Source organism: Candidatus Nitrosacidococcus sp. I8 (genome assembly GCF_945836005.1).
Classification (GTDB): domain Bacteria; phylum Pseudomonadota; class Gammaproteobacteria; order Nitrosococcales; family Nitrosococcaceae; genus Nitrosacidococcus.
In genome coordinates this window covers 1,167,501-1,848,551 of sequence record NZ_OX241534.1, presented here as the reverse complement: position 1 = coordinate 1,848,551, position 681,051 = coordinate 1,167,501, and the positions used below count along the sequence as shown (strand labels likewise).

Genomic DNA, 681,051 nt, shown 5'->3' with positions numbered 1-681,051 from the left:
ATGAAACGTACTTTTCAGCCTAAGAACATAAAACGCAAACGTGACCATGGTTTTCGTGCTCGAATGAAAACTAAATCTGGAAGAGCAATAATTAATAGACGCCGAGCAAAAGGCAGGCATAAACTTTCTGCTTAGATTCTATAAATAGAAATGAAACGACTTAGTCTTACTCGACTAATGCGACTTCATAAGCCGAGCGAGTTTAAGCAAGTATTCGCTACTGGAAAAAAAGTACAAAGTAAAATATTTACGATATTTTATCGGCTAAATAAATTAAGCTATCCCCGTTTGGGAATGGTGATTCCGCGTAGGCACCTGTCTCGGGCATTTGATAGAAATCAAATTAAGCGGCTAGTTAGAGAAGAATTTCGACATCGCCAAAAATGGCTAGATGGATATGATTTAGTCATATTATCTAAACAATGCATTAGTAAGTCTACCTATTTAGAGTGGGCTTCCACCTTGAATTATCAGTGGGAATATCTAATTAAAGATTTTAATATCGAATAAGTTAAGACTGTAAATAGGTTGTATGGAAAATTACCGGTTATTTCTAATCTATGCACTTTTTTTAGTGCTATTTTTTATGTGGAACGCGTGGCAAACGGATTATGGAGTATCACCTCTTTCATCATTTTCGACAGCGTTAATACCAGATGAAGTAATAGAAGCTGCAAAACAGGCAGAAAGTAAGGAATCTACTCTAAGTGCATCTTCACCTCATGAATCGGGTACAGCTAGCCATTCTGCCATAAGTAGTAAATTTGTTGAAGTAACAACTGATCTTCTCGCAGTTAAAATTTCATTATCAGATGCTAATTTATTTGAAGTGCAATTATTAGAGTATCCAGTCTCTCTAAAAGAACCAAACGAGCTAGTACATCTACTACACCTTGCAGATCCAGATCTTTTCATCGCCCAATCTGGAGTATATACAGCAGCAGGTACTTCAATTATCCCTAAAGATTCTGAGTTTTCTGTATCTAGTGCAAATTATCATTTAGCCGAAGATCAAGATTCTTTAAGTGTCCCACTTACTTGGAAAGGGAGTGATGGCATCGTCATCACAAAAACTTATATTTTCAATAGGGGTAGCTACCAAGTTGATATAGCTCTTAAAGTTGAAAATGAAACTAGTAATTCTTGGGCTGGGCAAGCATATACCCAATTTAGTCGTACTCCACCAGAGTCTGAAGGATTCTATTCTAATCGATTTTACATAGGTGCTGTATTTTCTACTGAGAATCATGACTATAAAAAAGTTGCATTTAAAGATTTAGATTCTGATATTTTTGAAAGTCATAGTGCAAACGGATGGGTAGCTATGCTTCAGCATTATTTTGTTGCAGCCTGGATACCTAGAGACGAAGGAAAAAATTACTATTATGGTCGCCACTCTCAAAATAATACTTATATTACAGGTGTAGTTTCTCCACAACAAATACTAAACATTGGGGAAAGCGGGGTATTTAATTTTACCCTTTTTATAGGACCTAAAGTTCTGGAACAGCTAGCAGCCGCAGCACCAAAATTACAACTTACTATTGATTATGGAAAACTAACTGTTATCGCTGAACCTTTATTTTGGCTTCTCCAGTGGTTTTATAAACATGTAGGTAATTGGGGATGGGCAATAGTGTTACTCACTATAGTAATTAAAGCTGCTTTTTTTAAATTATCTCAAACGAGTTACCGCTCTATGGCGAAACTACGTAAACTCCATCCGCAACTTACAGCAATTAAAGAGCGTTTTGGTAGCGATCGACAGAAAGTAGGCCAAGCGATGATAGAGTTATACAAAAAAGAAAAAGTAAATCCAATGGGAGGATGCTTTCCTATCTTAGTGCAGATCCCCGTATTTATCGCTCTATATTGGATGCTACAAGAATCAGTTGAATTAAGACAAGCCCCCTTTATTCTGTGGATGAATGACCTAACATTAAAGGATCCTTATTATGTTTTACCTCTCATTATGGGGGTAACAATGATTATTCAGCAAAAACTTAGCCCAACCCCTACAGATCCACTTCAAGCTAAAGTAATGATGCTAATGCCTATTACGTTTACTTTCTTTTTTGCATTATTTCCAGCAGGTTTAGTATTGTATTGGGTAGTTAATAATATCCTTTCTATTACCCAGCAATGGTATATCACACGCCAAATAGAAAGGGAGCGTTAAGTGATACTATAGCGGCAATAGCAACACCAGCCGGTCGAGGAGGTATAAGTATTGTTCGTGTTTCAGGATCATTATGCTTTAAAATAGCAAAACAGGTTACTAAACAGAACCTAAAGCCACGTTATGCTAATTTTTGCAACTTTTATAGCTATAATAGAGAAATTATAGACCAAGGGATTGCTCTATATTTTCCAGCACCACAGTCATTTACAGGAGAAGACACATTAGAGTTTCATACTCATGGTTCACCTATAATTACTGATAATCTCCTCGATTCTTTGTTTCATTTTGGTGCTCGATTTGCCCGTCCCGGAGAATTTAGTGAGCGAGCATTCTTAAATGATAAAATTGATTTATCTCAAGCAGAGGCTATCGCAGATCTTATTGAAAGCACTTCTTTGCAAGCAGCTCGTAATGCGTTGTCTTCCCTACAAGGAGAATTTTCGAAGAGAATTAATTTATTAAGAGAGCAGCTTATCCAAATAAGATGCCTAGTAGAAGCCTCTATTGATTTTAGTGATGAAGATATTGGAATTGTAGATTTGGAATCTATCCTAAATAAACTACAAGGCATTCAAAATACACTAAAGGTGATTTGTGATAGTGCTCAACAGGGTGTTTTATTTCGAGAAGGGATAAGAATTGCCCTAATTGGTCGTCCCAATGTGGGTAAATCTAGTTTATATAATAAGCTAGTAGGAAAAGATGCGGCTATTGTCACTCAGATACCCGGCACTACCCGAGATATATTATGTACAAATATTGTTATAGAAGGGCTAGCTATATCTCTTATAGACACCGCGGGACTGCGTGAGTCTACAGATATTATTGAACTAGAAGGAATACGACGTGCTCGAAAAGAATTAGATTACGTTGATCACATATTATTAATTTCTAATCACCAGGATGGTTTAACTGAAAAAGAATATAAATTATTCAATGAATTGCCTAAAGGAGTTCAAGTTACACTAATTTTTAATAAAATAGATCTAGATCACACGCCAGCTAGTATCGAACAAAGTAATTTAGGGAAGATAATACGAGTATCTGCTCTTACAGGTGCAGGAATAGATTTATTAATACAACATTTGAAAGAAACAGCTGGATTTAATATAAATGAAGAAGGTGGATTTTCTGCACGTCGCCGTCACTTAAATGCATTACACAAAACTGAAGCTGCAATTGAATTGACTAAAGCAGCTCTTGTTAAAGGGGAATTTGAAGAAATTATCGCAGAAGAGCTACGTCAGGCTCAAAATTATTTAGGAGAAATTACTGGAAGATATTACACAGATGATCTATTAGGGGAGATTTTTTCTACCTTTTGTATTGGTAAATAATATTTGCAATTATTAAAGTAGTTTCTAGGTTATTTATGGATAATACATCACAATATGATGTCATCGTAATTGGCGGTGGACATGCTGGAACCGAAGCTGCACTAGCATCGGCCAGGCAGGGCGTACGCACTCTACTTTTAACTCACAATATTGAAACTTTAGGGCAAATGAGCTGTAATCCAGCAATAGGAGGAATTGGTAAAGGTCATCTTACTAAAGAAATTGATGCTTTAGGCGGAGCTATGGCTTTAGCCGCAGATCAAGCAGGGATCCACGTTCGGATTTTAAATGCAAGTAAAGGCCCTGCAGTAAGAGCAACCCGTGCTCAAGCAGATCGCACTTTATATAAAAAAGCAATTCGAAAAATCTTAGAAGAACAACCTAATCTATTTATTTTTCAGCAGGAAGTCACTGATCTGTTGGTTAAAGGTGATGAGGTTTATGGGGTTAAGACCCAACTAGGGTTATCTTTCTACGCACCTGCCGTGATTTTGACAGTAGGTACTTTTTTAGGAGGTAAAATCCATGTTGGATTAACAAATTATCAAGGTGGTAGAACTGGTGATCCTTCAGCTAACACGCTAGCCAATCGCTTAAGAGAATTGCCATTTAAAGTCAATCGGCTCAAAACAGGTACTCCTCCTAGAATTAATAGTCGCACTATTGATTATAGTAAGCTTAAAGAGCAGCTAGGTGATAAACCAATTCCTAGGTTTTCCTTTTTAAGTCTAGTAAATTGCCATCCAAAACAGGTTTCCTGCCATATTACTCGAACAAACCTAAGAACTCATGAAATCATCTTAGCTAACTTAGATCAATCTCCTATTTATAGTGGTAATATTGAAGGTATTGGCCCTCGTTATTGTCCCTCCATTGAGGATAAAGTGGTTCGTTTTGCGGATAAAGATTCGCATCAAATTTTTATTGAACCAGAAGGATTAGATACCTTTGAAATTTACCCCAACGGCATTTCTACTAGCCTTCCTTATCATGTACAGGAACAAGTGGTTCACTCTATACAAGGATTTGAACAGGCACATATCACTCGGCCTGGATATGCCATAGAGTATGATTTTTTTGATCCTAGAGGTCTTAAACCTACTTTAGAAACTAAGTATATACAGGGGTTATATTTTGCAGGACAGATCAATGGTACAACAGGGTATGAAGAAGCTGCTGCCCAAGGATTAGTTGCTGGGCTTAATGCAGGGCTTCAAGTGTGCGGCGAATCTTCTTGGTATCCTAAAAGAAATGAAGCCTATATAGGGGTAATGATTGATGATTTGATTACTCGTGGCACTATAGAACCTTATAGAATGTTTACAAGTAGAGCAGAATATCGACTCTTATTAAGAGAAGATAACGCTGATCTACGCCTGACTCCTAAAGGAAGAGAGTTAAAATTAGTCAATGATGCTCGATGGCAGTATTTCAATATAAAGTGGGAAACTATTGAGAAAGAAAGGCAGTGGCTTACCCAGCAGCGAATTCGGCCTCATCAAATTACGGAAAAAGAAGCTATTTCTTTATTTGGTGAACCTATGCATCGGGAATATTCTTTGATGGAATTACTACGCCGCCCTCATGTTACTTACGAAGATCTCATGAATTTAATTGGAAAATTAGTAATGATTGATTCTACTATAGCTGAGCAAATTGGGATTGAGGTAAAATATGCAGGCTATATTGAACGGCAACAACAGGAAATCAATCGCCAGCTACACTATGAAAGTTTATACTTACCATTTAATATAGATTATAGCCAAATAAAAGGATTTTCTACTGAAGTGCAGGAAAAATTTACTCAGATTCGTCCTACTACTTTGGGGCAAGCAGCAAGAATTCCGGGCGTTACTCCAGCCGCTATTTCAGCCTTATTAATTTATCTAAAACGTACAAGTCATAGCCATCAACTACTAAATAGTTAACCTAATTTGACTAAGGATTCTAATCTTACAAATAGATCGCTAATAGAGTTAGGCATTCATTCTCTTAACCTACAATTGAAAGAAAATCAAATTGATCAGCTATTAGCTTACTTTCATTTGTTAAATAAGTGGAATCAACGCTATAATCTCACTGCAATTAGAAGTCCTAAAGAAGTAGTTTCAAAACACTTGTTAGATAGCTTAAGTGTTGTTACTTATTTAAAAAGTCATCGGGTTTTAGATGTAGGTAGTGGCGCTGGATTACCAGGTATCCCTCTAGCTATAGCTTGTTCTAATAACGAGATTACGCTACTTGATAGCTGCACTAAAAAAACAAGATTTTTAATGCAAACAGTTATTGAATTAGGATTAACAAATGTTTCAATCGTAAATAAACGAATTGAGCATTACCAACCAAATTATTTATTTGATACTATAATTAGCCGGGCCTTTTCTAAGTTAATAGATTTTGCTCGATTAACGTCAAGATTGCGTGATCCATCAGGGAAATTGCTTGCAATGAAAGGTGTTTATCCAAAAGAAGAAATTGAATTACTACCTGCAGCTTATAAAGTACGAAATATATATCCACTATCTATTCCGAGACTTGAGGCACAGCGTCACTTGATAGAACTTCAGTAGAATGGGGAATTAGTATGGGGCGTATTATAGCAATCACTAATCAGAAGGGGGGGGTTGGAAAAACAACTACAAGCGTTAATTTAGCTGCTTCTCTTGCTGCATCTAAAAGACGTGTTCTTCTTGTAGATATAGATCCTCAAGGGAATGCAACTACTGGAAGCGGAATAGATAAGTCTTCCTTAACTGCAACTACCTATCAAGTATTGCTTGAGGATGATGTCATTGAAAACGCAATCATAAATATTGATAAAGCCGGTTATGCAGTATTACCTGCAAATAGCGATTTAACTGCCGCTGAGGTTGAATTACTTTCAGTTACAAATAGAGAGAATAGGCTACGATTAGCACTTCAAGTCATTAATAATAATTATGATGAAATTCTTATAGATTGCCCACCTGCACTCAATATGCTTACTATTAATTCATTAGCTGCTGCCGGTGAAGTAATCATTCCTGTCCAATGCGAATATTATGCTTTAGAAGGGTTATCTGCCTTATTAGGCACGATTGAAGGAATCAGGCAGCATCTTAACCCTAAATTGCAAATTGCAGGGTTATTACGCACAATGTTTGATCCAAGAAATAATCTTGCTAATGAAGTATCTAATCAACTTATAACTCACTTTGGAAAGCAAGTATACAATACAATTATTCCGCGCAATGTTCGTTTAGCTGAAGCACCTAGCTATGGTCAACCGATCATTACACACGATCGTACCTCTCGTGGAAGTGTTGCTTATTTGATATTAGCAAAGGAGGTGCTAATGCAAGAATCAAAAGATAAATTGATTTAGACTGTATGGGTTTAAAAAAAAGAGGTTTAGGTCGTGGATTAGATTCTCTGTTAGGTGCAATTAATGCCCCCCTCTATATTGGAGAATCTAAACCTAAAGAGGAATTGAGATCTCTATCATTAGAGCAGATTCAACGTGGGAAATATCAACCACGGGTTGAGATCTCTCCTGAAGCTCTAGCAGAACTAGCAGATTCTATTCGTGCTCAAGGTGTCATCCAACCTATTATTGTACGATCTGAACAAAATGGTATTTTTGAGCTCATTGCAGGTGAACGGCGGTGGAGGGCTGCTCAGATTGTAGGTCTTAAAGAGATACCTGCCTTAGTTAAAAATGTATCTGATCGAGCAGCCGCTGCGATGGCATTAATCGAGAATATTCAAAGAGAAGATCTTAATGCTATTGAGCAAGCAACTGCTTATCAAAAATTAATAAATGAATTTAATATGACTCATCAAGAAATTGCACAAGCGGTAGGTTGCTCTCGTGCGTCAATTTCTAATTTGCTGCGTCTTCTTACTTTGGATGGAGAAATTAGATCTCATGTAGAAAAAGGGGATTTAGAAATGGGGCATGCAAGAGCACTACTTTCGTTAGATAATACTGTACAAGGTAAAATTGCTAATAAAATTATTCAAGAGAGATTATCGGTACGAGACACAGAAAATTTAGTGCGCCGTATGCAGCAAGAATCTCAATCTAAACAAAGCTTATCAAACGATCCAGATATCCGTAAGCTAGAAGAAGAGTTAGCAGAACGTTTAGGTGCTGTAGTTCAGCTTCAACACCTCTCAGGAGGAAAAGGTAAGATATTGATTCGCTATCATAGTATGGATGAACTTGATGGGATTCTTACTCGCATAAGGTGAAAAACTTATAAGTTATATTTAATAATAGGTTTTTTTTACAAAAATTGTGATAGAATACAGAGAATTTTTAGAACTTGAATAAATGAGCCCTATTAACTAGGGCAGCTAGTACCACCAAGCCTTAGCAAGGACTCGCTAACCCCAAGTATGTTAATTTCTCATAAATAAATTTGATGGGCTATGGAGAAAAAGTGCTCTATACAGCACTTCGGAAATTGTTAGTAGCTCAGCTATTCCTACTAGTGTTAGTAGTATCGCTATTTCTAGTGATTAAAGGAATTAATTATTCCTTAGCTGCTGGGTATGGGGGGGTAATCGCCTTAGTAAATTCTATAATAATGACTTGGCGAGTAGAAAAAATGAGTAAAAAGGCTAGATCAGAAAATTTTCCCTACCAAGGAAGTGGATCTAGTTTCCTAAGTACGCTTATTTTAATGGGCATAGGCATGGGATTATTAAAATTAGATCCATTATCGCTTTTATTTGGATTTGGTATCGCCTACTTAGGGTATATTTATTTGGGTTATCAGTTTAATCGCCATGCAATTAAATGATATTTATACTTAGGGTGTTTTTACCCTAAAAGTTTGTATTAAATTAAGGTAGAAAGAAATTGAGTACTGAAAATAATTCAGGTGCATATATTAGCCACCATCTCGTTAATCTCCAAGTAGGTCAATGTGATGGGTTTTGGTGTTTTAAACTGGATACTATATTTGTCAGTTTATTCTTAGCTGGATTACTTATTTATGCAGGATATCGCATAGGAAAAACCCTTAGTTTTTCAAAACCAAGTGGTGTACAGAATGTGCTTGAGATGGTAGTTGAATTTGTGGATCAGCAAGTCAAAGATATTTTTCCAGGAAAAAACCGGCTCATAGGCCCGCTTGCACTTACCATTTTTATGTGGGTCTTCCTCATGAATGCTATGGATTTATTTCCAGTAGATTTGTTTCCAAAACTGCTTGGTTTTGTTGGTATTCACAATTTAAGGATAGTACCTACTGCAGAGATCGATACTACGTTTGCATTAGCACTAACTGTTTTTGCACTTACTATTTTTTACAATATAAAAGTTAAAGGTCCTATAGGCTATATTAAACAGTTTTTATTTCATCCTTTTGGTAAATATTTAATACCTATAAATATTGTTATGACAGCCATAGAAGAAATTGCTAAGCCTGTGTCTTTAGGGTTACGTTTATTTGGTAATATGTTTGCCGGGGAGTTGATCTTTCTATTAATGGCTCTGTTATCTTTAGCAGGGTTTGGGCCAGCTTGGTTACCTCAAATTATTTTAGATACTCTTTGGGCTATTTTCCATATTTTAATTATTACAATTCAAGCGTTTATTTTTATGCTGCTTACAATAGTGTACCTAGGAATGGCTCATACTAAAGAAGAGCATTAGAATTTTATATTAATATAGATTTAATTATTATTTTGCGGAGATTTTGAATGAATCCAGAGTTACTTGTTTCTATTTACTCATCTACTGCTATTGGTGTCGGTATTATTTTAGCTGCAGCAGGTTTAGGATCGGCGGTTGGATGGGGATTAATCTGTTCTAAGTATATTGAAGGGATAGCACGCCAACCAGAGATGCGCCCCCAACTTATGGGTCAAATGCTGTTTACTGGAGGTTTAATGGAGGCATTCCCAATGATTATCCTTGGTATGTCTATGTGGTTTATTTTTGCTAACCCATTTATTAATGCTATTAAGACTGCAGCAGGCGGATAGTAAAAATTTTTTTTAGATCATATTAACTTATAACAGGAATAGTAAAGGACGCTATTATGAATGTTACTGCTACCCTTATCGGGCAAATGGTAGCCTTTGGGATTCTTATTTGGTTTGTTAATCATTTCCTTTGGGATCCTTTAACCAATTTAATGGAAGAAAGGAAAAAAAGGATTGCTGATGGTTTAGCTGCTGCTGAGCAAGGTAAGTATGCTCAAGAACGAGCAAGAAAAGAAGCAGAAGAGACGCTAACCCAAGCGAAGGAAAGTGCAGCAGAAATAATAGCTCTAGCGCAAAAGCGAGCTCAAGAAATAGTTGAACAAGCTAAAGAGACTGCTCAAATTGAAGGGGATAGGATTAAAGCATCTGCTGATGCTGCTATTCAACAAGAAGTAAGCCGTGCTCGTGAAAGTCTGCGTGGCAAAGTAGTGTCTCTTGCTACTGCTGGAGCTAGCAGGATTCTCAAGCGGGAAATCGATGAAAAAGCGAATGAGTCCTTACTAAAAGAGCTGATAAGTGAAATCTAAGGTTTTATTAAATCAATGGCTGAAAAAATAACTATTGCTCGACCGTATGCTAATGCTCTATTCGAGCTAGCAAAGGAGCAGAGCGACTATAATGAATGGTCAGAATTATTAAAAGTATTTGCAGATCTTGTGAAGAATTCTAAAGTACAAGATTTAATAGGTAGTCCGTTTTATAATACTGCACAAATTATAGATCTTTTTACCAAAATAAAAGATTATCCCATTGATAGTGATAGTACAGCTGAAAATTTAATTAAAATCTTAGTAGAGAGTGATAGATTATCTGTACTTCCTGAAATTTCATCATTATTTGAACAAATGAAAGATGAAATGGAAGGAGTATTAGAAGCTGAAGTGGTTTTATCTAAACCTTTATCAGATTCTAATAAAGATCAATTAGATGATATTGCAGCTGCTCTCGAACGCCGATTAGGACGTAAAATCACTCTTTCCTGTAAAGTTGATGAATCTCTATTGGGTGGTGCAGTTATTCGAGCTGGTGACATGGTTATTGATGGGTCAGCTATTGGTAAGCTTAACCAGTTAGCCGCAGAATTACTTCATTAAGTAATATTTAGACTGAATAAGAGGATTATAATCTATGCAACTGCAACTAAACGCTGCAGAGATTAGCGAGCTTATAAAAAAGCGTATTGAAGGATTTGAGGCAAAGACGGAAGCCCGCACAGAAGGGACTGTTATTAGCCTAACGGATGGTATTGCACGTATTCATGGTCTCACTGATGTAATGTTCGGTGAAATGGTTGAATTTCCGGGGAATACTTATGGTCTAGCTATGAATCTAGAAAGAGATTCAGTAGGTGCTGTAGTGTTGGGTGCCTATCAACATATTTCTGAGGGAGATAGAGTAAAGTGTACCGGACGAATTTTAGAGGTTCCAGTAGGTGAGAATCTCCTAGGTAGAGTTGTTAACTCACTAGGTGTTCCTATTGATGGAAAGGGAACCCTTGAAGAAAAAACTACTTCTCCTATTGAAAAGGTGGCTCCTGGTATTATTGCTCGCCAATCAGTTTCCCAAGCCATGCAAACTGGTCTAAAATCCATCGACTCTATGGTACCTATTGGTCGTGGGCAACGTGAACTTATTATCGGAGACCGGCAAACTGGGAAAACTGCAGTTGCGATTGATGCTATCATCAATCAAAAGGGTACTGGTGTTAAATGTATCTATGTAGCTATCGGACAGAAAGCTTCCTCAGTTGCTAGTGTTGTTCGTAAACTTGAGGAACATGGTGCACTTGCTCATACTATTGTAGTTTCAGCTAGTGCCTCAGATTCTGCTGCACTACAATTTATCGCACCTTATGCAGGATGCACTATGGGTGAGTATTTCCGTGATAGGGGAGAGGATGCTTTAATTATTTATGACGATCTTACTAAGCAGGCATGGGCTTATCGCCAAATTTCTTTACTGCTTAAGCGTCCACCAGGTCGTGAAGCGTTTCCAGGAGATGTATTTTATCTTCACTCTCGTTTATTAGAGCGGGCTGCACGTGTTAATGTAGAATATGTTGAACAAGTTACAAAAGGAGAGATAAAAGGTAAAACAGGATCCTTAACTGCATTACCTATTATTGAGACGCAAGCAGGTGACGTATCTGCTTTTATTCCAACAAATGTCATTTCTATCACCGATGGTCAGATTTTTTTAGAGACAGATTTATTTAACTCAGGTATTCGACCTGCAATCAATGCAGGCCTTTCGGTATCCAGGGTAGGTGGAGCTGCACAAACAAAAATTATTAAGAAATTAGGTGGTGGTATTCGTTTAAACCTTGCTCAATATCGTGAGCTAGCAGCTTTTGCACAGTTTGCATCTGATTTAGATGAAACCACAAGAAGCCAGCTAGAGCGTGGGCAAAGAGTCACAGAATTAATGAAGCAATTGCAGTACTCTCCTATGAATGTAGGTCAAATGGCAATTTCTTTATATGCGGCTAACGAAGGATTCTTAGATGACATTGAGTTAGATAAGATTCAAGATTTTGAGGCTGCACTACAAGATTACATGAAATCTAACTATGGAGATTTTATAAATAAAATCACTGAAACGGGTGATTATAATAATGAAATTTCAGCAGAAATTAAATCTGCTATTGAGAAATTTAAAGCGACAAGTACTTGGTAGCGGAGTAACCTATGCCTAGCGGTAAAGAGATACGCGGTAAAATTTCTAGCGTTAAAAATACGCAAAAAATTACTGGTGCAATGGAAATGGTAGCAGCTAGTAAGATGCGTAAAGCTCAGGATCGTATGAAATCATCACGACCCTATGCAGATAAAGTATCTAATGTTATTCATCATTTATCACAAGCTCACCCGGAGTACAAGCATCCTTATTTAGTAAATCGTGATCCTCATAAAGGGGTTGGGTTTATTATTATCTCTAGCGATCGAGGTTTATGCGGTGGTCTAAATACTAATTTATTTAGACCATTATTGCGATCAATGCAGGAATGGGACAAAAAAAATATACCTATTAGTATGTGTACAATTGGTCAAAAAGCGAGTGTTTTTTTTCGTAGGTTCGGCGGAAAAGTTACTGCGCAAACGACACATATTGGGGATAGCCCTAACATTGGAGATTTAATTGGTTCTGTTAAAGTAATGCTAGATAGCTATCAAAAAGGGAATATAGATCGCTTATATCTAGCATTTAATAGGTTTGTTAATACGATGACACAACAGCCAATAATAGAGCAGTTATTACCCATTACTGCACCTAAGTTTGATGAAAAATTAGATCATCGTTGGGATTATCTTTATGAGCCTGAAGCAAGTCGAGTACTTAACCAATTATTAGTACGATATATAGAATCTTTAGTTTATCAGGGAGTTGTTGAAAATATAGCTTGTGAGCAAGCGGCTAGAATGGTTGCCATGAAAGCAGCATCAGATAATGCAGGTGACCTTATTGGTGATCTACAGCTTGCTTATAATAAAGCAAGACAAGCAATGATTACACAGGAACTCTCGGAAATTGTGGGTGGCGCCGCTGCTCTTTAGATTTATCTCAAATAAAGTTATTAACCTATAGATTATTATTTAAGAGGGAATATAAGTTATGAGCAGTGGAAAAACTGTGCAAATAATTGGCGCAGTCGTTGATGTGGAGTTTCCACGTGATTCAATTCCAAAGATATATGATGCTTTAACCATTAATGAAGCAAGGCTAACTTTAGAGGTTCAGCAACAACTTGGTGATGGGGTAGTCCGTACTATTGCTATGGGAAGCTCTGATGGTTTACGCCGAGGAATGGAGGTAACTAATACTAATGCGCCAATATCTGTACCTGTTGGTAGTAAAACCTTAGGGAGAATAATGGATGTATTAGGAGATCCCGTAGATGAAGCTGGTCCTATTGGAGAAGAAACACGTTGGTCAATTCATAGAAAAGCTCCTGCCTATGAGGAACTAGCACCTGCTACCGAGCTATTAGAAACTGGCATTAAAGTTATTGATCTTATATGTCCCTTTGCGAAGGGGGGCAAAGTAGGACTCTTTGGAGGTGCTGGGGTAGGTAAGACCGTTAATATGATGGAGCTTATCCGCAATATTGCTACTGAGCACTCAGGGTATTCAGTATTTGCAGGGGTAGGTGAACGTACTCGAGAGGGTAATGATTTTTACCACGAAATGAGAGAATCTCAGGTTATAGATAAAGTTTCCCTCGTTTATGGACAAATGAATGAACCCCCAGGGAATAGATTAAGAGTTGCACTTACTGGTCTTACGATGGCGGAATTCTTTAGAGAAGAAGGGCGAGATGTATTGTTATTTGTTGATAATATTTATCGCTACACTCTTGCTGGAACAGAAGTATCTGCACTGTTAGGTCGTATGCCATCTGCAGTGGGCTATCAGCCTACTCTTGCCGAAGAAATGGGTGTTTTACAAGAGCGTATTACTTCTACTAAGACTGGATCTATCACCTCTATTCAAGCAGTTTATGTACCTGCAGACGATTTAACTGATCCTTCACCAGCGACTACTTTTGCTCACCTAGATGCTACCGTAGTACTATCTCGCCAGATTGCAGAACTTGGGATTTATCCTGCTGTAGATCCTTTAGATTCTACTAGCCGTCAGTTAGATCCACTTATTGTAGGTCAAGAGCACTATCAAATTGCACGGGCGGTGCAAGGTAACTTACAGAGATACAAAGAGCTAAAGGATATTATTGCTATTTTAGGTATGGATGAGCTTTCCGAAGAAGATAAACTTGTTGTTTCAAGAGCACGGAAAATCCAGAGATTCCTCTCTCAACCTTTCTTTGTAGCAGAAGTGTTTACGGGAAGTCCGGGTAAATACGTATCGCTTAAAGATACTATTCAAGGGTTTAAAGGTATTGTTGAGGGTGAATATGATCATTTACCAGAGCAGGCGTTTTATATGGTAGGTACCATAGACGAAGCCGTAGAAAAAGCGAAGAAACTTTAATACTACAGAGTAATAGTTAAACTATGTCAATACATATTGATATTGTAAGTGCTGAGAAGGAGATTTTCTCCGGTACTGCGACTATGGTAATTGCACCTGCAGAAATGGGGGAAGTGGGCATCATGCCGCAGCATACGCCTATGCTTACTCGTCTTAAACCTGGCTCTGTAAGGGTTCAAGAAGAGGATGGTAGGGAAGAGTCCTTCTATGTGTCGGGAGGATTGCTTGAAGTTCAGCCCCATATTATTACAATATTGGCAGATACTGCTCAAAGAGCAGATGATATTGATGAGGCTGCTGCATTAGAGGCTAAAGAGCGGGCGGAAGATACAATTAAGAATCAAAAAGATAAAATTGATTATGCTCGAGCACAAGCTGAGCTAGCAGAAGCAATTGCTCAGATTAGGACGATTGAAAATCTTCGTAAAAAACTAGGGCATAGAAGATAAATCTTTTTATATATTCCTAAATAAAAAAGGCCACATTCTAAGTGGCCTTTTTTTATTCCTATAGTAGTTCTTTTACTTTATAGTATGAGGGAGAAATTATTTATGTCTGTTAGCATTATCATTCTTGCAGCAGGACAAGGAACACGAATGCGATCGCAGCTACCTAAAGTACTGCATAAATTAGCAGGTCAACCACTACTTAGCCATATAGTAACAAAAGTACGCCAGCTTACCCCTAAACAAATTATTATCGTTTACGGCCATGGTGGAGCACTAGTCTCTAACGCAATAAAGGGAGATGATATTACTTGGGTTCAACAAAAAGAACAGTTAGGTACTGGTCATGCAGTACTCCAAACTCTACCCTATCTTCAAGATAATACAACCACTTTAATTCTTGTTGGAGACGTACCTCTTATAAATATAACAACGTTGAAAGAATTGCTCTCTACAACAGTTAATAATTCTTTAGGATTAATTACTGCTAATTTAGATAACCCTACAGGTTTAGGAAGGATTATTCGAAATAGCACCGGGTCAATTTCTGCTATTGTAGAAGAATCTGATGCTAATTCTGATCAGTTGAAAATAAAAGAAATCAACACCGGAATTATTGCAATTAAAACAGAGCATTTAAAACAAGTCTTACCTCATATAAAAAATCATAATGCACAAAAAGAGTATTATCTTACTGATATGGTAAGTCACACTATTAATAGTGGAGGTGCTATCGCCACTGTACTGGCTTCAGATTCTATAGAAGTGATAGGTATAAATAATCGTAAACAATTATCGTATTTAGAACGTGCTTACCAAATCAGAGAAGCCGATCGTTTAATGGAACAAGGTATAAGTTTCTGCGATCCAAGCCGCTTTGATTTACGAGGTACAATTAAAGCTGGGCAAGATATCTATATTGATGCTAATGTAATTTTGGAGGGAGAGATAACCCTCGGTGATAATGTGATCATTGGGCCTAATTGCTATATTCGTGACACATATATCGGTTCAAATGTTAAAATATTTGCTAATTGTGTTATAGAAGAAGCTATCATTGATTCCCAATCAAAAGTTGGACCTTTTGCACGGCTTCGACCTGAATCTAGATTAGGAAAACAAGTACATATCGGGAATTTTGTTGAAATTAAAAAGTCCAATGTCGCTGATGGATCAAAAATTAATCACTTAAGTTATATTGGTGATACATCGATTGGTAAAAATGTAAATGTGGGTGCAGGCACTATTACTTGTAATTATGATGGGGTGAATAAGTATCAAACTATTATCGAAGACAATGTTTTCATTGGCTCAGACACTCAACTGATTGCTCCAGTTGTGATAGGATCGGGAGCAACTATTGGTGCGGGTACTACAATAACTAAAGATGCTCCTCCGGATAAATTAACCTTAAGTAGAACACCGCAAAAAACACACCCAACTTGGAAACGCCCTATTAAAAACCCTACTAAATAACAATTAAAGAAACTTTTGATCCAGCTTACTTTATTTTAAAGGAGAGAAACATGTGTGGTATTGTTGGGGCAGTAGCACAAAGGGATGTTGTTCCTATTTTATTAGAAGGCTTACGACGACTAGAATACCGCGGCTATGATTCGGCAGGGATGGCTGTAGTCGATAGTGAGACCACTTTGCAACGAGTACGGCGAACTGGTAAAGTCGCAAAACTTGAGCAAGGGCTTTTAGATACTGGACTTACAGGATCTATAGGCATTGCCCATACCCGGTGGGCGACCCATGGGAAACCTAGTGAAGCTAATGCCCATCCTCATATTTGCCGCCAAAAAATAGCTATAGTCCATAATGGGATTATTGAAAATTATGAAGAGCTGAAAGTTCGGCAACAAGAATTAGGCTTTGAATTCACCTCTCAAACAGATACAGAAGTAATTGTCCATCAAATTTATTATTATTTAGAAGAAGATGGTGATTTATTAGTTGCTGTAAAGCATACTCTTAAAGATCTGAAAGGAGCTTACTCACTTGGGGTTATCTCTACCCAAGATCCTAATTATTTGATTGCTGCACGCCAAGGTAGTCCTCTCGTAGTAGGGATCGGCATTGGAGAACATTTTATTGCCTCTGATGTAGCTGCACTACTTCCAGTTACTCAGCGATTTATTTTTTTAGAAGAAGGGGATATCGTAGAACTCAGTAGAGGACGGATTAGAATCTATGATATTGCAGATCAGATTGTTGATCGCCCTATACGAGAAAGTGAATTACAAATAGATGTGGCAGAAAAAGGGCAATTCCGCCACTACATGCTTAAAGAAATTTTTGAGCAACCCCGAGCTATTTCAGAGACTTTAGAGGGCCGTATTAATAGTCACCAAGTACTAGATGAATCTTTTGGAGTACATGCTAAAGAGGTATTTAATCAAACTCAGTCGGTACTTATTCTTGCTTGTGGTACAAGTTATCACGCAGGTATGGTGGCGCGTTATTGGTTAGAATCTATTGCTTGTATTCCTTGCCGAGTAGAAATAGCAAGCGAATTTCGTTATCGATCTCCTGTAGTGATACCAGATACCTTAGTAGTCGCACTTTCCCAATCAGGAGAAACCGCTGATACCATTGCTGCACTTAAAGAAGCAAAGAGACTTGGGTTTCGTTTTAGCTTAAGTATTTGTAACGTGCTTGAAAGCTCATTAGTGCGTGAATCGGATTTAGCACTTATGACTCGAGCAGGCCCTGAAATTGGGGTAGCCTCTACTAAAGCATTTACAGCTCAATTAGTAGCACTTTTGCTATTAGTAATTGTATTGGGCCGTCGTCGTCAGATTACATCAGAGAAAGAGGCAGAGCTGGTATCTCAACTTATAGCACTACCAGCTAATGTAGAACAGGCGCTACAATTGAATCCTGCTATTCAAACTCTTTCTGAGCAATTTTCAGAAATCCGTAATGTACTTTTCCTTGGCCGAGGTGTGCACTACCCTATCGCAATGGAAGGAGCCCTTAAACTTAAAGAAATTTCTTATATTCATGCCGAGTCCTATCCTGCAGGAGAATTAAAACACGGACCACTTGCGTTAGTAGATACAGATATGCCTGTTATTGCAGTAGCACCTAATGATCAGCTCTTAGAAAAACTAAAGTCTAATTTACAAGAAGTTCGGGCTCGAGGTGGTCAACTTTACATTTTCGCTGATCATGGTGCACAAGTAAGTCCTGGACCAGGAGTACAAGTTCTAGAAATGCTTCCAGTTGAAAATGAGACTGCTCCAATTGTTCATACCATTCCTTTGCAGCTACTTGCTTATCATGTAGCTATCATTAAAGGAACTGATGTAGATCAACCTCGTAACTTAGCAAAATCAGTAACTGTAGAATAGTTCTATAAAACTAGTAAAGAAGCACAAATAGTATAGATTTAATTATTATTTATGTCTGAAACCATAAGTGTACAGCAACCCACAATGCCTACTGGCAGCGTTTGTGATGTTTCTATTCAAACTATTGCTATGCCTAGGGATGCGAATTGGAATGGGGATATTTTTGGTGGTTGGATCGTTTCTCAAATGGATTTGGCCGGGGCAGCCTGTGCACGTCGCCGTGCAAAAGGAAGGGTAACTACGGTTGCAATTAATAGTATGACTTTCTTACGCCCTGTGCCTGTAGGTTCAATGGTGAGCTGTTATACTTGCCTAGTAGGTGAAGGTCAGACTTCTATGAAAATTCATATCGAGGTGTGGATACAAAACGATCAATTAAAATACACTAAAGTAACAGAAGGGCTATTTATCTTTGTAGCCATTGATGATGAAGGTAAAAAACGTTTGTTACCACCTATAGATAGTTAATAGGAATTTTCTATACTTATAGTTATTTTTATTTATAGACTTAGCAATAAAAAATTTTATGGAAAAACATACTTCACTCTTTGACTTACATTGTGCCTCAAATGCTCATATTGTAGATTTTGCAGGCTGGGAAATGCCGTTACATTATGGATCTCAAGTTGCAGAACATCATCATGTACGCCGAAGTGTTGGAATATTCGATGTTTCTCATATGGTAGTTACGGATTTAAAAGGAGAAAACGTACGCTCTTTTTTACGTTATTTACTCGCTAATAATATCGATCGTTTAAATACTCCGGGAGCGGCACTTTATAGCTGTATGCTCAATGAGCATGGGGGTGTTATCGATGATATTATTGCCTATTTCATTTCAGAAGAAGAGTTCCGTATTGTTTCTAATGCAGGTACTCGAGATAAGGATTTAGCTTGGTTTAAATCCCATGGGCAATCCTTTGGAGTATCTATAATAGAGCGGTCAGATTTAGCAATGATTGCTATCCAAGGACCAGAAGCACGAGATAGGGTGCACGATCAGTTAAGCGAATCTATAAAAGAAAGAGTAATAAACTTAAAGCGGTTTCACGGGACTTGGGAAGAGGATTTTTTTATAGCCCGTACAGGATACACGGGAGAAGATGGTTATGAATTATTGCTTCCAGCGATTGATGCTCCAAATTGGTGGCAGAAAATGATAAATCACGGAGTGACCCCATGTGGATTAGGTTCTAGAGATACCCTAAGGTTAGAGGCAGGAATGTGCCTTTATGGAACTGATATGGATGAAAGTACTACTCCTTTTGAATCCGGATTAGGTTGGACTGTAGCGTTAAAACCTACAGATCGAGATTTTATTGGTAGAAAGGTATTAGAACAAAAAATAGCCAGTACCCAACAAGTAGGTCTACTCCTTTTAGGAAAGGGATTATTGCGGAATAGACAGCCTATCGCAACTGACTTAGGAGAGGGAATGATTACTAGCGGTGGATTTTCCCCTACTTTAAGCCGATCTATCGCCCTTGCTAATGTACCTATTGGTGCTAGCTGCTGTGAAGTAGATATTCGTGGTAAAAAACTAATTGCTGAAATTATAAAGCCTCCTTTTGTACGCCAAGGAAAATCTTGTCTTAGCGATGAATTACTAGCTAAATCAAGTTAAGAAATTGAGACTGGATAGGTTTTAACTTCTTCCTTGCTCGCTCTATTGCAGCCTTTACTTGGTTAGGAGCAGTACCCCCTAGGTGATTTCTTGCTTGTACAGATCCTTCTAATGTAAGAATTTTGAAAATATCTTGCCCAATAGAGGGACTAAATTTTTGCAACTCTTCTAAACTTAAATCAGATAAATCCTTATTTTTTTCAATTGCTAATGCAACTGCTTTACCTACAATTTCATGTGCATCACGGAAAGATATCCCTTTTCGCACTAAATAATCTGCAAGGTCAGTGGCAGTAGCATAGCCCTGCATAGCAGCTTGTCGCATTTTATCTGGGTGAGTTTTAATAGAAGGGATCATATCAGCAAAGGCTCTTAAACACCCAAGTACAGTATCTACTGTATCAAATAAAGGTTCTTTATCTTCTTGATTATCCTTATTATAGGCAAGGGGTTGTGCTTTCATTAAGGTAAGTAAGCTAATTAAATGTCCATTGACTCGTCCTGTTTTTCCTCTTACTAATTCCGGTACGTCTGGGTTTTTCTTCTGCGGCATGATAGAAGATCCAGTACAAAACCGATCAGGTAGTTGAATAAAATTAAATTGAGCAGAAGACCATAAAATTAATTCTTCTGAAAAACGAGATAAGTGAGTCATTAATAGTGCACTTGCTGCAGTAAATTCAATCGCAAAGTCCCGATCGGAAACTGCATCTAAAGAGTTTTCCGCAATAGTTTCAAAACCTAACAATTCTGCGGTATAGAATCTATCGATAGGAAAAGTTGTACCTGCTAGAGCGGCAGATCCTAAAGGCATAGTATTTACTCTACGGCGACAATCAATAAAACGGTCTAGATCTCTTATAAGCATTTCAAACCAAGCCATAAGATGATGGCCAAATGTGACAGGCTGTGCCGTCTGTAAATGAGTAAACCCTGGCATGATAGTTTTATATTCCCTCTCAGCTAAAGTAAGTAGGGCGATTTGTAGGTTTTGTAATTGTATACAAAGAGTGTCAATAGAATCTCTTAAATATAAGCGTATGTCGGTAGCAACTTGATCGTTTCTTGATCGGCCTGTGTGAAGCTTTTTGCCTACAGATCCTATGCTTTGGACAAGTGCAGCTTCAATATTCATATGCACATCTTCAAGTTGCTCAGACCAAATAAAATGACCTTGGGTAATATCTTGGGCAATATTTTTTAAACCCTCTACAATAAGCGTACATTCATCAGCTGAGAGTACACCAACTCTAGCTAGCATACATGCATGAGCGATAGATCCTTGTATATCTTGTATATATAAACGATAGTCAAAATTTATAGATGCAGTAAACTTTTCAACAAAAGAATCTGTCGGTTCTGTAAAACGTCCTGACCATGGTTTACTATAAACAGTCATAGAGGTGTTATATACTCCATTTAAGCTAAAGTTGATAAAAATATTGCTATGATTGAGGATATCTGCGGTTTAATTCTATTATAGAGAGTGAATGGTTATATTCTTTCGATTTTAGTAACGTATTTATTATTGATTTGAGGCAAATGTATCTGCTTTAATTTAAATTGAAACTAATAATAATTTTTTCTTTATGATAAAAACTTCCCTTCGTATTGCTACCCGTAAAAGCCAGCTTGCCCTATGGCAAGCAAAATATGTAGCTACCACTTTACAACATTTATACCCTGAATTGCAGATAGAACTTATTACAATGACTACTCAAGGGGATAAAATTTTAGATTCTCCTTTAGCAAAAGTAGGGGGGAAAGGATTATTTGTTAAAGAGTTAGAGCAGGGAATCTTAAATAATGAGGCAGATATTGCTGTCCACTCAATGAAAGACGTACCGGTAGAATTACCTGATGATCTCCATATTGCTGCTATTTGCCAAAGAGAAGATCCTAGAGATGCTTTTGTCTCTAACCGTTGGCAAAAACTAAGCGATCTTCCTCAAGGTGCTAGAGTCGGCACATCCAGTTTACGGCGACAAACTCAAATTTGTGAATACCGGAGTGATTTTCAAATTTTGGATCTAAGAGGTAATGTAAATACTCGTCTGGCTAAACTAGATAACAATGAATTTGATGCTATTATTCTAGCTACAGCAGGACTAAAACGTCTTATATTAGAAGAGCGAATTAAGGAAACGCTTACACCTGAAATTTGCCTTCCTGCTATTGGTCAAGGCGCGATTGGTATTGAATGTAGGAAAGGTGATACAGCAACTGAACAATTGCTTAACTCACTTGAACATGCACCAACTAGAATTATTGTGACTGCAGAGCGTGCATTAAATAAAAGACTTGCTGGGGGATGCCAAGTTCCTATCGGAGGTTACGCTGAACTTATTGATGATAACCAGATTTGGTTACGAGCTTTAGTGGGTCGCCCTGATGGAAGTGAAGTTATTCGAGGAGAAATAAAAGGGTTATTAATTGAGGCAGAAAATATAGGAGTCTCCCTTGCTGAGGATTTATTAAATCAGGGGGCAGATAAAATTTTGGCTGAGGTTTATGGTAGCTAGCAGTGATCAGAGACTCGTAGGGCAACGTATTTTAGTAACTCGCCCAATAGGACAAGCTAGGAATTTATGTCAACTTATTGAAAAAGAGGGAGGGTACCCACTACATTTTCCTATGATTAGGATTACTGAATCAGAAAATCACTCCGAAATAAATAAAACTATCCAATCTTTAGATACCTTTCATTGGGCTATATTTGTTAGTGCAAATGCAGTTAAGTATGGAATCCCTCTTATTTTAGAACAGGGAAATTTCCCGAAAAGCTTAAAAATTGCGGTAGTCGGAAAAGGAACAGCAAAAGCATTAGAAGCATTTAATTTATTTATAAGCCTTTGTCCTAGTACTGGTTATAATAGTGAAGCATTACTTGCTATGGATGAATTTCAAGACATGGTAGGAAAAAAAATTATAATTTTTCGTGGAAATGGCGGAAGAAATTTACTCTCTGAAGTATTAACAGATCGGGGTGGGCATATCAGTTTTGGAGAAGTTTATCGTAGATGTTCACCCCTACCTACAGTATTAAGCACTCTTCATCAAGCTTTAATAAGTAATCCTGCAGATACAATTATCACTACTAGCCAAGAAATTTTAGAGAATTTATGTGCTCTTGTTGAAACCTCTTTGCTAGAAAAATTCTATACTACTCCTTTAGTAGTTATTGGTATGCGACAAGCTCAAAGAGCAAAAGAGCTAGGATTTACTAAGATCTATCCAGTAGATAAACCTGAAGATAATGCTCTTATTACAGCAATAATTAGATGCAAGGCTTAACCTATGAGTAAAAAAAGAAAAGATCAACACCAACATAAGCCATTTTCAGATTTGCACGAAAATAAAGATGAATTAAAAAACATGCCACTGGAAGAGAGTAGGGAGGATATTAAAGTAGATTCCGTAGAGAAAGTAGAAAAATCCTCTACATCTGAGGTAGGGGATTCGATAGTGAAAAAAGCCACAAAAAAAATATCTCCTGCAAATTTTTCTCGAGTAAGGTATACACAGCAACCTGTTGTTAGCAGGGTATCTTCTGGTAGAAAGAATCTTTATTTATGGTTAGTATTTTTTCTATTTGGAATTATTATAATACTACTAGCTACAGTAGGTATATTTTATGGAAAATCCTTTATTGAAAAAGAACAACAAGCTAGAGAGACCCTTAGAGAAGAATTTATTCATAAATTTAATAATCAAAATTCTAATAATATTACTACAGAAACAACGGAAAGTTTACTTGAAAATCAATTAGCTCCTGTACAAGAGACTATTTCAGATTTACAAAACAAGGTACATGAGCAGGTTACTCAAATAGATACGATACAAGCAGAGCTATCCTCGCTAAAAAATCAGCCTAAAACAGAAGAGGATGACTTTTCTCAAGTTCAAGAAGATATTGCACATTTAAAAGATCAAATAAGAGTCATTAATGCTACTTTAGGAGAAGAAAAACAAGCTCCAACTTCAGTAGAAACATGGAATGCAGTTGAAACTACTTATTTTTTACGTGTAGCAAATGAACAACTACGCTTAAACTATGATATTAATTCTGCACTTACGGCTTTACAGTTAGCTAAAGAAGCAATTAGCCATAATTTAAAATCTGAATTTTATCCTATACAAAACCAGCTAGAAAAAGAGATTAATTTACTAAAATTAACTGTAGTGCCAGATATTAATCAAATGGTTATGGCCCTTAGTCACCAAATTGAAAAAATAAAAAATTTAGAGTTAAAAAGAGATTCTCAAAAAGGGCTTTCTCATCAAGAAAAGGATTTGCAAGAAGATAAAAAACAGAATACAGAAATTAAAAATAAACTTCCTAATTTAATTCAAATTAAAGAAGCATTGCTAAATATTAGGGGTGAGCTTCAGCATTTAGTTATCTTTAATCATCAAGAGAATAAAAGGAGTCAAGAGAGCAGTTTATCTAATTCTTTACCAGAAGAGCGCTATTTTATTTATCAAAGCTTGCAGCTCAAATTAGAAGTGACTCGCTTAAATTTAATACAAAGAAATGAAGAAAATTTTCAAGAGGTTATTAAGGAAGCTAAAACATGGTTAGATACTTACTTTCAAAGTACTCAGACTGCTGTAGTTATGCAAGATACACTAACCCAACTTGAGCGAACTGTAATTAAACCGCCTTTACCTGATATTTCTCAATCTCTAAAAATGCTTAATGAGCTAATTCGGCAGCAACCTGAAAGTTCTGAGGGAGATAATCCATGAAAATAATAATTTTTATCTTAATTACACTTATTTTAGGTGTAAGCTTAGGATTACTTACTAAAGATGATCCAGGATACATCACTATTGGCTATGATCAATGGTCTATTGAAACCACTTTAGTACTAGGTATTGCTACTTTAGCTACTATTGTCGTAGCTGGATATTTTATTATTCGTATTTTTGCGCACGCCTATAATATTCCTAAAAAATTTGGGGAATTACAGGAAAAGTACCAAATCTCTCATGCTAATAAATTATTTGTTGAAGGGTTAATTGATTTAGAAGAGGGAAATTGGACTAGATCTGAATATAGTCTAGTTAAAGATATAAAACATAGCAGTGCTCCTCTATTTAATTATCTCTCTGCAGCATCTGCTGCTCAAAATCAAGGAGCCTACGATCGGCGAGATGCTTATCTTAGGCTAGCTAGTGAAACTACTCCCGCAGCTAGTTTTGCTATAGGTCTTGCTCAGGCTGAATTTCAGCTTAATAGTGATCAGTATAGTGATGCACTTACTACCTTAAATCAATTAAGAAGTATTGATTCAAAACACCCTCAGCCATTAAAGTTATTAAAGAATCTATATTTGCAGCAAAAAGATTGGAATCAGTTATTGGGATTATTACCTGACTTAAAACGCCAAAAGCTAATTAATAAAGAAGAACAAGAATCATTAGAAACTATTGCCTATACTGAGCTACTACTCGTTGCATCCCAGAGAGGAATCACATTCCTTACTGAAGAATGGAAGGCTGTTCCTACTAATTTACAGCAGAATTCACGAGTTATTACTACTTATGCTTATATGCTTTCAAATCAGGGAAAACAAGATGAAGCAGAACAACTCATTCAAAATGCTTTGAAGAAAAAATGGGCTGATGAGCTTATTCATCTATATGGAACAATACAATCTTCTAATAAAGAATCTCAATTATCATGGGCTGAAACTTGGCTTAACCAATATGGACAAAACCCTTGGTTACTTTTAACACTAGGTCGTTTATCTAAACAAAATAATTTATGGGAGAAAGCAAAGCAATACTTAGAGAAAAGTATTTCCTATGCACCTAATGCAGAATCTTATGAGGAGCTTGGGGAAGTATTTAAAGAACTAGGGAAATTAGAGTCCGCTTTAGAGTATTATCGCAAGGGATTATCAATGGTTACAGATGGTAATAGTAATAAGATCAAATTTAATCTTCCTCAAACTCCTAACCAAAACTTGGTAAGTGATAATAGCAATGGAGCCCCCCGCCTAATGATAGGCTCCTCTACGACAAATTAATTCAACACAAACTAGTCTAAACTTCTGACAATTCCTCGCTTAGATAAACATTCAGGGCAAGTATATCCGTATCCCCATCCTGCTCTATATGGATTTTAACATGCTGATCGTCTACAGTGACATATTTTCTAATTACTTCGAGCATATCTCTTCTTAATTGAGGTAAATAAGATGGTCCATGTCTATCTACTCGTTCATGAGCAATTACAATCTGTAGGCGTTCTTTTGCAGTAAGGGCAGAGTTTTTGCGATCAGAGTCAGCAGAACGAAAGAATTTTATCCAATTCATCTTATTATCCAAATAGTCGTTTAAAAAATGGTTTTCTTTCGGAATGAATAAACCTATGAGGGAGATCTTCTCCCAGAAAGCGGCACACTACATCCCAATAAGCTTGGCCAGCATCTGTAGTCTCATCCATAATCACGGGTATACCAGCGTTAGAAGCTTGGAGCACTGCTTTAGATTCAGGAATAATTCCGAGCATCGGGATTGCAAGAATATCAAGAATATCATCTACACCCAGCATATCCCCTTTCTTTACTAGTTCAGGGCTATAACGGCTTATGATTAAGTGCTCTTTTATAGGATCTTCTCTTTTCTCTGCCCTCTGAGATTTACTTTGAATAAGTCCAAGAATCCGATCAGAGTCTCGTACAGAAGAAACTTCAGGATTAGTCACAATCAATGCTTCATCTGCGAAGTAAAGTGCTGTAAGTGCACCATGCTCTATACCTGCTGGTGAATCACAAACAACATAATCAAATTCAAGAGTTCGTAATTCATTTAAAATTTCTTCAACCCCTTCTCGGGTTAAAGCATCCTTATTTCTAGTTTGAGACGCGGGGAGCATATATAAGCCTTCCACCCGCTTATCTTTGATTAAAGCTTGGTTAAGCTGGGCTTCATGATGAATTACATTAATTAAATCATAGACTACACGCCTTTCGCATCCCATAGTAAGATCTAAATTTCGTAATCCTATATCAAAATCAATTACAGCTGTTTTATAACCTTGCATTGCAAGACCAGTAGAAAATGCAGCACTGGTAGTTGTTTTACCTACCCCTCCTTTGCCAGAGGTAACGACGATAACTCTCACATTTATTCTCCCTAATCTAAACTATTATCTATAATAATGAAACTATTAGATGTTCTTCCTGTAAATAGATTTGGGTAGATCGGCCTCTGAATGCAGACCCAATATCATTTATCAGTTTATAATTCCCTGCGACTGCAATTAGCTCTGCCTCTAAACTCTGACAAAATATTCTTGCTTGCTTATCTCCGTGGATACCTGCTAGTGCACGTCCTCGGAGAGAACCATAAATATGAATATTCCCATCTGCTAATAACTCCGATCCAGGGCTTGTATGGGAAAGCACAATTAAATCACATTTTTTAGCATAAATCTGTTGCCCGGAACGTACAGGTTTTGTAATAACTAAAGTTTTACAAGATGGATCTTCATGGTGAGAGGATTTAGTATCTTGATTATTACCATTTCTATCTTCAGGTAGCGTGTATTCAACAGGTTCATCTCTCAGTAATGCTAATCCTACTTTAAGTGCTATTTCCTGATCTCTTTTTTTAGCATTGCGTATTCCGATAGGTATTAAACCATATCTAGTTAACACAGATTTTAAAGCATCAAAATCTAATGGAATAGAATTACTTGCTAAATAGCCAAGATCAATAATAATAGGTGTGTTTGAAAAAAAACCTGGAGCTGCTTTAGTTTTAGTAGCAAGCTCATGATTAATTTTTTCTATACTAGTATCCCGTAGCCTCAAAACACTTAAAGTAGATAACTCTCCTTTGAGTTCAAAGGAATCTCTCAAATTGAAAGTCATAAATATAGATGAATATGTAAAATAACGAACTATAGGTTTAGGCTAAAATCATTTTCTACAGTAAAAATTATTAAAAATCAAGGTGCAAAAAATAGATTTTAATATTATTCTTAGTACTCAATAAGAGATAATTGATCCGTTTGGTGTTCTGTAATTAAAGGATCAATGATTAAATCTATATAACCTTCTAAAATTTCATTGAGTTTGTATAAGGTTAAATTAATTCGGTGATCAGTAACACGACCTTGGGGAAAATTATAGGTTCTAATCCGCTCTGATCGATCGCCACTACCTACTAAATTTCGGCGAGTTTGTGCCTCTTCTACTGCAAGTTTAGTTTCTTCTACTGCTTTTATTCGAGCCTGAAGTAAAGACATTGCACGAGCTCTATTTTTATGTTGAGAGCGTTCATCTTGGCACTCTACAACTATTCCAGTAGGAATATGGGTGATTCGAATTGCAGAATCTGTTTTATTTACGTGTTGACCACCAGCCCCTGAAGCACGGAATGTATCTATACGTAGATCTGCAGAATTGAGCTCAATGTCATCAATTTCTTCAGCCTCTGGCATGATAGCAACAGTACATGCAGATGTATGGATTCTCCCTTGAGATTCTGTTTGAGGAACTCGCTGGACACGATGAGCTCCGGACTCAAATTTTAAATGAGAATATACGCCATTGCCGATAATACGAACAATAATCTCTTTATAGCCCCCATGCTCTCCTGAGCTATTACTAACAATTTCTGTTTTCCAGCCCTTTTGCTCCGCGTAGCGTAGGTACATACGCAATAAATCTCCTGTGAATAGAGCTGCTTCATTTCCCCCTGTACCAGCACGAATTTCTAAGAAAACATTTCTTTCATCATTAATATCTTTAGGAAGTAATAGGATTTGTAGTTCTTGATTAAGCTGTTCAATCTTATTTTCTGCAATTGTAATTTCATCCCGAGCAAGAGCCTTTAGCTCAGTATCTTGCTCAGATAACATTGCACTAGCTTCTATTAATATATTTTTAGTGTTTTCAAAATCTTGAAAACAACTAATGATTGGCTGGTTTTGCGCATACTCTTGAGATAGTTCACGAAATTTGTTTTGATTACCTGCAACTGCAGGATCAGCAAGCAAAACAGAGAGCTCTTGTTGTCGCTCAGATAATATTCTAAGTTTGTTTTGAATAGATTCTTTCATATGTAAATGGCAACAAATGAGATTTTAATGCTGATGAATATCAAATATTTTTATTGCTGCCTCTAAAATAGATTTGTCCCCTGTAGCACTCAAAATCTGTATCTGTCGGCTAGGAATATGTAAAAATTTATTAGTAAGATTATGACTTAGCATAGCAAGCACTTCGCTAGGATCTTGACCATTGGCAATACGCTTTTGTGCTTTTTCTAAAACTTCTCTGCACAACTGCTCTGTCTCTTTACGGATCGCCCGAATAATAGGGGTAGCATTTTGTCCATGTACCCATTCCATAAAATTTTCCACTTGAACATCAATAATCTCTTCAGCTTGTTTAGCTGCTGCTTGGCGAGATTGAATATTTTCCTGAATTACCTCTTGCAAATCATCTACATTGTAGAGATAAACGTCCTGTAACTCTCCTACTTCAGGCTCAATATCTCTTGGCACAGCAATATCCACCATAAATATAGGTCGGTGCTTTCGAATACGTAAAGCACGCTCAATTGCACCTTTTCCTAAAATAGGTAATTGACTTGCTGTAGAAGAAATTACGATATCCGCCTTAGGGAGGTATTCTGGAATTTGAGCAATTGATATGGCACTACCATTAAATTGACTAGCTAGCTGTTGTGCTTTTTCAATACTACGATTAGCAATAATCATTTGCCCGATATGATTTGAAAATAAGTGTCGAGCTGCAAGTTCAATAGTTTCACCTGCACCAATTAAGAGGGCTATTTTAGGTTCTAAATCCCCAAAGATCTGTTTTGCAAGACTAACTGCAGAAAATGCGACTGATATAGGGCTTGCTCCAATTGCAGTATCCGTACGTACTTGTTTTGCCACATGAAAGGTGTGTTGAAACAAACGACTCAGTAAACGACCAATCGTACCTGCTTCAACTGCATGCTGGTATGCTGTTTTAATTTGCCCTAATATTTGGGGCTCGCCTAGTATCATAGAATCTAAACCGCTAGCTACTCGTAATAGGTGGCGTACAGCGGATTTGTTTGGATGGGTATACAGACACGGTTTTAAACTTTGGAGTTCCATATGATGGTATTGTCGTAACCACTCAATAGCAGCATTTTCTTTTCCTGAAGTATAGCCGCAATAAAGCTCGGTACGATTGCAGGTAGATAAAATCGCTGCTTCATTAATACCGTCATATCTTACAAGTTCTGTAAGCGCTGAGGGTAGCCGATCTGGAGCAAAAATAAGCTGCTCTCGCACAGCTACCGGTGCAGTTTTATGGTTAACGCCAAAAGCAAGTAATTGCATCATAAAAATGTAAACATTAAAACAAATACTCCGTGTATTCTATCTTAAAAATCACTAAATTTTCATTAAATTCGGTATAATTGAGCTTGTGTGTAGAGTTGCTTTTTTTAGTTAGAAAATTTTTTAAGGAGTAATGGAGATATTTTAATGAAACAAACTCCTTTCCCACTAGTTTTTCAGCTAACTTTATCTTTACTGCTAGTCAGTTGTACTCTATCAAAGACTAACTTAGCTGCTGAAAAAATAGATAAAAATACATTAGGATATACAGAAAAGGAAAATAAAAGTAGCTATTCATATGGTTCGTTAACCCCTAAATTATTATATCAATTGATTTCTGCTGAAATCGCAGGACAACGTGGGCAAATAACTTATGCTATGGAAAATTATCTGCTTGCAGCAGAATCTACTCAAGATATTCGTCTTGCTGAAAGGGCAACACGTGTTGCCCTTTTTGCACGGAACATTAGCTATGCCACACGTGCATCTAAGCTTTGGGTGCAAATAGATCCTAAAAATGAAGATGCGAGACAAGTATTGATCGCAATGCTTTTGCAGCAAGAAAAATATAATGAAGTTGAAAACCATTTAGCCCAACTTGTTACCTATAATGCTAACTCGAAAGAAGAAATTTTCTTACAGATTGCTGCGTTACTTATTAAAACACCAGATACAAAAGCAGCTATCTCTCTTATGAGAGGGTTAGACGCATTTCAGAATAAAGATCCAGATGCTCTATATGGGTATGCTTATCTTACATTAGAATTAAATCAGCTTGAAGAATCCTTACAAGCGATTAACCAAATTAGTAAGCAGTTCCAAAATTCAGATAAAATCGTAGCAATGGAAGCTAATATTCTTGAGAAGCAAGGCAAGGATGAAGAATCAGTTCGAGTACTAAGATCAGCAGTAAAAAGTAAGAAAAAAGCTTCTTTTTTCTTACGTCTTGCTTATGGGCAAACTTTGATGAGGGTAGGCTCAGATTTAGAAGCTCACAAGATCTTTAATCAATTGGAGCAAGAGCAGCCTGAAAACCCGGATGTACTTCTAGGTCAAGGTGCCCTAGCTATAGATCAACGTGAATATAAACAAGCAGAAGATTATTTTCGGCAGTTGTTAAAAGTAGACCCAAGTACTACTCAAGCACGATTTTATCTAGGTAGACTTGCAGAATTACAAAATCGCCCTGAAATTGCTATGAATTGGTACTCCTCTATAACTCAGGGATCTCTTATGATTGATGCACAAATTCGGCAAGCAATTTTGCTTGCTAAACAGCACTATACAGAAGAGGCACGGAATCATTTACGTCTATTAAGCCAGAAATTCCCAGAACAAAAAGTACGATTTCAGCTTGCAGAAGGAGAAATACTTACTAACGCTGACCGCTATGAAGAGGCGTTGTCTTACTATAGTAAAGCTCTAGAAAATCAACCAGAAGATATTGATCTACTTTATGCAAGAGCAATGATTGCAGAAAATCTAAATAAATTGGATATTGTGGAAAATGATCTCCATCATATTTTAACAGCAAGCCCGGATAATGCAGAGGCCTTAAATGCTTTAGGTTATACCTTGGCAGTACAAACTCATCGGTTTAATGAAGCGTTAGAATATGTCTCAAAAGCGATGAAATTAAAACCTAATAATGCATTTATTCTAGATAGCATGGGGTGGATTCATTACCGTTTAGGAGATTATGATAAAGCAGTACATTATTTACTTAGAGCTATAGAGATTCGAAAAGATCCTGAAATTGCCGCTCACCTTGGAGAGGTGCTATGGTTAAAGGGAGATGAGTCCGGTGCCCGCAAAGTTTGGGATCATGCTCTTGAAGATAACCAAAATAGTAAAGTACTCTTAAATGTAATACAGCGGTTTCAAAAATGATATGGAGCAAAATAAGATGCTCAACTATTTTCATAGTGTTGATAATTCTATTTATTACAGGTTGTGCAGGAAATCGACCTATACCAGAAGATCCCCAAAAGGTATGGCATGAGCGCCAGTTTATTCTTCAAAGTATAAAGAATTGGGATTTAAAAGGGCGTTTAAGCATCCAAGCAATTGAGGAAAGAAAATCAGGATCAGGCACCTTATATTGGTCCCAGAAAAACGATATATATGATATTTCTTGGATATTCCCTTTTGGGCAAGGTAAGGTAGTACTTCACGGTGATTATAATTTGGTCACTTTACAGTTACCAAAAGAAGAACCAGTGACCGCAGCTTCTTCTGATCATTTACTTCAATCAAGACTTGGGTGGTCTTTACCTATAGATAGCCTAAATTATTGGGTGTTAGGATTACCTGCCCCTAAGCTATCTACAAAAAAACTGCTTTTGGATTCTTGGGGGCGCTTAGAAAGTTTACACCAAGGAAATTGGCATATTCACTATCAAGAGTATAAAAAAATTAAACAGCAAGATTTACCAGAAAAGATATTTTTAAATAGCCCACAACTTAAAGTCCGCTTAGTTATTCAACAATGGAATTTAGGTTAATAAACCATGTTTTTTACCTATCCTGCACCTGCTAAATTAAATTTATTTCTTCATATCACAGGACGTAGATCTGACGGTTACCATTTACTCCAAACTGCTTTTCAATTTATCGGCTATTGTGATTGGCTTACATTTAAATTATCTCCTAACAAAAATATTGTATATACACCTCTTGCTAATATCCCTAAAGAAAAAGATCTAGTATACAGGGCTGCACTGCTCTTACAAAAAGAGACAGGATATAGCCAAGGTGTTAAGCTTTCGCTTTATAAAAATCTTCCTATGGGAGGAGGATTGGGTGGAGGAAGTTCAGATGCAGCAACTGTATTGGTTGCTTTAAATGATCTATGGAAAACTAACCTCTCTATAGCAGAACTTAGCGAGTTAGGGTTGCGTTTAGGTGCTGATGTTCCTATCTTTATTTATGGTCATGCAGCATGGGCTGAGGGTGTAGGGGAAAAATTAGTATCAATTAATCCTAAAGAAGCTTGGTATCTCCTAGTTATACCTCCAGCACAAGTTTCTACTAAGGAGGTATTTTCATCAGATGAATTGAAAAGAAATTGCGAATCTATTACTATAGCAGATTACATGGAGGGGAAAGGAGAAAATGTACTTGAACCAATAGTATGTCAGAGATACCCTATAATAGGGGAGATCATCTATTGGTTATCTCAATTTACATTAACTAGAATGACAGGGACAGGAAGTAGCATTTTTGGATTATTTGATACAAAACAAGAAGCATTAGAAGTGTTAAAAAAAATGCCTACTCTCTGGAAAGGAATCATTACAAAGGGGTATAATGAATCTCTATTACAAGACTATCTGTCTAAAAATAGAATCTTAAAATAGATATTCAGTACTATAATTATTGGGGTGTCGCCAAGAGGTAAGGCACGGGGTTTTGATCCCCGCATTCCCAGGTTCGAATCCTGGCACCCCAGCCATAACTCCATCTTAATAAATAAGATATCAATACCTTCTCTTAATTAGAAGTAAATCCAGTGGCTGCATTTGAGAAAAAAATTCATACCTATTCTCAGAGGGATGTAAGTGCTATATCCGAATCCTTATGTCGGATGCGGATGCTAATCCTAAGTGGAAATGCTCACCCACAGCTTGCTAGAGACATAGCATCTTACCTAGGTCTTCCTCTAACAAAGGCACTTGTTGGTCAGTTTAGTGATGGGGAAGTTATGGTGGAGCTCATGGAGAGTGTACGAGGTAAGGATGTTTTTATTATTCAGCCAACCTGTGCACCTACTAATGATAATTTGATGGAGTTACTAATATTAGTAGATGCAGTTCGTCGCTCCTCAGCTAAAAGAATAACTGCAGTCATTCCTTATTTTGGTTATTCTAGGCAAGATCGAAGACCTAGATCAGCAAGAGTACCAATTAGTGCCAGAGTAGTTGCTAACATGATTACAGTTGCTGGTATTGATAGAGTACTTATGGTAGATCTTCACTCTGAGCAAATCCAAGGTTTTTTTAATCTACCTGTAGATAATGTCTATGCATCACCAATTTTACTAAGCGATGTTTGGAAGCATGAATATCCTAATCTAATGGTAGTTTCTCCAGATGTAGGTGGCGTTGTTAGGGCACGGGCACTCGCAAAGCAGCTAGAAGTTGAATTAGCAATTATTGATAAGCGCCGACCTCGCCCTAATCAAGCTAAAATAATGCATATTATTGGGGATGTGAAAAATCGTACCTGTGTGCTAGTTGACGATCTTGTTGATACGGCGGGTACTCTATGTGAAGCAGCACGGGCACTTAAACAAAATGGGGCAGAACGGGTGATTGCTTACTGTACCCATCCTGTGCTTTCAGGATTAGCAATTAATAATATTGAGCAATCTATGTTAGATGAATTAGTAGTCACAGATACTATTCCTTTGCATAAGGAAGCTTTCAATTGCAAGAAGATTCGACAGCTTAGTGTTGCTGAAATTTTAGCTGAAACCATATATCGAATAAATACTGAAGAATCTGTGAGTTCTATATTCGTAGAATAGTAATTTAATTTAAGATCATTAATTATATTAGTAATAGCATATTGACTTGCTAGCAGGAGAGTAATAAAGAAATGGAGAATATATTTCAATTAAGTGCAAATATCCGTAATACACAAGGTAAAGGGGCGAGCCGCCGCCTCCGTCGTGCAGGCAAAGTGCCTGCTATTCTATATGGTGCTGAAAAACCATCTATTTCACTAGTTTTTGATCATAATATATTGACTCAGCACCTAGGGCATGAGGCGTTTTATTCTCATATACTCACAATTGATGTAAGTGGAAAAAAAGAAAGTGTGGTACTTAAAGCCTTACAAAGAGCACCTCAAAACCCTAATAAATTAGTTCACATGGATTTATTAAGGGTAAGTGCTACCCATAAGTTATCTATGCATGTTCCTCTACACTTTATCGGTCATGATGCAGCTCCAGCAGTAAAACGAGATGGGGGTGTCGTATCTCACCAACTAAATGAAGTAGAAATTAGCTGCTATGCAAAAGATTTACCTGAATATATTCAAGTAGATATTACTGATTTAGAAGTAGGTAAATCGTTGCATTTAGCTGATTTAAAACTACCAGAAGGGGTAGAAATTCCATCCCTGAAATTAGGGGAAGATCATAATCAGCCTGTAGTTACTATTCATAAGCCAAAAACATCTACTAGCGATTCTGATGGAGAAGAACCTGCTGAGTAATTTTCTGTTATGAGTTTAACCCCCTGGGCACTCATTGGATTAGGTAATCCTGGGGAGAAATATACTTATACTCGCCACAATGTAGGATTTTGGTGGCTAAATTTTCTAGCAAAAAATCTAGCCGCTTACTTTAAGATAGAATCCAAATTTTTTGGGGAATATGTCCATATTAACTGGCATGGTCATAATTTACTATTGCTTAAACCTACCACTTTTATGAATCATAGCGGGCAAGCAGTATTTGCTCTTTTAAATTATTATAAGGTCCCTCTCAATCAATTACTTATCATCCATGACGAATTAGATTTACCTCCAGGAGTAGCTCGCATTAAGAGAGAAGGTGGGCATGGTGGGCATAATGGTTTAAGAGATATTATTAGCCATCTTAATCAAAAGAATTTTCTCCGCTTACGCTTAGGTATAGGGCATCCTAAAGTAAAACAAGATGTAGTAAATTATGTATTAAATCCGCCATCATTATTAGATCAGCAGGTTATTGAGGAAGCTATAGGCAGGAGTGTAGAGATTATTCCTACAGTCTTGGCTGGAGAGATAGAAAAAGCGATGCATCAACTACACAGCACTAATTAAAATAAATTACAAAGGTATTTATTGAGCTATGGGGTTTAAATGTGGGATCGTAGGGTTACCCAATGTAGGTAAATCTACCTTATTTAATGCACTCACTCAGGCGGGGATAGATGCCCAAAATTATCCTTTTTGCACTATTGATCCTAATATAGGTATAGTACCTGTACCTGATCCAAGACTTAGTAGTATCGCTACAATTGTAAATCCTCAACAAACACTTCCTACGACTATTACTTTTGTAGATATCGCAGGATTAGTAGCTGGTGCTTCTCAAGGTGAAGGATTAGGGAATCAATTTTTGGCTCATATTCGAGAAACTGATGCAATTGCTCAAGTAGTACGTTGCTTTGATGATCCTAATATTATTCATGTAGCTGGAAAGGTAGACCCCTTAAGAGATATAGAAATTATTAATACAGAACTTGCCTTAGCAGATTTAGAGACTGTTGAAAAATCTTTAGCTCGAACAACTAAAGCAGCACGCTCTCAAGATAAGGAAGCCTTATCTCTAAAGGCAACTCTCGAAAAAGTGCAAGACGGCCTTAACCAAGGAATACTAATAAGAACACTTAAGCTTGCTGAAGAAGAGCAAAGCCAGCTTCAACATCTACACTTACTTACTATTAAACCCACACTTTATATTGCAAATATAGCAGAGGATGGATTGCAAAATAATCCATGGCTAAAACAAGTGCAAAACTTCGCCTCAGCAGAAAGCTCTAAAGTAGTTCCAGTTTGTGCAGCAATAGAAACTGAGCTTGCTACATTAGAGGAGGGAGAAAAAATAGAATTTTTGGCCGAATTAGGGATTAAAGAACCAGGGCTTAATCGAGTAATTCAAGCGGGTTATCAATTACTTGGACTGCAAACTTTCTTTACTGCAGGACCTAAAGAAGTCCGCGCTTGGACAACGCTTATTAATGCCACAGCACCCGAGTCTGCAGGAGCAATACACACTGATTTTGAAAAAGGATTTATTCGTGCTGAGGTTATCAGCTATGAAGATTTTATCACTTATCGTGGGGAGCAAAGGGCAAAAGAAGCAGGTAAGTGGCGGCTTGAAGGAAAAGATTACATCGTGCAGGATGGGGATATCATGCATTTTCGTTTTAATGTGTAGTGATAGATAATCAAGCAGCTATAAATTGGCTATATGGCTGGTCTTTATGATGCTCTCTAATATCTTGGATTCATTACCAGAAAATTTAGAGAAAGAAGTTTTTGAAACTATTTTATCTTATCAAAATATAAAGATTGAACGGATCGTATCTAAAGGCTATATTACACCTGATTCTAAATGGTACGATCAAGATGAAAATGAATGGGTAATGGTTATAGAAGGAAAAGCATCTTTAATGTTAGAAGATGGCTTAGAGCATATCTTATCAAAGGGTAGTTACCTTAATATTCCTGCTCATACTAAACACAGAGTTACTTGGACAGATCCAAATAATTTGACTATTTGGTTAGCTATTTTTTATAAATAAGTATTATTTAGTAGATATTTTTAGCATGGAATTTTTCATGTATAATAGCAGTCTTTATAATCTATAAAAAATAGATTTCTTTTTTCTACCTAATTTTATTTAGGCTATGTGGCTCAGCTGGTTAGAGCGCGGCACTCATAATGCTGAGGTCGGTGGTTCAAGTCCACCCATAGCCACCATTTTTGATTAAGGCTAGTAAAATAATTTACTAGCCTTTTTTATTGTTTTATGCACTTTGGTTTTCTTCTTTCGGTTCAAGCTGGTTGAGAATGTAGTTAATCATACTTGCTGCAAGCTCACTTTCTCCGAAAAACACTTTACCCACACCTTCTTGCTCTAAAAGGTTTAATTCTTCTTCGCTATGAGTACGAATAATAATTTTAATCTGAGGGTTTAAGGTACGGGCAGTAGTAATCATTTTACGTGTACTTAGGATATCAGGGATAGCAATGATGAGCATACCTGCTCGAGCAATATGTGCTTGAATAAGTACTGACGAGTCTCCAGCATCACCTGAAACAGCAGGAATTCCTTTTTCTCTTAGTTTTTCTACAACTTCTCTATTTTCTTCTACTACTACGTAAGGAGTATTAGTATGAGCAAGAGCTTCTCCAATACGATGACCTACTCGACCATAGCCAATTAAAACTATTTGATCGGCAAGAAATTTTCTTTCAGTATACATAGGAAGTTTTGCTAGAGGATCATCTGGACGTTCTACAATTCTAGCTAAAGCAGATTTAGAGCGTATCCATATCTGCATAGGTTTAATTGCTCTAAATATTAAAGGATTAACTGCGATAGAAATAAGAGCGGCTGCTAATACTAGGCTTTGGGCATCAATAGAGAGCAAGCCAAGCTGGATACCAACATTAGTCAAAATGAAGGAGAACTCACCAATTTGGGAAAGACTTGCCCAAATAACTAATGCTGTATTTAATGGATAGCGAAGACTGAGTACTATTAATGTAGAGACTAGCGGAGTACCAATCATAATCACTGCAACTACTTCTAATACTTTTAAAGGCTGATCCATGAGCACTTGAGGATTAAATAACATGCCTACAGAGACAAAAAACAGTACAGCAAAAGCATCCCTAAGAGGAAGAGATTCAGTAGCCGCTCGGTGACTAAGCTTTGATTCTCTAAGCACCATTCCAGCGAAAAATGCTCCTAATGCGATAGATACTCCAAAAAGCATAGAGGCACCATAAGCAATACTTATAGCCACTGCAACTACAGAGAGGGTAAATAATTCATGAGATCCTGTTCCTGCTATCTTCCATAGCATCCAAGGAAATAGGCGACGACCTACAATAAGCATTAAAGCAATAAATAAAGCAACCTTACCTAAAGTAAGCGTAAGCTCTAAGGCAAGACTAGTCTCTGTTTCGCTAGGATGGGCATTCCCTCCCAACCATCCTGCTAGAGGAGGTAGTAATACAAGGACCAATACAGTCAATATGTCTTGCACGACAAACCAGCCAATAGTAATCTTTCCATTAATAGATCCGAAAAGTCCGTGCATTTCAAGAGATCTTAGTAAAACTACAGTACTGGCTATTGAAATTGATAAACCAAAAGCTATTGCATGACCCCATTCCCATCCCCAAGAATAAGATAAGGTAGCACCAAAAGTTGTTGATGCGGCAACTTGTAATACTGATCCAGGTAAGGCAATTTTTCGAACCGAAAGTATATCCCCTAAAGATAAATTTAATCCTACTCCAAACATCAGTAGCATAATGCCTATTTGAGAAAATTGTTGGGCTATTTCCATATCAACTACAAGCCCAGGAGTAAAGGGACCAATGAGAATGCCCGCAAGTAAATAGCCTACAAGTGCAGGAAGCCTAATTTTTGCAGCAATAAATCCTAGTATTAATGCAAATCCAAAAGCAGCAGATAAGGTGGTTATTAAGGAATCGCCCATAATTATTTATACCTATTTTTTAAATAAACCCTCTTATTAGTTTACCTTTGCACAGGCTAATTTGCTATGGCGGAAGGAGTATATGAAATACACAATTAACCCAACTACAATCCAAATAAAAAAATGTACCCAAGTATCCCTACTTAAGTGAATCATTAGATAAACACAAGAAAGGATACCTAATATGGGAATAATAGGACTACATGGAGTTTGAAAAGGACGAGAAAGATTAGGTTGAGTATAGCGAAGCACTGCTACACCGGCGCAAACTACAGAAAAAGCACTTAAAGTACCAATATTTGTCATTTCAACGATTTTATCTAAAGGGGTAAAAGCGGCAATGACTGCCATGATAATCCCAGAAAAGATAATAACTTGAGTAGGTGTTTTAGTTTTTTCATTCACTTGAGAGAAAAAGGGAGGAAGTAATCCATCTCGAGATATGGCAAAAAGAATGCGGGTAAGCCCAAAGTAAAGTACTAACATGACTGTAGTTAGTCCTGCAATCGCACCAATAGAAACAATACCAGAGGCCCATGTTTTCCCTAGCTGTAGTAAGGAATCGGAAACAGGAGAAGGAACATCTAAAGAAGGGTAAGGTACAATACCTGTAAGCAGTGCAGCAACCAGCATGTAAAGCAGGGTACAAATAGCTAGTGATCCTAAAATTCCAATAGGTAAATTTCTTTGTGGATTTTCTGTTTCTTCTGCTGCGGTAGAGACTGCATCAAAACCTATGTAGGCAAAAAAGATACTTGCTGCTCCTGTCATTACACCTTGCCAGCCAAAAGGTATAAAAGGAGTCCAATACTGAGTGTTTACATGAAATAGGGCTACTCCAATAAAAAGCAGTATAGCTGCAACTTTAACTATTACCATAATGGCATTCAGCTGTGCACTTATTTTAGCTCCCCCCGCAAGTAATCCACCTAATAGTAGAATTATCACCATAGCAGGTAAGTTAATTATTCCGCCATGGCTTGGTGCTTTGGTAAAAAACTCAGGTATCTGAAATCCCAGTGCGGATAATCCATTACTAACATAACCAGACCAACCTACGGATACTGCAGAAATAGCTACTGCATACTCTAAAAGTAGCATCCAGCCAATCATCCAAGCCACTATTTCACCTAATCCTGCATAGCTATATCCATAGGCACTACCTGCTCCCCCTATGGTAGTTGCAAGCTCAGCATAGGATAGGGCAGTAAATGCAACAGCAACTCCTGCGACTACAAAAGAGAGAATTACTGCAGGCCCTGCGTAATTTGCTGCGGCAATACCTGTCAATACAAAAATACCTGCTCCAATAGTAGCACCGATCCCTAGAAAAATAAGGTCTACTGCACCTAATACTCTTTTTAAATCGGTAGTGTTATGAACATCTTCATGGATAGGTTTAGTACGGAATATACGCATTTTCTAATAATTTTGTGGTATTATTTATGACGTAATCGTTTTTGTGCCAAAGCACGCTCTGCTAGCCGTTCCCCTACATCAGCAAAGGGGTGAGAAATTAAATTTATTCCACTATTGTAGAGTTTAGAATCCTCTTCAGGATAGAGACTCATAGCTGCTACTATACCTGAGTAGTCATTTTGGCGTAATTTTTGTGCAAGATGCAGTTTAGTTGCTAGTTCTGGCATCCCTAAAATAATGCCAATCATAGGTTTTAGATTTATTTTATTCAACAAGTCTGGATCCTCTGCATCTCCGTAGTTTACTTGCCGACTTTGTTTTTGTTGCTGTTGAACTACGAGTAAATCTGAATCTAATCCTTGCACTCGTTGATGTTTTTGTGCAAGAAAATCATAAGCAGCTGTTCCTGATTGCCCCATACCCACGATAAGCCAAGTGGTTTTTCGGATATCTGGAGCTTCTCCTTCTGGGTGAGGAATTTTACGCTCAAAAGAAATCAGCCACTTCTCAAAGTAAGTAAATAGCTCATAGGACATCTTATTTAAGGGAGCAGCAATAATTAAAGAAGCAGTAACCAATAATGCTAAAACAGGGAGCCAAGTAGCGGGTAAGATGTTACTTTTAACTGCCGCAGCACCTACAATTAAAGTAAATTCACTATAGCTAGACAATGCTAGGGTAGTAAGGAAAGCTGTTCTCGCCTTAAGCTGAAAAAATATACCAAGAAAGAAATAAATAATGACTCTTAGAGGTAAGAGTACAGTGAATAAAAGTATCCATATTCCATCATGTAACCCAGGTAATCCGCCAAAACCAATTTGTAAAAAAAAACCAACTAAGAAAACTTCTTTTAATCCCCAAAGAGTTTTAGAGAGTTCTTCTGTATGGAGGTGACCTGTAAGTAACATTCCAGCAACTAACGCCCCTAATTCACCGCTTAATCCTAAGGATTTAAAAGCTTCACTTCCGCCAAGAGTGATGAGTAACCCATAGAGTAATAATAATTCTTTATGACCGCTCCAAGTAAGCAGACTCCTAAGAAATAGACGTATTATTGGGACGCTGATTAAAAATGCTAGTATCCAAGGTGAAAAGGAGCTTCCTTGAATAAAAACCAACATGGTAACAGCTACTAAATCTTGTAATACCAAAATACCTATAGCAAGCCGTCCATGGAAAGCACCAATACTTCCCTTTTCCTCAAGAGTTTTAGCAGCAAAAACGGTACTAGAGAATGAAAGTCCTAAACCGAGAAATATAGCAGCAAGTAGAGGTGTTCCTGCCAATAAAAGTAATAAAATACTACCAACGCTTGAAATGATTAAATAACTAAAACCAACTCCTAATACTTCCCATCGTAATAGGCTTCTTATATTTATCTTAAGCCCTACGCTAAATAATAGGAGTAGCACACCAATATCAGAAATAGCGTGAATCGTAGGGTTTTCACCTATATTCCACTCTCCAAGAATAAACCCCCCTACTAAATAACCTACAAGGGGAGGGAGCCCTAAATGAGAGGCAACTAACCCTAGAATATAAGCAATAGCAATCCAGAAAATTTCCATGTTTTATAGGCAGCGGAATAAGATAACTTTTATTCCTATAAATATTAGGTAGTATTTTTACTTTTAAAAAAATGATGAATCAATGAAAACTTAAAATATAACTATTATTCCTCTACATTTATTTTTTTAGGCACAAAATACTGGGCAAACCATATGCCTAGTTCAAATAAAAGCCACATAGGAATTGCAAGAAGGGTTTGGGAAAAAACATCTGGTGGGGTAAGTAGCATACCAATCACAAAAGCGGCTACGATGATGTATGGGCGTTTTTCTCGTAAACTCTCTACACTACTAATTCCTACCCAAACTAGCAATACCGCAGCAATAGGTACTTCAAAAGCAATACCAAATGCAAAAAACATAGTCAGTACAAAATCTAAATATTTACTAATATCTGTCATCACTGCAATACCCTCTGGAGCCGCTTGAGTAAAGAAGCCAAACATCAAAGGAAATACTAAGAAATAAGCAAATGCGATTCCTAGGAAAAATAAAAAAGTACTTGCAATTAAGAGGGGAAAAATAAGTAGACGCTCATTTTTATAAAGCCCAGGTGCAACAAATGCCCAGATCTGGTATAGCACTATAGGAATAGAGAGGGCAAAAGCAACTGCTAAAGTTAGCTTTAATGGAGCCAGAAATGGAGCAGTTACTTCTGTAGCTATCATAGAATTATTTTCAGGCAAATGTGCCATCAAAGGACGAGCAAGTAACTGGTATAGCTTATTTGAGAAGGGAATGAGAATTAGGGTAATCGCAAGTATCGTAATAATACTGCGTAATAATCGGGTCCTTAACTCAATAAGATGAGTAATAAAAGGTAATTCTTCTTGGTTAGAATCCTGATAAGGCACTATGAATCATCCGATGATTTCTTGATATGATCAGTGGTCTGAGAAGAACCTTGAGAAGGTTTCTTAATATCCGGTAAATCTATATTTTTTCTTAGTGATTGGCGAAGTTCTTCAGCGTGAAGTTCTTGCTCTACCTCCTGTTTAACTTGAGATATTAGGCTGCGTATTTTCTTTATCCATAGAGCAGTCGTACGTGCTACTGTGGGTATTCTTTCAGGACCCACTACTAATAAAAGTACTACGAAAACAACAAGAATTTCTCCAAAACCAATATCAAACATAGTGATTATGCAAGTAAATTAGAGGCTACTCATATCTATTTTAATTATTCTCAGATTTATCAAAATTTTTGTTTTGAGTTTGGGAGGAGGTTAAATTATCCTGCTGTTTATGCTCCATCTCCATTGGTTGAGAAGAGATAGGTGAGGATGATTTCTCATCTTTCATAGCCTCTCGAAAATTTCTAACTGCTTCTCCTAAATCGCCTCCAATAGTTCTTAATTTCTTTGTACCAAATAATACGAGTACAATTCCCAGAATAATCAGCAATTGCCATATGCTAATACCACTTATACCCATTATTATCTCCTAATAATTATTCAATTGAATCACCACCTAGTAAATGAATATGTAGGTGATTAATTTCTTGCCCGCCAGCTGGGCCAGTATTAATTATGGTACGAAATCCAGTATTCAGCCCTTGGCTATGAGCCAATTTGGGTAGTAAAAGTATCATATGCCTAATTAAATTTTGGTGCTCCTGTTCTAGCTGTTCTAAACTAGGGATATGCAGATGAGGAATAAGGAGTAAGTGTACTTTTGCACGTGGCTGAATATCTCTAAAAACAACTACCATCTTATCTTTGTATACTATATCCGCAGAAATTTCTTTATTAATAATCTTACAGAAAATACACTCTGGATCTTTCATAACTACTTACCTTTCCGATTTTGTTTTTCTTCTAAGCCAGATAAATCAAAGCGTCGTTCTAATTCTTTAAAAACTTCTTCTGGCTGAAGATCACATTGAACGAGCATAACTAGACTATGAAACCATAAATCAGCAGTTTCATGAATAATATCTGTTTTTTCCCCGCTCTTAGCTGCTAAAATTGTCTCAATTGCTTCTTCTCCAAGTTTTTGTAAAATTTTGTCTAGCCCTGCTTCATAGAGACTTGCAATATAAGAAAATTTTGGATCTGCATTTTTACGATCATTTGCTATGGTGGCTAGCTGCTTAAAAATATCGCTCATTTAGCTTCCATAAATAATGTTTGGATCCTTTAAAATAGGATCGGTTGCTTTCCAACTTTTATTTTTTAACTGTTTAAAAAAACAATGATGCCGTCCTGTGTGACAAGCAATACCGCCTTTTTGTTCGACTTGGATTAATAAGGTATCATTATCACAATCGAGAAGAATATTCTTAACAATTTGTTCATGCCCTGACCGTTCTCCTTTACGCCATAGGCATGATCGAGATCGAGACCAATACACTACATAGCCAGTATCTGCCGTTATTTCTAAAGATTGCCGATTCATCCAAGCAAACATAAGCACTTTACCCGTGTTTATCTCTTGGGTAATGACAGGCACTAGCCCTTTCTCATTCCATGCAACATCATCTAACCAGCTACTCATTATAACCTTACTTCAATATTATGGGTTGCTAGATGATGCTTTGCCTCTGCAATTGTATACTGACCAAAATGAAAAATACTGGCAGCTAATACCGCATCCGCTTTTCCTTCTAAAATTCCGGCAACTAGGTGATCTAAATTACCTACCCCCCCAGAGGCAATCACAGGAATAGAAACAGCCTCACTAATAGTACGTGTCAACCGTAAATCAAATCCTTCTTTAGTTCCATCTCGATCCATACTTGTCAGCAAAATTTCACCTGCGCCAAATTGAGCCATTTTGATTGCCCATTCTACTGCATCTATCCCAGTTTTTTTACGACCTCCATGGGTAGATATTTCCCATCGATCTGGCTTATTTTCAGCAGAAACTCTCATAGCATCTATAGCGACAACGATACATTGGGTACCAAAGCGATCTGCAGCTTCTTTCACTAATTTAGGTCGGTGGATTGCTGCAGTGTTAATACTTACTTTATCAGCTCCAGCAACAAGCATTCTCCGAATATCATTTAAGCTCCGTATTCCCCCCCCTACGGTTAAGGGAATAAATACTCTTTCTGCAATGGCTTCAATAGTATGCACCATAGTGTCTCGGTTATCACTACTAGCGGTAATATCTAGAAAAGTAATTTCATCTGCACCTTGTTCATCATAGCGTTGAGCAATTTCTGCAGGATCGCCTGCGTCACGAATATCAACAAAACGAACCCCTTTAACAACACGTCCATTATCCACATCTAAACAAGGAATAATCCGTTTAGCTAAACCCATATCAATAAATCGAATTTAATAAAAGAAAAATTTATTACTTTGATTGCACTAAAGAAAGTGCTTGAGTTAAATTTATTTTCCCTTCATATAGAGCACGACCAATAACTGCTCCTGCAATTCCTTTTTCCTCATATTGATGTAATTTATTTATATCTTCTAACGAAGAAACTCCTCCAGAAGCAATTACCGGAATACTAATTTTTTCTGCTAATTTACTCGTAGCTTCAGCATTGACCCCATTCATCATGCCATCGCGCTGAATATCTGTATAAATAATAGCCTCTACACCATCTTTTTCAAAATGTTGTGCAATGTCAATAACGCTATGACGAGAGAGCTTAGACCATCCATCAATAGCAATTTTACCGTCTTTGGCATCTAACCCTAAGATAATATGGCCTGGGAATTCAAGACAGGCATCTGAAACAAAATGAGGTGCATTAATAGCTTTAGTACCAATAATAACGTAGCGAACGCCTGCATCTAAATAGGTTTGGATAGTATCCCCATCGCGAATCCCACCGCCCACTTGAATATCAATATCCGGTAGTGCCTGAGTAATATCATAGATAATATCAGCATTAACAGGTTTACCTGCAAATGCACCATCTAAATCAATGAGATGCAATCTTGTAGCACCTAACTCCGCCCAATGTAGAGCCATAGCAATAGGATTATTAGAGAAGACTGTATCTTCTTCCATACGCCCTTGGCGTAAACGAACACATTTTCCTCCTTTAAGATCAATAGCAGGTATCAGTAACATTAGTTTTTTATTAGCTCCCGAGGTATATAGCCTTAAGAAAATATTTTAAGTTGTACCATTCCATGTTAAAAAATTAGTAAGAAATTGTACCCCCAATTGCTGGCTTTTTTCTGGATGAAACTGTGCTAGAAAGATATTTTTTTGAGTAAAAGCCGATGCAAAAGTTGTAATATAATCTGTAGTGCCTGTAATTAAGGATGATTGCTGGGGTACTATATAATAGCTATGGACGAAGTAAAATCGACTATTTTGAGGGATATCCTGCCAAAGAGGGTGGTTATATTGTTGATGAACTATATTCCATCCCATATGGGGGATCTTTAAAGATAGCTGATTAGTACTAAAGTGGCATACTTTTCCAGGAACTATTCCAAAACATGGCGTCCCTTCATTTTCTTCGCTAAACTCAAAAAGTGCTTGCATGCCAAGGCATACCCCTAAAAATGGTTTATTTGCTGCACACTCTCTTATAGTGGATTCCAGATTTAGATTCCGTAGCTCCTGCATACAATCTCGAATAGCACCTACCCCAGGAAAAACTACTCTCTCTGCTGCTTTTATCACCTGTGGGTTATTAGTGATTTTTATACTAATTTTTTTTCCTTCTGCTGCTTTTTCTAAAGCTCTTGACACCGATCTAAGATTACCCATTCCATAATCAATGATTGCAACATGGGACATATAAGGTTATCCAAAAAGTAAAAGTACTATTTCGCTATTTTATAGAGATCCTTTAGTGGAAGGGAGTATACTTCCTCGCCGAGGGTCTTGCTCCACTGCCATCCTAAGAGCACGACCAAAGGCTTTAAAAATAGTCTCCACAATATGATGGGTATTACGTCCCTGCAAATTATCTATATGTAAAGTTATTGCAGCATGATTTACTAACCCTTGAAAGAACTCCTGAATTAGATCTACATCGAAGTTATTAATATAATGCTGAGAATAGAGTACCCGATAATGAAGGCTGGGGCGCCCTGAAAAATCTAATACTACTCTAGAGAGAGCCTCATCCAATGGAACATAAGCATAACCGTATCGCTGAATACCAATTTTATCACCAATTGCTTGTTTTAAAGCTTGACCTAAGGTTATACCAATATCTTCCACACTATGATGATAATCGATATGTAGATCTCCAGATGCATTTATATCAAGATCAATTAACCCATGCTGCGCTACTTGATTAAGCATATGATCAAGAAAAGGAATATCAGTTTTAGCAGAAAAATCTCCTTTTCCTAATAGATTCAAAACAATTTCAATCCGAGTTTCTGATGTTTCCCGGCGAATTCTAGCTGATCGGTTCAATATAATTTTCCTATATCTATCGTAAATAGTAGTGCTACTTGCTTATTAGTTTAGCATGTAGGCTAATTCATAAAATCTAGGAGATTAAGGTTATAGAAGTAATATAGATTATTACCAAATCATGTAAAAATAAGATATTATTTGCAATTACTCAATAATGTATAGTCTATATTCTGTTATATTTATTTTTTTAAATATACTTAGTAAGATATATTTTTTATATATGTTTATTAATCTAATATAGCTTAATATATATTAAAGGGAAGTTTTAGTTTATTTAGTTTTGTGGGGTTCTCTCTAGCTATTTAAACACTAGAGGGAAATATTTAGGTATTTTTTAAAACAAAACCGAAAAATAACGTACTAATCAGTAAGTGGGAGTTAATAATGGATAAAAAAAGTTTTCCTATTTTTCTCTTGGGTACTAGCATGGCACTACTATTTAGCATGACAGTACAAGCAGCAGGCGATCCTGCAGTTGGCAGACAAAAGGCAGATCAAAAACAATGCCAAGGCTGCCATGGTATTGAGGGTCTCAATAATGTTTATCCAACCTATAAAGTACCAAAATTAGGTGGTCAACATGCTGAGTATATTGTTTCTGCACTCCAAGCGTATAAGTCTGGCGATAGAAAACATCCGCCAATGCAGGGATCAGCAGGTAGTTTAACTGATCAAGATATGGAAGATATAGCTGCTTTCTTTGAAAAACAATAAAGCAAGGCTAATAATTTAGATAAATATGGTGGAGAACGTTATTATGTCAAACCGATGGTTATTTTTCTTATTAATCCCAGTATCTATGGTGCTTGCCTCTGGAACAGCAATGGCAAAACCAAAAGGTGATCCAACGGCAGGAAAGCAAAAATCTGAAGCTTGCGCTGGTTGTCATGGTGCAGATGGTAACAGTCCTGCTCCTAGTTTTCCTAAACTAGCAGGTCAAAGTGCAAACTATATTGTCCATGCTTTAGGTGCTTATCAGTCTGGTGATAGAAAAAATGATGTAATGGCCGGAATGGCAGCTCCTCTTTCTGACCAAGATAAAGCGGATTTAGGTGCCTATTTTGCTAGCCAGAAGGGACTTAATATACCTTGGGTTAAATAAATTTAATTAATATTTAAGATTAGTGATTATTTAGAGGGGCTAGCAATTATGATTTCTAGATGCTTTATGCCCGATGAAAACAAGTATCAATTCACACTACAACCAAACAATTCACTTAGTTGGCGTGGAATGAGAAATGTTATTTTAATCGTTGCAGCGACTCTTGGTACTATATCTATTGGGTTTAGCCTTTTAGGTTTGTGGCTTATTTTTCCATTTGCAGGATTAGAAATAATTGCTCTAGGCATTGGCTTTTATTTATGTGCTAACCGAGCTCAATATCGTGAAATAATTACCATTGATCGGGATGATATTAAAATTCTTCGGGGCCGTAAAAAGCTTGAAGAAATGTGGAAATTTCACCGTTATTGGACAAAAATTAGAGTTAATCTTCCTACTCATGGGTGGTATATGAGTCGGCTCATGATAGGATCCCATGGAGATGAGGTTGAAATTGGTAGCTTTCTTACAGAAGACGAGCGCCAACGATTAGCATACGAGTTAAAAAAGTGCTGTAGATCTAGTGCTGCCAAATCTATTAAAATCACTTAAAAAATTAATTTAGTGCTTATTGTTCTAGATAAGCATATATAAAAGATGTATACTTCATATATGTTTTACTATGAGTATTTTATTATTGAAAGCGATAGCTGGAGGGGAAATGAATGAGCCTGTCTAACAAGAGAAAAAGCTTATTCGCAACCATTGCAGGAAGTATAGGGTTACTTCTGCTCAGTGGGCGCGCAAGTGCTGAATTTGGTTTTAATTTAACAGAAGGTGTAACTCCTATTTCAAAAGAGATTTACGGCCTTCATATGTATATTGGCTGGGTTTGCGTTGCTATTGCCTGCCTTGTGTATGGTCTTATGGCATGGATTATAGTATTTCATAACAGATCTAAAAGACCTGTTGCAAGCCAGTTTCATGAACATGCACTTCTTGAAGTTGTATGGACAGTTATACCATTTTTAATTTTGATTTCTATTGCTATACCTGCAACTAAAGCAATGTTTCGTACATACGACACTAGCGATCCTGACTTAACAATTAAGGTTACGGGTTATCAGTGGCGTTGGAAATATGATTACATTGATCATAATTTTGGCTTCATTAGTAGTTTATCCACCCCTATAGATCAGCTACAAAATAAAACAGCTAAAGGCGAAAATTATCTTCTCGAAGTAGATCGCCCATTAGTACTTCCAATTAATAAGAAAGTACGTTTTGTAATTACTGCCGATGATGTTATTCACGCTTGGTGGCTTCCTGCCCTTGGTTTCAAGCAAGATGCAATTCCCGGATATATTAATGATGCTTGGGCAGTGATTGAGAAACCTGGTACTTATCGAGGTCAATGCACTGAAATTTGTGGGCGAGGGCATGCATTTATGCCTATCGTAGTAGAGGCAAAAACCCAAGAAGAATTTGATAGATGGGTAGCCGATCAAGTTGCTTTATTAGGTAATCCACAAGAAAGTAAAATTATCGCACAATCAGAGCAAGCTAAGTAATATTGGCTTGTAAAAGAATTTCTATATGTAAGAGATTCAATGTAGGAGAAATTTGAGTATGAGTAAAGTAGCACACGGTGATCATGCGCACCATCCCACTGGGATTTCGCGCTGGTTATTTACCACGAACCACAAAGATATTGGAACACTATATCTGTGGTTTAGTTTTGCAATGTTTATAATTGGCGGTACGATGGCTTTAATATTCCGGACTGAGCTTTTTCTACCCGGAATGCAGTTTTTGGATCCTCAGACCTTTAATGAGCTAGTAAGTATCCATGGTCTAGTCATGATTTTTGGTGCATTGATGCCAGTTTTAACGGGTCTAGCCAACTGGCTAATTCCAATGATGATTGGTGCACCTGATATGGCTCTACCACGCCTAAATAACTGGAGTTTTTGGCTTCTACCTTTTGGATTTACATTCTTGTTAGGTAGTATGTTTGTTCCAGGCGGTGGACCTGCAGGCGGATGGACTATGTATCCTCCTTTATTTATCCAAGGTGGTATAGGCTATGATATGGCAATCTTTGCCGTGCATACTTTAGGGGTTTCATCGATACTAGGATCTCTTAACATTATTGCAACCCTACTCAATATGAGAGCACCTGGTATGACCATGATGAAAATGCCTATGTTCTGCTGGGGATGGCTTATTACCTCTTTCTTAATCATAGGTATTATGCCAGTAATAGCTGGTGCAGTAACTATGGAATTGACTGATCGCCATTTTGGAACCAGCTTCTTTAGTGCTGCTGGTGGTGGTGATCCCATTATGTTCCAACATATCTTCTGGTTCTTTGGTCACCCTGAAGTATACGTTCTTGTATTACCTATTTTTGGCTTAATGTCAGATATTATTCCTACCTTTTCTCGTAAGCCACTTTTTGGTAAACACTCCATGATTTATGCGATTGCAGCCATTGCTTTCCTTTCATTTATCGTATGGGCACACCATATGTTTACGGTAGGAATGCCAATCGCAGGTGAGTTATACTTCATGTATGCCACAATTATGATTTCAGTACCTACTGGAGTTAAAATATTTAACTGGTTAGCTACGATGTGGCGTGGATCTTTGACTTTTGAAGCCCCAATGATGTGGGCACTTGCCTTTATTGCCTTATTTTCAATTGGTGGGTTCACAGGTCTTATGATGGGAGTATCTTTAACTGACTTCCAATACCAAGATACTTACTTCATTGTTTCTCACTTTCACTGGGTAGTGCTTCCAGTCACCGTATTCGGTGCTTTTGCTTCTTTCTACTATTGGGGCCCAAAATGGATTGGTCATATGTATGATGAGAATCTAGCTAAGTGGCATTTCTGGATCACTGTTATCGCTACTAATGTTATTTTCTTACCTCAAAACTTCGCTGGCTTAGCAGGCATGCCACGTAGAATTGCAGATTATTCTCCTCAATTTACTGAGTGGAATCAGATCTCTACCGTAGGTGCTTATATGTTTGCAGCAGGTCAATTACTCTTCTTATACATTGTGCTTAAAACCATTAAGGGTAAAGCAGGAGAAAAGTTGCCTGATCAAGTTTGGGAAGGTGCCGAAGGTTTAGAGTGGACTGTACCAACACCTGCTCCTTATCATACCTTTGAAACTCCTCCTCATGTGAAATAACAGAGAAGATAGTAAATGTCTGATAACGATAGGCAACAACCTGAAAATAATCAGCAGCAGTCTAATGATGATAGGCAACAGCCTGAGTTTTCTCTGGAACAGCGTCGGGCGAAAGCCCGGCGCACCGGGTGGATAGTAGCTCTATATTCTCTAGGAGTTTACCTTTGGTTTATGTATCAGAATATACATACGGCGATAAAATGAACCATGAGTAGTTCTGAAAAAAAAGCGAGCAGGCATACCTTAAAATTGGCTCTATACGCAATTGTTATGTTTGGATTTGGGTATGCTTTAATACCGCTTTATAATGCTTTTTGCACGATTACAGGCCTAAACGGTAAGCCTGAGAATGTAGCAGTTGCAGAAGAAAAGGCTGAAGTAACGAAAATAGACGCAAGTCGTGTAATCACTGTTGAATTTCTAGCTACTGCTAATACTCAGCTTCCTTGGGAATTTAGATCAGAAACAAATAAAATTAAGATTCATCCGGGAGAAACTACAAAAGCTGTTTTTTATGTGCGTAACTTAGATAATCATAAAATTGTTGGTCGTGCCGTACCTAGTATTAGTCCAGGGCTAGCAGCAAAACATTTACATAAAACCGAGTGTTTCTGCTTTACTGAACAACCGCTTGAAGCAGGCGAAGAACGAGAAATGCCTGTAGTTTTTTATATTGACTCTAAGTTACCGTTAGAATACAGCAGTGTAATTTTATCTTATACATTTTTTAATGTTGCCGATAAAAACACTAAAGACTCTTCAGGTTAAAAGTTTTTTAAGAAATTTTTTGTAATTTAAATATTTTTTTAGCATTAAATGATACGGGAGGAAATGCTTTATGGCACACGCTCATGGGGATTATTATTTACCCCAACCTAGTCATTGGCCTATAGTAGCTTCTACTGGACTCTTTCTTTCGCTAGGAAGTGTTGCAGCTTGGGTTAATGATATAGAGGTAGGGAAATTTGGCTTACTTGTTGGGCTCGCTATTATATTTTTTGTAATGGCTGGTTGGTTTGGCGAAGTTATTCGTGAAAGCGAATCAGGACTCTATAATGATCAAGTAGATCGCTCCTTTCGTTGGGGCATGATTTTCTTTATCACTACTGAAGTTTTCTTTTTTGCTGCTTTCTTTGGAGCTCTGTTCTATACTCGTGCATTTTCACTAGATTGGCTCTCTGGGATTGGTGATAAGGGAATGGCTCATGAATTCCTGTGGCCAAATTTCTCTGAATTTTGGCCAAGTAGCGGTCCTGCCCATGTTGGTGGAGAACTTAATACAATGGAAGCATGGGGTATTCCTGCGCTTAATACCCTCATCCTTCTTACTAGTGGTGTAACTGTTACTTGGGCCCATCATGGGCTAAGATCCGAAAATAGAAAGCAATTAATCCAAGGATTATTTCTTACCTTTGCATTAGGTTTAACCTTCGTTGGTTGTCAAGCCTATGAATATGGCCATGCTATTACTCATATGAACCTCACTTTAGGTTCTGGAATTTATGGATCTGTATTTTTTATGTTAACAGGATTCCATGGATTCCATGTAACTGTAGGGTCAATCATGTTAATTACCATATGGGTACGCAGTATCAAAGGTCATTTTACACCCCAACGCCATTTTGCTTTTGAAGCTGTGGCATGGTACTGGCACTTCGTTGATATAGTTTGGCTTGGCTTATTTATATTTGTATATTGGATATAATAGAAGAAGCTGGGCGTATTTACTGATCTCTCTTACCTAAATTTAGGTAAGAGAGATTTCTACTATATGTAAGTAAACTATTTTTGATCTGATATATCTAGACTATTTATTGATGGATTATTTTCTTGAAATGCACTGTGCGGGGTAATTAATCCTACAGCTCTCCCAATCATAAGCAAAACAAATATACCTACAGAGAGAGAAATTCGCCAAGTAAGTGCCTTTAACATTTTTTCTGCGTCTTTATCACTTCTTCCTAGCAGAGCAACTAATGCAATACCTAAAGAATAAACAGTAAAAATTAAAAGCCCGATAATAATTAATTTAAAAATCATAATATACTCCGTAGCGGTTATATAATAACTAGCACTACCGTTAGTCTAATCTTGTAAAGATGTATTTACTATATATTTTATATAATATATATTTATATACTAGTATAAACCTCATTACTTACAGTAAGTAATATCATTGAAATCAATCCTTATAATCTATGCTATTTAAATTCAAACAAAGGAGTATAACTCTTAGATTAAGTTTTATATTTTTATTTACGTTTATGATCGTTGTACTTAGCTCATTAGGGTTTTGGCAATTGCGGCGTGCTGATGTAAAGCGTTCCATTGAACTGGCTCTTGAAGAAAGAGGTAGTGACGTACCTATTCTTATTGGAGATAAGAGATTAAATCAAAAAACAGATGAGTATAGAAAAATAATTGTAGAAGGACATTTTGATAATCAACATACGATGTTGGTAGATAACCAAATTTACCAAAGCCAGGTAGGCTATTATATACTTACGCCGCTTCTGTATAAAGAAAATAAAGCAATACTTATTAACCGAGGGTGGATAGCTGCAAATTTAGATCGTCAAAAATTGCCTCCTATAGAACTGACAGATAATTTGGTTGTAACCGTCCTTGGCACCCTATATCATCCTTTTAAAAAACCCCCCTTCTATCTAGGAAAGGAAGAGGACTGGGAATCTTCTGGGTGGCCAAAATTAATTCAATACATGGATATAGAAAAGTTAGAACTAGAATTAGGCTACTCTCTACAACCTTTGATTATTCAATTAGACCCAAACCAGCCTAATGGTTTTGCTCGATCTTGGCCGTCCTCTCCATCAGAAATGGGAACACAACGACATATTGCCTACGCTATCCAATGGTTTAGCATGGCTTTTATTGCCTTTGGAATATTTATTGTTTTAATTAAACGTGAGATTAACAATCAAAATTAGTAATATGTGAGGAGTTAGAAATTGGAAAACAAGCAAGAATCTAAACTAGATGTGCCGGTAGAAACTACTGCAAAAAAAGAAGTACAAACAAAAGGATCTCGCTTAATAATGTTAGCCATTCTTACTGTTTCTATATTACCTGTAATTATTTCTTGGTGGATGTACAAAAATTTTCAAGATGGCAAAGTAAAAACAAGCAACTATGGCGAACTTATTATTCCAAGTGTTCCATTAAGAGATGGGTTCTTTATAGGCGGGTTATCTAAAAAAGATTTATCTACTGATGATATTTTTAAGGGTATATGGACACTCGTTATTTTTGAGCCTGCTAATTGTGACGATCAGTGCCATAATTTACTAAATAAGGTACGACAAATACGCTTAGCACTCGGAAATAAATATATGTATCGGGTGCGGCGTTTGTGGATAGCAGATGATATAAATACTTTACAACAGCAAAAAGATTGGATTAGTAATGAACACCCCGATCTTATAGTTGCTGTTGAGAAAGATCAAGAACATACACAGATCAAGCAATTTATCCTTCCGAATGCTCAAAACCCAGCGGCTAATCAGAGAATTTATATTGTAGATCCTCTAAAAAATATTATGATGAGTTACCCATCGGAAGAAGATTCTAAACATATCCTAAAAGATATTAAACGCTTGTTGCTTGTCTCCTATATAGGATAATAAATAAAAATTATGAGTCGTCGTTTTGTAATATTTACTTTTATTGCAAGTTTGCTTGCTTTAATTATTGTTATTTTAGGTGCTTATGTTCGCATTTCAGATGCAGGATTGAGTTGTCCAGATTGGCCAGGTTGCTATAATCAACTTACAGTACCAAGCTCTACACAACAAATTGATCAAGCAAATGATCTCTATCCTGATCGCCCTGTAGATACAGGAAAAGCTTGGAAGGAAATGATACATCGCTATTGTGCAGGCGTATTAGCAACGCTCATTTTAGGGTGTGCGATAGCTGCTTGGTATAATCGCAGAGATCCTAAACAGATGGTAGCTTCACCCTTACTTCTGCTAGGTGTAGCAGGTTGTCAAGCAGCTTTGGGAATGTGGACGGTAACCCTACTTGTTCAGCCTGCAATAGTCACTCTTCATTTATTAGGAGGAATGACTCTCCTTTCTTTAGTCTGGTGGATTACCCTACGACAAGGGGAATCAACTCAGATTATAGCGAGAGTACCTGGTGAATATTCATATTCTTTCAAAATGTGGGCTCTTGCTGGGCTATTACTTCTAATACTACAACTTGCTCTAGGTGGGTGGACAAGTACAAATTATGCTGGATTTTCCTGCAACGATTTTCCTACCTGCCAAGGACAATGGTGGCCTACCATGAATTTTGATGAAGCTTTTACATTCTGGAAGCCATTAGGAGAAAACTATGAAGGTGGTAAAATTACCCCTGAATCGGCAACAGCTATTCATGTTGTCCATAGAATAGTTGCTATAGTAACTTTAATATTACTTACGACACTTGGTATAAAGGCGATGAAAAACTCAGAAAATTCTATGCTACATAAGGCTGGGTTAGCATTAGTGGTATTAGCCTTTACTCAAGTAGGATTAGGAGTATCTACCGCTATATCTGGGGTATCATCTGTTCTAGCAGTAGCTCATAATGGCATAGCAGCTTTACTTTTACTTAGCGTAATTACATTTAATCATTTACTTCATCCTGTAAAATATCCATTCCGAGGAGCTAAAGAATTATGACAACAACTACTTTAATTCGAGGAACATTAACCAATTGGCGGGAGTATCTTGTACTTTGCAAACCCCGCATTGTTGCTCTGATTATTTTTACTGCCATAGTAGGTATGTTTTTATCTGTACCGGGGGTAGTACCTTTGCCAATTTTCTTTCTTGGCACAATCGGAATCGGTTTGGGTGCTGCATCTGCAGCCGCAATTAATCATCTAATTGATGAAAAAGCAGATGCAGTAATGGGTCGCACTAAATCTCGTCCCCTACCTACAGGTAAACTCACTTCTAGGCAAGCACTAATTTTTGCTATATCCCTTGCCATATTATCTATGGCTATCTTATATTTTTTAGTTAATCCTTTAACCGCTTATTTAACTTTTTTCTCTATGATTGGTTATGGGATTATATATACTGCCTTCTTAAAAAGAACAACGCCTCAAAATATTGTGCTTGGAGGGGCTGCTGGAGCGATGCCGCCTGTACTAGGTTGGGCAGCAGTAACAGGGGAAATGCATGTTCATGCTTTTATTTTATTCTTAATTATTTTTATGTGGACTCCACCGCATTTTTGGGCTTTAGCTTTAGCACGTAGAGAAGAGTATGGGCGAGCAAAGTTTCCCATGCTTCCTGTTACTCATGGGGTAGAATATACTAAACAACAAGTAGTCCTTTATACTTTTTTACTATTTGCTGTGAGTTTACTGCCTTTTTCTAGTCACTTAAGTGGTATGCTCTACTTAGTGGGTGCTGTAGGATTAGGGGGATATTTTCTATATCTTGCGATTGCTCTATATCGTGATACTAATGATAGACTAGCAATGAAGATGTTTGGTTATTCTATATTTTACCTGTCTGCGTTATTTGCATTCCTGCTAGCTGATCACTATCTACCCTATTCCTCCTTCTAGTTGTTTTTAGATCTCTAAATATAAAAAAAGGGATATTGCCGTATCCCTTTTTTTATATGCACGCTAACCATTATGCTTGTTCATAATTAGCATCTTTGGTTTTACCCCCATTAATAATAAAGAAATAGAATAAATAACTATAGCTAGAGTAATTAAAATTAATAAATGTTCTATGCGAGATATTAAATTCCACTGAATCCAGTTAACTAGAGGAGAATTTTTCCATAGGATAAAAAAAGCCATAAGACCACTTGCAATAGTAATTTGAACACTTAATAAAAACCATTTGGGCTGAGGAGTATAAATACCCCGTTGCTTTAGATAAATAAATAATAACGCAGCATTTAGCCAAGCAGAAAGGGATGTTGCCAAAGCAAGACCCACATGTGCTAAAGGAACCATTAATATTATATTTAAAACAATATTGCTTACCATAGATACAACCCCTATCTTCATAGGGGTTTTAGTATCTTGTCTTGCATAAAATCCAGAAGCTAGGATTTTAATAAGAATAAAAGGTATTAAACCGAAGCTATAAGCGATAAGACTGTAAACAGTCATAATGGCATCATGTTTACTAAATTCTCCATGATAGAACAAGGTAGTAATAATAGGAGTAGCAAGTAGTGCTAATCCTATTGCAGCAGGTATACTAATAAGACAAGCCCAGCGTAGTGCCCAATCGAGGGTGTGAGAAAAATCCCTAGGAGAATCTTTGCTGTGTTTTTCCGATAAAGTAGGGAGTATAACTGTACTTAAGGCAATACCAAAAACTCCTAAAGGAAATTCCACTAGCCGATCTCCATAATAAAGCCAAGAGATGCTCCCTGTTGTTAAAAATGAAGCGAGTATTGTATCTACTAAAAGATTAATCTGAGATACAGAGCTACCTATGATTGCAGGAAGCATTAAAGTGAAAATCTTTTGAACTCCTGTATCTTTCCATGCAAAATGCGGTTTAGGAAGAAGTTTTAACTGCTTAAGGAAGGGAATCTGAAATAATAATTGAATAAGCCCTGCAAAAAATACCCCCCAAGCTAAAGCAACTACTGGAGTAGTTAGGGTAGGAGCAATCCATAATGCCGAAATAATAAGTGTAATATTTAAAAATATAGGGGTAATTGCAGGAACACTAAACCGCTTATAAGTATTTAGTATTCCTGCTGCTAAGGCAGTTAGAGAAATAAAAAATAAATAAGGAAAAGTGATTTGCAATAATTGAGTTGCTAATTTATATTGATCTGGATCTTTAATAAAACCAGGTGCGAATATTATAACCAATAGGGGAGCACCTACTATCCCTAGTCCTGTAACAAAGAAGAGTATTATTCCCAAAGTACCTGTAGTTCGATCAATTAATGTTTTAGTTTCGATTGGATCTTTATTTGCAACATAGAAAGAAAATACTGGTACAAAAGCTTGAGAAAAAGCACCTTCAGCAAATAAACGGCGTAGAAAATTTGGTATTTTAAATGCTACAAAAAAGGTATCTGCTGCTAATCCAGCACCGAAAACTTGTGCGATCACCATATCTCGAATAAAACCTAATATTCGAGAAAGAAAGGTGGATCCACCAACAACCGCAGTAGATTTAAATAATTGAATGCTCATGATTGATTAGTAGATAAAAAAAATCTACCATATTGTCTTTAAATAGTATTTACAAGTATTATTGTAGTTTTAGTTTTGAAATGAGTAATTAAGATATAAATAGGAGATATACACTTTGGCTAATACCGCACAAGCACGTAAACGAGCTCGCCAAGCAGAAAAACACCGTAAACAAAATTCAAGTCAACGCTCTGAGATGCGTACTTATATTAAAAAGACTTTAAAAGCGATTGTAACGGGTAATAGGGAACAAGCGATTGCTGCATATAAGATCATGGTACCGACTTTAGATCGTTTAGCTCGTAAAGGTTTAATTCATATTAATAAAGCAGCTCGCTATAAGAGCAGGATAAATACTAAAATCCACTTAATGGCTTAATACTATATAGATAAACTGTAGTATCTAGAGCAATACCAAATTATCCCTATGGATTAACTCTTTTTCGTTAATATATCCTAATATTTGCTCAATATGACTACTTGGATAGCCGAGGATACGTTTCGTTTCCTCGGCACTATAATTAATAAGTCCACGAGCAATTTCTTTATTTTGTATATCCACACAACTGACTAAATCTCCTCGAGTGAAATGACCATTGCAAGCGGTAACACCTATAGGTAGTAAACTTTTACCAGAGCTACATAATACATTTATTGCACCAGCATCTAGCTGTATTTTTCCTTTAGTTTGTAGCTGACCAGCAAGCCACTGTTTTCGAGCAGTAAGTATCTCTATATTAGGCCATAATAGCGTACCTATCTTTTCTCCAGAGGTAATTCTTGGAATAATATCCTTCTCTTTTCCAGCAGCAATCACAGTAATCGTCCCAGAACGTTCAGCTTGCCGAGCTGCTCTTAGTTTTGTAAACATACCTCCACGACCAAAGATACCTGTCCTAGTGCTGGCCATTACATCAAGATCTGGGTTACTAGCTGCTGTTTCTGAAATCAATTCAGCATGAACATTTTCTCTTGGATCCGCAGTAAATAATCCAGCTTGATCTGTCAGGATAACTAGAACTTCTGCCTCTACTAAGTTAGCTACTAAAGCAGATAAGGTGTCATTATCTCCAAACCTAATCTCTTCAGTTGCAATCGTATCGTTTTCATTAATAATAGGTACAATTTTTAACTGTAGTAGGGTACGCAGTGTACTGCGTGCATTTAAGTAACGGTTACGATTAATTAAATCATCGTAGGTCAGTAATATTTGTGCAGAATGTTGTCCATAGTTCTGAAAATTAGATTCATAAACCTGAATCAATTCCATTTGACCAACTGCGGCAGCCGCCTGTAAATGATGTAAAGCACTAGGCCGTTGGTGCCAATTTAGTCTTTGCATTCCGGCAGCAACTGAGCCAGAGGAAACCAATACGATCTGATAGCCTAAATTTTGTAGTTTCGCAATATCATGTGCTAGTATTTGGATATAGTTGGTATTTAGTTTACGACTCTCAGTGGCAAGTAGAGAGCTTCCCACTTTGATTACCCAGCGACGACTAGTGGCTAAACGACTACGATAATTGCTCATTATTAATTTTCAGCCGAAGCAGTCTCTAAATACGCCATTATTGCTGTAATAAGCGATTGACAACCCTGTCCTGTCACAGAGGAAATATAATAAACAGGATTTTGCCAAGAGAGGTGAGTACAAACATTTTTACAGAGATCTCTTAATTCAGTTTCAGGAAGCAAATCTATTTTATTAAATACTAGCCATTGCTCTTGATTTGCTAGTTTAGGGCTAAACTGCTCTAGTTCTTTTAAAATAGTTTGTATGTTAGTAATTGGATCGGCCTGATCGGGGAGAATATCTACTAAATGGATAAGTAGTCTGGTACGACTAAGGTGTTTAAGAAATTGAATTCCTAACCCTGTCCCTTGAGAGGCCCCTTCAATGATGCCCGGAATGTCTGCGATCACAAAACTTTGATCAAATCCAACTCTAACTACGCCAAGGCTGGGATAAAGTGTCGTAAAAGGATAGCTTGCAACTTTAGGGTTGGCTGCCGATATTTGGCGAGTAAAAGTAGATTTACCTGCATTAGGCAACCCCAGTAACCCTACATCAGCTAGTAATTTCAGTTCTAGCCTTAGAGAAAGTTCTTCCCCAAGCTCGCCCTTAGTAAATTTACGTGGTGCTCGATTAGTACTACTCTTAAAGTGAGCATTGCCTAACCCATAACGTCCACCTTTAGCGACTAATAGAGTTTGCTTAGGTGTTGTAAGATCTCCAAAGAAATCCCCTGTTTCTAATTCCCAAGCTTCAGTGCCTACGGGTACAGGAATATAGAGATCTTGCCCGCTCTTGCCTGATTGGAGCTTACCTCTACCACTTTCACCTCTTTGAGCGATAAAGTGATGGTGATGGCGGAAGTCGATTAGGGTATTAATTCTCTCATCGGCAATTAAGTAGGCATCCCCGCCTTTGCCGCCATTACCCCCATTAGGACCTCCAAAGGGGATAAATTTCTCTCTGCGAAAGCTAAGGCAGCCATTGCCTCCTGCCCCAGCTTGCACCTTAATAATGGCCTCGTCTACGAATTTCATTCTATTGAAACCAAATATTAAGAAATAAAATAGAAAATAGTTAAAAAATTACAGATATACTACAAGTTGGCTACTTAATATAAGTAATCTAGATGTTACTCTGCAACAATATTAACATAGGTACGGTTACGGGGTCCTTTTACAGCAAATTGTACCTTTCCTGATGCTGTTGCAAATAGAGTATGATCCCTTCCTAGCCCCACATTATTTCCGGGATGGAATTTAGTACCTCTTTGTCTTACTAGGATATTTCCAGCAAGTACTTGTTCTCCACCGTATTTTTTTATACCTAGCCGCTTAGATTCTGAATCCCTACCATTCCGGGAGCTGCCGCCTGCTTTCTTATGTGCCATAATTTGTTACTCCTATACCTAGCTTGCAGAAATACTATCAATGTGTAATTCAGTAAAATATTGCCGATGCCCCATTTGTTTTTTAGAATGCTTACGACGACGAAACTTAATAATTTTAACTTTTTTTCCTCGTCCATGGCTTTTTACTGTAGCATCTACCTTTGCATTATCGATATAGGGAGTACCGATTTGAGTGCTACCATCAGAGGCTATTAACAATACTTGATCGAGAATAAATTGAGTACCCTCATCAGCATCTATTTTTTCTATTTTAAGGGTATCCCCTTCTTGAACACGATATTGCTTTCCACCACTTTTAATCACTGCATACATAACAGAATGCTTACCTTTTTTTAAAAAACTAATTTAGAATCATTCAGGATATTAGAGTTTATGCTACCCTAGAGAACTATTTAATCTTATGTAAGTAAAAAATAATCTTAAGAATACTCTAACAAAATAGTCAAAAAACTATAATAAATAATTATAATATGGACAATAGCATAATGCTATTCAGTAATAATGAAATTCTCTCAAATTTTTGGTGAAAAATAAGCTCTCTTGAATATACAGCATACATACGATTTAATAACCAATGATATGCAATCTGTTAATGGTATGATCCAACAAAAATTGCATTCTGAAGTAGTACTTATCAACCAATTAGGGCATTATATTATTAATAGTGGTGGTAAACGGCTACGCCCAATAGTAGTGTTGCTGAGTGCCCATGCTTTTAATTATAAGGGTATAAATCATATTGATATTGCTACTATTATCGAATTTATCCATACCGCTACTCTATTACATGATGACGTAGTAGATTCTTCGCAGCTAAGAAGAGGTCAGAAAACAGCAAATAATATCTGGGGCAGTGAAGCTAGTGTTTTAGTAGGAGATTTTCTTTACTCTCGTGCTTTTGAAATGATGGTTAGCGTGGGCAGTATGCGAGTTATGGAAATCTTAGCCCATACAACAAATACAATTGCAGAGGGGGAAGTCATGCAACTATTAAATTGCCATGATCCAGATACTACCGAAGAGCGATATTTAAACGTGATTCGTAGTAAGACTGCAAAATTATTTGAAGCAGCCGCTCAGCTAGGTGCAGTACTTTGTAATGCTTCAGATATAGAAGAAAAAGCAATGGCTGCATATGGTATGCATCTAGGCACTGCATTTCAACTTACGGATGATGTACTGGATTATGGTGCTTCAAGTGAGGATTTAGGCAAGAATATTGGTGATGATTTAGCAGAGGGTAAACCAACCTTACCGTTAATTTATGCTATGCGCCATGGTTCAGAGCTAGAATCTAAAATTATTTTTAATGCAATAAAAGAAGGTGGGCTTGGAAATTTAAATCAAGTTATTAAAGCTATTCAAGTTACTGGAGCAATAGATTATACAGCAGAGGCTGCTCACCGGGAATCACAGAAAGCCATTCAAGCACTTGAATATATTCCTCACTCACTTTATCGAGAATCCTTATCAGATCTAGCACAATTTGCTGTTTCTCGTGCTTACTAAAAGAACGGGGTGTGGCTCAGTTTGGTAGAGCACTGCCTTCGGGAGGCAGGAGTCGCTGGTTCGAATCCAGTCACCCCGACCATCAAATAGACAGTACACTTGACTTTCCTAGTTTTAAAAACTAGTTTTTATGTCCTATATTATTTCAGGAATTATTATTTCTAATTCTATAAATTTTAGCTAAAAAATAGCTAAAAGCACTGCAGTTATCAACTGCAGATTAATTTGGCATATATGCTGAGATGGTTTTGTAATATGTCCTTTCTTTAGTGTTTTATGCCGGTCAATGCGATAGAGGTAGCCATCTTTCTTATGATAAAACGCTCTATTACTATTTTTTTAGTTTTAATTTGCTTAGTAAGCATTGCTTTTTTCTCTTGGAAATACTATGAAAAATATAAAACTAATACAATAGTATCCTCTCCGTTAGCTACGGTAGCCACTACACAAGCACACATAAATAGTTGGCAACCTGTTGCAGAATCTATTGGTAATTTAGTAGCTATCCAAGGAACAAATGTTACTAACGAGATCGAAGGGCTGATCACAAAAATAAATTTCAAATCAGGACAGTGGGTAGAAAAAGGAGTTCTTTTAGTACAACTCAATGATAGTATCGAACAAGCAGATCTAAGAGGATTGATTGCTCAGAACGCCCTTGCATCAGTGCAACTAAAGCGCAATGCACAACTTGTGAAGGGAGATCTAGTTTCACAATCTGACTATGATATTACCCAAGCACAGCTAGAAAGTGATAGAGCAAATGTAGACTCTAAACGTGCTTTAATTCAAAAAAAACATATTACGGCCCCTTTTTCTGGCTTACTTGGGGTACGGCAAGTGAATCTTGGCGAATACTTAACCCCTGGATCGCCTATTGTACTGTTACAAGCCCTAGATCCTATTTATGTAGATTATATGCTTCCAGAGCGTTATTTTTCTTTTCTCTCCATAAATCAAAAAATTTCCATAAAAGTTAAAAGCTATCCCGATAGAGCTTTTATTGGCCATATTACTGCTATTGATCCTGGTTTTGATCCTCAAACCCGTAATATTAAAATTCGGGCTACTTTGAATAACCCTAATTTATTGTTACGTCCAGGGATGTTTTCTGAAGTAAGTACTCTATTACCTGAAAGAAAACAGGCACTTACTGTGCCTAAAATGGCAATTGCTTACAACCCCTATGGAGAGATGATTTATGTAGTTGAAAAACAAGGCAACGATTTTATCGCTCACCAAAGAGCAGTACGAGTAAGAGATGCTTATGGAGATCAGATAGAAATTGTTAAAGGGTTAACAGAGGGGGAGCAAGTGATTATTGCAGGTCAGCTAAAACTTCATAATGGCCAGAAAGTAAAAATTAACAATAGAATAATACCCATACCACATACTGATGAGCCATGAAGTTTACTGATCTTTTTATCCGTCGCCCAGTATTTGCTAGCGTTGTTAATTTACTTATTTTATTGATTGGGCTGCGTGCTTTTACTTTATTAGAATTACGCCAATATCCAGCAAGTACTACGACCGTAATTACAGTAACTACTACTTATGCAGGGGCAAGTAGTGAAATTATTAATAGTTTTATTACCACCCCATTAGAGCAGGCTATTGCTGAAGCAAAAGGTATTGACTATATCATTGCTACCAGCATAGAAGGGAAATCCACCATAGAAGCTCATATGGAGCTGAACTATAACCCAGGTGCTGCTATTGCGGAAATTCAAGCTAAAGTTAACAGCCAAATTGTTTTCTTTCCTCCAGAAACAGAAAATCCCGTAGTTGATTCTAATACGGGGCGAACTACTGCATTAATGTATTTAGCCCTTTCCAGTGATGTCACTCCATTGCATCAAGTCACAGACTATCTACTACGATCGGTCAAACCGAAGATCCAAGCACTTCCTGGAGTAAGTAAAGTTACCCTTTCAGGGGATAAATCTCCAGCCATGCGTATTTGGCTTAATCCTCAGAGGATGGCTGCCTTAGGAGTAACAGGTAGTGATGTAAAAAAGGTGTTACAGAGTAATAACTTTATCTCTGGTGTAGGTAAAACAAAGGGAGGTTATGATTCGGTTAATTTGATTAGTAGTACCAATATTAGCAAAGAGCAAGACTATCGTAATTTGGTCGTTTATGGAAAAAATGGAGCAATTGTTCGGCTTGAGGATATTGGCGATCCTAAATTAGATGTGGAAGACTACAATGCTATCGATTGGCACGATGATCAGTTGGTTATTTTCGTAGGCATTGAGGAATCCCCTGGTTCTAACCCTCTTGAAGTTGCAGATGAAGTTCATAAATTAATTCCTGAGTTACAGAAACAGCTTCCTCCTGGAATTAACTTAGATATTGTCTCTGATTATAGTATTTATATGTCAGAGGCTGTTGATGAAGTATTTCACACGCTTGGGGAGGCGATTGCTATTGTGCTTATTGTAATTTTCCTATTTTTAGGATCATTACGTGCCGCCCTGATTCCTTCTATTGCTGTACCTCTTTCTTTAATAGGATCAGGTTTTTTAATGCTTTCTCTAGGATTTTCTATTAACCTGCTTACTCTACTTGCTATGGTACTTGCTATTGGTTTAGTAGTAGATGATGCCATTATTGTAGTGGAAAATGTTCAACGCCATTTAGAAATGGGTAAATCTCACTTTAGAGCTGCTCTTGATGGAGCTCAAGAATTGGGATTACCTATTATTGCCATGACCACCACTTTAGTTGCGGTCTATGCCCCTATTGGCTTTATGGGAGGATTGGTAGGTACTTTATTTACTGAATTTGCATTTACTGCAGCTTGCGCCGTAATTATTTCTGGAATTGTTGCTATTACCCTATCTCCCATGCTGTCTTCCAAGGTTTTGAAAGCTGCTGATCAAAAAGGAAAGTTTGAACTATGGGTGGAACACTTACTTACTCAGCTTGCTCAATTTTATCAAAGAGTTTTACATCGAACCCTAAATCATATTCCGCTCATTATGATTTTTGCTGCTTTTGTTCTGTGTAGCTTATATCCGCTATATATGAGTGGGCAAAAGGAATTAGCCCCTGCTGAAGATCAGAGCGTTGTAGAATTTGAAGCCACTGGGCCAGAGGTAGCTAATATTGATTACGATAAAATCTATGCCAAGCAGATTTTTGAAATTACTAAAACACTTCCTGAGTATAGGGAGATTTATGTTCTCTTAGGGATGGGCGGAGATATTAATATCATTAAAGGTGGATTTAAAATGTATCCTCCTACCCAGCGTAAACGCTCTCAAATGGAAATACAACCAGATTTACAGCAGCGATTACAGGAGGGCATTACTGCCTATGAAATCTCTGTCTATCATCGCCCAACTCTACCTGGAGTAGGGGGAGCACCTATTCAGTTTATTGTAGAAACAGATACAGATTTCCTTTCTTTAGATCAAGTCGCTCAAGAATTACTTGAAAGAGCCATGGAAAGTGGTAAATTTTCTTTTTTGCAAAAATCTATTAAATATGAGCAGCCTCGAATTTCAATTAATGTAAACCGAGATCTTGCAGGTGATTTAGGTATCACCATGGAAGATATCGGAGAGGATTTAACTACGATGCTAGGTGAGCGTTGGGTAAATCGATTTGATTTAGAGGGTCGTAGCTATAAAGTGATCCCTCAGGTCATTCGTAGCTATCGCTTAGATGAGCATATGCTAGAAAATTACTATACCCGCATTAAAAGTGGAGAAATGATTCCATTATCTACCTTAGTTTCCCTTGAAAAAACGGTAGTACCTAGTAAGAGAATCCAATTTCAGCAGTTAAATGCATTAACTTTGCAAGGAGTTGCTAGCCCTGGAGTCACTATAGGTGATGCTCTATCCTATTTAGAAGAGCAAGCACGGGAAATTTTCCCCCGAGGCTTTAGCTGGGATTATGCAGGAGAATCACGTCAATATGCCCAAGAAGGAAATGCCCTTGCAATTACTTTCTTTTTTGCTTTAATTGTAATTTATCTTGTACTTGCTGCTCAATTTGAAAGCTGGCGAGATCCTATTATTGTGCTTATGTCAGTACCTATGTCTATTGCAGGTGCTTTAATATTCCTCGCTTTAGGGTTTACGACTGTAAATATCTATACAGAGATGGGATTAATTACATTGATTGGTCTTATTGCAAAAAATGGGATTTTAATTGTAGAATTTGCTAACCAGCTACAGATGCATGAAGGGCTTAATAAAAGAGCAGCGGTAGAAAAAGCAGCAAGCATCAGGCTTCGTCCTATTCTTATGACTACCTCTTCCATGATAGTAGGGGTTATTCCGTTAATTATGGCAACAGGTGCAGGTGCAATAAGTAGATACGGAATCGGTTTAATGATTGCTACTGGGTTAGGAATTGGTACTTTCTTTACCTTATTTATTGTGCCGGCAGTTTATGTAATTGTAGCAAGAGAGCATAAGCCAGAAGAGACTCTTGAAGTTACATAGAGTAAGAGTAACTGTCTATCTTTTAGAAAAACAGTACTTCCTTGTACTGTACTTTCCGTATTCTAAGGGTTAGTCTTTTTTAGGCTCTTCGTAATTAGTATTGTACGCAAAAAACCATTCATAACCTTTGAGCATGTAATCCCAATATAAGATAGGAAGCCCTGTTACCTTAATCCACCAATTAAGTAAGCGCTCTTTACGAGGATCTAAAGGGAAGGTAGGGGTCACTTTTCCTCCATAAATAAATTCTGCTAGAATCATTTTTCCATAGCCTGTAGTGAGCGGGCAAGAAGCATAACCTTCATAGCCTTCCTCTATTTCTCCACCTTGAATGAGATGTAATAGGTTTTTTACAACAACAGGTGCCTGTTTACGAACAGCAGCTGCAGTTTTTGAATTAGGTGCAGAGCAAGCATCTCCAAGGGAAAAAACATTTTTATATTGGGTATGCTGCATAGAATGCTTGTGTACATCTATGTATCCTGCTTCGTTAGCTAGTGGGCTAGATTTTACTACTTCTGGAGCGCTTTGAGGGGGGGTAACATGAAGAATATCAAAGTCTAAAGTAATTTTTTCTCCTGTTTTACCTCCGCCTATTACTTCAAAAGTGGCTTGTTTATTCTTTCCATCTACGGCAACTAGATTATGTTGAAACTTAGCATGAATTCCATAGCGAGCAACTACCTTATCTAGTTCTTTAGAGAAAAGCGGTACACCAAACATCACGGGTGCATGAGTGCAAAAATAAAGCGTAGACTCCGTTATTTTATTTTTGCGTAAATGATCTGCAGCTAGGTAGGCAATTTTTTGTGGAGCTCCCGGGCACTTAAAAGGAAGTGGAGGTTGTGTAAAAATAGCCTTTGCTCCTTGGTTAAGCCCTTGTATACATTCCCAAGTATAAGGTGCATAGTCGTGAGAATAGTTACTACATACTCCATTTTTGCCAAGAGTTTCTTTTAACCCTTCTACTTTATCCCAATTTAATTCTAACCCAGGGCAAACCACAAGATAGTCATAGTCTATAAGCTGCCCAGAGGCTAATTTCACTTGATTATTTTGAGGACTAAAACTAGTCACAGAATCCTGAATCCACTCTACGTTAGAAGGAATTAAACTTTTCTCAGAGCGGCGAGTTTTTTCTAGAGAGTATGCACCAGCACCCACTAATGTGAAAGCAGGCTGGTAATAATGATTATTGGATGGTTCAATAATAGCAATATCTAATTTTTTGCCCCCTTTCTTTCTTCTAAGGGAAGCTGCCACTGTGATACCTGCAGCACCACCACCAACAATAACGATCTGATGATGTTTCATATTTGCCATATATACTCCTAATTTTTAAGCAGTTTCTTAAATACATCTTTACTTAAGAAAAGATTTATTTGAGTGATTTCATACCCAAAATTACCTATATAGAGTATGCCATAGCTAGCTATCTTTGGTATATAATCCATAAAGCTCTGTTTTTTTATTCTTGAATAATCTATAAAATAACAACTGATTAAGAATTTAAACTCTGATTTATTTTAGTTTTATAGGCTACCCAATTAATTTTTAAAATTATAAAAAACAAAAGCTAAATGAAATTTTTTCAAATTACTATCCTAGGTGTATTGTTTTATTTTGGGGCTCATCCCTATGCCTACGGATTAACTGCGAGTATTTATGGACAAATACTGACTATGGCAGAATCAGGAGATCTCTCTAGTAGCTGTGTTAATATCGCTGGGAATTATCCCGGATTTAACGTTATCTCTAGTGAGTACGGCAAGAATCCACAGATTTGCCTGGATAAAAGTAGAGAGCACGTCAATGCAATTGAATTTTGGCATACTACTTTTGTAGCAACTGAATCATCAAATCAGATTCGCACCATAAATTTTGAACATAATTTTTTAAATGGCCCTCAAGGATTAATTTTTGGATCCACTCAGATGAAAGGTTTTTTTGCTACAGAAAATGGAATAGGGATACCTACTAAAAATCAAATCTGGTTTATGGGTATACTTAATCAAGCAAACCATGATGATTTTCTCGCCCAAGAGCTTACTTACACCGTAGATGAAGCATTAGAATCAGCTCTATTTGATGAGGAATCAGAAAGTAAGTTTGTGCTTTCTGGACCAAGATCTTTAAGGGGGGTCTTAAATTTTACTCTCCTCCATAAAGGAGATAAGCTAGTGTTGGACCCAGAAACTAGGGTTAGCCTTAATCCTTTTGAAAAGAAAAGAGAGTAAAATCTAAATTTCCTGAAAAGTAATTGGAAATAATTCGAGATAAACGGATCCTAATCGGCGTTAGTGGCAGTATTTCAGCTTATAAAACTGCTGATTTGATTCGTAAATTACGAGATTTAGGTGCTGCAGTTAGAGTAATCATGACTGAAGCTGCTCAGGAGTTTATTACTCCGCTTACTTTTCAAGCCCTAAGTGGCAAAGCAGTCCATACTAAACTTATGGATCCATCACAAGAATTAGCTATGGGGCATATTGCTTTAGCCAGATGGGCAGATCTAATATTAATTGCCCCAGCTTCTGCAGATATTATTGCTCGAATTGTTCAAGGTCGCAGCTATGATTTACTCACTGCTACTTGTTTAGCTACCACTACCCCTATTGCGATTGCCCCTAGTATGAATCAGCAAATGTGGCATGCTATAGCAGTTCAGGAGAATATCGCTACTTTAATTCGCCGAGGAGTAAAAATATGGGGACCTAATAGCGGAAGCCAAGCCTGTGGCGAGTGGGGCTTAGGAAGAATGGTTGAACCTAAAGAACTTATTTATCAAATAGCAAAGTTATTTACCCACCCTTATCTTACAGGATTATCAGTCTTAATTACTGCAGGTCCTACTCGAGAATATTTAGATCCAGTTCGTTTCTTAAGTAATCGGAGTTCTGGGAAAATGGGCTATGCTTTAGCTGCAGCTGCAGAGGCTGCAGGAGCCCAAGTAACCCTAATTAGCGGTCCTACTAATTTGGATGCTCCTGTCGGGATACAAAAAATTAAAATAGATACCGTACAACAAATGAGTGATCAGGTGTTATCACTTATAAGTAAAGCAGATATTTTTATTAGTTGTGCTGCAGTATCGGATTACCAGCCTACTCACATATCATCACAAAAAATAAAAAAAATAGATAAAAAAATAACATTAGAATTAGAACAAACTACAGATATTCTAAAAACAATTGGCGAGCAACCTCATAAGCCTTTTTTAGTAGGGTTTGCTGCTGAGACTGAAGATTATAAAAAAAATGCTAGAGTTAAATTCATAGTAAAAAATCTTGATATGATTGTGGCAAATCCAGTTGGATATCATCAAGGATTTGAAGTAGATGCAAATGAATGTACCGTTATATGGGATAAAGGGGAGATAGATTTTCCTCTATTTCCAAAAACAGTACTTGCTCAAAAACTTATACAACAAATAGCCCGATGCTATTATGAAAAACATCCAAATTAAAATTTTAGATTCCCGCCTAGGTACCGAAATTCCTTTGCCTCATTATGCGACTTCTGGATCAGCTGGATTAGATCTACGGGCTTGTATTTCTAATAATTTAACGATTTTACCAAATACCACAGAACTTATTCCAACAGGATTAGCGATATACATTGCAGATCCTACACTATCTGCTGTACTACTACCTCGCTCTGGGCTAGGGCATAAGCATGGTATTGTTTTAGGTAATTTGGTTGGACTTATTGACAGCGATTATCAAGGGGAAATTCTAATTTCTTGCTGGAATAGAGAATCTAATCCCTTTGTTATTACTGTAGGGGAACGGATTGCTCAAATGGTATTTGTCCCTATCGTTCAAGTTTCATTCGAGACTGTTGAATCCTTTACTGTTAGCCATCGAGGTGAAGGAGGTTTTGGTCATACAGGAAAACATTAATTATAGTTTTTAACTCATCTTACTCCAATAAAATTGGGAGAAATAAATTGAAAAACCAATTACGTGAAGAAAATAACAATATTCCTACCTCTATTTTTAAAGCCTATGATATTCGAGGTATAGTCAATAAAGATCTTACACCTGAAATTGTTTATAACATCGGGCAAGCACTTGGTAGTGAGAATCAAGAATTTCATCACCAAAAAAATATTATAGTAGGGCGAGATGGGCGATTATCTGGTAAAGAGCTCTCTCATGCTCTTATCGAAGGATTACAAAATTCAGGCTGCCACGTAGTAAATATTGGTTTAGTACCTACTCCTATACTCTATTTTGCCACTTATTTTTTAGAAGCTGGGGCAGGTGCCATGGTAACAGGTAGTCATAATCCTCCCAATTACAATGGGTTAAAAATGATTTTAGGAGGAAATACCCTCGCTCTAGAGGCTATCCAAAAGCTACGCCAGAGAATTAAGGATAAAAATTACCTTTATGGGACAGGGAGTGTCAAAACTCTAGATGTTATACCTTCTTATCTTCAAAAAATTATAAATGATATAAAGCTCCTTCGAGCTTTAAAAATTGTTGTTGACTGTGGTAGTGGTGCTGCAGGAGAAGTTGCCCCTTGCTTATATCGAGCAATGGGCAATGAGGTGATAGAGCTGTATTGCAATATTGATGGCTATTTTCCTCACCACCATCCTGATCCTAGCCAGCCGGAGAATTTAAAAGACCTTATCCAAAAGGTTAAGGAAGAAAAGGCAGATATAGGCTTTGCATTTGATGGAGATGGGGATCGCTTAGGTGTAGTTGACTCTAAAGGAAACATAATTTGGCCTGATCGCCAGCTCATGCTCTATGCTAGGGACGTAGTTTCTCGAAACCCAAAGGCAACTATTTTATATGATGTGAAATGTTCCCGTCACTTAGATCCAGTAATTAAAAGTGCTGGGGGTAATCCTATAATGTATAAAACTGGTCACTCTTTAATTAAAGCAAAAATGAAAGAAACAGGTGCTCTATTAGCTGGGGAAATGAGTGGCCATGTCTTTTTTAAAGAGCGATGGTATGGTTTTGATGATGCCTTATATACGGGAGCAAGATTACTTGAGATTTTAGCTAAAAATACAAAAAATTCTGCTGAAATATTCGCTGATCTACCCAATGACATTAGCACTCCAGAAATTAGAGTAGATATGGTCGAAGGAACACATTTCCAATTTATGGAAAAATTACTCCTACACACTCAATTTCCATTAAGTACAAAAATCATTTCTATTGATGGATTACGAGTAGAATTTAAGGATGGTTGGGGTTTGATACGTCCATCCAATACTACCCCTTCACTTATTCTCCGTTTTGAAGCAGATAATACGGTCGCATTAGAACGAATAAAAAATACTTTCAAAGAATTAATGCTACAAGTAGATCCAGAATTAACTTTATCTTTTTAATTTCTATGCAGTCCTCTATTACCGATCGTGCTTTCAATATAGCCCATGTTTTAACTGAAGCCCTACCTTATATCCAACGTTTTTCAGGAAAAACTATCGTGATTAAATACGGTGGTAATGCAATGGTTGATAACGGGCTAAAAGAGAGTTTCGCTCAAGATATTGTGCTGATGAAGCTCGTAGGTATTCATCCTATTGTTGTTCATGGAGGTGGTCCTCAAATTGGACAATTACTCGCAAAAATGGGTAAAGAGAGTGAATTTATTCAAGGAATGCGAGTCACTGATAAAGAAACCATGGATGTAGTAGAAATGGTGCTCGGAGGGCAAGTTAATAAAGAAATTGTCAACCTCATTAATAAGCGAGAAGGTCGTGCTGTTGGGCTAACCGGTAAGGATGGAGGATTGATTCAGGCTGAAAAACTGCATTTAAAGCCAAATATTTCGGATTCTATGGTAGAAAAAAATCCAGAATTGATTGATATGGGCTATGTGGGAAAAGTAAAACAAATCAATACCCAAATCATTTATACGCTTACCCAGGGAAAATTTATTCCTGTGATTGCTCCTGTAGGTGTAGGGGAAGATGGGCATTCTTATAATATCAATGCTGATTTAGTAGCAGGAAAAATTGCCGAATCCCTAAATGCTGAGAAGTTAATATTATTAACTAACACCCAAGGAGTACTGAACAAATCGGGAAATTTACTTACAGGACTCACTGCCACTCAAGTAAATGATTTAATCGCTGATGATACTATCTCTGGTGGGATGCTTCCTAAAATTCAATGTGCTCTTGAAGCTGTAGCTCACGGAGTAAAATCTGCCCATATTATTGATGGGCGAGTACAACATGCAGTATTGCTGGAATTGTTTACTGATGAAGGAATTGGCACATTTATTAAAAATAAATAACATAGTAATTTATTTTTAATAAATGCATATCTTACTCTACACCGTACTGATTTCGATATGCTCGTACTTGAGTTAAATATTGCTCCATACTAGGTGATTTTGATAAAAAAGTAATTAAGTGGGTTAAAGAGGCAATACTCATTACTGGAATACCATATTGAGTAGTAACTTCTTGCACTGCAGATTGGGTATCTTTCCCTCTTTCCTGCCGATCTAAAGAAATAGCTACTCCCATAGGAATTCCTCCTGCATCTTTTATCAGTGTAATAGATTCTCGTACTGAAGTTCCAGCAGAAATTACATCATCCACGATAAGTACTTTTTGACCATCAAGAGGAGCACCAATGATAGTACCACCTTCTCCATGATCTTTTAGCTCTTTACGGTTGAATGCATAACCTATATCTTGCTTAAATTTCTCTGAGAAAGCTATAGCGGTAGCCGTTACTAAAGGAATCCCCTTATAAGCAGGGCCAAATAAAATATCAAATTTAAGATTTTCCTGAGCAATCCGATGAGCATAGAATCTTCCAAGATGAGCTAAATCACTGCCGTAACTAAATAGTCCACTATTAAAGAAATAGGGACTAATTCTTCCTGATTTTAAGGTAAATTCTCCAAATTTAAGGATATTCCTTTCAATTGCGAACTCAATAAATTCTTTCTGATAATCTTTCATTTTTTTAAATAAATATATTTTGAACGCCTATAAGCATTTCCGCTTAATTACATACTGGCACACTTTCTTCCAAGCCATCACATCAACTCCTATGATTATTGCTTTTTTCATGGGTTTTGCAAGTGGATTCCCATTATTACTAACGGGATCGGTACTTCAAGCTTGGATGAAAAAAGAGTATGTAGATCTGAGTACGATTGGATTATTTTCTTTAGTGGGCCTTCCCTATACTTTAAAATTTCTTTGGGCACCTCTATTAGATAGTTATACACCTAAATATTTAGGCCGCCGTCGAGGCTGGTTATTATGGGCGCAAATAGGTTTAATTATTACATTATTTATCTTAAGTTTTACCCATCCTACTGATAGTACCACTATAGCTAGTGTTGCCTTACTGGTTACTTTTTTTTCAGCCCTACAGGATAATATAATTGATGCTTATCGAAGGGAAAGCCTAGCGGATCATGAATTAGGTTTAGGCTCTGCATTTTATGTCAATGGTTATCGTTTAGGAATGTTAGTGGCTTCTGCAGGCGGATTAATCCTTGCCGATTACATCACTTTCCCTCAAGTATACCGCCTATTTACAGTAATCATGCTTGTTGGCGTGATCACTACTTTATTTGCTCCAGAACCTCAAATTCTAGCTAACACTCCTAAAGGGATAAAAGAATCTATTACTGCACCATTTAAAGAGTATTTTTCACGACCTAGTGCCTTACTTATACTATTTTTTATCTTATTTTATAAACTTGGAGATAGCATGGCAGGTCATATGACTATTCCTTTTTATCTCTCATTGGGTTATTCCACCTCTGAAATAGGACTTATTGTTAAAGGATTCGGGTTAAGTGCTACCCTATTTGGTGGAATACTTGGTGGAATATTAATGCTGAAGGTTAGTATTTATCGAGCACTATGGATATTTGGAATCTTACAAGGACTATCCATTCTAGGATTTTCTCTATTAGCTATTTCCAGCCACGGTTTACTAACTCTTATTTTAGTAGTGAGCTTTGAGAATTTTACCTCTGGAATGGGAACTACTGCTTATGCTGCATTTATGGCCAGCTTAACCCATAAACAATTTACAGCGACTCAATATGCTTTACTTTCAAGTTTCATGGGTATTCCCCGGGTTATCATGGCTGCTCCTACAGGGTTTATCGCTGAATATTCAGGGTGGGTATTATTCTTCTTTTTCTGTACTCTATGTGCTATACCTGGGTTGTTATTATTACGTAAACTAGAAAAGCTAGCAGTCTAATTTAGCTCTTAATTCTAAAGGTAGTGCGGTTATCCCATTAATACACACCTGTTTATCTCGACTCGTTGCTCCAGCAACTATATCAATCTTACTTTTATTTACCTTAAATAGTTTTGCTAAAAAATCAATTAGATAAAGATTGGCTTTTCCTTCAATAGGAGGGGCAGTTATTTTTATTTTAATTTGATTTCCATGAATACCTAAAATTTCATTGCGACGTGCATTAGGTTGGAGACGTATACGTAAAATAATCCTATCTTGTATTTGCTCAAACCATGAAGGTGCAATCATATAAAATGAGGGAATAGAGGATCTATAAACATAGATAGCATTTCAAGACCAAATAGAGCGATAATGGGCGATAAATCTATACCACTAACAAGCGGAATAAAATTTCGTATATATTCAAGTGTAGGATTAGTAAGGTAATACAAAGGGATAAGTGCAGGATTATAGCTATTTGGCATAACCCAACTTAACACTGCTCGAAAAATAATTGCTATTTCTAAAATTTTGAACCCTATGCCAATAAGATCCCCAATACTTGCCATCAATAGGGTAAATAGAGAAGGGATTCCAAAAGTTAAACTTGCAATAATAGCTAGCTTCACTAGTGCTAAGATCAGTAATAACGTAATACAAGCAGTATCTATATTACCTATAGGGGGAATATAACGGCGTAAAGGGCGAAGGGTAGGTTGTGTGATTGTAATTAAAAATTGAGCAACAGGATTATGAAAATCGGTTCGTACCCACTGAAGAAATAGGCGTAACATGACTGCTAGAATATAGCAGCTAAAGAGTATATCAATAGCGAATATTAAAGGATTGATGAAATATTGATTAGGCATCATGGGTTGCTCCCAATTCTTGGGTTAATTCTTGAGCACGGTGATGAGCAGCTTGTAAAGCTTGAAAAAAAATCTCTCTGAGATTTGCTTTTTCTAAAGAGAAAATAGCCTGTTCTGTTGTCCCTTTAGGAGAAGTAACTTGTTGTCGTAATATAGCAGCACTTTGATCCTGATGATTAGTTACCATTTTAGCTGCCCCTAATGCAGTTTGAAAAGTAAGTAGACGAGCACTTTGTGGATCTAGCCCTAACTTGACAGCTGCCTCTTCCATAGCCTCCATCACTAGGAAAAAATAAGCAGGACCACTTCCTGATAGGGCAGTGACAATTTCTATTAAGGTTTCATCTTCTAACCAAAGCACTAATCCCACCGCTTGAAATATAGATTCTGCTAATTTTTTCTGATCTACACTTACGTACCTATTGGCAAATAAAGCGGTAGCACCTGCTTGTACTGAAGAGGGAGTATTAGGCATTGCACGCAGAATAGGGACTGGCTTTTTAAACCAATTAGATAGGTCTGTAGTTCTAATACCTGCTGCAATACTTAACCATAGAGGATTATTATCTATTAAATGATTTAATCCCGTAGCAACTCCTTTCATTTGTTGGGGTTTCACTGCTAACACGACCACATCTGCACACTGTGCCCCTTGAATGTTGTTTTCTGTGATATGCACGCCAAAGTGTTGATGTAAGGAATCTAATTTTTTTGGATCTGGATCTGTTACCCAAATATTTTTAGGGCTAAATCCTGTTGTAATCAGACCACTGATAAGACTAAATGTCATATTTCCCCCGCCAATGAAGGTAAGGGTATGATCATTTTTTAATTCCATATATAACTATGTACGATTTATGCGCTTTTTTGAGGGCGAGATCCAAAAATTGCGGTACCTACTCGAACTAAAGTCGCTCCTTCAGCGATAGCGGCTTCTAAATCATCTGTCATCCCTATGGATAGAATATCTAACTCAAATCCTATATTACGTAGCTCACACCATAGATTATATAAAACCTTAAAAGGTTTTCGCTGTTCTTCAAAATCATGGGTAATTGCAGGTACTGTCATGAGCCCCCTTAGGGAGAGATTAGGTATCAATGCTACTTCTTTTGCTAATTTGATTAAATCCTCTGGGAGAACACCTGATTTTGAAGTTTCATCACTGATTTTAACTTGTAAACATATGTTTAATACACCCAGATCTGATGGCCGTTGATCGCTCAACCTTCGAGCGACTTTTAACCGATCTATACTGTGAACCCAACTAAAATGACTTGCAATATCTCGAGTTTTATTTGATTGAATGGGGCCAATAAAATGCCATTCAAAGTTTTCTTTTTTCAATGCTTCAATTTTGGTAAGACCTTCTTGTAAATAATTTTCTCCAAATACTCGCTGTCCGCAAGAAGCCGCAGTTAAGATTGCCTCTGGTGAGCAAGTTTTTGTAGCAGCTAAAAGAGAAACGCTACCGGGCACTCGGTTAAAGCGTTGTTCTGCTTGAGCAATACGCTCATGGACTTGGGCAAGTTGCTGTGCAATATCTACCATATTTCTTCTTAGTTATTCCTAGTTATTGTAAACTTTATTTAAAAATTGAGGGTAAATTACCCTATATGATATAAAAAATTCAAATTTTACCTCTTATTCTATGGATATTAATACACTACTCGCTTTTACTGTTAAAAATGGAGCTTCTGACTTGCATATTTCATCAGGACTTCCCCCTATGGTACGGATGGATGGAGATATTCACCGACTTAGTTTACCTGTCTTAGAGCATAAAGAGGTTTATTCTATGCTCTACAATATCATGAATGACAGACAACGGAAGGAGTATGAAGAAAATCTGGAAACAGACTTTTCTATTAACTTACCTGGCTTTGCCCGCTTTCGTGTTAATGCTTTTACTCAGAACCGAGGAGCTGCTGCAGTGCTTCGAACCATTCCTTCTAAAATACCTAGTTTAGAGGAAATCAATGCTCCTGAAAAATTTAAGGAAATTTCAAATCATCCACGTGGAGTAGTGTTAGTGACAGGTCCTACTGGATCAGGGAAATCTACTACCCTAGCTGCTATGATTAATTATAAGAATGAAAATGAGCACGCTCATATTCTTACTATTGAAGATCCTATTGAATTTGTTCATGAAAGTAAAAAATGTCTTATTAACCAGCGAGAAGTACATCGAGATACCCATGGTTTCAATGAAGCATTAAGATCTGCGTTGCGTGAAGATCCTGATGTTATTCTGGTTGGGGAAATGCGAGATTTAGAGACTATTCGTTTAGCTCTAACAGCGGCAGAAACAGGGCATTTAGTATTTGGTACCCTTCATACTAGCTCCGCGGCAAAAACGATAGATCGTATTATTGATGTTTTTCCAGCAGCAGAAAAGGGTATGGTGCGCTCCATGCTCTCTGAATCATTGCAAGCGATTATTGCCCAAACACTTCTTAAAAAAAATGGTGGAGGAAGAGTAGCAGCCCATGAAATTATTATGGGCACTCCAGCCATTCGTAATCTTATTCGAGAGGATAAAATCTCTCAGATGTACTCTACAATACAAACTAGTCAAGGGATAGGAATGCAAACTTTGGATCAATGTCTTACGGATCTTGTACGTAAAGATTTAATTACTAAACAGGAAGCCGCTAAAAAAGCATTAAGCAAGGATCTTTTTCGATAACTTGCCCTTCCTTCTTAACAATAATGGAGGGATAGCACTTAAAATCAATCTAGCTTATTATGGTTGCATATCATTTCAAAAATCTTAAGTAGCTAGGCTTATTGATTAATAAAATTATATTTGCTTCATTTATTACGATGAAAAACACGCTAGATTATTAGAGAGCAGGTAATGAAAAAATTTCTACAACTTATAGTTTTTATATTAGTAGCAAGTGTATATTCCACTCACACTTGGGCAGAAGGTAATAATCAGTCTCAAGGAGCTGATTATGAAAATTTATCTTGCTTAACAAAAGATAAAAACTATGTGATTCACTTTACCGCATATCAGCCAGCTGCAGCAGAAGAGGGAAAATCAAAATCATTGGCATTTCAACATTATTGCCAAGATCTTCCTGAAATTGGTGCCACTTATATTTCTATTGATCTTTTAGACGAATACGCAAGAAAGAAGCCAATTATGCTCCGAATTGTAGAAATAGATCAGGGAAAAAAAGAAGGTAAACTTTCAGAGAAAAGGACCCTAATTACAGTACCAGAAAAAACTTATGCAGCAGGCTTCATAGAAGCTCAAACTGTATTTGATGAAAAAGGAGTATATGCTGCCATTCTAACCATTGATGGAGAGGACATTTCCATTCCTATGCGGGTAGGAATGAAAGAATCTTTCTCTAAAGAAAAAAAGGTTGGAATAATGATAGCTATCCTTTTCGTAATTGGTTTAGTTGGTTATTTATTCTATCGTTCTAAATCAAAAAACAATGGAGTAAAAGTGTAGAACAGAAACTAATTTAGATAATTTATTGCTATGAGATCATTACTATTTTTTTTAATGTCGTTTGCCGCTATCTCAGTACCTGCTGGTGAAAATAATTCAAAATTACCGGAAGAGATTCAATCTGCTGTTTCTCCGTCAGGAATAGATACTATCTCTGATTCGTTTGATATGGCTAATGACCAAGGTATGTTTCTTTGGAATGCAGATTCTAGAAACTATCTCCATTGCGCTAAGAAGATATCAGCCATAAGAATACTTTGTGAAGCAGGCGAAGCAATAGGTAATTTAGGTATACGTGCTCCTTTTAATATTTTTGAAGAAGCTGGATTTGGCGCAAAAAGTTGGGCAATGGCAGCAGGAAGTATAATACCAGGACCTGGCCATCTGATGGGCGGAGTATTAGGACTTGGTATCGGTGCTTTTAAAGGGATGGCTGAAGGAGTAGTTTACTCCTATCCTGCACTTATTGAAGAGCCCTCTATTATGGAAGTACCTACAGGAAGAGATCGAGCAAAAAAGCTAGTCACAGAACAAATATCAAGCCCATTCTACAAAGCTCACACTAATGAAGAGAAGTATCAAGCTGGAAAAGCACTTTTATCTATTGGAGATGCTTTCTCAGCTAAAGAGCGGGCTATTGCAAGAGCAAAGAATTTAGTGCTGGCGGCACAGCAAAGAGGTAGATAATCAATTAATGAATAGGAGTTTTTCGGTTAAATGCAACTACAGTAACAACAAGTAGGGCAAAAACAATGGTGATTGTTTCAATCTGCTCTCCTATTAAGAAATAAGAGGCAATAATCGTAATAAATGGTTGCAGCAACAAAAGCTGGCTAGTACGCACCACACCGCCTAGCACTAGCCCTTTATTCCAAAGAAAAAAGGCAAATAATTGGCTAACTAATGCTAAATAAAAAAAACTACCCCAAACAATGAATGAAAATTGGTTAGGGTGATCAGGTATATAGTAGATAGCTGGAAGTAAGATAAAAGGAAGAGAGAGTACCAATGCCCAACAAATTACTTTCCAACCACCTATCTCTTTAGAGAGTATGCCCCCTATAGCGTAGCCAGTTCCTGCCAGTAAAGCAGCTGCAAATAAACCTAGATCTCCCCACATAAATTCTTTAAATCCTTGTAATACAGAGAAAATACCTACTAAGCATGCCCCACATATGCCTAAGAGCCAAAAAGTAACAGAAGGTTTTTCATGGGAAAACCAAGTACCAATAATAGCAGTAGCTAGGGGTAAAACGCCCAAAATTACACCACCATGAGAAGCAGGTACTGATCTCATCGCCCAAGCTGAGAGTAAAGGAAATCCAATCACTACCCCTAAAGCTACTAAAAACAGTTGTCCTATTTGTTTTTTGCTAGGAATTGGAGTTTTACTCACAAATAGTAATAACCCTGCAACTAAAGAGGCTACGACTGCGCGTCCCAGCCCAATAAACATTGGATCAAAATAAACTACTGTAAAACGAGTAACAGGCAGAGTAAATCCAAAAGTAACTACACCTAAAAAGCCAAGAATTAGCCCTTTTTGTTCATTGCTCATAATTATTTAGCTAGCAACTACTTTTTTAAGTGCCGCTACTGCAGTTTCTATATCTTTTTTAGAAATATTCAAATGAGTTACCGCTCGAAGTTGGAATTTACCTGTAGCCCCACCCATGGGGTTTGAGTTGCTCGCTTACTTCAAAGGCAGATAAGCCTGTACTCATCACATCAAAGAAAACAATATTCGTTTCTATTCCTGCTACATCAAGAGCGATCCCAGGAATGTTCGTAATACTCTCAGCAAATAAGCGGGCATGTTCATGGTCCTTAGCAAGCTGACTAATATTGTGCTCTAAAGCATAAATACCAGCTGCAGCTAAAATACCTGCTTGTCGCATGCCTCCTCCTAAGCGTTGTTTCCACCACCAAGTTGCTTCAATAAAATCTCGGTTTCCTGCAAGTACGCCACCCACTGGGCAGCCTAATCCTTTACTTAAATCAAACTAAGCACTATCAAAGGGTTGAGTATATTGTTTAATACCAATGTCAGTAGCAACCGTTGCATTAAAAATTCTTGCCCCATCTAAGTGGAGAATAAGTTGATGATCTTGAGCTATTTTTACAATTTTTTGAATAGTAGCTAGCGGCCAAACAGCGCCGCCACCTAAACTAAATTAGTAGTTTGTTCAATACAAATGAGCCGAGATTTAGGCATATAGCAGCTTTTGGGGCAACGAATGCTATTAATCACCTAGCATGCTGTAAATATTCCGTGCTCTCCTTTTGGGGCGAATGCTATTAATCACCTAGCATGCTGTAAATATTCCGTGCTCTCCGTCAAGGGGCACAAATTGAAGTACCACTTAAAGCAGCTGGACCTCCACCTTCCATATTGAAAATATGAGCGGTACAATCCGTAATAATTTCATCCCCGGGGCGACAATGCACTAACAAAGAAATTTCGTTACACATGGTGCCTGAAGGTAAAAAAATAGCTGCCTCTTTACCCATCAAATCAGCAGCTATTTCACAAAGACGATTTACCGTAGGATCTTCACTTCGCTGCTCATCACCTACAGGAGCATCCATCATTTCCTTACGCATCTAAGGTTTGGGTATCGCTATATAAGCTGACTAAAACTTCATTCATAACTTTGAATTACCTACTTAATTTGACTTAGAATTAGCCAACTACACCCTCATAATCAAAACCTGCTTCTTCTATGGCTTTAGCAACTAAAGTGTCGTTGTTGATGTCGGTAACCGTTACTTGTTTTTTTTCTAAATTAGCAGTTACAGTAGCCTCTGGCAGGGCATTAATAATGGCATTTTCGACTGATCTAGCACAACCTTGGCAAGTCATACCACCCACTTTATAAATTTTTTCCACTGAAATTCTCCTAAATTATTTAATATAGCTCACCCCATTATGGATGCCAACGGCGTAAAAGTAATGAGTTTGAGACAACACTCACTGAGGACATAGCCATAGCAGCACCCGCAACCACAGGGCTAAGCATTCCAAAAGCAGCTAAGGGAATTGCAATTACATTATAGGCAAAAGCCCAGAATAGATTTTGGCGAATTTTCTTATAAGTAACCCGAGAAACCGATAAAGCGGCCGCTACCAAGCTGGGATCTCCTCGCATTAAAGTAATTCCAGCTGTTTCCATCGCCACATCACTACCTGTGCCCATAGCCATGCCCACATCTGCAGCAGCTAAAGCAGGTGCATCATTTACTCCGTCACCTACCATGACTACATGGCGACCTTGGCTTTTAAGAGATTGAATTTGATTGGCTTTATCTTCGGGGAGTACCTCAGCAATGACTTGATTAATTCCTAGCTTATCTGCTACTACTTGAGCTACCCCACGATTATCCCCTGTGAGAATTACGGTAGTAATTCCTTGCTCCTGTAAGGATTTGACTGCTTGTCGAGCAATCTCCTTTATGGGATCAGAGACTGCAATCATTCCCAATAATTGGGATAAGGGCTGAAGTGAGGCAACCCACATCAAAGTGTGACCTTGATATTCTAAAGTTTCTCCTTGGGAAGATAAGGAGGATAGGTCGATACTGTGCTCTTTCATTAAGCGACGATTACCGACTAAAATAACTCTCCCTTGAATAGTTGCTTGAAAACCTCGTCCAGGTAAGTTACGGAAACTTTGCGGCTGAGATAAGACGAGGGTTTGCTCGCCTGCTTTTTTTAATATAGCTTTAGCAAGAGGATGTTCGCTTCCTTGCTGGGCTGATGCCACTAATTGCAGCAATTTTTCCTTGGTACCCGATAAAGGATAAATTTCAGTAACACTTGGTTGGCCTTCAGTTAAAGTACCTGTTTTATCGAATACTACTGTATTGCTATTTTGAGCACTTTCTAACGCTACTGCATCTCGAATTAAAATACCATGGCGGGCGGCTATCCCTGTACCTACCATCAGAGCAGTAGGGGTTGCCAGCCCTAAAGCACACGGGCAAGCGATGACGAGTACAGAAATAGCAGATCTAAATGCCATTTCTACCGATCCGTCTATAAACCACCAGCTAAGGAAAGTTATGAATGCAATAGTTACTACAGCAGGTATAAAAACATGAGTTACCTTATCTACTAGTTTTTGTACTGGTGCCTTGCTTGCTTGAGCGTCTTCTACTAGATGAATAATTCGAGCTAAGGTGGATTCAGATCCTACAGTAGTAGCACGAATTTTTAATAATCCCTCTCCATTAATAGATCCTCCAGTAACAACTTCTCCCTGTTCCCGAAGCACGGGTAAGCTTTCACCGGTGATTAAGGATTCATCTATCTGACTACTTCCTTCTAAAATCATCCCATCAACAGGTACCCGCTCCCCGGGGCGAATCAATACGATCATATCAGTCGTCACTTGATCTACTGGCATTTCAACGAAATTTCCATCTTGTTCTACTCGTGCTTGATCAGGGCGAAGAGCCATTAAAGAGCGTATAGCAGAAGCAGCACTTCGTTTAGCTCGTCCTTCTAACCACTTTCCTAATAAAATTAGGGTAATAAGCATAGCGGAGGCTTCAAAGTATAAATGCCCTTCGCCGGTAGAGGATAGCATATTCCAGACACTCAACCCCCAAGCAGCACTAGTACCCAGCACTACCAACACATCCATATTTCCCATCCCGCCTCTAAGGGATCGATAAGCTCCAATGTAAAAACGATTGCCTATCCAGAATTGAATAGGGGTAGCAAGTAAAAATTGGGCAAAAGCGGGTAAATCTGCATGGATGCCAAAAGGCATAAATAACATAGGCAGAGATAAAGGTAAGGTCAGCAAAGTAGAAATCCATAATCGCCTTAACTCCTGCTGTTCTTTAATTTTTATTCTTTCCTTTTCTTGTGCTTCTCTTTCTGCAAAGCTAGATAGTGGTTCAGCAGTAAATCCTGCTTTTTCAATAGCAGAAACAATCTGGGTATTATTTAAAGTTCCTTCTGCAATTTTAACCACTACCCGTTCAGTAGCTAGATTTACAGTCACTCCATGGACTTCAGGCAGTTGCTCTAATACTTTTTCCAAGCGTACAGTGCAAGCAGTACAAGTCATACCGCCCACCTGAAATTCTAAATTTTCTGTAGGTACAGAAAAACCTGCTTGGGTAATTGTGTGGTAAATTTCTTCTTTAGAGATAGATTTAGGATCAAAAGTAAGTCGCGCTTGTTCTGAAGCTAAATTAACTTGTGCACTTACTATACTGGGTGCTTTATTGAGTACTCGTTCTAAGCGAGTTGCACAACTGGCACAAGTCATGCCTTGGATAGGTAAAGTAAAGGTATTATTTTCCTTATTCGTATCTGTTTTATTATCCTTGGGCAAGGACTCATGAATTGTATTAGTTACTGCTTCAACCATGTATGAATGCTCCTTAATAGAGATATAAATTCCTCTTAATACTTTATCCTACCACCTTAATTTATAAAGAAAGTCTAAATTTTCTATAGCGAAATATGATAGTTTGGCGAAAATACATTGATAAATTACCCTCTGCTCTTCAAGGGAGGGTTCAATATCATCTTTCTTGTTTCCAACGAACCTTGGGTAGTACAAGTTTAGATTTTGATAAGCGTATTGAAAAAACTCTTTGCTTTGTATGGGCAATTAGTGATTACGTAGCAATGAGCTGTGCTCATCAACCTAGCCTGTTATCTGATTTACAAGATAGTGGGGATCTATTCCGATCTTATGAAGTAAATACATATCCCAATATGTTAGAACAACTGTTATCAGATGGTAGCCATGAATCAGAATTAATGGCTATATTACGGCATTTTCGTCGCCGAGAAATGGTACGGATTATTTGGCGCGATCTTACCCATTGGGCAGAAATTGAAGAAATATTCATTGATCTCTCAAAACTTGCTGAAGCCTGTTTAAACAGTGCTTTAACCTACTTACATTATTGGCAAACTCAGCAGGTAGGTATTCCCTATGGTGGTTTCTCTAATAACTCTCAAAAGATGATAGTACTGGCTATGGGTAAACTAGGAGGAGGGGAGTTAAATCTATCCTCAGATATTGATCTTATTTTTGTTTATCCCGAAGAAGGGGAAACACAAGGTGAAAAAAAGAATATAAGTAATGAGGAATATTTCACTCGATTAGCCCGATCTTTAATTCGTGTTCTTTCTTATTTAACACCTGAAGGATTTGTATTTCGAGTAGATACTCGCTTACGACCTGATGGGGACTCAGGTCCTTTAGTATCTAGCTTCGATGCAATAGAAAACTACTATCAATATCAGGGTCGGGATTGGGAACGTTATGCTATGGTGAAGATGAGAGCGGTGGTAGGCGAACAATATGCAAAAGATCATCTAATAAAGATTTTACATAAATTTACTTATCACCAATACCTAGAATCCAATATAATTCTCTCTTTAAAGGATATGAAATCCTTAATTAACAAAGAATTGCAGCAAAAAAAAGATGAATCTAATATTAAGCTAGGGTTGGGTGGAATCCGTGAGATTGAATTTATTGTTCAGTCCTTCCAGCTAATTTATGGAGGAGAAGATCCTAATCTACAGGAACAAAATATTTTTTCTATCCTGAATTACTTGATTAAAAAAAACTATCTTCCTAGTTATATAGGTAATGAATTACGAGCTGCCTATATATTTTTACGCCAAGTTGAAAACTGTATTCAAGCCTACCGAGATGAACAAACCCACACACTTCCTGCTACTTTAGAGAATCAAATACGTTTAAGTTTTGCGATGGGGTATGAAGATTGGGAAAGTTTTTCAATTGAACTTAATCACCACCGGAATAAGATTCAAAAATATTTTGAGGAATTATTTACCACATCTAGCTATATACATTATAAAACCCATCCAGATAAGAAGGAACTATTAAAGCAAGATCAATCTACACACTATACCAATGAATCTATAGGTATCGTCTTAAATAATCCAGTAGATTATTCATATCCTAAAAAAATAGTAGAAATGTTAGAGCAACTAGAACAATCTTGGGCAATTCGAGCACTTAGTAAGAGAAGACAAATACAATTAAAACAATTAATTCCTCTCTTATTAGAGATAATCAATCATATTGAAAAACCAGAACAGGGTCTACAACGGTTAGTGATTTTATTAGAGGCTATTGCAAAACAACCCATATATTTTGATCTATTGTTAAAATACCCTAAGGTTATATCCCAACTGGCTAATTTATGCATAGCTAGTCCATTTATTGCCCGCCAACTTACGCACTACCCTGTGTTATTAGCTGAATTATTAAACCCAAATACTCTCTATCAGGTTCCTAAATTTCATCAGCTGACTGAAAATCTAGAGCAATTACTATCCACTACCCCAAGCGATTTAGATCAAAAAATGGATGTGCTGCGTCATTTTCGTCATCGGGAAACTCTAAGAGCAGCAGTAGCTGATATTACTGGGGCTTTACCACTTATGCGGATTGGAGATTATTTGACTTATCTTGCTGAAGTTATTATAAAAAAATCCTTAGAACTAAGCTGGCAGTATTTAATAAATCAATATGGGTATCCTTGTAATATTGCTAAGAGTGGCACAGTGGAACACTGTGGCTTTATTGTAGTTGGTTATGGAAAATTAGGAGGCTATGAGCTTGGATATGGCTCTGATCTAGATTTAGTTTTTCTCTATGATGTATTTACTGATGAATCAATAAATAGAGAGCAGAAAACAATACATCCTACTGTTTTTTATAGTCGTTTAGGCCAGCACCTCATCCAGATACTACAAACTTTAACTCCCTTGGGGAAGTTATATGATATTGATATGCGTCTTCGGCCTGGGGGTACTTCTGGACTCTTAGTAAATAGTTTTGAATTTTATAAAGATTATCAATACAATCAAGCATGGATTTGGGAACATCAAGCTTTAGTTCGAGCACGATTTATTGCTGGAGATAAACAGCTTGCTACTAGCTTTGCAACACTACGAAATAACATTCTTTCACGTCAGCGGAATCCAAAAGAATTACAAACTGAGATATGTAGCATGCGTAGCAAAATGCATAGCGAGTTAGATCGGAGTCAACCAGATCTATTTGATCTAAAGCAAGGTAGAGGAGGGATTGCTGATATAGAGTTTATTGCACAATATGGGGTACTTGCTTGGTCTCATAAACACCCAAGTTTGCTTAAATATCCAGATAATATCCGTATCATTGAAGAACTTGCTCAAATAGGATTAATTTCTTTAGAAGACAGTCAGAAACTTACAGACTCTTATCGTGCTTACCGTGCAGCAGCGAACCGTCTTAGCCTTCAAGAACAAGATGAGTTAATTGAATGTAAATACTTTGACAGAGAGCGTAGTGAGATTCAAGCATTGTGGGTCAAGTTACTCACAGCGTAGGTATTTCTAGAGTAGAATAAATGGTAAATAATTAAAGGGAGAATAAATTAATGAATACTATGGATGACAGAGATGGTGTCATCTGGTTAGATGGTAATCTAGTACCTTGGCGAGAGGCTAAGGTTCATGTACTCACCCATACTTTACACTATGGTATGGGGGTTTTTGAAGGAGTACGTGCTTATCAAACCCAGTTAGGAACTGCAATATTTCGTTTAAAAGACCATACGGATCGTCTATTTCGTTCTGCACATATTTTAAATATACCTATCCCTTACGATAAAGAAACTCTTAATAAAGCCCAATGCTTAGTAGTAGAGAAAAATCATCTAGATACAGCTTATATCCGTCCTATGTGCTTTTATGGTTCTGAAGGCATGGGATTGCGAGCTGATAACTTGAAAGTTCATGTAGTGATTGCTGCATGGTCTTGGGGCTCCTATTTAGGAGCTGAGAATATGGAAAAAGGAATTAAGGTAAAAACTTCCTCTTATGCTCGTCACTATGTAAATAGTATGATGTGTAAGGCTAAAGCTAATGGAAATTATTTAAACTCCATGCTTGCCTTGCAAGAAGCTCTTTCAGTAGGTTGTGATGAAGCACTACTATTAGATACGGATGGATACGTGGCTGAAGGTAGTGGTGAAAATATATTTATCATTCGTGACAATATCATTTATACCCCTGATTTAACTTCTGCATTAGATGGTATTACTCGAGACACAGTTTTTCATCTAGCTCAAGAATTAGGTATTTCTATTCGAGAAAAGCGGATTACTCGAGATGAAGTTTATGTAGCTGATGAAGCATTCTTTACTGGAACTGCAGCAGAAATTACCCCTATTAGGGAGTTAGATGGTAGATCTATTGGGTTAGGTTCTAGAGGACCTATCACCCAACGATTACAAACTTTATACTTTGATCAAGTTTATGGTCGAAGAGATTTCCATTCAGAATGGCTTACACCTATAATCGATAGTTAGAAATTCAAATTATTTATTTAGTTAATAGATATAGAGAACAGATAAAAATAAGATTGTAATATGGCTGGACATAGTAAGTGGGCAAATATTCAACACCGTAAAGGTGCTCAGGATGTGAAACGAGGAAAAATTTTTACCAAATTAATTCGAGAAATTACTGTAGCTGCTCGAATGGAAGGGGGAGATCCGGCGAGCAACCCTAGGTTACGTGCTGCTATAGATAAAGCTTTTGCAGCTAATATGCCAAAAGATAAGGTAGAGCGGGCTATCCAACGGGGTACAGGGGATATGGAGGGCATATCTTACGAAGAGATACGTTATGAAGGCTATGGTCCTTGCGGAGTAGCCATCATGGTAGATTGTATGACTGATAATAGAAACCGTACTGTCGGTGAAGTGCGCCACGTGTTTAGCAAGAGAGGTGGAAATTTAGGCACAGAAGGTTCAGTTGCTTATTTATTTGAGAAAAAAGGAATAGTGAGTTATTTAGCTGGTTGTGATGAAAATAAAATTATGGATATAGCCATTGAAGTAGGTGCTGAAGATGTAGTTATAAACGAGGATGGCTCTATCGATGTTTTTACTCAACCAGAAAAGTGGGAAATTGTAAAAAATGAGCTTGAGATGGCTGGACTAAAGCCAGAGCAAGCAGAAATTATTCAGTATGCTTCTACAACCGTTAATTTAGAGCTAGAAGATGCAGAAAAAATGATGGCATTGATTGAAGCATTAGAAGATTTAGATGATGTACAACAAGTACATAGTAATGCAAATTTTCCGCAAGAAGTACTCACTTCAGCTTAATATTTAGCCTTAACTTTGAAATAGAATTATTTTACTTAGGATTCATGACTAGAATTCTTGGTATTGATCCAGGATCTCGTATTACTGGTTATGGACTCATAGAAATTATAGATAATAAAATAAATTATATTAAAGTAGGGAATATCAAGACCAGTATAAGTAGTTCCTTTACTGAACGACTAGGCACTATTTTCCGTGAAATAAGTTTTATTATTGAGGAGTATTGCCCACATGAGGTAGCTATAGAGCAAGTTTTTATGTATAAAAATCCTGACTCTGCCCTAAAGTTAGGACAAGCTAGAGGTGCAGCTATCTGTGCAGCAACAAATAAATTATTGCCTATTTTTGAATATTCACCTACCCAAATTAAGCAAGCAGTCGTAGGTCATGGTCATGCTACTAAATCTCAAGTGCAATACATGATCCGATTACTACTTAAACTTACTCTAGCACCTACAGCAGATGAAGCAGATGCACTTGCTTGTGCATTTTGTCATAGCCATACAGCACTTATATTTTCTGAAATTGATTATAGCCAAAAAATAAAAAAACGGGGTAAAGGGCGTTATTATCGATGATTGGTCGCTTACAGGGTATTTTATTAGAAAGAAAAATTCCTTTTTTATTATTAGATGTTCATGGGGTAGGTTACGAAGTAGAAGTGCCTGTATCCACGTTTACTTCTCTCCCAGATACCGGATCAGAAATTACCCTCCATACCCATCTTGTAGTTAGAGAGAATGCTTATTTACTTTATGGGTTTATTAATCAAAAAGAGCTCTCTCTATTCCGGCATTTAATCAAAGTAAATAGTGTCGGTGCCAAACTTGCTCTTGCTATTTTATCTAGCATAGATGTAGCTACCTTTATTCAATGTATTTACAAAAAAGATATTACCCGCCTTATTAAATTACCTGGTATCGGTAAGAAAACAGCTGAGCGGCTTATTTTAGAAATGAAAGATAAATTGAGTAATTCAGAAGAAGAAGGTGAGTTAATTTATGGTACACAAGATAATTTAAACCAAGTGATAAATGATTCGATACAGGCCCTAATTAGTTTAGGGTATAAACCAAAAGAATCTTTTGAGATTATTCGCCAAATTAATACTGCAGATCTAACTACCTCAGAAATTATTCGCCAGGCATTACAAATTATTGGAAAATCATAGCTCAAACCAGAGTATCCTTTCGTCTAAGAGGGTAGATAATGAAAGCTCTATTGATACGATACGCCCTACACGACTAGCCGACTATATCGGGCAACCTAAAGTGCGACGACAAATGGATATTTTTATCTCTGCGGCCCGTACACGAGGGGAAGCTTTAGATCATGTACTTATTTTTGGACCACCAGGACTAGGTAAAACTACTCTTTCCCATATTATCGCTCATGAGCTTGGTGTTAATTTAAGGCAAACTTCTGGTCCTGTATTAGAGCGACCTGGAGATCTAGCGGCATTATTAACTAATTTGGATCCTAGAGATGTACTTTTTATTGATGAAATTCATCGATTAAATTCTGTAGTAGAAGAAGTACTTTATCCAGCCATGGAAGATGGTCAAATTGATATTATGATTGGCGAAGGTCCAGCAGCTCGATCGATCAAATTAGATTTAGTTCCTTTTACTTTAGTTGGTGCAACAACAAGGGCTGGATTGCTGACCTCCCCGCTTCGAGATAGGTTTGGCATAATTCAACATTTAGAATTTTATGCCCTTGAAGATTTAGTGTTAATTATTGAACGTGCTGCACGGATACTCAGTATTAGTTTAGATAAAAATGGTGCTTTAGAGATAGGTAATCGTGCACGAGGAACACCTAGAATTGCAAATCGTTTACTAAAAAGAGTACGAGACTATGCCGATATTAAGAGTAATGGTCAAATGAGCCAACAAGTAGTACAAGAGGCTTTGGATTTGTTAGACGTAGATACCCACGGTCTTAATACTATAGATCGTAAATTATTACTTATCATGATTGAAAAATTCCATGGTGGTCCAGTAGGAGTGGATAATTTAGCTACCGCTCTTGGTGAAGATCGAGGATTACTAGAGGATGTGGTAGAACCATTTTTAATTCAACAAGGGTTTCTAATGCGTACCCCTAGAGGGCGTGTTGCAACTTCGAGTGCTTATCTCCATTTTGGGTTAAGTCCAATAGGATAGGTTTTTAGAACTATTTTAATAGATGAACGAATCTATATTGAATATTCGTGTTTATTATGAAGATACGGATAGCGGAGGGGTAGTATATCATGCAAATTATCTTAAATTTATGGAACGGGGGCGTACTGAGTGGCTTCGAGATCGAGGGTTTGATTTAGATGTATTAAATCATGAATATAGCGTAATATTTGTAGCACGTACCATACAGTTAGAGTATTTACATCCTGGACGCTTTAATGATTGCCTAAAAGTGTATACTCGCCTTTTAAAATATGGCGGTGCTAGCCTATATTTTGAGCAAAAAGTACAACGGGATCATGATAACAATCTCTGTCATGCAACAGTTAAAGTAGCTTGTCTTAATGCACATACTTTTCGTCCTTGTCCTATGCCAAAAAAAGTAGTTTCTGCTTTATTTTAGTTTTGTAAATAAGTAATTATCATAATTAAATGGCTAATCATCTTTCTGTCTTTGACTTAATTCTAGAGGCTAGTTTATTAGTTCAACTAGTCATGCTTATCTTACTTATTATTTCAGTTATTTCTTGGACTCTTATTTTTCGTAAAAGAAATGAGCTTCAGTTAGCAAAGAGTACTGCAGATAGTTTTGAAGATTATTTTTGGTCAGGCCAGACATTGAATAATTTATACACTCAATTATCTACCCATGAGCCTCCACTTATTGGGATTGAAGGAATATTTTTTTCAGGATTTAAAGAATTTACACGCCTTTATAAAGAAGAAAATATAGAGAAGAACGCAGCACTGGAAGGAATACAGCGAGCAATGCGAATTTCTCTCATTCGAGAAATTGATATTTTAGAGGATTCTTTACCTTTTTTAGCAACTGCAGGATCTATTAGTCCTTATATTGGACTATTTGGTACGGTATGGGGGATTATGAGTGCGTTTCGTGGGCTAGGTAATATGCATCAAGCTACTTTAGCTATGGTTGCCCCCGGAATTGCAGAGGCTTTGGTTGCTACTGCAATGGGGTTATTTGCAGCGATTCCTGCCACAATTGCTTATAATCGATATACTAATGAGATCGATCGTTTAATTAGCCGTTATAATACTTTTTCAGAGGAGCTTTTTTCTATTTTTCAACGACAAATGTATAAACCTTAATACTTACCTTGTAATAATATAGATATGTACTCCACACGATTTGAGCGAAAAAGACGGCTGATGTCTGAAATCAATATTGTGCCCTATATTGACGTTATGCTAGTACTGTTAGTGATTTTTATGATCACTGCTCCTATGCTTACACAAGGGGTAAAAGTCGAATTACCTCAAGCAGAAGCTGAAGTAGTGGAAACCCCGGATAATCTCGATCCTGTGCTTGTCAATATTGATGCCCAAGGTCAGTACTATATTGATATTGGAAATAAAAAAGAACAGCCTATTACCAGTGCTAATCTCTTCAATAAAATCTCCATAGTATTAAATCGTCAGCCAAATACCCCAGTTTTCGTAGGTGGAGATCGCCGAGTTTCTTATGGGAAAGTAGTAAAATTAATGGCACTACTACAACAGGCAGGAGCAACTCATGTTGGTTTAGTCACTGAATCACCTTTATGATGAAAATGTCATCAGCTCTCAGCTTTTTTAGAGAGAGTTTGGATACAAAACAACCTTTTTTTTTACTATCTTTATTGATACATGGGCTCTTAATTGGAATGCTTGCAATAAAGCTAAAATGGCCTCACCATTCCAAACCCAGAAATATATCCTCTATGTCTGTCATAGAAGCTACAGTCATTAGTAAAGATCTAATTTTTCCTGAGCAAAAAGAAATTCCTCAAAGTATTAAACAAAAAGATATAGCATCGGAGCAGCTATCTCTCCTCAGGCAAAAAAAGAAAGCTCAAGAAGAGCTCAAGCAAAAGGCAGAGGCTGAACGTAAAGCCAAAGAGGCAGCGGAGCAAAAGCAGAAAGAAGCCGAAGAAGTAGCTCGTAAAAAAGCAGAAGAAGAGCAAAAGCAGGCAGAGCTTGCGAAACAGAAAGCTCAAGAAGAGGCTAAAAAACAAAAGGCAGAGTCTGAACGTAAAGCCAAAGAGGCAGCGGAGCAAAAGCAGAAAGAAGCCGAAGAAGTAGCTCGTAAAAAAGCAGAAGAAGAGCAAAAGCAGGCAGAGCTTGCGAAACAGAAAGCTCAAGAAGAGACTAAAAAACAAAAGGCAGAGTCTGAACGTAAAGCCAAAGAGGCAGCGGAGCAAAAGCAGAAAGAAGCCGAAGAAGTAGCTCGTAAAAAAGCAGAAGAAGAGCAAAAGCAGGCAGAGCTTGCGAAACAGAAAGCTCAAGAAGAGGCTAAAAAACAAAAGGCAGAGGCTGAACGTAAAGCCAAAGAGGCAGCGGAGCAAAAGCAGAAAGAAGCCGAAGAGGTAACTCGTAAAAAAGCAGAAGAAGAGCAAAGACAGGCAGAGCTTGCTAAAAAGAAAGCTCAAGAAGAGGCCAAACAAAAGGCTGAATCAGAGCGAAAACAAAGAGATCTACAGGATCGAATAGATTCTGAGAGAAAAAATGAATCCCAAGTCAGAGAGGCTATCGAGCGATTTATTCCCCAACTACAAATGCGGGTTCAACGCTATTGGGTTCGCCCACCCGGAGTGCAAAATGATATGGTGACTGTATTGCGAGTCGATCTCCTTCCTAGCGGGGATGTAAGTAATGTTACGGTAATTGAAAGTAGTGGTGATCCGGTGTTTGATCGATCAGCACAAGCTGCTGTTTATCGTGCCTCTCCTCTACCTATTCCTGCAAATAAAGAAGCAGCAAAACAGCTTAAAAGTTTTAATTTTAAATTTTGCCCTAATTGTTAATAATGATTAATAACATAAAAAAATCTCTTTGGATTATCTTTTTTCTCATTTGTTCATCAAAAGTATTTGCCGTACTTACCATTGAAATTACTGGCGGAACTCAAGCAGCATTACCTATTGCCATTGTTCCTTTTAAAACTGATGGAAGTATACCTCCAGAGAATGTATCTGAAATTATTAGAAATGACTTGGCTTTAAGTGGACGCTTCTCTCCTTTAGAGAATAGAGAATTAATTGCTCAACCTCATGATGCCTCAGAAATTCAATTCTATGATTGGCGAAGATTAGGATCGGAGGGATTAGTGATTGGAACCGTTACTAATACAAGCAGAGATCAATATGATGTAAGTTTTCAATTATTTGATGTATATAAAGGAGAACAATTAATAGGACGGCGCTATCATATTCTGACAGAAGATTTACGAAATTTAGCCCATCAAATCTCAGATGTAATTTATGAAACCCTGACTGGAGAAAAAGGAATTTTTACTACCCATATTGCCTTTGTTGCAGTCTCAAATAATCAAGGGGCAAAAGAATATACGTTGCAAATCTCCGATATGGATGGGCAAAACCCACGTACAGTGTTGCGCTCTAAGGAGCCTATTTTATCTCCTGATTGGTCTCCGGATGGTAGTAGAATTGCTTATGTTTCTTTTGAGCGTAAACAGTCAGAAATTTTTATCCAAGAGCTACGCACTGGCGATCGTCAATCCATTGCTGCTTTTCCTGGTATTAATAGTGCACCTGCTTGGTCTCCAGATGGTAATAATTTAGCTTTAGTGCTATCTAAAGATGGAAATCCAGAAATTTATCTTTATAATTTTATTACAAAAACATTTACTAGGCTTACTAAAAATGGAGCAATAGATACTGAACCTACTTGGTCTCCAAATGGGCAGACGATTATATTTACATCTGATCGGGGCGGGCAGCCGCAACTATATCAGATTCCAATTTCAGGCGGAGAAGTGAAACGCCTAACTTATGAAGGGATATATAATACTTCTGCTTCTTTTGCACCGGATGGGCAACATATTGCGGTGACTCATAAAGCAAATACAGGAACATTCCATATTGCTGTATTAGATCTAGAAAGTAAAAAGTTACAAACTTTAACACAAACTAAAATGGATGAATCTCCTAGTTTTTCTCCTAACGGTAAGATGATTATTTATGCGACTGTAGGCGAAAAAGGTGGAGCACTTGCTGCAGTTTCTAGTGATGGAAAGATTCAACAGCGCTTAGTACAGCGCGGTGATGAGGTTCGGGAGCCTGCATGGTCTCATTAAATTTAATTTAAATTGTTTAAGGAATTACTACAATGAAAAGAATACATTTCTTTACTCCAGTGCTTTTTATATCAGCTCTATGGCTTGCTGGATGTGCAAACGATAGTGGGATCAAAAAGGATGAGGCTGCTGCAATTGCCACTGAAAATTTATCAGATTCTTCGGATTCTACTAAAGATTTATCAGGTGCTGGTGCTACAGCCTCAGGTATATCTGATGGTACAACGTATGAAGGAGATGAGCTCACTGATCCTAGCAGTATTTTAGCAACCCGCGTATTTTATTTTAAATTTGATAGTAGCGAAATTGAAGAAGATGATCGAGTCGCTATTGAAGCCCATGGTAATTACTTAGCAAAGCATCCAGGTACTGTAGCGACTTTAGAAGGTCATACGGATGAGCAAGGTGCTCGAGAATATAATTTAGCATTAGGAGAGCGTAGAGCCGATACAGTAAAAAGCTTAATACTCCTAATGGGTGCTACTGCAGATCAAGTTAAAGTGGTCAGCTATGGAGAAGAACATCCAGCAGTAGAGGGTCATAATATTAGTGCTTGGAAGCTTAATCGCCGAGTTGAAATTGTTTATCCTACTAACCCATAGAAAGAAACTATAGTGAATCCATCCTATTTTATAAAAAATATATGGTTCATTATAGGAGGTATCTGTTTATTTCAATTACCTATTGTAGTCAGTGGTATTGAAGTAATAGAGGCTGGAGCTAATGCAAATTTAGCACAGCGCGTACAGCATTTGGAGAATATTATACAAGGACAGGGATTGTCCAAACTACTCACGCAGTTAAATCAGTTGGAATCGGAGGTGCGCCAACTTCAAGGAGAAAATGAAAATTTACAATATGAGATTGAAAATTTAAAAAACAAACAAAGAGAACTATATGTTGATTTAGATCGAAGAATAGAGTCGCTAAATACTTTAGAAGGTAATCAATCTTTAGATGAGAGCACTGAAGAAAATAATTTTAAGAATAGTAATTTTACAAGCGATTCTGACTTGAGCGATCAGGCATATCAACATGCACTAGGAGTATTACAAGAGGGTCATTATACAGAGGCAATTACAGCATTTACTAAATTTTCTAAACAATATCCTGAAAGCAATAAATCGGCAGATGCACAGTATTGGCTTGGAGAAGCCTATTATATGAATCAAAACTTTCAGGAATCAATTAGTACATTCCAAACATTTATCAATGATAACCTGGAGAGTTTAAAAGTACCTAATGCTATTTTAAAACAGGGAATTTCCTACTATGAATTATCTCAAAAGAATCAAGCAAAAGATAAATTTGAAAAAATAATTTCTGAGTACCCAAACTCAACGGCACGCCAGCTTGCTGATGAATATCTTAAAAAGGTACAGTAATTTTTCTATAGTATTTTGTGAATCGACTTAAAATTACTGAAATTTTCTATTCTCTACAAGGAGAAGCTAGCACAGTAGGAATTCCTACTGTATTTATTCGATTAACAGGCTGCCCTCTGCGATGCCACTATTGCGATACTAGCTATGCTTTCCAAGGAGGCAATTGGTGGAATTTATCAGAAATTATTCATAAAGTTGCCGAATTTAATACACTTTATGTGACAGTCACTGGTGGTGAACCACTAGCGCAATCCTCTTGTTTAACACTTTTAACTCAGCTTTGTGATTCAGGATATAAAACTTCTTTAGAAACTAGTGGTGCCTTAGATATTTCAAAGGTAGATACTAGAGTAACTAAGATTATGGATCTAAAAACTCCGGAGTCTGGAGAAGAATCCCGTAATTTATATCATAATATTGATTATTTACTTACTCATGATCAAATAAAATTCGTGCTTTGCAGTAGAAATGATTATATTTGGGCAAAATCTATTCTGCGTAAGTACTGTTTAGATTCAAAATATGAAATACTTTTTTCTCCTAGTTATAATCAACTAAATCCTACCCATTTAGCAGGGTGGATTTTAGAAGATGGATTACAGGTAAGAATGCAAATTCAACTACATAAGTATCTCTGGGGGGATATCCCTGGAAGATAAATATGACTAAAGCAGTCATTCTACTATCGGGTGGATTAGATTCATCTACTGTGCTTGCAGCTGCTCGTGCTCAAGGGTATTCCTGCTATGCTATCAGTTTTAATTACGGCCAAAAAAATAAGGTTGAGCTTAAAGCTGCACAAGAAATAGCTCAATACCTTAAAGTAGCTGATCATAAGATTATTAATATTGATTTAGGCAATATGGGAGGATCTGCTCTTATTGATTCTACTATTCCAATTCCTAGAGCTTCTAAAGGACAAATTCCTGCTACCTATGTGCCGGCGCGAAACACCATTTTTCTTGCCTTTGCTCTAGGATGGGCTGAAATATTGGGGGCACAAGATATTTTTATTGGGGTAAATTCAATAGATTACTCTGGATATCCTGATTGCCGACCAGAGTTTATCAATACTTTTGAGCAGTTAGCTAATCTTGCAACTAAAATAGGAATTGAAGGAAAGAAGATTAGGATTCAAGCTCCTTTAATGAATCTCTCTAAAGAGGAAATTATTAAACAAGGAATTGCACTTGGACTTGATTATTCCTATACCATCTCTTGTTATCAAGTAGATAATGAGCGACGTGCTTGTGGTATATGCGATGCTTGTACTCTTCGTAAGAAAGGGTTTTTAAAAGCTGGAATTAAAGATCCCACAGTTTACTATTAAAATTTATCTTAATAGCTTGAGATTTTAAATAATTAAGGTAAAATTGTACTTTTATATTTCTGTGGGCCGTTAGCTCAGTTGGTAGAGCACCGGGCTTTTAATCCGTGTGTCGAAGGTTCAAATCCTTCACGGCCCACCATCCTAAACAGAATTTATCGCCTAGTGTAACAATTTTTTATTTATTTTAGGCACTGCTTCAAGTAATTTTTGAGTATACAGGTGTTTAGGATTATTAAAAATCTGCTGTGTAAGACCTTTTTCAATAATATTTCCATCTTTCATAACTGCAAATTCATCGCTAATATATTTCACTACGCTAATATTATGGCTGATGAAGAGTAGGGTTAAACTTCTACTTGTTTGTAGTTCTAATAATAATTCTAGTATTCCAGCCTGCACAGATACATCTAAAGCACTAGTAATTTCATCGCATACAATAAATTTAGGTGATAGTGCTAAGGCACGAGCAATACAGATACGCTGACATTGCCCTCCAGAGAGCTCATGAGGATAACGCCATAAATAATCGCTACTTAAGTGGACTTGCTTTAACAAATCTTCTGCTTGATCCAAGCGTTCTTGAGAAGAGCTACCAATTTTATGTACTGCCATAGGCTCAGTTAGGGTAGCTGCAATAGAAAGGCGAGGATTTAAAGAAGATAAAGGGTCTTGAAAAATAATTTGCAATTCTTTTCGATAGAATCTAAACTCCCTGTGACTCAAGGTAGTAATGTCAGATTCATTGTAGTAAATTTTCCCACTTGTAGGCTCTACAAGGCGAAGAATCGCACGCCCTAAGGTAGTTTTTCCACAGCCAGATTCTCCAACTAATCCTAAAATTTGACCCATAGATATAGTAAGATTGACATTATTTACGGCATGGATGTGCCCAACTATCTGTCTAAATATGCCTTTACGGATTGGAAAATGCACTTGTAGGTTCTCCACTTTTAATAGAGGTTGCGCTATATCCGAGGAAATAGTGCTTTTTTGAGGTATATGATTTTTTATTATAGGTAGATTTTCTGGTAGTGCAGCAAGTAATTGACGAGTATAGGGGTGTTGAGGATTATTGAGTACTTCTTTTACATTGCCTGATTCAACAATTTTTCCTTGTTTCATGACACTTACCTTATGTGCCATTTGAGAAACCACTCCAAAGTCATGGGTAATAAATAAAATCCCCATTTGCTTTTCAGCTTGTAATTCTTGCATTAATGTAAGAATTTCTGCCTGAACGGTAACATCTAAAGCAGTTGTAGGCTCATCGGCAATAAGTAAGTCGGGCTCGCATACTATAGCCATAGCTATCATTACCCGCTGACGTTGTCCTCCGGAAAGTCTATGAGGATATTCATTTATACGTAACTTAGGGTTTGGAATACGTACCTGATCTAGCGCATTAATTGCCCTTTCTTGAGCTTCTGCTTTATTTAAGTTAGGGAAGTGTAATCGTAGAGTCTCTATAATTTGCTCACCAACCGTAAACACTGGATTAAGGCAAGTCATAGGCTCTTGAAAGATCATAGCAATTCGAGTGCCGCGAATGTGCTGCTTTTCTAATTCAGATAACGCTAGTAAATCTACCTGTCGGTAGTGATTACCGCTTTGCTGCCAGTTAAATAAAATTGACCCTTCAGGGTGCGTACTAATCTGCTTAGGTAAAAGCTGAATAATAGATAAGGCAGTAATAGATTTTCCACTACCTGATTCGCCCACAAGACAAAAAGTTTCTCCCTTATTAAGGGTAAAACTTACACCATCTACTGCTTTAACTGCATTACTTTTTCCATAAAAATAGGTTTTTAAATTATTAACTTGGAGTAGCACAATAAATTATAGAAATGAAGGTATTATTATGATTTTTTTAGATAGGGATCAAGGGCATCACGTAAGGACTCGCCAATTAAATTATAGGAAAATACCGTAAGAAAAATTGCCCCCCCTGGAAAAACTGCCATCCACCAATTAAACATAGAAGATTTTACTGCCTGATTAAGCATTTGCCCCCAAGAGGGATCATCCACTAATCCTAACCCTAAAAAACTTAATACTGCTTCGGCTAAAATCGCGGAGGCAATTCCAAAACTTGCAGATACTAAAATAGGCCCGATCCCATTTGGCAACATGTGGCGAAATAAAATAGAGCGTAAAGGAAGACCACAAGCAATTGCTGCTTGAACAAAGTCCTGTTGCCGTAAGCGTAGAAACTCAGCTCGTACATAGCGAGCATAACCGGGCCAACTAGTAATACCAATAATCACCATAAGCATATATAGGCTACGTTCAAAAAAGGCAACAAAGGTAAGTAATAGAAACAAGGTTGGCACCGCTTCAAAAATTTCTATCAAACGCATACCTATCATATCTACTATTCCAGAAAAATACCCCATGAGTCCACCAATCGCTATGCCAAGCACCATTGCAATACTTGTGGCAACAAAACCAATACCTAAAGACACTCGAGAAGCATAAATCATACGAGATAGCACATCAGCACTATTTTCTTCAGTACCTAGCCAGTGATTTTTATTAGGCGGTTGCAATCCTAATTCACTTTTATCTCGCTGGTAATCTTTAGGGGAATAGGGGATAGGGGTATGAACAACCCACTCATAGTTTCCTATAGATTCTTGCTCTCGGTATTGCTCATAAATAGTTAGGGCGGGCGAGTGAAGTAGCCATGAGCTCAGTACTCCTGCTAAAACGCAGGTAACACTTAAGACCCATAGCCAAGTTCGCAGTGAGGACTTTGCAATTATTAATATAAAACCTACAATAAATAGTGCAATGAGTACAGTATCAGTAGGTGTAAAGTAATACAGTAAAGGACTACTGATTTGTTCTTTCTGGCTTAGAAGTAAGGGATGGCTATTTGCCAAAAACGGAGCAAAGATTGCGAAAAAACCTAATAATCCAATCCACAACAACCCTAAACGAGCACCCCATTGGGAAAAAACTTGATCGGCAATACTTGCTTGGTTTTGGGAAGAAATCAAATTTTTAGCGTTTGATGTAGCCATTTTCTAATCATAGCTTACTCGAGGATCAACGATTGCGTAGCAAAGATCAGAGATTAAGTAGCTCACTAAAGTAAGTAATCCGCTAATTAAGGTAATTGAAAGTACTAATTCTCGGTCTCTAGCTTGTACCGCCTCCACTGCTAGTTTTCCCATTCCTTCAATAGAAAAAATAGATTCTATAATCACTGATCCGACTAATAGGCTTGGTAGTAAAGAACTAGAAACTGTAATGAGTGGTAAAAGGCTATTGGGAAATACATGCTGCCATAAAACTGCATCATCAGATAATCCCTTAGCTCTAGCAGTTCTAGCATAATCTGTCATTAGATTTTCTAAAACTGCAGTTCGTGTTAAACGAGAAAGAAAAGCAAAGCTCCCATAAGTTAAACATAAAATAGGTAAAATAAGATGCCAAATACGATCAGCTAGAAATCCACGGGTAAAATCTCCTACCCAATAATTGGCTAAAACTATCCCTCCTACTACTCCAAAAATGCTCATTATGCTTACCCGTAGCATCATATGATTTAAATAACCTAATCCACCTAGGATAGATGCAAATAATGTCCCTAGAAAAATACCTACTCTAAAAGAAAACGTAGGCAGCTGAGCTGTCATCCAAATACCAATACTCACGCCTAATCCAATTAAAATAGCAGATCGGAGTAATATTGAATGATATAGGGCGATCCAAATACTTACTACGATACTTACAGTAAAAATAGTTAAGAATAACAACCCATCTTGGATAGAATGCCAGTGGGGTAAAAAAGGCATATCTAATGCTTTACGAGTGCTTAATCCTGCTGTAGGAAACCAGTGCCAATATTGATTACTCGCAAGAAAGCCGATTAATAATACTCCAGCAAGCATTGTAGGTACTGACCATAATCCCAGCATGATAGTATTTGATCCTATATCGAATGCTTTACCTCGCTCAGTTGCCGCATGTACACCAATTGTGATTGCAAAAATATACACCAGGGGCAGAGAAAGGGTATTGAGTAACAAAGTAATAGGGACTCGCTCTTTAATAATATCTAACACAGGTCTCCCGTAGCGAAAGCTAGTACCTAAATTTGGTCTTTTCCAAAGAGAAAAATTACGAAACTGATTTTCTGAATCTAAGCTAAATCCTATAGGAGAGATATTGTTTAACCAGCGAAGATACTGAACAGTAGGGGGGGAATCCAATCCATAGAGTTTATTATAATAATCTTCTAATGCTTTTTTTGCCTTAGGCTCTAAATTTTGGGTACCGATTAGACTTTGAGTACTAATACCACCCGGTGCTGCTGCCATTACAATAAACACAACGATCGTAATGCCAAGTAAGGTAGGAATCATAAGCAGCAAGCGACGAATGATATAAGCTAGCATAGGCTAGTGTAGCGTATACTTTTGTTCAGCTTTAGGAATATACCATTCAATCGGAGTCATACCTAAATTTAAACCAAGCCCAGTAATATTTAAATTTTTAATCCTTTTATCAACAAAAACCAAAGACTTCCCACGAACAAGAAAGGTATAAGGTTGATCTTCATAAAGGATATGCTCGCAAGCTTGCCATAAGGACATACGAACAGATTCATCCACTGTTGATCGTGCTTTCTCAATTAAAGAATCTAATTTGGGATTACGATAGGAAATATAGTTATCTCCTCCAGAAACAATTTGACTACTATGAAACATGGGGTAAATATCGGTTTCAATCCCACCCGTCCAGCCTAAGGTAATGGCATCAAAATCTCTATTCTTAATTTTATCCAACATGATCGGCCACTCTGTAGGTTCTGGATTTAACAGTATGCCAGCACGAGCGTAGATATCTTTCAGGAGTAATACCATGCGCCTGGTATCATCCATATCTTGAAAAAAAACCAGCTTAAATTTAAAAGGACGACCACTACTATCTTCTATGACTCCATCGCCATCCTGATCCACATATCCAGCTTGTGCTAGTAATTCCTTTGCTTTAGCAAGATTAAAGGCTTGTGGTGTTAAGGCTGGATCATGCTGTGGGCTATTTAGATTAAATGGGCTTACTGCAGGATCAGCATAACCTGCCATAATCTGATCAATAATTCGTTCTTGATCGGTTAGGAGAGTCATTGCCTGTCGTACCAGCTTATCGGCAAAAAATGTGGATTTTCCCTGTTTTTCTTCGTTCCAAGCGATATAATTATAGCCTGCTGTGGGGTTTCTATATTCAAAATACTGGCTATGATTTTTTAGAGTTTTATCAGTTAATAATTTTTTATACTCATAAGGACGTGCTCCATAGACATCAATATCCCCATTGCGAAAAGTGGTTAAACGGGCACTATCATTGGCAATGATTTTCCAAAGTAGTTTATCGACTGGAGGCTGAACAGGTCCCCAATAACGAGAATTTCTCTCTAATTCCACTAGCCCTTGATCGGGTCGCCAGCTTTGAGGATCTTTTAATCGATAAGGACCAGAACCTAAAAGTAATCCTTTAGATTGATTAAATTTTTCCGGCCGCTCTAAGTAAGGCTCGTAAAAATGTTTTGCTAAAACGGGTAATCCACCTGCTAAAGCGAGGCTATTAAAGTAGGGCTCCTTAAACTTAAATTCAACTGTATCTTTATTTAGTGCAGTCACGCTTTCCAATTTATCGTAATAAGCTCGTTCTCTAGGTGCTGCAATTACAGGATTCATAATAAAGTTAAAAGAAAAGGCTATATCTTTTGCAGTTAAAGGCTGTCCATCTGAAAAAGTTAACCCTTTTCTTAAAAAGAATCGAAATGTAAGACCATCATCGCTTACTTCCCAATTTTGAGCAAGCATTCCTTCCCATTCTAGAGTTTCTGGATTTCGATTAAGAAGAGAATCTAAAATATAGCTTTGTATCTCTGCTGCATATGCGTCAGTAGAAATCAGAGGGGTAAGGGTTTTTAACCCTGCACTAAACGCCTGTACTAACCAATCTCCAGTACTATAATCTAGCTGATCAGTAGAATAGAAAGATCGGCTAAAAGTACTGGGGATAGACTTATTTTTATCTTCTTTAACAAGCGTAGTTTCCAGCTGATTCTTATCAATATGAGCTAGCTGTTGTCGTAAAATACGTACATCATGTGCTTGCTCTGATAGAGTTCGGCTCATTTCAGCTAATTTAAGCCATTGCCGATCTACCATATACATGGTAAGCAGGATAAGGGTGATAACCAAGCTAAAGAACAAAAATATTAGGGAATTTTTTAGGGGAAATCGAAGTACCATAAAAACTCTAAGAGTAATGATAGGTCTGTAAAGTATTCGGTGAGGATAATTATTTAATTAATAATTAGGTATAGATTATACCTATTATTTATTTTAATAAAAAACCGCCTATTGTAAAGCTCAATAGGCGGTATGAAAGGGATATAAATTTTATTTTTATAAATAACTAATGTCTTTCTCTACGATCTCCAAAACTTCTACCAGTATTACGCCGGGGAGCGTCAGTTTTAGGGCGAGCCTCATTGACAATGATTTGCCGTCCTTTAAGATCTGTATTGTTTAATTCTTTAATTGCAGATTCTCCATCCTCTTTTTTTGCCATCTCAACAAATCCAAATCCTTTGGAACGGTTTGAAAATTTATCCATGATCACCGTAGCTGAAGATACTTCTCCGTAAGCTTGGAAAGCAATTCTTAAATCCTCATCTGTTACTTGATAAGGTAGATTACCAACATAAATATTCACTATTATACATTCCTGATATTAAAAATATGCCATGCGACAAATAACATCATAATCTTAACTCATGGCATCTCTATTAAGATTTGATTGATCCAGCATTAACTAGATATATTCCTTAGCTACAGCGCTTTATTGTTGCCTATCAATATAAGCATTTAAATGCTCATTATTGAAAAGATAGATCAGATACTGATATATTTGACCCTAAGCAGCGTTATTTAAGACAGCAGTATCTAATAAGCCAGAGGATAGCATAAACAAAAAAATTTCCCTAGCTATAATTAGTATATATTTTCTCTTTACGTTTATAATTAACCTCTAAAATTATCATCCATCACACAGTGATTATCTAAAAAATACCATGGAAATTTTTAAGAATAAAACCCAGTTTGATTTTATGGGCAAACGCCGTATAGCACTTAGTCTATCTACTGCCATAAATGTACTCTCAGTTATTTTTTTAATCTTCTATGGTCTTAATTTTGGACTAGATTATACGGGAGGAATACTCATAGAAGTAGGCTACGATCAACCTGCAGATTTATCAGAAGTGCGCAGTGCCTTAGCTAAAGAAGGGTACGAAGATGTGCTTGTACAGCACTTTGGCACTACTAGAGAAGTGATGATTCGTCTAGCGCCTCAAAAAGGAGAAAATAATGGTGAAAAGGTAGGCAATGAAATACTACAAGCCTTAAATCAAGGAAATAATTATTCCATCGATTTACGACGTGTGGAGTTTGTCGGTCCAGAAGTAGGGGAGGAACTTGCCACTGATGGTTGGGTAGCTATGTTTTACGCTGCGGTAGGTATTCTGATTTATGTTACTTTTCGATTTGAATACCGATTCGCAGTTGGGGCTATTGTTGCCCTTGTTCATGATGTTTTAGTAATTCTGGGTGTATTTTCACTTTTTAAACTGGAATTTGATTTAACAGTACTTGCAGCAGTCCTTGCAGTAATTGGCTATTCTCTAAATGATACAGTAATTATTGCTGATCGGATTCGAGAAAACTTTCATAAACTGCGTAAAGCAACTACTATTGAGGTATTAAACCGAGCCATTAATGATACCCTCTCTCGCACTATCATGACCAGTGCTCTTACTTTAATGGTACTTGTGGTATTTTATTTTCTGGGTGGTAAAGCCCTTCATAATTTCTCTTTGGCTTTAATTATCGGTATTGTAGTAGGTACTTATTCCTCTATCTATATTGCAAGCCCAATTGCTCTTTATTTAGGCGTAAACAAAAGTCATTTCCAAGCAGAACGCAGAGATCCTAATCAAGGTAATATAGTTTAAGAAAAAAATACTTTACTAGTGTTGTATGGTATTTAAATGAGTAATCTTATTTAAAAGTATAAAATCCACTGATTTGGCAAGCTTGTTAAGTAGGACGCTCATTGTGCTTATCTCTTGATCTTGTAGTGGAGGCAGGGGATAAGTAATATCTAAATTTTTAATAAATCCACTGCGATAACCTAGCATTAATGTCCCATTGTTTTGAAGTGTATTATCTATTTGTTCTATGCTAGCCGTACTATCTACTATTGCAGCTATTCCAGATAATAAGTTTGAACTCTGTAAAACACTTACTGTTGCAAGATACTGTTTCTCTGAAGTTTTATTTAAACTTACATAAACATTTGGTATATTTGTTTGAGAGATAATTGTACGAGAACTTCTATCTACAATTTGATGACTGTTAATTTGTGAAAGAAAAACTATATCTGCAAATCCAATAATTCCATTTTCTCTTTTTATATAAGGTAAATTTACCGACCAAGCACCTACCACTTTCGTCATTCCCTCTGAGCTATTAAAATAAAACCGTTCAATAGGAATAGACTGATTTTGAGAGATTATAATTCCATGATTTTCATCGGTAAAACTTAAAGTAAATTCCATAGCGGGATGAGTGGGAGATTGTACTGTTATATCAGTACAACTTGAGCAAGTGCCCCCTTGGGACTCGAAAAGATCTATAGTAATAGTATTTTTACTACTCTCTATATTATCAATATTTCCTGAATACCAAATAGGTTGTCTTTGTTGGTTGTAAATAAAGGTAGCTATAAATAGAGTATTGTTTTCCATTTTAATATTGTATCCACCTCCAAATTGTTGAGGATTCCACCACCAACTATTTTCTGGCATTACAGCAAAAACACTGTAAGAAAAAAATGTTAGAATTATTATGTTAAATATATTTTTCATTATTATTACTTTTCAACTCAAATAAAAAAGGGATCTCTAATATTAGAAATCCCTTAAAAGATTTGATAGTTTTTATTACTTATTAGCGTTAAGACTACGTGGTATTACTGCCCAAACAGGCCAATCATTATGAGCAGATTCACGTTGTGCATTGTAGTATTCCGATTTGTAGTTTGCCCAAGCTGTTGATCCGTAGTTTGTAGCTTCAGATGAACCACTGTCAATAGCAGCTGCTAAACCGATTTGCATATAATCTGGATAATCACCAGCAGTTCCATAGGATGCAAACATTCGTGCTGGCTTGCTCGCATCAAGTGTGTCAGGACCACCATGCAGGACAGCCCAATTATTACCTAAGGCTTGAGACATATCCGCAGATGGGCAAGTTTTTCCTATAGCATCAGGGAAAGATATATTAAACATATCCGCAATAGTAGCTAACCAATTATCACTACCATCTTTGGCACTGACTCGATCAGCACTTGCTACTATCCAACAATAACCAGTCGAGTTGTAAGGACCAAACATCCCAAGCTCTAATTGAGCAGTAAATTGGACAAGCGGTTGTATATTACGCACTGTGCTATCCCTGCGATCTAGCATATAAATATGTTGCATTGCCCAAACAAAGTAACTATGCATCCATGGTGAAATAGATGAATTAGGCACATTATTATAAGGTCCAGGGTAAGTTGTACTTGTTGATAATTGACCAATACTATTTGCACAATCAGGTGATTGTGTTACACCTGGTATGGTTATACATTGCTTATTCGCATAAGAGGTAACGAAGAAATTAATATTATAATTTAGTATTGTGTTAATTTCATTTGTAGTTGGGTATGCTGTTGAAGATTCATTAGGTAATAAATATGCTCCATGAGCAATTTCTCTAAATGTCCATGCTTTACCTCGTACTTGGCTAATTGTACCATCTATATTACCTTTACTTCCTTCTCGATAAGTTGGATGCCCCCATATAAGGTTATTAGATACAACGAATGCTAACTCTTCCATCCAGTAGTAATCGCCAGTTACCATGTAAGGAATAAAAGCGGTTGAAGGCTGATGAGAGTTATCCCAACTATTACTGTTTCCATTTTTATAACCTACTCCAGCTGCAGTGCAAAGGCTTGGATTACAAGGAAGTTTATCTTGAGGGGTAGAGTAGATCCATGCGATTAAAGAAACACCAGGATGCTCAACAATGCTTAAGGGATAGTAATTAAGTGCCGTATTACTTAAGGTACCGTTTTGATTATTCTCCCTAAAGTGAATATCGTAAGCTCCCATTCCGTCATCACCGGCCAGCATATAGGTGAAAGTGCGCTTATCCTGTGGATAAGTGACATAGCTGGTAGTCCAACGCGGTAGAGGACCAATCATTTCACTTAAGCCTGCATCTCCCATTTGGGCAAGGTATTCGCAGTTATTTAAAGGTGCGCAAGATTGGCGCATTTTGCTCAAATAACTCTGCGAGGGTTGAATATTAGCTTGATATCTATCAATGACCCCAACCTGTGTCATATAGGGTGTGTCTTGCACAACATAATTATCTAGCTTTTGATTGTTATACCAAAGTGCATGGTGCCAACGTTGTGCTTTATAGTGAGTAAGCTGCCCTGTATTAAAGGTAGCACTACCTGATGTAATCTGTGCTGTATAAGTAACAGTATTCTGAGGTGCATAAGCTTTAGAGTTCTCAACTACTGTTTCAGTACGAGTAGATCCATTATTATAATGACGTACATGGAACTGTACCACAAGATTTGGATCGCTATGATCCTCTAAAATTTCCTCAACTACTAAAGGACCACTTAACCAAGTTGTTTTTAACGGCATAGCTTGACTACTATAATTTTGACCGCTCGTTAAAGTTAGGGTAGTGCCCGGATCGCTATAATTTGCAGCTGTTTGGCTAACTGGAGGATTAATGATACTAAAGTTAATAAATCCTTGTTGCCCATCTACTGTAATCACTGCATGTTTTACGCTACCGTCATCCCATCTTGCCTTAATATCTACCTGAGTATCATATTGAGTAGTAATTGTCTTACCTGTAGGTACTACACCTCTATCAAAGATTTGACCAAAAGTAGCCAATCCATTTGAACACAGGTATGGCTGAGGTAAACTACCTGTAGATTTAAATCCGGTAAAAGATGAACAACTAGCAGTTGATGCCGAAGATTGAGGTGGAGGTGAAGCTGAAGATTGAGGTGGAGGTGAAGCTGAAGATTGAGGTGGAGGTGAAGCTGAAGATTGAGGTGGAGGTGGTTCTGTAGTTGTAGAGGTTGGAGGAGTTGTCAGAACTGTGCCATGCCATACTAGAGTAGTATTAGGGCTACCTGATAATGCTAGAGTATTAGGGCTAGTGTTTAATGCACTGCCAAAAAGTGCAGCTGTATTGGAAGCAGCAAACTGTAACTGACTAAATGCATTTGCTAGTCCAGCATTTATAGCTGCTGAATCAGCTGGTTGTGTAGTACTTACACTTTGGATCGTGCTACTTCCAAATTGTGTACTAACAGAGTTTTGATTTGTAGATACTGGCAATAAAGTTAAATTTTCGAGATTATTAAAAGCTATGCTAATATCTGATAGCCTAAAATCGGTTGCTGTATTATCTCTAATGCCTAGCGTTTGTGTACCTTGGCTATTTAATATATCTATTATCTCTTGTTGGGTTAAGCTGGGATCTAAAATAGAGGCTTTACCTACAAAAGTATTTATATCATTTAAAGTAAAAAGAGTTGCTAAATTCTTATCTGTTGAGATAGGAACAATACTAAGAAATGTTCCATTTTCATCTAATTGAGATAAAGATCCTAGCTGATTAAATATTCCCTCACCAGTGATAACCCCATTATTTTCAGAAAAAGAGACGATATCGGAATATCCAGTAGATCCATCCTCTCGACCTACAAACGGTGCACTAACTACCCAATTACCTAAAATTCTCTCTTCACTACTTTTTTGGCTAAAATTAAACCTTTCAATAGTTATGAGCTGATCATCTATGGATAAGTTACCATGACCTGAATCAGTAAAACTTAGCAATATCTCTGTACCACTATCACTTTGAGTAGGAGTGACATATGAGCAGCCTATACAAGATCCACCCTCTGATTTAAATAAATCAATAGCTATTGAGCTATCTGCTGCAACTTGACCAAAGCCTGAGTACCACTCAGGATTACCTTGATCATCATAGGTAAAAGTAACTATGGATAGGGTATTATCTTGTGCTTCAATGCTATAACTTATATTTGGATTTTGAGGATTCCACCACTTACCACTCTCTGGAGCAATAGCAGCTGCATGAGATATATTGATAGCAAAAATAAAACTAAAAAATATTAATATACGCTTCATTACAATATTTCCTTAAGGAGTTACTGAAAAATCTATATTTTTAATAGCCGTATCTACCTGACTATTCGTAATGAGTGACATACTAGAGCTTTGATCAGATGGCGTGTTAATTATTAAATTATTTCGAAACCCAATTAATAAGGTTCCATCTTGATTAAGTGCATTACCCATTTCTTGCTCTGTAGCACCAGAATCAAGTATCACTGCTTTTCCTTGAATTTCATTTAAGCCATTAAATATAAAAGCAGCTACTAAATTCTCTTGGTTAGAGATTGGCAGGGTTGTAATAAATACGTCTGAATTTTCCTTTGTAATGAATAATTGGCTACTCCCAGATATGCTTTTACCTATTACTGAATCGCTACTTGGAATATATGAAACTACGCTAGAGAATCCGTAAATGCCGCTTGATCTAGTAATCAAAGGGGCACTTATAGTCCAGTTACCTATAATACGTAAAGCGTTTTTTTCATAACCAAAATTAAATGGCTCAATAGGGATGGTTTGATTATTTACAGTGGTACTACCATGACCTGAATCGGTAAAACTAAAGGTAATTTCTATACCACTATCACTTGTTGTGGCTGTCGTGTAAGCACAAGTAAAGCAAGATCCCCCAACAGACTGGAGAAGATTTATGGTTGTTATATCATCTGATAATGGTCCAGATCCAGAATACCAGATAGGATTACCCTGACTGTCGTAGGTAAAGATGGTTACAAATAAAGTATTATCTTGAGTTTCTATATTATAACCCGTTCCTGGTTGGTCAAAATCTCGCCACCAACCATTTTCTGGAGAAACTGCAGTAGCATATTTAGTAAAGAATAAAAAAAAACACTAAATATTAATTTATAGATTATTTTCATAAACTTTCTTTTTCTTGGTATTAATGGTTTTATATGTTTATATTGATTTTATATTTAACAATATCTTTTACTAGCCCTCCTAAACTAGCTATTTTTAATAACAAGTGGATAATTTAACAGGATAAATCAATCTAGGCTACCCACCAAAAATAGATGGGTAGCCTAAATTAGCAATGCACTAAAAAAATTAATAACTAATTAAAGTTTGGAATTTCTATTCCAGTAGTTCCTAACTTAATTGAATCTATTAAATTTTCTGCTTTAGGAAAATTCTTTATAGGACTATTAGCAGATTCGTTAATAGACTGAGCTTTGACAGAAGTAGGTTGTTGATTGCTGCTAGGTAGTCCTAATATAGGAGTAGAGCGATAGCCGATAAATATTGCGTTATTAGTTACTGCATTATTTAATGCAGTATTAATATCTTGATCAGTAGCATTAGAATTGACCAGTGCCGCTGTTCCAAAAATAGTATTTAACCCAACTAACATGAATGATGCAACTAAATCTTGTTGTGCAGATGCTTGGGTACGGCTAATAAAAGAATTATTACTACTTCCTTGGGCTACGATAGTTTGCCCTGCAAGTCCCTGGCCCGATGCTTGGCCATTGCTCATCTGAGTATAAGCAAGGATATCAGTATAACCAAAATCGCTGGCAGTTGTAGTACTAGAAGTAAAGGGAGCACTGACAACCCACGATCCTTGGAGGATAGCCAATCCATCTCCATAGGCAAAATCATATCGCTCAATAGGAATAGATTGGCCATTAATCACTACCGTGCCATGACCTTCATCAGTGAAGCTTAGGGTAAGAGGAATACCAGCATCTCCAGTTTGTGGGGCAGTATAAGTACAGCCTAAACAAGCACCACCCTCTGATTTTTGTAGCGCAACAATAACAGTGCTGTCACTGCTGCTTAAATTATTAGCACTTCCTGAAAACCAAGTAGGTTGTCCCTGATTGTCATAAACAAAGGTAGCAACAAACAGGGTATCATTTTGTACTTCAATATTGTAACCACTTCCAGATTGTTGAGGATTCCACCACCAACCATTTTCTGGATAAAATTGTATTGCAAAAGCTGAGTGAGTGAAAAAAATTAAAGATAATAACGATAATATATATAACTTTATTTTGATAATCATGGTTTTACTCATTAAATATGATACTTTTTTTAGAAAACTAAGTATATATTGTTTTTATAAACTTCTACAAATAAAAAAATATATCGTTATTAATTAATATTATTCTTAGAATTGCATTGAGGCTGCTGCATCGTATAGATGTGGCTTACATCAATTAATCCCATATGCTCAATACTTTTTCGTCCTATTAAAATAGGATAAATCATATGGCTACGATCATTGAGGGTAAATTGCTCCTGATATAATTGATTCCCTAAGCATATTGTCATCAGCACTACTGGACGACGATTGCTTATGCCATTAGAGCTTATCACCGAAGTGAATCGTTCAATGGGTCGTTCTACTATTAGGTGAGTTTTTTTGTGTTTCTTCTTAGCACGTTGATTTTCTATTTCTAAGATAAACCGCACCCATTTTTCTCCATTTTTTTGAAAATACTCTTTATCAATGCTATGAAGAGAAGAAAGGAAGGTACCCGTATCCATTTTTGCTTTAGCTACAATGCCTAATTCAGGAAATTCTATATATTCAAGCCAGCCTAATAGAATTTTACTCCAACCGATTTGAAAGTGAGTAGCAAACAATAAAAAAATACAGAAAAGCTTGATTCTGCGGTAAAGCATTATTTACTTTTCTTAATTGATTAATTAATGCCCTCTACATATAAGGAAAAATAGGGGGAAATTATGAATAATTAAATAGATCGGAGCTTAGCGTATATCAATGCTAGCTGTTTTATCCCAAAGGAATAAAATTTTACTTCTACCTCTGCAGTTTCACCCTCTCCGATGATAGCTAATAAAACACCTTCTCCAAATTTAGGATGATGTACTCGCTGACCCTTCCTAAATTGCAGACTTTTTGGAGATTCTTCTTTAGAATAAGTAGATGGAGAAATTTGGATAGTGTTTGTAGCTTGGTGCATCCCCAATCCTTGGGTAAGTTGATCAGGGATTTCAGAAATAAATCGAGAAGGTTTAGGATAACTTTCTGATCCATAGAGACGGCGACAATTTACGTAAGTGAGATAGAGCTGAGATCTTGCTCGTGTCATCCCCACATAACAAAGGCGGCGCTCTTCCTCTAATTTACTTGAATTAGAAAAAGATTGAGCATTTGGGAATAAACTTTCTTCCATACCTACTATAAAAACTAAAGGAAATTCTAGCCCTTTAGCTGCATGTAATGTCATCAACTGCACATAAGTATTAGTCTGCTGTGTTTGTTTAGGATCCTCCTCTCCAAGGGTAGTATAGGCAAGAAATGAAGATAGTCTTTCTGAATTTGAATCCTCAGGTTGAAATTGGGCAATAGCTTGAATAAGTTCTTTAAGATTATCTAGCCGAGCTTGGCCACGCTCGCTTTTATCTTTTTCATAATGTGTAACTAAACCGCTTTTCTCAAGAATATATTCAGTCAGCTGGGCTAAAGAGCTAGATTGAAATATTGTTTCTATATCTTGAATAAATTGACAAAAGTTATTGAGTGCGTGATTGCTTCGTGGTGTAAAAGATTTCTGCTCTAAAAGTTTTATTGTAGCTTGCCATAGAGAAATAGCTTGATTCTGAGCATATCCCCGTATCTGAGAAAGGGTTTGGGCACCAATACCTCGAGGAGGCATATTAATAATACGTCCAAATGCAGAGTCGTTCTCTCTTTGAATCAAAAAACGTAAGTAAGCAAGGGTATCTTTAATTTCCAACCTTTCAAAAAACCGCAATCCGCCATATATCCTATAGGGAATTTTATGCTGGAATAAAAGATCTTCAAAAATACGAGACTGAGCATTAGTACGGTAAAGCAGTGCTATATCACCGTAACTGCCTTTCTGTTTTTTCCAGCTTAAAATTTGAGTAAGGCAAAAGTTTGCTTCTTCTTGCTCATTAGAACCTTTATAAATCTGAATAGGAATTCCTTTTTCATCCTCCGTCCATAAGTTTTTACCTAGCCTTGCTTTATTACAAGAAATCACAGCATTAGCAGCTGCAAGAATAGTACTGGTAGAGCGATAATTTTGCTCTAAGCGAATAGTGCGAATAGAAGGAAAATCATGGGTAAGCTGTTGGATATTTTCAACTCGAGCACCTCGCCAACCATAAATCGCTTGATCATCATCACCTACCGCAAATAGTGTTCCCTGTTGACCAATTAATAGTCGAAGCCATTCATATTGAATAGCATTAGTATCTTGAAATTCATCAACAAGGATATGAGTAAACCTAGTTTGGTAGTGTGTAAGTAAATCTGGGTAGTATTGCCATAATTTATAGGATCGTAATAATAGTTCAGCAAAATCTACTAAGCCATTTCGTTCACAGTATCTTTGATAGTCTAGATATATCTGTACCATTTTCTGGGTATCTGGATTTCCATCATCTAGAATATGCTGAGGATATTCTCCCTTATCCTTATTATGGTTAATAAACCATTGTACTTTTCGTGGAGACCACTTAGTTTCATCAGTTAAGTTGTGATTTTTTAAAATTTGGCGAATTAAACGGAATTGATCCTCAGAATCTAAAATTTGAAACTCTTTAGGAAGCCTTGCCTCTTGATAGTGAATACGCAAAAAACGATGAGCGAGTCTATGGAATGTTCCTATCCATAGGGATTTGGTAGATTGATCTAAAAGGGATTCTATTCTTTTTTGCATCTCTCCTGCAGCTTTATTGGTAAAAGTAACTACTAAAAGATTAAACGGAGAGGTGTTTTGGTTTTTAACAAGCCATGCTACTCGATGAGTAAGTACTCGAGTTTTTCCGCTGCCTGCACCAGCAAGTACTAAACAATGACCCTGAGCAATACTTACAGTTTCTTGTTGAATCTTATTTAAAGAGTGTAGTAGAGAAATGGAAACATCCATGAAATACTAATAAGTAGGGTTTTTGCTGCTTTATCTCCATTAAATTCAAGAGATAAACCAAATAGAGTTGGGAGATAGCATAAATTAATAAACTATCTCCTTTAAGAATTAAAAAGAAAAAATATTAAATTCGGGAAAATACTTTTTCTGCTGCTAGGTGGGTAGCCTCTATTTCTTTATCTCCGTGGGTACTAGAGACAAAGCCTGCTTCAAACGCAGATGGGGCGAAATAAATTCCTTCTTTGAGCATTTCATGAAAGAAAAATTTAAAACGCTCGGAATTACAGTGGGTAGCCTGATGGTAATCTGTCACTTCTTTTTTTTCTGTGAAAAACAAACCAAACATACCACCTACTTGATTTGCAGTCATATGAATACCTGCTGCTTCTGCTCGAGCAAGGAGTCCTTGAATTAATTTTTGAGTTTGATTAGTTAAATTTTTGTAAAAATCTGGAACTTGAATCAACTTTAATGTGGCTAACCCTGCAGCCATTGCGACTGGATTGCCAGAGAGGGTTCCCGCCTGATATACGGGACCTAAAGGTGCGATCATTTCCATAATTTCTTTTTTCCCTCCAAATGCAGCTACAGGTAATCCTCCACCAACTACCTTTCCTAAGGTAGTAAGATCAGGAGTAATATTATAGAGAGATTGTGCTCCGCCTAATGCTACTCGAAATCCAGTCATAACCTCGTCAAAAACGAGAACAGTATCATAATCATTACATATTTTCCTTAAGCCTGCTAAAAAACCAAGACTTGGTAGTATACAGTTCATGTTCCCTGCTACAGGCTCGACAATAACCGCTGCAATATCATTCCCAAATTGCCGAAAAGCTTTCTGTACCGTTTCTAAATCATTATAAGGAAGTACAATTGTTTGTTCTGCAACGATGGCAGGAATCCCTCCAGAAGTAGGTACCCCTAAAGTTAATGCTCCGGAACCTGCTTTAACTAATAGAGAATCTCCATGTCCATGGTAACAACCTTCAAATTTTAATATTTTATCCCGCTTGGTAAACCCTCTTGCTAATCGAATAGCACTCATAGTAGCTTCAGTGCCTGAGCTCACCATACGAACTAAATCCATGCTAGGTACTAAACGGCAAAGAGTTTCTGCCATTTCTACTTCAACAGGTGTAGGTGCCCCAAAACCTAGGCCTTGCTCTGCTGCTCTTTGAACTGCACCAATCACTTCTGGATGGGCATGACCTACAATTAAAGGTCCCCATGAGCAAACATAATCAATATAAGGACGATCATTTACATCGTACAAATAGGGACCTTTACCATGGGAGAAAAAAATAGGATCACCACCTACGCCCTTAAAAGCGCGTACTGGGGAATTTACTCCACCAGGAATATATTTTTGTGCTTGCTGAAATAAATTGTTGGTATGATCCATAGTCTATCTAGGGCCTCAATAGTTGAAAATATAATATATTTAATAGGTTAAGAAATTTCTATGCCAAATTTATCAAATCTATTTTTCAATCTTCGCCGATATTCCCGAGCAACAAGCCATTGTTTACCTGCTACTGTTTTAAAGCGACAACGAATAGTAATTTCTTCTTTCTTTAAGCTTTCAATGCCAAACATTTCAAAATTTTTGACTAATTTTTCGTACTTGGGTCCTTGGCGCATCTCCTTCATGACCTCTTCCATGATTTCCATGACCCGATCAGTATTTTCTTTAAATGGCACTCCGATATCAACCACCATTTTTCCATAATTTTTGGTAAAATTTGTGACTGTTCGAATATCACCATTAGGAATATAAATAGCATTACCCCGCATATCTCTTAATTGAGTACGGCGTAAATTGATATTCTCTACACGCCCAGCAAATCCATTGGCAATAATTCCCTCTACTCTAATTACATCGTTAATGTTGTACTGTCCCTCAATTAGGATAATCGTACCATGGAGAATATCTCTTACTAAGTGTTGACCTCCGAGACTCAAAGCTAAAGCTAAAAACCCTAAGCTAGCTAAAATAGGAGCCATGTTAATCCCAAATGTATCCAAGATTAGATAAAGTGCTACTATAATAATAAGAAGTGTACCAAACCAATTTAGAAATAACGCAAGGGTTCTCAGCCGGGAACTACCCTCTTGTATTTCTTCTTCCTCTATTTCTGGATTTTCAAATCTTTTTACAATAATTTTCTTAACCAGCCAGACAATAAAACTAATAGCAATAATCCATAGAGTGCTGATTAGTTTTTCGATCCAAGTAAGCTGATCAGCTTTTAGTTTTTTCAATTGGGTAAGTGCTGCACTTAACTTTTCTATTTTAGCTTCACTTTCTGCGACCCTTTCCTTAGCGGATTCTTCTTTTGTTTGTGCAATAGTGAGTCTACTTTTACTTTCAATAGCAGCTTGTGCAAAGGTTTTAGCTTTCTCTGCTAATTCCTCAATTTTTGATTTAGTGCTGCTGTCAATTGGAATCCCGTCTTCTATATCATGGAGAGTCTCTACTTGTACTTTAGCAGCACTTGCCAGTTGTGATTTTTTTTCTGCTTCTTGTTCCGTGATCGCTTTTTCAGTAGCAGCTTTTTCTACTTCTTTTTTTAATTCCCAAATTGCTGCTTTTGCCTGATCCATTTCTTCACGGATTCCTCTCTCCCTCTCATTTAATAATGCTATTTCTTTTCCTTTTTCTGATTCTTTAACATTATTTTGTTTAGAAATGCTTATATTATTTGGTATTTGTTCACTTTCTAGTTTTTCTCCTTGTTGTTTTAACTCAGATTTAGGATCAAGATCTACTACGCTAAAATTAAAAGGTGTAGTACTTTTGCTTTTATTGTGAACCTGTATCTTCCATAGAGAGGGTTTTGTAGAAACATTAATATAAATTGCTAATTCAGTACTACTGATAAATTTTACGCGCTCTGGAGGAATAGGAAAAACTCTTTCGCCGAGATGGAGCGTTACTGTAGATTTAGAAGTAAAATGATTGCCTATAACTCTTATCCATTGCCGTTCCAAAGAGCCAATAACAGGGCTAGGTTGAATTTCACTAATCTGAGGATAGAGCAATGTTTCCTGATTTTGGGCAAAACTACTTTGTCCCAGAGCATAAAAAACAGCTACTATAAATACTCTATAGAATATAGAGTAGGTAGTATTGGTTGAAAACATATAGAAATTAACTAAATATCAACTTTTTATTTTAGATAAAATTACTTTCATATTGAACGTGAAAATAGAACTTTACTATTATAAAATCTATAAAAAAATTATACTCAGCTTGGAAATAATTTTTTATAAGCCATGGCTTGGTGGCGGATGTTTTGATGGCGAAAAATTCCACCAATAACGGCGATTGCATCAGCTCCTCCTTGAATAATTGGCAGGGCGTTTTGTGGTGTAATTCCTCCAATCGCAACAATGGGTAGAGGTATCTTCTCCCGGACTTCCTTTAATAGTTCTAGTGAAACAAAAATAGGTTTAGGCTTGGTAATTGAGGGAAAGAAACGACCTAAAGCAATATAACTAGCCCCTGCTTCCCAAGCAGCAATTGCTCTGGATAGTTCGTTATAGCATGAAATTCCAATAATTGCTTTTTCTCCTAAAGCTTGCCTAGCAGCTAAAAGAGAACCATCATTTTTTCCTAAGTGAACACCATCTGCTTTAACTTGGGCAGCGAGCTCAATATCATCGTTAATAATTAATGGCACATTATGTTGACTGCATAGTTGGCGTAAATCTGTAGCTTGCTCATAGCGTTGTTTAGGACTCTGATTCTTATCCCGATATTGAATTAAGTTGGCACCTCCTAATAATGCTTCAGATGCTGCATTGTGAAAATGATTGGGAGAGACTACTCCCGTATCTACAATTGCATAAAGACCATAAATTAAATGTGTCATAAACAAATACTACGAATTTTAGTATAATCCTAATAAGGTTTTGCTCTATAGAAATAGATATAAAATTAGATTTTTTACTATAACAAAGGATAAAAAATGAAACGATATATTTGCATTATTTGTGGCTTTATTTATGATGAAGTAGAGGGTTGGCCAGACGATGGTATTCCAGCAGGGACAAAGTGGAAAGATGTACCAGAAAGCTGGGTTTGTCCAGAATGTGGAGCTAGTAAAGATGATTTTGAAATGGTAGAGGTATAAATTACCATTTACCCTAATATCAGAGCAGTAGTATTCTCACTAGATTTTAAAATAAATAACTCTAATAATAAAAATTATCTCTATCCTTTAATATGCCCTAACTACCAAGTTTTATATTTTTATTTAAATAGCAAAAAACGGGTATTACGCATAGTAATATCGGTAGAGCTATTTTAGTTAGAGCATAAAAATTACTATATTTCTATATCAATTGTTATTGATAATTATTTTTATTTACATTAAAGTAGAAGTAATTAGAAAGTTCTATTAAGTAACAATATTGGTGGGAACAGTGAAGCATATCTTATTTTTCTTCATTTATTTTAGCTCTTTTATTTGCCAAGCAGAAAGCACGCTAGAGGAAACTATTCAAACACAGATAAATACCAATCAAGCTGCAAAGAAATCTCAACAAAAAATTAATACACTCTCAGAAGAAACCCAAACTTTACTAGCTGAATACCGCCAAGTTACCGCCCAACTTGATAGTTTAAATACTTATAACCATCAATTAGAAAAGCTAATTCACTCCCAAGCTGAAGAATTCTCCACTTTACAAGAAGAGTTAAAGGATATTGAAACCACTCGGCATGAAATTGTACCACTTATGCTCCGTATGGTTTCTACTCTAGAGCAATTCATTTCTTTAGATATTCCATTTCTTCTAGAGGAGCGTCGTACTAGAGTAAAACAGATTCAAGACCTTATGAATCGAGCTGATATTTCTCTTTCTGAAAAGTACCGACGTCTTATTGAGAGCTATCAAGTAGAGGTAGAGTACGGGCAAACGATTGAATCATATCGGGGTATTTTAGCAATGAGTGATGGTAAGTCCCGCACTGTTGATTTTCTACGTATAGGTCGTACTGCTTTATTTTTCCACACCCTAGATGATAAAACCTGTGGCCGTTGGAATCAGCAAAAACATGGCTGGGCAACTGTCCCTGACTCTTATTGTACAGCAATTACTAAAGGACTATTAATTGCACAAAAACAAGCACCAGAGGATTTATTATTACTTCCCATTCAAGCACCAAAGAAATATAACAGCCATGGCTAATTTTAAAAAAGTGATGAGAAATTCAAGCCAATCTTCGCTTATAAAAGTATTTTTTTCTATTCTAAGTGGAGTATTTCTTCTTGTGCCTATCAATTCTTGGGGGGAAACTCCTAAGACTTTAGATCAGCTCCTAAATCAGGTACGACAGGAAGGTATTCAAGAAAAAAAACTTAATGCAGAACGGGAGTCGCATTTTCTATCTGATCGAAACCAGCAGAAAGAATTATTAGAAAAAGCAAAATCTGATCTAGTAGCTGCCGATCAAAGAGAGCAAGAATTAAGAGAGATTTTCAAAAAGAATGAAGAGATACTAGCAGAAAATGAAGCTGAGCTCAGAGAACGCTCTAGTTCTCTAAAAGAGCTATTTGAAACCGCACAAAAAGTAGCACAAAATTTTCTACCTATTCTAAATGAGTCCTTAGTTTCTGCACAATTTCCAGATCGATCTGCTCCACTTACTGTGATTGCAGAAAAAGATAAACTTCCTACCATTAATAATCTACGTCAGCTTTGGTTAAGTCTACAAGAGCAAATGACAGAAAGTGGGAAAGTAGTTACTTTTCAGGCACCGGTGATTACTGTAGGTGGGGAAATTATAAACAAACAAGTAACCCGAGTAGGTACTTTCACCGCAGTTTCTGAGGGTAAATATTTACGCTATCTTCCTGAGCCTGTTTCTAGTTTAGCAGAGCTTAGTCGCCAGCCTGCTGCTCGTTTTCTAGGAATTGCTGTAGATTTTGCAAAAGCCGCTGGAGATGAAGCACTGCCTATAGCAGTGGATCCAAGTCGAGGTACATTACTCTCTTTATTAGTACAAAATCCAAATTTAAGGGAAAGAATTGATCAAGGCGGCTGGATTGGTTACATTACTATATTTCTAGGAATTATCGGTCTCTTAGTTGCGTTACAACGGTTTATTTACTTATCTATCACTGACAGAAAAATTGAGCAGCAACGCCATACAGAAACACCGAATCAAGATAATCCTTTAGGGCGAATTTTAGGTGTTTATAAAAATGAAAAAGAAGATGTAGAGACTTTAACCTTAAGATTAGATGAAGCTATTTTAAAAGAGATTCCTCCTATAGAACGAGGACTGCCTACTTTAGCAATTTTAGCAGATGTGGCCCCATTACTTGGATTGCTGGGGACAGTAACTGGTATGATCGAAACATTCCAAGCAATTACCTTATTTGGAACTAATGATCCTAAACTGATGTCTGCTGGAATTTCAGAAGCATTAGTCACGACAGTGATTGGATTAGTTGTTGCCATTCCTATTTTACTTATTCACAGTGGTCTTGCCAGTAAAAGTAATCGAATTATTCAAATTTTAGATGAAGAAAGTTCTGCTATTGTTGCTTGGATGGCAGAAAAGCAACATAGATTTCAGGAGAGCAAACATGGGAATGTTCTCTGATGGATTGTTTAAAATCAATTCATTTTTAGCGCAAGGAGGAAGTGTACTATGGCTTATTTTAGTTACCTCCTTTTTTATGTGGATGCTAATTATTGAACGCTATTATTTTTTGTTTATTCTTCATCCTGCTAGACTGCAGCAACTAGTTAGTTTATGGGAACAGCTGCCTAAACACCGTTCTTGGCATGCACAAAAAATTAGAGAAGGAATGATTGCAGATATTACCAACCATCTAAAGCAATTTTTACTTTTAATTAAAAGCTTAACTGCGGTATTACCCATGTTAGGTCTACTAGGTACAGTAATTGGAATGATTGAAGTGTTCGATGTAATGACAGTTTCTGGTACGGGCAATACTCGTGGGTTTGCAGGGGGAATTTCTACTGCTTTAATTACGACCCTAGCAGGATTAGTTACCTCTCTTTCCGGCGTATACTTTAGTGCTGATTTAGAACATCGAGTAGATCGCACCATTGAACAGACTATGGATTTACTAAGATAAGGAAAATCATATGAGACCACGACATAGTCATCGGCAGGGTAATTCAGCAGTCAATATCAATCTTACTCCTATGATTGATATGGTATTTATTTTACTTATTTTCTTTATTGCAACTACCTCTTTTACTAAAGAATCTGGGGTTGAAGTCAGTCGCCCCTCAGCAAAAACGGTCATTAGTAAAGAACAAGAACATATCACAATTACTATAAGTAATAATAATGAAATTTGGTTAAATCAAAAACAGATTGATATTCGTTCGGTACGTACTTTTATTGAACATGGACAAGGAGAAAAGCAGATTAATTCAGTAGTCATTGTTGCGGATAAAAGTGCAAAAACTGGGGTAGTCATTGAAGTTATGGACCAAGTACGACTAGCGGGCATTAGTGATATATCTATTGCTGCAAATCAAAAATAATGAAATATACTACTGCCTTTATTGCGGCTGGGTTAATTAATCTTGGGTTATTTTTGCTCATGTCTTTTATGGTAGAAGAACAGCATGAAAAACTTAAAAAGGTAGATCCTATTCGCTTGACCGACTTTACTCATTTAACCCCAAGAGAAAAGCCAAAACCTCCTCACCCTAAACAACGTGAGCTCCCTAAAAAGCCATTGACTCCTAAAAATCCACCACCTATAGCTACGTTACAGAAACAAATCACAACACCTAAATCTCCCTCGTCATTACCTAGTATTACACTTAGTGTTGAGCTTCCTTTACTCGCAAGTAAAATGGAGCCGTATTTAGGGAATTTTGAAGATACCTTAGGTAGTAGCTTAGGCACCGGAACTGATATAGTGGGAGATGGGGATTTATTCCCTATTGCACGAATACCCCCTGAATACCCTTATAATGCGGCTCGCAAAGGAATAGAAGGTGCTGTAACTATTGTATTTACAGTAGATAAAGATGGATTAGTCCATGATCCAAAAATCATTGAAGCCCACCCACCTGGCGTATTTGATCAAGCGGCACTACAGGCAATTAAACGTTGGAAATTTAAAAGACAAGGAGAGGATGTCTCCGAGCAACGTGTAACTCAAACTATTGATTTCACTTTAGCACAATAAAAAGTTTGGACTTACAATCTATGAATATAAGTAGGTATTTAGAGATTTCTTTAAGTAAAAAATTTATCCTATTATTAGGGTATTCACTATTTTTGAGTACCTTATCTAATTCCGCAATTGCAGCAGCCAAATATGCATTAAGCCCTCGTACTTATGAATCTCTAAGTTCAATTCATGAGCTATTAAACAAAAAAGAGTATAGTACTGCACTTAAAAACCTTAAGAATTTATTTCAAGTAGTTCAAGGAATAGGGCAACAAAAAAGCTATGAACAAGCAATGGTATTACAAACGCTAGGCTATACTTATTCTTCTTTAGAGAATTATCCCAAAGCTATTGAAACGTTCAAAAATAGTTTAAATTTAAAAATTTTACCTGATCAAGCAAACAATAGCGTGCACTATGCCCTTGGTCAGCTCTATATTATTACTGAGCGATATACTGAAGCAGTCATATTTTTAGAGGATTGGCTTAAAGACGAAGCCATTGGGGAATCTAGTACTGATGCCCATGTACTTGCAGCTAATGCTTACTATCATCTAAAGAAATATACCAAAACAATTTCCCATATTACCATTGCAATTAATCATAGCGAAGATCCTAAAGAATATTGGTACCAGCTTAACCTGGCCGCCCGGTTAGAGTTAAAGCAGTACCCTGAATCTACTAAAATCCTAGAGATTTTAATCACTAAATTCCCAGAAAAGAAGGAATACTGGCAGCAATTAACAGCGGTGTATTCAGAATTGAATCAAAAACAGCGTACACTGGCAGTACAAGGATTAATAACCCATATTGATACTACTAAAGAAGCAGATTTAGTCCGATTATCTGATTTTTATCGCTATCTCGATATGCCTTATAAAGCGGGAATAGTTTTGCAAACAGGATTTACAAACAGCACGATTGAAGCCAGTGATAAAAATTTAGAGCGACTTGCCGAATCTTGGTTTGCAGCTAAAGAATGGAAAAAAGCTGCTGACGCATTTAAACAAGCGGGACAGCTACGTAAAGATGGAAAAATGGAATTGCACTTAGGTCAAATGTTTATCGAACTTCAACAATGGAAGCAAGCAGAACTAGCTTTTAAACAAGCCCTAAAAAAAGGAGGGCTAGATGATTCCGGGCAAGCTTATATTGCTCTTGCTCGAGTAGAATACGAACAAGAGCAAATTGTTCCGGCTATTGAAGCATTAAAAAAGGCAAAACAATCTCCTAAATACCATAAACAAGCCGATCAGTGGCTCAAACATTTACAATTAGTACAACAACAACGCATTGAAACTGAAAGTTAACATATATACGAGGGAGAGATTAATTCTCTCCTTATCACGCTACTAGCTAGCTATGGAACGCTGGCTACCCTTTATTCTTACTATCGTAATCATTTTTATTGGTATTCAACGTACTAATAAGACCTGCCCTATTTATCCCGCTGGTAGCAACCAATCTGGAGTATTACCTCAACATCAAGAAATACACCACGCTATATTATTAATATAAATTACCCTGAATTAGGACAAGAAGATCAGGTACTGAAGAATATTTTACAAAAAGCAGGTCAAGCTGCTAAAAAAGAATTTATAAAAAATATACCTGACCTACAATCCTTTTCTGGGTCTATAAAACAGCAGTTTACTTTATTTTTGATCTTCTCCATTGTCTCAAAAACAGACAAATTAATCAGTATACGAGGAAAAGGAGGTGCTGATACTGGTGGAGCTCATCCTATCCCTATAGAAATGAGTTTTATATATGCTCGGAAAGCACAAAGGATAGTTACCTTTCACGTGAGCAAATTTCTAAATTTACTCGCATAGTACTTAAAGAAAGATTGCTTAATCAAAGTTATTCTCAACCCTCTTATATGCTAGAGGAAAGTAAGGTTCAACAAGAACAACGCCAATTTATCACAGAAGCAATTGAAGAGGGTACAGAACCTATCTCAAGGAATTTTGCAGAGTTTACGCTCTTAGCTCTTCACGCCCGTAATAAAATAGATACCTTACAATTTATTTTTCCTCCTTATCAAGTAGCCCCCTACGTTTATGGAACTCAAGAAATAGAAATACCATCAAAAGTTTTTTTTGATCTCATTCATCCTGTCTACAAATCTATGTTTGCAATACATTAGGAGTAAGAATCTAGGCAGAAAATATGAAAAGTTTCTGCCTAACAAAAGAAGAACTATTAAAACGTAGTGGTAAAATTTGCCATTACATTGAAAGGAGCCCCTGGCATAATCTGATTATCACCCGCAGCAGTTGGGTAATAGACTGTGTTAGAGATATTATCGAAGTTCAAGGAGACCCGATAATTTGAATTGGTATAGTAGAACATCATTCGAGGTAACACATAGCCAGGCAGGAGTACTTTATCACTAAAGGAAGTATACATACTCGATTGGGCGTTGACCCCTGCACTCATGCCAAAATGGGGCGTAAAGGCGTAGGTGCCCCAAAAGTTAAACTGATTTTGTGGTACTAAACCTACAGTAGCCCCTGCGTTACCACTCGTGGTAGTGGTTAAGAGTTTTGCACTTAAGCGGGTATAGCCACCTACGATTTGAAATCCTGGAAAAATTTCACCGGTCGCACTGACTTCAAAGCCTTCATTTCGTTGAGATCCAAGCTGAACTAGAATAGTAGAATCGTTAGGATCTGGGCTATTTACATTCTGTTGATCGAGACGGAAGAAGGCAGAATTCACCGAGAGTTTATCTTGAAGGATAACAAATTTGGTGCCGATCTCGTAGTTGGTGGAGATAAGAGGGCTAAGATTTGCAGTAGCGGGGCTTGTTAAGGAAATAGCGAGATCAGCTGCTTGAGGTGTATAGGTCTTACTATAGCTAGCGTAAAATGACGCAAAATCATTAGGTTCATAAATTAACCCTGCTCGAGGACTAAATACTTGATCAATGTGATTAGTCACCCTACCCCCTTTGAGACCTAACCCCACAGCTTTGAACCAATCATAGCGAGCCCCTGCCACTAGTTTCCAATGTTCATTAAAGGCAATCTGATCCTGGAAGAAGATACCAATATCAGTTCCTGTCACATAGCGATTTCTAGCTAATACCCCCTGATTAAATACGCCTACAGGATCAAGAATAGAGACATTATTAATGTTAACAGCATTAAATTTTATATCTGTATCATCTTGATAAGAGACAACCATCCCGCTTAGTATTTTCTGGTGGACAGATCCAGTATCTACATCGTAAGTAATATCTGTACGATTAAAGAACGTATTTCTGTTAGTATTGTGGTTATAGCCTGTAAGCTGAACAGTACCATCATCTGAAACAGCAGTTCCTGCATATAAATTCTGGTAATCATGGAGAGTGTTAATAAACCGGAAAGAGTTTTGAATTTTTAAGGAACTATCGAAAATATGCTCAAACATCCCATGGGCTTCATCTACATTTTGATGGGAAAAATTTTGGTTGGGATCTCCAAAAAAAGTTTCAATGGGTACATCTGCAGGACGACCATTTTGGGAAGCAATCCCTCGGTCAGAAAGTCGATTATCATTGAGATTCTGTCCTCCAATCGTTAGCTTAGTATTAGGGTCAATTTGAAAGGTGACTTCTGGATCTACTCCATAGCGATGAAGATAGAAAAAATCCCGAAAGCCACCAGAATCCTCTACCATGGCATTTAAACGATAACTGGCTATATCTCCAGGAATAGGTCCACCAAAGTCTACAGTCGCTCGTTTATGATCCCAATAACCACCGTTTAAGTTGATACTATAGTGAGGAGTTAAGGTAGGTTGTTTAGTCACTAAGTTGACCACACCCCCTCCATTACCTCGACCAAAGATCATCCCGGATGCACCTTTGAGCACATCTAGATGCTCTACGATATAGGGATCACGAAAATATTCAGAATCATCCCGGAGTCCATTGACGAAAAAGTCAAATTTAGTATCAATTCCTCGAATCACAACCTCGTCTCGGTTGCCTTCTCCTAGGTTGACAGTCACCCCCGGGACATTACGCATGGCATCGCCAATAGATTGTACGTTTTGATCCCGAAGCAGCTCTTTAGGAAGGACATAAATACTCTGAGGAGTATCTTTAAGAAGGGTATCTGTACGCATTGCACTAGTGGTGTTAGGAAGAAAATAGGAACCCTCTCCTTTTGTGCTTTGTACTTGTATTGGATCAAGTTTTTTAATCTCTTCTTTCTTTTCTTCTTTAGTTTTTCCTTCCTTCTCTTTCTCCTTCTCCGCTCCTAGAGTTGGCATTACTGTCAATAATATTATGATGGTAAATACCATCGATATTTTTTGCATATTACTATCCTTATTTAGCTTTAGTTTAAAAAAAGCTTTTTAAATATAGTAATAACAATTCTCATTATCAAGGTTGTCTTGATAATTTTTTTTATTTAAAAAAGGCAGAAAATATAAAAATTTTCTGCCTTACAAATAGAAGGAGAGGGCGTATTAGAACGTGGCGGTAAAATTTGCCATTACATTGAAAGGAGCCCCTGGCATAATCTGATTATCACCCGCAGCGGTCGGGTAATAGACTGTGTTAGAGATATTATCGAAATTCAAGGAGACTCGATAATTTAAATTGGTATAGTAGATCATAGCTCGAGGTAACACATAGCCAGGTAGAAGTACTTTATTGCTAAAGGAAGTATACATACTCGATTGAGCATTCACTCCTGCACTCATGCCAACATGAGGCGTAAAGGCGTAGGTACCCCAAAAATTAAATTGATCCTGTGGCACTAATCCAACAGTAGCACCAGCATTACCACTCGTGGTATCCGTTAAAAGATGAGCACTTAAGCGGGTATAGCCACCTACGATTTGAAATCCTGGAAAGATTTCACCGGTCGCACTGACTTCAAAGCCTTCATTTCTTTGAGAACCTAATTGAACTAGAACGGCAGGGTTATTAGGATCCTGGCTATTTACATTATCTTGGTCAAGACGGAAAAAAGCAGAATTGACAGAAAGTTTATCTTTAAGAATGACAAATTTAGTCCCTATTTCATAGTTAGTAGAAACAAGAGGGGCAAGTGCTGCATTGGAAGCGTCTTTTAGAGAAAGTGCGAGGTTAGTCCCTTGAGGCGTATAGGTCTTAGCATAGCTAGCGTAAAATGAGGCAAAACCAGTAGGTTGATAAATAACTCCTGCTCGAGGACTAAAGGTATTATCAACTCGTTCGGTATGTGGACCACCTAAGAAATCATCACCTACTACTTTAAACCGATCATAGCGAGCCCCTGCCACCAGTTTCCAGTGTTCATTAAAGGCAATTTGATCTTGGAAATATACACCGAGGTTTGTACCTGTAACAAAGCGATTTCTACTGACCTTATCAAAAACACCTACTCCAACTGGATCTAAAATAGAAACCCCTGTAATTTTATTCGAATCAATTTTAAGATCACTATCTTCTTCATGGGAAACTACTACACCACTCATAATTTCTTGGCTAATTGGCCCTGTGTTTACTTTATAGATAATATCTGTGCGGTTAAAAAAGTTATCTCGAGTATTGTCATGACGATAACCTGAAAGATCTACAGTGCCAGCACTAGAAACAGCACTTCCTGCATATAAGTTTTGATAATTGTGAGTAGTGCTAATAAACCGGAAGGAGTTCTGGATTTTCAGGGAGCTATCAAAAATATGCTCAAACATCCCATGGGCTTCTTCCACATTTTGATAGGAATTATTTTGAGTAGGTGAGCCAAAAAAAGTTTCAATCGGTACATCTGCAGGGCGACCATTTTGAGAGGCAATACCTCGATCAGCAAGGCGGTTATCATTGAGGTGCTGTCCTCCAATCGTCAGCTTAGTATTAGGGTCAATTTGAAAAGTAACTTCTGGATCTACTCCATAGCGATGAAGATAGAAAAAATCCCGAAAGCCACCAGAATCCTCTACCATGGCATTTAAACGATAACTGGCTATATCTCCAGGAATAGGTCCACCAAAGTCTACAGTCGCTCGTTTATGATCCCAATAACCACCGTTTAAGTTGATACTATAGTGAGGAGTTAAGGTAGGTTGTTTAGTCACTAAGTTGACCACACCCCCTCCATTACCTCGACCAAAGATCATTCCAGACGAGCCTTTCAATACATCTAGATGATCTATAATGTAAGGGTCTCGGAAATACTCAGAATCATCCCGGAGTCCATTGACGAAAAAGTCAAATTTAGTATCAATTCCTCGAATCACAACCTCGTCTCGATTACCTTCTCCTAGGTTGACAGTCACCCCCGGGACATTACGCATGGCATCACCGATAGATTGTACGTTTTGATCTCTAAGTAACTCTTTAGGTAATACATAAACACTTTGGGGAGTATCACGAAGGGAAGTATCTGTACGCATTGCACTACTGGTATTAGGGAGAAAATAGGATTCTCCTTTTGTGCTTTGTACTTTAATAGGCTCTAGCTTTTTTGCTTCTTCTTTCTTTTCTTCTTTAACCTTTCCTTCTTTCTCTTTTTCCGCTCCTTGAGCAAAAGAGATACTCGATAAAAGCGTAAGTAATATTATTGATTTAGATACTTTTAATTGAGATGAAAATATATTTTTATTCTTCATAAAATGAACTTTATTTAATAAATTTACTTTTTTTATAAAAAACGTGTTTATTAATATAAATGAAAATTAATATCATTAGTATATTTTTTTATAAAATAATTTGATTTTATTCTATTAAACTTATTAGATGAGTAAATGTTTTAAAGAACCGCTTCGGCAGGCTAAAGGCTACAATATTAAAAACTTTATTTTTTTGTGCTTTATTTGTGGCGATAATTTATTGATAAACTCTAGGTCTCTATTTAGAAACTAGATAAGTTAATGCTGATATCTCGGGAAAATACCGCTTTAATACAGTTAAAGCTCTTTGAGATTACAGCACCTGTAGGAGAAGTAATAACAATCAATACAAAGATTCTAAACTAGAGGAGTTCTCTATAGGACTATATTACCGTAGAGAAAAATCTGTATAATTTAGAGTAAAATTTTATTTACTAACTTCTCTATGCGTATCATTCAAGAAGCTTTAACTTTTGACGATGTTCTATTACTCCCAGCATACTCACAGATTTTACCAAAAGAGGCTGATCTGACAACTCGCCTAAGTCGTACGATTACGCTAAATGTTCCTATTGTCTCAGCAGCTATGGATACAGTGACCGAATCTAAACTGGCCATTAGTCTAGCTCAAGAAGGTGGAATAGGTATTATTCATAAAAATATGAGTATTGAGAGCCAAGCTAATGAAGTACGAAAAGTAAAGAAATTTGAAAGTGGTATTATCAGTGAACCAATTACCGTAACCCCAGAAACTAGTATTGGGGAAGTTCTTGCAATTACTCGATCCCATCGAATTTCTGGTGTACCTGTAGTTGAAAAAGAACAATTAGTAGGTATTGTTACTAGCAGGGATTTGCGGTTTGAGACTCGCTTTGATAGCCCCGTTTCTAATATTATGACCCCAAAATCACGATTAGTGACCATATCAGAAGAAGCTAGCCGGGAAGAAGCGGTTAGCCTTTTACATCAAAACCGCATTGAAAAAATACTAGTTGTTAATGATCAATTTAAACTCAAGGGGTTAATTACGGTTAAAGATATTCAAAAAGCTACTGAATACCCTCTAGCTTGTAAAGATGAATATGGGCGATTACGGGTAGGTGCAGCGGTAGGTATTGGAGAAGGAAGCAGAGAGCGTATTGCTTCACTGATTGAAGCTGAAGTAGATATATTGGTAGTTGATACTGCCCATGGTCATTCTAAAGGCGTACTCGATCAGGTACGGTGGATTAAGTCAACTTATTCTAATATTCAAGTAATTGGCGGTAATATTGCAACTGGAGATGCGGCTAAGGCACTTGTAGAAGCAGGTGCTGATGGGGTAAAAGTAGGTATTGGTCCAGGGTCTATCTGTACTACTCGAGTTGTAACTGGTGTAGGAGTGCCTCAAATTACTGCTATTATTAATGTTGCTGAAACACTTAGAGGTACAGATGTCCCCTTTATTGCAGATGGAGGGGTTCGCTACTCGGGAGATTTTGCTAAAGCGATTGCTGCAGGTGCTCATACAGTAATGGTAGGAGGTATGTTTGCTGGTACTGAAGAGGCTCCGGGGGAAGTAGAGCTTTATCAAGGTCGAGCTTATAAAGCCTATCGAGGCATGGGATCTTTAGGGGCAATGCAGCAAGGATCAAGCGATCGCTACTTTCAGGATCATAAAGAGGGATCTGATAAATTAGTTCCTGAAGGAATTGAAGGTCGTGTTCCCTATAAAGGGAATTTAGCACCTGTAGTTCACCAGCTTATTGGTGGATTGCGTTCTAGTATGGGCTATACAGGCTGTGCCAATATTGAAGCAATGCATACTAAAACGAATTTTGTGCGTATTACAGCAGCAGGCGTTAGGGAAGGTCATGTTCACGATGTAACGATTACTAAAGAAGCGCCTAACTATCGTAGGACTAATTAATGGGTCTCTCTTATAACCCTCCCATTTTAATTCTTGATTTTGGCTCGCAGTATACGCAATTAATTGCACGCCGTATTAGAGAAATAGGTGTGTATTGCGAAGTACATCCTTATTATGTTAAGGATGAAACCCTAATATCACTTTCACCTAAAGGAATTATTCTCTCTGGAGGTCCTGATTCAGTGCGAGGAGAATACGCACCTCAAGCCTCTGCATCAATATTTTCAATGGGTATACCTATTCTTGGTATTTGCTATGGCATGCAAACAATGGCATCTCAATTAGGTGGAAAAGTAGAGCTCGCCACTCACCGGGAGTATGGCTATGCCCAAGTGTGTGCCTATTCTTCTTCGTTATTTGTAGATGTAGAGAATTCAAATACTCCTACAGAGTTTTTATTAAATGTGTGGATGAGTCATGGGGATCGAGTCACTCAATTGCCAGTAGGGTTTACTAAAATTGCTTCTACAAACAATAGCCCTATTGCAGGGATGGCAGATGAAAAACGACATTTTTATGGTCTTCAATTTCATCCAGAAGTTACGCATACTCCTCAAGGAATAAATATTTTAAAAGGATTTATCCATAATATTTGCAAATGTGAAGCCCAGTGGACTCCTCAAAAAATTGTTGAGGATAAAATCATACAAATAAAGAACCAAGTAGGCACTGATAAAGTATTACTTGCTCTATCCGGTGGTGTTGATTCCTCTGTTGTTGCCGCATTGTTACACCGTGCAATAGGAGATCAACTTATCTGTGTCTTTGTAGACAATGGGTTACTCCGCTTAGGGGAAGTCGAGCAGGTGATAACTACCTTTGTAGATCACTTTGGTATTCGAGTTATTCACATTAATGCAGAGCAACGCTTTTTAGGAGCATTATTAAGCATTACTGATCCAGAAGAAAAGCGTAAGGTTATTGGTCGTATATTTATTGATATTTTTGAAGAAGAAGCAAAAAAACTAAAGAGCATAATATGGCTTGCCCAAGGAACGATTTATCCTGATGTCATTGAGTCAGCGGGTACCAAGACAGGAAAAGCACAAACTATAAAATCCCATCATAATGTAGGTGGGTTACCCAAAAAATTAAATTTAAAGCTACTTGAACCTCTTCGGGAATTATTTAAGGATGAAGTACGTAATCTCGGTGCTAAGTTAGGGCTACCGTTTGAACTCATACACCGCCATCCTTTTCCAGGACCAGGTTTAGGAGTACGAATTCTTGGGGAAATAAAAAAAGAATATGCAGATTTGCTTCGCTGTGCAGATGCAATTTTCATTGAAGAATTGCGTGCACATGATTGGTATTATAAAACGAGCCAAGCTTTTGCAGTATTTTTACCAGTAAAATCTGTTGGCGTAGTAGGAGATGAGCGTAGTTATGAATTCGTAATTGCATTGCGAGCAATAGAAAGTATTGATTTTATGACCGCTCATTGGGTGCACCTACCTTATGAATTACTTTCTCAAATCTCTAACCGAATTATTAATGAAATACCCAAAATTTCCCGAGTAGTTTATGATGTTTCAGGTAAGCCACCTGCCACAATTGAATGGGAATGAGTGGAGTGGCATGGTTATAAGTTATGCGGCTGGAAATATAGTGGAGTACCGGTGGAGAATGTAGTCTCGGTGTTTCGCCGGCTTGGAACTGGTTATTCTAAATTATTGGGACTCCAGAAGAATATCGGCTTGGTACGTCGATTTGCCATGATGATGAAGTTCGGTGCGTGGCTTCAATCTATTCCCAATAAGCTCACACCAGCACCCTTTCGACTCGTGCAGATTGGTTCCGCCTATTGGCAATCGAGGGCAATCTTCGTATGGTGTTTCGCAATAATAAGCTTTCCAACTGCCTTTGCAACGACGATCCACAAAGCGTTCGAGCCATGATTTTGATGCACAACTCGGAAGCTTTCAGCCGCCCCTGGTTCGAGCAATTGGAGGCTGGCATTCGCAGCGGAACGTCACCATTCCAGCTTTGTCGTGGCAAGGATTTATTTGATTACTTGGACCAACAGCCGGAGTTCGACCAGAATTTTTCTAAAGCCATGGACAGTGTGGAGTTTCTTGCTGGAGATGGCTTTGCCACCGATATGGACTGGAGCTAGTTTGAACGGATCATTGATGTCGGCGGCTCCCGTGGGGTCAAGTCACTCGCGATTATTAAACATTACCCCCAGTTGTCTGCCCTGATTGTGGATCGACCCCAGGTTATTGCGGAAGCCCAGTCATACTGGGCAAATCACCCTGAGGATGCCGTTAAGCGTCTTCGCTTTCAGGCAGGAGACCTTTTCACGAAAGTTCCTATGGCAACTGATCATAAGGACATCTACCTTCTCTCGACTGTACTGCACAGCTTCAATGACAGCATGTGTGTGCAGGTACTGCAAAGAGTTCGTGAGGCCATCGCGGGGAGTGGTGCCCGTGTGGCGATACTGGAGATGGTCGTACCGGAAAGAGGTGCCGACCTTGCCAGTGCTTCTTTTGACATGCAGATGTTTGTCGGCTGTCAAGGAAGGGAAAGAACTTTATCCGAGTGGAAGGCAATCATTCAAGCGAGCGAATTGCTTCTCGAGGAAGTTATACATCTTCGATCGCTTGGAAGTATTTTGGTATTGTGCTCACAATGAAGAGAATGACTACTTTTGGGATATGGTTTTGCTATTCCTAAAAACGTGCCTCTTTTAAGTTTTCAAACGGTCTTGGTCGACAGGCTGCTCAGCCTTGCTAAGGCTGAGCCAAATCAATTCCTCCTTTGATGCTCGATGGTATTCTACATGACGTTGATTATACTACTTTTTATAAAAAATTGATTTTAAAAAATATAATAGAGTGGAAATAGATATAAAAAATGATGATATGGATGGTGAGGAAGATATTAAATGGATGTACTATGCATTAGAGCTTGCAAACTATGCAAAAAAAATAGAAGAAGTTCCTATTGGGGCTGTGCTAGTAAGAGATAATAAAGTTTTAGGAAAAGGTTGGAATTGCCCAATTAGCACCTGCGATCCTACTGCACACGCAGAAATACAAGCTATTCGGGCTAGCGGAAATTATCTTAAAAATTATCGCCTAGTGAGCAGTACCCTTTATACCACCTTAGAACCCTGTAGTATGTGCGCTGGAGCAGCTATTCAAGCTCGGGTTAAAAGAATTGTATTTGGTGCCTTTGATCCTAAAAGTGGAGCTGCAGGAACAGTTATTAATATATTTTCAGCAGGATTATTCAACCATAATGTGGAGATTCGAGGAGGGGTTTTAGCAGAGCTTAGTGAATCAATTTTAACTACTTTTTTTAGAGTACGCCGATAATAGATATAATTCGGCCGTACTTTTTATTTAAGTTAGCTTTTTATGAAAAATCATTTCATGAATTAAAATATATATAATAAAATTATACAATTAGATATTTGATTTAATTAAATGAATTTCTTAAAATTCTATATAACTATCTGATACAAATATAAAAGAACTAATTAAAATAAATATTGTCGTAGTTTAATCTATAGGGTAATCTCTACTTTTTTAATACACAAAAAGAAATTTTAGGTAGAATTTTGGAGGTATTATGCCAGCGTGGTCTGTGGCATATAAAATCATGGAGTATGGCATGAAGAATTTTAAGAACACTAAATTAGCTATAGCTATTACAGCAGCGATGAATTTTTCTCTTCCTGCAAGTGCAATTGTAGTGGTTGGAGGAGACAACGGCTGGGAAGTCAGTTTTGATGGTAATATCAACCAGTTCTATGTTTGGAGCGATCCAAGTGGTCGTCCAGACAATGTAATTGGCGGTAACATGAATATGAGCCCCATTGCAGAGCATCAAAGTAGGTTTCGCAGTGGGTTAATGCCTTCTCTATTTGGTTTTAATGTAAAAGCTCCTACTTGGAATGGGTTAGATATTGGGGGAAGAATCAGTCTTGCAGGAGAGGTTAATAACTCTAATACACAAAATAGAGGTTATAATGGTGGCCCTGGAATGCCAAGCCAAGGGTTAGTGAATAGTAGTGAAACTACAGGTTTTGGTGGAAATTTAGAGTTTCGAGAAGCGTATTTCACTATTGATGGTGAGTTTGGCCAAATTCTGATGGGACGGACATTAGATGTTTTTATGGGTAAAAATATCTTAACCGACCAAACCCTTTTTGGTGTAGGCGCTACAGGTAATGTCCATGGCGGCGGATTTACTTTAGGTCGAATTGGTTATGGGTATCTCTATCCTAATTTTAACGCGCAACTTCGATGGACTAGCCCAGATATGGCGGGTGTTAAATTAACCGCTGCTGCAGTAGATCCTTCTCAAGTTTGTGGTGCTGCCGGATCTCTCGCAAATGGCTATGTCGCTGCAAGTGGGGCAAACTGTTATAATACTGATAGCACTCCACGAGGCGAAGGTATGATTAGCTATGCCAGATCTTGGAAAGATGGTAGCTGGGAAGTTTGGGGATCTGGGGTGTGGCAAAATTTTACTCGTAATACTACCCCTTATGGAGGTTGGTCTGCAGTCAGCAGCGAAAGTAATGTTTGGGGTTGGTCAACAGGATCTCAGCTTCGATATAAGAATTGGGATTTTAATGGTTCCTACTACTCTGGTAGAGGATTAGGCAGTTCATTTCTTTTTGATGCTGACTCTATGGATGCATCTGGTCATTTACGCAGAGACAAAGGCTGGATGGCACAATGGGGTTATACTTTCCTAGGGCATACTAAATTGGCTATAAGTTATGGTACTTCTAGACAAGCCGAGACCGCAACAGATCAATTGATGAGCTCTATGGGATATGGAGCTGTTCTTAAAGATCAACAATCTTATACAGCTGGAATATACCATGATGTAAATGCTAACTTAAAACTGGTTGCAGAATGGACCCGATCGATTAATGAATGGTATGGCCATGGTAATAGGCAGACTGCAAATGTGGTTGGTGTAGGTGGATACTTTTTCTGGTAGCCTTACTAACTTGGAATTGGAAATTTAATCAAATAAACCCATAAAGGGGTAGTACTGTACCCCCTTTTTTTAGATTAGTTAATATTGGTAACTAATTAGCGAGCACGGTAAATAATTCTACCTTTAGTAAGATCATAAGGAGTGAGTTGAATTGTTACCTTATCGCCTGTAAGAATTCGAATATAGTGTCTGCGCATTCTTCCGGAGATATGTGCTGTTACCACATGACCATTTTCTAGCTCTACTCTAAACATAGTATTTGGAAGGCTATCAATCACCGTACCTTCCATTTCAATATTGTCTTCTTTTCCCATATATTATTAATAATTCCTATTGTGCTAGTAACCTGTATATTTTAGTCATTTTATCATAAAAGCCATGGAGATAAATTAAGGTAGATTCTACAGCTTTATTACAAATCATCTACAATAGATGGGTTGCATAGTTTTTGTACCCATCTAATAAAGAGATCTCTAGTAATTGTTTGAGCACCAAGGCGAAATAAATGGGCAGACTCAACTTGGCAGTCAATGAGTGAAACCCTTTTTTGCTGGAGATAATTACAAAGATAAACTAGTGCTATCTTAGAAGCATCTGAGCGTAGACTGAACATGGATTCGCCGAAAAAGATACGACCGATATGTAATCCATAAAGCCCACCTATAAGATTAGATTTCTCCCATACCTCTATAGAATGGGCTATTCCCATATCATGTAGTTGTATATAAGCGGTTTGCATCTCTATAGTGAGCCAAGTGCTAATGATGCCGTGCCGTGGTGTATTAGCACAAGCTTGAATAACACCCTGAAAATTTTTATCTATAGTAAGTGTATATTCAGATCGGTTTAATTTTTTTTTTAAATTTCGTGAAATTTTTAATTTACTAGGAAATAATACCATCCTAGGATTAGGACTCCACCAAAGTATTGGCTGTCCTTGGCTATACCACGGGAATATCCCTTGACAATAGGCATAAATAATCCGTTTTTGAGATAAATCTCCACCTACAGCAAGTAATCCATTTGGATCTAAAAGGGCAAGTTTAGGGTTTGGAAAAAAATAGGATGAATCGTTGGAATCGATGTAGTAGGGGGAAACCAAAAGATAAGTATTTTATAAATGCTTGCGACCTTTAAAAGCATAAGAAAGCGTATTTGCATCAACAAACTCGAGCTCGCCTCCAATAGGAACACCATGGGCAATTCGAGTAGTAGCGATATTATATTTTTTTGCTATTCTATCAATATAATAGGCAGTAGCTTCACCTTCTACGGTAAGGTTAGTAGCAAGAATAATTTCACTAATTTTTTTAATTTCTAACCGCTGAATAAGTAAATCCATACCTAAGGTTTCAGGACCAATTCCATCAAGAGGGGACAAATGCCCCATAAGTACAAAATATAATCCTTGATAGGCAGTAGTTTGTTCAATTGCCTGTACATCACTAGGCATTTCTACAATGCAGAGTTGGCTATGATTTCGATCAGTGCTAGCACATAAAGAGCATAGAAGAGATTCATTTAAAATACGGCACGATTGGCATTGAGTAACTTTGTCTAGAGACTCAAGCAAAGCATTTGCAAGTTGAATTCCTCCTTCTCGATCTGATTCTAATAGGTGAAAAGCCATACGTTGTGCAGATTTTGGTCCTACTCCAGGTAAGCAACGCAATGCCTTTACCAAATAAGATACAGAAGGGCCAAACAAATCAGTAATAGGCATAACGATATTATTATCGCTTAAGGTAATTAGAAAGGTAATTTAAATCCAGGGGGAAGCATTCCAGAGGTCATACTAGACATTTTCTCCTTCGATTGAGCTTCAACTTGCTGGACTGCATCGTTAACAGCGGCAGCAACTAAGTCTTCCACCATTTCTTTACCTTCTTGCCAAACTTCATCATTAATAGTAACACGCCGGCAATCATATCGTCCGGTCATTACCACACTAACCATTCCTCCACCTGATTGGCCTGTAACTTCCATATTTGCAAGTTCAGCTTGTGCTTTTTCCATATTCGACTGAATCTGCTGTGCTTGTCTCATAAAATTACCTAAACCACCCTTCATGAATACGTCTCCTTAACTATCGAATTTACTTTCTTGAACAGCTTTAATGTTTTCAGTTAGAACTTGAGCATCGAATATTTTACAGATCGCTTGAATATTTTCATCATTCTCTACTGCTTTAATTGCGGTTTGTTTTGCTATTTCTTGATTTTTTACTTTCTGTGTAGCAATCGTATCTGCGTTATCACTAAAATTAAAAGTTTGAATAATAATTTTTACTTCTCTATTTAAGTGGTTACTCAATACCTCTTGTAAACGATCCTTTCCACGCTGGAGACTTACCATAGTTGGGGCAATTTTTAAATAAAAACTATTTATTTCAGAATGATCGAAAATACAATTTTCGGCAAGTTGCCTTGAAATACCACTTAACTCTAATTTAGAAATTAATTTTTGCCAGTCATGATTATTATTTAGTAAGCTTGGAGAAAATTCTCTCGGCACAAGCACCGCTTCTTTTTCTTGTACCCCTACTATTTCATTTAAATTACTATCACTCAAGATACTCTGATAGGATAGAGTTTTTTCATCAGGTGTCACTTCCACAGGATGGAAACATAGCATTCTTAGTAACAACATCTCAAAGGTCATATATGGGTCTGGTGCATAGATAAGATCCCGATTTCCAATAAGACCTATTTGATAGTAAAGTTGAATCTCCTCCGGAGTAAAGCGGCTGGCAAGTGCTATAAAATCCTCATTCTCAACTATCTTATCTATAAGATTAGGATCGATTTGATAAAGAGCAATTTGTTGAAGTAAATGTAACAAATCTCTAATAATTCTGTAAATATCGACTGAATAACTACATAATTCTCGTATCTGTTTGATCAGGCCCTGAGAGTTTTTTTGAGATAAATAATTTAAAAGAATAAGAAGATTTTTTTGATCAATACTACCTAAAACTATTTGAGCAGTACTAACAGTAATTTGCCCATTACTATAATTAATAGCTTGATCTAAAAAGCTAAGTGCATCGCGCATACTACCTTCCGAAGCTTGAGCAATTGCAAATAACGCCTCTGGATCAAATAAAATATGTTCTTCATCTAGGATTTTACTTAGATAACCTGCAACGATCTTCGGATTTATCCGTCTTAAATTAAATTGTAAACAGCGAGAGAGGACAGTAACAGGTATTTTTTTAGGATCAGTAGTCGCTAATAAAAATTTAACATGAGGTGGGGGCTCTTCTAAAGTTTTTAATAGTGCATTAAAACTTGAAAGAGAAAACATATGTACCTCGTCAATGAGGTACACTTTATAGCGACCATGGCTTGGAGCATAATGAGCATTTTCTAGTAGATCCCTAGTATCATCTACACCTGTACGAGATGCTGCATCTACTTCTATAAGGTCAATATAATTGCCTTCATTAATCTCTAAGCAATTTTTACATTTTCCGCATGGAGAGGAACTAATACCTTCTTCACAATTAAGAGATTTTGCTAAGATCCGAGCTAAGGTGGTTTTACCTACGCCTCGAATCCCTGTAAATAAAAAAGCGTGGTGTACTCTTCCCGTATCTAAACTATTTATAAGTGGTTGAAGTATATGATCTTGTCCCACTACTTGGGAAAAGCTACGAGGTCTCCATTTTCTTGCTAATGCATAATAATCCATTAGATTATAAAAATAAGGTGGTAGCCTACAACTAGCCGTATCTCGGCACATGAAAGTACTGCTGCCGCTGCTCCTTTCCAGGCCTGACGGGGTTTACAATATATCATTGCGAGGAGACCAGTGCAGGCTACCATTAAACTATTATTTTACTTGAAAGGATTATTTAAAATAATTGTCTGTTCTCTCTCTGGACCAGTAGAAATAATCTCTATAGGCACTCCTGCCAACTCCTCTATCTTATTGAGGTAATTATGAGCGTTTTTAGGAAGCTGTCTATAGTCAGTTAGACCTACTGTAGATTCACTCCAACCTGGTAATTCTATATAAACCGGATCGCAGTGAGCTAGAATTCTAGTATCTGGAGGAACTTCATAGTACTGATTATTATAACGATAAGCAGTACAAATATGTAATTTTTCTATACCGTCTAGTACATCTAATTTAGTTACGCAAAGACTAGAAATACTATTAATGGTAATTGAACGTTTTAGTGCAGTTAAATCTAACCAACCGCAGCGACGAGGACGATTAGTAGTCGATCCAAATTCATGACCTACTTTAGCCAAATGCTCTCCAATACTATTATTGAGCTCTGTAGGAAAAGGACCATTGCCTACTCGTGTGGTATAAGCTTTAGTAATGCCAATAATATAATCTAAATTTCTAGGACCGATACCGCTTCCAGTTGCAGCCCCTCCTGCGGTAGTATTAGAGGAGGTTACAAAAGGATAAGTGCCATGATCTATATCAAGAAAAGTACCTTGGGCCCCTTCAAATAAAATATTTTTCCCTTTTAGCCGCAGCTGTGTAAGCAAGGTAGGAATATCAGCTATCAGAGATTGAAATTTTTCTTTAAAAGAAAAAGCTTGATCTAGAGTTTGCTTATAACTAACAGGTTGAGTTTTGTAGTAACTCTGTAAAATAAAATTATGGTAATCTATGATTTCGGTTAAATCTGATGCGAAATTCTCCTCATTTAATAAATCACCGACTCGTAAAGCTCGTCTTGCAATTTTATCTTCATAAGCTGGTCCTATCCCACATCCTGTTGTGCCAATTTGTCTACCTTGGATTTTCTCTCTTGCGTGATCTAATGCAATATGGTGCGGCAGAATAAGCGGACACATTGGACTTATTTTAAGTCGGTTATATAGCGTAATACCTTGTTGTTCAAGCATTTCTGCCTCTTTCATAAAGGCAGCGGGGGACAATACAACCCCATTTCCAATCATGCACAATACATGCTCATGTAATATACCTGAAGGAATTAAATGAAGAACTATTTTTTGATTGGCTTTAGTAATTAAGGTGTGACCTGCATTATGCCCTCCTTGGAAACGAACAACAGCATCAACATGATGAGTAAGCAGATCAACAATTTTCCCCTTTCCTTCATCACCCCATTGACTACCTATAATTACTATATTTTTAGCCACTTACTTACTTAATCCTTATCACTTTCCATTGTCCATCTTCTAGTATTAACCTACGATTACAGCCTAGCACTTCATAGTCCTCTTTAGTATCTGAAAGCCCATAGACTACTTTTTCTCCTTGCTGGCGTAAACGCAGTACTTCCTGTTCAAACTTAACATCTTCAATCCAGCGTGCATAAATCCTATGATAGGGTTTCGGATAAGAGGTAATAATTTTTTTTAGGTCTATGCTAAACCCAGTTGCTGGTTGTGCATATCCAAAGTTTTGCCCAATTCCATCATACCGCCCACCTTGAACAATCGCTTGACCATACTTAGGGGTATAAACAGAAAAAACAAGCCCTGTATGATAATGATAACCTCGTAATTCTGCTAAATCAAAATGAATAGGTAGTGAAGGGAAGTATTTTTGAATAGCACTTGCAGTTTTTTTCAAAGTAGCTAATGCGTCGATTGCTTCATTATCCATCAGGTATCGCTCTGCTTCCTGAATAACCTCTTCCCCTCCATGAAGGCTTATTAAGACCATAAGTATCTTGGAATATTTAGAGTCAATCTGATATTCTATTAATGCATTTTCAATTTCATCTTGTGCTTTACGTTGCACTATATCAAGCAATACATATTCTTGTGCTTTTGAAAGACGCACTTGAGAAATAATATTTTGGAATATTCCTACATGACCTAAGTCTAAACAGATTTTTTCTATCCCAGATTGAAATAGAGATTCTATAGCAAGTCGTATAATTTCTATATCACTTTCTATACCTTTATGCCCATAGAGTTCTGCACCGACTTGAATAGGATTACGAGTACCGCCTAAATTCTTGGGCAAGGTATGCAATACACTACCTATATAACATAAACGAGTTATTCCTTTTCTTTTAAGGCGATGAGCAGAAATTCTAGCTACTTGCGGTGTTATATCAGCCCGAATCCCCATTAAACGCCCAGTGAGCTGATCCGTAAGCTTAAAAGTTTGTAGCTCTAAATCAGTACCCGTACCTGTGAAAAGGGATTCTAGGTATTCGATAAGTGGCGGGATAACTAGTTCATAACCCCAAGAATAAAACAAATCTATAAGTTTCCGGCGAGCAGATTCTATATTTTCTGCTTCTTCTGGTAAAATTTCATCTACACCCTCTGGTAAAAGCCAGCGTTCAGTAATCGGCATCTATATAGATTAAACTTTAACTTATTTTATTCTGAAATCTAACAAAAGGGGGATAAACCCCCTTTTGAATATTATTGAGTAGAATTAGAATTAGTTTGAGGTTGTATGGAATGAGTTAGAGGAGGGGTAGCTGATTTAGAATTAAAAAAACTAAAAAATTCTCCCTTAGGCTCTAAAAGAAGAATATTATCACTTTCCTGAGGGAAGATATTACGATATGCATTTAAACTACGATACAGAGCATAGAAATTTGGATCTTTATTAAAGGTATCTCCATAAATTTTAGTCGTTGCTGCATCGCCTGCACCACGAATAGTATCTGCTTCTTTTTGTGCATCGGCTAAAATAATAGTACGTTGGCGATCGGCCTCTGATCGAATCCGCTCAGAGGTTTCCACCCCTTGAGATCTTAGTTCAGCTGCTACCCTCTCACGCTCGGCTTCCATACGAGCATATACGGAGCTACTTACATCTTTTGGTAAATCAATTCGTTTAAGACGTACATCCACAATAGTAATACCAAATTCTTTAGCTTGCTCATTTGCTCGGCGAGCCATAGTTTTCATAATAAGTGCTCGTTCACCTGAGACTACTTCTTGAATAGAGCGCCGCCCAAACTCACTACGTAATCCATCTTTAATAATTTGAGATAAACGTAAATCTGCATTGGATTCAGTACCAGCCATTGAGCGATAGTATTGAGCTACATCGCTAATTCGCCACATAATGAAAGAATCCACAATAACATTCTTTTTTTCGATTGTAAGATAGCGTTCAGCTTCTACATCAAGGGATAGGGTACGACCATCAAATTTTCTTACTGAGTTAAAAAATGGAATTTTAAAATGGATGCCAGGCTCGAAGTCTACCCTCTCAATTTTCCCTAACCTAAGTAAAATAGCTCTCTCTCTTTCATCAACAGTAAAAACGCTTTGAGATCCCATAATAATAAGCAAGGCGATGATCCCGAATAAGACGCTAAAATTTTTACCCATTACTAACGCGTCCTCCGATTTCGGCTATTATTGTCTTGTAGACTATGATCTTGTTGGTTCATATTTTTGCCTCGGATAATAGCAGGTAACTGATCTAAAGAGATTGTACGTCTCGTTTTATTATTTTCTTCACTCTCATTATTTCCAAGAGGTAGATAAAATACATTAGTACTTCCGGGTACATCAACAAGCACTTTACGGCTTCCTTTCATTACCGATTCCATAGCCTCAATATAAAGACGTTTTTCAGTAATTTCTGGGGCTGCTAAGTATTCTTCAAGAATCTGAGAAAATTGTGCAGTCTCACCTTGAGCATGAGCAATTACTTGACTCTTATAAGCTTCTGCTTCTCTAATCTTACGAAAAGCTGCGCCTCGTGCTTTAGGAATAATATCATTTGCATAGGCTTCAGCCTCATTACGAAGTCTTTGCTCATCCTCCCTAGCTTTAATAGCATCAGCAAAAGCTTCTTGCACTTGCTCTGGTGGTTGAGCATCTTGCATGTTTACGCTAGTGACAATCATTCCCGCTTTATACTGATCTAAAACTTCTTGAGCTAGGGCTTGCGTTTGGATCATCGTCTCACTACGTCCTTCTGTAAGCACAAAATCCATAGTATTTTTACCTACTACTTCTCTTAATGCACTTTCAAGTACTTGCCGTAAATTAATGTCTGCATGGCGTACATTAAATAAATAATGAGCCGCATCTTTAATCCTATATTGAACCGCAATACGCACATCTACTATGTTTTCATCCTGCGTGAGCATTAAGGATTCACTGGGTACAGGAGATCCGGATTGTCCTCTACCTGTAGATCGATAACCAATTTCATAGCTTCTGATTTGAGCCACATCTATTAATTCTACTTTCTCAATAGGGTAGGGAATATGCCAATGTGGTCCTGAATCAGCCGTAGTTACATATTTACCAAATCGAAGCACTACTCCTCGTTCTGCAGGTTTAACAATATAAATACCTGAACCCATCCAGCCAGTGATAGCAACCAGTGCTAGTAAAACTAGGCCTCTACTACTCGGTCCTTGCTCTAAAAAATTTGATCCTCCTCCATCTTTATTACCAAAAAATTTATTCAGTTTAGTTTTGAGATTTTGGATAATTTCATCTAGATCTGGTGGTCCTTGTTGATCACCATTTTTATTCCAAGAATCATTATCTTTGTTTCCATTAGGCTCATTCCAAGCCATCAGTCTAGGTACTCCAATGTCGATTCGATTACAAAATATGTGCTTATAACGTGCAGTATTAGCATACTATAAACCAGCCTATTTAAACTTAATGCTACTTAATTAAAACTTATTATCCCATCATTTTACAAGGATATAGTTCTAACTGGCAAATCCATATTACTATTTTCTATACTTTTACCTACTTTAAAAAACTCTATTAGAGCTTGCTTTAGTAGGGCTAAACTCTTATCTTGAAAAGCAGAAAGCCATACTTTATTAATATTTCCTGCCTCATTTCTTTCTATTTTTGGTTTTATATCAGAAATTTGATCGATCTTATTATAGACTTCAATACAAGGTATATCGTCTGCACCAATTTCAGAGAGTACTTTATTGACTTGATTTACTAAATCCTTTCTATCTTCAGAGGAACAATCGACAATATGAAGTAAAAGTGTAGATTCTTTAATTTCCTCTAAAGTGGCATAGAAAGCATCAATAAGGCTATGGGGTAAATCACGGATAAATCCAACAGTATCTGCTAATACTAAAGAGTGATTAGCTTCTAGATGAAGTTTTCTTAAAGTAGGATCCAAGGTTGCAAACAATTTATTATCTGCAAAAACCTGCGATTTAGTTAGGCAATTAAATAAGGTAGATTTACCTGCATTTGTATATCCTACTAGAGAAATAGTAGCAACTTTTGCTTTATGCCGTGCATATCTACTTTGATTACGCTGTTTGCGTACTTGCTCTAAACGTTTACGTAATTGCTTAATTCGATTACCAACTAAGCGACGATCTGTCTCTAATTGAGTTTCTCCAGGTCCTCGTAGCCCAATACCACCCTTCTGTCGCTCTAAATGTGTCCATCCTCGTACTAATCGGGTAGATAAATGTTGTAATTGAGCAAGTTCTACTTGCAGTTTTCCTTCGTAAGATCGTGCCCTTTGAGCAAAAATATGCAGAATAAGCTCAGTTCGATCTAAAACCTCACATTGCAAAAATTTTGCTAAATTACGCTCTTGGCTTGGCGTTAAATTTTGATTAAAGATAATTAAGTTGGCTTCTTGGGTGCGAGTTTTATGATGGATTTCATCTAGTTTTCCGCTGCCAATAAAATACTTTGGATGAGGTGTTACCTTCTTACAGACTAGTATCTCTAATACCTGTATATCCGCAGAGCGGACAAGTGATATAAATTCTACCCCTTCCTGATCGTCTGTTGTTCTATGAAAAAGAACCTCTACTAAAATAGCCCTATAAGAATAGGGCTGATTATTAGTGTACTCCACACTATTACATTAATTTACTATTCATCATCATTAGGTAGTGATTTTTCAGTGTTTTGATCAATATTACCTAGCTCACTAGCAGGTAATTTAACATTACGTGCAGGAACAATCGTTGATATAGCGTGCTTATATACCATTTGGCTTACTGTATTTTTTAATAAAATAACAAACTGATCAAAAGATTCAACTTGTCCCTGTAGCTTAATACCATTGACTAGATAAATAGATACAGAAACTCTCTCCTTACGTAAAATATTAAGAAAAGGATCTTGTAGTGATTGCCAGCGCGACATGAGTCTTTCTTTCTCCCTATAAATTTTTTGTTTTTAACGATAGATAGAGATTAAGACCTATTAACAGCCTTCTAGTTCTTGGTAAAGAACTATACTTTTACCAACTCGTTAATTATATAAACATCTCTATTTACAGTACCTAAAATATAGGCCTGTAACCTTAATATACTATACCTAAATTATAGTATATGTGTATTACAAATACTTATTTATTTTTTGATACAGTTCTTTTGCACTAGCTTCTTCAGATAAAATCTGTAAGCTATCTTTTTCCCGTCTAAGCCAAGTTAGTTGGCGTTTTGCCATTTGTCGAGTAGCAATAATTGCCTGATCGATCATAGCAGAAAGGGAGAGTTTATTTTGTAGATAGAGCCAAGCTTGACGGTAACCTACTGCACGTATAGATGCTAACTTGATATTTAAATCAGAGCGTTGAAATAAATTTTTTACTTCTTCTAAAAATCCTTTCTCTAGCATAGCTAAAAATCGCTGTTCAATACGATGATGAAGTAGAATTCTCTCTTTTGGTAAAACTGAAACTCTAATTATATTGTATGGCAGGCTAGGGTAGGTAGAGTTAATTAATGAACTTAAAGGCTTTCCTGTTAGCTGATAGACTTCTAGAGCTCTTTGGATTCTTTGCGGATCATTAGGATTAATATGATTAGCAGATAGGGGGTCAAGAGTTGTTAAGCGATCGTGCAGCACTTTCCATCCTATTATTTCTGCCTCTTTTTCGATTTTAGCTCTAATAGCTAAATCTCTAGCTGGTAGAAAAGAAATTCCATTTCTTAAAGTATGGAAATACAGCATGGTTCCACCTACTAATAAAGGGATATGATTACGTTTAGCGATTGTGCTCATTAAATAACGAGTATCCTCGTAAAATTGCCCAGCCGAATAAGATTGGGCAGGATCGAGAATATCAATGAGATGATGGGGGCAAATTTGACGTATTTCTATACTGGGTTTTGCAGTACCAATATCCATTCCTCGGTAAACCTGTGCTGAATCAACACTAATAATTTCACAAGGTAAATACTCACAAAGTGCTAAAGCAAGATCTGTTTTTCCTGACGCAGTAGGCCCCATAAGAAATATGGCAGGAGGGAGATGGGGCACAATAGATGAAATTTTAGGATTATAGAAATTCAAAAATCGACTTTAACGCTTCATTGAATCAAAAAATGACGCATTTGTCTTAGTTTCTTTTAATTTACTTAGTAAGAATTCCATAGCTTCAGCTTCATCCATGGGAGCAAGTAATTTATGCAGGATCCACGTTTTTTGTAAATTATCTGGTGTAGTAAGTAATTCTTCTCGGCGAGTACCTGATCGACTAATATTAATTGCAGGATAAACTCTTCTTTCTGCTAACTTTCTTTCAAGATGAATTTCCATATTGCCTGTGCCTTTAAATTCTTCATAGATTACATCATCCATACGTGATCCAGTATCAATAAGTGCGGTTGCAATGATAGTTAAACTTCCTCCTTCTTCTAAATTACGTGCAGCCCCGAAAAATCGTTTAGGCCTTTGCAACGCATTGGCATCTACTCCACCTGTAAGCACTTTCCCAGAGGATGGAGCTACTGTGTTGTAAGCACGAGCTAATCGGGTAATAGAATCTAAAAGAATGACTACGTCTCGCTTATGCTCCACAAGGCGTTTTGCCTTTTCAATAACCATTTCAGAGACTTGCACATGACGGCTTGCTGGCTCGTCGAAGGTACTGGAAATTACTTCACCTTTCACAGAACGCATCATTTCAGTAACTTCTTCTGGGCGTTCATCGATAAGTAGGATAATGATGTAACACTCTGGATGGTTTGCTGCAATAGATTGAGCAATGTTTTGTAGCATGACTGTTTTACCAGATTTAGGTGCCGAAACAATCAATCCCCGTTGTCCCTTACCAATAGGTGCAATTAAATCAATTACTCTAGGAGTAAGATCTTCTGTGCTACCATTACCCCTTTCTAGTATTAATCGCTCATTAGCAAAGAGAGGGGTTAGATTCTCAAATAAGATTTTATCTTGAGATTGTTCTGGTGGAGCAAAGTCAATGTCATTGATTTTAAGTAAAGCAAAATAACGCTCCCCTTCTTTAGGAGGACGTATTTTCCCCTCAATAGTATGACCAGTACGGAGTCCAAATCGTCTAATTTGGCTTGGTGAAACATAAATATCATCAGGTCCTGCAAGATAGGAAGAACTTGATGAACGTAAAAATCCAAACCCATCTTGAAGAAGCTCTAACACACCACTGCCGTAAATATCATCTCCATTTTTAGCATGGGCTTTAAGCAGAGCAAAGATAAGATCCTGACGGCGTAACCTAGACATACCCTCTAACCCCATAGATTGGGCAATTCCTAAAATTTCAGGGGTACTTTTTGTTTTAAGATCAGTTAGATTCATGGAGAGTTATTTATATTTTTAAAAATTGTTTAAGAAAATATGAATAAGTAAACGACAAATATGTAAATAATAAATTGCACCATTGGCAATTCTAGGTTATGCTTCAGGGTTTGAGTATGATTATCGTATTAGGAGAGGTGGCCGAGCGGTCGAAGGCGCACGCCTGGAAAGTGTGTATACGCTAACACGTATCGAGGGTTCGAACCCCTCCCTCTCCGCCATACAAGTTACTAAGATTTACTAGTACCATCTCAAATTCCCAATATAGTTATAGTTTATTATTAAATAATAAAAATGTAAAAATAATATATCTTTTAATTGATAGATATTTTAGAAGCCATATATAGCAGATCCTATGAAATCCTAAGGGGATTTATTATACTTAGCATGAGTATAGGTAGGATGATTTATAGGAATTCATTTTTAATCAAGTAGCTATGCTAATTAGCAGATTAAAGTTAATTTTTAGCATTAACTTAGCGTGTACTGTCTTAAACAGAAAACTAGAGATACTGTGCAGGTAGTAAAATTAATTACTTCTACTTGGATGTAGGGTTAGCTATTAAATAAATTTATGTGGTTACAAACCCTGATAAACCTGTAGAACCCTTAATGAATTGATAAATTCTACCCTTTGACAACACTAGCTATTATAGCTATATAGATAGTTTTGTAAATAAGTAATATCTAACTATCTATTTTATTATTCTTTGGTTATATTACTAATGTAATAAGCAGAAAATGAATTCTAAAGAAATAAATAGCTCTGATCTGCAGCATTTATCTAGAAGTGAAAAGGAAGTTTTACTTTCATTTCGTTTAGGAGATTTAATTCTTTATCGTAAAAAGCTTTTATTATGGGCTTATCATTATCATTCATCTTGGATTATTCTTCATAAAAACGGGTTTACCCTCAATGAAGTTATTACACTAGTTAAAAGTGATGGCGGTCGTCCATCTTTGTTTCGATCTTTACCTGTTCAGCAAATACCAACTAAGCTAACTAACATTTCAGACTATCTTATATATACTGCAGATACCTATCAGCGTTGTTTTGTAGATTTAAAGCTCGGTACAGATAAGTACATAAATCATTTCTCAAATAAAACTCGTTCCACACTCCGGCGCAAAGAACGGAAATTTGCCGATGTTTGTGGAGGCAAAATAAATTGGCGTGAGTATCGTACTACAGCAGAATTAATCGAGTTCTATCCTATTGCACGAATTATTTCTAAAAAGACTTATCAAGAAAATTTATTTGATTCCGGGCTCCCTGAGGATAAACAATTTTATGACGCCATGCTAAAAGATAGTACACAAGGTACTGTCCTTGGTTATATTATTTTTGATGACAAAAATAATCCACTTGCTTATCTTTATTGTCCCATTGTTGATGGGGTAGTTCTATATCAGAATCTGGGATATATTAATGATCATCCACTGAATCATCTCTCTCCTGGCACCATATTACTATGGCTTGTGCTATTACACCTTCAAGAGCAAGGTCATTATCAGTGGTTTGATTTTACTGAAGGGGGAGGCGATAAATCAACAGGGCAAAAAGCCCGATTTGCAACCCATCAAATAGACTGTGCTAATCTTTGGATTATGAAAAAAACGCTTATAAATCAATTATTATTCTCTACTCACCAATTGATCGATGATCTATCCAGATTAATTGGAGATACACTAGAGAAAATAGGAGTGAAACAAAAAATTAAACAATGGATTCGGCAAAAATCTATCACACCTGATTAGTAATATCTTGTAATTCTAGTTGGTTAATAGCATTAATACGCTGACAGTATAATTGCTCCCCAATTGCTTTTCCTTTAAAACCATCGGCTATAATTTGTTGTATATTTACTTTTGCCGTTGCCTGATAAGCAGATTTTAATATTTGTGTATGACGGCAATAATTATTTCTTTGCTTTTCATATATAAAGTTACAAACCAATAGAAACTTCTCAAACCGATCTGAGCGGCGAAAGGCATCCAAATCTTGTAGCAAGATGAGAAGCTCTTTAGCAGATAGATGGTGAGGTTGGTTGAGTTGGGGATAATAACGAGCAACTAAAACTGAGAATTCTTGATAGATATTTGGGATTCGTAATCGATTACACAAGGCAGAAATAAGTAACTTATCTTGATCAGTAGATGATCTACTATATAAATTATTTTTGCCAAAAATATGGGTTAAAAGTGCAAATTGGATTTGAGTATCGAAGTCTAAAATAGCAGCAGCTTTTAAAAGGGATAAAATATATTCTCCCATATTACTCTCTGCACTTGTATTCCTCTTAATAGAGATATTGAATAAAGATTCAATTTCTGGAAATATTTTTGCTAGAGCATCACATGATCTTAAAATTTTAAAAAAGTTTTGAGGGTATTTCTCTTGCAGAGCACGTTCAAGTTCTTTCCAAACCCGCTCAGAGATTAAATGATCAACTTCCCCATTGGTTACCATTTGTCTCATGAGATCTAAAGTTTCGGAAGCAACAGCAAAATTAAATCGAGCAGCAAATCGTGCAACACGCAAAATCCGTACCGGATCTTCAATAAACGCTAGAGATGTATGGCGTAATATTCTATTTTTTAAATCTCTTTGTCCACCGAAAGGATCAATTAATGTGCCATTTTCATCTTGAGCAATAGCATTAATGGTTAAATCACGGCGTTGTAAATCTTCTTCTAAAGTGATTTCAGGAGAAGCATAAACCTGAAATCCTTTATAGCCAGGTTTTGTTTTACGCTCAGTACGCGCTAATGCGTATTCCTCTTTAGTCTCTGGGTGGAGAAATACGGGAAAATCTTTTCCTACAGGAATAAATCCTTGAGCTGTAAGCTTCTCAGGAGTAGCACCTACAATTACGTAATCACGCTCCTTTATAGGATACCCAAGTAACTTATCCCGTACTGCACCACCTACCAGATAAATTTTCAAAAATTTATTTAATTATGACTGACTACGCTGTGCTTGCTGGCGAAATCTAAAATAATTCTCTCTTTGATCTTGGCGTGCTAAATACTTAGGTACTATTGCTTCAACCGGAGTAGGAGTAATTTCTAATTCAGCTAGCCTATTTTGATGACAAATGCTAGGTACTTGTAGTGTAGCGTAATTATCTTTAGAAAAGAGTTTTTTAGGAAATCGCTCTAAAATCGCTGCTTGCTTTAAGCTCCACTTATCAGAAAGAGGAATAATTTTTCTTTTTACACCTATAGTTTGAGCAGTATACGCTACAAGTTGCTGTAAGGTATAAGTATTAGGACCACATAATTCATAGGGCGAATCTAGTTCAGGCTTTTCTGTAAGTACAAAATAAATAGCTCGTACTATATCTCCGATATAAATAGGAGAAAAAGTAGCATTAGCACAAGCTAGAGGAAAAACAAAAGGAATATAGGTTAACAGGGTAGCAAGCTGATTAAAAAAATGATCGCCAGGACCAAAAATAACAGAAGGGCGAAAAATAGCTACCTGTAGTCCTTGCCTTGCTAAATGTTGAAGTTGAGTTTCTCCTTCACCCTTACTCCGCAAATAATAACTTTCTCCTTTATCACTATCTGCATTCAGGGTACTCATATGCAATAAGCGTTTAATCCCAGATTCAAGGCATGCTTGACCAATTTTTTCTGGTAAAGTGACATGCACATGATTATATCCATAACCTGATTGTAGACCATCGTTTAAAATACCTGCGAGGTTAATCACAGTGTGGCAATCATAAAATTGATTACTTAGTGCTGAGGTATCATATACATCCACTTTTCTAAGTTGTACACCAGATAGTAGGAGCATATTCCGATGGCGTTGCGAGTGCCGAGTTAAAATACGCACTTTATAGCCCTGTTCTACCAAATAAGAAGTGAGGTGCTGACCGACAAACCCTGTACCCCCTACTATACAGATAGTATTATTATTCATTTAAGTAATTATTCTCCAAGCTATTTTACGAATGTTTTTCAGTATAAATAGTAAAATACTATTTTTAAGGAATTTTTTGAAATTTTTACTAAGTATAACGAATCTTAAGTTTGTTATTAACTTAACTGCAGCATCTGGGAAAATAAAAAATATTGGATCAAAAAAATTTATTGACTGTATCTCATCTTTCCATCTCTATAGCCATTGCTGAAACTAAAAAATATTTTACCCAGTTAGAATGCGGTCATTTGGAAGCTGAAAGATTAATTAGCTGGGTATTACAGAAAAATCGTAGCTATCTCTACACTTATCCTAATCAATTACTTACGTCAACACAGCAAAAACTTCTATTACAGGTAATACAGCGACGTTTATCCCATGAACCTCTAGCTTATATCCTAGAAGAGCAAGGGTTCTGGTCTTTCACTTTGAAAGTAAACCGAGCTACCCTCATCCCACGTCCAGAAACAGAACTTTTAGTAAGCTTTGCACTAGAAAAAATTTCTAACAGATCATTAAAAATTGCTGATTTAGGCACAGGAAGTGGAGCAATTGCTTTAGCAATTGCTAGTGAGTGCCCACAAGCACAAATTATTGCTACAGATATTTCGATGCCAGCACTAGAAATAGCGCAAATAAATAAAGAAAACTTAAAATTAAGCAATATTACTTTTAGGCAAGGAGATTGGTTCAATCCTATTCAGGGAGAAATATTTGAAGTAATTGTTAGTAATCCCCCTTATATTGATAAAGAAGACCCTCATCTTACTCTAGATGGATTGTGGTATGAACCTCGCCAAGCTTTAGTGGCAGATAATAAAGGACTACAAACAATTTACCATATAGCAGAAAAAGCTAGAGAATATCTTGCCCCAGAAGGGTGGTTGCTGATTGAGCATGGCTATAATCAAGGCATAGAGTTAGTGAAATTTTTTACAAATTTAGGTTATCAGCAAGTAATAGATTTCCAAGATTTAGCAGGACAACCTAGAGTTATTATTGGTCAGTGGTATCCATAAAACACCCGAGGTGACTATCCTATGAAGATATTAAGATACACTTAGAAAAATATGAATGATCAGCAGTTACTTCGCTATAGCCGGCATATTTTACTGCCTCAAATTGATATTAAAGGTCAAGAAAAACTTTTGAAATCAAAAGCCCTATTGGTAGGCGTAGGTGGTTTAGGATCGCCCATTGCTTTATATCTTGCTGGATCTGGGGTTGGAAAAATTATTTTAGTTGATTCGGACCAAGTGGAGCTTTCTAATTTACAGCGACAAATTATTCATAGCACCCAAACTGTTGGAACAAATAAGGTAGATTCAGCAAAAAATCGCATGCTAGCACTCAATCCTGAGATACAGATAGAAATAATTCCGGCTTATTTTACAAGTAAAGAGCATGAAAAAATTGTTGAGCAGGTAGATATTGTTATTGATGGAAGCGATAATTTTGCAACCCGATTCGATTTAAATGTTTCCTGTGTACGCCTAGGCAAACCATTTATATCTGGATCAGCTATCCGTACCCAAGGACAAGTAGCGATTTTTGATAGCCGTCAGCAAGATAGTGCTTGCTATCATTGTTTATATAATGAAATTGCTCAAGAGGAAGAAGAAACCTGTGCTCAAAGTGGCGTATTTAGTCCTTTGCTAGGTATTATTGGTAGTATTCAAGCAGCAGAAACGCTTAGGTTACTACTTAATTTAGGAAAAAAACAATATAATCGACTACTTCTCATTGATGCAATGAATATGAGCTGGCAAGAGATGTCTATTCCTAAAGATCTAGAATGTTCTGTATGTAGTTAAGCTCATTTAATCGTTTATATTTTATGGAAAGAATTACAATTCCTAGAACTATTGTTAATCAGCTATTAGCTCAAGCACAAGCCAGTTCCCAACAAGAGATCTGCGGATTAATTAGTGCTGCAGATGGTATACCTACTCGATGTTACCAAGTTGAGAATATCGCTTCCCATCCTGATACCCAATTTTTGTTAAATCCAGAAATTCAGATTAGAGCTATGAAACAGATCCGGGAGCAAGGCGAGTCCTTATTTGGTATTTATCACTCTCATCCACATTCTCCACCGCTACCATCAAAAAGTGATACTATTCAGACAGCTTATTCTAAAGTACTTTATTTTATTATTTCTTTGAATATTAAAGGTGTACTTGAAATGCGATGCTTTAAATTCCAACAGGGAGCTTATAGAGAATTAGAATTAGAGTTATAAGAAAGACTTTTTATCTAAAGAGGTAGTTTAACTCTTATCGTTTTGTGTTGGGGTAAGTACACACCATTTTACTCCACGACCTTCTAATGCACTTACTTTAATGTGGATGCCTCTATAAATTACGGTATCATTGATAATAGGTTCACGGCCCAATAAATGAAGTACAAGCCCACCTAAAGTATCTACCTCTTCATGATCAAGTGCTTCATCATCTAACCCTAAGGCTTCACTTACTTTATCAAGTCGCCAAATACCAGGGATAAGTAAACTATCTTGAGAATCTGGGAAAGGAATAGCTTCATCTTCTTCTTTCTCAATATCTCCTACAATTTCTTCACAAAGATCCTCAATGGTTACAAGCCCTGAAGTACCCCCGTATTCATCAATGATCACTACCATATGGGTATGAGCACGACGCATAGCAGCTAAAATACTATCTACAGTAGCTGTCTCTGGAATAAAGGATAAAGGATGAATATTTTGCTGTTCGATAATAGTATGGGTGCATAATAAATGAAGTATATCTTTAATATGAATAAAGCCAAGAATTTGATCTAAGGTTTCCTCATATACCGGATAGCGAGTATGTTGAGATTGATAAACAATAGTTGCTAATTCCTCTACAGTAGCATCAAGAGAAATTCCAGTAATATGTACCCGAGGGGTCATAACCTCTTCGGCAGTAAATTCACCAAGTTCAAGTAATTCATGCACCATCTGTCCTGCTTCTTCGTTTATAGTGCCACTTTTCTGACTCTCCTCTACAATGAGTTGTATTTCCTCAGGCGTATAGTAGTGACTACTTGCAAGATGCCGATTAACACCTATTCTCTTTAAAATTAAATTACCTAGCCTATTGAGTACAATTACGAGGGGATAGAAGATAAATTGAGCCGTTCTCATTGGTCGAATAATCCAAAGAGCAATTGCCTCTGAATTAATTAAAGTAAGGGTTTTTGGGATAATTTCTCCTAGAACAATATGAAAATAAGTAAGAATAGCGATTGCTAGAATACTTGCAACGGTATGAGGTGTTATCCAGTAAAAAACTTCAAAATGCTCAAACCACATGGCAAGCCTATGAGCAATTTTATGCTCACCATACATGCCTAGCCCTAAACTTGCTAGGGTTATTCCTAATTGGGCAGTGGCAAAATAATAATCTTGTTGGATGGGATCTTTAAGAATATTTTGTATTTGTAGGGCATGGGGGTTATTTGCTGCAGACTGGTTCTCTATTGCTGCTCGTGGCACACTGATAATCGCAAATTCAGCAGCTACAAAAAACCCATTTAGGAGAATAAGAAATAAGATACTAAGAATTGAAATAAACAAATGAATTTAATTATAAAATTATGTTTTTTTCTTTTCTGATAGAGCTAATACTTTAACTAAAATAGATTGAATAATAGGCCCATCAAGCTCTTCAATTTCAACTTCAACTCCTTCAATTATAATACGTTCACTAGGATTGGGAATTCTCTCTAGAATAGAAATAATATGACCTGCTACCGTATTTGCTTGGCTACTACTCCAAGAAATACCCACCCAAAGCATCATCTCCTCTATACTAAGTGTACCAGGTAAGCGTATCCATCCATCTGAGAGATATTCTGGTTGAGAATATTTCTCTTTGGATTTCCTCCTCATTCCTTTAGTTAAGGTAATCAAGATATCATCCAAAGTGACTAAGCCTTGCATAACCCCATATTCGTCTATCACAATGAGTTTACGCGCACTTTGTTGGCGCATAATAGTCAATAGCCGATCGCCAGTAATTTTATCAAGCACATTGACAGCTGGTTTCATTACTCTATGAACTGTAGGTAATTCCTGATGGGCTATATAGTGGGCTGTAATATCTTTAATATAGATAAGACCGATCATATTATCTGATTCACTACTATGGACGGGTAGACTAGAAAATGGAGATTGAGTAACAAGCTGGCAAAGCTGATTCGGGGGAGTTTGCTCATCTATAGTAGCTACGAAACGCCGAGGAATCATTAATTGCCTTGCAGTCTTCTGACTTAAAGAAAGAGCTTGATGTAATCTCTGTTGTTCGTGGAGTTTAAATAGACCAGCCTCTCTACTTTCTGTAATCAGCAGATCAATCTCTTTAGAAGAATGGATATGCTGTTGTCGTAAATACTTAAATCCCAAAAATCGAAGTAATATCACTCCACTATTATTAAGTAGTGTGATAAAAGCACCATAAGTCTTTAACGACCAGTGCATAGGTATGTAAGTATAAAGTGCAAACTGCACAGGATATTGCAATGCAAGGGATTTAGGTAACAACTCTCCAAGCACTACTTGCAACCCAGTCAGAAGAATGAGAATGGTAATTGCCGATACTGACTGAGCAGCTAATGGATCAATACTAAATTTTATAAGCAAATTAGCAAAATCCTTACCTACAGTTGCTTGACTATAAGCACCTAGAATAAGACTAGAGAGGGTAATGCCTACTTGACTTGCAGCAATATAACGATCAAGGTGTTCTGGATTTTTAACAATAGGCAGTAACTCTTTTGCCAACTGTGTTCCTTTTTCTGCAAGATGTATAATTTGACTACGGCGAACACCTACGATAGCAAATTCAGCTGCAACATAAAGTGCATTAATAGCAATAAGCAAGAAAAAAATGACAAAAACAGTCAAATTCATCTAATAATTTATTTATTACTCCTGCAGTATATATAGGTATAAAACCTTATCATAAATTATTAATGTGCTATATATAATTTTATACGCTTATTTATTACAAAATAAGTAACTAGATTAATTAAGATATAAAACTCATTTATTTATAAAAAATATATATGACCCTCTCTTTTCTTTTTCAAAGTATAAAAAAAACTAATTTTGTCTTTATTTTTAGTTTTTGTATATTTATTACTATTGCTCATAGCGAGGATTACCCTAATCCCCCATCACCTACTTTAGATCAGCTCAACACGCTTAACTCCGAGCAAATGAGAGAGTATCAAAAACTACAGTTAAAAGTATATGCGGTTGAAATGCAACTTGACGAGATCCGAGAAACTGCAATTATGGTAAATCCTCAACTAAAAAAAGAGATGGATCAATACCAAACTCTTGTGCTAGAGACTATGACAAAACAAGGTCATAATCCTCAACCTATTCTTGCGAGAATCGAAACTATTCAAGCTGCTTTGCAGAATCCGGAATTAGAAGAAGAGAAGCGTATTGATTTTACTCGTGAATATGAAAAGAAAAATATTGATCTTCAAAAAATAAGCCAAGAAGCTATGAAGGATGAACAAGTACAACAAAGTGCAAATAATCTCTCAACAGAAACCATTGCTGCTATGCGTAAACAAAACCCTAAAACTGAAGAATTATTACAGCAGATGAAGCAAGCTAGCGACGTATTAAGCTCATTTATGGCGAAGGTAAAATTAAGCAACCAGAAAAAATAATATTAATATTCAATACCTATCACAATATAAAATTATACAAAGGTAATGGTTATCAATCTTTCAAAAACAACTTATATTTCTCTCTTACTAAGTAGCATTTTAATTATTACTAGCTGTGCAAGACCAAGACCTGTCTTATATCCCAATGATCACTTTAAAGAAGTAGGGACAAAACAATCTTTACAAGATATTCAAAAATGCCGTGAAATGGCAGAAGCTGCAGGTGCAAATGCTACCGTGAAAAACGGTGCAGTTAAAACAGTAGAAAACTCTGTAGCTAGTGCAGGAATGGGAGCAGTTTCAGGCGTAGTCGGGGGAGCGATTATAGGGGATGCACTAAAAGGAGCTACAATAGGGGCAGCCAGTGGGGCAGCCTATGGATTAATGCAAGATTTTATTAATGGCACTGCAAGGCAGGTCACCAACTCTACCTACATTAACTTTGTTAACCGTTGCTTAAAAGAAGCGGGCTATGATGTAGAGGGATGGGAATAATATTTATTCCCACCGTTTTTGCCATGCAATTTGCACCTGATTAAAAAAATTAAGCACCCTAGGGGCAACTCCTAAAGCCACCGCATCCACCAAACAATACCAAGCAGCAACACCACTCGGTGGATTTCCCTGAGGAAGTTGAAAAATTGGCTCACTGGCTACCCAACGCCAAGTGCCATAGGATACACCGATTAGCTCCAGCCAGGTAGTTACAAAAAATGCACCTAAATAAACTTTAGGGGATCGACCGGAGTAAACCGAAAATATAAAAATAACAAATAACATAGCACCTAATGCATCTCTTTGAGATGCTCCGGTAAAACCCCAAATAGACCAAGCAATTCCTGCAGTAAAGACAAAAATTTTAATTTTATTAAAATGCTGTTCAAAAAACTTTGAACGGGCAAATGCAACTGCAGTTAAATAAACAAATCCGTGACCCGGAGGCACATAAGCCGGCACATTATGAAATCTATAAATATACCCTTGCATATAAACAGAGGCAAAATGCTCTCCTATGGTAGCAAAAGCGACAGCTACCAAAACTTGAGTACGAACCAGCGGTCTTTCCCAATACAGTGCAATCAGTAAACAAGTCCAAGCAAACATTCCAATTCGATTTTGTAACTCTAAAGTAGAATCAGAATCCAAATATAACGTTGCAGCAATAGAGATAAATGTAAATGCTGCGATAATGTAATTGTGAAAATCACGAGTTTCAGTATTATTTTTCATAATGTACTAAAGTAAAACTATATTGCTATGGTGGGTATTATACAGACCATCGTAAAAACCTAAATGTTATTTGGCGTGATAACTTCCTTAAAATAGATAAATTTATTTATGCATCTTAAAAAGGCTTTATTATTCTATTTAAGTACTTTTGTCCCCCTGATAGGAACAGCAGCACCAGATTCGCCAACATCTAATAATGGTAATTTGATTGATTGGACAGTGAGTGTAAAACAGAAAACTAGTACTGTTTCTATGTTTAAACCACAAGTCCTACACTTTCAAACTTGTCAACTCCCGGGTCCTTTTGAACCAGACACATTCATTCATCAAGTACTGACTTCTGCAGCAAAAGATCAATGCAAAATCACTGATCGAAGCAAATCTAAAAAAACGGTCACTTTTAAATTTGCTTGTGAAGGAGTCATTCCTAAAGGGGCTATTACCGGAGATGGAAAGTTCAAGTCAGTAAATGATAAAGAGTATTCAGGCACAATACAGGCTGAAGTAAAAATCAACACATTCTTCTCATTACAAATAGATTCAGATCATGCAGGAAGAATAGTAGATACCTGCTATTACGCACCCTAAATCTATAAAATCACGATAGAATGCTACATAACACAGGGTTTTATTCTCTCACGCACTCATATCTCGAGTTTCAGGACAAAATGCAGCACTTGAAAAAATTAAGGAGGATATAGCCAGTTTAAAGCAAGAAGAGAATATCAATGTTTAATCCAACCCTACCGCTTTTTAAAAGTAGCTTATCTATACCAGATACCCAAGGCATTAAATATGCGGGCTCAAAACTAAAATTAATTCCTTATATTCTTCCCTTAATAAGCAAATTAGATATTCAAATCATATTTGATGGATTTTCTGGAACGACTCGTGTATCTCAAGCCTTTGCAAAAACTGGGTTTAAAGTAATCAGTAACGATATTTCAGAATGGTCTTATGTTTTTGGTATCTGTTATTTAAACAATAAGAAAAAACCAGCTGAATACCAAGAACTAATTAATCACCTTAATTCTATAAAAGGCTATGATGGTTGGTTCACTCACCACTATGGAGGCTATGATTTTACAGAAAAGGCGATACAACCAGATGGAAGCAAAAAACCTTGGCAGGTACATAACACCCAAAAGCTCGATGGAATTAGAGATGAAATTGATAGCTTAAACCTATCAGAAGTAGATAGGGCAGTAACACTCACCAGTCTTATCCTTGCTATGGATGAAGTGGATAGCACTCTAGGGCACTTTTCTTCTTATTTGAAAGATTGGTCTGCTCGTTCCTATAAAATAATGAAATTAAAAGTACCAAAGCTATTTAAAAACGTTCAAGATCATATCGTTTTAAAAGGAGATATTTCTGAAGCAATTAAGAATATTAAAGTAGATTTTGCTTACTTAGATCCCCCTTATGGTTCTAATAATGAAAAAATGCCTCCTTCAAGGGTACGTTATGCTGCTTACTACCACATTTGGTCTACCATTTGTAAAAACGATAAGCCTGAGTTATTTGGTAAAGCTTTAAGAAGAAAAGATAGCTCAGATACTACCGCAAGTTCCATCTTTGAAGAATTCCGCAAAGACGATCAAGGTAATTTCATTGCGGTAAAAGCCATTGAAGATTTGATACAAGGTATTAATGCTAAATATATTGCCTTATCCTATAGTTCTGGTGGAAAAGCAACCGCAGAAGAGCTAAATACTATCCTAAATCGCCATGGTACTTTAATAAAAACACTAAAAATAGACTACAAAAAAAATGTGATGGCAAATATGCGATGGTCTAACGAGTGGATACCAGAAGCAGAAGAATCTAATCAGGAATTTATCTTTTTAATTGAAAAATGCAGTTAGGTTTAAAAAGTGACAAAATTTGTTATGAGTATATTAGAATAATATTTATTATAAATAAACCATTTTACTAAATTTAAAGGTACTTATGTTTTGTATAAAGTGCGGCATTGAGATAAATGAAAATGCAAATTTTTGCCAAAAATGCGGTTCAGAAGTTGTTAATAAAACACTAATAATAAGCCAAGATATACATACAAATAAAATTAATGATCTTCGCTCTGATATAGAAACGGCAATTGATAAAACATCTTACCATCCATGGCGGCGCTATTTTGCAAGAACAGCAGTTGAGTCCTTAACTATCTGCATTATAGGGATACCCATACTATTCTGTATTGCATATTTTTTAGGGTTTATTATTGGGCACTTTTTTCCGCAAAATCTAAATAACTTCATTAAGACGATAGATAACCAAAATGAACTTGTTATTCTCATTTTGTTATATATCTTATGGATTCCTATTGAAGCAGCATTTTTAACAACCTTAGGTACAACCCCCGCTAAATGGATATTTGGTATACGTGTTACTTCTAGTAGTGGGAAAAATTTATCGTATCCCGCTGCATTAAAACGATCGTTTCTAGTTTGGATGCAAGGCTGCGGCTTTGGTATTCCACTCATAGCAATTATCACTTGTTTTTTTGCTTATAAACGTCTTAAAAAATCAGGTACTACCCTGTGGGATACTTCTGTACATTCTATGGTTATCCATAAACAATGGAATATCACTAGGACTATAGTAAGCATCCTTGCTGTGGTTATTACTCTAACTTTAATCGCTTTAAGTTCATTAGGTAATACCTAATAATTAAGAGGTATCTAACAAGTCTTTTATTTATCAGTCATGAAAGATAAGGATAATAAACAGCAAACAACAGCAATGGGGCTTTGGACAGATGCCGAGCGAATGTTTAGAGCAGCTAAGGTTGTTTCCCAAGATTCAAGTTTATCTTATTCATCTCCTATGTATTTTTTGGTAGGACACGGAATTGAAGTAGCACTTAAAGCTTATCTACTTACTTGTGGTTATTCATTAAAAAAATTAAAACACATAGGTCATGATTTAGAATATGCTCTCTGTGAATCCGTTTGGAATGATATTAAGAATATTTGTAATCTAACAGACGAAGATAAATTGATGATTGATATTTTAAATCCATATTATAAAAATAAACATTTTGAGTATCGTGATAAAGGATATAAAGAACTGCCCCAGCCTCACGATCTCTTAAATCTCGGAGATCGTATTCTTATAGCAATTAAGCCTGCTTGTGAAGCTAATGCAGGCATACATCGTATCTAGAGCTAGCCTATTTCAATTAAAAAATTGATATAGTACACAATTATGATTAAAGAAGTAATCATTGAGATTGCCAGTAATTTCACTTTTGATCTCTAAGGATTGTTCTTAATTTTTATTGATAGTTGGTAAAATTTTATTTTTATTATTTTTTTTAAAAGATGGCACGATGCAAAAATAGCTAGAGAATTCTTCGAGAAAATGGGCAAAGAACTTCTAGATAAAATGGGCAAAATTGAAGATTAAACTAGCTGTTTTTTTCTAGCCACTTCGCATTGTTCTCTTTCATATCAATACTTATCCCTTTCTGCACCACTACATAGGCTGCCTCAATATTGCAATGAAAGTCCTGTGGTAGGTTTGCCCAGTTGTGCATATCAATTAGAATTGGTATTGTACTCTCCCGCAAAGCCTCCTTAAGATCTAACCAGCCTTCTACATTTTGAGTGAGATCTTTTGGATTGCGTAATACTAAATCAAGATCACTACCTTCATGAGCACTACCAGTAACTCGGCTGCCATAAGCCCAAACCTCTGCTTGAGGTACATAGTGATCGAGTAGTGTTTGCAAGATTTGTAGGTATTTTTTAGGAAATTGTAAATAAGAAAGCTCAAGAAGCGGCATCGAATACTTTCTGAATATGAGGTGCTAATGCACGTACATCTTGTAAATATTGAGGTAGTAATTTTAAAGTTTCATTAGCAAAACCTTCACCATAATCATGTGCGGTATTATTACGATTGGCTCGGTAAGTCAGCCAACGTTCAACTTCTAGTATATCTAATAATCCGTGTTTACCAGCATGACGCAACACATCATTAAATACTAGTTTATCTACTTCCCTTGAACTAGCACCATAAGCTGTTAATGCTTTACGTAATAATTTTCCAGCAGTTTCCAGCGATAATTCGAAGCTTTTAATGGCTGCATTACGATATAAATCAAATATTACATCATCTTGTTTTTCTAACCTTTCAATTGCCAATAATGCTTGTTCTAGTGTTGCTGCGGTACGTAATAAATGATCTACATTTAATGCCATAGTTTTTGGATTTTTATTAGGCGACAGAAATTATCGTTGCTTCATAGACCGGTAAAAAACCCTCCAAGTACATACCTAAAGGGTTTTTTATTTTTTAATGGTTTAGATCAGTGAATTCAGGATGATTTTGTATATCTCACTTAAAAAGGAATATCATCGTCCGGATCTTCCATAGAATGAGGGAAAGGATTTGTTTTGTGTTTTTCTGAAGCAGATCCTGAAGGATCGCCCCAAGGACCACCATGGGAAAAATCATCCGTTGGGCTAGATTGGCTATAATTATCTCCATAATGAGAGGATTCACTGCTACTACCAGCCCGATCGAGCATCTGTAATTCACCTGCTACAATTTCAGTGGTATACCTATCCTGCCCATCTTGACCTTGCCATTTTCGAGTTTGAAGCCGTCCTTCAATGTAGACTTTCATTCCCTTTTTCAAATATTGACCAGCAATTTCTCCTAATCGATTAAAACAAACCACCCGATGCCATTCTGTACGCTCTTGTGTTTCCCCTGTATTTTTATCTTTCCAGCCTTCTGAAGTTGCTAGAGTAAGATTGGCAATAGCTGCTCCACTTGGGGTATAGCGCACTTCTGGGTCTCGACCTAAATTACCAATTAAGATGACTTTGTTAATTCCTCTTGCCATAGGGTATATTCCTTTTTCGTTATTTTTTACGTAAGGTTAAGCTGGTTGTGGGGTAGCAAAGTGAACGCTATCTAAGGCTGCTTGATCTAGGTGTTCGTCATCAATTTTCAGATAAGCTACGCCTTCATCAGGGACCACAACTGCATCATCTACCCCTGCAATTCCTGAAAGACGTTTTGCTAAAGCATCGACCTCACTTGGAGTGAGATTACCTACAGATAGAATATGACTTCTTAAATGTTTGGGTGGAATCATGGTAAAGGCAAAATAAAGCCAAAGTAGGATAATAATTACCCCAAAAACAAAGGCACCGGTAAAGCTAAATTGACCGTATACAGTACCACCACTCCAACCCCCAACAAAGGCACCTAAAAATTGACAAGTAGAGTATACCCCCATAGCGGTACCTTTGCTTCCTGCCGGACTTCGTTTAGATACTAATGAAGGGAGGGTAGCTTCCAATAAATTAAAGGCACTGAAAAACAACCAAAGAGCTACTATCGTTAAAGCTAAAGAAGTATGGAAAAATACCCAAATAAGTTCTGCAATACCAAGGGTAATCACTGCTCCTACAAATACTTCTTTCATTCGGCGTTTTTTTTCTGCCAAGATAACGAAAGGTACCATGGTTAGGATAGAAAGAATGAGAATTGGTAAATAAACATAGCCATGGCTAGCTGAGGCCAATCCACTTTCATCTCGCAGACTGATAGGCAATACGACAAAAGTGGCAGTGAGCAATACATGGAGCATAAAAATACCCAGAGCTAGGCGCATAATTTGCCCATCTTTTAAAATCCGTAGAAATTGTTTAGGAGCAGGTTCCACATCTGAATGATGGCGAGGGGCAGTGACTTTAGGCACCCCAAAATTTAACACCCCAATCGCAAGAATAGCTAAAATCGCTGTCATCCAAAATAATCCTGGCACCCCAATCCAGCGATTGAGTACAGGTCCTACCCCGAGGGCAAAAGCAAATGCCACACCAATAGATAGTCCGATCATGGCCATGGCTTTAGTGCGTTGTTCTTCCCGAGTTAAATCAGCGACTAATGCCATTATAGCAGCTGCAATCGCACCACTTCCTTGCAACGCACGACCAATAATTACCCCGGTAATAGTCGTTGCCATGGCGGCTACTGCACTACCAATTGCAAATATAATTAGCCCAGCAGTAATTACCGGTTTTCGACCAATTCTGTCAGATAATAAGCCAAAGGGAATTTGCAATAAGGCTTGAGTGATACCATAGGCGCCTAGTGCTAGTCCAATTAAAGAAGGGGTGGCGCCTTCAAGATCATGGGCATAGAGAGAAAATACAGGTAGGATAAGAAATAATCCTAACATCCGTAGAGCATAAATACCGATTAAAGAGAATAGACCACGACGCTCAATAGGGGTCATGCCAAGGGTGAAGCGTTTTTCTTTACTTTGACTCATATGTCCTCAGGGTAATGTGGTTAATTAATACGCAATAACGATATATTTTATCAAGATGTTTTAAGTATAAATTAGAAATGACGGATTATATTTCAATTCGAGGAGTCCGCACCCATAACTTAAAGGGAATTAATTTAGATTTACCCCGCAATAAATTAATTGTAATTACCGGACCTTCTGGATCTGGAAAATCATCTTTAGCGTTCAATACCTTGTATGCTGAAGGACAGCGTCGATATATGGAATCTTTATCTGCTTACGCACGCCAATTTTTGCCCACGATGGTGCCTCCAGAAGTAGAACATATCGAAGGATTATCTCCTACTATTGCAATTGGTCAAAGAGGATCTAGTTATAATCCCCGATCTACCGTAGGTACCATCACTGAAATTTATGATTATTTACGGCTGCTTTATGCCAGAGTAGGAACACCACATTGTCCAGATCATGGTGTTATTCCGCAGGCTAGAACCATTTTTCAGATAACTGAGGAAATACTCAAACTCCCTACAGGAGCAGCTTATATGATTCTTGCCCCTATTACGAATAAGGTAAAAAATGGTGACAAAAGAGTGCTGGAATATTTAGCCCAGCAAGGATTTATTCGAATTCGAATTGATAAGCAGGTACATGAATTAAATCAACAATTAGATTTTGATTGCACTCAAGCAGAAACCATAGAAGTAATAATAGATCGGTTTAAAATCCGCCCAGAAATTAAATTACGCTTGGCTGAATCTTTAGAAAGTGCTTTAAAGCTATCCAGAGGAATTGTAAGTGTAGCGGCAATGAATAACCCTTTAGAAGATGAGAAAATATTTTCTACTGGGTTTTCCTGTTTAATTTGTGATTATTCTCTAACAGAGCTCACCCCTCATTTATTTTCTTTTAATCATCCTAAAGGGATCTGCCCTCAATGCCATGGGTTAGGGCTAATACAAGAAAGTGAGATCTGCCTTCAATGCTTAGGGAAACGCTTAAACCAGCAAGGAAGAAATGTATTTATTGATGAGTATAGCTTACCTATGCTTACTGCTTTATCTCTAGTGCAGATCAATGAATTTTTTTCTCAGCTTAAATTTACAGGGCAAAAAAAATTTATTAGCAACACAATAATTAAAGAAATTCAAACTCGCCTTAATTTTTTAATTGATATGAGATTAGGCTATCTAAGCTTAGATCGAAGAGCAGATACCCTCTCTGGAGGGGAATTCCAAAGAACCCACCTTGCTAATCAATTAGGAGTAAGATTATCTGGAGTTATTTACATTCTAGATGAACCTTCCATTGGGTTACATCAACAGGATAATAAGCGATTACTTGCTGCACTTACTTACTTGCGAGATTTAGGAAATACGGTGGTAGTCATTGAGCATGATAAAGATACTATAGAATTGGCTGATTATATTGTAGATATGGGACCAGGAGCAGGCATTCATGGGGGAGAAGTTATTGCTCAAGGTACCGTAGCTGAGATTAAAGCCAATCCTAATTCTTTAACAGGAAGATATCTATCCGGGACTTTAAGTATTCCTATACCTTCCCAGAGAATAAAGCCAAATTCAAACCGAATTATTTCTATATGTGGTGCCACAGGAAATAATTTACAGAATATCAATGTAGAGTTTCCTTTAGGATTAATGATTTGTGTAACAGGAGTTTCTGGATCAGGTAAATCAACCTTAATCAACGATACTTTATTTCCTATCATAGCTCAAAAATTATACCAAGCTACCACAAAACCTGCTCCTTATCAGAGTATTGAGGGAGTATCCCATATAGATAAAATGATTAATATAGATCAATCTCCTATTGGGCGTACTCCCCGATCTAATCCAGCCACTTATACGGATATATTCTCAACCATTCGGTGCTTATTTACTGAGACACATGAAGCTCGATCCCGGGGCTATAACCCTAATCGTTTTAGCTTTAATGTGAAAGGAGGGCGATGCGAGCCATGCCAAGGAAACGGCTTAATCAAGGTGGAAATGAACTTTTTACCTGATATATATGTGCCTTGCGATATTTGCCAAGGAACCCAATATAACGCTGAGACTCTAGAGATTCTCTATAAAGGAAAAAATATCCACGAAGTATTAGAAATGACGGTTGAGGAAGCTCATGATTTTTTTCATGCTATTCCTGTACTTACTCGAAAATTACAAACTTTGATAGAACTAGGACTGAGCTATATTAAGCTTGGACAAAGTGGTGTCACCCTTTCTGGAGGGGAAGCACAGCGAATAAAATTAGCTAAAGAACTAGCAAAGCGGGATACGAGCCGGACTTTATATATATTTGATGAACCCACTACTGGGCTACACTTTCATGATATTGCCCAGTTACTGAAAATTTTATTGGAGATTCGAGATAGGGGAAATACTCTTATCATTATCGAACACCACCTAGATGTAATTAAAACAGCTGATTGGATCATTGATTTAGGATCAGAGGGAGGAAGTAAAGGAGGAAAAGTTATTGGGATAGGCACTCCTGAAATAATCGCTAAGAATAAAAATTCTTATACAGGTCGTTATTTAGCTGAAGTGCTTTTAAATTAAAAACAAGATATTCTTATAGAAAAAGTTATAAGAATCCAAAACCTACTTGAAACAACCGTTCTACTTCAGAAATTCTTCGCTTATCTACTAAAAATAAAATCACATGATCACCAGATTCAATGACAGTATCATGGTGAGCAATTAATACCTCATCACCACGTACCACTGCACCAATGGTAGTACCTGATGGTAATTTAATCTCTTCAATACTTCTACCCACTACTTTAGAAGAAGATTTATCACCATGGGCAACCGCTTCAAAAGCTTCTACTGCTCCATGACGTAAAGAGTGGGCAGCTACTACATCTCCCCTACGGATTTGGGCGAGCAAAATACCAATAGTTGCTTGATGGGGAGAAATAGCAATATCTACGGTACCACTTTCTACTAAATCTGCATAAACACCCCGATTAATCAAGGACATTACTTTTTTAGCACCTAACCGTTTAGCGAGCATAGCAGCTAGAATATTAACTGCATCATCATTAGTTAAAGCACAAAAAACATCGATATCTTCAATTCCTTCATCTACTAATAGCTCTTCATTAATAATATCTCCTACTAACACAAGTCCTTTATTTAAAGATTCAGAGAGATATTTTGCTCGAGATGGATTAGCTTCAATGACTTTAACTTGGTAGTTTCTCTCTAGCACTTTGGCTAAACGATGACCAACACTTCCACCACCGCCTAGCATAATCCGTTTATAAGGTTTATCTAGACTACGCAGTTGTCGCATCATTTTAGGAATATCCTCTTGAGGGGCAGTAAAGAATACTTCATCATCCACTTCAATTACTGTATCGCCTTGAGGGAAAATAGGTTTATTTTTTCGAAAAATAGCAGCTACCCGAGTTTTTACCCCTGGAATACGTTGGGGTAGCTCTCTTAATTGATGGCCCACTAACAAACCATCATGGTAGGCTTTTACTGCCACTAGCTGTACTTTTCCTTCAGCAAAATCTAAAACCTGTAAAGATCCGGGGTTTTCGATAAGCCGCTTAATTGAATTAGTCACCAACTCTTCTGGGCTAATCAACATATCAATGGGGAAAAGCTTGTCTGAGAAAAGCTCAGGATGAGAAATGTAAGCCGAGGATCTAATTCTAGCTACCTTAGTAGGAGTACTAAATAGACTATAAGCTACTTGGCAAGCCACAATATTAACTTCATCGCTTCTAGTCACTGCAATAAGCATATCTGCTTCCTCACCACCTGCTCGGGCAAGCACATCCGGGTGTGCTCCCGATCCTTCAATAGTACGGATATCTAATCGATCTCCAATATCTTTAAGCTGTTTTCCATCCACATCTACTAAAGTAATATCATTAGATTCGCCAGCTAAATTAGTAGCAACAGATCGACCGACTTGGCCCGCACCAAGAATAATAATTTTCATAATTTTTATTTACACTTTTCTAAACGGGCATAATAAAACCCATCAAAGTTTTCAATTCCTGTCAGCAATTGTTGACCAACTTCTTGAGAAATACCCCAAGTTACCGTAAATGGGCTTATTTTGGCATCAGAATGGGATGTAAGAAACTTAAGGATTTGCTCATCATTTTCTGGGGGAAAAATAGAGCAAGTACAATAAAGGAGTAATCCTCCCGGAGCTAGTAATGGCCATAGAGCATTTAATATACACTCTTGTAGTATTGCCAATCGGTGAATATCTTCCTTCCGTCGCAATACTTTAATATCAGGATGGCGGCGAATTACACCACTACTAGTACAGGGAGCATCTAATAAAATACGATCAAATAAAATTCCGTCCCACCATAATTTTGTATCAGTTGCATCACCTAAAATTAGCTGTGCTTTAAGTTGTAGGCGAGTTAAATTTTCTTGAATTCGGTTAAGACGAGACTGATCAATATCCAATGCGACTAAATCAGCAGTTGGGTTTAACTCCAAAATATGGCAAGTTTTTCCCCCAGGAGCAGCACAAGCATCAAGAATGCGTTGCTTTGGCTGTATATTCAATAAAACTGCAGCTTGTTGCCCTGCACCATCTTGTACAGAAACTTTACCTTGATGAAATCCAGGTAGGGCAGCTACTGAGTAAGGTTTAATTAAAGTAATACCTTGATGTGTATAGGGCAATATTTGTGCTTCAATGTGGTGAGATTCTAATTCTCTTAGATAATGCTCTTTTGTTCCTTGTAGGCTATTTATCCGTAAACTTAAGGGTGGATGGGTATTATTAGCAGTAATGATTTGTTGCCAATGATTAGGCCAATATTGTTGGATAGTCTGTAGAAGCCACTTGGGATGAGCTGTATTGGCTTCTTCGTGATTAGCAATTTTCTTTTTTAGAGAATCTTCATTTCGGAGATAATTACGTAATACGCCATTAATTAATCCTTTTGCCCATGATTTTTTTAATACTTGAGTTGCAGAAACTGTCTCAGAAAGTGCAGCATGAACTGGGGTAGTCAGCTCTATAAGTTGGCATAAACCTAATAGTAATAAACAATAAATATCATTATCTTGCGTACGTAATGGCTTACTTAATAATGATTGAGTGAGGTAGTCTAATTTTGGAAACCAACGTAGAGTGGTATAGCATAGAGTTTGAATGAACGCACTATCCTGCTCTGACAGTGGAGCAACAGCTTGGGGTAATATTGCAGTCAATGAGCGTTTTTGGTTAATGACTTTTACCAATAAAGTAGCTGAAACTGCCCGGGTATTAAATAATCTAGGCTTTTTACCCATAAAAACTTTTACGCTTTTACGACTAAAAGTTGAGTACCTACTACCAAAGGATGCGCATTAATATAGTCTTGCACAGCCATAGCTCGTTTACCAGGGGGTTGTATTTTTAATAACCTTAGAACTCCTTCTCCAGTAGCGATATCTATGCCTAACTTATTTGCCCTTATGATGGTACCTGCTGGTGCTAATCGACTATCTTCTAGTACCGTAGTTTCCCACACTTTTAGTACTTGATCTTGAATTTGGATCTTTACAATAGGCCAAGGATTAAAAGCACGTACTTTCCGTTCTAGTAGTAAAGCAGGTTGATTCCAATCAAGAAAAGATTCTTCTTTAGTAATTTTAGGAGCATAACATGCGTAGAATTCATCTTGTGGTATATAAGATAATTTGTCTTCAACTTGTGTAGGCAAACATGCTAGTAGAGATTCTGCTCCTAATTCAGCAAGACGATCATGGATAGTTACTGCCGTATCTGTTTTTTGGATAGGGCAAATACTTGTACTTATTACTGGACCTGTATCTAAACCTATGTCCATTTTCATAATACTCACTCCTGTTTCTTTGTCTCCCGCAAGTAAAGCTCTTTGGATGGGGGCAGCTCCTCGCCAACGAGGGAGTAGTGAAGCGTGGACATTAATACATCCAAGGGAAGGTGTATTGAGTATTGGAGATGGAAGAATAAGACCATAGGCAGCTACGATTAAGATATCCGGAGTAAATGCTTTAAATTGATCTTGTATAGATTCATCTTTTAAGGTCCTTGGCTGATATATTGGAATATTATGAGTTATTCCTACTTTTTTTACAGGGCTAGGTGTTAATCGTTGGCCACGACCACTAGGTCGATCTGGCTGAGTATAAATGCCATAAACCCTATGATTACTCTCAATAATTCTCTGCAAAATAATTGCAGCAAATGCTGGTGTTCCTGCAAAGAAGATTTTTAATGCCATAAAATCCTAAAAGATAGGAGGTATTCTAGTTGAGCTTAACCAGTTGAATCGTATTAGAGAGAAAAATAAAAATCGCTAGACTATTTAATTATATAGCTCGGCGGTGTTGTTTTTCTATTTTCTTTCGAATGCGGCTAATTTTTAGTTTAGAGAGATAATCGATAAATAATTTGCCACTTAAGTGATCTATTTCATGTTGAATGCAAGTAGCTAATAAATCTTTTGCATGGAGTTCTTGAGATTTGCCGTATTGGTTTAAATAGCGTATTGTAATTTCTTCAGCACGTGTAACGGTTTCAAAAACATTAGGTATAGATAAACACCCCTCTTCATTTTCAGAAGATCCCTGGCGGTCAATAATTTCTGGATTAATGAATACAAATGGATCAGATTTATCTTCAGTAATATCAATAACAATAATTTGTTTAGTTACATTTATTTGGGGTGCAGCAAGCCCTATACCTGGTGCTTCATACATAGTATTTAACATATCTTCTGCTAATTTTTGGATAGACTTATCAACAGTGGCAATAGGTTCAGCAATACGCCGTAGTCTTGAATCAGGGTAGTGTAGTATATTAAGCGTTGCCATAAGTATTAATATAAAATGATATTAGCTAATAAGTATTAAAGTACTATTAGTACTTTATTAAATACAATAAATAATGAGAAAAAAATTATTTGTTATCTTGCTGTATATACACACCCTAGTATTTACAGTGTGGGGAAATTCTACCCTAGCTGAAGAAACAACCCTAGATCATCCACCTCTTCCAGTACATAAAATTTCCCCGCAAAGCCGATCTCTTGAACTTTATAGTAGTATTTCCACTGAATCACTTAAATCGCTTCGACAATCTCTATTACACCATAGAATAGTAAGTAAAAGCACCATTATTCATGCACCTTATATTATCTCCGGCAGTAGAGAACACTTAATCTCAAGTACTGGCGATGAAATTTATGCCCAAAATGTACAAAATACTAGTATTAGAAATTATGGTATCTATCGAAAAGGAGAGGTTTATTTAAATCCAGATAATCCTAACGAAATATTAGGCTATCAAGCAATATACATTGCAGGTGCCCGAATAAAACAACTTGGGGATCCTGCTATTCTCAGCGTGCTAAATACTAGGGAAGAAATTTTGGTAGGAGATTATCTATTACCCATAAGCAATGAATTTGATAGTTTATCTCCCCATCAACTATCAACCTCCTTGGAGGGAAAAATTATTGCAATTGTAGGAGGAATTTCTCAAATTGATGAGCATCAAGCACTTGTACTTAATTTAGGATTAAAAGATGGTATAAATCCTGGGGCAGTACTTTCTGTATATCAAAGAGGAGAGATAGTATATGATATCTACCACTCTCCATCTGAACAAAATAGAATTAAATTGCCTAATAAATATGCAGGAGAAATAATAGTTTTTCGCACTTTTAATCATATTAGTTATGGATTAATGCTTCGAACAGAATTACCCATCAATATTTACGATATTGTGCGTACTTTATAACTTAGTAATTTTGACAGTTGATTTGACTCAAGAATTATCCTACTGGCTAGCACTATACCGCACCCCTGGGATCGGTAGTAAAAATTTCTCATATCTATTAGAAAAATATGGTACGCCTGCAACAGTTTTTTCAAATTTAAATAAATTCTCTGGTCTGAGTGCTAAAATATTAGACTCCTTACATAAACCGGATTGGGAAGGTGTTACTAGAGATTTACAATGGTTAGAGCAACAGTCTAATCGTTGTATATTGACTCTAGCTGATAAGGATTATCCTCCTTTGCTAAAGGAAATTACTGATCCACCCCCCGTTTTATTTATTGAGGGCAGCCTAGAATTACTTTCATTACCACAATTGGGAATTGTAGGTAGTCGTAATCCTTCATCAAATGGTAAAGAGACAGCACACCAATTTTCCCATTCTTTGTCAAGGTCAGGGTTGCTTATTAATAGCGGATTAGCAGTTGGTATAGATACAGCCGCACACCAAGGCTCTCTTGCTAGTAACCTACCTACTATAGCTGTAGTTGGTACCGGTTTAGATAGGGTATATCCTGCTCGTAATCGAGATTTAGCTCAAAAGATCAGAGAAAATGGAGCACTTGTATCAGAGTTTCCTATCGGTACTCCACCCCTCGCTCAAAATTTTCCACGGCGTAATCGAATTATTAGTGGATTAAGTTTAGGGATTTTAGTAATTGAAGCTGCCACCCAGAGCGGATCGCTTATTACTGCTCGGCTTGCTGCTGAACAGGGTAGAGAAGTGTTTGCGATTCCTGGCTCTATTCATAATCCTTTATCTAAAGGATGTCATCGGCTAATTCGAGAGGGGGCTAAATTAGTAGAAACTGCCCAAGATATTATGGGTGAATTAAAATCTTTGGTAGGTTTTATTGCAGCTAATCAGCCATATTTAGATTCTTCTAATAATAAAGATTTACAGAATATAGAATCAGAGTATAAAAACGTTTTGAATAAATTAGGGTATGATCCTGTACCTATAGATGCTCTAGTTGAGCGATGCCAGTTAACTGTAGAGGAACTTTCCTCCATACTATTAGTGCTAGAGTTGCAGGGCTTTATTACTGCATTACCTGGAGGGTGTTATATTCGCTGCAATCGAGGAGATCAGTTATGAAAGAGAGTATATTTAATATCCTTGTATATTTATTTCAACAACATATAGATAATGAAGCTGGACAGCAGCTTAATAAGGAATCGCTTTCTATAGAATTAGCTCAAGCTGGCTTTCATCATACTGAGATTGATAAAGCATTTAATTGGTTAGAGAGATTAGTAATACCCCAGTACAATGAAGAATCTAAGAAGCTTTTAGCAGAAAGTACTTCGATTCGGATTTTCACTACAGCAGAGCAAAAAAAACTTAATCCTGAGTGTCAAGGATTTTTATTGTTACTTGAGCAAGTGGGCATTTTAGATCCTATGACTCGAGAGCTAGTTATTGAACGAGTAATGGAATTAGGATCAGAGGAATTTTCCTTAGAACAATTAAAGTGGGTAATTCTTATGGTACTTTCCCATCAACCTAAAGGAGAGTCTATCAATCCATGGATCGAGGATTTTATTTTTGATGGTATTAATTATCCACTGCATTAAACATTAATAGTTATAAAAAAGCATTTTAGATTATTGTAGTTACTAATTTTGAGTAAAAATTTAATCATTGTAGAGTCGCCTGCCAAGGCTAAGACGATAAAAAAATATCTAGGAAAAGATTTTGAAGTTATGGCCTCTTATGGTCATGTACGAGATCTTATTCCTAAGAAAGGTGCAGTAGATCCAGAGAATGGGTTTATGATGAAGTACCAAGAGATTGAAAAAAATAGCCGCCATGTCAATGCTATTGGAAAAGCCTTAGAAACTGCAGATACCCTTTTTCTTGCAACAGACCCGGATCGGGAGGGAGAGGCTATTTCTTGGCATTTACTTGAGTTGCTTAAAAGCAAAAAATTACTGGCTAATAAAACGACCAAAAGAGTAGTATTTCATGAAATTACTAAAAATGCGGTCAAGGAAGCGATTACTCATCCTCGAGATATTTCTATTGATTTAGTCAATGCACAACAGGCTCGCCGTGCCTTAGATTATTTAGTAGGGTTTAATCTTTCCCCCTTACTTTGGAAAAAAATTCATCGAGGGCTATCTGCAGGACGAGTACAAAGTCCTGCGTTAAGGTTAATTTGCGAGCGAGAGCAGGAGATAGAAGATTTCAAGATTCGAGAATACTGGACTCTTGAAGCAGATGTGGAATCAAATAAAGAAAAATTTATTGCTAAATTAGCTTATCTAAATGGAAGGCGGCTAAAACAATTTGATATAGAAAATGGCACTCAAGCCCAAGAAATAGTAAATCAACTTACTCAAATAGCTCAAGGAAAGCTCTACGTAACAAAAGTTGAGAAAAAACAGCGTCGCCGCAATCCTACCGCTCCATTTATTACCTCTACCTTACAGCAGGAAGCCTCTCGCCAACTTGGGTTTTCTGCAAAGTATACTATGAGCATTGCCCAGCAACTCTATGAAGGAATTAGTATCGAAGAAGGTGCTGTAGGGCTAATTACTTATATGCGTACAGATTCAGTTAATTTGGCCCAAGAAGCTATAGAGGAATTACGTAGTTTTATTACACAACATTTTGGTAAAAATGATCTACCAAACCAACCAAGAGTATTTAAGACCCAAGCAAAAAATGCCCAAGAAGCCCATGAGGCTATCCGACCTACTTCGGCGTATCGAACACCAGAATCTGTAAAAATTTATTTAAAGCCTGAACAGTTTAAGCTCTATGAGCTTATTTGGAGGCGAACCATTGCCTGTCAAATGAACTCTGCCCTAATCGATATGGTAGCTATAAACCTTAGTACACAAACTATATCTAAAGACAACGAAAATGAAAATATATTTCGTGCAACTGGTGCGACGATTGCTTATCTTGGCTATATGATGGTTTATCAAGAAAAAAAAGATGATTTAAAAGAGGAAGGGCAAAAAATTCTCCCTCCTTTAAAAGAGGGAGATAAAGTTAATTTAATCCAAATTAGACCTGAACAGCATTTTACTGAACCGCCCCCTCGATATTCTGAGGCAAGTTTAGTAAAAACCTTAGAAGAGTACGGCATTGGCAGGCCTTCTACTTATGCTACCATTATTTCTACGCTACAACAGCGGGAGTACACAGTTCTAGAAAATAAACGCTTTCATCCTACCGATGTAGGAAGGGTAGTCAATCATTTCCTTACCGAACATTTTAATCCTTATGTTGATTATGATTTTACTGCCCGCCTAGAAGATGATTTAGATGCGATTTCCCGAGCTGAAAAAGATTGGATTCCCATTTTAGAGAAATTTTGGGGACCATTTTATAACCAAATTCAGCAAAAAGAGCAGAGCGTCAGCCGAGAGGAAGCTATTCAAGCTCGAGAATTAGGAATTGATCCGAAAAGTGGGAATCCAGTATCTGCCCGGATGGGGCGCTATGGTCCTTATGTACAGATTGGATCTAAGGAAAGTGAGGAAAAGCCAAAATTTGCTGGACTACGTCCTAATCAAAAAATTGAAACGATCACTCTAGAGGAAGCCATAGAATTATTTAAATTACCTAGAGAGTTAGGTATAACCCCTGATGGAAATCAAGTGATTGCAAGTGTTGGCCGTTTTGGGCCTTATATTAAATATGGTTCAAAATATATTTCCATTGGTAAAGAGGATCCTTACACCATTACCTTAGAGCAAGCGATACACTTAATAGAAGAAAAAAAACTTGCAGATGCTAAGAAGATTATTAAAGATTTTCCAGAAGTAAATATTCAAATTCTTAATGGGCGCTATGGCCCTTATATTACTGATGGAAAGAATAATGCCAGAATTCCTAAAGATCAAAGTGCTGAAGAGCTTACCTTAACTGCGATACAAGGTCTTCTTGTGCAAGCATCTGAAAAACCGAAAACTAGCCGCTCTAAAAAAGCAAAAAAATAACCTACTATCATGTTTAGAGGAGAATAGTTAAATGTCCCTTCCTTTTGTTGCTGTACTAATGGGGTCAGATTCTGACCTGCCTGTTATGGAATCTACCTTAGATGTACTCAAAACTTTAGCTATCCCTTTTGAGGTACGGATCACTTCTGCCCATCGAACGCCAGAAGCTACTGCTTTCTATGTAAAAGAGACAGATAAGCGAGGATGTGGGGTATTTATTGCTGCGGCAGGATTAGCAGCTCATCTTGCTGGTGCAGTCGCTGCAAATACCCTAAAACCTGTTATTGGCGTACCTATGGCAGGAGGTCCTCTCAATGGTATGGATGCTCTATTATCTACAGTGCAAATGCCCGGAGGTGTCCCCGTTGCTTGTGTTGCTATTGGTAAAGCCGGGGCAAAAAATGCCGCTTATCTAGCCGCGCAAATTTTAAGTCTTAGCGATAAGAATCTTGCTAAACGAGTAGCTGCTGATCGGCAAGCAATGGCCCAATCCATATTAGATAAGGCAAATAGTTTATAACTCAATATATAGTTAAAAATTTTAAGAATATTAATTTAGGAAAAAATTCTACCAATGACCGTGTTGAAAAATGATCGCTTGCTACGTGCTTTGCTGAGGCAACCTGTAGATAAAACCCCAATATGGATTATGAGACAAGCAGGGCGTTATCTTCCTGAGTACCGCGAGGTTAGAGCAAAAGCAGGCAATTTTTTAACTATGTGTACTACCCCAGAGCTTGCCTGTGAAGTAACAGTGCAACCTATTCGTCGCTTTAATTTAGATGGGGCAATCATTTTTTCCGATATTTTGACAATTCCAAATGCTATGGGGCTAGGTTTATATTTTACTGAAGGTAAAGGCCCTTGTTTTGAACGACCTGTAAGAACGGAAAGCCAGATTCATGCTTTAGGCGTACCCGATCCAGAAACAGAACTTCGCTATGTTATGGATGCCATTAGGCTTACTCGCCAAGAATTAGACGGTAAAGTACCGCTGATTGGTTTTTCTGGCAGTCCGTGGACCTTAGCGTGTTATATGGTAGAAGGAGAATCAAGTAGGGAATTTACCTTAATTAAAAGCTTACTATTTGATCAACCTAAATTGCTCCATCACTTACTAAGCACTCTTGCTCAATCTGTTATTTCCTACCTTAATGCTCAAATAGCGGCAGGAGCTCAAGCTGTGATGATCTTCGATACTTGGGGCGGCGCTCTAAGTAATAGGGATTATCAGGAATTCTCCTTATCTTATATGTCCCAAATTATTCAAGGGCTAACTAGAGAGTATGAAGGGCGTAGAGTACCGGTTATTTTATTTACTAAAGGGGGCGGTTTGTGGATAGATCAAATCGCAAATTCTGGCTGTGATGCCCTAGGTCTAGATTGGACTGTATCTTTAACTAAAATAAGAGATCAAGTAGGACAAAAAGTAGCCTTGCAAGGCAATATGGATCCCTGTGTGCTATATACTTCAAAGAAGCGAATTCATCAAGAAGTAGCAACCATTTTAAAAGATTACGGATCAGGAAATGGTCATGTGTTTAACTTAGGCCATGGCATTCATCCTACTATTGATCCAGAGAAAGTTGCTTATCTTGTCGATTCAGTCCATGAGTTAAGCCAGCCTTATCACTCATAGCGTTTTCGACTACCCCTTTCGTAATACCCCTCCTTAGGGAAGGGAGGGGTATAATGTTTTACAAATTAAGCCCAAAATTTATTTTTAGCTAATTTTCTATAGGCTTCAGTAATATTTTTTGAAAATAGCTGAAAAAGCAGTGCAAGAGGACCAAAAAATAACCCCAAACCTGCCCAAAATATAGGATCTTGTCCTTTTCTCTTAGCTATGAGGTACATAAGTGCAGCAAAAAACAAATAAAAAAGTAAAAAATAATAGATCATAATAGATACGCTCCTAAAATAGGATTGCTAAGATAATCACTTATAAAGTGAAATAAATTGGAATTAAAGCTGGTAAAGGATGATTACTCTAATGCTTTAGCACCATTTTGTCCACGATGTCTTAACAGATGATCCATTAAAATAATGGCTACCATAGCTTCGGCAATCGGAGTAGCACGAATACCAACACAAGGATCATGGCGTCCTGTAGTAACTACTTCTACTGGTTCCGTATGAATGTTAATGCTTTGCTCAGGTAATCTAAGGCTCGAAGTAGGTTTTAGTGCAATGCTGGCAATAATATCTTGACCGGTAGATATTCCACCTAAAATTCCTCCTGCATTATTACTTAAAAAACCATTAGGCGTAATAGGATCCCGATGTTCCGTTCCTTTTTGAGTAACTACCTCAAAGCCAGATCCAATTTCCACTCCTTTTACTGCATTAATACTCATTAATCCATGAGCAAGATCGGCATCTAGCCGATCAAAGACAGGTTCTCCAAGACCTGATGGAACACCCATAGCTACAATATTTATCCGAGCACCAATGGAATTACCTTCCTTACGCAAAGCATCCATATATGCTTCTAGTTGAGATATTTTCTCTGAATCCGGAAAGAAAAAAGAATTTTGCTCGATAACCTTCCAATCTAGTTTTTCTGCTTTAATTGGACCTAACTGGGCTAAATAGCCTCGAATTTGTATATTATGCTGGTTAGCTAAATATCTCTTAGCAATTGCCCCTGCAGCCACACGCATAACTGTTTCACGAGCTGAGGATCGTCCACCGCCTCGATAATCTCGAATTCCATATTTATGATGGTAAGTATAATCAGCGTGCCCAGGGCGGAATAAATCTTTGATTTTTTCATAATCCCTAGAGCGTTGATCGGTATTTTCTACTATAAGACCAATGGAGGTGCCGGTCGTTTTTCCTTCAAATACCCCTGAAAGGATTTTAATTTCGTCTAATTCACGACGCTGGGTAGTGTGGCGGGATGTACCAGGGCGGCGGCGATCCAAGTCTATTTGTATATCTGCTTCACATAGATCAAGCTCGGGAGGACAACCATCAACAATACATCCTAAAGCAGGACCATGGCTTTCGCCAAAAGTAGTTACGGTAAAAAGCTTACCTATCGTATTACCAGCCATAGCTGTCTAAGTTCTATTAGTTTTTGATTTGGCCTCTAATTTCCCCATTTGGGAACTCTCTAGAGTGTATGTTGATGTAGAGATTACCTAAGAGTAATTCATTAGTTATATTTTGAGCTAGGGTAAATGTTTGCTCTATAGGACTTTCAGCAGCCTCAAATGGCATGATTATAATACTTCTGTCTGTGCCAGGATGGGATTTATGAATATGGGCAACAGTTGGGTTTTTAATATCATGATTACAAATTATTTCAAAAGTAATCTGATTTTTCCTTAAAAGTGCTGTGCAATGACCGCTTGCTTGGCTATTATCCGCAGGTACTTCTTGATCACCGCTTAATGAAAATTTATAAATCTTATCTCCTGAATCAGGAATAAGATTTTTTTTAGTTGCCGATTGTGCCTGTGAAACTAAGGTTAAATTTATGCTCAGTATTAATAAAAACCCAATGAATGCGATATTAAAGATGGGTCCCAATAATGCACATAGCTCTTTCATATTATCTCCTATTATATTTTTTATTTTACGTAAAATACAATTCTAACAATTTTTTATAAAAACTGTAGAAACGTATAATTAGCAAAGAAAAATATAATATATAGAGCTATTTATGATATAAACTTATTTACCATGCAGAATGGCTAGCTTTTTCAATTTCCTCTTTAATAATTTGATTTATCCTATCTCTCAAATCTTGGAATTGACTAAATACAAGCATTACAAGTAGTACTACTTTAACTATTTCTATAATAATGTACATAATGTGATGGGCAGGCAAAGTGGTCATTCTAATAATTTGCCCCGCAATAACCATATGCACAATATGGTAAGGACTAGCCATAGTCTCTACGCCATGTACCATAGCTAAGGTTTTGGGATCTAGCATGAAAAATAAGAAGGCAGTTTGAATAGTTAGCAAAATGGCTATACTTATTGTTAGAGAAGTTGTTTTTCTAGATCCTTCTCCATAATAGGCTGTGCCAAGCATCACTGCTGCAAACACAATTTCAACTAGATTTAGAGCATGAAACAAAACATACTCAATTTGAATAGCAGCAGGTACGGTGAGCAATAAGGCATAGAATTTTAGCGGGGTTTCGAAAAAACTAACGGCTAGAATAAAACCTATCCATAGAATAGTAATAATAAAAGCCCAGCTAAAAATAGGTAAAGCACTGCTTTTCATCATAGAAATAAAGGTTATTTACTTTAGCCCTTGAAAGATTTTTGTTAGATTATAAGCTTATATAAGAGTATAGATAAAATTTACCTATCCCATACAGATATTATATAGTTTTTTATCTTTTTAATAGTTTTTTATCTTTTTAAATGTTGATTCTTTTCTTTTCCTATAACGACTATCTTGCATAATTTTGAGAAAGTAAGATATATGAACGCTTGTCAGCTCATTGTGACTGATAGGGCGACGATAATTGCCTGTCCAGCTTAAGTTAGATAATAACTTTTTATACTCCAGTTGCCACTTTTTGTTATCTTCCCTCCAATTTTTCTCTAAAGCATAATTTTTTTTGTTGTATTCTTTTATGTTATACCCTTCTATATATTTCTTTTTGCACTCTGCGAAAAACGCACCCTCAAATTCTTTTATATACTCTTCTTTAGTTTCTTTAAAAAGCAAACCCTCCATCATATATGTAAGAAGGCTTCTAGCATCTTCTTCACTAATAGGATCTTGCTTAGTAATATCTCTGAACAGGCTTACAGCATTTTTAATGGTATTTTGATAATCCTTTTCAAAATTATCCTTATCCGTATTATCAGCATTTAGCTCATATATTTGTTTTTTGATGCCTTTAAGATCGTTATATATGCCCTTGTATTGCTCTTCGAACTCTGCTGCTTGATATTCATGTTTATGTTTAGCTAAAAATGCATCTTGATATATTTTTCTATAGCTATTAAAACCAGAAGCATCTGAATCAGAAACATCTGACTCTCTGAACTTACTTAAATGGTAATTTAAATGTTCCATTTTAAACTCATATGGAACAAAGTCAAAAAGAAAGGTTAGTAGTTTTATAAATAGTACAAATCCGATACGATACCCAAGGCTAAGTTCATTTTTCAAGTCTGAGAATGTGCTATTAATACTAGAATTGTACTGAGATTTAGGTATTCTATTGAGATCGAGATGTAACTTATGATTTTTCTCAGCTTTTTCTGCCATCCATTCTAAGGATACATTGCTCATTCCATCTTCCCTATATCCACCACCCACATTAGAGTGGATACCGGTAAACCACTTCTGATCAAAGTAAAAATCATCATAGATGTTTCTATTTTTTGATCTAAATAGGGTTGGTCGAAATATAAAACGATTTTCATCTGCAGCAAGTGCATGATAAGTACCTTGAACAATATTGCTGACATAGACATCGTGAAAGCCTGTTTTAAAGAATTTTCTGACAAAAAAAGACAATATAGAGGTAGGTAATCCTAGAGCACTCACTGTATCAAACACACCTAAAAACTGAACTTTCTCTGCCCTATCTATCTTATATAATTCATATCTATCTGCCGAATTTGTCTCTGCCTTTGCCTGATCTATCTTTTTCTGAAATTCCTCTGTCTTCTGAATTTTATGATATTCAGCACTATCTTCGGGGTATACGTTATGTACCCTGTGATTATATTTATTTCTAAATTTTTGTATCTTTACATAAGATCTTGGTTCTATCTGATCTAAGTATTTAGAGCCTTGTGCTATGATTTGAAGAAATAGGAATTGCCCCTTATTTTTTCCATCTGAAGTATTTTTCTCTTGTTCCATTGTTTTTTGGCGATAAAATGGGTCTTCATAGTGTTTATAAACTTCATCTACTAAATTAAGGTTTGCACGTTTTAAAATACCCATTTTATTAATAAGACCGACTAAACTTCTGGCTGAATAAGCTCCTCGGCTAAATCCAAAAACGAATATTTCATCTCCGGGATGGTAATTACTCACAATAAATCGATAACCATCTTTAATATGATCAGATATACCAAAACCAGTTCCACCCCCTATCAATCGATCCAATACTCCTGTACCAACGCCACGAACATAGTGAACGAGCTGTGGGTATGGGTAATCCTTTTCCGTTTTTTTGCTCTTATCGTTCTTTATATCCTCACTCTTATCGCTATTTTCTTCCTCAGACTTGAGAAAACTATCAATATTAATACTGTAACTACAGGTAGCTTCAAAAAGTTTAAATACATTTGTAGGGGTATCTGTATTTTCCTGCTTCCATGTACCATCAAAAAATACAACTAATTTTTTTTAAATTGATTCTTAGATCAATTTTTTACATCTGAGCTTGAATTATCTGCTTTTTTACCCTGCTGTTCACTTTGATTATTATTTTTTTCGATGGTTTTTTCAGTAATCATATATACCTATTTTTATTAGCTACCTTAAAAATATAATTTATTTCTTTTATTTTAAATATATATATACATTATACTTCTAAATATAATCTACACCTGAGAAAATATATAGATCTTAGGAAGTAAAAATGCCACAAATTGTGACGGTTTACGCTTTTAATAAAATCTAAGATAATTTAAAAGGAGCTTATATAAAGCTAAGCTATAGTCCACACTTAAAGGTGCTGTTGAAAATTATTTAATCAACAACCTAACTATTAATATTTGATAGTTTAAGAAATAAGCGATTGAGTAATTAAATCTTTATTAAGATGTTCTAATAGTATTTGTATTTCAGAATACTCATGGCAATTTAGGATCTGCTGAGTAACTTTTGACAGTTCCTGCTGGTTACTCTTTGCTATAATTTGCTTTACTTCCAATAAAGAGGAAGGGTGCATACTAAAAGTCCTTAACCCCAGAGCAAGAAGTAAGCGAGTATAATGTACATCACCTGCCATCTCTCCACACATAGAAACACTTATGTTTCTTTTCTCTCCTGCAGAAATCGTATGATAAATAAGCTGTAGTACCGCTGGGTGTAAAGGTGTGTAAAGATAATTTACCTCATTATCAATTCGATCAATTGCCAGTGTGTATTGAATAAGATCATTGGTACCAATGGAGAGGAAATCCAGATGCTGAGCAAAGATATCCGCACAAATAGCTGCAGAAGGAATCTCAATCATTGCACCGATAGGTAAATTAGGATCATATTTTAATCCTTGTCGTTTCAATTCCTGTTTACACTCTTTAAGTAAGACTATAGTTTGCTTTACTTCCTGTAAAGTACATATCATAGGTAGCAATAGGCGTACAGGCCCATGGGCTGAAGCTCGGAGAATAGCTCTAAGCTGAGGGCGAAAAATACTGGGCTCTCGTAGGCAAAGACGAATAGCACGTAACCCTAAAGAACTAGTAGATATCGGAGCAGAAATAGCATGATCATCTACGGTTTTATCTGCACCTAAATCAATGGTACGAATAGTAACTGGCGATCCATTTAAAGCATGAATGACTCGAGTATAAGCCTCTAATTGTTCCTCTTCATCGGGAAGTGAAGTACGGTTAATATATAAAAATTCTGTACGATAAAGCCCTATACCTTCTGCTCCCGCTTGGGTCACTAAAGGTAACTCTTCAGGTAGTTCAATGTTTGCCTCTAAATTAATGGTTGTCCCTTCTAGAGTGATAGCTCGCTGATTTCTAAGCTTATTAAGCCCAATAAGCCGCTTTTGATAGGCGGTTTTTCTTTCTTGAGCTTTTTGAATAAGCAGATCTTGTGCACCTGCTAGTAAGATGCCTTGCTCACCATCGATGATAATTAATTCATTGTCTTGTATATAATGCTGAGCACCTTGTAGACCAACAATAGCAGGAATACCTAAACTACGGGCAAGAATACTTAAATGGGAGTTATGGCCACCGTGCTCAGTGACAAATCCTGCAATTTCTTGTTGTTGCATCAAAATAACTTCAGATAGCGTTAAATCATTGGCAAGTACGATGCAATCTTTAAGCTGCCGGGTAAGATAATCATAACCAAAATTCTCTGGATTGATGAGAATATGCAAAATGCGATTAATGATGTGATTTACATCACTTTTGCGATCTCTGAGATAAGCATCTTCCATCTCATTGAAGGCGTTTGCTAAAATGTCACCCTGTAGTTTTAATGCCCACTCGGCATTACAGCATTCTGTTTGTATAATTTGGATTGGAGCAGTTGTAAACGCTTTATCCTCAAGCATAAGTAATCGCATGTGAATAAAGGCAGTAATATCAGTAGAGATACTCTCAGGGATTTTTTCTAAAATACTATGCAGTTGATTTTTAGCAGCAGCTAACGCAGCTTGATATCTTTGTATCTCTCGATCGAGGAGAGGAGGAGCAAGTGTATATTTATTAACTTTAGGTTGATCTTGTACTAAAAGATAGGATTTTCCTATACTAATTCCTCGGGAAGCACCGATACCGTGTAATTCAAGCGCCATAGTACTTATCTAGATATAATTTATTTATTAGGTTCAATTTTTTGTTTCTCATTCGCCCTCATCAAAGCGATTATTAATAAGCTCTTTAATTTGGATAAGTGCTTTTTCTTCATCAGCACCAGAGACGTTAATTTGCAAGCAAGATCCTTGAGACGCAGCTAACATCATAATCCCCATAATACTTTTGCCATTTGCCTCTTTTTCATTATATTTAATTGTAATTTTACTTTTAGATTTAGAAGCTAAAGTTACTAATTTAGCTGCAGCTCGTGCGTGTAACCCTCGCTTGTTAATAATAGTTATGTTGTCCTCTACCATTTTTTATTTTTCCCTGTTAGCTGCATACACAAATTCCTTGTGCTCCACCACTTACTGCTTTACCTGTTAATTCATCTAAACTTAATTCAGGATAGTTAAGTACTCGAATAAGCATAGGTAGATTTAGCCCAGATACAACTTGTATATGATTCTTTTTTGCCAAGCGGCAAGCAATATTACTAGGTGTAGATCCATACATATCAGTTAGAATAAGTACTCCATCTCCTTTATCTAATAAATTATTCACTAGAGATTGAGCCTGTGCTTGTAGTGAGTCTAGATTAGATGTACGAGTAACACGTAACAATTCCAGTTGTTGTGGGCGATACTCTAATACATCACTTACGCTATCAAGTAAAGCTAAACCAATATTATTATGAGTGATCAGTAATACGCTTACCATCATACTAAATCCCGATGATAGCAAAGGACATGACTATGAATGGATTGAAAGTGGGATTTTAATTGTTCTACTAAATAAACTGATCGGTGCTGACCTCCGGTACAGCCAATACTTATTGTAAGATAGCTACGATTTGTTTTTTTAAATTCTGCTAACCATTGTTGTAGAAAATGGATTAAATGCTCTTTCATCTGAAGTACTGTCTTATGATTTTCAAGATAAGAAATTACACTTTTATCTTGCCCCGTTAAAGAGCGTAAATGCAGCTCCCAGTATGGGTTAGGTAGACAACGTACATCGAATACGAAATCTGCATCAAGCGGAACGCCATGTTTATATCCAAAAGATTGAAATAATAGTGACATTTCCGTTGTTCGATCATTTGCTATATATATATTGATGAGGTGCTGAAGCTGATATATATTTGTATTAGTCGTATCAATTTTAATATCTGCCCTTTGCGTAATGACTGCAAGTAAATCTCGCTCATCTTGAATAGCTTTGGCTAAAGGAATATTACTTAAGGGATGTTTACGACGAGTTTCGCTAAAGCGCCTAAGCAGAGTTGCATCATCTGCGTCAAGAAAGATTATGGAGTACTTTACTCCCATCTTTTTAATTTTTTCTAAAATATGAGGAAGATGTGCTAGTTCTTGTGAAAAATTACGCACATCAATGCTAACAGCTCCATGAATATGAGGATTATTCCAATCCACGTTTTCTACAAAATGGGGGAGTAGATCAACTGGCAGATTATCTACGCAATAGTAACCCTGATCCTCTAAGAAATGAAGAACGATACTTTTTCCTGAGCCAGATACCCCGCTAATAATTTGTAATTTCATGAAAGCCTATACTTAGCGATCCTTAATTTTTCAAAATACACTATATACACTGACGCTGTTCTAGTTCTAAGAGTGAATCATAGCCATTTTGATATAGTTGATAATCTTGAACAGCGATTTCTATTATAGAAGCTAATGGTAATCGCTCTGTAATTGGTAGTGTAAGTTGGGTAACTGAAATACCAAGTTGCTCCCACTTCCCTAAATTACGGCTGAGAGGTTCTATTTCTTTCTCTATATCTAAATGGATTACAAAATCAAGGGCGTGTTCAAAAATAATAGCTTGCTCCCCATATATTTTTCTAATATTAACAGCACCTAAACTTGGTATTTCAAGAAAATCTTGTAGGATGGGGGAACAGCTACCTATTAATTTTTGGTTATCGCTGTCTTTATGGAAAATGGGTACATCATCAGCAATTAAGCGATGACCTCGTTGAATTAATTCTAAGGCAAGACTACTTTTACCTACTCGACTCTCTCCTGTAAGGAGTACGCCTAGGTTAAATATAACAAGTAATACACCATGAGTCATAATACTATTATTAGTAGCTAGATTCATGAATCTAAATAGCTAATACTATAGCACTAAGTTACTTAGATAAACTCGGCTTGTTGTCCCACTCTATTAGAGTTTGTAATAAATCTTGAGAATTTTTAACTTCTTGCAAGTATTGGCACAGTTTAGGATTACGAAATAGGGTTGCTAACTGAGCAAGTAAATTTAAATGATCATCTGTAGATTTTTCAGGTACTAATAGAGCAAAAAATAAACTTATGGGTTTATTATCAATGGCATTAAAATCGATTCCGTTTTTTAAACGGATAAATGCTGCAATAGTATATGGACTTCCTTCTATTCGAGCATGGGGAATAGCAATACCATTACCAATACTAGTACTTCCTAATCGTTCCCTACCTAGTAAATGACTTAAAATATCTGTTACCTCCAGCCCATAAGTACCATGGGAAAGTAATTTAGCAAGCTGCTCTAGTACTTGTTTACTACTGCTTGCCAAAGAATCAATAATAATTTGTTCAGGGGTAAGGATTTCAGAGATTTTCATAGTAATTTATATAGTGTTAATAACTATATTTATTAAAATTTATGAAGATTTTTTTCGTTCACTAGATGTGGGAATATTCAAAAATTCCCGGTACTTTGTAACTGTACGACGAGATATTTTAATACCTTGTTTTTCTAACACTAGTGCAATAGCGTTATCGCTTAGAGGTTTATTTACTGGTTCTTGTGCTATTAATTTTTTAACTGCAGCACGAATAGCAGTTGAGGAATAACCTTCACCATTTTCTGTTTTTATACCGCTAGAAAAAAAGTATTTTAATTCAAAAACCCCCCAAGGAGTATTCATATATTTATTAGTAGTAATACGAGATACTGTTGATTTATTCATAGCAATAGATTTTGCAACATCGTGTAATATTAATGGGCATATATCTATTTCATTGCCATATTCTAAGAATCTCCGTTGATATTTAACAATACAGGTAGCAGTTTTTAGCAAAGTTTCATTACGAACATGTATTCCCTTAATAAACCAGCGAGCATCCTGAAGTTGATCCTTCAAATAACTCTGCGTAGCAGGTGCATTATTATTTTTATGAGTTAAATCCTTATAGTAACTATTGATTCTAAGCTGAGGAATGATCTCTGGATTTAATTCAGTTTTCCAGCAACCATTAGATTTGGTGACATAAACATCGGGAATAATATATTCAGTTTTATTGGATTGTATTTGATAGCCTGGATAGGGATTAAGAGAACGGATCATTTTTAATATTAAATCTAATTTTTCTCTACTTAGCTCTTCTCCTATTGGCAATAAGTTAATTGCCCTAATTATTTTTTCATAATTACGCTCTGCCAAATCAGATAAATGGCGTAGCACAAGCCACTTAGTAAGATCTAATAATGGAGTATCAGTTGGATAGCGATTAAGCTGTAATAAAAGACACTCTTTTAAATCCTTTGCACCAATGCCTGGAGGATCAAAGTTGCGTATTTTAGATAAAACTTCCTGAATTTCCTCAGATTCAACTACGATATTTTTTTCTATAGCTTCTATTATTTCTTTCAACGAGCTATCTAAATAGCCTTGTTCATTAATAGCATCAATAATTTTACTAGCAATAAAAAATTCTCTTTCACTCGTAGTATTTAAATAAGCTTGCCAGAGTAGGTGCTCTTGTAGCGTCTCTTGAGTGTTTTTAATACTATCTATGTCAAAGAGGAACTCATCTTTAGATGGTTTTGGAGATAAAGAGTAATCATAAATATCACTCCAATTTGCGTCTATGGGAAGATCTTCAGGTATATTCTCTTCTAGTAGAGTAGAGGTTGAATCTTTAGATTCTTCATTATTTATAACATGTTCTTCTTCATGCTCAGCTTGTTCTAATAGTGGGTTGGATTCCAGCATCTGTTGAACCTCATTTTGGAGATCAATTGAGGAAAGCTGCAATAAACGAATTGATTGTTGTAATTGAGGGGTTAATGCAAGCTGTTGTTTTAATCGTAATTGGAGTCCGGTTTTCATTTTTATTATGATTTTTTAAGTACTAAATATTATAGATTAAAGTTATGACCTAGATAGACCTCTTTGACTTGTTCATTATTAAGAATTTCTTGAGGCTTGCCACTAGCAATCACCTCTCCCGCATTCACAATATAGGCATGTTGACAAATGCCTAAAGTTTCTCGAACATTATGATCAGTGATAAGCACGCCAATTCCTCTATCAGTAAGGTGGCGGATAATATCCTGTATGTCTAACACCGAAATAGGATCCACACCCGCAAATGGTTCATCTAACAATATAAATTGTGGCTCTACTGCTAATGCTCTTGCAATCTCTACTCGTCTTCTCTCTCCTCCTGAGAGACTCATTCCTAGCGTATTCCTTACATGAGTAATATGCAATTCATTAAGTAAACTATCTACTAAGTAATCACGTTGTGCTTTGGTTAGATTATTTCGTGTTTCAACAATGGCTGTAATATTCTCAGCTGCAGTAAGTTTACGAAATACAGATGCCTCTTGAGGAAGATAGCTAATACCTAACTTGGCACGACGATGAATTGGATAGTGAGTGATATTGTGATGATTTAAAGAAATTTGCCCCTTATTTGGAGGAACTAATCCTACTATCATATAGAAGCAAGTAGTTTTTCCAGCACCATTAGGGCCCAATAAACCTACTACCTCACCACTTAAAAGCTCTACTGAAACGTCTTTTACCACCCAGCGAGATTGGTAGCATTTTGCAAGATGATTAGCAGCAAGTTTGCTTATAGATAATTTATTTACTACATGATTCATAAATTTAGGATGACTCTTCTAGATCATCCCCTTCTTTAAGCCGAATATCATTCTCTTTTACCCAACCCTTTACTGCTTTTCCATTCACAAGGGTAGCAATATGAGCCCAAGGTCCCTGATGACCGTAAATCACCACTTGAGTTCGGGGCGGAATAAGAGCAGTTTCTTTACCTTTACGATGAGGGCGATCAAGTAGTTTTAGCCATGTTTTAGTACGCCCATCGGAGAGATCGCCCTCAAGTGCTGGAGTCTCTTCAATTTCATACTTTTCTATTTCAGAAGATTTTAATTCATCCTCTGGTATTATCTCTAAGGTACCTTTATCCTTTGTTGTAACTATTGTTTCATTCTTAGGCAGTTTTATATCTTCTTTAGCATTAATGTCATCTTTCTCAGGCATTATCTTAGTCTGAGGTTCTGATAAGTTTAAGTCCTCTAACTCTTGATGTTTAGCTTCAATATTAATAAAACGTGAGACTACCCAGCCTTTTAAAATTTTTCCGCTAATAGCAGCTGTAATTTGGGACCATTCGCCATTCGTCTTAAGGACAGTGATAGGTGTACGTTCTGGTAATAGTGCTAATATTTTAGTTTTTGTACTAGCCTCTGATCGAAGATTTAATTTTGTCTTAGTATAGCCATCGCTTTTTATTTGCTCAGGGTGCTCTTTATTACTAGTATGATTCTCTAAGTTTGTATTAGTTGGTAAAGAGTTTTTAGTTACTTTTTTCTCTTTCTTAGATGTATTTGCTATAAAACCTAATTTATCTTTTTGAGCAGTACTATTTTCTTCATTAGGATAAATTGTTACATGGATACGCCCTGTACTTGTTCCTTTTTCTCCTCCTTGCCCTTTAACAATACGACGCTCGGTATCATACTCTATATAATCTCCTGTAAAATCATCCTCTCCCTGCCATACATGGGCTTCTTTAAAGAGATATATCATTGATTTATTATCTACATATTCCATACGTAATGCTTTGGCCTTTGTTTCTTTAGAGCCATCACTAGGTAATTGGTGAAACCATGCAGGTTTTCCTACTGCAATCATTTTTTCAATTTTTTTGTTCTCATCATAGAAGATGGTTAAAGTATCAGAATCGATTTTCATATCATCTTGAGTAAGATGAACATCGCCGTAATAGATAGCTGTTTGTTTACGATCATCTAGCTCTCCACGATTAGCATCAATATGAATAGGTTTTTCTTCAGTACTATTGCTAGAGGCAAGTACGATTGTCCAGTTTAAATTTAAAATAATAAGCCCAAAAATAATAAAACTAAGGCTTACCTGTTGATACATAATCTCCTTTAACCTGTGATATGAGCTCTACTCGATCTTCATTAAAATAGAGTCGAGCACCTACCGAATCTGTTCTCCCTGAAGGACTAAACATAGTGGTTGGTTGGCTAGTTTCAGCATATTCTTTCTCCAATTCTATCCTTACATTTCTAGTAAAAATTGTCATATCATCTAGTTCGATACCATTTTCATCTAGCTGGTGAATAACTACCTTTCCTACAAGGAAAATTCTATCACTGTTACCTTTAGTCAGCCCTCTTTCAGAAATAGCACTCCATTTTGGAGAAACATCTTTCTGATAAAAGACGATATAAGGAGTAGTTACATCAATCACATCATTGTCAGAGTAATGAACCATCCTAGGGCCACTTAAAGTATGATGTGGTAATCCTTGCTCATCTATTCCAGTGGATATAAAGTTATCCATGAAGTAGTCAATACTATATTTTTTATTGTGTGGACTATGGCCAACTTTTTTGGGGAGCGGTTTTTTTATTAAAGTTGTCCAGCTTATCAAGAAGATAATAGAAAGGACTGTAACAATACTTCTGAATTGGAATCGACGACTAATAGTACTACTCCAATTGGGATTGGAAGGTATTCTGTGCCTTCATGATGAGTTCACAAACATCACGAGCAGCCCCTTTTCCTCCTACATTAGGGGTTATCCAATGGGCCTGCTCTTTTACTAGAGGATGAGCGTCCTGCACGGCAATTGATAAGCCTACTTGTTTCATAACACCTAGATCTACTATATCATCTCCTACATAAGCAGTTTCATAAGATTCAAATTTAAGCTCATCAATCAATTCTTTATAGGCAGCTAATTTTACTTTTTGCCCCTGATATACACAAACAATACCTAAATCTTTTGCTCTTTGACGAACAGCATCAGAGGTACGTCCTGTAATAATTCCAATTTTGACTCCGGTATTTTGTAGCATTTTCATTCCATGACCGTCCCTAGAATAGAAGATTTTACTTTCTCGTCCATTAGAATCAAAAAAAAGTCCTCCATCGGTTAAAACACCATCTACATCAAAAATAACTAGTTTAATCTTCGAAGCTTTAGTAAAAAGATCGTCCATAAAATTCAATTACTATTTTTTTATAAAACACCTGCACGGAGTAAATCGTGCATATTTAAAGCACCCACTAATTTTTGAGTTGAGTATTCTACGACAGGTAAGGCATTAACTCGGTAACGCTCCATAATACTTAATGCTTCTACAGCAAGTTGGTCAGGACCTAGAGATTTATAATTCACTGTCATTACTTGTGCGATCAAAGTGTGATGAATGTCTACCCCTTGATCTAAAGATCGGCGTAAATCCCCATCAGTAAATATTCCTACGAGTTCTCCTGCATTATTTATAACAGTTGTCATACCTAACCCCTTAGAGGTCATCTCTAACAAAGCTTGGCTCAAAAGGTCATGATCCCTAACTATTGGAATATCTGTACCTTGGTGCATGATATCTCTAATATGCAGTAAAAGACGTCGACCTAGCTGTCCCCCAGGGTGAGATCGTGCAAAATCCTCTTTGGTAAACCCTCTAGATTCCAATAATGCAATGGCTAATGCATCACCCATTGCAAGGGTCGCTGTTGTGCTTGCCGTAGGTGCCAACCCTAAAGGACAAGCTTCTTGCGCAACACTAATATTAATATGCACATCCGCCATTTTTCCTAAGGTTGACTGAGATCGGCTAGTCAATGCAATTAAAGGGATATCCAAGCGTTTAATTAGGGGAATCAGCATACAAATCTCTTCAGTTTCTCCAGAGTTGGAGAGGGCAAGTACTACATCTTTATCAGTAATCATCCCTAAATCACCATGGCTTGCTTCTCCGGGATGTACAAAAAAGGCAGGTGTTCCAGTACTTGCTAAGGTTGCCGCAATCTTACTGCCAATATGACCTGATTTCCCCATACCTAAAACAATAACTCGCCCAGTACAAGAGAGCATATACTTGCATGCAGCTATAAAATTGCTGTCAATTCTAGTTTTAAGATCAGCTATTGCTTTAGCCTCAGTTTCAAGAACAGCAATACCTAACTGAATTATTTTAGTATCCATACTTAAAAAGTAAGGATATAGAGGATATTTAAGAAATCAATTTATAGAAAACTCCATGTAGAGGAGAGGTAGATATCAATTATTAGAAACTAATTTATCACCAGGAATTCCTTCCTTATTAAGATCTGGTTTCTTTTTTAATGGGCGTGCAGGAGTAAAGTGCTCTGGGAAAACAGGATCAGTAGGTTTAGACACTAAAGAGTAATACTGTTTAAAGAGAAGATTTCTACTTGCAGAATCTTCATCATCATCACTGTCGTCAAAATCAAAATTATCATAGGAATCTTTTGCAGGTACTTTACCATCATGAATTTCAAATTCTCGACGTTGAAAATATGCCTCTCTCATATAAACATAAGGATCTAAGGAGGATTCATCAAGTATATCCTTAGCAGCTAGTAAATTTGCCCTCATATCTATTGTTCGCACTGCACTTAAGCCCAGGCGAATGCCTAGGCTAGGAAAATAAGTGATAGGCCAAGCAGCACCATACATTCCATATCCGATAGCATCCCGAACAGTAGAAGGACCACTCATTGGCATAATCAGATAAGGACCAGGTTTCACGCCCCAAACAGCAAGGGTTTGACCAAAGTCCTCATTATGTTTTTTCATTCCCCCTAAAGATGCCATATCAACGAATCCAATTAGGCCTACGGTACTATTTGTCAGCACTCGTGCCATGTCAGTAATTCCATGCTGGAATTTTCCTTGCAGAAAATCATTCACTAGAACAATAACATCATCAATATTACCAAAGAAATTATGAATTCCCTTTTTAATAGGGCCAGGAACGGCTTTTTGATACCCTTTAGCAACAGGCTTCATCAGAAGGCGATCTGTGACTTCATTCATTTTATAAGCAGTGCGATTTAATCGCTCAAAAGGATCTCTAGGATCAGGGGCTGCTATTTTTGTAGTACTACCACAGCCAGCTAATATAGTTATAAGTAGTAATAACCCGAACTTGGTATGCCATCCTGCTACTGATGTTTTATTCATAATTTTATTAAAGCCGCCTAAAAAAAGTAACTCTCATACATCTTATCAAATTTAGTTAATACACTTAAATATTTTAAAAAACTTTATACAGCATTTCCTGTCCTATTGCTTTAGTATTATATTAGAGCTCTGCTTTCAAAAAGCCATTGTTGAAAATTCCTTAAGTAGCAGATTTTGTATCAGTGTAGATCATATATTGAAGATATGAAATGAACTTCATAAATTTATGCATTTGTAGTATGCAATTAAATGAAAACAAATAAATTTCCGATATAGCACTTATTTAGATTATATCCTATGAAATCTGACAATCGGCTAGTTACAATGCAGAATATGCATTTTTCCAGAGGGATACGATCCATTTTTAATGGCGTTGACATTAATATTGAAAGAGGAAAAATAACAACAATTATGGGCCCTAGCGGCACTGGGAAAACCACTTTACTTCGCCTCATTGGAAAACAATTATCTCCTACTCAAGGCATTATCAAAATAGACGGTCAAGACCTTGCAAACTTATCAAATAAAGCACTATATACGCTACGCAAGCGTATAGGTATGTTGTTTCAGAGCAGTGCTTTACTTACTGGGCTTTCTGTATTTGATAATGTTGCTTTTCCTCTACGAGAGCATACTTATCTATCTAAGTCGATGATCAGAGATCTGGTACTTATCAAACTTCAAGCAGTAGGATTACGTAACGCTCGCCATTTGATGCCTAGTGAGCTTTCGGGTGGGATGGCACGTCGTGTGGCTCTAGCTAGAGCGATTGCATTAGATCCTATGATGATTATGTATGATGAGCCTTTTACTGGACAGGATCCTATTTCTATGGGAGCTTTATTACATCTTATCCGATCTATCAACGATACTCTCGGACTCACAAGCATCATAGTTTCTCATGATGTTCAGGAGGCAGCATCGATTTCTGACTATATCTATATTCTCTCCAATGGTAAAATTATAGACCAAGGTACTCCTAATCAAATTAAAACGTCTGTTCAAGAAGCCACTAAGCAATTTATACAGGGATTACCTGATGGTCCTGTACCGTTTCATTATCCTGGCGAGGACTATAGAAAAGACTTGTTAGATATGGATAGATGATTTAAATGATTTGGGATAAGCTATTTAAGCTCGTTAACTAGCAACTTTTTATATAACTCGAGGATTTTGGTGGTTAAATTTATTCGCTATCTAGGTCGACGGGGATTAAGTACTCTCCGGCGTTTAGGTGGAAGTTGCCTCTTTTTAATAAGGCTATTACTGAGTAGCTCTGTTTTGTTTTTACGCCCCTTTTTAGTAGCTACTCAAGTATATTCTGTGGGTGTTTTGACCTTGTCTATTATCATAGTTTCAGGTCTTTTTGTTGGTATGGTTTTAGGATTACAAGGCTATACTACACTAACAAAATTTGGAGCTGAACAATCGCTTGGAGCTATGGTTGCTCTAACTTTGGTTAGAGAGTTAGGTCCTGTAATTAGTGCATTGCTTTTTGCTGGGAGGGCTGGATCAGCACTTACTGCAGAAATCGGATTAATGAAAGCTACAGAACAATTATCTGCTTTGGAAATGATGGCAGTTGATCCTATGCGTCAGATTATTGCTCCTAGATTTTTAGCAGGCTGCTTTTCCATGCCTCTTTTGACATCCATATTTATTGCAATCGGGGTTCTAGGAGGGTATTTTGTAGGGGTAGGCTTACTCGGCGTAGATCAAGGTGCATTTTGGACACATATGCAGGATTCCACTGACTGGAGAGGTGACGTATTAAATGGTGTTGTGAAGAGTATTGTATTTGGTTTTGTATTAAGCTGGATTGCAGTTTTTGAGGGTTATGATAGCGTTCCTACTTCAGAAGGAATATCTCAAGCAACTACTCGCACCGTAGTGTATTCCGCATTTTCGATATTGGCACTAGATTTTTTACTTACCGCATTAATGTTTGGGATTTAGTAACTAAATTATGAAACAATCCACTACTTTGGAACTTGCTGTAGGCTTATTTGTAGCCGCTGGCTTATTAGCTCTATTCTTATTAGCTGTGAAAGTGAGCAACCTTAGTCTTGTTACGACAAAGAATACTTATCCTATCGTAGCTAAATTTCAGAATGTTGGTGCTCTTAAAATACGATCTCGTGTTACTTTGTCAGGAATGACAATTGGTCGAATTGCATCAATAGAGCTTGACCCCAAAACTTATGATGCTAAAGTGGTAATGCAAATCGAATCTAAATACAATTATCTTCCTGAAGATACCAGCGCAAGCGTTTATACTGCAGGATTATTAGGAGAGCAATATATTGCCTTAGACCCAGGTGGATCTGAAACTATGTTAAAAAGTGGGGGGGAAATTACTTTAACACAGCCAGCATTGGTATTAGAAAGATTAATAGGACAATTTCTCTACAAAAAAACAGCGGAAGGAGATAATAATTCTTAGCTCTAAATCAGTAAAAATTTTTAGTACCTTTCATTATATTAATTAATTTAGAAAGAAGTTAAGTGTCTTATAAAATTGAAACAACTTCTACCAAAAATTTTAAGATTATGGGTGTACTCACTTTTGATACTGTAATCAGTGCTGGTGAAGAGGGCATAGATTTATTTGAGTCTGTAAGTGATATACAGGTTGATCTACAAGAAGTCACACATACAGATAGTGCTGGTCTCGCCTTGCTTATTTCTTGGGTACGTTATGCTAGATTACAGAATAAATCTCTTCAATTTTTAAACGCATCAGAACAGATATTAGCACTTGCTAAAGTCAGCAATCTTGATCAAATTATCCCTTTTAGCTAGGAATTAACATTTACAGTTATAGTTTTGGAATTATTTTAAATGGACGCTAATACAATTAAACATATGATAGAATCTGGACTGCCCGGTGCAAAAGTTGCAATCTATAGTGAGGATAACCACCATTTTGAAGCATTTATAATTCATACGGGATTTAATGGAAAAACCTTACTCGAGCGGCATCGTATGGTTTATGAGACTTTAGGGAATAGTTTTCAATCTAATTTACACGCATTAGCACTTCATACTAAAACTCCAGAAGAAGAAGGTTAGTACAGTAACTTATTTGTTTCTCTATTACCATAACTGTTACTATTGTAGGTAATATGGTTTGGATAAACTGCTAATTGCAGGCGGTTCCCCTATGAGTGGGGAAATCAAAATATCGGGTGCTAAAAATGCCACTCTCCCAATGCTTGCTGCTGCTTTGCTTGCAAGTACACCTATAGAAATCTGTAATATTCCACACTTACAAGATGTAACTACTACTATAGAATTACTTGGATTAATGGGTGCTGTTCTTACAGTAAATGAAGATCTCAATATCCAAATAGATACCAGCACATTAACTCAATTTAGTGCACCTTATGAGTTAGTTAAAACTATGCGAGCCTCTATTTTAGTGCTAGGACCACTTTTAGCACGGTATGGTAAAGCAGATGTTTCTTTGCCAGGTGGATGTGCTATAGGTTCTCGACCCATTAATCTTCATATCCACGGCTTACAAGCCATGGGTGCAGATATTACTATTAAAAATGGCTATATTCATGCCAGAACCCATGGGAGATTAAGGGGAGCTAAAATATTGATGGATCAAGTATCTGTAACGGGTACTGAGAATTTAATAATGGCAGCTACTCTAGCTAATGGGGTTACAATTATTGAAAATGCTGCCTGTGAACCAGAAGTTACTGATCTAATATATCTTCTCAATAAGATGGGAGCAAAAATATCAGGTATAGGGACTACTACTTTAACAATTGAGGGTGTCTCTATACTTAATGGTACAAAATATACTGTACTCCCTGATCGTATTGAAACAGGTACCTATTTAATTGCCGCTGCACTCACAGGTGGAAAAGTGAAGCTTAAAAATACTGATCCAACAATTTTGGACGCAGTATTATTAAAACTAGAAGAATCTGGTGCGGAAATTGATACAGGGGTGAATTGGATTTCTTTAGATATGAAAGGAAAGCGACCTAAGGCGGTAGATATATGTACTTCTCCTTACCCAGCCTTTCCTACTGATATGCAGGCCCAATTTACTGCACTTAATGCCATTGCAGAAGGTAATGGAACTATTACGGAGACGATTTTTGAGAATCGCTTTATGCATATTCAAGAACTTCAACGCATGGGTGCAGAAATTAATTTAAAAGGAAATACTGCAGTTACTAAGGGAGTAAAAAATCTAACAGGAGCCCCTGTTATGGCCACTGATCTCAGAGCTTCTGCATGCCTTGTTTTAGCAGGGCTAGCTGCGCAAGGAATTACTGTTGTGGATCGTATTTACCATATTGATCGAGGTTATGAGTGTATTGAAGAGAAACTGCAAAATTTAGGAGCAAACATTAAGCGAGTCTCAAACTACACTGTTAGTGATATTTATTCCATTTATGGCTAAATCTTTTAAACTTGCAATTTCTAAAGGTAGAATTTTTGATGAAGCATTACCACTTCTAGCGGCTATTGGTATCTACCCTATAGATGATCCTAAAACAAGTAGAAAACTTATTCTGGATACTAACCGAGATGATCTTAAATTAGTTATCATTCGTGCCACCGATGTACCTACTTATGTAGAATATGGTGCTGCTGAATTAGGAATTACCGGTAAAGATGTATTATTAGAACACTTAGGAAATGGATTATATGAGCCTTTAGATCTTAAAATAGCTCGCTGCCGGATGATAGTAGCGGGTAAAACAGAAATACCTCCTAAGTCTAGTCATTTACGTATTGCAACAAAATATATCCATAGTACTCGTCGTTTTTATGCCCAACAGGGACAGCAGGTAGAGCTGGTTAAACTTTATGGATCCATGGAGCTTGCCCCTCTAGTTAATCTTTCAGATTGCATTGTAGATTTAGTAGATACAGGTAATACCCTTAAAGCTAATGGATTAGTGCCATGGGAGCACATTGCTCATATTAGTTCTCGATTAATAGTGAATAAAGCAGCTATGAAAATGGCACATCAGCAACTTAAAGAGTTTATTCATCATATGACAATTGCGGTAGATAAGTATCATGGCTAATATTAGCCGACTTAAGATCAATCAAGCAGATTTTTGGAAAGTTTTAGAACAAAAACTAGCTTGGAGTAGTGTAGCTAATGAAAATATAGTAAGTACGGTACAAAATATTATTAAAGAAGTCTGTTCTAAAGGAGATAAGGCATTACTAGAATATACTCATAAATTCGATCATGTCACTGCCTCTTCTATGGCAGAACTAGAAGTTCCCATTAGCACCATCAAAGAATCTTTATCTGAGATTCCTATGGATCAGCAAGAGGCGTTAAAAATAGCAGCTCAGAGAATTACCCGCTATCATCAACATCAAAGGCAGGAATCTTGGACCTATACAGAGTCAGATGGTACTGTACTAGGCCAGCAGATTACTCCTCTAGATCGAGTGGGACTCTATGTTCCGGGAGGGAAGGCTGCCTATCCCTCATCAGTACTTATGAACGCTCTTCCAGCGAAAGTAGCAGGGGTACCTGAACTCATTATGGTAGTTCCTTCGCCTCATGGAGAAATTAATAAATTAGTACTTGCTGCTGCTGCTGTAGCAGGTGTTGATCGAGTATTTACGGTTGGCGGTGCTCAAGCGGTTGCTGCCCTTGCTTTTGGCACGGAAACTATCCCTAAGGTAGATAAAATTGTGGGCCCTGGCAATATTTACGTAGCTACTGCTAAAAGTATGGTATTTGGGCAGGTAGGAATCGATATGATTGCAGGTCCGTCTGAAATTTTAGTGCTTTGTGATGGAAAAACTAATCCAGAGTGGATTACAACGGATTTATTTTCCCAAGCAGAGCATGATGAAGATGCTCAAGCTATATTGCTATCTACAGATAAGAGTTTTCTCGATCAAATAGAAAGAACGATAGAAAATCTACTACCTACATTTGAACGTTGTAAGATTATTGAGAGTTCTTTAAAAAATAGGGGAATACTGATCGAAGTGGAAAACGTAGATCAGGCACTAGAAATTATTAACTTTATTGCCCCTGAACATTTAGAACTCTCTGTAGAGAATCCTCAAGATATTTCCTCTCATGTTCGCCATGCTGGTGCCATTTTTATGGGGCGGTACACTGCTGAAGCTTTAGGAGATTACTGTGCAGGCCCTAACCATGTGCTGCCTACTTCTCGTACTGCTCGTTTTGCCTCTCCTCTAGGAGTCTATGATTTTCAGAAACGATCCAGCTTAATTCAATGCTCTCCTCAGGGTAGTCAAACTCTAGGAAAAACCGCTTCTATCTTAGCAAGAGGGGAAGGATTAACCGCCCATGCTCGTTCTGCAGAACACCGTCTTTAATGGCTAATGATCTTGTCACTCAATGGGTTCGTCCTGAAATTCAGGCACTTTCTGCTTATCATACGGTAGATCCGGGGAGGCTAATTAAGTTAGATGCGATGGAAAATCCCTATACATGGTCTCCAAATCTTATTGCAGCTTGGTTAGAAAAATTAAAGACTGCAAATATTAATCGCTATCCAGATCCTCAATCTCATAATTTAAAATTAAAAATTCGCTCCTACCTAGGCATATCAGATGATATAGAGCTTATTCTTGGCAATGGGTCTGATGAATTGATTCAAATGATATTACTTGCAGTAGCAGGATTAAACCGTACTATCATGGCTCCCGATCCTACCTTTGTAATGTATCGACAAATTTCCTTAATGCTAGGATTGGAGTATCAAGGCATACCTTTACGCCAAGATTTTTCCTTAGATCTTTCCTTGATACTACAAGCTATCCAAGAAAAAAATCCTGCAGTTATTTTTCTGGCTTATCCGAATAACCCTACAGGAAATCTCTTTGATCCTAAAGAAATAGAAACTATTATTGAAGCAGCTCCTGGGCTAGTAGTAGTAGATGAAGCCTATACTGCTTTTGCAAAAAAAACATTTATTCCCTTACTTAGCCAATATAAAGATCAATTGTTAGTCATGAGAACACTCTCTAAAATTGGGCTAGCAGGACTGAGATTAGGGATTCTCGTAGGTAACCCGGATTGGATTGAAATTCTAGAGAAAGTTCGTCTTCCTTATAATATTAATCAACTTACCCAGATTAGTGCTGAGTTTGCGTTAACTCAAACAGAAATTTTAGATAAACAAACAGATCTCATTTGTACCCATCGAGAGCAATTACTTGATGAGTTACAAAAAATACCGAAGATTTATGTTTATCCCAGCGATGCGAACTTTATTCTCTTCAGTACTCTGCCTAATCAGGCAAAAAGTATTTTTTTAGCAATTAAGAAACAAGGTGTTCTAATCAAGAATCTTTCAAGTTATGGGGGGCTACTTCAAGATTGCTTAAGAGTGACTGTAGGCACTGAAGAGGAAAACTTTGCATTTTTAAATGCCTTGAAAGCAGCTTTAGCAATATAAGGTTTTTTGTAATAGAAAGACTTATGTAAAGAACATAGTAGAATTTCTTAAATAAGCCCTCTTTTTTAAGAGGGCTTATTGTTTGTTTTAAACAAAATAACCTAGTTAGTTAAGAGAGAAGTTCGAAATGATATAAACCCTATTATGAATAAACTCAGACCCATAAGACTCAAGCTATTAGGCTCAGGTATCGAAGGGCTAGAGTTGGCAGCAAATGCGGTAAATGTTACATCTCCAGTTAGTATATTAGTACCGCTTTCTACATTATTTAGATCGAATTTTATATCACTACCATCTAAAAAATGATTAGTATCAAAATAATTCTCAGCAATCCCACCAGTAATATCTAAGTACCCAACTCCACTACTTGGCCCTTGAGCAGCTATATTTTCTACTTCTAGCGTATAATTATCGTCATCAACATGCCCCTCTCCTGATAAAAATAATTGCTCAGGATCACCATCAATTGAAATATAAATATTAAATGTTCCTCCACTGAAAAAATCATCATTTATATTAGAATCAGGAGATAGCACATAGTTATTAAAATCAAAACTAAAATTTAGAAAACAGCCATCACATAGAGGTGATGAGCTAGGAATCGTTTGAGAGCTATTACCACTGAAGGTATCTCCAGAGTTAACAGGGTGATCGTAAGAATAAAAAGATATGTCAGGTAGAGAAAATTCACCATCAGGAATATTTAAAGTTTTACCACTTACATTAATTAAAAATGCAGATGCAAATCCTAACGGTAATAGACTAAGGCTAGCAATAAATATAACTGCACGATATTTTTTCTTGAATCGCTTCATAGAGTACTATCTCCTTTTTATTGTTTTAAGTATTTGGTATAAGAAGGTGAAAAAATACCTCTATTAATTTAATAGAGATATAAGTAAAAATTACATTTCTATTATATTAAAAATAACTATCAATGTAATTGATTTTATTATAAAAATATAGATATATACTTGATTATAAATAATAAAAAAATCATCTCTTTAATAAAGAGAATATAAAAATGGAAAAAAGGGGTTAAGGCTGAATTGCTAAATGAGGAAGGGCAAAATAAATTTTTTATTTTGCCCTTAGATAGGATAGTGATTACCTACTTATTATGTTCTGCACTATGGGTGTAATACCATAGAGTAGAGTTAAAAATAACTGCACCTAATATATTACCAATTGTCACTGGGATTTCATTCCATAGCCACCATTGAGCAACAGTTACTTTTGCACCTGCGAGAATACCTAGTGGAAAAGCAAACATATTTACGACCGCATGTTCAAAACCTAACGCAAAGAAAGTACCAATGGCAATCCACATCATCACTACTTTACCGATCATACTGTGGGATGTTTTCGCCATAATGGGTCCTAAACTCACCAGCCAATTACATAAGATTCCCATTCCAATAGCAGAACACCATCCAATCACTGGACCATAGTTCATATAAGCGGCTTTATGCTCAGCCACTTTGGCAACTGCAGTAAGTAACAGGGGTGGTTCTTCAGATCCAAATTTTGTTAAAGAGCCCCAAACTAGCATAGCAAAAAAGAGACCTCCTAAAACATTGCCTATATAAGTTAATCCCCAGTTGCGAGCTAAACCTCTTAGGCTGACGGTACCTGCATATACCCCAATAGGCATCACTGAAAAACTACCAGTAGCCATTTCAAGACCTAGGGCCGAAAGCATGATATAACCTACTGGAAACATAAATCCAGCAATCGTACTTGGTGCTCCTTGAGCAGTGAGTAAATAGGCAAAACAGGCACCATAGGCTAAAAAGGGCGTACATAAAAATCCACGTATTAGGATATGATGATTTGCAAGCTTATCTTTGACTGCCGCATCGGCTGCTAAATCTCGGCCCATCTGAGCAGGATACACAATATCGTTAATATCTTGATGCGAATGAGAAGCATGGTGGTGTTTGTGTTTATGATGGTCGCTATGATCATCATGATGTCCTTCATGAGAATCTCTGCTTTTTGTAGGGTTATTGCCATGCATATCATCTGTGGTAGTACTCATAATCTTTTAATCTCCTTATTATTTCCTAGTAAACTTATTTTTAATAACTTAAGGTATAAGGTATAGTCCAGAATATAGGAAATTCCAAGAGAGAACAGGTAGAAAAAGTGCTACTAGCAAAGTCTTATCTAAAATCTAGAGATTATTTATAAAAGAGCATAAGAAAAAAAAGGGAGGATAGAAATCTTCTATCCTCCCTTAAATTAAGTTAAAAACTATTTAAATTATTGCATATTAATAATTTCCCCTAATTTTTCTCGCTTTCCTATCTCTTGTACATGTATCCATGCTTTAATGCTAGCAATGACTAAAGGAAAAGCTCCAAAAACAATAAATACCATGTCCCCGGGCAATCTTAGCCATTCTAATAAGCGAGCACCCCCGCTAGCGGTATAATCAAGGCTACGGGCATGCCAATAGCCATTTTCAAGTACATCCCATATTTGTAGTACGCCCCCAGGAAATAAGCTCATCCCAATCATCATAGCAAGCCCTATATTACATCCCCAGAATGAAACCTTAAAATAATTTTCAAGATGATGATCCCAAAAATCATCTTCTACAGTATGGCGGATCGAAAACGTCATTAGGGCAATGGCAAGCATACCAAATACACCCATCATGGCAGGATGACCATGGGTAGGTGTCATAATGGTACCCACTTCATAATAACTTACAATCGGTAAATTAACTAAAAAGCCAAAAACCCCTGCTCCTAAGAAATTCCAAAAACCTACTGCCATCAAAAAATGGAAAGTTCTGATATGGTGAACTGTAGGGGAGGTAAATTCAAATAAGGGCTCAAAGGCATCTTCACGGCGGGTAGTTTTTATAAACTTCCATGCATCTAGCGTAAGCAGAGTTAGAGGCACTACCTCAAGCACAGAGAATAATCCAGAGAGTGCCATATTAAAATGGGTTTGCCCATTAAAGTACCAATGGTGACCTGTACCGATTAATCCACCTAGAAAAAACAAAATAGCATCTAAATAAATAACCCTTAGTGCAGTATTGCGGGTAGTTAAATTAAGTCTATAAAAGATAAAGGCAACAATTGTAGTGGCAAAAAACTCAAAAAACCCTTCTACCCAAAGATGAATAATCCAAAAACGCCAAGTATCTACTACAGTAAAGTGGCTTCTTTCATCATAAAAGAGGGCAGGTACATAAAATACAGGAATCGCAAGAGAGGCAACTAAAAACATCCTTGCCAAAGGGCGAGCATCTGGGTTATCTACATTTTTAGGGCGAGCGATCCAGAAAAGTAACCCAAACCATGCAAATAGCCCAATCACCATTAAATATTGCCAAATTCGTCCTAGCTCCAAGAACTCCCAACCTTGGTTACCAAGTAAGAACCACCAATCGCCTAGTTGATTTTCTATACCTAGCCATTCGCCTAAGAGGCTTCCTCCAATCACAATAGCAAAAGCCACAAATAATATATTAATCATTGTGGCCAATCCTTGAGGCTCACGCATTCTTAAGGTTCTTGCTAAAAAGAGGGCCGCAGCAACAAAAGAGGTTGCAATCCAAAAAATAGCCGTTTGTAAGTGCCAAGTCCGCATTAGATTACTAGGGAAAATACTTTCTAATTGAAATCCGTAGAAATCCCCAGGTTCAGCACGATAGTGTGCAGTGACACCACCTACTAAGGTTTGCATTAAAAATAGTAGTGCCACTACCACAAAAAATTTTATCAATGCTCTTTGACTAGGGCTATCTTGGCTAGGCAAATAAGGAGGGCGTACTGTGGTTTTTAATTCAGTCCACCCTAGTAGATTTTCATATCGACCTGCTGCAAATAGTACGCAACCTGTCCCTATAAGAATTACAATTAAACTCATCGCACTCCATAGTAGTGCTCCAGAAGTGGGAATATTGCCTACACTAGGATCATAGGGAAAATTATTAGTGTAAGAAAAACTCTTACCCGGCCGATTTGTGACTGATGCCCAAGCAGACCAATAAATAAAAGAAGTAAATTGGCGAAGCTCTTCATGATCAGTAATTAAGTTTGGTTTAAGCCCTCCATTATCTTTAGGATCTCTAAAATAATCTGCCCAAAACTCAATCTGTTGACGATATGCTACTATCTCAGCATTAGTTAAGGTAAGTATGTCTTTAGTTGCATCATAAGTGTTGGTTTTCAACACAGTTGCTGCTTCAGTTTGTATACCACTACGCTCAATAGATCCTAATTCATCAAGGGTTTTATCGTAGTGCTCTTTAGCAAGTTCTTCAGCCACTTCTTCCCCAATGCGATGCAATGCAGCCGCAGAATAATCAGGACCAAGATAGCCTCCATGCCCCCAAATGCTCCCATTATCCATTAGACCATATTTTAAAAATATTCCTTGACCATCCATTACATCATCAGCAGTAAAAATCACTTCTCCTTGAGAGTTAACTACTTTTCCTGGGATAGGCGGAGCATTACGATAGGCTAATCCAGTAATGATAAATAGCATAGTAAAACCAAAAATAACTATAATTAGTAAACTACGCATCCACCATGGAGATAAAGATGCACTTCCTGTATTTATCGTGCTCATTTTCTTTTATTTACTCCTGCTTTAAAAATAAGTTAATAATTATAGAGCTGAATATTTCAACGTAAAAAACTAAATATTAAATAATTATATACAAAAGATATATTATAAATACATTTTTAAAAATGTACTAGCCTAAATAAAGCTAAATAGATAGGTAGTAGCACTCTGAATTTTTTACCAAAATTATCCCAATTTTTCCATTACCAATCATATCTAAGCTATACTGGGCGCATACTCAAAATAATAAAGGTTTTTAATTAGCTCATATTTTTTCAAAAATGATTGATCCTAAACTACTTAGAAATGATTTAAAAAATACTGCTAATCAGCTCCTGAAACGTAATTTTGTTTTAGACACTACTACCTTTTCTACACTAGAGGCTAAACGCAAAGATATCCAAGCACATACTCAGAAACTACAAGCAGAACGCAATCAGAGATCCAAAGAAATTGGCTTAGCAAAAGGTCAAGGTCAAGATATTGCTCCACTTCTTACTGAAGTTGCACATTTAGGAGATCAATTGGATCGTACTAAAGCAGAGCTAGAACAGATCCAAGCACAATTAGAAATTGCAGCTGTAGGTATTCCAAATATTCCAGATTCAAGTGTCCCTGAAGGGATAGATGATCAAGACAATATAGAAGTAAGATGTTGGGGTATTCCACCCACTTTCCATTTCCCCCCTAAAGATCATGTAGATTTAGGTGAGCATTTAGGTATGGATTTTGAAACTGCAGCGAAAATTAGTGGTGCTCGGTTTTCTACTCTAGTAGGGCCCTTAGCCCTTTTGCATCGGGCCTTAATTCAAATGATGCTTGATGTACATACTCATGAGCATAATTATTGTGAAGTCTATATTCCTTATATGGTAAATCAAGATTCACTGCGGGGTACTGGGCAACTACCTAAATTTGAAGAAGACTTATTTAAAATTGAAGGAAGTAAATATTACTTAATTCCTACTGCTGAAGTTCCCATAACCAATCTTGTACGTAATGAAATTATTCCAGCAGAAAAACTACCTTTAAAGTATGTAGCCCATACCCCATGTTTTCGCAGTGAAGCAGGATCCTATGGGAAAGATACTCGGGGCATGATTCGCCAGCATCAATTTGAAAAAGTTGAACTAGTACAAATTGTACGTCCTGAAGATTCTTGGAGAGCTCATGAGAAACTTACTTCCCATGCTGAAACTATTTTGCAGAGATTAGAATTACCTTATCGGGTTATGAATCTTTGTACTGGAGATCTTGGTTTTGCCAGTAGTAAAACTTATGACCTAGAAGTATGGCTACCCGGGCAACATGCCTATCGAGAAATTTCTTCTTGCAGTAATTTTTTAGACTTTCAAGCACGTAGAATGCAAATTCGCTGGCGAGATCCTGAAATTCAAAAACCTATGTTAGCCCATACCCTTAATGGTTCAGGTCTTGCAGTTGGGCGTACTCTCGTCGCTGTTATGGAAAATTACCAACTTGCCGATGGATCTATTGAGATTCCAAAAGCATTACGTCCTTATATGAAAGGTGTTTCTAAAATTCATCCTTCTTTCTAAAAAATAAATATATGGATATTTCTTAGAAAAAATAGTGATTAGGTAGGATTAGTGACTGAATTATCTACTATACAATACATTGCAATTTGGGTATTACCAGTGCTTTTTGCAGTGACCGTTCATGAAGTAGCCCATGGCTGGGTAGCACTTCAGCTCGGAGATTATACCGCTAAAACAATGGGGCGCTTAACCTTAAATCCTTTACGTCATGTAGATCCTATAGGTACGTTAATTGTCCCTGGTATTTTACTTATTTTAGGAGGAATAGTCTTTGGTTGGGCTAAGCCAGTACCTGTGTCGTGGGATAGATTACGCAACCCAAAGCGAGATATGGCGATTGTGGCTATTGCAGGACCTATTGCTAATTTAATTATGGCTATCTCATGGGCGTTAATCGCTCGTCTAGGAATGAGTTTAACCGAAAACCTACCAATACTTGGTATTCCCCTTGCTTATATGGGCACTGCGGGTGTATTTATTAATGCAATTTTAATGATAGTTAATTTAGTTCCGTTACCTCCTTTAGATGGTGGAAGAGTATTGGTAGGATTACTTCCAAACCCACTTGCCTATAAGGTAAGCCGAATTGAGCCCTATGGTATTTTATTACTGCTTATTCTGCTTCTTACAGGAACACTATGGTTTATTCTTTGGCCTATAGTCAGTCAATTTATATCTATATTAATATCTTTAGTTCGCATTCCAGAATGGGAATTTACTAAAGGATTAGCAGCTTTGCTTGGATCGCATTAATTTTAATTTAAAGGAAGTACTTTTGAATCCACTCCAATCTCAACGTGTTCTTTCAGGCATGCGCCCTACAGGTCAGCTACACTTAGGTCATTATCATGGAGTGCTTAGAAATTGGGTTCAATTACAGCATCAATACCATTGTTTCTTCTTTGTTGCCGATTGGCATGCACTTACTACAGAATATGAAAATCCCCAAACAATTGCCCCTAATATTTGGGATATGGTAATCGATTGGCTTGCTGTGGGCATTGATCCTGAAATAGCAACTTTATTTATTCAATCAAGGGTACCGGAACATGCAGAGTTACACTTACTTCTCTCCATGATTACTCCTTTAAGCTGGCTAGAGCGTGTACCCACTTATAAGGATCAGCAGCAAAAATTAAAAGATAAGGATTTATCCACCTATGGGTTTCTAGGTTATCCTCTGTTACAAAGTGCAGATATTTTAATTTATAAGGCAACTCAAGTACCGGTAGGAGAAGATCAAGTACCTCATGTAGAAATTACTCGAGAAGTTGCTCGCCACTTTAATCATCTTTATGGTTATGAATCTAACTATGAATCACTTATAGATTTAGCCATTAAAAAAATGGATAAAAAAAGTGCAAAAACTTATCAGCAACTACGAAATAAATTTCAAGAACAAGGGGATAGTGCTGCATTAGTGGAGGCAAAATCTTTAGTAGAAATACAGCAAAATCTTGCTATTCAGGATCAGGAGCGATTAATAAACTATCTAGAGGGTACTGGCAAAACCATTCTCCCTGAACCTCAAGCACTACTCACGCCTGCTGCTCGTATGCCTGGGTTAGATGGACAAAAAATGTCTAAATCTTATGGTAATACTATTACCCTACGAGATTCATCGGATCAAATTTCAAAAAAAATAAAAACTATGCCTACAGATCCTGCCCGGGTACGGCGAACTGATCCTGGTAATCCAGATAAATGCCCTGTATGGCAATTTCATCTTCTATACTCCAATGATGAAATTAAGCAGTGGGTACAAACTGGCTGTAGATCTGCCAATATCGGCTGTATCGACTGTAAGCAGCCTGTAATTGAAGCAATGCAAGCTGAATTGCAACCTATTCGAGAGCGAGGAGAGGAATATGCTCATAAGAATATAGTTCATGAAATTATTCATGAGGGAAGTATTAAAGCTCAAAAGATTGCGCATCAAACCATAATAGAAGTCCGAGAGGCAATGGGATTAAATAATTAGAGCTTGCTATGTAGATAAAGAATAATATTTATTCTATTACTACGCTATAAAAGAGATGCATGATCTCGAGATTTATCAGATTTCTACAAATACACAAGCATTTGCGATTATTCAGGGATGTCCTGTTACAGAGCTTCCCAAAGATCTCTATATTCCCCCTGACGCATTAGAGATATTTCTTGAAAGTTTTGAAGGACCTTTAGATCTATTACTTTACTTAATAAAAAAGCAAAACCTAAATATCTTAGATATTCCTATTGCTAATATTACGCATCAATATGTGGAATACATAAAAGTTCTTCAGGGATTACGTTTAGAGCTTGCCGCAGAGTATTTAGTCATGTCTGCTTGGCTTGCGGAGATAAAATCCCAAATGCTACTCCCTCAACCAAAAAAAGATACAGAAGAGGAGATAGATCCTCGAGCAGAATTAGTACGTAGACTCCAAGAGTATGAACGATATAAACAAGCAGCTGAAGATTTAGATTCCTTACCTAGATTGGGGCGAGATTTATTTGAAACTACCGTATACTTTTCTCCAAAATATATTCCTAAACCTGAAGTAGAGCTTGCACTAGATGATCTGCTTGCTGCTTTTAAAGAAATGCTTACACGAATGGAAAAGTTTACTCACCACCATATTACTCAAGAATCCTTATCAGTAAGGACACGGATGGTAGAAATTCTTGATAGAGTAACTCCCAATTCTTTCTGTACATTTACAGATTTATTCCATTTAAATGAAGGGCGCTTAGGAATCGTAGTGACTTTTCTTGCTATTTTGGAACTCATTAAAGAATCTTTAATTGAAGTAACACAGACTGAAATTTATAGCGTAATCCATGTAAGAGCTATTGCTGCATAATAGTGGTTATGGATAGAAGTTTTTTAAAAAAAATCATTGAGGCAGCCTTACTGGCTGCAAATAAGCCGCTATCTATCTCTCAAATACATAGTTTATTTAATGAAGATATTTGCCCTAGTTTTGAGGAAATTCAAAGTATAATTCAAGAGCTAGTTATAGATTGGGAGACTCGATCCGTTGAATTAAAAGAAACAAGTAGTGGGTATCACTTCCAAGTACGGCAAGAATTTGCTTCATGGATAGCTCGTCTTTGGGAGGAAAAACCTCCTCGCTACTCCCGAGCATTTTTAGAAACTCTTGCTCTCATTGCCTATCGCCAGCCTGTTACTCGAGGAGAAATAGAGCAGATTCGAGGAGTCGTAACCAGTAGTGGAATCATAAAAACTTTACAAGAACAAGAGTGGATTAAAATCCTAGGTCATAAAGAAATTCCAGGTAGACCTGCTTTATATGGCACTACCTCTAAGTTTTTAGATCAATTAAATCTTAAAAATTTAGATGAACTTCCTCCCTTAAAAGAAGTAATAGATTTTAATGAAAGTAAGACAGAACAAAAATTATAAAACCCACAATCCTTTTTTCAAAAAAAAGGAAGAGGACACTAAAGCTGGATCTAAGAGTAAGAAAACGCAAGATTCCCCAGAAATGGAGCGGCTTCAAAAAGTGCTTGCTCGAGGCGGAATAGCTTCTCGCCGTAGAATTGAATCATGGATTGAAATGGGTAGGATTCGTATAAATGGCACGGTTGCTAAGTTGGGAGATAGAGTCTCAAAAAACGACTCAATTACCTTAGATGGAGAGAAAATATCTTCTAAGCAATTAAGCCCATTTAAAGATATGCAGGTTATTCTTTATCATAAACCTCCTGGAGAAGTGTGCACTCGAAGAGATGAAAAAGAACGCCCTACGGTTTTTAGAGCATTACCACGACCTAAGCAAGGACGCTGGATTAATGTAGGACGTTTAGATTTAAATACTTCAGGATTACTGCTATTTACTAACGATGGGGAATTAGCCCATCAACTCATGCATCCTAGTATGGCAATAGAGCGAGAGTACGCAGTTCGTATTTTAGGAAATGTGACCGAATCAGCACTGCAAAACATGCTTAAAGGTGTTCAGCTGGAAGATGGCTTTGCGCAATTTAATAACATTTTAGACTCGGGTGGGACAGGTGCTAATCACTGGTACCATGTTACTCTTCAGGAAGGAAGAAATAGAGAAGTGCGTCGTATCTGGGAATCTCAACAAGTGCAAGTTAGCCGCCTCATTCGGATTCGATTTGGATCAATTAAACTACCGCCCAGACTTAAAGTAGGTCATTGGCAATTGCTTACTTCTTCAGAGATTCAACTTTTATTAGAGATGGTTAAAGAAAAATCAATTAACACTTTGGCACCAACCCCCACCTCGCCCGCTTTGAAGTAAGCCAAGCAAGCCATAGTTTATGCAAAGGAGTTAAGGAAGTTTTTTTTTCTAATAATAAGTAGCCATCTTCTTTAATAGCATTTAGAGTAGCTAAACTTAGACTTATTTGGATAAGTCCTATTTGTTGAGAAATATAATCACCCTTGTTTAGGTAAGATAGAGAGTCTTTGAAATACTGGTGGATTAAATTTATTTGATAAGTAAAAAGATTTACTTGCCCTGTAGGATTATATCCATTAAAAATATCCTTAGTGGATACTTTGAAAGACATCAATTGATCTTGTGGGATATGAAGAAAACCCTTATCAGCATACTGCCTAGTATTACGCAATAGATAGTATAAGTGTAATGCAACACCTAGAGTATTTGCATATTTTTGAGTTTCTGTATGAGTGTAACCACAGATTTGAGCTATTAGCATACTGATACTGCCAGAGATGCCTTCGCAGTAATAAATAAGAGCCTTAAGTGTTGGGTAGAGAGACTGTACTAAATATAAATCCCTAGTAGCCGCCTCGATTACGCTAAGAAATAAGGGTTGGGATAATTGATATTGTCTAGTAGCGGTTACTAAAGATTGAGTAATAGGATGTCTAGGATTTCCTAAAAATAATCGATCTATTTCTTCTCGCCACCATTGGAGCTTTGTATGTGCTACTGAGATTTCTGAGCACTCTAAGGAGATATTAATAATTTCTCTTTGATAGGCATAGAGTGCCGTAGCTGCTTCTTGTCTTTCCTTAGATAGGAATAAAAGGCTATAGTATAAATCAGTTCCGGGCCTAGCTACTCTCGCTAGGTAATCTACTTCTAGATTCACCTCAATCTATTCTAAGAGAAATCAAATTTGTAACCGCTGGACAGCTCGTCCATGAATAAGATGTTCATTGATAATTTCATCTATATCCTGTCGGTTATTATAAGTGTACCAAACCCCCTCTGGATATACCACAATAATAGGGCCTTCAGCACATCGATTAAGGCAACCAGAAATATTGACCCGAGCTTGTCTTTGTTTTGTTAACCCCAGGCTTTTTACTTGCTCCTTAGCATAATTACGTAAAGCTAAAGAATCATGATTTTGACAACAGGGTCGCCCATTATCCCTTTGATTAGTACAAAAAAATACATGATAGCGATAATAGGGCGTACCCATTAACTAAATCTTATCTAGAGAGGGAGTGGGGCAGCACATGCACAAGTGCTTGTATCATTGAGATTATGGATGATAAATTTAGCCTCTTTTGCATTCTGAATATAATCTATTTCTGCTCCTTGGAGATAGGGGTAATTAGATGGATCAAAAACAAGCTTTACTCCTTTACTCTCTATTTGTATATCTTCCTGATGGAGGCGATCATCTAGGGTAAAGCTATATTTTAAATCTGAACAGCCATGGCTAATAATTGATACTCGAAGCATTAAATTTTGGTTATTTTTTTCTGCCATCAGAATTTTCATTTTATCAATCAGCGCACTAGAGAACTTTATATTCGAAATTGTATGTAAGCTCATAATTTTTAATTACTTAATAATCCTACTAAATAAAGAATTTTCTATTTACGGTATCAAACTGATTCCAGTTAATCCAGTAGTTTCCGGTAAGTTAAACATTAAATTCATATTTTGGACGGCTTGACCTGAAGCACCTTTTACTAAATTGTCGGTCACAGATAGAATTACGATTCTATTATCTTCCTTTGAAGGACGATGTACTGCAATACGGCACATATTGCTACCTCGTACGCTGCGAGTCTCCGGGTGGCTGTTAGGAGGTAGTATATCTACAAAAGGGCTATTTGTATAACGCAACTCAAAAAGAGCCTGTATATCTGCTTCTTCTTTAAGCTGAGCATACAGCGTAGCATGAATACCTCTAATCATGGGCACTAAGTGAGGCACAAAAGTCAGATTAATCTCAGTATCGCAGACTTGAGAAAGTCCTTGAACAATTTCTGGATGGTGCCGATGGCCTGTTACGCTATAGGCTTTAAAATTTTCGCTGGCTTCACAAAGAGAGGTTCCTATCGCAGCTTTACGTCCTGCACCACTGACTCCGGATTTAGCATCAGCAATCAGTGTAGTTGGTTCAATAATATTTTCTTCTAATAGGGGAAGAAACCCAAGTTGGACGGTGGTAGGATAACAACCAGGGCAGGCAACTAATCGTGCTTTAGATATTTTATTTTTATTAATTTCAGGCAATCCGTATACTGCCTCTGGTAATAGATCTGGGGCAGTATGAGGTTGACCGTACCAACGCTCCCATAAGATAGGATCAGAGAGACGAAAATCGGCAGAAAGATCAATAACTCGGGTACCATAGGATAATAATTCTGCAACAGTATCCATAGCTACGCCATGGGGCGTTGCAAAAAATACTACTTCGCATTGATCAGCTAATAATTTAGGAGTTAGATGAGTAAAAGATAACTCTAGATGACCACGCAAGTTTGGGAAGAGATCGCTTACCTTAGTGTCAGTCTGGCTACGGGAGGTAATAGCAGTAATCTCTACTTGAGGATGAAAAGCAAGAATACGCAATAGCTCGATACCGGTATATCCAGTTCCACCAACAATTCCTACTTTAATCATAAAATTATATTTCGCAATCCTCTTACATAGTAATAAATGTTTTACTTCTATTTCTAAAATAATACCTAATGGCGGAAATGACGAATTCCAGTAAATATCATCGCTATATCATGCTCATTAGCTGATGCAATAACTTCATCGTCTCGCTTAGAGCCACCGGGTTGAATTACAGCACGAATACCTAATTCTGCAGCTGCATCTAGTCCATCTCGAAACGGGAAAAAAGCATCCGATGCTAATACAGATCCTGCAATGGTGAAACCTGATTCTTTTGCTTTAAGCCCTGCAATCTGACTGCTCATCACTCGGCTAGTTTGTCCTGCACCTATACCGACTGTTTGGCCCTCTTTAGCATAGACAATAGCATTGGATTTAACAAATTTCACTACTTTCCAAGCAAATAATAAATCTTTAACCTCATTAGGAGTAGGTGCACGATTTGTAACCGTATTACAATTTTCTAAATAAATTAAAGCTGTATCCTGATCTTGGATAAGTAGGCCACCCATGACTCGCTTAAAATCTAAAGTGGTATTTTGATTTAACCAATTTCCGCTTGCCAATACCCGTATATTAGGTTTAGTTGCTAATATTTTTTGAGCTTTTTCTTCAATAGCTGGAGCAATAATTACTTCAACAAATTGCTGCTCTAAAATGGCTTTTGAAGTGTCCTCATCCAGAGGCTGGTTAAATGCAATAATTCCCCCAAAAGCAGAAACGGGATCTGCATGATAAGCTCTTTCATAAGATTCTCTTAAGGAAGATCCAGTCGCTACTCCACACGGGTTAGCATGCTTTACAATGACACAGGTAGGTTGATCGCTAAATGATTTTACACACTCTAAAGCAGTGTCCGTATCTGCAATATTATTAAAGGAAAGCTCTTTTCCTTGTAATTGCTGAGCAGAGGCAATGATTCCTTTTACAGGAAAAGATTCTACATAAAACCCTGCTTGTTGGTGAGGATTTTCTCCATAGCGGAGATTCTGCTTCTTTTTTAATTGAATTGTATAGTGTGATGGAAACTGTACTAGTTCTTCTTCTTTTTTATCTAAAGATCCTAAATAGTTTGAAATAATGGCATCATAATTTGCAGTATGTGTAAAACTCTTTACTGCAAGATTAAACCGAATAGCAGCAGAAACAATATTATTATTTTGATTCATTTCAGTTAATACTCTGTCATAATCTGCTGAATCTGAAATAACAGTCACTGATTCATAATTTTTAGCAGCTGCCCTTAACATGGCTGGACCACCAATATCAATATTTTCAATAATAGTAGTCAGTGTAGCATTGGAATCAGCCGCAACTTGAGTAAAGGGGTATAAATTGACTACTACCAAATCGATAGGCTGAATTTCATGCTGTACCATTACAGTATCATCTAAAGATCTACGACCTAAAATCCCCCCATATATTTTAGGATGTAGTGTTTTTACTCGCCCATCCATAATTTCAGGAAAATGAGTATAGTCTGATATTTCAGTTACTAGAATATCATGTTTTCTAAGTAGTGCAGCTGTTCCTCCAGTGGATAAAATATCAATTCCTTTGTCATGTAGTTGGCGTGCAAATTCAACAACATCTGATTTATCTGAAACACTAATTAGTGCACGCTTAATTGGTAATTCCACTTATTTTTCCTGCTTAGATTTAATATGTTTTAATTACAAACGATATCCTACCAATAAAGCCCAGCCTTCCTTTAGAAAAGGAGGCTCAAATGAAAACCAAGTATTATACGCTTGCATGATAGCTTCTATTTGAGATTGGAGAATGCCAGATAAGATAAGTGTACCATTAGGAAGGGTAAGTTGAGCAAATTTAGGGGCAAGTTCTATGAGAGGGGCAAGCAATATATTCGCTATTAAAAAATCAGCTTTAATTGTTACTAATTTCGAAGGTAATAGAAGTTGTAAGTAAGTATCTACTCCATTGCGAGTAGCATTTTCTCTAGTGGCTAACAATGCTTGTGGATCATGATCTATACCAATTGCAGTAGTTGCTCCTAACTTTAAAGCAGCAATCGCTAAAATCCCTGATCCACAACCATAATCTATTATATTTTTATGGTTAAGTTCAGTCGAAGCTAGCCATTCTAAACAAAGAGCTGTAGTTGGATGAGTTCCTGTACCAAAAGCAAGTCCTGGATCTAGTATGATGTTAATAGCCTCTGGTTCTGGAATAGGCAACCAACTTGGGCAAATCCAAAGCTGTTGCCCAAAACGTAAAGGTTTAAAATTCTCCCTCCATACTTGATCCCAGTCTTGATCCTCTAAAACTTTAGATTGATGTACAGATGAGGGGAAGGAGATAATTTGTTTTAAATGAGTTAATACTAAATTAAGATCAGTACCAATAGGGAATAGAGCGTTAATATAAGTTAGTGTCCATAAAGGTATATCTCCAACTGGAGGCTCAAATATGGGCTGATCTATTGCATCTGTTAAAGTAACTGCCACAGCACCTACCTCACTTAAAGCATCTGCTAATTGTTGTGCCTTATAGGAATCCTCCTTAAATTGAACTTCCAGCCATGGCATAAAAGCATTTATATTCCAAGCATGTTCTCTAGATAATGAATATTAGTGCCACCTGTTTTAAAATTTCCATCTTTTAAAATTTCTTGGTGGAGTGGTGCATTACACTTTATCCCCTCAATAATCAATTCTGTAAAAGCTATTTGCATCCTGCTAATTGCTATTTCTCTTGTTTCACCATAAGCAATTAGCTTACCAATTAATGAGTCATAATATGGAGGGACGGTATAGCCTGTGTATAAGTGAGAATCTACCCTTATCCCGGGCCCACCAGGGGCATGATACATAGTGACTGTGCCTGGGCTTGGAATAAAACTTCTTGGATCTTCCGCATTAATGCGGCATTCGATAGCATGACCATGGATTTTGATATCTTTTTGGGAATAGTGTAACTTCTCTCCTGCTGCTATTCTAAGCTGTTCTCGAACGATATCTACGCCAGTAATCATTTCGGTGATTGGGTGTTCAACCTGAACTCTGGTATTCATCTCTATAAAATAAAACTCTCCATCTTGGTAGAGAAACTCAAAAGTGCCTGCTCCTCGATAACCGATTCTTAGGCAAGCCTCTACACAAATAGCTCCCATTTGCTGCCGTTGTTCTTCAGTAATACCAGGTGCTGGAGCTTCTTCAACAACTTTTTGATGACGGCGTTGCATAGAGCAATCCCTCTCCCCAAGATGAATTGCATTTCCATGGGAGTCAGCTAATACTTGAAATTCCACATGACGTGGGTTTTCTAAATATTTCTCCATATAGACCATGTCATTGCCAAAAGCGGCTCCTGCTTCAGCTTTAGTTAAAGAAATAGCACTGAGTAGATGAGCCTCTGAATGCACAACGCGCATTCCTCGGCCACCACCACCACCAGAGGCCTTAATAATAACTGGGTAGCCAATTTCTCTAGCAAAAGCAAGATTTTCTTTATTATCATCTCTAAGTGGTCCTTCAGATCCAGGTACACAGGGTACTTTCGAAGATTTCATTGCTTTAATTGCAGAAACCTTATCCCCCATGAGGCGGATAGTTTCAGGACGAGGACCAATGAAGATAAAACCGCTTTGCTCAACCCGTTCAGCAAAATCAGCGTTCTCAGAAAGAAATCCATAACCAGGGTGGATAGCAGTAGTATCTGTAATTTCCGCCGCGCTGATAACCGCTGGTATGTTCAGGTAACTTTGAGCAGAAGCCGCAGGTCCAATACATACAGTCTCATCGGCAAGTAATACATGGGTAAGTTCTCGATCTGCTTCAGAGTGAACTGCAACCGTTTTAATGCCTAACTCTCTGCAAGCTCGGAGCACCCGTAACGCAATTTCGCCACGATTAGCAATAACAACCTTATCAATCATTAGGCTACTTTATGATAAATAAAGACTGGCCATACTCGATAGGCTGGCCATTTTCTACAAGGATAGCAACTACTGTACCTGATTTATCTGCTTCGATCTGATTAAACATCTTCATTGCTTCAATAATGCATAATACATCGCCAGATGAAACTTGATAACCTACTTCTACAAAAGGATTTGCTCCAGGGGTTGCAGAGCGATATAGCGTACCTACCATAGGAGATTTAATAATATGTCCTTCAGGTAAACTTTCTTCTTTTTTCTGCTGAGAGTTAGTTTCCTCATTTAACAAAGATGCTTCAAAAGCAGGTGGATGAGTTACTATAGAAGGCACTGCATTGTGTTTACTAATTCGAACAGATTCTTCCCCTTCATGAATTTCTAACTCGCTAATATTAGAAGAGCCAAATAACTCAATTAGCTTTCTCAGCTTCTTTATATCCATAATCTTTTTTTAGTATATAGAGGCATTAGTTTTTAGACTGTGAGGAAATATAGGTTAATGCAGCTTGTAAAGCTAATTCATAACTCATTGCTCCTAAACCACTAATTACTCCTTCTGCGATATCAGAAAAGTAAGAGTGGTGACGAAATTCTTCTCGTTTATAGATATTAGATATATGTACTTCAATAAAAGGTATGGTCGCTGCAAGTAATGCGTCTCGTAGTGCAACACTAGTATGGGTAAATGCAGCAGGATTAATGATAATAAATTTTGTGTTTTTTTTAACTGCATTGTGAATGTGTTCAATCAATTCATGTTCTGCATTAGATTGAAAACACACTATGTCCACGCCTGCTTTAACTGCTTGATGCGCTAAAGAAGCATTAATCGTCTCTAATGTAATTATTCCATAGTGATTAGGCTCTCGAACACCTAACAAATTAAGATTAGGTCCGTGAAGAATAAGTAATTGTGCCATCGATGGTTTAGTATAAAATGATCAAGATATGAGGTAATTTTATAAATTAAGATTACTCATTATAATAAGGGTAATACAATACCTTCAATAGTTTTTTTATCTAACTCGCCAGCATGGGTATATGTTATTTTTCCATTCCGATCTATAACCACAGTATAGGGTACTACATCTAAACTATTGCCGTAATTTTTAGATACGACTGCATCTGCTCCTTCATCTATAAGGATAGGGTAGTTAATATTATGTTCTTTAACAAATGGCTTAGCCGATTCCATTTTATCAATAGCTACGCCAATTAATTGGAGTCCTTTATTCCCAAATGATTTTTGTAGTTCAATAAAATTAGGGATTTCTCGTAAGCATGGAGGACACCAAGTTGCCCAGAAATTTACAATAACTACTTGTCGATCCCATTCGCTAATATTGTGCTGGATCCCATTTACATCAGGTAGTTGGAAATCAGGGCGATAAGTACCCACTATGGAATACTGCCATTCGCCTCGATGTAAATAGCTGTTCGCAATATAACCGCTGATTACAGCGACTAAGGTGATTATTAAAAACAACGGCCAACGAGCAATCTGATTCAAAACAAAACCTCTCTTTAAATTTTCTGATTATTTTGGTGCATTACTTGCTGTAATTGAGATAAAAATTGTTTTGGAGATGCAATGCCAATAATTCGATATTGTTTCAATTCAGTACCTGTAGGGGTAAAAAATAATATAGAGGGTGGTCCATAAAGTGAAAATTGCTTAAGTAGTTCCTTATCTTTATCGTTATAATCAGTAACATCAGTTTGTAATAGCACTATATTTTTAAGAGCTGCTATTACATTAGGATCTTGAAAAGTAGTTACTTCCATACGCTTACAGTCTACACACCAATCTGCATAAAAATCTAGTATAATATAGCGATCTTTATACTGATCTAGAGCCATTTGTAGTCCTTCAATACCCTTAATAGATTGAAATTTAATACTGTCTTGGGAATCTGTACTAATTACTGCCCCGGATATTCCAGTAGTAAGGCCTTTTAACGGTTGCCATTCAGTACCTTCACCACTTGCCGCACCTATAATTAGCAAAATGCCATAAACTAAGGAAATTAAACCTATACCTTTGCGGAATTTACGCCAACCACTTACATTGGCTTTTAGCACTTCTAATGCACCAAGATATATTGCACTAATTAAAAAGAGTGTACCCCAGAGTAACATAATAAGTGAGTGCGGAAATATACGAGATAAAAGCCAAATAGCAACCATAAGTAGTAATACACCAAAAAAATACTTAATTGGCTGCAACCAAGGTCCCGCTTTAGGCAATAATTTCCCTCCTGAAGTACCTAAAATGAGCAAAGGTGTTCCCATTCCCATACTTAAGGAAAATAAAGCTGATCCCCCTAATAAGGCATTACCACTCTCTCCAATATAAATTAATGCCCCTGCAAGTGGTGGAGCAACACAAGGGCCTACGATTAAGGCTGAAAATAACCCCATTAATCCAGATCCTAATAGGGTTCCTCCTTTTTGTTTTTGGCTTAGGCTATTTAAGCGGCTTTGGATGTTGAGAGGCACTTGTACTTGATATAAGTCAAACATGGAAAGTGCTAATAAGACAAAAACTAAACTTGCACTTATGAGGATAACTGGATGTTGAAATGTTGCTTGTAGATTATTACCCACTAGTCCTGCAATAACACCAACAATGGTATAGGTTAATGCCATCGCAAGCACGTAGGCTAGAGATAATATAAAGCTACGCTTAGTGGTAATGTGCTTACCTTGACCTACAATGATTCCAGATAAAATCGGAATCATAGGAAATACACAAGGAGTAAAGGATAGTAATAGACCAAATCCAAAAAAAGCCACTAATGTAAGCCAGCCTTGGTTGTAAAATAAGGATTGAGCAATACGATCTTGATCAGAAAAAGCTAGAGTAGAATCAAAAGTTTTTTCTATTATTAAGTTTAGATCTTTGTTGGTATTACTTGCATTAATATCTTCGTTAATACTGCTAGGTGGAAGCTCCAAGAGTGTTTTTTCTGTGATCGGAGGGTAGCAAATGCCATGAATTGCCGAGCAGCCTTGGAATGAAGATTCCAAAGTAATTTCTTCTGCTTCTAAATTTTGACGACTTAGTTTAATTGGAATGTGAATCTCTATTTTACCAGAGTAAACTTCTGCAGCCCCCATAAAAGGGTCTTTTTTCGCTTCTCCCTCTGGAAGGGAAATATTAGTAATGTTTACTCCTTGAGAATCTAAAACCTTAAAAGCAAATTTATCTCGATAAAGATAGTAACCCTCAACAATGTTAATTTGAGCAACTAAGGTGCTGTCATCAACTACCTTAGGACTATAAATAAAAGCTTGATCCGATCTGAGTAAAGGAGGTTTTTCTGGCTTTCCTAACCCTAATTGATCTAATAAATTAGCTGTTGCCGAAAAAGTTGCTATTAGCAATAAAGCAAAAACAAAAGATAATTTTTTTATAACTACTGAGATAATGCTTCGTCTATCCATGCAAAATAACCATTTAACCCTACTTCAATAGGCACTGCAATAATCTCAGGGAGATCATAAGGATGCTGTGCCCTAATTAATTCTTCAACTAACGAATAATAGTCTGATCTAGATTTAATCAAAAGCAAACACTCTTCTTCGCATTCAATTTTTCCTTGCCACTTGTATATTGAAATTAGTTTTGGAATAATATTCACACAAGCTGCATACTGTGCATTTACTAAAGAGATAGCTGTTTCTTTAGCTTTCTTGCTATCGGGATATGTAGATAACACTAACTGGTAATTTTTATTATCAATCACCATTTTATATTTTAGAGTAGTTGCTGAATCTATGAAGACTAGGATTCAGAGGATTTACCTATTCCTGATGGCATATGATCTGGATTAGGCCAATCCATATATGGGAAAGGTAACTCCTCAGTATTATAGGTTAAGTACAACAATACATGATAAATGTAGGCAGATACTTGCCTTGCAAATTGAATAGCTCGTTCATTGGTTTTTCCAGTGATTAGATGATGGGCTAGAAGAAATGCAATAATAGTACATACCACCGCAGCAGCAAGGGTATAAGCAGCAGCAAATATTGCCATGAATAAGAAACGCTTCCAAAAGCTAGTATTTTTTAAATTCTGTACCAACCCTTTAGTAAAATCGCTTATTTTATCACTCTCATATGTCATAAATTACGCTCCAAAGTTTCATACTACTAATAGTATTATAACAATCCTATTAGTACAATTTAGAAGGAAAAATATAATATACCTCCGATACTAGGTTTGATAAATATCAAACCGAATGCTTTTACCTTGCAGGGCAAAACTCGGGTTAGGTCCTTTAATAGGAGGTGCTAATCGAGGTCGTTTCACAACTACTCGTTTTTGTGCATATTTTAATGCAACTTCTAGAAGTAAAGGATCATTTTGATCTGTCCCCACTAAATCTTGTAATAGTTGCATCTCCTTTTTGACAAGTGCACTTTTATTTCGTTCTGGAAACATAGGATCCATATAGATAATTTCAGGATAATCTTGCTTATCCATACGGTATATATAATCTATAGAATCCTCATAAATATTAAAAATTCTACAGGTGATTTCAGATAATTCTGGTATTTGATTAGCGCGTTTTAAACCATCTTTAAGTAGTAAGTGCACAATAGGCGATTTTTCTACCATAGAAATCTGGTACCCTAAAGATGCTAAAATAAATCCATCTCTTCCTAAACCTGCAGTAATATCGAGCACCCTAGGGTTTTTTATATTTTTAAGCTTAACAGCACGGGCTATAAGTTCTTTGTTGCTGCTTCTTTTACAACGATAACCTACTGCACCATTTAAAAAATCTACCTTAATAGTTGTTTTTAAATAGGGAGAATAAAGGGCAATATCTTGCTTATTAATAAGTAGTGTTAATGCAGTAAAAGATAAGTGCTGTGTAGGTGGTATAACTAGAGAGGGATAAATTTGATTAGCTATTTTTTGGGCAAGTGCTACTTGTTCATGGCTTTCAGGCTGTATTTCTATAGGAAATCTACAGTCATGATTTGCCATTAGTCGTGATTATTTTAAATAAAATTGCCCTGTACCCCGACTAAGCAAGTGTGATTTAGCACTATATTTTTTAAATTAGCCTTCTCAATATTTGCGTTAGATAAATCACACCATGCTAGGTTAGCACTGTTAAGGTTTGCATTTTGTAAATTGGCTTCATTTAATTTAGCACTATCCAAATTAGCCCCCTGGAGATTTGCACTAGTAAGATCTGCTCTTTTAAGAGAGGCTAAAACAAGACTAGCTCCTTTAAGATTTACATTTGATAGGTTAGTATCTTCTAAACAAGCTAATGTTAAATCAGCCTGTTCAAGGTTGACGCCACTAAGATCTCTACCTCTAAGGATTATTCCCTCTAATTTCGCCTGTTCTCCTTCTTCTCCATTGGATTGAAGCCATTTTTCATGGTTAGTTAAAATAGACTTAAGTTTGTTTTGATGGATTTGAAGATCTTCTTCTTTAATTAATGTAGAGTCCATAAATTTATCGTGTGCTATATATACAGGCTACTATTCTATAGCGATTATAATTATTAAGGTTATTCTAAAAAAGATGGCAGGGTTCACTATTGCTACATGGAACGTAAATTCCATTCGAGTACGCCTTTCTCAAGTATTAGATTGGTTAAAAACTAATCAACCTGATATTTTAGCACTCCAAGAAACAAAAGTGATTGATGAAAGTTTTCCTTGGCAAGATTTTCAAAACATAGGATATCAAGCTTATTATGCTGGGCAAAAAACCTATAATGGGGTTGCTTTTTTAAGTAAGAATCCTTTAGGAAAAATCGCTGCTGATCTCCCTAATCTACAGGATCCCCAAAGAAGAATTCTAGGGGCAATCTATAAAGATATTTATCTTCTCAACCTCTATGTTCCCAATGGAGAGAGGGTAGGATCGGAAAAATATTTTTATAAATTAAGCTGGCTTAGCAGAATAAAAGATTATCTTGAACAATCCCTATACCAATATCCCAAGTTGATTATCTTGGGTGATTTTAATATCGCTCCCACAAATGATGATGTATATAACCCAGTACGGTGGGATGAGAAAATTTTATGTAGTACCCCTGAGAGAGAGAAGCTGAAAGAGATTATAGGTTTGGGATTTTATGATAGTTTCCGCTTATTTATTCAGGAACAAAATTCTTTTAGCTGGTGGGATTATCGGCAAAATAGCTTTATGCATAACCGAGGATTGCGGATCGATCTCATTCTAATTAGTAAGGCATTAATATCCTACTGTAATAGTTGCAGAATAGACAGAGCACCTAGATCATCAGATCGTCCTTCAGATCATACACCTATAGTTTGCTCATTCAATTAAAGTCTTGCGAAGGGATCGTTTATAGTACCAATATAACTTTTTAGCACTTTTATATAACAAAATTTTTTAGAAACTAAAAGTTAGTATATCACAAAAATGGCGGGAACAATCCCGCCATTCTCATTTAAAATAAGAAAAAAATGATTATTTTTCAGCTGCTTCCAGATGAGTAACAGCCTCGGCAGCTGATTTTTTAGCTGCATCAGTATGGCCTGCTTTGGCATGATCGAGAGCATTTTGTAGACTCTTGACTCCAGCCATAGCGTGTGCGTTGTGACCTGCAGCTTTAGCGTGGGTCATTGCCTCTGTTGCATGGGCAGTCACTTCTTCTGAGTTAGCAGCACCAGCTGCAGCTTTAGCATGCTCAACTGCATCAGCTAGATGCTCACCACCTGCATATACGGAAAAGGATAATAATACACCGGCAATTAAACCAATAAGTTTCTTCATAGCTTATATCCCTCTATTAGTGTTGAAAATTCTCTGCCTAATCGTTGCACTTTAGATAAAGTACAGCGAATTTGAATGTACTTAATGAGTCTAGTATAAAAATAATGATACATCAATAAAAGATGTAGCACTTTTACTGCTTATAAAAAGGTATACTATTCTGATTATTTAAGGGATTTTCTCTACTGAAAACAGCCTGAAGCTCAATAATTGGCAAATTGTGCTTGTTACAATTTTATATTTATATCTTCATTATAAGATCAGTAAATTATAAAATTTTTAGAAACTAAACTAGGAATTACACACTATTTTATCAAAATTTACATAAAAAAATGGCGGGAATAATCCCGCCATTTCCCATTTTTCAAATCTAAGAAGAATTAGCTTATAGCTGCTTTTAGATGAGTAGCAGCCTCAGCAGCTGATTTTTTAGCTGCATCAGTATGACCTATTTTGGCATGATCAAGAGCATCTTGTAGGCTTTTTACGCCAGCTGCAGTATGTGGATTGCCGCCTCCAGCCTTAGCATGGGTCATTGCCTCTGTTGCATGGGCAGTCACTTCTTCTGAGGTAGCAGCATTAGCTGCAGCTTTAGCATGTTCAGCTGCATCAGCTACATGCCCACCGGTTGCGTATACAGAAAGAGATAGCAATACACCAGCAATTAAACCAATAAGTTTCTTCATAATTTATACCTTTATTATAAGAGTCAAAAAATCTACTATCTAGTTATTACACCCTTTAAAAGGGCAAAAAATTTCAAACATATCCAAACCAGTTTAGTATAAAAATAATGATATATCAATAAAAGATGTAGTACTTTTACTGCTTATAAAAAGGTATACTGTTTCGTTTATCTCTAAGAATATATTAGCTTTCTTATTGAATTTTTAGGTTATGAAATATAGAGATTTTCGTGATTTTCTAAACAAATTAGAAAAAGAAAAAGAATTAAAACGAATCCGGGTAGAAATAGATCCGTATTTGGAAATGACTGAAATTTGTAGCCGAGCTTTACATAGCAAAGGACCGGCACTGCTTTTTGAAAATCCAAAAAATTCCTCTATACCTGTACTTGGCAATTTATTTGGTACTCCTCGCAGAGTAGCACTTGGAATGGGGGAAAATTCAGTATCTGCTCTTAGGGAGATAGGAGAGTTACTTGCTTTTCTAAAAGCCCCTGATCCTCCTCGGGGGATAAAAGAAGTATGGGAAAACCTACCTATCTTTAAAAAAGTGCTACATATGGCACCTAAAATCGTTAAATCAGCTCCCTGCCAAGAAATTGTCCTTGAAGGATCGGCCGTTGATCTAGGAAAATTTCCTATTCAAACTTGCTGGCCTAAAGATGTAGCCCCTCTGATTACTTGGGGCTTAGTGGTCACCAAAGGCCCCCACAAGCCCCGGCAAAATATGGGTATTTATCGCCAACAAGTGATTGCTCCTAATAAAGTGATTATGCGCTGGCTTGCTCATCGAGGAGGAGCTTTAGATTATCAAGATTGGCAGCGAGTTTATCCAGGAAAATCTTTTCCTATCGTTGTTGTGCTAGGAGCTGACCCTGCCACTATCTTAAGTGCAGTGACCCCAATTCCTGATACTTTATCGGAGTATGCCTTTGCAGGCTTATTACGAGGTTCAAAAACAGAACTCATCTCCTCTTTAGGTAGTGAATTACAAATTCCAGCCAGTGCAGAAATTGTATTAGAAGGTTATTTAAATCCTGGAGAAGAAGCTCCTGAAGGTCCCTTTGGGGATCACACGGGATATTATAATGAGGTAGAATCTTTTCCTGTTTTTACGATTGAGCGTATTACTCATCGCCATAATCCTATCTATCATAGCACTTACACTGGTCGCCCTCCAGATGAGCCAGCTATTTTAGGTGTTGCACTTAACGAAGTTTTTATCCCTATTCTGCAGCGGCAATTTCCAGAAATCACTGATTTTTATCTACCTCCAGAAGGATGTTCCTATCGGATGGCTGTAGTTACGATGAAAAAACAATATCCTGGTCATGCAAAGCGGGTTATGTTTGGGGTTTGGTCTTTTTTACGTCAATTCATGTATACAAAATTTGTAATTGTGACTGATGATGATATTAATGCTAGGGATTGGAAAGATGTAATTTGGGCAATGACTACTCGTATAGATCCAGCACGAGACTGCACTATTATTGAAGATACGCCAATTGACTACTTAGATTTTGCCTCACCTGTTTCAGGATTAGGGTCAAAAATTGGTTTTGATGCCACTCATAAATGGCAAGGAGAAACAACCAGAGAATGGGGAGAGGCTATTGTTATGAGTAAAGAGGTAAGACAAAAAATAGATAACATTTGGAATCAATTGGGGCTGTAAGAGATTTCTATAAAATATTTTTTTTAGTTTTAAATTTCATATATAAGATCTCATGTTTTCTATTCATCCTCCTTGGGAAATACGTCTTGCTATTTTTGTTGCAAAGTTATTCCATAATAGTTGGATTAACCCTAATCATATTACGACACTACGTTTTACTACAGGGATAGGTTCTGCATTTTTATTTAGTGGAGGAGAGTATCTTTATCTTGCAGCTTGGCTATGGATTCTAACTGGATTTCTTGATCATGTGGATGGAGAACTGGCTAGAATCAGTGGTAAACAATCCAATTTTGGGCATTTTTATGATCTAACAGTAGATGCAATCACTACTACTGTTTTATTTTTAGGCATTGGTTGGGGACTTAGTAATTCCTATTTAGGACAGTGGGCTCCTGTTATGGGATTGTTAGAAGGTATCGCAATTGCAGCAACCTTTCTAATTCGTAATGTAATTGAGCAAAAAGCAGGGAAAGAGGCAATTAAACTTCCTAATTTTTTCGGTTTTGAAGCAGAAGATGCTTTATATTCACTTCTTATTTTCGTCTGGCTTGATAAACTACCTTTAATAGTATGGATAGGCGTTTTTTTGATGCCATGTATTCTGATAGCAGTTAGCTGGCAGTACCTAAATATGAAAAAAAATAGTGAAGTTAAAAAATAAATTATCCTTTATAGGGTTGCCCATCCACAGTAATCAATCTATCTAAGCGAATGAATTGGTTTGAACCAAGTAATATAAATTCTTCTTTATTCTTTGTATAAATATCTACGATTTTATCATTTACTTCTAAGCTGCCTCCATTTTCTTCTTGGTAAACAATAGAGCAAGACTTACCATAAGTAGCGAGTATTTCTAGGCGATCATGAAGATCGCAACTAATAGGAATATAACCTGACACATTATCTCCAATAATACATTGGTGCCCCGAACACGATTCGAACGTGTGACCTTCCCCTTAGGAGGGGGACGCTCTATCCATCTGAGCTACCGGGGCTAATTTTCCAAAAAAATAATATATTTAAAATTTTACCCTATGCATGCTATGGAATGAAGAGGGGAGTTTTACTTAAGCCAAATCTGATTCAAGTACTTTTAAATGTCTAAATTCAGGATGACTTAATATAGTAGATATAACATAGTATATAAAAGGAGATGGCTATGAAACAAAAAACTATCCTACTCCTATTATTAAGCTTATTTTTCTTATCTTCTGTTCAAGCAGGTAATTTTTTCTACAGCAGTTTCTTTTTCTTTGGCTGGGGTTATCCAGTAGGAATATATAATCCGTTTTTTTGGAGCTACCCAGGAACCCTACCTTTTGGTTACCCAATGGGTTATGGTTACCAGAGGCAAAGACCAAGGGGGATTACCCAAAAAGAGCGTTTACAGGAGCTCCAATACCAACAAACGCTACTAGAGCGCACTACAGCAAAAGTAAAAGCACAAGCAGCATTGCTTAAAGAAACTAAGCAAACCTATATAGAAAATACTATTCCTGAGAGCTGTATTTATCACCCTAATGACGAAACCATTACTTGTCCACAAGGCTACCATGGCTTAATGGAAGAAGTCACTTTAAGACAAGCTCAAGCGATGAGAGAATAGATTTCCTTAAGGAAATAACTGTGTTGTATTAAGCCTTTTTATGCCGATTTAACAAATCAATCTTTCAGCCTTAGACAGTGATTAAATTATTTAAAGAAGAGAGACAATCGGCTATTTTTTATTGCTCCCCAAGTCAGGTAAAAGAATATTAAATCCTTCTAGCAGGGTTAAAGAAATATTTGATTGATCAATCCTTGCTTTAATTTTAAGAATAAACAAATCATTATTAGTGCTTGATTTATATTAGCTGATAGAATTTCTTTATCAACTGAAACCAGAAGATCGTCTAAGTCCTTTGTCGTTTTGGTATGCAGATAATGTGGATGATGTGCTGGAATTTGAAAAACAGATGCGCCGCAAGGTGCATTACGTGATCCAGCCCGCGTATCTATGGAGCAGCATTGCCGAGATGGCACGCACGCAAAACGGCGAGTTGCTGCACACGCTGCAAAATGGTTTTGATTACATCGAGAACGAATCCTTCGCCAGCACCTTCGATGGCTTGTTCTCCGAGATCAATCTGAATTCGGAAAAATTGGGCAAAGACTACACCGCGCGCAATGCCACGCTGTGCACGGTGATCAAGGCGATTGCCGATGGGCTGGAAAAATTCTCGACCGACAAGGATACGCTGGGCGATGCCTATGAATACCTGATTGGCCAGTTTGCCGCAGGCAGTGGCAAGAAGGCCGGTGAGTTTTACACGCCGCAGCAGATTTCCAGCATCCTTTCGGGTATCGTCACGCTGGACAGTCAGGAACCCGCCACCGGCCAAAAGAAGCATCTGGAAAGCGTGTTCGATTTCGCCTGCGGCTCGGGCTCCTTACTGCTGAATGTGCGCCACCGCATGGGCCCGCACGGCATCGGCAAAATTGTGGGGCAGGAAAAGAACATCACCACCTACAACCTCGCACGCATGAACATGCTGCTGCACGGGGTGAAGGATTCCGAGTTCGAGATTTACCACGGTGACACGCTGACCAACGAGTGGGACAGCCTGCGTGAAATGAACCCCGCCAAGCAGCCAAGATTTGATGCCGTGGTGGCCAACCCGCCGTTCAGCTACCGCTGGGAGCCAAGCGAGGCGTTGGGCGATGATATGCGCTTCAAGAACTACGGCCTGGCACCCAAGTCTGCGGCGGATTTTGCCTTCTTGCTGCACGGCTTCCACTTCCTGAAGCAAGATGGGGTGATGGCCATCATCCTGCCCCACGGCGTGCTGTTCCGTGGCGGTGCGGAAGAACGCATTCGTACCAAGCTGCTAAAGGATGGCCACATCGACACGGTGATCGGCCTGCCTGCTAACTTGTTTTTCTCCACCGGCATTCCGGTGTGCATCTTGGTGCTGAAGAAATGCAAGAAGCCCGATGACGTACTGTTTATCAATGCTGCCCAATACTTTGAGAAGGGCAAGCGGCAAAACCGTTTACTGCCCGAGCATATCGACAAGATTCTTGATACCTACCAACACCGCCGCAAAGAAGATCGTTACTCGATGCGCGTGTCGATGGAACGCATTGAAAAGGAAGGCTACAACCTGAATATATCGCGCTACGTAAGTACGGCAGAGGTTGAGGCAGCAATTGACCTAGCTGATACGCACCAGCAGTTAGTGGACATTGAGCAAGCAATTGTGAGAAGCAAGGATAAGCACAACGCATTTTTGAAAGAATTGGGATTATCTTTACTGCCGTGATGAGCTATCGGAGCTTAAATCCAGAAAGATATAGATAGTGTTAATTTGGCAAGAACCTTGATCGGTTATCTGAACAACTAGAAGAAAAGTTATCGGCAGTTGCCTAGTGGGTGTTCACCACCTATCCGAATAGATGCTAGGAGCAGCATGCCAACAGTTGGGGACTGCCCCAAGTCCGTTGCAATACGACCCGAACCAGTATTAGTACTAAGAAATATGGGTAAAAAAATCAATCAGGCTTGGTTAATTTCTTAAAAAGTGGTGGAGTCGAGGAGGATCGAACTCCCGACCTTCGCATTGCGAACGCGACGCTCTCCCAACTGAGCTACGACCCCAACCGTGTAAAAGGTAAGTATACCGTAATATTACCTATATTTTTTTGCTTTTAAAACTGCATCTCTCGCAATAAAGAGTAGTCTATACTGAGTATAGTGAAAATAATCTACTATGAATAATCTCTAAGTTTTGCCTAAAAAAATAGGGATTAAAATTTAACCCTATCATTCTGGATATCCCTATATGACTAAGTTAAATAAATTAGCTATGCTCTTAAGTATCGCTACCACTTTAAATCTAGCCTCTACTACCCAAGCAGCACAATGGAATCTTTTATGTCCTGAAACGGATTCCTGTATCGGTCCTCAAGTTTTTCTTAATGGGGTAATGATATCCACTTTTCAAGCACCGGCATTATCGCCCTTTATCAATATAAATAGTGCTTGGCTACAGTATTCTAATGATTTTCGAAGCAGCGATACCAGTGATACGGATCAATATCGCCCACAAGGAATATTTGAGATTAACTCGCCTCAAACGACTATAAATCCGCTTATCTCTGTGCCTTCATCTGACAGTCCTGATGTTCTCATCTCTGATGCCAATGCGATAGCAGGAGCAGATGGAAACAGCCTTGTTTTTAGCATTGGAGGAATGGATACTTATTCCTCTATGGGAGAGCTTATTGATCACACCCCAATATTCTCTGATCTTGATCCATCCTATGTAAACGGATCAGGTCTTACTGCTCCACCTGTAAAAGTTGGCAATTCTTTTTTTATAGGCATTGTTGGTGTAGCTCGTGGTGATCAATATATGTACCATAGCTTGGATAATGGTCAAACTTGGCAAGGAGGAGAAACCCAAAAAGCAAGCGATGGAAGCAATCTTCTTATTGGCAACGATCGCTATAATTTATTAGCTAATCCAGAAGGGACAGGATTATGGGCGAATGTTGCAGAATTTAATGGTTTGGGAGCAGTAGGGCTTTGGGAGTCTACCGATTTAGGTGCTACTTGGAATCAAATAGATGACGGCAGCTTTCCAAAAAACACGGTACGAATAGTCCTAGATCCTAATAATCCTCAAATTGTTTATGCCCTTTCTAATCAAGGGTTATATCAAAGCCAAGATAGGGGGGTATCGTGGCAATTAACCACTTTAAAAAAATCTGTTTATGGGCTAGCTTTTATTCCCCAAGAGCCCCCCTTAAAGTCTATGATGGTTGCTGGTATTGATAAAGGGATTATGGTAAGTACTGATCCTTCGGGAGATTGGAAAGGGATGAACAAGGGATTGTTGAGAATTCCACACAGTATTACTAATGCCAATGGATTGCTGATTGCTACTAGTGCTGCAGGTTATTTTACCTGCTCTCAAGTAGACTGTTTTGGAAATCGGCAACCTGTACCAAAAGATGAAATATCTGACATATATAAACTGATTCCATATGTCCGACCTAGTGTGTCTGGTATAACACCAGAGACAGAAATTACCGTAACTGAATTCTATAATTCAGATATAGATCGGTACTCCATGACTACAGAGCCGGAATCTATAGGAGCAAATTGGATACCTACCGGTCAAAATTTTACCGCTTGGCGAGTACTGGGCAGCACAGTAGGGTCTTATGTGTGTGAATTTTACGGCTCAGTTTTTCCAGGGCCGAATAGTCATTATTGGACTATTTCTCCAAGTGACTGTAATCAGCTCTTAGAGCTACAAGAGAAAACTCCAGCAGATATGCCTCGGTGGAATTTTGTGAAGTATCCTTTTATGGCAGTTCCTGCACAAATAGAAAGTGGTGTGCAATCTTGCCCTAATTCTTATACAACTGTGTATCTGGCTTATAATAACGGTCCTGCTTTAGGTAAAGAACCAGCCTTTCGTTATGTAACTAACCACTCTGTCCTTGAGCCTTTATTTAATGAGGGTTGGATAGATGCAGGAATTGCTTTTTGTGTAGATTCATGAATAAAAAAGTCAAAGATCTTTGTAGTAATAAAAAATTCTATTACAAGTGAGGGTCTAGGAAAACAGGCAGTTTCTAGTTTTTACTTATGTTGCAGGGTTTGGGTTTTTTAAAAAATTTTTACTTCCGCTCAATTAGCTCAATTTTATAACCATCTGGATCTTCTACAAAGGCAATCACTGTCGTACCGTGTTTCATAGGCCCAACCTCCCGAACCACATTACCTCCTTGTTTTCTAATTTCATCGCAGGCCTTTGCTGCATTATCTACTGCAATAGCTACATGACCAAAACCATCTCCAATATTATATTTTTCTGTATCCCAGTTGTGAGTTAGCTCTAGCACCGTATGATTTACCTCATCTCCATAGCCCACAAAAGCAAGAGTAAATCGTCCTTCAAGGTAATCGTGTTGTCTTAGGAGCTTCATCCCTAAAATTTCTGTATAAAATTTAATGGATCGCCCTAAGTTACCTACCCGTAGCATAGTATGTAAAATACGCATGGCATTTATTCTCCAAAAAAACTATTTTTTAGTGCTTAACCCAAGATTATGCCAAATCGCAAGGGTGGGTTCTGCACGATTTAGGGTATAAAAATGCAAGCCGGGCGCCCCTGCATCGAGGAGTTGTTGGCAAAGATGGCTTAATACATCAGTAGTAAAAGAAAGTAATGCTTCGTCTTCACCTTCACTAAAATTTTCTAGTCGCTTCCGTAGCCAACGAGGAATTTCTGCCCCGCAGATATCAGAAAACCGAGCGAGCTGTGGATAATGGTGAATAGGCATAATACCAGGAACAATAGGGATAGAGATTCCTAAGTCTAAGCAGCAGTCTACAAAACGAAGATAAGCATCTACGTTATAAAAGTATTGCGTTACTGCACCATTTGCTCCTGCATCTACTTTGCGCTTAAAGTTAATAAGATCTGTTTGAGCAGATTTTGCTTGAGGATGCACCTCTGGATAAGCACCCACTTCAATATGGAAATAATCTCCAGTTTGCGCTCGGATAAATTCCACTAAATGGTTTGCGTAATGGAAATCTCCATAATCAACGGTACCAGAAGGTAAATCTCCTCGTAGGGCAACTACATGACTAACTCCATGCTGCTTATAAGCAGTTAGGATGTTCTTAATCTCGCTGCGACTAGCACCAATACAGGAGAGGTGGGGAGCAGATTCAATCTTGCTCCCCTGATCTTTTCCTTGAATCTCAAGTACTGTCTCAAAAGTTCGATCCCGAGTAGAACCTCCCGCACCAAAAGTAACTGAGTAGTAACGAGGACCAATAATTGAGAGTTGCCCTCTTACTTCCTTTAATTTGGCGATCCCTTTTTCAGTTCTAGGAGGGAAAAACTCGCAGCTAAAGACTAAATCTTTTTTCTTTTGAGCACTCATATAGTTTATCGGTCGCCCTAGTATCGATAATGCTCTGGCTTGTAAGGACCATCTACGGAAATCCCAATATATTTTGCTTGTTCTTCAGTTAGAGTAGTCAAATGTACACCTACTTTTTGTAGATGTAATCGTGCAACTTTCTCATCTAATTTCTTTGGTAGTACATAGACTTTATTTTCATATTTACCATGGTGATTCCATAGCTCAATTTGAGCAAGCGTCTGATTTGTAAAAGAGTTCGACATGACAAAGCTAGGATGACCAGTAGCACAACCTAAGTTTACCAATCGACCTTCGGCAAGGAGAATAATTCGTTTCCCATCAGGGAAGATAATATGATCCACTTGAGGCTTAATATTTTCCCAAGTGTATTGTTCAAGACTTGCTACATCAATTTCATTATCAAAATGACCGATATTACATACAATGGTCTGATTTTTCATTGCTTGCATATGCTGTAAATTAATCACGCGATAATTACCGGTAGCAGCAATAAAAATATCAGCTTTACTGGCAGCATCTTCCATAGTAACTACCCGATAACCTTCCATCGCTGCTTGTAAGGCACAAATAGGATCAATTTCTGTAATCCAAACTGTAGCCCCTTGCCCTCTTAGGGATTGGGCACAACCTTTGCCCACATCTCCGTAGCCAAGCACTACTGCTATTTTACCTGCGATCATTACGTCAGTAGCTCGCTTGATGCCGTCAAGAAGAGACTCCCGGCAACCATAAAGATTATCAAACTTAGATTTAGTTACCGAGTCATTTACATTAAATGCAGGTATTTTTAGGGTACCTGCTTTCATCATCTCATATAAACGATGTACCCCCGTGGTAGTTTCCTCAGAAAGCCCACGAATACCCTTTAATAGCTCAGGATATTTATTATGCATCACACCAGTGAGATCACCACCATCATCTAAAATCATATTGGGTTGCCAATTATTAGGACCAAAGATAGTTTGATCTATACACCACCAATACTCTTCTTCAGTTTCTCCTTTCCAAGCAAATACAGGAATACCTTCATCAGCAATAGCTGCAGCTGCATGATCTTGGGTAGAGAAAATATTGCAGGAAGACCAACGCACCTCTGCCCCTAGTGCTACTAGGGTATCAATTAATACTGCAGTTTGAATGGTCATATGAAGGCAGCCAGCAATTCTTGCCCCAGCAAGAGGCTTTTTCTTTCCATACTCTTCTCTTAATGCCATCAGTCCTGGCATTTCTGTTTCTGCGATAGCAATTTCTTTATGTCCCCAGCTTGCTAGATTAATATCAGCTACTTTATAGTCTTGATGCGTAGGATTTGTAGTTTGTATACTCACTAATTTTTTCTCCTAAATTAGATAAAGCAAAAATAATATATTTAGAGTTAAAGCTAATTAAACCTAATTAAGGACTAGTGTAGCCCTGCAGCTTCTCTAAGCTCTTGTGCTTTATCAGTCCTTTCCCAAGTGATTTCCAGCTCTGTCCTTCCAAAGTGACCATAAGATGCGGTAGTTTGATAGATAGGTTGCAGTAAATTAAGCATTCGTAGAATACCTACTGGTCTTAAATCAAAATGGGCACGGACAATTTCTACTAAACGAGATTCGGCAAGTTGCCCTGTACCAAAGGTATCAATACTTACAGAGGTAGGTTGCGCTACCCCAATCGCATAGGAGATTTGTACTTCACAGCGTTTTGCTAGCCCTGCTGCTACAATATTTTTAGCTACATAGCGTCCAGCATAGGCAGCTGAGCGATCCACTTTTGAAGGATCTTTTCCTGAAAACGCACCACCACCATGACGTGCCATTCCGCCATAGGTATCTACGATAATCTTTCGTCCAGTAAGACCACAATCGCCCATTGGTCCGCCAATTACAAAGCTTCCTGTAGGATTTACATGAATATTTTCAACTCTACAGCGTGCAAACCAATCATTAGGTAAAACAGGTTTAATGATGGTTTCAATCACTGCCTCTCGAAGAGCTGTTTGGCTGATTTCAGGGTTATGTTGGGTAGAAAGGACTACCGCATCAATACCTACAGGCTTATTATCTTTATAGACAAGGGTCACTTGACTTTTAGCATCGGGACGTAGCCAAGGAAGCTCTCCTTTACGCCGTACCTCAGCTTGACGCTGCACAAGACGATGGGCATAAGTAATAGGGGCAGGCATGAGTACATCGGTTTCATCACTGGCATAGCCAAACATCATGCCTTGATCTCCTGCACCTTGATCTTCTTCTGTTTTTCGATCTACCCCTTGAGCTATATCTGGGGATTGTTTACCAATTGCATTAATGACTGCACAAGTATTACCATCAAAACCCATCTCAGAGTGATTGTAGCCAATATGATTTATGGTATTACGGATAATTCCTTCATAGTCAATCTGGGCTGTTGTAGTAATTTCTCCCGCAACTAATACCATCCCTGTTTTTACTAAGGTTTCACAAGCAACCCGAGCTTTTTTATCTTGAGCTAGAATAGCATCTAGAATTGCATCTGATACCTGATCTGCAATTTTATCTGGATGTCCCTCAGATACCGACTCTGAAGTAAATTGCCTTGTTTCTGACATAAATATATTTAGATTCCTTTAATTTTTAGATTTAAGTTAAATAAAGTGGATTTTTTAGTAAAAAAAGGTAATTGTTTAGAATAAATCAGAGGATTCTAAATATAGAACCACAATTCTAGTACTATTAACAAATAGTAACGTTTATTCATAATATGGCTGTTTAGATATTATTTACTAAAATATTAGAGATCTTGATCTGGAGGAATTTCTCTTGCTTCTTCTTCTAGCATTACAGGTATATCGTCTCGAATAGGATAGGCTAAGCGACAAGGTTTACAGATCAGCTCTTTGTCTTCTTTTTTATAACTTAGTGAACTTTTACATATGGGGCAAACAAGAATTTCAAGTAGCTTTCTATCCATGGTAACTCCTATTATTTTTACTAATTTTCTTTTTTTCGAAGGCCTTTCGTACTAAAGTTAATACTTTTTCATTAAAAGAATTAGGTAGCGAGGCACTTACAGGCAGATACCAATAGTGATTCTCTGCAAACGAAATACATTTTACGGCATCTTTCTCTGTCATCACTATAGGAATCTTATCCTGAAAATTCAATTCTTGAGGATTAAAATTATGATGGTCAGGAAAAGGATGGCGATAAATGGATAAGCCTTGTGTTTCTAATTGAGTAAAAAATCGCTCTGGATGCCCAATACCTGCTATTGCATGAATTTTACTTTGTTTAAATATTTCTAAAGAGCATATTTCCTGAGTTTTTAAATTATGAACATTTTGGAAACGTAAAACCATCAAATATTCATTACCTTCTGCTCTACCTCCATTTACTACAGTTAAATCCACTATATTTGCTCTACTAGGTGGTTCTCTTAGAGGACCTGCAGGAAGGTAATGATTATTCCCAAATCTCCTGATCCCGTCAATAACTAAAATCTCTATATCTCGTCCTAAATTATAGTGCTGTAACCCATCATCAGAGAGTAAAATATTACACTGTGTATGGACAAGTAGGGTTTTTGCACCACTTACTCGATGAGGGCTTACTACGATAGGGCATTTTGCTCGTTTTGCTAGTAATACTGATTCATCTCCAACGATTTTTGGATCACTAGTGGGAGAAACCCATTGCGGATAGTGTAGCGTATGACCACCATAACCTCGGCTAATAACCCCAGGGCGATAACCTTGTTGTTTCAGAAACAAAGCAAGCCAAACAACAAGAGGAGTTTTTCCTGTACCACCTACGGTAAGGTTTCCCACTACGAGCACTGGTACTGAAAGAGTATGTGTAGGTAAAATTCCTTTAAGATAAGCCCATTTACGTATGTTTATAATTAGTTTATATAAGAGACTTAGTGGTACGAGTAATCCATAAGATCGATGCTTATGATACCAATAGCGAGTAATAACATTGGTCAAAAAAAGCACAAAAAGCTATTTAAATTATGTACAGCTGCGAAACTGTAATCGATAAAGCTCAGCATAGTGATTATCTTGCTCAAGTAGCTGGCTATGGGTGCCCATTTCAATAATTTTTCCCTGTTGTAATACGACAATTTTATCTGCATTTTCTACAGTAGAAAGCCGGTGGGCAATTACTACAGTAGTGCGATGATACATTAAAGCTTCTAGAGCAGCTTGAATATGTCGCTCAGATTCCGTATCTAAAGAGGCAGTTGCTTCATCTAAAATTAGCAAAGGGGCATTTTTAAGTAATGCTCTAGCGATAGCAAGCCGTTGCCGCTGCCCTCCAGAGAGTAACACTCCATTATCTCCAATTACGGTATCGAGCCCTTGAGGAAGTCGATCAATAAACTCCATTGCATGGGCAGTTTTAGCTGCATGGATAATATCTTCTTTGCTTACATCAGTGTCATCACTGCCATAGGCAATGTTTCTTGCGATAGTGTCATTAAATAGAACAATCTGTTGGCTGACTAAAGAGATCTGTTTTCTAAGCTCAGCTAAGCGAAGTTGCTTAATATCTATTCCATCGAAGGTAATTTTTCCTGAATTAATTTCATAAAAACGGGCTAGCAGCCCAACTAAGGTAGATTTACCGCTACCTGAATGACCTACTAAAGCAATGACTTGCCCCGGCATAATTTCTAGGTTTATATTTTTTAATACCGTACGATCCTCATAGCCGAAGTAAAGATTCTCAATTTTAATTGCCCCTTTAAATCCCTTAAGCCCATTTTTTCCATGATCCATTTCTGATGGTTCTTCTAGCAGATAAAAAATACTCTGGGCAGCGGCAATACCTCGCTGTAAAGATCCATTTATTTTAGTGATTCGCTTAATAGGACCCATCAACATCATCATAGCAGTAATAAAAGAAATAAAAGTACCAATACTAACTTGAGCTAACATAAAATCTTCAGTAGATAAATGAATTACTTCAGCTAGCCCTAAAATAGCAATAATTTGAATAATAGGCTGGCTAATAGAATCCACAACTACCATTTTCATGGCTTGTTCACGGTTTTGCTTATTGGCTTCTTTAAATCTCTGTAGCTCATAAGATTGTCCACTAAATACTTTTACCTCTAAGTGTGCTTCAATACTTTCTTGAGCAAGATGACATACACTTCCTATAGAAGTTTGAATTTTTTTACTAATCCGACGAAATCGATGGCTCACAAACCAAACAATGCCGCTAATAATAGGGGCAGTAATCAATATAATCAGTGCAAGTAATCCGTTTAAATAAACCATCCACGCCAGTAGACCAACAATGGTTAAAGAATCCCTAATTAAAGTAAGTACCACATCAGTAGCTGCATTTGATACTTGCTCAACATCATAAATAAGTTTAGAAACAATCTGTCCTGAAGAATTTATATCGTAAAAACGGGCAGGTAAAGTAAGTAAATGGGAGAACATTTTTTCTCGTAAATCCTCAACAACTTTCCTTGCAATCCATCGTAATCCATAATCGGTAACGAAGTTTGCAATACCTCGAATCACAAATAAACTCACTAGAAAAATAGGAATACGGTGGATTGATACTGGATCATGGCGAACAAAACTACCATCCATTAATGGTTTCATCAAAGCTGCTAACCCTGTTTCAGTAAGTGCATATATACCCATCCCTATTACTGAAATAATAAAAATCCAGCGATAGGGGCGAGTATAGCTCAGAAGTTTCTGATAAGTAGCTCTACCAGATATTGTAGGAAAGGATAGTGATAAAGGCATAAAATAATTCTAATTAAAACAATTAAATATAATTTATTTTATTTGTGGCACTTTAACCAAAAATATTAAAATAAGCTATTTTTTTAATTTTCAGCCCAGTAATGACGATAAGTTTGTCTAAAAGATTCAGGTTTTTCTATCGCATGAGCTGTCATATGGATAGTGATAGCTCCATAATACGCTGTGTCCCATATCTCAACATCTTGACTTAAGTAACGCTGAATTACTTCTGGTTTAGGAAAATGCCATTGATTCTGATAACCTATAGGAAATAGAGCATATTTAGGGTGAGTAGCTGCGATAAATTCTAAGCTTGATGATCCTGCACTTCCATGATGAGGGGCTACTAAAACTGTGGCTGCTAACTTCTCTCTAGACTGGTTAATTAATTTCTGTTCTATTAGATTGCTGATATCCCCTGTCAGCAAAATGTGTTGAGATCCAGTAGTGATTCGTAACACACAGGATTGGTTATTTCCTTGGTAGGGAGATTGAATCTGAGGATGGAGAATCTCAAAATCTACCCCATCCCAATGCCAATGTTGTCCTTGCAAACAAGAGCGTATATTTATTTCAGGAAATTTACTTGGGGTACCCGTTAAAATATTTTTAGCTGGGATATGCTGTAGTAGCCCTAGCGTGCCTCCTGCATGATCATTATCGCCATGGCTAATAATTAAGGTATCAATTTTTTGAATCCCTTGATTGTGAAGAAAAGGGGCAATTATTCCATCACCTGCATTAAATTTTTCACTATATTTAGGTCCAGTATCAAATACTAAGGTATGGGATTGAGTGTGTACTACTGAGGAAAGCCCTTGTCCTACATCAAGCAAAGTAAATTGTAAGGATCCATATTCAATTTGTTTCTGGGGTGGTACTAATAAAGGGATAATCCCGATAATACCTAACCATCGTCCTGGTATACCCATAGGAGCAAGGATAAGCAATACTCCTAGTACTGCCAATAATAACGTTCCTAGAGTGGGTGCTATTAAAGTCCATTGGGCTAATGGGAAATGGGAACACCAAGTCAAAAAATACCAAAGAAGCGTAAATAAATAGCTCCCTATGGTCAGAAATACTTTTCCTAATATCGGGAAAGGAGCTAACAATAAAACTCCTAAAAGTAATAGGGGCACAATAAAAAATTCCATCCAAGGAATCGCAATTAAATTAGCAACAGGAGAGATGAAGGAAAATTTTTGAAACAGATAAATAAGTAAAGGCATCAATCCAAGAGCAATAACCCATTGGGCGTGTCCCCACTGCTGCCAAAATTGATAAATAATATTAAATGTTTGACTATTCATAGTAATTTTAGTTTTCATTAAAGGTCTATGAATTCCAAAAACTAGCAAAGTAACCGCACTAAATGAGAGCCAAAATCCTGAAGTAAGTACTGCTAAAGGATCCCAAATCAATATTAAAAAAAGGGCGATAGATAGGGTACGAGTAATAGAAATAGGGCGTTTAATCAATAGACCTAACATTACAAGAGCTACCATTATGAGTGCACGTTGGGTAGGAATAGAAAATCCTGCAAGGGCTGCATAAATAAATGCAGCAATCAGTGCACTCATTGCTGCGACACTTTGAGCAGGAAATATTAGTAACCAAGCCGACCGCAATGACCACAAATATTTTCCTAAAAAGTAAACTAATCCAGCTAATAAACCGATGTGTAGTCCTGAAATTGCAACTAAATGTATTGTCCCAGTACGTTGGAGAATTTTCCATTGCTCTGGGGTAATGTGATTAGTTTCTCCTAAAGTGAGTGCTTGAATAATACCTAGATAAGGGTCCTTAGCGAGCGTACAGTCTAGTTCTTCAAGTAGTACTTGGCGGGCTTGATTAATGGGATAAGAGTTTTTAGGAGAGGTTATAAAATGGTTATCTCCTTTAGGACGCACATAGCCTATTGCTTGAATTTTTTGATGAAAAAGCAATTTCTCATAATCAAATCCTCCCGGATTCATAAATCCTCTTGGGTGTTTCAATCGTACCGTAAGTTGCCACTTATCGCCTACCTTAAGATTAGGTAAAGGAGTATGGTACCAACTAAGCTTAATTAGGTTTGGTTTCCATACTTTTTCTTTTAAGGAAATATTTTCAGGAACTATCAGAAACTGTACTCTACGATTATCCTTAATAGGAATAGAAACAATTGTTCCTCTGATAAGTAGATCTTTATTTTCAATTTCTAAAGGTAATCTTTGAGATAAAAGTAAGCTGGCTTGAATAAAAGCCCAAAGAAATCCAATAATAACTAGTGATAAGGTTTTGGGAGCCTTAAAAAAGATAAGAAAACAGAGAATTCCAACTAATATAGAAATCCATTTAAACTGAGGAAGATCGGGTAGGCATTGGAATAAAGAAATACCTAAAAGAAAAGCAAGTGCGTTTAAAGTAATCATCATTGCTATCTTTTATATTTTAGAATTCATGATAACCCGCTATAATAGCAACGGAACTTAAGTCTAAGTTAGGCTATATATATGCGAAGTATGTCACGCCAAATCCTTAAACGCTATTTATCTCGGCCGGAGCAGCTACAAAAAAATAAATATTTTAAATACTTAGAAAAGTGGATTTTTGCTCCTAATTTATGGCACTTCAATCGTCGTACAACAGCTAGAGCCATAGGAGTAGGTCTATTTATTGCGTTTATCCCTATTCCCGCCCATATGTTATTAGCCATACTTGCTGCCATGTGGACACGATCTAACCTACCCATGTGTATCTCTGCAGTTTGGTTCAATAATCCGTTGACTATGGTACCTATTTATTTCTTTAACTATAAAGTAGGTGCTTGGCTACTTGGGAGTCCAATGAGTACGGTTGGATTCCAAGTTACATGGCAATGGTTAAGAATAGAGCTATTAGCTATTTGGCAACCTTTTTTGCTGGGATCTGTTCTTATGGGAGCGTTGGCTGGTTTTTTTGGTGCTATTCTAACTTATTTTTTATGGTGCTTAGATGTGTATCAGAGCTGGAGAGTACGCAAGCGTAAAAGAGCAGCCATTTAAGGAATTAAGCCTTGTATTAACCCACCATCAACTAAAGTTAAAACTCGATCCATTTGAATAGCAATATGGGAATCATGAGTTACTACTACGAGGGCAATATTTAAATCTCGATTAAGCTCTAACATAAGCTTGAAAACTTCTTCAGCATTTTCCCGATCTAGATTTCCTGTAGGTTCGTCGGCAAGGATACAGTGAGGATTAGTTACTAATGCCCGTGCAACTGCTGCTCGTTGCCGTTCTCCTCCGGATAGTTTACTAGGTTTAAAATTAAGCCTAGCACCTAACCCAACCCGTTTTAATAGTTGGGTTGCTCTTTTTTGAGCATTAGTAATTTTCTCTCCTGCAATCAGCAAAGGTAGTGCTACATTTTCCAGAGCGGTAAACTCAGGTAATAAGTGATGCAATTGATAAACAAATCCTAGAGAGCAATTGCGTAATCTTCCTCGTTTGGTTGCATTTAGCTTTGAAATATTTTGCCCTGCAACCCAAACTTCTCCTTCAGTAGGTTGATCTAGCCCTCCTAGCAGATGAAGTAGGGTACTTTTTCCAGAACCAGAAGCACCTACAATGGCAATCCGTTCACCATAGGCAATAGATAAATCAATTTCCTTTAGCACCTCTACAATTAATGCACCGTCAACATAACTACGACTTAGATAATGGCAGCTTAAAACGTGCTCTTCTGAAGGAGGATTAGGCATAACGTAAGGCATCTGCAGGTTGTACTCGAGTAGCCCGCCAAGCAGGATAGATAGTTACTAAAGTACAGAGAATAAAGGATGTACTACATATAGTGTATACATCGGACCAACTCAATTTTGATGGTAATTCACTAATATAATAGACTTCCGGAGATAAAAATTGCACCTCAAATAAGGATTCAATGTAAGGAACAATCGTTTCTACATTCAAAGCAAGAGCAACGCCACCGATTGCTCCTAATAGAGTACCGATAAACCCAATCACAATTCCTTGTATCATAAAAATACGCATAATACTTCCCGATGAAACACCCAAGGTCTGTAAAATAGCGATATCTGTTTGCTTATCTGTGACTACCATCACTAAAGTAGAAATGATATTAAACGCTGCAACAGCTACAATCAGGAATAAAATAACAAACATGACTGTTTTTTCAGTTTTTAACGCCCGAAAGAAATTCGCATGCTGATAAGCCCAATCGGAGATCCAATAATTACCAGATAAGGATTTTTGCAGTTTCTGTGCCATGTAAGGTGCAGCGAATAAGTCATTGAGTTTTAGCCTTAATCCACTGATTTTGCCAGGAATACGAAAAAGAGTAGCTGCATCTACTATGTTCATAATAGCTAGAGCACTATCATATTCGTACATACCTACTTGAAAAATTCCACCTACAGTCACCTGTTTAATCCTAGGAATAATCCCTACTGGAGTAGTTGTTGCCTGAGGTGTGACTAAAATCAATTTATCATGAAGAAAAACCCCTAAGTTATGGGCTAAATCTGCTCCTAAAATAATTTCGTAGCTCCCCGGCTGAAGTTTCTCTATACTACCAACCTTTATTTTGCTATGGATGTCATCGGCTTGAGATTCTCGATTTAAATCAATACCTCGAATTAAAGCTCCTTGTACCTTACTGCTGTGGCTAAGCATGGCTTGGCCCTCCACAAAAGGGGCAATACCTATCACTTTAGGATCGGCTTTTATTTTGTCTTCTAATTTTTCCCAATCCTTAAGAGTACCGTCAGGTCCTGTGATAGTAATGTGAGCCACCATATCAAGCATACGGCTGCGTAATTCTTCTTCAAAACCATTCATCACCGAAAGTACTACAATCAATGCAGCAACTCCTAATGCAACGCCTAATACAGAAGTTAAAGAAATAAAAGAAATAAAATTATTATGTTTCTCAGCCCGAGTATAACGCAGACCTATATAGCAAGATAAGGGTTTAAACATAGCTATTTATATTGAAAGACTACTTTATTTTTATTTTGGATAAATAGTTTTAGCACCTTCAGGCGTACCTAAAATAAGTACATTCGCTGGCTTCATGGCAAAAAGACCGTTGGTCACTACGCCAGTGATATTATTGAGTTGAGCTTCTAACTTAGCCGGCTCCATAATTTCAAGCCCGTGAATATCGAGGATTTGATTGCCATTATCCGTAATAAAATTCTCTCGGTAAACAGGCTCTCCACCCATTTTAACAATCTCTCGAGCTACATAGCTACGTGCCATAGGAATTACCTCTACGGGCAGGGGAAATCTGCCGAGTATATCCAGCAGTTTAGATTGATCTGCAATACAAACAAATTTTTTACTGACTGCAGTAATAATTTTCTCCCGGGTGAGTGCACCACCACCTCCCTTAATGAGCTGTAAATAATGATTAGATTCATCTGCTCCATCTATATAAACAGGGAGATCACTGACCGTATTTAAATCATACACGGGGATACCCAGTGCTTTTAATCGTGCTGTAGAAGATTCAGAGCTAGAAACAGCACCTTCAATTTTACCTTTTATTGTGCCTAAAAAATCAATAAAATGATTAATAGTGGATCCGGTACCCACACCGACGACTGTACCCGATTCCACGTATTCAAGGGCTGCTTTAGCAGCTATTTTTTTCATTTCATCTGGATTCATTAATACTGCTCCTTAAAACTATATTAGCTATAGATTATAGGTGAATAGGGAAATTACTCATAATATATCTAAACTTATATGTTACATGACTATGTAGAGCAGATTTTAAAAGCACGCATTTATGATCTTGTTAGGGAAACCCCCTTAGATCCCATGCTTCGTCTTTCTCAGCGATTTAAGAATAATATTTTATTAAAGCGAGAAGATCTCCAATCCGTATTTTCATTTAAGCTGCGAGGTGCTCATAATAAATTAATTCATCTTCCAGAATCAGCAAGACAAAAAGGAGTTATTGCAGCCTCTGCGGGTAATCATGCCCAGGGAGTAGCTCTATCTGCACGAAAACTAGGCATTCAAGCTCAAATTGTTATGCCTACCACTACCCCCTCAATTAAAACCCAAGCGGTTCAAAGTTTAGGTGCTAGAACTATCTTAGTAGGGGATACTTACGATGAAGCTTATGCTTATGCCCGAAATTTAGCTGAAATTGAAAATAAAATTTTTATTCACCCTTACGATGACCCTGACGTGATTGCAGGCCAAGGAACTATTGCTATGGAGATTTTACGCCAATATCCTGAATCTCTACATGCTTTATTTGTACCTGTAGGAGGGGGAGGCTTGATTGCTGGAATAGCTGCCTATGTTAAATCTATTTTTCCAGAAACTAAAATTATAGGGGTAGAACCTGAAGATACCCCTACGCTTTATCAAGCATTAAAAGCGAAAAAAAGAGTGGTACTAGATCAAGTGGGGATCTTTGCTGATGGGGTAGCCGTACGGCAAATTGGTGCTGAACCTTTTCGTATCCTTCAAAACACAGTGGATGAAGTGATTTTAGTGGATAGTGATGCTATTTGTGCTGCCATTATGGATATTTTTGAAGATACTCGATCTATTGCAGAACCTGCAGGAGCACTTGCTATTGCTGGACTAAAATACTATATAGAGCGAGAGAATATTTCAGATCAACATCTGGCTGCTATTAATAGCGGTGCCAATATTAACTTTGATCGCTTAAGGTATGTAGCGGAGCGAGCTAAACTAGGTGAGCGACAGGAAGCCCTGTTTTGTGTGACTATCCCAGAGGAAAAAGGCAGTTTTCTTAAATTTTGCAATACTATTGGCGATCGAAGCATTACAGAGTTTAGCTATCGCTATACACTAAATACTAGAAACGCCTGTATATTTGTAGGCATCCAAATGAGCAATGATCTTCAAGTTAAAAGCCAGCTAACCCTAGCCCTTCAAGCACATGGTTATATGGTTATGGATATGACAGGGAACGAAATTGCAAAGCTCCACATTCGCTATATGATAGGAGGTAAAGTAACTACTTTAGAGAACGAGTTACTCTACCAATTTGAATTTCCAGAACGCCCAAAAGCACTATTAGATTTTCTTATTAATATGGGCAGTAGATGGAATATCAGTTTATTTCATTACCGGAATCAAGGAGATATTTATGGTCACGTTTTAGTAGGAATTCAAGTACCAAAAACAGAGAGAGAAAATTTTCAGCAATTTCTAGATAACCTAAAATATGCTTATCAAAATGAAAGCAATAACCCAGCATATCAGCTCTTTTTAAGTACATCGCTCACTTAAGTAAAATATAGAATATTTATATTATTTTTTAAAACGATTTATCCATGGACGATCGCTATCAGCCTAAAAAAATAGAATCAGAAGCTCAATCCTATTGGGAGCAGTATCAAAGTTTTCAAGTGACTGAGGATTTCAGTCGAGAAAAATTTTATTGCCTCTCTATGTTTCCTTACCCAAGTGGACGGCTTCACATGGGTCATGTGCGTAACTATACCATTGGGGATGTGATTACTCGTTATCAACGAATGAATGGTAAAAATGTACTTCAACCCATGGGGTGGGATGCTTTTGGATTGCCTGCAGAAAACGCAGCAATTAAAAACCAAGTGCCCCCAAGTCAGTGGACCTATCAAAATATTGACTATATGAGAGGTCAACTTAAGCAGCTAGGGTTTGGTTACGATTGGTCTCGGGAATTGGCCACCTGTCGCCCAGAATATTATCGTTGGGAGCAATGGTTATTTATTAAACTTTTCGAGAAAGGGTTAGTTTATAAAAAAACAGCTGCGGTTAACTGGGATCCAGTAGATCAAACCGTATTAGCTAATGAGCAAGTAATTGATGGTCGAGGTTGGAGATCAGGGGCATTAGTGGAACGCCGTGAAATTCCTCAATGGTTTCTTAAAATTACTGCTTATAGCGAAGAATTACTTAGCGATCTAGATAACCTTACCGGATGGCCAGATCAAGTACGTACCATGCAACGTAACTGGATTGGTCGCTCTGAAGGAGTTGAAATTCAATTTCTGGTAGAGGAGGAATATGAGTCTCTTTCCGTATTTACTACTCGCCCTGATACCTTAATGGGGGTTACGTTTATTTCCATTTCTGCAGAACACCCACTTGCAAAATTAGCGGGAGAAAAACAGCCAGAAGTTAAGCAATTCATTGAGCAATGCCAACAAATAGCTACCTCAGAAGCAGTTCTTGAAACCTTAGAAAAAAAGGGAATGGATACTGGCTATAGAGGTATTCATCCTATTACTGGTGAATCAGTACCTATCTGGATTGGGAATTTTGTACTCATGGGCTATGGTACAGGAGCAGTTATGGCAGTTCCGGCCCATGATCAGCGGGATTATGAGTTTGCGAAAACTTATCATTTACCTATAAAACAAGTTATTACCCCTGCTCAAGATAACCAAATCTGTAACTTATCTCAGCAGGCATTTACCGAAAAAGGAGTATTAGTTAACTCTGCTAAATTTACTGGGCTTAATTTTGATCAAGCATTTGTCGCTATTGCCGAACACTTAGAGGAATCAGAAAAAGGTAAACGAGTAGTTAATTACCGCTTACGAGATTGGGGAGTTTCTCGCCAACGCTACTGGGGTACACCCATTCCTATGATTAATTGTCATAATTGTGGCTCAGTACCAGTTAGAGAGGAAGACTTACCCGTTGTTCTTCCTGAAAATACCCAAGTGGATGGAGTTAAATCTCCTTTAAAACAAATGCTAAAGTTCTATCAAACTACCTGTCCTCAATGCCAGCAACCAGCAGAACGAGAGACAGATACCTTTGATACTTTTTTTGAGTCTTCTTGGTATTATGCTCGCTACTGTTGCCCAGATAGTAATTCTTCCATGATAGATCAAAGAGGAGATTATTGGCTTCCTGTAGATCAATATATTGGTGGGATTGAGCATGCAGTACTACACCTTCTATATGCTCGCTTCTTCTTCAAACTCATGAGAGATTTAGGCTTAGCTAAAGGTAATGAACCTTTTACCCAGCTACTTACTCAGGGTATGGTGCTTAAAGATGGAGCAAAGATGTCTAAATCTAAGGGTAATACGGTAGATCCACAAGCCTTAATAGATACCTATGGCGCAGACACTGCTCGTCTATTTATTATGTTTACTGCTCCTCCCGAACAATCTTTAGAATGGTCAGATAGTGGGGTAGAAGGTGCTTACCGATTCCTTAATCGCCTTTGGCGGATGGTAGCTAGTCATCTTATTCAAAACAAGGACATTATTTCTGTTTTTGATAAACAGTTACTTACAGTAGAGCAAAAAGAAATCCGTACTAGAGTTCATGAAACTATCGCTAAAGTAACTGATGATATAGGTCGACGCTATACCTTTAACACTGCTATTGCAGCAGTAATGGAATTAATGAATATTTTGGGAAAATTTGAAGATACTTCTCCTCAAGGTCAGGGTATTTATCAAGAAGCCCTAGAATCTGTAGTGTTATTACTTTCACCCATTGTGCCTCATATTTGTCACAAACTATGGCAGGTATTAGGTCATTCAGAACCTATTGTGGATGCCCCTTGGCCCAAATCTGATCCAGTAGCACTTATTAAAGAAGAAATCGAGCTGATTATTCAAATTAATGGGAAGCGCCGTGGGCAAATAACTGTGCCTGTTAATGCAACTGAGGAAAGCATCAAAACTGAAACTCTAAATGAACCCAATGTACAGAGATTTATTCAAGACAAACAAATAATAAAAACTATTATTGTGCCTCATCGCCTTGTCAATTTAGTAATTCGATAATTTTTACTATGAAAAAATGGCTTGTTTATCTTATTTTTCCATTGCTTATGAGTTGTGGCTTTCGCCAACATGGCAGTGCCAACTTCCCTCCTGTGCTTAAGAAAACTTATTTACAAGGGGTACTTCCCTACAGTCATATTGGATCGAAATTGCAACGAAACCTTGAAGGAAATGGGGTAGAGGTCATTACTGAGCCTAAAAAAATTAAAAATGCGACTGCTATTTTAAATATAGGCTCCAATCACTTAGAGCGCGAAGTGCTCTCTGTAGGTGGGGGAACAGCTAAAGTACAGGAGTATATTCTAAAGTATGTATTAGTATTTAATCTCCTTGATGCAAATGGAAATATACTATTACCATTACAAGAAATTGTTCTCTCTAGACAATATCGATTCGATCCCCTGAACCCGCTTTCAGCAGGGGATCAAGAGGTTTTACTTCAAGAGACTATGGAAGAAGATGCAATACAACAAATTATTTGGCGTATGGAATCTTTATCTACTCCTTCTAATAAAAAATGAAGATAAAGCTGGGACAATTAACCCCTTATCTTCAAAAAGGGTTAGCATCTATATATTTCATAGTAGGTGAAGAACTTTTATTAATAGAAGAGGCAGCAACAACAATTCGTGACTACGGGAAAATTAAGGGATTTAGTGAGCGTACTATTATATATATTGAGCATAATAATGATTGGGATCAGTTATCTCAAACTCTAAACAGTTTTTCCTTATTTACGACCGATAGGCTTGTTGAATTACGAATCTCCGGAACAAGCATTAGCCAGCAGGGAGCTAAACTATTACAAGCTTATAGTAAAAATACCCATCCTGATATTTTATTACTGATTATGGGTCAAAGTTTGGGAAGTGCTATTCAAAAAAATAAATGGTTCTTGGAATTTGAGCGATTAAGTACTATTGTTCAAATCCCTAAAATTGATGTTCATTTACTACCTCAATGGATTGAACAAAGAATGAATACTAGAGGATTGTATCCCACCTCTGGGGCAGTGCAAATGCTTTCATTCCTTTTTGAGGGAAATTTGCTCGCTTGTGCTCAGGAAATTGAGCGATTAGCATTGTTTTATCCAAAAGAAAAAATTGATATTAAAGAGATAGAGAAGGTAGCTACAAGTAATGCTCGTTACCATGCTTTTCGCTTAATACACGGGACGTTTGCGGGAAAAATAGATGAAATTAACTCAATATTAGGAGGATTACAGGTCGAAGGGGTAGATCCTCTCATTATTTTAGGTGCTTTTGCTTGGGAATTACGACGATTGGTTAAAATAAGTCAAGCAATTAACCATCAAGGGGTTTCTTTAGAGCAGGCACTAAATACTGAAAAAGTATGGGTGCAGCAAAAGTTATTCATGAAGCAAGCATTAAATCGCCATTCTCTCCATAATTGGCTGCTGTTTCTACAGCAATTAAGTAGAATTGATCTTATGATAAAAGGGGCAGCGTTAGGTAACATATGGGATGAATTACTACAACTATGTTTAGCGATTGCAGGTACTCAATTATTTCCTTGTCAAGAGCAGAGTTTAATTTTTCCTGGAGCATCCCATAAGGTTATAAATTAGGTTACAAGCTATTTTATGAATATAAAGAATTATATAGAAGATTTATCTCATAAGGCACAACAGTCATCTAGGACATTAGCTAAAAGCAGCACCCATGAAAGGAATAGAGCACTAGAAATAGCAGCGAATACTCTTGAGCAAGAACAGCAAGCACTGGTTAATGCTAATTTAAAAGACTTACTAGAAGGTCGGGCTAAAGGATTGCCTGATGCAGCTTTAGATCGGCTAGAACTTACTAAATCAAGAATTAAAGCAATGGCAGATGGGTTACGGCAGATAGTAACACTACCCGATCCCATTGGAGTAATAAGTAATCTTAATTATCAGCCTTCAGGAATTCAAGTAGGACAAATGCGAGTTCCCCTTGGTGTTATCGGCATTATTTATGAATCACGCCCAAATGTAACGGTAGATGCTGCAGGTCTATGTATAAAATCTGGTAATGGAGTAATTCTTCGTGGAGGATCAGAAGCAATTCGCTCTAATCAAGCTATTGCTCATTGCATTCATTTAGGCCTTGAGCAGGCTGGATTACCTAAAGAATCAGTACAAATGATTGAAGTTACGGATCGGGCTTCAGTAGGGGAGTTAATTACTCAAGAAAAATACGTAGACGTGATTATTCCTCGTGGTGGAAAAGGACTCATTGAGCGAATTAGCCGAGAATCTAAACTACCAGTAATTAAGCATTTAGATGGTATTTGCCATGTGTATCTTGATGATCAAATAGATTTTGAGAAAGCTATTAAGGTTGCAGTTAATGCAAAATGTCAACGCTATGGGGTATGTAATGCCATGGAAACCCTACTTATTGCCAAGGATATTGCAGAGAATATTCTTCCTCAACTAGCAAAGCACTATCAAGAACATGGGGTTGAGCTGCGAGGTTGTTTAGAGACTAAAAATATATTGCCAACTATTAAATTAGCCACTGAAGAAGATTGGTATGAGGAGTATTTAGCCCCTATTCTAGCAATTAAAATTGTAACAGGGTTAGATGAAGCTATTTGGCATATTAACCATTATGGTTCCCATCATACAGATGCTATTGTGACTGAAAATTTCACTCGAGCAAGACAGTTTTTAACTGAGGTGGATTCTAGCTCAGTGATGATCAATGCTTCTACTCGCTTTGCTGATGGTTTTGAGTATGGGCTAGGAGCAGAAATTGGTATTTCTACAGATAAACTCCATGCCCGAGGGCCAGTAGGACTTGAAGGGTTAACTTCCCAAAAATGGATCGTATTGGGGAATGGCCATATTAGATAGTAGGATCTTGTGTCTCTAAAAAATAGGGATCTAAAAGCTCCCATTGGTATTTTTGGTGGCACTTTTGATCCAATTCATTTCGGTCATCTTAGAATTGCCTTAGAATTATTAGAACAAACGCCTCTAGCAGAAATTCGCTTTATTCCCTGCCCTTATCCACCGCACCGACAAATACCTATAGCTAGCCCAGAGACACGGCTAGCTATGTTGGAACTAGCAATAATCACGGAGAATAGATTTATCATAGACTCTCGTGAATTTAATCGATCTGATCCTTCCTATACGTTTGATACTTTAATTTCCTTAAGAGAGGAAATTGGGGAAAGAACACCTTTATGTCTTATTTTAGGGACCGATGCGTTCCAAGGGCTATCAAAGTGGTACCGATGGAAGGAATTAATTAATTTAACCCATTTTATTGTAGTAAGGCGTCCTAAAGAAAATCTTTATTTAGAAAGTGAGTTAAAATATCTTGTAGCAGAAAAAACTATTAATGATCCAATTCAACTTATGGAAAAACCCATAGGATGTATTTTATTTACCGAATTAACTCAGTTAGATATATCAGCTAGTCAAATTAGAGATTTAATAAAGAAGGGGAAAAATCCCCGCTACTTACTACCAAACTCAGTTTGGGAATATATTCAGCAAAGGAAATTATACTCTTCATAAGAAGAGCAAGTAGGGAGAAAAAGTGCAAGTTAATTACCTTAAAGAGATTGTTATTGCTGCCTTAGAAGAAATAAAAGGTCAAAATATTAAAATTTTAGATGTAACAAATCAAACAGACATTGCAGATTACATGATCATTTCTAGCGGTACCTCTCATCGGCAGGTTAGGGCTTTGGCAAATGAAATTGTTGAAAAATGTAAAGCTGCAGGGTGTTCATTTGTTAGTGTTGAGGGAGAACAACATGGAGAATGGGTATTGGTAGATACAGGAGCGATCATTACTCATATTATGTTGCCCGAAGTACGAGATTTTTATTGTTTAGAAAAACTTTGGGATAATTCCTTGCCTACTGAAGCAGAGAATATAAGCTAATAATGCATATTCATATCCTAGCTGTAGGTCAACGAATGCCGCAGTGGATCTCTGAAGGATATAACTACTATGTTAAACGACTATCTAATAAGTTTATTTCCCTTCGTTTGATTGAAGTTCCTGCAGCAAGGCGAACTAAAAATAGTAATGTCACTAAATGGCATCAGGAAGAATCCGAGCGACTATTAGCAGCAATTCCTATAAACAGCGTAGTTATTGCTTGCGATATATGTGGTATTGCTTGGTCTACAGAAAAAGTGGCAAGCTGTATGCAAGAGTGGATGAATGAGGGTAAAAGCATTGCTATTTTTATTGGTGGTCCAGATGGATTAGCTCCCGCCTGCTTAAACCGAGCAAATTACCAGTGGTCTTTATCACCTTTAACACTACCTCATGGCTTAGTTCGTATTGTGTTAGCTGAACAAATTTACCGAGTCTCTACTTTACTCAGTGGTCATCCTTATCATAGAGGGTAATTATTGTGAGTGAAGAAATTTTAGTCAATGTAACCCCTAATGAGACCCGTGTCGCAGTAGTAGAAAATGGCATCGCTCAAGAGTTATATATTGAACGAGGTAGTCGCCGTGGTTGGGTAGGTAATATCTATAAAGGTAAAGTACATAGAATTCTTCCCGGAATGCAAGCTGCGTTCGTAGATATAGGTTTAGAAAGAGCAGCTTTTCTCCACGCTTCAGACATTAAAATTCCTACCGACCGACTAAGTAACTTAGAGAATGGAGCAGGAAGTATAGAGATACCGCCTATTACCTCCATACTCTCAGAAGGGCAAGAGATTCTAGTACAAGTCATTAAAGATCCTATAGGAAGTAAAGGCGCAAGACTCACTACTCAACTCTCTATTGCTTCTCGCTATTTAGTATATATTCCAGAGATGTCAGGGATTGGCGTATCCTTAAAAATAGATAATGAGGAAGAACGTCAACGGCTTAAAAATATATTACTTAGTTTTAATGATGAACAAGTTGAGGGTGGGTATATAATCCGAACCGTAGCGGAAACTTCTAGTGAAGCAGCTATTCATGCTGATGTAAAATTTCTTCATAAGCTCTGGAATATCATAGAGGAAAAATCCAAAGTAACGCAATCAGGCTGTGTGGTTCATGAAGATCTCCCTTTGGTGATGAGAACCATGCGAGATTTAGTTCATGAGAGAATCGAACGAGTACGAGTAGATTCAAGAGAGACTTATTTCAAAATTACTGATTTTGCTGAGCGATTTATTCCTAATTTTCTAGCCACAATTGAATACTATCAAGGAGAGCGACCTATCTTTGATTTATACAATATTGAGGAGGAGATCCAAAAATCCTTAAGCCGTAAAGTACAGCTTAAATCTGGAGGTTACTTAATTATTGATCAAACAGAGGCCATGACTACCATTGATGTGAATACAGGGGCATTTGTAGGTCATCGTAACTTAGAAGAAACTATTTTTAAAACTAATTTAGAAGCAACTCAAGCTATTTGTCGCCAGCTTAGGTTACGTAATCTTGGTGGAATTATTATTGTCGATTTTATTGACATGAAAGAAGAAGAGCATAAACAGCAGGTATTGCGTGCTTTAGGAAAGGGATTAGAAAAAGATCATGTAAAAACCCATATTAGCGAAGTCTCCTCCTTAGGATTAGTGGAAATGACAAGAAAGCGCACTCGGGAGAGCTTAGAGCAAACCCTATGTGAATCCTGTCCTACTTGTAATGGACGAGGTACAGTAAAAACTGTTGAAACTATATGTTATGAAATTTTTCGTGAAGTGCTTAGAGAATTTAGGCAATTTGAAGCAAACCAATATTTAGTTATTGCTGCTCAAGAGATTGTAGATCGTCTTATGGATGAAGAATCAACAAATGTGGCAGAATTGGAAGCCTTTATTGGAAAACCTATAAAATTTCATCCAGAATTGCTCTATATACGAGAGCAATTTGATGTAGTCATGATTTAACTTAAAGGTTTTACCATTTTATAATTTATCAAATTTATACCTCTAATATTTACCGTTTGTTCTGTCTGAACTTTAAAGCCATTATGTTCAAAGAACGATCTTGCAGTTTTACTCACATTAGAAGTTAGATACGATTGCTCTAGTTGCTTTGCTTCAATCTCAATATTTGTAAGTAATTTGGTTGCAACTCTCTGCCGTTGATAATTTTCATAAACATACAAAAGATCAATATAATTTCTATTACCAAGGGTTATAAAGCCAGTAATTTTATTTGTATGTTGAGCAACTAAAATGAATTGTTTCTCTAAAAGTTGGATCCAACGCTGTCTATCTCTAATATTAGATATCCACGCTTTAATTTGTTGTTCATTGTAATCTTTGCTACATGTTGTTGTTATAGTTTCTATACATAGCTTCCTTAATTCAATCAAATCGCTTTGTTGCCCTTTTCTTATTATAAAGCAGCTACCCATTGCTATTTTTTTAAGCCAGAGTTCATAAACTTACAAACAGAAATAGATACTATTATTATAGTTGATGAACAAAGCTAAAATACTAGTTTTAAATCAGAGGATATAGATTTATGGTGTCAGTTACGTAGTTTATTATGGTCAAATCGCTACATAGAAGAACATACTTATATTTTTTAAAAAATTAATTAGTCAATTCTACCTTGATTTTCAAGGTTAATTTTTATCTATCATTAAGTTTATATTATTTTTGATATAACAAGTGATTCAGAGCTGAAGTATGAGCTTTTTTTATAAAAATAGATCATGTTTTCTTAGTCCTTCGAAAGTAAATTATTTAAAAAAATATTCTGTAAAATAAAAAAGCATGAGCAAAAATTTCTCAATGCGTAGATATTTTTAGCTATACTAGCGGTGCCACAAAAAGTACTGTTTTAATTTTTCGAAACCTTAGGTTTTTTGGCTAACTCAATCTGAAATAGGAGTATACATGTGAAAAAAGTTGCAGCTATTCAAATGGCGTCTGGATCAAATGTAGCTGCTAATCTATTAGAAGCAGAGCGTCTAATTACTCAAGCAGCCGCAGAGAAAGCAAATTTAATTGTACTTCCAGAAAATTTTGCTTTAATTGATAAAGAAGATCATGCTTTATTAAATATTGCTGAGGACTATAATTCAGGACCTCTTCAAAAATTTTTGTCCCAGCAAGCAGTAAAACATAAATTGTGGATTGTAGGTGGAACTATTCCGTTAAAATCTAGTAACCCTAAAAAAATTAGGGCTGCCTCTTTGCTATTTAATGATGAGGGTCAATGTATTGCTCGATATGATAAGTTACACTTATTTGATGTTTCTCTTCCTAGTGGAAACGAAAAATATTGTGAATCTTCTGCAATAGAGTCTGGGGAAAAGACAGTTGTAGTAGATACACCTATTGGTCGGTTAGGGCTAGCTGTTTGTTATGATCTTAGATTTCCAGAGCTTTTTCGTTGCTTAGTTGATGAAGGTATGGAGGTTTTGGTATTACCTTCTGCATTTACTGCTATTACAGGTAAAGCACATTGGGAGTCCCTATTAAGAGCAAGGGCAATAGAAAATTTATGCTATGTAATTGCTGCAGGTCAAGGAGGATTTCATACTAGCGGAAGAACAACTCATGGAGATAGTATGATTGTGGACCCATGGGGCACTATCCTAACACGTCTTCCAAGAGGTGCTGGTGTGATCACTGCAGAATTAGATCCAGAACGATTAAATAGCACTCGTCGTAATTTTCCAACGATTAACCATCGACGAATTGATTGTAAATTAGCACCTAAATACCCTACTTAATCAACAGTAGTATTTATTCCTTTTATGGAAAAAAAATATAAAGCAGTTGCCCTTATTTCAGGAGGGCTTGATTCAATGCTGGCAGTAAAAGTGATTCAAGCCCAAGGTATTCATGTGGAAGGGATAAATTTTTTCACTGGCTTCTGTGTAGAGGGGCACACTCATGCCATTCGTAATAAAGACAAAAATAGTGCTAAACGTAATAATGCCCTGTGGGTTGCTGAGCAGCTTGGGATTAAACTACATATTATTGATGTAATTGAAGAATATAAAGAGGTAGTTTTAAATCCGAGGCACGGCTATGGGGCACATCTTAATCCTTGCTTAGACTGTAAAAGCTTCATGGTAGCTAAAGCATTAAAGTGGATGAAGGAGCATAAATTTGATTTTATTATTACGGGTGAGGTCATAGGACAGCGTCCAAAATCACAAAAAGCTTATGCTATGCCTATTGTAGCTAGAGAATCTGGTGCTCATGATTTATTATTACGCCCTTTATGTGCTAAAAATTTACCTCCTACTTTGCCTGAGCAGCAAGGGTGGGTAGACCGGGATCAGCTTCATGATTTTAGTGGCCGATCTCGTAAACCGCAAATAACACTAGCTGAATCTTTCGGATTTGAGGGTTATGCACAGCCTGCTGGAGGATGTTGCTTCCTTACAGACTCAAGCTATTCATCTAAATTAAGTGATTTATGGCAAGCACGGCAAGCTAGGGATTATGAATTAGACGATATTATGCTACTTAAAGTAGGTCGTCATTTACGTCCTAAACCACATTTCAAGCTTATTATTGCCCGAGATGAGGGGGAAAGTAATTACTTAGAAGGGTATACAAAAGAATATACTCATGTACGTATTACTAGCCATAGAGGTCCTTTAGTCTTAGTGGATGGAGAATTAAGAACAGAGGATTTTACCCTAGCTAGCCAATTAGTTGCCCGTTTTAGCCAAGGTAGAGATAGCTTAAATGTAGAAGTTGAAATTACTCATCCTAGTGGAGACACAAAAACATTATCAGTTGTCCCTATAACCAGTGAAGAAATACCTAAGGCATGGTATGTATAGCAAAGGAATTTTATGAGTATTTATATATTAGATGCACGTAATCTATTATGCCCTTTACCTGTCATTAGAACCCAGCAGAAAATAGCTAACCTTACCCCAAAAGATCTCTTAGAAGTAGTTTGTACTGATCCAGGAGTACGTTATGATATTCCCGCATGGTGCCGAATTCATGGTCATCATGTCCGTAGTATTACGGAAAAAGATAATGAAATAAGAGTACATATAGAGGTAGGTAATAATACGTAAAAACAACACTTCTTCATAATACCAAACTATTTCTTTAACCATTTAGCTCTAGAATCTGGAGGAAAAATATAATGTCTATTCAGGACGTACTAAAAATCGTAAAAGAGGAGGAGATAAAATTTATCGATTTTCGCTTTACAGATACTAGAGGAAAGGAACAGCATCTTTCAATACCTGCCTATCGGCTTGACGAGGAGGTGTTCCAAGAAGGAAAAATGTTTGATGGTTCGTCAATTGCAGGTTGGCGCTCTATCCACGACTCAGACATGATTTTAATGCCTGAATCGGAAGGAGCAATAATTGATCCTTTTATGGAAGATAAAACCTTAATTCTACGCTGTGATATTATGGAGCCGGCTACACTCCAAGGGTATGATAGAGATCCTAGATCCATTGCAAAACGGGCTGAAATATATCTTAAATCCACTGGAGTTGCTGATACAGCTTATTTTGGACCTGAGCCTGAATTTTTTATATTAGACGATGTACGTTGGGGTTCTGGAATATCTGGATCATTTTATAAAATTGATGCCCAAGAATCCCATTGGAATTCTGAGCGGGTGTATGAAAAAGGTAATATAGGCCATCGTCCTTCAGTCAAAGGTGGGTATTTCCCTGTACCTCCTGTGGATTCTTTACAAGATATTCGCTCTACTATGTGTCTTATCCTAGAGCAGCTAGGTGTACCTGTAGAAGTACACCATCATGAATCAGCTACCGCTGGGCAATGTGAGATTGGTACTCAATTCAATACCTTAGTACGTAGAGCAGATGAACTGCAAGTGCTTAAATATGTAGTACTCAATGTAGCCCATACTTTTGGAAAAACAGCGACTTTTATGCCAAAACCCTTAGTTGGGGACAATGGTAGTGGTATGCATGTACATCAATCCTTAGAAAAGAATGGTAAAAATCTTTTCTCTGGCAGTAAATACGGTGGTCTTTCAGAAACTGCACTTTATTATATAGGGGGAATTATCAAGCATGCTAAAGCACTTAATGCTTTTACTAATCCTTCTACCAATTCTTATAAACGACTAATCCCTGGATTTGAAGCGCCAGTATTATTAGCTTACTCTGCTCGAAACCGATCTGCCTCTATTCGAGTACCCCATGTCACTAACCCTAAAGCTAGACGTATTGAGGTAAGATTCCCTGATCCAATGGCTAATCCTTATCTTGCCTTTTCTGCAATGCTCATGGCAGGATTAGATGGTATCCAAAATCAGATCTATCCCGGTGATCCTATGGATAAAAACTTATATAATTTACCTCCAGAAGAAACAAAAAATATTCCAACTGTATGCCTATCTTTAGAGCAAGCTTTAGAATCTTTGGATAAAGACAGAGAGTTTCTAAAAGGAGGGGGAGTATTTACCGATAATGTTATTGATGCTTTTATTGCACTTAAAATGGAAGATGTGACTCGCCTTCGAATGACTACTCATCCTATTGAGTTTGATATGTATTATAGCCTTTAGTATAAGAAAGAACAGATATAGGCAATTGTGCTGCCTAGGGTTCCATTTTTATTATACTAAGTATTTTTATTACCTTTCTTGCCAATAGAAATGAAATGGTTCATTTATTTTTATATTCTACTTTTTTTTATACCACTTGCCACCCAAAGTAAAGTTTATGAATATACTGATTCTGATGGTTCTATTGAATATTCTGATCAATTAAAAAAAGGTGGGAAGGAAATTAAAGTAATACTACTTCGACCCTATACACCTCCTATTCGAGAAACTTCTTATGCTCCCGAAGAATTAGAGGGTAAAAATCAATCTCCACAAGAGAAGAAAGAAATAACTTATCAAATAGGCATTATAGCCCCACCAGATGGGGCTAGTATCCAGAATGATGGTGGTCAAATGGAAGTGGTGTTACAAATTAATCCTGAGATTGAAGCAGATGAGCAATATATGTTTCAAATTATAATGGATAACCAAGTTGTGGGTATGGGCAAAGCGGATAACGTAATTAGATACATGCTGACTAATATTAGCCGTGGTGCACATATGCTTCAAGCACAATTATTTAATTCTTCACAAGAATTAATTGCTCAATCGCAAATTATTACTGTTTACATTCATCGTATGTCTATATTATTCCACAGCCAAGGAGATGGAGTGCAACGAGCTCCTATGGCACCAATGGCTCCTATGGCGCCAAGAGCACCTTAATACAACAGGTAGTAGAATTTCTCTAATAGCATTACCTGTTTTCTTTATATGTTTAATTACTTAAAGATAGTAAATAGGAGATTCTTTGAGTAAGGAACCATATCTAGAGGGGGATTTGTATCCTTCAGGTTTAGTAAACCATCCGATAAAATTAATCAGTAAGAATAGCAGAACCATAGCAATAAGAATTTTAGGTACTAAATTATTCATAATTTATTTTCACTCTGTTAAATAATTAAATATTACTCATAGATTGGCACTTATCACAGTAGTAACTCGCTCTTTGATGAATACGCTCATACATAATACTACTACTACATACTAAGCAAGGTTGCTCTTTACGCCCATATACTTTAAGTTGTTGGGTAAAATAGCCGAGACTACCATCAATAGTATGAAAATCCTTTAAGGTAGTACCGCCTGCTTTAATCGCATTAGATAATATTATTTTGCTATTTTTAACGAGTTTTTCATAGTAAGATAAGGAGATTTTTCTAGCAGGCATTCGGGGGTGTATACCTGTTTGAAATAGAATTTCATTAGCATAAATATTTCCAATGCCGACGACTATCTGGTTATTCATTAAGAAATTCTTAACTATAGTTTTTCTAACTCTTGATTTTTGAAAGAGGTAAGCCCCATTAAATTTGGAAGCCAGAGGTTCTACACCTAAATTCTTTAATAAAAGATGGAATAGCGGATCTTCTGTAGTCCATAGGATAGTACCAAATCGTCTAGGATCCCGGTAACGCAAGCAATAATTACTACTTAAAATAATATCAATATGATCGTGTTTTTCAGGGGGCTTATTAACAGGTAAAACCCGCAGCGTACCGGACATACCTAAATGGATAATAACAGTGCCTTTAGTACAAGCTAATAGAAGATACTTACCTCTTCTTTGAACCGCAAAAACAATCTGATCTGTTAACTCCGTAGATAGAGATAAAGGAACTGGCCAACGAAGATTAGGTTGACGAATAATAACAGATGTTATTTTCTGGTTGACTAAATATAGCTCTATACCTTGTCGTACCGTTTCAACTTCAGGTAACTCTGGCATCTATATTTTCATACTGTTTCGTTACTCTGCTTTTTAATCTCCTTGATTATCATCTGTTAGTTCTGGTGATACTTGTTTTTCTTCTTGCATAAGTTGGAATAAATTTTTCCAAGCAAGCGCTGGAAGATTATACTGAACTCCAAAGTCTGGGCGCGCTAATATTAACTGAGGTAGATCAGAGAGTAGTTCAAATCGAATAGGATTAGTACCTTCTCCTTGAATAACTTCAATAGTAGCAAGCACTGCTTTATTACCCCTAAGATCTACTTGTCTAGTGGTTTGATCCTGCCATGCCTGTATTAGCTTTACGATCGATCCAGTGGAGAATTTATGATTAGTAGTACCTTCAGCTGCCCAGTGTCCTTTTTCTTGCTTTAAAATAATTGTATGTTTCACATCTACATTTGGGTTACCACCACTAGTTGTAATTAAAGGAAGATGTATTTCAGTAATTTCCTTATTTCCAGGTAATAGAGCAGGATCAACAAATTTAGCTGAATTTCCACTAATGGACGGAAAGACAATATCATCAACTAAATGTACCGTATCTTTTAACAATACATATCGCCGATGATTGATAGGTTCAGTAGCACCAAAACTAAATTTTATATCATTAAGGTATAAATTTATTTCAGGTGAGCTTAGCTTTAACTCCCCTAAGTTTAAATTTTCAACTGAATAATGGCTATAACTTGAAGTTTTTAATATGCTTAATAAGGTTTCCACCTTCACAATATTTGCAGGAGCCTGAATGGGCGTAGCAATCTCCCAGATCCCCTTTTCTTTTCTTTCAAACCGAATCTCGTTTTGAGATTGGGTTTGAGCAATTTTAATTGTATTAATTTTATCTGCATTGATTGAGGTTAGTGGGGAAGTCTCCACTTTATCCTCACTTTTATCCGGTCCATAAAAGAATATCAGTGCCAGAATAACAACAACTGCAGATAAACCGAGATTAAGTAATGTACGTGTGTTCATAAGACTTATAAATATTACTTAATATTGACGACGGCGCCACCAAATAAGTAATCCAGATACTAATAACATAACAGGCAATAAAAATAGAAACCCTAACCCCATAAGCCATGAAGTCATGGGGGATATCTCAAGAGTACTATCTACTCTTGTTCTCGCAGGCACAGAGATTAGCTTATCTTCATGAGCAAGCCAATTTACTAAATTTAGTGCTAGATCTAAATTCGATCCATTACCCAGATAAGCATTGGAGATAAAATCTCCATCACCAATAATTGCTATTCTCTGCTGTCCGCTTCTTATAAATTCTTGATCACTATCTTTAACTTTAGCACTATCTAACTCGCTCTGATTTTCTTCTACATATTCTTTAGTAATTTGTTCTGAATTTTCGGAATCATTTTGAATCACTGTGGCTTCTATAGATTCTTGTACGTCTTCATTTGAAATCTCTTGACTATCCTCTACAGAGGATTTAGTAGATTCCAATTCCTGTTTATCTTCAGCAATTTTTTCTTCCTCTACTATTTCTTCATCTTCAGCAGGAGATACTTCCTCAAACTTAAGTGCTGGTGTGCTAGTTTCTACTTCTTCTTCCTCTTCTTCAACAGAATCTGTTTTAAAATCAGAAGATTCCAATTCTCTAGTTAGTACATATCCGATGGTTAAAGGACCTAATATATCCTTGCCTTCATCATACTGTACTTTTCTATCAAGTCTTGAAGTTTCTACCCAAGCCTGCGATAGGGTAGTTAATATAGGCTGCTGTTGCCATGTATTACTTTTTAAAGCCTCTAGAGCTGCTGCTTGAGGAAATATACTCACTGAAGAAAGTTCTTCAGTAACAGGATGATTATCATATTTGCTAATTAAAGCGAGAGCAGCACTGCCGAATAGAAGCTGAGCATTTGGATCAATAACTGTACCTGAAAGCACTTTAATATCTAGGCTTTCAGCTAAAGAGTCTAGTCCATGTAAGGATCCGGGCTCTGCAAGCCATAGTAAATGCCCACCAGTTTCAACATAATCCTTAATTAAATTAACTTCTCCAGGAAGAAAATTGGTTTGTGGACTTGCAATAACGATAATCTGATTAGGGTTATCGGAAATTTTAGGATCAACAGATAAGTTTAAAGTTTGAATATGAAATCCTTTTGATTCTAGCTGCTGGCTGAAATTTCCTAATGCAAACTTAGCACTCCCATTGGGATCTCGCTCCCCATGACCTTCAATAAAGATAATCTCTACTTCTTCATTGCTGCGTGCTACTTTATTTAGGGCATTAGTTAAGCTTTTTTCAGTAAGATCTTCTACTTTTTCTTGTCGACCATTTTTTTCAATCACTAATTCATTTTCGAATCTAACGCCTAGCTCACGTACTTTTTCTGGAGAAAGTTCGGGATTAACATACTCAAGATTCAAATCAGGCTTATATCGCTGGTAACGATTAACTAATTTAGTTATTTCTTGCTTAACCCCTGGTTTCTGAGCAAAGCTCAGAATAGTAACTGGTCCTTCAATTTGCTTTAAAAGTTTTTGGCTTGACTCAGTTAAGGAATTACGACCGCTAGCAGTCCAATCAGATTCATAATTGTAGCGAGCACTTAGTGCTGCAATAAAACCAACAATTGCTAGAAATAAAAGGATAAAAGAGTGATTTTGTAACTTAATATGCCTATGGGTTTTTTGAGTGACGCGCATATGCTTTTAGTATGAATTTTTACTGTTAATCAATAGAGCCGATCTGAATCAAGCCGGCGAATACTAAGCACTAAAAAGGTAGTGACGATGAGCAGATAATAAATAATATCGCTACTATTAAATTGACCTTCGACTAGAGCTTGATAGTGATGGAGTAAGGACAGGTAGGTAAATATTTCGCTTCCTCTCTCTAAAACGCCACTACTGCCTATCCAATCAATAATCCAGAGTAGGAGAAGCACACCAAAAGAACCTGTAGCCGCAACGATAGCTTGTTGCGTAAGCGAAGATAAAAATAAACCAATTGCAGCAAAGCTAGCGAGTAACAAGCCTAGCCCAAGTGCTCCTGAAGCCAAAAGTCCTAAATCAAGAGGTCCACCAAATAAAAGAGATAAAGGCATTAACAGGAGTAGTAATGCCATAATAGCAAAAAAAATAAGTGTGCCTAAGTATTTTCCTAACACGATTTCAGTCATGGATAAAGGGGCTGAAAACAATAAAGCAAGGGTACGGCTATGTCTTTCATCAGCAATTAAACGCATTGTCATTAAAGGGGCAATGAGTAGCATTATCACTGCTGCATTTTGAAACATGGGCATAGCCACTACTTCAGTGACTCCAGGAGCCTCTGGCATTCCCATAAGTTGGGGTTGAAGCTGCTTAAAGTAAGATACTTGAGCTAAAAACATATACCCTAAAAGGATTTGGGTAACTGCAAGGGTGACCCAAGCTAAAGGGGAAAGAAAAAGGCGACGTAATTCATGCAAAGCAATCGTTAAAATCATCCTGAAATAGCCTCCTGTTGCGTTTGGTTCTGCTGTGTGATAGCAACAAATATTTCCTCTAAACTATGTCGCTCTGGGGTAAGTTCTCGTAAACACCAACCTTCATTAGCTGCACGAGCTACCAATTCATCAATAGGATCTTGTTCAGGGTTATAACTGATGCGAATTTGACCATCTTCTTCAGTGGTAACTTGATTCACCCCTTTAAGAGACATCAGGATTTCTTTTTGTGGAGGCTGGTTAAACCGTACAAAAATACTAGAAGAATCCATCCGATGACTTAGTCCTTCAATAGTATCTGTTAATACGAGTTCACCTTGGTTAATAATCTGTACTCGATCACAAATAGTCTGAACTTCTGGCAAAATGTGGGTAGAGATAATTACGCTGTGTTCTTGTGCTAATTGTCGAATCAGATCTCTAATTTCACGGATTTGAATTGGGTCTAAACCCACTGTAGGTTCATCTAAAATAATCACAGGCGGAGAGTGGATAATAGCTTGGGCAATACCTACCCGTTGCTGATACCCTTTAGATAGATTGCCAATAAGTCTTTCATAGACATTGTTTAAGCCACACCGATCAACAGCAGTCATGACCGCTTTTGCTTGCTGATTATCTGGTATGCGATTAATACGTGCACAAAATGAAAGGTATTCTTTAACTGTTAAATCTCGGTAGAGAGGAGGATCTTCGGGGAGGTAGCCTAAGCTTTTTTTTGCCTTTTTAGGTTGATCAAGCAAATCAACCCCATTAATCCAAATTTGCCCAGCACTAGGAGCTAGATTTCCAGTAAGCATTTGCATTGTGGTGGATTTTCCAGCCCCATTAGGGCCTAGAAAACCCAGCACTTCACCTCTACGAACATCAAAACTAACTTCCTTAACAGCACAATAACCACCGTAGTACCGATAGAGCTGTTCTGCACGTATAAGTGTATCTTGATCCATAAAAATAGTATCTATTTGTATTATTTCCGATTAATGTTTATTAATAATACGGGCTTAAAATGTTTGAATAAAATAAAAAATTACTAAGAACAGTAGCCCAAGATCTTACTATTATAGTATTCTAAGTACATTATTTGAAATAATTATTAAAAAAAAACAAAAAGCGGAGATTAAACTTATGTTTTTTGGTCTACTCAATTTATCCTTTTGGGGATATGTAGCAGTTGCACTACTATTAACCCATATAACAATTATTAGTGTAACGATTTACCTTCATCGACATCAAGCTCATCGTGCCTTAGACCTTCATCCGTGGCTTGCTCATTTTTTTAGATTCTGGCTTTGGCTAACCACGGGTATTATTACAAAACAATGGGTAGCAGTACATCGTAAACATCATGCCAAATGCGAAAGCCAAGACGATCCTCATAGTCCACAAATTTTAGGAATTAATAGAGTACTTTGGCAAGGTGCTGATGTATACCGGATATCAGCCAAAGATCAAAAAACAAATGACCAGTACGGTCATGGTACCCCAGATGACTGGATGGAAAATCATCTCTATGCAAAGCATGGTAATTCAGGCATTGTCCTTATGTTACTATTGGACTTAGTACTATTTGGTGTGTCTGGAGTTTTAGTGTGGGTAGTTCAAATGATTTGGATTCCTTTCTTTGCAGCAGGTGTGATTAATGGCTTGGGTCACTATTGGGGATATCGTAGTTATGAAGTGGTAGACGCTTCTACTAATCTTATTCCTTGGGGAATTTTGATTGGTGGAGAAGAATTACATAACAACCATCATGCTTATGGCAGCTCAGCGAAGCTTTCTTCAAAATGGTATGAGTTTGATATTGGCTGGATGTATATCCGTCTGTTTAAAGCATTAGGTTTAATTAAAGTAAAGAAAGTTGCCCCTAAATTACGTGTTCGGTTTGATAAACGGGATGTTGATCAGGATACCGTGCGTGCGGTCATTGCTCATCGGTTTCACTTGATTACCACTTATGGTAAGAAAGTGATTATCCCTGTACTTAAGGAAGAGGCTAATCACTTCTCAGGTAAGCAGTTATATCAGCAAGCTAAGAACTGGCTCATCCGTAATAGCGTCTTGGTAGATTCTAAAGATCAAGCAAAACTGGCTAACATGATCCAGCAGAACCAAAAATTAGAAACGGTTTATCGCTTCCGTCAACAATTGCAGGGAATTTGGACCCAAGCTTGGTCAAACCAAGAAGCTCTCCTACAAGCCCTTCAAGAATGGTGCCGTCAAGCAGAACAATCTGGGATTAAAGCTCTTGAGGATTTTGCCTTTTCTCTTAAAGGATATTCTCTACAGCAAGCATAAAAATAAACTTGCAAAGCAGCTCCCTAAAAAAACCCGCTATATTAGCGGGTTTTTTCCTTAAGCGAAAAATTAAGAAACAAAAATAATTTACTTAATTTTTGCCTCTTTATAAAGCACATGTTTGCGCACTACAGGATCGTATTTTTTCATCTCTAACTTCTCTGGAGTGGTGCGTTTATTTTTAGTAGTCGTATAGTAGTGACCAGTGCCTGCACTAGAAACTAATTTAATTTTATCTCGCATAAAAATTACCTCTTATACCCTTTCTCCACGAGCACGTATATCAGATAAAACGTGATCAATCCCTAGTTTATCAATAATACGAAGCCCTTTACTGCTTATCCTTAATCTTACCCAGCGCTTTTCACTTTCTACCCATAATTTATGATGGTGAAGATTAGGTAAAAAACGACGCCTTGTTTTATTATTAGCGTGGGAAACATTATTACCACTCATAGGGCGTTTCCCTGTTACCTGACATACCTTTGACATTTTTAATTATTCCTAGCTATATTCAAAAAGTAGGGTTATCCCCTTAGTTTTATTAATTCTTATCTAAAACCTATTAATATCCAGCAGCGGAAAGTATTCGAAATATTAATTTAATAGATTTTAGCTAAACTACCAGAGTAAGTAGTATATTTCCCTAATTCTAAACGAGTCTTCTTTCTTATTCCAATTTTTTCTATTTAATTCTAATAAAACAATCCTAGTTCTCATAAGAGAGGATAGTTGTATACCTTATAGTATTTATAGATAAGGTAAGTCTTTAGGATCAGTAATTACATAATCTGGATCTGGTAGTATTGGTAAGAAATACCCATAGATATGAGTATGATCTTCTAATAAAGCTTTTACAACTCGATGCATACCATCCATCACTCGCCTATTAGGGCATAAAATAATCGGATAGATAAGATTTGCTTCTTGTACCAAACGCATATGATTGGCAATTGATCTACAGGATGGTATTTCATCGTTATTACTATACCAATAAGATTCATCTAATTCAGATATAGTATTGATGGGTATAGATTCTACTCTCAGAGTAGAGGTAAGAATAATTAACTTATGAATATCCCAAGCTAAGATTCCATCAGCACTATTACGGAGATGATATTGTTTTCTCACCCTAAAACAATAGGTGATACTTTATAAAAAGAAATACTATATCTTAGATTTTAAAATAATCCTTATACCAAGCAACAAAATTAGTTATCCCATCTTGAATAGAGGTAGCAGGACAAAACCCTACATCTTTCATTAAATCATCTACATCTGCATAAGTTGCTGGTACATCCCCTGCCTGCATTGGTAGCATATTCTTTTCTGCGGTACGCCCTAAACATTCCTCTAAAGTTCGAATAAACTCTAAAAGCTCTACTGGCTGATGATTACCAATGTTATATAAACGATAGGGTGCAGTACTTGAGCTGGAGTTTGGGTGATTTCCATTCCAGCTAGAATCAGGACTTGGAATATGATCTAGGGTACGAATGACACCCTCAACGATATCATCAATGTAGGTAAAATCTCGCTGGTGATTTCCATAGTTATAAATATCAATAGGTTTATTTTTAAGAATATTACGGGTAAATTTAAAAAGTGCCATATCTGGTCGTCCCCAAGGACCATATACGGTAAAAAAACGTAACCCCGTAGTAGGTAGACGATAAAGATGGCTATAGCTATGAGCCATGAGTTCATTGGCTTTTTTAGTAGCCGCATAAAGACTCAAAGGATGATCTACATTATCATGGGTAGAATAGGGCATTTTTGTATTTGCCCCATAAACAGAACTACTAGAAGCAAATACAAGATGTTCAATTTCATGGTGACGACAATTTTCTAAGATATTAATAAATCCCTGTAAATTACTATCCACATAGGAATAAGGATTTTCTAAGGAATAACGAACGCCTGCCTGAGCTGCTAAGTTAACAACTCGTTGAGGTTTATGTTGAGCAAATAAAGAATCTATTGCAGCTCGATCCTCTAAGTGAATACGGGCTTCAGTAAAAGCAGGATGGGATTGAAAGTGAGCAAGACGAGCGAGTTTCAAATTTACATCATAATAGTTATTGATGTTATCAATCCCGATAACTTCATCGCCCCTATCAAGTAATTTTTTAGTCAACGCTGATCCAATAAAACCAGCACTGCCAGTAACTACAGTTTTTGTCATGGTTATTTACTTACAAGGTGAATTTTGGTAAATGGCCTTTAAAGTCGACCATCAACGCCTTCTTTAGGTAAAAGATGTTTTACATCGTAGAGAATACTTTTAGACTTTCCTAATGCTCGTATACGTTCAATCCCCATTTCTTTAAATTGATGGTGAGCAACAGCTAGAATAATTCCATCATAGTAGTTTTGACGTAAATCAGTGACTATGGCAAGTCCATATTCATCTTGTGCCTCTTTAGCATCCACCCAAGGATCATATACATCAACTTGAGCATGATAACTTTCCAGATCAGCAATAATGTCAATGACTCTCGTATTTCTCAAGTCAGGACAATCTTCTTTAAAAGTAAGACCTAAAATAAGAATCCTGCTATCAACTACATGGAGACGATTTTGGGTCATGAGTTTGACGACCTGATTAGCTACATAGCCACCCATACTATCATTAATTCGGCGGCCTGCTAAAATCATTTCAGGCTGATAGCCTACTGCCTGTGCTTTATGGGTAAGATAGTAAGGATCAATCCCAATGCAATGCCCTCCTACAAGACCGGGACGAAAGGGAAGAAAATTCCATTTCGTTCCTGCTGCTGCGAGCACTTCTTGAGTATCAATTCCTAAGCGATAAAACAGCATAGCCAGTTCATTGATTAAAGCAATATTGACATCTCTTTGAGTATTTTCAATAACCTTTGCTGCCTCTGCAACACGAATACTACTTGCCTTATGAGTACCTGCAGTGATTATGCTAGCATAAAGATTATTTACAAATTCTGACACCTCTGGTGTTGATCCTGAAGTAACTTTAAGAATAGAAGTTACTCGGTGTTCTTTATCCCCTGGATTAATCCGCTCTGGACTATAACCTGCAAAAAAATCTTGATTATAAATGAGTCCAGATTCTTTTTCTAAAATAGGAACGCATACTTCTTCAGTGGCTCCAGGATAAACAGTAGATTCAAAAACAACTGTATCTCCTTTTTTTAATACCTTTCCTACAGTGCGGCTCGCTGATTCTAAAGGCTTAAAATCTGGGCGCTTATGCTCATCAATGGGAGTAGGCACAGTGACGATATATACATTACAGACAGCGAGATCTTGTATCGTATCTGTGTATTGAAGCTGGTGAGCTTGAGCTAATAGTTCAGGTTCTACTTCTAGGGTACGATCCAACCCTGATTTTAGCTCAGAGATACGTTTAGAGTTAATATCAAATCCTAGGGTAGGAAATTTTTTACCAAACTCTACAGCTAAAGGTAACCCTACATAACCTAAACCAATAATACCAATATGTACTTGAGTAAGTGTTTGCATATTTTATTTTTTCTTAAAAAAACCATTGAAAAATTTTAATATCCTTTCGGAGTTTTTAGATGCCAGTCAGTGTTTTGCTGATAGCGATGTGCCATATTAAGCAATTTGGATTCCTCAAAATAATTACCTATAATTTGTAATCCTACCGGTAATTCATGGCTTATTCCAGCCGGAATTGAAATTGCCGGTAGCCCTGCTAAATTTGCCCCAATGGTGTAAATATCAGCTAAATACATTGCAACTGGATCAGCCACCTTCTCTCCAAGCTTAAAAGCAGGAGAAGGCGAGGTCGGACTAATAATTACATCTACTTGGTTAAATGCTTCCTTAAAATCATTGCTAATAAGATGGCGTAACTTTTGTGCTTTAAGATAATAAGCATCATAATAGCCCGCAGAGAGTACATACGTACCTATTAAAATACGACGTTTAACTTCAGCACCAAATCCCTCTCCTCGAGATCGACAATAGAGATCAAGCAAATCTTTAGGATCGCCACAACGATGACCAAAGCGAACCCCATCATATCGAGAAAGGTTTGAAGAACACTCTGCAGGAGCTACTACATAATAAGTAGGTGCTACCAGTTGGCTATTAGGTAAGCTAATTTCTTTAATTTGAGCACCTAATTTTTCAAATTCCTTAATTCCGCTCTCAATAACCGCACCCACATCTGCGGATAATGCTTCACCAAAATATTCTTTAGGAATTCCAATTTTCACGTCTTTAAGGCTATTTTCAAGAAAATCAAGATAGGAGGGTACTGGTTCATTGAGAGATGTAGAATCTTTTTTATCAAACCCTGCCATACTACTTAATAATAAAGCAGCATCCTCAGCAGTACGCGTCATAGGGCCGCCTTGATCAAGACTTGAGGCAAATGCAATCATCCCATAGCGAGATACCCGACCGTAAGTAGGCTTTAAGCCAGTAATACCGCATAAAGAAGCAGGTTGACGAATCGATCCTCCTGTATCCGTCCCTGTAGCCATAGGTGTTAATCTTGCAGCTACTGCTGCTGCAGAACCACCAGAGGAGCCACCAGGCACCCTATTATGATCCCAAGGATTTTTTACCGAGCCATAGAAACTTGTCTCATTACTAGAGCCCATAGCAAACTCATCCATATTTGTCTTACCTAGTAACACAACACCCGCCGCTTTAAGCTGAGTTACTACAGTAGCATCATAGGGTGCAATAAAATTATCTAGCATTTTAGAGCCACAGCTTGTCTTGACCCCTGCAGTGCAAAAAATATCTTTATGGGCAATAGGGATACCTGTCAACGGTCCACCCTTATTTCTTTGTAGTAACGTATCAGCAACTTTCGCCTGTGTAATTGCAGAATCAGAAGCTATAGTGATAAAGCTATTTAAATCCTTATCAAATTGTTCAATCCGATCAAGGTAGTGCTGAGTCAACTCTTGGCTGGTGAACTCACCCGCTCTAAGAGCTTTAGCCAGCTGAACTAAGGATTTATTATGCATGAACTGGTTTCCAAAAAATTTAATTATTCAATAACCTTAGGGACAAGATAAACACCAGCTTCAACGCTAGGAGCATTTATTTGAAATACTTCTCGCTTATCTGTCTCTGTCACTTCATCAGAACGTAGTCGTTGATGAGCACCTAAGGGATGGGAAATAGGTGTTATACCTGAGACATCTACTTGATCCATTTGTGCAACAAACTCAAGAATATGGCTCAAATTTTCAGTGTAAGCTGGAATATCTTTAGTGTTAATGTCAAGCCGTGCTAAGTATGCGATACGCTCAACATCAGAGGGTTTTAGTGTCATGACTTTCTTAATTTCAAATTTGAATTAGCAAATCACTTCTTAAAGTAAATATAACTTAGAACTAAAGGTAAAAAACAAGTGTCTTTACGTTTTCTAGAGCATGAATTACACAAAAGTTTAAACTACTCTAAATAGTATATTATTTTAGCATTAAGCTAAAATCTAAGTTAACGGTTATAACTAAGTAAAAGTACTATTATTCGTCTAGAATATAGAACTACTAATACAATATCTAAAATTACTACATTAATTTTTTAATGAATAAATATATTTTTTTTGTTTTATTTTTTGCCTTATTCATTACGACTACAGTTACTGCTGAGAATAGCTCAGTTGAGGTAACTCAATTCATTCATCATATGGTAAAGCGATATCAGTTTGACGAATCTGAATTAGATCAATTATTTGAAAAGGCAAAAATTAATGAAAATATATTACGACTTATCTCAAAGCCAGCAGAAAAAAGTAAGCCTTGGAGCGAGTATCGTAGTATTTTAGTGACTCCTAAGCGTATTAAGGATGGTATAAGTTTTTGGAGAATGAATCGAGATATTCTATCCAGAGCACAGCAAAAATTTGGCGTTCCTGCAGAAATTATTACTGCAATTATCGGTATAGAGAGTAGTTATGGAAGCAACGCAGGTAAATATCATGTTTTTGATTCTCTATTTACGCTAGGGTTTCACTACCCTTCAAGGGGTAAATTTTTTCGCCAGCAGTTGGAAGAGTTTTTATTATTAACTCGAGAGGAAAAAAGAGATCCTTATTGGTTTATGGGATCTTATGCGGGCGCTATGGGGTACATTCAGTTTATGCCAGATAGTTTTCGGAGTTATGCAGTAGATTTTGATCAGGATGGTAGAAGGGATATTTGGGGAAATTCAACCGATGCTATTGGTAGTGTAGCTAATTTTTTAAAACAAAAGGGAGGATGGCAGGCTGGGACTCCTATTGCGCAAATGATAAATCCAGGCAACGTGGATTATCAGCCATGGCTACATCAAGGGTTGAAGCCTTCTATTCCTCTACAGGATCTAATAAGACAAGGGATTAAAATTCCAGGACTACAACCTACTTTTAAAGATAAATTAGTTGCTGTATTTGAACTTGAGGGGCTAAAACAAACTCAGGTCCTCCTAGGATTTTATAATTTTTATGCGATTACCCGATATAATCCAAGTCTTTTTTACGCTACTGCCGTTTATCAACTTGCAGAGGAGATAAAGCAACAAGTACAGCAGGAATAAACACTATTTTTTTATTAGTGTATGAAATATAGTACGCTTGTTATTTTTTCATTATTTCTATCTATCCTCTCAGTGGTTTCCTGTAGCAATCCTAATCTAATTAATCAATATAATAGAAAATATATTCCCCCTTACAGACCTGCTTATAACGAAGATAATAATTCTGAATTGATTCATCCTCCTAAGTCAAAAGTAAAGTTTGATAAAGAGATTGCTTCCTCTTATGAGATAGATGGGCACCGCTACTATACATTTAAAAATTGCTTAGGATTTGAGGAAGCAGGTACTGCTTCTTGGTATGGTGGTACATTTCATGGTCGTACCACAGCTAATGGAGAAACCTATAATATGTATGGTATGACGGCAGCTCATCGTAGTTTGCCTTTTGAATGTTACGTGCTAGTTACAAACTTAAATAATGGTCGCCAGGTTGTCGTAAAAATTAATGATCGAGGCCCTTTTTACAATAATCGTGTTATTGATCTCTCCTATACCGCAGCTTTAAAGCTTGATTTAGTAAATCCTGGAACTGGCCCAGTTGAAGTGCGAGCAATAACACTCGAAACTGTAGATAAGAAAAAGCCAGCTTCTAAAAATTTTTATATTCAAGTGGGATCTTTTCAAAATCGAAGTGCTGCTACTGAGTTACAAAAAAAAGTACAGACTACTATTCAATTTCCGGTAGAAATTAATTCTGCTCTACAGCAGCAAGCACTGCTCCATCAAGTGCGGATTGGCCCCATCTCTGACGAGAAAATATTTCACAATTTAATTCAAGAACTCCCGAGTATGGGTTTTTCTGACTATGTCATTATTCAATAAGTAAGAATGAAATTACATCGTTTATTTTTAATATATTGCGGGCTATTGTTGATAGCAACTAATACTGCTTTTGGTAAAAAAGAATCACCTAAGCAAAAATGTCTAGGGTATCAAGAGAAGGGAGTAGCTTCTTGGTATGGCGGTAAATTTCAAGGTCGCCCTACTGCAAGCGGAGAGATTTTTGATGAAAATCAGATGACTGCAGCTCATCGCACCCTGCCTTTTGGATGCTATGTGTTAGTCACTAATTTAAAAAACGATCAGCAGGTCATTGTTAAAATCAATGATCGGGGAGGATTCCATGGAGAACGAATTATCGATCTCTCCCGTGCTGCAGCCGAAAAAATTGGTTTAAATAAATCTGGATTAGATCCGGTTAAAGTAGAATCTATCAACCTAAAATAATTAAGTATTTATTTGTTAAATTCTCGTATTTTGTGTTACCTATATAGTATTGGTTTCAAAATTTAATTGGTGACTTGATTGGTAAAGATGAAATTACACCACTTCTTTATTTGGCATGTTTTTTTCTTGCTCTTTGCAAATACAATTGCTTTTGGAGAGACGATAATACCTGTTCCAGATCCTCCCTCTATAAGTGCTAGATCCTATGTCTTAGAGGATTTTAAAACGGGGCAAATTATTGCAGAATCTCAAGCAGATCAGAGAGTTGCTCCTGCTAGTATCACAAAGCTAATGACCGCTTATATAGTATTTAGTGAACTTAAACGGGGTAACCTCCACTTAGAAGATCAAGTACTTATTAGCGAACATGCTTGGAGAACGGGGGGATCGCGTACTTTTATCGAAGTTAATACCCAGATACCTGTAGAAATATTGATTAAAGGCATGGTGATTCAATCAGGTAATGATGCTAGTGTTGCCCTAGCAGAGCATATTGCAGGTACAGAAGAAGTATTTGCTGCCATAATGAATCAACAAGCACAAAAACTAGGTATGACTGGATCTCACTTTATGAACAGTACAGGATTGCCTAGTGATAATCATTATGCGACTGCACGAGATATCTCTACTCTAGCACGAGCCATTATTCAGGATTTTCCTGAATACTATGGTTGGTTCTCTCAAGAGAGTTTTACCTATAATGGTATTGCTCAATATAATCGAGATACTCTTTTAAAAAGAGATCCTAGCGTGGATGGTCTTAAAACAGGATACACTAAGGCAGCAGGCTATTGCTTGGTCTCCTCAGCAAAGAGAGAAGATATGCGATTAATTTCTGTAATTATGAGATCGAAAAGCCCACAATCACGTGCCAATGAGGCACTTGCCCTATTAAATTATGGATTTCGTTTCTATGAAACTAATAATATTTATAGTGCTCTAGAGCCTATTACTAACACCTCAGTACGTAGAGGTGCTGAAAAGGAAATATCATTAGGGGTTGCTCATGATTTAGCAGTAGTACTTCCCCGGGGACAATGGAAAAAATTATCCTCAGCGATTCAAGTGACAAACCCTATTATTGCACCTATAAAAAAAGGAGAAGAGCTAGGAGCAATTACTGTTAAATTTAAAGGCGACCCAATTCTTGAAAAACCTTTAATAGCATTAACCGCTATCCCAGAAGGAAATCGATGGCAAAAAATGTCTGACTGGGTTTCGTCTCTCTTTTCTAAAGAAACACCTTGATGCCGATTGTCTATCTTAATGGAGCATTCCTGCCTTTAACAGAGGCTAAAGTTTCTGTATTGGATCGAGGATTTTTACTTGCTGATGGAATTTATGAGGTTATTCCAGCTTATGGAAAACATTTTTTTCGACTGCACGCTCATTTAGATCGGCTTGAGCATAGCTTACAAGGTATTCATTTAGAAAATCCTATGTCCTTAGATCAATGGCAATCTATTTTACAGCAACTTATTTTACAAAATGAAGGACTAGATCAAGCAGTTTATTTGCAAATTACTCGAGGTGTTGCACCACGGGATCACGCTTTTCCTAAGGACATTCAACCTACTGTGTTTGCCATGAGTAACCCCATTAAATCTGTTCCAGAGCATTGGCTACAGAAGGGTATCAGTACAATTACTTTAGAAGATATTCGCTGGCAATGGTGCCATATTAAATCTATCGCATTATTAGCTAATGTATTGTTACGCCAAGAAGCAGTAGCTACTGGAATGCAGGAAGCGATTTTATTAAAAGATGATCAAGTTACTGAAGGAGCAGCAAGTAATGTATTTATTGTCACAGACGAGCAACTAAGAACACCACCGGTAAGCTCTGAATTACTCTCCGGTATTACTCGGGATTTGGTGCTGGAACTCGCAAGAGAGGCAAATATTTCTTGTGAAGAGGCTAAAATTTCTACTCATGATTTACACCATGCAGATGAAATTTGGCTGACTAGCTCAACCCGAGAGATTTTACCAGTGACTACATTAAATGGAGCTCCAGTAGGTACTGGAAAACCCGGAATTAAGTGGCAACAACTTAATCATCATTATCAAGCCTATAAAGAAAAAATACGTCTAGGAATGTATCAGAGCTAGCGTTGATAATCAGTCAATCCCGTAGCATAAAAATAAAAACATTAGGTTGCCAAGAATACACTCAAATATGGCACGCAATGCAGAATTTTACCAAGTCTAGAACTATAGACACCCCTGATGAGTTATGGATAGTAGAGCATCCGCCTATATTTACTTTAGGACTTAATGGTAAAATTCTTTATATACGAGATACAAGAGGTATTCCAGTGGTTCATTGTGATCGGGGAGGTCAAGTCACCTACCATGGTCCTGGACAAATCATCCTCTATACCCTGCTCGATTTAAAACGAAGAGAGCTAGGAATCAAAGTATTAGTAAAGATGCTAGAACAGTCGGTAATTAGTTTATTACAATCAGTTGATCTTTATGGAGAACCTAAAATAAACGCACCTGGAGTCTATGTAGATAATAAAAAAATTGCCTCCCTTGGGTTACGGGTACGAAAAGGGTATGCCTACCATGGGTTAAGTATGAATGTAGCCATGGATCTTTCACCATTTTCCTATATCGATCCTTGTGGCTACCCTGGATTGGAAGTTACGGACTTAAAAAGTTTGAGCGTAAATTTAAATCCAGAAGAAGTTGGGTTAGATCTCGCTAAAAACTTAGCCAAACAGCTAGAAAGTAAATAGAGTTTTCAAATGAGTAATCATTCTCCTTCAGAAGAAACAATACGGGATATACAGAGTTTAAAAGGTGCTTCTAAAGTTGCACGTATCCCCATTAAAATTGAACCTACAACACAGCGACAGCCTAAACCCAGTTGGATTAGGGCTAAAGCACCTATTAGTCCAGAAGTAACTAGAATAAAGAAATTACTTCGGGAGCACCAATTACACACGGTATGTGAAGAAGCCTCATGTCCTAATTTAGGAGAATGTTTTGGTCACGGAACAGCTACGTTCCTCATTATGGGGGATATTTGTACTCGTCGCTGCCCTTTTTGTGATGTTGCCCACGGTCGACCTGATCCCTTAGATGTTGAAGAGCCTGAACACTTAGCTAAAGCAGTGCAGGCAATGAAATTGCGTCATGTGGTAGTGACCTCGGTAGATCGGGATGACTTGCGAGATGGTGGGGGAGCTCATTTTGCCGCATGTATTCGTGCGCTACGCACTTACACCCCTAATACCCTGATTGAAACCTTAGTACCCGATTTTAGGGGGCGTATGGATAAAGCTCTTGCTGCTCTAATTCCAGATCCTCCCGATATTTTTAACCATAATTTAGAAACTATTCCTCGGCTTTATAAAGCAGTGCGGCCAGGGGCAGATTATTTATGGTCCTTGCAATTGCTTGCACGTTTCAAGGAAGCCCACCCTAATATTCCAACAAAATCTGGAATCATGCTTGGATTAGGGGAAGATTTAGAGGAAGTAGTACAAGTAATGAAGGATTTAAGGGATCATCAGTGTGATATGATCACTATAGGCCAATACTTACAACCCAGCCGTTATCACTTAGCTGTACAACGATTTGTCACACCAGAAGAATTCCATGAGCTAGGGAAGAAAGCCAGAGCAATGGGATTTAGTCGAGTAGCAAGTGGTCCTATGGTACGCTCCTCTTATCATGCAGATATGCAAGCAGCAGGGGAAACAGTTAAGTAACTGTAACTAAGGTTTAATCAAACTTTTTATAAATTTTAGCTATTTTTAATCATTTAAAAATGGGAGTGCTTGTTATTGGATATAAAGGATAACTATTCTCCAGGGTTGGAAGGGATTCCTGCAACTCAATCTAGTATTTCAAATATGGATGGTAAGCAAGGTGCCTTATTCTATCGTGGTTATCCTATTGAAGAACTTGCTCGCTATAGTACTTTTGAAGAGGTAATTTTTTTATTATTAAGCGGAGAATTACCTACAGCGAAAAATCTAACTAGCTTCATAACTAAAATAAAAAAAAGTTATTTTATACCCTACTATGTACAGCAAGTTATGGAGGGGTTACCTAAAAGCGGATCTTCTATGGCAGCCTTACAAACGGGAGTTTCTTCTTTAGGCGTATCTTCTAATAACTACAGTGTATACGATCTCCAATATAATGAAGCTTTTGAAATAGCTATTAAGATTATAGGATCGATACCTACTATAGCTGCTCTATGGGATCGAGCCACTAGAGGGCAAGACTTTACCCCTCCTCGATCTGATCTCTCTGTTGCTCAGAATTTTCTTTATATGCTTCATGGTAAAGTGCCTGATTCACATATTAGTAAAATACTAGATATCTGCCTCATACTCCATGCAGAACATACGATTAATGCATCTACCTTCGCTACTTTAGTAACCGGATCTACCCTGGCAAATCCCTATAGCGTGATTTCTGCAGCGATTGGCACCCTATCAGGCCCACTTCATGGGGGGGCTAATGAACAGGTTATCAAGATGCTAACTGAAATTGGTAGCCCTAAAAATGTGACTCCATGGCTTGATACGCAGCTACAAAAAAAGCAGAAAATTTGGGGATTTGGTCACCGAATTTATAAAGTTAAAGACCCTCGAGCTAAGATCCTACAGGATCTTATCGCACAACTTATTGATCAGAAAGAAGATAAAGTAAGCCAAATTTTAGAAATTGCTTTTACCCTAGAGCAGGAAATGGCTGATCGTATGGGTCATAAAAATATTTATCCAAATGTAGATTTTTACTCAGGGATTTTATATACAGAATTAGGAATTCCTACTACTCAATTTACCCCCTTATTTGCTATTGCTCGATCTGCAGGTTGGTTAGCTCACTGGCTAGAACAACGATCTGATAATCGAATTTTCCGCCCTACCCAAATTTATATTGGCAACTCTTTACAATCTTATACTCCCTTAGATAAGCGCTAACTACTGCCTACTATAAGGGTAGTTTATTAGGTGCACCCGCTTTCTCCTGTACTAGTAAAGGAACTAAATATCCGGGCAACTGAGTACGCAGCTTCTTATATAAGCTCTGAGCTTTTATTAAATCCACTTTAAAATGGGCTGCTCCTTGGACTTTATCTAACATGTGAAGATAATAAGGGATTACACCTACCTCAAATAACCGTTCACTTAAGTTCGCTAAAATATCTACTTCATCATTAATCTTTCGTAGCAATACAGTTTGGTTAAATAGATAACATCCTATATCTGAAAGCTTTCTAAGTACTGAGGCTATATTCTGATCAATTTCATTGGCATGGTTGGTATGAATCACCATAATTTTTTGTAAAGAGGTGTTACCTAACCAATAAAGTAGCGATTCATTGATTCGCTCAGGAAGAACAATAGGCAATCGAGTATGAATTCTAAGTCGCTTTACATGAGGGATCTCTTCTAGTTTTTGTACTAAATTAGCTAAACGATTATCAGAGAGTACTAAAGGATCACCCCCACTTAGAATAACCTCTTTAATGGTAGAATCTTGAGCAATATATTGAAGTGCCTCCTTCCAATGATTTTTTACTGCATGATGCTCAGCATAAGGGAAGTGGCGACGAAAGCAGTAGCGGCAATTAATGGCACAAGCACCTGTAGTGATTAAGAGTACTCTGCCTATATATTTTTGCAGAACACCGGATACAGTGGTAGCTGCTAAATCTCCCACTGGATCTAAACTAAAATTAGGATCTATTTCATCTTCTATAGCTAAGGGAAACACTTGAAGAAATAAAGGATCATTAGGATCTCCTTTTTTCATTCGAGCAACATAGCTATGGGGCACTCTTAAGGGAAATCTATGCTCAATGGATTTGCTTATTTCTTGAGGATAGTGATCCAATTCCATTAAAGTTAATAATTCCTTTGGATCATGGATAGCATTAGCAAGCTCTGTTTGCCAAGACTGCGGAGAATCTAAAAATTGCTTTATCATAATGGGCAGTGTAACCCAGATAGGGATTTAGTTTTTAACCTTGTTATTTTTTGGAGAACCTTATGGCAATTTATAGCACAAGTGAATTTAAATCTGGACTTAAGGTGATGATGGATGGAGATCCTTATAATGTCTTAGAAAATGAATTTGTAAAACCGGGCAAGGGCCAAGCTTTTAATCGGGTAAAATTACGTAATTTAAAAACAGGACGAGTTATTGATCGCACCTTTAAATCTGGGGATACTCTAGAAGGTGCGGATGTTTTAGAAACCCAACTTCAATATCTTTACAATGATGGAGAACTTTGGCACTTCATGTCCCCTTCAAGTTTTGAACAATACACAGCAGATGCTCAAATTGTTGGAGATTCAACAAAGTGGCTTAAAGAACAGGATGAATGCACTGTGACTTTATGGGATGGGGTACCTTTATCTGTTGAGCCACCTAATTTTGTTATTCTAAAGGTAACTGAAACCGATCCTGGATTACGTGGAGATACCTCTGGAGGTGGAAGTAAACCAGCTACCTTAGAAACAGGGGCAGTAGTCAGAGTACCTTTATTTGTTAATGTTGATGATGTGTTAAAAATAGATACCCGTACTGGAAGTTATGTAGAACGGGCAAAAGAATAAATTTACATGGAAGCAGAACAGGGAGTTCAATGGCAACCTACGGCAACTAAAGCAGCTTTAGTTGCCCGTGCACAATTGCTGACCAATATTAGATCTTTTTTTGCCCAGCGAGATGTATTAGAAGTAGAAACACCCATACTCTCCCAATCAGGTACAATAGCTCCTCACCTCGAAAATATAGTAGCTTCTTGTCAGACTACAGCCTCTTCAAAATCCCAGCCATTATTTTTACAAACTTCCCCTGAATATGCCATGAAGCGCTTACTTGCAAATGGCATAGGATCTATTTATCAGATTACTAAAGCATTTCGTAGCGGAGAAGTAGGGCGTTATCACAATCCTGAATTTAGTTTACTAGAATGGTATCGAGTAGATTTTGATCATTTTGATCTTATGGATGAGGTAGATTCTCTACTATCACGGATTTTAAGAACATCTACCCATACTAAAATAACCTACCAAGAATTGTTCGATCATTATTTTAAAGTAGATGTATTCACTGTCTCTGATAAAGATCTAGCGCAGCTTGCTATAGATTATGGATTCTATCATGCTAAAGTAGATGATATACTGCCCCGGCAAACCTATTTAGACTTCCTTTTATCAACAGTGATAGAACCTAATTTAGGTCATGAATGTCCTTATTTTATTTATCACTATCCTGCCTCTGAGGCACAACTTGCTCGTACTCGTCCTATTTCAACTACCGATTCAACCCAAATAGCAGAACGGTTTGAAGTATATTATCAAGGAGTCGAACTAGCCAATGGCTACTATGAACTAGCCAATTACGAAGAGCAACTCCAACGATTTAAGGAAAATTTAACCTATCGAAAGGAACATGGATTAGCAGGTATCTCTATGGATAAAAGACTTTTAGCAGCACTTGCTCATGGCTTACCAAACTGTGCTGGGGTAGCACTTGGCATCGATCGTTTATTGATGCTACAGCTAGGTAGCCAGCATATCAAAGAGGTGCTTACTTTCCCTATAGATCTCGCTTAAAATTAATTATACTTATTTGAAATAGATATATCTCTAGGAGTTTTCTACCATGTCTCACCATAGTATTAAGGGTAAAGTCGTTTTAATTACAGGAGGAGCAAAAAATCTAGGTGGATTGACTGCAAAAGATCTTGCTGCACAGGGAGCTAAAGCAATAGCAATCCATTATCATAGTCTAGCAAATAAAGCAGAAGCTGATTCTGTTGTTGCCAAAATTGAAAAAACAGGTACCAAAGCAATCGCCTTACAAGCAGATTTAACTACGGCAAGTGCTATGGAAAAATTGTTCTCAGATGCCATTGCCGCAATAGGTTGACCTGATATTCCAATCAATACGGTAGGTAAGGTATTGAAAAAACCCCTAGTAGAAATAAGCGAAGCTGAGTATGATAAAATGGCTGCAATTAATAGTAAGACTGCGTTTTTCTTCCTTAAGGAGGCTGGAAAACATGCCAATGACAATGGAAAAATCCTCACCTTAGTCACTTCCTTATTAGGTGCGTTTACCCCATTTTATGCAACTTATGCAGGCACTAAAGTAGCAGTTGAGCATTTTACTCGAGCGGCTGCTAAAGAATTTGGAGCACGAGGTATTTCAGTGACCGCAGTAGGTCCGGGTCCAATGGATACGCCATTTTTCTATCCCGCTGAAGGTCCAGAGGCAGTTGCTTATCATAAAACTGCAGCGGCTCTTTCTCCTTTTAGTAAAACTGGATTAACCGATATTGAAAATGTCATCCCATTTGTTCGCCATCTAGTAAGTGATGGCTGGTGGGTTACTGGTCAAACTATTTTGATTAATGGTGGCTATACCACTAAATAAATATAAATAACCTTATTAAATTTTAATCTATGATCTTGCATGAATTTCAGGCAAAAGAGTTATTTACTCAATATAAAATCCCTATCCCTAAGGGAAAAGTAATAGACTCTAATACTAAAATCACTGAGCTATTTAGCTCTAATCACCGCTGGGTAGCTAAAGCTCAAATTCATGCAGGAGGACGAGGTAAAGCAGGTGGGGTTTTAGTCAGTGATAACCCAAATAAGATCTTAGATTTTTGCAATCAGCTTTTAGGGGACCGCTTAGCTACTAATCAAACTTCAGTACGGGGGCTACCTGTATATCATATTTTAATTGAAGAAGCCTCTACTATTATTCAAGAGTGCTATCTTGCTTTTACAATTAACCGCCAACTTAATCAAATTACTATTGTCGCCTCGGAGCACGGGGGAATAGATATTGAACAAGTGGCGCACACTCATTCTGATGAAATACTTCAGCTAGGTATTCATCCAGTAATGGGGTTAATGTCTTATCAATGTCGCCAAATCGGGTTTGCCCTTAAGTTAAATCCTGATCAGCATAAACAGTTAAAACACATTATGGAGCAAATATATCAACTGTTTATCGATCACGATGCGAGTTTAGTAGAGATAAATCCCTTAGCAATTACTGATCAGGGTACTTTAGTTGCATTAGATGCAAAAATTGTTTTAGATGATAATGCCAGTTTTCGCCACCCCTATTGGGATACTCTAAGGGATACTACCCAAGAAGATCAAAGAGAAGTTAAAGCAAGATCCTATGGGTTAAATTATGTAGCTCTAGAGGGGGATATCGCCTGTATGGTCAATGGAGCAGGATTAGCCATGGCAACTATGGATTTAATTAAACTCCATGGAGGTAATCCGGCTAATTTCTTAGATGTAGGCGGTACTGCTACTGCTGAACGGGTTGCAGAGGCATTTAAGCTCATTTTAGCTGATGGTACAGTCAAATCTATTTTAATTAACATTTTTGGTGGAATTGTCCGCTGCGATCTTATTGCAGAAGGGATTATTCAAGCAGTGAAAGAAGTAAATTTACAGCTTCCTGTTGTGGTGCGCTTAGCAGGAACCAATGCAGATCAGGGTAGAAATTTACTTGCTAAAAGCGGGCTAAATTTAATATCAGCCAATGATCTTACTGATGCTGCCCATAAGGCGGTTCTCGCTGCCCAACCTTAAATTAAATTAGAAAATGAGCATATTAATTAGTCACCATACTCGAGTTATTTGCCAAGGATTTACTGGTAAACAAGGGACTTTTCACTCAGAGCAAGCAATAAAATATGGTACACAACTGGTAGGCGGTGTTACGCCAAGTAAAGGTGGTCAAACCCATTTAGCTCGTCCTGTATTTAATACGGTAGCAGAGGCAGTCAAAGCTACGGGAGCTAATGCCACCATGATCTACGTACCCGCTGCCCTTGCTGCTGATGCAATTTTGGAAGCAGCCGATTCAGGAATAGAAATTATTGTCTGCATTACTGAAGGAATTCCTATTCTTGATATGCTTAAAGTGAAAAGAGCACTTATAGGTAGTTCATCTTATTTAATTGGTCCAAATTGTCCTGGGATTATTACTCCGGGTGCTTGTAAAATTGGCATTATGCCTGGCAATATCCATCAACCTGGAAAGGTAGGTATTATTTCTAGATCTGGTACTTTAACCTATGAGGCAGTGCATCAAACCACCCAGCAAGGATTAGGTCAAAGTACCTGTATTGGGATTGGGGGCGATCCTATCCAAGGCATGAATTTTATTGATTGTCTTAAACTCTTTCAAGAAGATCCCCAAACGGAAGGTATTATTTTAGTTGGAGAAATTGGGGGTAGCGCTGAAGAAGAGGCTGCTCGCTATATTCAAGAACATATTACCAAGCCTGTGGTTGCCTACATTGCAGGAATCACGGCCCCTAAAGGAAAGCGGATGGGTCATGCTGGGGCAATTATTAGTGGTAGCCAAGGAAAAGCAGAAGATAAAATTAATGCACTACAAAATGCCGGTATCACTATCGCCCACTCTCCAGCAGATATGGGAATCAGAATGGCAGAGCAGATTTCTTAAGCTATTTTTTAGTGGTAGTGCCAGTGATTTCTCCTTGTTTTTCTTTAATAATTTTAAGTTCTTTAGCTCGAGATACCCCAAAATATCCTGGGTAGTTACGTTCAAGAATTTCAAAATTATTTTTAGCTAAATCATCTAACCCTAAAATTTTGTAACCTCGCACCATAATCGTTAAAGCTTCCGGCACAGCTGGGGTACGCTGATAGTTTTCCACTACATATTGGGCACGGTTAATAGCACCAACATAAGCGTTTCGCCTCATATAATAGTGGGCTACATTAAGTTCATGTTGAGCCAGCCGGTTGCGTAGGTAAACAATTCGTTGACCGGCATCTTTAGCATATTGACTGTTAGGAAATCTTTGTACTACAGATTTAAAATCTTTTAAAGATTCCTCAGCAGAGGCAGGATCTCTCTGGGTTTCATCGTAAGGGACATATTTTTGAATGATCCCCACACCCCGATTAAAATTTACCAGCCCTTTTAGGTAGTAAGCATAATCCAGATTTTTATTTAGCGGGTAGAGTTGAATAAATCGGTTAATGGAGGCAATGGCTGATTCGTCTTGATTAGTTTTATAATAGGCATAGGCAGATTCTAACAGAGATTGTTGGGCATATTCCCCAAAAGGGTAGCGAGATTCTAGCTGCTCATAGAGTTTCGCCGCATCTTTATACTCTTCGGACTCAAGTTTGGACTTTGCCTCAGCGTAGTAGCGATCTACTGTCCATTCACTACGACCTTGCTCCTCTTTTTTTTCTTTTTCCTTATCTGCATTTTTTTTAAGATTCTTTAACGCAGAGCACCCTCCCAAGGAAAGAAAAAAAATTAATAAAATAAATATCTTAAAGACTCGCACGATTTAATTATAAAATAAATAAAATAGCCGTAAGCTAAAATAGAGGCACAATATTGCGTATGTAAATCAGGTATAATTGAGAAATTCATCTATAAAAATCTCTATTTAAGTCTAATTTTAAAAAGTTATTTATTCTAATAATTTATGCATCCTCTTTTAAATATCGCTACTCAGGCAGCCCGTAATGCAGGTAATATTATTGTACGATCCTTAGATCGAGTAAATTATCTGGAAATTACTGAAAAAGGCCGTAATGATTTTGTCAGCGATGTGGATCGATTTGCCGAGCAAGAAATTATTAAAACAATCCATAAGGCTTACCCTCATCATAATATTCTAGCTGAAGAAGGGGGGGAACTAACAGGGCATAATAATAAAGAAGAAGTGACCTGGATTATTGATCCTTTAGATGGTACTACTAACTTCCTTCATGGATTTCCCCAGTTTTCGGTTTCTATTGGGATCACCTATCAAGATCAGTTACAGCATGGATTAGTTTATGATCCCCTACGGCAAGAAATTTTTACCGCCTCAAAAGGTAGTGGTGCTTTCCTAAATGATCGGCGAGTTCGAGTAAGTAAGCAACAAGGATTAGAAGGTGCATTACTAGGCACAGGATTCCCCTTTAAAAAACAACATTACTTAGATACTTATCTTGCCACCTTTAAAGCTTTATTTCCCTATGTAAGTGATATTCGTAGACCCGGCTCAGCTGCACTTGATCTAGCTTATGTAGCATCAGGTAGGCTCGATGGCTTTTGGGAAATGGATCTAGCACCTTGGGACATTGCCGCTGGCATTTTACTTATCCGGGAGGCAGGTGGTTTTGTCACTGATTTTACAGGAGGCCATGACTGTTTTACTACAGGTAGTGTTATTGCAGGTACCCCATCTGTTCAGAAAGAAATTTATCAAATTATCTATCCTTTACTTGAATAATTCTAGTTAAAGTGTATATATAATACTTGTTTAAAAATAACAGATAATTACTTTAATTTATATCAACGCCTCCTATCATCTATGCTAAATAAGCTCCGTAATATTGCGATTATTGCCCACGTTGATCATGGTAAAACCACACTAGTTGATCAGCTCCTAAAACAATCTGGCACTTTCGATTCATGGGAAAGTGTGGGTGAGCGGGTTATGGACTCCAATGATCTCGAGCGAGAACGTGGAATTACCATTCTTGCTAAAAATACCGCTATTGAATGGAATAATTATCGAATTAACATTGTAGATACCCCTGGTCATGCCGATTTTGGTGGAGAAGTAGAGCGGGTACTGTCCATGGTAGATTCAGTACTGCTTTTAGTAGATGCGGTGGATGGTCCCATGCCGCAAACTCGTTTTGTGACTCAAAAAGCTTTTAATATGGGATTAAACCCCATCGTGGTTATCAATAAAATTGATCGGTTGGGTAGCCGTCCAGATTGGGTGCTGGATCAAACCTTTGATTTATTTGATCGACTAGGTGCTACAGACAAACAACTAGATTTTCCAGTGATTTATACTTCAGCCTTAAATGGTTACGCTAGCCATGATTCTAGTGCACGCTCTGGTACTATGGATCCCCTATTTGAAGAAGTTATTGCTCGAGTACCTCCTCCAGATGTGAGTCTTGAAGGACCTTTTCAGATGCAAATTAGTAGCCTAGATTATAGCTCTTATGTGGGGGCTATTGGGGTAGGTAGGATTCAACGAGGAACTGTGCGTACTAATTTTCCGATAGAAATTGTAGATCGGGAAGGTAACCGTCGAAAAGGACGAATTCTTCAAGTCATGGGATTTACTGGATTAAAACGTACCGAAGTTCCTGAAGCAAATGCTGGGGATATTATCGCTATCTCTGGCATTGATCAGATTAGAATTTCCGATACTCTTTGTGATCCTAGTCAAGTAGAGGCTTTACCTCCCTTAACAGTAGATGAACCTACTGTCAGTATGACCTTTCAAGTCAATAACTCTCCTTTTGCCGGTCGGGAAGGAAAATATATTACGAGCCGTCAAATTAAAGAGCGCCTAGAGCGAGAACTAATCCATAATGTAGCTTTACGGGTAGAGGAGGGAGAGGATCCGGATAAATTTAAAGTCTCAGGAAGAGGCGAACTACACTTATCCATCCTCATTGAAAATATGCGCCGAGAGGGCTATGAACTCGGTGTTTCTCGACCAGAGGTAATCATCAAAGAAATAGATGACGTGCTTTGTGAACCCTATGAGCAATTCACTGCAGATGTAGAAGCAGAAGACCAAGGTACTATTATGGAAAAGTTAGGTACCAGAAAAGGCGATCTTACTAATATGACCCCCGATGGTAAAGGACGGGTACGCCTAGAGTATATGATCCCTTCTCGAGGATTAATTGGGTTTCAAACTGAATTTATGACTGCCACTTCAGGCACTGGGTTAATGTACCATGTGTTTGATCATTATGGACCCATTAAACCCGGAGAAATCACGACTCGTAATAACGGAGTACTCATTGCCACCGGTATGGGTAAAGCCCTAGGTTATGCCTTATTTAAATTACAAGAGCGGGGCAGGCTCTTTATTAACCCAGGCACTGAAGTTTACGAAGGGATGGTTATTGGAATTCATAGCCGGGAAAATGACTTAGTAGTCAATCCATTGAAAGCGAAACAACTCACCAACATTCGAGCAGCCGGTAGCGATGAAAATATCCTGCTTACACCGCCTATATGCTTTAGTTTAGAACAAGCCCTTGAGTTTATTGATGATGATGAGTTAGTCGAAGTGACACCAGAGCATATTCGGTTACGTAAAAAACTACTGTTAGAGCATGAAAGAAAACGTGCTTCTAGAACAAAAGTAGCAGCAGAACTATAATAAATAATGCGTTTGTTATTATTTAGTATACTCTTTATTTTAGTTTACTTAGCTACTAGAAATTATTTATCTGGCGTATCAAGGAGCCCCAAAAAACAGGATCAGAAAAAGAAAAAAAGCTCGGAGCACGCTATGGTGCGCTGTGCTTATTGCCATGTATTTTTACCAGAGCAAGAAGCGATTAAAGCCAATGGTCGCTATTTTTGCTCCAAAGCACATCAGGATTCTATAATAAATTAATAATAAAAATGTTTTTTAACTATCTTATCACTTTAGTACATCACCACTATGAAAGAGATACAAAGCGAAATCTTTGGCAAAAATCCTTGGGATCTACTCTCTGTATTCAGCATTTACCGCCTTATTGTTGCCTCTCTTATGTTAGGGGTAGCACTAATAGGCATTGGATCTTTAGGACAAAATTATCCCATATTATTTTTGCGAGCCAGTATTGCCTATGAATGTAGTGCAATCATTTTTATTTTAGCAACCCTATTTAAATTTGGTGATTTTAATAATCAAGTTTGGTTACAGCTAGGTACAGACATTGTTGTTGTTTCTCTATTTACTTATGCTAGTGGGGGAATTGGCAGTGGGTTAGGAGTACTTTTGGTGGTTATTGTAGCTGCTGGAGGTATTTTAACCCTAGGTCGTCATTCTAGCGGATTAGCAGCTTTTGCTGTATTAGCATTACTATTTGAACATTCCTATGGTTTTTTATCTGAACAGTCATTTCAAGGTACCTATACTCAAGCAGGTTTACTGGGTATTGCCCTATTTTCTACTGCTTTACTTTCTCAAGTACTTGCCCAACATATTCGAATGAGCCAAGAGCTAGCCTCCCCAAAATATATATCGAGTAAAAGCGAGAACCATCAAGCTTGGGGACCACTGACGGTATTTGGCATTTATCGACTCATGCTCGCTACCCTTCTGGTAGGAATCGCATTTACAGGAGCCCACCCTAATCTTCTAGGGGATCATGACCCCTATCTTTTCTCAATCATAAGTGCTACCTATTGCCTCTTAAGTGTCGTTTTTATTGGGACTACCCTAACTAAAATAGGAAAATTCAATACCCAAACTTGGCTACAGTTAAGTATAGATATTAATATAATTGTGCTTTTGATGCATACCAGCGGGGGAATTAACAGTGGCTTAGGTATGCTGCTCATTGTAGCGGTAGCCGCAGGGGGTATCATGACTTTAAGTACCACTGCAAGTGGGCTTGCAGCATTGGCTGTGCTAGCTCTATTGTTAGAACACTCCTATGTCTATTTTTTTGAAGATGATCTTGAGGTAGGTAGCTATACCCAAGTAGGGTTGTTAGGTATTTCTCTATTTACCACGGCACTACTGGCGCAAGTACTCACCGCACGAGTACGCTCCAGTGAGCTTTTAGCTGCTCGTAGAGGACAGGATTTAGAGCAATTAAATCAACTCAAAGACTATATTTTTCAGCACCTACAAGATGGGGCGCTTGTGGTTGGAGACAATGGTAAAATCCAGATAATCAATCAAAAAGGCAGAGATTTTTTAGGGCTTAGCCAAAACAACCAGAATACATTAAATATCCGGACCATACCTGTACTGGCTCAAGCCGTGGAAAATTGGCAAAATAACCCTGCTAGCGCTTGCCGAGACATACTGTATATTACCCCAGAATTACCTGAGTTACAGCCTAAATTTACCCGTTTAATGGGCACGGAAAGTACCCTTATTTTTCTAGAAAATTATTCCTACTTACGCCAACAAGCCCAACAATTAAAGCTAGCGTCTCTAGGGCGACTCACCGCAAGTATTGCCCATGAAATTCGAAATCCCTTAGGTGCCATTAGCCATGCAGGTCAATTGCTTGAAGAAACCCTTGAGTTAGATAAAGGCAATCAAAGACTATTAGATATCATTCTGACTAACAGTAACCGAATCAATGAAATTGTTAAAAATGTACTACAACTCAGCCGTAAGGATCCAGGGATTGTAGAAAAAATTACCCTAAAACCTTGGTTTACTCGTTTTTTAGAGGAATTTTATATTAGCAAACAAACTGATGAGACTCACGTCTGCCTAGAAATCGAATCCGATACCATTGCTATCAAAGCTAATCCTTCTCAATTTCATCAAATCATTTGGAATCTTTGCGATAATGCGTGGCATTATGGAAAAAAAATAGATCAACCACCTTATTTTAAAATTGTTGTGTGCATGAAAACAGGACCTTATCCTGTTATGGTAGAAATTATTGATTCAGGTCCCGGTATTCCTAAAAAGATTAAGGATCATCTTTTTGAGCCCTTTACCTCTACTAATGGTACTGGATTGGGGTTATATCTTGCTCGAGCGCTGGCAGAAAACAATGGTGCAATATTAGAGCATTGCCCAAACCCTCCTGAAAGTGGTACCTGCTTTCATATCTGTTTTCCCGCACCTAAATTAGAGAATAAATAAAATGAACAAATCACCAGTCGTACTCGTTGTTGACGATGAACCTGATATTTTGGAGCTTCTCGATTTAACCTTAATGGGGATGAAGATTAATTGCCAGAAAGCAGTAAATTTCACTGAAGCCAGTGACCAACTTAGGGCAAACCCCTTTAACCTATGCTTAACCGATATGCGTCTACCCGATGGTAGCGGATTAGATTTAGTTAAGCTCATTAATCAAGACTACCCCCAAATACCTGTAGCGGTAATTACTGCCTATGGTAGTGTAGAGACTGCGGTAGAGGCTTTAAAATCAGGTGCCTTTGATTTTATCTCTAAACCTTTGGATGTAAAATCTCTACGCAGTCTAGTGAAAATGGCATTAAAAATGCCCTCTGCCCCCTTACAAAAAGCGAAGGGCGGTTACCAGCTCCTTGGGGAATCCTCCACCATGGAGGCAGTACGGAGTAAAATTACTAAGCTTGCCTGTAGCCAAGCCCCTGTCTATATCAGTGGAGAATCGGGTACCGGCAAAGAATTAGTAGCTCGCTTGATTCACCGCCAAGGACCTAGAGCATCGGGTCCTTTTGTGCCCGTCAATTGTGGTGCTATTCCAGAGAGTCTAATGGAAAGCGAATTCTTTGGTCATGAAAAAGGAAGTTTCACCGGAGCCTCTCGAGATAAAGAAGGGCTTTTTCAAGCCGCTCAAGAAGGCACTTTATTTTTAGATGAAGTGGCAGATTTACCCTTACAAATGCAAGTCAAACTTCTTCGTGCCATTCAAGAGCGGGCAGTTCGTCCCATTGGTAGCCAAAGAGAGGTGCCGGTAGATGTACGGATTTTATGTGCTACCCATCAAGATCTCTCCCAACTAGTGGGTGAAGGGAAATTTCGCCAAGATTTATTCTATCGGCTCAATATTGTCGAGCTTCAAGTGCCTCCTTTAAGAGAGCGGGCCAAGGATATTCCCATTTTAGCCAAGCATATTCTTACCCAACTTGCTTTGCGAGGTAATCATGCGTGCCCTCAAATTACCCCCAGTGCACTTGAGAAACTTCAAAGCTATCCCTTTCCCGGTAACGTACGAGAGCTGGAAAATATCCTAGAACGTGCTTTAGTACTCCATGAAGGAGGAATTATCGATTCTAGAAATTTACACCTGCCTAAAGATACCAACTGGCCAGATAAACTCCATTCTCTAGGGGAGGCTTCCCTAGAACGTCACCTTGAAGATCTAGAAAAACAAGCGATTTTACGAGCATTAGAGCAAACGGGTTATAACAAAACGGCAGCGGCAAGGCTATTAGGAATTACATTTCGTGCCCTTCGCTATCGACTCAAAAAACTTAATCTAGAATAATTTCCTTACAACAGTACTTTTCTATCCACCCATAGAGGTATAGTGACAAAAATTGTCACTATACCTCTATAAATATTTCAGCACCCTTCTATCATTGCATTAGATTTTTGTTAAAAATGACAATTTTTGTCAATTTAATTAAATACTCTTAATTTTTTAGTTTAAATTAACTATGTTTATCCCTAATTAATGGAGAATTATCTCAATAATAACCACCTGATTTATTCCAATTTTTTCTAAAGATGGGGTAATTTATTAAAATTATGATGATTTAGGTCATATAAGTGACATAAAATGTCATATCCTACTTAGGATAAATAGAATTTAATAAATTTTGTCACTTATGTATACTAATATAATCCTTTGATTAGCTATATAAAGTAAAAATATGACTTTATATGGCATATAAATTGCTTTTATCTAGCTACAGGATAAACTGCTATATCAATAATATTTATTTCTTTGTTTTAAAAAAATTTATTTTTTAATAAATTTAGAAATAAAATTAAATATCCTTTATTTTTAAAGTCATTTAAAATATTAGGTGACCTAAATTATCAACATACAACTTATCATTTACTTTTTTACTAGGGAGAAAAAGAATAATGAATCAAGGTTTTTCTTTAATTGAACTAATGATCACCGTTGCTATCGTAGGAATACTCTCCGCAGTAGCGATTCCTCAATATCAAATTTATATTGCCAAAGCACAAGTCACCCGTGCGATTTCCGAAGCCAGTGCATTAAAGATGCTAGTAGAGGATTGCGTAAACAATGGAATTGGAAATGCTGAGTGTATTGCAAATTCTACCGCTACAGGATCAGGTATCCTAACGGGAACATCTCAAAATGCGAATATAACCCTTCCTAGCAGTACAGGTGTTCCTCAAGTAGCTCTCGAGACGGGAGGAGCTGCAACCATTACCGCAACACTGGGTAGTCATGCATCAGCGGCTATTACGGGAGGCTCTATCAAGCTGACTAGAACTATCAGTGGAATCTGGACTTGTGCCCCTGATGGTACTACAATTACCGCCCAATATACGCCCACTAGCTGTTCTGGTAGTAGTTAATAAACTGCCGCTGGTTATAATCTTATAGTACTCACTTTTAAACACCACAACTCACCCTTACTGGTATAGGTGAGGGTGAGAATCTCTAAACTCTTAATAGAATGACAAATATTTAACCATCTATTTTACTTTATTATGACTATTAGAAAGACTAACTCAGGCTTTTCCTTAATTGAGTTAATGACGGTAGTTGCTATTGTAGGTGTGCTCACAGGCATTGCGGTACCTCAATTTCAGCCTTATCTAGATAGGATAAAAAATCTCCAAACCATCCCTATCGATGATAATTACCTAAATTAACCATAATGATGACCATCCAAAAGCATAACTCGGGCTTTTCCTTAATGGAAATTATGATGGGGGTTGCGATTGTGGGGATTCTCACTGGGATTGCCATTCCCCAATATCAAACCTATGTGGCACAGAGCGAAGTAATTCGTGCCGTCACCGAAGCCAAAAGCCTCACCCCTATTGTGGAGATGTGCATTGAACATCAGTACACCACAGTAGCGGTAGGTACGGCGTGCCAAAATAGCTTTCAAGGATCGAATATTCTAGTGGGCAATGGTAATGGGATTCCTGATTTACCTGCTGGAGAAGGCGCTCCTACCATCACCATTAATTCTAACTTCACTGCTAATATTAGTGCCACCTTAGGGGGAAATGCTACTGGAGTATTAAACAGTAGTGCGGTGAGCTTAGATCGAAATAGCAATGGTCGCTGGACCTGCACTTTTAGTGGAAATGCCCAATATGCCCCCATCAGTTGCTCAGCTGCGGCAATGGAATAAGTATAAAATTTATCTTACCTAAACTAAATAAGTATGAAGCCTAGCTTAGGATTTAGCCTGCTTGAAATCATGATAGGCGTGGGAATAGTGGGGATACTCATCGCAGTCGCACTTCCCCAATACCAGGATTATATGATTAAGGCTCAAGTAATGAGTATTTTTAGCCAGATCAGTGGATTAAAAATAGTAGTGGCAGAATGTCTTGCGAGAAATCAACTAGGAGATGCTTGCGAAAATCCGGTAGGCAACTCTGATTTGCTGGCTAATATTAATGCCAATGGTCAAGTGTCAGGGGGTGCAGGAAAACCTTTGATTGACGTTAATAGTGCGGCTGGATCTATTACTGCCCAGTTTGGTAACCATGCTGCCTCAGCCCTTACCAATCAGATTCTCACCCTCTATAAAACTCAAAACAATAATTGGACTTGTGCCTTTATGGGAGATGCAAAATATACCCCTAGAGGATGCAATACCCTCAATAGTCCTTCACAACGATAAGGAGCGCTTCTTGCTCTTTCATTTACATCAGCCATGACTCTGTGGGGGTTATTCTTAAGTGGTTTTTTAGGGGCTACCTTACTTCCCGGGGGATCGGAGGGGGTTTTTGCTTGGCTAATTCTCCATCCCAGTTATTCTCCTCAAATGCTCATTGGGGTGGCTACTGTGGGAAATACTTTAGGGGGTATGGTGACGTTTCTCATGGGTTGGTGGCTTGAGCAAAAAATCCCCCAAGGGCAAATTGCCCAAGCGGCACATCAAAAGGCAATAGCTTGGATTCAACGCTATGGATCAGTGGCATTACTAGGGGCTTGGTTGCCAGTGATAGGCGATCCTTTATGTTTGGTGGCCGGCTGGTTAAAAATTAACCCCTGGCCGGCGTTTTTCTTCATGGCATTAGGGAAGGGGATTCGCTATGTTTTTCTCTGGCAAGCCCTTGCCTGATTTAGCGTTAATTTAAAGACTACAATCTAATTGGCTAACCAGCACGCCCCCAATCAATTTATGATCTTTGCCATAAAACATATAGTGGAGATTAACCCCGTGACCTAAATAGGCTTCTAGATCATAACTGTGGCAGGCTAGATCAATGGCTTTAGGCTTCATCAGGTCAATAAATTCATGAGAATTAAATTCATCGGCATTTTTGTTAATTTTATCGTAATCATAAATCAGCTCCCCCTCTTTAGCTTCTACCAAGGTCAGTTTGGTGTCCTGATCTACCACTCGAGGGAGCATTTTGTTCATTTCCTCGGCAATAGCATGAAGGACTTTTTCTGTCTTTAACTCGGCAGGAAGGACTTTACTGCCATCAGGTAGAATCACTTTACCCCGATCAATAATGATGGATTTAAATTCATATCCAAATAAGGCAATCAAGGGGAGATAAATCAGTAGGTATTTTAGGTATTTTATAGCTTTTCTGTTCATAGATGTTTATGTTTTAAGTTAAAAACCATAATACCCACCAGTATAGCAAGATTTTATTCATGGCGAAGGGCTTCCATGGGATCGAGCATGGCAGCTTTTCGAGCAGGGAAATAACCAAATACAACGCCTACCCCACTGGAAAATAAAAAAGCAATGAGTATAATCCCGGGCTTTAAAATAAAGGGAATTTGTAACAGGGTGCTTAATCCTAGGGAAGTGATCAAGGCCAGTCCTACCCCAATGAATCCCCCTAAAGAAGAAAGAACCACTGCTTCTACTAGAAATTGAAGTAGTACTTCCCGCTCTAGGGCGCCAATAGCCAGTCTAATCCCAATTTCTCGGGTACGCTCTGTCACTGAAACCAGCATGATATTCATAATCCCAATCCCACCTACTAGCAAACTCACTGCGGCCACTGCTCCGAGTAGGGTAGTCATCACTTGGGTGGTGCCAGTGAGCATTTGGGTAATCTCTTTCATGTCTAGCACGGAAAAATCTTCCCGATCCGAAGGGGAAATATGACGGCGTTTACGCATGATTTGGGTAATTTCATCCTTTGCTTTTTGTTCTGAGGCTCCATTTTGTAAGGAAATTTGAATGATTCCTATATCTTGATTGCCAATAATGCGCCGTTGAAAAGTACGCAAAGGAATTAAAATGGTGTCATCTTGATCCATGCCCATCATAGTTTGTCCCTTGGCCTCTAATAGGCCGATGACTTGGCAAGAGAGTTTTTTAAGTCGAATATATTTCCCTAAGGAATCCTGATCGTCAAAGAGTTGACTTTGTACAGTTGCTCCTAAAATACAGACCCCCTTACCGCCGTGGAATTCGCTTTCCAAAAAATTACGCCCAGAGATAAGGTGCCAATTTCGTACCGTAAAATAAGTCTCATCTATCCCATTAATGGTGGTTGCCCAGTTATGATTGCCGTAAATAGCAATCATGGCATCGGAGGCAGATCCACTCATGGCACGGATAGAATCCATTTCTCTGGCTAGGGCTGCTTGATCTCGAAGGCTAAAGGCAGGGGCAACCGTGGCGTTACTGGTATGACGGCGTTGCCCAGGGCGTAGAATTAATAAATTACTCCCTAAGCTAGCAATTTGATTAGTAATTTTTAAGGTAGCACCACTCCCTAAGGTCACCATGGTAATGACAGAGGCCACGCCAATAATAATCCCTAAAATCGTCAGAAAAGATCGCATTAAATTACGGCGAATTTCTCGCCAAGCCAGCAATAGTGCGTTTAACCACATGGTTTAGATTCTATTTTTTCTGCTCATCTTGAGCGATTTGCCCATCAATAAAATGGATAATCCGTTTGGCATAGGCAGCAGTTTCTTCCTCATGGGTCACCATCACAATGGTAATCCCTTGAGTTTGGTTTAATTCTGTAAGTAACCCCATAATTTCATGGCTCCGTGCCGTGTCTAAATTTCCCGTGGGTTCATCGGCAAATAATACTTGAGGCTGGGTGACAATGGCTCTGGCAATAGCTACCCGTTGTTGTTGCCCTCCGGAGAGGGCTCCCGGCGTATGGGTTTCCCAACCAGATAAACCAACGGTTGCCAACGCTGCTTTACCTTGGTGATGGCGTTGGGTGGCAGAAAAACCTCGATAAATCAAGGGGAGTTCTACATTTTCTAAGGCAGAAGTTCGATTGAGTAAATTAAATCCTTGGAACACAAACCCTAAATAATGCCGTCTAATCCATGCCCGTTGATTGCGGGATAGGTTAGCCACATTGACCCCTTTAAAAAGATAGTTTCCTGATGTTGGGGTATCCAGACAGCCTAAGATATTAAGGCAGGTGGATTTACCTGAACCACTATGACCCATGACGGCGACAAAGTCTCCGGAGGCAATGTGCACATTAATTCCCTTTAGAGCTTCCATGGCAGCACTACCTGTACCATAAATTTTTTTTATATTTTGTAAGGCAATAATGGGTAAATTTTCCATCTTAGGATGGGTTTTTTTCTACCGTATCTAAAATGACTTCCATTCCAGCAGTCAAATCTCCTGTTAACATTTGGGTATGAACCCCATCGCTTGCTCCTAAAACTATCGAAACAGGGGTAGGTTGCCCCTCTTTAAGTATCCAAATGTGTTGGGATTTTTTATTGTTCTTAGTTTGATCTGGAGATTTTTTAGGTGGGCTAGGACGAGGTCCTGGGAACAACATCCCAACTAATCCTCTTTTGGGGGTAGGTTGAGTCGTTTTATTTTTTTCTGGAGGTATAAATCGTAAGGCCTTGTTAGGAATCAACAAGGCATGATCAATTTCATTGACAATAATATCTGCAGTAGCGGTCATTCCTGGTCGAAGGGCTAAATCCTGATTGTCTACTTTTAGTAAGGTTTCGTAAGTAATCACTCCGTCTACTTCTAAAGCGCCGTAACGGACTTGGATAATTTGAGCGAGAAACTGCCGATCTGGATAGGCATCTACCGTAAAATGAGCCTTTTGTCCTACTTGTATTTGACCAATATCTGCTTCATCCACATTAACATAGAGTGTCATTTGGCTAAGATTTTCTGCTAAGGTAAAAAGTACTGGGGTTTCAAAGGAAGCAGCTACCGTTTGCCCCGGTTCTACCGATCGAGTCAATATAATCCCATCAATAGGTGCTCGAATAGTACTTTTCTCAATATCTGTTTGCTCTGTGCTCAGGGTGGCCTCTGCCATAGCAATTTGTGCTTTTGCACTCATTTCTAAAGCTTGGGCTCGGACATAGGCAGCTCGATCCGTATCCAATTCTTCTTGGGAGCAGAGTTGGCGTTTTGCCAATTGACCACAACGCTGAAATCTAAGTTGGGTTTCTAGTACGGTAGCTTGGGCTTCTTTTAAACTTGCCTTGGCTGCATTTAAGGAAGCTTTTGCTTGCATTTCTTGGGTTTTTAACCGATCGATATTTACTTGAGCTAGTACTTGCCCTTTGGTGACCTGATCGTTGTAATCGACTAACACTGAATCTACAATTCCAGAGAGCTCACTGCCTACATCCACTTGATTGACTGGTTGTAAAGTACCCGTAGCAGTCACTACAATGGTTAAATTACCTGTTTGGATAGATGAAGTCTTAAAAGAAAGTGAGGTACTAGTATGGTAAGTCTTATATATCATCCAGCTGATTCCGATACTCAATAGGAGTATTAAACTTAGCCATAATTTCCTCCGCTTTTGTTTTTCTAGCTCTACCTCTTGTGTTAGTAATTGATCTATATCTATGGAATTCTCAAGATAAAAATGAGATTTAATACCATTATATTTTTTAGTACTAGGTGAGGACAAGGAAATAGATTCCATAGTATGGGATAGACAAAAATAGGTTTTATATTAAAAATAGGCTAGATTTTGAAGGGTATTTTAACTCTTTTCCTTGATTACTTAGAAGTAGGGCAGAATTTAGGATTATTCGCTAAAATAGCAATTATTTAATGGCTAAAGGGATAGGAAGGTAATGAAGAAGTTTAAAAAGTGGTTGGCTCGTGCTTTATTCCATTTGGGAAGATATCAAGGAGATCGGGTTAGAAAAGCAGATTATAATAAAGTAGATGGTCTATTTGAAGCAGTATATCGTCGTTTATCTTCTGCAGCACTGCTAGATCCAGAAAATCCAAAACTCTTTCATTATTGGGGATCGGTACTCTATGAACAAGCTTCTCAATATAAAGATGGAAAAACCGCAAAGGATTTATGTAAAGCGTCTGGCAATAAATTTGAAACTGCCCTTAAACTCGATCCAGAAAATGCCAAAATTATGAATGATTGGGCTGCTGCCCTTATTGGTCAGGCTAAAGAGAGTTCAGATAAAAGTGCAGCAACTCTGTTACACACAGCACAAGAGAAAATCAATGCTGCCGAAGCAATTACCCTTGATATTGGTACTTATAATTTAGCCTGTATTTATAGTTTACGAAATGAAGGACTAAACTGTAAAAGATATTTAGAAAGAGCAAAGGAAATTAATATGCTTCCTCCTGTGGTCCACTTAAAAATGGATCGGGATTTGGATAATATTCGCAAAGAGCCTTGGTTTGAAGCGTTTATAAAACAATGTGCTGAAATAGAATCTCAAAATAAAGCCCAAGAGCCAGCCAAAAAATCTTGGTGGCAACGACTATTAAAGCGTAATTAGTTTTTTAAATATTAGTCACTTTGAGGATAGCCAGCCCTATGTACAGTATGACTGCTTTTGCTCGTCAAGAGACCCAAGGCACTTTAGGCACTTTTGTGTGGGAGATGAGATCAGTTAATCACCGATATTTAGAAGTTAGCCTTCGGTTGCCAGAAGAGCTACGTGGGATTGAAGCTCAGATTCGGGCTCAGATTTCTCAAGTACTTAACCGGGGTAAGATAGATTGTGCCTTTCGCTATACTTTATTTAATACAGAACAAAGTCAATTTTCTTTAGATAAACCCTTAGCTAAAACTTTAGTTGAGCTAAGCGCCCAAGTAAATACCCTGTTATATAATTCTGCTCCTATTAATAGCCTAGAGGTTTTACGTTGGCCAGGAGTACTAAAATCTCCTACCATTGATACCGAAGCTCTTAAATCAGAATCCTTAGCTGGGTTAGAAAAAGTACTTGATGAAATCTTAGTAGCCAGAGCAAGTGAAGGAAAGAGACTACAAGTATTTATTCTCCAACGCTGTGAGGAGATTGAAACTATTATAGGACAAATATATGCCCGCCTTCCCGAAGTAGTTCGTTTATTTAAAGAACGGCTACAAAATAAATTAGAATCTATTTTAACTAGTTTAGAGCAAGGTCGGCTAGAGCAGGAAATCGTGCTTTTTGCTCAAAAATCAGATATTACCGAAGAACTTGATCGACTTAAATCCCATTTAGTTGAGATTAAACAAACTCTTGGTCAGAAAAAACCCGTAGGACGGCGTTTAGATTTTTTAATGCAGGAATTAAATAGGGAAGCAAATACCTTAGCGGCTAAAGCGGCAGATACAGAAACCAGCCAGCATGCAGTAGATTTAAAAGTATTGATCGAACAGATGCGAGAACAAATTCAAAATATTGAGTAAATTGTAGATGCTAGGAAAATTATTTGTTATTTCTGCACCTTCAGGTGCAGGAAAAACTAGCTTGGTTAAAGGACTTATTTCTTCTGCTATAGATAATCTTTGCCTGTCTATTTCTCATACCACTCGCCCACCACGTCCTAGTGAGCAAGATGGGGTGGATTATTATTTTGTAAGTGAACCTACTTTTCAACAGATGGCACACGAGGGAGATTTTCTAGAGCATGCTCAAGTCTTTAATCATAATTATGGTACTGCTTATAAAAGTATTCACGACCAATTAACCCAAGGCAAAGATGTGCTGCTTGAGATTGACTGGCAAGGGGCACGGCAAGTACAAGCAAAATTTCCAGATACGATTGGTATTTTTATCCTTCCTCCTTCAAAGGAGGCATTGAATAAAAGATTACACGGAAGAGGGCAGGATTCAGAGGTAGTCATCAAACAACGAATGGAAGCTGCTCACTCAGAGCTTTCCCACTATAAAGAATTTGATTACTTAATTGTCAACGATCAGTTCGATCTTGCTTTAGAAGCATTTAAATCTATCGTTATCAGCCAAAGACTTGAATCTATAGTACAAGAGGAACGATTAAAAATGTTACTGATTGACCTGTTAAGCTAAACTTTTTCTTTATTATTTATCGTTATAAGAAAAATCATTCTATAATGATCTAAGGAAGCTAATTATTAAACCATAAACATTATTTATTATATGGCACGTTTAACTGTTGAAGATTGTATTAAGCATGTTGATAACCGTTTTATGTTAATTTTGGTTGCTGTAAAACGAGCACGCCAACTCGCAAATGGTGCAGAATCTACTATATCATTGGATGGTGATAAACCCACTGTGGTTGCTTTACGAGAGATTGCTGAAGGTCATATCAATACAGATATTCTTAATGAAGACTCACTTCCGAATCTACTTGAGAGATCCTATGAGCAAAGGGAGCATGTTCAGGGGGAATTCTGAATACACAGATAAATACAAATAACCCCTTCTTAGTAGTAACTCACTACAATTCTAAGCCTATTCCTGCTGGGCTTAACCAATTATGCACTACTGCAGGAAACTATCTAGATTCTGATTCTTTAAATCGAATTAAAGAAGCTTATTATTTCGCCGCAGCGGCACATGGTAAGCAAAAGCGTTGTTCTGGCGAGCTTTATATTACCCATCCTTTAGCTGTTGCTAATATCATGGCAGAAATGCACACTGATCATCAGTGTATTATGGCTGCCTTACTACATGATGTTTTAGAAGATACGGAGGCTTCTAAACAAGATCTAGCCCGCTGTTTTGGCGAAGAAGTAGCAGAGTTAGTAGATGGGGTAAGTAAATTAGCACAAATCAATACAATTTCTCGGGAATATGCTCAGGCAGATAACATACGAAAAATGCTGCTTGCAGTGACTCGAGATATTCGAGTTATTCTACTAAAGCTTGCCGATCGGCTTCATAATATGCGTACCCTAGAATCTCTTTCTAGAGAAAGACGGCACCGTATTGCCAAAGAAACTTTGGAAATTTATGCCCCTATTGCTAATAGACTTGGTATTCATAATATTCGTCGAGAGCTTCAAGATTTAGGGTTTCGAGCACTTTATCCTTTACGATATCGAGTATTAGAGGCAGCAGTAAAGCGAAACCGAGGTAAAAACAGGGAAATAATTTCAACTATTCAAAATGCAATTATGCATCGCTTATCTCAAGAAGGGTTAGGAGGGAATGTTGAGGGTCGAGAAAAGATGCTCTATAGCCTCTATCTTAAAATGCTGCAAAAGCATTGTTCTCTATCAGGGGTTATGGATTTATACGGATTTCGTATTACCGTACATTCTTTAGATGCCTGTTATCGAGTATTAGGTGCCGTACATAGTTTATACAAACCTGTTGTTGGAAAATTTAAAGACTATATTGCTATTCCTAAAGCAAATGGTTACCAAGCCTTACATACTGTTTTGTTTGGACCCCATGGTGTGCCTATTGAAATACAAATTCGCACGCAAGAAATGAAGCAAATTGCAGAAACTGGAATTGCTGCTCATTGGTTGTATAAAGAATCTGGAGAACATGGAAATAAAAGCGTAGGAGCACAACAAAGGGCAAGGGAATGGCTTAAGAATTTATTAGAAATACAGCAAAATACTGGGGATTCTTTAGAATTCCTTGAAAATATTAAGATCGATTTATTTCCCGATGAAGTTTATATATTTACCCCTAAAGGTGAAATTATGATTCTTCCTCAAGGAGCCACCGTTGTAGATTTTGCTTATACTGTCCATACGGATGTAGGTAACCACTGCATTGCAGCAAAAATTGATCGAAATTTAGTTCCCCTCTCTACCCCATTAAAAAATGGTCAAAGTGTACAAGTAATTACTGCACCTACGGCTCAACCTAGTCCTTCTTGGCTTAATTTTGTAGTCACTGGAAAAGCAAGAACCAATATTCGCCACTACTTGAAAAATTTGAAACAAGAAGAATCTATAAAACTTGGAGAGCGCTTACTTAACCGCTACTTACATAGCTATTCTCTTTCTTTAGAGAATATTTCAACAGATCAGGTTAATCATTTACTCAAGGAGTTTAATCTAGAAAATATCCAGCAGCTTTTAGAATCTGTTGGGTTAGGTAATCATCCCGCTTTGCTTGTTGCTCGCCGGTTACTTTCAGATGAAATGAAAGAATTTAATGAAGAAAGTCGCAAAGATTACTCTCGCCATCCTTTGCAAATAAAGGGTACAGAAGGGATGGTTGTTACCTTTGCTAAGTGTTGCCATCCTATTCCAGGTGATTCTATTCTTGGGTTTATTACTGCAGGTCGAGGGATTGTTATTCATGCAGAGCGATGTAAAAACCTGATTGGTTTTCGTGGCCAACACGAGCGATGGACTGATGTCCAGTGGGCAAAAGACATTCAAGCAGAGTTCCCTGTTGAAATTAGAGTAGATGTAGAAAATCGCCGAGGTGTTCTTGCTACTGTTGCAGCAGCTATTCCTGCTAACATTGATAATGTTATTATTCAGGACCGAAATGGGCTTATTTGCAGTATTTTATTCACTATTGAGGTTCAAAATCGCCATCAACTTGCCCAAGTAATGAGACGTGTGCGAAGATTAGAGATGGTAGTCCGTATCATACGAACAAAACACTAAAGAAGTAGAGGAGTATTATGACTCGCCAGATTATTCAAACAAAAAACGCACCTACCGCAATTGGTACTTATTCACAAGCGGTTAGAGTAGGGGATATTATTTATCTTTCGGGGCAAATACCTCTAGCTCCTGAAACTATGACCTTAGTCGAAGGCGATATGCAAGCCCAAATTCGACAGGTATTTAATAATCTTAAGGCAGTGGCAGAAGCTGCAGATAGTAATCTAGATCAAGTGGTTAAGTTAAATGTATATCTAACCGATTTAGCCAATTTTTCTTTAGTAAGTGAAATTATGGCAAATTATTTTAATGCTCCTTACCCAGCACGAGCAGTACTTGGTGTTGCAGCACTTCCCAGAGGAGCTTCAATAGAAATGGATGCCATCATCCACCTTACCTAGTAAAAAATATACCTCTTGCCTTGATAGTAAAAATAAAGAGAGCAGATTCTTAGAGACTTTAATTTCTGATCTAGAAGAAATTAAGCCAAGTACAATTAAGCAGTTAGCAAAATTAGGGCTTTATAGAGTCCAAGATTTGCTTTTTCATCTTCCTCAACGCTATCAAGATAAAACCCGAATTACACCTATCGGTAATTTACAGGTAGATACGGAAGCACTTATTCAAGGAAAACTCACCTCTAGTTATATTTACCCAGGTCGTCGACCTTTACTATCCTGTTGCTTAACTGATGATACTGGAAGTGTTTCTATTCGATTTTTTCATTTTAATTATTGGCAAAAAAAATTACTTATTCCTAACGCTCATATACGTTGTTTTGGAGAAGTGCACCAAGGAATAAAAAGCTTAGAGTTTATCCATCCAGAGTGGATAGTATTGAAGGATAAAGATAGTTTAATTGATTCTTATTTGACTCCCATTTATCCTATAACCAATGGGTTAAGTCAAACTACTTTGAGATGTTTAATACAAAGAATTCTCAATGAGTTAAATATTAAAGAAATAGAGGAGAGTTTACCTACCGTACTTCTTAAGTTCATTTACTTACCTAGTTTTTATCAAGCAATTTACTATCTTCATCAACCCCCTCCCGATGCTCCTATCGCTCTTCTTACTGAAGGAAAGCACCCAGCACAACAACGGTTAGCTTTTGATGAACTGCTTGCACACCGTCTTGCTTTAAAACAATTAAAATTTCATTCTCATCAATTACGAGCACCTGTATTACAAGCAAGCAGAAAGCTGATTAAGCAGTTTTTAGCTATCCTTCCCTTTGCTTTAACTGAAGCACAGCAACGAGTCACTGCAGAAATTTTAAGAGATATTGCAAAAAATACCCCCATGCAAAGACTCCTTCAAGGAGATGTGGGATCAGGAAAAACTATTGTAGCAGCTTTTGGAATATTGCAAGCGGTAGAAGCAGGTTATCAAGCTGCATTGATGGTGCCTACTGAACTATTAGCAGAGCAACATTTAGCAGTCTTTCAACACTGGATTTCTCCCCTTAAGATTAGGGTTGAGCGTCTCCCTTCAAAAGGCAATACCAAAGCACGGAAAGCGTGTTTAATGGGGCTAAAGCAAGGAGATATTCATTTAATTATTGGTACCCATGTGCTATTTCAAGAAGAGGTTATATTTCATAATCTAGGGCTAGTTATTATAGATGAGCAGCACCGCTTTGGGGTAACACAGCGGTTTGCCCTACTAAAAAAAGGGCAAAATAACAATTACTGTCCTCACCAACTGATTATGACCGCAACCCCTATTCCTCGCACTTTAGCCATGGCTACCTATGGAGATTTTCATACCTCAATCATCGATCAACTCCCCCTAGGGCGCTCCCCCATTATGACAGTAGCTATTCCTGATTTTCGTCGAAATGAAGTGATTGTAAAGATACAAGAGGCATGTAGGGAGGGAAAACAGGTTTATTGGGTATGTACTTTGGTAGAGGAATCGGAAACTCTTCAAGCACAAGCTGCAGAAAAAGTAGCCTTAGATCTCAACCAGCTATTACCAGAATTGAACATTGGCTTAGTACATGGTCGGCTAAAGCCTCAAGAAAAAGAATCGGTGATGGTAAATTTCAGAGTAGGAAATATAAAATTGTTAGTAGCTACCACAGTCATTGAAGTAGGGATAGATGTGCCTAATGCTAGTTTAATGGTGATAGAAAATGCAGAACGATTAGGTTTATCTCAATTGCATCAACTACGGGGACGGATTGGGCGTAGTACCGAGCGTAGTTATTGCATTTTACTGTATCATGGTCCTTTATCTAGGCTAAGTAGAGCTCGATTGGATTGTTTGCGTACTACCCAGGATGGGTTTGAAATTGCTCGTCTTGATCTTGAGCTTCGTGGCCCAGGGATGTTATTAGGCACCCGCCAAACTGGATTAATTTCTTATCGAATTGCTAATTTACTCCGTGATCAGGATTTACTAGCAAAAGTAGATCAAGTAGCAGATAAACTAATAACTCAATATTCTTGCTATATTCCTAAAATCATCCATAGATGGTTAGGAGAGGGGAGTCGCTATAAGGATGTATAGTATTGTTTCAATCGATATTAAATGAATATGATGAATCAACTAATTGTCTATGCCAAATTAATGCGGTTAGATAAACCTATTGGAATCTATTTACTCTTATGGCCTACTTTGTGGGCATTATGGATTGCAAGCCAAGGACAGCCTAGTTTAAAAGTACTGATTATATTTTTAATTGGAGTTACTTTAATGCGATCTGCTGGGTGTGTGATTAATGATTTTGCCGATCGAAACTTTGATCCCCATGTTGCACGTACTCAAGGCAGGCCTTTAGCTATTGGTATAGCCTCACCTAAAGAAGCAATCTTACTATTCATTGGATTATCTCTAACTGCCTTTAGCTTAGTACTGTTACTTAATACCTTTACTATTCAACTTTCTTTTATTGGGGCATTTTTAGCAGCCACTTATCCTTTTATGAAACGCTACACGCCTCTACCCCAAGTGTATTTAGGTGCTGCCTTTAGCTGGGGAATACCTATGGCTTTTGCAGTACAGACAAATACGATACCATTCGTAGCTTGGTTGCTATTTCTAGCAGCAATCATTTGGACCACTGTATATGACACTTTTTATGCCATGGTAGATCGGGAGGATGATTTACGAATTGGGGTAAAATCAACGGCAATTTTTTTTGGTCCTAATGATCGATTGATCACTGGCGTATTACAAATTGTATTAACCTTACTATTAACCTGGATAGGATTGCTAGTCCAATTGGGGTATTTTTATTTTATTGGATTATTCATTGCAAGTTGTTTTGCTATTTACCAGCAGTATCTAATTAGACATCGAGAACCCAATAAGTGTTTTCAAGCTTTTCTAAATAATAATTATTTTGGTATGGTTATTTTTATTGGGATCGCCATTCATTATTTAATGACTTAATCAGTGTGAAAATATTGATTCCTAAATTAAAAAATAGCTGGTTATTATGGATTCTTTTACTTAGTCTATTTTCTGTAAAGGCTGCCATATATGGGTGGACAGATTCAGAAGGGGTAACCCATTATAGCGATCGCCCTCATCCTGATGCTGAAGAAATTCAAGTTAAGGTAGATAATCCAAATCATAGCGAGTATGAGGTAAAAAGTGTTTATGATGGAGATACCATTCACCTTAAAGGAGGAGAAAAAATTCGATTATTAGGGATTAACACCCCTGAAATAGAAAGCCGTTTTCGCCCTGCAGAGCCTGGTGGGGATGAAGCAAAGGGTTGGCTTAAATCCCAGCTTGAAGGGAAAAAAATAACATTAGAACTTGATAAGGAAAAGCGAGATCACTATCAGCGGCTTTTAGCCCATATATTTGCTCTAGATGGTACCCATATTAATTTACGTTTAGTAGAAGAGGGTCTAGCAATCGTGAGTTTAATTCCTCCTAACTTTAAATATAGTAATCAACTGACTCAAGCTCAAAGTAAAGACGAAACTGCCAAATTAGGAATTTGGAATATGGCAGCTTATACACCACAATCGATTGCCAAGTTAGCAATAGGAAAGTATGAAAAGGGCTGGAATCGCTATTGGGGCACTCCAGAAAAAATTAAGCAAACACAAAAGTATACTTATTTAGTATTCAGTAAAAATATTGATATACGCATTCCTCAAGAACAACTTTCTTATTTTGATCCTCTTGAAAATTATCTTGGGAAAAAAGTAGAAGTACGGGGCTGGGTCAATCGTCGTCAAGATCATTACTCTATTTTAGTCAATCATCCCAGTAGTCTTAAAATTATTTAAGTAGACTACGAGCACAAACCCAAACATCTACCCGCTCTATACCTCCTTGATACAACACTTTAGCCAGTTCCCCTACAGTAGCTCCTGTAGTCAGCACATCATCCATAATGACTATATGTTTTAGGCGAAAATCTTTCTTAATTAAAAAAGCATTACGTAAATTAGTTTTTCGATCCGTTTGTAATAACCCTAACTGTGGCGGGGTATCTCGAATCCGCTCTACAGATTGATAATCAATAGGAATATTAAATGCACGAGCAATAGGACGAGCAATTTCTAAGCCTTGATTAAATCTCCGTTCTCTTAATCGTTTGGGATGCAAAGGTACAGGAATAATGCACTCTGGTATTGTGTCTAAACGAGTTTTTAAAAATTGCACCATTAGTTCCCCAAGTAGAGGAGCTAAATATAGTTTATGGCGAAATTTTAATTGTTGGATTAAATAATCCATAGGCTGATCGTAAATATAAGGGCATAAGGTGTTTTTTTGGGGCGGAGGATGTTGTTGGCAATCATCACAGAGTGTAGGTGTATCTTTAGTAAGGGAATTAGCACACTGGGAACAAGCAGTGCCTAATAAAGGAAGATCCAATCGACATGGAGTACAAATATCTAACCCTAAATCTCCAGCCGCACCACATAAGATACAAGTAGGAGGATATAGACTTTGTTTTAATGCTGTTAGAATAAGTGAAACATTCTGAATAAACACAAGGTAATCTTTTTTTTAAAAATAAGAATATGGATCTCTCCTCATCTCCCACAATACAATCTCAGTTACGTCATGATTGGACCATAGCAGAAATACTCAATTTATTTGAGATACCATTTACGGATTTACTTTATCAAGCACACACTGTTCATCGCCAGTATTTCGATCCCAATCAAATCCAAGCAAGTACTTTATTGAGTATTAAAACAGGGGGATGTCCAGAAGATTGTGCCTATTGCCCTCAAAGTGTACACCATCAAACTTCAGTAGAATCTGAGCCTTTATTATCTCTAAATCAAGTAGTTGAAGCAGCGACTCAAGCGAAAGCCCAAGGTGCTGGCCGATTTTGTATGGGGGCTGCGTGGCGCAGCCCAAAAGAGAAAAGCCTTGAAAAAATTATAGGCATGATAAAAGAAGTAAAAACCCTCGGTTTAGAAACTTGCGTTACTTTAGGGATGTTGGCTCCGGGGCAAGCCGAACAGCTCAAAGCAGCCGGATTAGATTATTACAATCATAATTTAGATACCTCGCCAGAGTTTTATGAGGAAATTATTACTACCCGTACTTACCAAGATCGATTGGATACCCTAGCACAAGTTAGAGAGGCGGGGATTCATGTCTGCTGTGGCGGAATCGTGGGAATGGGTGAAGAGCGATCTCATCGAGCAGGTCTACTGGCAAGTCTAGCCAATTTACCCTATCATCCAGAGAGCGTCCCGATTAATCAGTTAGTAAAAGTCGCAGGCACACCACTAGCTAATGCACCCTCTCTTGATCCCTTTGAATTTGTGCGTACCGTAGCCTGTGCCCGTATTTTAATGCCTCAATCTTTTGTACGACTTTCTGCCGGTAGAGAAACCATGAGCGATGAATTACAGGCTCTATGCTTTTTTGCAGGTGCTAATTCTCTTTTTTGTGGAGATAAGTTACTCACTACCCCCAATCCAGAAATGAATCGGGATCAGCAACTGTTAAAGCGATTAGGGCTAGCTTTTTCAGCGACTAAAAATTTAGAGAAAACCCCTAATTCCACTTGCCAATGTTCTGCTTCTTTATCTTCTTAGAGTAAATTGTGCTTTCTTTAAGTGCTGCTCTTAAAGCTGATCTTGAGCAACGCAAAGCCCAATCTCTTTATCGATACCGAAAAATCATCCAAGGACCTCAAGGTTCTTTTATCCAAGTAGATGACAAGAAATTTTTAGGGTTTTGTAGTAATAATTATTTAGGTCTTGCTAATCATCCTAAAGTACATACCGCTTTTATTCAAGGAGCTAATCAATATGGAATAGGAAGTGGTGCTGCTCATCTGGTTACTGGTCATAGCCAAGCACACCATGATTTAGAAGAAGCATTAGCAGAATTTGTAAATCGCCCTCGAGCATTATTATTTTCTACGGGCTACATGGCAAATATTGGGGTAATAAATGCTCTATTAGGACGGCAAGATTTAGTGATTGAGGATCGTTTGAATCATGCCTCCTTAATTGATGGGGGAAAATTTAGTGGTGCTGAGTTTAAACGCTATTTCCATGGGGATGATTCTGCTCTTAAGAATATTTTAGAGTCTAGTATCCATAGGCGTAAATTAGTAGTTACGGATGGGGTATTTAGTATGGATGGAGATATTGCCCCTCTTGTGGCACTGAGCACTGCTGCAGAGCAACATAATGCTTGGTTAATGGTAGATGATGCTCATGGATTAGGGGTACTAGGAGATCAAGGAAGGGGAACTTTAGAATATTTAAAATTAAGTGAAAACCAAGTGCCTATTTTAATTGGGACTCTTGGGAAAGCCTTAGGTACGTTTGGGGCTTTTGTGGCAGGAGAAGAAGCACTCATTGAAACTTTAATTCAACAAGCCCGTACTTATATTTATACTACCGCGCCACCACCAGCAGTAGCTACTGCCACCTTGGCTAGCCTACAGCTTACCCGCTCTGAATCTTGGCGCCGAGAAAAATTAACTTTCCTTATTCAGCACTTTCGCAAAGGGGCTGCGCAATTAGGGCTTAAATTAATGGATTCAATAACACCTATCCAACCTCTTGTAGTTGGAAATTCTGAAAAAGCTCTTGAAATAAGCCAGTCATTGCTTAAGCGTGGGATTTTTGTTATCCCAATTCGACCACCTACAGTGCCGCAAGGAACTGCACGGCTTCGGATTACTTTCACTGCCGATCATACTGAAGAGCAAGTAAATCAGTTATTGGATAGCCTTGCTCATAGTATATGAATCGCCATAGCCTCCATATTACTCAGCTAGGATCAGGACCTGATATTGTATTACTCCATGGTTGGGGATTTAATAGTGGTATTTGGAAGTCTTTAGCCGATCAATTGTCTTTAAACTTTAGGGTAACTTTGATCGATCTACCAGGTCATGGTCATAGCCAGCTACTCATTGAGGAAAAATCTTTAGCTGAAATTGCTGCTATGGTTGCAGTAGCTGCCCCGTCTCCTGCTATTTGGCTCGGTTGGTCCTTAGGTGGACTAATTGGGCTATATATTGCTATTTACCAACTAGCTATTGTTAATAAGCTTATCTTAGTAGCAACCACCCCTAAATTTACTACCACTGATGATTGGTTTTATGGAATTAATGCTGAAATATTTAATAACTTTTCTGTTGGGCTGCAAAAAAAACCAGAAGATACTTTAAAACGATTTGTGTTGTTACAAAATCAGGGCATTAAAGAAGCCATTTATTTAACTAGAGCACTCATTGCAGAGATTAAATTAAATTGCTCTCATAGTTATGGCTTAGGGGTAATGTTAAATATTCTTAAAGGAGGGGATTTGAGAGAAGATATAGCTAAAATTAAATGCTCTCTTTCTTTTATTTTAGGCAAAGAAGATCGTTTAATCCCTGCTGAGTTAGGCGACTGGGTGCAAAATAAAATACCATTAAGTCAGGTTTATCTGTTTGATAATGCAGGGCATACTCCATTTCTCTCTCACCCTAAAGAATTTTGGCATACACTAGAATTGATACTTAATTATCCCTAATTACAAATAGAGCACGTTTTGGACTATACCATTGATAAGAAAAAAATAGCAAAAGCCTTTAGCCAAGCAGCTGCCCATTATGATGAAACTGCCGTATTACAAAAAATGGTGGGAGAACAATTAATAGATCGGCTAGATCTAGAGAAATTAAGCCCTAAACTTATTGTGGATTTAGGAGCAGGCACAGGCCTACAAGCAGAAATATTACATCAACGCTATCAAGAGTCACAAATTATTGCTTTGGATTTCGCATTTAATATGGTGCAACAAGCAAAAAAGCGATTTAAAAATACATTTCCTCGAGTATTTTCCAAAATTTTAGGAAAAATAAAATCTTCCTCTACCCTAGGAGCTGTACACTGCGTTTGTGGTGATTTAGAAAATCTACCTTTTACTTCAGAAAGTGTGGATGTGATTTACTCAAATTTAGCCCTTCAGTGGAACTGGCAATTAGATTCTGTTTTTGAAGAATTTAAGCGAATTTTAAAACCCAAGGGGTTATTAGTATTTACTACTTTCGGTCCTGATACTCTAAAAGAGCTTCGAGAAGCTTGGGCTACCATAGATGAAAATCAGCATGTTAATACCTTTATGGATATGCACGATATTGGAGATAAACTAGTACATAGAGATTTTATAAATCCAGTGATGGATGTAGAGCGATATATTTTAAATTACTCAGATGTTTATAAACTGATGAAAGATTTGAAAAACTTAGGAGCTCATACAGTAGGATCTGGCAGAAATAAAGGACTCATGGGTAAAAATCGGCAACAAAAAATGATTCGATATTATGAATCTTTTCGTAGCTCAGAGGGATTACCTGCCAGCTTTGAGGTTATTTTCGGCCATGCTTGGCGTAGAGATTTAACTGGATTTAAACGGATTCCTAGAACTACTCCTAAAACACCCTTCTGATTTTAATTTATGGCAAAAGGTTTTTTTGTTACTGGTACAGACACAGGAATTGGTAAAACTTGGATTAGTGTAGGGTTAATCACCTACTTTAAACAACAGGGATTCCAAGTAGCTGGAATGAAGCCAGTAGCTAGTGGCTGCATATCTACTCCACTAGGTATATGTAATGAAGATGCACTACTGCTTAGAGATCATTCAAGTATTTCCCTAACTTACCCGCAAGTTAATCCCCATAATTTATCCTTACCAATTGCACCTCACTTAGCTGCTCAACACCAAAATACCCAAATTGATTTAAAGATAATACAAAATCACTTCGATGACATAGTTATCAAATCTGACGTAATCATTATAGAAGGGGTAGGGGGATGGATGGTGCCTATTAATCAAAAGCAAACTATGGTAGAAGTTGCTCAGTTATTTAAATTGCCTATAATTCTAGTGGTAGGTATGCGTTTAGGGTGCCTTAACCATGCCTTACTCACCTCTGAATCTATTTTAAAATCAGGACTTCCCTTGGCTGGATGGATTGCTAATCAAGTACAACCACAGATGGATTGGGTAGAGGAGAATATTCATTCCCTTCGTGAACACTTATCTGCACCCCTATTAGGTATTATTCCTTATTTAGATCAACTAACTGCTGAAAAAATATCAGAACACCTTAGTCTGGAACTATAAGGAGTTACATAGGTCTATGTGGTGTAAAATTAAGAAATTTTTAAGCTTATTGTGTAACTCTAAGAATTAGAAACCTCTATCTTAAAACTTTTAAAAACTTATTTTTTAATTAACGGTGCAGATCCTACCTATGATTAAACAATGCAAAACTATTGGGATTTTTTTCTTAATTGCTTTAGGATTAAATATCGCTCAAGCAGGAGATAATCTTTCTCCTAGAGACGTAGTACTCACTACTTCTCAGAAAGTACTTGAAGAGCTCAAAGATAAAAATGTAAATGTTAATGATAATCCGGAGTTCTTCTATGATATAGCTAATAAATATATTGTTCCTCATTTTAATTTTAAAAGATTATCCCAACGGGCGTTAGGAAAATACTGGCGTGATGCGACCGATCAGCAAAAAACAGATTTTACCGATCAGTTTCGTCAACTACTATTACGCACTTATATTATTGCTTTAACCAAATATAGTGCTGAAGATCTCTCCACCTTTATAAAAGATAAAATCCAAGTTCCCCCAGTTAATTATCCACCTGATGCAAAACGAGTCGATGTAAGGGTTATTGCAGAAAGGGATGGAGGTGGAGATCCTGCCAATATCGTTCTTAGACTTTATTTAGATAAAGAAAAAGACTGGAAAGTAGATGATGTATTAGTAGAAGGAATCAGTTTAATTACTAACTATCGGGCTGAATTTTCCAATAAAATCCACACTAACGGGATGCAGGCTTTAATTGATGAACTTGCTTCTCATAATAAGGAAGTCATGGAAAAGAAAGCAACGGATGATGATAAAAGTTCTCAGAAAGAAAAATCTAATAAGAAATAGTAGTTTTATTTAATAGCTAAACCAGCAGATAATTATTCCTCTGGGATTTTATCTAGCTGGTTTAGCCAAGTGGTAATTTCACTATCACTCGGTGCTTGATAACCCACTCTAGGTGATAAGCTGTAACCTACACTTACACCATCTACCATCGCACTTCGTTTAAATTGGCTTGAATGAAAGAAGCGTTTCAAAAACACACCTAGCCAGTGTTTAATTTCTTTCAAAGTATATTGGCAGCGGTGATCTTCAATATGATCTGGCCAATTACCTTGTCTAAAGTCATGCCATGCGGACCACGCAAGAAAAGCTACTTTGCTAGGCGAATAGCCAAAACCCAAAGTGTAATACAGATGAAAATCCTGAAGCGGATAAGGACCTACTGTATCTTCAGATCGCTGGATAGGATGATTTTCTTCAATGGGAATAAGCTCTGGGCTGATTTCACTAGCTAGGATAGTTTTTAGGGCAACACTCATTTCTTCCCCAAATTTTTGGCTTTTCTCTATCCAACTAATCATAGACTGAATTAAGGTTTTAGGGAGACTACTATTCACATGGTAGTGTGCCATATGATCACCTACCCCATAAGTACACCAACCTAAAGCCATTTCACTTAAATCTCCAGTACCAATCACAAGGGCTTGATGGAAATTAGCGATCCGAAATAAATGACTTGCTCGTTCACCGGCTTGTACATTTTCAAAGGTTAAATCATAAACCAGCTTACCTTCTGCATAGGGATGACCAATATCTTTCAACATTTGCATCGCACTAGGGGAAATATCCATTTCATGGACTTGGCACCCACTTGCAGTAGTAAGCTGCCTTGCCCGAATGAGTGCATTTTCGCTGGTACCAAATCCAGTCATGATATAAGCGAGGATATGACTACGAGATAACTTTAAAATGTCCATAGCTCCCATACATACAATTAAGGCTAAGGTAGAATCTAATCCTCCAGAAACCCCTAACACTATTTTAGTTATTCCAGTAGTTTGTAGTCGTTTAACTAATCCCTGTACCTGCATTGCGTAGATTTCTTGGTAGCGTTTATCTTGTTTTTCTAGGTTCTTTGGTAGATAAGGAAAGCGCGAATAAATTCGCTTCAGTAGTAACCTCTCTTGTAAAGGAAGAAAAATTGAATAAGAAATTGTTTCAAAATTTGTAAGAAGTTCTTGATGCTGATAACAAGCTTCAGAAAAATTGTGAGATCGAATCTGGCTTTGCTGCAAACTATCTAAGTCAATGTCACCGCTGATCAATTGAGATTGATAGGAGAAAGGCTGGGTTTGAGCAAGGCAAGTACCATTTTCATAAATTATCCCTTGCCCATCCCATGCAAAATCTGTAGTAGATTCTCCAAATCCTCCATTGGCATAAAAATAAGCAGCACAACACCGTTGGGATTGGCTGCTGATTAGCTGGGAACGATTATATATTTTATCAACTCCAGCATTAGATGCAGTTAAGTTAATTAAGACGTGAGCCTCTGCTAAAGCACCATAAGAAGAAGAGGGAATAGGGGAAAAATCTTCACCTACCGTGATATGAAAACTAAATAATGGCTGTTCCTTACTTTTAAAGAGTAAATAGGGATTAACAGGAATAATATCTTGATTTGCAATAGAAACATATTTTTTAAAAATACGAGAAACAGAAGTAAATTGCCGTCTTTCATGATTTGCTAAGCTAACTTTAGGTACTACTCCTAAAATTTTCCCTTGATAAAAAGCTGCTGCACAGTTAAAAAGTGATCCCTCTATTAGTAAAGGCATTCCAATCACCCCAATAATAGGGAGATTTTGAGATTGTTTTAGAAGCCAATAAAAAGCCTGCTCACATTCCGTTAATAACGCTTGTTGGAAAAAAAGATCGCCACAGCTATAACCAGAGAGGCTTAACTCCGGAAATGCTATTAAAATACTTTTATCCTTAATCCCTTGCTCTAATAAATTTAGAATTTCTTGACTGTTAAATTGAGGATCAGCTATTTTTACGCAAGGAATAGCTACGGCAATACGAACAAAGTTATGGTGGTATAGATTAAAAAAATGATGATTATTGATCATATCTAACAGCACCTTTTTAGACGAGTTATTATCAGTTTAATCTAAAAAAAGAAATTTGTATTTCAAATAGATAACTAGGATATTATTCTTTTCTTGCAATACAAATATTTTGTACTATATTTAATAGTTTTTATCTTTTTTTTAAAAGCTGCTAAAATGACCTAGAGATTAATCATTTATTCCGGAGGTAAATAAAATGATGTTTTCTAGATGTTATCTTTTCCTCATTGGGATGCTCATCGCTGCACCCCCATCTATCTACGCTCTTGATGCACAGATAGACTCCAAACCAACCGTTTATATCCAACAAGATGAAGAAACAGGGCAATTTTTTAGAATTGAGCTAGATTTTGATCCTAAAAATAATACCTACGATGTAATCCAAGCTAGTGTAGATCAAGCTGAGCTTGATGAATTAAAAGCGGCTGGATTTCAAATTGGCATACTGCCTTTGCAAGAGCCAGATAAGCTAGATAATTATAATACTCAATCAAGTGGACCTAATGAGTCTGAAGAAATCTGAAGAAAAATGTCCAATACCTACTAATTTTACGATTTATGGAGATTCATCAGGAAATGTTTTTGGTAATATTTATTGTCTTACGACGACCACTTCTAATACTGTAAGCACTCAGTGGGTTGGCTTTGATTTTTATACTAGTCCAAACTATGAGGGACAAGCAACCCACAACATTATCGTGCCTTTCTTTAAACAAATCCTCCATGGCTGGGGAGCTTTCTTTGGAAATAACTCACAAGATCTTTTGCATGGATGCGGATCAAACATGATTTATACCACCCAAATTGAAGGTTGGGCACAACTCCTTAATCCTCAAGGACCTCAGGATCAGCAAAGTTTAACTTATAATGGTCCTAATAGTTGTGGTGCTGAATTGCATTCAGGTGGCACTCCTCAGCCCCATTATCGTATGAGTATTCAGGCCAGCACAGGTAAATGGGTAAGCTATCAAGTTCAAGAATACCAAAATGGTAATTTAGTTACCGTAACCCCTTGGAAAACTTTAAATGTACTTAGCCAAAATTGGCCAAATGGAACACCAAATCTAGATTCTACTGCTAAAAGCTTATTTATCGGCTCAGTAAAGGGAGGTAATAACTGGACGATTTACGTCAATAATTTCAGCTATGGATGGTTTTAATCATGACTAAGCTTAGAAAATTTACCTTATTAAGCACTGCTCTCAGTAGCTTACTTTCTGTACCTGTTGTTCAAGCTACTCAATGGCATCAGCTATGCCCAGAGCAAGATTCTTGTATCTATCCACAAGTGTATATTGGTTCTCAAGGGCTACTAGAGCTGTTAAATCCTGCTTTGGTACCCATCGTAGGTACTCAAAATGCTTGGCTACAGTATTCCAATATGTTTACACAAGAAAGCTATGATTTTCATTCACAAGGGGTATTTGTCATTCATCCTCCCAAAACTGTGGCCGATATTTTAATTCCTAACAGACAGCCTACTGCAGAGGTTCCCTATCCATCTAGCCTTCAAATATCTAATTATAATGCTATTGAAACAAAAGATGGGAGTATGTTGCAGTTTTATGGCTCTAATTGGGTAATGCACTATTCTTCAGAAGGAGAGCTAGTTGGCTCTACCGCTTTATTTGACATCGACGCATCCAACCCAGCTAACGTAGATACCACTCTCTATACCTTCACGGGTCCTCCAGTGCGTCTTGGCAATACCCTGCTTGTAGGGGGGATGAGAATAGGAGTGCAGAGTATTTATTCTAGCACCGATGAAGGGCAAACTTGGCAAGGAGTAAAAGCACAGATTGATGATGATACTAATCTCCGAATCGGCGATGATCGCTATAATTTACTAGCTAATCCAGAAGGTACAGGACTATGGGCTAATGTTTCAGAATTTGGTAATAATCCTTCGGGACTTTGGGAATCCACCAACCTAGGAGCTACCTGGACTCCAGTAGACAATGGCAGCTTTCCTGAAAAAACCGTACGAGTGGTATTAGATCCTAATAATCCTCAAATTGCCTACGCTCTTTCCAATCAAGGCTTATACCAAAGTCAAGATCGGGGTGTGTCTTGGACTCTTACCACCTTAACCCAACCGGTTCATGGCTTAGTTTTTGTTCCTCAAGCCCCGCCCTTAAAACCCATGATGGTAGCAGGCACTGATACTGGCATTATGATTGATACTGATCCTTTAGGCGATTGGCAAGGAATGAACCAAGGATTACTGAGTATTCCTCATAGTGTCACTAATGCCCATGGCTTATTGATTGCGGTCAGTGCGGCAGGCTACTTTACTTGTGCTGATCTGGACTGTTTTGGATTGGGGCAGGCAGTACCTGAAGGATTACCTACTACGGCTAGTGCCTTACGTACGGATCTGTTTAATGCTCTTCAAGCAGGGACTACTTTTAATCAAGAGCATACGGTGACAGTTACTGAATTTTATAATTCCAATATTGATCAATACTTTATGACTACCGATCCAGAGGCGATGGGGGCCTCAGGGGTAGCAGGGGCTGGTTGGGCACCTACTGGACAGAGTTTTACTGCATGGAGTGTGTTAGGTAGTAGTGTCGGGGCTTATGTGTGTCAGTTTTATGGCTCCCTCAATCCCGGACCCAATAGCCATTATTGGACTATTTCTCCGAGTGAATGTAATCAGCTCTTAGATCTACAAGCTCAAACTCCAGAGAATACCCCTCGCTGGAATTTTGAGAAGTATCCGTTTATGGCAATTCCTGTTCAAGTGAGCGATGGGGTTCAGTCCTGTCCTGATTCTTATAGCCCAATATATCATGCCTATAATAATGGTCCTGTTCAAGGCAAAGAGTCTGGTTTTCGTTATGTGTCCGATCGTTCGGTACTTGAACCCTTGTTTGATGCGGGTTGGATTGATGCCGGAATCGCTTTTTGTGGGGCTGGGGCTTCTTAGTTAGTTTAAAATAGTCTTTTCTAACTTTAATATAAGGGGCTATAAAATCCCCTTATTTCTTAAACAATTTAAGGAATCTGGGGATAAATCATTAGTCTAGATACACTCTACTTACTCATTTTCCCTTTAATATTAAGCTAGATAGGCTTATAAGTAAGAGTTTTAATCAAATATTAATCAAGTAGCAAACAGGAGAAAATATCATGACTTAGAGCAACAGTTAGACATGCTAGAACAGAAAACAATCAATTCCAAAACCTTAAGACAAATAGGAGAAATTAAGGATACGCAGATAAGAAGGGCAGCATTAATGGCTGCAATAGATAGAGCTAGGCTGTACCTATGCCTGAAATCAGAGAAATACGTTCTGAACCAGAGCAATCTGAGACAGATGAATTCAATAAAACTATGGATCACATATTCTGAGTTGCTGTATATTTTGTAGCAGTGTTTAGGCTAACAGGATTACTTTCGGCTGGCTAGGCACAATCTTTCCACCTCACTAAGTAATAGGAGATTGAGCATTGAAACCTAAAATAGTGTCCCTCTTTTCAGGATGTGGCGGGCTTGACCTTGGTTTTCACAATCAAGGCTATGAAACTGTTTGGGCTAATGACTTTGCTCATTGGGCTTGCGAAACTTTTAAGAAAAATTTTGGCGACATCATCGTTGAAAAAGATATTGAAGAGATTGACCCTTATACAGACAAATCTATTCCTGATTGCGATCTAATATTGGGTGGTTTCCCTTGCCAAGATTTTTCTATGATTTGGAAACAACCTGGACTTAAAGGCGAAAGAGGAAATTTATACAAAAGTTTTTTACGTTTTGTTGATGCGAAAAAACCAAAAGTCTTTGTCGCTGAAAACGTAAAAGGGCTGTTGACAGCAAACGAGAAAAAAGCAATTCAACAAATCATAGAGGACTTTGATAAAATCAAACCGGGTTATGTTGTTATTCCCAAGCTTTATAAATTTGCAGAGTACGGAGTGCCACAGTTTAGAGAAAGGGTTTTGATTGTCGGAATTAGAGTGGATACAGGTTTTGAATTTGAACACCCACAACCAACTCACGGAATAGAAAACGGAAAACCATATTTTACAGCAGGAGAAGCATTAAAAGGGGTTGAAAAAACTAAATACAATAACGAACTTTTGAGAATAACGGACAAAACTCGTGAAATGTTAAGCCTAATTCCAGAGGGTGGAAATTTCACAGATATACCAAAAAACCACCCTCTTTATGTAAAAGGCTTGATAAGTCACGTTTATCGCAGGCTAAAACTTGATGAACCTGCAAAAACGATTATTGCAGCAGGTGGTGGTGGAACTTGGGGCTATCACTATCCCGAACCACGAGCATTAACAAATAGAGAAAGAGCAAGATTACAATCTTTCCCTGATGATTTCGTTTTTGAGGGGTCTACAACAGAAGTACGGAGACAAATTGGAAATGCTGTCCCACCAAAAGGAGTTGAAGAATTGGCAAAAACCCTTCTACCTCTTTTTATGGATAAATACAAAACAACTGATTTGAAGCAGTTAAGGAAAGATCTTATTGCAATGCCTTTTTCTGAACGATTGGCAATGATAACTGCTTAATACTTTACCTATGGAATTATTACTGTCGAATCATCAACCTGCAAAATTTTCAAACGGAACAACGCCAAAGGTTTGGCTTGAGAATTTGGCAAAAGCCGAACTAATCAGAATTGCCACAGGATTTATTTCTTCTGCTTCTTTGATTGAATTAAAGAAAATGGCTGAAGTGAATGAGAAACCTCATGTTGAAATGCTAATTGGTATGCACTACTTTGACGGCTTCACAAAACAACAATTTGATTGTGCTTTGGCATTGAATGAAACTTTACAAGAGCAAAACAGAGGTATTGTATACTTATCAAATGCAGTGCGATTTCACGGAAAGATGTATTCGTTTTGCGATACAAAACAATGTTTTAGTGCGATTATAGGCTCATCTAATTTAAGCAGCCTTTTATCAGCAAATAAAATTTATGAGGCGGATTGCTTTTTTGAGCAAGACAACGCTAAAACAATAGATAAATCTATTCGAGATTTATTCGGTAAGCTCGGCAAGCCAATTACAGATTTTCAAATTGATAAATTTAATGAAAACAATGAACTATTAGAAAATCATTATGGTGTAAAAAAGTTAAATCCGACAGAACATACTCAAATATGGAATACAAAGACTGATGTTTCTTTTGATATTCCAATGAAAACAGAAGCAAAGAGTAACCTAAATGTTTATTTTGGGAAAGGTAGAATAAATCAAAGAGGTTTTGAAATGCCTCGACCTTGGTATGAAGTCGAAATTATAGTGCCAGTAACTATAACACGGCAACCAAATTATCCAGTAAAACGAACTTTTGATGTCGTAACAGACGATGGTTGGCGTTTTAGTTGTAAAACTACGGGCGATTATGGTAAAAACCTTCGTTCTGCTGATGACTTATTAGTTTTAGGCAAGTGGATAAAAGGTAAATTGGAACAGAAAAATGCACTTACAATGGGAACGCCTGTAACTGAAAATGTTTTATTACAATACGGAAGAAGCGAAATGAAGTTGTCCGCAACTAACGACCCTAATTTATGGTTAATCGAATTTTAATAAAATGGGTGTTAGTAATTTATCAGAATATACAAATAAAATTGACAATCAAGGTCTTGTAAGAACAATTATAGATACATCAACTTCTGTTTATTCAAATATTCAACAACACTTTGATTATACAAACAACATTAACGGTCTTTTATTAGGCAATGTTCAGAGTGGAAAAACTGCCCAAACATTAGGCATAATTGCAAAATTAGCAGATGAGTGTTTTCCTATTTTTCTAATGCTTACGACTGACAATGTTTATTTACAAAAACAAACCTACGAAAGAGCAATCAGCAGTCTGACAACATTTGATGTCTTTGGTGAGTATGATGATGTGCCGTTTTTTAATTCAGAAATGAAAAAAACTATTCTTGTCGTTCTTAAAAAGAATACAAATGTTCTCAAAAAATGGCGTAATCATTTATCTTCTTCTAATTATTGTTCATCAAATCCTATTGTTATTGTAGATGATGAGGCAGATGCAGCAAGTTTGAATACATTGATAAATAAGAAACGAGTAAGTACAATCAATAATCATCTTGCCTCAATCAAAGATTTAGCAAGCAGCAGCATTTATTTTCAAGTTACAGCAACACCACAATCAATACTTTTGCAATCTGAAATTTCGGGTTGGAAACCTGCATTTGTAAATTATTTTAAACCGGGCGACAATTATTTAGGTGGCGATTTTTTCTATGCAGAACCGACATCTTATTGCATTCGCTACACTGAAGAAAACGAATTAGATAAAGTAAAACAGGAAAGCGAATTTATACCGCAGGGATTACGAGATAGTTTAATGTCGTTTCTTGTAGTTTGTGCATATTGTAATGAAAGTAAACAAGACACTTGTAATTTTCTAATTCACCCAAGCGTAAGAATAAATGATCACGAAATTTTTGCAAACAAAATTGGGGAACATTTGAATTTCCTACTTGAAGAATTAGAAACGGAAAGTACAATATTTGAAGACAATCTACGTAGGGCATGGCTTGATTTACAAATGTCAAAACCCGACATAACAAATTTTGAGGACATAAAACAACAGATAACTTCGTTATTATTCGAGCAAAAAATCAAGACTGTTATACTAAATTCAACATCTTCAATAGAGGTAGATTATAACAAAGGATATAATATTATCGTTGGCGGAAACAGTTTAGGCAGAGGAATAACAATATCAAAACTACAAACTATTTATTATTGTCGTAAATCAAAAACACCACAAGCAGACACGTTTTGGCAACATTCTCGAATGTTCGGTTATGATAGAGGCGCAGGCTTGATGAGAATTTATATTCCGCCAACTTTGCATAGATTATTCACGGAATTAAACAACTCAAACCGTGTTCTGATAAAACAAATAGAAGAGTTTGGCTTGGACGGAATACAGTTGATTTACCCTAAAAACATACGACCTACTCGTAAAAATGTTGTTGATAACGAGTTTTTGAATTTTGTTGCGGGAGGTGTAAACTTCTTTCCAAATAATCCACTTGAAAACAACGCTGAACAAGTTGACGAACTGTTATCATCTTACAAAAACGAAAAAGAAATAGAAAACACAACGTTTGTCACCATTCAACAACTTTTAAAACATGTTGGCAGTACGGACATAGAAGATTGGGACAATGAGAAATTTAATAATTGCGTACAATCGTTAAGCGTAAAAAGACCAAGTACGAAATGTTATTTAATCATTCGCAGGGACAGAGATATTTCAAGCGGTACAGGAACATTACTATCGCCTACTGACAGAAAAATTGGCGACAAACTCAACAGGGCATTAGTTCTGACTTTGTATCGTGTGAACGGACAAACTTCAAAAGGTTGGAAAGGGAAACCGTTTTGGATACCTAACATTAAGTTCCCCGGCGATGCTTGTTTTTACGATGTGAAAGGTTGAAACACCCACTACTTTTGGTAGTATATTTGCATTTTTCCAACCGCACAAAGCCAGACTAAAAATGCAAAAGAGCTACCAGCCAACACATCATGATGAGATCGAAAATAATGGATGATAATACCCTGTAGTATGGGGGCTTATGTGTGCTAATTTTATGAATCCCTCAACCCCGGACCTAATAGTCATTATTGGACTATTTCTCCGAGTGAATGTAATCAGCTCTTAGATCTACAAGCTCAAACTCCAGAGAATACCCCTCGATGGAATTTTGAGAAGTATCCCTTTATGGCAATTCCTGCTCAAATCACTGATGGGACTCAAGTATGCCCTGATTCTTATACTCCAATATACCATGCCTACAATAATGGTCCTGCTCAAGGTAAAGAGTCCGGTTTTCGTTATGTGTCCGATCGCTCGGTACTGGAACCTCTGCTTGATGAGGGTTGGATCGATGCCGGAATCGCTTTTTGTGGGGCTGGGGCTTCTTAGTGAGTTTAAAATAAATATTCTCTATTTATTTGATGAGGCTGGGGTATGTTCTTCAGCCTTTTTTTTGAAAAACTATTCTCTATAAGTTTTTAAACCAATCTTGTTTAATGCTTACTTTTTCTACCATTTCAATTTCTACCCCTAATCCTAGTTCCTTGAGTCGTTCTATAAACTCATTACCATCTATCAAATCAATTTGTTTTGCCCCTGGTCTTTCTGCTTCTTTTTGAGCTTCAAGACTAAATACCCCCGTGGTCATAATTAAGCCTTTTTCTGCTCGACCTTCCATTGATCCCCTAAAATCCCGCACCACTGAGGAAGAAACAGTGCCTTGGTATCTTTTGGCTTGAAATACTATATGAAAGGATAAAACATGACCAATCCTTAAAATCCCTTTGCCATCAATCCCCCCATCATTAGATTTTCCAGTTACTACCACATTTTTAAATCCAAGTTCCCTGAGTAGCCGTTGACACAACTTTTCAAATTGATCAGGAGTAATTTTCTTGATAGTTTCTAGGAGCTGATCTTGCCAAGTAAGCTCATTTACTTCATCAATTTGATTGTTAGAACTACTATTTGATTCTTCTGATATTTGAGCTTTTTCTTTAACTATTTGCTGGTTATTTTGCTTGATAAATCGCTTTACTTCTTCTGGATCTACTTGAGTAACTTTATGTCCTTTATCTGTTAAAGACCAAATATCCTGCGAAGAATTTTCTAGTAATCCATAATCTTTAAGATAGTATCTTGCCCAAGAGAGTCTACAGGCTAGTTTAGTGGTACTCCCTCTCAAAATTTCATCTACTTCATTGTTACTAAGCTGCAGAATTTTAATAATTTCTGCTTCAATTTCACTAACCGATCCAGAGTTACCCAGATTTTTCAGTGCCTGCAGGGTAGGATTAAACAGCTCATCATATTTATATTTAAAATACACATCCATTTTTAATATTTATTTAGGTTGGAGATGGTTTGTTAGGATTGTATGGCTTTGGATTTTACAAGCAGTTTAGCTAGAAAAAAATTATTAACGCTTTAATGTTATTTCAATAAAATTTTTTGGTAGCCCGTACTTGTTCATAACACTTGCTAATCTATTTACACAAGTTGCAGCAGATATATTGATATGAATAAGAAGGGTTGAGTCGCTTAGATTTGTTTCTTCATGCCAAAACTTCCCTGTGAAGGTTTTATATTTTTTTCTAAATCATTTTCATTTTCATTTTCAACCAAATCCTGAAAAGCAACCCATTTTACTATGATGTTTTCTCTTCCAAAGAGATCATTTTGATTATTTAATATAATTTCAAAATCAAATTCTGAGCTATTTCTAATATAGAGAAGGAATGCTAAAAAAGCATCTTGCCATGATTTAGTAGGGTATTCAGTGCCATCAATACTCACTTTTTCAGGCTTATTCCCTGTTGCAATCTCACCTGCCTCTTCATCAAGGGGTGAAAAGGTATTTGTCTTAGTAGTAGATGAGTTAATCTTCCAATTATCTTTTTCCTTATATTTATCAGGTAAAGAAAATGTATTCAAGAACCAAGTGATCATACTATTTTGATGAGCTAAGATACTTTCTTCATTCCATTTTTCCTGATTAATAATATCGAGCCGAAAGTATAGTGCAGATTGATTAAATTTTTCTTTTTTTTCGGTAAATGATTTATTACCCATTTCAGAATTGAATTCTGTAATAGTTAGATTCCCAATATTATGAAGATATTTTTTATGGATTTCAGAAAAATTATCCCCTAATTCCTGTTCCCATGTTTTATTTAATTTTTGTGGCATAATATGCTCAATAGTAATTTTTGAATTACGAAAATTAACAACTCCTTTTGTGTTACATTTTTCTATTTTTCCAAAAATGAATTTTCCGTAGTTTTTTACGCTATTGTAAAAATCCATTTCTTGAAGTCTTTTTTTAATTTCCCCATCATTAGGCAGCCTTGCGTTATATGGCATATTTGAGAGTAGCTCAAGCATAGAGGTACTTTCATCGGCTAATTCTTCAATACGGTGACTTAATAAAACTATCTCTTTATTTTCTCCTTGAGTTAGTCCTAGAGTTCTTCTACGAATTAAGTAAGTACAAATTATTTTCAAAATAGAAATGAGCTTATCATCGCTTAAATGTACTGCTTTTTCTTTATCTTGGTGGTACTCCAACAATCCTAAAACAAAGGGTTTAAAAGGATCGCTTTTGATATCATGGAAGATATTTCTAAGTAATTCTTTTATTTCTTTGTCATTGCCAGCACTGTGAGCGATTTGGCCAATCTCTTTTGGATTTGTATTAATTATCCAGTGATACCAATTTACATACTGGATAATATCGCCAATAAATTGACTACGATCAGTAAATTCTTTATTTACAAAACCTCTAAACTGATGATAGATCTCTTTTGTATTGTTATCGCTGACTACTTTAATTAAGCGTGATACTTTATATTGTAAATAGTCACGGAAAAAATGCGAGATATGATCCCCTAGGATAGATTCAATTTTAGGGTACCAAATCTGCTCATAGATTCTTGCTTGATCATCGCTCTTCATATTAAGCAAAATAAAATTTCTTACTAAATCTGAAAGGGTAAGCGGTTTACCTAGTGAATTTAGGGTTTCGAAGATAATTTGCGGATCTTCGCCTTTGTAGGGTCGTTCATCTAGGGAAATTACCGCAACATTCATTCTTCTGATGGCAGTGATATAGTGCTCAAGTTCAATTTCTGGTCGAGCTTGTTTTTTTATTAAATTGGCAAATTGCCCATAGGCATTACAAATAATTCCGAGTTGTTCAGGGGATTCTTTGTTTACTAGGGCTTTATATGCTTCCCAATCTTTAGAGACTTGTTTTAGTTTTATCTTGTCTTGAAAAGTAGAGGTACTATTAATCAGATACCTTTGGGTGATAAGATTTTGTTTATTTGTATCTTTTTCTAAATCCCGTAATGCAATTAAAAATAATAAGGTAGTGGTAAGTCGCTGTTGTCCATCTACTACAATAGATTTTGTGGCAAGCACTTCATTTTCATTTTTAATTACAAGAGTTCCAAAAAAATGTTCGAGCTTATCGATCTGTTTCGGATCTAGCTCTGATTCTATAATTCGTAGCATATCATCGAAAAAGCGCTCAATTTCAGTCTTACCCCAAGCGTAAGATCTCTGGAAAGGTGGGATGAAAAAAGAAGTAGAGTTTTTCTCTAAAACATCACTGATAGAGCAATTATCTGTTTTCATATTTATATCCTTTTTATGCGTAAAATGGGTTTCAATCATTCTACCATCTCATTGATATAGAGAATAAAATAACCGCTTAACTCAGATAAGTGCCTTTCATAAAGTTTCTAATTAGCTATTCCTGAAGCCTTCATTCAGGTACATTAGGGGGTTATGAATTTATTTACCGCTTTAACTCGCCGTAAATCCGTTATCCAATTACAAGTAGAGAGCGATCAATCTTCCCATGGATTTCAACGTACCCTTGGGTTATGGCAACTTGTTGCGGTTGGGATTGGAGCTATTATTGGGGTAGGGGTTTTTGTCTTAGCAGGACAACAAGCTGCAGTTAATGCAGGTCCCGGGGTAGTGTTTAGTTTTATTATTGCAGGGTTAGGCAGTAGCTGTGCTGCTTTATCCTATGCGGAATTTTCTAGCATGATTCCGGTCACTGGTAGTGCTTATACCTATAGTTATGCGGTGCTAGGGGAGTTATGTGCATGGGTTATTGGCTGGGATTTACTCTTAGAGTATAGCTTGATTGTGGCAGTGGTTGCGATTGGTTGGTCCGGTTATATGCAAGCGTTGATTACCCAATTTACTGGGTTAGAGCTCCCCACCACTTTACAAGGTGCTTGGGATCCTACTAATCCTGATAGTGGTAAGGTTTTTAATTTAATTGCTGCTTTGATTACTTTAGGAGTCAGTGGGTTACTTACCTTAAAAACCACTTGGGGAATGAGAGTAAATAGTTTGATTGTGATTCTAAAAATGATCGGGGTTTTGCTCGTCATTTTAGTTGGAATTTTTTATATTGACCCAATAAATTGGCAACCCTTTATACCATCTAATATAGAAGATGATCGGGGCATCCCTCACTTTGGTTGACCTGGAGTATTTTCTGCTGCTAGTATCGTTTTTTTTGCTTGCTTTGGCTACGATACCTTGACCACAACAGCGGAAGAATCAAAATATCCTAAGCGGGATTTACCTAAAGCAGTATTATTTTCCCTTGCTATATCTATTGTCTTATACCTTGCTGTGTCCTTAGTGCTTACTGGGCTGGTGCCTTATTCTGAGCTAAATAGTGATGCTCCGGTAGATGCAGCATTTAAAGCCCTTAATCTTCATTGGGTACGAGGAATTATAAATATTACAGCAATTATGGGAATGACTAGCGTCTTATTTGCTTTCTTATTAGGAGCTGCAAGAATTTGGTTTGCTTTAGCTCGAGATGGGCTGTTACCTAGATGGTTTTCCAAAATACACCCTTACTATAAAACTCCTTATCGACCTACCTTAATCCTTGGCATCTTCACCGCTTTAGCAGCAGGATTTTTACCTATTGAGCAGGCAACTGAACTGGTCAATATCGGTACCTTAAGTGCTTTTATTGTGATTTGTTGTGCAGTGTTTATTTTGCGGATACAGCACCCAGAATTGCCTAGGGCGTTTAAAATGCCCATGATTTGGATCATTGCACCGGCAGGGGTTTTATTTTCTTTATTTTTGATTATTGGTTGGCCTTGGAAGCTGGAAGGTCATCTTGTTTTATTAAGCGGCCTTCCTATCACTACTCTTTGGCGTTTTATTCTCTGGATGGGGCTAGGGTTATTCCTATATTTTAGCTATGGGATGAGCCATAGCTTATTAAGCAAGGAGTAAAATACTTGATTTATTTTTTTAATACTGATCGTATTCTTGCCCATTTTCAATAATAAAATCTACTAATTTCCCAAGCACGTATTCTAAAGCTTTATTCAAAGCTGTGACCCCATTGTAGGCATCCTCTTTAGCTATAGGTTCCTGGCCATTGAAGATATCACTTGCAATTTTTTTACCTGTTTTAAGATCAACTAATTGAACATGCAAAGAAAAGCGAGCTTGGCTTGGTTTAACCGAATAATCTTGTAATAGAGCAAGAATATCGCTATCTAGCCTTAAATCAGCTGGTGTTTGATTATAAGTATTAGATGTAACATTGAGAAACCCATCACTATCCGCTAAAGTGCTGATAATCACAGGTTCGAGCATATAACCGGGAGTATCTACCCAATCGTTATAGCTAAAATAACTTAGCTCATAGGGTTGGCGAGTATAGGCCATGCGCTGAGTATTATAGCCTGTTGCCGTGCGTGGTGTTGTAACTATTAATGATAAGTTAGTCGCACGGGACGCTTCTACTTTTACTGGATGTTGCGGTGTAGAGAATAGATAAGTATGGCTAGGAGCACGAGAGCTATTGCTACAGCCAGAAAGTGTTCCGATTAAAATTCCTATAAATAATAATCTAAAAGCCATAGGTGGGTATGGTAAATATTTAAGAGATTTTATTTTTAGTAGAAAAACCACAAGCTACTCCCCCGGTCCAGGTAAAGTTGATGAAGATCCAAATAACAAAACGCTAGGATTTTCATTTAAACGTTGGCTAAATCGCTCTAAGTTTCGGCTAATATGGTCAAAATTACTTAGTATTTGATCTGCATGGGGTAAAGTAACTTCTCCAAGTAGATTAAACTGTTTTTGCCCTGTTTTAAGTAAATTATTAAGTCGGGTGGTTGCTTCATTTGCACTACGCATTAAAATAGGTAGCTGTGCAATTCCCGCTTCTAACTGGGCACTTTGGGCAGCAAGGGAAGTGGATAAAATTTCCATATTTCTCAACGTTCGATTAAATGCACGCTGGTTTTCCGGATCATCTGCGATATCTGCAAAAGCTTTGCTAAATCTTCTAGTATTTTCTAGGGTGTCATTAAGATATTCTTGGCTTGTTCTAAAGCGAGGAATATCAATATTTTCACCAATATGACGAAGTTCTTTGGCAGCACCTGTAAGCTCATCTAACAAATCAGTTAACCCATCGCCTAAACGACCCATAAAAGATGGACCTGAGTTAATGATAGGATAAGGGTCATTTGGACCTGCTTTAAGTAAAGGGGCTTCTTTAGTACCTTTAGTTAGCTCCATATAAGCAATTCCAGTAAGACCATTAGAGGCAATTACTGCAATAGTATCTTCTTTTACTGGAGTTCCTTCCTCTATACCTAAAGTGATTCGTACTCTAGAAGGATCGTTTTCATCCAGCTCAATGTTTTTAATTTTACCTACCTCGACCCCTTGGTACTTAACTGGAGTATTTTTTTCTAGCCCGGATACAGAATCTTGCGTATAGGTAAGGTAGGTATCATATCCGGTAAAAGAAGTATGGGCACTTAACCAAGAAACTATGACGATGAGAACGGTGCTCAGCCCAATAACAAAAAGACCGATTAAGGTGTAATTTACTTTTGTATCCATGTATTCTCCTGATAGGCAAGATGGCCACGCTCTCCTCTAAAATAGGCTCGGAGCTGAGATTCATCAGAGTGAGCCAAATTTACTACCGTATCTAAACCAAGAAGTATTTTTTCTCCTAAAAAAGCTACCCGATCAGCAATTCTCCATAAGGACCCGAGATCATGAGTCACTAATACTACCGTCAGGTTAAGGGATTCCCTAAGAGAAAGGATAAGATCATCTAAAGCAGAGGCACTCACAGGATCTAAGCCTGAACCAGGTTCATCTAGTAATAATAATTCTGGATCAAGTGCTAATGATCTAGCTACTGCTGCTCGCTTAATCATACCGCCAGAGAGCTCTCGTGGAAACTTCACTGCAGCATCCCGGGGTAAGCCTACTAATTCTATTTTTTGCAATGCTAATTCATTAATAAATTTTGATGAAAGATCGGTATGTTCTTTTAAAGGTAGGGCTATATTCTCCAGTACAGTAAAGGAACTAAATAACGCCCCTTTTTGAAACATCATCGCAAAGCGAGTTCTTAACCTTAAGATTTCTTTTTCATGAAGATCTTGCAAGGATTTTCCAAAAACTTGGATAGTGCCTGATGAAGGAGAGTTGAGCATAGCAATCTCTCGAAGTAGGGTAGATTTACCCGATCCACTGCCACCAATAATTGCAAAAATTTCGCCCCGATGAATATCAAAACTAATATCTTTGTGGATAACCGCTTCACCAAAGCGGGTATAAAGGTTTTGAACTTTAACGACTGCTTCTAACTCTTTATCCATGCTATATGCCTAGCCAACTAAAGAAAATAGAAAACACTGAGTCACTGACGATAATCAGAAAAATAGCCTGTACTACACTAGAAGTGGTTTTCTTACCTACGCTTTCTGCACCACCGCTCACTCGAAGCCCCTGAAAGCAGCCTACTGTTGCAATAGTTGCAGCAAAAAAGAAAGCTTTAAAAAGCCCAATAAAAAATGATGGAAGATCAACAACCTCATCAAGACGTTCAATAAACAACTGAATTCCTACACCTAACTGTGCATCAGCCATGAGCATACCGCCAATAATACCGCAGATATCCGCAAAGACTGTTAATAAGGGTAAAGAAATCATTAAAGCCATTATTTTAGGGATAACGAGCTGATCTATTGGAGGAATACCTAATATCCTCAAAGCATCAATTTCTTCACTCACTTTCATGGTGCCAATTTGGGCAGCAAAGGCAGATCCGGTTCGCCCTGCAAGAATAATTGCAGAGATTAACGGTGCTAACTCTCGTATCATAGTTAAGGAAACTAGATCAACAATAAAAATGTTGGCACCATAATCCTTAAGTTGCATACCTCCTTGGTAAGCCAAAACAACACCTATTAAAAAAACAAGTAACCCGATGATAGGAATAGATTCAATCCCTGCAGTTTGCATATTATTGAGCAAAACACGCCAACGAATTCGGCTAGGGTTGATTACTCCTTTTAAGAAATAAACAAAGACTTCCCCAATAAATGATATAAAAGAAAAAGCCTCTTCAGCATAATCCCAAGTGATATAGCCTATCTTTGCAATTATATTAAGGGAGGGAGTAATAACAGGTTTTTGCTTACCAAAATTTCCTTTATCCTGAACTAGGGATAATAATTTTTGGTGTTCTTGGCGTAACCCTTCATAAGGGATAGTTTTTTTCTCTTGGGAAAATTGTGCTATTAAGTAATTAAAGAGCCAAGCTCCTCCAGTATCCATTTGATTGATACCGCTAGCTTCAATGGTATTAACTTTTCCATATTCTTTTAAAGTAGAAGATAAGCTACGCTCTAGCTGGGCAAGATAGTGTACTGTCCAATCACCAAAACAGGATAAAGTACTAGTAGTTTCATGGTATTGGATTCGTGCTTCGCTGGCCGAATCTTTCTTATTAAAGTTCATACTGGTTTAGTTAGCTAAAAATTACATATAGAGATGATAAATTATTATACATTCATGTATGTATGATTTTATTTAACATTACACTTGTCAAGCGGCTATTTTGTAGTAACTAATAATTACTAGAGAATTTTAGCTAACCCATTTTCCAATCCCCGCAACTCCAGCACTTATCAAACTGTTCTTCTAAAGATTCGTGGCAGCTGGGACAGATCCAAGAGTCTTGATTTTGCCGTTCAGAATTTAAAATATATGCCGCTCTTTGATAGTCTTCGTTTTTTATTAGCCATAGCTCTGGCCAACATTCAGTGGGGGGTATTTCTCCTGCAGCACTATTTAAATTCTCATTTTTTATAATGCAGTTTACTCCATGGGATTCAAGTAAATTCTTGCAGTGACTTACGAAGAGTAGATTAGGTGCACTATAAATAAACTTCACTTAAATTTCAATCAATTTGATTGCATAATTTAAAAACATATATTTAAAATAAAATTTTAACTTATTTTTCTATGAGAGGTAATTTTTTTTCTGGATTAAGAATTCCATTAGGATCAAACTGATCTTTAATACGCCGCATAATTCCTAGTGTTACAGGATCGATCTCCCTACTTACAAAATCTCGTTTCTCTAAGCCTACTCCATGTTCTCCAGATAAGGTACCATTTAGTTGAAGTACTAGATTAAATATTTGATCTAAACAGGATTTTGTACGGTCCATTTCAATAGGATCATCTGGATTAACCAATAAATTCACATGAATATTGCCATTACCTGCGTGACCAAAATTAACTATTTTAATTGAAAATTCCTGAGCTAAGTTTTCTAATTTTCTAATAAAAATAGCTAAGGAGGAGATGGGAACCACTACATCTTCATTAATTTTTTTAGGGGCAAGGGTTCGAAGTGCAGGGGAAAGTGCTTTTCGAGCTGCCCATAGCTTTTTAGCCTCCTCATCAGTCTGAGCGGCGACAATCTCTATGGTTCCATTATTTTTAGCAGCCTGCTTAACTTTTTCTAAATTATCATTTAGTGATATGTTAGTTCCTTCTACTTCAATCATGAGCAAAGCACCTGCTCCAGAGGGTAAATTTACCCCTCCTTGTCCCTGAGCTAGCATAATTGCTTGGCGATCCATAAATTCTAGAGCACTAGGAATAATTGGTTGGCTCATAATTGCTGCTACTGCCTCACCTGCGCTTTCAGGGTCTTTATAAGTAGCCCGTAAAATTTGCTTTACCTCCGGAAGAGGAGTAAGTTTCAAGGTTGCTTCAGTAATAATAGCAAGCGTACCTTCTGATCCGATAATAAGGCGAGTTAAATCGTAACCTACGACACCTTTTGTGGTATAAACTCCACAGCGAATTTCTTCTCCTGCACCGGTAATTGCCCTAAGTCCCAATACGTTTTCTCGAGGAGTACCGTATTTTACTGCTTTTGGTCCAGCGGAATTATAGGCAAGATTACCTCCTACAGAGCAAAATGCAGCACTGGTAGGATCAGGGGGCCAAAAAAATCCATATTCACTTGCTGCTATTTGTACTTCTTGATTGGTTACTCCAGGGGCCACGATCATAAATCGATTAGCAGAATCTATTTTATAGATAGTATTCATCCGCTCTAAAGAAAGCACTACACCTCCACGAATAGGTACAGTTGCTCCAGTAGTACCTGTGCCCCGACCTCGGGGAATAATGGGTATACAGGATCGATTACATATACGGACAATATCTCGAATTTCCCCATGAGTAAGTGGAAAAATTACCCATTCAGCCAGTCCATGGCGACGACTATTATCATAGCCATAGGCCCAGCAATCACTTGGATCAGTATAGATTCTCTCTTTATCTACAATACGGCTAAATTGAGTAAAAAGATCATTTCTAGCCATATTTAAACATCAAGGATTTTAACAATTTTATGAACCCCTCTAGTATGGCTAATTAAGGTGATCATAAGCTTAGATTCATGAGGCGTTAAAAATCCAAACAAATATACAATCCCTCGGGCAGTAATAATTCTTACTTGAGATAAATCGATTTCTTTTTGCAGTGCCATTTTTATGTTAATTTTCTGAGCAAGCCATATATCTTTTACTCGGTTTATCAAGGTACTTGGAGGAAGTACAGCAATTTCATCATATATTACTTCGATACTTGGTGTTGTTTTGGCAATATTAAAAACTCTTTCTTTAAGCAGTTCACTAGCCGCTTCACCAGTTAACAACAGTGTATGATTATAATTAGTTATTTTTATATGGATACTTCTATCTAAGATAGGATCATTTTTTATTACAGTTTCCACTGCTTTTTCAACTGCTCTATGATCAATGACTGGAGTTATTCCGTGTGGGTTTGCTAAAGCATGAGTAGGATTTTGTATTAACAATACGTATATTAAAAGTGCAGGGCAAGAATTCATGAATTATCATGAGAGCAAAAATAATGGTCAATTAAATCGCATAAACAATGGATGATAAGTAAATGTACCTCTTGAATACGAGCGGTGTTATAGGCAGGTACTCGTAATTCAAGGTCCATTTTGTTTAAAAGAGCAGGGATTTTACCTCCATCATAACCGGTTAAAGCAATTATAGTCATACTCTTTCTATGAGCCGCTTTAATTCCGTTGATGATATTCGGAGAGTTACCTGTTGTACTGATAGCAAACAAAATATCTCCTGAGTATCCTAATGCCTCTATTTGTCGTGCAAAAATATCTTCATAAGAAAAATCATTTGCAATAGATGTTAGGGCAGAACTATCAGTAGTTAAAGCAAGCGCAGGTAATCCACGACGTTCTCGCTCAAAGCGATTTATAAGCTCCGATGAGAAGTGCTGTGCATCTGCAGCACTGCCTCCGTTACCACAACTAAGCACTTTATAGTTAGATTGAAATCCTGCTAGCAATAACTGGCTTGCTTGTTCAATTTTAGGTGCTAATACCTCTGCAGCAGTGAGTTTCAATTGTGCACTGTCGAAAAAATGTTTGGTAATACGCGTTTGAGTATCTACCATTATTTAGCAATAAGTAATTAGTTTAATTGAAACGCATTTACAAGCCAAATAATGCGAGAGTTTGTTTCTTGTTTTGGCGTAATACCTATTGCATCAAAGCGGCATGGTTTATCTATTATTTTCATTTGTTGCAGATAGTGCTGTGCTGTTGCGATAATTTTATGTTGCTTAGTTGTAGTAATACTTTCAAGTGCACTACCAAAACTATCATGGGTACGATACCGTACCTCAACAAAAATTAAACTATCTCTATCTTCCATGATTAGATCTATTTCTCCATAAGGGCAGCGGTAATTTCGTTGTATTAAAGATAACCCATGGGCTAAGAGATGATCACAAGCAAGCCGTTCTGCTTGGATACCTCTATTAGTATTTTTACTCATCTTTTTTGATGTAGCTATCTTTTATTGGGAGTAAGAATGGAGTTCCTTTTTTAAATTGGGCCCAAACTAAATCTCGTTTTATTTGCCCTTGAAGATTCATGCTAAGTACACCTGTTGCCCCTTCAAAGTTCGCACCCTCCATTTGATGGAGAGATTTTAAGCGGGGGATAATTTGGTACGCATCATAGCCTAAAGCATAGAATCTTTTAAGTAATTTAAAGTCTTCAGGATTATTTTGGGCTAAACTACGGTAGGTGGAGGATTCTTCTTGAATATTTTTATCTAAAACCCAAGGAATATCGCTAAAAATAACTCCGTTTAAATCTTGATCTTGATTTGAATCTGGATACCCTGTGTAAATATATGAAGTACTGTAGATAGGAAGATTTTCAGCACGATAGAATTTTAACTGGGGAACGATCAGTCGTGCTTGTTCAGGAGGGGCAATTAAGAAAATTAAGTCCGGATCTTGATCTTGAGGAAGCGTAAATATTTCCTTATTATTTAATGCCTCCTGAAGCTCTTTTTGGCTAGCATAGCCTTGATTAATATTAAGAAGTCTCTGAATGACTAAAGCATAATCTTTTTGATTGGAATTATAAGTTTGACTCCTTAACACTTCCCCACCTAGCTGATTCCATTGTTCAATTAATGCTTTTTCTATACGATTACCCCAAGCACTATTAGGCGTAAGAATTAGAGCATTATCATAGCCTTCGTACCATGCCCTATTAGCCACCTCTCTAACTTCTTCTTCTGGTGATAATGAAAGTTGATAGAAATTTCTAATTTCCAGAGAATTATCTTCTTCTAAATAATTAAGTACTAGGGTAGGTAAGGTAATTATTTCACGATTTTCTACAAGCTGTGTCACTGCCTGTTTAACTAAAGGACCTACAATAAAATCAGCACCTGCTGCTTTTGCCTGTTGATAAACCTCAATAATGTCGCTTTGATTATTTTGCAAGTTAGTAGTAACTGGGTAGAATTGGATAGTAGTATCTTCTTGATTTTGTGCATAGTAAGCAGTAAAGAAACCATCTCCAATTGCTTTAGCAATCGTGGAGAATTTTCCAGAAGCAGGAAGTAATAAGGCAATATGCTTAGGATGGTAGGGTGTCTCTAGATCAGTAGATATATCTTGAATTAAAGATAGAGAAGCTGGGTGATTGGGGTATTTGCTTTGCCAGTTTTCAAGTGCTTCATTTAGCCTATCTGGCACCGTTTGATATTGTTGTGCAATCAATGCTAAATCAATCCAGCCATGAAAAGTAGAGGACGATGGCTGGTTGTAGGCTTGTTGTAAAGTAATGGGGGAGAGGCTTGTAAGATCATACCATAACATCTGCTGATTTTCAGCGGATTTCTCTGCGTCAGTTAGGGTAGGATCTAATTGGCTTCTTGCATGAGCGGCAGCTAGTAGGTTACCATCCGCTTCATTAGCTTCCGCTCTTAGCTGATAGATAATCGTTTGTTGCTGAGAATCTGGCTCTAGCCTCTCTATATTGCTTAATAGAGAAAGTGTTTGAGTACTGTTTTTTTGAGTAAGTGCCACTTGCGCACTGAGTATCCGATAGCGTAGTTTTAGTAATGGATTTAAATTTTCAGTTGCTATTTTATTTAATATATTTTGTGCTTTTAGTGGCTGATTACCTCGTAGAAAAGCATCACTTGCTTTTAGTTGATATTCTTCTTGCTGAGGTGACTGAGCATCAGTAGCTAATTTTGAATATTCTGTAGCTGCTGCTAAATAATTACCTTTAGCAAATAAGGAATCAGCTTTTGTTGAAGGTCCTGTAAACCCAAAAGGATCGGTAGCACAAGCAACTAAATTAAAGACAATAGCAATTAAGCCTACAAACTTAAATAAACAGATTATTCTTTGAATAGAAGTGGTTATAAACATATATAGAATAAATTACCTAAGATTCTGGTATAGTGTTTCTATGATGATCTTTGAAAACTCTTTAGAGAAATTAGCATAATCCTTATGGGGCTTATTTTTAACTAATAACTCATATTTTAAGGAATACCATTGGCATTATGGAATTTTTCAATTTTACAAACTACGCTTTAAATTAGAGATCCCTATAAAGCTAACCCTTTACTTGTAGTCTTACTATTCCAGGTCAAATATCCATTTATTTTCTTTTTATCTCTCCGCTTTATAATGGTATAGCATAGCTTAGAAACATCTTATTCAATACTGCACCGCTCAATTATGACCATTGCTCAATTGTAGATTTTTCTATGTGATTACCATATGAGTTATAGAGAAAAAGGCTAGAGCATTGTCATAGCCATGATACCAAGTGCTTTGGGTTATTTCTTTCACTTTTCCTGGAAAAAATGTAATTTTTGTAGAATTTTTTCAGGATAGGTACTTTCTTCTAAATAATTAAAGGCTAGGTTTGGTAAGGCAAGCCCATTTTTTTCTATAAGTAAAATGTTTAGAGAGAGAAAAATATGTTGATTTTTAGAAAATTCTTTAGAATTGGTAAGGCTGTAATCTAATCGATTATTGGCATGATTATTTAGTAAATAATTTTTTTATTAAATAAATCATCTATTTTTATTAAAGATTCAGCATTAGAAGTACAAAAAACAGCTAAATTAAAGACAAAAATTAAGACTATGAATTTAAAAAAATAGGTTAATTTTTGGAGAAAAGCAGCCATAAATATGAATAAATCATTTTACTGTAGAAACAATAAAGTAATATAAATACTCATGGTAATAGCTAATAAAATAGGTACACTATACATAGTGGCTACGCCTATTGGAAATTTAAAAGATTTTAGTTTCCGTGCTCAAGAAACCTTGCAGAAAGTAAAATTAATTGCTGCTGAGGATACCCGCCACAGTGCTACCTTATTAAAACACTTTAATATTACTACACCTATAGTCTCACTCCACGAGTATAATGAGTTAGAGCGATCAAAAGTCTTAATTGCGCATTGCCAAAATGGGGATTCCATCGCCCTAATCAGTGATGCAGGTACGCCATTAATTAGCGATCCGGGTTATCGCTTAGTACAACAAGCACGACTTACTGGGATACTAATCACGCCAATTCCAGGACCTTGTGCATTAATTGCTGCACTTTCTGTTGCGGGACTCCCCTCCGATCGTTTTGTATTTGAAGGATTTCTATCTGCAAAACCCAGTGTACGATATACTAGACTAAACCAATTAGCCAAAGAAACCCGTACGCTTATTTTTTATGAAGCACCTCACCGATTATTAGATACTCTTGAAGCGATGGTAAAGGTATTGGGCTCTAAGAGAAAAGTAGCTCTAGCTAAAGAACTTACTAAACTCTATGAAACAGTGTGGGAAGGGTCGCTTAATTTATTACTTACTCAACTAAAGGACGATTCAATACTAAGCCGAGGAGAGTTTGTAGTTCTCGTACATGGAGCAGAAGAAGATCAAGAGGATATGGAAACTAAGGCACTTAATGTATTAATACCCTTATTGAAGGTACTTCCATTGAAACAAGCAGTAGTTACGGGAAGTGAAATTACAGGAATTAAAAAAAACTATCTTTACCAGTTAGCACTAAAATTAAATAATGGTTAGAATTTATATAGTGAAAATTAATAAAGTAAGATTATATAGGTTTTGAGATAGCCAGACAGTCGCATTGTTTTTACTTAAATGATGAGGAAAGTCCGGGCTCCATAGGGTAGAATGCCAGGTAATACCTGGGAGGCGTGAGCCTACGGAAAGTGCCACAGAAAATAAACCGCCAATAGGTAAGGGTGAAAAGGTGTGGTAAGAGCACACCGCGCAGATGGTAACATACTGCGGCAAGGTAAACCCCATTCGGAGCAAAGCCAAATAGGGGAGCAATAATGTGACCCGCATTGTTTCCGGGTAGGCTGCTTGAGGTATATGGTGACATATATCCTAGATGAATGGCTGTCCACGACAGAACCCGGCTTATCGGCTATCTCAATTTTTATTACCTATTGATAATATCAAGGTTTTATTTAAAATAACTAAAATGATCTAAAGGAAAATACTTTCCTATGTGTGAGAGTAAGAGTACACATCAATCCGTTCTGCTATTTGAATCCATTCATGCACTAAACATTCAAGAAAATGGCATCTATATTGATGCAACTTTTGGTCGTGGTGGTCATAGTAGGGCTATTTTAGCTAAACTCTCTACTAAGGGAACGTTACTTGCGATTGATAAGGATCCAGAAGCTATTGCAGTGGGGCAAAAACTAGCTCAGCAAGATAAGCGGTTTTCTATTATTCATGCTCCCATAAGTAATCTTGAAAAAATAGCAGCAGATATGGGATGGATGAATCAGGTTCATGGAATCTTATTTGATCTTGGAGTTTCCTCCCCTCAACTGGACAGCCCAGAGCGAGGATTTAGTTTTTTGCACCCTGGTCCTTTAGATATGCGTATGGATTGTAAAAGTGGACAAAGTGCTGCAGAGTGGCTGGCACAAGCTGAGGAGGGTGAAATCTCAGATATACTTAAAAAATATGGGGAAGAACGCTATGCCCAAAGGATTGCCCGCGCTATTACAAATGCCAGAAATACACAAGAATTAATAAACACACAGCAACTTGCCCAAATTATTTCTCAGGCAAATCCAAGCTGGGAGAAAAAAAAACATCCAGCTACTCGCTCATTTCAGGCAATTCGAATCTTTATTAACCGAGAGTTAGAAGAACTCTATGATGCCCTAGAGCAAGCAAAATCTGTATTAGCAGTAGGAGGACATTTAGCTATTATTAGCTTTCATTCCTTAGAGGATCGGATTATTAAACAATTTTTTAAAAAAAACTCCCAAAATGAAAATACATACTTACCTTCCTATTTACCTATTACAGAAAATCAACAACAATCCCCTATTTTTCGAGTTTTAGGGAAACCCATAGTACCTAATTTAGATGAAACTACACATAATCCCAGATCGCGCAGTGCAAAGCTACGTATTGCCCAAAAAGTAGCTTGTAACTCACCGTGATAATAAGTATACATCGATGGCTAGTTATAGTTATCTCTGTTTTAAGTGTATTAATTTTAGTTTCTGCAGTAACCGTGGTTGATATCAAACACCAAAATCGAAAACAGTTTATGGAATTACAAAAGCTATATAAAGCCAGAGATCAACTCGATGATGAATGGGGGCGCTTACTTTTGGAACAAAGTACTCTTGTTAGGCAAGGGAGAATCGAGCAAATTGCTAGAGAAAAGTTAGGGATGGTTGCTCCAGACTCAACTCAAATAGTGGTGATAAAAATAAAGAAATATGAGGAAAATTAGAGATAAACCTTACTTTACTCGATTACAAATTGTAGGGTTTATTTTTTCTTTAATAATTATTTCTTTAGTCGTCCGTCTAATTAAATTACAAGTACTAGATTACGATTTTTTACGAGGAAAAGGAGAAACTCGCCATTTACGGGTAGTCACTATACCTGTTCATCGGGGAATGATTACTGATCGGCATGGAGAACCGCTTGCAGTAAGCACGCCGGTAGATTCCATATGGATTAACCCTAAATTACTTAGCCAAACCCCTGAGCAATGGGCTATGTTAGGAAATACACTAGGAGTCTCAAGAAATTATATAGCAGATAAAGTGCAAAAAGGTGCGGCTCATGAGTTTGCCTATTTAAAGCGATGGGCAGAACCAGAATTAGCCGATCGTATTCAAGCACTTGATATATTAGGTGTAGGGTTTCAATCAGAATATAAGCGTTATTATCCTACTGGTCCCCTAGCTGCTCATGTCGTAGGGTTTACAAATGTTGATGATATAGGACAAGAAGGTATAGAACTAGGATTTAATAGTATCCTACAAGGAATTCCAGGAAAAAAAAGAATTATTCGAGACAGCCGAGGTCGCACCATAGGAGATATAGAAAATATACGTACACCCCAGCCAGGTGAAGATTTACGCTTAAGTATTGATTTACAGCTACAGTATTTAGCCTATCAAAAATTAAAACATGCTATTCAGATCCATGAAGCTCAAGCGGGATCTATTGTCATTCTAGATGTACATACGGGGGAGATTCTAGCGATGACAAGTCAACCATCTTACAACCCAAATGATTACACACAGCGACAAGGTCAATTATATCGAAATCGCTCGATAACTGATTTGTTTGAGCCTGGCTCAACCATCAAACCATTTATTATGGGAATTGCTTTAATGCTAGGGAAAGTAACCCCCTATACTTTCTTCGATACTACACCTGGGTACTTCCAGATAGGTCGCTATACAATTCATGATGTTCATAATTATGGGCGAATCGATATTAGTACCATTATCCAAAAATCAAGCAATGTAGGAATGAGTAAAATTGCACTAGATCTTGACCCACAACAATTCTTTCAAAATTTTTCTCAATTGGAATTTGGTATGTCTACTGCTAGTGGATTTCCAGGAGAAGCAGAAGGGCATTTACCTAACCCAAATACCTTTCAAAAAAGTGAAATTGCAAGAGCTACTCTATCTTTTGGTTATGGTTTGTCAGTAACTGCACTTCAACTTGCTCGTGCTTATGCCATGATTGGTGCAGGGGGAGTATTAAAACCAACTAGTTTTTTTTATCAAAAACAGCCTACTGAGGGAAAGTTTATATGGTCTAAAGAAATAGCCCATGCTGTACTAGCCATGCTTGAAGGAGTTACTATAAACGGTGGAACAGGTACTCAAGCCCGTGTACCTGGCTATCGGGTAGCAGGGAAAACAGGTACTGTAAAGAAGACTCAAGCAGGTCGCTATACTAAAAATAAATATATTGCACTTTTTGCTGGACTGATCCCCGCAAGTAATCCACGTTTAGCAGCAATAATTATGATCGATAATCCTAAAAAGGGGGGTTATTATGGAGGATCTATTGCTGCCCCCGTTTTCTCTCAAATAATGATTGATGCTATGCGATTACTTAATATTGCCCCAGATAATTTACAAGCGGCTTATGAAAAATAGATTATGGGGCAAAACTATCAACACTCACTAATATCTTTATTAAACGAGTGGCTAGAACCTAACTCTACAAAGTTAGATGATAATCCAATTATTAGTCATATTTGTATAGATAGCCGAGAGGTAAATTCTGGTTCTTTATTTTTTGCTTGTCTAGGGCGAAAAGAATTAGGGCATAACTATATACCCGAAGCTATTAGTAAAGGTGTTAGAGCAATTATTTTTGATTCAATTATTCCAATTTCTACAGAAATTCAAAGCCAATTACAGGCTCTAGATATTCCTTGTATTCCAGTGCTAGAACTGCATAAAAAAATAGGATTTATTGCTAATCAGTTCTATTTTTATCCTTCAAGGCAAATCAGGATCACTGGTATTACTGGCACCAATGGAAAGACATCGGTATCTCATTTTTTAGCTCAAGCATTACATGCTGAGCAAACCCCCTGTGGGATCATAGGCACACTTGGTGTAGGCACACTAGAATCAGTCATTTCTAGTAAATTAACCACTCCAGATTCATTAACTATTCACAAACATCTAAATGATTTTCGTAACGCAGGGGTTTCTAATGTAGTGATGGAAGTTTCCTCTCATGCCCTAGATCAGGGTAGAGTAAATGGAATCACCTTTAATACTGCTATTTTTACTAATTTAAGTAGAGATCATCTTGATTACCATCAAAGCATGGAAAATTATGAGGCAGTAAAATCTAAATTATTCCATTGGCCTGAATTAGAATATGCGGTGATTAATATAGATGATAAAGTAGGATGTAATCTTACTAGTAAGGTTTCCAATAGTACTAAAGTTATTAGCTACGGTTTAAGTGATAATGCTTCACTTCAAGCCAAATGCATTCACTATAATAAATCGGAAATATCCCTAGAAATACAGGGGCAATGGGGTAGCGGCTTATTACGATGCCCCTTACTTGGGAAATTCAATGTTTATAATATACTTGCGGCTTTAGGTGGTTTATTAGCTTATAATATCCCGTTTGATGAAGCTCTAGAGCGACTCTCTCGGGTAAAATCCGTACCTGGACGTATGGAATTACTCGAAAGTCCAGCTGGACCATTAGTCGTTATAGATTATGCCCATACTCCAGATGCACTGAGTCAAGTACTTTATTCCTTAAAAGAGTATTCAGACCCTAAAGGAAGATTATGGTGCATATTTGGTTGTGGCGGTAATCGAGATTCTGGTAAACGCTCTCTTATGGGCGAAATAGCTGAACGATTTTCAGACTTTGTGGTACTGACTGATGATAACCCGAGAGAGGAAGATCCTATTCAAATCATAATAGACATTATGTCTGGAATGAAACATCCAGATAAAGTCTATAAATATCGCCCTAGATCAGAAGCTATTTCTCGTACAATACAGTTGGCTAAATCGAAAGATACCGTACTGATAGCAGGAAAGGGTCATGAGGAATATCAGCAAATAGGTACTAAATTTTATCCCTTTAGTGATAAACAGTGTGCACAGCAAGCATTAAAAGATCATCAATATGAGCTTTACTAGTAGTCTTACAGAGATCAGTCAAACTGTTCAAGGACAGTTGAGAGGGAAGGGAGAAATCACTGTTTCTGGAATTAGTACAGACAGTCGATTAAATAGTCTTTCCGGTATGCTCTTTATCCCATTAAAGGGAGAGAAATTTAACGGTCATACTTTTATTCCTCACGCAATAGAAAAAGGTGCTAGTGCAGTTTTACTTGAAGAATTTATTGAATCCGATATTCCTCAAATAAGGGTAGCAAATACGCACCTTGCCCTTGGGCAAATCGGGAGTTATTGGCGGAAGCATTTTAAAATTCCCGTTGTCGCAATTACAGGAAGCAACGGAAAAACTACAACTAAAGAAATGGTTGCGTCCATTTTAAATAAAGCTAGCTTAACCTTATCAACTCAAGGAAATCTAAATAATGAAATTGGTGTTCCCTTAACATTACTGCAATTAAATTCAAGCCATCGTTTTGCAGTGATTGAAATGGGTGCTAATCACTCTGGAGAAATTAACTACCTTAGCCAATTAGCTCACCCTCAAATAGCACTCATCACTAACGCAGGATCAGCTCATCTTGCAGGATTTAAGGATCTTAATGGAGTTGCTCAAGCTAAAGGGGAAATTTTCCAAGGAGTAAGTTCTGGGGGTATTGCGATCTTAAATCGAGACGATCCTTATTTTTTTTCTTGGCATCGATTAGCAATGCGTAATGGGCTTAGATTCATTAGTTTTGGCTTAGGACAGTCTGCAATGCTTCATGCCTACGATCTAGCTTCAAACCCAGAGGGTACTGAGTTTACCCTTTTTACCCCTAAAGGAGCTATAAGAATTTCTCTTCCTTTCCTTGGAACACATAATGTAGTCAATGCGTTAGCTGCAAGTGCTACTGCTTTTGCTCTAGGATTAAAGTTAGATCAAATTTATGAAGGATTAATTGCATTTTCTCCTACTTCTGGTCGTTTGCAAGTTAAATACGCCCCCTCTGGGGTAAGAATCTTAGATGACACTTATAATGCTAATCCTAGTTCTTTCCAAGCTGCCTTAGAGGTTTTAACTCAATTTGTTGGCGATCATATTTTAGTACTTGGAGATTTTGGAGAGCTAGGGGAAAAATCGATTGAGCTCCATAAAAGCCTAGGGCAACAAGCTAGAGCTGCTCAAATCAATCAACTGTACACACTAGGTGACCTCAGTGCTGCTACTTCCAAATCTTTTGGTTATGGAAAGCATTTTTTTGATCGACAAACACTTATTGCTGAGTTGCAAAGGATAAAAAATCCCAATACGACTATTCTAATTAAAGGATCTCGATTCATGAATATGGAGCAAATTGTATCTGCTCTATGTACTTAATTAATTTAATTTATATTTATGCTGCTATATTTAGCTGAGCACTTAACTACCTTAAATAGAGGATTTAATGTATTTCAGTATCTTACATTACGAGCTGTTTTAAGTGTACTAACTGCACTTATCATTTCTTTAGCTATAGGTCCAATCGTAATTCGTCGATTAAGTATGCTAGTGAGTCAGCCTATACGTATAGATGGACCTAAAACCCATTTTAGTAAAATAGGAACTCCTACTATGGGGGGAGGACTTATTTTACTGGCTATCACAATGACAACCTTACTTTGGTCAGATTTGACTAACCGATATATCTGGTTAACTTTAGCAGTTATGTTGTTGTTCGGTAGCTTAGGTTGTATAGATGACTATAAAAAACTTGTCTATAAAAACCCAAAAGGCCTTTCAGCAAGGCATAAATATTTTGGACAATCCATTATTGCTTTGGGTGCTGCACTATTTTTGTACTCTACTGCGACCATACCTGCAGAAACAGTACTGATTGTTCCCTTTTTTAAAGGTATAGCAATTAATTTAGGGAGCTATTATATTTTACTTGTTTATTTCGTAATTGTAGGTAGTAGTAATGCAGTAAATTTGACCGATGGCTTAGACGGATTAGCTATTCTGCCTACTGTATTAGTAGGTGGTGCTCTAGGAATTTTTGCCTATGTTACAGGTCATGTAGGATTTTCCCACTATTTGGGTGTTCCCTACATCTCCGGTGCAGGAGAATTAGTTGTTTTTTGTGGATCCTTAGTAGGAGCTGGATTAGGATTTTTGTGGTTCAACACTTATCCTGCTCAAGTATTTATGGGGGATATGGGGGCTCTTGCACTTGGAGCAGCTTTAGGAGTACTTGCTGTGTTAATACGGCAAGAATTAGTCCTTGCTATTATGGGCGGTGTTTTTGTCATTGAAACTATTTCTGTGATTTTACAAGTAATATCCTATAAACTAACTGGAAAGCGAATCTTTCAAATGGCACCACTACATCACCATTTCGAGATAAAAGGTTGGCCGGAACCTAGAGTGATCGTTCGTTTTTGGATTATTACTGTTATTTTAGTTCTTATTGGGTTATCTAGTCTAAAAATTCGCTAGAATCTTAAATAAAATTACCCTATTTTGATAATGTTGCCTAAGGAGGAATTATAAAATTAATCCTATCACTGTCATTATAGGTCTTGGCAAAACAGGATTATCCTGTGCCCAATTTCTATCTCAGCAAAATTGTCAATTCACTGTCATAGACAGTCGAGAAAATCCACCTGAACTTACTCAATTTAAAAGGCAATTCCCTAAGATACCTATTCATTTAGGCTTATTTAACTTAAGCATTATGTCTACTGCAGATCGCTTGATTGTTAGCCCCGGAGTTTCCATTCACGATTCATCTATTCTAGAAGCTCAAAGAATAGGAATCCCTATTTTAGGGGACATTGAACTATTTGCTCACTATGCTAAGGCACCAGTTATAGCAATTACAGGATCTAATGGAAAAAGCACAGTAACTTTACTAGTAGATGCTATGGTACGTAAGGCAGGTAAGCAAGTACTTACAGGTGGAAATTTAGGAGTACCTGCCCTTACTTTATTAGAGAAGCCTACGCCAGATTTTTATGTTTTAGAACTCTCTAGTTTTCAATTAGAAACTACCTATACCTTAAAACTAGAATCTTCTTGCATCTTAAATATTAGCCCTGATCATATGGATCGATATTCCAATATAGAATCCTATATCGAAGCTAAGTTACGAATTTACCAAAATGCTAAAACAATTGTAATAAATAAAGACGATCCTTATCTATCTTCCTTTAGTGATTCAAATAGTCATTGTATTTACTTTACCTTAAATCGTCCTAAAACAGATGAATATGGAATACAAGAACAAAATAACCAAATATGGCTTGCTAAAGGAAATGAATTAATACTCCTTATAGAGCAACTCCCTATAAAAGGGAGGCACAATTGGGCAAATGCATTGGCTGCGTTAGCACTTGGGGAATCTATTGGATTACCTCTACCAGCAATGGCTAATGCATTACGGGAATTTCACGGATTACCTCATAGATGTCAAACGATTACCTGTATAAATGGAGTAGATTGGTTTAATGACTCTAAAGGAACCAATGTGGGTGCTACCTTAGCGGCACTTGAGGGATTGCCTTGTCATGGGAAGATTATTTTAATCGCAGGGGGTATAGGTAAAGGGGCTGATTTTCGCCCCTTATATAAACCATTAGCAGAACGAGCAAAAGCTCTTATTTTAATGGGAAGAGATGCTGATCGGATAGCAACAGATCTTGCTGGTAGCACTCCCGTTTATCAAGTAAGCAGCATGATTGAGGCGGTAAATACTGCCCATCGTTTAGCTTTTTCTGAGGATTGCGTCCTCTTATCCCCTGCCTGTGCTAGTTTTGATATGTTTTCAGGATTTGAAGCTAGAGGCGAAGCATTTGTACAAGCGGTTCGAGCTATTCAGCCGTGAAACAAGATACACCTCTAAATCAGCAACTCTCTCTTGATCCTTACTTGTTAGGATCTGCTCTTGTACTACTAGGGTTTGGATGGGTAATGGTAGGATCAGCCTCTATTGCTATTGCTGAAAATAATTTTGGCATGCCTACCTACTACTTCTGGCGGCAGGGTATTTTTTTATCTTTAGGGCTTATAGCAGCTTTTAGTGCTCTAAAAGTTAAGCTAATTTTTTGGGAAAGAACTGCACCTGTTTTCTTATTTATAAGTGCAGGATTGTTGATATTAGTACTTATACCAAAGGTTGGCTTAGAAATTAATGGAAGCCGCAGGTGGCTAGGGGTAGGTCCCATTAGGTTACAACCTTCAGAATTGATTAAATTATTTATGATTATTTATCTTGCTGGTTATTTAGTACGTCGCAAGGATATTGTACGAACAGCAATGAGAGGTTTTTTATTTCCTATTGGATTGTTTACAATTATCAGTGGATTGCTTTTACTAGAACCAGATTTTGGTACCATTGCAGTTCTATTTGCTACAATTATGGGAATGCTTTTTTTAGGAGGAGCTCCTCTTCGGTATTTCCTTTTCCTAGTTATTTTAGGGGGATCATCGCTTGCAGCTATTGCTTGGCATTCTCCTTATCGAGTACTTCGGCTAACTTCTTTTTTAAATCCTTGGGATGATCCTTTAAATAGCGGTTATCAACTCACTCAAGCACTGATTGCTTTTGGCCGTGGTTCATGGTTAGGGGTAGGACTAGGGGATAGTGTACAAAAATTGTTTTATTTACCTGAAGCACATACCGATTTTCTTTATGCAGTAATCGGAGAAGAGCTAGGATTAGCGGGTAGCTTGGCTGTAATTATTTTATTTTCAATACTCATTTACCGTACTTTTATGATTGGTTGGGCAGCAGAGCGAAGAGGGCACTTTTTTGGAAGTTATCTCGCTTATGGGCTGGGTATTTGGATTGGGCTACAAGCTTTTGTCAACTTAGGGGTGAATATGGGGATATTGCCTACCAAGGGATTAACTCTGCCCTTAATGAGTGCAGGAGGTAGTAGTAGTATCGTCATTTGCGTAGCTATTTCCTTAGTTCTAAGAGTGGACATGGAAACTCGTTTTCCTAAAGTGGTGCGATCTCGTTCTAAATAATAATGCGTATATTAATGATGGCAGGTGGTACAGGTGGTCATATATTTCCTGCTTTAGCAGTAGCTAACGTACTCCAATCAAAAGGAATAGAGGTAATATGGCTTGGCACTCATCGAGGGTTAGAAGCAAAATTTATACCAAAGGCTGGATATTCTATTGAGTGGATCTCAGTAAATGGGCTTAGGGGAAAAGGTATAATTACATGGTTAACTGCTCCTGTAAAATTGCTTATTGCATTATTTCAGGCTTTAAAAATATTACATAAACAAAAGCCATCGGTAGTTTTAGGCTGGGGTGGATTTGTTTCAGGACCAGGAGGATTAGGTGCTTGGTTACTTAGAATACCTCTAATTACCCATGAACAAAATGCAATTGCTGGCACTACCAATCGCATTCTTGCTCGTCTATCTAGCCAAATATTAGAGGGATTTCCAAATACTTTCTCTAAAACTTTACATGGAAAGTGGGTAGGTAATCCAGTTAGGGCAGAAATAGAGTCTGTGTATTATGCAAAAAAGAATACGATAAGAGATAGGCATACTCCTATCCGTTTACTTGTGCTTGGTGGATCACAAGGAGCTCAAATATTAAATAAGGTACTCCCCCAAACACTATCCCATCTTGAATTAAATGAATATCCAGAAATTTGGCATCAGTGCGGTACAAATAGAGAAAAAGAAGTAATCACAGCTTATCGATCATTTAGGGTAGACGCTAAAGTAGTGGCATTCATAGATGAAATTGCTGATGCTTATACATGGGCTGATATGGTGCTATGTCGTGCAGGTGCGTCTACCATTGCAGAATTAATGGCAGTGGGCATCACTTCTTTATTAGTACCTTACCCTTTTGCAATTGATAATCATCAATTAGCTAATGCTCAATACTTAGTTAATCATGACGCAGCACTATTATTACCCGAAAAAGAGCTCACTCCACAAAAGCTTGCGGAGACTCTTAGGTATTTCAATATGCATCGAGATCTGCTGGATACAATGGCAGAATCTGCCTACAAACTACACTTAGGTAATACAGCACAAAGAATAGCTGAGGAGTGTCTGCAAATTGCTTGTAACTAATCCTCATATACTACCGATTCCCCCGATGATGCGCCGAATTCGGCGTATTCACTTGATTGGCATTGGTGGTGTAGGTATGGGAGGAATTGCTGAAGTGCTCATTAATCTAGGCTATGTAGTTTCAGGATCAGATTTAAATAAAAACCAATTTATAGAACGATTAGTTAATTTAGGAGCAAAAATTAACATTGGTCATCATGCTCAACATATTCAAGGGTGTGATGTCGTAGTCATCTCAAGTGCAATTCATAAAGATAACTCGGAGGTACTTGCAGCTCGAGCACAACTTATTCCTATTGTACCAAGAGCACAAATGCTTGCAGAGCTAATGCGTTTTCGTTATGGAATAGCAGTAGCTGGTACTCATGGTAAAACAACGACAACTAGCCTTATTGCAAGTATTTTTGGTGAGGCTAAATTGGATCCTACATTTATTATTGGTGGAAAGGTAAATAGTATAGGAGCCAATAGCCGTTTAGGAAATGGTGAATATTTGATCGCTGAAGCAGATGAGAGCGATTCTTCCTTTTTGCATTTACAACCTCTTCTAGCAGTAGTGACCAATATTGATGCAGATCATATGGATACCTATAAGGGAGATTTTGATGTACTTAAAAAAGCATTTTTAGCATTTTTGCACCGTCTCCCCTTTTATGGGTTAGCTGTTCTTTGTATTGATGATCCTACTTTAAGGTCACTACTTCCTGATATTGAACGACCTATACTTACTTACGGTATTTCTGAAGATGCAGATTATCGTCTCCACACTCTACAGCAGAAACAGGGCTGTATTAAATTTTTAATAGACAAACCGGGTCAGAACCATTGGTTAGAATTATCTTTAAATCTCCCTGGAATCCACAATGGATTAAATGCTCTAGCGGCAGCGATTGTAGCCTACGAATCAGGAATAAAAGAAACAATTATTCAAAATGGATTAAAAGTATTTTCTGGAATTGAGCGGCGATCTCAATCTTATGGAGAAATTAATACGTTAGTTGGGTCTATTTTATTAATAGATGATTATGGACATCACCCTCGAGAAATTGCTGCAACTATAGAAGCAATTAGGTTTGGTTGGCCTAATCGGCGATTAGTTGTTATTTTTCAGCCTCACCGATATACCCGAACCCGTGATTTATTTCAAGAATTTATCCATATATTATCTCGAATAGATCTACTTATCTTATTAGAAATATATAGCGCAGGAGAAACTCCTATTCTAGGAATAGATAGTCTTATTTTACAAGAAGAATTAAAAAGGTATAGTAAAATAAAGCCATTGTTTATAGAGAAAAATAACCTAACAACAGAGTTTTTAATAAATGTACTTCAGCAAGGGGATATTTTACTTACTTTAGGTGCGGGCGATATTGCAACCCTAGCTAAACAATTAGCTACCTCTTTGAGAAGAGAAATTAATTGACACTGAGTATTTTAGATACCTCTTTTCTTCGAGGAAAATTAGAACAACATGTTCCAATGGCTAGATATACTTCTTGGCGAGTAGGCGGGCCTGCGAAATATCTATATAAACCAAAAGATAGGGAAGATCTTCTGGCATTCCTTAAAATTTTACCTAAAGAAGAGTCTTTATTCTGGCTTGGTTTAGGAAGCAATGTACTGGTACGAGACTGCGGACTGCTCAGCACCGTAATTACTACTGTAGGTACTTTAAATAATATAAAACGACTCAATGATACCGAAGTGTGGGTTGAATCTGGCGTAACTTGTTCTAAATTAGCCAAGTTTTGCGTGAGAGAAGGTCTATGCGGTGCTGAATTTCTTGCGGGAATCCCAGGCACTATTGGAGGAGCACTTGCAATGAATGCAGGTGCTTTTGGTTATGAAATATGGGAATTGGTCATAAGTGTAGAAACGGTAACTATAGGAGGTATTATTCATCAACGCTCTCCTCAAGACTATAAAATTAGTTATCGTACCGTTTATAAGCCAGTACAAGAGTGGTTCTTAGCAGTAAAACTAAAATTTATTTTAGGAAATAGTGGTAAACAGCGTATTAGTACTTTGCTAAAACAGCGCAACCAAACACAACCTATACACTACCCTAGTGCTGGTTCAGTATTCCGTAATCCTATCAATAGAAAAGCAGGTCAACTCATCGAGCTAAGTCAGCTTAAGGGTACTTCTATGGGCGATGCCCAAATTTCTGAAAAGCATGGAAATTTCATTATTAATAGAGGGGGAGCAACAGCAGCTCATATAGAGCATTTAATACAGTTCGTTGTAAATGTAGTGAGTCAACAACAAGGTATTACTTTAGCCCCAGAAGTGCATATTATAGGATCCTCTATGTGAAATTGACTACTGAAAGGCAAGATTGGGGCAAGGTAGCTGTGCTTATGGGAGGGAATTCCTCAGAGCGGAATATTTCTTTAGAAAGTGGACGAGCTGTACTACAAGCACTAATAGATGAAGGAGTAGATTCCTATGGCATAGATGTTAATAAACATACAATGGCTCAACTACAAGTAGAGAAGTTTCAACGTGCGTTTATCGCACTTCATGGAAAAGGTGGAGAGGATGGAGTTATTCAAGGAGCTCTAGATTTTGCAGAAATTCCTTATACGGGTAGTGGGGTATTAGGTTCTGCTCTGGCAATGGATAAACTAAAGAGTAAACAGCTTTGGCAAGGATTGCAGTTACCTACTGCAGATTTTTTACTGCTTGATGAAACCACTAATTTTCCTTTAGTAGCTCAGCAATTAGGGTTGCCTCTTATCGTAAAACCAGCAAGACAAGGATCGAGTGTTGGTATTTTTAGAGTAGATAGTATTGAGGATTTTGAGGTTGCTTATAGCAAAGCAAAAGTTTTTGATAATCTAATACTAGCAGAACAATGGCTCTCAGGGGTAGAATATACTGCAAGCATTCTTCTAGGACAGCCCTTACCTATTATTAGATTAGAAACTCCCCATAAATTCTATGATTTTGAAGCTAAGTATCTTGCAAATACCACCCGCTATCTCTGCCCTTGTGGTCTTACAAGTGAATCGGAGAGATTGTTGCAGGATATTGCATTGCAAGCTTTTAATATACTTGGTGCAAGCGGATGGGGAAGAGTAGATTTTAAATGTGATAAGGAGGGTAATCCCTATTTATTAGAAGTAAATACAGTACCTGGGATGACTAATCATAGTCTTGTTCCTATGGCAGCAAAAGCAGCTGGTATTACCTTTAATGATCTCGTTCTAAAAATACTAGAAAGTAGCGAGAAAAACTATTGAAATATTACAAGTTATGCTAAAAAATAAAAAAATTCGTGGAGCGAGTCGTCCAAAACCATTATTACGACCTATATTATTGCAAGTGATAGGACAGGGGTTATTTTTACTATCTTTAGCTGGATTAATCATTTTAGGAACTAAATGGTTTTTGGATCCTAAAAGGCTTCCATTGCAAGAAGTGAATATAGAAGGGGAATTTAAGCATCTTAATAAACAAGACATTAATGATGCTATTGCTAGTGATGTTGCAAAGGGATTTTTTGGTATAGATTTAAAATCAGTACAAGCAGCCACCAAGAAACTACCTTGGATTGCACAAATAAAAGTGCGTAGGGTTTGGCCAGATCAGTTAAAGATACAGGTAAAAGAGCAAATCCCTCTTGCCCGCTGGGGAGAAAGATCTTTAGTGAGTATAGATGGAATACGATTTTCTCCTCCCTTAGAGAGTTTCCCACAAAACCTGCCAAAAATTATTGGTAATACTGGTAGCGAACAACGAGTGGCTAGCCAATTTAAAGCAATACAACAACAATTACAAGGGTTAGGATTGCGAATTGTTGAATTCTCCATCGGAGATCGGCAAGATTGCTACATTATTTTTAATAATGGAATAGAACTTGTGCTTGGTAGGGCATATAATCAGCAACGTCTAGTTAAATTCTACCAAATTTATCTTCAACTATTACAACAACATCAAGAAGATATACAAAAAGTAGATATGCGCTATGCTAATGGATTTTCAGTAATTTGGCATAATAATGAAATACCTACTTGGGCTCGTGAGGCAGTATTAGATGTCTAGGTATGGTGATAAGAATTTAATTGTTGGCTTAGATGTAGGTACTTCAAAAGTAGCTGCTATTGTAGCAGAAGCTCATCCTGAAGGAGAGTTAGAAATAGTAGGTGTTGGGGTGCACCCATCCCATGGGTTAAAAAAAGGAGTAGTCGTTAATATTGATTCCACAGTTCAATCTATTCAAAGAGCGGTAGAACAAGCAGAGCTAACAGCTGGCTGTCGTATCCACTCAGTTTTTACAGGAATCTCTGGCAATCATATTCGTAGCTTGAATTCCCATGGAATAGTTGCTATCCGTGATAAAGAGGTTAGTCCAGAAGACGTCGCTCGTGTTATTGATTCTGCCCGAGCTATCGCTATTCCTGCAGATCAAAAAGTACTTCATGTACTCCCTCAAGAATTTACGATTGATAACCAAGAAGGAATTAGAGATCCTATAGGTATGTCCGGGGTACGCCTAGAATCTAAAGTGCATTTAGTTTTCGGTGCCTTAAGTGCAGCACAAAATATTATTAAGTGTATTCGCCGCTGCGGTCTAGATGCAGATGATATAGTATTGCAGCAATTTGCCTCTAGCTATTCAGTACTCACTCATGATGAGAAAGAGCTTGGCGTATGCTTAGTAGATGTCGGTGGTGGAACTACTGATATTGCTATTTTTATTAATGGTGCTATCCACTATACAGCGGTGATTCCTATCGGAGGTGATCAAATTACCAATGATATTGCTGTAGCTCTACGTACGCCTACTCAATATGCTGAAGATATAAAAATAAAGCACGCTTGTGCATTAACCCAATTAGCCTCTGCAGAGGAAAATATAGAAGTACTAAGCGTAGGGGATAGACCACCACGCAGGCTATCTCAACAAATTTTGGCAAGCGTTGTAGAACCTCGTTATGAGGAATTACTTAAGCTTATTTTGCAGGAATTACAGCGCAGTGGCTATGAAGAGTTATTAGGTGCTGGAATTGTTCTCACGGGAGGAAGTGCGAAAATGGAAGGAGCTATTGACTTGGCAGAATTAATTTTTAATTCTCCTGTAAGGCTAGGTATTCCTGGTTATATGACGGGACTAACAGATATTGTAAGAAATCCTGCCCACGCTACAGGTATAGGATTACTTCTTTTTGGGCAAAATCATCGCCATATTCCTAGTTTAGAAAATCGTTCCCTAAAAGGTGTAACGGGAATATGGGAAAAGATGAAAGTTTGGTTTCAAGGAAATATTTGATAACTTACAGAACTAAAATCCTGATGATAGGAGAGCACTATATATGTTTGAATTAATGGATTCTTATACCCAAAGTGCTGTAATTAAGGTGATCGGGGTTGGGGGAGGTGGCGGCAATGCTATTCGCCATATGGTAGATGCCAAAATAGAAGGGGTGGATTTTATAGTTGCTAATACCGATGCCCAAGCACTAAAAGACAGTAGTGCACAAACTGTACTTCAGCTCGGAAATAACATTACAAAAGGGTTGGGGGCAGGGGCAGATCCAGAAATAGGTCGCCAAGCAGCACTTGAAGATCGAGAGCGGATTATGGAAGTGATTAATGGTGCTGATATGGTTTTTATTACCGCTGGAATGGGTGGTGGAACTGGAACTGGAGGAGCACCTATTGTTGCCCAAGTAACAAAAGAGCTGGGCGTCCTTACCGTTGCGGTAGTAACTCGCCCCTTTGCTTTTGAAGGACGTAAACGAGCAGCTATTGCAGAGAAAGGTATTCAAGAGCTAACACAGTATGTAGATTCTGTCATTACGATACCTAACGAAAAATTGATGCCTGTATTAGGTAAAAGTATTAGTTTGCTTAACGCATTTAAAGCAGCTAATGATGTACTCCTTGGTGCGGTTCAAGGTATAGCAGAGTTAATTACTCGCCCCGGATTGATTAATGTGGATTTTGCTGATGTACGCACTGTAATGTCAGAAATGGGGATGGCTATGATGGGATCTGGAAGTGCTAGAGGTGAAGAGAGGGCAAGATTAGCAGCTGAAGCTGCAGTAGCAAGTCCTCTCCTAGAAGATATTAGCTTAAGAGGTGCTCGAGGAATATTAGTAAATATCACAGGTGGGGCTAATATGTCTATTGGCGAGTTTGAAGAGGTGGGACATACGGTGAAAGACTATGCAGCTGATAATGCCACTGTAGTGGTAGGTACGGTAATTGACCCAAGTTTAGAAGATGAATTGAGGGTTACTGTAGTTGCTACTGGGTTGGGGCAATCTGAAACAAAACCATCTGCTCATTTTAATCCATCCAATATTGATGATCCTATTGATTACACTCAATTAGATCGACCGACTGTGATTCGCCACCACTCATCGCAATACAATAAGAAATCTATGGAAGGAAGTGAAAATAGTATGGATTATTTGGATGTGCCTGCATTTCTACGTCGCCAGGCAGATTAAGTATAAAAATTACCTCCTTAATGATAAAACAATGTACCCTTAAGAATTCAATACAGGCAACAGGTATTGGGTTACATACAGGAGAATCTGTCTGTCTTACTTTACATCCTGCACCAGTAGATACTGGTATTATATTTCGTCGAGTTGATCTCGATCCTCTAGTAGAAATAAAAGCACATGCAGGAAACGTAGGAGATACAAATCTCTCTTCTACGCTTATAAGTGGCGATACAAGAATCGCAACAGTAGAACATTTATTATCTGCTTTTGCTGGCGTAGGTATTGATAATGCTTATGTAGATCTAAATAGTTCAGAAGTACCTATCATGGATGGTAGTGCAGGTCCTTTTGTTTTTCTAATTCAATCTGCGGGTATTATTACTCAAGAGGCTCCTAAACGCTACATTCGCATTAAAAAATCACTTCTTATAGAAGAAGAAGATCGATGGGCAAGATTTGATCCATTTGACGGATTTAAAGTTTCATTCGTTATTGATTTTGATCATCCAGCTTTTAAAGATTGTCCTAAAGGAGTCGAAATTGATTTTTCTTCCACCTCTTTTACGAAGGAGATAAGCCGGGCTCGAACTTTTGGGTTTATGAAGGATATGAATCGATTACGAGAGTTAAATCTAGCATTAGGTGCTAATCTAAAAAATGTAGTGGTAGTAGATGACTATCAGGTCATTAATGAGGATGGGTTACGGTACAAAGATGAATTTGCTCGTCATAAAGTTTTAGATGCGATTGGTGATCTCTATTTACTAGGTTATACCCTTATTGGTGCTTTTAAAGGGTATAAATCTGGTCATACTTTGAACAATAAACTACTTTGCCAACTTATAGAAGATAAAACAGCTTGGGAAATTGTTACTTTTGAGAAAAAAGCTAAATCAACTCCTTTTTTATTTTCCTCTCCTTTAGCTACAGTATGAATTAGTCTGATCAAAAAGTAGTGGCTGTATTCTGATCTTTACTTTATATGAGAGCGTTGTTTTTAGATATTGCTGAATATCTCTTATAATAGTAGGTACATAATAACGTAATAGGCTAGCCCGAGAATCAGAGTCAGTATATAAAATAAGGAAGTTACCACGAATATTGCCAACTAGGCAGTAAGTTCCTAGCTCTTTAGGTAAAGATTTATTTACTCTTAAAGAGAGTTCTTGTAAAAATCTGGAGCGGTAGAATATATACTGGAGATTTCCTTGAGCACAGCGGATCAGTTTGTTTACGGATTGTGGATTTGAAGTCGTTTGTATAGAAGCATTTGCTATAATTTTTTTCAAAGTATCAATCCTATATTAAACTTAACTTTTTTTAATATTAAAAATCAAATCCTAGTAATCTTATGGTAATTAAATTACTCAATAAAGTATTTGGTAGCCGCAATGATCGTTTATTGCGAAATCTGCATAAAGTAGTCGATCAAGTTAATGCATTTGAACCGAGCATATCAAATTTAAGTGATGAACAACTACAAGAAAAAACTAAGGAATTTCGAAATCGACTAGTCCAAGGCGAGGATCTAGATGATTTAGTACCAGAAGCGTTTGCAGTGGTGCGAGAAGCAGGCAAGCGGGTATTAGGAATGCGCCACTTTGATGTACAGCTTATAGGAGCTATGGTGCTTAATGATGGCAAAATCGCTGAAATGCGTACGGGGGAGGGTAAAACTTTAGTTGCTACTCTTGCAGCCTATCTCAATGCCTTACCTGAAAAAGGAGTCCATGTAGTTACCGTTAATGACTATCTTGCACAAAGAGATTCTAAATGGATGGGATCTTTATATCAATTTTTAGGCCTATCTACTGGAGTCATTCTTTCTAATATGGAGCCTGCAGAGCGAAAGGTAGCCTATAGTGCAGATATTACTTATGGTACTAATAATGAATTTGGCTTTGATTACCTCAGAGATAACATGGCTTTTAGCTTAGAGGAAAAAGTTCAACGAGAATTACACTATGCCATTGTAGATGAAGTAGACTCAATTCTTATTGATGAGGCACGTACTCCTCTAATTATTTCTGGGGCTGCACAGCAAAGCTCTGAGCTATACCAGAAAATTAATAAAGTTATTCCCCAATTAACAAAACAAGATCAGGAAGATGGTCCTGGAGATTACACCGTAGATGAAAAAGCACGCCAAGTCTATTTAACGGATACAGGCCATGAAAAAGTAGAACAGATTATCCACCAGATCGGTTTAATGAAAGAAGGAGAGAATCTTTATGATGCTACTAATATTAGTTTAATGCATCATATTAGTTCTGCTTTACGTGCCCATGTGCTTTTCCATAGGGATGTGGACTATATTGTTAAAGACGATCAAGTAATTATTGTAGATGAGTTTACTGGGCGAACGATGCTTGGCAGACGCTGGTCCGAAGGGCTTCACCAAGCAGTAGAAGCAAAAGAAGGGGTTTCCATTCAAAGAGAAAATCAAACTCTTGCTTCCATTACTTTCCAAAATTATTTCCGTCTCTATGAAAAACTCTCTGGAATGACAGGCACTGCAGATACAGAAGCTTATGAGTTCCAACAAATTTATGATCTAGAGGTTGTAGTTATTCCTACCCATTTACCTATGATTCGCAAAGATCACGGGGATAAAATCTACTTAACTGCTCAAGAGAAATTTCAAGCGATCGCTGAAGATGTTAAGGAGTGCTGCCATCGTAATCAACCTGTATTAGTAGGAACTGCGTCCATTGAAACCTCAGAGTTACTTTCAAAGTTACTTACTCAAGAAAACATTCAGCATCAAGTACTCAATGCCAAATTCCATGAAAAAGAAGCCCATATTATTGCTCAAGCAGGAAAGGCAGGTGCAGTTACAATTGCTACTAATATGGCAGGTCGAGGTACCGATATTGTTCTTGGAGGTAGTTTAGAGGCAGACTTAGCTGTTTTAGATGAAGATTCAAGCAAGGAGCAAACAGTACAGACAAAACAAGTTTGGCAAGAGCGACAAACACAAGTAAAGACAAATGGCGGGCTGCACATTATTGGTACTGAGCGCCATGAATCTAGAAGAATTGATAACCAACTTAGAGGTCGATCAGGCAGGCAAGGAGATCCGGGATCAAGTCGGTTTTATTTATCCTTAGAAGATAGTCTCATGCGTATTTTTGCATCAGAAAAAATTTCTGGGTTGATGAATAAATTAGGTATGGAAAAAGGGGAAGCCATCGAGCACCCATGGGTAACAAAAGCGATTGAAAATGCTCAACGTAAAGTAGAAGGGCATAATTTTGATATTCGTAAACAGCTCTTAGAATTCGATGATGTAGCCAATGATCAGCGTAAAGTAATTTATGAACAACGCAACGATCTCATGAGAGCTAAGGATATTTCGGAAACTATAACAGATATTCGCCATGATATAATCGATACTGCTATAAATCAGCATATCCCTCCTGGCAGCCTTGATGAACAGTGGGATGTTCACGGACTACAGGAAGAACTTGCCAGTGAGTTTAACCTCCATCTGAATCTTACCGAATGGTTACATACAGATGAATCTCTGCATGAAGAAACACTTCGGGAGCGTATTATTGAAGCTACAGATGCAGTCTATAAAGCTAAAGAAGAATCAGTAGGTGCTGAGATCATGCGCCATTTTGAAAAAGCAGCTATGCTTCAAGTATTAGATTACCAATGGAAAGAGCATTTAGCTACCATGGATCATCTTCGCCAAGGGATACATTTACGGGGCTATGCACAGCAAAATCCAAAACAAGAATTTAAGCGAGAAGCCTTTGAGTTATTTCAAGAAATGCTAGGACGTCTTAAACACGATGTGGTTACTTTGTTAGCTAAAGTACAAATACAGACAGAAGCAGATGTAGAAGCTGTTGAAGACCAACGCCGTAACCAGACTACTATGCAGTATCAGCATGAATCAGCAAATGCGATGGCAGAAGCAGAACAACAGCAAACTGATACTAGGGATACGAGTGATATTCATGAAACTAATAAAACCCCCTATATAAGAGAGGAACGAAAAGTAGGGCGTAATGAGGTTTGTCCTTGTGGATCTGGGAAAAAATTTAAGCATTGCCATGGGAAGTTGAATTAGGCTACTTACTAGAAATAGTAAAATACTATAATTTTGTGCACGCTCCTTATCTTTAAGAGGTAACTAACCATGAGTAAAATTAGCACTGATCTGAGAGAGGCAACTTTTCTACTTATCCAGCATAACAGCCTTGCTATTATGATAGGCGGATTTGCAGGTGCTCTTTCCTTTTTCTTTCCCTTATTTGCTTATCTCCACGGTGCAATTATTGGGTTAGTTGTTCTAGAAAAAAAGACTAGAGAAGCGTTGGTTGTAGGTATGGGGGCTGCAGTGATTGCTTTATTTATGGCTTTTTCTAGTATTAACATATTAGGTCCTCATAAGGTAGATGTGGTTTTACCTATTTTACTTACACTATGGTTGCCTAACTTTGTCTCAACACTTGTACTATGTGCTAGTCGATCCATGACTATTGCATTTTTAGTTGCAGGGTTTTTTGTAGTACTTTTTATAGTAGGTACTCATTTTGCAGCTGATAATATGCCACTTTGGTGGAAAAAATGGCTAGAACAACATATCTCTTTAGTACCTGGTGCTACTGTTCAGGGGTTTGTTAATGAAGGAGCTTTAGAATTTATGGATGGATTTGTCGCTATGTTTTTTGAAGCTAGTCTAATATGTACTATATTATTAGCTCGAAAATGGCAGTCATTTTTAAACCAAGCTACAACTTTCCGTACTGAGTTTTCAAATCTAAAATTACCTAAAATTCTTACAGGATTAGTTATTATTTTAGGAATTTTGATTACAGTAGAAATTTTGCCGGGACCTGGAAGTGTATGGGTAGATCTGCTTATGGCAGCAATTATGCTGTATTTCTTTCAAGGTATTGCTGCACTATATGCCATTCTTATCTCAAAAGGATTATCTGGTTGGTGGCTTATACCTCTCTATATTATTCTTTTTTCAGCACCTGCCCTGATTATTAAAGGAGTAGCACTTATAGGCATAATAAGAAGCCTAGTAGATTTAAATCTGTTTTCTTCTTCAAATAATATCCATGCATAGTTAGTATCTATCTTTTTAGGATATTATAGGAGTACTTTAATGGCTATTGGTCTTGCTCAATTACCAAAACTGATCCCTGTTGAAGGTATTGAGCTTGGAGCGATTGCTTCAGGAATTCGGTATCAAAATCGGCTTGATCTGGTAGTCATTAAGGCGTCAAAGGAAAGTAACTGTGCTGCTGTATTTACACGCAATGCCTTTTGTGCAGCTCCTATTACGCTTGCACGTGCTCACTTAGCACAAACTTCTCCTCATCTGCTCCTTATTAATTCTGGAAATGCTAATGCAGGTACTGGCCCTCAAGGGCTAGTAGATGCAAAAATCTGCTGTACTATTTTAGCTCAGCTGGATCATACAGAAATAACTCAAGTGTTACCTTTCTCCACAGGAGTGATCGGTATGCCATTACCCGTTGCAGTTATTCAAGCAGGAATATCAAAGTTATGGAATAGTCTTTCGCCTACTGGATGGGAAATAGCGGCTCGAGGAATTATGACGACCGATACAGTACCTAAAGGAATTTCAGCTCAATGTACACTTCAGGGTCATACAGTAACCATTACTGGAATTGCGAAAGGATCTGGCATGATTCGCCCTGATATGGCTACCATGCTTGCATTTCTTGCTACCGATGCAAAGATTCCCAAATCTTTGCTACAAACTTGCCTCAACCAAGCTGTTGAAGATAGTTTTAATCGGATTACGGTAGATGGGGATACTTCTACTAACGATGCTTGTGTACTTTTTGCTACTGGAAAGAAACCTGCCGTTATTGAATCAATAGATAGTCAAGATTTTATAATTTTTCAGCAAACGCTAACACAAGTTTGTCAGTATTTGGCTCAAGCTATTGTGCGAGATGGTGAAGGGGCAACTAAATTTATTGCTGTCGAAGTAGTAGAAGGGGCAACTACTCAAGAGTGCACTCAAGTTGCTTATACCATTGCCCACTCTCCTTTAGTGAAAACTGCCTTTTTCGCTAGCGATCCTAATTGGGGAAGAATTCTTGCAGCTATAGGCCGCAGTGGCATTCCAAATTTAGATGTAAATAAAGTTTCATTTTATTTAAATGATCTTTGTGTCATTAGCCAAGGAATTATTGATCCAGAATATTCTGAGGAGAAAGGTCAAAAGGTAATGAAGACTGAAGAGATTACTATTAAAGTTGTTTTAGGCCGAGGTAAAATTAGCAGTAAAATTTGGACCTGCGATTTTTCCTATGATTATGTCAAAATTAATGCAGAATATCGAAGCTAAAAGATAATTATTCCAATCCTGCTGCTGGATCCCATAGGGTAGATTCTCTTAGCATAGCTCGCAGATCTTCTTCACTAAAGCTTAGAAACTTTTGATCTGCTTTTGCTAAATTCGGCGTATCCATAAATTTTTTCCTATGCTCTTCTCCTTGTAGAGGGCTAAAAACTAACATAATATTCCCGTAGGAAGCCTCAAGAAGTGCCGCTTGCCAAGCTACTCCGTTATCATCATTAAAAGTACGCATAAAACCTCAAACTATATTAATTAAATTATGTAAGCCTTCTTGCTCACATTTTTTACCAGCAATCTGGCAAGCAAAATGGAGCCGCTTAGGAAAAGAATATTTATTTAAACAAGCATGAATATAGCCAGCATTAAATGTATCTCCTGCCCCTAATGTATCGACTACTTGCCTTGGAGCGTATGCAGGCTCATGAAAAAACTCTCCATTAGAAAACATGCTGTAAGCTCCTTGCTCACCCCAAGGGCAAATTTTGTCTATATGAGGAATTTTCTCTTGTAAGGTGTTTAAAAAATTTTTAGGATGCTTATATCCTAAGTGATTTATATAGTGCTGAGAAAAAAACAATACATCTGCTTGAGAGAATAAAGATTCTATATTTTCTCTTGGCTTTTCAATCTCTATAGAACAAGGAAGCGTTGAGAATTCTTTCCTAGTAAAGGAGATCATCTTAGATATTTCCGGTAAATTACGTCCTTCAAAATGAAGCCAATCAAATTGCGAGAGATTTATATGATTAAAATCTTCAAAACTTAATTCTGGTAAATCTAAATCTCGATAATGAACAATGGTACGAGCACCCGTATCTTCACTTGAAAGAATATAAGAAGTAGGGGTTTTTCCCGCTATGATAGGGCAGTAATCAACATTAATTTCCTGCGTCTTTATTTGTTGCTGGAGATAGACCCCATCTATATCATTAGCTAATGTTCCCATAAAGACGCAATGATGCCCTAGCTGTTTTAACACGGTTAAAGTGTTTAAACAATTTCCACCACTACGGCGTGCTTTGGAAATTGCTCTTACTTCATCATCTTCCTTTGGATAAGAGGCTACGCTATGAATAATATCTAAAGTAGTATTACCAACCCCTAAGATATTTGCCACCTTATATACTTGATATAGTTTCTAAGATATTAATAATTTGCTGGGTAATTTGCTCTATCTCCTGCTCTCCATCCACTTGGTGTAACTTATCTTGAACAGTATAATAATTAATTAAAGGAGCAGTTTGCTCTTCATATACTTGTAAACGATTGATAATAGTTTCTTCGTTATCGTCTGATCTTTGAATCAGTTCATTGCAATGACACTTATCACAGTGTGATCCTTGTTTAGGCGGAGAATAATAAATATTGTAAATCATCCCACAGCCTTTACAAGCACGTCGACCAGTAAGGCGTTTTGTTAGTATCTCTAAATCTACATGAAGTAAAATAGCCGCTTGTAGTGGTTCTTGTTGTTCATTTAAAATATTATCTAGAGTCTGAGCTTGTGGCAAATTTCTAGGAAATCCATCAAGAATATAGCCTCTTCTTGCATCAGCTTGCATAAGTCGTTCGGCAACAATTTGGGTTACCAATTCATCAGAGACTAATGCACCGGCATCTATTGCAGCTTTGGCTTGCTGTCCTAAAGGGCTATTAGCGGCTACTGCAGCCCGCAATAAATCCCCAGTAGAAATTTGAGGGATATTATATTTTTCAGATAATAATTTTCCTTGGGTTCCTTTTCCTGAACCGGGGGCACCTAGTAGTACTATTCTCATCGTGGAATCACCTTAATTAATACAAATAAGCTATATCGATTATGTAAATTATTAGAATTTTTTAGAAACTCTTGCTACGCTATCTTGGAAGACCAAGAGTGTCAATTACTTTATACAGTAGCTTGGAGGATTTATAAATGATAAAAAACGCATTTTATGCCCAGTCTGGAGGTGTAACTGCAGTAATTAACGCTTCAGCCTGCGGGGTAATTGAAACAGCACGAAAATACCCTCAGCAGATTGGTAAAGTATATGCTGGGCACAACGGAATTATTGGAGCTCTCACGGAAAATCTGATCGACACTAGCCAAGAACCTGATGATACTATTACAGCCCTACGCTATACCCCTGGTGGAGCGTTTGGCTCTTGCCGTTATAGAGCTTAAGGGGCTCGCAGAAAATAAAGCTGAATATGAGCGTTTAATTGAAGTCTTTAAAGCCCATAATATTGGTTATTTTTTCTATAATGGTGGTGGAGATTCCCAAGATACCGCTTATAAAGTTTCCCAAATCGGAGAGCAGCTAGAATATCCTATAACTTGTATTGGTATTCCCAAAACTATTGATAATGATTTAGCGGTTACGGATAACTGTCCTGGGTTTGGCTCTGTTGCTAAATATGTGGCTTTATCTACACAGGAAGCAGGATTGGATGTAGCTTCCATGGCGCTCACCTCAACCAAAGTATTTGTTTTAGAAGTCATGGGTCGTCATGCAGGTTGGATTGCCGCAGCAGGAGGATTAGGGAAAAAAAACCAGAAGATGCTCCCCATATTATTTTATTTCCAGAAATTCCATTTCAACCTGAGCAATTTTTTAAAAAAGTCGATGACTGCGTTAAAAACTACGGATACTGCGTCATTGTAGCTTCAGAAGGGGTATGCAATGATAAAGGGGGATTTTTATCAGCAACCAGTAAATACGATTCCTTTGGTCATGCTCAACTAGGGGGATTAGCTCCCGTTATCGCAAACATGGTACAAGAAAAATTAGGATACAAATATCATTGGGCAGTAGCTGATTATCTACAGCGATCAGCACGACATATTGCATCTCAAACGGACGTAACACAAGCCTACGAAGTAGGAAAAGCAGCGGTAGAATTTGCAATAAAAGGTGAAAATGCAATTATGCCGACCATTGTCCGTACTTCTAATAGCCCTTATCGCTGGGAAATTGGGAAAACACCCCTAAAAAACGTAGCTAATATTGAAAAAAATTCCCTCTAAATTTTATTACTCCAGATGGATTTGGTATTACGGAAGAGGCACGTATTTATCTTTTACCACTAATTTACGGGGGAGATTATCCCCCCTATAAGAATGGGTTACCCGATTATGCCCAACTGAAGGGAATTCTTGTATCCAAGAAACTTAATAAGTTATTTACAGTGAGTATGTAGCTTTTGAAATTAAATACGGTATATATTAAATCTTTTCGAGAACTACCCAAAAACCAAGGCATAATAAATCTTCATCTGAAATATTCTGAAATGATTTGGCAAGGTATGGTCTTATTGATTTTATGTCCTGTTCGTTTGCGATAGCGGTAGGTTGAATTAGAATTGTTTTAAAATTTGTACTCACTATACACTCTCTATAGTGGTTAATACGTAATCGATTAGGCACTCCTTTATAAGAGTACATCCATGACCAAAGATAATTTGACCACGTAAGAAAGTCTAGTGGATTTTTTCTATGTAAGCCATGGCTTTTTAGATCTACCTGATGTGCGGTGATGCCCCCTTTACGTAGGGCTTGACGCATATCAGTAAAACTAGCAGATAAATCATTTGTGTGCTCTAATACAGCCCGAGAAATAATTAAGTCAGCTTCCTCATATAATCCAGAAAGCCCATTCTGGCGTACTAAATACTGGATACGAGATGAAAAACCAGAAGATGGATTTCCATTTTCTAAAAAGCAATCCCTTACTCTTTGTAATATCTCCCCGCTCATGTTAGCCATGAGTTGATTCATAATTTCAATATTTTTAGGTGAGAAAGCAAGCATCGGAAAGCGATCAATACAAGTAACACGTTCAGCCCCATGTGCAATCATGAGTAAAGCTACTCCGGGAACATCTCCTGGTCCATACTCAAATACATGCTTCCCTGATAGATATTCTGGAATAGCATTTGAAGATATACCTAAGATATTAAAATAATCCATAAAGCAATTTTGGAAATAACGTGCTACCTCAGGAGGTGAAGCTTCATTAGATCCTCGACCTGTTTGCTTAGTGTATTTAATATAAAGATGAGGTGCCCAACGTGCAAATTGATTTGTTAGAATTGCTTTAATGATTCTAGTTAAATCTTGTATTAAATTTTGGCGATACATATATGCGTTACTGCAAATAGCTTATTCTTAAGTTCGATAATACATAACTTAGCGTAGTGCCAAACTGATGACCAAGTCGCTCTAGTAGATCAGGTTTGGAGGTATAATCTACTATTTTTTCTGTACCTAACAGCTCTCTAGCAACATACTCACTATCACCTAATCCATCAATTAATCCTAAATCAAGAGCTTGCTCTCCAGTCCAGATCAAACCACTGAATAAATCAGGGTTATTTTTAAGTCGATTTCCACGACCTTCTTTGACTTTTTTAATAAATTGCTGATGAATATTATCCAACATTCCTTGAAGATGCTTAGATTCTCCTTCTTTGGTAGGGGAAAACGGATCTAGAAACCCTTTATGATCCCCAGCTGTAAATAGCCGCCGTTCCACCCCTAATTTATTCATGATGTCTACAAAACCAAAGCTATTAAGTAGTACCCCAATGGATCCGACCATGCTTGCTTTATCTGCGTATATTTTATCAGTGCCCACTGCAATATAGTATCCACCAGAAGCACAGATATCTGTAATTACTGTATATATGGGAGTTTTAGGATGTTTTTCTCGTAATCGATGTATTTCGTCATTAATATAGCCTGCTTGAACAGGGCTTCCTCCAGGACTATTAATACGTAAAATTACTCCAGTAACCCCTTTGCTGGTAAAAGCTGTACTTAGTCCTTTGTTAATACTCTCTGCACTGGCAGGTAACCCTGAGCTAATAATTCCATCCAGTGATATCAATGCAATATGGGGTTTTGAGGTTTTTAAGTTGCTGCTTTCACTACCATTTGAAAGATAAGAGAATAGAAAAACAATTAAAAGAATAGGGTAGAGTAATCTAAAGAAAATTGCCCAGCGTCGAGCTCGGCGCTGCTCTTTCAGGGTGGCAAAAGCTAATTCTTTGAGCGTTTTTTGCTCCCAAGTTAGCATTTCTCCTTGAGATTGCTGACGGGTACTAGAGATAGAAGAACTATCTTCGGACATAAAACCTCTCTAAAATTGGTATTTGGAAGAAATAAACACTATGTTTCATCGTGCCACAGTTTTAGAACATTATCTAATTCTGTAGGAGTAGGGGCTACTATCTCTATGGGTTTTTTCTTTCTAGGAAAATTAAACACTACTTGTCGTGCGTGTAGAAATAATCGATGAAGCCCTAATATTTTTAATTCCTTATTAAAAATAGGATCTCCATATTTTTGATCTCCTGCAATAGGGTTACCTAGGTAAGACGAATGTACTCGGATTTGATGAGTTCTACCTGTCTCTAAAGCTATTTCCACTAGGGTGGCTTTATTATAATATTTTTTAGGGTAGAAATGACTAGAAGCAGATTTCCCTCCTAAATCCACCTTAACAATCCGTTCACCAGATTGGAGTATATTTTTTGATAAAGGTAGATTGATATGCTGGTTTTTTCTCTGCCAATGCCCTTTTACAAGGGCAAGATAGGATTTATGTATTAATCCATTTTTTTGCATATTTTGTAAAGTAAGTAACATATCCCGGGTTTTTGCAATCATTAAACAACCCGATGTTTCCCGATCGAGTCTATGAGCTAGCTCTAAAAAAGGAGCATTAGGTCTCAAATATCGTAGAATCTCGATGATTCCATACGCTATGTTACTTCCACTGTGAACAGGGATACCTGCAGGTTTATTTAATACAATGAGCTTATCATCTTCATGTAGTAGGCTATCATGTATTCTTGATGATAGCTGATGACTAATTGTTAATTTCTGATCAGGAGTAGGTACTCTTAGAGGAGGTATTCTTACCTGATCTTTATACTGAAGCCGATAATGGCTTTCTACCCTAGATTTATTAACTCGCACCTCTCCTTTTCTTAGGGACCGATAAATCCTACTTTTAGGGACACCCTTAAGGTAGGTAATTAAAAAATTATCAATTCTTTGATTTTTTTGCTCTTCTTTTATTTCTAGGATACGTACAGAGGGCATTTTTATCTCTTATAAAACTAAAGCAACCCTATAGTCTACAGGATATTAATGATAAAATAATGGTCCAAATTAGAGGGGAAATTATAGATTATATCCCCTGATAAATTTGAAGACTTTACCTGTTTTTTATGGGAATTTTTTAAGACTTAAACTAAACAGATTTGCCTACTATCTTATTACAGAGTAGAGCACTTACTAAATTAAGAAAATTTTTTTAATGATTTAATGCAAAGTAGAAAAATAGAGCTGAGATTTTAACGAAATCAATTAATAAAAGTATATTTTTAGAAACCACTCAATTAAATTGAGTTTATTTCAAGATAGTGATTCTATAGCACTATAAAGAGAAAACTTTTGATAAAAGAAAAAATAATTACTGAATTTTCTAATAATCTTAAATGAGTTTAAATCAGACTCTTAATTTTATAGGCGTTATTTCAGAATTTGTCTTCTCTTTATTATTTTTATTTCTTACTCAAATTCTCTATTTATCTATTTTATTAAGGATGCAAAGACAGCACCTGTCATAATTTTAGGGAATTATTGATGAAAAAAATGTTAATTAACGGAACGCACCCGGAAGAGCTGCGTGTAGCCATGGTAAATGGCCAGAAGTTACAAGATTTGGATATTGAAAATGCAAGCCGAGGGCAAAAGAAGGGAAATATTTATAAAGGAAAAATTACTCGAGTTGAACCTAGTTTAGAAGCAGTATTTGTAGATTATGGTACTGATCGGCAAGGATTTCTTCCTTTAAAAGATATATCCAATGAGTATTTTCGATCTTCCTCAGAACTCTCTAATGAAAGCTATCCTAAAATTCAAGATTTATTAAAAGAAGGTCAAGAGCTTATTGTTCAAATAGAGAAAGAGGAACGAGGAAATAAAGGGGCAGCACTTTCCACTTTTATTAGCCTTGCGGGTAAATATTTAGTATTAATGCCAAATAGCCCTAAGGCAGGAGGAGTTTCACGCCGAATTGAAGGGCAAGAGCGATCCAGCCTTTTATCTGCCTTAAATATGCTAGATATTCCTGAGGGGATAGGGTTGATTGCTAGAACAGCAGCAGCAAATAAAGATGAGAAAGAGTTAAAACGAGATTTCGATTATTTAATACATCTCTGGCAGGTTATTAAAACAGCTGCTGAAGGAAAAAAAGCTCCATTTCTTATCTACCAAGAAAGTGATGTAATTATTCGTGCTTTGCGAGATCACTTGCACCTAGATGTAGATGAGATACTGATTGATACCCCTAGTATTTACCAGCGTGCCTATGACTTCATGTGTCAAGTCATTCCTAATGAATTACATAAACTAAAACTCTATCAAGATAAGATTTCTTTATTCGCTCGTTTTGATATTGAAAATCAAGTGGAATCAGCCTTTGAACGAGAAGTTCATTTATCTTCAGGGGGTGCTATTGTCATTGATTATACAGAGGCATTAACAGCGATTGATGTAAATTCTGCTCGAGCTAATAAAGGAGAAGATATTCAAGCAACAGCACTTTCAACAAATTTAGAGGCAGCCGAAGAAATTGCACGACAATTGAGACTCCGAGATTTAGGAGGGCTAATTGTTATTGATTTTATCGATATGGCAATGGTACATCACCAGAGATCGGTAGAACACCATCTAAAAAAATGCTTACGAGCAGATCGAGCAAGGATACAGGTGGGTCGTATTTCCAGATTTGGTATCCTAGAGATGTCTCGGCAACGACTACGTCCCTCTCTAGGAGATACCTACCAAACACCATGCTCTAGCTGTGAAGGTAAGGGATATATTCGAGGAATAGAATCCTTTGCTCTATCTGTGTTACGTCATATTGAAGAAAAAGTAACTCAAGAAAAACTAATTTCTATTACAATACAGCTACCTGTTCCTATTGCCTCTTTTTTACTTAATAAAAAACGTACCCACTTAGCGGCAATTGAAAAGCGATACGGTATAGAGCTATCCCTTATTCCAAACTCTCAAATTGAGACATCTATTTTTGAGTTTGAGAAATTTAAGGGTGAAGAAAAAGAAGAAAAGAAAAAAGAACAAATTAATACTTCTTTTGACATGAAGGATTATGGATTTTTATTTGATACGGTTAAAGAAGATCCTATAGATACAAAGATTACTAAAAATACGTCTAACCCTAAAGAAGAATCCATTTCAATAGAAACTGTCCCCATAGCATCTAAAGAAGATTTAGAAAGCAATATTCTACCTTTTAAGCTCAAGCCTACTCTATTAAAAACTCAACCTGGATTTTTAACTCATTTTTGGAAAGTATTTAATCATGAGGATTTAGGAGAAAATAGATTAAATATAAATGAGTACCAAAATCAATCTAAGCCCCACCATAGAAATAGCAAGAAACAATATCATACCTCCTCTAAATCAGAGGAAGTGATAGATTGCAATAATAAAGAACCATCCGAATCTAAAGATAATCACAATAATTCTTCCTCTAAGCCTTATCATCGTCCAAGACAAGATAGAAATAGATATAGAGGACGTTATCATCGAACAGCTGCTTCAAGTAAACATTCGCAAAGTTATAAAGAAAACAAAACAATAACTCAAAATGAGTTAGCACAACAAGCGATAGAAACAGCTACGGATTTAGTAATCCCAGAATCAGATTCTCAACACACTCAGTAAAAGGAATTCGTAGTAAATAAAGATATTCTAAATTCTTAGAAGCCAAAAAAAACTATCCCTACTTAGTAGTCCTCCTCTAAGTAGGGTCCTTATTTTATGCTCCTAGATTTCTGCTATAGCTTAATCTTACATTTAGCATCAGTTATTTTTTCCTGCCTAGAAAGATAAGTATTTGCTAGAAAAAAGAATAATAAGTGATCTTTAAAAAAACTTATAACTTATCAGGCTAGAATAAGTAAAAAGCTTATAAAAATAAAAAATTGGGGACTACTATAGAGATTTATAACACTCTTATAATAATCCCAGCCATCCCTAACTCTGTTCTCATTTTTTAAGAGAGGATAAAAAATCTCCTCCCCCTATCTTAAGCAGCAATGTAATTATGCTGGCGGCAAATCTCTTGCAGTAATCCTACGCTAGCTTCTTCGATAAGATTGAATATATTCTCAAATTCTTTAGCAGGAGAGTAGTAAGGATCAGGTATATCTTTTCCCTTATTATTAAAGTCATGCGAAAAATCCAAAAATAGGTGGATTTTATTTAATATATTCTTATCAAGAGCAGATTTTTGCAGAAGAATTTTATTCTTCTTATCCATAGCAATAATATAATCAAAAGATGAATAATCTAACTTTTGTATCTGCCTAGATCTACTGTGATCAATAGAGATTCCATTATTCTGGCAGCATACTCTTGCCCGTGGATCAGGAGGTATACCTAGACCACTACTAGTGCCTGCCGAATCAGTAAAAATAAAATGGCTTAAATTATGTTGTGCTACCAGCTGCTTAAATATTCCTTCTGCCATTGGAGAGCGACATACATTAGCAGTACACACAAAGAGTACATTTACTCTATGCTCAGAGGATGTAGCTCTAGTGCTTGATTTTCTATGTTTAACCCAGTTTCCTATAGCCATAATTTATCACCCTAAAGTAAAAAATTGTCACGCTAAACTATTTAATTAATATTTTGCTTTAGCCAGTGATTAGCGTACTCATAGGCATTAAGCGTGTAGTTTAGGTAAGATAGCTATAATTCTTTTCTAAACTATATCATATAGTGCAAATATCATGCCTAATAAATAAATTAAGAAAATAAATGCTTAAGAGATTCTCTAGCTCGTTCTAAATCATAAGGAGTGTCAATGCCAGGGGCAGGGATGATAGTAGCAGGAGCTACATGAATAGATCCTCCATAGTATAGGATTCTGAGCTGTTCTAAGTGTTCAATTTTTTCTAAAAAACATGGAGAAAGTTGAGTATAGTTGGACAAAAGCTTTGCACGATATGCATAAAGCCCAATATGGCGAGAATAGATCTTAGGTAGATTATTCTTTTTATTAGGGAAATTTTCCCGATCCCAAGGGATAGGTGCTCGACTAAAATATAAGGCATAGTTTTTAGCATTACATACTATTTTGACCACATGGGGATCGAACAAATCTTTGTCACTATCTATCTCTATGGAGAGAGTAGAAACATCTGCTTCAGGATTCTGTGCTAAATCTTTAGCCACTTGATCGATGAGCTGAAAGGGGAGAAATGGCTCATCCCCTTGGACATTTACAATAATCGTTTCATTAAGATACTTTCGTTGGGAAACTACCTCTGCAATCCGATCAGTACCTGAGTTATGACTGCTTGAAGTGATACATACCTCAATATTATGTTTCTTAGCGACTTCTGCAATTCTTAAATCATCGGTAGCTACTAATACTTCATCGGCACTACTTTTTTTAGCGTTTTCGATGACATGACTTAAGATAGGCTGACCGCCTAAATCTAACAATAATTTTCCAGGCAAGCGACTTGAATTGTAACGGGCAGGAATAATGACTTTATAGGACATAGGAGTTTTAGATAAATCAAATAATCCAATATAAAATAAGAAAAAACCATCTTAATAATATGATTAATACCTCCATGTTCAATGAAAATACTCGGGTAAAAATCCCTGCCATTTTACATCTAATCCACCTTGGCTACGATTACCTTTCTCTTAAAAATCAAGATTGGGATAAAGATACCAATATTTTTCCTCAATTATTTATTGCTGCCATTTCTAAAATTAATCCAAATATTCCTAGAGGCGATGGTAACCGTATCTTAGCGGATCTTAAGCTACTACTTGATAATGAAGATTTAGGTAAAGCTTTTTTTGAACGACTTACGAATCGTTCTCAAACTAAGCTTATTGATTTTGAGAATTTCAATAATAATAGCTTCCATGTAGTTACAGAATTGCATATAAAAACGGAGATGATTCACTTTTTGAAGCAGGATACTTTTTTTGGTATTTCTCAATTAAATTATAATAACCATCACAGAAATAATCGGTAATTACAAAAGCTTGAACGAGTGAGGCTTCTAATATGTCTATATATTTGTCCCACACGTCAGCGTCGGTGCCAAAACTATTAGAAAGTTTTGTATCGGGTGTATGGAGGTGTAAATCTCAGCATTGCTATTCCGAACCTTTTAAAAAATTTTCCATTGTTTGTTTTCTGTGCTTGCTGTGCACCTGTCCTTTTATCTATCTAAAAGATTAATGTGCGATTGTATAAATACAGCAACCTCATCGGCGAAATGATGATGTCATCAATGTATCTTCTCGGTTTCATTGTTCACCCTTCTCGTAAGGGCCTAAAAAACGCTCACCGTTGAAATGGATGAGATGAGTGGGTGCATCGGCGCACCAAACTTCCGTTTCCCATGAGATGTCGATCAAATACCGCCCCATGATACCTCGGTGAGGGAATGCTGTGATGTACACAAGGCTAGGTTTTGCGCCTTTGAACAGATTGGCCAGTTCATTGTGCCTTTTGGAATCGACGGGGCCGTGACTGGTTACGGATTCAACCAGCAACAGCCAGTCTTTCTTTCCAAAATACAGCACCACATCTGGCATCTTGCCATGCTTATCCACGGTAACGCCTAGCATTGCCAGTCGTTCTTTCTGAAAATAGCCAGCCTTGTTGCCTGTATCTCCCACATAGATTACTTCGGCCTCCGGTGCGAAACGCGGAGCGAAGTCGGCAATAATCTTCTTAATAAGTTCACTGTGTGCACCCGGCGTGAGCGTGATTTCCTTACCATCCGCGACCTGCACAGGAATCATTTGCATCTTCCGGTGTTTTGCCCACTTGGCGGCCAGCGTTTCCCGCCCTTTAAGGTAAGTGTCGAGTGTCACCTGCCACTTGTCAGTCCCGAGAGTTAGGATGACTGTATACGCTTCTTCGCTTATTTGATAACAAGCCTTCGGGCTATTGACCGGACGTGCTGGATCATCGGGATTATAGAGGGCAATTCCTGCCTCCACGAATTGATGCATAGTCTGGCGGCGGAAAGTTTCGCGCGTATTGGGTGCATATTCACGACCATAGTGCCCTCGCGTGAAGTCCATTATCGGCGTTATGCCGATTAGCGGACGTTTCAAAACGTCCCACGTTCCCTCGGGTTTAAGATTGAGTAGTGCCAGCAGAGTTAGTGCCGACCGCTCGTTGCGCTGCCCATGCGGCATTCCGAGCACCGTCAGGATTTTTAGGGCATCGTCTATTTTTTGCTGTGCACGTAGTGGGTTTTTATCGTCGGTCATGTGAGCAAGCTCCCCCTCAATGATGGTGTCAATGTGCTGTTGGGAGAGGGTTGCACGGTTCGCCTGTTGTCCTATGCGCTCTAAAACCTCTCGTTGTGGATATCTAAGTGACCGAAGATCGGTCGCGTTGACCTGCGTGTGACCGTTGAACTGCCGGAAGTAGCAGTCCACAAGACTACTGTTGAGATAGAGGACCAGTCCCCGTGCCAGAGCTTCGGGCAGCCCCATTTGTTTCGTATGAAAGACATTGAGGTGATTTTCAAAGCCGACAAGTTCACCAGGTAGTTCCGAGGCATATACCGAGGCCACGATGCGGCGTCGCTCCTCTTTTGATGTGAAGCGTTTTGTCACCACGAAATGACCTTTCTTCTCCCAAAGCCACCTGCGACTTTCTGGGGACACACGAATTGCGTTGGGCTTTTTTATGGCTTTGGGCCAGACCAACATACCGTTTTGAAAGTGTGCAGCATAAAGAAGTGGAACGGTTCCCTTTTCGGGCTGGGCGCACAAATCGTCCTTTAGCCGGAAATCAACCACTGGACCAGTGGAGACTTCCACCCCAAGATCAGCCAGACTCGCCGTAAAATGCGCCATACGGTCTACGATCTTCTGTTCGAGATCATTAGTGGCGATATGGACAAAGCGGTCGGGATCGTTAGTGCGGATTACGCTCCTATATGAAACAGTGCGTTGAGTCATGTCTTCGGCAACGCACATCTCATTATCTGCAGTTGTCTCAAAATTGCCGCCGTGGCTAGTGGTAATCCTCACGTTGCTAGGTGGGGTGCCTTTTACCGCGTGCAGGATGATGTTCTCCTGCAGAACTTCATCGCCATTAAATGCACTGTTACGCTTTTTGAAAATGTGGATATGGCGCAGACCCATCATGTCAAAGAATTGCTTCCGAAAGGGCCTAAAGTAAGGGCCATTACAAAATGATCTAGGGACGATGGCAACCATCTCACCGCCTTCACGGAGGTGTTGCGCGGCTAGATACATGAAAGCAGTGTAGAGATTGGAGGTTTCGATGCCTGCCTTACGAAGTGCCGCACGGTGTATGGAGGCGGAATTGATCTTTTTGTAGGGCGGATTCATGATGACGTGGGAGAAGCTACTCTCATCGCACGCTGGGCTGAAGATATCCGGTTGCTCCCCATATCTATGGTCAAGAATGAAGTCTTGCTCACGCAGAGTACTGCTGGTCTTTATCTGCGCGTGGCTGCACTGAGTCACCGCTTCGTCCAGTGTGTTTCGAAGATAGCTAGTGAGTACCGACTCAATCTCGTAAGCCACGAGCGTTACTGACCGGGGTTTCTTTGGCACCCTACTGATCCGATCGACGAAGGCTGCCGTTAAAGAGCCAACACCTGCACCGGGATCTAGCAAACGGATATCGCCAGAGATATCCGTAACCAGACTCGCCATAAACCGCGCAATGGGTGCAGGCGTCATGTACTGACCAAGATCGGACCGCCGACGCGAATCGAGTTTGAGCACAGCATCAACCCGATAAAATTCGGTTATACCACTAAGAGGAAATAGGCTACCGTACATCTCACCCAACTCCTATGCGGAAACGGATGTGTGTCGTGCAGAGCTTGTTTGGCGTGCTATTGCCATCTATTGCCCCATCGAACCGGCTGACTGACGGCAAGCTTTATAGAGTGCCCCTCATGTTCGTCCAGAAGACGATGGACAGCGATCCGCATGGCGTATTGCAGTGAAAACGGAGGGAATTGGATCTGTGCAAGCGTAGACGAGACTTCATAATCTTCTATATTAGGTGATAGGGTAAAACGCATGAATAACAATGGGATAAGTATGAATGGCAATTCGTATGATTTCATAGAATCAGACTCTATACAAAAATGCACCCGAATGCACTAAGAACAGGACGAGTAACTGGATTCAAGCTCCGCATGGCCAAGGGGGGGACTACACCGGGAGATCGAGTATAGCATCTGTTTAGGTTAGTGTATACCCAAACAGTATAAGGTTGGTCAATGCGTATCCGGAGGGAGAGCTGAAATCTCTCTCGGCCATAGGGATGCAACGGGGACGAGCTAGCGGGTCCCCTTGCCAAGGTGTGACGGACGGAAAAATGGAACATTTATAGTACGTTGCACCTCTTGCACGTAGCGTGAAGCGATGTAGGGTAGAAGCGGTATGTATACAAAAAAAACTGGATGAACCAATCGAAGATTGTCAATCTGTACAACTCATAGTCTCAAGCACCGTGGGTATATCTTCAATAAAACACGATGTGATTTTGTTTGACGTTACACCGCACTTTTCCAACTGCATTATGTGGTGCTTTCCTTCGTCCTCTGAACATTGACTAACAACCCATTTGCTCCTCCGAGCCACGCCGGCTATTCTTCTGATATATGGAAGATCAATTGCATTTAATGAATGTCCCATGATCACTACAACTTCGATGTTATTAAGACTTTCAAAACAACTAGAATTACGGTTTAGAATATCATCAACGGGTTTCTGAAAGGCATAGAACGGGTATTTAGCTGCACCCTCAGCATCGGTGAATAAATGCCGATTACTGTCTCCATTTTCATCTAGTTCAGGTTCTGCTTTCCTCGATTCGCCGTGCCCAAAAATTAGATCATCATATTTGCTTACGCTGCCATGGATATGAAAAATGAGACTATCAGGTATTTTATATACAGCTTGAAGAAGAGGTGTGTAGTTGAATGAGATAAATCGCTCCTCCAAGCTAAAATCAAACTTTGCTTCAGCATCATTTATGGGGATAGATTCAATCCACTCTCGAAAGTGAGATTTTATGCTATCGACCATATCACTGCTTTGCTCTCTAAGAGCATCTTCTAGACCGAACGCCATGCTAGGTTTGAACGATTCATCTGATATGTTAGTGAAATTGTTTCTATCATAAAATTTGTGCCAATCGAATCTGCCAAGGCTCTCTTCAAAGTTAGTCCATAAAGTTTCTGAGCGTAGATCAAGAAAATACTCTTCCAGCTCATCGAGATAATTTGCTGCAAATACATAGAAATCAGTGTATTTAGTCGGTAGGCCATGCCATAAATCGAATCCATTCCCAATGATATACAAAATTTTCATGCCGAGATTTCAAATGACAACAATCTGTTAGAGAGCTAACTTAATCAATTATAAGTACGCCTCCAAACTGGACCGCGGAAAGGTACTGGTGCAGAGTCGTTGGCAAGTGTTGAGGGACTACAACATTATGCCAGAGGGGATTCTCAGATCAAAGCTGATCTTAAAAGGTACTCTGAGCAGTTCCCAAAATTTTCCAAGAACGCCAAAGGCGAAGCCAGCAATGAACGTGTCAACCATATCTTAAGCCGTATGATTTTTTATGCTGGTCATATCCAGTCGGACATCATAGATGTATCCTTGTACCCAGCACAGAATGAAGACATATCAGAAAATACAGCAGCGTATGCGGAAGGCGGAAGAAAGCCAAAATCTCTGTGCGCAAGGATTTGAACGAGAACCCCCGCCGCTGAGGTCGGCGGTACGGTGTACTGACTACAACAATCCACTTACCACGTGCTGGACCAAGGGGTGCAATATAGCACTACCACACCATAAGTTTTACTAAACGCTGTGAGAGCTACAGTAAAGCCATTTAACAGCTAGAAGCTCGAAGGTGAGTTAGAACCCTGCCACACCTTGTAAACGGTTTTAATTGGCGGAGAGGGCGGGGTTCGAACCCGCGTGGGCAAACGCCCCAGCCGATTTCGAGTCGGTGCCGTTATGGCCGCTTCGGTACCTCTCCAGTCTAAATCGGATTATAAAAAAGTAGGGCTAGAAAAGAACCTAGCCCTAAATGCTCATGTCATCTTTATTGTAGCTATTTACTTTTTAGAAAGTAAATAGTTTGCAATATCAAGCATTCCTTCAAAATTTCCAGCAAGCCCTGCATCAATACTATACTTGCCATTAATAATTAAAGCAGGCACACCAGTAATTCCTGATGCTTTCGTCATTGTGGTTGCTTGTTGCACTTTTCCTTGCACTGCAAAAGAATCAAAAGTAGAAGATGCCTCTTCCTTATCAATTCCTTGTGTGCCTAAAAAGTTTATAAATGCTTTTTTGGTATTTAAGGGATTTTTCTTGATATGGATTTCATCAAATAAAGCCCGATGGATTTTATCGAAAATCCCCATGGCTTTAAGGGTATAGTAATCCTGCGCTCCCGGTGCCCACGAATCCCTAAATACAGCAGGTACCCGATCAAAGACAATACTTTCTCCTTTGTCTTTAACCCATTTTTCTAAAAATGGATCGAAGTTATAGCAGTGAGGGCATCCATACCAAAAAAACTCAACGACTTCTGGTTTCTCAGTTTGGGAAACAGGTAAAGGCGGGTTAATCACCTTATAGTTCTTCCCTTCTGTATAAGGTGCATTGTCTTCAGCAAGAGCAAAAGATCCTGTAACTAATAAGGAAGAGATAAATAGTATTTGCGAAATAAGTCGAAACATTTTTATTTCTTAGCCTAATGTGATTAGCAATGAAGAATTACCTTTCCTCACTTAGTCCATTGACGTAATGTGCCACCGCAGTGATTTCATCATTAGTGATTTTATGGGTGACATCTTCCATCATCTGATTAGGATCGTTAGAGCGTTCTAGCTTGCGGTAGGATTTAAGCTGAGTTTCTATGTATGCTACATTTTGCCCAGAAATTCTAGGAAAAGCAGCGGCAGGATTTCCTTCACCAAATGCACCATGGCAAGCCATACAAGCAGGTACATTATCTTCTTTCATACCTCTGCGAAAAACCTTTTTCCCTAAATCAAGATATTTATCTGGGGTTTGTCCTTGCTTTAGTTTCTGGCTAGAGAAATACACAGCTAAATCAGCGATATCTTCATCACTGAGTGCTTCTGCCATAGGGGACATAATAGGGTTTTCCCGAGCTTTAGATTTAAAATCTTCAAGCTGTTTTTGGATATAACGAGCATTTTGCCCAGCAAGATTAGGGAATTCTGGGGCTTCACTGTTCCCATCTACACCATGACAGCTTTGGCAAGCAACAGATTTACCTTCGCCAGCTTTGGCATTACCATTCACTAAAACGGTATTAACTAAAGCGGCATAGGATGATGCAGTAAAAAAAATAAACGCAGCGGTCGCTACAAAATATCTTAACATTGTTAAATATCCTCAGTATCTGGAATAGGGATAAATCTTTATTATAGAATCTAATTTAGATAACTAGCATTAGAAATTTATGTTATGAATGCTACACTGCTTAAGCATTTTTTTCTAGCCTAGTTTTATTCAGCCTTTTTATTCTTAAAAATAAAGAATGACTCATTCTATTTATCAGCAAGCAACTTACCAAGTAAGTGCTTATCATTTATTTCAGCTTCCCCCAGATCAGGGAATCGAGGTGGCCTTTGCAGGTCGATCTAATGTGGGGAAATCCAGTGCCATTAATGCAATTACTAATAACAAAGGGTTAGCCCGAATCAGTAAAACCCCGGGGCGGACTCAAATGATTAATTTTTTTCAGCTTAACTTAACTTGTCATTTAGTCGATTTGCCGGGCTATGGTTATGCCAAAGTTCCTCAGGAAATGAAAAATCAATGGAAAAAAAATATCAGTAGTTACTTAGAGCAGCGCCAAGCACTCCGAGGTATCGTGCTATTGATGGATATTCGTCATTTACTTCAACCCTTTGATTATCAAATGCTTGAGTGGTGTAGAGATTGTGATTTATCAGTATATATTTTATTAACTAAAAGCGATAAGTTGAAACGAGGACCTGGGTTAGATGCGCTTAGAAAGGCAACTCAACTTGCTAGAGAAATAATTCCTACTGCCGAATTACAGTTATTTTCCGCACAAACCAAAGCAGGTGTTAAAGAAGCTCAGGTTCATCTAGATAGCTGGTTTGGGTTTAGCTAAATCAATTATTTTCTTAAATTTTTTATTTAACTCTAAATAGACCAAAAAAACCCCGGTTAAGGGGAAACCGGGGCAACCCTAGATCTGGTTTAGGAGATCCAGATCTACTAAGACTTACCCTACCCAGGGAGGGGGGCAGGTAGTGGTATAGATATTTTCTACACCCTATGGAGTTAAAGACAGCTAGCCTAAGAAAAAGTTCATAATTACATAAATTTTTTTAATGGGCTGTGTCCCAGTTAAACCCATAACCTATATCTACGATGAGAGGTACTTTAAGTTGAACGGCAGTGCTCATACTCTCTTGAACTCTCTGAATCACCCTATCTAATTTATTCTCAGGCACTTCAAAGACAAGCTCATCATGAACCTGCATAATCATTCTAGTATCGTATGTTTTATCCTGTAGCCATTGATAAGTATTAATCATCGCTTTTTTAATAATATCTGCAGCACTACCTTGCATAGGGGCATTAATCGCAACTCGTTCTGCTTGCCGGCGTTGTTGGGATTGTTTTGCATGGATTTCAGGTAAATAAAGCCGCCGCCCAAATAAGGTTTCTACATATCCATAACTTCTAGCTTCTTGGCATATTTTATCCATATATTCCTTTACTTTAGGGTAGCGTTGAAAGTAGCGATCCATGTAATTTTGTGCGTCACTATAACTAATCCCCAATTCTCTTACCAGCCCATGGGCTGACATGCCATAAATTAGCCCAAAATTAATTGCTTTAGCACTACGGCGTTGATCTGAAGTAACCTGCCTTAGAGAAGTATTAAAAATCTCAGCAGCAGTGCGTTGATGAATATCCTCTCCTTGATTAAATGCAGAAAGTAATCCTTCATCATTAGACAAGTGGGCCATAATCCGTAATTCAATTTGAGAGTAATCGGCAGCAAGTAAACAATAACCCGGTGGAGCAATAAATGCTCGCCGGATTTGTCTTCCTTCAGGGGTTTTAATCGGGATATTTTGTAAATTAGGATCGGAGGAGGAAAGCCGTCCTGTTGATACTGCTGCTTGATGATAAGAGGTGTGAATTCTCCCTGTACTGGGGTTAATTTGTAAAGGAAGGCGATCTGTATAAGTGGTTTTTAATTTATGTAGCGTTCGATATTCAAGAATTAATCGAGGTAGTGGATGAATATGGGCAAGCTCTTGCAGTACAGCCTCTGAAGTAGAAGCTTGACCTGTTGGGGTTTTTCGTACTGCTGGGAGATTTAATTTATCATAGAGTATGGTTTGTAACTGCTTAGGGGAGGCTAAGTTAAAAGATTCTTCTGCAAGCTCAAATACAGATTGCTCCAATTCTTTTAACTGTATTGTGATCTTATCACTTTGGTCTTTTAATAAACCTTTATCTACTAGTACTCCATGACATTCCATATGGGAAAGAACAGGGATAAGAGGAACTTCTAGGGCTTGGTAAAGCCGGCAAAGAGAGGGTTTTTGTTGTAGTTTTGGCCAAAAATAATGATGAAGCTGCAGACTAATATCTGCGTCTTCAGCTGCATAAATCGTAGCTCTTTCTACATCTACTTGATCAAAGGTAAGTTTTTTCGTGCCTTTACCGGTAATTTCTTCAAACGTAATGGTATTTTGCTGAAGATATTTTAAAGCCAGCGCATCTAGATTATGACGAGATCCCGTACTGTCCCAAACATAAGATTCCAGCATGGAATCATGCACAATACCTTCTAAACTAATTTCATAATTAGCCAGTACGTTACGATCAAATTTAAGGTTTTGACCAATTTTCCCTAAGCCAGAATCTTCAAGTAAGGGTTTTAGTTTCTTTAAAACTTCCGCACAAGAAAGTTGAGTAGGTGCAGTTAGATAATGATGCCCTATTGGGACATAGGCAGCTTCATTGGGTGTAATTGCAAAAGAAAGCCCTACAATTTCTGCTTCCTTATAATTTAAGCTATTTGTCTCTAAGTCAAAGGCAAATAATTTGGCTTTTTTCAGTCTTGCTAGCCAAATACTCAATGCCTCTAAAGTAAAGATAGTTTCATAGCGAGGAGTGCAAGTGAGAGTAGGATCTAGGAGATCATTATTTTCTTTACTGAATTCTTCAAGCTGGGTAAGCCAAGTTTTAAACTCTAATTTTTTATAAAGTTTGAAAAGAGTAGTGGTATCAGCTTCTCTAGGTTTTAAATCGGCTGCTGTTAACTCTAAAGGTATATCAATGCAAACAGTAGTAAGCTGCTTTACTAGAGGGAATTGATCTTGATAAGCACGGAGATTATCCCCTAATTTACCTTTAATTTCTTCAATATTTTCTAATAGGGAATCTAGAGTTTCATATTGATTAAGCAGTTTTGCAGCTGTTTTAGGTCCTATTCCCGGTACTCCTGGAATGTTATCCGATGAGTCTCCCATTAGGGTTAAATAATCAATAATCTGTTTTGGAAAAACCCCAAACTTTTCTTTAACTCCTTCAGGATCTAGCTTGGTTTGATTCATGGGGTTAATAAGGGTGATTTTGTTATTTACCAATTGAGCGAGATCCTTATCTCCGCTAGAAATAATAGTCATCATTCCTTGAGTGCTTGCTTGTTTAGCAAGGGTGCCTATCACATCATCCGCCTCTACTCCATTAATACATAGTAGAGGTAACCCAAGAGCATAAATTAGTTCATGAAGAAGCTGAATTTGAGCGGCAAGCTCATCTGGAATAGGGGGACGATGGGCTTTATAGGAATCGTATAAATTATGGCGAAAAGTTTTACCTTTAGCGTCAAACACCACGCCAATATATTGGGGCTGATATTCATTGATTAATCCACGCAGCATATTGGCTACCCCGTAAATAGCTCCTGTAGGCTGACCGTAAGAAGTAATTAGTGGAGGTAGTGCATGAAAGGCTCTAAATAGATAAAAAGAACCATCAACTAAAATTAAGGTAGGTGTTTTCATTAAAAACTGAACTATATTTAATTTTAAATAGTACTTGTAATAAGTAGTTTAAATTAAAGCTGTAGAATTTTTACATGATTTCTAAGATATAGGAGAAATTACTTGGTAGAATAGAAGAAAGCCATGGCAAAAATTTAAGGGGGACATGGTTATGCGTATACTTAATTATTTATATTTACTCGTTTTAATTCTTGGAATTTCATTTGCTATACCGGGGTTTGCAGTTACTGATATTGATGATATAGAAAGTTCTTTACCTGATTTAGGTGCTCCTGCTGCACCTGATCAGGCTGGCGACTCTACAGGTCCTGAAGTTAAAATTATTCAGGATGGAGATACACAAATCAAAGAATACCGGCTTAACGGTAAGCTCTATAAGGTTAAAGTTACACCCATGGCTGGCCCTTCTTATTACTTAGTAGATATTAATGGCAAAGGGGATTTTGAAAAGCGGTTTAACACTGGTCCTAACTTAGAAGATACAAATTTAGTAACTCCTAGTTGGGTTTTTTTCCGCTTTTAGCATTTAATCTCCTAAATAGGTAGACCCTTTAAGCCCAGCTTCAAATTCTTGCAGATAACGCTGGGCTTGATTGGGATTAAGACTTAATTGCTTGAGTTTAGAAAATAAATTTGCTCTTATTTCTGCAGGGGCAAAATGTACTTGAGTAAGAACAGTTTCAATCTGATCTCCCTTTAGAGGAGAGTGTAATTGAAACCCTCCTTGAGGATCGCTTTTTACATGAACCGAATCAGTAGTTCCAAATAGATTATGAATATCCCCAAGGATTTCTTGATAAGCACCTATTAAGAAAAACCCAAGTAAGTAAGGTTCATTAACGTTTATTGAATGTAGCGGCAAGCTAGTTTCAGATCCATCCCCGCATACATAGAGATCTACCCGCCCATCCGAATCACATGTTAGATCTTCTATCCATACCCGCTCTGTGGGTGCTTCAGTGAGTCTTTGTAAAGGTACAATAGGAAAAACCTGATTAATTGCCCAAGAGTCCGGAAGGGATCGAAATAAGGAAAAGTTACAAAAATACTTAGTAATTAATTTTCCTTCTAGTTCTTCGATAATCTCTCGATGAGCTTTAATCTGAGGTTGTAAAAAAGAGCGAATTCGATCACATAGCACAAAATAAAGTTGTTCAATCTGTGCTCGCTGCTCAATATTAATGACACCATAGTTAAACATTTTTAAAGAATCTGCCACTGCTTGGCTAGCATTGTGGTAGGTTTCTATAGCTGATCGGCGCGTAAGATTCTGATAATCACTCCATAGTTTTTGAATAATAGGTAATTTATCAGTAGGCACAATAAGACTATTCTTAATAGGTGCAGGCTCTACATCCACAATATTACTTATCAGCACTGCATGATGGGCAGTCATAGTACGACCTGCTTCAGTAATAATATTAGGGTGAGATAAATGATGTGCTTGGCAGATTTCCCATAATCCTTGGACAATCTTTTGAGCGTACTCAGAAATAGTGTAATTAATAGAGCAGAAACTTCGAGTATGGGTACCCTCATAATCTACGCCTAATCCACCACCCACATCTATGGTAGTGAGAGGTACGCCTAGAGCATGCAGCGATACGTAATAATGACCTGCCTCTTGGATACCTTGTTGAATATCACTAATATTAGCTAGCTGAGATCCCATATGAAAATGTAGCAATGTTAAGCAATCTAACAGATTTACCTGTTTTAACCGATGAATCATAGAGAGTATCTGAGAGGAGGTGAGACCAAATTTACCTTTTTCCCCCCCTGTATTCTGCCATTTTCCTTTTCCAAGGGAGGCAAGTCGTACCCGCACCCCTAATAAAGGGGTAATATCCAAGTCTTGGGATTCTTTAATAATATGTTCAAGCTCGGAGGGCTTCTCAACAATTAAATAAATTTGTAGCCCTAATTTTCTCCCGATGAGGGCAAGGCGAATATATTCCCTATCTTTATAACCATTACAAATAATAAGACCATTGGGGTTAGACAAACTCATCACTGCAAGTAACTCCGGCTTACTTCCAGCTTCTAATCCAATATGTTCTGAGTCTGCGGTTAATATCTCTTGGATAACCTGCCGCTGCTGATTCACTTTAATAGGATAAACTGCAGTAAAATTACCTTGATAGTTAATAGCTTCCATAGCATGATGAAAACTAGTGCATAAACTCTTTGCTCGGTGATGTAATATCTCAGAAAACCGTACCAATATAGGGAAAGAAAGCCCTGTTTTTAGTGCTTCTTGGCTTACTTGATAGAGATCAATGCTTAGAGAACTATTTGGTCCGTGAGGATGAGCAGTGATATAGCCTTGTTCATTAATACTAAAATACCCCTCACTCCAATGAGGAATATTATATAAATCTTTAGCATTTTGAATGTTCCATGTCATTTCTACTGTCATTCTCACTGAAAATATAAAAGGCTAGTATGTTAGATTTTAAAATTTAATCAACAAGAAGGTATGAATGAAATTAAATAATACAGAATGGTTTACTGAAATTGGAGAAAAAACGGGAATTGCATTTTCTCTTGCTATTGAAAAGAAGCTCCATGAGGAGACAACTCCCTACCAGCATATTGAAATTTACCAAACCAAAACCTTTGGTCGATTGATGGTGATTGATGGCTATATTATGCTCTCGGATCGGGATAATTTTCTTTACCATGAGATGATGTCTCATGTTTCACTATTTACCCATTCTAACCCAAAACGGGTGCTTATTATTGGTGGGGGAGATTGTGGCACCTTACGAGAAGTATTAAAACATCCCCAGATAGAATATGCGGTACAGGTAGAAATTGATGAACGAGTCACTCGTCTTTCGGAGATATATTTTCCTAACCTATGTGAAAGTAACCATGACTCAAGAGCGCATTTTTACTTTGAGGACGGAATCCGTTTTGTAGCTGAAGCACCCGATAATAGTATGGATATTATTATTATTGATAGCACCGATCCCATTGGTCCTGCTGAAGGATTATTTCAAGCCCCATTTTACACTCATTGTTATCGCTTACTTGGTACAGAGGGAATTTTGGTTCAACAAAGCGAATCCCCTTTAATTCATCAACCTCTGATTAAGAGTATTCATGAAGAGATGAAAAAGGCAGGGTTTTTAAAAACCAGAACTCTCACTTATCCTCAGTGTGTTTACCCTTCAGGGTGGTGGAGTCTTACCTTAGCAGGGAAAAACCTTACCCAATTTAGAAAAACAGATTCTCAAAGTAAAATTTTTCCTACCCACTATTACAACGCTGATATTCATCAAGCAGCCTTAGCACTTCCTGAATTTTTACGCTGCATTCATTCTGAATAATAGATGCCATCTCAGCGATTGACTGTGCTTCAACTGCTTCCTGACTTAGAATCAGGAGGAGTTGAAAGAGGTACCTTAGAGATTGCTAATGCGTTAGTTAAAAAAGGTCATCGCTCTCTTGTCATCTCTAGGGGAGGGCGTTTAGTAGATCAACTTGTTGCTGAAGGCAGTGAGCATTACTTGTGGCCTATTGGCGTTAAATCTTTTCGCACCTTATTACTTATATCAAAATTACGAAATTTTCTATTGACACAAAAAATAGATATTCTTCACGCCCGATCTAGGGTGCCAGCATGGATTGCTTGGTTGGCTTGGAAGAGTATTAAAAAATTACCTAAACCTCATTTTATAACCACCGTTCATGGGCTTTATTCAGCCAATCCCTATAGTGCAATTATGACAAAAGGAGAGAAGGTGATTGCGGTATCTGAAACGGCTTATCAGTATATTAGAACTCACTATCCTAAAACACCAGTTGCAAATATTACGCTTATTCCTCGGGGTATTGATCCAGAAGATTACCCTTATGGATATCAACCTAATCAGCAATGGCTAGAGAATTGGCATCGTACCTATCCTCAACTTCGAAATAAGGTAGTTTTAACCTTACCTGGGCGATTAACGTCCCTTAAAGGCCATGAAGATTTTATTGTATTAATAGAAAAATTAATTAAAACTCAATATCGAGTCCATGGATTAATCGTCGGTGATACTCATCCTAGTCGCCAAGGATACTTCCATAAAATTAAGCAGCTAATTTCAGTTAAAAATCTAGAAAGTGCCATCACATTTACAGGGTATCGTAGAAATATGCGGGAAATATATACCAGATCTCACTTTGTACTATCTCTTTCTAAGAAGCCAGAATCTTTTGGGCGTACTGTTTTAGAAGCTTTAAGTTTAGGAATTCCGGTTGTAGGATATGATCATGGTGGGGTAGGGGAAATATTAAAAAATCTTTTTCCTCAAGGAAGAATACCTTTAGGAAAGATAGATAAGTTATACGATTGCATCGTAGCATTGATTAAAAACCCACCTAAAGTGCCTCCTTTAAATCAAAAATATACCCTTCAAGCCATGATAGATAAAACTTTAGCGTGTTATATGGAATTTTATCCCTCTTCCTTATCTTAATAACAATAAATTATGTCAAACATAAATCCCTATTCTGTTTTAATTATTCAACCCTTACCGGGCATTGGAGATATGATTTGGCATTTACCCACCATCCATGCTATTGCAGATACAACGCCAGATAAGAGAATTACTTTACTTACAAAACTCGGAAGCCAAGCTCACCAACTATTAATAGCAGATAGTACCATTAAGCAAATTCTTTGGCTTTATCGTAAGCCCGGAATACATGATGGGTTTTTAGGGATGTTTCGACTAGCAAAATTACTACGGCAGCATAATTTTTGCCAAGCTTGGATCCTACATGGAAGTTTACGCTATGCCTTTATTTGTTGGATCGCTGGTATTCCTAAGCGGGCAGGTTATGGAAGGGGGTTGCAAAGGTATTTTTTAAACCATTTAAGACCCTTACCTCAAAAGGAAACCCGAGATCATCCTTTGGCACTTGCTACGAAATTTCTAACTATCAATGGTATCCCTGCGGTAGAATCTGAACCACAACTTACTATTGATTCTAAGTCTCGAGACTTAATACGCCAATCTTTTCAACACTTACCTAGGCCTTGGATTGTCCTTGGAATTGGAAGCAGTGAGCCTTATAAGCAGTGGGGGGAATTAAATTTTATTCAACTCATTTGGCTTTTAAAAAAAGAGATAGGTACTGTATTTATTGTGGGTGGAGAATCTGAGCATGCTATAGGGCAAACTATTTATCAGAATTTGCAGCAATTAGGTATTCATCAAGAAAAAGTGATTGGATTTCCCTTAGATCAGGTAATAGCATTACTTGCAGTTTGTAATGTCTACATTGGTAATGATACAGGAGTATTAAATATTGCAGCTGCGGTAAATACCCATGCTTGGGGGTTATTTGGTGCATCTCCTACTCTGCAACACTCTCAATATATTCATAGTATTACGCCAAGTGATACTCAAGGAGGAATGAGTGCTATCTTTCCTGAAGAAGTAGCGATTGAATTAAAAAATAATAAGAGGAAATGGGTGTGAATATAGCGTTGAAAGGCTTTAAATATTTTGGGCTCTTCCTTAAGCAGTTAAATAAATATAGCTATTTCTTTGTTTTTATTTTTCCTCCCTTATTAGCTACTAACGCCTATGCAATGCGACCTATTGTAGTGATGGCTATTTTAGGCTTATATCAGCTTATTGAAAGACCTAATAAAATTTTAACTAACTCTATTTATCGCCCCTTTATTTTTCTTTTTCTTTGTCTTTGGCTACCTATATTATTCTCTCTGCCTGATTCGGTAACCCCTATTCCCACTTTATCTACTAGCTTTACTTTCCTACTATATTTTTTATCAGGAATCATAGTTTTCCAAGTAGGCAAAGAAAGGAAAATACAAGATAACTTATTAATTGCTATTACATTGATGGTGGCACTTTGCTCTATAGATGGCATTATTCAGCTAATCTTGGGTAAAAACTTATTAGGTTACCCGCTAGATGAAGGCAATATTAGCGGGTTTTTTTATCCTAAGCTTCGTCTAGGGCATATTTTAGCTGTGTTTACCCCCTTGTATTTCGAAGGATTACGCCGATATATATCTTACCAATGGCTAGCGTGGATTTTAGGGCTGTTATTTGTAGTCGTGATACTGTTTACAGGTCGACGAGTCGCATGGTTTATGCTAGTGATAGCAAGCATTTGTTATGGAATATATCTTTTTAAAATGGGATTTTGGCAGTACTGGAAAAGGCATTTACTTATTGCGAGTATAGGAATTCTATTACTTATTCCTATTTCTCTACTCTATAGCCCTTTTTCTCAGCGAATGAGTCAAACTTTAGGTCTTTTCACTCAGAATTATCAAGCTATTAATTTAGCCACTTCTTATCGTCTTCCTCTATGGAATACAGTTTATATGATTGGTAAAGAACACTGGTTAAATGGAATTGGAGTTAGGGGGTTTCGTCAGGCATGTAAGGAATATACTGCTAAAAACCCTAAAAATGTTAACCTCTATGAATCTACTCAACCTACTTATGGCTGCTCTACCCATCCCCATTCATTTTTACTTGAAATCGGTGCAGAGGCTGGAGCAATAGGGATAATCGGCTATTTATTATTTGGCTGGATTTTTTGGAGCTATATAAAGAGAGCACCACTGAGTCAGCGAGCTGATGCCATGCCTTGGGCAATTGCCGTGCTCGTCTCCTTATTTCCTCTAAATGCTCATATGGCTTTTTATGGCAGTTATTGGTCGTCTCTAACTTGGTGGCTCATTGTCTTAACCCTAGCAAAAATTGTACCTAAAGCTTCAAAAGTAGTAAGTAACTAGCCTAACTCTCTAGGCATTTCTTAGAGTTAAGAAACATACCTAGAGAATTCAAAATAATCAGCTAAATGGGTTCTTGCTTTAACCTAGATAAGGTAATGAATCCAAAAACGCCTAAACTAAACAACAGTAAAGTGTTAGGCTCAGGAACATTACTTACAAAACTGCCCAAGGATGTACCGCCTATTCCCTTAGGATGATCAGGATCTATAATTACCACTGACCATGCATTACCTGTATTTGAAGTTGGAGAAATTGCAATAGAATATGTTGGACTTTCCACATTATCAAAAGCAATTACCCCAGACAACGAGCTGGTTACATCAGTAGTCGGTAATATTTCATCACCAAAATAAAGACTGTTTATCTCAAAGCCAGCATTTGTAAGTGGTACGTCTGTAGCATAAGGAAAAGCCAAACTATTAGTATTTCCGCTGAAGATGCTATCCCCCATAGTGGTACTAGATAAATTAATGCTGAAAGATATTGGTGGAGTAGAAGATCCAATCACATAACCATCATTGAGAGATGTTTCAAACACATCATCGTTAATCGTAATTTCTCCACCAGTAATCCATATATCTCCTTTATTGGTGGGTGATCCTCCAGGGAGTGGTGCACTAGGCACCCAGTGATAAATGATATCGGCCTGAGCTATGTTGATCGTCGCCAATACACCTACCATCAACCTTAATAAAAATTTAATCATATATTATTAGCCTTTAAACTAAGATGGAAACAAAAATTAGTTTTTTTTAATGGTGTTTGTTATATATGATGGTTTTTTGAAAAACTATGAAAAAAATTATTTTTATAAAAATCTATTATAGGAATTTTATGAAAAAGATAAAGTAATTTTTTTTATATAATTAATACGATATTTGGTTATATAAATCTATATTTAAAATTAATTAAGTCTTACAAAATATGCTTATTACTTTAGACCAAATAATGCCATTTGCTCTTAAGTTTTAGCTAAATTCATTGGGATTAGGAACAAATACTGGAGAAGGAATAATTACCCTATTAAAGGGAAAATTTCGTTTTTATGTTTAAAGTAAGTGGGTAATATAGGAAAAATAGAATATTTCCTTGTTAGAATTTGACTATGCTGAGATTTTTTGGGTGGCTTTTAAAATAATGCTTATCTAAGCTTTTTCTATATAAAGTATTTATACAATTTAGTTAGAGCTAAAAATCTATCTTAATTTTCATGAAAAAATACACACTTTTTCCTCTGCTATTCATTGGGTTATTTCTTTTCCCTCAGCTTAACTGGGCAGATACCAGTGCAGAATTTAATGCAGCAGTGGCTGCCTATGATCGTAAAGATTATAAGACTGCATTTGATTTACTGACAAAGCTAGCCAATCAAGGGGATTCAGGAGCGCAAAATAATCTAGGGGTGATGTATCACAATGGCATCGGTGCTGCTCAAGATGATAAAAAGGCCGTCTATTGGTACCAAAAGGCTGCTGAACAAGGACACGCTTCGGCACAAAATAATTTAGGAGTCATGTATCTCAATGGCATTGGGATTGTTCAAGATGATATAAAAGCTGCTAACTGGTACCAAAAAGCAGCTGATCAGGGACTGGCAGATGCTCAATTTAATTTAGGTGTGTTGTACGCCAATGGTATCGGTGTGATTCAAAGTAATAAAAGAGCAGTACATTGGTATCAACGAGCTGCTAATCAAGGGTTAACCGATGCACAATATAACTTAGGGGTGATGTATTACCATGGTCGTGGCGCACCTAAAAATAAGGTAGTCTCCTATGCTTTGGTCCGTACTGCTGCTGTTAGTAACAGTAAAGCAAGAAAAGCACAAAAAAAGATAAGTATAAAAATGAGCTGGGAAGAGCTTACGGCAGGGCGAGAACTTAGTGACCAAATGATTCGACCCGGCAATTTGTTACCTGCCTTAAATGAGTATTTAAAAAAACATTCCTAGTTTTTTTATTCTCTTATTGATTTGAAATTAATTAGTTATTCTATAGCCACTCAATTTTATAATTTCTTTGAAATAAAGAGAGACTATCCTTTGGATTTTCCCTTAGAGTTTGTATCTTTATGCCAAGCCTAACACCATAAAGGTACTTAAATACTATGAAGAAATTAATTTTTATTTCTTTTTTACTAAGTGGATCACTATTTTTTAGTTCAACAGGTTGGGCAGATATAAATTCGGATTTTAGGACAGCAACTATAGCTTATAATCGCAAAGATTATAGAATTGCCTTTGGTTTGCTTAACAAGCTAGCACATCAAGGCCACGCTATCGCTCAATATAATTTAGGGGTTATGTATACCAATGGTCAGGGAGTAGCCCAGAATGATGAGCAAGCAGCTTATTGGTATCAGCAAGCCGCTGAGCAAGGCAATACCTTAGCCCAATTTAATTTAGGGAATATGTATGACAATGGCCAAGGTGTAACTCAAGATTATGAACAAGCAGTGAATTGGTATCAAAAAGCGGCCAAACAAGGCAATACTTTGGCACAATATAATTTAGGAGTGAAATACAATAACGGTCAAGGGGTAATTCAAAATTATAAGCAAGCAGCCTATTGGTATCAAAAAGCCGCTGAGCAAGGATATGCCTTAGCTCAAAATAATTTAGGAAATATGCATGACAATGGGCAAGGAGTGGCTAAAAACTATGAACAAGCCGTGTACTGGTACCAAAAAGCAGCCGAACAAGGAAATGCCTTAGCTCAATATAATTTAGGGCTGAGATATGCCCTAGGGCAAGGGGTGATTAAAAATAATGTGGTGGCTTATGCTTTAATTAAAGCATCAGCAATAAGGGACGATAACGTAAAAAAAGCACAGAACATCATAAGCCAGCAAATGTCTCAGGAGGAACGCACGGCTGGACAAGATTTAAGCAAGCAGATAAGTCAGTCCGGAAATTTATTATCTGCTGTAAATGAGTATTTACAAAAGCATTCCTATCCGCTTATTTATTTAAAATAAATTAATCGTTTTACCAACTATTTTGTTTCAAAATCTCTCTGATAAAGCTCCCTATCTCTTAGTAAATTAAAACTAAGCTAGTCTAGTCTACAACTTCTTTGAAATGAAAGGTTAAATTAACCTTTCGCTTTCCTCTTAAAGTTTGTATCTTTGATCTTAGGCTTAAATTTAAACATCATTTGCACCATGATAAAGAAATTAGCTTTTACGCTCTTTTTATTTTGCGAATCATTGCTTTCCTATCAACTGAGCTGGGCAGATACGGATTTTGATCCAGTCGTCACTGCTTATAGTCAAGAAGACTATAAAACTGCTTTTAAGTTACTTAAAAAATTAGCAGAACAAGGAAACATTTCAGCCCAATCCGGCTTAGGGATTATGTACGCTGATGGAAAAGGGGTTGCTCGAAACTACGAACAAGCAGCCTATTGGTATCAAAAAGCCGCTGATCAAGGAGATACTTTAGCGCAGTATAATTTAGGAACTATGTATTTTGATGGTCGAGGTGTTGTTCAGGACTACAAGCAAGCCGTCTATTGGTATCAAAAAGCTGCCGATCAAGGACATGCTTCAGCTCAATTTAATTTAGGAACCATGTATGGCAAAGGCCAAGGGGTGGCTAAAAATGATAAACAAGCGGTGTATTGGTATCAAAAAGCCGCCGATCAAGGCAATGCTTCAGCTCAAGATATGTTGGCGTTTAACTACGCATTAGGGCAAGGGGTGATTCAAAATAAGGTAATCGCTTATGCCTTAGCCAATGTAGCAGCCATTGAGCTTGATCAAGCAAGAGAAACACGGGAGCTTATTAGCCAAGATATGACACAAGAGGAAATTAGTGCCGGACAAGATCTCAGTGCATCTATGAGTCAGCCGGGGAATTTACTCAAAGCACTGAACAATTATTTACAGCATCGCTAGATTTCCGTGCCATTAATCATTGATACCTTTCATCAAATCCAAGGAGGGCAAAGTTTAGTAAAAGCTCTGGGCCATCCTTTGGCTGCTCAAAAAGCCCATCAGTTGCTTAAGTTGCTTGTCCAAGCACAATCCATGGTGGTTTATGATCCTGTGGGGCAGTTCCAAAGTTTTGCTGCTTTGTATGATGTATCCAAGCTCAACATTGCGGCTATTTTAGTACAAAAAACAGAACACATTGGGCAGGTGGTGCAGGGTCATACCACTCAGCCTATTACCGTGTTACCCCACTATCCAGATTCGGCATTGTTTATTGCAGTGTTTGACTCTGGGGTGTATCAATGGCAAATCCAGCATTTACTCTCTCCCAAAATGCCCCTGTTCACCTTAGATATTTTACGGCTTGCGGATCGCATGCTTGCCAACCCTCAGCAGTATTTAGATCCCCTTAATTTTGCTACTAACTTTGTATTGTTCCGAGAAAGTCAAAATCTCCATACTCGTTTAACCACGGCTAATTATTGGGCAGGTTATGGAGCAAAAAAAGCAAGCCTTTGGTGCACCCTGTTTGATGAATCTGGCAAATCCCTTGCCCAATGGCAAACTTTGCTTTCTGATTCAGTGCATACCATTACCATCGATAGCCAAGAGGTAAAACAGCGGTTTAAACTTCCAGATTTTACTGGTAGTCTGTTTGTCCACTTTATTAATGTGGCTGGCCATGACGTAGTGAAATATGCCTTGGATATTTACGATGACAATCGCTCTATTTTATCCTCTACCCATGATGCCAATGCCTGGCCGGCAGAGCGTTATGCCGGATTGCCTGCGCCTAGAGCAGGGGAGCAAGTGACATTATGGATTCAAAATAGCCAACCTTGCCCTATTCCTAAAGGGGAAATTGGGCTAAATTTGATGGGCAGTGAGGAGATTGAATGGTTAGATAAGGAAATCCCGCCTTTTGCCACTTATCCTTTGCAGGTAACAGATTTATTGCCCCATGCGATTTGGCCTGAGCAATTAGAAATTCGAGCCGGTAAATATTTTGTTCGCCCTCGTTATGAGGTGATGACTGATCATAGCAGGCGAATTGCCCATGCCAATGTGGAGCGGGTGGATTTAGTACCTGATAATAAAATCTCTCACATGAGTCCTTGGCTGGGTAAAGGCTATCTTTTGCCTGCACCTATTTTGCCAAGAAGCCACTGGAAAACTCTTGTCATGCCCACGCCTATGGCAACCAGCCAGCAACATCTACCGATTAAATTAATTGCCTATGATCCTTCCGGGCAAATCATCGCTAGCCATTGCTTTGGAAATTTATCTCGGAATCAAAGCGTCACTTTGAATTTAGATGATTTATTAAGAGAATTCCAATTTCTTCATGACTATGGTCATGTAGAGTTAGTCTATGATTTTGAAGTAGGCACAGCAGCAGATGGTTGGCTTCATGGTTTATTCCGCTATGAAGATCGAGAATATTTATGGGGTGCTGATACCAGCTTTGGTAGTCATGTGTTTAATACCGTGTTGACCTATAAAAACGAACCCCAGTCTTATACTGGATCGCCACCGGGATTAACCACTCGATTATTTTTACGGCTAGGGCGAGATTCTACTAGAACCTTTTGCCATTTGATTTATCCAGCCTCCACCCCTTGGCATCCTTATTCTAATACTCAAATTATTCTCTATAATCAAAAAGGGATGGAAATAGTAAGAAAGCAACTGATGATTCCTTGTAGTGGCTCTGCACTTTGGTACTATGATGATTTATTTGATGCACAAGAAAGGGCAGAGGCAGGGGCAAAAGCCTATATTATTGTGCGAGATACCACGTGTCGTTTGTTTGGTTATCATGGCTTAATCAATGCCCAAGGTACCCAATTTAGTTTGGATCATATGTTTGGATTTTAATTAAAATGCGGGTACTCATTATTAAGCTGGGGGCTTTGGGGGATGTGATTATTGCCATGCCCCATATTCAGCAAATTATTCAACACTATCCTGAGGATGAAGTGTGGCTACTGACAGCCCCAGAATATGGATCCTTATTTTCAGAATTTGCTCATCTCAAGGTGCAAACTTTTCCTCGCAAAGGGTTACGATCGGTGGCTGATCCTATCCGTTGGGTACGGAGTAAAACCTTTCAGGTGGTGATAGATTTACAGGGTAGCGATCGAAGCAAAATGATGGTTTCCCTTTCTGGTGCTAACAAAAAAGCGGGGCTAGGTCCCGGATTTCCTTACACCCACTTTCCAGAAAATAAAGGGATTATTGATGGGGAAGTCCATAGCTTTCATCGATTAAACCGCTTGTTGGAATCGGCAAATATTCCTATTGCACTGGATGGTCCTCATTTGCAAGGTAGCAGTGCAGATCGGCAGCAAGTGACTGAATGGTTAAAACAGCAAGGAATTTTTGAGCAAAAAATAGTACTCATTCATGCTGGATCTAGTACTCGTTGGGAAAGCAAACGGTGGACCACTAACCATTTTGTTACCTTAGGCACTATTTTAGCGGAACAATATGGACTGGCAGTCATTTGGCTGGGAGGTAAGGAAGATGCCGAAATTAACCAAAAGCTAGTGCAATTTGCAGGCACTGATGCTACTGGATTATTTTCTTTACTAGAGTTAGCAGAGTTGGCACATCATGCTTATTTTGCCATCACTACCGATTCGGCTCCTATGCACATTATTGCAGCCACGGGAACCCCAGTTTATGCTTTGTTTGGTCCTACAGATTGGCAACGAAGCTACGCCGTGGGGCAAAAAGATCGAGTCCTAACTCATCATGTAGAATGCAGTCCTTGTTTTATTCCCCAATGTCCCCCAGAACGAGGGCATAAATGTTTAGTGGATCTAAAGCCAGAAATGGTGCTGGCTCAATTAAAGCAAGATGGCTTTTTAAGTTAGATTTACTGCCCTTTGGTAAAGGGCTTGCATTTGAGGAGCGAGGGCTGCAAAAGTATATTGGGTTTTATATAAGTTTAAGCTAGCTGCTGCTTTTTGATAAGTACACTCTGGATTATGGGTTGCCTCTTTCATCGCTTCAGCGAGTGCTACCTGATCTTGAATAGGAACAAAGTAAGCTGACTCTGCACTTAGAATCTCTAAAGGTCCTTGAGTTTGGGTGGTGATAATGGGCAACCCTAGTGCCATAGCTTCTAATACCACAATCCCAAAAGGTTCATCAAAAGAAGGCAAGATAAATATATCTCCTTGCTTTAAAAATTTAGCCACATCATCTACCCAGCCACAAAATGTTACTTTATCCATTATATTGAGTTGATGAGATAGATCTAACAATGTTTTTGCTTCTGCTCCATCGCCACCGATTTTAAGAATTCCTTTTCCTCCTTGTTGCAGATAATGGGCAAAGGCTTGGAGCAATACATCCATCCCTTTTTTCTTCACCAATCGACCTAAAGCAATAAATACAGGATCATTGGGTAAGGTGCGTGGCTGGACTACTGGAGATAATCGAGAAAAATGGGGAATATGTTCAATATTGCTAGGGGGGATTCCTTGATTTATTAGAAATGTTTTTTCATCTAAAGTAGAGGGAATAAAAATATCAATATATTGATACCGTTTAAGCTTTATATAGTTATGGATACTGGCAAGGGTGGGGATATTTAATTTTGCAGCGGATTTCCCACCTAGCCAAGCGCCTCGGGATAAATGGGTATGTACTACTTGAGGCTGGAATTCTTGAAGTTGTTTTTTTATGTTATGACCTGCCCAGGGATCCCAAGTACCATACCCTCGTACAGGGCTAAGGGTAATATTAGGGTGATTTTCTAATTTAGCTTTATATTGAAACTTGGGGTGGCAAATGACTTGGATTTGATAATCCAGATCTGCTAAAGCTAAGGATAAATCTAAAAAATAACGCTCTGCACCACCAAATCCTTGAGTAAGCATGATTTGAGTAATTTTCATGGAGTTTATTTTCGCTGGAAAGTAAGTTGAATCAAATCAAGTACTTGATTTTTAATATCAGCTGCTTTTAAATTTTGCAGATTTTGATCAGAAGCGACTTGCCAATAGTTATAGAGTCCCCAAGGATGATACCGATCTGGATTTCCCGGACCAAATACGGTAAATGTAGGGGTACCGACTGCGGCTGCTAAATGGCCTAATCCCGAATCATTGCCAATAAAAATCTGGGCTTGCTTCAAAATGGCTGCCACTTGTAATAAATTGGTTTGCCCACATAAATTGAGGTAAGGCAAGGGTAGGGTAGGGATCACTTGCTGGCTATATACCCGATCATTTTGGCTTCCTACGAGCACAATACTATCAAAGTTATCTTTGATTAAAGAAATGAGATTTAAAAATTCGAGGGCAGGCCATATTTTGGGAGGCCAGTTTGCCCCTAACCCAATGGCAAGCATTCTTTGATTTGGTATCACTGCAAGGATTTGTTTGGCTTCTTTAAGGTAGCTTTCTGGAATCCAAATGGAACAAGGAGGAATGGGAAATTCTTTAGGTAGAATAGGATCAAGTGCTGATCTATGACGAATTACGGAATGGGTAGTCTCTACATTAGTTTTTTGCTTAGTCAGTCGTTTCTTTGCCCTGAGTAGATAGGAAAGCCCATCGGTTCGTAAATCTACAATTAAATCATAACGGGTTGTTCTTAATTGGCGAATTAAGCGGATAACACCCTGCCAGCCTTCATTTTTATTTTTATGGAAAATACCATCAATATAAGGACAATACTGGAAAATTTCACTGGATCGGCGATCGGCTACTATATCCACTTTTGCCTCTGGAAACTGCTGGTATAGGGTTTCCAAAACTGGGGTAGTCATAATCGCATCCCCAATATTACTTAAGGTAATTATAAGTATTCGGTGCATTTAGCCAAATTTCAATTAGATATGGTTTGTATAATCATAAAAATTTATAAAGTAATATGATATATACGGAAAATAATAGTGAGAGAAAAAATCTTTATTGGACTTAACCTTTGGCTTGCAAGAGAATCAAGCTATGAACCGTCCTAATATTGATCTTTCCAGTATGACACCAACACAACTCGAAGATCTTCACCGATTGACATCCCGCCCAGATGTATCGTGGCCAGCTATTTTAGTAGCGGCTATAATAATTGGGTCCTATATTGTAACGGATACATCGGCCGTACTGGGAATCATCCCTCTATGGGGTGGAATGCTGATTAATAGTGTTGTTGGGTATTATGTGATGACTCCAATACATGATGGTATTCATTTTGGCATTTGTCGCAATAAGCAGATAAACGATTGGATAGCACAAAGTGTACTTTTCTTAATTGCACCATACGGAAGCCTGTCCCTATTTCGATGGGGGCATCTACAACATCACCGTTTTACTAATAACCCTAAAAAAGATCCAGATTGTGCTTTTCACGGTGGAGGATGGGCACTAACAAGATGGGTCTTTATTGATGTGACATACCTTGTTTATGCGTTAAATCATGGAGGCAAAACTGGGATAAAGTATATACGTGCATGTATCCCTTGGATGATAGGAAGTGCTATCGTGATTAGTATACTCATTGCGATGGGTTATGGGTTAGAAGTTTTGATGCTATGGTATATCCCATCACGCATTATCACCATCATGCTCTGTTTCTCCTTCTTTTGGTTACCACATTTGTCACTGGAGGAGGAGCACCCTATGAGAGCAACGACAATCCGCATTGGTTATGAGTGGCTCTTAGGATCACTTTTGCAGGGGCACCAATATCACTTAATTCACCACTTATATCCATCTACACCGTTCTACAATAATAGAAAAACTTGGAAATTACTTGAGCCTCAGTTACGATCATACGACCTTATGGTGCAATATGGTTTTGATATCCGGCCAAAAAATTGGCCTGCACACTACTCTATCGATTGTATTGAAAAGTAATTTGAACAAACCCTAGGAGTTATACCATTACCGAGTTTAAATTTTAGCTTACAGCCATTTGAAAGATACCTAGAACAGGGAGATATAATTTAGATACCTATTTCTATATTTATAATTTCCCAGCACTTTACTCTATGTATACCAAATGAGAGTAGCCATTCGTCCGGTTTTTATCCCATCTCGCCGATAGGAATAAAACAGATCAGCATCTCGTACTGTGCAGTATTCCCCCCCATAAATAGCATGTATTCCTAGTTTTTTAAGCTGTAACCGAGCCAACTGGTAAATATCGGCAAGCCAGTGGGTATTATCTACATAGGTAAATGCGATGTGGTTTTCCTTATCCTGATCTATAAAAATTTCTCTGACTTCATTGCCTACTTCAAAAGCCTGTGGACCAATGGCAGGACCTAACCAAGCCAATAATTCTTCTGCTGGGGTAGCTAATTTTTTAATGGTATTTTGAATTATTCCATTTGTTAATCCTCGCCAACCGCCATGAATTGCTGTGACTCGATTGCCTTGTTGATTACAAATTAAAATCGGTAAGCAATCGGCAGTTAAAATAGCACAGACTACATTTGGATAATGAGAAAAACATCCATCTCCTTGTCGTTCTAAACTATTCGATCCATCAATGACTTTATTGCCATGAATTTGAGTAAGCCAAATAGGTTCATTAGGCAAAGATAAGGATTGATAGAGAATCTCTCTATTTCGTTTTACCAATTCAGGTACATCCCCCACATGATCTCCTAAATTTAAAGAATCATAGAGAGTAGTACTAATGCCACCTTGTCGTGTCGTGGTATAGGCATGAATATGGCTTGGAGCAGACCAATTAGGGGTAATGATAGGTAGCATGAGTTAATCAACTACATTAACTAATTAAATAATAGGGAAGCAATCTCTATTGCTATAACCTATATTAGTGAGTAAATAAAATAAATCAAAAAACCAATAACCAAGTATAATAAATGAGGTACTAAAATAATGAATAAAATCAATCTATTACCACATTTGTTCTACTAGTAATATTTACTCATTTCAGAATAGCATTCTCTGCAGACAATGGAATGCAACCTTCTCTTGCTCCAGAAAATGGATGGTATGTTGCTGATCAACCCACCAGTGAATTTAGCGGCATTAATATTGAAGTTCAGAACAATACGCTATTTGTCTCTAAATTTAATCTAGATGACACTTGGACAAGTGGAAGTGGAACTTTTCAAGACAGCATAGCTCAAGTGCAAATGGTGAAGACTAACCCTGATAATACAACTACACCCGAAGGCACAGACACTTATAGTGTAAACAGTAACAGTAGTTTATCCATTAATAATCTAGGCATTCACCGACTTAATTTTAAGGACGGAACAGATAGCTTAAATTCCCTTGAAGGATTATGGACAGTTTCAATTACATCTCCCATACTCCCTGTATTGAACGAAGGAAGCATTATGATGCTGACAAGTACATATACTGATCCCCAAACTAACACCTCTATGACTATAGGAGCCTATAGTGCTTCTTCTAGTGTGGTAGGTATTTCCACATATCCTGCTTTTTCTAACACTTTAGGCAATAATGTTTATATAGGAATAATGGGCAGTGGAATAAGTGAAAAATTTTTTATAGCTATCTTAAATGGGCTTAACCATATGATAGGAGTTGTGAGTAATGATGGAGCACCAATAGAATTTGCTAGTTTAAGTAGTTTTATGGAGAATGCCTCATTTTTTGTGGCTAGCCGTATGTATGACGTTGGGAAAAATCTGAGCACCGAATTGGGCGATCCTCAATCTGCAAAATATATTTTAGCTAACACGCCTAACAGTCAACTTTCTGTTTTAATGACTCAGCTCAATGCACTAGCCGATCAGATAAACACAAATGTTAATTCTAACTTATTCGATGCTGTAATGACTCAATGGAATACTCTGGTTAGTCAATTAAATGCTCTGGCTAATCAAATAAACACTACTTCAGAGTGATTATTTATCCAAGAAGTAGAGTGAAAATTATTGAACCTATCTTATTTAGTAGGGAATGTGGTAGGGTTTATCTATAAATTTACAACGCAGCATAGAATGTAATATGAATAATCAGCAATGGGTAGAGCGGGATCTCAATGTGCTATGGCATCCTTGCACTCAAATGAAAGATCACGAAAAACTCCCTCTAATTCCCATTCGCCGAGGAAAAGGAGTATGGCTAGAAGATTTTAATGGTAAAAAGTACCTAGATGGGATTAGCTCTTGGTGGGTGAATTTATTTGGTCATGCTAATCCAAGAATTAGCGAAAAGGTAAAAGCCCAATTAGATACTCTGGAGCATGTGATTCTGGCTGGATTTTCCCACAAACCGATTATTGAACTCTCTGAGCGACTCAAAGCCATCACTCCAGAAGGGCTGTCCCGTTGTTTTTATGCCGACATTGGTTCTGCTGCCATTGAAGTAGCGTTAAAAATGAGCTACCAGTATTGGTACAACCAAGGGAAAACCAAAAAAACACGCTTCATTACCCTAACTAATAGTTACCATGGAGAAACCTTGGGGGCATTAGCAGTAGGAGATGTAGCGCTTTATAAAGAAACCTATAAACTTCTGTTGATGGATGTAATTACGGTACCTTCTCCCGATTGTTTTTATCGAGAAGCAGGGGAAAGTGAGGCAGATTATACTAAAAGGCAATTTAGTCACATGGAGGCAACACTTGAACGCCATCATGAAGAAGTTTGTGCGGTAATCGTTGAGCCTTTAGTCCAGTGTGCAGGCAATATGCGGATGTATGATCCTATTTATCTTTCTTTACTCCGAGAATCCTGCGATCACTATGGGATTCATTTAATTCATGATGAAATAGCGGTGGGTTTTGGTCGTACTGGTACTTTATTTGCCTGTAATCAAGCCAATATTGCCCCTGATTTTCTATGCTTATCTAAAGGACTCACAGGAGGTTATTTGCCTCTAGCAGTAGTCTTGACTCATAATGATATTTATCAAGCTTTTTATGATGATTATGGTACCTTAAAAGCTTTTCTTCACTCCCATAGCTATACGGGCAATCCTCTTGCTTGTCGGGCAGCTTTAGCTACCCTAGATATTTTCAAAGAAGATCCAGTACTAGAGAATAATCAAACCCTAGCTAAAGTGATGAAAATGGCTACTGCCCACTTTATAGATCATCCCCATGTGACAGAAGTACGTCAACATGGGATGATTTTAGCCATTGAAATGGTTAAAGATAAAGCGACCAAAACCCCTTATCCTTGGCAAGAACGGCGAGGGCTGCGAGTCTATGAATATGGCTTAACCCAAGGAGTGCTCTTACGTCCCTTAGGTAATGTGGTGTATTTTATGCCCCCTTATGTAATTACACCTGAAGAAATTGAACTATTGGCAAAAATAGCTTGGGAAGGGATTAATCGGGCTACTTGTGATTAAAGTATTTTTAATATTAATGGTTACATTAATTTTTAGCTGCTCATAAAAAAAGCCCTAACTTAAGGCTAGGGCTAGTTTACTACTCTAACAGATAATTAAACAAAGCAAGTTTGGCTATGGCTACAGAAATTGTGACGACGATTGACCCAGCCTAATGCAAATAACCCTGCACCAAATAACCAAAGAATGCTAGGTTCAGGCACTGATGGATTCGTTGGGTTACCATTGTTTGGTGTTGATACAGATGCAGCAAATTCATAAGAACCAGCGGAGGTTTGGAATTTGATTGGGAACGTTGAAAGTGTTATCCCATTTTCAATACCACCACCACCGAAAGCTAGGGATAGATTCATTGAAGTGCTATCTCCTGCTGCCAGTGCACTACCTTGTGCTCCACCCTTACAACCTGCAGTAGATACACATGTATTCACACTAAAACCGCCAGGGAAGTTACCATTAACATTGCCGATATTATTAAATACATCACCAGTTATGGAGGAATCAGCAAAATCTAAATTATCTGCTTGAAACCCAAAGGTAGTAATACCTGCGTTGCTAAGTCCAGAGGTAGCTAAATCAGTTGTATTATCAAGTGTTATTGAGAAAGTTGCAGTATTTGTGCTGGTATCAAAAGAATCCATGATCCAAGTACTACTGGCTGATAGTGCAGGAGTCTTTCCACTAGCTTGCTGTGCCCAATTTAAATCAAAAGATTTACCCACATCGCCTGAAGTAAGGTTCACGGTAGAGCCAGTAATCACAACTGCCTGTATGGGGATAGCTACAAAACCCAATAGAGTGGTTGTTGCCAAAAGTGCTATTTTTTTATACATATATAATATTCCTTCTATATATCTACGTTACTATCAATAATGTAGTAGATAAAGCAAAATTCATGCCAAGAAGTATAATATTAGAAAAATAAGGCGTAGAGCGTAGAGCGTAGAAGAAAAGTGTAATTTTTTATCACAGTAAGTGACTATTTTTGTCAACATAATAATAAACTTAGTTTTTTCTATAAAGAGTGGCATTTTCCACTGTGAAATACAGTAGTATTTAATGCTATTTAAAACTAGAAAACTACGAGAATATGGCAACCATCCCCCGTATTTATATGCCCTTATCTTTAGAAACAGATATGACAGTGACATTGGATGAAAGGGCAGCGACACACATTAGGGTACTCCGCCTTAAACTAGGATCTTCTCTATATGTATTTGATGGGCAGGGAAACGAATATAAAGGGATTTTAACTGAAATCAATAAAAAACAAGTTCAAATTCATTTATTAGATCGGCTAGATCGAGAAACTGAATCATCACTCACTATTACCCTAGCTCAAGGAATTTCCCGTGGAAATCATATGGATTATGCGGTGCAAAAAGCAGTAGAGCTAGGGGTAAATCGGATTATTCCTTTAATTACGGAATATAGTAATGTTAGCCAAGAGCGAGCTGAAAAACGCTTAGCCCACTGGCAAGGAATTATAATGAGTTCCTGTGAACAATGCGGCCGTAATTATCTTCCTACCTTAGAAAATCCTCAATTACTTGCCGACTTTCTAAAAGTTATCCATCATGAGCAAGGGCTAAAAATATTACTTGACCCTACCGCAAACAGTTTATTAAAAAACTTCTCTCCTCCTTCAAATAAACTATTTATGGTAGTGATTGGTCCAGAAGGGGGATTAAGTACTACAGAAATAAAACAAGCTCAAGAATCTGGTTTTATTGGAATACGGTTAGGTCCTCGAATTTTACGTACAGAAACTGCTACGACAGCTGCATTAACTGGCCTCCAACTACTTTGGGGGGATTTTTAAAACAAAAATCCTAACTCTTCATATCTTTATAAAACTTATTTCTTCTGATTTTCCCCTTATGCCTTATTAAAAAATAAGGCTACTAAATTTATCCTACCTAAAAATATTAGACTTAAACTCTAATATCATATAGATACATTTATTTTTTGATTTAAAAAATCATCAATATTTTCCATTGATATAAAAAATAAAATAGTTTATTTTGAAAAGTTTAAAAAAACTATTAACCAGTAGTCATTACTATGACTAATCTTCCTTCTGGCATCACTGTTACACCAGTCACATTAAATCCAGGAGGCTCTGGTGTACTTACTTTAAGTGCGTCTCCTTCTACAGGTCAAGGGGTAGTAGCTGGCGATGAAAATACTAACGAAGAAAAGCGACTTCCTTCACGAGGTCGAGGAACTGACTGGCAAACCACCGCCACTCTAGTGGGTGCTGTAGGCTCTGATCAGATCACACAATCTATTGCTTTAACCATATCCATTTCAGATCCTGCATTTGTTCTCCTAGAAGCTAATCTTCCTATTCTGCGTATTGATACTAATAATAGTGCTCCCATCTTAGATGGCACTTATATAAACGGTAACATAACGATTACTTCTGCAGATGGAGAGAGCTATTTACCCAATTCAACCCATGCTGATAGTACAGGAAAGTTTAAAGTTCACGGTAATTCCACAGTGAATATGCCTAAGCTTTCTTATACTATTAAATTAAGTAAAAAAATGGATGTTTTATCTACCATGGGATTTGACTGTGGCTATGTGGATAAAGATTCAGGACAGCCGACCTGTGGAAGTAAAAAAACTTATTTTCTACTTGCCAATTACGATGATAAAACTTTTTTGCGAAATTGGTCGGCTTTTTGGTTAGCAAATCACATCCCTTACGGTGGGGATTATCTAGATGAAACTCTGATACCTACAGGCTATACTGGTGTTATTCCTACCCCTAGTGGCACCTCAGAATTGATGCCATGGGCACCCCATTCACTATTTGTGGCACTTTATTTAAACGATTCTTATGCAGGGTTATATCAACTTGTTGAAAAACGAGATGTTGGTGAACACCAAGTTAATATAGACGAACTTTCCGAATCAGATACAGAATTGCCTCAGATTACAGGTGGATACCTTAATGAAATTGATCGCCATCCACCTGATCCTGATGATCCTAGATTTGTAACAACTCGTGGGTTTCCAATTATTCTAAAGAGTCCTGATATTTTCCCCCCAATACCAGAGCAACTTAATTATATTACTGATTATGTCAATGGAGCAGAAACAGCACTTTATTCTGTAGATTTTACCGATCCTGAAACTGGATGGCGTAAGTATTTTGATGAAGCGGCAGCCATTAATTTTTATATCGTCAATGATGTGATGGGTAACCGGGATACGGGTGCAATGTATAGTAGTACCTATTTCTATAAAGCTCGGAACAATCCTTTTCTCTATATGGGGCCGGTATGGGATTTTGATATTAGCTCGGGTAATGATAATCAGATGGATATTAAAAACCCAACTGTTCCACGGATGCAAATTCAGGGCTGGTATGCTCGATTTTTTCAAGATCCGGGGTTTGTAGCTAATGCGAAAAAGCAATGGAATACCCTGAAACATAATGGGGTTTTTGATCAATGGCTAGCTTCAATTCAATTAGAAGCTCAAAAATTAAATCAAGTTCAACAGGATAATTAATAATGACAGATGGCCCATGCAAGGCATAAGAGTATGGCCTAACGCAGAAGCTGCGGGTAGCTATCAGGGAGAAATCAATTACTTCACTAATTGGTTAAAGCTACGAATCGCTTATTTAGATTCAGTATTTAACAATAACAAAGCAACCACTACTACTACCATTACAGATATATCCGATTCTATACGTCAAGGTGAGCTGACTACCTTATCTGCACAAGTGGAGGGATCATCTCCTTTAACAGGTAGTATAGGTTTTATGAGAAACGGAGTACTTGTAGGAATAGCTCCAGTTGAAAATGGGCAAGCTACTTTAATCACTGATCAGATTCCTGCAGGCACTTTTAGCTTGGCTGCTGTTTATACTGGGGATGAAAATAATGCACTCTCTACTTCTGATTTACAAACCATAGAAGTGGCTAAACCACTGATTCAAACTGTAACTAGCCTAGCTAACACCTCTGGAGATAATAATTTTACCCTATCTGTTATTCCAACAGTTAGTGATGGAATTCCTACAGGTCAGGTGGCACTTAATGGTGCAGGTAAGTCTTTAGGAACAGCAATTCTAAGTGGTAATGGAACAGCTAATTTCTCTGATATTTCCATACCCGGTACAAGGGAAGGAACTGTGAATACTAGTGTCACTGCAAATTATATGGGAAGTGATTTTTATAGAGTATCTACCTCTAACTCCATTATGAGCTCGCTAGCTTATTTATTTGCCCCTGATCCAGATGACTCTGGTGATTCTGGGGCATCTGACTCTAACTCATCTGGTTCTGATGATTCTGGATCATCTACCACTAACCCTAACCCGCCTAGTTCAGGTTCTGGATCAAATTCTGGATCATCTAACCCTAACCCGCCTAGCTCAGGTTCTGGATCAAATTCTGGATCATCTAATCCTAACCCGCCTAGCTCAGGTTCTGGATCAAACTCAGGATCATCTAATCCTAATCCACCTAGTTCAGGTTCAGGATCGCCCTCTTTTAATCCAGGAGCATTTACTTCTAGATCTAATCCGATAATGCGTGGATATCATCCATCAGCACCTATCCCAAACCCACCTAGCTATAATCCTAGTGCGTCTACCTCTACTTTTAGCCCACCTATCCGTGGATATAACCCACCAGCACCTATCCCAAATTCGCCTAGCTATAATTCAGAGGTGCCTACATCTAATCTGCCTACTATTTCTTGTGAAATCCCTGCCATAAGTTCTTCTATAGGCTCTTCTAGTAAAGGAAGAAATAGAAACTCCTTAAATGGACGTAATATTTCTGGAAATTCCTTTTCTATTATTCCTTCTTTCGCAGACTCTTCTATCAGCAATTCGTTGAATCAAAGACAATCTAGTCCGATGATAGTCGCTTGTAATTCAGAGAGTACTTGTAATCGGGTGATACAAACCCTTTGCAATAAAGAATAGTTTATTTAAAGCTATAGAGAACCGAGGACTACAAATAAGTCTATATGCCTTACGGCATATAGACTTATTAAACATTGCATTTACTAAATACGCTATATTTTTAGCTATTCAGTTTTTTCTTAAGTATTTCATTGAGCTGTTGAGGGTTAGCTTTACCCTTAGATACTTTCATCGCTTGACCTACAAAAAAGCCAAATAGCTTATCTTTTCCAGATCGATACTGTTCAAGCTGATCAGGGTTGGCCGCCAGCACTTCATCAATAAGTTTTTCAATACTGGCAGTATCAGTCACTTGCTTTAAGCTAGAACGTTCAATAATTTCATTAGCATCACCTTGCTGATCATAGATTTGCTCAAAGACTGTTTTTGCAATTTTTCCAGAAATGGTATTATCGACAATTCTTTGAATTAACCCTCCTAGTTGTTGAGGAGAAACAGGGCACTGTTGAATTTCTTTGCCTTCTTTATTTAAGGCACCTGCCAAATCCCCCATCACCCAATTGGCGCAAAGTTTAGGTTCTCCACCTACCGCTTGTACCGTTTGCTCGTAGTAATCTGCTAATTCTCGGCTTGAAGTTAATACATCTGAGTCATAAGCAGAGAGTTGATATTCATTAATAAACCGTTCTCGCTTTGTATCAGGAAGCTCTGGTAGAGTAGTTTTAATTGCCGCAATAAATTCATCATCAATCACTAAAGGGAGCAAGTCAGGATCTGGAAAATATCGATAATCCATAGCTTCTTCTTTACTGCGCATGGGTCTAGTTTCATTTTTACTGGGATCAAATAAACGGGTTTCTTGAGTAATGGTGCCCCCCGATTCTAAAACTTCAATTTGGCGCTCAATTTCATATTCAATAGCACGCTCTACAAAACGGAAGGAATTGATGTTTTTAAGTTCTGTACGAGTGCCAAAAGTTTCTTGCCCAAAAGGACGTACCGAGACATTAGCATCGCAACGAAAAGATCCTTCCTGCATATTACCATCGCAAGTGCCTAAATAACGCACTAAGGTATGGATTTTTTTCATGTAAGCGACTGCCTCTTTTGCAGAGCGTAGTTCTGGCTCTGAGACAATTTCTAATAGAGGTGTGCCAGCCCGATTTAAATCGATCCCAGTCATTCCTTGGAAATCTTCATGGAGAGACTTTCCTGCATCCTCCTCTAAATGGGCACGGGTAATATTAATCCTTTTGTCAGTGCCATCTTCTAACCTAATGGTTATATGACCTTTTGCTACAATGGGAAGCTCATATTGGCTGATTTGATAGCCTTTAGGTAAATCTGGATAAAAATAATTTTTACGAGCAAATACAGAATGACGGGTAATGTCCGCATGGATTCCCAACCCAAATTTTACTGCCATTTTTACTGCTGCTTCATTAAGCACTGGAAGCACCCCGGGTAATCCTAAATCTACTGCGCAAGCTTGTGTATTAGGTAGTGCCCCATAGGCAGTAGCTGCTCCTGAAAAAATTTTAGATTGCGTGGCAAGCTGGGTATGAATTTCTAACCCAATAACCGATTCCCATTGCATAGATAAAATCCTAAAAATTACCGTCCAATTGAATAATAAGTAATACCTAGCTTTGCTAAGAGCAAAGGGTCGTATAAATTACGACCGTCAAAAATAATAGCTTCCTTCAAGGTAGATTTAATTTTTTCAAAATTTGGGCTACGAAATATGTTCCATTCTGTCACAATAGCCAGTGCATCTGCATTTTCTAATGCAGCCTCTGGCATTTTACATAGAGTAAGTTTTTCTTCTTTTCCATAGATACGCCGTGCCTCTTCCATAGCCACTGGATCATAGGCCTGTACTCGAACATCTTCTTCCCAAAGAGCTTCTATTAAAGTGCGACTGGGAGCTTCTCGCATATCATCTGTATTAGGTTTAAATGAAAGCCCCCAAAGTGCAATAGTCTTTCCTGAAAGATTGTCTTTAAAATGATTTTTTATTTTTTTAAAAAGTATATTTTTTTGCCGATCATTGACTGCTTCAACAGCACTCAGTAACTGTGCATGATAGCCAACTCCCCGAGCAGTGCGTTCTAGAGCTTTTACATCTTTAGGAAAACAAGATCCTCCATACCCACATCCAGGATAGATGAAGTGATAGCCAATTCGAGGATCGGCACCAATTCCTTGGCGGATTTGTTCAATATTTGCACCTAATTTTTCAGAAAGATTAGCCAGCTCATTCATAAAACTAATTTTAGTGGCGAGCATGGCATTGGCTGCATATTTAGTAAGCTCTGCCGATCGAATATCCATAGTAATAAGCCGATTATGATTTCGATTAAATGGTGCATACAATACTCGCAACAATTCGGTAGTTCGTGGATTATCAGTACCAATAATAACCCGATCGGGCTTCATAAAATCTTCAATCGCTGCACCCTCTTTAAGGAATTCAGGGTTTGAAACCACATCAAACTCAACATTTACTTTCCGGCTATCTAGGGTTTTCTGAATGGTTTCTTTAACCTTATCAGCGGTACCTACCGGTACAGTAGATTTATTGATAATAACTCGGTAATCTCCCATAGATTCGGCTATACTTTTAGCAACGGCGAGAACATACTGTAAATCGGCCGCTCCGTCTTCATCAGGAGGAGTGCCTACTGCAATAAATTGAAAAAGACCATGAGCTACTCCCAAGGATATATCTGTAGTGAAATCAATTCGATTTCCCTCTATATTCTTTTGTAATAAAGCTTCCAATCCAGGTTCATAGATTGGGGATTTTCCTTGTTTTAGGGCTGTAATTTTCTGCTCATCAATATCAATACAAAGGACCTCATTACCTACCTCTGCTAAGCAAACTCCAGTAACTAGCCCTACATAACCTGATCCAAAAATTGTAACTTTCATCTTCTTCTAACTTTTTCGTAATTTGGTTTTTTAAAGGTAGATATTCAATAATGTATATTTATCATTTATAGAAACTGTATTATAAGGCTTATTTATTTGTTGCTAAAATAAAAAATTACATTTAAAACCCTCTTTATAATAAAGTACTTATGTATCAAAGTTTTTATAATTTAACGGGAAGAGCCTTTCAACTCAGTGTAAATCCTCAATTTTTTTATGGAAGTACTATCCATAAACGGGCTATTTCTTATCTACGCTATGGACTTATGCAAGGAGAGGGGTTTATTGCTATTACCGGCCCTGTGGGCACTGGTAAAAGTATGCTCGTTCAAATGCTTATTTCAGAGCTTGAGAATGATGTCATTGCTACCCAAATAGGCACAACTCAATTAGAGTCAAGCGATATGCTCCGATACATTGCTGCTTCCTATCACCTGACCTATGAAGGATTAACGAAAGCTGCATTATTAAAAAATCTTGAATCTTTTTTAATTAACCAAACTCAAAGAGGTAGGCGTGTACTGTTAATTGTAGATGAAGCTCAAGATCTGCCTTCAGATTCCCTCGAAGAATTAAGACTCCTTTCTAATTTTCAAATTAATGGTAAAGCACTATTACAATGCTTTTTGCTAGGGCAGAATGAGCTACGGCAAATTTTAGCTTTAAAAAGTATGGAACACTTACGGCAAAGAATTATCGCTGCCTACCATCTTAGCCCTCTAGGCAGAGAAGAAACTCAAGGCTATATTGAACACCGCTTAAAACATGTGGGTTGGCATAAGGATCCTGTAATCACTAGTGATGCTTACCAGTTGATATATAAACATACCCAAGGTATTCCCCGGCGGATCAATATTTTTTGTGAACGATTATTACTTCATGCCTATACTGAAGAATTACATACTATTAGTGAGGATACGGTTCAATCCGTTATTGAAGAGACAAGTTTAGAGAGTTTTACGAATGACTCTAGGTTCTCAAACTGATAATTTTCCAACCTTCATTTTTAGCATGATTTGCTAATTTTTTATCTGGATCCACTGCAGTGGGATAGGTGACTCGCTCTAACAAAGGAATATCATTATGGGAATCACTATAAAACCAGCTAGGATTATTTAAAGATAGATGTTGTGTAGCTAGCCATTCGTTTAGACGGGTTATTTTACCTTCTCGATAGGAAGGAGTTCCTACCACTCTTCCTGTATAACATCCATCTTGCATTTCAGGTTCAGTCGCAATGAGATGCTTCACACCCAGTATTTCTGCAATAGGTTGGGTAATAAATCGATTAGTTGCGGTAATAATTAGTAATATATGCCCTTGCCTTTGATGAAAATTAATTAGCTCTAGGGCTTTAGGTAAAATAATAGGTTGAATTTTTTCTTTAATATATTGGGATCTCCACGTAGTGAGCTGGCTAACAGGGTGGTTTTTTAGTGGCTCAAATTGAAAAGTAAGAAACTCGTAAATATCTAGAATACCCTCTAAGTATTGTTGATAGAACACATCGTTTTTTGCCATTCGATGAGTACCATCAACAATTTCTAGTTCTGCTAAGAATAAATTCCACAAATAATCAGAATCCCCTCCAATCAATGTATTATCTAAATCAAATATTGCCAATCCCATTTTTTCATTACGTCCTTATTTTAAATTTCTTTATAAATAGCCAATAATTTAGATCTAAGTGTTAAAATTTAGATATCTTAAAATATGATAATCGTTATCTTAAGGTAAAGGGTGTAGCAGGTCATGATTGACCAAGATGGTTTTAGAGAAAATGTAGGAATTATTCTATGTAATCCTGATAATAAAGTGTTGTGGGCACGGCGTATTAAAGAACAGGCGTGGCAGTTTCCGCAAGGTGGGGTAAAAAAAAATGAGACTCCAGAGGAGGCGGCATATCGTGAATTAGAAGAAGAGATTGGAATAAAACCAAATCACGCAGAAATTATTGGTTGCACTCGGAATTGGCTGCATTATCGCCTTCCTCAGCATTTTATTCGTTATGATAATAAACCTTTATGCATTGGTCAAAAGCAGATTTGGTATTTATTTCGCTTTATTGGTCAGCATCAAGATGTACAACTAAATTTTTCTAATGTTCCAGAATTTGATTACTGGAGATGGGTAAACTATTGGCATCCTTTGAATGAGATCGTATATTTTAAGCGCAAAGTATATCATAGAGCACTTAATGAGCTGGCACCCTTAATTTTTCCTGATTATCGCCCTTTTAAACCTAGAAGACATTATAGAAGTTTATATAAATACAATAAGCGTTGATCGGAAACAAAATACTATAGGGGCTTTATCAAGATTTTGCTATTGCGTTGATAATTATAGAGTGCTCGTTTATTTTCAGGTAGTGCTTCCAAATCAGTAAGTACGAACCCTCGTTCCTGAAACCAATGGAAAGTTTGGGTGGTAAGCACACAGAGTTGATTTAACCCTTTTTGTTTCGCTGCTTTTTCAATAGTTGCTAATAACGCTGTAGCTCGTCCTGATTTGCGATATTCTGGATGAACCACTAAACATGCAAGTTCTCCTACTTTCTCTTTTGCAAAAGGGTATAGAGCGGCACAAGCAATAATCATTTTGTCCCTCTCCATTACAATAAATCGATGAATTTCAGTTTCTAATTGTTCTCTGGGTCTTCGTACTAATAGTCCTTTTTGTTCAAGAGGAGTGATGAGTTCTAAAATTCCCCCTACATCCTCTATAGTTGCTTTTCTAGTATCTTCAAAAATAGCATTAGTAATGAGGATTCCTACCCCATCTCGTTTAAATAGCTCCATAAGCAATGCACCATCCGTATCTTTGTTAATAATATGAACTCTCTTTACTCCGTACTGACTGGCATGGGCTGCATTAAGTAAATGGGTGATTAAAGATGGATGGAGCTTAGGATAGGATTGGATAAATTGAGTTACTCCTGTAGGGGATAGCTCTTGAGGCAGAGATACTGAGTCCATCTCAGTAGATTGCATCATAAAAATAAGCTTATCTGCTCCCATTGCTATTGCTATAGCTGCAGCAATCTCCTCTCTATCAAGATAGAAAGATTCTCCAGTAGGGGAATAACCTATGGGGGAAATCAACACAATGGATCCTTGGTTTAAAGATTGCTGTATTGCATTGATATCTATTTTTCTTATTTCCCCTCTGTGGCAATAGTCCACACCACCCCTTACTCCTAAGGGGCGAGCTGTAATAAAATTACCTGATAGTATTTGTATACTCATCCCTACCATAAAAGAATGTGTTAGCCCTATGGAAAACAAGGACTCTAATTCAATTCGAGTAGCACCTAATGCTGCTTTAATGTGAGGTAGGAGTCCAGAATGTATGATTTGTATACCATTAACCTCGCTTAAATTTAAATTATTTTGAGTTAGAATATTCTCAATTTGAGTTTCCGCACCATGTACTAATACAATGCGTATTCCTAAACTATATAGAAGGGCTATATCTTGGACAAAGCAGAGAAATCTCGCATCTAAAATAAATGCTCCACTAAAGGAAATAACAAAAGTTTTTCCTCGATGGGCATAAATGTAGGGGGAGGAATTCCTAAGCCAATGAATTTCTGGTAATAAGTGAGTAGAATTAGCCATTTTTAATTAAATATTTTTACTAAAATACAGCCTAGCTTTGCGATAAAAATAAAAGCCATTTTAATTTTTTTAAAGATTTGTGATTCGACAAGCTACTCTTTCTGATTTAGATCACTTAATATTTTTGGAGCATATTTGTTTCAACTCAGATCGCCTTTCTCATCGCCAAGTTCGCTATATGCTTACTCAAGCCAATGGACAGATACTAGTAGCTGAGCAAAACGGAGTAATATTAGGTTATGGGTTACTATTATTTAGAAAAAATTCAAAAATAGCACGGTTATATTCTATTGCAGTCAACCCAACTGCTCGTAGAAAAGGAATTGGGGAAGCACTAGTGAAAGAATCTGAAATTTTTGCTCAAGCCAGAGGATCTACTTCTCTTCGTTTAGAAATTCGAGTAGATAATCTTGCTTCATTAGGATTATTTCACCAATTAGGGTATAAAAAAATTAAAGAACTCAAAAGCTACTACGAAGATGGTATGGATGGAGTACGCTTAGAGAAACAGTTTAAATGAGAGTAATTCGATATATTTTTAAGAAAAAATTATGAAAGCAGTTACTGTTTGCTCACCTGGAGGTCTTGATCACCTTAAAATTTCTGATTTGCCTGATCCTGGTGCACCTGGATTTAATCAGATTCGGGTAGCAGTTCACGCCTCATCATTAAATTTTCACGATCTCTTAGTTGCTAATGGAAGCATTCCTACCGCTGACGGTCGAGTACTAATGGCAGATGCGGCAGGAGTAGTTGAAGAAGTTGGTGAAGGTGTAACAGAGTTTAAAGTGGGTGATTTAGTCGTATCTTGTTTTTTTCCCCAGTGGCAAAATGGGTTACCATTTACACAAGTTACCAATTTTTCAGGTACTCCGGGGGATGGCATCGATGGCTTTGCCTGTGAATACGTGGTAAGACCAGCTACAGATTTTACTTTAGCCCCTTGTGGCTGGGGGTATACTGAAGCAGCTACCATTCCTACAGCTGGATTAACTGCTTGGCGCGCATTAATTGTAAATGGTTCTCTTAAAGCAGGTGAAAAAGTTTTGTTGCTAGGTACGGGCGGAGTATCCATTGCCGCATTACAACTTGCTAAAGCAACGGGGGCTCAAGTAATATGCACTTCCTCTTCTAATGAAAAATTAGATCGTGCCAAAATATTGAGTGCTGATTATCTGATTAACTACCAAGAAATAGCAGAATGGGGTAAAAAGGTATTAGAAATTACAGAAGATGGTGTAGATCATGTGGTCGAAGTGGGTGGACCTGGTACTCTAGATCAGTCAATTATTGCAACTAAAGCAGGTGGTCATATTGCATTAATCGGTATCCTTACGGGGCAACAAGGTACTCTATCTACTCGCCGATTAATGACTAAGCAAATTAGATTACAGGGTTTAATCGTAGGTAATCGCTGTCAACAACAAGATTATATCGCTGCACTTGAACAAACAGGTATACGACCAGTTATCGATTGTAGTTTTAGTTTAGATGAACTGGCTGATGCATTCGATAAAATGCAAAACGGTCAACATTTTGGAAAAATTGTAATTAAGTGGTAGCTTTTAGTACAAAATAAATATAATAGCCCTTAGGTTAGAAATATTTTTCTTAAGTACTTTGTATTTTTTTCTAATCATATAGAAAAAATCTACCATCAAAAAAATAAAATTAAGATATTTTTTATAGATATAAAAACCAGTGGCTAAGTATTTATTTTATCATCTAATAATTTACGCTTCTATAATGGCTTTGAGCCTGCTTAATGATAGCAAGACCATAAAGCATGGCTGAACATCTCTTATTACTGGATCGTCTCTCCGACTGGAAAGAGAGCTATCCCTCTCTTCCTATCATTTCGGCAAAAGATTACCTTACGCTTCCTGAATATGCCAAAAAGAGTCATTTTCATATTATTAATTTATGCCGTAGTTACCATTATTTAAGTCTTGGTTATTACTGCTCCTTACTTGCAGAGGCAAGAGGGCATAAATCTGTTCCTACGGTACGAACTATTCAAGATTTGAGTCGTAAAGCTATTTATAGCTTAGATATTAAAAATTTAACGGCCAAGCTAGATAAGATTTTATCCCGAAGAGAAGAGAATAAAGAGGCAAAAGTATTTACTTTAGTTTTATTTTTTGGTCTTTGTGAATTTAAAGAATTAAAAGAGCTTGGTCGCTTACTTTTTGAAACTTTTCGAACGCCAATTTTGCAAGTTGAATTTCAATATCATAGTTATTGGCGCATTACAGCGATTAAACCCTTTGCTTTTAACAAGCTTACCTCTGAACAAGCTAATTCCTTTTTTATTGCCTTAGAAGGGTATCTTAGCCAGCCATGGCGTAAGCCTAAGAGCCGATCTCATGCTCGTTATGACTTAGCTATATTACACAATCCTAAAGAGCAATTGTCTCCTTCTGATCCTGTAGCGCTCAATAAATTTATTAGGGTAGGAAAACGGCTTGGAGTTAATATAGAGCTTATCCAAAAGCAAGATTATGGGCGGCTTGCTGAATATGATGCCTTATTTATCCGTGAAACAACTCAAATTGATCATCATACCTACCGCTTTGCAAAAAAGGCAGAAAGAGAAGGGATGGTGGTAATTGATGATCCAGACTCTATACTACGCTGTACAAACAAAATTTATCTAAAAGAAATACTAGAAAGCCATCACTTACCTATTCCTAAAACAGTGATGATTCATAAAAAAAACTGGGAAAAAGTAGAACAACATATCCCTTATCCGGTGGTAATTAAAATTCCTGATGGATCTTTTTCCCGTGGCGTATTTAAAGCAACAGATAAAGTAGAGTTGGCTCAAATTACCCAGAGATTATTTAAAAAAACAGACTTACTACTTGCTCAAGAATTTGTTTATACTGATTTTGATTGGCGACTAGGTGTATTAAATAAAAAACCCTTATTTGCCTGTCGCTACTTTATGTCTAAAAAACACTGGCAAATCGTCAACCATAATAATCCTTACCGACCTAAACATGGAAAGTATCAAACTCTAAGCGTTGAGGATATACCTGCCAAAGTTATGAAAGTAGGTTTAAAAGCTGCGAACTTAATTGGAGATGGGTTATATGGAGTGGATTTAAAAGAAACTCCCCACGGAGTAAAAGTAATTGAAATTAATGATAACCCTAATATTGATGCTGGGGTTGAAGACGGAGTACTTAAGGATAAACTCTATGAGCAAATCATTGAAACTTTTGTAATGAGAATAGAACAAAAAAAGTAATCAGATTTTATTGATTAAAAATTGATAATTACGTTTCCAGTAACAATAACTCGGCTACTCCTTGTATTATCATCAAACGCTTTATTAGCTTGGTTATTATTATGCCCTCTCAGTATAGACTCTCGATGACTAAAGAGACCTAAATATCAAAGGTATGCGATTAAATAATAAAAAAAATATTTTGATTTTGAAAAATGAAGAAATAACTACTATACAAATAGCTATATTATGTATTTTAGTTTCTCTATTCTTTATGATTCATGGTTTTTATGGAGGAAAATTATGTTCTTGGGAATACACTCAGTTTTTATTTGATTATAGAGATGAATTTTTAAAGCGAGGGTTAGTAGGTGAGCTTGCTCGCCAGCTTGGTTATCAAATGAGTTATGATTTTGTAACTAAACTATCTTATGGTATCTTCTTTGTCGTTTGTACTGCTTTACTTATTGTAACAATCGCTCCCTTTAAAGGTTATTGGAAACATACCGGATTTTTATTATTCTTTCTATTCGTTTTTTCTCATTCAGGTACTATCCAGCACTTCTATGCTGATTTCCAACATATGGATGGAATTAATTTTGTTTTAGCTCTACTTTCTCTGTTTTTAATCCATAAAATTAAAAAACCATATAAGTACATTTTTGTTTACTTACTTATAGCTATTGCCATACTCATTCATGAGGCTGTCTTATTTATACATATTCCATTAGTATTAGTTTTTTCTTTTTACCTTGATAGCAGTAAAGCAAATATATTACGGCTTTTGTTTTTGCTAGGTACAGTATTATGTACTGTATATGTTGTTTCAGCTTTTGGACTAGCTAAAAATAGTACTTTAGAGGAGCACTATGCAAAGCTAGTCAATACTTATGGAACCATGGTAATGGAAAAATCAGTGGCAGTAGTACATGATCGGGAACTAAAAGAGAATTTAAATGTAACTATAGGTAGAGTAATGGAAGATATCAAGTCTAATCAGCCTTTTATAGTAAGGAATCATATCAAGCTATTTATTGTTTTAATACCCACCTTTTTAATTTATATTAGCTTAGTTTCTGAAGAAATCAAAAAGCACGGTAAGACTAAAGAGTTATTATTACTTTTATCCACATTAAGTCCATTATGCTTATATCCTATTGGATATGATTTTTTTAGATGGTGGGCATTGGCATTAACTAACTTATTTACAATAACAGCACTTATTGCATGGTTAGATAACCAATTTCGTGCATCTCTTATTTCTTTATTTTATCGAAATCAAATCTTAGTGCTCATTTCTATCTTTTTTTCCCTTAAAGCAGGAGGGATAGAGCATGTAGCACATTTTTCTGGAAACTAAGAATCTGAATATAAAATACTTAAGGATAAACTCTGAGAATAGAGCAAAAAAAGTAATCAAATTTTATTGATTAAAAATTGATAATTACGTTTCCAGCAATGATGACTCTACTACTCCTAGTATTATCATCGAACGCTTTATAGCCTGTATTAGAGTACATCCAATCAGTACGAACCTCTGGTCGAAAAGTAACCCATTCTGCCACTTTCCAATTTATCCCTACGGTTGATTCAAAATAGTCTGCAGGAGCAGAGAGTCCATTAGAAAACACCCGAACACCATTAGCATCACGAAACCACTCAAAGCGCATCCCTATTCCAAGATTTTCACTAAGCTTATAGATCAAGTATTGATTCATACCATACCATTTATCCACTTGATCGCTTGCTGTATTGTTATGTTGGATTGCAAAATCATGCTGCCAAGTATAATGCCAACGATCAGTAATATCATGGTTAAACACAAGACTATACATAGTACGTTCACTATGGAGAAGGCTGGAGGGTAGAGCAGATACACTGCCAGTAATTACATTAGCATCAAAAGTACTACGCCCATCATTGCTAACAAAACTGATTCCTCCTAAAAAATTAAAATTTTGCGGATCTTTAGAAAAATTATCCCAGCCTAAAACACCTCCTGCATTAATTTTTATATTATTAGTAATATCAGACTGAGTAATAAATCCTGTATGGGTGAAAGGCTCTCCATATTGCATGGTATAAGCATGGGAGTAAAAAAAGTTATTAGGAGAAGTTACCGTTTCATGACCAATTATCGTATAAAAATGACCTACTTTTAGACTAACCCCTTTGCCATTTTTTCCATAAGGGGCAAAAATTTCTGCATAAAATTGGGGAGTAGCAACTTTATAAAAATTTGAAAAGTTATTGTCTACTATATTCATATCTAACCCAGTTTCCTGGGTAAATGGAGCGTCTACCCCAAACATGAAATCAGCTCGACCACCGAAACTCCATTGATTTTCTTCCTTACTAATAGCACGCTCTACGAATAAGTAGAACTGATCGAGTACTGGAACATTAGCCCGGTTATCAAAAGTTAGTGGACCGTTACGGCCACTCTTTGGAAGATAAGGATTAATTACAACGCCACTTTCTACCCAACCATCTATAGAAAACCCTAGCTGTTTCATAAGTGATTCTTGGCTTAGTTTGTTTTCCGATAGAAGATCAATAAGCCCATTACTTTTTTTAAAATCTACTGCCTCTAGGGGAATAGCAATTGAAGCAATTGCTATAGACAGTAGATGACTTAGCCGTAATTGATATTTTATTTTACTTTTAATCGAATCCAGCCTCTTTTTTTTAAATTTTAAAAATATAGTAAAATCCTAGTTTAAAAAGATGAATAGAATCTCGATTAACCACTATATATAGTACCTAGTCTTTAGCTTAGCAAATAAATATTAAGTTATACTTAATTTTAAGTATGAGAATTTAAAGGATGAACTTATGATTGACGGAAAAATATTAGATGATCTTGCCCATAAATTATCAAAAGTAGTACCTACAGGATTGCAAGATATTCAAAAAGATATAGAAAAAAATTTTCGTGCCATACTCAGTAGTGCTTTTTCCCGATTAGATTTGGTGACTCGGGAAGAATTTGATGTACAACAAGCAGTGCTTGCTCGAACTCGAATAAAATTAGAAGTACTAGAAGCACAAGTAGCTGAACTAGAGGAGAAATTAGGAGTAGGTGCTAGTTCTAAAACACCTACAGAAAAGCACGAATAAGCCTCATTTTATTTTCTGCTAAGTCATATCTATATTCATGCCCTTAGCAGTTATCTATAGTCGTGCTCAATCTGGAATTGAAGCCCCCTTAGTTACAGTAGAAGTACATCTTTCCAATGGGCTTCCTGCTTTTACCATTGTAGGATTACCTGAAGCTACGGTAAAAGAAAGTAGAGAGCGAGTTCGAGGAGCATTACTCAATTCTCGTTTTGAGTTTCCAGCACGGCGGATTACCGTCAATTTAGCACCTGCCGACCTTCCTAAAGAAGGTGGGCGATTTGATTTAGCCATAGCATTAGGTATTTTATCTGCTTCAGGACAAATTTCTCCCTTAAACTTAACGGATTATGAGTTTATTAGCGAGCTTTCCTTAGACGGAGGGTTGAGAAGTGTTCGTGCGGTATTGCCTACTGCATTACAAACGAAAAGGGCTAAACGAATTCTAATTATAGCTAAAGAAAATCTACTAGAAGCTAGGTTAGTTTCTGATATTAAAATATTTTCTTCCTCTAATTTATTAGAAGTATGTCAATTTCTTCAAGAGCAATTCCCTCTTTCTCCGCTACCAAATCTACCTAAAGTTAACAAAAACCGCTATACAGATATAAGTGATGTGCGTGGTCAATACCAAGCGAAGCGAGCTTTAGAAATCGCTGCCGCTGGGGGTCATAATATGTTAATGATTGGTCCACCCGGGGCTGGAAAAACCATGCTAGCTAACTGTCTACCAGGGATTTTGCCTCCAATGACAGAACAAGAAGCTTTAGAAAGCGCGACCGTGCAATCTATTAGTAACCAGGGTTTTAATCCAGATCGTAGCTGGCAGCATCGAACTTTTCGTGCACCTCATCACACAGCCTCTGCAACAGCCCTAGTAGGCGGTGGGGGGCAACCCAAACCAGGGGAGATTTCTCTAGCTCACCATGGGGTATTGTTCTTAGATGAGTTACCTGAATTTGAAAGGAAAGTTTTAGAAGTACTCAGAGAACCTCTAGAATCTGGAAAAATTATTATTTCTCGAGCAGCAAAACAAGTAGAATTTCCTGCAAAATTCCAGCTGATTGCAGCAATGAATCCCTGTCCTTGTGGTTATTTAGGAGATTCTAATGGAAAGTGCCGATGCACTTTAGAGCAAATTCAACGATATCGTGCTAAAGTTTCAGGCCCCTTATTGGATCGGATTGATATTCACATGGAGATACCTTCAGTACCATTAAATTTATTACACTCTAAAGCAGAAGAATCTGTAGAGCAAAGCATACAAGTTCAAGTAAGAGTAAAAAAAGCAAGAAAAGTACAATATAGCCGATCAAATAAACTTAACTGCTGGCTTAATAACAAAGAAATTAGCCAGGTATGTATGCTTAATGCTCAAGGCTATTCTTTATTAGAACAAGCCTCAGAACGCTTAGGGTTTTCTGCACGTGCTTATCATCGTATTTTAAAAGTAGCTCGAACTATTGCTGATTTAGAGAACAGTAAACCTATTGAGATACCTCATCTCTCAGAGGCAATTGGCTATCGACGCTTGGATCGTATCTATGGAAACGCTTAACTCGCAACAAAAACAAGCAGTACGACATATTGATGGTCCTCTATTAGTATTGGCTGGAGCAGGTAGCGGTAAAACAAAAGTGATTACTCATAAAATAGCCTACCTTATCCAAGCTTGTGGGATTTCAGCTCGAACTATTACAGCCGTTACATTTACTAATAAAGCAGCTCGAGAGATGAAAGATCGAATTAATCAACTTTTACCTAAAGAAAAAACTCGAGGGCTAACTGTTTCGACTTTTCATACATTAGGGTTAAATATTTTACGCAAGGAATGGGAATATCTAAATCTTAAAAAGAACTTCTCACTGCTAGATTCTCAGGATAGTCTCTCTCTGATTGCAAATATATGCCAACAAGAGTATACCAATGATGGAGATAAAAACAATTTACAGTGGCAAATCTCTGCTTGGAAAAATACTTTAATCACACCTGAACAGGCATTGAAGCAAGATGGCAGCCCACAGGAAAATTTAGCTGCTCGAGTGTACGAAATTTATGATCAGCGGCTACGATCCTATAATGCAGTGGATTTTGATGATCTTATTGTATTGCCTCTATATTTATTTACTTCTCAAATAGAAGTACTTCATCGCTGGCAAAACCGTTTGCATTACTTGCTCGTGGATGAATATCAAGATACTAATGAGGCACAGTATCAGCTTATTAGAACTTTAGCAGGCGTGTGGAGTGCCTTTACTGTAGTAGGTGATGATGATCAATCTATTTATGCATGGCGAGGGGCACGTCCAGAGAATTTACACCAGCTTAAAGCAGATTTTCCTCAGCTTACAGTCATTAAGTTAGAACAAAACTATCGTTCTACTGCCCGTATTTTACGGGTAGCTAATCAGCTGATTAGCCAAAATCCCCATATTTTTGAAAAACAACTTTGGAGTGCTTTAGGTGAGGGAGATCCAATTCAAGTACTCTCTTGCCAAGATGAATTTCATGAGGCGGACAAGGTAATTGCTCAACTAATGTACCATCAATTTAAATATCGTTGTGCATTTAAAGATTATGCCATTTTGTACCGAGGTAATTATCAATCTCAACCCTTTGAAAAAGCCTTACGTACTCAAGGAATTCCTTATACTTTGAGTGGAGGCACCTCCTTTTTTGATCGCACTGAAATTAAAGATATGATGGCTTATCTACGGCTTTTAACTAATGGGGATGATGATCACGCTTTTTTACGAATCGTAAACATGCCACGGCGAGGAATTGGAGCAGCCACCCTAGAAAAATTAGTACAATATGCGACTTGCCGGGAGCAAAGTCTACTAGGTGCTTGCTTTGAAGTAGGGTTAAATAGCCAACTTCCAAAAGAGGCAGTAGAAAAATTATATAATTTTGCCCGATGGATTGTTGACTTAGAAGATCAAGGGCAACGTGGCGATCCCATTGAAGTAGTTAAGGATTTAATCAAACAATCTGACTATTACCATTGGCTAACTGAAACCTATAATGATCCCCGTACGGTAGAGAAAAAAATAGCAAACATTGAAGATTTAGTTCAGTGGTTAGGGCGTGTATATGAACAAGGAGACAATAAGCAAACACTCAGCGATCTAGTCGCCCACGTTAGTCTCCAAGATATTTTGGAGCGAAACCAAGAGAAAAAAAACCAGGATGCAGTGAGCTTATCTACCCTTCATGCTGCTAAGGGATTAGAATTTCCTCACGTATTTATGGTAGGTATGGAAGAGGAGCTATTACCTCATCGTAACAGCATCGAGCAAGACATTATAGAAGAAGAGCGGCGTTTAGCTTATGTAGGTATCACTCGGGCACAACGAAATTTGTGGTTTACCCTAGCTGAAAAGCGCCAACGATATGGTGAGGTGTTCACTTGTGAACCTAGCCGGTTTTTATCAGAATTACCTCCAGCAGATCTAAGATGGGAAAATCAAGAATCATCAAAAGATCCAGCTGAACGTATTCAGCGGGGACAAGCTCATTTAGCGCATTTGCGTACATTATTAAATTAATTTTTAAATTAAAATACTTCTAACTTAAACTATTTTTTGGAGAGAGCAATGCCGGTTTATCGATCTCGAACAACAACCCATGGTAGAAATATGGCAGGTGCTCGTGCACTATGGCGAGCTACGGGCATGAAAGAAGAGGATTTTGAAAAACCAATTATTGCCATTGCCAACTCTTTTACCCAATTTGTTCCCGGTCATGTACATTTGAAAGATCTAGGGCAATTAGTTGCTAGAGAAATTGAAAAAGCAGGGGGAGTAGCTAAAGAATTTAACACCATTGCAGTGGATGATGGAATTGCCATGGGTCATAGTGGCATGCTTTATTCTCTACCTTCCCGAGAAATTATTGCCGATTCGGTAGAATATATGGTCAATGCCCATTGTGCTGATGCCATGGTGTGCATTTCCAACTGCGACAAAATTACCCCAGGCATGCTGATGGCAGCATTGCGGCTTAATATTCCTACTATCTTTGTCTCAGGTGGACCCATGGAAGCGGGGAAAATTAAGCTTCACGGAAAAAATATGAGTCTTGATTTAGTAGATGCTATGGTAGCTGCGGTAGATTTCTATGCTAGTGATGAAGATGTCATGACCTATGAGCAATCTGCTTGCCCAACTTGTGGTTCTTGCTCAGGGATGTTTACTGCTAATTCTATGAACTGCTTGACTGAAGTACTCGGATTATCCTTACCAGGTAATGGATCTTTATTAGCCACCCATGGAGATCGTAAAGATTTATTTTTAGAATCAGGACGAATTATTGTAGATTTAGCAAAGCGTTACTATGAGCAGGATGATCATAAGGTATTGCCTAGATCAATTGCGAGCTTTGATGCTTTTGAAAATGCTATGAGCTTGGATATTGCTATGGGGGGATCCACTAATACCGTACTGCACCTTCTTGCGGCTGCTCACGAAGCAGGGGTAGATTTTTCTATGGCAGATATTGATCGCTTATCTCTAAAAGTGCCTCATTTATGTAAGGTTTCTCCAGCCACCCCAGAATACCATATGGAAGACTTACATCGGGCAGGAGGAGTTATGGCCATTCTTGGAGAACTAAATCAAGCAAGATTAATTAATCAGAAAGCATATACGGTTCATAGCCAAACTTTGGGAGATGCTATTGAACAGTGGGATATTGCTCGTACTCAAGATGAGACTATTCAGAGTCGATACTTAGCAGCACCGGGAGGAATTGCAACCCAAGTAGCTTTTAGTCAAAGTAATCGCTGGCGAAATCTTGATCTAGATCGAGAAAAAGGGTGTATTCGTGATGCTGCTCATGCTTATAGCCAAGATGGAGGATTGGCCATACTCTATGGTAACCTTGCAAAAGAAGGATGTGTGGTGAAAACCGCTGGAGTAGATCCTTCCATTTTGATTTTCTCTGGTCCTGCTCGAGTCTTTGAAAGCCAAGAAGATGCTGTAGATGCTATTTTAAGCGACTCCATCCATTCAGGGGAGATTGTGATTATTCGCTATGAAGGGCCTAAAGGAGGTCCGGGAATGCAAGAAATGCTTTATCCTACTAGCTATTTAAAGGCAAAAGGGTTAGGGATGGCTTGTGCCTTAATTACTGATGGTAGATTTTCTGGAGGCACATCAGGGCTGTCTATTGGTCATGTTTCCCCAGAAGCAGCGGAAGGGGGATTAATTGGATTAGTAGAAGAAGGTGATGTAATAGAAATCAACATTCCTCATCGACGAATTCATTTGGCAGTAGATGAGCAAATACTTGCCCAGCGTAGAATGGCTATAGAGCAAAAAGGAATACAAGCTTGGCAGCCTCAAAATAGAAATCGCCCTATTTCTTCAGCCCTTCAAGCTTACGCAGCCTTAACTACATCTGCAGCAAAAGGAGCAGTACGGGATATTACTCAACTTAAAAAGTAATTTTTCATCTTAAACATAGACGTTATCTCTAAAAGCAGGTATTCTTCCCTCTTAACGTCAAAGCGCCCGTAGCTCAGCTGGATAGAGCGTTGGCCTCCGGAGCCAAAGGTCAGAGGTTCAAATCCCCTCGGGCGCGCCACTTAAATAAATATCCCCGTCGTTCCTCTTCTTTTTCACCTGTATTTATTCCCTATAATAGTTATTTAAAATCCACGTTATAAACATATAGAGGTATAAACTATGGGGCTTCTTGTAAATGGGCAGTGGCATAATCAATGGTATGATACTAAAAGTAGTGGCGGGAGGTTTAAGAGAGAAGTGAGTCAATTTCGAAGTTGGATTACCCCTGATGGATCGGCGGGATTATCTGGAGAAGGGGGATTTAAAGCAGAATCTAATCGCTATCATTTATATGTATCCTATGCTTGTCCTTGGGCCCATCGCACCCTAATTATGCGTGCATGGAAAGGGCTTGAGAACCATATTAGTATTTCTGTAGTTCATCCATTGATGCTAGAAAATGGTTGGGAGTTTCGTACTGACTTTGAAGGGGCTACAGGAGATTCGCTTTACGGATTAGAAAAACTCTATCAGCTCTACTTAAAAGCAAATTCAGATTACACAGGTCGATCAGTAGTCCCTGTATTATGGGATAAACAGCAAGAAACCATTGTAAATAATGAATCGAGTGAAATTATCCGGATGCTAAACAGTGCTTTTGATTGTATTGGTGCTAAAGCAGGAGACTATTGTCCATATTATTTACAATAGGATATTGATGCCATGAATAACCTTGTTTATGATAACGTAAATAACGGCGTATATAAAGCAGGATTTGCCACTAGTCAAGAGGCTTATGATGAGGCGGTTACTGTTCTGTTTGATACCTTAGAAGCACTAGAATCTAAATTAGAAAAAAGTGATTTTCTAGTGGGTAACCAACTTACTGAAGCAGATTTAAGACTATGGACAAGTCTACTACGATTCGATCCTGTCTATGTTACCCACTTTAAGTGTGATCAAAAGCGGATTGTAGATTATCCAAATCTTAGTCGCTTACTTCATCGCATCTATCATATGCCTGGGGTTACAGAAACTGTCCATTGGAATCATATTCGTAATCATTATTTTCGAAGCCATCCAACTATAAATCCCTACGGTATTATCTCTATTGGTCCTACCCTAGATCTTTAAGCTAAAAATAATAATAACCATCTTTAAATTTAAGTACTAAATAATTAATTATGAGTATTCGATTCCTTAATCATTATGTAAGAGCAAGTTTTTTATTACTTGCATTTTTTGAAGTCGTTATCTTACTACCTAGTATCTGGCTTGCCATTTATACTATTTTTTTAGGCTGGTCCGACCTTCCTAAAGAGAGTATAGAGGCAACATGGATAAATGCAACTATCTACGTATTGATTGTTACCGCCTCACTTGTGATTGCAGGGTTATATCGCCGCCGCCAATCCCAAGAAAGAATTGATATTTTTTACCATATTGCTGCAGCTATATTTTTAGCTGCATTAGGACTGGGAATTGTTCTTTATTTTATTCCAGATCTTTATCTAGGTAAGCGTATTTTTACTGCTGATATTATCACTACCTTTTTTGCTCTATTATCAACTCGATTTACTTTTTCTTATCTTCTTAATTTAAAGGCTTTACAGCGAAGATTACTCATTTTAGGGGCAAGTAACCGGGCTAAAACCCTAGAGAACATGCATGATAATTTTAATCAGCTTGGCATTCATATTATCGGTTATATTCCGATTCCTGATGAACCTATTTTGATTTCAAATCAAAATCTGGTTGAAATTAATATTTCTTCTCTGCAGAAATATGCGATACAGGAAAATGTAGATGAAATTATTATTGCAACTAATGAGTGTAGAGATAATCTACCTTTTGATGCGTTACTGAGCTGTCGTCTACTAGGTATTGAGGTTACAGATATACTTGATTTTTTTGAACGCACTACCAGTAAAATCAAGATTGATATTATGGATCCTCGTTGGCTGTTGCTCGCTACAGGATTTAAAGGCTATTTTTTACGTAAAATAGGTAAGCGTACATCCGATATTGCCATCAGTATTATTCTGCTTATACTTTGTGCTCCTCTTTTGATTTTTGCAGCTATTGCTATTTTTTTAGAAAGCGGTTGCCCTATTTTTTACTATCAAAATCGTGTAGGAGAGGGGAGTAAAGTTTTTCGAATTTGGAAATTCCGTACCATGTATCAAAATGCAGAGGCGGATGGAAAGGCACGCTGGGCTGCAAGTAACGACTCGAGAATAACCCCTATTGGCTGGTGGTTACGGCGTACTCGAATTGATGAGTTACCTCAAATCTTTAATATTATTCAAGGAAAAATGAGTTTTGTAGGTCCTCGTCCAGAGCGGCCAGAATTTGTTGAGACTCTTGCTAAAAAAATTCCTTATTACAATGAACGGCATCGAATTAAACCAGGATTAGCAGGATGGGCTCAGATTAGTTACCCCTACGGAAGTACAGAAGATGATGCGCTTAAAAAACTTGAATATGATCTTTATTATGTAAAGAACTATGGGTTTTTCTTCGATCTTATGATTTTACTTCAAACAGCTGAAGTAGTAGTTACAGGAAGAGGGGTTCGCTAGTTTTATTAGCGAACCCCCCCTTCAATCCTTTAAGGATTGAAGGGTCCCTAAATTAGGTAATTAGCCCCCTAATTTCTTTAGCATAGACTCTGCTTCATCACGTTCTAAAAATGGATCATCGGAAGAGAGCAAATCCTGCAGCAGTTTTTTAGCACCTACAGTATCGGTACGCTTGCTCTGTATAAGTGCTTGAACCCTATGAAACTGAATTGTTTGATTCTTAGGTAGTTTCTTAGCTGCTTCTTCTAATAATTTTAAGGCTTTTTTAGGTTGATCCTGTTTTAGTAATAAAGTACCCAGAGTATCCATTACTTCAGGATTATCTGGATCTAAAGTTAAGGCTTGTTGTGCATAGCCAAGTGCCCTCTTTGGGTTTTCATCCCGCATTAACCAAGCCAAATTATTCAATACAATGATATCTTCTGGTGCTTGATCATGGAGTTTAGTAAACGATGTTCTAGCCTGATCATTTTTACCAGAGATGAGGTAATTGTTGGCTAACATAAGTCTTGCACTGAAATCATCAGGATGATTTTTTAACCATGCTTCTAGCGTGGTTAAACTTTTTTGCTGTTGATTAGTTCTCCAATAAAGCTGAGAGAGCTGTATTGGCCAATAGTTACTATCAGGAAAGCGATTCTGTGCTTGTTGATAAGTTTCTATCGCTTTTTCAGGCTGGTTTTCTTTGAGAGCAAAACCCGCTCTTAAATTAATAACTTCTCGATTATCAGGATGGTCCCTTTCCGCACTTTGTAGATATTCATTCGCTTTATCCATTTTCCCTTCACTCATCTCAATATAGGCCATTTGTAGCTGAGCGGCTAGGTAGTGAGGATCTAAATCTAGCGTATTCTTAAGGGATTTTTTTACTTCAGTAGCTTGCCCCATTTGGTTATACGCTTTAGCAAGCTCATAGTGTGCTGCTGCTGATTCAGGCTGTAACCGAACTAATTTTTTAAATAAATCCAATGCGGTACCTGTTTGTCCTGCCGCAAGCTGTGCTTTTCCAGTCAGTGCGATGAGTGCAGGATTTTCAGGATTATCTGCCTGTATATCAGCAAGGGTTTCTAAGGCTTGTTTTGGCTGTTTTGCCTTAATATAATAATCAGCCAAAATCATTCGAGGTGCTAGTGCTTTAGGGTTAGTTTCTATGGCTTGTTCAATAAGTTCCTTAGTTTTTTTAACCTGTCCTTTTTTCTGCTCTAAATCTGCTAGCCTGAGCATGGTTTGCAAATCATTAGGATATGTTTTAAGCACTTGCTTATAAAGAGTAGTTGCTTCTTCAAGATTATTGTTTAGAATTGCAAGACTTGCTAATTGATGTGATGCATTAGGATCTCCAGGGGCAATTTTTAGTGCTTCCTCAAAAGCAGTTTTCGCTTTATCACTATCTCCTTTTCCAAGATACGCCCCTCCCATTAGGGTGAATGGAGTAGGGTTATCTGGATATTTTTGACGCATTAACTGCGCATTTTCTATAGCTTTATCAAACTCATGAGCACGTAAATAGCTTAGAATTACTAATAGATCTGCTTGGGGCGTTTGGTTATTTAAATCCCTTGCTTTCTCTAGTGCTGCTGTACCTTCATCATGTCTTCCTAATAGATCTAAGCTTAATCCTAATTTTGAATAAGCAAGAGCTGATTCTGGGTTTTCAACAGTTACCTTACGGAAGTACTCTGCACTTTCTTCTGGGTTACCTTGTTTCAAAGCAACATCTCCCATTAAAGCAAGTGCCTGTGAATCATTAGGTGTTTTGGTAAGTACTTTACTTAGTATTGATTTGGCGCCATTGTAATCACCTTTACTAAGCCGTATCTCTCCTAATAGCTTTGCACCAGTGCTATTGTCTGGTGATTGAGCTACAAACTGAGCTAGGCTTGTCTCTGCCTGTTCTAGCTTACCTAGCCTATATTGGGTTAATCCTAAATAAAAAAGAGCAGGAGTATATTCTTGAACATTAAGTACTTTCTGAAAATCTTCCTCAGCATTAGGATATTTTTTTTGCTCAAAATTTAATAATCCATAACCATAGTTAACAGTAGGATGATTAGGGTTTTTCTTTTTTAAAATATCAAGATCTTGTGCTGCACCTTCATAGTTTTTAAGAAAAATACGTACAAGTGCTCTATTTAAACGATCATCTTCATTGTGTTTCCTGAATTCAATTGCTTTTCCATAAGCTTGCTCAGCAGCTTCTGCATTTCCTTGATACCTTTCTAGGTTTCCCAATAAATTCCATGCAGGAGCAAATTCAGGGGAATTTTCTAGTATTTTGTTGATTCTATTGCGTGCTTTATCAGATTCATTTTGAGCAGCTTCTATTTTAGCTTTTCCAAGATTGGCATCTCGATTGTTAGGATTAATTTTAAGTGCAGCGTTATAATATCTCTTTGCTTCTTCTAAGTTATTTAATCCTAAGTAAGCCTCTCCTTGTAGAGGTAATAACTCCTCTTCAATGTTTTTAGGTAAATCTGGATATTTGGCAATATTATCTATCGCTTTCTGGAACTTACCTTGCAAAAATAGAGCACGAGTCAGAGGAATAATTCCATCTTGTGGAGGCAATCCAAATTTAATTGCTTTTTCTAGCTCTTTCTCACTAGCTGCTCCATTACTTGTTTGTATATAAGCCTTTCCAAGCAAGAAGCGTGCTTCAGTATTATCTGGAGATTTTTGTAGTGCATTTTTTAGCTCTATAATTTCCGAGCTTATGTCTTGTTTTTCTTGATACTCCTTTGCACGGGCAATATATTCTTCAGGAGTAAGATCTTTATTACAGCCTATTAAGAAAAGCGATACTAGTAATACAACAGTATTTAATTTCCTGTTAATACGAAATATGACCATAACTATACTTAGTTTATATACAAAGTTAATTTAATTAAAAAATTTTTTTATAGCTTATAAAAGCCTTTCTATCTTAGAGAATACCCTAAATTCTTATTAAAAATAAATACATATATCTCAATATTTTTAAATATAATATTAGAATGCTAATTATTACTAATATAAACTAATGGTAAATATTAATTTCTTGTTTAAAGATTAAATTCTTAAAAAAATTTCTTATGTAAAATGTTGGTTTTTTTATAGTAAATACTAAGATGCTAAAAATATTTTTTAAAAACCATAAATTTTGGTTTTTACTTTTTGTACAGCCTATGATTGTAAGTATTTTTCTTTTTGGTTGTGCAAGTAAGCCGCTGGCTCCTGCTATCGCTACCCAAACAGAAAAAGCTCCCTACTATATTATTGGTCCTGGGGATCAATTAGAGATTTTTGTATGGGGAAATGAAGATATTTCAAGTAGCATCGCTGTGCGTCCTGATGGGAGGATTAATTCTCCTCTAATTGAAGATCTTCAAGCTAGTGGAAAAACCCCTGCTGAGCTTGCCCATGATATAGAGAGTAGATTATCTACTTTTGTAAAAACACCAATCGTTACAGTGATGGTATCTGGTTTTGTAGGTCGATTTAGTGAACAAATTAGAGTAGCAGGGGAAGCGGCTGAACCTCAAGCACTGAGTTACATAGAAAATATGAGTCTACTGGATGTCATGATTCAAGTAGGTGGTCTTACAGAATTTGCGGCTGGAAATAGATCCACATTAATACGTACCGTAAATGGTACGGTAAAGGAATATAGAGTACGACTCAATGATTTAGTTAAAAGCGGAGATATTACTGCAAATATTCAAATGCTCCCTGGGGATATCTTGATTATTCCTGAGTCCTTCTTTTAAGCAAGAGAAAATTTATGCATGAGATTTGGCTATTAGTTTACGAATATTGGAGTGGAATTAAGCGTTATCGCTGGTACGGTATGGTAATAGTATGGGCAGTTGCTATTTCTGGCTGGCTTTTTGTAATTAACATGCCTGATGAGTATGAATCTAAAGCAAGAGTTTATGTAGATACAGAATCCCTATTAGGTCCCCTACTTCAAGGATTAGCAGTTCGCCCTAATATAAATCAGCGCCTTTCTATTATCACAAAAACACTACTAAGCCGTCCTAATTTAGAGAAAGTAATCGCTGAGACTGATATGAATTTATCTTTTACTACTGGCAAAGAAGAGGAAGATTTAGTAGAAAAACTGCAAAAAGAAATTAAGTTAAAAGGGACTCAGGATAATTTATTTGAGATTTCATATCAAGCAGGTAGTGCTTTTTTAGCACAAAAAGTAGTGCAAACAATTTTAGATATTTTTGTAGAAAATACCCTAGGTACATCCCAAAGCAAATCTTATCAGGCGGGGGAGTTTCTAGACAAGCAAATCAAATCTTATTTAGAGCTATTAAATGATTCTGAAGAAAAATTAATGAACTTTAAAAGGGAACATGTGGGATTAATGCCCAATGAAAAGGAAGGTTATTATTCTCGGCTCCAAGGAAAAATGGCTGATCTAGAACAGGCTCATACTGAATTGAAAATAGCAACAGATCGGCGAGATGCGATTAAACGCGAGCTAAGCGGTAAGACAGAAGATGGTGAGGAGAGCATTTTTATTAGTCCAAATGCAAATAGTGAGCATATTCAAGAATTACAAGATGAATTAGATGAATTACTGCTTAAATATACGGATAAACACCCCAGTATTGTAGAGCTACAAAAAAAACTTGATGCTTTAATCGATAAACCCTTAAAGAAAACTACAAGTTCAAAAGAAACCTCAGGAGAATCCAAAAAAATAAGTTACTACCAACAACAAATGCAAATTAGTTTGGCAGAGGCTGATGCTGAAATAGCAGCTCAAAAGGCACACATTAATTCTTTAGAATCGAACATAAATCGTTTAAAAGGCTTAGTAGATACCTTACCTAAAGTAGAGGCAGAATTAGCAAATCTTACACGAGACTACGGAGTTTATAAAAAAAACTATGAAGAATTATTAGAGCGTCGTCAATCAGCAAAAATGGGTAGAGACGTAGATGAATCTCCAGAGAGTATAAAATTCCGTATTATAGATCCACCAACTAAACCTACGGTACCTATTGCTCCAAATCGACCTTTATTAGCTACGGCTGCATTTGTTCTCTCTATAGGTGCTGGCATTGCCTTTTCTTTTTTTCTGTTTATGTTAAAACCTGTTTTTTATACCCGACAACGATTTGAAAGTACAGTAGAAATTCCAGTATTAGGATCCGTCTCAATGATTCTTACACCTCAAATAATAAAAAAACAGAGGATTAATTTAATACTTTTTTCCTTCACGCTAACTATATTAAGTGCTGGATATAGCCTAATAATGGTCAACTATATCCTTAATATAAATATTTTTAGTAAATTTCATATCTAAAGCTATCAAGGTTAAATTTTTATTAATGTCAGTGTATTAATATAGAGAGTCATATATAAATAAAACTAGGACAGTTTTTATATGAGTAGTATTGAAAAGGCGATGGCACAGAAAAAAACATCTGTGCCTAGTTTTGCTTTGGAACCACCATCCCCTTTAAATCATCAACCAACGCATGTTAAAAAACATAATCTACATCATTCGGATAATCCGACTGAAGCCTTTATAGGAGAGAGAATCGATTTAAATTTAGATATTCTTGAACAAAGAGGTTTCATTACACCAAAAAATCCTAAAAGTAGAATTGCAGAAGAGTACCGTTTAATTAAACGACCTATTCTAAAAACTATTTTTAAAAACGAACAATTTGATGATAGCCCAAATAATTTATTAATGGTAACTAGCGCTTTACAAGGAGAGGGCAAAACATTTACTGCAGTTAATCTTGCGATTAGTATTGCAATGGAATATAACCATGAAGTTTTACTAATAGATGCAGATACGATCAAACCAGAGACAAGTAAAATATTCGGGATTCAAAAAAAGCACGGGCTAATGGAAATATTACAAGGCACAGCATACGAATCAGATGTAATCCTTAATACTAATATTCCGAGTCTCTATGTTATTGGTTCTGGGGAAAATCATCCCTTTGCAACAGAATTACTTGCCAGTCAGCAGATGTTGGGTTTTATAACTAATATTGCTAAAAAACATCCACACTGGGTAATTATTTTTGATACACCACCTTTATTAATGACTACCCAATCTAGTGTTTTAGCTCACTTCATGAGTCAAATAATATTTGTAATAAGTGCGGGTAATACATTACAAACTGCAGCAAAAGAAGCAGTTGCTATGTTAGATCAAACAGAACAAGTTGTTTGGGCAGTAATGAATAAAAGTCAGCAATCTATGGGATCATCTTATAGTTATGGCTACGGGTATGGAGAAAATAATTCTAACTAACTATAACTCCCGTTAAAATTATAAAAATAATAGTGCAGTTATTAAACTATCCTGCTCTTTCTGTTGGGTTACTCCTTTTATTAGTAAGTAGCCTTTCTTTTGGAGATCTCCCCACTAATATTAAAAAACCTACTGCTGAAAATCCTACTACTAAAGAACCCATTGACGACAGACCTGCCCTAGGAAAAAAACCTACTGCTGAAAAAGCTAAGGAAGGTCCTGGTAAGTCATGGAAACTCTACCCCATGCTTATGCTAAGTGAGGGATATCTAGATAATGCTGGTCTTAGCACATCAGGAGAAACTCAAGGTACCTATATCACCCAGATCATGCCGGGATTTTCTTTTCAGAAAATAGGAGGGCGTGTTAAAACAAGCACTAGGTATTTTTTACAAGATATGATATTTGCCAATGAAAATGTTTCAAATAGACTTTTTCATGATTTGTACAGTATAACAAGTGCAGAGGCAATTAAAAATCATTTATTTATAAATGTAGGTCTTATGGGATTTCAAATTTTAGATAATCCTGTGCTATCTCCTTTTGGAAGCTTTGGTAATTTTGGTGGATTAGGCGGGTTTGGAGGTCTAGGTATGGGCGGGTTTGGAGGTCTAGGCATGGGTGGCATGGGCGGCATGGGCGGCATGGGTGGCATGGGTGGCATGGGTGGCATGGGTGGCATGGGTGGCATGGGTGGCATGGGCAGCATGGGCAGCATGGGTGGCATGGGCGGCATGGGCGGCATGGGCGGTGGATCCTGTGCAGGAAATAGAAATAATAGTGGTGGCATGGGTGGCATGGGTGGCATGGGCAGTATGGGCGGTATGGGCGGTATGGGCGGTATGGGCGGTATGGGCGGTATGGGCGGTATGGGCGGTATGGGCGGTATGGGCGGTATGGGCATGGGCGGTATGGGCATGGGCGGCATGGGAATGGGTGGTTTAGGCTTAGGTGGGCTCGGTGGTTTTGGAAATGCAGCAGATGCTAATAGCATCTCTACCATTATCACTGCGCAAGCCTTTCCATCTTATTGTTGGAATTGGGGAGATACCTTATCCGGAAATGCAATATATGGACGCCAACAATTAGTGATTGCCCCTGGTGATCTAGCAGGTACTAGTTCAGATATGGTGATGGGTTCTATACAAAGTGGTCCTGCATTTGGAGATCGTTTTGGCTGGTCAGCATTTACAAGCCACTATTACTTAAATAGTAGAAATATGTCAGACACTAGCTTTGGTTCTGAAATGATTATGGGAAGAGCTCGTATATTTCAAAAATTATCTGCATTTGGAATAGTAGGCTATGAAGAGAATAATTTTCAGCGAGGAACAGCCAATGGCAACCCTTTAAGTAGGCCTACTGGGATGATGTGGTATACAGGACTATCTTATCAACCAAATCGAAGAACTTTTATTCAGGGTGCTTATGGAGAGCGTTTTTTTGGACCTACGGGCTTTTTTAATGCTCGCTATAATACAAAAAAGGATAGTGTTGGTGTAATGTATAGCCAACAGTTCCTTACTTTCGATCAACTCTTATTTTCTCAAGAAGGATTAAATGATGGACCAATTATTACACTACCCGGAATAACTAATGAAGCTTTTTTGAGTACTATGATGAATGCCTATTGGTCCCATAAGTTAACTACTAAAACTAGATTGATGTTCAATGCGTTTGAAATGGATAGGGACTTTCAAACTAGAGGAGATAAAGAAAAATTACAAGGTGGATCAGCCTATTGGACTTGGCAGTTTGATCAGCGTACAGGCATTTTTCTTGGTGGTATGATGATGAATACTCAATTTTCGGTACCAAGCTCTGCATCTTCCCCAAGTGCTTCTGGCACAGGTAAAATGTGGAATGCTTCTTTTAGTTTCTATCATAGGTTAGATCCTAAAGTTAATGTGATGCTACGATATATTCATGGACAGGGTGAGATGCCGGATATGAACGCTCTCGGATCATTCGGTGGACTAGGTGGATTAGGAGGGCTTGGAGGCTTTGGTAATTTAGGTAGTACTGGGGGAGATTATCAATTAAATATGATTATGGCAATGATTATGGCAAGATTTTAAGTACCCTATAGTTTTAGTTTAGGGTTTAACAAACTTAGAGGAATCCTTTTTTTGATAAAAAAAAACAATCTTACCAATGCAATGAGTGTAGATGTAGAAGATTATTTTCAAGTCTCTGCATTTGAAAGAGTAATTTCTAGAGATTCTTGGGATACTTTAACTACACGAGTTGAACAAAATACGGATCGAATCTTGCAAATCTTTTCCGATCATAGGATCTGTGCCACTTTTTTTATGCTAGGTTGGGTAGCAGAGCGTTATCCTAATTTAGTACGTCGTATTGTGGAATCAGGCCATGAGCTTGCATCCCATGGTTATAACCACACACGGGTTATTAATCAAGATCCTGATAGTTTTAAAAAGGATGTATCTCACACTAAAAAATTACTAGAAGATTTATCTGGAATCCCAGTTGTAGGCTATCGAGCAGCAAGCTATTCTATTGGTAGGAATAATTTGTGGGCGCATGAGATATTAGCAGATACTGGCTATCGTTATAGTTCTAGTATTTATCCAGTGCACCATGATCTTTATGGAATGCCAGAGGCACCTAGGTTTGCATTTCAAACACCTAATGCACTACTACTTGAAATCCCAATTAGTACAATTAGCTTATTTAAACAAAATTTTCCCTGCGGTGGAGGCGGGTACTTCAGGCTTTTTCCTTATCACTTATCCCGTTGGGCGCTACGCAGAGTAAACCAAAAAGACAACCAACCTTGTATTTTTTATTTTCATCCTTGGGAAATTGATCCAGAACAACCTCGGCAAAAGAACCTTAAATTAAAAACCCGTATCCGCCATTATCTTAATCTTGAGAGGATGGAAAAACGATTAGTACAGCTTATTTCCGACTTTCATTGGGATCGTATTGATCGGGTTTTTGCCTTAAAAATGTAAATAGCAATTCACTATGAATAACACACCACTATTAGAAGATAAAGTACTAGGGATACGCATTAAATACCTTAATAAAGAGCATGAGATAATCTGGAATCAGTTTGTGGAATCTAACCCGGAAGGTACTTTTTTTCATCTCTCGGGCTGGAAGGAAGTATTAGAACGAGCTTACCAGCACAAAGCTTATTATCTATATGCAGAACAAAAAGAGCAGATTATAGGCGTACTTCCTTTAGGACATATTCATAGCTATTTATTTGGGAATGCTCTAATTTCAACCCCATTTTGTGTTTATGGTGGTGCTATAGGATCTGAGGAAGCATGTAAGTTTTTAACCCAAGCAGCCCATAAGCTAGCATGGGATTTAGGGGTAGACTATCTCGAACTGCGTAATCTTAAATTAAGAGAGCCTACTTGGAGTCGTAGCAATCTTTACGTTACTTTCCGCAAGGAAATTGATCCAGATTCAGATAAAAACCTTGCTGCTATTCCTAGAAAACAACGGGCTATGGTACGAAAAGGTATAGATACAGGTTTATTAGGCATTATAGATACCGATATTAACCGCTTTTTTCAGCTCTACTCCGAAAGTACTCGTAATTTAGGCACCCCTGTTTTTCCAAAGCATTATTTTCAAATACTTAAGGAAGTCTTTGGAAAACGCTGTGAAATACTCACCATATTGCACAATTACTATCCAGTGAGTAGCGTAATGAGTTTTTATTTCCGAGATGAGGTATTGCCTTATTATGGGGGAGGATCGGCAAAAGCAAGAGATGTGAAAGCTAATGATTTTATGTATTGGGAGCTTATGCGTCGATCTGCCGAGTGTGGAATAAAAATTTTTGACTATGGACGGAGTAAACTCTACACAGGTTCTTATCATTTTAAAACCCATTGGGGCTTTAAACCGGAACCTCTGTATTATGAATATAAACTCATTAAAGCAGATAAAATACCAGAGAAAAACCCACTTAATCCTCGCTATCGCTTTTTTATTGAAGCGTGGAAACGTCTACCTTTACCACTAGCCCGGTTTATAGGGCCTTTCATTGCTCGTAACCTTGGATAAATGGATATTGAATCAAAGGGCGATTTATTATTTCTTGCCCATAGAATACCCTATCCTCCGAACAAAGGAGATAAGGTACGCTCTTATCATTTATTAAGCTTTCTTGCCCGTTATTATCGAGTACATGTAGGGGCTTTTATTGATGATCCTGATGATTGGCAATATGCTGCCTATCTTCAAAAGTTATGTAAAGGTAAAGTACAGCTATATCCTTTATCTCGAAATCAAGCATTATTTCGATCGCTTATAGCGTTAACTACCAAAAAACCTCTTGGACTTGCCTATTACCAAGATTCTTCTATGGCTAAATGGGTACAAGATATAGCTAAACATTATTGTTTAAAGCAAGTGGTTGTTTTTTCATCTACGATGGCACAGTATTTGAAATATCTACCAGCAAGCCTATCTACTATAGTTGATTTTGTAGATGTGGATTCAGAGAAATGGCGAGCCTATAGTAAAACTTCATTTTTTCCTCTTTCATGGATCTATAAACGAGAGGCGAATACTTTATTAGATTTTGAGAAAAAAGTAGCTGGTCAGGTAGATGCTTCAATATTTGTTTCACCAGCAGAGGCAAAATTGTTTTGTACCTTAGCACCAGATTTATCAGAAAGGGTTTTTTCCATCTCTAATGGGGTAGATATAGATTTCTTCTCTCCAGATCATTGTTTTCCTTCCCCCTATAATCCAGAAAATAAAGCCTTGGTTTTTACTGGCGCCATGGATTATCGTCCTAATATCGATGCAGTGATTTGGTTTACAAAACATATTTTTCCTAAAATTTTAAAGGAAGTTCCTTCTGCCTGTTTCTATATTGTAGGATCTCATCCAGCAAAATCAGTACGTGCGCTCACTTCTCATGATCGGGTTTATGTGACTGGATCAGTACCTGATGTACGTCCTTATTTAGCCCATGCTAGTGGTGTGGTTGCACCACTACGTATTGCGCGAGGAATTCAAAATAAAGTGCTTGAAGCCATGGCAATGGCTAAGCCCGTATTAGCTACACCAGAGGCAGCAGAAGGTATTGAGCTACCACAGGCTTGTCTTGCTCTAATAGGTAGGAATGTTGAGGATCTCGTTATAAAGGGGATTAATTTATTACGTAAAGGAGATGAGCTAGGAACAGGTAAAATTGGAAGAAATTACGTATTTACTAATTATCGCTGGGAGCATCATCTTCAATTCCTCTCCCAGTTACTCAATAAATAACAATTTTTGACTTAATCTTCAACTTAGATAAGTTTAAAACACCTTTCTCACAAAAAGGAAAATCGCTGTGAATACTACAAAAGAGAAATATAAATACCAAGTACATACCAATTGGAGCTCTAGATGGGTATTTGCTGTCAGTATAATGAGCTTTATCCTTATTGCCTTATTGTTGATTTATAGAGATACACTTATTTCTACTGTATCTATTTGGCTACGATCTGAAACCTTTGCCCATGGAATCCTTATCTTTCCTATTAGCGGCTATATGATTTGGACAAGAAGAAAAGAACTTCAACAAATTCAACCAAAACCACAACCTATTGCTATAGCATTTATTTTTCTAATCGCCATAGGATGGTTACTAGCTCATATTGCAGCAGTGCAGGTTGCACAGCAACTATTATTTGTTACACTTCTTATTGGTATAATATGGGGTATTCTCGGGAATAGAGTAGTACGTGCTCTAACATTTCCGCTTGCTTATTTATTTTTTGCAGTACCTATTGGCGAGGCATTAATTCCTCCATTACAAGATTTTACTGCTTATGTTTCAGTAAAAGGTCTCCAAATAACTGGAGTACCCGTATACTTAGAGGGTCGCTATATTACTATTCCTTCTGGAACTTTTGAAGTAGCAGAGGCATGTAGTGGGCTCAGATATCTTATCTCTTCCCTTGCGCTAGGCACACTTTATGCTTATTTAAGCTATCAGAACTATTATAAACGAGCGATATTTATTTTATTTTCAATAATAGTACCTATCGTTGCTAACGGTATTCGTGCTTATATGATTATTATGATTGCCTATCTAAGTAGTATGAAACTTGCGACAGGAATCGATCATATTATCTATGGTTGGATATTTTTTGGAGTAGTTATTTTTTTCTTATTTTGGGTAGGATCTTTCTGGCGCGAATCTAATATAGTCAATTCTGTACTAGTCGATCCTCTTATTAATAGCAACGCTTCTAACCCGAAAAAACAATTTATTTTAACGGGATTATTACTCATCACAGCAGCTAGCTTGGGGCCAATAAGTGCAACTCAGTTATATAAACAATCAATAAATGCTGCTTGTACTGTATCTATTCCTAAAGGCAGCTTAAATTGGTCAGACCCATCTCATCCAAATGATGTTTGGGAGCCAAATTTCCCATCAATGGAACAAAATACTCGCCAAGTGTATTCATTAAATAATGAAAAAAATAAGGAAGTACAACTTCTTACAATTTATTATGCAGATGAATCTCAAGACTCAGAGCTGATTAACTCTCAAAACCATCTTTACGATAATGAGGTATGGCAACGAGTTTCAGAAGAAAACCGTCTTGTTTCTTTAGAAGGAAAAAATTTTCAAGCACGAGAATTAGTTATGCGATCAAGTAATGGTTATCGCTTAGTTTGGTATTGGTATGACATTTCTGGGTGGCAGACAATAAATTTAATTAAGGCAAAAATGCTTGAGGCTTGGAGTAAATTGCTTCATCCTCAAATGAATGGATCTATATTAATCGCAGTGGCTACCGATATTGTAAATACAGTAGAAGTAGAAGAGCCTCAGAGGCTTTTATTGAAATTTCTAAATGAAACTCCAGAAATTACTTCGCCAAGATCAATGTTGTCATGTAATTAATAAATAATATGTCCACTCATTATAAAAAAAACCGTCCAACCATTGTACATATTATTTTTCGCTTGCAAACAGGTGGGCTAGAAAATGGATTAGTCAATATTGTTAATCATACCGATAGTCAATACAAACACCACATTATATGTATCAAGCATACAACAGAATTCTCGAAACGACTTCACTCTGATATTCCTATTTATGAATTACATAAAAAAGAGGGTAGAGATCTTTCAATTTATTCTCGTACCTGGAAATTATTGCGTGATGTAAAACCAGATATTGTGCATACACGTAACCTTGCAGCATTAGAAATGCAAGGTCCTGCTGCTTTTGCTGGAGTAAAAATTCGTATTCATGGGGAGCATGGCTGGGATATTCATGATCCAGAGGGAAAAAATTGGCGTTATCGCTTGATAAGACAACTACACCGACCTTTTGTCCATCAATATATTGCCTTATCTCAACCTACTGCAAATTATTTACACCAGAGTGTAGGTATTCCTATATCTCGTATTACACCTATTTATAATGGCGTGGATACAGAACGCTTTTACCCCAAAAAAGATCAATCAGTATTACCTTCAGGGTTTGCAGATAGCAATTGCTTAATTGTTGGCACGGTAGGTCGGTTAGAACCAATAAAGGATCAAATTACTTTAATTCAAGCCTTTATTCATTTAGTAAAACAAATACCTAATAGTAAGAAGTTTTTACGGCTTATTCTCGTAGGAGATGGATCTCTACGATCCCAAATCGAAGATTTAATAGAAGAAGAAAAATTAGGGGATTTAATTTGGCTTACAGGGGATCGCAAAGATATTCCTATATTATTACAATCTATGGATATTTTTGTTTTACCCTCGCTTGCTGAAGGTATTTCTAATACTATTTTAGAAGCGATGGCAACAGGGTTACCTGTGATTGCTACTCACGTGGGAGGTAATCCAGAATTAGTGGCTGAAGATACAGGTATACTCGTTTCAAAGGCAGACTATAAAGCAACTTCAAAGGCGTTAGCTACCTATATTAATAATGCTCAACTGATAAAAAACCATGGTCAGTCAGGTCGAGACCGAGTAGAAAAAAAATTTGCAATTCAAACAATGGTAGATAATTATATAAGCGTTTATAATTCATTATTAGCAGCTACATAGAAATAATCTATGAGCAGGCGTTAATTTATTAGTATATAAAAATAATGAGTCTTACCAACAAAAAAATAATGTGCATTGTAGGTGCACGCCCTAATTTTATTAAAATTGCCCCTATCATGGGGGCTCTTAATGGGGCAGTACCGTTAACACTCGTCCATACAGGCCAGCACTATGACTCTGCTATGCAGGAGTTGTTTTTTCAACAGCTTGGAATTCCTAAGCCAGATATTAATTTAGAAGTAGGCAGTGGTAACCATGGTTGGCAAACTGGCACGATTATGCAACGCTTTGAACCTATTATTGATGAGAATAATCCATCTTTAGTACTTGTTGTAGGCGATGTTAATTCAACCATTGCTTGTGCCTTAGTAGCCGCTAAAAAACAAATTCCTGTAGCTCATGTAGAGGCAGGCTTGCGTAGCTTTGATCGTTCTATGCCTGAGGAAATCAATAGAGTTTTAACCGATCAGCTATCTGATTTTCTTTTTACTACTGAGCGATCTGCAAAAGAAAATTTACTTCAAGAAGGAATAGAAGAAAAACGCATCCATTTTGTAGGCAATGTCATGATTGATAGCTTGCAAAACCATCGCTTGAAAGCTATACCTCCGATAGAGACTTTAAAAAATCTTAATAAAAAGATACTGCTTAAAGAGCTTAATAAAAATTACGCAGTACTTACCCTGCATCGACCTGCCAATGTAGATAATCCTTTAGTATTAAGGGATATACTTTTATTGGTACAAAGTATAAGCGAGCAAATTCCTATTATTTTTCCCCTACATCCTCGAACAAATGCTGCCCTTAAGAAAAATGGGTTACTAGAGATATTAGAACAATCATTAAATATAATCTTTACTCCTCCAGTGGGATACTTAGAAATGCTAGGTTTAATGGATAGAGCTAAATTAGTATTAACTGATTCTGGAGGTATTCAAGAAGAAACCACTGCATTAGGGGTGCCTTGTATTACCCTCCGTGATAATACGGAGCGTCCTATTACTGTAGAAGAAGGTACAAACACTATTGTAGGTACAAATCCGAACCAAGTTATGGTTGCTGTTCATGATGTACTTGCAACAGGTGGAAAAACAGGATGTATTCCAGAATTGTGGGATGGTAAAGCGGCTTTTCGAATTAAAGAAATTTTATTAAATTAGCTCTAAGAACTCAATTTTAGAAAATTTATTATCCATCTTTTATAAAATCTTATCATGTGCGGTATAGCAGGAATTTTTGATCTTGATGGCTATCGTCCTATCGATCCTCAAATACTCTCTAAAATAAACAATGTACTCAGTCATCGAGGACCAGATGACGATGGGGTATATATGGAACCTGGTGTTGGTCTTGCCCACCGTCGTTTATCTATCATTGATTTATCTTCAGGGCATCAACCGCTAACCAATGAAGATAGTACAGTCTGGGTAGTTTACAATGGGGAGATTTATAATTTCAAAGGTCTCATGGATGAGCTCAAGAATCGAGGACATACCTTTCGGACTCAATGCGATACAGAAGTCATTGTTCATGCTTGGGAAGAATGGGGCGAGCAATGCGTCACTTACTTTCGAGGTATGTTTGCTTTTGCCATTTGGGATCAAAATAAGAAAATCTTATTTTTAGCTCGAGATAGATTAGGAATAAAACCTTTTTATTATACGATATCACCTGACAGGCAATTTATTTTTGGCTCAGAGCTTAAATCTTTACTTGCCTATCCTAACCTATCTCGCCAGCTTGATTATTTTGCGATAGAGGATTATTTTGCCTTTGGATATATTCCTGATCCTCGCACTATTTTCCAAAATATTTATAAACTCTCCCCTGGTCATACCCTTACTTTATATCCTGGCATTAAGGAGCCTAAACCAAAACAATATTGGAATGTAACTTTCAATACTAATTCGACTGGATCCGAGGATACCATTGGAGAAACGCTCATTGAGAAGCTTCGAGAATCGGTAGATATGAGAATGATTGCCGATGTCCCGCTAGGTGCTTTTCTTTCTGGAGGAGTGGATTCTAGTGCTGTGGTCGCTATGATGGCAGGCCTTTCTGAACAGCCAGTACGTACTTGTTCTATCGGATTTTCTGATCCAAAGTTTGATGAAGCTTATTATGCGCAACAAGTCTCTCAACGCTATCAAACAAATCATTATGACATGCAGGTGGATCAAGATGATTTTGGCTTGCTCGATCGTCTAGCTGAAATTTATGATGAGCCTTACGCAGATTCATCAGCGATCCCCACTTATAGAGTATGTGAGCTTGCTCGGCAACAGGTTAAAGTGGCCCTTTCCGGTGATGGAGGTGATGAATTATTTGGTGGCTATCGACGCTATCGATGGCATTTGCGGGAAGAAAAAATACGAAATTTACTTCCCTTAAATTTTCGAAAACCTATATTTGGTTGGCTAGGACATGTATACCCCAAACTTGATTGGGCACCTAAAATATTTCGAGGGAAAACCACTTTTCAAGCTCTTGCTCAGGATAGCATAGAGGGTTATTTTAATAATATAGCAATTATTCCTGATCAACTACGAAATAGCTTATTTAGCGAAAAAATGCAAAAAGAACTACAAGGCTATAACGGAATTGAAGTGTTACGAAATCATGCCGTGGATGGACCTGATCATCCCTTATCTCAAGTGCAGTACCTAGATATGAAAACCTACTTGCCTGGAGATATTTTAACTAAGGTAGATCGGGCCAGTATGGCCCATAGTCTTGAAGTACGGGTACCTTTATTGGATCACCCATTTGTAGAATGGGTAAGTAGCCTTTCTCCTCATCTCAAATATCAAAAAAGGCAAGGTAAATATATTTTTAAACACGCCCTACGTCCTTATTTATCTAATGAAATCCTATATCGGCACAAAATGGGGTTTGCAGTACCTTTAGCCATCTGGTTTCGCGGACCATTACGAGATCGAGTACAAGCTGCAGTAGCTGGGGGTAGTCTAGCAGATTCAGGTATTTTTGAAATGAAAGTGCTACAAAATCTTGTGGATCAACATCTTTCAGGACAACGAGATCATAGTGCCCCTATTTGGTCTTTACTTATGTTTGAATCCTTCTTACGAAGGAGTTTACATTAGACTAGATAATTAGTATTAAAAGCTACCATTACCTATATAAAAAATAAGAATAAATTTAGAGCCTAGAATGAAAATTCTTCACATTCTTGATCATTCAATACCGCTTCATAGTGGTTATACTTTTCGTACCTTAGCTATTTTGAGGCAACAGAAGGCATTAGGCTGGAAAACTACTCAAGTCACCAGTGCAAAGCAAGGAAAATGCTCTGCTGATATAGAAGAAATAGAGGATTTCCGGTTTTACCGTACTTTACCTAGAAATAATTTTCTAGAATCGGTACCTATATTGGTGCAGACCTCTGTTATTCAAAGTCTTAAAAACCGCATCATAGATGTCATTCAGCAGGAAAAACCTGATATTCTCCATGCTCACTCCCCATCGCTTAACGGAGTAGCTGCCTTAGCTGCAGGAAGAAAAACGGGATTACCTGTGATGTATGAATGCCGTGCTTTCTGGGAAGATGCTGCAGTGGATCATGGGACACACCGGGAAGGAGGATTGAGATATAAGTTAAGTCGTAACTTAGAAACCTATGTGTTTAAACACGTAAATGCTATTACTACCATTTGTAATGGGTTAAGAGAAGATATTATCGCTCGAGGTATCTCACCAGATAAAATTACCGTAATTCCTAATGGAGTAGATACAGATCGGTTTCTAATAGATAAATCCCTATCTACCACTTCAGCGATCACTCGAGAATCTCTAAATTTAGGCGATGGCCCAATATTAGGATTTATTGGATCATTTTATGCTTATGAAGGTCTTGCTCTGCTCATTCAATCTATACCTAAATTACTTGTAGCCGAACCTAATGTTCGTCTTATTCTCGTAGGTGGAGGTCCAGAGGATGAAGGGCTGAGAGTACTAGCTAAAGAGCTTAAACTTGATAAGAAAATTTTATTTACTGGCCGTGTTTCCCATACTGAAGTAGAGCATTACTACAATGCTATTGATGTGCTAGTCTATCCACGGTTATCCATGCGTTTAACTGAATTAGTTACACCTCTTAAACCTTTAGAAGCTATGGCACAAGGCAGATTGGTTGCTGCCTCTAATATTGGAGGTCACCGAGAACTCATTGAAGATAAAAAAACAGGGTTCTTATTTCCACCGGATAGCCCAGAGACATTAGTAGAATTCCTAGCTCATATCATTAGAAGCCGTGATGGCTGGACAAGGATAAGTAAAACAGCACGAGAATTTGTAGAAACAGAGAGAACTTGGGCAAAAAGTGTTTCAGGCTATCAAAGTATCTATAACTCCTTGATTGAGTAATAATGAATAAGGGCGGTCCAAAACTTCTTATTTTCACAACTCTTTTTCCCAGCTCAGCTCGACCAACTGCTGGGGTTTTTATTCGTGAGCGAATGTTTCGAGTGGGTAAGTATTTACCTATTGTAGTTGTTTCACCTACGCCTTGGTTTCCATTTCAAAGCATTCTAAGACGATTTCGCCCTAGCTTTCGTCCTCCTATACCTAAACAGGAAATACAAGATGGGGTTGATGGGGTTGAAGTATATTATCCTCGTTTTTTTTCTATCCCTGGCTATGGCAGATGGCTAGATGGATGGTCCATGGCAATTTGCTCTGTTCCTATTTTATGGCGATTACGTCCACGCTTTAACATTATTGATTCTCATTTTGCCTATCCTGATGGCTATGGAGCTACCTTACTTGGGAAATGGTTTAAGGTTCCTGTAACTATTACGTTACGAGGTACTGAAGTTCCTCTATCCCGCTTTTTTCTTCGCCGCTACTTTATGCTTCAAGGGCTTAAAAATGCAGCACGAGTATTTTCAGTAGCCGATTCATTAAAGCAATATGTAGTAAAGCTAGGTGCTGATTCTAAAAAAATTAAAGTAGTAGGTAATGGGGTAGATGTCAAAAAATTTTCTCCAGTATCAAAAATTGAGGCTTGTCAAAAATTATCACTAGATCCTAATGGGGTATTTTTAATTTCTGTGGGCGGATTGGTAGAACGAAAAGGATTTCATCGAGTCATTGAGGTATTGCCTGCTCTTAGAAAAAAATTTCCTAACTTACAGTACTTAATCGTAGGTGGATCAGGACCTGAAGGAGATATGAGCGTACAGCTTCGGCAGCAAGTTCAAGATCTTAGGTTAGATGGTGTAGTTCATTTTCTTGGCTCCATAGCAGCAAAGGATCTTAAATGGCCTCTATCCGCCGCTGATATATTTGTACTTTCAACTCGTAATGAGGGCTGGGCTAATGTATTTTTAGAAGCTATGGCTTGTGAATTACCAGTAATAACCACAGATGTAGGCGGTAACCGTGAAGTAATTTCTGATTCAAAATATGGCATGATTGTACCTTTTGGCGATTCAAAGGCGTTAGAGTCTGCTTTAGATACTGCACTCAGCCAATCTTGGGACCGAGAATCGATCCGTACCTATGCTGGTGCTAATCAGTGGGAATATCGAGTGAGTACCCTCGTCGGTGAATTTAAAAAACTTGCTAACTAATAAAAATATGACACCATCTACTGCTTTTATTTCAAAAGTATTATTTCCGCTCCATGAGTACTTAAAAGGTCATACTACTGTTCAGGCTTTTAAAAAATTAGAAGAAACTCAATGGTGGTCTGAGGATCGTTTAATCAAGTTACAATCAACTCGATTACAAAATTTAATTCAGCATGCTTTTATCCATATACCTTATTACCAACAAATCGTCAAAGAACATGGCATTGAATCTCAAGATATTCGTTCTGCTAAAGATTTAGTAAAGTTTCCACTACTTACTAAAAGTATTATCCGAAATCATAGTGATGCGCTGAAAGCAGATAACGCTACTAAGCTAGTTCGCTTTAATACTGGCGGATCTAGTGGTGAACCCCTCATTTTTTATATGGGAAAAGAGCGAATAAGCCACGATGTAGCAGCAAAATGGCGAGTTACTCGATGGTGGGGTGTGGATATTGGAGATCCTGAAGTAGTACTATGGGGCTCACCTATTGAATTGAATACGCAAGACTACTTGAAAAAATGGCGAGATCGCATTTTTCGAACTCACTTACTCCCTGCCTTTGAAATGTCTCAAAATAATTTAGATTACTTTATTTCTGAGATACAGCGGATACGTCCTAGAATGCTTTTTGGTTATCCCAGTGCAATCTCTTATCTTGCACGCCATGCTCAAAAACAAGGAATACAGGTTAATAATTTAGGAATAGAAGTCGCTTTTGTTACCTCGGAGCGGCTTTATGATGATCAACGTCATTTAATTGAGATAGTCTTTGGTTGTAAAGTAGCTAATGGCTATGGTGGGCGAGATACAGGATTTATTGCACATGAATGCCCAAAAGGAAGATTACATATTACTGCTGAAGATATTATTGTAGAGATTATTGATCCTGAAGGTAATATTGTGCCTCAAGGTGAATCCGGAGAGATTACGGTTACCCACCTAGCAACTCGGGATTTCCCCTTTATTCGCTATCGTACGGGAGATATAGGTATTTTAGATAATCAACCATGTACCTGTGGTAGATCCTTGCCTGTACTAAAGGAAGTACAGGGAAGAACCACCGATTTTATTGTTGCCTCTGATGGTACTGTGATGCACGGATTGGCACTTATTTATATTCTAAGAGATTTGCCAGAAATTGAATCTTTTAAAATTATTCAAGAAAGTAAAGAAAGAACAAAAATATTAATTATACCTAATAGTCAATATAAGGATTCGACTACACTTTTTATTCAAAAAGGATTTAAAGAACGTCTTGGAGAAAATGTTGATATTGTAATTGAGCAAGTTGAAAATATATTACCGGAACGCTCCGGAAAATTTAGATACGTTGTGAGTCATGTAACCGCATAGCTATTGCTATATAACGATAAAGATCTAAAGGGATAGTACAGTTGCTTAGCGTTCGTAAAAGCTTATTACTCTCATCAATACAACGCTATGCGTCAACGATTCTTGCGTTGATCTCAACGATGATTCTTTCCCGAATCTTAACCCCAGAGGAAATAGGGATTTTCTCTATTGCCACTATCTTAGTTGCAGTCATTAATTCAGTACGAGAATTTGGGATTGGTGAATATGTAACTTATGAACCCAATCTGACTAAAGAAAAACTACGTACAGCACAAGGAATTTCCCTATTAGTTATGTGGTCATTAGGGCTAATTATTTTAATTTTAGCCCAGCCTGCTGCAGAGTTTTATAAAGAACCAGGGGTTGGTAGGGTAATGATAGTGCTATCAATGAGTTCTTTTCTTCTACCTTTTGGTAATGTTGTCATGGCCTATTGGCATCGAGAAATGGACTTTAATCGTACTGTCTCAATTGATTTAAGTGCGCTTACAGTACGATTTATTTTCGTAATTATTCTCGCTTTTCTTGGGTTTAGCTATATGAGTATGGCTTGGGCTCAAGTAGCCAGCATGGTCACTACAATTGCGTTGGCTGCTTATTTTCGCCCAAAATGGTTTCCAATACGCCCTTCTATGAAAGAGGCAAAATCTATTGCTTCTTTTTCATCAAAAGCAATGGGCATAAATATTACTAAAGAAATAAGCGATGGATCTACTGATTTAGTTCTTGGAAGATTGTTAGATGTAGCTGCAGTAGGGATATTTAGTCGTGCTTTGGGTGTTGTATCTCTTTTCCAGCTTATGATTGTTGAATCTATCCGACTTGTCGTTCAACCTTATTTTTCTGCATACAATCGTCAAGGTGGCGATATTGTACATCCCTACTTAAAAACAATGACCTATATTACTGGGTTAGCTTGGCCTTTCTATATAAATTTATTTTTTTTTGCTGATCCTATTATCCAATTATTATATGGATCTCAATGGTCATCTTCTGTTCCAGTAGCTAAAATTCTTTGTATCTCAGGTATTTTTCAGATATTAGCTGCTTTTAACCCAAATCTTTGTATTGCATTAGGTAACCCAAGTCTACCTCTAAAAATTAATACTATCAGTGGAATACTTAAATTTTTTATCTTAATACTTATAGCTTCCTATGGACTACAAATAGCAGCTATCGGTGTGGTAATAGCTACTATTATTGAAATTATTCTATGGCTTACTTTCCTAAAGACATTTATTGTCATAGATACGATACAGTATATTCAAGCTCTTAATAAGAGTGTATATGTCACACTAATGAATACAATACCGATTGTATTAGTGTGGTTTATATATAGAGACTTTACAAATATTCCAATTAGCAAGCTCATAATAATAGCATGTAGTATTTTTGGTACGTGGCTGCTTGCTCTTCGGATAACGCAACATCCTCTATATTGCGAAATAGCTCAAATACCGCCTATTTTATGGAAAAAGATTTCTTTTTATAAAAAATGACTAGTTTATTTACTACTTACCCCAAACAATTCTATTCCCTATTAAAGGAAAATAAATTATCTATCCTAATCTACCACCAAGTGCTTTCAAAGCCAGATCCTTTACGCCAAGATACAGTAGATATTGAAGATTTTGGATGGCAAATGGCCACGATAAAGAAATATTTTTCTGTATTGCCATTAGGTGAGGCAATAGAGCGTTTACATAAAAAAAGCCTTCCTAAGCGTGTGCTCTGTATTACTTTTGACGATGGTTATTTAGATAATGCCACAAATGCACTACCTATATTAAAAAAGCATGGTCTATGTGCTACTTTTTTTATTACCTCTAAGTATTTAGAGGGTGGTCAAATGTGGAATGATACTATTATCGAAGTGATAAGAAATAAACAAGGTGATGGTAGTATTTTAGATTTAAATAAATATGGGTTTGGTCAATATGACTTATCCACAATAGAGCATTGCCAACAAGCGGTGAAATATATCATTACTAGAGTAAAACATCTAGACTATTCCATACGCCAAGAAGTCGTAGATTATCTACTAAATTTAACAGATAAACCACTTGTAGATAATTTTATGATGAGTAAATACGATGTAATGGCCCTGAGTCAAGAAGGGATGGAAATTGGTGGTCATACTCATAGCCATCCAATCTTATCTCGTCTTTCACTTAAGGAAGTGAGAAATGAGATTTGCACTAATAAAGAAAAACTAGAAGGAATACTTGGTAAATCTATTAATATTTTTGCCTACCCTAACGGTAAACCTAATATAGATTTCAATAAAGATCATATAGAAATAGTAAAAAACGCTGGCTATATGGGAGCAGTAACTACTAGTTGGGGAGCAGCTCAATATAAAACTGACCCTTATCAAATTCCCAGATTTACGCCATGGGATCAAACCCCACTACGTTTTATGCTTAGGCTAATGCAAAACGCACTCTGTTATCAGCCAGAAATGTGTAGCTAACTATAAATTAAATTTGAACAAATGAGTGAAATTCGAGTAGAAATTGTAGAAGATGAAAATCATTTTTATAGTTTAAGAACTCAATGGAATAGCTTAGTAACTCAAGAAACGGACGCTCCTGTATTTCTCTACTATGAGTGGTTTGATTCGGCTTGGCAATGGCTTCGTGCAGATGGAGCAAAGCTATGGATATTAGTAGTATGGGAAAACTCAACACTGATTGGTATATGCCCTTTTATTAGATCTGCTCAGAAAATACGTGGGATATCTTTATTTGTACTTAATTTTATTATTATCCCTGATACGCAACTCTGTGATGTAATTATTGCCTTAGATAAGGAAAGTGTTGTAGTGCCTGCCTTAGTTCATTGGCTTGAAAAGCATAAAAATCAGTGGGATCTAATTAATTTTAAAAGATTATCTGTATCAGCTAAGGCAAATTTATTATTGACTGAGTTTATAACTCTTGGGTACTTTCAATCAGAAAAAGAAGAAATGAGAAATTATTTTATCGATTTAAAAAGTAGCTGGGATGAATTTTATAAAACCCGTAGCAGGCGGCTTAAAAAAGGAAATAATCTTGCTGCGAGTCGTTTAGCACGTACTGGAGAAATAAAGATCGAGTGGATACGAAGTGATCCATCTCAAATAAAACAGACGCTTCAGTCTGTAATTAATATGTCTATATCGAGCTGGAAAAAAAACGAGCTGGGTGCCTTAAATAAAAATGGCCCCCTTGCTTTTATTCAGAAATTAACTGAACATGCTACCCATTGTGGCTGGATATCTATCTGGATTTTACGAATAGATAACGATCCACTAGCTTGCGAGTATCAACTTATTCACAATGATAATATTTATGCTCTAAGGGCTGATTATAATTCTTCTAAAGCAGAACTCTCTCCGGGTACCTATCTTAATTGGAAAATTATTGAAAAACTATTTCAACCACCCTTAAAACACTATTATTTCGGACCAGGAGACAATGCATATAAGCTACGCTGGACGGAAACTGCTGATTCTTTAAAAGAAGTATATATATATAATCGCACTCTGATAGCTCAGATACTTTACTTCTTTGAAGAGAGCGTAATACCTAAACTTCGTTATTTACGAAACCTATTTAGTAAAGATACTACTTCATAATTAAGAGGATAGATATGAGAGGATTATGGGGTTGGTTTCAATATTATCTTGAAACTGAAAATGAAAGACAGTATTTGATATCAAGCATAGCCCAAGATACACCAATAGATGGTTCTGCTACTTTTACTCAAGAATCTATGGCAATTGCAGGACATCTACCTTATCGTACTTTAATAAAAGAGCAGAATGGTATGGTAATTACGATTGCGGGCTACCCTTACTGGGATGATAGACCTTTACAGCAAGAAATATTAAATATACTAGCTAATGATATTCAACGTAACGGTATTCAAGCACTTTCCAAATTAACAGGATCGTTTGTATTATCAATACTGGATAGTGTTAAAAAAGAAGCTTTTTTTGCTGTAGATCGCTATGGCACTTACTCTCTTTGCTATACGGTAGTAAAAGATTCTTTAATTTTTGGTCCTACACCAGCTGAAATTGCTATGCACCCCATAGTGAATCCTGAAATAGAGAACCAATCAATATATAACTATTTATATTTCAATATGATTCCAGCTCCTGAAACAATTTATAAAGGAATTTATAGACTACCACCGGGGCAAGTACTCTATTATCGTCAAGGAAAAACTGAAATACAGCCCTATTGGCATTATCAGTTTAAAGAGCACGAAAGCTTACCGTCCCAAAGCGATCTCGGAAAAACTTTACAAATTATTCTAAAAAAAGCAGTAGATAAATTTGTTAGAGAGGAAAATTCTGTAGGAGCATTTTTAAGTGGGGGAACAGATAGTTCAACAGTTGCAGGGTTTTTAGGGGAAGTAACAGGCCAGCCAGCACGCACCTATTCAATTGGTTTTGCAGCAGATGGCTATGATGAAACTAATTATGCCCGCATCGCTGCCCGTCATTTTAATACGGATCATCATGAATATTATGTAACAGCACAGGATATTGTTACTACAATTCCAAAAATAGCCCATATTTACGGGCAGCCATTTGGAAATTCTTCAGTTGTACCTACCTATTTTTGTGCCAAGCTTGCTAAAGAAGATGACGTGAGTTACTTACTTGGCGGGGATGGGGGAGATGAGTTATTTGGTGGGAACAGCCGCTATGCAAAACAATGGCTATTTTCCCTCTATGGGAAAATTCCAAAAACCTTGAAAGATACTATCTTAGAGCCAATTACTCAAATATCTCTAGCTCAAAAAATACCTGGATTTTCTAAAGTAGGCAGCTACATTGAGCAAGCAAAAATGCCTATGCCAGACAGGCTAGAATCCTATAATTCACTCAATAGGATAGGGATAGAGAATATCTTCTCTAAAGATTTTCTTAGCTCCATTAATCCAGACGCTCCTCTACAACAGTTAAGATCTTTATATGATGGAGTGTCAGCACAACAGTCCATTAATCGTATGCTTGGCCTTGATCTTAGAATTACAATTGCTGATAACGATCTACCAAAAGTCATTGGTATGTGTAATGCTGCTGGCATTGATGTTGGGTTTCCTATGTTAGATGAAGAGTTAGGTGATTTTGCTGCTTGCTTACCAGCTCATTTAAAAGTTAAGCGTACTCATCTACGCTATTTCTATAAGGAAGCCCTTAGAGGGTTTCTACCTGATGAAATAATCGCAAAAAAGAAACATGGCTTTGGACTACCTTTCGGTATTTGGTTAAAAGAATATCAACCGCTACATACACTAGTAAGCGATAGCTTAGCTAATTTTCGGGATCTAAAAATAATTCAGCCCTCGATTATTGATAATCTAATCGGTATACGCCTTAAGGAGCATGCTGCTTATTATGGAGATTTAGTATGGGTTTTAGTTATTCTTGTGCAATGGATGCAATATTATGAGACAAAAATAATAAATAAACGAAAGCAAATAAAAGAAAAATTGCTCACTTTAAAGGAAAAAACAAGCTATTCATTATGAAAAAAACTTCAAAAACTAAAGACCGGCTAGTTCATCCAGCCATTTTATCTACTAAGCACTTTCAGTCTATTTTTACTAAAAAACAAAACGAATATTATTTGCGGTCGGTATGTAGTACTCAGGCACAAATATCATGATGGACGTTTTAGAGCGTAGCCTAAAAATAGAGGTATTTTACGAACGAGATGTCCTGCATTTCATAGCTATGAAATGAGGTCTTCAGAGGTAATTGCCAAGTTAGTGAAGAAATAAAAAGCATCTATAGTTATTGTGAAAGCACTCTGCGAGTCCGATAAACTACTTGAGCTGCTTAATATTTTCCCTCACTCTAAAGTACTATGGGTTTTTCGTCATTATCATAGTGCGATCAGCTCACAAGATAACCATTGGCAAGGCAAGGAAAATGTAATTGATCAGATCATTCAAAATAGAGATCCAATAGATAGAATGACATGGTAGAAATATTTCTGATGAAACTTATTAAGTTGCTTAGACCTATTCAGGAGTCTCGAATAGATAGTAAGAATGCTTTTGCACGTTTTTGGTATATGAGAAATATATGGCTTTTTAAGCAAAAAATACTTCAAGATTATCTAAGGGTAATGCTTATTTCCTATGATGATTTAGTACTTAATTCCTCCGCTTATTTTAAAAAAATATCCTCTTACTTAGATTTACTCTACTCTTCTTGGCAAGGTAGCATTGTTAATGCCGACTCTGTGCATCTTAAAATGCTCTATCATTACGGCTGAACAACGATGTTGAAAAATTATGTCATGGCCTATATAAAAAAATTGTGTAGTGCTGCTATTAGTGTAATTTATAGTTAAGGCATTTGCTAAAATGCGCATTCTTGTACTTTGCGATCGTTTTCCTTTTCCATTATATAATGGTCAAAATTTACGTATTTATCACTATGTAACCCATCTATCAGTAAAACATCAGTTTGATCTGGTTTGCTATGGGGATAGTGAAATTCCTCCCGCTTTAAGAAAAATATTTCATAAAATTAAAGTTTTTAAAAAACCAGAGATTAAAAGATCGAGTTCCTTTTTAAAAAAGATAAAAAGTACTTTCTCCATCTCACGGAGTATCCCAAGCAAACAGATGAATCACTGGCTTAATAAACACTTGTCTGAAAAAAACTATGACTTATTATGGATGTCGGGTATAGGTACTGCAGTTAGCCTCCCTAAAGTTAAAAAATTACCTTTTCTCGCTGACATTGTTGATAGTGGTCCTTTAGAATATTGGCGATTTTTGCGAGCAGCATCAAATTTAATAAAAAAAATCCGTATAGGAAAATCCCTAATTCAAGAGGCATTGTTCGAATATTATTTCTTCAGAAAGGCCGATTCGTGCACTGTTGTAAGCGAATTAGATGCTCGTTATTTACGATGGACCTGCCCTAGAGTTCCTATCCATACCATTCATAATGGGGTGGATGAAAATTATTTTTTCCCATCTGAAAAAGAACAGGATCCTGCTACTATTATCCTTGAAGGATCAATGGAGTTCCCTCCTAATATCGATGCTGCATGTTATCTAGTGCAGGATATTTTGCCTTATGTACAACAGCAAATTCCAGAAGCAAAAGTAATCTTGGTTGGGAGAGATCCAAGCCCAGATGTATTAGCGTTAGTAAAAAATAACGTTATTGTTACTGGTTTTGTGGAGGATATAAGACCGTATCTTGCTCAAGCTACTGTATTCGCATGCCCAATGAGAAAAGGAGCAGGAATAAAAAATAAAATATTGCAAGCTTGGGCAATGGGAAAACCCATTATTGCCTCACCTACTGCAGTAGGTGGGCTTTCAGTTCGTGAAGGAGAAAATATTCTTATCCGCTCGGGTGCTAAGGAAACAGCAAACGCAATTGTAGAGGTGATAAAAAATAAGATATTACAACAAAAATTAGCTGAAGAGGGACGCAAAACTATCTGTACCCACTATACATGGGAGCAAAAAGCAAAAGAGCTAGATTTATTATTTCAATCTACTGTAGATTTATTTTATAAGAAAAATAGTGGGAATTAGAGATTTAGTTATCTTAGCAATTATGATTACACTCATTCCTATGAGTCTCACGCGTGCTTGGGTTGGGGTATTAACTTATACTTGGTTAAGTTATATGAACCCTCATAGAATGAGTTGGAATATCGAAAGATTTCATTTAGCTTTAATTATTGCCATTGTAACCATCTTAAGTATATTTGCTGCAAAGGATCGTAAATCTATCCCATGGACAAGAGAACTAGTTATCGTTGCTATTTTTGTAGTCTACTTTGCAATTACCAGTGCTTTTGCATGGTACCCAGACGTTGCTTTCAACTACTATCAAGAGGTCATTAAAACTTTTTTATTTACTTTTTTGACAACCATGATGATTTATGGGCAAGAGAGGATTAGAGTCTTTACCCTAGTTATCATTGGATCTTTTGGGTTTTATGGGGTGAAAGGAGGTATTTTTACAATCCTTACTGCTGGAAATAATACGGTATGGGGACCACCAGGTTCGTTTATTGGGGGAAATAACGAAATAGGGCTAGTACTAATGATGATGGTGCCTCTTGCCACTATGGTTGCCCGAACTGAAGAAAATAAATGGGTTCAAAGAATTTTATATGCAACTGCTATTTTATCTGCTATCGCTGCAATGGGCACTTATTCTCGAGGAGCATTACTGGGATTATTTGTTGTATGCTCTTTTCTTTTTTGGCAATATAGAAAATATATCATTGTTGTAATCTTAATAGCGCCTATAGTTTTTTTAGGTGCTAAAAATTTTATGCCACAAAAATGGTTAGAACGCCAACAAACCATGACCAGTGAAGAAGGAGTAAAAGGGGACGAATCATTTATGCAGCGAGTTCAGGCTTGGGGGGTTGCGTTTAATGTGGCTAAAGAGCGTCCCTTTTTAGGGGCAGGATTTTTATATGATTCAGAATCCGTCATACGTAACCCTCAACGTTGGTTTGATCATGCATTTTTTATACGGGAGTGGAGTAAAGGTAATAGACCTCGTCCTGCTCATAGCGTCTACTTTCAAATAATGGGAGATCATGGGTTTTTAGTTCTGTTTTTATTTATATTACTGCTATTAAGTACCTATTTTCGCTTAGGAAAAATATCTAAAGCTAACCTCCCTAGTGAGGGAGAATATATAAAAAATTATGCGAAAGGTACACAAATTGCTATTGCTGGGTTTTGTGTATCTGGCACCTTTTTAAGTCTTGCCTATTTTGATTTTTTATATGGATTAGTTGCCTTTGCTGCTATATTACAAAGAGAATCGGATGAGTGGCAAAATCAGGCTATTACTACAGCAAACGATAAGAAAATAGGTAAGAAAATATCTATCGCTAGTACGCATAAAAAGCCTATAGATCCTAGAGTAGTAAAAATACGAAAATTAGATAGAAATAATAACAAATTATAAAATTAGGGGTATTCCTGAAAAAATATCAAATAGCATGTATTTTCCTATCTTTATATTTTTATTAAAAAATTTATTTTTTTATTTTATCTTCAGTAACATAGCGATTGCTGCTACTCTTCCTGAAACTATTGCTCATGTTAAAGCATCGGTAGTAGGAGTAGGTACTTATTCTTCTATTCGAGGAGTACAAGCTAGTTATTCGGGTACTGGATTTGTAGTTGCAGATGGCTTACATGTAGTTACAAATGCCCATGTATTACCCGAAAAAATAGATACTGAACATAATGAATATATCGGAGTTTTTGTCGGAATTAACCCGAAATTGTATCGGACAGAAATCGTTTCTGTAGATTCTATTCATGATTTAGCCCTATTAAAAATAAACGGACCTACTTTACCCCATTTTTCTTTAGGAAGTATGCAGGAAGTAAAAGAAGGTATGCGAATTGCTTTTACAGGATTTCCGATTGGGCCCGTATTAGGATTATATCCAGTAACTCATCGAGGAATTGTATCTGCCATTGTTCCTATTGCTACTGCTGGAAGAAATACTAGGGATCTTAACCCACAACGTATTCAACAATTAAGCCATAAACCTTTTATGGTGTTTCAATTAGATGCTACCGCTTATCCTGGAAATAGTGGTAGCCCACTCTATGATCCTAGTACTGGTAAAGTGTTAGGTGTAATTAATATGGTTTTTGTAAAAGGGAGTAGAGAGAATGTGCTCAAAGATCCTAGTGGAATTACCTATGCAATTCCAGTAGAGCATGTTTATGCTCTACTTAAGGATTCAGGATTAACCCCCTAAATAAGGGGATTGGCAGATCAATTACCTATTGTTTCACGTAGTTTTTTCATAGCATTTGTTTCTAACTGTCGAACTCTTTCAGCAGAAATTTTATATTTTGCTGCTAGATCATGAAGTGTACTCTTCGAATCTCTTAACCAACGATGGTTAACAATATCTAAACTCCGTTCATCTAAGTTAGTAAGTGCTTGCTGCAATCTTTTACTATAGTTTTCACCATAATCTAGCTGCTCTAATTGATACGCAGGATCTGTAGATATATCTGTAAGATAGCTTACTGGAGCGGGTGTATGCTCTTCACTATCCTCATCCTTGATATCATAGGAATTATCTTGAGTACTTAACCGTTCCTCCATTTCCATTACTTGCTTAGGGCTAACTGCTAAATCAGCTGCTATTTCATTTCTTTCTTGAGTATTAAGCCAGCCTAGATGTTTTTTAGTACTGCGTAGTTTAAAAAATAGTTTACGCTGGGCTTTAGTCGTAGCAACTCGAACAATTCTCCAGTTACGTATAATAAACTCATGGATTTCAGCACGAATCCAGTGTACCGCAAAAGAAACTAAACGCACTTTCTGCTCTGGATCAAAGCGTTTCACTGCCTTCATAAGACCAATATTTCCCTCTTGGATAAGATCAGTAAGTGGTAGTCCATAGCCGATATATCCACGAGCAATGTAGGCAACAAAGCGTAAATTAGAGAGAATCAACTGTCTTGCTGCTTCAAGATCATTATCATCTTTTAGGCGACTAGCAAGATGATATTCTTGATCAGCACTCAGTACTGGAATACTACCTATCTCCCGATAGTAAGAATCGAGGGTATTATTACCGATAATTGAAGGTATTGAGTGATTATAAGGTAATGTTATATCCATAATTCTCCTACTATTACTATACTATGTAAATAATTATTGCCATTTTTAGCACTCTAATGCTAAGAGTGCTAAATAATCGATAAGTTCCTTATTTTAAGAGGGAGATAATCCAAGAAGTGCAGTAACAAATTCTTTTTTGTTAAAAGGGCGAAGATCATCTATTTTTTCTCCGACCCCAATAAAGTAAATAGGAAGGCCTGTTTTTTTAGCGATCGCAAAAATAATGCCCCCCTTTGCAGTGCCATCTAATTTAGTCACTATAATTCCTGTTAATCCGACTGCTTGGTGAAATTGTAATACTTGATTAAGTGCATTTTGACCAGTACCTGCATCTATAGTAAGCAATACTTCATGGGGCATATTTTCATCAGCCTTACCCATGACTCGCTTAACTTTTTTTAATTCCTCCATTAAATTAGCTTGGGTATGAAGTCTACCTGCAGTATCTGCTAGCAAGATATCTATATTTCGTGCCTTAGCCGATTGTATCGCATCAAATATCACGGACGCTGAATCTGCTCCTTTATGCTGAGCAATAACAGGAATTTGATTACGCTCACCCCATACTTGTAACTGTTCTACTGCTGCTGCTCTAAAAGTATCTCCTGCAGCGAGCATAACTGAGTGGCTTTCCTCTTGGAATTTTTTTGCTAACTTACCAATCGTAGTAGTTTTACCCACTCCATTAATACCTACCATAAGCATGGTAAAGGGTTTATTTATCCCTTCAAGGTTAGGAATAGTAAAAGGTTGATTATTGGGTGCTAGTAATGATTCCATATTTTCTCGTAACGCTTCCATGAGTAATTTTGAATCCATGATCTCTTTACGAGAAAGGCGACGGGTAAGATCGGCGATAATTTCTTGTGTAGCCTCTATCCCTACATCTGCAGTAAGTAATAAGGTTTCTATTTCTTCTAAAGTAGCATGATCAATCGATTTTTTACTATGAATGAGATTTTCAATACCTTGAGTAAGATTACTCCTAGTACGACTAAGACCTTCGTACAAGCGCCCAAAGAAAGATTTTTTTGCTTCTTCTTGAATATTTTTTGGATCCCCTTCAAAAAGGGTATCAGCACTAGAGTTTTTTGATTCTAATGAATTAGATTTTTCTTCTGAAGATTTTTGCCAACGCTTAAAAAAACTTGCCATAGCCTTTATAAATTAAATGGGAACCTTAGGATTTGTTACTATTCACTATAAAGATAGTGATACTATGGATATCTATTAGACATTTTACCATTTTTAACATATGAGTAAAAAATGAATGTAATCACTTATTTTTTAATATCTTTATCCGTTATTGCTGGTTCATCCCCCTCATGGGCATCAACTAAAGTATCCGAATTCACCTTAGAAAACGGTTTAACCCTTTTAGTTAAGGAAGATCATCGAGCACCTGTGATGGTCTCTCAGGTATGGTACAAAGTAGGATCGAGCTATGAATACGGCGGAATTACAGGCATTTCCCATATGCTGGAGCACATGATGTTTCAGGGAACAAAAACCCTAAAACCTAATGAGTTTTCGCAAATTATCTCTGCCCACGGAGGGGAAGAAAATGCCTTTACCGGTCGTGATTATACTGCTTATTTTGAGCAAATGGCGAGCGACCAGTTACCTGTAAGTTTTCGCTTAGAGGCGGATCGGATGAGAAATTTACTACTTCAAACTAAAGAATTAGATAAAGAGCGAGAAGTAGTCATGGAAGAGCGCCGTATGCGCACTGAAGATAATCCAAATGCACTTACTTATGAGAATTTTAATAGTGTCGCTTTTTTAAGTAGCCCCTATCATCACCCTATTATTGGTTGGATGGACGATATTAAAAACTATAATATTGATGACTTAAAAGCATGGTATCAAAAGTGGTATGCTCCTAACAATGCTACAGTTGTTGTCGTAGGCGATGTGGATCCTAATCAAGTATATGGTTTGGTAAAACAGTATTTTGGAAATTTAAAGCCGGAAAAAATTACACCGCCTAAACCACAAAAAGAAATTATTCAAATTGGATCAAGGGAAGTAGTTGTTAAAACACCTGCAAAAATTCCCTATTTATTACTAGGTTGGAAAGTACCTATAATAAATACTATAGAAAATCAGGAAGATAAATGGAAAGCTTATGCTTTAGAAGTACTATCTGGCGTTTTAGATGGAGGGGAAAGTTCTCGTTTTTCCAAAGATCTAGTGCGAGGCAGTCAAATAGCTGCAAATGCAGGGGTAGATTATAATTTATATGCTCGATCTACCGATCAGCTAGTTATTTCTGGTACCCCGACTTCAGGACATACTATAGAAGAATTAGAAAAAGCACTTTTAGTACAAGTAGAAAAATTGCAAAAAGAATTAGTCAGCAATCAAGAATTAGAACGGATTAAAAATCAAGTCATTGCTCATCAAGTATATGAAGAGGACTCTATCTTTTATCAAGCAATGCAATTAGGCACGTTAGCGACTGTAGGATTAGATTGGCGTCTCATAGATGAATATGTAGATCAAGTCAGTGCGATTACTCCTGAACAGATCCAAATGGTTGCAAAAGAATTTTTAATAGAAAATAACCAAACAAGGGGAGAATTAATACCTATATCTAACCATGGAAAAGAGCAAAACCAAGAGGGACCAACAGCCTCTAGTTCAAAGGAGGGTAATCATGATTCTTAATAGGATTATTTTATGTTTACTGTGGATTATTCCCACTCTAGGCCATGCAACCTCTAATAATATTGAGCATTGGCAGACAACCAATGGAGCTCAAGTATATTTCATTCAAGCCAATGAAATACCTATGGTGGATATACGGGTTATTTTTGATGCCGGCTCAGCAAGAGATGGAGATAAATTTGGTCTTGCACAACTTAGCAGTGCTTTATTAGATGAAGGGGCAGGGGATCTTGACGCTGACGCTATCGCAGAGCGTTTTGATAATTTAGGGGCACAGTTTAGTACTGATTCGGCTAAAGATATGGCAATTATTAATCTGCGTAGCCTAACAAAAGAAGATGTTTTGAACTCTGCCTTAGAGACTACAGCTTTAATTTTAGCAAAACCCTCTGTGCCTGATAAATCTTTTATGCGGATACGCAGCCAAATGGAGCAGGCCTTACAAAGACAAGAACAATCTCCAAGTAGCTTAGCCAGCCGTTCCTTTTATGAACTCTTATATAGGGATCACCCTTACGGTCATCAATCACTAGGAACCACAAAGACGCTAGCAACTCTTACCCGAGGTGATGTTCTCGAGTTCTATCGAAAATACTATGTAGAAAAAAATGCTATTATTAGCATTGTAGGTGCACTTACTCGTCATCAAGCAGAAAAGCTTACTGAAACTTTAATACAAGGAATTCCAACAGGGGATCTAGCATCAAGTTTACCCCAAGTAACAGGGATCAGTGCTTCAAAGGAAAATACGATTACCTACCCTTCTACACAAACTACAATTATTCTAGGTACTCTTGGAATAACAAGAGATAATCCAGACTACTTTCCTTTATACGTTGGAAATCATATTTTAGGTGGAAGCGGCTTAGTTTCTCGATTAAGTCTTGAACTGAGAGAAAAACGAGGGCTAACTTATGGGGTGTCAAGCTATTTTGTGCCCATGCATAGCAATGGACCATATATTCTTTCATTACAGACTCGCAATGAACAAGCAGCTGAAGCATTAAAAGTCCTAAATCAAACATTAAAGAATTTTATTGAAAGTGGTCCTACAGCAGAAGAATTAACTTTGGCGAAGCAAAATATCGTTGGTAGTTTCCCTTTAAGCCTAAATAGCAATGGAAAAAAAGTACAGCAATTAGCAGCTATTGGCTTTTATCGCCTACCTTTAGATTATTTGGATCAATTTATTTCTAAAATAGAATCGGTCACTGCCGATCAAATTCGAGCTGCATTTAAAAATAGAATTAATTTAAATCAAATGGTGACAGTAACGGCAGGTGAGAGTAGCGAAAAATAGTGAAAGTAATTTTTTAGAAAATAATCTTCGAGTTATTGGTGGTACTTGGCGTGGCCGAAAATTAAAGGTTCCTGTAGGACCTGGGTTACGCCCCACACCGAACCGAGTCAGAGAAACGCTTTTTAATTGGCTCCAACCTGTTATTGAAGGAGCCCGCTGCTTAGATCTATTTGCTGGTAGTGGTATGCTTGGGTTTGAAGCGTGTTCTCGGGGGGCAGAGCAAGTACTGATGGTAGAAAATAATTTAAAAACCTACCAAATGCTTCAAACAAATATTACTTATCTAGCTACTCAAAAGATAACAGCTATTTATCAAGATAGTTTACATTACCTAGAAAATAGTACTAGCCAGCCTTTTCACATTATTTTCTTAGATCCTCCTTTTGATTCTAAATTACTATTACCTATATTTCAGTCCTTAGAACAAAATCATTGGGTTACACATGGAAGTTATATTTATATTGAGGAATCTAAAAAAAATGGCTTTTCAGCATTGCCTGATACATGGGTAAAATTTCGTAGTAAACAGACAGGAGAAGTAAACTATTCTTTAGTTTATAAAGAAATATAGTATTTTATGACAAGAATAATAGCTATTTATCCAGGTACTTTTGATCCTATTACTCATGGTCATAGTGATTTGATTGATCGTGCTGCTCGACTTTTTGATCAAGTAATTGTTGCTATTGCAGAAAATCCAACGAAGACACCCTGTTTTTCTTTAGCAGAGAGAGTTTCGTTAGCAAAAGAATCACTCATTAAATATTCGAACGTAGAAGTACAAGGGTTTAATGTACTTCTGGCAGACTTTGCCCGTTCTCGTAATGCACAAATTTTGATTAGGGGATTAAGAGCAGTCTCTGATTTTGAGTATGAATTTCAGCTTGCTACCATGAATCGTCACTTAGTCCCTGAAGTGGAAACATTATTTCTCACTCCTGCTGAACAATATGCCTATATTTCATCTAGTTTAGTGCGAGAAGTAGCCTCGTTAGGAGGGGATGTTTCTGCTTTTGTTCATTCCTGTGTTATGACTGCATTAGCTAAAAAATTAGATAGGAAGTAAACATGGCATTATTAATTACAGATGAATGTATTAACTGTGGTGTTTGTGAGCCAGAATGCCCAAATAATGCTATTTTTCAAGGAGAGGAAATTTATGAAATTAAAGCAAATCGCTGCACTGAGTGTATAGGTCATTTTAATGTACCCCAGTGTGTTGAAATTTGCCCAGTAGAATGTATTATTCCTGACCCAAATTATCAAGAAACACAAGAAGAATTAGAATCTAAATATCAATTACTTAACCCTAATAAAGCAGAAAACTAAAAATAGATAATTTTTAAAATGATCTTACGCTTTATTCCTGCTTTTGTATTCATAGTTCTATTTATTTTTTCTGGGTTAGCTGAATCTCAAGAAAAACCACCTAAAGCGGCAATTGCTAGTGCACATCCTTTAGCTACAGAAGCTGGAGCTAAAATTCTTCGTGAAGGGGGTAATGCTTTTGATGCGGCAGTGGCTATTAGTGCTGCTTTAGCAGTAGTAGAGCCTTATAGTTCAGGAATTGGAGGAGGGGGATTTTGGCTATTACATAGAGCTAAAGATAACCAAGACATTATGATTGATGGACGGGAGCGGGCTCCTCTTGCCGCCTCGCCAAATATGTACTTGGATAAACATGGATCTGTAAGAAATAGAGACTCAGTAGATGGTCCTTTTGCTGCTGCTATTCCTGGATTGCCTGCTGCTTTAGATCATCTTGCTAAAAACTACGGGCGACTACCCTTAAGAAAAACTCTAGCTCCTGCAATTTCTTATGCTCAGCAAGGATTTGAAGCTAATGAGCATTTCCTTCGGATGGTAAATTTTCGTTTACCTATTCTTAAATACTATCCTAGTACTGCTCAAGTTTTTTTAAAAAATGGAGAAGCCCCTCAACTCAGAGAAAAAATTAAACAACCTGATTTAGCATATACATTAACTACACTTGCAGAGTATGGAGTAGCCAGTTTTTATCAAGGGGAAATTGCAAAAAAATTAGTCAATGGAGTAAAAACAGCAGGGGGTATTTGGACTTTAGCGGATTTAGATCAGTATAAAGTACTTGAGAGATCAATAATTAAAGGAAAATACCGTAAAGCTACCATTATTTCGGCAAGTCCTCCCTCTGCAGGTGGGATTGCACTAATGACAATGCTTAATATATTGAATCAAGACAATCTATTGAGTTTACCAGAGGCATCAAAAACTCATCTTATAATAGAGGCGATGCGACGAGCTTATCGAGATAGGGCAGAGTATTTAGGAGATTCTGATTTTGTAAATATTCCTACAGAGCAACTTATTCATCCTTATTATGGAGTAGGATTACGATCTAGCATTACTTTAGATAAAGCAACGCCTAGTAATTTATTATCTGCCGCAGAATATAGGGAATCTGGGCAAGATACTACTCATTTTTCAATTATTGACCAAGAGGGTAATTGGGTAGCAGCAACATTAAGTATTAATTACCCATTTGGTTCTGGATTCATGCCTGCAGGTACTGGCGTGTTACTCAATGATGAGATGGATGACTTTTCCATTTCCCCTGGCGTCCCAAATGTCTATGGCTTAGTAGGGAATAAAGCCAATAAGATATTACCAGGAAAACGTCCTTTATCCAGCATGACTCCTACCTTTATAATTGATGATCATAGCGTATTAGTATTAGGTACTCCCGGAGGGAGTCGGATCATTACCATGGTACTTTTGGGTATTTTGAATCATATGGAAGGGAAAAATCTTATAGAATTAGTCTCCTCTCCTAGATTTCACCATCAATATTTGCCTGATGAAGTAGAATATGAGCCTCAAGCATTCCCTCCTGAAATAATTGAAAAATTACAAGCTTTAGGTCATCGTTTGAAAGCAAGTACCCACACTTGGGGAAACATGCAAGCTACATTTTGGGATTGGAAGCGAGACATTATCGAAGCTGCAAGCGATCCAAGGGGTATGGGAGAGGCGCTAGTACAATAAATAACTAGATTAATCAATTAACCGGTATTTCGCATACCTGTGGCAACTGCGTTAATAGAACGTAGCACAGGATCCATCCAAACTTGCTGCTCTTTAGTACTTAAAGATGGATCTCGAACTCTCTTTAGTAGGGTAAGTTGAATATGATTTAAGGGATCTAGATAGGGGTTTCTACGCTTAAGAGAGAGTTCTAAAGTTGGATTTTCTTCTAATAGTCTTTGAGCATTAACAACTTGTAATACTTGAGTTACCGTACGTTCATATTCATTTTTAAACATAGCAAAAACCTGCACCCCTACTTCAGGATCTAAGCATAGTTGTGAATACTGCTGAGCAATACGTAGCTCTGCTTTTGCTAGAGACATTTGGGTATTGCTTAACATAGCTCGGAAGTAAGGCCATTCTCGGTACATCCGTTGTAGCTTTTCTAGTTGGTTTGGATGTTCTTGCTGCCATTTTGCTAAGGCAGATCCAATTCCATACCAAGCTGGAAATGTATGCCGTGATTGTGCCCAAGAAAACACCCAAGCAATAGCACGTACTGATGCTTTAGAGCGGTCCCCCTTGTTTCGGTGAGATGGGCGAGAGCCAATATTTAAAAGTCCAATTTCATTCACAGGAGTAGCTTCGTAAAAATAATCTTGAAACCCCGGTGTATTCTCTGTAAATTCTCGATAAGATTTCTCACCTTCTTTGGCTAGAAACCCCATAATCTTTAAATAATCTTGTTTTTCCTTGGGATCAGGTCGTGTGGTGATGCTGGCTTTAATCAAGCCGCTAACTCCCATGCTGAGCTCATAAATTGCTGTCTCAAAATTACTATATCGAGATGAAAGCACTTCTCCTTGCTCAGTAAATTTTATTTGTCCATGAACGGTGCCTTGAGGCTGAGAAAGTATAGAGTCAAAAGTAGGGCCGCCTCCTCTACCAATTGTACCGCCTCGCCCATGAAAAATACGGCAATCTACCTGAGATGATTTCATAAGAGAAACTACTTTTTTTTGTGCCTCATAGAGCTTCCATGAAGAGGCAAGTATTCCTCCATCTTTACAAGAATCGGAATAGCCAATCATAATTTCCTGCTGATTCCCTGAGCTTTTAAGCAGGGATAAATAGCTTGGGTTTTCCAATAATGCACTGATAACTGGTTCAATATGATCTAAATCTTCTATAGTTTCGAATAAAGGGGAAACTTTCAAAATACAGGATTTCTGCCCTTCTATTTCATCAATTAACCCTGTTACCTGCCCTAAAAACATCACTTCAAGTACATGACTGGCAGTGTGGGTCATAGAAATAACATAGTGACCAAAAACACGAGGGCTAATCTCATGACATATTTGTTTTATTGCATAAAATGTACTTAAAGTTTCTTGAGTAGCAGACGAAAATTGATTTTGATCAGTAATAGATACTATCTTATTACTTAATTGCTCAGAGAGTATTTTTTGGCGCTCTAATTCGGAAAGCTCTAAATAGTTAGGATGAATTTTGAGGGATCTGGCTAATTCTGCAACTGCTTCAGTATGGCGAGCAGATTCTTGACGTATATCTAGTTTGAGTAAATAAAATCCAAAACTTTCAACCAGTCGGATTAAATCTTGTAGCTCATTATTTGCAATACTACCATCTTTGTGGCTAATTAAGCTGTTCCGAATTAAATAAAGATCCTGTAGAAATTGTGATTCTGAAGCATATCCTACTCCTTTTGGGGGCATAAGCTTATTTTCTGGCTTTAGTTTTACTTCAACAGCTTGTAAATTATCTTGCAATCGATGGCGAATTAAGTGGAGTTTACGGCGATAGGGTTCGTGGCTAAAGCGAGTAGGATCATCTAAGAAAGACTCTGGGCAATCACGAATATCGTAATTAATACTACTGATAAGTGTTTTTGACGGTGTAGTTAAAGGGATTGAGTGGGTAAGAATACGCATTAACTCAGATACTCTACCTAAGTAATGTCGTAGAGCAATTCTCATTTGTAGGCGTGCAGCCATTATTGTAGTTTCTGCGGTTACATTAGGGTTTCCATCTCGATCGCCGCCGATCCAAGAACCAAAACGAATAAAACTTGGAATATGAATGGTTTTATTTGTAGTAATACTGTCCCCATATACCTTTCTAACTACATCCTCTAACTGTCGGTAAATAGTAGGAATTGCCTGAAATAAGCTAACCTTAAAATAAAAAAGACCATTGATAATTTCTTCTCGTACTTGCGGGCGGCGTGCCCTGACTTCATTGGTTTTCCACAAAATTTGAATTTCTTGAGCAAGCTGATAATGAATCGTCTCTTTTTCTCGCTGGCTAAGGCGCATTTCATCTAAAGATTTATTAGTAACAAATACTTTACGCAAATGATCCATTACAGTACGCCGCTTTGCCTCTGTAGGATGGGCAGTAATTACTGGGATATAAGCAAGGCGATTGAGGAGATTTTGTAACTCATCTAAACTTACACCACTTTCTTTTATTTCTCGTAAAGTCTCTTCAAAAGAGCCTTTCCAAAGCAAGCCTCCTGCGTTAATCCGCCGCTGGCGTAGGCGATATTGATAAGCCTCTTCTGCTAGATTAGCTAAACTAAAATAAGTGCTAAAGGCACGTACTACTTCAGTCAAGGTTTCTGGATTGAGCTTATTAATAAGATTCTGTAATCGAATTCTTTTATAGGTATTCTCACTCTTCCTTAAGCTAATATAACCCTTTCGTAAAGTTTCAACTGCTACAAATATTCTATCTCCTGATTGGACCTGAATGACTTTTCCTAATAAGTTACCAAATAGTTTTACCCGAGCACGGAGTTCTTTATCTTTTAAATTAATTGTAGAATTTACTTCCGATGTAGAATGAGATCCGATCTTATTAATCATGTAATTAAAATATTTTTGTTTTTTAACTAATTTCGATGTGATATTTAAGAAATGCCTAAATATTACTTTATAACTTTATAGTTAAGCGGCTTTGAAGTAGTTTGTAATAAAGCTCGAGATAGTGTTTAGCACTATTTTTCCAATTAAAGTCTTGTGCCATTGCAGTGAGCATTAATTTTTTCCATAAATGAGGTTGGGAGTATAGATTAAGGCATCGTTCAATAGCATTTAATAGCTCGCTAGAAGTAGGATTATTAAATATAAAACCTGTCGCTAATTCCTGATCTAAATTCTCTGGTGTTGCATCTATGATTGTATCAGCAAGCCCACCTATTTTATGTACGATGGGAATCGTACCATAGCGTAGAGCATAAATTTGAGTAAGACCACAAGGCTCAAAATAAGAAGGCATAAGAAAAATATCTACTCCAGCTTGAATACTATGGGCAAGTGTTTCACTATAACCAAGAGATAGCCCTATTTTTTTAGGATATTTTCTAGCAAGCGTTTCTAAGCCGGATTGGTAGTGCTCTTCTCCTTCTCCAAGAAAAATAATCTGAATTTGCTTTGAAATAATCTTAGGCAAAATTTTAATGATTAAATCAATTCCTTTTTGGGTAACTAATCTCCCTACAAAGCCAAACATAGGAATTGTTTTATTTTCAGGTAAATGAAATTGATGCTGTAACGCCAACTTATTTTTAACCTTGTCGTGCCAACTCTCTTTGCTATAAGGTTTTTCAATTAGAGAATCCTGAACTGGATCCCACCGATCATAGTCTGCTCCGTTTAATATACCCGTAAGATTCTTAGAGCGTTGGCGCAATATATCATCTAACCCACAGCCTAATTCTGGAGTCATAATTTCTTTTGCATAGCTTGGACTAACTGTAGTTAGCCAATCAGAAAATACTAACCCACCTTTCATAAAAGAGAGTTGATTATGAAATGCTAGGGCAGAGGGTGACCATAAATAACTGGGAAGCTGCAATTCCTTAAATGTGGTATGGGGGAATACCCCTTGATAGCTTAGATTATGAATAGTAAATACGGTAGCAGGTCGGTTGATCACCGAATCTAATAACGGAGGAATCAGCCCAGTGTGCCAATCATTACAGTGAATAATATCAGGCTTCCACCCTTGCTCTGGATGAGTAACAAAAGCATGTACGATTGCTTTACAAAAGGTAGTAAAGCGATCGGCATTATCTGGCCATTCTTGTCCATTTTCACCTAGATAGGGATTACCTAGGCGATTAAAGTGGCGTGGACTATCTACTAGCCAAAAAGTAACAGGTACACCCGGTAACTCTCCTTTTAAAATAAGGACTGGCATAGTGACAGATGGAATAGATAAAGAAATAGCTTGTACAAGATTCTTAAGCTGTTGTTTGCAGTTTGGGTAAGCAGGTAAAATAACACCCACATCCCACCCTAGTTTAAAGAGGGCTGTAGGTAAAATACCTGCTACATCTCCTAAACCGCCGGTTTTTATTAAGGGATGAACCTCACTTGCTGCAAATAAAACTTTATACACGTTGATATTCCAAATCGAATAATTTGCTATGATTTAATTAATTTTTACCAATGAATAATTTTATCCTTAGCATTACAATTAATTATTAATATATGAATCAAACCATATTTATTACTGGTGGTGCAGGTTTCATTGGCTCTACATTAGTACGCTATTTTATTGAAAATACTGAATATTATATCATTAATATAGATAAACTCACCTATGCAAGTAGTTTAGAATCTTTAAGATCAATTGCTACCCATCCCCAGCACCAATTTATTCATACTGATATTAGTAACTCTGGAATTATAACAGAGCTATTTACTAAGTATCAGCCAAGTGCAGTAATGAACTTAGCGGCCGAATCCCATGTGGATCGATCTATTGATAGCCCTATTGATTTTATAAATACTAATATTTTAGGTACTTATCACTTACTAGAGGCAGCACTTAATTATTGGAAAACCCTTAATCGGAAATCTCAAGCTCAGTTTCGATTTCATCATATTTCTACCGATGAAGTCTTTGGTTCTCTAGGAAAGGAGGGATTATTCGAAGAATATTCTCCTTATCGCCCTAGTTCTCCTTATGCAGCGAGCAAAGCCAGTTCAGATCACTTAGTAAGGGCTTGGTATCATACTTATGGATTACCTATATTAATTACTAACTGCTCTAATAATTATGGCCCTTATCAATTCCCAGAGAAACTTATCCCATTAATGATCTTAAATGGGTTTGAAGGAAAATCACTTCCCATCTATGGGCAAGGGGATAATATTCGAGATTGGCTCTATGTAGATGATCATGTGCGAGCCTTACATTTAGTATTGGATAAAGGAATTCCAGGTGAGACTTATAATATTGGAGGCTATAATGAAAAAACAAATAAAGAAGTAGTAGAGATCATCTGCCAGGCTCTTGATGAGCTCTTTCCCCATTCTCCCCATATTCCTCACAGTTCTTTAATCACCTATGTGGTCGACCGACCAGGTCATGATCTAAGATATGCTATTGATTCTAGAAAAATCACCCAAGAATTGGGCTGGCAGCCTCAAGAAAATTTCATTACTGGACTCCATAAAACTATTACTTGGTACAGAGATAATCAAGATTGGTGCCAAATAGTTTTAAAATCTTACCGAAGAGAGCGATTAGGAGTAGATAGAATAAGTTTATGAGCAAAGGAATTATTCTAGCTGGTGGTTTAGGTACTCGCTTATATCCTATTACACAACCTATTTGCAAACAGCTTTTACCTATCTATGATAAGCCAATGATTTACTACCCCCTTTCTACTTTAATGTTAGGGGGAATTAGAGAGATTCTCATTATTTCAACGCCACGGGATTTACCAGTATTAGAACAACTATTAGGATCAGGAGAACAATGGGGAGTAGATTTTACATATCAAGTTCAGCTTTATCCTGCAGGAATTGCCCAAGCCTTTATTTTAGGGAAAAACTTTATTCAAGAAAACCCTTGCGCACTGATTCTTGGGGATAATATTTTTCATGGAGAGGATCTCTCAACACTATTGAAAAATGCAAGAGATCGGCAACGAGGAGCTACTGTATTTGCTTATCCTGTCTATGATCCGGAGCGTTATGGTGTGATTGAATTTGATCATCATCACAAAATCGTTAGCATTGAAGAAAAACCCTCTATACCCAAATCCCGTTATGCTATAACCGGGGTTTATTTTTATGATAACCAAGTAGTAGAAATTGCCGAAAGCTTAGCTCCATCAGCAAGAGGAGAGTTAGAAATTACGGATATTAATCAGTATTATTTACAAAATGGATCCTTATTTGTAGAAGTCATGGGACGAGGAATGACTTGGCTTGATGCAGGTACTCATGATTCCCTTCTAGAAGCAGCTTTGTTTATTCAAACTATAGAAAAAAGACAAGGACTTAAAATAGCTTGCCCTGAAGAAATTGCTTACCGAATGGGTTATATTAATGCTGAAAATCTTGAGTGCTTGGCCCAGCCCTTGCAAAAAAGTGGCTATGGAAGTTATTTATTGGGGCTATTACAGGAAAAAAATTATTTGCTTTAGATTATGGAAGTAATTCTCACAAAAGTTCCAAATGTGCTTGTCCTTAAGCCTAAAGTATTTGAAGATAATCGTGGGTTTTTCTTTGAAAGCTACAATTGCAAAAAACTAAACGCTGTACTCAATCAAGAAATAAAATTTGTTCAAGATAACCATTCTCGATCAAAAAAAGGAGTTTTACGAGGATTGCATTACCAAATAAAACAGCCTCAAGGTAAATTAGTACGAGTTATCGCTGGAGAAGTATTTGATGTAGCGATTGATTTAAGGAAAAACTCTCCTCATTTAGGTTGTTGGGTAGGTTACCAACTATCTGCAGAAAATAAATACCAACTTTGGATACCTGCTGGATTTGCCCATGGATTTCTTGTACTCAGTGAGTATGCAGAAATACTCTATAAAACTACTGATTACTATGCTCCTGAATATGAGCAGTGTATTTATTGGGGTGATCCTACCCTTGCTATTGAATGGCCTTTATCAGAACAGCCCATAATATCTATGAAAGATCAGGCAGGCAGGTCCTTTAAAGAAGCTGATCTGTTTTGATTAATACCTATCTTAAAATTATTATTATCGGTACTTCCGGCCAAATAGGTTGGGAGCTACAGCGAACCCTTGCATCTCTAGGAGAAGTTATTTCCTTAGAACGATCTCAGCTCGATCTATCTAAACTAGAAACTATTCGTTCTTGCCTTATGGTGCATCGCCCCAATTTAATTATTAATGCAGCTGCCTATACTCAAGTAGATAAAGCGGAAGAAGAGCAGGAATTAGCTATGACCATTAATGGTATCGCTCCTGGGGTTTTAGCAGAAATTGCTAAAGAGCTAGATTCTGTTCTAATTCATTACTCTACAGATTATATATTTGATGGAAAGAGTAGTACTCCTTACCAAGAGAGAGATATTCCTAACCCGATTAATATCTATGGGAAAACTAAACTAGCTGGGGAAAGGGCTATTATTGAAATAGGGGGGAATTACTTAATTTTTCGTACTTGTTGGGTCTACGGGTTAAGAGGTCATAATTTTTTACTCACGATGCAGCGACTCGTTAAAGAGCAAAAAACAATTCGAGTAGTCAATGATCAGTTTGGTACCCCTACTTGGAGTAGATTTATTGCTGAAGCTACAGCTCAGATTATTGCTCAAATACGAGGAGATATTATAGATTACCTGAATGAATATTCAGGAATTTACCATTTAAGTTGTGGAGGAAAAATTTCATGGCATGGATTTGCTCAGGCTATTTATAATCGAGTTAATCTACAAAACAGTAACCACGCTCAAATTATTCCTATTCCAACCTCAGATTATCCTACCTTAGCAAGAAGGCCTAGATTCTCCCACCTCGATAACGCTCATATTCAAAATACTTTTGGTATAAAGCTTCCTGATTGGGATATTGGACTGAGCCTTTCTCTATCTTAACCTATCTACTTTTGATCATTTACGTCACATAAATAATCATTTTTAAAGAAATTACACTATATAATCATCGTCTTTAAGTATTTATAGATATATAATATGCAAATATTACTTAGAGATAATGGTTATATGGTAATAAGAATATTATTATTGCTCAGTGCAATAATAAGCATAGATGTAGCTCATGGGGCATTAATGTATAAATGGGTACCTACCTCTGATGAACATGCAGGAAATATATGGATTACAGCTGGGGATATCATTATCCATAACAATTCATATCAATTAGGTCATAATTATGATTATTCTATCCCTGCTTCAGTGGAAGAAAATTCACCTTCTTATAATAGCGGTGGTGGTATTAGTATAGGAGAGTTAAGTAATGACTCTAGCCCTCCTATATCGTTTTCTTTTGATCTTATGGATGATACAGGTGTAATGTCTATAGCTGCTTTTAATAATAGTGGTGCTAATATTGGTGGTACTCTCAGTCAATATTTTAATAATATTGATACAAATCTCACTCTTAATCATCAGCTTTCCGGTAATATTAATATTAAAGCCTTAGTTAATGATATTAGCATTTCAAGTAATGGACTAATTACTGTAGGTGCTGATGGAGGTAATTTTTGTGGAGGAAATGCTAGCTGTAGTGGTCAAGCATTTGGATCTTTCGTACTTGTTAGCTCTGTTCCAGAACCCCATATTTTTTGGCTTTTTAGCATAGGATTTTTACTCTAGGAATACTCCATTACCGCCACTCTAGTGTATTTACACTATATATAACAAGCTCTAAGTGTGCTAGTGCTTTTATAGCACTCAGTTAGGTGGTGGGCGATACTGGGATCGAACCAGTGACCCCTGCCGTGTGAAGGCAGTGCTCTCCCCCTGAGCTAATCGCCCAAATGTAACCAGATTTTACGATATAATCTCCCCTAAAATCAATCAATATAGGGATCTCTTCTGATATTAGATACACGCCTTGAAGCGATAAATCACTGGCTTCAAGAACTAAATTTTATCCATTACTCTTTAACTCCTGTTGCAGGAGATGCTAGTGCTCGTCGTTATTTTCGTCTTTTTCAGCCTCAAAAAGAATCTTGGATTATCATGGATGCCCCACCAGAGAAAGAGGGGTGTGCCGATTTTATTTATATTGCTAATAAATTAAATGAATTAGGGTTAAATGTACCTAGAATTTTATTCCAAGATTTAAAGCAAGGGTTTTTACTATTAACGGATTTAGGCTCTAGCCAATATTTATATTTTCTAAATGTAAATAGTGCACAAACGCTCTACGAGGATGCAATCTCTGCTCTTCTAATGCTACAAAGTAAAGGCTCTAATAGCATAAATTTAAAGCCCTATAGCCACGAACTATTATTCCAAGAAATGGAATTGTTTAAAGATTGGTATTTAAAGCGTCACTTAGGAATTCATATTACTACAGAACTTGATTCTGTATTTAATTTATTAGCAAATACAGCATTAAATCAACCCCAAGTATTCGTACATCGAGATTATCATTCCCGAAATTTAATGCTCACTAATCAAAATAATCCTGGAATCTTAGATTTCCAAGATGCGGTTAAAGGACCTGTAACCTATGATTTAGTTTCTTTATTACGGGATTGTTATATTGCTTGGTCCCAAGAAAAAATAGCAGATTGGGTATCTATGTATAGAAACAAAGCAACTCAATTGGATATTCCTGTAGGGCAGGATTTGAATGAATTTTTATATTGGTTTGATTGGATGGGTATTCAAAGGCATTTGAAAGCAATAGGTATTTTTGCCCGCCTAAATTATCGGGATCATAAACCTAACTACTTAAAAGATATTCCTAGAACTCTAGCATATATAATTAGAATAGGGAGTCAGTATAATGAATTAGTAGATTTAAATAAAATCCTACAATCTCTACCGCAATCTAATATGATTTTGCAGTGAAAGCAATGATATTGGCTGCAGGTCGTGGAAAACGAATGCGACCTCTAACAGACCACACACCTAAGCCCCTGCTTCAAGTAGGATCTCAACGGCTGATTGAATATATTATTGGGTCTCTGACTAAAGCAGGATTTACTGAATTAGTCATTAACCACGCTTATTTAGGAGAACAAATTGAATCTTATTTAGGAGACGGTCAGTGCTATGGTATACGTATTGACTATTCTCCTGAGCAAGAAGAAGGGTTAGAGACAGGAGGTGGAATTTATCATGCTCTTCCTTTGCTAGGAAAGAAACCATTTTTAGTAGTTAATGGGGATATCTGGACGGATTATCCTTTTGCTAATCTTAAAATCAATTTAAGAAGCCTTGCTCATCTTATTCTAGTAGATAACCCCAGCCACCATCCTCAAGGAGATTTCACCCTATGTGGTAGCCAAGTTACTACAAAAGAGGGCGAGCGACTTACTTTTAGTGGTATTGCTGTTTACCATCCGAAATTGTTTACTCACTGCTTTCCTGGGCGATTTCCTTTAGCACCCTTATTACGGGAAATGGCTTGCCGAAATTTGGTAACAGGGGAATATTATCAAGGAGAATGGCGTGATATAGGGACACCAGAAAGCTTGTTTAGCCTAGTACAGCATTTAACTTTGGCTTAACTAAATTTAGTTAATTGATATTCTAATTTGCCATTAGATTTTCTAGTAGAGCCTTCTGGGCATGGAGACGATTTTCTGCTTCATCCCATACCACGCTTTGATTTCCATCAATCACATCAATGGTCACTTCTTTCCCTCGATAAGCAGGTAAGCAATGCATAAAGAGTGCATCTTTTTTCGCTAAAATCATTAGTTTTTTGTTGACTTGGTAATCTTTAAAATCCCTAGATCGCTGCTCCTTTTCCTCTTCTTGTCCCATACTGGCCCAAGAATCTGTCACTACTAAATCGGCGTTTTTAACTGCTTCTTTTGGATCTGAAATTAGTTGAATATACTTTTCTGTATTTTTTAAAAGATCAGAGTTAGGCTCATAACCTATTGGTGTAGCAACATGTAATTTAAACTTAAATTGTTGTGCAGCACTAATATAAGAGTGGCACATATTATTACCATCACCTACCCACGCAACGGTTTGTCCTTGAATACTACCTCTATGCTCCGTATAAGTTTGAATATCTGCAAGTAATTGGCAAGGGTGATAAAGATCAGTAAGTGCATTAATTACAGGTACTTGAGAATAGGCTGCAAAACGCTCTAAAGTGGTATGAGAAAAAGTACGTACCATTAAACCATCTATCATTCTTGAGAGAACACGAGCAGTATCCTCAATCGATTCACCTCGACCTAATTGCGTGTCTTTTGGAGATAGAAAAATAGCACTACCCCCAAATTGAGTCATAGCTGCCTCAAAAGAAACACGAGTACGGGTAGAGGATTTTTCAAAAATCATACCCAATACTTTATTTTTTAATGGCTCGTAGATTTCTCCTGATTTCTGAAGAATTTTCAGCTCAATTGCTCGCTGGATAAGGTGTTCTAATTCTTTAGTAGATAAATCAAATAAAGTTAAAAAATGTTTTACTGCCATAGTTTTTTCTCTAACTATGTTTAAAATCTAGGAATTTTTGAGAAAAGATCTAATTAGGTTATTTAATTTTGAAGTAATAATATCAGCTTCTTCATCGGTAATAATTAAGGGAGGGAGTAATCTTATCACATTATTGGCAGTAACATTAATCAGCAACCCATCAGCTAGGGCATAAGACATGAGTGCACCACAAGGTCGATCTAATTCAATGCCCATCATTAACCCTTTACCTCGAATTGCCTTAACTTGCGGTAATTTTCCAAACATTTCTTGGAAAGATTGGAGCATTTTCTGCCCTAATTGAGCAGCACGGCTAGCTAAATTAGCTTGCTCTAGGGTATCTAAAACCGCTAAAGCAGAGCGACATGCTAAAGGATTACCTCCACAGGTAGAACCATGGGATCCTGGTTGTATTACTTCGGCAGCAACTCCTCGAGCGAGACAAGCTCCAATAGGTATACCACCACCGAGACTCTTTGCAAGGGTAATCACATCTGGTTGGGCTTGATGGCTATGCTGAAAAGCAAACCATTGACCTGTACGGCATAATCCTGTTTGCACTTCATCTAGCATCATAAGCCAGCCTTGTTGGTTACAAATGAGGCGTATTTGATCTAAATAATCCTCATTCGGAACAATAATTCCTCCTTCTCCTTGAACTGGTTCTAGTAATATAGCAACAATTTCTTGGTAGGTTTCTTTAGGAAGATTTCTTAATGCAGTAATATCATTGTAGGGAATTCGGATAAAATTTTGGACAAGAGGCTCAAAGCCTGCTTGGACTTTAGGGTTCCCAGTTGCACTTAGGGTAGCTAAAGTTCGTCCATGAAAACTACCTGTCATTACAACAATTTTTGGATTATCAACTCCTTGGTTATGCCCATAACGGCGGGCAATTTTAAGAGCAGCTTCATTAGCTTCTGCACCAGAGTTAGAAAAAAAGACACGATCCATACCAGATAAAGCCGTTAGGCGATTTGCTAGATCTTCTTGTAGAGAAATACGATAAATATTAGAAGTATGAAGTAATTTTTCTGCTTGATTTTGAATAGCTGCTACTACTGCAGGATGGGCATGACCCAGTCCACAAACTGCAACCCCTGCTAGGGCATCTAGGTATTGATTTCCTTCAGTATCCCATAACCAAGCTCCCCTACCGTACTCAAATGTAACAGGTAAGCGGTTATAGGCTAACATTAATGATTCGCTCATTGATTATGTGAATACTCTGATTAAATTTTAATATACTAAAAGATAATGGCAGCCAAATAAATTTAAGGCTGCCACAGTAAAGTAATTTTAAATTTATTTTCTAACGATTATTACTAGCAACAAAATCCCAGTTAACAATTTTCCAGAAAGATTCTACATACTGTGGGCGTGCATTGCGATAATCTACATAATAAGCATGCTCCCAAACATCGCAAGTTAGAAGGGGGGTTTTCCCTTCTGTAAGAGGGTTACCTGCATTAGCCGTTGTAGTAATTTCAAGAGATCCATTAGTATTTTTGACAAGCCAAGCCCAACCGGATCCAAAAAGAGTAATCGCAGTTTGGCTAAACTTTTCTTTGAACTCTGCAAAAGAGCCAAAATTTTTATTAATGGCAGCTAATAGATCTCCACTTGGTGATCCTTTTCCTTGGGGAGTTAAACAATTCCAATAAAAAGTGTGATTCCAGACCTGTGCACCATTATTAAAAATTCCTCCGGAAGATTTAGTAATGATCCCTTCTAAAGAAGCGTGTTCAAATTCTGTGCCAGCAATTAGCCCATTTAATTTGTCTACATAAGTCTGATGGTGTTTACCATAGTGGTACTCTAAGGTTTCTTTAGAAAGATAAGGTTCTAAAGAATCTATTAGATAAGGAAGATCTGGTAAACGGTGAATCATAAGTAAATCTCCTGTATTGTATTAAAAAATATGGTATAAATAACATTAAAACCCTTACGGTTACACAATTTCATACTAGAAATATCTGCAATGGAATCCTAATTATAGGTAAGATATTTTTAAGTAAAATTATACTAAACTGATTATTAAACTTAAGCCTCATTTATCGAAATAAGTTTATTTGCCTTAGCAACTCTCACTTTTTTGGAGGTATATTATGGGTGTTATAGAACAAATTAAAGAAATTGTAGAAACAAACCCGATTGTTTTATTCATGAAAGGCGATCCACAATTTCCCCAATGTGGTTTTTCTAGCAGAGCGGTTCAAGCGCTTCAAGCTAGTGGCATAGAATTTGCTCATGTGGATATCCTTTCTAACCCAGATATTCGTTCTCATTTACCTCAGTATTCAAATTGGCCCACTTTTCCCCAGTTGTTTGTAAATGGGGAATTAATAGGGGGTTGTGATATTATTATAGAGCTATTCGAGAAAGGGGAGCTTAAAAAAATTGCTGAAACAACTACTGCTAAAAATACTTAAAAATGTTGAGAGATATTCTTTATAGCAGGTAATTAATGTATACAGTTTATTTAAGTAGAGAAAAACCTGGTGAATCTACCGTTAATGTTGTAAATCCCGAATTTGAAAAGCCAGAACTTAAAAAACCGTCTATGTATAAAGTAGTCATGCTAAATGACGATTATACACCAATGGAATTTGTGGTTAAAGTATTACAGTTTTTTTTTACCATGGGCTTAGATCAGGCTACTCATATCATGTGGCAGATTCATACAGAGGGAAAAGGTATTTGCGGTATATTTACCTATGAAATAGCTGAAACGAAAGTAGCCCAGGTAAATGAATACTCAGGAGAGCATCAACACCCTCTAAAATGTGTTTTAGAGAAAACATAATTTTTTGATTCATCTCTGTATTTATCATGTATCTCAATTATTGGAACTTTGTAAAATAACTTACTATGTTAAGTAAGGATCTGGAAGTAAGTTTAAACCAAGCCTTTAAAGGTGCTCGAGAAAAAATGCACGAGTATTTAACGATAGAGCATCTTTTACTTGCTATGTTAGATAACGAGTCAGCTGCTGCTGTACTCCGTGCTTGCAATGTAAATTTAGAACAGCTAAGAGAAGAAATTAACTCATTTTTAAATGAAACAACGCCACTGTTATCTAATCAAAATAATCGTGATACTCAGCCTACCTTAGGGTTCCAGCGAGTCTTGCAAAGAGCTGTGCTTCAGGCTCAATCTTCTGGTCAAAGGGAAGTTACAGGTGCCAATATATTAGTAGCTATCTATGGAGAGCAGAAATCTCAAGCAGTATATTTTTTAAAACGGCAACATACCACTCGATTAGATATTATCAATTACATCTCCCACGGAATTAGTAAGGTTGAATCTCAAGAAGAAAGTGGAGAAGCACCTCACGCTTCTGAAGAAACAGAAGCAACGCATGTAAATCCACCTGGAAAAACCCCGCTAGAGATTTATGCAACTAATCTTAATTTATTAGCTGCTCAAGGAAAAATCGATCCTCTTATAGGACGCTCTAATGAATTAGAGCGTATTATTCAAATTCTATGCCGAAGAAGAAAAAACAACCCTTTACTTGTGGGTGAAGCAGGCGTAGGTAAAACGGCACTTGCTGAAGGGTTGGCATGGAAAATCACTGAGAGAGACATTCCAGATATTCTACAAAATTGTACTGTCTATAGCTTAGATATGGGGGCATTGCTAGCAGGCACAAAATACCGTGGAGATTTTGAAAAGAGATTTAAAGGGATATTATCCCAGCTTAAAAACGAAAAAGAGTCTATCCTATTTATTGATGAAATCCATACGATTATTGGTGCAGGATCCGCCTCTGGTAGCGTTATGGATGCTTCTAACTTAATTAAACCGGCACTGACTTCTGGCGAGCTCAAGTGTATTGGTTCTACTACTTATCAAGAATATCGTAATATTTTTGAAAAAGATCGAGCTTTAGCACGTCGTTTTCAAAAAATAGATATTCCTGAGCCTTCAGTAGAGGAAGCAATACAGATTTTACAAGGATTGAAATCTCGATTGGAAGAACACCATAAAGTTCGTTTTTCCCAAGCAGCTTTACGTACTGCTGCTGAACTCTCGGATCGCTATATTCATGATCGCCACCTTCCAGATAAAGCTATTGATGTGCTTGATGAGTGTGGTGCTTACCAGCAGTTATTGCCTGCTTCTAAACGTAAAAAAGTGATTAGTGCACAAGATGCCCAAGCGGTAATTGCTAAAATAGCGCGGATTCCGCCTAAGCAAGTCTCTCTTTCAGATAGGGAAACCTTAGCAACCCTAGAATCTAATTTAAAAAGAGTTATTTTTGGGCAAGATGCAGCCATTGAAGCATTAAGCTCAGCAGTTAAAATGGCACGCTCTGGCTTGATGGATAGTCATCGTCCCGTAGGATCATTCCTCTTTGCTGGACCTACAGGGGTAGGAAAGACAGAGGTGACAAGGCAGCTTGCTTATATTCTAGGCATTGAGCTTATTCGTTTTGATATGTCTGAATATATGGAAAGTCATACTGTTTCTCGGCTCATCGGAGCACCCCCCGGTTATGTAGGCTACGATCAAGGAGGGTTACTTACTGAAGCAGTGTACAAAAATCCCCATGGAGTTTTATTGCTTGATGAAATTGAAAAAGCCCATCCAGATATATTTAATCTATTACTCCAAGTAATGGATCACGGTATGTTAACCGATAATAATGGGCGTAAAGCAGATTTTCGCAATATTACTTTAGTGATGACTTCTAATATAGGCGTTCATGAAGCAAGTCGTAGCTCCATGGGCTTTACGAAACAAAATCACGAAAGTGATATTATGGGAGCAATTCAACGTACCTTTAGTCCTGAACTGCGCAACCGATTAGACGCTATTATTCAGTTTAAACCGCTCAGTAAATCCTCTATAGGTAGAGTGGTAGATAAATTCTTAATGGAATTAGAGTTATTACTGCAAAGTAAACAAGTTACCCTAGAAGTGGATTCAGAGGTAAAAGCTTGGCTAGGGGAACATGGTTATGATGAAGCTATGGGAGCTCGCCCTATGTCTCGGCTCATTCAAGAAAAAATCAAAAAGCCTTTGGCAGATGAATTACTATTTGGTAAATTAGCCCATGGCGGTCATGTTGTAGTAACCTTGCTTGAAGATAACCTTCATTTAACCTATCCAGTCTAGAAAGAGAGATCCTGATTGTACTGAACAGGATCTTTTCTTGAGTTTAATTAAAATTATAATGTTTTTGGCTCTGATACTGTTGTTGTAGGAGGATTGTCAGGATTTGTAGGATTAGAGGATGCAGCAATTATCTGTACGTTAGTAAGCAATGCATATGGGGGTAATCCTGCAGGAGTTCCGTTGGCTAGGAATTGCAATACCATAGATGATTGGTTAGCAGTAAAATTAAAGGATTGGGAAGACCAACCGCTAAAGGTAGGGGTTGAATGAGAACCGAGGAACCCATTATTGCTAGTTATTGTTTCTTCAGGGATTGTAAATGATGTAAGTGGGTCACTACTATTACTTCCATCGAAAATAGAGGCAGTAAGCCCAGCTGCTTCCTTTGCAGTATCAATATTATCCATTGTTGCTGCAAAATCAAAGCTTACATTGTATTCTTGACCTGCTGTTAATCCATTAATAGTTTGTTCTATACCAATACCACTATTAGGCATATTAGCTTGTATAGCTAAAAAGGCACTATTATCTGTAGGAGCAGTTACGGTGCTAGGCAGTAATGGGCGATTTGTTTGCCCTGATACTAGCATTGATGCAGTACCATTTGAATCCATATCTTGAGCATTTACAGTAGATGCAGCTGTAGCACTTGGAAACCATACAATATTCTGGTTTGCAGAAAGTACAGTAGCAACAGATCCACCCGATATAGTTCCACTTGTTAGTGTAGACTAGTCATTTACAAATTCTCCATATGATTTTTCATTAGGAGCATTATTAAAAGTACTAGGTGCATAATTAAGCTGAGTAGGGGTACCTGAATTAACCGCTAATCCTCCCGTGACTTGGTGAATTTGAGAAAAATCCCCATTTTGAACTAAATTAATGGGCCCTGCATATGCGCTTTCAAAAGCACTTATTGAAAATAATATTGAGAGGCAGGCATAAGTAAAACGCATAAAATTTAAACCTCCTAAAATAGGTTTATAACAAAATACTTATAAATTTAAGCAAAAAATATGCCAACTTATAAAGCAAGGAAAGGGGAGGTATAAATTTTATGCATGAATATATAGTGGGCATTTTTCATCATATTTATGACAAAAATTTGTATAATGTTACCTATTTATGGGTTTCATACTGAATTTAATATGCATTGTTAGTATAGTTTGGTTAAGAATGCTCTAGTAAATTTCTATCTAAATTAATGAACCTTTATCTATTACCTATAATTGCAAGGCATCTAACTAGTTTCATGGGCAGGAGTTTTCAATGTATAATAATAGGATTATTATTTTAATAATTTTTAATTTTATTAAGCTGTTGTTAAAGAGAAGATAGGAATAAAAACTATGGCTGATACTTGGTTAACATCACTGATTACCGAAACTCCTCAAGAAGGCTTTGAACTGGCCGTTACCCTCAGCCGAAGGGGGGTAAAATATACGCAACCGAATACTGAAGTATTACATAAGTTACGATCTGAATATGCAGAAAATGCCTCTGGCTTGACTGCGGCCTCTCAAGTCGTTGCAATTAATTTTCAGACAGTGGCTGCTGCCAATAATTACTGGCGTAAATCAAACAGTGGCTGCTGCCAATAATTACTAACGTAATATAGATAAGTTTAAGCTTATCTAAAATTAGTCTTTGATTTATAAAATATTTATTTAAGTTTTTGTTAAAAACCAAACCTTAAACTTCTAGTTTAAAAATAGAGAAAATTATTAATAGTCAGCTAGGGATAGTAAGAAGGAAATTTCTCAACCTAATTCAAATATGAAATCTAGCTGGTTCTACTCTTTTGCAATAGCTTTTTTAGCTATATGCATGTTATGCAGCACCTGTACTCGTGCAGAAAATCGCCCTATCCCTATCTTTGTTAGTATTATTCCTCAAAAATATTTTATAGAACGTATTGGTGGTAGCCGAGTACAGGTCTCTGTGATGATAAAACAAGGGCAGAATGAGGAAACATATGAGCCTACTCCTAAACAAATAGTTAAACTTACTCAAGCAGAGTTTTACTTTCGTATCGGAATACCTCTTGAAATAATTTGGTTAGAATCTATTGCAAAGACTAACCCTAGCATTAAGATTGTAGATAATCGTAACGATATACCCCTATTGTCCATTTCGACAGATGCTCCCTCTGAAAAAGTAGGAAATAATAAGATTTCATATGAATCTATGGATCCCCATATTTGGACAAGCCCACCTCTAGTAAAAATTATTGCAAAAAATATTAGAGATACACTTATTACTGCTGATCCTACTTATAAAAATCAATTTGAAAAAAATTATCAACTATTTATTCAAGATCTAAATGATCTTGATAAATTCATCCGTAGTGCATTATCAGATATTACTCAGCATGATTTTATGGTGTTTCATCCTGCTTGGCGTTACTTTGCCAGAACCTATGACCTTCATGAGATTGCCATCGAGCACGAGGGCAAAGAGCCGGGAGCTAAATCCTTAGCATCTTTAATTGAATTAGGTCGTAGAAAAAATATTAAAACGATTTTTATCCAAAACCAATTTAGTCGTACTCATGCACAATTAATAGCCCAATCTATTGGTGCAAAACTTATTCTTTTAGATCCACTTTCAGAAAATTATGAAGCAAACTTGCGTCATGTAGCCACTACATTAGCAAGCGTATTGAAGTGAATCAGGATTCTACTGATACTGTTATCTCAATTAGAGATATTTGTTTTTCCTACAACGGACCATTAGTACTCGATCATATTAACCTTGAGATTTATAGTGGAGAATTTCTAGGAATTATTGGTCCTAACGGAGGTGGGAAAAGTACCTTACTCAAAATTATTCTAGGACTGCTTACACCTTTATCAGGTTATATTTCCGTATTAGGTCTTTTGCCTAAAAAAGGAAAATCAGTTATTGGTTATGTACCCCAACATAATAGTTTCACTGATAACTTCCCAATTACTGTAGAATCCGTAGTCCTTCAAGGACGCTTGGGCAAAACAAGAATTATCGGTAACTACACTCAAAAAGATAGAGAGATTGCTCAACAAGCAATGACGCAAGTAGAAATACTAGGGCTAAGTAAGCGATCTCTATCCGATTTATCCGGGGGGCAGCATCAACGAGTATTAATTGCTAGAGCACTCACTATGGAACCTGAAATACTTATTTTAGACGAGCCAACTGCTCATGTGGACGTACGATTAGAAGAGGATTTTTTTCGTTTACTTCAAACCCTGAATAAAAAAATGACAATTATTGTGGTTTCCCATGATATTGGATTTATTTCCCGCTATGTGAATCGAGTTGCTTGCCTAAATCAAACTTTAGTATGCCATGAAACCGCTGCAATTAGCGGGAAAATAATTGATCAGCTCTATGGTACTAGAGTGCGTATTATTGATCATATTCATTCATTATGAATTTTTGGGAAACTTTAATAACTACTACCTTTTTACAGAATGCTTTAATTGCAGGCATTTTAGCAAGTTTAAGCTGTGGTATAGTAGGTAGCTTTGTTATTGTTAAGCGTATCAGTTTTTTAGTGGGAGGGATTGCTCATGCAATTTTAGGAGGTATGGGAATTGCCTATTATTTAGGGAAAGATCCCTTTTTAGGTGCTTTATTTGCTGCTTTGCTTGCCGCACTAGTTATAGGTTGGGTAAATTTACGCTGGAAAGAACAAGAAGATACGCTCATTAGTGCACTCTGGTCGATAGGAATGGCTATTGGCATTATTTTTATCTCTCAAGCTCCTAGCTACAATGTAGATCTTATGGCATATCTATTTGGAAATATTCTTATGGTATCAATACAACAGCTCTATTTAATGGCTGGTATAGATATAGCTATTATTCTTATTATTTTTTTATTTTATAAGCAATTTTTAGCCATAAGTTTTGATGAAGAATTTGCTAACCTACGTGGAGTACCTGTTATTTTTTTCTATTTACTTCTTCTTTGTATGGTTGCAATTACCGTTGTACTTTTAGTTCAGATAGTAGGTTTGATTTTAGTCATTGCCTTACTCGCACTACCGGCAGCAATTGCAAGACAATATACTAAATCTTTAGTAGGGATGATGATCCTTGCCTCCTTCTTAGGGGCAATCTTCACTACTACGGGGCTTGCTATTTCTTACGAGCCAGATCTTCCTACTGGATCAGTCATCGTATTAGTCACGGGAGCAGCCTATCTTATTTCAACATTAGCCATAGAGTTACGCTAGAAATTAAAAAACGAGGGCTACAGAGTAACCCTCGTTATATAAATCAGTAACTAATTAGATGTTTGGAGCTCAACTCGGCGGTTTTGTGCACGCCCATCTTGAGTAAGATTAGAAGCTATTGGGTGCTCTTCGCCATAACCCATTGCTGTCATTTTTGCTTTATCTACTCCATGAGAGGCTAAATAATTCATTACAGATTCGGCGCGCAGCTGAGATAACTGTTTGTTATATATTTCTGGTCCTGTACTATCTGTATGTCCTGCAATGGAAATATTTAACTCTGGGTGGCTTTGGAGAGACTGAGCAACATTATTTAAAATGCCTTGAGCATCTAGAGTGAGTTGTGCTGAGTCAAATTCAAAATGAACGCCTTTAAGCACTGCAGGACCTGGGCAACCCTGATTATTTACAGTAATCCCCTCTGGGGTATTGGGGCACTGATCTAAGTAATCAGCAATACCATCACCATCACTATCTAATGGGCACCCTACTGAATCAACAGCTACTCCTTTTGGTGTATTAGGGCACTGATCTGCACTATCAGGTACACCATCACCATCGCTATCTTTAACAGTACAACCTACACCATTAACCCTAGCACCTTTTGGCGTATTGATGCATTGATCTACACTATCGGGCACACCATCACCATCAGTATCCAATGGGCAACCTTTCTTATCTACTTTCATCCACTCAGGGGTATCAGGACATTGATCTATATGATCTGGCACACCATCATGATCAGAATCCGGTGTATCTGATCGACAAATTGTCCAAGTTATTACTTGCTCCTTACCAGGTAAGTATTTTTTATTTTCAGAGTTACCTTCCATGACTGCACAATCTGGCCAACCTTTATGATCTTTAAAATCTTTCTCATAAGGGTAGCTATCCCATGCCCCATCTCTTTCTATAGGCTGTTGTGCTGATGCACAAGTGATAAATAATATTGGTAAAATTACTAGAATTTTTGTTATATCTCTATTATTCATAAACGTCTCCCTGATTATAATCTTTTTGGATAAGTCTTAATTTTTATGATAAAAACCCCCTGAATTGCAATTTAATTATGATTTGGAGTAGCATAAGAAATTGAGTGATTATTGTGTGTATTTATATTACTACTCTGAGCTATGAAATAGTTTTCGATAAAGATTAAGGGTTTATCTACATTATAAACGCTACTAAAGTGTTAATATATCAAAGCTAAGGAATAAGTTTAAGATTGCTATAAGAATAGTATTAAACCTATTGATAATAAAAATATTATTATTAATGTAACTAGAGTATCTATCCAAATTAAGTTTTTTATTTTTTGAAATATAGATCAATGAATAATAAAATATTGCGTACTGTTTTTTTTATAATTTTGTCTCTTTCCTTCCTTAGTTTCTCTCTACCGGTAGCTGCAAACCCAACTTATGGTGCAAATGCAGGTAGGAAATTAGGAAGTGGGATCATCAACATTACAACTGGATGGTTAGAAATACCTAAAAGTATTGTGAGTACTAGTCACAATGACAATATTATTGTGGGTGTTATATGGGGTTTTATTAAAGGCATTGGTAATGCTATCGGGCGTACCCTAGTAGGAGTAGGGGAGCTTACTACTTTTTTTATTCCAACTCCAGATTTTATACATCCTAGATATGTTTTTCAGAATCTTGATCAGGATACTAGTTATGGGTTAAGACCCTAAGTACCTAAGTAAGGGGACAGCTAATGTTTATTTTAAGCTGACCCGTATGAGTTTTTTAATTAAAATAGGAAATTATTCCCACTTTAGAGCACCACCTGTTTGGTATTCAGTTACTCTTGTTTCAAAAAAGTTTTTCTCTTTCTTTAGATCAAGAACCTCTGACATCCAAGGAAATGGATTATCTACTCCGAAATATTGCTCTGGAAGACCAATTTGAGCAAGGCGGCGATTAGCAATATATTTTAGGTACTCTACAAACATAGTTGCATTAAGACCTAAAACACCTCTAGGCATAGTATCAGCAGCATATTGGGTTTCTAACTCTACAGCTTCTTCAATCATGGAAATAACCTCATTTTTAAATTCTTTTGACCATAAATGAGGATTTTCGATTTTAATCTGATTTATCACATCAATTCCAAAATTCATATGCATAGATTCATCGCGCATAATGTATTGGAACTGCTCTGCAGTACCTGTCATTTTATTTTGGCGACCCATGGAAAGAATTTGAACAAATCCCACATAAAAGAAAATTCCTTCAAAAATGACATAAAAAGCAATCAATTCTTTGAGTAATTTTTGGTCATTTTCCGTAGTACCTGTTTTAAAATTAGAATTTGAGAGGTATTGGGTAAATGGTAGTGCCCACTCTGCTTTGCGAGCAACCGCAGGTACCTCCCGATACATATTGAAAATTTCTCCCTCATCTAAGCTTAAACTCTCCACACAGTACTGATAAGCGTGAGTGTGTAGTGCTTCTTCAAAAGCTTGCCGTAACAAATATTGTCTGCATTCAGGATTAGTAATATGACGGTATACTGCTAGAACCAAATTATTAGCTACTAAGGAATCTGCAGTTACAAAAAAACCTAAATTCCGTTTTATAATCATCCGCTCATCTTCGGTTAGCCCATGTGGGCTTTTCCATAATGCAATATCAGCATTCATATTGATTTCTTGCGGCATCCAATGGTTAGCACAAGCACTTAAATACTTTTCCCAAGCCCATCCATATTTAAATGGAACAAGTTGATTAAGGTCAGCACGGCAATTAATAATTCTTTTATCATCTACTTGAATTCTGGCAGCTCCCATATCGATATTCTCAAAGCCAAAATTCATATAATTATGGTTTGCATTGTATGATGAGGAAGGCCAAGAATTTTCACTCTTAACTTCTGCGATAGAATCTTCCCAATTTAACATTTTATTTCTCTTAAAATATTTTTAGTGGAGTATGATGTATAGTTATTGGCAGGATTCGCAATTAGAATCCAAAACAGAACAGGCTTGCTCCTGCTTTTGTATCTCTATACCATAGTTAGATTGAACTGCATTGAGTTTACTTGTCTTATCTGGCTTAATCGTGCTTTTTTCAACATGGGTAGCACCTATAGATCTTAAATAATAGGTAGTTTTTAACCCTTGTTGCCAAGCAAATTTATAAAGACTATCAAGTTTCTTGCCACTAGGATTTGCAATATAAAGATTGAGGCTTTGTGCTTGATCAATCCATTTTTGCCGCCTAGAGGCAGCTTCAATTAACCAGTGTGGATTTATTTCAAAAACAGTAAGATATAATTTTTTAATGCCTTCGGGAATCCTATCGATAGCTTGTACACTACCATCGAAGTACTTCAAATCGTTTACCATAATTTCATCCCAAAGGTTTTTATTTTTTAAATCCTTAACTAAATAAGGATTTATAACTGTAAATTCTCCAGAAAGATTAGACTTAACAAACAAATTCTGATAGGTAGGTTCAATAGATTGGCTTACACCACAAATATTAGAAATAGTTGCAGTAGGTGCAATTGCCATACAGTTTGAATTACGCATACCTACCGTTTTTACTTGATCTCGAAGGATTTCCCAGTCTAGAGTTTTTTCTTGATTTTGTTGTAAATAACCACCGCGACTACGAGCTAGAAGATCAATAGAATCTATAGGAAGAATTCCTTTACTCCATAGGGACCCGGGAAAAGTAGGATAACTTCCTCGCTCCTTCGCTAGGTTACTAGAGGCTAGAATTGCATAATAGCTAATAGATTCCATAGAACAATCTGCAAATTGCACTGCTTCTTGAGAAGCATAAGAATAGCGGAGCTTATATAGAGCATCTTGAAATCCCATAACCCCTAATCCTACTGGACGATGCTGTTGATTAGCTTTCTGAGCAGTAGGTACTGCATAGTAGTTATAATCGATCACATTATCTAACATCCGCATAGCAAGGGTAACTGTATGTTCTAACTTGGCGTGATCAAGACCGTGTTCATTAATATGCTGAGGGAGATTCACTGATCCTAAATTACATACTGCGATCTCCTCTTTTGAAGTATTTAGGGTGATTTCAGTACATAGGTTAGAGGAGTGAATAACCCCTACATGTTGTTGAGGGGAGCGTATATTACACGGATCTTTAAAAGTAATCCATGGATGCCCAGTCTCAAATAGCATGGAGAGCATTTTACGCCATAGAGTTTTAGCCGGAATTATTTTAAAATTCTTTAGTTGATTTTCTGCTGTCTTTTTCTCGTAAGCAAGATAAGCACATTCAAAATCAGCACCTACTAAGTCATGGAGATCTGGGGTTTCATCAGGAGAAAATAAAGCCCACTGACCATCTTCTATGACTCTTTTCATAAAGAGATCAGGTACCCAACATGAGGTATTCATATCATGAGTACGGCGCCGATCATCTCCCGTATTTTTTCGTAGATCTAAAAATTCCTCAATATCAATATGCCATACTTCTAAATAAGCACAAACAGCTCCTTTGCGTTTCCCTCCCTGATTGACTGCAACTGCGGTATCATTGGCTACCTTTAGAAAAGGCACAACACCTTGGGATTTCCCATTAGTACCTTGAATATGGGCACCCATACCTCGAACATAAGTCCAATCATTGCCTAATCCACCTGCATATTTAGAAAGAAGAGCATTATCTTTCATAGCATTATAAATTCCTTCTAGATCATCAGGTACGGTAGTTACATAGCAAGAAGAGAGTTGGGGTCTTATCGTACCTGAATTAAATAAAGTAGGTGTACTACTCATAAAATCAAAGGAAGAGAGTAGGTGGTAAAAACGAATTGCCCACTCTTCTTTTTCATCTTCATTGATTGCAAGCCCCATAGCAACTCGCATAAAAAAAGCTTGAGGTAGCTCAATTCTAGTATCTTCAGTATGAATAAAGTAACGATCGTAGAGGGTTTGTAATCCTAGGTAAGTAAATTGAAAATCTCGGCGAGCTTCTATTGCTTTGCCTAAGCGTTCCAAATCATAGTGTCCTAACTTAGGATCGATAAGCTTTAATTTAATTCCTTGTTGAATATACGAGGTAAAATATTCAGGGTAGCATTGTTCTACTTCTTGTTGGGTACATTGGATTTCCTTTCCATAAACAAAAGAAAGTGTCTCTCTACGTAGATTATCTAGCAACAGACGGGCAGCTACGTAGCTATATTGAGGATCTTTTTCAATAAAAGTACGTGCACTCATAATCATTGCTCGTGCTACATTTTCTATAGAGATACCATCAAAAAGACTACGCAGAGTTTCATTGAGAATCGCTTGAGGCTGAGTTTCAGACAAACCCTCGCAAGCTTCTTCTATAATTTTAATAAGCTGTGTTTTATCTATCGGGGTAGTTGTACCATCCGTATGCACCACATTAATTGATGAAGATTCATCTATTTGCTTTTTAGCTGCTTTTTTTGCTCTAAGTTGTGCTCTTTTCTCTCGATATAACATATAGACACGTGCTATCTTGTATTGCTCTCCACGCATCAAAGCAAGTTCTACCTGATCTTGAATATCCTCAATATGGATATTTCTACCTATTTCAAATCGTTGTATACATCTTTCTACAACTTGCTTTGTTAGTTCATCTACTACTTGAGAAATTCGTTTGCTTGTTTCAGTACTACCTTCTTCTACTGCCAAGAATGCTTTAGTGATAGCAGCAGCAATTTTATTGGGATCAAAAGTTACTGTTTTACCATTACGACGAATGACTTGATATTGGTTTAGCATTGATTCAGATTGAAAGTGGGGGCTTTGTCGTTCTTGCATCATGTGTACTTATTCTAATTCTAACTATAAGGAAGAGCTAATCTAGTGCTTTAGCTATATCTAGTACTTCTATTACATGATCTTCTACTTTAACTTGGCGCCACTCTTTATGTAAAACCCCATTTTTATCTATAAGAAAAGTACTACGCTCAATTCCTTTAGTATCTTTCCCAAAAATTTTTTTAGGCTTAATAACATCAAATAGTTGGCAAATCACTTCATTCTCATCTGATAGTAAATCAAAAGGAAAGTGCTGCTGGTTTCTAAAAATTTCGTGGGATTGAATACTGTCTTTAGAAATGCCAAAAATAAGCGTATTTGCCTGTTCAAACTCTTCAGATAGATCTCGAAAAGCTTGCCCTTCTCTAGTACACCCTGGGGTATCATCTTTTGGGTAGAAATAGAGCACTATGTTTTGGCCTTTGAATTGAGAGAGTTTAAAAGATTTATTAGCGGTTGAGGGAATCTCAAAATCAGGAACTTCAGATCCAACAGTAATTTTAGACATAAGAAGTAATTAGCGTCCTTGAATAGGTTCTAAGAAAGCATCATCTAAATTTAAGTTATCACATAAATCTAAAAATTGATTTCTTAGTGTAGCAATAGATAAATGAGTAGGTAAGTGTATAATGATGCTTACTGAAAATAAAGTGACACCTCCCGAACCCTGATAACAGTGGGTATCTATTTCCTCAATTAAAATATTTTGATCAAAAAAGAAAATAGCGAGCTCATGAAAAATATGAGGCTGATATAGTGCCGCAGTGATTTTTGCTACATAATGAATAAATTTGTGATCAGCATTAGGTTGGGTACGTTGCGTTAGTATAGAAAGGGCTAATTTTTGTTTAAGTATAGGGAGCATTGATTCCAGCTTAGCAATTGTATTCCAAGAACCGGAAACAAAGAGTGATATGCTAAATTCTGATCCCATAAGCGTTACTCGGCTATCTTTAATATTGCAGCCACTATTTAATATAGTGTTTCCTACTTCTTTTAGAAGATTAGGCTGGTTTTTTCCAATCGCTAAAATAACTAAATGCTGCTCCATTGTATTTTTATTTATAACCCTTTGCTTATCTACTTTATTATTCAGTACAGTGTAAATACAAGAGAATTTTTTTACTGGAAAATAGTCATAAGCAATATTATTTAAACTGAGTCTTTATAGAATGATTATGATTCATGGTAGTATGGTTGCCTTAGTTACTCCAATGTATATGGATGGTGCGGTAGATTGGGAAAATTTATCTCGGTTGGTAGATTTTCACTTGGAAAATAAGACAGATGCGATTGTAGCGGTAGGCACTACAGGAGAATCTGCTACTTTAGATATTAAAGAGCATATCAATATTATCCAAGAGATTATTCGCCAAGTACAAGGTCGAATACCTATTATCGCAGGTACTGGGGCAAATTGCACAAGTGAAGCAATTGATCTTACTCGAGCAGCTTTAGATGCGGGGGCTGGTGCATGCCTGCTTGTCACACCCTACTATAATAGACCTACTCAAGAAGGGCTTTATTTACACTTTAAAGCTATTGCCGATGCAGTTCCTATTCCCCAAATTCTCTACAACGTACCAACTAGAACAGGTTGTGATCTGTTACCGGAAACAGTGGCTCGTTTAGCTAATATCCCTAATATTATTGGTATAAAAGAGGCTACCGGAGATCTTAGCCGAGGAAAAAGAATTTTGGATCTTTGTGGGGAGAAAATTGATCTCTATAGTGGAGATGATAATACGGCAATGGAATGTATCTTATTAGGTGGAAAGGGAAATATTTCTGTCGTTGCTAATGTTGCCCCTAGAATGATGCATGAATTATGCGATGCTGCACTACACCAAGATCAAATAACAGCAAAACAAATAAACCAACAACTTACTCCCTTATATAAAGCTCTATTTTATGAGGCAAACCCAATCCCAGTAAAATGGGCTTTACATAGAATGGGGCTAATTAATTTAGGAATTCGATTACCGCTAACCCATCTATCAAATCAATATCATCAACCACTCGAGCTAGCCTTAAGCCAAGCACAGGCTTTGCCATGATAATAGCTACTATCGTAATAATAAATTATGCTTTGGAGCCGAGACGGCTGGATAATTCTCATGTGTGCAACCACAGTTATCCTCAGCAGCTGTGCCCGTACTTTTTCTGCATTAGATAAAATCGTACCGGATAATACTAAAAAATACCGGGAGGCTAAGGCATTACCTCCTCTTGAAATTCCACCAAATTTAAGTATCAACAATATTCATGATGATATAAAAGAAACCAGTACAAATAAGGCAACTTATTTAGAATATAAAGAACAAGCAACTAACCCTTTACGGGAAATATATGGCATTAAACCGGATGAAAAACCTTATATAGAAGGAGAGGGAAAGAAGCGACAGTTAGTAGTTCCTGAAAGCTTAGAGCAAGTATGGAGTAGAATTCATGGCTTTTGGTTGGAAAATAATTTTAAGATCAAAGCTGAGGATATTCGTATTGGTTTTATGGATGTTATTGGTAATACAAATCAAGATAGTTATCGAGTACAGATAGAGCATGGGGAAGTCCCACAACACTCTATTATTCACCTAAAGCAGCGTAGCAAAAATATTAATCCTCAACAGGAAGAGGCAGCATTCCGTAGTCTTGCTGATTACTTAGGTGTGCTTCATGCACAAGATCTAGCGATTAAAGAGGAAGAAAGTGATTATCAACCTAGCCAGCAAGTCAGTGTACTTGAACAAGGTACAGTTTTAGAAGTTGATAAAGATTTCTCTCATGTTTGGGATGAAGTAGGGCTTATTTTAGATCGCAAAGGATTTACAGTTGACGATCATAGTAGATCCCGAGGTATATACTATATTCGTTATAATGATCCTTTTTTAGATGATGATAAGGAAGAGAAAAAAAACCTAAGATCAAAGCTAGCTTTCTGGAAGAAGAAAAACAATAAAAATAAACAAAACCAGTACCAAATCAAACTAATTTCAGATGGACCTTCCACCCGGATTGTTATTCTGGATAAAAAGGGAAATAAAGATGAGACACAGGTATCAAAACACCTGCTATCTTTAATTGGTGAACAATTAAGTGAGCAAGTCTAAAATGGCAGAATATATAAAACAAGCAAAACTCTATTCAGGAAAGGCAAAGACAGTCTATACCACTCATGATCCTAAGCTGTTAATTTTACATTTTCGAGATGACACCTCTGCATTTGATGGGGGGAAAACAGAGCAGTTTAATAAAAAAGGGGAAATTAATAATAAATTTAATGCCTTTATTATGGAAAAACTAGATCAGGCTGGCATTCCTACACATTTTGAGAAGCTGATCGACCCTCAAGAATCTCTAGTTAAAAATTTAGAAATGCTTCCTATTGAATGTGTAGTGCGTAATATAGCAACGGGTAGTTTATGCCGAAGGCTAGGTGTACAAGATGGGGAAGATCTAGAACCGCCTATCTTTGAGTTTTTTCTAAAAAATGATGTACTTCATGATCCTATGATTAATGAATATCATATTGAAACTTTTGGCTGGGCTACTAAAGATCAAGTAGAACAGATGAAGATCTATACTTTTCAAGTTAACGATTTTTTGAAAAAACTCTTTTTAGATGCCGGCCTACTGTTAGTAGATTACAAGTTAGAATTTGGTGATTATCAAGGTCGATTAATATTAGGAGATGAATTCACTCCGGATGGATGTCGTCTCTGGGATATAGAAACACGAGAAAAATTAGATAAAGATCGTTTTCGTCATGGATTAGGCGGGCTTATAGAAGCTTATGAAGAGGTAGCCCATCGTATTGGTACACCATTGTAAAGTATATAATCACCTGGGTTATTGGTTTTTTTCTAAACGCCAATTGATTGTGAGTCCAGCTTGTAGAGGGATTAATACTTGATCCCCAAAAGGTAGAGTTTCGGGCACTTTCCATGGAGATTTAATTAAGGTTATTTTAGCTTGATTCCTAGGTAATTCATAAAAATCCGGACCATAAAAACTAGTAAACCCTTCTAGTTTATTTAAAGAATCTGCTGCCTCAAAGATTTCAGTATAAATTTCTAGAGCTGCATGGCTATTGTAAATTCCAGCACAACCGCAGGCAGATTCTTTATTACTTTTAGAATGAGGTGCACTATCTGTGCCTAAAAAAAACTTCGGATTACCACTAGTAGCTGCAGTGATAAGTGCTTGGCGATGCTTCTCTCTTTTTAGCACAGGCAAACAATAATGATGGGGTTGAATACCTCCTAATAGCATTGCATTCCTATTCAGCAATAAATGGTGTGGGGTAATCGTTGCGGCAATATTTGATGACGTTGCTTGAATAAATTCTACTGCTTCTTGGGTGCTAATATGCTCTAGCACTACTTTAAGTTCTGGAAAATCATGAAGTATAGGAATAAGATTTCGTTCTATAAATATTTTTTCTCGATCAAAAATATCAATATTTAAATCAGCGGTTTCTCCATGAAGTAATAAGGGAAGTGTTTTTCTCTGTAATATCTCAAATATAGGATAGAGTTTAGCAAGATTGGCTACACCAGAATCAGAATTGGTGGTTACACCTGCAGGGTATAATTTAACACCATATATATAACCGCTATCTTTAGCACGGATAATTTCTTCAGCTGTGGTATTATCAGTAAGATAAAGAGTCATTAAAGGTTGAAATATTCTATCTTTAGGTAATACAGAGAGAATTCGATTTCGGTACGCTAATGCTTGCTGAGTTGTTATTATAGGTGGTTTGAGATTAGGCATAATGATAGCCCGAGCAAAGCGTTGAGAAGCATCAAAAACAGTATGCACTAACGCACTTTCGTCTCGTACATGTAAATGCCAGTCATCTGGGTAAGTTATTGTTAATCTATTTATCATAATTTTTTGCTAGTATAAGTTTATATACTTCCTAGAACAGTAGGATATTTTTTAAGTACAGTATAATCTGAATTTATAGTAATAAAGTTAAAGAGGAATTTGTTGTGAATTGCCTAAGTGGGGCTGAAATTCTTGTTCAATGTCTAAAAGACGAAGGCGTAGAGTACATTTTTGGGTATCCAGGAGGTGCTGTACTTCATATCTATGATGCACTCTACCAGCAATCAGATATAACTCATGTCTTAGTTCGCCATGAACAAGGAGCTGCTCATGCAGCAGATGGCTATGCTCGATCTACTGGCAAGGCAGGGGTGGTTCTTGTTACTTCTGGTCCTGGAGCCACGAATGCTATCACTGGCATTGCTACTGCTTATATGGATTCTAGCCCATTAATAGTAATCACTGGTCAAGTACCCCGATCAGTCATTGGTAGTGATGCTTTCCAAGAAGTGGATTCTGTCGGCGTTACAAGACCTTGCGTAAAGCACAATTTTTTAGTTAAGAGTATCGAGGAAATTGCACCTACTTTTAAAAAAGCTTTTTATATTGCCACAAATGGTCGCCCAGGTCCTGTAGTGATAGATATACCTAAAGATATTACTGATCCTGATATTAAAATTCCTTACCACTACCCCAAACAGGTTAACCTAAGATCCTATCGTAAGGTTGCACTTCAACAATTCGATAGGCTAGAAGAAGCTGTTGATTTGCTGATCTCTGCAAAAAAGCCAATGATATATACTGGCGGTGGAGTAGTCATTAGTAATGCTGCTAATGAGCTTACTCAATTTGTTCGTCTACTTGGTTACCCTATTACCAGCACGCTTATGGGATTAGGTGCTTATCCAGCTACTGATTCTCAGTTTATTGGAATGTTGGGGATGCATGGAACTTATGAGGCTAACATGGGCATGCATGAGTGTGATGTACTGATTGCTATAGGTGCACGTTTTGATGATCGGGTAACAGGCAATATTAATCAATTTTGCCCCTATGCTAAAATTATCCATATTGATATTGATCCCTCAAGTATATCAAAGAATATACATGCTCATATTCCTATTATAGGAGATGTAAAAGTAGTACTTAAGCAATGTATCGAAATATTAAAGAGCACTAATCAAAATCCAGATCAAAATGCACTATCCCAATGGTGGAATCAAATTAAACAGTGGCAAAATATAAACTGTTTACAATATCAAAAAAGTAATGAGCTAATTAAGCCTCAGTACGTTATTGAAAGACTCTATGAATTAACTAAAGAAAGATTTGCCTATGTTACATCTGATGTAGGCCAACATCAGATGTGGGTTGCTCAACTTTATAAGTTTGATCAGCCAAGACATTGGATTAATTCAGGTGGATTAGGCACAATGGGATTTGGATTACCTGCTGCAATGGGGGTTCAATTTGCATATCCAGAATCTCTAGTTGCCTGTGTAACAGGAGAAGCAAGTATCCAAATGTGCATCCAGGAACTTTCAACCTGTAAGCAATATGATTTACCTATAAAAATTATTAACCTAAATAATCGCTATATGGGTATGGTTCGGCAGTGGCAGGAGTTTTTTTATGATCGGCGCTATTCTCATTCTTATGTGGATGCCCTTCCAGATTTCGTAAAACTTGCTGAGGCTTATGGTCACGTAGGTATACGTATTGAAAAACCAAGCGATATAGAAGCAGCATTAAAAGAAGCTTTTGCTCTCAAGGATCGTTTAGTATTTCTAGATTTCATCACCGATCAAACAGAGAACGTGTATCCTATGATTGCCGCAGGCAAGGGGCATCATGAAATGCACTTAAGTGCCCAATGTAATACACTGTAATTCTTATAGCAATAGGATATATAGAAATATGCGTCATATTATTTCCCTATTAATGGAAAATGAATCTGGAGCTTTATCTCGAGTTGCAGGCTTATTTTCTGCTCGTGGATATAATATTGAATCTTTATCAGTAGCCCCTACAGAAGATCCTTCTCTATCTCGAATGACTCTGGTTACTTCAGGATCAGATAAATTGATAGCACAAGTATTAAAACAGCTAGATAAGCTGGTTGATGTAGTTATAGCAGAGGATCTAAATAAAGGGGAGCATATTGAACGAGAATTAATGCTACTTAAGCTATGGGCTGCTTCAGCAACTGAACGCAATGAGGCAAAGCAGTTAAGTGATATTTTTCGAGGTAATATCATTGATGTAACTGACAATACCTATACTATAGAGCTTACCGGTAGCGTAAGCAAGCAAGATGCATTTCTTCAGGCTTTTAGTGGATTTAAAATCCTAGAAACTGTTCGATCTGGTGCAATAGGTATTACTCGAGGAAAAAAAGCACTACAGCCATAATTTTTTTTAATGATTAGTAAACCACTAAATAAATTAAGTAAGTAATAAATATTACTATGAGGCAACCATGAACATCTATTACGACAAGGACTGCGATTTATCTCTTATTCAAAACATGCGAGTAGCCATTTTAGGTTACGGATCTCAGGGACATGCCCATGCAAATAATTTAAGAGATTCTGGTGTAGATGTGGTTGTTGGTTTGCGGGACGGATCTAAATCTATCATAAAAGCAGAAAATGCAAGCCTATCAGTACTTTCTGTTGAGAAAGCGGTTTCAGGTGCAGATTTAATTATGGTACTAGCACCGGATGAGCACCAACCTAGCCTTTATCAACACAGTATTAAACCGCATTTAAAACAGGGGGCTACACTTGCTTTTGCTCATGGCTTTAATATTCACTTTAGACAAATTGAGCCTCGTCCGGACTTAGACGTTATCATGATTGCCCCTAAAGGTCCTGGGCATTTAGTAAGATCTACCTATACCCAAGGAAGTGGCGTGCCCTCTTTAATAGCAATCCATCAAGATTCATCTGGAAGAGCAAAGAATATTGCCTTATCTTACGCACTTGCCAACGGAGGGGGTAGAGCAGGGATTATAGAAACCTCTTTTAAAGAAGAAACGGAAACTGATCTTTTTGGAGAACAAGCTGTACTTTGCGGGGGAGCAACTGCACTAGTTCAAGCAGGATTTGAAACTTTAGTAGAAGCAGGTTATGCACCAGAAATGGCTTATTTTGAATGTTTACATGAGTTAAAACTTATTGTTGACTTAATGTATGAAGGAGGTATTGCAAATATGCGGTACTCTATTTCAAATACTGCCGAATACGGAGATCTCACAAGGGGACCTAGAATTATTAATGATCGTACTAAAGAACAAATGCGGCACATACTTAAACAAATTCAAAACGGAGAATTTGCCCGTGAGTTCATTTTAGAAAATCAAGCAGGAGCACCTACTCTAAAGGCAAAGCGTCGATTAGGGCAAGAACACCTTATAGAGCAAGTTGGAGAAAAATTAAGATCCATGATGCCATGGATCGGGAAAAACAGAATTGTAGATCAAAGTAAGAATTAATTTTTATTAGCCGGTGAGTTTAGAATCTTCTAGACCATTGAAAATAGGTGGTCGGCGCCGTAGGGGGATTTATCTTCTACCTAACTTGTTTACTACAACGGGACTGTTTGCAGGGTTTTATGGAATCATTGCTGCTATAAATGGCCGCTTTGAAGCAGCAGCAGTTGCTATTTTCATCGCTATGCTAATGGATGGTATTGATGGTAGGATAGCCCGTATTACGAATACTGAAAGTGCTTTTGGAGCTGAATATGATAGTCTATCGGATATGGTTTCTTTCGGTATGGGCCCGGCTCTTATTGTTTATGAATGGTCACTGCACACTCTTGGGAAAATAGGCTGGTCTGCAGCATTTCTTTATGCTGCTTGTGCAGCATTACGACTAGCACGATTTAATACCCAAGTTGGGACTGCTGATAAGCGTTATTTTCAAGGACTTGCAAGCCCTGCCGCAGCAGCTTGTTTAATAGGGTTAGTGTGGGTTGCAACTGATCTTGATATACCAGGATTTGATCTTAGGCTTTTTGCACTTGTACTAACTATACTCATCGCTATCTTTATGGTGAGCAATATTCGCTACTATAGTTTTAAAAATTTCTACAATCATGATCAAGTGCCTTTTATAGCAATTTTAGCAGTAGTATTAATATTTATTTTAGTTTCTACTGATCCTCCTAAAGTATTGTTTATCTGTGCTTTGTTATATTCCATATCTGGCCCATTGATTACTTTAGTGCAACTTCGTCAACGTAGAATACAGCGCCGTCCTATTTCTCCATCTCATATTAATGAGGAATAAATTTCATTAATTTATTTACTCTCCTACTATTGCCTATTTAAGGGCGAATATCCAATTATTAACATTTAACTAAGCTACTTTTAAATTTTAAGTTAATATACATTAATAATGTAGGGGATCTTATTTACTATGGAAAACAGATTAATTATTTTTGACACCACTTTGCGGGATGGAGAACAAAGCCCAGGTGCCTCTATGACGCAGGATGAAAAGTTGCGTATTGCAAAGGCTCTTGAACGAATGAGAGTAGATGTAATTGAAGCTGGATTTCCTGCTGCAAGCCAAGGAGATTTTGAAGCAGTACGTGCTGTAGCTCATCTTATTAAAGAAAGCACCGTATGTGGATTAGCACGTGCATTAAAAGAGGACATTGACCGAGCAGGAGAATCTTTAGCGGGCTCGAATTCGGCCCGTATTCATACTTTTATAGCTACTTCACCAATCCACATGAAAGCTAAACTCAGAATGGATTCTGATCAAGTTCTAGATTATGCGATTAGAGCTATCCAGAGAGCAAAAAAGTACACAGATAATATAGAATTTTCCCCTGAAGATGCCGGAAGATCAGAAATTGATTTTTTATGTCGAATTATTGAAGCAGTGATTAAAGCAGGGGCGAATACAATTAATATTCCTGATACGGTAGGTTATAATTTTCCAGATCAATTTGGAAAACTTATCAGTACCCTGATAGAGAGAGTACCTAATTCAGATAAAGCAATATTTTCTGTACATTGCCACAATGATTTAGGTTTAGCTGTAGCTAACTCTTTGACTGCTGTAATAAACGGTGCTCGTCAAGTTGAATGTACCATTAATGGGCTTGGAGAAAGAGCAGGTAATGCTGCGCTTGAAGAAATCACTATGGCAGTGCGGACTCGGCGAGATCTATTTTCTTGTGATACTCGTATTGATGCGACACAAATTGTACCTACTTCCCGTTTAGTTTCAGGGATTACAGGATTTCCTGTCCAGCCTAATAAAGCAATCGTGGGTGCTAATGCCTTTGCTCATGAATCTGGCATTCATCAAGATGGTGTGCTTAAAGAGCGGGAAACTTACGAAATTATGCGTGCAGAGGATGTAGGTTGGTATACAAATCGTATGGTCTTAGGTAAGCATTCTGGGCGCAACGCATTTAAATCACGGCTTCATGATTTAGGGATTGATCTTAAAACTGAAGATTTAAATACTACATTTCAAAAATTCAAAGAGCTTGCTGATAAAAAGCATGAGATCTATGATGAAGATCTTCAAGCACTAGTGACTGATACTCATTTAACAGTAGAAAATGAGCGGTTTAAGTTATTATACTTAAGGGCAATTTCTGAAATTGGAGAAATACCTAGATCATCTGTAACTCTAAGTGTAGATGGAGTTGAGCACCAAGCAGAATCCATAGGTAGTGGACCTGTAGATGCCACTTACAAAGCCATTGATTTTATTTTAAAGCACGAAGTAAAACTTACTCTTTATTCTGTAAATAATATTACAAGCGGTACTGATTCTCAAGGAGAAGTTACAGTCCGGCTAGAAAAAGATGGTCGTATTGTTAATGGACAAGGATCAGATACAGATATCGTAATTGCTTCGGCAAAGGCCTATGTAAATGCATTTAATAAAATACTAAACCCTATTAGTAAAAATTATCCTCAAGTATAATAATTTTTTATGAAGATGTCCCATTTGCATTATCTAAATGCCATGGGAGTTACCCTTTGGCAACGCCGTAAATTTTTAGATACCTTAAAATCAGAGAGAAGGGAAATAGAAAAAAAAAATCCTTCAAAAAATGGATGGGAAAAACTTGCTTTAAAGGTAAGTAATTGCACCGCTTGTTCTTTATATAAAACCCGTATTCAAACCGTTTTTGGCACAGGGGATAAAAAAGCAAAGTGGCTTATTATAGGAGAGGCTCCTGGCGCTGATGAGGATAAACAAGGTGAGCCTTTTGTAGGTCGTGCTGGTCAGCTTCTTAATGAGATGTTTAAAGCTCTAGGATTACAGCGCTCTCAAATTTATATCACTAATATCTTAAAATGTCGCCCTCCAAATAATCGGGACCCTGCTCCTGAAGAGATAATGCAATGTAAGTCCCATCTTGAAAACCAAATTGCTTTATTGAACCCTCTGCTTATTTTAGCTCTAGGGAGAATTGCTGCTCAAAATTTATTAAATACTTCGGAAGCTCTAGGAAAGTTACGTAATCAAGTTCATCGATATCCAAATACAAACGTTCCGTTAGTTATTACTTATCATCCTGCGTATTTACTTCGATCCCCCTCAAAAAAGGCTGATGCTTGGCAAGATTTACAATTTGCATTAAATACCTTTAAAAAATTAGAATTAGGTAATTAATCATTATTAATTTAAGTAACTACATTGTTTAGGGATTTCTTAAAAAAATTACGTGGCTTCTCTCCGAGACCAATGCAAGATGAGGATTTAGATGCTGTAGTTATGATTGAAAAAACTGCTTGTGCTTTTCCATGGACATATCATACTTTTGCAGATTGTTTATATGCTGGATATGAAGCATGGGTATATGAGCGGGATAAAAAAATATACGGCTATGGCATAGTTTCCGTACGGGTAGGAGAAGCTCATATACTCAATATCTGTGTACATCCAGACTATCAACATCAAGGATGTGGGCATTATATACTTGCACATCTTTTAAAGATCTCTAAAACACTAAGTGCTCAGGTAGTTTTTCTTGAAGTACGCCCCTCTAACCATCGGGCTTTATCCTTGTATTATAAGTTTGGTTTTAATGAAATAGGAATTAGAAAAGGGTATTATCCTGCTAGAAAAGGACGGGAAGATGCATTTTTACTAGGATTATCTCTATAAGGAGAGGTTAAGTAAAATCTATAATTATTTTATTTACTATTTCTATATTAGGGTTGGGAAATAAATTTTTAAGACTAGCTTGTTTAAAAAAATAATTTGCTATAACCTTATAGCCTTAAATGATCAACTGGTGTTTTAAAGATAACACAGAATGTTATCTATATAAATTTTACATAAAAGGAGATAAAAATGGGTGCAATTTTAAAGTTAACTAACATGATGTTTACCCCTATTGGCTTGGTTGTTACAGTAGCTGTTGTTGTAGGTATTTATTACTTCGCTCAATGGTTAATGAAAGATTAATTTTGTTAGTTAATTTGCTTTAATATGTAAAAATGAGGAAGTGCATAGATAAACTAGGCACTTTTACCTACTAGTTATGTACTTCCTTTATTATGCTTGCTCCTAAATTCAGGTTTTAATAACCTATAAAAGGTAAAACCCCATCTAAGCTGCAATGATTTAGTACAATCTGTGCACTTTTTTGTACCTTCTCCTTTGCATGATAAGCAATTCCTAGACCTGCTGTTTTTAACATTTCTAAATCATTTGCCCCATCTCCGATTGCGATGACTTGGCTAGTTTCTATTTGAAGCTCTTTACATAAATAGAGTAGAAATTGAGCTTTAGTAGTTGCATCCACAATAGGGGGAGTTACTTCTCCAGTTAATTTACCATTCTTGATTTCTAATGTATTTGCTAAAGTAAAATTCAAGTCATATTTTTGTTTTAGCAGATCAGTAAAATAAGTAAATCCTCCGGAAACGAGAGCTATCCTAATATTTTTTTGTTTTAGAACAGATAATAATTCTCTACCGCCAGGATTAAGCCTTATTCTAGTTTCATATATTTTTTGAAGGATATACTCAGAAACTCCAGCTAATAATCTAACTCGTTGAGTTAGAGAGTCTTTAAAATCCAACTCTCCTCGCATCGCTGATTCTGTAATTTTACTTACTTCTTTTTTTTTTCCAACATAATCGGCAATCTCATCAATGCACTCTACATTGATTAATGTAGAATCCATATCAGAAATAAAAAGCTTGATTTGGTTAGGATTGTAATTATGGGGAAGTAGATTAATATCAAAAGGATAAGTAACCCTTAGATTGTTTAAGTCATCATGATTAAAACTAGATATTTGTATATTTTTATGTAATTGATAATAACTATTTTTAATATTGAGTGCCATGTCGTATTTTTCTGCTATTTTCTGTGCAGAATCTGAAGTAAGCCCAATTCCCTGTAGAATAATTTTAGTCATAATTTAGTGAGATTTTCCTCTCTAAAGAGTATAAAAATACAATTTTATTACGAAATAATATGTTATTTTCAATAGGATATAAAGTTTATACTCAAGATATCTTGACTCCTATTGTTGTAGTGCTACACTGCTTTATACAGAGGGTTTTATATACTTCCTGCTAGGAGTTATATTTACCTAGATGAGGGAAGATAAGAGGGGTAGGGGGTTATAGCGATCTTAATAAATTGCTAGCCGACCTACTAAATACAGTTCAGTCGAATAGGAGGTTATATCATCATGGCTGCAACTAGTAGAGCTGTAGCACGAGGTGCAGTAGTAGAAGAAGCTCCTTTATTTCCTATGGGAAATATGTGGCTTGCTACCGCTGCTATCTTTGCTTTTTACATTTGTGTACGTCTTTATGAAGGATGGGCTGGCTGGGAGTATGGATTAGATTCATTTGATCCAGCATTTGATAAGTACTGGATGAGATTACTATACGTCGAGCTAGTTCTAGAGTTTACATCCCTTTTTGCACTAGTGACCTATATGTGGAAAACCCGCGAGCGGGATCCAGATAGTCTTCACCCTCGTGAAGAATTACGCCGTTATTGCTCCCTATATTGCTGGTGGGTAATTTATGGTGTTGGTTTATTCTGGGGTGCTAGCTTCTTTACTGAACAAGATGGTGCTTGGCATCAAACCGTTATTCGCGATACTGATTTCACTCCAAGTCACATCCTTGAGTTCTATATGAGCTATCCTATCTACGTTATGTTTGGTATAGGATCTTATGCTTATGCAGTAACTCGTATTCCTTACTTTAACCTTTCCAGAGGTTGGTCTGTATCTTATTTAATGCTTATTCTTGGTCCTTTCATGATTTTCCCAAATGTAGGACTAAATGAGTGGGGTCATACTTTCTGGTTTATGGAAGAACTTTTTGTAGCACCATTACACTGGGGCTTTGTATTCTTTGCTTGGTTTATTCTTGCCATGTTCGGTGTAACCATGCAAGTACTACCACGTGTTCGTGAACTTATCGGTAGAGAACTTTCACAAAGTGAAGAGTACGTTCGCTAAGATACGAGAATAATAAGTCATTAAGTTAAGGACTTAATTTATAGCGGCTGCGATCTTACTAGATATTAGCTTTTAAGATAGTAGCCGCTTTTTATTAAAAAGTATATTTTATAGGAGAGTTAAAATGGCAACAGGAAGAGTAGGAACCGGAGCAGGTTCCGCGGTATACTCGCCAGAAGAAGCTGCTAAAGTCTCTAGAACTATGGATATTTTAGCTTTAGGTGCTTTCTTTTTTATCTTTCTAGCTTCATTTCACGTGCACTATATGCTCCTAGCTGGAGATTGGGATTTTTGGCTTGATTGGAAAGATCGTCGCTTTTGGGTAACTATTGCCCCGATTGTAGCAGTTTGTTATCCTGCCGCTATGCAGGCTTTTATGTGGGAGAAGTTCCGCCTTCCTTTTGGTGCTACTTTTGTAACCTTAGGGCTAATACTAGCTGAATGGATTAATCGCTATTTTAATTTCCATTTATTCACTTATTTCCCAGTTCATTTTGTACAACCTACTGTATTACTGCCAATGGCTTTAATTTTAGATGCTTCATTAGCTCTTGCTAAAAGCTTTGTGTTAGCTGCAGTTGTTGGGGGAATGAGTTATGGGCTATTAATGTATCCAGCCAACTGGCCTATTATCGGGCAATTCCATGAGCCTGTTGATGTAAATGGGTTGGTTATGTCTGTAGCAGACGTTATGGGTTTCCATTATGTACGTACTGGTAATCCTGAGTATATCCGCATGGTTGAGAAAGGTACGCTAAGATCTTTTGGTGAAGACGTAGTCCCTGTATCCGCTTTTTTCTCTGGGTTTGTTTCTATCTGTATGTATTTTGGTTGGTATATGGCAGGTCGTTGGTTCAGCAGAAGCTATTATACTGAGAGCATCTAAGTCAAAGCTTAAAAGGACAATATAATCAAAAGCTAACTAGGAGAGTAGCGAATATGAAAAGTACAGATGTGATAAATCAAACGAAAAAATGGCTACTAATGGGTACTGCTGCTGCAATACTAGCAGGTACCTGCTATGTACCAATAGCAGCAGCTCATGGCGAAAGATCCCAGGCTGCATTCCTTCGGATGCGGACAATCCACTGGTATGATTTAAAATGGTCCAAAGATACAGTTGAAATAGGTCAAAACTATGAGCTTACTGGAAAATTCCATACTTTTAGCGAGTGGCCAGAAGCTGTGGATTTACCTAGAGTATCTTTCTTAAATATTGGCCAACCTGGACCTGTTTTTATTCGGACTGGATCTTATATTAACGATATCTTTGTTCCTCGCTCTGTAGGTCTTGAGCTAGGTGGAGATTATAGTTTTAGAGTAGAGCTTAAAGCTCGTCGCGTTGGTAATTGGCACGTTCATGCCATGATGAATATCCAAGGCGGTGGCCCTCTTATTGGTCCTGGAAAATGGGTAACAATAACCGGTAACGAAGCTAATTTCAAAGATGAAATTACAACTCTTACTGGAAGAACTCTAGATCTAGAAGATACTGGAATGAGTAAGGTTGTTGGCTGGCATGGATTTTGGTATCTTATTGGTGTTCTCTGGATTTTCTACTGGGCGCGTCGTCCTTTATTCTTAGTACGCCATATGAAGTTGGAAGATGGAGTACCTGAGGATGAGCTTTTCACAGCTACAGATACTAAAGCTGCAACTGCACTCTTAGTAGGCACTCTTGTTGTGATCATGTATGGGTTTCAAGCTACAGAGTCTGAATTTCCAATTACAATCCCATTACAATCCGGATTACTACAGGATATTAAGCCATTGACTCCTCCTTATGGTAAGGATCCAATCACTGCAAAAATTACAACTGCAGGCTATCGTGTACCTGGAAGAACAATTAAGTTTAAAGTAGAAATTACTAACCATACAGATAAAGTAATGTCTATCGGTGAGTTTGAAACAGGTGGTGTACGCTTCTTAAATCCTAATGTAATTGTAGATGATACTGGTTATCCAGAAGAACTACTTGCCCCAGAAGGTTTAGAAGTTAGCCAGCAAGATGTTGCTCCTGGTGAAACAGTAGTTGTTGAGGTTGTAGGCACCGATGCTGCTTGGGAAGTACAACGACTTTCTGATGTCATTTATGACCCAGATAGCCGGTTTGGTGGTTTACTGTTCTTCGTAGACCCAGAGGGAAGAAGAATCCCAGTCGAAGTTGGATCACCATTGATCCCAAGCTTCGCTTAATTAGTGATAGAAGGTATTCTGTAGATCAATAATATATTGTATTTATAGAAGGTTTTCTTAAGGCGAGCCAGCTTCTAAGTAATAATATTAGGAGGCTGGCTCGTTTATTTATTTAACAGTTATTACATGTGCTAATAAATAAAGACTAAAAAGGAGGTTGCTCGGTGAAGAAGATACTTTTTAGCTATTTCGCAGCATTAGTCTTATTGAGCCATACGCCTGCGTTTGCCCATGGTGGTGGTGGTATGGATTCAGATAGATGCGCTATGCTTATTGATGATTTTAAGGTACATTTCTCAGCTTATGAGCCAGAAACTGTTGGTAATGAGCCTATGTGTCATGAGTTGCCTATGACAGGCAATGCAGTACTAGTTTTTGATTTAGAAGGAGAAGAATTACGGCAACACAAAATTGCTGTTCAATTACTTGATCCAGCAGGCAAAGTCATTGCAGAGAGACCTGCAGAAAAATACCCTCGTGGGGTAATAAATCTTTTTCCTACTTTAGAAACGGGAATATATAAGGTTAGAGTAACGCTGTATGATGGTGATCATCAGCACGATCATGAAATGGAGCTCCATGTGGGAAAAGGGTTACACACTAAAGCTTGGATTATCTCTGGAATATCCTGTGCTATTTTTATCGGCTCTATCTTTTGGTATGAAGAGCGGAAAAGAAAAATGATGCCTGCTGCGTAAAAAACTAGTCATAGTTATTTTCTTGTGAAGAATTTTCTTCTACTGCCGGTATATGTGCTATTCTTAGCGCTCCTAATAGCCTGCCAGCCATCTGAGGATACTAAAATTGTAAAGTATGACCTGGCAGGTACATGGGAATCTACTTTTGAAATAAAAGGTAGCAAGGATCAAATAGAAAAAAATAGAGTTTTACTTACTTTATCAGAGGGTACTTATCAGTATTCATGGTATAAAAAATTAATAAAAGAAGATGATACTACTGACTGGATTGAAATATCTCGAGAAGTTGGTAGAGTGTCAATGACTGAAGGTTATATGCAGTGGACGGCAGATTCTTATGGCCATAGAAGATATAATAAAAGCAACGATACATGGACGCAATTAAGAATGCATCCTAGTAGTAATGATCATGCAGTGTTTTCTTCTCTGGAAGGTAACAAACTTACGCTGAAGGAAGATTATAATGTGGATGGGGATTATGATGGCTTTTTTAATAGACCAGAAACTTTAATCTTTCTTAAAAAAGAATAAAAAGATATTGTAAGAGATAGGCTTAATTGAGGATATAGTTATGGATGTAAACGACTCTCATAGACGACCAGGAGATTATAATACAGGGGTAATCGTCACATCAATTTTTTTTGCTATTGTCTCCAGTGGGTCATTAATGAATTATTTTTTTATGCTCATTAGTACGAAAACATCCTCTGCTATAGAGCAGCAGCAAGGTATGGTAGATCATATTCTATGGCAAGATGTTGGCTTAACGTTTATAGTAAATTCTTTTGTTTTTATTGCTGCTATGCTGCTATACTTGCATCGTAAAAAATCATTTTATTTTTTCCTAGCTGCGTTGGTGGCTACATTAATAAAAATTAGCTTTACGGCAATCCATGAAGGATCCATCGCAAAAGTTTTCAGTTCAGCAGATATAGGTGGGTTAGTTGTTTCAGCTGTACTAATCTTAGTATGTATATATGTTTGGCGACTATCTCGATCAAATACTCTGAAATAGACTAATCTTAATTAGGTTTATAAAGTAGCTCCGTGAGTGCTACCCCTGGATCTTCTGCAACCATAAAAGATTCACCGATAAGAAAAATATCTACCCCAACCTGGTTTAATTTCTTAATATCATTACGAGAATAAATGCCGCTCTCGGAAACAACTAGGCAATGATCTGGGATCTTAGGTTTTAGATTAATCGTGGTTTCTAATGTAGTTTCAAAACTAATTAGATTGCGATTATTAATGCCTATCATTTTAGGATTTAATTCTAGTGCACGCTCAAGCTCTTCATGGTTATGTACCTCAATAAGTACATCCATATCTAAATGCTCAGCAAGTTGGCTTAACTCTTTCATAAGTGCATCTCCTAAAGCAGCCACTATTAGTAAGATACAATCGGCACCTATTACTCTGGATTCGTATACTTGATAGGGATCTATAATAAAGTCTTTTCTCAAGATAGGAAGTTGGCAGACCTCTCGAGCGAGGCGAAGGTATTCTTCGTTCCCCTGAAAAAAATCATGATCGGTTAATACCGATAAGCAAGTAGCCCCCCCTTTTTCATAGCTTTGAGCAATAAGATTAGGTGAAAAATTATTTCGTAATATTCCTTTGCTTGGTGATGCTTTTTTAATTTCTGCAATAATTGCTGTTTGGTTAGTATCTAATTTTTGCTTTATTGCTGCTTTAAATCCTCGAACTGAAGGTGCATGTTCTATTTTTTGGCTTAATTCTCTCATTGAGATTTTTTCAGCACGCTCTGTTATCTCTTCCGCTTTTCGCCATAAGATTTTTTTTAGAATATTTGGTGTATGACTACTCATTTTGGCTACCTAGGATAAATATCATTAGTGTATTTAATAAAATCATCGAATTTTCTTTGAGCTTTACCCGATGAAATTATTTGTAACGCATTTTTAATACCTTCTTCTAAGGAAGAAGCTAAATTAGCTGCGTAAATAGCTGCCCCTGCATTTAAAGCTACAATATCACGAGCCGCACCGGGTTGGTTAGCTAATACCGATTTTATAATAGCTACACTTTCTTGTGTATTCTGAACAGTTAGCTCGTCAATAGGAGAGCTCTTGAAATTAAACTGTTCTGGGGTAATAGTATAATTTCTAATAATATTATCTTTCAGTTCAGTAACATAGGTAGGAGCACTTATACTAATTTCATCTAATCCATCTTCAGAGTGTATTATCAGTACATGGTGACTTCCTAACCGTTTTAGTGCTTGAGCAAAAATATCAAGCCATTTTTTATTAAAAACGCCAATCACCTGATTGGGCGGATTTGCTGGATTTACAAGTGGTCCAATGAGATTAAATAAAGTACGAATACCTATTTCCTTTCTTACTGCTGCACAGTGCTTCATTGCACTATGATAGAGAGGGGCAAATATAAATCCAATCCCAGTCTTTTGTATATAAGAGATAATCTCATCTGGGGTTTGCTCAAGTTTAACACCCATCGCTTCAAGAACATCAGCACTTCCGCATTTGCTGGAGGAAGAGCGATTGCCATGTTTTATTACTTGACCACCTGCTGCTGCTACTACAAAAATACCTGCCGTTGAGATATTAAAAGTATTAGCATGATCCCCACCTGTACCACAGGTATCTACCAGATAGGGGCTATTGATCTGGATAGGTGTAGAAAATCTGCGGATTGCGGTAACAGCACCTGCTATTTCTTCAATAGTTTCTCCTTTCATATGAAGACTGGTAAGTAGAGCACTTATTTGTGCTTGAGTAGCTTGCCCTGACATGATTAAATCTATAGCAGATATCATTTCTTCATAAGATAGATGATTTCCTAAAGTAACCTTCCTAAGTGCACTTTGCATATCCATCTTATAAATTTAGTTTAGAGCGTGTTTTGTTTAAGAAAATTTAAGAGCAAATCATGACCATACTGAGTAAGGATCGATTCAGGATGGAATTGTACTCCTTCGATGGGGAGATATTTATGCTTTACCCCCATAATTTCCTCTACGCTCCCATTACTTGTTTGGGTCCAAGCAGTAACTTCTAAACATGAAGGCAGACTAGATTGCTCAATAACTAAGGAATGATATCTGGTTGCCTCAAATGGGCTACAGAGACCTAAAAACACGCCTTTGTCTACATGGTGAATTTGTGAAGTTTTACCATGCATGATTGTTTTTGCATGAATAATATTACCCCCAAAAGCTTGACCGATACATTGATGGCCTAAACAAACACCAAGAATAGGGATTTTACCGGCAAAGTGCTGAATAACATTTAAGGAAACGCCAGCTTCATTCGGAGTACAAGGACCGGGAGAAATAATAATGCGAGTAGGGGATATTTGCTCAATATCTGCAGTATTTATCTGATCATTGCGAAAAACCTTTACTTCTTCTCCTAGCTCACCTAAATACTGTACTAGATTATAAGTAAAAGAGTCGTAGTTATCGATCATTAACAACATAGTTATAAGTAGACTACTATACTAAATAGTAACAGATTATATTATAACTAAAGGTATATACTACAAACGTTTTTCTTAATTAGAATTATTTATTTTGAATCAAAAAACCAAAGACACCCAGCAGATAGCTTTTATTATCCTGATAGGGCTTAGTTTCTGTCACTTTCTAAATGATATGATGCAATCCCTATTAGCTGCAATTTATCCAATGTTAAAAGAAAACTATCACCTTAGCTTTAGCCAAATTGGGATGCTGACTATGTCATTTCAGATGACAGCATCTATCCTCCAGCCTTTAATTGGATTTTATACGGATAAACGACCTCTACCTTATATTTTATTTGCTGGAATGAGTGCTACTTTATTAGGTTTATTGCTTCTTGCATCTTCTACAAGTTACCTATCTCTCTTAATTGGTGCATCTTGTATTGGTCTTGGATCAGCAGTATTTCATCCAGATGCTTCACGAATTGCCAGAATGGCCTCTGGAGGGCATCACGGGCTAGCACAATCCCTTTTTCAAGTAGGCGGTAATCTAGGTACAGCGATTGGACCACTACTTGCTGCTTTCATTGTTTTATCTAGAGGGCAGGGTAGTCTGAGTTGGTTCTCTCTTGCTGCACTTTTAGGAATGATAATTTTATGGAAAATTGGTCATTGGTATAAACATAATTGCACCATAAAACAAAAATATAAAAATACTACTGTCTTTTTAGTATCTCCTAAACAGATAAAAATAGCACTGTCTGCTCTTTGTATACTTATGTTTTCAAAGTTTTTATATACAGTAAGTTTGAGTAGTTACTATACCTTCTATATGATTCATAAATTTCATGTTTCGGTCCAAGAAGCACAAGTATATTTATTTATATTTCTTGCCTCTGTAGCTGTCGGTACCTTAGTTGGAGGGCCAGTAGGAGATAAATTTGGTCGAAAGTGGGTTATTTGGGTATCGATCCTAGGGGTGCTCCCATTTACTTTAATCTTACCCTATGCCAATCTCTATTGGACTAAAGTATTAACGATATTGATTGGATTAATTATTTCATCGGCTTTCTCCACCATTGTAGTTTATGGTCAAGAACTTATTCCTCACCGAATAGGAACCATCTCTGGGATATTTTTTGGTTTTGCTTTTGGTATTAGTGGATTAGGTGCAGCAGCTCTTGGTGGGCTAGCTGATTTAAAAGGGATTGATTTTGTTTTTCATGTTTGCTCTTATCTTCCTGCCCTAGGATTATTTGCTGGATTTTTACCAGATATTAAACAACAAGAATTAAGTGAAGATGATATGGAAGAAATACAAGAAACTATAGAAAATGTTTAATGCTTATTAGATTGATCAGCTAATATAGCTGCCTGAAACATAGCTCGCCCCTTATTCATTGTTTCATTCCATTCATACTGCGGGATAGAGTCGTAGACAATTCCAGCTCCTGCTTGAATGTATAATGTGTTGTTTTTAATTACACCTGTGCGAATAGCAATCGCCATATCCATATTATCTGACCAAGCCAGATATCCTACCGCACCTGCATAAATCCCCCGCTTTGTCGGCTCTAGTTCATCAATTACTTCCATCGCTCTGATTTTAGGTGCACCTGAAACAGTGCCAGCTGGGAAAGTAGCACGTATCACATCCATAGTAGAGAAATCAGTTTTAATTTGCCCAATCACATTAGAGACGATATGCATTACATGAGAATAGCGCTCAATTGCCATTTTTTCAGTCACTTTAATACTACCTACTTCAGCAATTCGTCCTATATCATTTCTCCCTAAATCAATCAGCATTTGGTGTTCGGCAAGTTCTTTGGGATCTGCCATTAATTCTTGCTCTAAAGCAAGATCCTCGCTTTCATCTTTTCCTCTTCGCCGAGTTCCAGCGATAGGGCGTACTGAAACTTTACCTTCTTCAATCCGTACTAGTATTTCTGGAGATGATCCTACTACATAGAATTCATCAAAATTAAAATAATACATGTATGGGGAAGGGTTAAGGTATCGCAATGATCGATACAAATTTAGTGGCGGTGCCCTAAAGTTGACTGAAAGTCGCTGGGATAAAACTACCTGCATCATATCCCCATCTATAATATATTGGCGAGCTTTTGTGACAGCCTCTTTAAATTTAGTTTCTGTAAATTCAGAAATAAAATTATGCTCACTTATAGGGGTAGATGTAGAAGAATCAGATTGAGGTAGATAATTATCTAAAAGAGGTTTATAAAGAGCGTTTTCTAATACACTTAACCGTTGCACCCCTTGCGAATAATTCTCAGGATCAACATATACGATTAAATAGAGCTTATTGCTTAAATTATCAAAAATAACGAGTTCTTCGGAAAGAAGTAAAAAAATATCAGGCGTTTCTAATGTATTAGATTTATTCCAATAAGCTAATTTAGGCTCAATATAGCGAATTGTATCATAACCAAAATATCCCACTAAACCACCTGTAAATCTTGGCAATCCGCTGATTTCTGGTACTTTGAATCGTAGTTTAAAATTTTCTATCCAAGTAAGAGGATCATGGGTATCATAGGTCTCTACAATTTTCCGGTTAGTCTCAACCGTAATACCATGATGCTGTACTTTAATTACTGTACGACAAGGAAGACCAATAAATGAGTATCGACTCCACTTCTCATTCCCATGCATAGACTCCAATAAGTATGAATAAGGACCTTGAGCAAGCTTAAGATAAATACTTAAAGGAGTATCTAAGTCTGCCAATACTTCCCGAACAAGGGGAATATAGTTATAACCCTGAGAAACGAGGTGTTCAAAAGAGGGAACATCCATTGTTTTGTAGTAGAATTGGTTAAGCACCTTCTGAGCAGATCTATTAATTAAATCAGACTAAAGTATTTAAGTAGCGTGAAGTAAATTTTGAATTTCAACTAAAGAATCAATCACTGCATCCGGACGACTATCTCGAATATCTTGCCCATGGTTATAGCCATAACTTAAACAGACGATCTGAAACCCTGCAGCCCTTGCTGCTTTTACATCACTAATAGAATCACCTACCATAAGAGAATTCTCTGGAGCAGTATTAAAAAATTGAGCTGCATGGAGTAGTTGAGCGGGATGGGGTTTTTTTTGAGGAAGCGTATCACCGCTTATCACAATCTCAAAATAATCTTTAATTCCTAAATCTTGGAGTAAAGGATGGGTAAATTGGGCTGCTTTATTAGTAATACTGCCTAATCGATACCCCTGGGATTTCAACCATATGAGTCCTTCTTTGACTCCAGGATACAAGTGACTTCGTTTACTCGTATTTTCTTGATATAAATCAAGGAAAATTGGCTCTGCCTTTTGATATAAATCTTTATCTGGTTCTCCTTCCAGATCATCTATTAATGCTCGCTTAATTAGCCGCTCTACACCATTACCTACCCACTGGCGCACTTTTTCTTCTCCCCGGGAAGGCAATCCAACCTGATTTAGCATAACATCAGTACAATAGGCAAGATCAGGCACACTATCTACTAAAGTACCATCTATATCCATGACGATCATTGTAGGCTTTTTAAGCATTTCTTAACTCTCTAGGCATTACTAATTTAATCAAACCATTCACTTAACTTTAGCGAGCTCTGATCGCATTTCATCAATGGTGGTTTTATAATCTTTACTTTGAAAAATTGCTGATCCTGCTACAAAGGTATCTGCACCTGCCTCTGCTATTTCTCGAATATTATCTACCTTTACTCCCCCATCAATTTCAAGGCGGATAGGGCGACCACTTTCCTTAATAATTTTTTGTGCTTCTCTAAGTTTATCTAGTGCCGCAGGGATGAAAGATTGCCCTCCAAAACCTGGATTTACAGACATAATTAATATCATATCTACTTTATCCAACACATACTTTAAATGATCTAAAGAGGTGGCAGGATTAAAAACTAGACCCGCTTTACAATCATGGTCATGAATGAGCTGTAGGCTTCGGTCGATATGTTCTGATCCTTCGGGGTGGAAAGTAATATAATTTGCCCCTGCTTTTGCAAAATCAGGAATAATCCGATCTACAGGTTTTACCATTAAGTGCACATCGATTTCAGCAGTAATTCCATAATCTCTGAGTGCTTTACATACTAAAGGACCTATTGTTAAATTAGGCACATAGTGGTTATCCATCACGTCGAAGTGTACGATATCAGCACCTGCTTTGAGCACAGCATGTACATCATCTCCAAGACGAGCAAAATCTGCAGATAATATAGAGGGAGCAATTTTATAATTGGGCATAGTTATCTATATTCTTAAATATTTTCTTAGTCAAATTATATTGAAATACCCTTACTTTACCTGATCCCTCTCTATTTTTCAGCTTAATTTTTTTAAAATCTTTCATAAACTAAAGTATAGATTCATTAAAAATACTTGTTTTAAGCTTAAATAGGACTACAATAGTCCTAAATTAGGATTGGAAATTTCATATGTTGCGTATGAGTAAAATGGCTGATTACAGTATTGTAGTAATGACTCACTTAGCAATGGATCCTAGTGAGCAATGCACTACAGCTGATTTAGCCTCCCAAATAGGAATACCGCTACCTACGGTAAGTAAAATTTTAAAACAGCTTACTCGAGCACGGCTACTTACTTCTACTCGAGGGGTACAAGGAGGCTATCATTTAGCTAAGTCACCAACAGAAATTTCCATAATAGAGATTATTACCATATTTGAAGGACCTGTTGGATTGACCAGTTGTATTAACACACCAGGGGCGTGTAAGCAAGAGTCTTACTGTACTACTCGGACTCATTGGAAATATATTAATCGAGCTATTTATGAGTCCCTCTCTAAAGTTAAATTATCTGATATGGTTCAGCCAGTAAAAGAACATCCAGTCAGTCCCTATTTATTAAGCGATCAACTCAGTATTAATTAAGTTTTTATAGATAAAAGTTGATTTTATTAGGAATAAAATAATGTCAAGTGCAATTTTAAAAGCAGAAGATTTTACTAATCGGCAGTATAGTGCAGGTTTTATTACTGATATTGAATCGGAGTCACTTCCTCCTGGATTAAACGAAGATGTTATCCGTACACTTTCTGCTAAAAAGAATGAACCTGCATTCATGCTAGAGTGGCGTCTTAATGCCTATCGGGATTGGCTAAAAATGGACCATCCTGATTGGGCTCACGTGCATTATTCACCAATAAATTATCAAGATATTATTTACTACTCTGCCCCAAAACCTAAAAAAAATGCACCTAAAAGTTTAGATGAGGTGGATCCAGAGCTACTTAAAACTTATGAAAAATTAGGGGTTCCTCTTCATGAACGAGCAAAACTAGCTGGCGTTGCAGTAGATGCAGTATTTGATAGCGTTTCTGTTGCCACTACTTTTAAAAAGAAGCTAGGAGAAGCCGGTGTTATTTTTTGCCCCTTCTCAGAAGCAGTTAGAGAACATCCTGATCTGGTAAAAAAATATTTGGGCAGCGTAGTGCCTACCCGAGATAATTTTTATGCTGCTCTAAATTCAGCAGTATTCAGTGATGGATCCTTTGTTTACGTACCCAAAGGGGTACGTTGCCCTATGGAATTATCTACTTATTTTAGAATTAATGCGGCCCAAACTGGACAATTTGAGCGAACTCTTATTATTGCAGACGAAGGTGCCTATGTAAGTTACCTAGAAGGCTGTACCGCACCAATGCGGGATGAAAATCAGCTTCATGCCGCAGTAGTGGAGCTGGTTGCATTGGATAATGCTCAAATCAAATATTCTACCGTTCAAAATTGGTACCCTGGGGATGAAAAAGGTCGAGGGGGTATTTATAACTTTGTAACGAAGCGTGGTGCTTGCCGAGGAAAAAATTCTAAAATTTCTTGGACTCAGGTAGAAACAGGATCGGCTATTACTTGGAAATACCCCAGTGTTATTTTACAGGGAGATAATTCTGTAGGAGAGTTTTATTCCGTTGCCTTAACTAACAATTTTCAACAGGCAGATACAGGAACAAAAATGATTCATATTGGTAAGAATAGTCGCAGCACTATTATCTCAAAAGGAATCTCTGCAGGCAAAGGGCAAAATACTTACCGAGGCTTAGTCCGGGTAGCTCCTACTGCAGAAGGTGCTCGTAATTACACCCAATGTGATTCTTTACTTTTGGGTAGTACTTGTGGTGCACATACTTTTCCCTATATTGAAGTAAAGCACCCTTCAGCTCAAATTGAGCATGAAGCATCCACTTCTAAAATTAGTGAAGATCAGCTCTTCTATTGCCAACAAAGAGGTATTTCCCCTGAAGATGCAGTTTCTATGATTGTCAACGGATTTTGTAAGCAAGTCTTCAAAGAATTGCCTATGGAATTTGCTGTAGAAGCTCAAAATCTAATGAGTGTTAGTCTAGAAGGTGCTGTGGGTTGATAGTAGGATTTAAAGATTATTAAGAGATTAGTATGCTAACGATTAAAAATTTACACGCTAGTATCGGTGAAAAGCCCATCTTAAAAGGTATTAATTTGCACATTGGTGCAGGAGAAGTGCACGCTATTATGGGACCTAATGGATCTGGAAAAAGTACTCTTGCCAGTATCTTAGCAGGGAAGGAGGGTTATGAGGTAACTGACGGAGAGGTTTCCTATAAGGATAAAAATTTACTAGATTTGGTACCTGAAAATCGAGCTTGTGAAGGGGTTTTTTTAGGGTTTCAGTATCCAGTTGAGATCCCTGGGGTTAGCAATGTATATTTGCTCAGAACTGCACTCAATAGTATTCGTAAACACCAAGGGTTAAAAGAGCTAGATGCTATTGATTTTTTAGCCTTTGTTCGGGAAAAAATGAAACTTGTAAAAATGGATGAAACTTTCCTTCAACGAGCAGTCAATGAAGGATTTTCGGGGGGAGAGAAAAAACGTAATGAAATATTACAAATGGCTATTTTAGAGCCTACCCTTGCTATTTTAGATGAAACCGATTCTGGTCTAGATATTGATGCACTCAAAATTGTTTCAGATGGAATCAATGCCCTAAGAAATCCAGAACGAGGAATTGTGCTTGTGACCCATTATCAACGTCTCTTAGATTATATTGTACCTGATTATGTCCATGTGCTTTATCAAGGAAAGATAATAAAATCCGGCAAAAAAGATCTTGCTTTAGAACTAGAAGAAAAGGGTTACGGTTGGGTTATTGAGCAAAATAGTGAGTACCATTAAGAGCAATTTCAGTATGAGCTTAATTACAGAAACTTGGAAAACTTATCTAGATAGTCACTCTAATTTAGAGCCTGATTTACTAGGAGGAACCCAATTAGATTGGCTTCAAAAATTACGGCATAAAGCTTTAGATAATTTTACCTCCCATGGATTACCCACAACTAAAGAAGAAAATTGGAAATATACCTCAGTACGTCATTTAGCCGAATCTCAATTCACTTCTGCCTCTCCTACCTTATCCCCATTAGAACAAATCAGTAGGTATCAGCAGTATTTTTTTGAAAAAGATTCTTTTTTTCATTTAGTGTTTTTAGATGGATATTTCATCTCTGAGCTCTCTAATATTAAAGAGCTACCTCTAGGGGTAGTGATAGATAGCTTATCTCACGGATTAAATAGCCAAGAAGAAAAAATACGGGGAATGCTCACCAGGATAGATGGTGACCAATCTTTCACTGCACTGAATACCGCTTTTCTTACCGAAGGTGCTTATTTCTATTTACCTATAAAAACAGTAGTATCAAAGCCGGTTCACCTTTTATTTATTACAAGTAATCAAAAAAGAGCAGTTGCAACCCATCTTCGTAATCTTATTATTCTTGAACCAGAAAGCGAGCTCTCTATTATTGAACACTATATAGGGCTAGATGAGAATGTGTATTTTACTAATACAGTGACTCATGCCCTTTTAGGTAGAGGTGCTAAACTTGAACATATTAAGCTCCAAGAAGAATCCAAGCAGAGCTTTCATATCTCTAATATAAAAGTACAACAACAAGAAGATTCTCAATTTATCTCTCAGAATATTGCTCTAGGTGGGCAGCTAGCCCGTACTGATATTCATAGTGTACTTGCAGGTCAAGGAGCTCATACGACTCTAGATGGACTATATCTACTCAATGGAACTCGTCATGTAGATAATCATACCCAAATTAGCCATGAACAGTCGCATACCACAAGCAAAGAATACTATAAAGGAGTACTTCATGATAAATCTCGAGCTGTATTTAATGGCCGGGTAGTAGTACGCCCTAATGCTCAAAAAGTAGATGCCCAACAAGCTAATCATAATCTCCTCCTATCTAAAGATTCGGAAATAGATACCAAACCAGAGCTTGAAATTTATGCAGATGATGTGAAATGTGCTCATGGAGCAACCGCAGGGCAGCTCGATAAAAACCAAATTTTTTATCTTCGTGCTCGAGGCATCCCTGAAGAGCTTGCCTATCAACTACTGATTGCTGCGTTTAGTGAAGAGTTAGTAGATAAAATTCCCTTTATCTCAATTCGTGAGCATATTAAAAGCCAGATAAATGCTCAATTTCTTCTGGATAAATAGGGTAAAAGAATTAGCTATGACGATGACAAAAGCAAAACCAAATCCATTTCAATTTGATGTAGAAAGAATACGTTCTGATTTCCCTATTCTCCATCAAGAAATTTATGGTAAACCTCTTGTGTACTTGGACAATGCAGCTACAATGCAAAAACCAAGACAGGTAATAGAAGCCATTGATCATTATTACCGTCAAGATAATGGAAATATTCATCGTGCTGTACATCAATTAAGTGAGCGATCTACTAAAGCATATGAAGAAGCAAGAGATAAGGTAAAACACTTTATTAATGCAGCTTATAGAGAAGAAATTATTTTTGTTCGTAGCACTACAGAAGCGATTAATTTAGTTGCTCAAACTTTTGGTCGTAGCCGTTTAAAACCAGGAGATGAAATTTTAATCTCCTATATGGAGCATCACTCTAATCTAGTACCTTGGCAAATTTTATGTGAGCAAACAGGTGCAATATTAAAAGTGGCACCAATCAATGAGTCTGGAGAGCTACTATTAGATCAGTTTGAAGCACTCTTATCCCCTAAAACCTCCATTGTAGCTATTACCCATGTATCTAATGCGTTAGGTACAATTAATCCAGTAAAAAAGATTATTGAATTATCCCATCATAACGGCACTCCTGTTATTCTTGATGGTGCCCAAGCAATCCCTCATCTTCCTGTAGATGTACAGAATCTTAACTGTGATTTTTATACTTTCTCTGCCCATAAAATGTGTGGTCCTACAGGAATAGGAATTCTGTATGGTAAGAAAGAACATTTAGAAGCGATGCCTCCCTATCAAGGAGGAGGAGATATGATTTTATCTGTAAGCTTCGATAAAACTATTTATAATGATCTTCCCTATAAATTTGAAGCAGGAACACCGCATATTGCAGGCGCAATTGGTCTTGGGGCTGCTATTGACTATCTAAGTGATATTGGTATGGAAACCATTGATTCCTATGAGCAAGAGCTTTTAGCTTATGCAATAAGAGTACTTAGTGAAATTCCAACTTTGCGCCTGATCGGCACGGCTCAGCATAAAGTAGGCGTACTTTCTTTTATTCTAGAAAAAATTCATCCTCATGACATTGGCACCATTTTAGATCATGAAGGAATTGCAATTCGCACAGGTCATCACTGTGCTCAGCCTATTATGGATCACTTTACAGTTCCTGCAACTGCGAGGGCTTCCCTTGCATTTTACAATACTAAATCAGAAATTGATTCCTTAGTCTCTGGAATTAAACATCTTCAAAAGCTATTAGGATAATTGGATAAATAGATGAGTATGTTAGAAAGTTTATATCAAGAGATGATTCTTGATCATCGAAAAAACCCTAGAAACTTTTATCCTATGGAAAATGCTGATTTTTATGCCGATGGACATAACCCCCTATGTGGTGATCGAATCACCGTATTTCTTAAAATGAACGGCGATACAATAGAAGATATTAGTTTTCAAGGGGATGGTTGTGCAATTTCTATGTCCTCAGCATCCCTAATGACTGAAGCTCTTAAAGGTAAAGATGAGAAAGAAGCCAAAGAGCTATTTAAACAGTTTCATCATCTGATAACTCATGAGCACGCCCATGAAGCAGAAATAGGATCATTAGGAAAATTAGAAGTGCTGGCAGGGGTAAAAGAATTTCCTATGCGAGTTAAATGTGCCACGCTTGCTTGGCACACCTTTGATTCAGCACTAAGCCATAAAACAGCAACAGTAACTACTGAATAAGCTTATAGTAGGAGAATTTATGTATAATCGAGATCCTATTCCTCTTACTCGAGATTGTGAAGCAGTCCTAGTGCCTAGTGCAGATAGGATCATTATCCCTAAAGATACCGAGGTAGCTATTGCCCAAGACTTGGGGGGTAGTTATACCGTTTATGTTAATGGCAATCTTGCTAGAATCTCCGGTAAAGATTCGGATGCTTTAGGGTTTGAACCTGAGAAAGCTCCGCAGGCACTTGAAGGTGCCTCAGATGAAGAGGTTGAAAAACTCATCTGGGATCAATTGAAAACCTGTTATGATCCTGAAATCCCCATTAATATTGTTGATTTAGGTTTAGTCTATGAGTGTATTATTACTAAATTTGAAGATGGTGATCGGCGAGTAGATATTAAAATTACGCTAACTGCTCCCGGATGTGGTATGGGAGAGGTACTTGTACAAGATATTAAAGAAAAAGTAGAAGCTATTCATGGGGTAAGAGAAGTTTATGCAGAGGTGGTTTTTGATCCGCCCTGGAGTTATAGCATGATGTCAGATGCAGCTAAAATTCAGACAGGTATGTATTGAATAAAAATTCCTATTGGGTACGCCCATAGTGATCTTCAAAACGGACAATATCGTCTTCTCCAAGATAGCTTCCTGATTGCACCTCAATAATTTCAAGGGGGACTTTACCTGGATTTTCTAAACGATGCTTGATACCTAAAGGAATATAAGTAGATTGGTTTTCAGAAAGTAAAGCCACTTCGTTGTCCCGTATTACCCGGGCAGTACCGCTCACTACAATCCAATGTTCTGCCCGATGATGATGCATTTGTAGTGATAAAGAGGCATTTGGATTGACCATGATGCGTTTTACTTGAAAGCGAGATCCAAAATCTATGCTTTCATAGTATCCCCAAGGGCGATAAACTTTTCGATGACTAATATGTTCTGCTCTGTTTTCTTTTTTTAGCTGAGCAACAATGTTCTTTACATTCTGAGCATAATCTTTGTGAACCACTAAAACCGCATCTGAAGTTTCAATTACCATAGTATCCTTTAGCCCAATAGCAGCAACCATCCGATTTTCTGCTAATACTAGTGAATTTTGTGTAGAATCGAGATAAGTATCTCCCTTAGCTAAATTTCCCTGCTCATCACGAGTATTGGCTTCAAGTAAACTTGGCCAAGCACCCACATCAGACCAGCCTGCTTCTAGAGAAATAACAATTGGGAAGAATGCATTATCCTTCTGATCAGTTAATTTCTCCATCACTGCATAATCAATAGAATCACTAGGACATGAGGTAAAAGCTACCCGATCTACTCGAAAAAAATCTCCATCTTGAACCCCTTTATCTATCGCCTGAGTACAAGCTTGCAGAATTTTTGGTGTATAGGTGGAAATTTTCTCTATCCATGTAGATGCTTTAAACATAAACATGCCGCTGTTCCATAAATAGCGTTTTGTTTCTAAATAGAACTGTGCAGTCTGTCTATCTGGTTTCTCCTTAAAAGATTGCAATTTAAACGCAGTAGGAAGTATTGCACTTTCTGTAATGCTCTCACCCACTTCAATATAGCCATAGCCAGATTCAGGATGGGTAGGTGCTACTCCAAATACTACCGGATGATTTTTTTCGGCAAGTTGATGTCCTAAAGTAATGCATTGATGAAAAGATTCAATATCTCTAATTACATGATCAGCAGGCATGACAAGTAAAATACAGTTTTCTCTTTTATCTAATGCTGATAGTGCTGCTAAGGTAAGTGCTGGGGCAGTATTACGACCGCTAGGTTCTAAAATAAGCTGCTGAGGTATGATACCAATTTGTCGTATTTGTTCTGCAACTAGAAATCGGTGTTCTTCATTACACACGATTAAGGGGGGTAATACATTTTCTAAGTTACCAATACGCAAGATAGTATCTTGGATCATAGTACGCTCTCCAACCAAGGAGAGTAATTGCTTAGGAAAGTGCTCTCTAGAAAGAGGCCATAAACGAGTGCCTGATCCGCCTGATAAAATAATTGGTTGTAGATACATACATTAACCCTAATAAGATAGCTTAGTAAGTTATAGATAAAATAGGTTGTTTTTCTGAGATTAAAACTAGAAAGTTAACTTGAAGTATTATAGAGTTAAATATTGATCTAAATAATAAATTGTGCAAATAAATTTATGAATACACCAACTAAAAACATTGTTTGGCACCAACCTACCGTAACACGTGCTCATAGAGAACAGCTCAATAAGCATAGAAGTGCTACCTTATGGTTTACAGGTTTATCTGGAGCTGGAAAATCTACCTTAGCACATGCTGTTGAAGCTCAACTTGCTGAATTACAATGCCGTACTTTTGTTCTGGATGGAGATAATGTACGCCATGGCCTTTGTGCAGACTTAGGTTTTTCAAAAGCAGCACGTACCGAGAATATTCGACGTATTAGTGAGATATGTAAATTATTTGTAGAATCAGGAGTAATTATACTTACTGCTTTTATTTCCCCATTCCATGAAGATCGGCAGAGGGCGAGAAATCTAATGGGAGATGATTTTCTAGAGATTTATTGTCAAGCTCCTCTTGCTATTTGTGAGCAACGAGATGTTAAAGGTCTGTATCGACGAGCCAGAGCAGGGGAAATTCCAGACTTTACTGGTATTTCTTCCCCTTATGAAGTGCCCGAAAATTCTGAACTAATGGTCAACACCTATACTCAGAGCGTAGAAAATAGTGCTCACCAAGTGATTAAACTATTAAGATCTAGAGCAATTATTCAATCATAAATCATAGCAGCTGCACTATTAGCTCCATTTTCTATGAAGATGTTCCTAATAGAATCTTTACCTCTATTATTTCTTTTATCTTGGGTTCTGGTAGGGTGTTTTCGCTATTATGCAGTGGTTAAAAAGTGGGTAGATATTCCTAATGCAAGATCCTCCCATAGCTTACCTACTCCTAGAGGAGGAGGAATCGTATTTGCTGGGCTATGGCTAGCTATAGCTTTACTTATTTGGGCTATGGGTATATCTATGCAGCACTTAGTTTTACTTCCAGGTGCAATGTTAGTGGTTGCTGTTGGATTTGGGGATGATTGCTGTGGTATTCAGCCTATATGGCGATTTTTAGCACATGCTATCGCAGCTTTTATAACCATATATGGCTTAACTTTATACTCTGACCCATCAATACACTTTAACTATATTTGGTTAGGATTATTTGGGTTAGCAATTATTTGGTCTATTAACCTTTTTAACTTTATGGATGGTATCAATGGTCTTGCTGGAATAGAGGCTTGTTTTATCTTTATGGTAGGAAGCTATTGGCTGTGGCAATCCGGTGCAGAAACTCTAACCTTTCTTTCTTGGGCATTAACTGCAGTAATTTTAGGGTTTTTACTATGGAATTTTCCTGCTGCTCGTATATTTATGGGGGATGGAGGAAGTGGCTTTCTAGGATTTCTTATTGCAGGTTTTGCACTTATAGGAAAATTTTGCTTTAATATCCCCTTGTTATTATGGATAATTATTTATGGCATATTTTGCTTTGATACAACGCTCACTCTAATACGCCGCTTTTTAGCAGGGGATAATTGGTATAAAGCTCATCGAGCTCATGCTTATCAGCGGTTACACCAAGCAGGATGGTCTCATCTAAAGATCGTTGCCGCAATTAGTAGTGTCAATATCTTACTTGTATTAATTAGTTCTTGGATAAATATTCATCGAGATATGATGTTATGGGGTTTTATAGTAGTACTTGTATTACTTACTATTTTATATTTAAGAGTTGAGAAGATAAATCCTATGTATCCATAAGCACTAGAAATTTAGTTTTTATTAATAAAAAAGGAGAAAATAATGAAAAAAGCCATTTTACTTTTATTTTTAATGATTTTAACTTTTACATCATCAGCTTATGCAATTGGAGAAAAAGAACTTGCAATCCGTATCGCAAAACAAACAGAAATTGATCAAAATCAAGTAGAGAGTATTATTACTGCTTTTAAAGATCAAATTGTTACTAGTTTAAAAGAGGGAGATGAAGTTCGACTTAGTAATTTAGGCAAGTTTTATGCTAAACATGCGGATGTTAGAACAGCAAGAAATCCTAGAACAGGTGAACAAGTTCAAGTACCTGCTAAAAACTATTTGCGCTTTAAATCTTTTCCTTCAGGAAGTGCTCAAATAAATTGATGATATTCCTCAGAGAGGAGTTGAGCGTAGAATAAACCATAATTTGGTGCTATATTCCAATCTGGTATTGTTAATATTGATACCAACGATATTAGACTACGGTAATCTCCTTCTAGCATGGGGCAGAAGTTGTTTCTTATCTGCCCCCTCTAATATAAATATTATCTATATTTTTATACTAAATAGATACTAGAAATATTAGCTTATCTTAATACTGCATTGTGTATGCAACACCTCTATACCTTAATTTATCTCCTTCTAAAATCATAGGATTACACCTGGTTTTCGTACATGGCAATGCATTAGTTGCTTTAAATTTCTTAGATTTTCCTTGGCAGCTACACATAATTATTTTCATTTTTATAGGCGTAAATTTATGGTTTTCGTACATGGCAATGCATTAGTTGCTTTAAATTTCTTAGATTTTCCTTGGCAGCTACACATAATTATTTTCATTTTTATAGGCGTAAATTTATTTAGGAGTATTAGAAGATACGCTTTTCTTTCCTGTCTAAATTCGATTACTCAGCTTATTTGGCAACAGAAAGATACTTGGCATTTAGTTCAAAAAAATGGGATAAGCTATACTGGTGTATTATTAGCTAATAGCTTTATTAGCACATATTTAGTAATCCTGAATTTTAAGATAGCCTCTTGCTGGCAGCCTATTTATGTTATTTTGCTTAAAGATAATGTAAGTCAAATCTCTTTTAGAAAGTTGCGGGTACGTCTACGGCTTACTCATTTCTAGAATAGTGTGTGGTATAATAACCTTTTGGAGTAAGAATAGTATCTTTAGCTACCCTAGCTTGATTAGGATAATCTAAGATATAGTGTAGTCCTCGACTTTCTTTTCGATCTAGAGCTGAGAGAATAATTAGATCGGCTACAGTAGCTAAATTTCTTAACTCAATCAAATCGTTAGTAATACGAAAATTACTATAGTAATCGGTGATTTCTCGTACTAACAGATCAATACGGTGCTTTGCTCTTTCAAGTCGCTTTACAGTCCGTACTATACCTACATAATCCCACATAAAACGACGTAGTTCATCCCAGTTATGGGCAACAACGATCTCCTCTTCTGAGTCAATAACTTGACTTTCATCCCAAAGAGGTAAGTTTTCGGGTTGAGGTACATTGATAATATTCTTATTGATATGGTTTGCGGCAGATCTAGCAAATACAAGACATTCTAATAGAGAATTACTTGCCATCCGATTTGCCCCATGGAGCCCTGTGTGTGCTGTCTCTCCAATCGCATAGAGATGTGGAAGATCAGTTTGACCATAAAGATTTGCCATTAATCCGCCACAAGTATAATGAGCAGCAGGTACTACAGGGATAGGATCTTTAGCAATATCAATTCCGAATTCTAAGCAACGAGCATAAATAGTAGGAAAACTTTGGCGAATAAAAGATTTAGGTTTATGGCTAATACTTAAGTAGACATGATCAATACCCAATCGCTTCATTTGATGATCAATTGCACGAGCGACAATATCCCGAGGTGCTAACTCTTTACGTTCATCAAAAAGATGCATAAATGAGAGACCATCTGGTAATAATAATAGCCCTCCTTCTCCCCTCAAGGCTTCAGTAATAAGAAATGATTTAGCGTTAGGGTGGTAAAGACAAGTAGGGTGAAATTGGACAAATTCCATATTGGCTACTCTGCATCCAGCACGCCAACCCATAGCTATCCCATCTCCAGTGCATACATCAGGATTACTGGTATACAAATAGGCTTTTCCTGCACCGCCTGTAGCAATAACTACATAACGTGCACTAAAGGTATCTACCTTATTTGTAGTAGTATTAAAAACATAAGCCCCTAAGCACTGATTACTTTTAGTACAATTACCCAATTTATACTGAGTAATTAAATCAATTGCGATATGATTCTCAAAAAATTCAATATTTGAGTGCTGTTTTGCAAGTTCTACTAGTTTAGTTTCTACGGTCCATCCAGTAGAATCTGCGGCATGAATTACTCGGCGATGACTGTGGCCTCCTTCTTGAGTTAGATGGTAGTGAGTTTTAGCACTTTTATCTCGAGTAAATATAGTACCTTCCTGAATGAGCCAATCAATTGCGCTTTTAGCTTGTTCTACTGTAAATTGAACTGTTTCTTTATGGCATAGTCCAACCCCCGTACGCATAGTATCTTCTATATGGGATTGGGTAGAATCTTTTTTATCTAAAACTACTGAAATGCCTCCCTGAGCATAGAGGCTAGCTCCTTCTTCAAGATTACGTTTTGCTAAAACAGCTATTTTGAGCTTTGATTCTAAGTGAAGAGCAAGGGTTAACCCTGCTGAACCGCTTCCAATAATTAATACATCATAATTACGAATCATTTGAAAATAATTACTATAATAGAGCTAGATCTTTTGAAATCAGATAATTAAATAAACTCAGTATAAGATAGTTAAAATAAATACGTAAAAAATTAGTGTATATGTATTGTGAACTACCCAAAAATAGAGATGTCTCTGATGCTGATAGGGATCTTATTCATCCATAAGATAGATTAGCAACCATAATGAGTGAGAGGCAAGTTGATTATGATCTAGTTCAGCGTGTTCAGCGTGGGGATAAGAAAGCATTTGATATGCTAGTTTTGAAGTATCAACAAAAAATATTAAGGCTTATTTCTCATTATATACGTGATTCAGGGGACGCATTAGATGTAGCACAGGAAACTTTTATCAAAGCTTATAGGGCGCTGCCTCGCTTTCGGGGCGAAAGTGCATTTTATACTTGGTTATATCGTATCGCAATTAATACTGCCAAAAACTACTTAATTGTACAAAATCGACATCCTCCTGAAAATGATACAGATATTAAAGATTATGTTGTTGAAACATACTTAAAAGATCAAGCTACTCCAGAGCATTTATTAATCCGAGATGAAATCGCACAAACAATAGATAAAACAATTAATGAGTTACCAGAAGAGTTACGTACGGCAATTATTTTGCGTGAGCTAGAGGGCTTAGGTTATGCTGAAATTGCTGAAGTTATGGACTGTCCCATTGGTACTGTACGTTCTAGAATTTTCCGGGCAAGAGAGGCAATTGATGAAAAAATTAATCCTTTTTTAGCACATTTTACCTAATAATATTTTTAAATTTATAGCCATAAAAGGTTGAGTATATTATGAGCAATTGCGTTAATGAACAATTATCAGCACTTATGGATGGAGAGCTTCCAGTAGAAGAATTAGATTCGGTATTATTAGCATTTAAAGATGATAATCTAATTCGCAATCACTGGCAGCACTACCATTTTATTAGGGATTCTATGCAAAGGAATTTATCAAATGATCCCGCTCTCGATCTTTCTATAAGAATTTCTGAAGCTTTAGAAGCTGAACCTATTTTTTTAATTCCAGTTCAGGAAAATAAGCAAAAATATAAGCAATCTACTCTATTTGGAAAGTTAGACTTAAAACAGGCTTCCTCATTAGGATTAGCTTTTGTAGCATCACTCAGTGCAATAGCATTTGGGTTACATATCTTATTGAATAAGCCAATTTTACCAGACGCAGAGTCAGTTACCTTAGCAACGCAAAATATATCAAATATAAATATGAGTCCTGTTGTTAGTGTAAATAGTACTCGTTGGACAGTTCCCGATCCCAAAGTTAAACAGCAACTAAACACTTATTTAGTGAACCATACTGAGTATATTGATACATCGGGTATACTTGGTTATGGGCGAATTGTTTCTTATGAAGATCACCAATAACAGATATTTTAAACTGCTCGCTATTATCGTGGTGATCGCTCCATACTCGATAGTCGTTGCAGATTCTAACACCTTTAATCCTGCATTAGCTTTGATTAGCCAAATGGAATACGCATCAAAGCATTTAAACTATAAAGGGGTTTTTGTTTATTTACGCAATGATCAATTAAAAGCCATTCATATTGTTCATAAAGTAGATAAATATGGAGAATATGAGCGGCTAACTTCTCTGAATGGTCCTCCTAGAGAAATCATTCGAGATAAAGAATCTATTACCCATATCCTCCCTAACAAAAAAGAAAATATCGAGGGAGATTTCAATAGTGGGAATGGTTTCTTAAGAAACTTCTCGAAAAAATTAAAAGGTATATCTAAATACTATCAGTTCTCTATAGGAAGAAAAGATAGGGTAGCCGGTAGAGAAGCACAAGAAATTATTGTAAGCCCTAGAGATTCTTACCGCTATGGGTATCATCTTTGGGTTGATCCAAATATAGGTCTACTGCTTAAGAGTATTATGATGGGAGAGGATGATGGTCCCCTTGAACAGATTATGTTTACTTCTTTATCATTGCCTACTCAAATTTCCCAGCAAGAGCTATTACCTACCATTGTAGGAAAGAGGGTTTCCCGGAAAAGGGAAGATAAATCCATAAGATCCGATCTAGAAAGTAAGAAAGAAAGTCATTGGAGGATAGATTGGTTACCTCTAGGATTTACTCTAGTTGCTTACGGAAAACATCTATTACCCAATAGTCAGATACCAGTTGAGCATTTAGCCTATTCAGATGGGTTAGGATCGGTGTCTGTATTCATCGAAAGTGCGATTGATAACCATCAAAGTCACTTACATGGTTTTTCAACTTTGGGAGCTATTAATGCTTATGGTACTACCTTATCAAAACACTACCTTACTGTGGTGGGTGATATTCCTCATGCAGCTGTGGAGAAAATTGGTAAATCTATCCGTTATATTAATTAGAATATAATCCAAATTACAGAGGATAAATTTATACTATAAATTAAGTTTAGTTACTCCTTACTTTTATTGAAATTGAAGTAAGAGAATTCCTATATTTTACCTTTTCCTCATTCTACTCTTTAAAATATGGTTTATTTATCCTTCCTAGGGAGGAATATTAGGAGCAAATATGAAGTTTTTTTTGAATAAGCAACAGATATTTTTTTCGATAGTATTACTAATTAGTAGTATTATTTACAAGGTTGAAGCACAAGTACAAAATTTACCAGATTTTACAAAGCTAGTTGAGCAGAATGGACCAGCGGTAGTTAATATTAGTACTACCCAAAAAATTTCAAGAAAAAATGCTGGACTACCTCATGGATTTCCTCCAGTTCCAAAGGGTAGTCCTTTTGAGGATTTTTTCCATCATTTTTTTGGTAATCCAAATGAGCAAGAAGGCCCAGAGCAATTTGAAACCCATTCTCTAGGATCTGGGTTTGTCATTTCCCCTGATGGATATATCATTACTAATTATCATGTTATTCGTGATGCAGATGCTATTATTGTCCGCTTTAGCGACCGTAGAGAATTAGAAGCTAAGGTAGTAGGCAGTGATGCTCGTAGTGATCTTGGTTTGTTAAAAGTCGAAGCGGAAGATTTGCCTACTTTAAAATATGGAGATTCAAATCAACTTAAAGTGGGAGAATGGGTACTTGCTATAGGATCTCCTTTTGGGTTTGACTATTCAGCTACTGCAGGTATTGTCAGTGCAGTAGGTAGAAGTTTACCTGAAGAGAGCTATATTCCTTTTATTCAAACAGATGTAGCGATTAATCCTGGAAACTCAGGAGGACCTTTATTTAATCTAGCCGGAGAGGTAATAGGAATTAACTCTCAAATCTATAGCCGTACGGGTGGATTTATGGGGTTATCTTTTGCCATACCTATCGATGTAGCAATGCGTGCAGTAGAGCAACTTAAAAAAGATGGTCAAGTGACACGAGGTTGGCTTGGAGTTATTATTCAAGATGTTACCCAAGAACTTGCAGAGTCTTTTGGGCTAGAAAAACCGCAAGGGGCTTTAGTTGCTAAAATACTTCCTGATAGCCCTGCTGCAAAAGCAGGAGTTAAGTTGGGTGATATTATCCTAAGTTTTAACAATCAACCTATTTCACGCTCATCATCCTTACCACCATTAGTAGGGCAAACAAAGATTGGTGATCCTGTAAATATGGATATTTTACGGGAAGGTAAGCAGAAAAGTATTAAAATTAAAGTAGGTAAATTACCTGAGGAAGAGGAACTACAAAAAGCGGCAGGTAAACCTGGTCAAGTAACTGAAAAACGCCTTGCTATTGAGGTATCCGACTTAACTGGTGAGCAAAAAGCTTATTTAAATTTAAGCACCGGCATACAAATTACTGAGGTAAAAGAAGGGCCTGCTTTAGATGCCGGAATTCAAAATGGTGATATTATCCTTAAAATTAATAACGTAGAAATAAGCGATATTAAACAATTTCAGGAAATAGCTAAAAAACTACCTTCAGGTAAAAAAGTACCAGTGCTGATACAGCGAGGGGAAAATACTTCGATATTTATTGCACTTAAAGTACCAGATTAGATTATTATTAATCCTTTTATTTACTCTATAGAATGCCGACTAGATACTGAGTTATTTCTACTAGTCGGTATTCTATTATTGTTCCTATGAGTCACTCTACTTATTACAAGTATGCAAAACATTCGTAATTTCTCCATTATTGCCCATATTGATCATGGTAAATCAACAATCGCAGATCGATTTATTCAAATCTGCCATGGATTAGCTGAACGGGAGATGGCGGAGCAGGTACTTGACTCTATGGATTTAGAAAGAGAACGAGGAATTACTATTAAAGCCCATAGTGTATCTCTGCAATATGAAATAGAAGGAGAAACTTATGACCTGAATTTTATTGATACCCCAGGGCATGTGGATTTCTCGTACGAAGTATCCAGATCGTTAGCTGCTTGTGAAGGGGCTTTATTAGTGGTAGATGCGTCCCAAGGAGTTGAAGCTCAAAGCGTTGCAAATTGTTATACTGCTATAGAACAAGGGCTAGAAGTTGTCCCAGTATTAAATAAAATTGATCTACCCTCTGCTGAACCTGATCGAGTTTGCCAAGAGATTGAAGAAATTATCGGTATTGATGCTACCGATGCATTACAAGTAAGTGCTAAAACAGGATTAGGAATAGATGCACTCTTGGCAGCACTTATCCGTAAAATTCCTCCTCCCCAAGGTAATCCTTTAGCTCCTTTGCGGGCATTGATTATCGATTCTTGGTTTGATAATTATTTAGGCGTTGTTTCTCTAATTCGAATTGTAGATGGATGTATTCACCCTAAAGACAAAATCATGATTTTATCGACTGGACAGCAATATCAAGTAGAAAAAATAGGTATTTTTACCCCTAAACCTAAAGAAATTACTCAGCTTTCAGCAGGAGGGGTAGGCTATATTATTGCAGGAATTAAAGAAATAGATGGTGCACCGGTAGGAGATACTATAACGAACGGTGGGCAAGTTGGAATTAAGCCGTTACCAGGGTTTAAGTCTGTAAAGCCTCAAGTTTTTTCTGGATTATTTCCTATTAGCTCTGACTCTTATGAGGATTTAAGAGAATCTCTTGCTAAACTTCGTCTCAATGATGCAGCATTGTTTTACGAGCCTGAAACTTCTCAAGCTCTAGGGTTTGGGTTTCGCTGTGGGTTTCTAGGGATGCTCCATATGGAAATTATCCAAGAGCGACTGGAGCGAGAATACGATGTTGATTTAATTACTACTGCTCCAACGGTAGTTTATGAAGTATTGACTAGTACAGGGAATACTTTACGAATTGATAATCCAGCATTACTGCCTGATCCTGGATCCATTGCAGAAATACGAGAACCAATCATACAAGCTGATATTTTGGTATCTCAACAATATGTTGGTGCGGTAATTAGTCTTTGCGAAGAAAAAAGAGGGTTACAAAAGCAGCTTCAATATCTAGGAAATCAGATTTCCCTTTGTTATGAGTTGCCTTTAAGCGAAGCAGTACTTGATTTCTTTGAGCGGCTTAAGTCTGTAAGTAGCGGTTATGCCTCTCTTGATTATCATTTTCTACGATTCCAAGTAGCAAATTTGGTAAAATTAGATTTGCTCATTAATAATGAGCGTGTCGATGCACTCTCTTTAATTGTGCATAAGGATCAGGCTTATCACAGAGGACGAGAGCTTGCTGAAAAGATGAAAGAATTGATTCCAAGGCAGCTTTTTGATATAGCTATTCAAGCAGCCATTGGTGCCCACATTATTTCCCGCACTACAGTAAAGGCATTGCGAAAAAATGTAACAGCCAAATGTTATGGTGGGGATATTACTCGTAAACGTAAATTATTAGAAAAACAAAAAGCAGGAAAGAAGCGTATGAAACAAATTGGATCCATAGAAATTCCTCAAGAAGCATTTCTTGCAGTGTTAAATGTGGGAAAGAAATCCGCTAAATAACAATATCATTTATCCTTAGATTACCCCTAAGATATTTTACTTATTTATATAGGACAGTTTAATGAAATGTACCTAGATTTTCCTACAGTTATGGTGATTGCTGCGACAATTACAGGTACAGTTTGGGCTTTAGACAGTTGGTTATGGGCTCCAGCAAGACGTAGAAATATGACTAAAGGAGCTACATCAGATACAGAAAAAACAGCTAAAGATCCTATCTTAGTTGAATATGCTCGCTCGTTTTTTCCAATAATTGTGGTGGTTTTAGTATTACGCTCATTTTTAGTAGAGCCTTTTCGTATTCCATCAGGATCAATGATTCCTACTCTTATGGTAGGGGATTTTATTTTAGTCAATAAATTTATTTATGGGATCCGTCTTCCTGCTATTAACAAAAAAATTATAGCCCTTGGTGAACCAAAACAGGGAGATGTAGTAGTTTTTCGCTACCCTAAGAATCCCAGAATAGATTATATAAAACGTGTTATTGGACTGCCTGGAGATAAAATTAGCTATCATAATAAAACTATCTACATTAACGATCAGCCTATGAAGCAAGATCTAATAGGTCCTTATTTTCAGGAAGATACTCTATATAATCATCCTGATGAGCTTCGTATCGAATATTTAGGCGCTCAAGAGCATCAAATTGTTGTTGCACCTAATATTACTTTAGGAGAAGGGGAATATGAAGTTCCAGAGGGTCATTATTTTATGATGGGGGATAATCGTGATCGAAGTAATGATAGCCGGTTTTGGGGTGTTGTTCCAGAAGAGAATTTAATTGGCAAAGCATTTATGGTTTGGATGAGCTGGGATTGGGATAAAGGTGGTGTAATTTTAGATCGCATTGGAAATAAAATAAAATAAATATAATTGATTACATGATATATTAGCTATCCTGTGAGCAACTTAGAACAAATCTATCGGAAAATAGGCTATTATTTTACGGATTCATCTTTGTTAATTCAGGCACTTACCCATCGCAGTGCTTGCAAGGAAAATAACGAGCGTCTAGAATTTTTAGGGGACTCTATTCTTAATTTTTTAATTGCTGATCTTCTCTATAATCGATTTTCAGCTGCCCAAGAAGGAAAGTTAACTAGAATCAGAGCGAGCCTAGTAAAAGAGGAAACACTAGCAACCTTAGCACGAGAACTTAATATTAATAACTATCTCATCTTGGGTCCTGGTGAAATAAAAAGCGGTGGCTATCAGCGAAACTCCATTCTTGCAGATGCTTTTGAAGCTATCATTGGAGCGTTATATTTAGATGGCGGGCTAAAGCGTTGCTATCAAATCGTAGCTTCTCTTTATGAAAATCGACTTAAATCAGTTACGCAAGAGATATCTTTAAAAGATCCTAAAACACGCCTTCAGGAATATCTTCAAGCACGCCAACTTCCTTTGCCAGATTATCACTTAAGCAAAATTAGTGGGGAATCCCATAGACGAGTATTTGAAGTAGCATGTATTGCTGATAATCTTCCAACTAAAATAGGGATAGGAAGTAGTCGTCGCAGAGCAGAGCAGGCCGCTGCAACCCAAATTCTTGCATTATTAGAGGAATAAAGTATACAACATCAATCAATGGAAAAAAATATACTGACTTCTTGTGGTTATGTAGTTTTGATTGGGCGACCTAATGTAGGTAAATCAAGCTTACTTAACCGCATATTAGGTCAAAAAATAAGTATTACTGCCTATCGTCCTCAAACAACTCGGCATCGGATATTAGGAATAAAAACCTTAGCCAACACTCAAATTATTTATATCGATACACCTGGAGTACAGAAAAAAGAGTATCGCACAATTAATAATTATTTAAATAAGGTAGCTAATTCTACGCTTAATGAAGCAGATATCATACTTTTCTTAGTAGAAGCTCATCGATTTACTCAGGATGATGAATTAATTCTAGAAACTTTAAAAGATATTCAGATTCCTATTCTTCTTGTACTTAACAAAATAGATCGAATCACCCAAAAACATGATTTACTTCCCTGTATAGAGTTTTTTACAAAAAAATATAATTTTAAGGAAGTTATTCCCATATCAGCCCAAAAAGGTGATAATTTACCTGTTTTAGAACGTAGAGTTGCTGAATTACTCCCCAAAAGATCTTTTATCTACCCAGAAGATCAAGTAACTAATTGTAGTGAACGTTTTTTGGTGGCTGAATTAATTCGTGAAAAACTAACCCGCCATTTAGGTCAAGAACTTCCTTATGCAATTACTGTATCCATAGAATCTTTTGAACAAGATAGAGAAATTTGCCGTATTGCTGCAGTAATTTATGTGGAGCGATTAGGTCAAAAAGCAATTGTTATTGGGAAACAGGGAGCAGGATTAAAGCAAATTGGCTATGAGTCTAGGGTTGCGATGGAAAAAATGTTAGATTCTAAAGTCTATCTTAAATTATGGGTAAAAGTATGCGAGGGATGGTCAGACAACAAACAGTTACTCCATAAACTTGGTTATAGTAATGATCCAGCATATTTATCAACCATTATTTAGTTATTAATAAAATATACCTTATAGGTTACGCACTTGATAAAGGACTTTTCTCGAATTCAGCGACTTCCGCCCTATGTTTTTAACATTGTTAATGATTTAAAAGCGACAGCTCGTGCCAGAGGAGAAGATATTATTGATTTTGGGATGGGAAACCCGGATCAAGCAACTCCAAAACATATTGTAGATAAATTAGTTGAAGCAGCACAACGTCCTAACACACACCGTTACTCTGTATCGAGGGGTATTCCTAGATTGCGTCGTGCTATCTGTCAGTGGTATCGCAAATACGATGTTGAGCTAGATCCTGAAACCGAAGCTATTGTTACCATTGGATCTAAAGAAGGGTTAGCCCATCTAGCACTAGCCACTCTCGGTCCTGGAGATGCGGTATTAGTACCTAACCCTGCTTATCCTATCCATCCCTATGGAGTCATTATTGCCGGTGCGGATATTCGCCATGTTCCTTTAGTGGTAGGTGGGGATTTTTTTGCAGAGTTAGAAAAAGCGATTAAAGATATTTGGCCCCGCCCAAAGATGTTGATCTTAAATTTTCCAGCAAATCCTACCGCTCAATGTGTAGATTTAGCCTTTTTTGAAAAGGCAATTAATATTGCTAAGGAGTACAATCTTTGGGTGGTTCATGATTTAGCCTATGCAGAAATTGCCTTTGATGGCTATCGTGCTCCTTCTATATTACAGGTGCCCGGTGCAAAAGAGGTCGCTGTGGAATTTTATTCTCTATCAAAAACCTATAATATGCCAGGTTGGCGAATAGGATTTATGTGTGGAAATTCTACTTTAGTTGCTGCCCTTGCTCGAATGAAATCCTATTTAGATTACGGTACTTTTACCCCGATTCAAGTTGCAGCGATTGCTGCTCTAGAGGGACCTCAAGATTGTGTAAAAACCATAGCAGATAACTATTGCAAACGCCGTAATGTACTTTGCCAAGGATTAATTGATATAGGCTGGCAAGTTGAATTTCCAAAAGCGACTATGTTTGTTTGGGCACCTATCCCAGAGGATTTTCGCCATCTTGGATCTTTAGAATTTTCTAAAAAACTACTTAATGATGCAAAAGTAGCCGTATCTCCGGGGGTAGGATTTGGCTCTTATGGAGATCAACATATTAGGTTTAGTTTAATTGAAAATGAACACCGTACTCGACAAGCTATTCGAGGAATACGACAAATGCTAAAGCAGGCTTAATAACAACTATCATGGAGGAAAAGGGTTGGAACCAGTTAAGGTAGGATTACTTGGATTAGGTACCGTAGGTAGCGGTACAGTGAATGTACTTTTACGTAATGCAGAAGAGATTTCTCGTCGGGCAGGACGTAATATTAAAATTTATAGAATCGCAACTCGTAACCCTAAAAAACAACACCAATGTGATTTAACTGGCATTAATTTAACAGCTGATCCTTATGAAATCGTCACAGATCCCCAAGTAGATGTAGTGTTAGAACTGATTGGTGGCACAGATGTTGCGTATCAGTTAGTTCTTCAAGCAATTACTCATAAAAAGCATGTGGTTACCGCTAATAAAGCCCTTATTGCCCACTATGGCAATGAGATTTTTGCAGCAGCGCAAAAAGCTGGAGTGATGGTTGCTTTTGAAGCAGCTGTGGGAGGTGGTATCCCTATTATTAAAGCCCTTCGAGAAGGGCTTGCTGGAAATAGAATTGAGTGGTTGGCAGGAATTATTAATGGTACTAGCAATTTTATTCTCACTGAAATGCGAGATAAGGGATGTAGCTTTACCCACGCCTTAGATGATGCTCAAAAAAAAGGTTATGCAGAGGCAGATCCAAGCTTTGATATTGGTGGGATCGATGCGGCTCATAAATTGACTATACTTGCTTCCCTTGCTTTTGGAATTCCATTACAATTCCAGAAAACTTATATTGAAGGGATTGAAAAAATTGCCCAAGAAGATATCAATTATGCTTATCGGTTGGGCTACCGAATTAAACATCTTGGCATAGCACGGCGAAGATCTACAGGTATCGAGTTGAGAGTACATCCTACGCTTATTCCAGATCGTAGATTAATTGCGAATGTAGATGGAGTAATGAATGCGGTTTTAGTAAAGGGGGATGCGGTAGGTGCTACCCTTTATTATGGACCTGGTGCTGGATCAGAACCTACTGCTTCAGCAGTGATTGCTGATTTAATTGATGTAGTGCGCACTTTAACTTCAGATCCAGAAAATAGAGTACCCCACCTTGCGTTTCAACCAAATCTTTTAGTCAATACCCCCATTCTTCCTATTACTGAGGTCAAAACTGCTTATTACTTAAGGATGCAGGCTTTAGATCGCCCTGGAGTATTAGCAGATATTACCCGAGTGTTTGGAGAAAATAACATTAGTATTGAATCAATATTACAACAAGAGCCAATTTCAGGGGAGCAAGATGTCCCCATTATCATTCTTACGCAAAGGGTGTTAGAACAAAATATGGACAAGGCTATTTGTCAGATTGAGCAGCTTAACTCTATTAAAGGAAAAGTCAGAAAAATTCGCTTAGAATCTTTTCGTTAAAATTAATCATTATTTAAGAACACAAAATGGTATCTCAGACACGATATACAGGACTTATTGATAAATATAGAGATCGTTTACCAATCCAAAGCAACTCTACTATTATTAGTCTAGGAGAAGGGAATACCCCTTTAATTAAGCTAGAAAATATTCCCAAAGAACTCAATGGGGATATTGAAATTTATGTGAAGTATGAAGGATTGAATCCTACCGGATCCTTTAAAGATCGAGGTATGAGTGTAGCAGTTACAAAAGCTTTAGAAGAGAAAAGCCAAGCTATTATTTGTGCCTCTACAGGAAATACCTCAGCTTCTGCTGCTGCTTATGCGGCTCGGGCAGGGATGACTGCTTTTGTGATTATTCCTGAGGGGAAAATTGCCCATGGGAAAATTGCCCAAGCGATGCTACATGGGGCAGTAATACTCCAAATTAAAGGTAACTTCGATGTAGGAATGAAATTAGTTAAAGAAGTAGCAAGCAAAAGCCAAGTAGCAATTGTTAATTCTATTAACCCTTATCGAATTCAAGGGCAGAAAACTGCTGCCTTTGAGATTATTGAAGAACTTGGTTTTTCACCAGATTTTCATTGTTTACCGGTAGGTAACGCAGGTAATATCACTGCCTATTGGATGGGCTATAGCGAGTATTACGCTCAAGGTGTTACTAATGCTCGTCCTCATATGTGTGGCTATCAGGCTAGTGGATCAGCACCATTTATTGCCGGAAAAATGATAGATGATCCAGATACGGTAGCTACTGCTATTCGTATTGGTCATCCTCAAAGCTGGGATAAAGCATGGCAAGCAAAAGAAGAATCTCAGGGTTGGTTTAGTGCCTGTACTGATGAGAAAATTTTAGCCGCTCAAAAATTACTGGCAGAAAAAGAAGGAGTATTCTGTGAGCCTGCTTCAGCAGCTTCTTTAGCAGGAGCTATAGCAGATATTCAATCGGGTAAAATCCCAAATGGAAGTAAGATTGTATGTACTTTAACGGGGCATGGGCTAAAAGACCCTAATATTGCTATTTCTCAAAGTAAAACACCTATGATCACGATCGATGCTAATCTTGCCTCTGTGCAAGCAGCTTTACTAGATAACTTACAGTCTATTCACTAATCAAGATAGCGCTGAGTTAAGCTACTATAGGCATCAATCCGTCTATCTCGAAAATAAGGCCACATTTGCCGCACTTTTTCCGTACGAGATAAATTAATCTCTGCAAGTACAATTTCAGGATTACTCTCTGATCCTTGGGCAAACATTTCTCCTTGGGGGCCAGTAATAAAGCTGGTACCCCAAAATTGTATTTCAGCTTGATTTTGATCTATGCTATGTTCTATGCCCACTCGATTACTTGCTAGTAAAGGTAATCCGTTTGCAATTGCATGGCTACGCTGAATAGTTATCCATGCTTCACGCTGTCGTTGTTTTTCATCAGAAGCATCATTTGGATCCCAACCAATAGCACTAGGATAAAGGAGAATTTCTGCGCCAGCTAAAGCCATAAGGCGAGCGGCTTCTGGGTACCATTGATCCCAGCACACTAAAACGCCAAAAGTGCCAATAGAGGTTTTAATAGGGGTAAATCCTAAATCTCCGGGAGTAAAATAGAATTTTTCATAATAACTTGGATCATCTGGAATATGCATTTTTCGATACTTACCTGAAATACTCCCATCTGTATCCAATACTACTGCTGTATTATGATAAATACCGGGAGCCCGCCGTTCAAAAAGAGAAATCACTAATGCTAAATTTAACTCTTTTGCCAGCTTACCAAATAATTCTGTGGAAGGACCGGGTATAGTTTCTGCTAAGGAAAAATATTGAGGATCTTCTATTTGGCAGAAATAAAGAGATTTATGGAGCTCAGGTAAGAGCACTAATTTCGCTCCTTGAGCTGCAGCTTCGTGAATACCTTGAATGCTCTGGGTAATATTTTCTTGAGGGTTTTGTACGCAAAATTGCTGCACAATAGCTACTTTTAGTAAACGATCCATACAAGTTAAGCCGCTTTATTTAAAATAATTTAGAAAGATCCAAAAGGTAGTTGCATGGTAATACAGTGCAAACTGCCATATTGCTGAATGAGAGTAAGACAATTTATGCCAATAATTTCCCGATCTGGGAAGCACATTTGTAATGTGCTTAATACTTGTTCATCTGCCTTATCTTCATAAGTAGGTACGAGTACAGCCTGATTAATGATTAAAAAGTTTGCATAACTTGCTGGTAATCTTTGTCCATTTTTGCTTATTTTAGGGCTAGGCCAAGGTAAAGGAACAAGTTGATAGGGATTTCCTTGAAGGGTGTGTAATGTTTTTAATTCTTCCTCCATAGCTTTTAAATCTTCAAAATGCGAATCTTGTGAATCGTCACAAGCAACATAACAAATCGTTTCTGGATTACAAAACCGAGCTAAGGTGTCAATGTGACCATCTGTGTCATCTCCTATAAGTTGCCCATGATTCAACCATAGAACTCTCTCTACACCTAACCAATTTTTTAACTTTTGCGTAATTTCTTCTTTATTTAAGAAGCTATTGCGAGCTTTAGATAATAGGCAATGTTCGGTAGTCAGCAGGCTACCTTGCCCGTCGGTTTCAATACTTCCTCCTTCTAGAATGAAATCCAAAGATTGATAGGTAATATTTCGATTAAAAGTGTGCTGTTGGTATAAACATTGGGTAACTTGATTATCTAATTCTGACTTATGCTTTTTTCCCCAACCATTAAAAGTAAAATCTAATAACTTTATTTTTCCTTCTTCATCTATACAACTAATGGGCCCATAGTCTCGAATCCAAGTATCATTAAAAGAAGTATCATAGAAAAAGCAATTTTCTAGATTAATCTTCTCTTGTACAAACAAGTGGGTAATTTCTACTCGTTGATCTACGCTATTACAGATAATCAGTAATTTTTCTCTAGAGCTAATCTCTCGAGCAATATTTATATATACTCCTTGTACCGAATCAAAATAGGGTTGCCAAGGGCTTTGAAGATGGGGCCAAGCGAGCATCACCCCGGCTTGGAAAATCCATTCTGGAGCAAACGTATATTGAGATTTATCCATAGTGTATGGATGGAGGTAGTAGAGGTTAAGTATTTATGAAAATTTCTAAATTCTAGAATGATTTCACTTAAGAGGCAATCAAAATTATTTGATTAATATTAAATAAAGATAATAAAAATAGGAGAATGGGCGAAATCTAGGAAAAGAGGTAACACTAGGGCGAAATTTATTCCACCCTAGCATAGATAAGATAAGTGACTAAGCCATCATTGCATTAGATCTAACGTGGCTGTGATGACGGAACATCACAAAACCAAGTAATCCTAATCCTTGAAGCATCATCATCCAAGTGGTAGGTTCTGGAACGCTTGGATTTTCTGGTGGACTGTTTGGATTACCCGGATTTGAAGCTTCTGTAAAGGTAGAGAAACTTACAAAAAGATCACCAGAGTTATTTAGAAATAAATTGGGTTGCAGGAGCTGCACCAGGATTGGGCTCGCCGTTTGTCATATCTTGTGCCTTAATAAACCCTAATACATTTAAAGTATAGGCAGTACCGTTTACATCAAAAGTATCAGAATTAGTAGAATTGTAACCGACAGTTACAATATCTGCACAAGGAGGGCCTATTCCTACAGTTATGGCAGGGCACTGTCTTTTAATATTCGGGGTTTCATCATGTTGGAAATCAAATGTGAATGATTTACTTCCTTGATCTACCCCACCAACAGTTACATCAGCACTTATGACAAGTTGAATACTTGTAATTGCTTGCCCATCAATATACTAGACTATGGTTATATTCGTCTGGCAGCGAGATATTCTAGAGTAAAATAATAGTAATAACCCCTGAAGCATAGTCATCCAAGTAGTAGGTTCTGGAATACTGGGATAAGAGGCAAAATTTTCTCTAGTACTTTCAATAGAAACAGGTATAGTTGAATCTTCTTTAGTATTTTCAGTGGAAAAAGGCATTACTAAATCAGTTGTTTGATTTGAGGCAGTTATTGTATTTTGTGTTGTACGGGCTAGATCCTTGTAATTATTATGATAAATGCTATCGGTTGGTGAAATAACTCCATGATATGTCGAGTCCTTCTCTATACAAGGGTAAAAACATAAAGCATTATGATCGTGACCCATACTGTGTATGCTATATACATCAGATGTATCTGGTTGGTTATGTTCTGTAGTTACAGTATTAAAACAACAATTATTCTCTCCAGAGTTTAACATTCTACTATGATAAAAAGAATCGCTAAATTTGTGGCTATCTTTTGATACTCTACTGGTATTTATTTCAGCTATAGATGCTCTACCGACATTTACTTCAGCCATAGAAACTAGTCCAGTACTATCAGTAGATGTATTTGTTATTCCATTATTAGGATGAGTAAAGGAATTAATGTCAAATCCAGAGGGAGATTGGTTATTCCCTAAATTAGGAAAGCCATTGTTCATAAAACCGTATCCTCCTTGTGTTCCTTGATTAGGAATAACATTAGGATGGGTAGTAGCATATGGGCTGCTCCCCTTATTTGTAGATACGAATCTGGGATCACTAATATAGGCGCCAATATATTGATGATTTTGAGGCATTACAAAATCGTCATTTATAACACTCTCGCTAGTAATGTTAAATATAGAGCTTTCATCTTGGTCGTTAGGATTATTAAATATAAAATCTTCCCAGTGAGCAGCAGCATTATTTAATGCGATGGGTATAGAAATTACCTGCGTAGTGTTATCTATAATGTTGTTTAATGTTTCTGCAACATCTTTAGTAAATGCTTTGTCTGTAGGGTTATTTGTTGTAGTAGGTGAGAATATTATTGTACTTATAAGAATCCCTAGAAAGATATTTTTCGCAAAGGATAATCGCTTTTGATTATTCATATTTTTATCCTTGATTTTATAGATTTTATAAGTAAATTAGTTGAGGCCTCTTAAAATTTATATCAGCAACATATATGCCAAATATATTTAATTAATTGATTATTAATAAATTAAATATATTATATATTAATAATATTATTCAAGAAAGTGGCATAAATAAGTATTTTTTTATAAAGTTTGTCAGTATTTATAGAAAAATGATTGAGATAGGAATCCCCTATGTAGATCTTGTAAATAGTGATAGCCGCATCTGATATCTAAAATGGGATAGTGAGAAGGGGGGAAAATAGCCTAAACAGAATTAGAGATTATCTTAATAGGATAGAGCTGCTTAAGATTAAAGCCCCTTAGAGCATTTATTTGATACCAAAAAATAGAGGTAGCGGATAGCTACCTCTATTTTAGAGAGAGAAATTTCTGAGGGATTTAAACTGTCATTATAGTGAGCTCTGTTTGGCTACGGCGACGAAACATTACAAAACTAAGCAACCCTAATCCTTGAAGCATTATCATCCAAGAAGTGGGTTCTGGTACCGTTGGGTTCGGATTGGATCCGCTTGGGTTTTGATTTAAAGTAGTAGGAGCTACAGAAAAACTAACTAAAATATGGCTTATACCAGAAGTATTTTGATTACTATTTAGTACTTTAAATGGGTTTGGGTTTGTATCAAATACCACTTTGCTCAAAGTGTAGATATTATCCCCTACTGTAAATTCATTATCTAGATTAGAACTGCTAATGGTGAGATTATCGTAAGAAGATTGACCAATGCACTTGTTATGAGGATTATATTTAGTGCACTCGGTTAATTCATCAGCGTTTATTGTTAATACAAAAGAAACATCATTACCACCTATATTGGCAGTAATATTTAGATCGATACTATCCATTCGTCCAGCAGAACTATTATTGTTGTAAGTAAATTTACCAATATCAAAAGTAGCTGTGCTAACACTCGTATTGGTATTTTCTGCGGGGCTATTTGCAACAAAATCATAGCTACTATTTTTAGAAACTTTTTTAGAGCTCCCCCAATATTCTGTAGATCCTGATTGATAAGCACTATGTTCGCTCGGATTACTCCAGCTGGTACCTGTGATATTAAGCGAAGGGGTAGCATAAGCCATACTGCTTAAAATGATAATACTGGTCGCAAATAAGATGAGAAGATGCTTGGTAAAAGGTAATAATTTTGGTACGTTCATTATATTTTTCCTTGTTTTGTAAAAGGTAAGTTAGTTTAATTTTCTAATTTTATTAATAAGCAACATATATACCGATGGTAGTTATGTATTAATTATATTAAATAAATAATTTTTTATAGTTTTATTTGCTTTAAATAAAGTGACGTATATAGAAATTATTAAAATAAAAATTGTCACTCAATATGAAAGATAAAAGAGTTTAGTTTTATAAAAATTGTTTAAAAAAATAGGCTATCAATTTGGAAGAAATTATAGAAATTAGCTAGTTAAGCTAGAGTAATATGATGTTTAGAGAGGTGTAAATTAGCTATTAAGGTAAAAATAGCTGGAGTAGTTCATTAAGTAACGCAGATCCCTTAGAGGTAGGTTGAATATAGTTAGGTGTTCGTATTATCCACTCTAATTCTTCAGCTTGCTGCAGCGGTTTTTCTATAATAGATAGAGGCAGTCCTGTATGTTTTAAAAATAGTGTATTTGAAAAGCCTTGAGTAAGCCGTAAGGTATTGAGCATAAATTCGAAGGCAGCATCTTGTGGACTAATCGTAGTTTGTCCTCCAATATGTTTTTGATTACCTACTTGAGTGAGATAAGCAGTCGGATGTTTTATCTTCCATAGACGTGTAATATTATTCTCTGCACCATTTGTTATTTTGCCATGGGCTCCTGCACCAATTCCTAGATAATCCCCAAATTGCCAATAATTTAAGTTATGTTGGCATTGGTGATCTTTTTTTGCAAAAGCAGATATTTCATAGTGTTCATAATCTGTATTTTCTAAAGAGGATTGGCATAATTCTTGCCAGTGATAAATCGATTCATCTATCGGTAGAGGTGGGGGATAGCGATGAAAGTAAGTATTCGGCTCGATAGTGAGTTGATAATGGGAAATATGAGTGGGATTAAAATTGATCGCTGTTTTTATATCATAAAGTGCTTGATCTTGACTTTGATCAGGTAGTCCAAACATTAAATCTAAATTAATATTATTAAACCCAGCCCGGTGGGCTGCCTCAATAGTGGAGCAGGCTTGCTGGGCATTGTGAATTCTTCCTAATGCTTTTAAGGATTGATCGTCAAAACTTTGAATTCCTAAAGATAACCGATTAATTCCTGCTGCTCTAAATTCAGCTAATTTTTTCTGATCGATTGCACCGGGATTTGCCTCAAGTGTAATTTCAATTGGCAACGACCAAGGTAAATAACTATAGATAGATGAAATCAATTTATCAATAGATTCAGGAGAAAATAAGCTGGGGGTGCCTCCCCCCATAAAAATACTTATAATTTTTCGTCCCCAAATACGGGGTAAATCTTGTTCTAAATCCTGAATAAGTGCATCAATGTAAGCTTGCTCTGGTAAATCTTGAAATAATTGGTGAGAGTTAAAGTCGCAATAAGGGCATTTGCGAATACACCAAGGAAAGTGGATATATAAAGAAAGGGGAGGTAAGGTTTGAAATTGAAACACTTTATAATAAAGCGATCTTAATTATTTTTGCCTAAACGCTGAAATTAACGCCCTTAACGCTTTTCCACGGTGGCTTAAGTAGTTTTTTTGCTCCTCAGATAATTCAGCAGCACTGCATTGGTATTCTGGTAGATAGAAAATAGGATCGTAACCAAACCCGCCAATACCTTGTGGAGCATTAAGAATATAGCCTTCCCAGGTGCCTTGGAAAATAAGAGGGGTGGGATCTTGCCAGTGCTTCATATAAACAATAACACACTGGTAACGAGCACTACGTTGTGATTCAGGTATTCCCTTTAACTCAGCAAGTAGCTTTGCTATATTTTTTTCTTTGTTACTATCTGCTCCCCCATAACGAGCAGAATAAATACCTGGTTGACCTTTAAGTGCATCCACTTCTAATCCAGAGTCGTCAGCAATTGCAGGCATGTTTCCATAGCGAGCAGCATGACGAGCTTTAATAATAGCATTTTCTATAAATGTAAGACCTGTTTCTTCCGGTTCTGTAATATTTAATTCAGATTGGGAAATAAGTGTAACTTCTAGCGAAGCTAAAATTTTACTCATTTCTTGGATTTTACCAGAATTATGACTGGCTAAAATCAAGGTATTAGGTAGTAACATCATAGAGTGTATTTACCTTAATAAGGCTTGAGTTTGTTTAGTGATTAGGGTTTCAATACCACTTTTAGCTAAATCTAACATGGTATGTAATTCATTCATTCTAAAAGCATGACCTTCAGCAGTCCCTTGAATTTCAATAAATGCACCGGATTCGTTCATCACTATATTCATATCTGTTTCTGCTGATGAATCTTCTCGGTAATCTAAATCTAGGACAGGAATACCTTTGTAAATCCCCACTGAAACTGAGGCAAGCTGCCCATGAATAGGATCATGGATAAGCATACCTCTTTTCATTAAGTTATTTACCGCATCAATAAGTGCTACATAACTTCCTGTAATGGCAGCAGTACGAGTTCCTCCATCCGCCTGGATTACATCGCAATCAATGGTAAGCGTGAGCTCACCTAAAGCGGATAAGTCTACAATAGCTCGTAAGGATCGGCCAATAAGCCGCTGAATTTCCATTGTTCTACCTCCTTGACGGCCTTGAGCTGCTTCCCGACTAGATCGAGTGCCTGTCGCTCTTGGTAACATGCCATACTCGGCAGTAATCCATCCTTGTCCAGTACCTTTTAAAAAACGGGGGACTCGCTCCTCAGCAGAAACATTACAAAGTACTTTAGTATCTCCAAATTCAGTTAATACAGATCCTTCCGCATACTTAGTATAGTGACGAGTAAAACGAACAGGGCGCAATTCATTAGGGGCACGATTACTTGGTCTCATTTTTAATATTAATCTTTGTTGTATTTTGAGGATAAATATTCATTTCAATATTATTCTAACTTTAATAGCCAATATTTTTGGCTAAAGTATAGAAAAATAGGGCTAAGTAGCTTGACCCACCTTGAATCCCCTGATATAAAGGCTGTTATGTTACACAAAATAAAAACTACCTACTTAAATTGTATATAAAAAGGAAAGGGGGATATTATGAATAAAACAGAACTTATTGATGCAATTTCAAAAAAAGGTGATTTAAAAAAGACAGAAACTGCCCGTGTTGTTGATTCTATCATAGAAGCAATTACAGATACCCTTAGTCGAGGGGAACAAGTTGTTCTTATTGGGTTTGGTACTTTCTCAGTTAGAGATAGAGCAGCCCGCACAGGACGTAATCCGCAAACGGGAGAAGAGATAAAAATTAAAGCATCAAAAAATCCTGTATTTAAAGCTGGAAAAACTCTTAAAGATGCCGTAAACTAAGCGGTAAGTTATCGGGCGCTTAGCTCAGCTGGGAGAGCGTCGCCCTTACAAGGCGAAAGTCGGGGGTTCGATCCCCTCAGCGCCCACCATGTATTTTCTTGCGGAGCGGTAGTTCAGCTGGTTAGAATGCTGGCCTGTCACGCCGGAGGTCGCGGGTTCGAGTCCCGTCCGCTCCGCCACTTAATACTTGTTTCCTCTGATAACCCCTCCGCTAGTATATTATTAATTTTCATTAATGATGCGCCTGATTTATATATACCCACTTAAAGTGGGGCATAAGAAATGCAACATTAACTCGGATAGGTGTAACTATCCCGATTATTATCATGGATAGAATAAAAATAGTAGTGAAGCATATTAAAAAAATATTTGTATTATTCATTTATATATCCTATGTAATTTCAGCTTAAATTCCTTTCCACCTTAGAAAAAATTTCATAATGTCTTTATTTACTTTAAGTTAAAACCTTTCAACTAGCTTTGATTTCTTTACACAATTCAATAATAATCTTCGTTACCCTAATATAATTCATATCATTTTTATCAGCTATACTAATTCGACAATATTTGTCACATAATCACATAAACTGACCTAAATAGGATATAAACTAATACTAACTAATTGATATCTTTATATGGCATAAATTTTGCTTTATTCGCTATATACAAATTAGTCGAGTGGGGTTTTTATGCATTCAATTATTAGACTTATTGTTATAATGTTGGTCCTTGTCACAGCATATTTTTTTACTACTGATGCTGTGTTTTCAGAGTCCACTGTAAATATCCTTTTGAGTATAGTGCTATTTGGATCAGCTGCTCTACTTCAGCGGGGCACTATTAAACTAAGCTAGTATATTCTTTTCCATATAGGATGATTACTCTTCTCTATATTTATCCTTATATAGAGATATTCTATTATGTCTTTTTGCATGAATAAATATTTGTGAGAGGGTATACCAATAAAGATTAGCAGGACCTTAAAAACAAGATTACCCTAGCTTAGGACTTATCCAAGATATTAAACTTATATATTTTTTTCTTCAAACTCCTAAGAACTTCAATTCAGCTCATTACTAATATAAGGTAAAATAAGTTTTTTATTTTTAACCCGATTTTATCTGTATAGAGGTTGTTTATTTATGCTGGGAGCTATTAGGGATCGAGCTAAAGGGATTTTATCTTGGGTCATTGTTGGCTTAATTGCCATTCCATTTACTCTATGGGGAATTAATAATTATTTCCAAGATAAAGGAGAGACTATTGCTGCTTCAGTAAATGGTAAAGAAATTACGCTTGTAGAATTTCGCACCGCATTTCAACGCTATACTCAGCAGATGCGTATGCTGATGGGTGATTCTTTTTCAGAAACTACGCTAGATGATCCTAAGGTAAGAAAAAAAGTTCTAAATGAACTCATTGAACAACGCTTACTGATAGAGGAAATAGGGCGGCTTAAATTAGCTATGAACGACTCTGATTTGATCCAAGTTATTGGTGATAATCAAGCATTTCATGATGAAAATGGAGTTTTTGACAACCGACTGTACCAAAGCGTCCTCGGCACCCAAGGACTAACACCCGCGCTATATGAATCCAAATTACGTACTTCTATATTAAGTGATCAGCTCATTTCTGCATTAGCTCTTTCTGCCTTTGTCACTCAAGAAGAGCTTAAAGATATTGCCCGGCTTCGCTTTCAAAAGCGAGAAATTGGTTATGGCATTATTCCAGCAGCTCAGTTTAATGATTCTATTGAAATTAATGAAGATAAACTTCATCAGTTCTACGAAGATTACAAAGAAGATTTTAGAGTACCTAATCAAGTGGTGATTAATTATCTTCACTTAAAAGGAGAAACCCTAGCCAAAGAAGCACCTATTAGTGAAGAAGAGTTACAAGCTTTTTATGAAGAGACAAAAGCTCAATATACTAAACCTGAGCAAAGACGAGTGAGTCATATTTTGATTTCTCTTGCTCCAGATGCTAGTGAAAAAGATAAGCAAGCTGCACAAGAAAGGATCGATGCAATTTTAGTAACCCTAAAAGATAAATCTTTTGAAGAGGTTGCTAAAGAGGATTCTCAGGATTCTGGATCTGCTAGAAATGGGGGAGATTTAGGTTTTTTTGGTAAAGGAACTATGGATCCAGCTTTCGAAGAGGCTGCATTTTCATTAAAAAATGTAGGAGATATAACTGATCCAGTTTTAAGTAAGTTTGGATATCATATTATTAAATTAACAGATACCCATACAGGTGAAGTTAAAGCCTTTGATCAAGTAAAAGAAGATCTTGTAGCAAAATATCGTCAAAGAAAAGTTGAGGATGAGTTTTATGAAAAGGCAGATACTTTAGATAATTTAGCCTATGAAAATCCTTCTTCTCTCGAAATTGCTGCTAATGCATTAGGATTACCAATTGAGACAAGTAATCCATTTTCTAAGGATGGATTAGGTACAGCTGGTATTATGACTAATCCAAAAATTATTGAAACTGCATTTAGTGAAGAAGTATTAGATGAAGGAGTAAATAGTCAAACTATTGAGCTTGGAGATCATAACTTAGTAGTATTACGAATTAATAAAAGTATTCCTACTCATATTCCAGAATTTAGCGACATTCACGAAAAAGTACAAGCTAAAATGATATTAGCCGAATCTAAAATAAAAGCAGAAACACTTGGTCAGCAACTTATCAAACAGCTTGAACAAGGAGAGTGGCCACAAGCGATTTTTGGTGTAAAAAATGTAGATTGGCACAAAAAAGAATTTTATACCCACAATTTTTTTGATACCCAGATTAACCCAGAAGTATTAAGAGTAGTTTACGATTCAAATCGCCCTAAATCCGAAATTCCTATTTTTACAGGAGATTTTCTAAGTAATGGAGACTATGCAGTACTGGGGATTTATAAGGTAGAAGACGGGGTATTTGATAAATTAGATGAAAATGTACGCAAAGGACTGACTCAAGAGATTGAGCGTAGTAGAGGTGAAATTGCTTATCGTAGTTTTGTTGAGGGATTAAAAGAAAAAGCAAAAATCAAAATATATACAGATAGCTTTTAGTAAAAATTACTATATCTAACTATAGTTGGAGCGTTTCTATAATTATAAAAACGCTCCAGAGGTTTTTTAGACTTAGATTACCAAAATATAGGGGCTAAAAATCATTAGCCATACCTACAATATGATAACCTCCATCTACATAAACTACTTCTCCAGTGATTCCAGAGGCTAAATCAGAACAAAGAAAAGCTGCGGTGTTTCCTACCTCTTCGATCGTTACATTACGTTTAAGGGGTGTATTTTTTTCAGAATAGGATAGGAATCGATTAAAATCATCTATTCCTGAAGCTGCTAGGGTTTTAATTGGTCCTGCTGAAACAGCATTCACTCGGATTCCTTCCGATCCTAATGAGGCTGCCATATAGCGTACATTTGCTTCAAGACTAGCTTTAGCAACCCCCATCACATTGTAGTTGGGAATTGTGCGTTCGGCTCCTAAATAACTTAAGGTAAGTAACGCTCCGTTTTGCCCTCTCATCATTTCCCTTCCAGCTTTTGCAAGGGCACAAAAGCTATAAGAGCTAATATCATGTGCGATGCGAAAACCCTCTCTAGTTACGCTATCTACATAATCTCCTTGCAAATGATCTCGTGGAGCAAAAGCAACAGAATGAATAATAATATCTATGTGAGACCAATCATGCTTTAGTCGGGCAAAAAGATCATTAATTTGCTTATCATTACTTACATCGCAGGGTAGAGTAATTTTAGCATTACATTCTGAGGCAAGTTTTTCTACCCGGCTTTGAAGCTTTTCATTTTGATAGGTTAGTGCTAGCTCTGCTCCCTCTCGGTGCATTGCTTGAGCAACACCCCAAGCAATTGATCTAGCGCTTGCAATCCCGATAATCAGAGCTTTCTTATTGGCTAGAAACCCCATCTTCTTCTCCTTAATTTTAGTGGTTTATATGATGTGAATACTGTTTATGTATTATGCACGGTGTCATTGTGCTCTTAGTCTAAAAAAATGAAAAACGGCTCCTTTTATATCTTATATGAGTATTCTGCTATAATCCGTTATTTATGCTATCCCATCTTCCAAAAATTCAAAAAAATATTAATAAAAATAAATAGTATGCGACTCAGAACAGATAATTTTTTACTAATTATTATTATAAGTCTTAGCTTAGTTTGTTTTCACTCAGCAGCTATTGGAAAAGGGCATCACTATTCTAATCAAGACACTACAGAAGAATTTGATCAAGTTTCTCAAAACTTGAAAGCCTTTATGATAGAAGGGCAGGAAAAAATTGGGCAGCTAACCCAATCTATACAAGAAACGATCAAAAGAAATTATCCAAATTTTTTTGAAAATATAAAAGAAAAGAGTGAGAACTCAACTCAAGTAGCACAAAACATAACGGGGCAAAATAATCAAAAGCTTAACTATAATTTACAATATCAAGAAATAACACAACTCACTCAACCAACTACAGTAGTTGCTTATTTGAAAGAATATAGAAGATTACCCGATTATTATCTTACAAAAAGCCGAGCAAGGCATTTAGGCTGGATTTCAAGCAAGGGAAATCTCTGTGATATTCTTCCTAATCATGCCATTGGAGGAGATCGTTTTGGAAATAGGGAAAAGCGACTTCCTATGAGTAGGGGGAGAATTTACTTTGAGGCCGATTTAAACTATCAATGTGACCGTAGAGGAGCAGATCGTCTTATTTATAGTTCTGATGGTCTAATTTTTATCACCCAAGATCATTACCAAACGTTTCAGCCTCAGTAATTAGTCATAAATTAATGAATAACATTTCCATAGATTTTTCAGAAATAAAAACCTTTAATGATTTTTATATTCAATTAAAAATAAAAATAGCAATACCTGACTACTTTGGTAATAATTTAGATGCACTCTATGATTTTTTCAGTGGGGAGGCATCACTACCATTAAATATTGAATTTAACAATATGAGCACAGAGCAGATCAATACTTTCCAATCGCTTATTGAAACCATGGAAGCACTTTCTACTGAAGTGCCTGAAATTTATTTTCATTATTATTAAAAAGATTAATTTTTAGGGTAAAATTATTCCCTTCAATTATTTTTAACCCAATCCAATTTTTATTAACCTAGTATTGCTTATAAAAAAATTTATACTAAGAATGGAGAGGGGATTATACTAATGAGCTCTTCTGCTCATCAATTTCCTACCAGAAATCAAAAACCATCTCTTTGGGCACGGTTTATGTGGACAATGACTGATTTAATTGTCCGCCGATCATATCCTTGTTTTATCACTGGTCTTGAGCACTATAGCCAAACTTCTGGTACCCTTGCCGTCAGCAATCATCGCCGAGATAATGATGGTCCTCTTGTAGCTTCAAAATTATTACTCCGTAAAAACGGAGGCATTGTTGCTCCCTTACCTTCTTTTGCTGCACGGGAAGATCTTTTTGAAAAAAGATTTTTAGCTAATTATCTGCATCGCTGGCCTAGATTTTTACGCTATCTTCTAGGTTTTATTTATTTACGCCCCTTTCTTGTAGGGACTTATCCATTACAACGTACCCATGGACGCGGGCTGGCTAGTGTATTACATGAGGTTGTTGATTATTTAGGTGATATGCCTATCGCAGAAGTATTACGTTCAAAATCTCTAACTTATTATGCTGCCAAACTAAAATTTGATCCAAATGCTACTACAGTAGAGGAGCTATTAAAAAAGCATGAGTATACCCTGTGGCAAGATCGTTATGGGTATCGACACTTCTCAATAAAAGTATTTACTCGCCTTAAGCCTTTCCTGAATGATTTAATTGATCAGCAAATAGATTTTTTTGTACAAATGTTAAATCATGATCAAGTGATCTTATTAGAACCAGAAGGGCAGCTTTCTTTGGATGGTTCCTTGCAACGCCCTAGATCAGCTCTATACGATTTAATTACTCGTCCTAGTAAATCTGTTCAAGTGCTCCCTATCTCAATTACATACGATAGCCTTACTACACAAAAGCAAAGAATATTCATTGACATTCAACCTGAACTCTCAGGCTTAGAAAAGCTGTCTAAACATATTATCGATGAGCAAGTTACACGATCTGTATGGGCGGGATGCCGGGTAACCGGCAGTCAATTGGCTTTCGGCTTTCTACATCTTAATTACTTTAATTCAAAAAACTATTGGTCTGAATTAGAAATGTTTGAGCACGTATATGCTGCTGCTCAACGCTGCCATCAGGGGAAAATTCCTATTGATCCCTGTTTAGAAAATAAAGAAAGCTGCAGATTGCGTATCCTAGATATTTTATCTTGGGGTAGGCAGCAAAAATTCTTTGCTATGGAAGGAGATTTATTGCATATCATGAATCCAGATATGCCTCCACCATGGCTTCCTGATGGATCATCAACCCTGCTTGAATATCTGCGTACTGAATTACTAGAGACGGTAGGAGCATCTCAGGCCTATGCTCTTAGGTTACTACCTGATCTTCATGAAGCCACATTATCTTCCTAGGATAATCAAGTAGTGAAATATAAATATTTATTGCCAAGCTGGTTAAAGGCTTTAATGGTACCTCGGCGTATTTTATTAGTGCTTATCTCTTTAGCTTTGCTCATCACTGTATTTGGGCTATCTGATATCTTTAGAGTACTTGAGCGCTGGCAATTGTTACAGATCAGCACCATATTTATAGTATTTTTATGTGCATTGCTTTATTTAATATTAAAGTGCTGGCAGTTTGGTCATTTAATGGCTATTTCTGGACTGAAAGTATGCTGGCAGCCTTGTGGATTTGCTTTTGCTATTGGTGAAATTTCCCTTACCCTACCTCTAGGTGTTTACTCAGAGAATTATATTTTGCAAAAAACTCAAGGGACTAATTTTTCTGATTCAGCGGCAAGTACTACGGTAATGCTTGCTTTAGAAATTGTCATGCTTATTTTACTTTTAGGCATTATTCCAATCCCAAATTGGCCACAAATACAAGTTGCTTCCTTAGGAGGAATTATTCTCTGCGGCATTGTATTATTTTTAACTAAGGATACTAATTTTTTAATCAATATAGTTAAAAAATATATTACTAGAGACGGCTGGATCGGTACAATTGCTTTAGAAGTTTATTATTTTTTATCCCGTTTGCGGTTAATTAGCCAGCCTTCAGTGCTTTTAAGCAATCTATTTGTTACGACAGTATATATGCTGGCACTTATGTTTGCATTTTACCAAATAGGTGTAGACATGAATGCTAGCTCTTTTTGTTTTGACCAAGCGATTATCATTTACTCTTTTGGGCTATTAATTGCCATGTCGTTTGGTAGCTTACTTAGCCAATTTGGTATTTTGGAGCTCTCTGGTGCAACTGCTGCTCAAGCTTGGGGGATAGATTTGCAAGATGGGCTTGCTATATTACTTTGGTTTCGGCTACTTTGGACCATGAGTGTTTGGATTGTTTGTTTTTTAGTTATTTTCTATCTATGGGGAGATCTAGGTAAAAAAATTATTAAAGATAATTAACCCACCACAATAGACAGTAACCGTTGTACTGAGTCTTTAGTTGCAGACATCTTAGGCAGTCCAGGTAATGCCTCTGCAATTGCAACATCCTGTAATAGATTTACCTGATTCTGTAATACGCTATGTACATAGCCTTTTTCTCGATGATACTCAGCTAAATATTCCTGTTCACTTTGACCTACTGTAGGGATTAGTAGTGCTTTACAGCCAATTTGAGAAAGCTCCATCAAAGTTGTATAACCGGAGCGGGTTACAACAGTGTTAGCCCGGTTTATCATTTCAATTTGCCTCTTCCGATCTAAAAAACTATAAATAGTAATTCGACCATCGTCGGACACAATTTCTGGGTTTTCAGGACGACCTAGTGCAACCACAATTCTACCTTCTAAATTTTTTACCTGTTTCAGGATAATTTCTTCCAAAATAGTGCGCTGAGGTTCTGCTCCTGAGACACTAATAAAACAACGTATATCTTTCTCTACATTAAGAGTTTGCATATCAGCGATAGGGCCAATGAATTTCACCTGATCCCCCCAGTTACACGCCACATTGTGGCATAGATCTCCAGCAAGCCCACTATTTTGTTCTTCATCTGGTATTAGGATTCCTTGGGCTCGGCGTAACAAATGCTGCTGGTTTCGCTCAACAAAGTACTCTAACCAATGGGGACGACCTGGAATAATTTGGCGTAAAGAGTGAAATAAATAATAACTAGGCACTTCAGTAAGTGCCATACCGAACCGGCTATCAGAAATAATCCGATCGTAGCCTTGTGTTTTACATAAATGCTGAGCAAATAACCGTTCTTTTCGATATATCCAAAATACTTCAGGTATAGCTAAGCTCATCCTAATATAGAATGTAGCTGCATACCGACCTAAAGGTTTAGGAATATCTTTAAGTTCATAAAATGTACATCGGTCAGCCAACATGGATCGCAAAAGCATCATAGCACGCCCATAAGATACGACACCTACCTCATGACCTGCGTCTAAAAGAGCACGAATCACGATTAAATCACGAGTAGCATGTCCAAGACCCCAATCATGAACAGCAAATAATACTTTGTGGCTCATATATTATTGAATTTAGGTTGTATAAATAAGTATATTTGTATTTTTTAAATAAAAACTAACTAAACGTATTCTTTTTTTGATAAAGATCATTAAAAAATACAGTTATAATGTGTTATTTTCGATAATTTTACTAGGTTAATTCCACTCCAAGATGAATATTCTGCGTACTAGGTCACAGTTCATTCCGTTTATTTTCTTTATTTTTAGCTTTTTTTCGATAGAAGTAGTATGGGCAACTCAGCATGAAGGATGTTGTGATGCTTCTAAAGCGAGTACACCTGTGCTATCACAGCTCAAGGAAGGCGACGAAGGTGCAACATTTGAAATAAAAATTAATAGGATTGATCCAAAGGCTGGGCATGTTCGAATAGCAATTTATAATAATTCAGAAAATTGGCTTAAAAAGCCAATTTATGCCGCTATTCTTAGTGCTGAAGATACAGATGAAGTAGAGTGGACCATTCACAATATACCTCCTGGCTCCTATGCTTTGGCCTGCTTTCATGATCGGGATATGAGTGGCGATTTTTATATGGGAATTTTAGGGATTAATAGAGAGAGATATTGTTTCTCCCATAATATACAAGCATTTTTTGGACCACCTCATTGGGATCAGGCTAAATTTGATGTAGATGATCACATGGTTAAAGAGCTTAATATTCGTTTGCGTTAAGTGCATTACATTGTATCAATTATTATTTTCTGATCATATTTACTAGAAGAAGATTTAATCTATGGATTGGGAAGGAAGAAGAGAAAGCGATAATGTAGAAGATCAAAGAGGAAGCCCAACCGGTGGGTTAGCCGCTGGAGGTGGTATTGTTGGGTTGGTGATCTATTTATTAGTTACTTTTTTTGGAGGTAGCCCTCAAACTGCTAATCTAGCTTCCCAGGTTGGAGGCAGATTGGCTGATGAATTTATTACTACCCACTCTGATCGCCAGCTTACACCTGATGAAAAGAAAACAGGGAAGTTTGTAGCTACTGTTTTTGCTGATACAGAAGATGTATGGACAGAATTACTAAAAAATACAAAAACTCCTTACAGGTATCCTAAATTGGTATTATTTACTGGACAGGTATCTACGGGTTGTGGAGGAGCTAGTTCAGCAGTAGGACCTTTTTATTGTCCAGTAGATGAAAAAGTATATCTAGATCTAGATTTTTATAACGAGCTTAAGCATCGATTTGGTGCTATAGGCGGGGATTTTTCTATTGCCTATATTATTGCCCATGAGGTAGGTCATCATGTACAAAATATTCTAGGTACTAGTAACCAAGTCAGAAAAGCACAGCAAGGGACCTCCCAAGTAGGTAAAAATAAGCTATCAGTAGCTTTGGAATTACAAGCTGATTTTTATGCAGGCGTATTTGCTCACTATGAGCAAAAATACCTTGATTCTAGGGACATTGATGAAGCTTTAAGTGCTGCCCAAGCAGTAGGTGATGATGCTATTCAAAGAAAAGTACAAAGACAAGTAAATCCTGATTCATTTACCCATGGGACCTCTGAACAAAGAAAGCGCTGGTTTACCAAAGGGTATCAAACAGGAGATATTAATCAAGGCAATATATTTGCACAACTTAAGTAATTACTCGTTGTTCTAATCTTTAATAAGAAAGATTCTCTCTTACTCTAAAAAAACTATGCCTGAGAGTAACCAACATTGGAATTCTCAAAGTTATAAAGAGCATGCTCATTTTGTACCTACTCTTGGTACCCCTATCATAAAGTGGCTAGCTCCAAAACCAGAAGAGTACATTCTTGATTTAGGTTGTGGCGATGGTACCTTAACAGAAAAAATAGCCTCTATAGGTTGTACTGTTGTTGGGGTAGATAGCAGCCCAGAATTTGTTAGTGAAGCATGCTCTCGAGGTATTGATGCAAGATTAATGGATGGGGCAAACTTGCAGTTTAATGAAGAATTTGATGGTGTATTTAGTAATGCAGCACTACATTGGATGAAAGAGAACCATTCTGTAGCAAGAGGCGTATGGAATGCACTTATCCCTAATGGAAGGTTTATTGGAGAGTTTGGTGGAAAGGGAAATATTCAAACCATAGTTATGGTGCTATACGAAGTGTTAGAAAAATATAGCATTAACGCTCACTCTCTTAATCCTTGGTATTTTCCTAGTGTAAAGGAATATCAAGATATGCTTGAATCGGTTGGGTTTGAAATAATAAGAATCATCCAATTTGAACGTCCTACGGTGCTCGCAACGGGTATCCAGCAGTGGGTTAAAGTCTTTGCTCAATCTTTTATTTCTGATCTTCCAATATCTGATCAAATAGCTTGTATTAATATTATACAAAATAAACTCTATCCTTTATTGTACAAAAATAATCAATGGGTAGCTGATTATGTACGTCTACGGTTTGAAGCTAGAAAAATTTAAATACAAATGTCATTAACACCACTGATTAGCACCTATTCCATAAGCAAGTCTTATGGATCTCGTGCTTTATTCTCTAATATTTCTCTAAATTTTTTCCCTAATGAGCGTTTAGGATTAATAGGACCCAATGGGGCTGGAAAATCTACTCTATTAAAAATTCTTGCAGGGGTAGATAGCCCAGATTCCGGGAAGATTATTCAAAAAAATAGCCTCTTTACCACCTATCTTCCTCAAAGTGATCAGCTCGATCCTAGCCAAACTATTGAAGAAATCTTATTTACTTCTTTGCCTAAAGAGGCAGAAAAGAGTGATTATACTCAGCATATTATTCATATTACCCAACAAGCTGGATTTACTCATTTAAATCAAAAAGTAGCAGAATTATCGGGTGGTTGGCGCAAGAAGTTAGCAATTAGCAGAGGATTACTGCAAAAACCGGATTTATTACTCATGGATGAACCCACTAACCATCTAGATTTAGAAGGTGTGTTATGGTTAGAGCAAGTGCTACAAACAGCATCTTTTGCTTTTATTCTAATTAGCCATGATCGTTATTTTTTAGAAAATGTAACCAATAGAATTATTGATTTGAATCGGCAATATCCCGAAGGATACTTAAAAGTAGAGGGTAGTTACAGTACTTTTCTTCAACAAAAAGAAACAATTATTCATCAGCAGCTACAAAAAGAGGAGGTACTGTCTAATAAGGTACAGAGAGAGTTAGCTTGGTTACAGAGAGGTGCAAAGGCTAGAACTTCAAAAGCCAAATTTCGCCTTGATGGTGCAGAACAGCTTAAAAATGAGTTAAAAGAAGTTCAAATCCAAAATCGACAAAGTAAAACTGCTACTATTGATTTTAGTACTACTGAGAGAAAAACTAAAAAATTATTAGAAGCACAAAATATTAGTATAAGCCGAGGAGAAAAAATTCTTTTTAAAAATTTAAGCTTGCAACTCTCTCCAAGCCAATGTTTAGGTATCCTAGGGCGTAATGGCAGTGGAAAAACAACGCTGATTCAGGTTCTAAGGGGAGATCTTAACCCTGAATCTGGCCAGATAATCCGTGCTAATGGATTAAAAATAGTAACTTTCGATCAGCAAAGAGAACAATTAAACCCTGCAGATACATTAAAACGATCTTTATGCCCCTTAGGAGATAATATCTTATTTCAAGGTAATTCAATCCATGTCACAGCTTGGGCAAAACGCTTTTTATTTTCCGAGGAAAAGTTAAATCTTCCTATTTCACAGCTCTCTGGTGGAGAGCAGGCACGAATTTTAATTGCAAACTTAATGTTAAAGCCTGCTGATATTTTATTACTTGATGAACCTACTAATGATCTAGATATTCCAACTCTTGAAGTATTAGAGGAAAATTTAAAGGAGTTTCCGGGTGCTATTATTTTAATTACCCATGATCGCTATTTTTTAGACCGGCTTAGCGATCGGATACTTTATTTAGATGGCAATGGAAAAGTAGAATTTTTTGCAGACTATCATCAGTGGCTCGCACTAAATAATAATCAGCTTGTTAAAAACAACAATCTAATTAGTAACCTTAGTAACCCACACGTTGAGTCTCAAGAAAAAAAAATAGCACAAGGCCTAAGCTATGAAGAACGAAAAGAGTTGAACCGGATAGAACAAAAAATTGCTAAAGCGGAGCAAATCATCACTGATCTACAGCAACAGCTCTACGGATCAGAAGTGAAAAATAATTCAGAGTATTTAGCAGCTTTACACGCACAAATCCAAGAAGCACAAGCTCAAGTAGATCAATTCTACTGCAGGTGGGAGATTCTAGAAGCACGTAATAAAGATAGTTAAATACTAGGTAGCATAACGTACTACTCTAAGCTAAGTTATAATGATAATAAGAATAGATGTAGATTGATATAACAACTGCTTTTTTAGGAGGAAAATGAATGAAAAAACGGGTACTTTACCTAGCACTTGCTATGAGTGCTATTTATAGTAGTACTTCTTTTGCAGAAGATTCATTAATGAAACAAGCTCAATCCCAATTTAAGCCAATTCCTAGTAGCCCTCCCGCATTGCGTAATGGAAAAACGATTACCCCAGAGAAAATTGAACTAGGAAAATGGTTATATTTTGATCCAAGACTTTCTAAGAGTTGGCTTATTAGCTGTAATACTTGCCATAGTGTAGGTCTTGGTGGCGTAGATTTAGAACAGACCTCTATTGGTCATGGGTGGGCAAAAGGACCTCGTAATGCACCTACAGTTCTTAATTCAGTGCTAAATGCTACTCAGTTTTGGGATGGACGAGCAAAGGATTTAGCTGCTCAAGCACAAGGACCTGTGCAAGCAGGGGTAGAAATGAATAATACACCAGAGCGAGTAGAGCGTACTTTAAGAAGTATGCCAGCCTATGTAGAGAGCTTTAAAATAGCTTTCCCTGGAGAAAACAATCCTGTTAATTTTGATAATATGGCAAAAGCCATAGAAGCATTTGAAGCAACCCTATTAACTCCCAATGCACCTTTTGATCAATACCTTAAAGGAGATAACAGGGCTTTAACCGATAATGAGAAATCAGGGTTAAAGCTCTTCATGGATAAGGGTTGTTCTAGTTGTCATAATGGTAAAAACCTAGGCGGGGATAGTTATCATGTTTTTGGAGTAGCAGAAAAACCAAGTAATAAAATCCGTCCTGAAAAAGACAAAGGGCGCTTTAATGTAACTAAAAAATCAGAAGATGAGTATGCTTTTAGAGTACCTCCTCTAAGAAATATTGCCCTTACTCCTCCTTATTTTCATTCAGGACAAGTTTGGGATCTTAAAGATGCGGTTGATATTATGGCAACTACTCAACTTGGGATTCATCTCACTGATCAAGAAAATACATCCATTGTTGCTTTTCTAAAAACACTGACTGGAGATCAACCAAAAGTAGAATATCCAACGCTACCTCCACAAACTAAGGGAACACCTCTACCTATTACTGATTAATAGAGTATATAGAAGGCTAGGTGGCAATGGATTGCCACCTTTAATTAAAGGTAGTTATGCCCCTATTTTTTTATAAAAATTCTAAGCAAAACCAAAAAGATTTGACAGAATTTCCAGACCATGATGCAGATCTCTGTGTTATGTGTGGATTATGCCTGCCTCATTGTCCTACCTATCAGCTAACCAGCGATGAAAATGAATCTCCCCGGGGGAGAATTGCCTTAATACGGGCAGTAACTCGAGGGAAAATACCTCCTACTCCAAAATTGCTAGGACACTTAGATCGTTGCTTAACTTGTAGAGCTTGTGAATCTGTATGCCCTTCTCTTGTACCTTATGGAAAGCTTATTGATTCAGTGCGTAGCAAATTTTATACGCACCAATCAATAAAAAAGAAAATAAGTAAATATTTTATTCATAGATGGGCTATTCCCTACCCAACAGTGCTACGTAATCTTGGAAGACTAGCAAGGATTGCCCAAATTATAAAAGCAGATAAATTATTGCACTTTTTGGGACTAAAATCACTGATAGCACTTATTCCTAAACTCCCTGCCTTACATTCTTGGCAAGCGTTCTACACAGCTCAAGGAGTAGAACAAGGAAAAGTTGCTTTATTTAAAGGTTGTGTTGCCGACATTATAGAACAGTCTTTGTTATTAGACAGTGTGCAGCTTTTGAATCAATTAGGATATAGTGTTTATATGCCTAAAAATCAGGTATGCTGTGGTGCTTTAGCAAAACATGATGGAAAAGCAGAACAAGCCCTATCTCTAGCACTACAAAACACAGAGGCTTTTAAAGACTTTACCATTGAGAAGATTATCTGTACTGCAAGTGGCTGTGCTACAAGTCTGATTGAATATCCCCAATGGGCTGGAAAGGCACAAGAGGAGACCCGGATTAATATTAATAAATTTTCCGCTAAGATCCGAGATATTAATCAATTCTTATTTGAAATAAATTGGGCTTCTAGAGTAAAAATTAAACCGCTTACAAAACGTATTGCAATTCATGAGCCTTGTAGTTTACGTAATACTCTTAATCAGCAAGGAGTAATCCATAATTTATTAAAGCATATTCCCAATGCTGAAATTTTTTCATTGCCCAATAATCACCGGTGCTGTGGTGCCGCAGGAAGCTATATGATTACTCAGCCTGAAATTGCACAGACCCTCCGTGAAGATAAAATCAACTCATTAAAAAAAATGAGTCCTGATATACTAGTAACAGCAAATATAGGCTGTTCTTTATACTTATCTGCAGGTATAAAGGCTGCTAATCTACCTATAGAAATTGTTCATCCTGCACAATTATTAGCTCGCCAAATTAGTTTGCAGTAGAATCTATATCTTGTATAAACAAATAATTCCCTCTGGTTTTTACATATCATATAAAGGCCATCTTTAATAAGGAAAATTTATAGGGTAATTCAATGGAAGAGATAAAGTTTTCACAGATTGATCAATTCATCATTAATTTTGATGATGCACTGAAAACAATTTTTGGCCCGCTTAAACCTGCGGATCGCCCCAATCCAGCACTAAATATAGAGGAAGGAGTATTAAGTGAGGCAGAAAAAAACCTCTCCGGAAAACTGATGAGAGTAAATCATGCAGGAGAAATTGCGGCACAAGCTTTATATCGGGGACAAGCCCTTACTGCTCGTCTTGAAGAAGTAAGATCGGTTATGGATCATTCTGCTCAAGAAGAAAATGATCACTTGGTGTGGTGTAGGTATCGAGTGCAGGAGCTGGGTACCCATACTAGCTATTTAGATATTTTTTGGTATGGCGGCTCTTTTATGATTGGTGTACTGGCAGGCATTGCTGGAGACAAATGGAGCTTAGGTTTTGTTACTGAGACAGAATATCAAGTGGTAAAGCATCTAGAGGAACATTTAGAAAAATTTCCTGCCCACGATATGCGCACCCGGGCAATTGTAGAGCAAATGAAGCAAGATGAATTTGAGCATGCAATTACAGCGATAGAATCAGGTGGTATAGAGCTTCCTGTACTTATAAAAACAATCATGAAAATCACTTCAAAAATCATGACTCGAACCGCTTATTGGATATAGTATTTTAATATTTGTTAAACAGCCATCTAATAAACTATAGGAGTAGACTATGAATTCTAATGAGAATAACCCGCAAGAAAGACCTGAATATAGTAAACGCCCCATTCCTAATCGTCCTAGCTATAGGCAAGCAAAAAATAAGAGCCGTTTTATGTCTATAGCTTTGCTTACCCTACTTATCGTTGTAGCCTTAGGTGGTGCAGGGTGGTGGTATTTAAATAAAGGAAATTCTGGAAACAATGAGTCCCTAATTGCCTCCTCTGGAGGGGAAGATACGTCATGGGCTGATGATGAAGAAATAGCTACTAACAAACAAACTCAAAGTAATACTAATGATCTAGAAGATAATTTCTCTAATGACGATTTTTACTCCCCTGCTGTTAGTGCTAAATCATCTGCTTCCGATGAGGATGATTTTAAGAGTATCATGGATCAATTGGATAATCCTAATCTAAACAACGGGGATAGCACTAATGATCTAGCAGATTTGGATAAGGAATTAAATGAATCTAGCATAGATAGTGACATTAGTACTGCTTCACTGCAAGATAAAGTAAAGGAGCAAGGACAGAGTACTATTACAGCACCAGATAATAAAAGTATAACTTCTAAAGCTAAAGAGTCCGCTCAAAATAGCCTTTCTTATTTGAAAGAACAAGGAGAAAAAGTAAAAGAATCTACGCAAAATCTGCTCACCAAAAAGGAAGCTGAACCTAAATCTATACCACCTATTTCTGTACCGGAAATGGGAATCTCATCTACCTCAAAATCAGCATCTAATAAAGTGAGTAGCCAATCGGCATCTAATTATCAGAGTAACTCTTCTACAGATATAGTTACAGTAATGCCTGGAGATAGCTTATCTTCTATCGCACGACAAGTGTATGGCGACGGTACCAAATGGAAAATCATCTATGAAGCTAATCGGGATAAATTGAAAAGCCCTAATGCTATATTTGCAGGAATGAAATTAGTTATTCCTGAAAACTAATTTTTCGAAGCTAAATAAAAGAAGCAAAAAAAATAAGGGTAGATTTATCTACCCTTATTTCTCTTATGAACTAGTTAGGGCACCTGCTGATTAATTACGATAGCTACCGGATCGGCTGGAGTAGCGGGAAGTGTCCCTTCTGCATACCCTTCAAAATCTCCACTTTGAGGAACTGGGTTTCCTGAGAAAGAAATTCTTGCTCCAACTTTAAATTCGCTAAAATTTGACATTTTAAAGTTAGGTGCCATAGATTTAGAATCATCTAAAACGACGGTTAAAGGCAGATCTTTAACTTGCTTACGTACAGCTGCTAGGGGTATTGGAGGTCCTTTTGCTGCTTTTGCAAAAATAAATACAGTGGCAGAATTATCTATTTTTTTACCAATTTCAGAGTCCAAAGAGACCTGAACTTCAATTCTTGGTGGCTCAGTACTTGCAGTTGTACTTTCTGAATTCCCTTCATTGCTTACTGGACTGCTACTTGCCACATCCCCCATTCCAGAATCGGTAAGTTGTGCTAAATGAGCTCGCACCATTTTTTCTTCTTCACTTCCCGGGGTTAATTGAGAAGCTAATTGTTGTAAATAGCCCTTTGCTTCTTCTTTACGGTTAGCTTGAAGTGCATTGATTGAAGCAAACCAAAGTGCTTTTGGATAATCAGGTGCTACTATTAAAGCTCGTTGAATCAGTTTCTGTGGAGCACCTTGGAGGCCTCTACCTTGATTTCCTGCAAGTGCCTCTGCCAAATCTAAAATAACATCTGGGTTTTGATCATCTAAAACATAGGCATGACTTAGTGCCTCTGCAGCATTTGAAAACTCATTGGTTGAGAGATAACTACGCCCTAGCATTCGCCATCCTTGGATATCATCGGGATTTTCAGCTAATTTATCTTGAAGACTGCCAATAGCGTGGTGCATAGAATTCATTTCCTGCTTAGAGTTCTCTTCTACTGCAAGTTGTTCACTAACTTCGTTACCAGAGCCTAGCTTCCAATATATTAAAGAAGCTAGGGAAGGGAGTATAAACACAAGCATTAATGCTACTAACCAATGGCGCTTTATCTCTAAATGAGTCAGACGATGAGTAGCAGCTAAATCCGATGCCATCGCTTCTTCCAGCTCATGGCGAGCTTGGGAAAATTGACTTTCTGTTATAGTGCCACTTTTTAAGTCAGTTTTTAATTCTTGTAACCGTTCCTTGTAGATAGCAATCTCTGCAGTTGTTTCATCATCTTCCTTTAGCGTACTGCGTTGCAATAGAGGAGTAAGTAAAAATCCTAATGCAAATAAAGACATTACCCCTGCAATAATCCAGAATGTTGAAAAAGGGGTCATGAATTAATCCTCATCCTCTAAAATTTTAGCCATCCGCTGATGCTCTGAATCAGACAGGGTTGGTGTTAACATTTGGTTACGTTTTCGCATCGTAACAATAAATACTCCAAATCCAAATAAAAAAAGTAATCCTGGTCCAAACCAAAGCAAATAAGTGTTCCATTGAACTGGAGGGCGGAAAAGTACAAAATCACCATAGCGATCGACTAAGAAATCTACAATTTCTTGATCACTTAACCCTTTCACCATTTGCTGATAGACTTCTCTTCGCATATCTCCTGCTAAATCAGCATGAGAATCTGCAAGAGATTGGTTTTGACACACAAGGCATCTTAACTCACTTGCCAATTCCCTAAATCTAAGTTCTTGTTCCGGACTTTCAAAATCATAAGCACCTAAATCAGTTGCAGCAAAAATTAGATGATTTACTCCTATTAGAGCAAATATAAAAAATAGTATTCGTATCATCGCTATCCCCTATTTGTATTTAACGATTCAATTAGAGGAAGTATTTCCTTTTCAAGAACAGGCCAGGTTAAAGGACCAATTTGTTTATACCGAATGACACCCCCTGAATCAACGATAAAGGATTCAGGTACACCGTATACGCCCCAATCCATACCTACTCGTCCATCAATGTCTACAGCAATCATAGTGTAGGGATTACCTAAATCAGCGAGCCAATTTAATGCCGCATCTCGTTTATCTTTGTAGTTTAAGCCAATGATAGGCAGTTGGGGTCTTTCTTTTGCGAGTCGAAGCAAAACTTCATGCTCTGCTCGACAAGCAACACACCAGCTTGCCCATACATTAACAATACTTGTTTTACCTAAAAAAGTATTTCGAGATATATTCTCATTAGCAGCGTGGAGTCTAGGTACTGTAAATTCTGGTGCATCCTTCCCAATGAGGGGAGAGGGAATCTTACGAGGATCCCTCTGTAAACCAAAAGCAAAAAATACAACTAAAACAACAAAAACGATTAAAGGCGTAGTGTAACGTAACATTAAGCTTTTGCCGCCTCTATCGGTTGTTGAACTTTTAATTTAGCATGCTTTTGTATGCCTACTCGATATCTTCTATCGCTGGCTGCAATTACACCACCTATAGCCATAAATAAACCACCAAACCAAATCCAGCGAACAAAAGGCTTATATTGGACTCGTAAGCTCCATTTTCCCTCTCCAAGATCTTCCCCTAAGGCAACGAATAAATCCCTGAATAATCCACCGTAGATACCAGCTTCGGTCATAGGAGAAGTTTGTACGAGATAAGTCCGCTTTTGTGGTTTAAGAGTAGTCACTAATTCGCCGTTTTTTAGAATAGAAACGTCACCCTCAATCGCATTATAGTTAGGTCCTCTTACCCTGTGAATCGAGTTAAGACGAAATTCATAAGCACCGAGTGTTGCCGACTCTCCTTTATTTACACTCACATCTCGCTCTAATCCGTAAATAGAAGTCACGGTTACTCCAATAATAGACACTGCAAATCCTAAGTGGGCTAAAGACATTCCTACAAAACTTCGTGGGATCGCAAAAATTCCTGAAGAGATTTTTTCTCTATTTTGAATCCGATTCCAAATACCAAGAAAGGTTGTTAGAATCACCCAAATAGCCATAGTAATGCCGGCTACTCCAGCTAGCGTATTTATTTCATGGGCAAGATAAGGAGCTGAAGCACCAAGCCCCATACTAATAACAAATAATAGACTTCTCTTTTTTAAGATTTCCATCATTTCTTGCTGTTTCCAACGGGCAAAAGTACCAATACCTAAAAGAAAGGCAAGAACAATCATTAATGGGATAAAGATAGTATCGAAATAAGGAGGGCCTACTGAAATTTTACCTAAATTTAATCCTTCAAGGAGCAATGGATAAAGTGTACCTAAAAAGATACTTCCAGCAGCTACAACTAAAACTACATTATTAGCTAATAGAAACCCTTCTCTTGAAATCAAATTAAATCGCCCTGTATCTAATATCTTAGGGGCACGTACTGCATAAAGTAGAAGAGATCCACCTACTGCAATTCCTAGTAGAACTAGAATAAATATTCCACGAGTAGGATCGGTTGCAAAAGCATGTACAGAAGTAAGCACCCCTGAGCGAACTAAGAAAGTACCTAATAAACTTAGAGAAAAAGCAAAAATTGCTAATAATACAGTCCAGCGTTTAAAAGCATCTCTTTTCTCAGTTACAGCTAAAGAGTGAATCAATGCTGTGCCTACTAACCAAGGCATAAAAGAAGCATTTTCTACCGGATCCCAAAACCACCAGCCACCCCAACCAAGCTCATAGTAGGACCACCAGCTTCCTATAGTAATTCCAATAGATAAGAATAGCCATGCAACTACAGTCCAAGGACGAGACCAACGTGCCCAAGCAGCATCTAATCTTTTTCCAATAAGAGCAGCAATTGCAAAACTAAATACCACTGAAAAACCTACATAACCCATATAGAGCATAGGGGGATGCATAACTAGCCCTGGATCTTGTAATAGTGGGTTTAAGTCTTGTCCATCTAAGGGCGCAGGGAATAAGCGTAAAAATGGATTTGAAGTAAAAATAATAAATGCTAAGAATCCTACATTTATCATTCCCATGACTGCTAGTACTCTTGCAATGTAAATCAGAGGAATGCTCCGACTAAATATAGCAACAGCAGCAGTCCAAAAACTTAAAATAAGACTCCACAGCAGTATAGAACCTTCATGGGATCCCCAAATAGCTGCAAAGCGATAATGAAGGGGTAGAGCAGAATTAGAATTACTTGCTACATAAGCGACTGAAAAATCATTGGTCATAAAACTAATCGCAAGACTAATAAATGCAATGACTACAAATAAGCACTGACCATAGGCTGCAGTGCGTGCTACATTCATCCAGCCTACAATACCACGTTGAGCACCAATTAGCGGTAATGAAGCTTGGGCAAGTGCTAAAGTGAGCGCCAGAATTAATGCAAAATGACCAAGTTCTGGGATCATAATCTTTTCTCCATCTTAATCTTTAGTTTTAACTAAGGAACTAGCCACTTCTGGAGGCATATATTTTTCATCGTGCTTTGCTAATACCTCAGTTGCTTCAAGTACTTTATTAGGACCTAATTTACCCAAAGCAACAATCCCTTGACCTTCACGGAATAAATCAGGAAGAATACCGCTATAGACAACAATCATTGATTTATCGTTATCAGTAATTTCAAATTTCATACTCAAGCTACCACTTTCTCTTTTTACACTACCATTAACCACTAAGCCACCTACTCGAATCATGGTATCCATAGGTACTTCACCGGCAGCAACTTGGCTTGGGCTATAGAAAAAAAGAATATTTTTGTTAAAGGCTTTTAAGCCAAGTCCAGTAGCGATGGCTACTCCAACCACTACTAGTGCGATCATAGCAAATCGTCTTTGACGTACAGTCATGATTGTTCTTCCTCCCGCCGTATTTGGCGAATTACCTGGCGATGCCGAATTTGAGCATGTATAATATTGCCTATGAGTACAAGGGCAGCAATTCCATAGGCTGTCCACACATAAAAGGCATATCCACCCATATGGATGAATTCTTGTAATGCATTCATAAGTCTATATAAAACTGTTTCACACTAATAAAAAGTATTCAAAATAGGAATATCTACGAAGAGATAATTCGTTTTACCCATCCACTTTTACGCTCCCGATCAAGGATTTCAGATTGGGTTCGATACAGCACAAAAGCGCCATAATAAATCATAAAAGCAATAGCCATTATCAATAATGGGACTAACATGCCCCAATAAATAGAAGGAGCACCAAATTTTGTTACGGTAGGTCCTTGATGTAGTGTATTCCACCATTCTACGGAATAGTGAATAATGGGTAAATCTACAATACCTACTAGGGCTAAAATGCCAGCAGCTCTCGCCGCTTGTCTAGGATCTTCAATGGCCGATTCTAGTGCCATATACCCTAAATAAAGAAATAAAAGTACAAGCTCAGAGGTAAGGCGTGCATCCCAAACCCACCAAGCACCCCACATGGGCTTTCCCCATAAGGATCCAGTTACTAGTGCTAAAAATGTAAATGATGCACCTATAGGGGCACTGACACTACCAATAATTTCAGCAATTTTTACCCGCCAAATTAAAGCGATAGCTCCACAAGAAGCCATCACCATATAGATAAATAGCGACATCCAAGCGCTTGGCACGTGAATAAAGATAATTCGGTAACTATCTCCTTGCTGGTAATCGGTAGGTGCAATCGCTAATCCCCAAATAAGACCAACGATTGTAAGTAATAATCCAATACGTTTTAACCATGGGATTAGGCGATCTGCCCATACGTAAAAATACTTTGGTGATGCTAAGTGTCGATAATAGCGATGAAAAGGTAGGTAGTGCATTTTTAAATTAACTCATTCGAATACATAAGGCTGATGAAGTCGCCATTGGTGCTAAGCTGACAGCAAGTGCTAATAGAGCACTGAGAAGATAAATCTGCCCATCAGCAGGTAATCCTCTAGCTGCACTTTCTACTGCTCCAGCACTAAAAATTAAAATAGGAACATATAAAGGAAGTAATAATAAAGTAAGTAATAAACCGCCTTGTCTTAGTCCTACAGTTAAAGCGACACCCACCGCACCTACTAAGCTAAGTGCTGGGGTACTAATTAAAAGAGTAACTAGAAGTATGACTAAAGGCCAACCTGAAATACCAAATAATAGCCCAAGTAGAGGAGCAAGTAGAATTAAAGGTAATCCAGTCACTAGCCAATGAGCAAATATTTTTGCAAGAATTAGAAATGATAAAGGATGTGGGCTTAAAATAAGTTGCTCCAAGCTTCCATCATTAAAATCAGATCTAAATATGGCTTCTAAAGAAAGCAAGGTTGCCAGCAAGGCCGAAACCCAGATAATTCCTGGTGCAATTTGCTTTAATACTGCTGCCTCTGGACCAATTCCTAGAGGAAAAACGCTGGCTATCATCAGGAAAAAAAGTAATGGATTTGCAGCATCGCTGCGATGTCTAAACACTAAAAGTAAATCACGCTTTACAAGCCACCAGCAAGCTTGAAACAAAGTGGATGAATCATTCATGAATATTTATAAAAATTATTACGATGAAATTGCTGAAGAAATATTTAACGCCTGAGCTCCAGCAACATTAACACTATGATGGCTTGTGAAAATTACCATTCCGCCGTTTTTTCCATGGACTTCTAATAGAGAAGCTATCGTTTTAACTGCTTCTTTATCTAGTGCTGTAAAGGGTTCATCTAAAAGCCATAATTCTGCACGGTTAACCAACAACCTAGCTAAGGCTAGGCGTCGTCGTTGTCCTGCTGAAAGAAAGCGACCTGGCAGGGATTGTAATTTAAGTAAACCGACTTGATATAGGGCTTCTTTAACCTCTATTCCTCCTCCATTTAGGGCTTTAGCAATAGTTAAGTTTTCTGAAACAGTAAGATCAGCTTTAATAGCATCGGTATGTCCTACATAAGCTAAATTACTATAGTAAGTTGGTTTTACTTTATTAATAGGTTGGTTACCCCAAAGTATATTTCCTTTTTCTGGGATAAGTAACCCGCAAAGCAAGCGGAGTAGGGTTGTTTTTCCAGCTCCATTTTGCCCAGTAACTTCAAAAATATCTCCAGGATTGAGAGTAAGAGAAATATTTTTAAATAGCAAGCGATCACCTCTACGGCAAGAAAGTCCTTCCACTTTTAATTGAGCTTGATCTCGCTCTTGTGTTTTATTATCCATAAAATATGGCTTGCTATTTTTACTATTTCATCTAATTAAGAGGGTTATTTTAGCATTTTTTTAAATTTAGCTGATGCACTTTTTTATTATCATAATAATGCTTGGATAGAGTGCTGTTATACTATGGCAAGAAAATTAACCTGCGTTAAATAATCACGATCTATGTACTCTTCGGTTCTTACTGATTTAATTAACTTGAAAGCTCAAACAGATGCAGACTCCTCTTTAGATTTTGGCAGTATACGCCAGCGGGATCGTAATATTGGGAAAAAACTTTCCCATTTAAAAAATAAACCTCAACAACAGCTTCATCATTGGTTACAGGCGATACAAACAGATTTTTTAAAAATCCTTCCTGGTGATCATATTAGTAAAATTTTCCGCCTAGCTATTTTTATTCTTTTTTTTCTAGGAATTGGGATTGGTTGGGCTACTTCCTCTAGTGTACTTGCCTATGATGGTACTCAGCCAGTTAACATATTTAATATACTTTTAGTTTTTGTAGGATTTCAGTTTTTCTTGCTATTGATGTCAACAATTCTAATGTTACCTCCCAAATTACTACGCTTGCTTCCTGGTGCTTTAGCATTTCAGGAAATGCTTAGTCTATTTAGCCCAGGGAAATTAGTACCTATTGCAGCAAAGTTACTTTCATCAGAGTACCGACAGGTTCTTGAAGGCATTTTGGGGGAGCAGAAAATAAATCATACGCTTTATGGTCAAGCAAAAAAGTGGTTAATTTTACAAACCTCCCAAATATTCGCTGTAGGATTTAATCTTGGCATACTTGCAAGTTGTTTATACTTAGTCATTACTTCTGATTTAGCGTTTGGCTGGAGTACCACTTTAAACTTATCCACAGAAAGCTTCTACCAGATAATTCAGAAATTAGCATTTCCCTGGCATGTATGGATTAAAGAGGCGGTTCCTTCATTTGATTTAGTAGAAGTTACTAAATATTATCGCCTTCATAAAGGTATTCTACCGAATGCAATAAAACTAGATCCAAAGGATGTAGCTTTGCTTGGTCAGTGGTGGCAATTCTTATTTATGGCAGTGAGTGTTTATGGACTACTGCCACGCTTGGGTATGCTTATCTTTACTTATAAGCAAGCACAAACTGCATTAGATAAAGCCCTGCTCCGCACACCTGGAGCACAACAAATTCTAGATCGGATGAATTATGCAGTTATAGAAACCACGGCAGGCACTAGCGATACTGAAGTCGGGTGGCTCCCAGAAATTATTCCGTCTATTAATCGAGGGCATTTTTCAGAAATAAATAAAGAAGGCTACCTAATTAATTGGGGAGGTACAAATATCGATGATCAACAATTAAAACAGATATTGCATCAGGCTTTAGCTCTAAATATTAAACATATTGCAACTGGAGGAGGTAAAAATACCATTGAGCAGGATCAATGCATCATTGAAGAATTAAAAAGTATCGCTACTCACTTAGCAATTATAATTGTTGTAAAAGCATGGGAACCACCTCTATTGGATTTTTTGGATTTTTTAGAAATACTTCGTGTTGATATAGGAACAGAGCAGCAGATCACTGTGATTCCTATCGCTCTAAACGCTGATCAAAATCCTGTTCCTGCAGATGATAAGGATTTGGATATCTGGGGCAGAAAGCTGCAAAGTCTTGGAGATCCTAAACTTGTTTGTTATTCATTAAGTTTTAAAGCTGCCTAATGTCTACGCCTACTTTTGTTGTTGTTGGTCACCCTAATAAAGGAAAATCAAGTATTGTTGCGACACTTACTCAGGACGAATCAGTACATATTTCACCTATTCCGGGAGCTACCGTAAAAAGCCGTTATTTTCCTATGAAAATAGATGGACGAGAGCAATACATTTTGGTAGATACTCCGGGATTTCAAAGAGCTCGTAGAACTTTTGCATGGATAAAATCTAAAGCTAATACTGCCTCTGAGCGTGCCAATGCGATCTCTCAGTTTATTGAAACGTATCAAAATACTGACCAATTCACGGATGAATGCGAACTACTAGGTCCCATTATGCAAGGGGCGGGGATCTTATATGTAACTGATGGTTCTCACCCCTATGGGGAAGAGTATGAGGCAGAAATGGAAATCCTACGATGGACAGGACAGCCGAGTATCGCCTTAATTAATATGGTGGGGGAAGGAGATTATATTGAACAGTGGCGTGCTGCATTGAGTCAGTATTTTAAAATTGTGCGTGTATTTAATGCAGTGACAGCAGAATTTAATAAACGCTTAGACTTACTTAAAGCATTTGGCCAACTTCAAGAGGAGTGGCAAAATCCGCTTAATAAAGCAATTAAGGCTTTAGAAGAAAGGAGACAAAACCAAACCCAGCAAAGTGCTTTAGCTATCGCTCAAATGCTAGCAACTATGGTTTCCTTTAAAATTACTAAGAAAATATCATCAAAAAAAGAAGCGCATATTTATGAAGAATCCTTAACCAAAAAATATAAAGATAAATTACGGGATTTAGAAAAAAAAGGTCGTAGTACCATTGAAGGAATTTATGACTATCATGGGTTAGTGCGTAGTGAGACAGAGCTAAATATTTTAGATATAGATTTATTTTCTTTAGATAGCTGGAATATTTTTGGGTTAAATCGACAGCAACTTATCACTACAGGTGCAGCTAGCGGTGCATTAGCGGGCTTAGGGTTTGATGCAGCAGTAGGTGGTTCCTCTTTTTTGCTCGGTGCTGCTGTAGGTTCAGTTATAGGTGGGGTTACTGCTCGGTTTTCTCATAAAAAAATTGCAGATATAAGAACATTTGGTATTCCTCTGGGGGGGATAGAATTTCGAATAGGACCTACTACAAATATCAATTTTCCCTATGTAGTTTTAGGTCGTGCTCTTTATCACTACAAGGTAGTCAGCCAAAGAACCCACGCTCAAAGAGGATCTCTAGATTTAGAATCTCAAAACGAGAGTACGAACTACACTTCTCTTATCTCTGATACACAACGGAAAAAACTGGAAAGGCTATTTACTCAAATTCGAAGAAGTAGCAGTGAAAATTTTGATTCGGAAACAATAGACTCTCTTACTGATTATATTGAAGTTATTATGAATAATTTGGAATTTTTTTAATCATCTACATCTGGTATATTTTTACCATAGAATATCTCTAAAGTTTCCTTTCGCACTTGATCAGTAATTTCTTGTTGCTGACCGTAACTTAGATCAGAGCTACTTCCACCAAATAAATAATCATCCAAATCAAAATTTTTCAGCATCATCTTGGTATGAAAAATATTCTCTTGGTAAATGTTCACATCGATCATGTGGTATCTATCTTTAGTATCTTCAGCAATAAAATTTTGAATGGAATTGATTTCATGATCAATAAAATGCTTACCTCCATCTATACTACGGGTAAACCCCCGTACTCGATAATCCATCGTCACAATGTCTGATTCAAAACTGTGGATTAGATAGTTGAGGGCTCTTAGAGGAGAAATACGCCCACAGGTTGATACATCAATATCTGCCCGAAAGGTACTAATCCCATTATCAGGGTGGCTCTCTGGATAGGTATGTACCGTGAGATGGCTTTTGTCTAAATGACCTACTAAACTCTCTGGCAGAGGACCTGGTGCTTCAGCATTGGAAAGAACGCTAATATTATCATCTTTATCTTCTGCAATCAGAATAGCAACACTTGCTCCTTGAGGATCATAGTCTTGCCTTGCAATATTTAGAATATTAGCACCAATAATTTTGGTAACTTCAGTCAGAATATTAGTAAGACGCTCTGCATTATATTCCTCATCAATATATTCAATATATTCTTGGCGTTGCCTTGGGGTTTGAGCGTAACAAATATCATAAATATTAAAGCTCAGGGTTTTTGTAAGGTTATTAAAACCATGTAATTGAATTTTCTTATTAAAAATATTTGCCATTACCCTTTATTAATTTCTAATTATTTTGTAGCTACCTTGCTATATAACAAATTATTAAATGTTTATAAATCTATTTTTTCTACAGTAAAAATAAGATCATCCTGCTTTAGCAGGCGCACTCGAGTACCTTCAGGTAAATCTTTAGGGCTTGTGACTTGCCAACGTACTCCATCAATCATGACATACCCAAATCCATTAACTATAGGCTCTTTAAGAACTGCTTCACGTCCTACCAAGTCGCTGCCACGGCGATTTAGAGAGCTATTTTTCGAATCTACGGTCCAACGAAAAAATCTCCACCAAATGAACACCGATAGGATACAACCAATTGCAAAGATTACAAGCTGTAATTCCCAGTTAAACCACGGTAATATGAATACCACTAACCCTGTACTTAAAGCGGAAAACCCTAGCCACATGAGAAATCCACCACCAGCGAGTACTTCAATTACAAGTAGTAATAAGCCTAGTAGTAGCCAGTGATGATAATCTAAAGTTTGTAAAAAACTCACGGATTATTCTTTATTCCCTTGATGTGCCATAGCATCTTTAACAAGCGCACTAATACCACCAATAGCACCTAAAATACCTGAAGCATCAGTAGGTAGCATAAATACTTTGCTATTAGGGCTAGCAGCAAGCTGTGCTAGCGCATCTACATATTTTTGTGCTACAAAATAGTTAATGGCTTGTATATTACCATCTCTAATAGCTTCAGAGACTACTTGAGTTGCCCTTGCTTCAGCTTCTGCTTGTCGCTCCCGAGCTTCAGCATCAAGAAATGCGGCCTGTCTTTCTCCTTCTGCTCGTAGGATTTCAGCTTGTTTTTCTCCTTCTGCTTTAAGAATAGCACTTTGCCGACTACCTTCTGCATCAAGTACAGCAGCTCTTTTCTCTCGCTCCGCCTTCATTTGTCTTGCCATAGATTCTACTAAATCAGTAGGCGGTTTAATATCTTTTATCTCAATTCGAGTAACTTTTGCTCCCCAAGGATTAGTTGCATAATCGACAATATGGAGCAACCTTTCATTAATCTCATCTCGCTGACTTAACATTTGATCCAAATCCATAGATCCTAAAACGGTACGGATATTCGTCATTGTCAGATTTCGGATAGCATTTTCTAATCCACTGACTTCATAAGCCGCTTTTGCAGAATTAACTATTTGAAAAAAACAAACAGCATCAATTTTTACCATAGCATTATCTTTGGAGATAACACCTTGGGGAGGAATATCTAACACTTGTTCCATCATATTCACTCTATGACCAACTAGATCAACGAAAGGCAGTAGAATTCCTAAACCAGGAGGTAGGCTATGGGTATAGCGACCAAAGCGCTCAATGGTATACTCGTATCCTTGGGGGACACGCCTAACTCCCATAGCCACTACAGCAATGACCAGACTTACTAAACCAAATATCCACATGGATTCCATAATATTTATGACTCCAAAATATATCTCTATTAAGGTTTTTTATGATTCAATGCAATAAACTGCACTGTAGTTCCACTAGGATCGATACAATAAAAGCTACGTGCTCCATCTCTGTGGGTATGTGGCTCCGTCTTCATTGTCACTTTATAGCTTTTCAAATACTCATACCAATGATCTATAAGTGCATGGGTAGATACTATAAAACCAATATGATCGAGTCTTTGTATGCCGTGGGGTACTTGATCTTTAGGTAAACGATGCAATGCAAGATTATCACTTCCCGAACTAAGATATACATTATCTTTATCTGGCCTCCATTGCACTTGCATTCCTATAATATTTACATAGAAGTCTTCACAAGGTTCAAGATTACTAACAAATAGTGCTACATGACATAACCCAATAACGGATGGAGGATTATTCAACAGTTATATTCCTTATTTTATTTTTCTTGGTTTGTATCTACATGAATTATTTTATAATCATGACTTATTGTAGCTATTTTTCCTAGCATAATAGAGGCAGAGCAGTATTTTTCGCTAGAAAGTTTAATAGCTCGGGCTACATGGTGCTCTGTTAGCTGATAACCAAAAATCTTAAAATGGGCATGAATATGAGTAAATACTTTAGGATCGCTTTCTGCACGTTGTGCTGAAATTTCTACAGTACAATCCGTAATAGACTGCCTGCTTTTTTTTAAAATTTGTACCACATCAAAAGCAGTGCACCCCCCCATGCCTAGTAAGAGCATTTCCATAGGACGAATACCAAGGTTCTGTCCTCCACTTTCAGCAGGACCATCCATAATCACAGAATGTCCACTTCCAGAGTGACCTAAAAAACTACACGCTTCAATCCATTTAATCTGTGCTTTCATAGATTCAAATATTTTTAATTTAGAAGGTTAAAAATTCTAAATTATTTTATCCTGAATAACTTTGGTATACTCTACATTCAAAAATAAACAGAGAATTTTTTAATCCATATTTAAGATATATAGAAATCCGATAAAACAATTATAAATTTTTCTTCTATGTTTTAAAGGATCTACTAGGAGTATCTATTGTGAATAATAGAAATATATTAGCTTCAATTTTTTTTCTTGTTTCTTTTCTTTTTACGGCTGCAGTCTATGCGCAAGTAGAGATTAAAGACCCTTCAGAACTAGCGGGTGCTTGGTTAATGGAAATGACTGCGTTAAAGCAAGATGGTGGTGGTAGCAATAAAGAAGAGCAAACTTGGGAATTTAATCCCTCTGATGGGATAGTTATTCAATCTGGCTATAATAAATTTGTACGGAAAAATACTAAGTTTACTAAAAATTATAAGATTGTTAATAACACAGTGGTTGAAATCTCTGATGCTTCAGACACCACTAAGTATAAAGTGATTGAAAAAACTCCTACTAAGATGGTGCTTAAAGGTCCTTTTGGCTATCACTTCTTCAAAAAAAAATAAGTAAGTTTCATTTTTAATTATACAGGCATTAGTAAGGCGATAATATGAATTTTTTTATTACGGACGCTTGGGCAGAAGGTAGTAAGCAAGCAGTAAATAGTGCAGATTTTCTTTTGCCTATGATAGTTTTTGCCACATTTTTTCTTATCTATTATTTCTTTATTATCCGCCCTAGGTTAAAACGACAAAAAGAGCGCCTCACTATGCTTGGAACAGTGAAAAAAGGGGATGAAATTATTACTTATGGAGGGTTGCTAGGAAAAGTACTTGAGGTGGGTGATAACTTCCTGCAAGTCGAGCTTGCAGAAGGAATCCAAGTTAAAGTTGAAAGAAATGGAGTATCTAGGGTAGTGCCTAAAGGCACTATGAAAAATCTATAAACTGGGTACCCCTCAATTTTGTAATAACTAAATCAGCTTCAACCTTTGCTAATAAAAGGATGAGTGTAAAGCCTGATAGGTGGATCAGAGATATGTCGGAAAAATACGACATGATTACTCCATTTGCACCTTATCAAGTCCGAGAGATAAAAAATACATCTGTTATTTCTTATGGTACTTCTAGTTATGGTTATGATGTGCGTTGTGCAGATGAGTTTAAAATTTTTACGAACATTAATTCAGCAATTATAGATCCTAAGAATTTTGATGAAAACAGTTTTGTAACGATGCAATCTGAGGTATGTATTATTCCACCTAATTCTTTTGCACTAGCTCGTACTGTAGAGTATTTCAAAATCCCTCGTAATATAGTCACTATTTGTTTAGGAAAATCCACCTACGCTCGCTGTGGTATTATTGTCAACGTCACACCATTAGAACCAGAATGGGAGGGGCATATTACCCTAGAATTCTCTAATACTTCCTCCCTCCCTGCCAAAATTTATGCTAATGAAGGAGTAGCTCAAGTCGTTTTCTTTGAGTCCAATGAATCTTGTGAAGTTTCTTATAAAGACCGTAAAGGGAAATATCAGGGACAAACTGGGGTTACTTTACCAAAGGTGTAGTTCTAATAACTTGCCCATCTTTAAGATATATCTCTTTTTTAGCGAAAGCTAAAATAGCCTGAGGATAAATTTTATGCTCTTTTTCTAAGACTCGATTGGCTAAAATTTCCGGAGTATCATTTTTATATACAGGAACTTTAGCCTGTAAAATAATAGGCCCACCATCTACCTCCTCCGTTACAAAATGAACGGTAGCTCCATGTTCATAAACTTTAGCCTTAAGTGCTCTTTGATGCGTATTTAGCCCAGGAAATTTTGGTAATAGAGAGGGGTGGATGTTCATTAATTTCCCGATATAGTGCTGAACAAATTCTAAAGTTAAGATTCTCATAAATCCAGCTAGTACCACAAGATCTGGGGTATAAATATCAATAATTTTGATTAATTCTCGATCAAATATCTGACGCTGCTTATATTGACGATGGTCTAGTATATGAGTGTTTATTCCTGCCTGTTGGGCATAAAAAAGTCCTTGTGCTTGAGGGTTGTTACCGATTACTGCTCGTATATCTACAGGTAATTTTCCAGTTTGAGCCTGTTCTAAAATAGCAAGAAAATTACTTCCTCGACCGGAAATTAAAACTACAATAGGAAGCAATTTAGTACTCATAGTAATAGTAATAGTATAAGTATTAACAAAGAGTTACTCTAGGCATTCCAGATTGATGATTAACAATATTGCCGATAACCCAAGCAGTTTCTCCAGCACCTTCTAAACAGGCTAGAGTCTTCTCAGTTTCTGCTTCAGAAACACAAACCACCATGCCGATACCACAGTTAAAGGTACGGTATAACTCTTCTTTAGAAAGATTCCCTTGTTGTTGTAGCCAGCAAAAAATAGAAGGGATAGCCCATTGGGAAATATTAATTTCAGCACTCAATTGTGTAGGTAAAACCCGAGGTAAATTTTCTAGTAATCCTCCACCAGTGATATGAGCTAAAGCACGCACTTGTACTTTGCTAAACAGTTCTAATAAGGGTTTTACATAAATTTGAGTGGGTGTGAGCAGTACAGAGCCTAAGGTGTTATTATCAAAGGGAGTATCTAAGCGCCAATTACCTTGATCAATGATTTTACGAATCAGGGAGTAGCCATTTGCATGGGGGCCAGAAGAAGCGATTCCTATTAAGCTATCTCCCAACTGTACCTGACTGCCGTCAATCAAAGCGTTTTTTTCAACAATACCTACACAAAATCCGGCTAAGTCATAGTCATTATCTTGGTATATGCCTGGCATTTCCGCAGTTTCCCCACCTACTAAGGCGGCACCTGCTAAGAGACAACCATGACTAATTCCATGAATAACTTGACTAGCCTCATCTACATTTAACTTACCAGTAGCATAATAATCTAAGAAAAAAAGAGGCTCTGCTCCTTGAACAATAATATCATTAACACACATAGCTACTAAATCAATGCCAATGGTATCGTAAACACCTAACTGGATAGCAAGTTTTAGTTTTGTGCCTACTCCATCCGTGCTTGCCACAAGAATAGGGTTTTGATAGCGATGAGTAGGGAGCTCAAATAGGCTGGCAAATCCTCCTAGACCTGCTAATACCTCAGGGCGCATTGTTCGTGCTGCAGCGGGTCTAATCTGATCTACAAGGCGATTACCTGCGTCAATATCAACGCCAGCAGATCGGTAACTCAAAGAAGGGGAAGATACTTTTTTTTCATTCATAGAAAACAACTATAATTAATGGGTATTATTTTAAATGCTTTAGTTACATTATAAGCAATACAAAATACCCTTGCTTTAAGGGTAAAGCTAGAGCGAACTATACAACATGATAAACTAAAACAATGAAAAAAATTCTAGGGATATCCTTATTTTTACTTACTTTAGTAAAAATACAAGCTTCTGAAATTATAAACTTATACGAAGCAGAGGTTCCTGTGCGTAGTAAAAATTTGAGTACTGCTGAACAAATTAATGCAGAGCAGCAAGGATTACAAGATATACTACTGAAAGTAGTAGGGAATAGAAATCTAATCAATCGCACTTATCTTAATCCTATTCTCAGAGAAGCACCTAATTTAGTACAGCAATTTCGCTATAGTATTTCCGATAAGAATGTACCTATTTTTCATGTAAATTTTGATCATCAGGGGGTAAAAGATCTATTAGTCCAAAATAATTTGCCTATATGGGGAGAGAATCGTCCTGCTTTACTCCTATGGATTGCCATTGAAGATAATAGAAAACGATACCTACTTACATCTAATCAGTCTTCTCTATTTATAGATAGATTAAAAGAGCAAGCTGATATGAGAGGTATTCCTATTACTTTCCCCCTTTGGGATTTAGAAGATCAAAAACAACTTACCTTCGGAGATGTATGGGGTAATTTTACTATGCCAATACAGACAGCTTCTCATCGCTATCCAGCGACAGTACAAATCGTTGGGAGGATACTACGTCAAGAAGGAAATAATTGGGAGGGAAGATGGAGTCTTTATAGTATAGAAGAAACTCAAAGCTGGAGTATATCAGGGGGTATAGATCAAGTACTCGACAATGGATTGAATAAGTCTGTAGATATTATTACAAGCCATCTTGTATCTGGAAGTAGCACATTACAATCAATCGTTGTTCAGGTAAGCAACGTAGGTTCATTTACAAACTATGCAAGGTTATCTAGTTATTTTAAGACTCTTAGTCAAGTAAGCAAAGTGCAGCCTATCCAGCTATCCCAAAAAAACGCTAGATTTTCCTTGGAAATACATGGGTCTATATCAGATTTGGTTTCAGCAATTTCCTACGGAAGGGTACTTACAGTGGATACCCAAAAGCAGTATGATACTGATACCATTGAAGTTAACCCTAATAATTCTACAGAATCTAACATAGAAAAAAATGAAGTATTAAATTATAAATTTATTCCTTAAATTAAATTATTAGGTATAAATTCTTTGATCCAAAAACCATCCTTAAACTTAACTGTAGTTATTCCTGGATTAGCTGAAATACTACCAGAGGTAATATCCACCGATAATACACAGTTCCATTTTCTTCAGAAATTAATAAAAAGGGCAACTCAAAAACAAGCTAATATCTATTCCTACGAATCCTTACTGCTAAATTTATTTGGTTTTTCTCAAAGAGAATCTAGAGATGTTCCTATCGCTTCTATCATGTATCCTTGGGATAAAGGTGAATCTCAACTACAGTCATCCTGGGTAATTAGGGCAGATCCAGTACACTTACATCCAGATCGGGATGAATTAGTTTTATTTGGCCCTCATCAACTCGTATTAAATAAAACAGAAGCTCTAGAACTGGCTAATCATATTGCTCCCTTATGTACTGAATATGATTGGAATCTTGAGGTACTTACGCCTGATCGATGGTACCTTACATTACCTCAACTAAGCCAGGTTAATTTTACCTCTCTAAGTGAGATTGAAGGAAAGTACATTGGTACTGCTTTACCTACAGGGGCAGAAGGATCCCGTTGGTGTACCTTACTCAATGAGATACAAATGACTTTATATAACTGTTCTACCAACCAGAAAAGAGAAGTGGAAGGAAAATTAGCGGTAAATAGTTTATGGTTTTGGGGTGCTGAAAAAATCCCTGAAGTACTTACATCTTCTTCATGGAATACGATCACCACAGGTAAAGAACCGTTTGCTCAGGCACTTGCAAGCTATAGCGATCTCCCCTACCAAATTTTAGCTGAAAAAGAAACTGGTGATCGATGGGTAGAACAACTCGATATAACTGGTAATCACCTGCTTATTTTAGATCAGTTACTCTTGATAAAGAATCAACCCTCTGAACTCTATCAGGCACTTCTTTACTTAGAAGAGCACTGGTTTAGTATCTTATATAAGCTACTGCAAAAGAGACCTTTTACTCAACTCAATTTATACCCATTAGGATCCTATTCCTATTCTATAAGTTGGCCACAAATTTGGTATTTTTGGCGATCTTTTAGAAAATATAAAACTCTAGAGAATCGTACCTATTAGCTTTAACTAGATATCTATGGATATAGATGGAAGAGCATTAAAACAAAGGGAAATAGTACATCCCTCTAAGCTACCTAATACAATACATCCTGTGCTCAGAAGAGTGTATGAGGCACGCAATATTCAGAGTATCAATGATCTTGATTACAGATTAGCCCATTTACCTTCTCCATGGTTATTTTCTAATATTCATGCTGTAGTTGAATTGCTTGCAGAAGCACTTACTCAGGATTGGCAAATTTTAATCGTTGCTGATTTTGATGCAGATGGTGCTACTAGTTGTGCAGTAGCCGTACGTGCTTTGAAACTAATGGGAGCAAGCCAAGTTAATTATCTTGTGCCTAATCGTTTTATTCATGGCTATGGACTCACATCAACGATCGTGGCAGAGGCAATTAAGGAAAATAAACCAGATTTAATTATTACGGTAGATAATGGTATCGCCAGTATTGAAGGAGTTAGAGTTGCAAAAGAATCAGGTATTCATGTTTTAATCACCGATCATCATCTTCCAGGAGAAAATTTACCTGATACAGAAACGATTATTAATCCTAATTTACCTAACGATCCCTTCCCGAGTAAATGCCTTGCAGGTGTAGGGGTAATTTTCTATGTCATGCTAGCATTACGTTCTCATTTAAGAGACCAAGGTTGGTTTACTCCTCAAAATAGAGAAGAGCCTAACTTAGCGCAGTTATTAGATTTGGTAGCATTAGGTACAGTAGCAGACGTTGCCTCTTTAGATAAAGTAAATCGTACTTTAGTTTCTCAAGGTCTGAGCCGGATCCAGAAAAATTATAGCTGTGCTGGAATTCAAGCATTGATTTCCTGTGCTAGCCGATCTTTTGAAAATATTACCTCAATGGATTTAGGTTTTTCTTTAGGTCCTAGATTAAATGCAGCAGGTCGTTTAGAAGATATGCGCCTTGGCATTGAGTGTCTACTTACCGATTCGTTAAAGGAGGCACAACAATATGCAAACCGACTGAATACACTCAATTATGAGCGCCGTAAAATTGAGGCTGCTATGCAGGATCAAGCAGTGGCTTATCTAGAAGATCTAAATTTTTCAGATAGAGAAAATTTACCTTTAGGGTATTGTTTATTTAATGAAACTTGGCATCAAGGAGTTATTGGATTACTTGCTTCTCGAGTTAAGGAACAGGTGTACCGTCCAGTAATTGTTTTTGCTCCTGATGAGAAGCCAGAGAGATTAAAAGGTTCTGCTCGATCTATTCCAGGTCTTCATATTCGCGATGCTTTAGATCGGGTAGCTACGGAATACCCAGGATTATTGGATTCTTTTGGTGGTCATGCTATGGCAGCAGGATTAAGCTTAAAAAAAGAAAATTTAATCCCTTTTCAAGAATCTTTTTTAGCCGTATTAAAATCTCAGCTTAATGAAGAGCATTTAAAGCAGGTTGTTTTAAGCGATGGTACTATAGATAACTGGGATTTAAATCTTGCAGAGGCAATCCATGCTGGCGGGCCTTGGGGGCAAGGATTTCCAGAACCACTATTTGATGGTGTATTTTGGCTTGAAAGTTTCCAAACAGTAGGTAAAGATCATCTTAAACTTGCTCTAAGCTCACTGGATAAACAAAAACAGCTCTGTGGTATTATCTTCCGCTATATCCCTCCAGATTGGTTTCAACCCAAGATTAAAATAAACTTAGTTTATCGACTAAGCGTTAATGTGTATAAATACTTCCGCAGTGTACAACTCACTATTGAGTATGTTACTCAAGTGTAATTCATTATTAAGAGAACAGTTATTATGATTAGTAATTATCCCGATTTTTTCGATTTAGCACCTGCCATTCGTATGTATGATGGTCTTGCTAAATTTTTAGGCAGTTCAGAAGATGGCTATATTGAATATCACTATAAAGATGCAGTTGCTTTAGCTGGTCATTCATGCCCTACAGTAGCTTCTGCTTATCTAATGACTCGTGCAGGTTTAAATACTCTTTATCCTGATCAAATACCAGAGCGAGGAGGAGTTTCTGTTGCTTGGTCTGAAGATAAAGATCAAGGAGTTACTGGTGTGATGGCCAATGTTGTACTACTGATTACTGGTAGTGCAGATGAAGGAGGATTTAAAGGTCTTAATGGAGATTTTACTAGGAATAATAAACTCGCCTTTGGTGTACCTATTCAAGGCAATGTGAAATTTACTCGCCTTGATAACAATCATAGTGTAGAAGTAGCCGTTAATGTAGGATTAATCCCTATTCCCTTGGAAATGCGTACACTAATGCCAAAATGTATGGCTGGTATTGCAACTAAAGAGGAACAAAGAACCTTTGGGAATGCTTGGCAGTCTCGGGTAAAATCACTGCTCATAGATCATGCAGATGATCCAAGTATCATTACTGTGTTTGCTTAATCAAGAACAAAGCTAGTTAAATTCGTGAATAAATCTTTTTCAACGATTGGATTAATAGGTAAGCAAACAGGAAGTCATGAGGTTGCAAAATCACTTGCTTATATTGCTAGTTTTTTAGCAGATAAAAAACTAAATTTGGTTATTGATCAAAATACAGCTAGCCTTTTTCCAAGTCATCAATACCAAATAGCTTCTCGAGAAAAATTAGGGCAGCAGTGCGATTTAGCTATTGTAATAGGTGGGGATGGTACCCTTCTTCATGCTGCTCGTAGTTTAGTTGATTTTCATACTCCTTTACTTGGGATTAAGCTAGGTAGATTAGGTTTTCTTGCGGATGTGCTGCTTGATTCTTTAGAAAAAGATTTAACACAAATTTTACAAGGAGAGTACCTAGAGGAATCTAGGTTTTTACTTCAAGCTGAATTATCAATTCATAACCAACCTTACTCATTGATTGGCACTGCTTTAAACGATGTAGTAGTACATACGACTGCAGTCTGTATGATTGAATTTGAAACTTATATTAATAAAGTTTTTTTAAATAGCCAACGGGCGGATGGATTAATTATTGCTACTCCAACGGGATCTACTGCCTATGCTTTATCTGCAGGAGGTCCTATTTTAGACACTAATCTTAATGGTATGGTATTAGTTTCTATCTGCTCCCACGCTCTAAGTGATCGACCTTTAGTATTTCACGGGGATGGAATTATCGAAATTAAGATAAATACACCCTTTATTGCAAGCCAAATAAGTTGTGATGGTCAATCTAGTATCAAGATTCATGGGGGAGATCAATTAAGAATTAGTAAATACCCAAAAACAGTTCGTTTAATTCATCCTGTCACCCATAACCATTATGATATTTTACGTACTAAGCTCCATTGGGGAAAAAATTTTGGATGATTAAAGAACTATTTATTCGAAATTTTATTATTGTACAAGAATTAACACTATCCTTACATTCTGGTATGACTGCACTAACAGGAGAGACTGGCGCAGGAAAATCTATTCTAATTGACGCTCTTGGGTTAGTGTTAGGAGGAAGGGGGGATACTAGACTTATTTATCAGGGAGAAAAAGAGATAGAAATAAAAGCTATTTTTGAAATTAGTGGATATATCTCTCTCTTTTCTTGGCTAGAAGCTCAAAATTTAAAGGTTACAGAAGGACAATCTTATTTAACTTTAAAGCGAATTCTAAATTATAAAGGAAAATCTCAAGCCTATATTAATGATCAGCTTGTACCGATTAAAACTTTACGGGAAATTGGAGAGTGTTTAGTTTATATTTATGGGCAAAATAGCCATCAATCTTTGTTAAATCATAAGGTGCAAAGGGAGATAGTAGATATTTATGGTGACCATGAAGCCCTTTTAAAGAATCTCAATATAATTTATCAGAATTATCGATTCTTTAAAGAAGAGCTTACGAAACTAAATCAGGCAAGCCACGGAAAAAATTCTAGGGTAGAATTATTGCATTACCAACTTCAGGAACTTGATTATTTTCAGCCTAATACGGAGGAGTTAAAATCCTTAGAACAAGAACAGAAACAATCACTCCACCAAGTAGAGCTTGTTCAAACCTCAGAAGAAATACTTAATATGCTCTATCAAGAAGATCAAAGATCTGTTTCTGCTCTTCTTGAACAAGTTCATAAGAAGTTAATTCGCCTTGCCTCTCTCAATCCTATGTTAAAGGAAATAGAAAGCCTTGTGACTACTGCAACTATTCAGATTGACGAGGCAGCTAGCCAATTAAGCCACTATCTTACATCAATAGATAGAGACCCTAATCGTCTTGCTTGGCTTGAAGATCGTTTATCTGTCTATTATGAATTAGGACGTAAACACCAAACCGCGCCAGAAAATCTTCCTCTTTTAGTTAAGCAAATAAAAGCTGAATTAGACTCTCTAGAAAGCATAGATACTCAGTTCGATCAGATAAAAGCTAAATTAACTACTATTTCTGAAGAATATTTGAATCTAGCAGCCATCTTAAGCCAAAGCCGCTATAAGGCTGCCAAAGAGTTTTCTAAAAAACTAAATGAAATACTACCCAATCTTGCCTTAACTAAAGGGGTGTTTCATATTGAATTCACTTCCGTGAAAAATGAGGAATTCTCTTCTTATGGTATGGATCAAATTCAATTTCAAGCTAACTTAAATCCTGGTCAATCTCTACAGTTACTAAATACAGTCTCAGGGGGAGAATTATCTAGGATTGGGTTTGCTGTTCAAACCCTTATCTCTGAGAAAAAGGAGTATTCTTCTCTTATCTTCGATGAAGTAGATACAGGTATTGGTGGATCAATTGCAGATGCTATAGGTGTAAGACTACGAGAACTTGCTGCTCATAAGCAGGTACTTTGTATTACCCACTTACCTCAAGTAGCTGCTCAAGCTCACCATCAAATTAGGATTAATAAATATTATATGAATAAAAAAACAACCGTTGATCTTATGGAATTAAATAAAGAGCAAAGAGTAGAAGAACTTGCTCGAATGCTTGGAGGAAAAGAAGTCACCAAACAGTCTCGTGCACATGCTATCTCTATGCTAGAGACTGCTCAATAACTTTTTCAGTTAAGTGAGTTTAAATTCGATTAGTATTTGTATTTTTTTGGCATGCCTTACAAATTCCATAAATATATAGATAGTGATCAGTCATTTGATACCCAGCTCGATGTGCTAATTCCCTTTGACGATCTTCAATTGTTTTGTCTACAAACTCCTCAACTTTGCCACATTGTGTACATAATAAGTGATCGTGATGCTCACCACTATCCATTTCAAATACAGAATGACCTGCCCCTGCTTGCCAGCCTTCAAAATGATGGCGAGAAACTAGCCCTGCAGCTTCAAATTGAGTAAGAACTCGATATACAGTAGCTAATCCTATCTCTTCGCCTTGATCAAGCAATACTTTATAAACATCTTCGGCACTCATATGTCGATGATCACTACTTTCTAAAATTTCTAGTATTTTAAGACGAGGTAAGGTTACTTTAAGCCCAACTTTACGTAAATCTTGACTTTCCATAGCATGCTCTGAATAAGTTAAAAATTATTTCTGTCCAAAAAAAATATTTTATTATCACTACTATATTATAGGATAGGAAATATGTATAAGCTTTACATTTTCATACTTATTTATTCCAGTTTAACCCTAGCAGCTTGCAGTGTTACAAAGCATATACCTAAGGTATACAAAATCAATGTCCAACAAGGCAATGTAGTAGATCAAGAGATGATCGAGAAACTAAAGCCAGGAATGACAAAACAGCAAGTTAAATTTGTACTAGGCACCCCCACAATTATTGATAGTTTTGAATCTAATCGCTGGTACTACATATATAGTTATAAACCTGGTCGTGGCGATCGAGAACAGCATACCATAGCGGTATGGTTTAAAAATGAATTACTTAGTTATATTACTGGAAATGTTAAAATAAATCCGGAGTTAGCAGATAAAGGATTACAAATAGAACAGGTGGAATCAGTTACTGTACCTCCACGCCAAGAACCTAAAGGGTTTTTAAGTAAGGCAAAACACTTGCTGCATATGGGTAAGGACTCTACTCAATCTCCTAAAGATAAGTCTACTACAGGAAGCCATGGAAAATATGATTAACTCTTACTCGCTCTATTACGGCGGGCTTGTCTAGGATCAATTATTAAAGGGCAATAAATTTCTATCCTATCTCGATGGTGAAGTGGTGTACTTAGCTCCACTATTTTGCTAAAAACACCGATTCCTGCACATTCTAGGTTAATTTCTGGAAATAAATTTAAAATACCGGATTTTTCAATTGCCTCTCTAACAATTGTATTTTTCTCTACAAAAATATTGATTAACGTAAGCTTTCTTGGATGACCATAGGTTATAGAAACACTAATTTGATTAACGTTGTCCATAGTAATCTCTCGCACGATGGCAAAATGCGTCTACCATAGTAGAAGTAATTTCACTAAAAATTGGACCTAAAGCAAGACCAATCATTTTGCTAGAAAACTCAAATTCCATCGTTAAAGAAACTCGGCATCCTTGATTTTCTCCAATAGGGTTAAAGTGCCATATACCCTCTAAGTGGCTAAAGGGACCTTCTACTAATTCCATAGTTATGGTTTTATCTTGTTCTAACTTATTATGGGTAGTAAATGATTTATGGATAGGACCCTTAGCAATTTCTATGCTAGCACGTACGCTTTCTTCATCACGGTTATAGACTTGGGTAGAGCGGCACCAAGGAAGAAATTGAGAATAAGCTTCAATATTATTTACTAAAGTATACATTTCTGCTGGAGTATAAGGTACTAATGCACTGCGATCTATTTTAGTCATATGAATAATCAACCACCATTTAAAGTTTGTAGTTAAATTTAGTTAGTAACTAATTTAACTATAAAGAGTTGTTGTATTTTAGCTTCTTAAACTAATAAATTTCTAATTTTTTAAAACAAAATTACTACTGAAAAAAAATTTAGCTCGCTAATATACCCAATATTTTATAGCATTCATTATTTGATCTATTACAGCTACTGTTCTAGTTATTTTAGGTTTACTTTAAATTTAAGTAGATTTACCTTCTATTTCAATAGTATGATAAAAGTAATAGTGTATTTAATTAAAAAATTGAAATGAGTAAAAGTAAACCTAAACAGCCTACAAAAGGTACTAATAGCACCATTGCATTAAATCGCAGGGCACGCCATGAATATTTTATTGAAACTAGATATGAAGCTGGGCTGGTGCTTGAAGGTTGGGAGGTAAAAAGTTTAAGAGCAGGCCATGCCCAGCTCAATGAAAGTTATTGCTTCCTTAAAAAAGGAGAAGCTTGGTTGTTTGGCGCCCATATTAGCCCGCTCGCCAGTGCATCTACTCATATTCACCCAGATACTCAAAGAAACCGCAAACTCCTCCTTAATGTAGAGGAGCTTAGAAAGTTGATCGGTGCTGTAGAGCGGCGGGGTTATGCACTTATTCCACTAGCTCTTTATTGGAAAAAAGGTCTAGCAAAACTAGAGATTGCTCTGGCTAAAGGTAAGCATAAGTATGATAAACGGGCTGATGAAAAAGAAAAAGAGTGGCGACGACAAAAGGAGCGGATTGCAAAGGTTACGGCTTATTAACGTGAGTAGCTTATAAAAATTCTATCTTCATATAGTAATTCTCGCAGGAGTACTATGACAATCTCATTCTTTACACTAAGTCACTTTAACTGTTTTTAAGTAGTATAGTAAAAAATACTGTATATTTAACTAGAAAATAGAAATGGTTCAGTAATCAAGTAAAGGCTATTTCTTTTGGGGAGAATCAATTTTCTGCCTCTAGTATTCAAAACATTAAACTATCTCTAGTAAGTAATATTTCTCTGTTACTTCCTCAATTTCAAATTACCCCTCTAATATTGCACTAACTCCTATAGTTAGTAGCTTAAATACATCTGACATTGCTAGTTTATATTCTTTACTTTTTTACCAAACCTTTTTGTAGTGTGTTACCATTTAATGAAATCATCTATAATAAAAATATGATAACGCTAATATAACTTATTGATTAGATTTACTCTCTTTTTTAAGTTAAAATAACTTGTATATCTCTTTAGTATACTACTTGGGGGCGACCTGGCTTCGACGTGGATCGCAAAACCTGAGGGGCATGTCGAGGTGCAGAGCCCTCGTTAATCACCCTGCAAAAATTATAGTTGCCAACGACGACAACTTCGCACTCGCTGCTTAATACCCAGTAGGGTGCCGTCTGGCTGGAGCCGTGCTTGTGCGTTCAGAGTTCAGGCGTCATACTCACAAGATCGCAGGAAGGTAGCCTAGGGCTAACCTGCTAAACCTTTACTAGGATCGCTAGCTATTTCCTTGCCCATCGGGCTGTAGTCTAGTTAAATTTAAAGATTGGGATAAGCATGTAGAACCAAAGGCGGAGGATTTACGGACGCGGGTTCAATTCCCGCCGCCTCCACCAAGCCTTATAAGACACTTACCCCCACCCCACCTTACTTTTCTGTTTCCCATTTAACGCTTAAAAACTATCATAGATAGCATGAGATTTTTTGATTTTTGTGCAGGAATTGGTACAGGGCGTATGGGTCTTGAAAATATAGGACTGCAATGTATCGGTTTTTCTGAGATAGATATAGATTCAGAATATACTTATCAAGCATTTTTTGGGCAGGCAGAAAAAAATTACGGGGATTTAATGGAAATTAACCCCAATGATTTACCTGACTTTGAGCTGATGATTGCAGGATTTCCATGCCAGTCTTTTTCCATTGTGGGGCAACGAAAAGGGATAGAAGATGATCGAGGGCAAATCATTTATGGTCTGATTAATATCATGAAAGCAAAGCATTTGCCCTATTTTATTTTAGAAAATGTAAAAGGATTGATGAACCACGATAGGGGGAAAACGTTCACTATCATTTTAAATGATCTCAATCAAGCCGGTTACCAAGTTTATCACCAAGTGCTCAATAGCATTGATTATGGTATCCCACAAATGCGAGAGCGGATTTATTTAATAGGTATTAGAAAAGACTTGGTAACCCATCAATTGTTTTCATGGGCAGAGCCAATCGATTCACCTAATTTACGAAATTATTTAATCGATGGCATAGAGATAGAGCTTAATGAAAAAAATAAAACCTATCAAACCTTCTTAAAGTATTTAAATAATAAATACAATCAAGGGTTATTCACTATTGAGCAACTATGCTCAGAGGATTATCTAGTTTTAGACACCCGCCAATCTGATTTAAGGTTATATAAGAACAAAATACCCACACTCCGCACAGGGCGCCATGGCATTTTATACACTCGAGAAGGAAAATTGAGAAAACTATCTGGCTTTGAGTCCTTATTACTACAAGGGATTCCAAAATATTTGGCTGAAAGAGTAAAAGGAAAAATTTCAGATAGCCGTTTACTAAGCCAAGCAGGCAATGCCATGACAGTGAGCGTTATAGAAGCTATTGGTTGTAGTGTACTTAACTATACTCGCTATTATGGCTAAAAAAGATTTAATCGCTCTTGGCTCTCAAACAGCAAAAAATGGATTTAAAAATGAAAACGATATTGTACAAAAGTTTAACAATTGGCAAAAAGATGAAGATACTCAAACATGGCTAGGAATAATGGGCTATGTCGTAGTAGAGATTGAAAAGGTCATTGCAATAAAATTGCATGGCTATAAAACCGATGTGCAAGTACAAATCACCATTTATTTAAAACAAGCCATTGCTGCAGAGAATTTATCCATAAAATTAGTGAGTAACCCACAGGGATTTAACCAAATAGATAAGAGGTGGATAGATAAATATACTGCACTTTGGGAAATGCCAGAAGATATTACAAGAATTCTAAAATGCTTTACTGGTGAAATTCCTCCGATAAAATCAGGCTGCCGAGATAAAAGACGGATGTTTTTAAATGAAATGGATGAAGCAGATCAAAATAAAATCATTGATTGTTTTAATAAAGATAAATTTTAATTGTTTCAGATCTTTTAAAGGGTAGGGGGAAATTTTCAGCAGGGTGGATGTTAGTTGCACTTGTGATCAATGAGGAAAGTCGCTGGGCTTTAAAATCAATTAATCATGCTATGTATGAATACCTTTGGCAATGGGCCTGTGAAAATTACCAAACAAGGTAGTCTAAAAATTGGAAACATTACGATGCAACGAAAAAGGGGAGATGAAGGGCGAGATATAGCTAAAATGCTACAATTTAGAATTAATCCTGTAATGCTTTTTGGAGATTAAATGAAGTAAGGGTATCATTTAAACAAATACCCTTACTCTTTCTCTGAAATACTTATTTTTTTCCTATTTATTTGGATTAATATGATCTGTCCATTTATCCATGGTAGTCACTGGATGAATATTGCCTGTTTGAGTAGGGGCAAGGATCTCAAAGAATTCCAGCATAGTTTGGTAATCTTTAGCTTGGACGGTAATATAATACGTATGTTCTGTGGCAGCTACATAGGCACTTAGAATTTTTACCCCATTTTTTTCCGCCTGTTTCCGTCCTGCCCAAAAATCATTGAGCATAGTAGCCCCTTCTTTGCTCCTGCCGGGACAATTTTCAGGGGTATGGGTCCAATGCGCCATAAATATCATTCCATCATCACTTGCCATAACTTACCTCCATCTAATAAGAATTTTCTGTCTACTACAATAAATTCCATTGTACCTAATTAATATAATTCGGGTATAATGATGGATAATTTATATGGTGAGCGTAGCTCAATAGGTAGAGCATAGGATTGTGATTCCTGTGGTCGTGGGTTCGATTCCCATCGCTCACCCCACCTTCAATGACTTTGGGCCATTAGCTCAATTGGTAGAGCAGCTGACTCTTAATCAGTAGGTTCAAGGTTCAAGTCCTTGATGGCCCACCAAATAGATGCATTTTCTTCTTATTTCTATCTAATAAAACTAGCGGGAAAGTATTTCAAGCTAAATAATCATCCATAAGCGTACTATTTTATAGAAGGAAAATTGAAGTTTAGGGTTTGAGGAGGAATAAATAAGGAAAGATGGCTTTCTTAGGTGAGTTTACAGGAACTATGATCTTGCCAGCAAAAATTCTCAGACTCTCAGGTACATCTGTGTTTGGTACCCATTAATAGATAACTGATCCATAGACTAGATTAATATTTAAAACTGTAATTATAAAAGTAAATAATATTTCTTTTATTGTCATAAAATAATGCTCCATAAAGAAAAAACTTCCTTGTGTAAAAAAATAAAATCTTTCCTTGAAAGATAAAAATTATGTACTATCCTTAAGGGTTATAATAATTAAAAATTATCACTTAAATTAAAATAATAGCATTTTTTTATTTTTAATCGTGTAATTAGTAAGCTCTTAAAGTATGTAAAGGAGCTCTTTTCCTACAAATAAGTTACTTCGCACTTAATGAATCCAGTTTATTCTGAGACTCATTTTAAAACCCCCTTTTATATAACAAATTGGGCTAATGAGTTTGCAATTATTACCGCTTACGCTACTACGGGGGAAATATGGACTAAGGAAAGAAATAATAGGGCGGATAAAAACCTTTGGAGTGAATTACAAAAGCAATCAGATTGGATAAAGAGGGTGACAGGTTACTCGCCTACTAGCGGGCATGCAGAACCGGGCTGGGCTGCAGAGATAAGTTTTGATATTGCCTGTAATATGGGGCAGTTATTTTATCAAGATGCGATTTATTATGTAGAAAATGATCAGCTTTATATAAGCTTTTGTGATCATAGACGCTTTAAGGTATTGATAGGGGATTTCCGATCTAGAGTAAGCTATAAAAACAGTGCTAAGGAGTACTCAAAACGTTTGAATGCTCCTTAGCGCATAGGATATGGAGAGTAGTATTTCTTAGATTACTTGATAAATTCAAATAAAGCTGGGTTAAACCAACTCCTTCCTTCACGAGAAGCTAGCAACTCAGCAGTTTCCGGCCCCCACGTACCAGCAGAATAATTAGGAAAGCTGACTGCTTGATTATTCTCCCAAACATCAAGGATCGGCATTAATAACTCCCATGCTGCCTCCACTTGATCTGATCTCACAAAAAGAGTGGCATCATTTCGCATAATATCCCATAGGAGGGTTTCATAGGCGTCAGGAGAAGGTGCTTTAAAAGAATCACTATAACTAAAACGCATATCTACAGGACGTAAAACCAGTTCTTGCCCCGGTTGCTTTGCTAAAAACTTAAGAATAATTCCCTCATCGGGTTGCAGCCTAATTATTAGTTGAGCAGGCCGTGCATTTAATCCTGCAGAAGCAGGAAAGGCTTGATGAGGTACATCCCTAAAACGAATTGAAATTTCTGAAACTTTAGCAGATAGTCTCTTTCCTGTGCGCAGGTAGAAAGGCACACCTTGCCAGCGCCAATTATCCACATGAAGTTGCAAGGCGCAATAAGTTTCTGTATTTGAATTAGGGTTAATCCCTTCTTCTTCTCGATAACCTACTACTTTAGCACCATTAACCCAGCCGATTCCATATTGACCGCGAGCGGCATAGCGATTTACTTGATCTTTTGAAATAGGTCTCAGTGAATGCATCACCCCCATTCTACGATCTCGAATGTCATCTGCACTAAAAGTAACTGGTGGTTCCATCGCAACTAAACACAAGAGTTGAAGTACATGATTTTGTACCATATCTCGCATCGCACCTGCTGTTTCATAGAAAGCAGCTCGGTGTTCCACCCCTAAAGTTTCAGCTACAGTAATAGTAACACTATCAATATAGTTTCGGTTCCAAATAGGTTCAAAAATAGGATTTGCAAAACGGAAAGCAAGGATATTTTGCACATTCTCTTTACCAAGAAAATGATCAATACGATAAATTTGCCTTTCCTTGAAATAGGTTCTTAATACACAATTAATTTCATTAAAAGTTTCTAAACTGCGACCTAAAGGTTTTTCTACAACAATTCTTGAATATTCCCGATCTCGAGAAAGACCTGCAGTACCTAACCCTTTAGCAATGCCTGAGAATAGAAACGGTGGTGTAGCAAGATAAAAAATTTGTTCTTTGTGTTGATGATGCCCCCAAGCTTTATTTTGCTTTGCAATAAGATCTGCCAACTCATCATAACAAGGTTGAGCAGTAATATCTCCTTTATGATAATGAATCAATTGCAAAAAAGACTGCCAAGTATCCTCGCTACAAGATCCGTAGCGAGAATATTGTTGTATGCTTTCCCGATAGTGTTCTGCTAGGGATTTATCCGTATAATCTTGATGATCCACCCCAATAATTGCGAATTGTTCTGGGAGATGCTTACCCACATGGAGATTAAATAGTGCCGGAATAATTAATCGCCAAGAGAGATCGCCACCTGCACCAAACAGTACAAAGACTGTAGGTGGGTGTTGGGCATTAGAATCCTTAGAATTCATAATTTACTCCGTGGTAGACCATTGAATATGGAAAGTACCTTCCTGATCTACCCGTTCGAAGGTATGGGCTCCAAAATAATCCCGTTGTGCTTGAAGTAGATTGGCAGGTAATTGAACACTGCGGTAGGTATCGTAATAACTTAATGCAGAAGTAAACCCTGGAATGGGTAATCCCCAAGGAGTTGCGGTAGTAATTACCTTGCGTATATTTTCTTGGGTATTAGCTATCTTAGCACCGTAATCCGTATCTAGAATTGGGTTAATTAGATCTGGGTTATTTTGATAAACATTGCGTAAATCCTTTAGTAGTTGGGAGCGGATAATACACCCTTCACGCCAAACTGCTGCGACTGTTTCTAACACTAATCCATAATCATAAGCTTTGTTAGCAACTTGAAGTAGGTGGATACCTTGAGCATAAGTAAGCATCATTGCCCCATAAAGTGCATTGCCTAGCTCAGCAATAAATGCAGTTTTATCCCCACTAAAGGAGATATTAGATTTAGGTCCTGCTAACTTTTGGCTTGCCTGTAGCCGTTGATCTTTAGTAGATGAAAGTACTCGTTGAGTAACTGCTGCATCAATGACAGGAGTAGGAGCTTGTAAGGTTAAACTCTCCTCTGAAGTCCAAAGGCCTGTTCCTTTTTGGTGTGCTGTATCTAAAATTTTAGGAAGGATATAACCATCACCTAAAGGATCTTTTTGCACTAACACATCGGCAGTAATCTCCATGAGGAATCCGCCCATGGGACCTTTGGTCCATTTTTTATAGATTTTATGGAGCTCTTCTAAATTTAAACCAAGCCCACGATGCATAATATCGTAGCTTTCAGTAATCAACTCCATTAAACCATACTCAATACCATTGTGTACCATTTTTACATAGTGACCTGCAGCACCTCTACCTAACCAGCCTACACAAGGCTCTCCATCTGCTTTTGCTGCTGCTGCTTCTAGTATAGGTTTTGCATGTTCCCAAGCAGTACGATCTCCACCGGGCATTAAGCTAGGGCCGTGACGAGCACCTGATTCACCACCAGAAATACCCATCCCCATAAAATGGATATTTTTCTTTGCTAATTCATCAACCCGACGATTAGTATCCTTAAAAAAAGAATTGCCCCCATCAATCATAATATCACCTGCTTCAAGGTGTGGGGCAAAATCACGAATAACTGCGTCCACAGGGGCTCCTGCAGGCACAAGCATCAAAATAGTTCTTGGCTTTTTTAAAGCGACAATGAATTGGGTAATATCGTTATAAGCATTGACTTTATTTGGATCGGAAAGCTGCTCTTGTGCCATATTTGTAAGATGAGATCCTTTGCTAGAGTCCCGATCATAGGCGACTACCGTAAATCCATTTTCAGCAATGTTCAGACCTAAATTGGCTCCCATTACACCCAGACCTACAATACCAATATCTGCCGATGCTTTTTGTGTTTCAGCCATATTTCTCAACTCCAATTAATATTATTGCCTTGCTTTAAATATGTATTAATAGTGTATTATTAATACATATTTAATCCTATCAGATAAGTTTAACCCTTAGGTTACAAAAAGCAACCTAAGGGTTCAAGGTAGTTTGATTTTTATCCCCTAAAAAAGGGGATGGCAGGTTATTTTAACCGAGAGTGATCGGATACCCTGTGGTTATATCTAATTCTGATTGATAGAGATTATCTCCTTCTATTTGAACCTTTAAAGTAAGTGGCCAATTTCCCTCTTCAGGTACTTCCAATACGCCTCCATAAACCCCTGGCTTTACTTCTTTAGCATCCATACGAATTTGTTGCCTAGATTCACTATCTTGAGATGATATCTGAATCCTAGCATTCTCTACAGGGTGGCTCTCTTCATCTTGAAGATAAATCACCATGATATTTTTACCTATAGTAGCTTGCTTTGATTTCAAAGCTACTTTAAAGCGATAGGGACCTATATATGCTGATTCACTTTTTGCTGAAGATTTGCTGGAAGAAGAAATTTGTTGATTATGAATTGTATCTTTTTCTGATTCTGAATTTTTAATTGGAGAGATGATATAACCCTTTGCAGGCTTGTTAACAATATGTACCTCATCTCCTTCTAGTAAGGCAGCACTTGGATTATCTACAATCCGATCGGTTTTAGAAACTCCTTCAATTTGGAATGTTGTAGGATAAATTCTTTTAATTTTAATAGGTTTAAAATGAATACGGTTATCGTCAGTTACTACTGCGACAGTGGCTCCATCTTCTACAAACACCATAGAAGTACTAGGAAGAATAAGTGCCCCTTTATGGGTAGGGGCACTGATACGTACGGTAGCGTACGTACCTGGCCAGAGTATATGATCCTTATCATCATTATAGATAACGAATTCAGTAATAGCAGTACGGGTACTGATATCGAACCCTTCAGCACTGGTTAGAAATTTAGCTTTGAATTGTTGATCAGGGAACTGAGGTACCATCACATCAGCAGTAAGTCCTGGCTTAAGAAAGGGACCAAATGCTTCTGGGACACTGACAAAAAGTCGCATTTTACGAATATCAGCAACTGTAAAAATATTGACCTCACTGTTTTCCCCTTCCTTTAAACTTAAACTTCCTGTTTCGTTTACATAGTCTCCAATATTGACATTGCGAGCAATTACTACCCCATCAAAAGGAGCGATGACGTGTTTAAACTGTCTTCTTGCTAAGATATTTTCTCGTGCCTGCTTCGCTCTTTTTAGTTCTGCTTCTTTTACTTTTTCATTGGCTTGTTGGACAGTAACTGACTGAATAGAGACTGCATGAGTAGTTCCTAAGTTTACATAACGATCTTTAGTTACCACAGCAAGATTATATTGAGCTTCTTTTGCTGCCACCTCTGCTTCTGCCATTCTATATTCTGCATCAATCATTGGGGTATTTAAGATAGCTAATAAATCTCCCTTTCTAACTTTAGCTCCATAATCGGTATACCACTCTTCTACGTAACCTGCTACTCGAGCATAAATAGGTGCTTGATGCCAGGCCATAAAGTTACCCGGTAACTCAATAGTTTCTTCGGGCTGCGCAGGAGTAGGATAAAGTACTGTTACTGCAGGAGTTGCCATCTCAAGGGTTTCCTCTCGCATGGTAACTGCTTCTTTTTTAGCATTTAGTACTCGATAGCCTATGTAAATGCCAAGAACTAAAACAATAACAATAATCAGGATCTTATTACGCCAAGATCCATCTATACTAAGATTCTTATTCATGAATTATTCTCCTGATTGGGTAGCTGCAGAGTGCCGATGGTAAATAATGGCATAAACGCATGGTACGAAAATTAAAGTAAAGATAGTGGCTAGCGTTAAACCACCAATCACTGCTCGTCCTAGAGGGGCATTTTGTGAATTACCAGTTGCCATAGGAATCATACCTGCAATCATAGCAGATGCAGTCATTAATACTGGACGGAATCGGGCAACGCCAGCCTCAAGTGCAGCTTTAATTGCCTCACCGTGCATTTCAATTCGTTCACGGGCATAAGAAACTACTAAAACTGAGTTTGCAGTCGCTGTGCCCATAGTCATAATAGCCCCAGTTAAGGCAGGTATTGAAATGTTGGTATGAGTAAGGAAAAGCATCCAAGCGATCCCCCCTAAAGCACCGGGTAGTGCAGTAATAATAATGAAGGGATCAACCCAAGACTGGAAATTCACCACAACCAGTAAATAAATTAATACAATTGAAGCAACCAGACCAATAATCATTTCTTTAAAAGCATTTTCCATCAGGATGGCTTGACCTTCTATTTCTACTGCCGCACTACGGGGGAGGTCCTCTTTCATATCATTAACAATTTCTCGTACTTCTTCTAGAGTAGAGCCTAAATCTCGCCCTTCTGGAGAAATATAAATATCGAATAAAGGCATAATATCTGCATGAGTAATTACCCCAGGAGTACCAATAGGGCTTACCGTACCCACATTCCCTAGCAGCTGTAATTTATTGCGTCCTTCTTTACCTTCATTACTTTGAGTAGGTACTGCTAATAACTGGTTAACTTCCTTAAGTTTAGGTTGAGGGATACGGACATTAATCGGGTAAGCCATTCCTGTAGCCCTATCTAACCAGAAATTTAAGTCAATTTGATAACTACCTGCAGTAGCAATCAACATATTGTCGCCGAAATCTTTTTGATGAATATCTACGCCAAGCCCAAAAGCTCGATTTGATTCAACCAATAGAGTAGGGGTATTCATAGTCTGTTGGATCACCACATCTCGTGCTCCTGGAATATTTTTTAGTCGACCATGGAGTTTGCGTACATATTCAAAATTATTTGCTTGATCAGGACCATTGATTTGTACATCAATAGGTGCAGGGGAACCAAAATTAAGAATCTTTCCTGTTAAATCTGAAGGCTGAAAAGTAAATTCACTTCCTGGATAAAGCTTTGTCAGCCCCTCACGTAATATCTCCCTAAACTCCCAAATGGGGGATTTTGGATCGGTTAGTGACATGGTTACATCACAATCTTGAGATCCAATGGTAGGGGTTGGGATAAATGCAAGGTTATGAGGACCTACCGGTAATCCACAGTTATTAATAATATCTTTAACTTTACCGGGAAGTAGTCTTTTCTTAATATCTTCTGCGATTAAAGCTGAAACTCGGCTTGAAACTTCAATTCGAGTGCCCAGAGGAAATCGGATGTGCATTTGCATGGAATCGGATTTAACTTCAGGAAAGAAATCCCGTCCATTAAAAGCATATAAAACCCAAGAACCTAAAGCAAACGATAGCATGACCACTACGGTGAAATTACGCCGTGCCATCGCTTTTTCAAGTAAGCTACCATAACTATCACGAAAACGATTAAAACCCTGATCAATGCTCTGTCCAATTTGAGCAAAAAACCTCTTTGGTTTCTTTTTCTGATCCTGATCCCGATCAGGTACATCTTTCGCAAAATGAGTCCCTCCAATATTATGGAGGGCTTCTTCCTCCGTTTCCTTTTCTGTTAACTCATAAACTTCTTGGGCAGATTTATCAATTTCTGGGTGATCAGGGTGGGGATGATTTCCAGGAGCATTTGGATCATGGAGAATATATTTTGCCATGGTCGGCACTAGAGTATAGGAAAGGAAAAAAGAAGCTAACATAGCGTAAATTACTGCTTTTGCCATGGGACCAAATAAAAATCCAGAAACGCCGCTTAGTCCAAATAGAGGAAGCCAGACAATCCCAATAGCCAGTGTTGCGACAAAAGTAGGTAGGAGAATCTGTCTCGTTCCATCAAGAATTGCAGTTTCTAAAGGCTTACCCATATGGATATGGGTATCCATGTTTTCAATAACTACCGTAGCATTATCTACCAGCACCCCTACGGATAAAGCAAGCCCCCCTAAGGTCATCACGTTAATGGTTTCCTCAGTTGCATGAAGGGCAATTAAGGCACTTAAAATAGACAGAGGAATTGTAGTAGCGATAATAACCGTAGGTCGCCATGATCCCAGTAGTACCAGCACAATAGTACCGACTAAAGCAGCAGCAATAACAATTTCATGAACCACATCATCAATTGATTCTTTTACGAATGCAGAGGCATCGTTTACTAACTTAACCTGTACACCTTCAGGTATTATTGATTCAATTCTAGGAATAGCTTTTTTTATCCCTTCAACAACAGATAAAGTGGAAGCCTCACTACTTTTCATCGCTACAATCATCACCGATTGTTTGCCATCTACAATCACTGCATTTTGTTGCACATTTCCCATGAGGTTAACACTTGCTACATCCCGCAAGTAGACATAGTTATTCCCCTTTCGTTTCAGCGGAATTTTTTCATAGTCTTCAATAGTCAACACTGAGGAGTTGGTAAGTACTACCCAATCTTTTGAGTAGATCTTCATATCTCCCCCAGGAAGCACTAAATTTTGGCGATTGACTGCTTCATGGACATCTGCAGGAGTTAAGTGACGGGCAAGGAGTTTTTCCCGATCAATGGCAATGCCTACCGTCATATTTTTTCCTCCATAAGGGGCAGGAAGTATGGTTCCTTCTACTGTAACCAATAAGGGGCGAATCCGCATCACGGAAAGATTATATAAATCTGAAGGTGATAAGGTATCTGAGGTCACCTGCAGAGTAGCCACTGGAACCGATGAAGGTGCCAATTTCATTACCATAGGTGGAGAAATATCGGGCGGTAAGAAATTAACCACTGTATTACCTATAGCCGTAATATCCGCTTCAGCCTGTGCTGGATCTACTTCATCTTGTAGAAAGATATTAACAATACTACTACCAAAATAGGAATGGCTATGAATATATTTAATTCCTTCTACAGTAGAGGTTAAAAATCGTTCGAAAATATAAGTGATACGTCCCTCAATATCTTGTGGTAGCATTCCACTGTAAGCCCACACTACCGAAGTGACTGGAATTTTAATATTTGGGAAGATATCGGTGGCTGCTTTAAGTACCGACTGAACCCCAAGGATAATAATTAAAATAGAGAGAACAACAAATGTATAGGGTTTTTTTAAGGCAATGACAACGAGTTGATTCATAATAGTTTCTTAATCTACATATAATATATAAGTCAGAAAATAGATTATATTTTTGGATATATCACAAAATTGAGTCTACTGTTATGATGAAAAATTATGGATTAACCTCTTTAGCGGCAGGCTGTTCCCGTCTTAAGATAGTCCCCTGATCAGAAATTTCCTCCCTTTGTTGTACTGCTTTGTGCACCGCATTATTAGGAGAGATAGGGGCAGGATGGGAAAGATCACTATAAGCCTTGTTATAGTCTCCACCTTTAGCAGCAGGTACTTTTACATCACCCGCTTGAGGAGCCTTATCTAAGTCAGTGTATTGCAGGACTTCCATAGGCTGTATTTCTTTATCTGTAGGCAACCCATTGCGATTCCATCCCCCACCTAGAGAGCGTACAAGCCTTACCGTAGATTGAGCCATTCTTGATTTTGCATCTACCAAATTAATGCGAGAGTCTAGGGTTTGGATTTGTGCAAGGAGTAAGTCAAGACTGCTAGCTAGTCCGCCAGTGTAAAGACTTGCAGTTAGATTTTGGGTTTCAACTGCTGCTTTTACTGAATCTTCTAATTTTTTCATCTCAGCAGTAATTAGGGTAGTTCTACTGAGATCATTTTCCACTTCTCGAAACGCATTTAACACAGTGGAGCGATATTCATCAACCGTTTGTCGATAAGCAGACCAAGTTTGTTGTACTTGAGCACGGCGATAACCTCCATTAAAAATAGGTAAGGTAAGCTCTAAACCATAGGACCAAAGACTACTTGCTACTTGAAATAAATTAAACCCTCCTTCAAACCCGCCTAGCATATTAAAATTTACATGTGGATAAAAAGCAGCACGAGCGATACCAATCACTCGGTTTGCTTGTGCCATTTTGCGCTCAGAGGCCGCTATATCTGGTCTCCGCTCAAGTAAGGTAGATGGAAAATGGGTAGGTAATTTAAAATCAATATTAGGAAATTGTTCTATAGAATTGATAGAAAAAGTAGAAGGTGATTGATTGACTAATACGGCAATGGCATGTTCCGTAACTTGCCGCTCCCTACGAACAGCTAGCTGCCTTGCCTCAGTACTGTATAATAAATATTGGGTACGGGTAATATCAATTCTTGGAGCAAGAGCACCGACAAATCTATCTGTAACAAGATTAAGTAATTTTTTATAGTAATCAATAGATTGATTGTAAATAGCCTCTTGTCCATCTAAACCACGCAATAAATAGTAATTACTTGCAAGTTCAGCTTGTATACCTAGACGTACTAAAGCATAAGCAGCGGCTAGTTCTTCAGCGTGATAAATCTCAATTCTGGTTCTATTACGAATTCTTGAGAAAAAATCAGGCTCCCATCCTGCTCCTCCAGTGAACAGAGAAGTACCCATTTCGGAATTTTCCCCTATACCTCGCCATAGGGCATCATCAGATTGTCTATTACCTGATGCATCAAATCCCCAACCTATTTGAGGTATGAGTTTGGAGTAACTTTTCATCATCATATCCCGAGCTTGCATAAACCGCTCAGCGGCAGCATGTAAGTCTGGATTAGCCTCCATCGCTTGAGCCTCAAGCTCATCTAATGTGGGATCTTCATAGAGTTTCCACCAGTCAGGGCGTATTTCTCCATCAGAAGGATTAGCTTTAGCAAATGGACCAGCCCCTCTCCAAGAGTCCGGAAGAATAAATTCTTCAGGTTTATAACCAGGTGCTAAATCTATACTCATAGCACCATTGATGCAACCAGTTAAGAAAAGTGCAGATAAGAATATGCAGCTATTCTGAATAAAGATGCGAAAATTAGAAAAGCAAGATATTAAAATATGAACTTTTTGATATCTTTTCCTATCGTAAGTATTGTGTCTACTCATAGTTTTAGTTTTTTAATAGTTAAAGTGAGCAAATCAACTTGAGTCTGCGAAGCAGTAGATATTTACATTTCTCCTTATAAGTGGGGTGGAATAAAACGAAAGGTCCGTTGCCTTCCATCTTGAGAAGACATTTGAACTGTTGAGGGGGATTATTTTTAATGCGTTTCAAAGCTCAAAGCTCTTTATTGATAAAAGCTACTAAAAGAATAAGGGCTAGGTCACTAGCCCTTGAAATTTTGTTTTTATAAGGTAGGAATTATATTGCTAGTTAAGTCGTATCGGTATCTTCATCTAAACCTTCTACAGCAATATTATTATCAATAATACCTTTTGCCATAGCTTCTGCATCTATTAACTCATTATCATAGATGTTCGTTTTATATTCTTGGGTAGAATAATCAGCAGAAGAGCTAATAAGCGGCTGTGCTTTTTCACTTACATGGATATGAATAATAGCAGAGAGCCCAAGACGGAGAGGATGCTCTAAGAGCTCTTCTCTTGGGAACCCAATACGTACAGGTACACGTTGGACAATATGAATAAAGTTACCTACTGCATTATCTGGAGGCAATAAGGCAAATACTGCTCCAGTTCCAGGGACGATACCTTCAACAGTACCATGATAGGTATGACGGTCTCCGTATGTATCTATATATACCAGCACAGATTGACCAGGGCGAATTTGGCGTAACTCAGTTTCTCGTATGTTTACATCTACCCAGACGTGATCTAAGGGTACAATAGTTAAGAGTAGGTTGCCCGGCATCACTCGATCTCCTACTTGCCCTTTACGTTTTGCAACTAATCCAGTAGAGGGTGCGTAAAGATTTTGCCGTACATATTCAAGGTAGGCACTAATCATCTCATTTTTAGCTGTAATAACTGAAGGGTGCTCACGTATGGTAGTTTTTCCTACTTGAGAAACGATTGCATCCAGTTGGGATTGAATTTCCATGACATCTGCCTGCAGTGAATTCATGTTATCCACTGCATTTTGGAGGATTTGTTTAGAAATTGCTCCGCTAGGTAGCGCTTTACGGTAACGGATAACGTCATGGCGTACTAATGCAAGCTGTGCTGATCGAGACTGTAGTCTTTGCTCCACCTCTCGTCTTTGAGCAAAAAGGCCAGCAACTTTACGCACTGTTTCTCCAAGCCTACCTTGGGTACGACCTAAGTCAGCTTGTGCTACGTGGGCATCTAAAGTAATTAGCAAATCACCTTTTTTTACAATTTGAGTTTCTTCAGTTAATACTTGCGTAATAATTCCATGGGCTTGTGCCTCTAAGGGAATAAGATTACCAGTTACGAACGCATTGTCTGTCCATACCCAAAAGCGTGCATAAAACCACCAGTAGCCTGCATAAATAATTGCAATAGCCAGTATAGTTAGGGTAAATAGCCCTAATCTACGATTACGCCTAGCACGAATTGCCTTGGGGTGAATTCTAGAGGGTGTTGTACTCATGTTTAAAACCAATAATTAACCAAATTTTTACTAATTTTCTGCAGTTACTTCTATATGATTACTATGCTCATTAGCATTATTCCCTGCCATTTCCTCTCTTCTTTTTTTCGCTTTCATTCTTATACGACGCTTTGGCTTAGTTGTTTCTTTAACGTTTTGTGTCTGTCGCTTATTATTTTTTTGTTTAGCCGATTTTTTATTATTTTGTGCTTGCTGTAAATCGTTCTTCCCTTTATTGCTAGTTTTCTCAGGGTTTTTTATTTTATGTTGAGCAGCCTTAATTTCCTCAGGCTCTTCTTTAGAGGAATTATCTCTCGTATCTTTACCTCCAGGATGTCCGTAGGCAAGATCTTTAGTCTTTTCATCAATATAGTAAGGATAACCCCCACCTAGTGATTCAATTACTTCTACCATAGCAGAGAGTTCATCAGACTCAATACCCCGTAGCTCATATTGTTGATTGAGTACTGCATACTGTTGTCTTAAGGCGTCCCGTCTATCATTTAACCCAGTTTGTAGTCGTACTTGGCTTAAATGCCAATCCCCACGGACAGAAACTAATAATCTATGGTGAGCTTCAAGAATTTTCCGGGTTTGATGCCATGCACTTAAACTTTCTGCAATTTGCCTTAGTGCCTCAAGCAAAGTGTCATTATAGGTTTCTACCGCATTATCATACTCTGAGCGTTGTGCACCTAATTCTGCTCGGAGACGACCTCCTTCAAACCAAGGGATACTAAAGGTAGGACCACCACCATAAGCCAATGAGCCTTTATTAAAAAGTGCACCAGGAAAAGCACCAGCCCCCCCTGCAGCACTTATTACAGTCAAGGCATTAATCCCAGCAAAGCTTTGTAATTCAATGGTAGGTAAGAACCTAGTTTTAGCCACTTCTATCATCTTCGCGGCAGCTTGAGCACGAAACATAGCTGCTGATAGATCTGGGCGATGAGTTAAAAGCCCACTGGGTATAGTATCAGGTAAGGGGATACCTTGTGGAATGGTAGCTGTTGAATTAATAAATAGTTTTTCCCCTGCATCAGGGCCACTTCCTATCAATTTAGCAATCATGTACTGGTAGAATTCTAGTAAATCTTTGGTTCCAGCTTCTCGCTTGTTTTCATTTTCTAGCTCAGTAGCTGCCTCCATCACTGATCTAAAATCATCAACCCCTAACTGCACTCTAATTTTAGCAAGCTGTAAAAGCTCCTTTCTAATTCCTATCATTTTATAAACCAGTTGGAGCTGCTGATAGGTAGCCAGTCCATGGAACCAAGATCGGGCAATACCGGTAGTTAATTCCAAACGTACTTGGGCTTTTTCTGCCATTTCAGCTAGAGAACGACCCAGTGCCGATTCCATTAAGGAGCGATTTTTGCCCCAAAAATCCAATTCATAACGAAACCCAATAGGATTAATCACACCTAAATCAAAAGTGATTCCCGCAACGCCTGGATTTAACGCAGCAAAAACACCATGCTCTGAAAGTCGCTCTGCTGTATATCCTGCTTCTGCTTCTAAAAATGGTAACAGTGCCGCTCCTTGGACTTTGACGATAGAATCTGCTGCTTGAAGCCGTTCGTGTGCTGCTTTAAGTCCTGGGTTATCTGCAAGTGCTTTTGCAATCAGCTCATTGAGCTCTTGACTTTTAAATTCTTCCCACCAATGATCTTTTGGCCAATCAGGAAAGGTTTTATCCACATGACGCTCATGGAGAATAGTTTCTTTTATCTCTGAGGGTACTAAGAATTTAGTATGCGGGTTACCTTTAGGTAACCAAGCACATCCGCTTATTAAAGCGATACACACCATAATTAAAATAGCAGATAACTTCAATCGTTGTTGAAATTGAAAGTAAACGTTAACGTTAAGGCGTGTATACATAGCTTTTAATTGATAAGTTGTGCTGATCTTTGCATGTTATTTTTTTGCTTTATTTCAGTACTGGTTCCTTGAGTATCAATATAATAGGGATAACCTCCTCCTAATGCTTCAATGAGGCTAACCATAGCAGTAAGTTCATCAGATTCAATAACCCTTAAATTAAACTTCTGATCTAATACATTATATTGGTGCTCTAAGGAATCTCGACGATCATCTAACCCTGTTTGCAGATTAACTTGACTTAAATACCATCCTCCTTTTACTGAAACGAGAAGACGGTGCTGAGATTCCAAAGCTTTCCGGGTTTGATGCCAAGTATTTAAACTTGTTGCAATTTCTTTTAATGCGTTAAGCAATGTATCATTATAAGTTTCTACTGCACTGTTATATTCAGCACGCTGCGTTTCTAGTACCGCTCGAAGTCGACCTCCTTGAAACCAAGGTAATCTGAGCTCAATACCCCCTCCGTAGGATAAACTAGGTTTTGAAAATAAAGTGCGTGGCAATGCTCCTGTATCTTCAACAAGTGTTGTTGCATTAATGCCAGTGAAACTACGTAAATCAATGGTAGGTAAAAACTGTATCTTAGCTATTTGAACTGTTTTTGCTGCTACTTGAGCACGGAACATAGCCGCTGCTAAATCAGGACGATGGGCTAAAAGACTACTAGGTATAGTATTAGGTACAGAGATACCTTGAGGAGTAGTAACTGTTGAATCGATAAAAAGATTCTCTCCTGCATCCGGACCATGACCGATTAATTTAGCGATTATATATTGATAAAATTGAAGTAAATCTTTAATTTCAGCTTCTCGTTTATTAATTTCTTCAAGATTAACCGCTGCCTCTACTACCGATCTAAAATCATCAATTCCTAGTTGTACTCTAATTTTAGCCAGATCTAAGAGGTTTTGACGAAGGTTTATCATCTCATAGAGCAAATTTAACTGCCGATAAGTAGCTAACCCCCGAAAATAAGCACGGGCAATGGCTGTTGTTAGGGTTAATCGCATATGGGCAAGTTCTGCTTCCATAGCCATTGTTTGGCCTAATGCTTCTTCTACCCGGGCACGATTTTCTCCCCAAAAATCTAGTTGATAGCGCAATCCTATAGGATTTATTTCACCTAAAGTAATTGTTTCTCGTTCACCATCGGGTGGATTAAATTCAGTGTCGAACCCACCGCCTAAATCAGATCCAAAATCTCCCCCTATACCTGGATCAAATTCAATGTCTCCCCCCGGCAAGGGGTTTACTCCAACTGCAGAAGTAGCCTCAACTAGGCGTTCTGATTTGAATTCTGCCTCTGCCTCTAAGAAGGGAAGTAGTCTCGCACTTTCAACCCGTACTATCGCATTAGCCACCTGTAATCGTTCAGCGACTGCTCTAAGTCCTGGATTATCTGCTAGTGCAATATCAATAAGATCATTTAATTCTGAGTTTTTAAATTCTTCCCACCAATGATCCCGTGGCCAGTTTGGAAAAACTTCTTCTCTACGGTGATTTCGGGCAATCGTATTTCTTATTTCAGATGGTTCCATATATTGAACTTGATATTTTTTTGCTGGAATCCAACCGCATCCATCAGTCAGTAATATGCAACCCATAATCAGGCAGAAATAATTTCGTACATTTTCTAATGTGGCTTGAGTAAACATCAATTAATCAGTGACTTCTGCAGTTTCTATTTTTTCCTCAAGCAACTCTTCTTGAATAGGAGTGGGTGGGATTACAGGAGGTTTATTAGCAGGAACAAACCAAACTAAAGTGGCTAATCCGATTAAAGTAAAAGATCCAAGTAAAAATGCATCTGCTACCGTTAAAACTCCAGCCTCTTCATGGATTAACCTGCCAGCTCTTGCAATAATCGATGCTTGATCTAGCCCTAATTTCTCAAGTTTCTCAGAAAATTGTTCTAATACATCATAGGAAGCATATTGTCTGCCCCCAAAATGATTTGCTAAATGGAGCTGATGATAAGGAGTACGACGATACTCTATAATCCCATCAGAAACAATTCCTAAACCTCCAAAGGCGATTCGAAACATGTTAATGGTTTCTGCCGCTCGTATCAGTTGAACATTGGATAATCCTCGAAGTGCAATGGCTGTTAGCGGACCCATATAGGAGAAAAAGAAAATTCCCATAAAGAAAACAGGCCAAAAAGTTTGCTCATACCACCCGGGTTGGTCATACATACCTAACCAATAACATGTAGCTGCAAACCCCAGTAAACTTAAACATGCAAGTAGCCGCGGATCTATATATTTACTAAACAATGCTACGCCTACTGCTGCTGGTACCGTCAGGAGTAAAAGGGGGAAAATCTCTTGTCCTGCAAGGGTAGATGTATATCCCATGATCGTTTGAAGCCGAAGGGTAAGATAGGAAAATAATCCTTGGGCTGCAAAAAAACCTATAGATACACCGATTAATCCTATAACAAATGTACGTCGCTTAAACAAGCTTAAATCTATAATAGGGTGGCGCTGGCCGCTAGTCCAAATAATGAAATAAGGGAATATAATTAAGACTAAAATAAGAACACGGCGGAGAAATGGAGATTCAAACCAGTCAAAATCATTTCCCATATTGATTAATGCTTGAATTCCGTAGGCTAAAGCGGCGAAGAGTAGAAATCCTACAAAATCAAATGGGCGGTAAACTCGATGAAATCCTCGATCATATAATAAAGCACCTATTATTCCTGCAGGAATAAGAGCAATAAATCCATTGATATAAAATAAGTAACGCCAATTGACTTCATCAGCTAGCCAACCTCCTATAGGAGGACCCATGCCAAAAAGTACAACGCTAAGTATCCCCCAAATAATTACACCGGTTATCTTGGATCGAGCAGGATACTCATTGAGCATTAATTCTTGACCTAAGAGTAAACTAATACCTGCACAAAGTCCAAGTAAAATTCGGCTATACATGAACTCTAGATAGCCTGGGCTAATGGCACAAAAATAACAAGTAACCGCAAGTATTAACATAGAGACGATATAGACTCGATAATTTCCATATCGCTCTGCTAAGACACGACCCACTGGAAAACCAAGTGTCATCGCAAGGAAGAAATAAGTTTGGGACCAAATAACAAAACTAACGAATGTTCCTTCTAGATCTCCAGCAGTATGAGGCTCAATTGCAAGATAGGTAGGTGCCATAAAAGCTGCTGAAATATTTCCAACACCGAGGGCAAAGTTGAATAAAACAAAGCGCCAACCACGGAGTCTTCTAGAAAAAATTGCTGTCAATTTAGCCATATTTTATATTTTTATGTAAGAGTGATAACTAATTAAATCAATTAGTTACTCATTATTTTTTATATTTGCTATTTACTATATTTTTAAAATTTAAGAATATAGTTAAACATTTGAATAAAAGCAAGTATCTTATAGGGCTATATTAAAAAAATAATATATAGGAGTATCTATTGCCAATTCAGGCTATATCACTCCTATATTATATGTTAAGAGGAAAGGAGTAGAAGTTAAATCTTAATTAGTTATTTTATTAACAACCTCTGCTTCATCGGCAACTCCTATTTCTTCTTCTACTAACTCTTCTTGATTCACTAGAGGTACAGATGGTTTATTAGAAGGTACTAACCAAATAAAAGCAGCAAGCCCTATAAGCACATAGGATCCAATTAAGTAAGCATCTGCCATTGCTAAAATATTTGCTTCCTGCACTATTAACCTACCTGCTCTTGCAGCGATTGCCCTTGGAGCCATTCCAATTTTTTCAAGTTGATCGGAGAACTGCTCAAGTACATCATAAGAGGCGTATTGTCTGCCTCCAAAGTGATTAGCTAAATGGAGCTGATGATAAAATTCCCGGCGATAGAGAATAATACCTTGGGAAGTAATCCCCATCCCGCCGAGTGCAATTCGAAACATATTGAGCATTTCTGCAGCCCTTAATAGCTCTAAATTAGAAAGCCCTCGGAGAATAATGACTGTCAGCGGTCCTAAAAGAGCAGCTAAGAAAAACCCCATGAAAAAGAGGGGCCAAAAAATTTGCTCATACCAATCTGCTCGATCGTACATACCGATCCAATAACATACCGCAGAGAAACCAAGTAAGCTTAAACAAGCAAGTAATCTCGGATCTACATATTTACTAAATAGTGCCATTCCAATAGCTGTTGGGATGGCTAAAATCACCATAGGTAAAAACTCAAGACCAGCAAGGGTAGATGAGTAATCCATCAAGGTCTGAAGCTGAACTGTCATTAAGGAAATTAATCCTTGAGCAGTAAAAAACCCTAATAGGATACTGATCATTCCAATGGTAAAAGATCGGTATCTAAATAAATTTAAATCAATAATAGGATGGCGCCTATCCTTAATCCAAATAATAAGGAAAGGGAAGGCAATTAGGGTAAGAATGAGTATGCGGCGGACAAATGGAGATTCAAACCAATCAAAATCATTACCTAAGTTTAAAATATTTTGGACCCCATACATTACGGCTGCATATAGAAGAAAGCCTACAAAATCGAATCGATGATAAATGCGGTGAAATCCACGATCGTATAATAAAGCACCAACAAGCCCTGCAGGAATAAGAGCTAAAAACCCATTAATATAAAATATATAGCGCCAATTGACCTCATCAGCAAGCCAGCCGCCTACAGGTGGGGCAATCCCAAAGGGGATAAGACCTAAAATACCCCAACCAATGACCCCTAAAATCTTTGTTTTAGGAGAGCATTCATTTAAGATAAGCTCTTGGCCTATCAGGAAAGTAATCCCACCAGAAAAGCCAAGTAAAATCCGACTATATAAAAATTCTAGATATCCGGGGCTAATTGCACAGAAGTAAGAGGCAACTGCAAATACTAAAAAAGAAACGATATAAACCCGGTAGGCTCCATAGCGCTCAGCAAGGGTACGACCAATTGGAAATCCAAGAGACATTGCAAGCATAAAGTTTGTCTGAGACCAAGCCATAAAACTTACAAAGGTTCCTTCTAAATCACCAGCAGCATGAGGCTCGATGGCAAGATAGCTTGGTCCCATAAAAGCCACAGATATATTTCCAAGGCTTAGAGCAAAATTAAAAAGTACAAAACGCCAGCCACGAAGGTGCTTAGAGAAGACTATTTTTGACTTAGCCATACTTCCCTTCTGTATAAATCAGAGTTGACGACTTACGCTTCACAATAACTGCAAGCATCCATGCACATCTGCTCGCTGCGTATTTCTTGCTTCAACCCAGCCCTAAGCCCTACCTATGTTAGGTAAAATTCAGGTGTGTATGCTAGTCCACAAATCCTAACTACCGTGCTCCTCACGGTATTTCAATGTGTTGTTAAAAGTATACTTAGTACTCTTAACTCAATGAGTTTGTGCTCCAAACTGGAGATTTCTGTTTTTTAATAAATAGTGTTGGTGCGATTTCTATAGTAGGTAGATATAAAATTAGAAAAAAATAACCATTTTATCATTTAAAAATTTTTAAAAATAGATAACCCTTCTAGTAAGATTAGCTCTACTCATAGAGTAGAGCTAAACATTAAAATTTTGTTAATCTGTGGTGATTAAGCTAGAGAATTTTAATTCATAACTCTCTTAATAAATCCTGAATTAATAAGTGTAGTATCTATTTATTTTTTTTCTATGATTCACTCTCTTTGTATTTATATATCTGTTGAAAAACAGAAGCTTAAATTAATAGAGAATAAAAATATTATTTTTGAAACATCTATTTCTACAGCTAAAAATGGCGTAGGTGAACAAATAAATAGTGGATGTACCCCAAGAGGATGGCATCAGATACGGGCTAAAATTGGAGAAAAATACCCTATAAATACCGTATTTACAGGAAGACGACCTACTGGCGAGATTTATACACCAGAATTAGGACGAGCAAATCCAGATCGAGACTGGATCCTTACCCGTATTTTATGGCTCAGCGGATTAGAGCCAAGCAAAAATCGCTTTGGTTCTGTAGATACAATGAAGCGTTATATTTATATTCATGGTACTCCTGAAGAAATTCCTATAGGAATTCCAAACTCCCATGGCTGTATTCGTATATATAATGAACCGCTACTTAAACTATTCGATTATATTCGGGTAGGTACCCCTATATTTATTGCAGAAAAGGATTAAATAATTACTATGATTGGTCCATTGATGATTGATTTAAAGGGAAAAGTTATTACCTCAAAAGAGCGAATCATTCTTGCTCATCCCTTAGTAGGTGGCGTGATTCTTTTTACCAGAAATTATGAATCTATAACACAACTAGAGCACCTTACCTCAGATATTCATAGTATTCAAAAAGATTCTAAACTTTTAATTGCAGTAGATCATGAAGGAGGGCGAGTGCAACGATTTAGAGAATATTTTACCTTACTACCTCCAGCTAGAATATTTGGTGAGATTTACGATCGTAATCCTAAAGATGCCTGTAAGATAGCAATCACAGCAGGCTGGTTAATGGCTGTTGAACTACAATCGGTAGGGGTAGATTTTAGCTTTGCCCCTATTTTAGATATAGATCTAGGAATAAGCTCGGTAATAGGAGATAGGGCATTTCATCAGAATCCTAATATCGTAACTACTTTAGCAAATGCCTATATTCAAGGAATGAAAAAAGCAGGAATGGCCAGCGTAGGTAAGCATTTTCCAGGCCATGGCTCTGTAGCTGCTGATTCTCATATTGAATGCCCAATCGACACTCGTACTTTAAATATAATTAGAGCCAGCGATATGATTCCATTCCAAAGGATAATGCCCAAATTAGATGGAATTATGCCCGCCCATGTACTTTACCCATCTATAGATTCACAACCTGTAGGTTTCTCAGAAGTATGGTTAAAAAGTATCCTACGAAATGAATTAGAATTTAAAGGAGCAAGTATCAGCGATGATTTAACTATGGTAGGGGCTTCTAGTGTAGGTAGTATAGCTAATCGTGTTTATAAGACATTAGCTGCTGGGTGTGATATGGCACTGATATGTAACTATGATAGAGATTATAATGCTCTGCTTAAAGAATTAGATAAAATTACTCCTAATTTAGAATCATCAAATCGGTTAGCTAACTTTTACTCTCAAGAATTTATGAATCGTACTCAATTACAGCAGAGCCCCGCTTGGCATAAAGCAGTAGAGATAATCACTAATTTGCACTAATTTTTAGATAAATTAGGACGGCGAAAGTTAACTAACGTATCAACTATCCCTATAATAGCTATCCCTATTACAAAATAAGGAGATAGGAAAAAAATCCCTAGATATACGGGAAATAGCCATAGTCGAGGTAAATTTCGAGTAGCAATTAATCCATGAATAGCTGAAAGCCCCTGAAACAGGTACATCATAATTGTTATTATCAATAAATCGGTGGTGATATGAGCTTCTACACTATGATCGCTCATTAATACAACAATAGTTAACAGTATTGCTGCCCAACTCAACTGATAGGGTAAGCGTAATCCATGAAATTCCCTTACAAACCCAGTTGGGTTATAGAGTAATCCCTGCCACCACCGTGCTAATAAAACAGTCATCATTAAATTCAGACCAAAAAACATAGCGACTAAACCGTTCATAAGTATGAGCGATTTTCTTTGAGTGAACTGTTCTGCAGCTGCTCCTTTTATATTTGACTGCTGGATAATTTGTTCAATAATTTGTTGCCACCAAGTGACAACATCTCCTACGGCAAGGTGCATTCCCATAGCAAATAAGCTGGAAATCCCACCAATAGCAAGTAGGGTAAATGTTTGAGAGCGACTGACTCGCAAGATCCAACAACCTAATAAACTAGGTAACCATAATCCAATAAGTAATAAAAAAGCCAAATCTATTTTTTTAATTACGATTAAAGAAGCTAGCCCTAAAAAGAAGGTAGCACCAAAAATTATAATCAGCCCTTCTTTAATTCCCTGTTGTAAGGTAACTAACCCTACCGTAGCTCCGCTAAATAAAGATAGTGGGGGAATCATAATAGAGAATCTACCTAAGAGTGCAGCAATACCTATAGCATAGGCTCTATTTTTTATAATAAACTGGGCGAAAGCATACATAATTTTCAATCTTTTTCTCTAGGATTAAACTATTTAATTACTATAATTACCATTCTATAATGGAAACATTAAGATAAAAAATTATCCTTAATTTTATTTTTTAAAAAGCTATAGTGAGTATAAATAACTATTTTGGCTTACATGTAAATGGGAAAATAAAATGGCTGTACATACCATCTTAAAGATGGGAAATCCTATTTTAAAAGAAATTGCTCAACCTATTACCCAGCTTAATCATAAAGATCTCGATCTACTCATCGAGGATATGTTTGAGACGATGACCGCATATAATGGAGCTGGGCTTGCCGCTCCTCAAATTGGTATTAGTCTACGGGTTGTTATCTTTGGAGGAGAAGTGAGTTCTCGCTACCCAGAAGCAGATCTTATTACTAGAACGGTGCTTATCAATCCTGTTATTGAGTATTTAGGAAAAAATATGGAAGATAGCTGGGAAGGTTGTTTAAGTGTACCAGGACTACGTGGGCTAGTACCACGCTACCTTAATATTCGTTATCATGGCTATGATCAAAAAGGAAATAAAATCACTCGAGAAGCAGCAGGATTTCATGCTCGGGTTGTACAACATGAATGCGATCATTTAGATGGGATTTTATATCCCCAACGAATGGAAGATCTTACCCATTTTGGATTTGAAGATGAGTTAACAGGTAATAAATATATTAAATAAGATACCCTTAGTCAAAGCTAACTGATTTCTTCTAAGGGTTTTCCTTCAGCATCATAACCAAAAAACAAGGCAATAATCCCACCAAGAATCATAATACCTGCAGAGAAAAGATATCCAATCACTAGTGGTATTCTATTGATTTTCCCTCCTGCGAGTAATACATATGCTATATGCCCTTCTTTTAACTCTTCAATTCCACCGTTAATAAGCACGCCAAACATAAAAGGAGCAATAGCACCTGTTAATTGAGAGATAGAAAAGAAGTAGGAAATTGCTTGGCCTCGAATATTTAAAGGGAAAACTTCGCTTACAGTAAGATAAGCTGATGCAGCAGCAGCAGAGGCAAAAAAGAATAAAGAACCCCATAAAGCCGTTTGTGCTACTGCAGAAAGCATATTTTTGTAAAAAAGGATTGCAGAAATTGCTAGGATTAATCCAGAAATACTATAAGTAGTAAAAATCATTTTCCGCCTACCTATCGTGTCAAAATATTTTCCTAGAATAAGAGGGCCCATCAAATTAGCAACTGCAAAAGGGAAAAAATAGTATTGAATTGAGTTGGAATCTAAACCATAGTAGTGTTTTAAAACAAGTGCATAAGAGAAAAAAAGAGCATTGTATAAAATAGATTGGGCTACCATTAAGGAAAAGCTTACAAAGGTTTGCCGAGGGTATTGGTAAAAAAATAGTTTAAATAATACAGTGCTTGGAATATTTTTTTTCCTATATACCGGTAATGCTTTATGTTTAGGCACTCTATTAAGTACATACCCCTGAGATTGGATTTGAGTTTCAATGCTGCTTACAATTTGTTCTGCTTCCTTTTCATAACCACGGCTGAGCATCCATCGTGGGCTTTCTGGAATGTAGTATCGTAGATAAATAATAATTAATCCTAGGGTTGGTCCTATAAGAAACCCAATTCTCCAACCAATACCCTCTGGAAATATATCCGAATTAAGTAAAAAAAAATTAGCACTTGCACCCAACACGGCACCACCCCAATGAGTCCCATTAATAGCGAGGCTAGCACGCCCCCGATATTTGGAGGGGATAATTTCATCAATAGCAGAATTAATGGCAGCATGTTCTCCGCCAAATCCAAAACTAGTAATAAATTGGGCAATTAAAAATATCCAAATAGAAAAAGACAGGCTAGCTAGAATACTACCAAAAATACAAATTCCCAAAGTAACTATGAAGATTTTTTTTCGCCCTAACCTATCTGCTAATCTCCCAAAAAATAGGGCACCCATTACTTGACCAAAGAGAAAAATACTTGCTGATAAGCCCACTTCTTTGGGAGACATATGCAAAGATTGCTGAAATCCAGCAGAAGCAACCATTTGCGCACCTAACCCGTCTAAGGCCCATGCAGCACCTAGTCCAATTAAAACAATCCAATGAAATCGTACCCAAGGTAGCCGATCCATTCTTGCTGGAATTAAACTAGTGATAGGAGAAGAATTCTTATAATAATTAAGATGAGAAGTCAATTTACCCATATATGGTTCTAGAAAAATAGATAAGTAGTATATTTAAATCTAAGTAATCTCTTCTAGGGATTTTTGCTCTGCATCATAGCCAAAAGCAAATGCGATTAATCCGCCAAGAATCATAATACCTGCTGCAAAAAGATATCCTATAACTAGCGGGCCTCTATCAATTTCACCACTTGCAAGTAGTACTACTGCTATATGACCACCCTTCAAATTTTCAATCCCATTATTAATAAGTAAGCCAAAAATAGATGGGGCAATAGCACCAGTCAGCTGAGCGATAGAGAAGAAATAGGAAATTGCTTGACTTCGTATATTCAAAGGAAAAATTTCACTTACCGTAAGATAAGCAGAAGAGGCTGCAGCGGAGGCAAAAAAGAATGAAGCACTCCAAAGAGTTGCTTGCATCGTTGCTGATAGTATACTCTTATAAAAAAGAATTGCAGAAATTATTAGAATAATCCCAGAAATACTATAGGTAATAAAGATCATTTTTCGCCTACCTACGGTATCAAAATACTTCCCTAAAATAAGAGGACCAACTAAATTCCCTATAGCAAATGGAAAGAAGTAATATTGAGTTGAGCTAGGATTTGTGTGGTAAAAATTCTGCAGAACTAAAGCATAAGAAAAGAAAATAGAATTATATAGTATAGATTGGGTAACCATCATAGAAAAGCTAACAAAAGTTTGTCTAGGATATCGCTTAAAAAGTAATTTAATTAACTCAATTACTGAGATATCTTTCTGGTTAAAAATTTTTAATGCTTTATTTTTAGGCACTTTACTAAGCGTATATCCCTGAGATTGAATTTCAGATTCAATCTTATTAACAATTTTTTCCGCCTCATCCTTATATCCATGACCTACCATCCATCGTGGGCTTTCTGGAATATGGCGGCGTAAATAAACGATTATTAACCCTAAAATAGGCCCTAAAAGAAAGCTGATTCGCCAACCTATATTCTCTGAAAAAATATTAGGATTTAGTAAAAATAAATTTGTACTAGCCCCTAGTGCTGCTCCACCCCAATAGGTACCATTAATCGCAATACTGGCACGCCCTCGGTATTTAGAAGGTATAAGCTCATCAATCGCAGAATTAATCGCAGTATGCTCTCCGCCTATCCCTAAACCAGAAATAAACTGTGCAACAAATAATTGCCATAAGAAAAAAGAAAACCCCGCTAAAGTACTGCCTGCTAAGTAGATTCCTAAGGTAATAATAAAGAGTTTTCTTCGACCGAGCTTATCCGATAGCCTACCAAAAAATAAGGCACCGATAACTTGTCCAGCAAGATAAATACTTGCTGATAGTCCTACTTCTTTAGGAGACATATGCAAAGATTGCTGAAATCCAGCAGAAGCAACCACTTGTGCTCCTAAACCATCTAAAACCCACGCAACACCTAGACCAATAACCACAATCCAATGAAATCTCGCCCAAGGTAATCGATCTAATCTAGCTGGAATCAAACTAGTTTGTGGTGATAAGTAGCAAGCTAATTTAACTATTCTCGATAACATTGATTTAGGTAAAAAATGGTATAAATTATAATTCCACTAATTGTAACAGTTAGGAACTTAGTTATGGCTAGTAATTATGGGGTTGTTTATATAGGAAATGGTAAAGTTGAGATCCAAAGTATTGAATTTCCTAAATTGGCTATTGGTAGTCGTAAATGCGATCATGGTGTGATTGTAAAACCGATTGCCACTAATATTTGCGGAAGCGATCAGCATATGGTGCGAGGCCGTACCACAGCACCTATAGGCATGGTATTAGGTCACGAAATTACTGGTGAAGTTATTGAGTGTGGCAAAGACGTTGAGTTTATAAAAAAAGGAGATATTGTCTCTGTGCCTTTTAATGTAGCTTGTGGTCGTTGCCGAAACTGTAAAGAAAGTCATACCGAAGTATGCCTTAGCGTTAACACAGAGCGAGCTGGTGGGGCCTATGGCTATGTTGATATGGGAGGTTGGATTGGCGGGCAAGCAGAGTATGTCATGATCCCTTATGCAGATTGGAATGTATTAAAATTCCCAGACAAAGATCAAGCACTTGAAAAAATTCGAGATCTTGCTTGTTTAACCGATATTTTACCTACCGGTTACCATGGCTGCATCTCTGCGGGGGTCACTACTGGATCTACTGTATTAATTTCTGGTGCAGGTCCTGTTGGATTAGCTGCTGCCGCTGCTGCTTTTTTATTAGGTGCAGCTGTTGTGATTGTGGCTGATTTTAATGAAGCACGGCTTGTCCATGCAAGGTCATTTGGTTGCGAGACTATTAATTTAGGAATCCATAGCAATATTACCGATCAAATTGAGCATATTCTTGGTGTACCAGAAGTTGATTGTGCTGTAGATTGTGTAGGATTTGAGGCAAAAAGCCATGGTGATATAGAAGCACCGGCAATCGTGTTAAATCAATTAATGGAAGTGACAAGAGCGGCAGGGGCAATTGGTATTCCGGGACTTTATGTGACTGAAGATCCAGGAGCTAAAATTGAAAGTGCTAAGTTAGGTACGCTTAGTTTAAGATTTGGCCTTGGTTGGGCAAAGTCCCACTCCCTTTTTACTGGACAAACCCCAGTCATGAAATATCATCGAGGCTTAATGATGGCGATCTTACATGATCGCATTCAGATTGCAAAAGCAGTCAATGTTGAAATTATTCCATTGATATCAGCCCCAGAAGCTTACCAGGCTTTTGATTCAGGGGTTGCAAAGAAATTTGTAATTGATCCTCATAATATAATCAAATAATTTTCTTTATCTAAAGGCTACTTAAAAATTAAGTAGCCTTTAGTTTAGTTTTTTATATCAAAGGGCAAAATTTCTAATCGTTATTTTTGCTAATCTCCTCGACCTCAACATGCTTGTGGTCAATACTAGCCGGTGTTACATGGGACATTTTCGTAGACACTTCATCTAATTTATCTCCTAGCATACGGCGAACAAAAGTATAGAATACAGGAATAAGTAGTACGCCAAAGAAGGTAGCAAACAACATTCCCCCCATTACGCCTGTGCCTACTGCATTGCGTGCATTTGATCCAGCACCAGTGGAAATTGCTAAAGGGAATACCCCACCAATAAATGCAATAGAGGTCATGACGATAGGACGTAGCCGTAAACGGGCAGCTTCTACCACTGCATCACGTAGCGTACGCCCCATATGCTGTGCTTCTACTGCAAATTCTACAATCAAAATCGCATTTTTTGCTGCTAATCCAATAACAGTAATCATCCCAATTTTAAAGTAGAGATCATTAGGCATATGCCACAACATAGTAAATACGACTGTTCCCAGCAACCCTAAAGGCACTACAAGCAATACAGAGGTTGGAATAGACCAGCTTTCATATAAGGCAGCTAGGGCTAAAAATACAATTACAATAGATAACCCAATCAGAAATAAAGCTGTTTTACCTGCAATAATTTCTTGATAAGATTGACCTGTCCATTCAAGCCCAAATCCCTTAGGTAGATCGTTATTAATAATTTTTTCTATTTCACCCATGGCTTCCCCAGAAGCATGGCCTGTGGCAGGTTCACCTACAATCTCAATCGCAGAATAACCATTATATCGGGATAGTTTAGGGAGTAAAAACTCCCATTTCTCATCTACTATATTAGCAAGTGGTATCATTTCTGAAAGCCCATCACTATCCATTTGAGTACTAGGCATGTATACATGCTGAAGTGCTTCTTCTGGATTCATTCGGAAAGGTTCAGCGGCTTGTACGTACACGCGTTTTACTCGACCTTGATAGTTAAAGTCATTGATATATACAGGAGCTAGGATTAAACCAATAGTGTTATAAATATCTGCTACTGATAAGCCCATGGATTCGGCCTGCACCCGATCTACTTTTAGCTGCAATTGAGGGGAGGGAGACAAGGTATTTGGACGCACCCCAAAGAAAGAAGGGCTTTGATTCGCTTTACCTACTAATATATTTTGTGCTTGAATAAGCTCTTCAGTGGGTTGTCCTGTACGTGCTTGGAGGTAGAGATCGATACCGCCAAACTGGCTTAAGCCACGAATAGTAGGGAGGTTTACGGTAAATACTTGGGCATCTTTAATAGATCCGAAAAGGAGCATGTTCATTTTATCTATAAACTGACGGGAAGTGGTTGGTCGATCATCCCAGTCTTTAAGGTTAATAAAAGCCATGCCCACATTCTCTCCGCTACCTACAAAACTAAATCCAGTAATCTGAAAAACACCTCTAAGCTCCTGCTGGTTTTTAGCAATATTATAAATTTCAGACATAACTTTTTGGGTACGCTTAATAGAAGACCCTGGCGGTAGCTGCACAATAACTAATGCAAATCCTTGATCTTCTTCTGGTACAAAACTGTCTGGCAGTCTTGGATATAAAAAGCCTACTAAAAATACAATGATGGCAAAAACTACCATACCTCGGGAGGTATGGTTAATTGAACTATCCGTATAACGGATATACAGGTTTGTAAATTTTTCAAAAACAAAATCAAATCCACGAAAAATAAAATTCTTCTTATCTTTATCTCCGTGAGTGGGTTTAAGAAAACTGGCACAAAGAGCTGGGGTAAAGGAAAGTGCTAAAAAAGCAGAAAACGCCATAGCAATCACCATAGTTAACGCAAACTGCTTATAAATGATTCCAGCAGCACCTGACTGGAAAGCAGAAGGCACAAATACTGCCATTAAAACTACAGTGATAGCGACGACTGCACCGCCAATTTGCTTCATAGCTTTACGGCTGGCATCTCTTGGAGATAATCCCTCCTCAGTCATAAGGCGCTCAACATTTTCAATGACTACAATGGCGTCGTCCACCACAATACCAATTGCTAGCACCATACCGAATAAACTAAGCTGATTAATACTAAAACCTAAAATTTTCAGCCCAATAAAGGTACCAAATAAAGATACAGGAATAACTAAAGTAGGAATAATAGTAGCACGAAAGTTCTGCAAGAAAATTAGCATAACAAAAAAAACAAGGATCACCGCTTCTAGCAGGGTATGGGTTACCCCTTCAATGGATTTTTTAATAAAAGGAACGGTATCGTAAGGAGCAAACCATCGAACTCCATCAGGAAAATCTTCAGCAAGTTCGTCAAATTTTGCCCGCACTTTTTTACCTACTTCTAAAGCATTTGCTCCAGGAAGGAGTTGAATCCCTAATCCAGCAGCAGGCTTATCGCTCCAAGAGGTATCCATACCATAAATTTGTCGCCCAAAGGAAATATCTGCGACATCTTTTAATTTAACCGTAGTTCCGTTAGGATCAGCCCGTAAAATAATATTTTCAAACTGCTCAGGGGAATCTAAGCGTTTTTCAGCGGAAACAATAAAATTGAGTTTACTATCCTTTGTTGGATCTGCGCCTAAAGAACCAGCAGAGAACTGTACATTTTGTGCTTCTATCGCTCTGCGTACTTCCATAGGAGATAAACTATAACCTCGAAGTTTATCTGGATCTATCCAGACTCGCATCGCATATTCAGATCCTAGTTGTCTTGTATTACCTACCCCAGAAATACGACCTATTTGTTCTTTAATTCGAGAGGCAACGATATCATTGAGCTGATCACTATTAATATTTGGATTATCTGATACTAATGCTGTAAACATAAGAAAATCAGGGTTACTCTTTACAACCGTAATTCCTTCTCTTGCTACCTGATCTGGTAAACGAGGGGTAGCAATGGTCACCTTATTTTGCACTTGTACTTGAGCAATATCTGGATCTATACCTACTTCAAAACTAAGCGTAATCTGTGTTTCTCCATTAGAGCTAGATTGGGATTGGAAGTAGAGAAGATGATCGATTCCTACAAGCTCTTGTTCAATCACTTGAGTGACATTTTTTTCAGTGGTACTTGCACTTGCTCCATTGTATCTTGCGGTAACTACTATTTGGGGAGGAGCAATATTTGGGTAAGATTCTATACCTAAACTAAGAATGGCAAGTACTCCAGCTAAACTTAGTAGAATTGAAATAACCCAAGCAAAAATAGGACGATCAATAAAAAAATTAGGCATAGTTTAAAAAATTTTGGTAAAGCTAATTACTAGAATTATCAGTGGATTGATTGTTATTTACTTTCCAAGGAACTGGATTAACAGATATACCTGGCTGTATTTTTTGTAATCCAGAGACAATTACCTGATCATTAGTATTTAACCCCCCAGTAATTAACCAACTGCCTTGGTGCATTCTTTCCGCAATTACATTATGACGTACCACTTTCTTCTCTTGATCTACAACCATTACGTAAGCACCACTACCATCCCGGAGTACTGCTTCTTGAGGAATGAGAAAAGTATTGTGTAATGTGCCTAAATCTGCTTTTAGTGTGACATAAGTTCCGGGTAGTAAATGATAATCTACATTAGGTACGGTAGCACGTAAATCTACTGCTCCAGTAGATGGATTTACCCTACTTGCAGAAAAATCAACAATACCGAGCTCTGGATAAATATTCTTACTAGGTAAAGTAATTTGTACTGTTACATCTCCTAGTTTTGATATAGTAGCCTCCTCGCTTTTAGCACGGCGCATTTGCTCCATTTCAGTAATACTAACCGTAAAATTGGCATATAGAGGATCAATTTGATCTACTGTTGTAAGCAGAGTTGCATCAAGTTGACCTACTAATGCTCCTTCAGTGACTTGTTGCCTATCGGCTCGACCTGTGATGGGAGCAACTACCTTAGTATAACCAAGGCTAATTTGAGCAGTATGTACATTAGCTTTAGCTTCCTCTACCGCTGCTGCTGCGGTACGTTCATTAGCTTCAGCATTATCTAAATCAGCTTCAGTAACAAAACCTTTAGTAACTAATTTACGTGCGCGCTCTGCTGCAATTTTATTATTAGTATAAGTAGCTTCTGCCTGAGCAAGCGCCGCTGTATTTGCATTTAAAGCAGCTTCGAATGGCTCTGAATCAATTTGGAATAATAAATCTCCCTTTTGGACAATATCCCCTTCTTTATAAGATTTCTGTAAAACAACACCAGCTACTCTAGCTCGTGCATCAGCACTGCGATAGGGAGATAAGCGACCTACATAATCTTTAGTAAGTGGAAAATCCTGTGGTGTAGCACTAATAACATCTACTTCAGGGGGAGGCATCTGAAACTGCTGAGCACCCTTATCGCTACACCCTACAAGAATTAGAAAAATAATACTCCATAAAAATGGGTTAGGCTTTCTCTTTAATTTTAGAAGAGAAGGAAAAATAATATAAGATAACGAAGCTATAGGGTGCATATTCAGTGACTCAATAAGTAAATATGTTTAATCTTTTGCCCTAGCAGTAGGGGATTGTTATTGTTTGAATGTTTGAGGAGATAAGCTATATAACCCCACTTATACATACATGAATGTATGTTACAAATATTCATAACGCTTGTCTAGGATAGAAGTTATATATAATAACCTGCTAAGCTTAGCTGCAACTCTAAATATTAAAAATACACTACAATTAAAATTATGGGCTTTAAAGAATATGACCATCCTTTCCAGAACCAAACTACCCATACAGGGATTTTACTGACTAGCTTAGGAACACCCAATACACCTACGCCATCAGGAGTACGCCAATTTCTAAGGGAGTTTTTATCCGATCCTAAAGTGATAGAAATGCCACGCTTACTGTGGTTGCCTATTTTATACGGATTTATTCTACCCATTCGCCCTTATTCTGTAGCTCGTCTGTATCAAAGTATTTGGCTAGAAGAGGGCTCTCCTTTACGCAGCTTTGCAAGCAAGGTCGGTAATAATTTACAAAAAGAATTAAATCACAGAGGGCAATCTGTAAAAGTAGTTTTAGGAATGCGTTATGGTTTTCCCTCTATTGAACAAGCTCTTGAAGAATTACACCAATTGCATATTAAGCGACTCATTATCCTTCCTCTCTACCCTCAGTACTCGGGAAGTACTACCGGATCTACATTTGATGCAGTTGCAAAAACCATTTCTAAATGGCGATGGCTACCAGAACTACATATGATTATGCATTACCATAACAATCATGGTTATTTAGATGCACTTGCTGAAAATATTAAAGCTACATGGGAAAAAAAAGGAAGAGGGGAGCGGCTCCTCATTTCATTTCATGGGCTGCCCAACCGATATTTTCTTGCAGGCGATCCTTATTACCATCAATGTTGTGAAACAGCCCAATTGTTAGCCGATCGTCTTCAATTAAAGCAAGAAGATTGGCAAATTGCATTTCAATCCCGTTTTGGTCGAGAGGAATGGCTAAAACCATATGCAGATCATCTGCTTGTAGAATGGGCTAAAGCAGGAGTGAAATATATTGATGTGGTATGCCCAGGGTTTGTTATAGATTGTCTAGAAACTTTAGAAGAAATGGCTGATCGAAATAAAAAACTGTTTTTACAGGCAGGAGGGGAAGGATACCATTATATTCCAGCACTAAATGATAAAAAATCCCATATCTCTAGTTTAGCAGATTTAATTGGACAGCATATAATCAGATGAGATTTGCTACTATCTGTTGGTACGATCATTTAGCTAGGTTTTTAGCTTAGCTCTCTGTTACTAAACATTACCTTATCTCTCTAAGCACTTAGATATCCATGTAGATTGAAAAATTCGGGTTTTTTATCTTTCTATTTATCTCTTCAAGTATCTGAATTCACTTTATGCTTGGTGCAAGATAATCCTTCTTCAAAGCTACCCTTGCCCAGCCTACGGCAAAATAATATATTTGCCATTAGAAAAATAATCAGAATTCTTGAGTATTTACTCAAGCCATGACTTAGCCTCTATCTCATTTAGTAAGTGTGCGTATTTACAATCTTAATTTTTTTAGATTTCAAAGAAAAACCTACCCTTACTATTTCTTACTATTGTGCACTTAATATAATAGGTGTATTTTAAATATACATTTATAACTCACTATCTTACCTCGATACCTTTTAAATCTCGTTTTTTTATATCTTTCATCTTTAGGAGGTAAATATGGGTATAAAGCCCTCCGGTCTAAAAAAATGGCTAATATCGCTAGTGGGGATGACAATTGGGTTTTTCCCCTTTCTAGCTATTGCTGGCCCAATGTCGTTTAATATCAGTGGGCAGGCGAAATACTTCTCAAGTAACACTAATGATAATAATTCTGTTTCTACTAATTTTTCAGGTGCAATGACTGTTGATCCAACTGGATCGAGCCAGAATTTTGGAGAAATTGGTCAAATTACTTCAATAACATTTAGTTTTCCCGATTTATCTATTCCTGTTTTTGATACGATAGCTACTCAAGATCCATTGGTAGCACAAATCGATGAGCCACTTGCATATAGTGTAAATCTTAAAAATGCAGATAATGACACAGCCTCACTTTCATTTACCACACCCAATTCAAGTGGTACTCTTTTTGGCACTGAGTTTGGATCACTCACTAGCTTTAGTGGCGGAACTATTTTTCAAGGACAAACTGGCACTATCAGCACCGCAAGCGGTGATATTATCTTGCAAAACTTTACCGGTAAAATCACCTCAAATAACCCATCTAGCGTGCCAGAGCCTGCTACCCTCGGAATATTTAGTTTAGGTTTATTGTTTATCGGTGCGTTTATAAGGTTACGCCCCCATACGCAGGTAACCCTTATCGGATAATAAAGAGGTGATTAATGATAAATAAAAAAGGTTTTGTTGCACTCGCTAGCGGGTCACTATTAGCTATATCTGCAACCATAAGCTATGGTTTAACTGGCACTGGAGAAGGCAATTCTGGTCCGCTTGATCCAACCTTAGTAACACAAGGTCAGCAGGTCTTTCGTTTCGAAACTTTTGGAGATGAAATTTTCTGGACTGGCCAGTTACATATGAATGAAGTAGTTAGTCAGGCTGTAGATCCAAAAACTGCTCTTGCCGTAGGTTTAAAGGTAGACATAGATGCGCTACCTCAAGCGGTACAAGAGAGCATTGCCGATGGTAGTGTCGATCTCACTAGCCCTGCTACTACTGTGACCTTGTTAAAGCTTAACGCCGTTGTTGGTCTTCAAGGCCAAGTAAGCAATAATGGTACCTTAACTCAATTAGGTGTGAGCTGTGCTTTATGTCACTCGACTGTGGATAATTCATTTTCAGCAGGGATAGGTCATCGATTGGATGGTTGGCCAAACCACGATTTAAACCCTGGGGCGATTATCGCTCTATCCCCTGCACTGACTCAAGCACAAAAAGATGTTTATAATTCTTGGGGTCCCGGATTATTTGATCCTCGTTTTAACATTGATGGCCTTAGTAACCACGTGGTCATACCGCCTGCTTACGGTTTAGAGGGTATCAACAGCGTGGTTTATACAGGAGATGGACCATCATTGTTTTACTGGAATTGTTATGTAGGCGTTACCCAGATGGGAGGGTAAGGATTGTTTTCAGATCCTAGAATCGGCACCCATATGAATCCTGATCAACCTGGTCTAAAACCCAGCTGGAAACCTGGTGTGTTCATTGTTAATGGTACCCAAGATTTAGTAACTGATAAGTTGGCTGCACTACAATCTTATCAACTCTCTATAGCTGCACCACTTCCACCTGCAGGAAGCTTTAATCCTGACGCTGCTAATCGGGGTGAGGCATTATTTAATGGTGCTGCAGGCTGTGCAAATTTCCATAGCGGAGACAAATTTACTGATGCTAATGAACGATCACATTCACCGGAAGATACGGTAGCCGATGATAAACTCTATGTTACCCGTACTGCAACTGGAATGTGGCGGACTACCCCATTACGTGGTTTATGGCAACATCCCCCTTATCTTCATGATGGATCTGCAGCAACACTTCAAGATATGGTGGAAAGGTACAATACAAAGATGAATATTGGGCTTTCCGCATCTAAAAAGAGTGATCTTGTAGAGTTTCTAAAGAAACTATAGTTAATTAGGCTTTTAGCAGTAAAAATAATCAAGCAATAGGGTTTTATTAAAATAAAACCCTATTCATTCCTCCTGTCATAATCTGCTGGGCAAAATTATAAAATACGATAACTAATATGGCAGAGGGGTAATTAGTAAGCATTAATGATCCAAGTACTAACCCAATACCATTGGTGCTCATGCCAAGGCTAAACATAAGTGATGTTTTTTGGGAATGGGTAGCATGTAATAGCTTCCCTATAATAGCCCAGCCTATAAAAAAAATAAAGGCACATAGACCAAAGGTAATGAGGAAAATAATAGCTAAAAGATCATAATCAGGATGGGCAATCACCTGTGGTAAAGAAATAACGGTGTTAACATAGGCCATAAATAGCAATACAAATAAATTAATGAGCTTTAAATAAAGTTTAACACGCAACAAGTCTCTGTCTTTAATTAAGCAATTTAGTATAATTTCCATTACTGATGGTATTACGATACTTAAGACTAAAAGTATTCCTACCCCTCTGCTCGCTATTTCGTTTAAAACTTTTGCACCATTTCCAACCGTTATGAAACTTACTGAGTGCAAGATGCAGGGTACTGTAAACGGGCTAAGTAGGGTTGTTATGATCACTAAATCTAAACTAAGTATAACATTACCTTGAGAATTTAAAGACTAAACTGTGGATGAGCCAGCAATAGACATAGCTGCAACTAAAGCAAGTCCTGCTAAAATGTTTTGAGCTTTATCTGGGCGATGCCATAATCTCATTATTTCAGAGGCACCAATAGCAGAAATTGCTGGTATAACTAATTTAGCAAAGATGCCAAATACCAATAAAATAACAAGATATTTTGATATAACTTGAATTTTAGAGAGTTTAGCTAGTAACCCAGTATTAAATAGTAAAAAAGCCGCATAAGTAAAGGAATTTTGATAGGTATTTCTTCCTTATTCCTTAAAAATAACTACTTGACCAAGTGTGATATGCCAAATATCTAATCCTAATTTTGGTCATAAGGCTGCTATAAAATAAACTCCGAATAGTAGCCAGATAAACTTATATTGAATTATTCTCGGTAGCCTTGCGATAAAAGATATAGCCTGTTGTTCTTCCATAACTTCATTTTAAATAAAGCTATTTAAAATTTAATGCGTATGATAATCATTTAAATATAATTCTAATGTATAGCTGAATATATAAAAAAAACAAGGTAACCTATGGACAAGCAACCTGTAAATTTAGCCTTTTCTTTATCCTCCCAGACTCATTCATTTACCACTATTTTAGTTATTGAAATGTGGGAGCGTTTCGGCTATTACGGCATGCAGGTGCTGATTGTTTACTATATGGTACAACAACTTGGATTTAGCGATCAGCAGGCTAATTTAAGCTGGAGTATTTGTGTTGCACTCATTTACACTACGCCAGTTATTGGTGGGTGGGTGGGTGATAAAGTGCTAGGTACACGCCGTACCTTATTGCTTGGCGTAGTAATCCTTGTCATAGGCTATGGATTAATAGCAATACCTAAGCAAGATACCGATTTTATGTTTCTAGCCTTAGGGGTCATTATTGTGGGCAATGGCTTATTTAAGCCAAATGCCAGCAATATGATCCGTAAAATCTACCAACAAGATAACTCTAAAATAGAAAGTGCGTTTACCCTGTATTACATGTCAGTGAATATAGGCTCTATGATTTCTATGCTACTCATCCCATGGGTAAAAGACTATATCAATGACTATTTCCATAGTGATTTTGGGTGGTATATTGCATTTTCAATCAGTGCTATTGGGCTTATTTTAGGGTTAAGCTACTTTTTTATGATGCATCAGAGTATTGCACATATTGGCTCTTATCCAGATTTTCAACCAATAAAGTTAGATAGGCTTAGTTTAGTGTTTATCGGGAGCATCATATTTATATTTTTTTCTGCTTTTGTTATTAAAAACGAATATATTGCTCGCTGGTTCATATATATAACTGGGATTAGTGTATTGCTATTTTTTATTTTTTTAATGGCTACTAATCAAGGCAAAGAGCGATATGGATTAATTATTACCTTTCTTTTAACTTTACAAATTGTTTTTTTCTTTATTTTTTATCAACAAATGGCTACCTCGCTAGCCTTGTTTATCTTGCGTAATGTGGATTGGGGGTTTTATATTTTTGGAATCCATCTATTTAATTGGGCACCTGCTCAATTCCAAGCATTAAACCCTATTTGGATTTTTATCTTAAGCCCTCTTCTTGCTTGGAGTTATATTTATACTAATCAAAAAAATAATTCTATTGCTACTAAATTTATCATTGGTTTTATTGCGATGGCAGCCAGCTTCTTTGTTTATAGCATAGCAGTACATTTTTCCAATACCGAAGGTAGAATTTCTTCTTGGTTTATTGTTTGGGGCTATGGTTTTGGGGCACTCAGCGAACTGCTGATTAGTGGTTTAGGATTAGCTGTTATTGCCCGCTATACCCCAGATCAGATAGGTGGATTAATGATGGGAGTTTATTTTATTGTCACGGGTATTTCCCAATACTTTGGCGGATGGGTTGCTACCTTAGCAGCAATTCCTAAGAATATTATTGATCCCCAAATTACTTTGCTTATTTATACTAATCTATTTAACTGGCTATGTATTGCAGCAACCATTTGTGCTTTAGTTGCTTTAGTATTATTACAGGTAATTAAAAAATTTCAATTTAAATTACAGAATATAGATTCCTACGAGAATAAATGAAAATACTACCCAATAAGAATAACGCTAAACTACTTGGTTCAGGAACGTTACTAGGAGGAGTTTGACCTCCACTGCCATTATCGCCTCCATTGCCTCCATTATTAGCACTATGCAAATTGTAACCGAGATCTTGCAAAATCCCTAAATCTACGTCACTAAAAGTTCTTTTCTCAGTACCAGGATAAATTAAATAGTACATTAAATCACTTGGATTATTTAGATGGACTAGGCTGGAGCCTTGCTCCCAAGTGGAAGGAGCATAGACTTGAATAGGATTTCCTCCATTAGCTGCATTAGCATGCTCGCCACTAAAGAAAACATTATTGCTAGTCAAGGCACTTGGAGAAACGTCAAATATTCCTGCAGAATTAATAAGTGGAATAAGTGGTGTGCCATCTCCAAGCACTAAATGGCTATCATAGGTAGTATAGGCATTAATACCGTATTGGTCTGCATAAATACTTGCTCCTGTTTCACTAATAAAGGAATCAAAACCTAAGTCATGAGCAATCTCATGGAGGGCTACAGTGAAAAGATCGTACTGATCAAATGCAGGAGCATCTAAGCTGCTGTTCCAATTTTGATCAAAATTAAACTGTATCGTAGCATCAGGTATAGTTACGTCAGAAGGAACTCCCGGACAGAGAGAATTGCCCTCTCCACAGGGATTGTCCCCTGTAGTAATATGGATGGAAGGGAAGCTGTTATTAAATCCATTCTGAATAAGATAGTTAGCACCTCCTTGTGCCAATATATCATTGGTAGGCGTATTATCCATAGATAAACTACTATAGACCAAGGGGGGTTGACCAGCGATTATATTATCGCTGTTAGATGGAGTACTAGGTGATGAAGTACTAAGGCTGCCAACTTCCAAGTTAAAAGTTCCATTTTCGTTAATCACTGTATTGATATATTTAAATACACCTTGGAGAGTATCTTGGCGTTGTTGCCCTAATGTCAGCCCATTGGGACCAACTATAGTTGGATCATCAAACCCAATACCTGTATTATTGTTTACATCATCATAAATTGGATTGAACATAATAGTTGCTTGGGCTGTAATAGAGCTACAGCCAAATAATAGCGGGAATAAGTATTTCTTAAGAAAGGATAACATAGTGATTGGTATATATTTTACTTATCTTTGGAGATAAACAAAGCAAAATATATGCCATATGTTATATCACTAATAATATCAATTAGATATTAATATTAGTTTATAATTTCTACTTGATTTTGTTCAATTTTTTGTCACATTCGTGCCCATTATTTTCACCTCTCTATACTGTTTTCAAACAAAAATTTAAGATAATGATAAAGTATTTGCTATTCTAATTTTGGACCAAGCCTTACTATATTTTAAGTTAGATCATTGCTTATTAAAAACCTAAAAACAATATAGCATATCATGCTAGAAGAGATTTATACGGAAGTTACTTTACGGCTACTGGTTTCCCTTGTGATAGGCGCTTTTATTGGTCTTGAACGTAGTTATCATAGTCGCCCTGCAGGATTTCGCACTTATGCTTTAGTATGCCTTTCTACTTGTCTTTTAATGCTCGTCACTACCTATGAAATGTATTGGCTTCCCAGTGCTGCTTTAGAATATACCAGAATGGATCCTACTCGAATGGCTCAAGGGATAATCACAGGAATTGGTTTTCTTGGAGCAGGGGTAATTATGCAGCAAGGGGTAGCTGTCCATGGATTAACTACAGCTGCTTCCATTTTGGCTACGGCTGCTATTGGTATATTGATTGGGGTTGGTTTCTATTTTCCTGCATTTTTAGCCGCTTTTCTTATCCTTGGTATACTCTCTTTTTTCAAGTGGTTAGAAAGTAAAATTCCTGTACAAACTTATGCTTATCTTTCGATTCGTTTTATGCCCCATGAAAAAATACCAGAGGCAGAAATTCGCTATTTAGCAGAAAACCAAGGGTTTACTGTTTCTAACTTAAACTACCGTATTAACAATAAAGAGGATTTTTTTGAATATAGTATGGTAATTCGTACAAACCATGTACATCATATTGGATCACTTGCTACTACGCTTAGTCAAAATAAACTAATTAGAGAATTTATAATTTCACCTACACCAATAAGTAATTAATTTATAGTTAAGTTAAATAATTTAATATCACAATTTTTACTAAATCCTGCAAAAAAATGATTCATCATAATAGGAATTTGCTCTTTTAAATTATAACAAGCACTGTTTCTAATATATTCTTGAGCAATACCTGTTAAATAGCAGAATAAAGATAAAGTTAGAATTTTTGGATCAGCCTTAGTTGTTAAATAGTTTTTTTCCTGAGCTCTCTCAAAATAGCGGATTAATAAGCCAAAACTCTCTAATTTTTGCTGATTTTGTTTTTTTAGTACTTCTTCCATATCCCCAGAGTAGTCACACTTTAAAAAAAAAATAGTGAGGATACGCTTTTTCTGAGCATTTTGCTCTAAATCAATTAATAAATTAGTACATAAATCTGAAAGCTGTTTTAGTGGGTTTGGGTGATCTTTTTCTAGATCTTGTAAAATCATATCGGTAAGTGGCTGGTATAACTTATTATTAAGTGACTGAAAAATATCTATTTTATTTTTAAAATGCCAGTAGATTGCCCCCCGAGTGACACCTGCTCTTTGTGCAATTTCCTCAAGGCTTGCTTTAGCTACCCCTTTTTCAACAAAAATAAAACTTGCTGCCTATAAGATATCTTCACGGGTTTCTTGAGAACTGGCTTTAGTTTTTCTAGTCACTAATAGTTTTATACTCTTAAAATATAACGATCAACATACAATAGTGTATGTTACAAATATTTGCTTATTTTGTCTAATGATTAATGTTTAAAAATAAGTAGTTTCAATGAATTAGTAACTAGCATCTATACACCATCCTGTTTCTCTCCTAAGATTTATATACAGGTATATTTACCTTAATTAAATTAAATAATTTTAACTAGACAGGACTAGATTATGACGAAAAAAATACTATTCTTAATACTAGGTGCATTATCTTTCATTGTATTAAATGCAGAAGGGCATGGAGATGATGATAAACATGCTAGCCACGGGGAGCATAGCAGTAGCCATGGTGGAGAGCATAGCCATGAATCAGCAGCGGGAAAACCTGGAAGTCCTTACAAGGTTAACCGAATCATTAAAGTAACTATGAATGATAGTATGCGTTTTGTACCTGATCAAATCACAGTAAAACCTAATGAAATTATTCGCTTTAGCGTGAAAAATGATGGAAAAATCACTCATGAAATGGTGATTGGCACTATGGATGAACTTAAAGAGCATGCAGAGATGATGCGTCAAATGCCCAATATGGACCATGAAGATCCCAATGCAGTTTCAGTTGAAGCAGGAAAGAGTGGTGCACTGATATGGCAATTTAATGAATCGGGTACTGTAGACTTTGCTTGTTTAATTCCAGGACATATGGAAGCAGGTATGAAAGGACAGATCAAAATAGCAGCTGAATAATACAAGCTCTTGAGCGGGGCACTCTCTATTATGAGGAGGTTTATATGTATGATTTTGACCCTGAAGGGAAGCGGCTACCTATAAAAATAGATGGCACCTCTAATGGTGAGTTTGCCCCCTATGAAATTACCGATGATCAGAAAAAAATCAAAGAAGAAGCTAGCAAAAAAGCTTCTGAATTAGCAAAGCACCTAGGTAGAACTAGGCGATCATTTTTAAAATCCGCCTGTGGGGCGGCAGCTACCTTATTTGTAATGAATAAAGCCCATGCTTATCTAGGCTTAACAGGTGGCTTTTTCAACGTATCTGCAGAAACAATTACTGAATCAGAGCTAGCAGAAAAAACAGTGAATAGCCCTTATTTAGTGATGGATATGCAAACCCATTGTGTAGAGCCTTCTGGAAATTGGGCAACAGGCAAAGAAGGGAAAATTTGGATTCAAACTCTAACTCAGGTCTTTGATCAAGCTCCTAAATGCTTAGGAAAATCAGCAGAACAAGAACGATTTCATTGCTATTCTGCCCAACAATTAGTTAAGGAAGTATTCTTAGATAGCCAAACCGATATTGCAGTAGTCTCTGCGCTATGGGGGGCAAAAGGTCATAATCCCACTCCTACGGACTATGCCGCTGAAGTAAGGAATCTTATTGAAACCCTTGGGGATCGTAATCGAGCATTAATCCATGGTGGTGTGCTACCCAATGAAGCCGGTGCTCTTGATTTTATGGATGAGCAGGCTGGAAAATATCAAATAGATGCATGGAAATTCTATCCCCAATGGGGACCTAATGGGGTAGGATTCTTCTTAGACGATCCAAAATACGGGATTCCAGCCATTAAGAAAACAATTAAACTAAAAAAACCGATTATCTGTGTTCATAAAGGGTTATCTCTACCGGGGCTTGAGTATAAATATTCTTCACCAGAAGATATGGGAAGAATCGCAAAAATGTTTCCTCAAGTAACCTTTATCACTTTTCATTCTGGATTTGAAAACGAAGTAGCTGAAGGTCCTTATAATCCTAGCAATCCAAAAGGCGTAGATCGCCTCATCAAAGCCCATCAAGAGAGCGGCTTTAAACCTAATCAAGGGAATTTATATGCAGAGCTAGGCAGCGTATGGCGTCATAGCATGTCCCATCCGAATCGAGCAGCTCATCTCATGGGGAAGTTACTAAAATATTTTGGAGAAGATCGGATTTGTTGGGGTACGGATAGTATTTGGTATGGTAGCCCACAGGATCAAATTCAAACTTTTGCTAGCTTTGAAATTTCAGAAGAATTTCAACAAAAATATGGCTATCCCCCATTAACAAAAGCAGCAAAAGAGAAAATCTTTGCAAACAATGCACTGGGAATCCACGGTATTAACTCTAGCCGCATCAAAAAATTACAGCAAGATAAAGTCAAAAATTTCCGAGAGCAGTATGCTCTTTCTCCTAACCCAAGTTTTGCTACTTTTGGTCCGAGAACTAAAGAGCAGTATGAATCTCTATGGAAAAGTAGAGACGGTTATCCTACCTAATTTTCACCCTCCTTTGAGCTGAACTAGCTTAGATAGGTGCCTTATGCTGTACAATTAAGGCACCTTTTTTTTATCTACTAAGACTAAACCCATGACAAGTACGCCTATTAATCCATTAGGTCGGGTGCTTTTTGCAAGTATGGTAGGCACCACCATCGAATTTTTTGATTTTTATATTTATGCTACTGCTGCAGTGCTGGTTTTTCCTAAGTTATTTTTTCCTGCTTCAGATCCTACATCAGGAGTATTACAATCTTTAGCCACTTTTGCTTTAGCATTCTTTGCTCGACCTTTAGGTTCTGGATTATTTGGTCATTTTGGCGATCGGGTAGGTCGTAAGGCTACCTTGGTAGCTGCTCTACTTACTATGGGTATATGTACTGTGTTAATAGGTATGTTACCTACTTATGAACAAATTGGAATTTTCTCACCCCTATTGCTTGCTCTATGCCGTTTTGGCCAAGGACTAGGGCTAGGTGGGGAATGGGGCGGTGCTGTATTATTAGCCACTGAGCATGCTCCCTTAGGTAAGAGAGCTTGGTACGGCATGTTTCCCCAATTAGGAGCACCTGTTGGTTTTATTGCGGCTAGTGGTATTTTTTTAATTTTATCTGCCTTATTAACCGATAATCAATTTTTTAGTTGGGGTTGGCGCATTCCTTTTATTGCCAGTGCTGGATTAGTCATTATTGGTTTATGGGTTCGATTAAAAATTACTGAAACCCCTGTATTTCAAAAAACTCTAGATGAAGAAGGACGGGTACAAGTGCCTATGGTTTCTGTGTTTCAACATCATACCCGTGCTTTAGTTCTAGGTACGATCATTTCACTGGCAACTTTTGTTTTATTTTATTTAGTCACTGTATTTGCTTTAACTTGGGGTACTACTCAGCTAGGATACTCTCGAGAACAATTTTTGTTTATGCAGATTGTTGCAGTGATATTTTTTGGAGCCACTATCCCTCTTTCAGCACTCCATGCAGATAAACATGGTCGGCGCCATGCTCTTTTATGGATTAGTGGAATTATTGCTATCTTCGGCATGTTATTTGCTCCTTTATTCTCAGCAGGCGTATGGGGTGTATTATTAGGGTTAGTAATTGGTCTCTCTTTGATGGGCTATACTTATGGTCCACTAGGAACTGTACTCTCTGAGCTTTATCCCACTCATGTACGCTATACGGGTACCTCCCTTAGTTTTAATTTGTCTGGAATTTTTGGTGCTTCTTTGGCTCCCTATATTGCTACTTGGCTTGCTACTCACTATGGTCTTCAGTTTGTAGGATATTATTTAAGTATTGCAGCATTCCTAAGTTTTATTGCTGTTTTAATGATTGGAGAGACCAAAGATATGGATTTAGCTTGATGTTGTTTTTCTTAAACTAGGTAGCGGTAAAAAAACACGAACTTGTAAGCCACCTTCAGATTTATTATTTAAAAATAGCTCTCCCTCATAGGCTTCTACTAAATCATTCACAATTCCCAAGCCAAACCCTTGTCCAGGTACTTGCTGATCTAAGCGAGTGCCTCTTTCAAGCATGGTTTTTTGATATATCGGATCAATTCCAGGACCATCATCGGTTACTGTAATCATTAGTCCCTTAGATTGACTCTCTAAAGTAAGGCATACTAATCGATCCGCCCATTTACAGGCATTATCTAGTAAGTTGCCTAGTAACTCCAACATATCATCCCGATCGAAAGGAAGGGATTTATTGGGCAATCCTCTCTCTATTTTTAACTCTAGTCCATGATCATAGGCTTGTCGTAAAGTGCGAAGCAGCAAAGGAACATCTTCAGTAGGGATAAATCGATTTTTTGGAGCAAATTCTGCGGCAATCCTCGCTCGACCTAATGCACGTTTAATACTAGACTCCATTTGCTGGATTTGTTCGCTCATATTTTTTGCAAGATCTGGATCAATATTTTGTAACTGAGTTTGGCATTGATTTTTTACTACTGATAAGGGGGTTTTTAACCCATGACTTAAGTCGCCTACAGCATGCCGGGATCGGCGTAGCTGTCTTTCCGTATAATCTTGTAATCGGTTAACCTCGTTTACCAAAGGTTTTAATTCTTCTACTACATCAGTATCTAACATAGTACGTTGCCCATCTCGAAATTGTGCCAACTGTTGATGGACAAGATGAAGAGGGGTTAAGCCACGGCGAATAAGCCACTGCTGAAGCAATGCTAAAAATACAAGAATAAAAATCCAAAGTAAAATACCACGGGCTTTAATATAGGTAAAATCCTCCAGTTGAGGGGCATAATCCAAAGCAACAACAATAGTAATAGGCTGATTGGCAATTTGATAATGGGCTTGGTAGCGAAGTAATTTCTGCCTTTGAGGACCAAGTATTAAATCAATACTCAGTCCATCTTTTTCAAGTTCCTTTAGTTGAAAATCCCATAAAGAGCGAGAACGCCAATAAGTATCTTTTAAAGATATAATGAAGTAATGGCCAGAAAAGGGGCGATGATAGATAGGGTTAATTGCTTGCTGGTTTAAATAAATTTTTTTACTTTCAGGTAGGTGGTTTAAAGCAGCTAAAATATTGATAGTTTCACTATGTAAACTAGTTATTAATGAGGTACGTTGTCTTTGATCTAGCCACCAAATTGCTATTTCCCCCATGAGTGCCCCAGGAATAAATAGGCTAATAAATAAGCCAATTCCTAGCTGGCGTTTCATGGAAATCATGGATTTATCCTAAAAAGCAGTAACCTTGGCCCCGGCGTGTTTCTATAATTTGCTCTCCTAACTTGCGACGTAAACGGCTTACATGAACTTCTAACACATTGCTATCCCGCTCATTTTCTCCATTGTATAGATGGTCATTGAGCTGCATACGGCTTAATACCCTACCTGGATTTAGCATAAAACAACGCAATAGACGAAATTCGCCGCGAGTGAGTTCATATTCTTTTCCTGCCTGCCAAACGCTCCGACGTGACTCGTCTAAGGCTAGTTCTCCTGCTTCAAGTCGTGGGTTATTCACGGTACCATGGCTACGGCGTAGCACTGCTTGTACCCGAAGTAATAATTCATCAGGATGAAAAGGTTTACTTAAATAATCATCAGCACCTGCTCGTAACCCTTCCAAGCGTTCCGCCCAAGAATCTCGAGCAGTTAAAATGAGTACCGGTAAAGTAAACCCCACTGATCGCCAATGCTCTAATACTTTTAGCCCACCTAAGCCGGGTAGTCCTAAATCAAGAATAGCTAAATCAAAAGAGCTATCATGGGGTGCAATTACTGCATCTCGACCATCGACTAGCCAATCAATGGCGTAACCATGACCTTTAAATAGTGGTAGTAGTTGATCTGCCAGTGCTACATTATCTTCTACTAATAATAGTCGCATTAGTCATCTACTTGATCTTTAATAATTTGCCCATCATTTGCATTAATTTTAAGCTCCCGTACTACACCTGAGGTAGTAAGAATCTCTAGCTCATAAATGAAAATATCTTTTTTTCTCTGCTCTAGATCTGATTCTAGCAATAGTGCCCCTGGGTAGCGTTTTAAAGCAGCTCCTAAAATTTTTTCAAAAGATAATATTTTTCCTTCTTGGCGCAAGCGAAGAGCCTCATTATGGCCTAGGTCTGCTCTTAAACTCCATGAGACAGAAAAAAGGAGAGCAGCTAACACTACCCCCCATTTTATAGAATGATTTCGAATCATCATTCTTTTGATTTCTTTTTTGGGGCTTTAGATTTTTCATTAACGACAGTACCATCAGCGGCGTTAATCTCAATTTTCCACTGCACTCCCTGAGTATCCACTAATTTAGTTTTATAACTATAAGCACTCCCTTTCTTCTTTAAGCTAGAATCACTTATAGTTGCATTAGGATGATTTGCTAAAGCTGCTGCATCTAACTTCTTAAAAAGAGCTTCAATCTCTTGAGTATTATTCTGATGATTTTGTTGAATTTGTGTTGCTTGCCCTTTATTTGGCATTACTTTTTCAATAGAATTAGTTACATCGGCTTGGGCGAAATTCATAGCTAATCCTAAAGAAGAAATTATAAATAATTTATTTATTTTCATAATATTATCCTTTTTTAAGGGTTAATGATTGCCTTAACCTGTTAGGTTAAAGCACTTTTAGATTAAAAAGTATAGACAAGCCGCATTCCTGTATTAAGAGAATCCTTATGCTTAGTTCGCTCTAATCCAACCCCAAACTGTAAGTTAATATGCTCTGTTAGTTCTTTATGTACTTCAGGCATAACAATAAGATTATCAGAATTACTAGGAAAGTTGGGTTTGTACACCCAATTTACCTCTAACCCCAATATTAATCCTGATGAAAATGTATAAAAAAGATTCTGGTTAACTATCCCCTTATAAAATACATTAGAGAAAAAATCACTACGGCGTGCGCCAGCCATACTGAAAATACTCCAATGTTTATTAAATTGGTACTCTAATAGATATATTGCTGTATTTGAAAAACCCTTACCATCTGTAAAATACTCTCCAGTAAATTGCCATCCATGGGCAAAGTGGCTATTATGATAGCCAAAGGTACCTTGCAATGAAGGCTTATAGTCAGCAATCCTCATATTTCCTTCCAAATGACCCGGATCTACGGGGATATTCGTATCTACTTCAAGTTCTACCGCATAACCATCTAAAAAAGAGTATTCAATTTCAGGGCTAGGAGTTACTGTACCTTCATTTGGACTATATTCAGTTAAGGCATTAATTTCAATCTCTCCTCGGGAAGCACAAAGATTACGCACTAAATCATAAATCATAGGTTCTGGTACGTGGGGGCATGGTCCGGGTTCACTACCAGTAGCAAGAGGTAGGCGAAAGAGTAAGATGGCTAGCCCAATACATTTGTGTGTAGCATTTCGTCCCATAAAATAGACACCATCTATAGTTTACCCTTAGCTATAAGCTTAATGATTCAAGCTGAAGAAAAAATGAATTAAAGCTTAAAATTAGCTGAACCATCATTTTTTAAATGAAAAATATTTAAGAAGGTGTGATCTCAGATCTAAAAAACATGTAATAGATCATGATGAGATATATACTGAAGCAAAGGAAATCTAAACTATGCTGGACTTAGTAGATCAAGAAACCCAAAGAATTGATTCTCGATTCTTAGAGCCCATCTGTGGCAATGGTAATTTCTTAGCTGGGGATTAAATTTTCAATTGGACTTATGCCGATAAATAAAAAAGAATTGGCAAGAAAAAAATAATCCTTTTGATTTAAATACAAATCTGAGGTACAAAATGGCTAAATTTAATTCGTGAAGGACTTTCGCCTAGGTAAGGAAATTCAAGAAAAACTGATTAAATTTGCAACTCGTATCCCTATCTTTATGTACTTAACTGATTACCGAGAGCGAACCCTAAAAGATGTAATTACTCAGCTTGATCCGGAATTATTTAAAAGAGTAATGTTATGAAGATGCAAGCCTGACTTATACAGGCATAGATAAGCATGAAGAAGATAAAATTGGGTTATATGATACAGTGCTGTCAAAAGCAGAAGCAGCTGTTGTATATGAAAATATAAGCAATAAATAAGCTAGGAAGAAAGGGGCTAGCTCCCTCTTTTAAGGGAGCTACCAAGGAATTTCTTTCCCCGTGTAGTCATAAAATTTTCCGCTATTTTCTAGCGTAAGCTGCTCAATGACTTGACGCATTCCTGCTACACTTTTTTGGGTAGTAATTAAAGCACCAGCTCCTCCCATTTCAGTTTGTACCCAGCCGGGATGAAGCACCGCAGTTGCTATTTCTTGAGGAGCTAAGTCAATAGCAAGACTTTTAGTGATCATGTTAAGAGCAGCTTTGCTAGAGCGATAAAGATAGGATCCGCCACTAGTATTATCTGCAATACTACCCATTTTACTTGTAATATTAATAATCTTCTTTTGCTGACCTTGGGCAATTTGGGGAGCAAATAGCTGTGCCATTTTAAGGGGAGCCATTGCGTTAATTTTAAATCCTGCTATCCAGTTATCATCGGAAAGATCATAGGAGGATAATTTGCCTTCAGGATAAATGCCGGCATTATTAATAAATACATCAATTTCTTCATCAAAAAGATCCACAGCTAGCTCTTCAATTTCCGTAAAATAGGAAATATCTAGTTGATAGATACTCAATAAATTATGATGTTTTGATTCAAGTTGATTAAGTGTCTCTGCTTTATCTGGATTGCGACAGCAGGCAAGTACTCTCCAACCTACTTGAATATATTGCGTAACAAACTCTAGACCAATTCCCCGGTTAGCACCGGTAATTAATAATGTGGACATAGTGAGATTTCACCTAAAATTATAGTATTTAATCTAATAACTATTTATTCTAGTTTATACCATATAGAGATTTAGCGGTTGCTTATACCTAAAAATTAGGAGGGATTCCTGTGAATCATCAATATTTTTTAACTAGAACAATTGATCTTGCTAGAAAAAATGTGGAGGAGGGTGGGCGACCGTTTTCTACAGTCATTGTTTGCAATGGAGAAATTATTGCTGAAAGCCCAAATAAGGTAGCCCAAACTCATGATCCTACGGCTCATGCAGAGATATTGGCAATTCGAGAGGCTTGTATCAAGCTGAAAACAGAGCATTTAATTGATTGTACTATTTATATACTCACTAGCCCATGCCCTATGTGCCTTGGTGCACTTTACTACTGCAGCCCTAAACAGGTAATTTATATGACAACTCGGGAAGATTATGCTCCATTTTATCGAGATAATCGTAAATACTTTGAACTAGAAACCTTTTATGATGAGTATACTAAGCCTATAGGACAGAAAAGATTACCCATGATTCAAGAACAATCTAAAGAAGCAATTGAAATTTACAGACGTTGGAATGAGTTAAATAAACCTTAATATTTTTTATACTAATTTTTTAAGAGAAATTGAAAATGAGTTGGGATTTAGGAATTGCTATTGGGTTACATCTTTTAGGGGTAGTTTGGTGGATTGGTGGACTTGCTTTTATCACTTTTGTATTTCTTCCCCTCGCTCGAGCCGGAAAATTAGGGGATATATCAGAAGTATTTCAACATATTGAATCTAGATTTGCACCTCAAGTAAAAACTGCCATTATTATTATTGGAATTGCTGGTTTTTATTTACTTTATCGTTTGAATTTATGGAATTCTCTTCATGACCCCCATAAATGGTGGTTATCCTTAATGATATTTTATTGGCTATGGTTTGTACTCATGCTATTTGTACTTCGCCCTGCCGGTTTATTAAAAAGAATCATGAAAGGCAGTGGTGGCAATGCGGATAAAGCATGGCAACGACTCCACATCATCCATGGTGTATTATTAATTCTTGGGTTAATTATTATTGCAGGAGCTGCTGGGGGGGTACTTTAGGTTGGTTCTAGTTACTATGGCGCTCCCAAGGGGAATTGAACCCCTGTTACCGCCTTGAGAGGGCGATGTCCTAACCGCTAGACGATGGGAGCTAAGTATCTGCTATTATACATATCTAAGTAAATTGCTTAAAGAGTTAAGTTACCTAGCTATCGATTACTTTGTGCAAAACAGGGCGGGGTTACTTTTCCTTAGTTTATAAAAATAAAGAGCTACCATTATAAATTCTCCAACAATCATTTCTCAATCTAAGCATGGCATTCCCCGTGAGTGTATCAGTGATCCTGCTCATAAGGTTTTAGAGCATCTAAATAGATCAGGCTTTAATGCCTACCTAGTTGGAGGATGCGTACGGGATTTATTATTAGGTTATAAACCTAAAGATTTTGATGTAGCTACTGATGCTACTCCTGAGCAGGTTCGTGAACTATTCCCTAATAGTCGATTGATTGGGCGTAGATTTCGTCTTGCCCATGTACGATTTAAGCGAAATATTATTGAGGTATCTACCTTCCGAGCTCCACCCTCAGAAAAATTGTTAGATCATAATGGGCGAATTGTAGACGATAATATTTACGGTACTCTAGAACAGGATGCTTGGCGACGGGATTTTTCTATTAATGCACTTTATTATGATATTAGAACTGATTCAGTAATTGACTATACAGGTGGCATAACAGATTTAGAAAAGCACCAGATTCGCTTAATCGGCAATCCGACAACCCGCTATCAGGAGGATCCGGTACGGATGCTACGGGCAGTACGATTTATGTGTAAACTGGGGTTTGATCTTCATCCTGAGAGTAAAGAGGCTATATATCAATTTGCATCTACTTTGCAGAATATTCCTCCAGCACGACTATTTGAAGAGGTGATTAAGCTATTTTTAAGTGGCTATGCGATACAAGCCTTTAGCTTGCTTCGTCACTTTGGGTTATTTCAATGGCTATTTCCAGAAACGGAAACATATTTGATACAAGGAGATAGGTTCTCTCAATCTTTCTTAGAACAAGCTCTTATTAACACAGATAACCGAGTCTTAGAAGAAAAACCAGTAACTGCTGCCTTTTTATTTGCTGTTTTTTTATGGGTGCCAATTAAAAAATTAATTGATCAATACCCAGATTCTAAAAAAATTGGGGAACTCATTAGAAAATCAGTAGAAACTGTTTCTATTAATCAATCTCGTCATATTACATTACCACGACGTGTTTCCTTGCCTATGAAAGAAATATGGTATTTACAACCTCGGTTTAAATACCAACAAGGTATACGAGCAGTACGTTTATTACAACACCCTCGGTTTCGAGCTGCTTATGATTTTTTACTGCTTCGCAATCAAGCCGATGAAATTCCTAATGAGCAAGACACAAACTTATGCCGGTGGTGGGACAAAGTCCAGAGTCTGGAAGAAAAAGAGCGGTTAAATTATTTAAATCCTAAAAGAAGCAGATCCAATCGTAGTAAAACTAAAAAAATTAAACCTAAATTAAATCAGCTAGTAAGTGTAGATGGCTAGCGTATATATTGGGCTAGGAGGCAATCTTGATTGCCCAAAATCCCATATATCTCAGGGATTAATTGAATTAAATCACTTACCTAATACTAAGTATATAATTTGCTCCAGTTTTTATCAAAGTAAGCCTATGGGTCCTCAAGATCAGCCTGATTATATTAATGCAGTTGCTAAAATAATCACTATGCTGACTCCAGAGAATTTATTACTTTGTTTACAACAGATAGAGAAAAATCACCAACGAATAAAGACTCGCCATTGGGGAGAGCGTACTTTAGACCTAGATATACTTTTATATGAAGATATACAGCTAAAGACAGTACGACTTACAATTCCTCACCCTAGGATGCATGAGCGAGGATTTGTAATGTACCCACTTGAAGAAATAGCCCCTCATCTTATAATACCTAGTATGGGGCACATAAGAGAACTAATACCCCATTGTATCTATACTGATATCACAAAATTGGATGAAACGCCTTACCCTATCTCAGCTTAAACAATTAAAGCAGCAAGGTGAAAAAATTGCCATGCTTACTGCTTATGATGCAAGTTTTGCTATTTTATTAGAACTTGCTGGAGTAGATGTACTCCTAGTTGGAGATTCCTTAGGGATGGTGATTCAAGGGCAGGAAAGTACGGTTACGACGAATATAGAGGACATGATCTATCACTGCAAAAATGTAGTAAGAGGTAGCCAACGCTCTTTTATTATTGCTGATATGCCTTTTATGACCTATGCGTCACCTCCTCAAGCACTTCATAATGCTGGACGATTAATGAGGGAAGGGGGAGCAAACATGGTTAAGTTAGAGGGAGGAGCTTTCTTAAAAGAAACTACTTATCAGCTAAGCCTCTATGGTGTTCCAGTATGTGCTCATTTAGGACTATTACCTCAATCTATTTATCAATTAGGTAGTTATCAAGTACAAGGTAAGGATCAGATTTCAGCAGATCGTATTTATGAAGATGCCGTCACTTTAGAGCAAGCAGGAGCGGATATGCTTATTCTAGAGTGCGTGCCTGCAGCCTTAGGAAAAAAAATTACTCAGGCCTTAAAAATACCAGTGATAAGCTGTGGTGCAGGTCCAGAGTGTGATGGGCAAGTGCTTGTTCTCTACGATATGTTAGGGATTACCCAAGGAAAAGCTCCTAGATTTAATCATAATTTTTTAACTGATAAAGACAGTGTACTTGATGGGGTTAAATCCTATGTGCATGCAGTCAAAAATAAGCAATTTCCAAGTTTAGCACAAAGCTATTGATGAAAATTATTCAAACTACGGCATTGATGACCGAACAAGTAAATCAGTGGCAGTCTACCCATAAAAAAATCGCTCTAGTCCCTACTATGGGTAATCTTCATGCCGGTCATTTAGCTTTAGTAGAAAATGCTACTATTCTAGCTGATAGAGTAGTCGTTAGTATTTTTGTGAATCCCTTACAATTTAATGATACAAAAGATTACGAGCGTTATCCAAGAACGCTAGAAAATGATTTAAGAGTTTTAGCACCCTATAATATAGCTGCCGTATTTACTCCTTCGATTACAGAAATATATTCTCAGCCCTTAGAGCAAACTACTCAAGTTAATGTACCTATCCTTTCGGATATTCTTGAAGGTGCTTATCGCCCAGGGCATTTTCAAGGAGTGACTACCATTGTGGCAAAACTCTTTAATATTACTCAGCCTAAAATAGCCCTATTTGGAGAAAAAGATTATCAGCAATTATTAATTATTCGTCGTATGGTGCTTGATCTAGCTATGCCAATAATTATTAAGAATATCCCCACAGTACGAGACTCAAATGGCTTGGCTCTTAGCTCACGAAATAGTTATTTATCTGATCAAGAGCGAGTACAAGCTCCTTTTTTATTTAACACTTTAAGTCACATTGCTACAAAGATTAAGCAAGGAAAACAAAGCTTTACCCATTTAGAGCAAGAATCTTATAATTTATTGGTAAATCACGGATTTCAACCTGACTATGTTAGTATTAAAACTATAAATCTACTCGATCCGAGTCAAGAAGATCACAACTTTGTTGTTTTAGGAGCAGCTTATTTAGGTAAGACGCGCCTTATTGATAATATACCCATTCAGCTAGGATAAAACGAAATAAAGATAAACCCTCTATGTATGTAACTTTATTAAAATCAAAATTGCATCGAGCTTGTGTAACGCAAGTTGAGCTAGAATATGAGGGATCCTGTGCCATTGATAGCATTTTGTTAGATACCGCTGGAATTAAAGAGTATGAGCAGGTGCATATTTATAATATTAATAATGGAGAGCGATTTATTACTTATGCAATGCGTGCTGATGCTGGATCTCAAACAATCTCTCTTAATGGCGCCGCTGCACGGAAAGCTTGTCTTAACGATCGGCTAATTATATGTACTTACGGGATGCTTAACAGTACAGAAGCAGAGTTTTTTAAACCTGCTCTAGTTTACCTAAACCACAACAATAAAATTGTTGGTACCCACCATATATCTACTACAGAAATACCGATAGATAAGGGGTAAAACATCTACCCCTTAAATTTTTAGCTTACAATTTAGTTAGTTTTATTTTTAGGCTTTGCTGCAGTAAGGGTTGGGTAATATTGGGTAAATACCCAATCATCTTGAGCGTTTTTCTGATGGCAGATGTTACATTCAGCTGTAGGCTGGGCAGCAGTAGTTTGAGGCAAAGGATATTTGGTACCAAACATAAAATAAGCCCAATTACCTGGCTCATTTGGAAAGCGTTTTGAATCCTTAATAGCTGCCTCTAGCCCTGTATGTTTACCCATAAAGTAACCATTACCAGTTAAGGCATTTTTAGTGCCTATATCTAATAATTCTTTAATTACCACCGTACCATCACGGAATTTGCCAGTTTTTTTCCAATAAGCAAAACTTTCTGGATCTACATAGACATTATGAAATCCATGAATAGCTGCTTTACCATCATTCATATCATTTGGGGTGACTTGAGTTCCCACATGGACCCATTCTCGATAATCCTTAGGCTGGATAAGTTCACCTTTACTGGTGAAGTGCACAGAAGCTGCAGGGGCACTATGGGCAGTACTAATACTTACACTTACTAGGATTGCTGTTGAAATAAAAGCTGCTTTTAGATTGAAATTAGATTGTTTCATTTAAGACTACCTTTTAAAAGATCTTACTATTCTGTTTTCCACGAATAACTATTAACTATATAGAGCTATAAAAATATAACCTATCTAAGCAATTTATTATAAGTTTCCTACATGTTTGAGTGTATAAAAAAGTAATTAAAAATCTTACAGAAACAAATATAGGTAATATAGGGTACGATAATACTCTTGCTATTGCTGGCGAATCCATTAGCTAGTGCTCCTATTAAGGAGCTCCAAAATATGCCTAAAAAAGAAATTTAAATTATCCTATTAGGTTTTAAGGATTTAGTTTTACTGAAATGGATTTAGCAACCCGATTTATACCTTCTTGAATTTGAGCCTCATCGAGAGAGGAATATCCAAGTACTAGAGTATGCTTACTATATTCCTGATACCCAAAATCATGGGCTCCTCCTTTTTCTAAGGTATAGATACCTACTCCTATTTGTTGAGCAACCTCTTGCATTTCAGCAGCTGTAGGAAAGTGAGAGGGTAAATGCCATACGATATGCATCCCTCCACCTAGTCCTGATAGAGATACTTTACCAAAATGGGATTTTAAAGCTGCAATAAGGCAATCTCTACGACGAAGATAAATACGTCGTATTTGACGCAAATGCCTTGCATAGCTTCCATTTTCAATAAAATCAGCCAATACTGCTTGATCGAGCCATGGATTACCATTATCTAAAAGAGCTTTTACTATCTTTGCGGGTGTTACTAATATCTCTGGAAGCACTAAATAACCTAACCGAAGTCCTGCACCAATAGATTTAGAAACTGTTCCCATGTAAATAACGCAGCCATAGGGATCTAAACCAGCTAAGGCAGTCAATGGGGAGCCATTATGGCGAAAATCGCTATCATAGTCATCCTCTATTAAATAAGCCCCCGTTTCTCCCGCCCAATCTAATAATTGGACTCTACGTTTTAAGGATAAGGTAGCACCTAAAGGATACTGATGAGAAGGGGTGACATAAGCTAAGCTTACCGTTGTATTAGGGAGTTTTTCTGTCTGTAATCCATGGTGATCAACTGGAATAGGGCAAAATTTTGCACCATAACTTTCAAATACATATATCGCTCCCTGATAACAAGGGCATTCAGTAACCACAATACTGTCTTGGTTGATTAATAACCGGGCAATAATGTTTAAAGCTTGCTGGCTACCGCTCACTACAATAATTTGATCTGGGCTAACAGAAATCCCTCGGGCAGGACCTAGATGATTGACAATAGCCCTTCTTAAAGTCATCAACCCAGTAGGATCACGATATTCAGTAATATTTCCACTACCTTTATCTAAATGCTTCAAAATTAAGCGTCGCCAAATCTTGATAGGAAAGGAGTGAGGATCTAATCGGCCTACTTTAAAATCAATATCAATTTTATTTCGCTCTATGTTAGTTAGTCTCGGAGCTCGTCCTTTAAATAATACTGGGTGTCTTTTTTCATATATTTTAGTAGATATTTTTGAGGATTGACTTGGTGTTTTTAGGACTACAGAATCTATAGGAAGATTTAAATTCACGTAAGTACCTGCTGCTTTTTGAGTTTGTAAATAATCCTCAGTAATCAATCGTTCATAAGCAAGCATAACAGTGTTGCGAGAAATACCTAGTTGTTCACTTAAAATACGACTAGCAGGCATCACCATTCCCGGTCTTAATTTTCCACTTAGGATCAGATTACGAATTTGATCAAAAAGCTGATTTTGTAGTGTTTGGTGGCCTCTGCGCTTTAGCTTTAAAGGAATCTGCATACTATGGCTACTAGTGTTTATACTTAATTCTTTACTACTTTTATATATCATTATGTATTAGTAACATAAATTTATCTTTAATATGCGATATAGTTTTGTGGAAATCCTGCTTTTATTGCTATACTGATGCCAGTTACAAATATAGGCCGTAGATGGGGTTCTTAATCATTTTTTACGGCTGTTACAATAGCCATTTGATCGCCGCTATTGTAGATACTATCTTGTAATAATATTCTGATTTTGTGGTCTCCTCGCTTTTCAAGCAGTGCTTTACCATTAAAATCTAAAATAAGTGTTTTATACCTCGAGAATTCATGTGCGAGGGAGGTCAATTATGAGTGACAGTGCAATTTAGAGGTCAATATATGAGTAAGAATATAATTAAAAGGCTTTTGCAAGCTGTGGCTGCAATGATAGGCATGGGTCTATTATTTGCGGGAAGTGCAAATGCCGAAATTCCTGTAGAGCTTTACAAAGCTTTAGGAGTAGATCAAGGAGCTTCACCTAAAACATTATATGAAGCAATTACCAAGCGGTATTATGATCCAAAACAAGGTCATGGGGAAGGTAAATACGCTGAGTATTGGTCTCCACTTCCATTCATGCAATATTTGGATCCTGATAGCTACTATAAACCACCACGGGCTCCAGCAAAAGTTGCTACCAGAGAAGAGTGTATAAAATGCCATAAGGATGAGACTCGTGGTTGGGTTCATTCTTGGAAACAAAGCGTGCATGCTAATTTAGATGAGATTCGTAAACTCACTAAGGATGATTCCCGCTATTACAAAAAAGAACTCATTAAAAAAGTAGAAACTAATCTTCGCTCTTTAGGGAAGCTTGGAGAAGCAGAAGAACTTAAAGAAGTTTCTTGTATTGATTGCCATATGGGTGTTGGTGTTCAAAAGGGTAGCCACAAAGAAGATTTAAGACTTCCTGATGCAGCAGCTTGTGGTGCTTGTCACTTAACAGAGTTTGCTGAAAGAGAGGCAGAGCGTGATACGCTTACTTGGCCTGACACTGATGTGCATGGGAAAAAAATTGATCCTATTTGGCCGCCAGGTCGCCCTTCTCATGCTTTAGATTATCAAGCAAATGTGGAGTTAGCCACTTGGGCAGCAATGGAGGATCGGGAAATTGCAGATGGTTGTACCATGTGCCATATTAACCAAAATCGCTGCGATACCTGCCATACTCGTCATCAATTCTCATCTGCAGAAGCACGTAAACCAGAAGCATGCGCCTATTGTCACAATGGTGCAGATCATAATGAGTTTGAAAACTACATGATGTCTAAACATGGTGCAGTATATGAAACTCATGGCAGTGAATGGGATTGGGAAGTGCCCCTTGAGCGTGCTATTAGCGACAATAAACAAACTGCAGCCACCTGTGCTTTCTGCCACATGGAATATAAAGGTAAATTTGCTCATAATTTAGTACGGAAAGTCCGTTGGGCATTTAACCCTCAAGAAGGCATTGCTAATAATCTTGAGCATCCATGGTACAAAGAACGTAGGGATGATTGGGTAGATACCTGTAGAAATTGCCATTCTAAGAAGTTTGCTGAAAGCTATTTAACATTCTCAGATAATGGCACGATTTCTGGGCTTAAGAAGCAGATGGAAGTAAAAGGAATAATGGAAGCCTTATACAAGGATAAATTATTACCTGGTCAAACTACCAATCGTCCAGCACCACCAAAACCGGAAAAAGATGGTCCTGGTGAATTCTTCCAACTCTTTATGGCTAAGGATAATAATCCAACAACTGTTGAGTTAGCTTATTCTAAGCTGTGGGAACAAGATTTACTCCAAAACTATAAAGGGCTTTTCCATGCTTTCCCAGGTGGATTTACCTATACTTGGGGTTGGGCACCTTTGATACAACACTACACTGAAATTCAAACTGAAAATACCAAGCTGAGAGATTTTGCTAAATTAAAATCTCAAGTTGCTTCTTTAGAAGCTACCGTTGGTAAATTAAAAACTGCAAGCTTGTTAGAGTTAGATAGTAAAGTAAAACAAGCAACAGTAGGCGGCTTGGGAAGTGGTATGGTGCTTGTAGGTTTAGGGTTAGTGGCTTGGCGTCGTAAACAGAAAGCAGAAGGTTAATATTTTGTGTCTGTAGCGAATAAAGCTATACCATCACTTTCAGGAGTATATAAAGCACCTCTGCTTATTGGGAGTATCCTAATAGCAGGGGGGCTTTTCCTCCTTATTTGGCTTGGGTGGTCATTACTTCACTCTACTAGTGGTGAAGGTGCTCCCTATCAATATCAAAAAGTAGCAGAAGGAAAAATTGAAGATTTTTCAGATTTAGAAGATCTTAAAAACTATAAGAATCTAGGGATTAGTATTCTTAAATATGAATTAATTGCAGAGAAGGTTCAAAAAACACCCCTAGCAGAGTTTTACACTGGCACTAGAGATAAAAAAGATTCACCCGTACTGCTTTTATGGAAAAATAATCTTAGAGAACCAATCATCACTATTACAAGTGGAGCTAAGGATCTAAATGATTTAGCTCAAGCTGTAATTCAACATGTTCCTAAGACAGGAATGGTATTAAGTTGGTGGGATACTTCTCATCGCCTTAACCTATTAACAGGTGCAAATACTTTATTCCATGAAAATATGGATGAACCGATTATTATACCTAGTCCGTGGGCTAATCAATCGGAAGGAATTAGGAAGTTTGAAAATGAGTTTTGGCAAGTAAGCGACTCAAATAAGGAAAGAAAGCAGCTAGGTGATCTAGTAGACGCTTTTTTAGCTGATGAAACTACAGGAGTTTCTATGCTAAGAAGCTTTACTAAGAATAAAGATGTATATATTGTGGTCCACTATTCTGATATATACAAAATGGGAATCATGGAACCAAATCGACTAGGTATAGGGTTTAAGGATTTTCCTAATCAAGGACAAACCCATGCATTAATTCCCCACGTAAAAGAGTGGGTAGAGAAAAATGGTTATACATCTTATTTAGTGGAACGGTTGGATAAAGATGTTATTCGCGCCTATTTTCTCACTGATAATTCTTCCAAAGATACTTTGATAGCAAAAATGCTACCTTTTAACTCTTCAAATCCAGCGAAACTCAAAGAGCTTCGCCTTCTTGCTCAGTATGGAGGTTATTGGGTGTATTCCTTGCCTATGGATAGCAACAAGTAAGAAGTCCTATGTTGGATATTCTATATTCTTATTGTTGAGTGATTACTTTAAGCTGATGAGTATACGCTTTAAGTCTAAGCAATTAATCTAGGTTAAAATTTATAAACAATTTTTGTAGTGTGTTAGTGATAAAACAATATAAAACGTTTTAAGTAAGAGGTAATAAATATATTTTTGTATGGTTTATCCCTATCTAATCTATAAGAGGTGTAAGAACACACTATATCGCCCAAGGAGTAAATAGCTATGTTGTTGTCTAAGTTAACGCAATGGTGGCAAGCCATTCGTGAATATCTTGAAGTAAATTGGCGGCCTGTATTAATTGGTGCAGGAAGCCTACTTGCTTTACTTATTGTGGTTTTTGGTGGAGAGGCAGCACTATCAACAACTACTTTTTGTACCAGTTGTCATTCCATGTCCTATCCTTATAAGGAGTTAAAGGAATCTCCGCATTATGGATCCTATGGATTAGATCCAGGTTGTAAAGATTGCCATATTCCTCGTGGGTTATCTAATTTCCATAAGGCAGTGGCTACTCATGTGGTTGATGGTGCTAGAGAGCTCTATCTGGAAATTTTTGAAGATTATTCTACGATTGATAAATTCGATGAGCGTCGCCAAGAAATGGCACAACATGCACGTATGAATATCAAAAACTGGGATAGTCTTACCTGTAAAAGCTGCCATGTGAATCCACAACCTGTGCCGAAATCTGGGCAAAAAGCTCACAAAAAATTAAAGCAAGGATGGACCTGTATTGATTGCCATCAAAATCTTGTGCATAAACACGTGAAGTTTACCGATCTGAATGAAAGTAAGAAGCAAGGTAAAATGGTGATTATGGATAAGCCTATTGATTGGACAGATAAATATCCTCAGGATGATCGCTATTAGGAAATAAGCTATATGCTAGTTTGTTTCCTAGCAAGTTAGGAATAAAAAACCCCGGGGCATCCTGGGGTTTTTGTTTTTTATAAGCGTTGATTATTTATTAAGACGAGTAGTTTAGATTTAAGTGTGTTTTAAGTACTGAAGTTAAATCAGTTAGCTTTATTTGAGTACTTTCTTTATCTTGCCTTCCCTTATACTCTACAGTACCAGATTCTAGTCCTCGTTCGCTGATAATTAAACGATAGGGGATACCAATTAAATCCATATCAGCAAACATAACCCCTGGCCGTAATTCACGATCATCTAGCAAGACATCAAAACCAGCATCTTGAAGTTCTATATATAATCTATCTGCTGTTTCTTTTACTTGATCTGATTTATGCCTATTGATAGGAATTAAAGCTAGCTGAAAAGGAGCAATTGCAGAAGGCCAAATAATTCCATAATCATCATAATTTTGTTCAATAGTAGCAGCGACTATTCGAGATACTCCGATGCCATAGCAGCCCATAGTAAGACCTATAGCATGCCCAGTTTCATCGAGTACTGACACATCCATAGCTTGGGTATATTTATTGCCTAACTGAAAAATATGGCCTACTTCTATCCCTCGAGTAATAGATAAATATCCTTTTCCATCAGGGCTCGAATCCATATCAACCACATTACGAATATCAGCAGTAACAGGCTTAGGTAAATCCCGATCCCAATTTGCTCCAGTAAAGTGCTTATCTTTTATATTGGCACCACATATAAAATTGATTAATGCTGCTGCACTATGGTCTGCAATAATAGGAATATTTAAGTTTATAGGACCTATAGATCCTATTTTAGTTTGGCATACGTCCCATATTTCTTCTGAAGTAGCAAATTTTAAGGGGTTAGCAATTTGAGGGAGTTTTTGTGCCTTGATTTCATTCAGATCATGATCACCTCGAAGCACTAAAGCAACTAATGGGCTATCGATTCCATGTACTAATAATGTTTTGAGACACTGCTTTGGGGAAACATTTAGGAATTGGCTTAACTCTTCGATTGTGCATTGATTTGGTGTATCAACTAAAATTAAATTCTCCTTAAGCAAGGTATTTTCTAAATTTGAAGAAGGTAATGCCTCTGCTAATTCAACATTAGCTGCATAATCACTTTCATTTGAGATAGCAATAGCATCTTCACCAGAGTCAGCAAGGACATGAAATTCATGAGAAGTATTGCCACCAATAGATCCAGTATCTGCTTGGACTGCTCGGAAATTTAAACCAATTTTAGTAAAAATGCGAGTATAGGTCTCATACATTTGTTGGTAGATATGATCTAATGATTCTTGATTTAAATGAAAGGAATAAGCATCTTTCATTAAAAATTCCCGAGCACGCATAATACCAAATCTGGGTCTAATCTCATCTCGAAATTTAGTTTGAATTTGATAAAAAAGCACAGGTAATTGTTTATAGCTTTTTAACTCTTGACGTGCCAGATCAGTAATAATCTCTTCGTGGGTAGGACCAAAGCAAAAGTGCCGTTGATGTCGATCGATTAACCTTAGTAGTTCAGGTCCATATTGCTCCCATCTGCCTGTTTCCTGCCAAAGCTCAGCTGGCTGCACGGCAGGCATAAGCACTTCTTGAGCACCTATCCGATTCATCTCTTCACGGATAATATTTTCAACTTTACGTAATACTCTTAATCCTAGAGGTAGCCAAGTATAGACTCCTCCTGCAAGGCGGCGAATAAAACCTCCCCTAAGCATCAGTTGATGGCTAATAATTTCTGCATCAGCAGGAATTTCACGAGTAGTTGAAAGTAAGTATTGGGAAGCTCTCATAATTTTTAAATAAAATTAAATCCTTTTGTTGATTTCATTATGTATTTACTGCCGTGCTATCATTACGTTTAGTGATAGTGGTATCATTTTTATGTTTTTTTAAAAAGCATAATGAAGTATTTAAGTTTAATGGAGTGTTTTACATAATGGCAATTGAACGCACGCTTTCTATTATAAAACCAGATGCTGTTGCAAAAAATGTGATCGGAGAAATTGATGCTCGCTTTGAAAAAGCTGGTCTTAGAATTGTAGCAATGCGAATGCTTCAGCTCAGTAGGGATCAAGCACAACAATTTTACATTGTACATGCTCACCGTCCATTTTATAGTGATCTTGTAGAATTTATGATTTCCGGCCCTATTATAGTACAAGTGATTGAAGGGGAAAGTGCTATTGCTAAAAATAGAGAGATCATGGGGGCAACTAATCCTAAAGAGGCAGCACTTGGCACTATTCGAGCAGATTTTGCAGAAAGTATCGATGCAAATGCAGTTCATGGCTCTGATGGGTCAGATACAGCCAGAGTAGAAATTGAATTCTTTTTTAAGCCAGAAGAAATTTGCTGTAGAACTTAGTTTTTAAACGATTGTGGCTACTAATCCAGTTAATATTTTCGATTTAGATCGGGTAAAGCTGGAGTCTTTTTTTATAAATTTTGGTGAGAAACCTTTTCGTGCTCGCCAAGTACTCAATTGGATACATCAACGCTTTGTCACTGACTATAGTCAGATGACAGATCTAAGCAAGTCTTTACGGGAAAAGTTAGCAGAATATACCGTTACAGCTCTTCCTAAAATAGAACATCAGTATGATTCAGCGGATGGAACTCGTAAATGGTTACTGCGTTTATCTTGCGGAAATTGTATCGAGACTGTTTTTATTCCTGAGGAAAGCCGAGGAACACTTTGCGTTTCTTCTCAAGTAGGGTGTATTTTAAATTGTTCTTTCTGTGCTACAGGGAAACAAGGATTTAATCGTAATTTACGAACTTCTGAAATTATTGGTCAATTATGGCTAGCAAATGAATCATTAAAACAGTCTAAAACTGGTTTTCAAGCAATTACTAATGTAGTAATGATGGGTATGGGAGAGCCACTTGCTAATTTTAATAATGTAGTGACTGCTATGAATCTTATGCTGGATGATTTTTCTTATGGGCTATCTTGGCGGCGTGTCACTTTAAGTACGGCAGGTATGGTACCTGGAATCGATCGATTACGGGTAGCTTGCCCTGTTAGTTTAGCCGTTTCCCTTCATGCATCTGATGATAAATTACGAGATATACTTGTTCCTATAAATAAACAGTATCCCTTACAAGAATTACTTGCTGCATGTCATCGCTATGTTATTGGGAATAACAAACGAGTTATTACCTTTGAATATGTTATGTTAGCAGGAGTAAATGATTCTCCTCGCCATGCCCAGCAGCTTGTAAAGCTGTTAAAAGATCTTCCAGCTAAGGTAAATCTAATTCCCTTCAACCCTTTTACAAATAGTTTGTATCAGCGCTCTAGTATGGATGTTATTAATGCATTTAGAGAAGTGTTATTAAAAAAGGGGATTATTACTGTAACAAGGAAAACCCGTGGTGATGATATTGCAGCTGCCTGCGGGCAGTTAGCCGGTCAAGTACAGGATAGAATTCACCGGTTCAGTTAAATAATAAAAATCAAATAATAAATGATGTCTTACCATGAAATTTATACCTATTTTTATTGCTGTTGTAGTGGCTACTCTTTCTATAACGGGCTGCTTTGCTCCCTCTACTAAAATGAAAGAGGCTGCTGAAATTAATACTCAAATGGGAATTGAGTATTTTAAACAAGGAGATCTTAAGCAGGCACTTCAAAAATTAAACCGAGCGATTGAGGAAGATCCCACCCTTGCAAGTGCTTATAGCAGCTTGGCTTTGCTTGATCAGCGATTAGAAAAAAGTAAAGAAACAGAGAAAAATTTCCTAAAGGCAATTAAGCTAGATTCAGATAACCCAGAAACTCAAAATAATTACGGGGTTTTTCTTTATCAGCAAGGACGTTATCAGGAAGCCGAAAGGCATTTTTTAAATGCGGTAAAAAACCCATTCTATAGTACACCTGCCTTAGCCTATGAGAACGCTGGAGTAGCTACTCAGAGATTAGGAGATTACAAAAAGGCAGAGAGCCATTATTTAAATGCACTTCAAATTCAGAAAAACCTTCCAGTCTCCTTATACCATATGGCTGAAATTAAATTTCAATTAAAACAATATAACGAAGCTCAAGAATACCTACAACGCTACCAGAAAATATCAAACAATACAGCACAGTCTTTGTGGTTAGGAATAAATATTGAAAAAAGCCTTCATAATGAGGGCATGGCTGCTCAATATGCCTCATTTCTAAAGCAGAACTTTCCAGATTCAGTAGAAAATCAAATGGCTCAGAAAAGTATAGAGCTGCCATGATTTTTATATATCAGGGTGTATTAAAAACTTAGCTAGTTAATAAATTGTGACTAAAAAAATACAAGCTATTCGAGGTATGAATGATATTCTACCTGATCAAACTAGAGATTGGCAAAAAGTAGAGCGTACTCTGCATAGAGTGTTAGCTAACTATGGTTATAAGGAAATTCGATTGCCTCTACTAGAAATGACTGCTCTATTTCAACGCTCGATTGGTGAAGCGACTGATATTGTTGAAAAGGAAATGTATACTTTTCAGGATCTTAATGGAGACAGCTTAACACTAAGACCTGAGGGTACAGCAAGTTGTGTTCGTGCAGTATTACAGCATAATTTACTTACGCAAGGAATACAAAGACTTTGGTATTACGGTCCTATGTTTCGCCATGAACGACCGCAAAAAGGTCGATACCGCCAATTTTATCAGTTTGGCGTAGAAACTCTAGGTGTACCAGGACCTGATGTAGATGCAGAATTGATATTTATGACTGCTCGATTTTGGCAGGAGCTTGGATTAAAAGGATTACAACTTGAGCTTAATTCTTTAGGATCGCCAGAATCAAGGGCAAATTATCGAGAAGCACTGGTTGCATTTTTTACTAAGCATCAATCAGCCTTAGATGAAGACAGTCAGCGTCGCATGCATACTAACCCGCTAAGGATATTAGATAGTAAAAATCCGCAAATACAGGATCTCATTAATGAAGCTCCACAAATTCTAGATTACTTAGATGATGAATCTTGTAGGCATTTTGATTTATTGCAAAACTTACTTAATAAGGTTGGGATAGCTTATAAAATTAACCCACGATTAGTGCGAGGCTTAGATTATTACACTCGAACTGTATTCGAGTGGACAACAGATCAATTAGGAGCTCAAGGAACTGTTTGTGCAGGGGGACGTTATGATGGGCTAATTGAACAATTAGGCGGTAGCGCTACTCCAGCTGCAGGATTTGCGCTTGGTTTAGATCGATTAATTGCTTTACTCAAAGATAAAAGTTTAATTGAGTTACAAATATCTATTGATGCTTACTTAGTGGCTGTAGGTATACAGGCAGAAGAGCAAGCACTTTATTTGGCTGAAGAGCTACGAACAAAGATTCCTACCATTCGGTTACAGGTTAACTATAATGGTGGTAATTTTAAAAATCAATTAAAAAAGGCAGACCGCAGTGGTGCTCGCTGGGCATTAATTCTTGGCGAGAATGAGATTACTCAAAATATTGTGGGTATAAAATATTTACGTGATACGCAACCCCAGCAATTTATTCCGCAGAATAGATTGCCTGATTATATTAACCAGCAATTGAAGGGTTAAATTTTATGAATACTCCTGTAACACACGCTTCAACTTGGGAAAAACTTTCTAAACATTATGAAGAAGTAAAAAATCTTCATATGCGAGATTTATTTGCTTCTGATCCTAAAAGATTCGAGCGATTTTCTTTAACGCTTAAGGATATTCTTTTCGACTATTCTAAAAATAGAATTACTCAAGAAACCATTGATTTACTGATTAACCTTGCCCGTGAGCGAGATATAAAACGATGGATTGCACGGATGTTTTCAGGAGAGGCAATTAACATTACAGAAAACCGTTCTGTGCTTCATATTGCGCTTCGTAATCGATCTAATACACCTATCATTGCTAATGATGGTGAAGATGTGATGCCGAAAGTAAATGGGGTACTAAAGCGTATTCGGGAGTTTTGTGGCGAGATTCATAGTCATAAATGGTTAGGGTTCAGTGGAGCTCCTATAAAAGATATTGTAAATATTGGAATTGGTGGATCTGATCTAGGACCAGTTATGGTAACTGAAGCACTACGTCCCTATGCTAAACAAGGAATTCGTGCTCATTTTGTTTCAAATATTGATGGTACCCAATTAGTTGAAATATTAAAGAGTATTCAGCCGGAAACTACTCTATTTATTATTGCATCAAAAACATTTACAACTCACGAAACACTGACTAACGCCCACAGCGCAAGAGAGTGGCTACTTCGGGTAGCACCAGATAAGAGTGCGGTTGCAAAACATTTTGTTGCCATATCTACCAATAAAAATGAAGTAGAAAAATTTGGTATTGATTCTCGGAATATGTTTGAATTTTGGGATTGGGTAGGCGGTCGCTATTCTTTTTGGAGTGCTATAGGTTTATCCATTGCTCTTTATATCGGAATGGATAATTTTGAATCTATCCTAGAGGGGGGGCATGCGATGGATAAGCATTTCCAAGAGGCACCTCTTGAGGAAAATATGCCAGTGATCGCAGGTATGCTAGATGTTTGGAATATAAATTTTTTAGGCGCTAGAAGCCATGCTGTTTTACCCTATGATCAATATCTACATCGACTCCCTGCTTATCTACAACAATTACAAATGGAGAGTAATGGTAAAAGCGTGACTCGAAATGGAGAGTTTGTAGACTATGCTACAGGGGATGTTATCTGGGGGGAACCAGGCACTAATGGGCAACATGCTTTTTATCAGCTTTTACACCAAGGAACTCCCCTAATTATAGGAGATTTTTTAACCCCCATTGAGACGCATAATCCAATAGGTATTCATCATGAAATTTTGCTTGCAAACTTTTTTGCCCAAACCGAATCCCTCATGAAAGGAAAGACAGCAAATGAAGTAAGGGCTGAATTAGAGGCAGCACATTATGATAAAAACAAGATAGATCAACTCATTCCTCATAAAGTATTTAAGGGTAATCATCCTAGTAACTCTATTCTTTTCTCTAAATTAACTCCCCATATGCTAGGTTCTATCGTTGCTTTCTATGAACATAGAGTATTTGTACAGGGTATTATTTGGAATATAAACTCATTTGATCAATGGGGTGTAGAACTAGGAAAACAATTGGCTAAAGTTATTTTACCAGAGCTTCAAGCAAAGGATACAGTAACTAGTCATGATTCCTCTACCAATGGGCTGATTAATTATTATAAATATATGGCCCAAAGTTAAATAACTTCCTAATAAGATATACTACTTAAGTAGGTATTGGAATTTTCTGATACCTACTGATTTTCTTTGCAACTGTTAATTATAAGAGAGGCTAGAGTTATGGTTGAAAATTATAATGCACGGTTTATTAGCCGCTTAACTCGAGACACGGTAGCCCTTGTATTAGCAGGAGGAAGAGGATCACGGCTTAAACAATTAACTGATTGGCGCGCCAAACCAGCTGTACCTATTGCAGGAAAATTTCGTATTATTGATTTTCCTCTTTCTAATTGCATAAATTCCGGTATTAGAAAAATTGGCGTACTTACTCAATATAAAGCTCATTCTCTGATCCGTCATATTCAGCAAGGTTGGGGATTTATGCGAGGTTATTTCGGTGATTTTATTGAACTATTACCTGCCTCGCAACGTATTGGAGAAGATAGTTGGTATGTAGGTACTGCAGATGCAGTTTACCAAAACTTAGATATTATTCGTACCTACCAGCCTAAGTATATCCTGATTCTAGCAGGAGATCATGTCTATAAGATGGATTATGGGGATATGCTCGCTTATCATGTGGAGCGGGAAGCTGATGTTACTGTGGGCTGTATCCATGTGCCGCTTAAGGAAGCTTCAGCTTTTGGGGTAATAGAAATAGATGAAAATCTACGAGTGACCTCGTTTATAGAAAAACCAGAAAATCCTCAACCATCACCAGGAAAAACTAATGAAACTCTTGCTTCTATGGGTATTTATATTTTTAATGCAGATTTTTTATATGAACAATTAGTGCGAGATTCCGATTTTACAAATACCTCCCATGATTTTGGGAAAGATATTGTACCTAGCATTATTCATAATAATTATCGAGTAATGGCTTTTCCTTTTCGGGACGTACAAGGAGGTGATCCTGGTTATTGGCGAGATGTGGGTACTATAGATGCTTTCTGGAAAACCAATATAGAACTAGTAAGTGTTAGACCAGAGCTTAATCTTTATGATAAAGGTTGGCCTATATGGACTCACCAAGCGCAGCTACCTCCTGCTAAATTTATTTTTAATACGGCAGATCGGTGTGGCGTAGCTATAGATTCTATGGTTTCTGGAGGCTGTGTAATTTCTGGATCTAAAATATATCATTCCCTCTTATTTTCTAACGTATCCATTCATTCTTATAGCGAGATTAGAGATAGTGTGATATTGCCTGATGTAATGATAGGTCGGCATTGCCGTATCAGTAAAGCAATTATAGATAGAGGTTGCTACATTCCAGATAATACAATTATTGGAGAGGATATAGAAAAAGATAAGGATCGCTTTTATGTGAGTGAAGAAAATGTGATTTTAATAACCCCAGAGATGCTAGGGCAAAGTCGTATTTATTAGATACTATTTTTTTTCTTTATTACTAAAAACTATAGATTTACGTTTAATCTATTTGGTAGATTAATGCTCCTTTTACTAAAAAGTAACCTTTATAAAGGAGTATTTACTATATGAATGATGGTACACTCCAGAAAAGATGTGCTGGAGTCTTACTTCATATTACCTCCCTTCCTAATAGAGATTTGGGAGCAGATGCCTATAAATTTATAGATTTTCTAGCTCAATCGGGCATGAGTCTCTGGCAGATCCTTCCACTTGGGCCTACCCAAGGTAATTTGTCCCCATATCAATGTTTGTCAGCCCATGCAGGTAATCCAAAACTTATTTCACTACAGGATTTAGCGAACGAGCCTTGGTTCAATTTTAAACAATCCACCTCGTCTCGTAATCGGAAGAAAATTCTAAAGTTAGCTTATCAAGCATCTAGCCAAGATAAAAAGCTTCAGAAAAATTTTTTGTCTTTTTGTAATGAGCATGCTTTTTGGTTAGAAGATTATGCAATATTTAGTATATTACTAGGGATTCACGGTAATAAGCCTTGGTTTAAATGGCCCAAAAGACTGAGGAATAGAGATTCAAAATATTTAAAAGAAATTGAGCTAGAATTTGCTACCCGTATAGATCAAGTTCGTTTTGAGCAATTTATATTTTTCCAACAATGGCTAAAACTTAAAGCTTATGCACATCAAAATGGAGTTTCTATTATCGGGGATATGCCTATTTTTATTGCCCATAACTGTTCTGATGTGTGGGCACATCCAGAGTATTTTACTCTAGATAAAGACGGTCAGCTAACTTCAGTAGCAGGTGTACCTCCAGATTCTTTTTCTAAAGTGGGGCAACGATGGGGAAATCCATTATATCGCTGGAATCGGATGAAAGCTGATGGATTTCAATGGTGGATCCAAAGAATAGGCATTCAATTTAAGCTCCATGATATAGTAAGAATTGATCACTTTCGCGGTTTTGAGTCTTATTGGGAAATTCCAGTGACTTATAAAACAGCAATTAAAGGTCATTGGGTAACTGCCCCTGGAAAATCACTATTTAAAGCATTAAAGTCTTACTATGGTACTTTACCTATTATTGCAGAAGATCTAGGATATATTACCCCTGAAGTAGAGGCATTGCGGGATCAGTTTTATTTACCTGGAATGCGAATTTTGCAATTTGCATTTGATGGTAATCCGAACAATTCGTATCTCCCAGCCAATCATATTGAGAACTGTGCTGTGTACACAGGCACCCATGATAATGATACTACTTTAGGATGGTTTAATAGGTTACCTAAAAAAAAGCAGCAAATTGTTTATAAGTATCTAGGGATTTCTAAAAAATCTATGCCATGGGATTTGATTCAAAGTGGATTAAATTCAATAGCCCAATATATTATTATTCCCATGCAAGATATTCTAGAGCTTGACACTGAAGGGCGTATGAATACACCGGGTACCATTAGGGGTAATTGGCGGTGGTATTTTAATTGGCAACAGATCAAGTCAGGATTACAAGAGAAGCTTTATGGCTTACTAGCGTATAGTAATCGGTTACAAACAACAGATAAGCGTTAAAAATAAATTAGGGAGAATTTTAATGAGTAATGTTCCTTCAGAATTAAAATATAGCAAAACCCACGAATGGGTTAAAAAAGAAGGAGAAGATCGGATTACAATAGGTATTAGTGATCATGCACAACAACTACTAGGAGATATAGTATATGTTGAATTACCTACTGTAGGCACTAATGTTCAGAGTGGATTAGAGTGTATGGTAGTAGAGTCAGTAAAAGCAGCTTCTGATATTTATGCTCCTATAGATGGTGAAGTTATTGAAGTTAATACGCTACTTGCAGATCGTCCTGAGCTTATCAATCAAGATCCTTATAGAGAGGGATGGTTGTTCCGATTGAAAGTAAATAGTATGGAGAGTTTCAATCAATTACTAGATTCTGGTGCTTATATGCAACTGGTTGCTGATGAAAGTCATTAATCAAGAGAGATATTAATTATGCCATTTATTCCGCATACTCATGATGATATTCAAGCAATGCTCACTAAGATTGGTGCAGCTAATATAGATACCCTCTTTGATGAAATTCCTGCTAATTTAAGAACTACCATTAGCCATTTAGTACCCCAAGGATTAAATGAAATAGAAACCACTCAATTGCTGAGAAAAAAAGCGGCAGAAAATATACCGCAAATATGTTTTGCTGGAGGGGGTGCTTATCAACATCACATTCCTGCTGCTGTATGGGAAATTGTCTCTCGTGGAGAGTTTTATAGCGCATATACGCCTTACCAAGCTGAAGCAAGCCAAGGTACTCTGCAAATTATTTATGAATATCAGAGTATGATTACCTCCCTAGCTGGGATGGATGTGAGCAATGCTTCAGTTTATGACGGAGCCTCTGCATTAGGAGAATCAGTGCTAATGGCTGTTCGTCTTATGCGAAATAAACCAGCTACTATTTTACTACCTGATACTATCCATCCAAACTATCGTAAGGTAACCGCTACTTTAGTAGAAGATCAAAAGATTACCTTGCAAAAAATACCCTATAGTTCATCAGGAACGATTGATTTTGATACATTAAAATCTTATGGAAATGACTTTGCAGCTCTAGTAATTCCCCAGCCAAACTATTTTGGTTGTTTAGAAGAAATAGACACTCTAGCTAATTGGGCACATGATCGGGGTAGCTTAGTAATTGGCGTAGTCAATCCTATATCTCTGGCATTGTTTAGACCGCCGGGGCAATGGGGAAATAAGGGAGCAGATATTGTTTGTGGAGAAGGACAACCTTTGGGTATACCCCTAGCAAATGGGGGGCCTTATTTTGGATTTATGGCCTGTAAGCAAGCACATATTCGTCAAATGCCAGGTAGAATTGTGGGGCGCACTGTAGATATAGAAAATAAGCCGGGGTATGCTCTTACTTTACAAGCCAGAGAGCAACATATTCGTCGCTCAAAAGCAACTTCAAATATTTGTACAAATCAGGGATTAATGGTGACTGCTGCAACCATACATATGTCTCTTTTAGGCTATAAAGGATTAGCACAAATAGCCACATCTTGTCATAGCAATATATCTTATTTATTGAAAAAATTAGTAGCTATTTCAGGTATTCAATTGGTATTTAAAAAGCCATTTTTTCATGAAGCGGTATTAAAATTTCCAGCCCCCGCTAGAGAGATTTTATCTTATTTGGGTCAGAGGGAGATTTTGGCTGGAATAGAATTAGGAGGAGATTATCCTGAATTAGGTGATAATGTGTTGTTGGTCTGTGCTACTGAGATGCGTACGCATGAAGAGATGGATCTTTATGCAAAAGAGCTCGGTAATTTTTTAGCAGGATAAATAGCCCCTAAAATTACTGATCTTTTTGCACCAGTTACAGTAGGTATGTTTCCGGGTAGGCCTTCTAGGGTTTGTTTGGCTAACCAAGCAAAAGCACAAGATTCTACCCACTTAGGCGGAATTCCATAATCTATAGTGGTAGTAATTTTGCAGTGAGGTAATGCCCTTTGTAGATTATTTATGAGGGTTTTATTATATGCTCCACCCCCACAAACCACTAACTCATTAGGCTGAAAATAAGAACTAATGACTGCTAACTGAACACTCTTTGCGGTTAAAGCACATAAGGTAGCTTGAATATCTTCAGGAGAAATTTCCCTATTTATTTGATTTAAAATATTTTGTAACCAAGATAAATTGAAATATTCCCTACCTGTACTTTTTGGTGGCTTTAAAGAAAAATAAGGATCGTCCAATAGCATATACAGTAATTCATCATTAACCTGTCCAGAGGCTGCCCAGATTCCATCTTGGTCCATCACCTGATCTTGATTCTTGGCTATCCATTGATCCATAAGGATATTACCAGGGCCCGTATCAAACCCCCATATTGGAAGATCTTGATTAGCAGGTAATAAGCTAATATTAGCTATACCACCAATATTTAATACAGCAATATCTTGGTTCAATGGTTTTTTCTGTAGAAGAGCAGCATGAAAAGCAGGAGTAAGTGGTGCTCCTTGCCCTCCAGCAGCCATGTCACGACGACGAAAATCAGCTACTGTAGTAATTTCTGTTATTTCTGCAATTATATTAGGATCTGCCAATTGTAAAGAAAAGGGATAAGAAGTTTGGTTAGGGTAATGATAAATAGTTTGACCATGGCTTCCTATGCCATGAACTTTAGTAGGAGAAATATTTGTTTTTCTTAGTATTTCTGTTGCTGTTTCTGCAAATAAATATCCAAGCTTAATATCTAGAGTACCCAAATCTTTTAGGGAGATTTCATGATTTGTTACTAATTCAAAAAGCTGACTTCTCAGGGATTGAGAAAAGAGAGTAGTGTGGGTTGCCTGAATTTTAAAAGATTCAAGTTCAATTAATACACCGTCTATAGAATCCATGCTTGTCCCAGACATAAGACCTATATAAAGAGGCATAATAAATTTACTTTTAATCTAGTACTGCAAGGTCCGTATCCGCCATTTCCAACTGTGTGATAAGTTCATGGGCAGTATTCCGAAAATCCTTCATAAGAGTAGCAGGAATATTCTCTGCTTTAGGTAGTTCCACAGTAAGAGGGTTGCGTGGAGTACCATTTACTCGGATTTCATAGTGTAAGTGAGGACCTGTAGCTAGCCCTGTTTGTCCCACATAACCGATAATCTCTCCTTTTTTAACTTTTGTATCCTGCTTTAATCCTTTTTTAAAGCGAGATAAATGGGCATAGAGTGTACGATATTTTTCGTTATGCTTTAAGATAACAACATTACCATATCCGCCTTTTTTTCCGGAAAAAATAACTTTACCATTACTAGCAGCTTGAATTGGCGTACCTGAAGGAGCAGCATAATCTACACCATTATGTGCACGATCTTTTTGTAAAACAGGATGTTTACGCTTTGAGCTAAAATAGGAACTAATGCGGGTGTAGTGAACGGGGGCTCTAGAGAAATCCCTGCGTAAACTCTCCCCTTCCGGAGTATAGTAGTTACTATTACCATAAAGATCGGTATAGCGAATAGCACGGAAAATTTTACCTTGATTAATAAACTCAGCAGCTATAATGGTTTCTTTTTCTATTACTTTATCCTGTAAGTAACTTTCTTCTAATAGGACTCTAAATCTATCCTTAGGTTGTAAATCTGATGTAAAATCAATATCTTCTCCAAAGATATGGGCTAAATTCATAATTTGAGTATTTTTAAGTCCAGCATGAAGCCCATCTTTAACTAGAGAATGTTTAATAGTTCCTACAACTAGTTTATGATGAATGTCTGGCTCTTGTGTTATTCTACGAGCTTGGAGTTTATTATCTTTTTGATAAATTTCTAAGTAATCAGTAGTGTTAATATTAGTACGTAATTTAGATAATTTACGAACACCTTCACTTTCCGTATAAGCTATTTTTAATAGATTACCGGGCATTAAATAAGCTAGAGGAGAAGCTATTTTTCCTAGAGAAATAATTTCATAGGATTCACGTGGATCTAAGCCTGAATTTGCAAAAAT

658 protein-coding genes, 15 tRNA genes, 3 other RNA genes and 8 pseudogenes (1 of these 684 cut by a window edge) are annotated in these 681,051 nt (G+C 37.3%); 404 read left to right on the top strand and 280 right to left on the bottom strand.

The window, feature by feature from the left end; genetic code table 11:
* The 21 genes from rpmH (at nt 1) to gcvT (ending at nt 19,913) form a co-directional block, all read left to right on the top strand.
* Nucleotides 1-135 carry a 50S ribosomal protein L34 gene (rpmH, locus tag OOL07_RS09190; protein WP_264696387.1) on the top strand — a complete coding sequence of 45 codons (135 nt, stop codon included), beginning with the start codon at nt 1-3 and terminating at the stop codon, nt 133-135.
* A 15-nt stretch (nt 136-150) separates the two neighbouring features.
* Nucleotides 151-510 carry a ribonuclease P protein component gene (gene rnpA, locus OOL07_RS09185; protein ID WP_264696285.1) on the top strand — a complete coding sequence of 120 codons (360 nt, stop codon included), beginning with the start codon at nt 151-153 and terminating at the stop codon, nt 508-510.
* A gap of 22 nt (nt 511-532) precedes the next feature.
* Nucleotides 533-2,179: a membrane protein insertase YidC gene (yidC, locus tag OOL07_RS09180; protein ID WP_264696284.1), complete on the top strand. Its 1,647-nt coding sequence runs from the start codon at nt 533-535 to the stop codon at nt 2,177-2,179.
* Entirely contained in the window at nt 2,143-3,519 is a 1,377-nt protein-coding gene (gene mnmE, locus OOL07_RS09175) for a tRNA uridine-5-carboxymethylaminomethyl(34) synthesis GTPase MnmE (protein ID WP_264696283.1), read from the top strand. The genes yidC and mnmE overlap by 37 nt, the downstream gene beginning before the upstream one ends.
* 35 nt (nt 3,520-3,554) lie before the next feature.
* Entirely contained in the window at nt 3,555-5,447 is a 1,893-nt protein-coding gene (mnmG, locus tag OOL07_RS09170) for a tRNA uridine-5-carboxymethylaminomethyl(34) synthesis enzyme MnmG (protein ID WP_264696282.1), read from the top strand.
* 6 nt (nt 5,448-5,453) lie between these two features.
* The gene (gene rsmG / locus OOL07_RS09165) at nt 5,454-6,089 is read left to right on the top strand and encodes a 16S rRNA (guanine(527)-N(7))-methyltransferase RsmG (protein ID WP_264696280.1); all 636 of its coding nucleotides are present in this window, start codon (nt 5,454-5,456) and stop codon (nt 6,087-6,089) included.
* Between the two features lie 14 nt (nt 6,090-6,103).
* Complete coding sequence (locus tag OOL07_RS09160) at nt 6,104-6,883, top strand: ParA family protein (RefSeq protein WP_264696278.1); 780 nt, start codon at nt 6,104-6,106, stop codon at nt 6,881-6,883.
* Nucleotides 6,884-6,888: 5 nt separating this feature from the next.
* Complete coding sequence (locus OOL07_RS09155) at nt 6,889-7,752, top strand: ParB/RepB/Spo0J family partition protein (protein ID WP_264696277.1); 864 nt, start codon at nt 6,889-6,891, stop codon at nt 7,750-7,752.
* Nucleotides 7,753-7,925: 173 nt separating this feature from the next.
* Entirely contained in the window at nt 7,926-8,306 is a 381-nt protein-coding gene (locus OOL07_RS09150; RefSeq protein ID WP_264696275.1) for an ATP synthase subunit I, read from the top strand.
* Nucleotides 8,307-8,365: 59 nt separating this feature from the next.
* Complete coding sequence (gene atpB / locus OOL07_RS09145) at nt 8,366-9,163, top strand: F0F1 ATP synthase subunit A (RefSeq protein ID WP_264696274.1); 798 nt, start codon at nt 8,366-8,368, stop codon at nt 9,161-9,163.
* A gap of 47 nt (nt 9,164-9,210) precedes the next feature.
* A complete protein-coding gene (gene atpE / locus OOL07_RS09140; protein ID WP_197744405.1) occupies nt 9,211-9,495 on the top strand; it encodes a F0F1 ATP synthase subunit C in 285 nt (94 codons plus the stop codon).
* A gap of 56 nt (nt 9,496-9,551) precedes the next feature.
* Nucleotides 9,552-10,022: a F0F1 ATP synthase subunit B gene (locus OOL07_RS09135; RefSeq protein WP_264696273.1), complete on the top strand. Its 471-nt coding sequence runs from the start codon at nt 9,552-9,554 to the stop codon at nt 10,020-10,022.
* A 15-nt stretch (nt 10,023-10,037) separates the two neighbouring features.
* Nucleotides 10,038-10,589 carry a F0F1 ATP synthase subunit delta gene (locus OOL07_RS09130; protein ID WP_264696272.1) on the top strand — a complete coding sequence of 184 codons (552 nt, stop codon included), beginning with the start codon at nt 10,038-10,040 and terminating at the stop codon, nt 10,587-10,589.
* 34 nt (nt 10,590-10,623) lie between these two features.
* Nucleotides 10,624-12,171 carry a F0F1 ATP synthase subunit alpha gene (gene atpA, locus OOL07_RS09125; protein ID WP_264696270.1) on the top strand — a complete coding sequence of 516 codons (1,548 nt, stop codon included), beginning with the start codon at nt 10,624-10,626 and terminating at the stop codon, nt 12,169-12,171.
* Between the two features lie 11 nt (nt 12,172-12,182).
* Complete coding sequence (gene atpG, locus OOL07_RS09120) at nt 12,183-13,049, top strand: F0F1 ATP synthase subunit gamma (RefSeq protein WP_264696268.1); 867 nt, start codon at nt 12,183-12,185, stop codon at nt 13,047-13,049.
* A gap of 58 nt (nt 13,050-13,107) precedes the next feature.
* Complete coding sequence (gene atpD / locus OOL07_RS09115; RefSeq protein WP_264696267.1) at nt 13,108-14,484, top strand: F0F1 ATP synthase subunit beta; 1,377 nt, start codon at nt 13,108-13,110, stop codon at nt 14,482-14,484.
* A 23-nt stretch (nt 14,485-14,507) separates the two neighbouring features.
* Nucleotides 14,508-14,933, top strand: a complete 426-nt coding sequence (locus OOL07_RS09110) for a F0F1 ATP synthase subunit epsilon (RefSeq protein ID WP_264696266.1) — start codon at nt 14,508-14,510, stop codon at nt 14,931-14,933.
* 102 nt (nt 14,934-15,035) lie between these two features.
* Complete coding sequence (gene glmU, locus OOL07_RS09105; protein WP_264696265.1) at nt 15,036-16,406, top strand: bifunctional UDP-N-acetylglucosamine diphosphorylase/glucosamine-1-phosphate N-acetyltransferase GlmU; 1,371 nt, start codon at nt 15,036-15,038, stop codon at nt 16,404-16,406.
* A gap of 50 nt (nt 16,407-16,456) precedes the next feature.
* Nucleotides 16,457-18,289, top strand: a complete 1,833-nt coding sequence (glmS, locus tag OOL07_RS09100; RefSeq protein WP_264696263.1) for a glutamine--fructose-6-phosphate transaminase (isomerizing) — start codon at nt 16,457-16,459, stop codon at nt 18,287-18,289.
* A gap of 51 nt (nt 18,290-18,340) precedes the next feature.
* On the top strand, nt 18,341-18,757 hold the full coding sequence (locus OOL07_RS09095; RefSeq protein WP_264696262.1) for an acyl-CoA thioesterase: 417 nt from the start codon (nt 18,341-18,343) through the stop codon (nt 18,755-18,757).
* A 58-nt stretch (nt 18,758-18,815) separates the two neighbouring features.
* Nucleotides 18,816-19,913, top strand: a complete 1,098-nt coding sequence (gcvT, locus tag OOL07_RS09090; RefSeq protein ID WP_264696261.1) for a glycine cleavage system aminomethyltransferase GcvT — start codon at nt 18,816-18,818, stop codon at nt 19,911-19,913.
* On the opposite strand, the gene argH is transcribed toward gcvT, so the two are convergent.
* Complete coding sequence (argH, locus tag OOL07_RS09085) at nt 19,900-21,312, bottom strand: argininosuccinate lyase (RefSeq protein WP_264696260.1); 1,413 nt, start codon at nt 21,310-21,312, stop codon at nt 19,900-19,902. The two genes, gcvT and argH, sit on opposite strands and share 14 nt — an antisense overlap.
* A 190-nt stretch (nt 21,313-21,502) precedes the next feature.
* Here argH and hemC point away from each other — a divergent pair, with 190 nt between their 5' ends.
* Genes hemC through OOL07_RS09065 form a run of 4 tightly spaced genes read left to right on the top strand, consistent with a single transcriptional unit; the run spans nt 21,503 to nt 25,948 of the window.
* Nucleotides 21,503-22,435 carry a hydroxymethylbilane synthase gene (gene hemC, locus OOL07_RS09080; RefSeq protein WP_264696258.1) on the top strand — a complete coding sequence of 311 codons (933 nt, stop codon included), beginning with the start codon at nt 21,503-21,505 and terminating at the stop codon, nt 22,433-22,435.
* Nucleotides 22,425-23,207, top strand: coding sequence for a uroporphyrinogen-III synthase (locus OOL07_RS09075; protein WP_264696257.1), 783 nt, complete (start codon nt 22,425-22,427; stop codon nt 23,205-23,207). The genes hemC and OOL07_RS09075 overlap by 11 nt, the downstream gene beginning before the upstream one ends.
* 3 nt (nt 23,208-23,210) lie before the next feature.
* Nucleotides 23,211-24,662 (top strand): uroporphyrinogen-III C-methyltransferase, encoded by a 1,452-nt coding sequence (locus OOL07_RS09070; RefSeq protein ID WP_264696256.1) that lies wholly within the window; start codon nt 23,211-23,213, stop codon nt 24,660-24,662.
* A complete protein-coding gene (locus tag OOL07_RS09065; RefSeq protein WP_264696255.1) occupies nt 24,659-25,948 on the top strand; it encodes a heme biosynthesis protein HemY in 1,290 nt (429 codons plus the stop codon). Before OOL07_RS09070 ends, OOL07_RS09065 begins: the two co-directional genes overlap by 4 nt.
* A 16-nt stretch (nt 25,949-25,964) precedes the next feature.
* On the opposite strand, the gene minE is transcribed toward OOL07_RS09065, so the two are convergent.
* The 5 genes from minE to hemA all read right to left on the bottom strand — a co-directional run bounded on the left by minE (nt 25,965) and on the right by hemA (nt 30,273).
* Nucleotides 25,965-26,237, bottom strand: a complete 273-nt coding sequence (minE, locus tag OOL07_RS09060) for a cell division topological specificity factor MinE (RefSeq protein WP_264696254.1) — start codon at nt 26,235-26,237, stop codon at nt 25,965-25,967.
* Between the two features lie 4 nt (nt 26,238-26,241).
* Nucleotides 26,242-27,048, bottom strand: a complete 807-nt coding sequence (minD, locus tag OOL07_RS09055) for a septum site-determining protein MinD (RefSeq protein WP_264696253.1) — start codon at nt 27,046-27,048, stop codon at nt 26,242-26,244.
* A gap of 28 nt (nt 27,049-27,076) precedes the next feature.
* On the bottom strand, nt 27,077-27,799 hold the full coding sequence (gene minC, locus OOL07_RS09050) for a septum site-determining protein MinC (RefSeq protein ID WP_264696252.1): 723 nt from the start codon (nt 27,797-27,799) through the stop codon (nt 27,077-27,079).
* A 110-nt stretch (nt 27,800-27,909) separates the two neighbouring features.
* Nucleotides 27,910-28,992 (bottom strand): peptide chain release factor 1, encoded by a 1,083-nt coding sequence (prfA, locus tag OOL07_RS09045; protein ID WP_264696251.1) that lies wholly within the window; start codon nt 28,990-28,992, stop codon nt 27,910-27,912.
* Between the two features lie 24 nt (nt 28,993-29,016).
* Complete coding sequence (hemA, locus tag OOL07_RS09040) at nt 29,017-30,273, bottom strand: glutamyl-tRNA reductase (RefSeq protein ID WP_264696386.1); 1,257 nt, start codon at nt 30,271-30,273, stop codon at nt 29,017-29,019.
* Between the two features lie 147 nt (nt 30,274-30,420).
* Between hemA and OOL07_RS09035 the strand changes: the two genes are divergently transcribed.
* From OOL07_RS09035 to OOL07_RS08990, 10 genes are all read left to right on the top strand, one after another.
* Entirely contained in the window at nt 30,421-32,163 is a 1,743-nt protein-coding gene (locus tag OOL07_RS09035) for a tetratricopeptide repeat protein (RefSeq protein ID WP_264696250.1), read from the top strand.
* 35 nt (nt 32,164-32,198) lie between these two features.
* Nucleotides 32,199-32,777, top strand: a complete 579-nt coding sequence (gene lolB / locus OOL07_RS09030; RefSeq protein WP_264696248.1) for a lipoprotein insertase outer membrane protein LolB — start codon at nt 32,199-32,201, stop codon at nt 32,775-32,777.
* A 6-nt stretch (nt 32,778-32,783) separates the two neighbouring features.
* On the top strand, nt 32,784-33,632 hold the full coding sequence (ispE, locus tag OOL07_RS09025; protein ID WP_264696247.1) for a 4-(cytidine 5'-diphospho)-2-C-methyl-D-erythritol kinase: 849 nt from the start codon (nt 32,784-32,786) through the stop codon (nt 33,630-33,632).
* 20 nt (nt 33,633-33,652) lie between these two features.
* Nucleotides 33,653-33,727, top strand: a tRNA-Gln gene (locus tag OOL07_RS09020).
* A gap of 138 nt (nt 33,728-33,865) precedes the next feature.
* Entirely contained in the window at nt 33,866-34,801 is a 936-nt protein-coding gene (locus OOL07_RS09015) for a ribose-phosphate pyrophosphokinase (protein ID WP_264696384.1), read from the top strand.
* Nucleotides 34,802-34,872: 71 nt separating this feature from the next.
* A complete protein-coding gene (locus tag OOL07_RS09010; RefSeq protein ID WP_264696246.1) occupies nt 34,873-35,496 on the top strand; it encodes a 50S ribosomal protein L25/general stress protein Ctc in 624 nt (207 codons plus the stop codon).
* 9 nt (nt 35,497-35,505) lie between these two features.
* Nucleotides 35,506-36,087 carry an aminoacyl-tRNA hydrolase gene (pth, locus tag OOL07_RS09005; protein ID WP_264696244.1) on the top strand — a complete coding sequence of 194 codons (582 nt, stop codon included), beginning with the start codon at nt 35,506-35,508 and terminating at the stop codon, nt 36,085-36,087.
* 28 nt (nt 36,088-36,115) lie between these two features.
* Nucleotides 36,116-37,207: a redox-regulated ATPase YchF gene (gene ychF / locus OOL07_RS09000; protein WP_264696243.1), complete on the top strand. Its 1,092-nt coding sequence runs from the start codon at nt 36,116-36,118 to the stop codon at nt 37,205-37,207.
* A gap of 46 nt (nt 37,208-37,253) precedes the next feature.
* A complete protein-coding gene (locus tag OOL07_RS08995; protein ID WP_264696242.1) occupies nt 37,254-37,574 on the top strand; it encodes a cupin domain-containing protein in 321 nt (106 codons plus the stop codon).
* 102 nt (nt 37,575-37,676) lie between these two features.
* Nucleotides 37,677-37,753: transfer RNA gene (locus OOL07_RS08990), tRNA-Met, on the top strand.
* Nucleotides 37,754-37,800: 47 nt separating this feature from the next.
* On the opposite strand, the gene OOL07_RS08985 is transcribed toward OOL07_RS08990, so the two are convergent.
* The 13 genes from OOL07_RS08985 to hisB form a co-directional block, all read right to left on the bottom strand.
* A complete protein-coding gene (locus OOL07_RS08985) occupies nt 37,801-39,507 on the bottom strand; it encodes a cation:proton antiporter (RefSeq protein WP_264696240.1) in 1,707 nt (568 codons plus the stop codon).
* A 36-nt stretch (nt 39,508-39,543) separates the two neighbouring features.
* Nucleotides 39,544-40,926, bottom strand: coding sequence for an amino acid permease (locus OOL07_RS08980; protein ID WP_264696239.1), 1,383 nt, complete (start codon nt 40,924-40,926; stop codon nt 39,544-39,546).
* A gap of 20 nt (nt 40,927-40,946) precedes the next feature.
* The gene (locus OOL07_RS08975) at nt 40,947-42,494 is read right to left on the bottom strand and encodes a cation:proton antiporter (protein ID WP_264696238.1); all 1,548 of its coding nucleotides are present in this window, start codon (nt 42,492-42,494) and stop codon (nt 40,947-40,949) included.
* A gap of 104 nt (nt 42,495-42,598) precedes the next feature.
* Nucleotides 42,599-43,348, bottom strand: coding sequence for a twin-arginine translocase subunit TatC (gene tatC, locus OOL07_RS08970; RefSeq protein ID WP_319804033.1), 750 nt, complete (start codon nt 43,346-43,348; stop codon nt 42,599-42,601).
* A complete protein-coding gene (tatB, locus tag OOL07_RS08965) occupies nt 43,348-43,629 on the bottom strand; it encodes a Sec-independent protein translocase protein TatB (RefSeq protein ID WP_264696237.1) in 282 nt (93 codons plus the stop codon). The genes tatC and tatB overlap by 1 nt, the downstream gene beginning before the upstream one ends.
* Nucleotides 43,630-43,669: 40 nt before the next feature.
* Entirely contained in the window at nt 43,670-43,927 is a 258-nt protein-coding gene (gene tatA / locus OOL07_RS08960) for a twin-arginine translocase TatA/TatE family subunit (protein ID WP_264696235.1), read from the bottom strand.
* A gap of 16 nt (nt 43,928-43,943) precedes the next feature.
* A complete protein-coding gene (locus OOL07_RS08955) occupies nt 43,944-44,279 on the bottom strand; it encodes an HIT domain-containing protein (protein WP_264696234.1) in 336 nt (111 codons plus the stop codon).
* A gap of 2 nt (nt 44,280-44,281) precedes the next feature.
* Nucleotides 44,282-44,602 (bottom strand): phosphoribosyl-ATP diphosphatase, encoded by a 321-nt coding sequence (locus tag OOL07_RS08950; protein ID WP_264696232.1) that lies wholly within the window; start codon nt 44,600-44,602, stop codon nt 44,282-44,284.
* Nucleotides 44,603-44,989 (bottom strand): phosphoribosyl-AMP cyclohydrolase, encoded by a 387-nt coding sequence (gene hisI, locus OOL07_RS08945; protein ID WP_413774114.1) that lies wholly within the window; start codon nt 44,987-44,989, stop codon nt 44,603-44,605.
* Complete coding sequence (gene hisF, locus OOL07_RS08940) at nt 44,989-45,762, bottom strand: imidazole glycerol phosphate synthase subunit HisF (protein ID WP_264696231.1); 774 nt, start codon at nt 45,760-45,762, stop codon at nt 44,989-44,991. The genes hisI and hisF overlap by 1 nt, the downstream gene beginning before the upstream one ends.
* Before the next feature lie 34 nt (nt 45,763-45,796).
* Nucleotides 45,797-46,528, bottom strand: a complete 732-nt coding sequence (gene hisA / locus OOL07_RS08935) for a 1-(5-phosphoribosyl)-5-[(5-phosphoribosylamino)methylideneamino]imidazole-4-carboxamide isomerase (RefSeq protein WP_264696230.1) — start codon at nt 46,526-46,528, stop codon at nt 45,797-45,799.
* Between the two features lie 45 nt (nt 46,529-46,573).
* A complete protein-coding gene (hisH, locus tag OOL07_RS08930; protein WP_264696229.1) occupies nt 46,574-47,209 on the bottom strand; it encodes an imidazole glycerol phosphate synthase subunit HisH in 636 nt (211 codons plus the stop codon).
* Nucleotides 47,210-47,248: 39 nt separating this feature from the next.
* Nucleotides 47,249-47,842: an imidazoleglycerol-phosphate dehydratase HisB gene (gene hisB, locus OOL07_RS08925; RefSeq protein WP_264696380.1), complete on the bottom strand. Its 594-nt coding sequence runs from the start codon at nt 47,840-47,842 to the stop codon at nt 47,249-47,251.
* A gap of 384 nt (nt 47,843-48,226) precedes the next feature.
* Between hisB and OOL07_RS08920 the strand changes: the two genes are divergently transcribed.
* The 8 genes from OOL07_RS08920 (at nt 48,227) to OOL07_RS08885 (ending at nt 53,793) form a co-directional block, all read left to right on the top strand.
* On the top strand, nt 48,227-48,556 hold the full coding sequence (locus OOL07_RS08920; protein WP_264696228.1) for a c-type cytochrome: 330 nt from the start codon (nt 48,227-48,229) through the stop codon (nt 48,554-48,556).
* Nucleotides 48,557-48,599: 43 nt separating this feature from the next.
* Nucleotides 48,600-48,944, top strand: a complete 345-nt coding sequence (locus OOL07_RS08915) for a c-type cytochrome (RefSeq protein WP_264696227.1) — start codon at nt 48,600-48,602, stop codon at nt 48,942-48,944.
* A 48-nt stretch (nt 48,945-48,992) separates the two neighbouring features.
* Nucleotides 48,993-49,496 carry a DUF2244 domain-containing protein gene (locus OOL07_RS08910; RefSeq protein ID WP_264696226.1) on the top strand — a complete coding sequence of 168 codons (504 nt, stop codon included), beginning with the start codon at nt 48,993-48,995 and terminating at the stop codon, nt 49,494-49,496.
* A gap of 113 nt (nt 49,497-49,609) precedes the next feature.
* Nucleotides 49,610-50,455, top strand: coding sequence for a cytochrome c oxidase subunit II (gene coxB / locus OOL07_RS08905; protein ID WP_264696224.1), 846 nt, complete (start codon nt 49,610-49,612; stop codon nt 50,453-50,455).
* 58 nt (nt 50,456-50,513) lie between these two features.
* On the top strand, nt 50,514-52,088 hold the full coding sequence (gene ctaD / locus OOL07_RS08900) for a cytochrome c oxidase subunit I (RefSeq protein WP_264696223.1): 1,575 nt from the start codon (nt 50,514-50,516) through the stop codon (nt 52,086-52,088).
* Between the two features lie 15 nt (nt 52,089-52,103).
* Nucleotides 52,104-52,292, top strand: a complete 189-nt coding sequence (locus tag OOL07_RS08895; RefSeq protein ID WP_264696222.1) for a hypothetical protein — start codon at nt 52,104-52,106, stop codon at nt 52,290-52,292.
* Between the two features lie 3 nt (nt 52,293-52,295).
* Nucleotides 52,296-52,856: a cytochrome c oxidase assembly protein gene (locus OOL07_RS08890; protein WP_264696221.1), complete on the top strand. Its 561-nt coding sequence runs from the start codon at nt 52,296-52,298 to the stop codon at nt 52,854-52,856.
* 70 nt (nt 52,857-52,926) lie between these two features.
* Nucleotides 52,927-53,793 carry a cytochrome c oxidase subunit 3 gene (locus OOL07_RS08885; protein ID WP_264696220.1) on the top strand — a complete coding sequence of 289 codons (867 nt, stop codon included), beginning with the start codon at nt 52,927-52,929 and terminating at the stop codon, nt 53,791-53,793.
* A gap of 77 nt (nt 53,794-53,870) precedes the next feature.
* On the opposite strand, the gene OOL07_RS08880 is transcribed toward OOL07_RS08885, so the two are convergent.
* On the bottom strand, nt 53,871-54,128 hold the full coding sequence (locus OOL07_RS08880; protein WP_264696219.1) for a DUF2909 domain-containing protein: 258 nt from the start codon (nt 54,126-54,128) through the stop codon (nt 53,871-53,873).
* A gap of 224 nt (nt 54,129-54,352) precedes the next feature.
* Here OOL07_RS08880 and OOL07_RS08875 point away from each other — a divergent pair, with 224 nt between their 5' ends.
* From OOL07_RS08875 to cyoE, 4 genes are read left to right on the top strand one after another with little or no spacing between them, the layout of a single operon-like run.
* Entirely contained in the window at nt 54,353-55,036 is a 684-nt protein-coding gene (locus OOL07_RS08875) for an SURF1 family protein (protein WP_264696217.1), read from the top strand.
* Between the two features lie 21 nt (nt 55,037-55,057).
* A complete protein-coding gene (locus OOL07_RS08870; protein WP_264696215.1) occupies nt 55,058-55,729 on the top strand; it encodes an SCO family protein in 672 nt (223 codons plus the stop codon).
* Between the two features lie 12 nt (nt 55,730-55,741).
* Entirely contained in the window at nt 55,742-56,776 is a 1,035-nt protein-coding gene (locus OOL07_RS08865) for a COX15/CtaA family protein (RefSeq protein WP_264696213.1), read from the top strand.
* On the top strand, nt 56,773-57,675 hold the full coding sequence (gene cyoE, locus OOL07_RS08860; RefSeq protein ID WP_264696212.1) for a heme o synthase: 903 nt from the start codon (nt 56,773-56,775) through the stop codon (nt 57,673-57,675). The genes OOL07_RS08865 and cyoE overlap by 4 nt, the downstream gene beginning before the upstream one ends.
* 63 nt (nt 57,676-57,738) lie before the next feature.
* Here the strand turns inward: cyoE and murJ are convergent, their stop codons facing one another.
* Nucleotides 57,739-59,286: a murein biosynthesis integral membrane protein MurJ gene (gene murJ / locus OOL07_RS08855; RefSeq protein WP_264696211.1), complete on the bottom strand. Its 1,548-nt coding sequence runs from the start codon at nt 59,284-59,286 to the stop codon at nt 57,739-57,741.
* 115 nt (nt 59,287-59,401) lie between these two features.
* On the opposite strand from murJ, the gene rpsT reads away from it, so the two are divergent.
* Nucleotides 59,402-59,665: a 30S ribosomal protein S20 gene (gene rpsT, locus OOL07_RS08850; protein WP_264696210.1), complete on the top strand. Its 264-nt coding sequence runs from the start codon at nt 59,402-59,404 to the stop codon at nt 59,663-59,665.
* 24 nt (nt 59,666-59,689) lie between these two features.
* Here rpsT and proB read toward each other — a convergent pair whose 3' ends face one another.
* From proB to rplU, 4 genes are all read right to left on the bottom strand, one after another.
* Entirely contained in the window at nt 59,690-60,817 is a 1,128-nt protein-coding gene (proB, locus tag OOL07_RS08845) for a glutamate 5-kinase (protein WP_264696209.1), read from the bottom strand.
* Between the two features lie 2 nt (nt 60,818-60,819).
* Nucleotides 60,820-61,836, bottom strand: coding sequence for an Obg family GTPase CgtA (gene cgtA / locus OOL07_RS08840; RefSeq protein ID WP_264696208.1), 1,017 nt, complete (start codon nt 61,834-61,836; stop codon nt 60,820-60,822).
* A gap of 95 nt (nt 61,837-61,931) precedes the next feature.
* Entirely contained in the window at nt 61,932-62,189 is a 258-nt protein-coding gene (rpmA, locus tag OOL07_RS08835; protein ID WP_264696206.1) for a 50S ribosomal protein L27, read from the bottom strand.
* An 18-nt stretch (nt 62,190-62,207) separates the two neighbouring features.
* Nucleotides 62,208-62,522: a 50S ribosomal protein L21 gene (gene rplU / locus OOL07_RS08830; RefSeq protein WP_264696205.1), complete on the bottom strand. Its 315-nt coding sequence runs from the start codon at nt 62,520-62,522 to the stop codon at nt 62,208-62,210.
* A 228-nt stretch (nt 62,523-62,750) separates the two neighbouring features.
* Here rplU and ispB point away from each other — a divergent pair, with 228 nt between their 5' ends.
* From ispB to OOL07_RS08810, 4 genes are all read left to right on the top strand, one after another.
* Complete coding sequence (gene ispB, locus OOL07_RS08825) at nt 62,751-63,719, top strand: octaprenyl diphosphate synthase (RefSeq protein WP_264696204.1); 969 nt, start codon at nt 62,751-62,753, stop codon at nt 63,717-63,719.
* 5 nt (nt 63,720-63,724) lie between these two features.
* Nucleotides 63,725-63,801: transfer RNA gene (locus OOL07_RS08820), tRNA-Pro, on the top strand.
* A gap of 230 nt (nt 63,802-64,031) precedes the next feature.
* On the top strand, nt 64,032-65,126 hold the full coding sequence (locus OOL07_RS08815) for an efflux RND transporter periplasmic adaptor subunit (protein WP_264696203.1): 1,095 nt from the start codon (nt 64,032-64,034) through the stop codon (nt 65,124-65,126).
* Entirely contained in the window at nt 65,123-68,179 is a 3,057-nt protein-coding gene (locus OOL07_RS08810; RefSeq protein WP_264696202.1) for an efflux RND transporter permease subunit, read from the top strand. Before OOL07_RS08815 ends, OOL07_RS08810 begins: the two co-directional genes overlap by 4 nt.
* Nucleotides 68,180-68,248: 69 nt before the next feature.
* Here the strand turns inward: OOL07_RS08810 and OOL07_RS08805 are convergent, their stop codons facing one another.
* Entirely contained in the window at nt 68,249-69,502 is a 1,254-nt protein-coding gene (locus tag OOL07_RS08805; RefSeq protein ID WP_264696201.1) for an NAD(P)/FAD-dependent oxidoreductase, read from the bottom strand.
* Nucleotides 69,503-69,759: 257 nt separating this feature from the next.
* Between OOL07_RS08805 and OOL07_RS08800 the strand changes: the two genes are divergently transcribed.
* From OOL07_RS08800 to argB, 5 genes are read left to right on the top strand one after another with little or no spacing between them, the layout of a single operon-like run.
* Entirely contained in the window at nt 69,760-70,416 is a 657-nt protein-coding gene (locus OOL07_RS08800; protein ID WP_264696200.1) for a hypothetical protein, read from the top strand.
* Between the two features lie 23 nt (nt 70,417-70,439).
* The gene (gene coaBC, locus OOL07_RS08795) at nt 70,440-71,645 is read left to right on the top strand and encodes a bifunctional phosphopantothenoylcysteine decarboxylase/phosphopantothenate--cysteine ligase CoaBC (RefSeq protein ID WP_264696199.1); all 1,206 of its coding nucleotides are present in this window, start codon (nt 70,440-70,442) and stop codon (nt 71,643-71,645) included.
* Nucleotides 71,626-72,081, top strand: a complete 456-nt coding sequence (gene dut, locus OOL07_RS08790; protein ID WP_319804032.1) for a dUTP diphosphatase — start codon at nt 71,626-71,628, stop codon at nt 72,079-72,081. Before coaBC ends, dut begins: the two co-directional genes overlap by 20 nt.
* 47 nt (nt 72,082-72,128) lie before the next feature.
* A complete protein-coding gene (locus OOL07_RS08785; RefSeq protein WP_264696197.1) occupies nt 72,129-73,535 on the top strand; it encodes a phosphomannomutase/phosphoglucomutase in 1,407 nt (468 codons plus the stop codon).
* A 5-nt stretch (nt 73,536-73,540) separates the two neighbouring features.
* On the top strand, nt 73,541-74,449 hold the full coding sequence (gene argB, locus OOL07_RS08780; RefSeq protein WP_264696195.1) for an acetylglutamate kinase: 909 nt from the start codon (nt 73,541-73,543) through the stop codon (nt 74,447-74,449).
* Between the two features lie 31 nt (nt 74,450-74,480).
* Here the strand turns inward: argB and pyrE are convergent, their stop codons facing one another.
* Nucleotides 74,481-75,128: an orotate phosphoribosyltransferase gene (pyrE, locus tag OOL07_RS08775; RefSeq protein ID WP_264696194.1), complete on the bottom strand. Its 648-nt coding sequence runs from the start codon at nt 75,126-75,128 to the stop codon at nt 74,481-74,483.
* A 91-nt stretch (nt 75,129-75,219) separates the two neighbouring features.
* On the opposite strand from pyrE, the gene OOL07_RS08770 reads away from it, so the two are divergent.
* Nucleotides 75,220-76,395 (top strand): AmpG family muropeptide MFS transporter, encoded by a 1,176-nt coding sequence (locus tag OOL07_RS08770; RefSeq protein ID WP_264696193.1) that lies wholly within the window; start codon nt 75,220-75,222, stop codon nt 76,393-76,395.
* Here the strand turns inward: OOL07_RS08770 and OOL07_RS08765 are convergent.
* Genes OOL07_RS08765 through OOL07_RS08750 form a run of 4 tightly spaced genes read right to left on the bottom strand, consistent with a single transcriptional unit; the run spans nt 76,384 to nt 78,797 of the window.
* A complete protein-coding gene (locus OOL07_RS08765) occupies nt 76,384-76,683 on the bottom strand; it encodes a DUF167 family protein (protein WP_413774134.1) in 300 nt (99 codons plus the stop codon). The two genes, OOL07_RS08770 and OOL07_RS08765, sit on opposite strands and share 12 nt — an antisense overlap.
* On the bottom strand, nt 76,683-77,249 hold the full coding sequence (locus tag OOL07_RS08760) for a YggT family protein (RefSeq protein ID WP_264696191.1): 567 nt from the start codon (nt 77,247-77,249) through the stop codon (nt 76,683-76,685). The genes OOL07_RS08765 and OOL07_RS08760 overlap by 1 nt, the downstream gene beginning before the upstream one ends.
* Nucleotides 77,239-78,084 (bottom strand): pyrroline-5-carboxylate reductase, encoded by an 846-nt coding sequence (gene proC, locus OOL07_RS08755; protein WP_264696190.1) that lies wholly within the window; start codon nt 78,082-78,084, stop codon nt 77,239-77,241. The genes OOL07_RS08760 and proC overlap by 11 nt, the downstream gene beginning before the upstream one ends.
* A gap of 17 nt (nt 78,085-78,101) precedes the next feature.
* The gene (locus OOL07_RS08750; RefSeq protein WP_264696189.1) at nt 78,102-78,797 is read right to left on the bottom strand and encodes a YggS family pyridoxal phosphate-dependent enzyme; all 696 of its coding nucleotides are present in this window, start codon (nt 78,795-78,797) and stop codon (nt 78,102-78,104) included.
* A 100-nt stretch (nt 78,798-78,897) separates the two neighbouring features.
* Here OOL07_RS08750 and OOL07_RS08745 point away from each other — a divergent pair, with 100 nt between their 5' ends.
* The 3 genes from OOL07_RS08745 (at nt 78,898) to OOL07_RS08735 (ending at nt 81,402) form a co-directional block, all read left to right on the top strand.
* The gene (locus OOL07_RS08745; RefSeq protein WP_264696188.1) at nt 78,898-79,935 is read left to right on the top strand and encodes a type IV pilus twitching motility protein PilT; all 1,038 of its coding nucleotides are present in this window, start codon (nt 78,898-78,900) and stop codon (nt 79,933-79,935) included.
* Nucleotides 79,936-80,106: 171 nt separating this feature from the next.
* The gene (locus tag OOL07_RS08740; protein ID WP_264696187.1) at nt 80,107-80,715 is read left to right on the top strand and encodes a hypothetical protein; all 609 of its coding nucleotides are present in this window, start codon (nt 80,107-80,109) and stop codon (nt 80,713-80,715) included.
* Nucleotides 80,716-80,745: 30 nt separating this feature from the next.
* On the top strand, nt 80,746-81,402 hold the full coding sequence (locus tag OOL07_RS08735) for a hypothetical protein (protein WP_264696186.1): 657 nt from the start codon (nt 80,746-80,748) through the stop codon (nt 81,400-81,402).
* Nucleotides 81,403-81,406: 4 nt separating this feature from the next.
* Here the strand turns inward: OOL07_RS08735 and OOL07_RS08730 are convergent, their stop codons facing one another.
* From OOL07_RS08730 to OOL07_RS08710, 5 genes and pseudogenes are all read right to left on the bottom strand, one after another.
* Complete coding sequence (locus OOL07_RS08730; protein WP_264696184.1) at nt 81,407-82,273, bottom strand: DMT family transporter; 867 nt, start codon at nt 82,271-82,273, stop codon at nt 81,407-81,409.
* Between the two features lie 97 nt (nt 82,274-82,370).
* Nucleotides 82,371-82,832 (bottom strand): annotated as a pseudogene (locus tag OOL07_RS08725) (threonine aldolase family protein).
* A 220-nt stretch (nt 82,833-83,052) separates the two neighbouring features.
* Nucleotides 83,053-83,307 carry a threonine aldolase family protein gene (locus OOL07_RS08720; protein WP_264696183.1) on the bottom strand — a complete coding sequence of 85 codons (255 nt, stop codon included), beginning with the start codon at nt 83,305-83,307 and terminating at the stop codon, nt 83,053-83,055.
* A gap of 91 nt (nt 83,308-83,398) precedes the next feature.
* Entirely contained in the window at nt 83,399-83,587 is a 189-nt protein-coding gene (locus OOL07_RS08715) for a heavy-metal-associated domain-containing protein (RefSeq protein WP_413774113.1), read from the bottom strand.
* 55 nt (nt 83,588-83,642) lie between these two features.
* Nucleotides 83,643-86,099, bottom strand: a complete 2,457-nt coding sequence (locus tag OOL07_RS08710; protein WP_264696181.1) for a heavy metal translocating P-type ATPase — start codon at nt 86,097-86,099, stop codon at nt 83,643-83,645.
* A 98-nt stretch (nt 86,100-86,197) separates the two neighbouring features.
* Between OOL07_RS08710 and glnE the strand changes: the two genes are divergently transcribed.
* The 16 genes from glnE to OOL07_RS08630 all read left to right on the top strand — a co-directional run bounded on the left by glnE (nt 86,198) and on the right by OOL07_RS08630 (nt 100,018).
* Entirely contained in the window at nt 86,198-89,095 is a 2,898-nt protein-coding gene (gene glnE, locus OOL07_RS08705) for a bifunctional [glutamate--ammonia ligase]-adenylyl-L-tyrosine phosphorylase/[glutamate--ammonia-ligase] adenylyltransferase (protein ID WP_319804051.1), read from the top strand.
* A gap of 50 nt (nt 89,096-89,145) precedes the next feature.
* A complete protein-coding gene (locus tag OOL07_RS08700) occupies nt 89,146-90,078 on the top strand; it encodes a branched-chain amino acid transaminase (RefSeq protein WP_264696178.1) in 933 nt (310 codons plus the stop codon).
* Nucleotides 90,079-90,138: 60 nt separating this feature from the next.
* Nucleotides 90,139-90,882: a YebC/PmpR family DNA-binding transcriptional regulator gene (locus OOL07_RS08695; protein ID WP_264696177.1), complete on the top strand. Its 744-nt coding sequence runs from the start codon at nt 90,139-90,141 to the stop codon at nt 90,880-90,882.
* A gap of 44 nt (nt 90,883-90,926) precedes the next feature.
* Nucleotides 90,927-91,460 carry a crossover junction endodeoxyribonuclease RuvC gene (gene ruvC, locus OOL07_RS08690; protein ID WP_264696176.1) on the top strand — a complete coding sequence of 178 codons (534 nt, stop codon included), beginning with the start codon at nt 90,927-90,929 and terminating at the stop codon, nt 91,458-91,460.
* Complete coding sequence (gene ruvA, locus OOL07_RS08685) at nt 91,457-92,053, top strand: Holliday junction branch migration protein RuvA (RefSeq protein WP_264696175.1); 597 nt, start codon at nt 91,457-91,459, stop codon at nt 92,051-92,053. Before ruvC ends, ruvA begins: the two co-directional genes overlap by 4 nt.
* A 13-nt stretch (nt 92,054-92,066) precedes the next feature.
* Nucleotides 92,067-93,050 (top strand): Holliday junction branch migration DNA helicase RuvB, encoded by a 984-nt coding sequence (ruvB, locus tag OOL07_RS08680; protein WP_413774133.1) that lies wholly within the window; start codon nt 92,067-92,069, stop codon nt 93,048-93,050.
* A 22-nt stretch (nt 93,051-93,072) separates the two neighbouring features.
* Nucleotides 93,073-93,471 (top strand): tol-pal system-associated acyl-CoA thioesterase, encoded by a 399-nt coding sequence (gene ybgC, locus OOL07_RS08675; protein WP_264696173.1) that lies wholly within the window; start codon nt 93,073-93,075, stop codon nt 93,469-93,471.
* Between the two features lie 29 nt (nt 93,472-93,500).
* Nucleotides 93,501-94,178 carry a protein TolQ gene (tolQ, locus tag OOL07_RS08670; RefSeq protein ID WP_264696172.1) on the top strand — a complete coding sequence of 226 codons (678 nt, stop codon included), beginning with the start codon at nt 93,501-93,503 and terminating at the stop codon, nt 94,176-94,178.
* Between the two features lie 24 nt (nt 94,179-94,202).
* Complete coding sequence (tolR, locus tag OOL07_RS08665) at nt 94,203-94,634, top strand: protein TolR (RefSeq protein ID WP_264696170.1); 432 nt, start codon at nt 94,203-94,205, stop codon at nt 94,632-94,634.
* Between the two features lie 155 nt (nt 94,635-94,789).
* Nucleotides 94,790-95,872 carry a cell envelope integrity protein TolA gene (gene tolA, locus OOL07_RS08660; protein WP_264696168.1) on the top strand — a complete coding sequence of 361 codons (1,083 nt, stop codon included), beginning with the start codon at nt 94,790-94,792 and terminating at the stop codon, nt 95,870-95,872.
* A 2-nt stretch (nt 95,873-95,874) separates the two neighbouring features.
* A complete protein-coding gene (gene tolB / locus OOL07_RS08655; protein ID WP_264696167.1) occupies nt 95,875-97,164 on the top strand; it encodes a Tol-Pal system beta propeller repeat protein TolB in 1,290 nt (429 codons plus the stop codon).
* Between the two features lie 32 nt (nt 97,165-97,196).
* The gene (locus tag OOL07_RS08650) at nt 97,197-97,766 is read left to right on the top strand and encodes an OmpA family protein (RefSeq protein WP_264696165.1); all 570 of its coding nucleotides are present in this window, start codon (nt 97,197-97,199) and stop codon (nt 97,764-97,766) included.
* Between the two features lie 12 nt (nt 97,767-97,778).
* Nucleotides 97,779-98,549 (top strand): tol-pal system protein YbgF, encoded by a 771-nt coding sequence (gene ybgF, locus OOL07_RS08645; RefSeq protein ID WP_264696163.1) that lies wholly within the window; start codon nt 97,779-97,781, stop codon nt 98,547-98,549.
* A gap of 17 nt (nt 98,550-98,566) precedes the next feature.
* Nucleotides 98,567-99,208: a 7-carboxy-7-deazaguanine synthase QueE gene (gene queE / locus OOL07_RS08640; RefSeq protein WP_264696162.1), complete on the top strand. Its 642-nt coding sequence runs from the start codon at nt 98,567-98,569 to the stop codon at nt 99,206-99,208.
* Complete coding sequence (queC, locus tag OOL07_RS08635) at nt 99,205-99,879, top strand: 7-cyano-7-deazaguanine synthase QueC (protein ID WP_264696378.1); 675 nt, start codon at nt 99,205-99,207, stop codon at nt 99,877-99,879. Before queE ends, queC begins: the two co-directional genes overlap by 4 nt.
* Nucleotides 99,880-99,942: 63 nt before the next feature.
* Nucleotides 99,943-100,018, top strand: a tRNA-Lys gene (locus OOL07_RS08630).
* A gap of 20 nt (nt 100,019-100,038) precedes the next feature.
* Here the strand turns inward: OOL07_RS08630 and OOL07_RS08625 are convergent.
* The 5 genes from OOL07_RS08625 to rbp all read right to left on the bottom strand — a co-directional run bounded on the left by OOL07_RS08625 (nt 100,039) and on the right by rbp (nt 106,614).
* A complete protein-coding gene (locus OOL07_RS08625) occupies nt 100,039-101,709 on the bottom strand; it encodes an ABC transporter ATP-binding protein (protein WP_264696161.1) in 1,671 nt (556 codons plus the stop codon).
* A 26-nt stretch (nt 101,710-101,735) separates the two neighbouring features.
* Nucleotides 101,736-102,902: an ABC transporter permease gene (locus tag OOL07_RS08620; RefSeq protein WP_264696160.1), complete on the bottom strand. Its 1,167-nt coding sequence runs from the start codon at nt 102,900-102,902 to the stop codon at nt 101,736-101,738.
* A gap of 3 nt (nt 102,903-102,905) precedes the next feature.
* The gene (locus OOL07_RS08615) at nt 102,906-104,282 is read right to left on the bottom strand and encodes an ABC transporter permease (protein ID WP_264696159.1); all 1,377 of its coding nucleotides are present in this window, start codon (nt 104,280-104,282) and stop codon (nt 102,906-102,908) included.
* Nucleotides 104,283-104,285: 3 nt separating this feature from the next.
* Nucleotides 104,286-106,070, bottom strand: coding sequence for a peptide-binding protein (locus OOL07_RS08610; protein ID WP_264696377.1), 1,785 nt, complete (start codon nt 106,068-106,070; stop codon nt 104,286-104,288).
* A gap of 244 nt (nt 106,071-106,314) precedes the next feature.
* Nucleotides 106,315-106,614, bottom strand: a complete 300-nt coding sequence (gene rbp / locus OOL07_RS08605; RefSeq protein ID WP_264696158.1) for an RNA-binding regulator — start codon at nt 106,612-106,614, stop codon at nt 106,315-106,317.
* 358 nt (nt 106,615-106,972) lie between these two features.
* Between rbp and secF the strand changes: the two genes are divergently transcribed.
* Nucleotides 106,973-107,911, top strand: coding sequence for a protein translocase subunit SecF (secF, locus tag OOL07_RS08600; RefSeq protein ID WP_264696157.1), 939 nt, complete (start codon nt 106,973-106,975; stop codon nt 107,909-107,911).
* A gap of 15 nt (nt 107,912-107,926) precedes the next feature.
* Here the strand turns inward: secF and OOL07_RS08595 are convergent, their stop codons facing one another.
* The 9 genes from OOL07_RS08595 to thiE form a co-directional block, all read right to left on the bottom strand.
* Nucleotides 107,927-108,766 (bottom strand): hypothetical protein, encoded by an 840-nt coding sequence (locus OOL07_RS08595; protein ID WP_264696155.1) that lies wholly within the window; start codon nt 108,764-108,766, stop codon nt 107,927-107,929.
* A 135-nt stretch (nt 108,767-108,901) separates the two neighbouring features.
* Complete coding sequence (locus OOL07_RS08590) at nt 108,902-112,201, bottom strand: hypothetical protein (protein WP_264696154.1); 3,300 nt, start codon at nt 112,199-112,201, stop codon at nt 108,902-108,904.
* Nucleotides 112,202-112,213: 12 nt separating this feature from the next.
* A complete protein-coding gene (locus OOL07_RS08585) occupies nt 112,214-112,624 on the bottom strand; it encodes a hypothetical protein (RefSeq protein WP_264696152.1) in 411 nt (136 codons plus the stop codon).
* 640 nt (nt 112,625-113,264) lie between these two features.
* Nucleotides 113,265-114,218 carry a hypothetical protein gene (locus OOL07_RS08580; RefSeq protein WP_264696150.1) on the bottom strand — a complete coding sequence of 318 codons (954 nt, stop codon included), beginning with the start codon at nt 114,216-114,218 and terminating at the stop codon, nt 113,265-113,267.
* 89 nt (nt 114,219-114,307) lie between these two features.
* Nucleotides 114,308-114,841, bottom strand: coding sequence for an ATP-dependent zinc protease family protein (locus OOL07_RS08575; RefSeq protein WP_264696149.1), 534 nt, complete (start codon nt 114,839-114,841; stop codon nt 114,308-114,310).
* Between the two features lie 71 nt (nt 114,842-114,912).
* Nucleotides 114,913-117,081, bottom strand: coding sequence for a DNA helicase II (gene uvrD, locus OOL07_RS08570; RefSeq protein ID WP_264696148.1), 2,169 nt, complete (start codon nt 117,079-117,081; stop codon nt 114,913-114,915).
* Nucleotides 117,082-117,205: 124 nt separating this feature from the next.
* Entirely contained in the window at nt 117,206-118,486 is a 1,281-nt protein-coding gene (gene hemL, locus OOL07_RS08565; protein ID WP_264696147.1) for a glutamate-1-semialdehyde 2,1-aminomutase, read from the bottom strand.
* 47 nt (nt 118,487-118,533) lie between these two features.
* The gene (locus tag OOL07_RS08560; RefSeq protein WP_264696146.1) at nt 118,534-120,228 is read right to left on the bottom strand and encodes a mechanosensitive ion channel family protein; all 1,695 of its coding nucleotides are present in this window, start codon (nt 120,226-120,228) and stop codon (nt 118,534-118,536) included.
* A 104-nt stretch (nt 120,229-120,332) separates the two neighbouring features.
* Complete coding sequence (thiE, locus tag OOL07_RS08555; protein ID WP_264696145.1) at nt 120,333-120,959, bottom strand: thiamine phosphate synthase; 627 nt, start codon at nt 120,957-120,959, stop codon at nt 120,333-120,335.
* A gap of 96 nt (nt 120,960-121,055) precedes the next feature.
* On the opposite strand from thiE, the gene OOL07_RS08550 reads away from it, so the two are divergent.
* The 10 genes from OOL07_RS08550 to OOL07_RS08505 all read left to right on the top strand — a co-directional run bounded on the left by OOL07_RS08550 (nt 121,056) and on the right by OOL07_RS08505 (nt 127,410).
* Nucleotides 121,056-121,220, top strand: a complete 165-nt coding sequence (locus tag OOL07_RS08550; protein WP_264696143.1) for a rubredoxin — start codon at nt 121,056-121,058, stop codon at nt 121,218-121,220.
* Between the two features lie 292 nt (nt 121,221-121,512).
* Nucleotides 121,513-122,280, top strand: coding sequence for a DUF3450 domain-containing protein (locus OOL07_RS08545; protein WP_264696141.1), 768 nt, complete (start codon nt 121,513-121,515; stop codon nt 122,278-122,280).
* Entirely contained in the window at nt 122,273-123,700 is a 1,428-nt protein-coding gene (locus OOL07_RS08540) for a MotA/TolQ/ExbB proton channel family protein (protein ID WP_264696140.1), read from the top strand. The genes OOL07_RS08545 and OOL07_RS08540 overlap by 8 nt, the downstream gene beginning before the upstream one ends.
* Complete coding sequence (locus OOL07_RS08535; RefSeq protein WP_264696139.1) at nt 123,684-124,202, top strand: MotA/TolQ/ExbB proton channel family protein; 519 nt, start codon at nt 123,684-123,686, stop codon at nt 124,200-124,202. Before OOL07_RS08540 ends, OOL07_RS08535 begins: the two co-directional genes overlap by 17 nt.
* A gap of 10 nt (nt 124,203-124,212) precedes the next feature.
* Nucleotides 124,213-124,620 (top strand): ExbD/TolR family protein, encoded by a 408-nt coding sequence (locus OOL07_RS08530; protein WP_264696138.1) that lies wholly within the window; start codon nt 124,213-124,215, stop codon nt 124,618-124,620.
* Nucleotides 124,620-125,276, top strand: coding sequence for an energy transducer TonB (locus OOL07_RS08525; protein ID WP_264696136.1), 657 nt, complete (start codon nt 124,620-124,622; stop codon nt 125,274-125,276). The genes OOL07_RS08530 and OOL07_RS08525 overlap by 1 nt, the downstream gene beginning before the upstream one ends.
* Nucleotides 125,277-125,368: 92 nt before the next feature.
* The gene (locus tag OOL07_RS08520; RefSeq protein ID WP_264696135.1) at nt 125,369-126,571 is read left to right on the top strand and encodes a tetratricopeptide repeat protein; all 1,203 of its coding nucleotides are present in this window, start codon (nt 125,369-125,371) and stop codon (nt 126,569-126,571) included.
* Nucleotides 126,572-126,623: 52 nt separating this feature from the next.
* Nucleotides 126,624-126,779, top strand: a complete 156-nt coding sequence (locus OOL07_RS08515) for a hypothetical protein (protein ID WP_264696134.1) — start codon at nt 126,624-126,626, stop codon at nt 126,777-126,779.
* A gap of 143 nt (nt 126,780-126,922) precedes the next feature.
* A complete protein-coding gene (locus OOL07_RS08510) occupies nt 126,923-127,096 on the top strand; it encodes a hypothetical protein (protein ID WP_264696133.1) in 174 nt (57 codons plus the stop codon).
* A 14-nt stretch (nt 127,097-127,110) separates the two neighbouring features.
* Nucleotides 127,111-127,410, top strand: a complete 300-nt coding sequence (locus tag OOL07_RS08505; RefSeq protein ID WP_264696131.1) for an RsiV family protein — start codon at nt 127,111-127,113, stop codon at nt 127,408-127,410.
* Nucleotides 127,411-127,466: 56 nt separating this feature from the next.
* Here OOL07_RS08505 and OOL07_RS08500 read toward each other — a convergent pair whose 3' ends face one another.
* Entirely contained in the window at nt 127,467-129,575 is a 2,109-nt protein-coding gene (locus OOL07_RS08500) for a TonB-dependent receptor (protein WP_264696130.1), read from the bottom strand.
* 153 nt (nt 129,576-129,728) lie between these two features.
* Nucleotides 129,729-131,858, bottom strand: coding sequence for a TonB-dependent receptor (locus OOL07_RS08495; RefSeq protein ID WP_264696129.1), 2,130 nt, complete (start codon nt 131,856-131,858; stop codon nt 129,729-129,731).
* A gap of 445 nt (nt 131,859-132,303) precedes the next feature.
* On the opposite strand from OOL07_RS08495, the gene guaB reads away from it, so the two are divergent.
* From guaB to OOL07_RS08465, 6 genes are all read left to right on the top strand, one after another.
* The gene (gene guaB / locus OOL07_RS08490) at nt 132,304-133,767 is read left to right on the top strand and encodes an IMP dehydrogenase (protein ID WP_264696128.1); all 1,464 of its coding nucleotides are present in this window, start codon (nt 132,304-132,306) and stop codon (nt 133,765-133,767) included.
* On the top strand, nt 133,767-135,335 hold the full coding sequence (gene guaA, locus OOL07_RS08485) for a glutamine-hydrolyzing GMP synthase (RefSeq protein ID WP_264696127.1): 1,569 nt from the start codon (nt 133,767-133,769) through the stop codon (nt 135,333-135,335). Before guaB ends, guaA begins: the two co-directional genes overlap by 1 nt.
* Nucleotides 135,336-135,595: 260 nt before the next feature.
* A complete protein-coding gene (locus OOL07_RS08480; RefSeq protein WP_264696126.1) occupies nt 135,596-135,883 on the top strand; it encodes a hypothetical protein in 288 nt (95 codons plus the stop codon).
* A 9-nt stretch (nt 135,884-135,892) separates the two neighbouring features.
* Nucleotides 135,893-136,405, top strand: coding sequence for a methyltransferase (locus OOL07_RS08475; protein WP_319804050.1), 513 nt, complete (start codon nt 135,893-135,895; stop codon nt 136,403-136,405).
* Between the two features lie 202 nt (nt 136,406-136,607).
* On the top strand, nt 136,608-137,090 hold the full coding sequence (gene tadA / locus OOL07_RS08470; RefSeq protein WP_413774112.1) for a tRNA adenosine(34) deaminase TadA: 483 nt from the start codon (nt 136,608-136,610) through the stop codon (nt 137,088-137,090).
* Between the two features lie 256 nt (nt 137,091-137,346).
* Nucleotides 137,347-138,732, top strand: a complete 1,386-nt coding sequence (locus OOL07_RS08465) for a porin (RefSeq protein WP_264696125.1) — start codon at nt 137,347-137,349, stop codon at nt 138,730-138,732.
* 95 nt (nt 138,733-138,827) lie between these two features.
* On the opposite strand, the gene infA is transcribed toward OOL07_RS08465, so the two are convergent.
* The 14 genes from infA to rho form a co-directional block, all read right to left on the bottom strand.
* Nucleotides 138,828-139,046, bottom strand: a complete 219-nt coding sequence (gene infA, locus OOL07_RS08460) for a translation initiation factor IF-1 (RefSeq protein ID WP_197744288.1) — start codon at nt 139,044-139,046, stop codon at nt 138,828-138,830.
* Between the two features lie 98 nt (nt 139,047-139,144).
* Nucleotides 139,145-139,834: a leucyl/phenylalanyl-tRNA--protein transferase gene (gene aat / locus OOL07_RS08455; RefSeq protein WP_264696124.1), complete on the bottom strand. Its 690-nt coding sequence runs from the start codon at nt 139,832-139,834 to the stop codon at nt 139,145-139,147.
* 12 nt (nt 139,835-139,846) lie between these two features.
* Nucleotides 139,847-140,455: a recombination mediator RecR gene (gene recR, locus OOL07_RS08450; protein WP_264696123.1), complete on the bottom strand. Its 609-nt coding sequence runs from the start codon at nt 140,453-140,455 to the stop codon at nt 139,847-139,849.
* A gap of 26 nt (nt 140,456-140,481) precedes the next feature.
* Nucleotides 140,482-140,802 carry a YbaB/EbfC family nucleoid-associated protein gene (locus tag OOL07_RS08445; RefSeq protein WP_197744285.1) on the bottom strand — a complete coding sequence of 107 codons (321 nt, stop codon included), beginning with the start codon at nt 140,800-140,802 and terminating at the stop codon, nt 140,482-140,484.
* A 12-nt stretch (nt 140,803-140,814) separates the two neighbouring features.
* Nucleotides 140,815-142,425: a DNA polymerase III subunit gamma/tau gene (dnaX, locus tag OOL07_RS08440; protein ID WP_264696121.1), complete on the bottom strand. Its 1,611-nt coding sequence runs from the start codon at nt 142,423-142,425 to the stop codon at nt 140,815-140,817.
* A 26-nt stretch (nt 142,426-142,451) separates the two neighbouring features.
* Nucleotides 142,452-142,548, bottom strand: an RNA gene (gene ffs, locus OOL07_RS08435) — signal recognition particle sRNA small type.
* Nucleotides 142,549-142,571: 23 nt separating this feature from the next.
* Complete coding sequence (locus tag OOL07_RS08430; protein ID WP_264696119.1) at nt 142,572-143,861, bottom strand: adenylosuccinate synthase; 1,290 nt, start codon at nt 143,859-143,861, stop codon at nt 142,572-142,574.
* Between the two features lie 4 nt (nt 143,862-143,865).
* Complete coding sequence (locus OOL07_RS08425; RefSeq protein WP_264696118.1) at nt 143,866-145,035, bottom strand: ATP phosphoribosyltransferase regulatory subunit; 1,170 nt, start codon at nt 145,033-145,035, stop codon at nt 143,866-143,868.
* Between the two features lie 71 nt (nt 145,036-145,106).
* Nucleotides 145,107-146,030: a protease modulator HflC gene (gene hflC / locus OOL07_RS08420; protein ID WP_264696117.1), complete on the bottom strand. Its 924-nt coding sequence runs from the start codon at nt 146,028-146,030 to the stop codon at nt 145,107-145,109.
* 2 nt (nt 146,031-146,032) lie between these two features.
* Nucleotides 146,033-147,238 carry an FtsH protease activity modulator HflK gene (hflK, locus tag OOL07_RS08415; RefSeq protein ID WP_264696116.1) on the bottom strand — a complete coding sequence of 402 codons (1,206 nt, stop codon included), beginning with the start codon at nt 147,236-147,238 and terminating at the stop codon, nt 146,033-146,035.
* A gap of 125 nt (nt 147,239-147,363) precedes the next feature.
* The gene (gene hflX, locus OOL07_RS08410) at nt 147,364-148,515 is read right to left on the bottom strand and encodes a ribosome rescue GTPase HflX (RefSeq protein ID WP_264696115.1); all 1,152 of its coding nucleotides are present in this window, start codon (nt 148,513-148,515) and stop codon (nt 147,364-147,366) included.
* A 17-nt stretch (nt 148,516-148,532) separates the two neighbouring features.
* Entirely contained in the window at nt 148,533-148,808 is a 276-nt protein-coding gene (gene hfq, locus OOL07_RS08405) for an RNA chaperone Hfq (protein WP_264696114.1), read from the bottom strand.
* A 195-nt stretch (nt 148,809-149,003) separates the two neighbouring features.
* Entirely contained in the window at nt 149,004-149,900 is an 897-nt protein-coding gene (miaA, locus tag OOL07_RS08400; protein ID WP_413774132.1) for a tRNA (adenosine(37)-N6)-dimethylallyltransferase MiaA, read from the bottom strand.
* Nucleotides 149,901-149,972: 72 nt separating this feature from the next.
* Nucleotides 149,973-151,229 carry a transcription termination factor Rho gene (gene rho, locus OOL07_RS08395; protein ID WP_264696113.1) on the bottom strand — a complete coding sequence of 419 codons (1,257 nt, stop codon included), beginning with the start codon at nt 151,227-151,229 and terminating at the stop codon, nt 149,973-149,975.
* 131 nt (nt 151,230-151,360) lie between these two features.
* Here rho and OOL07_RS08390 point away from each other — a divergent pair.
* Both OOL07_RS08390 and OOL07_RS08385 read left to right on the top strand, forming a co-directional pair.
* Nucleotides 151,361-151,450: transfer RNA gene (locus OOL07_RS08390), tRNA-Ser, on the top strand.
* A 520-nt stretch (nt 151,451-151,970) separates the two neighbouring features.
* Entirely contained in the window at nt 151,971-152,987 is a 1,017-nt protein-coding gene (locus OOL07_RS08385) for a GNAT family N-acetyltransferase (protein ID WP_264696112.1), read from the top strand.
* On the opposite strand, the gene OOL07_RS08380 is transcribed toward OOL07_RS08385, so the two are convergent.
* A complete protein-coding gene (locus OOL07_RS08380; protein WP_264696111.1) occupies nt 152,974-154,176 on the bottom strand; it encodes a multifunctional CCA addition/repair protein in 1,203 nt (400 codons plus the stop codon). The two genes, OOL07_RS08385 and OOL07_RS08380, sit on opposite strands and share 14 nt — an antisense overlap.
* Before the next feature lie 12 nt (nt 154,177-154,188).
* Nucleotides 154,189-155,160: a complex I NDUFA9 subunit family protein gene (locus OOL07_RS08375; RefSeq protein ID WP_264696110.1), complete on the bottom strand. Its 972-nt coding sequence runs from the start codon at nt 155,158-155,160 to the stop codon at nt 154,189-154,191.
* Between the two features lie 152 nt (nt 155,161-155,312).
* On the opposite strand from OOL07_RS08375, the gene prmC reads away from it, so the two are divergent.
* The 3 genes from prmC to OOL07_RS08360 are packed head-to-tail and all read left to right on the top strand — an operon-like array spanning nt 155,313 to nt 157,402.
* Nucleotides 155,313-156,179 (top strand): peptide chain release factor N(5)-glutamine methyltransferase, encoded by an 867-nt coding sequence (gene prmC / locus OOL07_RS08370; RefSeq protein WP_264696109.1) that lies wholly within the window; start codon nt 155,313-155,315, stop codon nt 156,177-156,179.
* Between the two features lie 51 nt (nt 156,180-156,230).
* Nucleotides 156,231-156,974, top strand: a complete 744-nt coding sequence (locus OOL07_RS08365) for a HesA/MoeB/ThiF family protein (RefSeq protein ID WP_264696108.1) — start codon at nt 156,231-156,233, stop codon at nt 156,972-156,974.
* A 23-nt stretch (nt 156,975-156,997) separates the two neighbouring features.
* A complete protein-coding gene (locus tag OOL07_RS08360; RefSeq protein WP_264696107.1) occupies nt 156,998-157,402 on the top strand; it encodes a M67 family metallopeptidase in 405 nt (134 codons plus the stop codon).
* 27 nt (nt 157,403-157,429) lie between these two features.
* On the opposite strand, the gene OOL07_RS08355 is transcribed toward OOL07_RS08360, so the two are convergent.
* Both OOL07_RS08355 and OOL07_RS08350 read right to left on the bottom strand, forming a co-directional pair.
* Nucleotides 157,430-158,737, bottom strand: a complete 1,308-nt coding sequence (locus tag OOL07_RS08355; protein WP_264696106.1) for a hemolysin family protein — start codon at nt 158,735-158,737, stop codon at nt 157,430-157,432.
* An 18-nt stretch (nt 158,738-158,755) separates the two neighbouring features.
* Nucleotides 158,756-160,072, bottom strand: a complete 1,317-nt coding sequence (locus OOL07_RS08350) for a hemolysin family protein (protein WP_264696105.1) — start codon at nt 160,070-160,072, stop codon at nt 158,756-158,758.
* A gap of 155 nt (nt 160,073-160,227) precedes the next feature.
* Here OOL07_RS08350 and OOL07_RS08345 point away from each other — a divergent pair, with 155 nt between their 5' ends.
* Together OOL07_RS08345 and OOL07_RS08340 are read left to right on the top strand one after the other, a co-directional pair.
* Nucleotides 160,228-160,848, top strand: a complete 621-nt coding sequence (locus OOL07_RS08345) for a hypothetical protein (RefSeq protein WP_264696104.1) — start codon at nt 160,228-160,230, stop codon at nt 160,846-160,848.
* 45 nt (nt 160,849-160,893) lie between these two features.
* Nucleotides 160,894-161,343, top strand: a complete 450-nt coding sequence (locus OOL07_RS08340) for a glycine zipper family protein (protein ID WP_264696103.1) — start codon at nt 160,894-160,896, stop codon at nt 161,341-161,343.
* A gap of 3 nt (nt 161,344-161,346) precedes the next feature.
* Here OOL07_RS08340 and OOL07_RS08335 read toward each other — a convergent pair whose 3' ends face one another.
* A complete protein-coding gene (locus OOL07_RS08335; protein ID WP_264696101.1) occupies nt 161,347-162,078 on the bottom strand; it encodes a hypothetical protein in 732 nt (243 codons plus the stop codon).
* A 108-nt stretch (nt 162,079-162,186) separates the two neighbouring features.
* Between OOL07_RS08335 and OOL07_RS08330 the strand changes: the two genes are divergently transcribed.
* The 4 genes from OOL07_RS08330 (at nt 162,187) to OOL07_RS08315 (ending at nt 165,249) form a co-directional block, all read left to right on the top strand.
* Nucleotides 162,187-162,666, top strand: coding sequence for a DUF3617 family protein (locus OOL07_RS08330; RefSeq protein ID WP_264696100.1), 480 nt, complete (start codon nt 162,187-162,189; stop codon nt 162,664-162,666).
* A gap of 140 nt (nt 162,667-162,806) precedes the next feature.
* Nucleotides 162,807-163,946, top strand: coding sequence for a DNA adenine methylase (locus OOL07_RS08325; protein ID WP_264696099.1), 1,140 nt, complete (start codon nt 162,807-162,809; stop codon nt 163,944-163,946).
* An 85-nt stretch (nt 163,947-164,031) separates the two neighbouring features.
* The gene (locus tag OOL07_RS08320; protein WP_264696098.1) at nt 164,032-164,751 is read left to right on the top strand and encodes an RDD family protein; all 720 of its coding nucleotides are present in this window, start codon (nt 164,032-164,034) and stop codon (nt 164,749-164,751) included.
* Between the two features lie 39 nt (nt 164,752-164,790).
* Complete coding sequence (locus OOL07_RS08315) at nt 164,791-165,249, top strand: hypothetical protein (RefSeq protein WP_264696096.1); 459 nt, start codon at nt 164,791-164,793, stop codon at nt 165,247-165,249.
* A 244-nt stretch (nt 165,250-165,493) separates the two neighbouring features.
* Here the strand turns inward: OOL07_RS08315 and OOL07_RS08310 are convergent, their stop codons facing one another.
* The 4 genes from OOL07_RS08310 to OOL07_RS08295 form a co-directional block, all read right to left on the bottom strand.
* Nucleotides 165,494-165,871, bottom strand: a complete 378-nt coding sequence (locus OOL07_RS08310; protein WP_264696095.1) for a nucleotidyltransferase domain-containing protein — start codon at nt 165,869-165,871, stop codon at nt 165,494-165,496.
* Nucleotides 165,858-166,289, bottom strand: a complete 432-nt coding sequence (locus tag OOL07_RS08305) for a nucleotidyltransferase substrate binding protein (RefSeq protein WP_264696094.1) — start codon at nt 166,287-166,289, stop codon at nt 165,858-165,860. Before OOL07_RS08305 ends, OOL07_RS08310 begins: the two co-directional genes overlap by 14 nt.
* 140 nt (nt 166,290-166,429) lie before the next feature.
* Nucleotides 166,430-166,939: a single-stranded DNA-binding protein gene (ssb, locus tag OOL07_RS08300; RefSeq protein ID WP_264696093.1), complete on the bottom strand. Its 510-nt coding sequence runs from the start codon at nt 166,937-166,939 to the stop codon at nt 166,430-166,432.
* A gap of 36 nt (nt 166,940-166,975) precedes the next feature.
* Nucleotides 166,976-168,379 carry an MFS transporter gene (locus OOL07_RS08295; protein WP_264696092.1) on the bottom strand — a complete coding sequence of 468 codons (1,404 nt, stop codon included), beginning with the start codon at nt 168,377-168,379 and terminating at the stop codon, nt 166,976-166,978.
* A 77-nt stretch (nt 168,380-168,456) separates the two neighbouring features.
* Between OOL07_RS08295 and uvrA the strand changes: the two genes are divergently transcribed.
* Complete coding sequence (gene uvrA / locus OOL07_RS08290; protein WP_264696091.1) at nt 168,457-170,943, top strand: excinuclease ABC subunit UvrA; 2,487 nt, start codon at nt 168,457-168,459, stop codon at nt 170,941-170,943.
* 25 nt (nt 170,944-170,968) lie between these two features.
* On the opposite strand, the gene trkA is transcribed toward uvrA, so the two are convergent.
* The 4 genes from trkA to def (OOL07_RS08270) all read right to left on the bottom strand — a co-directional run bounded on the left by trkA (nt 170,969) and on the right by def (OOL07_RS08270) (nt 175,212).
* Complete coding sequence (gene trkA, locus OOL07_RS08285; RefSeq protein WP_264696090.1) at nt 170,969-172,342, bottom strand: Trk system potassium transporter TrkA; 1,374 nt, start codon at nt 172,340-172,342, stop codon at nt 170,969-170,971.
* Between the two features lie 5 nt (nt 172,343-172,347).
* Nucleotides 172,348-173,664: a 16S rRNA (cytosine(967)-C(5))-methyltransferase RsmB gene (gene rsmB / locus OOL07_RS08280; protein WP_264696089.1), complete on the bottom strand. Its 1,317-nt coding sequence runs from the start codon at nt 173,662-173,664 to the stop codon at nt 172,348-172,350.
* 8 nt (nt 173,665-173,672) lie between these two features.
* A complete protein-coding gene (gene fmt, locus OOL07_RS08275) occupies nt 173,673-174,620 on the bottom strand; it encodes a methionyl-tRNA formyltransferase (RefSeq protein WP_264696088.1) in 948 nt (315 codons plus the stop codon).
* Nucleotides 174,621-174,708: 88 nt separating this feature from the next.
* On the bottom strand, nt 174,709-175,212 hold the full coding sequence (gene def, locus OOL07_RS08270; protein WP_264696086.1) for a peptide deformylase: 504 nt from the start codon (nt 175,210-175,212) through the stop codon (nt 174,709-174,711).
* Nucleotides 175,213-175,285: 73 nt separating this feature from the next.
* Between def (OOL07_RS08270) and OOL07_RS08265 the strand changes: the two genes are divergently transcribed.
* The 6 genes from OOL07_RS08265 to hemE are packed head-to-tail and all read left to right on the top strand — an operon-like array spanning nt 175,286 to nt 181,775.
* Nucleotides 175,286-176,140 (top strand): peptidoglycan-binding protein, encoded by an 855-nt coding sequence (locus OOL07_RS08265; protein WP_264696085.1) that lies wholly within the window; start codon nt 175,286-175,288, stop codon nt 176,138-176,140.
* Nucleotides 176,141-176,150: 10 nt separating this feature from the next.
* Nucleotides 176,151-177,278, top strand: a complete 1,128-nt coding sequence (gene dprA / locus OOL07_RS08260; protein ID WP_264696084.1) for a DNA-processing protein DprA — start codon at nt 176,151-176,153, stop codon at nt 177,276-177,278.
* Nucleotides 177,275-177,757 carry a Smg family protein gene (locus OOL07_RS08255; protein ID WP_264696083.1) on the top strand — a complete coding sequence of 161 codons (483 nt, stop codon included), beginning with the start codon at nt 177,275-177,277 and terminating at the stop codon, nt 177,755-177,757. The genes dprA and OOL07_RS08255 overlap by 4 nt, the downstream gene beginning before the upstream one ends.
* A gap of 48 nt (nt 177,758-177,805) precedes the next feature.
* On the top strand, nt 177,806-180,136 hold the full coding sequence (locus OOL07_RS08250) for a DNA topoisomerase I (protein WP_264696080.1): 2,331 nt from the start codon (nt 177,806-177,808) through the stop codon (nt 180,134-180,136).
* A gap of 31 nt (nt 180,137-180,167) precedes the next feature.
* The gene (gene purE / locus OOL07_RS08245; protein WP_264696079.1) at nt 180,168-180,656 is read left to right on the top strand and encodes a 5-(carboxyamino)imidazole ribonucleotide mutase; all 489 of its coding nucleotides are present in this window, start codon (nt 180,168-180,170) and stop codon (nt 180,654-180,656) included.
* A gap of 54 nt (nt 180,657-180,710) precedes the next feature.
* Nucleotides 180,711-181,775: a uroporphyrinogen decarboxylase gene (hemE, locus tag OOL07_RS08240; RefSeq protein WP_264696078.1), complete on the top strand. Its 1,065-nt coding sequence runs from the start codon at nt 180,711-180,713 to the stop codon at nt 181,773-181,775.
* Nucleotides 181,776-181,840: 65 nt separating this feature from the next.
* Here hemE and OOL07_RS08235 read toward each other — a convergent pair whose 3' ends face one another.
* From OOL07_RS08235 to OOL07_RS08150, 18 genes and pseudogenes are all read right to left on the bottom strand, one after another.
* Entirely contained in the window at nt 181,841-182,038 is a 198-nt protein-coding gene (locus OOL07_RS08235; RefSeq protein ID WP_264696077.1) for a hypothetical protein, read from the bottom strand.
* 83 nt (nt 182,039-182,121) lie between these two features.
* Entirely contained in the window at nt 182,122-183,195 is a 1,074-nt protein-coding gene (gene aroC / locus OOL07_RS08230) for a chorismate synthase (RefSeq protein ID WP_264696076.1), read from the bottom strand.
* Between the two features lie 16 nt (nt 183,196-183,211).
* Nucleotides 183,212-183,694 (bottom strand): CHRD domain-containing protein, encoded by a 483-nt coding sequence (locus OOL07_RS08225; RefSeq protein WP_264696075.1) that lies wholly within the window; start codon nt 183,692-183,694, stop codon nt 183,212-183,214.
* A 127-nt stretch (nt 183,695-183,821) separates the two neighbouring features.
* Complete coding sequence (locus OOL07_RS08220; RefSeq protein ID WP_264696074.1) at nt 183,822-184,385, bottom strand: hypothetical protein; 564 nt, start codon at nt 184,383-184,385, stop codon at nt 183,822-183,824.
* A 117-nt stretch (nt 184,386-184,502) separates the two neighbouring features.
* Nucleotides 184,503-186,467 (bottom strand): annotated as a pseudogene (locus OOL07_RS08215) (T6SS phospholipase effector Tle1-like catalytic domain-containing protein); the annotation flags it as partial.
* Between the two features lie 391 nt (nt 186,468-186,858).
* Nucleotides 186,859-188,619 carry a phosphoenolpyruvate--protein phosphotransferase gene (gene ptsP, locus OOL07_RS08210; protein ID WP_264696073.1) on the bottom strand — a complete coding sequence of 587 codons (1,761 nt, stop codon included), beginning with the start codon at nt 188,617-188,619 and terminating at the stop codon, nt 186,859-186,861.
* A 48-nt stretch (nt 188,620-188,667) separates the two neighbouring features.
* On the bottom strand, nt 188,668-188,937 hold the full coding sequence (locus OOL07_RS08205) for an HPr family phosphocarrier protein (RefSeq protein WP_264696071.1): 270 nt from the start codon (nt 188,935-188,937) through the stop codon (nt 188,668-188,670).
* Between the two features lie 16 nt (nt 188,938-188,953).
* On the bottom strand, nt 188,954-189,343 hold the full coding sequence (locus tag OOL07_RS08200; RefSeq protein WP_264696070.1) for a PTS sugar transporter subunit IIA: 390 nt from the start codon (nt 189,341-189,343) through the stop codon (nt 188,954-188,956).
* On the bottom strand, nt 189,340-190,185 hold the full coding sequence (gene rapZ, locus OOL07_RS08195; RefSeq protein WP_264696069.1) for an RNase adapter RapZ: 846 nt from the start codon (nt 190,183-190,185) through the stop codon (nt 189,340-189,342). The genes OOL07_RS08200 and rapZ overlap by 4 nt, the downstream gene beginning before the upstream one ends.
* 40 nt (nt 190,186-190,225) lie before the next feature.
* Nucleotides 190,226-190,747 carry a phosphoenolpyruvate carboxykinase (ATP) gene (locus tag OOL07_RS08190; RefSeq protein WP_264696068.1) on the bottom strand — a complete coding sequence of 174 codons (522 nt, stop codon included), beginning with the start codon at nt 190,745-190,747 and terminating at the stop codon, nt 190,226-190,228.
* A 31-nt stretch (nt 190,748-190,778) separates the two neighbouring features.
* The gene (locus tag OOL07_RS08185) at nt 190,779-191,252 is read right to left on the bottom strand and encodes a PTS sugar transporter subunit IIA (protein ID WP_264696067.1); all 474 of its coding nucleotides are present in this window, start codon (nt 191,250-191,252) and stop codon (nt 190,779-190,781) included.
* A gap of 39 nt (nt 191,253-191,291) precedes the next feature.
* On the bottom strand, nt 191,292-192,743 hold the full coding sequence (locus tag OOL07_RS08180) for an RNA polymerase factor sigma-54 (RefSeq protein ID WP_264696066.1): 1,452 nt from the start codon (nt 192,741-192,743) through the stop codon (nt 191,292-191,294).
* A gap of 29 nt (nt 192,744-192,772) precedes the next feature.
* On the bottom strand, nt 192,773-193,525 hold the full coding sequence (gene lptB / locus OOL07_RS08175; protein WP_413774110.1) for an LPS export ABC transporter ATP-binding protein: 753 nt from the start codon (nt 193,523-193,525) through the stop codon (nt 192,773-192,775).
* A 4-nt stretch (nt 193,526-193,529) separates the two neighbouring features.
* Complete coding sequence (gene lptA / locus OOL07_RS08170) at nt 193,530-194,831, bottom strand: lipopolysaccharide transport periplasmic protein LptA (protein WP_264696065.1); 1,302 nt, start codon at nt 194,829-194,831, stop codon at nt 193,530-193,532.
* Complete coding sequence (lptC, locus tag OOL07_RS08165) at nt 194,809-195,348, bottom strand: LPS export ABC transporter periplasmic protein LptC (protein WP_264696063.1); 540 nt, start codon at nt 195,346-195,348, stop codon at nt 194,809-194,811. The genes lptA and lptC overlap by 23 nt, the downstream gene beginning before the upstream one ends.
* A 58-nt stretch (nt 195,349-195,406) precedes the next feature.
* The gene (locus tag OOL07_RS08160; protein ID WP_264696062.1) at nt 195,407-195,919 is read right to left on the bottom strand and encodes a KdsC family phosphatase; all 513 of its coding nucleotides are present in this window, start codon (nt 195,917-195,919) and stop codon (nt 195,407-195,409) included.
* A gap of 20 nt (nt 195,920-195,939) precedes the next feature.
* Complete coding sequence (locus tag OOL07_RS08155) at nt 195,940-196,911, bottom strand: KpsF/GutQ family sugar-phosphate isomerase (RefSeq protein ID WP_264696061.1); 972 nt, start codon at nt 196,909-196,911, stop codon at nt 195,940-195,942.
* Nucleotides 196,912-196,986: 75 nt separating this feature from the next.
* Entirely contained in the window at nt 196,987-197,913 is a 927-nt protein-coding gene (locus tag OOL07_RS08150; RefSeq protein ID WP_264696060.1) for an MlaA family lipoprotein, read from the bottom strand.
* A gap of 297 nt (nt 197,914-198,210) precedes the next feature.
* Here OOL07_RS08150 and OOL07_RS08145 point away from each other — a divergent pair, with 297 nt between their 5' ends.
* From OOL07_RS08145 to hisC, 9 genes are all read left to right on the top strand, one after another.
* Nucleotides 198,211-199,020: an ABC transporter ATP-binding protein gene (locus tag OOL07_RS08145; protein WP_264696058.1), complete on the top strand. Its 810-nt coding sequence runs from the start codon at nt 198,211-198,213 to the stop codon at nt 199,018-199,020.
* A gap of 69 nt (nt 199,021-199,089) precedes the next feature.
* On the top strand, nt 199,090-199,869 hold the full coding sequence (mlaE, locus tag OOL07_RS08140; RefSeq protein ID WP_264696370.1) for a lipid asymmetry maintenance ABC transporter permease subunit MlaE: 780 nt from the start codon (nt 199,090-199,092) through the stop codon (nt 199,867-199,869).
* Nucleotides 199,870-199,879: 10 nt separating this feature from the next.
* Nucleotides 199,880-200,356, top strand: coding sequence for an outer membrane lipid asymmetry maintenance protein MlaD (gene mlaD / locus OOL07_RS08135; protein WP_264696057.1), 477 nt, complete (start codon nt 199,880-199,882; stop codon nt 200,354-200,356).
* Between the two features lie 62 nt (nt 200,357-200,418).
* A complete protein-coding gene (locus OOL07_RS08130; protein ID WP_264696056.1) occupies nt 200,419-200,715 on the top strand; it encodes an STAS domain-containing protein in 297 nt (98 codons plus the stop codon).
* Between the two features lie 39 nt (nt 200,716-200,754).
* On the top strand, nt 200,755-200,985 hold the full coding sequence (locus OOL07_RS08125; protein WP_264696055.1) for a BolA/IbaG family iron-sulfur metabolism protein: 231 nt from the start codon (nt 200,755-200,757) through the stop codon (nt 200,983-200,985).
* Between the two features lie 58 nt (nt 200,986-201,043).
* Nucleotides 201,044-202,339, top strand: a complete 1,296-nt coding sequence (murA, locus tag OOL07_RS08120) for a UDP-N-acetylglucosamine 1-carboxyvinyltransferase (protein WP_264696054.1) — start codon at nt 201,044-201,046, stop codon at nt 202,337-202,339.
* Nucleotides 202,332-202,973, top strand: a complete 642-nt coding sequence (hisG, locus tag OOL07_RS08115; protein WP_264696053.1) for an ATP phosphoribosyltransferase — start codon at nt 202,332-202,334, stop codon at nt 202,971-202,973. Before murA ends, hisG begins: the two co-directional genes overlap by 8 nt.
* A complete protein-coding gene (hisD, locus tag OOL07_RS08110; RefSeq protein ID WP_264696051.1) occupies nt 202,966-204,261 on the top strand; it encodes a histidinol dehydrogenase in 1,296 nt (431 codons plus the stop codon). Before hisG ends, hisD begins: the two co-directional genes overlap by 8 nt.
* Nucleotides 204,261-205,346: a histidinol-phosphate transaminase gene (hisC, locus tag OOL07_RS08105; RefSeq protein ID WP_264696050.1), complete on the top strand. Its 1,086-nt coding sequence runs from the start codon at nt 204,261-204,263 to the stop codon at nt 205,344-205,346. Before hisD ends, hisC begins: the two co-directional genes overlap by 1 nt.
* A gap of 101 nt (nt 205,347-205,447) precedes the next feature.
* Here the strand turns inward: hisC and OOL07_RS08100 are convergent, their stop codons facing one another.
* From OOL07_RS08100 to OOL07_RS08090, 3 genes are all read right to left on the bottom strand, one after another.
* Entirely contained in the window at nt 205,448-206,161 is a 714-nt protein-coding gene (locus tag OOL07_RS08100) for a hypothetical protein (RefSeq protein ID WP_264696049.1), read from the bottom strand.
* A 296-nt stretch (nt 206,162-206,457) separates the two neighbouring features.
* Nucleotides 206,458-207,387, bottom strand: coding sequence for a formate/nitrite transporter family protein (locus OOL07_RS08095; RefSeq protein WP_264696048.1), 930 nt, complete (start codon nt 207,385-207,387; stop codon nt 206,458-206,460).
* Between the two features lie 224 nt (nt 207,388-207,611).
* A complete protein-coding gene (locus tag OOL07_RS08090) occupies nt 207,612-209,942 on the bottom strand; it encodes a nitric-oxide reductase large subunit (RefSeq protein WP_264696047.1) in 2,331 nt (776 codons plus the stop codon).
* Nucleotides 209,943-210,220: 278 nt separating this feature from the next.
* Between OOL07_RS08090 and serS the strand changes: the two genes are divergently transcribed.
* From serS to rluB, 6 genes are read left to right on the top strand one after another with little or no spacing between them, the layout of a single operon-like run.
* Nucleotides 210,221-211,498, top strand: a complete 1,278-nt coding sequence (gene serS / locus OOL07_RS08085) for a serine--tRNA ligase (RefSeq protein ID WP_264696046.1) — start codon at nt 210,221-210,223, stop codon at nt 211,496-211,498.
* 51 nt (nt 211,499-211,549) lie between these two features.
* On the top strand, nt 211,550-212,251 hold the full coding sequence (locus OOL07_RS08080; protein WP_264696043.1) for a site-2 protease family protein: 702 nt from the start codon (nt 211,550-211,552) through the stop codon (nt 212,249-212,251).
* Nucleotides 212,252-212,273: 22 nt separating this feature from the next.
* A complete protein-coding gene (locus tag OOL07_RS08075) occupies nt 212,274-213,479 on the top strand; it encodes a tryptophan--tRNA ligase (protein ID WP_264696042.1) in 1,206 nt (401 codons plus the stop codon).
* Between the two features lie 55 nt (nt 213,480-213,534).
* The gene (locus tag OOL07_RS08070; RefSeq protein ID WP_264696041.1) at nt 213,535-214,344 is read left to right on the top strand and encodes a segregation and condensation protein A; all 810 of its coding nucleotides are present in this window, start codon (nt 213,535-213,537) and stop codon (nt 214,342-214,344) included.
* An 8-nt stretch (nt 214,345-214,352) separates the two neighbouring features.
* The gene (scpB, locus tag OOL07_RS08065; protein ID WP_264696040.1) at nt 214,353-214,907 is read left to right on the top strand and encodes an SMC-Scp complex subunit ScpB; all 555 of its coding nucleotides are present in this window, start codon (nt 214,353-214,355) and stop codon (nt 214,905-214,907) included.
* Nucleotides 214,879-215,772, top strand: coding sequence for a 23S rRNA pseudouridine(2605) synthase RluB (rluB, locus tag OOL07_RS08060; RefSeq protein WP_264696039.1), 894 nt, complete (start codon nt 214,879-214,881; stop codon nt 215,770-215,772). The genes scpB and rluB overlap by 29 nt, the downstream gene beginning before the upstream one ends.
* On the opposite strand, the gene OOL07_RS08055 is transcribed toward rluB, so the two are convergent.
* The 15 genes from OOL07_RS08055 to OOL07_RS07985 all read right to left on the bottom strand — a co-directional run bounded on the left by OOL07_RS08055 (nt 215,729) and on the right by OOL07_RS07985 (nt 227,746).
* Complete coding sequence (locus OOL07_RS08055) at nt 215,729-216,592, bottom strand: squalene/phytoene synthase family protein (protein ID WP_264696038.1); 864 nt, start codon at nt 216,590-216,592, stop codon at nt 215,729-215,731. The two genes, rluB and OOL07_RS08055, sit on opposite strands and share 44 nt — an antisense overlap.
* A 21-nt stretch (nt 216,593-216,613) precedes the next feature.
* Nucleotides 216,614-216,928, bottom strand: coding sequence for a (2Fe-2S) ferredoxin domain-containing protein (locus tag OOL07_RS08050; RefSeq protein WP_264696036.1), 315 nt, complete (start codon nt 216,926-216,928; stop codon nt 216,614-216,616).
* A gap of 14 nt (nt 216,929-216,942) precedes the next feature.
* Nucleotides 216,943-217,287: an iron-sulfur cluster assembly accessory protein gene (locus OOL07_RS08045; RefSeq protein ID WP_264696035.1), complete on the bottom strand. Its 345-nt coding sequence runs from the start codon at nt 217,285-217,287 to the stop codon at nt 216,943-216,945.
* 45 nt (nt 217,288-217,332) lie between these two features.
* Entirely contained in the window at nt 217,333-218,367 is a 1,035-nt protein-coding gene (gene argC / locus OOL07_RS08040; RefSeq protein WP_264696034.1) for an N-acetyl-gamma-glutamyl-phosphate reductase, read from the bottom strand.
* A 65-nt stretch (nt 218,368-218,432) separates the two neighbouring features.
* Nucleotides 218,433-220,004, bottom strand: a complete 1,572-nt coding sequence (purH, locus tag OOL07_RS08035; protein WP_264696033.1) for a bifunctional phosphoribosylaminoimidazolecarboxamide formyltransferase/IMP cyclohydrolase — start codon at nt 220,002-220,004, stop codon at nt 218,433-218,435.
* Nucleotides 220,005-220,037: 33 nt separating this feature from the next.
* Entirely contained in the window at nt 220,038-220,913 is an 876-nt protein-coding gene (prmA, locus tag OOL07_RS08030) for a 50S ribosomal protein L11 methyltransferase (RefSeq protein ID WP_264696032.1), read from the bottom strand.
* Between the two features lie 8 nt (nt 220,914-220,921).
* Nucleotides 220,922-222,262 (bottom strand): acetyl-CoA carboxylase biotin carboxylase subunit, encoded by a 1,341-nt coding sequence (gene accC, locus OOL07_RS08025; RefSeq protein ID WP_264696031.1) that lies wholly within the window; start codon nt 222,260-222,262, stop codon nt 220,922-220,924.
* 4 nt (nt 222,263-222,266) lie between these two features.
* A complete protein-coding gene (gene accB / locus OOL07_RS08020; RefSeq protein ID WP_264696029.1) occupies nt 222,267-222,707 on the bottom strand; it encodes an acetyl-CoA carboxylase biotin carboxyl carrier protein in 441 nt (146 codons plus the stop codon).
* A 25-nt stretch (nt 222,708-222,732) separates the two neighbouring features.
* Nucleotides 222,733-223,185 carry a type II 3-dehydroquinate dehydratase gene (aroQ, locus tag OOL07_RS08015; protein ID WP_264696027.1) on the bottom strand — a complete coding sequence of 151 codons (453 nt, stop codon included), beginning with the start codon at nt 223,183-223,185 and terminating at the stop codon, nt 222,733-222,735.
* A 59-nt stretch (nt 223,186-223,244) separates the two neighbouring features.
* Nucleotides 223,245-223,775 (bottom strand): peroxiredoxin family protein, encoded by a 531-nt coding sequence (locus OOL07_RS08010; protein WP_264696026.1) that lies wholly within the window; start codon nt 223,773-223,775, stop codon nt 223,245-223,247.
* A gap of 14 nt (nt 223,776-223,789) precedes the next feature.
* Nucleotides 223,790-225,712: a protein-disulfide reductase DsbD gene (dsbD, locus tag OOL07_RS08005; protein WP_264696025.1), complete on the bottom strand. Its 1,923-nt coding sequence runs from the start codon at nt 225,710-225,712 to the stop codon at nt 223,790-223,792.
* Nucleotides 225,685-226,017: a divalent-cation tolerance protein CutA gene (gene cutA, locus OOL07_RS08000; RefSeq protein WP_264696024.1), complete on the bottom strand. Its 333-nt coding sequence runs from the start codon at nt 226,015-226,017 to the stop codon at nt 225,685-225,687. The genes dsbD and cutA overlap by 28 nt, the downstream gene beginning before the upstream one ends.
* 35 nt (nt 226,018-226,052) lie before the next feature.
* Entirely contained in the window at nt 226,053-226,397 is a 345-nt protein-coding gene (locus OOL07_RS07995) for a DUF4389 domain-containing protein (RefSeq protein ID WP_264696023.1), read from the bottom strand.
* Nucleotides 226,398-226,487: 90 nt separating this feature from the next.
* Nucleotides 226,488-227,267 (bottom strand): class I SAM-dependent methyltransferase, encoded by a 780-nt coding sequence (locus tag OOL07_RS07990; RefSeq protein ID WP_264696022.1) that lies wholly within the window; start codon nt 227,265-227,267, stop codon nt 226,488-226,490.
* 14 nt (nt 227,268-227,281) lie between these two features.
* On the bottom strand, nt 227,282-227,746 hold the full coding sequence (locus OOL07_RS07985; RefSeq protein ID WP_264696021.1) for a pentapeptide repeat-containing protein: 465 nt from the start codon (nt 227,744-227,746) through the stop codon (nt 227,282-227,284).
* Between the two features lie 73 nt (nt 227,747-227,819).
* Here OOL07_RS07985 and xth point away from each other — a divergent pair, with 73 nt between their 5' ends.
* Entirely contained in the window at nt 227,820-228,593 is a 774-nt protein-coding gene (xth, locus tag OOL07_RS07980; RefSeq protein ID WP_264696020.1) for an exodeoxyribonuclease III, read from the top strand.
* A gap of 144 nt (nt 228,594-228,737) precedes the next feature.
* On the opposite strand, the gene smbP (OOL07_RS07975) is transcribed toward xth, so the two are convergent.
* Nucleotides 228,738-229,043 (bottom strand): small metal-binding protein SmbP, encoded by a 306-nt coding sequence (gene smbP / locus OOL07_RS07975; RefSeq protein WP_264696019.1) that lies wholly within the window; start codon nt 229,041-229,043, stop codon nt 228,738-228,740.
* A 380-nt stretch (nt 229,044-229,423) separates the two neighbouring features.
* Nucleotides 229,424-229,729, bottom strand: a complete 306-nt coding sequence (gene smbP / locus OOL07_RS07970) for a small metal-binding protein SmbP (protein ID WP_264696017.1) — start codon at nt 229,727-229,729, stop codon at nt 229,424-229,426.
* 211 nt (nt 229,730-229,940) lie between these two features.
* Here smbP (OOL07_RS07970) and ubiD point away from each other — a divergent pair, with 211 nt between their 5' ends.
* Together ubiD and OOL07_RS07960 are read left to right on the top strand one after the other, a co-directional pair.
* Nucleotides 229,941-231,404, top strand: coding sequence for a 4-hydroxy-3-polyprenylbenzoate decarboxylase (gene ubiD / locus OOL07_RS07965; protein ID WP_264696016.1), 1,464 nt, complete (start codon nt 229,941-229,943; stop codon nt 231,402-231,404).
* A gap of 52 nt (nt 231,405-231,456) precedes the next feature.
* Nucleotides 231,457-232,068 (top strand): CDP-alcohol phosphatidyltransferase family protein, encoded by a 612-nt coding sequence (locus OOL07_RS07960; protein ID WP_264696015.1) that lies wholly within the window; start codon nt 231,457-231,459, stop codon nt 232,066-232,068.
* 1 nt (nt 232,069) lies between these two features.
* On the opposite strand, the gene OOL07_RS07955 is transcribed toward OOL07_RS07960, so the two are convergent.
* Nucleotides 232,070-232,306, bottom strand: a complete 237-nt coding sequence (locus tag OOL07_RS07955; protein ID WP_264696014.1) for a Rho-binding antiterminator — start codon at nt 232,304-232,306, stop codon at nt 232,070-232,072.
* 19 nt (nt 232,307-232,325) lie between these two features.
* Nucleotides 232,326-232,402, bottom strand: a tRNA-Arg gene (locus tag OOL07_RS07950).
* A 164-nt stretch (nt 232,403-232,566) separates the two neighbouring features.
* On the opposite strand from OOL07_RS07950, the gene OOL07_RS07945 reads away from it, so the two are divergent.
* Together OOL07_RS07945 and OOL07_RS07940 are read left to right on the top strand one after the other, a co-directional pair.
* A complete protein-coding gene (locus OOL07_RS07945; protein WP_264696013.1) occupies nt 232,567-233,013 on the top strand; it encodes a hypothetical protein in 447 nt (148 codons plus the stop codon).
* 247 nt (nt 233,014-233,260) lie between these two features.
* Entirely contained in the window at nt 233,261-234,709 is a 1,449-nt protein-coding gene (locus tag OOL07_RS07940) for a type I restriction-modification system subunit M (RefSeq protein ID WP_319804049.1), read from the top strand.
* 259 nt (nt 234,710-234,968) lie between these two features.
* On the opposite strand, the gene OOL07_RS07935 is transcribed toward OOL07_RS07940, so the two are convergent.
* Nucleotides 234,969-235,044 (bottom strand) — tRNA-Ala (locus OOL07_RS07935).
* Between the two features lie 184 nt (nt 235,045-235,228).
* Here OOL07_RS07935 and OOL07_RS07930 point away from each other — a divergent pair.
* Nucleotides 235,229-236,959, top strand: coding sequence for a WD40/YVTN/BNR-like repeat-containing protein (locus OOL07_RS07930; protein WP_264696012.1), 1,731 nt, complete (start codon nt 235,229-235,231; stop codon nt 236,957-236,959).
* 118 nt (nt 236,960-237,077) lie between these two features.
* Here the strand turns inward: OOL07_RS07930 and gloA are convergent, their stop codons facing one another.
* From gloA to OOL07_RS07890, 8 genes are all read right to left on the bottom strand, one after another.
* On the bottom strand, nt 237,078-237,461 hold the full coding sequence (gene gloA / locus OOL07_RS07925) for a lactoylglutathione lyase (RefSeq protein WP_264696011.1): 384 nt from the start codon (nt 237,459-237,461) through the stop codon (nt 237,078-237,080).
* Nucleotides 237,462-237,482: 21 nt separating this feature from the next.
* The gene (metF, locus tag OOL07_RS07920; protein WP_264696010.1) at nt 237,483-238,355 is read right to left on the bottom strand and encodes a methylenetetrahydrofolate reductase [NAD(P)H]; all 873 of its coding nucleotides are present in this window, start codon (nt 238,353-238,355) and stop codon (nt 237,483-237,485) included.
* Nucleotides 238,356-238,372: 17 nt separating this feature from the next.
* A complete protein-coding gene (gene ahcY, locus OOL07_RS07915) occupies nt 238,373-239,686 on the bottom strand; it encodes an adenosylhomocysteinase (RefSeq protein ID WP_489667110.1) in 1,314 nt (437 codons plus the stop codon).
* A 74-nt stretch (nt 239,687-239,760) separates the two neighbouring features.
* The gene (metK, locus tag OOL07_RS07910) at nt 239,761-240,930 is read right to left on the bottom strand and encodes a methionine adenosyltransferase (RefSeq protein WP_264696009.1); all 1,170 of its coding nucleotides are present in this window, start codon (nt 240,928-240,930) and stop codon (nt 239,761-239,763) included.
* Nucleotides 240,931-241,112: 182 nt separating this feature from the next.
* Nucleotides 241,113-241,292 carry a Trm112 family protein gene (locus OOL07_RS07905; protein WP_264696008.1) on the bottom strand — a complete coding sequence of 60 codons (180 nt, stop codon included), beginning with the start codon at nt 241,290-241,292 and terminating at the stop codon, nt 241,113-241,115.
* Nucleotides 241,285-242,316 carry a tetraacyldisaccharide 4'-kinase gene (gene lpxK / locus OOL07_RS07900; RefSeq protein ID WP_264696007.1) on the bottom strand — a complete coding sequence of 344 codons (1,032 nt, stop codon included), beginning with the start codon at nt 242,314-242,316 and terminating at the stop codon, nt 241,285-241,287. Before lpxK ends, OOL07_RS07905 begins: the two co-directional genes overlap by 8 nt.
* Nucleotides 242,317-242,331: 15 nt before the next feature.
* Entirely contained in the window at nt 242,332-244,092 is a 1,761-nt protein-coding gene (msbA, locus tag OOL07_RS07895) for a lipid A export permease/ATP-binding protein MsbA (RefSeq protein ID WP_264696006.1), read from the bottom strand.
* Between the two features lie 83 nt (nt 244,093-244,175).
* On the bottom strand, nt 244,176-246,512 hold the full coding sequence (locus tag OOL07_RS07890; protein WP_264696005.1) for a DNA internalization-related competence protein ComEC/Rec2: 2,337 nt from the start codon (nt 246,510-246,512) through the stop codon (nt 244,176-244,178).
* Nucleotides 246,513-246,599: 87 nt separating this feature from the next.
* On the opposite strand from OOL07_RS07890, the gene OOL07_RS07885 reads away from it, so the two are divergent.
* On the top strand, nt 246,600-247,121 hold the full coding sequence (locus tag OOL07_RS07885) for a DUF2062 domain-containing protein (protein ID WP_264696004.1): 522 nt from the start codon (nt 246,600-246,602) through the stop codon (nt 247,119-247,121).
* Here the strand turns inward: OOL07_RS07885 and lolD are convergent.
* The 3 genes from lolD to rpiA are packed head-to-tail and all read right to left on the bottom strand — an operon-like array spanning nt 247,118 to nt 249,755.
* Nucleotides 247,118-247,822, bottom strand: a complete 705-nt coding sequence (gene lolD / locus OOL07_RS07880) for a lipoprotein-releasing ABC transporter ATP-binding protein LolD (protein WP_264696003.1) — start codon at nt 247,820-247,822, stop codon at nt 247,118-247,120. The genes OOL07_RS07885 and lolD overlap by 4 nt on opposite strands.
* Entirely contained in the window at nt 247,815-249,062 is a 1,248-nt protein-coding gene (locus OOL07_RS07875) for a lipoprotein-releasing ABC transporter permease subunit (protein WP_264696001.1), read from the bottom strand. The genes lolD and OOL07_RS07875 overlap by 8 nt, the downstream gene beginning before the upstream one ends.
* Nucleotides 249,063-249,092: 30 nt before the next feature.
* Entirely contained in the window at nt 249,093-249,755 is a 663-nt protein-coding gene (rpiA, locus tag OOL07_RS07870; protein ID WP_264696000.1) for a ribose-5-phosphate isomerase RpiA, read from the bottom strand.
* A 78-nt stretch (nt 249,756-249,833) separates the two neighbouring features.
* Here rpiA and ilvA point away from each other — a divergent pair, with 78 nt between their 5' ends.
* Genes ilvA through rng form a run of 9 tightly spaced genes read left to right on the top strand, consistent with a single transcriptional unit; the run spans nt 249,834 to nt 259,735 of the window.
* Nucleotides 249,834-251,363 carry a threonine ammonia-lyase, biosynthetic gene (gene ilvA / locus OOL07_RS07865; RefSeq protein ID WP_264695999.1) on the top strand — a complete coding sequence of 510 codons (1,530 nt, stop codon included), beginning with the start codon at nt 249,834-249,836 and terminating at the stop codon, nt 251,361-251,363.
* 44 nt (nt 251,364-251,407) lie between these two features.
* Complete coding sequence (gene leuS / locus OOL07_RS07860; RefSeq protein WP_264695998.1) at nt 251,408-253,870, top strand: leucine--tRNA ligase; 2,463 nt, start codon at nt 251,408-251,410, stop codon at nt 253,868-253,870.
* An 8-nt stretch (nt 253,871-253,878) separates the two neighbouring features.
* Nucleotides 253,879-254,391: an LPS-assembly lipoprotein LptE gene (locus tag OOL07_RS07855; RefSeq protein WP_264695997.1), complete on the top strand. Its 513-nt coding sequence runs from the start codon at nt 253,879-253,881 to the stop codon at nt 254,389-254,391.
* Nucleotides 254,388-255,458 (top strand): DNA polymerase III subunit delta, encoded by a 1,071-nt coding sequence (gene holA, locus OOL07_RS07850; RefSeq protein WP_264695995.1) that lies wholly within the window; start codon nt 254,388-254,390, stop codon nt 255,456-255,458. The genes OOL07_RS07855 and holA overlap by 4 nt, the downstream gene beginning before the upstream one ends.
* A 15-nt stretch (nt 255,459-255,473) precedes the next feature.
* A complete protein-coding gene (locus tag OOL07_RS07845) occupies nt 255,474-256,727 on the top strand; it encodes a glutamate-5-semialdehyde dehydrogenase (protein WP_264695994.1) in 1,254 nt (417 codons plus the stop codon).
* A 9-nt stretch (nt 256,728-256,736) separates the two neighbouring features.
* Nucleotides 256,737-257,399 (top strand): nicotinate-nucleotide adenylyltransferase, encoded by a 663-nt coding sequence (nadD, locus tag OOL07_RS07840; RefSeq protein ID WP_264695993.1) that lies wholly within the window; start codon nt 256,737-256,739, stop codon nt 257,397-257,399.
* Between the two features lie 22 nt (nt 257,400-257,421).
* Nucleotides 257,422-257,772: a ribosome silencing factor gene (gene rsfS, locus OOL07_RS07835; RefSeq protein WP_264695991.1), complete on the top strand. Its 351-nt coding sequence runs from the start codon at nt 257,422-257,424 to the stop codon at nt 257,770-257,772.
* Between the two features lie 2 nt (nt 257,773-257,774).
* On the top strand, nt 257,775-258,248 hold the full coding sequence (gene rlmH / locus OOL07_RS07830) for a 23S rRNA (pseudouridine(1915)-N(3))-methyltransferase RlmH (protein WP_264695990.1): 474 nt from the start codon (nt 257,775-257,777) through the stop codon (nt 258,246-258,248).
* Nucleotides 258,249-258,253: 5 nt separating this feature from the next.
* Nucleotides 258,254-259,735: a ribonuclease G gene (rng, locus tag OOL07_RS07825; RefSeq protein WP_264695989.1), complete on the top strand. Its 1,482-nt coding sequence runs from the start codon at nt 258,254-258,256 to the stop codon at nt 259,733-259,735.
* On the opposite strand, the gene OOL07_RS07820 is transcribed toward rng, so the two are convergent.
* Nucleotides 259,732-260,208 (bottom strand): GNAT family N-acetyltransferase, encoded by a 477-nt coding sequence (locus OOL07_RS07820; RefSeq protein ID WP_264695988.1) that lies wholly within the window; start codon nt 260,206-260,208, stop codon nt 259,732-259,734. The genes rng and OOL07_RS07820 overlap by 4 nt on opposite strands.
* Before the next feature lie 489 nt (nt 260,209-260,697).
* Between OOL07_RS07820 and OOL07_RS07815 the strand changes: the two genes are divergently transcribed.
* The 5 genes from OOL07_RS07815 to OOL07_RS07795 all read left to right on the top strand — a co-directional run bounded on the left by OOL07_RS07815 (nt 260,698) and on the right by OOL07_RS07795 (nt 265,037).
* Nucleotides 260,698-261,537: a carbon-nitrogen hydrolase family protein gene (locus tag OOL07_RS07815; protein ID WP_264695987.1), complete on the top strand. Its 840-nt coding sequence runs from the start codon at nt 260,698-260,700 to the stop codon at nt 261,535-261,537.
* Between the two features lie 24 nt (nt 261,538-261,561).
* Nucleotides 261,562-262,605, top strand: coding sequence for a tRNA (5-methylaminomethyl-2-thiouridylate)-methyltransferase (locus tag OOL07_RS07810; protein ID WP_264695986.1), 1,044 nt, complete (start codon nt 261,562-261,564; stop codon nt 262,603-262,605).
* 12 nt (nt 262,606-262,617) lie between these two features.
* On the top strand, nt 262,618-262,851 hold the full coding sequence (locus OOL07_RS07805) for a sulfurtransferase TusA family protein (RefSeq protein WP_264695985.1): 234 nt from the start codon (nt 262,618-262,620) through the stop codon (nt 262,849-262,851).
* 71 nt (nt 262,852-262,922) lie between these two features.
* Nucleotides 262,923-264,332, top strand: a complete 1,410-nt coding sequence (glnA, locus tag OOL07_RS07800) for a glutamate--ammonia ligase (protein ID WP_264695984.1) — start codon at nt 262,923-262,925, stop codon at nt 264,330-264,332.
* 90 nt (nt 264,333-264,422) lie between these two features.
* Nucleotides 264,423-265,037, top strand: a complete 615-nt coding sequence (locus tag OOL07_RS07795; RefSeq protein ID WP_264695983.1) for a DUF4124 domain-containing protein — start codon at nt 264,423-264,425, stop codon at nt 265,035-265,037.
* A 60-nt stretch (nt 265,038-265,097) separates the two neighbouring features.
* Here OOL07_RS07795 and OOL07_RS07790 read toward each other — a convergent pair whose 3' ends face one another.
* The 6 genes from OOL07_RS07790 to OOL07_RS07765 are packed head-to-tail and all read right to left on the bottom strand — an operon-like array spanning nt 265,098 to nt 270,511.
* The gene (locus OOL07_RS07790) at nt 265,098-265,247 is read right to left on the bottom strand and encodes a hypothetical protein (RefSeq protein ID WP_264695982.1); all 150 of its coding nucleotides are present in this window, start codon (nt 265,245-265,247) and stop codon (nt 265,098-265,100) included.
* A gap of 25 nt (nt 265,248-265,272) precedes the next feature.
* Nucleotides 265,273-266,100 carry a bifunctional DNA-formamidopyrimidine glycosylase/DNA-(apurinic or apyrimidinic site) lyase gene (gene mutM, locus OOL07_RS07785; protein ID WP_264695981.1) on the bottom strand — a complete coding sequence of 276 codons (828 nt, stop codon included), beginning with the start codon at nt 266,098-266,100 and terminating at the stop codon, nt 265,273-265,275.
* Between the two features lie 33 nt (nt 266,101-266,133).
* Nucleotides 266,134-267,078, bottom strand: coding sequence for a DUF4340 domain-containing protein (locus tag OOL07_RS07780; RefSeq protein WP_264695980.1), 945 nt, complete (start codon nt 267,076-267,078; stop codon nt 266,134-266,136).
* A gap of 18 nt (nt 267,079-267,096) precedes the next feature.
* Complete coding sequence (locus OOL07_RS07775) at nt 267,097-268,776, bottom strand: GldG family protein (RefSeq protein ID WP_264695979.1); 1,680 nt, start codon at nt 268,774-268,776, stop codon at nt 267,097-267,099.
* A gap of 29 nt (nt 268,777-268,805) precedes the next feature.
* Nucleotides 268,806-269,561, bottom strand: coding sequence for an ABC transporter permease subunit (locus OOL07_RS07770; protein WP_264695978.1), 756 nt, complete (start codon nt 269,559-269,561; stop codon nt 268,806-268,808).
* Complete coding sequence (locus OOL07_RS07765; protein WP_264695977.1) at nt 269,558-270,511, bottom strand: ABC transporter ATP-binding protein; 954 nt, start codon at nt 270,509-270,511, stop codon at nt 269,558-269,560. Before OOL07_RS07765 ends, OOL07_RS07770 begins: the two co-directional genes overlap by 4 nt.
* Before the next feature lie 178 nt (nt 270,512-270,689).
* Here OOL07_RS07765 and OOL07_RS07760 point away from each other — a divergent pair, with 178 nt between their 5' ends.
* Nucleotides 270,690-271,859 (top strand): DesA family fatty acid desaturase, encoded by a 1,170-nt coding sequence (locus OOL07_RS07760; protein WP_264695976.1) that lies wholly within the window; start codon nt 270,690-270,692, stop codon nt 271,857-271,859.
* Between the two features lie 87 nt (nt 271,860-271,946).
* Here the strand turns inward: OOL07_RS07760 and rpmG are convergent, their stop codons facing one another.
* The 7 genes from rpmG to gatC all read right to left on the bottom strand — a co-directional run bounded on the left by rpmG (nt 271,947) and on the right by gatC (nt 277,158).
* On the bottom strand, nt 271,947-272,102 hold the full coding sequence (gene rpmG / locus OOL07_RS07755; protein ID WP_197744163.1) for a 50S ribosomal protein L33: 156 nt from the start codon (nt 272,100-272,102) through the stop codon (nt 271,947-271,949).
* A gap of 12 nt (nt 272,103-272,114) precedes the next feature.
* Nucleotides 272,115-272,351, bottom strand: a complete 237-nt coding sequence (gene rpmB / locus OOL07_RS07750; RefSeq protein WP_264695975.1) for a 50S ribosomal protein L28 — start codon at nt 272,349-272,351, stop codon at nt 272,115-272,117.
* Nucleotides 272,352-272,609: 258 nt separating this feature from the next.
* On the bottom strand, nt 272,610-272,990 hold the full coding sequence (locus OOL07_RS07745) for a hypothetical protein (RefSeq protein WP_264695974.1): 381 nt from the start codon (nt 272,988-272,990) through the stop codon (nt 272,610-272,612).
* A 43-nt stretch (nt 272,991-273,033) separates the two neighbouring features.
* On the bottom strand, nt 273,034-274,044 hold the full coding sequence (locus OOL07_RS07740) for an NAD-dependent epimerase (protein WP_264695973.1): 1,011 nt from the start codon (nt 274,042-274,044) through the stop codon (nt 273,034-273,036).
* A 38-nt stretch (nt 274,045-274,082) separates the two neighbouring features.
* Nucleotides 274,083-275,360 carry a Vi polysaccharide biosynthesis UDP-N-acetylglucosamine C-6 dehydrogenase TviB gene (gene tviB / locus OOL07_RS07735; protein ID WP_264695972.1) on the bottom strand — a complete coding sequence of 426 codons (1,278 nt, stop codon included), beginning with the start codon at nt 275,358-275,360 and terminating at the stop codon, nt 274,083-274,085.
* A gap of 35 nt (nt 275,361-275,395) precedes the next feature.
* Nucleotides 275,396-276,847 carry an Asp-tRNA(Asn)/Glu-tRNA(Gln) amidotransferase subunit GatA gene (gene gatA / locus OOL07_RS07730; protein ID WP_264695971.1) on the bottom strand — a complete coding sequence of 484 codons (1,452 nt, stop codon included), beginning with the start codon at nt 276,845-276,847 and terminating at the stop codon, nt 275,396-275,398.
* Nucleotides 276,848-276,870: 23 nt separating this feature from the next.
* Nucleotides 276,871-277,158: an Asp-tRNA(Asn)/Glu-tRNA(Gln) amidotransferase subunit GatC gene (gene gatC / locus OOL07_RS07725; RefSeq protein ID WP_264695970.1), complete on the bottom strand. Its 288-nt coding sequence runs from the start codon at nt 277,156-277,158 to the stop codon at nt 276,871-276,873.
* 257 nt (nt 277,159-277,415) lie between these two features.
* Between gatC and mltB the strand changes: the two genes are divergently transcribed.
* The 8 genes from mltB to OOL07_RS07685 all read left to right on the top strand — a co-directional run bounded on the left by mltB (nt 277,416) and on the right by OOL07_RS07685 (nt 284,580).
* Nucleotides 277,416-278,405 carry a lytic murein transglycosylase B gene (mltB, locus tag OOL07_RS07720; protein ID WP_264695969.1) on the top strand — a complete coding sequence of 330 codons (990 nt, stop codon included), beginning with the start codon at nt 277,416-277,418 and terminating at the stop codon, nt 278,403-278,405.
* A 21-nt stretch (nt 278,406-278,426) separates the two neighbouring features.
* Nucleotides 278,427-279,227: a septal ring lytic transglycosylase RlpA family protein gene (locus OOL07_RS07715; protein WP_264695968.1), complete on the top strand. Its 801-nt coding sequence runs from the start codon at nt 278,427-278,429 to the stop codon at nt 279,225-279,227.
* A 6-nt stretch (nt 279,228-279,233) separates the two neighbouring features.
* Complete coding sequence (locus OOL07_RS07710; RefSeq protein ID WP_264695967.1) at nt 279,234-279,632, top strand: septal ring lytic transglycosylase RlpA family protein; 399 nt, start codon at nt 279,234-279,236, stop codon at nt 279,630-279,632.
* A gap of 87 nt (nt 279,633-279,719) precedes the next feature.
* Entirely contained in the window at nt 279,720-280,880 is a 1,161-nt protein-coding gene (locus OOL07_RS07705; protein ID WP_264695966.1) for a D-alanyl-D-alanine carboxypeptidase family protein, read from the top strand.
* A complete protein-coding gene (locus OOL07_RS07700) occupies nt 280,880-281,743 on the top strand; it encodes a D-amino acid aminotransferase (protein WP_264695965.1) in 864 nt (287 codons plus the stop codon). Before OOL07_RS07705 ends, OOL07_RS07700 begins: the two co-directional genes overlap by 1 nt.
* 2 nt (nt 281,744-281,745) lie before the next feature.
* Nucleotides 281,746-282,375 (top strand): lipoyl(octanoyl) transferase LipB, encoded by a 630-nt coding sequence (gene lipB / locus OOL07_RS07695; RefSeq protein ID WP_264695964.1) that lies wholly within the window; start codon nt 281,746-281,748, stop codon nt 282,373-282,375.
* Nucleotides 282,376-282,384: 9 nt separating this feature from the next.
* Complete coding sequence (gene lipA, locus OOL07_RS07690) at nt 282,385-283,353, top strand: lipoyl synthase (protein WP_264695963.1); 969 nt, start codon at nt 282,385-282,387, stop codon at nt 283,351-283,353.
* 75 nt (nt 283,354-283,428) lie between these two features.
* Complete coding sequence (locus OOL07_RS07685) at nt 283,429-284,580, top strand: citrate synthase (RefSeq protein ID WP_264695962.1); 1,152 nt, start codon at nt 283,429-283,431, stop codon at nt 284,578-284,580.
* Between the two features lie 10 nt (nt 284,581-284,590).
* Here OOL07_RS07685 and epmB read toward each other — a convergent pair whose 3' ends face one another.
* Nucleotides 284,591-285,589 (bottom strand): EF-P beta-lysylation protein EpmB, encoded by a 999-nt coding sequence (epmB, locus tag OOL07_RS07680; protein WP_264695961.1) that lies wholly within the window; start codon nt 285,587-285,589, stop codon nt 284,591-284,593.
* Nucleotides 285,590-285,651: 62 nt separating this feature from the next.
* Between epmB and efp the strand changes: the two genes are divergently transcribed.
* The 5 genes and pseudogenes from efp to sucD all read left to right on the top strand — a co-directional run bounded on the left by efp (nt 285,652) and on the right by sucD (nt 290,119).
* Nucleotides 285,652-286,221, top strand: coding sequence for an elongation factor P (gene efp, locus OOL07_RS07675; protein WP_264695960.1), 570 nt, complete (start codon nt 285,652-285,654; stop codon nt 286,219-286,221).
* Nucleotides 286,222-286,227: 6 nt separating this feature from the next.
* Nucleotides 286,228-287,226, top strand: a complete 999-nt coding sequence (gene epmA / locus OOL07_RS07670) for an EF-P lysine aminoacylase EpmA (RefSeq protein WP_264695959.1) — start codon at nt 286,228-286,230, stop codon at nt 287,224-287,226.
* 49 nt (nt 287,227-287,275) lie between these two features.
* Nucleotides 287,276-288,049 (top strand): annotated as a pseudogene (locus OOL07_RS07665) (SDR family oxidoreductase).
* 29 nt (nt 288,050-288,078) lie between these two features.
* Nucleotides 288,079-289,236 (top strand): ADP-forming succinate--CoA ligase subunit beta, encoded by a 1,158-nt coding sequence (gene sucC, locus OOL07_RS07660; RefSeq protein ID WP_264695958.1) that lies wholly within the window; start codon nt 288,079-288,081, stop codon nt 289,234-289,236.
* 13 nt (nt 289,237-289,249) lie between these two features.
* A complete protein-coding gene (gene sucD, locus OOL07_RS07655; RefSeq protein WP_264695957.1) occupies nt 289,250-290,119 on the top strand; it encodes a succinate--CoA ligase subunit alpha in 870 nt (289 codons plus the stop codon).
* Between the two features lies 1 nt (nt 290,120).
* Here sucD and OOL07_RS07650 read toward each other — a convergent pair whose 3' ends face one another.
* Nucleotides 290,121-290,978, bottom strand: coding sequence for an outer membrane protein assembly factor BamD (locus tag OOL07_RS07650; RefSeq protein WP_264695956.1), 858 nt, complete (start codon nt 290,976-290,978; stop codon nt 290,121-290,123).
* Nucleotides 290,979-291,122: 144 nt separating this feature from the next.
* Between OOL07_RS07650 and OOL07_RS07645 the strand changes: the two genes are divergently transcribed.
* The 10 genes from OOL07_RS07645 to OOL07_RS07595 all read left to right on the top strand — a co-directional run bounded on the left by OOL07_RS07645 (nt 291,123) and on the right by OOL07_RS07595 (nt 300,418).
* Nucleotides 291,123-291,917, top strand: a complete 795-nt coding sequence (locus OOL07_RS07645) for an inositol monophosphatase family protein (RefSeq protein ID WP_264695955.1) — start codon at nt 291,123-291,125, stop codon at nt 291,915-291,917.
* Between the two features lie 81 nt (nt 291,918-291,998).
* On the top strand, nt 291,999-293,828 hold the full coding sequence (typA, locus tag OOL07_RS07640) for a translational GTPase TypA (protein WP_264695954.1): 1,830 nt from the start codon (nt 291,999-292,001) through the stop codon (nt 293,826-293,828).
* Between the two features lie 6 nt (nt 293,829-293,834).
* A complete protein-coding gene (locus OOL07_RS07635; RefSeq protein ID WP_264695953.1) occupies nt 293,835-294,068 on the top strand; it encodes a PP0621 family protein in 234 nt (77 codons plus the stop codon).
* Between the two features lie 48 nt (nt 294,069-294,116).
* Nucleotides 294,117-296,276: a two-component system sensor histidine kinase NtrB gene (locus OOL07_RS07630; RefSeq protein ID WP_264695952.1), complete on the top strand. Its 2,160-nt coding sequence runs from the start codon at nt 294,117-294,119 to the stop codon at nt 296,274-296,276.
* Between the two features lies 1 nt (nt 296,277).
* Nucleotides 296,278-297,612, top strand: coding sequence for a sigma-54-dependent transcriptional regulator (locus tag OOL07_RS07625; protein ID WP_264695951.1), 1,335 nt, complete (start codon nt 296,278-296,280; stop codon nt 297,610-297,612).
* Between the two features lie 605 nt (nt 297,613-298,217).
* Nucleotides 298,218-298,685, top strand: a complete 468-nt coding sequence (locus OOL07_RS07620; RefSeq protein ID WP_264695950.1) for a pilin — start codon at nt 298,218-298,220, stop codon at nt 298,683-298,685.
* Between the two features lie 135 nt (nt 298,686-298,820).
* Nucleotides 298,821-298,985 carry a type IV pilin protein gene (locus OOL07_RS07615; protein WP_319804031.1) on the top strand — a complete coding sequence of 55 codons (165 nt, stop codon included), beginning with the start codon at nt 298,821-298,823 and terminating at the stop codon, nt 298,983-298,985.
* 5 nt (nt 298,986-298,990) lie between these two features.
* On the top strand, nt 298,991-299,476 hold the full coding sequence (locus OOL07_RS07605; protein WP_319804030.1) for a pilin: 486 nt from the start codon (nt 298,991-298,993) through the stop codon (nt 299,474-299,476).
* A 33-nt stretch (nt 299,477-299,509) separates the two neighbouring features.
* On the top strand, nt 299,510-299,974 hold the full coding sequence (locus tag OOL07_RS07600; RefSeq protein ID WP_264695949.1) for a pilin: 465 nt from the start codon (nt 299,510-299,512) through the stop codon (nt 299,972-299,974).
* Nucleotides 299,975-300,007: 33 nt separating this feature from the next.
* Nucleotides 300,008-300,418 (top strand): YqaA family protein, encoded by a 411-nt coding sequence (locus OOL07_RS07595; protein WP_264695947.1) that lies wholly within the window; start codon nt 300,008-300,010, stop codon nt 300,416-300,418.
* Nucleotides 300,419-300,430: 12 nt separating this feature from the next.
* Here the strand turns inward: OOL07_RS07595 and OOL07_RS07590 are convergent, their stop codons facing one another.
* Genes OOL07_RS07590 through OOL07_RS07575 form a run of 4 tightly spaced genes read right to left on the bottom strand, consistent with a single transcriptional unit; the run spans nt 300,431 to nt 304,217 of the window.
* Entirely contained in the window at nt 300,431-300,904 is a 474-nt protein-coding gene (locus OOL07_RS07590; protein ID WP_264695946.1) for a hypothetical protein, read from the bottom strand.
* Nucleotides 300,905-300,957: 53 nt separating this feature from the next.
* The gene (locus tag OOL07_RS07585; RefSeq protein ID WP_264695944.1) at nt 300,958-302,163 is read right to left on the bottom strand and encodes an ABC transporter permease; all 1,206 of its coding nucleotides are present in this window, start codon (nt 302,161-302,163) and stop codon (nt 300,958-300,960) included.
* A gap of 10 nt (nt 302,164-302,173) precedes the next feature.
* The gene (locus OOL07_RS07580) at nt 302,174-302,869 is read right to left on the bottom strand and encodes an ABC transporter ATP-binding protein (RefSeq protein ID WP_264695943.1); all 696 of its coding nucleotides are present in this window, start codon (nt 302,867-302,869) and stop codon (nt 302,174-302,176) included.
* A gap of 1 nt (nt 302,870) precedes the next feature.
* Nucleotides 302,871-304,217, bottom strand: coding sequence for an efflux RND transporter periplasmic adaptor subunit (locus OOL07_RS07575; RefSeq protein WP_264695942.1), 1,347 nt, complete (start codon nt 304,215-304,217; stop codon nt 302,871-302,873).
* A gap of 154 nt (nt 304,218-304,371) precedes the next feature.
* Between OOL07_RS07575 and OOL07_RS07570 the strand changes: the two genes are divergently transcribed.
* From OOL07_RS07570 to OOL07_RS07530, 9 genes are all read left to right on the top strand, one after another.
* Nucleotides 304,372-305,049 carry a TPR end-of-group domain-containing protein gene (locus OOL07_RS07570; RefSeq protein ID WP_264695941.1) on the top strand — a complete coding sequence of 226 codons (678 nt, stop codon included), beginning with the start codon at nt 304,372-304,374 and terminating at the stop codon, nt 305,047-305,049.
* Nucleotides 305,050-305,087: 38 nt separating this feature from the next.
* Nucleotides 305,088-305,951, top strand: coding sequence for a YicC/YloC family endoribonuclease (locus OOL07_RS07565; protein ID WP_264695940.1), 864 nt, complete (start codon nt 305,088-305,090; stop codon nt 305,949-305,951).
* Between the two features lie 7 nt (nt 305,952-305,958).
* Nucleotides 305,959-306,573 (top strand): guanylate kinase, encoded by a 615-nt coding sequence (gmk, locus tag OOL07_RS07560; protein WP_264695939.1) that lies wholly within the window; start codon nt 305,959-305,961, stop codon nt 306,571-306,573.
* Nucleotides 306,574-306,663: 90 nt separating this feature from the next.
* On the top strand, nt 306,664-306,924 hold the full coding sequence (gene rpoZ / locus OOL07_RS07555) for a DNA-directed RNA polymerase subunit omega (protein ID WP_264695937.1): 261 nt from the start codon (nt 306,664-306,666) through the stop codon (nt 306,922-306,924).
* On the top strand, nt 306,918-309,110 hold the full coding sequence (locus tag OOL07_RS07550; protein ID WP_489667113.1) for a RelA/SpoT family protein: 2,193 nt from the start codon (nt 306,918-306,920) through the stop codon (nt 309,108-309,110). Before rpoZ ends, OOL07_RS07550 begins: the two co-directional genes overlap by 7 nt.
* A gap of 17 nt (nt 309,111-309,127) precedes the next feature.
* Entirely contained in the window at nt 309,128-309,511 is a 384-nt protein-coding gene (locus OOL07_RS07545) for a RidA family protein (protein WP_264695936.1), read from the top strand.
* A complete protein-coding gene (recG, locus tag OOL07_RS07540; protein WP_264695935.1) occupies nt 309,489-311,624 on the top strand; it encodes an ATP-dependent DNA helicase RecG in 2,136 nt (711 codons plus the stop codon). Before OOL07_RS07545 ends, recG begins: the two co-directional genes overlap by 23 nt.
* A 27-nt stretch (nt 311,625-311,651) precedes the next feature.
* Complete coding sequence (gene ubiA, locus OOL07_RS07535; protein ID WP_264695934.1) at nt 311,652-312,509, top strand: 4-hydroxybenzoate octaprenyltransferase; 858 nt, start codon at nt 311,652-311,654, stop codon at nt 312,507-312,509.
* 5 nt (nt 312,510-312,514) lie between these two features.
* Entirely contained in the window at nt 312,515-313,363 is an 849-nt protein-coding gene (locus OOL07_RS07530) for a thermonuclease family protein (RefSeq protein WP_264695933.1), read from the top strand.
* Here OOL07_RS07530 and OOL07_RS07525 read toward each other — a convergent pair.
* Nucleotides 313,356-314,075 (bottom strand): ComF family protein, encoded by a 720-nt coding sequence (locus tag OOL07_RS07525; RefSeq protein ID WP_264695932.1) that lies wholly within the window; start codon nt 314,073-314,075, stop codon nt 313,356-313,358. The genes OOL07_RS07530 and OOL07_RS07525 overlap by 8 nt on opposite strands.
* A gap of 29 nt (nt 314,076-314,104) precedes the next feature.
* Here OOL07_RS07525 and bioB point away from each other — a divergent pair, with 29 nt between their 5' ends.
* The 6 genes from bioB to OOL07_RS07495 all read left to right on the top strand — a co-directional run bounded on the left by bioB (nt 314,105) and on the right by OOL07_RS07495 (nt 319,512).
* Nucleotides 314,105-315,139, top strand: a complete 1,035-nt coding sequence (gene bioB, locus OOL07_RS07520; RefSeq protein WP_264695931.1) for a biotin synthase BioB — start codon at nt 314,105-314,107, stop codon at nt 315,137-315,139.
* An 8-nt stretch (nt 315,140-315,147) separates the two neighbouring features.
* Nucleotides 315,148-316,308: an 8-amino-7-oxononanoate synthase gene (gene bioF, locus OOL07_RS07515; RefSeq protein ID WP_264695930.1), complete on the top strand. Its 1,161-nt coding sequence runs from the start codon at nt 315,148-315,150 to the stop codon at nt 316,306-316,308.
* Entirely contained in the window at nt 316,305-317,081 is a 777-nt protein-coding gene (gene bioH, locus OOL07_RS07510) for a pimeloyl-ACP methyl ester esterase BioH (RefSeq protein ID WP_264695929.1), read from the top strand. Before bioF ends, bioH begins: the two co-directional genes overlap by 4 nt.
* Before the next feature lie 18 nt (nt 317,082-317,099).
* Nucleotides 317,100-317,999: a malonyl-ACP O-methyltransferase BioC gene (bioC, locus tag OOL07_RS07505; RefSeq protein WP_264695928.1), complete on the top strand. Its 900-nt coding sequence runs from the start codon at nt 317,100-317,102 to the stop codon at nt 317,997-317,999.
* Between the two features lie 9 nt (nt 318,000-318,008).
* Nucleotides 318,009-318,680, top strand: a complete 672-nt coding sequence (gene bioD / locus OOL07_RS07500) for a dethiobiotin synthase (protein WP_264695927.1) — start codon at nt 318,009-318,011, stop codon at nt 318,678-318,680.
* A gap of 130 nt (nt 318,681-318,810) precedes the next feature.
* On the top strand, nt 318,811-319,512 hold the full coding sequence (locus OOL07_RS07495; RefSeq protein ID WP_264695926.1) for an MlaC/ttg2D family ABC transporter substrate-binding protein: 702 nt from the start codon (nt 318,811-318,813) through the stop codon (nt 319,510-319,512).
* A gap of 32 nt (nt 319,513-319,544) precedes the next feature.
* On the opposite strand, the gene OOL07_RS07490 is transcribed toward OOL07_RS07495, so the two are convergent.
* Complete coding sequence (locus tag OOL07_RS07490; protein WP_264695925.1) at nt 319,545-321,581, bottom strand: NAD(+) synthase; 2,037 nt, start codon at nt 321,579-321,581, stop codon at nt 319,545-319,547.
* A gap of 196 nt (nt 321,582-321,777) precedes the next feature.
* Here OOL07_RS07490 and OOL07_RS07485 point away from each other — a divergent pair, with 196 nt between their 5' ends.
* From OOL07_RS07485 to OOL07_RS07455, 7 genes are all read left to right on the top strand, one after another.
* Entirely contained in the window at nt 321,778-322,104 is a 327-nt protein-coding gene (locus tag OOL07_RS07485) for a hypothetical protein (RefSeq protein ID WP_264695924.1), read from the top strand.
* Nucleotides 322,085-322,741 (top strand): hypothetical protein, encoded by a 657-nt coding sequence (locus tag OOL07_RS07480; protein ID WP_264695923.1) that lies wholly within the window; start codon nt 322,085-322,087, stop codon nt 322,739-322,741. The genes OOL07_RS07485 and OOL07_RS07480 overlap by 20 nt, the downstream gene beginning before the upstream one ends.
* A 2-nt stretch (nt 322,742-322,743) precedes the next feature.
* The gene (locus tag OOL07_RS07475) at nt 322,744-324,513 is read left to right on the top strand and encodes a WD40/YVTN/BNR-like repeat-containing protein (RefSeq protein ID WP_264695922.1); all 1,770 of its coding nucleotides are present in this window, start codon (nt 322,744-322,746) and stop codon (nt 324,511-324,513) included.
* Between the two features lie 524 nt (nt 324,514-325,037).
* A complete protein-coding gene (locus OOL07_RS07470) occupies nt 325,038-326,114 on the top strand; it encodes a DNA cytosine methyltransferase (RefSeq protein WP_264695921.1) in 1,077 nt (358 codons plus the stop codon).
* A 10-nt stretch (nt 326,115-326,124) separates the two neighbouring features.
* Nucleotides 326,125-327,144, top strand: a complete 1,020-nt coding sequence (locus tag OOL07_RS07465) for a restriction endonuclease PLD domain-containing protein (protein ID WP_264695920.1) — start codon at nt 326,125-326,127, stop codon at nt 327,142-327,144.
* A 4-nt stretch (nt 327,145-327,148) separates the two neighbouring features.
* Nucleotides 327,149-329,041 (top strand): Z1 domain-containing protein, encoded by a 1,893-nt coding sequence (locus OOL07_RS07460; RefSeq protein WP_264695919.1) that lies wholly within the window; start codon nt 327,149-327,151, stop codon nt 329,039-329,041.
* A 285-nt stretch (nt 329,042-329,326) separates the two neighbouring features.
* Nucleotides 329,327-329,530, top strand: a complete 204-nt coding sequence (locus OOL07_RS07455) for a hypothetical protein (RefSeq protein ID WP_264695918.1) — start codon at nt 329,327-329,329, stop codon at nt 329,528-329,530.
* A gap of 79 nt (nt 329,531-329,609) precedes the next feature.
* Here the strand turns inward: OOL07_RS07455 and OOL07_RS07450 are convergent, their stop codons facing one another.
* Both OOL07_RS07450 and OOL07_RS07445 read right to left on the bottom strand, forming a co-directional pair.
* On the bottom strand, nt 329,610-330,476 hold the full coding sequence (locus OOL07_RS07450; protein ID WP_264695917.1) for a restriction endonuclease: 867 nt from the start codon (nt 330,474-330,476) through the stop codon (nt 329,610-329,612).
* Nucleotides 330,477-330,682: 206 nt separating this feature from the next.
* Complete coding sequence (locus OOL07_RS07445; protein ID WP_264695916.1) at nt 330,683-332,779, bottom strand: DUF262 domain-containing protein; 2,097 nt, start codon at nt 332,777-332,779, stop codon at nt 330,683-330,685.
* Nucleotides 332,780-332,932: 153 nt separating this feature from the next.
* Here OOL07_RS07445 and OOL07_RS07440 point away from each other — a divergent pair.
* Nucleotides 332,933-334,423 (top strand): annotated as a pseudogene (locus OOL07_RS07440) (amino acid permease).
* An 18-nt stretch (nt 334,424-334,441) separates the two neighbouring features.
* On the opposite strand, the gene OOL07_RS07435 reads toward OOL07_RS07440, so the two are convergent.
* The 10 genes from OOL07_RS07435 to OOL07_RS07390 form a co-directional block, all read right to left on the bottom strand.
* A complete protein-coding gene (locus OOL07_RS07435; RefSeq protein WP_264695915.1) occupies nt 334,442-335,059 on the bottom strand; it encodes an ABC-type transport auxiliary lipoprotein family protein in 618 nt (205 codons plus the stop codon).
* 54 nt (nt 335,060-335,113) lie between these two features.
* Nucleotides 335,114-336,055, bottom strand: coding sequence for an MlaD family protein (locus OOL07_RS07430; protein WP_264695914.1), 942 nt, complete (start codon nt 336,053-336,055; stop codon nt 335,114-335,116).
* Nucleotides 336,040-336,828: an ABC transporter ATP-binding protein gene (locus OOL07_RS07425; protein WP_264695913.1), complete on the bottom strand. Its 789-nt coding sequence runs from the start codon at nt 336,826-336,828 to the stop codon at nt 336,040-336,042. The genes OOL07_RS07430 and OOL07_RS07425 overlap by 16 nt, the downstream gene beginning before the upstream one ends.
* A 1-nt stretch (nt 336,829) precedes the next feature.
* Nucleotides 336,830-337,972, bottom strand: a complete 1,143-nt coding sequence (locus OOL07_RS07420) for an MlaE family ABC transporter permease (protein WP_264695912.1) — start codon at nt 337,970-337,972, stop codon at nt 336,830-336,832.
* 133 nt (nt 337,973-338,105) lie between these two features.
* Nucleotides 338,106-338,408, bottom strand: a complete 303-nt coding sequence (locus OOL07_RS07415; RefSeq protein ID WP_264695911.1) for a putative signal transducing protein — start codon at nt 338,406-338,408, stop codon at nt 338,106-338,108.
* Between the two features lie 61 nt (nt 338,409-338,469).
* Nucleotides 338,470-339,858, bottom strand: coding sequence for an FAD-binding oxidoreductase (locus OOL07_RS07410; RefSeq protein WP_264695910.1), 1,389 nt, complete (start codon nt 339,856-339,858; stop codon nt 338,470-338,472).
* A 2-nt stretch (nt 339,859-339,860) separates the two neighbouring features.
* Nucleotides 339,861-340,388, bottom strand: coding sequence for a BON domain-containing protein (locus OOL07_RS07405; protein ID WP_264695909.1), 528 nt, complete (start codon nt 340,386-340,388; stop codon nt 339,861-339,863).
* On the bottom strand, nt 340,385-340,984 hold the full coding sequence (locus tag OOL07_RS07400; RefSeq protein ID WP_264695908.1) for a phosphoheptose isomerase: 600 nt from the start codon (nt 340,982-340,984) through the stop codon (nt 340,385-340,387). Before OOL07_RS07400 ends, OOL07_RS07405 begins: the two co-directional genes overlap by 4 nt.
* Nucleotides 340,985-341,001: 17 nt before the next feature.
* Nucleotides 341,002-341,367 carry a YraN family protein gene (locus OOL07_RS07395; RefSeq protein ID WP_264695907.1) on the bottom strand — a complete coding sequence of 122 codons (366 nt, stop codon included), beginning with the start codon at nt 341,365-341,367 and terminating at the stop codon, nt 341,002-341,004.
* Complete coding sequence (locus tag OOL07_RS07390; RefSeq protein WP_264695906.1) at nt 341,360-343,273, bottom strand: penicillin-binding protein activator; 1,914 nt, start codon at nt 343,271-343,273, stop codon at nt 341,360-341,362. The genes OOL07_RS07395 and OOL07_RS07390 overlap by 8 nt, the downstream gene beginning before the upstream one ends.
* A gap of 860 nt (nt 343,274-344,133) precedes the next feature.
* Here OOL07_RS07390 and rsmI point away from each other — a divergent pair.
* From rsmI to lpxC, 18 genes are all read left to right on the top strand, one after another.
* The gene (rsmI, locus tag OOL07_RS07385) at nt 344,134-344,949 is read left to right on the top strand and encodes a 16S rRNA (cytidine(1402)-2'-O)-methyltransferase (protein WP_489667109.1); all 816 of its coding nucleotides are present in this window, start codon (nt 344,134-344,136) and stop codon (nt 344,947-344,949) included.
* Nucleotides 344,950-344,992: 43 nt separating this feature from the next.
* Nucleotides 344,993-345,331, top strand: an RNA gene (gene rnpB / locus OOL07_RS07380) — RNase P RNA component class A.
* A 70-nt stretch (nt 345,332-345,401) separates the two neighbouring features.
* The gene (gene rsmH / locus OOL07_RS07375; protein WP_264695904.1) at nt 345,402-346,361 is read left to right on the top strand and encodes a 16S rRNA (cytosine(1402)-N(4))-methyltransferase RsmH; all 960 of its coding nucleotides are present in this window, start codon (nt 345,402-345,404) and stop codon (nt 346,359-346,361) included.
* Nucleotides 346,358-346,660: a cell division protein FtsL gene (gene ftsL, locus OOL07_RS07370; protein WP_413774109.1), complete on the top strand. Its 303-nt coding sequence runs from the start codon at nt 346,358-346,360 to the stop codon at nt 346,658-346,660. The genes rsmH and ftsL overlap by 4 nt, the downstream gene beginning before the upstream one ends.
* Nucleotides 346,647-348,338: a peptidoglycan D,D-transpeptidase FtsI family protein gene (locus tag OOL07_RS07365; protein WP_264695903.1), complete on the top strand. Its 1,692-nt coding sequence runs from the start codon at nt 346,647-346,649 to the stop codon at nt 348,336-348,338. Before ftsL ends, OOL07_RS07365 begins: the two co-directional genes overlap by 14 nt.
* A 3-nt stretch (nt 348,339-348,341) precedes the next feature.
* Nucleotides 348,342-349,865 carry a UDP-N-acetylmuramoyl-L-alanyl-D-glutamate--2,6-diaminopimelate ligase gene (locus tag OOL07_RS07360; protein ID WP_264695902.1) on the top strand — a complete coding sequence of 508 codons (1,524 nt, stop codon included), beginning with the start codon at nt 348,342-348,344 and terminating at the stop codon, nt 349,863-349,865.
* Complete coding sequence (locus tag OOL07_RS07355; protein ID WP_264695901.1) at nt 349,852-351,204, top strand: UDP-N-acetylmuramoyl-tripeptide--D-alanyl-D-alanine ligase; 1,353 nt, start codon at nt 349,852-349,854, stop codon at nt 351,202-351,204. Before OOL07_RS07360 ends, OOL07_RS07355 begins: the two co-directional genes overlap by 14 nt.
* A gap of 18 nt (nt 351,205-351,222) precedes the next feature.
* The gene (mraY, locus tag OOL07_RS07350; protein WP_264695900.1) at nt 351,223-352,302 is read left to right on the top strand and encodes a phospho-N-acetylmuramoyl-pentapeptide-transferase; all 1,080 of its coding nucleotides are present in this window, start codon (nt 351,223-351,225) and stop codon (nt 352,300-352,302) included.
* A 55-nt stretch (nt 352,303-352,357) separates the two neighbouring features.
* Complete coding sequence (gene murD / locus OOL07_RS07345; RefSeq protein ID WP_264696364.1) at nt 352,358-353,689, top strand: UDP-N-acetylmuramoyl-L-alanine--D-glutamate ligase; 1,332 nt, start codon at nt 352,358-352,360, stop codon at nt 353,687-353,689.
* The gene (ftsW, locus tag OOL07_RS07340; protein WP_264695899.1) at nt 353,686-354,837 is read left to right on the top strand and encodes a putative lipid II flippase FtsW; all 1,152 of its coding nucleotides are present in this window, start codon (nt 353,686-353,688) and stop codon (nt 354,835-354,837) included. The genes murD and ftsW overlap by 4 nt, the downstream gene beginning before the upstream one ends.
* Nucleotides 354,834-355,916 (top strand): undecaprenyldiphospho-muramoylpentapeptide beta-N-acetylglucosaminyltransferase, encoded by a 1,083-nt coding sequence (murG, locus tag OOL07_RS07335; protein WP_319804047.1) that lies wholly within the window; start codon nt 354,834-354,836, stop codon nt 355,914-355,916. Before ftsW ends, murG begins: the two co-directional genes overlap by 4 nt.
* Before the next feature lie 28 nt (nt 355,917-355,944).
* Entirely contained in the window at nt 355,945-357,342 is a 1,398-nt protein-coding gene (gene murC / locus OOL07_RS07330) for a UDP-N-acetylmuramate--L-alanine ligase (RefSeq protein ID WP_264696362.1), read from the top strand.
* Between the two features lie 2 nt (nt 357,343-357,344).
* Entirely contained in the window at nt 357,345-358,235 is an 891-nt protein-coding gene (gene murB / locus OOL07_RS07325; protein WP_413774131.1) for a UDP-N-acetylmuramate dehydrogenase, read from the top strand.
* Nucleotides 358,232-359,164 (top strand): D-alanine--D-alanine ligase, encoded by a 933-nt coding sequence (locus OOL07_RS07320; protein ID WP_264695897.1) that lies wholly within the window; start codon nt 358,232-358,234, stop codon nt 359,162-359,164. Before murB ends, OOL07_RS07320 begins: the two co-directional genes overlap by 4 nt.
* A 13-nt stretch (nt 359,165-359,177) precedes the next feature.
* Nucleotides 359,178-359,966, top strand: coding sequence for a cell division protein FtsQ/DivIB (locus OOL07_RS07315; RefSeq protein WP_264695896.1), 789 nt, complete (start codon nt 359,178-359,180; stop codon nt 359,964-359,966).
* A complete protein-coding gene (ftsA, locus tag OOL07_RS07310; protein WP_264695895.1) occupies nt 359,959-361,194 on the top strand; it encodes a cell division protein FtsA in 1,236 nt (411 codons plus the stop codon). Before OOL07_RS07315 ends, ftsA begins: the two co-directional genes overlap by 8 nt.
* Nucleotides 361,195-361,237: 43 nt before the next feature.
* A complete protein-coding gene (ftsZ, locus tag OOL07_RS07305) occupies nt 361,238-362,380 on the top strand; it encodes a cell division protein FtsZ (RefSeq protein WP_264695894.1) in 1,143 nt (380 codons plus the stop codon).
* Between the two features lie 20 nt (nt 362,381-362,400).
* On the top strand, nt 362,401-363,315 hold the full coding sequence (gene lpxC / locus OOL07_RS07300) for a UDP-3-O-acyl-N-acetylglucosamine deacetylase (protein WP_264695893.1): 915 nt from the start codon (nt 362,401-362,403) through the stop codon (nt 363,313-363,315).
* Here the strand turns inward: lpxC and OOL07_RS07295 are convergent.
* Nucleotides 363,301-363,669, bottom strand: coding sequence for a DciA family protein (locus OOL07_RS07295; protein ID WP_264695892.1), 369 nt, complete (start codon nt 363,667-363,669; stop codon nt 363,301-363,303). The two genes, lpxC and OOL07_RS07295, sit on opposite strands and share 15 nt — an antisense overlap.
* A 62-nt stretch (nt 363,670-363,731) precedes the next feature.
* On the opposite strand from OOL07_RS07295, the gene secA reads away from it, so the two are divergent.
* From secA to argJ, 3 genes are all read left to right on the top strand, one after another.
* On the top strand, nt 363,732-366,461 hold the full coding sequence (gene secA / locus OOL07_RS07290; RefSeq protein WP_264695891.1) for a preprotein translocase subunit SecA: 2,730 nt from the start codon (nt 363,732-363,734) through the stop codon (nt 366,459-366,461).
* 69 nt (nt 366,462-366,530) lie between these two features.
* On the top strand, nt 366,531-367,469 hold the full coding sequence (locus OOL07_RS07285) for a hypothetical protein (RefSeq protein WP_264695890.1): 939 nt from the start codon (nt 366,531-366,533) through the stop codon (nt 367,467-367,469).
* Nucleotides 367,470-367,508: 39 nt separating this feature from the next.
* On the top strand, nt 367,509-368,726 hold the full coding sequence (argJ, locus tag OOL07_RS07280) for a bifunctional glutamate N-acetyltransferase/amino-acid acetyltransferase ArgJ (RefSeq protein ID WP_264695889.1): 1,218 nt from the start codon (nt 367,509-367,511) through the stop codon (nt 368,724-368,726).
* Between the two features lie 7 nt (nt 368,727-368,733).
* On the opposite strand, the gene OOL07_RS07275 is transcribed toward argJ, so the two are convergent.
* Genes OOL07_RS07275 through OOL07_RS07265 form a run of 3 tightly spaced genes read right to left on the bottom strand, consistent with a single transcriptional unit; the run spans nt 368,734 to nt 370,516 of the window.
* Complete coding sequence (locus OOL07_RS07275; RefSeq protein WP_264695888.1) at nt 368,734-368,970, bottom strand: hypothetical protein; 237 nt, start codon at nt 368,968-368,970, stop codon at nt 368,734-368,736.
* A gap of 6 nt (nt 368,971-368,976) precedes the next feature.
* Nucleotides 368,977-369,855 carry a PfkB family carbohydrate kinase gene (locus tag OOL07_RS07270; protein WP_264695887.1) on the bottom strand — a complete coding sequence of 293 codons (879 nt, stop codon included), beginning with the start codon at nt 369,853-369,855 and terminating at the stop codon, nt 368,977-368,979.
* Between the two features lies 1 nt (nt 369,856).
* A complete protein-coding gene (locus OOL07_RS07265) occupies nt 369,857-370,516 on the bottom strand; it encodes an adenylate kinase (RefSeq protein WP_264695886.1) in 660 nt (219 codons plus the stop codon).
* 137 nt (nt 370,517-370,653) lie between these two features.
* On the opposite strand from OOL07_RS07265, the pseudogene OOL07_RS07260 reads away from it, so the two are divergent.
* Nucleotides 370,654-371,918, top strand: a pseudogene (locus OOL07_RS07260) (6-phosphofructokinase).
* 25 nt (nt 371,919-371,943) lie between these two features.
* Here the strand turns inward: OOL07_RS07260 and OOL07_RS07255 are convergent.
* Genes OOL07_RS07255 through OOL07_RS07245 form a run of 3 tightly spaced genes read right to left on the bottom strand, consistent with a single transcriptional unit; the run spans nt 371,944 to nt 374,826 of the window.
* Nucleotides 371,944-372,858, bottom strand: coding sequence for a class I SAM-dependent methyltransferase (locus OOL07_RS07255; protein ID WP_264695885.1), 915 nt, complete (start codon nt 372,856-372,858; stop codon nt 371,944-371,946).
* 7 nt (nt 372,859-372,865) lie between these two features.
* On the bottom strand, nt 372,866-373,849 hold the full coding sequence (sppA, locus tag OOL07_RS07250) for a signal peptide peptidase SppA (protein ID WP_264695884.1): 984 nt from the start codon (nt 373,847-373,849) through the stop codon (nt 372,866-372,868).
* A gap of 38 nt (nt 373,850-373,887) precedes the next feature.
* A complete protein-coding gene (locus OOL07_RS07245; protein WP_264695883.1) occupies nt 373,888-374,826 on the bottom strand; it encodes an RluA family pseudouridine synthase in 939 nt (312 codons plus the stop codon).
* Nucleotides 374,827-375,372: 546 nt separating this feature from the next.
* On the opposite strand from OOL07_RS07245, the gene OOL07_RS07240 reads away from it, so the two are divergent.
* A complete protein-coding gene (locus tag OOL07_RS07240) occupies nt 375,373-377,481 on the top strand; it encodes an Rne/Rng family ribonuclease (RefSeq protein WP_264695882.1) in 2,109 nt (702 codons plus the stop codon).
* A 364-nt stretch (nt 377,482-377,845) separates the two neighbouring features.
* Here OOL07_RS07240 and OOL07_RS07235 read toward each other — a convergent pair whose 3' ends face one another.
* On the bottom strand, nt 377,846-378,400 hold the full coding sequence (locus OOL07_RS07235; RefSeq protein WP_264695881.1) for a low molecular weight protein-tyrosine-phosphatase: 555 nt from the start codon (nt 378,398-378,400) through the stop codon (nt 377,846-377,848).
* A 170-nt stretch (nt 378,401-378,570) separates the two neighbouring features.
* Entirely contained in the window at nt 378,571-379,332 is a 762-nt protein-coding gene (gene kdsB, locus OOL07_RS07230; RefSeq protein WP_264695880.1) for a 3-deoxy-manno-octulosonate cytidylyltransferase, read from the bottom strand.
* 59 nt (nt 379,333-379,391) lie between these two features.
* Between kdsB and OOL07_RS07225 the strand changes: the two genes are divergently transcribed.
* Nucleotides 379,392-379,823 carry a type I restriction endonuclease gene (locus tag OOL07_RS07225; RefSeq protein WP_264695878.1) on the top strand — a complete coding sequence of 144 codons (432 nt, stop codon included), beginning with the start codon at nt 379,392-379,394 and terminating at the stop codon, nt 379,821-379,823.
* Nucleotides 379,824-380,100: 277 nt separating this feature from the next.
* Here OOL07_RS07225 and OOL07_RS07220 read toward each other — a convergent pair whose 3' ends face one another.
* Together OOL07_RS07220 and OOL07_RS07215 are read right to left on the bottom strand one after the other, a co-directional pair.
* Nucleotides 380,101-382,632 (bottom strand): BsuBI/PstI family type II restriction endonuclease, encoded by a 2,532-nt coding sequence (locus OOL07_RS07220; protein WP_264695876.1) that lies wholly within the window; start codon nt 382,630-382,632, stop codon nt 380,101-380,103.
* A gap of 651 nt (nt 382,633-383,283) precedes the next feature.
* A complete protein-coding gene (locus OOL07_RS07215) occupies nt 383,284-384,177 on the bottom strand; it encodes a bacteriophage abortive infection AbiH family protein (RefSeq protein ID WP_264695875.1) in 894 nt (297 codons plus the stop codon).
* A 99-nt stretch (nt 384,178-384,276) separates the two neighbouring features.
* Between OOL07_RS07215 and OOL07_RS07210 the strand changes: the two genes are divergently transcribed.
* On the top strand, nt 384,277-384,567 hold the full coding sequence (locus OOL07_RS07210) for a hypothetical protein (protein WP_264695874.1): 291 nt from the start codon (nt 384,277-384,279) through the stop codon (nt 384,565-384,567).
* Between the two features lie 203 nt (nt 384,568-384,770).
* On the opposite strand, the gene OOL07_RS07205 is transcribed toward OOL07_RS07210, so the two are convergent.
* From OOL07_RS07205 to OOL07_RS07195, 3 genes are all read right to left on the bottom strand, one after another.
* Nucleotides 384,771-384,859, bottom strand: a tRNA-Ser gene (locus tag OOL07_RS07205).
* Between the two features lie 79 nt (nt 384,860-384,938).
* Nucleotides 384,939-385,568, bottom strand: a complete 630-nt coding sequence (locus OOL07_RS07200) for a thiol:disulfide interchange protein DsbA/DsbL (protein ID WP_264695873.1) — start codon at nt 385,566-385,568, stop codon at nt 384,939-384,941.
* 37 nt (nt 385,569-385,605) lie between these two features.
* Nucleotides 385,606-386,241 (bottom strand): c-type cytochrome, encoded by a 636-nt coding sequence (locus OOL07_RS07195; RefSeq protein ID WP_264695871.1) that lies wholly within the window; start codon nt 386,239-386,241, stop codon nt 385,606-385,608.
* A 157-nt stretch (nt 386,242-386,398) separates the two neighbouring features.
* Here OOL07_RS07195 and yihA point away from each other — a divergent pair, with 157 nt between their 5' ends.
* A complete protein-coding gene (yihA, locus tag OOL07_RS07190; protein ID WP_264695869.1) occupies nt 386,399-387,001 on the top strand; it encodes a ribosome biogenesis GTP-binding protein YihA/YsxC in 603 nt (200 codons plus the stop codon).
* A gap of 220 nt (nt 387,002-387,221) precedes the next feature.
* Here the strand turns inward: yihA and polA are convergent, their stop codons facing one another.
* Nucleotides 387,222-389,924: a DNA polymerase I gene (gene polA / locus OOL07_RS07185; RefSeq protein WP_264695868.1), complete on the bottom strand. Its 2,703-nt coding sequence runs from the start codon at nt 389,922-389,924 to the stop codon at nt 387,222-387,224.
* Between the two features lie 151 nt (nt 389,925-390,075).
* Here polA and OOL07_RS07180 point away from each other — a divergent pair, with 151 nt between their 5' ends.
* Complete coding sequence (locus tag OOL07_RS07180) at nt 390,076-390,447, top strand: DUF2782 domain-containing protein (RefSeq protein ID WP_264695867.1); 372 nt, start codon at nt 390,076-390,078, stop codon at nt 390,445-390,447.
* A 3-nt stretch (nt 390,448-390,450) separates the two neighbouring features.
* Here the strand turns inward: OOL07_RS07180 and speA are convergent, their stop codons facing one another.
* Nucleotides 390,451-392,343, bottom strand: a complete 1,893-nt coding sequence (gene speA, locus OOL07_RS07175) for a biosynthetic arginine decarboxylase (RefSeq protein ID WP_264695866.1) — start codon at nt 392,341-392,343, stop codon at nt 390,451-390,453.
* A gap of 64 nt (nt 392,344-392,407) precedes the next feature.
* Here speA and speE point away from each other — a divergent pair, with 64 nt between their 5' ends.
* From speE to OOL07_RS07155, 4 genes are read left to right on the top strand one after another with little or no spacing between them, the layout of a single operon-like run.
* Entirely contained in the window at nt 392,408-393,259 is an 852-nt protein-coding gene (gene speE / locus OOL07_RS07170) for a polyamine aminopropyltransferase (RefSeq protein ID WP_264695865.1), read from the top strand.
* Nucleotides 393,260-393,262: 3 nt separating this feature from the next.
* A complete protein-coding gene (locus OOL07_RS07165) occupies nt 393,263-394,393 on the top strand; it encodes a glycosyltransferase family 4 protein (protein WP_264695864.1) in 1,131 nt (376 codons plus the stop codon).
* Between the two features lie 12 nt (nt 394,394-394,405).
* A complete protein-coding gene (locus OOL07_RS07160; RefSeq protein WP_264695862.1) occupies nt 394,406-395,401 on the top strand; it encodes a glycosyltransferase family 9 protein in 996 nt (331 codons plus the stop codon).
* Entirely contained in the window at nt 395,398-396,696 is a 1,299-nt protein-coding gene (locus tag OOL07_RS07155; protein ID WP_264695861.1) for an O-antigen ligase family protein, read from the top strand. Before OOL07_RS07160 ends, OOL07_RS07155 begins: the two co-directional genes overlap by 4 nt.
* 61 nt (nt 396,697-396,757) lie before the next feature.
* Here OOL07_RS07155 and OOL07_RS07150 read toward each other — a convergent pair whose 3' ends face one another.
* Complete coding sequence (locus OOL07_RS07150; RefSeq protein ID WP_264695860.1) at nt 396,758-397,402, bottom strand: PEP-CTERM sorting domain-containing protein; 645 nt, start codon at nt 397,400-397,402, stop codon at nt 396,758-396,760.
* 504 nt (nt 397,403-397,906) lie between these two features.
* Here OOL07_RS07150 and OOL07_RS07145 point away from each other — a divergent pair.
* The 5 genes from OOL07_RS07145 (at nt 397,907) to OOL07_RS07125 (ending at nt 403,508) form a co-directional block, all read left to right on the top strand.
* A complete protein-coding gene (locus OOL07_RS07145; protein ID WP_264695859.1) occupies nt 397,907-398,647 on the top strand; it encodes a tetratricopeptide repeat protein in 741 nt (246 codons plus the stop codon).
* Nucleotides 398,648-398,802: 155 nt separating this feature from the next.
* Nucleotides 398,803-399,672 (top strand): tetratricopeptide repeat protein, encoded by an 870-nt coding sequence (locus tag OOL07_RS07140; RefSeq protein ID WP_264695858.1) that lies wholly within the window; start codon nt 398,803-398,805, stop codon nt 399,670-399,672.
* Between the two features lie 186 nt (nt 399,673-399,858).
* Nucleotides 399,859-400,593 carry a tetratricopeptide repeat protein gene (locus OOL07_RS07135; RefSeq protein WP_264695857.1) on the top strand — a complete coding sequence of 245 codons (735 nt, stop codon included), beginning with the start codon at nt 399,859-399,861 and terminating at the stop codon, nt 400,591-400,593.
* A 6-nt stretch (nt 400,594-400,599) separates the two neighbouring features.
* Nucleotides 400,600-402,507: a hypothetical protein gene (locus tag OOL07_RS07130; RefSeq protein ID WP_264695856.1), complete on the top strand. Its 1,908-nt coding sequence runs from the start codon at nt 400,600-400,602 to the stop codon at nt 402,505-402,507.
* Nucleotides 402,508-402,512: 5 nt separating this feature from the next.
* Entirely contained in the window at nt 402,513-403,508 is a 996-nt protein-coding gene (locus OOL07_RS07125) for a glycosyltransferase family 9 protein (protein WP_264695855.1), read from the top strand.
* On the opposite strand, the gene OOL07_RS07120 is transcribed toward OOL07_RS07125, so the two are convergent.
* Nucleotides 403,500-404,537, bottom strand: a complete 1,038-nt coding sequence (locus OOL07_RS07120; RefSeq protein ID WP_264695854.1) for a glycosyltransferase — start codon at nt 404,535-404,537, stop codon at nt 403,500-403,502. The genes OOL07_RS07125 and OOL07_RS07120 overlap by 9 nt on opposite strands.
* A gap of 5 nt (nt 404,538-404,542) precedes the next feature.
* Nucleotides 404,543-405,460: a glycosyltransferase family 9 protein gene (locus tag OOL07_RS07115; RefSeq protein WP_264695853.1), complete on the bottom strand. Its 918-nt coding sequence runs from the start codon at nt 405,458-405,460 to the stop codon at nt 404,543-404,545.
* 133 nt (nt 405,461-405,593) lie between these two features.
* On the opposite strand from OOL07_RS07115, the gene OOL07_RS07110 reads away from it, so the two are divergent.
* Nucleotides 405,594-406,499 (top strand): fatty acid desaturase, encoded by a 906-nt coding sequence (locus tag OOL07_RS07110; protein ID WP_264695852.1) that lies wholly within the window; start codon nt 405,594-405,596, stop codon nt 406,497-406,499.
* A 132-nt stretch (nt 406,500-406,631) separates the two neighbouring features.
* Here the strand turns inward: OOL07_RS07110 and pgeF are convergent, their stop codons facing one another.
* Nucleotides 406,632-407,363, bottom strand: a complete 732-nt coding sequence (gene pgeF, locus OOL07_RS07105) for a peptidoglycan editing factor PgeF (RefSeq protein WP_264695851.1) — start codon at nt 407,361-407,363, stop codon at nt 406,632-406,634.
* Between the two features lie 212 nt (nt 407,364-407,575).
* Here pgeF and OOL07_RS07100 point away from each other — a divergent pair, with 212 nt between their 5' ends.
* Nucleotides 407,576-408,493: a hypothetical protein gene (locus tag OOL07_RS07100; protein WP_264695850.1), complete on the top strand. Its 918-nt coding sequence runs from the start codon at nt 407,576-407,578 to the stop codon at nt 408,491-408,493.
* Nucleotides 408,494-408,596: 103 nt separating this feature from the next.
* The gene (locus OOL07_RS07095) at nt 408,597-409,946 is read left to right on the top strand and encodes an adenosylmethionine--8-amino-7-oxononanoate transaminase (RefSeq protein ID WP_264695849.1); all 1,350 of its coding nucleotides are present in this window, start codon (nt 408,597-408,599) and stop codon (nt 409,944-409,946) included.
* Nucleotides 409,947-410,041: 95 nt separating this feature from the next.
* On the opposite strand, the gene OOL07_RS07090 is transcribed toward OOL07_RS07095, so the two are convergent.
* A complete protein-coding gene (locus OOL07_RS07090) occupies nt 410,042-410,779 on the bottom strand; it encodes a cistern family PEP-CTERM protein (protein WP_264695848.1) in 738 nt (245 codons plus the stop codon).
* A 257-nt stretch (nt 410,780-411,036) separates the two neighbouring features.
* Between OOL07_RS07090 and OOL07_RS07085 the strand changes: the two genes are divergently transcribed.
* From OOL07_RS07085 to OOL07_RS07075, 3 genes are all read left to right on the top strand, one after another.
* Nucleotides 411,037-411,768 (top strand): 16S rRNA (uracil(1498)-N(3))-methyltransferase, encoded by a 732-nt coding sequence (locus OOL07_RS07085; RefSeq protein WP_264695847.1) that lies wholly within the window; start codon nt 411,037-411,039, stop codon nt 411,766-411,768.
* A 242-nt stretch (nt 411,769-412,010) separates the two neighbouring features.
* Nucleotides 412,011-413,471: a CotH kinase family protein gene (locus tag OOL07_RS07080; RefSeq protein WP_264695846.1), complete on the top strand. Its 1,461-nt coding sequence runs from the start codon at nt 412,011-412,013 to the stop codon at nt 413,469-413,471.
* Between the two features lie 16 nt (nt 413,472-413,487).
* Nucleotides 413,488-414,900 (top strand): Ig-like domain-containing protein, encoded by a 1,413-nt coding sequence (locus OOL07_RS07075; protein ID WP_264695845.1) that lies wholly within the window; start codon nt 413,488-413,490, stop codon nt 414,898-414,900.
* A gap of 100 nt (nt 414,901-415,000) precedes the next feature.
* Here the strand turns inward: OOL07_RS07075 and gatB are convergent, their stop codons facing one another.
* The gene (gatB, locus tag OOL07_RS07070; RefSeq protein WP_264695844.1) at nt 415,001-416,437 is read right to left on the bottom strand and encodes an Asp-tRNA(Asn)/Glu-tRNA(Gln) amidotransferase subunit GatB; all 1,437 of its coding nucleotides are present in this window, start codon (nt 416,435-416,437) and stop codon (nt 415,001-415,003) included.
* Between the two features lie 17 nt (nt 416,438-416,454).
* Nucleotides 416,455-417,774, bottom strand: a complete 1,320-nt coding sequence (locus OOL07_RS07065; RefSeq protein WP_264695843.1) for a UDP-glucose dehydrogenase family protein — start codon at nt 417,772-417,774, stop codon at nt 416,455-416,457.
* A gap of 149 nt (nt 417,775-417,923) precedes the next feature.
* Between OOL07_RS07065 and OOL07_RS07060 the strand changes: the two genes are divergently transcribed.
* Nucleotides 417,924-418,760: an XrtA/PEP-CTERM system-associated ATPase gene (locus OOL07_RS07060; protein WP_264695842.1), complete on the top strand. Its 837-nt coding sequence runs from the start codon at nt 417,924-417,926 to the stop codon at nt 418,758-418,760.
* Here OOL07_RS07060 and OOL07_RS07055 read toward each other — a convergent pair.
* Nucleotides 418,744-419,403 (bottom strand): histidinol-phosphatase, encoded by a 660-nt coding sequence (locus OOL07_RS07055; protein ID WP_264695841.1) that lies wholly within the window; start codon nt 419,401-419,403, stop codon nt 418,744-418,746. The genes OOL07_RS07060 and OOL07_RS07055 overlap by 17 nt on opposite strands.
* Before the next feature lie 123 nt (nt 419,404-419,526).
* Between OOL07_RS07055 and OOL07_RS07050 the strand changes: the two genes are divergently transcribed.
* Nucleotides 419,527-420,060, top strand: coding sequence for an RNA pyrophosphohydrolase (locus tag OOL07_RS07050; protein WP_264695840.1), 534 nt, complete (start codon nt 419,527-419,529; stop codon nt 420,058-420,060).
* A gap of 14 nt (nt 420,061-420,074) precedes the next feature.
* Here the strand turns inward: OOL07_RS07050 and argA are convergent, their stop codons facing one another.
* Entirely contained in the window at nt 420,075-421,391 is a 1,317-nt protein-coding gene (gene argA / locus OOL07_RS07045) for an amino-acid N-acetyltransferase (RefSeq protein WP_264695839.1), read from the bottom strand.
* 79 nt (nt 421,392-421,470) lie between these two features.
* Between argA and OOL07_RS07040 the strand changes: the two genes are divergently transcribed.
* The 4 genes from OOL07_RS07040 to OOL07_RS07025 all read left to right on the top strand — a co-directional run bounded on the left by OOL07_RS07040 (nt 421,471) and on the right by OOL07_RS07025 (nt 425,983).
* Nucleotides 421,471-421,911: a GNAT family N-acetyltransferase gene (locus OOL07_RS07040; RefSeq protein WP_264695838.1), complete on the top strand. Its 441-nt coding sequence runs from the start codon at nt 421,471-421,473 to the stop codon at nt 421,909-421,911.
* A 31-nt stretch (nt 421,912-421,942) separates the two neighbouring features.
* Complete coding sequence (locus OOL07_RS07035; RefSeq protein WP_264695837.1) at nt 421,943-422,953, top strand: zinc-dependent alcohol dehydrogenase family protein; 1,011 nt, start codon at nt 421,943-421,945, stop codon at nt 422,951-422,953.
* Nucleotides 422,954-423,177: 224 nt separating this feature from the next.
* The gene (locus tag OOL07_RS07030) at nt 423,178-424,644 is read left to right on the top strand and encodes a RimK family ATP-grasp domain-containing protein (RefSeq protein ID WP_264695836.1); all 1,467 of its coding nucleotides are present in this window, start codon (nt 423,178-423,180) and stop codon (nt 424,642-424,644) included.
* 187 nt (nt 424,645-424,831) lie between these two features.
* On the top strand, nt 424,832-425,983 hold the full coding sequence (locus OOL07_RS07025) for a hypothetical protein (RefSeq protein WP_264695835.1): 1,152 nt from the start codon (nt 424,832-424,834) through the stop codon (nt 425,981-425,983).
* 70 nt (nt 425,984-426,053) lie between these two features.
* Here OOL07_RS07025 and OOL07_RS07020 read toward each other — a convergent pair whose 3' ends face one another.
* Entirely contained in the window at nt 426,054-427,139 is a 1,086-nt protein-coding gene (locus OOL07_RS07020) for a porin (protein ID WP_264695834.1), read from the bottom strand.
* A gap of 319 nt (nt 427,140-427,458) precedes the next feature.
* On the opposite strand from OOL07_RS07020, the gene ubiK reads away from it, so the two are divergent.
* The 8 genes from ubiK to OOL07_RS06985 all read left to right on the top strand — a co-directional run bounded on the left by ubiK (nt 427,459) and on the right by OOL07_RS06985 (nt 435,829).
* Nucleotides 427,459-427,743 (top strand): ubiquinone biosynthesis accessory factor UbiK, encoded by a 285-nt coding sequence (gene ubiK / locus OOL07_RS07015; protein ID WP_264695833.1) that lies wholly within the window; start codon nt 427,459-427,461, stop codon nt 427,741-427,743.
* Nucleotides 427,744-427,780: 37 nt separating this feature from the next.
* Nucleotides 427,781-429,298 (top strand): YifB family Mg chelatase-like AAA ATPase, encoded by a 1,518-nt coding sequence (locus OOL07_RS07010; RefSeq protein ID WP_264695832.1) that lies wholly within the window; start codon nt 427,781-427,783, stop codon nt 429,296-429,298.
* Nucleotides 429,285-431,288 carry a DNA helicase Rep gene (rep, locus tag OOL07_RS07005; protein WP_264695831.1) on the top strand — a complete coding sequence of 668 codons (2,004 nt, stop codon included), beginning with the start codon at nt 429,285-429,287 and terminating at the stop codon, nt 431,286-431,288. The genes OOL07_RS07010 and rep overlap by 14 nt, the downstream gene beginning before the upstream one ends.
* 48 nt (nt 431,289-431,336) lie before the next feature.
* Nucleotides 431,337-433,187 carry a dihydroxy-acid dehydratase gene (gene ilvD, locus OOL07_RS07000; protein ID WP_264695830.1) on the top strand — a complete coding sequence of 617 codons (1,851 nt, stop codon included), beginning with the start codon at nt 431,337-431,339 and terminating at the stop codon, nt 433,185-433,187.
* A 62-nt stretch (nt 433,188-433,249) separates the two neighbouring features.
* Nucleotides 433,250-433,326: transfer RNA gene (locus OOL07_RS06995), tRNA-Arg, on the top strand.
* A gap of 101 nt (nt 433,327-433,427) precedes the next feature.
* Nucleotides 433,428-433,958, top strand: a complete 531-nt coding sequence (locus OOL07_RS09235; protein WP_319804029.1) for a glutathione S-transferase family protein — start codon at nt 433,428-433,430, stop codon at nt 433,956-433,958.
* 12 nt (nt 433,959-433,970) lie between these two features.
* On the top strand, nt 433,971-434,381 hold the full coding sequence (locus OOL07_RS09230) for a glutathione S-transferase C-terminal domain-containing protein (protein ID WP_319804028.1): 411 nt from the start codon (nt 433,971-433,973) through the stop codon (nt 434,379-434,381).
* 50 nt (nt 434,382-434,431) lie between these two features.
* Complete coding sequence (locus tag OOL07_RS06985) at nt 434,432-435,829, top strand: TIGR03013 family XrtA/PEP-CTERM system glycosyltransferase (protein ID WP_264695829.1); 1,398 nt, start codon at nt 434,432-434,434, stop codon at nt 435,827-435,829.
* A gap of 60 nt (nt 435,830-435,889) precedes the next feature.
* On the opposite strand, the gene prsT is transcribed toward OOL07_RS06985, so the two are convergent.
* On the bottom strand, nt 435,890-438,679 hold the full coding sequence (gene prsT, locus OOL07_RS06980) for an XrtA/PEP-CTERM system TPR-repeat protein PrsT (protein ID WP_264695828.1): 2,790 nt from the start codon (nt 438,677-438,679) through the stop codon (nt 435,890-435,892).
* Between the two features lie 314 nt (nt 438,680-438,993).
* On the opposite strand from prsT, the gene OOL07_RS06975 reads away from it, so the two are divergent.
* The 24 genes from OOL07_RS06975 (at nt 438,994) to OOL07_RS06860 (ending at nt 466,879) form a co-directional block, all read left to right on the top strand.
* Entirely contained in the window at nt 438,994-439,575 is a 582-nt protein-coding gene (locus OOL07_RS06975) for an XrtA/PEP-CTERM system exopolysaccharide export protein (RefSeq protein WP_264695827.1), read from the top strand.
* Between the two features lie 14 nt (nt 439,576-439,589).
* Nucleotides 439,590-441,131: an XrtA system polysaccharide chain length determinant gene (locus tag OOL07_RS06970; protein ID WP_264695826.1), complete on the top strand. Its 1,542-nt coding sequence runs from the start codon at nt 439,590-439,592 to the stop codon at nt 441,129-441,131.
* 81 nt (nt 441,132-441,212) lie between these two features.
* Complete coding sequence (locus OOL07_RS06965) at nt 441,213-442,100, top strand: polysaccharide biosynthesis tyrosine autokinase (RefSeq protein ID WP_264695825.1); 888 nt, start codon at nt 441,213-441,215, stop codon at nt 442,098-442,100.
* A 32-nt stretch (nt 442,101-442,132) separates the two neighbouring features.
* Nucleotides 442,133-444,178, top strand: a complete 2,046-nt coding sequence (locus OOL07_RS06960) for a porin family protein (protein ID WP_264695824.1) — start codon at nt 442,133-442,135, stop codon at nt 444,176-444,178.
* An 81-nt stretch (nt 444,179-444,259) separates the two neighbouring features.
* On the top strand, nt 444,260-445,078 hold the full coding sequence (locus OOL07_RS06955; protein ID WP_264696360.1) for an XrtA system polysaccharide deacetylase: 819 nt from the start codon (nt 444,260-444,262) through the stop codon (nt 445,076-445,078).
* A 13-nt stretch (nt 445,079-445,091) separates the two neighbouring features.
* A complete protein-coding gene (locus tag OOL07_RS06950; protein ID WP_264695823.1) occupies nt 445,092-446,150 on the top strand; it encodes a FemAB family XrtA/PEP-CTERM system-associated protein in 1,059 nt (352 codons plus the stop codon).
* Nucleotides 446,151-447,365 (top strand): TIGR03087 family PEP-CTERM/XrtA system glycosyltransferase, encoded by a 1,215-nt coding sequence (locus tag OOL07_RS06945; protein WP_264695822.1) that lies wholly within the window; start codon nt 446,151-446,153, stop codon nt 447,363-447,365.
* 67 nt (nt 447,366-447,432) lie between these two features.
* Nucleotides 447,433-449,001 carry an exosortase A gene (xrtA, locus tag OOL07_RS06940; protein ID WP_264695821.1) on the top strand — a complete coding sequence of 523 codons (1,569 nt, stop codon included), beginning with the start codon at nt 447,433-447,435 and terminating at the stop codon, nt 448,999-449,001.
* 8 nt (nt 449,002-449,009) lie between these two features.
* Nucleotides 449,010-450,152 carry a TIGR03088 family PEP-CTERM/XrtA system glycosyltransferase gene (locus OOL07_RS06935; RefSeq protein WP_264695820.1) on the top strand — a complete coding sequence of 381 codons (1,143 nt, stop codon included), beginning with the start codon at nt 449,010-449,012 and terminating at the stop codon, nt 450,150-450,152.
* 44 nt (nt 450,153-450,196) lie between these two features.
* On the top strand, nt 450,197-451,312 hold the full coding sequence (gene wecB, locus OOL07_RS06930; protein WP_264695819.1) for a non-hydrolyzing UDP-N-acetylglucosamine 2-epimerase: 1,116 nt from the start codon (nt 450,197-450,199) through the stop codon (nt 451,310-451,312).
* 54 nt (nt 451,313-451,366) lie between these two features.
* The gene (locus OOL07_RS06925; RefSeq protein WP_264695818.1) at nt 451,367-453,256 is read left to right on the top strand and encodes an XrtA/PEP-CTERM system amidotransferase; all 1,890 of its coding nucleotides are present in this window, start codon (nt 451,367-451,369) and stop codon (nt 453,254-453,256) included.
* Between the two features lie 67 nt (nt 453,257-453,323).
* The gene (locus OOL07_RS06920; protein ID WP_264695817.1) at nt 453,324-454,535 is read left to right on the top strand and encodes a TIGR04063 family PEP-CTERM/XrtA system glycosyltransferase; all 1,212 of its coding nucleotides are present in this window, start codon (nt 453,324-453,326) and stop codon (nt 454,533-454,535) included.
* 2 nt (nt 454,536-454,537) lie between these two features.
* Nucleotides 454,538-455,743: a glycosyltransferase gene (locus OOL07_RS06915; RefSeq protein ID WP_264695816.1), complete on the top strand. Its 1,206-nt coding sequence runs from the start codon at nt 454,538-454,540 to the stop codon at nt 455,741-455,743.
* Nucleotides 455,744-455,750: 7 nt separating this feature from the next.
* Complete coding sequence (locus OOL07_RS06910) at nt 455,751-457,100, top strand: phenylacetate--CoA ligase family protein (RefSeq protein WP_264695815.1); 1,350 nt, start codon at nt 455,751-455,753, stop codon at nt 457,098-457,100.
* A 41-nt stretch (nt 457,101-457,141) separates the two neighbouring features.
* Nucleotides 457,142-458,599: a lipopolysaccharide biosynthesis protein gene (locus OOL07_RS06905; protein WP_264695814.1), complete on the top strand. Its 1,458-nt coding sequence runs from the start codon at nt 457,142-457,144 to the stop codon at nt 458,597-458,599.
* The gene (locus tag OOL07_RS06900; RefSeq protein WP_264695813.1) at nt 458,596-459,573 is read left to right on the top strand and encodes a polysaccharide deacetylase family protein; all 978 of its coding nucleotides are present in this window, start codon (nt 458,596-458,598) and stop codon (nt 459,571-459,573) included. Before OOL07_RS06905 ends, OOL07_RS06900 begins: the two co-directional genes overlap by 4 nt.
* Nucleotides 459,574-459,594: 21 nt before the next feature.
* A complete protein-coding gene (locus tag OOL07_RS06895) occupies nt 459,595-460,719 on the top strand; it encodes a GNAT family N-acetyltransferase (protein WP_264695812.1) in 1,125 nt (374 codons plus the stop codon).
* Nucleotides 460,720-460,733: 14 nt separating this feature from the next.
* Nucleotides 460,734-462,629: an asparagine synthetase B family protein gene (locus OOL07_RS06890; protein ID WP_264695811.1), complete on the top strand. Its 1,896-nt coding sequence runs from the start codon at nt 460,734-460,736 to the stop codon at nt 462,627-462,629.
* On the top strand, nt 462,626-462,766 hold the full coding sequence (locus tag OOL07_RS06885) for a hypothetical protein (RefSeq protein ID WP_264695810.1): 141 nt from the start codon (nt 462,626-462,628) through the stop codon (nt 462,764-462,766). Before OOL07_RS06890 ends, OOL07_RS06885 begins: the two co-directional genes overlap by 4 nt.
* Nucleotides 462,767-462,899: 133 nt before the next feature.
* Complete coding sequence (locus OOL07_RS06880) at nt 462,900-463,088, top strand: hypothetical protein (RefSeq protein ID WP_264695809.1); 189 nt, start codon at nt 462,900-462,902, stop codon at nt 463,086-463,088.
* 11 nt (nt 463,089-463,099) lie between these two features.
* Nucleotides 463,100-463,381, top strand: a complete 282-nt coding sequence (locus OOL07_RS06875; protein WP_264695808.1) for a hypothetical protein — start codon at nt 463,100-463,102, stop codon at nt 463,379-463,381.
* 91 nt (nt 463,382-463,472) lie between these two features.
* Complete coding sequence (locus OOL07_RS06870; RefSeq protein WP_264695807.1) at nt 463,473-464,666, top strand: glycosyltransferase family 4 protein; 1,194 nt, start codon at nt 463,473-463,475, stop codon at nt 464,664-464,666.
* Nucleotides 464,656-466,068, top strand: a complete 1,413-nt coding sequence (locus OOL07_RS06865; protein ID WP_264695806.1) for a putative O-glycosylation ligase, exosortase A system-associated — start codon at nt 464,656-464,658, stop codon at nt 466,066-466,068. The genes OOL07_RS06870 and OOL07_RS06865 overlap by 11 nt, the downstream gene beginning before the upstream one ends.
* 34 nt (nt 466,069-466,102) lie before the next feature.
* The gene (locus tag OOL07_RS06860) at nt 466,103-466,879 is read left to right on the top strand and encodes a S1 family peptidase (protein WP_264695805.1); all 777 of its coding nucleotides are present in this window, start codon (nt 466,103-466,105) and stop codon (nt 466,877-466,879) included.
* 17 nt (nt 466,880-466,896) lie between these two features.
* Here OOL07_RS06860 and rpoH read toward each other — a convergent pair whose 3' ends face one another.
* Nucleotides 466,897-467,757 carry an RNA polymerase sigma factor RpoH gene (gene rpoH, locus OOL07_RS06855; RefSeq protein WP_264695804.1) on the bottom strand — a complete coding sequence of 287 codons (861 nt, stop codon included), beginning with the start codon at nt 467,755-467,757 and terminating at the stop codon, nt 466,897-466,899.
* A gap of 93 nt (nt 467,758-467,850) precedes the next feature.
* Nucleotides 467,851-468,912 carry a signal recognition particle-docking protein FtsY gene (gene ftsY, locus OOL07_RS06850; protein ID WP_264695803.1) on the bottom strand — a complete coding sequence of 354 codons (1,062 nt, stop codon included), beginning with the start codon at nt 468,910-468,912 and terminating at the stop codon, nt 467,851-467,853.
* Nucleotides 468,913-469,032: 120 nt separating this feature from the next.
* Between ftsY and OOL07_RS06845 the strand changes: the two genes are divergently transcribed.
* From OOL07_RS06845 to ggt, 6 genes are read left to right on the top strand one after another with little or no spacing between them, the layout of a single operon-like run.
* Entirely contained in the window at nt 469,033-470,427 is a 1,395-nt protein-coding gene (locus tag OOL07_RS06845) for a M16 family metallopeptidase (RefSeq protein ID WP_413774130.1), read from the top strand.
* Complete coding sequence (locus OOL07_RS06840) at nt 470,417-471,727, top strand: M16 family metallopeptidase (protein ID WP_264695801.1); 1,311 nt, start codon at nt 470,417-470,419, stop codon at nt 471,725-471,727. The genes OOL07_RS06845 and OOL07_RS06840 overlap by 11 nt, the downstream gene beginning before the upstream one ends.
* Nucleotides 471,708-472,298, top strand: a complete 591-nt coding sequence (gene rsmD / locus OOL07_RS06835) for a 16S rRNA (guanine(966)-N(2))-methyltransferase RsmD (RefSeq protein WP_264695800.1) — start codon at nt 471,708-471,710, stop codon at nt 472,296-472,298. The genes OOL07_RS06840 and rsmD overlap by 20 nt, the downstream gene beginning before the upstream one ends.
* 6 nt (nt 472,299-472,304) lie before the next feature.
* Nucleotides 472,305-472,793: a pantetheine-phosphate adenylyltransferase gene (gene coaD, locus OOL07_RS06830; RefSeq protein ID WP_264695799.1), complete on the top strand. Its 489-nt coding sequence runs from the start codon at nt 472,305-472,307 to the stop codon at nt 472,791-472,793.
* Between the two features lie 2 nt (nt 472,794-472,795).
* Entirely contained in the window at nt 472,796-473,056 is a 261-nt protein-coding gene (locus tag OOL07_RS06825) for a YfhL family 4Fe-4S dicluster ferredoxin (protein WP_264695798.1), read from the top strand.
* 18 nt (nt 473,057-473,074) lie between these two features.
* Entirely contained in the window at nt 473,075-474,751 is a 1,677-nt protein-coding gene (ggt, locus tag OOL07_RS06820) for a gamma-glutamyltransferase (RefSeq protein WP_264695797.1), read from the top strand.
* 17 nt (nt 474,752-474,768) lie between these two features.
* Here the strand turns inward: ggt and ppc are convergent, their stop codons facing one another.
* A complete protein-coding gene (gene ppc, locus OOL07_RS06815) occupies nt 474,769-477,621 on the bottom strand; it encodes a phosphoenolpyruvate carboxylase (RefSeq protein ID WP_264695796.1) in 2,853 nt (950 codons plus the stop codon).
* A gap of 67 nt (nt 477,622-477,688) precedes the next feature.
* Nucleotides 477,689-479,158 carry a glycogen synthase GlgA gene (gene glgA, locus OOL07_RS06810; RefSeq protein ID WP_264695795.1) on the bottom strand — a complete coding sequence of 490 codons (1,470 nt, stop codon included), beginning with the start codon at nt 479,156-479,158 and terminating at the stop codon, nt 477,689-477,691.
* A gap of 92 nt (nt 479,159-479,250) precedes the next feature.
* Here glgA and rfbB point away from each other — a divergent pair, with 92 nt between their 5' ends.
* The 5 genes from rfbB (at nt 479,251) to OOL07_RS06785 (ending at nt 483,367) form a co-directional block, all read left to right on the top strand.
* A complete protein-coding gene (gene rfbB, locus OOL07_RS06805) occupies nt 479,251-480,318 on the top strand; it encodes a dTDP-glucose 4,6-dehydratase (RefSeq protein WP_264695794.1) in 1,068 nt (355 codons plus the stop codon).
* Entirely contained in the window at nt 480,315-481,199 is an 885-nt protein-coding gene (gene rfbA / locus OOL07_RS06800) for a glucose-1-phosphate thymidylyltransferase RfbA (protein WP_264695793.1), read from the top strand. The genes rfbB and rfbA overlap by 4 nt, the downstream gene beginning before the upstream one ends.
* A gap of 3 nt (nt 481,200-481,202) precedes the next feature.
* On the top strand, nt 481,203-481,745 hold the full coding sequence (gene rfbC / locus OOL07_RS06795) for a dTDP-4-dehydrorhamnose 3,5-epimerase (RefSeq protein ID WP_264695792.1): 543 nt from the start codon (nt 481,203-481,205) through the stop codon (nt 481,743-481,745).
* Nucleotides 481,742-482,629 (top strand): dTDP-4-dehydrorhamnose reductase, encoded by an 888-nt coding sequence (rfbD, locus tag OOL07_RS06790; protein ID WP_264695791.1) that lies wholly within the window; start codon nt 481,742-481,744, stop codon nt 482,627-482,629. Before rfbC ends, rfbD begins: the two co-directional genes overlap by 4 nt.
* A 126-nt stretch (nt 482,630-482,755) precedes the next feature.
* Complete coding sequence (locus OOL07_RS06785) at nt 482,756-483,367, top strand: hypothetical protein (RefSeq protein WP_264695790.1); 612 nt, start codon at nt 482,756-482,758, stop codon at nt 483,365-483,367.
* An 87-nt stretch (nt 483,368-483,454) separates the two neighbouring features.
* On the opposite strand, the gene OOL07_RS06780 is transcribed toward OOL07_RS06785, so the two are convergent.
* A tRNA-Val gene (locus OOL07_RS06780) sits at nt 483,455-483,529 on the bottom strand.
* 60 nt (nt 483,530-483,589) lie between these two features.
* Here OOL07_RS06780 and OOL07_RS06775 point away from each other — a divergent pair.
* Together OOL07_RS06775 and murU are read left to right on the top strand one after the other, a co-directional pair.
* Nucleotides 483,590-484,576, top strand: a complete 987-nt coding sequence (locus OOL07_RS06775; protein ID WP_319804046.1) for an aminoglycoside phosphotransferase family protein — start codon at nt 483,590-483,592, stop codon at nt 484,574-484,576.
* On the top strand, nt 484,573-485,238 hold the full coding sequence (gene murU / locus OOL07_RS06770) for an N-acetylmuramate alpha-1-phosphate uridylyltransferase MurU (RefSeq protein ID WP_264695789.1): 666 nt from the start codon (nt 484,573-484,575) through the stop codon (nt 485,236-485,238). The genes OOL07_RS06775 and murU overlap by 4 nt, the downstream gene beginning before the upstream one ends.
* A 22-nt stretch (nt 485,239-485,260) precedes the next feature.
* Here the strand turns inward: murU and argF are convergent, their stop codons facing one another.
* From argF to OOL07_RS06755, 3 genes are all read right to left on the bottom strand, one after another.
* A complete protein-coding gene (argF, locus tag OOL07_RS06765; protein WP_264695788.1) occupies nt 485,261-486,166 on the bottom strand; it encodes an ornithine carbamoyltransferase in 906 nt (301 codons plus the stop codon).
* A gap of 27 nt (nt 486,167-486,193) precedes the next feature.
* Entirely contained in the window at nt 486,194-487,378 is a 1,185-nt protein-coding gene (locus OOL07_RS06760; RefSeq protein WP_264695787.1) for an aspartate aminotransferase family protein, read from the bottom strand.
* 100 nt (nt 487,379-487,478) lie between these two features.
* The gene (locus OOL07_RS06755) at nt 487,479-488,057 is read right to left on the bottom strand and encodes a superoxide dismutase (protein WP_264695786.1); all 579 of its coding nucleotides are present in this window, start codon (nt 488,055-488,057) and stop codon (nt 487,479-487,481) included.
* Nucleotides 488,058-488,274: 217 nt separating this feature from the next.
* Here OOL07_RS06755 and grxD point away from each other — a divergent pair, with 217 nt between their 5' ends.
* From grxD to clpA, 3 genes are all read left to right on the top strand, one after another.
* On the top strand, nt 488,275-488,598 hold the full coding sequence (grxD, locus tag OOL07_RS06750) for a Grx4 family monothiol glutaredoxin (protein WP_413774108.1): 324 nt from the start codon (nt 488,275-488,277) through the stop codon (nt 488,596-488,598).
* Nucleotides 488,599-488,633: 35 nt separating this feature from the next.
* Nucleotides 488,634-488,972, top strand: coding sequence for an ATP-dependent Clp protease adapter ClpS (clpS, locus tag OOL07_RS06745; RefSeq protein ID WP_264695785.1), 339 nt, complete (start codon nt 488,634-488,636; stop codon nt 488,970-488,972).
* Between the two features lie 65 nt (nt 488,973-489,037).
* Complete coding sequence (gene clpA / locus OOL07_RS06740) at nt 489,038-491,290, top strand: ATP-dependent Clp protease ATP-binding subunit ClpA (protein ID WP_264695784.1); 2,253 nt, start codon at nt 489,038-489,040, stop codon at nt 491,288-491,290.
* A 53-nt stretch (nt 491,291-491,343) separates the two neighbouring features.
* On the opposite strand, the gene OOL07_RS06735 is transcribed toward clpA, so the two are convergent.
* Nucleotides 491,344-491,904: a hypothetical protein gene (locus tag OOL07_RS06735; RefSeq protein ID WP_264695783.1), complete on the bottom strand. Its 561-nt coding sequence runs from the start codon at nt 491,902-491,904 to the stop codon at nt 491,344-491,346.
* 117 nt (nt 491,905-492,021) lie between these two features.
* The gene (locus OOL07_RS06730) at nt 492,022-492,249 is read right to left on the bottom strand and encodes a hypothetical protein (RefSeq protein ID WP_264695782.1); all 228 of its coding nucleotides are present in this window, start codon (nt 492,247-492,249) and stop codon (nt 492,022-492,024) included.
* Nucleotides 492,250-492,642: 393 nt separating this feature from the next.
* Between OOL07_RS06730 and OOL07_RS06725 the strand changes: the two genes are divergently transcribed.
* The 4 genes from OOL07_RS06725 to OOL07_RS06710 all read left to right on the top strand — a co-directional run bounded on the left by OOL07_RS06725 (nt 492,643) and on the right by OOL07_RS06710 (nt 495,512).
* Nucleotides 492,643-492,894, top strand: a complete 252-nt coding sequence (locus tag OOL07_RS06725; RefSeq protein ID WP_264695781.1) for a hexameric tyrosine-coordinated heme protein — start codon at nt 492,643-492,645, stop codon at nt 492,892-492,894.
* A 226-nt stretch (nt 492,895-493,120) separates the two neighbouring features.
* Complete coding sequence (locus OOL07_RS06720) at nt 493,121-493,963, top strand: metal ABC transporter solute-binding protein, Zn/Mn family (RefSeq protein WP_264695780.1); 843 nt, start codon at nt 493,121-493,123, stop codon at nt 493,961-493,963.
* Nucleotides 493,960-494,706 (top strand): metal ABC transporter ATP-binding protein, encoded by a 747-nt coding sequence (locus OOL07_RS06715; RefSeq protein WP_264695778.1) that lies wholly within the window; start codon nt 493,960-493,962, stop codon nt 494,704-494,706. Before OOL07_RS06720 ends, OOL07_RS06715 begins: the two co-directional genes overlap by 4 nt.
* Nucleotides 494,703-495,512, top strand: coding sequence for a metal ABC transporter permease (locus tag OOL07_RS06710; RefSeq protein WP_264695777.1), 810 nt, complete (start codon nt 494,703-494,705; stop codon nt 495,510-495,512). The genes OOL07_RS06715 and OOL07_RS06710 overlap by 4 nt, the downstream gene beginning before the upstream one ends.
* Nucleotides 495,513-495,562: 50 nt before the next feature.
* Here the strand turns inward: OOL07_RS06710 and OOL07_RS06705 are convergent, their stop codons facing one another.
* The gene (locus OOL07_RS06705; RefSeq protein ID WP_264695776.1) at nt 495,563-496,504 is read right to left on the bottom strand and encodes an OmpA family protein; all 942 of its coding nucleotides are present in this window, start codon (nt 496,502-496,504) and stop codon (nt 495,563-495,565) included.
* Between the two features lie 338 nt (nt 496,505-496,842).
* Between OOL07_RS06705 and OOL07_RS06700 the strand changes: the two genes are divergently transcribed.
* Complete coding sequence (locus tag OOL07_RS06700) at nt 496,843-497,211, top strand: exosortase system-associated protein, TIGR04073 family (RefSeq protein ID WP_264695775.1); 369 nt, start codon at nt 496,843-496,845, stop codon at nt 497,209-497,211.
* Nucleotides 497,212-497,283: 72 nt separating this feature from the next.
* Here OOL07_RS06700 and OOL07_RS06695 read toward each other — a convergent pair whose 3' ends face one another.
* The 4 genes from OOL07_RS06695 to OOL07_RS06680 are packed head-to-tail and all read right to left on the bottom strand — an operon-like array spanning nt 497,284 to nt 502,342.
* Nucleotides 497,284-498,420 carry a ribonucleotide-diphosphate reductase subunit beta gene (locus OOL07_RS06695; protein ID WP_264695774.1) on the bottom strand — a complete coding sequence of 379 codons (1,137 nt, stop codon included), beginning with the start codon at nt 498,418-498,420 and terminating at the stop codon, nt 497,284-497,286.
* Nucleotides 498,421-498,462: 42 nt separating this feature from the next.
* Nucleotides 498,463-501,294, bottom strand: a complete 2,832-nt coding sequence (locus OOL07_RS06690; RefSeq protein ID WP_319804027.1) for a ribonucleoside-diphosphate reductase subunit alpha — start codon at nt 501,292-501,294, stop codon at nt 498,463-498,465.
* A 34-nt stretch (nt 501,295-501,328) separates the two neighbouring features.
* A complete protein-coding gene (locus OOL07_RS06685) occupies nt 501,329-501,799 on the bottom strand; it encodes a peroxiredoxin (protein ID WP_264695773.1) in 471 nt (156 codons plus the stop codon).
* A 9-nt stretch (nt 501,800-501,808) separates the two neighbouring features.
* A complete protein-coding gene (locus tag OOL07_RS06680) occupies nt 501,809-502,342 on the bottom strand; it encodes a glycine cleavage system transcriptional repressor (RefSeq protein WP_264695772.1) in 534 nt (177 codons plus the stop codon).
* Nucleotides 502,343-502,469: 127 nt separating this feature from the next.
* Here OOL07_RS06680 and dapA point away from each other — a divergent pair, with 127 nt between their 5' ends.
* From dapA to purC, 3 genes are read left to right on the top strand one after another with little or no spacing between them, the layout of a single operon-like run.
* Nucleotides 502,470-503,348, top strand: a complete 879-nt coding sequence (gene dapA, locus OOL07_RS06675) for a 4-hydroxy-tetrahydrodipicolinate synthase (protein ID WP_264695771.1) — start codon at nt 502,470-502,472, stop codon at nt 503,346-503,348.
* Nucleotides 503,349-503,375: 27 nt separating this feature from the next.
* Nucleotides 503,376-504,398, top strand: a complete 1,023-nt coding sequence (bamC, locus tag OOL07_RS06670) for an NlpB/DapX family lipoprotein (RefSeq protein ID WP_264695770.1) — start codon at nt 503,376-503,378, stop codon at nt 504,396-504,398.
* Between the two features lies 1 nt (nt 504,399).
* Nucleotides 504,400-505,119, top strand: a complete 720-nt coding sequence (gene purC, locus OOL07_RS06665) for a phosphoribosylaminoimidazolesuccinocarboxamide synthase (RefSeq protein ID WP_264696354.1) — start codon at nt 504,400-504,402, stop codon at nt 505,117-505,119.
* Nucleotides 505,120-505,137: 18 nt separating this feature from the next.
* Here purC and pyrC read toward each other — a convergent pair whose 3' ends face one another.
* On the bottom strand, nt 505,138-506,178 hold the full coding sequence (gene pyrC / locus OOL07_RS06660; RefSeq protein WP_264696353.1) for a dihydroorotase: 1,041 nt from the start codon (nt 506,176-506,178) through the stop codon (nt 505,138-505,140).
* A gap of 107 nt (nt 506,179-506,285) precedes the next feature.
* On the opposite strand from pyrC, the gene ilvB reads away from it, so the two are divergent.
* The 7 genes from ilvB to rimI all read left to right on the top strand — a co-directional run bounded on the left by ilvB (nt 506,286) and on the right by rimI (nt 513,269).
* Entirely contained in the window at nt 506,286-508,010 is a 1,725-nt protein-coding gene (ilvB, locus tag OOL07_RS06655; RefSeq protein ID WP_264695769.1) for a biosynthetic-type acetolactate synthase large subunit, read from the top strand.
* A 28-nt stretch (nt 508,011-508,038) separates the two neighbouring features.
* Nucleotides 508,039-508,533, top strand: coding sequence for an acetolactate synthase small subunit (gene ilvN, locus OOL07_RS06650; RefSeq protein WP_264695768.1), 495 nt, complete (start codon nt 508,039-508,041; stop codon nt 508,531-508,533).
* A 67-nt stretch (nt 508,534-508,600) separates the two neighbouring features.
* Nucleotides 508,601-509,617: a ketol-acid reductoisomerase gene (gene ilvC / locus OOL07_RS06645; protein ID WP_264695767.1), complete on the top strand. Its 1,017-nt coding sequence runs from the start codon at nt 508,601-508,603 to the stop codon at nt 509,615-509,617.
* A gap of 13 nt (nt 509,618-509,630) precedes the next feature.
* Entirely contained in the window at nt 509,631-510,416 is a 786-nt protein-coding gene (gene pssA / locus OOL07_RS06640; RefSeq protein ID WP_264695766.1) for a CDP-diacylglycerol--serine O-phosphatidyltransferase, read from the top strand.
* A gap of 129 nt (nt 510,417-510,545) precedes the next feature.
* Nucleotides 510,546-512,078: a 2-isopropylmalate synthase gene (locus OOL07_RS06635; RefSeq protein WP_264695765.1), complete on the top strand. Its 1,533-nt coding sequence runs from the start codon at nt 510,546-510,548 to the stop codon at nt 512,076-512,078.
* A 9-nt stretch (nt 512,079-512,087) separates the two neighbouring features.
* On the top strand, nt 512,088-512,774 hold the full coding sequence (locus OOL07_RS06630) for a uracil-DNA glycosylase (RefSeq protein WP_264695764.1): 687 nt from the start codon (nt 512,088-512,090) through the stop codon (nt 512,772-512,774).
* Nucleotides 512,775-512,846: 72 nt separating this feature from the next.
* Entirely contained in the window at nt 512,847-513,269 is a 423-nt protein-coding gene (rimI, locus tag OOL07_RS06625) for a ribosomal protein S18-alanine N-acetyltransferase (protein WP_264695763.1), read from the top strand.
* 418 nt (nt 513,270-513,687) lie between these two features.
* Here rimI and serB read toward each other — a convergent pair whose 3' ends face one another.
* A complete protein-coding gene (gene serB, locus OOL07_RS06620) occupies nt 513,688-514,533 on the bottom strand; it encodes a phosphoserine phosphatase SerB (protein WP_264695762.1) in 846 nt (281 codons plus the stop codon).
* A 279-nt stretch (nt 514,534-514,812) separates the two neighbouring features.
* Between serB and OOL07_RS06615 the strand changes: the two genes are divergently transcribed.
* The 6 genes from OOL07_RS06615 to OOL07_RS06590 all read left to right on the top strand — a co-directional run bounded on the left by OOL07_RS06615 (nt 514,813) and on the right by OOL07_RS06590 (nt 519,507).
* Entirely contained in the window at nt 514,813-515,598 is a 786-nt protein-coding gene (locus OOL07_RS06615) for a methane monooxygenase/ammonia monooxygenase subunit C (protein WP_264695761.1), read from the top strand.
* 124 nt (nt 515,599-515,722) lie between these two features.
* Nucleotides 515,723-516,484 carry a methane monooxygenase/ammonia monooxygenase subunit A gene (gene amoA / locus OOL07_RS06610; protein ID WP_264695760.1) on the top strand — a complete coding sequence of 254 codons (762 nt, stop codon included), beginning with the start codon at nt 515,723-515,725 and terminating at the stop codon, nt 516,482-516,484.
* Between the two features lie 53 nt (nt 516,485-516,537).
* Nucleotides 516,538-517,794, top strand: a complete 1,257-nt coding sequence (gene amoB / locus OOL07_RS06605; RefSeq protein WP_264695759.1) for a bacterial ammonia monooxygenase, subunit AmoB — start codon at nt 516,538-516,540, stop codon at nt 517,792-517,794.
* 164 nt (nt 517,795-517,958) lie between these two features.
* Nucleotides 517,959-518,492, top strand: coding sequence for a hypothetical protein (locus OOL07_RS06600; RefSeq protein ID WP_264695757.1), 534 nt, complete (start codon nt 517,959-517,961; stop codon nt 518,490-518,492).
* Nucleotides 518,493-518,546: 54 nt separating this feature from the next.
* The gene (locus OOL07_RS06595; RefSeq protein WP_264695755.1) at nt 518,547-519,023 is read left to right on the top strand and encodes a hypothetical protein; all 477 of its coding nucleotides are present in this window, start codon (nt 518,547-518,549) and stop codon (nt 519,021-519,023) included.
* Nucleotides 519,024-519,063: 40 nt separating this feature from the next.
* Nucleotides 519,064-519,507, top strand: coding sequence for a hypothetical protein (locus tag OOL07_RS06590; RefSeq protein WP_264695754.1), 444 nt, complete (start codon nt 519,064-519,066; stop codon nt 519,505-519,507).
* 7 nt (nt 519,508-519,514) lie between these two features.
* On the opposite strand, the gene trpC is transcribed toward OOL07_RS06590, so the two are convergent.
* The 3 genes from trpC to OOL07_RS06575 are packed head-to-tail and all read right to left on the bottom strand — an operon-like array spanning nt 519,515 to nt 521,957.
* A complete protein-coding gene (trpC, locus tag OOL07_RS06585) occupies nt 519,515-520,324 on the bottom strand; it encodes an indole-3-glycerol phosphate synthase TrpC (protein WP_264695753.1) in 810 nt (269 codons plus the stop codon).
* 5 nt (nt 520,325-520,329) lie between these two features.
* Complete coding sequence (trpD, locus tag OOL07_RS06580; protein WP_264695752.1) at nt 520,330-521,355, bottom strand: anthranilate phosphoribosyltransferase; 1,026 nt, start codon at nt 521,353-521,355, stop codon at nt 520,330-520,332.
* 14 nt (nt 521,356-521,369) lie between these two features.
* Nucleotides 521,370-521,957, bottom strand: coding sequence for an anthranilate synthase component II (locus OOL07_RS06575; protein WP_264695751.1), 588 nt, complete (start codon nt 521,955-521,957; stop codon nt 521,370-521,372).
* Between the two features lie 94 nt (nt 521,958-522,051).
* Here OOL07_RS06575 and OOL07_RS06570 point away from each other — a divergent pair, with 94 nt between their 5' ends.
* Entirely contained in the window at nt 522,052-523,284 is a 1,233-nt protein-coding gene (locus tag OOL07_RS06570) for an MFS transporter (protein ID WP_264695750.1), read from the top strand.
* Here the strand turns inward: OOL07_RS06570 and trpE are convergent.
* The 3 genes from trpE to rpe form a co-directional block, all read right to left on the bottom strand.
* The gene (gene trpE / locus OOL07_RS06565; RefSeq protein ID WP_264695749.1) at nt 523,281-524,762 is read right to left on the bottom strand and encodes an anthranilate synthase component I; all 1,482 of its coding nucleotides are present in this window, start codon (nt 524,760-524,762) and stop codon (nt 523,281-523,283) included. The genes OOL07_RS06570 and trpE overlap by 4 nt on opposite strands.
* A 66-nt stretch (nt 524,763-524,828) precedes the next feature.
* Nucleotides 524,829-525,503: a phosphoglycolate phosphatase gene (locus OOL07_RS06560; RefSeq protein ID WP_264695748.1), complete on the bottom strand. Its 675-nt coding sequence runs from the start codon at nt 525,501-525,503 to the stop codon at nt 524,829-524,831.
* 39 nt (nt 525,504-525,542) lie between these two features.
* Nucleotides 525,543-526,214, bottom strand: a complete 672-nt coding sequence (gene rpe / locus OOL07_RS06555) for a ribulose-phosphate 3-epimerase (protein WP_413774107.1) — start codon at nt 526,212-526,214, stop codon at nt 525,543-525,545.
* A gap of 191 nt (nt 526,215-526,405) precedes the next feature.
* Here rpe and OOL07_RS06550 point away from each other — a divergent pair, with 191 nt between their 5' ends.
* From OOL07_RS06550 to sufT, 7 genes are read left to right on the top strand one after another with little or no spacing between them, the layout of a single operon-like run.
* Complete coding sequence (locus OOL07_RS06550; protein ID WP_264695747.1) at nt 526,406-526,861, top strand: SUF system Fe-S cluster assembly regulator; 456 nt, start codon at nt 526,406-526,408, stop codon at nt 526,859-526,861.
* A 40-nt stretch (nt 526,862-526,901) separates the two neighbouring features.
* On the top strand, nt 526,902-528,350 hold the full coding sequence (sufB, locus tag OOL07_RS06545; RefSeq protein ID WP_264695746.1) for a Fe-S cluster assembly protein SufB: 1,449 nt from the start codon (nt 526,902-526,904) through the stop codon (nt 528,348-528,350).
* Nucleotides 528,351-528,382: 32 nt separating this feature from the next.
* Nucleotides 528,383-529,141 (top strand): Fe-S cluster assembly ATPase SufC, encoded by a 759-nt coding sequence (sufC, locus tag OOL07_RS06540; protein ID WP_264695745.1) that lies wholly within the window; start codon nt 528,383-528,385, stop codon nt 529,139-529,141.
* 13 nt (nt 529,142-529,154) lie between these two features.
* Nucleotides 529,155-530,480 carry a Fe-S cluster assembly protein SufD gene (sufD, locus tag OOL07_RS06535; RefSeq protein ID WP_264695744.1) on the top strand — a complete coding sequence of 442 codons (1,326 nt, stop codon included), beginning with the start codon at nt 529,155-529,157 and terminating at the stop codon, nt 530,478-530,480.
* Nucleotides 530,481-530,496: 16 nt separating this feature from the next.
* On the top strand, nt 530,497-531,747 hold the full coding sequence (locus OOL07_RS06530) for a cysteine desulfurase (RefSeq protein ID WP_264695743.1): 1,251 nt from the start codon (nt 530,497-530,499) through the stop codon (nt 531,745-531,747).
* 12 nt (nt 531,748-531,759) lie between these two features.
* Nucleotides 531,760-532,212: a Fe-S cluster assembly sulfur transfer protein SufU gene (sufU, locus tag OOL07_RS06525; RefSeq protein WP_264695742.1), complete on the top strand. Its 453-nt coding sequence runs from the start codon at nt 531,760-531,762 to the stop codon at nt 532,210-532,212.
* Between the two features lie 19 nt (nt 532,213-532,231).
* Nucleotides 532,232-532,777, top strand: coding sequence for a putative Fe-S cluster assembly protein SufT (gene sufT, locus OOL07_RS06520; RefSeq protein WP_264695741.1), 546 nt, complete (start codon nt 532,232-532,234; stop codon nt 532,775-532,777).
* A 10-nt stretch (nt 532,778-532,787) separates the two neighbouring features.
* On the opposite strand, the gene OOL07_RS06515 is transcribed toward sufT, so the two are convergent.
* A complete protein-coding gene (locus tag OOL07_RS06515; RefSeq protein ID WP_264695740.1) occupies nt 532,788-534,239 on the bottom strand; it encodes a mannose-1-phosphate guanylyltransferase/mannose-6-phosphate isomerase in 1,452 nt (483 codons plus the stop codon).
* A 135-nt stretch (nt 534,240-534,374) separates the two neighbouring features.
* On the opposite strand from OOL07_RS06515, the gene cysC reads away from it, so the two are divergent.
* The 4 genes from cysC (at nt 534,375) to OOL07_RS06495 (ending at nt 537,141) form a co-directional block, all read left to right on the top strand.
* Nucleotides 534,375-534,980, top strand: a complete 606-nt coding sequence (gene cysC / locus OOL07_RS06510) for an adenylyl-sulfate kinase (RefSeq protein ID WP_264695739.1) — start codon at nt 534,375-534,377, stop codon at nt 534,978-534,980.
* Nucleotides 534,981-535,013: 33 nt separating this feature from the next.
* Complete coding sequence (locus OOL07_RS06505) at nt 535,014-536,012, top strand: MraY family glycosyltransferase (RefSeq protein WP_264695738.1); 999 nt, start codon at nt 535,014-535,016, stop codon at nt 536,010-536,012.
* A 42-nt stretch (nt 536,013-536,054) separates the two neighbouring features.
* Nucleotides 536,055-536,390: an HU family DNA-binding protein gene (locus OOL07_RS06500; protein WP_264695737.1), complete on the top strand. Its 336-nt coding sequence runs from the start codon at nt 536,055-536,057 to the stop codon at nt 536,388-536,390.
* A 376-nt stretch (nt 536,391-536,766) separates the two neighbouring features.
* A complete protein-coding gene (locus OOL07_RS06495; protein ID WP_264695736.1) occupies nt 536,767-537,141 on the top strand; it encodes a protein YgfX in 375 nt (124 codons plus the stop codon).
* Here the strand turns inward: OOL07_RS06495 and nadB are convergent.
* A complete protein-coding gene (gene nadB / locus OOL07_RS06490) occupies nt 537,128-538,750 on the bottom strand; it encodes an L-aspartate oxidase (RefSeq protein WP_264695735.1) in 1,623 nt (540 codons plus the stop codon). The two genes, OOL07_RS06495 and nadB, sit on opposite strands and share 14 nt — an antisense overlap.
* A gap of 185 nt (nt 538,751-538,935) precedes the next feature.
* Here nadB and rpoE point away from each other — a divergent pair, with 185 nt between their 5' ends.
* The 11 genes from rpoE (at nt 538,936) to thrC (ending at nt 550,816) form a co-directional block, all read left to right on the top strand.
* Nucleotides 538,936-539,511 (top strand): RNA polymerase sigma factor RpoE, encoded by a 576-nt coding sequence (rpoE, locus tag OOL07_RS06485; protein WP_264695734.1) that lies wholly within the window; start codon nt 538,936-538,938, stop codon nt 539,509-539,511.
* 41 nt (nt 539,512-539,552) lie between these two features.
* Nucleotides 539,553-540,143 (top strand): sigma-E factor negative regulatory protein, encoded by a 591-nt coding sequence (locus OOL07_RS06480; RefSeq protein WP_264695733.1) that lies wholly within the window; start codon nt 539,553-539,555, stop codon nt 540,141-540,143.
* A complete protein-coding gene (locus tag OOL07_RS06475; protein ID WP_264695732.1) occupies nt 540,127-541,125 on the top strand; it encodes a MucB/RseB C-terminal domain-containing protein in 999 nt (332 codons plus the stop codon). The genes OOL07_RS06480 and OOL07_RS06475 overlap by 17 nt, the downstream gene beginning before the upstream one ends.
* A 169-nt stretch (nt 541,126-541,294) precedes the next feature.
* Nucleotides 541,295-542,728, top strand: coding sequence for a DegQ family serine endoprotease (locus OOL07_RS06470; protein ID WP_264695731.1), 1,434 nt, complete (start codon nt 541,295-541,297; stop codon nt 542,726-542,728).
* Nucleotides 542,729-542,839: 111 nt separating this feature from the next.
* Nucleotides 542,840-544,639 (top strand): translation elongation factor 4, encoded by a 1,800-nt coding sequence (gene lepA, locus OOL07_RS06465; RefSeq protein WP_264695729.1) that lies wholly within the window; start codon nt 542,840-542,842, stop codon nt 544,637-544,639.
* Between the two features lie 66 nt (nt 544,640-544,705).
* Nucleotides 544,706-545,509 (top strand): signal peptidase I, encoded by an 804-nt coding sequence (lepB, locus tag OOL07_RS06460; RefSeq protein WP_264695727.1) that lies wholly within the window; start codon nt 544,706-544,708, stop codon nt 545,507-545,509.
* 33 nt (nt 545,510-545,542) lie between these two features.
* A complete protein-coding gene (rnc, locus tag OOL07_RS06455; protein WP_264695726.1) occupies nt 545,543-546,211 on the top strand; it encodes a ribonuclease III in 669 nt (222 codons plus the stop codon).
* A gap of 18 nt (nt 546,212-546,229) precedes the next feature.
* Complete coding sequence (era, locus tag OOL07_RS06450) at nt 546,230-547,156, top strand: GTPase Era (protein WP_264695724.1); 927 nt, start codon at nt 546,230-546,232, stop codon at nt 547,154-547,156.
* Nucleotides 547,157-547,189: 33 nt separating this feature from the next.
* Nucleotides 547,190-548,365, top strand: coding sequence for an alanine transaminase (alaC, locus tag OOL07_RS06445; RefSeq protein ID WP_264695722.1), 1,176 nt, complete (start codon nt 547,190-547,192; stop codon nt 548,363-548,365).
* Nucleotides 548,366-548,390: 25 nt separating this feature from the next.
* Nucleotides 548,391-549,701, top strand: coding sequence for a homoserine dehydrogenase (locus OOL07_RS06440; protein WP_264695721.1), 1,311 nt, complete (start codon nt 548,391-548,393; stop codon nt 549,699-549,701).
* 26 nt (nt 549,702-549,727) lie between these two features.
* Nucleotides 549,728-550,816 carry a threonine synthase gene (gene thrC / locus OOL07_RS06435; protein ID WP_264695720.1) on the top strand — a complete coding sequence of 363 codons (1,089 nt, stop codon included), beginning with the start codon at nt 549,728-549,730 and terminating at the stop codon, nt 550,814-550,816.
* On the opposite strand, the gene OOL07_RS06430 is transcribed toward thrC, so the two are convergent.
* From OOL07_RS06430 to rph, 9 genes are all read right to left on the bottom strand, one after another.
* Complete coding sequence (locus OOL07_RS06430; protein WP_264695718.1) at nt 550,813-551,700, bottom strand: carbon-nitrogen hydrolase; 888 nt, start codon at nt 551,698-551,700, stop codon at nt 550,813-550,815. The two genes, thrC and OOL07_RS06430, sit on opposite strands and share 4 nt — an antisense overlap.
* A 29-nt stretch (nt 551,701-551,729) precedes the next feature.
* Nucleotides 551,730-552,776, bottom strand: a complete 1,047-nt coding sequence (locus OOL07_RS06425) for an agmatine deiminase family protein (RefSeq protein WP_264695717.1) — start codon at nt 552,774-552,776, stop codon at nt 551,730-551,732.
* Between the two features lie 198 nt (nt 552,777-552,974).
* Nucleotides 552,975-553,202 (bottom strand): PEPxxWA-CTERM sorting domain-containing protein, encoded by a 228-nt coding sequence (locus OOL07_RS06420; RefSeq protein ID WP_264695715.1) that lies wholly within the window; start codon nt 553,200-553,202, stop codon nt 552,975-552,977.
* On the bottom strand, nt 553,168-553,485 hold the full coding sequence (locus tag OOL07_RS09295; RefSeq protein ID WP_413774129.1) for a choice-of-anchor K domain-containing protein: 318 nt from the start codon (nt 553,483-553,485) through the stop codon (nt 553,168-553,170). The genes OOL07_RS06420 and OOL07_RS09295 overlap by 35 nt, the downstream gene beginning before the upstream one ends.
* A gap of 18 nt (nt 553,486-553,503) precedes the next feature.
* Nucleotides 553,504-554,613 carry a hypothetical protein gene (locus OOL07_RS06415; protein WP_264695713.1) on the bottom strand — a complete coding sequence of 370 codons (1,110 nt, stop codon included), beginning with the start codon at nt 554,611-554,613 and terminating at the stop codon, nt 553,504-553,506.
* A 426-nt stretch (nt 554,614-555,039) separates the two neighbouring features.
* Nucleotides 555,040-555,819: a PEP-CTERM sorting domain-containing protein gene (locus OOL07_RS06410; protein WP_264695712.1), complete on the bottom strand. Its 780-nt coding sequence runs from the start codon at nt 555,817-555,819 to the stop codon at nt 555,040-555,042.
* 310 nt (nt 555,820-556,129) lie between these two features.
* Complete coding sequence (gene hemW / locus OOL07_RS06405; RefSeq protein ID WP_264695710.1) at nt 556,130-557,287, bottom strand: radical SAM family heme chaperone HemW; 1,158 nt, start codon at nt 557,285-557,287, stop codon at nt 556,130-556,132.
* 21 nt (nt 557,288-557,308) lie between these two features.
* Entirely contained in the window at nt 557,309-557,914 is a 606-nt protein-coding gene (rdgB, locus tag OOL07_RS06400; protein ID WP_264695709.1) for an RdgB/HAM1 family non-canonical purine NTP pyrophosphatase, read from the bottom strand.
* Between the two features lie 9 nt (nt 557,915-557,923).
* Nucleotides 557,924-558,640, bottom strand: a complete 717-nt coding sequence (gene rph / locus OOL07_RS06395; RefSeq protein ID WP_264695707.1) for a ribonuclease PH — start codon at nt 558,638-558,640, stop codon at nt 557,924-557,926.
* Between the two features lie 207 nt (nt 558,641-558,847).
* Between rph and OOL07_RS06390 the strand changes: the two genes are divergently transcribed.
* The 4 genes from OOL07_RS06390 to OOL07_RS06375 all read left to right on the top strand — a co-directional run bounded on the left by OOL07_RS06390 (nt 558,848) and on the right by OOL07_RS06375 (nt 562,188).
* The gene (locus OOL07_RS06390; RefSeq protein ID WP_264695706.1) at nt 558,848-559,120 is read left to right on the top strand and encodes an HU family DNA-binding protein; all 273 of its coding nucleotides are present in this window, start codon (nt 558,848-558,850) and stop codon (nt 559,118-559,120) included.
* Between the two features lie 13 nt (nt 559,121-559,133).
* Nucleotides 559,134-559,209: transfer RNA gene (locus OOL07_RS06385), tRNA-Val, on the top strand.
* A gap of 13 nt (nt 559,210-559,222) precedes the next feature.
* Nucleotides 559,223-559,299 (top strand) — tRNA-Asp (locus tag OOL07_RS06380).
* A gap of 963 nt (nt 559,300-560,262) precedes the next feature.
* On the top strand, nt 560,263-562,188 hold the full coding sequence (locus tag OOL07_RS06375; protein ID WP_264695704.1) for a SurA N-terminal domain-containing protein: 1,926 nt from the start codon (nt 560,263-560,265) through the stop codon (nt 562,186-562,188).
* 94 nt (nt 562,189-562,282) lie between these two features.
* Here the strand turns inward: OOL07_RS06375 and OOL07_RS06370 are convergent, their stop codons facing one another.
* Entirely contained in the window at nt 562,283-563,068 is a 786-nt protein-coding gene (locus OOL07_RS06370) for an enoyl-ACP reductase FabI (protein WP_264695702.1), read from the bottom strand.
* Nucleotides 563,069-563,263: 195 nt separating this feature from the next.
* Here OOL07_RS06370 and OOL07_RS06365 point away from each other — a divergent pair, with 195 nt between their 5' ends.
* From OOL07_RS06365 to OOL07_RS06350, 4 genes are all read left to right on the top strand, one after another.
* Entirely contained in the window at nt 563,264-563,926 is a 663-nt protein-coding gene (locus OOL07_RS06365; protein WP_264695701.1) for a ribonuclease domain-containing protein, read from the top strand.
* A 14-nt stretch (nt 563,927-563,940) separates the two neighbouring features.
* Nucleotides 563,941-564,204 (top strand): barstar family protein, encoded by a 264-nt coding sequence (locus OOL07_RS06360; protein ID WP_264695699.1) that lies wholly within the window; start codon nt 563,941-563,943, stop codon nt 564,202-564,204.
* 120 nt (nt 564,205-564,324) lie between these two features.
* On the top strand, nt 564,325-565,656 hold the full coding sequence (locus OOL07_RS06355; RefSeq protein WP_264695698.1) for a lysophospholipid acyltransferase family protein: 1,332 nt from the start codon (nt 564,325-564,327) through the stop codon (nt 565,654-565,656).
* 12 nt (nt 565,657-565,668) lie between these two features.
* Nucleotides 565,669-566,658 carry a lysylphosphatidylglycerol synthase domain-containing protein gene (locus tag OOL07_RS06350; protein ID WP_264695696.1) on the top strand — a complete coding sequence of 330 codons (990 nt, stop codon included), beginning with the start codon at nt 565,669-565,671 and terminating at the stop codon, nt 566,656-566,658.
* Here OOL07_RS06350 and OOL07_RS06345 read toward each other — a convergent pair.
* Complete coding sequence (locus tag OOL07_RS06345) at nt 566,655-567,734, bottom strand: glycosyltransferase family protein (protein WP_264695694.1); 1,080 nt, start codon at nt 567,732-567,734, stop codon at nt 566,655-566,657. The genes OOL07_RS06350 and OOL07_RS06345 overlap by 4 nt on opposite strands.
* Before the next feature lie 151 nt (nt 567,735-567,885).
* On the opposite strand from OOL07_RS06345, the gene OOL07_RS06340 reads away from it, so the two are divergent.
* The 8 genes from OOL07_RS06340 (at nt 567,886) to OOL07_RS06305 (ending at nt 576,177) form a co-directional block, all read left to right on the top strand.
* Nucleotides 567,886-568,407, top strand: coding sequence for a DUF2141 domain-containing protein (locus OOL07_RS06340; protein ID WP_264695693.1), 522 nt, complete (start codon nt 567,886-567,888; stop codon nt 568,405-568,407).
* A gap of 61 nt (nt 568,408-568,468) precedes the next feature.
* A complete protein-coding gene (ypfJ, locus tag OOL07_RS06335; protein ID WP_264695692.1) occupies nt 568,469-569,326 on the top strand; it encodes a KPN_02809 family neutral zinc metallopeptidase in 858 nt (285 codons plus the stop codon).
* 55 nt (nt 569,327-569,381) lie between these two features.
* Nucleotides 569,382-570,134 carry a class I SAM-dependent methyltransferase gene (locus tag OOL07_RS06330; RefSeq protein ID WP_264695691.1) on the top strand — a complete coding sequence of 251 codons (753 nt, stop codon included), beginning with the start codon at nt 569,382-569,384 and terminating at the stop codon, nt 570,132-570,134.
* Between the two features lie 6 nt (nt 570,135-570,140).
* On the top strand, nt 570,141-571,961 hold the full coding sequence (gene abc-f / locus OOL07_RS06325) for a ribosomal protection-like ABC-F family protein (RefSeq protein WP_264695689.1): 1,821 nt from the start codon (nt 570,141-570,143) through the stop codon (nt 571,959-571,961).
* A gap of 98 nt (nt 571,962-572,059) precedes the next feature.
* On the top strand, nt 572,060-573,106 hold the full coding sequence (locus OOL07_RS06320) for a cytochrome-c peroxidase (protein ID WP_264695688.1): 1,047 nt from the start codon (nt 572,060-572,062) through the stop codon (nt 573,104-573,106).
* Between the two features lie 101 nt (nt 573,107-573,207).
* Nucleotides 573,208-574,449, top strand: coding sequence for a (Fe-S)-binding protein (locus OOL07_RS06315; RefSeq protein WP_264695686.1), 1,242 nt, complete (start codon nt 573,208-573,210; stop codon nt 574,447-574,449).
* 92 nt (nt 574,450-574,541) lie between these two features.
* Nucleotides 574,542-575,186: a 2-polyprenyl-3-methyl-6-methoxy-1,4-benzoquinone monooxygenase gene (coq7, locus tag OOL07_RS06310; RefSeq protein ID WP_264695684.1), complete on the top strand. Its 645-nt coding sequence runs from the start codon at nt 574,542-574,544 to the stop codon at nt 575,184-575,186.
* Nucleotides 575,187-575,235: 49 nt separating this feature from the next.
* Nucleotides 575,236-576,177: a LysM peptidoglycan-binding domain-containing protein gene (locus OOL07_RS06305; protein ID WP_264695682.1), complete on the top strand. Its 942-nt coding sequence runs from the start codon at nt 575,236-575,238 to the stop codon at nt 576,175-576,177.
* A 74-nt stretch (nt 576,178-576,251) separates the two neighbouring features.
* On the opposite strand, the gene ccmI is transcribed toward OOL07_RS06305, so the two are convergent.
* Genes ccmI through ccmA form a run of 9 tightly spaced genes read right to left on the bottom strand, consistent with a single transcriptional unit; the run spans nt 576,252 to nt 583,265 of the window.
* Nucleotides 576,252-577,514, bottom strand: coding sequence for a c-type cytochrome biogenesis protein CcmI (gene ccmI / locus OOL07_RS06300; protein ID WP_264695681.1), 1,263 nt, complete (start codon nt 577,512-577,514; stop codon nt 576,252-576,254).
* Nucleotides 577,515-577,517: 3 nt separating this feature from the next.
* The gene (locus OOL07_RS06295; RefSeq protein WP_264695679.1) at nt 577,518-577,982 is read right to left on the bottom strand and encodes a cytochrome c-type biogenesis protein; all 465 of its coding nucleotides are present in this window, start codon (nt 577,980-577,982) and stop codon (nt 577,518-577,520) included.
* 2 nt (nt 577,983-577,984) lie between these two features.
* Nucleotides 577,985-578,521 carry a DsbE family thiol:disulfide interchange protein gene (locus OOL07_RS06290; protein ID WP_264695677.1) on the bottom strand — a complete coding sequence of 179 codons (537 nt, stop codon included), beginning with the start codon at nt 578,519-578,521 and terminating at the stop codon, nt 577,985-577,987.
* The gene (locus OOL07_RS06285; RefSeq protein WP_264695675.1) at nt 578,521-580,503 is read right to left on the bottom strand and encodes a heme lyase CcmF/NrfE family subunit; all 1,983 of its coding nucleotides are present in this window, start codon (nt 580,501-580,503) and stop codon (nt 578,521-578,523) included. Before OOL07_RS06285 ends, OOL07_RS06290 begins: the two co-directional genes overlap by 1 nt.
* Before the next feature lie 15 nt (nt 580,504-580,518).
* Complete coding sequence (gene ccmE, locus OOL07_RS06280) at nt 580,519-580,944, bottom strand: cytochrome c maturation protein CcmE (RefSeq protein WP_264695673.1); 426 nt, start codon at nt 580,942-580,944, stop codon at nt 580,519-580,521.
* Entirely contained in the window at nt 580,941-581,102 is a 162-nt protein-coding gene (gene ccmD, locus OOL07_RS06275; RefSeq protein ID WP_264695671.1) for a heme exporter protein CcmD, read from the bottom strand. Before ccmD ends, ccmE begins: the two co-directional genes overlap by 4 nt.
* 53 nt (nt 581,103-581,155) lie before the next feature.
* Complete coding sequence (locus tag OOL07_RS06270; RefSeq protein ID WP_264695670.1) at nt 581,156-581,905, bottom strand: heme ABC transporter permease; 750 nt, start codon at nt 581,903-581,905, stop codon at nt 581,156-581,158.
* 7 nt (nt 581,906-581,912) lie between these two features.
* On the bottom strand, nt 581,913-582,599 hold the full coding sequence (ccmB, locus tag OOL07_RS06265; protein WP_264695669.1) for a heme exporter protein CcmB: 687 nt from the start codon (nt 582,597-582,599) through the stop codon (nt 581,913-581,915).
* An 18-nt stretch (nt 582,600-582,617) separates the two neighbouring features.
* On the bottom strand, nt 582,618-583,265 hold the full coding sequence (gene ccmA, locus OOL07_RS06260) for a cytochrome c biogenesis heme-transporting ATPase CcmA (RefSeq protein WP_264695667.1): 648 nt from the start codon (nt 583,263-583,265) through the stop codon (nt 582,618-582,620).
* 162 nt (nt 583,266-583,427) lie between these two features.
* On the opposite strand from ccmA, the gene OOL07_RS06255 reads away from it, so the two are divergent.
* Both OOL07_RS06255 and OOL07_RS06250 read left to right on the top strand, forming a co-directional pair.
* A complete protein-coding gene (locus OOL07_RS06255) occupies nt 583,428-584,966 on the top strand; it encodes a DUF2868 domain-containing protein (protein WP_264695666.1) in 1,539 nt (512 codons plus the stop codon).
* Nucleotides 584,966-586,369: a DUF3482 domain-containing protein gene (locus OOL07_RS06250; RefSeq protein WP_264695665.1), complete on the top strand. Its 1,404-nt coding sequence runs from the start codon at nt 584,966-584,968 to the stop codon at nt 586,367-586,369. Before OOL07_RS06255 ends, OOL07_RS06250 begins: the two co-directional genes overlap by 1 nt.
* Here the strand turns inward: OOL07_RS06250 and speD are convergent.
* The 5 genes from speD to OOL07_RS06225 form a co-directional block, all read right to left on the bottom strand.
* The gene (gene speD / locus OOL07_RS06245; protein ID WP_264695664.1) at nt 586,366-587,184 is read right to left on the bottom strand and encodes an adenosylmethionine decarboxylase; all 819 of its coding nucleotides are present in this window, start codon (nt 587,182-587,184) and stop codon (nt 586,366-586,368) included. The genes OOL07_RS06250 and speD overlap by 4 nt on opposite strands.
* A 62-nt stretch (nt 587,185-587,246) precedes the next feature.
* Nucleotides 587,247-587,696, bottom strand: a complete 450-nt coding sequence (locus tag OOL07_RS06240; protein WP_264695662.1) for an NfeD family protein — start codon at nt 587,694-587,696, stop codon at nt 587,247-587,249.
* A 3-nt stretch (nt 587,697-587,699) separates the two neighbouring features.
* A complete protein-coding gene (locus tag OOL07_RS06235) occupies nt 587,700-588,623 on the bottom strand; it encodes an SPFH domain-containing protein (RefSeq protein ID WP_264695661.1) in 924 nt (307 codons plus the stop codon).
* 29 nt (nt 588,624-588,652) lie between these two features.
* Nucleotides 588,653-589,048, bottom strand: a complete 396-nt coding sequence (locus tag OOL07_RS06230) for a VOC family protein (RefSeq protein WP_264695660.1) — start codon at nt 589,046-589,048, stop codon at nt 588,653-588,655.
* Nucleotides 589,049-589,065: 17 nt separating this feature from the next.
* The gene (locus tag OOL07_RS06225) at nt 589,066-589,500 is read right to left on the bottom strand and encodes an OsmC family protein (RefSeq protein WP_264695659.1); all 435 of its coding nucleotides are present in this window, start codon (nt 589,498-589,500) and stop codon (nt 589,066-589,068) included.
* Between the two features lie 188 nt (nt 589,501-589,688).
* Between OOL07_RS06225 and OOL07_RS06220 the strand changes: the two genes are divergently transcribed.
* From OOL07_RS06220 to dcd, 3 genes are read left to right on the top strand one after another with little or no spacing between them, the layout of a single operon-like run.
* Nucleotides 589,689-590,081, top strand: coding sequence for a hypothetical protein (locus OOL07_RS06220; RefSeq protein ID WP_264695658.1), 393 nt, complete (start codon nt 589,689-589,691; stop codon nt 590,079-590,081).
* Between the two features lie 44 nt (nt 590,082-590,125).
* Complete coding sequence (gene yajC, locus OOL07_RS06215) at nt 590,126-590,461, top strand: preprotein translocase subunit YajC (protein ID WP_264695656.1); 336 nt, start codon at nt 590,126-590,128, stop codon at nt 590,459-590,461.
* A gap of 59 nt (nt 590,462-590,520) precedes the next feature.
* Nucleotides 590,521-591,087, top strand: a complete 567-nt coding sequence (dcd, locus tag OOL07_RS06210; RefSeq protein WP_264695654.1) for a dCTP deaminase — start codon at nt 590,521-590,523, stop codon at nt 591,085-591,087.
* Here dcd and purN read toward each other — a convergent pair.
* Together purN and purM are read right to left on the bottom strand one after the other, a co-directional pair.
* A complete protein-coding gene (purN, locus tag OOL07_RS06205) occupies nt 591,068-591,697 on the bottom strand; it encodes a phosphoribosylglycinamide formyltransferase (protein ID WP_264695653.1) in 630 nt (209 codons plus the stop codon). The genes dcd and purN overlap by 20 nt on opposite strands.
* 22 nt (nt 591,698-591,719) lie before the next feature.
* Complete coding sequence (gene purM / locus OOL07_RS06200; protein ID WP_264695651.1) at nt 591,720-592,772, bottom strand: phosphoribosylformylglycinamidine cyclo-ligase; 1,053 nt, start codon at nt 592,770-592,772, stop codon at nt 591,720-591,722.
* A 122-nt stretch (nt 592,773-592,894) separates the two neighbouring features.
* Here purM and OOL07_RS06195 point away from each other — a divergent pair, with 122 nt between their 5' ends.
* From OOL07_RS06195 to recN, 6 genes are read left to right on the top strand one after another with little or no spacing between them, the layout of a single operon-like run.
* The gene (locus OOL07_RS06195) at nt 592,895-593,980 is read left to right on the top strand and encodes a DUF2066 domain-containing protein (protein WP_264695650.1); all 1,086 of its coding nucleotides are present in this window, start codon (nt 592,895-592,897) and stop codon (nt 593,978-593,980) included.
* A gap of 24 nt (nt 593,981-594,004) precedes the next feature.
* Nucleotides 594,005-595,066, top strand: a complete 1,062-nt coding sequence (locus tag OOL07_RS06190; RefSeq protein WP_264695649.1) for a hypothetical protein — start codon at nt 594,005-594,007, stop codon at nt 595,064-595,066.
* Between the two features lie 16 nt (nt 595,067-595,082).
* On the top strand, nt 595,083-596,819 hold the full coding sequence (gene recJ, locus OOL07_RS06185) for a single-stranded-DNA-specific exonuclease RecJ (protein ID WP_264695648.1): 1,737 nt from the start codon (nt 595,083-595,085) through the stop codon (nt 596,817-596,819).
* Between the two features lie 24 nt (nt 596,820-596,843).
* Nucleotides 596,844-597,455 (top strand): hypothetical protein, encoded by a 612-nt coding sequence (locus tag OOL07_RS06180; RefSeq protein ID WP_264695647.1) that lies wholly within the window; start codon nt 596,844-596,846, stop codon nt 597,453-597,455.
* A gap of 24 nt (nt 597,456-597,479) precedes the next feature.
* Nucleotides 597,480-598,361, top strand: a complete 882-nt coding sequence (locus OOL07_RS06175; protein ID WP_264695645.1) for an NAD(+) kinase — start codon at nt 597,480-597,482, stop codon at nt 598,359-598,361.
* Complete coding sequence (recN, locus tag OOL07_RS06170) at nt 598,358-600,034, top strand: DNA repair protein RecN (RefSeq protein ID WP_264695644.1); 1,677 nt, start codon at nt 598,358-598,360, stop codon at nt 600,032-600,034. The genes OOL07_RS06175 and recN overlap by 4 nt, the downstream gene beginning before the upstream one ends.
* Nucleotides 600,035-600,053: 19 nt before the next feature.
* Here the strand turns inward: recN and fur are convergent, their stop codons facing one another.
* On the bottom strand, nt 600,054-600,500 hold the full coding sequence (gene fur / locus OOL07_RS06165; protein WP_264695643.1) for a ferric iron uptake transcriptional regulator: 447 nt from the start codon (nt 600,498-600,500) through the stop codon (nt 600,054-600,056).
* Between the two features lie 81 nt (nt 600,501-600,581).
* On the opposite strand from fur, the gene OOL07_RS06160 reads away from it, so the two are divergent.
* Nucleotides 600,582-601,091 (top strand): outer membrane protein assembly factor BamE, encoded by a 510-nt coding sequence (locus OOL07_RS06160; RefSeq protein ID WP_264695642.1) that lies wholly within the window; start codon nt 600,582-600,584, stop codon nt 601,089-601,091.
* On the opposite strand, the gene OOL07_RS06155 is transcribed toward OOL07_RS06160, so the two are convergent.
* Together OOL07_RS06155 and OOL07_RS06150 are read right to left on the bottom strand one after the other, a co-directional pair.
* Nucleotides 601,088-601,375, bottom strand: a complete 288-nt coding sequence (locus OOL07_RS06155) for an RnfH family protein (RefSeq protein ID WP_264695640.1) — start codon at nt 601,373-601,375, stop codon at nt 601,088-601,090. The genes OOL07_RS06160 and OOL07_RS06155 overlap by 4 nt on opposite strands.
* Nucleotides 601,362-601,802, bottom strand: a complete 441-nt coding sequence (locus OOL07_RS06150; protein WP_264695639.1) for a type II toxin-antitoxin system RatA family toxin — start codon at nt 601,800-601,802, stop codon at nt 601,362-601,364. The genes OOL07_RS06155 and OOL07_RS06150 overlap by 14 nt, the downstream gene beginning before the upstream one ends.
* Nucleotides 601,803-602,098: 296 nt before the next feature.
* Between OOL07_RS06150 and smpB the strand changes: the two genes are divergently transcribed.
* The 5 genes and pseudogenes from smpB to OOL07_RS06120 all read left to right on the top strand — a co-directional run bounded on the left by smpB (nt 602,099) and on the right by OOL07_RS06120 (nt 605,232).
* A complete protein-coding gene (gene smpB / locus OOL07_RS06145; RefSeq protein ID WP_264695637.1) occupies nt 602,099-602,590 on the top strand; it encodes an SsrA-binding protein SmpB in 492 nt (163 codons plus the stop codon).
* A gap of 486 nt (nt 602,591-603,076) precedes the next feature.
* Nucleotides 603,077-603,437, top strand: a transfer-messenger RNA (tmRNA) gene (ssrA, locus tag OOL07_RS06140).
* Between the two features lie 78 nt (nt 603,438-603,515).
* Entirely contained in the window at nt 603,516-604,484 is a 969-nt protein-coding gene (dcm, locus tag OOL07_RS06135; RefSeq protein ID WP_264695636.1) for a DNA (cytosine-5-)-methyltransferase, read from the top strand.
* A pseudogene (locus OOL07_RS06130) lies at nt 604,477-605,123 on the top strand (PDDEXK family nuclease). Before dcm ends, OOL07_RS06130 begins: the two are co-directional and overlap by 8 nt.
* Complete coding sequence (locus tag OOL07_RS06120) at nt 605,101-605,232, top strand: hypothetical protein (RefSeq protein ID WP_264695633.1); 132 nt, start codon at nt 605,101-605,103, stop codon at nt 605,230-605,232. Before OOL07_RS06130 ends, OOL07_RS06120 begins: the two are co-directional and overlap by 23 nt.
* 63 nt (nt 605,233-605,295) lie before the next feature.
* Here OOL07_RS06120 and OOL07_RS06115 read toward each other — a convergent pair whose 3' ends face one another.
* Nucleotides 605,296-605,610, bottom strand: coding sequence for a DUF3303 domain-containing protein (locus OOL07_RS06115; RefSeq protein ID WP_264695632.1), 315 nt, complete (start codon nt 605,608-605,610; stop codon nt 605,296-605,298).
* 97 nt (nt 605,611-605,707) lie between these two features.
* Between OOL07_RS06115 and OOL07_RS06110 the strand changes: the two genes are divergently transcribed.
* From OOL07_RS06110 to OOL07_RS06100, 3 genes are all read left to right on the top strand, one after another.
* Nucleotides 605,708-605,783 (top strand) — tRNA-His (locus OOL07_RS06110).
* Nucleotides 605,784-605,797: 14 nt separating this feature from the next.
* Nucleotides 605,798-605,873 (top strand) — tRNA-Lys (locus OOL07_RS06105).
* A 521-nt stretch (nt 605,874-606,394) separates the two neighbouring features.
* The gene (locus tag OOL07_RS06100) at nt 606,395-606,823 is read left to right on the top strand and encodes a DUF3293 domain-containing protein (RefSeq protein ID WP_264695631.1); all 429 of its coding nucleotides are present in this window, start codon (nt 606,395-606,397) and stop codon (nt 606,821-606,823) included.
* Between the two features lie 32 nt (nt 606,824-606,855).
* On the opposite strand, the gene zwf is transcribed toward OOL07_RS06100, so the two are convergent.
* From zwf to OOL07_RS06050, 10 genes are all read right to left on the bottom strand, one after another.
* A complete protein-coding gene (zwf, locus tag OOL07_RS06095; protein WP_264695630.1) occupies nt 606,856-608,388 on the bottom strand; it encodes a glucose-6-phosphate dehydrogenase in 1,533 nt (510 codons plus the stop codon).
* 3 nt (nt 608,389-608,391) lie between these two features.
* Nucleotides 608,392-609,840 (bottom strand): NADP-dependent phosphogluconate dehydrogenase, encoded by a 1,449-nt coding sequence (gene gndA, locus OOL07_RS06090; RefSeq protein ID WP_264695629.1) that lies wholly within the window; start codon nt 609,838-609,840, stop codon nt 608,392-608,394.
* A 172-nt stretch (nt 609,841-610,012) separates the two neighbouring features.
* Nucleotides 610,013-611,617, bottom strand: coding sequence for an efflux RND transporter periplasmic adaptor subunit (locus OOL07_RS06085; protein WP_264695628.1), 1,605 nt, complete (start codon nt 611,615-611,617; stop codon nt 610,013-610,015).
* Nucleotides 611,618-611,620: 3 nt separating this feature from the next.
* A complete protein-coding gene (locus OOL07_RS06080) occupies nt 611,621-614,923 on the bottom strand; it encodes an efflux RND transporter permease subunit (protein ID WP_264695627.1) in 3,303 nt (1,100 codons plus the stop codon).
* Between the two features lie 94 nt (nt 614,924-615,017).
* Complete coding sequence (locus tag OOL07_RS06075) at nt 615,018-616,778, bottom strand: efflux transporter outer membrane subunit (RefSeq protein WP_264695626.1); 1,761 nt, start codon at nt 616,776-616,778, stop codon at nt 615,018-615,020.
* A gap of 268 nt (nt 616,779-617,046) precedes the next feature.
* The gene (locus OOL07_RS06070; RefSeq protein ID WP_264695625.1) at nt 617,047-618,246 is read right to left on the bottom strand and encodes an HlyD family secretion protein; all 1,200 of its coding nucleotides are present in this window, start codon (nt 618,244-618,246) and stop codon (nt 617,047-617,049) included.
* Between the two features lie 30 nt (nt 618,247-618,276).
* On the bottom strand, nt 618,277-620,130 hold the full coding sequence (locus OOL07_RS06065; protein WP_264695624.1) for an efflux transporter outer membrane subunit: 1,854 nt from the start codon (nt 620,128-620,130) through the stop codon (nt 618,277-618,279).
* A gap of 5 nt (nt 620,131-620,135) precedes the next feature.
* Nucleotides 620,136-621,788 (bottom strand): TolC family protein, encoded by a 1,653-nt coding sequence (locus OOL07_RS06060; protein WP_264696351.1) that lies wholly within the window; start codon nt 621,786-621,788, stop codon nt 620,136-620,138.
* A gap of 3 nt (nt 621,789-621,791) precedes the next feature.
* Nucleotides 621,792-623,402 (bottom strand): MFS transporter, encoded by a 1,611-nt coding sequence (locus OOL07_RS06055; RefSeq protein ID WP_264695623.1) that lies wholly within the window; start codon nt 623,400-623,402, stop codon nt 621,792-621,794.
* A gap of 234 nt (nt 623,403-623,636) precedes the next feature.
* A complete protein-coding gene (locus OOL07_RS06050; RefSeq protein WP_264695622.1) occupies nt 623,637-625,262 on the bottom strand; it encodes an MFS transporter in 1,626 nt (541 codons plus the stop codon).
* A gap of 501 nt (nt 625,263-625,763) precedes the next feature.
* On the opposite strand from OOL07_RS06050, the gene OOL07_RS06045 reads away from it, so the two are divergent.
* Complete coding sequence (locus tag OOL07_RS06045; protein ID WP_264695621.1) at nt 625,764-626,258, top strand: L,D-transpeptidase; 495 nt, start codon at nt 625,764-625,766, stop codon at nt 626,256-626,258.
* A 9-nt stretch (nt 626,259-626,267) separates the two neighbouring features.
* Entirely contained in the window at nt 626,268-627,287 is a 1,020-nt protein-coding gene (gene nagZ / locus OOL07_RS06040; protein WP_264695619.1) for a beta-N-acetylhexosaminidase, read from the top strand.
* On the opposite strand, the gene OOL07_RS06035 is transcribed toward nagZ, so the two are convergent.
* Nucleotides 627,284-628,183 (bottom strand): DUF2232 domain-containing protein, encoded by a 900-nt coding sequence (locus tag OOL07_RS06035; RefSeq protein WP_264695617.1) that lies wholly within the window; start codon nt 628,181-628,183, stop codon nt 627,284-627,286. The two genes, nagZ and OOL07_RS06035, sit on opposite strands and share 4 nt — an antisense overlap.
* A gap of 160 nt (nt 628,184-628,343) precedes the next feature.
* Between OOL07_RS06035 and def (OOL07_RS06030) the strand changes: the two genes are divergently transcribed.
* Nucleotides 628,344-628,871, top strand: a complete 528-nt coding sequence (gene def, locus OOL07_RS06030; RefSeq protein ID WP_264695616.1) for a peptide deformylase — start codon at nt 628,344-628,346, stop codon at nt 628,869-628,871.
* Nucleotides 628,872-628,888: 17 nt separating this feature from the next.
* On the opposite strand, the gene OOL07_RS06025 is transcribed toward def (OOL07_RS06030), so the two are convergent.
* Nucleotides 628,889-630,376: an MFS transporter gene (locus tag OOL07_RS06025; RefSeq protein ID WP_264695614.1), complete on the bottom strand. Its 1,488-nt coding sequence runs from the start codon at nt 630,374-630,376 to the stop codon at nt 628,889-628,891.
* A 39-nt stretch (nt 630,377-630,415) separates the two neighbouring features.
* On the bottom strand, nt 630,416-631,846 hold the full coding sequence (locus OOL07_RS06020; protein WP_264695612.1) for an MFS transporter: 1,431 nt from the start codon (nt 631,844-631,846) through the stop codon (nt 630,416-630,418).
* A 114-nt stretch (nt 631,847-631,960) separates the two neighbouring features.
* On the opposite strand from OOL07_RS06020, the gene fdhA reads away from it, so the two are divergent.
* Complete coding sequence (gene fdhA / locus OOL07_RS06015) at nt 631,961-633,139, top strand: formaldehyde dehydrogenase, glutathione-independent (RefSeq protein WP_264695610.1); 1,179 nt, start codon at nt 631,961-631,963, stop codon at nt 633,137-633,139.
* Nucleotides 633,140-633,212: 73 nt separating this feature from the next.
* On the opposite strand, the gene OOL07_RS06010 is transcribed toward fdhA, so the two are convergent.
* Nucleotides 633,213-636,413, bottom strand: a complete 3,201-nt coding sequence (locus OOL07_RS06010; protein ID WP_264695608.1) for a multidrug efflux RND transporter permease subunit — start codon at nt 636,411-636,413, stop codon at nt 633,213-633,215.
* A 22-nt stretch (nt 636,414-636,435) separates the two neighbouring features.
* Nucleotides 636,436-637,644 carry an efflux RND transporter periplasmic adaptor subunit gene (locus OOL07_RS06005; RefSeq protein WP_264695606.1) on the bottom strand — a complete coding sequence of 403 codons (1,209 nt, stop codon included), beginning with the start codon at nt 637,642-637,644 and terminating at the stop codon, nt 636,436-636,438.
* A 222-nt stretch (nt 637,645-637,866) separates the two neighbouring features.
* Here OOL07_RS06005 and hemH point away from each other — a divergent pair.
* From hemH to OOL07_RS05985, 4 genes and pseudogenes are all read left to right on the top strand, one after another.
* Nucleotides 637,867-638,871 (top strand): annotated as a pseudogene (hemH, locus tag OOL07_RS06000) (ferrochelatase); the annotation flags it as partial.
* Nucleotides 638,872-639,363: 492 nt separating this feature from the next.
* On the top strand, nt 639,364-640,017 hold the full coding sequence (locus OOL07_RS05995) for a PEP-CTERM sorting domain-containing protein (protein ID WP_264695605.1): 654 nt from the start codon (nt 639,364-639,366) through the stop codon (nt 640,015-640,017).
* A 14-nt stretch (nt 640,018-640,031) separates the two neighbouring features.
* Nucleotides 640,032-640,772: a hypothetical protein gene (locus tag OOL07_RS05990; RefSeq protein WP_264695603.1), complete on the top strand. Its 741-nt coding sequence runs from the start codon at nt 640,032-640,034 to the stop codon at nt 640,770-640,772.
* Nucleotides 640,773-640,775: 3 nt separating this feature from the next.
* Complete coding sequence (locus tag OOL07_RS05985; RefSeq protein ID WP_264695601.1) at nt 640,776-641,285, top strand: hypothetical protein; 510 nt, start codon at nt 640,776-640,778, stop codon at nt 641,283-641,285.
* Nucleotides 641,286-641,331: 46 nt separating this feature from the next.
* Here the strand turns inward: OOL07_RS05985 and OOL07_RS05980 are convergent, their stop codons facing one another.
* Both OOL07_RS05980 and OOL07_RS05975 read right to left on the bottom strand, forming a co-directional pair.
* Nucleotides 641,332-641,748, bottom strand: a complete 417-nt coding sequence (locus OOL07_RS05980; protein WP_264695599.1) for a hypothetical protein — start codon at nt 641,746-641,748, stop codon at nt 641,332-641,334.
* A gap of 198 nt (nt 641,749-641,946) precedes the next feature.
* Nucleotides 641,947-642,108, bottom strand: a complete 162-nt coding sequence (locus tag OOL07_RS05975) for a hypothetical protein (RefSeq protein WP_264695597.1) — start codon at nt 642,106-642,108, stop codon at nt 641,947-641,949.
* Nucleotides 642,109-642,492: 384 nt separating this feature from the next.
* Here OOL07_RS05975 and OOL07_RS05970 point away from each other — a divergent pair, with 384 nt between their 5' ends.
* On the top strand, nt 642,493-644,019 hold the full coding sequence (locus OOL07_RS05970; protein WP_264695595.1) for a peptide MFS transporter: 1,527 nt from the start codon (nt 642,493-642,495) through the stop codon (nt 644,017-644,019).
* On the opposite strand, the gene OOL07_RS05965 is transcribed toward OOL07_RS05970, so the two are convergent.
* The gene (locus OOL07_RS05965) at nt 643,982-645,139 is read right to left on the bottom strand and encodes a PEP-CTERM sorting domain-containing protein (protein ID WP_264695593.1); all 1,158 of its coding nucleotides are present in this window, start codon (nt 645,137-645,139) and stop codon (nt 643,982-643,984) included. The two genes, OOL07_RS05970 and OOL07_RS05965, sit on opposite strands and share 38 nt — an antisense overlap.
* 291 nt (nt 645,140-645,430) lie before the next feature.
* On the opposite strand from OOL07_RS05965, the gene OOL07_RS05960 reads away from it, so the two are divergent.
* Nucleotides 645,431-646,132 (top strand): MgtC/SapB family protein, encoded by a 702-nt coding sequence (locus tag OOL07_RS05960; RefSeq protein WP_264695592.1) that lies wholly within the window; start codon nt 645,431-645,433, stop codon nt 646,130-646,132.
* Here OOL07_RS05960 and OOL07_RS05955 read toward each other — a convergent pair.
* A complete protein-coding gene (locus OOL07_RS05955) occupies nt 646,129-646,563 on the bottom strand; it encodes a TetR family transcriptional regulator C-terminal domain-containing protein (RefSeq protein ID WP_264695591.1) in 435 nt (144 codons plus the stop codon). The two genes, OOL07_RS05960 and OOL07_RS05955, sit on opposite strands and share 4 nt — an antisense overlap.
* Before the next feature lie 45 nt (nt 646,564-646,608).
* Nucleotides 646,609-646,713, bottom strand: a pseudogene (locus OOL07_RS09290) (TetR family transcriptional regulator); the annotation flags it as partial.
* A gap of 282 nt (nt 646,714-646,995) precedes the next feature.
* Between OOL07_RS09290 and OOL07_RS05950 the strand changes: the two are divergent.
* The 3 genes from OOL07_RS05950 (at nt 646,996) to OOL07_RS05940 (ending at nt 650,403) form a co-directional block, all read left to right on the top strand.
* Nucleotides 646,996-647,511: a cupredoxin domain-containing protein gene (locus OOL07_RS05950; protein WP_264695589.1), complete on the top strand. Its 516-nt coding sequence runs from the start codon at nt 646,996-646,998 to the stop codon at nt 647,509-647,511.
* 44 nt (nt 647,512-647,555) lie between these two features.
* On the top strand, nt 647,556-649,037 hold the full coding sequence (locus OOL07_RS05945) for an amidohydrolase family protein (RefSeq protein ID WP_264695588.1): 1,482 nt from the start codon (nt 647,556-647,558) through the stop codon (nt 649,035-649,037).
* Between the two features lie 91 nt (nt 649,038-649,128).
* A complete protein-coding gene (locus OOL07_RS05940; RefSeq protein ID WP_264695586.1) occupies nt 649,129-650,403 on the top strand; it encodes an MFS transporter in 1,275 nt (424 codons plus the stop codon).
* Here the strand turns inward: OOL07_RS05940 and OOL07_RS05935 are convergent.
* From OOL07_RS05935 to OOL07_RS05915, 5 genes are all read right to left on the bottom strand, one after another.
* On the bottom strand, nt 650,395-651,741 hold the full coding sequence (locus OOL07_RS05935) for a sensor histidine kinase (protein ID WP_264695585.1): 1,347 nt from the start codon (nt 651,739-651,741) through the stop codon (nt 650,395-650,397). The two genes, OOL07_RS05940 and OOL07_RS05935, sit on opposite strands and share 9 nt — an antisense overlap.
* A gap of 4 nt (nt 651,742-651,745) precedes the next feature.
* Nucleotides 651,746-652,405 carry a response regulator transcription factor gene (locus tag OOL07_RS05930; RefSeq protein WP_264695584.1) on the bottom strand — a complete coding sequence of 220 codons (660 nt, stop codon included), beginning with the start codon at nt 652,403-652,405 and terminating at the stop codon, nt 651,746-651,748.
* A complete protein-coding gene (locus tag OOL07_RS05925) occupies nt 652,405-652,728 on the bottom strand; it encodes a PepSY domain-containing protein (RefSeq protein WP_264695582.1) in 324 nt (107 codons plus the stop codon). Before OOL07_RS05925 ends, OOL07_RS05930 begins: the two co-directional genes overlap by 1 nt.
* Nucleotides 652,725-653,093: a PepSY domain-containing protein gene (locus tag OOL07_RS05920; RefSeq protein ID WP_264695581.1), complete on the bottom strand. Its 369-nt coding sequence runs from the start codon at nt 653,091-653,093 to the stop codon at nt 652,725-652,727. The genes OOL07_RS05925 and OOL07_RS05920 overlap by 4 nt, the downstream gene beginning before the upstream one ends.
* A gap of 62 nt (nt 653,094-653,155) precedes the next feature.
* Nucleotides 653,156-653,914: a hypothetical protein gene (locus OOL07_RS05915; RefSeq protein WP_264695579.1), complete on the bottom strand. Its 759-nt coding sequence runs from the start codon at nt 653,912-653,914 to the stop codon at nt 653,156-653,158.
* Between the two features lie 395 nt (nt 653,915-654,309).
* Between OOL07_RS05915 and OOL07_RS05910 the strand changes: the two genes are divergently transcribed.
* Complete coding sequence (locus tag OOL07_RS05910) at nt 654,310-654,468, top strand: hypothetical protein (RefSeq protein ID WP_264695577.1); 159 nt, start codon at nt 654,310-654,312, stop codon at nt 654,466-654,468.
* 159 nt (nt 654,469-654,627) lie between these two features.
* Here the strand turns inward: OOL07_RS05910 and OOL07_RS05905 are convergent, their stop codons facing one another.
* The gene (locus tag OOL07_RS05905; RefSeq protein WP_264695575.1) at nt 654,628-655,323 is read right to left on the bottom strand and encodes an SDR family oxidoreductase; all 696 of its coding nucleotides are present in this window, start codon (nt 655,321-655,323) and stop codon (nt 654,628-654,630) included.
* 110 nt (nt 655,324-655,433) lie between these two features.
* Here OOL07_RS05905 and OOL07_RS05900 point away from each other — a divergent pair, with 110 nt between their 5' ends.
* Nucleotides 655,434-655,910, top strand: a complete 477-nt coding sequence (locus OOL07_RS05900; protein WP_264695573.1) for a nucleoside deaminase — start codon at nt 655,434-655,436, stop codon at nt 655,908-655,910.
* 35 nt (nt 655,911-655,945) lie between these two features.
* Nucleotides 655,946-656,407: a hypothetical protein gene (locus OOL07_RS05895; RefSeq protein ID WP_264695571.1), complete on the top strand. Its 462-nt coding sequence runs from the start codon at nt 655,946-655,948 to the stop codon at nt 656,405-656,407.
* Nucleotides 656,408-656,424: 17 nt separating this feature from the next.
* On the opposite strand, the gene OOL07_RS05890 is transcribed toward OOL07_RS05895, so the two are convergent.
* Nucleotides 656,425-656,499 (bottom strand) — tRNA-Glu (locus OOL07_RS05890).
* A 125-nt stretch (nt 656,500-656,624) separates the two neighbouring features.
* On the opposite strand from OOL07_RS05890, the gene pcnB reads away from it, so the two are divergent.
* The 5 genes from pcnB to panD are packed head-to-tail and all read left to right on the top strand — an operon-like array spanning nt 656,625 to nt 660,452.
* The gene (pcnB, locus tag OOL07_RS05885) at nt 656,625-657,926 is read left to right on the top strand and encodes a polynucleotide adenylyltransferase PcnB (RefSeq protein WP_319804045.1); all 1,302 of its coding nucleotides are present in this window, start codon (nt 656,625-656,627) and stop codon (nt 657,924-657,926) included.
* A complete protein-coding gene (folK, locus tag OOL07_RS05880; protein WP_264695569.1) occupies nt 657,919-658,422 on the top strand; it encodes a 2-amino-4-hydroxy-6-hydroxymethyldihydropteridine diphosphokinase in 504 nt (167 codons plus the stop codon). Before pcnB ends, folK begins: the two co-directional genes overlap by 8 nt.
* Nucleotides 658,394-659,188, top strand: coding sequence for a 3-methyl-2-oxobutanoate hydroxymethyltransferase (panB, locus tag OOL07_RS05875; RefSeq protein WP_264695568.1), 795 nt, complete (start codon nt 658,394-658,396; stop codon nt 659,186-659,188). Before folK ends, panB begins: the two co-directional genes overlap by 29 nt.
* Nucleotides 659,188-660,036: a pantoate--beta-alanine ligase gene (gene panC, locus OOL07_RS05870; RefSeq protein WP_264695567.1), complete on the top strand. Its 849-nt coding sequence runs from the start codon at nt 659,188-659,190 to the stop codon at nt 660,034-660,036. Before panB ends, panC begins: the two co-directional genes overlap by 1 nt.
* 23 nt (nt 660,037-660,059) lie before the next feature.
* Nucleotides 660,060-660,452, top strand: coding sequence for an aspartate 1-decarboxylase (gene panD / locus OOL07_RS05865; protein ID WP_264695565.1), 393 nt, complete (start codon nt 660,060-660,062; stop codon nt 660,450-660,452).
* Nucleotides 660,453-660,484: 32 nt separating this feature from the next.
* On the opposite strand, the gene OOL07_RS05860 is transcribed toward panD, so the two are convergent.
* The gene (locus OOL07_RS05860) at nt 660,485-661,072 is read right to left on the bottom strand and encodes a cytochrome P460 family protein (protein WP_264695563.1); all 588 of its coding nucleotides are present in this window, start codon (nt 661,070-661,072) and stop codon (nt 660,485-660,487) included.
* Between the two features lie 277 nt (nt 661,073-661,349).
* Nucleotides 661,350-662,834, bottom strand: a complete 1,485-nt coding sequence (gene pdxR / locus OOL07_RS05855) for a MocR-like pyridoxine biosynthesis transcription factor PdxR (protein WP_264695561.1) — start codon at nt 662,832-662,834, stop codon at nt 661,350-661,352.
* 365 nt (nt 662,835-663,199) lie between these two features.
* Between pdxR and OOL07_RS05850 the strand changes: the two genes are divergently transcribed.
* The 3 genes from OOL07_RS05850 to OOL07_RS05840 all read left to right on the top strand — a co-directional run bounded on the left by OOL07_RS05850 (nt 663,200) and on the right by OOL07_RS05840 (nt 666,904).
* Nucleotides 663,200-664,948: a multiheme c-type cytochrome gene (locus OOL07_RS05850; protein WP_264695559.1), complete on the top strand. Its 1,749-nt coding sequence runs from the start codon at nt 663,200-663,202 to the stop codon at nt 664,946-664,948.
* A 6-nt stretch (nt 664,949-664,954) separates the two neighbouring features.
* Nucleotides 664,955-666,010 (top strand): hydroxylamine oxidation protein HaoB, encoded by a 1,056-nt coding sequence (gene haoB, locus OOL07_RS05845; protein ID WP_264695557.1) that lies wholly within the window; start codon nt 664,955-664,957, stop codon nt 666,008-666,010.
* A gap of 246 nt (nt 666,011-666,256) precedes the next feature.
* Nucleotides 666,257-666,904, top strand: a complete 648-nt coding sequence (locus OOL07_RS05840) for a NapC/NirT family cytochrome c (protein ID WP_232085892.1) — start codon at nt 666,257-666,259, stop codon at nt 666,902-666,904.
* 97 nt (nt 666,905-667,001) lie between these two features.
* Here OOL07_RS05840 and OOL07_RS05835 read toward each other — a convergent pair whose 3' ends face one another.
* Entirely contained in the window at nt 667,002-668,726 is a 1,725-nt protein-coding gene (locus OOL07_RS05835) for a proline--tRNA ligase (RefSeq protein WP_264695555.1), read from the bottom strand.
* A 146-nt stretch (nt 668,727-668,872) separates the two neighbouring features.
* On the opposite strand from OOL07_RS05835, the gene ndk reads away from it, so the two are divergent.
* The 9 genes from ndk to gcvPA all read left to right on the top strand — a co-directional run bounded on the left by ndk (nt 668,873) and on the right by gcvPA (nt 678,879).
* Nucleotides 668,873-669,301, top strand: a complete 429-nt coding sequence (ndk, locus tag OOL07_RS05830) for a nucleoside-diphosphate kinase (protein ID WP_264695554.1) — start codon at nt 668,873-668,875, stop codon at nt 669,299-669,301.
* Between the two features lie 13 nt (nt 669,302-669,314).
* Nucleotides 669,315-670,385, top strand: a complete 1,071-nt coding sequence (rlmN, locus tag OOL07_RS05825; protein WP_264695553.1) for a dual-specificity RNA methyltransferase RlmN — start codon at nt 669,315-669,317, stop codon at nt 670,383-670,385.
* Nucleotides 670,386-670,419: 34 nt separating this feature from the next.
* Complete coding sequence (gene pilW, locus OOL07_RS05820; protein ID WP_264695552.1) at nt 670,420-671,169, top strand: type IV pilus biogenesis/stability protein PilW; 750 nt, start codon at nt 670,420-670,422, stop codon at nt 671,167-671,169.
* A 46-nt stretch (nt 671,170-671,215) separates the two neighbouring features.
* The gene (hisS, locus tag OOL07_RS05815) at nt 671,216-672,490 is read left to right on the top strand and encodes a histidine--tRNA ligase (RefSeq protein WP_264695551.1); all 1,275 of its coding nucleotides are present in this window, start codon (nt 671,216-671,218) and stop codon (nt 672,488-672,490) included.
* Nucleotides 672,491-672,495: 5 nt separating this feature from the next.
* Nucleotides 672,496-674,148: a glucose-6-phosphate isomerase gene (gene pgi, locus OOL07_RS05810; RefSeq protein ID WP_264695550.1), complete on the top strand. Its 1,653-nt coding sequence runs from the start codon at nt 672,496-672,498 to the stop codon at nt 674,146-674,148.
* 99 nt (nt 674,149-674,247) lie between these two features.
* Nucleotides 674,248-675,516, top strand: coding sequence for a glucose-1-phosphate adenylyltransferase (gene glgC, locus OOL07_RS05805; protein WP_264695549.1), 1,269 nt, complete (start codon nt 674,248-674,250; stop codon nt 675,514-675,516).
* A 110-nt stretch (nt 675,517-675,626) separates the two neighbouring features.
* Nucleotides 675,627-677,087 carry a 4-alpha-glucanotransferase gene (gene malQ, locus OOL07_RS05800; protein WP_264695548.1) on the top strand — a complete coding sequence of 487 codons (1,461 nt, stop codon included), beginning with the start codon at nt 675,627-675,629 and terminating at the stop codon, nt 677,085-677,087.
* Nucleotides 677,088-677,109: 22 nt separating this feature from the next.
* The gene (gene gcvH, locus OOL07_RS05795) at nt 677,110-677,505 is read left to right on the top strand and encodes a glycine cleavage system protein GcvH (protein WP_264695547.1); all 396 of its coding nucleotides are present in this window, start codon (nt 677,110-677,112) and stop codon (nt 677,503-677,505) included.
* Between the two features lie 18 nt (nt 677,506-677,523).
* Nucleotides 677,524-678,879 carry an aminomethyl-transferring glycine dehydrogenase subunit GcvPA gene (gene gcvPA / locus OOL07_RS05790; protein ID WP_264695546.1) on the top strand — a complete coding sequence of 452 codons (1,356 nt, stop codon included), beginning with the start codon at nt 677,524-677,526 and terminating at the stop codon, nt 678,877-678,879.
* On the opposite strand, the gene OOL07_RS05785 is transcribed toward gcvPA, so the two are convergent.
* Both OOL07_RS05785 and OOL07_RS05780 read right to left on the bottom strand, forming a co-directional pair.
* Nucleotides 678,843-679,979 (bottom strand): anhydro-N-acetylmuramic acid kinase, encoded by a 1,137-nt coding sequence (locus OOL07_RS05785; RefSeq protein WP_413774106.1) that lies wholly within the window; start codon nt 679,977-679,979, stop codon nt 678,843-678,845. The genes gcvPA and OOL07_RS05785 overlap by 37 nt on opposite strands.
* Before the next feature lie 13 nt (nt 679,980-679,992).
* On the bottom strand, nt 679,993-681,051 hold the 3' portion of the coding sequence (locus tag OOL07_RS05780; RefSeq protein WP_264695545.1) for a M23 family metallopeptidase. 345 nt of this gene lie beyond the right edge of the window; 1,059 of the gene's 1,404 nt are visible here — the last part of the coding sequence; its start codon lies off the right edge, out of view; it ends in the stop codon at nt 679,993-679,995.

What these genes read in the sequence shown, in the direction of transcription:
- gatC (WP_264695970.1), bottom strand. Translation starts at nt 277,158, where the DNA reads ATGACACTAAAACCCTCTGATGTTGAGCGTATCGCATACTTAGCACGG.
- OOL07_RS06710 (WP_264695777.1), top strand. Translation starts at nt 494,703, where the DNA reads ATGAATTTTTGGGAAACTTTAATAACTACTACCTTTTTACAGAATGCT.
- OOL07_RS08815 (WP_264696203.1), top strand. Translation starts at nt 64,032, where the DNA reads ATGATAAAACGCTCTATTACTATTTTTTTAGTTTTAATTTGCTTAGTA.
- hemC (WP_264696258.1), top strand. Translation starts at nt 21,503, where the DNA reads ATGATAAAAACTTCCCTTCGTATTGCTACCCGTAAAAGCCAGCTTGCC.
- OOL07_RS07425 (WP_264695913.1), bottom strand. Translation starts at nt 336,828, where the DNA reads ATGGATAAAGAGTTAGAAGCAGTCGTTAAAGTTCAAAACCTTTATACC.
- OOL07_RS07820 (WP_264695988.1), bottom strand. Translation starts at nt 260,208, where the DNA reads ATGGGTAGCTGCTTTATAATAAGAAAAGGGCAACAAAGCGATTTGATT.
- OOL07_RS06895 (WP_264695812.1), top strand. Translation starts at nt 459,595, where the DNA reads ATGAGTGAAATTCGAGTAGAAATTGTAGAAGATGAAAATCATTTTTAT.
- glgC (WP_264695549.1), top strand. Translation starts at nt 674,248, where the DNA reads ATGGTTGAAAATTATAATGCACGGTTTATTAGCCGCTTAACTCGAGAC.
- OOL07_RS07035 (WP_264695837.1), top strand. Translation starts at nt 421,943, where the DNA reads ATGAAAGCAGTTACTGTTTGCTCACCTGGAGGTCTTGATCACCTTAAA.
- OOL07_RS06985 (WP_264695829.1), top strand. Translation starts at nt 434,432, where the DNA reads ATGAGTATTCGATTCCTTAATCATTATGTAAGAGCAAGTTTTTTATTA.
- OOL07_RS06050 (WP_264695622.1), bottom strand. Translation starts at nt 625,262, where the DNA reads ATGGCTAAGTCAAAAATAGTCTTCTCTAAGCACCTTCGTGGCTGGCGT.
- OOL07_RS08100 (WP_264696049.1), bottom strand. Translation starts at nt 206,161, where the DNA reads ATGAAGCGATTCAAGAAAAAATATCGTGCAGTTATATTTATTGCTAGC.
- atpD (WP_264696267.1), top strand. Translation starts at nt 13,108, where the DNA reads ATGAGCAGTGGAAAAACTGTGCAAATAATTGGCGCAGTCGTTGATGTG.
- OOL07_RS05930 (WP_264695584.1), bottom strand. Translation starts at nt 652,405, where the DNA reads ATGCGACTATTATTAGTAGAAGATAATGTAGCACTGGCAGATCAACTA.
- OOL07_RS06075 (WP_264695626.1), bottom strand. Translation starts at nt 616,778, where the DNA reads ATGAGTAGACACAATACTTACGATAGGAAAAGATATCAAAAAGTTCAT.
- OOL07_RS06630 (WP_264695764.1), top strand. Translation starts at nt 512,088, where the DNA reads ATGAAGATGTCCCATTTGCATTATCTAAATGCCATGGGAGTTACCCTT.
- aroQ (WP_264696027.1), bottom strand. Translation starts at nt 223,185, where the DNA reads ATGGCACAATTACTTATTCTTCACGGACCTAATCTTAATTTGTTAGGT.
- uvrD (WP_264696148.1), bottom strand. Translation starts at nt 117,081, where the DNA reads ATGGATGTTTCCATTTCTCTACTACACTCTTTAAATAAGATTCAACAA.
- OOL07_RS07095 (WP_264695849.1), top strand. Translation starts at nt 408,597, where the DNA reads ATGAATAATCAGCAATGGGTAGAGCGGGATCTCAATGTGCTATGGCAT.
- OOL07_RS05935 (WP_264695585.1), bottom strand. Translation starts at nt 651,741, where the DNA reads ATGATTTCCATGAAACGCCAGCTAGGAATTGGCTTATTTATTAGCCTA.
- OOL07_RS07195 (WP_264695871.1), bottom strand. Translation starts at nt 386,241, where the DNA reads ATGTTAAGATATTTTGTAGCGACCGCTGCGTTTATTTTTTTTACTGCA.
- ubiK (WP_264695833.1), top strand. Translation starts at nt 427,459, where the DNA reads ATGATTGACGGAAAAATATTAGATGATCTTGCCCATAAATTATCAAAA.
- OOL07_RS08150 (WP_264696060.1), bottom strand. Translation starts at nt 197,913, where the DNA reads ATGAATAAAACATCAGTAGCAGGATGGCATACCAAGTTCGGGTTATTA.
- sufU (WP_264695742.1), top strand. Translation starts at nt 531,760, where the DNA reads ATGAGTATGTTAGAAAGTTTATATCAAGAGATGATTCTTGATCATCGA.
- OOL07_RS05860 (WP_264695563.1), bottom strand. Translation starts at nt 661,072, where the DNA reads ATGAAACAATCTAATTTCAATCTAAAAGCAGCTTTTATTTCAACAGCA.
- OOL07_RS07740 (WP_264695973.1), bottom strand. Translation starts at nt 274,044, where the DNA reads ATGACAAAAACTGTAGTTACTGGCAGTGCTGGTTTTATTGGATCAGCG.
- OOL07_RS08375 (WP_264696110.1), bottom strand. Translation starts at nt 155,160, where the DNA reads ATGAATAATAATACTATCTGTATAGTAGGGGGTACAGGGTTTGTCGGT.
- OOL07_RS07855 (WP_264695997.1), top strand. Translation starts at nt 253,879, where the DNA reads ATGAAAAAATGGCTTGTTTATCTTATTTTTCCATTGCTTATGAGTTGT.
- OOL07_RS07635 (WP_264695953.1), top strand. Translation starts at nt 293,835, where the DNA reads ATGCGTTTGTTATTATTTAGTATACTCTTTATTTTAGTTTACTTAGCT.
- miaA (WP_413774132.1), bottom strand. Translation starts at nt 149,900, where the DNA reads ATGGGGCCTACTGCGTCAGGAAAAACAGATCTTGCTTTAGCACTTTGT.
- OOL07_RS08335 (WP_264696101.1), bottom strand. Translation starts at nt 162,078, where the DNA reads ATGAAAAATAATACTGAAACTCGTGATTTTCACAATTACATTATCGCA.
- ybgC (WP_264696173.1), top strand. Translation starts at nt 93,073, where the DNA reads ATGAACGAATCTATATTGAATATTCGTGTTTATTATGAAGATACGGAT.
- OOL07_RS07165 (WP_264695864.1), top strand. Translation starts at nt 393,263, where the DNA reads ATGCCATCTCAGCGATTGACTGTGCTTCAACTGCTTCCTGACTTAGAA.
- def (WP_264696086.1), bottom strand. Translation starts at nt 175,212, where the DNA reads ATGGCAACGCTTAATATACTACACTACCCTGATTCAAGACTACGGCGT.
- OOL07_RS06920 (WP_264695817.1), top strand. Translation starts at nt 453,324, where the DNA reads ATGAAAATTCTTCACATTCTTGATCATTCAATACCGCTTCATAGTGGT.
- OOL07_RS08720 (WP_264696183.1), bottom strand. Translation starts at nt 83,307, where the DNA reads ATGATGGATGCTCCTGTAGGTGATGAGCAGCGAAGTGAAGATCCTACG.
- hisI (WP_413774114.1), bottom strand. Translation starts at nt 44,989, where the DNA reads ATGAGTAGCTGGTTAGATGATGTTGCATGGAATGAGAAAGGGCTAGTG.
- OOL07_RS07405 (WP_264695909.1), bottom strand. Translation starts at nt 340,388, where the DNA reads ATGAATTCTTGCCCTGCACTTTTAATATACGTATTGTTAATACAAAAT.
- ssb (WP_264696093.1), bottom strand. Translation starts at nt 166,939, where the DNA reads ATGGCAAGAGGAATTAACAAAGTCATCTTAATTGGTAATTTAGGTCGA.
- OOL07_RS06705 (WP_264695776.1), bottom strand. Translation starts at nt 496,504, where the DNA reads ATGAATAATAGAGATATAACAAAAATTCTAGTAATTTTACCAATATTA.
- atpG (WP_264696268.1), top strand. Translation starts at nt 12,183, where the DNA reads ATGCCTAGCGGTAAAGAGATACGCGGTAAAATTTCTAGCGTTAAAAAT.
- OOL07_RS07605 (WP_319804030.1), top strand. Translation starts at nt 298,991, where the DNA reads ATGATGACCATCCAAAAGCATAACTCGGGCTTTTCCTTAATGGAAATT.
- rpmA (WP_264696206.1), bottom strand. Translation starts at nt 62,189, where the DNA reads ATGGCACATAAGAAAGCAGGCGGCAGCTCCCGGAATGGTAGGGATTCA.
- OOL07_RS08995 (WP_264696242.1), top strand. Translation starts at nt 37,254, where the DNA reads ATGATGCTCTCTAATATCTTGGATTCATTACCAGAAAATTTAGAGAAA.
- tatB (WP_264696237.1), bottom strand. Translation starts at nt 43,629, where the DNA reads ATGTTTGATATTGGTTTTGGAGAAATTCTTGTTGTTTTCGTAGTACTT.
- bioD (WP_264695927.1), top strand. Translation starts at nt 318,009, where the DNA reads ATGGCAAAAGGTTTTTTTGTTACTGGTACAGACACAGGAATTGGTAAA.
- OOL07_RS08805 (WP_264696201.1), bottom strand. Translation starts at nt 69,502, where the DNA reads ATGGCAAATATGAAACATCATCAGATCGTTATTGTTGGTGGTGGTGCT.
- OOL07_RS08315 (WP_264696096.1), top strand. Translation starts at nt 164,791, where the DNA reads ATGAAAGATAAGGATAATAAACAGCAAACAACAGCAATGGGGCTTTGG.
- OOL07_RS08205 (WP_264696071.1), bottom strand. Translation starts at nt 188,937, where the DNA reads ATGGTAGAGGACAACATAACTATTATTAACAAGCGAGGGTTACACGCA.
- OOL07_RS07645 (WP_264695955.1), top strand. Translation starts at nt 291,123, where the DNA reads ATGCATCCTCTTTTAAATATCGCTACTCAGGCAGCCCGTAATGCAGGT.
- OOL07_RS06760 (WP_264695787.1), bottom strand. Translation starts at nt 487,378, where the DNA reads ATGAGCGAATCATTAATGTTAGCCTATAACCGCTTACCTGTTACATTT.
- OOL07_RS08730 (WP_264696184.1), bottom strand. Translation starts at nt 82,273, where the DNA reads ATGAGCAATGAACAAAAAGGGCTAATTCTTGGCTTTTTAGGTGTAGTT.
- OOL07_RS07490 (WP_264695925.1), bottom strand. Translation starts at nt 321,581, where the DNA reads ATGATCAATAATCATCATTTTTTTAATCTATACCACCATAACTTTGTT.
- cutA (WP_264696024.1), bottom strand. Translation starts at nt 226,017, where the DNA reads ATGGTGATTGATAATAAAAATTACCAGTTAGTGTTATCTACATATCCC.
- OOL07_RS06875 (WP_264695808.1), top strand. Translation starts at nt 463,100, where the DNA reads ATGAAACTTATTAAGTTGCTTAGACCTATTCAGGAGTCTCGAATAGAT.
- OOL07_RS09015 (WP_264696384.1), top strand. Translation starts at nt 33,866, where the DNA reads ATGCTAATCCTAAGTGGAAATGCTCACCCACAGCTTGCTAGAGACATA.
- OOL07_RS06390 (WP_264695706.1), top strand. Translation starts at nt 558,848, where the DNA reads ATGAATAAAACAGAACTTATTGATGCAATTTCAAAAAAAGGTGATTTA.
- atpE (WP_197744405.1), top strand. Translation starts at nt 9,211, where the DNA reads ATGAATCCAGAGTTACTTGTTTCTATTTACTCATCTACTGCTATTGGT.
- OOL07_RS06575 (WP_264695751.1), bottom strand. Translation starts at nt 521,957, where the DNA reads ATGTTGTTAATGATCGATAACTACGACTCTTTTACTTATAATCTAGTA.
- OOL07_RS06035 (WP_264695617.1), bottom strand. Translation starts at nt 628,183, where the DNA reads ATGTATGCTTTCGCCCAGTTTATTATAAAAAATAGAGCCTATGCTATA.
- kdsB (WP_264695880.1), bottom strand. Translation starts at nt 379,332, where the DNA reads ATGTCCTATAAAGTCATTATTCCTGCCCGTTACAATTCAAGTCGCTTG.
- OOL07_RS06915 (WP_264695816.1), top strand. Translation starts at nt 454,538, where the DNA reads ATGAATAAGGGCGGTCCAAAACTTCTTATTTTCACAACTCTTTTTCCC.
- lepB (WP_264695727.1), top strand. Translation starts at nt 544,706, where the DNA reads ATGTACCTAGATTTTCCTACAGTTATGGTGATTGCTGCGACAATTACA.
- OOL07_RS09155 (WP_264696277.1), top strand. Translation starts at nt 6,889, where the DNA reads ATGGGTTTAAAAAAAAGAGGTTTAGGTCGTGGATTAGATTCTCTGTTA.
- rfbC (WP_264695792.1), top strand. Translation starts at nt 481,203, where the DNA reads ATGGAAGTAATTCTCACAAAAGTTCCAAATGTGCTTGTCCTTAAGCCT.
- OOL07_RS06415 (WP_264695713.1), bottom strand. Translation starts at nt 554,613, where the DNA reads ATGAATAATCAAAAGCGATTATCCTTTGCGAAAAATATCTTTCTAGGG.
- rfbA (WP_264695793.1), top strand. Translation starts at nt 480,315, where the DNA reads ATGAGCAAAGGAATTATTCTAGCTGGTGGTTTAGGTACTCGCTTATAT.
- OOL07_RS07150 (WP_264695860.1), bottom strand. Translation starts at nt 397,402, where the DNA reads ATGATTAAATTTTTATTAAGGTTGATGGTAGGTGTATTGGCGACGATC.
- OOL07_RS06900 (WP_264695813.1), top strand. Translation starts at nt 458,596, where the DNA reads ATGACTAGTTTATTTACTACTTACCCCAAACAATTCTATTCCCTATTA.
- OOL07_RS06885 (WP_264695810.1), top strand. Translation starts at nt 462,626, where the DNA reads ATGAAAAAAACTTCAAAAACTAAAGACCGGCTAGTTCATCCAGCCATT.
- rplU (WP_264696205.1), bottom strand. Translation starts at nt 62,522, where the DNA reads ATGTATGCAGTGATTAAAAGTGGTGGAAAGCAATATCGTGTTCAAGAA.
- OOL07_RS09010 (WP_264696246.1), top strand. Translation starts at nt 34,873, where the DNA reads ATGGAGAATATATTTCAATTAAGTGCAAATATCCGTAATACACAAGGT.
- OOL07_RS08190 (WP_264696068.1), bottom strand. Translation starts at nt 190,747, where the DNA reads ATGAATCTAGCTACTAATAATAGTATTATGACTCATGGTGTATTACTT.
- OOL07_RS06160 (WP_264695642.1), top strand. Translation starts at nt 600,582, where the DNA reads ATGTATAAGCTTTACATTTTCATACTTATTTATTCCAGTTTAACCCTA.
- OOL07_RS06550 (WP_264695747.1), top strand. Translation starts at nt 526,406, where the DNA reads ATGTTGCGTATGAGTAAAATGGCTGATTACAGTATTGTAGTAATGACT.
- OOL07_RS08895 (WP_264696222.1), top strand. Translation starts at nt 52,104, where the DNA reads ATGTCTGATAACGATAGGCAACAACCTGAAAATAATCAGCAGCAGTCT.
- OOL07_RS06060 (WP_264696351.1), bottom strand. Translation starts at nt 621,788, where the DNA reads ATGTTTACTCAAGCCACATTAGAAAATGTACGAAATTATTTCTGCCTG.
- OOL07_RS07565 (WP_264695940.1), top strand. Translation starts at nt 305,088, where the DNA reads ATGTACAGTATGACTGCTTTTGCTCGTCAAGAGACCCAAGGCACTTTA.
- OOL07_RS07430 (WP_264695914.1), bottom strand. Translation starts at nt 336,055, where the DNA reads ATGGATACAAAAGTAAATTACACCTTAATCGGTCTTTTTGTTATTGGG.
- OOL07_RS08310 (WP_264696095.1), bottom strand. Translation starts at nt 165,871, where the DNA reads ATGCCGCTTCTTGAGCTTTCTTATTTACAATTTCCTAAAAAATACCTA.
- pgi (WP_264695550.1), top strand. Translation starts at nt 672,496, where the DNA reads ATGAATACTCCTGTAACACACGCTTCAACTTGGGAAAAACTTTCTAAA.
- OOL07_RS05960 (WP_264695592.1), top strand. Translation starts at nt 645,431, where the DNA reads ATGCTAGAAGAGATTTATACGGAAGTTACTTTACGGCTACTGGTTTCC.
- ilvC (WP_264695767.1), top strand. Translation starts at nt 508,601, where the DNA reads ATGAACATCTATTACGACAAGGACTGCGATTTATCTCTTATTCAAAAC.
- OOL07_RS07845 (WP_264695994.1), top strand. Translation starts at nt 255,474, where the DNA reads ATGAATATAAAGAATTATATAGAAGATTTATCTCATAAGGCACAACAG.
- nagZ (WP_264695619.1), top strand. Translation starts at nt 626,268, where the DNA reads ATGATTGGTCCATTGATGATTGATTTAAAGGGAAAAGTTATTACCTCA.
- OOL07_RS07905 (WP_264696008.1), bottom strand. Translation starts at nt 241,292, where the DNA reads ATGGATAGAAAGCTACTTGAAATTCTTGTTTGCCCCATATGTAAAAGT.
- OOL07_RS05920 (WP_264695581.1), bottom strand. Translation starts at nt 653,093, where the DNA reads ATGAAAATAAATAAATTATTTATAATTTCTTCTTTAGGATTAGCTATG.
- polA (WP_264695868.1), bottom strand. Translation starts at nt 389,924, where the DNA reads ATGAAAACACCTACCTTAATTTTAGTTGATGGTTCTTTTTATCTATTT.
- metK (WP_264696009.1), bottom strand. Translation starts at nt 240,930, where the DNA reads ATGTCAGAAACAAGGCAATTTACTTCAGAGTCGGTATCTGAGGGACAT.
- OOL07_RS08495 (WP_264696129.1), bottom strand. Translation starts at nt 131,858, where the DNA reads ATGAAGAATAAAAATATATTTTCATCTCAATTAAAAGTATCTAAATCA.
- OOL07_RS08620 (WP_264696160.1), bottom strand. Translation starts at nt 102,902, where the DNA reads ATGGCTACATCAAACGCTAAAAATTTGATTTCTTCCCAAAACCAAGCA.
- purC (WP_264696354.1), top strand. Translation starts at nt 504,400, where the DNA reads ATGGCAGAATATATAAAACAAGCAAAACTCTATTCAGGAAAGGCAAAG.
- dnaX (WP_264696121.1), bottom strand. Translation starts at nt 142,425, where the DNA reads ATGGATTATTATGCATTAGCAAGAAAATGGAGACCTCGTAGCTTTTCC.
- leuS (WP_264695998.1), top strand. Translation starts at nt 251,408, where the DNA reads ATGGACGATCGCTATCAGCCTAAAAAAATAGAATCAGAAGCTCAATCC.
- OOL07_RS07220 (WP_264695876.1), bottom strand. Translation starts at nt 382,632, where the DNA reads ATGTACGGTAGCCTATTTCCTCTTAGTGGTATAACCGAATTTTATCGG.
- OOL07_RS09135 (WP_264696273.1), top strand. Translation starts at nt 9,552, where the DNA reads ATGAATGTTACTGCTACCCTTATCGGGCAAATGGTAGCCTTTGGGATT.
- OOL07_RS05905 (WP_264695575.1), bottom strand. Translation starts at nt 655,323, where the DNA reads ATGTCCACATTATTAATTACCGGTGCTAACCGGGGAATTGGTCTAGAG.
- OOL07_RS07240 (WP_264695882.1), top strand. Translation starts at nt 375,373, where the DNA reads ATGAAAAAAATGTTAATTAACGGAACGCACCCGGAAGAGCTGCGTGTA.
- OOL07_RS07465 (WP_264695920.1), top strand. Translation starts at nt 326,125, where the DNA reads ATGGAATTATTACTGTCGAATCATCAACCTGCAAAATTTTCAAACGGA.
- OOL07_RS06690 (WP_319804027.1), bottom strand. Translation starts at nt 501,294, where the DNA reads ATGATGCAAGAACGACAAAGCCCCCACTTTCAATCTGAATCAATGCTA.
- OOL07_RS06370 (WP_264695702.1), bottom strand. Translation starts at nt 563,068, where the DNA reads ATGGGGTTTCTAGCCAATAAGAAAGCTCTGATTATCGGGATTGCAAGC.
- OOL07_RS06290 (WP_264695677.1), bottom strand. Translation starts at nt 578,521, where the DNA reads ATGTTACGTTACACTACGCCTTTAATCGTTTTTGTTGTTTTAGTTGTA.
- OOL07_RS08090 (WP_264696047.1), bottom strand. Translation starts at nt 209,942, where the DNA reads ATGAGCACGATAAATACAGGAAGTGCATCTTTATCTCCATGGTGGATG.
- lptB (WP_413774110.1), bottom strand. Translation starts at nt 193,525, where the DNA reads ATGAATCATGTAGTAAATAAATTATCTATAAGCAAACTTGCTGCTAAT.
- hflK (WP_264696116.1), bottom strand. Translation starts at nt 147,238, where the DNA reads ATGGCTTGGAATGAGCCTAATGGAAACAAAGATAATGATTCTTGGAAT.
- OOL07_RS07115 (WP_264695853.1), bottom strand. Translation starts at nt 405,460, where the DNA reads ATGCACCGAATACTTATAATTACCTTAAGTAATATTGGGGATGCGATT.
- efp (WP_264695960.1), top strand. Translation starts at nt 285,652, where the DNA reads ATGGCAATTTATAGCACAAGTGAATTTAAATCTGGACTTAAGGTGATG.
- OOL07_RS05915 (WP_264695579.1), bottom strand. Translation starts at nt 653,914, where the DNA reads ATGGGACGAAATGCTACACACAAATGTATTGGGCTAGCCATCTTACTC.
- OOL07_RS08515 (WP_264696134.1), top strand. Translation starts at nt 126,624, where the DNA reads ATGGAACGCTGGCTACCCTTTATTCTTACTATCGTAATCATTTTTATT.
- OOL07_RS07460 (WP_264695919.1), top strand. Translation starts at nt 327,149, where the DNA reads ATGGGTGTTAGTAATTTATCAGAATATACAAATAAAATTGACAATCAA.
- OOL07_RS07075 (WP_264695845.1), top strand. Translation starts at nt 413,488, where the DNA reads ATGCAAGGCATAAGAGTATGGCCTAACGCAGAAGCTGCGGGTAGCTAT.
- OOL07_RS06270 (WP_264695670.1), bottom strand. Translation starts at nt 581,905, where the DNA reads ATGCACTACCTACCTTTTCATCGCTATTATCGACACTTAGCATCACCA.
- prfA (WP_264696251.1), bottom strand. Translation starts at nt 28,992, where the DNA reads ATGAAAGAATCTATTCAAAACAAACTTAGAATATTATCTGAGCGACAA.
- OOL07_RS07620 (WP_264695950.1), top strand. Translation starts at nt 298,218, where the DNA reads ATGAATCAAGGTTTTTCTTTAATTGAACTAATGATCACCGTTGCTATC.
- OOL07_RS05990 (WP_264695603.1), top strand. Translation starts at nt 640,032, where the DNA reads ATGATAAATAAAAAAGGTTTTGTTGCACTCGCTAGCGGGTCACTATTA.
- OOL07_RS06330 (WP_264695691.1), top strand. Translation starts at nt 569,382, where the DNA reads ATGCCTGAGAGTAACCAACATTGGAATTCTCAAAGTTATAAAGAGCAT.
- epmB (WP_264695961.1), bottom strand. Translation starts at nt 285,589, where the DNA reads ATGATAAAGCAATTTTTAGATTCTCCGCAGTCTTGGCAAACAGAGCTT.
- OOL07_RS05835 (WP_264695555.1), bottom strand. Translation starts at nt 668,726, where the DNA reads ATGAGAGCTTCCCAATACTTACTTTCAACTACTCGTGAAATTCCTGCT.
- pilW (WP_264695552.1), top strand. Translation starts at nt 670,420, where the DNA reads ATGAAATTTATACCTATTTTTATTGCTGTTGTAGTGGCTACTCTTTCT.
- OOL07_RS05785 (WP_413774106.1), bottom strand. Translation starts at nt 679,979, where the DNA reads ATGCCTCTTTATATAGGTCTTATGTCTGGGACAAGCATGGATTCTATA.
- bioH (WP_264695929.1), top strand. Translation starts at nt 316,305, where the DNA reads ATGAATCGCCATAGCCTCCATATTACTCAGCTAGGATCAGGACCTGAT.
- ftsA (WP_264695895.1), top strand. Translation starts at nt 359,959, where the DNA reads ATGTCTAGGTATGGTGATAAGAATTTAATTGTTGGCTTAGATGTAGGT.
- smbP (WP_264696017.1), bottom strand. Translation starts at nt 229,729, where the DNA reads ATGAAGAAACTTATTGGTTTAATTGCTGGTGTATTGCTATCTCTTTCT.
- ruvA (WP_264696175.1), top strand. Translation starts at nt 91,457, where the DNA reads ATGATTGGTCGCTTACAGGGTATTTTATTAGAAAGAAAAATTCCTTTT.
- OOL07_RS06910 (WP_264695815.1), top strand. Translation starts at nt 455,751, where the DNA reads ATGACACCATCTACTGCTTTTATTTCAAAAGTATTATTTCCGCTCCAT.
- panB (WP_264695568.1), top strand. Translation starts at nt 658,394, where the DNA reads ATGAAACGCCTTACCCTATCTCAGCTTAAACAATTAAAGCAGCAAGGT.
- OOL07_RS06950 (WP_264695823.1), top strand. Translation starts at nt 445,092, where the DNA reads ATGAATAACACACCACTATTAGAAGATAAAGTACTAGGGATACGCATT.
- abc-f (WP_264695689.1), top strand. Translation starts at nt 570,141, where the DNA reads ATGTCATTAACACCACTGATTAGCACCTATTCCATAAGCAAGTCTTAT.
- OOL07_RS07365 (WP_264695903.1), top strand. Translation starts at nt 346,647, where the DNA reads ATGAGGAAAATTAGAGATAAACCTTACTTTACTCGATTACAAATTGTA.
- mraY (WP_264695900.1), top strand. Translation starts at nt 351,223, where the DNA reads ATGCTGCTATATTTAGCTGAGCACTTAACTACCTTAAATAGAGGATTT.
- pyrE (WP_264696194.1), bottom strand. Translation starts at nt 75,128, where the DNA reads ATGAAAGATTATCAGAAAGAATTTATTGAGTTCGCAATTGAAAGGAAT.
- OOL07_RS07945 (WP_264696013.1), top strand. Translation starts at nt 232,567, where the DNA reads ATGAAACAAAAAACTATCCTACTCCTATTATTAAGCTTATTTTTCTTA.
- OOL07_RS06730 (WP_264695782.1), bottom strand. Translation starts at nt 492,249, where the DNA reads ATGCGTTTTACTTATGCCTGCCTCTCAATATTATTTTCAATAAGTGCT.
- gmk (WP_264695939.1), top strand. Translation starts at nt 305,959, where the DNA reads ATGCTAGGAAAATTATTTGTTATTTCTGCACCTTCAGGTGCAGGAAAA.
- hflC (WP_264696117.1), bottom strand. Translation starts at nt 146,030, where the DNA reads ATGGGTAAAAATTTTAGCGTCTTATTCGGGATCATCGCCTTGCTTATT.
- OOL07_RS08550 (WP_264696143.1), top strand. Translation starts at nt 121,056, where the DNA reads ATGAAACGATATATTTGCATTATTTGTGGCTTTATTTATGATGAAGTA.
- OOL07_RS08365 (WP_264696108.1), top strand. Translation starts at nt 156,231, where the DNA reads ATGAATGATCAGCAGTTACTTCGCTATAGCCGGCATATTTTACTGCCT.
- pth (WP_264696244.1), top strand. Translation starts at nt 35,506, where the DNA reads ATGAGTTTAACCCCCTGGGCACTCATTGGATTAGGTAATCCTGGGGAG.
- ccmE (WP_264695673.1), bottom strand. Translation starts at nt 580,944, where the DNA reads ATGACTGTACGTCAAAGACGATTTGCTATGATCGCACTAGTAGTGGTT.
- OOL07_RS07475 (WP_264695922.1), top strand. Translation starts at nt 322,744, where the DNA reads ATGACTAAGCTTAGAAAATTTACCTTATTAAGCACTGCTCTCAGTAGC.
- fdhA (WP_264695610.1), top strand. Translation starts at nt 631,961, where the DNA reads ATGGCTAGTAATTATGGGGTTGTTTATATAGGAAATGGTAAAGTTGAG.
- OOL07_RS07960 (WP_264696015.1), top strand. Translation starts at nt 231,457, where the DNA reads ATGTTTTCTATTCATCCTCCTTGGGAAATACGTCTTGCTATTTTTGTT.
- OOL07_RS07030 (WP_264695836.1), top strand. Translation starts at nt 423,178, where the DNA reads ATGGCTGAACATCTCTTATTACTGGATCGTCTCTCCGACTGGAAAGAG.
- ppc (WP_264695796.1), bottom strand. Translation starts at nt 477,621, where the DNA reads ATGATTAATAAGATCGGATCTCATTCTACATCGGAAGTAAATTCTACA.
- OOL07_RS06515 (WP_264695740.1), bottom strand. Translation starts at nt 534,239, where the DNA reads ATGTATCTACAACCAATTATTTTATCAGGCGGATCAGGCACTCGTTTA.
- proB (WP_264696209.1), bottom strand. Translation starts at nt 60,817, where the DNA reads ATGAGCAATTATCGTAGTCGTTTAGCCACTAGTCGTCGCTGGGTAATC.
- mnmG (WP_264696282.1), top strand. Translation starts at nt 3,555, where the DNA reads ATGGATAATACATCACAATATGATGTCATCGTAATTGGCGGTGGACAT.
- dcd (WP_264695654.1), top strand. Translation starts at nt 590,521, where the DNA reads ATGAGTGTAAAGCCTGATAGGTGGATCAGAGATATGTCGGAAAAATAC.
- ccmB (WP_264695669.1), bottom strand. Translation starts at nt 582,599, where the DNA reads ATGAATGATTCATCCACTTTGTTTCAAGCTTGCTGGTGGCTTGTAAAG.
- ftsZ (WP_264695894.1), top strand. Translation starts at nt 361,238, where the DNA reads ATGTTTGAATTAATGGATTCTTATACCCAAAGTGCTGTAATTAAGGTG.
- OOL07_RS05925 (WP_264695582.1), bottom strand. Translation starts at nt 652,728, where the DNA reads ATGATGATTCGAAATCATTCTATAAAATGGGGGGTAGTGTTAGCTGCT.
- OOL07_RS07245 (WP_264695883.1), bottom strand. Translation starts at nt 374,826, where the DNA reads ATGCCCTCTGTACGTATCCTAGAAATAAAAGAAGAGCAAAAAAATCAA.
- OOL07_RS07595 (WP_264695947.1), top strand. Translation starts at nt 300,008, where the DNA reads ATGACTCTGTGGGGGTTATTCTTAAGTGGTTTTTTAGGGGCTACCTTA.
- glmS (WP_264696263.1), top strand. Translation starts at nt 16,457, where the DNA reads ATGTGTGGTATTGTTGGGGCAGTAGCACAAAGGGATGTTGTTCCTATT.
- lipA (WP_264695963.1), top strand. Translation starts at nt 282,385, where the DNA reads ATGAGTAATCATTCTCCTTCAGAAGAAACAATACGGGATATACAGAGT.
- speA (WP_264695866.1), bottom strand. Translation starts at nt 392,343, where the DNA reads ATGACAGTAGAAATGACATGGAACATTCAAAATGCTAAAGATTTATAT.
- rpmB (WP_264695975.1), bottom strand. Translation starts at nt 272,351, where the DNA reads ATGTCAAAGGTATGTCAGGTAACAGGGAAACGCCCTATGAGTGGTAAT.
- OOL07_RS07160 (WP_264695862.1), top strand. Translation starts at nt 394,406, where the DNA reads ATGTCAAACATAAATCCCTATTCTGTTTTAATTATTCAACCCTTACCG.
- OOL07_RS08890 (WP_264696221.1), top strand. Translation starts at nt 52,296, where the DNA reads ATGAGTAGTTCTGAAAAAAAAGCGAGCAGGCATACCTTAAAATTGGCT.
- smbP (WP_264696019.1), bottom strand. Translation starts at nt 229,043, where the DNA reads ATGAAGAAACTTATTGGTTTAATTGCCGGTGTATTATTATCCTTTTCC.
- OOL07_RS07055 (WP_264695841.1), bottom strand. Translation starts at nt 419,403, where the DNA reads ATGGGATTGGCAATATTTGATTTAGATAATACATTGATTGGAGGGGAT.
- trpC (WP_264695753.1), bottom strand. Translation starts at nt 520,324, where the DNA reads ATGAGTAGTCATACACCAAATATTCTAAAAAAAATCTTATGGCGAAAA.
- OOL07_RS07795 (WP_264695983.1), top strand. Translation starts at nt 264,423, where the DNA reads ATGAAATGGTTCATTTATTTTTATATTCTACTTTTTTTTATACCACTT.
- OOL07_RS07705 (WP_264695966.1), top strand. Translation starts at nt 279,720, where the DNA reads ATGAAATTACACCACTTCTTTATTTGGCATGTTTTTTTCTTGCTCTTT.
- OOL07_RS07265 (WP_264695886.1), bottom strand. Translation starts at nt 370,516, where the DNA reads ATGAGAATAGTACTACTAGGTGCCCCCGGTTCAGGAAAAGGAACCCAA.
- tolQ (WP_264696172.1), top strand. Translation starts at nt 93,501, where the DNA reads ATGGCTAATCATCTTTCTGTCTTTGACTTAATTCTAGAGGCTAGTTTA.
- OOL07_RS09160 (WP_264696278.1), top strand. Translation starts at nt 6,104, where the DNA reads ATGGGGCGTATTATAGCAATCACTAATCAGAAGGGGGGGGTTGGAAAA.
- OOL07_RS07125 (WP_264695855.1), top strand. Translation starts at nt 402,513, where the DNA reads ATGCGGGTACTCATTATTAAGCTGGGGGCTTTGGGGGATGTGATTATT.
- OOL07_RS06155 (WP_264695640.1), bottom strand. Translation starts at nt 601,375, where the DNA reads ATGGACAACGTTAATCAAATTAGTGTTTCTATAACCTATGGTCATCCA.
- serB (WP_264695762.1), bottom strand. Translation starts at nt 514,533, where the DNA reads ATGACTAAAATTATTCTACAGGGAATTGGGCTTACTTCAGATTCTGCA.
- OOL07_RS07715 (WP_264695968.1), top strand. Translation starts at nt 278,427, where the DNA reads ATGAAATATAGTACGCTTGTTATTTTTTCATTATTTCTATCTATCCTC.
- OOL07_RS06615 (WP_264695761.1), top strand. Translation starts at nt 514,813, where the DNA reads ATGGCTGCAACTAGTAGAGCTGTAGCACGAGGTGCAGTAGTAGAAGAA.
- OOL07_RS07790 (WP_264695982.1), bottom strand. Translation starts at nt 265,247, where the DNA reads ATGAATAATTTAGTACCTAAAATTCTTATTGCTATGGTTCTGCTATTC.
- OOL07_RS08735 (WP_264696186.1), top strand. Translation starts at nt 80,746, where the DNA reads ATGAGATCATTACTATTTTTTTTAATGTCGTTTGCCGCTATCTCAGTA.
- def (WP_264695616.1), top strand. Translation starts at nt 628,344, where the DNA reads ATGGCTGTACATACCATCTTAAAGATGGGAAATCCTATTTTAAAAGAA.
- argB (WP_264696195.1), top strand. Translation starts at nt 73,541, where the DNA reads ATGCAGTCCTCTATTACCGATCGTGCTTTCAATATAGCCCATGTTTTA.
- pdxR (WP_264695561.1), bottom strand. Translation starts at nt 662,834, where the DNA reads ATGCAGATTCCTTTAAAGCTAAAGCGCAGAGGCCACCAAACACTACAA.
- OOL07_RS07080 (WP_264695846.1), top strand. Translation starts at nt 412,011, where the DNA reads ATGACTAATCTTCCTTCTGGCATCACTGTTACACCAGTCACATTAAAT.
- OOL07_RS07050 (WP_264695840.1), top strand. Translation starts at nt 419,527, where the DNA reads ATGATTGACCAAGATGGTTTTAGAGAAAATGTAGGAATTATTCTATGT.
- OOL07_RS06150 (WP_264695639.1), bottom strand. Translation starts at nt 601,802, where the DNA reads ATGACTAAAATAGATCGCAGTGCATTAGTACCTTATACTCCAGCAGAA.
- OOL07_RS07235 (WP_264695881.1), bottom strand. Translation starts at nt 378,400, where the DNA reads ATGGCTATAGGAAACTGGGTTAAACATAGAAAATCAAGCACTAGAGCT.
- OOL07_RS09035 (WP_264696250.1), top strand. Translation starts at nt 30,421, where the DNA reads ATGAAACAAACTCCTTTCCCACTAGTTTTTCAGCTAACTTTATCTTTA.
- OOL07_RS07100 (WP_264695850.1), top strand. Translation starts at nt 407,576, where the DNA reads ATGCAACCTTCTCTTGCTCCAGAAAATGGATGGTATGTTGCTGATCAA.
- cgtA (WP_264696208.1), bottom strand. Translation starts at nt 61,836, where the DNA reads ATGAAATTCGTAGACGAGGCCATTATTAAGGTGCAAGCTGGGGCAGGA.
- ftsY (WP_264695803.1), bottom strand. Translation starts at nt 468,912, where the DNA reads ATGGCAAGTTTTTTTAAGCGTTGGCAAAAATCTTCAGAAGAAAAATCT.
- OOL07_RS08265 (WP_264696085.1), top strand. Translation starts at nt 175,286, where the DNA reads ATGAGAAAAAAATTATTTGTTATCTTGCTGTATATACACACCCTAGTA.
- OOL07_RS06945 (WP_264695822.1), top strand. Translation starts at nt 446,151, where the DNA reads ATGGATATTGAATCAAAGGGCGATTTATTATTTCTTGCCCATAGAATA.
- rluB (WP_264696039.1), top strand. Translation starts at nt 214,879, where the DNA reads ATGAAAGTAAGACAGAACAAAAATTATAAAACCCACAATCCTTTTTTC.
- era (WP_264695724.1), top strand. Translation starts at nt 546,230, where the DNA reads ATGGAAAAAAATATACTGACTTCTTGTGGTTATGTAGTTTTGATTGGG.
- dcm (WP_264695636.1), top strand. Translation starts at nt 603,516, where the DNA reads ATGAGATTTTTTGATTTTTGTGCAGGAATTGGTACAGGGCGTATGGGT.
- OOL07_RS09075 (WP_264696257.1), top strand. Translation starts at nt 22,425, where the DNA reads ATGGTAGCTAGCAGTGATCAGAGACTCGTAGGGCAACGTATTTTAGTA.
- OOL07_RS08145 (WP_264696058.1), top strand. Translation starts at nt 198,211, where the DNA reads ATGAAATCTGACAATCGGCTAGTTACAATGCAGAATATGCATTTTTCC.
- OOL07_RS06360 (WP_264695699.1), top strand. Translation starts at nt 563,941, where the DNA reads ATGAATAACATTTCCATAGATTTTTCAGAAATAAAAACCTTTAATGAT.
- metF (WP_264696010.1), bottom strand. Translation starts at nt 238,355, where the DNA reads ATGAGTGCTCAAAAGAAAAAAGATTTAGTCTTTAGCTGCGAGTTTTTC.
- OOL07_RS06045 (WP_264695621.1), top strand. Translation starts at nt 625,764, where the DNA reads ATGATTCACTCTCTTTGTATTTATATATCTGTTGAAAAACAGAAGCTT.
- OOL07_RS07450 (WP_264695917.1), bottom strand. Translation starts at nt 330,476, where the DNA reads ATGGATGTGTATTTTAAATATAAATATGATGAGCTGTTTAATCCTACC.
- sppA (WP_264695884.1), bottom strand. Translation starts at nt 373,849, where the DNA reads ATGTCCGAAGATAGTTCTTCTATCTCTAGTACCCGTCAGCAATCTCAA.
- OOL07_RS07085 (WP_264695847.1), top strand. Translation starts at nt 411,037, where the DNA reads ATGGCAACCATCCCCCGTATTTATATGCCCTTATCTTTAGAAACAGAT.
- OOL07_RS06480 (WP_264695733.1), top strand. Translation starts at nt 539,553, where the DNA reads ATGAGCAATTGCGTTAATGAACAATTATCAGCACTTATGGATGGAGAG.
- grxD (WP_413774108.1), top strand. Translation starts at nt 488,275, where the DNA reads ATGGGTGTTATAGAACAAATTAAAGAAATTGTAGAAACAAACCCGATT.
- infA (WP_197744288.1), bottom strand. Translation starts at nt 139,046, where the DNA reads ATGGGAAAAGAAGACAATATTGAAATGGAAGGTACGGTGATTGATAGC.
- OOL07_RS06680 (WP_264695772.1), bottom strand. Translation starts at nt 502,342, where the DNA reads ATGGAGCAGCATTTAGTTATTTTAGCGATTGGAAAAAACCAGCCTAAT.
- OOL07_RS08525 (WP_264696136.1), top strand. Translation starts at nt 124,620, where the DNA reads ATGAAATATACTACTGCCTTTATTGCGGCTGGGTTAATTAATCTTGGG.
- OOL07_RS07215 (WP_264695875.1), bottom strand. Translation starts at nt 384,177, where the DNA reads ATGAAAATTTTGTATATCATTGGGAATGGATTCGATTTATGGCATGGC.
- OOL07_RS06500 (WP_264695737.1), top strand. Translation starts at nt 536,055, where the DNA reads ATGAAAAAAGCCATTTTACTTTTATTTTTAATGATTTTAACTTTTACA.
- OOL07_RS07890 (WP_264696005.1), bottom strand. Translation starts at nt 246,512, where the DNA reads ATGATGATTACTTTAAACGCACTTGCTTTTCTTTTAGGTATTTCTTTA.
- OOL07_RS08955 (WP_264696234.1), bottom strand. Translation starts at nt 44,279, where the DNA reads ATGAAAGATCCAGAGTGTATTTTCTGTAAGATTATTAATAAAGAAATT.
- mlaD (WP_264696057.1), top strand. Translation starts at nt 199,880, where the DNA reads ATGAAACAATCCACTACTTTGGAACTTGCTGTAGGCTTATTTGTAGCC.
- OOL07_RS05980 (WP_264695599.1), bottom strand. Translation starts at nt 641,748, where the DNA reads ATGGAAATTATACTAAATTGCTTAATTAAAGACAGAGACTTGTTGCGT.
- ispE (WP_264696247.1), top strand. Translation starts at nt 32,784, where the DNA reads ATGTTTTTTACCTATCCTGCACCTGCTAAATTAAATTTATTTCTTCAT.
- OOL07_RS08345 (WP_264696104.1), top strand. Translation starts at nt 160,228, where the DNA reads ATGACCCTCTCTTTTCTTTTTCAAAGTATAAAAAAAACTAATTTTGTC.
- OOL07_RS08070 (WP_264696041.1), top strand. Translation starts at nt 213,535, where the DNA reads ATGCATGATCTCGAGATTTATCAGATTTCTACAAATACACAAGCATTT.
- OOL07_RS08610 (WP_264696377.1), bottom strand. Translation starts at nt 106,070, where the DNA reads ATGTATATGGTAGATCGGCAATGGCTTAAATTAGCTGAAATGAGCCGA.
- OOL07_RS07765 (WP_264695977.1), bottom strand. Translation starts at nt 270,511, where the DNA reads ATGGATCAAGATACACTTATACGTGCAGAACAGCTCTATCGGTACTAC.
- rho (WP_264696113.1), bottom strand. Translation starts at nt 151,229, where the DNA reads ATGAATCTAACTGATCTTAAAACAAAAAGTACCCCTGAAATTTTAGGA.
- rsmH (WP_264695904.1), top strand. Translation starts at nt 345,402, where the DNA reads ATGTGTGAGAGTAAGAGTACACATCAATCCGTTCTGCTATTTGAATCC.
- OOL07_RS07400 (WP_264695908.1), bottom strand. Translation starts at nt 340,984, where the DNA reads ATGGTAGATACTCAAACGCGTATTACCAAACATTTTTTCGACAGTGCA.
- OOL07_RS06925 (WP_264695818.1), top strand. Translation starts at nt 451,367, where the DNA reads ATGTGCGGTATAGCAGGAATTTTTGATCTTGATGGCTATCGTCCTATC.
- OOL07_RS05850 (WP_264695559.1), top strand. Translation starts at nt 663,200, where the DNA reads ATGAGTAAGAATATAATTAAAAGGCTTTTGCAAGCTGTGGCTGCAATG.
- OOL07_RS06860 (WP_264695805.1), top strand. Translation starts at nt 466,103, where the DNA reads ATGTATTTTCCTATCTTTATATTTTTATTAAAAAATTTATTTTTTTAT.
- OOL07_RS07760 (WP_264695976.1), top strand. Translation starts at nt 270,690, where the DNA reads ATGTTTTTTGGTCTACTCAATTTATCCTTTTGGGGATATGTAGCAGTT.
- argA (WP_264695839.1), bottom strand. Translation starts at nt 421,391, where the DNA reads ATGGCTAATTCTACTCACTTATTACCAGAAATTCATTGGCTTAGGAAT.
- secF (WP_264696157.1), top strand. Translation starts at nt 106,973, where the DNA reads ATGGAAATTTTTAAGAATAAAACCCAGTTTGATTTTATGGGCAAACGC.
- OOL07_RS08770 (WP_264696193.1), top strand. Translation starts at nt 75,220, where the DNA reads ATGATTATTGCTTTTTTCATGGGTTTTGCAAGTGGATTCCCATTATTA.
- bioB (WP_264695931.1), top strand. Translation starts at nt 314,105, where the DNA reads ATGGATCTCTCCTCATCTCCCACAATACAATCTCAGTTACGTCATGAT.
- murC (WP_264696362.1), top strand. Translation starts at nt 355,945, where the DNA reads ATGCGCCGAATTCGGCGTATTCACTTGATTGGCATTGGTGGTGTAGGT.
- OOL07_RS08865 (WP_264696213.1), top strand. Translation starts at nt 55,742, where the DNA reads ATGAGTCGTCGTTTTGTAATATTTACTTTTATTGCAAGTTTGCTTGCT.
- uvrA (WP_264696091.1), top strand. Translation starts at nt 168,457, where the DNA reads ATGACGGATTATATTTCAATTCGAGGAGTCCGCACCCATAACTTAAAG.
- OOL07_RS08535 (WP_264696139.1), top strand. Translation starts at nt 123,684, where the DNA reads ATGGGAATGTTCTCTGATGGATTGTTTAAAATCAATTCATTTTTAGCG.
- lolD (WP_264696003.1), bottom strand. Translation starts at nt 247,822, where the DNA reads ATGCCTAATCCTCCTTCAGAAGAGCACGTTTTAAGCTGCCATTATCTA.
- ubiA (WP_264695934.1), top strand. Translation starts at nt 311,652, where the DNA reads ATGATGAATCAACTAATTGTCTATGCCAAATTAATGCGGTTAGATAAA.
- OOL07_RS07410 (WP_264695910.1), bottom strand. Translation starts at nt 339,858, where the DNA reads ATGGCTAGAAATGATCTTTTTACTCAATTTAGCCGTATTGTAGATAAA.
- hisA (WP_264696230.1), bottom strand. Translation starts at nt 46,528, where the DNA reads ATGTTACTGATACCTGCTATTGATCTTAAAGGAGGAAAATGTGTTCGT.
- OOL07_RS09130 (WP_264696272.1), top strand. Translation starts at nt 10,038, where the DNA reads ATGGCTGAAAAAATAACTATTGCTCGACCGTATGCTAATGCTCTATTC.
- gcvT (WP_264696261.1), top strand. Translation starts at nt 18,816, where the DNA reads ATGGAAAAACATACTTCACTCTTTGACTTACATTGTGCCTCAAATGCT.
- ruvC (WP_264696176.1), top strand. Translation starts at nt 90,927, where the DNA reads ATGACTAGAATTCTTGGTATTGATCCAGGATCTCGTATTACTGGTTAT.
- dut (WP_319804032.1), top strand. Translation starts at nt 71,626, where the DNA reads ATGAAAAACATCCAAATTAAAATTTTAGATTCCCGCCTAGGTACCGAA.
- OOL07_RS08590 (WP_264696154.1), bottom strand. Translation starts at nt 112,201, where the DNA reads ATGAAGCGTATATTAATATTTTTTAGTTTTATTTTTGCTATCAATATA.
- prmA (WP_264696032.1), bottom strand. Translation starts at nt 220,913, where the DNA reads ATGCCATGGCTGGAAGTTCAATTTAAGGAGGATTCCTATAAGGCACAA.
- OOL07_RS06365 (WP_264695701.1), top strand. Translation starts at nt 563,264, where the DNA reads ATGCGACTCAGAACAGATAATTTTTTACTAATTATTATTATAAGTCTT.
- OOL07_RS06695 (WP_264695774.1), bottom strand. Translation starts at nt 498,420, where the DNA reads ATGTTAAATTGGGAAGATTCTATCGCAGAAGTTAAGAGTGAAAATTCT.
- OOL07_RS07995 (WP_264696023.1), bottom strand. Translation starts at nt 226,397, where the DNA reads ATGACATATGAGAGTGATAAAATAAGCGATTTTACTAAAGGGTTGGTA.
- OOL07_RS07390 (WP_264695906.1), bottom strand. Translation starts at nt 343,273, where the DNA reads ATGTTTATAACCACTTCTATTCAAAGAATAATCTGTTTATTTAAGTTT.
- OOL07_RS08710 (WP_264696181.1), bottom strand. Translation starts at nt 86,099, where the DNA reads ATGGTTGAAGCAGTAACTAATACAATTCATGAGTCCTTGCCCAAGGAT.
- rph (WP_264695707.1), bottom strand. Translation starts at nt 558,640, where the DNA reads ATGAGACCAAGTAATCGTGCCCCTAATGAATTGCGCCCTGTTCGTTTT.
- OOL07_RS08125 (WP_264696055.1), top strand. Translation starts at nt 200,755, where the DNA reads ATGGACGCTAATACAATTAAACATATGATAGAATCTGGACTGCCCGGT.
- OOL07_RS07575 (WP_264695942.1), bottom strand. Translation starts at nt 304,217, where the DNA reads ATGGAATCTATTTCCTTGTCCTCACCTAGTACTAAAAAATATAATGGT.
- msbA (WP_264696006.1), bottom strand. Translation starts at nt 244,092, where the DNA reads ATGCCTTTATCACTATCCTTTCCTACAATATCTGGTAGAGCTACTTAT.
- OOL07_RS06100 (WP_264695631.1), top strand. Translation starts at nt 606,395, where the DNA reads ATGAATCCAGTTTATTCTGAGACTCATTTTAAAACCCCCTTTTATATA.
- OOL07_RS08340 (WP_264696103.1), top strand. Translation starts at nt 160,894, where the DNA reads ATGGTTATCAATCTTTCAAAAACAACTTATATTTCTCTCTTACTAAGT.
- sufB (WP_264695746.1), top strand. Translation starts at nt 526,902, where the DNA reads ATGTCAAGTGCAATTTTAAAAGCAGAAGATTTTACTAATCGGCAGTAT.
- rpoH (WP_264695804.1), bottom strand. Translation starts at nt 467,757, where the DNA reads ATGGATATAACATTACCTTATAATCACTCAATACCTTCAATTATCGGT.
- OOL07_RS08050 (WP_264696036.1), bottom strand. Translation starts at nt 216,928, where the DNA reads ATGGGTACGCCCTATTATCGCTATCATGTATTTTTTTGTACTAATCAA.
- ilvA (WP_264695999.1), top strand. Translation starts at nt 249,834, where the DNA reads ATGTTACATGACTATGTAGAGCAGATTTTAAAAGCACGCATTTATGAT.
- OOL07_RS06255 (WP_264695666.1), top strand. Translation starts at nt 583,428, where the DNA reads ATGTACTCTTCGGTTCTTACTGATTTAATTAACTTGAAAGCTCAAACA.
- OOL07_RS08745 (WP_264696188.1), top strand. Translation starts at nt 78,898, where the DNA reads ATGGATATTAATACACTACTCGCTTTTACTGTTAAAAATGGAGCTTCT.
- amoB (WP_264695759.1), top strand. Translation starts at nt 516,538, where the DNA reads ATGAAAAGTACAGATGTGATAAATCAAACGAAAAAATGGCTACTAATG.
- OOL07_RS06970 (WP_264695826.1), top strand. Translation starts at nt 439,590, where the DNA reads ATGCATGAGATTTGGCTATTAGTTTACGAATATTGGAGTGGAATTAAG.
- serS (WP_264696046.1), top strand. Translation starts at nt 210,221, where the DNA reads ATGATTGATCCTAAACTACTTAGAAATGATTTAAAAAATACTGCTAAT.
- lpxC (WP_264695893.1), top strand. Translation starts at nt 362,401, where the DNA reads ATGATAAAACAATGTACCCTTAAGAATTCAATACAGGCAACAGGTATT.
- yihA (WP_264695869.1), top strand. Translation starts at nt 386,399, where the DNA reads ATGACTCATTCTATTTATCAGCAAGCAACTTACCAAGTAAGTGCTTAT.
- OOL07_RS06495 (WP_264695736.1), top strand. Translation starts at nt 536,767, where the DNA reads ATGGTTTTCGTACATGGCAATGCATTAGTTGCTTTAAATTTCTTAGAT.
- OOL07_RS08045 (WP_264696035.1), bottom strand. Translation starts at nt 217,287, where the DNA reads ATGAGCTTACATACAATTTCGAATATAAAGTTCTCTAGTGCGCTGATT.
- OOL07_RS06505 (WP_264695738.1), top strand. Translation starts at nt 535,014, where the DNA reads ATGAAGATGTTCCTAATAGAATCTTTACCTCTATTATTTCTTTTATCT.
- OOL07_RS07010 (WP_264695832.1), top strand. Translation starts at nt 427,781, where the DNA reads ATGCCCTTAGCAGTTATCTATAGTCGTGCTCAATCTGGAATTGAAGCC.
- OOL07_RS08360 (WP_264696107.1), top strand. Translation starts at nt 156,998, where the DNA reads ATGGAAAGAATTACAATTCCTAGAACTATTGTTAATCAGCTATTAGCT.
- OOL07_RS07545 (WP_264695936.1), top strand. Translation starts at nt 309,128, where the DNA reads ATGACTCGCCAGATTATTCAAACAAAAAACGCACCTACCGCAATTGGT.
- OOL07_RS07570 (WP_264695941.1), top strand. Translation starts at nt 304,372, where the DNA reads ATGAAGAAGTTTAAAAAGTGGTTGGCTCGTGCTTTATTCCATTTGGGA.
- OOL07_RS08800 (WP_264696200.1), top strand. Translation starts at nt 69,760, where the DNA reads ATGAAATTTTTTCAAATTACTATCCTAGGTGTATTGTTTTATTTTGGG.
- sufC (WP_264695745.1), top strand. Translation starts at nt 528,383, where the DNA reads ATGCTAACGATTAAAAATTTACACGCTAGTATCGGTGAAAAGCCCATC.
- argJ (WP_264695889.1), top strand. Translation starts at nt 367,509, where the DNA reads ATGGCTATTGGTCTTGCTCAATTACCAAAACTGATCCCTGTTGAAGGT.
- rsmB (WP_264696089.1), bottom strand. Translation starts at nt 173,664, where the DNA reads ATGGGTAAAAAGCCTAGATTATTTAATACCCGGGCAGTTTCAGCTACT.
- tatA (WP_264696235.1), bottom strand. Translation starts at nt 43,927, where the DNA reads ATGGGTATAAGTGGTATTAGCATATGGCAATTGCTGATTATTCTGGGA.
- OOL07_RS06375 (WP_264695704.1), top strand. Translation starts at nt 560,263, where the DNA reads ATGCTGGGAGCTATTAGGGATCGAGCTAAAGGGATTTTATCTTGGGTC.
- xth (WP_264696020.1), top strand. Translation starts at nt 227,820, where the DNA reads ATGGCAGGGTTCACTATTGCTACATGGAACGTAAATTCCATTCGAGTA.
- tolR (WP_264696170.1), top strand. Translation starts at nt 94,203, where the DNA reads ATGTACTCCACACGATTTGAGCGAAAAAGACGGCTGATGTCTGAAATC.
- OOL07_RS07770 (WP_264695978.1), bottom strand. Translation starts at nt 269,561, where the DNA reads ATGATTTTAACGATTGCTTTGCATGAATTACGTCGCCTTTTTCTTTCC.
- OOL07_RS06685 (WP_264695773.1), bottom strand. Translation starts at nt 501,799, where the DNA reads ATGTCTAAAATTACTGTTGGATCTGAAGTTCCTGATTTTGAGATTCCC.
- OOL07_RS07985 (WP_264696021.1), bottom strand. Translation starts at nt 227,746, where the DNA reads ATGGACTCTACATTAATTAAAGAAGAAGATCTTCAAATCCATCAAAAC.
- OOL07_RS05895 (WP_264695571.1), top strand. Translation starts at nt 655,946, where the DNA reads ATGAGTTGGGATTTAGGAATTGCTATTGGGTTACATCTTTTAGGGGTA.
- minE (WP_264696254.1), bottom strand. Translation starts at nt 26,237, where the DNA reads ATGAATTGGATAAAATTCTTTCGTTCTGCTGACTCTGATCGCAAAAAC.
- OOL07_RS06085 (WP_264695628.1), bottom strand. Translation starts at nt 611,617, where the DNA reads ATGAATAAGAATCTTAGTATAGATGGATCTTGGCGTAATAAGATCCTG.
- gloA (WP_264696011.1), bottom strand. Translation starts at nt 237,461, where the DNA reads ATGCGTATTTTACATACTATGCTACGGGTAGGTAACTTAGGGCGATCC.
- OOL07_RS07495 (WP_264695926.1), top strand. Translation starts at nt 318,811, where the DNA reads ATGATTAAACAATGCAAAACTATTGGGATTTTTTTCTTAATTGCTTTA.
- OOL07_RS07360 (WP_264695902.1), top strand. Translation starts at nt 348,342, where the DNA reads ATGGGGCAAAACTATCAACACTCACTAATATCTTTATTAAACGAGTGG.
- OOL07_RS08480 (WP_264696126.1), top strand. Translation starts at nt 135,596, where the DNA reads ATGGTGTTTCGCAATAATAAGCTTTCCAACTGCCTTTGCAACGACGAT.
- accC (WP_264696031.1), bottom strand. Translation starts at nt 222,262, where the DNA reads ATGATTGATAAGGTTGTTATTGCTAATCGTGGCGAAATTGCGTTACGG.
- OOL07_RS08915 (WP_264696227.1), top strand. Translation starts at nt 48,600, where the DNA reads ATGTCAAACCGATGGTTATTTTTCTTATTAATCCCAGTATCTATGGTG.
- trpD (WP_264695752.1), bottom strand. Translation starts at nt 521,355, where the DNA reads ATGGATATGCAAAGTGCACTTAGGAAGGTTACTTTAGGAAATCATCTA.
- OOL07_RS06530 (WP_264695743.1), top strand. Translation starts at nt 530,497, where the DNA reads ATGACGATGACAAAAGCAAAACCAAATCCATTTCAATTTGATGTAGAA.
- pgeF (WP_264695851.1), bottom strand. Translation starts at nt 407,363, where the DNA reads ATGCTACCTATCATTACCCCTAATTGGTCTGCTCCAAGCCATATTCAT.
- OOL07_RS06005 (WP_264695606.1), bottom strand. Translation starts at nt 637,644, where the DNA reads ATGCACCCTATAGCTTCGTTATCTTATATTATTTTTCCTTCTCTTCTA.
- OOL07_RS07435 (WP_264695915.1), bottom strand. Translation starts at nt 335,059, where the DNA reads ATGGCTTTTAGATTATTATTTATAGGAATTTTAATCGGAACACTTTCT.
- OOL07_RS08325 (WP_264696099.1), top strand. Translation starts at nt 162,807, where the DNA reads ATGTTTAATCCAACCCTACCGCTTTTTAAAAGTAGCTTATCTATACCA.
- hisH (WP_264696229.1), bottom strand. Translation starts at nt 47,209, where the DNA reads ATGTCCCATGTTGCAATCATTGATTATGGAATGGGTAATCTTAGATCG.
- OOL07_RS07355 (WP_264695901.1), top strand. Translation starts at nt 349,852, where the DNA reads ATGAGCTTTACTAGTAGTCTTACAGAGATCAGTCAAACTGTTCAAGGA.
- sufD (WP_264695744.1), top strand. Translation starts at nt 529,155, where the DNA reads ATGAGCTTAATTACAGAAACTTGGAAAACTTATCTAGATAGTCACTCT.
- OOL07_RS06250 (WP_264695665.1), top strand. Translation starts at nt 584,966, where the DNA reads ATGTCTACGCCTACTTTTGTTGTTGTTGGTCACCCTAATAAAGGAAAA.
- OOL07_RS08700 (WP_264696178.1), top strand. Translation starts at nt 89,146, where the DNA reads ATGAATACTATGGATGACAGAGATGGTGTCATCTGGTTAGATGGTAAT.
- ndk (WP_264695554.1), top strand. Translation starts at nt 668,873, where the DNA reads ATGGCAATTGAACGCACGCTTTCTATTATAAAACCAGATGCTGTTGCA.
- OOL07_RS08180 (WP_264696066.1), bottom strand. Translation starts at nt 192,743, where the DNA reads ATGAAAACCGGACTCCAATTACGATTAAAACAACAGCTTGCATTAACC.
- dsbD (WP_264696025.1), bottom strand. Translation starts at nt 225,712, where the DNA reads ATGGATAGACGAAGCATTATCTCAGTAGTTATAAAAAAATTATCTTTT.
- OOL07_RS08220 (WP_264696074.1), bottom strand. Translation starts at nt 184,385, where the DNA reads ATGATGAAAAGCAGTGCTTTACCTATTTTTAGCTGGGCTTTTATTATT.
- OOL07_RS07480 (WP_264695923.1), top strand. Translation starts at nt 322,085, where the DNA reads ATGAGTCTGAAGAAATCTGAAGAAAAATGTCCAATACCTACTAATTTT.
- ctaD (WP_264696223.1), top strand. Translation starts at nt 50,514, where the DNA reads ATGAGTAAAGTAGCACACGGTGATCATGCGCACCATCCCACTGGGATT.
- OOL07_RS06010 (WP_264695608.1), bottom strand. Translation starts at nt 636,413, where the DNA reads ATGCCTAATTTTTTTATTGATCGTCCTATTTTTGCTTGGGTTATTTCA.
- guaB (WP_264696128.1), top strand. Translation starts at nt 132,304, where the DNA reads ATGCGTATCATTCAAGAAGCTTTAACTTTTGACGATGTTCTATTACTC.
- OOL07_RS07135 (WP_264695857.1), top strand. Translation starts at nt 399,859, where the DNA reads ATGATAAAGAAATTAGCTTTTACGCTCTTTTTATTTTGCGAATCATTG.
- OOL07_RS07990 (WP_264696022.1), bottom strand. Translation starts at nt 227,267, where the DNA reads ATGGCAAATCATGACTGTAGATTTCCTATAGAAATACAGCCTGAAAGC.
- OOL07_RS05995 (WP_264695605.1), top strand. Translation starts at nt 639,364, where the DNA reads ATGGGTATAAAGCCCTCCGGTCTAAAAAAATGGCTAATATCGCTAGTG.
- OOL07_RS06355 (WP_264695698.1), top strand. Translation starts at nt 564,325, where the DNA reads ATGAGCTCTTCTGCTCATCAATTTCCTACCAGAAATCAAAAACCATCT.
- OOL07_RS07065 (WP_264695843.1), bottom strand. Translation starts at nt 417,774, where the DNA reads ATGAAAGTTACAATTTTTGGATCAGGTTATGTAGGGCTAGTTACTGGA.
- OOL07_RS08910 (WP_264696226.1), top strand. Translation starts at nt 48,993, where the DNA reads ATGATTTCTAGATGCTTTATGCCCGATGAAAACAAGTATCAATTCACA.
- OOL07_RS06225 (WP_264695659.1), bottom strand. Translation starts at nt 589,500, where the DNA reads ATGAAAGCACAGATTAAATGGATTGAAGCGTGTAGTTTTTTAGGTCAC.
- OOL07_RS06785 (WP_264695790.1), top strand. Translation starts at nt 482,756, where the DNA reads ATGGTAATAAGAATATTATTATTGCTCAGTGCAATAATAAGCATAGAT.
- rpmG (WP_197744163.1), bottom strand. Translation starts at nt 272,102, where the DNA reads ATGCGAGATAAAATTAAATTAGTTTCTAGTGCAGGCACTGGTCACTAC.
- lepA (WP_264695729.1), top strand. Translation starts at nt 542,840, where the DNA reads ATGCAAAACATTCGTAATTTCTCCATTATTGCCCATATTGATCATGGT.
- OOL07_RS06235 (WP_264695661.1), bottom strand. Translation starts at nt 588,623, where the DNA reads ATGGAATCCATGTGGATATTTGGTTTAGTAAGTCTGGTCATTGCTGTA.
- gcvPA (WP_264695546.1), top strand. Translation starts at nt 677,524, where the DNA reads ATGCCATTTATTCCGCATACTCATGATGATATTCAAGCAATGCTCACT.
- OOL07_RS06870 (WP_264695807.1), top strand. Translation starts at nt 463,473, where the DNA reads ATGCGCATTCTTGTACTTTGCGATCGTTTTCCTTTTCCATTATATAAT.
- OOL07_RS08385 (WP_264696112.1), top strand. Translation starts at nt 151,971, where the DNA reads ATGAATTCTAAAGAAATAAATAGCTCTGATCTGCAGCATTTATCTAGA.
- OOL07_RS05955 (WP_264695591.1), bottom strand. Translation starts at nt 646,563, where the DNA reads ATGATTTTACAAGATCTAGAAAAAGATCACCCAAACCCACTAAAACAG.
- OOL07_RS09150 (WP_264696275.1), top strand. Translation starts at nt 7,926, where the DNA reads ATGGGCTATGGAGAAAAAGTGCTCTATACAGCACTTCGGAAATTGTTA.
- ubiD (WP_264696016.1), top strand. Translation starts at nt 229,941, where the DNA reads ATGAAATATAGAGATTTTCGTGATTTTCTAAACAAATTAGAAAAAGAA.
- OOL07_RS07275 (WP_264695888.1), bottom strand. Translation starts at nt 368,970, where the DNA reads ATGCGTACTTTTAATGATGATAACGGAGTAGCTTGGCAAGCGGCACTT.
- clpS (WP_264695785.1), top strand. Translation starts at nt 488,634, where the DNA reads ATGTATACAGTTTATTTAAGTAGAGAAAAACCTGGTGAATCTACCGTT.
- ilvN (WP_264695768.1), top strand. Translation starts at nt 508,039, where the DNA reads ATGCGTCATATTATTTCCCTATTAATGGAAAATGAATCTGGAGCTTTA.
- OOL07_RS08350 (WP_264696105.1), bottom strand. Translation starts at nt 160,072, where the DNA reads ATGAATTTGACTGTTTTTGTCATTTTTTTCTTGCTTATTGCTATTAAT.
- OOL07_RS09070 (WP_264696256.1), top strand. Translation starts at nt 23,211, where the DNA reads ATGAGTAAAAAAAGAAAAGATCAACACCAACATAAGCCATTTTCAGAT.
- clpA (WP_264695784.1), top strand. Translation starts at nt 489,038, where the DNA reads ATGTTAAGTAAGGATCTGGAAGTAAGTTTAAACCAAGCCTTTAAAGGT.
- rlmH (WP_264695990.1), top strand. Translation starts at nt 257,775, where the DNA reads ATGCATATTCATATCCTAGCTGTAGGTCAACGAATGCCGCAGTGGATC.
- coaD (WP_264695799.1), top strand. Translation starts at nt 472,305, where the DNA reads ATGACAAGAATAATAGCTATTTATCCAGGTACTTTTGATCCTATTACT.
- ypfJ (WP_264695692.1), top strand. Translation starts at nt 568,469, where the DNA reads ATGGATTGGGAAGGAAGAAGAGAAAGCGATAATGTAGAAGATCAAAGA.
- OOL07_RS07110 (WP_264695852.1), top strand. Translation starts at nt 405,594, where the DNA reads ATGAACCGTCCTAATATTGATCTTTCCAGTATGACACCAACACAACTC.
- OOL07_RS06320 (WP_264695688.1), top strand. Translation starts at nt 572,060, where the DNA reads ATGAAAAAACGGGTACTTTACCTAGCACTTGCTATGAGTGCTATTTAT.
- OOL07_RS06195 (WP_264695650.1), top strand. Translation starts at nt 592,895, where the DNA reads ATGAAAAAAATTCTAGGGATATCCTTATTTTTACTTACTTTAGTAAAA.
- OOL07_RS07700 (WP_264695965.1), top strand. Translation starts at nt 280,880, where the DNA reads ATGCCGATTGTCTATCTTAATGGAGCATTCCTGCCTTTAACAGAGGCT.
- OOL07_RS05840 (WP_232085892.1), top strand. Translation starts at nt 666,257, where the DNA reads ATGTTGTTGTCTAAGTTAACGCAATGGTGGCAAGCCATTCGTGAATAT.
- smpB (WP_264695637.1), top strand. Translation starts at nt 602,099, where the DNA reads ATGAGTAAAAGTAAACCTAAACAGCCTACAAAAGGTACTAATAGCACC.
- rpiA (WP_264696000.1), bottom strand. Translation starts at nt 249,755, where the DNA reads ATGAATCCAGATGAAATGAAAAAAATAGCTGCTAAAGCAGCCCTTGAA.
- OOL07_RS06070 (WP_264695625.1), bottom strand. Translation starts at nt 618,246, where the DNA reads ATGAGTACAACACCCTCTAGAATTCACCCCAAGGCAATTCGTGCTAGG.
- recN (WP_264695644.1), top strand. Translation starts at nt 598,358, where the DNA reads ATGATTAAAGAACTATTTATTCGAAATTTTATTATTGTACAAGAATTA.
- rfbB (WP_264695794.1), top strand. Translation starts at nt 479,251, where the DNA reads ATGAATCAAACCATATTTATTACTGGTGGTGCAGGTTTCATTGGCTCT.
- OOL07_RS06735 (WP_264695783.1), bottom strand. Translation starts at nt 491,904, where the DNA reads ATGGATTCAAATGGTACTGCATCAATGCTAGTATCAGGGCAAACAAAT.
- gatA (WP_264695971.1), bottom strand. Translation starts at nt 276,847, where the DNA reads ATGCATAATAAATCCTTAGTTCAGCTGGCTAAAGCTCTTAGAGCGGGT.
- OOL07_RS08980 (WP_264696239.1), bottom strand. Translation starts at nt 40,926, where the DNA reads ATGCGTATATTCCGTACTAAACCTATCCATGAAGATGTTCATAACACT.
- OOL07_RS08500 (WP_264696130.1), bottom strand. Translation starts at nt 129,575, where the DNA reads ATGCAAAAAATATCGATGGTATTTACCATCATAATATTATTGACAGTA.
- thrC (WP_264695720.1), top strand. Translation starts at nt 549,728, where the DNA reads ATGGTATCTCAGACACGATATACAGGACTTATTGATAAATATAGAGAT.
- argF (WP_264695788.1), bottom strand. Translation starts at nt 486,166, where the DNA reads ATGGCAGTAAAACATTTTTTAACTTTATTTGATTTATCTACTAAAGAA.
- nadB (WP_264695735.1), bottom strand. Translation starts at nt 538,750, where the DNA reads ATGATTCGTAATTATGATGTATTAATTATTGGAAGCGGTTCAGCAGGG.
- panC (WP_264695567.1), top strand. Translation starts at nt 659,188, where the DNA reads ATGAAAATTATTCAAACTACGGCATTGATGACCGAACAAGTAAATCAG.
- panD (WP_264695565.1), top strand. Translation starts at nt 660,060, where the DNA reads ATGTATGTAACTTTATTAAAATCAAAATTGCATCGAGCTTGTGTAACG.
- tviB (WP_264695972.1), bottom strand. Translation starts at nt 275,360, where the DNA reads ATGCAAACACTTACTCAAGTACATATTGGTATTATTGGTTTAGGTTAT.
- OOL07_RS06965 (WP_264695825.1), top strand. Translation starts at nt 441,213, where the DNA reads ATGAGTAGTATTGAAAAGGCGATGGCACAGAAAAAAACATCTGTGCCT.
- coq7 (WP_264695684.1), top strand. Translation starts at nt 574,542, where the DNA reads ATGGAAGAGATAAAGTTTTCACAGATTGATCAATTCATCATTAATTTT.
- cysC (WP_264695739.1), top strand. Translation starts at nt 534,375, where the DNA reads ATGAATACACCAACTAAAAACATTGTTTGGCACCAACCTACCGTAACA.
- OOL07_RS08445 (WP_197744285.1), bottom strand. Translation starts at nt 140,802, where the DNA reads ATGAAGGGTGGTTTAGGTAATTTTATGAGACAAGCACAGCAGATTCAG.
- OOL07_RS07885 (WP_264696004.1), top strand. Translation starts at nt 246,600, where the DNA reads ATGTCACGCCAAATCCTTAAACGCTATTTATCTCGGCCGGAGCAGCTA.
- OOL07_RS08750 (WP_264696189.1), bottom strand. Translation starts at nt 78,797, where the DNA reads ATGGTAGATATTGCACAGCAACTTGCCCAAGTCCATGAGCGTATTGCT.
- amoA (WP_264695760.1), top strand. Translation starts at nt 515,723, where the DNA reads ATGGCAACAGGAAGAGTAGGAACCGGAGCAGGTTCCGCGGTATACTCG.
- typA (WP_264695954.1), top strand. Translation starts at nt 291,999, where the DNA reads ATGCTAAATAAGCTCCGTAATATTGCGATTATTGCCCACGTTGATCAT.
- cyoE (WP_264696212.1), top strand. Translation starts at nt 56,773, where the DNA reads ATGACAACAACTACTTTAATTCGAGGAACATTAACCAATTGGCGGGAG.
- OOL07_RS08650 (WP_264696165.1), top strand. Translation starts at nt 97,197, where the DNA reads ATGAAAAGAATACATTTCTTTACTCCAGTGCTTTTTATATCAGCTCTA.
- holA (WP_264695995.1), top strand. Translation starts at nt 254,388, where the DNA reads ATGAAGATAAAGCTGGGACAATTAACCCCTTATCTTCAAAAAGGGTTA.
- OOL07_RS07930 (WP_264696012.1), top strand. Translation starts at nt 235,229, where the DNA reads ATGACTAAGTTAAATAAATTAGCTATGCTCTTAAGTATCGCTACCACT.
- rapZ (WP_264696069.1), bottom strand. Translation starts at nt 190,185, where the DNA reads ATGAAATTACAAATTATTAGCGGGGTATCTGGCTCAGGAAAAAGTATC.
- OOL07_RS06340 (WP_264695693.1), top strand. Translation starts at nt 567,886, where the DNA reads ATGAATATTCTGCGTACTAGGTCACAGTTCATTCCGTTTATTTTCTTT.
- bamC (WP_264695770.1), top strand. Translation starts at nt 503,376, where the DNA reads ATGCTTTGGAGCCGAGACGGCTGGATAATTCTCATGTGTGCAACCACA.
- OOL07_RS07225 (WP_264695878.1), top strand. Translation starts at nt 379,392, where the DNA reads ATGATTAATACCTCCATGTTCAATGAAAATACTCGGGTAAAAATCCCT.
- OOL07_RS08560 (WP_264696146.1), bottom strand. Translation starts at nt 120,228, where the DNA reads ATGTTTTCAACCAATACTACCTACTCTATATTCTATAGAGTATTTATA.
- ccmI (WP_264695681.1), bottom strand. Translation starts at nt 577,514, where the DNA reads ATGACCCCTTTTTCAACATTCTGGATTATTGCAGGGGTAATGTCTTTA.
- OOL07_RS06475 (WP_264695732.1), top strand. Translation starts at nt 540,127, where the DNA reads ATGAAGATCACCAATAACAGATATTTTAAACTGCTCGCTATTATCGTG.
- ptsP (WP_264696073.1), bottom strand. Translation starts at nt 188,619, where the DNA reads ATGGCGCTTGAATTACACGGTATCGGTGCTTCCCGAGGAATTAGTATA.
- ilvD (WP_264695830.1), top strand. Translation starts at nt 431,337, where the DNA reads ATGCCGGTTTATCGATCTCGAACAACAACCCATGGTAGAAATATGGCA.
- purN (WP_264695653.1), bottom strand. Translation starts at nt 591,697, where the DNA reads ATGAGTACTAAATTGCTTCCTATTGTAGTTTTAATTTCCGGTCGAGGA.
- OOL07_RS06890 (WP_264695811.1), top strand. Translation starts at nt 460,734, where the DNA reads ATGAGAGGATTATGGGGTTGGTTTCAATATTATCTTGAAACTGAAAAT.
- OOL07_RS07020 (WP_264695834.1), bottom strand. Translation starts at nt 427,139, where the DNA reads ATGAAACAGCTAGGGTTTTCTATAGATGGTTGGGTAGAAAGTGGCGTT.
- ccmD (WP_264695671.1), bottom strand. Translation starts at nt 581,102, where the DNA reads ATGAATGCATTACAAGAATTCATCCATATGGGTGGATATGCCTTTTAT.
- mutM (WP_264695981.1), bottom strand. Translation starts at nt 266,100, where the DNA reads ATGCCAGAGTTACCTGAAGTTGAAACGGTACGACAAGGTATAGAGCTA.
- sucD (WP_264695957.1), top strand. Translation starts at nt 289,250, where the DNA reads ATGAGCATATTAATTAGTCACCATACTCGAGTTATTTGCCAAGGATTT.
- trkA (WP_264696090.1), bottom strand. Translation starts at nt 172,342, where the DNA reads ATGAAAATTATTATTCTTGGTGCGGGCCAAGTCGGTCGATCTGTTGCT.
- speD (WP_264695664.1), bottom strand. Translation starts at nt 587,184, where the DNA reads ATGGCAAATATTTTTAATAAGAAAATTCAATTACATGGTTTTAATAAC.
- recR (WP_264696123.1), bottom strand. Translation starts at nt 140,455, where the DNA reads ATGCCTATTACTGATTTGTTTGGCCCTTCTGTATCTTATTTGGTAAAG.
- OOL07_RS06560 (WP_264695748.1), bottom strand. Translation starts at nt 525,503, where the DNA reads ATGCTTAAAAAGCCTACAATGATCGTCATGGATATAGATGGTACTTTA.
- OOL07_RS07145 (WP_264695859.1), top strand. Translation starts at nt 397,907, where the DNA reads ATGAAAAAATACACACTTTTTCCTCTGCTATTCATTGGGTTATTTCTT.
- hisF (WP_264696231.1), bottom strand. Translation starts at nt 45,762, where the DNA reads ATGGGTTTAGCTAAACGGATTATTCCTTGTTTAGATGTGGATAATGGA.
- OOL07_RS07600 (WP_264695949.1), top strand. Translation starts at nt 299,510, where the DNA reads ATGAAGCCTAGCTTAGGATTTAGCCTGCTTGAAATCATGATAGGCGTG.
- OOL07_RS07590 (WP_264695946.1), bottom strand. Translation starts at nt 300,904, where the DNA reads ATGAACAGAAAAGCTATAAAATACCTAAAATACCTACTGATTTATCTC.
- aroC (WP_264696076.1), bottom strand. Translation starts at nt 183,195, where the DNA reads ATGGCTGGTAATACGATAGGTAAGCTTTTTACCGTAACTACTTTTGGC.
- OOL07_RS07630 (WP_264695952.1), top strand. Translation starts at nt 294,117, where the DNA reads ATGAAAGAGATACAAAGCGAAATCTTTGGCAAAAATCCTTGGGATCTA.
- OOL07_RS08530 (WP_264696138.1), top strand. Translation starts at nt 124,213, where the DNA reads ATGAGACCACGACATAGTCATCGGCAGGGTAATTCAGCAGTCAATATC.
- OOL07_RS06425 (WP_264695717.1), bottom strand. Translation starts at nt 552,776, where the DNA reads ATGGATAAATCTCAATATACGTTTGCTCCAGAATGGATTTTCCAAGCC.
- OOL07_RS06720 (WP_264695780.1), top strand. Translation starts at nt 493,121, where the DNA reads ATGTTATGCAGCACCTGTACTCGTGCAGAAAATCGCCCTATCCCTATC.
- OOL07_RS08615 (WP_264696159.1), bottom strand. Translation starts at nt 104,282, where the DNA reads ATGCTAGCTTATATCATTCGTCGCTTGCTGCTTATGATTCCTACCTTA.
- OOL07_RS07775 (WP_264695979.1), bottom strand. Translation starts at nt 268,776, where the DNA reads ATGCGCGTCACTCAAAAAACCCATAGGCATATTAAGTTACAAAATCAC.
- OOL07_RS08235 (WP_264696077.1), bottom strand. Translation starts at nt 182,038, where the DNA reads ATGATCTATTATTTTTTACTTTTTTATTTGTTTTTTGCTGCACTTATG.
- OOL07_RS06410 (WP_264695712.1), bottom strand. Translation starts at nt 555,819, where the DNA reads ATGAACGTACCAAAATTATTACCTTTTACCAAGCATCTTCTCATCTTA.
- OOL07_RS06180 (WP_264695647.1), top strand. Translation starts at nt 596,844, where the DNA reads ATGATTAGTAATTATCCCGATTTTTTCGATTTAGCACCTGCCATTCGT.
- OOL07_RS08810 (WP_264696202.1), top strand. Translation starts at nt 65,123, where the DNA reads ATGAAGTTTACTGATCTTTTTATCCGTCGCCCAGTATTTGCTAGCGTT.
- rep (WP_264695831.1), top strand. Translation starts at nt 429,285, where the DNA reads ATGGAAACGCTTAACTCGCAACAAAAACAAGCAGTACGACATATTGAT.
- coxB (WP_264696224.1), top strand. Translation starts at nt 49,610, where the DNA reads ATGAGCCTGTCTAACAAGAGAAAAAGCTTATTCGCAACCATTGCAGGA.
- OOL07_RS06025 (WP_264695614.1), bottom strand. Translation starts at nt 630,376, where the DNA reads ATGGGTAAATTGACTTCTCATCTTAATTATTATAAGAATTCTTCTCCT.
- fmt (WP_264696088.1), bottom strand. Translation starts at nt 174,620, where the DNA reads ATGGCATTAAAAATCTTCTTTGCAGGAACACCAGCATTTGCTGCAATT.
- recJ (WP_264695648.1), top strand. Translation starts at nt 595,083, where the DNA reads ATGGATATAGATGGAAGAGCATTAAAACAAAGGGAAATAGTACATCCC.
- folK (WP_264695569.1), top strand. Translation starts at nt 657,919, where the DNA reads ATGGCTAGCGTATATATTGGGCTAGGAGGCAATCTTGATTGCCCAAAA.
- prsT (WP_264695828.1), bottom strand. Translation starts at nt 438,679, where the DNA reads ATGGTCATATTTCGTATTAACAGGAAATTAAATACTGTTGTATTACTA.
- guaA (WP_264696127.1), top strand. Translation starts at nt 133,767, where the DNA reads ATGGGTCTCTCTTATAACCCTCCCATTTTAATTCTTGATTTTGGCTCG.
- OOL07_RS06725 (WP_264695781.1), top strand. Translation starts at nt 492,643, where the DNA reads ATGGCTGATACTTGGTTAACATCACTGATTACCGAAACTCCTCAAGAA.
- OOL07_RS06755 (WP_264695786.1), bottom strand. Translation starts at nt 488,057, where the DNA reads ATGATTCACCGTTTACCAGATCTTCCTTATCTAATAGATTCTTTAGAA.
- wecB (WP_264695819.1), top strand. Translation starts at nt 450,197, where the DNA reads ATGAGTCTTACCAACAAAAAAATAATGTGCATTGTAGGTGCACGCCCT.
- rnpA (WP_264696285.1), top strand. Translation starts at nt 151, where the DNA reads ATGAAACGACTTAGTCTTACTCGACTAATGCGACTTCATAAGCCGAGC.
- OOL07_RS08695 (WP_264696177.1), top strand. Translation starts at nt 90,139, where the DNA reads ATGGCTGGACATAGTAAGTGGGCAAATATTCAACACCGTAAAGGTGCT.
- OOL07_RS06065 (WP_264695624.1), bottom strand. Translation starts at nt 620,130, where the DNA reads ATGTATACACGCCTTAACGTTAACGTTTACTTTCAATTTCAACAACGA.
- OOL07_RS08580 (WP_264696150.1), bottom strand. Translation starts at nt 114,218, where the DNA reads ATGATTATCAAAATAAAGTTATATATATTATCGTTATTATCTTTAATT.
- OOL07_RS06285 (WP_264695675.1), bottom strand. Translation starts at nt 580,503, where the DNA reads ATGATCCCAGAACTTGGTCATTTTGCATTAATTCTGGCGCTCACTTTA.
- accB (WP_264696029.1), bottom strand. Translation starts at nt 222,707, where the DNA reads ATGGATATAAAGAAGCTGAGAAAGCTAATTGAGTTATTTGGCTCTTCT.
- malQ (WP_264695548.1), top strand. Translation starts at nt 675,627, where the DNA reads ATGAATGATGGTACACTCCAGAAAAGATGTGCTGGAGTCTTACTTCAT.
- ychF (WP_264696243.1), top strand. Translation starts at nt 36,116, where the DNA reads ATGGGGTTTAAATGTGGGATCGTAGGGTTACCCAATGTAGGTAAATCT.
- OOL07_RS06295 (WP_264695679.1), bottom strand. Translation starts at nt 577,982, where the DNA reads ATGATACGAATACTATTTTTTATATTTGCTCTAATAGGAGTAAATCAT.
- epmA (WP_264695959.1), top strand. Translation starts at nt 286,228, where the DNA reads ATGGAAGCAGAACAGGGAGTTCAATGGCAACCTACGGCAACTAAAGCA.
- OOL07_RS08425 (WP_264696118.1), bottom strand. Translation starts at nt 145,035, where the DNA reads ATGCCGATTACTGAACGCTGGCTTTTACCAGAGGGTGTAGATGAAATT.
- atpA (WP_264696270.1), top strand. Translation starts at nt 10,624, where the DNA reads ATGCAACTGCAACTAAACGCTGCAGAGATTAGCGAGCTTATAAAAAAG.
- OOL07_RS05945 (WP_264695588.1), top strand. Translation starts at nt 647,556, where the DNA reads ATGTATGATTTTGACCCTGAAGGGAAGCGGCTACCTATAAAAATAGAT.
- OOL07_RS07090 (WP_264695848.1), bottom strand. Translation starts at nt 410,779, where the DNA reads ATGTATAAAAAAATAGCACTTTTGGCAACAACCACTCTATTGGGTTTT.
- hemA (WP_264696386.1), bottom strand. Translation starts at nt 30,273, where the DNA reads ATGCAATTACTTGCTTTTGGCGTTAACCATAAAACTGCACCGGTAGCT.
- OOL07_RS08920 (WP_264696228.1), top strand. Translation starts at nt 48,227, where the DNA reads ATGGATAAAAAAAGTTTTCCTATTTTTCTCTTGGGTACTAGCATGGCA.
- OOL07_RS06590 (WP_264695754.1), top strand. Translation starts at nt 519,064, where the DNA reads ATGGATGTAAACGACTCTCATAGACGACCAGGAGATTATAATACAGGG.
- OOL07_RS07805 (WP_264695985.1), top strand. Translation starts at nt 262,618, where the DNA reads ATGAGTATTTATATATTAGATGCACGTAATCTATTATGCCCTTTACCT.
- scpB (WP_264696040.1), top strand. Translation starts at nt 214,353, where the DNA reads ATGGATAGAAGTTTTTTAAAAAAAATCATTGAGGCAGCCTTACTGGCT.
- OOL07_RS07780 (WP_264695980.1), bottom strand. Translation starts at nt 267,078, where the DNA reads ATGAACACACGTACATTACTTAATCTCGGTTTATCTGCAGTTGTTGTT.
- OOL07_RS06115 (WP_264695632.1), bottom strand. Translation starts at nt 605,610, where the DNA reads ATGGCAAGTGATGATGGAATGATATTTATGGCGCATTGGACCCATACC.
- OOL07_RS09065 (WP_264696255.1), top strand. Translation starts at nt 24,659, where the DNA reads ATGAAAATAATAATTTTTATCTTAATTACACTTATTTTAGGTGTAAGC.
- OOL07_RS07875 (WP_264696001.1), bottom strand. Translation starts at nt 249,062, where the DNA reads ATGTTTAAACCCTTATCTTGCTATATAGGTCTGCGTTATACTCGGGCT.
- OOL07_RS08225 (WP_264696075.1), bottom strand. Translation starts at nt 183,694, where the DNA reads ATGAAAGAGCTATGTGCATTATTGGGACCCATCTTTAATATCGCATTC.
- sufT (WP_264695741.1), top strand. Translation starts at nt 532,232, where the DNA reads ATGTATAATCGAGATCCTATTCCTCTTACTCGAGATTGTGAAGCAGTC.
- OOL07_RS06305 (WP_264695682.1), top strand. Translation starts at nt 575,236, where the DNA reads ATGAATTCTAATGAGAATAACCCGCAAGAAAGACCTGAATATAGTAAA.
- OOL07_RS08575 (WP_264696149.1), bottom strand. Translation starts at nt 114,841, where the DNA reads ATGCTTTACCGCAGAATCAAGCTTTTCTGTATTTTTTTATTGTTTGCT.
- OOL07_RS08885 (WP_264696220.1), top strand. Translation starts at nt 52,927, where the DNA reads ATGGCACACGCTCATGGGGATTATTATTTACCCCAACCTAGTCATTGG.
- OOL07_RS08320 (WP_264696098.1), top strand. Translation starts at nt 164,032, where the DNA reads ATGTTTTGTATAAAGTGCGGCATTGAGATAAATGAAAATGCAAATTTT.
- OOL07_RS08985 (WP_264696240.1), bottom strand. Translation starts at nt 39,507, where the DNA reads ATGGGCGATTCCTTAATAACCACCTTATCTGCTGCTTTTGGATTTGCA.
- rpoZ (WP_264695937.1), top strand. Translation starts at nt 306,664, where the DNA reads ATGGCACGTTTAACTGTTGAAGATTGTATTAAGCATGTTGATAACCGT.
- lptA (WP_264696065.1), bottom strand. Translation starts at nt 194,831, where the DNA reads ATGTATCAACAGGTAAGCCTTAGTTTTATTATTTTTGGGCTTATTATT.
- OOL07_RS07810 (WP_264695986.1), top strand. Translation starts at nt 261,562, where the DNA reads ATGGAAAAAAAATATAAAGCAGTTGCCCTTATTTCAGGAGGGCTTGAT.
- OOL07_RS07395 (WP_264695907.1), bottom strand. Translation starts at nt 341,367, where the DNA reads ATGAGTAAAAATACTAATAGAGGTATCCAAGCAGAACGGCTTGCTTGT.
- OOL07_RS08595 (WP_264696155.1), bottom strand. Translation starts at nt 108,766, where the DNA reads ATGCCAGAAAATAGTTGGTGGTGGAATCCTCAACAATTTGGAGGTGGA.
- trpE (WP_264695749.1), bottom strand. Translation starts at nt 524,762, where the DNA reads ATGGATGTTCCCTCTTTTGAACACCTCGTTTCTCAGGGTTATAACTAT.
- recG (WP_264695935.1), top strand. Translation starts at nt 309,489, where the DNA reads ATGCCATCATCCACCTTACCTAGTAAAAAATATACCTCTTGCCTTGAT.
- dapA (WP_264695771.1), top strand. Translation starts at nt 502,470, where the DNA reads ATGATTCATGGTAGTATGGTTGCCTTAGTTACTCCAATGTATATGGAT.
- OOL07_RS09230 (WP_319804028.1), top strand. Translation starts at nt 433,971, where the DNA reads ATGAATAACCTTGTTTATGATAACGTAAATAACGGCGTATATAAAGCA.
- mnmE (WP_264696283.1), top strand. Translation starts at nt 2,143, where the DNA reads ATGGTATATCACACGCCAAATAGAAAGGGAGCGTTAAGTGATACTATA.
- OOL07_RS08875 (WP_264696217.1), top strand. Translation starts at nt 54,353, where the DNA reads ATGATCGTTGTACTTAGCTCATTAGGGTTTTGGCAATTGCGGCGTGCT.
- OOL07_RS06840 (WP_264695801.1), top strand. Translation starts at nt 470,417, where the DNA reads ATGATTCTTAATAGGATTATTTTATGTTTACTGTGGATTATTCCCACT.
- OOL07_RS08330 (WP_264696100.1), top strand. Translation starts at nt 162,187, where the DNA reads ATGCATCTTAAAAAGGCTTTATTATTCTATTTAAGTACTTTTGTCCCC.
- rpoE (WP_264695734.1), top strand. Translation starts at nt 538,936, where the DNA reads ATGAGTGAGAGGCAAGTTGATTATGATCTAGTTCAGCGTGTTCAGCGT.
- purM (WP_264695651.1), bottom strand. Translation starts at nt 592,772, where the DNA reads ATGAATGAAAAAAAAGTATCTTCCCCTTCTTTGAGTTACCGATCTGCT.
- OOL07_RS07255 (WP_264695885.1), bottom strand. Translation starts at nt 372,858, where the DNA reads ATGTATCGCCAAAATTTAATACAAGATTTAACTAGAATCATTAAAGCA.
- OOL07_RS06635 (WP_264695765.1), top strand. Translation starts at nt 510,546, where the DNA reads ATGGAAAACAGATTAATTATTTTTGACACCACTTTGCGGGATGGAGAA.
- thiE (WP_264696145.1), bottom strand. Translation starts at nt 120,959, where the DNA reads ATGACACATTTAATTTATGGTCTTTATGCAATTGTAGATACGGGAGTA.
- gcvH (WP_264695547.1), top strand. Translation starts at nt 677,110, where the DNA reads ATGAGTAATGTTCCTTCAGAATTAAAATATAGCAAAACCCACGAATGG.
- rdgB (WP_264695709.1), bottom strand. Translation starts at nt 557,914, where the DNA reads ATGATGTTACTACCTAATACCTTGATTTTAGCCAGTCATAATTCTGGT.
- OOL07_RS06430 (WP_264695718.1), bottom strand. Translation starts at nt 551,700, where the DNA reads ATGGATCGTTTACTAAAAGTAGCTATTGTGCAGCAATTTTGCGTACAA.
- OOL07_RS08975 (WP_264696238.1), bottom strand. Translation starts at nt 42,494, where the DNA reads ATGGAAATTTTCTGGATTGCTATTGCTTATATTCTAGGGTTAGTTGCC.
- OOL07_RS06700 (WP_264695775.1), top strand. Translation starts at nt 496,843, where the DNA reads ATGAATAATAAAATATTGCGTACTGTTTTTTTTATAATTTTGTCTCTT.
- OOL07_RS08880 (WP_264696219.1), bottom strand. Translation starts at nt 54,128, where the DNA reads ATGATTTTTAAATTAATTATTATCGGGCTTTTAATTTTTACTGTTTAT.
- OOL07_RS07485 (WP_264695924.1), top strand. Translation starts at nt 321,778, where the DNA reads ATGATGTTTTCTAGATGTTATCTTTTCCTCATTGGGATGCTCATCGCT.
- sucC (WP_264695958.1), top strand. Translation starts at nt 288,079, where the DNA reads ATGATCTTGCATGAATTTCAGGCAAAAGAGTTATTTACTCAATATAAA.
- OOL07_RS08155 (WP_264696061.1), bottom strand. Translation starts at nt 196,911, where the DNA reads ATGGATACTAAAATAATTCAGTTAGGTATTGCTGTTCTTGAAACTGAG.
- hemE (WP_264696078.1), top strand. Translation starts at nt 180,711, where the DNA reads ATGACCGTGTTGAAAAATGATCGCTTGCTACGTGCTTTGCTGAGGCAA.
- hisC (WP_264696050.1), top strand. Translation starts at nt 204,261, where the DNA reads ATGGCTAATGATCTTGTCACTCAATGGGTTCGTCCTGAAATTCAGGCA.
- OOL07_RS05965 (WP_264695593.1), bottom strand. Translation starts at nt 645,139, where the DNA reads ATGTTATCCTTTCTTAAGAAATACTTATTCCCGCTATTATTTGGCTGT.
- OOL07_RS08465 (WP_264696125.1), top strand. Translation starts at nt 137,347, where the DNA reads ATGCCAGCGTGGTCTGTGGCATATAAAATCATGGAGTATGGCATGAAG.
- OOL07_RS08305 (WP_264696094.1), bottom strand. Translation starts at nt 166,289, where the DNA reads ATGGCATTAAATGTAGATCATTTATTACGTACCGCAGCAACACTAGAA.
- OOL07_RS06825 (WP_264695798.1), top strand. Translation starts at nt 472,796, where the DNA reads ATGGCATTATTAATTACAGATGAATGTATTAACTGTGGTGTTTGTGAG.
- OOL07_RS08200 (WP_264696070.1), bottom strand. Translation starts at nt 189,343, where the DNA reads ATGATGGTAAGCGTATTACTGATCACTCATAATAATATTGGTTTAGCT.
- argH (WP_264696260.1), bottom strand. Translation starts at nt 21,312, where the DNA reads ATGACTGTTTATAGTAAACCATGGTCAGGACGTTTTACAGAACCGACA.
- mltB (WP_264695969.1), top strand. Translation starts at nt 277,416, where the DNA reads ATGAATAAATATATTTTTTTTGTTTTATTTTTTGCCTTATTCATTACG.
- OOL07_RS07285 (WP_264695890.1), top strand. Translation starts at nt 366,531, where the DNA reads ATGAGTAAAATTAGCACTGATCTGAGAGAGGCAACTTTTCTACTTATC.
- gndA (WP_264695629.1), bottom strand. Translation starts at nt 609,840, where the DNA reads ATGGCTGAAACACAAAAAGCATCGGCAGATATTGGTATTGTAGGTCTG.
- tolA (WP_264696168.1), top strand. Translation starts at nt 94,790, where the DNA reads ATGTCTGTCATAGAAGCTACAGTCATTAGTAAAGATCTAATTTTTCCT.
- OOL07_RS05970 (WP_264695595.1), top strand. Translation starts at nt 642,493, where the DNA reads ATGGACAAGCAACCTGTAAATTTAGCCTTTTCTTTATCCTCCCAGACT.
- OOL07_RS06055 (WP_264695623.1), bottom strand. Translation starts at nt 623,402, where the DNA reads ATGGCTAAATTGACAGCAATTTTTTCTAGAAGACTCCGTGGTTGGCGC.
- rpmH (WP_264696387.1), top strand. Translation starts at nt 1, where the DNA reads ATGAAACGTACTTTTCAGCCTAAGAACATAAAACGCAAACGTGACCAT.
- glnA (WP_264695984.1), top strand. Translation starts at nt 262,923, where the DNA reads ATGTCTATTCAGGACGTACTAAAAATCGTAAAAGAGGAGGAGATAAAA.
- OOL07_RS07315 (WP_264695896.1), top strand. Translation starts at nt 359,178, where the DNA reads ATGCTAAAAAATAAAAAAATTCGTGGAGCGAGTCGTCCAAAACCATTA.
- OOL07_RS07140 (WP_264695858.1), top strand. Translation starts at nt 398,803, where the DNA reads ATGAAGAAATTAATTTTTATTTCTTTTTTACTAAGTGGATCACTATTT.
- OOL07_RS09235 (WP_319804029.1), top strand. Translation starts at nt 433,428, where the DNA reads ATGGGGCTTCTTGTAAATGGGCAGTGGCATAATCAATGGTATGATACT.
- minC (WP_264696252.1), bottom strand. Translation starts at nt 27,799, where the DNA reads ATGACTTTCAATTTGAGAGATTCCTTTGAACTCAAAGGAGAGTTATCT.
- rpe (WP_413774107.1), bottom strand. Translation starts at nt 526,214, where the DNA reads ATGCCCAATTATAAAATTGCTCCCTCTATATTATCTGCAGATTTTGCT.
- fur (WP_264695643.1), bottom strand. Translation starts at nt 600,500, where the DNA reads ATGGAAAGTCAAGATTTACGTAAAGTTGGGCTTAAAGTAACCTTACCT.
- OOL07_RS05950 (WP_264695589.1), top strand. Translation starts at nt 646,996, where the DNA reads ATGACGAAAAAAATACTATTCTTAATACTAGGTGCATTATCTTTCATT.
- secA (WP_264695891.1), top strand. Translation starts at nt 363,732, where the DNA reads ATGGTAATTAAATTACTCAATAAAGTATTTGGTAGCCGCAATGATCGT.
- OOL07_RS08540 (WP_264696140.1), top strand. Translation starts at nt 122,273, where the DNA reads ATGGCTAATTTTAAAAAAGTGATGAGAAATTCAAGCCAATCTTCGCTT.
- rimI (WP_264695763.1), top strand. Translation starts at nt 512,847, where the DNA reads ATGCAAGATGAGGATTTAGATGCTGTAGTTATGATTGAAAAAACTGCT.
- proC (WP_264696190.1), bottom strand. Translation starts at nt 78,084, where the DNA reads ATGGAATTAAAAAATGATCATACCCTTACCTTCATTGGCGGGGGAAAT.
- tolB (WP_264696167.1), top strand. Translation starts at nt 95,875, where the DNA reads ATGATTAATAACATAAAAAAATCTCTTTGGATTATCTTTTTTCTCATT.
- OOL07_RS08095 (WP_264696048.1), bottom strand. Translation starts at nt 207,387, where the DNA reads ATGAGTACTACCACAGATGATATGCATGGCAATAACCCTACAAAAAGC.
- OOL07_RS07420 (WP_264695912.1), bottom strand. Translation starts at nt 337,972, where the DNA reads ATGAACTTTAATAAGAAAGATTCGGCCAGCGAAGCACGAATCCAATAC.
- OOL07_RS07585 (WP_264695944.1), bottom strand. Translation starts at nt 302,163, where the DNA reads ATGTGGTTAAACGCACTATTGCTGGCTTGGCGAGAAATTCGCCGTAAT.
- purE (WP_264696079.1), top strand. Translation starts at nt 180,168, where the DNA reads ATGTCCCTTCCTTTTGTTGCTGTACTAATGGGGTCAGATTCTGACCTG.
- yajC (WP_264695656.1), top strand. Translation starts at nt 590,126, where the DNA reads ATGAATTTTTTTATTACGGACGCTTGGGCAGAAGGTAGTAAGCAAGCA.
- OOL07_RS07580 (WP_264695943.1), bottom strand. Translation starts at nt 302,869, where the DNA reads ATGGAAAATTTACCCATTATTGCCTTACAAAATATAAAAAAAATTTAT.
- murJ (WP_264696211.1), bottom strand. Translation starts at nt 59,286, where the DNA reads ATGAGCATTCAATTATTTAAATCTACTGCGGTTGTTGGTGGATCCACC.
- argC (WP_264696034.1), bottom strand. Translation starts at nt 218,367, where the DNA reads ATGATTAAAGTAGGAATTGTTGGTGGAACTGGATATACCGGTATCGAG.
- OOL07_RS07200 (WP_264695873.1), bottom strand. Translation starts at nt 385,568, where the DNA reads ATGTTTCGACTTATTTCGCAAATACTATTTATCTCTTCCTTATTAGTT.
- OOL07_RS06935 (WP_264695820.1), top strand. Translation starts at nt 449,010, where the DNA reads ATGTCCACTCATTATAAAAAAAACCGTCCAACCATTGTACATATTATT.
- OOL07_RS07455 (WP_264695918.1), top strand. Translation starts at nt 329,327, where the DNA reads ATGGCAATTCCTGCTCAAATCACTGATGGGACTCAAGTATGCCCTGAT.
- OOL07_RS07625 (WP_264695951.1), top strand. Translation starts at nt 296,278, where the DNA reads ATGAACAAATCACCAGTCGTACTCGTTGTTGACGATGAACCTGATATT.
- OOL07_RS06470 (WP_264695731.1), top strand. Translation starts at nt 541,295, where the DNA reads ATGAAGTTTTTTTTGAATAAGCAACAGATATTTTTTTCGATAGTATTA.
- OOL07_RS06955 (WP_264696360.1), top strand. Translation starts at nt 444,260, where the DNA reads ATGAGTGTAGATGTAGAAGATTATTTTCAAGTCTCTGCATTTGAAAGA.
- OOL07_RS08740 (WP_264696187.1), top strand. Translation starts at nt 80,107, where the DNA reads ATGAAAAAATTTCTACAACTTATAGTTTTTATATTAGTAGCAAGTGTA.
- OOL07_RS09095 (WP_264696262.1), top strand. Translation starts at nt 18,341, where the DNA reads ATGTCTGAAACCATAAGTGTACAGCAACCCACAATGCCTACTGGCAGC.
- ggt (WP_264695797.1), top strand. Translation starts at nt 473,075, where the DNA reads ATGATCTTACGCTTTATTCCTGCTTTTGTATTCATAGTTCTATTTATT.
- ccmA (WP_264695667.1), bottom strand. Translation starts at nt 583,265, where the DNA reads ATGGATAATAAAACACAAGAGCGAGATCAAGCTCAATTAAAAGTGGAA.
- speE (WP_264695865.1), top strand. Translation starts at nt 392,408, where the DNA reads ATGAAATTAAATAATACAGAATGGTTTACTGAAATTGGAGAAAAAACG.
- OOL07_RS05940 (WP_264695586.1), top strand. Translation starts at nt 649,129, where the DNA reads ATGACAAGTACGCCTATTAATCCATTAGGTCGGGTGCTTTTTGCAAGT.
- OOL07_RS08760 (WP_264696191.1), bottom strand. Translation starts at nt 77,249, where the DNA reads ATGATGCCTAATCAATATTTCATCAATCCTTTAATATTCGCTATTGAT.
- glmU (WP_264696265.1), top strand. Translation starts at nt 15,036, where the DNA reads ATGTCTGTTAGCATTATCATTCTTGCAGCAGGACAAGGAACACGAATG.
- OOL07_RS06345 (WP_264695694.1), bottom strand. Translation starts at nt 567,734, where the DNA reads ATGAGCCACAAAGTATTATTTGCTGTTCATGATTGGGGTCTTGGACAT.
- hisD (WP_264696051.1), top strand. Translation starts at nt 202,966, where the DNA reads ATGGCTAATATTAGCCGACTTAAGATCAATCAAGCAGATTTTTGGAAA.
- hemL (WP_264696147.1), bottom strand. Translation starts at nt 118,486, where the DNA reads ATGGATCATACCAACAATTTATTTCAGCAAGCACAAAAATATATTCCT.
- OOL07_RS07060 (WP_264695842.1), top strand. Translation starts at nt 417,924, where the DNA reads ATGTATCAAAGTTTTTATAATTTAACGGGAAGAGCCTTTCAACTCAGT.
- OOL07_RS07445 (WP_264695916.1), bottom strand. Translation starts at nt 332,779, where the DNA reads ATGAAAACAGATAATTGCTCTATCAGTGATGTTTTAGAGAAAAACTCT.
- gatB (WP_264695844.1), bottom strand. Translation starts at nt 416,437, where the DNA reads ATGCAATGGGAATCGGTTATTGGGTTAGAAATTCATACCCAGCTTGCC.
- OOL07_RS08160 (WP_264696062.1), bottom strand. Translation starts at nt 195,919, where the DNA reads ATGGACGATCTTTTTACTAAAGCTTCGAAGATTAAACTAGTTATTTTT.
- zwf (WP_264695630.1), bottom strand. Translation starts at nt 608,388, where the DNA reads ATGAATTCTAAGGATTCTAATGCCCAACACCCACCTACAGTCTTTGTA.
- OOL07_RS08255 (WP_264696083.1), top strand. Translation starts at nt 177,275, where the DNA reads ATGAAAGAGAGTATATTTAATATCCTTGTATATTTATTTCAACAACAT.
- hfq (WP_264696114.1), bottom strand. Translation starts at nt 148,808, where the DNA reads ATGTCGCGCTGGCAATCACTACAAGATCCTTTTCTTAATATTTTACGT.
- OOL07_RS07710 (WP_264695967.1), top strand. Translation starts at nt 279,234, where the DNA reads ATGAAATTACATCGTTTATTTTTAATATATTGCGGGCTATTGTTGATA.
- OOL07_RS08295 (WP_264696092.1), bottom strand. Translation starts at nt 168,379, where the DNA reads ATGAGTCAAAGTAAAGAAAAACGCTTCACCCTTGGCATGACCCCTATT.
- OOL07_RS06975 (WP_264695827.1), top strand. Translation starts at nt 438,994, where the DNA reads ATGATTGTAAGTATTTTTCTTTTTGGTTGTGCAAGTAAGCCGCTGGCT.
- OOL07_RS07180 (WP_264695867.1), top strand. Translation starts at nt 390,076, where the DNA reads ATGCGTATACTTAATTATTTATATTTACTCGTTTTAATTCTTGGAATT.
- hisG (WP_264696053.1), top strand. Translation starts at nt 202,332, where the DNA reads ATGGCTAAATCTTTTAAACTTGCAATTTCTAAAGGTAGAATTTTTGAT.
- yidC (WP_264696284.1), top strand. Translation starts at nt 533, where the DNA reads ATGGAAAATTACCGGTTATTTCTAATCTATGCACTTTTTTTAGTGCTA.
- OOL07_RS08185 (WP_264696067.1), bottom strand. Translation starts at nt 191,252, where the DNA reads ATGAAAATCTCTGAAATCCTTACCCCTGAACAAATTATTATTGATTCT.
- OOL07_RS08950 (WP_264696232.1), bottom strand. Translation starts at nt 44,602, where the DNA reads ATGAGCGATATTTTTAAGCAGCTAGCCACCATAGCAAATGATCGTAAA.
- OOL07_RS07120 (WP_264695854.1), bottom strand. Translation starts at nt 404,537, where the DNA reads ATGAAAATTACTCAAATCATGCTTACTCAAGGATTTGGTGGTGCAGAG.
- OOL07_RS07615 (WP_319804031.1), top strand. Translation starts at nt 298,821, where the DNA reads ATGACTATTAGAAAGACTAACTCAGGCTTTTCCTTAATTGAGTTAATG.
- OOL07_RS06080 (WP_264695627.1), bottom strand. Translation starts at nt 614,923, where the DNA reads ATGAATCAACTCGTTGTCATTGCCTTAAAAAAACCCTATACATTTGTT.
- OOL07_RS09110 (WP_264696266.1), top strand. Translation starts at nt 14,508, where the DNA reads ATGTCAATACATATTGATATTGTAAGTGCTGAGAAGGAGATTTTCTCC.